The sequence below is a fragment of the Stutzerimonas sp. NM35 genome (genome assembly GCF_054604355.1).
The window spans coordinates 2570188-3481034 of sequence record NZ_CM137728.1 but is presented as its reverse complement, the minus strand read 5'-3'; the positions used below and the strand labels follow the sequence as shown (position 1 = coordinate 3481034).

Annotated in this window: 798 protein-coding genes, 9 tRNA genes, 1 other RNA gene, 8 pseudogenes, 3 CRISPR repeat arrays and 4 riboswitches (2 of these 823 only partly in view); of the genes and pseudogenes, 391 read left to right on the top strand and 425 right to left on the bottom strand. The window is 62.7% G+C overall.

The features are described from left to right. Positions 1–571, top strand: the 3' portion of a protein-coding gene (locus ACYCFC_RS16030; protein WP_423835658.1) for a GGDEF domain-containing protein. Its footprint begins 419 nt before the window's first position; only the last 571 of its 990 coding nucleotides appear in the window; its start codon lies off the left edge, out of view; its stop codon occupies positions 569–571. 247 nt (positions 572–818) lie between these two features. On the opposite strand, the gene aguA is transcribed toward ACYCFC_RS16030, so the two are convergent. The 3 genes from aguA to ACYCFC_RS16015 form a co-directional block, all read right to left on the bottom strand. Continuing rightward, entirely contained in the window at positions 819–1916 is a 1098-nt protein-coding gene (gene aguA / locus ACYCFC_RS16025; protein WP_459652212.1) for an agmatine deiminase, read from the bottom strand. A gap of 2 nt (positions 1917–1918) precedes the next feature. Continuing rightward, on the bottom strand, positions 1919–2800 hold the full coding sequence (gene aguB / locus ACYCFC_RS16020) for an N-carbamoylputrescine amidase (RefSeq protein WP_181084656.1): 882 nt from the start codon (positions 2798–2800) through the stop codon (positions 1919–1921). Between the two features lie 177 nt (positions 2801–2977). After that, on the bottom strand, positions 2978–4354 hold the full coding sequence (locus ACYCFC_RS16015) for a glutamine synthetase family protein (protein ID WP_181084654.1): 1377 nt from the start codon (positions 4352–4354) through the stop codon (positions 2978–2980). A gap of 244 nt (positions 4355–4598) precedes the next feature. Here ACYCFC_RS16015 and ACYCFC_RS16010 point away from each other — a divergent pair, with 244 nt between their 5' ends. From ACYCFC_RS16010 to ACYCFC_RS15970, 9 genes are all read left to right on the top strand, one after another. After that, a complete protein-coding gene (locus ACYCFC_RS16010) occupies positions 4599–5345 on the top strand; it encodes a gamma-glutamyl-gamma-aminobutyrate hydrolase family protein (RefSeq protein ID WP_459652211.1) in 747 nt (248 codons plus the stop codon). A gap of 37 nt (positions 5346–5382) precedes the next feature. Then, entirely contained in the window at positions 5383–6741 is a 1359-nt protein-coding gene (locus tag ACYCFC_RS16005) for a glutamine synthetase family protein (RefSeq protein ID WP_181084650.1), read from the top strand. Between the two features lie 71 nt (positions 6742–6812). Further along, a complete protein-coding gene (locus ACYCFC_RS16000; RefSeq protein ID WP_459652210.1) occupies positions 6813–8171 on the top strand; it encodes an aspartate aminotransferase family protein in 1359 nt (452 codons plus the stop codon). 219 nt (positions 8172–8390) lie between these two features. Further along, complete coding sequence (locus tag ACYCFC_RS15995) at positions 8391–9488, top strand: polyamine ABC transporter substrate-binding protein (RefSeq protein WP_181084644.1); 1098 nt, start codon at positions 8391–8393, stop codon at positions 9486–9488. A gap of 200 nt (positions 9489–9688) precedes the next feature. Then, positions 9689–10777, top strand: coding sequence for a polyamine ABC transporter substrate-binding protein (locus tag ACYCFC_RS15990; protein ID WP_459652209.1), 1089 nt, complete (start codon positions 9689–9691; stop codon positions 10775–10777). An 85-nt stretch (positions 10778–10862) separates the two neighbouring features. Next, positions 10863–12014, top strand: coding sequence for a polyamine ABC transporter ATP-binding protein (gene potA, locus ACYCFC_RS15985; protein WP_181084640.1), 1152 nt, complete (start codon positions 10863–10865; stop codon positions 12012–12014). A gap of 11 nt (positions 12015–12025) precedes the next feature. Then, positions 12026–12907, top strand: a complete 882-nt coding sequence (locus ACYCFC_RS15980) for an ABC transporter permease subunit (RefSeq protein ID WP_459654014.1) — start codon at positions 12026–12028, stop codon at positions 12905–12907. A gap of 76 nt (positions 12908–12983) precedes the next feature. Further along, on the top strand, positions 12984–13868 hold the full coding sequence (locus ACYCFC_RS15975; protein WP_459652208.1) for an ABC transporter permease subunit: 885 nt from the start codon (positions 12984–12986) through the stop codon (positions 13866–13868). Between the two features lie 380 nt (positions 13869–14248). Beyond that, positions 14249–15223, top strand: a complete 975-nt coding sequence (locus ACYCFC_RS15970; protein WP_459652207.1) for an IS110 family RNA-guided transposase — start codon at positions 14249–14251, stop codon at positions 15221–15223. Between the two features lie 346 nt (positions 15224–15569). On the opposite strand, the gene ACYCFC_RS15965 is transcribed toward ACYCFC_RS15970, so the two are convergent. From ACYCFC_RS15965 to ACYCFC_RS15940, 6 genes are all read right to left on the bottom strand, one after another. Continuing rightward, positions 15570–16823, bottom strand: a complete 1254-nt coding sequence (locus ACYCFC_RS15965) for an NnrS family protein (RefSeq protein WP_459652206.1) — start codon at positions 16821–16823, stop codon at positions 15570–15572. Then, complete coding sequence (locus tag ACYCFC_RS15960; protein WP_459652205.1) at positions 16817–17638, bottom strand: ABC transporter ATP-binding protein; 822 nt, start codon at positions 17636–17638, stop codon at positions 16817–16819. Before ACYCFC_RS15960 ends, ACYCFC_RS15965 begins: the two co-directional genes overlap by 7 nt. After that, positions 17635–18426 (bottom strand): ABC transporter permease, encoded by a 792-nt coding sequence (locus ACYCFC_RS15955; RefSeq protein ID WP_181084633.1) that lies wholly within the window; start codon positions 18424–18426, stop codon positions 17635–17637. The genes ACYCFC_RS15960 and ACYCFC_RS15955 overlap by 4 nt, the downstream gene beginning before the upstream one ends. Further along, on the bottom strand, positions 18423–19418 hold the full coding sequence (locus tag ACYCFC_RS15950; RefSeq protein WP_181084631.1) for an ABC transporter substrate-binding protein: 996 nt from the start codon (positions 19416–19418) through the stop codon (positions 18423–18425). Before ACYCFC_RS15950 ends, ACYCFC_RS15955 begins: the two co-directional genes overlap by 4 nt. 3 nt (positions 19419–19421) lie before the next feature. After that, entirely contained in the window at positions 19422–21458 is a 2037-nt protein-coding gene (locus tag ACYCFC_RS15945) for a TonB-dependent receptor plug domain-containing protein (protein ID WP_181084629.1), read from the bottom strand. Positions 21459–21612: 154 nt separating this feature from the next. Next, positions 21613–22176 carry a DUF6436 domain-containing protein gene (locus ACYCFC_RS15940; protein ID WP_459652204.1) on the bottom strand — a complete coding sequence of 188 codons (564 nt, stop codon included), beginning with the start codon at positions 22174–22176 and terminating at the stop codon, positions 21613–21615. A gap of 88 nt (positions 22177–22264) precedes the next feature. Between ACYCFC_RS15940 and bipL the strand changes: the two genes are divergently transcribed. Next, positions 22265–23203 (top strand): phospholipase BipL, encoded by a 939-nt coding sequence (gene bipL / locus ACYCFC_RS15935; RefSeq protein WP_459652203.1) that lies wholly within the window; start codon positions 22265–22267, stop codon positions 23201–23203. 110 nt (positions 23204–23313) lie between these two features. On the opposite strand, the gene ACYCFC_RS15930 is transcribed toward bipL, so the two are convergent. Beyond that, on the bottom strand, positions 23314–24075 hold the full coding sequence (locus ACYCFC_RS15930; protein WP_459652202.1) for a hypothetical protein: 762 nt from the start codon (positions 24073–24075) through the stop codon (positions 23314–23316). A 97-nt stretch (positions 24076–24172) separates the two neighbouring features. On the opposite strand from ACYCFC_RS15930, the gene ACYCFC_RS15925 reads away from it, so the two are divergent. Next, the gene (locus tag ACYCFC_RS15925; protein WP_181084622.1) at positions 24173–24781 is read left to right on the top strand and encodes a 2OG-Fe(II) oxygenase; all 609 of its coding nucleotides are present in this window, start codon (positions 24173–24175) and stop codon (positions 24779–24781) included. A gap of 61 nt (positions 24782–24842) precedes the next feature. On the opposite strand, the gene dctM is transcribed toward ACYCFC_RS15925, so the two are convergent. From dctM to rfbB, 9 genes are all read right to left on the bottom strand, one after another. After that, complete coding sequence (gene dctM / locus ACYCFC_RS15920) at positions 24843–26123, bottom strand: C4-dicarboxylate TRAP transporter large permease protein DctM (RefSeq protein ID WP_181084620.1); 1281 nt, start codon at positions 26121–26123, stop codon at positions 24843–24845. Then, a complete protein-coding gene (locus tag ACYCFC_RS15915) occupies positions 26123–26752 on the bottom strand; it encodes a TRAP transporter small permease (protein ID WP_181084618.1) in 630 nt (209 codons plus the stop codon). The genes dctM and ACYCFC_RS15915 overlap by 1 nt, the downstream gene beginning before the upstream one ends. Positions 26753–27004: 252 nt before the next feature. Beyond that, positions 27005–27997, bottom strand: a complete 993-nt coding sequence (locus ACYCFC_RS15910) for a TRAP transporter substrate-binding protein (RefSeq protein WP_181084616.1) — start codon at positions 27995–27997, stop codon at positions 27005–27007. A gap of 367 nt (positions 27998–28364) precedes the next feature. Then, positions 28365–29750 (bottom strand): sigma-54-dependent transcriptional regulator, encoded by a 1386-nt coding sequence (locus ACYCFC_RS15905; protein WP_181084614.1) that lies wholly within the window; start codon positions 29748–29750, stop codon positions 28365–28367. Between the two features lie 5 nt (positions 29751–29755). Continuing rightward, positions 29756–31555 (bottom strand): sensor histidine kinase, encoded by a 1800-nt coding sequence (locus tag ACYCFC_RS15900; RefSeq protein WP_181084612.1) that lies wholly within the window; start codon positions 31553–31555, stop codon positions 29756–29758. Positions 31556–31618: 63 nt separating this feature from the next. Continuing rightward, positions 31619–32539: a dTDP-4-dehydrorhamnose reductase gene (gene rfbD, locus ACYCFC_RS15895; protein ID WP_459652201.1), complete on the bottom strand. Its 921-nt coding sequence runs from the start codon at positions 32537–32539 to the stop codon at positions 31619–31621. After that, positions 32536–33081 carry a dTDP-4-dehydrorhamnose 3,5-epimerase gene (gene rfbC, locus ACYCFC_RS15890; protein WP_459652200.1) on the bottom strand — a complete coding sequence of 182 codons (546 nt, stop codon included), beginning with the start codon at positions 33079–33081 and terminating at the stop codon, positions 32536–32538. Before rfbC ends, rfbD begins: the two co-directional genes overlap by 4 nt. After that, positions 33078–33950, bottom strand: a complete 873-nt coding sequence (gene rfbA / locus ACYCFC_RS15885) for a glucose-1-phosphate thymidylyltransferase RfbA (RefSeq protein WP_312254359.1) — start codon at positions 33948–33950, stop codon at positions 33078–33080. The genes rfbC and rfbA overlap by 4 nt, the downstream gene beginning before the upstream one ends. After that, a complete protein-coding gene (gene rfbB, locus ACYCFC_RS15880) occupies positions 33947–35020 on the bottom strand; it encodes a dTDP-glucose 4,6-dehydratase (RefSeq protein WP_181084605.1) in 1074 nt (357 codons plus the stop codon). The genes rfbA and rfbB overlap by 4 nt, the downstream gene beginning before the upstream one ends. Before the next feature lie 239 nt (positions 35021–35259). Here rfbB and ACYCFC_RS15875 point away from each other — a divergent pair, with 239 nt between their 5' ends. Then, on the top strand, positions 35260–36222 hold the full coding sequence (locus tag ACYCFC_RS15875; RefSeq protein WP_219852664.1) for a diguanylate cyclase: 963 nt from the start codon (positions 35260–35262) through the stop codon (positions 36220–36222). Here the strand turns inward: ACYCFC_RS15875 and ACYCFC_RS15870 are convergent. From ACYCFC_RS15870 to rhtA, 8 genes are all read right to left on the bottom strand, one after another. Further along, complete coding sequence (locus tag ACYCFC_RS15870; protein WP_181084603.1) at positions 36219–37334, bottom strand: ABC transporter permease; 1116 nt, start codon at positions 37332–37334, stop codon at positions 36219–36221. The genes ACYCFC_RS15875 and ACYCFC_RS15870 overlap by 4 nt on opposite strands. A gap of 1 nt (position 37335) precedes the next feature. Further along, positions 37336–40077 (bottom strand): ribosome-associated ATPase/putative transporter RbbA, encoded by a 2742-nt coding sequence (rbbA, locus tag ACYCFC_RS15865; RefSeq protein WP_181084768.1) that lies wholly within the window; start codon positions 40075–40077, stop codon positions 37336–37338. Next, positions 40074–41141, bottom strand: coding sequence for an HlyD family secretion protein (locus ACYCFC_RS15860; RefSeq protein ID WP_181084601.1), 1068 nt, complete (start codon positions 41139–41141; stop codon positions 40074–40076). The genes rbbA and ACYCFC_RS15860 overlap by 4 nt, the downstream gene beginning before the upstream one ends. Before the next feature lie 143 nt (positions 41142–41284). After that, a complete protein-coding gene (locus tag ACYCFC_RS15855) occupies positions 41285–41917 on the bottom strand; it encodes an ABC-type transport auxiliary lipoprotein family protein (RefSeq protein ID WP_459652199.1) in 633 nt (210 codons plus the stop codon). Beyond that, positions 41914–42852, bottom strand: coding sequence for an MlaD family protein (locus tag ACYCFC_RS15850; protein ID WP_459652198.1), 939 nt, complete (start codon positions 42850–42852; stop codon positions 41914–41916). Before ACYCFC_RS15850 ends, ACYCFC_RS15855 begins: the two co-directional genes overlap by 4 nt. Position 42853: 1 nt before the next feature. Continuing rightward, on the bottom strand, positions 42854–43639 hold the full coding sequence (locus tag ACYCFC_RS15845) for an ATP-binding cassette domain-containing protein (RefSeq protein WP_181084595.1): 786 nt from the start codon (positions 43637–43639) through the stop codon (positions 42854–42856). After that, positions 43636–44787: an ABC transporter permease gene (locus ACYCFC_RS15840; protein ID WP_459652197.1), complete on the bottom strand. Its 1152-nt coding sequence runs from the start codon at positions 44785–44787 to the stop codon at positions 43636–43638. The genes ACYCFC_RS15845 and ACYCFC_RS15840 overlap by 4 nt, the downstream gene beginning before the upstream one ends. A gap of 125 nt (positions 44788–44912) precedes the next feature. Then, positions 44913–45764: a threonine/homoserine exporter RhtA gene (rhtA, locus tag ACYCFC_RS15835; protein WP_459652196.1), complete on the bottom strand. Its 852-nt coding sequence runs from the start codon at positions 45762–45764 to the stop codon at positions 44913–44915. Between the two features lie 390 nt (positions 45765–46154). Between rhtA and ACYCFC_RS15830 the strand changes: the two genes are divergently transcribed. Next, positions 46155–46562, top strand: a complete 408-nt coding sequence (locus ACYCFC_RS15830; protein WP_459654013.1) for a VanZ family protein — start codon at positions 46155–46157, stop codon at positions 46560–46562. Positions 46563–46660: 98 nt separating this feature from the next. Here the strand turns inward: ACYCFC_RS15830 and ACYCFC_RS15825 are convergent, their stop codons facing one another. The 3 genes from ACYCFC_RS15825 to ACYCFC_RS15815 are packed head-to-tail and all read right to left on the bottom strand — an operon-like array spanning position 46661 to position 50240. Further along, the gene (locus ACYCFC_RS15825; RefSeq protein ID WP_459652195.1) at positions 46661–47848 is read right to left on the bottom strand and encodes a polysaccharide pyruvyl transferase family protein; all 1188 of its coding nucleotides are present in this window, start codon (positions 47846–47848) and stop codon (positions 46661–46663) included. Between the two features lie 8 nt (positions 47849–47856). Then, entirely contained in the window at positions 47857–48915 is a 1059-nt protein-coding gene (locus ACYCFC_RS15820) for a nitroreductase family protein (RefSeq protein ID WP_459652194.1), read from the bottom strand. After that, complete coding sequence (locus ACYCFC_RS15815) at positions 48912–50240, bottom strand: flippase (RefSeq protein ID WP_459652193.1); 1329 nt, start codon at positions 50238–50240, stop codon at positions 48912–48914. The genes ACYCFC_RS15820 and ACYCFC_RS15815 overlap by 4 nt, the downstream gene beginning before the upstream one ends. Before the next feature lie 599 nt (positions 50241–50839). Between ACYCFC_RS15815 and ACYCFC_RS15810 the strand changes: the two genes are divergently transcribed. Further along, positions 50840–51907: a hypothetical protein gene (locus tag ACYCFC_RS15810; RefSeq protein ID WP_459652192.1), complete on the top strand. Its 1068-nt coding sequence runs from the start codon at positions 50840–50842 to the stop codon at positions 51905–51907. A gap of 10 nt (positions 51908–51917) precedes the next feature. Then, a protein-coding gene (locus tag ACYCFC_RS15805; protein ID WP_459652135.1) for an IS3 family transposase occupies positions 51918–53080 on the top strand; the annotation gives its coding sequence in 2 pieces (ribosomal slippage) (positions 51918–52173 and positions 52173–53080; 1164 coding nt in all). A 1586-nt stretch (positions 53081–54666) separates the two neighbouring features. Here the strand turns inward: ACYCFC_RS15805 and ACYCFC_RS15800 are convergent. The 5 genes from ACYCFC_RS15800 to ACYCFC_RS15780 form a co-directional block, all read right to left on the bottom strand. Further along, a complete protein-coding gene (locus ACYCFC_RS15800; protein ID WP_459652191.1) occupies positions 54667–55497 on the bottom strand; it encodes a hypothetical protein in 831 nt (276 codons plus the stop codon). Positions 55498–56094: 597 nt separating this feature from the next. Beyond that, on the bottom strand, positions 56095–56562 hold the full coding sequence (locus tag ACYCFC_RS15795) for a hypothetical protein (protein ID WP_459652190.1): 468 nt from the start codon (positions 56560–56562) through the stop codon (positions 56095–56097). A gap of 30 nt (positions 56563–56592) precedes the next feature. Continuing rightward, positions 56593–57105, bottom strand: coding sequence for a hypothetical protein (locus ACYCFC_RS15790; RefSeq protein ID WP_459652189.1), 513 nt, complete (start codon positions 57103–57105; stop codon positions 56593–56595). Between the two features lie 742 nt (positions 57106–57847). Further along, complete coding sequence (locus tag ACYCFC_RS15785) at positions 57848–58234, bottom strand: hypothetical protein (RefSeq protein WP_459652188.1); 387 nt, start codon at positions 58232–58234, stop codon at positions 57848–57850. A gap of 53 nt (positions 58235–58287) precedes the next feature. Then, positions 58288–58743, bottom strand: a complete 456-nt coding sequence (locus ACYCFC_RS15780; protein WP_459652187.1) for a hypothetical protein — start codon at positions 58741–58743, stop codon at positions 58288–58290. A 907-nt stretch (positions 58744–59650) separates the two neighbouring features. On the opposite strand from ACYCFC_RS15780, the gene ACYCFC_RS15775 reads away from it, so the two are divergent. Beyond that, positions 59651–60127, top strand: coding sequence for a hypothetical protein (locus tag ACYCFC_RS15775; RefSeq protein WP_459652186.1), 477 nt, complete (start codon positions 59651–59653; stop codon positions 60125–60127). Between the two features lie 221 nt (positions 60128–60348). Here ACYCFC_RS15775 and ACYCFC_RS15770 read toward each other — a convergent pair. The 7 genes and pseudogenes from ACYCFC_RS15770 to ACYCFC_RS15740 all read right to left on the bottom strand — a co-directional run bounded on the left by ACYCFC_RS15770 (position 60349) and on the right by ACYCFC_RS15740 (position 67099). Next, a pseudogene (locus ACYCFC_RS15770) lies at positions 60349–61022 on the bottom strand (M48 family metallopeptidase). 339 nt (positions 61023–61361) lie between these two features. Next, on the bottom strand, positions 61362–63155 hold the full coding sequence (locus ACYCFC_RS15765) for a DUF927 domain-containing protein (RefSeq protein WP_459652185.1): 1794 nt from the start codon (positions 63153–63155) through the stop codon (positions 61362–61364). A gap of 120 nt (positions 63156–63275) precedes the next feature. Next, positions 63276–63449: a helix-turn-helix transcriptional regulator gene (locus tag ACYCFC_RS15760; protein WP_459652184.1), complete on the bottom strand. Its 174-nt coding sequence runs from the start codon at positions 63447–63449 to the stop codon at positions 63276–63278. A 285-nt stretch (positions 63450–63734) separates the two neighbouring features. Then, positions 63735–63810, bottom strand: a tRNA-Thr gene (locus ACYCFC_RS15755). A gap of 52 nt (positions 63811–63862) precedes the next feature. Further along, positions 63863–65116 (bottom strand): methyltransferase, encoded by a 1254-nt coding sequence (locus tag ACYCFC_RS15750; RefSeq protein WP_459652183.1) that lies wholly within the window; start codon positions 65114–65116, stop codon positions 63863–63865. A 62-nt stretch (positions 65117–65178) separates the two neighbouring features. Next, positions 65179–66555, bottom strand: a complete 1377-nt coding sequence (locus ACYCFC_RS15745) for a TRAP transporter large permease (protein ID WP_459652182.1) — start codon at positions 66553–66555, stop codon at positions 65179–65181. Next, positions 66548–67099, bottom strand: a complete 552-nt coding sequence (locus ACYCFC_RS15740; RefSeq protein ID WP_459652181.1) for a TRAP transporter small permease subunit — start codon at positions 67097–67099, stop codon at positions 66548–66550. Before ACYCFC_RS15740 ends, ACYCFC_RS15745 begins: the two co-directional genes overlap by 8 nt. 200 nt (positions 67100–67299) lie before the next feature. Here ACYCFC_RS15740 and ACYCFC_RS15735 point away from each other — a divergent pair, with 200 nt between their 5' ends. Continuing rightward, positions 67300–68400 (top strand): TRAP transporter substrate-binding protein, encoded by a 1101-nt coding sequence (locus tag ACYCFC_RS15735; RefSeq protein ID WP_181082588.1) that lies wholly within the window; start codon positions 67300–67302, stop codon positions 68398–68400. Between the two features lie 83 nt (positions 68401–68483). On the opposite strand, the gene ACYCFC_RS15730 is transcribed toward ACYCFC_RS15735, so the two are convergent. From ACYCFC_RS15730 to ACYCFC_RS15715, 4 genes are all read right to left on the bottom strand, one after another. After that, a complete protein-coding gene (locus tag ACYCFC_RS15730; protein ID WP_181082587.1) occupies positions 68484–68906 on the bottom strand; it encodes an OsmC family protein in 423 nt (140 codons plus the stop codon). Positions 68907–68977: 71 nt separating this feature from the next. Beyond that, a complete protein-coding gene (locus ACYCFC_RS15725; protein ID WP_181082586.1) occupies positions 68978–69286 on the bottom strand; it encodes a DUF2388 domain-containing protein in 309 nt (102 codons plus the stop codon). 63 nt (positions 69287–69349) lie between these two features. Beyond that, positions 69350–72394 (bottom strand): PAS domain-containing protein, encoded by a 3045-nt coding sequence (locus ACYCFC_RS15720; RefSeq protein ID WP_459654012.1) that lies wholly within the window; start codon positions 72392–72394, stop codon positions 69350–69352. Positions 72395–72611: 217 nt separating this feature from the next. Then, a complete protein-coding gene (locus ACYCFC_RS15715) occupies positions 72612–74228 on the bottom strand; it encodes a L,D-transpeptidase family protein (protein WP_459652180.1) in 1617 nt (538 codons plus the stop codon). Between the two features lie 210 nt (positions 74229–74438). Here ACYCFC_RS15715 and ACYCFC_RS15710 point away from each other — a divergent pair, with 210 nt between their 5' ends. After that, positions 74439–75146 carry a murein L,D-transpeptidase catalytic domain family protein gene (locus ACYCFC_RS15710; protein ID WP_459652179.1) on the top strand — a complete coding sequence of 236 codons (708 nt, stop codon included), beginning with the start codon at positions 74439–74441 and terminating at the stop codon, positions 75144–75146. A 297-nt stretch (positions 75147–75443) separates the two neighbouring features. Here ACYCFC_RS15710 and ACYCFC_RS15705 read toward each other — a convergent pair whose 3' ends face one another. Together ACYCFC_RS15705 and ACYCFC_RS15700 are read right to left on the bottom strand one after the other, a co-directional pair. Then, the gene (locus tag ACYCFC_RS15705; protein WP_459652178.1) at positions 75444–77228 is read right to left on the bottom strand and encodes a GspE/PulE family protein; all 1785 of its coding nucleotides are present in this window, start codon (positions 77226–77228) and stop codon (positions 75444–75446) included. A 121-nt stretch (positions 77229–77349) separates the two neighbouring features. After that, positions 77350–78714, bottom strand: coding sequence for a CYTH domain-containing protein (locus ACYCFC_RS15700; protein WP_459652177.1), 1365 nt, complete (start codon positions 78712–78714; stop codon positions 77350–77352). A 110-nt stretch (positions 78715–78824) separates the two neighbouring features. Between ACYCFC_RS15700 and ACYCFC_RS15695 the strand changes: the two genes are divergently transcribed. The 4 genes from ACYCFC_RS15695 (at position 78825) to argA (ending at position 83476) form a co-directional block, all read left to right on the top strand. Beyond that, positions 78825–79502 (top strand): TIGR00153 family protein, encoded by a 678-nt coding sequence (locus tag ACYCFC_RS15695; RefSeq protein ID WP_181082580.1) that lies wholly within the window; start codon positions 78825–78827, stop codon positions 79500–79502. A 38-nt stretch (positions 79503–79540) separates the two neighbouring features. Next, positions 79541–80806, top strand: a complete 1266-nt coding sequence (locus ACYCFC_RS15690; RefSeq protein WP_459652176.1) for an inorganic phosphate transporter — start codon at positions 79541–79543, stop codon at positions 80804–80806. 124 nt (positions 80807–80930) lie between these two features. Then, positions 80931–82088 carry an acetylornithine deacetylase gene (argE, locus tag ACYCFC_RS15685; protein ID WP_459652175.1) on the top strand — a complete coding sequence of 386 codons (1158 nt, stop codon included), beginning with the start codon at positions 80931–80933 and terminating at the stop codon, positions 82086–82088. 89 nt (positions 82089–82177) lie between these two features. Continuing rightward, positions 82178–83476 carry an amino-acid N-acetyltransferase gene (gene argA, locus ACYCFC_RS15680; protein ID WP_459654011.1) on the top strand — a complete coding sequence of 433 codons (1299 nt, stop codon included), beginning with the start codon at positions 82178–82180 and terminating at the stop codon, positions 83474–83476. A 156-nt stretch (positions 83477–83632) separates the two neighbouring features. Here the strand turns inward: argA and gshA are convergent, their stop codons facing one another. The 11 genes from gshA to ACYCFC_RS15625 all read right to left on the bottom strand — a co-directional run bounded on the left by gshA (position 83633) and on the right by ACYCFC_RS15625 (position 100748). After that, positions 83633–85219, bottom strand: a complete 1587-nt coding sequence (gshA, locus tag ACYCFC_RS15675; protein WP_459652174.1) for a glutamate--cysteine ligase — start codon at positions 85217–85219, stop codon at positions 83633–83635. 123 nt (positions 85220–85342) lie between these two features. Further along, the gene (locus ACYCFC_RS15670) at positions 85343–85732 is read right to left on the bottom strand and encodes a PaaI family thioesterase (protein WP_181082576.1); all 390 of its coding nucleotides are present in this window, start codon (positions 85730–85732) and stop codon (positions 85343–85345) included. Between the two features lies 1 nt (position 85733). Then, positions 85734–88046 carry a Tex family protein gene (locus ACYCFC_RS15665; protein WP_459652173.1) on the bottom strand — a complete coding sequence of 771 codons (2313 nt, stop codon included), beginning with the start codon at positions 88044–88046 and terminating at the stop codon, positions 85734–85736. A 98-nt stretch (positions 88047–88144) separates the two neighbouring features. After that, positions 88145–91612 (bottom strand): cellulose synthase complex outer membrane protein BcsC, encoded by a 3468-nt coding sequence (gene bcsC / locus ACYCFC_RS15660; protein ID WP_459652172.1) that lies wholly within the window; start codon positions 91610–91612, stop codon positions 88145–88147. Positions 91613–91622: 10 nt separating this feature from the next. Then, entirely contained in the window at positions 91623–93791 is a 2169-nt protein-coding gene (bcsB, locus tag ACYCFC_RS15655) for a cellulose biosynthesis cyclic di-GMP-binding regulatory protein BcsB (protein ID WP_459654010.1), read from the bottom strand. Between the two features lie 59 nt (positions 93792–93850). Beyond that, the gene (bcsA, locus tag ACYCFC_RS15650; RefSeq protein ID WP_459652171.1) at positions 93851–96436 is read right to left on the bottom strand and encodes a UDP-forming cellulose synthase catalytic subunit; all 2586 of its coding nucleotides are present in this window, start codon (positions 96434–96436) and stop codon (positions 93851–93853) included. Continuing rightward, positions 96429–97169, bottom strand: coding sequence for a cellulose biosynthesis protein BcsQ (bcsQ, locus tag ACYCFC_RS15645; protein WP_459652170.1), 741 nt, complete (start codon positions 97167–97169; stop codon positions 96429–96431). Before bcsQ ends, bcsA begins: the two co-directional genes overlap by 8 nt. Then, positions 97166–97393 (bottom strand): cellulose biosynthesis protein BcsR, encoded by a 228-nt coding sequence (bcsR, locus tag ACYCFC_RS15640; RefSeq protein WP_459652169.1) that lies wholly within the window; start codon positions 97391–97393, stop codon positions 97166–97168. Before bcsR ends, bcsQ begins: the two co-directional genes overlap by 4 nt. Before the next feature lie 6 nt (positions 97394–97399). Continuing rightward, the gene (gene bcsG, locus ACYCFC_RS15635; RefSeq protein WP_459652168.1) at positions 97400–99028 is read right to left on the bottom strand and encodes a cellulose biosynthesis protein BcsG; all 1629 of its coding nucleotides are present in this window, start codon (positions 99026–99028) and stop codon (positions 97400–97402) included. Further along, positions 99028–99213 carry a cellulose biosynthesis protein BcsF gene (locus ACYCFC_RS15630; protein ID WP_181082569.1) on the bottom strand — a complete coding sequence of 62 codons (186 nt, stop codon included), beginning with the start codon at positions 99211–99213 and terminating at the stop codon, positions 99028–99030. Before ACYCFC_RS15630 ends, bcsG begins: the two co-directional genes overlap by 1 nt. Continuing rightward, a complete protein-coding gene (locus tag ACYCFC_RS15625) occupies positions 99210–100748 on the bottom strand; it encodes a BcsE family c-di-GMP-binding protein (protein ID WP_181082568.1) in 1539 nt (512 codons plus the stop codon). The genes ACYCFC_RS15630 and ACYCFC_RS15625 overlap by 4 nt, the downstream gene beginning before the upstream one ends. Positions 100749–100936: 188 nt before the next feature. Here ACYCFC_RS15625 and ACYCFC_RS15620 point away from each other — a divergent pair, with 188 nt between their 5' ends. From ACYCFC_RS15620 to ACYCFC_RS15610, 3 genes are all read left to right on the top strand, one after another. Then, positions 100937–101335, top strand: coding sequence for a diacylglycerol kinase (locus tag ACYCFC_RS15620; protein WP_181082567.1), 399 nt, complete (start codon positions 100937–100939; stop codon positions 101333–101335). 110 nt (positions 101336–101445) lie between these two features. Further along, a complete protein-coding gene (gene ompR, locus ACYCFC_RS15615; RefSeq protein ID WP_459652167.1) occupies positions 101446–102180 on the top strand; it encodes an osmolarity response regulator transcription factor OmpR in 735 nt (244 codons plus the stop codon). 90 nt (positions 102181–102270) lie between these two features. Then, positions 102271–103593, top strand: coding sequence for an ATP-binding protein (locus ACYCFC_RS15610; RefSeq protein ID WP_181082565.1), 1323 nt, complete (start codon positions 102271–102273; stop codon positions 103591–103593). A 241-nt stretch (positions 103594–103834) separates the two neighbouring features. On the opposite strand, the gene rimK is transcribed toward ACYCFC_RS15610, so the two are convergent. Both rimK and rimB read right to left on the bottom strand, forming a co-directional pair. Beyond that, positions 103835–104740, bottom strand: coding sequence for a 30S ribosomal protein S6--L-glutamate ligase (gene rimK, locus ACYCFC_RS15605; RefSeq protein ID WP_181082564.1), 906 nt, complete (start codon positions 104738–104740; stop codon positions 103835–103837). Beyond that, positions 104737–105204 carry a retropepsin-like aspartic endopeptidase RimB gene (gene rimB, locus ACYCFC_RS15600; RefSeq protein ID WP_181082563.1) on the bottom strand — a complete coding sequence of 156 codons (468 nt, stop codon included), beginning with the start codon at positions 105202–105204 and terminating at the stop codon, positions 104737–104739. Before rimB ends, rimK begins: the two co-directional genes overlap by 4 nt. A gap of 251 nt (positions 105205–105455) precedes the next feature. Here rimB and ACYCFC_RS15595 point away from each other — a divergent pair, with 251 nt between their 5' ends. From ACYCFC_RS15595 to ACYCFC_RS15575, 5 genes are all read left to right on the top strand, one after another. Further along, on the top strand, positions 105456–105851 hold the full coding sequence (locus ACYCFC_RS15595) for an RNA-binding S4 domain-containing protein (protein ID WP_181082562.1): 396 nt from the start codon (positions 105456–105458) through the stop codon (positions 105849–105851). A gap of 126 nt (positions 105852–105977) precedes the next feature. After that, a complete protein-coding gene (hslO, locus tag ACYCFC_RS15590) occupies positions 105978–106871 on the top strand; it encodes an Hsp33 family molecular chaperone HslO (RefSeq protein WP_459652166.1) in 894 nt (297 codons plus the stop codon). A gap of 188 nt (positions 106872–107059) precedes the next feature. Then, on the top strand, positions 107060–108601 hold the full coding sequence (locus ACYCFC_RS15585) for a phosphoenolpyruvate carboxykinase (protein WP_459652165.1): 1542 nt from the start codon (positions 107060–107062) through the stop codon (positions 108599–108601). 164 nt (positions 108602–108765) lie between these two features. Continuing rightward, positions 108766–109368: a nitroreductase family protein gene (locus ACYCFC_RS15580; RefSeq protein ID WP_181082559.1), complete on the top strand. Its 603-nt coding sequence runs from the start codon at positions 108766–108768 to the stop codon at positions 109366–109368. A gap of 106 nt (positions 109369–109474) precedes the next feature. Beyond that, the gene (locus tag ACYCFC_RS15575) at positions 109475–111421 is read left to right on the top strand and encodes a RecQ family ATP-dependent DNA helicase (protein WP_459652164.1); all 1947 of its coding nucleotides are present in this window, start codon (positions 109475–109477) and stop codon (positions 111419–111421) included. 4 nt (positions 111422–111425) lie between these two features. Here the strand turns inward: ACYCFC_RS15575 and ACYCFC_RS15570 are convergent, their stop codons facing one another. Beyond that, a complete protein-coding gene (locus ACYCFC_RS15570) occupies positions 111426–113447 on the bottom strand; it encodes an FIST N-terminal domain-containing protein (protein ID WP_459652163.1) in 2022 nt (673 codons plus the stop codon). Positions 113448–113789: 342 nt separating this feature from the next. Between ACYCFC_RS15570 and ACYCFC_RS15565 the strand changes: the two genes are divergently transcribed. After that, positions 113790–115424 (top strand): methyl-accepting chemotaxis protein, encoded by a 1635-nt coding sequence (locus ACYCFC_RS15565; RefSeq protein WP_459652162.1) that lies wholly within the window; start codon positions 113790–113792, stop codon positions 115422–115424. Between the two features lie 50 nt (positions 115425–115474). On the opposite strand, the gene ACYCFC_RS15560 is transcribed toward ACYCFC_RS15565, so the two are convergent. Continuing rightward, positions 115475–115675 carry a hypothetical protein gene (locus ACYCFC_RS15560; protein ID WP_181082555.1) on the bottom strand — a complete coding sequence of 67 codons (201 nt, stop codon included), beginning with the start codon at positions 115673–115675 and terminating at the stop codon, positions 115475–115477. Positions 115676–115904: 229 nt separating this feature from the next. Here ACYCFC_RS15560 and ACYCFC_RS15555 point away from each other — a divergent pair, with 229 nt between their 5' ends. The 3 genes from ACYCFC_RS15555 (at position 115905) to ACYCFC_RS15545 (ending at position 118671) form a co-directional block, all read left to right on the top strand. After that, positions 115905–116819 carry an aldo/keto reductase gene (locus ACYCFC_RS15555; protein ID WP_181082554.1) on the top strand — a complete coding sequence of 305 codons (915 nt, stop codon included), beginning with the start codon at positions 115905–115907 and terminating at the stop codon, positions 116817–116819. Between the two features lie 9 nt (positions 116820–116828). Next, the gene (locus tag ACYCFC_RS15550) at positions 116829–118130 is read left to right on the top strand and encodes an NTP/NDP exchange transporter (RefSeq protein ID WP_459652161.1); all 1302 of its coding nucleotides are present in this window, start codon (positions 116829–116831) and stop codon (positions 118128–118130) included. Between the two features lie 115 nt (positions 118131–118245). Beyond that, the gene (locus ACYCFC_RS15545; protein ID WP_181082552.1) at positions 118246–118671 is read left to right on the top strand and encodes an HPF/RaiA family ribosome-associated protein; all 426 of its coding nucleotides are present in this window, start codon (positions 118246–118248) and stop codon (positions 118669–118671) included. Positions 118672–118694: 23 nt separating this feature from the next. Here the strand turns inward: ACYCFC_RS15545 and ACYCFC_RS15540 are convergent, their stop codons facing one another. The 4 genes from ACYCFC_RS15540 to yrfG form a co-directional block, all read right to left on the bottom strand. Then, entirely contained in the window at positions 118695–119402 is a 708-nt protein-coding gene (locus ACYCFC_RS15540; protein ID WP_181082551.1) for a succinate dehydrogenase iron-sulfur subunit, read from the bottom strand. 539 nt (positions 119403–119941) lie between these two features. Beyond that, positions 119942–120412 (bottom strand): hypothetical protein, encoded by a 471-nt coding sequence (locus tag ACYCFC_RS15535; RefSeq protein ID WP_459652160.1) that lies wholly within the window; start codon positions 120410–120412, stop codon positions 119942–119944. Between the two features lie 167 nt (positions 120413–120579). Beyond that, a complete protein-coding gene (gene fdhD, locus ACYCFC_RS15530; protein WP_181082549.1) occupies positions 120580–121434 on the bottom strand; it encodes a formate dehydrogenase accessory sulfurtransferase FdhD in 855 nt (284 codons plus the stop codon). Positions 121435–121475: 41 nt separating this feature from the next. Further along, complete coding sequence (gene yrfG / locus ACYCFC_RS15525; RefSeq protein WP_459652159.1) at positions 121476–122156, bottom strand: GMP/IMP nucleotidase; 681 nt, start codon at positions 122154–122156, stop codon at positions 121476–121478. 385 nt (positions 122157–122541) lie between these two features. Between yrfG and nudE the strand changes: the two genes are divergently transcribed. The 3 genes from nudE to ACYCFC_RS15510 are packed head-to-tail and all read left to right on the top strand — an operon-like array spanning position 122542 to position 126452. Then, positions 122542–123108: an ADP compounds hydrolase NudE gene (gene nudE / locus ACYCFC_RS15520; RefSeq protein WP_459652158.1), complete on the top strand. Its 567-nt coding sequence runs from the start codon at positions 122542–122544 to the stop codon at positions 123106–123108. Further along, on the top strand, positions 123105–123920 hold the full coding sequence (cysQ, locus tag ACYCFC_RS15515; RefSeq protein ID WP_181082546.1) for a 3'(2'),5'-bisphosphate nucleotidase CysQ: 816 nt from the start codon (positions 123105–123107) through the stop codon (positions 123918–123920). The genes nudE and cysQ overlap by 4 nt, the downstream gene beginning before the upstream one ends. Positions 123921–123980: 60 nt before the next feature. Further along, positions 123981–126452: a sensor histidine kinase gene (locus ACYCFC_RS15510; protein ID WP_459652157.1), complete on the top strand. Its 2472-nt coding sequence runs from the start codon at positions 123981–123983 to the stop codon at positions 126450–126452. A 7-nt stretch (positions 126453–126459) separates the two neighbouring features. On the opposite strand, the gene ACYCFC_RS15505 is transcribed toward ACYCFC_RS15510, so the two are convergent. From ACYCFC_RS15505 to ACYCFC_RS15475, 7 genes are all read right to left on the bottom strand, one after another. Beyond that, positions 126460–127449 (bottom strand): asparaginase, encoded by a 990-nt coding sequence (locus ACYCFC_RS15505; protein WP_459652156.1) that lies wholly within the window; start codon positions 127447–127449, stop codon positions 126460–126462. Between the two features lie 175 nt (positions 127450–127624). Beyond that, positions 127625–128848, bottom strand: a complete 1224-nt coding sequence (gene arsJ / locus ACYCFC_RS15500) for an organoarsenical effux MFS transporter ArsJ (protein WP_459652155.1) — start codon at positions 128846–128848, stop codon at positions 127625–127627. Between the two features lie 75 nt (positions 128849–128923). Next, a complete protein-coding gene (locus tag ACYCFC_RS15495; protein ID WP_459652154.1) occupies positions 128924–129928 on the bottom strand; it encodes an ArsJ-associated glyceraldehyde-3-phosphate dehydrogenase in 1005 nt (334 codons plus the stop codon). A gap of 15 nt (positions 129929–129943) precedes the next feature. Continuing rightward, positions 129944–130270 carry a YnfA family protein gene (locus ACYCFC_RS15490; protein WP_256052228.1) on the bottom strand — a complete coding sequence of 109 codons (327 nt, stop codon included), beginning with the start codon at positions 130268–130270 and terminating at the stop codon, positions 129944–129946. Between the two features lie 9 nt (positions 130271–130279). Beyond that, positions 130280–130774 (bottom strand): phosphatase domain-containing putative toxin, encoded by a 495-nt coding sequence (locus tag ACYCFC_RS15485; RefSeq protein ID WP_459652153.1) that lies wholly within the window; start codon positions 130772–130774, stop codon positions 130280–130282. 22 nt (positions 130775–130796) lie between these two features. Further along, complete coding sequence (gene arsH / locus ACYCFC_RS15480) at positions 130797–131507, bottom strand: arsenical resistance protein ArsH (RefSeq protein WP_459652152.1); 711 nt, start codon at positions 131505–131507, stop codon at positions 130797–130799. A 24-nt stretch (positions 131508–131531) separates the two neighbouring features. Beyond that, the gene (locus tag ACYCFC_RS15475) at positions 131532–132305 is read right to left on the bottom strand and encodes a metalloregulator ArsR/SmtB family transcription factor (RefSeq protein ID WP_459652151.1); all 774 of its coding nucleotides are present in this window, start codon (positions 132303–132305) and stop codon (positions 131532–131534) included. Between the two features lie 114 nt (positions 132306–132419). Here ACYCFC_RS15475 and ACYCFC_RS15470 point away from each other — a divergent pair, with 114 nt between their 5' ends. Genes ACYCFC_RS15470 through ACYCFC_RS15455 form a run of 4 tightly spaced genes read left to right on the top strand, consistent with a single transcriptional unit; the run spans position 132420 to position 135893 of the window. Beyond that, positions 132420–133493, top strand: a complete 1074-nt coding sequence (locus tag ACYCFC_RS15470) for an ArsO family NAD(P)H-dependent flavin-containing monooxygenase (RefSeq protein WP_459652150.1) — start codon at positions 132420–132422, stop codon at positions 133491–133493. A gap of 50 nt (positions 133494–133543) precedes the next feature. Continuing rightward, the gene (gene arsB, locus ACYCFC_RS15465; protein ID WP_459652149.1) at positions 133544–134623 is read left to right on the top strand and encodes an ACR3 family arsenite efflux transporter; all 1080 of its coding nucleotides are present in this window, start codon (positions 133544–133546) and stop codon (positions 134621–134623) included. 10 nt (positions 134624–134633) lie between these two features. Then, positions 134634–135638, top strand: coding sequence for a permease (locus tag ACYCFC_RS15460; protein WP_459652148.1), 1005 nt, complete (start codon positions 134634–134636; stop codon positions 135636–135638). Positions 135639–135653: 15 nt separating this feature from the next. After that, positions 135654–135893: a thioredoxin family protein gene (locus tag ACYCFC_RS15455; protein ID WP_256052222.1), complete on the top strand. Its 240-nt coding sequence runs from the start codon at positions 135654–135656 to the stop codon at positions 135891–135893. Between the two features lie 5 nt (positions 135894–135898). Here ACYCFC_RS15455 and ACYCFC_RS15450 read toward each other — a convergent pair whose 3' ends face one another. Further along, the gene (locus ACYCFC_RS15450) at positions 135899–137287 is read right to left on the bottom strand and encodes a hypothetical protein (protein ID WP_459652147.1); all 1389 of its coding nucleotides are present in this window, start codon (positions 137285–137287) and stop codon (positions 135899–135901) included. 247 nt (positions 137288–137534) lie between these two features. On the opposite strand from ACYCFC_RS15450, the gene purE reads away from it, so the two are divergent. From purE to ACYCFC_RS15425, 5 genes are all read left to right on the top strand, one after another. After that, positions 137535–138026 (top strand): 5-(carboxyamino)imidazole ribonucleotide mutase, encoded by a 492-nt coding sequence (purE, locus tag ACYCFC_RS15445; protein WP_181082538.1) that lies wholly within the window; start codon positions 137535–137537, stop codon positions 138024–138026. After that, positions 138027–139112, top strand: a complete 1086-nt coding sequence (locus ACYCFC_RS15440) for a 5-(carboxyamino)imidazole ribonucleotide synthase (RefSeq protein WP_181082537.1) — start codon at positions 138027–138029, stop codon at positions 139110–139112. It abuts the gene before it with no gap. A 96-nt stretch (positions 139113–139208) separates the two neighbouring features. Further along, a complete protein-coding gene (locus tag ACYCFC_RS15435; protein WP_459652146.1) occupies positions 139209–139460 on the top strand; it encodes a GlsB/YeaQ/YmgE family stress response membrane protein in 252 nt (83 codons plus the stop codon). A 181-nt stretch (positions 139461–139641) separates the two neighbouring features. Further along, entirely contained in the window at positions 139642–140172 is a 531-nt protein-coding gene (locus tag ACYCFC_RS15430; protein ID WP_459652145.1) for a DUF3299 domain-containing protein, read from the top strand. A gap of 22 nt (positions 140173–140194) precedes the next feature. Continuing rightward, positions 140195–140866 (top strand): uracil-DNA glycosylase family protein, encoded by a 672-nt coding sequence (locus tag ACYCFC_RS15425; protein WP_459652144.1) that lies wholly within the window; start codon positions 140195–140197, stop codon positions 140864–140866. Between the two features lie 144 nt (positions 140867–141010). On the opposite strand, the gene ACYCFC_RS15420 is transcribed toward ACYCFC_RS15425, so the two are convergent. From ACYCFC_RS15420 to ACYCFC_RS15355, 14 genes and pseudogenes are all read right to left on the bottom strand, one after another. Continuing rightward, positions 141011–141904 (bottom strand): D-hexose-6-phosphate mutarotase, encoded by an 894-nt coding sequence (locus ACYCFC_RS15420; protein ID WP_459652143.1) that lies wholly within the window; start codon positions 141902–141904, stop codon positions 141011–141013. 164 nt (positions 141905–142068) lie between these two features. Next, the gene (locus ACYCFC_RS15415) at positions 142069–142758 is read right to left on the bottom strand and encodes an ABC transporter permease (protein WP_181082532.1); all 690 of its coding nucleotides are present in this window, start codon (positions 142756–142758) and stop codon (positions 142069–142071) included. Beyond that, on the bottom strand, positions 142755–143450 hold the full coding sequence (locus ACYCFC_RS15410; protein WP_181082531.1) for an ABC transporter permease: 696 nt from the start codon (positions 143448–143450) through the stop codon (positions 142755–142757). The genes ACYCFC_RS15415 and ACYCFC_RS15410 overlap by 4 nt, the downstream gene beginning before the upstream one ends. 65 nt (positions 143451–143515) lie before the next feature. Continuing rightward, positions 143516–144271 carry an ABC transporter substrate-binding protein gene (locus tag ACYCFC_RS15405; RefSeq protein ID WP_181082530.1) on the bottom strand — a complete coding sequence of 252 codons (756 nt, stop codon included), beginning with the start codon at positions 144269–144271 and terminating at the stop codon, positions 143516–143518. Between the two features lie 14 nt (positions 144272–144285). Then, positions 144286–145059: an ABC transporter ATP-binding protein gene (locus tag ACYCFC_RS15400; protein WP_181082529.1), complete on the bottom strand. Its 774-nt coding sequence runs from the start codon at positions 145057–145059 to the stop codon at positions 144286–144288. A gap of 237 nt (positions 145060–145296) precedes the next feature. Then, complete coding sequence (locus ACYCFC_RS15395; RefSeq protein WP_181082528.1) at positions 145297–147351, bottom strand: BCCT family transporter; 2055 nt, start codon at positions 147349–147351, stop codon at positions 145297–145299. A 155-nt stretch (positions 147352–147506) separates the two neighbouring features. Further along, entirely contained in the window at positions 147507–148304 is a 798-nt protein-coding gene (locus ACYCFC_RS15390; RefSeq protein ID WP_459652142.1) for a substrate-binding periplasmic protein, read from the bottom strand. Between the two features lie 666 nt (positions 148305–148970). Continuing rightward, complete coding sequence (locus tag ACYCFC_RS15385; RefSeq protein WP_459652141.1) at positions 148971–149300, bottom strand: hypothetical protein; 330 nt, start codon at positions 149298–149300, stop codon at positions 148971–148973. 3 nt (positions 149301–149303) lie between these two features. After that, positions 149304–150314 carry a hypothetical protein gene (locus ACYCFC_RS15380; RefSeq protein ID WP_459652140.1) on the bottom strand — a complete coding sequence of 337 codons (1011 nt, stop codon included), beginning with the start codon at positions 150312–150314 and terminating at the stop codon, positions 149304–149306. 1 nt (position 150315) lies between these two features. Then, entirely contained in the window at positions 150316–150489 is a 174-nt protein-coding gene (locus ACYCFC_RS15375) for a hypothetical protein (RefSeq protein WP_459652139.1), read from the bottom strand. A 39-nt stretch (positions 150490–150528) separates the two neighbouring features. Further along, a complete protein-coding gene (locus ACYCFC_RS15370) occupies positions 150529–151014 on the bottom strand; it encodes a Rha family transcriptional regulator (RefSeq protein WP_459652138.1) in 486 nt (161 codons plus the stop codon). After that, positions 151011–151238, bottom strand: coding sequence for a helix-turn-helix transcriptional regulator (locus tag ACYCFC_RS15365; RefSeq protein ID WP_459652137.1), 228 nt, complete (start codon positions 151236–151238; stop codon positions 151011–151013). Before ACYCFC_RS15365 ends, ACYCFC_RS15370 begins: the two co-directional genes overlap by 4 nt. Before the next feature lie 108 nt (positions 151239–151346). Beyond that, the gene (locus ACYCFC_RS15360) at positions 151347–152402 is read right to left on the bottom strand and encodes a hypothetical protein (protein ID WP_459652136.1); all 1056 of its coding nucleotides are present in this window, start codon (positions 152400–152402) and stop codon (positions 151347–151349) included. A 255-nt stretch (positions 152403–152657) separates the two neighbouring features. Beyond that, a pseudogene (locus ACYCFC_RS15355) lies at positions 152658–152807 on the bottom strand (integrase); the annotation flags it as partial. Positions 152808–153259: 452 nt separating this feature from the next. Here ACYCFC_RS15355 and ACYCFC_RS15350 point away from each other — a divergent pair. Together ACYCFC_RS15350 and ACYCFC_RS15345 are read left to right on the top strand one after the other, a co-directional pair. Beyond that, positions 153260–154422 (top strand): IS3 family transposase gene (locus tag ACYCFC_RS15350; RefSeq protein WP_459652135.1). Its coding sequence is split into 2 segments (ribosomal slippage): positions 153260–153515 and positions 153515–154422, totalling 1164 coding nucleotides; the frame shifts between segments, so codons are not numbered across the junction. Positions 154423–154868: 446 nt separating this feature from the next. Further along, positions 154869–155072: a hypothetical protein gene (locus ACYCFC_RS15345; protein WP_459652134.1), complete on the top strand. Its 204-nt coding sequence runs from the start codon at positions 154869–154871 to the stop codon at positions 155070–155072. A gap of 79 nt (positions 155073–155151) precedes the next feature. Here the strand turns inward: ACYCFC_RS15345 and ACYCFC_RS15340 are convergent, their stop codons facing one another. The 16 genes and pseudogenes from ACYCFC_RS15340 to panM form a co-directional block, all read right to left on the bottom strand. Further along, positions 155152–155748 (bottom strand): hypothetical protein, encoded by a 597-nt coding sequence (locus ACYCFC_RS15340; protein WP_459652133.1) that lies wholly within the window; start codon positions 155746–155748, stop codon positions 155152–155154. Beyond that, entirely contained in the window at positions 155745–156128 is a 384-nt protein-coding gene (locus ACYCFC_RS15335) for a hypothetical protein (protein WP_459652132.1), read from the bottom strand. The genes ACYCFC_RS15340 and ACYCFC_RS15335 overlap by 4 nt, the downstream gene beginning before the upstream one ends. Before the next feature lie 241 nt (positions 156129–156369). Continuing rightward, positions 156370–158121: a DUF927 domain-containing protein gene (locus ACYCFC_RS15330; protein WP_459652131.1), complete on the bottom strand. Its 1752-nt coding sequence runs from the start codon at positions 158119–158121 to the stop codon at positions 156370–156372. Beyond that, on the bottom strand, positions 158118–159035 hold the full coding sequence (locus tag ACYCFC_RS15325) for a toprim domain-containing protein (protein WP_459652130.1): 918 nt from the start codon (positions 159033–159035) through the stop codon (positions 158118–158120). The genes ACYCFC_RS15330 and ACYCFC_RS15325 overlap by 4 nt, the downstream gene beginning before the upstream one ends. Before the next feature lie 43 nt (positions 159036–159078). Further along, positions 159079–159324, bottom strand: coding sequence for a hypothetical protein (locus tag ACYCFC_RS15320; protein ID WP_459652129.1), 246 nt, complete (start codon positions 159322–159324; stop codon positions 159079–159081). After that, the gene (locus ACYCFC_RS15315; protein WP_459652128.1) at positions 159321–159593 is read right to left on the bottom strand and encodes a hypothetical protein; all 273 of its coding nucleotides are present in this window, start codon (positions 159591–159593) and stop codon (positions 159321–159323) included. The genes ACYCFC_RS15320 and ACYCFC_RS15315 overlap by 4 nt, the downstream gene beginning before the upstream one ends. Continuing rightward, the gene (locus tag ACYCFC_RS15310; protein WP_459652127.1) at positions 159590–159748 is read right to left on the bottom strand and encodes a hypothetical protein; all 159 of its coding nucleotides are present in this window, start codon (positions 159746–159748) and stop codon (positions 159590–159592) included. The genes ACYCFC_RS15315 and ACYCFC_RS15310 overlap by 4 nt, the downstream gene beginning before the upstream one ends. Before the next feature lie 287 nt (positions 159749–160035). Continuing rightward, positions 160036–160377, bottom strand: coding sequence for a hypothetical protein (locus tag ACYCFC_RS15305; protein WP_459652126.1), 342 nt, complete (start codon positions 160375–160377; stop codon positions 160036–160038). Between the two features lies 1 nt (position 160378). Further along, on the bottom strand, positions 160379–160597 hold the full coding sequence (locus tag ACYCFC_RS15300; protein ID WP_459652125.1) for a helix-turn-helix transcriptional regulator: 219 nt from the start codon (positions 160595–160597) through the stop codon (positions 160379–160381). 106 nt (positions 160598–160703) lie between these two features. After that, positions 160704–161738 (bottom strand): hypothetical protein, encoded by a 1035-nt coding sequence (locus ACYCFC_RS15295; RefSeq protein ID WP_459652124.1) that lies wholly within the window; start codon positions 161736–161738, stop codon positions 160704–160706. 99 nt (positions 161739–161837) lie between these two features. Further along, a pseudogene (locus tag ACYCFC_RS15290) lies at positions 161838–163047 on the bottom strand (tyrosine-type recombinase/integrase). 209 nt (positions 163048–163256) lie between these two features. Beyond that, positions 163257–163332, bottom strand: a tRNA-Phe gene (locus ACYCFC_RS15285). A gap of 234 nt (positions 163333–163566) precedes the next feature. Next, positions 163567–163839 carry an oxidative damage protection protein gene (locus ACYCFC_RS15280; protein ID WP_181082526.1) on the bottom strand — a complete coding sequence of 91 codons (273 nt, stop codon included), beginning with the start codon at positions 163837–163839 and terminating at the stop codon, positions 163567–163569. Continuing rightward, the gene (mutY, locus tag ACYCFC_RS15275) at positions 163836–164903 is read right to left on the bottom strand and encodes an A/G-specific adenine glycosylase (RefSeq protein WP_459652123.1); all 1068 of its coding nucleotides are present in this window, start codon (positions 164901–164903) and stop codon (positions 163836–163838) included. The genes ACYCFC_RS15280 and mutY overlap by 4 nt, the downstream gene beginning before the upstream one ends. Then, a complete protein-coding gene (locus ACYCFC_RS15270) occupies positions 164900–167119 on the bottom strand; it encodes an AsmA family protein (protein ID WP_459652122.1) in 2220 nt (739 codons plus the stop codon). The genes mutY and ACYCFC_RS15270 overlap by 4 nt, the downstream gene beginning before the upstream one ends. Positions 167120–167215: 96 nt before the next feature. Continuing rightward, the gene (gene panM / locus ACYCFC_RS15265) at positions 167216–167614 is read right to left on the bottom strand and encodes an aspartate 1-decarboxylase autocleavage activator PanM (RefSeq protein ID WP_459654009.1); all 399 of its coding nucleotides are present in this window, start codon (positions 167612–167614) and stop codon (positions 167216–167218) included. 160 nt (positions 167615–167774) lie between these two features. Between panM and hisB the strand changes: the two genes are divergently transcribed. The 4 genes from hisB to hisF all read left to right on the top strand — a co-directional run bounded on the left by hisB (position 167775) and on the right by hisF (position 170755). After that, complete coding sequence (hisB, locus tag ACYCFC_RS15260; RefSeq protein WP_181082523.1) at positions 167775–168368, top strand: imidazoleglycerol-phosphate dehydratase HisB; 594 nt, start codon at positions 167775–167777, stop codon at positions 168366–168368. Beyond that, on the top strand, positions 168368–169006 hold the full coding sequence (gene hisH, locus ACYCFC_RS15255; protein ID WP_459652121.1) for an imidazole glycerol phosphate synthase subunit HisH: 639 nt from the start codon (positions 168368–168370) through the stop codon (positions 169004–169006). Before hisB ends, hisH begins: the two co-directional genes overlap by 1 nt. Positions 169007–169130: 124 nt before the next feature. Beyond that, entirely contained in the window at positions 169131–169874 is a 744-nt protein-coding gene (gene hisA, locus ACYCFC_RS15250; protein WP_058073850.1) for a 1-(5-phosphoribosyl)-5-[(5-phosphoribosylamino)methylideneamino]imidazole-4-carboxamide isomerase, read from the top strand. A 110-nt stretch (positions 169875–169984) separates the two neighbouring features. Then, a complete protein-coding gene (gene hisF, locus ACYCFC_RS15245) occupies positions 169985–170755 on the top strand; it encodes an imidazole glycerol phosphate synthase subunit HisF (protein WP_459652120.1) in 771 nt (256 codons plus the stop codon). Between the two features lie 192 nt (positions 170756–170947). Here the strand turns inward: hisF and ACYCFC_RS15240 are convergent, their stop codons facing one another. The 4 genes from ACYCFC_RS15240 to gpmI form a co-directional block, all read right to left on the bottom strand. Then, positions 170948–171730: a divergent polysaccharide deacetylase family protein gene (locus ACYCFC_RS15240; protein WP_459652119.1), complete on the bottom strand. Its 783-nt coding sequence runs from the start codon at positions 171728–171730 to the stop codon at positions 170948–170950. Positions 171731–171732: 2 nt separating this feature from the next. Next, positions 171733–173070, bottom strand: coding sequence for a S41 family peptidase (locus tag ACYCFC_RS15235; protein ID WP_459652118.1), 1338 nt, complete (start codon positions 173068–173070; stop codon positions 171733–171735). Between the two features lie 297 nt (positions 173071–173367). Further along, the gene (locus ACYCFC_RS15230; protein ID WP_459652117.1) at positions 173368–174627 is read right to left on the bottom strand and encodes a murein hydrolase activator EnvC family protein; all 1260 of its coding nucleotides are present in this window, start codon (positions 174625–174627) and stop codon (positions 173368–173370) included. A 246-nt stretch (positions 174628–174873) separates the two neighbouring features. Beyond that, the gene (gene gpmI / locus ACYCFC_RS15225) at positions 174874–176409 is read right to left on the bottom strand and encodes a 2,3-bisphosphoglycerate-independent phosphoglycerate mutase (protein WP_181082518.1); all 1536 of its coding nucleotides are present in this window, start codon (positions 176407–176409) and stop codon (positions 174874–174876) included. A 120-nt stretch (positions 176410–176529) separates the two neighbouring features. On the opposite strand from gpmI, the gene ACYCFC_RS15220 reads away from it, so the two are divergent. The 3 genes from ACYCFC_RS15220 (at position 176530) to secB (ending at position 177790) form a co-directional block, all read left to right on the top strand. Then, the gene (locus ACYCFC_RS15220; protein ID WP_181082517.1) at positions 176530–176943 is read left to right on the top strand and encodes a rhodanese-like domain-containing protein; all 414 of its coding nucleotides are present in this window, start codon (positions 176530–176532) and stop codon (positions 176941–176943) included. Between the two features lie 2 nt (positions 176944–176945). Further along, on the top strand, positions 176946–177200 hold the full coding sequence (gene grxC, locus ACYCFC_RS15215) for a glutaredoxin 3 (RefSeq protein ID WP_181082516.1): 255 nt from the start codon (positions 176946–176948) through the stop codon (positions 177198–177200). Between the two features lie 101 nt (positions 177201–177301). After that, positions 177302–177790, top strand: coding sequence for a protein-export chaperone SecB (gene secB, locus ACYCFC_RS15210; RefSeq protein ID WP_181082515.1), 489 nt, complete (start codon positions 177302–177304; stop codon positions 177788–177790). A gap of 100 nt (positions 177791–177890) precedes the next feature. Here the strand turns inward: secB and ACYCFC_RS15205 are convergent, their stop codons facing one another. Then, a complete protein-coding gene (locus ACYCFC_RS15205) occupies positions 177891–178871 on the bottom strand; it encodes an NADPH:quinone oxidoreductase family protein (protein ID WP_459652116.1) in 981 nt (326 codons plus the stop codon). Between the two features lie 135 nt (positions 178872–179006). On the opposite strand from ACYCFC_RS15205, the gene ACYCFC_RS15200 reads away from it, so the two are divergent. After that, positions 179007–179444, top strand: coding sequence for a flagellar basal body-associated protein FliL (locus tag ACYCFC_RS15200; protein ID WP_459652115.1), 438 nt, complete (start codon positions 179007–179009; stop codon positions 179442–179444). Between the two features lie 15 nt (positions 179445–179459). Here the strand turns inward: ACYCFC_RS15200 and ACYCFC_RS15195 are convergent, their stop codons facing one another. Continuing rightward, a complete protein-coding gene (locus tag ACYCFC_RS15195) occupies positions 179460–179909 on the bottom strand; it encodes an EVE domain-containing protein (RefSeq protein ID WP_459652114.1) in 450 nt (149 codons plus the stop codon). Between the two features lie 122 nt (positions 179910–180031). Here ACYCFC_RS15195 and ACYCFC_RS15190 point away from each other — a divergent pair, with 122 nt between their 5' ends. Continuing rightward, positions 180032–180256 carry a hypothetical protein gene (locus tag ACYCFC_RS15190; RefSeq protein ID WP_181082602.1) on the top strand — a complete coding sequence of 75 codons (225 nt, stop codon included), beginning with the start codon at positions 180032–180034 and terminating at the stop codon, positions 180254–180256. A 28-nt stretch (positions 180257–180284) separates the two neighbouring features. On the opposite strand, the gene ACYCFC_RS15185 is transcribed toward ACYCFC_RS15190, so the two are convergent. The 4 genes from ACYCFC_RS15185 to ACYCFC_RS15170 form a co-directional block, all read right to left on the bottom strand. After that, positions 180285–180911 (bottom strand): 5-formyltetrahydrofolate cyclo-ligase, encoded by a 627-nt coding sequence (locus tag ACYCFC_RS15185; RefSeq protein ID WP_459652113.1) that lies wholly within the window; start codon positions 180909–180911, stop codon positions 180285–180287. A 6-nt stretch (positions 180912–180917) separates the two neighbouring features. Continuing rightward, positions 180918–181096, bottom strand: a non-coding RNA gene (gene ssrS / locus ACYCFC_RS15180) — 6S RNA. A gap of 33 nt (positions 181097–181129) precedes the next feature. Continuing rightward, positions 181130–181441, bottom strand: coding sequence for a cell division protein ZapA (locus ACYCFC_RS15175; RefSeq protein ID WP_181082510.1), 312 nt, complete (start codon positions 181439–181441; stop codon positions 181130–181132). Then, positions 181438–181647: a TIGR02449 family protein gene (locus ACYCFC_RS15170; RefSeq protein ID WP_181082509.1), complete on the bottom strand. Its 210-nt coding sequence runs from the start codon at positions 181645–181647 to the stop codon at positions 181438–181440. Before ACYCFC_RS15170 ends, ACYCFC_RS15175 begins: the two co-directional genes overlap by 4 nt. A 122-nt stretch (positions 181648–181769) precedes the next feature. Here ACYCFC_RS15170 and ACYCFC_RS15165 point away from each other — a divergent pair, with 122 nt between their 5' ends. From ACYCFC_RS15165 to ACYCFC_RS15120, 10 genes are all read left to right on the top strand, one after another. After that, positions 181770–182324: a YecA/YgfB family protein gene (locus ACYCFC_RS15165; RefSeq protein WP_181082508.1), complete on the top strand. Its 555-nt coding sequence runs from the start codon at positions 181770–181772 to the stop codon at positions 182322–182324. Between the two features lie 16 nt (positions 182325–182340). Continuing rightward, complete coding sequence (pepP, locus tag ACYCFC_RS15160; RefSeq protein ID WP_459652112.1) at positions 182341–183672, top strand: Xaa-Pro aminopeptidase; 1332 nt, start codon at positions 182341–182343, stop codon at positions 183670–183672. Positions 183673–183675: 3 nt separating this feature from the next. Then, entirely contained in the window at positions 183676–184854 is a 1179-nt protein-coding gene (gene ubiH / locus ACYCFC_RS15155) for a 2-octaprenyl-6-methoxyphenyl hydroxylase (RefSeq protein ID WP_459652111.1), read from the top strand. Between the two features lie 67 nt (positions 184855–184921). Next, on the top strand, positions 184922–186142 hold the full coding sequence (locus tag ACYCFC_RS15150; RefSeq protein ID WP_459652110.1) for a 2-octaprenyl-3-methyl-6-methoxy-1,4-benzoquinol hydroxylase: 1221 nt from the start codon (positions 184922–184924) through the stop codon (positions 186140–186142). Between the two features lie 108 nt (positions 186143–186250). Next, a complete protein-coding gene (locus ACYCFC_RS15145; RefSeq protein ID WP_459652109.1) occupies positions 186251–187252 on the top strand; it encodes an extracellular solute-binding protein in 1002 nt (333 codons plus the stop codon). Between the two features lie 160 nt (positions 187253–187412). Then, complete coding sequence (locus tag ACYCFC_RS15140) at positions 187413–189023, top strand: ABC transporter permease (protein WP_459652108.1); 1611 nt, start codon at positions 187413–187415, stop codon at positions 189021–189023. A 143-nt stretch (positions 189024–189166) separates the two neighbouring features. After that, positions 189167–190249, top strand: a complete 1083-nt coding sequence (gcvT, locus tag ACYCFC_RS15135; RefSeq protein ID WP_459652107.1) for a glycine cleavage system aminomethyltransferase GcvT — start codon at positions 189167–189169, stop codon at positions 190247–190249. Between the two features lie 66 nt (positions 190250–190315). Beyond that, the gene (gene gcvH, locus ACYCFC_RS15130; protein WP_181082501.1) at positions 190316–190705 is read left to right on the top strand and encodes a glycine cleavage system protein GcvH; all 390 of its coding nucleotides are present in this window, start codon (positions 190316–190318) and stop codon (positions 190703–190705) included. 367 nt (positions 190706–191072) lie between these two features. Beyond that, positions 191073–193949, top strand: a complete 2877-nt coding sequence (gcvP, locus tag ACYCFC_RS15125) for an aminomethyl-transferring glycine dehydrogenase (protein WP_459652106.1) — start codon at positions 191073–191075, stop codon at positions 193947–193949. A gap of 310 nt (positions 193950–194259) precedes the next feature. Further along, entirely contained in the window at positions 194260–195234 is a 975-nt protein-coding gene (locus ACYCFC_RS15120) for an IS110 family RNA-guided transposase (protein WP_459652006.1), read from the top strand. A gap of 122 nt (positions 195235–195356) precedes the next feature. Here the strand turns inward: ACYCFC_RS15120 and yihA are convergent, their stop codons facing one another. Beyond that, positions 195357–195992, bottom strand: a complete 636-nt coding sequence (yihA, locus tag ACYCFC_RS15115) for a ribosome biogenesis GTP-binding protein YihA/YsxC (protein ID WP_181082499.1) — start codon at positions 195990–195992, stop codon at positions 195357–195359. A 301-nt stretch (positions 195993–196293) separates the two neighbouring features. Here yihA and ACYCFC_RS15110 point away from each other — a divergent pair, with 301 nt between their 5' ends. From ACYCFC_RS15110 to ACYCFC_RS15090, 5 genes are all read left to right on the top strand, one after another. Beyond that, a complete protein-coding gene (locus ACYCFC_RS15110) occupies positions 196294–196926 on the top strand; it encodes a c-type cytochrome (RefSeq protein WP_181082498.1) in 633 nt (210 codons plus the stop codon). A 186-nt stretch (positions 196927–197112) separates the two neighbouring features. Beyond that, positions 197113–197742 (top strand): thiol:disulfide interchange protein DsbA/DsbL, encoded by a 630-nt coding sequence (locus ACYCFC_RS15105; protein ID WP_181082497.1) that lies wholly within the window; start codon positions 197113–197115, stop codon positions 197740–197742. Between the two features lie 6 nt (positions 197743–197748). Further along, complete coding sequence (locus tag ACYCFC_RS15100; protein WP_459652105.1) at positions 197749–198618, top strand: endonuclease/exonuclease/phosphatase family protein; 870 nt, start codon at positions 197749–197751, stop codon at positions 198616–198618. Next, a complete protein-coding gene (locus tag ACYCFC_RS15095) occupies positions 198615–200486 on the top strand; it encodes a GGDEF domain-containing protein (RefSeq protein WP_459652104.1) in 1872 nt (623 codons plus the stop codon). Before ACYCFC_RS15100 ends, ACYCFC_RS15095 begins: the two co-directional genes overlap by 4 nt. A gap of 5 nt (positions 200487–200491) precedes the next feature. After that, positions 200492–201268, top strand: a complete 777-nt coding sequence (locus ACYCFC_RS15090; protein WP_459652103.1) for a peptidoglycan recognition protein family protein — start codon at positions 200492–200494, stop codon at positions 201266–201268. A gap of 277 nt (positions 201269–201545) precedes the next feature. Here the strand turns inward: ACYCFC_RS15090 and ACYCFC_RS15085 are convergent, their stop codons facing one another. Both ACYCFC_RS15085 and algB read right to left on the bottom strand, forming a co-directional pair. Then, on the bottom strand, positions 201546–203333 hold the full coding sequence (locus ACYCFC_RS15085) for a KinB sensor domain-containing domain (RefSeq protein ID WP_459652102.1): 1788 nt from the start codon (positions 203331–203333) through the stop codon (positions 201546–201548). Then, a complete protein-coding gene (gene algB, locus ACYCFC_RS15080; protein ID WP_181082492.1) occupies positions 203330–204676 on the bottom strand; it encodes a sigma-54-dependent response regulator transcription factor AlgB in 1347 nt (448 codons plus the stop codon). The genes ACYCFC_RS15085 and algB overlap by 4 nt, the downstream gene beginning before the upstream one ends. Positions 204677–204954: 278 nt before the next feature. On the opposite strand from algB, the gene ACYCFC_RS15075 reads away from it, so the two are divergent. From ACYCFC_RS15075 to ACYCFC_RS15015, 13 genes and pseudogenes are all read left to right on the top strand, one after another. Then, positions 204955–205383 carry a ferritin-like domain-containing protein gene (locus ACYCFC_RS15075; RefSeq protein WP_181082491.1) on the top strand — a complete coding sequence of 143 codons (429 nt, stop codon included), beginning with the start codon at positions 204955–204957 and terminating at the stop codon, positions 205381–205383. A 196-nt stretch (positions 205384–205579) separates the two neighbouring features. Next, a complete protein-coding gene (locus ACYCFC_RS15070; protein WP_181082490.1) occupies positions 205580–205816 on the top strand; it encodes a hypothetical protein in 237 nt (78 codons plus the stop codon). 71 nt (positions 205817–205887) lie between these two features. Further along, on the top strand, positions 205888–206058 hold the full coding sequence (locus ACYCFC_RS15065; protein ID WP_003282841.1) for a DUF1328 domain-containing protein: 171 nt from the start codon (positions 205888–205890) through the stop codon (positions 206056–206058). A gap of 178 nt (positions 206059–206236) precedes the next feature. Further along, positions 206237–207466, top strand: a complete 1230-nt coding sequence (locus ACYCFC_RS15060; protein WP_459652101.1) for a nucleoside recognition domain-containing protein — start codon at positions 206237–206239, stop codon at positions 207464–207466. 350 nt (positions 207467–207816) lie between these two features. Next, positions 207817–208578, top strand: a complete 762-nt coding sequence (locus tag ACYCFC_RS15055) for an efflux RND transporter periplasmic adaptor subunit (protein ID WP_459652100.1) — start codon at positions 207817–207819, stop codon at positions 208576–208578. Further along, positions 208575–208806: pseudogene (locus ACYCFC_RS15050) on the top strand (HlyD family secretion protein); the annotation flags it as partial. The gene ACYCFC_RS15055 and the pseudogene ACYCFC_RS15050, both read left to right, overlap by 4 nt. Before the next feature lie 83 nt (positions 208807–208889). After that, a pseudogene (locus ACYCFC_RS15045) lies at positions 208890–209894 on the top strand (efflux RND transporter periplasmic adaptor subunit); the annotation flags it as partial. Continuing rightward, on the top strand, positions 209891–211990 hold the full coding sequence (locus ACYCFC_RS15040; protein ID WP_459652099.1) for an efflux RND transporter periplasmic adaptor subunit: 2100 nt from the start codon (positions 209891–209893) through the stop codon (positions 211988–211990). The pseudogene ACYCFC_RS15045 and the gene ACYCFC_RS15040, both read left to right, overlap by 4 nt. 126 nt (positions 211991–212116) lie before the next feature. Then, on the top strand, positions 212117–212623 hold the full coding sequence (locus ACYCFC_RS15035) for a GNAT family N-acetyltransferase (RefSeq protein ID WP_459652098.1): 507 nt from the start codon (positions 212117–212119) through the stop codon (positions 212621–212623). Then, positions 212620–212955 carry a DUF6916 family protein gene (locus tag ACYCFC_RS15030; protein WP_459652097.1) on the top strand — a complete coding sequence of 112 codons (336 nt, stop codon included), beginning with the start codon at positions 212620–212622 and terminating at the stop codon, positions 212953–212955. Before ACYCFC_RS15035 ends, ACYCFC_RS15030 begins: the two co-directional genes overlap by 4 nt. 52 nt (positions 212956–213007) lie before the next feature. Further along, complete coding sequence (locus ACYCFC_RS15025; protein WP_459652096.1) at positions 213008–213613, top strand: phage tail protein; 606 nt, start codon at positions 213008–213010, stop codon at positions 213611–213613. A gap of 90 nt (positions 213614–213703) precedes the next feature. Further along, positions 213704–221785: a DUF4347 domain-containing protein gene (locus ACYCFC_RS15020; RefSeq protein ID WP_459652095.1), complete on the top strand. Its 8082-nt coding sequence runs from the start codon at positions 213704–213706 to the stop codon at positions 221783–221785. Positions 221786–221835: 50 nt separating this feature from the next. Beyond that, complete coding sequence (locus ACYCFC_RS15015) at positions 221836–223311, top strand: TolC family protein (protein ID WP_459652094.1); 1476 nt, start codon at positions 221836–221838, stop codon at positions 223309–223311. Positions 223312–223420: 109 nt separating this feature from the next. On the opposite strand, the gene ACYCFC_RS15010 is transcribed toward ACYCFC_RS15015, so the two are convergent. After that, on the bottom strand, positions 223421–225010 hold the full coding sequence (locus ACYCFC_RS15010) for a methyl-accepting chemotaxis protein (RefSeq protein WP_459652093.1): 1590 nt from the start codon (positions 225008–225010) through the stop codon (positions 223421–223423). Positions 225011–225528: 518 nt separating this feature from the next. Here ACYCFC_RS15010 and ACYCFC_RS15005 point away from each other — a divergent pair. After that, positions 225529–226494, top strand: a complete 966-nt coding sequence (locus ACYCFC_RS15005; protein WP_181082480.1) for a TAXI family TRAP transporter solute-binding subunit — start codon at positions 225529–225531, stop codon at positions 226492–226494. Positions 226495–226605: 111 nt separating this feature from the next. Then, on the top strand, positions 226606–229200 hold the full coding sequence (locus ACYCFC_RS15000) for a TRAP transporter permease (protein WP_181082479.1): 2595 nt from the start codon (positions 226606–226608) through the stop codon (positions 229198–229200). Positions 229201–229254: 54 nt separating this feature from the next. Here the strand turns inward: ACYCFC_RS15000 and ACYCFC_RS14995 are convergent, their stop codons facing one another. Next, a complete protein-coding gene (locus ACYCFC_RS14995; protein ID WP_459654008.1) occupies positions 229255–230940 on the bottom strand; it encodes a Na/Pi cotransporter family protein in 1686 nt (561 codons plus the stop codon). A 186-nt stretch (positions 230941–231126) separates the two neighbouring features. Continuing rightward, positions 231127–232017, bottom strand: coding sequence for a cache domain-containing protein (locus tag ACYCFC_RS14990; RefSeq protein WP_459652092.1), 891 nt, complete (start codon positions 232015–232017; stop codon positions 231127–231129). 218 nt (positions 232018–232235) lie between these two features. Here ACYCFC_RS14990 and recC point away from each other — a divergent pair, with 218 nt between their 5' ends. The 6 genes from recC (at position 232236) to ACYCFC_RS14960 (ending at position 242765) form a co-directional block, all read left to right on the top strand. Then, on the top strand, positions 232236–235622 hold the full coding sequence (gene recC, locus ACYCFC_RS14985) for an exodeoxyribonuclease V subunit gamma (RefSeq protein ID WP_459652091.1): 3387 nt from the start codon (positions 232236–232238) through the stop codon (positions 235620–235622). Further along, entirely contained in the window at positions 235619–236281 is a 663-nt protein-coding gene (locus ACYCFC_RS14980) for an ATP-binding protein (protein WP_181082476.1), read from the top strand. The genes recC and ACYCFC_RS14980 overlap by 4 nt, the downstream gene beginning before the upstream one ends. A 46-nt stretch (positions 236282–236327) precedes the next feature. Continuing rightward, positions 236328–236462 (top strand): hypothetical protein, encoded by a 135-nt coding sequence (locus ACYCFC_RS14975; protein WP_258189233.1) that lies wholly within the window; start codon positions 236328–236330, stop codon positions 236460–236462. After that, positions 236452–240003: an exodeoxyribonuclease V subunit beta gene (recB, locus tag ACYCFC_RS14970; RefSeq protein ID WP_459652090.1), complete on the top strand. Its 3552-nt coding sequence runs from the start codon at positions 236452–236454 to the stop codon at positions 240001–240003. The genes ACYCFC_RS14975 and recB overlap by 11 nt, the downstream gene beginning before the upstream one ends. After that, on the top strand, positions 240003–241859 hold the full coding sequence (gene recD / locus ACYCFC_RS14965; RefSeq protein ID WP_459652089.1) for an exodeoxyribonuclease V subunit alpha: 1857 nt from the start codon (positions 240003–240005) through the stop codon (positions 241857–241859). Before recB ends, recD begins: the two co-directional genes overlap by 1 nt. A 453-nt stretch (positions 241860–242312) precedes the next feature. Next, positions 242313–242765, top strand: coding sequence for a hypothetical protein (locus ACYCFC_RS14960; RefSeq protein WP_459652088.1), 453 nt, complete (start codon positions 242313–242315; stop codon positions 242763–242765). A gap of 10 nt (positions 242766–242775) precedes the next feature. Here ACYCFC_RS14960 and ACYCFC_RS14955 read toward each other — a convergent pair whose 3' ends face one another. Together ACYCFC_RS14955 and ACYCFC_RS14950 are read right to left on the bottom strand one after the other, a co-directional pair. Then, the gene (locus tag ACYCFC_RS14955) at positions 242776–243684 is read right to left on the bottom strand and encodes an AEC family transporter (RefSeq protein WP_336509696.1); all 909 of its coding nucleotides are present in this window, start codon (positions 243682–243684) and stop codon (positions 242776–242778) included. A 77-nt stretch (positions 243685–243761) separates the two neighbouring features. Next, the gene (locus ACYCFC_RS14950) at positions 243762–244163 is read right to left on the bottom strand and encodes an acyl-CoA thioesterase (protein ID WP_125837469.1); all 402 of its coding nucleotides are present in this window, start codon (positions 244161–244163) and stop codon (positions 243762–243764) included. A 219-nt stretch (positions 244164–244382) separates the two neighbouring features. Between ACYCFC_RS14950 and ACYCFC_RS14945 the strand changes: the two genes are divergently transcribed. From ACYCFC_RS14945 to phoU, 5 genes are all read left to right on the top strand, one after another. Next, positions 244383–245348: a PstS family phosphate ABC transporter substrate-binding protein gene (locus tag ACYCFC_RS14945; RefSeq protein ID WP_181082471.1), complete on the top strand. Its 966-nt coding sequence runs from the start codon at positions 244383–244385 to the stop codon at positions 245346–245348. 376 nt (positions 245349–245724) lie between these two features. Then, positions 245725–248001, top strand: a complete 2277-nt coding sequence (locus ACYCFC_RS14940) for an ABC transporter permease subunit (RefSeq protein ID WP_459652087.1) — start codon at positions 245725–245727, stop codon at positions 247999–248001. A gap of 75 nt (positions 248002–248076) precedes the next feature. Further along, the gene (gene pstA / locus ACYCFC_RS14935) at positions 248077–249747 is read left to right on the top strand and encodes a phosphate ABC transporter permease PstA (RefSeq protein WP_058077973.1); all 1671 of its coding nucleotides are present in this window, start codon (positions 248077–248079) and stop codon (positions 249745–249747) included. A gap of 99 nt (positions 249748–249846) precedes the next feature. Further along, the gene (gene pstB, locus ACYCFC_RS14930) at positions 249847–250677 is read left to right on the top strand and encodes a phosphate ABC transporter ATP-binding protein PstB (RefSeq protein ID WP_058073838.1); all 831 of its coding nucleotides are present in this window, start codon (positions 249847–249849) and stop codon (positions 250675–250677) included. A gap of 107 nt (positions 250678–250784) precedes the next feature. Further along, the gene (gene phoU, locus ACYCFC_RS14925) at positions 250785–251507 is read left to right on the top strand and encodes a phosphate signaling complex protein PhoU (protein ID WP_459652086.1); all 723 of its coding nucleotides are present in this window, start codon (positions 250785–250787) and stop codon (positions 251505–251507) included. A gap of 385 nt (positions 251508–251892) precedes the next feature. Here phoU and ACYCFC_RS14920 read toward each other — a convergent pair whose 3' ends face one another. From ACYCFC_RS14920 to ACYCFC_RS14900, 5 genes are all read right to left on the bottom strand, one after another. Then, positions 251893–253026 (bottom strand): Fic family protein, encoded by a 1134-nt coding sequence (locus ACYCFC_RS14920; RefSeq protein ID WP_459652085.1) that lies wholly within the window; start codon positions 253024–253026, stop codon positions 251893–251895. Further along, positions 253026–253292 (bottom strand): type I restriction-modification system subunit M N-terminal domain-containing protein, encoded by a 267-nt coding sequence (locus tag ACYCFC_RS14915; protein ID WP_459652084.1) that lies wholly within the window; start codon positions 253290–253292, stop codon positions 253026–253028. The genes ACYCFC_RS14920 and ACYCFC_RS14915 overlap by 1 nt, the downstream gene beginning before the upstream one ends. Positions 253293–253396: 104 nt before the next feature. Further along, positions 253397–254371, bottom strand: coding sequence for an IS110 family RNA-guided transposase (locus ACYCFC_RS14910; RefSeq protein WP_459652083.1), 975 nt, complete (start codon positions 254369–254371; stop codon positions 253397–253399). A 271-nt stretch (positions 254372–254642) separates the two neighbouring features. Then, a complete protein-coding gene (locus ACYCFC_RS14905) occupies positions 254643–256022 on the bottom strand; it encodes a GTPase/DUF3482 domain-containing protein (protein ID WP_459652082.1) in 1380 nt (459 codons plus the stop codon). Positions 256023–256121: 99 nt separating this feature from the next. Further along, complete coding sequence (locus ACYCFC_RS14900) at positions 256122–257516, bottom strand: DUF2868 domain-containing protein (protein WP_459652081.1); 1395 nt, start codon at positions 257514–257516, stop codon at positions 256122–256124. Positions 257517–257620: 104 nt separating this feature from the next. Here ACYCFC_RS14900 and ACYCFC_RS14895 point away from each other — a divergent pair, with 104 nt between their 5' ends. Further along, positions 257621–258136: a dihydrofolate reductase gene (locus ACYCFC_RS14895; protein WP_459652080.1), complete on the top strand. Its 516-nt coding sequence runs from the start codon at positions 257621–257623 to the stop codon at positions 258134–258136. Positions 258137–258158: 22 nt separating this feature from the next. Here the strand turns inward: ACYCFC_RS14895 and ACYCFC_RS14890 are convergent, their stop codons facing one another. Together ACYCFC_RS14890 and ACYCFC_RS14885 are read right to left on the bottom strand one after the other, a co-directional pair. After that, complete coding sequence (locus ACYCFC_RS14890) at positions 258159–258614, bottom strand: metallophosphoesterase family protein (RefSeq protein WP_459652079.1); 456 nt, start codon at positions 258612–258614, stop codon at positions 258159–258161. 100 nt (positions 258615–258714) lie between these two features. After that, entirely contained in the window at positions 258715–260100 is a 1386-nt protein-coding gene (locus ACYCFC_RS14885) for a uracil-xanthine permease family protein (protein WP_459652078.1), read from the bottom strand. Between the two features lie 134 nt (positions 260101–260234). Between ACYCFC_RS14885 and ACYCFC_RS14880 the strand changes: the two genes are divergently transcribed. Beyond that, the gene (locus tag ACYCFC_RS14880) at positions 260235–260594 is read left to right on the top strand and encodes a DUF1090 domain-containing protein (RefSeq protein WP_459652077.1); all 360 of its coding nucleotides are present in this window, start codon (positions 260235–260237) and stop codon (positions 260592–260594) included. 96 nt (positions 260595–260690) lie between these two features. Here ACYCFC_RS14880 and ACYCFC_RS14875 read toward each other — a convergent pair whose 3' ends face one another. The 4 genes from ACYCFC_RS14875 to ACYCFC_RS14860 form a co-directional block, all read right to left on the bottom strand. After that, entirely contained in the window at positions 260691–262229 is a 1539-nt protein-coding gene (locus tag ACYCFC_RS14875; protein ID WP_181082462.1) for a nucleobase:cation symporter-2 family protein, read from the bottom strand. A 379-nt stretch (positions 262230–262608) separates the two neighbouring features. Beyond that, entirely contained in the window at positions 262609–264447 is a 1839-nt protein-coding gene (gene ilvD, locus ACYCFC_RS14870; protein WP_181082461.1) for a dihydroxy-acid dehydratase, read from the bottom strand. A gap of 426 nt (positions 264448–264873) precedes the next feature. Then, a complete protein-coding gene (locus ACYCFC_RS14865; protein ID WP_459652076.1) occupies positions 264874–266070 on the bottom strand; it encodes a class I SAM-dependent rRNA methyltransferase in 1197 nt (398 codons plus the stop codon). Positions 266071–266187: 117 nt separating this feature from the next. Further along, a complete protein-coding gene (locus ACYCFC_RS14860; RefSeq protein WP_181082459.1) occupies positions 266188–266727 on the bottom strand; it encodes a type 1 glutamine amidotransferase domain-containing protein in 540 nt (179 codons plus the stop codon). A 177-nt stretch (positions 266728–266904) separates the two neighbouring features. Here ACYCFC_RS14860 and mutM point away from each other — a divergent pair, with 177 nt between their 5' ends. The 3 genes from mutM (at position 266905) to ACYCFC_RS14845 (ending at position 270122) form a co-directional block, all read left to right on the top strand. Further along, on the top strand, positions 266905–267717 hold the full coding sequence (gene mutM, locus ACYCFC_RS14855) for a bifunctional DNA-formamidopyrimidine glycosylase/DNA-(apurinic or apyrimidinic site) lyase (RefSeq protein ID WP_181082594.1): 813 nt from the start codon (positions 266905–266907) through the stop codon (positions 267715–267717). Between the two features lie 119 nt (positions 267718–267836). Next, positions 267837–268178 carry a multidrug transporter gene (locus ACYCFC_RS14850; RefSeq protein WP_181082458.1) on the top strand — a complete coding sequence of 114 codons (342 nt, stop codon included), beginning with the start codon at positions 267837–267839 and terminating at the stop codon, positions 268176–268178. Positions 268179–268277: 99 nt separating this feature from the next. After that, complete coding sequence (locus tag ACYCFC_RS14845; RefSeq protein WP_181082457.1) at positions 268278–270122, top strand: Na/Pi symporter; 1845 nt, start codon at positions 268278–268280, stop codon at positions 270120–270122. Between the two features lie 52 nt (positions 270123–270174). Here the strand turns inward: ACYCFC_RS14845 and ACYCFC_RS14840 are convergent, their stop codons facing one another. From ACYCFC_RS14840 to ACYCFC_RS14815, 6 genes are all read right to left on the bottom strand, one after another. Then, positions 270175–270426 carry a YfhL family 4Fe-4S dicluster ferredoxin gene (locus ACYCFC_RS14840; RefSeq protein ID WP_181082456.1) on the bottom strand — a complete coding sequence of 84 codons (252 nt, stop codon included), beginning with the start codon at positions 270424–270426 and terminating at the stop codon, positions 270175–270177. Between the two features lie 104 nt (positions 270427–270530). After that, positions 270531–271013 (bottom strand): pantetheine-phosphate adenylyltransferase, encoded by a 483-nt coding sequence (gene coaD, locus ACYCFC_RS14835; RefSeq protein ID WP_459652075.1) that lies wholly within the window; start codon positions 271011–271013, stop codon positions 270531–270533. 176 nt (positions 271014–271189) lie between these two features. Continuing rightward, on the bottom strand, positions 271190–272620 hold the full coding sequence (locus ACYCFC_RS14830) for a coniferyl aldehyde dehydrogenase (protein ID WP_459652074.1): 1431 nt from the start codon (positions 272618–272620) through the stop codon (positions 271190–271192). 393 nt (positions 272621–273013) lie between these two features. Further along, positions 273014–273607 carry a 16S rRNA (guanine(966)-N(2))-methyltransferase RsmD gene (gene rsmD, locus ACYCFC_RS14825; RefSeq protein ID WP_181082453.1) on the bottom strand — a complete coding sequence of 198 codons (594 nt, stop codon included), beginning with the start codon at positions 273605–273607 and terminating at the stop codon, positions 273014–273016. Further along, positions 273607–275139, bottom strand: a complete 1533-nt coding sequence (locus ACYCFC_RS14820; protein ID WP_459652073.1) for a M16 family metallopeptidase — start codon at positions 275137–275139, stop codon at positions 273607–273609. The genes rsmD and ACYCFC_RS14820 overlap by 1 nt, the downstream gene beginning before the upstream one ends. Next, positions 275132–276487, bottom strand: a complete 1356-nt coding sequence (locus ACYCFC_RS14815; RefSeq protein ID WP_459652072.1) for a M16 family metallopeptidase — start codon at positions 276485–276487, stop codon at positions 275132–275134. Before ACYCFC_RS14815 ends, ACYCFC_RS14820 begins: the two co-directional genes overlap by 8 nt. 329 nt (positions 276488–276816) lie before the next feature. On the opposite strand from ACYCFC_RS14815, the gene ftsY reads away from it, so the two are divergent. From ftsY to rpoH, 4 genes are all read left to right on the top strand, one after another. After that, positions 276817–278127 carry a signal recognition particle-docking protein FtsY gene (gene ftsY / locus ACYCFC_RS14810; RefSeq protein WP_459652071.1) on the top strand — a complete coding sequence of 437 codons (1311 nt, stop codon included), beginning with the start codon at positions 276817–276819 and terminating at the stop codon, positions 278125–278127. After that, complete coding sequence (gene ftsE / locus ACYCFC_RS14805) at positions 278124–278795, top strand: cell division ATP-binding protein FtsE (protein WP_181082449.1); 672 nt, start codon at positions 278124–278126, stop codon at positions 278793–278795. The genes ftsY and ftsE overlap by 4 nt, the downstream gene beginning before the upstream one ends. Continuing rightward, positions 278792–279805 carry a permease-like cell division protein FtsX gene (ftsX, locus tag ACYCFC_RS14800; RefSeq protein WP_459652070.1) on the top strand — a complete coding sequence of 338 codons (1014 nt, stop codon included), beginning with the start codon at positions 278792–278794 and terminating at the stop codon, positions 279803–279805. The genes ftsE and ftsX overlap by 4 nt, the downstream gene beginning before the upstream one ends. 111 nt (positions 279806–279916) lie before the next feature. Next, a complete protein-coding gene (gene rpoH, locus ACYCFC_RS14795) occupies positions 279917–280771 on the top strand; it encodes an RNA polymerase sigma factor RpoH (protein ID WP_459652069.1) in 855 nt (284 codons plus the stop codon). Between the two features lie 236 nt (positions 280772–281007). Here rpoH and ACYCFC_RS14790 read toward each other — a convergent pair whose 3' ends face one another. From ACYCFC_RS14790 to mtgA, 3 genes are all read right to left on the bottom strand, one after another. Next, positions 281008–283563, bottom strand: coding sequence for a hybrid sensor histidine kinase/response regulator (locus ACYCFC_RS14790; RefSeq protein ID WP_459652068.1), 2556 nt, complete (start codon positions 283561–283563; stop codon positions 281008–281010). A gap of 74 nt (positions 283564–283637) precedes the next feature. Further along, on the bottom strand, positions 283638–285557 hold the full coding sequence (gene dibA / locus ACYCFC_RS14785; RefSeq protein WP_459652067.1) for a phosphodiesterase DibA: 1920 nt from the start codon (positions 285555–285557) through the stop codon (positions 283638–283640). A gap of 169 nt (positions 285558–285726) precedes the next feature. Further along, complete coding sequence (mtgA, locus tag ACYCFC_RS14780; protein ID WP_459654007.1) at positions 285727–286425, bottom strand: monofunctional biosynthetic peptidoglycan transglycosylase; 699 nt, start codon at positions 286423–286425, stop codon at positions 285727–285729. A gap of 68 nt (positions 286426–286493) precedes the next feature. On the opposite strand from mtgA, the gene ACYCFC_RS14775 reads away from it, so the two are divergent. The 5 genes from ACYCFC_RS14775 to ACYCFC_RS14755 all read left to right on the top strand — a co-directional run bounded on the left by ACYCFC_RS14775 (position 286494) and on the right by ACYCFC_RS14755 (position 290282). After that, the gene (locus tag ACYCFC_RS14775) at positions 286494–286868 is read left to right on the top strand and encodes a DUF423 domain-containing protein (protein WP_459652066.1); all 375 of its coding nucleotides are present in this window, start codon (positions 286494–286496) and stop codon (positions 286866–286868) included. A gap of 77 nt (positions 286869–286945) precedes the next feature. After that, positions 286946–287146, top strand: coding sequence for a sulfur carrier protein ThiS (gene thiS, locus ACYCFC_RS14770; protein ID WP_181086974.1), 201 nt, complete (start codon positions 286946–286948; stop codon positions 287144–287146). 84 nt (positions 287147–287230) lie between these two features. Next, positions 287231–288025 carry a thiazole synthase gene (locus ACYCFC_RS14765; protein WP_459652065.1) on the top strand — a complete coding sequence of 265 codons (795 nt, stop codon included), beginning with the start codon at positions 287231–287233 and terminating at the stop codon, positions 288023–288025. Between the two features lie 72 nt (positions 288026–288097). Beyond that, positions 288098–288808: a tRNA (guanosine(46)-N7)-methyltransferase TrmB gene (gene trmB / locus ACYCFC_RS14760; protein ID WP_459652064.1), complete on the top strand. Its 711-nt coding sequence runs from the start codon at positions 288098–288100 to the stop codon at positions 288806–288808. 139 nt (positions 288809–288947) lie between these two features. Then, positions 288948–290282, top strand: a complete 1335-nt coding sequence (locus tag ACYCFC_RS14755; RefSeq protein ID WP_459652063.1) for a DUF1329 domain-containing protein — start codon at positions 288948–288950, stop codon at positions 290280–290282. A 30-nt stretch (positions 290283–290312) separates the two neighbouring features. Here ACYCFC_RS14755 and ACYCFC_RS14750 read toward each other — a convergent pair whose 3' ends face one another. The 10 genes from ACYCFC_RS14750 to ACYCFC_RS14705 form a co-directional block, all read right to left on the bottom strand. Then, on the bottom strand, positions 290313–290636 hold the full coding sequence (locus ACYCFC_RS14750; protein WP_181086978.1) for a DUF3392 domain-containing protein: 324 nt from the start codon (positions 290634–290636) through the stop codon (positions 290313–290315). 15 nt (positions 290637–290651) lie between these two features. Further along, positions 290652–291788, bottom strand: a complete 1137-nt coding sequence (gene hemW / locus ACYCFC_RS14745) for a radical SAM family heme chaperone HemW (RefSeq protein WP_459654006.1) — start codon at positions 291786–291788, stop codon at positions 290652–290654. Positions 291789–291877: 89 nt separating this feature from the next. After that, the gene (gene rdgB / locus ACYCFC_RS14740; RefSeq protein ID WP_459652062.1) at positions 291878–292474 is read right to left on the bottom strand and encodes an RdgB/HAM1 family non-canonical purine NTP pyrophosphatase; all 597 of its coding nucleotides are present in this window, start codon (positions 292472–292474) and stop codon (positions 291878–291880) included. After that, entirely contained in the window at positions 292471–292890 is a 420-nt protein-coding gene (locus ACYCFC_RS14735; protein ID WP_459652061.1) for a DUF4426 domain-containing protein, read from the bottom strand. Before ACYCFC_RS14735 ends, rdgB begins: the two co-directional genes overlap by 4 nt. A gap of 25 nt (positions 292891–292915) precedes the next feature. Beyond that, complete coding sequence (metW, locus tag ACYCFC_RS14730; RefSeq protein WP_181086981.1) at positions 292916–293515, bottom strand: methionine biosynthesis protein MetW; 600 nt, start codon at positions 293513–293515, stop codon at positions 292916–292918. 10 nt (positions 293516–293525) lie between these two features. Further along, positions 293526–294665 carry a homoserine O-succinyltransferase MetX gene (metX, locus tag ACYCFC_RS14725; RefSeq protein ID WP_181086982.1) on the bottom strand — a complete coding sequence of 380 codons (1140 nt, stop codon included), beginning with the start codon at positions 294663–294665 and terminating at the stop codon, positions 293526–293528. Positions 294666–294745: 80 nt separating this feature from the next. Continuing rightward, positions 294746–296701 carry a dynamin family protein gene (locus tag ACYCFC_RS14720; RefSeq protein ID WP_459654005.1) on the bottom strand — a complete coding sequence of 652 codons (1956 nt, stop codon included), beginning with the start codon at positions 296699–296701 and terminating at the stop codon, positions 294746–294748. A gap of 106 nt (positions 296702–296807) precedes the next feature. After that, a complete protein-coding gene (locus ACYCFC_RS14715) occupies positions 296808–297398 on the bottom strand; it encodes a YggT family protein (RefSeq protein ID WP_181086983.1) in 591 nt (196 codons plus the stop codon). Positions 297399–297407: 9 nt separating this feature from the next. Further along, positions 297408–298232 (bottom strand): pyrroline-5-carboxylate reductase, encoded by an 825-nt coding sequence (gene proC / locus ACYCFC_RS14710; RefSeq protein ID WP_181086984.1) that lies wholly within the window; start codon positions 298230–298232, stop codon positions 297408–297410. 3 nt (positions 298233–298235) lie between these two features. Then, positions 298236–298958 carry a YggS family pyridoxal phosphate-dependent enzyme gene (locus ACYCFC_RS14705; protein WP_181086985.1) on the bottom strand — a complete coding sequence of 241 codons (723 nt, stop codon included), beginning with the start codon at positions 298956–298958 and terminating at the stop codon, positions 298236–298238. 66 nt (positions 298959–299024) lie between these two features. On the opposite strand from ACYCFC_RS14705, the gene ACYCFC_RS14700 reads away from it, so the two are divergent. Together ACYCFC_RS14700 and ACYCFC_RS14695 are read left to right on the top strand one after the other, a co-directional pair. Further along, positions 299025–300059 (top strand): type IV pilus twitching motility protein PilT, encoded by a 1035-nt coding sequence (locus ACYCFC_RS14700; RefSeq protein ID WP_181086986.1) that lies wholly within the window; start codon positions 299025–299027, stop codon positions 300057–300059. Between the two features lie 247 nt (positions 300060–300306). After that, complete coding sequence (locus ACYCFC_RS14695; protein WP_181086987.1) at positions 300307–301452, top strand: PilT/PilU family type 4a pilus ATPase; 1146 nt, start codon at positions 300307–300309, stop codon at positions 301450–301452. A 31-nt stretch (positions 301453–301483) separates the two neighbouring features. On the opposite strand, the gene ACYCFC_RS14690 is transcribed toward ACYCFC_RS14695, so the two are convergent. Next, on the bottom strand, positions 301484–302317 hold the full coding sequence (locus ACYCFC_RS14690; RefSeq protein ID WP_459652060.1) for a TIGR03915 family putative DNA repair protein: 834 nt from the start codon (positions 302315–302317) through the stop codon (positions 301484–301486). Continuing rightward, complete coding sequence (locus ACYCFC_RS14685) at positions 302317–303528, bottom strand: putative DNA modification/repair radical SAM protein (protein ID WP_459652059.1); 1212 nt, start codon at positions 303526–303528, stop codon at positions 302317–302319. The genes ACYCFC_RS14690 and ACYCFC_RS14685 overlap by 1 nt, the downstream gene beginning before the upstream one ends. A gap of 144 nt (positions 303529–303672) precedes the next feature. Here ACYCFC_RS14685 and ACYCFC_RS14680 point away from each other — a divergent pair, with 144 nt between their 5' ends. Continuing rightward, positions 303673–304071: an NINE protein gene (locus ACYCFC_RS14680; protein WP_181086990.1), complete on the top strand. Its 399-nt coding sequence runs from the start codon at positions 303673–303675 to the stop codon at positions 304069–304071. A gap of 115 nt (positions 304072–304186) precedes the next feature. Here the strand turns inward: ACYCFC_RS14680 and ACYCFC_RS14675 are convergent, their stop codons facing one another. The 7 genes from ACYCFC_RS14675 to gshB all read right to left on the bottom strand — a co-directional run bounded on the left by ACYCFC_RS14675 (position 304187) and on the right by gshB (position 310205). Further along, positions 304187–305464 carry a dihydroorotase gene (locus ACYCFC_RS14675; protein ID WP_459652058.1) on the bottom strand — a complete coding sequence of 426 codons (1278 nt, stop codon included), beginning with the start codon at positions 305462–305464 and terminating at the stop codon, positions 304187–304189. Beyond that, the gene (locus ACYCFC_RS14670) at positions 305464–306480 is read right to left on the bottom strand and encodes an aspartate carbamoyltransferase catalytic subunit (protein WP_459652057.1); all 1017 of its coding nucleotides are present in this window, start codon (positions 306478–306480) and stop codon (positions 305464–305466) included. The genes ACYCFC_RS14675 and ACYCFC_RS14670 overlap by 1 nt, the downstream gene beginning before the upstream one ends. 10 nt (positions 306481–306490) lie before the next feature. Beyond that, positions 306491–307003, bottom strand: coding sequence for a bifunctional pyr operon transcriptional regulator/uracil phosphoribosyltransferase PyrR (pyrR, locus tag ACYCFC_RS14665; protein ID WP_181086993.1), 513 nt, complete (start codon positions 307001–307003; stop codon positions 306491–306493). Between the two features lie 21 nt (positions 307004–307024). Continuing rightward, positions 307025–307453, bottom strand: coding sequence for a Holliday junction resolvase RuvX (gene ruvX, locus ACYCFC_RS14660; RefSeq protein ID WP_459652056.1), 429 nt, complete (start codon positions 307451–307453; stop codon positions 307025–307027). Next, complete coding sequence (locus ACYCFC_RS14655; protein WP_181086995.1) at positions 307450–308019, bottom strand: YqgE/AlgH family protein; 570 nt, start codon at positions 308017–308019, stop codon at positions 307450–307452. The genes ruvX and ACYCFC_RS14655 overlap by 4 nt, the downstream gene beginning before the upstream one ends. A gap of 205 nt (positions 308020–308224) precedes the next feature. Further along, positions 308225–309121, bottom strand: coding sequence for an energy transducer TonB (locus ACYCFC_RS14650; protein ID WP_181083618.1), 897 nt, complete (start codon positions 309119–309121; stop codon positions 308225–308227). Between the two features lie 133 nt (positions 309122–309254). Further along, positions 309255–310205 (bottom strand): glutathione synthase, encoded by a 951-nt coding sequence (gene gshB / locus ACYCFC_RS14645; protein ID WP_459652055.1) that lies wholly within the window; start codon positions 310203–310205, stop codon positions 309255–309257. Between the two features lie 237 nt (positions 310206–310442). On the opposite strand from gshB, the gene pilG reads away from it, so the two are divergent. The 8 genes from pilG (at position 310443) to ACYCFC_RS14605 (ending at position 323560) form a co-directional block, all read left to right on the top strand. Next, positions 310443–310850, top strand: coding sequence for a twitching motility response regulator PilG (gene pilG, locus ACYCFC_RS14640; protein ID WP_181083622.1), 408 nt, complete (start codon positions 310443–310445; stop codon positions 310848–310850). 44 nt (positions 310851–310894) lie between these two features. After that, a complete protein-coding gene (gene pilH / locus ACYCFC_RS14635; protein ID WP_158186391.1) occupies positions 310895–311260 on the top strand; it encodes a twitching motility response regulator PilH in 366 nt (121 codons plus the stop codon). A gap of 39 nt (positions 311261–311299) precedes the next feature. Next, positions 311300–311836, top strand: coding sequence for a chemotaxis protein CheW (locus ACYCFC_RS14630; RefSeq protein ID WP_181083624.1), 537 nt, complete (start codon positions 311300–311302; stop codon positions 311834–311836). Between the two features lie 75 nt (positions 311837–311911). Then, the gene (locus ACYCFC_RS14625; protein WP_181083626.1) at positions 311912–313960 is read left to right on the top strand and encodes a methyl-accepting chemotaxis protein; all 2049 of its coding nucleotides are present in this window, start codon (positions 311912–311914) and stop codon (positions 313958–313960) included. Positions 313961–314018: 58 nt separating this feature from the next. Continuing rightward, positions 314019–314885 carry a protein-glutamate O-methyltransferase gene (locus ACYCFC_RS14620; RefSeq protein ID WP_181083628.1) on the top strand — a complete coding sequence of 289 codons (867 nt, stop codon included), beginning with the start codon at positions 314019–314021 and terminating at the stop codon, positions 314883–314885. An 11-nt stretch (positions 314886–314896) separates the two neighbouring features. Continuing rightward, complete coding sequence (locus tag ACYCFC_RS14615; RefSeq protein ID WP_459654004.1) at positions 314897–322045, top strand: hybrid sensor histidine kinase/response regulator; 7149 nt, start codon at positions 314897–314899, stop codon at positions 322043–322045. Further along, positions 322038–323090: a chemotaxis protein CheB gene (locus ACYCFC_RS14610; RefSeq protein ID WP_459652054.1), complete on the top strand. Its 1053-nt coding sequence runs from the start codon at positions 322038–322040 to the stop codon at positions 323088–323090. The genes ACYCFC_RS14615 and ACYCFC_RS14610 overlap by 8 nt, the downstream gene beginning before the upstream one ends. Then, the gene (locus ACYCFC_RS14605; RefSeq protein WP_459652053.1) at positions 323087–323560 is read left to right on the top strand and encodes a chemotaxis protein CheW; all 474 of its coding nucleotides are present in this window, start codon (positions 323087–323089) and stop codon (positions 323558–323560) included. The genes ACYCFC_RS14610 and ACYCFC_RS14605 overlap by 4 nt, the downstream gene beginning before the upstream one ends. A 218-nt stretch (positions 323561–323778) precedes the next feature. On the opposite strand, the gene ACYCFC_RS14600 is transcribed toward ACYCFC_RS14605, so the two are convergent. Together ACYCFC_RS14600 and ACYCFC_RS14595 are read right to left on the bottom strand one after the other, a co-directional pair. Then, positions 323779–324495 (bottom strand): 16S rRNA (uracil(1498)-N(3))-methyltransferase, encoded by a 717-nt coding sequence (locus ACYCFC_RS14600; RefSeq protein WP_459652052.1) that lies wholly within the window; start codon positions 324493–324495, stop codon positions 323779–323781. Positions 324496–324596: 101 nt separating this feature from the next. Next, on the bottom strand, positions 324597–326003 hold the full coding sequence (locus ACYCFC_RS14595) for an adenosylmethionine--8-amino-7-oxononanoate transaminase (RefSeq protein WP_459652051.1): 1407 nt from the start codon (positions 326001–326003) through the stop codon (positions 324597–324599). A 173-nt stretch (positions 326004–326176) separates the two neighbouring features. Between ACYCFC_RS14595 and ACYCFC_RS14590 the strand changes: the two genes are divergently transcribed. The 5 genes from ACYCFC_RS14590 to ACYCFC_RS14570 all read left to right on the top strand — a co-directional run bounded on the left by ACYCFC_RS14590 (position 326177) and on the right by ACYCFC_RS14570 (position 333240). Continuing rightward, complete coding sequence (locus ACYCFC_RS14590; protein ID WP_459654003.1) at positions 326177–326737, top strand: cytochrome b; 561 nt, start codon at positions 326177–326179, stop codon at positions 326735–326737. Positions 326738–326754: 17 nt separating this feature from the next. After that, complete coding sequence (locus tag ACYCFC_RS14585) at positions 326755–327330, top strand: YceI family protein (RefSeq protein ID WP_256053987.1); 576 nt, start codon at positions 326755–326757, stop codon at positions 327328–327330. A 199-nt stretch (positions 327331–327529) separates the two neighbouring features. After that, the gene (locus ACYCFC_RS14580; protein WP_459652050.1) at positions 327530–328654 is read left to right on the top strand and encodes an efflux RND transporter periplasmic adaptor subunit; all 1125 of its coding nucleotides are present in this window, start codon (positions 327530–327532) and stop codon (positions 328652–328654) included. A gap of 24 nt (positions 328655–328678) precedes the next feature. After that, complete coding sequence (locus ACYCFC_RS14575; RefSeq protein ID WP_459652049.1) at positions 328679–331813, top strand: efflux RND transporter permease subunit; 3135 nt, start codon at positions 328679–328681, stop codon at positions 331811–331813. Further along, on the top strand, positions 331810–333240 hold the full coding sequence (locus ACYCFC_RS14570) for an AdeC/AdeK/OprM family multidrug efflux complex outer membrane factor (RefSeq protein WP_459652048.1): 1431 nt from the start codon (positions 331810–331812) through the stop codon (positions 333238–333240). Before ACYCFC_RS14575 ends, ACYCFC_RS14570 begins: the two co-directional genes overlap by 4 nt. 69 nt (positions 333241–333309) lie before the next feature. Here the strand turns inward: ACYCFC_RS14570 and ACYCFC_RS14565 are convergent, their stop codons facing one another. From ACYCFC_RS14565 to ahcY, 3 genes are all read right to left on the bottom strand, one after another. Continuing rightward, a complete protein-coding gene (locus ACYCFC_RS14565) occupies positions 333310–335121 on the bottom strand; it encodes a DEAD/DEAH box helicase (RefSeq protein ID WP_459652047.1) in 1812 nt (603 codons plus the stop codon). A 241-nt stretch (positions 335122–335362) separates the two neighbouring features. Beyond that, on the bottom strand, positions 335363–336217 hold the full coding sequence (gene metF, locus ACYCFC_RS14560) for a methylenetetrahydrofolate reductase [NAD(P)H] (RefSeq protein WP_181083650.1): 855 nt from the start codon (positions 336215–336217) through the stop codon (positions 335363–335365). Between the two features lie 136 nt (positions 336218–336353). Beyond that, positions 336354–337763, bottom strand: coding sequence for an adenosylhomocysteinase (ahcY, locus tag ACYCFC_RS14555; protein ID WP_459652046.1), 1410 nt, complete (start codon positions 337761–337763; stop codon positions 336354–336356). A 22-nt stretch (positions 337764–337785) separates the two neighbouring features. Continuing rightward, positions 337786–337937, bottom strand: a riboswitch (S-adenosyl-L-homocysteine riboswitch). Between the two features lie 174 nt (positions 337938–338111). On the opposite strand from ahcY, the gene ACYCFC_RS14550 reads away from it, so the two are divergent. Then, a complete protein-coding gene (locus ACYCFC_RS14550; RefSeq protein ID WP_459652045.1) occupies positions 338112–338543 on the top strand; it encodes a hypothetical protein in 432 nt (143 codons plus the stop codon). Between the two features lie 94 nt (positions 338544–338637). Further along, on the top strand, positions 338638–339084 hold the full coding sequence (locus tag ACYCFC_RS14545; protein WP_459652044.1) for a c-type cytochrome: 447 nt from the start codon (positions 338638–338640) through the stop codon (positions 339082–339084). Positions 339085–339094: 10 nt separating this feature from the next. Here ACYCFC_RS14545 and ACYCFC_RS14540 read toward each other — a convergent pair whose 3' ends face one another. The 3 genes from ACYCFC_RS14540 to ACYCFC_RS14530 all read right to left on the bottom strand — a co-directional run bounded on the left by ACYCFC_RS14540 (position 339095) and on the right by ACYCFC_RS14530 (position 342617). After that, positions 339095–339475: a DUF1090 domain-containing protein gene (locus tag ACYCFC_RS14540; RefSeq protein ID WP_459652043.1), complete on the bottom strand. Its 381-nt coding sequence runs from the start codon at positions 339473–339475 to the stop codon at positions 339095–339097. A 59-nt stretch (positions 339476–339534) separates the two neighbouring features. Beyond that, positions 339535–341202: an NAD-dependent DNA ligase LigB gene (gene ligB / locus ACYCFC_RS14535; RefSeq protein WP_459652042.1), complete on the bottom strand. Its 1668-nt coding sequence runs from the start codon at positions 341200–341202 to the stop codon at positions 339535–339537. Between the two features lie 89 nt (positions 341203–341291). Next, positions 341292–342617 (bottom strand): ferredoxin reductase family protein, encoded by a 1326-nt coding sequence (locus tag ACYCFC_RS14530; protein WP_459652041.1) that lies wholly within the window; start codon positions 342615–342617, stop codon positions 341292–341294. 171 nt (positions 342618–342788) lie between these two features. Between ACYCFC_RS14530 and ACYCFC_RS14525 the strand changes: the two genes are divergently transcribed. Together ACYCFC_RS14525 and ACYCFC_RS14520 are read left to right on the top strand one after the other, a co-directional pair. Continuing rightward, positions 342789–343718: an ABC transporter ATP-binding protein gene (locus tag ACYCFC_RS14525; RefSeq protein WP_459652040.1), complete on the top strand. Its 930-nt coding sequence runs from the start codon at positions 342789–342791 to the stop codon at positions 343716–343718. Then, on the top strand, positions 343715–344476 hold the full coding sequence (locus tag ACYCFC_RS14520) for an ABC transporter permease (protein WP_459652039.1): 762 nt from the start codon (positions 343715–343717) through the stop codon (positions 344474–344476). The genes ACYCFC_RS14525 and ACYCFC_RS14520 overlap by 4 nt, the downstream gene beginning before the upstream one ends. Before the next feature lie 153 nt (positions 344477–344629). Here ACYCFC_RS14520 and metK read toward each other — a convergent pair whose 3' ends face one another. From metK to ACYCFC_RS14505, 3 genes are all read right to left on the bottom strand, one after another. Next, positions 344630–345820, bottom strand: a complete 1191-nt coding sequence (metK, locus tag ACYCFC_RS14515) for a methionine adenosyltransferase (protein ID WP_459652038.1) — start codon at positions 345818–345820, stop codon at positions 344630–344632. Positions 345821–345834: 14 nt separating this feature from the next. After that, complete coding sequence (locus tag ACYCFC_RS14510) at positions 345835–346836, bottom strand: ArsR/SmtB family transcription factor (protein WP_459652037.1); 1002 nt, start codon at positions 346834–346836, stop codon at positions 345835–345837. 78 nt (positions 346837–346914) lie between these two features. Beyond that, positions 346915–347514, bottom strand: a complete 600-nt coding sequence (locus ACYCFC_RS14505; RefSeq protein ID WP_459652036.1) for a LysE family translocator — start codon at positions 347512–347514, stop codon at positions 346915–346917. A 262-nt stretch (positions 347515–347776) separates the two neighbouring features. Between ACYCFC_RS14505 and ACYCFC_RS14500 the strand changes: the two genes are divergently transcribed. From ACYCFC_RS14500 to fba, 7 genes are all read left to right on the top strand, one after another. After that, complete coding sequence (locus ACYCFC_RS14500; RefSeq protein ID WP_459652035.1) at positions 347777–348706, top strand: LysR substrate-binding domain-containing protein; 930 nt, start codon at positions 347777–347779, stop codon at positions 348704–348706. 98 nt (positions 348707–348804) lie between these two features. After that, on the top strand, positions 348805–350802 hold the full coding sequence (tkt, locus tag ACYCFC_RS14495; RefSeq protein WP_459652034.1) for a transketolase: 1998 nt from the start codon (positions 348805–348807) through the stop codon (positions 350800–350802). A gap of 111 nt (positions 350803–350913) precedes the next feature. Then, the gene (gene epd, locus ACYCFC_RS14490) at positions 350914–351966 is read left to right on the top strand and encodes an erythrose-4-phosphate dehydrogenase (RefSeq protein WP_459652033.1); all 1053 of its coding nucleotides are present in this window, start codon (positions 350914–350916) and stop codon (positions 351964–351966) included. Between the two features lie 30 nt (positions 351967–351996). Beyond that, positions 351997–353160 carry a phosphoglycerate kinase gene (locus ACYCFC_RS14485; protein ID WP_459652032.1) on the top strand — a complete coding sequence of 388 codons (1164 nt, stop codon included), beginning with the start codon at positions 351997–351999 and terminating at the stop codon, positions 353158–353160. An 82-nt stretch (positions 353161–353242) separates the two neighbouring features. Beyond that, a complete protein-coding gene (locus ACYCFC_RS14480; RefSeq protein ID WP_459652031.1) occupies positions 353243–353434 on the top strand; it encodes a hypothetical protein in 192 nt (63 codons plus the stop codon). Positions 353435–353463: 29 nt separating this feature from the next. Continuing rightward, a complete protein-coding gene (locus ACYCFC_RS14475; RefSeq protein ID WP_459654002.1) occupies positions 353464–353799 on the top strand; it encodes an MliC family protein in 336 nt (111 codons plus the stop codon). Positions 353800–354005: 206 nt separating this feature from the next. Continuing rightward, entirely contained in the window at positions 354006–355070 is a 1065-nt protein-coding gene (gene fba / locus ACYCFC_RS14470) for a class II fructose-bisphosphate aldolase (RefSeq protein WP_459652030.1), read from the top strand. A gap of 56 nt (positions 355071–355126) precedes the next feature. On the opposite strand, the gene ACYCFC_RS14465 is transcribed toward fba, so the two are convergent. After that, a complete protein-coding gene (locus tag ACYCFC_RS14465; RefSeq protein WP_459654001.1) occupies positions 355127–355507 on the bottom strand; it encodes a response regulator in 381 nt (126 codons plus the stop codon). A gap of 454 nt (positions 355508–355961) precedes the next feature. On the opposite strand from ACYCFC_RS14465, the gene ACYCFC_RS14460 reads away from it, so the two are divergent. The 4 genes from ACYCFC_RS14460 (at position 355962) to ACYCFC_RS14445 (ending at position 357671) form a co-directional block, all read left to right on the top strand. After that, positions 355962–356240, top strand: a complete 279-nt coding sequence (locus tag ACYCFC_RS14460) for a DUF3509 domain-containing protein (protein ID WP_181083685.1) — start codon at positions 355962–355964, stop codon at positions 356238–356240. Between the two features lie 69 nt (positions 356241–356309). Continuing rightward, positions 356310–356783 carry a hemerythrin domain-containing protein gene (locus ACYCFC_RS14455; RefSeq protein WP_181083687.1) on the top strand — a complete coding sequence of 158 codons (474 nt, stop codon included), beginning with the start codon at positions 356310–356312 and terminating at the stop codon, positions 356781–356783. Between the two features lie 187 nt (positions 356784–356970). After that, entirely contained in the window at positions 356971–357327 is a 357-nt protein-coding gene (locus ACYCFC_RS14450) for a hypothetical protein (RefSeq protein WP_181083689.1), read from the top strand. Positions 357328–357482: 155 nt separating this feature from the next. Then, positions 357483–357671, top strand: coding sequence for a hypothetical protein (locus ACYCFC_RS14445; RefSeq protein WP_181083691.1), 189 nt, complete (start codon positions 357483–357485; stop codon positions 357669–357671). A gap of 105 nt (positions 357672–357776) precedes the next feature. Here the strand turns inward: ACYCFC_RS14445 and ACYCFC_RS14440 are convergent, their stop codons facing one another. The 3 genes from ACYCFC_RS14440 to dbpA all read right to left on the bottom strand — a co-directional run bounded on the left by ACYCFC_RS14440 (position 357777) and on the right by dbpA (position 362707). Continuing rightward, positions 357777–358961, bottom strand: coding sequence for an aminoacetone oxidase family FAD-binding enzyme (locus tag ACYCFC_RS14440; RefSeq protein WP_181083693.1), 1185 nt, complete (start codon positions 358959–358961; stop codon positions 357777–357779). 31 nt (positions 358962–358992) lie between these two features. Continuing rightward, positions 358993–361191, bottom strand: a complete 2199-nt coding sequence (gene yccS, locus ACYCFC_RS14435) for a YccS family putative transporter (RefSeq protein WP_459652029.1) — start codon at positions 361189–361191, stop codon at positions 358993–358995. Between the two features lie 136 nt (positions 361192–361327). Next, positions 361328–362707: an ATP-dependent RNA helicase DbpA gene (gene dbpA / locus ACYCFC_RS14430; RefSeq protein WP_181083697.1), complete on the bottom strand. Its 1380-nt coding sequence runs from the start codon at positions 362705–362707 to the stop codon at positions 361328–361330. A gap of 731 nt (positions 362708–363438) precedes the next feature. Here dbpA and ACYCFC_RS14425 point away from each other — a divergent pair. The 3 genes from ACYCFC_RS14425 to ACYCFC_RS14415 all read left to right on the top strand — a co-directional run bounded on the left by ACYCFC_RS14425 (position 363439) and on the right by ACYCFC_RS14415 (position 366097). Further along, on the top strand, positions 363439–363702 hold the full coding sequence (locus tag ACYCFC_RS14425) for a DUF4212 domain-containing protein (RefSeq protein WP_181083699.1): 264 nt from the start codon (positions 363439–363441) through the stop codon (positions 363700–363702). Between the two features lie 3 nt (positions 363703–363705). Further along, positions 363706–365475 carry a sodium:solute symporter family protein gene (locus ACYCFC_RS14420; protein ID WP_459652028.1) on the top strand — a complete coding sequence of 590 codons (1770 nt, stop codon included), beginning with the start codon at positions 363706–363708 and terminating at the stop codon, positions 365473–365475. Between the two features lie 100 nt (positions 365476–365575). Beyond that, positions 365576–366097, top strand: coding sequence for a hypothetical protein (locus ACYCFC_RS14415; protein ID WP_459652027.1), 522 nt, complete (start codon positions 365576–365578; stop codon positions 366095–366097). Between the two features lie 148 nt (positions 366098–366245). Here ACYCFC_RS14415 and ACYCFC_RS14410 read toward each other — a convergent pair whose 3' ends face one another. The 7 genes from ACYCFC_RS14410 to rarD all read right to left on the bottom strand — a co-directional run bounded on the left by ACYCFC_RS14410 (position 366246) and on the right by rarD (position 376240). Beyond that, positions 366246–366953, bottom strand: coding sequence for a 3'-5' exonuclease (locus ACYCFC_RS14410; protein WP_459652026.1), 708 nt, complete (start codon positions 366951–366953; stop codon positions 366246–366248). Then, positions 366950–368884, bottom strand: a complete 1935-nt coding sequence (locus ACYCFC_RS14405; RefSeq protein ID WP_181083707.1) for a putative nucleotidyltransferase substrate binding domain-containing protein — start codon at positions 368882–368884, stop codon at positions 366950–366952. The genes ACYCFC_RS14410 and ACYCFC_RS14405 overlap by 4 nt, the downstream gene beginning before the upstream one ends. A 433-nt stretch (positions 368885–369317) precedes the next feature. After that, on the bottom strand, positions 369318–369722 hold the full coding sequence (locus ACYCFC_RS14400; RefSeq protein WP_181083709.1) for a type 2 periplasmic-binding domain-containing protein: 405 nt from the start codon (positions 369720–369722) through the stop codon (positions 369318–369320). 11 nt (positions 369723–369733) lie between these two features. Continuing rightward, positions 369734–370903, bottom strand: a complete 1170-nt coding sequence (locus tag ACYCFC_RS14395) for a hypothetical protein (RefSeq protein WP_459652025.1) — start codon at positions 370901–370903, stop codon at positions 369734–369736. A 21-nt stretch (positions 370904–370924) separates the two neighbouring features. Continuing rightward, positions 370925–372547, bottom strand: coding sequence for a methyl-accepting chemotaxis protein (locus tag ACYCFC_RS14390; protein WP_459652024.1), 1623 nt, complete (start codon positions 372545–372547; stop codon positions 370925–370927). A gap of 444 nt (positions 372548–372991) precedes the next feature. Beyond that, positions 372992–375172: a malate synthase G gene (locus tag ACYCFC_RS14385; protein WP_459652023.1), complete on the bottom strand. Its 2181-nt coding sequence runs from the start codon at positions 375170–375172 to the stop codon at positions 372992–372994. A 180-nt stretch (positions 375173–375352) separates the two neighbouring features. Beyond that, on the bottom strand, positions 375353–376240 hold the full coding sequence (gene rarD, locus ACYCFC_RS14380) for an EamA family transporter RarD (protein ID WP_181083718.1): 888 nt from the start codon (positions 376238–376240) through the stop codon (positions 375353–375355). Between the two features lie 169 nt (positions 376241–376409). On the opposite strand from rarD, the gene ACYCFC_RS14375 reads away from it, so the two are divergent. Both ACYCFC_RS14375 and treF read left to right on the top strand, forming a co-directional pair. Further along, on the top strand, positions 376410–377177 hold the full coding sequence (locus ACYCFC_RS14375) for an SDR family NAD(P)-dependent oxidoreductase (RefSeq protein ID WP_459652022.1): 768 nt from the start codon (positions 376410–376412) through the stop codon (positions 377175–377177). Beyond that, a complete protein-coding gene (gene treF, locus ACYCFC_RS14370) occupies positions 377174–378784 on the top strand; it encodes an alpha,alpha-trehalase TreF (protein WP_459652021.1) in 1611 nt (536 codons plus the stop codon). The genes ACYCFC_RS14375 and treF overlap by 4 nt, the downstream gene beginning before the upstream one ends. A 22-nt stretch (positions 378785–378806) precedes the next feature. Here the strand turns inward: treF and ACYCFC_RS14365 are convergent, their stop codons facing one another. Then, positions 378807–379307: an LEA/WHy family protein gene (locus ACYCFC_RS14365; RefSeq protein WP_459652020.1), complete on the bottom strand. Its 501-nt coding sequence runs from the start codon at positions 379305–379307 to the stop codon at positions 378807–378809. 628 nt (positions 379308–379935) lie between these two features. On the opposite strand from ACYCFC_RS14365, the gene ACYCFC_RS14360 reads away from it, so the two are divergent. The 5 genes from ACYCFC_RS14360 (at position 379936) to ACYCFC_RS14340 (ending at position 386426) form a co-directional block, all read left to right on the top strand. After that, entirely contained in the window at positions 379936–380094 is a 159-nt protein-coding gene (locus ACYCFC_RS14360) for a YqaE/Pmp3 family membrane protein (protein ID WP_037024013.1), read from the top strand. A gap of 228 nt (positions 380095–380322) precedes the next feature. Then, positions 380323–383808 (top strand): response regulator, encoded by a 3486-nt coding sequence (locus tag ACYCFC_RS14355; RefSeq protein ID WP_181083726.1) that lies wholly within the window; start codon positions 380323–380325, stop codon positions 383806–383808. Between the two features lies 1 nt (position 383809). After that, the gene (locus ACYCFC_RS14350; RefSeq protein ID WP_181083728.1) at positions 383810–384628 is read left to right on the top strand and encodes a CheR family methyltransferase; all 819 of its coding nucleotides are present in this window, start codon (positions 383810–383812) and stop codon (positions 384626–384628) included. After that, positions 384625–385221 carry a chemotaxis protein CheB gene (locus tag ACYCFC_RS14345; RefSeq protein ID WP_459652019.1) on the top strand — a complete coding sequence of 199 codons (597 nt, stop codon included), beginning with the start codon at positions 384625–384627 and terminating at the stop codon, positions 385219–385221. Before ACYCFC_RS14350 ends, ACYCFC_RS14345 begins: the two co-directional genes overlap by 4 nt. A gap of 2 nt (positions 385222–385223) precedes the next feature. Then, positions 385224–386426 (top strand): hybrid sensor histidine kinase/response regulator, encoded by a 1203-nt coding sequence (locus tag ACYCFC_RS14340; protein ID WP_459652018.1) that lies wholly within the window; start codon positions 385224–385226, stop codon positions 386424–386426. A 128-nt stretch (positions 386427–386554) separates the two neighbouring features. Here the strand turns inward: ACYCFC_RS14340 and selO are convergent, their stop codons facing one another. The 3 genes from selO to ACYCFC_RS14325 all read right to left on the bottom strand — a co-directional run bounded on the left by selO (position 386555) and on the right by ACYCFC_RS14325 (position 393234). Then, positions 386555–388015: a protein adenylyltransferase SelO gene (gene selO / locus ACYCFC_RS14335; RefSeq protein ID WP_181083734.1), complete on the bottom strand. Its 1461-nt coding sequence runs from the start codon at positions 388013–388015 to the stop codon at positions 386555–386557. A 106-nt stretch (positions 388016–388121) separates the two neighbouring features. Continuing rightward, positions 388122–391391, bottom strand: a complete 3270-nt coding sequence (gene mscK / locus ACYCFC_RS14330) for a mechanosensitive channel MscK (RefSeq protein WP_459652017.1) — start codon at positions 391389–391391, stop codon at positions 388122–388124. Between the two features lie 97 nt (positions 391392–391488). Continuing rightward, positions 391489–393234, bottom strand: coding sequence for a potassium/proton antiporter (locus ACYCFC_RS14325; RefSeq protein ID WP_181083738.1), 1746 nt, complete (start codon positions 393232–393234; stop codon positions 391489–391491). Between the two features lie 272 nt (positions 393235–393506). On the opposite strand from ACYCFC_RS14325, the gene fni reads away from it, so the two are divergent. Then, positions 393507–394559, top strand: a complete 1053-nt coding sequence (gene fni, locus ACYCFC_RS14320) for a type 2 isopentenyl-diphosphate Delta-isomerase (RefSeq protein WP_459652016.1) — start codon at positions 393507–393509, stop codon at positions 394557–394559. A gap of 259 nt (positions 394560–394818) precedes the next feature. On the opposite strand, the gene ACYCFC_RS14315 is transcribed toward fni, so the two are convergent. Both ACYCFC_RS14315 and ACYCFC_RS14310 read right to left on the bottom strand, forming a co-directional pair. Continuing rightward, positions 394819–396876 (bottom strand): methyl-accepting chemotaxis protein, encoded by a 2058-nt coding sequence (locus ACYCFC_RS14315; protein WP_459652015.1) that lies wholly within the window; start codon positions 396874–396876, stop codon positions 394819–394821. A gap of 510 nt (positions 396877–397386) precedes the next feature. Then, on the bottom strand, positions 397387–398430 hold the full coding sequence (locus tag ACYCFC_RS14310; RefSeq protein WP_181083744.1) for an NAD(P)H-dependent flavin oxidoreductase: 1044 nt from the start codon (positions 398428–398430) through the stop codon (positions 397387–397389). A gap of 401 nt (positions 398431–398831) precedes the next feature. On the opposite strand from ACYCFC_RS14310, the gene ACYCFC_RS14305 reads away from it, so the two are divergent. Next, positions 398832–399674 carry a 23S rRNA (adenine(2030)-N(6))-methyltransferase RlmJ gene (locus ACYCFC_RS14305; RefSeq protein WP_181083746.1) on the top strand — a complete coding sequence of 281 codons (843 nt, stop codon included), beginning with the start codon at positions 398832–398834 and terminating at the stop codon, positions 399672–399674. Positions 399675–399790: 116 nt separating this feature from the next. On the opposite strand, the gene ACYCFC_RS14300 is transcribed toward ACYCFC_RS14305, so the two are convergent. Then, positions 399791–400765, bottom strand: coding sequence for a serine/threonine protein kinase (locus ACYCFC_RS14300; protein WP_181083748.1), 975 nt, complete (start codon positions 400763–400765; stop codon positions 399791–399793). Between the two features lie 86 nt (positions 400766–400851). Further along, the gene (locus tag ACYCFC_RS14295) at positions 400852–401559 is read right to left on the bottom strand and encodes a ComF family protein (protein WP_181083750.1); all 708 of its coding nucleotides are present in this window, start codon (positions 401557–401559) and stop codon (positions 400852–400854) included. Between the two features lie 84 nt (positions 401560–401643). Between ACYCFC_RS14295 and bioB the strand changes: the two genes are divergently transcribed. The 9 genes from bioB to ACYCFC_RS14250 all read left to right on the top strand — a co-directional run bounded on the left by bioB (position 401644) and on the right by ACYCFC_RS14250 (position 412006). Continuing rightward, positions 401644–402699, top strand: coding sequence for a biotin synthase BioB (gene bioB, locus ACYCFC_RS14290; RefSeq protein WP_181083752.1), 1056 nt, complete (start codon positions 401644–401646; stop codon positions 402697–402699). A gap of 87 nt (positions 402700–402786) precedes the next feature. Further along, entirely contained in the window at positions 402787–403968 is a 1182-nt protein-coding gene (gene bioF / locus ACYCFC_RS14285) for an 8-amino-7-oxononanoate synthase (protein ID WP_459652014.1), read from the top strand. Next, positions 403961–404683, top strand: coding sequence for an alpha/beta fold hydrolase (locus ACYCFC_RS14280; RefSeq protein ID WP_181083756.1), 723 nt, complete (start codon positions 403961–403963; stop codon positions 404681–404683). The genes bioF and ACYCFC_RS14280 overlap by 8 nt, the downstream gene beginning before the upstream one ends. Continuing rightward, positions 404680–405483 (top strand): malonyl-ACP O-methyltransferase BioC, encoded by an 804-nt coding sequence (gene bioC, locus ACYCFC_RS14275; RefSeq protein WP_459652013.1) that lies wholly within the window; start codon positions 404680–404682, stop codon positions 405481–405483. Before ACYCFC_RS14280 ends, bioC begins: the two co-directional genes overlap by 4 nt. 1 nt (position 405484) lies before the next feature. Then, entirely contained in the window at positions 405485–406165 is a 681-nt protein-coding gene (gene bioD, locus ACYCFC_RS14270; RefSeq protein WP_459652012.1) for a dethiobiotin synthase, read from the top strand. A gap of 105 nt (positions 406166–406270) precedes the next feature. Beyond that, positions 406271–406525 carry a hypothetical protein gene (locus ACYCFC_RS14265; RefSeq protein ID WP_181083762.1) on the top strand — a complete coding sequence of 85 codons (255 nt, stop codon included), beginning with the start codon at positions 406271–406273 and terminating at the stop codon, positions 406523–406525. Between the two features lie 241 nt (positions 406526–406766). Next, positions 406767–408572, top strand: coding sequence for a phenylacyl-CoA dehydrogenase (locus tag ACYCFC_RS14260; protein WP_181083764.1), 1806 nt, complete (start codon positions 406767–406769; stop codon positions 408570–408572). Positions 408573–408786: 214 nt separating this feature from the next. Beyond that, positions 408787–410088, top strand: coding sequence for a GGDEF domain-containing protein (locus ACYCFC_RS14255; RefSeq protein ID WP_459652011.1), 1302 nt, complete (start codon positions 408787–408789; stop codon positions 410086–410088). 139 nt (positions 410089–410227) lie between these two features. Then, entirely contained in the window at positions 410228–412006 is a 1779-nt protein-coding gene (locus ACYCFC_RS14250) for an acyl-CoA dehydrogenase C-terminal domain-containing protein (RefSeq protein WP_459652010.1), read from the top strand. A gap of 432 nt (positions 412007–412438) precedes the next feature. On the opposite strand, the gene msrA is transcribed toward ACYCFC_RS14250, so the two are convergent. Both msrA and ACYCFC_RS14240 read right to left on the bottom strand, forming a co-directional pair. Beyond that, the gene (gene msrA / locus ACYCFC_RS14245; RefSeq protein ID WP_459652009.1) at positions 412439–413107 is read right to left on the bottom strand and encodes a peptide-methionine (S)-S-oxide reductase MsrA; all 669 of its coding nucleotides are present in this window, start codon (positions 413105–413107) and stop codon (positions 412439–412441) included. A 54-nt stretch (positions 413108–413161) separates the two neighbouring features. Beyond that, positions 413162–415828 (bottom strand): sensor domain-containing protein, encoded by a 2667-nt coding sequence (locus ACYCFC_RS14240; protein ID WP_459652008.1) that lies wholly within the window; start codon positions 415826–415828, stop codon positions 413162–413164. Between the two features lie 107 nt (positions 415829–415935). On the opposite strand from ACYCFC_RS14240, the gene ACYCFC_RS14235 reads away from it, so the two are divergent. After that, a complete protein-coding gene (locus tag ACYCFC_RS14235; protein ID WP_459652007.1) occupies positions 415936–416460 on the top strand; it encodes a hypothetical protein in 525 nt (174 codons plus the stop codon). Positions 416461–416537: 77 nt separating this feature from the next. Here ACYCFC_RS14235 and ACYCFC_RS14230 read toward each other — a convergent pair whose 3' ends face one another. The 3 genes from ACYCFC_RS14230 to aceE form a co-directional block, all read right to left on the bottom strand. Beyond that, the gene (locus ACYCFC_RS14230) at positions 416538–417512 is read right to left on the bottom strand and encodes an IS110 family RNA-guided transposase (protein ID WP_459652006.1); all 975 of its coding nucleotides are present in this window, start codon (positions 417510–417512) and stop codon (positions 416538–416540) included. Positions 417513–417974: 462 nt separating this feature from the next. Then, positions 417975–419639 carry a dihydrolipoyllysine-residue acetyltransferase gene (gene aceF, locus ACYCFC_RS14225; RefSeq protein WP_459652005.1) on the bottom strand — a complete coding sequence of 555 codons (1665 nt, stop codon included), beginning with the start codon at positions 419637–419639 and terminating at the stop codon, positions 417975–417977. A 27-nt stretch (positions 419640–419666) separates the two neighbouring features. Beyond that, entirely contained in the window at positions 419667–422312 is a 2646-nt protein-coding gene (gene aceE, locus ACYCFC_RS14220; protein ID WP_181083776.1) for a pyruvate dehydrogenase (acetyl-transferring), homodimeric type, read from the bottom strand. Between the two features lie 274 nt (positions 422313–422586). Here aceE and glnE point away from each other — a divergent pair, with 274 nt between their 5' ends. The 12 genes from glnE (at position 422587) to ACYCFC_RS14160 (ending at position 437601) form a co-directional block, all read left to right on the top strand. After that, the gene (gene glnE / locus ACYCFC_RS14215; RefSeq protein ID WP_459652004.1) at positions 422587–425532 is read left to right on the top strand and encodes a bifunctional [glutamate--ammonia ligase]-adenylyl-L-tyrosine phosphorylase/[glutamate--ammonia-ligase] adenylyltransferase; all 2946 of its coding nucleotides are present in this window, start codon (positions 422587–422589) and stop codon (positions 425530–425532) included. Positions 425533–425580: 48 nt separating this feature from the next. Continuing rightward, a complete protein-coding gene (locus tag ACYCFC_RS14210; protein ID WP_181083780.1) occupies positions 425581–426504 on the top strand; it encodes a branched-chain amino acid transaminase in 924 nt (307 codons plus the stop codon). 75 nt (positions 426505–426579) lie between these two features. Next, positions 426580–427629 (top strand): lipopolysaccharide heptosyltransferase II, encoded by a 1050-nt coding sequence (gene waaF / locus ACYCFC_RS14205; protein ID WP_181083782.1) that lies wholly within the window; start codon positions 426580–426582, stop codon positions 427627–427629. Continuing rightward, positions 427630–428631, top strand: a complete 1002-nt coding sequence (gene waaC, locus ACYCFC_RS14200) for a lipopolysaccharide heptosyltransferase I (protein WP_459652003.1) — start codon at positions 427630–427632, stop codon at positions 428629–428631. Then, a complete protein-coding gene (locus tag ACYCFC_RS14195; RefSeq protein WP_181083786.1) occupies positions 428631–429752 on the top strand; it encodes a glycosyltransferase family 4 protein in 1122 nt (373 codons plus the stop codon). Before waaC ends, ACYCFC_RS14195 begins: the two co-directional genes overlap by 1 nt. A 130-nt stretch (positions 429753–429882) precedes the next feature. Then, positions 429883–430698: a lipopolysaccharide core heptose(I) kinase RfaP gene (gene rfaP / locus ACYCFC_RS14190; RefSeq protein ID WP_181083788.1), complete on the top strand. Its 816-nt coding sequence runs from the start codon at positions 429883–429885 to the stop codon at positions 430696–430698. A 14-nt stretch (positions 430699–430712) separates the two neighbouring features. After that, positions 430713–431432: a lipopolysaccharide kinase InaA family protein gene (locus ACYCFC_RS14185; RefSeq protein WP_181083790.1), complete on the top strand. Its 720-nt coding sequence runs from the start codon at positions 430713–430715 to the stop codon at positions 431430–431432. Beyond that, the gene (locus ACYCFC_RS14180; RefSeq protein ID WP_459652002.1) at positions 431429–432184 is read left to right on the top strand and encodes a lipopolysaccharide kinase InaA family protein; all 756 of its coding nucleotides are present in this window, start codon (positions 431429–431431) and stop codon (positions 432182–432184) included. The genes ACYCFC_RS14185 and ACYCFC_RS14180 overlap by 4 nt, the downstream gene beginning before the upstream one ends. Next, positions 432181–433620 (top strand): lipopolysaccharide kinase InaA family protein, encoded by a 1440-nt coding sequence (locus ACYCFC_RS14175; protein WP_459652001.1) that lies wholly within the window; start codon positions 432181–432183, stop codon positions 433618–433620. Before ACYCFC_RS14180 ends, ACYCFC_RS14175 begins: the two co-directional genes overlap by 4 nt. A gap of 102 nt (positions 433621–433722) precedes the next feature. Further along, a complete protein-coding gene (locus ACYCFC_RS14170; protein ID WP_181083796.1) occupies positions 433723–435477 on the top strand; it encodes a carbamoyltransferase C-terminal domain-containing protein in 1755 nt (584 codons plus the stop codon). Beyond that, on the top strand, positions 435464–436588 hold the full coding sequence (locus ACYCFC_RS14165; RefSeq protein ID WP_459652000.1) for a glycosyltransferase: 1125 nt from the start codon (positions 435464–435466) through the stop codon (positions 436586–436588). The genes ACYCFC_RS14170 and ACYCFC_RS14165 overlap by 14 nt, the downstream gene beginning before the upstream one ends. Then, positions 436585–437601 carry a glycosyltransferase family 9 protein gene (locus ACYCFC_RS14160; protein ID WP_459651999.1) on the top strand — a complete coding sequence of 339 codons (1017 nt, stop codon included), beginning with the start codon at positions 436585–436587 and terminating at the stop codon, positions 437599–437601. Before ACYCFC_RS14165 ends, ACYCFC_RS14160 begins: the two co-directional genes overlap by 4 nt. Here ACYCFC_RS14160 and ACYCFC_RS14155 read toward each other — a convergent pair. Both ACYCFC_RS14155 and ACYCFC_RS14150 read right to left on the bottom strand, forming a co-directional pair. Next, positions 437598–438908, bottom strand: coding sequence for an O-antigen ligase family protein (locus ACYCFC_RS14155; protein ID WP_459651998.1), 1311 nt, complete (start codon positions 438906–438908; stop codon positions 437598–437600). The two genes, ACYCFC_RS14160 and ACYCFC_RS14155, sit on opposite strands and share 4 nt — an antisense overlap. 14 nt (positions 438909–438922) lie before the next feature. Beyond that, entirely contained in the window at positions 438923–439528 is a 606-nt protein-coding gene (locus tag ACYCFC_RS14150; RefSeq protein WP_459651997.1) for a lipopolysaccharide kinase InaA family protein, read from the bottom strand. A gap of 129 nt (positions 439529–439657) precedes the next feature. Here ACYCFC_RS14150 and msbA point away from each other — a divergent pair, with 129 nt between their 5' ends. Both msbA and hldE read left to right on the top strand, forming a co-directional pair. After that, a complete protein-coding gene (msbA, locus tag ACYCFC_RS14145; RefSeq protein WP_181083805.1) occupies positions 439658–441475 on the top strand; it encodes a lipid A export permease/ATP-binding protein MsbA in 1818 nt (605 codons plus the stop codon). 146 nt (positions 441476–441621) lie between these two features. Next, entirely contained in the window at positions 441622–443043 is a 1422-nt protein-coding gene (hldE, locus tag ACYCFC_RS14140) for a bifunctional D-glycero-beta-D-manno-heptose-7-phosphate kinase/D-glycero-beta-D-manno-heptose 1-phosphate adenylyltransferase HldE (protein ID WP_181083807.1), read from the top strand. 169 nt (positions 443044–443212) lie between these two features. Here the strand turns inward: hldE and ACYCFC_RS14135 are convergent, their stop codons facing one another. The 5 genes from ACYCFC_RS14135 to ACYCFC_RS14115 form a co-directional block, all read right to left on the bottom strand. After that, positions 443213–443506 carry a type II toxin-antitoxin system RelE/ParE family toxin gene (locus ACYCFC_RS14135; protein WP_459651996.1) on the bottom strand — a complete coding sequence of 98 codons (294 nt, stop codon included), beginning with the start codon at positions 443504–443506 and terminating at the stop codon, positions 443213–443215. After that, positions 443494–443766 carry a CopG family ribbon-helix-helix protein gene (locus ACYCFC_RS14130; protein WP_181086674.1) on the bottom strand — a complete coding sequence of 91 codons (273 nt, stop codon included), beginning with the start codon at positions 443764–443766 and terminating at the stop codon, positions 443494–443496. Before ACYCFC_RS14130 ends, ACYCFC_RS14135 begins: the two co-directional genes overlap by 13 nt. A gap of 361 nt (positions 443767–444127) precedes the next feature. After that, the gene (locus tag ACYCFC_RS14125) at positions 444128–445015 is read right to left on the bottom strand and encodes a metal ABC transporter ATPase (RefSeq protein WP_459651995.1); all 888 of its coding nucleotides are present in this window, start codon (positions 445013–445015) and stop codon (positions 444128–444130) included. 212 nt (positions 445016–445227) lie between these two features. Further along, positions 445228–446001: an aldo/keto reductase gene (locus ACYCFC_RS14120; RefSeq protein ID WP_459654000.1), complete on the bottom strand. Its 774-nt coding sequence runs from the start codon at positions 445999–446001 to the stop codon at positions 445228–445230. Between the two features lie 41 nt (positions 446002–446042). Next, complete coding sequence (locus ACYCFC_RS14115; protein WP_459651994.1) at positions 446043–447215, bottom strand: NAD(P)/FAD-dependent oxidoreductase; 1173 nt, start codon at positions 447213–447215, stop codon at positions 446043–446045. A 151-nt stretch (positions 447216–447366) separates the two neighbouring features. Here ACYCFC_RS14115 and waaA point away from each other — a divergent pair, with 151 nt between their 5' ends. Then, entirely contained in the window at positions 447367–448653 is a 1287-nt protein-coding gene (waaA, locus tag ACYCFC_RS14110; RefSeq protein ID WP_459651993.1) for a lipid IV(A) 3-deoxy-D-manno-octulosonic acid transferase, read from the top strand. Between the two features lie 524 nt (positions 448654–449177). Here waaA and ACYCFC_RS14105 read toward each other — a convergent pair. Next, entirely contained in the window at positions 449178–450608 is a 1431-nt protein-coding gene (locus ACYCFC_RS14105) for a TolC family outer membrane protein (protein ID WP_459651992.1), read from the bottom strand. A 247-nt stretch (positions 450609–450855) separates the two neighbouring features. Between ACYCFC_RS14105 and ACYCFC_RS14100 the strand changes: the two genes are divergently transcribed. The 3 genes from ACYCFC_RS14100 (at position 450856) to ACYCFC_RS14090 (ending at position 453009) form a co-directional block, all read left to right on the top strand. Beyond that, a tRNA-Thr gene (locus tag ACYCFC_RS14100) sits at positions 450856–450930 on the top strand. 98 nt (positions 450931–451028) lie between these two features. Continuing rightward, a complete protein-coding gene (locus ACYCFC_RS14095; protein ID WP_459651991.1) occupies positions 451029–452441 on the top strand; it encodes an MBL fold metallo-hydrolase RNA specificity domain-containing protein in 1413 nt (470 codons plus the stop codon). Positions 452442–452547: 106 nt separating this feature from the next. Continuing rightward, entirely contained in the window at positions 452548–453009 is a 462-nt protein-coding gene (locus ACYCFC_RS14090) for an REP-associated tyrosine transposase (protein WP_459651990.1), read from the top strand. A gap of 153 nt (positions 453010–453162) precedes the next feature. Here ACYCFC_RS14090 and ACYCFC_RS14085 read toward each other — a convergent pair whose 3' ends face one another. Next, the gene (locus ACYCFC_RS14085) at positions 453163–454272 is read right to left on the bottom strand and encodes a glycosyltransferase family 4 protein (RefSeq protein ID WP_459651989.1); all 1110 of its coding nucleotides are present in this window, start codon (positions 454270–454272) and stop codon (positions 453163–453165) included. A gap of 398 nt (positions 454273–454670) precedes the next feature. On the opposite strand from ACYCFC_RS14085, the gene ACYCFC_RS14080 reads away from it, so the two are divergent. The 4 genes from ACYCFC_RS14080 to gmd are packed head-to-tail and all read left to right on the top strand — an operon-like array spanning position 454671 to position 460187. Then, entirely contained in the window at positions 454671–456416 is a 1746-nt protein-coding gene (locus ACYCFC_RS14080; protein WP_181086682.1) for a type I secretion system permease/ATPase, read from the top strand. Positions 456417–456439: 23 nt separating this feature from the next. Continuing rightward, entirely contained in the window at positions 456440–457753 is a 1314-nt protein-coding gene (locus ACYCFC_RS14075) for an HlyD family type I secretion periplasmic adaptor subunit (RefSeq protein ID WP_459651988.1), read from the top strand. After that, entirely contained in the window at positions 457750–459144 is a 1395-nt protein-coding gene (locus ACYCFC_RS14070) for a TolC family outer membrane protein (RefSeq protein WP_459651987.1), read from the top strand. Before ACYCFC_RS14075 ends, ACYCFC_RS14070 begins: the two co-directional genes overlap by 4 nt. Beyond that, the gene (gene gmd / locus ACYCFC_RS14065; protein ID WP_459651986.1) at positions 459141–460187 is read left to right on the top strand and encodes a GDP-mannose 4,6-dehydratase; all 1047 of its coding nucleotides are present in this window, start codon (positions 459141–459143) and stop codon (positions 460185–460187) included. Before ACYCFC_RS14070 ends, gmd begins: the two co-directional genes overlap by 4 nt. Positions 460188–460193: 6 nt before the next feature. Here gmd and ACYCFC_RS14060 read toward each other — a convergent pair whose 3' ends face one another. The 6 genes from ACYCFC_RS14060 to ACYCFC_RS14035 all read right to left on the bottom strand — a co-directional run bounded on the left by ACYCFC_RS14060 (position 460194) and on the right by ACYCFC_RS14035 (position 471092). Next, complete coding sequence (locus tag ACYCFC_RS14060; RefSeq protein ID WP_459651985.1) at positions 460194–462101, bottom strand: CHASE2 domain-containing protein; 1908 nt, start codon at positions 462099–462101, stop codon at positions 460194–460196. 300 nt (positions 462102–462401) lie between these two features. Then, a complete protein-coding gene (locus ACYCFC_RS14055) occupies positions 462402–463163 on the bottom strand; it encodes a Crp/Fnr family transcriptional regulator (protein ID WP_181086686.1) in 762 nt (253 codons plus the stop codon). 54 nt (positions 463164–463217) lie between these two features. Continuing rightward, positions 463218–467933: an FkbM family methyltransferase gene (locus ACYCFC_RS14050; RefSeq protein ID WP_459651984.1), complete on the bottom strand. Its 4716-nt coding sequence runs from the start codon at positions 467931–467933 to the stop codon at positions 463218–463220. After that, positions 467831–469054 carry an ABC transporter ATP-binding protein gene (locus ACYCFC_RS14045; protein WP_459651983.1) on the bottom strand — a complete coding sequence of 408 codons (1224 nt, stop codon included), beginning with the start codon at positions 469052–469054 and terminating at the stop codon, positions 467831–467833. Before ACYCFC_RS14045 ends, ACYCFC_RS14050 begins: the two co-directional genes overlap by 103 nt. Then, entirely contained in the window at positions 469054–469845 is a 792-nt protein-coding gene (locus tag ACYCFC_RS14040; protein WP_181086689.1) for an ABC transporter permease, read from the bottom strand. The genes ACYCFC_RS14045 and ACYCFC_RS14040 overlap by 1 nt, the downstream gene beginning before the upstream one ends. Before the next feature lie 77 nt (positions 469846–469922). Then, positions 469923–471092 (bottom strand): tetratricopeptide repeat protein, encoded by a 1170-nt coding sequence (locus ACYCFC_RS14035; RefSeq protein ID WP_459651982.1) that lies wholly within the window; start codon positions 471090–471092, stop codon positions 469923–469925. Positions 471093–471362: 270 nt separating this feature from the next. Here ACYCFC_RS14035 and ACYCFC_RS14030 point away from each other — a divergent pair, with 270 nt between their 5' ends. The 6 genes from ACYCFC_RS14030 (at position 471363) to ACYCFC_RS14005 (ending at position 478165) form a co-directional block, all read left to right on the top strand. Beyond that, complete coding sequence (locus tag ACYCFC_RS14030) at positions 471363–472706, top strand: FecR family protein (RefSeq protein ID WP_459651981.1); 1344 nt, start codon at positions 471363–471365, stop codon at positions 472704–472706. A gap of 125 nt (positions 472707–472831) precedes the next feature. Then, positions 472832–475798, top strand: a complete 2967-nt coding sequence (locus tag ACYCFC_RS14025; RefSeq protein WP_459651980.1) for a DUF4214 domain-containing protein — start codon at positions 472832–472834, stop codon at positions 475796–475798. A 453-nt stretch (positions 475799–476251) separates the two neighbouring features. Next, positions 476252–476413 carry a transposase gene (locus ACYCFC_RS14020; protein WP_459651979.1) on the top strand — a complete coding sequence of 54 codons (162 nt, stop codon included), beginning with the start codon at positions 476252–476254 and terminating at the stop codon, positions 476411–476413. A 362-nt stretch (positions 476414–476775) separates the two neighbouring features. Next, the gene (locus ACYCFC_RS14015; RefSeq protein WP_181086696.1) at positions 476776–477048 is read left to right on the top strand and encodes a type II toxin-antitoxin system Phd/YefM family antitoxin; all 273 of its coding nucleotides are present in this window, start codon (positions 476776–476778) and stop codon (positions 477046–477048) included. Further along, complete coding sequence (locus ACYCFC_RS14010) at positions 477014–477328, top strand: type II toxin-antitoxin system RelE family toxin (protein WP_181086697.1); 315 nt, start codon at positions 477014–477016, stop codon at positions 477326–477328. The genes ACYCFC_RS14015 and ACYCFC_RS14010 overlap by 35 nt, the downstream gene beginning before the upstream one ends. Positions 477329–477475: 147 nt before the next feature. Further along, positions 477476–478165, top strand: coding sequence for a transposase (locus ACYCFC_RS14005; RefSeq protein ID WP_181086698.1), 690 nt, complete (start codon positions 477476–477478; stop codon positions 478163–478165). Here ACYCFC_RS14005 and ACYCFC_RS14000 read toward each other — a convergent pair. The 7 genes from ACYCFC_RS14000 to ACYCFC_RS13970 all read right to left on the bottom strand — a co-directional run bounded on the left by ACYCFC_RS14000 (position 478149) and on the right by ACYCFC_RS13970 (position 486465). Further along, entirely contained in the window at positions 478149–478454 is a 306-nt protein-coding gene (locus tag ACYCFC_RS14000) for a hypothetical protein (protein ID WP_459651978.1), read from the bottom strand. The two genes, ACYCFC_RS14005 and ACYCFC_RS14000, sit on opposite strands and share 17 nt — an antisense overlap. 173 nt (positions 478455–478627) lie before the next feature. After that, entirely contained in the window at positions 478628–479872 is a 1245-nt protein-coding gene (locus tag ACYCFC_RS13995) for a DUF4214 domain-containing protein (protein WP_459651977.1), read from the bottom strand. Between the two features lie 171 nt (positions 479873–480043). Continuing rightward, on the bottom strand, positions 480044–481183 hold the full coding sequence (locus ACYCFC_RS13990) for a hypothetical protein (RefSeq protein WP_459651976.1): 1140 nt from the start codon (positions 481181–481183) through the stop codon (positions 480044–480046). Positions 481184–481337: 154 nt separating this feature from the next. After that, positions 481338–482873, bottom strand: coding sequence for a class I SAM-dependent methyltransferase (locus ACYCFC_RS13985; RefSeq protein ID WP_459651975.1), 1536 nt, complete (start codon positions 482871–482873; stop codon positions 481338–481340). Positions 482874–483002: 129 nt separating this feature from the next. After that, positions 483003–483860, bottom strand: coding sequence for a SapC family protein (locus ACYCFC_RS13980; RefSeq protein WP_459651974.1), 858 nt, complete (start codon positions 483858–483860; stop codon positions 483003–483005). A gap of 103 nt (positions 483861–483963) precedes the next feature. Further along, a complete protein-coding gene (locus tag ACYCFC_RS13975) occupies positions 483964–485136 on the bottom strand; it encodes a glycosyltransferase family 4 protein (RefSeq protein WP_459651973.1) in 1173 nt (390 codons plus the stop codon). A gap of 369 nt (positions 485137–485505) precedes the next feature. Further along, positions 485506–486465: a GDP-mannose 4,6-dehydratase gene (locus ACYCFC_RS13970; protein ID WP_459651972.1), complete on the bottom strand. Its 960-nt coding sequence runs from the start codon at positions 486463–486465 to the stop codon at positions 485506–485508. Positions 486466–486807: 342 nt separating this feature from the next. Between ACYCFC_RS13970 and ACYCFC_RS13965 the strand changes: the two genes are divergently transcribed. From ACYCFC_RS13965 to thiC, 7 genes are all read left to right on the top strand, one after another. Further along, on the top strand, positions 486808–488220 hold the full coding sequence (locus ACYCFC_RS13965) for a mannose-1-phosphate guanylyltransferase/mannose-6-phosphate isomerase (protein ID WP_459651971.1): 1413 nt from the start codon (positions 486808–486810) through the stop codon (positions 488218–488220). 140 nt (positions 488221–488360) lie between these two features. Further along, on the top strand, positions 488361–488681 hold the full coding sequence (locus ACYCFC_RS13960; RefSeq protein ID WP_459651970.1) for a hypothetical protein: 321 nt from the start codon (positions 488361–488363) through the stop codon (positions 488679–488681). A gap of 521 nt (positions 488682–489202) precedes the next feature. Next, positions 489203–490366 (top strand): ATP-binding protein, encoded by a 1164-nt coding sequence (locus tag ACYCFC_RS13955; RefSeq protein WP_459651969.1) that lies wholly within the window; start codon positions 489203–489205, stop codon positions 490364–490366. A 661-nt stretch (positions 490367–491027) separates the two neighbouring features. Beyond that, positions 491028–491975: an NAD-dependent epimerase/dehydratase family protein gene (locus ACYCFC_RS13950; protein WP_459651968.1), complete on the top strand. Its 948-nt coding sequence runs from the start codon at positions 491028–491030 to the stop codon at positions 491973–491975. Then, a complete protein-coding gene (locus ACYCFC_RS13945; RefSeq protein ID WP_459653999.1) occupies positions 491975–492997 on the top strand; it encodes an MraY family glycosyltransferase in 1023 nt (340 codons plus the stop codon). The genes ACYCFC_RS13950 and ACYCFC_RS13945 overlap by 1 nt, the downstream gene beginning before the upstream one ends. A gap of 137 nt (positions 492998–493134) precedes the next feature. Next, positions 493135–495114 carry a polysaccharide biosynthesis protein gene (locus ACYCFC_RS13940; protein WP_181087124.1) on the top strand — a complete coding sequence of 660 codons (1980 nt, stop codon included), beginning with the start codon at positions 493135–493137 and terminating at the stop codon, positions 495112–495114. 178 nt (positions 495115–495292) lie between these two features. Next, positions 495293–495399, top strand: a riboswitch (TPP riboswitch). Positions 495400–495502: 103 nt separating this feature from the next. Continuing rightward, a complete protein-coding gene (gene thiC / locus ACYCFC_RS13935; RefSeq protein WP_459651967.1) occupies positions 495503–497383 on the top strand; it encodes a phosphomethylpyrimidine synthase ThiC in 1881 nt (626 codons plus the stop codon). 79 nt (positions 497384–497462) lie between these two features. Here thiC and ACYCFC_RS13930 read toward each other — a convergent pair whose 3' ends face one another. Then, complete coding sequence (locus ACYCFC_RS13930) at positions 497463–498194, bottom strand: DUF3298 and DUF4163 domain-containing protein (protein WP_459651966.1); 732 nt, start codon at positions 498192–498194, stop codon at positions 497463–497465. 253 nt (positions 498195–498447) lie between these two features. Here ACYCFC_RS13930 and ACYCFC_RS13925 point away from each other — a divergent pair, with 253 nt between their 5' ends. The 9 genes from ACYCFC_RS13925 (at position 498448) to ACYCFC_RS13885 (ending at position 508123) form a co-directional block, all read left to right on the top strand. Then, the gene (locus ACYCFC_RS13925) at positions 498448–499065 is read left to right on the top strand and encodes an NUDIX domain-containing protein (protein ID WP_181087126.1); all 618 of its coding nucleotides are present in this window, start codon (positions 498448–498450) and stop codon (positions 499063–499065) included. Continuing rightward, on the top strand, positions 499062–499508 hold the full coding sequence (locus ACYCFC_RS13920) for a DUF1249 domain-containing protein (RefSeq protein WP_459651965.1): 447 nt from the start codon (positions 499062–499064) through the stop codon (positions 499506–499508). Before ACYCFC_RS13925 ends, ACYCFC_RS13920 begins: the two co-directional genes overlap by 4 nt. A gap of 209 nt (positions 499509–499717) precedes the next feature. Continuing rightward, a complete protein-coding gene (gene cpdA / locus ACYCFC_RS13915) occupies positions 499718–500533 on the top strand; it encodes a 3',5'-cyclic-AMP phosphodiesterase (RefSeq protein WP_459651964.1) in 816 nt (271 codons plus the stop codon). 285 nt (positions 500534–500818) lie between these two features. After that, a complete protein-coding gene (locus ACYCFC_RS13910; RefSeq protein ID WP_459651963.1) occupies positions 500819–501436 on the top strand; it encodes a YqiA/YcfP family alpha/beta fold hydrolase in 618 nt (205 codons plus the stop codon). Positions 501437–501454: 18 nt separating this feature from the next. Then, complete coding sequence (gene parE / locus ACYCFC_RS13905; RefSeq protein ID WP_459651962.1) at positions 501455–503341, top strand: DNA topoisomerase IV subunit B; 1887 nt, start codon at positions 501455–501457, stop codon at positions 503339–503341. Then, a complete protein-coding gene (locus ACYCFC_RS13900; RefSeq protein WP_459651961.1) occupies positions 503338–504324 on the top strand; it encodes an esterase-like activity of phytase family protein in 987 nt (328 codons plus the stop codon). The genes parE and ACYCFC_RS13900 overlap by 4 nt, the downstream gene beginning before the upstream one ends. After that, positions 504324–504851, top strand: a complete 528-nt coding sequence (locus ACYCFC_RS13895) for a TIGR02281 family clan AA aspartic protease (RefSeq protein ID WP_181087191.1) — start codon at positions 504324–504326, stop codon at positions 504849–504851. Before ACYCFC_RS13900 ends, ACYCFC_RS13895 begins: the two co-directional genes overlap by 1 nt. Further along, positions 504848–507103 carry a DNA topoisomerase IV subunit A gene (gene parC, locus ACYCFC_RS13890; protein ID WP_459651960.1) on the top strand — a complete coding sequence of 752 codons (2256 nt, stop codon included), beginning with the start codon at positions 504848–504850 and terminating at the stop codon, positions 507101–507103. Before ACYCFC_RS13895 ends, parC begins: the two co-directional genes overlap by 4 nt. A 390-nt stretch (positions 507104–507493) precedes the next feature. Continuing rightward, positions 507494–508123, top strand: a complete 630-nt coding sequence (locus ACYCFC_RS13885; protein WP_459653998.1) for a PqiC family protein — start codon at positions 507494–507496, stop codon at positions 508121–508123. 384 nt (positions 508124–508507) lie between these two features. On the opposite strand, the gene ACYCFC_RS13880 is transcribed toward ACYCFC_RS13885, so the two are convergent. After that, positions 508508–510034 (bottom strand): AhpA/YtjB family protein, encoded by a 1527-nt coding sequence (locus ACYCFC_RS13880; RefSeq protein ID WP_459651959.1) that lies wholly within the window; start codon positions 510032–510034, stop codon positions 508508–508510. A 205-nt stretch (positions 510035–510239) separates the two neighbouring features. Between ACYCFC_RS13880 and serB the strand changes: the two genes are divergently transcribed. After that, positions 510240–511454, top strand: a complete 1215-nt coding sequence (gene serB / locus ACYCFC_RS13875) for a phosphoserine phosphatase SerB (RefSeq protein ID WP_181086576.1) — start codon at positions 510240–510242, stop codon at positions 511452–511454. A gap of 76 nt (positions 511455–511530) precedes the next feature. Here the strand turns inward: serB and ACYCFC_RS13870 are convergent, their stop codons facing one another. The 6 genes from ACYCFC_RS13870 to ACYCFC_RS13845 form a co-directional block, all read right to left on the bottom strand. Further along, positions 511531–512604 carry an NAD(P)-dependent alcohol dehydrogenase gene (locus ACYCFC_RS13870; protein ID WP_459651958.1) on the bottom strand — a complete coding sequence of 358 codons (1074 nt, stop codon included), beginning with the start codon at positions 512602–512604 and terminating at the stop codon, positions 511531–511533. Between the two features lie 96 nt (positions 512605–512700). Next, entirely contained in the window at positions 512701–514767 is a 2067-nt protein-coding gene (locus tag ACYCFC_RS13865; RefSeq protein ID WP_459651957.1) for a GGDEF/EAL domain-containing response regulator, read from the bottom strand. A gap of 61 nt (positions 514768–514828) precedes the next feature. Then, complete coding sequence (locus ACYCFC_RS13860; RefSeq protein WP_459651956.1) at positions 514829–516634, bottom strand: molecular chaperone; 1806 nt, start codon at positions 516632–516634, stop codon at positions 514829–514831. A 462-nt stretch (positions 516635–517096) separates the two neighbouring features. After that, positions 517097–517996, bottom strand: a complete 900-nt coding sequence (gene asd, locus ACYCFC_RS13855; protein ID WP_459651955.1) for an archaetidylserine decarboxylase — start codon at positions 517994–517996, stop codon at positions 517097–517099. Positions 517997–518007: 11 nt separating this feature from the next. Further along, entirely contained in the window at positions 518008–518823 is an 816-nt protein-coding gene (locus tag ACYCFC_RS13850; RefSeq protein ID WP_459651954.1) for a rhodanese-like domain-containing protein, read from the bottom strand. Between the two features lie 45 nt (positions 518824–518868). Next, positions 518869–520374 (bottom strand): HDOD domain-containing protein, encoded by a 1506-nt coding sequence (locus ACYCFC_RS13845; RefSeq protein WP_459651953.1) that lies wholly within the window; start codon positions 520372–520374, stop codon positions 518869–518871. Positions 520375–520545: 171 nt separating this feature from the next. Between ACYCFC_RS13845 and motA the strand changes: the two genes are divergently transcribed. Together motA and motB are read left to right on the top strand one after the other, a co-directional pair. Next, complete coding sequence (motA, locus tag ACYCFC_RS13840) at positions 520546–521397, top strand: flagellar motor stator protein MotA (RefSeq protein WP_181086583.1); 852 nt, start codon at positions 520546–520548, stop codon at positions 521395–521397. Between the two features lie 6 nt (positions 521398–521403). After that, positions 521404–522378, top strand: coding sequence for a flagellar motor protein MotB (gene motB, locus ACYCFC_RS13835; RefSeq protein WP_459651952.1), 975 nt, complete (start codon positions 521404–521406; stop codon positions 522376–522378). A 216-nt stretch (positions 522379–522594) separates the two neighbouring features. Here motB and rsgA read toward each other — a convergent pair whose 3' ends face one another. Then, on the bottom strand, positions 522595–523617 hold the full coding sequence (gene rsgA / locus ACYCFC_RS13830) for a small ribosomal subunit biogenesis GTPase RsgA (RefSeq protein ID WP_459651951.1): 1023 nt from the start codon (positions 523615–523617) through the stop codon (positions 522595–522597). A 123-nt stretch (positions 523618–523740) separates the two neighbouring features. Here rsgA and ACYCFC_RS13825 point away from each other — a divergent pair, with 123 nt between their 5' ends. Together ACYCFC_RS13825 and orn are read left to right on the top strand one after the other, a co-directional pair. Then, positions 523741–524535 carry a class I SAM-dependent methyltransferase gene (locus ACYCFC_RS13825; protein ID WP_459651950.1) on the top strand — a complete coding sequence of 265 codons (795 nt, stop codon included), beginning with the start codon at positions 523741–523743 and terminating at the stop codon, positions 524533–524535. A 39-nt stretch (positions 524536–524574) separates the two neighbouring features. Next, complete coding sequence (orn, locus tag ACYCFC_RS13820; protein ID WP_181086587.1) at positions 524575–525117, top strand: oligoribonuclease; 543 nt, start codon at positions 524575–524577, stop codon at positions 525115–525117. Positions 525118–525311: 194 nt separating this feature from the next. On the opposite strand, the gene ACYCFC_RS13815 is transcribed toward orn, so the two are convergent. Beyond that, entirely contained in the window at positions 525312–525953 is a 642-nt protein-coding gene (locus tag ACYCFC_RS13815; protein ID WP_459651949.1) for an oxidoreductase, read from the bottom strand. 136 nt (positions 525954–526089) lie between these two features. Then, a pseudogene (locus ACYCFC_RS13810) lies at positions 526090–526215 on the bottom strand (MaoC family dehydratase); the annotation flags it as partial. 185 nt (positions 526216–526400) lie between these two features. Here ACYCFC_RS13810 and ACYCFC_RS13805 point away from each other — a divergent pair. The 3 genes from ACYCFC_RS13805 (at position 526401) to ACYCFC_RS13795 (ending at position 528222) form a co-directional block, all read left to right on the top strand. Continuing rightward, positions 526401–526763 (top strand): CidA/LrgA family protein, encoded by a 363-nt coding sequence (locus ACYCFC_RS13805; RefSeq protein ID WP_181086589.1) that lies wholly within the window; start codon positions 526401–526403, stop codon positions 526761–526763. A gap of 5 nt (positions 526764–526768) precedes the next feature. Then, on the top strand, positions 526769–527479 hold the full coding sequence (locus ACYCFC_RS13800; protein WP_459653997.1) for an LrgB family protein: 711 nt from the start codon (positions 526769–526771) through the stop codon (positions 527477–527479). A 152-nt stretch (positions 527480–527631) separates the two neighbouring features. Beyond that, complete coding sequence (locus ACYCFC_RS13795) at positions 527632–528222, top strand: LON peptidase substrate-binding domain-containing protein (protein ID WP_459651948.1); 591 nt, start codon at positions 527632–527634, stop codon at positions 528220–528222. A 4-nt stretch (positions 528223–528226) separates the two neighbouring features. Here the strand turns inward: ACYCFC_RS13795 and ACYCFC_RS13790 are convergent, their stop codons facing one another. Next, positions 528227–529543: a bifunctional DedA family/phosphatase PAP2 family protein gene (locus ACYCFC_RS13790; protein ID WP_459651947.1), complete on the bottom strand. Its 1317-nt coding sequence runs from the start codon at positions 529541–529543 to the stop codon at positions 528227–528229. Positions 529544–529735: 192 nt separating this feature from the next. Between ACYCFC_RS13790 and ACYCFC_RS13785 the strand changes: the two genes are divergently transcribed. From ACYCFC_RS13785 to lipB, 11 genes are all read left to right on the top strand, one after another. Further along, positions 529736–531001, top strand: a complete 1266-nt coding sequence (locus ACYCFC_RS13785) for a glutamate-5-semialdehyde dehydrogenase (RefSeq protein WP_181086593.1) — start codon at positions 529736–529738, stop codon at positions 530999–531001. Beyond that, on the top strand, positions 531001–531660 hold the full coding sequence (gene nadD, locus ACYCFC_RS13780; RefSeq protein ID WP_459651946.1) for a nicotinate-nucleotide adenylyltransferase: 660 nt from the start codon (positions 531001–531003) through the stop codon (positions 531658–531660). The genes ACYCFC_RS13785 and nadD overlap by 1 nt, the downstream gene beginning before the upstream one ends. Positions 531661–531674: 14 nt before the next feature. After that, a complete protein-coding gene (rsfS, locus tag ACYCFC_RS13775; RefSeq protein WP_459651945.1) occupies positions 531675–532034 on the top strand; it encodes a ribosome silencing factor in 360 nt (119 codons plus the stop codon). 7 nt (positions 532035–532041) lie between these two features. After that, positions 532042–532509: a 23S rRNA (pseudouridine(1915)-N(3))-methyltransferase RlmH gene (rlmH, locus tag ACYCFC_RS13770; RefSeq protein ID WP_181086596.1), complete on the top strand. Its 468-nt coding sequence runs from the start codon at positions 532042–532044 to the stop codon at positions 532507–532509. A gap of 18 nt (positions 532510–532527) precedes the next feature. Further along, positions 532528–534417 carry a penicillin-binding protein 2 gene (gene mrdA / locus ACYCFC_RS13765; protein WP_181086597.1) on the top strand — a complete coding sequence of 630 codons (1890 nt, stop codon included), beginning with the start codon at positions 532528–532530 and terminating at the stop codon, positions 534415–534417. Beyond that, entirely contained in the window at positions 534414–535559 is a 1146-nt protein-coding gene (rodA, locus tag ACYCFC_RS13760) for a rod shape-determining protein RodA (RefSeq protein WP_459651944.1), read from the top strand. The genes mrdA and rodA overlap by 4 nt, the downstream gene beginning before the upstream one ends. Before the next feature lie 43 nt (positions 535560–535602). Beyond that, positions 535603–536580, top strand: a complete 978-nt coding sequence (gene mltB, locus ACYCFC_RS13755) for a lytic murein transglycosylase B (RefSeq protein ID WP_459653996.1) — start codon at positions 535603–535605, stop codon at positions 536578–536580. Next, a complete protein-coding gene (locus ACYCFC_RS13750; RefSeq protein WP_459651943.1) occupies positions 536577–537569 on the top strand; it encodes a septal ring lytic transglycosylase RlpA family protein in 993 nt (330 codons plus the stop codon). Before mltB ends, ACYCFC_RS13750 begins: the two co-directional genes overlap by 4 nt. 62 nt (positions 537570–537631) lie before the next feature. Then, positions 537632–538789 carry a D-alanyl-D-alanine carboxypeptidase family protein gene (locus ACYCFC_RS13745; protein ID WP_181086599.1) on the top strand — a complete coding sequence of 386 codons (1158 nt, stop codon included), beginning with the start codon at positions 537632–537634 and terminating at the stop codon, positions 538787–538789. Between the two features lie 66 nt (positions 538790–538855). Beyond that, positions 538856–539140, top strand: coding sequence for a DUF493 domain-containing protein (locus ACYCFC_RS13740; RefSeq protein WP_181086600.1), 285 nt, complete (start codon positions 538856–538858; stop codon positions 539138–539140). Between the two features lie 58 nt (positions 539141–539198). After that, positions 539199–539855, top strand: a complete 657-nt coding sequence (gene lipB / locus ACYCFC_RS13735; protein ID WP_459651942.1) for a lipoyl(octanoyl) transferase LipB — start codon at positions 539199–539201, stop codon at positions 539853–539855. Positions 539856–539949: 94 nt separating this feature from the next. Here the strand turns inward: lipB and lipA are convergent, their stop codons facing one another. The 7 genes from lipA to leuS all read right to left on the bottom strand — a co-directional run bounded on the left by lipA (position 539950) and on the right by leuS (position 548576). After that, on the bottom strand, positions 539950–541002 hold the full coding sequence (lipA, locus tag ACYCFC_RS13730) for a lipoyl synthase (RefSeq protein ID WP_459651941.1): 1053 nt from the start codon (positions 541000–541002) through the stop codon (positions 539950–539952). 138 nt (positions 541003–541140) lie between these two features. Next, positions 541141–542457, bottom strand: a complete 1317-nt coding sequence (locus ACYCFC_RS13725; protein WP_181086603.1) for a methyl-accepting chemotaxis protein — start codon at positions 542455–542457, stop codon at positions 541141–541143. 124 nt (positions 542458–542581) lie between these two features. Beyond that, positions 542582–543880, bottom strand: coding sequence for a lytic murein transglycosylase (locus ACYCFC_RS13720; RefSeq protein WP_181086604.1), 1299 nt, complete (start codon positions 543878–543880; stop codon positions 542582–542584). 61 nt (positions 543881–543941) lie between these two features. Further along, positions 543942–544100, bottom strand: a complete 159-nt coding sequence (arfA, locus tag ACYCFC_RS13715) for an alternative ribosome rescue factor ArfA (protein ID WP_459651940.1) — start codon at positions 544098–544100, stop codon at positions 543942–543944. 150 nt (positions 544101–544250) lie between these two features. Further along, complete coding sequence (gene holA / locus ACYCFC_RS13710; protein ID WP_459651939.1) at positions 544251–545279, bottom strand: DNA polymerase III subunit delta; 1029 nt, start codon at positions 545277–545279, stop codon at positions 544251–544253. Between the two features lie 39 nt (positions 545280–545318). Next, a complete protein-coding gene (locus ACYCFC_RS13705; RefSeq protein ID WP_459651938.1) occupies positions 545319–545924 on the bottom strand; it encodes an LPS-assembly lipoprotein LptE in 606 nt (201 codons plus the stop codon). Positions 545925–545969: 45 nt separating this feature from the next. Then, complete coding sequence (gene leuS, locus ACYCFC_RS13700; protein ID WP_459651937.1) at positions 545970–548576, bottom strand: leucine--tRNA ligase; 2607 nt, start codon at positions 548574–548576, stop codon at positions 545970–545972. Between the two features lie 250 nt (positions 548577–548826). On the opposite strand from leuS, the gene ACYCFC_RS13695 reads away from it, so the two are divergent. Both ACYCFC_RS13695 and ACYCFC_RS13690 read left to right on the top strand, forming a co-directional pair. Continuing rightward, positions 548827–549276, top strand: coding sequence for a hypothetical protein (locus ACYCFC_RS13695; protein WP_181086609.1), 450 nt, complete (start codon positions 548827–548829; stop codon positions 549274–549276). A gap of 82 nt (positions 549277–549358) precedes the next feature. Continuing rightward, positions 549359–550129, top strand: coding sequence for a YdcF family protein (locus ACYCFC_RS13690; RefSeq protein WP_459651936.1), 771 nt, complete (start codon positions 549359–549361; stop codon positions 550127–550129). A gap of 166 nt (positions 550130–550295) precedes the next feature. Here ACYCFC_RS13690 and lnt read toward each other — a convergent pair whose 3' ends face one another. The 11 genes from lnt to ACYCFC_RS13635 form a co-directional block, all read right to left on the bottom strand. Next, positions 550296–551807 (bottom strand): apolipoprotein N-acyltransferase, encoded by a 1512-nt coding sequence (gene lnt / locus ACYCFC_RS13685; RefSeq protein WP_459651935.1) that lies wholly within the window; start codon positions 551805–551807, stop codon positions 550296–550298. 94 nt (positions 551808–551901) lie between these two features. Then, positions 551902–552747: an HlyC/CorC family transporter gene (locus ACYCFC_RS13680; protein ID WP_459651934.1), complete on the bottom strand. Its 846-nt coding sequence runs from the start codon at positions 552745–552747 to the stop codon at positions 551902–551904. A gap of 39 nt (positions 552748–552786) precedes the next feature. After that, a complete protein-coding gene (gene ybeY / locus ACYCFC_RS13675) occupies positions 552787–553254 on the bottom strand; it encodes an rRNA maturation RNase YbeY (RefSeq protein ID WP_459651933.1) in 468 nt (155 codons plus the stop codon). Then, positions 553247–554239, bottom strand: a complete 993-nt coding sequence (locus tag ACYCFC_RS13670) for a PhoH family protein (protein WP_459651932.1) — start codon at positions 554237–554239, stop codon at positions 553247–553249. The genes ybeY and ACYCFC_RS13670 overlap by 8 nt, the downstream gene beginning before the upstream one ends. 193 nt (positions 554240–554432) lie before the next feature. Continuing rightward, positions 554433–555761, bottom strand: a complete 1329-nt coding sequence (gene miaB / locus ACYCFC_RS13665; protein WP_459651931.1) for a tRNA (N6-isopentenyl adenosine(37)-C2)-methylthiotransferase MiaB — start codon at positions 555759–555761, stop codon at positions 554433–554435. Between the two features lie 223 nt (positions 555762–555984). Then, positions 555985–556959 (bottom strand): IS110 family RNA-guided transposase, encoded by a 975-nt coding sequence (locus ACYCFC_RS13660; protein ID WP_459651930.1) that lies wholly within the window; start codon positions 556957–556959, stop codon positions 555985–555987. Positions 556960–557273: 314 nt separating this feature from the next. Then, positions 557274–557798, bottom strand: a complete 525-nt coding sequence (locus ACYCFC_RS13655; protein WP_181082923.1) for a tetratricopeptide repeat protein — start codon at positions 557796–557798, stop codon at positions 557274–557276. A 119-nt stretch (positions 557799–557917) separates the two neighbouring features. After that, a complete protein-coding gene (locus ACYCFC_RS13650) occupies positions 557918–558556 on the bottom strand; it encodes a hypothetical protein (protein ID WP_459651929.1) in 639 nt (212 codons plus the stop codon). Beyond that, entirely contained in the window at positions 558553–559836 is a 1284-nt protein-coding gene (hemL, locus tag ACYCFC_RS13645; protein ID WP_459651928.1) for a glutamate-1-semialdehyde 2,1-aminomutase, read from the bottom strand. The genes ACYCFC_RS13650 and hemL overlap by 4 nt, the downstream gene beginning before the upstream one ends. A gap of 66 nt (positions 559837–559902) precedes the next feature. Next, positions 559903–560538 carry a thiamine phosphate synthase gene (gene thiE, locus ACYCFC_RS13640; RefSeq protein ID WP_459653995.1) on the bottom strand — a complete coding sequence of 212 codons (636 nt, stop codon included), beginning with the start codon at positions 560536–560538 and terminating at the stop codon, positions 559903–559905. A gap of 3 nt (positions 560539–560541) precedes the next feature. Continuing rightward, the gene (locus ACYCFC_RS13635; RefSeq protein ID WP_459651927.1) at positions 560542–561336 is read right to left on the bottom strand and encodes a hydroxymethylpyrimidine/phosphomethylpyrimidine kinase; all 795 of its coding nucleotides are present in this window, start codon (positions 561334–561336) and stop codon (positions 560542–560544) included. A 211-nt stretch (positions 561337–561547) separates the two neighbouring features. On the opposite strand from ACYCFC_RS13635, the gene ACYCFC_RS13630 reads away from it, so the two are divergent. The 11 genes from ACYCFC_RS13630 to amn all read left to right on the top strand — a co-directional run bounded on the left by ACYCFC_RS13630 (position 561548) and on the right by amn (position 576459). Then, a complete protein-coding gene (locus ACYCFC_RS13630; protein WP_459651926.1) occupies positions 561548–563191 on the top strand; it encodes an acyl-CoA dehydrogenase family protein in 1644 nt (547 codons plus the stop codon). Positions 563192–563415: 224 nt separating this feature from the next. After that, positions 563416–564510 (top strand): hypothetical protein, encoded by a 1095-nt coding sequence (locus tag ACYCFC_RS13625; RefSeq protein WP_459651925.1) that lies wholly within the window; start codon positions 563416–563418, stop codon positions 564508–564510. 172 nt (positions 564511–564682) lie between these two features. Continuing rightward, complete coding sequence (gene cas3, locus ACYCFC_RS13620; RefSeq protein WP_459651924.1) at positions 564683–567307, top strand: CRISPR-associated helicase Cas3'; 2625 nt, start codon at positions 564683–564685, stop codon at positions 567305–567307. 3 nt (positions 567308–567310) lie between these two features. Continuing rightward, entirely contained in the window at positions 567311–568816 is a 1506-nt protein-coding gene (gene casA / locus ACYCFC_RS13615) for a type I-E CRISPR-associated protein Cse1/CasA (RefSeq protein ID WP_459651923.1), read from the top strand. A 4-nt stretch (positions 568817–568820) separates the two neighbouring features. Continuing rightward, positions 568821–569363, top strand: a complete 543-nt coding sequence (gene casB / locus ACYCFC_RS13610) for a type I-E CRISPR-associated protein Cse2/CasB (RefSeq protein ID WP_459651922.1) — start codon at positions 568821–568823, stop codon at positions 569361–569363. Next, positions 569360–570004 (top strand): type I-E CRISPR-associated protein Cas6/Cse3/CasE, encoded by a 645-nt coding sequence (gene cas6e, locus ACYCFC_RS13605; RefSeq protein WP_459651921.1) that lies wholly within the window; start codon positions 569360–569362, stop codon positions 570002–570004. The genes casB and cas6e overlap by 4 nt, the downstream gene beginning before the upstream one ends. Before the next feature lie 14 nt (positions 570005–570018). Continuing rightward, a complete protein-coding gene (cas7e, locus tag ACYCFC_RS13600; RefSeq protein WP_459651920.1) occupies positions 570019–571047 on the top strand; it encodes a type I-E CRISPR-associated protein Cas7/Cse4/CasC in 1029 nt (342 codons plus the stop codon). Positions 571048–571055: 8 nt separating this feature from the next. Next, on the top strand, positions 571056–571766 hold the full coding sequence (gene cas5e, locus ACYCFC_RS13595) for a type I-E CRISPR-associated protein Cas5/CasD (RefSeq protein ID WP_459651919.1): 711 nt from the start codon (positions 571056–571058) through the stop codon (positions 571764–571766). A 5-nt stretch (positions 571767–571771) separates the two neighbouring features. After that, positions 571772–572647, top strand: a complete 876-nt coding sequence (gene cas1e, locus ACYCFC_RS13590) for a type I-E CRISPR-associated endonuclease Cas1e (RefSeq protein ID WP_459651918.1) — start codon at positions 571772–571774, stop codon at positions 572645–572647. Next, positions 572625–572915 carry a type I-E CRISPR-associated endoribonuclease Cas2e gene (gene cas2e, locus ACYCFC_RS13585; RefSeq protein ID WP_459651917.1) on the top strand — a complete coding sequence of 97 codons (291 nt, stop codon included), beginning with the start codon at positions 572625–572627 and terminating at the stop codon, positions 572913–572915. The genes cas1e and cas2e overlap by 23 nt, the downstream gene beginning before the upstream one ends. 44 nt (positions 572916–572959) lie before the next feature. Further along, positions 572960–573292: direct repeats of the CRISPR family, unit length 28 nt; unit sequence GTCTTCCCCACGCCCGTGGGGGTGTTTC. An 87-nt stretch (positions 573293–573379) separates the two neighbouring features. Continuing rightward, positions 573380–574202: direct repeats of the CRISPR family, unit length 28 nt; unit sequence GTCTTCCCCACGCCCGTGGGGGTGTTTC. Positions 574203–574276: 74 nt separating this feature from the next. Further along, a CRISPR array of direct repeats spans positions 574277–574671; the repeat unit is 28 nt; unit sequence GTCTTCCCCACGCCCGTGGGGGTGTTTC. A gap of 345 nt (positions 574672–575016) precedes the next feature. Further along, entirely contained in the window at positions 575017–576459 is a 1443-nt protein-coding gene (amn, locus tag ACYCFC_RS13580; protein WP_181083060.1) for an AMP nucleosidase, read from the top strand. A gap of 58 nt (positions 576460–576517) precedes the next feature. On the opposite strand, the gene ACYCFC_RS13575 is transcribed toward amn, so the two are convergent. Both ACYCFC_RS13575 and ACYCFC_RS13570 read right to left on the bottom strand, forming a co-directional pair. Further along, positions 576518–577015 carry a GNAT family N-acetyltransferase gene (locus tag ACYCFC_RS13575; protein WP_181082939.1) on the bottom strand — a complete coding sequence of 166 codons (498 nt, stop codon included), beginning with the start codon at positions 577013–577015 and terminating at the stop codon, positions 576518–576520. A 108-nt stretch (positions 577016–577123) separates the two neighbouring features. Continuing rightward, entirely contained in the window at positions 577124–577861 is a 738-nt protein-coding gene (locus ACYCFC_RS13570; protein WP_181082940.1) for a class I SAM-dependent methyltransferase, read from the bottom strand. Between the two features lie 166 nt (positions 577862–578027). Between ACYCFC_RS13570 and ACYCFC_RS13565 the strand changes: the two genes are divergently transcribed. The 3 genes from ACYCFC_RS13565 (at position 578028) to ACYCFC_RS13555 (ending at position 580699) form a co-directional block, all read left to right on the top strand. Continuing rightward, on the top strand, positions 578028–578894 hold the full coding sequence (locus tag ACYCFC_RS13565; RefSeq protein ID WP_459651916.1) for a DMT family transporter: 867 nt from the start codon (positions 578028–578030) through the stop codon (positions 578892–578894). Between the two features lie 103 nt (positions 578895–578997). After that, a complete protein-coding gene (locus tag ACYCFC_RS13560) occupies positions 578998–579861 on the top strand; it encodes an isocitrate lyase/PEP mutase family protein (protein WP_459651915.1) in 864 nt (287 codons plus the stop codon). A 214-nt stretch (positions 579862–580075) separates the two neighbouring features. Beyond that, on the top strand, positions 580076–580699 hold the full coding sequence (locus tag ACYCFC_RS13555; RefSeq protein ID WP_459651914.1) for a pseudouridine synthase: 624 nt from the start codon (positions 580076–580078) through the stop codon (positions 580697–580699). A 21-nt stretch (positions 580700–580720) separates the two neighbouring features. Here ACYCFC_RS13555 and ACYCFC_RS13550 read toward each other — a convergent pair whose 3' ends face one another. Together ACYCFC_RS13550 and ACYCFC_RS13545 are read right to left on the bottom strand one after the other, a co-directional pair. Next, complete coding sequence (locus tag ACYCFC_RS13550; RefSeq protein WP_181082943.1) at positions 580721–580939, bottom strand: DUF2788 domain-containing protein; 219 nt, start codon at positions 580937–580939, stop codon at positions 580721–580723. Between the two features lie 173 nt (positions 580940–581112). Continuing rightward, positions 581113–581592 carry an Lrp/AsnC family transcriptional regulator gene (locus ACYCFC_RS13545; RefSeq protein ID WP_181082944.1) on the bottom strand — a complete coding sequence of 160 codons (480 nt, stop codon included), beginning with the start codon at positions 581590–581592 and terminating at the stop codon, positions 581113–581115. Positions 581593–581999: 407 nt separating this feature from the next. Here ACYCFC_RS13545 and ACYCFC_RS13540 point away from each other — a divergent pair, with 407 nt between their 5' ends. The 3 genes from ACYCFC_RS13540 to ACYCFC_RS13530 are packed head-to-tail and all read left to right on the top strand — an operon-like array spanning position 582000 to position 585099. Continuing rightward, positions 582000–583178 carry an efflux RND transporter periplasmic adaptor subunit gene (locus ACYCFC_RS13540; RefSeq protein ID WP_459651913.1) on the top strand — a complete coding sequence of 393 codons (1179 nt, stop codon included), beginning with the start codon at positions 582000–582002 and terminating at the stop codon, positions 583176–583178. A gap of 3 nt (positions 583179–583181) precedes the next feature. Further along, positions 583182–584402 (top strand): ABC transporter permease, encoded by a 1221-nt coding sequence (locus ACYCFC_RS13535; RefSeq protein ID WP_459651912.1) that lies wholly within the window; start codon positions 583182–583184, stop codon positions 584400–584402. Next, positions 584395–585099, top strand: coding sequence for an ABC transporter ATP-binding protein (locus ACYCFC_RS13530; protein ID WP_459651911.1), 705 nt, complete (start codon positions 584395–584397; stop codon positions 585097–585099). Before ACYCFC_RS13535 ends, ACYCFC_RS13530 begins: the two co-directional genes overlap by 8 nt. Positions 585100–585107: 8 nt before the next feature. Here ACYCFC_RS13530 and ACYCFC_RS13525 read toward each other — a convergent pair whose 3' ends face one another. Then, positions 585108–585998 carry a cation diffusion facilitator family transporter gene (locus tag ACYCFC_RS13525; RefSeq protein WP_459651910.1) on the bottom strand — a complete coding sequence of 297 codons (891 nt, stop codon included), beginning with the start codon at positions 585996–585998 and terminating at the stop codon, positions 585108–585110. A gap of 9 nt (positions 585999–586007) precedes the next feature. Further along, on the bottom strand, positions 586008–586424 hold the full coding sequence (locus tag ACYCFC_RS13520; protein ID WP_459651909.1) for a polyribonucleotide nucleotidyltransferase: 417 nt from the start codon (positions 586422–586424) through the stop codon (positions 586008–586010). A 176-nt stretch (positions 586425–586600) separates the two neighbouring features. On the opposite strand from ACYCFC_RS13520, the gene hrpB reads away from it, so the two are divergent. Continuing rightward, on the top strand, positions 586601–589114 hold the full coding sequence (hrpB, locus tag ACYCFC_RS13515; protein ID WP_459651908.1) for an ATP-dependent helicase HrpB: 2514 nt from the start codon (positions 586601–586603) through the stop codon (positions 589112–589114). Between the two features lie 82 nt (positions 589115–589196). Then, the gene (locus tag ACYCFC_RS13510; protein WP_181082958.1) at positions 589197–590039 is read left to right on the top strand and encodes an SDR family oxidoreductase; all 843 of its coding nucleotides are present in this window, start codon (positions 589197–589199) and stop codon (positions 590037–590039) included. Here ACYCFC_RS13510 and ACYCFC_RS13505 read toward each other — a convergent pair. Together ACYCFC_RS13505 and ACYCFC_RS13500 are read right to left on the bottom strand one after the other, a co-directional pair. Then, a complete protein-coding gene (locus ACYCFC_RS13505; protein ID WP_181082959.1) occupies positions 590036–590473 on the bottom strand; it encodes a VOC family protein in 438 nt (145 codons plus the stop codon). The genes ACYCFC_RS13510 and ACYCFC_RS13505 overlap by 4 nt on opposite strands. Before the next feature lie 54 nt (positions 590474–590527). Then, positions 590528–591208 carry a YciC family protein gene (locus tag ACYCFC_RS13500; RefSeq protein WP_459651907.1) on the bottom strand — a complete coding sequence of 227 codons (681 nt, stop codon included), beginning with the start codon at positions 591206–591208 and terminating at the stop codon, positions 590528–590530. 106 nt (positions 591209–591314) lie between these two features. Here ACYCFC_RS13500 and ACYCFC_RS13495 point away from each other — a divergent pair, with 106 nt between their 5' ends. After that, positions 591315–591791, top strand: coding sequence for a LabA-like NYN domain-containing protein (locus ACYCFC_RS13495; protein WP_459651906.1), 477 nt, complete (start codon positions 591315–591317; stop codon positions 591789–591791). 305 nt (positions 591792–592096) lie between these two features. Next, positions 592097–593422: a DEAD/DEAH box helicase gene (locus ACYCFC_RS13490; protein ID WP_459651905.1), complete on the top strand. Its 1326-nt coding sequence runs from the start codon at positions 592097–592099 to the stop codon at positions 593420–593422. Positions 593423–593508: 86 nt separating this feature from the next. On the opposite strand, the gene ACYCFC_RS13485 is transcribed toward ACYCFC_RS13490, so the two are convergent. The 5 genes from ACYCFC_RS13485 to ACYCFC_RS13465 all read right to left on the bottom strand — a co-directional run bounded on the left by ACYCFC_RS13485 (position 593509) and on the right by ACYCFC_RS13465 (position 598692). Further along, positions 593509–594234, bottom strand: coding sequence for a hypothetical protein (locus tag ACYCFC_RS13485; protein ID WP_459651904.1), 726 nt, complete (start codon positions 594232–594234; stop codon positions 593509–593511). Between the two features lie 85 nt (positions 594235–594319). Then, the gene (locus tag ACYCFC_RS13480; protein ID WP_459651903.1) at positions 594320–595330 is read right to left on the bottom strand and encodes a helix-turn-helix transcriptional regulator; all 1011 of its coding nucleotides are present in this window, start codon (positions 595328–595330) and stop codon (positions 594320–594322) included. An 80-nt stretch (positions 595331–595410) separates the two neighbouring features. Continuing rightward, a complete protein-coding gene (locus tag ACYCFC_RS13475; protein WP_459651902.1) occupies positions 595411–597561 on the bottom strand; it encodes an AAA family ATPase in 2151 nt (716 codons plus the stop codon). Positions 597562–597648: 87 nt separating this feature from the next. Continuing rightward, positions 597649–598296 (bottom strand): hypothetical protein, encoded by a 648-nt coding sequence (locus tag ACYCFC_RS13470; protein WP_459651901.1) that lies wholly within the window; start codon positions 598294–598296, stop codon positions 597649–597651. 9 nt (positions 598297–598305) lie between these two features. Beyond that, positions 598306–598692 carry a hypothetical protein gene (locus ACYCFC_RS13465; protein ID WP_459651900.1) on the bottom strand — a complete coding sequence of 129 codons (387 nt, stop codon included), beginning with the start codon at positions 598690–598692 and terminating at the stop codon, positions 598306–598308. Positions 598693–598799: 107 nt separating this feature from the next. Between ACYCFC_RS13465 and ACYCFC_RS13460 the strand changes: the two genes are divergently transcribed. After that, positions 598800–598946 carry a hypothetical protein gene (locus ACYCFC_RS13460; RefSeq protein WP_459651899.1) on the top strand — a complete coding sequence of 49 codons (147 nt, stop codon included), beginning with the start codon at positions 598800–598802 and terminating at the stop codon, positions 598944–598946. 133 nt (positions 598947–599079) lie between these two features. On the opposite strand, the gene ACYCFC_RS13455 is transcribed toward ACYCFC_RS13460, so the two are convergent. Further along, positions 599080–599646 carry a TetR/AcrR family transcriptional regulator gene (locus ACYCFC_RS13455; protein ID WP_459651898.1) on the bottom strand — a complete coding sequence of 189 codons (567 nt, stop codon included), beginning with the start codon at positions 599644–599646 and terminating at the stop codon, positions 599080–599082. 79 nt (positions 599647–599725) lie between these two features. Here ACYCFC_RS13455 and ACYCFC_RS13450 point away from each other — a divergent pair, with 79 nt between their 5' ends. Continuing rightward, positions 599726–600376, top strand: coding sequence for a glutathione S-transferase family protein (locus tag ACYCFC_RS13450; protein WP_459651897.1), 651 nt, complete (start codon positions 599726–599728; stop codon positions 600374–600376). Between the two features lie 6 nt (positions 600377–600382). On the opposite strand, the gene gcvA is transcribed toward ACYCFC_RS13450, so the two are convergent. After that, positions 600383–601312 (bottom strand): transcriptional regulator GcvA, encoded by a 930-nt coding sequence (gcvA, locus tag ACYCFC_RS13445; protein WP_459651896.1) that lies wholly within the window; start codon positions 601310–601312, stop codon positions 600383–600385. Between the two features lie 304 nt (positions 601313–601616). Between gcvA and ACYCFC_RS13440 the strand changes: the two genes are divergently transcribed. The 5 genes from ACYCFC_RS13440 (at position 601617) to ACYCFC_RS13420 (ending at position 605128) form a co-directional block, all read left to right on the top strand. Further along, on the top strand, positions 601617–602846 hold the full coding sequence (locus ACYCFC_RS13440; RefSeq protein WP_459651895.1) for an MFS transporter: 1230 nt from the start codon (positions 601617–601619) through the stop codon (positions 602844–602846). Between the two features lie 87 nt (positions 602847–602933). Next, positions 602934–603554: a glutathione S-transferase family protein gene (locus tag ACYCFC_RS13435; RefSeq protein WP_459651894.1), complete on the top strand. Its 621-nt coding sequence runs from the start codon at positions 602934–602936 to the stop codon at positions 603552–603554. A gap of 74 nt (positions 603555–603628) precedes the next feature. Continuing rightward, positions 603629–603850 (top strand): hypothetical protein, encoded by a 222-nt coding sequence (locus tag ACYCFC_RS13430; protein ID WP_181082967.1) that lies wholly within the window; start codon positions 603629–603631, stop codon positions 603848–603850. 186 nt (positions 603851–604036) lie between these two features. Then, positions 604037–604657, top strand: coding sequence for a flavin reductase family protein (locus ACYCFC_RS13425; protein ID WP_459651893.1), 621 nt, complete (start codon positions 604037–604039; stop codon positions 604655–604657). Positions 604658–604738: 81 nt separating this feature from the next. Then, positions 604739–605128 (top strand): GFA family protein, encoded by a 390-nt coding sequence (locus ACYCFC_RS13420; RefSeq protein ID WP_181082969.1) that lies wholly within the window; start codon positions 604739–604741, stop codon positions 605126–605128. Between the two features lie 12 nt (positions 605129–605140). Here ACYCFC_RS13420 and ACYCFC_RS13415 read toward each other — a convergent pair whose 3' ends face one another. Both ACYCFC_RS13415 and ACYCFC_RS13410 read right to left on the bottom strand, forming a co-directional pair. Then, positions 605141–606400, bottom strand: coding sequence for a TIGR03862 family flavoprotein (locus ACYCFC_RS13415; RefSeq protein ID WP_459651892.1), 1260 nt, complete (start codon positions 606398–606400; stop codon positions 605141–605143). A 41-nt stretch (positions 606401–606441) separates the two neighbouring features. Continuing rightward, entirely contained in the window at positions 606442–607362 is a 921-nt protein-coding gene (locus ACYCFC_RS13410; protein WP_459651891.1) for a histone deacetylase family protein, read from the bottom strand. A gap of 193 nt (positions 607363–607555) precedes the next feature. On the opposite strand from ACYCFC_RS13410, the gene tesB reads away from it, so the two are divergent. Both tesB and ACYCFC_RS13400 read left to right on the top strand, forming a co-directional pair. Next, a complete protein-coding gene (tesB, locus tag ACYCFC_RS13405; RefSeq protein ID WP_459651890.1) occupies positions 607556–608425 on the top strand; it encodes an acyl-CoA thioesterase II in 870 nt (289 codons plus the stop codon). Further along, positions 608422–609015, top strand: a complete 594-nt coding sequence (locus tag ACYCFC_RS13400) for an HAD family hydrolase (protein ID WP_459651889.1) — start codon at positions 608422–608424, stop codon at positions 609013–609015. Before tesB ends, ACYCFC_RS13400 begins: the two co-directional genes overlap by 4 nt. 156 nt (positions 609016–609171) lie before the next feature. On the opposite strand, the gene trxA is transcribed toward ACYCFC_RS13400, so the two are convergent. Then, positions 609172–610041, bottom strand: a complete 870-nt coding sequence (gene trxA, locus ACYCFC_RS13395; protein ID WP_459651888.1) for a thioredoxin — start codon at positions 610039–610041, stop codon at positions 609172–609174. Between the two features lie 181 nt (positions 610042–610222). Between trxA and yedE the strand changes: the two genes are divergently transcribed. Beyond that, complete coding sequence (gene yedE, locus ACYCFC_RS13390) at positions 610223–611449, top strand: selenium metabolism membrane protein YedE/FdhT (protein ID WP_459651887.1); 1227 nt, start codon at positions 610223–610225, stop codon at positions 611447–611449. Further along, positions 611418–611657: a sulfurtransferase-like selenium metabolism protein YedF gene (yedF, locus tag ACYCFC_RS13385; protein WP_014854046.1), complete on the top strand. Its 240-nt coding sequence runs from the start codon at positions 611418–611420 to the stop codon at positions 611655–611657. Before yedE ends, yedF begins: the two co-directional genes overlap by 32 nt. Before the next feature lie 7 nt (positions 611658–611664). On the opposite strand, the gene thpR is transcribed toward yedF, so the two are convergent. The 3 genes from thpR to ACYCFC_RS13370 are packed head-to-tail and all read right to left on the bottom strand — an operon-like array spanning position 611665 to position 613293. Continuing rightward, positions 611665–612201: an RNA 2',3'-cyclic phosphodiesterase gene (gene thpR, locus ACYCFC_RS13380; protein WP_459651886.1), complete on the bottom strand. Its 537-nt coding sequence runs from the start codon at positions 612199–612201 to the stop codon at positions 611665–611667. Positions 612202–612205: 4 nt separating this feature from the next. Beyond that, positions 612206–612865 (bottom strand): class I SAM-dependent methyltransferase, encoded by a 660-nt coding sequence (locus tag ACYCFC_RS13375; RefSeq protein ID WP_459651885.1) that lies wholly within the window; start codon positions 612863–612865, stop codon positions 612206–612208. Then, positions 612862–613293: a YbaY family lipoprotein gene (locus ACYCFC_RS13370; RefSeq protein ID WP_459651884.1), complete on the bottom strand. Its 432-nt coding sequence runs from the start codon at positions 613291–613293 to the stop codon at positions 612862–612864. The genes ACYCFC_RS13375 and ACYCFC_RS13370 overlap by 4 nt, the downstream gene beginning before the upstream one ends. Before the next feature lie 114 nt (positions 613294–613407). On the opposite strand from ACYCFC_RS13370, the gene nrdR reads away from it, so the two are divergent. Together nrdR and ribD are read left to right on the top strand one after the other, a co-directional pair. Beyond that, complete coding sequence (gene nrdR / locus ACYCFC_RS13365) at positions 613408–613875, top strand: transcriptional regulator NrdR (RefSeq protein ID WP_014854041.1); 468 nt, start codon at positions 613408–613410, stop codon at positions 613873–613875. Further along, positions 613872–614978 carry a bifunctional diaminohydroxyphosphoribosylaminopyrimidine deaminase/5-amino-6-(5-phosphoribosylamino)uracil reductase RibD gene (gene ribD / locus ACYCFC_RS13360; RefSeq protein ID WP_459651883.1) on the top strand — a complete coding sequence of 369 codons (1107 nt, stop codon included), beginning with the start codon at positions 613872–613874 and terminating at the stop codon, positions 614976–614978. The genes nrdR and ribD overlap by 4 nt, the downstream gene beginning before the upstream one ends. A gap of 501 nt (positions 614979–615479) precedes the next feature. Here ribD and ACYCFC_RS13355 read toward each other — a convergent pair. Further along, the gene (locus ACYCFC_RS13355) at positions 615480–616247 is read right to left on the bottom strand and encodes a hypothetical protein (protein ID WP_181082980.1); all 768 of its coding nucleotides are present in this window, start codon (positions 616245–616247) and stop codon (positions 615480–615482) included. Positions 616248–616496: 249 nt separating this feature from the next. Continuing rightward, a riboswitch (FMN riboswitch) is annotated at positions 616497–616663 on the top strand. Positions 616664–616745: 82 nt separating this feature from the next. Between ACYCFC_RS13355 and ACYCFC_RS13350 the strand changes: the two genes are divergently transcribed. The 7 genes from ACYCFC_RS13350 (at position 616746) to ACYCFC_RS13320 (ending at position 621946) form a co-directional block, all read left to right on the top strand. Beyond that, on the top strand, positions 616746–617408 hold the full coding sequence (locus tag ACYCFC_RS13350; RefSeq protein WP_181082981.1) for a riboflavin synthase: 663 nt from the start codon (positions 616746–616748) through the stop codon (positions 617406–617408). A 12-nt stretch (positions 617409–617420) separates the two neighbouring features. Then, complete coding sequence (gene ribBA / locus ACYCFC_RS13345; protein ID WP_181082982.1) at positions 617421–618500, top strand: bifunctional 3,4-dihydroxy-2-butanone-4-phosphate synthase/GTP cyclohydrolase II; 1080 nt, start codon at positions 617421–617423, stop codon at positions 618498–618500. A 260-nt stretch (positions 618501–618760) separates the two neighbouring features. Next, complete coding sequence (gene ribH, locus ACYCFC_RS13340; RefSeq protein ID WP_181082983.1) at positions 618761–619237, top strand: 6,7-dimethyl-8-ribityllumazine synthase; 477 nt, start codon at positions 618761–618763, stop codon at positions 619235–619237. After that, on the top strand, positions 619234–619716 hold the full coding sequence (nusB, locus tag ACYCFC_RS13335; protein ID WP_181082984.1) for a transcription antitermination factor NusB: 483 nt from the start codon (positions 619234–619236) through the stop codon (positions 619714–619716). The genes ribH and nusB overlap by 4 nt, the downstream gene beginning before the upstream one ends. Positions 619717–619726: 10 nt before the next feature. Continuing rightward, positions 619727–620686, top strand: a complete 960-nt coding sequence (thiL, locus tag ACYCFC_RS13330; RefSeq protein ID WP_459651882.1) for a thiamine-phosphate kinase — start codon at positions 619727–619729, stop codon at positions 620684–620686. Between the two features lie 26 nt (positions 620687–620712). Continuing rightward, on the top strand, positions 620713–621213 hold the full coding sequence (locus ACYCFC_RS13325; RefSeq protein WP_459651881.1) for a phosphatidylglycerophosphatase A family protein: 501 nt from the start codon (positions 620713–620715) through the stop codon (positions 621211–621213). An 88-nt stretch (positions 621214–621301) separates the two neighbouring features. Further along, on the top strand, positions 621302–621946 hold the full coding sequence (locus ACYCFC_RS13320; protein ID WP_459651880.1) for a retropepsin-like aspartic protease family protein: 645 nt from the start codon (positions 621302–621304) through the stop codon (positions 621944–621946). Positions 621947–622029: 83 nt separating this feature from the next. Here ACYCFC_RS13320 and ACYCFC_RS13315 read toward each other — a convergent pair whose 3' ends face one another. The 7 genes from ACYCFC_RS13315 to ACYCFC_RS13285 form a co-directional block, all read right to left on the bottom strand. Beyond that, on the bottom strand, positions 622030–622347 hold the full coding sequence (locus ACYCFC_RS13315) for a nucleotidyltransferase family protein (protein ID WP_181082987.1): 318 nt from the start codon (positions 622345–622347) through the stop codon (positions 622030–622032). Further along, positions 622344–622763, bottom strand: coding sequence for a nucleotidyltransferase substrate binding protein (locus ACYCFC_RS13310; RefSeq protein ID WP_459651879.1), 420 nt, complete (start codon positions 622761–622763; stop codon positions 622344–622346). Before ACYCFC_RS13310 ends, ACYCFC_RS13315 begins: the two co-directional genes overlap by 4 nt. Before the next feature lie 155 nt (positions 622764–622918). Further along, on the bottom strand, positions 622919–623818 hold the full coding sequence (locus tag ACYCFC_RS13305; protein ID WP_459651878.1) for an ABC transporter ATP-binding protein: 900 nt from the start codon (positions 623816–623818) through the stop codon (positions 622919–622921). Then, positions 623815–624651, bottom strand: coding sequence for a hypothetical protein (locus ACYCFC_RS13300; protein WP_459651877.1), 837 nt, complete (start codon positions 624649–624651; stop codon positions 623815–623817). Before ACYCFC_RS13300 ends, ACYCFC_RS13305 begins: the two co-directional genes overlap by 4 nt. A gap of 1 nt (position 624652) precedes the next feature. Further along, positions 624653–625462 carry an ABC transporter permease gene (locus ACYCFC_RS13295; protein WP_459651876.1) on the bottom strand — a complete coding sequence of 270 codons (810 nt, stop codon included), beginning with the start codon at positions 625460–625462 and terminating at the stop codon, positions 624653–624655. Positions 625463–625774: 312 nt separating this feature from the next. Then, positions 625775–626227, bottom strand: a complete 453-nt coding sequence (locus ACYCFC_RS13290) for a hypothetical protein (protein ID WP_459651875.1) — start codon at positions 626225–626227, stop codon at positions 625775–625777. Positions 626228–626239: 12 nt separating this feature from the next. Further along, positions 626240–626428: a prepilin-type N-terminal cleavage/methylation domain-containing protein gene (locus ACYCFC_RS13285; RefSeq protein ID WP_459651874.1), complete on the bottom strand. Its 189-nt coding sequence runs from the start codon at positions 626426–626428 to the stop codon at positions 626240–626242. Positions 626429–626874: 446 nt separating this feature from the next. On the opposite strand from ACYCFC_RS13285, the gene pilB reads away from it, so the two are divergent. The 3 genes from pilB to ACYCFC_RS13270 are packed head-to-tail and all read left to right on the top strand — an operon-like array spanning position 626875 to position 630673. Further along, the gene (pilB, locus tag ACYCFC_RS13280; RefSeq protein WP_459651873.1) at positions 626875–628578 is read left to right on the top strand and encodes a type IV-A pilus assembly ATPase PilB; all 1704 of its coding nucleotides are present in this window, start codon (positions 626875–626877) and stop codon (positions 628576–628578) included. A gap of 3 nt (positions 628579–628581) precedes the next feature. After that, positions 628582–629802 carry a type II secretion system F family protein gene (locus ACYCFC_RS13275; RefSeq protein WP_459651872.1) on the top strand — a complete coding sequence of 407 codons (1221 nt, stop codon included), beginning with the start codon at positions 628582–628584 and terminating at the stop codon, positions 629800–629802. A gap of 4 nt (positions 629803–629806) precedes the next feature. Next, positions 629807–630673 (top strand): prepilin peptidase, encoded by an 867-nt coding sequence (locus ACYCFC_RS13270; protein WP_181082995.1) that lies wholly within the window; start codon positions 629807–629809, stop codon positions 630671–630673. Positions 630674–630821: 148 nt separating this feature from the next. On the opposite strand, the pseudogene ACYCFC_RS13265 reads toward ACYCFC_RS13270, so the two are convergent. The 15 genes and pseudogenes from ACYCFC_RS13265 to ACYCFC_RS13195 form a co-directional block, all read right to left on the bottom strand. Then, positions 630822–631024, bottom strand: a pseudogene (locus tag ACYCFC_RS13265) (type II toxin-antitoxin system YafQ family toxin). 68 nt (positions 631025–631092) lie between these two features. After that, positions 631093–631353, bottom strand: a complete 261-nt coding sequence (locus ACYCFC_RS13260; protein WP_181082996.1) for a type II toxin-antitoxin system RelB/DinJ family antitoxin — start codon at positions 631351–631353, stop codon at positions 631093–631095. A gap of 337 nt (positions 631354–631690) precedes the next feature. Continuing rightward, positions 631691–633187, bottom strand: a complete 1497-nt coding sequence (locus ACYCFC_RS13255; RefSeq protein ID WP_181082997.1) for a nitrite reductase — start codon at positions 633185–633187, stop codon at positions 631691–631693. Further along, positions 633184–634023 (bottom strand): uroporphyrinogen-III C-methyltransferase, encoded by an 840-nt coding sequence (gene cobA, locus ACYCFC_RS13250; RefSeq protein WP_459651871.1) that lies wholly within the window; start codon positions 634021–634023, stop codon positions 633184–633186. The genes ACYCFC_RS13255 and cobA overlap by 4 nt, the downstream gene beginning before the upstream one ends. Positions 634024–634105: 82 nt before the next feature. Beyond that, positions 634106–635296: a heme d1 biosynthesis radical SAM protein NirJ gene (gene nirJ / locus ACYCFC_RS13245; RefSeq protein ID WP_181082999.1), complete on the bottom strand. Its 1191-nt coding sequence runs from the start codon at positions 635294–635296 to the stop codon at positions 634106–634108. A gap of 358 nt (positions 635297–635654) precedes the next feature. Further along, positions 635655–636188, bottom strand: a complete 534-nt coding sequence (ahbB, locus tag ACYCFC_RS13240) for a siroheme decarboxylase subunit beta (protein WP_459651870.1) — start codon at positions 636186–636188, stop codon at positions 635655–635657. Further along, positions 636163–636606: an Lrp/AsnC family transcriptional regulator gene (locus ACYCFC_RS13235; RefSeq protein ID WP_181083001.1), complete on the bottom strand. Its 444-nt coding sequence runs from the start codon at positions 636604–636606 to the stop codon at positions 636163–636165. The genes ahbB (ACYCFC_RS13240) and ACYCFC_RS13235 overlap by 26 nt, the downstream gene beginning before the upstream one ends. Beyond that, complete coding sequence (gene ahbB / locus ACYCFC_RS13230) at positions 636599–637114, bottom strand: siroheme decarboxylase subunit beta (RefSeq protein ID WP_459651869.1); 516 nt, start codon at positions 637112–637114, stop codon at positions 636599–636601. The genes ACYCFC_RS13235 and ahbB (ACYCFC_RS13230) overlap by 8 nt, the downstream gene beginning before the upstream one ends. Next, positions 637111–637569 (bottom strand): Lrp/AsnC family transcriptional regulator, encoded by a 459-nt coding sequence (locus tag ACYCFC_RS13225; protein WP_459651868.1) that lies wholly within the window; start codon positions 637567–637569, stop codon positions 637111–637113. The genes ahbB (ACYCFC_RS13230) and ACYCFC_RS13225 overlap by 4 nt, the downstream gene beginning before the upstream one ends. A gap of 1 nt (position 637570) precedes the next feature. Further along, complete coding sequence (locus tag ACYCFC_RS13220; RefSeq protein WP_459651867.1) at positions 637571–638746, bottom strand: cytochrome D1 domain-containing protein; 1176 nt, start codon at positions 638744–638746, stop codon at positions 637571–637573. Next, positions 638743–639084, bottom strand: a complete 342-nt coding sequence (locus tag ACYCFC_RS13215) for a c-type cytochrome (RefSeq protein ID WP_459651866.1) — start codon at positions 639082–639084, stop codon at positions 638743–638745. Before ACYCFC_RS13215 ends, ACYCFC_RS13220 begins: the two co-directional genes overlap by 4 nt. 21 nt (positions 639085–639105) lie before the next feature. Beyond that, positions 639106–639420, bottom strand: a complete 315-nt coding sequence (locus tag ACYCFC_RS13210; RefSeq protein ID WP_181083006.1) for a c-type cytochrome — start codon at positions 639418–639420, stop codon at positions 639106–639108. A gap of 586 nt (positions 639421–640006) precedes the next feature. Continuing rightward, positions 640007–640882 carry an ethylbenzene dehydrogenase-related protein gene (locus ACYCFC_RS13205; protein WP_181083007.1) on the bottom strand — a complete coding sequence of 292 codons (876 nt, stop codon included), beginning with the start codon at positions 640880–640882 and terminating at the stop codon, positions 640007–640009. A 198-nt stretch (positions 640883–641080) separates the two neighbouring features. Further along, entirely contained in the window at positions 641081–641689 is a 609-nt protein-coding gene (locus ACYCFC_RS13200; RefSeq protein ID WP_459651865.1) for a NapC/NirT family cytochrome c, read from the bottom strand. A 119-nt stretch (positions 641690–641808) separates the two neighbouring features. Next, positions 641809–643488: a cytochrome D1 domain-containing protein gene (locus tag ACYCFC_RS13195; RefSeq protein WP_181083009.1), complete on the bottom strand. Its 1680-nt coding sequence runs from the start codon at positions 643486–643488 to the stop codon at positions 641809–641811. 390 nt (positions 643489–643878) lie between these two features. On the opposite strand from ACYCFC_RS13195, the gene ACYCFC_RS13190 reads away from it, so the two are divergent. The 8 genes from ACYCFC_RS13190 (at position 643879) to ACYCFC_RS13155 (ending at position 651346) form a co-directional block, all read left to right on the top strand. Beyond that, on the top strand, positions 643879–644685 hold the full coding sequence (locus ACYCFC_RS13190; protein ID WP_459651864.1) for an AAA family ATPase: 807 nt from the start codon (positions 643879–643881) through the stop codon (positions 644683–644685). Continuing rightward, positions 644669–645256: a cytochrome c oxidase subunit 3 gene (locus tag ACYCFC_RS13185; RefSeq protein WP_181083010.1), complete on the top strand. Its 588-nt coding sequence runs from the start codon at positions 644669–644671 to the stop codon at positions 645254–645256. The genes ACYCFC_RS13190 and ACYCFC_RS13185 overlap by 17 nt, the downstream gene beginning before the upstream one ends. 10 nt (positions 645257–645266) lie before the next feature. Further along, a complete protein-coding gene (locus tag ACYCFC_RS13180) occupies positions 645267–645518 on the top strand; it encodes a cytochrome C oxidase subunit IV family protein (RefSeq protein WP_181083011.1) in 252 nt (83 codons plus the stop codon). 680 nt (positions 645519–646198) lie between these two features. Further along, entirely contained in the window at positions 646199–646639 is a 441-nt protein-coding gene (locus ACYCFC_RS13175) for a c-type cytochrome (RefSeq protein WP_037023739.1), read from the top strand. A gap of 3 nt (positions 646640–646642) precedes the next feature. Then, on the top strand, positions 646643–648073 hold the full coding sequence (locus tag ACYCFC_RS13170; RefSeq protein ID WP_181083012.1) for a cbb3-type cytochrome c oxidase subunit I: 1431 nt from the start codon (positions 646643–646645) through the stop codon (positions 648071–648073). A gap of 103 nt (positions 648074–648176) precedes the next feature. Next, positions 648177–650021 carry a VWA domain-containing protein gene (locus tag ACYCFC_RS13165; protein WP_459651863.1) on the top strand — a complete coding sequence of 615 codons (1845 nt, stop codon included), beginning with the start codon at positions 648177–648179 and terminating at the stop codon, positions 650019–650021. Positions 650022–650327: 306 nt separating this feature from the next. Next, complete coding sequence (ribA, locus tag ACYCFC_RS13160; RefSeq protein ID WP_181083014.1) at positions 650328–650945, top strand: GTP cyclohydrolase II; 618 nt, start codon at positions 650328–650330, stop codon at positions 650943–650945. Beyond that, positions 650942–651346 carry a hypothetical protein gene (locus ACYCFC_RS13155; RefSeq protein ID WP_459651862.1) on the top strand — a complete coding sequence of 135 codons (405 nt, stop codon included), beginning with the start codon at positions 650942–650944 and terminating at the stop codon, positions 651344–651346. The genes ribA and ACYCFC_RS13155 overlap by 4 nt, the downstream gene beginning before the upstream one ends. Positions 651347–651544: 198 nt before the next feature. Here the strand turns inward: ACYCFC_RS13155 and ACYCFC_RS13150 are convergent, their stop codons facing one another. The 14 genes from ACYCFC_RS13150 to ACYCFC_RS13085 form a co-directional block, all read right to left on the bottom strand. Next, positions 651545–652273 (bottom strand): ABC transporter ATP-binding protein, encoded by a 729-nt coding sequence (locus tag ACYCFC_RS13150; RefSeq protein ID WP_459651861.1) that lies wholly within the window; start codon positions 652271–652273, stop codon positions 651545–651547. Then, positions 652264–653250 carry a FecCD family ABC transporter permease gene (locus ACYCFC_RS13145; protein WP_459651860.1) on the bottom strand — a complete coding sequence of 329 codons (987 nt, stop codon included), beginning with the start codon at positions 653248–653250 and terminating at the stop codon, positions 652264–652266. The genes ACYCFC_RS13150 and ACYCFC_RS13145 overlap by 10 nt, the downstream gene beginning before the upstream one ends. Then, positions 653238–654014, bottom strand: coding sequence for a substrate-binding domain-containing protein (locus ACYCFC_RS13140; RefSeq protein WP_459651859.1), 777 nt, complete (start codon positions 654012–654014; stop codon positions 653238–653240). The genes ACYCFC_RS13145 and ACYCFC_RS13140 overlap by 13 nt, the downstream gene beginning before the upstream one ends. A 213-nt stretch (positions 654015–654227) precedes the next feature. Further along, positions 654228–656150 carry a TonB-dependent receptor gene (locus ACYCFC_RS13135; RefSeq protein WP_459651858.1) on the bottom strand — a complete coding sequence of 641 codons (1923 nt, stop codon included), beginning with the start codon at positions 656148–656150 and terminating at the stop codon, positions 654228–654230. Between the two features lie 104 nt (positions 656151–656254). Beyond that, positions 656255–656468, bottom strand: a riboswitch (cobalamin riboswitch). A gap of 37 nt (positions 656469–656505) precedes the next feature. After that, positions 656506–657030 carry an alpha-ribazole phosphatase family protein gene (gene cobC / locus ACYCFC_RS13130; RefSeq protein ID WP_459651857.1) on the bottom strand — a complete coding sequence of 175 codons (525 nt, stop codon included), beginning with the start codon at positions 657028–657030 and terminating at the stop codon, positions 656506–656508. Continuing rightward, positions 657015–657791, bottom strand: coding sequence for an adenosylcobinamide-GDP ribazoletransferase (locus tag ACYCFC_RS13125; protein WP_459651856.1), 777 nt, complete (start codon positions 657789–657791; stop codon positions 657015–657017). Before ACYCFC_RS13125 ends, cobC begins: the two co-directional genes overlap by 16 nt. Further along, positions 657788–658843 (bottom strand): nicotinate-nucleotide--dimethylbenzimidazole phosphoribosyltransferase, encoded by a 1056-nt coding sequence (gene cobT, locus ACYCFC_RS13120; RefSeq protein WP_459651855.1) that lies wholly within the window; start codon positions 658841–658843, stop codon positions 657788–657790. The genes ACYCFC_RS13125 and cobT overlap by 4 nt, the downstream gene beginning before the upstream one ends. Before the next feature lie 363 nt (positions 658844–659206). Beyond that, on the bottom strand, positions 659207–661099 hold the full coding sequence (gene dxs, locus ACYCFC_RS13115; protein ID WP_459651854.1) for a 1-deoxy-D-xylulose-5-phosphate synthase: 1893 nt from the start codon (positions 661097–661099) through the stop codon (positions 659207–659209). 129 nt (positions 661100–661228) lie between these two features. Then, positions 661229–662113 carry a polyprenyl synthetase family protein gene (locus ACYCFC_RS13110; protein ID WP_459651853.1) on the bottom strand — a complete coding sequence of 295 codons (885 nt, stop codon included), beginning with the start codon at positions 662111–662113 and terminating at the stop codon, positions 661229–661231. Then, positions 662110–662352, bottom strand: a complete 243-nt coding sequence (locus ACYCFC_RS13105) for an exodeoxyribonuclease VII small subunit (protein WP_459651852.1) — start codon at positions 662350–662352, stop codon at positions 662110–662112. The genes ACYCFC_RS13110 and ACYCFC_RS13105 overlap by 4 nt, the downstream gene beginning before the upstream one ends. A gap of 282 nt (positions 662353–662634) precedes the next feature. Beyond that, the gene (locus tag ACYCFC_RS13100) at positions 662635–663405 is read right to left on the bottom strand and encodes a sulfite exporter TauE/SafE family protein (protein ID WP_459651851.1); all 771 of its coding nucleotides are present in this window, start codon (positions 663403–663405) and stop codon (positions 662635–662637) included. 135 nt (positions 663406–663540) lie between these two features. Beyond that, on the bottom strand, positions 663541–665916 hold the full coding sequence (locus ACYCFC_RS13095) for a putative bifunctional diguanylate cyclase/phosphodiesterase (protein WP_459651850.1): 2376 nt from the start codon (positions 665914–665916) through the stop codon (positions 663541–663543). Next, entirely contained in the window at positions 665910–666845 is a 936-nt protein-coding gene (locus ACYCFC_RS13090) for an ABC transporter substrate-binding protein (protein ID WP_459651849.1), read from the bottom strand. The genes ACYCFC_RS13095 and ACYCFC_RS13090 overlap by 7 nt, the downstream gene beginning before the upstream one ends. Before the next feature lie 159 nt (positions 666846–667004). After that, entirely contained in the window at positions 667005–668000 is a 996-nt protein-coding gene (locus tag ACYCFC_RS13085) for an SDR family oxidoreductase (RefSeq protein ID WP_459651848.1), read from the bottom strand. Between the two features lie 389 nt (positions 668001–668389). Here ACYCFC_RS13085 and nirK point away from each other — a divergent pair, with 389 nt between their 5' ends. Both nirK and ACYCFC_RS13075 read left to right on the top strand, forming a co-directional pair. Next, a complete protein-coding gene (gene nirK, locus ACYCFC_RS13080) occupies positions 668390–669469 on the top strand; it encodes a copper-containing nitrite reductase (protein WP_459651847.1) in 1080 nt (359 codons plus the stop codon). 4 nt (positions 669470–669473) lie between these two features. Then, a complete protein-coding gene (locus ACYCFC_RS13075; RefSeq protein ID WP_459651846.1) occupies positions 669474–670214 on the top strand; it encodes an SUMF1/EgtB/PvdO family nonheme iron enzyme in 741 nt (246 codons plus the stop codon). A gap of 72 nt (positions 670215–670286) precedes the next feature. On the opposite strand, the gene ACYCFC_RS13070 is transcribed toward ACYCFC_RS13075, so the two are convergent. The 7 genes from ACYCFC_RS13070 to ACYCFC_RS13040 form a co-directional block, all read right to left on the bottom strand. Next, positions 670287–672560: an ATP-dependent DNA helicase gene (locus ACYCFC_RS13070; protein WP_459651845.1), complete on the bottom strand. Its 2274-nt coding sequence runs from the start codon at positions 672558–672560 to the stop codon at positions 670287–670289. Beyond that, on the bottom strand, positions 672557–674197 hold the full coding sequence (locus ACYCFC_RS13065) for a VRR-NUC domain-containing protein (protein ID WP_459651844.1): 1641 nt from the start codon (positions 674195–674197) through the stop codon (positions 672557–672559). The genes ACYCFC_RS13070 and ACYCFC_RS13065 overlap by 4 nt, the downstream gene beginning before the upstream one ends. Positions 674198–674361: 164 nt before the next feature. Further along, positions 674362–675801, bottom strand: a complete 1440-nt coding sequence (gene phrB / locus ACYCFC_RS13060) for a deoxyribodipyrimidine photo-lyase (protein ID WP_181083031.1) — start codon at positions 675799–675801, stop codon at positions 674362–674364. Positions 675802–675846: 45 nt separating this feature from the next. Then, entirely contained in the window at positions 675847–676821 is a 975-nt protein-coding gene (locus ACYCFC_RS13055) for a YbgA family protein (RefSeq protein ID WP_459651843.1), read from the bottom strand. A gap of 93 nt (positions 676822–676914) precedes the next feature. Further along, positions 676915–677832, bottom strand: coding sequence for a TIGR01777 family oxidoreductase (locus ACYCFC_RS13050; protein ID WP_459651842.1), 918 nt, complete (start codon positions 677830–677832; stop codon positions 676915–676917). Between the two features lie 164 nt (positions 677833–677996). Continuing rightward, entirely contained in the window at positions 677997–678524 is a 528-nt protein-coding gene (gene ppa / locus ACYCFC_RS13045; protein ID WP_181083034.1) for an inorganic diphosphatase, read from the bottom strand. Between the two features lie 139 nt (positions 678525–678663). Beyond that, positions 678664–679476, bottom strand: coding sequence for a M90 family metallopeptidase (locus ACYCFC_RS13040; protein WP_459653994.1), 813 nt, complete (start codon positions 679474–679476; stop codon positions 678664–678666). A 194-nt stretch (positions 679477–679670) separates the two neighbouring features. Between ACYCFC_RS13040 and mpl the strand changes: the two genes are divergently transcribed. The 3 genes from mpl (at position 679671) to ACYCFC_RS13025 (ending at position 682058) form a co-directional block, all read left to right on the top strand. After that, positions 679671–681020 (top strand): UDP-N-acetylmuramate:L-alanyl-gamma-D-glutamyl-meso-diaminopimelate ligase, encoded by a 1350-nt coding sequence (mpl, locus tag ACYCFC_RS13035; RefSeq protein ID WP_181083035.1) that lies wholly within the window; start codon positions 679671–679673, stop codon positions 681018–681020. 116 nt (positions 681021–681136) lie between these two features. After that, positions 681137–681766 (top strand): flavin prenyltransferase UbiX, encoded by a 630-nt coding sequence (gene ubiX, locus ACYCFC_RS13030; RefSeq protein WP_181083036.1) that lies wholly within the window; start codon positions 681137–681139, stop codon positions 681764–681766. 1 nt (position 681767) lies between these two features. After that, on the top strand, positions 681768–682058 hold the full coding sequence (locus ACYCFC_RS13025; RefSeq protein ID WP_459651841.1) for a YceK/YidQ family lipoprotein: 291 nt from the start codon (positions 681768–681770) through the stop codon (positions 682056–682058). Positions 682059–682068: 10 nt separating this feature from the next. Here ACYCFC_RS13025 and queG read toward each other — a convergent pair whose 3' ends face one another. Then, entirely contained in the window at positions 682069–683145 is a 1077-nt protein-coding gene (queG, locus tag ACYCFC_RS13020; protein WP_459651840.1) for a tRNA epoxyqueuosine(34) reductase QueG, read from the bottom strand. 70 nt (positions 683146–683215) lie between these two features. On the opposite strand from queG, the gene ACYCFC_RS13015 reads away from it, so the two are divergent. From ACYCFC_RS13015 to ACYCFC_RS12965, 11 genes are all read left to right on the top strand, one after another. After that, entirely contained in the window at positions 683216–684706 is a 1491-nt protein-coding gene (locus ACYCFC_RS13015; RefSeq protein WP_459651839.1) for an NAD(P)H-hydrate dehydratase, read from the top strand. 8 nt (positions 684707–684714) lie between these two features. Further along, positions 684715–685185 carry a tRNA (adenosine(37)-N6)-threonylcarbamoyltransferase complex ATPase subunit type 1 TsaE gene (tsaE, locus tag ACYCFC_RS13010; protein WP_459653993.1) on the top strand — a complete coding sequence of 157 codons (471 nt, stop codon included), beginning with the start codon at positions 684715–684717 and terminating at the stop codon, positions 685183–685185. Positions 685186–685202: 17 nt separating this feature from the next. Continuing rightward, positions 685203–686618 (top strand): N-acetylmuramoyl-L-alanine amidase, encoded by a 1416-nt coding sequence (locus tag ACYCFC_RS13005; RefSeq protein ID WP_181083040.1) that lies wholly within the window; start codon positions 685203–685205, stop codon positions 686616–686618. Further along, complete coding sequence (gene mutL, locus ACYCFC_RS13000) at positions 686615–688492, top strand: DNA mismatch repair endonuclease MutL (RefSeq protein ID WP_459651838.1); 1878 nt, start codon at positions 686615–686617, stop codon at positions 688490–688492. Before ACYCFC_RS13005 ends, mutL begins: the two co-directional genes overlap by 4 nt. 295 nt (positions 688493–688787) lie before the next feature. Beyond that, positions 688788–689759 (top strand): tRNA (adenosine(37)-N6)-dimethylallyltransferase MiaA, encoded by a 972-nt coding sequence (gene miaA / locus ACYCFC_RS12995; RefSeq protein ID WP_459651837.1) that lies wholly within the window; start codon positions 688788–688790, stop codon positions 689757–689759. A gap of 93 nt (positions 689760–689852) precedes the next feature. Beyond that, positions 689853–690107 carry an RNA chaperone Hfq gene (hfq, locus tag ACYCFC_RS12990; RefSeq protein WP_037023690.1) on the top strand — a complete coding sequence of 85 codons (255 nt, stop codon included), beginning with the start codon at positions 689853–689855 and terminating at the stop codon, positions 690105–690107. A 12-nt stretch (positions 690108–690119) separates the two neighbouring features. Next, the gene (hflX, locus tag ACYCFC_RS12985; protein ID WP_181083043.1) at positions 690120–691421 is read left to right on the top strand and encodes a ribosome rescue GTPase HflX; all 1302 of its coding nucleotides are present in this window, start codon (positions 690120–690122) and stop codon (positions 691419–691421) included. 97 nt (positions 691422–691518) lie between these two features. Continuing rightward, complete coding sequence (gene hflK, locus ACYCFC_RS12980) at positions 691519–692706, top strand: FtsH protease activity modulator HflK (RefSeq protein WP_459651836.1); 1188 nt, start codon at positions 691519–691521, stop codon at positions 692704–692706. Then, positions 692706–693581 (top strand): protease modulator HflC, encoded by an 876-nt coding sequence (hflC, locus tag ACYCFC_RS12975; RefSeq protein ID WP_181083045.1) that lies wholly within the window; start codon positions 692706–692708, stop codon positions 693579–693581. The genes hflK and hflC overlap by 1 nt, the downstream gene beginning before the upstream one ends. A 281-nt stretch (positions 693582–693862) precedes the next feature. After that, entirely contained in the window at positions 693863–695050 is a 1188-nt protein-coding gene (locus tag ACYCFC_RS12970; protein ID WP_459651835.1) for an ATP phosphoribosyltransferase regulatory subunit, read from the top strand. An 88-nt stretch (positions 695051–695138) separates the two neighbouring features. Next, on the top strand, positions 695139–696434 hold the full coding sequence (locus tag ACYCFC_RS12965) for an adenylosuccinate synthase (RefSeq protein ID WP_181083047.1): 1296 nt from the start codon (positions 695139–695141) through the stop codon (positions 696432–696434). A gap of 149 nt (positions 696435–696583) precedes the next feature. Here the strand turns inward: ACYCFC_RS12965 and ACYCFC_RS12960 are convergent. Together ACYCFC_RS12960 and ACYCFC_RS12955 are read right to left on the bottom strand one after the other, a co-directional pair. Next, positions 696584–696670: transfer RNA gene (locus tag ACYCFC_RS12960), tRNA-Leu, on the bottom strand. A gap of 95 nt (positions 696671–696765) precedes the next feature. Next, positions 696766–696852, bottom strand: a tRNA-Leu gene (locus ACYCFC_RS12955). Between the two features lie 205 nt (positions 696853–697057). Between ACYCFC_RS12955 and rnr the strand changes: the two genes are divergently transcribed. The 10 genes from rnr (at position 697058) to ACYCFC_RS12905 (ending at position 709881) form a co-directional block, all read left to right on the top strand. Beyond that, positions 697058–699592 carry a ribonuclease R gene (gene rnr / locus ACYCFC_RS12950; protein ID WP_459651834.1) on the top strand — a complete coding sequence of 845 codons (2535 nt, stop codon included), beginning with the start codon at positions 697058–697060 and terminating at the stop codon, positions 699590–699592. Continuing rightward, positions 699589–700332: a 23S rRNA (guanosine(2251)-2'-O)-methyltransferase RlmB gene (gene rlmB, locus ACYCFC_RS12945; RefSeq protein WP_181083049.1), complete on the top strand. Its 744-nt coding sequence runs from the start codon at positions 699589–699591 to the stop codon at positions 700330–700332. The genes rnr and rlmB overlap by 4 nt, the downstream gene beginning before the upstream one ends. 266 nt (positions 700333–700598) lie before the next feature. Then, positions 700599–702218: an ATP-binding protein gene (locus tag ACYCFC_RS12940; RefSeq protein WP_459651833.1), complete on the top strand. Its 1620-nt coding sequence runs from the start codon at positions 700599–700601 to the stop codon at positions 702216–702218. Between the two features lie 180 nt (positions 702219–702398). Continuing rightward, on the top strand, positions 702399–702824 hold the full coding sequence (gene rpsF / locus ACYCFC_RS12935) for a 30S ribosomal protein S6 (protein ID WP_181083051.1): 426 nt from the start codon (positions 702399–702401) through the stop codon (positions 702822–702824). Between the two features lie 28 nt (positions 702825–702852). Next, positions 702853–703083 carry a 30S ribosomal protein S18 gene (gene rpsR / locus ACYCFC_RS12930; protein ID WP_181083052.1) on the top strand — a complete coding sequence of 77 codons (231 nt, stop codon included), beginning with the start codon at positions 702853–702855 and terminating at the stop codon, positions 703081–703083. Between the two features lie 37 nt (positions 703084–703120). Continuing rightward, positions 703121–704014, top strand: coding sequence for a hypothetical protein (locus ACYCFC_RS12925; protein ID WP_459651832.1), 894 nt, complete (start codon positions 703121–703123; stop codon positions 704012–704014). A gap of 21 nt (positions 704015–704035) precedes the next feature. Beyond that, complete coding sequence (rplI, locus tag ACYCFC_RS12920; protein ID WP_181083054.1) at positions 704036–704482, top strand: 50S ribosomal protein L9; 447 nt, start codon at positions 704036–704038, stop codon at positions 704480–704482. Positions 704483–704591: 109 nt separating this feature from the next. After that, on the top strand, positions 704592–705986 hold the full coding sequence (dnaB, locus tag ACYCFC_RS12915; RefSeq protein WP_181083055.1) for a replicative DNA helicase: 1395 nt from the start codon (positions 704592–704594) through the stop codon (positions 705984–705986). Positions 705987–706305: 319 nt separating this feature from the next. Next, positions 706306–707382 carry an alanine racemase gene (gene alr, locus ACYCFC_RS12910; RefSeq protein ID WP_181083056.1) on the top strand — a complete coding sequence of 359 codons (1077 nt, stop codon included), beginning with the start codon at positions 706306–706308 and terminating at the stop codon, positions 707380–707382. Positions 707383–707601: 219 nt separating this feature from the next. Further along, positions 707602–709881: a YgiQ family radical SAM protein gene (locus ACYCFC_RS12905; protein WP_459651831.1), complete on the top strand. Its 2280-nt coding sequence runs from the start codon at positions 707602–707604 to the stop codon at positions 709879–709881. 220 nt (positions 709882–710101) lie between these two features. Here ACYCFC_RS12905 and ACYCFC_RS12900 read toward each other — a convergent pair whose 3' ends face one another. After that, complete coding sequence (locus ACYCFC_RS12900; RefSeq protein WP_459651830.1) at positions 710102–712069, bottom strand: methyl-accepting chemotaxis protein; 1968 nt, start codon at positions 712067–712069, stop codon at positions 710102–710104. Between the two features lie 48 nt (positions 712070–712117). Next, positions 712118–713731, bottom strand: coding sequence for a diguanylate cyclase (locus ACYCFC_RS12895; RefSeq protein WP_459651829.1), 1614 nt, complete (start codon positions 713729–713731; stop codon positions 712118–712120). A 214-nt stretch (positions 713732–713945) separates the two neighbouring features. Between ACYCFC_RS12895 and ACYCFC_RS12890 the strand changes: the two genes are divergently transcribed. Then, on the top strand, positions 713946–714995 hold the full coding sequence (locus ACYCFC_RS12890; RefSeq protein ID WP_459653992.1) for a DUF2333 family protein: 1050 nt from the start codon (positions 713946–713948) through the stop codon (positions 714993–714995). Between the two features lie 314 nt (positions 714996–715309). Here the strand turns inward: ACYCFC_RS12890 and ACYCFC_RS12885 are convergent, their stop codons facing one another. From ACYCFC_RS12885 to ACYCFC_RS12870, 4 genes are all read right to left on the bottom strand, one after another. Beyond that, entirely contained in the window at positions 715310–716650 is a 1341-nt protein-coding gene (locus ACYCFC_RS12885) for a sigma-54-dependent transcriptional regulator (RefSeq protein ID WP_181086951.1), read from the bottom strand. Between the two features lie 111 nt (positions 716651–716761). Continuing rightward, positions 716762–718354, bottom strand: coding sequence for a sensor histidine kinase (locus tag ACYCFC_RS12880; protein WP_459651828.1), 1593 nt, complete (start codon positions 718352–718354; stop codon positions 716762–716764). Continuing rightward, positions 718344–718580 carry a PP0621 family protein gene (locus tag ACYCFC_RS12875; protein ID WP_181086953.1) on the bottom strand — a complete coding sequence of 79 codons (237 nt, stop codon included), beginning with the start codon at positions 718578–718580 and terminating at the stop codon, positions 718344–718346. Before ACYCFC_RS12875 ends, ACYCFC_RS12880 begins: the two co-directional genes overlap by 11 nt. Before the next feature lie 71 nt (positions 718581–718651). Then, a complete protein-coding gene (locus ACYCFC_RS12870; protein ID WP_459651827.1) occupies positions 718652–719647 on the bottom strand; it encodes an outer membrane protein assembly factor BamD in 996 nt (331 codons plus the stop codon). A 319-nt stretch (positions 719648–719966) separates the two neighbouring features. Here ACYCFC_RS12870 and rluD point away from each other — a divergent pair, with 319 nt between their 5' ends. The 6 genes from rluD (at position 719967) to ACYCFC_RS12840 (ending at position 725016) form a co-directional block, all read left to right on the top strand. Further along, a complete protein-coding gene (gene rluD / locus ACYCFC_RS12865; RefSeq protein ID WP_181086955.1) occupies positions 719967–720941 on the top strand; it encodes a 23S rRNA pseudouridine(1911/1915/1917) synthase RluD in 975 nt (324 codons plus the stop codon). Beyond that, a complete protein-coding gene (pgeF, locus tag ACYCFC_RS12860; RefSeq protein WP_459651826.1) occupies positions 720938–721675 on the top strand; it encodes a peptidoglycan editing factor PgeF in 738 nt (245 codons plus the stop codon). Before rluD ends, pgeF begins: the two co-directional genes overlap by 4 nt. Before the next feature lie 324 nt (positions 721676–721999). Then, a complete protein-coding gene (clpB, locus tag ACYCFC_RS12855; protein ID WP_181086957.1) occupies positions 722000–724564 on the top strand; it encodes an ATP-dependent chaperone ClpB in 2565 nt (854 codons plus the stop codon). 209 nt (positions 724565–724773) lie between these two features. Continuing rightward, positions 724774–724849, top strand: a tRNA-Asn gene (locus ACYCFC_RS12850). Between the two features lie 9 nt (positions 724850–724858). After that, positions 724859–724935: transfer RNA gene (locus ACYCFC_RS12845), tRNA-Pro, on the top strand. Between the two features lie 5 nt (positions 724936–724940). Then, positions 724941–725016: transfer RNA gene (locus ACYCFC_RS12840), tRNA-Lys, on the top strand. A 196-nt stretch (positions 725017–725212) separates the two neighbouring features. Here ACYCFC_RS12840 and ACYCFC_RS12835 read toward each other — a convergent pair. The 3 genes from ACYCFC_RS12835 to ACYCFC_RS12825 all read right to left on the bottom strand — a co-directional run bounded on the left by ACYCFC_RS12835 (position 725213) and on the right by ACYCFC_RS12825 (position 729106). Next, positions 725213–726508, bottom strand: coding sequence for an NAD(P)/FAD-dependent oxidoreductase (locus tag ACYCFC_RS12835; protein ID WP_459651825.1), 1296 nt, complete (start codon positions 726506–726508; stop codon positions 725213–725215). A 60-nt stretch (positions 726509–726568) separates the two neighbouring features. After that, the gene (locus ACYCFC_RS12830; RefSeq protein WP_181086959.1) at positions 726569–726742 is read right to left on the bottom strand and encodes a DUF3094 family protein; all 174 of its coding nucleotides are present in this window, start codon (positions 726740–726742) and stop codon (positions 726569–726571) included. Between the two features lie 90 nt (positions 726743–726832). Further along, a complete protein-coding gene (locus tag ACYCFC_RS12825) occupies positions 726833–729106 on the bottom strand; it encodes a DUF1631 domain-containing protein (protein WP_459651824.1) in 2274 nt (757 codons plus the stop codon). Between the two features lie 329 nt (positions 729107–729435). Here ACYCFC_RS12825 and nadC point away from each other — a divergent pair, with 329 nt between their 5' ends. Continuing rightward, complete coding sequence (gene nadC, locus ACYCFC_RS12820) at positions 729436–730284, top strand: carboxylating nicotinate-nucleotide diphosphorylase (protein WP_181086961.1); 849 nt, start codon at positions 729436–729438, stop codon at positions 730282–730284. A gap of 186 nt (positions 730285–730470) precedes the next feature. Here the strand turns inward: nadC and ACYCFC_RS12815 are convergent, their stop codons facing one another. Then, entirely contained in the window at positions 730471–730899 is a 429-nt protein-coding gene (locus ACYCFC_RS12815; RefSeq protein ID WP_181086962.1) for a ZapG family protein, read from the bottom strand. A 392-nt stretch (positions 730900–731291) separates the two neighbouring features. Between ACYCFC_RS12815 and ACYCFC_RS12810 the strand changes: the two genes are divergently transcribed. The 3 genes from ACYCFC_RS12810 (at position 731292) to zapE (ending at position 734580) form a co-directional block, all read left to right on the top strand. Beyond that, on the top strand, positions 731292–731921 hold the full coding sequence (locus ACYCFC_RS12810) for an alpha/beta hydrolase (protein ID WP_459651823.1): 630 nt from the start codon (positions 731292–731294) through the stop codon (positions 731919–731921). A gap of 59 nt (positions 731922–731980) precedes the next feature. After that, on the top strand, positions 731981–733339 hold the full coding sequence (locus ACYCFC_RS12805) for a tryptophan--tRNA ligase (protein WP_459651822.1): 1359 nt from the start codon (positions 731981–731983) through the stop codon (positions 733337–733339). Positions 733340–733485: 146 nt separating this feature from the next. After that, positions 733486–734580: a cell division protein ZapE gene (zapE, locus tag ACYCFC_RS12800; protein WP_181086965.1), complete on the top strand. Its 1095-nt coding sequence runs from the start codon at positions 733486–733488 to the stop codon at positions 734578–734580. Positions 734581–734676: 96 nt separating this feature from the next. On the opposite strand, the gene ACYCFC_RS12795 is transcribed toward zapE, so the two are convergent. Then, positions 734677–735669 (bottom strand): GlxA family transcriptional regulator, encoded by a 993-nt coding sequence (locus ACYCFC_RS12795; protein WP_181086966.1) that lies wholly within the window; start codon positions 735667–735669, stop codon positions 734677–734679. Positions 735670–735828: 159 nt separating this feature from the next. On the opposite strand from ACYCFC_RS12795, the gene nfi reads away from it, so the two are divergent. From nfi to ACYCFC_RS12775, 4 genes are all read left to right on the top strand, one after another. After that, entirely contained in the window at positions 735829–736554 is a 726-nt protein-coding gene (gene nfi, locus ACYCFC_RS12790) for a deoxyribonuclease V (RefSeq protein WP_181086967.1), read from the top strand. A 71-nt stretch (positions 736555–736625) separates the two neighbouring features. Beyond that, positions 736626–737177: a 1,6-anhydro-N-acetylmuramyl-L-alanine amidase AmpD gene (gene ampD, locus ACYCFC_RS12785; protein WP_459651821.1), complete on the top strand. Its 552-nt coding sequence runs from the start codon at positions 736626–736628 to the stop codon at positions 737175–737177. Positions 737178–737203: 26 nt separating this feature from the next. Continuing rightward, positions 737204–738040, top strand: coding sequence for a regulatory signaling modulator protein AmpE (gene ampE, locus ACYCFC_RS12780; protein ID WP_459651820.1), 837 nt, complete (start codon positions 737204–737206; stop codon positions 738038–738040). Between the two features lie 379 nt (positions 738041–738419). After that, a complete protein-coding gene (locus tag ACYCFC_RS12775; protein WP_459651819.1) occupies positions 738420–740450 on the top strand; it encodes a methyl-accepting chemotaxis protein in 2031 nt (676 codons plus the stop codon). 79 nt (positions 740451–740529) lie between these two features. Here the strand turns inward: ACYCFC_RS12775 and ACYCFC_RS12770 are convergent. The 3 genes and pseudogenes from ACYCFC_RS12770 to ada all read right to left on the bottom strand — a co-directional run bounded on the left by ACYCFC_RS12770 (position 740530) and on the right by ada (position 742679). After that, positions 740530–741307: pseudogene (locus ACYCFC_RS12770) on the bottom strand (TatD family hydrolase). Between the two features lie 39 nt (positions 741308–741346). Continuing rightward, positions 741347–741589, bottom strand: a complete 243-nt coding sequence (locus ACYCFC_RS12765; RefSeq protein ID WP_181085442.1) for a hypothetical protein — start codon at positions 741587–741589, stop codon at positions 741347–741349. Positions 741590–741641: 52 nt separating this feature from the next. Then, entirely contained in the window at positions 741642–742679 is a 1038-nt protein-coding gene (ada, locus tag ACYCFC_RS12760) for a bifunctional DNA-binding transcriptional regulator/O6-methylguanine-DNA methyltransferase Ada (RefSeq protein ID WP_459651818.1), read from the bottom strand. A gap of 159 nt (positions 742680–742838) precedes the next feature. On the opposite strand from ada, the gene ACYCFC_RS12755 reads away from it, so the two are divergent. Then, positions 742839–743729, top strand: a complete 891-nt coding sequence (locus ACYCFC_RS12755; RefSeq protein ID WP_459651817.1) for a PA4780 family RIO1-like protein kinase — start codon at positions 742839–742841, stop codon at positions 743727–743729. 69 nt (positions 743730–743798) lie between these two features. On the opposite strand, the gene ACYCFC_RS12750 is transcribed toward ACYCFC_RS12755, so the two are convergent. From ACYCFC_RS12750 to ACYCFC_RS12740, 3 genes are read right to left on the bottom strand one after another with little or no spacing between them, the layout of a single operon-like run. Next, a complete protein-coding gene (locus tag ACYCFC_RS12750) occupies positions 743799–745274 on the bottom strand; it encodes an efflux transporter outer membrane subunit (RefSeq protein WP_459651816.1) in 1476 nt (491 codons plus the stop codon). Then, positions 745274–748330, bottom strand: coding sequence for an efflux RND transporter permease subunit (locus ACYCFC_RS12745; protein ID WP_459651815.1), 3057 nt, complete (start codon positions 748328–748330; stop codon positions 745274–745276). The genes ACYCFC_RS12750 and ACYCFC_RS12745 overlap by 1 nt, the downstream gene beginning before the upstream one ends. Positions 748331–748334: 4 nt before the next feature. Next, the gene (locus tag ACYCFC_RS12740) at positions 748335–749411 is read right to left on the bottom strand and encodes an efflux RND transporter periplasmic adaptor subunit (RefSeq protein WP_459651814.1); all 1077 of its coding nucleotides are present in this window, start codon (positions 749409–749411) and stop codon (positions 748335–748337) included. Between the two features lie 198 nt (positions 749412–749609). On the opposite strand from ACYCFC_RS12740, the gene bfr reads away from it, so the two are divergent. Beyond that, positions 749610–750077, top strand: coding sequence for a bacterioferritin (gene bfr / locus ACYCFC_RS12735; protein WP_181085454.1), 468 nt, complete (start codon positions 749610–749612; stop codon positions 750075–750077). 57 nt (positions 750078–750134) lie between these two features. Here the strand turns inward: bfr and ACYCFC_RS12730 are convergent, their stop codons facing one another. Further along, positions 750135–752057 (bottom strand): methyl-accepting chemotaxis protein, encoded by a 1923-nt coding sequence (locus tag ACYCFC_RS12730; protein WP_459651813.1) that lies wholly within the window; start codon positions 752055–752057, stop codon positions 750135–750137. Positions 752058–752364: 307 nt separating this feature from the next. Here ACYCFC_RS12730 and ACYCFC_RS12725 point away from each other — a divergent pair, with 307 nt between their 5' ends. Further along, positions 752365–752556, top strand: a complete 192-nt coding sequence (locus ACYCFC_RS12725; protein ID WP_181085458.1) for a heavy-metal-associated domain-containing protein — start codon at positions 752365–752367, stop codon at positions 752554–752556. A 19-nt stretch (positions 752557–752575) separates the two neighbouring features. On the opposite strand, the gene ACYCFC_RS12720 is transcribed toward ACYCFC_RS12725, so the two are convergent. Beyond that, positions 752576–753211, bottom strand: a complete 636-nt coding sequence (locus ACYCFC_RS12720) for a TetR family transcriptional regulator (RefSeq protein ID WP_181085460.1) — start codon at positions 753209–753211, stop codon at positions 752576–752578. A gap of 176 nt (positions 753212–753387) precedes the next feature. Between ACYCFC_RS12720 and ACYCFC_RS12715 the strand changes: the two genes are divergently transcribed. Then, entirely contained in the window at positions 753388–754572 is a 1185-nt protein-coding gene (locus tag ACYCFC_RS12715) for a Bcr/CflA family multidrug efflux MFS transporter (RefSeq protein ID WP_459651812.1), read from the top strand. A 61-nt stretch (positions 754573–754633) separates the two neighbouring features. Here ACYCFC_RS12715 and ACYCFC_RS12710 read toward each other — a convergent pair whose 3' ends face one another. Together ACYCFC_RS12710 and ACYCFC_RS12705 are read right to left on the bottom strand one after the other, a co-directional pair. Continuing rightward, positions 754634–755584 carry an adenosine deaminase gene (locus tag ACYCFC_RS12710; RefSeq protein WP_459653991.1) on the bottom strand — a complete coding sequence of 317 codons (951 nt, stop codon included), beginning with the start codon at positions 755582–755584 and terminating at the stop codon, positions 754634–754636. 456 nt (positions 755585–756040) lie between these two features. Further along, positions 756041–756631, bottom strand: a complete 591-nt coding sequence (locus tag ACYCFC_RS12705; RefSeq protein WP_459651811.1) for an IMPACT family protein — start codon at positions 756629–756631, stop codon at positions 756041–756043. On the opposite strand from ACYCFC_RS12705, the gene ACYCFC_RS12700 reads away from it, so the two are divergent. Both ACYCFC_RS12700 and ACYCFC_RS12695 read left to right on the top strand, forming a co-directional pair. After that, entirely contained in the window at positions 756630–756914 is a 285-nt protein-coding gene (locus ACYCFC_RS12700; RefSeq protein WP_459651810.1) for a hypothetical protein, read from the top strand. The two genes, ACYCFC_RS12705 and ACYCFC_RS12700, sit on opposite strands and share 2 nt — an antisense overlap. Positions 756915–756976: 62 nt before the next feature. Continuing rightward, on the top strand, positions 756977–757306 hold the full coding sequence (locus ACYCFC_RS12695; protein WP_459651809.1) for a four-helix bundle copper-binding protein: 330 nt from the start codon (positions 756977–756979) through the stop codon (positions 757304–757306). A gap of 16 nt (positions 757307–757322) precedes the next feature. Here ACYCFC_RS12695 and ACYCFC_RS12690 read toward each other — a convergent pair whose 3' ends face one another. The 4 genes from ACYCFC_RS12690 to ACYCFC_RS12675 form a co-directional block, all read right to left on the bottom strand. Beyond that, positions 757323–757748: a hypothetical protein gene (locus ACYCFC_RS12690; protein WP_459651808.1), complete on the bottom strand. Its 426-nt coding sequence runs from the start codon at positions 757746–757748 to the stop codon at positions 757323–757325. Between the two features lie 69 nt (positions 757749–757817). Next, the gene (locus tag ACYCFC_RS12685; protein ID WP_459651807.1) at positions 757818–758276 is read right to left on the bottom strand and encodes a DUF2214 family protein; all 459 of its coding nucleotides are present in this window, start codon (positions 758274–758276) and stop codon (positions 757818–757820) included. A 1-nt stretch (position 758277) separates the two neighbouring features. Next, on the bottom strand, positions 758278–759648 hold the full coding sequence (locus ACYCFC_RS12680; protein WP_459651806.1) for an MATE family efflux transporter: 1371 nt from the start codon (positions 759646–759648) through the stop codon (positions 758278–758280). A gap of 231 nt (positions 759649–759879) precedes the next feature. Next, the gene (locus tag ACYCFC_RS12675; RefSeq protein ID WP_181085472.1) at positions 759880–760173 is read right to left on the bottom strand and encodes a hypothetical protein; all 294 of its coding nucleotides are present in this window, start codon (positions 760171–760173) and stop codon (positions 759880–759882) included. Between the two features lie 189 nt (positions 760174–760362). Here ACYCFC_RS12675 and ACYCFC_RS12670 point away from each other — a divergent pair, with 189 nt between their 5' ends. Next, the gene (locus ACYCFC_RS12670) at positions 760363–761298 is read left to right on the top strand and encodes an SdiA-regulated domain-containing protein (protein WP_459651805.1); all 936 of its coding nucleotides are present in this window, start codon (positions 760363–760365) and stop codon (positions 761296–761298) included. A 14-nt stretch (positions 761299–761312) separates the two neighbouring features. Here the strand turns inward: ACYCFC_RS12670 and ACYCFC_RS12665 are convergent, their stop codons facing one another. The 6 genes from ACYCFC_RS12665 to ACYCFC_RS12640 form a co-directional block, all read right to left on the bottom strand. Beyond that, positions 761313–761873: a DUF4136 domain-containing protein gene (locus tag ACYCFC_RS12665; RefSeq protein WP_459651804.1), complete on the bottom strand. Its 561-nt coding sequence runs from the start codon at positions 761871–761873 to the stop codon at positions 761313–761315. Between the two features lie 28 nt (positions 761874–761901). Continuing rightward, positions 761902–762510 (bottom strand): DUF4136 domain-containing protein, encoded by a 609-nt coding sequence (locus tag ACYCFC_RS12660; RefSeq protein ID WP_459651803.1) that lies wholly within the window; start codon positions 762508–762510, stop codon positions 761902–761904. 160 nt (positions 762511–762670) lie between these two features. Continuing rightward, the gene (locus tag ACYCFC_RS12655) at positions 762671–763420 is read right to left on the bottom strand and encodes a methyltransferase domain-containing protein (protein ID WP_459651802.1); all 750 of its coding nucleotides are present in this window, start codon (positions 763418–763420) and stop codon (positions 762671–762673) included. Beyond that, positions 763417–763722, bottom strand: coding sequence for a nucleotide pyrophosphohydrolase (locus ACYCFC_RS12650; protein WP_459651801.1), 306 nt, complete (start codon positions 763720–763722; stop codon positions 763417–763419). Before ACYCFC_RS12650 ends, ACYCFC_RS12655 begins: the two co-directional genes overlap by 4 nt. Positions 763723–763827: 105 nt before the next feature. Next, positions 763828–765411: a peptide chain release factor 3 gene (locus ACYCFC_RS12645; protein WP_181085485.1), complete on the bottom strand. Its 1584-nt coding sequence runs from the start codon at positions 765409–765411 to the stop codon at positions 763828–763830. A gap of 169 nt (positions 765412–765580) precedes the next feature. After that, positions 765581–767656: a TonB-dependent receptor family protein gene (locus ACYCFC_RS12640; protein ID WP_459651800.1), complete on the bottom strand. Its 2076-nt coding sequence runs from the start codon at positions 767654–767656 to the stop codon at positions 765581–765583. 492 nt (positions 767657–768148) lie between these two features. Here ACYCFC_RS12640 and ACYCFC_RS12635 point away from each other — a divergent pair, with 492 nt between their 5' ends. The 4 genes from ACYCFC_RS12635 (at position 768149) to ACYCFC_RS12620 (ending at position 774130) form a co-directional block, all read left to right on the top strand. Further along, positions 768149–769312, top strand: a complete 1164-nt coding sequence (locus ACYCFC_RS12635) for a type III PLP-dependent enzyme (protein WP_181085489.1) — start codon at positions 768149–768151, stop codon at positions 769310–769312. Between the two features lie 351 nt (positions 769313–769663). Next, positions 769664–770785 (top strand): efflux RND transporter periplasmic adaptor subunit, encoded by a 1122-nt coding sequence (locus tag ACYCFC_RS12630; RefSeq protein ID WP_459651799.1) that lies wholly within the window; start codon positions 769664–769666, stop codon positions 770783–770785. A gap of 10 nt (positions 770786–770795) precedes the next feature. After that, on the top strand, positions 770796–772736 hold the full coding sequence (locus ACYCFC_RS12625) for a MacB family efflux pump subunit (RefSeq protein WP_459651798.1): 1941 nt from the start codon (positions 770796–770798) through the stop codon (positions 772734–772736). Positions 772737–772753: 17 nt separating this feature from the next. Continuing rightward, positions 772754–774130 carry an efflux transporter outer membrane subunit gene (locus tag ACYCFC_RS12620; RefSeq protein ID WP_459651797.1) on the top strand — a complete coding sequence of 459 codons (1377 nt, stop codon included), beginning with the start codon at positions 772754–772756 and terminating at the stop codon, positions 774128–774130. A gap of 306 nt (positions 774131–774436) precedes the next feature. Here the strand turns inward: ACYCFC_RS12620 and ACYCFC_RS12615 are convergent, their stop codons facing one another. From ACYCFC_RS12615 to ACYCFC_RS12590, 6 genes are all read right to left on the bottom strand, one after another. Next, positions 774437–775972 carry a sulfite reductase subunit alpha gene (locus tag ACYCFC_RS12615; protein WP_459651796.1) on the bottom strand — a complete coding sequence of 512 codons (1536 nt, stop codon included), beginning with the start codon at positions 775970–775972 and terminating at the stop codon, positions 774437–774439. 86 nt (positions 775973–776058) lie between these two features. Further along, on the bottom strand, positions 776059–776970 hold the full coding sequence (locus ACYCFC_RS12610; RefSeq protein ID WP_181085499.1) for a DUF4198 domain-containing protein: 912 nt from the start codon (positions 776968–776970) through the stop codon (positions 776059–776061). A gap of 15 nt (positions 776971–776985) precedes the next feature. Beyond that, positions 776986–777489, bottom strand: coding sequence for a DUF2271 domain-containing protein (locus tag ACYCFC_RS12605; protein ID WP_459651795.1), 504 nt, complete (start codon positions 777487–777489; stop codon positions 776986–776988). Between the two features lie 9 nt (positions 777490–777498). Then, positions 777499–778092, bottom strand: coding sequence for a PepSY-associated TM helix domain-containing protein (locus tag ACYCFC_RS12600; RefSeq protein ID WP_181085503.1), 594 nt, complete (start codon positions 778090–778092; stop codon positions 777499–777501). Between the two features lie 162 nt (positions 778093–778254). After that, positions 778255–780480 carry a TonB-dependent receptor domain-containing protein gene (locus tag ACYCFC_RS12595; protein ID WP_459651794.1) on the bottom strand — a complete coding sequence of 742 codons (2226 nt, stop codon included), beginning with the start codon at positions 780478–780480 and terminating at the stop codon, positions 778255–778257. A 328-nt stretch (positions 780481–780808) separates the two neighbouring features. Next, the gene (locus ACYCFC_RS12590) at positions 780809–781501 is read right to left on the bottom strand and encodes an SIMPL domain-containing protein (RefSeq protein WP_181085508.1); all 693 of its coding nucleotides are present in this window, start codon (positions 781499–781501) and stop codon (positions 780809–780811) included. A 149-nt stretch (positions 781502–781650) separates the two neighbouring features. On the opposite strand from ACYCFC_RS12590, the gene ACYCFC_RS12585 reads away from it, so the two are divergent. The 3 genes from ACYCFC_RS12585 to ACYCFC_RS12575 all read left to right on the top strand — a co-directional run bounded on the left by ACYCFC_RS12585 (position 781651) and on the right by ACYCFC_RS12575 (position 784638). Then, positions 781651–782907: an ATP-binding protein gene (locus ACYCFC_RS12585; RefSeq protein WP_181085510.1), complete on the top strand. Its 1257-nt coding sequence runs from the start codon at positions 781651–781653 to the stop codon at positions 782905–782907. Positions 782908–782941: 34 nt separating this feature from the next. Continuing rightward, the gene (locus ACYCFC_RS12580; RefSeq protein ID WP_181085512.1) at positions 782942–783502 is read left to right on the top strand and encodes a response regulator transcription factor; all 561 of its coding nucleotides are present in this window, start codon (positions 782942–782944) and stop codon (positions 783500–783502) included. A gap of 194 nt (positions 783503–783696) precedes the next feature. Further along, positions 783697–784638 carry an AEC family transporter gene (locus ACYCFC_RS12575; protein ID WP_181085514.1) on the top strand — a complete coding sequence of 314 codons (942 nt, stop codon included), beginning with the start codon at positions 783697–783699 and terminating at the stop codon, positions 784636–784638. Between the two features lie 3 nt (positions 784639–784641). Here ACYCFC_RS12575 and ACYCFC_RS12570 read toward each other — a convergent pair whose 3' ends face one another. The 6 genes from ACYCFC_RS12570 to gatC form a co-directional block, all read right to left on the bottom strand. Beyond that, positions 784642–785724 (bottom strand): calcium/sodium antiporter, encoded by a 1083-nt coding sequence (locus ACYCFC_RS12570; protein ID WP_459651793.1) that lies wholly within the window; start codon positions 785722–785724, stop codon positions 784642–784644. Positions 785725–785761: 37 nt separating this feature from the next. Beyond that, complete coding sequence (locus ACYCFC_RS12565) at positions 785762–786847, bottom strand: calcium/sodium antiporter (RefSeq protein ID WP_181085533.1); 1086 nt, start codon at positions 786845–786847, stop codon at positions 785762–785764. A gap of 67 nt (positions 786848–786914) precedes the next feature. Further along, entirely contained in the window at positions 786915–787316 is a 402-nt protein-coding gene (locus tag ACYCFC_RS12560; protein ID WP_459651792.1) for a septal ring lytic transglycosylase RlpA family protein, read from the bottom strand. Between the two features lie 140 nt (positions 787317–787456). Further along, positions 787457–788905, bottom strand: coding sequence for an Asp-tRNA(Asn)/Glu-tRNA(Gln) amidotransferase subunit GatB (gene gatB / locus ACYCFC_RS12555; RefSeq protein ID WP_181085537.1), 1449 nt, complete (start codon positions 788903–788905; stop codon positions 787457–787459). A gap of 11 nt (positions 788906–788916) precedes the next feature. Next, positions 788917–790368 (bottom strand): Asp-tRNA(Asn)/Glu-tRNA(Gln) amidotransferase subunit GatA, encoded by a 1452-nt coding sequence (gene gatA, locus ACYCFC_RS12550; RefSeq protein WP_459651791.1) that lies wholly within the window; start codon positions 790366–790368, stop codon positions 788917–788919. Between the two features lie 14 nt (positions 790369–790382). After that, positions 790383–790670 carry an Asp-tRNA(Asn)/Glu-tRNA(Gln) amidotransferase subunit GatC gene (gene gatC, locus ACYCFC_RS12545; protein ID WP_181085541.1) on the bottom strand — a complete coding sequence of 96 codons (288 nt, stop codon included), beginning with the start codon at positions 790668–790670 and terminating at the stop codon, positions 790383–790385. Between the two features lie 310 nt (positions 790671–790980). Here gatC and mreB point away from each other — a divergent pair, with 310 nt between their 5' ends. The 8 genes from mreB (at position 790981) to tldD (ending at position 802571) form a co-directional block, all read left to right on the top strand. Next, complete coding sequence (gene mreB / locus ACYCFC_RS12540) at positions 790981–792018, top strand: rod shape-determining protein MreB (protein ID WP_014851637.1); 1038 nt, start codon at positions 790981–790983, stop codon at positions 792016–792018. A gap of 99 nt (positions 792019–792117) precedes the next feature. Beyond that, a complete protein-coding gene (mreC, locus tag ACYCFC_RS12535; RefSeq protein ID WP_336509721.1) occupies positions 792118–793086 on the top strand; it encodes a rod shape-determining protein MreC in 969 nt (322 codons plus the stop codon). Next, positions 793083–793571 carry a rod shape-determining protein MreD gene (mreD, locus tag ACYCFC_RS12530; protein ID WP_181085545.1) on the top strand — a complete coding sequence of 163 codons (489 nt, stop codon included), beginning with the start codon at positions 793083–793085 and terminating at the stop codon, positions 793569–793571. Before mreC ends, mreD begins: the two co-directional genes overlap by 4 nt. 152 nt (positions 793572–793723) lie before the next feature. Next, positions 793724–794869, top strand: coding sequence for a PEGA domain-containing protein (locus ACYCFC_RS12525; RefSeq protein ID WP_459651790.1), 1146 nt, complete (start codon positions 793724–793726; stop codon positions 794867–794869). Positions 794870–795009: 140 nt separating this feature from the next. After that, positions 795010–795603, top strand: a complete 594-nt coding sequence (locus ACYCFC_RS12520; protein WP_459651789.1) for a Maf family protein — start codon at positions 795010–795012, stop codon at positions 795601–795603. A 75-nt stretch (positions 795604–795678) separates the two neighbouring features. Continuing rightward, entirely contained in the window at positions 795679–797136 is a 1458-nt protein-coding gene (gene rng, locus ACYCFC_RS12515; protein ID WP_181085551.1) for a ribonuclease G, read from the top strand. A 37-nt stretch (positions 797137–797173) separates the two neighbouring features. Beyond that, entirely contained in the window at positions 797174–800974 is a 3801-nt protein-coding gene (locus ACYCFC_RS12510; RefSeq protein WP_459651788.1) for a YhdP family protein, read from the top strand. Between the two features lie 154 nt (positions 800975–801128). Beyond that, positions 801129–802571: a metalloprotease TldD gene (tldD, locus tag ACYCFC_RS12505; RefSeq protein ID WP_459651787.1), complete on the top strand. Its 1443-nt coding sequence runs from the start codon at positions 801129–801131 to the stop codon at positions 802569–802571. 88 nt (positions 802572–802659) lie between these two features. On the opposite strand, the gene yjgA is transcribed toward tldD, so the two are convergent. Then, positions 802660–803181, bottom strand: coding sequence for a ribosome biogenesis factor YjgA (gene yjgA, locus ACYCFC_RS12500; protein ID WP_181085557.1), 522 nt, complete (start codon positions 803179–803181; stop codon positions 802660–802662). A 105-nt stretch (positions 803182–803286) separates the two neighbouring features. Between yjgA and pmbA the strand changes: the two genes are divergently transcribed. Beyond that, a complete protein-coding gene (pmbA, locus tag ACYCFC_RS12495) occupies positions 803287–804633 on the top strand; it encodes a metalloprotease PmbA (RefSeq protein ID WP_459651786.1) in 1347 nt (448 codons plus the stop codon). Positions 804634–804894: 261 nt separating this feature from the next. Here pmbA and ACYCFC_RS12490 read toward each other — a convergent pair whose 3' ends face one another. From ACYCFC_RS12490 to ACYCFC_RS12445, 10 genes are all read right to left on the bottom strand, one after another. After that, a complete protein-coding gene (locus ACYCFC_RS12490; RefSeq protein WP_181085560.1) occupies positions 804895–805167 on the bottom strand; it encodes an HPr family phosphocarrier protein in 273 nt (90 codons plus the stop codon). 8 nt (positions 805168–805175) lie between these two features. Beyond that, positions 805176–806033, bottom strand: a complete 858-nt coding sequence (gene rapZ / locus ACYCFC_RS12485) for an RNase adapter RapZ (RefSeq protein ID WP_181085603.1) — start codon at positions 806031–806033, stop codon at positions 805176–805178. A 129-nt stretch (positions 806034–806162) separates the two neighbouring features. Next, a complete protein-coding gene (gene ptsN, locus ACYCFC_RS12480) occupies positions 806163–806627 on the bottom strand; it encodes a PTS IIA-like nitrogen regulatory protein PtsN (protein WP_181085562.1) in 465 nt (154 codons plus the stop codon). 3 nt (positions 806628–806630) lie between these two features. Further along, positions 806631–806939: a ribosome hibernation-promoting factor, HPF/YfiA family gene (gene hpf / locus ACYCFC_RS12475; RefSeq protein WP_181085564.1), complete on the bottom strand. Its 309-nt coding sequence runs from the start codon at positions 806937–806939 to the stop codon at positions 806631–806633. Between the two features lie 95 nt (positions 806940–807034). Then, positions 807035–808543, bottom strand: coding sequence for an RNA polymerase factor sigma-54 (locus ACYCFC_RS12470; RefSeq protein ID WP_459651785.1), 1509 nt, complete (start codon positions 808541–808543; stop codon positions 807035–807037). Between the two features lie 145 nt (positions 808544–808688). Next, entirely contained in the window at positions 808689–809414 is a 726-nt protein-coding gene (gene lptB / locus ACYCFC_RS12465) for an LPS export ABC transporter ATP-binding protein (RefSeq protein ID WP_181085567.1), read from the bottom strand. After that, complete coding sequence (lptA, locus tag ACYCFC_RS12460; protein ID WP_181085570.1) at positions 809414–809977, bottom strand: lipopolysaccharide transport periplasmic protein LptA; 564 nt, start codon at positions 809975–809977, stop codon at positions 809414–809416. The genes lptB and lptA overlap by 1 nt, the downstream gene beginning before the upstream one ends. Beyond that, positions 809964–810536, bottom strand: coding sequence for an LPS export ABC transporter periplasmic protein LptC (gene lptC, locus ACYCFC_RS12455; protein ID WP_181085572.1), 573 nt, complete (start codon positions 810534–810536; stop codon positions 809964–809966). The genes lptA and lptC overlap by 14 nt, the downstream gene beginning before the upstream one ends. Before the next feature lie 8 nt (positions 810537–810544). After that, a complete protein-coding gene (locus ACYCFC_RS12450) occupies positions 810545–811066 on the bottom strand; it encodes a KdsC family phosphatase (RefSeq protein WP_181085573.1) in 522 nt (173 codons plus the stop codon). After that, positions 811067–812047: a KpsF/GutQ family sugar-phosphate isomerase gene (locus tag ACYCFC_RS12445; RefSeq protein ID WP_181085575.1), complete on the bottom strand. Its 981-nt coding sequence runs from the start codon at positions 812045–812047 to the stop codon at positions 811067–811069. It lies immediately after the preceding gene. Positions 812048–812298: 251 nt separating this feature from the next. Between ACYCFC_RS12445 and ACYCFC_RS12440 the strand changes: the two genes are divergently transcribed. From ACYCFC_RS12440 to hisC, 11 genes are all read left to right on the top strand, one after another. Next, positions 812299–813114, top strand: coding sequence for an ATP-binding cassette domain-containing protein (locus ACYCFC_RS12440; protein WP_459651784.1), 816 nt, complete (start codon positions 812299–812301; stop codon positions 813112–813114). Beyond that, positions 813107–813904: a lipid asymmetry maintenance ABC transporter permease subunit MlaE gene (mlaE, locus tag ACYCFC_RS12435; protein WP_181085579.1), complete on the top strand. Its 798-nt coding sequence runs from the start codon at positions 813107–813109 to the stop codon at positions 813902–813904. Before ACYCFC_RS12440 ends, mlaE begins: the two co-directional genes overlap by 8 nt. Continuing rightward, the gene (gene mlaD, locus ACYCFC_RS12430; RefSeq protein ID WP_181085581.1) at positions 813904–814362 is read left to right on the top strand and encodes an outer membrane lipid asymmetry maintenance protein MlaD; all 459 of its coding nucleotides are present in this window, start codon (positions 813904–813906) and stop codon (positions 814360–814362) included. Before mlaE ends, mlaD begins: the two co-directional genes overlap by 1 nt. 27 nt (positions 814363–814389) lie before the next feature. Then, positions 814390–815040, top strand: coding sequence for an MlaC/ttg2D family ABC transporter substrate-binding protein (locus tag ACYCFC_RS12425; RefSeq protein ID WP_181085583.1), 651 nt, complete (start codon positions 814390–814392; stop codon positions 815038–815040). Further along, positions 815033–815374, top strand: coding sequence for an STAS domain-containing protein (locus tag ACYCFC_RS12420; RefSeq protein WP_459651783.1), 342 nt, complete (start codon positions 815033–815035; stop codon positions 815372–815374). Before ACYCFC_RS12425 ends, ACYCFC_RS12420 begins: the two co-directional genes overlap by 8 nt. After that, positions 815374–815856, top strand: coding sequence for a phosphate-starvation-inducible protein PsiE (locus ACYCFC_RS12415; RefSeq protein WP_181085587.1), 483 nt, complete (start codon positions 815374–815376; stop codon positions 815854–815856). The genes ACYCFC_RS12420 and ACYCFC_RS12415 overlap by 1 nt, the downstream gene beginning before the upstream one ends. 98 nt (positions 815857–815954) lie before the next feature. Further along, positions 815955–816194 (top strand): BolA family protein, encoded by a 240-nt coding sequence (locus tag ACYCFC_RS12410; RefSeq protein ID WP_181085588.1) that lies wholly within the window; start codon positions 815955–815957, stop codon positions 816192–816194. Positions 816195–816285: 91 nt separating this feature from the next. After that, the gene (murA, locus tag ACYCFC_RS12405; RefSeq protein ID WP_181085591.1) at positions 816286–817551 is read left to right on the top strand and encodes a UDP-N-acetylglucosamine 1-carboxyvinyltransferase; all 1266 of its coding nucleotides are present in this window, start codon (positions 816286–816288) and stop codon (positions 817549–817551) included. A 21-nt stretch (positions 817552–817572) separates the two neighbouring features. Further along, a complete protein-coding gene (gene hisG / locus ACYCFC_RS12400) occupies positions 817573–818202 on the top strand; it encodes an ATP phosphoribosyltransferase (protein ID WP_459651782.1) in 630 nt (209 codons plus the stop codon). Between the two features lie 114 nt (positions 818203–818316). Beyond that, positions 818317–819627, top strand: coding sequence for a histidinol dehydrogenase (gene hisD, locus ACYCFC_RS12395; RefSeq protein ID WP_459651781.1), 1311 nt, complete (start codon positions 818317–818319; stop codon positions 819625–819627). A 109-nt stretch (positions 819628–819736) separates the two neighbouring features. Further along, entirely contained in the window at positions 819737–820786 is a 1050-nt protein-coding gene (gene hisC, locus ACYCFC_RS12390; protein WP_459651780.1) for a histidinol-phosphate transaminase, read from the top strand. Between the two features lie 455 nt (positions 820787–821241). Here the strand turns inward: hisC and algW are convergent, their stop codons facing one another. After that, entirely contained in the window at positions 821242–822396 is a 1155-nt protein-coding gene (gene algW / locus ACYCFC_RS12385) for a Do family serine endopeptidase AlgW (RefSeq protein WP_459651779.1), read from the bottom strand. Between the two features lie 150 nt (positions 822397–822546). On the opposite strand from algW, the gene ACYCFC_RS12380 reads away from it, so the two are divergent. From ACYCFC_RS12380 to cysN, 4 genes are all read left to right on the top strand, one after another. Beyond that, entirely contained in the window at positions 822547–823305 is a 759-nt protein-coding gene (locus ACYCFC_RS12380) for a Nif3-like dinuclear metal center hexameric protein (protein ID WP_459651778.1), read from the top strand. A 244-nt stretch (positions 823306–823549) separates the two neighbouring features. Continuing rightward, positions 823550–824467 (top strand): sulfate adenylyltransferase subunit CysD, encoded by a 918-nt coding sequence (cysD, locus tag ACYCFC_RS12375; protein WP_459651777.1) that lies wholly within the window; start codon positions 823550–823552, stop codon positions 824465–824467. A 38-nt stretch (positions 824468–824505) separates the two neighbouring features. Beyond that, on the top strand, positions 824506–824850 hold the full coding sequence (locus ACYCFC_RS12370) for a four helix bundle protein (protein WP_058075594.1): 345 nt from the start codon (positions 824506–824508) through the stop codon (positions 824848–824850). Positions 824851–824921: 71 nt separating this feature from the next. Then, positions 824922–826820, top strand: coding sequence for a sulfate adenylyltransferase subunit CysN (gene cysN, locus ACYCFC_RS12365; protein ID WP_459651776.1), 1899 nt, complete (start codon positions 824922–824924; stop codon positions 826818–826820). Positions 826821–827019: 199 nt separating this feature from the next. Here cysN and ACYCFC_RS12360 read toward each other — a convergent pair whose 3' ends face one another. The 7 genes from ACYCFC_RS12360 to ACYCFC_RS12330 form a co-directional block, all read right to left on the bottom strand. Next, positions 827020–827460 carry a YtoQ family protein gene (locus ACYCFC_RS12360; protein WP_459651775.1) on the bottom strand — a complete coding sequence of 147 codons (441 nt, stop codon included), beginning with the start codon at positions 827458–827460 and terminating at the stop codon, positions 827020–827022. 100 nt (positions 827461–827560) lie between these two features. Continuing rightward, positions 827561–828355, bottom strand: coding sequence for an ABC transporter ATP-binding protein (locus ACYCFC_RS12355; RefSeq protein ID WP_181087165.1), 795 nt, complete (start codon positions 828353–828355; stop codon positions 827561–827563). Further along, a complete protein-coding gene (locus ACYCFC_RS12350; RefSeq protein ID WP_459651774.1) occupies positions 828355–829245 on the bottom strand; it encodes an ABC transporter permease in 891 nt (296 codons plus the stop codon). Before ACYCFC_RS12350 ends, ACYCFC_RS12355 begins: the two co-directional genes overlap by 1 nt. A gap of 59 nt (positions 829246–829304) precedes the next feature. After that, complete coding sequence (locus tag ACYCFC_RS12345) at positions 829305–830276, bottom strand: ABC transporter substrate-binding protein (protein ID WP_459651773.1); 972 nt, start codon at positions 830274–830276, stop codon at positions 829305–829307. Between the two features lie 320 nt (positions 830277–830596). After that, entirely contained in the window at positions 830597–830992 is a 396-nt protein-coding gene (locus tag ACYCFC_RS12340) for a protease inhibitor I42 family protein (protein WP_459651772.1), read from the bottom strand. 324 nt (positions 830993–831316) lie between these two features. Further along, positions 831317–833692 carry an endopeptidase La gene (lon, locus tag ACYCFC_RS12335; protein ID WP_459651771.1) on the bottom strand — a complete coding sequence of 792 codons (2376 nt, stop codon included), beginning with the start codon at positions 833690–833692 and terminating at the stop codon, positions 831317–831319. Positions 833693–833816: 124 nt separating this feature from the next. Continuing rightward, positions 833817–834041 (bottom strand): DUF3203 family protein, encoded by a 225-nt coding sequence (locus ACYCFC_RS12330; RefSeq protein ID WP_181084932.1) that lies wholly within the window; start codon positions 834039–834041, stop codon positions 833817–833819. 262 nt (positions 834042–834303) lie between these two features. Here ACYCFC_RS12330 and putP point away from each other — a divergent pair, with 262 nt between their 5' ends. After that, positions 834304–835788, top strand: coding sequence for a sodium/proline symporter PutP (gene putP, locus ACYCFC_RS12325; protein ID WP_459651770.1), 1485 nt, complete (start codon positions 834304–834306; stop codon positions 835786–835788). 245 nt (positions 835789–836033) lie between these two features. Continuing rightward, positions 836034–838076 carry a TonB-dependent receptor gene (locus tag ACYCFC_RS12320; RefSeq protein ID WP_459651769.1) on the top strand — a complete coding sequence of 681 codons (2043 nt, stop codon included), beginning with the start codon at positions 836034–836036 and terminating at the stop codon, positions 838074–838076. Positions 838077–838093: 17 nt separating this feature from the next. On the opposite strand, the gene ACYCFC_RS12315 is transcribed toward ACYCFC_RS12320, so the two are convergent. The 6 genes from ACYCFC_RS12315 to ACYCFC_RS12290 form a co-directional block, all read right to left on the bottom strand. Next, complete coding sequence (locus tag ACYCFC_RS12315) at positions 838094–838906, bottom strand: TOBE domain-containing protein (RefSeq protein ID WP_459651768.1); 813 nt, start codon at positions 838904–838906, stop codon at positions 838094–838096. A gap of 45 nt (positions 838907–838951) precedes the next feature. Beyond that, complete coding sequence (locus ACYCFC_RS12310; protein ID WP_459651767.1) at positions 838952–839641, bottom strand: ABC transporter ATP-binding protein; 690 nt, start codon at positions 839639–839641, stop codon at positions 838952–838954. An 11-nt stretch (positions 839642–839652) separates the two neighbouring features. Further along, positions 839653–840324 carry a molybdate ABC transporter permease subunit gene (gene modB, locus ACYCFC_RS12305; protein ID WP_181084942.1) on the bottom strand — a complete coding sequence of 224 codons (672 nt, stop codon included), beginning with the start codon at positions 840322–840324 and terminating at the stop codon, positions 839653–839655. 18 nt (positions 840325–840342) lie between these two features. Further along, positions 840343–841095 (bottom strand): molybdate ABC transporter substrate-binding protein, encoded by a 753-nt coding sequence (gene modA, locus ACYCFC_RS12300; protein WP_459651766.1) that lies wholly within the window; start codon positions 841093–841095, stop codon positions 840343–840345. 381 nt (positions 841096–841476) lie between these two features. Continuing rightward, positions 841477–842139 (bottom strand): hypothetical protein, encoded by a 663-nt coding sequence (locus tag ACYCFC_RS12295; protein WP_459651765.1) that lies wholly within the window; start codon positions 842137–842139, stop codon positions 841477–841479. A gap of 61 nt (positions 842140–842200) precedes the next feature. Further along, positions 842201–842500, bottom strand: coding sequence for a DNA-binding protein (locus ACYCFC_RS12290; protein WP_459651764.1), 300 nt, complete (start codon positions 842498–842500; stop codon positions 842201–842203). An 88-nt stretch (positions 842501–842588) separates the two neighbouring features. On the opposite strand from ACYCFC_RS12290, the gene ACYCFC_RS12285 reads away from it, so the two are divergent. The 6 genes from ACYCFC_RS12285 to ACYCFC_RS12260 all read left to right on the top strand — a co-directional run bounded on the left by ACYCFC_RS12285 (position 842589) and on the right by ACYCFC_RS12260 (position 845416). Further along, on the top strand, positions 842589–842804 hold the full coding sequence (locus ACYCFC_RS12285) for a DNA-binding protein (protein WP_459651763.1): 216 nt from the start codon (positions 842589–842591) through the stop codon (positions 842802–842804). Between the two features lie 417 nt (positions 842805–843221). Beyond that, positions 843222–843512: a lysogeny maintenance protein PflM gene (gene pflM, locus ACYCFC_RS12280; protein WP_459653990.1), complete on the top strand. Its 291-nt coding sequence runs from the start codon at positions 843222–843224 to the stop codon at positions 843510–843512. A 182-nt stretch (positions 843513–843694) separates the two neighbouring features. Continuing rightward, the gene (locus ACYCFC_RS12275) at positions 843695–843925 is read left to right on the top strand and encodes a hypothetical protein (protein ID WP_459651762.1); all 231 of its coding nucleotides are present in this window, start codon (positions 843695–843697) and stop codon (positions 843923–843925) included. 495 nt (positions 843926–844420) lie between these two features. Then, positions 844421–844762 carry a hypothetical protein gene (locus tag ACYCFC_RS12270; RefSeq protein ID WP_459651761.1) on the top strand — a complete coding sequence of 114 codons (342 nt, stop codon included), beginning with the start codon at positions 844421–844423 and terminating at the stop codon, positions 844760–844762. Positions 844763–844779: 17 nt separating this feature from the next. Further along, positions 844780–844959 carry a hypothetical protein gene (locus ACYCFC_RS12265; protein ID WP_459651760.1) on the top strand — a complete coding sequence of 60 codons (180 nt, stop codon included), beginning with the start codon at positions 844780–844782 and terminating at the stop codon, positions 844957–844959. A 235-nt stretch (positions 844960–845194) separates the two neighbouring features. Then, positions 845195–845416 (top strand): hypothetical protein, encoded by a 222-nt coding sequence (locus ACYCFC_RS12260; RefSeq protein ID WP_459651759.1) that lies wholly within the window; start codon positions 845195–845197, stop codon positions 845414–845416. Positions 845417–846168: 752 nt separating this feature from the next. Here ACYCFC_RS12260 and ACYCFC_RS12255 read toward each other — a convergent pair. Continuing rightward, positions 846169–846513 (bottom strand): hypothetical protein, encoded by a 345-nt coding sequence (locus ACYCFC_RS12255; RefSeq protein ID WP_459651758.1) that lies wholly within the window; start codon positions 846511–846513, stop codon positions 846169–846171. Positions 846514–846573: 60 nt separating this feature from the next. Between ACYCFC_RS12255 and ACYCFC_RS12250 the strand changes: the two genes are divergently transcribed. The 5 genes from ACYCFC_RS12250 (at position 846574) to ACYCFC_RS12230 (ending at position 850785) form a co-directional block, all read left to right on the top strand. Then, a complete protein-coding gene (locus ACYCFC_RS12250) occupies positions 846574–846879 on the top strand; it encodes a hypothetical protein (protein WP_459651757.1) in 306 nt (101 codons plus the stop codon). A gap of 10 nt (positions 846880–846889) precedes the next feature. Continuing rightward, a complete protein-coding gene (locus tag ACYCFC_RS12245) occupies positions 846890–847231 on the top strand; it encodes a DUF2523 family protein (protein ID WP_459651756.1) in 342 nt (113 codons plus the stop codon). A gap of 3 nt (positions 847232–847234) precedes the next feature. Then, positions 847235–848410 (top strand): zonular occludens toxin domain-containing protein, encoded by a 1176-nt coding sequence (locus ACYCFC_RS12240; protein ID WP_459651755.1) that lies wholly within the window; start codon positions 847235–847237, stop codon positions 848408–848410. A 69-nt stretch (positions 848411–848479) separates the two neighbouring features. After that, a complete protein-coding gene (locus tag ACYCFC_RS12235; protein ID WP_459651754.1) occupies positions 848480–849760 on the top strand; it encodes a hypothetical protein in 1281 nt (426 codons plus the stop codon). Continuing rightward, positions 849760–850785, top strand: coding sequence for a phage integrase (locus ACYCFC_RS12230; RefSeq protein ID WP_459651753.1), 1026 nt, complete (start codon positions 849760–849762; stop codon positions 850783–850785). Before ACYCFC_RS12235 ends, ACYCFC_RS12230 begins: the two co-directional genes overlap by 1 nt. Positions 850786–850810: 25 nt before the next feature. Here the strand turns inward: ACYCFC_RS12230 and ACYCFC_RS12225 are convergent. From ACYCFC_RS12225 to metG, 4 genes are all read right to left on the bottom strand, one after another. Then, positions 850811–850884: transfer RNA gene (locus ACYCFC_RS12225), tRNA-Gly, on the bottom strand. 65 nt (positions 850885–850949) lie between these two features. Next, the gene (locus ACYCFC_RS12220; protein WP_459651752.1) at positions 850950–851642 is read right to left on the bottom strand and encodes a pseudouridine synthase; all 693 of its coding nucleotides are present in this window, start codon (positions 851640–851642) and stop codon (positions 850950–850952) included. Continuing rightward, entirely contained in the window at positions 851642–851854 is a 213-nt protein-coding gene (locus tag ACYCFC_RS12215; RefSeq protein WP_459651751.1) for a cysteine-rich CWC family protein, read from the bottom strand. The genes ACYCFC_RS12220 and ACYCFC_RS12215 overlap by 1 nt, the downstream gene beginning before the upstream one ends. Beyond that, positions 851851–853893, bottom strand: coding sequence for a methionine--tRNA ligase (metG, locus tag ACYCFC_RS12210; protein ID WP_459651750.1), 2043 nt, complete (start codon positions 853891–853893; stop codon positions 851851–851853). The genes ACYCFC_RS12215 and metG overlap by 4 nt, the downstream gene beginning before the upstream one ends. Before the next feature lie 166 nt (positions 853894–854059). Here metG and apbC point away from each other — a divergent pair, with 166 nt between their 5' ends. After that, the gene (gene apbC, locus ACYCFC_RS12205; protein ID WP_014851870.1) at positions 854060–855154 is read left to right on the top strand and encodes an iron-sulfur cluster carrier protein ApbC; all 1095 of its coding nucleotides are present in this window, start codon (positions 854060–854062) and stop codon (positions 855152–855154) included. A 199-nt stretch (positions 855155–855353) separates the two neighbouring features. Here apbC and ACYCFC_RS12200 read toward each other — a convergent pair whose 3' ends face one another. Continuing rightward, complete coding sequence (locus ACYCFC_RS12200) at positions 855354–855563, bottom strand: cold-shock protein (protein WP_003282211.1); 210 nt, start codon at positions 855561–855563, stop codon at positions 855354–855356. 322 nt (positions 855564–855885) lie between these two features. Between ACYCFC_RS12200 and dcd the strand changes: the two genes are divergently transcribed. Continuing rightward, positions 855886–856452, top strand: a complete 567-nt coding sequence (gene dcd / locus ACYCFC_RS12195) for a dCTP deaminase (RefSeq protein WP_181084953.1) — start codon at positions 855886–855888, stop codon at positions 856450–856452. 79 nt (positions 856453–856531) lie between these two features. On the opposite strand, the gene ACYCFC_RS12190 is transcribed toward dcd, so the two are convergent. The 3 genes from ACYCFC_RS12190 to ACYCFC_RS12180 form a co-directional block, all read right to left on the bottom strand. Further along, positions 856532–857215, bottom strand: coding sequence for an SDR family oxidoreductase (locus tag ACYCFC_RS12190; RefSeq protein ID WP_459651749.1), 684 nt, complete (start codon positions 857213–857215; stop codon positions 856532–856534). 120 nt (positions 857216–857335) lie between these two features. Then, complete coding sequence (locus ACYCFC_RS12185; RefSeq protein ID WP_181084958.1) at positions 857336–857917, bottom strand: superoxide dismutase; 582 nt, start codon at positions 857915–857917, stop codon at positions 857336–857338. Between the two features lie 361 nt (positions 857918–858278). Continuing rightward, entirely contained in the window at positions 858279–858881 is a 603-nt protein-coding gene (locus tag ACYCFC_RS12180) for a LysE/ArgO family amino acid transporter (protein WP_181084960.1), read from the bottom strand. 97 nt (positions 858882–858978) lie between these two features. Here ACYCFC_RS12180 and ACYCFC_RS12175 point away from each other — a divergent pair, with 97 nt between their 5' ends. After that, complete coding sequence (locus ACYCFC_RS12175; protein WP_459651748.1) at positions 858979–859866, top strand: LysR family transcriptional regulator ArgP; 888 nt, start codon at positions 858979–858981, stop codon at positions 859864–859866. An 8-nt stretch (positions 859867–859874) separates the two neighbouring features. Here ACYCFC_RS12175 and ACYCFC_RS12170 read toward each other — a convergent pair whose 3' ends face one another. After that, complete coding sequence (locus ACYCFC_RS12170; protein WP_459653989.1) at positions 859875–860153, bottom strand: hypothetical protein; 279 nt, start codon at positions 860151–860153, stop codon at positions 859875–859877. 290 nt (positions 860154–860443) lie between these two features. Between ACYCFC_RS12170 and ACYCFC_RS12165 the strand changes: the two genes are divergently transcribed. After that, positions 860444–861343 (top strand): ATPase, encoded by a 900-nt coding sequence (locus tag ACYCFC_RS12165; protein WP_459651747.1) that lies wholly within the window; start codon positions 860444–860446, stop codon positions 861341–861343. 252 nt (positions 861344–861595) lie between these two features. Continuing rightward, positions 861596–862837 carry a GGDEF domain-containing protein gene (locus ACYCFC_RS12160; RefSeq protein ID WP_459653988.1) on the top strand — a complete coding sequence of 414 codons (1242 nt, stop codon included), beginning with the start codon at positions 861596–861598 and terminating at the stop codon, positions 862835–862837. A 199-nt stretch (positions 862838–863036) separates the two neighbouring features. Here the strand turns inward: ACYCFC_RS12160 and ACYCFC_RS12155 are convergent, their stop codons facing one another. Together ACYCFC_RS12155 and hmpA are read right to left on the bottom strand one after the other, a co-directional pair. Next, positions 863037–863219, bottom strand: a complete 183-nt coding sequence (locus tag ACYCFC_RS12155; protein WP_181084968.1) for a con-10 family general stress protein — start codon at positions 863217–863219, stop codon at positions 863037–863039. Positions 863220–863466: 247 nt separating this feature from the next. Beyond that, on the bottom strand, positions 863467–864645 hold the full coding sequence (hmpA, locus tag ACYCFC_RS12150) for an NO-inducible flavohemoprotein (protein ID WP_181084970.1): 1179 nt from the start codon (positions 864643–864645) through the stop codon (positions 863467–863469). Between the two features lie 279 nt (positions 864646–864924). Here hmpA and ACYCFC_RS12145 point away from each other — a divergent pair, with 279 nt between their 5' ends. Continuing rightward, entirely contained in the window at positions 864925–865149 is a 225-nt protein-coding gene (locus ACYCFC_RS12145) for a DUF2188 domain-containing protein (RefSeq protein WP_181084972.1), read from the top strand. On the opposite strand, the gene ACYCFC_RS12140 is transcribed toward ACYCFC_RS12145, so the two are convergent. From ACYCFC_RS12140 to gcl, 6 genes are all read right to left on the bottom strand, one after another. After that, entirely contained in the window at positions 865146–866024 is an 879-nt protein-coding gene (locus tag ACYCFC_RS12140; RefSeq protein ID WP_459651746.1) for an urea transporter, read from the bottom strand. The two genes, ACYCFC_RS12145 and ACYCFC_RS12140, sit on opposite strands and share 4 nt — an antisense overlap. A 139-nt stretch (positions 866025–866163) precedes the next feature. Further along, the gene (gene pyk, locus ACYCFC_RS12135; RefSeq protein ID WP_459651745.1) at positions 866164–867579 is read right to left on the bottom strand and encodes a pyruvate kinase; all 1416 of its coding nucleotides are present in this window, start codon (positions 867577–867579) and stop codon (positions 866164–866166) included. 51 nt (positions 867580–867630) lie between these two features. After that, positions 867631–868902: a glycerate kinase type-2 family protein gene (locus ACYCFC_RS12130; protein WP_181084978.1), complete on the bottom strand. Its 1272-nt coding sequence runs from the start codon at positions 868900–868902 to the stop codon at positions 867631–867633. A 584-nt stretch (positions 868903–869486) separates the two neighbouring features. After that, complete coding sequence (locus tag ACYCFC_RS12125; RefSeq protein ID WP_181084980.1) at positions 869487–870377, bottom strand: 2-hydroxy-3-oxopropionate reductase; 891 nt, start codon at positions 870375–870377, stop codon at positions 869487–869489. 24 nt (positions 870378–870401) lie between these two features. Continuing rightward, positions 870402–871184, bottom strand: a complete 783-nt coding sequence (gene hyi, locus ACYCFC_RS12120; RefSeq protein ID WP_459651744.1) for a hydroxypyruvate isomerase — start codon at positions 871182–871184, stop codon at positions 870402–870404. A 340-nt stretch (positions 871185–871524) separates the two neighbouring features. Further along, positions 871525–873306 (bottom strand): glyoxylate carboligase, encoded by a 1782-nt coding sequence (gene gcl, locus ACYCFC_RS12115; RefSeq protein WP_459651743.1) that lies wholly within the window; start codon positions 873304–873306, stop codon positions 871525–871527. 314 nt (positions 873307–873620) lie between these two features. Here gcl and ACYCFC_RS12110 point away from each other — a divergent pair, with 314 nt between their 5' ends. The 3 genes from ACYCFC_RS12110 (at position 873621) to ACYCFC_RS12100 (ending at position 876794) form a co-directional block, all read left to right on the top strand. After that, on the top strand, positions 873621–874529 hold the full coding sequence (locus tag ACYCFC_RS12110) for a LysR family transcriptional regulator (RefSeq protein WP_459651742.1): 909 nt from the start codon (positions 873621–873623) through the stop codon (positions 874527–874529). A gap of 103 nt (positions 874530–874632) precedes the next feature. Continuing rightward, complete coding sequence (locus ACYCFC_RS12105) at positions 874633–875466, top strand: exodeoxyribonuclease III (RefSeq protein ID WP_459651741.1); 834 nt, start codon at positions 874633–874635, stop codon at positions 875464–875466. A gap of 92 nt (positions 875467–875558) precedes the next feature. After that, positions 875559–876794 (top strand): sensor domain-containing phosphodiesterase, encoded by a 1236-nt coding sequence (locus ACYCFC_RS12100; protein ID WP_181084990.1) that lies wholly within the window; start codon positions 875559–875561, stop codon positions 876792–876794. Positions 876795–876856: 62 nt separating this feature from the next. Here ACYCFC_RS12100 and ACYCFC_RS12095 read toward each other — a convergent pair whose 3' ends face one another. Genes ACYCFC_RS12095 through ACYCFC_RS12085 form a run of 3 tightly spaced genes read right to left on the bottom strand, consistent with a single transcriptional unit; the run spans position 876857 to position 881003 of the window. Continuing rightward, a complete protein-coding gene (locus ACYCFC_RS12095) occupies positions 876857–878248 on the bottom strand; it encodes an efflux transporter outer membrane subunit (protein ID WP_459651740.1) in 1392 nt (463 codons plus the stop codon). After that, complete coding sequence (locus ACYCFC_RS12090; RefSeq protein WP_459651739.1) at positions 878245–879429, bottom strand: HlyD family secretion protein; 1185 nt, start codon at positions 879427–879429, stop codon at positions 878245–878247. Before ACYCFC_RS12090 ends, ACYCFC_RS12095 begins: the two co-directional genes overlap by 4 nt. Further along, on the bottom strand, positions 879426–881003 hold the full coding sequence (locus ACYCFC_RS12085; protein ID WP_459651738.1) for an MFS transporter: 1578 nt from the start codon (positions 881001–881003) through the stop codon (positions 879426–879428). Before ACYCFC_RS12085 ends, ACYCFC_RS12090 begins: the two co-directional genes overlap by 4 nt. Before the next feature lie 276 nt (positions 881004–881279). On the opposite strand from ACYCFC_RS12085, the gene ACYCFC_RS12080 reads away from it, so the two are divergent. Then, positions 881280–881732, top strand: coding sequence for a PA2169 family four-helix-bundle protein (locus ACYCFC_RS12080; protein ID WP_181084998.1), 453 nt, complete (start codon positions 881280–881282; stop codon positions 881730–881732). 124 nt (positions 881733–881856) lie between these two features. Here the strand turns inward: ACYCFC_RS12080 and ACYCFC_RS12075 are convergent, their stop codons facing one another. Then, positions 881857–882468, bottom strand: a complete 612-nt coding sequence (locus ACYCFC_RS12075) for a TetR/AcrR family transcriptional regulator (RefSeq protein WP_459651737.1) — start codon at positions 882466–882468, stop codon at positions 881857–881859. Positions 882469–882753: 285 nt separating this feature from the next. Between ACYCFC_RS12075 and ACYCFC_RS12070 the strand changes: the two genes are divergently transcribed. Then, entirely contained in the window at positions 882754–883572 is an 819-nt protein-coding gene (locus tag ACYCFC_RS12070; protein WP_459651736.1) for a substrate-binding periplasmic protein, read from the top strand. Between the two features lie 14 nt (positions 883573–883586). Here the strand turns inward: ACYCFC_RS12070 and ACYCFC_RS12065 are convergent, their stop codons facing one another. Then, the gene (locus ACYCFC_RS12065; protein ID WP_181085004.1) at positions 883587–884036 is read right to left on the bottom strand and encodes a DMT family transporter; all 450 of its coding nucleotides are present in this window, start codon (positions 884034–884036) and stop codon (positions 883587–883589) included. A gap of 369 nt (positions 884037–884405) precedes the next feature. On the opposite strand from ACYCFC_RS12065, the gene ACYCFC_RS12060 reads away from it, so the two are divergent. After that, positions 884406–886337 (top strand): methyl-accepting chemotaxis protein, encoded by a 1932-nt coding sequence (locus tag ACYCFC_RS12060; protein WP_181085006.1) that lies wholly within the window; start codon positions 884406–884408, stop codon positions 886335–886337. A 330-nt stretch (positions 886338–886667) separates the two neighbouring features. Here ACYCFC_RS12060 and ACYCFC_RS12055 read toward each other — a convergent pair whose 3' ends face one another. From ACYCFC_RS12055 to puuE, 5 genes are all read right to left on the bottom strand, one after another. Continuing rightward, a complete protein-coding gene (locus ACYCFC_RS12055; protein WP_181085008.1) occupies positions 886668–887459 on the bottom strand; it encodes an outer membrane protein OmpK in 792 nt (263 codons plus the stop codon). 484 nt (positions 887460–887943) lie between these two features. Beyond that, positions 887944–889179, bottom strand: a complete 1236-nt coding sequence (locus ACYCFC_RS12050; RefSeq protein WP_181085010.1) for a urate hydroxylase PuuD — start codon at positions 889177–889179, stop codon at positions 887944–887946. Between the two features lie 80 nt (positions 889180–889259). Next, entirely contained in the window at positions 889260–889769 is a 510-nt protein-coding gene (locus ACYCFC_RS12045; protein WP_181085012.1) for an ureidoglycolate lyase, read from the bottom strand. Positions 889770–889804: 35 nt separating this feature from the next. After that, positions 889805–890320 carry a 2-oxo-4-hydroxy-4-carboxy-5-ureidoimidazoline decarboxylase gene (gene uraD / locus ACYCFC_RS12040; protein WP_459651735.1) on the bottom strand — a complete coding sequence of 172 codons (516 nt, stop codon included), beginning with the start codon at positions 890318–890320 and terminating at the stop codon, positions 889805–889807. Beyond that, positions 890317–891246 carry an allantoinase PuuE gene (puuE, locus tag ACYCFC_RS12035; RefSeq protein ID WP_181085016.1) on the bottom strand — a complete coding sequence of 310 codons (930 nt, stop codon included), beginning with the start codon at positions 891244–891246 and terminating at the stop codon, positions 890317–890319. Before puuE ends, uraD begins: the two co-directional genes overlap by 4 nt. A 354-nt stretch (positions 891247–891600) precedes the next feature. Between puuE and uraH the strand changes: the two genes are divergently transcribed. Then, entirely contained in the window at positions 891601–891954 is a 354-nt protein-coding gene (uraH, locus tag ACYCFC_RS12030; protein ID WP_181085018.1) for a hydroxyisourate hydrolase, read from the top strand. 185 nt (positions 891955–892139) lie between these two features. Here the strand turns inward: uraH and cueR are convergent, their stop codons facing one another. Together cueR and ACYCFC_RS12020 are read right to left on the bottom strand one after the other, a co-directional pair. Further along, positions 892140–892610, bottom strand: coding sequence for a Cu(I)-responsive transcriptional regulator (gene cueR, locus ACYCFC_RS12025; RefSeq protein WP_459651734.1), 471 nt, complete (start codon positions 892608–892610; stop codon positions 892140–892142). Positions 892611–892625: 15 nt separating this feature from the next. After that, positions 892626–895118 (bottom strand): heavy metal translocating P-type ATPase, encoded by a 2493-nt coding sequence (locus tag ACYCFC_RS12020; protein ID WP_459651733.1) that lies wholly within the window; start codon positions 895116–895118, stop codon positions 892626–892628. 110 nt (positions 895119–895228) lie between these two features. On the opposite strand from ACYCFC_RS12020, the gene ACYCFC_RS12015 reads away from it, so the two are divergent. Beyond that, on the top strand, positions 895229–895582 hold the full coding sequence (locus ACYCFC_RS12015; protein WP_014853713.1) for an ArsR/SmtB family transcription factor: 354 nt from the start codon (positions 895229–895231) through the stop codon (positions 895580–895582). Positions 895583–895687: 105 nt separating this feature from the next. Next, positions 895688–896665 (top strand): cation diffusion facilitator family transporter, encoded by a 978-nt coding sequence (locus ACYCFC_RS12010; RefSeq protein WP_459651732.1) that lies wholly within the window; start codon positions 895688–895690, stop codon positions 896663–896665. Positions 896666–896740: 75 nt separating this feature from the next. Here ACYCFC_RS12010 and ACYCFC_RS12005 read toward each other — a convergent pair whose 3' ends face one another. Next, the gene (locus ACYCFC_RS12005) at positions 896741–898087 is read right to left on the bottom strand and encodes an NCS2 family permease (protein ID WP_181085096.1); all 1347 of its coding nucleotides are present in this window, start codon (positions 898085–898087) and stop codon (positions 896741–896743) included. Between the two features lie 367 nt (positions 898088–898454). Between ACYCFC_RS12005 and ACYCFC_RS12000 the strand changes: the two genes are divergently transcribed. Continuing rightward, on the top strand, positions 898455–899210 hold the full coding sequence (locus ACYCFC_RS12000; protein ID WP_459651731.1) for a GntR family transcriptional regulator: 756 nt from the start codon (positions 898455–898457) through the stop codon (positions 899208–899210). A gap of 75 nt (positions 899211–899285) precedes the next feature. Here the strand turns inward: ACYCFC_RS12000 and guaD are convergent, their stop codons facing one another. The 9 genes from guaD to ACYCFC_RS11955 all read right to left on the bottom strand — a co-directional run. Continuing rightward, positions 899286–900593 (bottom strand): guanine deaminase, encoded by a 1308-nt coding sequence (gene guaD / locus ACYCFC_RS11995; RefSeq protein WP_459651730.1) that lies wholly within the window; start codon positions 900591–900593, stop codon positions 899286–899288. A gap of 108 nt (positions 900594–900701) precedes the next feature. Beyond that, on the bottom strand, positions 900702–901550 hold the full coding sequence (gene xdhC, locus ACYCFC_RS11990) for a xanthine dehydrogenase accessory protein XdhC (protein ID WP_459651729.1): 849 nt from the start codon (positions 901548–901550) through the stop codon (positions 900702–900704). Positions 901551–901661: 111 nt separating this feature from the next. Continuing rightward, complete coding sequence (xdhB, locus tag ACYCFC_RS11985) at positions 901662–904058, bottom strand: xanthine dehydrogenase molybdopterin binding subunit (protein ID WP_459651728.1); 2397 nt, start codon at positions 904056–904058, stop codon at positions 901662–901664. Next, positions 904051–905493, bottom strand: coding sequence for a xanthine dehydrogenase small subunit (xdhA, locus tag ACYCFC_RS11980; RefSeq protein WP_459651727.1), 1443 nt, complete (start codon positions 905491–905493; stop codon positions 904051–904053). Before xdhA ends, xdhB begins: the two co-directional genes overlap by 8 nt. A 165-nt stretch (positions 905494–905658) precedes the next feature. Further along, complete coding sequence (locus tag ACYCFC_RS11975; protein WP_312929881.1) at positions 905659–906633, bottom strand: 2-oxoglutarate and iron-dependent oxygenase domain-containing protein; 975 nt, start codon at positions 906631–906633, stop codon at positions 905659–905661. Between the two features lie 108 nt (positions 906634–906741). Next, a complete protein-coding gene (locus ACYCFC_RS11970; protein WP_459651726.1) occupies positions 906742–907824 on the bottom strand; it encodes a BMP family ABC transporter substrate-binding protein in 1083 nt (360 codons plus the stop codon). A 185-nt stretch (positions 907825–908009) separates the two neighbouring features. After that, entirely contained in the window at positions 908010–908936 is a 927-nt protein-coding gene (locus ACYCFC_RS11965) for an ABC transporter permease (RefSeq protein ID WP_014853703.1), read from the bottom strand. Positions 908937–909009: 73 nt separating this feature from the next. Then, the gene (locus tag ACYCFC_RS11960; RefSeq protein ID WP_459651725.1) at positions 909010–910113 is read right to left on the bottom strand and encodes an ABC transporter permease; all 1104 of its coding nucleotides are present in this window, start codon (positions 910111–910113) and stop codon (positions 909010–909012) included. Between the two features lie 12 nt (positions 910114–910125). Continuing rightward, a protein-coding gene (locus ACYCFC_RS11955) for an ABC transporter ATP-binding protein (RefSeq protein WP_459651724.1) crosses the window boundary here: on the bottom strand, positions 910126–910847 show its end. 829 nt of this gene lie beyond the right edge of the window; the window shows 722 of its 1551 coding nt (coding positions 830–1551); the start codon falls outside the window, past its right edge; the stop codon is at positions 910126–910128.

The following is a 910847-nucleotide window of genomic DNA, read 5'->3' as shown; positions in this document are numbered from 1 at the left end:
CGCTCATGGGCCGATCATCGTAGGTATCGCCGAAGACATTACGGATAAAAAGCAGCTCGAAGGTGAGTTGCAGCGCCTGGCAACCACTGACGTGCTGACCCAGAGCAGCAACCGCCGGCATTTCTTCGAGTGCGCCCAGCGCGAATTCGAGCTGGCCAGGCAATACGCTACGCCGCTGGCGTTCCAGCTGCTGGATATCGATGACTTCAAGCGGATCAACGATACCTACGGCCATCAGATGGGCGATCAGGTGCTGCAGCGCGTTGCCCAGTGCGGTGCGTCGGTGTTGCGTCGTGGCGATCTGTTCGGGCGTATTGGCGGTGAAGAATTCGCGCTGCTGTTGCCGGGTTGCCAGCCTGGCCTCGCCGAACAGATTGCCGCACGTCTGCAGCGGGAAATCCAGCGACTGTTGTTCTCCGCCCGCGGCGGCAAGCGTTTCGGCGTAACCATCAGCCTTGGCGTGACCTACCTCAAGGCTGACGACCCGGACCTCAGCGCGCTGTTCGCCCGCGCCGATGCGGCGATGTATACCGCCAAGCGGCTGGGCAAGAACCAGGTGATCGTCGGCTAGCGACGCAGCGGCGAACGAGGGGAGTGGCTTTTGATAGGGCTATGCCCCGGTTGGCTGTTGCGAGTGCCTGAGGTGGGTGAATCCTTCCGTAGGAGCGGGCCATGCCCGCGAATCAATGCCCGAACCATCGGCGCGGCTCCGTTCGCGGCCAAGGCCCCTCCTACAAAAGCCATGTGCAGACCGTAGCCTGGATTAGCCGAAGGCGTAATCCGGGTTTGAAGGCACAATCCCTCGCCATCGCCAGGCCCTACGGCAGTGGCTGCTGCTGGGTGATGCAATGAATATTACCGCCGCCCAGCAGGATTTCCCGGCCCGGCACCATCACCACCTCATGCTTGGGAAACAGCCGGCGCAGGATGGCTTCGGCTTCGGCATCGAATGGATCGTCGAAGCTTGGTGCGATGATGCCGCCGTTGACGATGAGGAAGTTCACATAGCTGCCGGCCAGGCGGATCGACGGATCGCGCGGCTGGCTGCCTTCCAGCATGAGCACGCCGGCGCACTCTTCATCGCTCGCATGCAGCGGTCCGGGAATCGGCATGCGGTGTACGGTGAGCGCTCGCCCACGCGCGTCGCGCGCCTGCTCCAGCGCGCGCAGTGCCGCCTGGCAGCGCCCGAAGTTGGGATCGGTCGGGTCGTCGGTCCAGGCCAGCAGCACCTCGCCGGGGCGCACGAAGCAGCAGAAGTTGTCGACGTGGCCGTCGGTCTCGTCATTGTACAGGCCGTGGGGCAGCCAGATCACCTTGTCGATGGCCAGGTGCTCGGCGAGCACGTTCTCGATCTGCTCGCGGGACAACTGCGGGTTGCGGTTGCGATTGAGCAGGCATTCCTCGGTGGTGATCAGGGTGCCTTCGCCATCGACGTGGATCGCGCCGCCTTCGAGCACGAAGCCTTCGGTGCGGTAGCGCGCGCAGCGCTCGATCTGCAGGATTTTCTGCGCCACCTCGTCGTCGCATTGCCAGTCAGCGTAAAGCCCGCCATCCAGGCCGCCCCAGGCATTGAAGGTCCAGTCGACGCCGCGCAGACCGCCCCGGCCATCGATGACGAAGGTCGGCCCGGTGTCGCGGACCCAGGCGTCGTCAGTGCTCATTTCCACCACCCGGATACGCGGGTCGTCGAGTTGCTGACAGGCGTTGAGGTACTGCCCGGCGCTGGCGCAGACCGTGACCGGCTCGAAGCGGGCGATGGCCCTGGCTACCGCGGCAAACGCCGCTTGTGCCGGGGCGCCCTGTTCGCGCCAGTTGTCGGGGCGCTGCGGCCAGACCATCCAGGTCTGGCTGTGCGGCGCCCATTCGGCGGGCATGAAGTAACCGTCGGTGCGCGGGGTGCGGCTCAAGGTAGTCATGGCTATTCCGAAGGCTGCGAGCCGTCCAGGGTCCTGATCGGGCCGTAGAGATTGGGGCGGCGATCACGGAACACGCCCCAGGCGCTGCGGATGTGTTCCAGCTGATCGAGATCGAACTCATGCACCAGCACGCCTTCGCTGGTCCGGTCCATTTCCTCGACCTTCTCGCCGAACTGGTCGGCGATGAACGAGGAGCCGTAGAAGGTGATGTCGTAGCCGTCCTGCTCCTCGGTGCCTACGCGGTTGCTGGCGATCAGCGGCATCAGGTTGGCGCCGGCGTGGCCCTGCTGGACGCGCTGCCAATGGTCGCGCGAGGTGATGTTGGGGTCATGCGGCTCGCTGCCGATGGCGGTCGGGTAGAACAGCAGTTCGGCGCCCATCAGCGCCATGCTGCGCGCGGTCTCGGGGAACCACTGGTCCCAGCAGATGGCCACGCCGATCCTGGCGTAGCGGGTGTTCCAGACCTTGAAGCCGGTGTCGCCGGGATTGAAGTAGTACTTCTCGTGGTAGCCCGGGCCGTCCGGAATATGGCTCTTGCGGTAGACGCCCAGCAGCGTGCCGTCGGCATCGATGATGGCGATGGAGTTGAAGCGCGCGCGCCCGGCCAGTTCGAAGAAGCTGATCGGCAGCACCACCGCCAGCTCCTTGGCGATCTTCTGGAAATGCTGGATCGCGGGGTTGTCCTCCACGCCGGTGGCCAGCTGCAGATACTCGGGGTTGGGCTTCTGGCAGAAGTAAGGGGTTTCGAACAGCTCCTGGATCAGGATCACCTGGGCGCCCTTGGCGGCCGCTTCGCGAACCAGCTTCTCGGCCTTGGCGATGTTCGCTTGGCGGTCCCAGGAGCACGCCATCTGGGTGGCGGCGACAGTAACGGTACGGGTCATGACGGCCTCGTTGAATTGGGGCGTTTGGAAATGGAGTGGATTTTAGGCGGGAAGTTTGGAAAAGACGATAAAGGCGATTGAAGCCGATAAAAGCGCTGGAGGCTGGAGGGCTGGACGAAAAGCAGAGCCGTTGCGTGCCTTTCGTTCAGCCTTCAGCGTTTTTGTCGGCTTTCGGCTTTAAACCGTATGCAGATACCAGTTGTATTCGAGATCGGAGATCGAGTGCTCGAACTCGGCCAGTTCGCTTTCCTTGCAGGCAACGAAGATGTCGATGTAATCCGGGCTGATGTAGCGCGCCATGATCTCGTTGTCGTCCAGCTCGCGCAGGGCATCGCGCAGGTTGGACGGCAGGCTCGGTTCGACCTGCTCGTAGGAGTTGCCCTCGATGGGTGCGTCCGGATCGATTCTATTCGTCAGACCGTGGTGAATTCCGGCGAGGACACTGGCCAGCAGCAGATAGGGGTTGGCGTCGGCGCCGGCGACACGGTGCTCGATGCGCACCCCGTCCGGACTGTCGGTTGGCACGCGCAGCGCCACGGTGCGGTTGTCCAGCCCCCAGCACGGCGCATTGGGTACGTAGAACTGGGCACCGAAGCGGCGATAGGAGTTGACGTTGGGGCAGAGGAAGGCCATCGATGCGGCCATGGTCTGCTGGATACCGCCGATAGCGTGACGCAAGGTTTCACTTTCCAGCGGGTTGTCAGTGGCGAAGATATTGTTGCCCTGCTTGTCGAGCAGCGAGATGTGCACGTGCAGCCCGTTGCCGGCCTGGCCCGGATAGGGCTTGGCCATGAAGGTGGTGTCCATCTCATGGTCGTAGGCGATGTTCTTGATCAGCCGCTTGAGCAGTACGGCATAGTCGCAGGCCTTGATCGGGTCGGCTACGTGGTGAAGGTTGACCTCGAACTGCGCTGGCGCACTTTCCTTGACGATGGCATCGGCGGGTATGCCCTGCTCCTTGGCACCTTCGAGGATGTCCTGGAGGCAGTCGACATACTCGTCGAGGTCATCGATCAGGTAGACCTGGGTAGAGTGCGGTCGCTTGCCTGAAATCGGCGAGCGCGGCGGCTGTGGGCGGCCATTGATGTTCTCCTGGTCGATCAGATAGAACTCCAGCTCGAAGGCCGCGCAGATAGTCAGACCCAGCTCGTCGAAGCGGCTCACCACCTGGCGCAGCACTTCGCGCGGATCGGCGAAGAAAGGCACGCCGTCGCGTTCGTGCATGGTCATCAGCAGCTGCGCGGTGGGGCGTTTCTGCCAGGGTTCGTTGCTCAGGGTGTTGGGGATGGGGAAGCAGATGCGGTCCGAATCACCGATATCCATGCCCAGCCCGCTGCTTTCCACAGTGATGCCATTGATGTCGAGGGCGAACAGCGAGGCCGGCAGGTTGATGCCTTTCTCGTATACCTTGTGCAGACTGGCGCGTTCGATGCGCTTGCCGCGCACCACACCATTCATGTCTGCGATCAGCAGGTCGACGTACTGGACCTCCGGGTGTTCCTTGAGAAATGCGTTAGCTTCATTGAGCTGAACGGCACGCGGCGGCGGTTGCATGATGAGATACCTTAAATATTGTTAAAAATTTCAATCATCAAAACGGCTTGATTGGAGTCAATCGAAAAGCCTTGCGGCTGTCAATAGCAGCGCGAGAGTGCCTCATTCTGGGCTGCAGCGGGCATTTATGGGGCGCGGGAATCTTCGCTTGCAGGCCCTGACGAAGGTCGTCTTGCAATCTATTGTCTATAAAAATGAACAAGACTACTCTTCGATGAGCCCCAACTGACAAGACGAGTATTCCATGTCTCGCATGCCACTGATCGGCGTTTGCGCCTGTACCCGGCAGATCGGCCACCACGGCTTTCATATCGCCGGCGACAAATATCTGCGTGCTGCGGCGATTGCCGGCATGCCGCTGGTGATACCGGCGCTGGGCGACTTGATCGACCGGCAGACCCTGCTGAAAAGTCTCGACGGCCTGCTGTTCACCGGCTCGCCGTCCAACGTCGAGCCCCATCATTATCAGGGGCCGGCCAGCGAGCCGGATACGCCGCACGACCCTTCGCGTGATCAGATGACGCTGCCGTTGATTCGCGAGGCGGTGGATGCCGGCATTCCGGTGTTCGGTATCTGTCGCGGATTCCAGGAGATGAACGTGGCCTTTGGCGGCAGCCTGCACCAGAAAGTGCATGAAGCAGGGCCTTATCAGGATCACCGCGAGCGTCCCGAGGACCCCGTCGAGGTGCAATATGGCCTGAGTCACACACTGCATGTGCAGCCGGATGGCATGTTGGCGCGCCTTGGCCTGCCCGCCGAGATCCGAGTCAATTCGGTGCACGGGCAGGGTGTCGAACGGCTGGGCGAAGGGCTGCGTATCGAGGCGCTGGCGCCTGACGGGCTGATCGAGGCCTTCTCCGTCGAGGCGGCGCCGAGCTTCGCCCTCGGTGTGCAATGGCACCCGGAATGGAAAGTACATGAACACCCGGCTTACCTGGCGCTGTTCCAGGGCTTCGCCGAAGCCTGCCGGGCGCATGCTGCACAGCGTTGAGTGGACCCACCGCGCATAACCGCAATCAGAGGTCATCATGACTAGCAAGCTCGACCAGCTCACCGGCTGGCTGAAAGAACACAAGATCACCGAAGTGGAGTGCCTGATCAGCGACCTGACCGGTATTGCCAGGGGCAAGATCTCGCCGACCAGCAAGTTTCTCGGCGAAAAGGGCATGCGCCTGCCCGAAAGTGTGCTGTTGCAGACGGTCACCGGCGACTATGTCGAGGACGACATCTACTACGAGCTACTGGACCCGGCGGACATCGACATGTTCTGCCGGCCCGACCCCGATGCGATGTTCCTCGTGCCCTGGGCCATCGAGCCGACCGCTCAGGTGATTCACGACACCTACGACAAGATGGGCAACCCCATCGAGATATCGCCGCGCAATATCTTGAAGCGCGTACTGAAGATGTATGCCGACCGTGGCTGGCAGCCCATCGTCGCGCCGGAAATGGAGTTCTACCTGACCCAGCGCTGCGAGGATCCGGACCTGCCGTTCCAGCCGCCGATCGGGCGTTCGGGCCGGCAGGAGACGGGCCGGCAGTCGTTCTCGATCGATGCCGCGAACGAGTTCGATCCGCTGTTCGAGGACATGTACGACTGGTGCGAAGCCCAGGGCCTGGATCTGGATACACTGATCCACGAGGAGGGCACCGCACAGATGGAAATCAACTTCCGTCACGGCGAAGCGCTGCACCTGGCCGACCAGATCCTGGTGTTCAAGCGCACCATGCGCGAGGCCGCGCTCAAGCACAACGTCGCCGCCACCTTCATGGCCAAGCCGATGACCGGCGAGCCGGGCAGCGCCATGCACCTGCACCAGAGCGTGGTGGATATCGAGACCGGGCGGAATATCTTCTCCAACCCCGATGGTTCCATGAGCCAGCTGTTCCTGCACCACGTCGGCGGCCTGCAGAAGTACATTCCCGAGCTGCTGCCGATGTTCGCCCCCAACGTCAATTCGTTCCGCCGTTTCCTGCCCGATACCTCGGCGCCGGTGAATGTCGAGTGGGGCGAGGAAAACCGCACCGTGGGGCTGCGCGTGCCGGATTCCGACCCGCAGAACCGCCGACTGGAGAACCGCCTGCCGGGCGCCGACGCCAACCCGTATCTGGCCATCGCCGCGAGCCTGCTGTGCGGCTACATCGGCATGATCGAGGAGCTGAACCCCAGCCCGCCGGTCAAGGGCCGTGGCTACGAACGGCGCAACCTGCGCCTGCCGCTGACCCTGGAGGCCGCGCTGGAGCGCATGGAAAGCTGCCGCGAGCTGCGCAAGTACCTGAGCCCGAAATTCATCACCGGCTACGTCGCGGTCAAACGCACCGAACAGGAGAATTACCATCGGGTGATCAGCTCCTGGGAGCGGGAATTCCTGATGCTCTCGGTGTAAAGCAGTCGTAGGGTGGATGACGCTTTTTTCATCCACCGATAACACACGCAAATCCAACCAAGAGGTGACTGATGAGCGATTCGCAAACCCTGCACTGGCAAGCCTTGAGCCGCGACCATCATCTGCCGCCGTTCACCGATTTCAAGGCGCTCAATGCCAAGGGTACGCGGGTGATCACGCGCGCCGAGGGCGTCTATCTGCAGGACAGCGAGGGCCACAGGATTCTCGATGCCATGGCCGGGCTCTGGTGCGTCAACCTCGGTTACGGGCGCGAGGAGCTGGTCGAGGCCGCGACCCGGCAGATGCGTGAACTGCCCTACTACAACCTGTTCTTCCAGACCGCCCACCCGCCGGCCATCGCCCTGGCCAAGGCGATTGCCGATATCGCCCCCGAGGGGATGAACCATGTGTTCTTCACCGGCTCGGGGTCGGAGGCCAACGACACCGTGTTGCGCATGGTGCGCCATTATTGGGCGATCAAGGGTAAACCCGGGAAGAAGGTGGTCATCGGTCGCTGGAACGGCTATCACGGGTCGACCATCGCTGGCGCCAGCCTCGGCGGCATGAAGGCCATGCACGATCAGAGCGACGGGCCGATTCCCGGTATCGAGCATATCGACCAGCCCTACTGGTACGGCGAGGGCGGCGAGCTGGAGCCGGAGGAATTCGGCGTGCGCGTCGCCGAACAGCTGGAACGCAAGATTCTCGAGGTGGGCGAGGACAGGATTGCCGCTTTTATCGCCGAGCCGATCCAGGGCGCCGGTGGGGTGATCATCCCGCCGGACAGTTACTGGCCGAAGCTCAAGGAAATCCTCGCACGCTACGAGATTCTGCTGGTTGCCGACGAGGTCATCTGCGGCTTCGGCCGTACCGGCGAATGGTTCGGCAGCGATTACTACGGCCTCGCACCGGATCTGATGCCCATCGCCAAGGGTCTGACCTCGGGCTACATCCCCATGGGCGGCGTGGTGGTGCGCGACGAAGTAGTGCAGACCCTCAACGAAGGCGGCGAGTTCTACCACGGCTTCACCTACTCGGGGCATCCGGTGGCTGCTGCGGTGGCGCTGGAGAACATCCGTATTCTGCGCGAAGAGAAGATCGTCGAGCAGGTCAAGGCGAAAACGGCACCCTACTTGCAGTCCCGCTGGCGGGAGCTGGCCGAGCATCCGCTGGTGGGCGAGGCGCGGGGCGTCGGCATGCTCGGCGCGCTGGAGCTGGTGAAGAACAAGAAAACCCGCGAGCGTTTCGCTGCGCTGGGCGTGGGCATGCTCTGTCGCGAGCACTGTTTCCGCAATGGCCTGGTAATGCGTGCGGTAGGCGACACCATGATCATTTCGCCGCCGCTGGTGATAAACGAGGCGCAGATCGACGAGCTGATCGACAAGGCCCGGCTGTGTCTGGATGCAACCGCCAGGGAAGCGCTTGGCTGAGGAGCTACTATCGTTACGAATGCATGAGAACTGCGCTCGGGTTATTGAAAAACCGTCATCGACCTTGCCAGACTGCGCGCGTGCTTTTGCCAGGCTTCCCGAGGCTGTGTCGAATCGGCACAGCCTGTTCGCTGCTCGGTTAAGCCGAGGGAAGCGATGCGATTCGCCTTCTGCTGACTTGTAAGCCAAAAACAAACGATTACAACAGGAGCCACACGGATGAAACCCTTTGCCAAGACCCTCTTAGCGATGACGCTGGCCGGCGCGGTAGCCGGTGCTGCCCAGGCCCAGGAGAAGGTGCTGCACGTATTCAACTGGTCCGATTACATTGCCGAAGACACCCTGAGCAACTTCACCCAGGAAACCGGCATCAAGGTGGTCTACGACGTTTTCGACAGCAACGAAGTGCTGGAAGCCAAGCTGCTGGCCGGCAGCTCCGGCTATGACGTGGTGGTGCCGTCCAACCCCTTCCTGGCCAAGCAGATCAAGGCTGGCGTGTTCCAGAAACTGGACCGCAGCAAGCTGTCGAACTGGGACAACCTCGACAAGGATCTGCTCAAGGCGCTGCAGACCAGCGATCCGGACAACCAGTATTCGGTTCCCTACATGTGGGGCACCATCGGTATCGGCTACAACGCCGAGAAGGTCAAGGCCGCTCTGGGCGAAGACGCGCCGGTGGATTCCTGGGATCTGGTGTTCAAGCCGGAAAATATCGAGAAACTGAAATCCTGCGGCGTCGCCTTTCTCGACTCGCCCACCGAAATGCTGCCGGCGGCCCTGCATTACCTGGGGCTCGCACCGGACAGCAGCAAGGCCGACGAGCTGAAGAAGGCCGAGGAACTGTTCCTGCAGATCCGTCCGCATGTGGCCTACTTCCATTCCTCGAAATACATTTCCGACCTGGCCAACGGCAACATCTGCGTGGCCATCGGCTATTCGGGTGACATCTACCAGGCCAAGTCGCGTGCCGAGGACGCCCAGAACGGCGTCAACGTCAGTTACAACATTCCCAAGGAAGGCGCGGGCAGCTTCTTCGACATGCTGGCGATTCCGACCGATGCCAGGAACGTCGAGAACGCCCATGTGTTTCTCGACTACCTGATGAAGCCGGAAGTCATGGCGCCCATCGTCGACTACGTGCAGTTCCCCAGCGCCAATGCGGCCTCTACCCCGTTGGTGGCCGAGGCGATCCGTACCGATCCGGGTATCTATCCGAGTCAGGACGTACTGCAGAAGCTCTATACCTTCACTGACCTCGACGCCAAGACCCAGCGCACCATGACCCGCAGCTGGACGCGAATCAAATCCGGTCGTTGATACCCGACCAGGCTCGCCGGGTCTGCGACCTGTGCGAGCCGGCAGGCTGCTTCCTCACCGCTGGCAAAGGGGGCGGCAGCCTGTACGGGCACGAAGTATGGCTTTTTGTATCAGACCAGTTGATTTCCCGGGGTTTTTCCAATAAATAGCCCGCCTTTCGTCCGCTGTGCACGCGCGGCCTGTAACAAGAGGACAATTCCATGCGTTTCACGCTGAAGTCGCTTCTTATCGCCGTTGCCGCCATCAGCGGCACCGTTTCTGCCCAGGCCGCTAGTGTGCATATCTACAACTGGTCGGATTACATTGGCGAAACAACGCTTGAGGTGTTCGAAAAAGAGACCGGTATCAAGCCCGTCTACGATGTCTTCGATGCCAATGAAACCCTTGAGGCCAAGCTGCTCGCCGGTCGCAGCGGCTATGACGTGGTGGTGCCTTCCAATCACTTCCTCGGCAAGCAGATCCGCGCCGGCGCCTTCCAGAAGCTGGACCGCAGCAAGCTGTCGAACTGGGACAATCTCGATCCGGCGCTGCTCAAGCAACTGCAGAAAAACGATCCCGGCAACGCCTATGCGGTGCCTTACCTGTGGGGCACCAACGGCATTGGCTACAACGTCGAGATGGTGTCTACCGCGCTGGGTATCGAGAAGGTCGATTCCTGGGCTGTGATCTTCGAGCCGGAGAATGCCAAGAAGCTTGCCGGTTGTGGCATCGCCTTTCTCGATTCGGCCGATGAAATGATCCCGGCAGTGCTCAACTACCTGGGGCTGGACCCCAACAGCGAAGATCCGGACGACTACGCCAAGGCTGCAGCCAAATTGCAGGAAGTTCGGCCATACGTGCGTTATTTCCATTCGTCCAAATATGTTTCCGACCTGGCCAACGGCAATATCTGCATTGCCGCCGGGTTCTCCGGGGACGTCTTCCAGGCTGCGGCTCGCGCCGATGAAGCCGGCAAGGGCATCGATATCGCCTATGCCATTCCCAAGGAAGGCGGCAACCTCTGGTTCGACATGCTGGCCATCCCTGCCGATGCGCGGAATGCCGAGCAGGCTCATGCCTTTATCGATTTCCTGCTCAGGCCCGAGGTGATCGCCTCGGTCAGTGACTACGTCGGTTATGCCAATCCCAACTCGAAGGCCGGCGAGCTGATGGACCCCGAGGTTCGCCAGGACCAGTCCATCTATCCGCCGCAGAACGTGCTGGATCGCCTGTTCGTCAACAACGAGCTGCCGCCGAAAATCCAGCGGCTGATGACACGTACCTGGACCAAGCTCAAGTCTGGCCAGTGACGACGTGGCCGGGCGCTGCCCGGCCTTTTCAAGACGATAGATCCGGCGGTGTCCGGGCTCATTTCTTTCAATCGGGAGTTCGCGCATGGCCGTTGCCTCCAGCGCCTACAAAAAGGCCCTCACCGGTGAGAGCCAGAACAAGCAGGTGCTGCTGAAGATCGACCGCGTCACGAAGAAATTCGACGAAACGGTAGCGGTCGATGATGTCTCACTGAACATCCATCAGGGCGAGATCTTCGCCTTGCTCGGTGGCTCCGGTTCGGGCAAGTCGACACTTTTGCGCATGTTGGCCGGTTTCGAGCGACCGACCGAAGGCCGCATTTTCCTCGATGGCCAGGACATCACCGACATGCCGCCCTACGAGCGGCCCATCAACATGATGTTCCAGTCCTATGCGCTGTTCCCGCACATGAGCGTGGAGCAGAACATCGCCTTCGGTCTCAAGCAGGATCGTCTGTCGAAGGCGGAGATCGACGAGCGCGTCAAAGAGATGCTGGGTCTGGTACAGATGACCCAGTACGCCAAGCGCAAACCGCACCAGCTGTCCGGCGGCCAGCGTCAGCGCGTGGCCCTGGCTCGCTCGCTGGCGAAAAGGCCCAAGCTGTTGCTGCTTGATGAGCCCATGGGCGCGCTGGACAAGAAGCTGCGCTCGCGAATGCAACTGGAGCTGGTGCAGATCATCGAGCGCGTCGGCGTGACCTGCGTGATGGTCACCCATGACCAGGAAGAGGCCATGACCATGGCCGAACGCATCGCCATCATGCATATCGGCTGGATCGCCCAGGTCGGCAGCCCGATGGATATCTACGAAACCCCCGCCAGCCGGCTGGTCTGCGAGTTCATCGGTAACGTCAACCTGTTCGATGGTGAACTGATCGAGGATGCCGAAGACCACGCGGTGATCGCCTGTCCGCAGCTGGAGCGACCGATCTATGTCGGCCATGGCATCAGCACCCGCGCCCAGGACAAGCGCGTGACCTTCGCCCTGCGTCCCGAGAAACTGCTGATGAGCATCGAGAAGCCGGAGCTGGAGCTGCCCGACTACAACTGGGTGCAGGGTATCGTGCATGACATCGCCTATCTGGGCGGGCATTCGGTGTACTACATCAAGCTGGAATCCGGGCTGCTGCTGCAGGCCTTCGTTGCCAACGCCGAGCGCCACGTAAAATGGCCGACCTGGGATGAGCAGGTGTATCTGCACTGGCTCAGCGACAGCGGCGTGGTGCTGCAGGCATGAGTCGGGTGCGGCTGAACACCGGGCGCCGACTGGTCATCGGCGTCCCCTTCCTGTGGCTGATGCTGTTCTTCCTGCTGCCGTTCGCCATCGTGCTGAAGATCAGCTTCGCCGAAGCGGACGTGGCGATCCCGCCGTACACGGATATCTTCGCCTACGCCGATCAACAGCTGCAGGTGCTGATCAACCTCGGCAATTACATCTTCCTCAGCGAGGATGATCTCTACCTGGCCGCCTATGCCGGTTCGCTGAAGATCGCCTTCTTCAGCACCCTGCTGTGCCTGCTGGTCGGCTATCCCATGGCCTATGCCATCGCCCGCGCCCGCAAGGACCTGCAGACGGTGCTGCTGCTGCTGATCATGATGCCGACCTGGACCGCGATCCTGATCCGCGTCTACGCCTGGATGGGCATCCTCAGCAGCAACGGCCTGCTCAACAGCCTGCTGCTGGGCATGGGCCTGATCGATACGCCGTTGCAGATCCTCAACACCGATCTTGCGGTGTATATCGGCGTGGTCTACTCCTACCTGCCGTTCATGATCCTGCCGCTCTACGCCAATCTGGTGAAGCACGACCTGAGCCTGCTGGAAGCCGCGTCCGATCTGGGCGCCCGGCGGCTGACCAGCTTCTGGAAAATCACCGTGCCGCTGTCGAAGAACGGCATCGTCGCCGGCTGCATGCTGGTGTTCATTCCCGTGGTGGGCGAGTTCGTCATCCCCGAACTGCTCGGTGGCCCGGAGACGCTGATGATCGGTAAGGTTCTCTGGCAGGAGTTCTTCAACAACCGCGACTGGCCGGTGGCTTCGGCACTGGCGGTGGTGATGCTGGCGATCCTGATCGTGCCGATCATTCTGTTCAACAGGAACCAGGCGAAGGAACTGGAGGGCAAGCTATGACCTACCCGAGCGATGCCCCGTCCTGTTCAACAGTCTTTTCATCCAGAAGCATGGCCAAACAGCTGGAGGGCACGCTATGAAGCGCTGGAGCTTCTCCAATCTGATCCTGATGCTGGGGCTGCTGTTCATCTACCTGCCGATGGTGATTCTGGTCATCTACTCGTTCAACGCTTCGCGGCTGGTGACGGTGTGGGGCGGCTGGTCGTTGAAGTGGTACATCGGCCTGCTGGACAACACGCAGCTGATGGGCGCGGTGATGCGCTCGCTGGAAGTGGCCTTCTACACCGCCATCGCCGCGGTGGCGCTGGGCACCATGGCTGCCTTCGTGCTGACGCGCATCCCGGTATTCCGTGGCCGCACCCTGTTCGGCGGGCTGGTCACGGCGCCGCTGGTGATGCCCGAGGTGATCACCGGCCTGTCTCTGCTGCTGCTCTTCGTGGCCATGGCGCAGCTGGTGGGCTGGCCGGCGCAGCGCGGGCTGGTGACCATCTGGATCGCTCACACCACCTTTTGCTCGGCCTACGTGGCGGTGGTGGTGATGGCGCGCCTGCGCGAGCTGGACCTGTCCATCGAGGAAGCCGCGATGGATCTCGGTGCGCGCCCGTGGAAGGTGTTCTTCCTGATCACCATGCCGATGATCGCGCCTTCGCTGGCCGCTGGTGGCATGCTGTCCTTCGCCCTGTCGCTGGACGACCTGGTGCTGGCCAGCTTCGTCTCCGGACCGGGCTCGACCACGTTGCCGATGGAAATCTTCTCCGCCGTGCGCCTGGGCGTGAAGCCGGAGATCAACGCCGTCGCCAGCCTGATCCTGCTCACCGTGTCGCTGTTCACCTTTATCGCCTGGTATCTCACCCGGCGCGCGGAGAAGCGCCGCGTGCGAGCGATGCAGCAGGCGCTGGAGCTGGATGCCGACCAGGGTGCCGAACGCAAAGTGATGATGCCACCACCGGCGCATAGCTGAGCGGAAAGCATCTGAGGTGAAGGCTGTTGTAGGTCGGATTAGCCGAAGGGGTAATCCGACGATCCGACGGTGTGATGCGATCCTCCATGCCCGATCGCGCAGCATTCAACACGCCTGGCCGCTCGCCTGTCGGGTCGGTGAAGCGTGACCCGACCTTGTATCTCGACTGCAGCCTTTCAGGAGGCGATAGTCCCCGGCTGATCATCGGGGGAGAGAGTGCAAGTAGTACCCGCCCTTAAGCTTCGAGCTTGTGACGTAGATAACGCTGCACTCCTCCGCACTCATCCAGTAAGTCCGAACGGTATCTTGAGCCACGAGCTCGCATTAGCAAGGTAGGACGGATGCAGTGACGATCTATCCGTTCACTGAGGAGGAAAACCATGGCCATAGTCGTTGGCGTCGACATCGCCAAACACACATTCGACATCGCAACCTTGCAGAGCAACGGCAAGCACCGCACCAAAGGCAAGCTGACCAATGACTCAGCAGGCTTTGAGGTGTTCCAGCAATGGCTGCTCAAGTACGCCGAGCCGCAGGCATGGGTCGTCATGGAGGCGACGGGCATCTACTACGAAGCCCTGGCCGAATGGCTGCTCGCGCGAGGTTACCGGGTGTGCGTCCTCAACCCGGCCCAAGTTACCTATTACGCCCGCAGCCAATTGCAGCGGGTGAAGACCGACAAGGTCGACGCCAAGCTCATTGCCGATTATGGCAGCCTGCATCAGGCCAAGCTGCGTGCTTGGCAGCCTGATCCACCGTCCATTCGCCGCCTCAAGGCCCTGGTGCATCGCCTGAAGGATCTTCAGGAGCTGGAGCAGATGGAACAGAACCGCCTGGACGTGACCCGCGAGACCAAGGTCAAGGCGTCGATCGAGTCGGTTCTTGAACATTTACGCCAGCAAATCGCCGAGACGCTGGAAGCGATCAAGCAGCATTTCGACGACAACGATGACTTGCGCGGCCAGCGTGACCTGCTCTCGAGCATCGACGGCATTGCTGAGCGGACAGCAGCGCTTCTGCTGGCTGAACTGGGGGACATTCAACGCTTCGGCAGCAGCCGAGCGGTCACCGCTTTTGCAGGGCTCAATCCCAAGCTACAGGACTCGGGAATACTCAAAGGGCATGTGCGGATTTCCCGTATGGGGTCGGCCAGCTTGCGCGCGGGGCTCTACATGCCAGCCATTACGTCCATGAGCCGTAACCCTGCCATTCGGGCAATGGTCGAGCGGATGAAAGCCAGAGGTAAAGCCGGCAAACAGATCGTCTGCGCGGCGATGCGTAAATTGCTCTGTATCGCCTATGGCGTGTTGAAATCCGGCGAACCGTTCAACCCCGAACTCGCTATTGCGAAGTGAGGGGCAAGACGGTATCTACACCAGCGCAGAGCCGGCCTTTGTAGGTCGGATTAGCCGAAGGCGTAATCCGACGATGTGATGCGGCCATCCATGCCTGATCGCGCAGCATTCAACACGCCTGGCCGCTCGCCTGTCGGGTCGGTGAAGCGTGACCCGACCTACACCAGCGCAGAGCCGGCCTTTGTAGGTCGGATTAGCCGAAGGCGTAATTCGACGATGTGATGCGGCCATCCATGCCTGACCGCTCAGCCTTCAACGCGCCTGGCCGCTCGCCTGTCGGGTCGGTGAAGCGTGACCCGACCTACAACAGCCCTTCGCGGACATGGACTCGGCGTCCCCGCCCTTCCTACACCCTGCAGCCGCCTGTGCCTTCGCTTTCCAGCGGTTCCTCGCAGCCTTGCCCGCCATCCGGGCGTGGGTTTAGCCAGATCGGCCCGAGATAGCGGCAGGCGAGGGCGAAGGCGATCAGCCAGCCGAGGCCGGCCAGCAGGTTCAGCGCCGCGCTTGGCATGCCGGGCATACCGGCAGCGGCGCGCAGCAATGCCGCCAGCACCAGCACCAGGGTCGCCAACGGCACCCAGCGCCGCTGATCCAGCGCATAGCCGCTGTGGGTACGACCGGCGATGCACAGCACCGCGAGAATCGAGATGCCCATCGCGCCCAGCGTCAGCAGGTGGCGCCCGGCGCTGGCGCCGAAATCCCCGGACAGCTGCGCGATGCCGAGCAGCGCATAACCCAGCGCCATCAGCCCGTAGACGCTGTAGAGCATCAGCGACCAGCGCTCCAGCAGGGCGCGCCCGACATGCCAGTCATTGAGCAGGTTGAACACCGCTGCCGCGGCGGCCAAGGCCAGCCAGCCATTGAGCGCACCGGGCAGGGCCAGCCATTCGCCGAGGCTGAACAGGGTGATGCAGAAGATCGCCAGATTGCGCCGGGGTGGACGGGCACGGTAGTCGTCGTCCACTTCGTGGCCGGCATCGCGGCGGGCCTGGATGGCATCGTTGACGATGCGCATGGAGATACGGCTCATCGCGACCACGATCAGCACCATCATCACCCCGACCGCCGCATGCAGCCAGCGCATCGGGTAGAGGCCGCGCAGCACGTCGAGCTGGAAGCCGATCGCCACCAGCGCCAGCGCGCTCAGGCCGCCGAAGAAGCCCCACTGGCGGCGCAGCGGATCGCCCAGCAGGCGTGGTGTCAGCAATACCGGCAGGGCCAGGGCGAAGGCGACGTTGCACAGCGCCGCTGGCCAGGGGCCGAGCAGGCCGGACAGCCAGAAGCTCAGGCGTGCCAACAGCCACAGCAGCACGAAGGCCAGCCCGACGCGCCGGCCAAAGGCGGCGGTGGCGGTGAATTCCGGGACGGCGGTCAGTACGAAACCGGCCACCGCCGCCAGACCGAAGCCGAACAGCAGTTCGTGGGCGTGCCACACCAGCGGCCCGCCCGGCACCGCCGGCAGCGCCAGGCCGAAACCGAGAAAACCCAGCCACAAGGCGATGCTCAGCACCGCCAGCAGCGCGGTCACTAGAAACAGCGGGCGGAAGCTGCACAGCAGCAGCGGCCAGGCCGCGAGGCGATTGGCGGAAGGAGTCAGCATCGTGAGCGCACCCTGGCGGAGGTGGAGGCGGGGGCCATTTCGTGAATGGTCGCTGTTGTCGGCGCCTCCGGCGCTTGCGCTCGCGTAACCAGGCCGAAGCTCTGGCGCACGGCGGGCAGTTGCAGCAGTTCGGCGGTGTGCTGGTAGATCCAGGCATCGCTGCGCTGCAACGCGGGCAGTTGCAGCGCCAGATGACTGACGATGCGCCCCGGTTCGGCGGCCATCACCAGAATGCGGTCGGCCAGGCGCACGGCTTCCATCAGGTCGTGGGTGATCATCAGCACACCCATGCCCCTGGCGGCCTGCTCGGTGGTGAGCAGCGCGTAGAGTTCTTCCTTCAAGCCGATATCCAGCGCGGCGAAGGGCTCGTCGAGCAGCAGCAGGTCCGGTTGCAGCACCAGCGCGCGGGCCAGCGACACCCGGCTCTGCATGCCGCCGGACAACTGGTGCGGAAACTTGCCCAGATCGCCACGGGCGAGGCCCAGGCGCAAGGCCAGCGCTTCGGCCTGGCGCAGGCGTTCGCCACCCGGCATGCCATGAGCCTTGAGGCCCAGGGCGATATTGTCGACGGTGGTTTTCCACGGCAGCAGGCGCGGTTGCTGGAACATGCAGGCGGGGTTCTGGAAGCTGTTGTCGATGCGACCTTCCTGCACATCGAGCAGGCCGGCGCACAGGTGCAGCAGCGTGGTCTTGCCGCAGCCGGAAGGGCCGACCAGGGCGACGACTTCGCCCGCCGCCAGGTCGAGACCGATGCCCTGCAGAATTTCGTCGCGGCCAAAGGCATGGGCCAGACCGCTGATGGTCAGTTGCGTCATACCGACACCTCGCGCCAGCGTTCCACTTCACGCTTGATCGGCTCCAGCAGCAGGTATTCCACCGCCAGCAGCAGGCCCACCACGGCGATGATCCAGGCCATGGTGGCGCTGGTGTCCAGGTGCGAACGGGATACCGCTAGGGCGGCGCCGACGCCGTCCTGGGTGGCCAGCAGCTCGGCCATCACCACCACCTTCCAGGACATGCCCAGCGCGGTGATCCACGCCGGGAACAGGTAGGACACCACATGCGGCAGGTAGACATCGAAGAACAGCATGCGCCGTGGCAGGCGAAAGGCGCGGGCCATGTCCTTGAGCTGGTTGTCCAGGGTGCGGGTGCCCTGCAGCGCGCCGACGAAGATCAGCGGAAAGCTGGCGATGAACACGGTGAACACCGGCGTGCCGTCGCTGGCGCCGAACCAGAGCATCGCCAGCACCAGCCAGGCGATCGGCGGCATGCCCATCAGCACCGTGACCAGGGGGCGCGACATCATCGAGGCGGTCATCGACACGCCGGCAGCCAGGCCCAGCGCGCTGCCGACGATCACCGACAGCACGAAGCCGAGCAGGGCGCGGCGTCCGGTGGCCAGCAGTTCCGGCCAGGCACTGCCTTCGGCGATCAGCTGTTGCAGACGGGCGAAGGTTTCCAGCGGCGAGGGCAGCACCAGTGATCCGTAGTAGAGCGCCCCGGCGTCCCACAGGGCGAGCAGCAGGAACAGGCTGGACAGTGCGCCCCAGCCGCTCCAGAGATAGCCCGGCAGCCCTCGCAGCCAGCTGCGCAGCAGGTTCATGGCGTCGCCGCGGGGGTATAGAAGTCCTCTGGCGGCAGCTTGCCGCCGATCAGGGCCGGGTTCTTCTGCAGCAACTGCTCGAAGAAGAACTCGACCTCTGCCTGCGCCTGCACGGCAGGTACGGCCTGCATCTGCGCCACGCCCAGCGAGTCGGTGATGGCTTCGGCGCTGAGCATGGTCAGGTGTCTGGCCACCATTTCTCCGCAGGCCTGGGCCTGTTCGCCGCACCATTGCAGGGATTCGGCATAGGCGCTGGCGATGCGGGTGGCGATGGCCGGGTTGTCCTTGACGCTGGCCATCAGGGCGATGCCGGCCTGGGGAATGCGCGCCTCGCGTTGCAGCAGCCGGCCCCATTCCTGTTGCAGGTCGATGCTGCGGTGCAGCTGTGGCGCGACCAGGCTCAGCGGTCCCGAATCGGCCTTGCGCAGCGCCATGGAGATGGCCGGCTCGGCCAGCAGCGCATGGTCGGTGCGGCGCATCAGCAAGAGCTGCATGGCGTCGATGGGGGTGGCGACGTAGCGCAGGCGCAGGTCCTTGCGCACGTCCAGGCCTTCACGCTCGGCCAGCAGGCCGAAGAGGATGTCCGGCATGTCGCCGCGAAACGGCATGGTGATTTCCTTGCCGCGCAGATCGGCCATGCGCGTCAGGCCGAGATCGCGGGACACCAGCCAGAGCAGGCCCCAGGTCGAGACGTTGAGCAGGCGCAGTTTGGCGCCGCGGTTGTAGAGGTTGGCGGCGACGTTGACCGGCATGGCCAGCACGTCGGCCTGGCCATTGAGCGCCATCAGCCGCAACTGGTCCGGGTCGCGCCAGCTGACGAATTCGACCTTGTCGGCGAGATCGTCCAGCGCGCCGGATTCGACCATGTGGATCAGCGGGTTGGACACCGAGGACGAGGGGCCGGCCAGCACCAGGCGCGGCAGTTTCTCCGCCATGACCGGCCCGCTGACGAGCAGCAGGAAGGTCAGCAACAGGCGGATGGCGATATGCATGATTTAGAAACTCCCACTCAATGCCAGGGTGATGCCACGGCCCGGCGCTTCCAGTTCGTTGCCGCTGACGCCGTCGGCGAGGTGCTCATGGTACGCCTTGTCGAAGAGGTTGCTCAGCCTGGCGTCAAGATTGACCGTCTGCAATACGCCGACCTTGCCAAAACCCCAGCCGAGGCTGGCATCGGCGGTGACGAAGCCGGAGGTTTCATCCTCGGTGCCGTTGGAGAAGCGCGTGGCGACACGGTCCTGCTCGGCCACGGCGCGCAACTGGGCATGCCAGTAGAAACCACGCTCGGCGGGCTGGCCGATGCCCAGCGTCAGCTCGTGGGCGGGCATCTGGTACAGCGGTTCGTTGTCCTGCTTGTTCTTGCCGCGCAGCCAGGTGAAGCTGCCGTCCACCACGAAGGCGCCGACGGCCTTGCTGGCGCCGCCTTCGAGGCCGTAGATCACCACTTCGTCGAGGTTGCCGGTGCGCTTGACCGGCAGGCCGCTTTGCGGAGGCTCGTTGGTCACCCGACCCGCGATGTAGTCATCGATGCGGGTATGGAAGGCCGCCAGGCGATAGTCGAAGTCGCTGCCGTGGCCCTTGAGGCCGATCTCGAAACTGGTGGAGCGTTCGGGATCCAGCTTGGGATTGCCGATGTGGTAGTAGCCATCGCCGCGCGCGGCATCCTCGAAGCGTTCGCGCAGGTCGGGCGCGCGGTAGGCCTGGCCGACGTTGGCGTAGAGGTTGAGGGCATCGGACAGCGGATGGGTGGCGCCCAGCGACCAGGACAGGTTGTTGTCGCTGCTGCTGAGGCCACTGGTCTGTGTGGCGCCCTTCTGCTTGGCGTCGCCACTGACGCGATCAAGGCGGGCGCCGGCGACGATGGCAGTGCGGCCCAGCTCGAACTCGTCCTGCACGAACAGACCGTAGGAGCTGACTTCGCCATCCTTGAAGGGGTCGTTGCGCAGGTCGTTGTTGAACAGCGGCGGGTTGTTGTGCATGTGCCGCTCCGGATCGCCGGTCATCTTCCAGCCTTCGCCGCCGACGGTGAGCAGATGCGAACCGACCGGCACCAGATAGGAGGTGCGCAGCCCGTGGGTGATGAAGCTGACGTCGTTGCGCACCTGGTTGCGGTCGAGGTTCGACGAGTAGGCGCGGATTTCCCGGTAGACCTCCTGGCGGTAGACCTCGGTGTTCAGCGTGCCTTCGCCGAGGCGGTTCTCCAGCCCCAGCTGATACAGCTCGCGGCGCTGCTCCGGCGAGTGGATGGTGGTCTGGCCGATCAGCGCCGAGGGGGCGGGGCGCGTCGATCCGGGATACCAGACGTCGCGGTCGGTATGGCGCTGCACGTTGAGGCTGACATTGACGTCGTCGCTCAGGCGTTGCTTGTATTTGAGCAGCAGGCTGTCGGAGCTGTAGCCGGTGCGCTGCTCGGTGCCGCTGGGGCTGTCGTAATCGTTGGCCTTGCGTCCGGCGGCGCCCAGCACCAGTGCGTGATCGCTGCTGGAATCGCGCAGCAGCACGGCGCCGTTGAAGCCTTCATCGACACTGCTGGCGGACAGGCCGAAGCGCCCGCCCTGTTGCGCCTGCTCGGTAAAGCGCGCCTCGGGCGTGATCAGGTTGACCACGCCGCCCATGGCGCCGCTGCCGTAGAGCACCGAGCTTGGTCCCTTGACCACCTCGGCGCGCTCCAGCAGGCCGAGGTCGAGGAAGGAGGCCAGCGAACCCTGTGGCTGCGCCGAGTTGACGCGCACGCCATCGACCATCAGCACGGTGCTTTCCTTCTTCATGCCGCGCAGCACCGGATTCTGGCCCCAGGCGCCATCGCTGTGCACGGCCAGGCCCGGCTTGCCACGGAACAGGCTGCCCAGGGGCTCGGTGCCGTGGGTCGCGCTCGGTTCCAGCACTTCGATGGCTTGTGGGATGTCCTGGGTCGCGGCCTGGTAACCCTTGGCCGTGATCACAGTTTCCTGCAGCTCCAGCGGGGCGGCGAGGGCGGAGGTGGTGCCGAGGGCGAGACAGGCCAGGGCCAGAGGGTGAAGACGGAAAATCATTGAGCGACTCCCTGAATGGATGCCGGCGATGAGGTGCCGGTGGATGGGGTCGATTTTCCTTTAGATGAAAATAGTTATCATTTGATTGCGATCAAGTTTGACCGATGTCATGCCCCGTTGCGGTTATCAGGTCGTTTTCAACGGCCTGTTATCGCTACCAGTCGCAGAAACAGGCCACCGCCAGCGAATGGGTGGCGCGGACCTTGCGCCCGGCCAGCAGGGCTTCGAGGATGGGCTCGACGAAACTGTTGTCCGAGCTGCATACCGCCCCTTCGCTGTAAGGGCCGATATAGGCCAGTTCGCCATTGCGATCCCAGATGCCCACTGCCGGGCTGGCCGGCAGGTGCTCGGCGCCTGTCAGCCCGGAGAGGGGTTGCAGCGCTGCCAGTTGCTGGGGCAGGCGGCCCTTGCTGCCGGGTTTGCGGACCTCGAAGAATTCCACCGGCTGGCCGGCGAAGTGCTGCAGCAACTCCTGCAGATGCTGCTGGTTGCCGACGTTGCACGGGCAGCCGGGGTCCCAGAAATGCACGAAGCGCACCGGCCCCGGCCCTTGCAGTTCGGCGGGAAGCTGCAGCGCATCGCCATTGAAGAGTTCACTGCGCTCACCGTCGAAGGTACGCAGGTAGCGCGCCTCGAACCACAGGTAGGCGGACAGCATGGCGCCGGCTCCCAGCAACAGGGCCAGGCTGACGATAAGGTATTTGCTGCGTATGGGCATGTTGGCGCTCGGCGTGAAAAGCCCGCCTAGCTTGCCATGTTGCACCGCAGAGCTGAATATTCCATGCAATCCGAGCCAGAACCCCGTCATGCCTTCGCGAATTGATCCCGACTCACTGCGCGCCCAACTGAGCCCTTTTGGTGATGACGCTTTCCTCACTGCGGACGCGCTGTTCTACCAGTCCTACTACGGCCTGGACATACCCGGTCTGGGCGATGTGCAGCGCCGGCTGGGACGTTTTCGCGTGCATGACTACGAGGTAGTGGCCCAGCTCTGGCGCCCCGAACAGCCGGTGGCGAGCCTGCTGATCCTGCATGGCTATTACGACCATATGGGCCTGTACCGGCATGTGGTGGAGTGGGGTTTGCGGATGGGTTTTGCCGTGCTGGCCTGCGATCTGCCGGGGCATGGATTGTCCAGCGGGGCGCGTGCCAGCATCAACGAATTCGATGAATACCAGGCCGTGCTGCAAGGGTTGCTGCGCGAGGCGGCGAAGCTGGAGTTGCCGCGGCCCTGGCACCTGCTGGGGCAGAGTACCGGGGCGGCGATTGTCCTCGAACATCTGCTGAGCCAGCCGCAGGAGCCTAACCTGGGCCGCAGCATCCTGCTTGCGCCACTGGTGCGACCGCGTGCCTGGGGCTGGTCGCGGCTGAGTTACGAAGTGATGCGGCGGTTCGTCAAACAGATTCCCCGGACGTTTTCCGACAATTCCGGCGATCCGGCCTTTCTCGATTTCGTCCAGCGCAGCGACCCGTTGCAACCGGATATCCTGCCCACGGCCTGGGTCGGTGCGCTGTCGCGCTGGATACCGCGTATCGAAGGCGCCACGCCGAGCAGCCACAGCCCGATCATCGTTCAGGGCGAAGCCGATATGACCGTCGATTGGCAGCACAACCTGCCGGTGCTGGAAAACAAGTTCGCCGCCCCGGAAATCCTGCGCCTGCCCGAAGCGCGGCATCACCTGGTCAACGAAAGCGAAGCGCTGCGCCGACAGTATTTCGAGTTTCTCAGCGAACGGCTGAAATGAGCGTCTCGTAGGGCCGAACTCGTTCGGCCTTGTGGTGTGGCCGAATGAATTCGGCCCTACAGGTTCGGCTGCCCGGCTGCGCCTGGATATAACTCGTTCGGCCCTACGGGCTACCGGGCTTGCGCCTGGATATCCGTGCCGCTGAGGCCAACGGCCAGTCCGGCGCGCAGGGTTTCCAGCGCCGCCTGGTAATAATCCCTGCCGGCGGATGACTGGGTGAAGGTGACGAATTCGTCCAGTTCCACATCCGACAGGCCGCGATAGACATACAGCAGGGTGTTGTCCAGGTCGGCCTCGATCTGCTGCTGCAGGCGCGCGCGCTGGCTGTCCAGCAACCCCTGGGCCTGATTGCCGCCGAGCAGGCCGGGAATCATCTGGCTAAGGCTGTCCGCGGCGACACCGGCCAGTGCCAGGCTGACCTCGGCGCCGGCCTGTGCGGCGGGCAGCGTCTGGGCCAGATGGCGAATCAGCAGTTGCCGATTGCTGCCGGCTTCCATGCGTGGCAGGCCGTTTTCATAGCGGGCCAGCTGTTCCTTGCGGGCGGCCAGGGTTTCGGCAGCGACGATCTTGTGGCCCAGCGGCGACTGGAAGAACTCCAGGGCGGGTTGCGGGTCCTGTAGAGAATGGCGCAGCGCCTGCTTGGCGCGTCGGTCGATGGCATCGGCGGCGAAGCGTTTATTGCTGTTGGTTACCAGCGCCTGGTAGACCGCCGGTGGCAGGCTGTTCTTGTAGCGCTGCTGGGCGGCGATCAGGGCATCGCTGAAGTTGCCCCGCTGCTCGGTCCAGCCGGCAGTTTCGTAGAGCTCGTCATAGTTGTCGGCCAGGCTGTTCAGGCTGAAGGCGAGTAATACACAGGCAATAAGGGCGCGCATGGAAGCTCCTGTCTGGCGGGCGGTTTATTTTCGGCGCCTGAAGCATGCTTGTCGAGGCGCTGCTAGACTCTTTCAGTATCCCTTCGGAGTCACTTTCTTGCAGTTCTCAACCATCATCGATGACCTGGCTGAACGCGGCTGGTCGCTGCAGAGTTCCTTTCTTTCCAGTGCTGTGACCCACAAGCTGGCCGACGAGTGCCGCAGACGCGAGGCCGAAGGTGCGCTGGCACCGGCGGGGGTCGGGCGTGGTGAGGCGCAGGCGGTGCGCGAAGGCATCCGTGGCGACCAGATCCAGTGGCTGGAGCCGGGGCAGTCCGAAGTCTGCGATGCCTACCTCGAACTGATGGACGAGTTGCGCCAGACGCTCAACCGCGAACTCTTCCTTGGGCTGGAGGAGTTCGAATGCCATTTCGCCTTCTATCCGCCCGGCGCCTTTTACCAGACCCATCTGGACCGCTTCCGCGATGACGACAGTCGCTGCGTCACCGCCGTGCTCTATCTCAATCCTGACTGGCAGCCTGCCCATGCCGGTGAGCTGCGCATGCATTTCGCCGATGGCTCGCAGCGGGATATCGCGCCGTTGGCCGGCAACCTGGTGGTGTTCATGTCGGGTGATTTCCCTCATGAAGTACTGGTCACCGAAGCTGAGCGTCTGTCCCTTACCGGCTGGTTCCGTCGTCGCCCGGAGGATGTCCTGGGGCTTTGAAACGGGCGAAAAAAAGCCCGGCGCAAGGCCGGGCAAAAGGGAAGCGGGCAGGTGGATGTCGCTACATGCCCAACCAGTTCGGCAGTGCCAGGGAAATCCACGGCACGTAGGTGATGACCACCAGAAAGCTCAACATCAAGGCCAGCCACGGCAGGACTGCACGAACTACCGAGGTGACCGGCATGCCCGTTACCGCCGAGGCCACGAACAGGTTCAGCCCCACCGGCGGCGTGATCAGGCCGATCTCCATGTTCACCACCATGATGATGCCCAGATGGATGGGGTCGATGCCCAGCTGTACGGCGATGGGGAAGAGGATCGGCGCCAGGATCAGGATGATCGCCGAAGGCTCCATGAAGGCCCCGGCCACCAGCAGCACGATGTTCACCACCAGCAGGAACATCCAGGGTTGCAAGCCAGCCTCGATCACCCAGGCGGTGATCGCCTGCGGGATCTGCTCGGTGGTCAGCACGTGGGCGAAGAGCATGGCGTTGGCGATGATGAACATCAGCATGATGCTCAGCTTGCCCGACTCCAGGATCACCTTCGGGCACTCGCGGATGGACATGTCCTTGTACACGAACAGCGCGATAAAGGCCGAGTACACGGCAGCTACGGCGGCGGCTTCGGTGGGCGTGAACATGCCCGAATAGATGCCGCCGAGGATGATCACCATCAGCAGCAGGCCCCAGAGTGCCTTGCGCGCGGCGGAGAACCACTCGCGGACGGTGGCGCGCGGCAGCGCCGGCAGGTTCTTCTTCACCGCGATGATGTAGATGGCCACCATCAGTGCGCAGCCGAGCATCAGGCCCGGAATCACCCCGGCCATGAACAGCTTGCCCACCGATTGCTCGGTAGCGGCGGCATAGACCACCATCACCACCGACGGCGGAATCAGGATGCCCAGGGTACCGGCGTTACACACGATGCCGGCACCGAACGCCTGCGGGTAACCGGAACGCACCATGCCGGCGATGGCGATGGAGCCGACCGCAGCCACGGTAGCCGGTGAGGAGCCGGACAGTGCGGCAAACAGCATACACGCCAGTACCGCGCCGATGGCCAGGCCGCCACGGATATGGCCGACGCAGGCGTTGGCGAAGTCGATCAGGCGACGGGCCACGCCGCCAGTGGTCATGAAGGCGCCCGCCAGCAGGAAGAACGGAATCGCCAATAGCGTGTAGTGCTCGGAAGTTTCGAACAGCTTGATCGCCAGCGAGCGCACCGAGTCTTCACTGAAGATCATGATGGTCAGCGAGCCGGCGAGACCCAGGGAGACGGCAATCGGTACGCCGATGAACATCAGCAGGAAAAGAACGACGAACAGGAACAGGATGGTCATTACTTGTGCTCCTCGTGCTCGGTCAGCTTGACCGCTTCTGCGGCTTCGTCAGCCAGCCCCAGGCCGGTCTGCTGGCCACGCAGGATGCGCACGAATATTTCAACGAAACGGATGAACATCATGGCGAACCCGATGGGCACGATCATGCCGACATGCCACTGCTTGACGCCGATATGGCCCAGATCCTCGGCGCCGATATTGGCGACGAACAGGGCCTGGATCCATTCGAAGCTGGCTACGCTCAGCAGCCCGGAATAACCCAGGCACACCAGGCAGGCGATGATGCCGATGAGCCGCTGGATATGCCGCGGAGCAAGCTTGACCAGCGCGTCGACGCCGATATGGCCGGCGGTGCGCACGCCATAGGACAGGCCGGTGAAAATCAGCCAGGCGAACAGGGCCTTGGTCAGCGCGGTGCTCCAGGTCATGGACTGGGCCAGACCGATGATGAAGTCACCGATAGCGAACCAGAAGTCGGCGCTGCCCTCGAACCGGTCGCCCAGGTTGTAGAACAGTGTGTAGAGGTTGTTGAGGATGACGTAGATGAAGGTCACCAGGGTCATGGCGGCCAGCAAGAAGGCGATAAAACCTTCCTCGAAGTGGTCCCAGACGCGCCGCAGGGCGTTCATGGATGACATCTCCCGTATGGATTGACAGTATGTACCGATGTGAGCGGACTTGAGTGTTCGCCGTAAACCGGTCGTGGCGACCGGTATGACAGAGCAATAAAAAGCGCCAGCCATTACTTGCGAAGTCCGACACGGGGCGCCGCATCAGGCGCTACCTGGGTCGGGCCTGGCCTTCGTGAATGTTCCGCTTTTTACTGATCTGTCGATGCCAGGGGCAGGGAAGGCAGGTTCTGTCTGCCTTCCCTGTAAGGCTTACTCGGCCTTGTTGGCAGCTTCGGCAGCCTGGATCAGGTCGGCACCGATTTCGCCTTCGAACTTCTTCCAGACAGGCTTCATGGCATCGCGCCACATTTCACGCTGCTCCGGAGTCAGGTTGACGATTTCGGTGGTACCGGCATCGAGGATGCGCTGCTTGTCAGCCTTGTTCAGCTCGTCGGCCAGCTTGTTCACCTCGGCGGTGACCTCGACCACGATGTTTTCCAGTTCGCTGCGGACATCAGCCGGCAGGCCGTCCCAGAACTTGGTGTTGGTGATCAGCATGTAGTCCAGCAGGCCGTGGTTGGACTCGGTGATGTACTTCTGCACTTCGTGCATTTTCTGCGAGTAGATGTTCGAGTAGGGGTTCTCGGCACCGTTGACCACGCCGGTCTGCAGGCCCTGGTAAACCTCGGCGAAGCTCATCTTGCGCGGGTTGGCGCGTACGGCCTTGAACTGCTCGTCGAGTACGGCGGAAGCCTGTACGCGGAACTTCAGGCCGCGTGCGTCCTTGGGTTCGACCAGCTTCTTGTTGGCCGACAGCTGCTTCATGCCGTTGTGCCAGTAGCCCAGGCCGGTAATGTTCTTGTCTTCCATGGAGCGCAGCAGGCTCTGGCCGGCTTCGCCTTTCTGGAAGCGGTCTACCGCCTCGATGTCATTGAACAGGAAGGGCAGGTCGAACACCTGAACTCCCTTGGAGTAGTGCTCGAACTTGGCCAGCGAGGGGGCGATCAGCTGAACGTCGCCCAGCAGCAGTGCTTCCATTTCCTTGCCGTCACCGAACAGCGAGGAGTTCGGGTAGACCTGAACCTCGACCTTGCCCGGCAGGCGCTCTTCGGCCAGCTTCTTGAACAGCAGTGCGCCCTGGCCTTTCGGCGTGTTCTCGGCAACGACGTGGGAGAACTTGATGGAGATCGGGTTGGCGTTCGCCAGACCGGCAATACCCAGGGACAGAGCGCAGGCGAGCGCCGTGGCAGTCAACTTGAACATTGTTGTTTTCCTCTTGTTGTGAAAGTGAGCCGCCCCATGGAAGGAGACGGCTCGGCTGTAGTCGACAAGGCAGGTTCAGGCGCTTGGAAGAAGCCGTTGCGTCAACGACGACCGTGCCTTGCGACTCATGGGGTTGATAAGAGCAAGCACTGTGCCAGATATGAGCGATACGTGCAGGTAGTCTGTGCTGTGATAGCGAAATGCCGATAAATGCCTCGTGCAGGATTTTTCAGCTTACAGGCTCTAAAACTTTAGTCGAATGCCTGGGTGGCTGTCGTCGCCTGTTCCGAGGCGTTGTTTACCGTGAAGCCGGCACTCCTGCAGAAGAAAGATATCTGCGAGGAGCGTCGTGGCGGAAAACCGCCAGCTATTCGCCATCATCCGGCGAGCTTCCGCCAGCATCGGCGAAGCTTAGACCGTGTTTGCGCAACTTGTCGTGCAGGGTCTTGCGTGGCAGCCCCAGTGCTTCGGCGACACTGCGTAGCGAGCTATGCGGGCGCGCCAGTTCCGCCGCGATCAGGGCGCGCTCGAAGGCATCGACCTGCTCGCCGAGAGCAAGGCCGATAGGCGGCACGGCTTCGGCGAATTGGCCAGACTCATCCAGTCCCAGATCAAGCCCCAGCGCGAAACGTTCGGCGGTGTTCTGCAGCTCACGCACGTTGCCCGGCCAGGCATGACGCAGCAATTGCGCACGCTGCTGCGGGCGCAGCTCGCGAACCGGCAACCCGTGGCGCTCGGCGGCGGTTTCGCCGAAGTGCCGGAACAGCAGCAGCAGGTCCTCGCTGCGCTCGCGCAGGGGCGGAATACGCAGCGGTGCGACGTTCAGCCGGTAATAGAGGTCGGCGCGGAAGCGGCCCTGATCGGCAGCCAGGCGCAGATCCTCCTTGGTGGCGGCGATCACGCGGATATCCAGGCTGATGGTCTGGTTGCCGCCCAGCCGCTCGACCACACGTTCCTGCAACATGCGCAGCAGCTTGACCTGCACGTCGAGGCTCATGCTCTCGATCTCGTCGAGGAACAGGGTGCCGCCGTTGGCGAATTCGAACTTGCCGATGCGGCGTTTCTGCGCGCCGGTGAAGGCGCCGGCCTCGTGGCCGAACAGCTCGCTTTCCACCACCGACTCGGCCAGCGCACCGGCGTTGATGGCGACGAAGGGGCCGTTGCGCCGGCTCGACAGGTCATGCAGCGCGCGGGCGACGACCTCTTTGCCTGCGCCCGTTTCACCAAGGATCAGCACGTCGGCCTGAGTGCCGGCCAGCGCGCCGATCTGTTCACGCAGTCGCTGCATCGCCGCTGACTGACCGAGCAGGCGCGCCGACAATTGCTGGCGGTCGGCCAGGGCCAGACGCAGGCTGCGGTTGTCCAGCACCAGCTGGCGCAGGGCCAGGGCGCGGCGCACGCTGTCGAGCAGGGCTTCGCTGGGGAAGGGTTTTTCCAGAAAGTCATAGGCGCCGGCACGCATGGCCTGCACCGCCAGCTGGATATCGCCGTGGCCGGTGATCAGCAGCACCGGCAGCTCGGCGTCGTGGCTTTGCAGTTGTTGCAGCAGTTGCAGGCCATCGATGCCCGGCATGCGGATATCGCTGACCACCACGCCCGGCCAGTCCGCCGGCAGTCGCGCCGTCAGGTTGCGTGCGTCGTCCAGATCGAGCACGCGCAGGCCGGCCAGATCGAGGGTCTGGCTGAGTGCCTTGCGCAGATAGGGGTCGTCGTCGATCAGCAGCACCTGGGTCCGGGAATCGATCTGGCTCATGCGGTTCAGTCCTCGCTCGGAAAGGTCACGCCCGGATCGGCGCTGCGCAGGTAAAGACATAACTGGGCGCCGCCTTCGGGATGGTTGGCCAGGGTCAGCTCGCCATCCAGGGCGCGGGCAAGGGTATCGCAGATGGCCAGACCCAGGCCCAGGCCCTGGGTGCTGGTCTTGGTGGTGAAGAAGGGCTCGCGGGCGCGTTGCAGGGCCTCGGCGCTGAAGCCGGGACCGTTGTCGCGCAGGGTCAGCAGGATGCCTTCTTCGTGTCGCTCGGCACGCAGCCAGATACGTCGCCCCGGTGGTCGCTCGTTCAGTGCATCGAGGGCATTGGCCAGCAGATTGGACAGAATCTGCCGCAGCCGTGTCTCGCCGGCCTGGACCCAGAGGGTCGCCTCCGGCAGATCGCGGATCAGCTCGACCCCCATGCCTTGGCGGCGCTTGGCCAGCAGCGCCAGGGCATCGTCCAGCGCCGGCTGCAGCGCTACCCGCTCGGGCGCATGGCGGTCGCGGCGGGCGAAGGCGCGCAGGTGGGCAATGATCGAGGCCATGCGCGCGGTGAGTTCGCTGATCAGCCGGAGGTTGTCACGCGCCTCGTCGTTGCGCTGCTGGTCGAGCAGTACCCCGGCATTGTCGGCATAGCTGCGGATGGCGCCCAGCGGCTGGTTGAGCTCGTGGCTGATGCTGGCGCTCATGGTACCCAGCGCCGACAGCTTGCCGGCCTGCAGCAGTTCGTCCTGGGCGCGGACCAGTTCCTGCTGGGCCTGCTCACGTTCCAGGACTTCCTGCTTGAGACGGCTGTTGAGTGCCTCCAGGTCCTGGGTGCGCTCCTGCACGCGGCGTTCCAGCTGCTGTCGTGCTCTGGCATCCAGGGCGATGCGTTCAAGGTAATGTCGCCGCCGCTGCATCCACAGGCCGACCAGCAGCAACAGTGCGGCGAGGGTGGCGCCGCCGATGGCCACCACGGTGCGTACCGGGCGTTCGAGCAGGGTGATGGGGGCGAGGATGCGTACCGTCCAGCCGGTTTCCTTCAGTTCGCGGCTCTGGATCAGCCAACGTTCGATATCCAGCGTCAGGGGCTGTGGCGTGATTGTCGGGTAGGGCTGGTCGAAGGCGATCTGCTCGCGTTCCTCGGCATCCAGGGCGCGGCTGGCACGGAAGCGCCAGTCGGGGCGGGAGGTGAGAATCACCACGCCGAAACTGTCGGTAACCAGCAGTTGTTCGGGGGCATTGCCCCAGAGCGTTTCGGTGTGGTCCAGATCGACCTTGACCACCAGTACGCCGAGAGTGCCCTCATCGTCGCGTACCGCCGCACCGAAATAGTAGCCGCGCTTGCCGGAAGTGTTGCCCAGACCGTAGAAGCGCCCGAGCTGGCCCTCCATCGCCTGGCGGAAATAGGGGCGGAAGGCGAAGTTGCGGCCAATGAAGCTGTCTTCGGCATCCCAGTTGGAGGTGGCCAGGGTCAGCCCGTTGGTATCCATCAGATAGATGACGTCGGCACCCGTCTGCTGGCGCAGCCGGTTCAGCAGGCGATTGGCCTGATCGGTCAGGGCGGGGCTTTGGCTGTCACGCAACAGGCTGCGCAGGTCCGGCAGGTCGCCGAGAATGCGCGGCAGCACCTCGTATTGGCGCAGGGTGCCGAGCAGGTTGGCGACGTAGAGGTCCAGGGTCTGGCGGTTCTGTTCGATCCGTTCGTTGCGGTAATAGCGCTCGGCCAGCTGTTGCAACGGCCACAGCAGCGGCGCGAGCAGCAGCGTCAGCAACGCCAGGTTGCGCCAGCGTGGGCGACGGAGGGATTCGGGTGGAGTCATGCGGATGCGCCTGGGATTCGCGCACATTATGCACACTCAGGGCTGCTTGGGAGCCACGACTTGTCAGGCGTTCTGGATAGCCTGCACCTGCATGCCGTGTGCGGCGGCCTGAGGGCTGCGTGGGCTGGACAGGCAGTCCTGTAGCGCCGCTTCCCAGTCGGGGAGCTGGAGGTTCCAGTCGTGTTGCAGCTGAGCGCAGTCCAGGCGTGAATTGAGTGGGCGCTGGGCGGCGGTCGGGTAGTCCTTGGAGGCAATCGGTTCGAGCCTGGCGCGCAACCGGTCCTGTTGCTTGAGGTGTTCGGCAATGCTGCAGGCGAAGCCGTACCAGGAGGTTTCGCCGGTGGCGGACAGGTGATACAGGCCGCTGAGACTGCCCTTGCCGGTGCGCCACTGCTGCACGATCCCGGCAGTGGCCGTGGCAATGCTGCCGGCCCAAGTCGGCGCGCCGATCTCGTCGTCGACGATCGACAGCGCGTCACGCTCCTGCATCAAGCGTTGCATGGTCAGCAGGAAGTTGCGCCCGTACAGCGAATAGACCCAGCTGGTGCGCAGGATCAGATGCTCGCCAGCGACAGCCTGGATGGCCTGTTCGCCGGCCAGCTTGCTCTCGCCATAGACGCTCAGCGGCGCAGTCTGATCATGTTCCTGATAAGGCGCGGGCTTGCGTCCATCGAATACGTAGTCGGTGGAATAGTGAATCAGCGGGACATCGAGGCGTGCTGCTTCTTCCGCCAGCACGCCGGGTCCTGTGGCGTTGACCGCGAAAGCCTGTTGGCGGTCGCTCTGCGCGGAGTCGACGGCGGTATAGGCCGCCGCGTTGATGATCAGGTCGGGACGCAGCAGGCGAACCTGCTGGCGAATCTGCTCCGGTTCGGCCAGGTTCAGGGCCTGATGACCGAGTGCAAGCACCTTTCCTTCACCGGCGAGTGCCAGCTGCAGCTCTTGCGACAGTTGCCCCTTGCTGCCGGTGACCAGGATCTTCATGGAAAAAGTTCAACCTCACTCAGGCGTTTGCCTGCGATGTCCTTGGCGGACAACTGCGGCGATTCGTCGATGGGCCATTCGATACCCAGTTCGGGGTCGTTCCACAGCAGGCTGCGCTCATGCTCCGGCGCATAGTAGTCGGTGGTCTTGTAGAGGAACTCGGCACTCTCGCTGAGGACCACGAAGCCATGCGCGAAGCCTTCGGGAATCCACAGCTGGCGCTGGTTCTCGGCGCTCAGGCGGGTGCCGGTCCAGCGCCCGAAGCTCGGCGAGCTGCGGCGCAGGTCCACGGCCACGTCGAACACCTCGCCGGCCACCACCCGCACCAGTTTCCCCTGGGGTTGCTGGATCTGGTAGTGCAGGCCGCGCAGCACGCCGCGCTGGGACTTGGAATGGTTGTCCTGGACGAAACTGCGCGTGAGCCCGGTCGCCGCCTCGAAGGCTGCGGCGTTGAAGCTCTCGTAGAAGAAACCACGCGCGTCGCCGAAGACCTTCGGTTCGATGATCAGCACATCGGGGATGCTGGTTTCGATGACCTTCATGGGTTTTCCCCGGCGATCTTGAACAGGTACTGGCCATAGCCGGTCTTGCCCAGTGCATCGGCGCGGCGCAGCAGCTGTTCGCGGTCGATCCACTTGTGCTGGTAGGCGATTTCCTCCAGGCAGGCGACCTTCAGGCCCTGGCGATGCTCGATGGTCTGCACGTACTGCGAGGCTTCCAGCAGGCTGTCGTGGGTGCCGGTGTCGAGCCAGGCGAAGCCGCGACCGAAGCGCTCGACGTTGAGGTCGCCACGCCTGAGGTAGGCATTGTTGACGTCGGTAATCTCCAGCTCGCCGCGCGGCGAGGGCTTGATCGACTTGGCGATCTCGATCACGTCGTTGTCGTAGAAGTACAGACCGGTGACCGCATAGCTGGACTTGGGCTGCTGCGGCTTTTCCTCGATGGACAGCGCCTTGCCGTTCTCGTCGAAGTCGATCACGCCGAAGCGCTCGGGGTCCTTGACCCAGTAGCCGAACACCGTGGCGCCGCTTTTCTGCGCCGAGGCGCGCTGCAGCTTCTCGGTGAAATGCTGGCCGTGGAAGATGTTGTCGCCGAGGATCAGGCACACCGAATCGTCGCCGATGAATTGCTCGCCGATCAGGAAGGCCTGGGCCAGGCCGTCCGGCGAGGGCTGCTCGGCATAGCTGAAGCTGACCCCGAACTGGCTGCCGTCGCCCAGCAGGTTGCGGTACTGCGGCAGGTCCTGTGGTGTGGAGATGACCAGGATCTCGCGGATGCCGGCGAGCATCAGCACCGAGATCGGATAGTAGGCCATGGGTTTGTCGTAGATCGGCAGCAGCTGCTTGGATACCCCGAGGGTGATCGGGTGCAGCCGGGTGCCGGAGCCGCCGGCGAGGATGATTCCCTTCATGCGATGTTCTCCAGGGCGCCGAGGCGCTCACGTTGATAGCTGCCATCCTGTACGCGACGGCACCATTCGAGGTTGTCCAGATACCACTGCACGGTCTTGCGCAGGCCGGTCTGGAAGGTTTCCTGCGGGACCCAGCCCAGCTCGCGCTCGATCTTGCCGGCATCGATGGCGTAGCGCAGGTCGTGGCCGGGGCGATCCTTGACGAAGGTGATCAGGTCTTCATAGCGCGCCACGCCTTCGGGCTTGCTCGGCGCCAGCTCTTCCAGCAGCGCGCAGATGCCGCGCACCACGTCGATGTTCTTCTGCTCGTTGTGGCCGCCGATGTTGTAGGTCTCGCCGACCTTCCCTTCACTGACCACCTTGAACAGCGCACGGGCGTGATCCTCGACGTAGAGCCAGTCACGCACCTGGGCGCCGTCGCCGTAGACCGGCAGCGGCTTGCCATCCAGCGCGTTGAGGATCACCAGCGGGATCAGCTTCTCGGGGAAGTGATAGGGGCCGTAGTTGTTCGAGCAGTTGGTGATCAGCACCGGCAGGCCGTAGGTGCGCTGCCAGGCACGGACCAGATGGTCGGACGAAGCCTTGCTCGCAGAATAGGGCGAGCTGGGCGCGTAGGGCGTGGTCTCGGTGAACAGGTCGTCGACGCCGTGCAGGTCGCCGTACACCTCGTCGGTGGAAATGTGATGGAAGCGGAAGGCTTCACGACGGCCTTCCGGCAGGCTCTGCCAGTAGGCGCGGGCAGCTTCCAGCAACTGGTAGGTGCCGACGATGTTGGTCTGGATGAACTCGGCCGGACCGTCGATGGAGCGATCGACATGGGATTCGGCGGCCAGGTGCATGATGGCGTCCGGCTGGAACTCCAGCAGCGCTTCGCTGACCCGCTCGCGGTCGGCGATGTCGGCCTGCAGGAACTGATAGCGCGTATCGCCATCCACGTGCGCCAGGGATTCGAGATTGCCGGCGTAGGTGAGTTTGTCCAGGTTGAGCACGCTGTGCCCGGTGTCGCGAATGAGATGACGGATCAGGGCCGAACCGATGAAACCGGCTCCGCCGGTGACGAGAATACGCATGATGGGTGGACTTCCTTGGCGTGTTGCAGGGCGGCAGGTTCTAGCATGTCGGCTGATAGACCGGTTGAGCAGGCAAAAATTCCGAAACTGCAGATGGCGGCGCTCTGCGCGCGACGTATTTAGCATAACAGGCGCCAATCCTCCGCAATGATGGCGAACTTGCATCGGTGTGTCGGCGACGGCAAGCTGTCTGGTATTTGAGCGAAGCGGCTTTGATTGTCGGCAAGAAAAACAAAGGAGTGCATACCCTGCCACTCGATTCGGATTTTCAGGGCGTTGCGCCCCCGCCCGGCCTCGGGGTGGCCGAGGCCAGCCTGGCGACCATCCTCGACCGCCTCGATGCGTTGGTGTACGTGGCGGACATGGACAGCCACGAGCTGCTGTACGTCAACGCTTACGGTCGCCAGAAATGGGGTGATTTCCATGGGCGCAGGTGCTGGCAGGTGCTGCAGGACAACCAGGATGGCCCCTGCGGCTTCTGCAGCAATTCCCGGCTGCTGGATGTCGATGGCAAGCCTTCCGGCGTGCATGTCTGGGAATTTCAGAACACCCGCAATGGCCACTGGTATCAATGTCGTGACCAGGCCATCGAATGGACTGACGGGCGCATCGTGCGGCTGGAGATCGCCGCCGACATCACTGATCGCAAGCGCATGGAGCAGGCGCTGGAAAAGGCGGTTGCTCGTGCCGAGGCGCTGGCACGAACCGACGAGCTGACCGGGCTGAACAACCGTCGAGCCTTCTTCGACCTGGGCGAGCGCTTCTGCCGGCGTGCGCGTGCCGGTTATCCGGTCGCTGTGCTGATGTTCGATGTCGATCATTTCAAACATATCAATGACACCCACGGCCATGCTGCCGGCGATGCCTTGCTGCGCGCCATTGGTCAGCGGTTGCCGCCCCTGCTGCGCCCGGGGGATGTCTTGGGTCGCATGGGTGGCGAGGAGTTCGCGGTGCTGCTGCCGGATACGCGCATGCAGCAGGCCTGGGCGATTGCCGAGCGCCTGCGCGCCGATATCGAATCGCTGGTGGTCGAGTGCGAGGGGCGCTCGCTTGGCTGCACCGCAAGCTTTGGCGTGGCGGTGCACGAGCATGAGGCGGTCTGCCTCGATACGTTGCTGGGCGAGGCCGACCAGGCGCTGTTGCAGGCCAAGCGCTCCGGGCGCAATCGTATCCAGACGGCGGCTTGTGCGGAGCCTTCTTAGCGCAGCGACTTGCGCAGCCGCGACAGGGCGCCGACGAAGAAGGCGCTGCCAATCACTGCCAGCGCCAGCAGCTGCGGCCAGACGATGTTGATCCCGGCGCCGCGAAACAGGATCGCCTGGGCCAGTTCGACGAAGTGTGTGGTCGGTGCCGCCAGCATGATGTGCTGCACTGCCTCCGGCATGCTTTCGCGCGGGGTCATGCCGCCGGAAAGGATCTGCAGCGGAATCAGCACCAGGATGATCAGCAGGCCCAGCTGCGGCATCGAGCGCGCCAGGGTGCCGAAGAAGATGCCGATGGAGGTGGTGGCGAACAGGTGCAAAGCGGCGCCGCCCATGAACAGCAGGATCGAACCCTGGATCGGCACCTGCAGCCAGCCTTCGACGACGAGGCGCAGGGCGAAGGCTGAGGCCAGCAGCACCACCAGCCCCATCGACCAGACCTTGGCCGACATGATCTCGAAGGGCGTCACCGGCATCACCAGCAGGTGTTCGATGGTGCCGTGCTCGCGCTCGCGGATCAGCGCGGCGCCGGTGAGGATGATCGAGAGCATGGTGATCTGGTTGATCACTTCGTTCACCGCGCCGAACCAGGCGCGCAGCAGGTTCGGGTTGAAGGCCGTGTGCACCACCGCCCGCACGGGATAGGCATCGACCTGGCGGTAGCGGCTGAGAAATTCCGCGACTTCGGCCGTGATGATCTGCTGGATGTGCCCGGCGCCGGTGAAGGCCTGGCTGATCTGGGTGGCGTCGACATTGAGCTGGATACTCGGCTGGCGCCCGGCGAGCAGGTCCTGCTGGAAGTTCGGCGGGATATTCAGCGTGAAGGTGTAGCGCGCGGCGTCCATGCCGCTGTCCATCGCGGCCAGGTCAATGGCTTTGGGTGGCAGGAAATAGGGCAGCTGGAAGGCGTTGACGATACGCGTCGAAGCCTGCGACTGGTCTTCGTCGATGATGCCGATGGTGGCGCGGTGCGGTGCCTCGGGCACGCCGGTGGCGCTGGAGTAGATACCCAGCGTGAAGGCGTAGACGATCAGCAACAGCAGCGCCGGGTCGCGGTACAGGCTGCGCAGCTCCTTGATGCCCAGTTGCAGGATGTTGGAAAGCTTCCTCATTTCACTTCTCCTGCTTTTTCAGGCCGGCGACGCTGAACAGGGTCAGCAGCGGAATCGCCAGCAGCAGGGGAATGAAATAGGGATACAGCTCCGCCAGCCCAAGGGATTTGGAGAACACGCCGCGGCTGATGATCAGGAAGTGACTGGTGGGGTAGATATTGCCGATGAAGGCGCTAGCGCCCTCCATGGCAGAGATCGGATGCATCAGGCCGGAAAACTGTACCGCCGGCACCAGGGTGGCGATGGCGGTGCCGAAGATGGCTGCGATCTGGCTGTTGAGGATTGACGACATCAGCAGGCCCAGCGCAGTGGCGCAGATGACATAGAGCAGCGCACCGAGCGTCAGCGTCAGCAGGCTGCCCTTGACCGGCACGCCGAAGACCAGCACCGCCAGCGCCACCAGCATGAAGAAATTGATCATGCCCAGGGCGATATAGGGCAGTTGCTTGCCGAGCAGGAATTCCAGGCGCGTCACCGGTGTGACGTAGAGGTTGGTGATCGACCCCAGCTCCTTCTCACGCACCACGCCGAGGGCGGTGAGCATCGCCGGGATCAGCATCAGCAGCAGCGGAATCACCGCCGGCACCATCGCTGGCAGGCTCTGTACGTCCGGGTTGTAGCGGTAGCGCAGGGCGATATCCACCGGGCTGCCAGCCTCGTGGCCGGCCTCGCGCGCCAGTTGCTGCAGGTAGCTCAGGTGGATGCCCTGTACGTAGCCCTTGATGGTGTCGGCGCGCATGGGCATTGCGCCGTCGATCCAGAAGCCCACTTCAGGCGGGTTGCCGCGTTTCAGGTCGCGTCCGAAATTCGGTGGGATTTCCACCGCCAGGCTGATCTGGCCGCTACGCATGCGCTGCTCCAGTTCGCCATAGTCGTGCAGCGGCGCGCGTTCGCTGAAGTAACGTGAGCCGGCGATGTTCTGCACATAGGCCTGGCTGGTGGTGGTCTGGTCGCGGTCGAGCACCGCGAAGCTGAGGTTTTCCACGTCCATGTTGATGCCGTAGCCCATGATGAACATCAGCATCAGGGTGCCCAGCATGGCCAGGGTGGCGCGAATCGGGTCGCGGCGCAGCTCCATCGCTTCGCGTCCGCTGTAGCTGAGCAGGCGTTGCAGGCTGAAGCGTGATTGCCGTGCGGCGGCATCGCTGGCGATCGGTTCGGCCTGGAGCGTCTGCGGCGTGGCATTGGTGGCTGGCCCTTCGCCGGTGGCGTCTTCCAGATAGGCGATAAAGGTCTGTTCCAGCGTCGGCAGGCCGCGCTTGGCCATCAGCGCGCGGGGCGAGTCGCTGTCGAGTACGCGCCCGGCATGCATCATCGACATGCGGTCGCAGCGCAGCGCCTCGTTCATGAAGTGGGTGGAGATGAAGATGGTCACGCCATCATCGCGTGACAGCCGGATCAGCAGCGCCCAGAAACCGTCGCGTGCCACCGGATCGACGCCGGAAGTAGGCTCGTCGAGGATCAGGATTTCCGGTTTGTGGATCACCGCCACCGCCAATGACAGACGCTGACGGACACCCAGCGGCAGATCGTTGGGCAGGCTGTCGGCGACCGACTCCAGGCCGAAACGCGTCAGCATCTCGCGTATCCGCTCGGCATGCTGGTTTCTGGGGATGTGGAACAGCCGTGCGTGCAGTTCAAGGTTCTGCACGACGCTCAACTCGCCATACAGCGAGAAGGCCTGCGACATGTAGCCGACCCGGCGGCGGGTGTCGATATCGCGCGGGTCCACCGGCTGGCCGAACAGGAAGGCCTCGCCCTCGCTGGCGGGCAACAGACCGGTGAGCATCTTCATGGTGGTGGTCTTGCCGCAGCCGTTGGAGCCGAGAAAGCCGAAGATTTCCCCGCGCTCGATGCGAAAGCTCACCTTGTCCACCGCGACGAAATCGCCGAAACGCAGGGTCAGGTCGTGGGCCTCGATGGCGCTTTCCGGCTCGCCGCCGGCCTGCTGGCGCGGCGGAATCACCAGCGCGCGGTGGTCGCGGCGCTTTTCTTCCGGCAGCAGGGCGATGAAGGCGGCTTCCAGATCATCGCTGCCGGTACGGTTCAGCAGTTCGGCGGGAGTGCCGGTGGCCAGCATGCGACCTTCGTCCATGGCCACCAGCCAGTCGAAGCGTTGCGCCTCGTCCATGTAGGCGGTGGCTACCAGCACGCTCATCTGTGGGCGATTCTGGCGAATGCGGGCGATCAGTTCCCAGAACTGGTTGCGCGCCAGCGGGTCGACGCCAGTGGTGGGCTCATCGAGGATCAGCAGGTCGGGGTCGTGGATCAGCGCGCAGCACAGGCCGAGCTTCTGTTTCATGCCGCCGGAGAGCTTGCCCGCCGGGCGTTCGGTGAAGGCGGCCAGGCCGGTACTGTGGGTGAGGTCGGCGATGCGCCGCTGGCGCTCCTCGGCATCCTGGCCGAACAGCCGGCCGAAGAAGTCCAGGTTCTCGAATACGGTGAGGGTCGGGTAGAGATTCTTGCCCAGGCCCTGCGGCATGTAGGCGATGCGCGGACAGACCCGGCGGCGATGCGCGGCATCGGCCATGTCGCCGTCCAGCACCTGCACCCGGCCCTGCTGCAGCCGTCGCGCACCGGCGATCAGCGCCAGCAGGCTGGACTTGCCGACGCCATCCGGGCCGATCAGGCCGACCATGCAGCCTGCCGGCAACGCCAGGCTCAGGTCGTCGAGAGCAAGGGTTCTGCCGTAGCGCAGGGTCAGGTTTGCGACCTGCGCCACTGGCGTTGCGTCCGGCGTCATGGCGCTACGTTGACGCGCAGGTGTTCGGGCCATTCGGCATCGGCGTCGAGCTTGAGGTAGGCCATGCCGGGCAGGCCGGTCTTGACCTGGTCCATGTGCTTGCTCAGCAGTTCGGGATCGAGCCGTGCCTTGACCCGGAACATCAGCTTCTCGCGCTCGCTCTCGGTCTCGACGGTCTTGGGCGTGAACTGCGCGACGCTGGCCACGTAGCTGACCTTGGCCGGGATTACGTATTGCGGCGCCGCATCGATCACCAGATGCACGTCGGCGCCGATGGCGACGCGGCCCGCTTGTCGCTCTGGCAGAAAGAAGGTCATGTAGACATCGGCCAGATCGACCAGGTTGAGCAACTTGCCGCCGGCACCCAGCACCTCGCCGGGCTGGGTCACACGGTACTGCACGCGGGCGACGCGATCGCTCTTCAGCTCGCTGTCACGGATATCCGCCTGCAGCCGGGCGACGCTGGCCTGGGCCGCTTCGACCGCCGATTGCGCCTCGATCACCTGAGATTTCGCCGCGGCAATCCCTGCCTCTGCCGACAGCACCTGCGAGCGTGCCGCCGCCAGGGCGGCCTGGGCGCTCTGCATCGCCGCCAGATCATCATCGAGCTGCTGGCGTGCCATGGCGTTGCGCGCCACCAGGGTTTCGGTGCGCTGGTGGCGCTTCTGCGCGGCGGTCAGTTCGGCGCGGCGCTGATGCACCACAGCCTCGGCGGTGGCCTTCTCGCTTTCGCGCATGGCGACCATGGACTGCGCAGTGAGGATGGCATTCTCGGCCTGGCGCACCTGGGCGCGGGCCTGGTTGAGTTGCGCCAGCAGCACCTCGGTATCCATGCGTGCGAGCACCTGGCCCGGCTGGACGAAGTCGCCCTCATCGACATTGATTTCCAGCACGCGCCCGGCCAGCTTGGTCGCCACGTCGATCTCGGTGGCCTCGATGCGTCCGTTGCCGCTGGCGAAGCTATCGCCCAGGCCGCTGGGGCGCAGTTCGTTCCAGATCAGCACGGCGATGACGGCGATAACGCCGCCGATGGCCAGAAACCTGAGGATTCGTGCCTGGTTCATGATCACTCCGCTTGGCCTGATGGTCGGACCCATTGTGCAGCAGGGCCGACAGCGGCATGTTCATCTGGATCAATTTCGGTGCACTCCATGAACATTCTGCGAGCCCTGGTTGCGAGCCGGCTCGGTCCGGGGTGCGCCGGTCGTTATCGGGTCAGCTTGCGTGCCTGCTCGAAGGTCCAGTCGAGCAGTTCGCGGCTCAGGTCGTCACTGGCCCGGCCAAAGGCCTCGACCACGCTTTCGACGCTGGGATCGGCGCTGGGCTGGCGAATCTCGAAGCGACGGTTGCCCAGGGTCTGGTGGTTGTGCTGGCTGACAAGGCGCACATCGAGGCGGATCACCACCTGCGGCGCGCCATCGACGTAGACGCTCTGGAAGGCGCGCAGGTCGCTGTGCAGGGCCAGATCGGCGGGCAGGTTGTCGTCCTCGTTGCTCACCGAAGGCATGCGACCGTCATGCTGGAAGGCTTCGATCAGGCGGTCGCGCAGCAGCGCGGGCGCGGCATCGCTCCAGCGCGCGCCCTGGTAGGCGCTGATCTCGTTGCCTTGTGGGACCACGGCAATGCGTGGGCTGGACAGAATGCGGCTGGCTTGCGGCGTATTGATGCGCAGCGCGTATGGCTGCGCCTGCTGTTCGGCCTGTGCCGGCGCCAGGTCGCTGGTCGGCAGCAGGAAGATCCGCAGCGGTTCGGGCGAAGGCAGTATCGAGCAGGCCGAAAGCAACGCCAGCAATCCGCCCAGCAGGACGAGGCGAGAAGGTGAGTGAAGTCGAATGCTCATGGGGTGAACTCCTGCAGTCTTTCACGTCCGAGCAGGAAGCCGCTCGGGTTGTCTTCCAGGCGCTGGGTGACGCGGCGCAGGGCGCCGAGGGTGCTGCGCAGCTCGTTGATCGCCGGCCCCAGTTCGTTGAAACCCTGCAGGCCGTTGTTCAGCGCGCCCTCGTTCTCGGCCAGGAGCTGGTCGAGGCGGGCGGTGCTGCGATTCAGGGCATTCATCGATTGCGCGGCGCTGTCGAGGACACTGCGGCCCTGGTCGTCGAGCAGGCCGTTGGCGTTGTGCGCCAGGCTGGAAAGCTCGCTCATCAGGCCATTGGCCTGCTGGCTGAGCTGGCCGAACTGCTCCAGCGCGCGACCGATGTCGCCGCGCTGTTCGGACAGCACGCTGGTGGCCTGTTCCAGGTGTTCCAGGGTACGCGACAGGCGCGTGGTGTTTTCCTCGGAGAAGATCTGGTTGGCGCTGAGCAGCAGGTTATTGATGTTGCTCATCAGATCTTCACCGTTTTCCAGCAGCGCGCTGAGCGAGGAGGGGTCGGCGATGATCAGCGGCGGATCGTCACGCGAGCCTTCCAGGCGCGGGCTTTCCGGCGTACCGCCGTGCAGTTGGATGACCATGCTGCCGGTGATGTTGGCCAGCGCCAGACGCGCCTGGGTGTCGGTCTTGATCGGTGTGCCGCCATACACGCGAATACGGGCGCGGACCTTGCGCGGGTCCTCGGGGTCGAGCCACAGCTCGGTGACGTCACCGACCTTGATGCCGCTGTATTCAACCGAGTTGCCTGTGGACAGACCGCTGACCGCCTGCCTGAAGCCGACGTCGTAATAGCTGTATTCGCGGTCCATGCTCGACTTGCCCAGCCAGAGGGCGAAGAGCAGCGCGCAACCGACCGCGATCACGGTGAAGAGTCCGATCAGGACATGATGGGCACGGGTTTCCATTTCAACTCTCCAACTTTTGCGCGGCATCCTGCGCGGCGCGGCCACGTGGGCCGTGAAAATATTCGCGAATCCAGGCGTCGTCGGTGGCGGCGACGGCGGACAATGTATCGACCACCAGCACACGTTTCTGCGACAGCACCGCGACGCGGTCGCAGATGGTGTAGAGCGTATCCAGATCGTGGGTCACGAGGAACACGCTCAGGCCCAGGGCGTCGCGCAGGGTCAGGATCAGCTGGTCGAAGGCCGCCGCGCCGATGGGGTCGAGGCCGGCGGTGGGCTCGTCGAGAAACAGCACCTCCGGGTCCAGCGCCAGCGCACGGGCCAGGGCGGCGCGCTTGACCATGCCGCCGGACAGCTCGTCGGGGTATTTGCAGGCGGCGTCGGGCGGCAGACCGGCCAGGGCCAGTTTCTGCCGGGCCAGGTGTTCGGCATCGGCGCGCTTGAGCCCGGCGTGCTCGATCAACGGCAGGGCGACGTTTTCCTGCAGGTTCAGCGAGGTGAACAGGGCGCCGCGCTGGAACAGCACGCCGAAGCGCCGCTCGATCTGCGAACGGCGCCGGGTAGGCAGTTTCAGCAGGTTTTCACCGAAAACCGTGACGCTGCCGGCGTTGGGCTGGCGCAGGCCGACGATGCTGCGCAGCAACACCGACTTGCCGGTGCCGGAGCCGCCGACCACACCGAGGATTTCTCCGCGGCGGATGTCCAGGTCGAGGTTGACGTGCACCGCCTGACTGCCGAAACGGTTGACCAGGCCTCTGACCTGAATGACGGGTTCGTCCGCTTTCACCAGCCCATCTCCATGAAGAACAGTGCGGCGACGGCATCGATCAGGATCACCATGAAGATCGACTGCACCACGCTGGAGGTGGTGTGCTCGCCCACCGACTGTGCGCTGCCGCTGGCCTTGAAGCCTTCCAGGCAGCCGATCACGGCGATCAGGAAGGCGAATACCGGCGCCTTGCCCAGGCCGACCAGGAAATGGCTGATGGAAATGTCGCGCTGCAGGATGTTGAAGAACATCGCCGGCGAGATATCCAGCGCCAGCGAGCACACCACCAGCCCGCCGATGATGCCGCTGAGCATGCCGATGAAGGTCAGGATCGGCAGGGTGATCAGCATCGCCAGCACCCTGGGCAGCACCAGCAGCTCGATGGGGCTCAGGCCGATGGCGCGGATAGCGTCGATTTCCTCGTTGGCCTTCATCGCGCCGATCTGCGCGGCGAAGGCGCTGGCGGTGCGCCCGGCGAGCAGGATCGCCGCGAGCAGCACGCCGAACTCGCGCAGGAAGGAAAAGGCTACCAGGTTGACCGTGTAGATGGTCGCGCCGAAATCGGCCAGCACCGTGGCGCCGAGAAAGGCCACCACCGCGCCGACCAGGAAGGTCAGCAGCGCGACGATGGGGATGGCGTCCAGGCCGGTCTGCTCGATATGCGCGACCAGCGCCGTGATACGCCAGCGCCGGGGATTCCAGAAACTGCTGAAGAGGGTCTGCAGGGTCAGGCCGATAAAGCCGAGCAGGGCGCGTTGCTGGTTCCAGAGCCCGGCCAGGGTGCCGCCGATATGCGCCAGAACATCGGCCAGGCCGTTGGTTTTAGGCGCCAGGCTGGCCGGCGGCTGGTCCATGGCGCTGGCCAGGGTGCGCAGCAGCGCCTGGCGCTCGAGGGGCAACTGTGGCGCCCATTCATCCAGCTGTGCGATGCGCGCCGGGCCGAGCAGCTCCACCAGCAGCCCGGCGCCGGCGGTATCCAGCTCGCCCAGCCCGTCGAGATCGACTGCCTGTGCGTCATCGAGCGGCGGCGCGGCTCGCTCGATCTCGCGCTTGAGCGCGGCGTAGTGGGCGAGTGTCCAGTCGCCGAGAATCGACAGTCGCGTCGGTTGCCCTGGGTCTGCAGGTTGGTGCTGAAGCTGGCCAGGTAGCGAAGGCGGTTGCGGCATCGAAAAGGCGGTCTCTGAAGGCGTCGAGCTGATCCTAGCAGCTTGGCACACCGGGAGTCTTTGCGCTTTGTAGCCTGCCGGTGTCTGCGGTTTGCGTAGGATGTCGTGATCCGGCAGGGTAGCGATCAGCGTTTGGGCCTGATGGTGGCGGCGGCACCGGCGGAGGCAACGATGATGGCGGCCACTGCCAGCCATTGCCCCCAGAGCAGCCGCTCGCCGAGAAACGCCAGACCGCATAGCGCGGCGACGGCGGGCTCCAGGCTCATCAGGATGCTGAAGGTGCGTGCCGGCAGGCGGGTCAGGGCGATCATTTCCAGGCTATAGGGCAGTGCCGAAGAGAGCACCGCGACGCCCAGCGCGATGGGCAGCAGATCCACCGACAGCAGATTGCCACCGGCATGCCAGACGCCTATGGGCAGCACCAGCAGGGCGGCGATCCAGGTGCCGAGGGCGACGGTGTGGCGACCATGTTCGGCGCCCGCCTTCTGCCCGAAGATGATGTACAGCGCCCAGCACACGCCAGCGCCAAGTGCCAGGGCCGCGCCGCCGGGGTCGATGGCATGCTGCGTGGCGCCGGTTGGCAGCAACATCCACAAGCCGCTGATGGCCAGAATGACCCAGATGAAATCCAGCAGGCGGCGCGACGAAAACAGCGCCAGAGCCAGCGGGCCGGTGAACTCCAGGGCGACCGCGATGCCGAGGGGAATGCTCTGCAGCGACATGTAGAACATCAGGTTCATGCCGCCCAGCGCCAGGCCATAGGCCAGCAGGGGCCGGCATTTGCGCAGGTCCAGCCGTGCCCGCCAGGGTTGCATCACCAGCGACAGAATGATTGCACCGAGTACCAGGCGCAGGGCCGTGGCCCCTTCGGCGCCAACCAGCGGGAACAGGTTCTTGGCCAGGGATGCGCCGCTCTGGATCGAAACCATGGCCACCACCAGCAGAGCGATGGGGGCGAGAAGGGCGCTGAGTGGCATGAGGCTGTCCTGATCGGTTTAAAAAGGGACGGGTTTACCATGACCATGTCCCTGTTGGCTGTTACGAATGGACGTCCCCCTCCTGAGGACTTGCAGAACGCAGCTGCACTTCGGGCAACACTATCGGGGCATGGCCTTTCCTGTTGACCAAGCCCTTCTTCCTTCTCTTCTCGGCATTATCGCCCGAGCCTTGGGGTCAGGGCGCGCCGGGATGTTGCCGGCGCGTCGAGTGCATGTCGCGGGATGAAACTATCGCGGGCATTCGACCTCAATAGCGGGCAGCATCGACATGCAGACGGGCGAGGGGCTGATCGCCGGCGGCCTCGTCAGTATCCTTGTCCTGTTTTCCGGACTTTTAGCCATCAACCATAGCGAGCCTCCGCTTTGCCCCTGTATTTCTTCCGTATAGTGCCCTTCCTCGTCGTGCTGGCGGTCATTCTGTTCAGCGGGCTGAAGCCCGAGCCGGTGCCGCAGGTATTCGAGCAGCAGGACAAGCTGCATCACCTGCTCGGCTTCGCCGCGCTGATGTTTACCCTGCGCCTGGCGTTCCCGCAATGGCGGGTGCTCTGGGCAATAACGGCGAGCCTCTCCGCCGCCGTACTGATCGAGCTGGCGCAAAGCCTGTTGCCCAATCGCTGGGCTTCGCTGGGCGATATGCTGGCCAATACGCTTGGCGTGCTGTTGGGCTGGGGCTGTTCGCACCTGGCGTACCAGTGGTATCTGCAGCGTATCGGTGTCGTGACCGATGCGGATGCGCAGGAACGGGCAGAGCCTTTGCAAGGCGCGAGCCGGCACTGAAAAGTGAGCCCTCATACCTCGTAGGGCCGAACTCGTTCGGCCTTTGCCGATCCGTGGCTGAATGCATTCGACCCTACGAGTAGCCCGCGAACGGCTCATCAGGCCGCGCCGGCCCTCCGCTGTGTCTGCTGGCCTCGGCTGCGGGCGATGGGGTCGATCACCTCGAAGACGTCCTGCCACATCTGCCGCGACTGCTGCTTGAGCTGGCCGGCGCGGGACTGGATCAGCGTTCTGACCTGCTCATGCTGGTCCGTCACCAGATCGAGCTTGCGTCTGATCTGCGTGCTATCACTGGTGACCTCGATCAGCCCGTCCGGGAAACCGTAGTCCTCGAACAGCATCTGGTACTTGTGGCTCCAGCCGGTGGCCAGCGCCGGGACGCCCTGGGATAGCGCGCTGACCAGGCCGTGGAAGCGGCTGCCGAGGGTGCCGCTGCAGGCGCCGAGGATGCCCTTGATCTCCAGTGCGCCGCTTTCACGAATGATGTTGATGCCACCCACCGCCGCCGACAGTTGTTCCGCCAGGCGCAGGTCGTTCTGGCCTTCGTGAACCAGCACGAAAGGCCGGGCACCCTTTTCCTGCAGATAGCGGGTGCATTCGATCAGGAACGGCAGGTAGGCATCGCGTGTGGCCTGATCGGTCTTGTCCAGCATGCGGCAGTTGGGAACGATGCAGAAGCGGTTCTGCTCGGCATCGAAGTTTGCTGGCAATACGCCGCTGATCAGGTTGGTGAAGTCGGGGTACAGGCGGATGTTGTCCCGCTCGCCCACCAGCCGGGTCAGGTGTTCGTAGGAAATGCGTTCGCGCGGGAAGATCAGGTCGACATGTTCGACCACGTTCTGCATCGCCGTGCGGATCTTCTCCGTACTGAATGGCCCCAGCGCCTGCGGCAGCAGGATCACGCGGGTGCCGTGCTTCGCCCAGCGCCTGGCCGACTGCGCCAGCTCGATGCTCGGCTCGTCGCCCCACTGGTCGCTGTAGGCGAAGCCGGCAGCGTCGATCACCACGTCGACTTCCTTGTCCAGTACCACGCCGTACATCTCGCGCAACGGGCGTGGCGCAAGCGTTGCCAGGCTGCCCCACTGGATGCCGTAGCGCCACAGCGAGGCCTTGGGATAGAAACCCAGCTGCACCAGCTTGCGGAACGGGTGGTCGGATTTCTCGGTGGTCGGGGCCATGACGAAAGTGGCGTCGGGGTAACGGGCCTTGAGTTGCTGCTGAGCGGCATGCAGCATCAGCTCGGCGCCTTTATTGACGAAGCCTGCCTTTCTGATCTCGATAATCATCATTTACCTCAGTTGAAAACAATCAGGTCTTGCTCGGTCTTCTTGTCCGAATAGGGGATCCCTCCAGTGGGGTCGGCGTAGCCCACCGCCAGCAGCATCACGGTGCGCTCGTGGTAGGCCAGGCCGAGTTTGTCTGCCAGCAGTCGTTCCTTTTCCTCGATGTCCGGCCAGTTGATCGGGCAGGTGGACAGGCCGATGGTCTCGAACGCCAGCATCAGTTGCATTGCCGCCAGCGAGCCGTCGATATAGATGACATGGCGGTCGCGTGCTTCGGGATAGGCGCCCAGGTCACCCACCACGGCGATCACGCAGGGCAGATTGTGGTGAAAGCCGCCGGTGCCGCTGGCGCAGTGGGCGACTTCGGCGGCCTTGTGCGGATCGTTGCTGACATGAAAGCGAAACGGCTGGCGGTTGCAGGCCGAAGGCGCCAGGCTGGCGGCCCGCACCGCCCGCTCGATCAGTTCCTGGGGGACCAACCGGTCCTGATACCAGCGCACCGAGCGCCGCCGCTGGAACAGCACCAGCAACTGTTCGTAGCTGATCGGGCAGGGCGGCAGCTGGTTGTGCGGATAGGGTACGCACTGGCCGGGTTCGTCGGGGCTTGGGGCGCGGGCGAAGATGCCCTTTGCCGTATCGATGCGCGGCGTGCTTTCGACTGCGGCGAAGTAGGCGCCGAGCACGTCCCCGGCCCAGCGACGCTGGCCATCGAAGGTTCCGCTCCGGGTGGCCCCGGCGTAGCAGTGAACCGTTTCGCCGATGTAATCCTCGGCGAACGTGCCGCGTCGTGGACGCATGATCAGGCCTTTCTCCAGGCGATGCACATTGCGCCGAAGCAAGGCGTCGTTCTCACCCTGACGGCGCAGCAGCCGGGCGTACTGCAGGCGTCCGAGCAGCACCGCACGGTGCTCGCGATCGAACTCGCGGCTGAGAAAGCAGTAGTACAGCGAAGCCAGAAAGCCATTTCCCGAACACAGCCGGACCAGCCCCAGGCGGACATTGTCGCGGGTGGCTTTGAGTGCTGATTTGATCGGCTCGGGCAGGATTCGGGCGAGGGACTTGAGGCTCATCGGATGGCTCCTGCGGTACTGAATGCATAGCGCAAAGGGCTGAAGAATGATTTGGTCATCATGTAGAACACAGGGCGGGTCTTCGGATGCGCCAGCAGGGCGATCCAGGACGCGATGGCGTAAGACATGACGGTCGCCAGTGCCGCGCCTTCGCCGCCGTAGCGTGGAATCAGCAGCAGGTTGAGGCCGATATTGGCCAGCGCGCCCAGCCCCTGGGTGATCAGAGAAAACATCAGTGCGCCCTCGATCAGAATCCAGCGACTGAACAGCGCGCGCATGAAGATGAACACGCCGCCCCAGACATGAATGACCAGTATCGAGGCCGATTGTTGGTATTCGGCGCCGAACAGCAGCGAAATCAGCGGCTCGGCCACCAGCGTGACCAGGATGGCGACCGCCATGGCGAGGATGAACAGCATGTCGAACAGCTGCTGGAAACGCAGGTTGAAGCGCTTGGCATCGCTTGCGTGCAGCTTGATCAGCCGGGGAAAGAAGGATGTGACGATGGCCGTGGGCAGGAAATACCAGGCCTCCGACAGCTGCGCGGCGACGGCGTAAACCCCTACCGCCTCGGCTCCGGTCATCCACTTGAGCATGACCTGGTCGATCTTCATGTAGATCACCGCGAAGATCGAACCGAGATAAATGATCCAGCCCTGGCTGAGCAGCTCCTTGGCCTTGGCGAAACTGGCCGTCCAGCTCGTCAGCGAGAGCCGCGTGGCGCCCCTGTAGAGCAGCGCCAGCAGCAGCGCGGCGAACAGGAACTGCGCGGCATGGGCGAAGGCGAAGGCCATGACACCGGCACCGGAGAGGATCAGCAGCAGCTTGATACCGGCGGCCAGCAGCATCGCGCCGGACTTGGCGATGGCCGGATACTTGGCCTGCACCTGCGACTGGAACCAGTACTCCACCACGTCGAAGGTCTGGAAGAAGATCGCCGAGGCGACGATCAAGAGCATCCAGAACGCGGTCCCGCCGATATCCTCGAACAGCAGCGCATAGAGCAGGACCAGGCCGAAGCCGAGGGTCATGCCGGATAGTTTCAGGACAAAGGTAGTACCCAGGGTTTCCGGGATAATGTCCGGCTTGCGCACTACCTCGCGCACCACCAGCCCGGCCAGTCCCATGTGCCCGGCGGAGGCGAAGATGGCCGTCATGGCAATCGCGTAGGAAAGCATGCCGAACTGCTCCGGCCCCAGATAGCGCGCCAGCAATACGGCCATGACAAAACCCACGCCGATGTGCAGCAGCCGCTCCGCCATCATCCACGAAGCGTTGAACAGGTAGAGCCTGACCTTGTTGAAAAGGGTTCGTACTACAGACATCCGGTTGCCCGGCTCCTTACGGCTGGCTCCGCGCTGAAAGGCGGCGACGCACAGCTGACCCCCTTTAGCACGGCATGTTCCGGCGTGCATTCGAACCGGATGTGTCTCCGCCGTCCGCCTGAAACTAAGCTGTCCAACGGCCATCAGCGCCCGGGCCGCGCACGCAAAGGGCTGCCGCAATGGGCGTGTCTGGCCAAGCACGAGGAAAGTGTGATCTCAGGGTTCGACAGGCGGTGAGGTGCCAGCCCTGTAAGTGCGCTGGTATGGGTCAATATCTGTTGGTGTTTCACTGCAATTCGCATCGAAACCTCAACCGGGCCAGAGTCGCTGCTGGCCCACCCCATAAACGAAAAAGGCCCACCTTGCGGTGAGCCTTTTTCGTTGTTTTGTATGGTGCCGGCACCAAGAGTCGAACTCGGGACCTACTGATTACAAGTCTTAAAGGCTGAAATTTCAAGCTTTTTCATGAATTGCTAATGACTAGGTAAATCAATTACTTAGCTCAACCAGAGGCTACACAATCTTTCTTGAAATGTCATTGATTTTCACAAAAGTGTTGAGCAAAGTGTTGAGCAAATCCTGCGCCTGGAATGCTTGCTATGGGACAGAGACTGACTGACGCTCAGGTTAAGAGCTGGGCGGTAAATGGCACCATCAAGAAAAACGGAGTGATCACACCCACTCGTACCTTTTCAGAACAGCTGGGTGCGCGTGGTGCTGGCTCGATGCTGCTTGAGAGGCGGCCTAATGGCAGCATTGAGGTTTACCTGACGATGCGTCGGGGTGGTCGACAGGAGCGCCGTAAGCTCGGCCAGTTCGGTGAGCTTGCTTCTGATGGGCAGGTGTCTGGGTTGGCATTCTGGCGAAAAGAGGCTGAGCAAGTCTCGGCAGCAGCCCGTAGTTTCGATTCCTTCGAAGACTTTGAAACACATATTGCTATAGAAAAGGTAAATGCTGAGAGGGCGGCGAGTTTGGCTGCTCGCCAAGGCTCCTGCGAGCAATTGTTGCTGGCGTACGTAGACGATATGAAACGCCAGGGCAAAGTCAGTGCTAAAAATGTTCTAGGCGCTCTGCGGCTCGATGTGATCGATGCATTTCCTGCTCTGGCCCAATCGAAGGCCAAGGAAATTCAGCCGGAGGACATTACTCAAATATTGCGCCATTGCATAAACCGCGAGCCGGCAACTAAAGGGCGCGGCATGCGCAAGACCAAAGCGAGTACAGCCAACGGTAAGCTCACGACCGCGAATCGTCTTCGCTCGTATTTGCGGGCAGCTTTTTCGTTCGGCCTAAGGCATGACCTAAATTCTTTACGGGCAGGTGATGCGGTGCAATACGGGCTCAAACACAACCCGGTGGCTGACCTGCCGACCATCGAAGGGGCTGAGCGTGCCAACACAGACGCTTTGTCTAGAGACGAGCTGCGAGCAATCCTTCAGGCTGTAAATACTTTGCCTGGGCGTCGGCGGGATATAGCCACCGCAATGATCTACCTAGCCGGGCAGAGGGTAGAAATGCTCGTGCGCTCAACGTGGGCAGATTTGTCCGAGGACGACGAGCACGGGCTCATGCTCCGCTTGATTGACTACAAGGGCGGAAAAGGGACGCCGCCTTGTAGTGGTCTACTGATCCCGGACACCGATTTAGGCGAAAATCCTCGCCATTAAGAGGTGTTCGATGAGCAAGCAACGACGTACGTTTTCCGCCGAGTTCAAACGAGAGGCAGCTGCCTTGGTACTAGATCAGGGCTACAGCCATATCGAGGCCTGCCGTTCGCTGGGCGTCGTGGACTCGGCTTTGCGGCGATGGGTGAAACAACTCCAAGACGAGCGCCAGGGCGTTACCCCAAAAAGCAAAGCGCTGACACCCGAGCAGCAGAAGATCCAGGAGCTAGAGGCTAGGATCAACCGGCTGGAGCGGGAGAAAGCGATATTAAAAAAGGCTACCGCTCTCTTGATGTCGGACGAACTCGATCGTACGCGCTGATAGACCAGTTGAGTGAGCGGGAACCGGTAGAAGTGGTCTGTTCAGCCTTCGATGTGACGCGATCTTGCTACTACGCCCATCGCCTTCGACGTCGCCGTGTAGATGCTCGTCGCGTCGCGCTACGTAGCCGGGTCAACGAGTTGTTTAACCAAAGCCGGGGCTCGGCTGGCAGCCGAAGCATCCTGGGTATGCTGCGCGAGGACGGCGTGGAGATCGGCCATTTCCGTGTGCGTCGACTGATGCGTGAGTTGGGGCTGGTCAGCAAGCAGCCGGGCTCGCACGCCTACAAGCAGGCCACGGTTGAGCGCCCGGATATCCCGAATCGACTGAACCGTGAGTTCGCAGTCCAGCGCCCGAACCAAGTGTGGTGCGGCGACATCACCTACGTCTGGGCGCAAGGTCGTTGGCATTACCTGGCCGCGGTGCTGGATCTGCACACGCGTCGGGTGGTTGGCTGGGCGTTCTCCGCCAAACCGGATGCCGAGCTGGTAATCAAAGCCCTCGATATGGCCTATGAGCAGCGCGGCAAGCCACAGCAGGTGCTGTTCCATTCGGATCAGGGTAGCCAGTACGCCAGCCGCTTGTTCCGGCAGCGGCTGTGGCGCTACCGAATGCAGCAGAGCATGAGCCGCCGGGGTAATTGTTGGGACAATTCGCCGATGGAACGCCTATTCCGCAGCCTGAAGTCGGAGTGGATACCGCAGACCGGTTACCTGACGGCACAGGAAGCTCAGCGGGATATCAGCCACTACCTGATGCACCGCTACAACTGGGTCAGGCCGCATCAATTCAACGACGGGTTACCGCCTGCGGTGGCCGAAGAAAAACTTAACCCACTGTCCGGGATGGGTTGACCACTACACCTCGTGATCATCTCCTGCCCCTTTCAGGACGCGTGAAGGAAATTGTTTCACCGTTGCTAGAAGGTGGGCAGCGATCTCCTGGGCCGTTTTCGCTGGATGGGGTACGTCCAGTGTCAGCGCATACAGCGCAAAAAATCTTCTCCGAGTTGGGTGTAAATCTGTCGGAACAAGGCCTCACCCGCCGCTTCACCTGGCGCACCATGCGGGCAACTATTGAAACTCACTTGGCCGCCCTCGGTGTCGATGAGCAGCGAAGGGCGTGGCTGTTGTCCCATGGTCGAAGCGGTGTGCAAGCCAGGCATTACGACCGCTATACATACGTCAGGGAAAAGCGTGAGGACCTACAGAAATGGTCCTCCTATCTTGATCGGTTGTGAGGGCTGCGATGGCCTAACATAGTACTGGCCCGGTAACTAGGCACTTCAAAAGGTGGCTTTTTCAGCCTTTTCCTCAGCGGACCACGTTTCCGAAGAAACTGACTTTCCACCCCGGGTGGAAAGTCGTAAACCCAGCGGTGGCGCGGCTTGCAGTACTTTCCATCCTCGAATTCGCTTGGGTGGAAAGAGATTTCTGGCTTAGGTGGAAAGAGTTTCCACCATGGGTGGAACGTCGCAAACGCAGCTATGGTGCGGCTTACAGCCACTTTCCACTCTCGAAATTCGCTTGGGTGGAAAGAGATTTCAGGCTTAGGTGGAAATTACGGGTCACTACGCATTAGGTGGAAAGTCGGAAAGCCAGCAACGGCGAGGCCTGTAGCCACTTTCCACTCGTGGAAACCTCTTGCTTAGAACTTCTAACGGAAGCAAAAAAAAGCGAGGTGATTCCGTATAGATATATTACGAAGTGATTTTTGAAGGGTTTTTGCAGTAACCGTGTCGCGTAGCGGATGGTAGCGGATGGATGGCGATTCTTACCGCTTGGTTTCTACCTGAGGGGCTCTTGTAGCGACGGCGTATACCCGCTGGCTCGCGCTTGGGCGGCTATACGGCCCGTGGGGCATGAATCGGTTGTCGCCTGTGCCCCACCAAGCGGGTTGGCTCAAAAGACGTGCCATGCTCCTTGTGGAGCGCCCTTGTCACGGGGCCTGTCTGCGAGCGACGATGGCATCGTATTCGTCTTTTTTCGTCCAAATTCGTAGTCTGTGAACCAGCTATAGAATCGGTACCCTGCGAAGACTGCTAAACCTATCGCTGGGAAAATCAACCAAGTGTATAAGCCTAGAACGCCTGTCCATATAAGGATTTTAATTAAAATTGCTCCAGATAAAATGCTTGCTACCATTCCAAGTGCTAGGCCAAGAAATTTAAATAGTCTTTCTTTCCAGCTTGGCATCATGCCATGCCAATTCTCACTCAGGCAGAACGGGCAATAATTGCTAATGGCGCGTCCATATCTATATTGAGTGCGCGGAACTATTATTTTACTGCAGTTCTGGTAGGTAACTGTCGTATGGCGCATGCTTCTCTCGGAAGAAATAGGTTGTGATGAGTATATGATATAAGCCAAAGCATTTGGTTGCTAATTGTAATTGGTGCGTTTAGCTGCTGATTGGGTATAAGGCTAGGAGGTTGATTAAGTTACTTCCCGATAAAATAGTTCTCTTCACCAGAGCGATATACTACAGGTGGTGTTTTGCCTTTCCGCAAATGTTGCTGAGGAGCGTAAATTATAAACCAGTCTGGTAAGTCTGCCGAAAGGACCTTCATTGCAGTGCGAAAGTCCATAGAGTTTTTGCTGGCGTCGACGTAAAATATTGGTCTTCTAATAAAAATAGGACCATAGCTCATAGGCGCTTCAAGGAAGCTTGGACTGGTTTGGGCTGGCTGATCAAACTGCAGAAGATTCTTTTCTATCGCGAGCTCGCCACCAAAGGATGCTCTATGATTTTGCGGGTATTTAGTGATGAGCATCTTTTCATTAGATAAGTCCTTTTTAAACACTCGCTTCCTTGCCATGTTGTATTCGTTATCAACGACCTTAACGGCCTCCTCTGGTGAATTTGCCAGATCAGATGGCACCCAGGCCGCTATATGAATCATGTCCACCATTGGCGAAGCGCCGCCGCCTAGCAGCATCAGCCCTAAACCCACCCCTAGTGCTGCGCCACCACCCATGCTCGATGGGCCCGATACGGAGCCCAAACCTGCCATACCCACGTCTATGGCGCCTGTACTATATGCCCCTGCGGGGCGGTTCAGTTCAACCAGCATGTCCCTGGGAATATCTCTCATTCCCCAAACGCCCATAGCCTCCAGATAGGTGAGTGCATCGGACCACCGCTCCTTCGGCGTGTTTTTTGGGTCTTGCAACTGATCGAAAGCTATCCGGGGTTCAGAAGCACACCCTGTCAGGAGGATGAGGGTCGCCACCAATAGGCTCGCCTGAAGTTTTCTACTACGTTTCTGCATAGATACACTCTCCATTAATGGCGGAAGGCTATCATTCTTGGCAAGCCGCGATGACTATACGAAATGCGTACTCGGCGGGTGCCCTCTCACGCCTAGCTCGACTCATCAGCAGTTCGGGGCCCCGGGGCCTCCTGCCTATCTGTCACTGAAGACGGTCATCTCTTTCGTCTTGTGTAGGCACGTTATCCGAGCGATTCCGAGAATTTTTGTCATCTAGATACTTCTCCAGTGCGATTCCAATCACTCCGGTAGCTACTACTATCAGCACTATCACGCTGACGGTTATCAAAAAGCCTTTCTGCTGTCGGATCTATGCGATTTCCCTTCACTCTGTGGTTGGAGTGTTGAGTCGCGTAGCGGATGCATTTGCTTCAGTCGTGGTAATTGGCGTTCTGTGGTACAGCGAAATATCAAAATATCCCTGACAAACTCTTCCTGCGCTCAAGTTTTGACTCGTGAGCCGAAGATGGGATGCGAGCCCTTTGCCGCCTTGTATTGGCGGGAGGCGGGGGAGTATTCCTTCATCTGAGCTACTTACTATTGATTGGTGCCTGGCTATGTAAAACTTAGCCAGGCGCTCGCTTTCAGGACTCCGACTTAGAGTTTTGTTGTAGCCAGTATGCACAGTGGCTGGCTGTCAACCAAGCTTCGCAATTCCTCAATTGTTCTCGGAATCAACTTTGACTCGCCGGGTATGATAGGCCTCAAAATTGGCTTGAACTCCAGGATCTTCACATCTCCTAGTGATAGGGTAATGTCAAGTTCTTGCTCGCCGCCAAGTAAGTCTGGATGATTTGCATTCAGGTGATAAGTGCCAGGAGTGAGCTCTACTCGCTTAAGGCAAGATCCTGCTAGTGAAACCTCTTTGTCATTAATATCTAGAATCATCTCGACGCCACCATAGCTACTTTTGCGGTCGCGATATAAATATAATGCCGCACCATCCAGCGGCGCATTGAAGGTTAGAATCTCCTCAGCCTCGGGGCTCTGACGAGAAACAGTTTCGAATGTTGTGCAGCCAGTCAAGAGTGTTACAGCTGCGATAGTGGTAAGTATCTTCTTCATGTGTGTGCCAGTTTTATATTGAGGTTAGTTCTAAAGCTGACTTGCTTCGTTCTTTTTCTTTTGTCCGCTCTCTGCCTTCAACTGCTTTTCATACTCTCGCTTTAGGTCGTCACGAATATAGTTCATAGACATTTCAAAGCTCATATGTGGAGCGCTGAGAGTGATCTCGGTTTCCCCGTCGCGGAATGTTGCCGATTTGTTGCCGACAAATGGTATTTCTTGACTTACGTTCTTATATTTTTGACTGAGGATTTTATTGAGGTAATCGAATTTTGATTTAGGGAAGGTCGTCAATACTGCAACCAAGACTTCGTCACTATCAAATATAGTAGTGACTTTCTGAAGACTTTCAAATTCTATTTCTGAATTATTTAGCTCATACATGCTGCCGTCTGTATATTTGTTGATCCCTGTTTTTTGAGCGTTATACAATGTTCGAAATTCTTTTTCTGTCGTTTTTCCAAGCTCCATGTTGAAGATTTTAGGGTCTGCTAATGCACTTGTAGCCATTAGCAGGCTCGCAATTGTTATTGCTTTCTTCATAGGGCAGTGCTCCGTGGTAGGCGGCTGTATTTTCGTTGCTTATGCTCTTTTGGGTTGTGTTAGGGCTGTCTTAATTTGTTGTGTAGCAAAAAGACTTACTTGTTTTCCTATGAAATTAAGGGTTTACCCTTGTTTCAAATAGCTGGCGGCTGTGGGTTGTTCCCCAGGTTCCATTCGGGCCGATAAATATAAAACCAGCCTGGAAGATGAGTTGAGCCAATCTCTATAGCTTTTGGATCTTGCAACTGATCGAAAGCTATCCGGGGTTCAGAAGCACTATCTGCCAGGAGGTCGCCACCAATAGGCTCGCTTGAAGTTCTCTGCTGCGCTTCTGCATAGATACCCTCCCTCTTGATGGCGGAAGGCTATCATTTGGCAAGTGGCGTTGACTATACGAAATGCGTACTCGGCGGGTGCCTCTCACGCCTTGCTCGACTCATCAGCAGTTCGAGGCTCTGGGGGCTGGCTGATACGAAGGCCTCCTGCCTATCTGTCACTGAAGACGGTTATCTCTTTCGTCTTGGGCAGGCACGTTATCCGAGCGATTCCGAGCACTTTTATCGTCCAGAAAGCTTGCTACAACGAACCCAATTACTGCGGCAGCAGCTATTAGCAAAAGTACTGCGCTGATGGCTGTTACAATCCGTACAACTGATGTGTCCATAACACCTCCGTGCCTTCTCGGCTGGCCCGCTGATAACGGGCCGTTGCCGCAGTGGATGTTCAACGACAACGCAGAGCCTCAGCTCCGCTCGGTCACTATGTCAATACTGATGCAATACGTGCCGGGTACCGCCATGACGACGCAGACGATTGGCCCCACCCCCATGATCTGTCCCCACAGGCTTCTGAGCAGCGGGTATGCCACGAACATCGCTGCAGCTTCACCCAGCTGCATCATGGCCAACCGCCCCAGGAATGCCGCACCGGTTCTCGAAAGCAGAACCAGCATGAATCCTGTGAGCGCCATCATGGGCCGTAGCCTAGATTGCGGTCGGCGACGATTGGCAGAGTTTGTTAGGTTCAGTGGCAATGGAATCTTCCGAACCAGTCTGCTGCGCTCAAGGCGTACATCGAAGGCCCAAGCCAGCCAGGAAATTCCTACGGCAAGAGCCAGAATGAAGCTCACTCCTAGTCCTAATGACGACATGTCCAATTCCCCCTGAATGTTCTTCCCTGCGTTCAATCAAAACCGAAGGCAGAAAAACTGCCTCCGAAGTCGCTCATGCCATGATCAAACGACAGGCTGTCACTCATCGTGTCGATGCCATACGCGTTGCCCATGACATCGAAGCAGCTACCCATCATGGGCATTCCGTTGGCTGGGTTGAGCCAACTGGCACCCATGGGTTCGAAGCTGCTGGCCAAAAAATCCGATGAGAAAGTGTCAGCTTGAAACAGCTCGACCGGATCTGTTTGGCTCGTATGGTCATCGTGCGGAGTGGTGAAGGAGGTACTCGGGTCATTCTCCTCTAACAGCGAGTCGAACATCTGCCACCGTCGCTCATGGCGAATACCCAGGCCGTCATGCACCACGACCGCTTTTCCCTGGATGGGATAGATGATGGTCGTGTACGCCGGTTTGGCTGGCTGGACGATGGAGGTGAACAGGTTGACGAGTTCGCTGAATAGGCTCATGGCTGGCTCCTTGGTTATGAGTACCTACAGCGTCTCCTGTGTCTGAAATAACCCAAATTTTGAGCAGGCGAGAACGTGCTGATGTTCAGGTGAGTCTTCGCGCTTATCTCGCCACGGCCTTCCATAGCTGATCGACTCGCGTAGAAGCTCTGACTGCTCGGCTCGTAGCGTATGGGCTGAAATAGCTACCAACCAAAATTATTCCGAATTATTCGGTTTTAAATAATTTTCTAGGTGAATAGTAGTTGGCTGAAATCATTCACAGAGCTTGGTGCTTAAACAGCTCCTTGCTCGAACTGCACCTTTGAACGGGGAGCCGCTGAGTGGGGCATGGAATGTGTAGTCGTGACACTTGTAGCCGTTGTGCGCTGAGGCCCATCTCTGGCTGGGTATATGCGAAATCCGAACGATGAGCATGGAATCTGTAGTCATGAGGCCTGGTAATGCCGTTGGTTGTGTGGCCGCCTGGCTGAGCGCAACATCAATTTAACGGTGCCGCAGTGTCCGGTTTGATAGGGGCAAGTCCAAGGTGCTGGCCAGTCTGTCTCACGTGTAGGTGCGAAGCATCGTGCCTATGTCTATGTGTAGTGCCTTTAGCTGAAGCTTTGCCTAATGTGGAATTTGGATTTTGATGGTGGCATAATGATGCCATGCCAGTGTTGTGGTGAATGGCGTGGGCTGGTGATACAGGGTACGGTGTCAAAAGAAATAGCTTCACAAAGTGGAAGTGAATTACATGAAGTTTAAGTAAAATTATTTATCCGAAAATAAGCTGATCGTGTGAGAAGGATTTACTAGATAAGGGCTGGTTTCTTCAAGCTCTAGATAGGGCTATGGGGCAGTTCTATTTAATTGCCAATGCGCTAATTGATAAATATGTACGTTGAATAAAGAGTAAGGAGCTGTTATGAAAAAATACGCTGCATTACTAGCTGTGCTTACCTCCACTGTGACATTAGCTGCTGATCAAAGTTTTGTTGATTTTGCAGTCAAGCAGGCGCATAGCCAAGGGTTCACTGGGTGTGATGCTGCAATTAAACTTCAGCATAGAAATGCTGGAGGTTCTGACATCAGGACTAACGTTACAACATACAAGGATAATCCAAACTTGCTTACAATGCTTAGTACATGGGGTTCAAAAGATGATTCTGTTTTTTCAAAAGCTACGTATTTAAAGCAGGGGCAAGAATGCTTTTACGATGTCACTACTATTATTACAACTTCAAAGTCATGTCTAGCATATGCACAGAGTGTTCCCGCTTTCAAATATATTGCTGAAGCAGGTGACTATATTTGGATGAAAAACGAAGGAGGAGCAAATCTCCTTCTGACGCCTGCCGGAAATGGTTGCGTAGCGACATTCTCTGTTGATCAAAAAGCATAAATATTTCCAATAATCAGCTGGCGCAGCACCTCTGCATTGATTGGTTTAAGTGTGGAGGTGAGCTTTTGACGCTCTTTAGTATTTTGCTTTTGCTGATAATTTTTATCTTATGGATTGGTGTTTCCAACAAGAGATCGAGCTCTTTAGAAGCTTGACTTTACAAGGCATCGTTGCCCTAGCAGTAACTTATCAGTTGGGGTACTGGTTCGTTATCTCGCTCCCTACCAGGGGAAGGCTAGTCCACCCTCAACCTCAATGCAGTGTTCCGCCAACCAAGTCTTTCGCTGTGCAAAGTCTGGCATGACACGCTCCAGACGCAGCCGAGGGGGGCGGCTCGCATCTCATGCACCACCACATATTCCGCAATGGGTTTGGGTAGCAAGATGGTTTTCCAGTGCAAGTACAGCAGCGCGCCCTTGCCGCATGAGCCCCACCGATAACCGAGGTCCTGCACCCGCACGCGGCATAGGGAGAGGTCCATGCGAGCCTGATAGTTCTTGACGCGCACTGCCAGCCAATCCCATTGTACCAGTGGATGAATTGTTCGCGAGTGCGTGGCAACTCGCTGCGCAGCAGGCGGAAGCGCCCGGCAGAGAGCTTCAGCGGCACCGCCTGATCGTCTACCAGCTTCAGGCGATAACTTCGTCCCAGGTACAGAAAGCCCTCTCCATCCGCATATTCCTTGGAAGGGATAGCCCGCTGCAGGCGTTCTTTCTCGGCCAGCGGCGAGTAAATCCTCTTGTACTAACTCCCGCAGAGTTTGCTCTTCCACCTCCGGAGGAGCCGAGAGGATCAGTGCACCATCGCGCTCGACGGTAATCTGCATCGTCTTGCGCCGCTCACTGCGGCGCACTGCCAGCTGCAGATCGTCTACGGTCAGAGTTAGATTGCTCACACCAGCATCAACCTCTCGTGACTGGATCCTGCCTGATCAATCAGTCGGTCAGCCTGAAAACCCGTCGCATCAGGTGATCGAACAGCTGACCGGCCAATTCCTCTTGGGCAGCACGCTTGTCCCTTTGTTGTTTTGCATAGGGAGTGCAGGGAACGCAGGGACAGACAAGTTACGGCAGGGGTGGATCTGTGCCCTAAGCCTTTTTCTGGTAGGGAACAGCGGGAACATGCGGGGTGATTTTCCCTGTGTTCCCGATTTCGGTTTGGATGAGGGAGCAGGCGAAAGTCGCATGAATGCTAGCTGTTCCCTGTGTTCCCTTCTGAAAATGGAACAATGTACTTAACCAACATCCTCCAGGCATGCCGGGTCGATCCAGTACAGACCGGGATTGCTACCATCGGGGAGCCGCTTCCTGTGCTGCAGCTTGCCTGGCTCTTTTTTAGTGATGGCATTCACGCTGTCCAAAGCGCGCAGCACACGGGTCAGCTCAAAGCCGCTTGTGGCCTCGTGCAAGCCGCTGCGAGTGAACAGGTAGACGCGCCCCCTTTCGGTGCGTTCCCAATAGCCGGCGCGGTCGCGAACGACCTCTGCGCCCGCGCCCACGGACTGAAAACGACTACCCCCGTGGCGGTCTAGGAAGTCCGAGATCGCGCGTAAGATTTGCCGATCTTCACTAGGCCCTTTACCACGCCCGGCCTGCCACCCTTCGAAGAGCGCCATCATACTGGTGGTTCCTTCGCCCGCTGCTAAAGGGAACAAACCGTAGGTCGTTGCGAGTTCCAACGCGAGGGCGAGAATCGCAAAATGTCTGGCTACACGAGCAGACTGGCCGGAAGTCGGATGGAAGCGCTTTTGGATTTCATCCAGCAGCTCTGGGAGCTTTTCCGTATCGCCACGCTCGATCAGCTGTCGAACGAACTCTGGACCGGCGTGGCCATAGTTGGTACCGCTGGCTTTCTGGAGCGCATCGGACAGAATCTCTCCCTCGGGGTAGCCGTGCAGGTTGTCCCAGGCACCATAGGTGCGCCCCGCAGACACCGTTACCAGGCGGATCTCCTGTCCGGCCCGTACAAGTTTTCCCGCCTCGCGCATTTTGGTTTCGAGCGTTATCTCACCGCTTGACAGAAGAACCGCAAGCCAGCGACGTAGCTTACGTGCAGCACCGGTACGCTCGGCACGTTGTTTACCGATACCATCGACGACGGCATAAACCACTTCTCCCACGGTAGCTGGATTAGCTTGGCCCAGCTCATCCAACGCTACCAAGCAGTCGTTGCGTAAGGCGGAAATGCCTTCCAAACCGCTGGCTGTACCTGCCCATTTTCGCATGAACCGATTCCCGTGCCCCCAGACCGACGCTGCACACATGACAATCGTTGTTTTGCCGTTGGAGCTGTCCCACAGCAGGTGAAAACCACACCCGGAGTAAATTCGTAGGGGTGCCAGCAATGTACCCGCAAGCGCTGCGCCTAGACCGAGTTGCAATAGCGGGTTGTCTGGCAGGGTAGCGCCGATGGTCTGCCGCCAGCCGTCCAGCGTGCCGGCTTTGCCATATTCGCCATCGGCGGAACTTTCTGACTGAAAAATCGCATCGCCCTTGCCGATGCTGTCGAGGGGGGTGATAAAGAGTTCCGAGCTGAGCCAGCCCGTTGCCGCAGCAGAAATAACCCGACGCAGGGGGTACTGACTGGCGATATAGGTCACGATCTTGGTGCGTCGAGAGTAGTCAATTTTCAGCCCTCGGCTGTACAGCACAGATACGATTTGCTCCGGTCTGCCAGCAAGGAGGTCAGAGGGCATGGCCCACGTCAGTTCGGAGCCATCTAGGTTGGTAAAACGCAGCAGGCGTCCATAACCCTCGCTGCATGACTGGCTACGGGTGATCGCGTCCACGTGTAGCGGCCCGCAGATCCACTCGTGCGAGATGATTTCCGCGCCTTCGCGTGTGGTTCGCGTGTTATGCAGCCAGACACCAGGGTGGAATTTGTGGCCATTACGAGTGACCTCCATCTCATGCACGCTGTAGCCGCCGCTTGGGGTGATGGGTTTTTGAGCTGGCTTAATCGGGGTTAGGCGGGGCACGTTAGTGGCCGTGGTGGATTGTGCGTTGGCCTCTTTTTCTGGAGTTGGCATGGCGAATTCCTCGTTTTGGGGCGCAAGGGAGCCCACAAACCAAAAAAATTGGTTCGAAAGAAAAAAGATTTTTGGGGCGCCCTCTAGGCGGCAGCGACCGATTAGAGGGCGCGGCGCGGGTCAGTCGTCGAGCGCGAGGAACTGTTTGAGGTCCGTGCGCAGCCACAGCAGGCGGCGACCAAACTGGCGTGGCTGCGGAAAGCCGGGGGTTTGGCGCATGCGCCAGAGGGTCGTACTACTGCAGCGCAGAAGCTGACAGATTTCATCGCTGGTTAAGAATGTCTTGTTTGGCATGGCAAGGTGCTCCGGAAGTGTGTGGGATCACTGTGCCGGTCTGCGAAAGCGTTTTGGGCTGGTATTCGACCAGTTTTGTGTAGGTTTAGGATTTAGCGGGAAAAACTATTACGGCTCCGCACCGGCAATTTGCATCCCGACCGAGGCACTAGACAAGCTGGGGAAGGCAGAAATGGCCGCTTTCAGCTAACCGAATGCGGCGGAGCACCGACGAAGTGTTGAGCAAAGTGTTGAGCAAAAACGAAAAAGGCCCACCTTGCGGTGAGCCTAAGTCGTTGTTTTATATGGTGCCGGCACCAGGAGTCGAACCCGGGACCTACTGATTACAAGTCAGTTGCTCTACCAGCTGAGCTATACCGGCGAAAAGATGGGCGCCATTATAGCGATTGGTTGCGGCGAGTAAACCTGTTTCTTTAGGGCAGTCTGGACGGTGTCGTTGAGAGGGTAGCGGGTGGATTTTCACGTTCTGCGATCAGCATCAGATTGCGTGGGGTCAGTTGGGTGGGACAGAAGGTGCCGAGGCGTACCCTGTAGCCATTTTCACTGAGCAGAAGGGCGCGATCCAGCAGGAGCCAAAGCTCCAGCGGGCGGCGGAACAGGCCGCGTAGCAGTTCCAGGTTACGGACTTCGGCGAGGCGCTGCCAGCCGCGCTGTTCCAGTTCGGCCCAGTGCTCGGTCTGGGGGGCAGGGATGCCCTTGAGTGCGGCGAGGTCGCGGCAGTATTGCTCGAAGCTTTTCTTCAGCCAGGCGCTGGGCAGTGAGGGGGTTGGCAGGTAGTTGTCATCCCCGCGCAGTTTGCGCTGCAGCAGATCGAAGCCCAGACGCCAGGCCATGGATTGGTCGCGGTTGCGTTTTTCACGGGCGCCAGCCGTTACGGTTTCGCTCAGGGGCAGGCCGAGGTCGTCGCGCGATAGCCGTAGTGAAGATCTCTGAGCAGCACGCGACAGCGGCTGGTAGCGATCGTGTTGGATGCGGTTGTAGCAGCAGGGCGCCAGCGCAAGTTGTCGACAGCCTTGGGCTATGGCCAGTTGCAGCAGGCGGACATGGAGGTCGCCGCAAGCATGCAGGGCGACCGGGGTCGAGTCTGGGCCAAGCTGTGCGACGGCGTCATCGCTCATCACATCCTGTTGTCGGTGGCTTGCGTCGATGCCCAGGCGTTGGCTGAGTTGTGCGCCGGCACCGACCAGTATCGGGTCCCATTCCAGGCAGGTCAGGCTTGCGCCGTCGCCGGCCAGCTGGCGACCCAGATGGCCTTTGCCGGCACACCAGTCGAGCCAGTGACGGGGGCGCTCGCGGAAGTCGAGCGCTGCGCTGAACGACTGGATTTGCAGCCATTTGCGTCCGGGAACGTCCGTGGCCTGGCGGGGATTGTTTGTTGGGCTTGTTTGCATGGGTAGTTCGGCCACGCTGCTCAGAGCTGTTGCCTGCCTGGCCAGTGCCTGGAAGGGGGCTGGTGCCAAAAGCGCGTCAGGATGGTTGTGCGCGGATTCAGCTGCCTCCAGCGGGCGCGCGCGCAGCCATGCGGCCAGTTCTGGATGATCGGTTTCCCAAGGCAGTCGGCTATGGGTAAAGGGGCGTGGTTGCCACAGTGTCTGATGCTGCACGAGAAACGTGTCGAGCTGCTGAAAGCGTTCAGCGAGCTGCGCATGGCTGGTGGGGCTGGGCATCGATAAATCCGCGAGGATGGCTGAACAGCGAGACGCCTGTCGAAACAGGCGTCTGCGCGTAGCTATTTACCGTAAACCTGTTCGGGTAGCCAGGTGACCAGACCAGGGAACAGATAAGCGACCACCAGTAGCAGGAGCTGGATCAGGATGAAGGGTATCACTCCCTTGTAGATAGTGCTGGTAGGCACCGATTTTGGCGTCACGCCGCGCAGGTAGAAGAGGGCGAAACCGAAAGGTGGCGTGAGAAACGACGTCTGCAGATTCAGCGCGATCATGACGCCGAGCCATACCGGGTCCAGGCCCATTGCCAGCAACACCGGGCCAACGATCGGCACGACTACGAAGGTGATCTCGATGAAGTCCAGGATGAAGCCCAGCAGGAAGATCACCAGCATGACCAGGAAGAAGGCGCCGAGCACGCCGCCTGGCAGTTGGGCGAACACGTCCTCGATCAGCGCTTCGCCGCCGAAACCACGAAACACCAGCGAGAACAGAGAGGCGCCGATCAGGATCAGGAACACCATGGCGGTGATTTCGGTTGTGCCGTACGCCACGCTGCGCAGCTGGGTGAAGTTGAGTTTGCCCTTGTAAAAGGCCAGCAGCATCGCGCCCAGTGCACCCAGCGCGGCGGCCTCCGTAGGCGTGGCGTAACCGGCGAGGATCGAGCCGAGGACGGCGCTGATCAGCAACAGTGGTGGCACCAGAGCGTAAACCAGCTTGCCCCATTCGATGGGGCCGAGTTCCTCCTGGGGCAGCGCCGGCAGTTTCTTTGGCTGCAGCACCGCGATCACGATGATGTAGAGGATGTACAGGCCGACCAGCAGCAGGCCTGGAAGCAGCGCGCCGACGAAAAGATCGCCGACCGATACGGTCTTCGGTGAGAAGATGCCCATCTTCAGCTGCGCCTGCTGGTAGGCGCTGGACATCACGTCACCCAGCAGAACCAGCACGATGGAGGGCGGAATGATCTGGCCCAGCGTGCCGGTGGCCGCCAGGGTGCCAGTGGAAATTGCCGGGTCGTAACCTCGGCGCAGCATGGTCGGCAGGGCCAGCAGGCCCATGGTGACCACCGTGGCTCCCACGATGCCGGTGCTGGCCGCGAGCAGCGCGCCGACCACGCAGACGGAAATCGCCAGGCCGCCGCGCAGGGTGCCGAACAGGCGCGACATGGATTCGAGCAGGTCTTCGGCGACCCGGCTTTTTTCCAGCATCACGCCCATGAATACGAACAGCGGCACGGCCAGCATCGTCTGGTTGTTCATGATGCCGAACAGCCGGTTCGGCAGGGCGCTGAGGTAGCTGCCGTCGAAGGTGCCGGTGAGTACGCCGACACCGGCAAACAGCAGTGAGACGCCACCTAGGGTGAAGGCCACCGGGTAGCCGGCCATCAACGCCAGGCAGATGCAGGCGAACAGCAGAATTGCCATCAACTCAGCCATGCTTCACCTCCGGCTCCGAGATCGGCAGGCGACCAGCGACGAGGTAGGCGGCCTTGATGATTTCAGCGATGCCTTGCAACGCCAGACTGACCACCAGAACCAGGATGATGCTCTTTTGCAGGTAGACGAATTTCAGGCCCCCGGATTCGCTGGACGCTTCCAGCGTCGACCAGGAGTTGCTGACGTAATCCCAGCTGGCCCAGCTAAGAAACAGGCAAACGGGAAGCAGGAACAGCAGTGTGCCCAACACCTCGACCAGCGCCTGATAGCGCGGGCTGAAGCGCTGGTAGAAGATATCGACGCGCACATGGCCGTTGCGCTGCAGCGTCCAGGCGGCGGCGCCCATGAAGACCAGTGCGTGGGCATAGAGGACCGCTTCCTGAAGCGCGGTGGCGCCGATGCCGAAGCCGTAGCGCAGGAGCACGACCACGGCGGTGCCGAGCACCAGGAACAGGGTCAACCAGGCGCAGGCTTGGCCGAAACGAGCGTTTAGGGTATCGATCAGGCGTGCTAAAGCAAGCAGGGGAGGGGCATGTTTCGACATCGTAGGTCCTTTGTTGTTATTGCCCTGAGCAGCTCGCGATTCTAGGCGCCTGCCAGACGGCATCGCAACTGACAGCACTCGGAAAATAGTCTGAAGACCTGATTGTGGACTTGAGTGATGCATGGCCCTGTGTTAGCTAGAGTGAACTGGGTGCAGGGTTCCGGCATCCGGTTCATTACAACAACAATAGGGAGTCACCCATGAAACGACGTCAAATTCTGGCCGCAGCCGGTGTGGGGCTGGCCGCTACGGCCCTGGCCGGTTGCAACAAGGAGGCCGAGACCGCCGGCAAGTCTGAAGCCAGCGCCGCGGCAGAGAAATTCAACTGGAAGATGGTGACCTCCTGGCCGAAGAATTTCCCCGGCGTGGGCGTTGGTGCCGAGCGTTTTGCCAGGCTGGTCAACGAGATGAGTGCCGGTCGCCTGACGGTCAAGGTGTATGCCGCCGGCGAGCTGGTTCCGGCGCTGGAAGTCTTCGATGCCGTATCCCGTGGCACCGCCGAGATGGGCCACGGCGCACCCTACTACTGGAAAGGCAAGGTGCCTGCGGCGCAGTTCTTCTGTGCCTTGCCGTTCGGTCCCAATGCCCAGGAAATGAACGCCTGGCTGCATCGTGGTGGCGGTATGGAGCTGTGGGAGGAGGTCTACAAGCCGTTTGGCGTGTTGCCGATGGCCTGTGGCGCTTCCGGTGTGCAGACGGCGGGCTGGTTCAATAAGGAAATAAATTCGGTCGAGGATTTCCGCGGCCTGAAGATGCGCACACCCGGCCTGGGCGGCGAGGTGCTGACCAAGATGGGCGGCACTGTGGTGAACATGCCGGCGGGTGAGATCTTCACTGCGCTGCAGACAGGTGCCATCGATGCCACCGAATGGATCGGGCCTTACAACGACATGGCGCTGGGGCTGCACAAGGCGGCAAAGTATTACTACACGCCGGGCTGGCAGGAGCCGAACGTCACCTTCGAGCTGGATGTGAATCTCAAGGCCTGGGAAACGCTACCGGATGATCTCAAGGCCATCGTTCGTGCTGCCGCGCGGGACGTCAACGGCGACATGCTCGACGATTACAACGCCAAGAACATGGAGGCTCTGGAGCAGTTGCGTGAGCAGGGCGTTGAAGTACGCCGCCTGCCTGACGAAGTGCTGGCGCGCCTGAAGGAAGTCGCCGCCGAAGTGGTCGATGCCTCCGCTGCCGCCGATCCGGTTGCGAGCAAGGTGTGGGAGCAGCAGAGCGCTTATCTCCAGCGTCTCTATGAATATGCCGAGTTGAACGAGAAAGACATCTACAACATCCGCGGCTGATCGTTTGGCGGGATGCATTGAAGAAAACGCCGCCACGGTTTTCAACCGGTGGTGGCGTTTTTTATCGGGGCTTCAAAGCCAGCCTACGCCAGGTTGGCAGTCAGGCTGATCTGGGCGTTGAGGACCTTGGAGACCGGACAGCCTTCCTTCGCCTGGTTGGCGATCTGCTGGAACTGCGCTTCATCGATACCGGGAATCTGGGCGTCGAGAGTCAGGGCGATGGCGGTGATGCTGAAACCTTCGCCGTCCTTGTCCAGGGTGACTTCGGCACGAGTGGCGATGCGTTCGGCGGTGAAACCGGCCTGGCCGAGCATCAGCGACAGCGCCATCGAGAAGCAGCCGGCATGGGCGGCGCCGATCAATTCCTCGGGATTGGTGCCGGGCGCATCCTCGAAACGGGTGTTGAAGCCGTATGGATTGTCCTTCAGCGCGCCGCTCTCGGTGCTGATGGTGCCCTTGCCGCTTTTCAGGTCGCCCTGCCAGACGGCGGATGCGGTTTTTTTCATGGTTCCTCCGGTTTTTTGAATAGTCGATTGTTCAGGGCCAGCCCTGAGCGGACCTGGCTATTTTCAGACTGCTAGCGCTGTTCGGCGGCAAGAAGTGCGCGGGCCAGCTCCAGGTCGCTGGCCTGCAGTTGCGGCTGCTCGCTGCGCAATTGCACCAGCATGGCTTCGAGATAGGGGCCGCGAATGGCGCCGTCACTGGCGACGAAGCTGCCGGCATCTTCGCGGACGTTCGCTACCAATTTGTTGTCCTTGAAGGTCAGATAGGTCGAGCCGGTAGTCGCGCCGGAAGAGAGGATCTGGCGGACGAAGCTGCCGTCCGCCATTGCCATGCCAAAGGGTATGCAGCTCATCGCAAGAGCAGCCAGAAGTGTTGTGCGCATGATGGTGTCTCCGTCTGATCTCCTTCAGAGACTGCCAAGCGACTGGCGGAGTTCCTCCGCGCGTTATCCGTTGCGCCCGATCAGTTGACGAACCCTGGCGCCGAGGGTGTCGATGCTGAAGGGTTTGCTGAGCATGTCCATGCCCGGCGCAAGAAATTCGTCGCGAACTCCGGCGTCGGGTGCGTATCCGGTGATGAACAGTACCTTGAGTTGCGGGCGAAGCTGGCGGGCGATTTCCGCCAGCTGCCGGCCATTGATACCGGGCAGGCCGATGTCGCTGAGCAGCAGGTCGATACGCTGATCGCCTTGCAGATAAGGCAGGGCGGTCGTGCCATCCAGCGCTTCGAGCACCCGATAACCGAGTTCCTCCAGCACTTCGATCACCAGCATGCGCACCGCGACCTCGTCCTCCACCACCAGCACGGTTTCTCCGATGCACGCGCCCTGTGTCTCCAGGGCGGGCCTGTCCTGCACTTCCGGCGCTTCTACCTGCGCCTGGTTGCGCGGCAGGAACAGGGTGATCAGCGTACCCTGGCCAGGGGTGCTGTCGATGCGCACATGCCCGCCGGTCTGCTTGACGAAGCCGTAAACCATCGACAATCCGAGACCGGTGCCCTGGCCGATGGGCTTGGTGGTGAAGAACGGGTCGAAGGCCTTGGCGATCACCTCCGCCGGCATGCCGCAGCCATTGTCGGCCACGCTGAGGGTGATGTAATCACCCGGTTCGAGGTGGTCATGCTGGGTGTCGTCGATCTGCACGCAGCCGGTCTGGATGATCAGCCTGCCGCCTTCGCTCATGGCATCACGGGCGTTGATCACCAGGTTGAGCAGGGCGTTTTCCAGCTGGTGGGCATCGGTATAGGCCAGCCAGGGGTCCGCCTGTAGGCGCGTTTCGAAGGTGATGTGCTCGGCCATGGTACGGCGCAGCATGTCTTCCATCGACAGCACCAGCCGGTTGACGTCCACCGGCTTGGGGTCCAGCGACTGGCGGCGGGCGAAGGCCAGCAGGCGATGGGTCAGTGCCGCGGCGCGATTGGCCGAGGTGGTGGCTGCATCGACATAGCGGTCGAGGTCGTTCACCCGACCGCTGGCGACCCGCCGCTGGATCAGTTCCAGCGCCCCCAGCACGCCGCTCAGCATGTTGTTGAAGTCATGGGCCAGGCCGCCGGTGAGCTGGCCGATGGCTTCCATTTTCTGCGCATGGCGCAGGGTTTCCTCGGCGCGCTCGCGTTCGCCCATTTCCAGATGCAGCAGATGGTTGATCTCCGCCAGTTCGCGGGTGCGTTCGGCGACGCGGCGTTCGAGATTGTCGTTGAGCTCGCGCAACGCTTCCTCGGCGGTGACCTGGGCGGTGATGTCGGTGTTGGTGCCGAACCAGTGCGTGACCTGGCCGAAGTCATCGCGGATGGGCAGCGCGCGCGACAGGAACCAGCGGTACTGGCCATCCTTGCCGCGCAACGGAAAGGTTTCCTCCCAGATCGAGCCGATGGCCACGGCTCGCCTCATCGAGGCGCTGACCCGTTCGTGGTGGTCGGGGTGGTTCACCGCACGCCAGCTCAGGGCGCGCATGGCTTCGTAGGTCGTGCCGGTGTAGTCGTACCAGCGTTTGTTGTACCAGTAGATGTGCCCGGTCGGGTCGGCCATCCAGGCGAACTGGCTCATGTTGTCGGCCAGTGTGCGGAACTGTTCTTCACTGGCGCGCAGGGCGCGCTCGGCACGGATGCGCTCGTCGGCGGTCCAGGCGCGGTCCGCCACTTCGCGGATGAAGGAAATGTCCTCTTCGGCCCACTGGCGCGGGCGGTCCTGCAGCAGGATCAGGGCGGCGCTCAGGCGACCCTGCTCCTGCAGCGGCACACAGACCAGGCTCTGGATGTGTCGCAGCCGCAGGGCTGCAGCCTGCGCGGCGGTGCGGGTGTCGTGCTGCACGTCTTCGACCACGACCAGTTCATCGTTCTGCAGGTCGTAGATGAAGTCGCCGTAATCGGCGAAGCACATGCGTTCGCCATGATCGCCCAGGGCGCCGCCGCTCCAGTAGCGTTCGACGGTGGCGTAATGGCCGCCGGGGTTGATGCTCAGAAAAGCGGCGCGGGTAACGCTCAGGGTCGTCCCCAGCGTCTGTACGACGGCAGTGATGATGGTGACGCTGTCAGGCTGCCCACGCAGCAGATCGCCCAGCTCCATGAGAAGCGTCTGGCGCTGCTCGGTGAGCTTTCTTTCCCGGATCTGCTCTTCGAGCAGGGTATTCATGCGCAGCAGCTTCAATGCAGCGTTGCGTTCGGCGGTGATTTCCCGCGCGGTTCCGAGCAGGCGGATCTTGCCGTCAGGGCCTTGCAGGCGGCGGCCCCGGTTGGTCAGCCAGCGGAACTGGTCGCTGGCGGCGTCGTAAACCCGATAGTCGAGGTTGAGCTCGCCGTCACCCTGGCCCTCCAGAGCGCTGCGAAAGGCGCCGAGCAAGGCCTGGCGGTCATCGTCGTGAACCCTGGCAAGGAACTCCTTGACGCTCAGCTCCGGCTCGTCGGCGGCGATCCCGGCGAGCGCCTTGAGTTGGGTGTCCCAATGCAGGACATTCTGTTCGAGGTCATATTCCCAGACGCCGATGGAGGCGATTTCATTAGCCAGGCTGACCTGCTGTTCGGCTTCCAGCAGGGCCTGGCTCGCCCTGTCCACGACGTTGCGAATGTGCGCGCAGCCCTCTGTTCTGTTGACCCGAAATTGGCCTCGGCGCAGCTCCAGCAAGGCCATGACCTGCCGTGCCAGTGTCTGCAATTGCGCCAGCTGTTGCTCGGAAAGCGGTCGAGGTACGGCATCCAGCACGCACAATGCGCCGAGCGGCAGCCCCTGCGGGGTATGCAGCAGCGCAGCGGCATAAAAGCCGGACAGGCGCTCGCTCTGCGGATCGGTGGCAAGGTTTTCGATGACCAGTGCCGGCGCGTGCACCATCGCCCTGGCACAGAGTGCAGCGGCGCAGGCTCGGCTGTGATCGTCGAGATTGAGCGAGGCCTTGATCCACTGGCGCTCGTCGTCGAGAAAGATGATGGCGGCGCTGGTTGTGCCGCACAACTGCGCAGCCAGCGATACCAGATCATCGAATACCGCTTCGTCGGGCATCTCGAAAATGCCGTAGTCGGCTAACGCTGCCCGTCGCTCAGTTTCGTCCCGGCCTTTGACTTGATTTTCGTTGTTCAAGATTTCTGCTCGTCTGTCCATGTCGGCAAAATCATTGTTGTCTCCAGGCATGCCTGCGCCGGTGCGCAAGATACTCGGGCTGGACTTTGTAACAAGTAGACCTCGGTCTACGGGCAATCTGCCAGAGCCGCCGGTCTGTTCATTGGCTGGCTTGATCGGCGGCCCGCAGTGCGGCAAGCAGGCTGCGGTCATGCTGGTAGATATCGGGGCGATAGTGCGGCTGGCCGGTACTGTCGGCTTCGGCAGTCCAGTAAGCAAGCAGTATCGGCATGGGTTTGGTCAGTCGAAGTTCGTAGGTCTTGCCTGTTTCAAGGAGCCGCTCGAAGCGCTCGTACTCGCTGTCAGCCAGCAGCAGGTCGATCAGTTGCATCACCGATTCGACCCGGACGCAGCCAGAGCTGAAGGCCCGCTGCGAACGGTCAAACAGGCCCTGGCTCGGTGTGTCGTGCAGATAGATCGAGTAGGGGTTGGCAAAACGGATCGCCACCCGTCCGAGCGGATTGCTCGGCCCGGCTGCCTGGCGCAGAAGAATATTGCCGGGGTTGGTCCAGTCGATCAGTTGCGGGTCGAGTGGATTGCCCTGGTGATCTAGGGCCTGCAGGTTCTGCTGGATGAGGTAATCGGGGTTTTCCCGAATCTTCGGCAGCATGTCTTCGCGCAGAATGGTTGGCGGTATGGTCCAGGTCGGGTTCAGCGTAAGGCGGGTAACGCTGGATTTGATGGCCGGCGTTTGTCGGCTGCTGCGACCGACCTGGGCGCGGGTTTCCCACAACGGCTGGCCCTGATGAAAGTGGACGACCCGTCCGCCTGCAATGTCCACCAGCAGCGACTGGGGCTCTATATCACGTGAAAACCAGCGAAAGCGCTCAAGGTTCACCCGTAGCTGGTCCAGTCGCTCCTCCGGCGTGACATTCAGCGCGGCCAGGGTTTCGGCGCCCAGAACGCCGTCATCCTGCAAGCCGTGATGGTGCTGGAAAGCCTTGAGCGCCGCCTCGTCGGAGGCGTTGTAACGGTTGTCCGTATCGTCCGGGGAGGCAGCCGCCGGCAGATAGCCGTCGTCGCTCAGGCGCTGACGCAGCAGCGGCAGGCGCGGGTCCGACATGCCGGGGCGCAAGGCCTTGCCGGACGGGATAGGCGGGTGCTCGGGTTGTTCGGCGCTGCGTAGCTGCGCATAGGCCTTGCGCAGGTTGCGGTACTGCTCCAGCGACGGGCGCGCCTTGGCGAAGGCCAGCCGGGGCGTTGGCAGCGCCTGCGCCGCGATCTGCAGCAGGTGCTCGTCATGCTGTCTTCGTGCGGGGGAGTCGGGGCTGCGCCAGATCGGCTCGTGGCGCGCCTGTGGCAAGCGGCCCTGGGCCAGATGCTGCAGCGCCAGAAGATAGCCGTGGCTGGCGAGCAGGTCGCCGCACTCGCGCTGCAACGGCTCGGCGGTTGCGGTCTGCATCGCCTGGCGAATGGCCTCGGGGTGATAGGTCGCAGGTTCCAGGCCGTCGTCGGCCAGCGCCTCGAGTTGGGCCAGCAATTCGTCGAGTTGCGCATAGGTGGTCCATAAGCGCTCGAACTGCGTGCGGCCATACAGCGCAGACAGTCGCGCGCGCGACTGCTGATCGATATCGGCCAGCGGTTTGCCGCAGGCCTGGGGAAGCATCTGCAGCGCGTCGTGCATGGGGCCGGGCGACTCGCTGCCCGCTTCGGCGCACGCCAGCAGGGGCGTGAGCAAAAGCGGAGCGAATAGACGAAATGCATGTTTTTTGTACAAGGCTTCACTCCAGGCTAACCCGTCGACTGCTAGACTTCGCCGCTGAACCGGCTGCGGCACTGGGAAAACCAGGCCCACTCAGGTCACTACAACATGTTCTGTCAGAGGGGGGTTTTGCCCATGTCTGACTTGTTTCGCTATTAGATGGCGATTATAGGCGCCGGCCAGGCGGGAAACCGCAGCATTGGCGCCGGATGAGGTATCAAGCACATGATGGTCATGCTTCGGCGCCTGTGCCTTGCCGCCGGTTTGCTGGTGTCGGCACCGCTGGCCTGGGCCGCTCCTTCCTATCAGCCGCTGCTGGATGATCTGTCGCGAGTAGCGCCCGCTCTGGACACACGGGTCCTGACCCATGCCGTAGCGGCCATGCAGTGTGCCGTAAACAACGGCGCCAGCCCTGCGCAACGGCTGGCGGTGATTGATTTCTCACTGCCGTCCTCTGAGCGGCGGCTGTGGATCTTCGACCTCCAACGCAAGCGATTGTTGCTCGAAGATTTCGTCGCCCACGGGCAGAAATCCGGCGAAAACCACGCCACGCGCTTTTCCAATGTCCTCGGCAGTCACCAGTCGAGCATCGGTCTGTTCCGTACGGCTGAGAGCTACAGCGGCAAGCACGGCTATTCACTGCGCATGGACGGGCTCGAACCCGGCGTGAACGACCTGGCCCGCGAACGGGCTATCGTCATCCACCCGGCGGACTACGTAAACCCTGCCTGGATCGCCACTCAGGGCCGCATCGGTCGCAGCCAGGGTTGTCCGGCGGTGCGCCCGGAAGTGGCGCGCATGGTGGTCGATAGCCTCAAGGGCGGCCAGTTCATGTTCTCCTGGTATCCCGATCAGGACTGGCTGCAGTCCTCGGCCTACCTCAATTGCGAGCCAGCGCGCGTGGCGGGGATACTGGCGGCGCGGCAGGGATAAAAGCTGTAAAAGCCGATAAGAGCGCTTGAAGCTGGAAAGCTGGACGAAAAGGCTTGATCGGCATTGTCCCGGAGCGATTCTGTCCAGCCTCCAGCCTCCAGCCTCCAGCCTCCAGCCTCCAGCCTCCAGCCTCCAGCCTCCAGCCTCCAGCTGTAGGTCGGGTCACGCTTCTCCGACCCGACGAGCGGAGTCATGGTGGATGTAAAAAGCGACATCCACCCTACGCTCGCTTGCAGCTTGCAGCTTGCAGCTTGCAGCTTGCAGCTTGCAGCTTGCAGCTTGCAGCTTGCAGCTGCTCTATTTCTGCTCGCTCTGCGGCGTCACCCGCAGCACTTCCTCCAGCGTGGTCAGCCCCGCCGCGATCTTCTGCGCGCCGGACAGGCGCAGGCTGTGCGTGCCGTCCTTGAAGGCCTGGCGGCGCAGGGCGATGAGATCGGTATCGGCGCTGATCAGCGGCTTGATGCCGTCGTTGAGCAGCATGATCTCGTAGACCCCGGCGCGCCCGCGATAGCCGGTGTCGCGGCATTCGATGCAGCCCACCGCCTGCTGTGCGTGGGTCGGCAGCGGCGCATTCCAGGGCTTGGTCAGCGTCTGCCAGTCATCGGCATCCAGCTGCACCGGCGCCTTGCAGTGCGGGCAGAGCGTGCGCACCAGGCGCTGGGCCATCACGCCGAGCAGCGTCGCCTTGAGCAGGTAGTGCGGCACGCCCAGTTCGAGCAGGCGGGTGATGGCGCTGGGCGCGTCGTTGGTGTGCAGGGTGGAGAGCACCAGATGGCCGGTCAGCGCCGCCTGGATCGCCATCTCGGCGGTTTCCAGGTCGCGGATCTCGCCGACCATGATGATGTCCGGGTCCTGGCGCATCAGCGCGCGCACGCCGCTGGCGAAGCTCAGGTCGATGTTGTGCTGCACCTGCATCTGGTTGAAGGCGCCCTCGATCATCTCGATCGGGTCTTCGATGGTGCAGACGTTCACCTCTGGCGTGGCCAGTTGCTTGAGCGTGGTGTACAGCGTGGTGGTCTTGCCCGAGCCGGTCGGGCCGGTGACCAGGATGATGCCGTTGGGCTGGCGGGTCATGCTCTGCCAGCGGCGCAGGTCCTCGGCGGAAAAGCCCAGCTGGTCGAAGCCCTTGAGCAGCACTTCGGGGTCGAAGATGCGCATCACCATCTTCTCGCCGAAGGCGGTCGGCAGCGTCGACAGGCGCAGCTCCACCTCGCCGCCATCCGGCGTCTTGGTCTTGACCCGGCCATCCTGCGGTTTGCGCTTCTCGGCGACGTTCATCCGGCCCAGGCTCTTCAACCGGCTGACCACCGCCATGGTCACCTGCGGCGGGAACTGGTAGACGTTGTGCAGCACGCCATCGATGCGAAAGCGCACCGTGCCCTGTTCGCGGCGCGGCTCGATGTGGATGTCGCTGGCGCGCTGGTCGAAGGCGTACTGGAACAGCCAGTCGACGATGTTGACGATGTGCGAGTCGTTGGCGTCGGGCTCCTGGTCGCTGGCGCCCAGGTTGAGCAGTTGCTCGAAGTTGCCGGTGCCGCTGACCTTCTGGTCCGTGGCGGTGGCGCCGCTGACCGACTTGGCCAGCCGGTAGAACTCCACGGTGAAGCGCTGCAATTCCACCGGGTTGGCCACCACGCGCCTGATCGGGCGCTTGAGCACGTGGGTGAGGTTGGCTTCCCAGCTCTTCACGAAGGGCTGGGCGCTGGCGATGGTCACCGCCGAGCTGTCCACTGCCACGGCGAGGATCTTGTGGCGTTGGGCGAAGGCGTAGGACATCAGCGGGGTGATGGCCGCGACGTTGATCTTCAGCGGGTCGATGCGCAGGTAGGGCTGCCCGGCCTGCTCGGCGAGCCAGAGGGTGAGGGTTTCCAGGTCGAGCTTCTTGCCGGGTCGCGCCAGGTCATCGAGCTGCTGCGCGGCGAGGAATTCCAGCGGATGCTGCTGGCTGGCCGCCGTGCCGCGGCGCAGGGCCAGGCACTGCTCGGCGGCTTCCTGCAGGAGTCGGCCCTGGGCCACCAGATCGCGCAACAGGTCGTTGAGGTCGAGGAAACGGTCGGCAACGGACGGGGCGAACGCGGGCATGAAGGCTCCTGGGAAAGACCGATAAAAGCGCTTGAGACGGGCACTGTAGGGCCGAATTTATTCGGCTACGGATTGGTAAAAGGCCGAACAAGTCCGGCCCTACAATTCCAGCCTTGAAAGCTTACTTGGTCAGCATCTTCCAGGCCTTGAGCGTCCACACAGTACGGGCCTGTTCGATGCGGGCATCGAGCGTTTCGTCGCTCAACGGCTGCTGCGCCAGTTCGTAAAGCTTGACCAGCTCGCCATACAGGCGGTCGGTCTCCGGCACTTCCAGCACGTTGCGCGCCAGGCGCAGCCAGACCAGCAGGCGCTCCATGCGCGGGCGCTGCTCGGCGAGGTCTTCCGGTTGTTGCTGGTAGCGCAGCAGCTGCAATGCCAGCGCCTCTTCAGCCAATTGGCGTGGCAGCCACTTGCCCAGTTCGGCGGCACCCTGGCGCTCGCCGCGCGTGTTGCGCCCGATGGTCCAGCCGCGTTGCCATAGCCAGAGCGAGGCCTTCAGCGAGAACAGGCCCCAGCGTGGCTGATCCAGTTCGGTGGCGAATTCGCCGGGTGCGCTCTGGCGGACAACCTCATCGTCCCGACCGGCTTCGATGCGTGGACGCCAGTCGTCGATCAGTGCATCGAGCAGTTCGCGCAGTTCCCGGCTGCTGGCGCGCGGCGCGGCCTGGCCGAGGCTGCCGAGCAGGGCGCGCAGGTCAACCAGTTGCTGCAGCCACTGGTCGAGCAGTTTCCAGTGGCCCTTGAAGCGGTACTGCTCGGCCAGCCGTTGGCTGTTGCCCAACAGGTGCCAGGCCAGCGCGGCGAAGGCGTCGTCCAGCGGCATGGTGGCATCAAGTGTTGGTGTCGGCAGGCTCAGCGAATAGCTGTCGGCATCGTGCAGGCGATAGCCGCGCTCGGCCTTGCTGATGTCGCAGGGCATCAGCGCCAGTTCGGCGGCCAGTTCGGCGGCCAGTTCCAGCAGCGCTTCGGGCTCGCCCTGGCGCAGCTCCAGCTCCAGCTCGCAGATTTCCTCGCTCTGCTTGCCGACCACGACCTTGCCCAGGTCCAGCGCGGCTTCGATGACGACCTTGGCCTTGCCACGACCCCAGGCGATCTCGGCCTTTTCGCGAACGAAATCGGTGGTGAAGATCGGCTTGAGGGCTTTCTTGTCCAGTCCGGCGAGTGCCGCCGGCCAGCAATCGTCGGTGAGTTTCTTCGGGTCCAGCTTGGCCTTGTCCAGGTACCAGTCCCACTCGTTGCGCTCGGACAGGCCGGCCACGCTCTGGCCGCGACTTTTCAGCGTCTGGATGAATTGCTCGCCGTCACGGCGCAGGCGCAGCGCGACTTTCGCCTGAGCCAATTCGTGCTCGGGCGTGTCGTAATACTGATTGAACAGTTCGTGGCGCTGCCAGCCGCTCTTGTTGCGTTTCTTCAGCAGCGGGTGGTCGCGCAAGGCCGCGAGGGTTTCGCGACTGGCGCGCAGTTTGATTTCGGTTTCTTTCTGCATGATGCCGACCGGTGCCTATACCAAGTTTGTATTACCGCTTGATGGCATACGGTAGCAGGCGCGATGGCCTGTCCGTATACTTGCCGCCTTCTGAAGCCGGGGTATTCCCTATGCCAATCAATCCATTCGTCAGCCTGTTCGGACGTTCGCCAATCGGCCCCATGCAGCAGCATATGGCCAAATCCCATGAATGTGCCGCCAACCTGGTGCCGTTGTTTCAGGCGATCACGGCAGAAGATTGGGAGCGGGTCGAGCAGATCCAGAAAGAGATGGCCCAGCTGGAAAGCGAGGCTGACAAGCTCAAGAAGAATGTTCGCCAGCACCTGCCCAAGAGCCTGTTCCTGCCGGTGCCGCGCTCCGATCTGCTGGAGCTGCTGAGTGTACAGGACAAGATCGCCAACCGCGCCAAGGACATTGCCGGCCTGATGCTGGGCCGCTGCATGACTGTTCCTGTGCCGCTGCAGCCGCAGATGCTGGCCTTCGTCCAGCGCAGCGTCGACGCCAGCTGCCAGGCACTCAAGGCGCTCAAGGAACTGGATTCGCTGCTCGAAACCGGCTTCAGCGGTCGCGAGGCCACGCTGGTGGAGAGCATGGTCGAGGAGCTCGAAGAGATCGAGCGCGAAACCGACCGCATGCAGATCACGGTTCGCCGTGCGCTGTTCAAGCTGGAAAAGGAATTGCCACCGGTAGACGTCATGTTCCTCTACAAGATCATCGAATGGATCGGTGACGTGGCCGACCGCGCCGAGCGTGTCGGTAACCGTCTGGAACAACTGCTGGCGCGTTGAGCGCCAGCGTCTTTTCTGGGTTCAACAGGTAAATCTTTATGTCTCTTGTTACGGATTACGGCCTCGTACTCCTTATTCTCGCCTGCGCGTTCGGTTTTTTCATGGCCTGGGGCGTCGGTGCCAACGACGTGGCCAATGCCATGGGCACCTCGGTGGGTTCGCGTGCGCTGACCATCAAGCAGGCGATCCTGATCGCCATGGTCTTCGAGTTCTGCGGCGCCTATCTGGCCGGCGGACAGGTCACTGAGACCATCAAGAATGGCATCGTCGATGCCGAGCTGATCCCGCCGGATCTCTTCATTCTGGGCATGATGTCCTCGCTGCTGGCGGCCGGCACCTGGCTGTTCATCGCTTCGCTGCGGGGCTGGCCGGTCTCCACCACCCATTCCATCGTGGGCGCGGTAATCGGTTTCGCGGCGGTGGGCATCTCGGCCGATGCGGTGCATTGGGGGGCCATCGGGCCGATCGTCGCCAGCTGGGTGGTGACGCCTTTCATGTCCGGGGTGATCGCCTTCGGCCTGTTCATGAGCGTGCAGGCGCTGATCATCAATACCGACAATCCGTTCCAGAACGCCAAGCGTTTCGTGCCGGTATACATGTTCCTGACCGGCTTCATGGTTTCGCTCATGACCTTCACCAAGGGCCTCAAGCATGTCGGCATCGACCTGGCCACCTCGCAGAGCCTGCTGCTCTCGGTGGCGATGGGCGTGCTGGTGGCGCTGCTCGGCATGGCTTTGCTGAGCCGGATCAAGGTGGATGAGGAGGCCGATCGGGCATTCCATTTCGCCAGCGTGGAAAAGGTCTTCGCCGTGCTGATGATCTTCACTGCCTGCGCCATGGCCTTCGCCCACGGCGCCAACGACGTGGCCAATGCCGTCGGTCCGCTGGCAGCGGTGGTGGGCGCGATCCAGGCCGGTGGTGACATGACCATTGGCGCCAAGTCCGCCGTACCGGGCTGGGTACTGTTGCTGGGTGCGGTCGGTATCGTGATCGGCCTGGCCACTTATGGCTACAAGGTGATCGCCACCATCGGTCGTGAAATCACCGAGCTGACCCCGAGCCGCGGCTTCGCCGCCGAGCTGGCTACGGCCACCACGGTCGTGACCGCATCGGCCATGGGGCTGCCAATCTCCACCACCCATACCCTGGTCGGTGCGGTACTGGGCATCGGTATCGCGCGTGGCATCGGCGCACTGAACCTGGGGGTGATCGGCAAGATCTTCACCTCCTGGCTGGTCACGCTGCCGGTCGGCGCGGGCCTGTCGATCGTCTTCTTCCTGATTTTCCAGGCCATCTTCGTCTGATAGCCGGCCAGGCCCGTACCACAGCGCCCCGTCCAGTCGACGGGGCGTTTTGCTTGTGAGGCTCCATTGCGGGCCGATTCGTGTTTCACTGCCGGCATTGCCCGATGAATCACGGAGGTAGCTGGTGGCCCTTCCCCCGCTCAAGCAGCGTTTCGCCGAACTCATTGCCGCGCCCTCGGTCAGCTGTACCCAGGCGCATTGGGACCAGAGCAACCGTCCGGTGATCGAACGGCTCGCCGCCTGGCTGGGCGAGCTCGGGTTTGCCTGCGAAACCCAGGAAGTGGCGCCCGGCAAGTTCAACCTGCTGGCCAGTCGTGGCAGTGGCCCCGGTGGGTTGGTGCTGGCCGGGCACAGTGACACCGTGCCCTTCGATGCCGGGATGTGGACGTCCGACCCGCTGCGCTTGCGCGAAGACGACGACCGTTGGTATGGCCTCGGCAGTTGCGACATGAAGGGCTTCTTCGCGCTGGTCATCGAAGCGGTCTTGCCGCTGCTCGATCAGCCCTTCAAACAGCCGCTGCTGATTCTTGCCACCTGCGACGAGGAAAGCTCCATGTCCGGTGCCCGCGCGCTGGCCGAGGCAGGCAGGCCGCTGGGCCGTGCCGCGGTGATCGGCGAGCCCACCGGCTTGCGCCCCGTGCGGCTGCACAAGGGCATCATGATGGAAGGCATCAGTATTCAGGGGCAGAGCGGCCATTCCTCCAACCCGGCCTACGGCCATAGCGCGCTTGAGGCCATGCACGCGGTTATGGGCGAGCTGCTGACACTGCGCCGGCAATGGCAGCAGGAGTACGACAATCCGCTGTTCGACGTGCCGCAGCCGACGCTCAACCTCGGCTGCATCCATGGCGGCGACAACCCCAACCGCATCTGCGGCCAGTGCGCGCTGGAGTTCGACCTGCGCCCGCTGCCCGGCATGGACCCCGAGCAACTGCGCGCAGCCATGCGCCAGCGTCTGCAACCGCTGGCCGAGCAGCATCAGGTGACGATCGAACTGGCGCCGCTGTTTCCCAGCGTGCCGCCCTTCGAGCAGGCGGCGGGCGGTGAGCTGGTCACCCTTGCCGAACGCCTGACCGGCCATCAGGCCGAAGCAGTGGCGTTCGCCACCGAAGCGCCTTATCTTCAGCAACTCGGCTGCGAGACGCTGGTGCTCGGTCCCGGTGACATCGCCTGCGCCCACCAGCCGGACGAATACCTGGATCTCGACAGGATCGAACCTACCGTGAGGCTGCTGCGCGCCATGATCGATCACTACTGCCTGCAGCCGGCCAGCCGAGGATAGGAGCAGATTTCGCCAATCGAATCTGCTCCATGCCTGCTCTCCCGACCCGGCTACCGGACCTCAAGCTGTCACCTGAAGGCTTCTGCAACATGCACGACTATGTCACCTGGCTTCGCGACTCCTCGCCCTACATCAACTCGCACCGTGAGCGGACCTTCGTGGTCATGCTGCCGGGCGATGGCCTGGAGCACCCCAACTTCGCCAATATCGTTCACGACCTGGTGCTGCTGCACAGCCTCGGCGTGCGCCTGGTGCTGGCGTTCGGCTCGCGTCCGCAGATCGAGGCGCGACTGGCTGCTCGTGGCATCGAGCCGCGCGTCCATCAGGGCCTGCGCATCACTGATTCCGCCGCGCTGGAATGCGTAATCGATGCGGTCGGGCATATGCGTATCGCCCTTGAAGCACGGCTGTCGATGGACATGGCCGCTTCGCCCATGCAGGGCGCGCGGCTGCGCGTGGCCAGCGGCAATTTCGTCACCGCACGGCCTATCGGTGTGGTCGAGGGGGTCGATTACCAGCACACCGGCGAGGTGCGGCGTATCGACCGCAAGGGCATTGGCCGTCTGCTGGACGAGCGCACCATCGTGCTGCTCTCGCCACTGGGCTACTCGCCCACCGGGGAAATTTTCAACCTGGCCTGCGAAGACGTCGCTACCCGCGCGGCCATCGATCTGCAGGCCGACAAACTGGTGCTCTACGGCGCCGAGCGTGGTTTGCTGGACGAAGCCGGTCGTCTGGTACGCGAACTGCGTCCGCCGCAGATTCCCGCCCACGTGGCGCGGTTGGGCAGCGATTACCAGGCCGAACTGCTGGACGCTGCCGCGCAGGCCTGTCGTGGCGGCGTGCGGCGCAGCCACCTGGTCAGTTATGCCGATGACGGCGCGCTGCTCAACGAGCTGTTCACCCGTGATGGCGCGGGCACACTGGTGGCGCAGGAGCAGTTCGAGCAGCTGCGCGAGGCAACGATTGAGGATGTGGGTGGGCTGATCGACCTGATCACCCCACTGGAGGAACAGGGCATCCTGGTACGGCGTTCACGGGACGTGCTGGAGCGCGAGGTGGAGCAGTTCAGCATCGTCGAGCGCGACGGCCTGATCATCGCCTGCGCCGCGCTCTATCCCATTCCCGATTCGGACTGGGGCGAACTGGCCTGCCTGGCGGTCAACCCGGAATATCGCCATGGCGGTCGCGGCGACGAGCTGCTCGAACGTATCGAGGCGCGCGCGCGCAAGCTGGGCCTGAAAACCCTCTTCGTGCTCACCACCCGCACCGCCCACTGGTTCCGCGAACGCGGTTTCGAGCCCAGCGGCGTCGAACGCCTGCCGGCGGCACGGGCCTCGCTGTACAACTTCCAGCGCCAGTCGAAGGTGTTCGAGAAGAAGCTGTAAAAAGCAGCTGGAAGCCTGAAGCTGGAAGCTGGAAGTAAAAGCGAGAAGCGTGACAGCGGCGTAGCTGCGATCCCAAGCGGTGGAGGCCGTAGGGCCGAATTTATTCGGCCGATGTGGGCCATGGCCGAACAAGTTCGGCCCTACGCACTACCGCGCTCAGATGCCGATGGCCAACAGGCTTGCCTGATAGGCCGCGACGAACTGGTCGAAATCCGATTCCTGTTGGGCTTCCAGCGCGGCCTGTTCGTCGTGGGAACGTTGCGCGGCGGTTTCGAATGCGGCCTGCTCGGTAGCGCTCAGAGGCTGGCTACGGAAGTACTCGGCATGGGCCTGCGTCTGGCGCAGGGCGAACTGGCTGAAGCTTTCGCCGCTGCGTTTCAGCGCGTCGAGTACCTGCGCCGATGGGGTAAGGCTGCTGTCGGCGACCTTCGCCTGCTGTGCGGCAAGCGCCCGCGCATGCTGTTCGCCGCCCTGGCTCTGGTCCAGCAGTGCGGCGACCTGGCCGATTTCGCCCAGCAGCTCCTGCGCCCAGGCCTGCAGGCCGACCTGCTCGCCGCAGCGGCGCAGTTCGAGGCCCGGCTTGCGTCCTTCGTTGACCACCTTGAGGAAGTTGTCGCTGCTGGCGCCGCATTCGCCGGCGGCCAGGCAGGGGCTGTCTTCCAGCGCGCAGAACAGCAGGAAGGCATCGAGGAAGCGCGACTCGTCGAGGTCGATGCCCAGCGGCAGGAAGGGGTTGATGTCCAGGCAGCGTACTTCGATGTACTGGATGCCACGCGCGCGCAACGCCTGCAGTGGCCGCTCGCCGCTTTCGGTGACGCGCTTGGGGCGGATATTGGAGTAGTACTCGTTCTCGATCTGCAGCACGTTGGTGTTGAGCTGCAGCCAGTTGCCCTCGGCGTCCTTTGTGCCCATCGCGGCGTAGGCCGGGTAGGGCGTCGAAACCGCCTTGTGCAGGCTGTCGGTGTAGCTGGACAGGTTGTCGTAGCAGGGCGTCAGGCCGGCCTGGGCGTTGCTCTGGTAGCCCAGGTCGCTCATGCGCAGGCTGGTGGCCCAAGGCAGGTAGAGGGTGTCTTCATCCAGCTGTTCGAGCTGGTGCCCGCGCCCGCGCATGAAGCTCGCATCCAGCGCCGGGGAAGCGCCGAACAGGTACATCAGCAGCCAGCTGTAGCGGCGGAAGTTGCGGATCAGCGCGATATAGCGCGAGGACTGGTAGTCCTGGCGGTTGCGTTCGTCGCCATCTTCAGCCTGCAGCAGGGGCCACAGCGCCTCGGGCAGCGAGAAGTTGTAGTGGATGCCGGCGATGCACTGCATGGTCTTGCCGTAGCGCAGCGCCAGGCCCTGGCGGTAGACGTACTTGAGACGACCGATATTGGAACTGCCGTATTCGGCGATGGGAATCTGTGCCTCTTCGGGTAGCTGGCCCGGCATCGAGGGGCTCCAGAGATACTCAGCGCCCAGCTTGCTGTAGGTGTAGCGATGGATCGTATCCAGTTCGGCCAGCGTCTGTTGCGGGTCGGTTTCGGTGCCGGTGATGAACTCCAGCAGCGCTTCGGAATAATCGGTGGTGATCTTCGGGTGGGTCAGTGCCGAGCCCAGTGCCTGCGGGTGTGGCGTCAGGGCCAGCTTGCCGTGGCCGTCGATGCGCAGGCATTCGCGCTCGATCCCATGCAGGCATTGCGAGAGCAGCGAAAGGTTCGGGGGCTCGGCCAGCAATGCCAGGCGATGGGAGAGGAGGTCGCTCAACTTGTGGATTCCTTCACGCGAAAGTGAGGCCAATATGGGGTGGCGAGCGGCAAGCTTCAAGCCGCAGCGTCAAGAATAAGCACGCCGGCTTTCTCTTCTAGCCTGTGGCTTGTAGCTGCTCCTTCAGAGGCAGGCGAAGGTCGATTGTGCCTTGGCCACCAGCTTCTCGTCTTGATGAACCTCGGCTTCGAGGACCTGGGTACGCCGCCCGGCGTGCACCACCCAGGCCCGGCACTGCAGTTCGCCTTCGGTCACCGGGCGGATGTAGTTGACCTTGCATTCCAGGGTCACGCTGTTCGGCAGGCCGCCGTTGAGGCTGTGGCTGGCCTGGCCCATGGCGGTGTCGATCAGCGAGAACAGCGCGCCGCCGTGCAGCTTGCCGTGCAGGTTGCGCAGGCCGTCGTGCATGCTCAGGCCCAGTAGCGCCTCGCCGTTCCCGACCTTGTGGATCTTCAGGCCGAGCAGGCGCCCGAAGGCGCTGGAGTTGCCCACCGCCTCGGCTTGAATGCTCATGCTACTTCCTCAGGTTCTTGGCATTGGCGAACAGCGCCGCCATGGCATTGTTCGCCGGGGCCGGCTTTTCCTGCGGCGCGTGGCGCTCGCTGCGCGGTGCGTTGCCGCGCGGCTTGCCGCCACGGGGGCCTTCGGTCTTCTCGCCGGGGGTGTCGCTCATGCGCATGGACAGGCCGACGCGCTGGCGCGGGATGTCCACTTCCATGACCTTGACCTTGACGATGTCACCGGCCTTGACCACCTCGTAGGGGTCTTTGACGAACTTTTCCGACAGCGCGCTGATGTGCACCAGGCCATCCTGATGCACGCCGATGTCGACGAAGGCACCGAAGTTGGTCACGTTGGTCACCACGCCTTCGAGCACCATGCCGGGTGTGAGGTCGCTGAGTTTCTCGACGCCTTCCTGGAATTCGGCGGTCTTGAACTCGGGGCGCGGGTCGCGGCCCGGCTTTTCCAGCTCCTGGAGGATGTCGCCGATGGTCACCACGCCGAAGTTCTCGTCGGTGAACTGCTTGGGGTCGAGGCGCTTGAGAAAGGCCGAGTCGCCGATCAGCGAACGGATGTCGCGACCGGTGTCGGCGGCGATGCGCTTGACCAGCGGATAGGTTTCCGGGTGCACGGCGGAGGCATCCAGCGGGTTGTCGCCGTTCATCACGCGGAGGAAGCCGGCGGCCTGCTCGAAGGTCTTCTCACCCAGGCGCGGCACCTTCTTCAGCTCGCTACGGGACTTGAACGCGCCGTTGGCGTCGCGGTAGGTGACGATATTCTGTGCCAGGGTGCCGTTGAGGCCGGAGATACGCGCCAGCAGGGCGGCGGAGGCGGTATTGACGTCGACGCCGACGGCGTTCACGCAGTCCTCGACCACCGCATCCAGCGAGCGCGCCAGCTTCAACTGCGACACGTCATGCTGGTACTGGCCGACGCCGATGGCCTTGGGCTCGATCTTCACCAGTTCGGCCAGCGGGTCCTGCAGGCGCCGGGCGATGGACACCGCGCCACGGATCGAAACGTCCAGATCGGGGAATTCCTTTGCCGCCAGCTCCGAGGCCGAATACACCGAGGCGCCGGCCTCGCTGACCATGATCTTGGTGAGTTTCAGGCCCGGCACCTTCTTGATCAGCTCGCCGGCCAGCTTGTCGGTCTCGCGGCTGGCGGTGCCGTTGCCGATGGCGATCAGGTCCACGCCATGCTTGGCGCAGAGCTTGGCCAGTACCGCGAGAGTGCCGTCCCAGTCGTTGCGCGGCGCGTGCGGATAGACGGTGGCGGTATCCAGCAGCTTGCCGGTGGCATCGACCACCGCCACCTTGCAGCCGGTGCGCAGGCCGGGATCGAGGCCCAGGGTCGCGCGTGGGCCGGCGGGTGCGGCGAGCAGCAGGTCGTGCATGTTGCGGGCGAACACGCCGATGGCATCGTCTTCGGCCTTGTCGCGCAGCTCGCCGAGCAGGTCGGTTTCCAGATGGGTGTAGAGCTTGACCTTCCAGGTCCAGCGCACCACCTCGGCCAGCCACTTGTCGGCGGCGCGACCGCGATTGTCGATGCCGAAGCGCTCGCCGATCATCGCTTCGCCCGGATGCATGGCGCCCGGCGTTTCGTCGCCGACCTTGAGGCTGACGCTGAGCACGCCTTCGTTGCGCCCGCGGAATATCGCCAGGGCGCGGTGCGAGGGGGTGTTCTTCAGCACTTCGTCATGCTCGAAATAGTCGCTGAACTTGGCGCCTTCGGCTTCCTTGCCCGGCACCACGCGGGCGCTGAGGGTGGCGTTGTGCTTGAGGAAGTCGCGCAGCTTGGCCAGCAGGTCGGCATCCTCGGCGAAGCGCTCCATGAGGATGTATTTGGCGCCTTCGAGCACGGCCTTGGTGTCGGCGAAGCCTTTCTCGGTATCGATAAAGCGTTCGGCTTCGCTTTCGGGGCTCAGTTCCGGATTGCTGAACAGCGCATCGGCCAGCTCGCCGAGGCCCGCTTCCAGGGCGATCTGGCCCTTGGTGCGGCGCTTCTGCTTGTACGGCAGGTAAAGGTCTTCGAGACGGGTCTTGGTGTCGGCCAGGTTGATCTCGCGGGCCAGTTCGGGGGTCAGCTTGCCCTGTTCCTCGATGCTGGCGAGGATCGAGACGCGACGGTCATCCAGCTCGCGCAGGTAGCGCAGGCGCTCTTCCAGGTTGCGCAACTGGGTGTCGTCGAGGCTGCCGGTCACTTCCTTACGGTAACGGGCGATGAAGGGCACGGTGGAGCCTTCGTCGAGCAGCGCCACGGCGGCGGCTACCTGTTGCGGGCGCACGCCCAGTTCGTTGGCGATGCGGGAATTGATGCTGTCCATGTGATGTCCTGCGGGCGGAATGACGGCCGGCCGGCCAGAAAAGGGCGGCAGTATACCTGCGGTCGCCGCACGGCGGTTTCGAATCGGCTAGCAAAGGCTCAGCGGAATGCGGCGTAGGGCTGCAGAGGCTCGACGGGCCAGGACAGGTCGCCTCGCCATGGGGCGAAGTTGTAGCGAACGAAGAGCAATGCGTTGCTCGGCGCGTAATCGTCGCTGTACACCCAGTTCAGGGCACCGCCAAGCACGAAATGGTCGGTCAGGCGGCGCTCGAACATGCCCTGGAGCCGGTAGCTGACCCCACGGCTGCTCGATCCGGCTATTTCTTCAGCCGCGGCCTGAGGGCCGATCACCTCGGCGAATCTGCCGTTCAGGCTATCGAGCGGATAGCGCCGACTGTCATCGGTACTCGATACCGACCAACTGACGCCGCCTTCAAGCAGAACGGACCAGTCGGGATTGCGCCAGGCGTAGCTCACCGGCAGGCCAATCGAGTTGTACTGCTGCGGACTCCAGTAGCCGCCCTGTCCCAGCGTATGGCCGCTGAGCTCGCGCTCATAGGCGAAGTGGATGAAGGTCAGGCCGGACCTCAGTCGCTGATCGATACGGTCGAGCCATTTGTAGTAATAGCCGGTCATGGCGGTCAGCCGGCGATTGTCCGCAACCTTCTCGCCCCGCAGCCAGTGATGGCCCAGATTGACCCAGACACCATGCGCGCCGCCCTCGTCCCAGCTCAGGCCGAGGCTGGCGCCGTTGGCGGTGACCGCGCCCCAGCGGACCCCCGTGCCGGGATCGAGGCTGCCGCCGTAGGACAGGAGCGAATTGCTCATTGGGCGTCGGGATGCGGTGAGCGACCAGCCCAGCTGACCCAGACCGCCGCTGCCGGTCACGCCTGCAAAGACATTGTCGATCTCGAAGCCCTGACTGAAGCCGGCGTCGACTGCCATCCGCTCTGTCTGGACGCCGCCTGCCAGCATCATGGCGTCCGCCTGCTGGGTTTTGCCGCCACAGAGGGCCGTTTCCCGGCAGCTGCCGAAGTTGGGATCGGCATCGAGCGTACCGGCATCGAGGTCGATACGTTCGGCACGCAGGAATCGGCGCTGACCAGCGGCAGGCCATTCCAGATGCAGGAGGGTCGTGTTGGTTTGCAGTTCCGAGATGCCAGGGGTGCCATCATCGTTGCGCCAGCCGAAGTGGTGCTGCAGCGTCAGGGTGGTGTTCTGCGCCTGATAGAGATCGGCCAGGTCGCTGCGCAGACTACGCACAAGCCAGTCGTCTTCTGCATCAGCACGTGAGGCCTGCGTCATTGCCGGACTGTGGGCGTCCGCATCCAGCAGCTCGGCATCGACCATGGCCTGCCGGTAGAGCCCGATGGCCTGCCGTGGATTCATGGCGCGCAGAAGGCGGGCGGTGTCGCGACGCAGCAGAGGATCGGGAGCGCGCTGTTGCCGTTCGAGTTCCGTTAGCAGCGTGCGGGCCTTTTCGGTTTCGCCGACAGTTGCCCAGCTGTTTGCCAGTCGGCGCTGGCCGTTGAAGTCTTCCGGGACCAGATCGGGCGGCATCCGCTCAAGAGCCTTGCGGGCTTCCGGGATACGCCCTGCAGTCACGAGCGCTTCGATTCTGGACAGGCGCGCCCCGGCATGTGTCCCATCGATTGCCAATGCCTGCTGCAGGTAGTCGAGCGCCTTGCCGATCTCCCCCCGCGCCTCGGCCCAGTTGGCCAGCATGACGAAATCTTCCGGCGGGCCGCCACTGTCGCGTAGCGCCGTTTCGATAATCTCGATGGCAGCATGCTCGCGACCTGTTTCGCGCAGCTTTTCGGCACGCGCCAGCAACTGGCGCCGCTGTACGCGGGTGGCGAGCGCCTGCATGTCCTCGCTCCATTGCGACTCTGGAACGGCACGCAGCGTCGCCAGCGCGGCGACGTCCCTTTCTGCGGCGGCCAGATACAGACCGTGGGCATAGCGGGACGTCGGGTCATCGGCCTGGCGCCGAAGGAGGTCGGCGAAGACCGCGTCGGCCTGACCTGTCCGACCCTGTTCGTGCAGCACGTTGGCCAGTCGATAGGCGAGCCAGGGATCGTCCGGCGCCAGTGTTCTGGCCTGTTTCAGGGCTTCGCTGGCGATGGCTGCATCCTGAGCCTGCAGAGCGCGATCGGCGATGCTCTTGTAGCGCTCAAGCAGCAGGTCGTTGCGCAGGGAGGCGAATGCCCGGCGCTGCGCTGGCGCGAGTGACTCGATGAACGCCAGGGCCCGGTCCGTCGACTGGGCCTGGTAGATCCTGACCAGCCCGCGTATGGCGCTGCCGTTGTCGCGTTCGAGTGCCAGGATACTCAGGTAATCCTGCTCGGCCTGTTCGAGCCGGCCCTCGTCTTCGGCGACGCGGGCCAGGCCGGCGCGCGCGAACAGGCTGTCCGGGCGTCTACGCAAGGCAGCGGTATAGAGCGTCTTGGCCTTGGCGTGATCGTTCTGCCCAAGGGCCAGGTCGGCCTGCTCCAGTGTCAGCCAGTAGCGTGTCGCCTCGATCAGGTCGTTCCACTTGGTCAGATTGTCGATGTCGTCCTCGTTGGCCTTGGCTCGCTCGAAATACCGGATGGCTTGCGGTCGGTGGCCGGGTCGCATCAGGGCTCGGCCCAGGCCGCCGAGAAATTCCGGCTCCTGGGGATGGCGCCTGAGGGCCTGCCTCAGTTGAACCTCCGCCGCCTCGTCATCACCGCGCGAAACGAGTTCCAGGCCGCGCTGGCCGGCCCGCCAGAAAGGGTCGGCGATGAGTGTGCGGCCACGTTCGAGGTGTTGTCGGGCTTCGTCTGCGAAACGACCGCCGGCATAGCGATTAAGAAAGCTCTGCCAGCCTGCGAGCGTCCTGTCGCTGATCGGTTGCGCGGCGAGATACTCGAACTCACGCTGAGCGGCCGCGTCCGTTGCCGTAGGGTTGCGTCCGAGCACGGCCAATAGCGCCAGTGCGGCTTCATCCTGTCCGGCATCGAACAGCAGGTTGGCGAGCAGCTGGCGTACCGGGGGATTTCCGGGGTAATGCGCGTCCAGTTCGCGCAGCGCGGTGATGGCCTGCGCTTGCTGCCCCGGACGGGCACTGCGCAGACGCCAGTACTCCACGGCCAGCTCCAGCGTCGGGGGTGCGTCGCCAAAGATGGCTGTCATCCCGGCATAGGCTTCTTCGGGGCGACCCGCCATGGCGGCCAGTCGAGCCTGCTGCAGGCTCTGCTGGGTCTGTTCGTTCGCCAGCACCAGCAGCAGGCGGGCCTGCTTTTCGACGTCCAATGCGCTGTCATGCTTGGCCGACCGGAACCTGTCATGCAGGCTCCGGACACGAACGAAGTCCTGCTGGCGTAGCGCAAGACGCATCTCGGCCAGCAGTGTGCGAGGGTGTTCGGGGGCGACCAGGCGCAGACGGGTCAGGGCATCGTCGATCAGATCATCGCGGTTGAGTGCTTCGCCGGCTCGGGCCTGTGCGAGCAGCCAGGCCACTTGTTGCGTGCCATCGCGAGGGCCGTCGGTCTGTCCCCAGCAGACCGACGAGAGCAGCAGCAACAGCATGGGCAGTCTGTTCATCGTGAGGGCTTCACTGTCCGTCCGAGAGGCGTCGGGCGGCAGCCCAGCGCAGCGTGCGCCACAGGACGAGGGCCAGCAGCACGATGCTTAGCGTGGCGAGAAAGGCCAGCAGCACCGGATGCTCGGACAGGTGGAACCAGAGCAGGAGCCACCAGGGCAGGGCGCCGACATAGTAGGGCTCGCCGACGGCGTGACTGCTGACCCCGCTGTCACGGATGAGCGCCACGGAACCTGCGAAAGCCTGTTGCTTGCCGACGTCACCCAGTGCCTCACGCAGCAGGTGGTAATCGTCGTGAGTATTGGCCAACAGCGCGACAAGGCTGCGCTGTTCATGGAACGGAGACTGCAGACCGAGCACGGCGGCCAGCGGAGCGTTGGCGCGCATTGCAAGGGACGTCGTGCCGCTGCTGTCGCCGCGACGTGGCGCTTCTTGCGTGAGCCAGCTGCGTGGGGCTTCGAGCAGGATGGGCAGATCCTTGGCGGCGCGTAGCGAGTCGGGCAGCGGGCCGATCAGCAGCAGGTCGGCGTCTGCGGCGCGGGCATCGCTCCAGTCGTCGGTTACCCGCACGCCCAGTGCCGGGTAGCCAACCTGGGCACCGATCAGGCCGAGCGTATCGAGCAAGGTGCCGGCTTCGGATGCACTCGCTCGCTCCGGTACCAGTACAAGGGTCTCGGAAAGGTCGGCCATGCGGCTGAACGGGAAACCGCTGCGCACGAAGGCTTTCAGATCCGGCATGGCCATGTAGTGGTGGTAGCCGGACAGATCGATGGATGAGCTTTCGTCGATCGCCGCCTGGACGTTGGTCGGCAGATAGGTCTGGCAATGATCGCGTTGGGCATTGCCGAGCTTGCTGGCGAAGTTGAACTCGAAGCGGACCTTGTTGCGCATCCCCATCTTCAGCGCCGGCACCAGCAGTTCTTCGCTCTCGGTCGAGGTATCCGAGGAGAGCACCGACAGCCGCAGCTTCTCCACGTTGCTGCGGCTGTCGCTGGCCTTCAACGCGATGCTGCTGATGTACTGGTCGTTGACCGTCACGTTCAAGCGCGACTCATCGGGCGCTGCAGGGGGTGTATAGCGATAGCGCGTCGCCAGCGGAATGCCCTGGTTGCGCCAGACGAACAGGTCCGGCGGCAGGTTGATATCCAGGGAGATCGGATAGGGCTGCAGGCCGCTCGCCTGAAGCTGCTGTGGGTACTCGATCAGCTCGGAGAACAGCACCGGTCGATCGGTGCGAATCCAGTTCGGTGCGTCGTAGGGCTGGCGCGGCGCGGCCTCGACCTGCTCGATCGTCACCCGCCTGCCACGCAGCTGCCCCTGGTCGAGGGCCAGTGCCGATGCTGCCTGGACGAGATCGGCCTCGTTCCGGCCCATGACCAGCAGCAGCTTGGTATAGCGGTCGGCAGGATGGTCGATCAGCTCGACGACCGGGCCGTTCACTGCCGGGTGCTCGCGCAGCAGTGGAGGACGATGGTCATTGGTGGCGAACACGACGGCAGGCTGCGGGCGTTCGATGGCCTCGGGCAACTCGCCGTAGTGCACGGGGAAGCTGGCGCCCCGCCAGGCGGCGCGTGCGCCGAAGTACGAGGCCAGGATGCCTGCTGCACGCAGCGTGTCGGGTGGTGGAGCATCGGCGAAGAGGATCGGCAGGCGCAGCGGGCTGCTATCGCGCTGGTCGAAGAAGGGCAGTGGAAACCAGGCAAGGTCGCTGGCGATGTCCAGCGCCTGCTCCTGCAGCACGATACGGCTCTGGCGACCGAGATTGAGCCAGAGCCCGCTATGCGCCGGGTCCTCGCAGATATCGGTGTAGTGACCGACGAATTCGACCCTGACGCGGTTGAAATCGCCGAGCAGAAGAGGGTCCAGGCTGACAGTCTGACGTACCCGTTGGCCGAGCTGATCCTCGGTTATGGACAGGGTGCGCATCAGCTCATCGTTCAGATAGATACGCAGATGTGACAGTACCGGCAGCAATGCCGGCGAAGGGGTGTAATCGAGCAGGAGGCGCGCATCGGTGGCTATCCGGTCGCGGCGCAACTGGAATTCCACCTGCTCGGCGTTGCGGATACCGAGCAACAGCTGGTCCTGGGGGCGCCCCAGGTCGGAAAAGCTCCGGCTGGTTTCCCAGGACGGTGGCGGCACGGCGACTGTCAGGTCTGCTACCTCTTCTGGTGCGGACATGGTCTGGCCTGGCGCGAGGAGCATCGAGCACAGCATCAGCAAGGGTGCCAATCGAAGCTTCATGTTCTGTTCTCCAGGGGACGAGGGGCCGGGGTGCGCGGGCAGAAGCTGATCAGCCACGCAGCTAGCCGGAAAAGGGGGCGGAGTGGTTTGTCGAGGCCGGCGGGAAGGTATTCGAACAGCCGGTAATAACCGCGGCCACCCAGGCGCAGCACCTCGATGAAACTGTGCAGCGGACGGTCGGCCTCGAACTGGTCGTGACGATTCAGCCAGACATCCGCACGGGCGAAGGTGCATTGCACGAAGTCGACTTGCTGGGTCAGGTCCAGACCGTCGAGGCGAAGGCCGAGGTGCATGCCGGACAGTCGCGTTACCTGTGCGGGAAAGGCGAATTCGCGTTCTCCCCTGCGTAGCAGCAACTGCAACTGATCGTTCGGTGAAACACGCAGCGGCATCGACAGTTCGAGCCCTGCGCCACAGTCGGAAAAGTCGCTCAATATGCAGGGGTGAACGTGACCGCCGGGAAGGCGGATCGAGGCGGGGAGCTTCGCCAGTACCCGGTGCGAACGGCGTACCTGCCGTACTTCCGCCGCCACGGCTACCGCGGTACCGATGATCAGCAGGTTGTAGAGGACCCAGACCGTGCTGACGAGCACCGTGGCGATCTCTGCAGCAGGGCCGTAGATAATCCGCCAGGCGGCGAAGCCCAGCCCGAGGATATTGAGAATCGCCAGCAGCAGATAGGGCCGGGCGATGTGCCAGTCGAACTGGTTTTCGTCCATCAGGCCGCCCTTGGCGGTGACGTTGAATTTGCCTTTGCCGGGGTTGAACAGGGCCACCGTGGTCGGGCGGGCGATATACCACGCCAGAACCGTCTCGTAGACCTCGCCCCAGAACGAGTGCCGGTGCTTGCCCTGCAGCCGGGCGTTGGTCAGGCTGGCATGGATCATGTGCGGCAGCACGTACAGGACGATCAGCAGCGCCGGTGCATAGATGATGTATGCGTGCAGCAGAAGAAAGGCCAGCGGGGCGGTCAGGTAGATCAGCCGCGGCAGGCCGACGAGGAAGTGCAGCATCGCGTTGGCGTAGCACAGGCGCTGAAAGATCGTCAGTCCCCTGCCCAGCAGTGGGTTGTCGGTACGGAAGATCTGCGCCATGCCGCGCGCCCAGCGGATGCGCTGGCCGATGTGCGCGGACAGGCTTTCGGTTGCCAGGCCGGCGGCTTGCGGAGTGCCGAGATAGGCAGAGTCCCAGCCGGCGCGATGCAGACGCAGTGCGGTATGCGCATCCTCGGTGACCGTCTCTACCGCAAAGCCACCGATACTCTCGATGGCCGATCGGCGCAGAATCGCGCATGAGCCGCAGAAGAACGCCGCATTCCACATGTCGTTGCCGTTCTGCACCAGGCCGTAGAACAGCTCTCCTTCGTTGGGCTTGTGGCGGAACGAGCCAAGGTTTCGCTCGAACGGGTCTGGCGAAAAGAAATGATGAGGCGTCTGTACGAGGGCCATCTTCTCATCGCGCACGAACCAGCCCGCTGTGACCTGGAGAAACGACCGTACCGGGATGTGATCGCAATCGAAGATGGCAATCAGTTCACCCGAAGTCACCGAAAGGGCGTGATTGAGGTTGCCGGCCTTGGCATGGAGGTTGTCCGGACGGGTGATGTAGCCGACACCCACCTCATCGGCGAACTGCCTGAATTCTTCGCGGCGACCGTCATCGCACAGGTGAATGCGCAGCCGATCCGATGGCCAGTCCAGCCCCAGTGCGGCGAGTACGGTGGTGCGGACGACCGAAAGATCCTCGTTGTAGGTCGGGATGAGCAAATCGACGCTGGGCCATTGCTGTGGCGACTCGGGCAGGGGAGCCGGCTGGCGGTTCAGCGGCCAGCAGGTCTGTACGTAGCCGAGTATCAGAACGAGCCAGGAATAGGTTTCTGCGACCAGCAGGATGACCCCGCAGGTGAGATCGAAAGGCGAGTCCCATTTCAGTGTGGCGCTGTAGCGCCACCAGAGGTAACGGCAGGAAATGATCGTCGACAGCACGATCAGCATGAGGACGGCAAAACGTCCGGGCACGCGCCGCACGATCAGGGCCAGCCCCCAGAGCAGGAGCACGAACACCACCTGGGCACCGTAGCTGAACGGTTCGGTCACGCACAGCAGTGCGAGCAGCATGGCGATAGCCGCCACGGTGACCTGAAGTGCACGTCTGCATAGCGGTGAAAGCGTGTCGAGCATGCGATTCGTCAGCTCGCCTGGCTTCGACCAGAGGGCCGGTCTTGGCGTCAGGGGCCTTGCCAGCCGTCTGCCGTGGCGTAGCGCCTCTCGAAGCAGGCTGGGCCAGCGCAGCTTTCGGAACGTCAGGCGCCTGCTCACCGCTTCGCGCGGGCGGGCCGGGCGTACCAGCAGCAGCCAGAACGTCTGCAGCAGCAGACGCAACGGGTCGCCAGCGGAAGGCGCCTTCCCGGCAAGGTGCGGATACAAGCGCTGCCTTTCGCTGAGCACGGCCTGCCAGGCCGGGCTTTCCAGGCGCAGCAGCAGGGCCGCCAGCAGGTAACCCAGCGTCCATTGAATAGACGCAAGGCGACCCGCGCCGCGCGTGAAACGAAGATGGTGGTAGTAGGCGAACAGACTACGCATGTCCACGCCCTGCCTTGCGTGCAAGGCACCATAACGCCAGGTTGCGAAGGTCGCTGGCCGCCTGACTTTTCGGGGCGTAAAGCCCCACGGGCAGTTTGTGTGCCAGGGCTTCGGCGACGGCCTCGTCCTCGTGGATGATCTGCGGCGCCTGGTTTGGGCTGTATGCCGTGCGCCACAGGAGCACCAGATCACGCTGCAACTGACTGGCCGGATTGAAGCGGTTGATCAGCAGCAGGTTCGCCTGCCTATCGAAGTGCCTGTGCAACAGTGCGTGGCAGCCTGGTGCAGGCGTGATCAGGTCGATCAGCAGATCGGCACGACCGTCTTCGACCTCTGCAAGAGGCGGATTGGTACTTCGGGGCGGCAAATCGAACAGCACCCAGTCATGGAACGGCTGGAGCTGTTCAAAACGCGCATGCCAATAGGCCGGCTGCTGTTCCAGCAGCTGTGTGATCTGGCGCGTTTCCGCTGGTGCGAGACGACCGTAAGGCAACACGTGGAGACCTGGCTGCACTTGCAGTGCGTCGTTCCAGAACGTGCCGTCGAGCTGAGCACGGGCCCATCCTGATTCGTTGGCCAGATCGTCGCCGAAATGCAAACGAGCGAGGTCATCAGGGCTGCAGTCGATCAGCAGTACCCGTTCCCCCTGTTCGTGCAAGGCCAGGGCAAGACTGCACAGCACTGCAGTCGTGCCGACGCCTCCGCACAGCCCTCGCAATGCAATACGGTTCATGCCCGCTGAGCCTGGGCGACCGTATCCTCACGGTCGAGGGATGGCGTGCGCAACGCGGCATCCAGTGCGTGGGTGCTTTCCGTCTCTGCCAGCAGCGGCCAGCGTTGCAGCGCCTGGCCCAGTGCGTTCGTGGCCGAGACATCCAGATACCTCAGGTGCGGCATATGCAGATGCTGCCGAAGGGCTGAGACATCATCGAGTGGTGGCAGGGGATAGCGGGACATGAAGGCTCACTCGAAACGATTCGGATAGGGCAGCCACACGGCCTGCCCGTTGACGCGAACGTAGGGCTTGCCGTCGTACTCGATGACCTGTGCCCCTGCGGTCTCTGATACCTGTTCGGTTATCGGCAGTCCGGCGACCAGCGTTGCCACATCCGGCGCGCTTTGCGTGCCTTGCGCGGCATAGAGGCGTGACACCAGCTCCGACAGGGCCAGGAAACTCGACGGCTGCGAGACATGCAGCGGCATGTTGTCGTGCGTAGGGCCCATGCCGATCAGCTTCAGGCCCACCGGCACCTGAGTGATCGAGGCACGGGGAATCTCTCGCATTCCGGATATCTGCATCCTGTCGCCATGCAGGGCGGCACCGTGCTCCGGTACGATGAGCAGTGCAACACGACGACCGCTGCCCTCCAGTTCATCGATGAAGCTGTCCAGATCGTCCAGCAGGCGCTGTGCGCGGAGCTTGTAGTCCGCCGACTGTGCCTTGCCGTCAGGCCCAAGAATGCGATTGCCGTCGTGCAGGCTGATGCTGTTGTAGAACAGCCCTACATGAGATTCGGTGAGCGACTGTCGGTGTTTCCACCAACCTCGCAGCACGTCCAGATCGCGGGCGATGGGCGAGCCGTCGAAGCCGGCCATGGCGCGCGGGAAGCCTTGGCTCGGCAACGCGGGCTGCGGCAGGCCCTGGGCTGTCACGTCGTCCGTGAAGCCGTCGAAGCGTCCGTTGTGATTGAGCAGGGTCTCGGCGTGAAAGCCGAGATTGGCCAGATTCTGGAATAGCAGGCACTGCTCTGGAGCCGGCTGATAGAGCGCCTGGTGACGCGGCTGTCCACAGCTCGCCCGCAGCAGGCGAATCGCTGCCGGCCCGCTGTAGGAGGTGGCCGAATTGAACCGGTCGAAGATCACGTCCATCCGACCGAACAGCGCGTTGTCTTTGAGGCCTACGGCATCCAGATCCTCCCAGGCCAGGGAGCAGACGTTTACCACCAGCACATCGAATGCGGCCGCGTCTTCGTTTCGAGGGGGAAACAAGGTCTGGCGACCGGCTTCGCTCTCGAAGAAACGCTGTAGCCAGGTATCGAGTGTCGCGGTGTTCACCTCGGTGCTGGTTCGCTCGACCGGTACGCTGGCGGCGATGGCGACCTCTACGGGTTTGGCTGCCGTGCCGAGGGCCGGGGTGACGCTGGGCAGCCAAAGCCAGACCAGGCCGAGCAGGCTGAAGCTGGTCAACCGCAGCCACTGCGACAGGTAGCTGTAGCCGATCAGCAGCAGGACGAGGATGGCGATCGCCTGCCAGTCGACGAAGCGTCCGGCCAATTCCAGGAGGTATGCCGGGGTGAAATCGAGGATGCCCGGTTGCGCCAACAGGCGCTGGAACGGAGGCAGCCAGGTTTCGCGATACAGCAATGCGATGGCTGCCGGCACGGCGATCATCTGCCTGGAAACGCGTAGCCATTTTCCGAGTAGCGGTATGCAGAGCAGGGCCACCAGCACCAGGTTCGGCAAGGGCTGGATCTGCACGAGCCCGAGCGCCAGCAGCACGAACTTGGCGATGAAGTACAGATTCCAGTGGCCCAGGCCCGGCCAGTTGCTCATGCGGCCTGTATGCAGCGAGGGTGCCAGCGCGACATTCATTACCGGTCCTCCCGCTCCGGCTCTTGCGACCGGTAACGAACACCCGCGCGCCGGAGATGACGGGGTGGTAGCAGCCGATCAAGCATTCTGAGCACTGGTCGCCAGTAGGTTGCGAGCAGCAAGCCGAGCAGCGTGCCCAGGCCGATAAAGAGCAGTGCCAGTTGGAATAGCCAGGAACTGGTCATGAAAGTGGCTCCTCGGCCAGTTCGAGCCGCACGGACCGAGGTGCGAGCGTCCTGGTCAGAGGGTCGGGCCCGGGTGTCTCCGCCAGGGATAGGGCTGGCTGGCGCTCTTCGAGAAATAGCGGGCTGGCAAGTGCATCCAGGTCGTCGAGTCGCTCGAAACTGATGAACAGCTCCTGCCAGCTCACCGGAAAGATGTTGTCCAGAGCGGCTTCCACGGTTTCGCCGCGACAGGCGAACAGGAACAGGTACAGTCCGTCCGAAGTCAGGCAGAGGATGTCGCCCTGACGGCGGAAGCGGGATTCGCCAAGCAGGCTTTCGACACTGAGGCCGGGCAACACCCGAATGCGCAATAGCGTGTGGTCCAGCTCGCCGTGTTGTTTGGCGGCCCACATGTGCCGCACCGATTCGGCGAAGGCGCGGGGCGTCAGTTGTCCGCGCAGCGGAAGAGGTTTCGAGCGGTTGAGACTGTCAGCGATATCGGTCGGACTTTGACGTTGCCAGGTGTGGCCTTGGATGCTGTCGATGAGCGTGAGTGACCGGGCGAGGGGAGTGCCGAAAGGCATGATCAGCGAGGCACCAGCGGCTATCAGCAGTTGATCGTCGCGGTAGCGCAGGCAGGGAGCGACCTCTCGGACAACTAGCTTCAGCTTGTTGCCACAGCTACGGCGCAGCCGATCGAGGAGCACTGCAAGCTCATCGACTTCGTCGCTGCGGCTGACGCCCAGGATAATAGTGGCGTAACAGGCTGTGGCAGCGTGATGCAACAGCTCAGAACGGTCGGGATACACCTGCCAACCGAAAGGCTCATGCCTGATGCCGGCAAGAGCGGTTCGTTCGGCATGGACCTGGTGGCGATCCTGCGCTGCTTCGTGGTCCTGTATGGAGTTGGCCAGCAGCTGAAGGGTTCGAAAACCATCGGCTTGCTCGGTGAGCAGGACTTCCCTGGATCCCCCAGGCGCTGTCTGACTGTGCCAGTAGTGCACGAGAAGCCGGGGCGCCGCCCGGTCACGATAGAGTTGGGCGAAGCCCGAAAGGCCAGGCGTTCGCTCGTACAGCTGGGCGGAAAAACCAGTTGGTTCACCTTCGCAGAGGATCACTAGCGTGGCGCTGCGCCGGGTCAACCATTTTCCGACGGTTTCTACCCAGCGATTCAGGGGGATATCGCTGAAAGCCTCGCTGGGCAGGGCGAGGAGGATGATGCGATGCTCCACTCGGGTGGCACGATCCAGCTCCGAGGGCAGCACCCGCAGCATTGCCCTCATGCGGGAAGGTGTCACGGTCAGGAAGGCCAGTTCGCGAGGCCCCTGGTCGGCCGGTAGATCGTTCAGGAACTCTTGTTGGCAGGGGCTGGTACTGAGTAAAACCGCACGTGCCTGGCTCATGCTGGTCAGGGTCTGGCGCAAGAGGCGCATGGCGTCATAGGATTGCCCGATTTGCACCCAATGAATGGCGCCTGCGGCGAAGGTCATCGTGCCCAGCAACAGGTCTCCAGCGCCTAGCGATGCCGAGAGTGGTTCTAAAACACGGTCGGTCAAGAGGGTACCTGCGGTATGAAAGTGATGCTGGGCAGCTCTGTTATCGGTCAGGAACTGGCTGGCTTGACCGGGTGACACGGCAGTTTGTCGGATTTCCTTGCTGGGTATGTCAAAATAATATCATCGACACGCAAAGCTGCCAATATTTTGCTCTGCCCGTTCGTTGAGCCGTTGCGCCGAGGAAGCTGATGAATAGCGAACCCCTGAATGAAGTAGCTGATGCAACTGCTCTGAAAACCAAGTCGGGACTGCGGCGCTTAGGGAAGGCGCTAAGCTACTCCGCTGCCGGTTTCGCGGCGGCCTGGCGCCACGAGGCCGCTTTTCGCCAGCTGGCGCTGTTCGGGGCCGTTCTCACGGTTGTGGCATTTTTCATTACCGACGTGCCGCTGGAGCGGGCCATCCTTGTCCTCCCCATTCTCCTGTCGCTTGCGATAGAGCTGATCAATTCGGCAATCGAGGCAGTGGTTGACCGGATTTCGCTGGAGTTGCACCCCCTTTCAAAACGTGCAAAGGACATGGGCAGCGCCGCGCAATTCATGGCGTTGGTGAGCATCGCGGTGGTGTGGTTGCTGGTGCTGTGCGGGTGATTTGACGGTGCATGGTCGGCGCCAGCAGAGGAAAAATCTGCTAACAATGGCTGTCAGTTGCTTTGATATCCGCAGGCGCATAATGCGCTGTCGAACATTCGGGAGTTTCCATGAGCAACACTGCGCCCGCCAGCGAAGGCGAAAAGATCCTTATTGTCGATGACGATGCCCGTTTGCGGCGTCTGCTTGAGCGCTTTCTCGATGAACAGGGCTACCGTGTCCGCACCGTGGAAAGCGCCGAGCAGATGGATCGTCTGCTCAGTCGCGAGTTGTTCCATCTGGTGGTGCTGGACCTGATGATGCCCGGCGAGGATGGGCTGTCGGCCTGCCATCGCCTGCGTGAAAGCGGCAATCAGATTCCGATCATCATGCTCACCGCCAAGGGCGACGAGGCCAGCCGCATTCAGGGCCTGGAACAGGGCGCCGACGATTACCTGGCCAAGCCCTTCAACCCGCGTGAATTGCTGGCGCGGATTCGCGCCGTGCTGCGCCGTCAGGCGCCACAGGTGCCGGGTGCGCCGGGCAGCGAAGACCAGACGGTGACCTTCGGCGACTACGAACTGTTCCTCGGCACCCGCGAACTGAAGAAGGGCGACCAGGTGCACATGCTCACCACCGGCGAGTTCGCCGTGCTCAAGGCGCTGGTCCAGCATGCCCGCGAGCCGCTGACCCGCGACAAGCTGATGAACCTCGCCCGGGGCCGTGAATGGGATGCACTGGAGCGCTCCATCGATGTGCAGATCTCGCGTCTGCGCCGCCTGATCGAGCCCGATCCGTCCAAGCCGCGTTATATCCAGACGGTCTGGGGCGTGGGCTACGTGTTCGTGCCAGACGGCAACAAATGAAGCCGATAAAAGCGCTGGAAGCTGGACGCTGGACGAAAAAGCGTCATCGTTCAGCCTCAGGCCTTTAGCGCTCTTGTCGATTTTCGATTTATGAAGACTCCGCTCTGGTTCCCGCAAAGCTTCTTCGCCCGCACGCTGTGGATGGTGCTGATCGTCGTCTTGTTCTCCAAGGTACTGATGCTGGTGTACCTGATGATGAATGAAGATGTGATGGTCGATCGCCAGTACAGCCATGGTGCGGCGCTGACCCTGCGCGCCTACTGGGCCGCCGATGAGGAAAACCGCGAGCGTATCGCCATGGCTGCGGGCCTGCTGCGGGTACTGCCCGAGGAGGTGCCGCCGAGCGAATACCACTGGCCCTATACGGAGATTTTCCAGCGGCAGATGCAGGCCGAGCTCGGGGTCGAAACCGATGTGCGGGTGCGTATCCAGCCGCAGACGGCCATCTGGGTGCGCGCCCCGCAACTGGGGCCGGACTGGCTGCAGGTACCGCTGTATGCCTATCCCTTGCGCGGTCAGCGGATCTGGAGCGTGTTGGGCTGGTTCCTCGGTATCGGGCTGCTCTCCACCGCCGCGGCCTGGATTTTCGTCAGCCAGCTCAACCTGCCGCTCAAGCGTCTGGTCTACGCCGCTCGACAGATCGGCAAGGGGCGCAGCGTGCGCCTGCCGGTCAGCGACACGCCGAGCGAGATGACCGAGGTCTATCGCGCCTTCAACCAGATGGCCGAGGACGTCGAGCAGGCCGGGCGTGAACGTGAACTGATGCTCGCTGGGGTTTCCCATGACCTGCGTACGCCGCTGACGCGCCTGCGCCTGTCGCTGGAACTGATGTCCAGCGATGCCGAACTGACCGAAGACATGATCCGCGATATCGAGGACATGGATGCCATTCTCGACCAGTTTCTCGCTTTCGTGCGCGATGGCAGCGACGAGCCGGTGGAAAGCATCGACCTGGGCGAACTGGTGTGCGAGGTGGTGGCGCCCTACAACCAGTATGGGGAAACCGTGCGCCTGTGCGTGGAGCCCATGCCGCAACTGGCATTGCGCCGGGTGTCGATCAAGCGCCTGCTGGTCAACCTGATCGAGAATGCCCTGCGTTATGGCGGACATGGGGTCGAGGTGGCGGCTTTCGTTTCGGGCGAACGGCAGGCGCCCTATGTGGTGTTGAGCGTGCTCGACCGTGGTGTCGGGATCAACCCCGATGAGCTGAGCGAGATTTTCAATCCCTTCATCCGTGGCGACCGTGCCCGCGGCGGACAGGGTACGGGGCTGGGTCTGGCCATCGTCAAGCGCATCGCCGCCCAGCACGGCGGCACTATCGAACTGCGCAATCGCGCCGGCGGGGGGCTTGAGGCTCGGGTCAGCCTGCCGCTGGGGTTGCTGTTGCCGCGCGGTGCCGCAGAGGTGGCGTAGGTCGGGCCACGTCTTCTGATTGTCGGATTATGCCTTCGGAAACCCGGATTACGCCTTCGGCTAATCCAGGCTACGGTCTGTCCGGTTTTGTAGGATGGAATCGCCAAAGGCGCTTCCATCATCTGCCGCGAAACACGGCCGTATTGCTGGTACCCGCCGTAGATATAAAGCCGGGTTACGCTTCACCGACCCGACGGGCGGACCGGAAACAGCGGCAAGCCTCCAGCCTCTCCACGGCCTTTCAGCCCTTGCCCTTGGTTCTGGTCAGGTGCGGGCCGGCGTTCTTTTCCAGGTACTGGATGATCAGCCCGGCCACGTCCTTGCCGGTAGTTTCCTCGATGCCGGCCAGGCCCGGCGAGGAGTTGACCTCCATCACCAGCGGGCCGTGGTTGGAGCGCAGGATGTCCACGCCGGCTACGGAAAGCCCCATGACCTTGGCGGCGCGGATCGCGGTCATGCGTTCTTCCGGAGTGATCTTGATCAGGCTGGCGGTGCCGCCGCGATGCAGGTTGGAACGGAACTCGCCGGGCTTGGCCTGGCGTTTCATCGCCGCGATGACCTTGTCGCCGACGACGAAACAGCGGATGTCGGCGCCGCCGGCTTCCTTGATGTATTCCTGCACCATGATGTCCTGCTTGAGGCTCATGAAAGCCTCGATCACCGATTCGGCGGCCTTCTCGGTCTCGCACAGCACCACGCCGATGCCCTGGGTGCCTTCCAATACCTTGATCACCAGTGGCGCGCCGCCGACCATCTGAATCAGGTCGGCGATGTCGTCCGGGGAGTGAGCGAAACCGGTGACCGGCAGGCCGATGCCGCGCCGCGACAGCAGTTGCAGCGAGCGCAGCTTGTCCCGGGAGCGGGCGATGGCCACCGATTCGTTGAGCGGGAACACGCCCATCATCTCGAACTGGCGCAATACCGCGCAGCCATAGAAGGTGACCGAGGCGCCGATGCGCGGGATCACCGCGTCGAAGCCTTCCAGCGGGCGGCCACGATAGTGGATCTGCGGTTTGTGGCTGGCGATGTTCATGTACGCGCGCAGGGTGTCGATCACCACCATCTCATGGCCACGCTGCTGGCCGGCCTCCACCAGGCGGCGGGTCGAATACAGACGAGGATTGCGCGACAGCACGGCGATTTTCATGGGGCACCGGAAGAGGTAAGGGTCTGGGGTTTTTGCTGCACGTAGGTCAGTGCCGGATCGATCAGCCATTTGCCGTCCATCAGGGCTCTGGAGCCCAGCAGCAGGCGATAGCGCATGGTCTTGCGGCAGGTCAGGGTGAATTCCACCGGCCACAGGTGATCGCCCAGCGCCAGCAGTGTGCGTACCACATAGCGGGTCTGGGTATGGCCATTGGAGCTCTTGATCAGCTTGCGCGTCACCAACGGTGCTTCACACCGATGGCGGCGCTGCACCTGCGTGCCCAGGTGGGCGGTGAAGCGCACCCAGCGCTTGCCATCGCGCTCGAATTCGCTGATCTCGGTGGCATGCAGCGCCGAAGTGCTGGCACCGGTGTCGATCTTCGCACGCAGGCCGACCACGCCAAGTTCGGGCAGGGCGATCCATTCGCGCAAACCGATGACGGTGTGGGGGTCGGGATTGTTCAAGAAAGCATATCCACTGGATTTGTGCGCATTCTAGCAGGCCATTGAAAAGCGTTGGCGAGGCAGGCAAGACAAGGAAAAAAATGCCCTTCGGGCCGCGCTGAGGCACGTTAGCCGCAAGCGGCTTTCCGAGGTTGTTTTTGACGCAGTATGTCAACGCAGAGAGTTTTTCAACGGCCTGTTAGACGTGGCACATGACATCCGTACTTACCTGTACGACCCTATGACAACACGACGGTTGACCGAGTTGAACGATGAGCGAAAAAGACGACGGTAAAGTCCGCCTGGATAAATGGTTATGGGCCGCGCGCTTCTACAGGACGCGCGCCCTGGCCAAGGCCGCCATCGAGGGTGGCAAGGTGCACTGCCGGGGCGAGCGTTGCAAGGCCGGCAAGGAACCGAAGATCGGTGAGGAACTGGTGATCCGCGCCGGCTTCGACGAACGCACCGTGGTGATCCGGGCGCTGTCCTCGGTGCGCAAGGGCGCGCCCGAAGCGCAGCTGCTTTACGAGGAAACCGCCGACAGCCTGGCCCGCCGCGAGCAGGCGGCGGCCATGCGCAAGGCTGGGGCGCTGGGTGTGGAAACCGATGGCAGGCCCAGCAAGAAGCAACGGCGCGATCTGCAGCGCTTTCGGGCGGGCAGCGAGTAACCTTGCGGTTGGACGGTGGCCACTTTCGACCTAGAATGCGGTCCCTTCTTTCATCGGCTGGCAAGGTTTGGCGACTCACCGCCAAACCTTCACGGCTCCCGTTCTTCAATCTGTCTGGTCCTGCACATGCTCGATTCCGATTACACCCAGCGTTTCCTTTTCGATGACACCGACGTGCGTGGCGAATGGGTCGGGCTTGAGCGCAGTTATGCCGAAGTGCTGGCCAAGCACGACTACCCGGAGCCGGTTGCCCAGTTGCTGGGCGAGCTGCTGGCCGCTGCGGCATTGCTGGTCGGCACCTTGAAATTCGATGGGCTGATGGTGTTGCAGGCGCGCTCGAACGGGCCGGTGCCGCTGCTGATGGTGGAATGTTCCAGTGATCGCGAGGTACGTGGCATCGCGCGCTATCACGCCGACCAGTTGACGCCGGACGCCACCTTTGGCGAGTTGATGCCCGAGGGGATGCTGGCGATGACCGTCGATCCGACCAACGGTCAGCGCTATCAGGGCATCGTGGCGCTGGATGGCGTCAGCCTGGCGGACAGCCTGTCCAGTTACTTCGCTTCATCCGAGCAGTTGCCGACGCGCTTCTGGCTCAACGCCGATGGCCGCCGCGCCTGCGGCCTGCTGCTGCAGCAATTGCCCGCCGACCGCATCCGTGATGGCGAGGAGCGTGAAGCCAGCTGGCAGCACCTGCGCACCCTGGCCGACACGCTGTCGGCTGAGGAACTGCTGGGCCTGGATACCCAGACTGTGCTGCATCGGCTCTATCACGAGGAGCCGGTGCGCCTGTTCGAGCCGCGCCCGATCACCTTCCGCTGCAGCTGCTCGCGCGAGCGCTCGGCCAAGGCCGTGATCAGCCTGGGCCAGGCAGATGCCGAACAGTTACTGCACGAGCAGGGTGATGCGATCACCATCGACTGTCAGTTCTGTAACCACAGCTATCGCTTCGATGCAGCGGACATTGCTCAGTTGTTCGCGGGTGCGGGCGTCGAAGGGCCCTCCGGCACCCGGCATTAGGCTCTGCGACCGCGGTTTGCGGCGAAACGGCAACAGATTCAGTGGCTCTGAACCTTTTTGCCATCACACGCTCATACCCTGCACCGCGCCTTTTCTGTATATAATCGCGCCCACTTTTTTCGGTGTAGTCCACTGATAGTTGGGCTACAAAAGCAAGGAGGAATCGGCCCAGAGCCGACGGGAAACCCATGACGCAAGCCACTAACGCCGTGTACACCGACATCAGCGCAGCCCAACTCGTTGAACAAGCCATCCAGCGCGGCGAGGGCGAGCTGGCCGCCAATGGCGCGCTCGTCGTCAAGACTGGGCACCGTACCGGCCGTTCTCCTGTCGACCGCTTCATTGTCGAAGAGCCAAGCAGTCAGGCCAACATCGCCTGGGGGCCGATCAACCGTCCGTTCCCTGCAGACAAGTTCGATGCCCTCTGGGACCGCGTTGAGACCTTCAATCAGGCCCAGGATCATTTCGTTTCCCACGTCCATGTAGGCTCCTCCGAAGCCCACTACCTGCCGGTGAAGATGACCACCGCCACGGCCTGGCAGAATCTGTTTGGCCGTCAGCTGTTCATCAACCCCGAGCAGTACAACCCGGCTGGCAAGGACGAGTGGCAGGTGCTTAACGTCGCCAACTTCGAGTGCTCCCCTGAGCGCGATGGCACCAACTCCGATGGCTGCGTGATCATCAACTTCGCGCAGAAGAAGGTGCTGATCGCCGGCATGCGTTACGCCGGGGAAATGAAGAAGGCGATGTTCTCGGTGCAGAACTACCTGCTGCCCGAAGCCGACGTGCTGCCGATGCACTGTGCTGCCAACATCGGCGAAAAAGGCGACGTGACATTGTTCTTCGGCCTGTCCGGCACCGGCAAGACCACCCTGTCTGCCGATGAGTCGCGCTACCTGATCGGCGATGACGAGCACGGCTGGGGTACCGGCGTGGTGTTCAACATTGAAGGCGGCTGCTACGCCAAGTGCATCGACCTGTCGGAAAAGAACGAGCCGGTCATATGGAAGGCCATCAAGTTTGGCAGCGTGCTGGAAAACGTCGTTCTCGACGAGAACAAGGTACCGGACTACGCCGATGGCAGCCTGACCCAGAACAGCCGCGCCGCCTATCCGCTGGAGCACGTCGAGAAGCGTTCCGAGAAGAACCTCGGCGGCGAGCCTAACGCGGTGATCTTCCTGACCTGCGACCTGACTGGCGTATTGCCGCCGGTATCGATCCTCAACAACGAGCAGGCGGCCTACCACTTCCTGTCCGGCTACACCGCGCTTGTCGGTTCCACCGAGATGGGTTCGGGCAGCGGCATCAAGTCGACCTTCTCCACCTGCTTCGGTGCGCCGTTCTTCCCGCGTCCGGCCGGCGTGTACGCCGAGCTGCTGATCAAGCGTATCCAGGCGTTTGGCTCCAAGGTCTACCTGGTCAACACCGGCTGGACCGGCGGCGGCTATGGCGTCGGCAAGCGCTTCAGCATTCCGACCACCCGTGCGGTGATCGCGGCGATCCAGAGCGGTGCGCTGGTTGGCGCACAAACCGAGCACCTGCCGATCATCAACCTTGATGTGCCGACTGCGGTGCCCGGCGTAGAAACTCAGCTGCTCAACCCGCGCAATACCTGGGCCGACCCGAACGCCTATGACGAAGCGGCCAAAGAACTGGCGAGCAAGTTCATCGAGAACTTCAAGAAGTTCGACGTATCCGAAGCCATTCAGGCTGCGGGTCCGCAACTCTGAAGCTGTAGCGCCGCACAGCGAAAGCCGCCTTCGGGCGGCTTTTTTGTGGTTGTTGGCAAGCTGTTGATCGAAAACCTCGATAGTTTCCATCAGCAAAGCCCCATGGATTCGAACGATGCCGGGGCATAGCATGGCGGCCTCGTTCAACTCAGTGGAGTTCTCCCATGCATATCGAAGAAGCCATCCAGAGCCGTCGTGCCGTCAAACTCTATGACAGCAGCTTCCAGCTCAGCCGCGAAGAAAAGGATGAACTGCTGAAGACTGCGCTGCTGGCGCCTTCGGCGTTCAACCTGCAGCATGTACGGCTGGTGGAAGTGGCCGACCCGGCGCTGCGTGCGCAGATTCGTGAGGTGGGCTGGAACCAGGCGCAGATGACCGATGCCTCGATGCTGGTGGTGATCTGCGCCCAGGTAGACAGCTGGGAAAAGAACGTTCGCCGCGTATGGGAAGGCGTGGCTCCTGAGGTGCAGGATTACATGGCCGGTGCCATCGACAACTACTACCGTGACAAGCCGCAGGTGCAGCGCGACGAAACCATGCGCAGCTGTGGCCTGATGGCGCAGACGTTGATGCTGGCCGCACGCGGCAAGGGCCTGGACTCCTGCCCCATGGATGGCTTCGACTTCAAGGCAGTGGCCGAGCTGATCAACCTGCCGGAGAACCATGTCATCGCCATGATGGTGGCAGTTGGCAAGCGCGCCGCCGACCCAAAACCGCGTGTCGGCAAGCTGCCGTTCGATGAGGTGGTCATTCGCGACCGGTTCTGATCGGGCGCTCAGACCATGCTCCCTTGGTGGGTCGGTGGGCTGACCCGCCCTGCGCCGGCTCTCCTTTTGCTACCCTCGGGCTTCCCAGTCAAAGGAGTGACTCAGCATGATCGAACAGACTCTCGCCCGGGTATTTGGCTACGACGGTTTCCGCCCTGGCCAGCAACAGGCGATCCGCGCCGTGGTAGCCGGGCGCTCGGCGGCGGCGATCTTCCCCACCGGTTCCGGCAAGTCGCTGTGCTACCAGCTGCCGGCGTTGCATCTGCCGCACCTGACGCTGGTGGTCTCACCGCTGCTGGCGTTGATGCAGGATCAACTGGCCTTTCTGCATCGGCACGGCATTGCCGCCGCCAGCATCGATTCGGCGCAGGATCGCGAGCAGGTCAGCGCAACCATGGCCCGTGCCAGGTCCGGCGAGCTGAAGATCCTGATGATCTCGGTGGAGCGCCTGAAGAACGAGCGCTTTCGCCACTTCATCAGTCAGGTGCCGATCTCGCTGCTGGTGGTGGATGAGGCGCACTGCATTTCCGAGTGGGGGCATAACTTCCGCCCGGACTACCTCAAGCTTCCCGACTACCAGCGCCAGTTCAATATTCCACAGGTGTTGCTGCTGACCGCCACGGCGCCGCCGCCGGTGATCGCCGACATGCAGGGCAGGTTCGGCATTGCCGCCGAAGATGTGGTCACCACCGGCTTCTACCGATCCAACCTCAACCTGCTGGTCGAGCCGGTAAGTGGTTTCGACAAGCAGCGCCGGTTGGTGCAGTGGCTAGAAAACAAGGCCGGTCAGCCGACCATCGTCTACGTCACCCAGCAGAAGACCGCCGAGCAGGTTGCCGAACATCTGGCGCAGCACGGCTTTCCGGCCAGCGCCTATCACGCCGGGATGGCCCATGAGCTGCGTGAAGCCATTCAGCGGCGTTTCATGGCCGGCGAACTGAACTGCATCGTCGCCACCATCGCCTTCGGCATGGGCATCGACAAGGCCGATATCCGCAATGTGGTGCACTACGACCTGCCCAAATCCGTGGAGAACTACAGCCAGGAAATCGGTCGGGCCGGTCGTGACGGTCAGCCGTCCGATTGCCTGGTACTGGCCAACCGCGACAGCCTCAACGTGCTGCAGAACTTCGTCTACGGCGATACGCCCGAGCAAGAAGGCATTCGCGGCGTACTCGACGAGCTGTTGCAGGTTGGCCAGGGCGGTCAGTGGGAAGTGATGCTCAACCAGCTGTCCGACCAGAGCAATATTCGCCAGCTGCCGCTGAAAACCCTGCTGGTGCAGTTGGAACTGCGCGGCATCATCGCGCCGCGCTTCGCCTATTTCGCCGAATACCGTTTCAAGTACCTGCTCGAGCCCGATGTGCTGATCGCACGCTTCGAGGGTGAGCGGCGGCAGTTCGTCGAAGCCATCGTGCACACGTCGGTGCGGGCGCGAACCTGGTGCACGCTGGATTTCGATGCCCTTTACCAGCAGCACGGCGCCGAGCGGCCTCGGGTGATCAAGGCGCTGGACTACTTTCAGGAAAAGGGCTGGATCGAGCTGGAAAGCAAGCAGATGACCGAAGTCTATGCGCTGCTCGATCCGAGCTTCGATGCCGACGCGCTGAGTGCCGAGCTGTACGACTATTTCAAGCAGCACGAAACCAGCGAGATCACCCGTATCAACAGGATGCTGGCGTTGTTCGAGTCCAGTGAGTGCTTGAGCTACCGTCTGGCCGATTACTTCGGCGATCGCCAGGCGCCCCAGCGCTGCGGGCATTGCTCGGTCTGTCAGGGACATGTCGCGCAGTTGCCCGAGCCGCCGCTGCTGGCGCCGCTGGATGAGGTGGATGTCGCTGACCGCTGCGCCGATTTCAGCCAGCGCTATCGGCAGTCGAAGAACAGTCCGCCCAGCCCTGAATGCCTGACATGTTTTCTCTGCGGCATCAGCGTGCCGCTGTTCACACGGCTCAAGGCGCGCGGAGTTCCCGGGTTCGCATCGCTGGAAGCCTATCCCTACGCCGAGGTGCGTGAACGCGTGGTGCGTTCGCAGCGGCCCCTGCCTGAGTGAGGCATCAGTGTGCCGTCAGGCCGAGCAGCATATCGGCCACACCCTTGGTCTGACGGGAAGTACCAGCCGTGAGGTTGCTGGATTGCTCCAGTGCATCGAGCAGGCCCGTGAGCGAGCCGACGTCGGTCGATTGCGCCTCGATATGCTGCGCCACCGCGCGAATTTCGCTGGCCAGGCGTTCGATGTCGGTGCCGATTTCCTCTGCGTTCCTGCCGGTGATTTCCGCCAGCTTGCGCACCTCGTCGGCCACCACGGCGAAGCCCCGGCCCATTTCCCCGGCACGCGCCGCCTCGATGGCGGCGTTGAGCGCCAGCAGGTTGGTCTGCCCGGCGATCTGCTGAATGGTCTGCACCACCGACTGGATGCGCTGGCTCGATTGCGCCAGATCACGGGCGCTGCTGACCACTTCGTCGGCCTGGTGGACCATCTGCTTGACCGAGCCTGCAGCCTGCTCGATGACCTGGCCCTGGCGGCTGATGTTCAGGCTCAGGTCGTCCATCGAGCCATGCAGCTCGGTGGCGCACTGATTCAACTGCCCGGCGATGTTCTGGCGCTCGTGGTCGGCCTGCGACAGTACCTGGCCCAGGTCGGCAAGGCCCGAGAATACCGGGCGAATATGCTCGTCGAGGCCGTTGATATCCACCGCGCTGCCATAGTCCTGGCGCTTGAACTGTTCGATCTGCTTGACCACCACTTGGCTCAGGCCGGTGAGCTTCTTGATCTGGCGGCGCAGGAAGAAAGCCTTGAATTCGCCGTGGTAGGCGATGAAGTTGTCGGTGTACTCGTCGTGGAAGTCGTCCTTGTCGCTGGTGCGGAAGAAGAACACCGCCGTCAGCGTCTGGTTGAGGTTGAGCCCGAGAATCTCGCCGAAGGTGGAATAGCCCGCCACCGGCACGTCGCCGAACACCGGGTCCATGCTGCTCAGCGCCTGCTCGTTGTTCAGTCGGCGCAGGATGCAGTCGTTGAGAATGCCCACCAGCGGCTTGCCCGGTTTGTTGCGCAGGAAGCGTTCATAGTCGCGGCGGGTGGCTTCGGCCAGCGGGGTACGCTTGACCATGATCAGCTCCTCGCCGGGCGCCACGTCGCAGAACAGGTGTACGCGCTCGTTGGCGAAATCGATTCGCGAGATCGAGCGGACGAAGACTTCCTCGCCCACCCTGATGGCGAAGGAGTAGTCCGCCAGGCGCCGCTCCAGCTCCTGCGGCATGCACTTCAGAGCCTCGCAGAGCGCGGCGACCATGCTGCGTATATTGCCCCTGGCATCCACCACCTGGCTGATGTAACGGTCTTCCAGGGATGCGCTGAGCACGCTCAGGCTGAGCGGGGTGGGCTCGAAGTTCTGGCTCTTGAACACGCCGAAGCGCACGTTGCGTGCGCACTTGAGGAAGACGATCAGCGCATGGTTCTGGTAGGCGCGCTGGCCGTCATGCAGCTGGGTTTTCTGGAAGTCCAGCGTGCCGCCGGCCGAGCCGCCGACGAACAGGCAGGGGAAGCGCCCGGACTCGTACAGCGCCTCCATGAAGAAGGATTCCGAGGCCGACAGGCCGTCGAAGAAGATATTGGCCAGGGTGTCGCGGTAGTCGATCTTCATCGACACCTGCAGGCGCTTGATCGAGGCGGTCAGTCTGGCGATGCGCTGTGCCATGCTCACGCGCTGGCCCGCTGCGCGAATGTCCTCGCATTCCAGCGGCACCTGCACGATCTCCGCGGCGGCGATCACGCTGGCGTCGAACAGCTGCAGTACCACCCGGTCCCAGTGTGCCCCGGTCGCGCAATACAGGTGCTGGTTGTCGCTGGACAGCTCGCCCGAAGTGGTACACAGGCTGACCACTGCCTGCGGGAAGCGCTGGGCGATCCGCCGCGCCACCGCGTCGATATCCACATGCGGAGAGACGAAGCCGGCGATGTAGGTGGGGTTGAAGCGCAGCGTGGCGAGCTGCTGTGCCAACTGCTGCGAACTGCCGAGCAGGCTCAGTACGCCATCGGATTGCTTGTTGCCCGGCTTGAAGTGGGAAAACGGAAACATGGGCGGTACTCGCGCAGTTCGATAGGGCGAAGCGGGAGGCTGCGCCTCCCGTCAACAGATATCAGTCGGCATCGACCAACATCTCTGGAATACCGTTCGGCGCCTGCCTGGTGCGATTCAGGCTACCGAGCGGCTGGTCGAACTGGCTATGCAACCATGGTGCTCGTACTTAAGTAGGAGAGGAAATCCTGGTGTCCGTTTGATACCGCTCAAGGGGGGCGCTCTGTCGCTGTGCAAATCTTCGGATTGCGGTGCGGTTTCATCGAAGTTACAACAGCTGGAGTGGACTTTTGCCGTGAGCCCTCTTGCCGATAACCAGGAAAACCTTCAAGGAGTGATGCCATGTTTCGTTTGTTCGCCGATCTCGGGTTTCGCTGGAAAATCACCTTGCCGATCAGCTTTCTGGCGGTGCTGCTGGTGCTGATGGGCTGGCTGGGCATGCGTGGTATCGATCAGGTCGCGGGTTCCAGCAACACGCTGGCCACGCGTTATCTGCCGGCCATCAGCCTGCTGCTCAATGCCGACCGTGATCTGTATCAGGCGTTTATCGCCGAGCGCAGCCTGCTGGGCGCCGGTGCCGGAGCGCACGCCCAGGCGTTGCGTCTGAGTCATGCGGAAAACCTGCAACAGGCCCATGAGCGGGTGCAACGATACGTCCAGATGCAGCCGGGTGCCGAGGCGCTGGCGCTGGTCGACCAGTTCAATCGCGGTTTCGAGCAGTGGCAGAAGGTTTCGCAGCGGGTGATCGAGCTGGTCAATAGCGATCCGCAGGCAGCCAGTGCCCTGAGCTTCGGCGACAGCGAGGCGCGCTTCGAGGCCATGCGCGACGCCATCGACCAGCTTGGCGAGCTGGAGGATCAGGCCGCGAATCGCGAGGGCGAATCGGCGATTGCCGAGGGGCTGGCTGTCGCCGCGCAGCAGGGCACGATCCTGCTGATAGGCATGCTTGGCTGTCTCGTGCTGATCCTGGGGATGCCGCTGGTGGTGCTGAGACCGATGCGTCGGCTGCTCCAGCGTGTCGAGCAGATAGCCGAAGGCGACGGTGATCTGCGCACGCGGGTGGAAGTAAGTTCGGCCGATGAGCTGGGGCAGTTGGGCAGTGCCTTCAATCGTTTTATTGATAAATTGCAGCCGCTGATTGCCGAGGTGGGGCAGGTGACTGCTGAGGTCGAAGCGGCGGCGCGCGGGATGTCCGGCATGGCCAGCGCCAACGATCAACTGATCAGCGGCGAGCATGCCGCCGTCGATCAGGTCAGTACCGCCGCCACCGAGATGAGCGCCGCCGTGCATGAGGTGGCGCGCAACGCGCAGAACGCTTCGGATGCCGCTCGTCAGGCGGAGGATCAGGCCAGCGCGGGTGCGCAGGTGGTGAGTGGCACCATCGAATCGATCCGCCAACTCGCCCAGGAAGTGGAAGGAACTTCGCAGACCATCGAAGCGCTGGCCGAGGAAGCATCCAGCATCGGCGATGTGATGGAAGTCATTCGCGGCATTGCCGAGCAGACCAACCTGTTGGCGCTCAACGCGGCTATCGAAGCGGCACGGGCGGGCGAACAGGGGCGTGGCTTTGCCGTGGTAGCCGATGAAGTCAGGGCGCTGGCGGCGCGTACCCAGGAGTCGACCAAGGATATTCAGGTTCGCATCGAGCGCCTGCAGGGTGGCGTCAGCCGGGCGGTTCAGGCGATGCATGCCGGCAGCGGCAAGGCCCGTGACAGCGTCGAGCGGGCGGCGGGTGTGGATCAGACGTTGGCTGATACCACCGAGGCAGTGCGCCGTATCAACGACATGGCTGCGCAAATCGCCACGGCCTGCGAAGAGCAGAGCAGCGTGACCGAGGAAATTGCGCGTAACATCAGCGATATCCGCGACCTTTCCGACGAGGCTGCGTCAAATTCGGCACAGAGCATGCGCGCCAGTGAGGAGCTTTCCGGCTTGTCCCAGCGCCTGGCAGGGCTGGTTGGACGCTTTCGCGTTTGAGTTGCAGAAAGGGGAGTCCGGCTGTCGTCAACCGCGGTGTGCGGGCCTGCCTATAGCGAGCCCCACAGCAGCTTGCCCAGGCCGGTATCGGCAGGCAGCAGAAGCAGGCTGAGGAGGAAGATCAGCAACAAACCCAGCGCATAGCCGAGGCTGATCAGTCTGTTTCGCCGTTGCCGGTGCGCTTCTGACGGCGTGGTCGCTGATGGGTTTGCCGGGGTTTGACTGCTTGGTCTGTGGGTATGGCTGGGCATGCCTGTCTCGATACTGCGTAGCGTTGGTGCCAATGGCGCGTCGCAGTAGAACCGAACTGGAGGCATATTGCCAGCACTGCTTGCCCGGCCCGCCAGATGGCTGCTTGCTGGCGTGCGGCAGCAGCCTGAAACAAAAGGAAAACCCTCTGGTCTCCGATCAGCTGATGGCCTTCGCGATGTCGACCATACTCAATCGCCAGGTTCGTGCAGCCCTTTGGAGAACACGCCCATGCAGACGCGTCGTCAACTACTTCAGCGTTCCACACTTGTCGCCGCGCTCGCTGCCCTGGGGCCGCTTCTGCCAGCCCTGGCGTGGGCGGAGCCCTTGCGCCAGCGACGGATTCCCGCCACAGGCGAGATGCTGCCGGTGATCGGTCTCGGTACTTCGCGCACCCATGACGTCAGCCTCGATGATTCGCAGATGGATGCGCTGCTGGAGGTGCTGCGGATATTCGTCGAGGGCGGCGCGAAGCTGATCGATACCGCGCCAAGTTATGGCAATGCCGAAGCGGTCAGCGGCGAGCTGGTCGCACGGCGCGCTGTGCGTGAGCGAGTATTTCTCGCCAGCAAGGTTTCCTCCAGCGGTCGCGAGCGCGGGCTGGCGCAGATCGAGGCCAGCTTCGAGGCGTTGCAGAGCGACACCATCGACCTGATCCAGGTGCACAACCTGCAGGACACCGCCACCCAGCTCGGCCTTCTACGCGAACTGAAAGAGCAAGGGCGCATCCGCTATATCGGCGTGACTCACTATGTGGAGTCGGCCCATGAGCGGCTGCTCGATGTGCTCAAGAGCGAAAAGGTGGATTTCGTTCAGTTCAACTACTCGGTCGGCGAACGCAATGCCGAGAAGCGCCTGCTGCCGTACTGCGCCGACAACGGCATCGCTACGCTGATCAACCGACCGTTCGCCCGGGGCAACCTGCTGGGGCGGGTCAGGAACAAGCCGTTGCCCGATTGGGCGGTCGAACTCGACGCGAGCTCCTGGGCACAGCTGGCGCTCAAGTTCATTCTCGCCGAGCCGGCGGTGACCGCGGTGATTCCGGCGACTTCGACCCCGCGCTATATGGCCGACAATCTGCTGGCCGGGCAGGGCCGTCTGCCGGATGCACGGCAACGCCAGCTGATCGCCGATGCCTTCGGTTGAGCCTGGCAGATGCTTGTGACTTCGAACCGGTCGCGCCTGGCCAGGCTGATCAATGCCCGTCCCGGCGAATCGAGGGCCGCGCTGGCCGGTTTCGGCCTGTTCTTCTGCCTGTTCTCCGGCTATTTCATGCTACGGCCGATCCGCGAGTCGATGGGTATCCAGGGCGGGGTGGAAAACCTGCAGTGGCTGTTTACCGCGACCTTCCTCGCCATGCTGGTGGCGGTACCGCTGTTCGCCTGGCTCAATTCGCGCGTGGCGCGCATCCATTACATCGATTGGGTCTACGGCTTCTTCTGCGTCAACCTGCTGCTGTTCGCCGGGCTGTTCTTCGTCCTGCGCGACAGCGTCTGGCTGGCGCGGGTGTTCTATGTATGGATCTCGGTCTACAACCTGTTCGTGGTTTCGGTGGCCTGGAGCCTGATGGCCGATGTGTTCGATGCGCCCCAGGCGCGCCGTCTGTTCGCCTTCATCGCCGCGGGCGCCAGCGTCGGCGGTCTCGCCGGTCCGGCGACGAGCGCTCTGCTGGTGGGTGTGATGGGGGCGTTCGGTCTGATGCTGCTGGCGGCACTGCTGCTGGCCGTGGCCGTGGCGCTCAAGCATTACCTGATGGCCTGGCGGGAAGTGGCTGGTGCCGGGCGGCCCGATGCCGAACGAGCGGAAAATCCGCGCCGTCCGGTGGCAGGCAATCCCTTCAGCGGGCTGACGCGGGTGCTGGGTTCGCGCTACCTGTTGGGGATCGCGGCATTCGTACTGTTACTGACCGCTGCCAGCACCTTTCTGTATTTCGAGCAGGCGCGGCTGGTGGCCGAGCTGTTTCCCGACCGTGCCGAGCAGGTGCGGGTATTCGGTGCCATCGACTTCGTGGTACAGGCTGGTGCGTTGCTGTCGCAATTGTTCATCACCGGGCACATCGCCCAGCGGCTCGGTGTGCGGGTGCTGCTGGCGGTGGTGCCGGGACTGGTCTGCCTGGGCTTTCTCGGCCTGGCGCTGGCGCCTACGTTTGCCGTGCTGGCAGCGGTGATGATCGTGCGACGTATCGGCGAGTACGCCTTCGTTCGCCCGGGCCGTGAAATGCTCTTTGCGCCACTGGATGCCGAGAGCAAGTACAAGGCGAAGAATTTCATCGATACGGTGGTCTATCGCGGCGGCGACGCCCTCAGCGGTTGGGCCAAGACATTGCTGGACATGCTCGGCCAGGGTGCCATGTTGATTGGTCTGGTGGGCGCCGGCTGTGCAGCGGTCTGGGCCGTGCTGGGCTGGTATCTGGGCGGCAGGGCCGATCGGCAGGCGAGGACGTCCGGGCAGCGATAAGAGCGGCCTGCCAATAGGCTCGTTGGTATTGCTGAGGTGATCCGTCCGATCATTCTGAACCTCGGCGCAGGTCGCATCCTCGAACCTTGAGATGTATCACGAAAGAGGTGAGCGAATGCAGATCCAGGTGAGAAGCAACCATATCGAAGGCAGTGCCGAGCTCCATCAATGGGTTGGTGCCGCAGTGCAGGAGCGGCTGGAACGTTTCGACGATTTCCTGATGCGGGTGGAAGTTCATGTCGGCGACGAGAACGCGCAGAAGGCCGGCGCCGCTGACAAGCGTTGCCAGATCGAAGCGCGGCCCAAGGGTCATCAGCCGCTTTCGGTGACGCACAAGGCCGAGTCGCTGCAGCTGGCGGTCGACGGGGCCGCCGAAAAGATGCACAGCGCCATCGGTCATCTGATGGGCAAGCTCGATGCGAAAGTGATCGCCAGCGGCTATCTCGATGATCCCTTGCTCGAAGAGGAGCCACAGCAGGTCACCGATGCCCTGTTGCAGGAGGAGTTTCTCGCCCGGCAGGAGGAGCGAGGCAAGGATTAGATCCTGCGACGAGGCGATATCCTTCAGGTGCCCCGCTGCAAAAGCTCGCGCCGAATATGACCAATGGCGCCCATGGGGTTGAGCCCCTTGGGACAGACCCAGCTGCAATTGCCGATGCTGCGGCAGCGAAACACGCTGAAGGGATCGTCCAGATCCGCCAGGCGCTCGGTCGCTGCCGTATCCCGGCTGTCGACGATGAAGCGCCAGGCCTGCAGCAACCCGGCCGGGCCTATATATTTTTCCGGATTCCACCACCAGGATGGGCACTGCGACGAACAGCAGCCGCAAAGGATGCATTCGTACAGGCCATCGAGCCGGGCACGCTCTTCGGGCGATTGCAGACGTTCGATGCCAGGTGCCGGCTGGTCATTGATCAGCCAGGGTCTGATGCGTTCGTACTGTTTGAAGAACAGGCTCTGGTCCACCACCAGATCGCGCACCACCGGCATGCCGGGCAGCGGTCGGATGACCAGGCGGCCCGCGCCATCCAGGGCGTCGGCTACGGGTGTGATGCAGGCCAGGCGGTTCTTGCCGCCGATATTCATGCCGTCCGAGCCGCACACCCCTTCGCGGCAGGAGCGGCGGTAGGCCAGCGAAGGGTCCGTTTCGCGCAGGTATTCCAGAACATCCAGTACCATGCGCTGGCGAAATTCCTCGGGCGCCTGCATCGACTGCATGTAGGGCTTGGCGTCCCGTTCCTGGTTGTAGCGATACAGCTGTACGTCGAGCATCGTCTGTTTCCCTGGGTGGTGGAGAAACGGCAGGGTGTTCCTGTTCGCATCGGAGCGATTCAGCTACAGCGTAGATCAAAGAATGGAATGGCCCGCTTCGTGACAGGAGAATGCATCGATGCGAAACCGATGGCAGCGGTCGATGGACTTGCTGCGCGAACAATTGCGCTGATGATAGCGGATGGTTCCGGCACGCTTCGGGACGCGAACGTGAGCGTCCGGTGAGCAATGAGTTGGGAAGGCCATGGGCCGTGCGGGAAAATGGCGCTGTCGATATGGCGAAAGGCTTACACGCCGTCGCGCTTATCGCTGCTTCAGCCGCTGCGGGACGAGGCTTAATCTATGCCCATCTCTGCAGCGCAGGACGCGCTCAGGATCATGGATGATCGGCCACGCCAGGAAGGCAATTCAGACGGATTTGGAATGGTCAGAGAAAGCCCGCTTCGGCGGGCTTTCTGCTTTCTGCGGTTCGCGCTGATCCAGCGAGATAGCGCGGTGGACAAGGTGGGGCTGTGTGATCAGTGGCCGCCATGCCCGCTTCAGTGCCGGTGGCCGTGCTTGTGTCTATGTTTGTGCTTGTAATGACCTTTGGCCTTGCCGGGAGGCCCATAGTAGCGGCGGTCATCGCGGCGGCGGTCGGAGCGGTGGTCATCCTCGTCGCCGTAGGCATTGCCTATCGCGCCGCCCGCACCGCCGCCCACTGCTGCGCCGATCAGCCCGCCGGTGCTGCCGCCGACGCGCTGGCCCACCACGTTGCCACCGGCGGCGCCCAGTCCGCCGCCAATGGCCGCCTCCGTACGGCTGCGCTTGTCGGCGCCGACCATGCCGCCGGCTGCACCGCCCACGCCTGCACCGATGGCTGCACCCGTGGAGCCGCCCAGATGTTCGCCCACCACCGAACCTAGCGCGCCTCCCAGCGCGCCACCTACGGCGGCTTCGGTGTTGCTTCCGGCAAAGGCGCTGCTGCCGAGCAGGCTGGCGGACAACAGCAGGATCGAGGAGTACTTCATGGTGAAACCTCAGAAGGAATGACGGCGCGATCCTCGGCTGTCGACGGGTGCTTGTGCAAGCGTTGGCGGACGAAAGGTGTGATGCCCTTCGCTTTAATTAACTTTTTGATTTATATGAGGAACTTTTGAAAGGCGAAGCGGTCGTGGAAGGTGTCTGGCCCCGGCAGTCAGGGCCTTGATCGCAGGCCGACAGCGGACAGCGGGCTGTACACCCGTGGCGGACTGCGATGGGGAATATGGATCAGGTTGAGGTTGTGCCGCTGCGCCCAGCGCGTCGCCAGGCCCGTGGGTGCCGAGAGGCTGACCAGCGTCTGAATGCCGGCGCGCTGGACCTTGTGGATCAGTTCCAGACTGCAGCGGCTGGTGACCACCGCCACGCCGCCGACGATGTCCAGGCCGATGCGGTTGATGGCACCGATCAGCTTGTCCAATGCGTTGTGCCGGCCAATGTCTTCCCGGCTCAGGCGAATCTCGCCCTGGGCGTCCATGAACAGTGCGGCATGCACCGCGCCGCAGCTCTGCCCGAGTATCTGGAATTCGCTGATGCGCTGGCGCAGGTCATCCAGCCAGTGCGCCGGTGGCAGCGGCGCGCCGGGCAAAGCCTGCAACTGCGGCAGCGCCTGTTCCAGTGCCTCGACCCCGCACAGGCCGCAACTGGCGTTGCCGGGCAGCTGGCGGCGCTGCTGCTTGAGCGCCCAGAAGGCGCGGCTGGCAATCTCGACCTCGGCCTGGCGGCCCTCGCCCGCGCCGCTGATGCGGATGTCGTAGATATCGCCGGCCCGCTCGACGATGCCGCTGCCGAGGCTGAAGCCCACCACGAAATCCTCCAGGTCGGCGGGTGACACCATCATCACCGCCTGGCTGATGCCGTTGTAGGCGATGGCCAGCGCGCATTCCTCGGCCAGCTCGACGGTTTCCGGCAGCGTCTGGCCAATGGCCTGGAAACGATATTGCCCGCTGGCGCCCACGGGTGTCGTGGTATTGCGTTTCGGGGACAAGGCTGGAGGGCGTGGAATATTCATGGGCAGACTCGGCAATTGATTGGTAAAGCGGGTGCGACTGTTCAGTCAGGATAGCCCTGCAGGCTGCGAATCAGCTCCAGGTAATCGCCAACGGCTGCGAATTCCTCGGTATTTTTCTGCCCGTGCCGGCTGTCCGGCTGGCTGACCGCCCGCAGGTGCGTGACGCCGAAGTCGCGGGCGCTGCGCAGTATCGGCAGGCTGTCGTCGATGAACAGCGCGCGCGCCGGATCGAATTCCAGGTCGGTTTTCAGCGCATACCAGAACTGCGCCTGTTCCTTGGGGAAGCCGTAGTCATGGGAGCTGATCAGGCGGTCGAACCAGGGCGCCAGCTCGATGCGTTCGAGCTTCAGCGACAGCGAATCGCGATGGGCATTGGTGATCAGCACCACGCGCTTGCCGGCCTCGCGCAGCGCGGCGAGGAACTGGTCGGCTGCCGGGCGCAGGGCGATGAGGTCGGCCATCTCGCGCTTCATCTCGCGGATCGGCAGGTTCAGTTCGCGCGTCCAGAAGTCCAGGCAATACCAGCTCAACTGGCCCTGATGCGCGTTGAACAGCGGGGCCAGTTCCAGCTCGGCCATGGCGAGGCTGATGCCGTGCAGCTCGGCATAGCGGCGGGGCAGGAATTCGAGCCAGAAGTGATTATCGAAATGCAGGTCCAGCAGGGTGCCGTCCATGTCCAGCAGGACAGTATCGATTTCGGACCAGGGCAGGGAAGTGGTCATGGCAGGCTCTTGTGGTTCGGCAGGGGTGCAATGGTGCGGCAGCGGTCGGTTCGATGCAAAGCGTTCGCAGTGAGGGCCTGTTGATGTTTCAGCACAATCCGCGTTGCTGCGCCAAATGCCGCCAGGCAAGGCGCGGGACGCAGGTAATGGTGGTTCCCTTGCCAAGTCCCGCAACGCCGCATGGCGACATTTGCCGCGCAACCCGGAGGGCCGGGCCTGTTTTTGCGCGATGCAGCGTTTCTCGTCGCTTATTTGGAACGACCAAACTTCGCTCCTCGTGCCTTGCTTCGCGCTAAAACAGGCTCCGGCGCGGATGTGATGAAACGTCAACAGGCCCTATGACAAGCCGGGTTATGATTGCGGATCGCGTTTCAAGGAACCTGTCATGCGCCAGAAACCTACCGTGCTTGCCCGTGAGATCGTCGCAACCAGCCGCCTGTTCCGTGTCGAGGAGCTGCAGCTGCGTTTTTCCAATGGTGTCGAGCGCACCTACGAACGGCTGGTCGGCAAGGGCGCCGGCTATGGCGCGGTGATGATCGTCGCGCTCGATGCCGACGGCCAGGCGCTGCTGATCGAGGAGTATTGCGGCGGCACCGACACCTACGAGCTTTCCTTGCCCAAGGGCCTGATCGAGCCGGGCGAGAGCGTACTGGATGCTGCCAACCGCGAGCTCAAGGAAGAAGCCGGCTTCGGCGCGCACCAGCTGGAGCTGCTCGCCGAACTGTCGCTGTCGCCCGGTTACATGAGCCAGAGGATTCAGGTGGTGCTGGCCCGCGATCTCTATCCCGAGCGGCTGCCCGGCGACGAGCCGGAGCCGATGCGTGTCGACCGGGTCGATCTGCGCGAGCTGTCGAGCCTGATCCAGAACCCGCAGTTCAGCGAAGGCCGCGCACTGGCCGCGCTCTATCTGGCGCGTGATCTGCTGACCCAGCGCGGGGAGTTCGTTCAGTGAGCCATCCTTATCTGGCGCCGGTGATCGATCTGGTCCGAGCGGCGGGGCGCGTCATCCTGCCGTATTGGCGCAGCGGCGTGCAGGTGCATGAAAAGGCCGATGCCTCGCCGGTCACGGCGGCTGACCTGGCGGCGCATCACCTGCTGGCCGATGGCCTGCGAGCGCTGGATGCGAGCATTCCGGTGCTGTCCGAGGAAGACTGTGCGCTGAGCCTGGCCGAGCGCGCCGGCTGGACGCGCTGGTGGCTGGTGGATCCGCTGGACGGCACCAAGGAGTTCATCGCCGGCAGCGAAGAGTTCACCGTCAATGTCGCACTGATCGAGCGGGGCCGGGTGCTGTTCGGCGTGGTGGGCATTCCGGCCAATGGTCGCTGCTACTATGGCGGCACCGGGTTCGGCGCCTGGATGGCCGATACCGAGGGCGGCGTGCAGCCCTTGCAGGTGCGCCACAGTCCGGCGCAGGGTTTTACCGTAGTCGCCAGCCGTCGCCATTCCAGCCCAGCGCAGGAGCGCCTGCTCGACGGGCTGCGCCAGCGTTTCGGCGAGCTGGAGCTGGCCAATGTCGGCAGCTCGCTGAAGCTGTGCCTATTGGCCGAAGGCGCCGCTGATTGCTATCCGCGACTGGCACCGACCTCTCAGTGGGATACCGCCGCCGCCCAGGGCGTGCTTGAAGGTGCCGGTGGGGAAGTGCTGGCCGTCAGCGGTGCACCGCTGACCTACGAAGCGCGTGAGAGCTACCTCAACCCGTCCTTTCTGGCGCTGCCGCGCGGCGTTGACTGGCGCAGCGAGCTGATCGATCTGGCGAATCGCTGAGGCATGTTCGTTGGGGGGCTGCGTGCAGGCCATGGATGAGGTGATCGCGGGAGCGCTGTGGTGACTGCAAAAAAACCGGCTGGCATGCGCCAATGGATCTGGCGCGCCTTCGTACACAGTGCGCTGATCCCGCTGGTGCTGGTCGAGGTGGTGCTGATCGCCGTCTATCTGCTGACCAACAACGCCATCCGCGATGCGCAGATCGAGCATCTGCGCGAGACGGCGCTGGCCGATCTGCAGGCATCGGTGGATATGGAAGCGCGGATCATCGACCAGCAGTTGCAACAGGTCGCGACCACTACCGAGTTGTACCGCAACCTCACCCAGCAGGCGCTGCTGGCCGGTGGTGGTTTGCCTGCGCTGCTGAATCTGGACAGTCGTGGCGTGCGTTACAGCCCGCGCGACGAAGGCGGCGCGGCGAGTTTCTATTCGGCGGCCACCGCGTCTGTGCAGCAGGATCTGGAGAAGGTCGGGCAGCTGCAACGCCTCGATTCATTGATGAAGGAACTGCACGCCGGCAATCCGCTGATCGCCAGCCTCTATTTCAATACCTGGGACAGCTACAACCACATCTACCCCTGGTTCGATACTGCCGGTCAGTATCCGCCGGACATGGACATTCCCAGCTACAACTTCTATTACCTGGCCAACGCCTGGCACAACCCGATGCGCAAGGTCGTCTGGACCGATGTCTACCTGGATCCAGCCGGGCACGGCTGGATGATGTCGGCCATCGCGCCGGTCTACAACGGCGATTTCCTCGAAGGTGTCAATGGCATCGACATCACTGTCAGCGGCCTGTTGCAGCAGATAGCCAGCCTGCGCCTGCCGTGGAACGGCTATGCCATGCTGGTCAGCCACGACCTCAAGATCATGGTGTTGCCCGAAGCCGGTGAACGGGACTTCGGACTCGACGAACTGACCGACCACTCCTACGAGGAAGCGATTCGTCGCGAGGTATTCAAGCCCGAGGATTTTCGCCTTGGCAGCCGGCCCCAAACCCGCGAGCTGGCGCAGGCCGTTGCCGCCGATGATGAAGGTGTGCAGCGCTTGAGCCTCGGCGGCCAGCAGCAGCTCGTCGCCTGGACCCGAGTCGAGCACACCGGTTGGTATCTGCTGGCCGTGGTCGATGAAGCCCAGGTCTTCAGCCAGACCAACACCCTGGCCAGCCGCTACCAGCAGATCGGCTATCTGCTGATCGCCGGGCTGGTGCTGTTCTACCTGGCGTTTTTCGCCTATATGTGGCTGCGCGCGCGCCGCCTCAGCGAGTCGCTGCTGGCACCTATCGCCAGCATTTCGCAAATGATGGGGCAGATCGGCCTGGGCCACTGGCGCCCGCAACCGGCGGCCTCGGATATCCGCGAGCTGAACGATCTGGCACGCCACACCCAGGCCATCGGCAGCCAGCTGGAATTCAGCGAAGCACAGCGTTCGCAGGCGCAGCGACATCTGGAGCTGGTGCTGGAAAGCGCCACCGAAAGCCTCTGGGAAAGCGACCTGCGCAGTGCCACGCTGCAGTTTCGCGGACGCCTGCCGGCGCGCTTCGGGTTGCCTTCGTCGCGGCTCAGCGAGGCGCAGTTTCTGCAGCGCGTTCACCCCGCCGACCTGCCGCGCATGCGCGCCGAGCTGGAGCGCATGCATCGCGGGGGCGCGTTGCGTTACGAAAGTGAATTTCGCTTTGCCGACGCCCTGGGCGATTACCACTGGCTGTTGAGCCGTGGTCGTGTGCTTGAGCGGGACCCGCAGACCGGGCAGGCCGTGCTGGTGGCCGGCACCTATGTGGATATCGATGCGCTCAAGCGGGTCGAGGAAGACCTGCGTCAGGCGACTGTACAGGCCCAGACCGCCAACGAGGCCAAGACTCACCTGATCTCCGGCATCAGTCATGAACTGCGCACGCCGCTCAATGCGATTCTCGGCTTTGCCCAACTGATGCGCATGGACTGCTCGGAGGAAGCCGACCCGGAGGCTGCCGATTATCTCGACGAAATCCTGCTGGCCAGCCGGCATCTCAACCAACTGCTGGGCGATATTCTCGACTGGTCGAGCCTGCAGGCCGAGCCTCCGCGATTGCAGCTGGAGCGGGTCGAGGTCATCGCGCTGGTGCGTGAATGTGCCGAACTGGTCGCCCTCGATGTGCGGCGTCAGGGCTTGCATCTGGAGTTCGATCTGCCGGCTGCGCCGGTGCAGGTGCTGGCCGAGCCGCGACGGCTGCGTCAGGTACTGCTCAACCTGCTGTCCAATGCCATCAAGTACAACACCCCGGACGGACGGGTTCTGCTGGCTGTCGAGCGGCAGAATGACCAAGTGCATCTGGTCGTCGAAGACAGCGGTCTGGGCATCGACGAAGCCCAGCAGGCGCGGATGTTCGAGCCCTTCCAGCGTCTGGGCCGGGAAAACTCCAGCATTCTGGGGGCTGGCATCGGGCTGTCGCTGTGCCTGGAATATGCCCGGCTGATGCACGGCGATATCGGCGTCTGGAGCGAGCCGGGCGTTGGCAGCCGCTTCTGGATCGTGTTGCCGGTGCTGTGACTGATGGTCAGTCAGCGTTCTCGCCACACAGGTCCAGCGCAAACCAGCGTTCCACCTCGGCTTGTGAGAGACCCGCGCCAAGCAGGGCGAACAGTTTCCCGAGTGCGGCTTCGCGGGTCATGCCGCCGCCCGAGATCAGCCCGGTTCTCGCCAGCTTGCTGCCGGCGGCATAGAGGCCGAACTCCACATGCCCCTGCGGGCACTGACTGATGGCCACCAGCACCACGCCGCGTCGATGGGCGCTGTGCAGCGCCGTCAGTAACTGATCATTCTCGGCTGGCCCGGTGCCGCTGCCGTAGCATTCGAGCAGCAGCCCCTGCACGCCCGTGTCGAGTAGCGCCTGCAACTGAGCGGCCTGGATTCCAGGATAGAGCGGCAGTACGGCCAGGTTGACCGGCTGGCGCTGCTGGCGATAGTCCAGGGTGGCCGGGATTTGTGCAGCTCGCTCGCTCTGGCGCAGGCGTGGCGCAACGTCGAAGGCGTCGAGCGTTGCCGTACCCAGTTTGCTGGCTCGCGCGCCGTGCAGTGTCCTGCCGTGGAAATACAGTCGTACGCCGGGCGCCATGCCTGCTTGCAGGGCCTGCATGGCACCGAACAGGTTGGCCCAGGCGTCGCTGCCGGGTGCGTCCGCCGGCAGCATGGAGCCGGTCAACAAGACCGGCAGCGGCAGCCCCAGCAGCAGAAAACTCAGGGCGGCGGCGCTGTAGGCCAAGGTATCGGTGCCGTGCAGTACCAGCACGCCCTCGCAGCCATCGGCCTCGACGGCGTGGCGTATGGCCTCGGCCATGGCCAGCCAGTGCTGCTGATTCATGTTGGCGCTGTCGATGGGCGGCTGCAGCGCGTGGAACTGCCAGTGCGGCAACTCCAGCGACTGCTCTTGCTGCCGGGCGAGTATGCGGCTGTCGAAACCGGAGGCGGGCGCCAGTCCTGTGGCGCTCTGCTGCATGCCGATGGTGCCGCCGGTATAAAGCAGCAGGATTTTTTCGCAAGCGGGCATGGGTACTCCATCAGTCGATAAAGGCAGCTGAAGCGTTCAGCCAGAACGGCTCGATCATGACCTCGCGGCACGAGCCGAGGCATGGGTTTCTCATCTCAGAAGCAGGCGGTAAAGACCGCGATGCCAATTACCAGAGCAGGCCTTTGACAGACCAAATGTATCGCGCTTATCCGGCTCAGTTCAGCGTGACGGCATGCCGCGGCAGGCCGATGGCGATCAGCGCGGCCAGCAACAACAGGGCGCTGGATACCCACAGGCAGGCCTCCAGCCCGTGCACCTGGAACACCCACCCCGAGAGCAGGGTGCCGAGCAGCCGACCCAGCGCGTTGGACATGTAGTAGAAACCGACATCCAGTGATACGCCGTCTTCCCTGGCGTAGCTGACGATCAGGTAGCTGTGCAGCGACGAGTTGATGGCGAACAGCACGCCGAACAGCATGAGGCCGCCGATCAGCACGGGTTGCGCCGGCAGTTCGCTGCCCAGGCCCAGGGCGATGACTGCCGGCAGGCCGGCCAGCAGTGCGGCCCAGATGAAGGCGGCGCGACCATCCGGCACCCTGCCACTGCGCTTGCCGGTGAAATGCGGCGCGAAGGATTGCACGATGCCGTAGCCGATCACCCAGGCCGCGAGAAAGCCGCCGACCTGCCAGAAGTCCCAGCCGAAGCTGGCTGACAGGTAGACCGGCAGGGCCACCACGAACCAGACATCACGGGCGCCGAAGAGAAACAGCCGCGCCGCCGAGAGGATATTGATGGCGCGGCTTGTGGAGAGGATGTCGCGAAATTTCGGCTTGATCTTCGCCTTGCCCAGATCCTTTTTCAGCAGGCACAGGCTGGCCAGCCAGATCAGCGCCAGCATGGCAGCCATCACCAGCACCGCGCCGGTAAAGCCGATGACGGCGAGCAGCACGCCGCCGAGGAAAAACCCTGCACCCTTGAGCGCATTCTTCGAGCCGGTCAGCAGCGCCACCCATCGGTAGAGCGTGCCTTGTTGCCCATCGGCGACCAGCATCTTGATCGAACTCTTGGCGCTCATCTTGTTCAGGTCCTTGGCGATGCCGGATAGCGCTTGCGCGGCCATCACCCAGGGGATCGTGAGCATGGCTGCCGGCACCGTCAGCATCAGCAGCGCCGCTACCTGCAGGCCCAGGCCGATGTTCATGGTGCGGTTCAGACCGATACGCGCGCCCAGCCAGCCACCCAGCAGGTTGGTGACTACACCGAATATTTCATAGAACAGGAACAGCGCGGCGATCTGCAGCGGCGTGTAGCCCAGGCCATGAAAATGCAGCACCACCAGCATGCGCAGCGCGCCGTCGGTGAGCGTGAAGGCCCAGTAGTTGCCGGTGACCAGCAGGTACTGGCGGATTTCAGGGGAAAGTCGGCTGAGGCTGGGCATGGGAGAGGGTCGATCCGGCGTAGGGTGGAAATCGCGCAGCATTTCCACCGGAGCAGTGGAACAGGACGTGGTGATTTATTGAGTCGAGCCGACCAGTCGCGCCAGTTCCACGGCGCGATTGGCGTAGCCCCACTCGTTGTCGTACCAGGCGTAGATCTTCACCTGGGTGCCGTTGACCACCATGGTCGAGAGCGCGTCGATGATCGACGAGCGCGGGTCAGTGCGGTAGTCGATGGAAACCAGCGGGCGCTCCTCATAACCGAGAATGCCCTTGAACGGACCGTCTGCAGCGGCTTTCAGCAGCGCATTGAGCTCTTCTACCGTAGTCGCTCGCTCCAGCTCGAACACGCAATCGGTCAGTGAGGCGTTGGCCAGCGGCACGCGTACCGCATGGCCGTTCAGCTTGCCGCGCAGCTCCGGGAATATCTCGGCAATCGCCGTGGCCGAGCCGGTGCTGGTCGGGATCAGGCTCATGCCGGAGGCGCGGGCACGGCGCAGGTCCTTGTGGGGAGTGTCGAGAATGCTCTGGGTGTTGGTCAGGTCGTGGATGGTGGTGATCGAGCCGTGGCGGATGCCGAGCGCCTCATGGATCACCTTGACCACCGGCGCCAGGCAGTTGGTGGTGCAGGACGCCGCGGTGACGATGCGGTGCCGGGCAGGATCGAACAGCTGATCGTTGACGCCCATGACGATATTCAGCGCGCCCGACTCTTTCACTGGCGCGCAGACCACCACGCGCTTAACGCCTTGATCCAGATAGCCTTGCAGCACGGCAACCGTCTTCATCTTGCCGCTGGCCTCGATCACCAGATCGCAGCCGCTCCAGTCGGTGTCGGCAATGGCCTTGTTGGCGGTGACCTTGATGCGCCTGCCCTCGATGACGATGCAGTCGTCAGCGCTGCCCGCCTCATGCTGCCAGCGGCCATGCACCGAGTCGAAATTCAGCAGGTGGGCGTGGGTTGCGGCATCGCCGGCGGGGTCGTTGATCTGTACGAACTCAAGTTCCGGCCAGCCCCATGCCGCGCGCAGGGCCAGTCGCCCGATACGGCCAAAGCCGTTGATGCCTACTTTGATGGTCATGCTGATTCCCCTGTGTCAGGCGCTTCGAGGCGCGAACATGATGATGGCCATGCCGGTGAGGGCCACGGCAGAGCCGAGCAGATCCCAGCCGGTGGGGCGGATTTCGTCGACGAGCCACAGCCAGAGGATCGCCGCACCGATGTAGACGCCGCCGTAGGCTGCGTAGACGCGTCCGGCAGCGGTCGGGTGCAGCGACAGCAGCCAGGCGAACAAAGCCAGTGCCGCGGCGGCCGGTACCAGTAGCCAGGCGCTCTTGCCCTGACGAAGCCAGAGATAGGGCAGATAGCAACCGACAATCTCGGCCAGGGCCGTGACGGCAAACAGGGCAAAGGTCTTGAGCATGACGGCTGCCTATTGGCCGAAGCGTTCGAGCCAGCTCACATGAGCGGGGTGCTGAATGGCCTTGGGACGCAGGGTCTGAACCATCGCAACGGCCTCGGCGTGCGGCAGGCCGCAGTCGATCAGGATGCGTGCGGCAACCAGACCGGTGCGTCCAGAGCCCCCTTTGCAGTGAATGGCGATGGCCCTGTCAGCCGCCAGCAGCTCTTGAATCTGCACAATGGTCGCCGCCCAGGCCGCATCAAAATCTGCCTGCGGCACCTGTTCATCAGCCACGGGTAAATGCAGCCAGAGCAGGTCCTTCGCGGCGCACAGCACAGGCAAATCGCTGGCCGCGTTTTGCGCCAGTTCGGCGGATGGCATCAGGGTCAGCACTGCCTCGGCGCCGGCCTGTTTGAGTGTGTCGAGGGCCTGATCGATGCTGCCGTCCCTGGTGCCTGGGCAGGGCGTAAAGATCAGCCGACCGGGGCGGGCAGGAATGTCGAGAGTGTCGAAAGGGTGGGGCATGATGATGTGATCCTGCAACTGATTAGATGGATGCCTGATTGACCCGTTTGGACAGCTGCTCGGCGGACTCTTTGCGTTCGGAGTAGCGATCCACGAGGTAGTCGGTGCGGTCACGCAGCAGCAGGGTGAACTTGACCAGTTCTTCCATCACATCCACCACCCGGTCGTAATAGGCCGAGGGCTTCATCCGTCCGGCTTCGTCGAATTCGAGCCAGGCCTTGGCTACGGAGGACTGGTTGGGGATGGTGAACATGCGCATCCAGCGGCCGAGTACGCGCATCTGGTTCAGCGCGTTGAACGACTGGGAGCCGCCGGTTACCTGCATCAGTGCCAGAGTCTTGCCCTGGGTCGGACGGATCGCGCCCATGCTCAGCGGAATCCAGTCGATCTGTGCCTTGAACACTCCGGCCATCGCGCCGTGGCGCTCGGGCGAGCACCAGACCATGCCTTCACTCCACAGCACCAGTTCACGCAGCTCCTGCACCTTGGGGTGGTCCTCCGGGGCGTCATCCGGCAGGGGCAGGCCGCTGGGGTTGAATATTCGCGTCTCGGCGCCGAACTGCTGCAGGAGGCGCGCGGCCTCCTCGGTCAGCAGGCGGCTGTAGGAGCGCGCCCGGTTGGAGCCGTAAAGCAGCAGTATGCGCGGCCTGTGTGTAGCAGTCGGTTGTACCGGCGCTGCCTGACTGGGCAGATCCAGCAGTTCGGGGTCGATATTGGGCAATTCAACGGTCATGGACGTTCTCCGGGTGCCGGTAGATCAGCCGCACAGTGATGTGCGATCGGGACGGTCGCGCATGCTGTGCAGACGCAGGCGATCTTCGGCCAGTTGCGGGTCATCGGCCTTGAGCACCTGGGTCAGGGTTTCGCCGACCCAGGCCGGCAGTTGCGGGTGCAGACGGTAGTAGACCCACTGTCCGGCGCGGCGATCCTGCAGCAGGCCGCAGCTGCGCAGCTGGGCCAGGTGGCGGGAAATTTTCGGCTGGCTTTCCTGCAGTGCGGCGGTCAGTTCACAGACGCACAATTCACCCTCCACCACGATCAGCTGGGTCATACGGGCGCGGGTGTCATCGGCCAGACACTTGAACAGGCTGACCGGTGCGAGCATCTGCACGGGTGAAGGGGCCTTGCTCTTGACCAGCACAAACATCCTGATGCGTTCGTGGATCTGCTGGAGGGTGGTCTTGTAGGCGTCGCGCTGGCGGCTGCTGGCCGGGTCTTCGAAGTCCCAGGCGATGTACTCACTGGCCCCCGGCAGGGTGCTGCACTCGAAGGCAGTCTTGTCGCACAGCGTGATCACGTAATCGAACTGCTGACCGTCGAAGTCTTCCAGAGGCTTGCTGTGCAGGCCCTCGCAGCTCACCCCCAGTTGCTCAAGCGCCAGGCGCGCACGGGGATCGACTTCTCCCGGCACTGTGCCGGCGCTGAAGGCTTCATAATTTTCGGGGTCGGTGTGGCGCAGCAGGGCTTCGGCCATCTGCGAGCGAGCGGCATTGGCCACACAGAGAAACAACACTCGGGTTTTCGACGTCATTGCCACGGTGCGCCATTAAAATTCGGTTTGGCGAATATATTTAAATCCGTATATATTGTAAACCATATGTATTGACGGGCCGCTTGCTGTGGCAGGCAACCTAGGAGCGACTGCATGACGACGCAAGCACCGCTGGATGTGCTGGTGATTGGCGGTGGTCAGGCTGCGCTGGCCACCGGCTACTTTCTGCGTCGCACTCAGCTGTCGTATCTGCTGCTGGATGACCAGGCGCAACCCGGCGGCGCCTGGCAGCATGGCTGGAATTCGCTGCGGCTGTTTTCCCCGGCAACCTGGAGCTCCATCGCCGGCTGGCAGATGCCCAGCCAGAAGCCTGGCTACCCGTACCGCGATGCGGTGATCGATTACCTTGCCCGGTACGAGGCCCGCTATCAGTTGCCCATTCTGCGACCGATGCATGTCGATGCCGTGACACGCCAGGGGGAACTGTTTGTGGTGCAGGCCGGCCTTCGGCAGTGGCGTTGTCGCGCCCTGGTCAGCGCCACCGGCACCTGGAGCAAACCCTTTATCCCGGCCTACCCAGGCCGCGCGCAGTTTGCCGGCCAGCAGCTGCACTCGGCGCATTATCGCGATCCGCAGGCTTTTGCCGGCAAGCGAGTGCTGGTGGTGGGCGGTGGCAACTCCGGGGCGCAGATTCTCGCCGAGGTCTCCAAAGTCGCCGACACCCTGTGGATCACCCCGGAGCCGCCGGCTTTTCTGCCTGATGAGGTCGATGGCCGGGTGTTGTTCGAGCGCGCCACCGAACGCTGGAAGGCCCAGCAGGAAGGCCGCGTGATCGATCAGCCGGTGGGCGGCCTGGGCGATATCGTGATGGTTGAACCCGTCCGTGAGGCCCGCGAGCGCGGCGTGCTGGTGGCCGAGCGGCCATTCCAGCGTTTCACGGAAGAGGGCGTGGAGTGGGCCGATGGTCGCCGTGAGGCCGTGGATGCAGTGATCTGGTGCACGGGTTTTCGCCCGGCGCTTGATCATCTGCAAGGTCTGAATGTGCTGGAGGCCGACGGCAGGATCGCTGTCGATGGAACCCGCGCGCTCAAACAGCCCGGGCTGTGGCTGGTCGGTTATGGCGAATGGACCGGGGCAGCATCGGCCACCCTGATCGGCGTCACCCGCACTGCCCGCAGCACGGTCAGTGAGATAGCAGAAGCCCTGCAGGGCGATACAGCTCAATAGAAAGCCTCCGAGTGCCGTACAGGCCGTCACTCAGTTACCAGGAAATTGCAATGTCCAGCCAGTGTGAAGTCGTCGCCAAACAAGCTGCAGGCGCCCCTCTGGGGTTTTTCGAGCGTTACCTGACGCTCTGGGTCTTTCTGTGCATCATCGGTGGCACGCTGCTCGGTCTGTTCGCCCCAGAGACAGCCCAGGCCGTAGGTGCACTGGAGGTCGCCCAGGTGAATATTCCGGTGGGCCTGCTGATCTGGGTGATGATCATTCCGATGCTGATGAAGATCGATTTCAGCGCCATCGGCGAAGTCTATGAGCAGCGCGCCGGTCTTGGCGTGACGCTGAGCATCAACTGGCTGATCAAGCCTTTCACCATGGCCTTTATGGCCTGGCTGTTTCTGCGCCATGTCTTCGCCGGCTGGCTGCCGGCCGAGGAGATCGACAGCTACGTGGCCGGGCTGATTCTGCTGGGTGCGGCGCCCTGCACGGCCATGGTCTTCGTCTGGAGCCACCTGTGTAACGGCAACGCCAATTTCACCCTGACGCAGGTGGCGATCAACGACCTGGTGATGGTATTCGCCTTCGCGCCCATCGTCGCCCTGCTGCTGGGTGTGTCGTCGATCCCGGTGCCCTGGGACACCCTGCTGCTTTCAGTGGTGATGTACATCGTCATTCCCCTGGCGATTGCCCAGTTCATTCGCAAGCGCCTGCTGCGTCATGGTGAAGCAGCCTTGCAAGCTTTGCTCGCACGCATCGGCCCGTTCTCCATCCTTGCCCTGCTGGCCACGCTGGTGCTGCTGTTTTCCTTTCAGGGCCAGACCATTGTCGCGCAGCCGCTGATCATCGCCATGCTGGCCGTGCCGATTCTGTTGCAGACCCTTTGCATCGCCGCGCTGGGCTACTGGATGTGCCGCAAACTCAAGGTTCGCCACGATATTGCCGGGCCTGCGGCGATGATTGGTGCCTCGAACTTTTTCGAGCTGGCGGTGGCGGTGGCCATGGTGCTCTACGGCTTCAACTCGGGCGCGGCGCTGGCCACGGTGGTCGGAGTGCTGATCGAGGTGCCGGTGATGCTCTGGCTGGTGAAGATGATCAACAACAGCAGCACCTGGTATGAGCGTGGGCTGGCGCATCACTGAGGAAAGCAGCGTGGATATTTTCAAATGGCTGAATGATCAACTGCTGCGCATGGACTGGTTGCACTGGCTGGTGCAACTGCTGGTTGAAGATGTGTTCGGCCTGGACATGGCCAGCCGCCTCGGTGGCAGCCTGCATTTCTTCATCTATGACGTGATCAAGATATTCATCCTGTTATCGGTGCTGATCTTCGCCATTTCCTGGGTGCAGAGCTATTTTCCACCCGAGCGCACTCGCCGCATTCTGGGTGGCCTGCGCGGCTTCCGGGCCAACCTCACCGGGGCATTGCTGGGCACGGTCACGCCGTTCTGCTCCTGCTCGTCGATCCCGCTGTTCATCGGTTTCACCAGCTCGGGTCTGCCGCTGGCAGTCACCTTCTCGTTCCTGATCTCCTCGCCGCTGGTCGATCTGGCGTCGATGATCCTGCTGGCCAGCATCTTCAACTGGTCAATTGCCCTGGCCTACGTCGTGGTGGGGATTGTGCTGGCGGTGGTCGGTGGCACCCTGATCGGCAAGGCGCGCATGGAACAGTACGTCGAAGCCTTCGTCACCCAGCAGAAGGCGCTGGAACTGCCGCAGGACCAGCTGACCCTGGGCGACCGTCTGAGCTACGCCCGTGAGCAGGTCGGGGAAATCATTCGCAAGGTCTGGCTGTACATTCTGATCGGTGTGGGTATCGGGGCGGCCATCCACAACTGGATTCCACAGGACCTGATCATTGCGCTGCTCGGCAGCGACAACTGGTGGTCGGTGCCGCTGGCGACCCTGGCAGGCGCACCGATGTATGCCGATATCTTCGGTACCCTGCCGATTGCTGAGTCGCTGGTGGCCAAGGGGGTTGGCCTGGGTACCGTGCTCGCCTTCATGATGGCGGTAACCGCGCTGTCGCTGCCATCGCTGATCATGCTCAAGAAGGTGGTCAAGGCGCCGTTGCTGATCCTGTTTCTGGCCATCGTCGTGTCAGGCATCATGCTGATCGGCTACCTGTTCAACACCTTCACCCACCTGTTCCTCTAACCCGAGAGAAGCATCATGATCATCAAAGTCCTTGGTTCAGGCTGCAAGAAGTGCGTGACACTCACCGAAAACACTCACGCGGCGCTGACCCGTCTCGGGCGGCAGGCCGATGTGGTCAAAGTCACCGACTTTGCCGAGATCGCTGCCCACGGCGTGATGTCGACTCCAGCGCTGGCCATCGACGACGAGGTGGTGTCGGTGGGCAAGGTGCTCACCTGCGACGAGATCGAGACTCTGCTCAAGGCCCGCCAGTAACAGCATCATCGGCCCCGCCGCCACAGGCTCCGCCGTGGCGATGATTCGGGCCAGGCCACCGACTTGTTCTCGCAGCGCACGATGCCGGCGGCGCCCAGCCGCAGTGTCCAGCGTTGCGCCAGGGGTTCCTCCTGCCCCGGCTGTCGGCACACCACCAGCAGGTTGTAGTCGTGCTGCTTTTCGATGGTGTGAGCCTGAACGACCGGTGGCTGACCCTCTTCTCGCTTCCACTCGAACAGCTGCTGGTGACTGGCCTGGATCAGCGCGGACAACGGCTCGAAATCCAGAATCAGGCGCTCCTGGATTTCGTCCTGGGTCAGGGCTGCCTTGTCCAGTATCAGCCGTGAGCGGTAGCAGACGATCTGCCGCTCCTCGTTGGTCGCCCATTTTCCCGAATGTTCGCGCACCGCTTTGCTCAGTTCGGAGAGCCTGCGGTAATCGAGCCAGACCAACTGCTGGGCCATCAATTTCTGGGTGTAGGGCATCAGCAGGCGCAGCTTCCAGCGCGGCTTGCCCTTGCGCAGCCAGCGAGTGACGGTGTCGATCAGGTCATCGCGCAGCAGATCGCGCACCGCATAGATGAGCGCGATACCCACCAGCAGCGCCAGGGACAGTTTCTGGCTGGCGTCGCGCACGTTGAACAGGAAATAGGTGAACAGCGACATGATCAGCATGGTGGACGCCGCCTTCACCAGCTTGCGGGTGCCGGCGCCCAGTTCGATGATCTTCTGGCGCAGCACCACCGGGTACTCCAGCAGCCGCAGATAGAGGCTCATGCGGTTCCACACGCGAGTCGGCGCGCCCTTGAAGTCACCGAGGTAGTCGCGTTCGGCGCGGTAGCGCCGCTCCTGCTGCAGGAATTCCTGCACTGCCAGCTTCAGATCGTCATCAAGCGCGTCGTAGCCTTCCAGAGTCATGCTTTCCAGCAGGAACTGCTCGGCCAGCCAGGAAAAGTAGATGTTCAACTGGCGGAAATAGCGTGATTGCTTGCTCCCCTTTGGCTCTGCCTTGCGCAGGCGCTGGGCGAAGTTCTGGCTGAGGCGCAGGGCGCGCGCCAGCGGCTCGGCGCTCGCCTTGCCCTGAAACTGCTGACGCAGACGGTCCAGGGACGCCTGGTACTGGAAGAACCAGGCGCCGTGCAAGATTTCGTAGTGCGGCGAAAGCAGGGAAAAGGAGGTGTCCAGCTTGCTGGCCCGGTCCTGGGTCGGCAGGCCCAGCAGGCGGAAGCGATGGACCAGGGCGCTGTGAAAGAACTGCTCCTCGGTCAGGGTGCGGGTGGAGAAGGTGGTCTCATGGGGCGTGAACAGATATAGCTCGACCCGATGCCGACCTGGCTTGGTCAGCGTGCGAGTCAATTGCAGGCGGAAATCGCCCTGGCGCTTCAATGAGAACACGGCACCTCCGATTACAGTACGCGGTGAGCATACCAAGCCTGGATGTGGTTCGGCGCTGGCGCCATTGCGGCGGAGCTGTCTGCCATGCACCTGCCAGGCTGTAGGCGCGACTTTCGTGGCTTTCCGGTATAATGCCGCGCCTTCAAACCAGCGCGTTCGTTGGTTTGCCCTGAATGCGAGCCACGCTGCCGATGCGTGGCTCGTCGGTTTTGTAGCGCCGCGCGGCGCACAACGAAGAGGCACGACGATGACCGCACTGGTAGGCGTGATCATGGGCTCCAAGTCCGACTGGTCCACCCTCAGCCACACCGCCGAAATGCTGGAAAAGCTCGGTATTCCCCATGAAGTCACCGTGGTGTCCGCGCACCGCACGCCCGATCTGCTGTTCCAGTACGCCGAGCAGGCGCAAGAACGCGGGCTGCGCGTGATCATCGCCGGCGCTGGTGGCGCGGCACATCTGCCGGGCATGTGCGCGGCCAAGACCCATCTGCCGGTGCTGGGCGTGCCGGTGCAATCGTCGATGCTTTCGGGCGTCGATTCGCTGCTGTCCATCGTGCAGATGCCGGCAGGCGTGCCGGTCGCCACGCTGGCCATCGGCAAGGCCGGTGCGGTCAACGCCGCATTGCTGTCGGCCAGCATCATCGGCCACGAATTCCCCGAATATCACGCCGCGCTGAAGCAATTCCGCGATGAGCAGACGCAAACCGTGCTCGACAACCCGGACCCGAGGAACGCGTAAATGAAGATCGGCGTAATCGGTGGCGGCCAGCTGGGTCGCATGCTGGCTCTGGCGGGTACGCCGCTGGGGATGAACTTCGCTTTCCTCGATCCCGCGCCGGATGCCTGTGCCGCCGCGCTGGGCGAGCATCTGCGGGCCGATTACGGCGATCCGGATCACCTGCGCCAGCTGGCCGACGAAGTGGATCTGGTGACCTTCGAGTTCGAGAGCGTACCGGCTGAAACGGTAGCTTTCCTGTCGCAGTTCGTGCCGGTGTTCCCCAGCGCCGAGGCACTGCGCATCGCCCGTGATCGCTGGTTCGAGAAATCCATGCTCAAAGAGCTGGGCATTCCGACTCCCGAGTTCGCCGATGTCCTGTCGCAGGGTGATCTGGATGCCGCCGCCGCCCGTATCGGTCTGCCGGCGGTGCTCAAGACCCGCACCCTGGGTTACGACGGCAAGGGACAGAAGGTGCTGCGCAAGCTGGATGACGTCACCGACGCCTTCGCCGAGCTGGGCAGCGTGCCCTGCATTCTCGAGGGCTTCGTGCCCTTCACCGGCGAGGTTTCGCTGATTGCCGTGCGCGCTCGTGATGGCCAGACCTGCTTCTACCCGCTGGTGCACAACACCCATGAGGATGGCATTCTGCGGCTCTCGGTAGCCAGTAGCAGCCATCCGCTGCAGGCGCTGGCCGAGGATTACGCCAGCCGCGTGCTGGCCAAGCTGGATTATGTCGGCGTGCTGGCCTTCGAATTCTTCGAGATCGACGGCGGGCTCAAGGCCAACGAAATCGCGCCGCGCGTGCACAACTCCGGGCACTGGACCATCGAAGGTGCCGAGTGCAGCCAGTTCGAGAACCATCTGCGGGCCATTACCGGCCTGCCGCTGGGCTCGACCGCCAAGCTGGGCGAAAGCGCCATGCTGAATTTCATCGGCGAAGTGCCGCCAGTGGCCAAGGTCATCGCCGTCGAGGATTGCCACCTGCATCATTACGGCAAGGCGTTCAAGGCCGGACGCAAGGTCGGCCACGCCACCCTGCGCTGTCCGGACCGCGCGACCCTGGACCGGCAGATCACCGCCGTGGAAACACTGATCGAGCGAGGCTGACAGGCCTGTTCCCGGGCCGCCGGCGCGAACTGGCCGGCTCGCTCCCGGTCCGAAGAAGGGTAACAGCCATTTTTTCGGACTTGAGGGGGACTGCCCATGGGCATCATCGGAACCATCATCATCGGCCTCATCGTGGGGCTTATCGCGCGTTTCCTGAAACCCGGCAACGATAGCATGGGCTGGATCATGACCATCCTGCTGGGTATCGGCGGCTCGCTGCTGGCCAGCTACGGCGGGCAGGCGCTGGGGCTGTACGAGGCGGGCGAAGGCGCGGGCTTTATCGGCGCCGTGATCGGCGCGATCATCCTGCTGGTGATCTATGGCATGGTGACTGGGCGCAAGCACTAGTGAACCCCAGTCGACTCGACCGCTCTGGCGGATTACGCTTTCATCCAATCGATCCTGCGACCTGCATGGCCTCTGCCGATGCAGGTTGTAGAGGGCGAATTCATTCGGTCTGCTGAGCCGTGGCCGAATGAATTCGGCCCTACGGACTATCCTTAGCCCCCTATTTCGAGTGTGCTGCTCCATGCGTCGTTTCTGTCTGTCTCTACTGATTGCCCTGCCGCTGACCATTCAGGCCGCGCCCGCCGAACTGGACTGGCTTGAACTGATGCCGGAAGAGGATCGACAGGCGCTGGAGGCCATGCCGGAAATCGAGCACGACTCGCCCGAGGCCGATGGTTTCAGCGACCAGGGCGGCCTGAAGCAGAGCGAGGGCCTCCCGGCGGTGATGTATTCGGCCAAGACCGTGCCCGCCCTCGATGGCAGGAGCATTCGCTTGGGCGGCTATCCGGTGCCGCTGGAAAGCGACAGTCGCGGGCGCAGCATCGAATTCTTCCTGGTGCCCTATCCCGGCGCCTGCATTCACGTGCCGCCACCGCCGCCGAACCAGATCGTGCTGGTGCGCTACCCGCAGGGGATAGCGCTGGAGGATATCTACGCACCATTGTGGGTCGACGGCACCCTGGACATCGAACCGGTCAGCAACGATATGGCCGATGCCGCTTATGCGCTGTCAGCCGAGCGGGTGGAGCTGGTCGCGGAAGACGACCTGTAACCGACTTGCCGGAGCAGCTGCCATGCCGATCGACGAAGAGCAACGCCAAGCCTTTCGCACGCTTGCCGCGCAGACCGAAGGTATCGATCTCGAAGCGTATCGGCGCTTCGGCAAGGACCCGCTGGAGCCGATCATCGGGCTGGGCGATGCCGGTGCGCCGATTGCCTTCTTCGGTCGCGATCCGGGGCGGGAAGAAGTTCGCCATGGCGAGCCTTTCATCGGCAGCGGCGGGCAGATCGTACGCAAGGCGCTTTATCGCCACCTGCACGGCGAGCCGATGCCCGACTTCGAGGCCGGGCGTGAGCTGGGCACGCGCTTCTTCTGGATCAATACCGTGCCGTACAAGCCCACCGGCAACAAGGCTTGGTCGATGAAGGTCAAGCGTCGCTTTCATCCGCTGATGCGCCAGTTGCTGGTCGAAAGCTGGCACGGCGAGGCGATCGTCACCCTGGGGCGCGAAGCCTTTCTCTGGTTCGGCATCGACCAGCCCGCGGCAGTGCGCCAGCGACTCGAGCAATTCTGGCAGCGCGAGGACCGCTTCAGCGCCTCCATCGAGGTCGAGTTGCAGGCCGAGGACGGTGCGGCGCGCAGCTTCCGGCTCTATCCGTTGCCGCACCCGTCGCCGCTGAACCAGACCTGGTTCAAGCGGTTTCCGGCGTTGCTCGAAGAGCGGCTGAAACTGCTGGGCGCTTAGAACGGGCGCCGTTTACGGAGCCCGTCTTTTCGTACTGGAAGAGGGTTTTGAAAAGTCCCGTAGGGCCGAACTTGTTCGGCCTTGCGTACATCTGCGCGCGCCGGTGGCCGAATAAATTCGGCCCTACAGAGACTGAAACACTCCCTAGATAGACTCGCTGCCGATGGAAACCGCGAGGGTATGGCTGGCACCGGCTTCGAGACGGATTCGGTCATCCATGACGTTGGCGGTTTCGATGCAGAGCATGCGCTGCCAGGCGTCGTCGGCGAATTGCGAGAGGCGCTGCGCCTTGGCGATCCAGGGATTCCACAGGATCGCCGAGTGCGAGCCGCCGGTTTCCAGTGTGATGCGGCGGTTGCTGGCGGGGTCCCGCAGGGCGAGCCTGGACGGCAGGTCGAGGTAAATGCGGTCGGTCTCGCCTTCGATCCTGGGATTGCCTTGCTGCTGGCGCTGCTGCCAGTTTTCCAGGGTTTCGATATAGCGCTTGCCATCCAGGCCTTGCACCGATACCTGATGGATATCGCCGATGGCGAAATAGCTGTGCAGCGCCTGGCTGATGGCCACGGGCTGATCGTCCAGGTTGCGGCTGGTCAGGCTGATGTGCAGGCGCTCGTCCAGGCGAATCTGAAGTTTCAGTTCCACCCGATGTGGCCAGCCCGGCAGCGCACCCAGTGCCTGCGGACAGCTGAATTCCAATATGCCGGTGTCGCCCTCGCAGCGTTGCTGCTCCAATTGCCAGTCCAGGCTCCGTACCAGGCCGTGGAAGGGTGCTTCGGTCTCGCCCCGGTACGCCGCCTGCACGTCTTCGGGATTGCGTTTCAGATCACCGAACCAGGGCCAGCACACTGGCACGCCGCCGCGTACCGACTGGCCTTGCTGGAAGGCCGCCTGCTCGCTGAGCCAGATGACCGGCGTATCGCCCTGGCGGTAGCTGAGCACCTGTGCGCCCTGTTCGGCGACCAGCAGCTCGTCGTCGCCACGGCGAATGCGCCAGCAGGCGAGTTGGTCCATCTGGATGCGTTGGATATCAACGGACATGGGTGATCTCGTGTTGGCTCCGATGTGTCTCTGACAACAGTCGCAGGGCGGCATTTCATCGTAGGGTGGATGTCGCTTTTTACATCCACCGTGGCTCCGTTCGATGGGACGCCCCGGTGGGGCGCCACCCGGTGAAGCGTGATCCATCCTACAGGTCGTGCGGCTTAGCGCCCCTGGCAGGCATCCACCCGCAGCCAGCGCTCCAGCAGCTTGAAGCCCTGCATCAGGACGAAGGCGATGACCAGATAGATCAGGCCGGCGGTGAGGAACATTTCCTCATGCAGGTAGGTGCGCGCGGCGATCTTGCGCGCCATGCCGGTCAGCTCCAGCAGGGTGATGGTGCTGGCCAGGGCGCTGGCCTTGAGCATCAGGATCACTTCGTTGCTGTAGGCCGGCAGGCCGATACGCGTGGCGCGTGGCAGGATGATGTGCCACAGCGTCTGGCTGCGCGACATGCCCAGCGCACGGGCCGCTTCGACTTCACCGGCGGGCACGTTCTGGATCGCGCCGCGAATGATCTCGGCGATATAGGCGGCGGTGTGCATGGTCATGGTGATGATGGCGCACCAGTAGGGATCGCGCAGGTAGGGCCAGAGCGCGCTCTGGCGTACCACATCGAACTGCGCCAGCCCGTAGTAGACCAGGAACAGCTGTACCAGCAGCGGCGTACCACGGAAGAAGAAGATATAGGCGTAGGGCAGTGCGCGCACCGGGAGATGGCGCGAGGAGCGGGCAATGCCCAGCGGCAGGGCGAGGATCAACCCGGCGATGACCGAAACACCGACCAGTTGCAGCGTCAGCCAGGCGCCGTCGAGGAAGCTCGGCAGCCACTTGATGAAGATTTCCCAGGTCATGCGGCGCTCCTGCTGAAGCCGCGGCCAGCGCGTTTTTCAAGGAAGTGCATGGCGATCATGGCGATCACCGTCAGCCCGAGGTAGATGAAGGCGGCGACCAGGAAGAAGGTGAAGGGCTCCTTGCTGGCGGTTACGGCGATCTGCGAGCGGCGCATGATTTCTTCCAGGCCGATCACCGAGACCAGTGCGGTGTCCTTCATCAGGATCATGAACAGGTTGCCCAGCCCCGGCAGGGCCAGGCGCCACATCTGCGGCAGGATCAGGCGCAGGAAGATTCGCGGCTTGCCCAGGCCCAGCGCCAGCCCGGCTTCGCGATGGCCCTTGGGGATCGCCAGCAGCGCGCCGCGGAAGACTTCCGTGGCATAGGCGCCGAAGCACAGGCCCAGGGCGATGGTGCCGGCGGCGAAGGGACTCAGGGCGAGATCGTCGATGCCCACCAGAGTGCCGATCCAGCGCACCAGGTTGATGGTGCCGAAGTAGATCAGCAGCACCCAGATCAGCTCCGGGACGCCGCGCACGATGGTCGAGTAGGTGCCGCCGATCCAGCGCACGGCTACGTAAGGTGAGGTCTTGGCCAGTGCGCCGAGCAGGCCGAGCACCAGCCCCAGCGCCAGCGACGCCAGGGCCAGTTGAATGGTCATCCAGGTGCCGGCGAGCAGCGCCGGACCGAATCCGTGAAGGTCGGGAATCATAGAAGCTCAAACACCGAAGCCCGGTCCGCCAGAAAAGGTGGCGACCGGGCTTCGGTTCGGTTGGATCAGTAGATGCTGAACGGGAAATACTTGTCGTTGATCTGCTTGTAGGTGCCGTCAGCGATGATTTCGGCCAGTGCCTTGTTCAGGCGCTCGCGCAGTTGGTCGTTACCCTTGCGCACGGCGATGGCGATCTTGTCATCGTCGAATACCGGCTCGCCCTTGAACTCGAAGTCCTTGCCGGCGTCGCTCTTGAGCCATTCCCACTGCACGAAGGTGTCGGCGAGGATGCCATCGACGCGACCGGTGGCCAGGTCCAGATAGGCGTTTTCCTGGGTGTCGTAGAGGTTGATCTCGACCACGCCATCCATGTTGTCTTCCAGCCAGGTGCCGGCGATGGTCGCGCGCTGGGCACCGATAACCTTGCCCTTGAGGTAGCCTTTGTCGGCCTTGAAGTCTACTGACTTGGGCGCTACGAACTGCAGTTTGTTGGTGTAGTAGTGGTCGGTGAAATCGACGGCGTTCTTGCGCTCTTCGGTGATCGACATGGAGGCCGCGAGGAAGTCGAACTTGCGCGCGTTCAGGGCCGGAATGATGCCGTCCCAGTCGGAGGTCACCACTTCGCATTCCACTTCCATCTTGGCGCAGAGGGCGTGGGAGATATCCAGGTCGAAGCCGACGACCTGGCCGCTGGCGTCGATCAGGTTGAAGGGCGGGTAGGCGCCTTCGGTGCCGATGCGCAGTTTTTCCGCAGCGAATGCCTGGGTGCCGATGATCAGGGATGCAGCGGCGGTCAGCAGTATCTTCTTATAGCTTTTCATGCGGTGTTGCTCCATTAACGATGGCTGGACATGAACTGTTTACAGCGCGCCGATTGCGGGTTGTCAAATACCTGCTCGGGCGTTCCTTGCTCCTCGACCAGACCCTGGTGGAGGAAAACCACTTCGCTGGAGACCTGCTTGGCGAAATTCATCTCATGGGTGACCAGCAGCATGGTGCGCCCCTCTTCGGCGAGCGAGCGAATCACTGCAAGCACTTCCTGTACCATTTCCGGGTCCAGCGCCGAGGTGGGCTCGTCGAACAGGATCACCTTCGGCTGCATCGCCAGGGTGCGGGCGATGGCCGCACGCTGTTGCTGGCCGCCGGAAAGCTGGTTGGGATAGACGTGGCGCTTGTCGGCGATGCCGACCTTGGCCAGCAGCGCTTCGGCGACTTCCGTCGCCTCGGCCTTGCTCTGGCCGAGTACCCGGCGCGGCGCCTCGATGATGTTGTCGAGCACGCTCATATGCGGCCAGAGGTTGAAATTCTGGAACACGAAACCGAGTTTGCTGCGCATCCGGTTGATCTGCTTTGCGTCCGCCGCGACCAGATCGCCGTCTTTGGCGCGCTTGAGCCTGAGTTGCTCGCCGGCGACCAGGATCTCGCCCTCGTGAGGGTTTTCCAGCAGGTTGATGCAGCGCAGGAAGGTGGACTTTCCCGAACCGGACGAGCCGAGAATGGAGATGACGTCACCGTCGCGCGCCGTCAGCGAAATACCCTTGAGAACCTCCAGCTCGCCGTAGCGCTTGTGCAGGTTGCGGATTTCCAGTGCAGGTATGGCCTCGGCCATTGAACTTCCTCTTCTCAGACCCTGCGCTTTGCCGGGCCTGATTCTGTATTGATTGCGCTCCGGCTGACTGCTCGCCTTCCTGGCGGGGCGCAAACCTAGCATGGGCGGCGGCATGCGCCAAGCACGACGCCCCCGACATGAGCGTGACCGGTTGGTCACTGCGTGATCGAGGGCTCGGACAGCGGTGCGGCGGATCGTCTCCTATCTATATAGATGAATTTGCAGGGTTTGGCCGTATCAGGTTTCGGGCTTCGGTACTTCCGGTTCGTTGTTGAGCATCTCATCGTGCTCCTCCATCTTCCACGGCAGGCTGCCGGGCGAGATATGCAGGAAGTTCAGGTACTTCTCGAACTGGTCGAGAATGTCACTGATGATGTCCTGCTGGTCATAACCGTAGACGTCATAGGACTGACCGCCACGGCGCAGGAAGACCTCGGCGCGGTAATACTGTTCGTTGGTGTCCGGGTCCTCGGTGAGCACGAAGGAGGGCATGGCATAGCCGACCAGACGGATCTCGTAGATGAAATCGACCTGGTTTTCCTTGATGACTTCCAGATAAACCCGCGAGTTGTGCTCGTCGGTATGCACTTCAGCTGGCCAGCCCTGTTCGGTCAAGGCGCGCTGTACTCGGCGCATGCCCTTGATGACGCTGGTGGCGATGAAGTTTTCTGCCTCTTCGCGGCTGGGGAAGTTGACCAGTCCGGCCAGACGCTTTTTCCACAGGCCCGGCCCGGCATTGCTGGCCAGCCGGCTGCCGTGCATGTGGTTCTGCAGGCTGACTTCGTGATGGCCCTCGATTACCAGTGCCCGCCACATGCCCAGCGCCGCGATGATCATGATGACGGCGAACGGCAGCGCGCTGGTGATCGCCATGGTCTGCAAGGCACTCAGGCCGCCGGCCACCAACAGGGCGATAGCGACGAAGCCCGCCGTGGTCGCCCAGAACACCCGTTGCCAGACGGGCGTCTGTGCCACGCCGCCAGCGGCCAGCGAGTCGATCACCAGCGCACCGGAGTCGGCGGAGGTGACGAAGAAAGTGGCGATCAGCACCACTGCGACGAACGAGGTGATGGAGGACAGCGGCAGGTGCTCGAAGAGCTTGAACAGTGCGATGGCATGGTCGCTCTGCACCTCGCCGATCAGCTCCGTATAGCCCTCGACCATGATCAGGTGCAGCGCCGTGTCGCCGAAGATGGAGAACCAGAGAAAGGTGAAGATCGTCGGCACGAACATCACGCCGAAGACGAACTGGCGGATGGTCCGGCCACGGCTGATCTTGGCGATGAACAGACCCACGAACGGCGACCAGGCGATGGTCCAGCCGAAGATGAACAGCGTCCAGTTGCCGATCCAGTCGCTGCGCGTGTAGGCCTGCAGGTTGAAGGTGCGCTCGATGATGTTGTTCAGGTAGCTGCCGGTGTTCTGCAGGAAGGTTTCCAGAATGAAGATGGTCGGCCCCACGATGAACACGAACAGCATCAGCAGGATCGCCAGCGTCATGTTCAGCAGCGACAGGTTCTTGATGCCCTTGTCCATGCCGGCCACCACCGAGCAGGTCGCCAGGGCGGTGATCACCACGATGGAAATGATCTGCACTGTGGTGCTGACGGGAATCTGCGGCCACAGGTAGTTCAGGCCGGCGTTGATCTGGGTGACCGACAGGCCCAGAGTGGTGGCGATGCCGAACAGCGTGCCGAGGATGGCGAATACGTCCACTACGTGTCCGATGGGGCCGTGGATGCGCTCGCCGATGATCGGATACAGCGCCGAGCGCATCGACAGTGGCAGGCCGTGGCGGAAGGAGAAGTACGCCAGCGCCAGGCCGGTCAGGCCGTAGATTGCCCAGATATGGAAACCCCAGTGGAAAAAGGCGATCTGCATCGCCTGCTTGGCGGCATCCACGGTTTCCGGCGCGCCGACCGGAGGCGTCGAATAGTGCAGCACCGGCTCGGCTACGCCGAAGAACAGCAACGCGATGCCGTAGCCGGCGGAAAACAGCATGGCGAACCAGGCCGGAAAGCTGTACTGCGGCTCGGCATGGTCCGGCCCGAGCTTGATGTTGCCCCACTTGGTCAGCGCGATGCCGACGATGAAGACCAGGAAAAAGGCCACCGCCAGCATGTAGAACCAGCCGAACGAACGGGTGATGAACGCCAGCGTCTCGCTGAACAGCTCGCCGGCCAGTTCAGGGTTGCTGATGGTGCCGATCACCAGCAGCAGCGTGACCACTACGGCAGGGATGAAAACGGGAAAGAGAATGATGGCCTTGGGCAGCTTGTTCTGGGATTCCATCGGGCGTCTGGTCTCTGGCTGGTGAATGGGGCGGCGTCATGAGGCATGAAGTGAGGCCGCCGCTCAGAGAGTAGACGGTTGTTTGTCGCCAAATACTCACCAGGAGTGCGGCAGCGCAGTTTGGCGAGCGTTGATCCGGCAGAGTCGAGTCGAACCTAGGGAGAAGCGGCTTCAAGCTGATAGCGGCGCAGTATTCTCGGCACGGTGCCATCGGCAATGGCCGCATCCAGAGCCTGTTCGAACGCCTGGAACTGCTCCTCGCTGATTCGCTTCCGCGACAGGCCGATGCCGTAGTGAACCACCGCAAGCTCGCCTGCCTCGCGCAGACCGTCGAGTTGTTCATCCTCGATCAGATGCCAGGCCACATCCTGATTGACCACCGCCAGCCCTTCCTTGCCGAAGCGCCCCGACTGCAGCATGTTCAACAGGCGCCGGTTGTTCAGGGTCAGGTGGATGCGCACGTCGGCGATGGACTTGAGGTGTTCGGACAGCACCCAGGATGTGCCGGACGGTCCGTAGACCCCTACCGTCCGACCCATCAGATCATCCGGGTCAGAGAAAATGAAATTGCTGTCGTCACGGGCGAAGACGCTGTAGCGCGACATCACCAGCATGCGGCTGATATGAAATGCGCGCTCGCGGTCGGGGGAGCGAATCACGGTGAAAATGCCATCCGCCTCGCCCTGTTCGGCCATCCGCAGCGCCCGTTGCCAGGGGTGCAGCATGATCGGGCATTCCCGGTCGAGGCGCGCACAGGCACTTTGCACGATTTCCACCAGCGGCCCACCCGCCAGCACACCGACCTCCAGGCTGCCGACATCTTCGGCAGGATGGGTAAAGGGCGGGAAGTCCTCGGTCACGAATGTCCACTGCTCAGCCATCACCGGCACGGCGGCCAGCATCAGCCAGATCGATAAGCTCGAGAAAAATCTGCGCACTGCTTTGCGCTCCATAGCTGACATTTATTGTTATTGGAATAAGGTGCCCACTGGCTATTTCAAATTATCCGATGCAAGCCTAGCCTAGAATTGCTCGCGCGATCAGGCACGGCGGTGCTTTGGCGAGACAAGGGGCGGACCGAGTTGGCCGCAGCGCCTTGGCGAGCAGAAAAGAATGAGTGGTGCCCAAGGACGGAATCGAACCGGTCGCTGTAGAGCTAAATATTTCTGTGTCGCTCAGTTTGTATGCCAGTCGATGCCCCAAAAAAATGTCCCCAAAACAAAAGTGCTTCCTGCCTAATGCTGGTCAGATAAGCTGACTGGCATTTCCACTTGGTTATGTACCCGTAAACCTGTTGTGCGTGGTAGGCGCTTCTGTAGGAGGGAGCTTGCCCGCGAGCTTTTGGCGGGGGCTGCGTGCTAAGGCAGAAAAGCAAAGCTCGCGGACAAGTCCGCTCCCACAGGGCATCGGCGTGGTTGTTCAGCCTGTGCGCGACCCATCCGACTGAAGCCTTATCTGACCGGCATTAGCCTCCTTGCCTGTCCTTTTTGCCATCACCCCTCCGCTGCAGGGTGGCCTTGCGAGCTTAAACGTGACCCAGGCTTGCAATAGAACGCGCACGGGCAACATCGGAAAGGATCTGTGAACTGAAGGAGCCTCTGGCTTTCGGCTGTACGGGCCTAGGTTGCGTGTTGGGTTGCCTTGCAGCAGAAACAAAAAAACCGGCAAGCGAACGCTTCCGGGGTTGTGAGTGTGATCATGACAGTGCGGCTGTTCAAGCCTATGGTTGCGGTGATGCTCTCGGCGTCGCAGCCTGCCCAGCAGTGCAAGAGCACCTTGCCATCCTCAACTTCGCGGGTGCTCAGGCCTGAATCGCGGTCATTATGGGCCGGGCAGCAGGCTTTCCACTTGCCAGGACTATTCGCTTTCACTTTGTCGAGCCGGCTTAGCACTTTTTCCAGGCAAGCCAAGCCCGCCCCCGCCATTTGGCGGGGAGGGAAGTTCGTCATGGATTACTCCTTGGCTATAGCCAGTCGGCGAGGCTCAGAGGCATGATCCTCGCGAGTCGCCGCAGCCAGGTCGCCAATGGCGGCGAGTTTTTCGAGAGTTTTGGCGTATTTGGCGTCCAGCTCCGCATCGCTGGCCAGAGCAGCAGCACGTCCACGTTTGCGAGTAAAGGAGACGGCATCAGGAAACCGCGCATCCAGGCGGTCCACCACATCACTCATCACCTCAGCGTCCGGAAAAGGACCAAACTCACCGAGCGTTGTCATTACCGTGTAGTAGCCACGACGCCAGCGCGACAAAAGCGCCACGACCTTCTGGCGGGCAATCTCCTGCTCCTTCGGCAGCTTCATCGGCAGACAGATGGCACTGGCGATTTGCGAGCGGTGGATATCGAACGACTCTTCCGGAAACAGCTTCGCGATAGCCAAGAGTGCGGCCTCTGCCTCCTCCTCATGTTCGAATGGGCCAAGGACGCCGACAGGAGTGGCTTTTTCGGACTTGGTAGGGTCAATGCCATGAGTGACATAGGTCGGAAATTCGCCATCACTATCAGCGTAACCAACTAACTCATGTGCCAAACCAACTGATCTCAGCTTGACGTAATAGGCGTACGTCCAGCCGTCGATAATACGGAAAAGACCGTGGCGCTCGGCATAGGCCGCGTTCAATCGTCCACGTACACGGAGCATTGCCGACTGCCGCTGCTGGCTGAGGTCGAACTGCCCTTTGAACTTAACTTCTCGAAGAGCGATTCGATACTGCTCATCAGGAAAGTACTCCCTGATGTTGGCAATTACCTTTGTGGCTTGATCTTCATTCGGAAGTGGTCCAACCGGTTCCAGCTCTTCGCCGTTCGAGGCCGTCCCCAGCACAAAATATCCTTGGACTTTGTCACTTAGAATCTTGAAGCCATAGATTTCACGTACCTCTGCCGGTTTGGCCGCCTTTACACGCTGGCGAAGGCGGGGCAGGAGAACGGTACGATCTTGGTGAGCCAGCCTGTCTGCAGTATTCATTTCAACCTCCAACATTCATGGGTTTGAGGGCACGAGCGCGCCGCATATGAGCGTTGTAGCGAGAAAGGCGAGTTGCAAGGCTGGAGTTGGCGCGCAGGGCAGCAAAGGCCATGGCCTTGTGCGCGGCAGCACGGATGGAGAGTGCGGACGGATTGATGGCGTGCGAATGCTTCATGGGCGGTGCTCCTACTGTTGTGGAGCCGCGGTCACCCGCTCACTGCTGGTCATAGGCCAAGCCATCCAGGTCGATCGGCAGCTTCAGCTGCTCTCGCAGATTGGCGACGTGCTGATGCACACCAAGTTTATCGTAGCGCCAGTGAGCTAGCCGGCGTCCAGATTTGCTGGCTTCCTCCTTGCGGGCCGCCAGCACTTGGCACGCGTTGCCATACCGGGCCTCGCGGAAAGCCATCACCAGCCTGACTTTCAGCTCGACAACGTGGGTGGTGTTCTTGGTCAGTGACAGAAGGAAGTAGGCCTGATCCTCATTCAGCAGGGCGAAGCGGTGATGCTTTGCTCCGCGGGCACCGGCCACCTTCACTGCCTCCGTTTGAAACGGAAGAAGTCCAAACCGCTCGAAGTGCTTCGCGTGCTTTTCTATCAAGGTAATGGTGTTCTTGTGTTGCACGCCCAGTTGCTCAGCAATTACACGGCTGTCTACCCGCTGTTCGCCCTGGTGGTGGACCAGCTTGACCGCATTCATACGGAAACCTCGCGCTCAGCAATTTGCGCTTCGCACCAGGCATCGACTTCGGATGCAAGCCATACAGCAGACTTCGGACCGAGCATTACCTGTCTCGGGAACCGGTCGGCGGCTATGCGGCGGTAAATCTCGGAGCAGGATAGGGTTGTCTGCGCTTTGGCATCACGCAGCTTGATGAATCGGCGAGGGTTTTCTGCTGGTACTGCTTGGGCTTGTGCGGCCATGTTTTCGCCTCCTTGGGTGGCGTTGGAAACATGGGCACAGCTTCGGGAGGTGGGGTGGGTGACAGCTAGGGGCGACATAGTGTCAGCCGCTACTGTCACCCCGTGCTATCAGCGATCCAGGAGGGTGTCTGGCTTGATGGCTGACGCCAGGACTATGGCCTTTCGCGCCGCATCGCCGTTGGCTTGCTGCGGGAGGTCCAGCAGCTCGCCCAAGGTTAGGGCAATGGACTTTTGTGTCGGTTGGCGTTTTTCGGGGGTGTAACCTTCCCAGTACTTCACCATGGCGGCGCGCATGGCTTCCAGCTCCTTGGTGGCATAGGGGAACGTAAGGCCGGTACCTTGTGCCGGTATGGCTTGCGTGACGCTGAACAGGCTCGCAACGCGCTTCAGCGAGCCTTCCAGGTGACTGAAGGTTGCTACTGCGGCCTCGGTCTTCTGCTTCGCTTCTATCGCTGCCTGTTCGGCCTCGATGCGCTGCTCAGCCTGCTTGCCGCGCTCTCGCTCTGATTCGCTCAGCTCGCGGCGCAAGCTCTCGCTGCTTTCCTGCTCTTGGCTTACCTGTGCCTTGAGGGTTGCATTCTCAGCACGCAAAAGAGCCGCCTCCCGTTCTGCTTTAGCCAGCTTGGCGAGTAAGGCATCTAGCTGTTCAGCAGCGCTGGCTTCACCCTCGCGCCGCAGTCGCGCCTCTCGTGCCTTCAGGCACTCAGGCGCGCTACCGGAGGGGGCTTCCGGCTGGTAGTACCCCAAGGCTGCGGCGCCACCTGTTTGGGGTACGCTGGGCAGGGCTTGCACGTAACCGGCTGCGACTTCAGCCCGCGCCACAGCCTCGGCTGTTAGGCTTTCAACCCATGATCTTTCCAGCAGCAAGGCGGTAGGTGCGCATTCACCGTGATGCGTGATGATTCGATTATGGGTACCGCCACTGCCGAAATTGTCGAAGTAATCAGCCAGCGAGTGCCAAGGAAGTTCATCAGGCCCGCCTTCATCGCTCGCAACGCCGACAATCGTCGCCTTGTCGCGTGGGATGGTCGCGCCGGATTGGCTCATCGAGCGAAGCGCGTCGGCCATTTCGAAGGCAAGGGTGCGCGGATTGAGCGTTTGGGTGGCTGCCCATTCGTCTATCACCCGCGTTACCGCTACTCGGCCCGTGCGTTTAGCCATCATGCTCAAGCTCATACTGGTTAAAGGTACAGTGAAAAGTATAAAGGGCCAGTATACGGGCCGTTTTGGCTGCTCTCCAACCGCGTCGTGATTGCTTGGGAATAAACGGCGTAGATACCTGGAATACCGGGAGACTCCCGGAATTAACCCGGACTGCACTCGAGCGGTACGTGGAGTGATGGCTTTACCTGCAATGCAGGAAAAGACTACAGCTGGCCGCCCGGTAAGAACGAAACTCTCACCCGTGCAATGGGAGGGTCAGGCCTTGCGCTTGATGCTCACCAAGTTGGCGCCAGCGCATAGTGCGTCTATAGAATCGTCCCAGGCCTGCATCATTTTCCGACGCTGATTGAGGTAGGTGGCATGGCTGTAGGTGTCGTGGTTTTCGTCGTTGTCGCCGTGGGCTATGCCGGCCCAGAACAAGGCGCTTCTCCTTGTCGGCGTGACGGTACTTAAAGCGCCACAGCCGGGAACTGTTGGGCATAACCTCCAGGTACAGGCCTTGGCCATCAGTGAGATTGGCCCCAAAGATGTCCCTAAATGTTTGGCTTGCAAGGGAAGGGAGGGGAATTGCAGGCAACAAAAAACCGGCTCAAAGGCCGGTTTCTTGGGGCTTTCGGGTGGTTTCGACACCGCTCGAAAAGAATGAGTGGTGCCAGGGACGGAATCGAACTGTGCGCTGAAAGTGGCGTGATATAAGGCTTTATCTAGTGTGCGGTAAATAATCTACGCACAAATCTACCCGCTTTTTCTTTTGCTGCCCCTGTTTCGGGGTTTCTGGTCGCTGTTGTGCCTTTGTAGTGGTCTACTGATCCCGGACACCGATTTAGGCGAAAATCCTCGCCATTAAGAGGTGTTCGATGAGCAAGCAACGACGTACGTTTTCCGCCGAGTTCAAACGAGAGGCAGCTGCCTTGGTACTAGATCAGGGCTACAGCCATATCGAGGCCTGCCGTTCGCTGGGCGTCGTGGACTCGGCTTTGCGGCGATGGGTGAAACAACTCCAAGACGAGCGCCAGGGCGTTACCCCAAAAAGCAAAGCGCTGACACCCGAGCAGCAGAAGATCCAGGAGCTAGAGGCTAGGATCAACCGGCTGGAGCGGGAGAAAGCGATATTAAAAAAGGCTACCGCTCTCTTGATGTCGGACGAACTCGATCGTACGCGCTGATAGACCAGTTGAGTGAGCGGGAACCGGTAGAAGTGGTCTGTTCAGCCTTCGATGTGACGCGATCTTGCTACTACGCCCATCGCCTTCGACGTCGCCGTGTAGATGCTCGTCGCGTCGCGCTACGTAGCCGGGTCAACGAGTTGTTTAACCAAAGCCGGGGCTCGGCTGGCAGCCGAAGCATCCTGGGTATGCTGCGCGAGGACGGCGTGGAGATCGGCCATTTCCGTGTGCGTCGACTGATGCGTGAGTTGGGGCTGGTCAGCAAGCAGCCGGGCTCGCACGCCTACAAGCAGGCCACGGTTGAGCGCCCGGATATCCCGAATCGACTGAACCGTGAGTTCGCAGTCCAGCGCCCGAACCAAGTGTGGTGCGGCGACATCACCTACGTCTGGGCGCAAGGTCGTTGGCATTACCTGGCCGCGGTGCTGGATCTGCACACGCGTCGGGTGGTTGGCTGGGCGTTCTCCGCCAAACCGGATGCCGAGCTGGTAATCAAAGCCCTCGATATGGCCTATGAGCAGCGCGGCAAGCCACAGCAGGTGCTGTTCCATTCGGATCAGGGTAGCCAGTACGCCAGCCGCTTGTTCCGGCAGCGGCTGTGGCGCTACCGAATGCAGCAGAGCATGAGCCGCCGGGGTAATTGTTGGGACAATTCGCCGATGGAACGCCTATTCCGCAGCCTGAAGTCGGAGTGGATACCGCAGACCGGTTACCTGACGGCACAGGAAGCTCAGCGGGATATCAGCCACTACCTGATGCACCGCTACAACTGGGTCAGGCCGCATCAATTCAACGACGGGTTACCGCCTGCGGTGGCCGAAGAAAAACTTAACCCACTGTCCGGGATGGGTTGACCACTACACTTGGTGTTTTCTTAGCGTGCTCCGGCCTGCTGTCAGGTGGCAGTACCTCGCCCTAATGTCGCCCCAGCGCCTTGCCCTAACCTTGCCGTCCGCCTCACCCTGATATCACCCCTTTGCCTCGCGTGCGTGCGCGTACTGGTCACTTAATTGGCATTCATGGGGTGGATTACCCGAAACGGGGTGGTGCGTGGAAAGTGCGCGTGAAAAATGCGTGCTTTCCGTGCGTTCCAGCTTGCGCACCAGGACTGCGAACCAATAGCGCGAACATTGCGAACCGCTGTCGTGATCGGCTTATCGGGCCATGCGCGGAATGCGGATTTTGTGGAAGCAAGAATGTAGCCCCCCCTTCGTTCGGGAAAGCGATAGCGCCGAACTTTTAACCCACCCCCCCCAATGGGTCCTCCCGGTGGGGTGCCCCGTTGCGGGTGATTCGTGCCGTGACCGTTCGCTATATACGGCGCTGGTTGGCGGGTTGGTTGTTGTTTCGTTGGCTCGCTCCAGGCTTCGCAGATCGGGTGATGGTGCTGGGCAATCTGGTGCCGGTCGTTTCCGCGTTGCTGGTAGCCGTTGCTGGCGTGCTGGCGTGGCTTTCAGCGGAAGGCGGAACCGGAAGCGCAGACGGTCAGAAAAAGTTCGTATGAAGCTAAAGGTCGGGGTGCGAATTACCCGCGACGGGTGGGGTGCCCCGAAGGACCCAAGGCCACCCCCTTTAGCAACTGGTCACACCACGCGCAGCGCGGGCGGCAGCTTCGGCCCGAAGATCCCACCAGGCGCGAACGGATCGGGTAGCAGTTGCGTGGGTGTGGTGCGGATGAATTCAATAGTGGCGAGAAAGGCGGCCTGATATAGCGGGCTGCCGGCGCCCCATTCATCACCCCGGTGATCGGCGCTGTTCTCCAAGCCATTGATGGCCACCAGGTCGGACAGGGTGCGCCAGCCTTCCCGGCGTGCCTGTTCTCGGTCTACTCGGTTGATGTTCAGCAGATCGGCCAGCGCCTCGAAGCCCAGGGCATCAGCTATACCTTCACGGTCCAGCAGGATCAGCCGGCCATACCCCAGCAGTACACGGCGCACGCTCTCCCATTCGGCGGCGCGGTGGTTGCGCGATTGTTCCACCATCATATCGGCGGACAGCTTGGTGAACGGCTCGAACTGGCGCAGCTTGCGAGCCTTGCGGCGCAGTTCCCGGCGCTGGTGGCGGATTTCGTCGCGTGTCTCGCATGCGTCGCGAACAACTCGCCGGGCAATTGTCAGTGTGTCGCGTGTGGTGGTGTTCGGCTTGAGGCCGATTTCAGCCAGGGCACGGATGCAAGTCATAGGGTCGGCTCCATAGGGGTGCTGTCGTAGATGGCGCGCAGTTCGTCGCCGGTCTGGCAATAGCGGCTGGTCGGTGCGTAGCAGGCACGGCAGGCCATCAGGTGGGTCATGTATCGGTCACGGCTCTGGCGCCATTCAGGCGAAGCGGTGGCGGCTGTGAGAATGAAGCCCAGCGGCTCGCCAGCGGCCTCGGGTGCGCGTTGTGCTGCTGGCGCTGGGGTTGGCCGGGGTGCCGGTGTCGCTGGCGCTTGTAGTGGCTCGCTGGCCGGCTGGGGATCATTGGCGGCGGGTGCGCTGGTGACTTCGATCAGTGCCGGCGCGGTAGTCGTGACCACTGGCGCCGGGGTCATGTTGGCGATCAGATCAAGCAGATTTCCCATGCTGCGGTTGTCCTTTATTGTTTTGGCGGGGGTACAAGGGGTACAAGGGGTACAGCCAGTAACGGCGCGGCCTGTAGCTGTACCCCGTGCCATCCTTGCCGGGGGTACACGGGGTACAAGCTGGGGAGTGTGTACCTCCTGTACCCCGTACCCTTTCGGCGCGGGGTACGCCTGAAAGCCGCATGGCTCTAGGCTGTACCCCCTGTACCTCGTGTACCTCTCCAAAAACAGATATATGCAATCAGTCGTCGGGCTCCAGCCGTGCCGGGTCAATGAAATACAGCCTCGCCTTGCCGCCATCTGGTAGGCGTTTCTGCGCTTGGTGCTTGCCACTGTCACGCTTGGCAATTGCCCCCACGCTGTCCAGGGCGCGCACCACACGGGCACGGTCAAAGCCCTTGGTGGCTTCCTCCAGCCCGCCACTGGTGAACAGGTACAGCCGCCCGGTGGGGGTGCTCTCCCAGTACCCGGCACGGTCGCGCACTTCATCCGCGCCAGCCTCGACGGATTGGAAGCGGCTCCCGCCATGCCGGTCGATAAAGTCAGCCAGCGCCTTGAGAATCTGCCGATCTTCGCTCGGTCCTTCGCCGCGCCCGGCCTGCCATCCCTCGAACAGCCCGACCATGCTGGCCGTACCCTCGCCGGTCGTCATCGGCAACAGCCCCACGCCCACAGCCAGCTCCAAAGCCAGCGCGACAATAGCGAAACGCTCCGCCACGCGGGCCGATTGGCCGGGGGTTGCTGGGAAGTGCGCCCGGATGGCTTCCAGCATCGCCGGCAGCTTGTCCAGGTCGCCGCTGTCGATCAGTGCCCGCACGAATGCCGGGCCGGCGTGGCCGTAGTGGGTCACGCTGGCTTTCTTGAGCGCGTCGGACAAGGCGGCGCCGCTGGCGTAGTCGTGCAAGTTGTCCCAGGCGCCAAAGGTGCGGCCAGCCGATACCGTCACCAGGCGCACTTCCTGCCCGGCGCGGGTGCGCTTACCGGCTTCGGCCATCTTGGTTTCCAGGGTGACTTCACCACTCGACAACAGCATGACGCGCCAGCGGCGTACCCGGCGCGCAGCACTTGAGCGCCCCGCCCGTTGTTTGCCGATGCCGTCCGCCACGCTGTACACCACGTCGCCCACATAACGCGGGTCGGCCTGCCCCAGCTCATCCAGCGCCAACAGGCAGTCATTACGCAAGGCGGCGATGCCTTCAAGGCCGTTGGCGGTGGCGTTCCATTTCAGGGTGAAATGCGCGCCATGCCCCCAAGCGGATGCGGCACATTGCACAACGGTGGTTTTGCCGTTGGAGCTGTCCCACAGCAGGTGAAAGCCCCCGCCCGTGTGCTGATTCAGCGGCGCCAGCAGCGGGCCAGCCAGGGCGGAGCCAATGCCCAGTTGCAGCAGCGGATTGCCCGGCAATACGGCGGCGATGGCCTCTTTCCAGCCTTCCAGCTTGCCGGCCTTGGCGTAGTCGCCGTCTGCGGTGCTTTCGGCCTGATAGATGGCGTCGCCTTGTCCGATGTTCTCCAGCGGCGTGATGAACAACGCCGAACCGTGCCAGCCGGTCGCCGTGGCGGCGGTGATACGCTGTTTCGGGTGCTTGCCGGAAATGTAGCGCGGCACTTGGGCGCGGCGCTGGTAGTCGATTTCCAGCCCCATGCCGAACAGCACGGACAGGATGCTTTCCGGCCTACCGGCCAGCAGCTCGCCGGGCATTGCCCAGGTCAGCCACCGGCCATCCAGGTTACGAAAGCGCAACAGGCGGCCATAGTCGGCGCCTTCGGATTCACTGCGGGTAATGGCCTCCACATGCAACGGGCCACACAGCCATTCATTGGCGGGCTTCTCTCCCCCTTCTGTGTCGGTCTTGGTGCCGTGGAACCACACGCCGGGGCGCAGCTTCACGCCGTCAAGTGTGATGGTGTGTTCATATACCCGGTAACAAGGGCGCTCGATGGCTGGCGCGGCGGCTTCCGGCACAATCGGGGTAACGGTGGCTGCGCTCATTGTGCGGCCCTCCAGTTGGCTAGGTCGTTGAAGTCGGAAAGATCCAGCGGGGAGTCATCAGGGAACGGCGGTAGCACCAGGCCACAGCCCAGCATGGCGGCGGCTTTAGTGGCTGCGGTGCGTCCGGGGTTGCCTTCGGTTTGGCGGTCATCGTCTCCGGCGATAATCAACGGGCTGTCGGGGTAGTGCCGTTGAAGCTGGCGCCCGACTGCCAGCAGGTTGCCCGCATTCATCGCGCAGGCCACGGCAGCGCCGGTTTCGGCATGGATGGTTGCCCCGGTTGCCCAGCCTTCGCAGACGTACAGCGTTTGCCCCGGCTCCAGTGTGCCAATGGGCGAATAGCAACCCTTCACCCGGCCACCCGATAGGAAGCGCTTGCCGCCGTCCGAGGCGATGCGTTGCAGGTTGCACAGGTAGCCATCGGCGTACAGCGGCACCAGCAGAACGTCACCCGTCTGGCGCAGGCGATGCGCGGCAATGCGCTTGCGGGTCAGGTAGGGATGATCGGCATCGGCGGGTTGTGCCTCGCTCCAGACGCGCCCCGCATAGCTGGCCGTGGCGATATGGCGCCGGGTCTGGTCAGCTTCTCGCTGCTCCCGTGCCCGCTCGATGCGTTGGGCGACCAGTTGCGCTTCGAGCGGATCGGCTGGCTTGCGGCTGCTCCAGGTGTGGCAGGCGCCAGCCCTCCAGCTACCGAACGCACCCGATGCGATGCCGTCCAGGTGTAGGACATACCAGCCATTGAGCGTTCCGGCCTTGTCGCCGGGGACGTGGAAGCGGCGAATGGTGCCGTCTGCTACTGGCAGCCAATCCAGCGGCCCGAACGTGGCTTGCATGGCGTCGCGGAAGGCCAGTTCGGCTTTCTCCAGACAAGCCAATCCCCTCAGCGCATGGGCGCCGTTTTGAATAGTCATGGTTAAGCCCTCGGGTTAGGGGTGCGGCTAATGACAGGGGTGCTCATGTCCATTGCTCCCGGTCAGGCGCGGCATAGCCCCACGCCTCATTTGCACGCTCGAAGACAAGCGCACCGATTGCGGTCACCGCGTGCGCCAGGCCGTAGCGGTCTTCTTCCGATAGTTCATGCTCGGAGTCATCAGCCCCCAGCAGCCGGCCAATCGTTTCCAAGCCCTTGCCGGCGCTCGCCAGCACTTCGGCGCGCTGCTGGATCATTTCGAACGCTTGGCGGTCGGTGATGCGGCTCATTGCTCACCTCCAGCGGCATCAGCCTGCTTTTGCAGTTCATCGGCCCGGCTGCGCATGTAGTTAGCCAGATCGTCTGCCAGGTACTGCCCCAAGCTGGCCAAATCCTGCACACGGCTTGCGCGGCACTCCAGCAAGGCGGGGCTTGGCTCAAGCTCCCGGTGAATCGCAGTCATCAGGGCAGCAAGCCATCGGGCGTGCTCCTTCCCGTAACGGATCTGCTCGATAGCGTCGTCTGCGATGTTGGCCATAGCGGCGATGCGACTGCTCATTGCACACCCCCTACGGCTTCCAGAGAGCGGGCGCGGGCCATCGCTTCGTTGTAGCGGGCAAGGCGAACGGACAGGGACGAATCAGCGCGCAGCGCGGCGAAGGCGCGGGCCTTCCAGGCGGCGGCGTGGGTGGATGGATTGCGGGTGGTTTGCATGGGTGTAGCTCCGTGTGTAGTGGAGCTGCCACGGTTCGCCGTCAAACGAATATGGGTGGCAGCTGTACGCGGGTTGACGGACCGGGACACACGGAACCCGGCGCGCCCAAAGGCGCCCCACGCACAGCCGCCATAACACGGAACGGCAGGCACAAAAAAAGCGCCTGCAATCGGTATGGGGGCGCCTGTGCGCCGTGTGGTCTTCGGGCCGTCAAACCCGGTCGCTGAATTTGCAGCGACGGGCGAACCATAGCGCCGCTGGTGCTGGCTGGCAAGGGTAAAGGCGATCATGCGGCCACCCCCTTCGGCTTGCAGGTCAGTGCTACCAGTACGGCACGGGCGCGTTTGTGCTGGCTTGGCGGCAGGCTGTAGCGGGTCACGGTGCAAGGGGCGCCCCAGCGGTTCGGTACGCGCTCTTGCTTGCGCTCGATGGTCAGCCCGTAGTGGTTCGCCAGAACAGCAATGGTGCTGGGCAAACAGTGGTCGCCAATGCGTTCTGCTTCGAAGCGGTTGATGCTGGCGCCGGTCAGCAGGTGCGCCAGAATGCGGGCGATCTTGCTCGGGGTTTCGGTGGTAGCATTTGCCTTGCGCTGGCTGCTTTGTTCTTCGGGACGGGTGGCCTTTTTCATTTCAGGCCACCTTCCGCTGTGCGGCCAGATCATCGCACCAGGCTAGGACTTCCGATTCGTCCCAGGCTACGGATTTCGGTCCAAGTCTGATTTGCTTCGGGAAGGTTCCGGCAGCAATGCGCCGGTAAATTTCGGACGTGGAAAGACTGGTGTAGTCCTTAACTTGCGCCAGCTTGATAAAGCGGCGGGGAAGCTGGATGGGGTTGGTATGTGCGGCCATATCGTGTGCCTCTTGGGCTTTGTTGAACACGATTGGCATTGAATACGTCGGATCAGCGCTTGCGTCCTAATGGGATCAGGCAAAACCCCATTAGGGCCGGCTAGGGTCAAACTTTGCAGGTCCTGGCTGCGGCATCTTTGAAAAATTTCACCACGGTTTCAGGACTGTTCGGCAGCTCTAAGCCGTGGATTGCCGCGCCAGCCCTCAAAGCTTCATCGGCAGCATACGGGGCGGACAAATCAAGCTTGGCCATTGCCGCCAAGGCGGCGATGATCTGCCCGGCGCTTCGGCGTTCGCTGGGATGGAGCGGCTTCTCTTGCTGAATTTCGTCCTCCAGCAATTTTTCCTCTAACTCTCGTAGCGCAGCTGTACGCACCACAAAGACGCTATCTCTGGGAACGCCACCAGCGGGGTGATACCGTTCCGCGTGAGGCCGATTTGCCTGCTTGTCTAAGAAATCAGCACGATCTTCTTTATGCTTGGCGAGAAGCTCCTTGGCTTTTTCGGGCGGTATGTCATTTTCATAGATGGCATCTTTCAATCGCTCGAGTGCGGCAAGCGAGCCTGTCTGGTAGGGGTTCTGGTCCCAATTCTCTTGGAGTTGGCAAACTGTATCGCCTCGACTTACAAAGGAGCCGTCTAACCCCTCTAAAGTTACTTCCGGCCCACCGATCAACTGCTGATATGCATATTCGACGTCGATTCTCTCGCAACCCACTAGCGGCAAATCCCATACGCCCGTCAGTGTAGTTACGTCCTTCTCTAGGTTGATAAAACGACCGTCGTCCGTAGCCTCACTCTTCAGCATTGGTACGCAGTCGTTTCTCTGCTCCGGCGGGGTGTCATGCCAGAGTTTCTGTAGATGCCGGGGGTAACGCGAAACCATTTCCTCCGTCAGAGGGGCGCCTGAAGGGATTGGCAGCAACGGAGGCGCAAAGAACCATTCCGTTTCGCTTAACGGGACGAACTTGCCAACGCGCGCTTGGGCGTGGTTCACCAGATATACGGACAACGTCAAATGTTTATCCAGCGCCAGCCGCAAAATGTCAGCCTCTGTTACGTCTTCGCCAGCAGTAATAGAAAGGCGTTTGGCTGCATCAGCTACGGTTAGCCATTCTTTAAGCTTTAATAGTTTGCTCACAAGTTGCCCTCCCAGGCGCCCCACGTCTCGAATAAATCGGCTGGTCAGGCGGGTGGGAAGTCCGCTTTTCGCTCCGTCGAGCTAGGCCAGCCAAAACCGTTAAGCCTTGCGCTTGATGCTCACCACGTTGGCGCCAGCGCATAACGCGTCTATCGAATCTGCCCAGGCTTGCATCATTTCCCGGCGCTGCTCCAGGTAGGTGGCGTGGTTGTAGGTGTCGCGGATTTCGTCGTTGTCGCCGTGTGCTAGCTGGCGTTCAATCCAGTCGCGGTTATAGCCGCGCCCGTTTAGTTCGGTGCTCAGCAAGTGACGGAAGCCGTGGCCGGTCTGGCGCCCTTCGTAGCCCATCAGTCGCAGCGCTTTGTTGATGGTGTTCTCCGACATTGGCCGGTCGGGGTTTTGCTGGCCTGCAAACACTAGCGGGTAATCGCCCGTGATTTCCTTGAGCTGGCGCAGGATGGCAACGGCTTGGCGGGGCAGGGGAACCACATGCGGGCGACGGGCTTTCATGCGGGCTTTCGGTATCGTCCAGGTGGCGCCGTCTAAATCGAACTCCGACCACGGCGCTTGGCGCAGCTCACCAGGGCGAACGGCGGTCAGCACCAGCAAGCGGATGGCGCAGCGGGTCAGGGTATTGATATTGGTCGTGTCGATCTTGCCCAGTAGTTCGGGCAGTTCGGCAAAGGCAACGTGCGGATGGTGGCGGGTGGCTTTCGGCGGCGCGGCTACCACGTCCAGATCGGTGGCCGGGTTGGCTTCCACCACGCCACTGGCCAGACCAAAGCGGAATATCTGGTGTAACCATTGGCGAATCTTGCCAGCGGCGTTCAGCGTGCCCCGCGCTTCGACCTTGCGCACCAGCTCCACCAGTTCGGGGCGGGTGATGGCTTTGACCGGGCGCGCACCGATGCCGGGTATCAGGTCGTTTTCCATATACAGACGCGCCTTGTAGGCCGTGCTTTCGGCCCAGCGTGGCGCGTTGTAGGCGTACCACTCCCGCGCCAGTGTCTCGAATGTCACCCCATCGGCCCGCTGCGCTTGTCTGACGGCTTTTCTCTGCTCGCCGGGGGTCGGTGCCCTCGGTTAGCAGCTGGCGCGCCTCGTCGCGCTTCTGGCGGGCTTTCTGAAGTGTGACGGCGGGATAGGTGCCAAGCGCCAGCATCTTTGCCTTGCCGTCGAAGCGGTAGCGATAGCGCCACAGCTTGGAGCCGGTCGGCGCCACTTCCAGGCATAACCCGTTGGCGTCCGTCAGCCGGTATAGCTTTTCCTTCGGCTTGGCGGTGCGGATGGTGGTATCGGATAAGGCCATTGCAATTCCCTCGCAAGCCGCGCCATTCGGGCGCCCCATTGTGTCGCTGTGAGTAGATTTTTAGACCGAACCGGCTCTACTCACGAATCTACGCACAATTGTTTGGGCTTACAAGGGAAGGGTAGGGAAGTGCAGACAACAAAAAACCCGCACTAAGCGGGCTTCTTGTGGGCTTTCGGGTGGTTTTGACACCACCTGAAAACGAAAGGTGGTGCCCAGGGACGGAATCGAACCGCCGACACGGGGATTTTCAATCCCCTGCTCTACCGACTGAGCTACCTGGGCAACGGGGCGCTATTAGACGGATTTGGCTTTTGGCTGTCAAGCGCGGAATGGAAAATTTTTAGTGGGGGCAGGCATTTAGGAGAAAACCTGCTTCGCAAACCCGGATTACGCCTTCGGCTAATCCAGGCTACGGGTTGCGGGCTGGGTTTGGGCGGCGTGTGGCTTTGGGCGTTGGGGTTGTCGGCGTATTTTGTTCGCCAGAAAAAAACGCCCCGGTCGGGGCGTTTGTCAGAATCACTCGCTGGGTGGCACGTAGCCTTCAGCCTTGGCGTAGTCCTCGCCGGAGAAGAACTTGTCCATCTCGGCCTGCAGGAACTTGCGGTCCTCGGCGTTCATCATGTTCAGGCGGCGTTCGTTGATCAGCATGGTCTGGTGTTTCTGCCAGTCGTCCCAGGCTTTCTTGGAGACGTTGTTGTAGATGTCTTCGCCTTTCGCGCCCGGATAGGGTGGGCGGTCAAGGGCGGGGAGTTCTTCTTTGTACTTGCGGCAGTTCACGGTGCGGGTCATGAGATTTCTCCTGCGTTCAGTTCGGCGGCGGCGCGCTTGAGCAGCGTCTTCACCGGGGCGGCAAGCCCCAGTCGCGGCGGGGTGGCGAGGTTATACCAGAGCCAGTCGGCCTCGGCCACGGCACCGATGGCCGATTCTACCCTGACCAGCCAGGGTTCGATGGCCAGCTGGAAATGGCTGAAGGTGTGGGTCAGGCCGGGCAGTTCGCGGCGCTCCTGCAATGTCAGTGCATGGCGTTCGGCGAGGGGGGCGAGGGCGGCCAGGTCATCCAGTTCCGGCAGGCTCCAGAGGCCGCCCCAGAGGCCGCTGGAGGGGCGACGGTAGAGCAGGATGGCGCCCTCATGGTTGGCCAGCAGCGGCATCAGGGTGCGCTTGCGCGGCAGTGTCTTGCGCGGCTTGGGTAGCGGGAAGTCGGTTTCGCGACCGAGCAGGTGGGCGCGGCAGCCGTCCTTCAACGGGCAGAGCAGGCAGCTGGGCTTGCTGCGGGTGCAGAGCGTGGCGCCCAGATCCATCATCGCCTGGGTGTAGTGATTGACGCGCTGCTGGGGAGTGAGGCGCTCGGCGACGTCCCACAGTTGTCTGGCGACCTTCGGTTCGCCCGGATAGCCATCCTGGGCGACGTAGCGCGCCAGCACGCGCTTGACGTTGCCATCGAGGATCGGTGCGCGCAGGCCCATGGAGAGGCTGGCGATGGCGCCGGCGGTGGAGCGACCTATGCCGGGCAGTTCGGTGAGTTTTTCCACGTCCTGCGGGAATGCGCCGCCATGTTCGGCGACGATCAGTTTGGCGGTCTTGTGCAGGTTGCGCGCGCGACTGTAGTAGCCGAGCCCGGTCCACAGGTGCAGCACTTCATCTTCGTCGGCAGCGGCCAGTGCTTCGACGCTGGGCAGCGCGGTCATGAAGCGGTCGAAATAGCCGAGCACAGTACCGACCTGGGTCTGCTGCAGCATGATTTCCGAGACCCACACGCGGTAGGGCGTGATGCCCTGCTGCCAGGGCAGGTCCTTGCGTCCGTGGCGGTCGTACCAGGCGAGGACCGCTGCGCCGAATTGTTCCGGGCTCATCGCTTGAACAGACCCTTGATCGCATCCTTGAGGTCCGGGCTGACCTTGTCGCCGAGCTTCTCTTCGAGCTTTTCGCTGAGCTTTTCGCCAGCCAGCCGGGCCGCGACCTTGCCCAGGGCGTCATTGTCGAAGCGGCAGGCCTTGGCGCCCAGTTCCAGTGGGCCACGGCAGCGTAGCGGCCACTCGATGCCTTCGTAGCGTTCGTTGACCTGGCAGGCTTCGTCCGGCATGGCGCCCTTGTCGCCTTCGATAAGGATGCCGATGCGGTAGTCCATGCCCAGTACGCGCAGATCGACGTCGCCGCTGCCGTTCACCGTCAGGCCGGGAATGCTCGCCTTGAGGTCGGGATTGCTGGCCACGCCGTTACGCAGGGTCAGGTTGCCCTTGAGTTCGCGGAAAGGTGTGTCCTTGCTGCGTGGTTCGCTGGTCAGCGGCTTGCGGTTGAGCGTGGCGATGGCGCGGCACAGCTGCTGTTCGAGATTGGCATCGACGAGGATGCCGTTGTCGAGGACGAAACCGACCTTGCCGTTGAGGCCATCGATCCAGGCCTTCTGGCTGTTGCCCTGGGTGCGGATGTTGCTGTCCAGGTTGAGCAGGCCCTTGACTACGACCTGTTCGCCCTGGCTTTGCAGCAGGCGCTCGACCGGCACGTGAGCGATGTGTGTCTGCGCATTCAGCAGAGGGATGTCTGGTCTCGCATCAAGACTGGCTGTGGCGTCCAGTCGCCCGTTGTAGAGGCCGCTTTTGAGACTTTCCAGCGTCAGCAGGCCGCCACTGGTGCGGGTCTTGAGGCTGAAATTGTCCAGCGGCAGCTTCATTGCGGTAAGGCTGCCGATGGCGAGGCTGATTCGCGTATCCAGTGTGCGCAGGGTCGCGATGGGCAGCACCGAGGCTTCACTCCAGGCCTGCTGGGTCGGCTTTTCCGGCAGAGGTGTGGTGCCGCTGCCGATGGCGGCTGTTTCGCTGGCTTTTACTTCGCTCTGGCGTGCTTGGGTTGTCTCGTCCTTGACGGGTGGTGGCAGATAGCGGTCGAGGTCGAGGCGGTCGCCCTTGAGATCGACACGCAGCGCCTGTCTGGCGAAGTCGCTGATGCCGAGCTGGCCGGTAAAGGTGCTGTCGTCCAGCTTCAGGGTGAGTTCTTCGAGGCTCAGGCTGTTGGTCGTGGCGTTCAGCCGGGTAATCAGCTCGGCCTTGCCCAGGCTGCTGTTGTCGGCCATGGCCGGAAGTTCTTGGCCGAGACCGTCGAGAAATTCGCGCAGGTTGAAGGGGGCAATGGATAGGGTGCCGTTGATGGTTGGCTGCTCCTGCAGGTTGCCGGCCTTGAGTTCGCCAAGACCGCGCAGCTGGTTGGCCGTGAACTTGAGGCTACTCCACTCGGCCACGTCGGCGGCCAGATCCGCCAGCAGTTGCCCCTGTGCGCTGAAGCTCAGGGTCTTGCCTTGCAGCGGTTCGCCGGAGGCTTCACCGGTCAGGCGCAGGTCTTCGAACTGATAGCGCTGCAGTTTGTTGTCGAAACGCAGGTTGCCCTGCAGCTCGGTGCGCGCGCGCATGACCGGCTTGTTGCTGCCGAAGAAGGCGTTGAGCTTGAGGGGGATAGGCTCGCCTTCGCGGATGGCGCCGGTGGTCAGCTCAATGCCTTCGGCGCTCAGGTGCTGGCCGCTCTGGGCGTCCTGATAGGTGACCCGCGCATCCTTGATGGTCAGGCTGTCGATATCGAGTTGCAAGGGGCGGCTGGTCTTGCCGGACCTGGGTTGTGCGGTCGTTTCGCTGGCCGGCTCTGCCGGTTCTGTTTCAGCCTGTGCCTGCTGTTGGGCTGGTTGGCCAATGCCCTCCCAGTTGCCCTTGCCGTTTTCATCGCGCATCAGGGTCAGGTTGAGGCCGTTGAGGGTGATGTCGCTCATCTGTACTTCGCGACTGAACAGCGGCAGCACGCGAACGGAAAGGCCGAGCATGCGCAGATCGGCGAGCGGCTGTTGCGGTGTGCTGGCGCTTGCCAGGGTGGTGTCGTGCAGCTCCAGGCCCAGCCAGGGGAAGAGGCTCCAGCCGATATCGCCACGGATATCCAGTTCGAGCCCGGCCTTGCTGCGGGCCAGCTCGCGAATCTCATCCTTGTAGTCGTTGGGGTCGAACAGATGAGTCAGGGCGAAGCCCAGTGCGACGATGAGCAGAAGCAACCCGAGGATTACCAGGCCCAGGATTTTGCCGATCGCTTTCATGGACAAGTCCTTGCTTTTGGCGTGTTTGATGAGTGGCGTGCTTGAAAAATGGCGAGTATAGCGCCGCGGGCAGTAGCGACGCGGCTTCGGAGCCCCTCAGAGCGGGACCAGCGTCAGGTGCATGCGCGCCGCCAGGGCCTGGGTTTCGAGCTGCTCGGGTGGCGCAGCCAGATGCAGCTCCCCTCCTGCTTCGGCTGCCAGGCGCCGGGCCTCGTCGATGATGCGTTTGCCTACTCCGCGGCGGCGGGTGATCTTGCGCACGCACAGGTGTGACAGTCGCCAGTGTCGTGTGTCGCGTCGCAACAGGGCTGCGCCGAGCAGGCGGTCATTGAAGCGCCCGGCGATCAGACTGCCATCGGCCAGCGCCGCCTGGATCAGCGCCTCGGCATTGGCGTGGGGCGCCAGCAGCCAGGCGGGGGCGTCGGCGAAGATCTTCGCCAGATCGACAAGGTCCTGCTGGCTGGGTTCGGTAATGGTTTCGACGAATACGGGCATGCTGGCCTGGCGATGTTCTTGGAAGATGGCGGCAAGCATAACCCTGGCGGCTTTCAATCGCACGGCGCTGGCTGCTTTCGATGGCGCAGGGTACATAGCCCCATTGCGGGATTTGGGCCTATAATGCCGATCTTTTTTTGCACGATCAGCGGAGCAGGTGATGGCCGAACGTACGGCATTCGTCGAGCGCAACACCCTGGAAACCCAGGTCAAGGCCTCGATCAATCTGGATGGCACCGGCAAGGCGCGATTTGCCATAGGCGTGCCTTTTCTCGAACACATGCTCGATCAGATCGCCCGCCATGGCCTGATCGACCTGGACATCGAATGCAAGGGCGACCTGCACATCGATGACCACCACACCGTCGAGGACGTTGGTATCACCCTCGGTCAGGCCTTCGCCAAGGCCATCGGCGACAAGAAGGGCATGACCCGCTACGGCCATTCCTACGTACCGCTGGACGAAGCGCTGTCGCGCGTGGTGATCGACTTTTCCGGTCGTCCGGGCCTGACCATGATCGTGCCCTACACCCGCGCCACCGTTGGCGGTTTCGACGTCGACCTGTTCCAGGAGTTCTTCCAGGGCTTCGTCAATCACGCGCTGGTAACGCTGCACATCGACAACCTGCGCGGCACCAATACCCATCACCAGATCGAAACCGTGTTCAAGGCCTTCGGTCGCGCGCTGCGCATGGCGCTGACGCTGGACGAGCGCATGGCCGGGCAGATGCCTTCGACCAAGGGCTGCCTGTAATGCAGACCGTCGCCGTCATCGATTACGGCATGGGTAATCTGCACTCGGTGGCCAAGGCGCTGGAGCACGTCGGCGCCGGTCGGGTGCTGGTGACCAGCGATGCGCAGGTCATCCGTGAAGCCGACCGCGTGGTGTTTCCCGGCGTCGGCGCGATCCGCGACTGCATGGCCGAGATCCGCCGCCTGGGTTTCGACGAGCTGGTGCGCGAGGTCAGCGTCGACCGCCCCTTCCTCGGCATCTGCGTCGGCATGCAGGCGCTGCTCGAGCGCAGCGAGGAGAACGACGGGGTCGATTGCATCGGCCTGTTCCCCGGCCAGGTGCGCTTCTTCGGCAAGGACCTGGAGGAGGACGGCGAGCGCCTCAAGGTGCCGCACATGGGCTGGAACCAGGTCAAGCAGGCGGTGGACCATCCGCTCTGGCACAGCATTCCGGACAATGGTCGCTTCTACTTCGTGCACAGCTATTACGTCGAGGCCGGCAATCCGCGCCACGTGGTCGGGCGCGGTCACTACGGCAAGGATTTCGCCGCGGCGCTGGCCGATGGCTCGCGTTTCGCCGTGCAGTTCCACCCCGAGAAGAGCCACACCCACGGCCTGCAGTTGCTGCAGAACTTCGCCGCCTGGGATGGCCGTTGGTGAGGGCGGCGCTGCGCGCAAGGCTGGACGCTGGAGGCTGGACGAAATACGTGCCGCTTTCCGTCCAGCTTCCAGCCTTTAGCCTTCAGCGAATGCTGCCAAGTCGAATTTTCTGAGGAAATCCCTAATGCTGATTATTCCCGCGATCGATCTCAAGGACGGCGCCTGCGTGCGTCTGCGTCAGGGCCTGATGGACGACGCCACGGTGTTTTCCGATGACCCGGTGGCCATGGCCGCCAAGTGGGTCGAGGCCGGCTGCCGCCGCCTGCACCTGGTCGATCTGAACGGCGCCTTCGAGGGCCAGCCGGTCAATGGCGAGGTGGTCACCGCGATCGCCAGGCGCTACCCGGATCTGCCGATCCAGATCGGCGGCGGCATCCGTTCGCTGGAGACCATCGAGCATTACGTGCGCGCCGGCGTCAGCTACGTGATCATCGGCACCAAGGCGGTCAAGCAGCCGGAATTCGTCGGCGAGGCCTGCCGCGCGTTTCCGGGCAAGGTCATCGTCGGCCTGGATGCCAAGGACGGTTTCGTCGCCACCGACGGCTGGGCCGAGGTCAGCAGCGTGCAGGCCGTGGATCTGGCGCGCCGTTTCGAGGCTGATGGCGTCTCGGCGATCGTCTACACCGACATCGCCAAGGACGGCATGATGCAGGGTTGCAACGTCGAAGCCACCGTGGCCCTGGCCAACGCCAGCCGCATTCCGGTGATCGCCTCCGGCGGCATCCACAACATCGGCGACATCCAGAAGCTGCTCGACACCAACACCCCCGGCATCATCGGCGCCATCACCGGTCGCGCGATCTACGAGGGCACGCTGGACGTGGCCGAGGCGCAGGCGCTCTGCGATCTCAAGTTCAAAGATGAATAAAAAGCGCTTGAGGCTGGAGGCTGGACGATGATCGAGCTGCCTTTTCGTCCAGCCTTCAGCCTCTGGCCTCCAGCGATCATGTATTCAGCGGCATAGGTGGAAACTCCGAGATGGCTTTGGCAAAACGCATCATTCCCTGCCTCGACGTGGACAACGGTCGCGTGGTCAAGGGCGTCAAGTTCGAGAACATCCGCGATGCCGGCGACCCGGTGGAGATCGCCCGGCGCTACGACGAGCAGGGCGCCGACGAGATTACCTTCCTCGACATCACCGCCAGCGTCGATAACCGCGACACCACGCTGCACACCGTCGAGCGCATGGCCAGCCAGGTGTTCATTCCGCTGACCGTCGGCGGTGGCGTGCGCACCGTGCAGGACATCCGCAACCTGCTCAACGCCGGTGCCGACAAGGTCTCGATCAATACCGCCGCGGTGTTCAACCCCGAGTTCGTCGGCGAGGCGGCTGCGCGTTTCGGTTCGCAGTGCATCGTCGTCGCCATCGATGCCAAGAAGGTCTCGGCACCGGGCGAACCGGGGCGCTGGGAAATCTTCACCCATGGCGGACGCAAGCCCACCGGGCTGGATGCGGTGGCCTGGGCGAAGAAAATGGAAGACCTCGGCGCCGGCGAGATCCTGCTGACCAGCATGGACCAGGACGGCGTGAAAAACGGCTACGACCTGGGCGTGACCCGCGCCATCAGCGAGACGCTGTGCATTCCGGTGATCGCCTCCGGTGGCGTCGGCAACCTGCAACACCTGGCCGACGGCATCCTCGAAGGCAAGGCCGACGCGGTGCTCGCGGCGAGCATCTTCCACTTCGGCGAATACAGCATTCCCGAAGCCAAGGCCTACATGGCCAGCTGCGGCATCGTGATGCGCTGAGGGGAAGGGCGGAGAAGCCGATAAAAGCACTTGAAGCTGGAAGGCTGGACGAAAAAGCTTGATCGGCATTGTCCCGGAGCGATCCTGCCCAGCTTCCAGCCGTAGGTCGGGTCACGCTTCACCGACCCGACGAGCGGAGGTGAAACCAGAGGAAAAGCTTGACGGGAATCTGGCACAACCCCGTAGCTTCCCCTAGCGATAGATGCCTCCACGACCATGAGCAATCATGGCGCGGTTGCCGCGTGTGGCGATCATCTGGGCGACGTCCACCCATTCGATGCCTGCGGCCTGCAAACGTGGCAGTTCGCGTTCCAGCAGTTCCAGGGTACTGGTATGCGGATGGCCGATGATGACCACCGAGCCCTGTTTGCGGGCCAGTCCGATTGCAGTGGCGAATTGCCGGGCGACTGCCTCCGGACGGGGATCGTCATCGAGAAAGATGTCCCGTGACAGGCTCGCCAGTCCGAAACGTTGGGCGGTGGCGGCGGCCACGGTGTGTGGGTTGGTACGGCTGTCGAGAAAGAACAGGTGGCGCTGCTGCAACGTCGCCATCAGCATAGCCATGGGCTGCGGCTGGTCGGTCATCTGGCTGCCCATGTGGTTGTTTACCCCGCTGGCGTGCGGTACTGCCGCGAGGGCGCTGTCGAGCCTGGCCTGGAGTTCGCTCTGGGGCAGTTCCGGTCGCCAGGCGTAAGGGCCGCCAGCGGGCGCCATCGGCAGGTGCAGCATGACCGTCTTGCCGGCGGCATGGGCGCGCTCGGAAAGCGCAGCGGCATGGCGGCTGTCCGGCAGGATGGCGAGCGCGACCGGGCCGGGTAATGCCAGCACGCGCCCATCCCTCGCCGGGTTCTGGCCCAGGTCGTCGATAATCAGCGCCAGCCGGGGTTTCTCGGAGGGTGTCTCATCGATTGGCGGCGCGGCGTGGCACAGCAGTGGTAGCAGGCCGATCAGCAGCCACAAGGATGCGCGAAGCACCCTTATTTGCCACGGGTGAGGTTCAATCCCTTGAGCAGGTTGAGCGCCTGGCCGAGCTGGTAATCCTCGTCCTGCGGGCGCGGTGAATCGCCGGCTGTCTTGCTGCCGCTGGGACGATCAGCACCGCCGTTGCCGTTACCCAGGTGGCCGGCCAGATCCGCTTCGCGCAGGCTGTCGGAGGCCTGCTCACGGGTCAGCTTGGCGCGGGTCACTTCGATGTCCGGCTCGATGCCCTGGGCCTGGATGGATCGACCATTGGGCGTGTAGTAGAGCGCGGTGGTGAGTTTGAGCGCGCGGTCGTTGTTCAGCGGCAGGACGGTCTGTACCGAGCCCTTGCCGAAGCTGTCGGTGCCCATTACCACGGCGCGTTTCTGGTCCTGCAGGGCGCCGGCGACGATCTCCGAGGCCGAGGCGCTGCCGCCGTTGATCAGCACCACCAGCGATACACCTTCGCTGGCGTCCGCCGGGTCGGCATTGAAGCGCAGTTCTGAATTGGCGATGCGGCCCTTGGTATAGACGATCAGACCGTCGGTGAGGAAGTGATCGGACACTTCCACGGCAGCCTGCAACACGCCGCCCGGATTGTTGCGCAGATCCAGTACCAGTCCGTCGAGTTTCTTGCCGTTTTCCTTGCGTAGCTGCGCCAGGGCCTTGCCCACTTCGGTTCCGGTATTGATCTGGAACTGGGTGACGCGCAGATAGCCATAGCCGGGCTCGAGCAGCTGGCTCTTGACGCTGGTGACCCGGATGATGGCGCGGGTCAGTTTGACGTCGAAGGGCTTGCCGCCCTCGCGAACCAGCGACAGGTTGATAGTGCTGCCGGGCTTGCCGCGCATCATGCCCACCGCCTCGATCATCGTCATGCCCTTGGTCGGCTTGCCGTCGATCTTGACGATCAGGTCGCCTGCCTCGATACCGGCCTTGGAGGCCGGGGTGTCATCGATGGGTGAGACTACCTTGATAAAGCCGTCTTCAACGCCCACTTCGATGCCCAAGCCGCCAAATTCGCCGCTGGTGCTTTCCTGCAGCTCGGCGAAGGCCTCGGGTTCGAGATAGGCCGAATGGGGGTCCAGGTTGCTCAGCATGCCCTTGATGGCATTTTCCAGCAGGGTCTTGTCATCCACCGGCTCGACATAGGCGGCCTTGATCCTGTCCAGCACCTCGGCGAAGGTGCGCAGCTCTTCGAGTGGCAGCGGCGCCTTGGCGGCTGACGCGCCTCGTACCTCCGGCACTGGCGCCATGTCGGCTGGCGGCTGCTGGGCCCAGGCGCTGCCGTGAATGCCCAGCAGCATGGCCAGGATCAGCATTGAAGGGCGGGCAAAACGGCGCGGGTGAAGCATTGTCGAACTCCGGTTGTAAGAGAGCGCATTCGGTGGCTTGGCTAGCAGGCCGTTGAAAAACTACCTGCGTTGGCAATACTGCGTTAAAAACAGGCTCGGAAAGCCGCTTGCGGCTAACGCGCTTCAGCGCGGCCCGAAGGGCGAACGAAGTGAGTAATGCTTATTAGAGCACTAAACTCCGCTTGATTCGCTGCGCTTACCCTGCGGGCCAGCCTGCGGCTGTTACTTCGCTGCGCTGCGTATCTCGCCTGTTTTTGCCTTGTCTTGCCTGCCTCGCCTACATTTTTCAACGGCCTGCTAGCCTTGTGCGCGACACCATTGCGCCGGATCGCTCGGGCGACCCTGCTGACGAATGGCGAAATACAGTGCAGCGGCTTCCTGCCCGCCACTGTTCCCTACGGTGGCAATGGGGTCGCCGGCCTTGACGATTTCTCCGGCATCGCGCAGCAGGCTCTGGTTGTGGCCATACAGACTCAGATAGCCGTTGCCGTGGTCGAGAATCACCAGCAGCCCGGCACCGCGCAGCCAGTCGGCGAACACCACGCGGCCACCGTGCACGGCGCGCACCTGGGTGCCGATGGCGGCGCCGATCAGCACCCCGTCCCATTTGGTTCGAGCGTCGCCGCCGCGCGGAGTGCCGTAGCCGGCGACCAGGCGTCCGTCGACGGGCCAGGGCAGCTTGCCCCTGGCATTGGCGAAAGGACCGCCGAAGCTGGCGCCAGCGCTGGAGACGAGCGGGCCTGAAGGCGTTGCTGCGGTGTTGCCGGATGCTTGCTGGCGCGCCTGTTCTTCGCGTGCCAGGGCCAGGGCGCGCTGGCGCTGTTCCTCGGCCTCGCGGGCCTGGCGCGCCAGGGTTTCCTCGATGGTCTTGAGTACTCGCTCGAACTGCGCCTGTTCCTGCTGGCGCGCCTTGAGCTTGCGGTCGCGGCTGGACAGGTCCTTGTCCAGTCTGGCCAGGGTCTGCTGGCGCTGTTTGCGAACTTCGGCCAGCTGGACCTGACGCTGCTTCAGGCCATCCTGCTGCTTGCCCAGGGTTGCCTGTTGCCGCTCGATGCCGGTTTCGACGGTCGCCAGTTGCCGCAGGGTTTCGTTGAAGCGTTCGAGCTGCTCGAAGCGCGCTTTGCTCAGGTAGTCGTAATAAGTCAGAGAGCGGCTGAATTTTTCCGGGTTCTGCTGGTTGAGCAGCAGCTTGAGGTATTCCTGGCGACCGCTCTGATAGGCCGCGCGGGCCTGGATGCCGATCAGTCGCTGCTGTTCGATGCGGGCGCCTTCGAGGGTGGTCTTTTCTTCGTTGAGACGTTCCAGCTCGGCTTCGCTGCGATCGATTTCCTGCTGCAGCGAATCCACCTGCTTTTCCAGTTCGCCCATTTCGCTTTCGGTGGTCTGCAGCTGCTTGTGTACGGCAGACTTTTCCTGCTCGATCTGCTTGAGCAGTTTCTGCAGCTCGGCGACGTCCTTGCGAGCGGCTTCTATCTGCTGGCGCGCTGCTGCGCGTTCATCCGCCACGACCGGGCCGAGCAGGCAGAAAAACGCGAAGGCGAGAATTAAACGGGGCATGGCGGGTGTAACCGAGCGGTCGACGACCGCCGTAGTATGCCTAAAAAGTGAGTCGGAAGCTGTAAGGCGGGTGAAACCCGCCTTACAGGCTTCGGGTTGTCGGATTACGTCTTCAGATCGTCGGATTACGCCTGCGGCTAATCCGACCTACAAAGTAGATCGCCGGGTGCGGGCTGCAGGTCGGGTCACGCTCCATCGACCCGACCTGCAGCGGTGAAGTCAGAAGCGGCATCCCCCTGGCAACCGTCAGCCGAGTTCAACAATCGAGCGCCCGGTCATCTCCGCCGGAACCGGCAGCCCCAGCAGGCTCAGCATGGTCGGCGCTACGTCGGCGAGTACGCCGCCTTCACGGATCTTCAAAGCGCGCTTGCCAACATAGATAAAGGGCACCGGCTCGCAGGTGTGCGCGGTGTGTGCCTGGCCGGTCATGACGTCTTCCATCTGCTCGACATTGCCATGGTCAGCGGTGATCAGCGCCTCGCCACCGACCCTGTCCAGCGCTTCGACGATACGACCGACGCATTTGTCCAGGCATTCCACCGCCTTGACTGCCGCCTCGAATACGCCGGTGTGGCCGACCATGTCGCCATTGGCATAGTTGACGATGATGACATCGAAGCGCTGGTTGTCGATGGCATCGACGATGCGGTCGGTGACTTCGGGTGCGCTCATCTCCGGTTGCAGATCATAGGTGGCGACCTGCGGCGAAGGGATCAGGATGCGTTCTTCGCCGGCGAAGGGCTCTTCGCGGCCACCGGAAAAAAAGAAGGTGACGTGGGCGTACTTCTCGGTCTCGGCGATGCGTAGCTGGGTCTTGCCATTGTTGGCCAGGTATTCGCCGAGGACATTGGTCAGCGCTTCGGGCGCGTAGGCGGCAGGGGCGGGAATGCTCGCGGCATACTGGGTGAGCATGACGAAGCCGGCCAGTTGCGGCGTGCGAGCGGGCTGGAATTCCTTGAAGCCGGGCTCGACGAAGGCGCGGGTCAGCTCGCGTGCGCGGTCGGCGCGGAAGTTCATGAACACCACGGCATCGCCGTCCTCGACGTGTACCGCCTCGCCAATGCGGGTGGCCTTGACGAATTCATCGCTTTCGCCGCGTTCGTAGGCGGCGATCAGGCCGTCCACCGCGTAGTCGGACTGGTACTCGGCCTTGCTCTCGACAATCAACTCATAAGCCTGCTGCACGCGGTCCCAGCGATTGTCGCGGTCCATGGCGTAGTAGCGTCCGATCAGGCTGGCGATGCGGCCCTTGCCCAGGCGGGTGAAGGTGGCCTGCAGCAGTTCGATGGAGCTTTGCGCGCTCTTGGGCGGTGTGTCGCGGCCATCGAGGAAGGCGTGCAGGTAGATCTTTTCGGCGCCGCGCTTGACCGCCAGTTCGGCCATGGCCGCCAGATGGTCCTGATGGCTGTGTACGCCGCCATCCGATAGCAGGCCGAGGATGTGTACGGCCTTGCCGCTGGAGACGGCCTTGTCCACGGCGGTGCAGATGGCTGGATTGGCGAAGAAATCACCGTCGCGGATGGACTTGGTCACGCGTGTGAAGTCCTGGTACACCACGCGGCCCGCACCAAGGTTCATGTGACCGACTTCCGAGTTGCCCATCTGGCCGTCCGGCAGGCCGACATCCATGCCACTGCCGGAGATCAGCCCGTGCGGCTGGGTAGCGCGCAAACGGTCATAAACCGGAGTGCTGGCCGCATGGATGGCGTTGTATTCGGGGCTGTCGCTGTGTCCGAAGCCATCGAGGATGATCAGTACCAGGGGTTTGGGCGCGGCGGGCATTTATCTGGCTCCTTGTACGAGGGCGCGAATAAGGGCAGCGATTCTACACGATTGGCAGGGTTCAGCCGGCAAAGGGGGCTGTGTATACTGCCGGGATTTTACCCTCCGGGAACCTTGTAGATGGTCGCTAACCTGATTGAATTCGTCTCTAACAACTATGTACTTGTCAGCATCTTCCTGGCATTGCTCGTTCTGCTCGCCATCACCGAAGCGCAGAAGGGTGGCAAGAGCCTGGGCAGCCGGGAGCTGACGGGGCTGGTCAACCGTGACGAAGGCGTGGTGTTGGACGTGCGTGCCAAGAAGGAGTTCGATGCGGGTCATATCGTCGATGCATTGAACATTCCCCACGAAAAACTGGTCAGCCGACTGAGCGAGCTGGAAAAGCACAAGGCCAGGACGATCATCGTCGTCGATGCCATGGGCCAGCACGCCGGAACGGCCTGTCGCGAGCTGAAGAAGGCGGGCTTCACTGCCGTCAAGCTGTCTGGGGGGATGTCCAGCTGGCGCGGCGACAATCTGCCAGTGGTCAAATAAACATGCCTGAAGTCGTCATCTATACCACCGCCTGGTGTCCGTTTTGTGTGCGGGCCAAGAGCCTGCTGCAGCGCAAGGGCGTTGCCTTCAATGAAATTCCAGTGGACGGCAAGCCGGCCTTGCGTGCCGAAATGGCCAGCAAGGCCGGGCGCACTTCGGTACCGCAGATATGGATCGGAGGCCGGCACGTCGGTGGCTGTGATGAACTGCACGCGCTGGAGCGTGCAGGGCGTCTGGATGCGATGCTTCAGGGCTGATTTGCCGCAACAGGTGGTTTTTTCAACGACCTGACAGGGTGCCCGGATGCCAGGTCCGGGCAGGGAATCCAATACAACATGCACAGCGAGAAGGCTTTCACATGACTGAACAAGCAAACAACGGCGCAGCCGCCGCTCAGGAAGAGCAGGGCGCACAGTTTTCCCTGCAGCGCATCTATGTCCGCGACCTTTCCTTCGAGGCGCCGAAAAGCCCCGAGATCTTCCGTCAGGAATGGAATCCCAGCGTTGCGCTGGATCTGAACACCCGCCAGAAGACGCTGGAAGGCGATTTCCATGAAGTGGTGCTGACCCTCTCGGTCACGGTGAAGACCGGCGAAGAAGTCGCCTTTATCGCCGAAGTGCAGCAGGCCGGAATTTTCCTGATCAAGGGCCTGGAGCCCCAGGCCATGAGCCACACGCTGGGCGCCTTCTGCCCGAACATCCTGTTCCCCTACGCCCGCGAAGCGCTGGACAACCTGGTCACCCGTGGCTCCTTCCCGGCCCTGATGCTGGCGCCGGTGAACTTCGATGCGCTCTACGCCCAGGAGATGGAGCGTATCCAGCAGGCTGGCGAGGCTACCGCGCACTGATCGTAGATCGAGTCACGCTTCACCGACCCGGCGAGCGGGCTGTCAGGCGCGGTAAAGGCCGGCGCCTTGTTCGTCGGATTACGCCTTCGGCTAATCCAACCTACCTTACCTGCACCACCAGCTTGCCCACCGCCTTGCGTTGGCCGAGCGTATCGATCGCCTTGCCAGCCTGTTCCAGTGGAAATGTCTGCGAGACCAGCGGCTTGAGTCTGCCTTCGGCGTACCAGGCAAACAATTGCCTGAAGTTGGCGGCATTGTCATGCGGCTGGCGCTGGGCGAAAGCGCCCCAGAATACGCCGATCAGCGAGGCGCCCTTGAGCAGGGGCAGGTTGGCCGGCAGCGCCGGAATTTCGCCGCCGGCGGCGAATCCCACCACCAGCATGCGACCGTTCCAGGCGATGCTGCGAAAGGCTTCCACGAACAGCGTGCCGCCGACAGGGTCGTAGATTACATCCACGCCCTGCCCGTTGGTGAGCGCCTTCAACTGCTCCTTCAGATTCGTTTCGCTGTAATTGATGAGTTCGTCGGCGCCGGCGTTTCTGGCGACTTCCAGCTTCTCGGTGGTCGAGGCTGCCGCAATCACGCGAGCCCCCATGGCTTTGCCGATCTCCACCGCCGCCAGGCCGACGCCCCCGGAGGCTCCGAGCACCAGCAGGGTTTCGCCGGGCTGCAGGTTGGCGCGCTGCTTGAGCGCATGCATCGAGGTGCCATAGGTCATGCCGAAGGCCGCTGCGGTGGTGAAATCCATTTCAGCGGGAATCGGCAGCACGTTCTGGCCAGACACTGCGACCTGCTCGGCGAAGCCGCCCCAGCCGGTCAGCGCCATCACCCGGTCGCCGGCCTTCAGATGGGTGATGCTTTCACCCACTGCGGCCACCACGCCCGTCGCTTCGCCACCCGGTGAAAAGGGAAAGGCAGGCTTGAACTGGTATTTGCCCTCGATGATCAGGGTGTCCGGAAAGTTGACCCCGGCTGCATGCACGTCGAGCAGTACCTCGCCTTTCCTGATCGAGGGGCTGTCGACGTCTTCGATAACGAGGTTTTCGGTCGGGCCGAAGGCTTTGCACAGAACGGCTTTCATCGGGCTTCCTTTTTCATGGTTTCGAGAACGTTTGGGCTCGTTCAGTCTAGAAGGCTGCCTTGCGGGCGCAATGAGCATGGTCCGTCATGATGGCAATACATAAGGCCGGGCTTGGGTCCGCGCCTGGCACTGGTTATGCTGGCGGTCGTTCTCCCCTGGAGTCTTCCCGTGACGCGCATCCTTGCTTTCTGTCTGGCGCTTGGCCTGGCGACGCCGGCCCTGGCCGAAAAATCCGCAGCCGATACGGCAGCGACAAAAACCATCTACTACACCCTGGTGCCCGCGCTGGTTGGCAACTACGGTGCGGATGGGAAGTTGAAGTATTACAAGGCGGACGTTGCCCTGCGTATTGGCTCCAGCGAGGCCGAGGCCAGGGTCAAGCACCATGAACCGCTGATTCGCAATCAGCTGGTGATGCTGTTTTCGCAGCAGACCGATGCCAGCCTGGGGAGCGTCGAGGCCAAGGAAATCCTGCGCAAGGAAGCCCTGCAGCAGGTGCAGGCGGTACTTGCCCAGGAAGAGGGCAGCCCTCTGGTGGATGATCTCTTGTTCAACAACCTGATTATCCAGTAGAGAGCCGTTTGCCGCTCAGCGCATGGCCAGAATGGCCTGCCACTCCGTCTCGCTGACAGGCATCACTGAAAGCCGGCTGCCTTTTTGCACCAGGGGCATCTGCGCAAGCGCCGGTTCGGCCTTGAGTCGGGATAGTGTCATGACCGACTGGAAAACCTCGACGAAACCGACCTCCACCGCGCACCAGGGATTTTTCGTCTCGCTGGCTTTGGCGTCGAAGTAAGGGCTCTCGGGATCGAGAGCGGTGGGGTCCGGATAGGCCGTCCGGAGGATGCTGCCGATTCCGGCAATGCCGGGCGTTGCGCAGCTGGAGTGATAAAAGAAAAAACGGTCGCCCTGAGCCATTGCGCGCAGAAAGTTGCGGGCCTGATAATTGCGCACGCCATCCCAGCGTGCGTGGCCGAGTTGTTCGAGATTGCGAATGGAGAATTCATCGGGTTCGGACTTCATCAGCCAGTAGGGCATGCTATTTGCTCGCTGTGGTTCGCTTGAAAGGGTTCTCGAACGCACATTCCCCGACAATCGGTCCCGATGCGTGTTTGCACTGCATGGAGGCATAGCGGAGAATGCCGCGCTTGAGGTGGGTGTTGTCGAGCCTGAAAACTAAAAATGATATGGCTTGGCAGGGACTATTCGCCTGGCAGGGGGAGGCGAACATCATTATGAAACGCAAGCCGGATATTCTTTGGATCCTGGTACTGGTTTTCGGTTTGGGTGTAGTCACCACGGGCTATACCCAAGGGTTGTGGGAGCGCTCTGAAGCCTCGGCACCAATGATCCCTATCAGTCATTCGCAGCAACTCCAGCGCTGAATCGGCTGCGCCGCACGGATGCGGCTCGCTACATTCCTTCGGACGTTCTGTCCCGTTTCACGTACCAGCTTCTGTCTGTTACCGCCGCCTGCAAATCAACATCCCAGCTTGCTAGCGGCAGGCGATCAACTTTCTGACATTCATGGGCAAGCCCTAAAAGCGTCGGTTTGTGACTTTTTTTGCGCCTTGAGCGATACGCCAGGCTGCGATCATAGAAGCCGCCACCCATGCCCAGGCGGCCGCCGTGTTCATCGAACCCCACCAGTGGCATCAGTAGCAGGTCCAGCGTCCAGACCGGTTGTTGGCGCGCCGGGCAGAATATCGGTTCGGCGATGCCGAAGCGGTTGGGTTTCAGGCGTTCGCCCGGCAGGATGCGCTGGAACACCATACGGGTTCGCGGCCAGGCGTTGAGGACCGGCAGATAGGTGGCTTTGCCCATTTTCTGTGCGGCGCGCAGCAGCGGGCGCGGATCGATCTCGCCATCGTTGGGCAGGTAGAGGGCAATATGCCGTGCGCGGCGGAACAGGGGATGTTGTGCCAACTGGCGATGGAGTCGCTGTGCGGCGAGGCGTTGCTGGGTGGGTGAAAGGTTGCGGCGTTCATGCCGTAGCAAGCGGCGCAACGCCAGGCGCGAAAGGCCTTCGGCGGCGATCATGAAAAAAGACTCCCCAGCATGCCGCTGCCCGCGTAGGCCCTTGAACCCGAGAGTTCAAGGTGGCGACTACAGGATACCTTAAGGCTTTCCGTCAAGCGGACATGCACACCGGCACCACATGTAGCCTCCAGGATGTTGCTTATCGGGAGAGGGTCATCGCCGACTGGCGAACATGCCAGGGAGGTGCGGGGATTATAACGCAATCCGTGAACCGTTCATCAGTTGCCGGAAGAGTTTGGGTCGGTCAGCGCACTGTCGACGCGTTCGAGCAGGGTGCGTACGTGTTCGCGCGCACTGTTGGCCTCGGCATCCAGGCGGTCATGCTTGTGCAGCAATTCGTGGGTAATGTTCAGGGCTGCCATGACCGCAATGCGGTCGGCACCTATCACTTTTCCGCCGCTGCGAATCTCGCGCATCTTGCGGTCCAGGTAGCTCGCGGCACCTTCCAGGTTGCTGCGCTCCTCGGTGGGACAGGCGATGCAGTATTCCTTGTCCAGAATATGCACGGTAACGGTGTTCGGCTGGGTCATGAGTCCTGCTCCAGGGCTTTCAGGCGCGAAATCATGGATTCGACCTTCACGCGTGCCATTTCGTTCTTTTCAATCAGCTGGGCGCGTTCCTCGCGCCACGCCTGTTCGCTGTGCAGCAGCAGGCGATTCTGTACTTTCAACTGCTCGATGCGCTGAATCAGTTGCTCCAGCCGGGCGCTCAGCAATTGCAGGTCGGCGTCTACCATGGAATTCCCGATGATTGAGGCGAGTACCGGCAGGTCTCGCTTCGATGGTCTTGGCTCGTTCGCCGGTGCTAGGATACGAGGCCTTCATTCTAGACATAGCGCCCTCGTGCGCCTAGCTGCCAATGCCCATTCAGAATTCACCGTATGCTGCCTTCGCCACATTGCTGGCCGACACCCCGCTGACCGTTACTCCTGCAGAGCTGCATGGCCTGTTGCTGGGCCGCAGTTGCGCCGGCGCCGGCTTCGACATCGAACCCTGGCTGCTCGATGCCGGCGAACTGCTGGGTGGCGAGCCCGAAGAGTCGGTGCGTCAGGCCCTGATCGGCCTGCAGGAAATGGTCAAGGGGGAACTGGCTGGTGACGATATCGCCATCGTGCTGCTGTTGCCGTCCGACGAAGCTCCGCTGGCCGAGCGTGCGCTGGCGCTGGGGCAATGGTGCCAGAGCTTTCTTGCAGGTTTCGGGCTGATCGCTGGTGATCGCGCGCTGAGCGGCGAAGCCATGGAAGTGCTGCAGGACATGGTGGCTATCGCCCAGGTGCAGGGCGCGCTGGAAGAATCCGAGGATGGCGAAAGCGATTACATGGAGGTGATGGAGTATCTGCGTGTCGCGCCGCTGCTGCTGTTCACCGAATGCGCCAAGCCGCTGGCGCCGACAGCCAAGCCCTCCCTGCATTGAGGAACTCCTTTCACCCATGACTCGCATCCCGAAATCGGAATATGCCCGCCGTCGCAAGACGCTGATGGCGCAGATGGAACCCAACAGCATCGCCATCCTGCCGGCGGCGCCGATGTATATCCGCAATCGCGACGTCGAGCACATCTACCGCCAGGACAGCGATTTCCAGTATCTCTCCGGTTTTCCCGAGCCGGAGGCGGTGATTGCGCTGATACCGGGGCGCGAGCACGGCGAATACGTGCTGTTCTGCCGCGAGCGCGACCCCGAGCGTGAATTGTGGGACGGGCTGCGTGCCGGGCAGGACGGCGCCATCGACGAATTCGGCGCGGACGATGCCTTTCCCATCAACGATATCGACGACATCCTTCCCGGCCTGATCGAGGGGCGTTCGCGCGTCTACTACGCCATCGGCACCAATGAGGCCTTCGACCACCGCCTGATGGAGTGGATCAAGAGCATCCGTGCCAAGGCGCGCCAGGGCGCGCAGCCGCCTAACGAATTCGTCGCCCTCGACCACCTGCTGCATGACCTGCGCCTGTACAAGTCGGCCAGCGAGGTGAAGGTGATGAGGCATGCGGCGGAGATTTCCGCGCGCGCGCACATCCGTGCCATGCAGGCCAGCCGCGCCGGACTGTACGAGTACCATCTGGAAGCCGAACTGGACTACGAATTCCGCAAGGGCGGGGCGAAGATGCCGGCCTACGGCTCCATCGTCGCGGCGGGCCGCAACGCCTGCATCCTGCACTACCGCGAGAACGACGCGCCGCTCAGGGACGGTGATCTGGTACTGATCGACGCCGGCTGCGAGATTGACTGCTATGCCAGCGACATCACCCGCACCTTCCCGGTCAGCGGCAGATTCTCGCCCGAGCAGAAGGCCATCTACGAGCTGGTGCTGGCGGCCAACGAGGAAGCCTTCAACCATATCGCCCCCGGCAAACACTGGAACGAAGCCCACGAGGCCACGGTGCGGGTCATCACCGCCGGGCTGGTGGAGCTGGGTCTGCTGCAGGGCAGCGTCGACGAGCTGATCGCCAGCGAAGCCTACAAGCCCTTCTACATGCACCGCGCCGGCCACTGGCTGGGCCTGGATGTGCACGACGTCGGCGATTACAAGGTCGGCGGCGAGTGGCGCGTGCTCGAACCGGGGATGGCGATGACCGTCGAGCCGGGTATCTATATCGCGGCGGACAACCTGCTGGTGGCGAAGAAATGGCGCGGTATCGGCGTGCGTATCGAGGATGACGTGGTGGTGACGAAGGCCGGCTGCGAGATTCTCACCGGCGGCGTGCCGAAAAGCGTCGCCGAGATCGAGGCGTTGATGGCCGCTGCGCACGAGGTCGCCTGAACCATGAGCGTACTGGCGATCATCGGCGGCGGGCTGGTTGGCGCCAGCCTCGCGCTGGCTTTGCAGCAGGGCGCGAAGCAGCGCGGCTGGACGATTCTGCTGATCGAGCCCTTCGAACCGGGCAGCGAATACCAGCCCAGCTACGATGCGCGCTCCACGGCGCTGTCCTACGGCACGCGGCTGATCTACCAGCGGCTGGGCGTCTGGGAGCGGATTGCCGAGTGCGCCGAGCCGATTACCCATATCCAGGTTTCCGACCGTGGCCGCGCCGGCGCCACCCGGCTCGATGCGCAGAGCGAACAGGTGCCGGCGCTGGGCTATGTGGTGGAGAACGCCTGGATCGGTCATTGCCTGTGGCGGGCGCTGGATGATGAGGTGGTGCGGCGCCATTGCCCCGCCGAGGTCGAACGCATGCAGCCGACCCCTGATGGCTGGCAGCTGACCCTGACCGATGGCCGGCAGCTCGATTGCGCGCTGGCGGTGCTGGCCGATGGTGGTCGCTCCGCGCTGCGCGAGCAGCTCGGCATCGAGGTCAGGCGCACACCCTACGGGCAGACCGCGCTGATTGCCAACGTGACACCGGGCAAGCCCCACGGCGGGCAGGCCTTCGAACGCTTCACCGATGACGGCCCGATGGCCCTGCTGCCGGTGCGCGACAACCGCTGTGCGTTGGTCTGGAGCCGCTCGGAAGCGGATGCGGCACGGCTGGTGGCGCTGAACGAAGCGCAGTTCCTCGACGAGTTGCAACAGGCCTTCGGCTATCGCCTGGGAGGCTTCCAGCAGGTCGGTGCGCGACACCTGTATCCGCTGTCGCTGGTCGAGGCGACGGAACAGGTGCGTTCCGGTCTGGTGGTGCTGGGCAATGCTGCACACAGCCTGCACCCCATTGCCGGGCAGGGCTACAATCTGTCGCTGCGTGACGCCGAGGTGCTGGCCGAGACCCTGCTGAACAGCCGTGCTGCGCCGGGCGATCTGGCCGTATTGCGGGACTACCAGCGCCGCCAGCGCCTGGACCAGCATCTGACCGTGGGCTTTTCCGATCGGCTGACGCGCCTGTTCGGCGACTCCGGCTCCCTGATCGCGGCGGGGCGCAATCTCGGCCTGCTCGCGCTGGACCTGCTGCCACCGGCCAAGGGCTGGTTCGCGCGCCAGGCCATGGGGTTGGGTGTGCGCGAAAGCTGAATGCGCTGTCCAGAGTGCAAGACCTCATACAAGCCGCAGACCGTTGTACATGCGCAGGAGAGAATTGATGCAAGCGGACCTCATCATCGTGGGCGCCGGGATGGTCGGCAGCACGCTGGCACTGGCGCTGCAGGATTGCGGGCTGAATATCCGGCTGATCGATGCCGGACCGCTTGAGCCGCAGGCCTTCGCCGCGTCCGATCCGTTCGAGCCGCGCGTCAGTGCGCTGTCGGCGGCGAGCCAGCGGATTCTCGAACGCCTTGGCGCCTGGCCGGGCATCGTCCTGCGCCGCGCCAGCCCCTACGGCGACATGCGCGTGTGGGATGGCTCCGGCACCGGACAGATCCATTTTTCCGCGGCCTCGGTACATGCCGAGGTGCTCGGCCATATCGTCGAGAACCGCGTGGTGCAGGATGCGCTGCTGGAGGCGCTCAAGACGCGTGGCTCGGTAGAGCTGATCGCCGGGGCGCGCCTCGAACGGCTGCGTCAGGATGAAGCCGGCTGGCACCTGACCCTGGACGACGGCCAGCAACTGAACGCCGGTCTGCTGGTCGCCGCCGATGGCGCCAATTCCGCGGTACGGCGTCTGGCCGGCTGCGAGACGCGGGAATGGGACTACCTGCACCATGCCATCGTCACCAGTGTGCGCTGCGCCGAACCGCACCAGCGCACGGCCTGGCAGCGCTTCACCGATGATGGCCCGCTGGCGTTCCTGCCCTTGCAGCGTGAAGGCGACGAACACTGGTGCTCCATCGTCTGGTCGGCCACCGAGAGCGAGGTGCGGCGGCTGATGGCGCTGGACGACGAATGCTTCCGTCAGGCCCTCGGGCGTGCCTTCGAGCATCGCCTGGGCGAGGTGCTGGAAGTCGATCCGCGCCTGTGCATCCCGCTGCGCCAGCGTCATGCCAAGCGTTATGTGCAGCCCGGCCTGGCGCTGATCGGCGATGCCGCCCACACCATCCACCCGCTGGCCGGGCAGGGCGTCAACCTCGGCTTGCTGGATGCGGCGGTACTGGCCGAGGTGCTGCTCGCGGCGCTCCGGCGCGGCATGCAGCCCGGTGATCTGCGCGTGCTGGCGCGTTTCGAGCGTCGGCGGATGCCGCACAACCTGGCGATGATGGCCGCGATGGAAAGCTTCGAGCGGCTGTTCCAGGCCGATAACCTGCCGCTGCGCTGGCTGCGCAACGCCGGGTTGAAAGGCATCGAGGCGCTGCCGGAGGCGAAAGCCTTGTTCGTGCGCCAGGCGCTGGGGCTGAGCGGTGATCTGCCTGATCTGGCAAGGCCGTAGGTGATGAAACTTTGCGTTGACTTGATTTGACGCAAATTTCCGTGTTGAGAAACTAAATGACATTCACTACTATTTGGCCTCTTTTATCGAGTCAACGGAGGCTGATCCATGCAGGCAAGCAAAGGCTTACTCGCCGCTCTGGCGCTCACCGCGCTGTCCGGCGCCGTACAGGCTGCCGATGAGGTGGTGGTTTACTCCTCACGCATCGATGAGTTGATCAAGCCCGTATTCGATGCCTATACCGAAAAAACCGGCGTGAAGGTGAAGTTCATCACCGACAAGGAAGCGCCGCTGATGGCACGCATCAAGGCCGAAGGCGCCAACACCCCGGCCGACCTGCTGTTGACCGTCGATGGCGGCAACCTCTGGCAGGCCGAGCAGATGGGTATTCTCCAGCCGATGAATTCCCAGCAGGTAAAAGACAACATTCCCGCGCAGTATCGTTCTTCCACCGATGCCTGGACCGGCCTGTCGCTGCGTGCGCGGACCATCGTCTACTCTCCCGAGCGCGTCGAAGAAGGCGAGTTGAGCACTTATGAAGCACTGGCGGACGAGCGCTGGGATGGCCGTCTGTGCCTGCGTACCAGCAAGAAGGTCTACAACCAGTCGCTGACCGCCACCATGATCGAAACCCATGGTGCGCAGAAGACCGAGGAAATCATCAAGAGTTGGGTAGGCAACCTGGCCACTGACGTCTTCGCCGACGACACCGCCCTGATCCAGGCCGTCGATGCCGGTCAGTGCGATATCGGTATCGTCAACACCTACTACTTCGGGCGTCTGCACAAGCAGAAGCCGGACCTGAAAGCCAAGCTGTTCTGGCCCAACCAGGATGACCGTGGCGTTCACGTCAACCTGTCCGGCATCGGCCTGACCCAGCATGCGCCGAACCCCGACGCCGCGCGCAAGCTGGTCGAGTGGATGACTACGCCCGAGGCGCAGAGCATCTTTGCCGATGCAAACATGGAGTTTCCAGCTAATCCGGATGTGAAACCGTCTGCGGAAGTGGCCTCGTGGGGCGAGTTCAAGGCCGATACCATCCCGGTCGAAGTCGCCGGCAAGCGCCAGGCGGAAGCCATCAGACTGATGGATCGGGCGGGCTGGCGGTAAAGGTAGACCGGGTCACGCTCCACCGACCCGATGCGCGGACTTCAGGCTTGTTGTCGGGTTACGCCTTCGGCTAACCCGACCTACAGCTGCCTGCGGCTGCGGTTATACTCGACGCCCCCGCCTGGCCGGGGGCGTTTTCATTTCTGCTTCCGAGGCTTGCGTGTCCCACCCCGTCGAGCGCCGCTGGTATCCCCTCACATTTACAGTGGCTGCGCTGGTATTGCTGCCGTTGAGCGTCCTGTTGATCAGCTGGGGCGACATCGATGGCGAGATATGGTCGCACCTCTGGGAAACCCAGATTCCGCGCCTGCTGGGCAATACCCTGACGCTGCTGCTGGGTGTGGGGATCGGTGTGGTAGCGCTGGGCGTCAGCCTCGCCTGGTTGACGGCGCTCTGCGAATTCCCCGGTCGACGCTGGCTGGACTGGGCGCTGATGCTGCCCTTCGCGATTCCCGCCTACGTGCTGGCATTCGTTTTCATCGGCCTGCTGGACTTCGCCGGACCGGTGCAGACCCTGGCGCGCGAGTGGTTCGGCAGCGGGGTGCGCTTCCCCAGGGTGCGCTCCACCGGCGGGGTGATCATCGTCCTGGTGCTGGTGTTCTATCCCTATGTCTACCTGTTGGCGCGTTCGGCGTTCATCGCTCAAGGCAGGGGGCTGATGGAAGCTGCGCGGGTGCTCGGGCAGTCGCCCTGGAAGGCCTTCTGGAGCGTAGCGCTGCCCATGGCGCGACCTGCGATTGGCGCCGGACTGGCGCTGGCGCTGATGGAAACCCTGGCCGATTTCGGTGCGGTTTCAGTGTTCAATTTCGATACTTTCACCACCGCCATCTACAAGACCTGGTACGGCTTTTTCAGTCTCACCAGCGCCACGCAACTGGCCAGCCTGCTGCTGCTGGCGGTGATGCTGGTGCTCTACGGCGAGCGTCGTGCCCGTGGCGTGGCCAGGCCGGCCAATGACCGGGCGCGTTCGACCGCGCTTTACCACCTGCGCGGCTTCAAGGCGCTTGCGGCCAGTGGCTGGTGCGGGCTGGTGTTTCTCTGCGCCTTCGTCATTCCGATGCTGCAGTTGCTGGCCTGGTTCTGGCAACGCGGGCGCTTCGATCTCGATGAGCGCTACGCCGGGCTGATCCTGCATACGCTTTATCTGGGCGGGCTTGCGGCGCTGATCACCGTCGCGGTGGCCTTGCTGCTGGCCTTCGCCCGGCGGCAGGCGCCAGTGCGCTCGATCAGGGCGGCCGTCGGGCTGGCGAATCTCGGCTATGCGCTGCCGGGTTCGGTACTGGCGGTGTCGATCATGCTTGCCTTCAGCTACCTCGACCGCGAGCTGGTCATTCCGCTTTCCGCCTGGCTCGGTGGCTCTGGCAAGCCCATCCTGCTCGGCAGCCTCGGCGCCTTGCTGCTGGCCTATCTGATTCGTTTCATGGCCGTGGCGTTCGGCCCGCTGGAAAATGCCCTGGCGCGTATCCGCCCATCGCTGCCGCAGGCCTCGCGCAGCCTCGGCGTGGGCGGTCCGGCACTGTTCTTCCGGGTCTACCTGCCGCTGCTGCTGCCCGGCACCCTGAGCGCCGCGCTGCTGGTATTCGTCGACGTGCTCAAGGAAATGCCGGCCACGCTGTTGATGCGGCCCTTCGGTTGGGACACCCTGGCGGTGCGCATCTTCGAGATGACCAGCGAGGGCGAGTGGGCGCGTGCCGCACTGCCGGCGCTGACGCTTGTGCTGGTGGGGCTGTTGCCGGTGATCCTGCTGATCCGGCGTTCGGCCAAAGGGTGAAAGACGGCTGTCGCATGTGCCGTGACCTGTCACAACCTTGGGGCTACAATGCGCGCCATTCAAAAGTCGCATGTCTTTGGCGGGGCGGCTTTATATAGGCTTTACCTCTGCCGCTTCGGCGACCTGCCCGGAAGGAGAAACCCATGGGTCAGCGCACTCCCCTTTATGATCAGCATCTGGCGCTCGGCGCGAAAATGGTGGATTTCGGCGGCTGGGACATGCCGCTGCATTACGGCTCGCAGGTAGAAGAGCACCACCAGGTCCGCCGTGATTGCGGCGTATTCGATGTTTCCCACATGACCATCGTCGATGTCGCCGGTGCTCAGGCCAAGGGCTATCTGCAGCGCCTGCTGGCCAACGACGTGGCGCGCCTGAGAGAAGTCGGCAAGGCGCTCTACAGCGCGATGCTCAACAAGGCCGGCGGGGTGATCGACGACCTGATCGTCTACCTGACCGAGCAGGGCTACCGCCTGGTGCTCAATGCCGGCACGCGCGACAAGGATATGGTCTGGCTGCAGTCCCATGCCGAGGATTTCGAGGTCACGCTGCACGAGCGCGCCGACCTGGCGATGCTTGCCATCCAGGGGCCGCAGGCGCGCGCGCGGATGATGGACATCGTCGCCCAGAGCCGCGCCACCCTGATTCAGGAACTCAAACCCTTCTACGGCCTGACGGCGGGCGACTGGTTTATCGGACGTACCGGTTATACCGGCGAGGATGGCCTGGAAATCATCCTGCCGGCCGAGGAGGCGCCGGACTTCTTCAGCGAGCTGGTCGGGGCCGGTATCGCGCCCATCGGCCTCGGCGCCCGTGACACCCTGCGCCTGGAGGCCGGGCTGAATCTCTACGGTCAGGACATGAATGAAGACGTCTCGCCGCTGGCTGCGAACATGGGTTGGTCCATCGCCTGGGAACCGGCGGAACGCGACTTCATTGGCCGCGCGGCCCTGCAGGCGCAGCGCGAGCACAACGAGCAGCCGCGTCTGGTCGGCCTGGTGCTCGAAGAGCGCGGTGTGCTCCGGGCACATCAGGTGGTGCGGGTCAACGGCATTGGCGAAGGTGAAATCACCAGTGGCAGCTTTTCGCCCACGCTGGGCAAATCCATCGCCCTGGCTCGCGTGCCCGCCAATACCGCCGAGCGTGCCGAAGTGGAGATTCGCAACAAATGGTATCCCGTGCGCGTTGTGCAGCCGACCTTCGTGCGCAACGGCAGGGTACTGGTATAAATTCGACCCGACCGCTTCGCGCCACAGCCGTGCGCGACCCGCACCGACAGCCATGAGGACAGATGAATGAGCGACCTACCCAGCGATCTGCGTTACGCCGCCAGCCATGAATGGGCCCGTCAGGAGGCCGATGGCAGTGTCAGTGTGGGCATTTCCGATCATGCCCAGCAGGCGCTGGGAGACGTGGTCTATGTCGAGCTGCCGGAAGTCGGCCAGCAACTGAAGGCAGGCCAGCAGGCCGGCGTGGTGGAGTCGGTCAAGGCGGCATCGGACATCTATGCGCCGATCTCCGGTGTCGTCATCGCCGTCAACGAACTGCTCGCCGACGCGCCCGAGCAGGTCAACAACGAACCCTACGGCAGCTGGTTCTTCCGTCTGCAGCCGGATGCTCCGGCAGAGCTGGAGGCGCTGCTCACGGCAGATGCCTACAAGGCCTCCTGCGACGCCGACGCCTGATCGCTCAATCGCCAAGCCCCGCTCTGTCGGGGCTTTTCTTTTTTGGTTGTGTCCCCGTTACGTGTTGCTGGAGCATGCCTGGTAGGTCGGGTAACGCTTTATCGACCCGACAGGCGAGCGTCCAGAGGCGTTAAATGCCGAGGGGCAGACAGGGATTATCGGATTAGGCCTTCGGGGCGTCGGATTACGCCTTCGGCTAATCCAGGCTACGGGCTACAGCTGGAAGGGTGGGGGACTGTTTGTGGGAGCGGCTTCAGCCGCGAAATTCGCGGAGTGCTCTGGTTCCAAAAAAGCGCTCCCACAAATGCAGGATTGCTCCGCCAATACGTAATTGGAACATAGTCTTCTTTTTCGAGAGTAGCTACCCATGCCGTTCATGCCATCTCTTTCCCAGCTTCAGCAACCCGATGCCTTTCTGCGCCGTCATATCGGCCCTGACGCGCCCGAGCAGGAGGCCATGCTGGAGGCGCTCGGGCTGGGCAGTCGCGAGCAACTGATCGATGAAACCGTGCCTCCGGCGATCCGCCTGCGGGGCGAGTTGGCATTGCCGGCGGCGCTGGATGAGCAGGACGCCCTGGCGCGGCTGCGCGGTCATGCCGAACGCAACCAGCTGTGGACCAGCCTGATCGGCATGGGCTACCACGGCACGATCACCCCGCCGGTGATCGTGCGTAACCTGCTGGAAAACCCCGGCTGGTATACCGCCTACACGCCCTATCAGCCGGAGATTTCCCAAGGCCGCCTCGAAGCGCTGCTGAATTTCCAGCAACTGACCATGGACCTGACCGGCCTCGATCTGGCCAACGCCTCGCTGCTGGACGAGGCTACGGCAGCCGCCGAAGCCATGGCGCTGGCCCGAAGGGTGTCGAAGAGCGCCAGCAATCGTTTCTTCGTCGATGAGAACTGCCATCCGCAGACGCTCTCGGTGATGCGGACCCGCGCCGAGGGCTTCGGCTTCGAACTGGTGGTTGGCGCCATCGAGGCCATCGAGGGGCAGGCGCTGTTCGGCGCATTGCTGCAATATCCCGATAGCCATGGCGAGATTCGTGATCTACGACCCGTCATCGAGCAGTTGCATGCCGGGCAGGCGCTGGCCTGCGTGGCTGCCGACCCGCTCAGCCTGCTGTTGCTGACGCCTCCCGGTGAGCTGGGTGCCGACGTGGTGCTCGGCTCGACCCAGCGCTTCGGCGTGCCCATGGGTTATGGCGGCCCGCATGCGGCCTATTTCGCCACCCGTGACGAATTCAAGCGCGCCATGCCGGGCCGGCTGATCGGCGTCTCCCGTGATGCCCGTGGCAACACCGCGTTGCGCATGGCGCTGCAGACCCGCGAGCAGCATATCCGCCGCGAGAAGGCCAACTCCAATATCTGCACGGCGCAGGTGCTGCTGGCCAATATCGCCAGCAGTTACGCGGTCTACCACGGCCCCGAAGGGCTCAGACGCATCGCCCAGCGCGTGCACCGGCTGACGGCGCTGCTCGCTGCCGGGCTGGAGCGCAAGGGCATGGTCCGCTTCAACCGGCACTTCTTCGACACCCTGACCCTGGAAGTGGGCGGTGCACAGACGGCCATCATCGAAAGCGCGGCGGCAGCGCGGATCAACCTGCGCATCCTCGGGCGCGGCAGGCTTGGCGTCAGCCTCGACGAAACCTGCAGCGAGGCGACCGTCGAGCAACTGCTGGCGATCTTCCTCGGCGCTGATCACGGGTTGGAGATCGCTGCGCTGGATGCCGGCGATATCGCCAGTGGCATCCCGCCCGGATTGCGGCGCAGCAGTGCGTACCTGACCCATCCGGTGTTCAACACGCACCACAGCGAAACCGAGATGCTGCGCTACCTCAAGCAGCTGGAAAACAAGGACCTGGCGCTGAATCAGGCGATGATTCCGCTCGGCTCCTGCACCATGAAGCTCAACGCTACCAGCGAGATGATCCCCATCACCTGGCCGGAATTCGCCAACCTGCACCCCTTCGCTCCGCGCGAGCAGGCCCAGGGTTACCGGCTGATGATCGACGAGCTGGAAACCTGGCTCTGTGCGATCACCGGCTTCGATTCGATTTCGATGCAGCCCAACTCGGGCGCACAGGGTGAATACGCCGGCCTGGTCGCCATCCGCAAATATCACGAGAGCCGTGGCGAAGGTCAGCGCGATATCTGCCTGATTCCCTCGTCAGCCCATGGCACCAACCCGGCCACGGCGCAGATGGTCGGCATGCAGGTGGTCATCGTCGATTGCGACCGGGGCGGCAACGTCGATCTGCAGGATCTGGAACGCAAGGCCGCCGAAGCCGGTGGCAGGCTCGCCTGCCTGATGATCACCTATCCCTCGACCCACGGCGTGTACGAGGAAAACGTTCGCGAGATCTGCGCGGCGATCCACGCCCGGGGCGGGCAGGTCTACATGGATGGCGCCAACCTCAACGCCCAGGTCGGCCTGGCGCGGCCAGCGGACATCGGCGCCGACGTCTCGCACATGAACCTGCACAAGACCTTCTGCATTCCCCATGGTGGCGGTGGCCCGGGCATGGGACCGATTGGCGTCAAGGCGCATCTGGCGCCCTTCGTCGCCAATCATCCGGTGGTGGAGCTGCAGGGACCTGATGCGCGCAATAGCGCGATCAGCGCCGCGCCCTGGGGCAGCGCCAGCATCCTGCCGATCAGCTGGATGTACATTGCCATGATGGGCCCGCAGCTGCGCGAAGCCACGGAAGTGGCGATCCTCAGCGCCAACTATCTGGCCATGCGTCTTGGCGAGGCTTACCCGGTGCTCTACAGCGGGCGCAATGGGTGCGTGGCGCACGAGTGCATCATCGACCTGCGTCCGCTCAAGGCGCAGACCGGCATCAGCGAGGAAGACGTCGCCAAGCGCCTGATGGATTATGGCTTCCATGCGCCGACCATGTCCTTCCCGGTGCCGGGCACGCTGATGGTAGAACCCACCGAGAGCGAATCGAAGGCCGAGCTGGATCGCTTCGTCGAAGCGATGCTGAGCATCCGCGCCGAGATCGCCCGCGTTGAGAAGGGCGACTGGCCGGCGGACAACAATCCGCTGGTGAATGCGCCGCACACCCTGGCCGACGTGATCGACGCCTGGGAGCGGCCCTACAGCATCGCCGAAGCCGTCACCCCGAGCGCCCACGCGCTGGCACATAAGTACTGGCCGGCGGTGAACCGGGTCGACAACGTGTTCGGCGATCGCAACCTGTTCTGCGCCTGCGCGCCGGTCGAGGATTATCGGGATTGAAGCACTTGATGCCCCAGGGAGCGTAGCGTCGGGTGTTACAGCCACCGTGGCTGCGCACGTCGGGTCGGTGAAGCGTGACCCGACCTTGTATCTCGACTGCAGCCTTTCAGGAGGCGATAGTCCCCGGCTGATCATCGGGGGAGAGAGTGCAAGTAGTACCCGCCCTTAAGCTTCGAGCTTGTGACGTAGATAACGCTGCACTCCTCCGCACTCATCCAGTAAGTCCGAACGGTATCTTGAGCCACGAGCTCGCATTAGCAAGGTAGGACGGATGCAGTGACGATCTACCCGTTCACTGAGGAGGAAAACCATGGCCATAGTCGTTGGCGTCGACATCGCCAAACACACATTCGACATCGCAACCTTGCAGAGCAACGGCAAGCACCGCACCAAAGGCAAGCTGACCAATGACTCAGCAGGCTTTGAGGTGTTCCAGCAATGGCTGCTCAAGTACGCCGAGCCGCAGGCATGGGTCGTCATGGAGGCGACGGGCATCTACTACGAAGCCCTGGCCGAATGGCTGCTCGCGCGAGGTTACCGGGTGTGCGTCCTCAACCCGGCCCAGGTTGCCTATTACGCCCGCAGCCAATTGCAGCGGGTGAAGACCGACAAGGTCGACGCCAAGCTCATTGCCGATTATGGCAGCCTGCATCAGGCCAAGCTGCGTGCCTGGCAGCCTGATCCACCGTCCATTCGCCGCCTCAAGGCCCTGGTGCATCGCCTGAAGGATCTTCAGGAGCTGGAGCAGATGGAACAGAACCGCCTGGACGTGACCCGCGAGACCAAGGTCAAGGCGTCGATCGAGTCGGTTCTTGAACATTTACGCCAGCAAATCGCCGAGACGCTGGAAGCGATCAAGCAGCATTTCGACGACAACGATGACTTGCGCGGCCAGCGTGACCTGCTCACGAGCATCGACGGCATTGCTGAGCGGACAGCAGCGCTTCTGCTGGCTGAACTGGGGGACATTCAACGCTTCGGCAGCAGCCGAGCGGTCACCGCTTTTGCAGGGCTCAATCCCAAGCTACAGGACTCGGGAATACTCAAAGGATATGTGCGGATTTCCCGCATGGGGTCGGCCAGCTTGCGCGCAGGGCTCTACATGCCAGCCATTACGTCCATGAGCCGTAACCCTGCCATTCGGGCAATGGTCGAGCGGATGAAAGCCAGAGGCAAAGCCGGCAAACAGATCGTCTGCGCGGCGATGCGTAAATTGCTCTGTATCGCCTATGGCGTGTTGAAATCCGGCGAACCGTTCAACCTCGAACTCGCTATTGCGAAGTGAGGGGCAAGACGGTATCTACAGCAGCGCAAGTTATGCCTTCGTAGGTCGAATTAGCCGAAGGCGTAATCCGACGATACGCAGGTGAAATCCGACGGGGCTGTCGCCGGTGGCGCGTTAACGCATCAGGCTTCAGGCTCTTCGTCGAACATCCCCAGCAGCTCGGCAAGCTTGAGTTGCGCTTCCTCGACGCCCTGGCGCTTGGGTGCGGAGAACAGCTGTACGCTGACGCCGTTGCCCCATTCCCTGTGAATGTCGCGCTGGATCGCCAGCAGAGCGCTTTTCGCCGCACCGAAGGCCAGCTTGTCGGACTTGGTCAGCAGGATATGCAGCGGCATTTCGCTGGCGCCGGACCAGTCGAGCATCATCCGGTCGAACTCGGTCAGCGGGTGGCGGATGTCCATCATCAGGAATACCCCGGCCAGGCTTTCGCGGCTGCTGAGGTAGGCTTCGAGGTGGCGCTGCCAGTGCTGCTTGAGCGGAATCGGCACCTTTGCATAGCCATAGCCGGGCAGATCGACCAGGCGGCGCTCGTCATCCAGGCGGAAGAAGTTCAACAGCTGGGTGCGACCAGGCGTTTTCGAGGTGCGCGCCAGGCTGGCATGGGTCAGGGTGTTCAGCGCGCTGGACTTGCCCGCATTGGAGCGACCGGCAAAGGCGACTTCCAGTCCCTCGTCAGCCGGGCACTGATCGACCTTGGCGGCGCTGGTCATGAATGTGGCTTGCTGGCAGAGGCCGAGAATCGGGTTTTTCGGGAGCATGATGGTTCCGGTGGGGCAGCTGGGCTGCAGCATCTTGTCAGAGCGACGAAACGTCACACGGACCTCGATGGGGCAATGGTTCATTTCCGTTTCACGGTTGCCAGTATATAATGCCGCAGATTTTGTGCGCGCTTTGCTCTGAAATGAACACCCTGATTCCGGTTTTCCGCTTCTGCAGGAGCGGACGGCAGGTTGCGATTTCGAGTGGTGGCGCCAGCAAGCATAACGAGCGTGCCGCAGCCCGTGCTGCCGGTGGCCGACAAGTTTCCCTTTAAACCCTTAGCCGTAGTTGGATGAGCTGATGAACAAAGTACTCGTGAGTCTGCTGTTGACCCTTGGCATCACCGGTATGGCCCATGCGGCTGGCGACGCAGAAGCCGGTCAGAGCAAAGTTGCCGTGTGCGGCGCTTGCCACGGGGCCGATGGCAATAGCCCGGCACCGAACTTCCCGAAACTCGCCGGTCAGGGCGAGGTCTATCTGCTCAAGCAGCTGAAGGATATCAAGGCCGGCAGTACACCCGGCGCCCCTGAGGGTGTTGGTCGCAAGGTTCTGGAAATGACCGCCATGCTTGACCCTTACAGCGATCAGGACCTTGAAGATATCGCCGCCTACTTCGCCAGCCAGAAAGGCACAGTCGGCATGGCCGATCCGGCGCTGGTCGAACTGGGTGAACAGCTCTTCCGTGGTGGCAAACTTGATCTGGGCATGCCGGCCTGCACCGGTTGCCATGCACCCAACGGCGCGGGTAACGAGCTGGCGGCCTTCCCGCATCTGGGTGGCCAGCATGCTGCCTATACTGCCAAGCAACTGGTGGATTTCCGCGAAGGCAATCGCACCAACGATGGCGATACCATGATCATGCGCGCCATTGCCGCCAAGCTCAGCAACAAGGATATCGAAGCCCTGTCCAGCTACATCCAGGGTCTGCACTGACAGCGCTTGCGTTCCTGTCGGTGAAAGAAGGGCGTTCAGGCTTTGGCCGAACGCCCTTTTTCACATTGGCGGTGTCTACAATGAGCGTCAAGAGATTGAAAAGACGCTACAAGGCGCTGGCTCGCAGGGCTTCTTTGAGGCAGCCTGTCGTGCTATCGCTCAGTCGTTCATAGCCAAGGAGTCACCATGCGCACATTCATGCTCAGCGCCATCATCGCCGCCGCCAGTCTGTTCGGCCTGTCTGCCCATGCCGAAACGTTTCGTGCAGGCAAGGAATATGTCGAGCTGACAGCGCCGGTACCGGTGGCCGAGCCCGGCAAGATCGAAGTGGTGGAGCTGTTCTGGTACGGCTGCCCGCATTGCTACCAGTTCGAGCCGGTCATCAATCCCTGGGTCGAGCAGTTGCCCGAGGATGTGGATTTCAAGCGGGTTCCCGCCATGTTCGGCGGCATCTGGAACCTGCATGGCCAGTTGTTTCTGGCTCTTGAGTCGATGAATGTCGAGCAGAGTGTGCATGATGCCGTGTTCAGCGCTTACCACAATGAAGGCAACAAGCTCGATACACCGGAAAAAATGGCGGATCTGCTTGCTGACAAGGGCGTTGACCGCGATGCCTTCCTCAAAGCTTTCAATTCCTTCGGTGTGAAAGGCCGCGCAGAGCAGGCCAAGAAACTCGGCATGGCCTATCAGATAACAGGCGTGCCGGTGCTGGTGGTCAATGGCAAGTACCGCTTTGACCTCGGTTCGGCCGGTGGTCCGCAGCGTACGCTCGACGTTGCCGATTTCCTGATCGAAAAAGAACGCGCAGCCCGGTAGCGCAGGATGTTGCGTCGCTGGAGTTCACCGCGTCTGGCCGGTCCCGGCCAGACGCGAGTCAATTCCCAATGCCTGGATGCCAGCGGGCTGCCCTGCGATGGCCGGCTGCGTCTGCTCAGTTTCAACATCCAGGTGGGGATCAGTACCGAGCGTTACCATCACTACCTGACCCGCAGCTGGCAGCACCTGTTGCCTCATGCGGGGCGCGCCGGCAATCTGCAGCGTATCGGTGATCTGCTGGGCAACTACGATCTGGTGGCCCTGCAGGAGGCGGATGGCGGCAGCCTGCGTTCAGGCTATATCAATCAGGTCGAACACCTGGCCCAGCTCGGCGCCTTTCCCTACTGGTATCAGCAACTCAATCGCAACCTTGGCCGCTTCGCCCAGCACAGCAATGGCGTGCTCAGTCGTCTGGAGCCGCAAGGGCTTGAAGATCATCCACTGCCGGGGCCGTCCGGGCGTGGCGCGATTCTGCTCAAGTTCGGTGAGGGCGAGGATGCCCTGGTGGTGGTGGTCATGCATCTGGCGCTGGGCGGCGGGACCAGAACCCGGCAACTGGCCTATATCCGCGAGCTGATCGGCGGTTACCGCCATCAGGTGCTGATGGGCGACATGAATACCCATGCCAGCGATCTGCTGGAGAATTCACCACTGCGCGACCTCGGTCTGCAGGCGCCGCAGATCGAGGCGACCTTCCCTAGCTGGCGCCCGCAGCGCTGCCTGGATCATATCCTGCTGAGCCCCAGCCTGACCCTCGAACGTGTCGATGTGCTGGCGCAGGCGACATCCGATCATCTGCCGGTAGCGGTGGAAATTCGCCTGCCCGACTCCCTGCATGGCGATGCGTTTCCCATTCCCAAGGATAGGGCGAAATGAACGAAGAAGCTTCTCGCTGGAAGGAAAAATACCTGGCTTCGCTGGAGCAGCAGGAGCAGCTCGAAGCCCGCTGGAATATCCGTCTCGATCTGTTGCGGCGCAGCCTGGTGCGCAGCAGCCTTGCGGTTGAGGGGGCCGATCCTGTGGTCGAAAAGTGCATGCGCGACTTGCGCGAAGTGCTGCGCGACGATGATCTGGATCATGGCCTGGCGGCACTGGTGCCACGTCTCGAACGTGCCGTGCTGGCTACCGAACGTAACAAGCAGGAGCGTATCGAGCGTCTGGCTCAGGGCTTTCAGCGTCTGACTGCGCAGCTGCTGGCGCTGCCGTTGCCCAGCGAAGTGCGCAAGCCCTTGAAGGTCTATGCGCGAAAAGTACGGACACGTGCGGCGCAGTCGCGCGAGCTGCCCGTGTTGCTGGGGGAGCTGGGCGAGCTGCAGGATCGGGCGCTGACCGTGCAGATGGCGGGCGCCCCGCGTCCCGTGGGCCTGTTCGGCAGGCTGTTCGGTCAGCGCGAAGCCGATGCAGCCACTGCTGTGGAGGTGACTGGCGCAGCCGTTGCGCCAGAGCCCTTGGCCGCCGACTCGCAGATTGAGCCGGAAACAGCGGCCGCCACCGCCGTGCGTGCCTCACGCCAGACGGCGCCGGTTGTTCCTGCACCCTTGCCGACGCTGCCCGATCATGACGAGTCCCTTGGCTTGCAGGCCGTAGCCGATCCCGACGAGCCGCCTGCACTGTTGGAAGAAGAAAGCCAGACGTCGGCCCTGCTCGCCAGTGCCGGCGAGACGCTGGGGTATGTGCTGCCTGCAACGCCGGAGCAGGCTTACAGCGCCATTGCCGAGCGCGTGGAGTCGATGCTGTTCGGTCTGCTCGACGATATGCAGCAATGCGAGCCGCAGCAGGCCCAGGTGCAGGCGCTGCGTGAGCGGATTCAGCGAGGCCTGAACTGGTACGAACTGGTCCCGGTGCTGGACGATCTGGCGCAACTGATGATCGCCGTGGCCAATCAGGGCCAGCGAGAGTTCGAAAGCTATCTGCAACTGCTCAACGAACGTCTGGCCAGCATGCAGGAAAGCCTCGGCGCGACGCATGACGGGCATGCGCGCAGCAGGGAGACCGCACAGGCGCTGGATGAAGAGTTGCGCCAGCAGGTTGGCGGGCTGCAGAGCAGCATGCTCGAAGCCAGTGACCTGTCCAGCCTCAAGCAGGCCGTACAGGCGAGACTGGATGGCCTGCTGGAAACCGTCGATATCTATGAGCGTCAGCGCAGCGAACATGAAAAACAGGTGGGCGAGCGCCTGAGTACGCTGGTCGCGCGAGTCGCGAGCCTTGAACAGGCCGCCACCGGCATGCGCCAGCATCTGGCCGAGCAGCGCAAGAAGGCGCTGCGCGATCCGCTTACCGAGCTGCCCAATCGGGCGGCCTGGGACGAACGCCTGGAAATGGAGGTTGCGCGCCAGCAACGCTACGGCGGTCAACTGCTGCTGGCCGTGCTGGACGTCGACCACTTCAAGCGCATCAATGACAGCTTCGGCCATCTGGCCGGCGATCGGGTCCTGAAGATCATCGCCAACGAGCTGCGCAAACGCTTGCGCAAGACTGATTTCATCGCCCGTTTCGGCGGTGAGGAATTTGCCCTGCTGCTTCCCGAGACACCGCTCGATGCCGGGCAGCAACTGATCGAAAGCCTGCGTGAAGGCATTCAGAACTGCCCGTTTCACTTCAAGGGTGAGCGCATCGAAGTCACCCTTTCGGGTGGGCTTGCCGCCTTTGTCGGACCGGAGCGCGCGGAGCAGGTGTTCGAGCGTGCCGACCGTGCGCTCTACCGGGCCAAGGATGCCGGGCGCAACCGAATCGAAATGGCCTGATACCGATGAAACTACTGCTAGCCGTCACGTTGTCCATCCTGCTGGCGGGGTGCGCCAGCGGCCCGCGCATCGACACGCGTCATGCCTCAGTGGGACATGACAGCCGCGTGCAGTTCATCGTGGTGCATTACACCTCAAGCGACCTGGCACGCTCGCTGGATATCCTCAAGGGTGATGGCGTCAGCAGCCACTATCTGATCGGTGAGTCGCCCGCGACCATCTACCGGCTGGTGGACGAGAACCGCCGCGCCTGGCATGCCGGCGACAGCCAATGGCAAGGGCGGACCTGGCTCAACTCCAGCTCCATCGGCATCGAACTGGTCAACCGGGGCTATATCGAAGGTGAGCAGGGGCGGCTCTGGTATCCGTATTCCGATGTGCAGATCGATGCCCTGATCCTGTTGCTCAGGGACATCATGCAGCGTCACGGGCTCAAGCCAGGCGCGATAGTCGGTCACAGCGATATCGCACCACAGCGCAAGGTCGATCCCGGTCCGCTGTTTCCCTGGAAGCGCCTGGCCGATGCCGGGCTGGTGCCCTGGCCGGATGCCGCCGTGGTGGCCCGACAGCGCAGCCTGTATGCGCTGCAATTGCCTGATATAGCCTGGTTCCAGGCGCAGCTCGCAGGGCAGGGTTACCACGTGCCGGGGCATGGCCATCTGGACCCGGAGACGCGCAACGTCATCGCGGCGTTCCAGATGAAATACCGCCCGACACGTTTCGATGGCGAACCTGACGCCGAAACGGCAGCAATCCTGGCGGCGCTGAGCGCAGAGCCCTGATTCGCCATGCTCCAATGAGTTCGCGGGCTTTTGCTGCTGGCGCGGCAAAGTCGGTCATAGCCTGGATTAGCCGAAGGCGTAATCCAGGTTTATGTAGGAGCGGGCCATGCCCGCGAACAAAGGTGCATGCTTCGATGCGGAATCACTTCACGGGCATGGCCCGTTCCCACGAAGGGCAACCTAGCAGGCCATGCCCGCGAAGCTTTTGCGCGCCGAATATTCGTGGCCAAGGCCCCTCCTACGGTGGTGTCTCACCACGGCTCTGCAACGACAGACTCTAAACCGGCAGTGCCATATAGAAAATGGTCCCGTGGCCGATCCGCGAGTGCACGCCGATACGGCCACCGTGCAACTGGACGATTTCCTTGCACAGGGCGAGGCCCAGACCGGCACCGCCCCGGCGCCGACCGATCTGCACGAAAGGTTCGAAGATTCGCGCCTGCTGGCTGTAGGGAATACCCTCGCCATTGTCCTCGACACTCAGGATCACCCGTTCGCCGTGGTGTCGGGCCAGCAGGCGTATCTCGCCACCGTCCGGGGTGTGGCGCAGTGCATTGCTGAGCAGGTTGTCGAAGACCCGTTCCATCTGCTGGCGGTCGAGCAGCAGTGTGGGCAGCGGCGACTGCAGTTCCAGGATGATCTCTATGGCGTTCGGCGCAGCCGTGGCGAGGAAGCGTTGCCGGGCCTCGCTGAGCAGCCGTCCGGCATCGCAGGGGATGGGGTCGAGTTTCTGCTGGCCGCTCTGATAGCGCGAGAAGTTCAGCAGATCGTTGATCAGGGTGACAAGGCGCTGCATTTCTTCATGCACGGTCTCGAACAGCTCGGCCTCGCGGCTGTTCGGCGGATGCTGCGTGCGTTCGCGCAGCAGGCTGAAGGCCATCTGCATGCCGGTCACTGGCGTGCGCAGCTCGTGCGAGGCGCGCAGCACGAACTCGTTGCGCACACGCTCGAAGGTGCGCTGGTCGGTGACGTCATGCAGCACCATCACGGCTCCACTGATCCGGCCATTGTGATGATTCACCGGGCTTATGCGCCAGGCCAGCAGTCGACGTTCGCCATCGGCCTCGATGACCAGATCCTGCGGCGGGTCGGACAGCGGCCTGTCAGCCAGAACCTGCTGTGCCGCCACGTCCAGTTCGGGATAGCCAAGGGCTTGGCCGAGGGTCGAGCCGATATGCTCGTCTTCCCACGCCAGCTGTCGTTGCGCGACCGGGTTGGCATGTTCCAGCCGACCCTGGCGATCGACGATCAACAGGCCGTCATCGATGCTGTCGAGCAGGGCCTGCAGGCGCTGCTGGCCATTGATCAGAGCTTCCACATTGGTCTGCTTGAACTGATGCAGGGCCTGCGACATCAGGCCGAAGCGCCGGATCAGAGTGGACAGTTCGGCGATGGGGGTGGCGGGCAGGCTGATATTGAAGTCGCCACGACCGATCTGGTCGGCGACTCGCGACAACTGCTCGATGGGGTCGCCGAGGCGGCGTGCGAAGCCGTGCGCCGTGACGAAGCCGATCAGCAGCACCGCCACGCCGGTCAGACCCAGCAGCCCGGCCAGCAGCTGCGATCGCTCGCGGCTGCGCATTTCGGTATCGCGAATCTGGTCGTAGGCATTCTGCTGCATGGCGACCATCAGTTCGCGCACCTGATTGAAGGACTGGCTCAGAGTATTGTCTTCGAGCAGCGTCAGCTTCGTGGTGGAGGCGGACTGCAGTTCATTGAGGAAACTGGCGTAGGCGTCGCCGATGGCTTGGTAGCTCTGATAGTCGCTTTCCTGCGACGCCTCGGCCAGCCCCTTGGCCAGTGCATTCCGGAAGATCTGGCTGGACTCGTCGAGCGCTTCGCTGTTGTACTGTTCGCGCACCAGGATGAGCAGGTGGTTGCCGAGCGCCTGGCGCAGCTGCTGGTTGACTTCGATGACGCTGAAGTTGTCGCGGATCAGCTTTTCCTGGCTCTGCGCCATCTGCACCACGCTGACCAGTGCCAGCACCAGCCCCAGCAGCGCAACGGTCATCAGTGCCGAGAAACCCAGAAACAGTCGGGTTCTCAGCTTCATCTGAAGTTTCATAGGCCGTATTGCTTGCGCTTGCGGTACAGCGTGGAGGCGTCTATCCCGAGTGTCCGGGCGGCCTGATCGAGGGTGTCGCTGCTGCTCAGCACCCCGGCAATGTGCGCCCTTTCCAGCGCTTCGAGGCTCAGTGGCTCACCGATGCGCGGCGCGCTGCCGACGGCCTGCTCCGCCAGTCCCAGGTGACTGACCTCGATCATTTCCTGCGGACAGATGATGCTGGCGCGCTCGACCACGTTGCGCAGCTCACGCACGTTGCCGGGCCAGCGATAGGTTTTCAACGCGGCTATGGCGGTGTCGCTGAAGCCCCGCGCCGGTCGCCCATAGTTCTTGACGAAGAAGGCCAGGAAACGCTCGGCCAGCGCCAGCACGTCTTCGGGGCGCTCGCGCATGGGTGGCAGGTTCAGGGTGATGACGTTGAGGCGATAGAGCAGGTCTTCACGGAAACGTCCTTCGCGAACCATTTCTTCGAGGTTCAGGTTGGTGGCGGCAAGAATGCGCACATCGGCCCGGCGCGTGACCGGGTCGCCGACCCGTTCATACTCCTTGTCCTGGATGAACCTGAGCAGTTTAGGCTGCAATGCCAAGGGAAAATCGCCGATCTCGTCGAGGAACAATGTGCCGCCATCAGCCTGGTTGACTCGCCCCAGGGTGCTTTCGGTGGCGCCGGTAAAGGCGCCGCGGTTGTGCCCGAAGAGTTCGCTTTCCATCAGCTCGGCGGAAAGCGAGGGGCAGTTGATGGTGATGAAGGCCTTCTTCGAGCGCCGGCTCCAGGTATGGATCGCCCGTGCCACCTCGCCCTTGCCGGTGCCTGACTCGCCGAGGATGAGGATGTTGGCATCGGTGTCGGCCACCTGTCGGGCGGTCTCCAGCACGCCCATCATGGCTGGACTGTGCGAACCCAGCGCATCGTTGCGCTTGCGCATCTCGCCTTCCAGCGCCTCCAGGCGCGCTGCCATCTGCCGCACCTCGAGCTGCTTGGCGGCGGAAAGACGCAGCTGCTCGGGGCTGCAGGGCTTGACCAGATAATCCGCCGCGCCCGCCTGCATGGCGTCCACCGCCGTATCCACCGCCGAGTGAGCGGTGACGATCACCACGCGCATCCAGGGCGCGAGAATGCGCATCTGCTGCAGCACATCGAGACCATTGTCTTCGCCCAGGCGCAGATCCAGAAAGCACAGATCGAATACCTGGCGCTGCAGGACGGCTTCGGCTTGCGCGGCGCTGGCTGCCGTAACCACCGTATAGCCGCGATCCTCCAGACAATAGCGGAAGGTGCGCAGGATTGCGGCCTCGTCATCGACCAGAAGAATGCGGCCACCGGTATCGGTCGTTTGATCCATGAATGCTCCAGACAGGCAGTGAAAGTCGCTGCCTGGCTAATCGGTTGGAAATGCTCGGTGCGGTTGGCTGCGCCGCGTATGTTCGGGCGCCTGCTTTAGTCTACGAAAAGCCTTGCAAGTTGCACGGTGCAAATGAGTCTTTCCCGCACCATGCAATCCTTTTTCAAGCGAAACGGCAAGGCAAGTTGCTGATTTTCATGACAAAGATTTTATTTTCCAGCTGGCATGCGGCTTGCGGCTCCTGCAGCGATGCGTTTGCACTCGTATTCGGAGGATCCATGGACCAGAACATGACACAACTCAATGAGCTCATCGAGATCACGCGCGACGGCCAGCACTTCTACCAGCATGCGATGGAGGAGGTGAAGGACGTCGAACTGCAGCATCTTTTTCGAGATATGGCCCAGGCCAAGACGCATATCATCCAGGCGCTGTCGGTAAAGGTTGCGGCGCATCAGCAGCAGCCGGCGCAGGGCGGCACCTTGGCTGGAAAACTGCGCGAAATGTACGCCGACACCAAGGCGCGTCTCGGGCATGCCGATGCGGTCTATGTGGATCAGCTCGACCAGACCGAGGAGCGCATTCTCGCCGCCTTCGAGGATGCGCTGAAAACCGCCGAGCCGGATGTGCGGGCGCTGTTGGCCATTGAACTACCGAAAATCCGGGCCTGCCACGAGCGTATGCACCGGCTCAATCAGGGTTCGTGAATGGGCGGTCTTCAGCGGTCATGCAAAGCGCACGAGAGCGATTGTCCTATCGTGCAATTTAAGTTGGAGGTCTCGTTTTTGTTTTGAATAACTCCTTGATAAATAAGAGAAAATTAAGTTAATTGAGCTGGCATGACGGCTGCAATAGAACCACTGAACACAGACAGTTTGTACGTATGCCTGGAGGGAGTTGAGAATGAATCGTCAAGCGCGTTTCTCACTGGTTAGTAAAGGTTTTCTCACCGCTGCGGTGGTTACGCTGCTCATTGGTGCTGAACAGCCGATGTCACAACCGCTCAGCCAGACACCTCATGAATCGGTGGAACGAATCCGCATGTACGACGCTCAACCAATAGGGATCGTGCAAACCGGACAGGCAGCGAGCAGGGTCGAGACCATGCCGCTGCGGTCGGAGCAGCGCTGGGTTTTCTGAGTAGTAGAGCCAGTCGGTCGTCAGTTGGCGATCCCGCTGAAGTTGTTTCTGAACCGAAGAGGAGTCACACCATGCTGAGTTGGGCCATTACATTCCTGATCATCGCCATCATTGCTGCCGTACTCGGGTTCGGTGGTATCGCAGGTACTGCGACAGGTATCGCCAAGATTCTGTTCGTGGTTTTTCTGGTGCTGTTCGTAGCATCGCTGATCTTCGGTCGAGGTCGTGGGCCGCGTGTCTGATGCAACAAGCCGCCCGCAAGGGCGGCTGCAATACCTGTAACAACCCGGCAGGTCGTTTTCCAGAACCTGTTGGCTCATCCCTCCTTACATTCCCTCATGAATTGCCAGCAGCCGTGCGCATGGCCGTCGCCTTTGCGCGCCGTTATCATCGCGCGCAATCATCTGCGGGGAAAACCATATGCTCAATGGCCTCTGGCTAGGCTTCTTTCTGATCGCCCTGGTGGCGGCGCTGGTGCGCTGGCTGGTGGGTGGCGATCCGGCGGTATTCGCCGCGCTGGTGGAAAGCCTGTTCGCCATGGCCCGGCTGGCCGTGGAAGTGATGATCCTGTTGTTCGGCACCCTGACCCTGTGGCTGGGCTTTCTGCGCATAGCCGAGAAGGCCGGGCTGGTCGAATTGTTGGGTCGCGCCCTGGGTCCACTGTTCGCCCGGCTGATGCCCGAGGTGCCGCGCGGCCATCCGGCGCTGGGGTTGATCACCCTCAACTTCGCCGCCAACGGCCTGGGGCTGGACAACGCTGCCACGCCCATCGGCCTCAAGGCCATGCGCTCCCTGCAGGAACTCAATCCGTCGAGTACCACGGCGAGCAATGCGCAGATTCTGTTTCTGGTACTCAATGCTTCGTCGCTGACGCTGCTGCCGGTGTCGATCTTCATGTACCGCGTGCAGCAGGGCGCCGAAGACCCGACCCTGGTGTTCCTGCCGATCCTGCTCGCCACCAGCGCCTCGACTCTGGCCGGCTTGCTGTCGGTGGCGCTGATGCAGCGCCTGCGATTGTGGGACCCGGTGGTACTGGCCTACCTGATTCCCGGCGCGCTGTTGCTCGGCGCCTTCATGGCGCTGCTGGCCAGCCTGTCGTCGGTGGCACTGGCGCAGCTGTCGTCACTGCTTGGCAACCTGACCCTGTTCGGCCTGATCATCACCTTTCTGGTGGTCGGCGCGCTGCGCAAGGTGCCGGTATACGAAAGCTTCGTCGAGGGTGCCCAGGAAGGCTTCGATGTGGCCAAGAGCCTGCTGCCCTATCTGGTCGCCATGCTGGTGGCGGTCGGCGCCTTGCGCGCCTCGGGGGCGCTGGAGTTCGGCCTCGACGGCATCCGCTGGCTGGTCGAGGCGCTGGGCTGGGATACCCGCTTCGTCGAGGCACTGCCCACTGCGCTGGTCAAGCCATTCTCCGGCAGCGCGGCGCGGGCGATGCTGATCGAAACCATGCAGAATCACGGCGTCGACAGCTTCCCGGCACTGGTTGCGGCGACCGTGCAAGGCAGTACCGAAACCACCTTCTATGTACTGGCCGTGTATTTCGGCGCCGTTGGCATCCAGCGCGCCCGGCATGCGGTGGGTTGTGCGTTGCTGGCTGATTTCGCCGGGGTGATGGCGGCGATACTGGTTTGCTACTGGTTTTTCGGCTGATGCGTGCGATAAGGCCGCGAGCCAAAAACGATTTGACCCACGGCTCTTCCCGCGTTCGCTCCCAGGCTGAAGGTTGGCTCCGTCGAGAGCCAATTCGCGACTAATAGATGGCACATGGCCTACTTGTCGGGCATTCTTCGCGTTTCACTGAAGGCTCTGTCTGTTCGTTGACTCCGATGGAATGGACTGCGCATCAAATTGTGCCTCGCTTATCTTCTTGATCATCTGAAGTCGATGACTTGTGGGCGCAGTAATGCGGGCCAGCGAACAAAGAGTTCGACCAGCGGTAATCAGGGTTTGAAGAAGGTAGCCGATCCCTTGGCTGCGTGTACGAATTGTCAGGTGGCGGGATGAAACGGATTGCATGGATGGTGATGCTGGCACTGGCAAATGGCGCAGCCCAGGCCATGAACGAAATTGATCCATTGCTTGACGGAGCCAGCTCGCTTACCAGCGAAGTTCGTGGTGTGTTGCGTGCTCGCTCCCAGGCGGTATTGGCCAGTGAACTGCCTGGTCGGGTGGTGGAGGTGCCCTATGCCGAGGGCCAGGCTTTTAAAAAGGGCGAGGTGCTGGTGCGCTTCGATTGCAGCGCCTATCAGGCCCAGGCCAATGCTTCTGCCGCCGCTGTGCGTGCCGCTCGTGAAGAGCTGAACAATAAGCAGCAACTGGCGGCGTTGAACTCTGTAGGCCGCTTTGAAGTGGCGCTGGCCGAGGCGCGCCATGCGCAGGCCCAGGCGGAGTCCCAGGTTTACCAGGTGCAGGTCCAGCGCTGCCAGGTCAAGGCGCCGTTCGACGGCCAAGTGGTAAGCAAGCGGGTCCAGGCCCACGAGAGCGTTGCCAGCGGCGCCCCCTTGCTGGAGATCGTCGACAACCGTTCCCTGGATATCCATTTGCTGGTGCCGTCGCGCTGGGTGGGCCGGCTCAAGCCCGGCTCGACATTCAGTTTCATTCCCGATGAAACCGGCGTGCCTATTGATGCGGTCGTCAAGCGTCTCGGTGCGCGTATCGACGAAGGCAGCCAGACGCTGCTGCTGATCGGCAGCGTGCCGGCCAATACGCTTGGTCTGCTGGCCGGCATGAGCGGTACTGCGCGCTTCGCGGAGAGTCAATGAACGCTCCTGTCCCCGGCATCCTCGAACAGCTTCTGGCGCATTACCTGAAGCTGGAGCGTCAGGCGCGTGCGGCCGCATCGACGGAAGTACTGTCCTACAGCATGGTCAACGACGGCCAGCCGCTGTTCGGCTATCGCCATGCGGCGTTGCTGATCACCGGCAAGGTTCGTGCCCTGACCGGGGTCAGTGTGGTCGAACCGAACGCGCCGTTCGTGGTGTTTATCGAGCGTTTGGGCGCGCGCCTGGCCGCTGGCGAGCGCTTCGCCTTGGCCGGCGTGGTGCCGCCGGAAAGTGTCGATCAGGCCAGCCGCGACGATTGGCAGGCGCTATCTGCCCCCCATGCTTTCTGGTTGCCGCTCACGGACCGCCAGGGCCAGGTGTTCGGCGGCCTCTGGCTGGCCCGTGATTATCCCTGGAACGACGCCGAGCAAGTGCTGCTGGCACAGTTGGGCGATTGTTATAGCCATGCCTGGCGCGCCTTGCAGCCGGGCAAGCCGTGGCGCCTGCGCTGGCCGGCCCGTACTCGCTGGGCGCTGGCTGCAGCTTTTTTGCTGGTGCTGCTGGTGCCGGTGCGCCAGTCGGTGCTGGCACCCGCCGAGGTGGTGCCGCGCAATGGGCAGGTGGTTGCCGCACCGCTGGATGGCGTGATTGCCGAGTTCCTGGTCAAACCGAACCAGCCCGTGCAGACCGGGCAGGTGCTGGTGCGTTTTGACGCCACCAGCCTGAAAGCCCAGGCCGATGTTGCCGAGCGTACCCTCGGTGTCGCCGAGGCCGAGCTCAAGGCCAATAGCCAGCGGGCATTCTCCGATGCCGACTCCAGTGCCCGGCTTGATCTGTTGGCGGCTCGTGTCGAACAGAAACGGGCCGAGCGAGACTATGCCCGCGATCTGCTGGCACGCAGCGAAGTGCGTGCCGAACGCAATGGTATTGCGGTGTTCGCCGACGCCCAGCGCTGGACCGGCAAGCCGGTGCGCACCGGTGAGCGTCTGCTGGAAATTGCCGATCCGGCCCAGGCCGAACTGCGTATCGAATTGCCGGTGGCCGATGCCATCGGTCTGGAGCCGGGCGCCGCAGTCGCGCTGTTTCTCGACAGCGATCCGCTGAATCGGCACAACGCCACGCTGGAGCGCTCCGCCTACCAGGCCCAGAGCACATCAGCGGGACAGCTTGCCTACCGTCTTGATGCTGCATTCGCCAACACGCCGCCGCGCATCGGCCTGCGTGGTACGGCCAAGGTGTTCGGTGAGCGTGCGCCGCTGGCGCTGTACCTGCTGCGCCGACCACTGGCGGCCTTGCGTCAGGCAGTGGGGCTGTGATGCTGCCGGCACTGCGTCCGGACCTGCAGCTCTCGGTGGCCACGCCGGGGCTGGACGGCTCGCCGCAATGGACTCTGGCCGATCCGCTGCGCGGAAAGTATTTCAAGCTCGGCGCACCGGCCATGCGCCTGTTGCGCCACTGGCCGCTGGGCGATGCACTGCAGGTGCTCAAGACAGCCAATGCCGAACCTGGCCCGCCAGTCACGCCGCAGTCGCTGGAAGAATTGCTGAAATTTCTTCGCGGGCACGACCTGATCAGCGCCAGCGATGCCGAGCAGAGCGCCAGCTATGTGGTCAAGGCCGCCAGCCAGCGCCAGGGCATCTGGACCCAGATCCTGCACAAATACCTGTTCTTTCGTATTCCGCTATGGCGGCCTGATGCCTTTCTCAACCGTACCTGGCCCTGGCTGGAGCGCTTCGGTCCGAGCCTGCTGCGCATAGGCCTGCCACTGGTGCTGCTGTTCGGCGCCTTTCTGGTGATGCGTGATTGGGAGCGCTTCCTCGCCACCTTCCCGCATCTGCTCAGCCTCGGCGGCATGGCGGCTTTCGCCATCGCCCTGGGTTTCGCCAAGCTCTGCCATGAGTTCGGTCACGCCTACATGGCCAAGCGTGCCGGCTGCCGGGTGCCGAGCATGGGCGTGGCGTTCATGGTGTTGTTGCCGATGCTCTATACCGATGTCAGCGATGCCTGGCGTGTGCAGGATCGGCGCACGCGCCTGCTCATCGGTGCCGGCGGCATGCTGGCGGAACTGCTGCTGGCTTGTATCGCCTTGCTCGCCTGGTCGCTGCTGCCGGACGGGGCAGGGCGTACTGCGGCGTTCATGCTGGCCAGCGCCACCTGGATCACTACTCTGGTGATCAACATCAACCCACTGATGCGCTTCGACGGCTACTTCCTGCTCAGCGACCTGTGGGGCGTCGATAACCTGCAGGGGCGCGGTTATGCCTTATGCCGCTGGCATCTGCGTGAAACCCTGTTCGGCTATGGCGAGGCACCGCCCGAACGCTGGTCGCCCGCTTTACGGCGGCGACTGCTGTGCTGGGGCTACGCGTCGTGGGTCTGGCGCGCGGTGCTGTTCCTGGGTATCGCCCTGGCGGTCTACCACCTGTTCTTCAAGGTGCTCGGCATCTTTCTGATGGTGGTCGAGCTGGCCTGGTTCATCGGCCTGCCGATCTGGCGCGAGTGGCAGTACTGGTGGCAGCACCGAGACAAGGCTCATCCTCGCAAAGTGCTGGTGCTGGGTGTCGTCTTGGGGAGCCTATTGGCTGTTCTGCTGGCGCCCTGGCGCAGCGGCGTGGAAGTGCCGGCGATGCTGGAGGCTTCGCGGGTCAGTGCGTTGCATGCCCCAGTCCCGGCACGAATTCGCGAAGTGCTGGTAAAGGACGGGCAGCAGGTAGCCGAGAATCAGGTAATGGTAGAGCTGGAATCCCCGGATCTGGAATCACGCCTGACTATCACGCGTCGCGAGATTGAAATCGTCCAATTGCAGTTGCGTCGGCAGTCCGGTCGCAGTGAAACCGCTGCCGACAGCGGCATCCTCGAACAGCGTCTGGCCGAGGCCGTGGCCGAGTATCGCGGCCTGGTAGCGCAGCGTGAACGCCTGAGCCTGCGCGCGCCACATGCCGGCCAAGTGCGTGATCTACTGGAAAACCTCACACCCGCTCGCTGGGTTGCAGCCGATGTGCCGCTGGCCCAGGTCGCCGAAGGCGGGTTGCGCCTGCGCGGCTACGTTGCGGAAGCCGATCTGTGGCGAGTGGCGCCGGGCTCCACCGGGCACTTCGTGGCGGACGATGTGTTGCGCGATTCGCTGGCAGTCGGGCTTCAGGATGTGGATGCCAATGGCGTCTCCTTTATCGATCAGGAAGCCTTGGTTTCCGATCATCAAGGGACCATCGCGGTAAGACGCGATGAGGAAAAAAGGGCTCAGCCGTTGCAAGCCCAATATGGTGCGCGTTTCACGCTCGGAGAGGGCGCGCCGGAGCAGGTTTCACACCCACTGCGCGGTGTGGTGGTGTTGGACGGAAAGGCAGAGTCATTGCTGGCGGCGGCATGGCGAAGGGTGGCAGCAATTGGTGTTCGAGAGAGCGGATTTTAATAGTGGTTTTTTCAACGTTGAGATAATCTGCTATCACTTTGATTGCACTTAAAGACAGCTTCAGGCTGCCTTGAAGTTGACGCCAAAAACAACAACAAACAACCGCTCAGGCAGGTGATTGCATAGATGTCGAAGCCCGTCGTGACGCTCCGTGCACTTGTGACCTCAGATGCAAGCGATATGGCCTTTATCGAGCGCCTGTATGCCGGTTCGCGTGCATTCGAAATGTCCCATAGCGGCTGGCCCGCCGAACAGATCGCAACTTTTCTCAGCCAGCAGTTCCACGCCCAGCACAGCTATTACCAAGCCCATTACCACGATGCCGATTTCTGGATCATCAAGCATGAAGGGCGGCCCATCGGGCGCATCTACATGTTCTGGGGGCCGACCACGATGAACCTGGTCGACATCATCCTGCTGCCCGAGTACCAGGGCCGTGGCATCGGCTCTGCGTTGATCGCGGAGCAACTGCAGCGTGCCGATGAGTTGGGGTTGATCGTGAACCTGTATGTCGAGACCTATAACCCCGCGCAGCGTCTTTACGGGCGCATGGGCTTCGTCGTTTGCGGAAACAACGGCGTGTACCTGCAAATGCGCCGCCAACCGCAGGCACTCTCCAGGAAGATTTCATGAGCGACCCGACCGTTCCCCCCATCCCCACTCGCGAGGAGCTGCAAGGCGCCGATCCCGAGGGCTTCGTGCTGCAGATCACGCCCGAGCAGGGCTTGAAGGTCAGCCTGCTGCAAGTCCGCGAGGGGCTGCCGATGACGCCGGACTACGACTGTTACTCGCTGCTGATCGCGCTGCCCGCCGGGGTCCAGCTGCCACAGGCGGTGTTCAACCTTTTCGGTCCGGGGCGCGAGCTGCCCTGGATGCTGTTGATGTCGCCCGTCAAGCCCGAGCCCGATGGCCGGCATGTGCTTGAAGCGGTGATTCACAGCAACCGTGTATGCACCAGCAACTGACGGTTCCGTTCCCAGGGTTTCACCAACGCATGTCAACGTAAGGAAGTGTCTGATGTCTGATCAATATCTCGGTGAAATCAGGATAGTGGGCTTCAACTTCGCCCCCTACGGCTGGGCGCAGTGCATGGGGCAGGTCATGTCCATTACCCAGAACTCTGCCCTCTACTCGCTGCTCGGCACCATTTATGGCGGTAACGGCCTGTCGACCTTCGCGCTGCCGGACCTCCAGGGCCGTGTTCCGGTCGGTTACGGCAACAGCGCAACCGGCGCGCCGCCCTACGTCCAGGGGCAGGTCGGTGGGGTCTCGCAGATCACCCAACTGACTTCAAACATGCCGATACACACCCACGCCATTACCTCCAACCTGACGGTGCAGGTAGACCCGACCACGGTGCTGAATGTCGAAGCCAACCTCACCGAACCGGTCGCGGGTAGCTTCCTGGCTTTGCCGGTGGACAGCAGCGGCAACGCCGTCAGCCTGTTCCACGCTCCGGACGCCAGCAAGGCGCAGATCAAGCTGGCGTCGAACAACCCGACCCTGAGCGGCAACATCACCGCTGCTGTCAATGGCCAGAGCCTACCGATGTCGGTGATCAACCCGTACTTGGCCGTCAACTACATCATCGCCATGCAGGGGCAGTACCCGACCCGCGGCTGATCGCTACAACCGGCGCTACCCCAGGGCACCGCCACTTTTTCCAGTGCATCGCCGCAGCAGGCGGTGCCAGGGCACACCAGGAGGTGCAGTATGAAATTCATCGAGCGATTCTCGCGCAAGTCCAGCCAGCAACCGCAGCCGGTCAATGCCGTCCAGGCACCGCTGTTGATGGCCCTGGAGCCGCGGATCATGTTCGATGCGTCAGTGGGTGTGGTTGCCCAGGATGCAGAGACGAATGCCGATCCAGCCAAGGACATGACTTCCGCTGACAAGAGCGTGCCCCCGGCGGCAGCGACGGCCAGCGGTGGCCAACAGGGCAGCCAGCGCCAGGAAGTAGTGTTTGTCGACGGACAAGTGACCAATGTTGGTGAACTGCTGCAGGGCCTTTCGGGCAATGCTGAGGTGGTCATTCTCGATCCGGACAAAGACGGTCTGCAGCAAATGGCCGACTATCTCCGGGGGCGCGAGAGCCTCGACGCCATCCACCTGCTGTCCCACGGCGCCGACGGCACCGTGCAGATGGGCAATGTGTGGCTGGCCAGCAGCAACCTCGCCGAGCATCGCGAGGCGTTGGAAAGCATCGGCGCCGCGCTGAAGGCCGACGGCGATTTGATGCTCTACGGCTGCAATGTCGGCGAAACCGCCAAGGGCCAGTCCTTCCTCGACGAGCTGGCGGTGATCACGGGGGCCGATGTGGCGGCGTCCTCGGATGACACCGGCGGCACGGCGCTGGGCGGCAACTGGACGCTGGAACGCACCAGCGGTGCCATCGAAACCACCGCAGTGGGAGCGCAACTCGCAGGTTACGACGGGCTGCTGGCCGGCAGCTTCAGCGGCGGCCTGAACAACACTGCCCCGGTCCTGGCGACCGGGAACCTGCCGAAGATGGTCATCGGCGACTTCAATAATGACGGTCGCGACGACATTCTCTATCAGGTCGGCGTTGCCGGTTCGGCGTGGCGCTTTGCTGCGGGCAACGCCAACGGCACGTTCACCGATGTGACCCAGGCAGCATCGCCATTCTCCGGCGTCACGCTTATTGATGCCCCCACCAGCGGCACTAACTACTACGCTGCTGACTTCGATGGTGACGGCGATACCGACCTGCTGGGCGTCACCAGTACCCTTGGGCCGGCCTATCTCTATCGCAACACCAACGGCGTCTTCACCCGCGAAAACACCAGCGGCTTCAATGGCACCCAATATGGCGTGCGCCTGGTGGTGGGCGACTTCAACGGCGACGGCGCCGCCGACATTCTCTACCAGCCGGGCAGCGTGGACGCTGACAACAGCTGGCGCTATGCGTTGAACAATGGTAATGGCACCTTCACCGACATGGCCCAGTCGACGTCGCCGTTTGCCGGGCTAACACTGGCGGCGTACAGCCAGTTCAACTACCGGGTTATCGACTTCGACGGAGACGGCGACCTCGACATTCTCTACACCCTCAACAACACGACAGGCGCGCTGTACATTAACACCAATGGTGTTTTCACCCAGGGTTCCACTGCTGGCTTCCCGGCACCTGCTTATGGTCCTCGGTCCCTCTGGGGCGACTTCGACGGTGACGGCGACGTCGATGTGTTCTGGCAGGTTGGCACCAACGGCAGCGACTGGAACTATGGCACTAATAATGGGGACGGCTCCTTCACCATTGTGGCTCGAGCCGCGTCGCCCTTCGCCGGGCTGACCATGGTCGATTTCGGGTTCACCAACTTCCGCATCGGTGATTTTGACGGGGATGGAGATACCGACGTAGTAGGCAGTGCGGCGGGCGTCGCAGCCAGCGTTTTCTACCAGAGCGGCAGCCTCCCCAAGCTGGTCAGCGCGACGCCTGCCGACAACTCGCAGAGTGTTTCTCCGGCGGCCAACATCACCCTGACCTTCGACCAGTCAGTGAGCAAGGGCGCGGGCAACATCTATATCGTGCGCACCAGCGACAACGCGATCATCCAGACCATCGCCGTAGGCAGCGGCGCGGTCACCGGCTCCGGCACCACCTGGACCATCGACCCGCCGGCCGACATGGTGGCGGGCGAGGCTTATGCCGTGCGTATCGACAACAAGGCGTTCGCCAACGCCAACGGGCAGGTCTACAAGGGCATCCAGGACAACACCACGCTGAATTTCACCACGTCCACGGTGGCGGCACCGGTAATTGGCAACCTCAACGGCGATGCCGCCACCTATGTCGAAGACAGCGCCTATGTACTGCTCGACGTCAACAGCAACGCAACGGTCAGCGACGCCGACTCGTCCAGTTTCAACGGCGGCAAGCTGACGGTGCAGGTCACCGGCGGCGGCACCGCTGCCGAAGACGTGCTATTCATCCGCAACCAGGGCAACGGCGCCAACGAGATCCAGGTCGACGGCACCTCGATCAAATACAACGGCCTGGAGATCGGGACCTTCACCGGCGGCAACAGCGGCACCGCGCTGGTCATCACCCTGACCAGCGAGGCCACCGCGACCACCACCGCGGCTCTGTTGCACAACCTGGCCTACCGCAACTCCAACACCGTCGACCCGAGCACTACCTCGCGCAGCGTGTCGATCAGCATGGACGACGGCGCTGGCGGCAACAGCGCGGTGTCCGTGGTCACGGTTGCCGTCCAGCCGGTCAACGATGCACCGGTGGTAAACGCCACCGGTACCAACCCGACCTACACCGAGAACGGCTCAGCGGTGCAGTTGTTCAGCGGTGCGACCATCAACACCGTCGAGTCCGGACAGAAGGTGATCCAGATGACCTTCACCGTCACCAATGTGGCCAACGGCGCGGTCGAGAGGCTGGTGATCGACGGCACCGATGTGACCCTGGTCAACGGCACCAACGTTACGACCACGAACAACGGTGCGGTGGTCACGGTCTCGGTGAGCAGCGGCACCGCCACTATCACCGTGAACAGCAATAACGGTATGGACACGGCGACGGCACAGACCATTCTCAACGCCATGGCCTACCGCAACGACAGCGAAAGCCCGAACACGGCCAGCCGCGTGGTGACCCTGAGCACCGTGCGCGACAGTGGCGGTACCGATAACGGTGGTATCAACACCACCGCCGTGGGCATTTCCAGCAGCGTGACCGTGGTCGGCATCAACGATGCGCCGGTCCTTGCCGGCGGTCCGTACAACTTCGCGACCATCAACGAAGACACCACCGCCACCGGCGTGCTGGTTTCGACCATGCTGTCCAACTACACCATGAACGATCCCGATGTCGGCGCCCTGCGCGGTATCGCGGTGATCGGCAAGACCGGCAACGGGACTTGGCAGTACTCTACCGACAACAGCACCTGGACCGACTTTGGCGCAGTTTCGGGTACCAGCGGGCTGTTGCTGAACTCCACCGCCTATGTTCGTTACGTCCCGGACGGCGCCAACGGCGAAACGGCCACCCTCACCATCCGTGGCTGGGACCAGACCACCGGAACTGCTTCCGCCAACGGCATCCGCAGCTTAGCCGATACCACCAGCAATGGTGGCACCACGGCATTCTCCAGCGCTACCGGGACGGCCAACCAGGTGGTCAGTTCGGTCAACGATGCGCCGGTGATGATCGGTGTAGTGCCGGCCCTGACCGGGCTCACCGACAGCTCGACCGGCAACGCCGGCGCGCTGGTCAGCACCTTGCTCGGCGGTGTCAGCGACGTCGACACCGGCGCGGCCAAGGGCATGGCGATCACTGGCCTGACCGCCACCTATGGCAAATGGCAGTTCAGCACCGACGCCGGCAGCAGCTGGAACGATGTGGGTGTCGTCTCCACCAGTTCGGCGCTGATCCTCACCGCGCAGAACCTGGTGCGCTTCGTCCCGGACGGCATCCACGGCGAAACCGCGACCATTACCTACAAGGCCTGGGACCAGACCAACGGCACCGCCGGTTTCCAGGGCGACAAGGTCAACACCACCACGTCCGGCGGTGCCTCGGCCTATTCCACCGCCACCGACACGGCCAGCGTGGTGGTCACTGCGGTCAACGACGCCCCGGTGGTGACCGTGACCGGCAGCGTGGCGGTCTGGACCGAAGCCAACAACACCCCTTCCAGTCGGATCGTCGTGGATTCGGCCCTGACTGTGTCCGACCCGGACGGCCCGAACCCGAATCGTGCCACCGCGCGCCTGCTCACCTACGACAGCTCCCAGGACACCCTGGCCTTCGTCAACGATGGCGTGTCCATGGGCAATATCGTCGGCAGCTGGAATGCCGGCACCGGCATCCTGACCCTGACGTCCGCCGGCAATCTGGCGACCACCGCGCAGTTCCAGGCCGCGCTGCGGGCAGTGACCTACGGCAACTCCACGGACAGCCCGAACACCACGACCCGTACCGTGCAGTTCATCGTGACCGATGGCAGCGATATCTCGTCCAGCGCCGTGACCCGTGACATCACCATCGTCGCGGTCAACGATTCGCCAACCATCAGCGCCCCGACCTCGCAATCGATCACCGAGGACATCCCGACGGCGCTGAGCTCGATCACCTTCAGCGATGTGGACTCGACCCTGGGCATCGTGACCTTCTCGGTCGGCACCGGCACCCTCAGCGCCAGCGGTGCGGGTGGCGTGACCGTGGGCGGCAGTGCGACGGCGCTGACCCTGAGCGGCACCCTGGCCAACATCAACACGTTCATCGCCAACAACCGCTTGGTCTACATCCCGGCGGCCAACGCCAGTGGCGACGTGACCCTGACCATCAACGTCAACACCACGAGTGTCTCCGACGCCACCACCACCATGACCCTGCAGGTCACGGCGGTGAACGATGCGCCGGTGGTCGCGGTGCCGCCGTCCATCACCGTGACCGAAGACGTGTCCAGCGTGATCACCGGCATCAGCTTCAACGACATCGATGCCGGCATCAACGCCGTCACTGCGACCTTCTCGGTACCGAGCGGCACCCTGAGCGCCACCACCGGCCTGGGCGTCACCGTCGGTGGCTCCGGTACCGGCCTGCTGACCCTGACCGGCAGCCTGGCTGATATCAACTTCTTCATCGCCGCCAACGGCCTGACCTTCAAGACCGCCCAGGACGCCACCGCCAGCGTGATCCTCACGGTCAACATCAACGACGGCGGCTTCAGCGGCAGCGGCGGCGAGCAGACCGACACCAAGACCGTGGCCCTCAACGTCACCGCGGTCAACGATGCGCCGGTCAATAATGTGCCGGGCGCGCAGACCGCCTCGCAGAACGTCGCCCTCGGCTTCAACACCGCCAACGGCAACAGCATCTCGATCAGCGACGTGGACTCCGGCAACGGCCTGATGAGTGTGACCCTGACCGCCGTCAACGGCACGCTCAGCCTGGGCAGCCTCACCGGCATCAACATGGCCAACGGCACTGGCCAGAACAGCATCACCATGACCATCGAGGGCAACCGCACCAACATCAATGCCGCGTTGCAGACCCTGACCTTCAAGGGGGCGAACAACTACCTTGGCGCGGCCAGCGTGACCATCGAGACCAACGACAACGGCAACTCCGGTACCGGCGGTGCCAAGACCGATGTCGATACCATCTCGATCAACGTCATCCCGGTGAACCCGAAGGTCACCAACGTCTCGGCCCAGGGCCTGGACCGCACCGTGAAGGTCGGCGACGAAGTGCTGATCAGCATGACCTGGGACCAGGTGGTCAACGTCGACCTCAGCAGTGGCAGCCCGACCTTGCTGCTGGAGACCGGCCTGATCGATCGCAACGCGGTGTATGTCAGCGGCACCGGCAGCAATACCCTGGTGTTCAAGTACACCGTGCAGGCCGGCGATACCAGCACCGACCTGGACTTCCAGAGCACCGCGGCGCTGCAGATGAACGGCGCAGTGATCACCAACAACACCAGCGATCTGGCGGTGCTGACCCTGCCGACCGTGGGCGGTGCCGACTCCCTCGGCGGGCGCAGCAATATCGTGGTCGATGGCGTGGTACCGGTGGTGGGCAGCGTCAGCGCACCGAGCAATGGCACCTATATCACCGGACAGAACCTCGATTTCACCGTCAACCTCAGTGAAGCGGTGACGGTCGATACCAGCACTGGCGTGCCGCGTATCGCCGTCACCCTGGACACTGGCGGCACCGTGTATGCGGAGTACGTGTCGGGCTCCGGCGGTAGCGCCCTGGTGTTCCGCATGACTGTCCTCAGCGGTCAGCTCGACAGCACCGGCGTCAGTCTGGGCAATGTCATCGACCTGCATGGCGGGGCAATTACCGACCTGGCCGGCAACACCACCGAGGTTGCCCTGAACAACGTGGCCGCCCTTGGCTCGCTCAATGTCGATGGCGTCGACCCGACCGTGGTCAGTGTGGTGCCGCCGGTAGACGGCAGCTACAAGGCCGGTTCGGTGCTGACCTTCACCGTCAATGCCAGCGAAGTTGTCACTGTTGCCGGTACGCCGCGCCTGGCGCTCGACATCGGTGGCGTGACCCTCTATGCCAACTATGTTTCCGGCAGCGGCACCTCGGCGCTGGTGTTCCAATACACCATCCAGGCCGGCAACAACGCCAGCGCCGGCATCGGCCTGCCGGGCAGTATCGACCTGAACGGCTCAACCCTGCGCGACGCCGCCGGCAACGATATGAATCTGCAACTGAACGCGCCCGGTACTGCCGGCGGTGTGGTCGTCGATACCTCCGCGCCGATCCCCGGCAATATCGTGCGGGTGGATGCCTCCCCGACCAACAGCGGCTCGGCCAGCTTCACCGTGACCTTCAGCGAGGACGTGAGCGGGGTCGATATCAGCGATTTCACCCTGTCCCTCGGCGGTTCGGCTGGCGGCAGCATCGCCAGCGTTACCCGCGTCGATGGCCGCACCTACACCGTGCTGGTCGACAACCTGGCTGGCACCGGCACCGTGCAGCTCAACCTCAACGCCAGCGGTACCGGCATTGCCGATGCCGCCGGCAACGCCCTCAATGGTGGCCTGGCGGGCGCGAGCTACAGCATCGACCGCGTCGCGCCGAGTGTGACCAGCGTGACGGTGCCGGCCAGCGGGATTTACACCGCCGGGCAGACCCTGGACTTCACCGTCAACACCGACGAGGCGGTGCGGGTGGACAGCAGCGGCGGCACCCCACGCCTGGCCATTACCCTGGACAACGGCCAGATGGTCTACGCCGATTACCTGTCCGGCTCCGACAGCACGGCGCTGACCTTCCGCCTTACCGTCACCAGCGGCATGGCCGGCAACAGCACCTTCGCGGTTGTTCCGAGCATCGACGCCAACGGCGGCACCCTGCGTGATGCCATGGGCAACGACGCCAATATCGTTCTGAATAACGTCGGCAATACCAGCGGCATCCTCGTCGATGCCCGTGCTCCGAGTCCGAGCAGCATCGTGGTTGACGGGCCGCTATTGCCGACCGACCGTAGCCTGAGTTTCATACTGACCTTCGACGAGGCAGTCAGTGGTGTGGATGCCGGCGACTTCAGTGTGCTCGGTACTTCCACTGCCAGTGGCGTGGTGCAGTCGGTGCAGCAGATCAACGGGCAGACTTACCGTATCGTCGTCGGCGATCTGCGCGGGCAGGGTGCGCTGTCCCTGAGCCTGAATGCACCGGGCAGCGGTATCCAGGACGGCGTCGGCAACTTGCTGGTGCAGTCCCTGACCAGCCTGGGCCAAAGCGTGCAGACCCAGGATGTCGGGGATCTGGAATACCGGGTCAGCCCGCCCGACATTCCCGGCGTGTCCCAGGCGCCGGTTGCGCAACCGCAGGTGCCGGGCATCGTCATCAACGAAAGCATTTCGCCTCTGGCTCCCGGCTCGCTCTTCGAGGTGCGCAGCGTGGGTGGCGGCCTGCAACCGCTGGGCACCATCTTCCTCGGAGCCGCCGGTAGCGCGCCGAGCTTCATCGCCCAGGTTTTCGGCAGCAGCGACAGCGGTATCGGTGGCAGCCAGGGCGGCTTCCTCGGCTTTGGCGGTGGCGAGGGTGGCGTGTTCGGCAGCAGTACCTTCGCCAACATCTTCGGTCGCGATGTGCCAGGTGTCAGCGAAATGAACGTGTTCAACGGTAGCCAATGGCGCCAGAGCGATCTCAACCAGGGACTGCGTGGAGTGTTCGGTGCACCGACCCTCGGGCAGCAACTGCATCACATCAACGAAGCCGACCAGCGCCAGGTGCGCGAGTTGGCCATGGCCCTGTCTCAACCGGCACAGATCGGGCGGCAGGCATGAAATACAGCACACCACTTAAAGATCGAGCCGTACCAGGGGGCGGCCCAAGGATGAAAAGAAACCAGAAACTGTTCGGTGCCAGCTTGCTGGCGCTGGCTATAAGCGGTTGCGCCGTCACCAGCCAGCCAATCGACCTCGGCATCAGCGAAGAGCGTGCACGTACGGACCTGGCCATTATTTTCAAGGACCAGGAGCCGATCAACGGCCCGCTGACCTTGCACGAGGCCATGGCTCGCGCGGTGAAGTACAACCTCGAAGCACGTTTGAAGGTCATGGAGGAAGCCTTGGCCAAGCGTCAGGTTGACCTGGCGCGCTTCGACATGCTGCCGCGCATGGCGATGGAGGCCGGCTACGTTGGGCGAAGCAACACCAGCGCCTCCAGCAGCGAGAGCGTGCGGACCGGTACACAGTCACTGGAGCCGTCCACCTCTCAGGACCGTGACCGTGAAGTTGCCGATCTGACCATGGTTTGGAACGTGCTGGATTTCGGCGTCAGCTACGTCAGCGCCAAGCAGCAGGCTGATCAGCGCCTGATCCTTCAGGAGCGCAAGCGCAAGGTCATCCACACCATCACCCAGGACGTGCGTTCGGCTTACTGGCGAGCTGTGGCGGCACAGCGTTTGCTGACCCAGATCGATGCACTCATGGGGCGTATCCATCAGGCCCGCGACAACAGTCAGCAGATGGCCGCACAGCGTGTCGGTGACGCTGTGCAAACGCTGAGTTATCAGCGCGCGCTGATCGAGGCGACGCGCCAGCTGGAAGAACAGCGCCGTGCACTGTCTTTGGCCAAGACCGAGTTGGCCGCGTTGATCAACCTACCGCTGAGTACCGATTTCACCCTGGCCGCAGAAGTTGGTTATGCGATCCCGCAGTTCAAGAGCGACTTCGCCCAACTGGAGCAGCAGGCACTGGCCAGCCGCCCTGAGCTGCGTGAGCAGGATTACCAGGCCCGCATCAGTGCGGCGGAAACACGCAAAGCCATGCTGCGCATGCTGCCAGGCCTGGAGTTCTCCGCTGGAGGTCATTACGACAGTAATTCCTTCCTGACCAACCAGAGCTGGGCCGACTATGGCGTGAAGATCACCTGGAACCTGTTCAACGTGCTTTCCGCACCAGCGGCGATCAAGGTTGCCGAGGCTGGTGAAGAAGTCGCCGCGGCACGTCGCCAAGCCATGTCCATGGCGGTGCTGGCGCAGTTGTACGTGGCCAATGCCAACTACAACGAAGCCGTGCGGCAGTTCCATACCAGCGAAGAGCTGTCCAGGCTCGATGGACAGATTGCCGAGCAACTGCGCAACCGCTTCCAGACGCAGAACATCGGTGAGCTGGAGTTGATCCAAGGTGAACTGAACAACCTGCAGACCCAGCTCAAGCGTGACCTGTCCTACGCCGAACTGCGCAACGCTTATGCGCAGCTGTACGTCAGTGCGGGTACCGACCTGCTGCCTGACAGCCTGCCGGACGGCAATCTGCAAACCATCGCCAGCGCCCTGCAAGCGAGTGAGATGAACTGGGGGCGTTGAACTGGGTGGTGGATGGAGCAAGGCCGTAAAGGAGCTGGTCCTGCCTTTACGGTCTGTCGAAGCAGGTTATGAGGGGGCTGCGCCGTTCGATACCTGAGTGGAGCCCCGCTCAGGCGCGCCGACGCCCCCAGAACTGCAGGGCGAGCCCTTGCATGCGCTCGGCCAGTCTGGCCACGTCGGCGGCGCATTCCTGGCTCTGCAAACCCGTCATGACCTGAGTGTCCGTGCCCTGGCGAATGCTGGCAACGCGCTGATTGATCGCTTCGCTGGCCGTGCTTTGCTGCTGTACGGCAGCGACGATGCGTGCGCCCATGGCGCTGATCTCACCCACCCTGGCATTGATGCCCTGCAGCGCCTGATCCGCTTCGCCGGCATGGGCGACGCTGTGTTCGGCCTGCTCGCGGCTGTGCTGCATGACGTCCACCGCATGTCGCGAGCCCGCCTGCAGGGTGGCGATCATGGTCTGGATCTCGGCGGTTGCCGACGTGGTGCGTGAGGCCAGTCCACGTACTTCGTCGGCGACCACAGCGAAGCCCCTGCCCTGTTCGCCGGCGCGTGCCGCCTCGATGGCCGCGTTGAGTGCAAGCAGGTTGGTTTGTTCGGCGATGCCGCGAATCACGTCAAGCATGCGGCTGATATCCAGACTGCGGGTTTCCACTTCCTGAATGGCCTCGGCAGCATGCTGGATATCATTGGCCAGACGGGTGATGCTGCTGCCGGTGCGGCTTACCACCTGGCGACCGGCATCCGACTCGTCGTGTGCCCGCGCCGTGACTTCGGCGGTGAGCTGCGTGCTGTTGGCGACTTCCTGCATACTGGCGACCATTTGCGCGATGGCGGTAGCCACCTGATCGGTATCCTGTTGCTGGCGTGTGGCGCTCTGGCTGCTGCTCTGCATGGCGGTCAGCAAGGTGCGGGCATTGTCACTCAGTTGATGGCTGGCATCGGTGATGCGCCCGACCATGGCGCCGGATTCGGTTTCCATCAGTTTCATGGCGAAGGCGATTTCGCCAATCTCGTCCTTGCGCCCGGTGTACACCCATTGGCTGTACGGGTTGCTGGCGATCTGTCGGGCCTGAGCCGCCAGCCGCCGCAGCGGCGTCAGGGCATACGCCACCAGGGCGGCGGCCAGCAGCGCACCGGCGGCGGCGCTGAGGATAGCGGGCAGAGCCGCGAGATCACCAAGCAGCGCGCCAATACCAATGCCGCCCGCCGCACCCAGGCTTGCAAGCAGGCTGGCCTTGGCACAGAAATCAGGCATCCAGCGGCGGCGCAAGGCGCGTGGTCGACGCTTGTTTTGCAGATCGCCGTAGAGCGCTTCGGCGGCGCGGATCTGCTCGGGTTGCGGCTTGACCCGCACGGACTGGTATTCGACCACCTGGCCGTCGCGGCTGATGGGTGTGACGAAAGCGCTGACCCAATAATGATCGCCGTTCTTGCAGCGATTCTTGACCACGCCCATCCAGGAATGCCCCGCGCGGACGCTCTGCCACAGATCCTTGAAGGCCTCTGCCGGCATGTCCGGATGCCGTACCAGATTGTGCGGCTGGCCGAGCAGCTCCGCCTCATTGAAGCCGCATATATCGATGAAGTCCGGGTTGGCGTAGGTGATGTGACCGTTGAGGTTGGTGGTCGAAAGAATATTGGCATTATCACCGACGGTGATTTCGCGTCCGCTGAGCGGCAGGTTTACTCGCATATTGGCGCTACCTTCCATGGTTGGAGGAGGACGAATGCAAGGCGATTCTTACGCGACGCGCAGGCCCGCCATGGGCTGCGTGTTCTTTTATCTTTTTATCTTTCGATGTTGCGTTGAAGCGTGTGCGCTCTGGTTTCGGGTATCGGGGACTTCGATGGTCTTCATCCGCATGCACATCATCGTCTTTTGCAGCTTCAGGTTAAAGGGGGCTCGTGACAATTTTATGGATATCAGCGTGGGTGCAGGGTCGATGCGCCAGTATTCTGGCGACGCTGAGCTGTCCGCGAGCTGTGATGGTTCACGGGGCCGCGTTTATGAGGGGAACGGCAGTACGGCTGGCGGGTCATACCGCTCAGGCGGGATGAGACTGATGTGCGGCTGGAGCCCCTCGATCGGTACGATCAGGACTTGATTGTGCTGGTCGTAAAATGTCGATGGCCTGCTAGACTCCGAACTTCTCGCGAAGGCTCACGAGGCCGGGTGGGACAAATCCAAAACAACCAATAAGGAGTGAATCCATGAAAGGCAAATCCTTGGCATGGATATTTTCCGCCGCGTTGGCGGGGACTGGTCTGAGCGGCATGGCTCAGGCGCAAGAGCGATTCGTCACCATCGGCACTGGCGGCCAGACCGGCGTTTATTACGTGGCCGGCCAGTCGATCTGCCGCTTCGTCAATCGCAATGCCGAAAACCTCAAGTGCAACGCGCCGGCCAGCGGTGGCGGTGTTGCCAACGTCAACGGCCTGCGTAGCGGCGAGTTCAACTTCGGCATCATGCAGTCGGACCATCAATACAAGGCGATGGAAGGCATTGCACCGTTCGAGAAAGAAGGTGCGATGGGTGATCTGCGTGCAGTCTTCTCCCTGCAGAGCGAAGTGTTTACCGTTCTCGCTCGCCGCGATGCCAACATCAAGGGGCTGGACGACCTGAAGGGCAAGCGCGTCAACATCGGTAATCCGGGTTCGGGCCAGCGCGATACGCTCGAAGAGATCATGCAGGTCAAGGGTTGGGACAAGTCGGTCTACAGCCTTGCCTCCGAACTCAAGCCGGCCGAGCAGGCCAGCGCCCTGAGCGACAACAACATCGACGCCATGACCTACTTCGTCGGGCATCCCAACGGCGCCATCCAGGAAGCGACCACTACCGTCGATGCCGTGCTGGTGCCGATTACCGGCGAGGCGATCGACAAACTGCTGGCCGAGAAAACCTACTACACCAAGGCCGAGATCCCCGGCGGGCTGTACAAGGGCAATGACTCGGCTACCCAATCCATCGGCGGCAAGGCAGTGCTGTCGACCAGCGCCAAGGTCGATGCCGACGTGGTCTATCAGCTGGTCAAGTCGGTGTTCGAGAACATCGACCGCTTCCAGCGCCTGCACCCGGCGTTCAAGGATCTCAAGCCCGAGGACATGATCAAGGTCGGCCTGACCGCGCCGCTGCATGAAGGTGCCGAGCGTTACTACAAGGAGCGTGGCTGGCTGTAACAGCCAGAGCCTGACGGCGCATGCCGCCAGGCCTGCAGCTCAGTGCATCGTGAAACCCGTGGCCAGACGGCCACGGGTTTTGCCGTTTCCGTTCCCCAACAGGCCTGCCCCATGCAAGACAAAGAACTCTCCACCGAAGAGCTGATCGCTCAGGATGTCGGCGCAAGATTGCCCGACGGGCTGATGGCCCATGTCATCGCCGGGCTGGCGCTGCTCTGGTCGCTATTCCAGTTGTGGATTGCCTCGCCGCTGCCGTACATCTTTCGCATTGGCGTACTCAACGATACCGAAACGCGGGCCATCCATCTGGCATTCGCGTTGTTGCTGGCATTTCTCGCCTATCCCGCCTTCAAGCGCTCGCCGCGTAATCGTGTGCCATTGGTGGATATCGCCCTGGGCCTGGTCGCAGCTGCGAGTGCCGCCTATCTGTTCATCTTCTACCAGCAGCTGGCGTTGCGGCCAGGCAGTCTGACTACCGCTGACCTGGTGACTGCCTGCATTGGTATCCCGCTGCTGCTGGAGGCGACGCGTCGTGCGCTCGGCCCGCCATTGGCAATCATTGCCCTGGTATTCCTGATCTACAGCCTGGCCGGACCTTATATGCCCGGCTTCCTGGCCCATCGCGGAGTGAGTTTCACCGCGCTGGCCAACCACCAGTGGATCACCACCGAAGGCGTATTCGGCATCGCCCTGGGGGTATCCACCAGCTTCGTCTTCCTTTTCGTGCTGTTCGGCGCATTGCTCGAGCGTGCCGGCGCCGGCCACTACTTCATTCAACTGGCCTTCAGCCTGCTTGGGCACATGCGGGGTGGGCCGGCGAAGGCGGCGGTAGTCGCCTCGGGCATGACCGGACTGATCTCCGGCTCGTCCATCGCCAACGTGGTGACCACCGGTACCTTCACCATTCCGATGATGAAGAAGGTCGGCTTCAGCAAGGAGAGAGCCGGTGCGGTGGAGGTGGCTTCTTCGGTCAATGGCCAGATCATGCCGCCGGTGATGGGAGCGGCGGCATTCCTGATGGTCGAGTACGTGGGCATGCCCTATGTCGAGATCATCAAGCATGCCTTCCTGCCCGCGGCGATTTCCTATATTGCGCTGCTCTACATCGTGCATCTCGAAGCGCTCAAGCAGAACATGCAGCGTATCGGCAATCACCAGCCCAAGCCTTGGCTGCGTCGTCTGACCGGCTTCGCTTTCGGTGCCGCGTTGATCTCCGGCCTTTCGCTGGCGGTGTACTACGGCCTCGGTTGGCTCAAGCCGGCGCTTGGCGACTACGCGCTACCGGGCATCTCGGTGCTGCTGGCGATTGTCTATCTGGCGCTGCTCAAGGTTGCTGCAAGTAATCCGCCCCTGCCGTCTGAAGACCCGGACAAGCCATTGACGGAGTTGCCGCAGACGCGCGCCGTACTGCTGTCGGGCCTGCATTTCCTGCTGCCGGTAGTCGTGCTGGTCTGGTGTCTGATGATCGAGCGTCTGTCGCCTGGCCTTTCGGCGTTCTGGGGTTCGGTGATGCTGGTGATCATCCTGCTGACCCAGCGTCCACTGCTGTCCTGGTTGCGCGGTGACGGCGGCGTGACTCACGGCACTGCGCTGGACGGATTGATCGATCTGCGTGAAGGGATGATCGCCGGTGCGCGCAACATGATCGGCATTGGCATCGCCACGGCGGCGGCGGGTGTCATCGTCGGTGCGGTGTCACAGACCGGTGTCGGCCTGGTGCTGGCGGATCTGGTCGAGTTGCTGTCGATGGGTAATCTGCTGCTGATGCTGGTGCTGGTCGCCATTTTCAGCCTGATCCTCGGTATGGGCTTGCCGACTACCGCCAACTACATCGTGGTATCCAGCCTGCTGGCGCCAGTGGTAGTCGCGCTCGGCCAGCAGAACGGGCTGATCGTGCCGCTGATTGCGGTGCACCTGTTCGTCTTCTATTTCGGCATCATGGCCGACGTGACGCCGCCGGTGGGGCTGGCCTCGTTCGCAGCCGCCGCGGTATCCAAGGGCGACCCGATCAGGACCGGGATCCAGGCGTTCTACTACAGCCTGCGTACGGCGGCGCTACCCTTCCTGTTCATCTTCAATACCGACCTGCTGCTGATCGATGTGAGTTTCTGGCATGGGGTGTTGATCTTCTTCGTCGCCACCGGGGCGATGCTGGTTTTCGCTGCCGGCACCCAGGGCTTTTTCCTGGTGCGCAGCCGCTGGTACGAAAGCGTGCTGCTGTTGCTGGTGGCCTTCACTCTGTTCCGTCCCGGTTTCTGGATGGACATCGTGCACGATCCCTACCAGGATATTCCGCCGGCGGAGCTGGTGCAGGCACTCGATGCAGTGGATCCGGATAGCCAGCTGCGTATGCGTATTCGCGGCGAGGATGCGGTGGGCGATCCCCGCGAGTTCAGCCTGCTACTGGCCATTCCTGATGGCGAGACGGGTGAGGAAAAGCTCGAAAAGATCGGCCTGACGACCTATGAAGAAGACGGCAAGGTACTGATCGACAGCGTGGCTTTTGGCAGTGTCGCGGCCGATCTGGGACTGGAGTTCGATCAGGAAATCCTGGTAGTGCGCGCGCCGACCGACCGCTGGGCCAAGGAGTGGATGTGGCTTCCAGGTCTTATGCTGTTCGGCCTGGTTGTGTGGATGCAGCGGCGGCGTGCTGCCACCCGGACGCCGAACGCCGGCGGCACGGGCCAGCCTCCCCAGCCGAGCTGAGTGGACGGGCGACCTGCGAAGGTTCGCGCAGGTCGCCCGCTGCCGATGCGAGGCCTACAAGGCTGCACCATCCGCTGATGCACCTGGCGCCATCGGGTTTTCGGCTCTTTCGTCACGTTTGCCGGCCTGCGGTACCGAGCCTGCTTCGATGGCGGCATAGGCCGGGCTGCAGAACAGCGAGTTGAGCCGTTTCATGTCGGCAATCAGCTCCAGGTGAGTGGCGCTGGTATCGATGCTTTCCATGACGCGGTGGTGCAGACGATGGACGTGAGCGTGGGCCAGCTCCCGTTCACGTTTGCGAAACTGGCGTTTCTGCTCCAGCAGTTGCCTTGCACTCTGAGGGTCGCTGGAGAGGAACACGGACAGGCCCAGGCGCAAATTCGCACTCAGCAGGGCGTGTAACCGATTCAACTCTTCCAGCCCGTCATGGGAAAAGGAGCGTCGTTTGGCGGTCTTGATGCGCTGAATCTTGCCCAGCATGTGCTCGATGATGTCACCAGCCTGTTCGAGGTTGATCGTCAACTCGATGATTTCTGCCCAGCGCCGTCCTTCCTGTTCAGCCAGGTCTTCGCGCGGCATGCGGGCCAGATAGAGCTTCACGCCGCTGTATAGCGCATCGACGTCGTCATCCATGCGGCGGATTTCTTCGCCGGATTCGGGCCGGTCATCGCGCAGAACATCCTGCAGGCGCGCCAGCATGTGCTCGACCAGGTCACCGATGCGCAACGTTTCACGCGCGGCATTCGCCAGCGCCAGGCTTGGGGTGTCGAGAGCGGCGGAGTCCAGATACCGCGGCTGCGCGATGCCGGTAACCGTTTCACGTTCCGGTAGCAGGTACTCGCAGAGCCGGGCCATAAGCCCCACGGTGGGCAGCAACGCCAGGCAGCGCAGGGTGTTGTAAGCCAGATGGAAGCCGATGACCTGGGTCTGCGCGCTGTAGCCGAGAGTGCCCATCCATTCCACCAGCGGCCCGAGAAAGGGCAGCACCGCCAATCCCGCGAGCTTGTAGAGCAGGTTACCCAGCGCCACGCGACGGGCCGGCGCAGGTTGCAGGCTGGCGTTCAGCCAGGCGAGAACGCCGCTGCCGATATTCGCGCCGATGACCACGCCCAGCGCGACCGGCAGACCGATCAGGCCGGCACTGGCCAGGGTCGCGGTCAGCAGCACGGCGGCCAGGCTGGAATAGGAAAGCAGTGCGAACGCGGCGCCGACCACTACTGCCAGCAGGGTGTCGCCAGCCAGGGAAGAAAACAGCACTCGCATGCCGCGCGCCTCGGTGATCGGCGTGGCCGTGGAGACGATCAGCTGCAGCGCGAGAATGATCAGCCCCAGGCCGATGAGTACACGACCGAGCTGGCCCGCGCGGGACTGCTTGCGCGAGAGGAACAGGCAGACGCCAATCAGGGTGAACAGTGGCGACAGCCAGGAAAGATCGAGTGTCAGCACCCGGGCCATGAGCGCCGTGCCCACGTCCGCGCCGAGCATCACGGCCAGCGCGGAGGGCAGCGACATCAGGCCCTGTGCAACGAACGAGATGGCCAGCAGCGCGGTGGCATTGCTGCTTTGCACCAGGGCGGTGACGCCGATGCCGGCGCCAAAGGCCAGCGGCGAGTAGCCGGTGCTCTGGCCGAGCAGGCGCCGCAGGTGCGAGCCATACACCCGCATGATCCCGGTACGCACGATGTGCGTTCCCCAGACCAGCAGAGCAATGGAAGAAAGCAGGTGCAGCAGCGTCAGCATCGACTCGGCTCCGGCTGTTCGATGATCAATGGCCTCAGCCCGCCAGACCACGGCGGCAGCGAACTGAGGGATATAGAGATTGACCATCGCCCGGAGGCGGCTGTTCACATGATTGTCATCTGCGTTTATCAGAAATGCGCAAATGGATCGACAACAGCCGGATAGCTGCAGGCGCGTTCAGGAGGATCAGTTGGCCGAGTAGTAGCCGACGCCGAGCAGCACGTCGTCGAACCGCTGGATCAGCGAATGCTTGCGTTCCACGGCATTGGTGGCCGGATTGCGCCAGACGTAATCGACGGTGCCGGTGCCCTTGTCCCTGGCCAGCGCGATCATCTGCTTGAACAGCGGTGTACCGGCGGCGTCATTGATTTCCCGCACGTCGACGCCGACCAGATTCGGCGAGGCGCCGCTGGCGCGGTATTTGCCATCCTCCAGGCCGATGACGAAGACATATTCATCATTGATGACGAAACCGCCCTGGGGATCGTTGAAGGTCCTGAACGCGGCTTCGCTGCCCGACTGCTTCATCAGCGCAACAGCCTTGTCGAGCATCCTGCGCGCCTGTTCGGCCGAGGCGCGCGGGATGTAATAGCCGACGGCGAGAATATGCTCGCCGACCTTGCGGAACTGGCTCACCTTGTCTTCCACTCTGTTGTCGACCGGGTTGAGCCAGTGATAGGCCACCGTGCCGCTATCGGCTGTCCTGGCCTTGTCCAGGATCTCGCGCATGAAGGGCTTGCCGGCGGCATCCGTAAGATCCAGCACGTTCAGGCCCACCAGCGCGCGGGAGGCGCCGTTGCTGGAAAGCATGGTGCCGTCGAGGCCGAGGGTGAACAGGTAGTACTCGCCATCGACGAAGCCGCCCTTGCGGTCATTGAATGCTGCCAGCGACTGCTCGGGGCCATTGCTTTGCAAATGAGTGACAGCACGCTCGAGCAGGTTGCTGGCCTGTCGGGCCTCGTTACGCTCGACCGAACCCTTGGCCGGGGCGGTATCGGCGGTGGCCTGGGCGAGCGGCGCTGCACTCAGTAGCGCGCCGAGCGAGAAGACCAACAGGTTTCTGTTATTCAGTTTCATCGATTGCTCCTGGCCAGCGGGCCGGTGACAGCGTGCTTGGGATTACCTGGAGTCATCCTATTGCTCCATAGGAGAATTGGTATTGATCACAAGAACAGGAAAGGCTGTGCGAAAGGAGTAGGGCGCTTTCTTCACAGCCATGGAGAGCTGATCGGCAGGCCCGCTGACACAGCGCTTCTTGCTACCCTTGCGCACTGATTTCAGCGAAGCCGCCGCCCATGCTCAGCCTCTATCACGCTCCCGATCTGGAAACCCTTGGCGAACTGGCCACCACGCTGCTGGCCAAGCCATTGGCCGATCCCTTCGCGCCGGCGCTGGTGGTGGTGCCGAGCCAGGGCATGGGGCGCTGGCTGACGCTGGAATTGGCGCGCAAGCAGGGCATCGCCATGCAACTGGACACGCAGCTGCCGGCCCGTTTCGTCTGGGACCTGAGCCGAACGGTGCTTGGCCAGCTCCCCGAGCAGTCGGCCTTCGCCCTGCAAACCCTGACCTGGCGCCTCTACGACTGGCTGTGCGAACCGGCCAACCTCGATCTGGCGCCACGTCTGGCGCAGTATCTGAAAGGTGGCGACGAGCGGCGGCGGCTGTCGCTGGCGGCGAAGATCGCCGATACCTTCGACCAGTACCTGCTCTACCGCGACGACTGGCTGGCCGCCTGGGAGCGCGGCGAAACCCTCGACCTCGGCCCCGACGAGGGCTGGCAGGCGCTGCTCTGGCATGCGCTGACCAAGGATGGCCACCCGCACCGCGCGCGTCTGCTCGGCGATCTGCTGCAGCGGCTGTATCGCGACGAGCCGTTGCCCGGCCTGCCCGAGCGCCTGCTGGTGTTCGGCATCAGCAGCCTGCCGCCGCATCACCTGCGGGTGCTCGACGGCCTGGCGCGGCATATCGACGTGGTGGTCTGCGCGCTCAACCCGAGCCGCGAGGCCTGGGGCGATATCCGCGATATTCGCGAGCTGGCGAAGCAGTCGCACGGTTCCGGGCGGTTGGGGAGCGTAGCGAGCGCAGAGCAGGCGAGGCAAAGCTCGGCGAGGGAGCGGAGTGTACAGGCCGTACATGAGCATCCCGAGCCGGGCTTTAACGAAGCTTCCTCAAGCGCAGTAGCTCCCCAGCCGTCCGGCGCGGAGGATTGGTATCTCGATGTCGGCCATCCATTGCTTGCGAGTCTGGGCAAGCAGGGCCGTGATTTCTTCGATGCGCTGTTCAGCCTCGACGGCGAGGAATTCGGGCTGTATTCCGCCGACGAAGACCTGCGCGACGACAGCCTGCTGCACGCCCTGCAGCATGACATCCTGCGTCTGCACACACGCCATCCTGAAGAACGCCTGACGCTGGCCGACGATGACCGCTCGCTGGAAATGCATATCGCCCATTCGCCCCTGCGCGAAGTGGAAATCCTCCATGACCAGTTGCTCGCGCGCTTTGCCGCCGACCCCACGCTGAGTCCCGACCAGGTGGTGGTGCTGACGCCGGACATCGAACGTTACGCACCCTTTATCGAAGCCGTCTTCGCCGCCCGCGAAGGCGTGCCGCGCATTCCCTACAGCCTGGCCGACCGCAGCCTGCGGGCCGAGGTGCCGCTGATCGAGGCCTTCCTCGAACTGCTGATGCTGGCGCAAAGCCGCTTCGCCGCCGAGGAAATCCTCGCCTGGCTGGAGCAGCCGGCCATCGCCCGCCGCGCCGGCATCGAAAGCGAAGACCTGCCGCTGCTGCGCGACTGGCTGCGCGAGGCCGGCGTGCGCTGGGGCCGCGATGGCGGGCAGCGGGCACGCCTGGGCCTGCCGGACGAAGCGGCCTTCACTTGGCGCCAAGGCCTGGATCGCCTGCTGCTGGGCTTCGCCGCACCGCCGCAACTGGCCGGCAATGGCGCGCCGCTGCTGGGCGAGCATTGGCCGCTGGATGCTCTGGAAGGCGCGCGCGGGCAACTGCTGGGGCGGCTGGTGGCGTTCGTCGAGCGGCTCGGTCAGCTCGCCGACCAGCTGGCGCGGCCACGGCCTCTGGCCGAGTGGGCGGATGACCTGCAACGGCTGATCGACAGCCTGTTCGATGAACGCGAGGCCGGCGATACCCTGCTGGTACTGTCCCAGGCCTGCACCGCGCTGCGCGAACAGGCGCTCGCCGCCGAACTGACCCGGTCCATCGAGCTGGAACTGGTGCATCAGCAACTCAGTGCCGCGCTGCAACAGGGCGGCGGCGCCTCGGGCTTTCTCACCGGCGCGGTGACCTTCGGCACCATGGTGCCGATGCGCAGCCTGCCGTTCCGCCTGGTCTGCCTGCTGGGGCTGGACGATGGCGTCTTTCCACGGCGCACGCCGCCGTCGGGGTTCGACCTGATCGGTCGTCATCCGCGCCGTGGCGACCGCGCGCGGCGCCTGGATGATCGCTACCTGCTGCTGGAAACCCTGCTCTCGGCGCGCGATGCCCTGTACCTGTCCTATGTCGGGCGCGACCCGCGTGACAACGCTCAGTTGCCGCCCTCGGTGCTGCTCAGCGAAGTGCTGGAAGCCGTCGACCTGACCGCGATCCTGGCCGATGGCGGCAAGGCCAGTGCGCGCATCGGCATCGCCCATCCGCTGCAGCCTTTCGCACCGGGCAATTTCGCCAGCGGCGGTTTTTCGGGGGCCTGGTTTCGTGCCGCCCAGCGACTGGCCGAGCCGCCGCAGCTGCCGCCGCCATTCGCCAGTCGCCTGGCCGAGCCGGATGCAGCCTGGCTGACCATCGAGCCCTCGCAGCTGCTGCAATGCTTCCGCCATCCGTCGCGCTTTCTGCTGGAGCAGCGTCTCGGTCTGCGTCTGGCCGATAACCGTGAGGCGCTGGCCAGCGATGAGCCATTCGAGCTGGAAATGCCCGCCTGGAACGGCCTGCGACGCATGTCGCTGCAAGCGCTGGAGTACGGCTGGAGCGATGACGAGGAGCGCCGCATGGCCTGCGCCGCCGGCTGGCTGCCGCCCGGTGAAGTCGGCCAGGCGCTGTGGGGCAAGCTGCGTGGCCCGGTGCGCGCCTTCGCGCCACGGCTGTTCGAGCTGCGCCCGAGCGAGGTGCCGCAGCCGCTGCCGGTGGATATCACTCTGGCCGGCGTGCGCATCCACGGCTGGCTCGATGGTGTCACGCCGGGTGGTTTGTTCGGCTGGAAACTCGGTCGCCTCGGTGAATGGGACCTGGCGCCGTTCTGGCTGCGTCATTTGCTGCTCAACCTTGCCGCCACGCCGGGTATCGAGCGCAACAGCCTGCTGCTGTCGCCATCAGGCGACTGGCAGCTGGGGCCGCTGGCGAACGCCGCCGAATTGCTGGAACCCTGGCTCATGGCCTATCGCGAGGTCATCTGCGAACCGCTGCCGTTGCTGCCGCGCAGCAGCCATGCCTTCGCCAAGGGTTATCGCAACCCCAGCCGCGGCAGCGAACCGCTCGACACGGCGCGCAAACGCGCCCGCGAAGCCTGGCTCGGCGCCGAGTTCAGCCCCATCGAAGGCGAGAGCCTGGACCCCTGGAATGCCCTGGCCTTCCGCGACCGTGAGCCACTGGATGAGCGCTTCGAGATGCTGGCCGAACAGCTGATGGGGCCGATTCTGGATGCGCTGGCACAATGCGGAGCCGATGAGGAATGATCCGCGCTTTCGTTGAACGTCCCGTTTTCCCGGTCGCGCTCGCCCTGCAGCCCGATCTGCGGCCAACTGCGCCTGCCCAGGACGATACGCCGCTGCATCAGGCACTGCGCGAGGCACTGGTCAACACCCTGGTGCATGCCGACTACTCGGATCGCGCCTCGGTGCGCATCATCAAGCGCCCGTCCGGCTTCGAGTTTCGCAACCCCGGATTGTTGCGGGTGCCGGCCAAGGCGGCGCTGCAGGGGGGAGAGAGCGACTGCCGCAACCGCACGCTGCAGCAGATGTTTCTGATGATCAATCTGGGTGAGCGCGCCGGCTCCGGTTTGCCGAAAATCCGTGAGGCCTGGCAGGCCGCAGGTGGCCAGCTGGAGCTGAACGACAGTTTCGAGCCCTATGACCAGACGTCGCTGCGGATGGAATGGCAAGACACTGCGGAGCCGGAAATACCGGAGAAAACTTCGGAGAAAACGACCGAAGACACGGCGGCTCGCATCCTTGCTCTGCTACGTGGCGAACCTACTCTGAGTGCGCGCAAACTCGCGCAGCAGCTGCAGTTGAGTGCGCGGGCTGTTGAATTGCAATTGGCCAAGCTCAAGTCCAGCGGCAAACTGCACCGCATCGGCCCGGCGAAGGGCGGGCACTGGCAGGTGATCGAATGAGCTGTGGACTGACAAGCGGCTGTGTGCATGGATCAAGGATCGAGCAATGACCGAAGACCCGCTTGAAAAAGAAGCACTGCAATGGTTCGGCGCGCTGGGCTATAGCAAGAAACGGCGCGACGGGTGCTGGAGCAGGCTGCCAAACGTTGTGAAACCTGGTTGTGACGCCCATGCATCTTGAACTCGATCTGCTCGATTCGCCCTTCGACGGTCGCCGGCTGATCGAAGCCAGCGCCGGCACCGGCAAGACCTGGACGCTCACCGCGCTCTACGCCCGGCTGTTGCTGGAACGGCAGCTGTCGGTGGGGCAGATTCTGGTCGTCACCTACACCACCGCCGCCACTGCCGAGTTGCGCGAGCGCATCCGTGCGCGGCTGGCCGAACTGCTGGCGGTCTACGAGGGCACGCCAAGCGAGGACGCCTTTCTCAACCGCCTGCATGCCCGCCATCCCGACGAGGCTTCGCGGCGGCGCTTGCTGCTGGCGGTGCATGGCTTCGACGAGGCGGCAATCTTCACCATCCACGGTTTCTGTCAGCGCGCCCTGCAGGACGCCGCCTTCGAGGCCGGTGGTGATTTCGACAGCGAGCTGACCGCCGATGACCGCGAGATCATCGATGCACTGCTGGCCGATGCCTGGCGCAGCGAGCTGGCAGAGGCCGATCCGGCCTGGGCACGCTTTCTGGTCAAGCAGAAGATCACTCCGGCATGGTTGCGCCAGCGCCTGCGCAGCCACCTGGGCAAACCCTATCTGCGGGTCGAGCCGCATGAGCCGCCGGTGCTGGCTGACCTGTCCGCCATCGAGCCGGCCTGGCAGCGCGCCGCCGCGCTCTGGCAGGCGACGGGCAGGGCCTGGATCGACGAGCTGCACGCCCACGGTGGTCTCAGCCAGAGCACACACAAGAGCATCAAATTCGAACCCTGGGCGAGTGAGCTGGATGCCTGGTTCGCCGACCCGGCGGCGATCTACGATGCGCCAGACGGCCTGCTCAAGTTCGGCGCCCGCGCCTTGAGCAAGGCCTGCAAGAAGGGCCACACAGCGCCCCTGTGCGAGCTGGCCGAGGCGCTGGACGCGCTGAGCGACGCGCTGGCTGAAGCGCTGCCGGCGGGTAAGCAACGGCTGATCGCGTTGCAGGTGGCGTTGCTGGAACGGCTCAATTGCGAGCTGCCCGAGCGCAAGGCGGCGCAGCGTCTGCTGGCTTTCGACGACCTGCTCAATCGCCTCGATCAGGCGCTGCAGGGGCCGGTGGGCGATGAGCTGGCGACCTCCCTGCGCGGCACCTACCCGCTGGCGCTGATCGATGAATTCCAGGACACCGACCCGATCCAGTACGCCATCTTCGACCGTATCTACGCCAGGGGCAGCGAAGCCTCGCTGTGTTTCGTCGGCGACCCCAAGCAGGCCATCTATGCCTTCCGTGGCGCGGACCTGGCGACCTATATCAAGGCCCGCGAACAGGCCGAAGCGCCCTACAACCTGCCGACCAACTACCGTTCGACGCCGCAACTGATCGACGCGCTGAACCGGCTGTTCGATCATCCGCAGCCGTTTGCCCAAGCGGATCTGCAATACCCGCCGGTGGGCGCCGCCGATAAGCTGCGCGCGACCCTGCGTCTGGACGAAGAGAGCGCCGCCGCGCCGCTGTCGCTGGTCTGGCTCGACGACGACGCCCTGAACAAGGCCGAGGCAGCCGGGCTGGCGGCCAGCGATTGCGCGCGGCGCATCGCCCTGCAACTGGCGGCTGCCGCCGAAGGTCGTGCCGGTTTCGATCGGGATGGCCAGTTCACCCCGCTCAAGGGAGGCGATATCGCCGTGCTGGTGGCCAACCATCGCCAGGCCGGGATGATCGCCGACGAGCTGGCCGCGCGCGGTGTGCCCAGCGTGCGCCGGGGGCGCGACAGCGTCTGGGGCAGCGAGGAAGCTGGCGAGCTGGCCGCCGTGCTGGCCGCCTATGCCGAGCCGGGTCGCGAAGGCCTGCTGCGCTACGCCCTGGCCACGCGATTGCTGGGCCGCAGCGCCGCCGATCTGGCCCGCTGCCAGGACGATCAGCAGCAATGTGATGCCGAGCGCGAAGCCGCCGAGCGTTACCACCAGCTCTGGCAGCAGCAGGGTTTCATGCGTGTGTTCCGCGCCTGGCTGGACGAACAGGCGGTGGCTGAACGCCTGCTGGCGCGGGTCGATGGCGAACGGCGGCTGACCAACCTGCTGCATCTCGGCGAACTGCTGCAGGCCGAAAGCCTGCTGCGTCCGGGGCTCGAACCCCTGCTGAGCTGGTTCAACGCCCAGCGCGGCAGCGAGGGAGCTGGCGAGGATGCCCTGCTGCGGCTGGAAAGCGATGCCGAGCGGGTGCAGATCGTCACCATCCACACCAGCAAGGGGCTGGAGTACCCGCTGGTGTTCTGCCCCTTCCTCTGGGACGGCAGGCTGCTGGGCAAGCACCGCGACAGCGCCCGTTGCCATGACGAACAGGGCCATCCGCTGCTGGACCTGGGCAGTACCGAGCTGGAGGAAAACCTGCAGCGCGCGCGTCGGGAAATCTTCGCCGAGCAGCTGCGCCTGGCCTATGTGGCGCTGACCCGCGCGCGCGACCGGCTCTGGTTGCACTGGGGGCCGGTGGCGCTGCCGCAGGCGAAGAAGGACGGCAGCCTGCCGGAAGAGGGGCTGCATAGCAGCGCCCTGGCCTGGCTGCTGCACGGTCGCGCTCTGTCTGGCGAGCAACCGTTGCATGAACTGGGCACGCACCTGGCCGGGCTGAACGGCGCCAGCCTGCGTGCCGCCATCGAGCGTCTGGTGGATGAAAGCGGAGGCACGCTGGCCTGCCTGCCACTGGAAACCCGCGAAAGCAGCGCCCAGGGGCCGGGCCGCGCGACAGCGCCCCGGCAGCTGTCGCAGCTCAACCGCAGCCTCTACAGCGCCTGGCGCATCGGCAGCTTCTCCGGTCTGGCCGCCGGCATGCACATGGAAGCCCCGGATCGCGATGCCCTGGCCATGCCCGATGCCGCCGAGCCGGGCAGCGGCTTCTTCGCCTTCCCCCGTGGCGCCCGCGCCGGCACTTGCCTGCACGCCATCCTTGAAGACTGGGTGCGCGGCAAGGGCACACTGGCGGAACGGGTCGAAGCGGGCCTGCAGGCCTACGGGTTACCCGCCGACTGGCAGGACATTGCCTGCCAGCAGTTGCAGCAGGTGCTGGATACCGATCTGAATGGTGCGGGAATGTCCCTTGCGAGCCTGCAGCCGACGCGGCGATTGCCGGAACTGAGCTTCACCTTCCCGGTGCGCCAGCTCGATGTCAGCCGCCTGCGTGCGCTGCTGAGCGATCCGGCCAGCGGCCTGCCCGCGCCCCTGCGCGAGGCGGCGGCACGCTTGGAGTTCGATACCCTGCGCGGCTTTCTCAAGGGCTTTATCGACCTGACCTTTGAGCACGACGGGCGCTGGTACATCGCCGATTACAAGTCCAACTGGCTCGGCCCGGACGCCAGCTACTACGGCGGCGAACGGCTGTTGCAGGCGCTGGCGGGCGAGCACTATTACCTGCAATACCTGATCTATCTGGTCGCCCTGCGGCGTTTCCTGCGCCAGCGACTGGCCGACTTCCGTGACGAGCAACTGGGCGGCGCCTTCTACCTGTTCCTGCGTGGCATGCCCACAGCCGGCGTCTACTTCGCCCGCCCCGACGATGTGCTGCTCGACGCGCTGGACCGCCTGTTCGAGGAGGGCAACTGATGCAAACGAGTCTGCCGGCTCTCAATTTTTCGGAGCAGCCCCTTGGCCCGCTGGAGCGTGCCTTCGTCGCCAGCCTGCAACGCCTCGATCCCGATGTGCCGGAAGCGGTGCTGCTCGCCGCCGCGCTGTGCTGCGAGGCGCTGGGCCGGGGCGATGTCTGCCTGCCGCTGGCACGCTTCGCCGGCAGGCAACCCTGGCCAGACAGCGAGACGAGCCTGCCGCCGCTGGCTATCTGGCGCGAACAACTGCAGGGCTCGCCGCTGGTCGGCAGGCCGGGCGATTACGCGCCGCTGATCCTCGACGCCGGACGCCTGTATCTCGCTCGTTACCAGGCCTACGAACAGCAGCTCGCCGAACAGCTGCTGGCGCGTGCCGCCGATGTGCCGGAGGTGGCTGAGGCGCAACTGAGCGACAGCCTGGCGCGGCTGTTCGCCTTCAACCAGCAGAGCCCCGACTGGCAGCGACTGGCGGCGGCGCAGGCGGTACGCCGGCGGCTGGCGGTGATCTCCGGTGGCCCCGGCACCGGCAAGACCACCACCGTGGTGCGTCTGCTGGCGGCGCTGCTGGAGCAACCGGGCAGCGAGCGGTTCGCCATCGGCCTGGCCGCACCCACCGGCAAGGCGGCGGCGCGCATGGCCGAGGCGATCCGCAATGCCAAGGCCAACCTGCCGGTCAGCGATGCGATCAAGGCGGCGTTGCCCGACGAGGCACGCACCCTGCACCGGCTGCTCGGCAGTCGCGGCGACAGCCCCAGGGTGCGCCACGACGCGGCCAATCCGTTGCCACTGGACGTGCTGGTGGTGGATGAAGCGTCCATGGTCGATCTGGCGCTGATGGCCAAGCTGGTCGCGGCCCTGCCACCGAAGGCGCGGCTGATCCTGCTCGGCGACAAGGACCAGCTCGCCGCCGTGGAAGCCGGCGCGGTGTTCGCCGAACTCTGCGAAGGGCGTGGCTTCGATGCCCGGGCCGCCCGCGAACTGCAACGCATCACCGGCCAGCCCGTACCGCAGGAATCCCCGCGTTCACGGCTGGGCGATGCCGTGGTGCTGCTGACCCATAGCCACCGCTTCGCCGGTGACAGCGGCATCGGCGAGCTGGCGCGGCGGATCAATGACGGCGATGCCAGCGGCGTTCAGGCGCTGCTGCGGGAAAGTCGCCCGGACCTGGCCTGGAATCCGGCGCCCAGCGCCACGGCCCTCGTCGAGCGTCTCGAACAGGGCTATGCCCCTTATCTGCAGGCCGCGCGGCAGGCCGATCCGGCGGCGGCCTTCGCCGCATTCAACGGCTTTCGTGCCCTGACCGCCCAGCGCGAAGGTGCTTTCGGCGTCAGCGGCCTCAACGAGGCGCTGGAAACGCGGCTCAAGCGCCGCCTCGGCGTAGCCACCCGCGAACGCTGGTATCCGGGCCGTGCGGTGATGGTGCGGCAGAACGACTACGCGCTCGGCCTGTTCAATGGCGATATCGGCCTGTGCCTGATGAGCGGGCAGGGCCTGCGCGTCTACTTCGAGGGCGACGAAGGCTATCGCGCCTTCGCTCCGGCGCGCCTGCCGAGCCACGACAGCGCCTTCGCCATGACCGTGCACAAGAGCCAGGGCTCGGAATTCGCTGAAGTGCTGCTGGCGCTGCCGGAACACTCCGGCCCGCTGCTGACCCGCTCGCTGTTCTACACCGGCATTACTCGCGCCAGAGACAAGGTTGAAATCTGGGCATTGCCGGCGCGCCTGAAGGAGGCCGTAAGCACCCGCGCCGAACGCGCCGCCGGGCTGGCGCAGAGGTTGGCGCTGAATGAGCCGCAAGCGCAGGAGAACGAGGTGAAGAAGAGTGCCGAGCAGGGGCAGCAGTTGGGTTTGTTTTAGGAATGCTCTGATGCCCGCGTGGGCTTCAGCTGATTTCGCGTCTTGCGGGCTGAGAAAAGGCTCGGGATTCGTAGGGCCGAACGTGTTCGGCCTGTGTGAATCCATGGCCGAATGAATTGGCTATGTCCCCGTTACGTGTTGCTGGAGCAACCCCGCTTTTGTGGGAGCGGACTTGTCCGCGAATCGATGCCCGAACCATCCGCACGGTTCCGTTCGCGGCCAAGGCCCCTCCCACGATGGCCGCGTGCACACCAATCCTGTGGCTGCGACCGGGCGGCGTTCCGCTTCAGCCGCGAATTTCGTGGAGTGCTCTGGTCTAAAAACCGCTCCGTATTCGTCAACTTGGCGCGCCCATCGAGCGAGAAGCACGGATTCGTGAAGCGGTTGAAGGTATCGCCCGGCTATTTCTGTTCCGATGCGCCTTTGCCGTGAATCGACGGTCTGGGGCAGGGAATGAAAACCTTCTTTTTTGTGGTCTGGGCGCTGCTCAGTCTGTTGGTGGTTGGGCTTGCGCTCGTTGTGGCGTGGGCGAGGCCGGGGTTGGTCAGCGGGTTTCAGGTGTTGCTGGCCAGCTATTACGCGCTCTGTTTCTTCCAGTTGATCCGTGCCTGCTACCAGCCGTGGGGGCTGTTGGGGCCGCGTCGGCGCGGCGGCTACTGGCTCTGCCTGATCCTCCTGCCATTGTCGTTGCTGCCATTGCAGGCCGCGTATGAGATTTGGGAGCAGGGCGCCTATGTGGTCGCGGATGACGGGCATGTGCGCTTCAGCATCACATTGGTGCGCCAAGGCCTGATCGGGTTGCAGGAGCTGGTCGGTCATGCGGGGCCGATGCTGGTCATGCTGGCCTTCGGTGTGGCGATGATGGTGGGGCTGGTGCGGTTGCTCAAGAGCCAGGTGGTGCGCTGAGCGTGCGGGATCAGCCGCCCAGCAGTAACAGCACCAGCGGCAGGCTTGCCGCCGCCAGCAGGGTTTGCAGGGTGATGATGCCGGCCATCAGATGGCTGTCGCCACCCAGTTGGCGGGTCAGGACGTAGGCGGTAGGGGCGGTGGGCAGGGCGAAGAACAGTACCAGGATGGTCGTTTCCATCGATGGCAATCCGAGCGCCAGCGCTACGCCATAAGCCAGCAGCGGCACGGCCAGCAGGCGCAGGGCGCTGTTCCAGCCCAGCACGGGTACTTCACCGCCGAGTTCCTGCGGTTTCAGCGCGGCGCCGACGCAGAGCAGGCCCAGAGGCAGGCTGGCGGCGGCCAGCAGGCCGAGCAGGCGGTCGGTGCCGCCCGGCAGGCCGAGACCGGAAAGGTTGACCAGCGCGCCAGCCAGGCAGGCGAGAATCAGCGGGTTCCTGATGATCGGCAGCAGCAGCGAACGGACGCTGACGCCGCGTTCGGCGGTCAGCGCCCAGACCGACATGACGTTCACCGTCGGCACCATCAGCGCCAGCATCAGCGCGGCCAGTGCCAGGCCCTCGCTGCCGAACAGGCTGCCGACCGCGGCCAGCCCCAGATAGGTATTGAAGCGCAGGGTGCCCTGGGCGATGGCACCGAAGCGCGCCGCCGGCCAACCGCGCAGGCGGCGGGTGACCAGCAGGGCGATCCAGGCCAGACCCAGGGCGAGTAGCACGGCCGCCGCCAGGCGTGGCAAGGCCGGATTGCCCAGCGGTGCGCTGGCCAGGCTGCTGAACAGCAGGGCGGGGAACAGGATGAAGTAGTTGATCCGTTCGGCGCCGGGCCAAAAGTCATCGTTGGGAAAACCGTGCCGGCGCATGAAGTAGCCGGCGACGATCAGGGCGAACAGGGGCCAGAGAGCGAGCAGGAGCGGGGTCACGGATACATCCATCAATGCAGGTTGCCGAATCCTGGCGGCTCGGCAGGCGACACGCAAGTGTTCTGCGCCGCTGATGCTCAGCGGCGCGGCGTTACCGAGCGGGTGCGACCGGTGCTGTCGATGGCGACGAAGACGAATACCGCTTCGGTGACCTTGCGCCATTCGCTGGAAACCGGATCGTCGCTCCAGACTTCCACCAGCATGCGGATCGAGCTGCGGCCAACATCCAGGGTCTGGGTATAGAAGGACAGCTGCGCGCCCACCGCCACCGGCACCATGAAGGCCATGCGGTCGATGGAAACGGTCGCCACCCGGCCCGAGGCCACGCGGCTGGCCATGGCGGTTCCGGCCAGGTCCATCTGCGATACCAGCCAGCCACCATAGATGTCGCCAAAACCATTGGTTTCACGCGGCAGGGCCGTCAGTTGCAGGGCCAGGTCGCCCTGGGGAATTGGATCTTCCTGTTCGTATTCTTTCATCGGATAAGCTCGCGGCGCGCTTGTCGTTCTGGCGCGAAAAGGCCCGCGATAGCGCGGGCGGGGCCGAGTATAGCGGCTGTATATGACGGCAGCGACCGATATGGATCAAGGGTTGAGCGTCACCAGATTGTCATATTCGATTCATAGAGTGGTCACAAGGCCTGCAGACAATGGCCTCCGTTCCAACACACTCGAACACAACCCTGCTAGGAGCATGGAATGAAACTGAATCGTTTGATGGCGGCCCTGACCTTTGTAGCCGCTGGTGTAGGCGCAGCCAGCGCGGTTGCGGCTGTTGACCCGGCCCTGCCGAGCTACGAGAAGACTTCCGGCGTCTCCGGCAATCTCTCCAGTGTCGGTTCCGATTCGCTGGCCAACCTGATGACCCTGTGGGCTGAAGAGTTCAAGCGCAGCTACCCGAACGTGAACATTCAGATCCAGGCTGCCGGTTCTTCCACCGCACCGCCGGCGCTGACCGAAGGCACCGCCAACATGGGCCCGATGAGCCGTCCCATGAAGGACAACGAAATCCAGGCCTTCGAAGAGAAGTACGGCTACAAGCCGACCGCCGTACCGGTCGCCATCGACGCCCTGGCCGTTTTCGTGCACAAGGACAACCCGATCAAGAGCCTGGACATCGAGCAGATCGACGGCATCTTCTCCAGCACCCGCCTGTGCGGTGGCGCGCAGGACATCAAGACCTGGGGTGACCTGGGCCTGACCGGTGAGTGGGCGAGCAAGCCGATCCAGCTGTTCGGTCGCAACTCGGTATCCGGCACCTATGGCTACTTCAAGGAAGAGGCCCTCTGTAAAGGCGACTTCAAGGCGAACGTCAACGAGCAGCCGGGTTCGGCTTCGGTTGTGCAGTCGATCTCCAGCACCCTGAACGCCATTGGCTACTCCGGTATCGGCTACAAGACCTCCAGCGTTCGCGCCGTACCGCTGTCCAAGGGTGGCGAAGCCTTCGAGGCCAACGAGGAAAACGCTCTGGCTGGCAAGTTCCCGCTGGCACGCTTCTTCTACGTCTACGTCAACAAGGCGCCGAACAAGCCGCTGAGCCCGCTGGATGCAGAGTTCATCAAGCTGGTGATGTCCAAGGAAGGCCAGGATGTCGTGGTCAAGGATGGCTACATCCCGCTGCCGAAGAACGTGGCTGACAAGGCTCTGAAGGAACTGGGCCTGTAACACGCCGCCGACCTGACGGCGTGTGCCGTCAGGCCTGTGCCACGAAGCCCGTCACGCCCCAAGCGCTGGCGGGCTTCGTTGTGTTCAGGGGCTGTAATTTTTCTGTCACATGACTTGATTAGATTAGGCGCCTCCACAGGCTGTTGGAAAACGTAGCCGAGGCAGGCAAGACGAGGCGCAACGACCAACGGGAGTAACAGCCGAAGGCTGGCCCGAAGGGCGAGTGCAGCGAGTCAAGACAGGCGAGGAACGGACCGGGCTCGCGTACGAGTTTAGTCGTCCAAATGAGCAGTTCGAGCCTGTTTTTAACGAAGTATTGCCAACGCAGGTAGTTTTCAACGGCCTGTCAGAGCCTGGCGGCTCAGGAACCCTCTCGATGAACGATATAGAGCCCATGACTGCGAACACCGATGCGCAACGGCTGGACTTCAATACACCGGCGTTGCAGCGCAAGCGGCGCATTCGCGCGCTCAAGGACCATCTGGCGCGCTGGTATGTTTCCATCGGCGGTCTGGCGGTGCTTGGCGCCATCTGCCTGATCTTTTTCTACCTCGCCCAGGTCGTGCTGCCGATGTTTCAGGGCGCCGAGGTCAAGCCCAGGGATGCGCAGCAGCCGACCTGGCTGGCCGAGGCCGGTGAACCGCTGCTGCTGGCCGTCGAGGAGCAGAACGAAGTGGCGATGCGCCTGGGCGCCGATGGCCTGGTGCGCTTCTTCTCGCTCAAGGATGGCGCCGCGCTGTCCAGCGTCAGCCTGCCGCTGCCGAGCGAGGCGCGCATCACCGCCATCGGTCAGGACACGCCCGGTAGCCGGCTGCTGGTGCTGGGGCTGGACAATGGCCAGGCGCTGGTGCTGGAGCACAACTACAAGGTCAGCTACCCGAATAACCAGAGGACCATCTCTCCGCAGATCGACTACCCCTTCGGCGAAACGCCGCTGGAGCTCGATACTCAGGGCGGCGCCATCGATCATGTCGCCATCAGCCGCAATGGCAGGACCCTGCTGGTCGCCGCCGCCACCGATAGCGCGCTGCATGCGCTGCGTATCGCCACCACGGAAAACCTGCTGACGGGTGAAGCCAGCATCGAGCAGGAGCGCCTCAATCTTCCGCAGGTGAACGAGCCGATCCGCAAGCTGCTGCTCGATCCGCGCCAGCAGTGGCTCTATGCCTTCAGTGGCAAGGCCAACGCGGATGTCTTCGACCTGCGCCGCAAGCAACTGAACGGCCGCTACAAGTTGCTGAACGGCACGGGCGAGGTCACCCAGGTCAGCGCCTTGCTGGGCGGCATCTCGCTGCTGGTGGGCGACTCCAACGGGGGCATCGGCCAGTGGTTCATGGTGCGCGGCGCCGATGGCCAGGCCGAACTGAAGAACGTACGCAATTTCCAGCTTGGCACCAGCGCCGTCACGCAGATTCTTCCCGAAGAGCGCCGCAAGGGCTTTCTCGCCCTGGACACCAAAGGCAGCCTGGGCGTTTTCCACAGCACCGCGCACCGCACCCTGCTCAAGGAACCGGTGGCCGAAGGCGCGGCCATGGCGACCCTGTCGCCGCGCGCGACCCGCTTGCTGGTGGAGTCCGACGGCCAGCTGCAGAGTTTCGTGATCGACAACCCGCACCCGGAAATCTCCTGGAGCGCCCTGTGGAGCAAGGTCTGGTACGAGAGCTACCCGGAGCCCGACCACGTCTGGCAGTCGACCTCGGCCAACACCGACTTCGAACCCAAGCTGAGCCTGGCGCCGCTGGCATTCGGCACGCTCAAGGCGGCGTTCTACGCCATGCTGCTGGCAGCGCCGCTGGCCATCTGCGCGGCCTTCTATACCGCCTACTTCATGGCGCCGGCGCTGCGCCGCAAGGTCAAGCCGGTGATCGAGCTGATGGAAGCGCTGCCGACAGTAATCCTGGGCTTCTTCGCCGGCCTGTTCCTCGCGCCCTACCTGGAAAACCATCTGCCGGGAATCTTCGCGCTGCTGCTGTTGATGCCGGTGGGTATCGTGCTGGCCGCCTACCTCTGGAGCCGCCTGCCGGAAACCATCCGCCTGCGCGTGCCGGACGGCTGGGAAGCGGTCCTGCTGATTCCGGTGATCCTGCTGGTGGGCTTCGGCTCGCTGGAAATCAGCGGGCACATGGAGAACTGGTGGTTCGGCGGCGACATGCGCCTGTGGCTGACCAACGAGATGGGCATTCCCTTCGACCAGCGCAACGCCCTGGTGATCGGTCTGGCCATGGGCTTCGCGGTGATCCCGACCATCTATTCGATTGCCGAAGACGCCGTGTTCAGCGTGCCCAAGAGCCTCACCCTGGGCTCCCTGGCTCTCGGCGCCACGCCCTGGCAGACGCTGGTGCGCGTGGTGCTGCTGACCGCCAGCCCCGGCATCTTCTCGGCGCTGATGATCGGCATGGGCCGCGCGGTGGGTGAAACCATGATCGTGCTGATGGCCACCGGCAACACGCCGATCATGGAGGCCAACATCTTCGAAGGCATGCGCACCCTGGCGGCCAACGTCGCGGTGGAGATGCCCGAGTCGGAAGTGGGCAGCACTCACTACCGCGTACTGTTCCTGGCCGCGATGGTGCTGCTGATCTTCACCTTCGTGATGAACACCCTGGCCGAGCTGATTCGCCAGCGCCTGCGCGGCAAGTACGCCAGCCTGTAAACAGGCCAGGCCTGCGGGCCTGGCGAGGACGCGGCCTGAACGGCTGCGAGAAGATTTCGCTAAAGGTATCGATCCGTGAAAAAGGATTCCCTGACAAACTGGATCAAGAGCGGCAGCCCCTGGATCTGGATGAACGCCGGCGCGGTGTCCATCGCGGTGATCATGACCCTGGGCCTGCTGGCCGTGATCGCGGTTCGCGGCATGGCGCATTTCTGGCCGGCGGATGTCATCGTCGCCGACTATCAGGTGCCCGGCAGCGAGCCCCGCCTGCTGGCCGGCGAGCGTGTGCAGGCCGAGCAGGTGCCGCGCGCGCGCCTGGCCGCCAGTGGCTTGCCGGTGGCGGCTGAGGGCGGCGAGTTCATGACCCGCGAGCTGCTCAAGGTGGGCAACCGTGAAGTCTACGGCGCGGATTTCACCTGGGTGGTGGGCGAGTGGCTGAGCAACGAACGCACCCCCCGCAACATCGTCGTGCTCGAACGTCGCGAGTGGGGCAACTTCTATGGCGAGCTGCTCAACGTCAAGGAAGGCGGCAACCTGGTCGCCGAAGGCGAAGCCGCCTGGGGCGAGCTGCAGCAGCGTATCGCGCGTATCGACCAGTTGCATGGGCAGATCAGCCACCTGGAAAAGGTCGATATCGGGCGGATCAACCATGGCCTGGAAAGGCTGCGCCTGAAAACCCGCAAGCTGGAGCTCGAGCAGCGTCTGGATGCCGCCGCGCAGGCCGAGCTGGATGCCGAGCGGGCCGAATGGGACGCCGAATACAAGACGCTGGAGGGCCGCCTGGCGTCGCTCTACCAAGATTTCAACCGCGACAGCATCGGCGTGCGCACCCTGGATGGCCGCGAACTGGAGATCAGCCTGGGCAAGGTGGTGCGTGCCTATCAGCCGAACGCCATGTCGGTGCCGCAGAAGCTCGGCTTCTATGCCGCCAAGATCTGGGAGTTCGTCAGCGACGAGCCGCGTGAGGCCAACACCGAGGGCGGCATCTTCCCGGCCATCTTCGGCACCGTGCTGATGACCATCATCATGGCGGTGATCGTCACCCCGTTCGGTGTGATCGCCGCCGTCTACCTGCGCGAGTACGCCAAGCAGGGCGTGCTCACCCGCATCATCCGCATCGCGGTGAACAACCTCGCCGGCGTGCCGTCGATCGTCTACGGCGTGTTCGGCCTGGGCTTCTTCGTCTATGTGCTGGGCGGCTCGCTGGATCGGATCTTCTACCCCGAAGCTGCGCCGGCGCCGGTGTTCGGTACGCCGGGGCTGATGTGGGCGTCGCTGACCCTGGCGATCCTCACCCTGCCGGTGGTGATCGTCGCCACCGAGGAAGGCCTGGCGCGTATCCCGCGAATGATTCGCGAAGGCTCGCTGGCGCTCGGTGCGACCAAGTCGGAAACGCTGTGGAAGGTGGTGCTACCCATGGCCAGCCCGGCGATGATGACCGGCCTGATCCTCGCCGTGGCCCGTGCCGCGGGCGAAGTGGCGCCGCTGATGCTGGTGGGCGTGGTCAAGCTGGCTCCGAGCTTGCCGCTCAACGGCAACTATCCTTACCTGCACCTGGACCAGAAGATCATGCACCTGGGCTTCCACATCTACGACGTGGGCTTCCAGAGCCCCAACGTCGAGGCCGCGCGGCCGCTGGTCTACGCCACGGCGCTGCTGCTGGTGCTGGTGATCGCGACGCTCAACCTCAGTGCGGTCGTCATCCGCAACCACCTGCGCGAGAAGTACAAGGCGCTTGACCACTAACTGCCGATAAAAGCGCTGGAGGCCCGAGGCTGGACGAACAAGCGGCACCGACCGCGTCCAGCCTTGAACCTCCGGCCTCCAGCGATCACGGAGACATCCATGTCAGCGACGCAAACCCATTCCATCGACATTTCCGCTCTCGGCCGCGACAAGCGCAGCCTCAACCTGGCCGATGAACCGGTGGCCATCGAAGTCCCCGATCTGAGCCTTTACTACGGCCAGAAGCAGGCGCTGTACAACGTCAGCATGAACATCCCCAGGCAACGCGTGACCGCCTTCATCGGCCCGTCGGGCTGCGGCAAGTCCACGCTGCTGCGCTGCTTCAACCGTATGAACGACCTGGTCGACGGCTGCCGCATCGAGGGTGCGATCAACCTCGACGGCACCAACATCTACCGCAAGGGCGAGGATGTGGCCGACCTGCGCCGCCGCGTCGGCATGGTGTTCCAGAAGCCCAACCCGTTCCCCAAGAGCATCTACGAGAACGTGGTCTACGGCCTGCGTATCCAGGGCATCAAGCAGAAGCGCGTGCTCGACGAAACCGTCGAATGGGCACTCAAGGGCGCGGCGCTGTGGGACGAAGTGAAGGACCGCCTGCACGAGTCGGCCCTCGGCCTTTCCGGCGGCCAGCAGCAGCGTCTGGTGATCGCCCGGACCATCGCCGTGCAGCCCGAAGTGCTGCTGCTCGACGAACCGAGCTCGGCGCTCGACCCGATCTCATCGCTGAAGGTCGAGGAGCTGATCTACGAGCTCAAGGCCAAGTACACCATCGTCATCGTCACCCACAACATGCAGCAGGCGGCGCGCGTCTCCGACTACACCGCCTTCATGTACATGGGCAAGCTGATCGAATACGGCGATACGGATACGCTGTTCACCAACCCGGCCAAGAAGCAGACCGAGGATTACATTACGGGGCGTTACGGCTAACGGCGAACAGACGACAACAGCGCTTAAGGCTGGAGGCTGGACGAACAAGCGGCTCCGTCTCGTCCAGCCTTCAGCGTCCAGCCTCCAGCGGCTTTTCAGGAGCCTTTATGAAAGACAACCACACCCAACACATCTCCCAGCAGTTCAACACCGAGCTAGAAGAAATCCGCAGTCACCTGCTGGCCATGGGCGGGCTGGTGGAGAAGCAGGTCAACGATGCGGTCACCGCGCTGATCGAGGCCGATTCGGGCCTGGCGCAGCAGGTGCGCGAGGTCGATGAACAGATCAACCAGATGGAGCGCAACATCGACGAGGAGTGCGTGCGCATCCTCGCTCGTCGCCAGCCGGCGGCCTCCGACCTGCGCCTGATCATCAGCATCTCCAAGTCGGTGATCGACCTCGAACGCATCGGCGACGAAGCGACCAAGATCGCCCGTCGCGCCATCCAGTTGTGCGAGGAGGGCGAATCGCCGCGCGGCTATGTCGAGGTACGGCATATCGGCGATCAGGTGCGCAAGATGGTGCGCGAGGCGCTGGACGCCTTCGCCCGCTTCGACGCCGACCTGGCGCTGTCGGTGGCCCAGTACGACAAGACCGTCGACCGCGAATACAAGACCGCCCTGCGCGAACTGGTCACGTTCATGATGGAAGACCCGCGCTCGATCTCCCGCGTGCTCAGCGTGATCTGGGCGCTGCGCTCGCTGGAACGCATCGGCGACCACGCGCGCAACATCGCCGAGCTGGTGATCTACCTGGTACACGGCACCGACGTGCGCCACATCGGCCTCAAGCGCATGGCCGAAGAGGTGGAGAGCGGCAGGGAGCGTTGAGGACGAGTCGTCGGGTTACGCCTCGGATTGTCGGATTACGCCTTCGGCTAATTCGACCTACAGAACGTGACGCTGCGCTGTGTGGGTCGGTTCACGCTTCACCGACCCGACGTGCGGCCTTCCAGGCAGCTCAATCCTGTAGCGTTTTCGGCAGCACCTCGAGCTGACCTTGCTACAGGGAGTGCTCGATGACGCGTCTTTGGACTGCGCTTCGCTGTGCGTCTTGGCTAAGGGCCATTGTTCTGTGAGCTTTAACGGCGTTTTCTTACATAGTGTATTTCATATGTAAGAATGATCTTTCTATCCTTACACATGGACTCCCATATATAAGCTTTATAGGTCTGGGCTTATATATGGTTTTCCGTATGTCGCTCAGCCAAGGCTTTCAGGTCATGAACAGCTCGAAATACCGACGGAACAGGTACAGCCGGTTACGGCCATAACCGGTGGTTTCCACCAGAATGTTCAGGCTTTCAAGCTGTTTCACCAGGGCGGTAGCGCTCTGATGCGTCACCTCCAGCAGCCCCGCCACGTCGCCGATGCTGACCATGGGGCGCTGGTAGAGGTGCAGCAGCAGTTTCTTGGCGTTCTCGGCGCGTTTGCCCAGCGTGAGAATCTGATGCTCCACTTCATGGCGCAGGGTCATGATGGCCATGAAGGTGTTCTTGCTGCTGGTGGCCGTCTCCACCACGGCGGTGAGGAAGAAGCGCAGCCAGTGCAGCAGGTCGTTGGAGCTGCGCACCACGGTCAGGGCGTCGTAGTAGGCGCCGCGATTGCGCTCGAAGAAATCCGACAGGTACAGCGCCGGCTTGTGCAGCAGACCTTTGTCCACCAGGTACAGGGTGATCAGCAGGCGACCGATGCGGCCGTTGCCGTCGAGAAAGGGGTGGATGGTCTCGAACTGGTAGTGGCTCAGGGCAATGCGGATCAGGTCCGGCACCTGCACCTGCTCGTTGTGCCAGAACTTCTCCAGATCGCCCATCAGCTCGGGCACCTCGCTCGGGTGCGGTGGCACGAACACGGCGTTGTTCAGGTTGCTGCCGCCGATCCAGTTCTGCGAGGTGCGAAAATCCCCCGGCATCTTGTGATCGCCGCGCACGCCCTGCATCAGCACCGCATGGGTCTGTTTAAGTACGCGGATGGACAGCGGCAAGCGCTTGAGATCCTCGACGACGGTATTGATCGCCTCGATATAGTTCTGCACCTCCTGCCAGTCATCGCGCTTCTCCGGTGCCACCTGCTCCTTGCGCATCAGCGCCTCGTCCATCTGCGTCTGGGTGCCCTCGATGCGGCTGGAGGTGTTGGCCTCCTTGGCGATATGCATGCGGATGAACAGGTCTACGTCCGGCACCATCAGCGACAGTGCGTTCAGCTCCGCCAGCGCCCGCGAGGCACGTTCCAGCAGGGTATTGAGCTGCGGGTCGAGCCACTGCCATTCGCAGTTGATCGGCGTCGGCGAAAAGCTCTTGTACTGGTATTGCTGCAGCCACTGGCCGGAGCTGAACTGTTCGACTTGCATCAGGCGACTTCCTTGTCCGGAACGGGTTCTTTGGTGGGTTTCGGCGCCTGCACGTCGCGTATATCGAACTTGTCGGCAGGCTTCAGCGGCTTGTACCCGGCCAGCCCCTTGTCCTTGCTGACATCCAGTACGCAGCCCAGGCGGCGCAGCGCGGTCAGCGGAGTCATCACCCGGCGGTATTGCGGCGGCCAGCAAGGATTGCGCAGCAGGTTGGCGATGACCCAGATGAAGTCGCTGTGTTTCTGGAGGAGTTCCTGGTGTTTCACTGCTGATCCTTGATGGGTTGAGCTGTTGGCAAGCATGGGCAGGGATTCTACTGCGCTTGGTTGGGGGATGGGTTGTGGTGCATTTGTAGATACCGTCTTGCCCCTCACTTCGCAATAGCGAGTTCGAGGTTGAACGGTTCGCCGGATTTCAACACGCCATAGGCGATACAGAGCAATTTACGCATCGCCGCGCAGACGATCTGTTTGCCGGCTTTGCCTCTGGCTTTCATCCGCTCGACCATTGCCCGAATGGCAGGGTTACGGCTCATGGACGTAATGGCTGGCATGTAGAGCCCTGCGCGCAAGCTGGCCGACCCCATGCGGGAAATCCGCACATGCCCTTTGAGTATTCCCGAGTCCTGTAGCTTGGGATTGAGCCCTGCAAAAGCGGTGACCGCTCGGCTGCTGCCGAAGCGTTGAATGTCCCCCAGTTCAGCCAGCACAAGTGCTGCCGTCCGCTCAGCAATGCCGTCGATGCTCGTGAGCAGGTCACGCTGGCCGCGCAAGTCATCGTTGTCGTCGAAATGCTGCTTGATCGCTTCCAGCGTCTCGGCGATTTGCTGGCGTAAATGTTCAAGAACCGACTCGATCGACGCCTTGACCTTGGTCTCGCGGGTCACGTCCAGGCGGTTCTGTTCCATCTGCTCCAGCTCCTGAAGATCCTTCAGGCGATGCACCAGGGCCTTGAGGCGGCGAATGGACGGTGGATCAGGCTGCCAGGCACGCAGCTTGGCCTGATGCAGGCTGCCATAATCGGCAATGAGCTTGGCGTCGACCTTGTCGGTCTTCACCCGCTGCAATTGGCTGCGGGCGTAATAGGCAACTTGGGCCGGGTTGAGGACGCACACCCGGTAACCTCGCGCGAGCAGCCATTCGGCCAGGGCTTCGTAGTAGATGCCCGTCGCCTCCATGACGACCCATGCCTGCGGCTCGGCGTACTTGAGCAGCCATTGCTGGAACACCTCAAAGCCTGCTGAGTCATTGGTCAGCTTGCCTTTGGTGCGGTGCTTGCCGTTGCTCTGCAAGGTTGCGATGTCGAATGTGTGTTTGGCGATGTCGACGCCAACGACTATGGCCATGGTTTTCCTCCTCAGTGAACGGATAGATCGTCACTGCATCCGTCCTACCTTGCTAATGCGAGCTCGTGGCTCAAGATACCGTTCGGACTTGCTGGATGAGTGCGGAGGAGTGCAGCGTTATCTACGTCACAAGCTCGAAGCTTAAGGGCGGGTACTACTTGCACTCTCTCCCCCGATGATCAGCCGGGGACTATTGCCTCCTGAAAGGCTGCAGTCGAGATACAAGGTCGGGTCACGCTTTATCGACCCGACATGCGGACGTTCAGACGAATCAATGCCCTGGCTGCTGCAGCGTTGCCAGCAACTCGCCGATCAGCTCCTGACGTTCGCGCTGCTCCAGCCGTGCCCCCGGATTGAGCGAGGACCATTCGGGATGGGCGCGGGCGCGTTGCAGGGCTTCGGGCAGCGTGCCGTCGCGCCAGCCCTGGGTCTGTGGCGTTTCCAGTTCGATGGCCTGCTGCGCGGCGTGGCCGCGGGCGGCGAGGGTCGTCAGCAGTTGCCGCTGGCGCAGGGCGAGCAGGCGCAGCACGGCATCATCGACGGTCAGCTCGCGCTGGCCCTTGAGCTTGCCCAGCAGGCGATTGCCGTAATGCCGCGCCGTCTGCGCGCCACCGCCGGCAAGGGCGCCGAGCAGCGCTGCGGCGCCCAGGGTGATGCCGCCCACCATCAGGTCGACCCCGGCGCCCGCCGCTGCGCCTGCGGCCATGCCGCCACCGACTTTCACGCCCAGCTGTTTCAGTGTCTCCGGGTTGAACAGGTCATCGCCCCAGCGGCCGTCGAGCAGCGGCAGGTCGGCGGCTGCGGCGTCTTCCTTGCGAAAGGCATACAGGCGCAGCAGGGCTTCGACGCAGGCCTGTTCGCGGACACGCACGGCATCGTGCAGTTCACGTATCGCGCCGCGTTCCAGTTCCGCTTGCGCTGCGACGCTGCGGCGGCACGCGGCCACATCCAGTAGCAGTTCAGCGATCAGCCGGTTGCCTGCGGCCAGGCGCGCGGCGGCCTGGGCTTCGTGATCCTCGATCAGTCGCTGCAATTGCGGCCTTGACGACTCCAGCAGCAGCGCCAGGCTTTCGTACAGCCGCCGCTCGCCATCGACCGGTGGCGCCACGCTGTCGAAACGTACCAGCGCATGCAGGCCGAGCCGGGCCAGGGCCTCGCGCCATTCGCTTTCGCGATGGCCGGGCCGGGCGACGAAGTTGAGTACCGGCAGCAGCGGCTTGCCGCAGCCGGCGAGCACCGCCAGTTCGTCCTTGTACTTGGCCAGCACCGGCTCGCGGGCGTCGATCACGTAGAGCCCGGCATCGCTGGCCAGCAACTGGCGCAGTACCTTGGCTTCCTGCTCGAAACGCTGGCGCGCCTCGGCGCCGTCGAGAAAACGTGCCGTGCGCGCCGGGCCGTCCAGACGCTCGTCGGGGCGCTCGATTCGCTCCAGATGGTCGAGCAGGGCGATGGCGTCTTCCAGGCCGGGCGTGTCGTAGAGTTCCAGCAATGGCTCGCCGTCCACCGACAACCGTGCGCCTTCGACATGGCGGGTGGTGCTGGGCCGGTGCGATACCTCGCCAAAGCCGATATCGCGGGTCAGGGTGCGCAGCAGCGAGGTCTTGCCGACATTGGTATGGCCGACCAGGGCGAGTTTCAGGGGGGCGCTCATCGGGCAGGCCTCGAGTTCTGTAGGGTGGATGACGCTTCACCCATCCACCTCTGCCAACGGTGGATGTAAAAAGCGACATCCACCCTACATTGAACACGCTCAATCATGGCCCGTCTCCAGCCAGGTCAGCGGCGTGCTGCTGGAATGAGTCAGGCCAAGGCTATCCAGCGCCTGCTGCCAGTCCCGCAGGCGGTCGTCGTCCAGTGCCTCGCCCGCTGGTGCCGGCAACAGCCAGACCCGAGTTTCGCCGGCGCAGCGGGACAGCTCGCCGATCAGCGCCAGGGTGCCGCGATCCGGCGAGCGGCGTGGATCGCAGGCGATCAGCAGGCGTCTGGCCGGGCCATGGGTGAGCTGTTCCAGCAGGCGCTTGCGCTGCTCGCGATCATCCAGCACGCCGGCATTGGCGATGCCAGCGGGCAGCGGCGGCGGCCAGTCGCGGTCCGGCTCCAGTTCGATGGCGACCAGCACCGCGCCTTCGCCACCCTCCAGCTGAATACCGTTGCCGGGATTGTGCAGATGCGCAGGTGCCGCATCCTGAATGCCGAGGCGTTCGCTGGCCGGTTGCAGGCGTTCGCGCAGCAGGCGGTAGGCGGGCAGTTGCAGATCCAGACGCAGCGCCGCGCGCCCGCTGCGCCAGCGCCACAGACAGAACAGCGTCAGCAGCAGGCGCGGCAGCAGCCCGTAGATCAGCACCACGCCCACCAGCCAGCCGGCCCAGCTCTGGCGGGCGCTGTCGAAGTCGTGGGTGAGGGTTCCGCTGGCGCGAATCTGTTCGATGTCCGGCATGCTGAAGCCGAGCCAGGCGGGCAGCGCGCCGAGGGCCTGGGTCAGTCCGATAAAGGCGCCTTCGCCGAGAATGGTGGTTTCCCAGACGAAGCCGTAGCGCCGGGTGGCCAGCAAGGCCAGCAGCGTCAGCAGGGCGCTGAGCATCGCCAGCGACCACAGGCCGTGCACGCCCAGCCCGAGCAGCCAGCGACCGAGCCGGCGCTGCTGCAGCACCGCCAGCAGCGCCGGCGCCAGTTGCACGGCGCGCGCATCGCGGGCGAGTTTTTCGCTGAGCCACAGCCAGAGCCGCCCCAGCGCGCCGCCGCTGTCGCCGGCGAAGAAAAAGCCCAGCAGCCAGCCCAGCAGCATCAGCAGGTTCAGCCCGAGCAGGCTGCCCAGCGCCCAGAACACATTCACCGGGCGCATACCGTCGCCCAGCGCCGCCCAGGCCAGCCCTGCGCCGCTGAACAGGGCCAACAGCAGCAGCGCCAGCGCCGCCAGCCGCGCGCCCTGACGCCAGTGTTGCAGCGCTTCGATCAAGCCATCGCGGCGCGCCAGCCAGAGTGCGCGGCGTTCGATCAGCTGGTGCAGCTCGCCGCCCTCGGCGCGCGCCCGGCGATTGGCCTCGTCGTCGTCCAGCGGTCCGGCATGCTCTTCGCGCAGGCGCACGGCTTCGCTCAGCCAGAGGCGGTCGAGGAATGTAAGCGTTGCTGAGGATTGGGCGGTCACACGTTATCCCGGTCGTGAAAGCAGTGCTGAGAATACCTGCTGCCGCGCCAATGCGGAAAAGACGCCGCTGACTGCCCGTCCGGCCCTCTGTTATCCTCGCGGCCATGAATCAGACCTCCCTTCCCCTCGCGATGATCGCCGCCCTGGCGGAAAACCACGTCATCGGGCTCGACAACAAAATGCCCTGGCACCTGCCGGCGGATCTCAGGCACTTCAAGGCGATGACGCTCGGCAAGCCGATCATCATGGGCCGCAAGACCTGGGATTCGCTCGGACGACCGCTGCCGGGCCGCTTGAATCTGGTGGTCAGCCGCCAGCCCGATCTGCGGCTCGAAGGCGCGGAAACCTTCTCCAGCCTGGATGATGCCTTGCTGCGCGCCGAACGCTGGGCGCGCGAGCAGGGCGTGGACGAGATCATGCTGATCGGTGGTGCGCAGCTCTATGGCCAGGCGCTGGAGCGCGCCCGGCGCCTGTATCTGACGCGCATCGCCGCCAGCCCGCAGGGCGACGCCTTCTTCCCCGCGTTCGACGAGACGCAGTGGCGCTGCCGCGAAAGCCTGGCGCATCAGGCCGAAGGCGAAGTGCCGGCCTATCGTTTCGAGACCTGGGAACGGGGCTGAATGCCGTCGCGCCAGCAGCCGGTCAACCCAGGTTGACCAGCTCGGCCTGCGCGGTGCCGTTTTCCAGTCGCAGCAATGCCAGGCTGATCGGCAGCTTGAAGCGTCGCGGGCCGGCGCTGCCGGGATTGACGTAGAGCACGCCGCCGCAGCGTTCGATCTTCGGCTGGTGCGAATGGCCGCTCACCATCACATCGATGCCGGCTGCGACCGGATCGAAATCCAGCTGCTTGAGGTCGTGCAATACATGCAGGCTGAGGCCGCCGATATGCAGGTCCAGCCGCTCGGGCAGTGCCAGCGCCCAGTCGGTCGTGTCGATATTGCCACGGATGACATCCAGCGGTGCGAGCGCGCGCAGGCCGTCGAGTACCGCCGCCTTGCCGATGTCGCCGGCATGGATGATCCGTGAGCAGCCACGCAGGGCGGCCAGCGCCTCGGGACGGAGCAGACCGTGGGTGTCGGAGATCAAACCGATGCGCATGCGGGTTCACGCCTCTGGGTCGAGTGGGCTGGACAGGCCATTCGACCCCAGGCCGGGCGCCGTGTTTGCGGCGTCTCGGCAGCGCTGATCGGGCTTTCGGTCACGGTTCCGGGTGGGCGGCGGGCGACTCCGGCAGGAACCAGTTCATCACCAGCGCGCAGATGCCGCCGGTGGCTACGCCCGATTCCAGCACGCTGCGCAGGCCGGCTGGCATGTGCGCGAGAAATTCCGGTACCTGCGAAAAGCCCAGGCCGAGCGCCAGCGATACCGAGATGATCAGCAGCGCGCGGCGATCCAGCTGGATGCCGGCGAGGATGTTGATGCCCGCTGCGGCCACCGCGCCGAACATCACCAGTGCCGCGCCGCCGAGCACCGGCTCGGGCACCGCCTGCAGCACGCCGGCCACCGCCGGAAACAGGCCGAGAATGACCAGCAGGGCGGCGATCCACAGACCCACGTAGCGGCTGGCGATGCCGGTGAGCTGGATGATGCCGTTGTTCTGCGCGAACACCGAGCTGGGGAAGGTGTTGAAGAAGCCGGCCAGCAGCGAGTTGGCGCCGTTGACCAGCACGCCGCCCTTGATCCGCTGCATCCACAGCGGGCCTTCCACCGGCTCGCGGGAAATCTTGCTGGTGGCGGTGACGTCGCCGATGGCCTCCAGCGAGGTCACCAGATAGATCACCACCATGGGGATGAACAGGCTCCAGGAGAAGCCCAGGCCGAAGTGCAGCGGCATCGGCACTTCGAACAGGTTGGCCTCGCGCATGCCGGTGAAATCCAGGCGGCCCAGATAGGCGGCCAGCGCATAGCCGATGGTCAGGGCGATGATGATGGCGCAGCTGCGCATCCACACCACCGGCAGGCGGTTGAGGATGACGATGGCGCCCAGCACCACGCCGGACAGCAACAGGTTCTCGCCGTTGGCGAAGGTGCCGTCGCCCATGGCCGCGTAACCGCCGCCCATGCTGATCAGGCCGACCTTGATCAGCGTCAGGCCGATCATCAGCACCACGATGCCGGTCACCAGCGGGGTGATCAGGCGTTTGACGAACGGCAGGACGCGCGACACGCCCATCTCGATGAAAGAGCCGGCGATCACCACGCCGAAGATCGCCGCCATCACCGCCTCGACCGGCGTGCCCTGCTGGACCATCAGCACGCCACCGGCGATCAGCGGTCCGACGAAATTGAAGCTGGTGCCCTGGACGATCAGCAGTCCCGCGCCGAACGGACCGAAGCGCTTGCACTGGACGAAGGTGGCGATGCCGGAAATCACCAGCGACATGGACACGATGATATTGGTGTCGCGTGGCGACACGCCGATGGCCTGGCAGATCAACAGACCCGGCGTGACGATCGGCACGATGATCGCCAGCAGGTGCTGCAGTGCGGCGAGAAAGGCGACCCAGGGCCGGGGGCGGTCGTTGAGCCCGTAGACCAGTTCATCGGGTGTTTCGTGGGCGGTGTGATTGTCGGGAGAACTCATGGCCGGCCTTCAGGCGAAAAGAGCGCGATTCTACTGGCCGGGATGCGCGACGGACAGTGTCAGTGCCTTCCAGCCACCCGTTGCGCAACCCGCGGCATCTACAATCAGCGAAACCCAATCGAGGAGTGCCCCGAATGAAAACCGTCGTCGCAATGACCTTGCTGTCGCTCGTCACCGGCCTGGCCCACGCCCAGGAAAGCTGTGCCAGCAAGGAAGCGGATATCCTCCGCCAACTGGAGCATGCCCGCGAGCAGGGCAACACCGGACGTATCGAGGGTTTGGAAACCGCGTTGGGCAAGGTCCGGGCACACTGTACCGACGCAGGGCTGCAGGCCGAACGGCAGGAAGAGATCGACGAGGCGCGAGAGGAAATCCGCGAGCGTGAAGCCGAGCTGCAGGAGGCGTTGCGTGAGGGCGATCCGAAGCAGATCGAAAAGCGCGAGCGCAAACTGGCCGAAGCCAGGGAGGAGTTGCGCGAGGTATTGGAAGACTAGCGCTTGGCGCAACAGCGTCAACACCGTGTTCTGCATAAGACGATGCCCGCCTGGGTGGGCGGGCATCGTCTTCAAACGGGCTTTCGTGTAGCGCCCTTATCCGCTGCTCGGGACGGCCGTCGCCACCTTGGCGTGCGGTTCCTGTGAGGGCGCGCTGTGGTCCTCGGGGCTGATTACTGGAACCTCGTTGCCATCGGCGTCATACAGCTTGCCGTTGCGGAAGTGGTCGCCATCATGCAGTGCGGCGACGTCCTGGTAGCGCAGGGTACGCTCGCTGGCGGCAACGAATACCGACTGCTGGTCGGAGTTGCCGGCGGTCAGGTGGTTGAACAGCAGGTTCAGCAGGATGGCCATGATCGCCGCCGAGCTGATGCCCGAGTGGAAGATGGTCTCGAACCAGGCCGGGAAGTGGTGGTAGAAGCTCGGCGCGGCGATCGGGATCATGCCGAAGCCGATCGAGGTGGCGACGATGATCAGATTCATGTTGTTGCGGTATTCGACCTGCGCCAGGGTACGGATACCCGCGGCGGCCACGGTACCGAACAGCACGATGCCCGCGCCACCCAGCACTGCGGTGGGCACCGCGGCAACCAGGCGACCCATCACCGGCAGCAGGCCGAGTGTCACCAGAATCAGGCCGGCGCTGGCCACCACGTAACGGCTCTTGATGCCGGTAACGGCCACCAGCCCCACGTTCTGGGCGAAGGCGCTCTGGGTGAAGGAGCCGAAGATCGGCGCCAGGCTGCTGGAAATCATGTCCGCCCGCAGGCCATCGCCCAGTCGCTTGGAGTCGACCTTGGTATCGATGATTTCACCGACGGCGAGGATATCGGCGGAGGTTTCCACCAGCGTGACGATGACCACGATCAGCATCGACAGGATCGCCGCGAACTGGAATACCGGCGCGCCAAAATGCAGCGGCGAGGGCATGGCCACCACCGGGCCGTCCAGTACACCGGAGAAGTCGGCCATGCCGAAGAACACTGCGGCCACGGTGCCGATCACCATCGCCAGGAGGATCGACAGCCGGGAAATGGTGGCGCTGCCGAGTTTGCTCAGCAGCAGCACGCACGCCAGGGTGAAGCCCGCCAGGCCGATATTGGCCATGCTGCCGAAGTCCGCGGCCTGGCTGTTGCCGCCCATGGCCCAGCGTGCCGCGACAGGCATCAGGGTCAGGCCGATGGTGGTGATGACGATGCCGGTCACCAGTGGCGGAAAGAACTTGGTGATACGTGAGAACACCGGTGTGATCAGCAGGCCGATCAGCGAGGCGGCGATCACCGCGCCGAATACCACCGGAAGCCCTCCGGAGCCGTCGTTGCCGATGATGGCGATCATCGTCGCCACGCCGGCGAAGGATACGCCCTGTACCAGCGGCAGCTGGCAGCCGAAGAACGGCAGGCCGATCGTTTGCAGCAGGGTGGCCGCGCCGCCGGCGAACAGCGAGGCGGCAATCAGCAGGCCAATTTCGGCTGCCGAGAGACCGGCGGCCTGACCGACGATCAGCGGCACCGCGACGATGCCTCCGTACATGGTCAGGACGTGTTGCAGGCCATAGGCCAGGTTGGCGCCGACGCCGAGGTTCTCGTCCTCTGGACGCTTCTCCGAAGGGGTGCTTACGGATGAGACTGTCATGGTGAGTTCTCGCTGTTGTTCTTGTGTCGGTCAATGTAGACAAAAAGTCACTGCATTTGCCAGTCATTTGTATACATTTTTATTTGTCGAGAAATAGCTGCCATTAGCGTCAAAGATCGAAACATAGAGCGTAATTACGTCTATCTACGAGGTGTTCGCTGGCTGCCGTTTTTCATGTTCGACGAATGGTGAGGAAGAAAAAGCTGATTTGAACAGCTGTTCCGGGAGGAAGACGGGCAGGGAAAATTTTGTCGAAAGCAGATTTTGTGGACAGGCAAGGAGGCGATAGAGCCGATTCGGTTCGCTGGCCTCTGGGAGCGAAACCGAGCTGGAAACAAAAAGCCCGGCAGATGCCGGGCTCTGTTTTAGCGCGGGTAACTCAACCGTCCAGCAGCGCCTTGTTGCGCACCGCGCCCTTGTCGGCGCTGGTGGCCAGCAGGGCGTAGGCCTTGAGCGCGGTCGAGACCTTGCGTGTGCGTGGCTGTGCCGGCTTCCAGCCGAGCTTGTCCTGCTCGATCCGGCGGTGGGACAGGTCTTCATCGCTGACCTGCAGCTGGATGCTGCGGTTGGGGATGTCGATCAGCACCTTGTCGCCGTCGCGCACCAGGCCGATGGCGCCGCCGGCGGCGGCTTCCGGCGAGGCGTGGCCGATGGACAGGCCCGAGGTGCCGCCGGAGAAGCGACCGTCGGTGAGCAGCGCGCATTCGGCCCCCAGTCCCTTGGACTTCAGGTAGCTGGTCGGATAGAGCATTTCCTGCATGCCCGGACCGCCTTTCGGGCCTTCGTAGCGGATGATGACGATGTCGCCGGGCTTCACCTCGTCGGCGAGGATGCCCTTCACGGCGCTGTCCTGGCTTTCGTAGATCTTCGCGGTGCCCTCGAAGACGTGGATGGATTCATCGACGCCGGCGGTCTTCACCACGCAGCCGTCCAGGGCGATGTTGCCATAGAGCACGGCCAGGCCGCCTTCCTGGGAATAGGCGTGTTCGACCGAGCGGATGCAGCCGTTTTCGCGGTCGGCGTCGAGGCTGTCCCAGCGGGTCGCCTGACTGAATGCGGTCTGTGTCGGAATGCCTGCCGGGCCGGCCTTGAAGAAGGTGTGTACGGCCTCGTCCTCGGTCTGGGTGATGTCCCACTGGGCGATGCCTTCAGCCATGGTCCGGCTGTGGACGGTGGAGACGTCGGTGTGCAGCAGTCCGCCACGGGCCAGTTCGCCGAGGATCGAGAAGATGCCGCCGGCGCGGTGCACATCTTCCATGTGGTACTTCTGGATGTTCGGCGCCACCTTGCACAGCTGCGGCACCTTGCGCGACAGCGCATCGATGGCGCGCAGGTCGAAGTCCACCTCGCCTTCCTGGGCCGCGGCCAGCAGGTGCAGGATGGTGTTGGTCGAACCGCCCATGGCGATGTCCAGGGTCATGGCATTCTCGAACGCCTTGATGCTGGCGATGTTGCGCGGCAATACCGACTCATCGCCTTCAGCGTAGTAGCGCTTGCACAGCTCGACGGCGACACGACCGGCACGCAGGAACAGCTGCTCGCGGTCGGCGTGGGTAGCCAGCATGGTGCCGTTGCCCGGCAGGGACAGGCCCAGGGCTTCGGTCAGGCAGTTCATCGAGTTGGCAGTGAACATGCCCGAGCAGCTGCCGCAGGTGGGGCAGGCGCTGCGCTCGTACTCGGCGACCTTCTCGTCCGAGCAGGAGTCGTCGGCGGCGACCACCATGGCATCCACCAGGTCCAGGCCGTGGGAGGCCAGCTTGGTCTTGCCGGCTTCCATCGGGCCGCCGGAGACGAACACCACCGGGATGTTCAGGCGCAGGGCGGCCATCAGCATGCCGGGGGTGATCTTGTCGCAGTTGCTGATACAGACGATGGCGTCGGCGCAGTGGGCGTTGACCATGTATTCCACCGAGTCGGCGATGATCTCGCGACTCGGCAGCGAATAGAGCATGCCGTCGTGGCCCATGGCGATACCGTCGTCGACGGCGATGGTGTTGAACTCCTTGGCTACGCCGCCATGCTTTTCGATCTCGCGAGCGACCAGCTGGCCCATGTCCTTGAGGTGCACGTGGCCAGGCACGAACTGGGTGAAGGAGTTGGCGATGGCGATGATCGGCTTCTTGAAGTCTTCGTCCTTCATCCCGGTGGCACGCCACAGGGCGCGAGCGCCGGCCATGTTGCGACCGTGGGTGGAGGTTTTCGAGCGGTAATCGGGCATGACGGAATCCTGCGACTGAACGGCTGATCGAATGGTGCTTATGGTGAGCGTCATCTGTGCCGTGTGCAACGGCAGGTGGCTGTGCAGGCGCAGGGGGCTTGAACGAGGCGGGTATCGCTCGTGCGGCCCGGCTCACGGGCCCGCCGGGGTGCTGGCGAGGAATGCTCCGATTCTACGCGGGCTGGCGAGGTCGGGGAAGGCTGATGGTCGGCATGAGCAGGTCATTGTCGAGCACGCGCGTGATCTTCGTGGAAGCGGGCCATGCCCGCGAAACCCGGCTCAGGTGTCGGCGCGGTTGCCTTCGCGAGCATGGCTCGCTCCTGCGAAGTGTGATGCTGCACCGGGGCTTCAGCCAAGAAGCCCTTGGCTATGAAGTCGCTCCCACGGGGTGCCGTCGTTCGCATTCATTGCTGGCGGCTTGTGCCGTCAGCTGTTGGGCAAGATCCGGCAGGTGATGCTCTTGATGTAGCGCGTCTCCGGGATCGCCGGGTGCACCGGATGATCAGGACCCTGGCCGCCGCGTTCGAGCAGCTGGATGTTGCGGCCCAGGTGACGGGCGCTGCCGAGCAGGATGTTCTGCAGATCGTCCTCGGGCAGGTGCATGGAGCAGGAGGCGCTGACCAGAATGCCGTCCTTGCCGAGCAGGCGCATGGCCTGTTCGTTGAGGCGGCGATAGGCGGCCTCGCCGTTCTTGAGGTCCTTCTTGCGCTTGATGAAGGCCGGCGGGTCGGTGATGACCACGTCGAAGCGCTCCTCGGCGTTCTTCAGCTCCTTCATGGCCTCGAAGGCATCGCCCTCGACGCAGGTCATCTTCTCGGCCACGCCATTGAGCGCGGCATTGCGCTCGACGCCATCGAGGGCGAAGGCCGAGGCATCGACGCAGAAGACTTCGCTGGCGCCGAACACGGCTGCCTGCACGCCCCAGCCGCCGATGTAGCTGAACAGATCCAGCACCCGCTTGCCCTTGACGTAGGGCGCCAGGCGCGCGCGATTCATGCGGTGGTCGTAGAACCAGCCAGTCTTCTGGCCTTGCAGTACCGGCGCTTCGAATTTCACCCCGTTCTCCTCCAGCGCGACCCACTCGGGCACCACGCCGAAGGCGGTGTCGACATAGCGCTCCAGGCCCTCGGCATCGCGCGCGCTGGAGTCGTTCTTCCACAGCACGCCACGCGGCTTGAGCACCTGCACCAGGGCTTCGAGCACGGCATCCCGGTTGCGCTCCATGGTCGCCGAAGCCAACTGCACCACCAGATGATCGTGGAAGCGGTCCACCACCAGGCCCGGCAGCAGGTCGGAATCGCCGTAGATCAGGCGGTAGCAGGGCTGCTCGAACAGGCGCTCGCGCAGCGACAGCGCGACCTGGATGCGATGCACCAGCAAGGATTTGTCCAGGCTGTGCTTGAGGTCGCGCGACAGCAGGCGCGCGCAGATCAGGTTGTTTGGCGACACCCCGACGATGCCCAGCGGCTTGCCGCCGGCGGCTTCGAGGATGGCCTGATCGCCGGCGGCAAAGCCGCTCAGCGGCGTGGCGGCGGTGTCCACTTCGTTGCTGTAGACCCACAGATGGCCGGCCCGCAGGCGGCGGTCGGCGTTGGCTTTTAGGCGCAGGCTGGGCAGGGTCATGAGGGGCGCTCCGGATGAGGGGCGGGCATTGTATAGGAGCTGCAAGCCGCAAGCCTCAACGTGCAAGGAAAAGCATGCATCCCGAGCTTGCAGCTTGCAGCTTGCAGCTTGCAGCCGTCAGGCCGACAGCGCCTTGATCAACGCCTCGCTGAACGCGGGAATGTCATCGGGCTTGCGGCTGCTGATCAGGTGGCCGTCGATCACCACCTGTTCGTCGACCCATTCGGCACCGGCGTTTTTCAGGTCGTCGGCCAGCGAGGGCCAACTGGTCATGCGCTTGCCCTTGACCAGCTCGGCCGAGACCAGCAGCCAGCCTCCGTGGCAGATCACGGCGATGGTCTTGTTCGCGCGCGCGGCGTCGCGCACCAGTTCCTGAGCCATCTCGTCGGTGCGGATGGTGTCGGAGTTGACCACGCCGCCGGGCAGCAGCAGGGCGTCATAGTCCTCCATGCGGATGCTGTCGAAGGTAGCGTCGATGGGGAATTCATCAGCCGGCGTGGTGTGATTCCAGCCGCGCACCTTGCCTGGTTTGGCCGAGACGAGTTCGATCCTGGCACCGACCTTTTCCAGGGCCTCGCGCGGGCCGGTCATCTCCACCTGCTCGAAGCCATCGGTCAGCAGGATCGCCACACGCTTGCCAGTGAGAGCTTGAGTCATAGCATGCCTCCGTTGGTTGGGACCCACTGAATGCGGGCCATGTGAAAATGGGACCCGCGCTGCAGGGAAAGTTCGCACATCCATGCAGGCAGCAGAGCGTCGGGTAGAACAGGACACGGCAGCTCGATGCTTGCGCCCATGCTAGGATTCTCCAATTTCGCCCTGTCCCGTTTTGCCATGCCCGAACTTCCCGAAGTCGAAACCACTCGTCGCGGTATCGAACCGCATCTTGTCGGCCAGCGCGTCAGTCGTGTGATCGTGCGCGAGCGGCGCCTGCGCTGGCCGATCCCGGAGGATCTCGACGTGCGCCTGTCCGGCCAGCGTATCGAGGCGGTGGAGCGGCGTGCCAAGTACCTGCTGATCAGGGCCGAGGCGGGTACGCTGATCGCCCATCTGGGCATGTCCGGCAGTCTGCGTCTGGTGGATGCCGAACTGCCGCCGCTCAAGCACGAGCATGTCGATATCGTGCTGGAGTCGGGCATGGCGCTGCGCTATACCGATCCGCGGCGTTTCGGCGCGCTGCTGTGGAGCGCCGATCCACTCAGCCATGCGCTGCTCGCCAGCCTCGGGCCGGAGCCGCTCGGTGACGAGTTCGACGGCGATCGACTGTTCCGCATGTCGCGCGGGCGCAGCATGGCGATCAAGCCGTTCATCATGGACAACGCCGTGGTGGTCGGGGTCGGCAATATCTACGCCAGCGAGGCGCTGTTCGCCGCCGGTATCGACCCGCGTCGCGCCGCCGGTACGGTGTCGCGGGCGCGCTATCTGAAACTGGCGCAGGAAATCCGACGTATCCTCGCGTGTGCCATCGAGCGAGGCGGCACCACGCTGCGCGATTTCGTCGGCGGCGACGGCAAACCGGGCTACTTCCAGCAGGAGCTGTTCGTCTACGGGCGCGGCGGTGAGTTCTGCAAGACCTGTGGTTCGACCCTGCGCGAAATCCGCCTGGGTCAGCGTGCCAGCGTCCACTGCCTTCGCTGTCAGCGCTGAGTGCGACCTGGATCAACAACCACAGGCATTGACGGCGTTCACGATCAGTGTACGACAGGCACTGCTATAGTGACCGGCGAGCAACACCGCCCTGTTTCGCCCAGCTGAAGGATCACACCATGAAACTGTTTCGCTCCACTGCCGTTGTCCTGGCCCTGACCACTGGCCTGCTGGCGATGCCGGCTCATGCTCAGTCGACGCAACAGAATGCCAGCGGCGACCCCATGTATACCGTCGAGGCGCCCAAGGCTTTTTCCATCGTCGCTGACCTGCTGATCGCGCGGCCCTTGCTGATTGCTGCAACCGCCATCGGTGCCGGGGTGTTCGTCGTCAGTCTGCCGTTTTCCGCCATGGGCGGCGGCATCAAGGAAACCGGCCAGGCTCTGGTGGTCGAGCCTGGCGCCGCTGCCTTCGCCCGCTGCCTGGGCTGCACCCGCGTCGGCTACAACCGCCAGGACTGATCCGAGCGCCCCACAAAGGTCGGAGGCGCAGGGGCTTCCGGCTCTTGTGCGCTTGGCGTAGGCTTCGTCGCCTTATTCTGCGAGCGAAGCCGGAAAGCCGTGTCCAGTCGATTTCTCAAACTCTCATTACCCATTCTTGGGCTGCTGGTCCTTTCCTGGTCATTCTGGTCCAGCGAGGGCTGGTTGCAGCTCTGTGCCGGTCTGGCGCTGTTCCTGTTCGGCATGCAGTGCCTGGAAGAGGGCTTGCGCGAGCTCGCCGGCGGCAAGCTGGAGGAACTGCTGGGGCGTAGCACCTCGACAGCGGGCAAGGCGCTGCTGTTCGGTATCGGCGGCACCATGTTGCTGCAGTCCACCACGCTGGTTTCGCTGCTGACCATTGCCTTTATCAGTACCGGGCTGATCCAGCTGGCGGGCGGCATTGCCATTCTGTTCGGCGCCAATCTGGGGGCCAGCTTCGGTATCTGGCTGCTGGCCCTGGCCGGACAGAACATCAGCCTCAGTCCATTGGCCCTGCCGCTGCTGGTGTTCGGCGTGCTGGCTGGCTTCAACGGACCCAAGAGCAAGGCCGCCGGGCGCATCGTGCTGGGCATCGCCTTTATCTTCCTGGGTATCGACGGGATCAAGGAGGGCTTTGACGCCTTCGGCGCGGGCATGGATCTGACCGAATACCGGGCCGATGGGCTGAGCGGACAATTGCTGTTCCTGGCCGTGGGCACTGTGCTGACCATGGTGCTGCAGTCCAGCCACGCCACCCTGATGCTGACGCTGGCGGCCCTGGCCAGTGGTCAGGTGGATCTGGCGCAGAGCCTGGCCATCGCTATCGGCGCCAACATCGGCAGCGCCGTGACTACCGGCCTGGTGGGTGCGCTGGGCGGCAATCGCAGTGGTCAGCGCCTGGCGCTGGTGCATGTGCTGTTCAACCTGGGTACCGCCCTGGTGACCTTCATTCTGCTACAGCCGCTGAGCTGGCTGGTGCTGTGGGTGAGCGGCCTGGTGGGGCTGGGCGACAACAGTCTGCTGCAACTGGCTCTGTTCCATACTCTGTTCAACGTGCTTGGCGTGTTGCTGTTCTGGTTCTGGCAGGATCGCCTGGCCGATCTCCTGGTGCGTTGGCTGCCCGAAGCGGAGGAGCCGCAGGTCCTGATCGCCGAACTGGTTGTCCCCCAGGAGCGGCAGGAGCTGTCGACGACGCGTGCCCGTTACCTCGAAGAAGAGGCGCTGGACTCGGTGGATGCCGCCGCCAGTGCGGTGACGCGTGAGTTGCGGCACATGGGGCGCCTGAGCATGGAGGTGATCTGTCATGCACTCTATCTGCCGGTGGAACAGCTGGGGCAGGTGCCTGTTGACGAGCACTTGCTGCAGGCTCCGCCGGATGCCCATGCGCTGGATGCCGACGTGCTCTACCAGCATCACATCAAGGGTGTGTACAGCGACCTGTTGAGCTTCATGGGGCGCATGCACCTGCCGCAGGACGAGGCGCACCAGACGTTCTGGATGAATTGCCAGGTCGTTTCGCTGCAGCTGGTGGATGCGGTCAAGGACGCCAAGCACCTGCAGAAGAACCTCGGTCACTACCTGCGCCAGGACGAATCGGTGGTGCGCAAGAGCTACGTCGAGTTGCGTCGCCACCTGCTGGAAACCTTGCGTGAGTTGCGCGCCCTGCATCGCGCTGAACTGCCCGAAACCCTATGGCGCGAACGCCTGCAATGGCTGGATGACTGCGCCGCCGATTTCGATGGTGAATTCCGCAAGCGCCTCTTCATGGCGGTGCGCAACAAGCAGCTCGACGGCCTGCAGACCAGCTCACTGATGAACGACCTGGGCTATGCCAGCCGCATCATCCAGAGCCTGCGCAATGCGTTGCTGCTGGGCGAAGGAGCGGAACTGGCACGTTTGCTGAGAAATGAAGACGAACAGGAGGAGTCGCTGATTCTGGGGATCTGACGCGACCTGGAATGCCCTGTCAGGCGCTCCAGGCCGAAACGGCGGGAGCGACTCAGGCCTTTCCGGTGATGATCAGGTACTTCTGCATCAGCTCATCCTTGCTCTCGACATTGGTCACATCGAGCGGAATGCAATCCACCGGGCAAACCTGCTGGCACTGGGGCTCGTCATAGTGACCGACGCATTCGGTACAGAGGTTGGGGTCGATGACGTAGATTTCCTCGCCCTGGGAAATGGCGCTGTTCGGGCACTCGGGCTCGCACACGTCGCAGTTGATGCAGTCATCGGTGATTATCAGGGACATCGGTTAACTCCAGCGGCGGCGCGGACCGCAGCACTCTAAGAACGACGCGCCAATTTTGCCGCATCGGCCCGCTCGGCGCACGCTGCGGTTGATGTCGGCACGGTTCACTTGCCGGCGTAACGCTCCGCCAGCGCCTTCACGACCGAAGGGTGAACGAACTTGGAGACATCACCATCGAGCCGGGCGATTTCGCGCACCAGGGTCGAGGAAATGTAGGAGAACTTCTCCGACGGGGTGAGGAAAAGGCTTTCCACGTCCGGCGCCAGCTGACGGTTCATGTTGGCCAGCTGAAATTCGTACTCGAAGTCCGACACCGCGCGCAACCCGCGCAGCAGGACATTGGCCTTCTGCTCGGCGACGAAATGCGCCAGCAGTGTGGAAAAGCCCAGCACCTTGACGTTGGGCAAATGCGCCGTCACTTCCTCCGCCAGTGCGACACGCTGTTCAAGCGGAAGCAGGGGGTTTTTGTGCGGGCTGGCAGCAATCGCGATGATCACTTCGTCGAACAGGCGCGAAGCGCGTTCGATCAGGTCGGTGTGACCCATGGTGATCGGATCGAAGGTTCCCGGATACAGCACTCGGTTCATCGCGGCGTCCTGACGCATGCGTGGGGGGTGGATGGTAGCGGCTCGGTGTTGGCAGCGTAAAGTATCAAAGCATGGCCTGCTCGGTTCATCCGCCCGGCCAGTTGACTGGCAAGCCGGACGGTGTGCCACGCCGCATTGCCGAACGGGCCGAGCCTGAGCAGGGCCAGGGCTTGCCCTCAGCGTACGAAAAGCCTGTAGACCAGCTTCTGCAGCGTCTTGCCATAGGGCGGGTAGACCAGTCGTGAGGCATTGAAACGCTGCTTGACGAACACGCCCTTGGCCTTGCTGAAGGTCAGGAAACCCTCGTGGCCGTGGTAATGCCCCATGCCGGAGGGGCCGACGCCGCCGAAGGGCAGGTCGTCCTGGGCGACGTGCAGCAGGGTGTCGTTGAGGCAGACGCCACCGGAGTGGGTGCGCTCCAGCACGGCCTGCTGCTCGGCCTTGTCGTAGCCGAAATAGTAGAGCGCCAGCGGTCGCGGACGGGCGTTGACGTAGGCCAGCGCCTGTTCCAGGTCGTCATAGGGCACGACGGGCAGCAGCGGGCCGAAGATCTCGTCCTGCATCACCCGCATCTCGTCGCTCACATCCAGCAGCAGGTGGTGCGGCATGCGCCGGCCCTGGCCCTGCTCGAACAGCGGCAGCAGGCGCGCGCCTCTGGCCTGGGCATCGTCCAGATAGTCCTGCAGGCGGGCCTGCTGGCGCGGGTTGATGATCGAAGTGTAGTCCGGGTTGTCGGCCAGTCGCGGATAAAAACGCTGGATGACCTGGCGATAGGCCTCGACGAAGCCTTCCAGACGATCCTTCGGCACCAGCACGTAGTCGGGCGCCACGCAGGTCTGCCCGGCGTTGAGCGTCTTGCCGAAGGCGATGCGTTCGGCGGCATCGTCGAGCGGCACGCTGGCCGAGACGATGGCCGGCGACTTGCCGCCCAGCTCCAGCGTCACCGGCGTCAGGTTGTCCGCCGCGGCGCGCATCACCTGGCGGCCGATGCTGGTGCTACCGGTGAACAGCAGGTGATCGAAGGGTAGCCGCGAGAAGGCGATGCCCACGTCTGCTTCGCCGAGCACCACGGCCACCTGGTCCTCGGCGAATACCTGCGCCAGCAGATCCTTCAGCAACTGTCCGGTGGCAGGCGTCGATTCGCTCATTTTCAGCATCACCCGGTTGCCCGCCGCCAGCGCGCCGATCAGCGGGCCGATGGCGAGATAGAGCGGGTAGTTCCAGGGCACGATGATCCCGACCACGCCCAGCGGCTGGTACAGCACGCGCGCGCTGGCCGGCTGGAAGGCCAGCCCGACGCTGCGCCGCGAGGGCTTCATCCATTTGCGCAGGCGGCGCCTGGCGTAGTGGATGCCGTGCAGGCTGGGCATGAGTTCCGCCAACCGGGTTTCGTCCGCCGAGCGATTGCCGAAATCCGCGCTGATCGCCTCGACGATCGCCTGTTGATTACTGGCGAGCAGCTGATGCAGGGCGTCGAGCCATTGCAGGCGAGCCGCCGCGTCCGGATAGGGAGCGATCTGGAAGGCGCGGCGCTGCCGAGCGAGCAGCGACTGCAGGCGTTCGATCTCGGGGTTGGTCTGGTCCAGCTGTGCGACAGGGGCGGGCATGGCGACATTCCGGTGAAGGCGTGATCGGCATTGTTCGCGCTCACTGGTGCCTCTGCCAAGGTCATCGCCGTGCCGGGCGTATTGTCTGACCGAATAGCCTTGTGATTAGCCGATGTTCCCGGTACGTGTTGTTGGGTCAATCCTGCTTTTGTGGGAGCGGACTTGTCCGCGAAGCGCTTCCCGTACATCGGCGTGGTTCCATTCGCGGCCAAGGCCGCTTCCACAGGCGGTTCGTCGCATCGGGTAGATCGGGTCACGCTTCACCGACCCGTCAAGCGAGCGGTCAGGCGCGTTAAATGTTGAGCGCTCAGGCATGGATGGTCGCACTGCATCGTCGGATTACGCCTTCGGCTAATCCGACCTACAACTAGCTTGCAAGAGCGCGCGCAGCGCTCAGGCGCTGCGCTCCCACAGCGCATAGTGGACGTTGCCAGCCTTCTTTTCCCGGTGCAGCCGCCAGTTGCCGGGCAGGCCGAGGCTCGATGGCACGGCTTCGCTTTCGGTATAGATCCAGGCGTTGTCGGCCAGCCAGCCCTTGCTTTCCAGCAGCTCGCAGGCCGGTTGCAGCAGGTTCTTGTTGAACGGCGGGTCGAGAAACACCAGGTCGAAGGGCGTCGGTGTCTGGGTATCCAGGTAGCGCAGGGCGTCGCTTTGCAGCAACTGGCCCTGGCCGCACTTGAGCGTGTCCAGATGCTTGCGCAGGCTGGCGATGGCATTGGCGTTCAGGTCCAGCGCCAGCGCCATGCTGGCGCCGCGCGACAGCGCTTCCAGATAGAGCGCGCCGCTGCCGGTGAAGGCGTCCAGCACGCGCGCCCCGGACATATAGGGTGCGAGCCAGTTGAACAGCGTTTCGCGCACGCGATCCGGCGTCGGGCGCAGGCCTTCGGCGTCGGGAAAGGCGAAGCGCCGGCTGCGCCACTCGCCACCGATGATGCGCAATTGACCCTGGCCGCCGTGGGCGGAGGGGCGAATGGGTGGGTTGGCCATCAATGCTCCGGGACACTGCTGGGTTGTTCGAGGGGTTTGTCGCTCGGTGGCGGCAATGGTTTCTGCTCGACTTGCGGGCCGGCAGTGACGATGACGAAATCGTCCGCCTTCAGGTGCCTGCTCATCGCCGCTCTGACGTCTTCGACCGACAGCGCCTGGACCTGTTGCATGAAGTCTTCCAGATAGCTCAGTGGCAAATTGTAGAAACCGATGCTGCCAAGCTGACCGACAATGTCGGCATTGCTTGCAGTGGACAGCGGGAAGCTGCCGGCGGTCTGGCGCTTGCTGCGCTCCAGCTCGGCCTGGGTCGGACCTTCTTCGAGGAAGTTCCCCACCAGTTGCTGCACCAGTTGCAGGGTGGCGTCGCTCATGTCGGCTCGGGTCTGCAGGTTGATCATGAAGGGGCCGTTGGTCTGCATGGGGCTGAAACCGGAATAGACGCCGTAGGTCAGCCCGCGCTTTTCCCGTACCTCTTCCATCAGCCGGGTGCCGAAACCGCCGCCGCCGAGGATCTGGTTGCCCAGGTAGAGTGCGGCGTAGTCCGGATGGCCTCGGGGGATGCCGAGCTGCGCCAGCAGCAGGTGGGTCTGGTTGGACGGATAGTCGAGGTGTTCGTGAGTGGCTGGCGGCTTGGTCGGGGCTGCCGGTGCAGGCATCGCAGAACCCTGCGGCAGGGCGGCGGACACCTGATCGGCAATCGCCTCGGCCTCGGCACGGCTGAGATCACCGACCAGGGCGATCACCACGTTGCCGGCGGTATAGGCCCTGGAATGGAAGTCGCGCAGTTGCTCGATATCGATGGCCGGGATGGATGTGGGCGTGCCCTCGCTGGGGCGCGCATAGGGGTGGTCCTGGTACAGCTGCTCGAACAGCTTCAGGCTGGCCAGCTTGCCGGGGTTCTGTTTCTGGAACTCGAAACCGGTGAGCACCTGGTTCTTGATGCGTTGCAGCGAGTCCTCGGGAAAGCTCGGCTGGCCGACTACCTGGCTGAACAGCTGCAGCGCCGGCTCGCGCTTGTCCGCTGCGCTCAGGCTGCGCAGGCTGGCGATGGCCATGTCGCGGTAGGAGCCATTGCCGAAGTCGGCGCCCAGGCCCTCGAAGCCTTCGGCGATGGCGGTGACGTCCCGGCCTTCGATGCCTTCGTTGAGCATGGCGTTGGTCAGCATCGCCAGGCCGGGCCTGTCGCCGTCCTGGCTGCTGCCGGCGGCGAAGGTCAGGCGCAGGTCGAACATCGGCAATTCGTGGGCTTCGACGAACAGCACCCTGGCGCCGCCTTCGGTCTGCCAGCTGTGGATATCCAGCTTGCGGCGTGGCAGGGGCTGGTCGTCCAGCTCGGCCAGCGATTGCAGGCGCGGCTGATCCTGCTTGACACGGGCTATGGCCTGGCCGGATTCGCCCGGTGTCGCAACGTTCTGCGCCGGCGGGATGATGGCAGCCGTATCGCCGGCTTTGTTGTCGCAGGCGGTCAGGGCGAGGGGTGCGAGCAGGAGCAGGCTGAACAGGCCGCTGCGCATAAAGGTGCGATCACTCATCACCGGACTCCTCGGGCAGAACATGGGCAACGCTCAGGCGCGAGCGGGTGAAATAGGTGCGGGCGGCCTGCTGGATGTCTTCCGGCGTCACGGCTTCCAGCGCGGCGAGTTCCTCGTCCATCAGGCGCCAGGACAGGCCCACGGTTTCCAGCATGCCGATGGTGGTGGCCTGCTGGGTGATGGAGTCGCGCTCGTAGACCAGGCCGGCGATGACCTGGGCACGGACGCGCTCGAGTTCCTCGGGCGAAGGCGGCGTCTGCTTGAGCTGTTCCAGTTGCCTCCAGAGGCCCGCCTCGACTTCTTCGAGGGTGCGGCCCTCCTGCGTATTGGGCGCGGCGCTGAGGACGAACAGGCTGTCGCCGCGCGCGTGGGCGTTGTACCAGGCCGAGGCACTGCTCACCAGTTCCTCGCCGCGCTCCAGTTGCTGCGGCAGGCGCGCGCTGTAGCCGCCGTCGAGCAGTGCGGTGATCAGACGCAGCGCATGGATCTGTCGCGGATTGTCGATCTCGGTCGCCAGACTGGCCGTGTTGAAGGCCATCATCAGGCTCGGCACCTGGGTGTTGAGGTGCAGGGTCAGACGGCGTTCGCCGGGTTCGTCCAGCTCCAGCGGGCGTTTGGCGCTGGGAATCGGGCGCTTCTCGATCGGGCCGAAATAGCGCTCGGCCAGCGTGCGCACCTCATCAAGTTTCACGTCGCCGACCACCACCAGGGTGGCGTTGTTGGGTGCGTACCAGGCTTCGTACCAGGCGCGCAGCTCCTCGATGGTCATGCGGTCGAGATCGTCCATCCAGCCAATGGTCGGGGTGTGATAGCCGCTGGCGGGGTAGGCCATTGCCTTGAAGCGTTCGTAGGCCAGCGAGCTGGGCCTGTCATCGGTACGCAGGCGGCGCTCTTCCTTGATCACCTCGATTTCACGGGCGAATTCGTCGGCGGGCAGCTTGAGGCTGGCCAGACGGTCGGCTTCCAGCTCGAAGGCCACTGCCAGGCGATCACGCGCCAGCACCTGGTAATAGGCGGTGTAGTCGTCGCTGGTGAAGGCATTTTCCTCGGCGCCGAGTTCGCGCAGGATGCGCGAGGCCTCACCGGCGCCGAGCGTGCGGCTGCCCTTGAACATCATGTGTTCGAGCGCATGGGAAAGGCCGGTCTGGCCGGGCGTTTCGTAGCTGGAGCCGACCTTGTACCAGAGCTGGGAGACGACCACTGGAGCGCGATGATCTTCGCGGACGATCACCTTGAGGCCGTTGTCCAGAAAGAACTCATGGGTTGGCTGGGCGTCGGCGGCGGTTACCAGCGGCAGATAGAGTGTGGCGAAGAGCAGAGCGGCGGCGTGACGTAGCATCGGGGGCATAGTGAAAGGCTCGTTCTGAAATGAATCCCACCGAGAGGCGTTGGCTGGCGGGAACACGCGAGGCATGGTACTGGGGCGTCGTGATCGGGGCAAAGTGGCGCGTGAATCGATCTGCATCGGTATGTGACGGGAGCGCAACCCCCAGGTGTTCGCGCATCGTCGTGGCCATGACGACCGTAGGGCCGAATTTCTTCGGCCTTTACGTCCGTGGCCGAACAGGTTCGGTCCTACAGCCGCACTTAGCGCAGTCGGTTGCGCGGTGCTAGGATAGCCCCGTCTGGCTGGCGGCGTGGCTGCTGGCGTTTCGCCCTCTTGAGAAAATCTTCTCCATGTTTGGTTCCAACGACGATAAGAAGACGCCAGCCGAGGCTGGCGAGAAGAAAGGCCTGTTCGGCTGGCTGCGCAAGAAGCCGCAGGCACCCGCAGCTGAGCCGCCGCCATCCGAGCCGCTGGAAGACAGCCAGCCATTTGCAGATGAGCCCGATGAGCAGGGCAGGGAGCAACTGGCCGAGGCCGAGCTTGAGCAGCCCGAGCCCACCGCTGAGCCGGAAATTGAACCGGAAGTAGTGCCTCAGCCGGACCCTGAGCCGGTAGCACCAATCGACGAGCCTGAGGATGTGCCGCAAGCCCCGGTACTCGCGGAAGTCGTCGAACCGACGCCCCCTCCCGCCGCAGCAGAAGCACCGACCAAGCTGGGTTTTTTCGCTCGCCTCAAGCAGGGCCTGTCGAAAACCAGCGCCAGCATCGGCGAGGGCATGGCCAGCCTGTTCATGGGCAAGAAAGCCATCGACGATGACCTGCTGGACGAGCTGGAGACGCGCCTGCTGACCGCCGACGTTGGCGTCGAGGCCACCACGGCGATCATGCAGAGCCTGACTCGCCGTGTGTCCCGCAAGGAACTGGCTGACAGCGGTGCGCTGTACAAGGCGCTGCAGGAAGAACTGGCCAGCCTGCTCAAACCGGTCGAGCAGCCGCTGCGGATCGACTCCGGCAAGCAGCCGTTCGTGATCCTGGTGGTCGGCGTCAATGGCGTCGGCAAGACCACCACCATCGGCAAGCTGGCCAAGAAGCTGCAACTCGAAGGCAAGAAGGTCATGCTCGCCGCTGGCGACACCTTCCGTGCCGCTGCCGTGGAGCAGCTGCAGGTCTGGGGCGAGCGCAACAACATCGCGGTGATCGCCCAGCACACCGGCGCCGATTCCGCCTCGGTGATCTTCGATGCCGTGCAGGCCGCCAAGGCGCGTGGCATCGACGTGCTGATCGCCGATACCGCCGGTCGCCTGCACACCAAGGACAACCTGATGGAGGAGCTGAAGAAGGTCCGCCGGGTTATGGGCAAGCTGGACGAGACGGCCCCGCACGAAGTGCTGCTGGTGCTCGACGCCGGCACCGGCCAGAACGCCATCAACCAGACCAGGCAGTTCAACCAGGCGGTGGAACTCTCCGGGCTGGTGCTGACCAAGCTCGACGGCACCGCCAAGGGTGGGGTGATCTTCGCCCTGGCCAAGCAGTTCGGCACGCCGATCCGCTATATCGGCGTGGGCGAGGGCATCGATGACCTGCGCGCCTTCGAGGCCGACGCCTTCGTCAGCGCGCTGTTCGCCGAGAAAGGAGCGAGTGCAGGTAATCCCCCGTCATGATTCGTTTCGACCAGGTCGGCAAGCGCTACTCCAACGGTCATGTCGGACTGCATGAACTGTCCTTCCAGGTGCAGCGTGGCGAGTTCCTGTTCGTCACCGGCCATTCCGGCGCTGGCAAGAGCACACTTTTGCGTCTGCTGCTGGCGATGGAGCGACCCACCAGCGGCAAGCTGCTGTTGGCCGGGCAGGACCTGTCGCGCATCAGCAATGCGCAGATTCCCTTCCTGCGTCGGCAGATCGGCGTGGTGTTCCAGAACCACCAGCTGCTGTTCGACCGTACGGTGTTCGACAATGCCGCCTTGCCACTGCAGATCCTCGGCCTGAACAAGCGCGAGATCGGCCAGCGGGTGATGACCGCGCTGGAGCGCGTCAGCCTCAAGGACAAAGCGCTGCAATATCCCTCGGACCTGTCCACCGGGCAGCAACAGCGTGTCGGCATCGCCCGCGCCGTGGTGCATCGTCCGGCGCTGTTGCTGGCCGACGAACCCACCGGCAACCTCGACCCGCGCCTGGCGGCGGAGATCATGGGCGTGTTCGAGGACATCAACCGCCTCGGCACCACGGTGCTGATCGCCAGTCACGACCTGGCGCTGATCGCCCGCATGCGCCATCGCATGCTCACCCTGCAGCGTGGCCGCCTGATCGGCGACGGGGAGGCCGCCCGATGAGCGCCGAACGCAAATCCAACCCGAGTACCGCCGAGCGCGTGGGCGGCACGGTAAAGAAAGCGCCGCAGCACAATCCCGACGAGCCGGACTTCAAGACCCTGTTCCATGCCTGGCTGGAAAGCCATCGCGCGAGTCTGGTAGACAGCGTCGGGCGGCTGGTCAAGCAGCCGATCGGCAGCTTCTTCACCTGCCTGGTGATGGCCGTCGCGCTGAGTCTGCCCATGGGTCTGGCGCTGCTGTTGGATAACGTCGAGCGCCTGGGCGGTTCCTGGCAGCGCGCGGCGCAGATTTCCCTGTACATGCAGCTGGAGACCGATGCCGCCGCCGGCCAGGCGCTGCGCGAGCAGATTCTGCAAATGCCGGATGTCGCCGATGCCGAATGGATCAGTCGCGAGCAGGCGCTGGAGGAATTCCAGCAGCTGTCGGGCCTGGGCGAGGCGTTGCGCGAGCTGCCGGACAACCCGCTGCCCGGTGTCGTCGTGGTCACGCCCAATGAAGTCGACAAGGCCAAGCTGGAAGCGCTGCGCCAGCGCCTGGCCGAACTGCCCGGCGTCGAGCAGGCCCAGCTCGATCTGCTCTGGGTCGAACGGCTGGCGGCGATTCTCCAGCTGGGCGACCGCTTCGTCTTCGGCCTGACGCTGCTGCTGATCGCCACCCTGCTGCTGGTGATCGGCAACACCATCCGCCTGCACATCGAGAATCGGCGCACCGAGATCGAGGTGGTCAAGCTGGTCGGCGGCACCGATGGCTACGTGCGTCGTCCGTTTCTCTACATGGGGGCACTCTATGGCCTGGGCGCGGGATTGATCGCCTGGCTGCTGCTGGCCTATGGGCTGGGCTGGCTGAACGAGGCGGTGATGGATCTGGCGGGGCTCTACGGCAGTGATTTCGGGCTGGCCGGCGTGCCCACCGAGGATGCTCTGTCACTGGTGCTTGGTGCGCTGCTGCTGGGCTATATCGGTGCCTGGCTGGCGGTGGCACGGCATCTGAATGAACTGGCTCCGCGCTGATAAGTGACTGTTATATAAAGACTTTGCTGCCCTGTAAGTGAACTTTTACACGGGCTTGCAGTCTTATCGGGCAATGTTAAACTGCTGCAGCTTCACTATCGGAGGATCTGCATGACATCTACTCTGCAACCTGTTCAGGCGCTGGTTCCGGGAGGCAATCTCGAAGCCTATGTGCAGACGGTCAACAGCATTCCGCTGCTGACGGTCGAGCAGGAACGCGATCTGGCCGGACGCCTGTTCTATCAACAGGATCTCGAAGCCGCTCGCCAGATGGTTCTTGCCCACCTGCGATTCGTCGTCCATATCGCTCGCAGCTATTCGGGCTACGGTCTGGCCCAGGCCGACCTGATCCAGGAAGGCAACGTCGGCCTGATGAAGGCGGTCAAGCGCTTCAACCCGGAAATGGGTGTGCGCCTGGTGTCCTTCGCGGTGCACTGGATCAAGGCCGAGATTCACGAGTTCATCCTGCGCAACTGGCGCATCGTCAAGGTCGCCACCACCAAGGCGCAGCGCAAGCTGTTCTTCAATCTGCGCAGCCAGAAGAAGCGCCTGGCCTGGCTGAACAACGAGGAAGTCGAGCGCGTAGCCGACAGCCTCGGTGTCGAGGCGCGCGAAGTGCGCGAGATGGAAAGCCGGCTGACCGGTCATGACATGGCGTTCGATCCGGCGGCCGATGCCGACGACGACAGCGCCTACCAGTCGCCAGCGCATTATCTCGAGGATCACCGCTACGATCCGGCTCGCCAACTGGAGGATGCCGACTGGAGCGACAGTTCCAATTCCAGTCTGCACGAGGCGCTGGAAACGCTGGACGAGCGCAGCCGCGATATCCTGCAACAGCGCTGGCTGAGCGAAGAGAAGGCCACCCTGCATGACCTGGCGGCCAAGTACAGCGTCTCTGCCGAGCGCATTCGCCAGCTGGAAAAGAATGCGATGAACAAGCTCAAGGGTTCGATCCAGGCTTGATATCGTCGAAATGAGAAAGGCGCTGCAGGTTTGCCCGGCAGCGCCTTTTTTTGTGCCTGCAGAAACCTGGCCGTAGGGCGGTCACGCTTTATCGGCCCGGCGAGGCAGGCCGATGCTTTACTCGTCGGATTACGTCTGCGGCTAATCCGGCCTACAGGCTGTAGCCTGGATTAGCCGAAGGCGTAATCCGGGTTTCGAGGATGCCACGCCCTTGTGCAATGCACTATCGGGCTTGTTTATTGCCCGCGAAAGGCCAGGGCGTCGGTGAGTGCGATCAGCAGCTGCGCCGCGCTGATGGGTTTGTGCAGCCAGGTAATGCCGGCATCCTGCTCACGTCGCTCGAAATGGCTGGCAGCGGATACCACGATGATCGGCAGCTCCCGCGTCTCGGGATTGCCTCGAACCTCGTCGATCAGCTCGCGCCCGCTGCCGTCAGGCAGATGCATGTCGAGGGTCATGGCTTCGTAGCGAGTGCTGGCGAGTTTTTCACGGGCCGCATGCAGGCTCTGCACACGATCGACCGCATAGCCGGCGTCACGCAGCATCAACAACAGCAGGCGTCCGGTGTCGGGTTCATCCTCGACCACCAACAGGCGCAGCACATTGGGCTCGGATACAGGAGCGCTCTGGGATTCGAGTAGCGGAAGTTCGCACCAGAAGGTTGTTCCCCGATCTTCGCTGCTGTCGAAACCGACCCGGCCCCCCATGCGTTCGATGAACTCCTTGGAGATTGCCAACCCCAGACCGCTGCCGCCTTTCTGCCGGCTGTCGGAGGCATCCGCCTGGGCGAACTTCTCGAAGACGCGGCTTTGGAAATCTTGTGGAATACCGGGGCCCTGGTCGCTGACGTTGATGCGTACATGGTCCTCGACAAGGTTGCAGTGCAGCGTCACCTCACCGCCTTCAGGCGTGTATTTGATGGCGTTCGAGATGAAATTGCTGAGTACCTGTTGCAGGCGCATGGCATCAACCCAGACCTGCACCTCGGGCGGTGTGCGCAACACGCAGTTCACGCCCAGGTGAGTGGCAAAGGCCTGGTTGCTGGTCAGGGCTTCTTCCAGAAGGCGCTTGAGCGAGTGTTCGCGCATGTCGAAGGTCATCTTGCCGGCGGCGATCTTCTCCATGTCCAGCAGGTCGTTGATCAGGTGGCCCAGGCGCAGGCTGTTGCGGTGGGCGATTTCCAGCATCTGCTGCATGGCCGCCGGGATGGCGCCCAGCGCGCCGCCGGTGACCAGGCCCAGCGCGCCGCTGATGGAGGTCAGGGGCGTGCGTAGTTCGTGGCTCACGGTGGAGACGAACTCGTTCTTCATCTGCTCGATGCGCTTGTGTTCGGTCAGGTCCATGCTGGTGCCGCTGATGCGCAGCGCCTGGCCATTGTGGTCACGCTGGATATAACCACGCACCAGCATGGGGACGATCTTGCCGTTCTTGTGCTGGAAGCGCAGCTCGGTGGTGAAGTGATCGACCTTCGACAGCATGGTCTGCGCCAGCCGGGCCTTGGCATCGGGCAGATCGTCAGCTGCCAGGACGCGTTCCCAGAGTTTCAGGTCCGACGATAGCTCTCCGGGGCGATAGCCGAGTATGTGCCAGGCGCGAGGGGAGGCATAGAGAGTACCAGCCTCGAGATTGAGGTCCCAGAAGCCGTCGTTGCTGCCTTTGAGCGCCAGGCTCAAGCGCTCTTCGCTCAGCTGCAAGGCGCGTTTGTTCTCACGGATACGCTCGGTCATCTGTTGCGCCAGGGCTTCGGCGCGGCTGCGACGCAGCGACAGCGAGGACGTCAGGAAGAACAGCAGCAGGCTCAGGCCGAGGCCAAGGCCGATCACCAGAGCATCGTTGTTGTGAAAGAAGGCATCGAACTCGGGCAGGCTTTCCAGGTGCAGGGTCCAGGTTTGTCCATACAACTCCAGACGCAGTGTCTTGCTGTAGCGCGGGGTTTGTGTGCTGGGCTGTTCGCGGCTGGCAAAGATGAGCTGACCGCCGTCTTCATGGGGGCCGGCATAGATGCGCAGGCTGAGCGTGGGGTCGGCGGCGCCGAGAATCCCGCGCATCAGATCGCCTACCCGGTAGGGGCTGTAGACGAAACCCTGCAGTGCCTGCATCCGCTGCTGTGCCGAGTCGAGAGGCTCACCCAGGCGGTACACCGGCACATACATCAGCACCCCGGCTTGCACCTCGCCGTGAGTTTCCTGGCGCAGCCTGGTCTTGCCGGTCAGGCGCGGCTGCCCGGTTTCGGCTGCCGCTAACATGGCCTGATGGCGTACCGGTTCGGAAAACATGTCATAACCGAATGCGGCGAGGTTGCGGTCAGCGAAGGGTTCGAGATAGACGATGGGAATGTAGAGCGGACGATCCCCGGCAGGGTGGATGTCGTAGTCGGCGAAGCCCTCTTCACGCACCGCCTGGATGTGGGCCATGCGCTGCTGCGGTGGCACCGCCTGGGCGAAACCGACGCCCTGAATACCGGGATAGCGCTCTGCCAGTTGCAGGCGTTCGTTGTACCGGCGCCACTGCTCGCGTGAAACACCGCCGCTGGCGTCGAACAGCCCGGCGGCGCCATAGAGGATCTGCTCGTGATCGATCAAGCGCTTGCCGATGGCTTCGGTGGTCTTCTCCACCAGGAACTCGAATTGCGTAATGGCCGCGCGCGTTTCATGGTCGCGCAGTTGTTGCAGGATCACCAGTTGGACCAGCAGCGTGAATACCAGAACCAGCCAGGCAACGCTGTTTCGCCAGTTGAAAAATTGCCGGATCCTGCCGGGGGAAACGCTGTATCCGGTTGCGGTTTCGCTCATGCTATCGCTGCTGCGTTCTGTGACGAGAGTGGATAAGGGCTACAGGGCGCTTCAAGCCTGTGTGCGTGTCGCCATTATGCACCGTTGGATTGGGGGGCGCGGCTCAGGGATGCCTGCCAGTCGATCTTCGCGGCTTCCTGTGGGCGTGCAAAGCCGTAGCCTTGCCCATAGTCGCAGCCATGGGCAAGGAGAAAGTCTGCCTGCTCCGGAGTTTCGATGCCTTCTGCGACGACTCGCAGGTCGAGATTGTGCGCCAGGGCAATGACCGAACGGGTGATGGCCGCATCTTCACGGCTGCCGGGCAGACCCTTGACGAAGCCCTGGTCGATCTTCAGTTTGTGAACATTCATGCGCTTGAGCCGCAGCAGTGATGAGTGGCCTGTACCGAAATCGTCGATGGCCAGGCGCACGCCCAGGGCGCGCAGGCGCGCGAGTTGTTCCAGGGCAGCGTCGGGGTCCTGCATGATGGCGCTTTCGGTGACTTCCAATTCCAGGTGGCCTGCGTCCAGACCGCTCTCGGCAAGGGCGTCGGTGACGAGAATGTCCAGTTCGCCATGACTGAACAGGCGGCTGGAAATGTTCACCGCGATGAAATCCAGCGTAAGGCCGCTGTCGAGCCAGCTGCGCATCTGCTTGCAGGCGCGCGCGAGCACCCAGCGGTCAATGGCGGTGATCAGGCCGTTTTCCTCGGCGATGGGAATGAACATGGCTGGCGTAATCAGCCCCTGTTCCGGGTGACGCCAGCGCACCAGCGCCTCGAAGCCAATGATGCGTTCGTCGCGCAGATCATGGATCGATTGGTAATGCAGGTGCAGCTGGTTCTGTTCGAGCGCCTGACGCAGTGCGCTGGACAGTTCGACGCGCTGCTGGGCCTGGCTGGTCAGCTCCTGAGTATAGAAGGCATAGGTCGAGCGACCGCTGCCCTTGGCCTTGAACAGCGCAGAGTCGGCGTTGCGCATCAGTTGCTCGACATCCTCGATGTCGCTGGGATAGAGCACGATGCCGATGCTGGCGGTGATGAAGAGTTCGTTGCTGCCCAGCTGAAAGGGCAGGGCGAGGCTGTCGAGCAGGCGTAGCGCCAGCGCAGCCGCCTGGCCGGCGTTGCATTGCTCGCAGAGCAGGGCGAATTCGTCACCACCCAGGCGGGCCAGTGTCATGCCTTTCTCAAGGTGCATGCCAAGACGCTTGGCCACGCCCAGCAACAGGGCGTCACCCTGGCTGTGTCCCAGGCTTTCGTTGATGTCCTTGAAATGATCGAGATCGATCATCAGCAGGGCGCCGCAACGCCTGTCCAGTCTGGCCCGCTCCAGATCGAGCTTGGCCCGCTCACTGAACAGCAGGCGGTTGGGCAGGGCGACCAGGGGATCGTAGTGGGCGAGATAGTCCAACTCTTCGCGCGAGCGCTTGAGCGCGGACAAATCCGAAAACACCGCCACATAGTGCGTGACGTTGCCGTTCTCGTCGCAAATGCTGCGCAGGTTCTGCCACTGCGCATACACCTCGCCGCTTTTACGGCGGTTCCAGATCTCGCCGCTCCACATGCCCTTGCCTTGCAGGTCCTGCCACATCTGGCTGTAGAAACCGGCGTCATGCTTGCCCGAGGCGAACATCCTGGGCGTCTGGCCCAGGACTTCCTCCAGAGCGTAGCCGGTAATGCGGCTGAAGGCGGGGTTCACATGCACGATGCGCTGCTGGGCGTCGCTGATCAGGACACCTTCCTGGGTGCTGTCGAAAACGGCCTCGGCCTGGCGCAGGCTGTTCCGAGCGATTCGCTGCTCTTGCTGCTGCCTGTCCAGGTGCGCGAGGTAGTAACGACCGAGGATGAACATCAGCAGGGCGCTGAAAATGACGAAGGCCAACCCCTTGCCCATCTGCAGCAGGGAAACCGGTTGGGGGTTGTCAGTAAGCCACTGCAGCAGAGCCTCGCCAAGCAGGACCCAGAAAATCGCCAGAACCAGATAGGTCAGGCAGAGCCTGCGCAGTTGCGTATTCATCTATTGGATTCACCAAGTACTACAAGGGGGGGCTCGCAGCGCGAAAAGGACATTGCGCCGGTGTTCCGTGTCGATCATCGGATAGTGGCTATACGATGGCAGGTTGGGCGACTATCTATCCGGTAATGCCATTTGGCAAGCGCCCTGGAGGGTCTTTCTGTCTGCCCGGCTATTCTCGCATGCCGCTCAGGTAACCGTTACCACCGAGTTGTCGTATTTGCTGGCGTATCCAGGCGGCGCGATCGTTCACGTATGCGCTGGGCTGGCCGGCGTTCCAGGCGCGCGGGTTGGGCAGCACCGCTGCCAGCTGGCTGGCCTGGCGTGCCGACAGATAGGGTGCGCCAGCGCCGAAATGGTGCTGCGCCGCCGCCTCGGCGCCGAAGACGCCGCTACCCCATTCGACACTGTTCAGGTAGACCTCGAGAATGCGCTGCTTGGGCCACAGCAGTTCGATCCAGCCGGTGAACCAGGCTTCCAGCCCCTTGCGCGCCCAGCTGCGCCCGGACCAGAGGAACAGGTTCTTGGCGACCTGCTGGCTCAGGGTGCTGGCGCCACGCAGCGATCCGCCGCGCTCGTTGTGGCTCAGCGCGGCGCGAATGGCCGCGATGTCGAAGCCCCAGTGCTCGGCGAATTTTTGGTCCTCGGCGGCGATGACGGCCATTTTCAGATCGTCCGGCAGCTCGGCCCAGGGGCGCCAGCTGCGTTGCAGGTCGATGGGTTCCCCACTGCTCCAGGACTCCAGCTTGCGCTCGATCATCAGGGCGGTGAAGGGCGGTGGCACCCAGCGCAGCGCCAGCACCAGCAGCACGGAAAGCACAGCCAGCCAGAGCAGCAGTTTGGTGAGACGCAGCAGCAGGGTTCGGAGCATGGGCATGGTGGCGGTCGAATCGAGCGGGCATTATAGCCACGCTTGAACTACCTGACCGGATGCCCCTGATGATTCGTCCCTTTCTTGTGCTGGCGGCCTTTTTCGGGCTGACCGGCGTTGCCCTCGGCGCCTTCGCCGCCCATGGCCTGAAGTACCACCTGAGTACCGATTATCTGGCGGTGTTTCAAACCGCCGTGCATTACCAGCTGATTCATGCGCTGGCGCTGTTTGGCGTCGCCCTGCTGGCGTTGCGTGCGCCGAGTCGGCTGCTGGTGGCGGCAGGTGCCTTGTTCGTGCTGGGCGTGCTGCTGTTTTCCGGCAGCCTGTATCTGCTCACGCTGACGGCTATCGGCAAGCTGGGGATCATCACGCCCGTGGGCGGCACGGCTTTTCTGGCGGGCTGGCTCTGTCTGCTGCTGGCAGGCTGGAAGCTTCGCGTCTGACCTGTTGATGAATGGTTTGGGTGGCCCGGGGCGATCAGGCTAGAATGCGGACCCCCTTGGCAATGGTGGCGAGCACTATGCATATTCAGTTGAACGGCGAAGGCTACGCGCTCCCTGACGGTCAGTCGGTGGCCGATCTGCTGCAGCGCCTGGAACTGACGGGGCGCCGGCTGGCCGTCGAGCTCAATCGCGATATCGTACCGCGCAGCCAGCATGCGACGACCCTGCTGGCCGATGGCGACCAGGTGGAAATCGTCCATGCCATCGGTGGCGGCTGAGAATACTCGTCGCATCGCCCATTACCGAGCGCCGCCCGTGCGGCGACCCCACTTTCCGCTCAATCACGTGAACAGGATGGCCCCATGAGCCCAGTTCCGCACGACAAGCCCTTCACGCTCGCCGGTCGCACCTATCAGTCGCGCCTGCTGGTGGGCACCGGCAAATACAAGGACGTCGACGAAACCCGCGACGCCATCGAGGCCTCGGGTGCCGAGATCGTTACCGTCGCGGTGCGCCGTACCAATATCGGCCAGAACCCTGGCGAGCCCAATTTGCTGGATGTGATTTCACCGGATCGCTACACCATCCTGCCCAACACCGCCGGCTGCTATGACGCCGAGGACGCGGTGCGCACCTGCCGCCTGGCCCGAGAACTGCTCGATGGCCGTTCGCTGGTCAAGCTGGAAGTGCTGGCAGACCAGAAGACCCTGTTCCCCAATGTGATCGAAACTCTCAAGGCTGCCGAAGTGCTGGTCAAAGAGGGCTTCGACGTCATGGTCTACACCAGCGACGACCCCATCATCGCGCGCCAGCTGGCCGAGATGGGCTGCATCGCTGTGATGCCGCTGGCCGGGCTGATCGGCACCGGCCTGGGCATCTGCAATCCGTACAACCTGCGCATCATCCTTGAGGAGGCCACGGTGCCGGTGCTGGTGGATGCCGGCGTAGGCACGGCGTCCGATGCGACCATCGCCATGGAGCTGGGCTGCGAGGCGGTGCTGATGAACAGCGCCATCGCCCATGCGCAGAAGCCGGTGCTGATGGCCGAGGCCATGAAATACGCCATCGAGGCCGGGCGTCTGGCCTATCTGGCCGGGCGCATGCCGAAGAAGCTCTACGCCAGTGCTTCGTCGCCGCTTGAAGGGCTGATCCGCTAAGGCTGATCGTCGGTTCATGCCGCACCGCCACCGTGCCGTGCGGCTTTTTTCTTTTTATCTGCAGGTTCGTTCATGAGTGACATCGCCACCCCGGCCGACGGCCAGCGCCGTATGCGCACCATCAAAAGCTTCGTGATGCGCGCCGGGCGCATGACCGAAGGCCAGCAGCGTGGACTGGAGCAGGGCTGGCCGCGCTTCGGCCTGGAGCTGGCCGATGGCCCGCGCGATTTCGACGAGGTGTTCGGTCGCCAGGCGCCGCGTACCTTCGAGATCGGTTTCGGCATGGGGCATTCCACGCTGGAAATGGCGGCGGCAGCGCCCGAGCAGGATTTCATCGGCGTGGAAGTGCATACGCCTGGTGTAGGGGCGCTGCTTTCCGGGCTTGTATCACAAAACCTGACGAATGTGCGGGTCTACAGTTGCGATGCGCTGGAAGTGCTGCGTGAATGTGTCGCCGATTCGAGCCTGGACCGGGTTCTGCTGTTTTTTCCCGATCCCTGGCACAAGAGCCGGCACCACAAGCGGCGTATCGTCCAGCCGGCATTTGCCGAACTGGTAAGGCGCAAGCTGAAGGTGGGAGGCGTGCTGCATATGGCGACCGACTGGGAAGCCTATGCCGAGCACATGCTCGACGTCATGAACGCTGCGCCGGGTTATCGCAACCAGGCTGTCAGCGGACAGTACGTCGATCGTCCGCAGGAGCGGCCAACCACCAAGTTCGAGCGCCGTGGTGAGCGCTTGGGTCATGGCGTCTGGGACCTCAAGTTCGAGCGCATCGACTGACGGCAACGTTCTGCTGTCGATGCCTGAATCGATCCACCAGTACACCGCTCCATGATCCGCAGCATCTCGAAGAACGCCCTGCCAGCCGGCAGGGCGTTGTCACATGTGGCGTGCCTGTCGCGCTGCAAAGGAGCGAAAGATGTTCAGAAAGTTTGGAGTTCTGTTGCTGGCGGCCTGTGCCTGCCAGGCCCAGGCAAAGGTCGATGAGGCCCAGGCGGCGCGCCTGGGGCAGGACCTGACCCCGCTGGGCGCCGAGCGCGCCGGCAGTGCCAACGGCAGCATTCCGGCCTGGACCGGCGGCGTGCAGCCACCGGCCGGTTACAGGGTCGGGATGCATCACCCGGACCCGTATGCCGCCGATCCGCTGCTCTATCGCGTGGACGGCAGCAACGCCGCGCAATATGCCGCCCTGCTGCCCGAGGGGCTGCGGGCGCTGCTGGAGCGCAACCCGGATTTCAGCCTGCGGGTTTTTCCTTCACGGCGCAGCGCTGCGGCGCCACAGCGTATCTATGACGAAACCCGCGCCAACGCCGTTTCCGCCGAGCTGATCGCCAACGGCAATGGCATCCGGGGGGCGGCTGCCGGGATACCCTTCCCGCTGCCGCAGGACGGCATGGAGGTGATCTGGAATCACATCCTGCACTACAGGGGCGAGCAGACCCAGATGATCAACAACCAGGCGGTGGTGATCAACGGCAGGAGCAGCCTGATCCGCCGCGACCGGCATGTCTACTACGTCTACAACCGCGAAGGCATGGATGAGCAGGGGCTGGACAATACCCTGCTGTACTACAAGTACCGGGTGACTGCGCCGGCGAAGCTCTCCGGTACGGCGCTGGTGGTGCAGGACCCCGTGGACCAGGTGCTGTCGGTTCGCAAGGCCTGGCGTTACAGCCCGAGCGACCGGCGCGTGCGGCGTCTGCCGTCGCTGGCCTACGACTCGCCGCAGCCGGACACCAGCGGGCTGGCCACCGCCGACGTGGTCGACTCCTTCAATGGCGCGCCGGATCGCTACGAGTGGAAGCTGGTGGGCAAGCGCGAGATGCTGGTGCCCTATAACAGCTATGCCGTGCACCAGCAGGGCATTCCCTACGACCGGATCGTCGGTGCGCGCACGCTCAATCCCGAGCTGCTGCGCTATGAGCAGCACCGCGTCTGGATCGTCGAGGCGACGCTGCGCAAGGGCTTCAACCATCCCTATGGCATGCGGCGCTTCTACATCGATGAGGACAGCTGGCAGATTCTCGCGGTGGACCTGTTCGACCGGGATGCCGAGCTGATCGGCCTGCAGGAAAGTCATCCGATCAGCTACTACGAAGTGCCGATGTTCGGCAGCACGCTGGAAACCCTGTATCACCTCAGGGACGGCAACTACTTCGTCGATGGTCTGGACAACAACGAGCCGATGTACGATTTCGGCGTCGAGCTCAGCCCGAGGGATTTCTCGCCGGCGGCGTTGCGGCGTGGTAACTAGAGGGCTGGCAGGCCGTTTCTCAACGGCCTGCTAGTTGCGGTCGGCAACGACCCCGATGATAAACAGCACCAGCAGCAATACTGGCGCCAGGGTGTAGTTGTTGAACTGCGCCAGGCCCTTGGCCAGCCAGGGGCTCAGGTAGATGATGCCGAGGCCGTAGACCACTGCGCAGAAGATCACGAACACCAGGGTGCGCAGGATGAAGTTCAGCCCGCCGATGTTCTTCTGCACCCAGGCGTTGAGCACCGGCCCGAACAGCACGAACAGCGTGGCCATGATCGCCAGGGAGATATCGAAAAGATGGCTGCGGCTCCAGCGCGACAGGGTGGCGATCAGGTCGAGTACGAGGTCCATGCGGGTCCTTAGCCTTCAGGGCAGGAAAAGTTGTAGCAAATCGTTGAGAAACAGCTGGCCCTTGGGTGTTGCGACCAGGCGTTGCGGGTCGGCAAGCAGCAGGCCGCGGGCTTCGGCTTCGCGGCGCGCTTCGGCCAACTGCTGCAACGGCAAGCCGGTGCGTTGAGTGAACAACGGTGCGGGCACGCCGTCGGTGAGGCGCAGCACATTCAGCAGGAATTCGAAGGGCAATTCCTCGGCCTGCAATAACTTCTCGCCGGCACGAAAGCGCTTGGCCGGGTCGAGATAGTCCTTTGGCAGGCGGGTTTTCCAGCTACGCAGGATGCGCCCGTCAGGCTGGCTGATCTTGCCGTGAGCGCCCGCGCCGAGGCCGAGGAAGTCGCCGAAGGTCCAGTAGTTGAGGTTGTGCCGTGCCTGGCGTCCGGGCTGTGCGTAGGCCGAGGTCTCGTACTGGGCGTAGCCCTGTTCGGCGAGCAACGCCTGGCCGGCTTCCTGGATATCCCAGAGGGTGTCGTCTTCGGGCAGTTGCGGTGGCCTGTTCCAGAATTCGGTGTTCGGCTCGACGGTGAGCTGATACCAGGACAGGTGCGTCGGTTGTTGCGCAATGGCGATGCGCAGGTCGCTCAGCGCATCCTCCAGGCTCTGTCCGGGCAGGCCGTGCATCAGGTCCAGGTTGAAGTTGTCGAAACCGGCTGCGCGCGCCATGTCGGCGGCGCGAATGGCCTCGTCACCATCGTGGATGCGGCCCAGCGCCTTCAGTTTGGCCGGCTGGAAGCTCTGCACGCCGATGGACAGGCGATTGATGCCGAGGCGGCGGTAGTCACGGAATTTCGCCTGCTCGAAGGTGCCCGGATTGGCTTCCAGGGTGATCTCGATGTCCTCGGCAAAGCCGACCCGCCGCTCCAGCCCTTCGACAATGCGCCCCAGCGCCTGGGCGGAAAACAGGCTGGGCGTGCCGCCGCCGAAGAAGATCGAGCCGAGCCGGCGGCCCTGGACCTGATCGAAATCCTCATCGAGATCGGCCAGCAGCGCCGCGACGTATTCATCTTCCGGCAACTGCGGCCCGGCCGCATGGGAATTGAAGTCACAGTACGGGCACTTGCGCACGCACCAGGGGATATGGATGTACGCCGCCAGGGGCGGCAGCTCGATAGCTTGTGCCTGGTCATCGCTGAAGGCTGGAGGCTGGACGAGGGTGTCGCTTTTTCGTTCAGCGTCCAGCCTTGAGCCTTTAGCGGTTTTCAAGCGATCCCCAGCCGAGCCTTGAGCAGCGCCATGGCGCGGGCGCGGTGGCTGAGCTGGTTCTTGTCGGTGGGGGGCAGCTCGGCGCTGGAGCAGTCGCGCTCGGGCACCCAGAACAGCGGGTCGTAGCCGAAGCCCTGCTCACCGCGCGGCCCGTGCAGGATGCGCCCGTGCCAGAGGCCTTCGCAGATGATCGGCAGCGGATCATCGGCATGCCTGACCAGCGCCAGGGCGCAGACGAATTGCGCGCCGCGCTCGGCGTCGGGGACACCGCTGAGGACATCCAGCAGCTTGGCGTTGTTCGCCGCATCGCCCTGGCCATCGGCATAGCGCGCCGAGTAGATGCCCGGTGCGCCGCCGAGGTAATCGACCGCCAGCCCCGAGTCGTCGGCCAGCGCTGGCAGGCCGGATACCCGTGCGGCGTTGCGGGCCTTGAGGATGGCGTTCTCGATGAACGACAGGCCAGTCTCTTCCGGCTCCACGTCGCTGAATTCGCCCACCGAGCGCACGCGCACGGCGTCGCCCAGCATGGCCTGGAGTTCCTTGAGCTTGCCGGCGTTGTGGCTGGCCAGCACCAGTTCTCTGAAAGGCATCATTTATCCGGAAAGAACTCCTGAGTGAACGTGAAACTGACCGGGTCGGCGCCCATGGGCTGCACGGTCAGGGCGAAACGCAGCGTTTCGGCATCGAAGGGGAACTGCGCCAGGTAATAGATGGCATCCTCGCCTTCCTTGAGCTGCCTGAAGGTCAGGGGACGGTCCTGGCCCAGCAGGTTCTTGACCGTGCCGCTGACCAGGGCTGCGGACGGCTTGCCGGCCTTGAGTACCGAAACATTCACCACGCCCTGGGTCTTGCTGCGCACCAGGCCGGCTGCGGCGGCGATTTCCGGTTGCAGGAAGCCGGAGTTGAAGGCGATGTAGTGGATATCGTACTCGCCGAAGCTGTGCTTGCGCTCGGCCCAGGCGGGCATTGCCAGCAGCAGTGTGAGCAGGGTGATCAGACTGAATTTCATGGTCTTCCTCCATCAGTGACGCGGGTCATCTGCCCGGCCCGGTGACACGGTATATGCCGATTTCGCCGAGCAGGTTCGGCCACAGGCGACTGGCCCAGTCGTGTTTGTGGTCGCGGTCCACGGCCAGGCGTTCGAGCACGCGGGCACCACGCTCCCGACACAGTCGCTCGAAATCCTCGAAGGTGCAGAAGTGGATGTTCGGCGTGTTATACCAAGTGTAGGGCAGGAATTCCGAGACCGGCATGCGACCCTTGCTGGCCAGGTACCAGCGGCAGCGCCAGTGACCGAAATTGGGGAAGGTGATAATGCAGATCTTGCCGACCCGCAGCATCTCCGCCAGCACCTTGTCCGGGTAGTGCAGCGCCTGCAGCGACTGGGTCATGACCACCACGTCGAAGCTGTCGCTGGCGAAGTTGCCCAGGCCCAGGTCCAGGTTCTGCTCGATGACGTTGACGCCTTTCTCGACGCAGGCGGCGATCTTGTCCGGGTCGATTTCCAGGCCATAGCCGCTGACCTGCTTGTGGTCGCGCAGCCAGGCCAGCAGTTCGCCATTGCCGCAGCCCAGGTCGAGCACCCGGCTGCCGGCGGGGATCCACTCCTGGATGATGTCCAGATCGGCGCGCATGGTGGGCTCCTTATAGAACGATGCGGTTCATATAGCTGCTGAAGGCCTGCAGATAGCGCGGGATGGGGATGAGGAAGGCATCGTGGCCCTGGGGCGCATCGACTTCCAGGTAGCAGACGTTCTTGCGTGCGGCCATCAGCGCGTTGACGATTTCCTGCGAGCGTTCCGGCGAGAAGCGCCAGTCGGTGGTGAAGGAGATCACGCAGAAGTTGGCCTGAGCCACCTCGAAGGTTTTCGCCAGGTCGTCGCCGTGGGCGGCTGCCGGGTCGAAGTAGTCCAGCGCCTTGGTCATCAGCAGGTAGGTATTGGCGTCGAAGCGGCTGGAGAATTCCTCGCCCTGATAGCGCAGGTAGCTTTCGACCTGGAATTCCACGCTGTTGAAGTCGTAGTTGAGCTTCTCGCTCTTCAGGCCGCGGCCGAACTTGGTGCCCATGGCGTCATCGGACAGGTAGGTGATATGTCCGACCATGCGCGCCAGCATCAGCCCGCGCCGGGGAATCACGCCCTGCTCCTGGAAGTGCCCGCCGTGGAACTCGGGATCGGAGAGGATCGCCTGGCGCGCCACTTCATTGAAGGCGATGTTCTGCGCTGAAAGCTTGGGCGCCGAAGCGATGGCGATGCAGTGGCGGACGCGCTCGGGATAGCTCATCGTCCATTGCAGCGCCTGCATGCCGCCCAGACTGCCGCCCACCACTGCCGCCCATTGGGTGATTTCCAGCATATCGGCAAGACGTGCCTGGCTGTGGACCCAGTCTTCGACGGTGACCACCGGGAAATCCGCGCCGTAGGGCTTGCCTGTCTGCGGGTTGAGGCTGCCCGGTCCGGTCGAACCGTTGCAGCCACCGAGGTTGTTCAGGCTGACCACGAAGAAACGGTTGGTGTCGATGGCCTTGCCGGGTCCGATGCAGGCGTCCCACCAGCCCGGCTTGCGGTCTTCCATGCTGTGGTAGCCAGCGGCATGGTGATGACCGGACAGGGCATGGCAGATCAGCACGGCATTGCTGCGGCTGGCGTTGAGCTCGCCGTAGGTTTCGTAGATCAACTGGTAGTCATGCAGCGTGCGACCGCAGGCGAGTGCCAGCGGCTCGGCGAAATGCACGACCTTCGGACTCACCAGGCCAACGGAATCGGCTGGAATAGCAGTGGGCATCGACCCTGGCTCTTGCGAAAAGAAGCCGCAAAGTCTAAAGGTTAGCGCTGCTCAATTCACCCCCAATCGCAACGCCGGGGTCAGCCTGCGACGATACTGACCACCTTGCCCTGGCGTCGAGTCGGTGCCGGGCGTCGCAGCAGGCGCAGCATTTCGCCGGCCTGGGTCAGCTGTTGCCGCAGTTCGAGTTCATAGTGCGCCAGCTGACGGCTGCGCTGGCTGTTTTGCTGGTTATCCTGAGCCAGGCTCTTGAGGCGCAGGATATGCGTCTCAAGCTGCTGCTTGTGCTCCAGAGAATGCTGCATGAGCGGCATCAGGGCTTCGGCGGCCCAGTGTTCCGCTTCCTGGCGCAGGCGCTGGTGCATGGCGATCACCTCCTGCACCAGGGTAGCGAAGAAGCGTCGGGTCAGGGTGCGCTGTTCGGTGAGCAGGGTCTTTAGCTGCAGGCGGAACTGATCGGCCTTGTTCTGCAGGTCCTTGAGTTCCTGCTGGTAGGGGGCCAGGCGGAATAGCGGGGCATCGATCCCTTGCAGCGGGTTCTCTTCGTTGTGGCGGTTGTAGAGGGCGATCACCATTTTATTGGCCAGTGCCGCTTCCTGTTCCAGTACACCCAGATCCTGCTCCACCGAGCGGAAGAAGTGCAGGATGCTGAGGTTGATGCCCAGCGTGGTCAGGCTGCCGCTGAGGCTGCGGTGCAGGCGCGCCAGGTGTTCTTCCAGGCGCTCGGCGCGCACGGTGGCGCGCAGCAGTTCGCCCTGGCGCTGCAGCAGGCGCTGATTGGTTTTCAGCTGCAGCAGACGCTTGTGGTGCTGGTTGTGGTCGTGGCGAGTGCGGGCGGTCAGTTCCAGCAGCATCTGGCCGCTGTCCTGGCGGTGACTGTCGAGCAGTTCGCTCTGTTCGCGCACTTTGGTCAGGCGCAGGTCAAGAATGTTCTGGCTGTTATGCAGCAACGCCAGCACCTCGCGTACCACCTGCTGTTCCAGCAGTTGCTCCTTCCTGGCCAGGATGCGTTCGCAGAGCAATTGCTCCAGCGTCGCCAGCCGGCTGCGCTCCAGCAGCGCGGCGTCGCCATGGATCCTGGCGCGCAGGGCCTGCTTGGCCGACAGCGGCAGTACATCCACGGTGGCGATGCCCAGTTGCTGTGCTGTGCCGGCACGAATCTGCCCGATGGCCTCCTCTACGAAGGCCTCACCGCTTACGTCGTCCCAGAGTACGTCGATCTTGTTGAGGACGGCGAACAGGCGCTGCTGTCCATCGCCGAGCTGGCGAATGTGTTGCTGCCAGATGTCCATGTCGCTGGCGGTGACGCCGGTATCGGTCGACAACAGGAAGATGACTCCCTGGGCGCTGGGCAGCATCGACAGCGTAAGTTCCGGCTCGCTGCCAAGTGCGTTGAGACCGGGTGTGTCTAGAATACGCAGGCCTTGACGCAGCAGCGGGTGGTCGAAGTTAACCATGGCATGTCGCCAGGCCGGGATCAGCACCTCGTCGGCGGTGTCGGAGCTTTCCAGCGTATCTGGATGAAAGCCGAGTTGTATGGCCAGCTCCACCGGCACCGATTTGATGGCGGCCACCTGGCTGAAGGCTTCGATCATGCTGTCGGGGTCGTCCAGGTTCAGCGGCAGGCTCAGCCAGAAGCGCGGCGTGCGCTTGAGCTGGGCGATGCTGGTGTCTTCCAGGCGTGACTCGATTGGCAGCAGGCGAATGAAGGAGCGTTCCGTGCGTGGATCGAAAAACAGTTCGGTCGGACACATGGTGGTGCGGCCGGCACGCGAAGGCAGGATGCGCTGGCCGTATTCGGAGAAGAACAGGCTGTTGATCAGTTCGGTCTTGCCGCGGGAAAACTCGCCGACGAAGGCCAGGGTGATGTGATCGGTACGCAGCCGTTTGAGGGCGCGCTCCAGACGCGCATCCACGGCGCTGGAGTTGAGGCGGTTGTGGACGAGCCAGCTGCGATAGCGGGTGATCTCGCGAATCAGGTCGCGTTTCCAGGTGACGTAGGCATCCACCTGCCGGTCGAGTCGTTCCATGATCAGCGTTTCCTGAAAAGCGAAGGGGTGATTATCCCCCTCGCCCCGTGCAGGTCAATCGAGTCGCTGTGAACTGCCCCCAAAGCCAAAGAGGCGATCGAGAGCCTGTCGTTCAGACCAGCGCGCGCAGGATATTGGGCATGTTCGTCATCATGATCAGGTTGTTGATCACCAGCATTTCCAGCAGTTTGATTGCCAGAAAAGCGAAGATCGGCGAAAGATCCAGGCCGCCCAGGTTGGGCAGCAGGCGGCGGAAGGGCGCCAGTGCCGGCTCGGTGATCTGGTTGATCAGTTGCGCGCCGGGGTTGTGGCTGCCCGGTGCGACCCAGGACAGGATCACGCTGATGATCAGGGCATAGAAGAAGATATTCAGGAACAGCCCGGTGATGCCGATGATGGCCCAGACCAGAAGCTGCAGCGGATTGCCGATGCTGCCATAGGCCAGCATCAGGACGGCTGCCATCAGCAGTACCTGCACGATAATCGCCAGCACCAGCGAGGACAGATCGAGGCTGCCGATGCTGGGAATCACCCGGCGCAGGGGGCGTAACAGCGGGTGCGTCACCTTGACGATGAACTGGCTCAGCGGATTGTAGAAGTCGGCGCGCACCAGTTGCAGGATGAAACGCAGCAGCACGATCAGCAGATACAGGCTGCCGAGCGTCTGGATGATCATGATCAGGGCTTGCGAGAGTTGGGACATGAAGGCTCCTTAGTTGCCCAGTTGTGCGGCGAGTTCGGCTGAGCGTTGCGCAGCCGCATCCAGTGCCCGCTGTACGAGCGCCTCGAAGCCGCCCGCCTGGAAGGCTTTGATTGCCGCTTCGGTGGTTCCGTTCGGCGAGGTGACGCGGCGGCGCAATTCGGCGGCCTCGACATCGCTTTCGCAGGCCATGCGCGCGGCGCCGAGGGCGGTCTGCAGGGTCAGTCTGCTTGCCGTTTCGCGGGGCAGGCCGAGCTGTTCGCCGGCGGCGGTCATGGCTTCGATCAGCAGGAAGAAATACGCCGGGCCGCTGCCGGATACCGCCGTGACGGCATCGATCAGCGGCTCGTCATCGAGCCACAAGGCCAGGCCGACCGCGGACAGCAATTGCTCGGCCTGCTGCTTTTGCGCGTCGCTGACCTGAGCGTTGGCGTAAAGCCCGCTGACGCCCTGGCGCAGCAGCGAAGGGGTGTTGGGCATGCAGCGCACGATGGCCCGTGGCTGCGGGCCGAGCCAGTTCTGCAGGCTGTCGCAGCTGATGCCGGCGGCAATCGAGACGATCAACTGGTGCGCTTGCAGATAGCCGGCCAGGTCGCGACAGACGCTTTGCATCACCTGTGGCTTGACCGCCAGCACCACCACGTCGGCATGGTTCACGGCCTGGCCATTGTCGGCAAAGGTCTTGATGCCATGCTCGGCGAGGAGCGCGGCGCGTCTGTCCGCGCCGGGATCGCTGGCGCAGAGGGCGGCGGCAGAGGTGCCCTGGGCGCGTAGCCCGCCGATCAGGCTGGCGGCCATGTTGCCGCCGCCGATGAAGGCGATCCGGGGAGTGCTCATCTGTTATTTCCTTTGGTCATGAGTGGGCGCTGCCGTAGCGGTTTGCGATGGGTAGGCGCGGGCGCCGAACAGGGCGGTGCCGATGCGTACCCAGGTGGCGCCTTCGGCGATGGCGGCTTCAAGGTCCTGGCTCATGCCCATGGATAGGGTGTCCAGTTTTGCGTCGAGTTCGTGCTGTAACTGGCGCACGAGGGTGAAGGCGGCGTGTTGCTCGGTGATGTCATCGGTGGGTTCGGGAATGGCCATCAGGCCGCGCAGGCGCAGATTGGGCAGTGCCATGATGGCACGGGCCAGTTGCGCGACCTCCTGCGGGGCGCAGCCGGACTTGCTGGCCTCGCCACTGACGTTGACCTGCAGGCAGATATTCAACGGCGGCAGTTCGGCGGGGCGCTGATCCGACAGGCGCTGGGCGATCTTCAGGCGATCGACCGAATGCACCCAGTCGAAATGCTCGGCGATGGCGCGGGTCTTGTTCGACTGGATGGGACCGATGAAATGCCAGGTGAGGGTGAGGTCGGCAAGCTCGGCCTGTTTTCCCAGGGCTTCCTGCAGATAGTTTTCGCCGAAATCGCTCAGGCCGGCGTTGTGGGCTTCGCGAATGGCTTCTGCCGGTTGCGTCTTGCTGACGGCCAGCAGCCCGACCGTTTCGGGATCGCGTCCCGCAGCTTGCGCCGCCTCACGGATACGCGTTGCGACCTTTGCAATATTCTTCGCTATCGTGGACATTTACCTGCGCCGCCGCCTTGGGGTCTGCGCGGCATTCTACCTGCTTGCTTGTAATTGGGGAGTCCCATGGATATCACAGAGCTGCTGGCCTTCAGTGCCAAGCAGGGTGCATCGGATTTGCACCTTTCTTCCGGTTTGCCACCGATGATTCGCGTCGATGGCGATGTCCGGCGGATCAACCTGCCGGCCATGGACCACAAGCAGGTGCATGCGTTGATCTACGACATCATGAACGACAAGCAGCGCAAGGATTTCGAGGAGTTCCTCGAGACCGACTTCTCGTTCGAGGTGCCCGGCGTCGCGCGTTTCCGGGTCAATGCCTTCAACCAGAACCGTGGCTCGGGAGCGGTATTCCGGACCATTCCGTCCAAGGTATTGACCATGGAAGACCTCGGCATGGGCGAAGTCTTCCGCAAGATCACCGATGTGCCGCGCGGGCTGGTGCTGGTCACCGGGCCTACCGGCTCGGGCAAGTCCACGACCCTCGCAGCCATGCTCGATTACCTGAACAACACCAAGTACCAGCACATTCTTACCATCGAAGACCCCATCGAATTCGTCCATGAATCGAAGAAGTGCCTGGTCAACCAGCGCGAAGTGCACCGCGATACCCTGGGCTTTTCCGAGGCGCTGCGTTCGGCCCTGCGCGAGGACCCGGACATCATTCTGGTCGGCGAGATGCGCGACCTGGAAACCATCCGCCTGGCGCTGACCGCGGCGGAGACCGGGCACCTGGTATTCGGCACCCTGCATACCACCTCGGCGGCCAAGACCATCGACCGGGTGGTGGACGTGTTCCCCGCCGAGGAAAAGGCCATGGTCCGCTCGATGCTCTCCGAATCCTTGCAGGCGGTGATTTCCCAGACCCTGATGAAAAAGGTCGGTGGCGGGCGCGTGGCGGCTCACGAAATCATGATCGGCACCCCGGCAATCCGTAACCTGATCCGCGAGGACAAGGTGGCGCAGATGTATTCCTCGATCCAGACCGGCGGTTCGCTGGGCATGCAGACGCTCGATTCCTGTCTCAAGAGCCTGCTGGCCAAGGGCATCATTTCGCGTGACAGCGCCAAGGAGAAGGCCAAGCAGCCGGAAAACTTCTGAGAACCTGTCCAAGGCCTGCTGCGCGTCGGTCCTGCTGCGTTAAAAACAGGCTCAGCAAGCCGCTTGCGGCTAACGCGCTTCAGCGCGGCCCGAAGGGCGAACGAAAGTGAGTAATGCTCATTTAGGCCACTAAACTGCGCTTCTTCGCCTGTTTTTGCCTTGCATGCCTCTAGCTCGCGAGGCCTTGAACAGGCTCTAACTACTGGCCACCGTCCGAGACGGTTTCGCCACGACTGCGAGTACGACGATGGAATTCGAGAAACTGTTGCGCCTGATGGTGGAGAAAGGCGGCTCCGACCTGTTCATTACCGCCGGTGTGCCGCCGTCGATCAAGGTCAACGGCAAGATCATGCCCGTGAGCAAGACGCCGATGTCGCCGGAAATGACCCGCGAAACCGTGCATGGCGTGATGAACGAGCAGCAGCGTCGCGAATTCACCGAGAACCACGAATGCAACTTCGCCCTCAGTGCGCGCGGTATCGGTCGCTTCCGCGTCAGTGCCTTCTACCAGCGCAACCTGGCCGGCATGGTGCTGCGGCGCATCGAAACCAATATCCCCACCATCGATGACCTCAAGCTGCCGGATATCCTCAAGAACCTGGCCATGACCAAGCGTGGGCTGGTGCTCTTCGTCGGCGCCACCGGCACCGGCAAGTCCACCTCGCTGGCGGCGATGGTCGGCCACCGCAACAGGAATTCCAGCGGCCACATCATCTCCATCGAGGACCCCATCGAGTTCATCCACCAGCATCAGAGCTGCATCGTCACCCAACGCGAGGTCGGCATCGACACCGACTCCTTCGAAGTGGCGCTGAAGAACACCCTGCGCCAGGCGCCGGACGTGATCCTGATTGGCGAGATCCGCGCTCGCGAAACCATGGATTATGCCGTGGCCTTCGCCGAGACCGGCCACCTCTGCCTGGCCACGCTGCACGCCAACAACGCCAACCAGGCGCTGGACCGGATCATCAACTTCTTTCCCGCCGACCGTCAGAATCAGGTGTGGATGGACCTCTCGCTGAACCTCAAGGCCATCGTCGCCCAGCAACTGATTCCGACACCCGATGGCAAGGGCCGTCGGGCGGTGATCGAGGTGCTGATCAACACGCCGCTGGCCGCCGACCTGATCCGCAAGGGCGAAGTGCACGAGCTCAAGGGCCTGATGAAGCGCTCCACCGACCTCGGCATGCAGACCTTCGACCAAGCGCTGTACAACCTCTACGTGCAGGGCGAAATCACCTACGAAGACGCCCTGCTGCACGCCGACTCTTCCAACGACCTGCGCCTGATGATCAAGCTGGGCTCGGAAACCGACAGCGAGCACCTGAGCAGCGTTTCCCAGGGCCTGACCCTGGAGGTCAGCGACGACGATCCGGGCCGCAGCTTCCGCTGACAGCCTGTCAGCCTGTCAGCCTGTCAGCCTGTCAGTCTGGCTGACGGGCCGGGCCGATGCGCTTGCCCGGCTGATTGGCGACGCGTTCGGCCTGACCATCACGCTGGGCTCCGGCGCGGGCGCGGCTCATCAGTTGGGGAATCAGCGAGCCCTCCGGCAGGTTCTTCCAGAAACGCACCGGCAGATGGCTCTGCATCACTTCGCGGTTGAGCCGGGCCGGATTGAAGGTGCTTTCGTAGTAGGCCTTCCACAGCTCGGCGCCGGGGTCCTGTGCGCCTTGCGCCAGCTGCCGCCAGGCGAGAGGGCAGGGGTTGGCGTAGTGCAGGGTCATTCCGTCCCAGAGCACCGCATCCTCCGGCGTTGCGATCAGCCAGGAATGCAGGCCCATGCGTTCGGCGAAGTGTGGGGCCGCGCTGAGCAGGATGTCGTGAGCGGGCTCGAACCAGGCCACGTAGTCCGGAGCGCTGTCCGCCCCCGATGGGCTGAAACGCAAGAAGGCATGCAGATGATGGGCTTCACGGCGCACTGCCTTGAGCCGTGCGTGCAACTCGCTGCCGTCGACATCGCCGACCAGCCGGGCGCTGCGGTCACCCTTGGCGACCCGCCAGAGAATGCGATAGAGCAGGCTCCAGCGATCACTGTTGCGAAAGCGTGCGGCGCCCTCCAGTTCGGCCAGTAACTGTCGTGGAATGCGTATGGCTGCCGACGGCGTGCCCGGCTCGGGCACGGCGCACTGCTCGAACAGGCCCCCTCGGGCGTTGCCCGCCAGCCATTCCAGCTGATGGGGCGCAACCTCTTCAACAAGCAGGGCGCGGGCAGCGTCGCGCCAGCCCTCGAAGCTGCCGTCGAAGCGCACCTGACGCATCACCACAGCGCCATCTGCTGCGGGCCTTCACTGAGTTGCCGGCGCAGAGTCACGGAGTCGCGATGCGCCAGGCTCGGTCGGTAATCCTGGGTGATGATGAACGGCTTGGCTTTCTCCAGTGAGCAGCGCAGCCGTGTCAGGTCTTCGAAGCGGATGCGCTTCTGCCGACGCAGGGCGACCAGGCGTTTGGCGCTGAGTATCCCGATGCCGGGAATGCGTGCGATCAGTGTGGGCTCGGCACGGTTCAGGTCGACGGGAAAATGCTCACGGTTGGCCAGTGCCCAGGCGAGCTTGGGGTCGATGTCCAGCGGCAGGTTGCCCGGCCCGGCAAGCAGTTCGCCGGCACTGAAGCCATAGCCGCGCATGAGAAAGTCGGCCTGGTACAGGCGATGCTCGCGCAGCAGCGGCGGCGCTTCGAAGGGCACGCTGGCGGGGCTGTTGGGGATGGGGCTGAAGGCCGAGTAGTAGACGCGGCGCAGGCGAAAGTCGCCATACAGCGACTGGGCGGTGTGGAGGATGGTGCTGTCGTCCGTGGCGTCGGCGCCGACGATCATCTGGGTGCTCTGGCCGGCGGGGGCGAAGCGTGGCGCACGCTTTTCCACGCGGGCCTCGGTTTCGCCCTGATGGATCGAGTGCATCGCCTGTTTGATGGAGACGACCTGTTTTTCCGGGGCCAGGCGGATCAGGCTGCTTTCGGTGGGCAGCTCGATATTGACGCTGAGGCGATCGGCATAGCGTCCGGCTTCGGCGATCAGCAGCGGGTCGGCGTCGGGAATGGTCTTCAGGTGGATGTAGCCGCGAAACTCGTGTTCCTCGCGCAACAGTCTGGCCACGCGGTTGAGCTGCTCCATGGTGTAGTCCGCCGAACGGATGATGCCGGAGCTGAGGAACAGCCCGCTGATGCAGTTGCGGCGGTAGAAATCCAGCGTCAGCGTCACCACTTCTTCAGGGCTGAAGCGCGCGCGAGGCACATCGCTGGAGCGGCGGTTCACGCAGTATTGGCAGTCGTACAGGCAGAAGTTGGTCAGCAGGATCTTCAGCAGGGCCACGCAGCGGCCATCGGGCGTGAAGCTGTGGCAGATACCCGTGCCGTCGGTGGCGCCAAGCCCGCTGCGGCCTTTGGAACTGCGCTTCGGCGCGCCGCTGCTGGCGCATGACACGTCGTATTTCGCGGCGTCGGCCAGGACGCTGAGTTTGTCGATCAATTGCATATGGGATTGCCGAAATACTGTTTGCATGTACAGTATCACGGCAGTGCCGTTTCGCGTTGCCCGTTTGGCGGCGGCACGTGCACACGCCATCGGATAAGATCAGAGCAGCGCCCGGACGGGCTTTCCAGACAGCGAGGTTTTCCCATGCAACAGGACACGCATAGCAAGGTGATCGGCTATCTGCTGTGGATATTCGGATTTCTCGGCTCGCACCGTTTCTATTACGGCAAGCCTGTGACCGGCACGATCTGGTTTTTCACTCTGGGCCTGTTCTTCATCGGTTGGATCATCGACCTGTTCCTGATCCCGTCGATGGACCGCGAGGCCGACCTGCGCTTCAACTCCGGGCCGATTGACTACAACATCGCCTGGATACTGCTGACCTTCCTCGGCGTGTTCGGGGTGCACCGCATGTACCAAGGCAAATGGATCACCGGGATCATCTACCTGTGCAGCGGCGGGCTGTTCTTCATCGGCGTGCTCTACGATTTCTGGACGCTGAACGACCAGATATCGCTGCGTAATGCCGAGAAGAGCCGATAAAAGCCGACAAAGGCGCTGGAGGCTGGATGGCTGGACGAAAAGCTTGACGGGGATTTAGCGTAAGCCTCCAGCCCTGTAGGTCGGGTTAGCCGAAGGCGTAACCCGACGCTCGACTTCAGCCCTCAGCCCGATAACTGACCCGGCCATCGACGATGGTGTAGCGCACCGCGCCGGGCAGGCAGTGGCCGATAAAGGGGCAGTTGCGGCCTTTGGAATACCAGGTTTCCCCGGCCAGGGTTGAACCCTGCGGATCGAACAGCAGGATATCCGCAGGCGCACCCACGCTCAGTTGCCCGACCGGAAGGCGCAGCGCGGCAGCCGGACCGCTGCTCAGGCGAGCCAGCAGCGTCGGCAGGTCCAGCAGGCCGTCTTCCACCAGTGTCAGGGCCAGCGGAAGCAAAATTTCGGCGCTGCTGATGCCCGGCTCCGTCTCGCCGAAGGGTGCCTGCTTGGCGTCGATTTCGTGGGGCTGGTGATGGGTGGAGATGGACGAGATCACACCGCTTTTCACCGCCTGGCGCAGGCCTTCGCGATCCGCTGCGCTGCGCAGCGGCGGCTGCACGTGGTACAGGCTGGAGAAGCCGTGCAGCGCTTCGTCGGTGAGGATCAACTGGTACATCGCTACGTCAGCGGTGATCGGCAGGCCGCGAGCTTGCGCCTCGGCGATCATCTGTGCGGCGCGCGCGGTGGTCAGCTGGGTGAAATGCGCGCGTACGCCGGCCTGTTCCACCAGCAGCAGGTTGCGCGCCAGGGCAATGGTTTCCGCGGTTTCCGGGATGCCGGCCAGGCCGAGGAAGGTCGCGCTGGGGCCTTCGTGGGCCAGCCCGCCTTCGGCCAGGTCGCTGTCCTGGCAATGAATGATGATGGTGAGATCGAAGGTCGCAGCGTATTCCAGGGCGCGGCTGAGGTTGCGGTTGCTGGCGATGTTCGCCAGGCCGTTGCCGAAGGCTACGCAGCCGGCATCGCGCAGCGCGACCAGCTCTGACAGCTGTTCGCCGGCCAGGTCACGGGTCAGTGCGCCGATGGGGAAGACCTTGGCATGACCGGATTCGCGTGCCCGGTCGAGGATCAGCTCGGCGACGGCGGCGGTATCCAGCACCGGTCGGGTCAGTGGCGGGCAACACAGGCTGGTGATGCCGCCGGCGGTGGCGGCCAGGGTTTCGCTGGCGATGGTGCCTTTGCGGCTGTAACCCGGCTCGCGCAGGGCGACCGACAGATCGACCAGGCCGGGCGCGGCGACCAGACCCTGGGCGTCGATGCTTTGCACCGCGCCGAAGTCGGCGGGTGCCTGGCCGATGGCGACGATGCGGCCATCGCGGCAGTAGAGGCTGGTGATTTCATCGCGACCGCTGGCCGGGTCGATCAGGCGCGCACCAAGGATTTCGATTGGCATCAGTTCTGCTCCTCGGCAGCGTATTCGTTTTCGAGTTGGCGCTGGGCGTTCTGGCCGCTCATCGACATGGACAGCACCGCCATGCGGATGGCGATGCCGTAGGTGACCTGGTTGAGAATGACCGACTGGGCCGAGTCGGCCACCGCCGATTCGATTTCCACCCCCCGGTTGATCGGCCCCGGATGCATGACGATGGCGTCCGGCCTGGCCAGTGCCATGCGCTGCGTGGTCAGGCCGTAGAGCCGGTAGAACTCGCCTTCGCTGGGCAACCGTCCGCCCTGCATGCGCTCGCGTTGCAGGCGCAGCATGATCACCACGTCGACATCGCGCAGGCCTTCGTTCATGTCGTTGTAGACACTCACGCCGTACTGCTCAAGGCCTACCGGCAGCAGGGTCTTCGGGCCGATCACGCGGATGTCGGGGCAGCCCAGGGTCTTCAGCGCCAGCATGTTCGAGCGCGCCACGCGCGAATGCAGGATGTCGCCGACGATGGCCACCGAGAGCTTTTCGAAGTCGCCCTTGTGGCGGCGGATGGTGAGCATGTCGAGCATGCCCTGGGTGGGGTGGGCGTGACGTCCGTCACCGCCGTTGATCACTGCGACGTCGGGGCAGACGTGCTCGGCGATGAAGTGCGCCGCACCGGAGTCGGCATGGCGCACGACGAACATGTCCGCCGCCATGGCTTCGAGGTTGCGCAGGGTGTCGGTGAGGGTTTCGCCCTTGCTGGTCGAGGAGGTCGAGACGTTCAGGGTGATGACGTCCGCCGAGAGGCGCTTGGCGGCCAGTTCGAAGGTGGTACGGGTGCGCGTGGAGTTCTCGAAGAACACGTTGCAGACGGTCTTGCCGCGCAGCAATGGGACTTTTTTCACCGCTCTGGCGCCGACTTCGAGAAAGGAGTCGGCGATGTCGAGAATTTCCGTCAGCAGTTCGCGTGGCAGGCCATCCAGGGACAGGAAGTGGCGTAACTGGCCGTTGTCGTTCAGCTGCAGGGGGCGCTTGGCGTCGATAGGCGTCATCGAAAGTGTCTCAGTTGGCGGAAGCGAGGGTCTGGTATTCGAGTGCGAGCGGCCTCGGGCCGAGCAGTTTGACGCGTTGCTCGGGCGGCAGGGACAGGGTTGCGCCGACCACGTCCGGCCTGATCGGCAGTTCGCGGGCGTTGAGGTCGAGCAGGCAGACCAGGCTGACGCTGGCGGGCCGGCCATAGTCGAACAGCTCGTTGAGCGCGGCGCGGATGGTGCGGCCACTCATCAGCACGTCATCGATGATCACCAGATGCTGCCCTTCGATCTCGAAGGGCAGCTCGGAAGGACGCACTTGCGGGTGCAGGCCGTTCTGGGTGAAGTCGTCGCGATAGAAGGAGACGTCGAGAATGCCCATTGCCTCGTCCTTGCCGCGCAATGCGAGCAGGGCCTGGGCCACCCAGACGCCGCCGGTGCGGATGCCGATGAAGCGTGGTTGCTCGATGCGGTGGCTGTTCAGGTGCAGATCGAGCGCGGCGGCCATTTCGGGGAGCAGCTGTTCGGGGTTGGGCAGGGTCATGATGTCTCCTTGAAAGCCGTTTCAGGCCTTGGGCTGCGCAGTCAGCCAGCCTTCCAGTAAAAGTGCCGCGGCGAGGGCGTCCACCGGGCGTTGACGAAAACCGTCGTTCTGGCCTGCGCGCAGACGCTCACCCTTGGCTTCGTAGGTGGTCAGACGCTCGTCATGGGTGTGCACGGGCAGGTTGTAGCGACCATTGAGGCGCCGGGCGAACTTCTCCGCGCGCGCGCTCATGTCGCTGGGGCTACCGTCCATATTGAGCGGCAGGCCTACCACCAGCGCATCGGGCTGCCACTCGCGCAGCAGCGCCTCGATCTGGTTCCAGTCGGGCACACCATCGCGCGCCTTGAGCACGCAAAGCTCCCGCGCCTGGCCGGTAATCATCTGGCCGACGGCGACGCCGATCTGCTTGGTGCCGTAGTCGAAGCCAAGCAACAGGCGCGGCGTACTCATGCGTGACCGACCTGGCTGCTGAGCCGGCTGAGGTCGACGCCCAGCGATGCTGCGGCGGCGCTCAGGCGCTCGTCATGGGCAAGGTCGAAAAGAATGTGCGGCTGCGCCGGGCAACTCAACCAGGCGTTGTCCACCAGCTCCGCTTCAAGCTGGCCCGGCTCCCAGCCGGCATAGCCGAGAGCGATGAGGTGTCGCTGCGGACCTTGGCCGTCGGCGATGGCGAACAGCACGTCCTGGGAGGTGGTCATGCCCAACGGGCCAAGTGCGAGCGTCGCCTGGAACTGGGCATCGGCCGGGTGCAGCACGAAGCCACGATCGACCTGCACCGGGCCGCCGGAAAAGATCGGCAGCAACTGGCTGAGCGGGGTCGGCGGCTCGTCGGGGCGCAGCTGTTCGAGGATGTCGGCCAGATTCAGCCCGTTTGGGCGGTTGACGATGAGGCCCATGGCGCCGTCCTGATTGTGCTCGACCAGATAGATCAGCGTCTGGGCAAAACGAGGATCGGCCATGTGCGGCATGGCGATCAGGAAGTGGTGCTTGAGATAAGTCGACGTGGCGTTTTTCATGCCGCTAGTTTCGGGCTTCGGCGTGGCGGCTTCAAGCTTCAAAAGCAGCGGGTAGGTCGGGGCGTGCTCTGCCGACCCGGCGAACGGCCAGACGTTGCGAAGGTCTGCGCCTTGCTCGTCGGGTCATGCCTTCTGATCGTCGGATTACGCCTTCGGCTAATCCGACCTACGGTCTGTCTGCGCGCATCAACGCGCCGGCGTCCTTTTATTGGCTGGACAGCCGGTCGCCGCGCTCGAAACGCCAGGTCCTGATGATTTCCACCTGGTCAAAATGCTTTGCAAGCTCGCCCGCGAACGGGGCGAAGGGGGCCGCGAGCCGGACGATCCGCATGGCGGCTTCATCGAGTACGGTATGCCCGGAGGATTCCAGCACCCGTAGTTCCTGCACGCTGCCGTTGCGGTCCACCACCACCAGCATCCGCAGGCTGCCGTGGATGCGCTGGCGGCGAGCCTCTTCCGGGTAGTTGAGGTTGCCGACGCGCTCGACCTTCTTGCGCCACTCGTCGCGATACCAGGCGCTGATGTCGCGCATGGTGGCGGCGGTGTTCTGGCGGCTGACGCGGGGGCGCTTGGCGTATTGCTGGATATCCTGGGACAGCTGCGCTTCGAGACTGGCGATCTCGGCGCTCAACTGCGAACTGTCGAAGGTCGGCGCTGGTGGAGTCTGGGGCTGCGGCTTGTTTTTCTGCGGTGTGTCCGGGGTCTTTTCCGGTTGCGGAGCACGCGTCGCGACGGCGGTTTTCGGTGCTTCGCTGCGATTGCTGGGCGGCGGTGCGGCTGCGGGCGAAACCTTGCGTACCTCGGTGTCCTGGAAGGGCGCCTGCTCGCTGGTTTTCGGCGCGGCCTTGTGCTCCAGGGTGCCGCTGCCCTGCTGATTGTCCTGGGCGAGAAAGTCGGCTTCCTTGGGCTTGTCTTCGCTCTTGAAGGTCGAAAGGGTGATTTCCAGTGTCTTGCTGATCTGGTTGGGCTCGGTCAGGGTAAAGCCGAGACCCAGGATCAGCGCCACATGCAGCGCAGCGGCGAGAAACAGGGTAAAGCCGAGGCGATCCGCAGGGCGGACACCGGGGCTGACGGGAACAGGTTGGCGTGTAGCGGCGTTCATCGCATTTCAGTCGACTCGAAGTGCGCGCAGTCTGCCGACTTTGCGCGGCAAGCCGCAAGTTTCACGCGCAAAGCTGTAGGTCGGGTCACGCTTCACCGACCCGACGGGCGGAGATGAGTCCAGCTTCCAGCCGCTATCGCTTCAACTTGCCGGCAATCGCATCCATCAGACGCTCTCCGATGCGGGTGTCGAAGGCGTTGTCGATCTCGCGGATACAGGTCGGGCTGGTGATATTGATTTCGGTGAGGTAATCGCCGATCACGTCCAGACCCACGAACAGCAGGCCGCGCTTGCGCAACTCCGGGCCGACGATGGCGGCGATCTCGCGGTCGCGATCCGACAGCGGCTGAGCCACGCCGCGCCCGCCGGCGGCGAGATTGCCGCGGGTTTCGCCGGCGGCAGGTATACGTGCCAGGCAATAGGGAATCGGCTCGCCGTCGATCATCAGGATGCGCTTGTCGCCGTCCTTGATGGCCGGGATATAGCGCTGCGCCATGATCTGGCGGGCGCCGTGCTCGGTCAGGGTCTCGAGAATCACCGAGAGGTTGGGGTCGCCTTCCCGGTGGCGGAAGATCGAGGCGCCGCCCATCTCGTCCAGTGGTTTGAGAATGACGTCACGCTGCTCGCGGGCGAACTCGCGGAGAATGTCCGCGCGCCGGCTGACCAGGGTCGGTGGCGTGCATTGCGGAAATTGCGTGGCGAAGAACTTTTCGTTGCAGTCGCGCAGGCTCTGCGGGCGGTTGACCACCAGCACGCCGGCGCGCTCGGCCATTTCCAGCAGGTAGGTGGTGTAGACGTACTCGCCATTGAAGGGCGGGTCCTTGCGCATCAGGATCACGTCGAGCCCGCCCAGAGGCGCGTCGATTTCCTCGCCGGTTTCATACCAGTGCTGCGGATCGTCGAATACCTGCAATGCGCGCATGCGCGCACGGGCTTCGCCGCCAAGTTGATAGAGATCGCACTGCTCCATGTAATAGAGCGTCCAGCTGCGTGCCTGGGCGGCCAACAGCATGGCGAGGGAGCTATCCTTCTTGAAAGCGATCCGCGCAATCGGATCCATGATGATCCCGACGCGAACAGTCATGTGGTGATCTCCGGCGATAAGGCAGTACGAGGCTGCGGGACATTGAAAATGTCGACGCAGATTGGCGGCGGTTGTGCGCTGGGTCAAGGAAAATCCAGCTCCTTTTCCGGTCGATAGCATGGGCATCAGGAGTGTGCTAAAAAGGTCCGGCGATTGGGTGCAGCCCATCGATGACAGGGCCTGTAGCGCACTGACATAACGATAAACTACGACTCACCGAGGCGATGGTAGGGCGAAATGGAACAGCACTCCGAGGGCTTGAAGGTCATGGTGATCGACGATTCGAAGACGATTCGTCGCACCGCCGAAACGCTGCTGAAGAAAGTAGGTTGTGACGTGATCACGGCGGTGGATGGCTTCGATGCGCTCGCCAAGATCGCGGACACCCATCCGCGCATCATCTTCGTCGATATCATGATGCCCAGGCTCGATGGCTATCAGACCTGCGCGCTGATCAAGAACAACAGTGCCTTCAAATCCACTCCGGTGATCATGCTGTCTTCCAAGGATGGCTTGTTCGACAAGGCCAAGGGACGCATCGTCGGGTCGGATCAATACCTCACCAAACCTTTCAGCAAAGAAGAGTTGCTTGGCGCGATCAAGGCCCATGTGCCTGACTTTGCGCCGATAGAGCAAGTATCCTGAAGTTCGGCCCTGTGTGCCGCTGAAGCCTTTCCCACGGAGAAACCATGGCTCGCGTTCTGATTGTTGATGACTCGCCGACCGAAATGTACAAGCTGACAGCCATGCTGGAGAAACATGGCCACGTCGTGCTCAAAGCCGAAAATGGTGCGGATGGTGTGGCGCTTGCCCGCCAGGAAAAGCCCGATGTCGTCCTTATGGATATCGTGATGCCGGGCCTCAACGGTTTTCAGGCTACCCGCCAACTGACCAAAGATGCTGAAACCAGTCACATTCCTGTAATCATTGTGACCACCAAGGACCAGGAAACCGATAAGGTCTGGGGCAAGCGTCAGGGGGCCAAGGATTACCTGACCAAGCCCGTCGACGAAGCGACACTGCTGAAGACCCTTAACGCCGTGCTTGCGGGCTGATCTGGCAAATCTGCAAACCGGACGAAGGGAAGTGGCAGCATGTCGGACAGGCCAACACCGTTTCAGCGACTTCTGGATATCGATGCACGTTGCCGGGCGCTGGCAGCCGGACTGCCTTCCCAGCAGGAAGCTGTCCAGACCTGGGCCGGTATCGGATTTCGGATGGGTGAGCGGTTGTTCGTCGCACCTATGGGGGAGGTCGGCGAGATACTGCATGAGCCACGTTACACGCTTCTTCCCGGCGTGAAGAGCTGGGTCAAGGGTGTGGCCAACGTGCGCGGCAGATTGCTGCCGATCATGGACCTGTGTGGCTACTTCGGGCTGGAATTGTCGCCGTTGCGCAAGCAGCGACGGGTATTGGTGGTCGATCACCAGGACGTGTTCGCCGGGCTGACGATCGACGAAGTGTTCGGCATGCAGCACTTTCCGGTCGATGCCTTTTCCGAACAGCTGCCACCAGTGGAAGCATCGATCCAGCCCTTTATCCATGGTGTCTTCCAGCGCGAGCAGCCCTGGCTGGTCTTCAGCCCGCATGCGCTGGCTTCGCATCAGGCATTTCTGGACGTGGCGTATTGATTTAGGCGGGTCGGCAGGCGCCGGCCTTTGGTTCTTGGAAGGAAACGTAAGGGTGGTCCAGGCGGGGGCCGGATAATGAAAAAAATGAACGCAAATGCGCTGCTGGCCGGTGTGCGCAGCAATACGCTGATCGCCGGGCTGTTTATTCTCCTGATCGTGTCGATGGTGCTGTTGTTCGCCAACTTCGCCTACGTCAGCACCCAGGCCGACAACGACAGTGAATACATCGGGCACGCGGGCGAGCTGCGAGTTCTCTCCCAGCACATCGCGAAGAACGCGGTGGAAGCGGCTGCCGGTAAACCAGAGGCGTTCGACTCGTTGAAGGATGCGCGCAACGATTTCAGCCGTCGCTGGGGTTATCTGTCCCAGGGTGACGACAGCATCGGCCTGCCCGCCGTGCCTCAGTCGCTGCAGGGCGAGATTGCCGCCGTGCAGCAGGACTGGGATACCCTGCGGCAGAACACCGATGCCATTCTGGCCAGCGAGCAGACCGTACTTTCCCTGCACCAGGTCGCCGCGACCCTTGCCGAAACCATTCCGCAGCTGCAAGTGGAATACGAAGAGGTCGTCGACATCCTGATCGAAGGTGGCGCCCCCGCGGCCCAGGTTGCCGTTGCCCAGCGTCAGTCTCTGCTGGCCGAGCGTATTCTCGGCTCGGTGAACAAGGTGCTTTCCGGTGACCAGGACTCTGTTCAGGCTGCCGACATGTTCGGACGCGATGCCAGCCTGTTCGGTCGAGTGCTCAACGCGATGCTCGATGGCAACGAAGCCATGGGCATTGTCAGCGTAAGTGATGCCGAGGCGCTGGACCGCCTTGGCGCGATTGCCGAGCTGTTCCAGTTCGTTTCCGGCTCCGTGGACGAGATTCTGGAAACCTCGCCGGAGCTGTTCCAGGTGCGTGAATCGTCCAACAGCATCTTCGAGGTTTCGCAGACGCTGCTCGACAAGACCTCGGCGCTGACCGAAGGCCTGCAGGGCCGTGCTGATGCCCGCTACATCAACACCCTGGCCGGTTATGTGCTCGGCGCTCTGGCGTTGGCATCGATCCTGTTGATCGGTCTGGTCATGGTTCAGGAAGCACGCCGTCGGCTGACCGAGACTGCGGAAAAGAACGAGCGTAACCAGACGGCGATTCTGCGTCTGCTCGATGAAATCGGTGACCTCGCTGACGGTGACCTCACCGTAGCCGCAACGGTTACCGAAGACTTCACCGGCGCTATCGCCGACTCGATCAACTATTCCATCGACCAGTTGCGCGATCTGGTCGAGACGATCAACCAGACTGCCGTTCAGGTATCCGGTGCCGCCCAGGAAACCCAGGCCACCGCGATGCATCTGGCCGAGGCTTCCGAGCATCAGGCGCAGGAAATTGCCGGGGCTTCGGCGGCGATCAACGAAATGGCCGTGTCGATCGACCAGGTATCGGCCAACGCCGCCGAATCCTCGGCGGTAGCGGAGCGCTCGGTAGCCATCGCCAACAAGGGCAACGAAGTGGTGCACAACACCATCACCGGCATGGACAACATCCGCGAGCAGATCCAGGACACCTCCAAGCGAATCAAGCGCCTCGGTGAGTCGTCCCAGGAGATCGGTGACATCGTCAGCCTGATCAACGACATTGCTGACCAGACCAACATCCTCGCACTGAACGCGGCGATCCAGGCCTCCATGGCCGGTGACGCCGGTCGTGGCTTCGCGGTGGTCGCCGACGAAGTACAGCGCCTTGCAGAACGTTCCTCGGCGGCAACCAAGCAGATCGAGGCACTGGTCAAGACGATTCAGACCGATACCAACGAGGCGGTCATCTCGATGGAGCAGACCACCTCCGAAGTGGTACGCGGTGCACGCCTGGCGCAGGATGCCGGGGTCGCTCTGGAAGAGATCGAGAAGGTATCCAAGAGCCTTGCGGCGCTGATCCAGAACATCTCCAACGCCGCCCGGCAGCAGGCTTCGTCCGCCGGCCATATTTCCAACACCATGAACGTGATCCAGGAAATTACCTCGCAGACTTCCTCGGGCACCACCGCGACCGCCAAGAGCATTGGTAATCTCGCGAAGATGGCCAACGAGATGCGGCATTCGGTTTCCGGCTTCACCTTGCCGGAAAACCAGGATCAGGCCTGACTGGGACGCGGGGGCCTGTTAATGGTCTCCGTGGACGTTCATGAGTGAGGGGCAGGGCATGCAGCCGAGCGTTGACTGGTCACTGAGACCCTTGGCCGATATGTCATCAGCGGAGTTTCGCGAGTGGCAGGCCTTGCTTGAAGAGCGCTCCGGCATGGTGATTTCCGAGCAGCGTCGGTCATTCCTGCAGGCCAATCTGAGCAGCCGCATGCGCGAAGTCGGCGCTGCCGATTACGCCAGCTACTACCGCCAGGTCACTGCCGGTGCCCGTGGCGCGGTCGAGTGGTCGATGCTGATGGACCGGCTGACCGTACAGGAAACCCGCTTCTTCCGACATCCCCCCTCGTTCGCCCTGCTTTGCGAATATATCAGGCAGCGCCAGGCATCCCGTGACGCGGCCTTGCCATGGTCGTTGTGGAGTGTCGGCTGTTCCAGTGGTGAGGAAACCTACTCGCTGGCCATCTGTGCTGCCGAGGTGCTGGCTGCTGCTGACGGAGAAACCTGTTACGGCGTGACCGGCACGGATATCAGCCTCAGCGCCCTGAGCCGGTCCCGTGACGGTATCTATGGCCCTCGGCGGCTTGAGCAGGTGGAGCCGCAACTGCGTGAACGCTACTTTCAGTCCCTGCCGAATGATCGCTTTCAAGTGATACCCAGCCTGGCGGCACGCGTGTGCTTCGCCAGGCTCAATGTGCTGGAGCTGGCCGGTGCGCCAATGTCCGATATGGACGTCATTTTTTGTCAGAACCTGTTGATCTACTTCCGCCGCTGGCGTCGCCGCGAAATCCTCAACCGCCTGGCCGAGCGCCTGGCGCCTGGGGGATTGCTGGTTATCGGTGTGGGCGAAGTGGCTGGTTGGCAGCACCCGGAACTGCTGCCGGTGGCCGACAGTCGGGTTCTGGCCTTTACCCGGAAAAGTTTATGAGCGGAGTCGCTATGGGTGATCGGCACGATTATGTCGCCCTGGAGTGGGTGAAGGGCGAAATTGCCGAAACGCTGAAGCAGGCGCGGCAGGCGCTGGAAGCGTTCGTCGAAAACCCGCAGGACTCGACGCGGATGCGCTTCTGCCTGACCTATGTGCATCAGGTCCAGGGTACCCTGCAGATGGTCGAGTTCTATGGTGCGGCCCTGCTCGCCGAGGAAATGGAGCAGCTCGCCCGCGCCTTGCTGGATGAGCGTGTCGCCAGCCGGACCGAGGCGCTGGAAGTGCTGATGCAGGCGATCCTGCAGATGCCGGCCTACCTTGATCGAATCCAGAGTGCGCGCCGCGATCTGCCCATGGTCGTGCTGCCGTTGCTCAATGACCTGCGCGCCGCGCGTGGCGAGAAACTGCTGTCGGAGACCAGCCTGTTTTCGCCGGACATGTCCGCGCGCCGTCCGGCTCTTTCAGGGGAATTCCTGGCGCAGCGGCAAACCGCCGACTTGCCTGGCTTGCTGCGCAAGATGCGGCAGATGCTGCAGGTTGCCCTGGTCGGGGTCATCCGCAATCAGGATCTGCCCACCAATCTGGGCTACATGGCGCGTGTGTTCGCGCGCCTGGAAATGCTCTGCAAGGACGCGCCGCTTGGCGCCCTGTGGCAGATCGCATCGGGCGTGGTCGAAGGGCTGGCCAGTGGCGGGGTCGCCAATGGCACCACGATTCGCACCCTGTTGCGCCAGGTCGACCGGGAGCTCAAGCGTCTCGTTGAGCAGGGCGCAGACGGCATCAATCAGGCCGCCCCCGATGAATTGACCAAGAACCTGCTGTTCTACGTCGCCAAGGCGCCCGCTCAGTCTGCACGCATCCAGGCCCTCAAGGCCGAGTACAGCCTCGACGAGGCATTGCCCGACAGCACTGTCGTGGATGAGGAGCGCGCCCAGTTGGCCGGCCCGGATCGCGGCGCCATGCGCTCGGTGGTGGCAGCGCTGTGCGAAGAGCTCGTTCGGGTGAAGGACAGCCTGGATCTGTTCGTGCGCAGTGATCGCATGGACCTGGCCGATCTCGGCGCGTTACAGGTGCCTCTCAAGCAGATTGCCGACACCCTTGCGGTGCTGGGTTTCGGTCAGCCGCGGCGGATCATTCTCGATCAGATTGAAGTGGTCGAAGCCCTGGCGCGTGGCCAGCGCAAAGCCGACGATGCCGCCTTGATGGATGTTGCCGGTGCGCTGCTGTACGTCGAGGCGACGCTGGCCGGCATGGTGGGTGGCACCGCGGAGGAACGAGACGAGGCCAGTCACCTGCCGACCACCGATGTCGCACAGATCCATCAGTTGGTCGTTCGCGAGGCGCGTACCGGGCTCGAACAGGCCAAGGATGCCATCATCGAGTTCATTGCCTCGCAGTGGAATCACCAGCATCTGGCGCGGGTACCCGATTTGCTGACCCAGTCCCGTGGCGGATTGGCGATGATTCCGCTGGCGCGTGCGGCAGCCTTGCTGGATGCCTGCAACCGCTATATCCAGGAGCAGTTGCTGGCGCGCCAGGCAATCCCGGACTGGCAGAGTCTGGACATGCTTGCCGATGCGATCACCAGCGTCGAGTACTACCTTGAACGCCTCAGCGAAGACTGCGGTTCTCAGGGCGATCTGATTCTCGATGTGGCGCAGGAGAGCCTGGAAGCGCTGGGTTATCCGCTGAGCGAGCCTGCCTCGATCCTTGAGCCGGAGCCCGCTGACGCCGCGCCGGAATTCGAGCTGGCCAATCCGCTGGATGAGATAGAAGTGCTGCTGCCGGAGCTGCTTGCCGATGCCTCTGTCAGTGAGGACGTAGAGCTGGTTGCAGGGCCTGACGCTCTGACGAGCGAGGCGTGCACCATCGAATCGCCGGTGATTGGGCAGCCGCCTGCTGACGATCCTGATTCGCAGGCATGGGCTCTTGCACCAGAAGTCGCCGAATACGAGCAGGATGAATGGCTGCTGACAGCCGACGCCGAAGTGGGCGCATCCTTCGCTGAAACGTCGCCTGCCGAGCCTGTAGCCGCTGAATCGGACGAGCAGGCGAACACCGAGTCTCTCGACTATTCGATGGTGTGGAGCGAGGCCGAGATGGCCGGGATGGGCATGCCCGCAGTCGTCCTGCCGGAGCCGGTGGTAGCACTGCCGGGCAGCGAGCCTGCGATCAGCCTCGATGACGTCATGGCCGCTCCCGTCGTTGCCATCAACCCGCCTGCACAGGATGTGCCGCCGAGCCTGTTGCCGCCCCCGGAAGACGAGGAGCCGGTCGACGACGAACTGCTTGAAGTCTTCATCGAGGAAGCTGCCGAGGTCCTTGAGACGGTCGGCGAGTATCTGCCTCGCTGGCACGCCGATCACGACGACAAGGAAGCCCTGACCGAGGTGCGCCGCGCCTTCCATACGCTCAAGGGCAGTGGCCGCATGGTCCGCGCGCTGGTCATTGGCGAGCTGGCGTGGTCCGTCGAGAACCTGTTCAACCGAATCCTGGACCGCAGTATCGAGGTGAGTGAGTCGGTCAGCAAAGTCGTCGACGATGTCGTCCGGCTGATGCCGGCACTGATCGAGGAGTTCGCGGCCAAAGCCCAGCGCCAGCGTGATGATGTCGACCGGTTGGCGGCTGATGCCCATGCGCTTGCCAAGGGGCAGCCGATTGCTGCCGAAGCGGTCGTGTCGCCTGTGCCGGAGCAGAGCGCGCGGGAAGAGGCGCTGGACCCGCAGTTGCTGGAGATTTTCCGTAACGAGGCGGAAGCCCACCTTACAGCCCTGGTGGATTTTCTCGCCGATTGCGCCCAGCGCCTGCCACAGCCGGTTACCGATGATTTGCAGCGTGCCCTGCATACGCTCAAGGGCAGCGCCCATATGGCGGGCATCCTGCCCATGGCGGAAATTGCCACCCCGCTGGAGAAAATGGCCAAGGAGTTCAAGGCCAACCTGATCGCCATGGAGCTGGCCGATGCGCAGCTTCTGCACAGCGCAGAGCAATTGCTGCGCCGTGGTCTGGAGAATCTGGATCATGATCCGCTGGCGCCCATCGAGGGTGCCGAGGCGTTCGTTGAGCAGGTGCATGCCTTGCATCAGGCGCGCCTGGCCGCTGCCGGAGCGCGTGGCGAAACGGATCAGGGCGAGGCGCGCGATCCGGGAATGATTGCGCTGTTTCTCTCGGAAGGCATGAACATCCTTCTGGATGCCGAGGATCTTCTGCACAGCTGGCGCGAACATCCGGAGGAACGCCAGGAGTTGACCGCACTGCTGGAGGAACTGACGACCCTCGGGCTTGGCGCGCAGATGGCGGATCTGCCGCAGATCGATGCGCTCTGCCAGGTGCTGCTCGACCTCTATGCGGTTGTCCAGGATGGCCGTCTTGCGGTCAGCGAGCGGTTTTTCGACGATGTTGAGCAAGGCCACGAAGCGCTGGTTGGCATGATGGATCAGGTCGCGGCAGGCTTGCAGGTCAGCGCGCAGCCTGAGTTGGTCGCTCGTCTTGAGGCCTTGCTGGCTGAAGCGGGCGAGTCGGATGTCCTATCGGTCGATGACCCACTGCAGGCAGTTGCAACTCCTGAGGCCTGCGCCGTAGATACTGCTGAAGCCGAATTCCAACCTGTCGAGTTTCTCGCGCCGGACGACGAGCAGGACCGGGAAATGGTCGAGATTTTTCTCGATGAAGCCGTCGACCTGCTGGAAAGTGCCGGGGGGGCACTGGAGCGCTGGCTGGCCGATCCTGCCAACCAGTTGGCCCTGTCTGCGCTGTTGCGGGACCTGCATACCCTCAAGGGTGGTGCACGGATGGCTGCGATTAGGCCCATAGGTGATCTGGCCCACGAGTTGGAGGCGCTCTACGAGGGGCTCACCGACGGGCGTTATGCACATTCGCAGGAACTTGCCGCACTGCTTCTGAGCAGCCACGATCTGCTTGCGATGCAGTTGGAGCAGTTGCAGGCATACCAGCCGATGGACACGGCACTGGTACTGATCGAGCGTATCCAGGCGTACCGTCGGGGTGCTGCGCCGGGTTTCGAGAGCGACATGGCGGACAGCGATGAGCCGTCTGTGGCAGTAGCCGATGCCGAGCCGCTCGCGAATGAACCCGTTGATTCGGATTTGCCAGGCCTGATCGATGAAGCCTGGCTGGTCAGCGATGATGAGATGCAAGCCGAGCGCGCTGCAGCGCCGATAGATAACGATGCCGGCCCGACTGAGGTTGAGTGGACACCGGACCCCAGCTTCGATATCGAGTCATGGATGTCGGACGGCGAAATCGGAGAGCCCGCAGGGGATGTGTCGGAACCTCCCGCGGGCCAGTCCGCTACGGAGCCCACCGAGGCGGGCAGCGGAGGCTGGGAAGAGCGCGATCCCGAACTGGTGCAGATATTCCTTGAAGAAGGCTTCGATATCCTCGATCGCGCCGGCTTGTCGCTGCAGCGCTGGATGAATGATGTCGACAACAGCTTCGAGGTCGAGGCACTGCAGCGAGACCTGCATACCCTCAAGGGTGGCGCGCTGATGGCCGATATCCGCGAGATCGGCGATCTCGCCCATGAACTCGAATACCTCTACGAAGGCCTGTGTGCCGGCCATTATCGGGCGAGTGAAGCCCTGTTCGCTCTGCTCCAGTCCTGCCATGACCGGCTTGCAGCGATGCTCGATGCGGTGCGCAGCTATCGCGAGTTACCCAGCGGACTGGACCTGATAGAAACCATTCGGCGCTTTCGGGCCAACCCCGATGAGCAGTTGAGCATACCCAGCAGCGTCGCTTTGAAGGCGGCTGAGGAGGTTGCTCGCAATGCGGCCGATGCCGAAATTCTGGACATCTTTATCGAAGAGGCCGATGACCTCCTGGAAGAGATGGAGGCGCTGCTGGCCCGTTGGGATGCAGCACGTGACAGCGCGGCTCCGCTGGTTGACATGATGCGTATCCTGCATACGCTCAAGGGTGGTGCGCGGCTGGCCAGCCAGAGCGGGCTGGGCGATATGGCGCATGACCTGGAGCAACGTCTCGGAGAAGCCCAGGCGCAGGGTGGAGCCTGGTCGGAGAGTCTTTTCCTCGATGTGCAGCGTGGCTACGACGCCCTGCTTGGTGAAGTGGAATCGATGCGCGCACTGTTGGCGAGCGAGCCGGAGACGATCAACGATGATCACAAGCCGGCGACGTCTGAACTGACTCGTACCGATGCCGCTGTGATCACGCTGGATACGCCGATCGTTGCCGCCAGCGTCCCGGCGCCGGTTGTCAGTACGCCGGCCAAGGTTCTGCCGTTCATTCGTCGTGCCGAGCAGGCCGCGCTGGATGCCGCATCGCGGCGTGCGCCGCAGGAACTGGTCAAGGTGCCGGCCGATCTGCTCGAGGGGCTGGTCAACCTGGCGGGTGAAACCTCGATCTTCCGCGGGCGGGTCGAACAGCAGGTCAGTGACGTCGGCTTCACTCTGGGTGAAATGGAAGCCACCATCGAGCGGGTCCGCGATCAGTTACGACGGCTGGATACCGAGACCCAGGCGCAGATTCTGAGCAGCTATCAGGCCGAAGCCGAGCGCGCCGGTTATGACGATTTCGACCCTCTGGAAATGGACCGGCACTCGCAGCTCCAGCAACTTTCCCGTGCGTTGTTCGAGTCGGCGTCCGACCTGCTCGACCTCAAGGAAACCCTGGCGGCGCGTAATCGCGATGCGGAAACGCTGCTGTTGCAGCAGGCACGGGTCAACACCGAACTCCAGGAAGGCCTCATGCGGACCCGCATGGTGCCCTTCGATCGACTGGTGCCGCGCTTGCGCCGCATCGTTCGGCAGATTGCCGGCGAACTGGACAAGCAGGTCGAGTTCCACGTCGGCAACGCGACGGGGGAAATGGATCGCAGCGTCCTCGAACGTATCGTCGCGCCGCTGGAGCACATGCTGCGCAATGCCGTGGACCACGGCATCGAGGCCGGTCCCAGGCGTCTCGCCGCAGGCAAGCCCGAGCAGGGCAATATCCGCCTGGAACTGACGCGTGAGGGCGGTGATATCGTCCTGGCGCTCAGCGACGACGGGGCGGGAATCAATATCGAGGCCGTGCGGCGCAAGGCGCTCGAGCGCGGCCTGATGCTTGCCGGTGCCGAGCTGAGCGACCACGAAATCCTGCAGTTCATTCTCGAGGCGGGTTTCTCCACGGCCGAGCGGGTCACGCAGATCTCGGGTCGTGGTGTCGGCATGGATGTGGTGCACTCGGAGGTCAAGCAGCTTGGTGGCTCCATGGGCATCGAGTCGAAGCAGGGCGTCGGTACGCGCTTCCTGATCCGCCTGCCTTTCACCGTATCGGTCAACCGCGCCCTGATGGTGTATTCCGGTGAGGATCTTTATGCAATCCCGCTGAATACCATCGAAGGTATCGTGCGCGTTTCGCCTTATGAGCTCGAAGCCTATTACCAGCCGGGCGCCCCGCGTTTCGAGTATGCCGGGCAGACCTACGAACTGCGCTACCTGGGCGAGCTGTTGAACAACGGCCAGCGTCCCAAGCTGGTCGGTCAGAGCCTGCCGTTGCCGGTGATCCTGGTGCGCTCGAAGGAACACAGCGTCGCGGTGCAGGTCGACAGCCTGGCCGGCTCGCGGGAAATCGTGGTGAAAAGCCTGGGTCCGCAGTTCGCCACGGTGCCGGGCATTTCCGGTGCGACCATTCTCGGTGACGGTCGCGTGGTGGTGATTCTCGACCTGCTGGCGACCATTCGCGTGCTTCATGCCCATCTGCTGACACAACAGCAGCCGCTGCGACTGATTGGCGAAGACCCGCCAGCCGAAGTGGAAATCGACAGGCCGACCCTGGTCATGGTGGTGGACGATTCCGTCACCGTGCGCAAGGTCACCAGCCGCCTGCTGGAACGTAACGGCATGAACGTACTGACCGCCAAGGACGGTGTCGATGCGATCACCCAGCTGCAGGAACGCAAGCCGGACATCATGCTGCTGGATATCGAAATGCCTCGCATGGACGGTTTCGAGGTGGCGACACTGGTGCGCCACGATGAGCGGCTCAAGCAGCTGCCGATCATCATGATCACCTCGCGAACCGGCGAAAAGCACAGGGACAGGGCAATGGCCATCGGCGTGAACGAGTATCTCGGCAAGCCGTACCAGGAATCGCTGCTGCTCGAAACGATCCAGCGACTGGTTATGCATCATGAGTGAGCTGGAGGCGGCACGCATCGGGGTGATTGCCGACACCTCGCTGCAGCGCCATGTGTTGCAGCAGGCATTGAGCGCCAATGGCTACCGGGTGGTGCTCAACAATGATCCCGCTCGGCTGGAGGAGGCGGACCTGGCAGCGGTCGAGGCCGACCTGTGGCTCGTCGATCTGGCTCAGACCGAGGACTCGCCGCTGGTCAATGCGCTGCTGGAGAGCGACCGCTGTCCGGTGCTCTTTGGTGAAGGGCATGCGCCGGAGCGGCAGTCGGAACACTACCCGCGCTGGGAGCGCCGCCTGTTCGGCAAGCTCAAGCGGTTGGTCGGCGATCCGTCGCGTGTGGTCGGTCCGCGTCTGGAGATCATGCGTGACGACATGCAGCGTCCCGCCTGCCTGACATTGCCGAGCGCTCTGGCTGCTACCGGTTCGGCAGTCGGTGAACCAGCAAATGAGGTCTGGTTGCTGGCTGCGTCGCTGGGTGGGCCAGAGGCGGTCAAGGCATTCCTTGATGCACTGCCAGCCGGGCTGCCGGTTGGCTTCGTCTACGCACAGCACATCGGAGCGAGTTTCGAGTCGGCACTGTCGCAAGCCGTCGGTCGCCATAGCCTGTGGCAGGTCAACCAGAGCCGCGCCAGCGACAGGATTCGCTGCGGCGAGGTGGTGATCGCGCCCATCGCCCAGGAAATGAGCTTCGGTCAGGAAGGCGCCATGCTGCTGAACGGACGCAGCTGGCCCGAGCCCTACAGCCCTTCCATCGACCAGATGATGCTGAATCTGGCGCAACAGTTCGGCAGTCGCTGTGGCGTTATCGCCTTCAGCGGCATGGGCAGCGACGGCAGCGCCGCGGCGGCCTATCTGCTGCGCCAGGGCGGGCGGGTCTGGACCCAGCGTGCCGACTCCTGCGTGTGCTCAAGCATGCCCGACAGCCTTCGCGAAGGGGGCTACAGCTCCTTCAGCGGAGACCCGCGAGAACTGGCCCAGGCCATGCTCGACCATCTTGCGCGGCAGGCCGGCAGGCCTGCCGTCGCCCTGCAACCGGATACTCCATGAGCCAGTCGCTAACCACTCAGGACGCTGCCAGCAGCCTCACCGGCCTGCTGGTGCCACTCGCCGATCGCACGCTGCTGCTGCCTAACGTGGCGGTTGCCGAACTGATTCCCTACCGCGCGCCGCAAACTGTTCAGGGCAATGTGCCCGCCTGGTTTCTCGGCCAGGTCCCCTGGCGCGATCTGATGCTGCCGCTGCTGTCGTTCGAGGCGGCCTCGGGGGGGCAGACAGAAACCGGTTCACGGGCTCGGGTCGTGATCCTCAACGCCCTGGGCGGTCGCGATCACGTGAAGTTCATTGCCTTGCTGGTCCAGGGCATCCCGCGCTCGATCAAGGTCGATGCCAGCCTGGCACGTACGGATGCGCCGTTGGCGCCGCTGGAACTGGATGCGGTGAACCTTGGCGATATCCAGGCGCGTATTCCCGACCTTATCGCTCTCGAACAGAAGCTGGCCGATGCCGGATTGATATAAACGCCTCGACAGGCTTCGGGTGGGCTGTCGCTTTCAAGTCGTCGGATCAGGCATTCCGAACGTCGGATTACGCCTTCGGAAACCCGGATTACGCCTTCGGCTAATCCAGGCTACGGTCTGGCGTAGGTCGGGTCACGCTTCACCGACCCGACGAGCGAGGCCAAGGTGATATAAAAAACGACATTCCCCTGCATTTGCGTTCACTTGACGCTTGCGGCTCAGAAATCTCCCCATAACTGCTGCGCCACGCTCAGAGCGACCACCGGCGCGGTCTCCGTGCGCAGTACACGCGGGCCGAGGCGGGCGGGGTGGAAGCCTTGGTTTTTCGCCTGTTCCACCTCGGTCTGCGTCAGACCACCTTCCGGGCCGATCAGAAAGGCCAGTGAGTCCGGGCGCTGATGGCCTGACAGCGGTTCGGCGACAGGATGCAGGACCAGTTTCAGCGCGGCCTCAACCCTGAGCCATTGCGCGAGAGGCGTCGGTGGGTGGATCACGGGGATGACCGAGCGTCCACATTGCTCGCAGGCGCTGATGGCGATCTGGCGCCAGTGGGCCAGGCGCTTGTCGGCCCGCTCGTCCTTCAGCCGCACTTCGCAGCGTTCGCTGACGATCGGCGTGATGTCCGCAACACCCAGTTCGACGGCTTTCTGGATCGCCCAGTCCATCCGCTCGCCTCGGGACAGGCCCTGGCCGAGATGAATCCGCAGGCGCGACTCGGGCAGGCCGGCCAGTTGCTGGCGCAGCTCGACACGCACCTGCTTCTTGCCCACCTCGACCAGTTCGCCCTGGTATTCCTGGCCACTGCCGTCGAACAGCTGCACGGCAGCGCCAGGCGCAAGACGCAGGACACGACCGATGTAGTGGGCCTGGGCTTCGGGCAGTTCGTGCTGGCCGAGGGAGAGCGGGGCGTCGATAAAGAAGCGGGATAGGCGCATAGGGGGAACCGAAAAAGCCGCTGGAGGCTGAAGGCTGGACGAGGACGGCATGGTGCAACCCTGGCTTCCTTTCGTCCAGCCTTCAGCGCTGTTCCCGGCTGTTATCCCGGATCGTGGAAGTTCGCTGGCGCGCCCGGCGTCATGGCCACGCTGACCGCTGCCCGGGTGGCGATATCGATGCCTTCGCTGGCGACTTCGGCGAGGAAGTCGATCTGCTCCTCGGTAATGGTATAGGGCGGCAGGAAGTAGACCACGCTGCCCAGCGGGCGCAGCAGGGCGCCGCGTTGCAGGGCGTGCTGGTAGACCTTGAGGCCGCGGCGTTCCTGCCACGGATAGGGCGTCTTGCTCGCTTTGTCGGCGACCATCTCGATGGCGACAGCCATGCCGGTCTGCCTGACTTCGGCCACCTGCGGGTGATCGGCCAGGTGCGCGGTGGCGGTTGCCATGCGCGCGGCCAGCGCCTTGTTCGCCTCGATCACCTTGTCCTGCTTGAAGATATCCAGTGTCGCCAGTGCCGCCGCGCAAGCCAGCGGGTTGCCGGTGTAGGTGTGCGAATGGAGGAAGGCGCGCAGGGTCGAGTAGTCGTCGTAGAACGCCTGGTAGAGCCTGTCCGTCGTTAATACCGCCGCCATCGGCAGATAGCCGCCGGTGAGGGCCTTGGACAGGCAGAGGAAGTCCGGGGTGATGCCGGCCTGTTCGCAGGCGAACATCGTCCCGGTACGCCCGAAGCCGACGGCGATTTCGTCATGAATCAGGTGCACCTCGTAGCGATCGCAGGCCTCGCGCAGCAGTTTGAGGTAGACCGGGTGATACATGCGCATGCCGCCCGCGCCCTGGATCAGCGGTTCGACGATCACGGCGGCGATTTCCCCGTGATGCTCGGCCAGGGTCTGTTCCATGTGCGCGAACATCGTGCGCGAGTGTTCTTCCCAGCTCACGCCTTCGGGGCGCAGGTAGCAGTCCGGGCTCGGCACCTTGAAGGTGTCCAGCAACAGCGGCTTGTAGGTATCGGTGAACAGTGCGACATCGCCCACCGACATCGCCGCGACGGTTTCGCCGTGGTAACTGTTGGTCAGGGTGACGAAACGCTGTTTGGCCGACCTGCCGCAGTTGCGCCAGTAGTGAAAGCTCATCTTCAGCGCGACCTCAATGCCGGTCGAGCCGTTGTCGGTATAAAACACCCGTTCCAGCCCCGCAGGCGTGAGCGCGACCAGCCGCTCGGACAATTCGATTACCGGCTGATGGCTGAAGCCGGCGAGCATCACGTGTTCGAGCTGATCGAGCTGGTCCTTGATGCGCTGGTTGATGCGCGGGTTGGCATGGCCGAATACATTGACCCACCAGGAGCTGACGGCATCGATATAGCGCTTGCCGTCGAAATCTTCCAGCCAGACACCCTCGCCACGCCGAATGGGAATCAGCGGCAGCTGTTCGTGGTCCTTCATCTGGGTGCAGGGATGCCAGAGAACGGAGAGGTCACGCTGCATCCAGCTGTCGTTCAGGCTCATCATCGCTCCTTGTGCGAACGGGCAGGGATGCGCAGCCTAGCAGAAAGTGGCTCACCGGCCCTGGCGTCGGGTGATCAATCAACTTCTTCGATACCTTGAAGCGAAAAAATACGCCTTACTCCGATCCGTTAATCGTTAGGCTTGTCGAATATCAATTGCGCGGGTCTTTATCGATGCAGTGGCGAAATTCTTCAAACAACTATGGCCTTGTCAGCATTGCTATGCACTGGCTGGTTTCGATTGCCGTGGTTGGCCTGTTCGCGCTGGGTTACTGGATGGTCGGGCTGAACTATTACAGCGGCTGGTATCGCACCGCCCCGGATATTCACAAAAGCGTCGGGATCCTGCTGTTTGGCCTGATGCTGGTGCGGGTCATCTGGCGGTTCGTCAGCCCCGCCCCGTCCCCTCTGCGCAGCCATGGCCGCAGGACGCGCATGGCGACCAAGGCTGGACACGGCCTGCTCTATGGGGGGCTGTTTGTTCTAATGATTTCCGGCTACCTGATTTCCACCGCCGATGGCCGTGCCATCGGTGTGTTTGGCTGGTTCGAGGTGCCGGCGTTGATTACCTCGATTCCAAATCAAGCGGATGCTGCAGGCCTGGTGCACGAGTACCTGGCCTGGGGGGTGCTGATCTTATCCGGTCTGCATGCTCTGGCGGCACTCAAGCACCACTTCATTGACCGCGATCCGACCCTGAAAAGGATGTTCGGTCGCGCTGATGATCACGTCTAAACAAAGGAGAGTTCACCATGCTCAAGAAAACTTTCGCTGCCCTGGCCCTGGGTTCAATGATCTTCGCCGGGCAGGCTGTCGCCGCCGACTATGTGATCGACAAGGAAGGTCAGCATGCCTTCGTCAATTTCAAGATCAGCCACCTGGGCTACAGCTGGCTGTACGGCACCTTCAAGGATTTCGACGGCAGCTTCAGCTTCGATGCGGCGCAGCCGGAAGCCAGCGAGGTCGAGGTGACGCTGAAAACCGCCAGCCTGGACTCCAACCATGCTGAGCGGGACAAACACCTGCGCAGCGATGATTTCCTCAATGTTGCCAAGCACCCGACGGCCACCTTCAAGTCGACTGCAGTCAAGTCCACCGGCGAGGGTACTGCCGATATTACCGGTGATCTGACGCTCAATGGGGTGACCAAGCCTGTAGTGATCGCGGCGAAATTCATTGGTGAAGGTCAGGACCCCTGGGGTGGTTACCGCGCCGGCTTTGAAGGCACGACCACGCTGACACTGAAGGACTTCGACATAAAGATGGATCTTGGTCCGGCTTCGCAAACCGTAGACCTGATCATCTCCGTTGAAGGCGTTCGTCAGTAAGCGGAGGTTGTCACAGGCGCCGGCGCAAGCCGGCGTTCTGCGTTTGGGTACGCACAAAAAGACGTCTAACTGACCCTGCGGATATAGCGATAATTTGTTTACAGACAGTGATGAATGTAAGTATATTTCCGCCATTCTGCCATTCGAGTCTGCCGCCGCTGCCTTGCGCCGGCACTGTCCGCCAACGAGGTTCATCTTCATGTCACTCAAGCCAGCCAGTGCTGCCCTGATCACGCTTTTCGCCGCATCCCTGCTTGTCGGTTGTCAGGAGGACGAGGCCGCAGCGCCAGCAGCCCAGGAAGCGCCGCAGGTTGGCTTCGTGACACTGAAAGCCGAGCCTTTCGCGCTCACCACCGAGCTGCCAGGGCGTGCCCAACCCTTCCGCATTGCCGAGGTGCGTCCGCAGGTTGATGGCATTATTCAGAAGCGCCTGTTTACTGAGGGCAGCGACGTCAAGGCGGGACAGCAGCTGTATCAGATCGATGATGCGGTCTACCAGGCGGTCTACAAGAGCGCCCAGGCCAGCCTGGCCTCGACCAAGTCCCTCGCTGACCGTTATGCCTTGCTCGTAGAGGAACAGGCGGTAAGCAAGCAGGCCTACGATGAAGCGCGTGCGACCAATCTGCAGGCAGAAGCAGATCTGGAGCGTGCGCGGATCAATGTGCGCTACACCAAGGTACTGGCACCCATTTCAGGCCGAATTGGCCGCTCGGCCGTCACCGAAGGTGCGCTGGTCAGTAGTGGCCAGGCACAAGAGCTGGCAATCATCCAGCAGCTGGATCCGATCTACGTCGATGTCACCCAGCCGGCGCGCGACCTGCTCGTACTGCGCCGTGATCTGGCCGAGGGGCGACTGCAGAAAGCGGGCGAGAACGCGGCGAAAGCGACCTTGACCCTCGAAGACGGCAGCGCCTACCAGCATGAGGGCAAGCTCGAGTTCTCCGAAGTATCGGTGGATGCCGGAACCGGCTCGGTGGTGCTGCGTGCGGTCTTCCCCAATCCGGACAAGGTGCTGATGCCCGGCATGTTCGTGCATGCACGGCTGGTCGCCGGGGTAAAGAGTGAAGCCATTCTGGCGCCCCAACAGGGCATCACACGGACCCCGACCGGGCAGGCGACCGCGCTGGTGGTCAATGCCGAAAACAAGGTCGAGGCGCGTCAGGTCACGACAGCGCGTACCGTTGGCAACCGCTGGCTGGTGACCGAAGGGCTCAATGCCGGTGATCGCCTGATCACCGAGGGGCTGCAGTTCATTGCTCCGGGCGTCGAGGTCAACCCCGTTCCGGCCAGCAATGTTGCCGCCGCCCAGCCACAAGCCCAGTAAGGCTGAGCCAAGGATAATCACCCCATGTCCAGATTCTTTATTGACCGCCCCATTTTCGCTTGGGTAATCGCCCTGGTGATCATGCTGGCCGGCGGCCTGTCCATTCTCGGCCTGCCGGTCAATCAGTACCCCAGTATTGCGCCGCCTGCAGTCGGCATTCAGGTCAGCTACCCCGGTGCATCCGCACAGACGGTGCAGGACACCGTGGTGCAGGTCATCGAGCAGCAACTGAACGGCATCGACGGCTTTCGCTATATGTCCTCGGAGAGCAACTCCGACGGCAGCATGTCGATCACCGTGACCTTCGTGCAGGGCACTGATCCGGATATCGCCCAGGTCCAGGTGCAGAACAAGCTGCAGCTGGCCACACCGTTGCTGCCCCAGGAAGTCCAGCAGCAGGGCATTCGGGTCACCAAGTCGGTCCGTAACTTCCTCATGGTGCTCGGCGTGATTTCGACCGATGGCAGCATGACCCGCGGCGATCTGTCGGACTACATTGTTTCCAATATCCAGGACCCCATTTCGCGGACGGCCGGCGTGGGCGACTTCCAGGTGTTCGGTTCGCAATACGCCATGCGCATCTGGCTTGATCCGGCCAAACTGAACAATTATGCGCTGACGCCCGTGGATGTTGCCGAGGCGATCCGCGCGCAGAACGTGCAGATTTCGGCGGGACAGTTTGGCGGCTTGCCGGCGGTGCCGGGCCAGCAGCTCAGTGCGACCATCATTGGCAAAACGCGGCTGCAAACGCCCGAGCAGTTCCGCGACATTTTGCTCAAGGTGAACAGCGATGGCTCACAGGTGCGCCTGGGTGATGTCGCCAGGGTTGCACTGGCAGAACAGAACTCGGCCATCAGTGCGCTGTACAACGGCATGCCGGCCTCGGCGATTGGCATCAAGCTGGCAACGGGTGCCAATGCATTGAATACGGCCAAGGCCGTCCGCGCCACCATTGCCGAGCTGGAACCCTTCTTCCCGCCAGGCATGGAGGTGGTCTATCCCTACGACACCTCGCCCGTGGTATCGGCCTCGATTACCGGTGTGGTCCACACCCTGTTCGAGGCCATCGTCCTGGTTTTCCTGGTGATGTATCTGTTCCTGCAGAACTTCCGCGCCACGCTGATTCCGACGCTGGCGGTGCCAGTGGTGCTGCTGGGTACTTTCGGTGTGCTCGCGGCATTCGGCTTCAGCATCAATACCCTGACGATGTTCGCGATGGTGCTGGCCATCGGACTGCTGGTGGATGATGCCATCGTGGTGGTGGAGAACGTCGAGCGGGTCATGGCCGAGGAAGGGCTGTCGCCGCTGGAAGCGACACGCAAATCCATGGGGCAGATTCAGGGCGCACTGGTCGGTATCGGCCTGGTGCTGTCGGCGGTGTTCGTGCCCATGGCGTTCTTTGGTGGCTCCACGGGGGTCATCTATCGGCAGTTCGCGATCACCATCGCCTCGGCGATGACGCTGTCGGTGCTGGTGGCGCTGATCTTCACTCCGGCGCTGTGCGCAACGATGCTCAAGCCGATTCCCAAGGGACAGCACCACCAGAAAGGCGGCTTTTTCGGCTGGTTCAACCGCACTTTCGAGCGAGGTGTCGGGCGCTATGAAAATGGCGTGCGCAGCGTGCTCAAGCGCAAGATTCCCTATCTTCTGCTGTATGTGATCATCGTTGCCGCCATGGGGCTGCTGTTCACCAAACTGCCCACTTCGTTCTTGCCCGAAGAGGACCAGGGCGTACTGTTTGCCCAGGTTCAGACGCCAGCCGGCTCGACGGCGGAGCGCACCCAGCAGACCATCGACGCCGTGCGCGAGTATCTGCTGAAGGACGAGAGCGACGTGGTCAACTCGGTGTTCACCATTACCGGCTTCAACTTCGCCGGGCGTGGACAGAATTCCGCGATGGCCTTTATCGGGCTCAAGCCCTGGGATGAGCGCACCGCCGAAGGGCAGGACGTGGCCTCGCTGGCGCAGCGTGCACAACAGCGCTTCGGCACCTTCCGTGATGCCATGGTGTTCGCCTTCGCCCCGCCTGCGGTCATGGAACTGGGTAATGCCACCGGCTTCAACTTCTTCCTGCAGGACCGGGCCGGCGTTGGTCATGATGCGCTGATGGCGGCGCGCAATCAGTTTCTCGGCCTTGCCGGGCAGCATCCGATGCTCGCCGACGTACGCCCCAACGGCCTGAATGACGAACCGCAGTACAAATTGCTGATCGATGACGAGAAGGCAAGAGTGCTCGGGCTTTCCCACAGTGCAATCAATAATGCGCTGTCGATTGGCTGGGGTTCGAGCTACGTCAACGACTTCATCGATCGTGGTCGCGTCAAGCGCGTGTATATGCAGGGCGAGGCCAGCGCGCGGATGAATCCGGAAGACCTCAACAAGTGGTTCGTGCGCAACGATCAGGGCGAAATGGTGCCGTTCAGCGCCTTCGCCAGCGGCGAGTGGATCTATGGTCCGCCCAAACTGTCGCGTTACAACGGCGTATCGGCGATGGAAATCATGGGGCAGGCAGCACCGGGCTACAGCTCAGGAGATGCCATGACGGTAGTGGAAGAGCTTGCCCAGCAGTTGCCGCCAGGCGTGGGGATTTCCTGGACGGGCCTGTCCTACGAGGAGCGGCTCTCCGGTGATCAGGCGCCGGCGCTCTATGCCTTGTCATTGCTGGTGGTATTTCTTTGTCTGGCGGCGCTTTATGAAAGCTGGTCGATCCCCTTCGCAGTGATGCTGGTCGTGCCGCTCGGTGTCATCGGTGCATTGTTGGCGACCATGGGCCGTGGCCTGTCCAATGACGTGTTCTTCCAGGTCGGCTTGCTGACCACAATCGGCCTGACGGCGAAGAACGCCATTCTTATCGTGGAATTCGCCAAGGATCTGCACGAGCAGGGCATGAGCCGCTTCGATGCTGCCGTACAGGCCTGCCGGATGCGCTTGCGCCCAATCGTCATGACCTCGCTGGCTTTCACCCTGGGCGTTGTGCCCTTGGCATTGGCCAGTGGCGCCGGTGCAGGCAGCTCCCATGCCATCGGGACCGGCGTTATCGGCGGGATGATCACCGCAACCGTGCTGGTGATCTTCTGGGTACCGCTGTTCTATGTTCTGGTGTCTTCGCTGGAACGCAAAAAGGCCGCTCCTGACGAGCAGAAAGGAGATGCGCAATGAACAAGTCCGTACTGACATTGGCGCTGGCGGCAGCACTCGGCGGCTGCTCGCTGATTCCTGACTATCAGCGTCCGGATACGCCTGCTGCGGCCAACTGGCCCGAAGGCGAAGCCTATGCACAAGGCAGCGCGAGTCAGGGCCAGGCACAGGATCTGGACTGGCAGCGATTCTTCCGCGATCCGCAGCTGCGCCAGCTGATTGGTGTCGCACTGGAAAACAACCGCGATCTGCGCGTTGCTGCGCTCAACGTCGAGGCCTATCGCGCGCTGTACCGTATTCAGCGTGCCGATCTGTTGCCGGCGATCAGTGCCGACGGCTCCGGCAGCCGTACCCGTACGCCCGGCGATCTCAACCAGACCGGCCAAAGCAATATCGGTAGTCAGTACAGTGCGACGCTCGGTGTGGCCTGGGAACTGGACCTGTTCGGCCGTCTGGGCAGCCTTCGCGAGCAGGCGCTGGAAGAGTATTTCGCCACCGAGGCGGCGCAACGCAGCGCGCGCATCAGCCTGATTGCCAGCGTCGCCAACGCCTGGTTGACCCTGCAGGCCGACCAGGCGCTGCTCCAGGTCAGCCGCGATACACTCAAGACTTTCGAGGAAAGCCTGGCGCTGACCCAGCGCAGTTTCGATGTGGGCGTCGCCTCGGCGCTTGAGCTGAGTCAGGCTCGCAGCTCGGTGGATAGCGCCCGCGTGCGCATCGAGCAGTACACGCGCCTGGTGGCTCAGGACCGTAACGCACTGAGCCGACTGCTGGGGCAGAATGTCGAACCCGAGCTGTCACCTGACGGCGCGCTGGAGCGCGATCAGCTGGCGGATCTGCCGGTCGGTTTGCCTTCCGATCTGCTCTATCGACGCCCCGACATCATTCGTGCCGAGCACCAGCTGCGTGCGGCCAATGCCAATATCGGTGCGGCCAGGGCGGCGTTCTTCCCGCGCATCAGCCTGACGGGCGCCGTGGGCAGTGCCAGCAGCGAGCTGTCCGGCCTGTTCGACAGTGGCTCCGATTACTGGACCTTCTCGCCAAGGATCAGCGTGCCGATCTTCAATGCCGGACAGCTGCGGGCGAATCTGGACTACGCCGAGATCAGCCGCAACATCCAGGTGGCGCAATACGAGTCGGCCATCCAGACCGCTTTCCGCGAAGTCTCCGATGGCCTGGCTGCGCAGGCGACCTATGCAAGGCAGGTGCAGGCGCAACGCGATCTGCTGGAAACCAGCGAAGACTACTTCCGCCTGGCGGAATGGCGTTATCGGACCGGCGTGGACAGCTATCTGACCTTGCTCGATGCCCAGCGCCAGCTGTTCAGCGTGCGGCAGCAGTTCATCGGCGATCGTTTGGCGCAAATGGTCAGTGAGGTGGATCTGTTCAAGGCGCTGGGTGGTGGCTGGGATCCCGAAGCCGAGTCGGTTGCCGGTAGCGAAGGCTGAGACTTAGCTGGTTGCTGTTCTGGAAATGAAAACGCCACCCGAGGGTGGCGTTTTCATTGGCGTTCCGACTCAGCGATTGCGCGTCAGCAATGCCGGCTTCTCACCGCGTGGGCGCGTAGGTAGCTGATCGAGCTGATCGAGGCTGGGCAAACGATCGATCTTCGACTCCTTGTGAATGATCAGTGGCTGTTTGTCCTTCGGCTTCGCCATGGCTTCCTGGCGGGAGCCACCATCACCATCGATCCGGCGGCCTTCATTCTTGCGCCTTGGCTGGCCTCCACGAGCGGCCTGGCCCTGGCCCTGGCGCTTGCCTTTGCCCTGATTGGCGCCGCCTGACGAGGCGCCTGCACCGCGAGGGCCTGCCGCTGCGCGTGGCTGCGCGTTGCCGGGCTGAGCCGGAGCGCCGGGGCGACGACCACGGCCCTGCTTGCCCTGATAGGGGCTGACGTAATCGACGCTGTTGCCGAAGTTGTCCAGTTCGTCGTCGAGAAAGACTTCCGGATCACGATCACTGGGCAGGCGCGGCGGACGGCTGATCGGTGTGGCGGCACCCTGTGCGGACGAACCCTGAGCCGAGGCTTTCGGCTTGTTGCGACTGCGGCGCTTGCGCTCGCGTTCTTTCGGTTCGCTACTCGATTCCGGGGCCTTGGCGGCGCGCGGCTTGCGCTCGCTGTTGCGCGCCGGGCGCGGTTGGCGGGGTTCGCGGACTTCGGGTTTCTCCGCTTCGACAGTGCTGGCGTCGAAGCCCATCAGGTCGCCATCCGGAATTCTCTGCCGGGTCATGCGCTCGATGCCCTTGAGCAGTTTCTCCTCGTCGGGGGCGACCAGCGAGATCGCCTCGCCGCTGCGTCCGGCACGGCCGGTACGACCGATACGGTGCACGTAATCCTCTTCGACGTTGGGCAGCTCGAAGTTGACCACGTGGGGCAACTGGTCGATGTCCAGGCCGCGTGCGGCGATATCGGTGGCGACCAGAATGCGTACCTGGTTGGCCTTGAAGTCGGCCAGTGCCTTGGTGCGGGCGTTCTGGCTCTTGTTGCCATGAATGGCGGCAGCCGGCAGGCCGTGCTTGTCGAGGTACTCGGCCAGGCGGTTGGCGCCATGCTTGGTGCGGGTGAAGACCAGCACCTGCTCCCAGGCGCCCTGGGTGATCAGGTGCGCCAGCAGGGCGCGCTTGTGCGAAGCCTGCAGGCGGAACACGCGCTGCTCGATGCGCTCGACCGTGGTGTTCGGCGGCGTCACTTCGATGCGCTCCGGCTCATGCAGCAGCTTGCTGGCCAGATCGGTGATGTCTTTCGAGAAGGTGGCCGAGAACAGCAGGTTCTGGCGCTTGGCCGGCAGCTTGGCCAGGACCTTCTTGACGTCGTGGATGAAGCCCATGTCGAGCATGCGGTCGGCTTCATCGAGAACGAGGATTTCCACGTGGGAAAGATCGATGGCCTTCTGGTTGGCCAGGTCGAGCAGTCGACCGGGGCAGGCGACCAGCACGTCGACGCCCTTGGCCAGCGCCTGCACCTGCGGGTTCATGCCGACGCCGCCGAAGATCACCGCGCTCTTGAACGGCAGGTCGCGAGCGTAGAGTTTGAAGCTGTCATGCACCTGGGCGGCGAGTTCGCGCGTCGGTGTCAGTACCAGTACCCGCGGCTGGCGCGGGCCGTGGCGCTGTTCGCGGTCGGGGTGGCCGCCGGGGAACAGAATTTCCAGTACGGGGAGGGCGAAACCACCGGTTTTACCGGTTCCCGTCTGTGCGGCGACCATCAGGTCGCGGCCCTGCAACACGGCGGGAATGGCCCGCTGTTGCACGGGGGTAGGCTGGGTGTAACCGGCGGCCTCGACGGCACCGGCCAAAGCCTCGGAGAGACCGAGGGAAGCAAAGGACATGAGTAATCCTGTCTTGTATAGGGCGAGGCCCTGGGATGGTCATGCCTGGCTTGAATCGCGACTGGCGTGCGATCCCGTCCGGTCCTGCCGCATCGGGAGATGCTGGCATCCGGGCGTAAGCCTGGCGGAAGTGCGGAGTATAACAGAGCTTGTCGACGCCGCATTGGTGGGACAGTGTGTCAGTTCGCAGGTTCATTGACCAGCCCCTGTTTTGCAAGGAGCTGGAGCAGGACACTGTGAATCAACGGGTCAGCTTGAGGTTTTCCCGGATCGCCAGACTCGGCTCGGCCTGGTTCAGGGTGTAGAAGTGCAGACCCGGCGCGCCGCCGGCAAGCAGCTTCTCGCACATCTCGCTGATGACCTGAGTGCCGAAGGCCTGGATGCTGGCCATGTCGTCACCATAGGCTTCCAGTTGCTTGCGCACCCAGCGCGGAATTTCCGCGCCGCAGGAATCGGAAAAGCGTGCCAGCTTGCTGTAATTGGTGATCGGCATGATGCCCGGCACGATCGGTGTTTCCACACCCAGCTTGCGCACCCGCTCGACGAAGTAGAAGTAGCAATCGGCGTTGAAGAAGTACTGGGTGATGGCACTGTCGGCACCGGCTTGAGCCTTGCGCACGAAGTTGCGCAGATCATCCTCGAAGTTGCGCGCCTGCGGATGCATCTCCGGGTAGGCAGCGATTTCGATATGGAAGTGATCGCCCGTCTCGGCGCGGATGAACTCGACCAGCTCGTTGGCGTAGCGCAGCTCGCCGCTGGCCATGCCCATGCCGGACGGCAGATCGCCGCGCAGCGCGACGATGCGGCGGATGCCGGCGTCCTTGTAGGTGTTCAGCAACTCGCGCAGTTCGGTTTTGCTGTCGCCGACGCAGGACAGGTGCGGTGCTGTGGGCACCTTGATCTCGCCGTCGAGCTGCAGCACGGTATTGAGGGTGCGGTCACGGGTCGAACCGCCCGCGCCGTAGGTGCAGGAGAAGAAGTCCGGCTTGTATTCGGCCAGCCGCCGCGCGGTGGCCAGCAGTTTTTCATGCCCGGCTTCGGTCTTGGTGGGGAAGAACTCGAAGCTGATTGAAGGGCGGGATTGGGGTGTGCTCATGACGAATCCAGGGTTGTCGGGCAGGTGCTGCCCGAGACGTCCTTTTATCGATGAAGGCTGAGGCTGGAAGCTGGACGAAAAAGAAGCGCGGTGTCGCCTCTCGTCCAGCTTTCCAGCCTCCAGCCTCCAGCGGCTCTTAGTAGCGGTAGCTATCCGGCTTGAATGGTCCTTCGACCGCCACGCCAATGTAGTCGGCCTGGGTCGGGGTCAGTTGGGTGATGACGCCACCGAAGCCCTTGACCATCTCCAGCGCCACTTCCTCATCGAGTTTCTTCGGCAACACTTCCACGGTCAGGCGTGCGGCCTTCTGCTCTGCGCTCATGCCGGCGAACTTCTGCTCGAAGAGGAAGATCTGCGCCAGCACCTGGTTGGCGAAGGAGCCGTCCATGATGCGGCTCGGGTGGCCGGTGGCGTTGCCCAGGTTCACCAGGCGTCCTTCGGCCAGCAGGATCAGGTAGTCGTCGTTGGCCGGGTCGAAGGTGCCTGCGCCGGTACGGTGGATCTTGTGCACCTGCGGCTTGACCTCTTCCCATGCCCAGTTCTTGCGCATGAAGGCCGTATCGATTTCATTATCGAAGTGACCGATGTTGCAGACCACGGCGCGCTTCTTCAGCGCCTTGAGCATGCCCGCGTCGCAGACGTTGGCGTTGCCGGTGGTGGTGACGATCAGGTCGATCCGGCCCAGCAGCACGGCGTCGATGCAGGCGTCGGTGCCGTCATTGATGCCGTTGTTGTAGGGGGAGACCAGTTCGAAGCCGTCCATGCAGGCCTGCATGGCGCAGATCGGGTCGATTTCCGAGACCTTGACGATCATGCCTTCCTGACGCAGCGACTGCGCCGAGCCCTTGCCCACGTCGCCGTAGCCGATCACCAGCGCCTGCTTGCCCGACAGCAGGTGGTCGGTGCCGCGCTTGATGGCGTCGTTGAGGCTGTGGCGGCAGCCGTACTTGTTGTCGTTCTTGCTCTTGGTCACCGCGTCGTTGACGTTGATCGCCGGGACTTTCAGGCTGCCGGCCTTGAGCATGTCGAGCAGGCGGTGCACGCCGGTGGTGGTTTCCTCGGTGATGCCGTGAACCCGGTCCAGCACCTGCGGGAATTTCTCATGCAGGATCTGCGTGAGGTCGCCGCCGTCGTCCAGCACCATGTTGGCGTCCCACGGCTGGCCGTCCTTGAGGATGGTCTGCTCGATGCACCACTCGTATTCTTCCTCGGTCTCACCCTTCCAGGCGAATACCGGGATGCCGGCGGCGGCGATGGCGGCAGCGGCCTGATCCTGGGTGGAGAAGATGTTGCACGAGGACCAGCGTACCTCTGCCCCCAGCGCGACGAGGGTCTCGATCAGCACGGCGGTCTGGATGGTCATGTGGATGCAGCCGAGGATCTTCGCGCCCTTGAGCGGTTGTGCGGCGGCGTACTTGCGGCGCAGGCCCATCAGCGCGGGCATTTCCGATTCGGCGATGATGATCTCGCGGCGGCCCCAGGCGGCCAGGGAAATGTCGGCGACCTTGTAATCGTTGAAACCGGCAGGCGTCATGACAGCACTCATTGAAGAGTCTCCATTCGTTTTGTGCGAATGGGCGCCGTTGATGCGTATGGTTAACGCCCCATCCGAGCCTGACAGGTGAAGCCTGATCTGGATCTGCCGCGGCGCGACAGGTCAGCCGCGAGGTTTGCAAGATCCAAAACAGGCTTTCGCCCTGCTGCAGCGCCCCTCGGACGGGTGGCGGGCACGACCGAACAGCGTCGGCGGTGTGAAGCGCGGCGATTATAACTGCGCCACCGGCTGCGGCCAATCCCGCACGGGTGGTTCCGTGGTCGAACTTGACTATCGTAAAGACGGTCAACCGCACAGGTTCGGTGAACCCCACCGGGCGCCTTCCCAGGAGTTTCCAGAATGACTCTGCTGCGATCCATCCTGCTTGCCATTGCCGCCGTATTGAGCCTGCCGGCGGCTGCCAATTCCTGTTATGTGAGCGCCGAAACCTCCGGCGCGATACCGCCGCCCGTGGTCACCGAAATGTGTTTTGAATATCAGGGCATGGATGCTGACGCCATCGACTGGGTATGCCAGGACAACGAGGCGATCGAGAGCTCTCGCCGCGAGATACGTGACAGCTGCCCGTCTGGTCACTTCGGTATCTGCACGGCGGCCATCACCCCGGAAACCCTCGCCAACGAACGCGCCACCGGCAGCCAGGCCACGGATACGCCGATGCCGACGACCGTGCCGGAGGATGCGCGCATCCTGACCTATCACTACGAAGCGAGCGACCGCGCCCAGGCCCGGATCGATTGCGAAAGCGCTGGGGGCGAGTGGTCGCAGTAGGCCCTCCAGAATACGCCCGCAAACGCTTCAAGGTTGGTGAATCGAGCGCCAGCAGGGATAATCGCCGGCTTTCGTATTGCCGGGTGGTCGAACCATGAAACTGATGTCGTTGATTCTGCCGCTGGTCGCATTGCTGGCGCTGGCCGGTTGTGACCGCATCGATCCCGATTCTCCCTTGGGTAAGCGCAAGGCGATCTATCAGGCGATGCTCGATACCAAGGAAGACCTGGGCGGCATGCTGCGGGGGCGTCTGGCGTTCGATTCGCAGGCCTTCGTTGCCGGTGCGGCCCGTCTCGACGAGTTGTCGCGTCAGCCCTGGCAGCACTATCCCGAGGCCAGGGAAGCGCAGAGCGATGCGCGTGACGAGGTCTGGCAGCGCCAGGAGCGCTTCAACGAAATGGCCCGCGAGCTGGAAAGCCATACCGCCGCGCTGGTTGCCGTGACCACTGCCGCAGAGCCGACGCCCGAGGGCGTGGCGCCGACGCTGCAACGGGTCGAGGATGCCTGCGAAGCCTGCCACAAGGAATTCCGCGCCTACTGATCGGCGGCCATCAGGGCCGCAGGGTTTGGAGCTTTTCGCGCGTCCTGGCCAGCTGGTTGCGGCGCAGTTCGATCAGCTGGGCATCGCCGGTCCCCAGTGCCTCGCGCAGCAGCGTCTCGCGGCGTTCGACCTGGCGCATGGTCTGCTGGCGCTCTACCTGGGGCGTGCGCAAGGAGGTCAATCCGCTGCACGCTTCGGCCAGGCCCTGCAGTTCGGCGCCGAGCCGGTTCTGCAGTGGCCTGTCGCCTTGCAGCCGCGCCTGCTGCAATTGTTCGCGCAATGACTGGCGCTGCTCGTGACAGGTTGTGTCGGGTTCGATGGCCATTGCCGGCAACGGGCCGATGGCAGCACAAGCGAGTATCAGGGCAGTCGGCCAATGTCTGAATGACATGCCTCGCCTCCATAATTGTTCTCTGATTTCTATCGACCGCACCTTTGGCTGAAAGTCCCTCAGAAGCCGGATATCCCTGCCTGACGCAGACGTTCGCGTAGCGGCTGCAGCTGTTCGGCGTTGAAGAAGGCCTGCAACTGGCGCGCCCGTGTCGCTCCGATGCCGGGCTCGGCTTGCCACTGGGCGGCGTTGCGGGCGGCCAGGGCGTGCCAGTCGCCAGTGGCGTCGAGTGCGAGGCTGGCCGGCAGGCCGAGGGCTTGCAGCCATTGCGCCAGCGGCCTGTTGCGCGCCTGAGTGAAGCTGTTGGCCATGGCATCGGCTCGCGTCTCGCCGATGCCGGCGACTTTTTGCAAAGCGTCTGCATCCAGCTCCAGCCAGGCGAGCAGGTCGGGCAGCAGTCCGGCGTCCAGCAGTGCCTGCCAGCTTCCGGCGCCGATACCGGGCAGATCGAGGCCTTTCTTGCCGCTCAGCCAGTTCAGCCGCGCGAGAAACTGCTGCTCGCAGCTGGGCGTGGGTTGCCAGCAGCTGTGCGGGTGATATTGCACCGGATCGGGCACGATCACGTCGGGGCGTTCGCTGGCGCGCCAGATCACCCTGTCCAGTTGCGGGATGGTCTGGCCGGAGAGCGTGATGGAAACCTGATCGCCGGGGCGAATGTCCAGCGCCTGCCAGCGTTTCAGCGAGCCCAGGTTGAGCGTGCGAATGCGGCGGTCGTCCAGCCGTACCGGTTCGAGTTGCAGCAGCGGCGTGATCCGACCGCTGCGACCGATGCGAAACTCTACCGCGCGCACCTGCGCCAGGGCGCTGCGCGGCGGATACTTCCAGGCGCTGGCCCAGTGCGGTTCGGCCTGCCAGCGTTCGGCGGGCGGTCGCTGGCTCTGGCGCAGCACCACGCCGTCGGTGGCGAAGGGCAGCGGCTGGCGATACCAGTGGTTGCGCCAGTGCCGGGCCTGATCGAGGTCCACCAGTGGCTGGGTGAAGCGCTGGCTATCGGCAAAGCCAAGTGCCGCGAGACGTTCGAGCCGGGCCGGCATGGCCTGCGGGCCGTTGGGCCAGTCCCAGACGAACAGGCCGATAGCCGCCGCAGTGCGGGTGTCGAGGCGGTTTCTCGCCATGGCGCCGGCGACTTGGCTGCGCGCACCGCTGCCACCGGCCTCGGCCTGCACATGGTGTTCCAGTCGCCAGTAGAGTTCACCCTGCAGGATCACCTCGCCGGAAGCTGGCAGTCGTTGCGGGATCGCGAGCAGTTGCCGGGCATTGGCGGTCCAGTCCTGGCCGCTGACGCCGTCGCCACGACTGATGGCCTGTTGCAGCAGGCCATCGCGATAGATCAGAGTGACGGCCACGCCATCGACCTTGGGTTGAATCCACAGGTCCGTGCGCCGCTCGATCCAGTCGCGCACGGCAGCTTCGTCAGCGAGCTTGGCCAGCCCGGTCTGCCGGACAGGGTGGCTCAGTGGGCCGGCGGCACCGGCCAGCGGATCGGCCTGCGGATACTCGCCAGTGGGAAAGCAGCGCTGCCAGTCGTGCAGGCGGGCGCGGCTCTGGTCATAGATCTCGTCATCGACCAGCGACAGGCCGCGCTGGTGATAGGCCTCGTCCCAGAGGGCCAGTCGTTGCTGCAGGTCGAGGATTTCCCGCTGCGCGTGCCCGGCGCTCCAGTCGGGGCAGGCGGCCAGACAGAAGGGCGAAACGAGACATAGCGCTAGTGCGATCGGTTTTTTCATACTGAGCGTCCTTGCTCCGCTAGAGGATGCATCGGCGCCGAGGCCGAGCCGCAACCATTGTCACTCCGTTCGTGGCGGTTGACTGTGCGTCAGCGCATATCGAACAGTTCCTGATGGAAATCCTCCGCTGCCAGGCCGCGCTGTTGCAGGTCCTTGCGCAGGTCGCGGGCGAAGCCCGTCGGGCCACAGAACCAGATATCGCAATCCTGCCAGTGCGGCGCCAGCTGCCGCAGACGGTCGGGCGTCAGGCGTCCGTCCTGGCTGGCCACCAGCACATGCAGGCGTACCCTGGCCTGTTCGGCCAGTCGCCGGACGCGCTCGATGAAGCCGCTGTCCGGGGCGCTGGTACTGTAGAAAAGATCGACATTGGCCTCGTTGCCGCTGTCGGCCAGCGCCTGTAGCTGGCCGATAAAGGGCGCGATGCCGATGCCGCCAGCCACCCAGATCTGCCCTGGCTTGTCGCCGCAGAAGTCGAAGCAGCCGTAGGGGCCTTCAACCTTGACCGGATCACCTTCGCGCAGGGTTTGCGGCAGGGTGCTGGTGTAATCGCCGAGGCCCTTGATGGAAAACGCCAGCCTGCCGTCATTGCGCCATGCCGAGGACAGGCTGAAGGGATGTGGGCCTTCCTTGCTGTCGAAGGTGACGAAGGCGAACTGCCCGGCCTTGTGCCCGGGCCAGGCGCCATCGAGCATGATCTCGACCCGCAGGACGTGGTTGTCGCGGTGATGGGGCAGGCTTTCGATACGACCGACCACCTGATGCTTGCGACCGATGCGACGTGTCAGGGAAATAAAGGCGGCTACGCTGCCCGCGACCATCATGACGATCAGCGCCACGCCCAGCGGCGAACTCCAGTAGGCCGGCGGCGTCAGCACCACCGAATGCAGCACGAATGCCAGATAGAGCAGTGCCAGCCAGCGGTGGGTCCTGAAGAACCAGCGGTAGGGGAAGCGCTTGATCAGCGCCAGCGCGAGCAGGATCGCCGCAGCATAGAAGGCCCACTCGCCGATATCCTCGGCGGTGCCGCGAAAGCTGCGCAGCAGGCCGAAAAATCCCTCGAGCTGCTGGGCGCCGCCCCTGTCGGGCTTTTGCAGCCAGCCGAAACCCACCAGCCATTTCGGGATCTGCCCCCAGGCCCAGTGAAAGGTGCCGATCACCAGAGCGCTGATGCCCAGCCATTTGTGCAGCCGGTAAGTCTTGTCGAGGCCGTCGAAAAAGCGCTCGAAGCGGCCCGGTCGCGCGGCCAGCACCATCGCCACGCTCATCACGCCGATGGCCAGTACGCCGCTGTATTCGACCAGCATCTTGCGGATCGGCCAGAAGTGGTAACGCGGCAGCAGGAAATCATCGACCAGCAGCCACAGCAGCGTCAGACCGACGAGCAGTGCCACGAAGGTGAGCTTTATCTGCTTCATTACAGGCAGGCCTCCCTTGTGCGCCGGCACGAACGCCGGGTTTCGCTCAGCATGCCTGCAGTGCCGGGAGCAGGCCATGATCGTGGTCAGCAGTGTCTAAATGGCCTGTATGAAAGCCGCGCACGCTTTGCCTATACAATCCTGCCTCGATTCCTCTGGAGAGACGATTCCGTGCAACCCGTGATCAGCATCGAACAGCTGAGCAAGACCTATGCAACCGGGCATCCGGCGCTGAAAAACATCGACCTGCAGATCCGCAAGGGCGAGATTTTCGCCCTGCTCGGCCCCAACGGCGCCGGCAAGACCACGCTGATCAGCATCATCTGCGGCATCGTCAATCCCGGCGGTGGGCGGGTGCTGGTCGATGGCCATGACATCGTCCGCGACTACCGCGCGGCGCGCTCGAAGATCGGCCTGGTGCCGCAGGAGCTGTACAACGAAGGCTTCGAGAGCGTCTGGGCGACGGTGCGCTTTTCCCGCGGGCTGTTCGGCAAGAAACCCGATGATGCGCATCTGGAAAAAGTCCTTCGCGACCTTTCGCTGTGGGACAAACGCGATGCGCGCATCCTCGACCTGTCCGGCGGCATGAAACGCCGGGTGATGATCGCCAAGGCGCTGTCCCATGAGCCGTCGATTCTGTTTCTCGATGAGCCGACCGCCGGCGTCGATGTCGAACTGCGCCGCGATATGTGGGAGATGGTGCGCGGTCTGCGAGAGAGCGGGGTGACCATTATCCTCACCACCCACTACATCGAAGAAGCCGAGGAAATGGCCGACCGCATCGGTGTGATCCGCAAGGGCGAGATCATTCTGGTGGAAGACAAGGACGTGCTCATGCACAAGCTCGGCAAGAAGCAGCTCACGCTGATCCTCCAGCGCCCGCTGGACGCACTGCCGGCTGAGCTTGAGACTTTCCAGCTGGAGCTGTCGACCGATGGCACGCAGCTGGTCTACACCTTCGACGCCCAGCATGAGCACACCGGTATCGCCGAGCTGCTCAAGTGCCTGGGTGAGCGGGGTATCGACTTCAAGGATCTGCAGTCGAGCCAGAGCTCGCTGGAAGAGATTTTCGTCAGTCTGGTAAAGGGCAGCCGCACATGAATTTCCACGCGATCCGCGCCATCTATCTGTTCGAGCTGGCCCGCACCTGGCGCACCCTGTTGCAGAGTATCGCCACGCCGGTGATTTCCACGTCGCTGTATTTCGTCGTGTTCGGCTCGGCCATCGGCGCACGCATGGAAGCCATGCACGGCATTCCCTACGCCGCCTTCATCATTCCCGGCCTGATCATGATGGCGCTGCTCACCGAGAGCATTTCCAACGCCTCGTTCGGCATCTATATGCCGCGCTATTCGGGGACCATCTACGAGGTGCTGTCGGCGCCGGTGTCCTATGTGGAAATCGTCATCGGCTACGTTGGTGCGGCGGCGACCAAGTCGATCATCCTCGGCGTGATCATCCTGCTCACCGCACGGCTGTTCGTCGATTACGAAATCCAGCACCCGCTGCTGATGGCGCTGTTCCTGGTGCTGACGGCGGTGACCTTCTGCCTGTTCGGCTTCATCATCGGCATCTGGGCCGATGGTTGGGAAAAGCTGCAGATCGTGCCGTCGCTGATCGTCATGCCGCTGGCCTTCCTCGGCGGCAGCTTCTATTCCATCGAGATGCTGCCGCCGCTGTGGCAGAAGATCACCCTGTTCAATCCGGTGGTGTACCTGATCAGCGGCTTCCGCTGGAGCTTCTACGGCGTCTCGGACATCGGCGTCGGCATCAGCCTGGCGATGATCCTCGGCTTTCTCGCGCTGTGCCTGGGGTTGATCTGGTGGATCTTCCGCACCGGTTACCGGCTGAAGAACTGACGCCCAACAAAAAGCCCCGCGCGGTCTTCACCAGCGGGGCTTTTTCTGCTGCTGTAGGGTGGATCATGCTTCACCGATCCACCGGGTGGCGATCCACCGAGCGGAGCCGAGGTGAATGTAAAAAGCGACATCCACCCTACGCTTGTCGCTGCCTTACAGACCTGCGGCAGCGCGCAGAGCCTCGGCCTTGTCGGTCTTTTCCCAGGTGAAGGCGGTGAAGGTGTCGCTGCCCACCGTCATTTCTATCGGGGTGCGACCGAAGTGGCCGTAGGCGGCGGTGGCCTGGTACATCGGGTGCAGCAGGTCGAGCATGGTGGTGATGGCGTAGGGGCGCAGGTCGAAGACGTCGCGCACCAGCTGGATGATCTTCTCTTCGGCGATCTTGTGGGTGCCGAAGGTGTTGATCGAGATCGAGGTCGGCAACGCCACGCCGATGGCATAGGAGACCTGGATTTCGCAGCGCTCGGCCAGGCCGGCGGCGACGATGTTCTTGGCCACGTAACGCCCGGCGTAGGCCGCCGAGCGGTCGACCTTGGACGGGTCCTTGCCGGAGAAGGCGCCGCCGCCGTGACGGGCCATGCCGCCGTAGGTGTCGACGATGATCTTGCGCCCGGTCAGGCCGCAGTCGCCCACCGGGCCGCCGATCACGAACTGGCCGGTGGGGTTGATGTGGTACTGGGTGTCCTTGTGCAGCAGTTCGGCGGGCAGGCAGTGCTTGACGATCAGCTCCATCACCGCTTCGCGCAGGTCGTTCTGCTTCACTTCCGGGTTGTGCTGGGTGGACAGCACCACGGCGTCGATGCCCACCACCTTGCCGCCCTCGTAGCGGCAGGTGACCTGGCTCTTGGCATCCGGACGCAGCCAGGGCAGCAGGCCGTTCTTGCGCGCTTCGGCCTGGCGCTCGACCAGACGGTGGGAGAAGCAGATCGGCGCGGGCATCAGCACGTCGGTCTCGTTGCTGGCGTAACCGAACATCAGGCCCTGGTCGCCGGCGCCCTGGTCTTCCGGTTTGGAGCGGTCGACGCCCTGGGCGATGTCCACCGACTGCTTGCCGATGATGTTGAGTACACCGCAGGTGGCGCCGTCGAAGCCGACTTCCGAGCTGGTATAGCCGATATCGATGATGACGTCGCGAACGATCTGTTCCAGATCGACCCAGGCGTTGGTGGTGACTTCGCCGGCGACGATCGCCACACCGGTCTTGACCAGGGTTTCGCAGGCCACGCGGGCGTGCTTGTCCTCGGCGATGATGGCATCCAGCACCGCATCGGAGATCTGGTCGGCGATCTTGTCCGGGTGCCCTTCGGACACGGACTCGGAGGTGAAAATCGAGTATTCGCTCATCTATCGGTTTCCTGTTACCGGTGGGTGAGTCGGTTGTCAGCGGCAGGCCGGGAGAAGTGCCGCGCCTGGATCTGAAAACCGTTCTTCAAGCCAATGTAGAGACTCTCGCCGGGCGTGAGCCCCGCAGCATCGGCCCAGTGGGCCAGATCGTCCTGTTCGAAGCCCAGCCAGAGATCGCCGCAGGCCTCCCTGGCCCAGCTCTGGTTATGGCTGCACAGCTCGGTGATCAGCAGGCTGCCGCCCGCCTTCACCAGTCGTGCCAGTTGTTTCATCGCCTCGCCCGGTGCCGCCAGATGGTGCAGGACCATGTTCAGCACCACGCAATCGGCTGCCGGGCAATCGTCTTGCAGGGCATCGGCGAGCTTCAGTTCGACGTTGCCCAGGCCTTCCTGTTCACAATGGTTGCACGCCAGCTCCAGCATCGCCGGGCTGTTGTCCAGCGCCACCACACGGGCGAAGCGCCGGGCCAGCTCGGGCAGGAAGCTGCCGTCGCCGGGGCCGACTTCCAGGGCCGTGGCGCTGGTGTCCAGATTCAGTGCATCGAGCAGCGCCAGCACGCTGTCGCGGTACTGCGGCAGCCCGGCGATCAGGTCCTGGCGCGCCTGGAAGCTGTCGGCCATGCGCGCGAAGAAATCCTCGCTGACGGCGCTGCGCTGGGCGTGTACCGCCGCGATCCGGGCCTGCACATCGACCGGCAGAACCAGCTGGTCGACCTCTTCCAGCAATGCCGCGTGCAGCGTGCCACCGAGGCTGTCGCTCTGGGGCAGGGCGCGGCGATAGAAGATCGCATTGCCTTCGCGCCGCGTTGCCAGCAGGCCGGCCTGGGTCAGCACCTTGAGGTGATGGCTGATGCCGGACTGGCCGGTGGCGAAAATCTGCGCCAGCTCCAGTACGCCAAAGGAATCGCTGGCCAGCGCCCGCAATACCCTCAGGCGCAATGCATCACCGCCGGCCTTGCACAGGGCGGCGAGCTGGTCGCTGTCATCGACTGAAATTCGGGAAATGCGCAGGCTCATGGAGGCGCAGTCTAGTCGCAGGTTTTTCGTCCAGCAACGGCAATATCAAAATATTTTGATATTGGACAAGCTGGGTCGTCAGCCTGCCAGATTGCCGATCCCCATTGCGCAGGAAGTCAGACCAAGCCCCAGCAGGCAGAGGTTGGGCAGGATATGCAGCAGTCGCTGCATGTCCTGGCTGCCGCCGAGGCGTCGCGACAGCAGGCTGTAGGCCAGCAGGACGCTCAGGTCGATGCTCACCCAGATGGCGATCAGCATCGTCGCCTGGCTGGCGAAGGGTTGCGTGGGCAGGATGAAGGTGGGCAGGAAGGCGAGAAAGAACAGGATGTCCTTGGGGTTCGACAAGCCTACGATCAAGGCCCGCCAGAAATGATGTGCATCGCTGCGCGGTCCTGAAGCGGCTTCGCCATCGCCGCACAGGCCGCTCGCGCCAAGCCAGAGCAGATAGAGCCCGCCGAGCACCTGGCCCCATTCGAGGATGAACGGCTCCAGGCCCAGCGCCAGATGGATCAGCAACAGTGCGGCGCTCAACAGAATCAGTGCGGAGATCGCGCCGCCGAGAATGGTCCACAGTGGCCAGCGCTGCCGGGCATCGGTAACCACCAGCGCCACCACCGGGCCGGGCGAGGCGATCAGTACGGCGACTGCGGCGGCGAAGCCGAGGTAGGTGCCGGTCATGGCTTGCAAGGCTCGTTGTGCATGGCATTCTCCAATGAGTTTAATTGATGAGCCTTTGCCGAGCTTGTTCAGCAAAGGCTCAAGGCCATCGTGCCAAGGGCAGTTCCGAGCGAGGCCGAATAAATTCGGCTCTACAGGCCAGGTTTTCATAACCGTAGGGCCGAACTTGTTCGGCCTTGTAGGTAAGGGCCGCGTGAAGTATTGAAAAAGAGGCCCACGCCTGAAAAACGGAAAAAACAACCGGAAAGGATGAGTTTTAGTCATGACGATACCGACACCGCGGCTGCCTCCGCTGTATGCCCTGCGCGCCTTCGAGGTGGCGGCGCGCCTGGGTTCGTTCACGCAGGCGGCCCACAGCCTGTGCATCACCCAGAGCGCCGTGAGCCGGCACGTGAAGACCCTGGAGGAGCACCTCGGTTGCCTGCTGTTCGAGCGCTGCGGCTCGCGGCTGGCGCTGACCGATACCGGGCGACGACTGGCGCAGGAGCTCAAGACGGGCTTCCGCACCCTTGAAAATGCCTGCGCCGCGGTCAGTCGCCGCCAGGGCGGCCTCAGGCTCAAGGCACCGTCGACGCTGACCATGCGCTGGTTGCTGGAGTCGCTGGAGAATTTCCATCTGGCCCAGCCGCACAGCCGCGTGCAGCTCACCAGTGTCTGGATGGACCTGGATACGGTGGACTTCCACAGCGAGCCCTTCGACTGCGCGATTCTGCTCGGCAACGGTGATTTTCCCGCCGACTGGCAGCGGCTCAAGCTCTTCGATGAATGGCTGGTGCCGGTCTGCGCGCCTGCGTTGTGTGGCGATGGGCCCTGGACGCCGCAGCAATTGGCCGGCGCCGAACTGATCCATCCGTCGCGCGACTGCCGCGACTGGCGGCGCTGGTTGCAGCGGGTCGGGCTTGCCGATGCCGTCTCCTGGCAGCGGGGCGTCCTGTTCGACAGCCTGGAGCTGGGTATCTGCGCAGCGATCCAGGGTCGCGGGGTATCGGTGGCCGATCTGGCGCTGGTGAGTGCAGAGTTGCGCAGGGGTACGCTGGTGCTGCCGTTCGAGCAGGCGGTGCGTACCGGCGACAGCTACTATCTGGTCTGGCCCGCCGGTGGTGACGAGCCGGTCGCACTGGCGCACCTGCGTGAGCATCTGCTTCAGCATCTGCCGAAGATGGCCGACCAGCAGATCACCCTGCTGGACTGAGGTCTGAAAGGCGCGCAAGCCATTCAGTCATTGCTCCGCCGTCGCCACTGGGGGAAAATGCCGGCCTTTCCGTGATAGCCCCCGCAGGAGATTCAGCGATGCCCAGCCGTCGTGAGCGAGCCAATGCCATCCGCGCCCTCAGCATGGATGCCGTGCAGAAAGCCAACAGCGGCCACCCCGGTGCCCCGATGGGCATGGCGGACATCGCCGAAGTGCTCTGGCGCGACCACCTCAAGCACAGCCCGACCAACCCGCAATGGGCCGACCGCGACCGCTTCGTGCTGTCCAACGGCCACGGCTCGATGCTGATCTACTCGCTGCTGCACCTGACCGGCTACGACCTGTCCATCGAAGACTTGCAGAATTTCCGCCAGCTGCACAGCAAGACCCCCGGCCACCCCGAACTCGGCTATACCCCAGGCGTGGAAACCACCACCGGCCCGCTGGGGCAGGGCATCGCCAACGCCGTGGGCTTCGCCCTGGCCGAGAAGATCATGGCCGCGCAGTTCAACAAGCCCGGCCATGAAATCGTCGATCACAATACCTACGTGTTTCTCGGCGATGGCTGCATGATGGAAGGTATTTCCCATGAGGTCTGCTCGCTGGCCGGCACCCTCGGGCTGAACAAGCTCACCGCCTTCTACGACGACAACGGCATCTCCATCGACGGCGAGGTGCACGGCTGGTTCACCGACGACACCCCGCGCCGCTTCGAAGCCTACGGCTGGCAGGTGATCCGCAATGTCGACGGCCATGACGCCGACGAAATCCAGATGGCCATCGAGACCGCGCGCAAGAGCGACCGTCCGACGCTGATCTGCTGCAAGACCATCATCGGCTTCGGTTCGCCCAACAAGCAGGGCAAGGAAGACTCCCACGGCGCCGCCCTGGGCGAGGCCGAAATCGCCCTGACCCGCGAAGCGCTGGGCTGGAAGCACGGTCCGTTCGAGATTCCTGCCGAGATCTATGCCGAGTGGGATGCCAAGCAGAAGGGCGCCGATGCCGAAAACGAGTGGAACAAGCGTTTCGCTGCCTATGAAACCGAGTTTCCAGGGCTGGCATCCGAATTCAAGCGCCGCATGGCCGGCGAACTGCCCGCCGACTTCGCCGAGAAGGCCAGCGAATTCATTCGTGAAGTTGCGACCAAGGGCGAAACCATCGCCAGCCGCAAGGCCAGCCAGAACTGCCTGAATGCCTTCGGCCCGCTGCTGCCGGAACTGCTCGGCGGCTCGGCGGACCTGGCCGGCTCCAACCTGACCCTGTGGAAGGGCTGCAAGCCGGTGGTGCAGGAAGACGCCTCGGGCAACTACATGTACTACGGCGTGCGCGAGTTCGGCATGAGCGCCATCATGAACGGTGTCGCCCTGCACGGCGGCCTGATTCCCTACGGCGCGACTTTCCTGATGTTCATGGAGTACGCGCGCAACGCCGTGCGCATGTCGGCGCTGATGAAGCAGCGCGTGCTCTATGTCTTCACCCACGACTCCATCGGCCTTGGCGAAGACGGTCCGACCCACCAGCCCATCGAACAGCTGACCAGCCTGCGCACCACGCCGAACCTGGACACCTGGCGTCCGGCGGATACTGTCGAATCGGCGGTGGCCTGGAAGCATGCCGTCGAGCGCAAGGACGGTCCGAGCGCACTGATCTTCTCGCGTCAGAACCTGCCGTACCACATCCGCGACAACGAAACCGAAGCGGCCATTTCCCGTGGCGGCTACATCCTCAAGAACTGCGCAGGCGAGCCGGAACTGATCTTTATCGCCACCGGCTCGGAAGTGAGCCTGGCGGTCGAAGCCGCCGACCGGCTGACCGCGCAGGGGCGCAAGGTGCGCGTGGTGTCCATGCCCTGCACCAGCGTGTTCGATGCTCAGGACGCTGCCTGGAAGCAGGCCGTGCTGCCGGTGGAAGTCGGTGCGCGCATCGCCATCGAAGCGGCGCACGCGGACTACTGGTACAAGTATGTCGGCCTCGACGGTCGCATCATCGGCATGACCACCTACGGCGAGTCGGCTCCGGCTGGCCAGCTGTTCGAGGCGTTCGGCTTTACCGTCGATAACGTGCTGGCGGTGGCTGAAGAGCTGCTGGAAGACTAAAAGACGCTGGAGGCTGGAGGCTGGAGGCTGAACGAGAAACGGCAGCGAGCTGCTTTTTCGTCCAGCCTTCAGCCTTAAGCCTTCAAGCGGCTTGAAACAGGCCGAATATCCATGCCGCAACAGCGTCCTCGTCCTTATCGCATCGCCCTCAACGGCTACGGCCGCATTGGCCGCTGCGTGCTGCGCGCCTTCTACGAGCGCGGCGCGGCGTTCGATTTCCAGTTCGTCGCGCTGAACGATCTGGCCGATATGCCCAGCCTGGAATACCTCACCCGTTTCGACTCCACCCATGGCCGCTTTCCCGGCGAGGTGGGCGTGGACGGCGATTGCCTGCATATCAATGGCGATTGCGTGAAGGTGCTGCGCGAATCGACGCCGGAAACCATCGACTGGCGCGCACTGGGCGTGGACCTGGTGCTGGAGTGCTCCGGCGCCTACAACACCCGTGCCGGTGGCCAGCGTTTTCTCGATGCCGGCGTGCCGCGGGTACTGTTCTCCCAGCCCATGAGCGGGGCCGGCGACGTCGATGCCACTGTGGTGATGGGCGTCAATCATCAGCAACTGAGCGGTACCGAGCGGCTGGTGTCCAACGCCTCCTGCACCACCAACTGCGGCGTGCCGCTGCTCAAGTTGCTCAACGATGCGGTGGGCATCGAGTATGCCTCGATCACCACCATTCATTCGGCGATGAACGATCAGCCGGTGATCGACGCCTACCATCACGATGACCTGCGCCGCACCCGCTCGGCCTTCCAGTCGGTGATCCCGGTGTCCACCGGTCTGGCGCGCGGCATCGAACGGCTGTTGCCGGAACTCTCCGGGCGGATTCAGGCCAAAGCCGTGCGGGTGCCGACGGTGAACGTGTCCTGCCTGGATATCACCTTGCAGACATCACGCGATACCGATGCGCACACCATCAATCGGGTGCTGCGTGAAGCCGCCGAATCCGGGCCGCTGAAGGGCCTTCTGGCGTACACCGAACTGCCCCATGCCAGTTGCGATTTCAACCATGATCCGCATTCGGCCATCGTCGATGGCAGCCTGACGCGGGTTTCCGGTCCGAGATTGGTGAACCTGCTGGCCTGGTTCGACAACGAATGGGGCTTCGCCAATCGCATGCTGGATGTCACTGATCATTACTTGCGCGTGGCCCACCGCGCCTGAATCGCCGTTCTTGAATTTAAGGAAGACCCCATGACCGTTTTGAAGATGACCGACCTCGACCTGCAGGGTAAGCGCGTGCTGATCCGCGAAGACCTCAACGTGCCTGTGAAGGATGGCGCGGTGAAGAGCGATGCGCGCATCCTGGCCTCGCTGCCGACCATCAGGCTGGCGCTGGAGAAGGGCGCGGCGGTGCTGGTCTGCTCGCACCTGGGCCGCCCGGAGGAGGGCGTGTTCAGCGAGGAAGACAGCCTCAAGCCGGTGGCCGACTACCTGAGCAAGGCGCTGAATCGCGAAGTGCCGCTGGTCCGCGATTACCTCGACGGCGTCGAAGTGAAACCCGGGGAGCTGATATTGCTGGAAAACGTGCGCTTCAACCAGGGCGAGAAGAAGAACACCGACGAGCTGGCGCAGAAATACGCCGCGCTGTGCGACGTCTTCGTCATGGATGCCTTCGGCACCGCCCACCGCGCCCAGGGCTCGACTCACGGCGTGGCCAAGTTCGCCGATATCGCCTGCGCCGGCCCGCTGCTGGCCGCCGAGCTGGATGCTCTGGGCAAGGCGCTGAAGAGCCCGGCCAAGCCGATGGCCGCCATCGTCGCTGGCTCCAAGGTCTCGACCAAACTGGACGTGCTGAACAGCCTGAGCCAGGTTTGCGACCAGCTGATCGTCGGGGGCGGCATCGCCAATACCTTCCTCGCCGCTGCCGGTTTCCCGGTGGGCAAGTCGCTGTATGAAGCCGATCTGGTCGATACCGCCAAGGCCATCGCGGCCAAGGTCAGTGTGCCGCTGCCGGTGGATGTGGTGGTGGCCAAGGCCTTCGCCGAGGATGCCGAAGCGACGATCAAGGCGGTGGGCGAGGTGGCCGAGGACGACATGATCCTCGACATCGGCCCGCAGACAGCGGCCAATTTCGCCGAGCTGCTCAAGTCCTCGAAGACCATTCTTTGGAACGGCCCGGTCGGTGTGTTCGAGTTCGATCAGTTCGGCAACGGTACCAAGGTGCTGGCTGAAGCCATCGCCGAAAGCCCGGCGTTCTCCATCGCCGGTGGTGGCGACACCCTGGCGGCCATCGACAAATACGGCGTGGGCGAGCGGATTTCCTACATCTCCACCGGTGGTGGCGCCTTCCTCGAATTTGTCGAAGGCAAGGTGCTGCCCGCCGTGGAAGTGCTGGAGCAGCGCGCCGCACAGTAAGCGCATGGGTTGCGTCTGCTGACGCAACCCATGCCATTCAGCGCTGTCTCTGTTCTGTCCGATCACGGAATGGAGACTCACCATGCGTTATGTCGCAATTGCTGTTTGTTGCCTGGGGCTGGCCGGTTGTGCCGGTGGCGCGCCGGACTCGGCCTGCGAAGTGTTCGCGCCGCCGCCGGTGGAAAGACCGACCGCACAGGGAGATCAGCGAATGCAGATGCAAAGTACCGGCGACCCTACCGCCGGCACCGCCGCCGATGCGCAGGATTGCTGATGGGCCGGAGTGCGCCCACCCAAGGAGCTGTGATGAAAGGTCTGTTTGTGCTGATGGCGGCCATGCTGCTCGGTGGCTGCCATCATTGGCAGTCCGGCCCCGATGCGCCCTTCGTGCGCTGGAAATGCCAGAGCCAGCAGAACATTGCCTGGCGTTATGCGGATGCCGAACGCCAGAGCGTGGACCTGAAGATCGGCAACAGCGAGAAGGTTCATCATCTGCGCAAGGAACCCGCTACCCGTGGTGCTTTCTATAGCGATGGCGTGGTGGCTTTCCATGACAAGGGCAACCAGGCGCTGGTTTACCGACTGGGCGATGACAAGCTGCTGGCTCATGGTTGCAGTGCTTCGCTGATTACTTTTTGATGCCGTGATTGTCGCGGGAGCTTGGCTGCGATTTACCGCTCCTGATGGCTTTTGCCTCATCCACCACTACAATGCCGCGCCATACCGCGCGGTGCTTGAACAGCGCCGGCCTCTGCGGCAGGCTTTACCGGGCCGTTGAAAAACATAGATAGTTTTTCAACGGCCTGTTACACGATCAAACGACCCAAACCGGGAGAAAGGAAAACATGGCACTTATCAGCATGCGCCAGATGCTCGACCACGCCGCCGAATTCGGCTACGGCGTGCCGGCCTTCAACGTCAACAACCTCGAGCAAATGCGCGCCATCATGGAAGCGGCCGACAAAACGGACTCCCCGGTGATCGTTCAGGCTTCCGCCGGTGCGCGTAAATACGCTGGCGCGCCCTTTCTGCGTCACCTGATCCTGGCGGCCATTGAAGAATTCCCGCATATCCCGGTGTGCATGCACCAGGACCACGGCACCAGCCCGGATGTCTGCCAGCGCTCGATCCAGCTCGGCTTCAGCTCGGTGATGATGGACGGCTCGCTGCGTGAAGACGGCAAGACGCCCGCCGACTACGACTACAACGTCCGCGTGACCCAGCAGACCGTAGCCTTCGCCCATGCCTGCGGCGTGTCCGTGGAGGGTGAGCTGGGTTGCCTCGGCAGCCTGGAGACCGGCATGGCTGGCGAGGAAGACGGCGTCGGCGCCGAAGGCGTGCTCGACCACAGCCAGCTGCTGACCGACCCGGAAGAGGCTGCCGACTTCGTCGCCAGAACCAGGGTCGATGCCCTGGCCATCGCCATCGGTACCAGCCACGGCGCCTACAAGTTCACCAAACCGCCGACTGGCGACGTGCTGTCGATCCAGCGCATCAAGGAAATCCACGCGCGCATCCCCGACACCCACCTGGTGATGCACGGCTCTTCCTCGGTGCCCCAGGAGTGGCTGGCGATCATCAACCAGTACGGTGGCGACATCAAGGAAACCTATGGCGTGCCGGTCGAGGAAATCGTCGAGGGCATCAAGTATGGCGTGCGCAAGGTCAACATCGACACCGATCTGCGCCTGGCCTCCACCGGCGCCATTCGCCGCATGATGGCCGAGCAGCCGAGCGAGTTCGACCCGCGCAAGTTCTTCGCCAAGACCATCGAGGCCATGCGCGACATCTGCATCGCCCGTTACGAAGCCTTCGGCACCGCCGGCAATGCCAGCAAGATCAAGCCGATCTCCCTGGAAGGCATGTTCCAGCGCTACGCCAGCGGTGAGCTGGACCCGAAGATCAACTGATTCTTCGGTAAATGAAAAGCCCGCTCAATGCGGGCTTTTTATTGCTGCGCAGACGTTCAATCCGCCAGCAGCAGCCGAACCTGGTTGTACAGCGAGTCCAGCAAAAAGGGTTTGGCCAGTACTGGCGTAGTACGTGCGATGGCGCTGCCGGACTCATAGATCTCGATAGGGTAGCCGCTGATGAAGAGCACCTTGAGATCGGGACGCAGCTTGAGCGCAGGTTCGGCGATCATCACGCCCGAAACATTGCCCGGCAGGCGAAAGTCGGAAATCAGCAAATCGAGATGCGGCCTGGTCGCAATGATTTCAAAGGCCCTGGTCGAATTTTCGGCAGCCAGTACCCGATAGCCTTCGTCGGACAGATAGTCGCTCAGCAGATGGAGAATCTGTGGTTCGTCTTCGACAATCAGGACGACTTTTGCTGACGCTTGATTCATTGAGGCTTTCTCGATGTCTTCGAACGTACGGTGTCGATAATGGCAAGTCCTGATCTTCGACCGCCGGTGTTTCTCGGGTTCAGCAGGATCAGCCGGGCGGTCATCCCGCTGGGCAGGGCATAGGTCGGTCGAGGTTTCACAGACTGTTGCCAGGCAGTCATCGTTGCCCCAGCGTCGCGGTCGCAGGGTAGCAGCGCAATACGACAAACGGACACCATGGCGCCCGCTGACATGGCGCATGTTTCCTCCTTTTCTATGTGTGGTCCGAAAGTCTCGGCTGTAGTCAATTCACTTCAGAATGCATGCCATGTCATTAGCCTTCTTGCGTTTTGCATGGCTTCAAAGTGCCACTGTTCGCTGTATGTGTTTGATTTAAAAGGTTTTTTAATGTGAGTGCGTTGGCATGAAGGCTGCTCTGATTATGGGGGCTGGACCATAATCGGAGTACATAACAATGATCGTCGCTGAAAAAGTTCTCACTGCCGCTTTCCCCGAGTTTGAAGTACTGACCACCCAGCGTCCGGATGGCGGGTTGCTGCTGAGCCTGCGTAACGATGGCCGCGAGGTCATCAAGCGAGCGGTTTCCAAAGGACAGACGCAAACCGCAGTGCAGTTGGAGTGGGTCATCAGCTCGATTCGCCGAGACTTGGCCCTCGAGGCCGGAATGTCACCGGCCATTGCCCGTTTGCAGAGTCAGAGCCGCACACGGCTGCCCACTTACGATTACGCCTGAGCAACTAACGATCCGACCCGGCCGCAGAGTCCGGAGCGTCGTAAACCTGATAAGGATGAGGAATTTCGCATGAATGCCATTGACCTGCTGATCGAAGACCATGAACGAGTGAAAGAGATACTGACGCGCCTGACGGACAGCACGGAGCGGGCCGTCAAGACGCGCACCGAGCTGCTGGGCAAACTGGAAATGGAAGTCACCATTCACACCCAGCTGGAAGAGCAGATCCTCTATCCCGCCTACAAGGAAGCCGGTGGCAAGGAAGAAGCGAAGATGTACCACGAGGCCAAGGAAGAGCACCGGGCCGTGGATGCCCTGGTACTGCCCGATCTCAAGGCGACGGACCCAGGCAGCCTGGAGTTTTCCGGGCGTGCCAAGGTGTGCAAGGAGCTGCTCGAGCATCACATAGAGGAGGAGGAATCGGAGATGTTCCCCACGGCTCGTGAGCTGTTCGACAAGGCCCGGTTGGAAGAGATGGGTGAGCAGATGGTCGAGCTGAGGAATCGTCTGAAGAAGGAATTCAGCGCCAGACAGGCCGCCTGAAGCATCTGGAGCTGATCTCGCTTCGGGCTTGTGACGATGCGGGATCAGGCTCTGGCTGGGCAATGACCTCGGGCCGGCATGGCGCATGCGGGGCACTCTGTCCCCCGCGCGGGGTCAATTGCCGAGAGGATCGTAGATCCGACTGTCGTCGGCGACCTGGCCGGCTCAATCTTTGGAGGTTTTTCCCATGCGTCTTGCTTATTTATCTGCACCGATTCTCGGTCTGTTGCTGGTTGGTTGTGGTCCGGATGAAGACCGTGAACGCGAGGTGCCGCCGCCGCAGCCAACCACCGAGCAGCCTGCCGCGCCCGTGCCTGGCACGCCGCCTGCCGATACCGGAACCACTGGTAGTGGCACGGGAACCGGCACTACCGGCACCACGGGCGGCGCTACCACTGGCACGGGCACGGCAGGTGGCGTGGAAACGAACAGCGGTACCGGTGTTGCCAATCCTGGCGCCATGGACAATTCCGATACGGATGGCAGCCTGGAAACCGAGCCGGGTACGGGGACTGGGCCTAACCCCACTGGCAGCGGGCAATAACAAGCCGTTGAAAAACTACCTGCGTTGGCAATACTGCGCCAAACAGCCTCAGCAAGCCGCTTGCGGCTAACGCGCCTGGTCTTGCCTGCCTCGCCTAGGTTTTCAAAGGCTTGGTAAACGCCTGTACGAAGCGTCATTGCGGGAGAACGAACGACATGAAATCGCACTTGTTGGTTGCCGCGGCGGCGCTTCCTGTTTCGTTGCTGCTGATGGCCTGCTCGCCGGAGGAAGAGCCTTCGGCGCTGGATAACAACAGCAGGAATCAACAGGAATACCAGAACACCGCAACGGACCCGGCGGGACCTCGAGAAATCTCGCCGCCGTCGAACAGGACCAATGAATAGCCGTAGGCTTTGTGCCTGTTCGAAGGTCTGGTGGGCCGAATGTACACGCCTCTTGCAAAGGCGAACGAAGGTGGTCGAAAAATGCGGCCCTACGGATACCCGGTCCTACGCATATTGCGCAGCCGCGTAGCCCGAGGCCCAGGCCCACTGGAAGTTGAAACCGCCCAGGTGACCGCTGACATCCAGTACTTCGCCAACAAAATACAGGCCGGGTGACTTCATCGATTCCATGGTCTTGGAAGAAACCTCGCGTGTATCGACCCCGCCCAAGGTAACTTCGGCGGTGCGATAGCCTTCGGTGCCGGCGGGCACCAGTTGCCAGGCGGCGAGCCTTGTGGCGATCCGTTCGAGCTCGCTTGGGGTGTATTGCTTGAGCGGCCTGGAGGTGAACCAGTGTTCGCTCAGCAAGCCGGCCATCTTGCGTGTGAACAACTCTCCCAGAATCGTCTTCAGCTCGCTGTTGGGGCGCTCGCGCTGCTGCTCGGCAAGCCATTCGGCAAGGTCGAGGTGCGGCAGCAGGTTGATCTCGATGACATCGCCAGCCTGCCAGAAGGACGACACCTGCAGAATCGCCGGCCCGGAAAGGCCGCGATGGGTGAACAGGATGTTTTCGCGAAAACTCTGCCCGTTGCAGCTCACCAGACAATCTTCCACCGAAGTGCCGGACAGCTCGCCACAGATGGCCTTGAGTTGCGGATCGGTGATGGTGAAGGGCACCAGCCCGGCGCGGGTCGGCAGCACGTTGTGGCCGAACTGGCGCGCCACCTGATAGCCGAAACCGCTGGCGCCCAGCGTCGGGATCGACAGACCGCCGGTGGCGATCACCAGTGACTGGCAGTCGATGGCGCCAGCGCTGGTTTGTAGCTGGTAGCCCTCGGCAACTTTTTCAATTGTTTGTACCGCGGTATCCAGGCGCAGCTCGACGCCGGCCTGTGCGCATTCATCCAGCAGCATCTGCAGGATGTCGCTGGATTTGTGATCGCAGAACAGCTGGCCGAGTTTTTTCTCGTGATAGGCAATGCCGTGGCGGGCAACCATCTCGATGAAGTCCCACTGGCTGTAGCGGGCCAGTGCTGACTTGCAGAAGTGCGGATTGGCGGACAGGAAGTTCGCCGGCTCGGTATACAGGTTGGTGAAATTGCAGCGCCCGCCGCCGGACATGAGGATCTTCTTGCCGGCCTTGTTGGCGTGATCGAGCAGCAATACCCGCCGCCCGCGCGCGGCGGCGCTGAATGCGCACATCAAGCCGGCGGCGCCGGCGCCGATGATGGTGACGTCTGTGGTTGGCACTGCATGGCCCTCGTTAGAACAGCCGCATATGTTAGCGCGCGGTTGTCTCGGCAGGCTCGCCCGTTTGCTTGAGCAGGTGCACCGCCATGCTGCGCAGCGGGGCCAGCTGGCGGCAGATCAGCCCCAGTTGCGTCTGCAGCAGGCGGTGGGCATCGTCCATGTCGTCGGAGGTCTGTTCGAGCTGCTGCGCCAGCGCTTCTTCCGCTTCGCTGTGTACCGCCAGGGGCTGTTTGTTCTGCAGCGCCGCCGCCATCTCGTCGAGGCTGCTGGCCAGCTGTTGCGCAGCGCTTTCGAGCAGTTCGTCGCGGGCATCGTCGGGCAGGCTTTCACGGTGCGCGCCGAGGCCTGACAGGTAGTTGAGCAGGGTGTGCGAGAGGATCAGGAAGCGAAAGCCGGTCTCGGCATCCCGGCGGAAGTGGCCGGGCTCCAGCAGCATGTTCGACAACGTGGTCGAGAGCGCCGCATCGGCATTGTGCGCGTTGCGCCGGGCCAGTCGATAGGCCAGGTCGTCACGCTTGCCGCTCTCGTACTGGTGCATGATCTGGCGCAGGTAGTCGGCGCTGCGGCTCAGGGTATTGGCGACCACCTGGTTGAGGCGACGGCCCTGCCAGTCCGGCAGGATCAGGAAGACCGCGGCGGCGGCGATCAGGCTGCCCAGCAGGGTATCGATCAGGCGTGGCCAGATCAGTCCGTAGCCATCGCCGACCTGATTGAAACAGAACAGCACCAGCAGCGTGATGGCCGCCGTCGCCAGGGTGTAGCGGCTGCTGCGCATGGCGAAGAACACGACGCCGGCGATCACTGCGAACAGGGCCTGGACCTGCTGGCCGGGAAACAGGTCGAACAGCGCCCAGCCAGCGACCAGGCCGAGGACGGTGCCGGTCACCCGCTGTACCAGCTTGATCCGCGTTGCGCCATAGTTGGGCTGGCAGACGAACACGGTGGTCAGCAGCACCCAGTAGCCCTGTTCCGGGTGGATCGCGTGCAGCACCGCATAGCCGCAGACCAGCGCCAGGCTCATGCGCAGGGCGTGGCGAAACAGCAGCGAGGTGGGCGTCAGTTGCAGGCGGATACGGTTGCCGGCATCGCGCAGCGACTGCGGCTGGCGATCCAGCAGGCTGCTGTCCTGCTCGCCTTCCAGGGCGTCGGGATTGCTCGCGCTGGACAGCTGGCGCTGCATCGTCGAGAGGTTGTGCGACAGGGCGCGCAACGAACGCAGCAAACCGCGCCAGGCCGGGTTGTTCTGCTGGCGCAGGTAATCGAGCGAGGCTTCGAGGTCGGTCAGCGCCTGGGCATTGGCCTCGCTGTAGCGAAACGGCTGTCGCAGCCGGATCGCACTGGCCAGCTCGCGGCAGGCGACACTCTGCAGGCGCAGCAGGCGCCCGCAGCGAAACAGCACGTCGCTGTGGAAGAATGCTTCGGTCAGTGCCTGATAGGGATGGTGCGAGGAGCTGACGCGCTCGTGCAGATCCTGGGCAAGAAAATACAGCTTGAGGTAATGGTTGATCTTCACCCCCGCCCGACCATTGCCGAGACGATGCAGCAGGGTTTCCTTGGTGGCGTTCAGGGCGCTGACCACGCGCCCGTTCTGCTGCGCCAGCTGCAGGCGCTGCTGCTCCACGTCGAGCTGGTGGATCGGCTCGAACAGCGCGGCCTTGAGCTTGAAATACTGCCCCAGCTCGCGATACAGCCTGGCCAGGCTCTGCTGCACCGGTTGATGTGCGAACAAAGCGTTCCAGAACACCGACAGCAGGCCGTACCACGCTGCGCCGGCGAGCAGCAGCAAGGGGTCGCGCCAGGGGTGCAGCATCGCACCGTCGCGCTGGTCGGCAGCGATCATGCTGTAAATGGAGAGGATCAGCGTGGCCTGGGCAATGGTCGCGTAACGCTCGCCCAGTGCGCCGAGCATGATCAGGCTGAAGGCCGCCGCCGCCATGCCCAGCGTGAACAACCAGGGGTAGGGAAACAGCAACTGTACCGACACGGCGGCAATGCTGAAGCACAGCAGCGTCACCAGCAGGGCCGTGAGTCGTCCGAACCAGCTGTCATCGGTTTCCGCCAGGGCGCTGGCGATGACACCGAGGAACAGCGGGATCACCACCCCTGGCTCATCCAGATACCAGCTCAGCCCCATGCTGGCCGACAGTGCGATCAGCACCCGCAGGCTGTAACCGAACTTGTCCAGCGCCCAGAGGCGACGCAGGGAGTGGCCAACAGAGGGTGAACGCATCGGATCGAATCCTAATGGTAGGTCGGATTGGCCGAAGGCGTAATCCGACGATCAGAAGACGTCATTTGACGCATCGGGTGCCGGCCTTTACAACGTCTGATGATCCGCTCGTCGGGTCGGTGAAGCGTGACCTGACCTACAGCACCCTGACCTTCAACGAGCGGCCCTTGATTTTCCCGGCATTGAGGCGATGGAGCGCCTGTTTGGCGACACTGCGCTCGACGGCCACGAACGCCTGAAAGTCGAAGATGGCGATCTTGCCCACCTGAGTGCCGGGGATGCCGGCATCGCCGGTCAGGGCGCCGAGGATATCGCCGGGACGGAGCTTGTCCTTGCGCCCCGCGCCGATGCACAGGGTAGCCATCGGCGGTTGCAGTGGCTCGCCCGGTTGTGCCTTGAGGTTGCCCAGCGGTTGCCAGTTCAGCGGCGCCTTCTGACGTTCCTCGATGGCGCGTGCGCGATGGGCTTCGGCGGGCGCGACCAGGCTGATGGCGATGCCCTTCCTGCCGGCGCGCCCGGTGCGGCCAACGCGATGGATATGAATTTCCGAATCACGCGCCAGCTCGACATTGATCACCATGTCCAGGGCGTCGATATCCAGCCCGCGCGCGGCGACATCGGTGGCCACCAGTACCGACAGGCTGCGGTTGGCGAACATCGCCAGCACCTGGTCACGATCACGCTGTTCCAGATCGCCGTTGAGCGCCATGGCGGAAATGCCCTTGGCGCTGAGCTGCTCGACCAGTTCCTGGCATTGCTGTTTGGTGAAACAGAAAGCCACACAGCTTTCCGGGCGGAAACTGGCGAGCACACGGACCACGGCATCCATGCGGTTTTCCGGGTCGATCTCGTAGAAACGCTGTTCGATCTGTGCATCGTCGTGCAGCGCCTCGGCTTTCACCTGCTGAGGATCGCGCATAAAGGTGGCGGACAGCTGCTTGATGCCGCTCGGGTAGGTTGCCGAGAACAGCAGGGTCTGCCGTCGGCTCGGCGTCTGTTCGATGATCTCGGCGATGGCGTCGTAGAAGCCCATGTCGAGCATGCGATCGGCTTCGTCGAGTATCAGGGTGTTGAGACCATCGAGCTTCAGCGTGCCCTTCTTCAGGTGCTCCTGAATACGCCCTGGCGTGCCGACGATGACATGCGCGCCATGCTCCAGCGAAGCGATCTGCGGGCCGATGGAAACACCACCGCACAGGGTCAGGATCTTGATGTTGTCGGCGGCGCGGGCCAGCCGGCGCAGCTCCTTGGCGACCTGATCGGCCAGCTCGCGGGTCGGGCACAACACCAGCGCCTGACAGCCGAAGTAGCGTGGGTTGAGCGGTTCCAGCAGGGCGATGCCAAAGGCAGCGGTCTTGCCGCTGCCGGTCTTGGCCTGGGCGATCAGATCCATGCCCTTGAGCATGACCGGCAGGCTCTGGGCCTGGATCGGCGTCATCTCCGCATAGCCGAGGGCGTCGAGGTTGGCCAGTGTGGCCGGGCTGAGGGGCAGGGTGGAGAAGGCTGAACTGGGCACAGGGGCATCATCTATAAGGAAACGGCAAGCAGTCTAACAGACCGGCCCGGGCTGCCTCACGAAAGCGCAGCGTCAACGCACCCGTGGCAACGCCTGCATCGAGAGTTTTGGCATTGCGCAGCAAGTGGACCCCAGAGAGAGCGGATTTTACTTTCCAGGCGGCTGAAGTGATTCCGGGAAGATTGAAGTGTGGCTGTAATATGGATGTGAAAGAATGGCCGATGAGTTGTTTGTCTCTGCCGATTAAACCTGAGTTGTTCCTGTTTTCTTTGATAGCTGATTAATCTCTGGCTCCTTGATTTTATTTGATGACGTTTATTTGTAATTTCCTGGAAGTTGTTGTTGTACCGTTCTGGAGGAATATGTTTTTCCGTCAATTCAATTAATGGTGCACTTGCGCGCTCTTTGTCGCTTCCGTTTTTTGGCTGCCTGTGAGCTTGTCGCAAACCGCAAGGTCATGGCTTTGCGTGGCTGACGTCTGGCGTCCGGCTGGCTGCTTTTGCTTCTCATCGACATCGTGCATCCGCCTCGGCCCGGACCGACATCGAGCATCTGCCAGCGATGCTTTAGCTGCTCCCGAGAGAATTCGCGCAGACGCTCTGGCTCAATGGACAGCGCGCGTTGATCAGGGTGTTCAGACTAAAGTCGGGGCTTACTTTCGAGAACCCACCTTTGCTAAATTCAGCGTGTGGGTTTCCCTCACTTGCATAACAATAAGGCGGAAAACGGCGATGACCGAAGAAGATAAGAAAAACGCTGCGGCGTACTGGAAGGCGAACGTTCGCCTCATAACATGGAGCCTGGTGGTCTGGGCTCTGGTCTCATATGGCTTTGGCATTCTCTTGCGTCCATTGGTGTCCGGTATCCCGGTCGGGGGAACGGATCTGGGCTTCTGGTTCGCTCAACAGGGTTCGATCATTACGTTCATTTTGATCATCTTCCACTACGCGTGGCGGCTGAACAAACTGGACAAAGAATTCGGCGTTGAGGAATAACCCATGAGCCAATATTGGATTAACATGTTGTTCGTGGGCGCATCCTTCGCGCTCTATATCGGGATTGCGGTCTGGGCTCGTGCCGGATCGACCAAGGAGTTCTACGTTGCCGGTGGTGGCGTCCATCCCGTGACCAACGGGATGGCGACTGCGGCTGACTGGATGTCTGCGGCTTCCTTCATTTCCATGGCCGGTATCATCGCCGCCGGTGGTTACGGTACGTCTGTCTACCTGATGGGCTGGACCGGTGGTTACGTGCTGCTGGCGATGCTGCTGGCACCCTACCTGCGCAAGTTCGGCAAGTTCACGGTACCGGATTTCATCGGTGACCGTTTCTACAGCCGTGGCGCGCGTCTGGTAGCGGTCATCTGTCTCATCCTGATCTCCGTTACCTATGTGATCGGTCAGATGTCCGGTGCCGGTGTGGCCTTCTCCCGCTTCCTCGAAGTGAGCAACGACACAGGCATCTGGCTTGCCGCCGCGATCGTGTTCGCCTACGCGGTATTCGGTGGCATGAAAGGCATCACCTACACCCAGGTGGCGCAGTACGTGGTACTGATCATCGCCTACACCATTCCGGCCGTGTTCATTGCCTTCCAGCTGACCGGCAACCCGATCCCGATGTTCGGTATGTTCGGTACCCACGTCGAGACCGGCATGCCACTGCTGGATCGACTGGATATCGTCGTTCAGGACCTGGGCTTCGCTGCCTACACCGCAGATGTCGACAACAAGCTGAACATGTTCCTGTTCACCCTGTCGCTGATGATCGGTACCGCTGGTCTGCCGCACGTCATCATCCGCTTCTTCACCGTACCGAAAGTGGCTGATGCCCGCTGGTCCGCTGGCTGGACGCTGATCTTCATCGCCCTGCTGTACCTCACTGCTCCGGCGGTGGCGTCCATGGCGCGTCTGAACCTGGTCGATACCATCTATCCGGAAGGCACTGAATCCGCTGCGATCCTCTATGAAGAGCGTCCGAGCTGGATCCAGACCTGGGAACAGACTGGTCTGATCAAGTGGGAAGACAAGAACAATGACGGTCGTGTGCAGATGTACAACGACGCCAACGCTGCCTTCGCTCCCACTGCGCAGGAGCGCGGCTGGAACGGCAACGAGCTGACCGTCAACAACGACATCATCGTTCTGGCCAATCCGGAAATCGCCAACCTGCCAAGCTGGGTAATCGGTCTGATCGCTGCGGGTGCCATTGCTGCTGCACTGTCCACTGCTGCGGGTCTGTTGCTGGCCATCTCCTCGGCCATCAGTCATGACCTGATCAAGACGATCATCAATCCGAAGATCAGCGAGAAGAGCGAGATGCTGGCGGCTCGTCTGTCCATGACGGCAGCCATCGTTCTGGCAACCTGGCTGGGGCTGAACCCTCCAGGCTTCGCGGCTCAGGTGGTGGCACTGGCGTTCGGTCTTGCTGCATCGAGCCTGTTCCCGGCGCTGATGATGGGGATCTTCTCCAAGCGCGTGAACAGCAAGGGCGCCGTTGCCGGCATGCTGGTTGGTGTGGGGAGCACGGCCGTGTACATCTTCCTGTACCTGGGCTGGTTCTTCATTCCTGGCACCAACACCTTCGCCAACACGCCTGCCGAGTGGATGTTCGGTATTTCCCCGCAAGCCTTCGGTGCTGTCGGTGCGATGCTGAACTTCGCAGTGGCCTATGCCGTATCCATGGCTACCGAGGCTCCGCCGCAGGAGATCCAGGATCTGGTAGAAAGCGTTCGTACCCCGAAAGGTGCTGGCGCTGCGCTTGATCACTAAGTGATAATTCGGCCAGAAGTCGGGTTGATAAATCCGATCCACGGTTGAGATACAAGTCGGGCTTCCATTTGGAAGCCCGATTTTTTTGAGGAAAATTTCTATGATCTGGCATCTCATTGCTGCAATCTGCGCCGGCCTGGCGGGTGCGGGGATTGCGCTGGTGTTGCGTAATCTGACTCGCAATCGACTGCCGAAATGGATCATCCCGGCATTCGCCGGTCTGGGTATGCTCGGTTACACCATTCATTATGAATACACCTGGTTCGAGACCAAGCAGGCACGTCTGCCGGAGGGCTCGGTGGTTGTTTCGAGCGAAGATGGGCATATGTTGTGGCGGCCCTGGACGACCCTGTTTCCCATGCCGTTGGCCTATACGGTACTTGATGGCGCCAATGTGCTGGTCGAGGATACGGCCAATGGGCGAATTGCCCGTTTCGTACTGTATCGCTTTGAAAAGCATCACCTGATGTCCACTGTAAAAAGTGATTCTTATCAACTTCTCTGTGATGAGAAGGTAATGTTCAGGCTGAATGAAAAAGGCGAAGCGAAGTTCGAAAGCATGATCAAACTGGATGCCGATGCGCCGCTTTACCGGGCCACTTGCGCGTCTGATCGCTATTGAAATAACGCTGAAAAGGTCGCTGCTTTGCGTAATCGCTAACCTGTCGCGTGCATGGTTAGCTGGAGCGCATTCTTCGAGGGTTGGTTTTTTCAGGCGATACAACGGCTTGCCAAGGATGATGATCCTCGGCAGTCGATGTCTGTAGCGGTCAGATGGAGTGGGAGGCAGCCTTGCGCGAGCGCTGCCAGGAACTGAGTGCCTGGGCCAGTTCGTCGATCTGGCCAATGTCCTTGCGCTGGGCACGATTGAGCAGGATCAGGGCGATCTCGGCAGTGGCCATTGCGTCTGCGGAGGCGTGATGCCGTTGCGGCATCTGAATCTTGAAATAGCTGAGCCAGTTGTCCAGACCGTTGCGCCGGACCGGTGCTTCCGGAAACAGCATGGGGGCCAGGTCGGCCACATCGAGAAAACTGTGTTTCAGGCTGTAGCCCAGCTCCTGCTTCAGGGCGCGGGCAAGCATGCGCTGGTCGAAAGGTGCATGGAAGGCCAGTATTATGCTGTCGCCTACGAACTCCATGAAACTGAGCAGTGCTTCTTCAGGGGCCTGACCCTTGGCCAGTTCACTGGGCGCAATGCCGTGGATCAGTACACTCTCCGTGACCTCGACGTGGCGACGCAGGGTGCATTCGAACTGTTGTGAATAGTCGATGGCGCCATTTTCGATGGTGACCGCGCCGATTGAAATGACCTTGTCACGCTTGAGATGCAGCCCGGTGGTCTCAAGGTCGAGAACCACCAGCCGCTGCTTGCGCAGCGACACGGCTCCCGGCGGGGCGGGCAGTGGCAGTTCATCCAGCCGCTGCTGTTGTTCGTGCGTGAGTTTGGGGCCGCGTGGGTTGAGCCAGAACATGTTCATAGTTGATAGCGCAATGCGAGACTGCCTTGAAGGCGCTGGGCTTGTCGGAAGGACTCGCGCAGGATGCGCCGGTCCAGATGGTTGAGGTCTTGCGGGTCCAGCCGGTTGGAGAAGGGCAGGCCATTGCGTGACTGTTGCTGATGGTGCTGCATGCGCGTCTGCTGGATGAAGTGATAGGCCTCTTCGTAAGCCTCGCCATCCTTGGGTTCCATGGCGCCTTTTTCCACCAGCTGGCGCAAGCGCTCCAGCGTGTTGCACTCACCGATGCCATTGGCCAGGGCCAGCAGCCGTGCGCCGTCTACAAAGGGCGTCAGGCCCTGAATCTTGAGGTCGAGCGTGTCCTTGCCATCGCCCTTGCGCTCCAGCACGAAATCGCGGAAGCGGCCTACCGGCGGGCGGTGGCGCAGTGCGTTGCCGGCCATCAGGCGCTGGAATATCGGGCTTTCGGCAACTTCGTCGAGCATGTGCTGACGCAGTTTCTCGCAGCCCTCTTCCGGGCCCCAGATCGAGCGAAGGTCGAAAAAGATGGTGCTGGACAGCAGATTTTCCGGTGTTGCTTCGCGGACGAACGAGCTGAAGCGTCGTTTCCACTCCTGGCGTGACAGGCACAGCTCGGGGTTGCTGGCCATGATGTTGCCCTTGCACAGGGTGAAACCGCAGACATCCAGATCACGGGTGATGCGTTCGGCCAGCGGCAGCAGCTTGCCGCGAATGAGTGCGGCCTCGGAGGCATCGCTGGCCTCGAAGAGAATGCCGTTGTCCTGATCGGTGTGCAGCGTCTGTTCCCGGCGCCCTTCGCTGCCGAAGCACAGCCAGGTGAAGGGAATGCCGGGATCGCCCAGGTCGGCAATGGCCATCTCGATGACGCGGCGTACGGTGTGGTCGTTGAGCAAGGTGATGATATGAGTGATCTGGGCGGACGACGCGCCATGGGCCAGCATGTTGTCCACCAGCTGATTGATGCTTGCGCGGATGGCCACCAGCGTTTCCACACGGTCGGCGTGGAGGATGGTCTGCGCCAGATGGACCAGATCGACCCGTTGCAGCGAGAACAGATCGCGCTCGGAAATCACACCGCAAAGCAGGCCGTCCTTTACCACGCAGATATGCCCGATATGCCGCTCGGTCATGGCGATGGCTGCGTCGAAGGCCGTGGCCGCCGGCGGCAGATGGAAGGGCTCGTGAGTCATGAACACCGATATGGGGCTGCTCAGATCGCCCTGCTGGGTCCCGACGACCCGGCGCAGGTCGCGCAGGGTGAAGATGCCGAGCGGGTGCTGTTCTTCATCGACGATGACGATGCTGCCGACGTTCGACTCCTGCATCAGGCCGACCGCCTCGCGCAACGGCATCGAGGGCTGACAGGCGATCGGGTGATGCACGGCCAGCTCGCCGACGGTGGTTTCCAGCGAATAGCGTTCGCCCAGGCTTTCCACCGCGCGGGTTTGTGCCTGCTGGTTGACCAGGTCGAGCAGGCTGCTCACGCCACGCATGGCGAAGTCGCGAAACGCGGCGGACTTGGACACCAGTTTGATGAATGCCGGCTTGTTCAGCAGCAGGCAAAAGGTGTCTTCGGCAGCGAAATGCCCGGTTCGGGTGGCGCGCTCACCCATCAGCGCAGCCATGGGAAAACACTCGCCTACGATGACCTCGAAAGTGGTATCCGTGCCGCGCTTGGCCGTATGCGGACGCTGGCCATGAACCCGGCCCTGTTTGACGATATAGAAATGCTGGACTGTGCCGTCTTCGGGAGAAATGATGCAGTCGCCTTCGGCATAGAAACGCAGCTCGCAGTTTTCCACCAAGAAGGCGAGATGCGTCGGCTCCATCTGGATGAAGGGCGGAAACTTGCGCAGGAACTCCATGGTTCCGTGGATGTTCTGCAGTACGGCAGTCTTGCCTGCCTCGGCGAAAGCGTCAGCTTTGCTCATGGTTCACTTCCAGTTTTGTTCCATGTTGGGCCGCGGGCCGCTCTGGCCCAATTGGACGTAAGTCTAGTCGTGGCTGGAATGGGGCAGGCTGATCCGTGTCAGCTTGGCGGCTGGGGCGCCTGCGTAACATCAGCAGGCTTGGCTCATCGTGGGAGCGGGCCATGCCCGCGAACGGGACCACATTTTTCCAAGGCCCAATGGCCTGTTGCACAAGGCTGCTTTTGCAGGCTCGAATTCATTCGCGAGCTTTTCGCGGAATATTCGGTGCCGGGGCATAAAAGCTCGTGGACAAGTCCGCTCCCACAGGGTATGCGGTGCGCACGGGCCATTGTGTGGGAGGGGCCTTGGCCGCGAACGGAGCCACTCGGATGGTTCGGGTATTGCCAATAAAAAACCGCCTGGGCAGGCGGTTTTTTCTGATGTGGCAGCGTGGCTACGGCAGGGTGAACAGTACCTTGACCGAATCGTTGACCGCAGCGCTGTCGACATAGCCGATGGCATCGGCTTCGGCAGCGACCCTGGCGACCATGGCCGCATCGTCCTCGACACTGGCCAGGGGCTGGCCCTTGCCGGTGAAGATCAGGCCGGACCAGTAGGATTTCAGCTGCGACTCGTTCTTTTTGGTGACCGTGGCGTAAAAGCTTTCCTTGGCCGGGGTCCAGTCCTTGAGGTCGACGCCCTTCATGGACTTGTCCTTGCCCAGAAAGATGTTGGCAACTTCCGCTTGCGAAGGCGCTTTGGCCGCGCCTGGATTGACGATCACGGCGACCTCGGCCTGAGCCAGGGAGACCGTGGCAAGCAGCGCGACGGCGCAGAGGGTGCGAAGGGATGTTTTCATCTGGACGCTCCTCAGAATACGAAATCGACGCCAACGGAGACGATGTCGCCGTCGTAGTTGCGGGCCGGGGTACCAGCGGTACCGGAAGTCATGCCATGAACCGTGTTGTCGAAAACCTCCTGGGCGTTACGGGTGAAGACGCCGTCATAGCCATTGGACGTATCGACGCGCTTGTATTCGCCCTTGACCACCACGGTCGGGGTCGCCTGGTAGTTCAGGCCCAGGGTCCAGGAACTCTGGCGACCACCGTTGTCGTCCAGTTGCGCGTAGGTCAGGTGCGGCAGGAAATCGCCGAAGCGACGACCGCCCATCAGGTAGAAGGAGTCGATTGCTTTCATACCGTCGTTTTCGATCTGTCGCGAAGTCCATTCGTTGCTGCTGATCCAGGTGCCGTTGTCGTACTGGTAGCCGATCGAGATGAACTTGCCTTTCTCTTTATCCAGGCTCAGCAGCGAGAGTGATTCGTTTGCGCCTTGGCCAATAGCGCTGGCGTCTACCACGCCGCTGATATCGGTCTTGATATCGGCTTCGACGTAGCCGATGCGCAGCGTGCCGAAATCATTCGTGGCCAGGCTCAGGCTGGCGCCGAAGAGGTTGCCGTAGTCGATATCGAACAGCTCGTCGTAGGCGTAGTAATCACGGTTCTTCGCCTGACCGCCGGCAATCTGGACAGTCACCGAACCGTAGGACAGCGGAAGCGTGTAGACCGCATCGACGCCTTCGTAATTGGTCACCTGGACCTGGCTGTAGACCTCGTCGGGCAGGCGCAGCCAGGGGTAGCTGTAGCCGACGTCGAGGCTTTCGGAATACATGTAGACCGGGCTGCGCAGACGCCCGGCACGGAGCATCAGTTGATCGCTGGTCTGCCAGGACAGGTAGGCCCACTCCAGGTTGGCCTTCCACTCGTCCTGCTCGGCCTTGGCGGTAGCCTGGACGGTCACGCCGACGGCATCGGTCAGGACGTAGCTCAGCTGGGCGCCGAACTTGGACAGCTGGTCGCCGCGCCAGGAGTCGTTGGTCTGGCCCTGAATGCCATAGCTGCGGCCATCATCTTCGCCACCCAGATGGGTGAAGCCAACGGTGCCGAAGCCGTTGAAGCGGTATTCGCCCTGATCCAGCGCAAGCGCCGGTGTTGCGGCCAGGCAGGCGGCTGCCAGGCTCATGACACGTAATGCGGTCATCGGTGATGCCCCTAAGCAAAGTTAAACACGGAACTGGGCGGTGGCCGCCCGCAGGTGGTCGCCGGTGCTGACCAGTTGCTCGCCAAGACGAGCGGTGGCTTCGGCGCCGTTTGCGGTTGCTTGTGCGTCCTGCTGCAACACTTGGGTTTCTTGTTGGATGGAACTCGACAGGCCGATCTGCTCCTGGGTGAACTGGGCGATGCCGGCGTTGAGTTCGTCGATCTGGTTGACGGTCTGGGCGATGGCCTCCAGCAGCTGGTTCGCTTCCAGCGAGCGTTCGATGCTCGCGCGGGATTTCTCGCCATTGCGGGTCATCACGTCGAGCACCGTGTTGGCGCTGGTTTGCAGGCGCTGAATGATCTGCTGGATCTCGGCGGTCGAGGTGGCGGTCTTCTGCGCCAGGTTGCGCACCTCGTCGGCGACGACGGCGAAGCCCCGGCCCTGCTCACCGGCGCGGGCCGCCTCGATGGCCGCGTTGAGTGCCAGCAGGTTGGTCTGCTCGGTGATAGCGCGAATCACGGTCAGTACGGAGCCGACTTCCTGGGTTTCTTCCTCCAGTTGCTCCATGGCCCGCACGGCGCTCTGCACGCTGTCGCCCAGATCATTGATGCCGCTCGAAAGGCTGCCGACATGTTCGCGCGCCGCTGCCGTCTGGCGGGCTGCGGCGTTGGCTTCGTCCGAGGCTTGGCGCGAGCGCTGCGCAACTTCCTGGATGCTGCCGGTCATGGTGAGGATGTCGCGGGTGATGGAGTCGGTATGCCGCTGTTGTGACTTGGCGCTTTCTTCCGAGCCCTGGGTCAGCTTGTACAGCTCTTTCGAGACCTGGCCCAGCGGGGAGGCCGCCTCGATGATCTGGCGAATGGTGCCCTGCAGCTTGTCGAGAAAACCGTTGAACAGTTCGATCATGGCGCCGATTTCATCGTTCGACTCGACGTTGACGCGCTGGGTCAGATCACCGTCGCCACGGGCGATGGACTGCAGCGAGGCGATCACGCCGCGCACGTTGGCCATCACGCTGCGGATCACCAGCCAGGCGCCAAGGCTTACCAGAGTCACCAGGGCGAGGCTGAGGATGATGCCCAGGCGTGTGGTCGCCGCGTTGGCTTCGCGGGTCTGCGCGAGCGTCTGCTGGAAGTCCTCGTAGGCACCGGAGCGGAAGTCGGCGGCCAGTTTCTGTGCCTGCGCCAGATCGCTTGCCATGCGGTCGAGGCTCGGGCGCAGGTCGTCGAACGAGGCGCTGCCGTCGATCAGTTTCGCCGAGGCGTTGAAGGCGTTGTCGGCGTAGCCCTTCACGGCGTTGCGCCAGTTATCCAGCACCGAGTGTCGTTGCGGTTGATCGCTCAGCAACGCGGCCAGTGCCTGATGCTGGACATCGATATCCTGCAGCACGTCTCGCGCATCGCCGAGCACTTCGGCTTCGCCAGCCGCCACCGCATTGTTGAGCAGCCCCGGTATGCGCGAGAACTGGAAGATCGCCGCATCGGTTTTTTCCAGGGTGGGGTAGCTTCGGGTTTCCAGAACCACCAGGCGCGAATCGGTGGCCGACAGCTGCAGGGAGGTGTAGCCCACATAGAGAATCAGCCCGAACAGGGCGACGGCAGGCACCAGCAGCAGCTTGGCGGTCAGGGAGAAGTTCTTGAACATTGGTGGACGAAGGGCAGCGGATACTACGCAAGCGAAACTGATACCGAAAGGCCATCAGTCGGAAATATTGTGACTGAAGTTGTAATTTGAGTCATATATCGGTTGTCGCAGGTAGAAGTTGAATACCGTTGGGCGGATTCAGGTTTTTCGTGGGGGCGGCGGCTGGTGGCGTTGCGCTTCAGCCGCGAAATTGCTAACAAGTCCGCTACAGAGGATGGTCGGGCATCTATTCGCGGGCATGGCCCGCTCCCACAGGGTATGCGGTGTACGCGGCCATCGTGGGAGGGGCCTTGGCCGCGAAGGGAACCGCTCGGGCATCGCTTCGCAGGCATGGGCTCAGTGTCCCGTCCTTCCCGGAAACAGGGTTGCTCCAACAACCCGCAACGGAGACATAGCCATAAAAAAACCGCCCCGAAGGGCGGTTTCTCTGACTTGCTGTGCGGTTTACAGGCCGTTCTTGGCCTTGAACTCGCGGCGGCGGCGGTGCAGGACCGGCTCGGTGTAGCCGTTGGGCTGCCTGGTGCCTTCGAGGACCAGTTCCAGCGCGGCCTGGAAGGCCACGCTGTCATCGAAGTTCGGTGCCATCGGGCGGTACAGCGGATCACCTTCGTTCTGGCGATCAACCACCGGCGCCATGCGCTTGAGGCTTTCGACGACCTGCTCCTGGGTGACCACACCATGGCGCATCCAGTTGGCCACGTGCTGGCTGGAGATACGCAGGGTGGCGCGGTCTTCCATCAGCGCGACATCGTTGATGTCCGGAACCTTGGAGCAACCGACGCCCTGCTCGACCCAGCGCACCATGTAGCCGAGGATGCCCTGAGCGTTGTTGTCCAGCTCGTTGCGCTTTTCTTCTTCGCTCCAGTTGGTGTCCTTGGCCAGCGGGATGGTCAGGATGTCGTCGACCGAGGCCTTGGTGCGCTGGGCCAGTTCGGCCTGGCGGGCGAACACGTCGACCTTGTGGTAGTGCATGGCGTGCAGGGTGGCGGCGGTCGGCGACGGTACCCACGCGGTGTTGGCGCCGGCCAGCGGGTGGCCGACCTTCTGTTCCAGCATGGCGGCCATCAGATCGGGCATGGCCCACATGCCCTTGCCGATCTGCGCCTTGCCCTGCAGGCCGCAGGCCAGGCCGACGTCGACGTTGTTGTCCTCGTAGGAACTGATCCACTTCTCGGCCTTCATCGCGGCCTTGCGTACCACCGGGCCGGCCTCCATGGAGGTGTGGATCTCGTCGCCGGTGCGGTCGAGGAAGCCGGTGTTGATGAACACCACGCGCTCGCGCGCTTCCTTGATGCAGGCCTTGAGGTTGATCGAGGTGCGGCGCTCTTCGTCCATGATGCCGACTTTCAGAGTGTTGCGCGGCAGCCCGAGAACATCCTCGACGCGACCGAACAGTTCGGTGGCGAAGGCCACTTCTTCCGGGCCGTGCATCTTCGGCTTGACGATGTAGACCGAGCCGGTACGGGTGTTCTTGCGCGTGGTATTGCCGTTGAGGTTGTGCATGGCGGCGAGGCTGGTGAACAGACCGTCCATGATGCCTTCCGGCACTTCGTTGCCTTCCTTGTCGAGGATGGCGTCGTTGGTCATCAGGTGCCCGACGTTGCGGATGAACAGCAGGGAGCGGCCATGCAGGGTCAGCTCGCCGTTGCCGTCGGCCTGGGTGTAGACGCGGTCGGGGTTCATGGCGCGGGTGATGCGCTTGCCGCCCTTTTCCAGTTCCTCGACCAGATCGCCCTTCATCAGGCCGAGCCAGTTGCGGTAGACGATGGTCTTGTCGTCGGCGTCGACGGCCGCGATGGAGTCTTCGCAGTCCATGATGGTGGTCAGCGCCGCTTCCATCAGGATGTCCTTCACGCCGGCGGCGTCGGTCTGGCCGATGGGGCTGGACGGGTCGATCTGGATCTCGAAGTGGATGCCGTTGTGCTTGAGCAGCACGGCGATCGGCGCGCTGGCTTCGCCCTGGAAGCCGAGCAGCAGTTGCGGGTCTTTCAGGCCGGTGGTGCTGCCGTCTTTCAGGGAGACGACCAGTTTGCCGCCGTCGATGCGGTAGCCGGTGGAGTCGACGTGCGAGCCGTTTTCCAGCGGCGCGGCCTCGTCGAGGAAGGCGCGGGCGTAGGCGATGACCTTGTTGCCGCGAACTTCGTTGTAGCCGGGACCTTTGCTGGCGCCATCGTCTTCGGAGATGGCGTCGGTGCCGTACAGCGCGTCATACAGCGAACCCCAGCGGGCGTTGGCGGCGTTCAGCGCGAAGCGGGCGTTCATGATCGGCACCACCAGCTGTGGGCCGGCCATGCGGGTGATTTCTTCGTCGACGTTCTGGGTGGTGGCCTGGAAGTCTTCGGCTTCGGGCAGCAGATAGCCGATTTCCTGCAGGAAGGCCTTGTACGCTACGGCGTCATGAGCCTGGCCGGCACGGGCCTGATGCCAGGCGTCGATCTGTGCCTGCAGGTCGTCACGCTTGGCCAGCAGCGCGCGGTTCTTCGGCGCCAGATCGTGGATGACGCTGTCGGCACCGGCCCAGAAAGCCGCGGCATCGACGCCAGTGCCAGGGATCGCTTCGTTGTTGACGAAGTCATACAGGACTTTGGCGACCTGCAGGCCACCGACTTGAACGCGCTCAGTCATTACTCGCCTCACTTGGTTTTCTTAAAATCTGTCGGGCCGCAAAATTTCTTGTAGTCCGGGCCGGTCGATACTACATGAAGCGCAGGGGAAAATCAGTCCACTGAAAGGGGTGACTTCTCAGGGGTATCAATGCCTTGCAGCTCTTTCGCGCATCTCGAAAGGCAGCTTGAAACCTGTCGCTCACACCGCCTTGCGCATGATTCGCCAGGCATCGTAGCTGTATACCGCCAGCCCCGCCCAGATGCAGATAAAGGCCAGCTGGCGGTCAGCCGGGAAGGGTTCGTGAAACACCCACACGGCAAGAATCAGCAGCAGGGTCGGCGTGATGTATTGCAGGAAGCCCAGGGTCGAGTAGGGCAGGTGCCGTGCCGCCGCGTTGAAGCACAGCAGCGGAACCAGCGTCACCGGCCCCGCCGCCACCAGCCAAAGTGCGTCGAGCGTGGTCCAGAATGCTGGTTCGGTGCTCGGGCCGCTGCCGAAGAACAACAGCCAGACCAGCGCCAGCGGCAACAGCAGCCAGGTTTCCACCACCAGGCCGGGCAAGGCCGCCACGGGCGCCTGCTTGCGCAGCAGGCCGTAGCTGCCGAAGCTCAACGCCAGCGCAATCGACACCCAGGGAAATTCACCCAGCGTGATCAGTTGCAGTGCGACCCCGAGGGCCGCCATGGCCACCGCCAGCCACTGCAAGGGTCGCAGTCGCTCGCGCAGGATCAGCAGGCCCAGCACCACATTGACCAGCGGATTGATGTAGTAGCCCAGGCTTGCCTCGACCATATGGCCGTTGTTCACCGCCCAGACATAGATCAGCCAGTTGCTGGCGATCAGCACGCTGGAAATCATCAGCACGGCGATTCTTTTCGGGTGCGCGAGTAGCTCCTGCCACCAGCCGGGATGCCTCCAGAACAGGAGCACCAGCGAGCCGAACAGCGCCGACCAGATGGCACGCTGGGTGACGATTTCCAGCGCGGCATATTGCTCGACGGCTTTGAAATACAGCGGGAACAGACCCCAGATGCAGAAGGTCGTCAGCCCCAGCAGATAGCCCTTGCGTAAGTCGGCGGTGGCCATGGATGTCCTGAATGAGCAACGGAGAGCTCGCCATTCTGCGCCTGATGGAGCTGTCTGTCTGCCGTTGCGAGCCCCTTGCACAGGGCCGTGAAGCATCTGCAAACATGCGCCGTTGAACCGCAGCGCAGGGCTGGTCGTCACAGGTAATGAGGTCCAGATGAGGTGCATGATGAAATTGCTGAACAGGATTGCCCTGGTCACTGGCAGTTCCCAGGGGATTGGTCGCGGCATCGCCGTGCGCCTGGCCGAGGAGGGTGCCGACCTGATCGTCAATGGCCGGGAGGACAGCGGCGAGGCACGCGAGACCGTCGAACGGATTCGCGCCCTGGGGCGCCGGGTCTGCTTCATCGGCGCCGATATTGGCGTAGTCGCCGAGTGCCGCCGGCTGGTGGACGAGGCGGTCGCGCAGATGGGCCAGCTCGATATCCTGGTCAACAACGCCGGGGTGCAGCGGCACAGCCCGTTTCTCGAAGTCGACGAAGCGGATTACGACCGGGTGCTCAGCGTCAACCTGCGCGGTCCGTTTTTCCTCACCCAAGCCTTTGCGCGGCATTTGCGCGATAGTGACCGTGGCGGGCGGATCATCAACAACAGCTCGGTTCACGAAGAGCTGCCATTTCCCAACTTCACCAGCTATTGCGCCAGCAAGGGCGGACTGAAGATGTTCATGCGCAACCTGGCCATCGAGCTGGCGCCGCTGGGCATCACCGTCAACAACGTCGCACCGGGGGCAATCGAGACACCGCTCAACCGCGACCTGATGAACCAACCGGACAAGCTCGCCAGGCTGCTCGGCAACATCCCCGCCGGGCGCCTCGGCCAGCCGCGAGACGTGGCCGGCGCGGTGGCCTTTCTCGCCTCTGACGAAGCCAGCTACATCACCGGCACTACCCTGGTGATCGATGGGGGACTGCTATGGAACTACAGCGAACAATGACCGATAGCGACCGGATCTCCTGCAATGAGCCACCCTTCAATCATGATATTCATGCGGTTTCCGCTGCCGACACCCTGACGCCGGCGGATCGTTATCAGGAACTCTTCATCGCGGTGCAGATGCAGCGCGTCTTTTCTGACAGCAAGACCTTCGTCGATTGCGCGCCGCGCCAGCATCCCGAGGAGATTCTGGAGACTTATCGGGCGCGCTGTGATGATCCGGATTTCGACTTGCCGGCCTTTGTCGCGGAGCATTTCAGCACGTTCGAAATGCCGTCCAAGGAATTCGTCGCCAACCCCGACGACAGCCTCGGCGATCACATCGACCGGCTCTGGCCGGTGCTGATCCGGCATCCACAGGATCATCCGGCGCACTCCTCGCTGTTGCCACTGCCGCATGACTACGTGGTGCCGGGTGGGCGTTTCACCGAGCTGTACTATTGGGATTCGTACTTCACCATGCTGGGGCTGGACGAGAGTGGGCATTGCGATCTGCTGCGGTCCATGGCTGACAACTTCGCCTACCTGATCGATACCTACGGCCATGTACCCAACGGCAATCGCACCTATTACCTGGGCCGCTCGCAACCGCCGGTGTTCGCGTTGATGACCGACCTGTTCGAGGAGCACGGCGTGCATCGCGCCAGTGATTACCTGCCGCAACTGCTCAAGGAACATGCCTTCTGGATGGCGGGTGGCGACGCGTTGCGACTGGGTGAGGTGAGTCAGCGCTGCGTCTGTCTGGCCGATGGCAGTGTACTCAACCGTTACTGGGACGAGCGTGATACGCCGCGCGAAGAGGCCTATCGGGAAGATATCGAAACCGCGCGGGCCTCGGGCCGCCCGGCGCACGAGGTCTACCGCGACCTGCGCGCAGGCGCTGAATCCGGCTGGGATTTCAGCTCCCGCTGGCTGGACGACTCCGAGCAGCTGTCGAGCATCCGCACCACCTGCATCATCCCGGTGGATCTGAACAGCTTTCTCTACAAGCTCGAATGCCAGATCGCCCGACTCAGCGAGGTGAAGGGGCAGGATGACCACGCCAGGGCATTCCGCCTGCGTGCCGAGGCGCGCCTGGCGGCCATCGACCGTTACCTGTGGAGCGAGCGCGAGGGCGCCTATTTCGACTATGACTGGACGCTGCAAAGGCAGCGCGACAATCTTACGGCGGCGACGCTGACACCCTTGTTCGTGCAGGCGGCCAGTTCCGCTCAGGCCGAGCGCGTGGCCGATATCGTGCGGCGGCGCCTGCTTGCCCCCGGAGGCCTGGCAACCACCGAGAGCAGTGCCAGCGGCGAGCAATGGGACCGCCCCAACGGTTGGGCGCCCCTGCAATGGATGGGCATCCGTGGGCTGCAGCATTACGGCCAGGACGCGCTGGCGCTGCAGATCGAGGAGCGCTGGCTGGGTATCGTCGCCTACCTCTTCGAGCGGGAAAGCAAGCTGGTGGAGAAGTATGTCCTGCGAGCCTGCACCGAGCATGCCGGCGGCGGCGAATACCCGCTGCAGGACGGTTTCGGCTGGACCAACGGCGTCACCCGCAAACTCATGCAGGAAGACCCGACCCACGAGGCGAACCGTTGCCGGGCGGGTCGCTGTTGCGAGTAGCTCGTGAGTGTCGTGTGCCCTTTCAGGGCACGCGCCGATAGGGGTTGGTGCTGACGTCGGGCAGCTTCAGCGTGCCTTTCTCGACGAAGCGCTGGGTGCCGAACAGACCGCCGGCCAGCTTGCCGCGCAGCACATAGGGCACCTGCTCCTGACCGAGGCGCTCGGCCAGCCCGAACGCCTGGCGCGCCGCCGAGAAGGCGGAGACGGTTACCGGCACCTGCAACAGGCTTTCACCGAAGCGTGGCACGCTGCCCTGGTGGTCGCTGACGCCGCTGGCCAGACGTCGACCATTGACCTCCAGTTCGAGCGCCACGCCGTTGTAATCGAGGGCTATATCGTTGGGGTTCTGGACCCGCAGCTTTACCAGCATGCGCAGTTCCAGACCTTCACCGGGCAGCGGCTCGATACCGGCGACCTGCACATTCAACGGATCGCGCGGGGTGAACAGCGCACAGGCGCTCAGGCTCAGCAACAGGCTGACGAGCAGCAGGCGGGCAAGGACAGTGGTGGGGCGCATCGGCATCGGGAGTCTCCTGGGCAGGAACGTGTCTATCGCAGTATGGCTGAACGCGGCGACGTGGCTCACCGTGAAACGTCAACAGAGCCTCGAAAGCTCGGCTGCTTCTTGTCGGAGCGAGCCATGCTCGCGAAAGCAGCCGCGCCGGTGCCTGACTTCGCGGGCATGGCCCGCTCCTACAGCGCAGGCGTGCAAGTGGCCATGATGGGAGGGCCTTGCAGCCTTTTCCCAAGGCCATAGCCTAATGACCTGTTGCACGAGCCAGCTGCCTTCGTGAGCTTTTCGTGGAAGATTCGCGTCACGGTCCATGTTCGACTTTCAGCGAATGGCAGCGGTTCGTTATTTCTGAGATGGTTAGCTTGCTAAGCGTAAGTTTGGTGGTGCGTATGGCTCACAAGGCGGCTCGCATCGACGCAGCAGGACTGGCCCAACCCTGGCCAGTCGCGTCTCTTTCCCTTTGCGCTTGGTTGCGCCTCGGCGACTCAAACGGTTGCCGCTGATTCCGACAACCGCTGCCCCGGTGGCGGTTGCCGCTTTCCTTTCTGCGATGACCTTTCTCGTTCCCTCACTACGGAACCCGTCGACAGCGTTCGGGTCGATTCAGCGTGGGTTTTCTGCTGAGAGGACATTGAAGATGGATCTGCTACGCATACTGATCGCGATTCTTTTGCCACCGTTGGGTGTTTTCCTGCAGGTCGGTTTTGCCGGGGCGTTCTGGCTGAACATTCTGCTGACGCTGCTGGGCTACATTCCGGGAATCGTGCACGCGGTCTGGATCATCGCCCGGCGCTGACAGTTTCCCGGCACTTGCCAAGCAGTGGTTGATACGCCAAAGAGCCCGGCTATTCGTCAGGCTTTTTGTGCTGGTAAACAGGCCGGTGGTAGAGTCGCCAGCTGGCTTGTTTCCTGACAAAAACCTCGAACGCGTCGAGAACAAAGCGTTTACCGTACGACGCATCGATCAGCTTGCCGAAGGCAACTGTCACCAACCGCCATCGTGCAGCGACTGGAAAGGAATCACATGGGCGACTCTTTCATCGAACAAAACCAGTTCAGGCGCATTCTCAACCGTAATGTGGCCGTGCCGCTTGGTTTCGGATTTCTCAGCGCGTTCTTCTTCAGCGCCATCGTCTACTACCTGCTGAACGTCAGTCACTGGGTCGATCAGTCGGTCCGGGGCGTGTCACACGCTCACGAGACGCTGAAAATAATCGGCGACCTGGAGGCTTCGATGCGCGGTTATCTGATCGCTGGCGAGGACATCTTTCTCGAACCCTACCGACGCGAATTGCCCCTGCTGACCGACGAACTGAAGCAACTGAAGGCGTACGCCAGCAATAATCTGGTACAGCTCAATCGCATCGAGCGTATTGCCGCACTGCAACGCGAATGGGCCGAGTTTGCCGAAACAGCCATTGCCCGTCGTGCCCTGAACGAGCCGATAACCGACTACATCCGCAGCCAGCGAGGCCTGGAATTGAAGCAGGAACAGCGCCGGCTGCTTGCTGAATTCGTTGCCAGCGAGCGCCAGGCCAGGGAAGAACGCACCGATACCTCGGAAACGATCACCACCTTGCTGATCGGCGCTTTTCTGCTGTTCAGCCTGATCTTCAGCGGCTTGCTGGTGTATTTCGGTCGGCGCGACCTGCTCAGCCTGTCCGACAGCTATGCCAGCTCGTTGAGTCAGCAACAGGCGCATGCGGCTGCGCTGGAAAAGCAGGCCTGGTATCGCACCGGGCAGACGCAGCTGAGCGAGTCGATCATCGGCGAGCAGACGTTGCCGATGTTGGGCCAGAACATCCTCAACTTCCTTTCCGGCTACCTGGGCGTCGCCGTCGGCGCGCTGTATGTGACCCAGGATGGCAAGCTGCAGCGTGTCGCCGAGTTCGCCTGGAGCAAGGGCAGCGCGGACCGGGCACGGACGCTGGAGCTCGGCGAGAGCCTGGTCGGTCAGGCTGCGCTCGAGCGCCGGGCGATGGCGCTGGAGAACATTCCGCCAGGTTATCTGAAGGTCAGTTCGGCGCTGGGCAGCACTGATGTGCAGTCGTTGCTGATCATGCCAGTGGAAGACAGCGGCCTGCTCAATGCGGTGCTGGAAGTGGGCTTTCTGCGGCCCTTGCGTGAAGAGGACAGCGAGTTGCTGCGGCGCATCAGCGAGAGCGTCGGTTCGGCCATCGAAGCGGCGCGCTATCGCCAGCGTCTGCAGCATGTGCTGGCCGAAACCCAGCAGCTCAACGAGGAATTGCAGGTTCAGCAGGAAGAGCTGCGCGCGGCCAACGAAGAACTCGAAGAGCAATCCAGTGCACTGCGCGAGTCGCAGGCGCATATGGAAGAACAGCAGGCCGAACTGGAACAGACCAATGAGCAGCTTGCCGAGCAGGCTCAGGAACTGGCGCGCCAGCGTGACGAAATGGACCTGAAGAACCGCCATCTGCATGATGCCCAGCTGATGCTTGAAGAGCGCGCAGAGGACCTGCAGCGCGCCAGTCGCTACAAGTCCGAATTCCTCGCCAACATGTCCCACGAGCTGCGCACACCGCTCAACAGCTCGCTGATCCTGGCCAAGCTGCTGGCAGACAACCCCGAGGGCAACCTCAGCGGTGATCAGGTGCAGTTCGCGCGCTCCATCTACTCGGCGGGCAATGACCTGCTCACCCTGATCAACGACATCCTCGACATTTCCAAGGTCGAGGCCGGCAAGCTCGACGTGCATCCTGAACTGCTGGTGCTTGCGCGCATGCTCGACGGCTTGAAAAGTCTGTTCCTGGCTCAGGCGCTGGAAAAGTCGCTGCGCTTCGAGGTCACCCTCGATGGCGACTTGCCGACGAGCTTGTACACCGACCGCCAGCGGCTTGAACAGATTCTCAAGAATCTTCTGTCGAATGCCTTCAAGTTCACTGACAAGGGCTCGGTCGAACTGCGGATCAGCCGCCATGACGAAGGTCACATCGCCTTTGCCGTGCGCGATACGGGCATCGGCATCGCTGAAGAGCAGCAGGCGGTGATCTTCGAAGCCTTCCGTCAGGCCGATGGCACCACCAACCGGCGTTACGGCGGTACCGGTCTGGGCCTGTCGATTTCCCGCGAACTGGCCCAGTTGCTCGGTGGCACCATCGAAGTGGACAGCGCGCCGGGAGGCGGCAGCCTGTTCACCCTGATCGTGCCGGAAAACTACAGCGAGCCTGCGGCGGAGCAACTGCCGGCGCCCGTCGCAGCCGTCGCGGCGCCGCTGCTCCAGGCAACGATGCCGCCAGCGCCGCCCGTCACGACTGAGCCGGCACCGATGGCGCTGGAGGATGATCGCAGGAACTTCCCCTTCAGCGAACGTTCGGTGCTGGTGATCGAAGACGAACCGCAGTTCGCCTGTATCCTGCGCGATCTGGCCCACGAGCTGAAATACAGCTGTCTGCTCGCGCAGAATGCCGATCAGGGCTTCGACCTGGCCGTGCAGTACCGACCCGATGCCGTCCTGCTGGACATGCGCCTGCCCGACCATTCCGGCCTGACCGTTCTCGAACGGCTCAAGGAAAACCCGACCACCCGGCATATCCCGGTGCACATCATCTCTGTCGAGGACCGCAAGGAGACTGCGCTGCAGATGGGGGCTATCGGCTATGCCATCAAGCCGGCTACGCGAGATGAGCTGAAAGAGGTGTTCAAGCGGCTGGAGGCCAAGCTCGCGCAAAAGGTCAAACGCATCCTGCTGGTCGAGGACGACGCACTGCAACGTGAAAGCATGGCGCGTCTGATCGAGGACGAGGACGTGGAAATCACCGCCGTCGAGTTCGGCGCGCAAGCCCTCGAACACCTGCGCTCGACCGTATTCGACTGTATGGTCATCGACCTCAAGCTGCCCGACATGGACGGTCACGAACTGCTCGAACGCATGGCGCGCGAGGACATCTGCTCCTTCCCGCCCGTGATCGTCTATACCGGGCGCAACCTGACCCGCGATGAAGAAGCGGCACTGATGAAGTATTCGCGTTCGATCATCATCAAGGGTGCACGCTCGCCCGAGCGGCTGCTCGACGAGGTCACGCTGTTCCTGCACAAGGTCGAATCGGACATGCCGCCCGAGCGACAGAAGATGCTCAAGAGCGTGCGCAGCCGTGAAAAGGCTTTCGAGGGCCGCAAGATCCTGGTGGTCGATGACGATGTGCGTAACGTCTTTGCCCTGACCAGTGCGCTGGAGCAAAAGGGTGCGCTGATCGAAATCGCCCGCAATGGCCATGAAGCCATCACGCAATTGCAGAACGTGGATGACATCGATCTGGTGCTGATGGACATCATGATGCCGGAAATGGACGGCTTTACCGCGATGCAAGAGATCCGCAAGGACCCGCAATTCGCCAAGTTGCCGATCATTGCAGTCACTGCCAAGGCGATGAAGGACGACCAGGAGCGCTGTCTGCGCGCCGGCGCCAACGATTATCTGGCCAAGCCCATCGACCTCGACCGCCTGTTCTCGCTGATTCGCGTCTGGCTGCCGAAAGTGGAGCTGCTGTGATATGCCGGAGCGCAACCAGGCCATCGAACTGAAGCTGCTGATCGAAGCAATTTACCTGCGCTACAGCTACGATTTTCGCGATTATTCCCAGGCTTCGCTCAAGCGCCGGGTACTGCTGGCGCTGCGGCAGATGAAGTGCGACAGCATCTCGCAGCTACAGGGGCGGATTCTCTATGATGCCCAGGCATTCATGGAGCTGTTGCAGTTTCTCACCATCCCGGTCAGCGAGATGTTTCGTGACCCCGGTTATTACCGGGCATTGCGTGAACAGGTCGTGCCGGTGCTGCGCACCTATCCCTCGCTGAAGATCTGGATTGCCGGTTGCAGCACCGGCGAGGAAGTCTATTCGATGGCGATCCTGCTCAAGGAAGAGGGCCTGCTGGAGCGGACCATTCTGTATGCTACCGATATCAATCCGCGTTCGCTGGAGCGTGCTCGCCAGGGTATTTTCAATATCGCCGACATGAGCCAGTACACGGCCAACTACCAGCGGGCCGGTGGCAGGCACAGCCTCAGCGACTATTACACGGCAGCCTATGACTCGGCGATCATGGACAAGTCCCTGAAGGAGCAGATGACCTTCGCCGACCACAGCCTGGCGACTGACAGCGTGTTCGCTGAAACCCAGCTGATTTCCTGCCGCAATGTACTGATCTATTTCAACAAGCCGCTGCAGAATAGGGCCTTCGAGCTCTTTCACGACTCCTTGTGCCATCGCGGCTTTCTCGGCCTGGGCAGCAAGGAAACCGTCGAGTTTTCCGCGTGTGGCGACCGCTTCGATGCCTTCGACAAGGAACAGAGGATCTTTCGCAAGCTATGAAAGGCTTGGCCCCTAACGCACATGCCCAGCGACCTGCAGTGGATGCCGTGGTGATCGGTACCTCGGCGGGGGGACTGGCTGCGTTGAGCGCTCTGGTCAGCGGCCTGCCGGCGACATACCGGCTGCCGCTGCTGGTGGTGCAGCACGTACCCGACAGCGGGCCGACGCAACTGGTGGAGATCTTCCGGCGCAAGACCGGGCTGCGGGTCAAGGAGGCCGACGACAAGGAGGCGCTAGGCGGCGGAACGCTGTATTTTGCAGCGCCGGGCTATCACCTGCTGGTCGAGGCAGACCTGACCCTGTCGCTCAGCCAGGATGATGCGGTGCATTTTTCCCGCCCCTCGATCGATGTGCTGTTCGAATCCGCCGCCGATGCCTGGAACGAGCGGGTCGCCGGGATCCTGCTGACCGGCGCCAACGAGGACGGGGCGGCTGGTCTGGAGATGATTGCGCGGGCTGGCGGTCTCACCGTCGTTCAGGATCCCGCCGAGGCCGAGGTGTCCAGCATGCCGCTTGCAGCACTCCAGCGCTTTGCGCCGGACCATATTTTGCCCTTGCGTGATATTCAGCGATTGTTGCGCGAACTGGAGTGACCATGCCCAACCACACCGATGAAGCGAATCTGCTGATCGTCGATGACCTGCCGGAGAACCTGCTGGCGCTGGATGCCGTACTGCGGGCGCCGGGCATCCATGTGCATCAGGCCGAGTCGGCGGAGCAGGCGCTGGAGCTGTTGTTGCGTCATGAGTTCGCCCTGGCCATTCTCGACGTACAGATGCCCGGCATGGATGGCTTCCAACTGGCCGAGCTGATGCGCGGCACCGAGCGCACCAAGCAGATTCCCATCGTCTTCGTCAGCGCCGCCGGGCGCGAACTCAACTACGCATTCAAGGGCTACGAGAGCGGCGCGGTGGACTTCATGCACAAGCCGCTGGACACCCATGCGGTGCGCAGCAAGGTCAGCGTGTTCGTCGACCTGTACCGTAACCGCAAGCGCATGGCCCGCCAGCTCGAAGCGCTCGAACGCAGCCGCCGCGAGCAGGAAGTGCTGCTCACCGAGCTGCGCAGCACCAAGGCCGAGCTGGAGGAAGCCGTGCGCATGCGCGACGACTTCATGTCCATTGTCTCCCATGAACTGAAAACGCCGCTCAACACGCTGATTCTCGAAGTGCAGTTGCGCCAGATGCAGCTGGCGCGCAACAACTTCGCGGCATTCGACGAGGGGCGGTTGCGACAGATGGCGGACAAGGACGAGCGGCAGATCCAGAGCCTGATCCGCCTGATCGACGACATGCTCGATGTATCGCGCATTCGCACCGGCAAGCTGTCGATCAGGCCGACGACGGTCGATCTCGGCAAGCTGGTGGCCAGCGTGGTGGAGAACTTCGCGCCGCAGATGGAGGCCTGTGGCTGCGCTCTGTTGTTTCAACGACCGGAGCCGCTGCTTGGCATCTGGGACGAGTTTCGTATCGAGCAGGTGCTGGCCAACCTGCTCACCAACGCCATGCGCTACGGCGCCGGCAAGCCGGTGCAGGTCAGCGTCTGCGCCATCGCCGAAGGCGCCTGCATCGAGGTGCGTGATCGTGGCATCGGCATCAGCCAGAAAAGCCTGGAACGCATCTTCCATCAGTTCGAACGGGCCGAAGGCAGTGAAAGCAGCGCGGGCCTGGGCCTTGGTCTGTTCATCGCCGAACAGATCGTCAAGGCCCATGGGGGCCGCATCCAGGTGGAAAGCGAGGAAGGCCAGGGTGCGTTGTTTCGCGTCACGCTGCCCTTGAATCCATACAACGCTGGGTAACGTATCCGAGCTCCTCCCGGATTACGCCTTCGGCTAATCCAGGCTACGGTGGCGATGCTTCGTAGGATGGAATCGCCAACGGCGCTTCCCTCGCACCGGTCGTATCGCTTGTACAACCACCGGGCCTGTCACGACGAACAGCTGATCTCCAGATGCTTGCCCCACTCCGGTGGGCGTTCGGCGTAGCGCTGCATGCCGGGTTGTTCGTCGAAGGGGCGTGAGAGTACCGCGTGCAGCTCGCGCACCGGGCCGTAGTCGCCCTGTTCGGCGGCTTCGATGGCCTGCTGGGCCAGGTAGTTGCGCAGGATGTACCTGGGATTGACCGCGCGCATCCGCACCTGGCGTTCGGCCTGGGCAGTGCCTTCACGCTCGCAGCGCTGTCGATATTGCTCGGCCCAGGCGTCGAAGCCCTTGATATCGATGAAATCTTCCCGCAGCCGGCGCAAGGCCTGCTCGGGCGCGCTGTCGCCGAGTTCACGGAAAAAGCGCGTGTAGTCGATGGCGCTGTCCTGCATCAGCTGCAGCAGGCGTTGTACCAGCGCCTTGTCGGCCTCTTCGACCGTGCGCAGGCCCAGGCGCTGGCGCATCAGGTCGAGCCAGGCGGCTTCGTAGCGGGGCAGGAACAGGCTCATGGTTTCGCGTAGCTGCTCCACTGCGACGAAGGGTGTCAGCGCCTGGGCCAGGGCGGCGAGGTTCCAGTGGGCGATGGGCACCTGGTTCTCGAAGGAATAGCGGCCCTGGTCGTCGGAATGGTTGCAGATGAAGCGGGCGTCGAAGTCGTCGAGGAAGGCGTAGGGGCCGAAGTCGAAGGTGATGCCAAGGATCGACATGTTGTCGGTGTTCATTACCCCGTGGCAGAAACCATAGGCCTGCCAGTAGGCAATCATGTCGGCGGTGCGTTCGAGCACCTGTTGGAAGAACGCCTGACCAGGCTCGGGCTGTCCCAGGCATTCGGGGAAATGGCACGCGATTACATGATCGAACAGTTGCCTGAGCGCTTCGTGCTGCCTGGTGTAGTAGAAAAATTCGAAATGGCCGAAGCGTACATGGCTGGGTGCCAGGCGCAGCAGCATGGCACCTCGCTCCTGGCGTTCGCGATACACCGGCTCGCTCGAACCGGTCACGCAGAGCGCGCGCGAACTGGGGATGCCGAGTGCATGCAGGTGTTCGCTGGCGAGGAACTCGCGAATCGAAGAGCGCAGCACCGCGCGACCGTCGCCCATGCGTGAGTAGGGCGTCTGCCCGGCTCCCTTGAGGTGCAGGTCCCAGTATTCGCCGGCCTGGTTGCGCACCTCGCCGAGCAACAGGCCACGGCCATCGCCGAGCTGCGGGTTGTAGCTGCCGAACTGGTGGCCGGAATAGACCATCGCGCGCGGCTCGGCGGTGGACCACAGCTTGTGCCCGGCGAACAGTTCGGTGAACAGCGGCAGCTCGGCCTGTGCCGGGTCCAGGTCCAGCAGGGCCATGGCCGCCTCGCTCGCCACCACCAGCGTCGGGTCGCTCAGGGGCTGCGGTTGCACAGGTGTGGAAAAGGTGTCGCCCAGGCGGGCGAAGCGGTTGTCGAAGGTCAGCTGGGTCAGGGTTTTCACGGCAGCTCCAGGTGCGCGGCGGGTAACGGGAGACGAAAGGGCGCCCGTATTATGACCCCGCTCCAGTGGCGGGGTTGTCAGCTGGCATGGCCGAACAAGTTCGGCCCTACGCTTCGTTTGGCCGCTCCGGCAAGGCCAGCTCCTGGCCCGCACGGTTTTTCAGGTGCACATCCAGCTGGCGGAAGGCGATGGTGATGCCGCGCTCGCGGAATTCGCGATCGACCCGGCGGTTGATCTCGTCGATCACCGGGTTGCGGTCGGCCAGATCACGGACGTGCAGGCGCAGCTCATGTTCCAGGCGGCTGTCGCCGAAACTGAGAAAGAACACCTGGGGTTCGGGCTCCTTCAGCACGCGGGGGTTTTCCCGTGCGGCCTGGAACAGCAGCTCGCGAACCTGTTCGAGGTCGGAGCCGAATTCCACGCCGATGCGGATGGTCACCCGCGTGACCGTGTCGCTCAGCGACCAGTTGACCAGCTGGTCGGTGACGAAGGTCTTGTTGGGAACGATGATTTCCTTGTGATCGAAATCGGTGATGGTGGTCGCGCGGATGCGGATGCGGCTGACGGTGCCGGACAGGTTGCCGATGGTCACCACGTCGCCGATGCGCACCGGCTTCTCGAACAGGATGATCAGGCCGGAGACGAAGTTGGCGAAGATTTCCTGCAGGCCGAAGCCCAATCCCACGGAAAGCGCGGCCACCAGCCACTGCAGCTTGTCCCAGCTCACCCCCAGGGTCGAGAGCACCGAGACGATGCCGGTGCCCACCAGGGTGTAGGACAGCAGCGTGCCGGTGGCGTAGGCGCTGCCCGGCGCCAGGCGCAGGCGCGAGAGCACCAGCACCTCCAGCAGCCCCGGCAGGTTGCGCGCCAGGATCAGGGTGATGCCGCCGATGGCCAGGGCGCCGAGCAGGTCGTTGAGGCTGATGGCCGAGGTCGTCAGGGCATCGCCCGAACCGCTGGTGAATTCGTACAGCGCGACATTATCCAGATAGGACACCACCGAAATCAGGTCTGACCAGACCCAGTAAAGCGCCACGAGGAACAGGCCGAAGGTGGCCAGGCGGGTCAGGCGCAGCGATTGCTGGTTGACCTGCTCGATATCCAGGTTGGGTTCTTCGATGTTTTCCAGGTGCTCGCCTGTGCCTTCCTCTTCCGCCGCCTGGCGTCTGTCCATGACCCGCTGGTAGGCCAGGCGCCGCGCAGCGATGGTCAGCGAGCGGACCAGCATGGATTCCAGGGCGATCCAGATCATCAGCAGGTAGAGGGTGTCGATCAGGCGCTCGGTGAGTTTCAGCGCGCTGTAATAGTAGCCCGTGCCGACCACCACGATCAGCGCCAGCGGCAGCAGGCTGAAGATCACCCCCAGAAACAGCCGGGCCGGTGGTGCGTTCTCGCTGGCCGGCCCCTTGAGCAGGATGCGCATCAGGCGCCAGCTCATCAGCGCGTAACAGGTGAGGATGACTACCAGTCCGAGGGCGTCCTCGGCCAGGCTCGCCGGCTGTTGCTCGGCGATGCTGACGACCACCACCAGCACCAGTACCACCAGGCCGAGGCGGCGGATTTCATTGCGCAGAAAGGCGACCTGCGGCAGGGACCAGCGGAAATGCAGTTCGGCCAACCGCCCTGGCGACAACAGTCGGTAGGCCGTGTAGAACACCAGCCAGGCCTGGGCCATCTGATACATCGCCGCGCTCAGCCCCAGGTTCTGCCCGCGCGCATCCATCTGCAGCAGATAGCCGCACAGGGTCAGAAACAGGGCGCCGGGCAATGCCAGCAACACGTTGAGCAGCAACGCCAGTGGCGTATGCCGCTGGCTGTCATTGCGAAAATGCCCCACGTCCCGGCTCAGCTCGTCGAGCTTGTCGTTGATCATCCGGCGACGCCAGAGCAGCCAGGCAATCGACAGCAGCAGGGGCAGGAAGAGCAGGGGCCGCTCCTTCAGTCCGGCAGCCATCTGTGACAGGGCCGAGTGCCAGCCGATGGTGCCCAGTTGCCGCTCCAGGCGTTGCGGGAAACTGGTCAGCCAGCTGAAGTCCAGCGGCTTGTTGCTGGGAATCCAGAACATCTGCTCGTCCAGCGTGGCGCTCAGCGCGCGGGCGGTGTCGTGCAGTTGTTTCTGGTTCAGCTGCAGGGTGATGGATTCGTTGAGCAGCGCATTGAGCTCGCGGTTCAGGCGGTCCAGCAGTTCGCTGCGGGTCTTGAGCAGGTCGAGCAGGGCGCTGCGCAGTTGCGGCGTGATCTGCTCCTCGGGCTGCCCCGCCAGCAGCTGATCGACATAGCTTTGCGGGTTGCCGGCACGGTCGCGCGCCTGGTTCAGCTCGAACTGGTAGAGGCGCAGGTCGGCGATTTCGTCGGCGAGGTTCTTGTTCAGCTGCACCTTGGGCAAGTTGAGCTTCTGCTGGTAGAGGATTCTGGACAGCAGCAGGCTGCCTTCGAGTACGGCGATCTGCTCTTCCAGCGCCTGGTCGGCCTGGTTCAGGGTGTCGAGCTGCTGGCGTGCCTGCAGGTTCATCTGGTTCAGCAGGTTGAGCCGCTCGGTGGCGCGCAGCAGATAGTCGGAGAGCTTCAGGTTCTCGGCGCTTTCAGCCGCCAGCAGCGTGTCGGAGCCGGCCAGCTGCGCCCTGGCCGAGAGCTCGGCCACGGTCTGCTCGGACTCGGCGCGGCGCTTGGCATTGATCAGGCCCTGCAGGGCCTGGGTTTCCTGCTCGGCGCGGGTTATGCGCTCGGCGAGCAGGTTGCGCCGGGCCTTGCCCAGATCCTGCAACAGGTTGTTGCCTGACAGCTCCTGGCGACGCAGTTCGATCTGGGCCTGCAGCGCGGCAATCTCCGCTTCGAACAGGCTGCGCTGCTCATCGCTGATCGCCTTGCCATTGTCGAGCCCGCTCTTGAGGCGATTCTGCAACGCCTGAATGCGCGACTGGCTGGTGCTGATCTGCGCCTGGGAGCGCTCGGGACGCGTCTGGGCGGTGATGATCAGGCTGTTGGCATCGGTCAGCTGTTTGTTCCACTCGCTCAGCTCGGCAAGGCGGGTGGCCAGGCGCTGCTCGAGCGCCGCGACGCCCAGGGTGGCGAAGCGTTCGCTCGGCTCGGGTGCCGGGCCTGCCTTGAGCCGGGCCAGATCGCGCTGGGCGGTGCTGATTTCCTGGGGCGCCTGGGCCAGCTGTTTCTGCAGGGTTGCGAGCTGCTGGCTGCGGGCGGTGGTCTGCTCTGCGTACTGTTTCACCTGGTCGGCCAGGCTGGGTTGCGCCGGCCTGGCTTCGCTTTCGGCCGCCTGCTGGCCGCCGGTCAGGCTGTCGAAGGGCTGCGCCTGAAGAGTGCCGGGAATGTGCAGAAAGCTGACCAGAAGGGTCAGCAGAAAGACGCGTGAAAAGGACATGTCTGCCGTCGAAGAACTGAACGAGCGCTGAGTCTACGGGCTGCGAATCAGGAGTGCGAGCCCGGGGACCTCAGTGTTCCGTGCATGCGACTGAAGGTCAGAACATCAGCTGCGGACCGGGCTTTTCCGCTTCGGGGAAGCGCAGGCCGACCTTGAGTACATCGTCGCCATCCATCTCGGCAATGGTCCAGATCAGCCCGTTCCATTCCACCTGGTCACCGACGACGGTGTGTTTGCTGATCTTGTCAGAGATGAACTGGCCAATGGGTTGATTGCCATCCACATCGCCAAGCTTGAGGCCGTAAAGCATTGCAACGGCGCCCAGTTCGGCGTCGCCTTCGAGAATGAAATCACCGAAGAAACGCATGTCCCGGCCACGTTGCGGCGCCTGACTGAACAGCTTGCCGAGCGCCGGTAGGTCGTCTTCGTGGCCGATGACGCAGAGGATGTCGTTTTCCTGCAGCCGGGTACTGCCGGACGGGTGGAGCAGGGCGTGACCACGAAACAGGGCGGCGATGCGCGTGCCCGGAGGCATCTTCAGTTCGCGAAGTGCCGCGCCGATGCACCATTTCTTTGTGGTCAGACGATAGATGAAAAGCTCCCACTGGCTGGTGGTATGCACCTGTATGCCGGTGCGAGAGATCGGCGCGGGTGACGGCGGTACTTCGACCTTGGCCTTTTTTGCCGCCCAGCCGAGGGTTGTGCCCTGCAACAGCAGTGAGACCAGCACGATGAAGAAGGCGACATTGAAAAACAGCTGGGCATTGTCGAGGCCGGCCACCAGCGGGAATACCGCCAGAATCACCGGGACCGCGCCACGCAGGCCGATCCAGGAAATGAACAGCCGCTCGCGCAGTTTGAAGCTCTTGAAGGGCAACAGGCCGACGAACACCGACAGCGGGCGCGCGATGAGGATCATCCACAGCGACAGGAGCAGGGCGGGAATGGCGATCGGCAGTAGTTCGCTGGGCGTCAGCAGCAGGCCAAGCACCAGAAACATCCCGATCTGGCTGAGCCAGGCCAGGCCATCGAACATGTGCAGAATGCCGTGACGGTTGCGAATTGGCCGGTTGCCCAGCATCAGGCCGCAGACATACACGGCGATGATGCCGCTGCCGCCCACCGCGCCGGACAAGGCGAAGATCATGATGCCGCCGCTGACCGCCAGCAGGGGATAGAGGCCATCGGCTACGGAGAGGCGATTGATCAGCAGCAGCAGCAGCCAGCCACCCGCCAGGCCGAGCACGATGCCGATACCGAATTGCTGGATCAGGCTGACCAGCACGGTCCAGCTGAATGAGGTCTGCCCCGAGGCAATCATGCTGATCAGGGTGACGGTGAGGAACATCGCCATCGGGTCGTTGCTGCCCGATTCGATCTCAAGGGTCGGGCCGACACGTTCGTTCAGGCCCTTGCCGTTGAGCAGGTTGAACACGACCGCAGCGTCCGTGGAACCAACGATGGCACCGATCAGCAGACCTTCAATCAGGCGCAGGTCGAACAGCCAGGTGGCGGCGACGCCGGTCAGGCCCGCGGTGATCGCCACGCCGAAGGTAGCCAGTGACATTGATGGCCAGAGCGCGACGCGGAAGGTGGCCTTGCGTGTTCGCATGCCGCCGTCGAGCAGAATAATCGCCAGCGCCAGGTTGCTGATGATAAAGGCGAGGCGGTAATCCTCGAAGACGATGCCGCCGATGCCGTCGACTCCGGCCAGCATGCCGACGCCGAGAAAGATGACCAGAATCGGTACGCCCAGACGCGCAGACAGGGAGCTCATCAGGATACTGGCAGCAACCAACAGGGCACCGACTAAAAAAAGGTGGTTGAGGTTGCCGACGTCCAAATGCTGCCTCCGGAAAAAATAAGGTTTCCCGGCAACTTATGCACGGGACATGCCAGCGATTCTAACCCGATGATTTGACGGGCTGTCAAAAAAAATGCCTCTTGGGCAAGAGGCATTCATGCGCGTCAGTAAATCAGAACCAGGCAGCCGTTCAGCGTTGGATGCCTGCCTCGCCTACGTTCTTCAAAGGCCTGTTAACAGGCCTTTGGCCCTTTGTCAGGGAACTTCTGGCATCCTGCGTGCGCTCCAAACTGACAAGGGGGAAGCAGCGCATGAACGAAACCGAACTGACGACGCGCAAGAACCAGCATCTGGATATCGTCCTGGCGTCGCAGCGCACCAAAGCGGTTGTCGGCAGTGGTTTCGAACGCCTGCACTTCGAGCATTGCGCGCTGCCGGAGCTGGACCTGGCGGCGGTGGACCTTTCCACCTCCCTGTTGGGCAAGCCGCTGGCCGCGCCGCTGCTGATCAGCTCGATGACCGGTGGGGCGAAGCGGGCCGAAGCGATCAATCATCACCTTGCCGAGGCCGCCGAAGAGTTGGGCATTGCCCTGGCGGTGGGCTCGCAGCGGGTTGCACTGGAGCGGGGCGGCGACGGCACCGGTTTGACGCGCGAACTGCGACGTCTGGCGCCGAGCGTGCCGCTGCTCGGCAATATCGGAGCGGCGCAGCTGGTGCGGGGCTATGGCGTGGATCAGGCGCGCCGGGCACTGGAAATGATCGGGGGCGATGCGTTGATCATCCACCTGAACCCGCTGCAGGAGGCCGTACAGGATCGTGGCGACCGCGACTGGCGCGGCGTGCTGAGTGCCATCGAGCGCCTGGCTGCCGTTCTGGAGGCGCCACTGGTGGTCAAGGAGGTCGGTTCGGGATTGTCGGCGCGGGTTGCCCGGCAACTGCTGGATGCCGGCGTTGCGGTGCTGGATGTGGCCGGTGCCGGGGGCACCAACTGGGCGGCGGTCGAGAGCGAGCGTGCCGCCAATGCTCAGCAGCGTGCCGTGTCCGAAGCCTTCGCAAACTGGGGGATTCCCACCGCGCAAGCCATCGCCGAAGTACGTCGGGCCTGCCCGGATGCAGTGGTGATCGGCTCTGGCGGCATCCGCGACGGCATCGATGCGGCCAAGGCGATCCGTCTCGGCGCCAACCTGGTCGGCCAGGCCGCCGCCGTGCTGGAAAGCGCGCTGATCTCCAGCGAGGCGGTGGTGGAGCACTTTCGCATATTGATCGAGCAGTTGCGCATCGTCTGCTTCTGCACCGGCTCGGCGAACCTGGCCGAGCTGGCGCGGGCGCCCTTGCTGTGCGCTACGAATTGTAGGTCGGATTAGCCAAAGGCGTAATCCGACGATGCGGGGCGTAATCCTGCGGATGAGCTCGAGCCCGCTCGTCGGGTCGGTGAAGCGTGCCCCGACCTACACCAGACCGTAGCCTGGATTAGCCGAAGGCGTAATCCGGGTTTCCGAAGGCGTAATCCGACGATGGGGAGCGTAATTCCTGCGGATGACCTCGAGCCTGCACGTCGTGTCGATAGCGCGTGCCCCGACCTACGAGAAACAGCGCCGTACATCACCTGTGCGGCTCGTGACCCTAGGCCGCCTGCACGCGGAACTGCCCCACCAGTTGCTTCAAGCGCAACATGCTCTGCCTGATTTCCTCCACGGCGCTGACCGTCTCGCTGGCCGCCCTGGTGCTTTCCTCGGCGATAAGCTCGATCTCGGAGATGCTGCGGTCCATGTCGATGGCAACGCTGCTCTGCTCTTCGGCGGCGGTGGCGATCTGTGCCGTCATCTGGTTGATGGTTTCGGCGGATGAAACGATGCGCAGCAGGGCGCTGCCGGACTCCCTGGTCAGGGCGACACTGGCATCGGCCTCCTGCTGGCTGCGCTCCATCGTCTCGACCGCCTGGTGCGCCTGGTCCTGTAGCAGGCTGATCATGGCGTTGATTTCCTCGGTGGACTGGCCAACCCGCGTGGCCAGGCTGCGCACCTCATCGGCGACCACCGCGAAACCGCGCCCATGTTCGCCGGCGCGAGCGGCTTCGATGGCGGCATTGAGTGCCAGCAGGTTGGTTTGCTCGGCGACGCTGTTGATTACTTTGAGGATCACGCTGATCTGGCTGCTGTCCGTCTGCAGGTTGCGTATGGTCTGGGCCGCCTGGCCGATTTCGTGCGCCAGCTGATCGATACTGTTGGCGGTGTTCTGCACCACGTCACGACCGCTGCGGGCCTGGATGTCGGTTTCCTGGGTGGCTTGCGCCGCCAGGCTGGTATTGCCCGCCACCTCCTGCACCACGGCGGCGATTTCAGTCATGGCAGTGGCCACCTGGGCGATGGCGTCGCGTTGGCGGCTGACGCCCATTTCGGTCTGCGTGGCGGCGGTCGCAACCTGTTCGGTGCCGCTGCTGACCGTAGCGGCGGCTTCATTCACCGCCTCGATAATGTTGCCGAAGCGTTCCAGCATGGTGTTGTAGGCGCGCCCGAGCTGAGCCAGCTCGTCACGCCCGGCCTCGTCCAGGCGCAGGCTGAGATCGTTGTCGCGTTCGACCTGCTGAATGGAGGCTACCGACAGTTGCAGGCGAGTGCAGATCGTCCTGACCAGCACAAACAATGCGGCAGTGATCAGCAGCACCCCCGCACTCATGACGATGGACACCCAGAAGCCGCGCAGGGCTTCATCGTTGGCCTGGGCCGCATCGGTCGCCGCGCTGCCGCTGATGACCTGGCCGAAGGCGAGCAGGCTGTCGATGGCCGTCGTGGCAGCCTCCAGCCACTGTCGGTCGGTAAGTGGATAGTTGCCCGTGGTGCCAGCGGCGTAGACCTGGCTGCGCACGCTCTCGAAGTCGGCGATAAAGCTCTCGTGCAGCCTTTTCCAGGCATCGGCAATCGCCGGGTTCGCCTCGCTGCCCAGGGACGGCAGTCCGACTTCCTTGAGGTACGTCAGCTGCGCATCGACCACGTTGCGGTTGCTCAGCAGGCTTTCACGCGCTGCTGCATCCAGTGGCTGGCGGCTGGCAATGATCACGGCCAGTTGTGCGCGCTCGCGCCCGGCGTATTCGGATGCCAGCCAGATCGACTGTTTGAGCTCGGTGTTCTTGAAGGCGGCGCTGGCGAGTGCGCTGTCGGGGAGAAAAGCATCGTTGCGCAATCGCGCGCCTGCCGAGATCAGTGCGGACATGGCGCCGACCCAGTGGGCGGCCTCCATGGCATTGCCGGTATCGAGCCGCTGGCGAAGGGTGTGGATGTTCTCCTGATTGCGCCGGACGTTGGCGATGCTCTGTGTGAGTTGTTGCACGGCCCACCCGCTGTCGACCAACTCGTCGGCCAGTTCGAGCGCTCGCGACATCGCCGCATCGCCTTTTTGGCGAGCCTCACGGATCTGCGCCAATGAGGCCTGGCTGCGCCCGACAGCTGCGACGCTGCCCAGCAAGCCTGTCGTGAATCCGCGCTCTTTCGCCTGTTCGGCGGCGGCTTCCAGCAGGTTGTCCGACATCAGGTTGGCGGTCTGATAGGCCTGCGCCTGTTGCGCCTGCGGCCAGTAGACGAACGCCAGCTGCCAGAGGATGACGACCAATAGCAGCGTCGAAATGAACAGGATCGGGATGATCAGCGAAACGCGCAGCGGAAGTTGCCGGATGATGTTTGCCATGCTCAATGTTCCACTGTCCTTGTTTTGTTTATGGGGCTTCTTCACGGCCATGTCCCTGTTGCGTGTTGCTGGAGCACTCCCACAGAAGGTTCGTCGCATCTGGTAGGCCGGGTCATGTTTCACCGACCCGACAGACGACCGGCCAGATGCGTTACATGCTGCTGTCAGGCATGGACTGTCGTACGCCTTTGGATTGTCGGATTACGCCTTCGGCTAATTCGACCTACAACAGCCTGCACCTCGGATATCGCGTCTGAAGCCGTTGCCACAAGGGGCACTCCTCACGGACCGCAACACGTCACTGGACATGGTTTATCTAGAGGCGCTGCACACCTCATCATGAGGTACCCGAATAGTTTGGGCCTTTGATGAGGCGAGCAGCCCTTCGGCTCGCTGTTGGCGAGCCGAGGACAACATTGATCAGGCGATGGCTATATGCCTTGATGATGATCAAGTCTGGCTGCTCTGGCCTGGCAGGCCTGCTCGTTGGCTGAACAGGACGCGCCGCTGTCAGCCCGTCCAGCCAGCGGCCAGCTCACGGGTCAGCTGCGCCGCCGGGATTTCGCGACAGCCGCTGGCGTTCTGCCCGGCCCACAGCGGTGTGCAGTGATCCAGGTCGAGGCTTTCCGTCTTTTGTCGCAGCGCGCCGATGGCGTTGCCAGCCAATGGGAAGTCCGGCACGCCGTCGGGCAGTGGGCCGAGTTCGTGCATGATCCGGTTGAAAATGCCGCGTGCCGGGCGCCCGGTGAACAGTGTGGTCAGTGCCGTGTGCCGGGCGCGCGGGCTTTTCAGCGCGGCGCGATGCAGGGCACTGGTGCGGCTTTCCGGGCACAGCAGGTAGGCGGTGCCGGGCTGTACGCCGGCGGCGCCCAGCGCCTGGGCCGCGGCGACACCCTTGGCATCGGCGATGCCGCCGGCGGCGACTACCGGCACATCGAGGGCTTCGACCAGTTGCGGCAGCAGGGCGAAGGTGCCGAGCTGGGTGGTCAGATCCTCGTTGAGGAAGATGCCGCGATGGCCGCCGGCTTCCAGTCCCTGGGCGATCACCAGATCGACGCCGTGCTGCTGCAGCCAGAGGCCTTCCTCCAGAGTGGTGGCGCTGGAGGCGATCTTCGCCCCGGTGGCGCGGGCACGTTGCAGCAACTCGGTTGACGGCAGGCCGAAATGGAAGCTGATCAGGGCCGGGCGATGACGCTCCAGTACTTCGGCCATTGACGCATCGAATGGCTGGCGGGTCGGGCCACCGGGAATGCTGGCCGGGTCGATGCCGAACTCTGCGAACCAGGACGCCAGCAGTTCGTGCCAGGTCTCGATACGCGCCGGGTCGCTGGCTGGCGTCTGGTGGCAGAAGAAGTTGACGTTGTAGGGGCGGTCGGTCAGCGCCTCGATGGCACTCAGTTCGCTTTCCAGTGCCTGGGCATCGAGCATGCCCGCCGGAATCGAGCCCAGGCCGCCGGCTTCGCATACCGCGGCGGCCAGCAGATGGTTCTGCGCCCCCGCCATGGGCGCCTGGATGATGGGAAGTTCGGTGCCGAGTAGATCGCACAGGCTCATGGGGTAGCTCCGTTCATGGTTTAGGGAACGCTCACTGTAGTTCGCAGCACCCATGAGGGACACGTTATTGGTCATGTTCGTCCTGCACAGTGCCGGGCGGCACGGTAAACTGCGCGGTTCCTAGGGTCTGTTGCCGTTTCGTTCGCGACCGCGCCGGAGCCTGTTTTGGCGCGAGGCAAGGCACGAGGAGTGTGGTTTGGTTGTTCCAAATAAACGACGAGAAACGCCGCATCGCGTCAAAACAGGCCCGGCCCTTCGGGTTGCGCGGCAAATGTCGCCAGGCGGCGTTGCGGGACTTGGCAAGGGAACAACCATTGCCTGCGTCCCGCGCCTTGCCTGGCGACATTTGGCGCAGCAACGCGGTTTGCGATGAAACGGCAACAGACCCTAAGGAGCGCCCGATGAACTACCGCCACGCCTTCCACGCCGGCAACCATGCCGATGTGTTCAAACACCTGGTCCTGAGCCGGATATTCGCCCTGCTGTCGCGCAAGGAGACGCCGTTCGCCTACCTCGACAGTCATGCCGGCATCGGCCTCTACGACCTGGCGGGCGATCAGGCCAGCCGTACCGGCGAGTGGTTGCAGGGTATCGAGCGCATCTGGCGGGCCGATGCGCGTCCTGCGCTGCTCGACGACTACCTCGGCGTGATCCGCTCGCTCAATCCCGACGGTACGCTGCGCTATTACCCCGGCTCGCCCGAGCTGGCGCGGCAGCTGACGCGCCAGCAGGATCGTCTGCAGCTCAACGAAAAGCATCCCGAGGATGGTCGTCTGCTCAAGGACAATATGGCTGACGAGCGCGTCGCGGTACACCTGGGCGAAGGCTGGCACGTGCCGCGGGCGCTGATGCCGACGCGGGAAAAGCGCGTGGTGCTGCTGATCGATCCGCCGTTCGAGCAGGCCGACGAGCTCAGCCGCTGCGTGACGGCGCTCAAGGAGGCGCTGGGTCGCATGCGCCAGACCATTGGTGTGATCTGGTATCCGATCAAGGACGAGCGCCAGCTCAAACGCTTCTACCAGGAGCTGTCGCGTAGCGGCGCGCCGAAGCTGCTGCGCGCCGAACTGTTCGTCCATCCCACCGACGAATCCCTGCGCCTCAACGGCTCGGGCCTGGCCATCGCCAACCCGCCGTGGGGGCTGGAAGACGAGTTGCGCGAACTGCTGCCCTGGCTGGCCGAGCAACTGGCGCAGAGCGAAGGCGGCTGGCGGCTGGATTGGCTGATCGAAGAAAAACAGTCGTAGACCCGTAGGGCGGTCAGGTTTTTCGTAGGTCGAATTAGCCGAAGGCGTAATCCGACGAGCAGATGCCGCAAAAATCCTATGTCTCGTTCGTCCGCCGCAAGTCGTTAGCCTCGCCTTCAGAACAGCTTCAACGGCTCCTCCTGCAACGCCGATATCTGTTCGCGCAATATCAGCACCTGGTCGCCCCAGTAGCGTTCGCTGCCGAACCAGGGAAAGCTCATCGGAAAAGCCGGATCGTCCCAGCGGCGGGCCAGCCAGGCGCTGTAGTGCAGCAGGCGCAGGGCGCGCAGGGCTTCGATCAGCGGCAGTTCGCGCGGGGCGAAGTCGTGGAATTCGTTGTAACCCTCGACCAGCTCCGAGAGCTGCCCGAGGCGCTCGTGACGCTCGCCGGCGAGCATCATCCAGATGTCCTGCACCGAAGGCCCCATGCGGCAGTCATCCAGATCGACCAGATAAAAGGCGTCGTCGCGGGCGAGGATATTGCCGGGGTGGCAGTCGCCATGCAGGCGGATCGGCTGGAAGTCGGTTTGTGCAAACACATCGTCGACCCGCTTGAGCAGATCACGCGCCACGGACTCGTAAGCCGGCAGCAGGCTCTTCGGGATGAAGCCGCCGTCCAGCAGGGTCGCCAGCGAGTCGTGGCCGAAGCTCTGCGCGTCGAGGGTCTGCCGGTGCTCGAAGGTGCGGCTGGCGCTGACCGCATGCATGCGCCCGAGCAGCTGTCCCAGGCGATAGAGCTGGTCGAGGTTGCCCGGCTCGGGCGCGCGACCGCCACGCCGGGGGAACAGCGCGAAGCGAAAGCCGGCATGCTCGAACAGGGTTTTGCCGTCACGCGCCAGCGGCGCCACCACCGGGATTTCCCGCTCGGCCAGTTCAAGGCTGAACCGATGCTCTTCGGCAATGGCTTCGTCGCTCCAGCGTCCAGGGCGGTAGAACTTGGCGATCAGCGGGGTTTCGTCCTCGATGCCCACCTGGTAAACGCGATTTTCGTAACTGTTCAGCGCCAGCACGCGCGCATCGCTGATATAGCCGGCACTTTCCACGGCATCGAGCACAAGGTCCGGCGTGAGTGTGTCGAAGGGATGGCTCATGGTCGGCTCCGCGAATGGGCCGATCAGTGTATTGCACCGGGGCTTTTAAACAACCGGCGCTCAGCCGCCTTGAGTTTGCAGTTCAGTCAGTCACCCGGTTTGGGCGTGCGCGCAAGGCAGTAGATATCCACCCGTGCTGCGCCGGCTCGTTTCAGCAGCCGCGCCAGCGCTTCGGCGGTGGCGCCGGTGGTGAGCACGTCATCGATGATGGCGAAATGCTGATCGCGCAGCGGTTGTTCGTCAGGCAGGGCAAAGGCGCGGCGCAGGTTGCTGTGTCGGGCCGCGGCGTCCAGTTGCTGTTGGGGCGGCGTGTCCTGGATGCGCAGCAGAAGGTCGTTGCGCACCGTAATCTTCAGCGCGGGGCTTAGCCAGTCGGCCAGCATCGCTGCCTGGTTGAAGCCGCGCTGGCGCAGCCGTTTGCGCGCCAGAGGCACCGGCAGCAGTGCGCTCGGGCGCGGCAGGCCTTCGTCGAAGAGATGTAAGAGGTGCTGCGCCAGTTGCTCGGCCAGCAGCCGCCCGAACGGCCAACGCGACTGGTGCTTGAAGCGGGTAATCAGGCTGTCTATGGGGAAGTCGAAGCGCCAGGGGGCGACCACATGATCGAATGCGGGCGGGCGCTTCAGGCACTGGCCGCAGGTCATGCCGGCGGCGGGTAGCGGCAGTGCGCAGATTGAGCATTGCCCGCCGAGCCACGGCAGATCGGCTTCGCAGGCGTCACACAGCGAATGGGCGTCTTCGCAGCGGTCATCGCAGAGTGGGCAGTAGTGTTCGATTCTTAACCAGTTGTAAACCATGATTCCTTTCCTGGTTGACAGTGTCTTCGGCTTGGCTAACCATTTCGCATCCGTGCCAAGAACCCTATTTACAAGGAATGCCCCATGAGCGCCACTGCCGCTTGCGCCACCCGCCACGACTGGAGCCTCGCCGAGGTCAGGGCGCTCTTCGAGCAACCCTTCAACGATCTGCTGTTTCAGGCGCAAGGCGTGCATCGCCGGCACTTCGACGCCAACCGTGTGCAGGTGTCCACCCTGCTGTCGATCAAGACCGGCGCCTGCCCGGAAGACTGCAAGTACTGCCCGCAGTCCGGCCACTACAACACCGGCCTGGACAAGGAAAAGCTGATGGAGGTGCAGAAGGTGCTGGAGGCGGCGGCTGAAGCCAAGGCCATCGGCTCGACGCGCTTCTGCATGGGCGCGGCCTGGAAGCATCCGTCCGCCAAGGACATGCCCTACGTGCTGAAGATGGTCGAAGGCGTGAAGGCCCTGGGCCTGGAAACCTGCATGACCCTGGGCAAGCTCGATCAGGAGCAGACGCGCGCGCTGGCCGCCGCCGGGCTCGACTACTACAACCACAACCTCGATACCTCGCCGGAGTTCTACGGCAACATCATCACCACGCGCACCTATGGCGATCGCCTGGAGACGCTGAGCTACGTGCGCGATGCGGGGATGAAGATCTGCTCCGGCGGCATCCTCGGCATGGGCGAGTCACTGGACGACCGCGCCGGCCTGCTGATCCAACTGGCCAACCTGCCGGAGCATCCCGAGTCGGTGCCGATCAACATGCTGGTCAAGGTGAAGGGCACGCCGCTGGCCGAAGAGCAGGACGTCGACCCCTTCGACTTCATTCGCATGCTCGCCGTGGCGCGGATCATGATGCCCAAGTCCCACGTGCGCCTGTCCGCCGGTCGCGAGCAGATGAACGAGCAGATGCAGGCCCTGGCCTTCCTCGCCGGCGCCAATTCGATCTTCTACGGCGAGAAACTACTGACCACCGGCAACCCGCAGGCCGACAAGGACATGCTGCTGTTCAAGCGCCTGGGCATCCAGCCCGAAGCGCGTGAAGAGCACGACGATGAAGTGCATCAGGCCGCTATCGAGCAGGCGCTGATGGAGCAGCGCGATTCGAAGCTGTTCTATAACGCTGCACTATAAAAAGCCGCTGAAGGCTTGAGGCTGAAGGCTGGACGAGAGGGTTCTTTCGTCCAGCCTCTAGCGTCCAGCCGCTTTTATCGAGCCTTTATGCCTTTCGATCTCGCTTCCCGCCTCGCCGCCCGCCGTGCCGAGCACCTCTATCGCCAGCGCCCGTTGCTGCAAAGCCCGCAGATGCCCGAGGTGGTGGTCGATGGCGAGCGGCTGCTGGCCTTCTGTTCCAACGACTACCTGGGCCTGGCCAATCACCCCGAAGTGATCCATGCGATGCGCCAGGGGGCCGAACGCTGGGGTGTCGGTGGCGGTGCCTCGCATCTGGTGATCGGCCATGGCACGCCACATCATGAATTGGAGGAGGCGCTGGCCGAGTTTACCGGCAGGCCGCGCGCGTTGCTGTTTTCCACCGGCTATATGGCCAACCTCGCCGCCGTCACGGCGCTGGTCGGGCAGGGCGATACGGTGCTGGAAGACCGCATCAACCATGCCTCGCTGCTGGATGCCGGGCTGCTCAGCGGCGCGCGCTTCTCGCGCTATCTGCACAACGATGCGACGAGCCTGGCCAAGCGCCTGGAGAAGGCCTGTGGCAATACGCTGGTGGTCACCGATGGCGTATTCAGCATGGACGGCGACCTGGCCGATCTGCCGGCGATCTGCGCCGAAGCGAAGCAGCGCAACGCCTGGGTGATGGTCGATGACGCCCATGGCTTCGGCCCGTTGGGCGCGACCGGTGGCGGTATCGTCGAGCATTTTGGCTTGGGCCTCGACGAGGTGCCGGTACTGGTCGGCACCCTGGGCAAGGCCTTCGGCACGGCAGGTGCCTTCGTCGCCGGCAGCGAGGAGCTGATCGAGACGCTGATCCAGTTCGCCCGCCCCTATATCTATACCACCAGCCAGCCGCCGGCTGTCGCTTGCGCAACGCTGAAAAGCCTGGAGTTGCTGCGCAGCGAACACTGGCGTCGTGAACACCTGAACCGGCTGATCGCGCGCTTCCGCCAGGGCGCCGCCGATATCGGTCTGACCCTGATGGACAGCTCGACGCCGATCCAGCCAATCCTGATCGGCAGCAGCGAGCGCGCCCTGGCATTGTCCGCTGCGCTCAGGGCGCGTGGCATCCTGGTCGGCGCGATTCGTCCGCCAACGGTACCGGCCGGCAGTGCGCGACTGCGTGTCACCTTCAGTGCGTCGCATGGCGAGGCGCAGGTGGAACATCTGCTGGAAGTCCTGGCCGAATGCTGGAATCGATTGGCCGAGGAGCCTGAAGCACATGCGTGATCAGCTGATTCTGTTGCCCGGCTGGGCGTTCGGCGCGGCGGCGTTGCAGCCGTTGTGCGAGGCGCTGAGCCAGCAGGCGCCGAACCTTGAGGTAAGCATCGAAGCATTGCCGGAACTGGCCGAGGCCGACGCCTGGCTGGATGAGCTGGATCGCCGCCTGCCGCGCGATGCCTGGCTCGCCGGCTGGTCGCTGGGCGGCATGTTGGCGACCGGGTTGGCGTCGCGGCGCGTCGATGTCTGCCCAGGTCTCATTACCATCGCCAGCAATCCCTGTTTCCGTGCCCGCCCACAATGGCCTGAGGCGATGGCGGCGGATATCTTCGATGCCTTCCAGGAAGCCTTCCGGCTCGATCCCGAGCAAACCCTGAAGCGCTTTCGCTCGCTGTGCAGCCGTGGCGCCTTCGATGCGCGCACCCTGGCCCGGCAGCTGCAGGTCAGTCAGTTGCAACTGCCGGTGGTGATGCTGGATGCGGGCCTGCAACTGCTGGCGCAACTGGATGGCCGCGAGGCGCTGCATGGTTACTTCGGGCCGCAATTGCACATATTCGCCGGAGACGATGCGCTGGTGCCGGTGGCCGCTGCCGGGGCGCTACGCAACTGGCTACCCGGCGCCCGCATAGACGTGCTGGAAAAGGCCAGCCATGCCCTGCCGCTGGAGCAGGCTGATGAACTGGCAGTGCTGGTGGCAGGCTTTATCCAGGAGCACCGTGGATGAACGCTGCCGCCGACTCCGCTGCGCTGCCGGACAAGCGCCGCGTCGCCGCGTCGTTTTCCCGCGCCGCCGCCAGCTATGACGCCGTGGCCGAGTTGCAGCGTGCGGTCGGCCAAAGCCTGATCGATCGCCTGCCGGATGGTCTGCAGCCGGCGCGCTGGCTCGACCTGGGCTGTGGTACCGGTTATTTCTCTCGTCGTCTGGCTCAGGGCTTTCCCCAAGGCGAAGGCATGGCGCTGGATATTGCCGAAGGCATGTTGCGTCACGCCAGGCCGCAGGGGGGCGCCAGTGCTTTCGTCGCCGGCGATGCCGAATGCCTGCCGCTGCGCGATGGGTGCGTCGACCTGATCTTCTCCAGCCTGGCCCTGCAGTGGTGTGAGAATTTTGCGGCAGTGCTGGACGAGGCCGCGCGTGTGCTGCGCTCCGGCGGCATCTTCGCCTTCAGCAGCCTGTGCAGCGGCACCCTGCAGGAGCTGCGCGACAGCTGGCAGGCGGTGGACGGCTTCGCCCACGTCAATCGCTTCCGCACGCGCGACACCTACCGGCGGCTGTGTGCCGACAGCGGCCTGCAACTGTCCGGCATCGAGGTGCAGCCGCAGGTGCTGCATTTCGCCGAACTGCGCCAGCTGACCCACGAACTCAAGGCGCTGGGCGCACACAACCTCAACCCTGGCCGTCCTGGCGGGCTCACCGGCCCGGCGCGGATTCGCGCGCTGATCGCGGCCTACGAACAATTCCGCACGCCATCCGGGCTGCCGGCCACCTATCAGGTGGTGTATGGCGTGCTGCGCAAGGAATCCTGACATGGCTGCGGCCTTCTTCGTCACCGGCACCGATACCGAGGTCGGCAAGACCACCATCGCCGCCGGCCTGCTGCATGCGGCGCGGCAGGCAGGGTTCAGCACGGCTGCGGCGAAGCCGGTGGCCTCCGGCTGTGAGCGCACGGACGGAGGGCTGCGCAACAGCGACGCGCTGGCGTTGTTGGCCGAATGCACGCTGCCGATGCGCTACGAGGCGGTCAATCCCTTCGCCTTCGAACCGGCCATCGCACCGCACCTGGCTGCCCGTGAGGCCGGTATCGAGCTGAGCGCCGCCCGTCTGGCCGAACCGGTTCGGCGGATGCTGGCGCTGCAGGCGGACTTCTCTCTGGTTGAAGGCGCGGGTGGCTGGCGCGTACCCCTGGCGGGCCGCGAGAATCTGTCCGACCTGGCGCTGCTGCTGGGGCTGCCGGTGATCCTGGTGGTGGGCGTGCGCCTGGGCTGCATCAACCATGCGCAGCTCAGCATGGAGGCCATCGAACGCGACGGCCTGCGCCTGGCCGGCTGGGTCGCCAATATCGTCGATCCGGCGACGCCGCGGCTGGAAGAGAACCTCGCGACCCTGGCCGAACGGCTCCAGGCGCCGTGCCTGGGGCGGGTGCCGCGTTTGCCGGTAGCCAATGCGGCTGAGGTCGCGCGCTCGCTCGATCTGCGGCTGCTGCGCTGATCGGCCTGGTGCGGCATAACCACCCGCGTGTTATAACCAGGTGTCACTAGCGGCAGAGCGCTGTCTCTGCTTCAATGATGGCCAGCTGATTGCGGGAGCAGCCTCATGGAAATCAACAGCCTTATCTCGTCCGGTCTCGGTGCTTTTCAGGCCGGGCAGCAGCGTATCGACCAGGCCGGTGCGACGATTGCCGGTGCCAGCCTGCCTGTCGCCGACACGTCCCAAGCCTTGAATGAAGTGGCCGAGCTGACCGAGCAACTCGTTCAGATGAAAGTCGGCGAGCACGCGGCCAACGCCGGTGTGCGGATGATCCAGAGTGCCGACGAGGTACTCGGAACCCTGATCAATACCACCGCCTGAATCGCCGGCCTTCCAGGCCGGCTGGCAAGCGCCCGTCCGCGGCACCCTTGCTCTTTCTTTGCAAAACCAAAAGGATGCCGATTACGGTGTTCCGATCACGGCTTGACATCGTTCAGGCCGAAACGTATGTTTCAAACGCCTGTTTGATCTGGTGTGTGCTGTCGCCGGTCACTATTCAAACCAACGATTGAGCATTCAATCGTCACTTGTTCAAAAAGAACCCACCGCTGAGGTTTACGCTATGCCCGACTACAAGGCCCCCTTGCGCGATATCCGCTTCGTACGTGACGAGCTGCTCGGTTACGAGGCGCATTACCAGAGCCTGCCGGGTTGTGAAGACGCCACCCCGGACATGGTCAACGCCATCCTCGATGAAGGCGCCAAGTTCTGTGAGCAGGTGCTGGCGCCGCTCAATCGTGTCGGCGACATGGAAGGCTGCACTTGGAGCGAGTCCGGTGTGAAGACGCCGACCGGCTTCAAGGAAGCCTACCAGCAGTTCGTCGAAGGCGGCTGGCCAAGCCTGGCCCACGATGTCGAGCACGGCGGCCAGGGCCTGCCGGAATCCCTCGGCATGGCCATCAGCGAGATGATCGGTGAAGCGAACTGGTCCTGGGGCATGTACCCCGGCCTGTCCCACGGGGCCATGAATACCCTGCACGCCCACGGCACGCCCGAGCAGCAGCAGACCTACCTGACCAAGCTGGTAACCGGCGAGTGGACCGGCACCATGTGCCTGACCGAGCCGCATTGCGGCACCGACCTGGGCATGCTGCGTACCAAGGCCGAACCTCAGGCGGACGGCAGCTACAAGGTCAGCGGCACCAAGATATTCATTTCCGCGGGCGAGCACGACATGGCCGAGAACATCGTCCATATCGTCCTGGCCCGCCTGCCCGATGCGCCGGAAGGCACCAAGGGCATTTCGCTGTTCATCGTGCCGAAGTTCATGCCGGGCGCGGACGGCGGCGTTGGCGAGCGCAACGGTGTGTCCTGCGGTTCGCTGGAACACAAGATGGGCATTCACGGCAACTCCACCTGCGTGATGAACTTCGACAGCGCCACGGGTTTTCTGATCGGCCCGCCGAACAAAGGCCTGAACTGCATGTTCACCTTCATGAACACCGCGCGTCTGGGAACCGCCCTGCAGGGCCTGGCCCATGCCGAGATCGGTTTCCAGGGTGGCATCAGGTACGCTCGCGAGCGTCTGCAGATGCGCTCGCTGACCGGCCCGAAAGCGCCTGAGAAAGCTGCTGACCCGATCATCGTGCACCCGGATGTGCGCCGCATGCTGCTGACCATGAAGGCCTTCGCCGAAGGCAACCGCGCGATGCTCTACTTCGCCGCCAAGCAGGTCGACATCACTCAGCGCAGCCAGGACGAGGAGCAGCGCAAGGCCGCCGACGCCATGCTGGCCTTCCTCACCCCGATCGCCAAGGCGTTCATGACCGAAGTGGGCTTCGAGGCCGCCAACCACGGCGTGCAGGTCTACGGTGGCCACGGCTTCATCGCCGAGTGGGGCATGGAGCAGAACGTGCGCGACAGCCGTATCTCCTGCCTGTACGAAGGTACGACCGGCATCCAGGCGCTCGACCTGTTGGGCCGCAAGGTGCTGATGACCCAGGGTGAAGCGCTCAAGGGCTTCACCAAGGTGGTGCACAAGTTCTGCCAGGCCAACGAAGGCAACGAGTCGATCAAGCAGTTCATCGAGCCGCTGGCCAGGCTGAACAAGGAATGGGGCGACCTGACCATGAAGGTCGGCATGGCTGCCATGAAGAACCGCGAGGAAGTCGGTGCCGCTTCGGTGGACTACCTGATGTACTGCGGTTATGCCTGCCTGGCCTATTTCTGGGCGGACATGGCGCGTCTGGCCTCCGAGAAGATCGCAGCCGGCGAAGACACCGACGGCTTCTACACTGCCAAGGTGCAGACGGCGCGCTTCTACTTCCAGCGCATCCTGCCACGCACCCGCGCGCATGTTGAAACCATGCTCTCCGGTGCCGACAACCTGATGGACATGGACGAAGCTCATTTCGAGCTGGGCTATTAAGCTGCCGTGACCAAGGCCGCTGCTTCGGCAGCGGGCCGGGGTTGATGACAGAACCTCGCTCCCCGGAGCGGGGTTTTGTCTTTTCTGGAGACAGGGTTGTGAGTGATTTCGGCGGAAATAGCCTCTGGAATCGCAGTTTTTCTTGCGGTGGGATGAATGAGTGGTCGCGTGCTGGCAAAATGCCTGACCCTTATGCTCAACCTTCGGGATCTTCGTGCCTCGTCTGTCCGCTGTGCGCTTCAGTCATTTCTACTCGCCGCTGGCTTTGCTGGTGGGTGGGCTGGTGGCTGCACGGCAACCGAGCCTCAACGAATTCTTCACTTCGCTGTTCAACGTATTGCCGACCGTGCTCCTGCTGCTGGGCGCGGCGTTCTGCATCGCCTATGGGCGGATGCGTGAGGCCTTTCTGCTGCTGGTCGTGTATCTGGTCTATTTTCTGCTCGATACCCAGGCAGATCACTACCGGGCAACAGGCGCCGTGCTGCCGGAGGCTGCGCTGACTTTTCATCTGTGCTGCGTACTGTTACCGGTGTTCTATGGTCTGTATGGCGCATGGCAGGAACGGAGCCAGCTGCTGCAGGAGGGGAGCGCGCGGCTGGCCGTACTGCTCGTGGTGTGTGTGGTCGCGCTGGCGCTGGCGCGGCGGTTTCCCGAAGGGCTGCTGGCCTGGTTGACCGAGGTACGCTGGCCGTTTCTGCATGCCGACTGGCTCAACTTGATCCAGCTGGCCTATCCGCTGTTTCTGCTGGCCTTCGTGGTGCTGGTGGTGCAGTACGTCCGGCAGCCGAGACCGGTGCATGCGGCACAGTTCATTGCGTTGGTCGGCTTGCTGCTGATGCTGCCGCAGGTCTTCAGTCAGCCCGGTGCGCTGAACGTGCTGAGCAGCCAGGTGATGCTGATCCTGGTGGTATCGATTGCCCAGGAAGCCTACCAGATGGCGTTCCGCGACGAGCTCACCGGCCTGCCGGGCCGGCGGGCCTTGAACGAACGGCTGCAGCGACTCGGGCGGCAATACGTCATCGCCATGGCCGATGTGGATCACTTCAAGGCTTTCAACGATACCCATGGCCACGATGTCGGCGATCAGGTGTTGCGGCTGGTGGCGAGCCGGCTGCGCAAGATCGGTGGTGGTGGTCGTGCTTACCGGTATGGCGGCGAGGAGTTCACCCTGGTGTTCCCTGGCCGCGATCTGCAGGACTGTCTGCCGCACCTCGAAGCTGTGCGTCAGGCGGTGGAAGGATACGTCATTCAGCTGCGCGACAAGGCCAGCCGACCCAAGGATGCGCAGCAGGGCAAGCGTCGGCGTGGCAGCGGCAGCCGTGATCAGGTTTCGGTAACCATCAGCATCGGTGTGGCCGAGCGCCTGCCGATACAACGCAGCCCGGAGGATGTGATCAAGGCTGCGGACCAGGCGCTCTACAGCGCCAAGAGTGCCGGGCGCAACTGCGTGCGAGCCTACGGCCAGAACCGCCGCGGTGCGGTACGCACGCGGCTGCAACCAGCAGCCGATGCCTAGCGTCTCCCGGTCTGTATTCGCCGATATGGCAGAACTGAATGGTCATAAAAAGACGCTTCGGGCGCCTGTTGGCGTCCGTTAGACTCGCAACAACCTGCGGCCAACCGGCCGGGTGACATGTTTTCTGCGAGGTCTCTCCATGGCTGACTACAAAGCACCGCTGCGCGACATGCGTTTCGTCCTGAATGAAGTATTCGATGCGCCGGCACTCTGGCAAAGCCTGCCGGCGCTGGCCGAAGTGGTCGATGCACAAACCGCCGACGCCATTCTCGAAGAAGCCGGCAAGATCACCGGCAACACCATCGCACCGCTCAACCGCAGCGGCGATGAAGAAGGCTGCCACTGGGACGAGGGTGCGGTCAGTACGCCTGCCGGTTATCGTGAAGCCTATCGCCTGTACGCCGAAGGCGGCTGGGTGGGCGTCGGTGGCGATCCGGCTTACGGCGGCATGGGCATGCCCAAGGCGATCTCTGCTCAGGTCGAAGAGATGATGAATTCGGCCAGCCTGGCCTTCGGTCTCTATCCGATGCTGACCTCCGGTGCCTGCCTGTCCATCTACGCCCATGCCAGCGAAGCGCTCAAGCAGAAGTACCTGCCGAACATGTACAGCGGCGCCTGGGCCGGATCGATGTGCCTGACCGAACCCCATGCCGGCACCGACCTGGGCATCATCCGCACCAAGGCCGAACCCCAGGGCGATGGCGCCTACAAGATCAGCGGCACCAAGATCTTCATCACCGGCGGCGAACACGATCTGACCGAGAACATCATTCATCTGGTGCTGGCCAAACTGCCCGATGCGCCGGCCGGCTCGCGCGGCATCTCGCTGTTCCTGGTGCCCAAGGTGATGGTCAATGACGACGGCTCGCTGGGCGAGCGCAACTCGCTTTCCTGCGGCTCCATCGAGCACAAGATGGGCATCCAGGCCTCGGCCACCTGCGTGATGAACTTCGACGGCGCCACCGGCTGGATGGTCGGTGAGCCCAACAAGGGTTTGGCGGCGATGTTCACCATGATGAACTACGAGCGCCTGGGCGTCGGCATCCAAGGCCTGGCGACCGGCGAGCGCTCCTACCAGAGCGCCATCGAATACGCCCGCGAGCGCATCCAGAGCCGTGCCCCGACCGGCGCAGTGGCGCCGGACAAGGCTGCCGATCCGATCATCGTGCATCCCGACGTGCGTCGCATGCTGCTGACCATGAAGGCGCTCAACGAAGGCGGTCGCGCGTTCTCCAGCTACGTCGCGTTGCAGCTGGATATCGCCAAGTTCAGCGAGGATGCCCAGGCGCGTCAGAGGGCTGAGTCCCTGGTGGCGCTGCTGACGCCGGTGGCCAAGGCCTTCCTTACCGATATGGGGCTGGAAACCACGATTCATGGCCAGCAGGTCTTCGGTGGTCACGGTTTCATTCGCGAGTGGGGTCAGGAGCAACTGGTACGTGACTGCCGCATCACCCAGATCTACGAAGGCACCAATGGCATCCAGGCGCTGGACCTGCTGGGGCGCAAGGTGGTTGGCAGTGGCGGCGAGCTGTATCGGGTCTTCGCTGACGAGATTCGCAGCTACTGTGCCTCGGCTGATGCGCAGCTGGCCGAGTTCGTCACGCCATTGAAAGCTGCCCTGGATACGCTCGACGAACTGACCGGCTTTGTCCTGGAGCGCGCGAAGAACGATCCCAACGAGATTGGCGCGGCTTCGGTCGAATACCTGCATGCCTTCGGCTACACGGCGTACGCCTACATGTGGGCGCGCATGGCCGCCACTGCTCTGAGCAAGGAAGAGCAGGACGATTTCTACGCGAGCAAGCTGGGCACGGCACGTTTCTACTTTGCCCGGTTGCTGCCGCGCATCGGGTCTCTCGGTGCCTCGGTCAGGGCCGGTAGCGATTCGTTGTACCTGCTCGATGTGACGCAGTTCTAGAAAGCGTCAAGGCACAATGAAATTAATGGGCCATCTTCGGGAACAACGCATCGCTGTATCAAGTCATAAAAAGGTGCCGTTTGTAGTCAATTGCTTACAGGATTGCCGGAAGGTCTCTCTGTAAGCAATAGCTTACAAGTTGCGGTGCGGATGACTACTACAGCTTTATGCAGGCCATCGGTAGTCTTCTGCCACTAGGACGCCGCGCACGGAAGCGCAGACAACAATAAGGATGCTCGGGGAGCGCGCCAGGAAGGCGCAATTCACGGATGTCAGATTCAGTCTGCAAAGACCCTGCTTCGGCGGGGTTTTCTTTTTCTGCCTCCGCCATAGGCCTGATCCAGCGATGGCGGCGGTGTTGCTGTCATCTGCGGTGTCTGCGACGCAAGCGCCTGCTGCGATTCCATCCCGCTCGTTCAGGCGCAGCCTCGTTTATGGCTCGGCTGCTTCAGACGAGACCGGCATGCAGACTCCCGTACCACCAAGCCCGCAATAGCCGCCGGGGTTCTTTGCCAGATATTGCTGGTGATACGCCTCGGCGTAATAGAAGGCTGGCGCCTCGGCAATCTCGGTGGTGATCGGGCCGAAGCCGTGCTCGTTCAACTGGCTCTGGAAGCGCTCCTGGCTGCTTTGCGCCTGGGCCAGTTGTGCGCTATCGAAACAGTAGATGGCGGAGCGGTACTGGGTGCCGATATCGTTGCCCTGGCGCATGCCCTGGGTGGGGTTGTGGGCTTCCCAGAACAGCTTGAGCAGTTCGTCGTAAGTGATCGTCTGCGGGTCGAACACCACCAGCACGGCTTCCGTATGACCGGTCAGGCCGGAGCAGACTTCTTCGTAGCTGGGGTTGGGCGTGATGCCGCCGGCGTAGCCTACGGCAGTAGTCCAGACGCCCGGTTGTTGCCAGAAGCGTCGTTCCGCACCCCAGAAACAGCCCATGGCGAACAATGCCTGCTGCAAATGTGCGGGAAAGGGCGGCTGCAGTGAGTTGCCATTGACGAAATGGGCCGCCGGCACCTGTACCGCAGTGGCGCGGCCTGGCAGGGCCTGTTCCGTCTCCGGCAGAGACTGCTTGTGAACGAGAATATGTGAGCGCAGGGTCATGGCGTACTCCGGGCAGGGGCTTTGTGCACAGCCTAGCAGGCTGCCGTGCCGATATCAGGCCCAGCGCGGATAGCGTCTCAGGGCTTCGACGAGCTGGGTGCCGGGGATCGGTTTGTCGAACAGGTAGCCCTGGCCGATATCGCAGCGATGATGGCGCAGGAAGGCCAGTTGTGCGGTCGTCTCGATACCCTCGGCGACGACGCTCAGACGCAGGTTGCGCGCCATGGCGATGACGGCGGACGTGATTTCCATGTCGTCCTGATTGCCTGGAATATCCTTGATGAAGCTCCGGTCGATCTTGATCACATCGATGGGGAATTTCTTCAGGTAACTCAGGGACGAATAGCCGGTGCCGAAATCATCCATCGCCAGCGTTACGCCGAGCGCCTTGAGGCCGAGCAGTTGCTGGCGGGTCTCCTCGGTGGCATCGAGCAGCAGGCTTTCGGTCAGCTCCAGCTCCAGCAGATCGGGTGGCAGCTGTTCTTCGCGAAGAATGGTGGCGATGGAGTCGACCAGGTCGGGGTCGGAAAACTGTTTGGGTGACAGGTTGATGGCGATCTGTGGTGCGCCTAGGCCCAGGGTGGCCAGTTGCACACCGGTGCGACAGGCTTCCCGTGCGACCCACTTGCCGATGGGGATGATCAGCCCGGTTTCCTCCGCCACGCCAATGAACTGATCGGGCCGGATCATGCCCTTTTCAGGATGCTGCCAGCGCAACAGGGCCTCCAGGCCTTGCAGCCGCCCCGTGCGCAGGCACAGCTTGGGCTGGTAGAAGACTTCGAGCTCATCCTGGCTCAGGGCACGGCGCAGGTTGTTCTCCAGAAACAGCTTGTAGTTGGCCTCGGCGTGCAGGGCTTCGGTGAACACCTGCACTTGATTCTTGCCGTTCGCCTTGGCCTTGTGCAGGGCTTGCCCGGCATGTTTCATCAGCGTTTCCGGGTCGCGCCCGTGCAGCGGGGTGCAGGCCAGGCCCAGCGAGCCGCTGACGCTGATGAGCTGCTTGTCGACGAACAGGGGTTTGTCGAGGGTGCTCAGGACCTGATTGGCCAGGCGCTGGCCTTCTTCCAGTCCCATATCGTCGAACAGCAGGGCGAATTCATTGCTGGCGAAGCGCGCCAGCACGCCGTCACGGCTGAGGCCGTTGCGCAGGCGTCGCGCCAGGCTGCTGAGCAGCTTGTCGCCGGTCTGGTGGCCCAGGCTGTCGTTGATACGCTTGAAATTGTCGATATCGACCAGCATCAGGCACAGCCGGGGCTCCTTGCCGCTGGCGAAGCGTTCTTCGAGGCTGCGGATGAAAAAGGGGCGGTTGGCCAGGCTGGTCAGGTTGTCGGTGTAAGCCAGCCGCTCGATATGTTGCTGCGCCAGCTTGCTGTGGGTGATGTCTTCGTAGATGCCGATGTAGTGCGTCAGTTCGCCGCTTTCGGCGAACACCTTGGAGATCGACAGCTGCCCCCAGTAGGGCTCCAGATTCTTGCGGCGGCTGTGGAACTCGCCTTGCCAGCTGTTGTGTTGCGCCAGGCTGGACGAAGTGTCGAACAGCATCTCGCTGAGGTTCTCCAGTGCCGTCAGTTCGGCGAGGGGGCGCCCCCGGACCTCGTCCGCGGAATACTGGGTGATGGAGGTGAAGCTCGGATTGACGTAATCGACGATGCCTTCGCGGTCGACCAGAATGAAGGCGCTGGCACTCTGCTCGACCGCACGCTGGAACAGGTGCAGCGTATGGGTGGCGCTGAGTCGCTGCTGGTTGGCCAGTACCTGCGCATACTGGTCGGCGAGTTCGCCGGCAAAGGCGATTTCATCGGGATGCCAGGTGCGTTGATTGCCAGCATTCTCCAGGCAAAGTACGCCGCTCACTTCGCCGCCGAGCCGGATGGTCGCGTCCAGGATGGATGTGATTGCACGGGGTTTGAAAAAGCCCTCGACCAGCTCCTGGGTGCGTGGATCATCGCGGACGTTGCTCACGTCGAGCGCGCGTTCGCTGTGCAGTGCTTGCAGGTAACGCGGGTAGCGCGTCATATCCAGCGCCGTCGGGTATTCGTGGCTGTCGTTGTCGCGTCGGTAGGCGACGATGGCTTCCAGCCGATTGCCGTTCAGATGCCAGATGGCGGCGCGGGAGATTCCGTAGGCCTCGCAGGCGGCCTGGGTGATCAGTTGCGCTGCTTCGAGTTGCGGGTTGGACGAAGTGTAGCGATGCCGGGCAAGGCGAACGATCAGGCTCTGTTGCGCGCGGGAGCGGATCAGGTGTTCCAGATGATTGTCCTGGGCCTGCTGATGGAAATCGAGCATGGCTGAGGACAGAGCTTGCTGCGGTGCCATGTCCGTGGCGGTCTGTTGCTCGATGATCAGGTAGCCGCGGATCAGTTCACGTCCATACTGCTGGCAGACCTCACCGATCTCCAGCATGTTCAGCGGACCGCTGGCGGCGTGCAGGCGATAGCGGATGGAGTAATGACCCTGGCTGGCCAGCTGCGTTTGTATGATGTCATGCAGGCGAAGGCGCGCAGGGGGTTCCATCAGGCAGGCATAGGGCGAGTCGATCAGTGAGCAGAGCTCCTCCGCGGGCTGATCCAGGTAGCGCTCGCAGGCGGGGTCCAGATACAGCAAGGCCCAGCTGGATTCGTTCAAACGTTCGAAGCGCAGCATCCCGAGCCTTGAGGGCACTGGCAACTGCGTCACAACCTCGGTCGCCAAACGGCTGGCGGCATCGGTATGTATTTTCATCGAGCGGTTTGCTTCCAGTATGCTGCGGGAGTCTTTCACCAGCTGCGGCGTGTGTGCCCTGAGGCGCTTGCGTGGCTGAATTCATTCAACGACGGCAAGGGTGCATCATGCGGCAAGGCCTGACAAGTCGGCTTTCGAAGTTACTGGTTCTCTCGGTTTTCCTGGTCGTCGGCATACCCGTGCAGGCGGCTGAGACCAATACCCTGGGCTCCGATGAGCCGGGGAAATACCTCGCCGAAATCAAGGCCCTCTATCTGACCGCAGATGAGCGTATGGCGCTGCTTGCCCATGGCAATGCCCTGCTTGAAACCTACGGGCTGCGGGCGGCCTATCAGGTCGGCCAGGCCAATCCGCAGGACCTGCGCTATCGCCTGGATACGGGTGCGCCAGGCGAACTGCGCATTCGCGAAGAGCGGCGTGACGCAACCGGCGGCCTCGCAGTGCGCACCCGCAGTTTCTCGGTTTACGGTATGGATCCCTATGTGCAGTATCAATGTCCGCCGCAGGGGGTTGTCTGCACATTCGCCAGTCCCGGTGGCGAGCCCTGGTTGACCATCCTGCGTGATCCCAAGGGTGCCGAGGCGCTGGCCAAGGCATTGTCCTTCCTGTTCCGCAATCTGCAGAAAGGTTGAGCGGAGAGTCGCAAAAGCTTCGCGGCTGAAGCCGCTCCCACGGTGGGTGCAATGCCTCGTAGATACCGTCTTGCCCCTCACTTCGCAATAGCGAGTTCGAGGTTGAACGGTTCGCCGGATTTCAACACGCCATAGGCGATACAGAGCAATTTACGCATCGCCGCGCAGACGATCTGTTTGCCGGCTTTGCCTCTGGCTTTCATCCGCTCGACCATTGCCCGAATGGCAGGGTTACGGCTCATGGACGTAATGGCTGGCATGTAGAGCCCTGCGCGCAAGCTGGCCGACCCCATGCGGGAAATCCGCACATATCCTTTGAGTATTCCCGAGTCCTGTAGCTTGGGATTGAGCCCTGCAAAAGCGGTGACCGCTCGGCTGCTGCCGAAGCGTTGAATGTCCCCCAGTTCAGCCAGCAGAAGCGCTGCTGTCCGCTCAGCAATGCCGTCGATGCTCGTGAGCAGGTCACGCTGGCCGCGCAAGTCATCGTTGTCGTCGAAATGCTGCTTGATCGCTTCCAGCGTCTCGGCGATTTGCTGGCGTAAATGTTCAAGAACCGACTCGATCGACGCCTTGACCTTGGTCTCGCGGGTCACGTCCAGGCGGTTCTGTTCCATCTGCTCCAGCTCCTGAAGATCCTTCAGGCGATGCACCAGGGCCTTGAGGCGGCGAATGGACGGTGGATCAGGCTGCCAGGCACGCAGCTTGGCCTGATGCAGGCTGCCATAATCGGCAATGAGCTTGGCGTCGACCTTGTCGGTCTTCACCCGCTGCAATTGGCTGCGGGCGTAATAGGCAACCTGGGCCGGGTTGAGGACGCACACCCGGTAACCTCGCGCGAGCAGCCATTCGGCCAGGGCTTCGTAGTAGATGCCCGTCGCCTCCATGACGACCCATGCCTGCGGCTCGGCGTACTTGAGCAGCCATTGCTGGAACACCTCAAAGCCTGCTGAGTCATTGGTCAGCTTGCCTTTGGTGCGGTGCTTGCCGTTGCTCTGCAAGGTTGCGATGTCGAATGTGTGTTTGGCGATGTCGACGCCAACGACTATGGCCATGGTTTTCCTCCTCAGTGAACGGGTAGATCGTCACTGCATCCGTCCTACCTTGCTAATGCGAGCTCGTGGCTCAAGATACCGTTCGGACTTACTGGATGAGTGCGGAGGAGTGCAGCGTTATCTACGTCACAAGCTCGAAGCTTAAGGGCGGGTACTACTTGCACTCTCTCCCCCGATGATCAGCCGGGGACTATCGCCTCCTGAAAGGCTGCAGTCGAGATACAAGGTCGGGTCACGCTTCACCGATCCGACGAGCAAGGCTATCAGGCGCTGCAGAGAGTCGAGGTCTTGTTCGTCGGATTACGCCTTCGGAAACCCGGATTACGCCTTCGGCTAATCCAGGCTACGAAACCTGAAGACGTAGGATGGAATCGCCAACGGCGCTTCCGTCGATGAGCTAAAGGCGAATAAAAACGCCGCATCCGGTTGAAGGCATGCGGCGTTTTTGGTTGGCTCAGACGATCACAGCAGTATCGTGCGAATGTCCGCCAGCAGCTCGGAGAGACGCTTGGTGAAGCGCGCCGCCGCGGCCCCGTTGATCACGCGGTGATCGTAGGACAGCGACAGCGGCAGCATCAGGCGTGGCTCGAAGGCCTGACCATCCCATACCGGCTGCATGGTCGCCTTGCTGACACCCAGGATCGCCACTTCCGGCGCGTTGACGATCGGCGTGAAGCCGGTGCCGCCGATGTGACCCAGGCTGGAGATGGTGAAGCAGGCGCCCTGCATTTCATCCGCCGAGAGCTTCTTGCTACGCGCTTTCTCGGCCAGTTGCGCCGCCTCGCCCGCCAGCTGCAGCAGGCTCTTCTGATCGACGTCGCGGATGACCGGCACCATCAGGCCGTCCGGCGTATCCACGGCGAAGCCGACGTGCACGTACTTCTTGCGGATCAGCGCCTTGCCGCTGGGTGCCAGCGAACTGTTGAAGTCCGGCAGCTCCTTGAGCAGGTGTGCGCAAGCCTTGAGCAGCAACGGCAGCACGGTGAGTTTCACCCCGGCTTTTTCCGCCACGGCCTTCTGCGCGGTGCGGAAGGCTTCCAGCTCGGTGATGTCGGCTGACTCGAACTGGGTCACGTGCGGCACGTTGAGCCAGCTGCGGTGCAGGTTGGCGGCGCCGACCTGCATCAGGCGGGTCATCGGCACTTCTTCGGTTTCGCCGAAGCGGCTGAAATCGACCGTCGGAATCGGCGGAATGCCGGCGCCACCGGTGGCCTGGTCGCTGTCCTTGCGCTGCTGCAGCGTGGACTTGACGTAGGCCTGGACGTCTTCCTTGAGGATACGGCCTTTCGGCCCCGTACCCTTGACCTCGGCCAGATCGACGCCGAATTCACGCGCGGTCTGGCGTACCGCCGGACCGGCATGCACCTTGCTACCGGCCTTGCTCGGCCCGCTGACCACCGGCGGCGCCTTGCTGGCTGCTTCGGCTTCCGGCACGCCCTGCTTGTTCGGTGCGATGGACTGCTGCGGAACGGCTTCCTCAGGTGCATCGGCTTTTTTGGTTTCCGCGGCCTGCGGTTTGGCCTTTGCCGGCGCCGTGCCGGCGACCCTCAGTCGCAGGATCAGGTCGCCGGTCTTGGCTTGGTCGCCAATCTTGATTTCCAGGCTTTCCACCACGCCGCCCTTGGGTGCCGGGATTTCCATGCTGGCCTTGTCGGACTCCAGGGTGATCAGCGACTGTTCCGCTTCCACCGTGTCGCCGACGCTGACCATCACCTCGATGACCTCGGCGGTGCCGCTGGAACCGATGTCCGGAACCCGTACCTCTTCGACACTCTCGCCCGCAGGCGCTTCGGCGGATGCCGAAGCATCGTCATCGCCAGGCGGTGTCGATGCTTCGGTTTCATCCGCCGCGCCGCCGCTGGCCGCACCAGCCGGCTCGGCAGCCGCTTCGGCACCTTCGCTTTCCAGCTCCAGCAGCTCGTCGCCTTCCTTCAGCTTGTCGCCCATCTTGACCTTCAGGCTTTTCACCACGCCGGCTTTCGGCGCGGGGATTTCCATGCTGGCCTTGTCCGACTCCAGCGTCAGGATGCTCTGGTCGGCTTCGATACGGTCGCCGACCTTGACGAACAATTCGATTACTTCACCCTCACCGCTGCCGATGTCGGGTACGCGTATGGTTTCACTCACGATAGGTTCTCCTGTGCGCACGCAGCATCAGCAATCCAGGGGATTGCGCTTCTCGGGGTCGATACCGAACTCGACGATGGCCTCGGCCACCACCTTGCGCTCGATGGCGCCGCGATCGGCCAGCGCCTGCAGCGCGGCGACCGTGACCCAGCGGCGATCGACTTCGAAGAAGTCCCGCAGCTTGCGCCGCGAGTCGCTGCGACCGTAGCCATCGGTGCCCAGCACCTGGTATTCACGCGACGGAACCCACTGGCGAATCTGGTCGGCGAACAGCTTCATGTAGTCGGTCGACGCGATGACCGGGCCTTCGCGCCCCGCCAGGCACTGCTCGACGTAGCTCTTGCGCGGTTCTTCCGTTGGATGCAGACGGTTCCAGTGATCCACTGCCAGACCGTCGCGACGCAGTTCGTTGAAGCTGGTGACGCTCCAGACATCGGCGCCCACGCCCATCTTGGCGAGGATGTCCACCGCGGCCCGCACTTCCAGCAGGATGGTGCCCGAGCCCATCAGCTGCACGCGGTGCTTGAAGTCGCCCTTGGCTTCTTCGAGCAGGTACATGCCCTTGACGATGCCATCCTCGACACCCTCCGGCATGGCCGGCTGCTGGTAGTTCTCGTTCATCACGGTGATGTAGTAGTAGACGCTCTTCTGCTGCTCCATCATCTCGTGCATGCCGTGATGCATGATCACCGCCAGCTCGTAGCCGTAAGTGGGGTCATAGCTGCGGCAGTTGGGGATGGTGCTGGCGAGGATATGGCTGTGGCCGTCCTCGTGCTGCAGGCCTTCGCCGTTGAGCGTGGTGCGCCCGGAGGTGCCGCCCAGCAGGAAGCCGCGCGTCTGCGCGTCGCCCGCCGCCCAGGCCAGGTCGCCGATACGCTGGAAGCCGAACATCGAATAGAAGATGTAGACCGGCAGCATCGGCTGGTTGTAGTTGCTGTAGGCGGTACCGGCGGCGATGAACGAGGAGAAGGCGCCGGCTTCGTTGAGGCCTTCCTGCAGAATCTGCCCATTCTTCTCTTCGCGGTAGTACATCACCTGGTCGCGGTCGACCGGCTCGTACAGCTGCCCCACCGGGGAGTAGATGCCCAGCTGGCGGAACATGCCTTCCATGCCGAAGGTGCGCGCCTCGTCGGCGAGGATCGGCACGATGCGCTTGCCCAGATCCTTGTCCTTGATCAGCTGCGAGAGGATCCGGCCAAAGGCCATGGTGGTGGAAATTTCGCGCTCGCCGGAGCCGTCGAGTACGGCCTTGAGAGTTTCCAGCGGCGGCGTCGGGATGCTGAAGCTCTTGGGCCGGCGCTGCGGCAGCGAACCGCCGAGCTTCTCGCGGCACTTGCGCAGGTAGCGCATTTCCACGCTGTCTTCGGCGGGGCGGTAGAAGGGCAGATCTTCCAGCTGCGAGTCATCGACCGGGATGTTGAAGCGATCGCGGAATTTCTTCAGGCTCTCGGTATCGACCTTCTTGGTGTTGTGGGCGATGTTCTTCGCCTCGCCGGCACCGGTGCCGTAGCCCTTGATGGTCTTGGCCAGGATGACGGTGGGCTGGCCCTTGTGGTTGACCGCCTGGTGGTAGGCCGCATAGACCTTGTACGGGTCATGGCCACCACGGTTGAGGTTCCAGACCTCCTGGTCGGAGAGCTTCTCGACGCGCTTGAGCAGTTCCGGATCGGCACCGAAGAAATGCTTGCGCACATAGGCGCCATCGTTGGCCTTGTAGTTCTGGTACTCGCCGTCGATGGCTTCGTCCATGCGGCGCTGCATGCGGCCATCTTCGTCGGCGGCGAACAGCGGGTCCCACAGGCGTCCCCAGATGACCTTGACCACGTTCCAGTCGGCGCCGCGGAAGTTGCCTTCCAGTTCCTGAATGATCTTGCCGTTGCCGCGCACCGGGCCGTCGAGGCGCTGCAGGTTGCAGTTGATGACGAAGATCAGGTTGTCGAGGTTTTCGCGCCCGGCCAGTGAAATCGCGCCCAGGGTTTCCGGCTCGTCGCACTCGCCGTCACCGATGAAGCACCATACGCGCTGCTTGCCGGCGGGGATGAAGCCGCGGTTTTCCAGGTACTTCATGAAGCGTGCCTGGTAGATTGCCTGGATCGGACCCAGCCCCATGGACACTGTGGGGAACTGCCAGAAGTCGGGCATCAGGTGCGGGTGCGGATAGGACGAAAGACCGTTGCCATCGACTTCCTGGCGGAAGTTGTTCATCTGATCTTCGGTCAGGCGGCCTTCGAGGAAGGCACGGGCGTAGATGCCGGGCGAGGCGTGGCCCTGATAGTAGATCAGGTCGCCACCGTGTTCCTCGTTCGGGGCCTGGAAGAAATAGTTGAAGCCGATGTCGTAGAGCGTCGCGCTGGAGGCGAAGGTGGAGATATGGCCGCCCAGGTCAGGGTCCTTCAGGTTCGCGCGCATCACCATCGCCAGCGCGTTCCAGCGGACCAGGGAGCGGATGCGTCGCTCCATGAACAGGTCGCCGGGCATCAGCGCTTCGTGGCTGGCGGGAATGGTGTTGCGGTAGGGCGTGGTGATGGCGTAGGGCAGCTGGGTGCCGGTGCGGGTGGCCAGTTCACCCATGCGGGTCAACAGGTAGTGCGCTCGCTCTTCACCCTCGTTATCGAGTACGGATTCGAGGGCGTCCAGCCATTCCTGGGTTTCGACGGGATCGAGATCTTGCATGGCTTGCTCCAGGGCGGAAAGGCTTCCAGAATCGGTTGCCTGCTTCGCTGCCGGCTTTGTGGGCCGGCGCGTATATGTTCTTGGATTTTGTGCCGGGGGTAGAACCGGTCCTGTAGTTTTACTACAAAACTACGGTTGATTCAGCCCCCTGCAACATTCTTTCGTAGTAAAACTACAATTGCGGCGACTCAGCCTGTCCGGCTGATTTCAGCGCCAAGGCTCTAGCCTAGGTGTTTGCGCTGCCCGCAGCCGTTATCGGCACTGAGGATGCTATATGAGTCTGCCATCACAGGTTGCACTGCCGACATCGCTATTGCCATTGGTCACCCGTGCCAGGGAGTCGTTCCTCGATGCGGCGCGTGATGTCTCGGCGCAGGCCGTGGAAGAGTTCCTCGCCTGGCCTGTCGAGCGAGGTGAGGCTTTCGAGCGGGTCTGCGCGGCCAGCGATTTTGTCACTGAACAGGTTAGCCGAGATCCCGAAATGTTGCTGCAGCTGGCCGAGGCCGGGTTGCTTGAACGCCGCCTGCGCACGGGCGAGATGCACACGGCGCTGAATGCGCTGCTGGCCGATTGCGCGGACGAAGCCGCTCTGGCGACCCTGCTCAGGCGTTTTCGCAATCGCCAGCAGGTGCGGATCATCTGGCGTGATCTGACGCGCCAGGCGGACCTGGCCGAGACCTGCGGCGATTTGTCCGACATGGCCGATACCTGCATCGATCTGGCCTATCGCTGGCTGTATGCGCGCCATTGCGAACAGTTTGGCGTGCCGACCGGGCGCAGAAGCGGTCGCCCGCAACATCTGGTGGTGCTCGGCATGGGCAAGCTGGGCGCTCATGAACTCAATCTGTCATCGGATATCGACCTGATCTTCGGCTATCCGGAAGGCGGCGAAACTACGGGCGCGCGGCGCTCGCTGGACAATCAGGAGTTTTTCGTCCGCCTCGGACAACGACTGATCAAGGCGCTGGATGCGCCCACCGTCGATGGTTTCGTGTTCCGCGTGGACATGCGTCTGCGCCCCTATGGCTCATCCGGTGCGCTGGTGATGAGCTTCAACGCGCTGGAGCAGTATTACCAGGACCAGGGGCGCGACTGGGAACGCTACGCAATGATCAAGGCGCGAGTGGTCGGCGGCGATCAGGAGGCCGGCCGGGAGCTGCTCGATATCCTGCGGCCCTTCGTCTACCGGCGTTACCTGGATTTTTCCGCCATCGATGCGCTACGCGGCATGAAGCAGCTGATCCAGCAGGAGGTGCGGCGCAAGGGCGTGGCGGCGAATATCAAATTGGGCGCGGGCGGCATCCGCGAGGTGGAATTCATCGCCCAGGCGTTCCAGCTGATTCACGGCGGACGCGACCTGAGCCTGCAGCAACGACCGCTGCTCAAGGTGCTGGCGACCCTGGCGGGGCAGGGCTATATGCCCGCTGCTGCGGTCGAGGAGTTACGCGAAGGCTATGAATTCCTGCGTTACACCGAGCATGCGTTGCAGGCCATCGACGACCGTCAGACCCAGATGCTGCCCGATAACCGCATCGACTGCGACCGCGTGGCCTTCATGCTCGGTTTCGACGGCTGGAGCGCATTCCATGAACGGCTGCTGCATTGGCGCAGCCGGGTCGACTGGCACTTCCGCCAGGTGATCGCCGACCCCGACGAGGATGAGCTGGGCGAGGGTGAAGCGCTGGTCGGGGGGGAGTGGTTGCCGCTGTGGGAGCAGGATTGGGACGAGGAATTCGCCTGTCGCCAGTTGAGCGACGCGGGATTTCGCGACGGCCAGGTCGCCTGCCAGCGGCTCGCCGCGCTGCGCAGTGGCAAGCAGGTGCGGACCATGCAGAGGCTGGGGCGCGAACGTCTGGATGCCTTCATTCCACGGCTCCTGGCGCAGGCGGTCGAGCAGGATGATCCGGATCTGGTGCTTGAGCGGGTGCTGCCGCTGATCGAGGCAGTGGCGCGGCGTTCGGCCTATCTGGTGCTGCTGACGGAAAACCCCGGTGCCTTGCAGCGGCTGCTGGAGCTTTGCGCGGGCAGCCCCTGGATCGCCGAACAGATCGCGCGCTTTCCGCTGCTGCTCGACGAACTGCTCAATGTCGGGCGGCTGTTCCGGCCACCGCAGGCGCCGGAGCTGGCCGCCGAGCTGCGCGAGCGGTTGGCGCGCATTCCCGAGGATGACCTGGAGCAGCAGATGGAGGCGCTGCGTCATTTCAAGCTGGCGCACCGGCTGCGCGTGGCGGCCTCGGAGCTCGCAGGCACGCTGCCGCTGATGAAAGTCAGTGATTACCTGACCTGGCTCGCCGAGGCGATTCTCAACGAAGTGCTGGCCCTGGCCTGGCATCACACGGTGACGCGGCATGGCCGGCCCCGGCGCACCGACGGCGAGCTGTGCGACCCGGCCTTTATCGTGGTGGGCTACGGCAAGGTCGGCGGCATCGAACTGGGCCATGGGTCCGACCTGGACCTGGTGTTCATTCACGACGGCGATTCCAATGCGGAAACCGACGGCGCCAAACCCATTGATGGCGCGCAGTTCTTTACCCGCCTGGGCCAGCGCATCATTCATCTGCTGACGACCCAGACCACCTCCGGCCAGCTCTACGAAGTCGATATGCGCCTGCGGCCTTCCGGGGCTTCCGGGCTGCTGGTCGGCTCGCTGAACTCCTTCGAACGCTACCAGAGCGAGGAAGCCTGGACTTGGGAACACCAGGCGCTGGTGCGTGCGCGGGTGCTGGTCGGCTGCCCGCAACTGGCGCAGGATTTCGAGCGGGTGCGCGCCGCCGTACTGGGGCGACCGCGTGACCTGGGGCAGTTGCGCAGCGAGGTCAGCGAGATGCGTGCGAAGATGCGCGACAACCTTGGCACCCGCGTGACGCACGCCGGCATGGCGGACAAGGCGTTCGAGGCGCAGGGCGAGTTCAATCTCAAGCAGGACGCCGGTGGTATCGTGGATATCGAATTTATGGTGCAATACGCGGCTCTGGCGTGGTCGCACCAGCATCCGCAACTGCTGCGCTATACCGATAACATCCGCATTCTCGACGGGTTGGAGCAGGCCGGGTTGATGACCGGCGATGAGGTTCGGCTGCTGCAGGACGCCTACAAGGCCTACCGTGGCGCAGCTCACCGGCAATCACTGCAAAAACTGCCCGAAGTGGTGAGTGGGGACCAATTTCATGATGAGCGTCGCGCAGTCATGCGCATCTGGCGTGAGCTTGGGCTCAGCTGATTCTCGTCTGACAAACAGAGCATTTATCGAATTCCGAGGTGGCAACCAATGTCGATGGCCGATCGTGATGGCGTGATCTGGTATGACGGCGAACTGGTCGAATGGCGTAACGCGACCACACATGTGCTGACCCACAGCCTGCACTACGGCATGGGGGTCTTCGAGGGTGTGCGCGCCTACAACACGCCGCAGGGTACGGCGATCTTCCGCCTGCAGGCGCATACCGACCGCCTGTTCGATTCCGCCCACATCATGGGCATGAAGATTCCTTTCACCAAGGAACAGATCAACGAAGCGACCCGTGCCGCAGTGCGCGAGAACAACCTGGAAAGCGCCTACGTCCGTCCGCTGGTGTTCTACGGATCGGAAGGCATGGGCATCCGTGCCGACAACCTGAAGGTGCATGTGGTCATCGCGGCCTGGCATTGGGGCGCCTACATGGGCGACGAGGCGCTGGAAAACGGCATCAAGATCCGCACCAGTTCCTTCACCCGGCACCACGTCAACATCACCATGACCCGCGCCAAATCCAGCGGCAGCTACGTCAACTCGATGCTGGCGCTGCAGGAAGCGGTGTCCGCCGGTGCCGACGAGGCGCTGCTGCTCGATCCCGAAGGCTACGTGGCCGAAGGGTCCGGCGAGAACATCTTCATCATCAAGGATGGCGTGATCTACACCCCGGAAGTCACCGCCTGCCTGAACGGCATCACCCGCGGCACCGTGCTGGCGCTGGCGCGCGAATTCGGCATCGAGATCGTCGAGAAGCGCATCACCCGCGACGAGGTCTATATCGCCGACGAGGCCTTCTTCACCGGCACCGCCGCCGAGGTCACCCCGATCCGTGAACTCGACGGTCGCCAGATCGGCATCGGTCGCCGCGGCCCGGTTACCGAGAAGCTGCAGAAAGCCTACTTCGACCTGGTCACCGGCAAGACCGACGCGCACGCCGAATGGCGGACGCTCGTAGGCTAAAGGCTCTAGGCTGAAGGCTGGACGAGGTGCCTCTTCGTTCAGCCTCAAGCCTTTAGCCTATTAGCGGCTTTTGCTATGAATATTCTGATCGTAGGTCCCAGTTGGGTGGGCGACATGGTGATGGCGCAGACGCTGTTCGTCTGCCTGAAACAGCGCCATCCCGACTGCCAGATCGACGTGCTGGCGCCCGAGTGGAGCCGGCCGATTCTCGAACGCATGCCCGAGGTGCGCCAGGCGCTGAGTTTCCCGCTCGGCCACGGCGTGCTGGACCTGGCGACCCGGCGCACCGTCGCGCAGGGCCTGCGTGGTCAATACGAGCAGGCGATCCTGCTGCCCAATTCGCTGAAGTCCGCCCTGGTGCCGTTCTTCGCCGGCATTCCCAAGCGCACCGGCTGGCGCGGCGAGATGCGCTTCGGCCTGCTCAACGACATGCGCAAGCTCGACAAGCAGCGCTACCCGCTGATGATCGAGCGCTTCATGGCGCTGGCGTTCGAGGCGGATGCCGAGCTGCCCCGGCCTTACCCGCAGCCGCGCCTGCGGATCGACGAAGCCAGTCGCGCGGCGGCGCTCGCCAGGTTCGGTCTGGAGCTGGATCGCCCGGTGCTGGTGCTGTGTCCAGGTGCCGAATTCGGCGAAGCCAAGCGCTGGCCTTCCGAGCACTACGCTGCCGTGGCCGAGGCGAAGATTCGCGCCGGCTGGCAGGTGTGGCTGTTCGGCTCGAAGAAGGACCACCCGGTTGGCGAGGCGATTCGCGACGAATTGATTCCCGGCCTGCAGGAAGAAGCGATCAACCTGTGCGGTGAAACCAGCCTGGCCGAGGCCATCGATCTGATGTCCTGTGCCACGGCGGTGGTTTCCAACGATTCGGGCCTGATGCATGTGGCCGCTGCGCTCAACCGGCCCCTGGTGGCGGTATATGGCTCGACGTCGCCGCAGTTCACGCCGCCGTTGGCCGATCAGGTGGAGATCGTCCGTCTCGGCCTGGAATGCAGCCCCTGCTTCGACCGTACCTGCCGCTTCGGTCACTACAATTGCCTGCGCGATCTGCATCCGCAGCCGGTGCTGGATGCGCTGCAACGCCTGGCCGGCGACCCGCTGGCCGACCCGCTGCCGCTGGAGCACTGAGTGCGCGTTCTGCTGATCAAGACCTCGTCGCTGGGCGACGTCGTGCATACCCTGCCGGCGCTGACCGATGCGCAACGGGCGATTCCCGGCATCCAGTTCGACTGGGTGGTCGAGGAAGGCTTCGCCGAGATTCCCGCCTGGCATCCGGCGGTAGCCCAGGTGATTCCCGTCGCCATCCGTCGCTGGCGCAAGCACCCGCTGCAGACCCTGCGTTCCGGTGAGTGGCGGCGCTTCAAGGCGCGCCTGCGCGAAACCCGTTACGACTTGGTTATCGATGCCCAGGGCCTGCTGAAAAGCGCCTGGCTGACCCGCTACGTCAAGGCGCCGGTGGCCGGCCTGGATCGCGACTCGGCACGCGAGCCGCTGGCGTCGCGCTTCTATGATCGCCGCTATGCCGTGCCGTGCGAGCAGCATGCGCTGGAACGGGTGCGCCAGCTGTTCGCCCATGCGTTGGGCTACCAGCTGCCGCAGGATATCGGCGACTACGGCCTGGATCGCGCTCAGTTGGCCGCGCCTGGCGAGCAGCCTTATCTGCTGTTCCTGCACGGTACCACCTGGCCGAGCAAGCACTGGCCGGAAACCTACTGGCGCGAGCTGGCCGAGCGCATGAGCGCCTTCGGCTGGGCGATTCGCCTGCCCTGGGGCAACGCCGAGGAGAAGGCCCGCGCCGAGCGTATCGCCGAAGGCATCGACGGCGCGTCCGTGCTGCCCCGGCTGAATCTTGGCGGCGTGGCCAAGGTGGTCGCCGGTGCCCGCGCCTGCGTGGCGGTGGATACCGGGCTCGGGCATCTGGCCGCCGCGCTGGATGTGCCGAGCATCTCGCTTTACGGCCCGACCCTGCCTGGGCGCGTGGGCGCCTATGGTCGCTCGCAAGTGCATTTGTGCGCGACAGGCCCGAACGCCGGCAAAGGCGACCGCCACATACCCTGCTTCGACGACCTGCTGCCCGAGCGCGTCGCCAGTGAACTCAAGGCCCTGTTGCGGTCATCGGAGACGAACTGATGCAATTGGCCTTTATCCTCTACAAGTACTTTCCCTTTGGCGGGCTGCAGCGCGATTTCATGCGTATCGCGCTGGAATGCCAGCGTCGCGGCCACGGCATCCGTGTCTACGCGATGATCTGGGAAGGCGAGGTGCCGGACGGCTTCGAGGTGCTGATCGCACCGGTCAAGGCGCTGTTCAATCACACCCGCAACGAACGCTTCACCGCCTGGGTCGAGCGTGATCTCGCAGCGCGTCCGGTGGATCGCGTGGTGGGTTTCAACAAGATGCCGGGTCTGGATGTCTACTACGCCGCCGACCCCTGCTTCGAGGACAAGGCGCAAACCCTGCGTAATCCGATCTATCGCCGCTGGGGCCGCTACAAGCACTTCGCCGAGTACGAGCGAGCGGTGTTCGCGCCCGACTCGAAAACCGAGATCCTGATGATTTCCGAGGTGCAGCAGCCGTTGTTCGTCAAACACTACGGCACGCCGGCGGAGCGTTTTCATCTGCTGCCGCCGGGCATCGCCCAGGACCGCCGCGCGCCGGCCAATGCAGCGGAAATACGTGCCGAGTTTCGCGAGGAGTTCGAGCTGGGCGCCGACGAGCTGGTGCTGGTGCAGATCGGCTCCGGCTTCAAGACCAAGGGCGTCGACCGCAGCCTCAAGGCGCTTGCAGCGCTGCCGCGTGAGCTGAAGAGGCGCACACGGCTGCTGGTGATCGGGCAGGACGATCCCAAGCCCTTCAAGCTGCAGGCCAAGACACTGGGTATTTCGAGCATGGTGGAGTTTCTCAAGGGACGCAGTGATATTCCGCGCTTTCTGCTGGGCGCCGACCTGCTGATCCATCCCGCCTACAACGAAAATACCGGCACCGTCCTGCTGGAGGCGCTGGTTGCCGGCCTGCCGGTGCTGGTCAGTGATGTCTGCGGCTATGCCCACTATATTGGCGATGCCGATTGTGGCCGTGTCGTGCCCAGCCCGTTCGAGCAAGCCACGCTGGACCGCATGCTGGCGCAGATGCTCGCCGATGATCAGCAGCGTGTCGTCTGGGGCCGCAATGCGCTGCGCTATGCCGACAGCGCCGATCTTTACAGCATGCCGCAGCGCGCTGCCGATGTGATTCTCGGGGAGCGGCCATGAGCGAGCAGGCTGTTGCGGCCCGGTTCACGGGCATGGCCCGTTCCTACAAGGTCAGGACGCAGGCTGCGTGCCGCCTCGTAGGAACGGACCATGCCCACGAAGCCGCTCATGGCGCGAGCGGGTGTCAACAATGAAGCTGATCCTCGCCGAACCCTTCAAAACCCTCTGGCAAGGCCGGGACCCCTTCGTCGAGGTCGAGCGCCTGCAAGGCCAGATCTACCGCGAGCTGGAGGGGCGTCGCACGCTGCGCACCGAGATTGACGGTCGCGGCTACTTCGTCAAGATCCATCGCGGCATCGGCTGGGGCGAGATCGTCAAGAACCTGCTCACCGCCAAGGCCCCAGTGCTCGGCGCAGGCCAGGAATGGCGAGCCATCGAGCGCCTGCAAGAGGCCGGCGTGCCGACCATGACAGCCGTCGCCTACGGCGAGCGCGGGGCCAATCCGGCGACCCAGCACTCGTTCATCATCACCGAAGAGCTGGCGCCAACCGTCAGCCTCGAGGATTTTTCGGTCAATTGGCGTGAACAGCCGCCGTTACCGGCGCTCAAGCGCGCACTGATCGCCGAAGTCGCACGCATGGCCGGCACCATGCACCGCGCCGGGGTCAATCATCGGGATTTCTATATCTGCCATTTTCTGTTGCACACCGACAAAGCCGTAACCGCTGAAGATTTCCGCCTGTCGCTGATCGACCTGCACCGCGCCCAGGTTCGCCCCGGGACGCCACGCCGCTGGCGCGACAAGGATCTGGCCGGGCTGTACTTCTCGGCACTGGACATCGGCCTGACCCGTCGCGACCGCCTGCGTTTCCTGAAGGGCTATTTCAAAAAGCCGCTGCGCGAGATCCTGCGTGACGAAGCGGTCTTGTTGCGCTGGCTGGAAGGCAAGGCGGAGAAGCTGCAGGCGCGCTTCGAGCGTAAATACGCACCGGGAGCACAAGGGTGAGCGGCTGGAAGATCATGACTGATCTGGATGCCGCAGCCGCACGGGCGTTTGCCGATCTGGATGCCGTGTTCGCGCTCGAAGGCGAGCCGATTGCACGCGATCCGCTGTCGGAGGTCATCCGGGTCGAGATCGAAGGCCTGCGCTATTACGTCAAGCGCTACTGGGCTGCCGGCAAGGGGCTGCGGCGCTATCTGGGCCGACCGCGAGTCAAGGCCGAGTGGCAGAACCTCAAGCATTTCGAATGCTGGGGCATTCCCGTTGCGCCGCTCGTGGCCTGGGGGCTGCAGCGTCGCGCAGGGGCATTCGTGCGTGGAGCGCTGATTACCCTGGAAGTCCCCAATACTGTCGACATGGCGGCCATGGCGCAGAAGGCCGATCCACGGCTGGCCGACTGGCGCTGGGTCAGGCGGCTCAGCGAGAAGCTGGCCCATGCCACCCGGACGCTGCATGACCACCGATTCGCTCACAATGACCTGAAATGGCGCAACCTGCTGGTCAACGATGCTGACGAACTCTTTCTCATCGACTGCCCGTCGGGGGATTTCTGGCGGGGACCGCTGTTGCGCCGACGCATCGTCAAGGACCTGGCCTGCCTGGACAAGGTGGCCAAATATCAGCTGTCACGCAGCCAGCGCCTGCGTTTCTACCTGCAATACCAGCGCCGCAAGCATCTGACCGCTGCGGACAGGGCGATGATCGGCCAGGTATTGGCCTATTTCGAGGGCCGCGAATGAGCGACTTTATCGCCGCTGAGGATGTGTCGACCCTGAGCAGACACGGGCTCGACAGTTTCGAGGCGCTGTGGGAGCTTCAACTGGTGGCGGTCGATGCACCCAACGAGGGGCGTGGCGGCTGGAGCAGCGTTTTCCGCCTGCAGCTGGATGAGACGGCCTACTACCTGAAGCGGCAGAGCAACTACTTTATCCGCTCGCTGACGCGGCCTCTTGGCGAGCCGACGCTTACCCGTGAGTTTCGCAATATCCGCCACTACCAGAGCAAGGGGATTCCCGCCTTGCAGGCGGCTTTTCATGGCGAGCGCGTGGTGGCCGGCGAGCGCCGCGCGATTCTGCTGACCCACGCTCTGGATGGCTGGACCGACCTGGAGGCGCTGCTCGCGCGTTGGCAGCAACTGGCGGTCGCTGAGCGCCGCGATATCCTGAACGCCTGCGGGCACCTTGCTGCGCAAATGCATGGCGCGGGCCTGAAGCATGGTTGCTTCTACCCCAAACACATCTTTCTGCGCACCGCCGAGGACGGCTACGAAGCCTGTCTGATCGATCTGGAGAAGACCCGGCCAATGCTGTTCGACAGGGCGGGGCGCTTGCGCGATATGGAGGCACTGATGCGCCGCGCCGCGCCGTGGAGCGATGAGGAAAGGCGCATGCTGCTGGCTCGCTACCTCGGGCTGAAGGGCGATGATTCGCAGCTCGATGCCTGGCTGGATCGTCTGCGGGCGCGTCGGCAAAAGAAGGAGGCGCGGATATGAAACTGTCCGAACTGGCGCACGCAGGGCGCGCTCCACAGCTGCCGCTCAGCGTGGATATGGCCGCCGGTCAGCTGCAACTGCTCGAATGGCTTCGCGTGCTTCCGGGGCAGCGCTACGTTGCCCGGGCCGAATGGCAGGGGCGTACTGTGTTCGCCAAGCTGATGGTCGGTTCCAGAGCGGAGCGGCATTTCCAGCGTGAGCGTGAGGGGGCCGTGCTGCTCCGTGCGCAGCAGATGGCGACACCGGAACTGTTGGCCGAGGGCTACGAGCCGGAGCAGGGCGGTTGGTTGCTGTTCGACTTCCTCGAAGGCGCCGAAAGCCTTGGCGCGGCCTGGCAGATGGTCGAGCGCGAGCCGCCGCTTTCCGATGCCCAGCAGGAAGTGCTCGGCGAGGCGCTGGGCGCGATTGCCCGGCTGCACGCCAGAGGCCTCTGGCAGAGCGATCTGCATCTGGACAATCTTCTGCGCCATGATGGCCAGTTGTACCTGATCGATGGCGGCGGGGTGCGGGTCCAGGCGCCCGGCCAGCCGCTGGCGCGCGAGCAGGTGCTGGAGAATCTCGGCCTTTTCTTCGGTCAGTTGCCGGCCACGCTGGAGCCCTTCATCGAAGAACTGCTGGTGCATTATCTGCTGGTCAACGGCGAACACGCCTTGCCCATGGAGACCCTGAGCCGGGAAGTGACCAAGGTGCGACGCTGGCGCCTGCGTGATTACCTCGACAAGACGGGCCGCGATTGCACCCTGTTCAGCGTTCGGCGCGGTGCCAGCGGTTTGCTGGCGATGCGCCGTGAAGAAGAAGCCAGGCTGCAATCGCTGCTCGCCGATCTCGATCATGGTATGGCTGGCGGGCGCTTTCTCAAAAAAGGCGGCAGTGCGACCGTCGCTCTGGTCGAAGTGGATGGCCGGCCCCTGGTCATCAAGCGCTACAACATCAAGGGGCTGGGGCACTGGCTGCAGCGTTGCTGGCGCCCGACGCGGGCCTGGCACAGCTGGGTGGAAGGCAATCGGCTGGATTTTCTCGGTATCGCCACGCCCAGACCTTTGGCCGTGCTCGAGCATCGCTGGCTGGGCTTGCGCGGACGCAGCTATCTGATTACCGAATATGCGGGGGGGCAGGATATAATCGCGCGTTTTCAGCCGTATCTTGCCGAGTCGCCGCCCGAGTCCGAACTGACGGCGCTGCGGCAGCTGTTCGAGTCGTTGCTGCGAGAACGTATCAGCCACGGCGATATGAAAGGCACCAACCTGCTCTGGCAGGACGGGCGCTGGCTGCTCATCGATCTTGATGGCCTGCGCCATCACCACAGCGACGGGGCGTTCCTGCAGGCGTTTGCCAAAGATCGTGCGCGTTTCCTGCGCAACTGGCCGGCTGACTCGGCGCTTTATCGGCTGTTGGACGAACGATTACCGAAGGACAGCTTGAAGCCCGAAGCTTGAAGCTGGAAGAGAGAAGCCCGGCAGGGCTATGAACCAGACATCGCTGTTGTTGCTTCAGGCTTCTAGCTTCGAGCTTCCAGCTGCTTTCAAGAGGCTTTTTCCGTGTCATTGACGATTCTCGGCCTTTCCGGCGCCCTCAGTCATGATCCTTCCGCCGCGCTGTACATCGACGGCAAACTGATCGCCGCCGTCGAAGAAGAGCGCTTCGTGCGCGACAAGCATGCCAAGAACCGCATGCCCTACGAGTCGGCCAAGTTCTGCCTGGAACAGGCCGGGATCAAGCCGTCGGACGTCGATGTGGTGGCGATTCCCTTCGCGCCCATCAGCATCTTCGAGAAGGCCCGCTGGCACTACGCCAAACGCTACTGGTACGCGCCGGACCGTGCGCTCGACGCCATCCTCATGGGCAACCGCCGCTACCACCGCTACAAGAAGCGCATCCAGTGGTGCCTGCAGCAGCTCGGCTTCGATCTGAAGAAGGTCAAGCTGCAGCCGGTCGAGCATCACCTGGCCCACGCCTCCAGCGCCTATCACTGCTCCGGCTTCACCGAAAAGACCGCCATCCTCGGTATCGACGGCAAGGGCGAGTACGCCACCACCTTCTTCGGCTGGGGCGAGAACGGCAAGATCCACAAGATCAAGGAATTCTACGATCCGGATTCGCTGGGCGGTCTCTATGGCGCGATCACCGAATACCTCGGCTTCGAGATGCTCGACGGCGAGTTCAAGGTCATGGGCATGGCGCCTTACGGCGATGCCGCCAAATACGACTTCTCGCGCCTGGCCACGTTCGAGAACGGCGAACTGATCATCAACACCGATTACGCCAATGTCATCGGTTTCCGCCGCTACAAGGAAAAGGGCAAGGGCTACTACTTCTCGCCCAAGCTGATCGACTGGCTCGGTCCCAAGCGCGAAGGCGACATCGCCGACGATCCTTACATCCACTATGCCGCCAGCATGCAGGCGCTGTTCGAGAAGCTGGCGCTGGAGATGATGGACTACTACCTGGGCGACATCATCAAACAGACCGGCAAGATCGCCTTCGCCGGCGGCTGTGCGCTGAACGTCAAGCTCAACCAGAAGATCATCGCCCGTCCCGAGGTCAAGGAGCTGTTCGTCCAGCCCGCCTCCGGTGATGCCGGTACTGCGGTCGGCGCCGCCGCCTACGTCTCGCACCAGCGCGGCGTCCCGGTGGAGAAGATGGAGCACGTCTACCTCGGCCCGTCCTATAGCAACGAGGACGTCATCGCCGCCTGCGCGCGCCATCCGAGCGCGCCTGCGTGGCAGAAAATCGATGATGTCGAACAGCGCATCGCCAGAATCATGGTCGATGGCAACCCGGTCGCCTGGTTCCAGGGCCGAATGGAGTTTGGCCCACGCGCCCTCGGCGGTCGCTCCATCATCGGCTGCCCGAGCATTCCGGGCGTGGCCGACCGCATCAACGAACAGATCAAGTTCCGCGAGCGCTGGCGCCCGTTCTGCCCGTCGATGCTCGATAGCGTGGCCGAGCAGATGCTCAAGGTCGATCATCCCAGCCCCTTCATGACCTTCACCTTCGAGGTCAACGACGAGTGGAAGGAGCGCGTCAGTGAAGTCGTCCACGAAGACGGCACCTCCCGCGCCCAAGTGCTCAAGCGCGAATACAACCCGCGCTGGTACGACCTGATGCTGGAACTGGAAAAGCTCACCGGCAACGGCGTCTCGCTCAATACCTCACTCAACCGTCGCGGCGAACCGATGATCTGCTCGCCGACCGATGCGTTGAACATGTTCTACGGGTCGGATCTGCAGTATCTGATCATGGAAGACATACTGGTGGTCAAGGAAGGCAAGGGCTGGTATGACGACGTCTGAGCAATGGGTGCTTCAGCTCTGTCATGGTTATGACGGCCCGTTTCTCGATTGTGCGCGGCAGTACGCCGCGCTTTTTGTCGGAGCCCCCTATAAGGTCTGCACGGTATTCCTGACGGGAGCGCCGGATGAGCGAGTGGCGGCTGCTTGCGCCTCAGACGAAGTGCTGTTTCTCGGCTACAGCTCGAAGGAAGTGGGTGGCCTCAAGCTGGGTGCTATACGCCGCCTGCGCAAGATCATTCGCGGACGGGATTTCCGCCTGTGCATCGCTCACCGCTTCAAGCCAACCTACATCGCCTGCCTGGCGACCCGGCTGCCAGTTATCGGCATAAGTCATGCTTTCGGTGTGTATCAGCGCTTTTCGAGACGGGTGCTCGCCCACCTGTTCAGCAAGCGCTTGCTGTTGCTCGGGGTCTCGAATGCCGTGCGTGACGATATCCGCGCTTGTCTACCGGGTTGGCCGGCGGAGCGGATCGAAACCTTATACAACAGAATCGATATCGAGGCCGTGAAGGCCGAACAGCTTCCGCGTGAGGAAGCCCGAATAGCCCTTGGCCTTTCATTGGACGCCTGGGTTGTCGGTAATGTCGGGCGTTTGCATCCAGACAAGGATCAGGCGACCCTGATTCGCGCTTTTGCCCAGGCTCTGCCGCAACTGCCAAAGGGCAGTCTGCTGGTGATCATGGGGGCTGGGCGGCTGGAAGCGACCTTGAAATCGTTAGCGGCCAGTCTGGACGTCGCTGGGCATGTGCTTTTTCTCGGCCAGGTGGCAAATGGACGTCGTTACTTCAAGGCATTCGATGTGTTTGCCCTGACGTCCGATCATGAGCCTTTTGGAATGGTGCTGCTGGAAGCGATGGCGGCAGGGGTGCCGGTTATCAGCAGTGACTGTGGCGGGGCGCCGGAGGTGGTCGGAGCTTGTGGAATGCTGTTCACGCTGGGTGATGACGGTCAACTGGCTGGATGCCTGCAGCAGATGGCAGGACTGGCGGGGGATGAGTTGGAAGCACAGCGGTTGAAGGTGCAGTCCAGACTGGTGCAGATGTTCTCCGATGCTGTTGTTCGTGACCAGTTCTGGGATAGGCAATGGTTGGCTAACAGGGTGAAGCCATGAGTACAAATATAGCCAGTAGCCAACCTTGCGATGCAGCGCCCAATCCTGATGATGTTTTTGCCGGTCTCAAGGTGGCGGTTGTTCCATTTCCGGCCCTGGGTGATATCACCATCTATCTTCGCCTGTGCTGGCTGTTTTGCCGCTCTGGTGCCCATGTAACGTTCTACAGTAATGCGTTCTATTCTGCCCGGGAGTATTTTCCCTGGTTGACGATCGTCCCTGAACATGACGATGAACTGGATGAATTGGCAGGCCGTTTTGAACTGGTGATCGCCTGTTTTGAAAAATATTATTTCAGGAAGAAATGGTCGCCACTTTATGCCGCGCTGAATAATGTCGCCTTTGTCACCGCCAAGAAAATATCCCGTGATTCGGGGCTGGATGGTCGCGGTGTGGTTATCAGGGGCAAGGATTTCTTTGGTGCAAGCAGAGCGTTCTGTCTCGACTCGGATGCGGGTAAAAGCATGGTTGAATGGGTTGATGGCTATGCTAAAGAAGTATTTGCCATCGAAACCCATCCAATGCCCGGTTTGCCTGGACTGCAGCTTGATAATGACGCGGGGTTGGTGCTGATTTTTCCGACCACACCTCAGCCGAAAAAGAATTATTGGATGGCTGGCTTTCGATGGCTGGCTAATGCGTTGCAGAAGAAAGGCTGGCGTGTTGAGTTTGTCTGCATGCCTGATGAGCGTGAAGAAGTGCTTAAGGCCGTGCCTGGTTTTCAGGTTAGAAGCTTTCCCGATATCAAGGGGCTGATCGATCATGTTGCTTTGGCATCAATCGTTGTCAGCAATGATTCGGGTGGTGGTCATTTGGCATCTTTGATGGGATTGGCCACTTTTACCATCACACGTCGCCATCGCTATTTTGCCTGGCGCCCCGGCTTCAATCAGCTCAATACGGTTGTGTACCCCTGGTTTCGCTTTAAGTGGTTAGGCGATTATATTTGGCGTCCCTTCGTGCCGGTCCGGCTTATTGCCAGGAAAATAGGTAGTCCTGATAGAGGTGTTTAGCCGAATGGCTTCTTCTGTTCGATGCAAAATGAATAGAAGAAGCCTGTGATAATGGCGATCAGGTAGGTTCCGCTGGAATAAATGACGTAAGACTCAAAAATATTCACCACCAGCCAGAATATGAAGAAGACCCAGGAAAAAAGAAATACATCCAATGGCATGGAGTGGTGTTGGTAACTTTTAATGCAGGCGCGCCCGATCAGTATCATTAACCCGGCGATGAATGCGGCTCCAATCAGACCTATTTCAAGCAATACCTGTAAGTATGAGTTGTGCAGGTGGTTGTAGTTTTTCTTGAATGCATCGCTGAAAAGGTCGGATTGGCGTATCAGGGGTCTAGAAGCACGTCCGCCCCAGCCCATGAAAGGTTTTTCCATGATCCAGTCCGCCGCTGCTGACCAGGATGCCACTCGAACTCCGGTACTCGTTAGCTCCTGATCCTCATGGGACGCGGCTAAACGCAAGCTTTCCCATGTGACTTTCTCTGCCGACAGTCGCTCGCTAACCAGGCCAGGGATATTGAGCCCTGCGGCCAGCAGACCGAGGAGAAAGATGCCGGCGATACCGCTCGATAAGAACTTTCGTGGCGACAGTCGCAGCTTCCCACGGAGGCTGTAAGCAAAAAGCAGAATGCCAGGGAAGAGCAGCAGGGTAATGCTCAGGCCCAGCCAGACGGCCCGTGTTTGTGACACGAATACTCCCCATAGGGAAAACGACAACATGGCCAGCCAGAGCAACGCGCCACCCGAGGCGAGAAGAGGCGGTGAGCCTTTGATCCAGGCGAAAAAGCGAGGTGTAAAAAGACTTAAGGCCAAGGCGCAAGTGGCAAATACAATGCCAGTATGCTGTGCATTGTGAATGCCGAAGTCGGCCCGTTGGCCATCCCATGCGAGAACCCATTCGGTTTTATCGAAACTGATGGCCAGGTAAATCAGCAGGCCGCCGAAGGCCACGGCGAGGAGATTCCAGGCGGTCAGCAGGCGGCTGCGGGAGATCGCATAGGCGATGGCGATAAAGTAGAGCACCCTAAGAAAGCGGCGGTCGCTGGTTGTATGAGGGAAATGGTCGGGAAGGGTCAGTCTGTGCCAGATAATGGAGATGAATAAATAAAGAAAAAACAGCATGCCCAATCGGATCGTCGGGTCTTTTCTCAAATCGCCATTGGCTGGTAACAGAATGGCAGGGACGAATAATAAAATCAGCGCAATGCAGGCAATATCAAAAAGCCGTGGCACAGGCAGCCAGAAAAACGCAAAGACGAGGCTGCTGACCGACAAGGCTTCATAAAAGGTTTTGGTTTTATTCATTGGTTATAAACGTTTCACAAGACAGCCTGGGTATCAGCGGAAAACAGTGAGCGTAGCTCAGGGGTTGTGAGTGCCCAGTCGCTTTCGTAGCGCAGTAGGTGCTGGTAGTTTCTGTTGCGCATCCTGCGTGACAATGGGCGACCGAGGCAGCGCATGTCCGATATGTCGATCAGGCCCAGCCTGTTATCGGGTGTCAGTACGATGTTACCCATATGCAGCGAGCGAAAATAAACGCCCAGATTGTGCAGTTTGGTAATGAATTCAGCCAGGCGGATGAGCAGTTCGCGCTGATCCAGCGTGCTGTCTTTCTGCAGCAAGTTGCGCAACGTTTCTCCTGCCAGGGGCTGGTAATGCACTACCGAGCGAAATGGCGAACTCATCCGGTATAGTTGGATGACTTTTGGGCAAGGGATGCCAAGGAGCTGTAAGGCAGCAGCGTTTTTGGCAAAACGCTTGGCCGGTGGATAAAGCGCGGTCTTGGAAAACCAGCTTTTGCGTCGAAAAAGTTTGAGAAAGGTACCATCGGCCAGGCGCAGGACTTTTTCACCATGTCCGTCCCTTTCCAGTACCTGTGCATCGTTACACCAAGCGGCGTAGTCTTCCCTGCTGAGTGTTTGCATCGGCACATTCCTGAAGCAAAGGCGTAGTTTAGCGTAACTGCGCAGGCACTTCATGTGCTGTCATCATGCCTGTCTGCATACAGGTGTGCTGTGTTAGAGTTTCGACCTGATTCCATTTCGTGAAAACTTATGTCGGATTCTCGGGAAGAGAGCTTTGCTCGCTCAAGTGTACGTATCTATCTGCGCCTGCTCGGCTATGTAAAGCCCTATTGGGGGCTGTTCGCAATCAGCCTTTTCGGATTTCTGCTTTTTGCTTCTACCCAGCCGATGCTGGGTTACATCCTCAAGTTCTTCGTCGATGGGTTGAACAACCCGGACGCCAGCTTTTTTGCTCAGGTTCCCCATCTGCAGGATCTGCCGTGGCTTGCCGAGCTGAAGCTGCTGCAGGCCGTGCCGCTGCTGATCGTGCTCATCGCACTGCTGCAGGGGATCGGGTCCTTTCTCGGCAACTATTTCCTGGCTCGTGTCTCCCTTGGGCTGGTGCACGACCTGCGTGTGGCTCTGTTCAACAACATGCTGACGCTGCCCAATCGCTACTTCGACAGCCACAACTCCGGTCACCTGATTTCGCGCATCACCTACAACGTGACCATGGTCACCGGTGCGGCGACGGATGCGATCAAGGTGGTGGTACGTGAAGGCATGACGGTGATTTTCCTGTTCGCCACATTGCTGTGGATGAACTGGAAACTGACGCTGGTGATGGTGGCGATCCTGCCGGTCATTGGCGTGATGGTGTCCAGTGCCAGCAAGAAATTCCGCAAGCAGAGCAAGAAGATCCAGGTCGCGATGGGCGACGTCACCCATGTGGCATCCGAGACCATCCAGGGTTATCGCGTGGTACGCAGCTTTGGTGGCGAATCCTACGAGCAGCATCGCTTCTTCGGCGCCAGCACCGATAACACCGCCAAGCAGCTGCGCATGGTCAAGACCAATGCGGTCTATACGCCATCCCTGCAACTGGTGATTTACAGCGCCATGGCACTGCTGATGTTTCTGGTCCTGCTGTTGCGAGGGGATGCGTCGGCAGGTGATCTGGTGGCGTATATCACGCTGGCGGGACTGTTGCCCAAGCCCATCCGCCAGCTTTCGGAAGTCAGCTCGACTATTCAGAAAGGTGTGGCAGGCGCTGAAAGCATCTTCGAGCAGCTGGACGAAAGCCCTGAGCTGGATGCCGGTACGGTTGAGCGCGACAAGGTCAGTGGGCGACTGGATGTGCGTGATCTTGGTTTCGTCTACCCCGGCACTGACAAGCAGGTGTTGCAAAACATCAGCTTCAGCGTCGAGCCGGGACAGATGGTGGCGCTGGTCGGGCGCTCCGGCAGCGGCAAATCGACCCTGGCGAACCTTATCCCACGCTTCTATCACCATGCTCAGGGGCAGATTCTGCTGGATGGCGTCGAGGTCGCGGATTACAAGCTGCGCAATCTGCGCCGACATATCGCCCTGGTGACCCAGCAGGTTACGCTGTTCAACGACACGGTCGCCAACAATATTGCCTATGGCGATCTGGCCGGCGCGCCACTGGAAGATATCCAGCGTGCGGCCCGCGATGCTTACGCCGACGAATTCATCGAGCAGATGCCCGAGGGTTATCAGACCCAGGTTGGCGAGAATGGCGTGCTGCTGTCAGGCGGCCAGCGTCAGCGCCTGGCCATCGCCCGCGCACTGCTGAAGAACGCGCCGGTGCTGATTCTGGATGAAGCGACTTCGGCACTGGATACCGAGTCCGAGCGGCATATTCAGGGCGCGCTGGATCATGTGATGACAGGCCGCACGACACTGGTGATCGCCCATCGCCTGAGCACCATCGAGAAGGCCGATCTGATTCTGGTGATGGAGCAGGGGCGCATCGTTGAGCGTGGTACGCACGCTGAACTGCTCGCGGTCAATGGTGCCTACGCGCGGTTGCACGCGACGCAGTTCAAGGATGAGGGCGAGGCGTAATCTGAGCCGCATGAGGTGGGCTTGCAGCGAATCGGTGGTGCGGCGCGCTGAGGTGCTCGTATTCATCACCGGATAGACTGCTGGAAGAATCGCCGCCTCCATGCTGGTATGCTTTGCAGCGTTTTTTCTTCCGTCCCGGAGCCCCCATGAAGCTGTCCATGCCCCGTTTTGACCAAGCCCCCGTTCTGGTAGTGGGCGATGTCATGCTCGACCGTTACTGGCATGGTGGCACGTCGCGGATTTCGCCCGAGGCGCCGGTGCCGGTGGTCAAGGTCGAGCAGATCGAGGATCGCCCCGGTGGCGCGGCCAACGTGGCGCTGAATATCGCGGCGCTGGGCGCTCCGGCGGCACTGGTGGGAGTCACCGGTGAAGATGAGGCTTGCCAGAGCCTGACCGACAGTCTGGCCGCAGCCGGTGTGCAGGCGCACTTTCAGCGCATCGAACATCAGCCGACCATCGTCAAGCTGCGGGTCATGAGCCGCCACCAGCAACTGTTGCGCATGGATTTCGAGGAAGCCTTCGAGACCGATGCCCAGGCGTTGCTCAAGGATGTCGAAAGCCTGCTGGCCGGCGTCAAGGCGCTGGTGCTGTCGGATTACGGCAAGGGGGCGTTGAAGAATCACCAGGCGCTGATCCAGGCTGCCCGCCGTCGCGGTATTCCGGTACTGGCCGACCCCAAGGGCAAGGATTTTGAAATCTATCGCGGTGCCTCGCTGATCACGCCGAACCTGGGCGAGTTCGAGGCCATCGTCGGGCACTGTGCTGACGAGGCCGAGCTGGTGGCCAAGGGCGCCGAGCTGATGCGCAGCCTTGAGCTGGATGCATTGCTGGTGACCCGTGGTGAGCACGGCATGACCCTGCTGCGCCCTGACCAGGCGGCACTGCACCTGCCGGCGCGGGCGCGCGAAGTTTTCGACGTGACCGGCGCCGGTGACACCGTCATCTCCACCCTGGCCGCCGCGCTGGCTGCCGGCGCCGAGCTGCCGCAGGCGGTGGCGCTGGCCAATCTGGCCGCCAGCATCGTGGTCGCCAAGCTGGGTACTGCCTGTGTCAGCGCCCCCGAATTGCGCCGCGCCATACAGCGTGAGGAAGGCTCGGGACGCGGCACCATGACGGTCGAGCAGTTGCTGACCGTGGTCGAGGATGCTCGCACCCAGGGCGAGAAGATCGTCTTCACCAACGGTTGTTTCGACATCCTGCATGCCGGCCATGTCACCTATCTGGAACAGGCCCGCGCCCAGGGCGACCGGTTGATCGTCGCGGTCAATGACGACGCCTCGGTCAGCCGCCTGAAAGGCCCGGGGCGCCCGATCAATACCGTGGATCGACGCATGGCCGTACTGGCCGGGCTGGAAGCGGTGGACTGGGTGGTGTGCTTTGCCGAGGATACACCGGAGAACCTGCTGGTCCAGGTGCGCCCCGATGTGCTGGTCAAGGGCGGCGATTATGGCGTCGATCAGGTGGTCGGTGCCGAGCTGGTCAAGGCCTGGGGCGGCGAAGTGCGGGTGCTGGGGCTGGTGGAGAACAGCTCGACCACGGCCATCGTCGAGAAGATTCGCAAGGCGTAATCACATACAACCCCTGTGGTATTTAAACGGTGCCAGCGACGGAAGCGCCTGCGGCGATTCCATCCTACAAAAGCATGGATCCCGTAGCCTGGATTAGCCGCAGGCGTAATCCGGGTTTCGAAGGCGTAATCCGACGAGCCGCTATTGAGTCTTCGCGACGCTTGCCTGCTCAGTATCCAGCTTCCTTCTGGTGCCTGAAGGCCAGCACATACACGGTCGTCTCAGCGGGTACATAACGATAAAGCGCAACGTATCCCGTGTCTCCGAACTCGATGACCAGCTCGCGCAACTCTGGCAGATCGGGAAGCGGACGACCGATCTCTGGATGTTGTTCCAGCTGGGCCAGGTGTCGTCCAATTGCCTCGCCAGCACGTCGGGCTACCTGCGGACTTTTCCCTGCCAGAAACTGCCTGCAGCGCTCGAGCCCACGTCCGGCGCCTTCGGTAATGATCAGTCGTGACACTCGGGCAGCTCCGTTTCCACGTCAGTGCCCCAGGTATTGAGCCAGGCGCGAGCTTCCTGGCTGGTCAGGTGCCGGCCCGTTTCCTGGTACGAGGCCCAGGATGCCAATGCTTCCTGCTTGAAGCTCTCGCGGGCCTCCTCGCGCGCTACGTACTCCTCGATGGCTTCACGCATGATCCAGTGGGCTGATCGATGCCTTAACCCTGCCAGCCTCTGGATACGGCTTTTCAATTCATCGTCGATTTTGATTGAAGTTGCCATGCCAGAACCCCTCAGTATCACTAGGTACTACCTTTCGATGAAAGGTAACGGCAAGCTGCGTTGATGTCCATTCCGTCTATCGATGCATCGGGAATGAAAGCGTACTCGTGAAGACTTCGTGACTGAAGCCACAGGTATTGCAGCAACCTATTGTGGGAAACAACTACAAGACCACGACGGGTACGGTTCCTATTTTTTGTATGGTGTTTGATCGCTTGCTCGTCGGGTCGGAAGCATGACCCGACCTACGACAGCGCATTGTCAGGTTTTTCGTAGGTCGAATTAGCCGAAGGCGTAATCCGACAATTCGAAGACGTAATCCTTGAGTCTTCGCACGCTGCCTGCTCCTGATTACAGCACTTCAGCGCACCACGTTGAGCGGCCTGGCCGCCCACCAATCTCTCCAGCGAATGCGCTCTTCACGCACTAGCCATCCATCCTGCGGCGCGAAGCTTTCCGAGAGCCATAGTCCGCGTGTACTCACAGTGCTGAACTGACCGTTACGCAATTGCAGCAGCTGTTCCTGTGGCTGGCCCTGGCACAGTGGAATCAGATACAGATCCGCCCGACCGCGATCCAGGCGCGCTACCAGTTGCCCATCCTCAAGGCGCTCGTCCACGTGGAACAGGCTGGGCTGGCGGGCGCCCTTCGGCAGTTCCATGCGCATGTCGTAGACCAGTTGCAGGGATGCCGTGGGCAAATGGACATAGGCGCGCGGGCGCTCCATAAGCACCTGACTACCGCACTGCACCGGGCGTGCTGCACCCGATAGCGAGGCGAGCTTGAAATGGAGCGTTTCGTGATAGGGCAGGCTGCTCTGGTAGGGCGTGGGTAGCCAGGTGTCGCCGAAGCGCCCGGCGAGCCAGCCCTCGGGGGTTTCCAGCAGGCACTCTTCGGCGATTTCCTGAATTGCGGTGAGCAGCGGCAGGTTCAGCTCATGCGCCGGGACATAGCCGGAGATCAGCTTGAGCACCACGTCGCCGCGATCCAGGCGGCGTTGACGGACCAGGACCCAATATTCGCGACCCTGCCAGCAGAGGGTCAGGCGCACCGAGACGCCGAGGTTGGCCAGCTCGATGGCGAAGGTGTCGGTATCGGGAGCGCTCACCGGGCGTCGACGTTCGATCACTTCACTGAAATTCAGCGGCCTGCCAAGGCTCTGGTAGCGAAGGCTGTCCGGGCTGGCTTCGACATACAGCGGCAGGGTCTTGAATGCAGCGGGGCTCTTGCGCAGCAGGACTTTTGGCATGGGTTTGTTTCTCCGTAGCGGCCCTGGCCGCGAATGGACGGGGCCGATAACCGACCATCGCTTCGCAGGCATGGCCCGCTCCTACAGCGATGCGGCACTAGCGACGGTGCCTTGTAGGAGCGGCCCCTGGCCGCGAATGGACTGGGCCGATAACTGACCATCGTTCGCGGGCGTGGCCCGCTCCTACGGGAGCTGTCAGTTCGTAGGTCGAATTAGCCGCAGGCGTAATCCGACGTTTCACCCGTCAGTACCAAGGCTGCCGTGCGCACGTTGTCCTCAAGGTGCCGGGGGGTGATCGTTCCGACGATGGCGCTGCCCACGCCCGGTTGCCGGAACAGCAATTCGAAACTGCGGCGTACCGGGTCTTCCCCCGGCGCAAGATGGCCGCTGGCCAGTGCCTTCTTCACCAGAATGCCCTTGCCGTGGGCGGCGGCGTATTCGATCACCGGACGCTCGGCCTGTTCGTTGAGGTTGTAGGTGACCATCGCGCAATCACCCTGTTCCAGTGCCAGCAACCCGCCTTCGACGGTCTTGCCGGAAAGGCCGAAGGCGAGAATCTTGCCTTCGCGCTTGAGCTCGGCGAGGGTCTGGTAGACGCCGCTGTTACGCAGGATATCCAGATCATTACCGTCCGAATGCACCAGCACCAGCTCGATCCGGTCGGTGCGCAGGCGCTTGAGGCTGCGTTCGACCGAGAACCGAGTGTGTTCAGCGGAAAAGTCGAAGCGCGACTGGCCGTTCTCGAACTCCTCGCCAACCTTGCTGACGACTACCCAATCGTCGCGCTGATCGGCCAGCAGCGGCCCCAGGCGTTCCTCGCTGACACCATAGGCCGGCGCGGTATCGATCAGGTTGATGCCCAGCTCGCGGGCCAGCGCCAGCAACTGCCGCGCCTGGTCATCGTCGGGAATGCTGAAGCCATTGGGGTATTTCACACCCTGATCGCGGCCCAGCTTGACCGTGCCCAGGCCCAGCGGTGCAACCATCAGCCCGGTGCTGCCCAGTGGGCGGTAATGATCGTGCAGCGTCACAGCAGGCCCTCCCAGAATGGTCCTGTCACAGCCGGGCGTGGCAGCTGCGGCAAAGGAGGCTGGTTGCCGGGGAGGATGCCGTCACGCTCCAGCGCAGCCAGCACGCGGTCGGCGAAGTCCGGCGACAGCGCCAGCTTGGTCGGCCAGCCGACCAGCAGGCGACCCTGTTCGGCGAGGAAGGCATTGTCTGGCCGGGCCAGGCTGGACTGCGCGGGCTCGGCGCGATCGACGCGCAAGGTTGCCCAGTGCGCGGCGGAGAGGTCGATCCAGGGCACCAGTTCGGCCAGTTCCTTCTTCGCCGAGGCTATCTGGCCGGCTTCGTCGCGCGCCACGCCATCGGCTTCGGCCAGATCGCCGCCCAGGTACCAGACCCATTCGCCATCCGCCGCCGGATGGCTGGTCACGGTGATCCGGGGCTTGGTGCCGCCGCCCAGGCAGTGGGCGTAGAGCGGCTTGAGCGTCGCCGCCTTGACCATGACCATGTGCAGCGGGCGGCGCTGCATGGCCGGTTGCTGCAGGCCCAGCGTCGCCAGCAGCTCGGCCGTACCGCCGCCTGCGCTGAAGACGATGCGCTGGGCGCGGATTTCCCGTCCATCCACGCGCAGGCCGACCAGCTCATCACCTTCGTGCAATGGCTCTATCTGCTGAGCGGCCAGCAGGCTATCGCCGGCGAGTTCTGCAAGCCGGGCGATCAGGCTCGGCACATCGAGCACCAGCTCGCTGAGGCGGTAGACCTTGCCCTTGAACTTCGGGTGTTGCAGTGCCGGCGGCAGGTCGCTGCCCTTGACCTGGCCGACCCGCGAACGTACCGCCTTGCTGGCGAAGAAACTGGTGAGGTTGCCGGCCAGGGTGCCCGGCGACCAGAGATAGTGGGCGTCGGAGAGCAACCGCACGCCGGAAAGATCCAGTTCACCACTGCCCGCCAGCGCCTCGCGCCAGCGTCTGGGCATGTCGGCGATGGCCTCGGAGGCGCCTGTCAGCGCGCCCGTCAGCGCGTACTTGGTGCCGCCATGGATGATCCCCTGGGACTTCACGCTCTGCCCGCCGCCCAATGCGGCTTTTTCCACCAGCACAGTGGCAAAGCCTTGCCTGCGCAGACGCGCATTGAGCCAGAGACCGGCGACGCCGCCGCCGATGATCAGGACATCGGTGCTTAAGGGTTCGGGCATGGGCAGACCTCGCTGGGAAAACAGGCCGGCAGTATAAACCGGATGACCTCTAGGAGCGGGCCGTGCCCGCGAACCAATACGGCTCCGTTCACGGCCATGGCCCGTTCCAGCAGAGAGCCGCCCGCTTTTCTTTCGCGTAAACTCCGCTCCCATGAACCGTACCCTATATACCTTCCTGTTCCACCTCGGTCTGCCACTGGTGTTCCTGCGGTTGCTCTGGCGCGCCAGGCGGGCGCCGGCCTATTCGCGGCGTATCGGCGAGCGCTTCGCCTTTGGCCTGCCCGCGCTCAGGCCGGGTGGTATCTGGGTGCATGCGGTGTCTGTGGGCGAGAGCATCGCGGCGGCGCCGATGATCCGCGAACTGATGGCCCGTTATCCCGAGTTGCCGATCACCATCACCTGCATGACGCCGACCGGCTCCGAGCGGATCAGGGCGCTGTTCGGCGGCAGCGAATACGCCGGGCGGGTGCAGCACTGCTACCTGCCTTACGATCTGCCCTGGGCGGCGGCGCGCTTCCTTGATCGTGTCCAGCCCGAACTGGCCGTGGTGATGGAAACCGAGCTGTGGCCCAACCACATTCATCAGTGCGCGCGGCGCGGCATTCCGGTGGCGCTGGCCAATGCGCGGCTGTCCGAGCGCTCGGCCCGAGGCTATGCACGCTTCGCCCGGCTGACCGCGCCGATGCTGGCCGAGCTGAGCCTGATCGCCGTGCAGACGGAAGCCGAGGCCGAGCGCTTTCGTCGTCTGGGTGCGCGGCCCGAATGCGTCGAGGTGACCGGCTCGATCAAGTTCGACCTCAACATCGACCCGACGCTGCCGGCAAGGGCGGCGACGCTGCGCGGGCAATGGCAGGCTGAAGAACGTCCGATCTGGATCGCGGCGAGCACGCATACCGGTGAGGATGAGATCCTGCTGGCTACGCATCGGCAACTGCTGGTGGCTCGTCCCGATGCCTTGCTGATCCTGGTGCCGCGTCATCCCGAGCGTTTCGGTGCGGTGTACGAGCTGTGCCGCAAGCAGGGCTTTGTCACGGTCAGGCGTTCACTGGACGAGTCGCCTGAAGCGGCTACGCAGGTGTTGCTCGGCGACACCATGGGCGAACTGCTGTTTCTCTACGCGCTGGCGGATGTCGCCTTCGTCGGCGGCAGCCTGGTGCCCACCGGCGGGCACAACCTGCTGGAACCCGCCGCACTCGGCAAACCCGTGCTCACCGGGCCGCACCTGTTCAACTTCCTCGACATCGCCGCGCAACTGCGAGACGCCGGCGCACTCGCCGAAATCACCAGTGCTCCCGAGTTGACGAGGGAGATCGAGACCTTGTGGAGCGATCCCGCGCGAGCCGATCGAATGCGAAACGCGGGATACACCGTGTTGAAGAACAACCAGGGCGCGTTGGGAAGGCTGTTGGCAGGGCTGGAGCGGCTGATCACCCCGTAGCGGGCCACGTCCGCGAACCGGTGGCCGGTCATCGGTGTGGTTCCGTTCGCGGCCAGGGGCCGCTCCTACAGGTACGACGCAATCCCACCCGTCGTAGGAGCGGGCCACGCCCGCGAACCGGTGGCTAGTCATCGGTGTGGTTCCGTTCGCGGCCAGGGGCCGCTCCTACAGGTACAACGCAATCCCACCCGTCGTAGGAGCGGGCCACGCCCGCGAACCGGTGGCTAGTCATCGGTGTGGTTCCGTTCGCGGCCAGGGGCCGCTCCTACAGGTACGACGCAATCCCACCTGTCGTAGGAGCGGGCCACGCCCGCGAACCGGTGGCTAGTCATCGGTGTGGTTCCGTTCGCGGCCAGGGGCCGCTCCTACAGGTGCGTCGCAATCCCACCCGTCGTAGGAGCGGGCCACGCCCGCGAACCGGTGGCCGGTCATCGGTGTGGTTCCGTTCGCGGCCAGGGGCCGCTCCTACAGGTGCGTCGCAATCCCATCCGTCGTAAGAGCGGGCCGCGCCCGCGAACCGGTGCTCAAGGCTTCGGAAAATCCGGTGGCAGAAAGTCGCTGTCCGGGTCGTAGTCGGCCTTCAGGTAGGTGGCAAGGTCCTGCAGGTCGCCGGGGTTGAGGGTGCCGGCGGCCTGCTTCAGCCGCAGGTTGTCGAGAATGTAGTCGTAGCGCGCGTTGTTGTAGTTACGCACCGCCGCATACAGTCGGCGCTGGGTGTCGAGCACATCGACGATGTTGCGTGTGCCCACCTGATAGCCAATCTCGGTAGCCTCCAGCGCACTCTGGTTGGAGAGAATCGACTGCCGGCGTGCCTGCACCTGCTCGATATCGGTGTTCACCGCACGGTGCAGGTTACGGGTGTTTTCCACGACCTGCCGGCGCAGGCTCTCGCGCCGTTGTTCAGCCTCGGTCAGTTGGTGAAACGCCTGGCGGCTCTGCGAGCTCGTCATGCCGCCGCTGTAGAGCGGGATATTCAACTGCAGGCCGATGCTGCCCTGTTCGACGTTGCCGTTGTAGCGCGGATAGCCCGGCAGCACATCGCTCATGCCGCTGTTGGCAAAGCCCAGGCTGTCATTGTCGCCCTTGCGGTAGGCGGCCACCGCATCCAGCGTCGGCGCATGGCCGGAACGGCGCTGGCGCAGGGTTTCGCCGGCGGCATTGACGGCCTGATCCACCGCCAGCAGGGTCAGGTTCTGCTGCATCGCGGTATCGACCCAGCGGCTGGCATCGTTGGGCGTCGGTGGCAACACCGGCAGGCTGTGCTCGATGCCCTCCAGCGCCACATGGTTGCGATTGGTCAGCGTGTACAGCGCCTGGAAGGCATCCTCAACCTGCCGCTCGGCGACCATCCGGTTGGCTCGCGCGGTATCGAAACCGGCTTGGGCCTCCAGTGTATCGGTGCGGTCGGAAAGGCCCACCTCGAAACGTTCGTTGGCCTGATCGAGCTGACGCTTGAAGGCGGCTTCCTCGGCCTTGACCGCCGCCAGGTTGTCCTGCGCGCGCAACACGGCGAAATAGGCCAGGGCGCTTTGCAGAATCAGGTTCTGCTCGGCAGCTGAAAACTCCAGTGCCGCCTGTTCGCTGATCGCCTCGGCGGCCTGCAGTTGAAACCAGCGGTCGGCGCGAAAGATCGGCTGGCTCAGGGTCGCCTGATAAACCGTGCCGTTGCGTGACAGCGTGCGCGAGCCGGCACTGGTATCGACCCCGGTGCGGGTATCGCTCAGCTCGGCACCGGCGCGCAGATTAGGCAGCAAGCCGGCCCGAGCCTGAGGCACGGCTTCGCGAATCGCCTCGAACTGGGCGCGTGCCGCCGCAAGGTCCGCGTTGTTTTCCACGGCCTGCCGATAAATGCTGACCAGATCGGTGCGCGGGGCAAGCGCAGCGGACGGTTCGGCCCAGGCCGATCCCGATATGGCGGCGGTGGCTGCGAGTGCCAGCGTAAGTGTGCGCAGCATTGCATCTGTCCCTGAGGCGAAGTGATGGGCAAGGCTAAGCGGCGCCATGGGCAGGGTCAAGGTGCGCGAAATGGGCGCGATTCACGGGCGGGTATGGCCTGAATTGCTCAACTCTCCGAGGAGCGGGCCCTGCCCGCGAACCCAGGCCCCGCCGCCGTGCAATCCGTTGTTCGCGGACAGGGCCCGCTCCTACCGGTGGGGGCTTGTAGCGCACTGCCGCAATCTCTATGATGCGCGCCCTCTCAAGGCCCATGTAGCTCAGCGGTAGAGCACTCCCTTGGTAAGGGAGAGGTCGGCGGTTCAAGTCCGCCCATGGGCTCCATCCTTTGCGTAACCTTCCTGACTGTGAACCGGGCAACCGCCCACGGCGAACTGTCACGCTATCCTTTGCCGCTCCAAGACAGCGTTAAGGGATTAACCATGGAAATCATTCACCACGGTGCGCGGGACGGGGTGACCGGCTCCTGTCACCAGCTGCGCATGGATGATCGGCACAGCCTGCTGATCGACTGCGGCCTGTTCCAGGGGGCGGAGGTTTCGGCAGGTGCTGCCGGAGCGGATCGGTTGCAGATCGACTTCGACATCACCGGCATTCGCGCCCTTATCGCCACCCACGTGCATATCGACCATGTGGGGCGGATTCCCTATCTGCTGGCGGCTGGCTTCAAAGGGCCGATCCTCTGCAGCGAACCTTCTGCCAGATTGCTACCCATCGTGCTGGAGGATGCCTTCAAGCTGGGCGTCAGCCGCGACCAGCACAAGGTCGAGCGCTACCTCGCACTGATCCGGCAGCGCATCATCGCACTGCCCTACAGCAGCTGGTTCAGCCTCCACGAAAGCCCGGACCTGTCAGCGAGGATTCGCCTGCAGCGTGCCGGGCACATCATCGGCTCCGCCTATGTGGAAGTGGATCTGTACTACCCAGCGCGGGGCGAGCGCAGGCGCGTGCTGTTCTCCGGAGACCTCGGCGCGCCCTACGCACCGCTGCTGCGCGCTCCGAAGCCGCCTTACGGCGCCGATGTGGTGGTGCTGGAAAGCACCTATGGCGACCGCAACCACGATGACCGTCGCCTGCGCCGGCAGCGTCTGCAGACGGTGATCGAAAAGGCCCTCGCCGATCAGGGCAGCGTCCTGATTCCGGCGTTCAGCATCGGGCGCACCCAGGAACTGCTCTACGAACTGGAAGACATCATCTTTCGCGCCCGGCGGGGCAGGCCGGGCGCCGATGCAGGCTGGCAGGCGCTGCCGATCATCCTCGATTCACCATTGGCCAGCCGCTTCACCGAAGCCTATCGCGAGCTTCAGCCGTTCTGGGATGCCGAAGCTCAGCAAAGGCTGCGCAAGGGACGCAACCCGCTGGCCTTCGAACAACTGCTGACCATCGATTCCCACGATGACCACACGCGAATGGTCCGGCACCTGACACAAAGCGGGCGTCCGGCTGTCGTCATCGCTGGTGGCGGCATGTGCAGTGGTGGGCGGATCGTCAACTATCTCAAGGCCATGCTCGGCGACCCCAGGCACAACGTCCTGTTCGTCGGCTACCAAGCCAAAGGCACGCCGGGCGAGAGCATCCAGCGCTTCGGTCCGCGCGGTGGCTACGTCGAGCTGGATGGCGAGCGCATCGACATTCGCGCCGGCATCGAGAGCATCGGTGGCTACTCGGCCCATGCCGACCAGCGCGGGTTGGTCAACTTCATCACACGCATGCGCCATTGGCCCGGCGAGATTCGCCTGATACACGGCGAGGCCTCGGCCAAGGAACAGCTGCGCCAGGCGTTGCAAAGCGAATACGCGCGTAAAGGGACCAAGGCCAGCATCCATATCCCCTGAAGCATCGGTTCGCGGGCGTGGCCCGCTCCTACAGGTTTGGCAGATTGCGTCGCCCCTGTAGGAGCGGCCCCTGGCCGCGAACGAAACCTGGCAAGGAGGCCGGAATATGCAGGAACGTATAGCCCACGGACATACGCTTAGAAAAGGCCGGCTATCCGAGGTGGGGCGGATTTACCTGGTGACGACCGTAGTGCGTAACCGGCGCCCGATGTTTCTAGACTGGCAGTTGGGTCGGCTACTGGTGAATGTCATGAGACAGGCCGAGCAGCAGGGCAGGGTTGAATCCTGTGCCTGGGTGATCATGCCGGACCATCTGCACTGGTTGTTCCGCCTCACCGACGGAACGCTAGACGGGCTGATGCGGGATATGAAATCGCACAGCGGCAGGCAGATCAATCGAGCCGGCGGCTTGGTGCCGCCATTCTGGCAGCCGGGCTACCATGATCACGCTGTCAGGCAGGATGAGAGCCTGAAGGCCATGGCGCGTTATGTCGTGGCCAATCCACTCAGAGCCGGTTTGGTCACGCGGGTGGGTGAATACCCGCTATGGGATGCGGCCTGGCTCTGACCGGACCGTCGGTTCGCGGGCAAGGCCCGCTCCTACGGGGTTGGTCATTCATGGTGTGGTCATTTGGGCGAACCCCGCCTGTAGGAGCGGCCCCTGGCCGCGAACGGGACCGCGCAGGAGATCAGGCCGTCGGTTCGCGGGCGTGGCCCGCTCCTACGGGGTGATCTCACGGTATACCCGCGCGGTTTCTGCGCACATGCGCTCGGCGGTGAATGACTGCTCGAAGCGTATCGCCGCATTGGCGCCGAACTGTTGCGCTTGCTGAGGATCGCCCCAGAGGCGGCCCATGGCCTCGCGCAAGGCCGGAGGATTGGCCGGCGGCACGGCGAGGCCGGTTTCGCCATGGATATTGACGAACGTCGTACCCGTGCCGATTTCGCAGGAGATCATCGGCTTGCCGTACATGGCCGCTTCCAGCAGCGAAATGCCGAACGCCTCCGAGCGCAGATGCGAAGGAAACACAAAGGCATGACACAGTTCGAGCAGGCAGGCCTTGTCCGCATCATCGATACGCCCAAGAAAGGTCACATTCTGAAGGCCAAGCTGGCGTGCCTGCTCTTTCAGGTTTTCCTCCTCCGGCCCCGAGCCTGCGATCACCACCGGCCAGGGCGTTCCCTCCAGCGCCTCCAGCAGGAAGCTCAGCCCCTTGTAATAGCGCAGCACGCCAACGAACAGGAAGAACGGTCCGCTCAGCCGCGCCCGCCAATGGGCCAGCCGCTCGGCAGGTGGTGCCGGATAGGCCGCGCGGTCCAGGCCATAGGGGATCACCTCGGTCTTGTCGGTGAAGTGCGAAAGCACCTCGCTGCTGCGCATGTAATTGGGCGAGGCCACCAGAATCCGGTCAACGCTGGCCAGAAAGCGCATCATCAGCGGGCGATACAAGGTCAGCAAGCCGCGCTGGCGCACGATATCGGAGTGGTAGCTGACCACGCAGGGTTTGCCGTGGCGCGTGGCGAAATGCACCACATCCATCACCGGCCAGGGGAAGTGAAAATGCACCACGTCGGCTTCGCGTGCCATTTCCTTGAACGCCGCAAAGGCTTCGCGGGAAAAGCCCGTCGAGGCGATGAAGAAGTCCTGCCGCGCCCGCCGCACCTCATGGTTCGCTACGCGCAGGCGAGCGGGTTGCGCATCGGCGCTCAGCGTCAGCACCTCGCTCTCGATACCCAGGCTGCTACCACCTTCGGATAGCTGGTAAATCACCTGCTCGATTCCGCCGGTCGTGTCTGGCAGGTAGGTTTTGAAAAAATGAAGGACGCGCATGAGGCTTCCGAAGTCGTGTTCGTTTGGCGAAAGGAGGGTGGCTGCACGGGCGGCGGGCTTCACCAGCCATTCGGAAGCGGCGCAAGACTCTACCGGGCGCGACGCAACCGGGCAACCGTGTTGCTTCGCGGGCGCAATGCCATCCATGTGGATCGGCCCCTGGCCGCGAACGAAGCCATGCCGATGCCCGAGCACTGGTTCGCGGGCAGGGCCCGCTCCTACGCGCGGGGGTGAGAGACACGCTGGAAGCACGCAACACCTGTAGGAGCGGCCCCTGGCCGCGAAGGGAGCCGCGCAGCACGTCGGACATCGGTTCGCGGGCATGGTCCGCTCCTACAATCGAGAAAGCATCGGTGTTAAACTCCCGCGCTTTTCAACGTCCTGGCAGTTCCCAATCTATGCGCAGCACACATGAAAACAGCCTCAAGGCCGCGCTGAAGGCCTGCAGGGGAAGCTTTATCTCGGTTGGTTTCTTCAGCCTGTTCGTCAACGCTCTGATGCTGGTGCCATCCTTCTACATGCTCCAGGTGTACGGGCGTGTCGTTACCAGTGGCAGCATCACCACGCTGGTAATGCTGACAATCATCATGACGGTGCTGATGGTCACCATGGGTGGGCTGGAATGGGTCCGTTCACGCATCATGGTTCGCCTGAGCACCAAGCTCGACGTCCTGCTCAGCCGTGATGTCTATCGGGCGAGCTTCAAGCGCGCTCTGGACAGCGGTGGCATGGACGCCTCTGCGCAGCCTCTCAATGACCTCACCGGGTTGCGTCAGTTCCTCACGGGCAACGGTCTTTTCGCGTTTTTCGATGCGCCCTGGCTGCCAGTCTATATTGGCGTCATGTTTCTCTTTCATCCATGGTTCGGCTGGGTGGCGATTGCCAGCGCCATCGTTCTGCTGTGTCTTGCGGCCGTTAACGAAAGGCTCACGGGCAAGTCGATCGCCGAAGCCAACAAGCAGAACATTGCCGCCAGCCTCTATACCACCAAGAACCTGCGCAATGCCGAAGTCATCGAGTCCATGGGCATGCTGCACACTCTGATGGGGCGTTGGGGGCAGCGGCAGAAGAAAGTGCTGCAACTGCAGTCGCAGGCAAGCGACAACGGTGGTTTGATCAGCAATACGTCCAAAACCTTCCGCATGCTGGTCCAATCGCTGATCCTGGGCTTGGGTGCCTACCTGGCGGTCAAGCAGGAAATCACCCCCGGCCTGATGATCGCCGGCTCCATCCTGCTGGGCCGTGCACTGGCGCCAATCGATTTGATGATCGGCAGCTGGAAAGGCTTTATCAGCGCGCGATCACAGTACAGCCGCCTCAACGAAATCCTGGATATTCAGCAGGCCGAGCCGCAGCGCATGTCATTGCCACCACCCGAAGGACATGTACTGGTCGAAAACCTGATCGTCAGCGCGCCTGGTTCAAAAACACCGATTCTGAAGAACATTGGTTTTGCGGTACCCGCAGGTTCGGTGGTGGGCATCATCGGCCCCAGCGCCTCGGGTAAATCGACGCTGGCGCGTGCCCTGCTGGGCGTATGGGCACCGCAGCACGGCGTGGTACGGCTTGACGGTGCGGACATCAATAACTGGGACAAGCAGGAGTTGGGGCCCTTCGTAGGCTATTTGCCTCAGGACATCGAGCTGTTCGAGGGCAGCATCAGCGAAAACATCGCCCGTTTTGGCGAGATCGACTCTGAAAAAGTCATTGCCGCCGCCAAGACCGCAGGTGTGCATGAAATGATCCTGCAACTACCCGAAGGCTACGACACCGTCATCGGCAGCGACGGAGTCAACCTTTCCGGCGGGCAGCGTCAGCGTGTCGGTCTGGCGCGAGCCATCTATGGCACACCCCGGCTGATCATTCTCGATGAGCCCAACTCCAACCTCGACGAGGTGGGTGAGCGTGCTTTGGCGCAAGCGATCCAGCAAGTCAAGGCCACTGGTGCGACCATTTTCATCATCACCCATCGCACCAGCATTCTGGCCCAACTGGATCAGTTACTGGTTATGAGCGCCGGGACAATCGCCATGTACGGTCCGCGTGAGCGGGTCATGGCTGAACTGAATAAACAGCAACAGGCCGCCCAGCAGCCTGTTGTCCAGGCTGTTCCAAGCGTCAGCGCCGCCACAGTGCGTACCTGAGCAGGACTATCTAGATGACCAGTATGAACAAAGCAATTGAAGATAGCCTGGCCGGCCTGCCAACCTCCGATTACCGGACTCGACTGATCGGCTTCCTGATCGTATTCGTCACCTTCGGTATTTTCGGTACCTGGGCCACCTTCGCGCCGCTCGAAAGCGCAGCCCTGGCGCCCGGTGTCGTGACGGTACAGTCCTATCGCAAAACCGTGCAGCACCTCGAAGGCGGTATCGTCAAGGAGCTGCATGCCCGTGACGGCGAAGTCGTCTCCGCCGGCGATCCGCTGATCGTCCTCGACGATACCCAGGTGCGAGCCGAATACGGCATCACCCGTAGCCAACTGGTTGCCGCCCAGGCCATGGAGGCGCGTCTGCGGGCCGAGCGTGATGGTCTTGAGACGATTGACTACAGCCGTATGCTCGAAAGCGACAGCCACCGTGCCCAGGAAGCACGTGAAGGCGAGACCCAGGTATTCAATGCCCGCAGAGGCTCACGGCTCGGCGAAGTGGCGGTGCTGGAAAAGCGCATCGGCCAGTTGAAGGAGCAGATCAGCGGCCTGCGTTCGATAATCATCACCAAGGGCAGCCTGGAAAAATCCTACAAGGACGAAATAGGTGAGCTGGCGGATCTGCTGGCCGAAGGTTTCGTCGACAAGCAGCGCCTGCTGGACCAGGAGCGCAAACTGAACATGCTGCGCTCCGAGATCGCCGATCATCAGTCGGAAATCACCAAGACCCGCCTGCAGATCAGCGAAACCGAATTGCAGATCCTGCAGCTCAACAAGGACTTCAGCGCCGAAGTGGTCGCACAGCTTGCCGAGGTGCAGACCAAAGTGTTCGACCTGCAGGAGCGCATGTCCGCCCTTGAAGACCGCCTGACCCGTATCGTCATCCGTGCCCCCGAAAACGGCATGATCATCGGCATGACCGTGCACACCGTGGGCGGCGTGATCAGTCCCGGCACGCCGCTGCTGGACATCGTTCCGGCTCAATCCGACCTGATCGTCGAGGCCCAGGTATCGCCAGCCGATATCGACCGTGTACGGGTCGGCAAGCAGGCCGACATTCGCTTCAGCGCTTTCAACAGTTCTACCACGCCGGTGATGAAGGGCGAGGTCGTACATGTCTCGGCCGATCGTCTGATCAACAAGGACACCGGCATGCCCTATTACCTGGCGCGTGTGGTGCTGACCGAAGAAGGCACCCGTGCGCTCGGCTCACTGCAATTGCAGCCCGGCATGCCTGCTGAAGTCCTGATCAATACCGGTGAACGCACCATGCTCCAGTACCTGGTATCGCCGGCGACCGACGCCTTTGCCAAATCGATGATCGAGGATTGATCGTGCGAATAGCCGTCAGCCTGCTCCTGGCCGTCTTCGTTGCTCACGCCCATGCCCAGGAGCCTGACAACCTGCCGCCAGCGCCTGCCAGTATCAGCGCCAATGAGTATGCCGCCGACCTGATGCAGCTCTACCGCGAGTCACGCCTGGAAGACCCCCGCGTGCTGGCCGCCTACGCGCGTGCCCAGGCCGGTGTGGATCGCCAGCGTGAAGCCTTTGGTGGGCTGCTCCCACAGGTCACCGCCAGTGGTTCCTTTAATCGCACCAACCGCGATGTGGAAAGCTACTCCGAGAGCTTCAACAACGAACGCTACGCCCTGAGTCTCGGTCAGCACATCTATAACAAGGCGGCTTGGGAGAACTACCAGAAGTTCAAGCAGCTTGCCCGTCAGGGTGAGTTCGAGTCGGTAGATGCACAAGCCGAGGCTACCGTCGATCTCGCGCAGCGCTATTTCGTCGCGCTGGCTTCCGATGACGAGCTGGAACTGATCCTGGCCGAGCGCCGCGCCACCCAGAAGAATCTTGATCGCGTCAATGCCCTGTACGACAGGAAAATGGCCATGGTCACCGACGTGCTCGATCTGCAGGCACGTGTCGATGCACTGGCCGCGCAGGAAGTCGAGGCGCGCAATCAGGTGCGACTCAGCCGTGAAGAACTCTCAGAGATCGTCGGCAGACCTGTCGGGGAAAAGCTCAGCCGCATTCGCGAAGATGTCGAACTGCAGGTTCCCGGCGAGGCCATCGATCAGTGGATCGATCGCGCCCTGGCGGCCAACCCCGCTCTCAAGGCTCGGGAACAAGCCCTGGGCGCAGCCGATGCGGCAGTGCGCGAGAGCCGTGGCGCACATTATCCCAGCCTCAGCATGAACCTCAGCGCCCAGCGCAGCGATGTGGGCTACGACAACACCCTGGCGCCGCGCTCCGACAGCTATGTCGCCAGTTTCGGTCTGCAGATCCCCATCTACAGCGGCGGCTCGGCCTCGGCGCGAGTGCGCTCGCTGCACAATGACCGTCTGGCGACCGAACAGCAGCTGGAAGCGATTCGCCGCCAGGTCGTCAAGGAAACCACCAGCGCCTACCTGACGGCCCAGTCCAGCATCGAAAGGATACGCGCCTCACGCAATGCGCTGGAATCGGCGGAAAAATCCAGCGTTGCCGCTGAGCGCGGCTTTCAGTACGGCGTGGTCAACGCCGTCGACGTGCTGACCAGCGTGCAGAATGAATACAAGGCGCGGCGTGACCTGCTCAAGGCCCAGTACGATTTCATCACCAATCTTCTGGTATTGAATCGTTGGGCCGGACGGCTGTCCGAGCAGAGCATCGAAAACGTAAATGTGTGGCTGGCTCGCAGCGAACAAGCGCGAGCCCTGGAAAGGAAAACAACGGAATGAGCATGAACAGCAAGACTGCAATCGTCACCGGCATCACCGGCCAGGACGGGGCATACCTCACCGAACTCCTGCTGGAAAAGGGCTACAAGGTGTTCGGCACTTACCGCCGTACCAGCTCGGTGAACTTCTGGCGCCTGGAGGAAGTCGGCGCCATCGGCCACCCGGATCTGGAACTGGTCGAACACGACCTCACCGACCTGGGCGCAAGCATCCGCCTGATGGAGAAGGCCCAGCCTGACGAGGTCTACAACCTCGCAGCACAGAGCTTTGTCGGCGTCTCCTTCGACCAGCCCATCACCACGGCTGAAATCACCGGGATTGGCGCGGTCAACCTGCTCGAAGCGATCCGCATCGTCAATCCGAAGATCCGCTTCTACCAGGCCTCTACCTCGGAAATGTTCGGCGAGGTCCAGCAGATCCCGCAGACCGAAGCCACGCCGTTCTACCCGCGCAGCCCCTATGGCGCCGCCAAGCTCTACGCCCACTGGATGACCGTCAACTACCGCGAGTCCTACGGCATCTTCGGTACCAGCGGCATCCTCTTCAACCACGAGTCCCCGCTGCGCGGCAAGGAATTCGTCACCCGCAAGATCACCGATGCGGCGGCGCGTATTTCCCTGGGCAAGCAGGACAGCCTGGAACTGGGCAACCTCGCCGCCAAGCGTGACTGGGGCTACGCCAAGGAATACGTCGAAGGTATGTGGCGCATGTTGCAGGTCGATACGCCGGATACCTTCGTCCTTGCCACCAACCGTACCGAGACCGTGCGCGACTTCGTCTCATTGGCCTTCAAGGCCGTAGACATCCAGCTTGACTGGCAGGGCAGCGAAGAAAACGAGCGCGGCATCGACAGCAAGACCGGCAAAACGTTGGTACAAGTCAACCCGCGCTTCTATCGCCCCGCAGAAGTCGATCTGCTGATCGGCAACCCTGAAAAAGCCAAGGCAGTATTGGGGTGGGCACCGAATACCACGCTAGAAGAGCTCTGCAAATTGATGGTCGATGCTGACCTTAAGCGTGTTCAAAGCGGCAAATCGTTCTAATCCGGCTCACGGATCCGGCGCTGTGCCAAGCATTCCAGGCGTCGCATCAGCGATCTGCCTGGAAGGTTGGCCAGGCTGGGTCCGAACAGGCGAAAATATTTCAATCCACGTTTCAGTGCCCCGCAGTTGCAGCCTTCCTACTGCATAGGTCTGGTGCCGCTGCAGCTTCTGATTGGCCGAAGCACCAATGACCAGCGAGACGGGCAATTCCCGAGCTGCGGTCTCCAGTCGCGAGGCGAAGTTGATGCAATCGCCCACGGCGGTATAAGTGCTGCGGAACGGTGTACCCAGATCGCCTACCAACGCCTGACCATTCTCGATGCCAATCCTTACCCGTACAGCTTCCAAGCCATCGGCTAACCGGCGCTTATTGAAGATTTCAATCTCTTCAAGGATCTGTAGGGCAGCGCTTACCGCCTCGTCCGCCTGATCCGGACAAGCAAGTGGCGCCCCCCAAAATGCCACTACGCCATCTCCGGTGTAACGATCCAAAGTGCCTCCATGCTCCAATACCGGACGGGTCAGGCAATCGAGAAAACCCTTGGTCAACTGGGCTGCCGCTTCCAACTCCAGCGCAGAGGTATTTCTGGTATAGCCCTCCATATCGGCGATCAGCACGGTGATCTCTTTGTGTACCGGCACAAGACTGTAAACAAGCCCTTGGCGGGTCAACTCATCCAGCACAGGCTTCGCAACATAATGCGACAGCGTTTCCAGAACCTTGCGACTTTGTCTTTGCGCTAATCGCCACTCATAAGGCACAAGCAGCAGGAACAGCAGCACATAACCTGCCAAGGGCGTGAAGAAAGGCCAGGTAGCGCCCTGTCGTGTTCCGACAATGGCTATTGCCATCCATGACAGACAGAGGGCGCTGAGCAGCAGCAAGCTGCCACTGGCCGCCAGACGACTGAAAGCATGAGCTGCCAGGACCATGCTCAGCAACAGCCACAATGACAGCAACCAAGTCACCTTGGGGGAGGGGGCGTCAGCATGCGCAGCATCCAGCAGTGCGGATACGCTCTGAGCATGTACCAGTGCTCCCGTTGTGAGAGGGTCGAGGGGCGTACTGACTCGATCCCCCAGGCTCATGGCAGACGCACCCACAATCACATGACGGCCTTTCACCATTTCAACAGGAGCCGTATGAGCGAGAATTTCATGGGCTGGAATCACCACATAAGCACTAGCTGAATACCTGAAAGGCACACGCCACAACCCCGCAGTGGAAGGCTGGGGCAGGCTGATACCGGTAGGCAGTGGATTAGCAGCGCATTCCAGCAGAGCCAGCGCGAACAGCGGGTATCTTTTGCCATCAAAAAGAGAATGAACGGGCAAGTGCCGCAACACACCGTCTGCATCCGGCAGATAGCCGATATTACCCACACAGCGTGCAGCTTCGCTGAGAACTGCATGGTTGCCGATAAAACCATAAGCAGGCTTGGCAACCGTCAGCTCTTGCTGGAGCGCTGCTTCCGGTTGATAAGGAGGCGTCAGATGCCCCCTGAGCAATGGCGGCTGTCTTGGTGTGAAATCCATGATCTGCGCCAGCGCAAGGGGGGCATGTTGCGCCAGCATCGCCAGGCGAGCATCTCCGAGTGCGTCGCCAGGCTCGGTAAAAACGATATCCAGGCCAATGGCCCGAGCACCGTAGTCTGCCAAAAGCACCTCGATCAGATCAGCGATTAGCGCCCGACTCCAGGGCCAGTTTCCCAGGCGCCGTATACTTTCCTCGTCAACATCCACCAACAGTACCCGCCCCTCAAGCTCAGGCACGGCGGCGTGTTGCAAAACTGCATCGCGAACTCCCTCATCCAGACGCTCGATCAAGGGTGGCCGCAGCCCCTCCAGCAGAATGCACAGGCAGAAAACAGCCAAGGCCAGCCCCAGACGAGTGAACGCCGCGAGCTTGGGCATTAGGCAAGCGCTCCAAGCATAACCATGCTGCCCAAGGCGGCGCCTACTGCAATTCCAGCCAGGTTGCAGGCCATATCAAGCAGGCAGAAGCCTGTCCCGTAAAGATGGTCCCAGCATTCCTTGGCCAAGCCAATGAGGAACACGAGCGTAAGTGCTCCTATGGGAGGCCATAACACATAAGCACCGACTGTCAGCCAAAAACTCCACTTCATGTGTAAGCGTTTGTCCTCTTCTGCAATGCACCTGCGGATTAATGCCGCTATATGAGTCAGGCAACTCCGTACGCAAGCAGCAGAATAGTTAAGCGCCATTCTTATCCTGTTCAAAAATCATGGCCTTCAACTGTTCAGGATGACGCACGATCAGGCGGCGCAGGTCTTTCTCCACCACACCCTGCTGTATAAGAACCTGCAAAGCGCGGGATACCGTTTCACGGCTGGTATTGGCCATGATTGCGATTTCCTGTTGAGGTGGAACATTCTCGATCACTGCCAGGCCGCCAGGTGCGACTTTCACCAATTGAGCCAGCAGGGCATAAACACGCCGATGGGCATTCTGGATGCCGAGAATGGAGCGGTGATTAGAGTCGGAGCGGATCTTCTCTGTTAGCCGTTGCATGACCCGCTTGGCAACCAAGGCATGGGAATAAATCAGGTTGGAGGCATGGGGTGCCGGTAAAAGGGCAATCAGGGAATGCTCCGTGGCCACCACCGAAGCCGAGCGAGGTTGTCCATCGATAATGGAAAGCTCTCCGAAATAATCTCCAGGAGAAAGAATCGATAGCCCGATTTCTCTTCCGTCCTCCGTCAGGTCCACCACTCGCAGCCGCCCGGCAAGCAGGAACAGAAGATAGTCGCCCGCGCCACCCTTGTGCAGAATGTAATTGCCCTTTTCAACCTTGCGAAAAGACATCGATATCCCGATTTGCGTCAAGATATTCGAGTCGAGTCCGGACAGCAGAGGGATTTTCTGCAGATGGACCGTGACCGTTTGCTGTCCCTGGGCTTCGACAGGTGCCTGAGGTTCCGTGCTCTCGCACAGGCTTGCATCAGCGTCGGTCATCGGAGGCTCCAGGCAGCACTGTGCTGCCCCTGAGAAGAGGGAAGCGTGGCTCGATCAATCCACATCCTCCAAGAGAATGTCCTTCAAGATAGTCGTAGACTCCTTCCAGGTCAGCCAGCCCATGCCGCTAGAGGCGGGTGCCGTTCCACGCGCCCTTGACTCCAGCCAGCGATACAAGGCTTTTGCTAAATCTTCGGGGCGCTTGCCGGAAAAATAAAATGCATGTGATCCGGCGATTTCGCGAAAGACCGGAATGTCGCGGGCAATGATTGGCAAATCGTGCTGGGCTGCCTCGATCAGTGGCAGGCCGAAGCCTTCGGTCTGCGAACCTGCGATCAGGCAATCGGCTTTGGCATAGATTTCCTCCAGAAACTCATCACTGATGCCCTCAAGCCAGAGCAGGCGGTGGCCCAGCTCGGAATGCTGCCGCAGCCGGGCAGCAAACGGCTCCATCATCCAGCCTTCCTTGCCTACTAGCACCAGACGAGCATTGTTACCGTCTCGCCATAGCATCTCGAAGGCATCCAGTGTCTGCTCCTGACCCTTGCGCGGCTCGATGGTGCCGACGCTGAGAAATACCGGGCCGCCGGCCAGAGTGTCGAGAATTACCTTGGCATCGTCTGGTTGGCCACGGGACGGTAGGGAGTGCTCAATATCCGCCCCGAGGTGAAAATGTCGCACATCTGGATGCGGCAGCGGGGCGCCATTCTCGGCGAGCCACTGCCGCACATCCTCGGCAACGGCTGCCGAGATGCAGAGCAGGCCATCAGCCTGGCGGGCCAAGGACTGCAGCCACTCGGCAAAGGCAGTGTGGATGGCCTCGATCGTGAACTGCGGGTAACGCAGCGGAATGATGTCATACACGACAAAGAATACCCGCGCTCCGGCCAAGCGGAAATTGTGCAACTGGGTTTCGGCCTCGGGAAACAGGTGCGCTCCGAGATCCAGGCCGAGGAAGATGTCGCCGGCCCGGACCGCGATTTCCTCTCCCTCGGTAATGCTCTGGGCTGGAGCACCGCTTGGCGCAAAATGAGCGGTGTGGCGCCAAGGTTGCCCCTTGTTGGCAAATACAGGACAGATTTCGTAACCGGCTGGCGGTGCCGTGAACAGCTCATTGAGCACACTGCGCACCACGCGCTGGATGCCGGTTCGCGCGTCGCGGCAATGCAGCTCCGAAATATCGACGAACAGCCTGCGTGGCGTCGTTGTCATTGCCGTTGAGGCTGCTGCAGTGTGCGTAGCCGCCTCGATCTGGCGCTGTCGGCGAAGCCCGTCGAGCATGGCGGCCAAGCGGCCCGAAACGTGCTGCCAGTCACGTTCGGTCAGCCAGCGCGCCTGATGTTCGAGCAAGTTCGCGGCGCGGGCCGGCTCGGCTTCCAACTGACAGATTGAGGTAACGATGTCATCGACCCCATAGCCCGTCATGGTGCACGTGCACTCGGCGACGTCACTGAAGATATCGAGCGGCGAAACCAGAACGGGTCGCATAGTCGCCAAACCGATGGTCACTGCTGCGCTGGCGCTCTCACGAGTGTTCCTGTAAGGGAAGACGATGTAATCGGCCAGCCCGAGAATATCCAGGCACTCGTCGATTGGGCGGAAATCACTGATCCAGGTCGTATCTTTATCCATACCTTGTTTGCGGGCAGCTTTCTGCCAATCACCCAGGGTCTGTTCACTGCGAGCGTCCAGGATCGAGTTCAGGCCCAGCAGATGCACCTTGCGTCCGCTGGCGCTTGCCAGCGGCTTGAGAGCGGCAACCAGGGTATCGCCACCCTTGTGCGGTAGTGCGAAGCCAAAGGAGCCTATCACCAGCGCATCATCGGGAATATTGAAGTCGCTGCGTCGCCGGCTGCGCTTCTTCTCCTCCAACGGCTGCACCACTCCAAGCGTCAGCAGCATCACGTTATTGCACAAGCCCAGAGCCAACAGATAATTGAGGTCATCTTCCTTATGCACAATGATCCGATCTATCTGGCGTAGCGCCGCCAGTGACTGCGCCGACAGCCGATGTTCGCTGAGCAGCGGCTGCGTCGAATGCAGCTCCAGGACCACGACGCAGCCCTGCCTGGCCAGGGCAGCCAGCCGACTGCAAACGGCAGGCGTCAGAACAAACAGACTCGGCTGGTGCTGCACCAGCAAGGTATCGGGCAGGTCCTGAGCAATCAGGTCGAGCGTCGCACAAACCGAGGGGTTGTCTCCCGGCGTCCAGGACGGGACATGAACCACCTTATCCGCCTGCCCCACATCCTCTGCCGTGCGCGTATCGCAATACACACGCAATCGCCAGGACTCGTTTCCGAGAAAGGCCGAGAGCAGGTTGTGACTGTATTCGGCGATGCCGCATCGCGTCTGCCACGGGCTGAGCAGCGACAAACTGCGTATTTCAGCGAGTGCCGGAGCCTGCTGCAGCCAATGGGATACTTTCTCGACGGCCGCAGCGCACGCCTGCCACGAATAAGTGCTGCGCACATCCTCCACACCGCGTGCGCGTCGGGCTGCGAGGTTGGGAGAGTCACCCTCGATCTCGGCTCGCAACCGGCGCATCTGCATCGCCAGATCAGCCGGATTTGCACTCACCCAGCACGCGTTACCAGCGCTGACATGGCTTTGCGAACGGGAAAAACGGAAGGGCGTCAGCAGCGCATTGGCCTGCGTAGCAAAATCGAGATGCGCCCCGTGCCCTGTGACGATCAGCGGTAAACCAAGAGCCAGTGCCTCTGCTGCCGGCAGATTGAAGCCTTCACCTCGTGTAGGCAAAACCATCGCCTGTGCGCTGCGGTACAGCGCAAGCATCCCGTTATCGTCGAGTGGTGCCTCATCGATCACCACCCTGGCAGGGTTAGCCAGCCCGCTGGAGAGTTCGTGCAGCAGCTCGGCGACCCGGTTGTGCGGATTGGGGAACGTCTTGATATACAGCTCCACCGCCTCATCACCCGTGAACGCATCCAGATAGGCTCGCAGCAGAGTATCAGGCCCCTTGCGCTCGAATGCTGACGAGACATGCAGGAAGCGCAGGCGATTACCTGCCGCCGGTTTCAGATCACCAAGCGCGGCCACGTTACCGTCAATCAGATGATCGATGCCCAGCGGCACGATGAAGACCGGAGTGCGACAGCCGGAGTTGATCAACGCCCGGCGCACGAAATCCGCAGCCACCAGCACACCATCGAACTCGGCATTCAGACGCGCGATAGTGGCGGTGGGAATCGCCGTTTCCTCCCAGAAAAAAAAGATCAGCCGCTGCCGTGCCGGGTTGGCATCGTTGATGATCGGATAATGGTGCACGATAGACACCGCATCACGTCCGGCAAATGCCTCGCTGCGCGCTATCTGGGTAAGCAGCGCGTCCGCCTGATGGGCGGGCAAATCGGTTGGGTTGGAATAGGAAATCTCGTGCCAAGGCTGAAAGGCAACACAGCCAGCGCGGATCTTCTCAAGGCCCAGAGCCAGGCCGCGGTTCACGATAGCCAGACTGTAATGTCCCTCGATATGCCCTGTAATGCGGAAAACGGCAGGTACCGTCGGCGGCTCGGCATGTAACCGAGAAGCTTCCGGCACGCGTGGCATCATCGGCATGGAAGCGACATCCACATGCGGCCACAGGCTCCCCACGTGGTCGTCAGGAAAGGCTCCAGCCATCCTCGATCTTGCCCCCTGAGCCTTGTGATACAAGCGCAACAACAGGGCATGGGTGCCGGTCTTGCGCGCAAGCGCCCCAACCATACGTCTGAGTCGGGGCATGCGTGCTGCCTGACTGACGAAGAAATCCACTCCATCCCTGGCCACCCACTGCCTGGTCTGCCGGATATGCTCACTGGCCTGGCGCAAGGGGGCCGTAATACGCCACGAGGTGCTGCCGTAGATTGCCTCGATATGCTGCTCTGCCTCGTCCAGGCGGTGGGCGAGCACCTCCATCTTCTTCAGCTCCGCGTGCGCCTGCCCTAACTGCGCAGCCAGTGTGCGGCTGTTCTCCTGCTCGTTGATCAGATCCGACAGAACGAACGCATCGAACACATTAGGGGGCGAGCTGAAATGCCCTGCCAGTTCGTCCGCTCGCTCTAACGGTACGTAGTAACGGTTAAGGCCGTCGAAATAGACCTGGCGGTAGCCAGCAGCGAGAATTTCCGGCTCCCAGCTGGCATCGATTTCCCGCGTATTAGGAATCGTCGCCTCGACCAGCAACACCCAGGGGCGAAAGCGCTGCAGATCCATCCCCGCCAGCACCTGCGCCTCGAACCCCTCAACATCAATTTTCAGAAAATGGATGTTCTCCGGCGCATGCTCGGCACAGATATCCTGCAGGCGACGCAAGGGTACGATACTGGATACCGTCTGTAGGCCGGCGTCAGTGTGCCTCCCAGCGATAATTGCCGAAGCCGTGGCCAGCCCGCGCACCGGCGTGTCGAACAGCTCGATTTCGCCGTTTTCCGCACCCACCGCTACCTGCAAGTTGATATCGCGAGGGCGTTGCTGCTCCAGCTGCCTTGCATGCTTGGCCAGCGGCTCGATATTGATGCCCGACCACCCGCGCTCGTAGAAAGCCTGGGTGACCGAATCCTCGGTCGGGTGGTTGGCCCCAACGTCGATATAGAAGCCGCGCTCGACGTGGCCAAGCGCACGCCACAACATCACATCTTCGAAATTCTGCGCATAGGAGATGAACATTATTGTTTCTCTATCGAAATCACAGGCTCGTTCCACAGGCAACCTGTGAAGCTGTTGCGGTCTGCATTGACAACATTGAACACGACAGCCAGATCGCGCCACTCATAGTTCTTCGACAAATGAGTATCCCGGTCCACCAGCGCGAGTTGCACCGAATAGCTGCCGACCCCGAAATTGGCCGGGAACCGGAGTGAAAACCGGTAGCGTCCACCGGTCTCCGGCTGCTCGACAACCTGCCCGGTATGCCAGGTATTGGTGCCGTACATCACCTGTCCGAGACGATCCTTGATGCCATACCCCAGTACCAGGCTGCTGATCGGCGCATGCACTGCCACCAGAACACGCAACTCCAGTGGCTCGCCGACACGCACCACCTCAACCTTTTCACCGGTCGCGTTGTACAACCCCACCGACTCTACGCTCGCCTCGCCAGTCCCCGAGATCGTCTGCACGCGACCGTCAGCTGTCTGCTTCTGCGACACTTGGGCATTCTCGCTGTCGGCGAGCAGGGCATTGTAATAATCCATGACTGCCTCAGGCTCACCCTCCAGCGCAACCCGGCCTGCGTTGAGCAGGATGGCCCTGTCGCAGATCGACTGAATGGCTGCCTTGTCGTGCGAAACGATCAGCAGCGTCGTCCCCTGGTCGCGGAACTGGCGAATCCGGTCGAAGCTCTTGTGCTGAAAATACGCATCGCCGACCGACAGCGCCTCATCCACGATCAGTACATCCGGACGCTTGCACGTCGCAATGCTGAAGGCCAGACGCATCTGCATCCCGCTCGAATACACCCGCACCGGCATGTCGAGGTAATCGCCGATCTCCGCAAAGGCTTCGATCTGCGGCATCAGCTCACGGATTTCGCTGGCCTTCAGGCCAATCAGCTGGCCCGCCATGAACGCATTCTGGCGCCCGGTGAAATCAGGGTGAAAGCCCATGCCCAACTCCAGCAGGGCTGCCACCCGACCTTGCACCGACACGCTCCCGACAGTCGGCTGTGTCGTCCCCGTGATCAACTTCAACAAGGTGCTCTTGCCCGCTCCGTTGATGCCGATGATCCCCACCGCCTGGCCGGGGTCCAGGGAAAAGGACACCTCCTGCAGCACCCATTTCAGACTATGGCGCGGTCTGGAAAACGGAATGATCCACTCCGCCAGCCGTTGCCAGCGAGACCCGTACTGCCGATAAGCCTTGCCCAGGCCGCACACCCTGATCGTACCCATTACAGTTCATCAACCATATCGCCCGCATGCTTCCTGAACAGCAGTACGGCATAAATGCACAGCAACAGAGCAAGCAGTGCAACCGGTGCCAGCTCACCCCAGTTCGGCCAAAGGCCGCGCACCATGATGCCCTGATAACCCTCCATCAGAGGCAACAGCGGGTTAAGACGCATCAAAGCGGCCGCCCAGTCCGGCAGGATGGAAAACGGATAAACGATAGGCGTGAACCAGAACCAGAACTGGATCAGCACGCCGAACATCTGCCCGGCGTCCCTGAAGAACACATTGAACACCCCCAGGATGCCCCCCAGCCCGATAGCCAGCATCACCTGCACCAGCAGCAAGGGCAGCACCCCCAGCAAGGGCCAGCCTGGGAAGTTGCCCGAAACCAGCAGAAACCCCAGAAACAGAGCAAAGATGATGCAGAAATTGAAACCGGCGCTCAGCAGCACAATCAATGGCAGGCACAGGCGGGGAAAGCTCAGCTTTTTGATCAGGTTGGCGTTATCCACAAACACCCCCACCATCCGCTGCGTGGTCTCTGCAAACAACCCCCACGTCACAATGCCTGCGCACAGATAAATGGAATAGGCAAAGCCGCCCGACACCCCAGGCAGGCGCGAACCCATAAGCTGGGAAAAGATCACCGTATACACCACGATCATCGAAAGTGGCTGAATGATCATCCAGGCAAAGCCGAACAGAGAATTGCGATATTTAGCCTGAATCTCGCGCTTGACACTGCTCAACACAAAACCGCGAAATGCCCATAAATCACCCAGCAAACCCATGCTGCTCCCTCAAAAAGTCTCGGATCAGGGGTCTCCCCCAGGCCCGCCTGCGCCACTGTTGCTCACCTGCAGGCAGTTCAAAAATCCAGTTGCCAGCTCAGGGAGAGCTGGCGCGAACGGTAACTGAAGATACTGATGTTCTCATCGCTATCGATCTGGCGAAGCTCAGCCACCAGCGAATGCCTGCCCCCCAAGGGTTGAATCACGGCAAGTCGCCACTGCTCCACATCCTGTTTGCGTATCTCATCGATCAGCCCCGGTGCAAAATCCTGGCTACCCTGCCAATGCTGCCGCGACCACATGAACTCGCCTGCCGTCTGCCCCCATAGCACTCTGCCCCAGATGTTCACCGACCAGCCATCGCGGTTACCGCCGGGGCGATCCTGCTGGCCATAATCGCGCAGCCCTCCGGCTGCCAGGCTCAACCTGCCCCGTCCTTGCTCGTAGCTCAGCACACCCCGCAACTCCGCCTGGCGCGCATCGAAAACCGGCTGGTCCACATACTTGAGGTAAGACTGCGCCGCCACCAGCGAAAACTGCCAGGGATGGGGTAATGGAAGGGGCGGCGTCACCTGCCCCTGAATCAGCGCGCTTTGCTGATACAGCTTGCCGTCCAGTTCCAGCATGCCTCCCGCCAGTGACGCTCGCATCTGCCAATCATCCCGCTCCCAGAGCTGCTCCACACCCAGCGCCAGGGAGCTGATGTCGAACGCACGCACGTCATCATGACGGCGCACGGCAAGCTGCCCGAAGGCCACAAGCTCTTCATCGGCCAGCGGCAGCGCGCCGTCGATCTGCATGCTGGTAAAGCCGTCCCCTCTGGGGGCGTGCTCAGGCGCCAGCACCAGGGTCACGCCGCCTGGGCCGCCGCCGATGGGTAGATTCGGATTACTCGCTCCCTGGTTTGCATTGTCGTCATACCCGCGGCCCAGGCGCACACGTACAACCCCCGGCGCTCGCGCTCGCTGGCAGCCGCCGGCTAGCTGGCGGGCCATCAGTTCGCGCAGTGCTGGCCCCGGCGCAAAACGCAATTCGATGGTCTCGAACAGAGCCTCGGCCTCCGTCCGGTTGCCCAGGGCACAATGCAGAATCGCCAGATCCAGCCAGGCTCCCGCATGTTCCGGCTGCGTGGCTGCCAGGTGCGACAGTAGAACCCGGGCTTCTTCATAGCGGCCCTCGGCAATTGCGCCCAGGGCCTGCGCATAGGCATCCTCCCCCTCTGCTGCCAAAACAGGGGGGCACAGCATGGCCAGCAGCAGAGCGCTTGCCCACTTCAGCCCAGACCAGGCGCGACAGCTGTGCAACAGAAGAGAAAACAGACCGGACAAAAGACCGCCCGCACCAGGTAAATAGCCGCGCACTATAAGGGCAGCCCAAGCTGTACGCCAGTCCCGCCGCGCCCTTCACCTTCGGCTGTTACTGTGCTAAAAGGCAAAGCCTGGAGCAAATCCCGGCTCACAAGGCGGCACGCCCCATTGCGCCGCAACGCACAACCCAACCCTGATGGAGGCAGCGCGATGCTGATCCCGTATCCCTTTCGCGCGCTTGGCAGCATCCTGTGCCTGTTTTTCGTGGCCCTGCTTGCGATCAGTCTTGTCCCGGCAAGCGCCAGCGCACAGGGCGACGAGCCGCTCGCCGCAGGGCAGGTGGTACTCGCTATCGGCCAGGTCAGCCAGGGCACGCAAACCCTCAAGGCCGGTGATTCCGTCTTCCCCGGTGACCGGCTCGCCACAGGCGATGACGGCTACCTTTATATACGCACCCGCGACAACGGCTTCATCATCCTGCGCCCGCAAACCGCAGCCACCCTCACCACCTACCATATCGATGCCGAAACACCCGGCCAGAGCCGCTTTCGCATTGACCTCCACCAGGGGGTGGCCCGCAGCATCACCGGCGACGCGGTAAAAGAGGCCCGGCACAATTTCCGCTTCAACACTCCCGTTGCCGCCATCGGCGTCAAGGGCACCGACTTCACCGCCTACACCGATGCTCACACCACCCGCATAGTCGTGCTTGCCGGCGCCGTCGTTGCCAGCCCCTTCGGGGCGCAGTGCCAGCCTGGCGGCAGCCACCGCTGCCAAGGCCCCGGCGCCCTGGAGCTCAGTGCCGCACAGGTCGGGCGCATTCTGCAGATTGACAAGGTTCAGGGTGCCCAACTGCTTGAAAACCCCGAGGCCAGTCCCGACCAGGCCGCTCCGCCGCGCAAGGACGAGCCCAAGCCTCAGCATGACCGGCGTGCGCCTGTCATCGATCCGGATCTGGGGCCTGTCAAAACAGAAAGTACCCTCACGCCCGAGCGGCCTCTGCTGCCGGCGCCCCACGCCGGCCCCACGCTCCAGTGGGGCCGCTGGGGCGAGCTTGCGCAAGCTGGCGATGCCCTGGACCTTGAGCAGGCCTTCGTCACTCACAAGATCGTCAGCCTCAATCCGCACTTCATTCTGCTGCGCCCGCGTGACAGTCAATGGGAGCGTCCGGCCAGCCGCACGCTGGATTTCCAGCTGCAAAATGCCCAGGCTCTCATCCAGCGCCAGTCCGATGGCAGCACCTACGCAGCACAGGTGGAAAACGGTCGCCTGAACATGGATTTCGTCAACAGCCGCTTCACCACCCGCTTCGACCTTCTCGCCGATGGCCAGCGCATCTCGCGCCATGCGCAAGGGCAGGTATTTCCCGACGGCACCTTCCAGAACGTCAGCCAGTACCTGGGCAACAACAACATGCGGGTAGACGGCTTGCTGCACCAGGAGGGCGGCAGCCGTGCTGTTTACCTGTTCCAGTCGCAGCTTGACGATCAGCGAACCGCTTACGGCGTGACCGATTGGAGTTCTCGGGAGGTGCTGCTAAATCGGCTAAAGTGACGAATGTCACATCGCCATTGCGGGCGCTTTGAGACTATTGCCGCCGCATTAATGCACAAGGGTCCTCGCGGCTTTCCTTCGAAGAAGCGAATCCCTTATCTGAACACCCCTAGGAGCAAGAAGAAATGGCTTTGACCATCGCGCAAATTCAGAATGCATATGTTGCATTTTTCAACCGCCCGGCTGATGTCGCGGGTCTGCAGTACTGGAGCAGCTACGCTGGCAACTCCGCTGACCTGCTGAACACCTTCGCCGAGTCTGCCGAGTACAAAGACCTGTACGCCGGCATGAACTCCACTCAGCTGGTAAACGCTGTTTACCAGAACCTGTTTGGCCGCCCGGCTGAAGTGGCCGGTCTGACCTACTGGGTAGGCCAGCTCGACAACGGTGCGCTGAAGATCGGCAACATTGCTGAAGCCATCAACAAAGGCTCTCAGGGCACCGACGCTGACATCATCAGCAACAAGGTGACTGCTGCCACCGCCTTCACCAACGCACTCGACACCAATGCCGAGATCGTTGCCTACGCCAGCGCCAACGATACCGCTCTGAACGCTGTCAAGACCTGGCTGAACACCGTCACCAGCGACGCAGCTTCCGTCACTGCCGCCACTGGCGCTCCGCTGGAAAACGTCCTGAACACCGTTCAGAACAACAGCAACGCCAACGCTGGCCAGACTTACACGCTCACTGCAGGTGAGGACAGCGGTGCTGCTTTCACGGGTACTGCAGGCAACGACACCTTCGAGGCAGCGATTGTCAACGTCAACGGCGCGCTGACTCAGACCCTGCAAGCTGCTGATGCTCTGAATGGCGGCGCTGGGTCTGACACCCTGATCGCTACCGTTCAGGGTGGTGGTGGCGCAATCGTCACTCCCTCGCTGACCAGCATCGAAAACATCGTCGTTCGCTCCATCGCTGATGACTCTGGTGTGAATCTGTCTGCTTCGACTGGCGTTGAAAAGATCACCGTTTCCAACAGTACTGGTACTGCCAACATCACTGGCGTTGGCGCAGTTCAGAACTTCGTGGTTGCTGACCAGCAGAAGAACGTTGCCTTTAACGATGGCACGGCTACCACCGTGAATCTGTCCGTGAAGAACGTTGGCAAGGTTTCCGCCACTGCCCCGACCGAAGTCGATATCGACTTTGACGATAACGCCTTCACGACGGCCAGTCTGACCGTTGAGAACTCCAACATCGAACTGCTGAGCACCACTGCCGGCAACAACGATCTGAAGACCGTGACTGTCGCCGCTACCGGTGCCAACACGCTCAAGCTGACCGCTGCTGCCATTTCCGCAGAAACCATCACCGTGACCGGCGCTGGCTCTGTCGACCTGAACGGTGCAACTCTGGTTGCTGCCAAGAAGGTCACTGTTGCCGATGGCGGCGTGAAGGCCATCATCAACAACCAGACCGCAGGTGCTGTTGAAGTCACCACCGGCGCTGGTGATGACACCGTGCAGGTGAGCGGTGCTGGCCTGAAGTCCTTGGTATCTGGTGCAGGTAAAGACTCTGTCACTGTGGGTAACGCGGCTCAAGCCATTCTTGCTGGTTCTGGGGCTGCAACCGGGCTCGGTGGTACTGGGGTTACTGGTGCTGCCAATGAGGCAGCAGCTATCACTGCCATTCAAGCTTTGACTACTGCTGCTGTTGCTGCTGGGACTATCACTGCAACCCAAAAGACAACGATTGATACTGCTGCAGATACGGTAACCGACACTGCTGCTGCCAGCTCCGTGGCTGCAGTGAACGCGATGAATACCATTCTCGCCGCCTCTGGCGTGGTTGCTGCAACCGCTACCGTTGATCTTGGTGCAGGGGATGACACTCTGACGCTGGGCAGCGCATTTGCTGATGGTGCAACGTTGTCTGGTGGTGATGGTACCGACACCTTGGCAATGGCCAAGACTGCCTACGGCACTGTGGCTGCTTACGGTGACGCTTCCCGTGCAAAGGTCACTGGTTTCGAGACGCTGAGCATCACCGATGTGCTCGCGAACACCGACTCCTTGGATATTTCCAAGTTTGCCGGCATCGTGAACTTCAAGGCTGCCGCTGGTGTGACGACTAGCAACTCCGCTGCTGTGACCAATCTGGGCGCAAATAGCACCGTTGAACTGGCTGGTGCTGCTGCCAACAACGGTACGCTGAACGTTGGTCTGAAGACCGATACCGCGACTGACAGCCTGACGCTGAAGCTCAACAAGAACTTCACCGACAACAACGACACGACCTCTTCCGAGACTGCTGCTACCAGCAACGTGGTGGTTGCCGACGTTGAAACGCTGACGGTTAACAGCACTGGTGTGAATACCAGCCTGCCTTTCACTGCAGTGACGGGTTACAAGGCCGACACCATCACCAACACGCTCGTTCTCACCGGTAGCAACAAGCTGACTTCGATCACTGTGACTGGTGACCAGAAGCTGGTTGTTGCCTCCACCGCTGCGATGACCAAGCTGGCTACGGTTGACGGTTCTGCCAACACTGGTGGCTTGGTCTTTGACGGTTCGCAGGCCGACATGACCACCCCGACCACCTCTGTGGCAATGACCATCAAGGGTTCGGCTACTGCAGCTAACACCCTTATCGGTACTGGTCATGGCGACACCATCACCGGTGGCGCGGGTAAGGACATGATCACTGGCGGTGCTGGTGCTGACGTGCTGACCGGTGGTGCAGGTAACGACACCTTCGTGTATACCGCCGCAAGCCAATCTACCCTGGTTGCAATGGACAAGATTACCGACTTCCAGGCCAATACCTTTGGTAGCGGCACTAACGGCGCTGCTGGTATTGCAGCAGGTGCCGACGCCACCAAGTGGACTGGTGACGTGATCCGTCTGGATGTTGGCGCAGCTCAAGTAACGGCAGGTACGCTGGTGAGCGTGCAGACCAACGCCGCTGATGCGCAGACCTTCCTGCAAAACACGGCTGCTAACGGTACCGCCAACCAAGTTGGTATTGCACTCGATAGCAGCAGCGGTAAGCTGTACATCGACTGGGACTCCAACGGTACCGCTGACAGCGTGATCGAACTGACTGGCGTGACCACCATCACTGCAGCAGCTTTCGAGCTGGTCTAATCTCCCCCGGAGACAAGCACCCGCCCTCGGGTAGGTGCTTGAGGTGATTGAAACCCTGTCCTTCTCACGAGGGGCAGGGTTTTTTCCATAAGGGCCTTGCGGACACGTGCAGGGTCTTTACGGAAGAAATCACAAGGGAGCCATTGCCATCGCCAAGCCAGATCCCGCCTTGGTCGCCGTGCTCATCAACCGCGAGCACAGCCGCCTGTCTAGCCAGGTCAAGACGCTGGAGAAGGTGCTGCACGCGCCGTTCTCGGACAAAGAGCACCAGCGCCTGATCCAGCTGGCAGCCAACCGGAAAAGGGGTCAGGTACATTTACTAGTAAAACCGGGGCCTCCAGTTCGTCCTCGTCCTCGCTGTCGTCCCACCCCGCTCCCTGTAGATTTGATAATAGGGGACAGACCACGGTTATCTGGTAAGCTTCGGCACCCTCAAGCATCCTGGATGCCGCCATGCCGCGTCGCCCCCGTGTGGTATTACCCCATATTCCGCTGCACCTGATTCAGCGCGGCAACAATCGACAAGTCTGTTTCGTGGCGGATGAGGATTATCGGTTCTATCTGGATTGGCTGAAGGAGTTTGCTGGCAAGACAGGTTGCCGGGTTCATGCCTAAGCGGAAAAGGGGTCAGGTACATTTACTAGTCATTTACTAGTAAAACCGGGGCCTCCAGTTCGTCCTCGTCCTCGCTGTCGTCCCACCCCGCTCCCTGTAGATTTCAGCCTTTATGGGGACACCTGATCGCGACTCGTTCTAGATGTAGCACATCAAAAAACATCTTATGGAGTGCTTTTAGGAGTGCTACGCTATGCGCGCTTACCCCGTTCGCACAATGACTTTGCGAAGACCTTAATCAAGACAGCTCGGCCCACAGTAGAGAACCACACATTCGCTCAACGAAGCGTGACGGTTCGGCCCATAGATATGAGCTCAGGCACCCTAGTAGCGCGGATAGTAGACAACAGGTGGATATGGCGATGACTTACACGGTACTGGCTGACGTTGCGGCGTCGGTGACAGAACTTAAAAAGGACCCAATGGGCACCATCCGCGAAGGTGGCGGCGAAACGGTCGTGATCCTCAATCGAAACGAACCAGCGTTCTATGCCGTGCCACCCGCACGCTATGAAGCCATGCTGGAGCTGATTGACGATCTGCGGTTGGCTGAGATCGTACGCGCTCGCGCTGGTGAACCTACTGTACGAGTAGATATCGATGGCCTCATCGCGCAAGCCGGCGGAGCCGACTAAGTACGCCCTGGAGTTCAACGCCCAAGCACTCAGGGAGTGGGGCAGGCTGGGCAACACTATCCAGCTGCAGTTCGCCAAGAAGCTGAAAGAACGCCTCGATAATCCCCGCGTCGAGGCCGATAAACTTAGGGACATGTCTAACTGCTACAAGATCAAGCTCCGCTCCATCGGCTACCGCTTGGTCTATGAAGTGATCGACAGCCGTCTGGTTGTCACGGTGATCGCGGTAGGCAAGCGGGAACGGAGTAGAGTCTACGGCAGTGCTACGAAGCGCTTGTAGGGGCCTGGGGGAAAAGGGGAAAAGGGGTCAGGTAAATTTATTCGCATTTATTCACGTCCCGCCAGTTCACAGTTTTCCCCTCCGGCGATGGTGATTCAGGGGGCAATTGTTCAAAGTGAGCTGAAGTAATCAACCCAAGGAGGGGTTATGCCGCGTCAGCCGCGGCTGGAGGTCGTTGGGCTGCCGCACCATATCGTGCAGCGCGGCGTCGACCGACAGGCCGTATTCTTCGATCATCAATGCTATCTGGAATATCTGCACCTGCTGAGCGCCTATGCGGGCCATCTGGAGGTGAGTGTTCATGGCTGGTGCCTGATGACCAACCACGTGCATCTTCTGCTGACGCCAAGCGTGCCTGGCACGCTCAGTCGATTGATGCAGAACCTCAATCGCCTGTATGTTCAGCGGATCAACGCCCGGTTCGAGCGCACCGGGCATCTTTGGGCCGGACGATTCAAGGCGAGCGTGGTGGGTAGTGAGCGCTACCTGCTCAGTTGCATGCGCTATATCGAGCTCAACCCGGTACGAGCCGGAATGGTTGCGCATCCGCAGGGCTATCCGTGGAGTTCTTGGCACGCTAATGTTGGTAAGCGGCAGTCCAGGCTGGTGACTCCGCATCCCGAATACGTTGCCCTTGGTGCGACGGATATGGAGCGCCAGGAAAATTATCGAGCTTGGGTCCTGCAGGACGAACAGAAGGACATGACAACTCAGCTGCGCAACGCTACCCAGCAGAACGCTGCCTTTGGTTCACCGCGATTCGCCCATCAAATTGAGCAGATGCTCGGGCGCGATGTAACGATCAGGCCACGAGGTCGGCCTAAAAAAGAACCATAGGAAAAATGGGAAAATGTACCTGACCCCCTTTCCAGAGCGTGTCTTCGGAATCGGCGTCCGATGCAGCATGGGCCACGGACCAGACCATGGCCTTTTGCAGATCGGCCGCTGCTTGAGGTGCGTGCAGCCAGCGCTCGTTGTCGGGAACGACAGTGGCAGTACGCACCAGCCAGACGCCGGGTTCGTACTCTTCCACCAGCACCTGGCGGCCCGCGTATTGCTTGCCCAGCGAAATCTGGCCGTTGGTGCCGACGACCTTGACGGTGGGAGAGTGTGCCGTGATGGCCATGATGAGTCTCCTTGGTAGCTATGCACGATATTATAAATTTCGTGCGGCACCAGTTCACGGTAAGTGGTGGTGGCTCTAGGATTGCCAGATTCGCAAATTTCCCAGGTGCTGCACTGGCCTGGACGTTGAGGCGCGGGGCGGGAAAAGGGTCATTTCAGTTTGACCCTTTTCCCCTAAATAGGCAGATATTCCACTCCATTCTGGATGATGCCGCTCAGTGCGACCTTGTTTTCATTGGACTCGGAAAAGCTGGCCAGTACCTGTGCTTCGTTCATCGTTCCGGTTTTCAGTTGTTTGACCCAGAAATCGAAGCCGCTTTGTTCTGGTGCGCGGTCGAGAATGTTCTGATACAGCGCAATGACGAAGTCGTCGTTGGAGGGGGCGTTCCCATACAAGCTTGTAAACTCCGTACTTGCGATAAATAGCGCGGATACGGATTCCAGTGACACTCCCCGGTCAAATTCGCTGATCCAGTAACCCAGCCCTTCGAGATCCGGCGCGCGGTTGAAGGCGGCCTCGTACAGGCGGTATGCCTGGGCAGCCTGGTCATCGATGGCCACGCTTTTATCCGTGAAGTGAACGCGCTCCACGCCATCGAGGTAGATGCCGAGGAAACTGCTGTCGGGCTTGCTGTAGACGATATGGCTGAGCTCCCCACCTTCAAGCCTGGCGGAGATCGAGCTGGTATTGAGATGCAACTGGTCGACCCCAGCCCCACCCGATATCCGCACCGAAGTGTTCAGGGTCTCGACGTTCAAGTTGAACTGGTCATCGAAATAACTGCCCGCCGTGTATACGCTGGAGACGGTGATGACATTGGCAGAGGCCTGTCCGCCCGCGCTCCCGTACAGGTATTGAAGCGCCATAACATCGAAATCACCCAGGTGGTTCGAGTTGCCACCGTTATAGGACATGATTGTGTTATTTGCTGTCGCCAGCTTGGCAGGCAGATAGGGGCCGGTGTCCCATTGGCCGTACTCGCCTGGATGCTTGAGCCCCAGGGCGTGGGCCGTTTCGTGGAGGGCCAGTTGCCGTCCGTAGCCCGCGTCGAGGTTCTGGATTTGCGGTACGGTCCAGTTCAGCCAGACATTGGCGCTGTTAGCGGTGAGGCTCATTTGGCCCTTGCTGGCGGAGCCGTCGGCAAGGGCCTGCCCACCCGAGAACAGCCCGTAGCGCAGAATGCCGCCTTCCTCGACATGCTTGAAGGTGATGCCGACCAGGGTCGATATCTCGCTGAGCATCGAATCGATGGCCGTTCGTTGCGCCTGGTTCAGCGCCTTGAAATCTCGGACTGCCGTAGCGGGCGCTTCCATGAAGCCGTATGAAATCACTACCGGCATGCCTTGGGAGTGATTCGTTGCGAGGCTGGCTTGAGGAAGTGCCAGTAGCGCGTCGATTCGAATATCGCCTGTTGCCATTTATTGCTCCTTGCTTTTTCGTTTGTGGGCCAGCGGGCAAATGTACCTGAACTGAGCCCTTTCCCTACGCGCGCCCCAGAGACGACAACGGCGCTGCCCAAATCGCGTTTCCCGAGAGCAGCGTCTCGATGCCGTCGTACAGTAATACGCCCATCTTGACCTGACCTCTTTTCATTTCAACGCCGCCTTCAACGCACTGAGGTAGGCATTTCGCGCAGTTTGCATCGCCGCCACCTGCGCCTGCAGGCGGGCCAGTTCCTGGTCGACGAACTGGATGCTCTGCAGTTGCGCTCTGGCGTCGTCGGAAAGATGTTCAAGGTCGTAGTCGATGTTGTCAATCTTGATTGTGGGCACTTTTCTGTCCTGAAGAGGTTGTTTGCACGCGTGCACGAGTTGCAGGTTGACCCGCTGCACATCGTATGTGACTTGGGCTGGCCAGCTGTGATGCAGATGCCAGCGCTTGGCACGCTGCTCGCGACACTGCTGCAGGGCCTGCTGGCGCCCTTGTTTCGGGGTGGTGGCTAGCGTCAATCCGGTTTTTTCCAACGCGTTGCGCACGCGCTCGAATACCGCTTGCGGCATGGGCGCTTCGCGTAGCGCTGCCTCGCTGGGTTTGAATGCCTGGCTGCGCGTCATGGCCAGCATGTATTGGGTGGCGTCGCGCAACTGGATGCGCCCACTCTGGCTCACGTGGATCAGCGGGCAGTGCGGCGCAAGGGTGGGCAGCACGTGATTGGGGTAGACTTCATCGCCCCAGTAGCGACAGGCCATCTGCCGGAAGTGTTCAAAGTCGCGGATGGGAACGAACTGTGCTTGGTCAAACGGCAGGATTTCCACTTTGGGTTTGGTGGGGGTCACCGTGTCGTTGGCCACGTCGATGTACAGCGTGCCGACCTGAAAGGCATTCTGGAAATACTGCCCGCGCAGGTCGCCCCAGACCTGGCGGAAATCGCCTCCAGCACTTTGAAAGGCGCGCAAGGCGCGCAGCCCTTTCACGGCATCCGAAGCGATTGCGTTCTCCTCGACTGTCCGCAGGCGCTTGTGGACAGCCTCGGCGATTTCCAGGCACTGCCCTACCGGGTAGGGCTTGCCCAGTTTCACCGGCTGCAGCCGCTCAAGCTCTGGGTCGAGTTGCCGGCGCACGGCCAGCAGGCAGGCTTCCAGTTCGGGCAATACGGGCAGCAGGTACTGCGCCGTCAGCGCAGTCTGGGTGGCCTGGTCAAAAATGCGGGGCTCATTGGGCAAGAGCGGGGTGAGCCAGCTACCCACTCGCGGCAGCGCCCGTTGGCCGCTACCTGAACCTTGAGTCATGGCACCATTCATAAGGATCATTCGATTCAGGTTGGTCGTTTTTCGTGAGCGCACTCTACCGGAATGTGCTCATGAAAACCTGTCCCTCATGAGAAGAACAAGCTGCAATAGGGAGAGGGGTTGAGGCAGCGCCTCAACTCTTCTCCAGTGATGCTTACGCTATCTGCAGCGCTCTGAGGATCGGCAATTGCTTCTCGGCGAACTCATTGGCCTGGGCGGTAAGCTCGGCAAGGTTGGCTTCTGCGGTATCCAGTACTTCCCCCTGTTTGACCAGGCGCTGCCCCTGCATGGCCAGCAGGTTCCAGGTTGCGCTGGCCCAGTCTGCAGGGTGCTTGTGTCCTTGCTGGCGGGCCAGCAGGAAAAGCTGTTGGAAACGCGGCACTGTGATGCCGCCGCCCGTAACCGGGCTGGTGAGATAATTCAGCTCACTGTTGCTGCGCGCCTTGTTCATCAGGTGGAGGTTGAGGCGGTCAGTACGCTTCCTGGCTTTCGTTGTGGCCGCATCGTCCTGGGCAGCGAGCACTGTGCCAGCGCCACTGAGTACCATGATGGCCTCGCTGATTTGCGCAAAGGTGATGCCGCCGGGTTGCAGGGCCTGTTCCAGCTGGGCCAGCGATTTGGGCTTGTTGTCGGCGAGCTGGTCGAGAATGGGGCTGTATACCGAATCCTGCATTGTGGCTTCGCCCAGGCTGCCCGTGACCTTGAGGCTGACCTCTGCTCTGTTCTGGATAAGGATGACTCGCTGTGCACGAAGTTGTTCGGCCTGCTCCAGGGCGCTCAGCTTGCGGGCTCCCTTGACCCAGTAATCCTTGCGGAACTGCTGGTTAACGCAGAAGTCACGAGTGGTCTGGCGGAACATGGGGTCGGGAATGGTGGCCAGCAATGCCTGTTGCTCGGCGGTGAGGTTTACCGCGTCAATGGCATCCAGGTAATTGGCTGAGCAGGCCCACTGCAGCTTGGCTGGGGCCAACCATTGCGCCATGTGAGCGAAAGCCATGGGTTGCCAGTCGCGGTTGAAGTATTCATGGGCGACGTAGTGGCGGTCCTGCTCCTTGATCTTCTTGATGCGTTCGGCGATCTGTGGGTTGGCGCGGGCATAGAGCGGGTTGGCGGCCAGCAACTGGTCGGCGAACGCGAGGGCGCTGTCGATACGGCTGACGATGCCGGAGCCGTCGGCGCCCAGCACTTCGGCATGTTCGGTCAGCAGGTCGCGCATGGGGACCATGGCGGCCCAGCCGGGCTGTGTGTTGTAGCTGATGTAAAGCACGCCGCCTACCTTGAGCTTGCGACGGATGAACTCGACGATGACGGCGCGATTTTCGTTGGAAATCCAGCTCCAGATCCCATGCAGGCCGATGTAGTCGAACTCAGGCAGATCGGCGCGGTTGCAGAAGGCGTCGAAGGCTTCGTCCAGAAGCTGAGCCCCCGAATCGGCGATGCTGGCCAGCTCCTGAGCGAAACCGGCTTGTGCCGGATTGAAGTCAGTACCAGACCACCGCACTACAGAGGCTGCAGCATGCAGGTTGGCGCTCATGCCTTGGCCGAATCCCAGTTCGCAGGCGGTGCCGACTTCCGGCGGAACGAGGCCGGCATTGAGGAAGGCCAGGCGCACGCGCAAGGGGTTCAGCTCGGTGTAGTAACCGTAGGTGTAGCCGATGTCGGCAACGTAGCCGGCAGTCCAGTCAGACATGGGTATTCCTTTTTTGTGATTGTTTCAATAAATGCCAACGTTGGATGAAGACAGCGCGCTCAGGAGGCAATTTTCCAGCGTAGCTAGCGGCCTACGCCAGAACCTCGACAGAGAGAGGCCGGTGCTCTGTCAGAAGTTGAAGCTGAAAACGCCGTCTTGCCCACCGAGGAATTGCCCATTCTCCGCCTCGCGGGCTTGCTCTTGTGCCCGGGTCGCAGCCAGTTGCCCGAGGACCTGGATATGCTGCATGGAGATCAACTGGCAATAAGCTATGGATAGGGCGCCTGCCTGGTGGATACGGGCAATTGCTTGTGCGTCCAGCTGATTGAGCCGGGGTTCGTCGATACGGTAGAGCCCCGTTATGTTCTTCTCGCCCTCTTCAGTAGAGATTTTGAGTGGCCAGGGAACAATCAGGTCTTCGGCTGCCAGCGCCGCGCAGAGGCGCTGGGTCAGGATGCGATTGCTGTGTACCTGCTGCAGGAAATTGAGCACTTCCCCGACGGCTTGTGCCGGCTCGCCATTGGCATCGAAGAAAGCCTCTTCATGCTGCTCTCCCACTAGATGGCTATCCAGATCCACGCAGAGTACCAATTGGCCGTCTTCGGCTTCCGCCAGGGCAAATGGATAGCCACGGTAGGCCGCTGGGGTATAGGCCACTGCCCACCGTCCTTCGGATGTCACCAGCAGGTTCTGCCCCATTTGCAGCCCCTGGACTGCCGCGGTGATGAAGGCATCGCCCTGCTGAATAAAGGCAATAGGCAGGCTCATGCAGGCCTTGGAAAGCTCCTGTGCCAGCACGGGGACAGTTGCATCCTGGGCGGCAAACGTGTAGCTGTCGTAGCGCTTCCAGCGCAAATTGGCAAAGTCGGCCTTGGTGATGGCTTGGTAGCGGGGCATTTGATCTCTCCGGTTATTGCCTGGGGAATGTTTTTCCGGTTTTTTCCGTTGTGCAGCTTCATTGGAACGGTTGGGGATGTTTTCTCGCAATCCGTGTCGCTGCGCAAGATATCGCTGGGCCTGCTGGGGCGCTCGTAGGCGTAGGGAGGCCGGCTGGAGTCAATACAATGTAGACGGGAACGCTAATGGTCTCCTAGGCGCTGATATGGCGGTAAATAGCCAGGGTCTGATTGGCGCAGCGTGCCCAGGAAAAGGCCTTCGCTCGTTCAAGCCCAGCGGTGGCAAGGGCGGCGCGGGCTTCACTGTGTTCCAGCAACCATTGCATGTTCGTCGCGAGCTGTTCCACTGAGCCGCGTTCGACAAGCAAGGCGCTGTCGCCGGTTATTTCGCACATGGAAGTATCCTGGGTGCAGATCACCGGTACGCCGCTGCTCATGGCTTCCAGTACGGGCAGGCCAAAGCCTTCGTAATGTGATGGGTAGACGAACGCCTGGGCGCCGGCATACAGCGCCGGCAGGGCGCTGGCCGGTACGAAGTTCAGGTGGCGCAGGCCGCGTGTCTGCTTGAGTTGGGCGATACGGGCGAGGGTGTCGGCATTTCCCCATCCCGGCGCGCCGGCGAGAACCAGAGGATAGTTGTCAGTCAGTGGCGCTGGCAGGCTGCTCCATGCCTTGAGCAGGGTTTCCACACCTTTGCGCGGTTCGAGAGTGCCGACAAACAGCAAGTATTGCCCGTGTCGTAGCTGGTAGCTGCTCAGGATATCGGCGGTCTGCTCAGCGGTTTGTGGCTTATAACGACTGGCTGCACCAAGATGGATGGTTTGTACGCGCCGTTCATCCACGCCATACAGCTCGATCAGTTCCTTGCGGATGTGTTCGGAATCGGTGATCAGGGCATCTGCCCGAGCCAGCGTTTTCGGCAGTTCGCGGCTTAGCCATGCTACACGTTTGGCTGGATGATATTGGGGGTAGTGGATAAACGACAGGTCATGAATGGTGGCGACACATGGCCCCTTGTGGGCGCGCAGAATGAAGTTCGGTTCGTGATAGACGAAGTCTCGTAACCGGGCTGATTGCAGCCTTAGCAGATTGTTGCGCAACGCCTCGCGCGCACGATAGGCCAGGCTCGAATTGCGCAGCAGGCGATGCAGGCGGCCCTGTGATGGGCGTGACGACGCGCCGCCCGATAGCGCGCGGGCATGACACTCATGCAGGGCCTGTGTGGCCGAGGCAAAGTGACGCCCGGAAAAGCACTCGATGCCTTCAAACGCCTGCATCGCTACGAATTGTTCAAGCAGGTTCTGTGTGTAGGTGCCAATGCCTGTCACGGGTGGCAGTAGCGATTCGGTGTTGAGCAATAGCTTCATTGAGTGCTTTACCTGGGGGCCGTATCGTATGGCGAGCATGTGAGCATGTGAGCATGTGAGCATGTGAGCTTGGGGATGAGGGTTCTGTATCAGCCTGGTTCGCGGGCATGGCCCGCTCCTGCGTGGGGCGCGACAACCTGCCGGGGACGCAAGCGCGTAGGAGCGGCCCCTGGCCGCGAATGAAACCACGCAGGTGCTGGGCCTGGTTCGCGGGCATGGCCCGCTCCTGCGTGGGGCGCGACAACCTACCGGGGACGCAAGCGTAGGAGCGGCCCCTGGCCGCGAATGAAGCCACGCAGGTGCTGGGTATGGTTCGCGGGCGTGGCCTGCTCCTACGTTGCATGAGAGGCACCACAACATTTGTAGGCGTCATCGGCCTGCGACTACCTCGGCTCGCCAGTAGTCGAGCAGCTCCTTCAGGGTTTCCGGTAATCCTATAGAGGGCTTCCAGCCGAGGGCCTGGCGCAGGCGCTGGCTATCCCCAGCCGCGTATGGGATGTCCGAGGGGCGCATCCGCGCCGGGTCCTGTTCGATCCTGATCGTGGCGCTGCTCATTTGCAGCATCATCTCCAGCACCTGGGCGATCTGGTGAGTTTGGCCCGAAGAGATATTGAAGCAGCGCTGATGCTCGCCGGCGCTGTCGGCACGTGCCAGCAGCAGTTCGTATGCCCGGCAGACGTCGGCCACATCGAGAAAGTCGCGGCTGGCTTGCAGGTCGCCGACTTTCAGCACCGGCTCCTGCTTGCCTGCCTCGATCAGGGCGATCTGGCGAGCGAACGAGGCCGTCACGAAGTCAGGCGACTGATGCGCGCCGATATGGTTGAACGGTCGTGCCACCACGCCACGTGTTCCACGGCGGAAATACTCGTTGAACGCCGTCTCGGCGGCGAGCTTGCTTGCGGCATAGGGGTTCTGCGGCAGGCAGGGAACATCCTCGTCGAGCGGGATGTTCTGCTTGAAAGCTGCGCCGTAAACGTCTGCTGAGCTGACGAACAGAATGAAGCACTCCGGCGCGAATTTGCGCATGGCTTCCAGTACGTTGATGCTGCCCATCACGTTGGTTTGCCAGGTGAGTTGTGGAGCCTCGAAACTCTTCGGAATATGCGTGATCGCCGCCAGATGCACGATTCGAGTCGGAGAGGTGTCACGGATGATCTGCGCAACGCTTTCGGCTTCGCGAATGTCACAACTGACCGTTTCGCTGGCAAAGGGCACGGGCTGGTCCGCATGTGACGACACAGCAATGACATGCTGCCCGGAGTGCTGGAGCGTTCTGCAGAGCTGCCGTCCAACGAAACCGTTGGCGCCTGTAATTAACGTGCGGTGCATGATCTTCTCTCTGGCCCTCGAACGCGGGCGGCTAGTTTACAGAGCGTGCAGGGGGCATGCGAGCCGGAGGTGACCTCGTAGGAGCGGGCCATGCCCGCGAACCCATACCCGTTCATTGGCGCGGTTCCGTTCGCGGCCAGGGGCCGCCGCTGCAGGTGTTGGTCCCGCGAATGTTGCCCCCCGCGCGTAGGAGCGGGCCATGCCCGCGAACAAAGCCCACACCCCTGGTGCGTGTCATTCATGGGCATGGCCCGTTCCTACAAAGCAACAGGCAACGTTGCATCATCGCGGGGTCGATTCGATAATGACGAGCTTTGCCATTGATGGCTTCTCGGAGTTTTTATGTTTACGCCCGTAATCCTCGCCGGCGGTAGCGGCTCGCGCCTCTGGCCGTTGTCGCGCCAGCGTTTCCCCAAGCAGTTTCTGGAGCTCGACGGCCAGGCGAAAGGGACCATGTTCCAGCGTACGCTGGCCAGGCTGGACGGGTTGGAGCACGCATCGCCGCTGGTGGTGAGCAATGAAGAGCATCGTTTCGTCGTGGCCGAGCAGTTGCGTCTGGCCAGGCGCACGAGCCGGCGCATCATCCTCGAACCCATGGCGCGCAATACGGCCCCGGCCATTGCGCTGGCGGCGCTGGATGCCAGCCGAGAGGGCGACGATCCGGTGCTGCTGGTGCTGGCGGCTGACCATTACATCCGTGATGAGGACGCTTTCCGCGAGTCGATACGGATCGCCGAGGCTCAGGCTCGCGACGGGCGTCTGGTGACCTTCGGCATCACGCCGACCCAGGCGGAAACCGGGTTCGGTTATATCCAGTGCGGCGATACGCTGGGAGCAGGTGGCTTTGCGATTGCCGGCTTCAAGGAAAAGCCTTCGGTCGAGCGCGCCCAGGAGTATCTGGCTGCGGGCAATTATCTCTGGAACAGCGGCATGTTCATGTTCCGCGCTTCGCGCTTTCTGGCGGAGCTGGAGCGCTTTCGCCCCGACATCCTCGCTGCCTGCCGCGACGCGCTCGCCGGGGCGGAGGAAGACAGTCACTTCCTGCATATTCCGTCCGAGCAGTTCGCCCGTTGCGATGACGAGTCGGTGGACTATGCGGTGATGGAGCATACCGCCGCCGGTGTGGTGGTACCGCTGGATGCCGGCTGGAACGATCTGGGCAGCTGGGCGGCGATCTGGGATGTCAGCGAGCGCGATGCCGATGGCAATGGCCTGCAGGGCGATGTGCTGTCGTTCGATACGCGCAACACGCTGGTGCAGTCGCATCATCGGCTGGTGGCGACCGTGGGCGTCGAGGATCTGGTGGTCGTCGAAACCAAGGATGCCGTGTTGGTGGCCCATCGCGATCAGTGTCAGCAGGTCAAGCAGGTGGTTCAGCAGTTGCAGGCCGAGCAGCGTGAGGAGTTCGTCAGCCATCCGTTGGTAAGCCGCCCCTGGGGCCATTACGACACGGTGGATCGCGGCGAGCGCTATCAGGTCAAGCGCATCACCGTGTTGCCGGGTGAATGCCTGTCACTGCAGATGCACTACCACCGGGCCGAGCACTGGATCGTGGTGTCGGGCACGGCCAAGGTGATCTGTGGCGACAAGGAGATGGTCCTTACGGAAAACCAGTCCACCTATATTCCGCTGGGGGTCAAGCACTCGCTGTCCAACCCCGGCAAGATGCCGCTGGAACTGATCGAGGTGCAGTCGGGTGCCTATCTGGGCGAGGACGATATCGTGCGTTTCGAGGATCGTTACGGGCGTAGTTGAAGATAGCCGCCCGTAGGAGCGGGCCCTGCCCGCGAACCTGTGCCCGACCATCGGCGCGGCTTCATTCGCGGCCATGGGCCGCTCCTACAGATTTACCTGTGCAGGCTTAAACAGGCGGCGGTTTCTGGATCTGTTACGTCTTGTTGTTGGCATATTGCCATCACTTTTGCTGTACAACGATTCTGATTCCCGCCAAAATCACCTTCTTTTTGGGGGGGGTTGCCATGTCGGCTTCAGAGGATCGGCGCCAGTATCATGCGCTGCGCGAGCATATCGATAGCCTGCTGGCAGCCGGTGGTTCGCTGGTGGGGCGCGATCCCGTCAGGCTTGCCGTCGAAGGTCGAATTCTGACGGTACGGCACGGAATGCTGGTCAATGAGCAGGCTCATCTGGATCTGATCGAGGCGCTGGCGGCGCTCGAATGGAATTTCAATCAGCTGAAAGAAGCCCGCATGGCCTGAGGCCCCGTTCATTACGGATGCCGCTAATCCGTAGAAGCGGGCCACGCCCGCGAGCTTGTGTCCAGGCCATCGGCGCGGTTCCGTTCGCGGCCAGGGGCCGCTCCTGCAGATGTTGCATGCACTCCGCGCGTAGGAACGGGCCATGCCCGCGAGCCTGTGCCCGACCATCGGTGCGGTTCCGTTCGCGGCCAGGGGCCGCTCCTACAGATGTTGCATGCCCCCCGCGCGTAGGAGCGGGCCACGCCCGCGAACCTGTGCCCGACCATCGGTGCGGCTCCGTTCGCAGCCAGGGGCCGCTCCTACAGATGTTGCATGCACCCCGCGCGTAGGAGCGGGCCATGCCCGCGAGCTTGTGTCCAGGCCATCGGCGCGGTTCTGTTCGCGGCCAGGTCCTACAGATGTTGCATGCATCCTACGGTCTCGCTTTGTCGCTCATACACGTGAATAACGGAATATAGTGAAATATAGCGAAAACCACTATATGCGCATATATTGCGCTATAGATCAGTGGAGGCTTGAATATGGACCCTTATCGCAATCCCTTTGCACCTGGTGCCGGAAGTCGACCGCCTGAGCTTGCGGGGCGCGATGCAATTCTTGAGGCTGCGAGAATTTCATGTGGCCGCGCCATTAAAGGACGAAGCGCCCGATCAATCATGCTTCTGGGATTGAGGGGTACCGGCAAGACGGTTCTGCTGAATGAAATAGGGAAAATCGCACAGGAAGAGGGTCTCCTGGTTTCCAAGGTGGAATCTCCGGAACGTGAAAGCCTTGCACGTCTTCTTTATCCCGAAATGCGCAAGGTCATGCGCTCGCTCTCGGGTGTGGAGGCTGCCAAGCAAATCGCCAGTCGTGGACTGAAAGGGCTTCGCGGTTTTGCCTCGATCTTCAAGATCGACATTGCTGGTGTCGAGGTAGGGGTTGAGCCTGAGCCCGGTCTCGCTGATAGCGGAGACCTGCAATACGATCTACCGGACCTTTTTGAAGTAATTGGTCGGGCAGCACAAGCCGCAGGTAAAGGGTGGATTCTTCTTATAGATGAAGTGCAGTACCTTTCCGAGGCGGATCTCTCGGCATTGATTGTTGCCATTCATCACATGTCGCAAGAAGGTCTTCCGGTACTTCTCGTTGGGGCTGGTCTTCCGCAAGTTGCCCGGCTCGCGGGCGAAGCAAAGTCTTATGCCGAGCGGCTTTTCCTGTATCCGGCGGTTGGTGCGCTCGATCAGCCATCGGCTAGCCAAGCTGTCAAAAAGCCGATAATGGATGAAGAGGCTTCAATCGATCCGGCGGCGCTCGATATCATCGTTGACCGTACACGTGGTTATCCCTTCTTCCTTCAGGAGTGGGGGTCTACGGCCTGGAACAATGCTGAAGGGCCAGAAATCACCATCGATGACGTGAGCCAATCCTATACCGAGACGCTGGCTTTGCTTGATTCGGGTTTTTTCAGGGTTCGTATTGATCGGCTGACCAAATCAGAAGTTCATTTCGTGAGGACGATGTCGGAGCTGGGTGATGGACCCTATGCCATGGCTGATATCGCCAAGGCGATGGGACGAACCCAGTCGTCGCTTGGGCCAACTCGGGCCAATATTATTTCCAAGGGGATGATCTACAGTACAGATCACGGCTATCTGAATTTTACCGTCCCCCTCTTTGCGGAATATATGCGCCGCCAAGGGTAAGTCTCGATTCTATGTAGGCGCGGAGCACTATGCCCAGGCCATCGGCGCGGTTCCGTTCGCGGCCAGGGGCCGCTCCTACAGATGTTGCATGCACTCCGCGCGTAGGAGCGGGCCACGCCCGCGAACCGGTGCCCGAACATCGGCGTGGCTCCGTTCGCGGCCAGGGGCCGCTCCTACAGATGTTGCATGCACCCCGCGTGTAGGAGCGGGCCACGCCCGCGAACCAATGTCCAATCATCGGCGCGGTTCCGTTCGCGGCCAGGGGCCGCTCCTACAGATGTTGCATGCACTCCGCGCGTAGGAACGGGCCACGCCCGCGAACCAATGTCCAATCATCGGCGCGGCTCCGTTCGCGGCCAGGGGCCGCTCCTGCAGATGTTGCATGCACCCCGTGCGTAGGCGCGGGCCACGCTCGCGAACCAATGTCCAATCATCGGTGCGGTTCCGTTCGCGGCCAGGGGCCGCTCCTGCGGATGGCGCATGTATCCGTGGGCGGCGTATTGCGCATTCGCGGATGCCGTAAATCGGCAACCCCGTCGATATTTCCATCTGAAACACAGCACGCGCGGCTGGCTGTGCGTAAAATCCGCATCCTTGTCGGGGCTGTCATGCATCCCTGGGGATTTCGGAGAGCTGGGTGAGTTCGAGCAGGAAAGTTCTGGTGACTGGTGGTACGGGCTTCGTCGGGCGTGCGGTGCTTGCGCGTCTGGTTGCCCGTGCCGAGTTGCGGGTGTTGGCCTGGACGCGGCGTGCCGATGCCGTGCTGCCTGCAGGGGTCGTGCGGGTGCCGCTTTCACACAACCGTATGTTTGCGGCGGGTGCCGAGGTGGAAGGGTTGCATACGGTCGTGCATTGCGCGGCGCGCGTTCATGTGATGAATGACGAAGTGCCTGACCCGCTGGCTGAATTTCGCCGGGTCAATGTGGAGATGACGCTCGATCTGGCGCGTAGCGCTGTCGAGCTCGGTGCGCGGCGGTTCATTTTCATCAGTTCGATCAAGGTCAACGGTGAAACGACACAGCCGGGCTACCCCTTCACTGCGTTCGATACGCCGCAGCCATGCGGCGCTTATGCGCTGTCCAAGCATGAAGCCGAAGCCGGTTTGCGCGAGATTGCCGAACAGACGGGCCTTGAAGTGGTGATCATCCGCACGCCGCTGGTATACGGGCCGGGCGTGGGGGCGAATTTTCGCAGCATGATGCGCTGGCTTGCGGCGGGTATGCCTCTGCCGCTGGGTGCGCTGGATAATCGGCGCAGTCTGGTGGCGCTGGATAATCTGGTCGATCTGATCGATACCTGCCTCGATCACCCGGCTGCGGCCAACCAGACGCTGCTGGTGAGCGATGGCGAGGATATGTCCACCAGTGAGCTGCTGCGCCGTCTGGGCATGGCGCTCGGTCGGCCTGCACGGTTGCTGCCGGTGCCTGGTCACTGGATCGGCCTGGCCGCGCGGCTGTTGCGGCGTGAGGCGATTCATGCGCGGCTGTGCGATTCGCTGCAGGTGGATATCGAGCGAACCCGTGAGCTGCTGGGTTGGTCGCCGCCGGTGAGGGTGGATGATGCGTTGCGCCGGACGGCGCTCGATTACCTGCAACGGCGGCAAGCATGATGCTCTGGCTGATCGTGGCGGCCTTCGTTGCCGCCTTCGGGCTCACCGCTGTGCTGCGCCGGTATGCGCTGCGTCGACAGCTGCTGGATGTGCCCAATGGGCGAAGCTCGCACGTCGTTCCTACGCCCAGAGGCGGGGGCGTGGCCATTGTCGCGGTGGTGGTGGGACTGTTGCCGGTGCTGTGGCTGTACGAGGCGGTGAATGCTTCTCTGGTCTGGGCCTTGTTCGGCGCGGGTCTGGCTGTCGCGCTGCTGGGGTTTGCCGATGACCATGGTCATATCGCCGCACGCTGGCGTCTGCTGGGGCATTTCGTTGCGGCGATGTGGGCCATGTTCTGGCTGGGCGGGCTGCCGGCGCTGACGTTGTTCGGCATGACGCTGGAACCGGGCTGGCTGGGCAACCTGCTGGGGCTGCTGTTTCTGGTGTGGATGCTCAATCTGTACAATTTCATGGATGGCATCGACGGCCTCGCCAGCGTCGAGGCGATCAGCGTATGCCTGGGCGTGCTGGTCTGTTATGCGCTTGCCGCGTCGTCGGACGGAGCGCGCCAGGGTGATTTCGAGTTGTTGCTGGCTGCGGCTGTGGCGGGTTTCTGCTGCTGGAATTTCCCCCGGGCGCGCATATTCATGGGCGATGCGGGAAGCGGTTTCCTCGGTATCGTCCTGGGCATATTGGCCCTTGGCGCCGCCTGGGTCGTGCCACAATTGCTCTGGAGTTGGCTGATTCTGCTGGGCGTCTTTATCGTCGATGCAACTTTCACTTTATTGCGTCGTCTTTTGCGGGGCGAGGCCGTGTATCAGGCTCATCGCAGCCACGCTTATCAGGCTGCTGCGCGGCGCTTTGGCCGCCATGTGCCGGTGACGGTTGCGGTGGGGTTGATCAACGTGGGTTGGCTTTTGCCCTGGGCGGCGTGGGTAGCCTCAGGCGGAGTCGAGGGTGCAACAGCCTTGGTGATCGCCTATTTGCCGTTGTTGTGCCTCTGCATCCGGTTTCACGCAGGTGCGGCTGAAGCGAGTACATGATTGTGCGGTGTGGTGGCGGTTCGCGGGCATGGCCCGCTCCTACGGAGCCGTGATGTGTGCCACACCTGTAGGAGCGGGCCATGCCCGCGAACAAGCCGGTTTGGAATGAATGGCTTTGTCGGATGGGAATGAAATGAATGTTGCGTGATCGCCTGTTAGGCCTGCCCCGGCGGTACAAGCGCCTGCTGCAGGTCTTGGCCGATGTCGTTCTGGTGTGGGTGTCTCTGTGGCTGGCGTTCGTGGCGCGTCTGGGCTCCTATGAAGTCGTGGACCCCTTTGGCGAGCACGCCTGGCTGTTCCTGCTCGCGCCGTTGCTGGCCATCCCGCTGTTCATTCGCATCGGCATGTACCGGGCTGTGATGCGCTACCTGGGCAACGATGCGCTGATTGCCATTGCCAAGGCGGTTACGCTGTCGTCACTGCTGCTGGCCTTGGCAATCTACTGGCATCGTGATGCGCCGGGGTTGGTGCCGCGTTCTCTGGTGTTCAATTACTGGTGGATCAGCCTGATGCTGCTCGGCGGGCTGCGCCTGATGTTGCGTCAGTATGTGCTGGGCGATTGGTATCGCGGGATGCTGAGCGCTCCGTTCGGCCAGGATAACGGCCTGCCACGTGTCGCCATTTATGGCGCGGGCGCTGCCGGCAACCAGTTGGCAGCCGCGCTGAGAATGGGGCGTGCGATGCGTCCGGTGGCCTTTATCGATGATGACAGCGATATCGCCAACCGGGTCATTGCCGGGCTCAAGGTGTACAAGCCCAAGCATATCGGCCAGATGGTCGCCGAGAGTGGCGCCAGCGAGATTCTGCTGGCCATTCCGTCCGCCAGTCGGGCGCGGCGGCGCGAGATCCTGGCGAATCTGGAGCGCCATCCCCTGCATGTACGCTCGGTACCGGGGTTCATGGACCTGGCCAGTGGACGGGTCCGGGTCGAAGACCTTCAGGAAGTGGATATTGCCGATCTTCTGGGGCGCGACAGCGTTGAGCCGGATGAGGCTCTGCTGGCCAGGTGCATTCGCGGCAATGTGGTGCTGGTCACGGGTGCCGGCGGCTCGATTGGCACCGAGCTTAGCCGGCAGATTCTGCTGCTGGCTCCGAAAGCCCTGATTCTGTTCGATCATGCCGAATACAACCTGTACCGCATTCATCGTGAGCTGGAGCAGCAGGTCAGGGAGCAGGCGCTGGAAGTGGAGCTGATTCCGATCCTCGGCTCTATCGGCAACCCGCAGCGTCTGCTGAGCATAATGCGCGCCTGGGGCGTGACGACCGTGTATCACGCGGCGGCCTACAAGCATGTGCCCATGGTCGAGCACAATATTGCCGAAGGGGTGATGAACAACGTCATGGGTACGCTCAATTGCGCCCAGGCCGCGATCCAGGCTGGCGTGGCGCATTTCGTGCTGATCTCGACGGACAAGGCGGTGCGCCCGACCAATGTCATGGGCAGCACCAAGCGGCTCGCGGAAATGGCGTTGCAGGCGCTCAGCCGTGAAGCCGCTCCGGTGCTGTTCGGCGAGCCGGCGAGTATCAATCAGGTCAATCGTACCCGTTTCACCATGGTCAGGTTCGGTAACGTGCTGGGTTCGTCCGGTTCGGTGATTCCGCTGTTTCGCGAGCAGATTCGCCGGGGTGGGCCGGTGACGGTCACCCATCCGAAGATCACCCGTTACTTCATGACGATTCCCGAGGCTGCACAGCTGGTGTTGCAGGCGGGCTCCATGGGTCTGGGGGGCGATGTTTTCGTGCTGGATATGGGTGCGCCGGTGCGAATCGCCGAGTTGGCCGAGAAGATGATTCATCTGTCTGGGCTGTCGGTTCGCGACGAAGACAATCCCAATGGCGATATCGCCATTCAGTTCACGGGCCTGCGGCCCGGCGAAAAGCTCTACGAGGAACTGCTGATCGGCGATGACGTGACGCCGACAGAGCACCCGATGATCATGTCCGCCGATGAGGCCTACCTGTCCTGGGGCGAATTGCGTGATGTGCTGGAGCGCTTGCTACAGGCGTTGGGCAACGATGATTTCGAGCAGGTCAGGGTGATTCTGCGTGCCACAGTCGATGGTTATTCGCCTCGTGAGGAAATCGTCGACTGGCTGTACCACCCGCCGCTTAATTGATCGGCAGGTAGTGTCGGTTCGCGGGCAGATTCTGTAGGAGCGGCCCCTGGCCGCGAACGGGACCGTGCCGATGGTTGGGTATTGGTTCGCGGGCGTGGCCCGCTCCTGTGTGGAGACAGTGTCCGTGGGATACGACTCAGTAGCTGGCTTTCCCCGGCACTCTTGATTAGACTCGATCGCGTTCTTGTCGGGGTGCCTTGAATCGAAGGCTGAGATCGGAAAGTTCCGGATCCCGTTGAACCTGATCAGGTTAAGGCCTGCGTAGGGAACAAGATGTGCTCGCCAGTTTCTCCTGCGAGTCTCTCGGCGCCAATCCCGGCGCACCCCGATGCCCTTATCCCGCCGTGTTTTTCAGGTTCGCTCCGACAACTATCGAGGAGCCAGTCTGATGCGTGCAGAACAACAACATCTCAGTGAATCGGCCCAGGTCGACCAGCAGTCGATCCAGCCTTTCCCGCGTTCGCAGAAAATCTACGTGCAGGGCACACGAGCGGACATCCGCGTGCCGATGCGCGAGATCAGTCTCGACGTCACGCCCACCGCCTTCGGTGGCGAAATCAATGCGCCGGTGCTGGTCTACGATACGTCCGGCCCCTACACCGACCCCAATGTGCAGATCGACGTGCGCAAGGGCCTGGCCGATGTGCGCAGCGCCTGGATCGAGGATCGCGGCGATACCGAGAAATTGCCGGGGCTGAGTTCCGAATTCGGCCAGCGCCGCCTGGACGATGCCGAGCTGACCGCCATGCGCTTCGCCCACGTGCGCAACCCGCGCCGCGCCAAGGCTGGCAGGAATGTCAGCCAGATGCACTACGCGCGTCAGGGCATCATCACGCCCGAGATGGAATACATCGCCATCCGCGAGAACATGAAGCTGCAGGAGCATCGCGCCGCCGGCCTGCTGGATCAGCAGCACGCGGGTCAGAGCTTCGGCGCCAGCATCCCCAAGGAAATCACCCCCGAATTCGTCCGTGACGAAGTCGCCCGCGGTCGCGCCATCATCCCCGCCAACATCAACCACACCGAGCTGGAGCCGATGATCATCGGCCGCAACTTCCTGGTGAAGATCAACGGCAATATCGGCAACTCGGCGCTGGGTTCCTCCATCGAGGAAGAAGTCGCCAAGCTGACCTGGGGCATCCGCTGGGGCTCGGACACGGTGATGGACCTGTCCACCGGCAAGCACATCCACGAAACCCGCGAGTGGATCATCCGCAACTCGCCGGTGCCGATCGGCACGGTGCCGATCTACCAGGCGCTGGAGAAGGTCAACGGTATCGCCGAAGACCTGACCTGGGAGCTGTTCCGCGACACCCTGATCGAGCAGGCCGAGCAGGGCGTCGACTACTTCACCATCCATGCCGGCGTGCTGCTGCGCTACGTGCCGCTGACGGCCAAGCGCGTCACCGGTATCGTCAGTCGTGGCGGCTCGATCATGGCCAAGTGGTGCCTGGCGCATCACAAGGAAAACTTCCTCTACACCCATTTCGAAGACATCTGCGAAATCATGAAGGCCTACGACGTCAGCTTCTCGCTGGGCGACGGCCTGCGTCCGGGCTCCATCGCCGACGCCAACGATGCCGCGCAGTTCGGCGAGCTGGAAACCCTCGGCGAGCTGACCAAGATCGCCTGGAAGCACGACGTGCAGTGCATGATCGAAGGCCCCGGCCACGTGCCGATGCACATGATCAAGGAGAACATGGACAAGCAGCTCGAATGCTGCGACGAGGCGCCGTTCTACACCCTCGGCCCGCTGACCACCGACATCGCGCCGGGCTACGACCACATCACCTCGGGCATCGGCGCGGCGATGATCGGCTGGTTCGGCTGCGCCATGCTCTGTTACGTCACGCCCAAGGAGCACCTGGGCCTGCCGAACAAGGATGACGTCAAGACCGGCATCATCACCTACAAGATCGCTGCCCACGCCGCCGACCTGGCAAAAGGTCATCCCGGTGCGCAGATCCGTGACAATGCCCTGTCCAAGGCGCGCTTCGAATTCCGCTGGGAAGACCAGTTCAACCTGGGCCTGGACCCGGATACCGCGCGCGCCTTCCACGACGAGACCCTGCCCAAGGACTCGGCCAAGGTCGCGCACTTCTGCTCCATGTGCGGACCGAAGTTCTGCTCGATGAAGATCACCCAGGAAGTCCGCGAGTACGCCGCCGAGAACGGCCTGACCGACGAGCAGAAGGCCATCGAGGCTGGCTTCGCCGAACAGGCAGGGCGCTTCAAGGATGAAGGGTCGGTGATCTACCGGCAGGTGTAGCTGCTGCGGCCTTGTAGGGCCGAATTCATTCGGCCGGTTTCACCAAGGCTGAACAAGTTCGGCCCTACGAAGTGCTCCGCTACAAATACTCCGGCCTGACGATGCCTTCGAGCTGATCATGCGGAATGCTCAGCTCGGGGTGGCCGCTGGAGTAGGGCGCGATGCTGTAGACGTCATACTTGAGCAGCACGCTGTCCTTGAGCAGGGCGATGTGGGCGGTCTGCTGAAAGGGCCAGAATTCGATGAATTCGGCATCCTGGTCGTGTTCGTTCTCCACCAGCCAGCGCTGGTGCGCCTGGCGGGCGGCACGCCAGAAATTGCCGGCCTGGCCGGGTAGCAGGATGTCTTCGAGGCGCAATTCGCGATTCGGCTCGCGGTCGTAGTTGATGAAACCGCGACCGGGCATGCCATGTGCCCCGCCAGTGAACAGGTAGCTGGACAGCTCGATCACCAGGATATTGCCGTGCCGTTCGCGCAGCTTGGCTTGCAGATAGCTGCTCCAGTGGGGTTCGGCGTCACGCAGGAATGCCTCCTGGTAACCTTCAAGCGTCGCCGGCATTTCGCTCTCGGGGCCGAACATCGTCATGCGCCGCAGCCGTTCGTCGATCAGCGCATTGAGCGCCGGCTCGTCGACGAAATGTTCGGTGTCGATATTGACCAGCGGGCAGCTCTCGTCCTGCTCGGGACAGCCGGCGGGGCGTTGCTCACTGAGGATCTGCCGGATTTCGATCGTCGGCTCCCCCCCGAAGTGCTGGCAGGCGCTCAGCAGCAGGGCGGTGATGGTCAGGGTGAGAATATTTCGAAAAGGCATAACCTTTTTCAACGGCCTGTTAACGGGATTCATCCGGTTTCCTATGGTCCTGCGCTGCGGTTTCGAGTGTGGGCAGTCTGTGAAGTTCTGCAAGCGGCTGCCAGTATTTTCACTGTGATGCTGACGTTCGTAATGGGCTGCGTTCGAGCATGTGGCGCGTTAGGATAACCTTCAAAGACCGCTCACGCAGTGACGGTTGATGTCTTTCCGGCGGCGCCGCGCGTCGCGGAATAACCGATTATGTGAGTGTGCAATGACCGAGATTTTCAAAGCCGGACCCGCTGACGTGGAAATCATCCAGCGCGATCGCTGTTTCAGCGGCTTTTACAGCCTGGATCGCTTTCGGCTGCGTCATCGATTGTTCCGTGGCGGCATGGGCGCAGAGATCGAGCGCGAGCTTTTCGTGCGTCACGACGCCGTGTGCGTGCTGCCCTACGACCCCCAGCGCGACGAGGTGGTGCTGATCGAACAGTTCCGGATGGGTGCGATGGCGCGTGGCGACAACCCCTGGCTGGTGGAAACCGTGGCCGGTCTGATCGACAAGGAGGAGCAGCCCGAGGAAGTGGCCCGCCGCGAGGCGGTCGAAGAGGCGGGGCTGGAGATCGGCGAGCTGTGGCCGGTGTCGGCCTATTATCCATCGCCGGGCGGCAGTACCGAGCGCATTCATCTGTATGTCGGGCGCTGCAGCAGCCTCGGTGCCGGCGGTGTGTTCGGACTGGAGGAAGAGGGCGAGGATATTCGTGCTGCGGTCTGGCCGCTGCAGACAGCGCTGGCCGCCTTGCGCGACGGTCGCATCGACAACGCGGCAACCATCATCGCCCTGCAATGGCTGGCCTTGAACCGCGATGAAATCAGGGAGGCCTGGACATGAGAGCCAAACGCGAGCGCTATCATGTCGATCTGCTGGAATTGCAGTCTGCCTGCGAGGCGAATTACCTGCGGCTGATGCAACTGCTGCCCGACATGCGGCATCAGTCCGATATTCGCCGTATCGCCATGAGCCAGGGGGATCGGCTGCTGGGCGTGCTGGTGTTGCAGGTAGTGGAAAACTGCCCCTACACCAGCACGCTGCGTATCACGCAGGAGCATTGCCTGCCCTGGCTGCCGGTGCCCCGGATGGAGGTGCGGGTCTATCACGACGCGCGCATGGCCGAGGTCGTCAGTGCGGAGAATGCGCGGCGCTTTCGCGGCATCTATCACTACCCCAATGCGCAGATGCATCAGCCCGACGAGAAGAGCCAGCTCAACCTCTTTCTCGGCGAATGGCTCGGACACTGCCTGGCCTGTGGGCATGAGCTGGAACCGGTGCTTTGAGCGTTTTTGGCGGGCAAGGTCCTCTCCTGTGTGTTCCGTTTTTGTAGGAGCGGGCCATGCCCGTGAAGGGGCTGCACCGCGGCGTGGTTTTTACGGAGTGCCGTTTGGACAAAAGGGTGTATCTGTGACCCACGCCCGTAACGCACGGTTTACCCTCGTGCTCGCCTGCCACCATAATTCCTCCGTCATCCGGGCAAAGGAGACGGGTCTTGCCTGTCGCACCTCTTAACGCTGATAAAGACTCGGTACTGCTCGTACAACTGACCGACAGCCACCTGTTCGCCGAGGCGAGCGGCAGGCTGCTGGGCATGGACACGACCGAGAGTTTGCGGCGAGTCGTCGAGCGGGTTCTCGACGAACAGCCATGCGTGGACCTGATGCTGGCGACCGGCGATCTGTCCCAGGATGGTTCGATCGCCTCTTACGAGCGTTTTCGCACATCCTGCGAGCCTATCCAGGCGCCTGCGCGCTGGTGCCCCGGCAACCATGACGAGCTGGCCGCGATGCAGCAGGTGACGCAGGGCAGCGAGCTGATGGCGCCGATCCTCGACATCGGTGCCTGGCGCGTGGTGATGCTCGATACGCTGGTGCCCGGATCGGTTTTCGGGATGCTTCGCAGCGAACAGCTTGCGCTGCTTGAGCGCGCCTTGCAGGAAACGCCGGACAGGCATCTTCTGATCTGCCTGCATCATCATCCGGTGACCATTGGCAGTCGCTGGATGGATGCCATCGGGCTGCACAATCGCGAGGCGCTGTTCGAAGTCATCGATCGCTTTCCCAGTGTCAGGGCGTTGCTCTGGGGGCACATTCACCAGGAGTTCGACGACTGGCGTAACGGTGTGCGGCTGCTGGCGTCACCCTCTACCGGCGTGCAGTTCGCGGTCGGCAGCGAAAACTTCCAGGTGGACAGGCTCGCGCCCGGCTACCGCTGGCTGCGCCTGCATGCCGATGGCCAGCTCGAAACCGGCGTGTCGCGGATCGAAGAGGGGGACTTCGACGTGGACTACAGCGTCGAGGGGTATTGAAGCTTCGTTCGCGGGCGTGGCCGCTGCGGATGGGATTGCACGACCACCTGTAGGAGCGGCCCCTGGCCGCGAACGGGCTCGCGCGGGTGCTGAGCATTGATTCGCGGGCGTGGCCCGCTCCTACGACGGATGGATTGCACGACCACCTGTAGGAGCGGCCCTTGGCCGCGAACGGACCCGCGCCGGGGTGCTGAGCATTGTTAGCGGGTATGTGGCTGTCCGTTTTCGGGTTGCAGAAAAGGTCGGGTGGCTTGTAGCCTTGCCTCTTTTCGATGAACTGTATCCATGTCCAGTTACCCGCCTTCGATTCTTTATCTGCACGGCCTCAACAGCTCTCCACTCTCGCGCAAGGCGAGCCAGCTGACGGCTGCGCTGGCGTGTATCGGGATGGGCGCACGGTTGCGGGTGCCGGCGCTGCATCATCATCCGCGCCTGGCCATCGCCCAGCTCGAGGCGGCTATCACCGAGCTGGGGCGGCCCGTGCTGGTCGGCAGTTCGCTCGGCGGCTACTATGCGACGCACCTTGCCGAGCGTCACGGGCTCAAGGCGTTGCTGATCAACCCTGCCGTGATGCCGCATCTCCGTTTCGACGGCTACCTCGGCCCGCAGACCAACCTTTATACCGGTGAAGTCTGGGAGCTTACCCAGGATCATGTCGCTGCGCTGGCCGAGCTGGAGGTTGCGCCGCCACAGGATGCCGAGCGCTATCAGGTCTGGTTGCAGACCGGTGACGAGACGCTGGACTACCGCGATGCGCTGGATTTCTACCGGGGCTGCGCGCTGCGCATCCAGGCGGGCGGCGACCATGGTTTTCAGGGCTTTGCCGAGCGGCTCCCGGCGTTGCTGGCGTTTGCCGGTTTTGCGCCGGCAGATTTTATCGAAGCCGATTTCTCCGATCTCTAAGGACATCACGAAACGCCCATGTCTTATACCGCAGAAGCCATTGAAGTCCTCTCCGGCCTTGACCCGGTGCGCAAGCGTCCGGGTATGTACACCGACACCTCGCGGCCCAATCATCTGGCCCAGGAAGTCATCGACAACAGCGTCGACGAGGCGCTGGCCGGGCATGCCCGCTCGGTCCAGGTGATTCTGCATCAGGACAACTCGCTGCAGGTCATCGACGATGGCCGGGGCATGCCGGTGGATATCCACCCGGAAGAGGGCGTTTCGGGCGTCGAGCTGATCCTCACCAAGCTGCATGCCGGCGGCAAGTTTTCCAACAAGAACTACCAGTTTTCCGGTGGCCTGCATGGCGTCGGGATTTCCGTGGTCAATGCGCTCTCGACGCGGGTCGAGGTGACCGTCAAACGTGATGGCAACGAGTACCGCATGCAGTTTGCCGATGGCTTCAAGGCCAGCGAGTTGGACATCGTCGGTTCCGTGGGGCGGCGCAACACCGGCACCAGCGTGCATTTCTGGGCCGACCCGAAGTACTTCGACTCGCCGAAATTCTCCATCAGTCGCCTCAAGCATGTGCTCAAGGCCAAGGCAGTGCTCTGTCCGGGGCTGAATGTCAGTTTCGAGGATAGGAACACCGGCGAGAAGGTCGAGTGGCATTACGAGGACGGCCTGCGTTCCTATCTGGTCGATTCGGTCAGCGAATTCGTCCGCCTGCCCGACGAGCCCTTCACCGGCAGCCTGGCCGGTAACACTGAAGCGGTGGACTGGGCGCTGCTGTGGCTGCCCGAAGGCGGCGACAGCGTGCAGGAAAGCTACGTCAACCTGATTCCCACTGCCCAGGGCGGCACCCATGTCAATGGCCTGCGCCAGGGGCTGCTGGACGCCATGCGCGAGTTCTGCGAGTTCCGCAGCCTGTTGCCGCGCGGGGTGAAGCTGGCGCCGGAAGATATCTGGGAGCGCATCGCCTTCGTGCTGTCGATGAAGATGCAGGAGCCGCAGTTTTCCGGCCAGACCAAGGAACGCCTGTCGTCGCGTGAGGCGGCGGCCTTCGTTTCCGGGGTGGTCAAGGATGCCTTCAGCCTCTGGCTCAATGCTCATCCCGAGCTGGGGCTGCAACTGGCCGAACTGGCCATCAGCAATGCCGGGCGGCGGCTCAAGGCGAGCAAGAAGATCGAGCGCAAGAAGGTCACCCAGGGCCCGGCGCTACCGGGCAAGCTGGCCGATTGCGCCGGCCAGGACCCGGCCCGCGCCGAGCTGTTCCTGGTCGAGGGCGACTCCGCCGGCGGCAGCGCCAAGCAGGCTCGGGACAAGGAATTCCAGGCGATCCTGCCGCTGCGTGGCAAGATCCTCAATACCTGGGAAGTGGACGGCGGCGAGGTGCTGGCCAGTCAGGAGGTCCACCATATCGCGGTGGCCATCGGCTTGGACCCGGGCTCGGCGGACCTCTCGCAGCTGCGTTACGGCAAGATCTGCATCCTTGCCGACGCCGACTCCGACGGCCTGCATATCGCCACGCTGCTCTGCGCGTTGTTCGTCCAGCATTTCCGCCCGCTGGTGGAAGCCGGGCACGTCTATGTCGCCATGCCGCCGCTGTACCGCATCGATCTGGGCAAGGACATCTTCTATGCGCTGGACGAGCCGGAGCGCGACGGCATTCTCGAACGGCTGGTGGCCGAAAAGCGCCGGGGCAAGCCGCAGGTCACGCGCTTCAAGGGCCTGGGCGAGATGAACCCGCCGCAGCTGCGTGAAACCACCATGGACCCGAACACACGCCGGCTGGTGCAGCTGACCCTGGATGATTTCGACAGCACCCGCGAGATCATGGACATGCTGCTGGCCAAAAAGCGCGCCGGCGACCGCAAGAGCTGGCTGGAGTCCAAGGGCAATCTGGCCGAGGTGCTGCTTTGAACGGTCGCTGGATTGCGTTGCTGCTCGCGCTGGCGGCACCGGTCTGGGCCGCCGAGGCGACTCCCGAGCTTGAGTTGGTCAGCGAACACCCTGTCGAGGGCATGGGGGCGGGCAACCTGTCTGGCCTGGCCTGGTGCGGCGACGGCCTGTGGGCGGTTTCCGACCGTGAGGACAACCTTCTCTATCGCCTCGATGCCAGCGCCGAGAATGGCGTCTGGGCAGCCCAGCCGGAACACTTCGAACTGCCGTCCGTGGCGGACAGCGGCCTGCCCTGGGGCATGCGCATGCGTACCCTGGCCAGCGGCGTGGTGCGCGGCGGGCAGATGGATTTCGAGGGGCTCGCCTGCGACCGGCTGGGCAATCGCTATCTGGCCAGCGAGGCGCATGCGTCGGTGCTCAGGGTGACCCCGGCGGGTACCGCGCAGTGGCTCAACCTGCCGTCCGGTCTGATCCGACAGGCACGCGCCAGCGGCATGTTGTTGAAATTCAACGCCATGTTCGAGGGCATCGCCGTCGACCCGGATGCCGGGCGGATGTGGCTCGCCGCCGAGCGCGAGCGGCGTGGGCTGATGGTCATGCACCGCAACCAGAGCAGTTGGCAATGCACTGGCGGCTGCGTGCTGCTGGCCGAGGGCGGCCACGAGCTGCCGCCGCCGACCCTGGGCGAGCAGCCGTTGCCGAAAAGCTTTTCCGGGCTGGCCTATCTCAATGACCGGCTGTTCACGCTCGAACCCAATGCCCACCAGGTCTGCCGTCGCAATCTCGCCAGCGGCGAGGTCGAGCGCTGCTGGTCCTACGCCGCCACCGCGCTGGCCGACACGCGTCGCTACGACACGCCATTCGGCAATGCCGAGGCGTTGTCGCTGGACGAGCAGGGCGCCTGGATCGGGGTGGACAACAATACCCAGGCTCGCCGCGACGGTGAAAAACGTCCGATCGTCTGGCGCTTCGCCGCGCCGCGTGGCGGCTGGGGTGCCCGCTAGTGAGCCAGCCTGCGGGGCGTCGTGCTGGCCGGGTCATGCTGGTGCTGGCCTGGGGGATCGGCATCCTGCTGGCGACGAAGTTTTTCGCCGACTGGGAGCAGAGCCGCTTCAACCCCAACCGACAACCTGTTTCGGTGGTGCAGGGTGAGCGCATCGAAGTGCTGCTGGAAAGCAATGTCCAGGGCCACTTCGTCGCCAGCGGGCGGATCAATGGCGAGGCGGTGGTCTTTCTGCTGGATACCGGCGCCACCGATGTCGCCATTCCGGCTGAAGTGGCCGGCAGGCTGGGGCTCGCGCGTGGCGCGCCGATCCTGCTGCAGACCGCCAACGGCCAGACCACCGGCTACCGCACGGTGCTCGACAGCCTCAGCCTGGGCGACATCGTCCTGCGCGACGTGCGCGCCATCGTTGCGCCCGGCTTCGACGGCGAACAGATATTGCTAGGCATGAGTGCCCTGAAACAACTCGAATTCACCCAGCGCGCCGGCACCCTGGTGCTGCGCCAACACGCCACGGATCGACCATGAGCGAAATTCTCGACCTGAGCCTGGACGGCGTGGAGCGGCGCTCCCTCGCCGATTTCACCGAGCAGGCCTACCTCAACTATTCCATGTACGTGATCATGGACCGCGCGCTGCCGCATATCGGCGATGGCTTGAAACCCGTGCAGCGACGCATCGTCTATGCCATGAGCGAACTGGGCCTGAACGCCGACTCCAAGCACAAGAAGTCCGCGCGCACCGTCGGCGACGTGCTCGGCAAGTTCCACCCCCATGGGGACTCGGCCTGTTACGAGGCCATGGTGTTGATGGCCCAGCCGTTCAGCTACCGCTACACCCTGGTCGACGGCCAGGGCAACTGGGGCGCGCCGGACGATCCGAAGTCCTTCGCCGCCATGCGCTATACCGAGGCGCGGCTGTCGCGCTATTCCGAAACCCTGCTGTCGGAATTGGGCCAGGGCACCGTGGACTGGGTACCGAACTTCGATGGCACCCTTGATGAGCCGGCCACATTGCCGGCGCGCCTGCCCAATCTGCTGCTCAATGGCACCACCGGCATCGCCGTGGGTATGGCCACCGACGTGCCGCCGCACAATCTGCGTGAAGTCGCTACCGCTTGCGTGCGCCTGCTGGACGAGCCGAACGCCATGGTCGAACAGCTCTGCGAGCACGTGCAGGGGCCGGATTACCCGACCGAGGCGGAGATCGTCACGCCGCGCGCGGACCTGCTGAAGATCTACGAAAGCGGTCGCGGTTCGGTGCGCATGCGCGCCGTGTACCGGGTCGAGGATGGCGATATCGTCGTCACCGCGTTGCCCCATCAGGTCTCCGGGGCCAAGGTGCTGGAGCAGATCGCCGCGCAGATGCAGGCCAAGAAGCTGCCGATGGTGGCCGACCTGCGCGATGAATCCGATCACGAGAACCCCTGCCGCATCGTCATCATCCCGCGCTCCAACCGGGTCAATGCCGACGAACTGATGCAGCACCTGTTCGCCACCACCGACCTGGAATCCAGCTACCGGGTCAACACCAACGTCATCGGCCTCGATGGCAAGCCGCAGGTGAAGAACCTGCGGGTGCTGCTGTCCGAGTGGCTGACCTACCGCATCGGCACCGTGCGCCGTCGCCTGCAGTTCCGCCTGGACAAGGTGGAGAAGCGCCTGCACCTGTTGGAAGGCCTGCTGGTGGCCTTCCTCAACCTCGATGAAGTGATTCAGATCATTCGTAGCGAGGACCAGCCCAAGCCGGTGCTGATGGCGCGTTTCGGACTGTCCGAGCTGCAGGCCGACTACATCCTCGATACCCGCCTGCGCCAGCTGGCGCGGCTGGAGGAAATGAAGATCCGTGGTGAGCAGGACGAGCTGGCCAAGGAGCGCGAAAAGCTGCTGGCCTTGCTGGGCAGCGAAGCCAAGCTGAAGAAACTGGTGCGCAAGGAGCTGCTCGAAGACGCCGAAACCTATGGCGACGAGCGCCGTTCGCCGATCGTCGCGCGGGCCGAAGCCCGTGCGCTGACGGAGAACGAGCTGCTGCCGTCCGAGCCGGTCACCGTGGTGATTTCCGAGAAGGGTTGGGCGCGCTGTGCCAAGGGTCACGATATCGATGCCACCGGGCTTTCCTACAAGGCCGGCGACGGCTTCAAGGCGGCTGCGCCGGGGCGCTCGAACCAGTACGCGGTATTCATCGATTCGAGCGGGCGCAGTTATTCACTGGCGGCACATTCGCTGCCTTCGGCGCGTGGCCAGGGCGAGCCGCTGACCGGGCGCCTGACGCCGCCGCCGGGTATCAGCTTCGAATGCGTGCTGCTGCCCGAGGATGACGCGCTCTATGTGATCGCCTCGGACGCCGGCTACGGCTTCGTGGTCAAGGGCGAGGACCTGCAGGCCAAGAACAAGGCCGGCAAGGCGCTGCTGTCGCTGCCGGCTGGCGCCAGGGTCATTGCGCCGCGCGCGCTCGACAGCCGCGAGAATGACTGGCTGGCGGCGGTGACCACCGAGGGCCGCCTGCTGGTGTTCCCGGTGCGTGATCTGCCGCAGCTGGGCAAAGGCAAGGGCAACAAGATCATCGGCATCCCCGGCGAGCGGGTGGCCAGCCGCGAGGAATATCTGATCGATCTGGCCGTGCTGCCGGCGGGAGCGACGCTGGTGCTGCAGGCCGGCAAGCGCACCCTGTCACTACGGGCCGACGATCTGGAACACTACAAGGGCGAGCGTGGGCGGCGTGGCAACAAGCTGCCGCGCGGCTTCCAGCGTGTGGATGTTTTGCTGGTCGAGGCGACATGACAAGGCGATCGCGCCATGGCGTTATTTTGCGATGGTCGTTCGATAAAAGCGCTGGAGGCTGGACGAAAAAACGCCATTTGCGCCCGAGCCTGGTTCGCTTGTCGTTCAGCCTCCAGCTTTCCAGCGTTGTCTTCGGCTCTTTGAGCGCATGGCGCGATCGCCCTGGCGACATGATTGGCAGGCTGGCGTCCTCGGCCTGATTCACGGAAGATAGCGGGCTTTCCCGTATTGCGATCCGAAGAGGGTCGGCAGGCGACCGATGACGATGGTTTTCGTTGGCGTGGACAGCGGTCCGGCTGACAAATCCTCTGGTCGCGAGTAGAGGTAGAAACGAACGTGCTGCGCTTCTCGACTGTAGTATTGCTGGCCTGTGCCAGCCTGGCCGGCTGTATGACACAGCCGGTGCCGATGTACCGCCTCGACACCGGAACAACCGAGATACCGGTCGAGGAAGGTGCCGCCGTACTGCTGGGGCCGGTGACGCTGGCCGATTACCTGCAGCGTGATGCGCTGCTGCAACGCCTGCCCGATGGCAGCCTGGCCCCGGACGGGCAACAGGCGCGCTGGGCCGGCAGCCTGCAGGGCGATATCGATCAGCTGTTGCTGCGCCAGTTGGCCTGGCGGTTGAAAACCCAGCGTCTGGAACTCAGCCCTGGCAAGGGCTTTACCCCTGACGTACAGGTCGAACTCGATATCACCCGCCTGGACTCCGGTCCTGAACATCCGGCCGTGCTGGAAGCGCAGTGGCGCCTGCTGGACCGCAATGGCAAGCGCCAAGCCAGCCGCCTGGTGCGCCTGCAGGAAGAGCATCAGGGCAGCACCGCCGATCAGGTGCGGGCGCAGAGCCTGCTGCTGCAGCGTCTGAGCGAGATGATGGCCACGGCAATCGAGCCGCTGGCCACGGCCAAGGCGCCGGTCAGACGCAATACCGCCAAGGCGCCGGCCAAGCCGAAACCGCAGACCCCCGTCATCCAGGCCATAGAGCCGATCAGGACCGATCTGGAAGTGTTCCGCTTCTGATTCTGCTTTGTTCGCGGCTGCTGTCGTAGGTCGGGTCACGCTTCACCGACCCGACGAGCGGACGTTCAGGCGCGTTAAAGGCCGGTGCCTGTTGCCGGGTTGTGTCTTTGGATCGTCGGATTACGCGGACCGTCGGATTACGCCTTCGGCTAATCCGACCTACGAATGGCTGGGGTCTTGTAGGTCAGGTCACGCTTCACCGACCCGACGAGCGAATGTTCAGGCGCGTTAAAGGCCGGTGCCTGTTGCCGGATCGTGTCTTTGGATCGTCAGATACGTCTCGGATCGTCGGATTACGCCTTCGGCTAATTCGACCTACGACCGTGCAATCCGCTATTCGCTTCGCGTTCGCGGACGTGGCCCGCTCCTACAAGGGCGTCAGCCTTAATCCAGCCGGCGGGTGCGCAGCTCGTGCATGCGCGCCAGTTGCCGTTCGAGCAGTGACGGATAGGGTTCGAGGAGGCGCTCGACGCAGCAGGCGCCCTCCGGGCTGGCGATGGGGCGGACGCGGGCGCGTTGGCGGATCAGCGCGTCGTCGCCGATTTCCCGTTCGATCAGCAGCAGGTTGCGGCTGTGCAGGGACATGGCCAGCGCGGCCTGCGCGGGCTCGCTGAGCAGCAGATCGCCCTGACCGAGATCGTACAGATCCTCGCCCTGGGTCAAGCCCAGTTGCAGGTGCAGGGTGATGCCGCTGTCGGCTACCTCGATCTGCAGGGCATGGCCGAGGGCGCGCATCAGTTCGCCGCAGCAGATGGCGTGGGTCAGGTAGTTCTGTTCGTCGTCCTGGCTGTGAAACAGCATCAGGCTGCTGCCATCGTTGAGTGTATGCAGTTCGGCCTGATAGAGCGTTGCAGCCTGCTGCAGGCAGTCGCGGTAGCGCTGCAGAAGCTCGGTCAGGCGGGTGCGCGACAGGCGACGCAGCTGCTCCTGGGCGCCGAGCTGTATCGCCAGTACGGCGCTTTTCCCGGCCATGACAGGTTGTGGCGCGGGCGCGGGCGCGGGGCGTGGCGGCGGCTCATCGAAAGGCGGATCGTCATCGAACGGGTCGAAGTCGTCCGCGTCGTTGGCCAGCAGAGGAGCGCGATCCTCCATGGGCTCCAGTGCGTCATCGTCGTCCAGCCCGATATGCGTGCTGTCGCGGCTCGGGGCCGGCATCTTGAAATCCGCCGTGTAGACATCATGCAGGCTGTCGTCGAGTTCGATTTCCGGCTCGGGTGCTTCCGGCACCAGGCGTGCCTGCAGTTGCCGCGCCAGATCGCCGATTTCATCCTGCCGCCAGGCGCCAGGTGCCGGATCATCCGGGTCACGCAGCCACAGGCGCAGCTGCATCAGCGGCGTTGACAACTGCCGGCCCAGGCGCATGCTCAGCACCAGTGTGAGCACCAGCAGGATCAGGCTGAGCAGCCCCATGCTTTGCAGGCTGATGGTCATCGGCTGGCGGAATTGCCGGAGGTCCAGGCTGATGCGCAGATGGCCGGCAATCACTTCCTGGAAGCTGATGGGTGTGGAGTAGAGGCCTTCTTCGTCGCCGAGCAGGTTGCGCTGGGGGCGCGAGCCGGATTCGGCCAGCACCCGGTTGTCCACGCTGTAGATGGCGGCATGGGCTACCAGTGGATTCCTCACCAGGTTGCTCAGCAGCACATTGAGACTGAGGATGTCATTGGCCACCAGCAGGTCGGTGGCCGAGGTGGCGGTCTGCACAACCAGGCTCTGGCCGAGGGCGTCGGCCTGCTGTTCCATGGCGTGCTTGAACTGCATGCCCATGACCCAGGCGTGGATCAGCAATGCCAGCATGACCAGCAGCAGGGTATGGCTGACCACCCGCAGCACCAGCGGGATTCGACGCTGGCGCAGTGCGTGGTAGATCAGCAGGAAGAAGTTGTCAGGCTTGACGGATGCGGGCCGGTTCACAGAGCGCGGCTCTACTCATGAGGAAAGTGCCGCGCAGTATACGGAAAGCACACCGGGGGCTGAAGATCTCTGCTGCAAAGCTGACGAATTGCAACGCTTTCAGGGCCATATCGGCGTGCAAGCCTCGTGGCCAGCCCCTGTGCAGCCGCCAGCGGCGCGTCGGCTGTTGTAGAATGCCTGCCTTCTTTGCCATGGGAGCTGCGCCTTGCGCGAAATCGTCCTGATCAACATCACCGGGGAAGATCGTCCCGGCCTGACGGCTGCCATTACCGGAGTGCTCGCCCAGGGTGGTGTCAGCATTCTCGATATCGGCCAGGCGGTGATCCACGACACCCTGTCGTTCGGCATTCTGGTGGAAATCCCGGATAACGAGCGAGCGTCTTCCGTCCTCAAGGACGTGCTGTTCATGGGTTACAAGCATGACCAGCAGGTGCGTTTCACGCCGGTCGCCGAAGCCGATTATCAGCAGTGGGTGGCCGGCCAGGGCAAACCGCGCCACATCGTCACGCTGCTGACACGCAAGGTCACTGCCGAGCAGTTGCAGCGGGTCAGTTCGATCACCGCCAAATACGGCCTGAATATCGACCATATCGACCGGCTTTCCGGGCGCATGCCGCTGGACATGCCGGAAGAGCTGGGCAAGGGCTGCATCGAGTTTTCGGTACGTGGCGAGCCTGCCGATACGGCGGCGCTACGCGAGGAGTTTCTCAGCGTCGCGCAGGAGCTGAACGTCGATATCGCCTTCCAGCGCGACTCGGTATTCCGTCGCAATCGCCGCCTGGCGGTGTTCGACATGGATTCGACGCTGATCGAGGCTGAAGTCATCGACGAACTGGCCAAGGCGGCAGGCGTGGGTGAACAGGTTTCGGAAATCACCGAGCGGGCGATGCGTGGCGAGCTGGATTTTCGGGCCAGCTTCAAGGAGCGCCTGGCGCTGCTCGAAGGCCTGGAGGAAGGCGTGCTGGCCGAGGTCGGCGCCAGCCTGCGGCTGACCGAAGGCGCCGAGCTGTTGTTCGCCGAGCTCAAACGGCTGGGTTACAAGACGGCGATCCTGTCGGGCGGCTTCAGTTATTTCGCGCGGCAACTGCAGCAGAAGCTTGGCATCGATTACGTCTATGCCAATGAGCTGGAGATCGTCGATGGCAAGCTGACCGGCGTGGCGCTGGAGCCCATCGTCGACGCCCAGCGCAAGGCCGACCTGTTGCGTGAGCTGGCACAGAAGGAAGGCTTGCGTCTGGAGCAGACCATCGCCGTCGGCGACGGCGCCAACGACCTGCCCATGCTCGGGCTGGCCGGGCTGGGCGTCGCCTTCCGCGCCAAGCCGCTGGTCAAACAGTCGGCCAAACAGGCCATCTCCACCCTGGGCCTGGACGGGATTCTCTACCTGCTGGGGTTCAGAGACAGGGAGGGGGTGGAATAAAAACCGATAAAGGCGCTGTAGGCTCTACGCTATACGTGTCGTTCAGCCTTCAGCGCTTTTATCGGCTCCTCGTCATTTAGGGCTTTATCGCGATCTTCAGCACGCCGTCGCGCTGGTTGGCGAACAGGTCGTAGGCATCGGTGATGGCGTCCAGTTTGTATTGATGGGTAACCAGCGGGGCGAGGTCGACGCGACCGGAGGCGACCACGTTGAGCAGACGACGCATGCGCTCCTTGCCGCCGGGGCAGAGCGAGGTGATGATCTTGTGGTCGCCCAGGCCCGCATGAAGGGCGCCGAGCGGCAGGCTCAGGTCCTGTGAATAGACGCCCAGGCTGGACAGGGTGCCGCCGGGCTTGAGTACCCGCAGGGATTGCTCGAAGGTGAGCTGGGTGCCGAGGGCCTCGATGGCGGCGTCCACGCCGCGTCCGCCGGTGATCCTGAGGATTTCCTCGACCACGTCGACGTTCCTGAAGTTCAGCGTGATGTCGGCGCCCATCCGTTTGGCGATTTCCAGGCGCGAGTCGACGCCATCCACGACAATGATGCAGCTGGCGCCGCGCAGTTTGGCGCCGGCGGTGGCGCACAGACCGATGGGGCCCTGGGCGAAAATGGCCACGATGTCGCCGATCCTGATATCAGCCTTTTCCGCGCCGCCGAAGCCGGTGGACATGATGTCCGGACACATCAGCACCTGCTCGTCGGTGAGCGCATCCGGCACCGGGGCCAGGTTGGCCTGGGCATCGGGTACCAGCACGTACTCGGCCTGGGTGCCGTCGATGGTGTTGCCGAAGCGCCAGCCACCCATGGGTTTGTAGCCGTGGCAGCTGCAGCCGCCCGCTTGAGAGGAGACGCCGTCCTGACTGGCGTAGGAGGAGAAATCCGGGCAGATGGCGCCGGCAATCACGCGCTGGCCTTCCTCATAGCCCTGCACGTTGCTGCCCAGCTTCTCGATGATGCCCACCGGTTCATGGCCGATGGTCAGGCCCTTGGCGACCGGATACTCGCCCTTGAGGATATGCACATCGGTGCCACAGATGGTCGTGGTGGTGATGCGTACCAGGGCATCGTTGGGACCCGGCTCGGGAATGGGTTTGTCGGCAAGCTCGATGCGGCCCGCCTCGACGAATATGGCGGCTTTCATCATGGTCATGTCGGTTCTCCTGGCTGGTGAGGTTCACCCACTCTAGTGCAACAGGGTGAAACCCGGATGACCGGGGTCAAGGCTTGGGGTTGCGCTGCTGGCCGGTCATTCCTCGTCCGAGGAAAAATCGTAATCCATCGACTGGCTGGGACCCTGCAGGTATTGACCCTGGATATAACCGACGCCAGCCTGCCAGAGCGTGGCCAGTACGGTCGCGCTGTCGACGAAGGGCACGATGGTTTGTCGGGCCTGCTCATGCAGGCTGGCCAGCAGTTGCTTGAGCGTTTCCTGGTTTTCCTGACGGCTCAGGTCCTGGGTGTAGGAACCATCGATCTTGATGAAGTCGGCATTCAGATGCTTGAGCGTATTGAGAGGGTTGAGTGTGCAGCCGAACTGATTGAGTGCGCTGTGGCAGCCCAGCCCGATCAGTCCCTGGGTCAATACCTTGGCCTGTTTCAGGTAGGCAACGGCGTCGCTTTCGGCGATCTGGAAGACCAGTGAATCCGGAGGAAGGCGCGATGCCTTGAGTGCCGCACCCAGCCACGGCAGCAATGAAGGGTCCTGCAGGCTGTCACTCGACAGGTTGAGGAATAGCCGCGTGCTGTGGCCCTTGTTGCGATGTTCGGCGAGCAGCTTGATGGAGTTGAGCAACACCCAGCGATCGATTCTGACGGCCAGTCCGGTTTCCTTCGCCGCGTCGAGGAAAATGCTGGGCGGTACTTCCTCGCCTTGCGGGTCGAGCAGGCGCAGCAGCACTTCATAATGTTCGTGGCTGTCCCCACGCAGGCTGATGATCGGCTGGAACAGCAGGCGGAAGCTGTTCTTCTCCAAGGCCTGTTGCAGCATGGCGAGGACATCGCCGCGGTTGGCGGCGGCTGCCAGTTCGACTGCCGGATCGTAGAGGCGCAGCGCATTGCCATTGCTCAGTTCTTCGGCACAGCGGTGAGCGCGGTCGATCACGCTGCGCGCCTTGGCGGTCTGTTCGTCGAGGGGGGCGACACCGATGCTCAGGGTGGTTTGCACGGTGCGACCGGCGATCTCGAACAGGGCCCCTTCGACCTTGTGCAGCAGTTCGGTGAGCTGGGGCTCGCACTGCTGCGGTGTCACGCCATTGAGCAACGCGGCGAATACGTCGTCGCCGAAGCGGGCGAGCTGGACCGTTTCGGCAAAGTGGCCGCGCAGCAGCCGGGCGAGTTCGGCCAGCAGGCGGTCAGCGTCGCCGAGGCCGATGTCGGTCTGCAGGCCGGCGAAGCGATCGACGCGAATGTAGGCCAGGCTGGCGCCCTGTCCGCTATTGACCGCCTCCTGGACGGCGCTGTCGAGCAGCTCCAGGAAGTGGTTGCGGTTGTGCAGGCCGGTCAGGGGGTCCTGTGTGCTGATTTCGCGCAGTTTCGCCAGTTCGGCGTTGTCGCTTTCCGCGCGGATGACCACCTGGATGCAGGGCTCGCCGTCATAACTGGCAGGGGAAAAGCTCATGCGTGCCTTGAAATCGCTGCCGTCGGCCCGCACGCCCTTGCATACCAGTTCGGAATTGTCCGGGATACTCTGGTAGTTCTTCAGAAAACTCTTGAATTCGACCTGATCGCAGCCGGCGATCAGGTCGATCATCGGCATGCCTTCCAGCTCCTCGACATCTTCGTAGGCGAACAGCTCCAGATAGGCGCGGTTGGCGTAGATATGCATGCCGTCATGGACATAGGCGATGGCGTCCACCGAGCTTTCCAGCAACAGCTGGCAACGCTTTTCGGCTTCACGCAACGCCAGCTCGGCCGAGCGGCGGGCCCGGCGATCTTCGAGATTGGCCAGCTCCCGACTGGCTACCAGGATCAGCCATTCATCCTCGTGTTGCGGTAGCGCGGCCTGGGCGCCGAGCATGAGTGCTTCGGTAATCGCCTCGATGTCGTTGCCATCGATCAGCTGGATGACGGGGATGTCCTTGCCCTGCTTGCGAAGCGTGCCGGTGGCTTCGCTGGGTTCGAGGTTGGCGCTGGAGGGGGCGTTGATCAGCAGGTCCCAGGTCTGCTGGAGCGCTTCTGCCAGATCCTCGCCAGAGGTAAGCCGGTGTACCCGTGTTGCCTGGCCGGCATTGCGAAACAGACTGACCAGTCGCTCGGCTTCATTTTGCGAGTCTTCGAGGATCAGCAGGCGGACGGTTTTCTTTTGCGGGGACATGGCAGCTGCTTTGGAACGCACCATGGCGGGGCGTTGGGGCTAAAAAACAGTGAGCCGCAATCTACAGCGACTTCCAGAGTGAGTCAAAATCTTCACCCCCCGATATCCCCTGGGCTCCCCGCATTGTGACAGGGGTCTCCTGGGGTATGGCTGCAAGACCGACCAGTTGATACTCGTACTGATTGTAGCTGCTGGAACCGCTCTGGCGACGACGCAGCAGGGCGCGGTGTTCTTCGCCGTTCTGGTTGATCAGGACTTTCTGTCCTTCCTGGAATGGCAGACGCGGCACGATGAGTGTCGCTGCGCGGGAAATCACGCTGATTTCCGGCAGCAGCAGGGCGCGAAGGTATTCGCTCCCCTGATCGGTCTTGCGCAGCAAACGCAGGCCGCAGGGCTGCGCATGGGGGGCGATCAGCTCAACGCCCATCTGCGTGCCGCTGCCGCGTACCTGGCGCACCCAGCGCACGACGGCGACGCTCCAGCTCTCGTCGGCGCCATTGCGCAGGCCGAGCAATTCGCCGGCCTGCAGCTGCGCCGGTGTTTCCCCCGACCATGACAGGCAGTAACCGCCGGGGCTGTGGTTGACCATCTGCACCTCATGGGTCGGGAAGGCGCTTTCGACCCTCGACTGCGAGGTATCTTCCGGCGTGGCGGTGGCGGGGCGGACGAATTCGATGCTGTCACTGGGCAGCAGGCCCGCCTCATTCACCGGCTGTGCATCGAAGGCCACCGCCCAGACGTCGGGGGCTGCGTTGTTCAGTTTGAAGGTCGCCGAGCGGGCGGCGTCGGGCCTTTGCAGCAGCTCGGTAAAGGGCCGCTGGCCGGCGAGATGGTAATGCAGGGCGCTCATGCCGATGCACAGCTGCAGGCTGCCCCGCGCGGGGGAGCGCTGAAAGCTGCGTTCGGACGCATTGCCCCAGGCCGAGCCAAGGTGCTGCAGCAGATCGGGGCTCAGCCCTGCGGGAATTTCCAGTTCGACCCCGGCGGTGCCTGGTATGCCTTGCAGGTGAGCCTGTATCGCGTCCACCAGCGCCTGCGGATCGATGCCCAGTTGGTGTGGCAACTCCTCGGCTTTGAGCATCGAGCGATAACGCGGCGGGCCGTCGAGACGGGGTGATAGCACCAGCAGACTGGACGAATGCTGCGCGGGTTGCAGGCGAACCAGGGCGCTCCAGGGTTCGAGCGCCTGCGCCAGTTGGGCGATGCTCTGCTGGCGCAGCTGGTTGCAGCGGGCGCTGCCAAGCATCAGGGCGACGATATAGCTGCGCTCGGCGCTCAGCCCCGCGGAGCGATAGGCGAGGTCGTCGCGCACCAGGGTGCTTTGTACGCCGTGCTCGACGGCGATGATGTAGAGCTGGTGCAGTTCCAGCCAGAGGCCTTCGGGAGGCGGGCTGTAGAGTTGAGTGGAACGCGCCAGTATGGCACAGAGGCTGTGGATCGCCCGCTGCAGCACGATGGTGAGCAGTTGCAGGCGTTCGCGCCCGGCCTGGGGCGCCAGCCTCACGGTAATCATCTTGTAGCCGACTGCCAGGTGATTCTGCAGTGCCTGGCACAGGCTGGCGACCTTGCGCGGTTGTTCGCCAAGGACGATTGGCTGGTTGAGCAGGTAGCGCTCCAGCTGGCGACAAACGAAATGGATTTCCGGTCGCATCAGCTCCAGCAGTTGCAGGCGGTTCTGGGTCGAGGTGCGCAACTGGTTGAGTTCGCGCATGGCCTGGTACAGCAGCCGTGCGGTTTCACCGAGGTTGGCCTTGGGCAGGCCGGCCAGCCATGCCTTGAGATCGCGCACGCTGGGTTCGCAGAAGGACAACCCCTGGCAATCCGGCGTGGGTACGCGCAATAGCAGTGGCTGACTGGGATTTTCCAAGCGACGAACTCCGCAGATTGTCTTCAGCGCTCAGTCAGAAGTGCTGACTGAGCTTCACGCATTAGCCTTCTCTTTGGTATTAGATTGACATCATGGTTTGGCCATCATAGCGGACATGATGGCCTTTAACAGCCCGAGGCGATCACCGGTCAGGGCGATCGCGCCATGCGCTCAAAGAGCCGAAAAAAGCGCTGGAAAGCTGGAGGCTGAACGACAAGCGATCCAGCTTCGAGCGCACATGGCGTTTTTCGTCCAGCCTCCAGCGCTTTTATCGAACGAAACGCCATAGTGCGATCGCCCTGGATCAGCGGTGTAGCCGCTCAGAACCTGTTTAAAGTCTCGCGAGCTAGAGCAATGCAAGGCAAAAACAGGCGAGGACGCGGAGTTTACAGCTGTAAATGAGCAGTCCGAGCCTGTTTTTAACGCAGCAGTGCCGACGCGCAGCAGACTTTGAACAGGTTCTCAGGGCGCCTGATCGATTTCCACCGCAACAGCCGGCGCCACCGGTTTGCTCTGGCCCAGGCTTTCGCCCATGCAGACCGGGGTCAGGGCGGTCAGTTCTTCGGCCCAGCGCACCTGCTCCGGCCCGAACAGCAGGATGACGGTCGAGCCGAGTTTGAAGCGGCCCATCTCGGCGCCTTTTTCCAGGTGAATGGGCGCGCGTGCCGCCTCATCGTAGCGGGTGGTCCTGAGGCTGCGCTTGGGCGGTGTGACCAGCCCGGCCCAGACGGTCTCGATGCTGGCGACGATCATTGCGCCAACCAGCACCATGGCCATCGGCCCGCGTTCGGTATCGAACAGGCAGACCACGCGCTCGTTGCGGGCGAACAGCTCCGGTACGCCCTCGGCGGTCACGGTGTTCACCGAGAAGATGCGCCCAGGCACATAGACCATTTCACGCAGGGTGCCGGCCAGCGGCATGTGTACGCGGTGATAATCCTTGGGCGACAGATACACGGTGGCGAAATCACCACCCATGAAGGGCGCGGCACGTTCGTGGTCGCCGCCGAGCAGCTCCATCACGCTGTAGCTGTGGCCCTTGGCCTGGAAGATGCGGCCCTGGTCGATTCTGCCGAGCTGGCTGATGGCGCCGTCGCAGGGGTTGAGGATCGCGCCGGGGGTCGGGTCCAGCGGGCGGGCGCCGTCTTTCAGGGCGCGGGTGAAGAAGGCGTTGAAGTGCTCGTAGGCAGTCGGTTCCTCGATCTGCGCCTCGTGCATGTCTACCTTGAAATGACGGATGAACCACTTGATGAAGGTGTTCTTCACCCAGGGCAGGCGGCATTCGGCGAGGCAGCCGGCCAGGCGCGAGATCAGGTGGTGCGGCAGCAGGTACTGACTGAGAACGAACAAGCGATCTTTCATGGATGACCTTTTCATTGCTGGATCGGCGTATCGGGCAGGTTGCCCCATTCGCCCCAGGAGCCGGCATAACCCTTGACGCGCGGATAGCCCAGGGCCTTGGCCAGCAGGTAGGTGAAGCCGGAGCGATGATGCGTCTGGCAGTGGGTGATGATTTCCTTGTCAGGGCTGATGCCGAGTGCCTGCAGCTGTTCGGCAATGTCCTCGCGGATGCGCAGGGCGCGGGCCGGGTCCATGGCGGCGGTCCATTCGAAATTGACTGCGCCGGGAATATGGCCGGCGCGCGCCGCCAGGGCCTTTTCGCCACGGTACTCCTGCGGCGAGCGGGCATCCCAGATGACCAGGTCATCGGCACCGAGACGGCTTTCGATATAGTCGCGGGTTGCGCTGGGGGCGTCATCGAGCGCAAGGCTTGCGCGCGCGTCGATGGCCGCGGGCACGTCCTGGGACAGGTCACGCTGCTCGGCCAGCCAGGCGTGCAGGCCACCGTTGAGGTAGTGGTAGCGATGATGACCGATGACATCCAGCAGCCAGATGAAGCGTCCGGCCCAGCCACCGCCCTCGTCGTCGTACACCACATAAACGGCGTCCGGGTGGTGGCCCAGTGCGCCGAACAGGGCTTCCAGGCGGGCTTTTTCCGGCAACAGCCCCGGCGCTGGCGGCTGGCCGAGCTGGGTCGACTTGGGATCGACGAAGCGGGCGCCGGGCAGATGGCCCGCGGCGTAGCGCGACGGGCTGGTCAGATCGACGAGGATCAGCTCGGGAGCCCCCAGGCGCTCGGCCAGTTCGGCAGGTTCGATAACCAGGGGCAGTGGAGTGAAGACGGACACGGCAAGTCTCGATCGGGCTGGAAGGGCGAAGTCTAGCGAAAAAGCTCAGCGCCCGCGCTTGCTGAACGTCGCCAGGGCGCGCTCGATGCATTGCACGGTTTTACCGAATGCCTGCAGGCTCGTTTCACTGAATTCGCTGTTGCCCTGGTCGGCCACCACCAGCATGACGACGCGGTCGTCATGACCAATCGAGCGCAGCAGCAGGTGCGAGCTGTGGAACAGCGTCTTCAGCGCCCCCGGCAGCATGGCCGAAAACTGCGCCACGTTATCGGGCTTCAGGCGCAGCAGCGCCGGCTTCTCCAGCAGTCTGCGCAATACCTGGCTTTGTTCGGGCTCCAGAACCAGGCGAGTCGCCGATGGCGCAAGACCGCTGGCCTGCTGGGCGATCAGGCGCTGTTGCTTGCGGTCGACGAGCATCAGCAGTACGCGCTGCATCCCGGTACAGGTCAGGGCCTTGCAGGCGGTTGCGGTCAGTTGCAGGACATTGTCGTAAGGGCAACGCTCGCTCAGCAGTTCGCGGCAATGCTCGCGCCATGCCGCCAGGCTTTCGCCGCTGGGCAAGCCAGGCGTTCTGGCCAGCTGGAAGCGGCTCCCGGCGGGCCATAGCAGCGCCTGGGCGGGATGCCAGAGGTCGGTGGGGCCTGTTTCTCTGGCGCTGTTGACGGCTTGCTGATGAACCATCTGTTGCAATTCATTCAGCGGCACCTGCAAGTAAAGTCCGGTAAGACGCTGCCAGCGCAGAGAGTGCGTGTCGCTCCAGCTATGATGCGCCGACAGGGCCAGGCCATTGGCGAGCAGAATGGTATTGCTCGGCAGTGTGAGCCAGCGGCGCAGTTGCGGATCGGCATCGAGCATTTGCTGCTGGTGCAGGGGGTGTTCATTGTCGCGGGCAATGTGCAGCGCCCTGATCAGCATGCGGCGGTTGCCATTGAGTATCCGGTAGCCCTGGGCGATCCACTCGGGCAGCCCCCAATGGCTGGCCAGGCTTGCACAGAGTTCCGGCAGCGACACGCCCAGTATGTCCTGTTCGACCCGTGCTACCGGCTCACGCCTGACCAGCACGCGCTGCTCCCAGATATCCAGAAGCTGCGGATAGGCCGCGACCAGTGTCCATGCAGGGGAGAGAAACAGCAGGCTGCTCCAGTGGATTTCTTGCCAGAGGCGCGCCAGGCGTGCGGCGAACAGGCCGTTGGCCTGTTGGCTGGCGTGGCGACTGATCAGGATGACTTGCCGCAGGGCAGGGCAGATATCCTGGGCATGAACCGGTGGAATGAGCGCGAACAGGGCTTCGGCACGTTTCAGGCCGATACGGCTGAGCGCCACCTCCAGGCTTTCCGCAGGGCTGGCGGCGTGACGATTGGCGTCACGAATGACCGTGAGCGCCATCACCGGGCTTTGCTGGATCAGCTCGGCAATCTGGCCCATGGACAGGCTGCTGTCGCGCAAGGCCTGCTGAACGCTGGCATGGACGTCGGCAAAAGCAGGCAGCACGATGGCATCCAGGGCCTTGATCCAGGCCGCAAGCGTGCGCGGAAATAAATTTGTGGTCATTTTGCTACCGAACTGGCTTTTCGTCGGGACGACCTTTAGTCTGGCGCAAAAGTTCCGATAACCCGAATAATTCTTTTCATGCTCCCGCCTGTGGTCCCAAGTTCGAGTGCGCGAAAGTGGCGCGGTCCGTATTCGGGTGCCTCTGTGTCAAGGCTCTAGACGTATCTCTTTATGGTAAAAATTCTCGGCATCATCGTAGTCTTCGCCAGCGTATTCGGTGGTTTCGTGCTGTCTGGCGGCAAGATCGGCGCGCTCATTCATCCCTTTGAAGTGCTGATCATCGGCGGCGCGGCGCTTGGCGGTTTTCTCCAGGCCAATCCTGGCAGTACCAGCAAAATCGTTTTCAAGAAATCGCTGCAGATGTTCGGCTCCAGGTTCAGCCAGAAGTATTACCTGGAAGTGTTGAGCCTGCTTTACGAAATCCTCAACAAGAGCCGTCGCGAGGGCATGATGGCCATCGAGGCGGATCTCGAGGAGCCTGCGGCCAGCCCGATTTTCAGCAAGTATCCGGCCATTCTCAAGGACGCGAGAATGACCGAGTTCGTCTGCGATTACCTGCGCATCATGTCGTCCGGCAATATGGCTCCGCATGAGCTGGAAGGCCTGTTCGACATGGAGCTGGCCAGCCTCAAGGAAGAGCTGGAGCACCCATCCCACGCCGTGGCCCGAGTCGCTGACGGCCTGCCGGCGATGGGTATTGTCGCCGCCGTGCTGGGCATCGTGATCACCATGTCGATTCTCGCCGAGGCCGACAACGCCATGATCGGCTACAAGGTGGGTTCCGCTCTGGTCGGTACCTTCCTCGGGATTCTCGCCTCCTATGGCTTTTTCGGCCCGCTGGCGGCGGCGCTCGAGCACGATGCCAAGGAAGAATTGAATCTGTACGAGGGCATCAAGGCCACGCTGGTTGCTTCCGCTTCCGGTATGCCGCCCACCCTGGCGGTGGAGTTCGGGCGCAAGGTGCTGCTGCCTGCTCATCGACCGAGCTTCATGGAGCTCGAACAAGCCATGCGCGGTAACTGACGCGCGATGGACAATAACCAGCCAATTATCGTCAAGCGGGTCAAGAAGACCGCCGCTGGCCACCATGGCGGCGCCTGGAAGATTGCCTTTGCCGACTTTGCGACCGCAATGATGGCGTTCTTTCTGGTGATGTGGCTGATGTCATCGGCCACGCCGGAGCAGAAACGCGCCATTTCCGGTTACTTCCAGGACCCCATCGGCTTCACCGAGAGCGCAAGTCCTTTCGTCATCGATCTGGGCGGTACGCCCACACCGGCACCGGACCGGACCCTCAACGACCAGCCGGACCCAGCCATCGAGCAGAAGCCCTCGTCGCTCGATGACGATCAACTGGAGGGGCTCTCCGAACAGATGGAGCGCGAACGCCTGAATATCGTGCTGCAGGAGTTGCAGAACAAGATCGAGGAAAATCCCGACCTGACCCGCTTCAAGGATCAGATCCTGTTCGAGATCACCCAGGACGGCTTGCGTATCCAGATCGTGGATGCGGCGAATCGACCGATGTTCGCCCTGGGCAGCGCCCAGCTGCAGCCGTACTTCGAAGACATTCTGCTGGCCATGGCCGATACCATCCGCGCGATTCCGAACAAGATCAGCATCAGCGGGCATACCGACGCCAAACCCTACGTCGGCAACCGTGACTTCGGTAACTGGGAACTGTCGGCCAGCCGCGCCAACGCCGCCCGGCGCACGCTGGTCGCTGGCAGCTATCCGGAGGAACAGATCGCCCGAGTGGTGGGTTATGCATCCTCGGCGCTGTACGACCGCGAAGACCCGTTCAACCCGATCAATAGACGCATCGACATGCTGGTTCTGACCAAGAAGGCGCAGCGCAGCATCGAAGGAGAACAGTCCGAGCAGGGCACGCCTGCGACGGAAGGTTCGAGCGAAGCCGCATCGCCCTCCGAACCGCTGCAGCCGACCCAGCTGCGTGAACGGTTGAATATCTTCGAGGAAGGGGTGCTGAACTTCGAGGAGTAGATCGGGGCACGCTTCACAGGCCCGGTGAGCAGGCTGGCAGGCGCTGGTCTTGCTCGTTGGCTCGTGCTTTTTTCCGTCGGATTATGCTTCGGGTCGTCGGATTACGCCTTTGGCTAATCCGACCTACGAAAAACGTGACACCGTGCTGTCGCAGGTCGGGTCACGCTTCACCGACCCGACGAGCGGATTGAAAAGCAGCTCAAGCCTCAAGCATGTTCATTCCGCCAGCCCGCTGAGAATGTACCGATAGCTGGCCATGCGCTGTGGCCGGATGCGGCCTTCGTCGAGGGCCTTGAGCAGGGCGCAGCCGGGTTCGCGGTCGTGCTTGCAGTCGCGGAAACGGCAATGTCCCAGCAGGTCCTGGAACTCGATGAAGCCCGCTTCCACATCGGCTCGGCTGACGTGTCCGAGGCCGAACTCGCGGATGCCGGGAGAGTCGATCAGCTCGCCGCCACCAGGGAAGTGGAACAGCCGTGCGGTGGTGGTTGTATGGGTGCCCTTGCCGGTCAGCTCCGACAGCGGCCCGACGCGGGTGTCGACGCCAGGCAGCAGGCTGTTCACCAGAGACGACTTGCCGACCCCGGATTGCCCGACGAACACGCTGACGTGGCCGTCGAGGCGCGCCCTGAGCGCGTCCATGCCGGCGCCCTCATGGGCCGAGACTTCCAGTAGCGGATAGCCCAGGGTGCGATACACCGAAAGCAGCGCCTCGAGCGCCGCTTCATTCTGTGCATCGATCAGGTCCGCCTTGTTCAGCAGCAGCAGAGGCGTGATGCCGGCGTGCTCGGCAGCGATCAGATAGCGGTCGATGAGGTTGGCATGCGGCTCCGGCAGCGGAGCGAAGACGATCACGATAAGGTCGACATTGGCCGCCACCGGCTTGAGCTGGCCGCGGCTGTCGGGGCGGCACAGTTCGGAATGGCGCGGCAGCTGCGCGACGATGACGCCGATGCCCTGATTGCCGGGACGCCAGACGACCTGGTCGCCGGTTACCAGCGCCGGCAGATTGGCGCGCAGATGACAGCGAAAAACCTGCCCGCGCTGCTCACCATCCTGTGCCTCGACTTCGACCTGCACGCCGAAGTGAGCGATGACCAGGCCGGTCTGCTCCGGTCCCAGATCGCCGCCCTCCAGCTCTTCGACCACGCGCGATTCCCGGCGGGCTGCTCGCGCGGCGCGCTCTTCCTGGATTTTCTCGATGCGCCAGTTTTGCCGGCGGTTGAGTTGGCGTTTGGCCATTTGCGTGGTGTCCAGGCTGGAAGATCGGGCGATTCTAGCATGCAGGAATTGAGCGCCGCGGGACTGTATGTGGCGCTCCTGGCCCGCTAGACTCGGCGGCTTCCCGTGCTGGTACGAATGCCCATGCCCGCCTTTTCGTTCACGAGGTTTCCTGCGTTGCTGGCCCTGGTCAGCCAGCTTGCGGGGTTGCTGGTCACCTGGCTGCTGCTGTTGCTGCTTGCGCGACTGGCGGCATGGCCGGTCAGTCTGCTGGTGGCGGCCTGCGTACAGGGTGTGCTGGCCGCTTTGATCGGACAGCTGTGCGGCCTGTCGCGTTGGTGGCTGCCGATCAATCTCTGCTTCGTGCCGGCTCTGGTGCTGCTGCAGGATCATTCGCTGCCGCCCTGGCTGCTGTTGTCCGGTTTCGTCGTATTGCTGCTGCTGAACTGGAATGCGCTGTTCGAGCGCGTCCCGCTTTACCTCACCGGCTCCGCCGCCGAGCAGCAGTTGAGCCGGCGGCTGGCCCTGCTGCCTCAGGGGTTTCGCTTCATTGACCTGGGCAGTGGTCTTGGCGGTACGCTGCTGCGGCTGGCCAAGGCTTATCCGCATGGGCATTTCGTCGGGGTCGAAACCGCCCCGCTGGCTTTTGTCCTGTGCCGCCTGCGCTGCCTGCTGCAGCCCAATTGTCGCGTGTATTTGCGCAGCTTCTGGCGTGAGCCGCTGGATCGATACGATGTGGTCTATTGCTTTCTTTCCCCGGCGCCGATGCCGGCCCTGTGGGACAAGGCCTGCGCCGAGATGCGAGTCGATGCGCTGCTGATCAGCAACAGCTTCGAGGTGCCGGGCGTCGAGGCCGAGGAGATGCTGCCGCTGGATGACTGGCGCCACTCGCGACTGTTGATCTGGCGCCCGGGCCGTCGCGCTCATGCGAGCGGCTGATGGGCTGTTAGACTGCACGCCACCTTCAAGGAGCCCACCATGCACAACCCGCAGAACCTGATCTGGATCGACCTGGAAATGACCGGTCTGGACCCGGACCATGACGTCATTATCGAGATGGCCACCATCGTCACCGACAGCCAGCTCAATGTACTGGCCGAGGGGCCGGTCATCGCCATTCATCAGAGCGATGAGATACTCGCCGGCATGGACGAATGGAATACCCGCCAGCATGGCGGCTCGGGGCTGACCCAGCGCGTGCGCGAGAGCCGGATCAGTACCGAGCAGGCTGAAGCGCAGACGCTGGCGTTTCTCGAGCAATGGGTGCCCAAGGGCAAATCACCGATCTGCGGCAACAGCATCTGCCAGGATCGGCGCTTCCTCTATCGGCGGATGCCGACGCTGGAGGCCTATTTCCATTACCGCAACCTCGACGTCTCGACCCTCAAGGAGCTGGCCGCCCGCTGGGCTCCCGAAGTGCTCGCGAGCTTCAAGAAGGGCGGCACGCACCTGGCGCTGGATGATATTCGTGAGTCAATCGCGGAATTGCGCCATTACCGCGAGCATTTCATCAAGGGTTAAAAGCCGATAGAAGCGCTTGAGGCTGGAAGGCTGGACGAGAAGCAGCTTGAAGCTGGAAGTAAAAGCAGAACGAGCTTGACGATACTTCGCTGCCGCCCCGCACGCTGTCCAGCGTCCAGCGTCCAGCGTCCAGCGTCCAGCGTCCAGCGTCCAGCGTCCAGCGTCCAGCGTCCAGCGTCCAGCGTCCAGCCGCTTTACCGCCCCAGCCTTCTCAATTCGTCCGATTCGACCACCCGTGTGCCCTTGTCGTCTTCCAGTGCGAGACGCCAGAGGGCGCGGGCCAGGGTGCAGGCCGAGATACCCCGGTATTTTCCCGGTAGCAGATAGGAGAGCGGGGCGGTCAGGCGTTCCACCGGTCTCACCTCCATGCGCGGGCCGAGCAGTTGCGAGGGGCGGGCGATGGTCAGCTGGGGCCAGTTCTGGGCGCGCAGGGCGTTTTCCATCTCGCCCTTGACCCGGCAATAGAAGATCGAACTGTCCGCACTGGCGCCCAGGGAGCTGATGACCAGAAGATGCCGGACGCCCAGTTCGCGGGCGTGTCTGGCGAAATTCACCACCAGATCATGATCGACGGCACGGAAGGCGTCCTGGCTGCCGGCTTCCTTGAGCGTGCTGCCCAGGCAGCAGAAGGCGGTATCGAAGCTGCCGCTCAGCTGCGGCAGTAGCGCTTGCAGCGGCCCGACCGGGTTGTGCAGGCGTGGATGTTCGGCCAGCGGCTTGCGACTGGGCGCCAGGACGCTTTCGACGGTGGGTTCATTGAGCAGGCGATCGAGCAGGTGCTCGCCGGTAAGGCCGGTGGCGCCGGCAAGCAAAATGCGCTGGGGCGTCAGATACATGGTTTGGCTTCCTGTGGCGATCAGTCGGTGTGGGCCGCGTCGGTCGCTCCGTTGCTGGCCGGTTCCCGCTCCGATAGTGGTCCGGCCTGCTGCCATTGGGCAAGCCCCGAATGTATCGCTCGGCTCTCCTTCTGCCTCAGAGGATGCAGAGCGCCAGTGTCTCGGCAATATAGGCGAGTTTTTCCTCGCCTTGGATTTCCATCATGACACGGGCCTTGAGCAGCCACTGGCCGGGATTCCTCTCGTTGGCGTCGGGCAGCGTGCCTGCGGCATAGGTCCTCCGGGGTTGTCGTTCTGTTTGCCTGCCAGATCAGCACGCAGATGATGTCGAATCCAACCAGACATGCCTGCTGCGAATATCGGTGCATAGATCTGCGCGGCGTGATAGCTGAACGTCATCATGGCGGGCTGCTTATACTTGCGTTTTCCTGTTTCGGAGGTTCTCCCATGCTGCTACGCGGGCTGACCTGGCTGGTGCTGTTCCAATTGCTCGGCACCGCACTCAATGTGCTCTTCATGCCGATGCTGCCGGGGCCGATCATCGGTTTGCTGCTGCTGTTCGTGGCGTTGCTGATCCGCGGTAGCGCGAGTGAATCGCTGCAGCTCGCGGCCAGCAGCCTGTTGCGTTATCTGCCGCTGTTGCTGGTGCCGCCAGCGGTTGGCGTGATGGCCTATACCCAGGCGATTCTCGATGATTTCTGGGCCATTGTCGGCGTGCTGGTGCTGTCGCTGGTGGTGTCTCTGGTGTTTACCGGCTGGCTGATGCAGCTGTTGATCCGCCGCCAGCAGCGCAAGAGGGCGCGCACATGATTGCCTTGCAGTGGCAGGCGGCCTGGGAGGCGGTGATTCATCATCCGCTGTTCGGTGTGGCCATCACCCTGGCGGCCTTCCAGCTGGCCTTCGCCGCCTATGAAAAGACCCGCTGGGTCTTTCTGCAGCCGGTGCTGGTGTCGATGCTGCTGGTGGTGGGCACTCTGCTGGTCTGTGGCATCGGTTATGAGGAGTACCGGTTCAGCGCGCAGATGCTTACCGTCCTGCTGGGGCCGGCCACGGTAGCCCTGGCGGTGCCGCTGTACCTCAACCTGCGGCGGATTCGCGAATTGTTCGGTCCGATCATGCTGACGCTGCTGATAGCGGGCGGCGTGGCGACGGCGCTGGGCATGGCGCTGGCCTGGGCCTTCGGTGCCGAGCGGATGATCCTGATGACGCTGGCGCCCAAGTCCGTGACCTCGCCCATCGCCATGCTGGTGGCCGAGCAGATCGGCGGGGTGGTGGCGCTGGCTGCGGTGTTCGTGATGATCACCGGCATCATCGGAGCGATCTTCGGTCCGGAACTGTTGCGCCGCTTTGGTGTTCAGCATCCTGCGGCGCGTGGTATGGCGCTGGGTCTGACCGCGCATGCCGTGGGCACCGCCCAGGCGTTGCAGGAAGGTGACGAGTGCGGCGCGTTTGCGGCACTGGCGATGAGCCTTATGGGTGTGATGACGGCGGTGTTGCTGCCGTTGGCCGTGATTTTTTGGCTGTAACAGGCCGTTGAAAAACTACCTGCGTTGGCAATACTGCGTTAAAAACAGGCTCGGAATGCTCATTTAGACCACTAAACTCCGCTTCCTCGCCTGTTTTTGTCTTGTCTTGCCTGCCTCGCCTACGTTTTTCAATGGCCTGATAAGGAGATTTGATGAAGCTGCCGCTGTTCCCCCTCGATACCGTGCTGTTTCCCGGTTGCATGCTCGATCTGCAGATCTTCGAGGCGCGCTATCTGGATATGGTCAGTCGCTGCCTGAAGGCGGGGCACGGCTTTGGCGTGGTGCGTATCATCGAGGGCAGTGAGGTCGGCGCGGCGGCGAAGGCGTTTGCCCGGACCGGTTGCGAGGCGCTGATCCGCGACTGGCAGCAGCGCCCCAATGGCCTGCTGGGCATTCGCGTCGAGGGCGGTCGGCGTTTCGACGTGGGGGCGAGCGAGGTTCAGCCTGATCAGCTTGCCCTGGCCGAGGTCGATTGGCGTAGCGAACCTGATGAATTGCCGCTGGCCGAGCAGCATGCCGAACTGGCCAGCCTGCGCGAAGCGCTCGGCCAGCATCCGATGGTCGAGGCCCTGGGCATGGGTGGGACGGCTGGGGGGCAGCGATCCCTGGCGTATCAGCTGGGCTATCTGCTGCCGTTCCAGCCGGAACAGAAACTCGAACTGCTGCGTCTGGATGATCCGCTGCGCCAGCTGGAGTGCATTCAGCTATGGCTGGAACAGTTGCAGGGTGAGGGCGCGCAGTGAGCGATCAATAGCGGTACAGCTGCATGCCCTCCGGCAATGTCCACAGCGTGAGCGCCCCGATCAGGCCCAGCGTGGCCGGCAATATCAGCCACCAGATCCTGGGGGGCAGCGTGTCCAGCGGCGTGCGCCATTGCACGATGCTCAGGCTGGCCGCGCAGACCGTCGCCGCCAGCAGTGCGCCGGCAATCACGTCGGTTGGCCAGTGCACGCCGAGATAGACCCGTGACAGCGCGATGGCGGTGGCGGGCAGGGCCGCCAGCAGCACCCAGGTCAGGCGCAGTCGAGGTGGCTGGTCGCGTCCGGCCAGAACGCCGAGAGTGAGAAAGAAGGCGAAGGCCGCCGAACTGTGTCCGCTGGGAAAGCTGAAGGTGTCGAGGGGTTCGAGCAGTATTTCCGGGCGTATCCGTGCAAATGCGGCCTTCAGTGCGCCGTTGGCCAGCGCCGTGCCCAGAAGGGTGAGGATGGCGAAAGCCGCCGCGCGCCACTGTCTGCCGAGAATCAGCAGCAGGCACAGCAGGACGGCAGCCCAGAGTTGGGTGTGGTAGTCGCCGGTACGCGTCACCAGCACCATGAAACGGTCGAAGATCGGGCTGCGCTCGCCCTGGACCACCGTCATCAGGCCTTCATCGAACTCCACCAGGTGTGGCCAGCCGAAGAGCAGGCCCAGCAGGATCAGCGTGCCGAAAAGCGCCGCCAGCGGGCTGACCCAGCGCAACTGGCGCAGGCTGTAATGCGTCACGCCGCCGACCAGCAGCAACAGGGCTGCGAGGATGATGCCCGCTTCGCCCCAGAAGCCCTCCGGCAGTGGCAGGCGCACGGCGGCGCCGGCGGTCCAGCCTGGGAGCAGATAGGCCATCGACCAGCCCGCCGCTGCCGCCAGGCTGACCAGCAGGAAACGTCCGAAAGGCATGTCGAGCATGCCTGCGGTGAGCGGCAGCATGGGCCGCAGCGGACCGATGAAACGCCCCACGAGCAGGCTGGCGACGCCGTAGCGAGCGACATACAACTCGGCACGGACGAGCCACTCGGGATGGTTGCGCAGGCCGCGCAGGCTGCGGATGCTCTGGTGATAGCGGCGCCCCAGCGCGTAGGACAGCAGATCGCCGAGCAGTCCGCCGACGAAGCCCAGCAACAGCGTTTCGCCGAGCGTCAGGATGCCGCTGCCGGCGAGCGCGGCCAGGGCGAACAGCAGCACGGTGCCGGGTAACAGCAGGCCGACCACCGCCAGGCATTCCAGGCAGGCCGCCAGAAACAGGATCAGGCCCAGCCACTGCGGGTAATCGGCCAGCCAGCGGGCGAGAGGGGCGAGCCATTCGGGCATGGGGCTTTTCCTTGGGTCGGGAGGGTTTCGACCCGCTCGGAAGTGGACTGGTTTCAGGCGCGAGATGATAGCGCCAGCGCCTGTCGAGGCACGAGACCGCAACGTGCGGTACCGTTCGAGCGCTTCGCTGTGCGCAGGCGGCGCGGGAGGGCTATAATCTGCCGCTTTCCCTTCATTCAGGCCAGCCAGACAATGACCGAGTCCGTACTCGATTACATGACCCGCCTTGGTCGCGCCGCGCGCGAGGCGTCACGCGTGCTCGCGCGCGCCTCCACCGCGCAGAAGAACAGGGCGTTGCATGCCGCGGCGGCTGCACTGGATGCGGCACGCGACGAACTGATCAGCGCCAACCGGCAGGATCTCGACGCCGGGCGCGCCAATGGCCTCGACGAGGCCATGCTCGATCGCCTGGCGCTGACCCCGGCGCGTATCGATGACATGATCGAAGGCCTGCGCCAGGTCGCGACCCTGCCGGACCCCATCGGCGAGATCCGCGACATGCGTTACCTGCCCTCGGGCATCCAGGTCGGTCGGATGCGCGTGCCGCTGGGTGTGGTCGGGATCATCTACGAGTCTCGGCCCAACGTGACCATCGACGCGGCCAGCCTGTGCCTCAAGTCGGGCAACGCCACCATCCTGCGCGGCGGCTCCGAGGCTATTCACTCGAACCAGGCGATTGCCCGCTGCATCCAGCTGGGCCTGGCCGAGGCCCAGCTGCCGGCAGCCGCGGTACAGGTGGTGGAAACCACCGACCGTGCCGCTGTCGGTGCACTGATCAGCATGCCCGAGTTTGTCGATGTCATCGTCCCGCGCGGCGGCAAGGGCCTGATCGAGCGCATCAGTCGTGACGCCAAGGTACCGGTGATCAAGCATCTGGACGGCATCTGCCATGTCTTCATCGATGTGGCGGCGGACCTGGACAAGGCCATCCGCGTCGCCGACAACGCCAAGACCCAGCGCTATGCGCCGTGCAACGCCATGGAAACCCTGCTGGTACATGACGCAGTTGCAGCGCGCGTGCTGCCGCCGCTGGCTGCCATCTACCGCGACAAAGGCGTTGAATTGCGCGGTTGCCCGCGCACCCGCGAACTGCTTGGCGACGCCGTGCTGGTCGCCAGCGAAGAGGACTGGAGCACCGAGTACAACGCGCCGATCCTGTCGATCCGCGTGGTCGACTCATTGGATGAAGCCATCGAGCACATCAACCGCTACGGCTCGCAACATACCGATGCCATCGTCACCGAGAATTTCAGCGATGCGCGGCGCTTCATCACCGAGGTCGATTCGGCGTCAGTGATGATCAATGCCTCGACGCGCTTCGCCGATGGCTTCGAGTATGGCCTGGGCGCCGAGATCGGCATCTCCACCGATAAGCTGCATGCGCGCGGCCCGGTTGGTCTGGAAGGCCTGACCAGCGAGAAGTACCTGGTCTTCGGCGACGGTCACGTGCGTACTTGATGGATTCGACTCGCACACCACGGCGCATCGGCCTGCTCGGCGGTACCTTCGACCCCGTGCATATCGGCCATTTGCGCGGGGCGCTGGAGGTGGCCGAATACCTTGGGCTGGACGAGGTTCGACTGTTGCCCAACTTCCGTCCGCCGCACCGCGAAACGCCCAGTTGCTCGGCGCAGGATCGCCTGGCCATGGTGCGCCTGGCGGTGGACGGCCTGCCGTTGCTGGTGGTCGATGCGCGCGAGCTGGAACGCGACAAGCCGTCCTACACCATCGATACGCTGGAGTCCTTGCGTGCCGAACTGGCCGAAGACGACCAGCTGTTTCTGATCGTCGGCTGGGACGCCTTCTGCGGTTTGCCTGGCTGGCACCGCTGGAACGAGTTGCTCGAACACTGCCATATCCTCGTCATGCAGCGTCCGGACGCCGACAGCGAAGCGCCAGAAGCCCTGCGCGATCTGCAGGCGGCGCGCAGCGTCAATGATCCGCTGGCGCTGACCGGCAGCGGTGGGCAGATCGCCTTTGTCTGGCAGGCGCCTCTCGGGGTGTCGGCCACGCGAATCCGTCAATTTCTGGCCAGTGGCCGCTCGGTGCGTTTTCTGGTGCCCGACGCCGTCCTGGCTTATATCAATGCGCACGGACTCTACCGGGCGTCGAACTGAGGTTGTTTCAAGTTATGCAGAATGAATCTTTGGTCCAGCTGGTCGTGAGCGCCCTGGAAGACCTGAAAGGCAGCGACATCACCACCATCGATGTGCGCGACAAGACCAGCGTCACCGATTTCATGGTGATCGCCAGCGGTACCTCCAGCCGTCACGTGAAGTCGCTGGCGGACAACGTACTCGAGAAGGTCAAGGAGCAGGGCGTGCGCCCGCTCGGCAGCGAGGGGCTGGACGGCGGCGAGTGGGCGCTGCTCGATCTGGGCGACGTGGTGGTGCACGTGATGCAGGTGCCGACGCGCCAGTTCTATGACCTCGAACGTCTCTGGCAGGGCGCCGAGCAGAGCCGCGCACAGCACGCGGGCGAACAGGAATAGTCCAGCCGTGCGGATCAAGCTGATCGCGGTAGGCTCGAAGATGCCGCGCTGGGTCGAGGATGGCTGGCACGAATATGCCCGGCGTCTGCCGTCCGAACTGCCGCTGGAACTGCATGAAATATCCCTCAACACACGCGGCAAGAATGCCGACGTGGCACGGTTGATTCGCCAGGAAGGCGAGGCCATGCTGGCCAGGGTTCAGCCGGGCGAACGCATCGTCACCCTCGAAGTGACGGGGCGGCCCTGGAGTACCGAGCAGCTGGCGGCTGAGCTGGAGCGCTGGCGGCTCGATGCACGCAACGTCAACCTGATGGTGGGCGGCCCGGAAGGGCTGGCGCCTGAAGTCTGCGCGCGTAGCGAGCAGCGTTGGTCGCTGTCGCCGCTGACCCTGCCGCATCCGCTGGTGCGTATTCTCATCGGCGAGCAGATCTACCGTGCCTGGACATTGCTGTCAGGGCACCCTTATCACAAGTGAAGTCAGTAATAGCCCAGGATGTCCCAGCCGATTCCCCTGAAAGACCACGAAAAGGATGCCCAGCTGGTGCGTCGACGGGTAATCGTGGGCGGGCTGCTGGTGCTGGTGATGACCGCTGTGCTGATCATGCGGATGTACTACCTGCAGGTGGTGCAGTACGAGCATCACTCGACGCTGTCGGAGAACAATCGCGTTCATGTGCAGCCCATTCCGCCCAATCGTGGGCTGATCTTCGATAGAGATGGGCGGATCATCGCCGATAACCGTCCCAGCTTCAGCCTTACCGTGACCCGCGAGCGTGCCGGTGACTGGCGCAAGACGCTGGATACGGTGGTCGAGGTGCTGCAGTTGTCCGCCGAGGAGCGCGAGCTGTTCGAGAAACGCGTGCTGCAGGGGCGACGCCCCTTCGAGCCGGTGCCGATCATGTACGAACTGTCCGAGGAGCAGATTGCCCGTGTCGCGGTCGATCAGTTCCGGCTCCCTGGGGTCGAGGTCGCGGCGCAGCTGGTCCGTCACTATCCGCAGGGAGAGCATTTCGCTCACTCGGTCGGCTATGTCGGTCGCATCAACGAGACCGAGCTCAAACAGCTCGATTCGGTCAATTACAGTGGCACGCACCATATCGGCAAGACCGGTGTCGAGAAGTTCTACGAGGACTCGCTGCATGGCCGGGTCGGCTACGAAGAGGTCGAGACCAACGCCCGTGGCCGCGTGCTGCGGGTGCTCAAGCGCACCGATCCGATTCCCGGCAAGGACCTGACGCTGACCCTCGACCTGGAACTGCAGGAAGCGGCCGAGGCCGCGCTCGGCGGACGTCGTGGCGCGGTCGTAGCCCTGCAGCCGGCCACCGGCGAGGTGCTGGCGATGGTCAGCCAGCCGAGCTTCAACCCCAATCTGTTCGTTACCGGCATCAGCTTCAAGGCCTATGGCGAACTACGCGACTCGATCGACCGCCCGCTGTTCAACCGTGTACTGCGTGGCCTGTACCCGCCGGGCTCGACCATCAAGCCGATGATGGCGGTGGCCGGTCTCGATACCGGTGTGGTCACCGAGAAGAGCAAGGTGTTCGATCCGGGGTTCTTCCAGCTGCCGAACGTGAAGCACAAGTATCGCAACTGGAACCGTGGCGGCGATGGCTGGGTCGATCTGGAGCTGGCCATCGCCCGTTCCAACGACACCTACTTTTACGATATGGCCCACAAGATGGGCATCGACCGGATGCATGACTACATGACCCGCTTCGGCATCGGCCAGCGGGTATCGCTGGACATGTTCGAGGAAACCGCCGGCCTGATGCCCTCGCGCGACTGGAAGCGCGCACGCTATCGCCAGGCCTGGTATCCGGGTGAAACGGTGATTCTCGGCATCGGTCAGGGTTACATGCAGACCACGCCGCTGCAGCTGGCCCAGGCGACAGCGCTGATGGCTACCCAGGGCAAGTGGATTCGGCCTCATCTGGCGCGGCGTATTGAGGGCGAGTTGCCGATCGACCCGCAGCCGTTGCCGGATATCGAATTGCGCGATCCGCGCTACTGGGATGCAGCCATCAATGGCATGGAGCAGGTGATGCATGGCGCACGCGGCACAGCGAGAAAGGTCGGTGATATGTCGCTGTATCGCATTGCCGGCAAGAGCGGTACAGCGCAAGTGGTGGCGATCAAGCAGGGCGAGCGCTATGACAGTGGCAAGCTCAACGAACGCCATCGTGACCACGCCCTGTTCGTCGCCTTCGCGCCCGTACACGATCCGCAGATCGCCGTGGCGGTGATGGTGGAGAACGGCGAATCGGGCTCCGGCGTCGCGGCACCGGTGGCCAAACAGGTGATGGATGCCTGGCTGCTCGATGAATACGGGCAACTGAAGGCCGAGTACGCGCTCCCCTTGAGCGCCGAGGCAGGCAAGCCATGAGCGGGACTTTCGACCGAACGCTTTCGTCCACCGATGTGATGCGCCGCCGCGCGACACTGCTGCAGCGCATGCATATCGATGGTGTGTTGCTGTTGCTGTTGCTGTTGCTGGCGACAGGCAGCCTGTTCATCCTCTATTCGGCCGGCAGCAAGCACTGGGAGATGCTGATCAAACAGGCCACTTCGTTTGGTATAGGCCTGGCGGCCATGCTGGTCATCGCTCAGTTCGAGCCACGCTTCATGGCGCGCTGGGTGCCGCTGGGCTATCTGGCGGTGGTGGCGCTGCTGTTCGGGGTGGAGTTCTTCGGCTACACGGCGATGGGCGCGACCCGCTGGATCAATATCCCCGGCGTGATTCGCTTCCAGCCGTCGGAATTCATGAAAATCATCATGCCGATGACGATTGCCTGGTATCTGTCTACCCGTGCGTTGCCGCCCGGCGTCAAGCACACGGCCATCAGTCTGTGTCTGATCCTGGTGCCTTTCGCGCTGATCCTCAAACAGCCGGATCTGGGCACTGCATTGCTGGTGATGGTGTCCGGCGCCTTCGTGCTGTTTATCGCCGGCCTGCGCTGGCGCTGGGTTTTCGGTGCGCTGGCGGCGCTGGTGCCGGTTGCCGTGGGGATGTGGTATTTCGTCCTGCACAACTATCAGAAACAGCGTGTACTGACCTTTCTCGACCCGGAAAGCGATCCGCTGGGCACCGGCTGGAACATCATCCAGTCCAAGGCTGCAATCGGCTCGGGCGGCGTGTTCGGAAAGGGCTGGCTGCTGGGCACCCAGTCTCATCTGGATTTTTTGCCCGAAAGCCATACGGACTTTATCATTGCCGTCCTGGCCGAGGAGTTCGGCCTGGTTGGCGTCTGCCTGCTGCTGCTGGTCTATCTGTTGTTGATTGCGCGCGGCCTGATCATCACGGTCCAGGCGCAGACGCTGTTCGGCAAGCTGCTTGCCGGTGCGCTGACCATGACATTTTTCATTTATGTTTTCATCAACATCGGTATGGTCAGCGGGCTGCTGCCGGTAGTGGGTGTGCCGCTGCCCTTTATCAGTTTTGGTGGAACGTCATTGGTGACCCTGCTGGCGGGGTTCGGGGTTTTGATGTCGATCCACACCCATCGCAAGTGGATCGCGCAGGTTTAGAGTGAATGTCTTGAAATCACTACGTAATACCCGGTTGACGCGTGTGCTCTGCGGCGTGGGCCTCTTTGGTGTGCTCGCCGGCACTCAGCTGGTTGACGCAGCCGACTACGAAGGCGAGAAGGTCGCCGAGTTCGTCCGCGAAATGACCCAGGATTACGGTTTTGTCAGTGAGCAGCTGGTCGAGCTGCTGGCCCAGGCGGAGCGCAAACAAGGGATTCTCGACGCCATCTCGCGACCGGCCGAGCGGGTCAAGCCCTGGAAGGAATACCGGCCCATCTTCCTGACTGATTCGCGCGTGGCCCAGGGTGTCGATTTCTGGCGCGAGAACGAAGCCGCGCTGGCGCGTGCCGAAGCCGACTTTGGCGTACCCGCTGAAGTGATCGTATCGATCATCGGTGTGGAAACCTTTTATGGCCGCAATACCGGCAGCCACCGGGTCATCGATGCACTGGCCACGCTGGGCTTCGATTATCCTCCGCGCCAGCCGTTCTTTCGCCAGCAACTCAAGGAGTTCCTGTTGCTGACGCGTGAAGAACAGGTCGATCCGTTGACGCTTACCGGCTCGTATGCCGGTGCCATGGGGCTGCCGCAGTTCATGCCGAGCAGCTTCCGCGCCTATGCGGTGGACTTCGATGATGATGGTCGCATCGACATCTGGAAAAACCCCACGGATGCCATCGGCAGCGCCGCAAATTATTTCAAGCAGCACGGCTGGAAAGCCGGCGAGCCGGTCGTGGCGCGCGCCACGGTAAAGGGCGAGCGCCATGCCGAAGGCATCACCGCGGGTCTGGAGCCGGTCCTGAAGGCTGCCGAACTGCACGAGCTGGGCTGGCACAGCGACGACACGATCGCCGACGACACGGCGGTGACCGCCTTCCGCCTGGAGGGGGCCGAGGGTGACGAGTACTGGATCGGCCTGCCGAACTTCTATGTCATCACGCGCTACAACCGCAGCGTCATGTATGCCATGGCGGTGCATCAGCTCGCCGAACAGCTCGCCGAAGCCAAGGGGGCGCAATGACTAGTCTGCAGATGCGGCTGCTGGGATTGGTCACGGCCATTGCGCTGGTCGTCGGCTGCTCCTCCAAACCACCTTCGTCACCTCCTGCAGTGGTGAAGGGCGGCGCTATCAGCGGTCCGGAAAGCTATTCGCGGCCACATCAGGATGGCGCACCCTGGTGGGACGTGGATGTATCGGCGATTCCCGATGCGGTGCCGACGCCCCATTTCGGCCCGTTCAAGGCCAATCCCTATACGGTGCTGGGCAAGACCTATTATCCGATAGGTGATGGGCGCAATTACCGGGAGACCGGTACGGCGTCCTGGTACGGCACCAAGTTTCACGGGCAGCCGACCGCCAATGGCGAGAAGTACGATCTGTACGGCATGAGCGCCGCGCACAAGACCTTGCCGCTGCCCAGTTATGTCCGGGTGACCAATATCGACAACGGCAAGACCGTGGTGCTGCGGGTCAATGATCGCGGTCCGTTCTACTCGGATCGCATCATCGACCTGTCCTTCGCTGCGGCGAAAAAGCTGAACTTCGCCGAGTCGGGAACGGCGCGGGTCAAGGTCGAGGGCATCGACCCCGTGCAGTGGTGGGCCGACCGCGGCCAGCAGCCTCCAATGGTCCTGGCCCAGCCGCAGAAGGTTGCCAGCAAGCCTGCCGCCAGCACGCTGGCCCAGCCGGTCGAACAGTACACGCCGCCACCGGCGCAGCATGCCGGTGCTACGCTGCCGGTGGAAGTCGGCAACGACGGTGGCGCTGTCGCATCCGGCCTGTTTCTGCAGGTCGGTGCATTCGCCAACCCGGATGCCGCCCAGTTGCTGCGCGACAAGCTCAGCGGCATGACCGGCGCGCCGGTATTCGTCAGCTCGGTGGTCCATCGCGAGCAGGTGTTGCATCGGGTTCGTCTTGGCCCGATCGACTCGGTGGACGAGGCCGAGCAGATTGAGCAGAGCGTGCGTCTCGCCAACCTCGGTCAGCCACGGCGGGTGCGAGGCGAATGATGTGCCGTAGCGGAACCCATGACACCGATTCTGTTTTGCCTATATCCATTTTCGAGAGAGCAATGACTATCACCACCTTCGTGCATCGCCTGTTTCTTCTTGTCCTGCTGACGGTGGCGCCGGTTGCGCTGGCCCAGCCGGTCATCCCTTCAGCGCCACAACTGGCGGCCAAATCCTACGTGCTGATGGATGCCGCCAGCGGCAAGGTACTGGTGGAGAGCGGCGGCGACGAGCGCCTGCCCCCCGCCAGCCTGACCAAGTTGATGACCGCCTACATCGCCACCCTGGAAATCCAGAAGGGCAAGATTGCCGAGAGCGACATGGTCACCGTCAGCGAAAAGGCCTGGCGCACCGGCGGCTCGCGGATGTTCATCCAGGTCAATACCCAGGTTTCGGTGGACGACCTGCTGCACGGCATCATCATCCAGTCCGGCAACGATGCCAGCGTGGCCATGGCCGAGTACATCGCCGGCAGCGAGGAAGCCTTCGCCGACCTGATGAACGCCGCCGCGCAGCGCCTGGGCATGAGCAACACCCACTTCGTCAACTCCACCGGCCTGCCGCACCCGGAGCACTACTCTTCGGCCTCCGACATGGCCAAGCTGGCTCGTGCGATCATCTACGAGGACCCGGCGCACTACGATATCTACGCGCAGAAGGAATTTCTCTGGAACAACATCAAGCAGCCTAACCGCAACCTGCTGCTGTGGCGCGACAAGACGGTCGATGGCCTGAAGACCGGGCATACCGAAGAGGCGGGTTACTGCCTGGTGGCTTCGGCGGTACGCGACGGCATGCGCCTGATCAGCGTGGTGTTCGGCACCAGCAGCGAGCAAGCGCGCGCCGCTGAGACACAGAAGCTGCTGACCTACGGTTTCCGCTTCTTCGAGACACGCACTTTCTACCAGCAGGGCGTCGAGCTGGCCAAATCCCGTGTCTGGAAAGGCCAGCAGGATCAGGTCAGCGCCGGACTGGCCGAGGATCTGACTCTGACCCTGCCGCGCGGCCAGCTGGACAAGCTGCAGGCTGGCATGGCCTTCAATCCCGAGCTGACCGCACCCATCCAGCAGGGTGATGTGATTGGCAAGGTCGAGGTCAGCCTCAACGATCAGGTGCTGCACAGCTCTGACCTGATCGCTCTGCAAACGGTTGAAGAAGGTGGGCTGTTCCGTCGGTTTTGGGATAGCATTCGACTGTTCTTCTTCAACCTATTCAACTGACAACCCTTGCGTGCGTCCTGGCCACCCCGCCAGGATGCGCTTGCGGATCACGAGTCCGTCACAGCCATGAACGAAAGTACAAGCGATACACAGGCGCCAAAAATCGAATTCCCCTGCGAGCGTTACCCGATCAAGGTAATCGGCGAGGCCGGAGAGGGTTTCCGCGAGGCAGTGGTCGAGGTGATACGTCGGCACGCACCGGATTTCGATGAAACCACACTGGTGATACGCGACAGCCGTAACGGGCGCTTCCTCTCCGTCCAGGTGCTGATCACCGCGACTGGAGTCGAACAGCTGCAGGCGATTCACGTCGACCTGCGTGCAACCGGGCGCGTGCAAATGGTGCTCTGATGAGCGCCGCCTTCCTGCACGCCAGGCTGTCTGTGCGAAGCGCCTTCGGAGCCCGTCGATGAGCGGCTCCGTGCTCGGCGTGCGCGAGCTTGGTCTGACCGAATATGAGCCTGCATGGCAGGCCATGCAGCGCTTCACCAATACGCGCGGCCCAGCCAGCGACGACGAGATCTGGCTGTTGCAGCATCTGCCGGTGTTCACTCAGGGGCAGGCCGGCAAGGCCGAGCATCTGTTACTGCCCGGCGACATTCCGGTGGTGCAGGCCGACCGTGGCGGTCAGGTGACCTATCATGGCCCAGGGCAGCTGGTGTGTTACCTGTTGCTGGATGTCAGGCGCCTGGGGATCGGCGTGCGTGAACTGGTCAGCCGCATCGAGCAAAGCCTGATCGATCTGCTTGCCAGCTACGATGTGCAGGCCGTAGCCAGGCCCGATGCGCCTGGCGTCTACGTCAACGGCGCGAAGATCGCATCCCTCGGCCTGCGAATCCGCAACGGTCGCTCATTTCATGGCCTGGCGCTGAACGTGGACATGGATCTGGGACCCTTCGGACGGATCAATCCCTGCGGCTACGCCGGCATGAGCATGACCCAGCTGGCCGATCTGGTCGCTGGACCGGTAGCGTTTTCCGAGGTCAGTGCCCGCCTGCGTGAACAGCTGGTCAAGCACCTCGGTTACACGCAGCAGCAGACGCTGACGGGCGCAATAGATTGCTAAGAAGCATGGCGGATATGAAACGCCTGCCTCCAGCAGGCGTTATTCGGCCCGATCGGCCCGTAGCCTGGACTAGCCGAAGGCGTAATCCGGGTTTTCAGTTCAGGTTGAGTGCCGGAATCAGGCTGCTGTCGAACGCCTGGCCCGGCACGGGCACCGGGGCGGCCAGGCCCAGGTTGTTCTTCTCGAACACCCGGTCGGCCCGGTAGCTGGAGCGCACCAGCGGGCCAGCGGCGACTTCCATAAAGCCCTTTTCCAGGCCGATATCGCGCAAGCGGTTGAATTCTTCCGGGCTGACCCAGCGTTTGACCGGCAGGTGGTTGCAGGTCGGCTGCAGGTACTGGCCGAGGGTGAGAATATCCACGCCGATGGCGCGCAGGTCATCCATGGTCTGCAGCACTTCCTCGTCGCTTTCACCCAGGCCCAGCATCAGGCTGGTCTTGGTCAGCATCTGCGGACGATGGCGCTTGGCGTGCTCCAGCACGCGCAGGGTCTTCTCGTAGCCGGCGCGGGGGTCGCGTACTTCATGGGTCAGGCGTTTGACCGTCTCGACGTTTTGCGCGAAGACTTCCAGGCCTGAGTCCGCTACACGTTCGATGGCTTGCAGGTCGCCGTCGAAGTCCGGGGTCAGGGCCTCGACTACCACCTGCGGGGTGCGCTCCTTGATGGCGCGTACACAGGCGGCGTAGTGTGCGGCACCGCCGTCGTCCAGATCGTCGCGGTCCACCGAGGTCAACACGATATAGCGCAGCGCCATCAGCTCTACCGACTTGGCGGTGTTCTGTGGCTCCTCCTGGTCCAGCCAGCCGTTGGGGTTGCCGGTATCCACCGCGCAGAAGCGGCACGCGCGGGTGCACACCGAGCCCATCAGCATGATGGTGGCGGTACCGTTGGACCAGCATTCGCCCATGTTCGGGCAGTGGGATTCCTGGCACACGGTGCTCAGCCGATGTTCGCCGACATTGCGCTTGACCGCTTCGAAGCGGCTACCGCTGGGAGCCTTGACCCGCAGCCACTTGGGCTTGGGTTCGAACACCTGGGGATCGCTCGAGGCGCGGCGCTTCTGCCCGTCCTTGATCGCGGTGATGCCCTGAGTGGTGCGGAATTTTTCGCCGCTGGCAACGGTTTTGGGCTGGGAGATATCGGACATCGGCAATCTGGGCTCCGCTAGAGACTCCGTGGACGAGGCGGCTCGTGGCCGCCACGCAGTTTATCACAGGCACTGACCGTTGATTGAGGGTGCCCGCGCAGAGCAGGGGAACGTTCATCAATCGAAGCAGCCGCTTGATCAGCTCTTCAGATGGCTGCTGAAGTGACCCACTGCGTCCACGACTCGCTTGGCGCCCTGCTGGATCTCGACGATCACCGCGCCGGCTTCGTCGGCCAGTTGCAGCCCCTGCTCGGCCTGCTCGCGACCGCTGGCCATGCTCTGCACCGCGGCCTGCGCCAGGCTCTGGTTCTTCTGCACCACATCGACGATTTCCTCGGTGGCCTGGCTGGTGCGGCCAGCCAGCTGGCGCACCTCGTCGGCGACCACCGCGAAGCCACGGCCCTGGTCACCGGCGCGGGCCGCCTCGATGGCCGCGTTGAGGGCCAGCAGGTTGGTCTGGTCGGCGATGCCGCGAATGGTCTGCATGATGGTGCTGATCAGCTGAGACTGCTTGTCCAGGGCCTCGATACCGGCGGCGGCCTCCTGGACCTTTTCGACGATCTGCTGCATCACATCCAGCGTCTGCTGCACCACGGCAGCACCCTTGTCGGCGCTCTGGTCGGTCTTGCGGGAAATGTCGTAGGCGATGCCGGCAGCTTCCGACACGGCTTGTTCCTGATTGACCTGGTCGGTGATCAGAGTTGCGAACTTGACCACCTTGTAAAGCTTGTCATGGGCATTGAGGACCGGGTTGTAGGAGGCTTCGAGCCATACGGTGCGGCCCATGCTGTCGAGACGCTTGAAGCGCCCAGCGACGAACTCACCTCGATTGAGCTGCGCCCAGAATTCGCGATACTCCGGCGAGTCGGCCTCCTCGGGTGAACAGAACAGCCGGTGATGCTTGCCCTGGACCTGGTCCAGGCGATAGTCCATGACGCGCAGGAAGTTTTCGTTGGCAGTGATGACCTGACCGGTCAGGTCGAACTCGATCACTGCCGTGGAGCGCAGCAGCGCCTTGATCAGGCTTTCGTGCTCCTTGGCGGTGGTGATGGTGGCGGTCAGGTCGTTGGCGCAGAGCGTGAAATACTGCAGCTCGCCGCGCCCGTTGTTCACCGGTTGCCAGATGGCCCGCAACCAGGCCTCTTTGCCATCGCCGCGCAGCAGGCGGAAGGCTCCGCTCCAGTGCTCCGGAGTGCGCAGGGCGCTCAGCAGCGCAGGATGATTGGGATGGCTGCGGAAGGAATCGGGGATCAGTTCGTCCAGTGCGCGACCGATCAATTCATCCCTGCGGTACTGCAAGGCCTCCAGAAGATTGTCGTTGGCGAAGCGCACCCTGCCCTTGGGGTCGAATTCGATCACCAGCATTTCGCTGTAGAGCGAGTCCTTGATCTGCCGGGTGCTGGAGAGTTCGTCCTGCATTTCGGCCAACTGCTGTTTGAGACGACCGTTGAACATGGGCAGCATCTCCATGAGAATCCCATAGGGTGTGTCTTTGTCTCGGCTAACCGGCGAAGCGCTTGCCGATGAAATCCTTGAGAGTGCAGCCGAACATTCGGCTTTGCGCAAGCACGCCGCAGGCTTAACGAGCGCTGCGCAAACGACCCAGCAGTTCCTGGGTTGGATGCCCATCGGCGGGCCACCCCAACTGTTGCTGAAAGCCGCGAATGGCGCTGCGCGTGTTGGCCCCGATGATGCCGTCCGCAGTGCCCGGATCGAAGCCTCTGGCAGCCAGGCGTTCCTGCAATTCCAGCCGTTCGGAGCGGCTCAGCGGCTGCTCGCCCAGCGGCCAGCTGGCGCGAACCTGGCCGGCACCATCGAAACGCTCGGAGAGCAGGCCGATGGCCAGTGCATAGGAGGACGAGTTGTTGTAACGCAGGATGGTGCGGAAGTTATCCAGCACCAGAAACGCCGGGCCGCGATGGCCGGCGGGCAGTAGCAGGCTGGCGCTCGCCTCCTGCTCGCCGCCCGGCAGGCCCTGGACGCCCATGCCGCGCCATTCGCTCAGAGGCTTGCGGATGCTGCTGTCGGCCAGCGCATAGTCGAACCCCTTCGGCAGTGCGACTTCGAAACCCCAGCGCTGCCCCTTTTTCCAGCCTGAGGACTGCAGATAGTGAGCCGCCGAGGCCAGCGCATCGGCGGAACTGTTCCAGATGTCGCGCCGGCCATCGCCGTCGAAGTCCACGGCATAGGTGTTGTAGGTGGTGGGAATGAACTGGGTCTGCCCCATGGCCCCAGCCCAGGAACCACGCAGGTTGTCGGGAGAAACGTCACCGTGCTGGAGAATGTCCAGGGCGGCCAGCAGCTGGGTCTTGGCAAAGCCGGGACGGCGTCCTTCATGGGCCAGGGTGGCCAGTGAGCGAATCACCGACTTGTCGCCCATGATCTTGCCGAAGTTGCTTTCCAGCCCCCAGATTGCCACCAGCGTATTGCGCCCTACGCCATAACGCGCCTCGATGGCCGCGAGGGTCGCCTCGTGCTGGCTCAGCAGGCGTTTGCCGCCATCCACGCGCTGTGCGGCGAGGGCGCCTTCGAGGTATTGCCAGACCGGTCGGGTGAATTCCGGCTGGCTGCGATCAGCGGTGATGATGCTTGGATCGGGAGTGACGCCGGCAAAGGCGCGGTCGAACAGCGCTGCCGGCACTCCGGCCTGCAGGGCTTCTACGCGAAAGGCGTCGCGCCACTGGGCGAAGCTTGGTTGCGGCAAGTCGGCTTCAGTAGCTGGGGCGGCATCTGCAGCCTGGGACAGTACGGCGTGCTGTGTGTCAGTGTTCGGTGTGGACTGGGCAAGAGGCTCGGCGGCGCAGGCAGCCATGATGCTCAGGGCTGAAGCGGCTATCAGGATTCTTGGCAGTACAACGGGGGCGAAGGTGTAAAGCATGCACCACTTCTCGACAGGACATCGGTGGGTGACATTAGCACGCTTTGAATGGCTTGGCTTTTCAAGCCGCCAGAAGGAGTGAAGCCCCCCAGTTGTCGGACTGGGAGGCTTCGCGGCGGTAGCTGCCTTTGCCTTTTTTCGGTTGTTCCTGGCGGCTGCGGAACAGCGGTTGCGCTACCAGTGATTTGGCCTTGTTCGGTCGCTTTTGGCTCTTTGCCATGGGCTCGTCCTCTGGGGTTGGAGTTGGGCGCATCATAGGCGTTGTGCAAAAAATGTCCAGCGGGGAAGTGGTCGAATAAATACGACCCTACGGGGCATGGCTTTGGAAGCGTGCAGGGCGCGTAGGGCAGAACTTGTTCGGCCAGGTGCGCTAAAGCCCGATCCGTCGTCCGCTCAGTTGCAGGCAAAGGTCGCTCAGGCCGACCCAGGGATCGCCTTCGGCCTGGCCCTTGATCTGTTCATCGATGAGTTGGGCGCTCATCAGTAGCCGCTGCCAGCCGCTGGCATCGTGGCGTTGCAGGGCCTTGCTGACCAAAGGGCGGCGTTTGTCCCAGACCGGCGGGCGGGCCTGACTGAAAGCCCGGTCGAGAGGAACGCCCTGGCTGTAGAGCAGGGCGATATTGGCCAGCTGACGCACTTCGCGGGCCAGCATGGTCATGATGAACAGCGGTTCGACTCCCTCACCACGCAGGCCGTCGAGCATCCGCAGGACATGCTCGGGCTGGCCTTGCAGTGCCGCATCGATCAGACCGAAGACATCGTAGCGGGCGCTGTCGGCGACAGCGGCCTGGACGGTTGCTGCGGTGATCTGGCCAGCTTCGGCGAGAAGTTTGAGTTTCTCGATTTCCTGTACGGCGGCCAGCAGGTTGCCTTCGACCCGTGCGGTGATCAGCTCCACGGCTTCCTGATCGGCGGCCAGCCCGGCCTGCGACAGGCGCTGGCGAATCCACTGGGGCAGTTGTGTGGCATCCACTGGCCAGATTTGCAGGAATTGCACCTGCTTGCCATCGATCAGCGCCTTGGCCCACTTGGTTTTCTGGGTGTTACCGTCGAGTTTCGGCAGGCTGATCAGCAGCACGGTGTCTTCGGCGGGCCGTGTCAGGTAATCGATCAGCGCCGCCGCGCCCTTGTCGCCAGGCTTGCCGTTGGGTATGCGCAGTTCCAGAAGACGTTTTTCGGCGAACAGCGAGAGGCTGGCGCCAGCTTCGACGAGCTGGCCCCAGTCGAAGCCGGTTTCGACATTGAGCACCTGGCGTTCGCTGAAGTCCTGTTGGCGGCAGGCGGTGCGAATGGCGTCGCAGGCTTCCTGGCACAGCAGGTGCTCATCGCCGCTGACCACGTAGACAGGCGCGAGCGGGCCTTGCAGGTGTTTGCCGAGCTGGGCGGGGGAGAGTTTCATGATCGATAGAAATTCGGGAGCCGCAAGGGCTCCCGATGGTCACTGGTTCGGCAGGTCGATGGGCGATTGCTGTGGTTGCGCACCCTGCTCACGCCGCTGTGCCTCGATGGCTTCGGCCTCCGCGCGCTGGCGGGCTTCGGCGGTCTGCTGCAGCTGGTCGAGCTGCGTCGGGGTAATGTTGCTGATGCGCATGCTCAGCTGCTGGAGCAGTTCGCGGCGCATTTCCACGCGCAACTGGTTGGCTTCCTGATCGGAGCCGATCAGGTTGCTGCTGTCGTGTACGTAGACTTTCTGCACCTCGATGCTGTCTTCCAGCAGTACGGTGTTCTGCGGGCCGCGGAATTGATAGTCAAGTACGCTGGTCAGCTCGTATTCGGCACTGCGCGACGAACTGGTGTAGCTGGCCGTGCGCTGACGGTTCTGCTCACGGACCAGATCCAGGGTGTAGCGCGCGCCGGGATGGACTCGCACGCCGCTGTTGCCAAGCAGTTCTTCCAGTTGCCGGACGGTGTCGCCATGGCTGTTGCGTGCCTGCAGGTTGATTTCCTCAAGGGCGAAGCCGCTTGCGCCGGTTCCGCGAAGCTGGAAGCCACAGGCGCTGAGCAGCAATGCCAGAGCGACCATCATTAGATTGCGTTTGACCATCCTGTTATCCCCTTGCCAGCCCCGGCGCTGTGCGCCACGGCAAAATCAGTTTGCGACGATATTGACCAGCTTGCCCGGCACCACGATGACCTTGCGAATGGTCAGGCCTTCGGTGAAGCGCACCACGTTCTCGTTGGCGCGCGCACTGGCCTCGACTTCTTCGCGGCTGGCGCTGGCCGACACTTCGATCTGGCCACGCAACTTGCCGTTGACCTGCACCACCAGCGTCAGGCTGTCCTGTACCAATGCGCTCTCATCCACGGCGGGCCAGGCCGCATCGATGATCGCACCCTGCTTGCCCAACTGCTGCCAGAGCTCGTGACTGATATGCGGTGTGATCGGTGCCAGCAGCAGTGCAACCGCTTCCAGGCCTTCCTGCAGCAGCGCGCGGTCCTGCCCGCTAACTGTCGCGGCCTTCTCCAGCACGTTCATCAGGGTCATCACCTGAGCGATGGCGGTGTTGAACTTGTGATGCTGGCCGATATCGATGCTGGCCTGCTTGATCGCCAGATGAATCGCGCGGCGCACGGCCTTCTGCTCGTCCGACAGCGTGGCGAGGTCCAGTGTGCCCGGCAGGCCGGCACTGACGTGGGCATGGGCCAGACGCCAGACGCGGCGCAGGAAGCGGCTCGCGCCTTCGACGCCGGAGTCGGACCACTCCAGGCTCATGTCCGGCGGCGAGGCGAACATCATGAACAGGCGGCAGGTATCGGCGCCGTAGGCATCGATCATCGCCTGCGGGTCGACGCCGTTGTTCTTCGACTTGGACATCTTCTCGGTGCCGCCGATGATCACCGGCAGGCCGTCGGCCTTGAGGGAGGCGCCAATGATCTTGGCTTTCGCGTCACGCTCAATGTCCACTTCGGCTGGATTGAACCACTGACGGCTGCCATTGGGCTGCAGGCGGTAGTAGGTATCGGCCACCACCATGCCCTGGGTCAGCAGGTTCTTGAACGGCTCGTTGGACGTCACCAGACCTTCGTCACGCATCAGTTTGTGGAAAAACCGCGCGTACAGCAGGTGCAGGATGGCATGCTCGATGCCGCCGATGTACTGGTCCACCGGCAGCCAGTGGTTGGCTGCAACCGGGTCGACCAAACCCTTGTCGTAGTGGGGCGAGGCGTAGCGGGCGTAGTACCAGGACGACTCCACAAAGGTGTCCATGGTGTCGGTTTCGCGCTTGGCCGCGGCGCCACACTGCGGGCAACTGCACTCATAGAATTCCGGCATCTTGGCCAGCGGGCTGCCAGCGCCGTCCGGCACCACGTCTTCGGGCAGCACCACCGGTAACTGGTCTTCCGGCACCGGCACGTCGCCACAGCTTGGGCAATGGATGATCGGGATCGGGCAGCCCCAGTAGCGCTGACGGCTGATGCCCCAGTCGCGCAGGCGGAACTGGGTGCGGGCCTGGCCGAGGCCTTTGTTCTGCAGGGCGACTTCCATTGCGTCGAAGGCGCCGTCGAAGTCCAGACCGTCGAACGTGCCGGAATTGATCAGCTCGCCATGTTCGCCGTAGGCGTCCTGCCAAGGGGCAGGCGTTTCGTCGCCCGCGCTGGTGCGCACCACCGGCTTGATCGGCAGGCCGTACTTGCTGGCGAACTCGAAGTCGCGTTCGTCATGCGCCGGCACGGCCATGACAGCGCCTTCGCCGTAGCCCATCAGCACGTAGTTGGCGACCCACACCGGCAGCAGTTCGCCGGTCAGCGGGTGCTGTACGCGCAGGGCGGTGGCCAGGCCCTTCTTTTCCTGGGTGGCGATGTCGGCTTCGGCCACGCCGCCACGCTTGCATTCGTCGATGAAGGCTTGCAGCTCGGGGTCGTTCTGCGCGGCCAGGGTCGCCAGCGGATGTTCGGCGGCCACGGCGACGTAGGTGGCACCCATCAGGGTGTCGGGGCGGGTGGTGAAGACCTTCATCACACCTTCGTTGCCGATGCTGGCGACGTCGTAGGGGAAGCCGATCTCCATGCCGCGCGACTTGCCGATCCAGTTGCGCTGCATGGTCTTGACCTGTTCCGGCCAGCCGTCCAGTTCGTCCAGGCTCTCCAGCAGCTCATCGGCGTAGGCGGTGATCTTGAAGTAGTACATGGGAATTTCGCGCTTTTCCACCAGCGCGTCGGAGCGCCAGCCGCGACCGTCGATGACCTGCTCGTTGGCCAGTACGGTCTGGTCGACAGGGTCCCAGTTCACGGTGCCGTTCTTGCGGTAGATCACGCCCTTCTTGTACAAGCGGGTGAACAGCCACTGCTCCCAGCGGTAGTAATCCGGCTTGCAGGTGGTGATCTCGCGAGACCAGTCGATGGCCAGGCCCAGGCGCTGGAACTGCGCCTTCATGTACGCCATGTTCGAGTAGGTCCACTTGGCGGGCGCGACCTGGTTCTGGATAGCGGCGTTTTCCGCCGGCATGCCAAAGGCGTCCCAGCCCATGGGCTGCAGCACGTTCTTGCCCTGCATGCGCTGATAACGGGCGATCACGTCGCCGATGGTGTAGTTGCGCACGTGCCCCATGTGCAGCTTGCCGCTGGGGTAGGGGAACATCGACAGGCAATAGAACGTGTCCTTGCCGGGCTGTTCGCTTACTTCAAAGGATTTCTGCGTGTCCCAGTGGGACTGCGCGGCGGCTTCGATTTCGCGGGGCTGATACTGTTCGTGCATGGCTACTGGCATAGGAAGAAGTGGCTGGCTGTCCGCGAAGCAGCGCGGGTTGCGTCATGCCGGCTCGCCGTCTGACTACGGCGGCGGCACTGCGGGCTGGATGCGGAAGCCTGAAAGCCCAGTAGCATACATGACCCCCCTTGATCGAGGGAAACCCGATTTGCCGTGCGCCCCGTTTGTCGCAGACGGCCTGGATGCCTGAGCCTGAGCTACGCTTGTAACGGGGGCGGGACGAGCAAAGAGGTGAATCATGACTGAAGAGCGCCAGGTGGATGAGGGCAACCTGTATGGACGTGTGCTGCAACGGCTGACGCTGGCCCTGGAGGAGGCTGAGCGAGCGGCGAGCGCAGGCGGGGATGTTGGTGGCGAACTGGAAGTCGGCGGGCTGACGCCGGCGGAGTTTGAATTGATACGGGCGTATCTGCAGCAGGATGCGCAATGGTTGTCGGGCTGGCATGCGGCTGCCGAGGAGCAGGCGCAGATGCTGCGTCAGGCTGCGCGACCTACGCTGCGCGCCTTGCGCCAGCATCCAGGCAAGGCGTGCAAGCAGGCCCCTCTTGCCCTTCGACAGGTGCTGACGTGTGCGATCTGTGGCGCGACGGTGAACTGGCCGGAAGCCGCCGGCCCGGCTGCCTGTACGTCCTGCGGCTCGCAACTGCTGCGTGCGCGGCAGCGTTTACATACCTATCCCAAGCATTGATGGCTATTTGATTGCAGTCAGCGGCTGCATGTTGAATGCCTTGAAGAGTAGAGTTGCGGCTACCGCCACGTAGGAGCCGGGCATGCCGATTCGCTATTTCTTCAAACAGTTGATATTGCCCCCTGGCGGCCTGTTGTTGCTACTGCTCGCGGCCTGGTGGCTGCGGCGACGGGCGCCACGGCTGGCAGCGCTCTGCTTCGTGCTGGGGTTTGGCGGTCTGTGGCTGATGAGCCTGCCGGTCACGGTGGAGTGGGCCGCGCGGGCGCTGGAAAGCGAGCCGGCGCTGGAGCGCGTGCAGTGGAGCAGCCTGAACAGGGAGGCACAGGCGATCGTGGTGCTCGGCGCCGGTCGCGAACAGGCCGATCCGGGCTGGGGTTCGGACCAGCCCAGCCATATCGCCCTCGAACGGCTGCGCTATGCCTCACGGCTGGCCAAGGACTCGGGCCTGCCGATCCTGGCCAGCGGTGGGCTGCATTATGGCAAGCCGCCGAGCGAGGCCCTGTTGGCGGCTGAAGCCCTGCAGCGGGATTTCGATACGCCTGTGCGCTGGCTGGAAGAGCACAGCCGCACTACCTGGGAAAATGCCCTGTACAGCGCCGAAATGCTCAAGGCCGCCGGCATCCAGCGCATCGTGCTGGTGACCTCTGCCGCGCACATGCCGCGCTCGCGCTGGTGCTTCGAGCAGCATGGCCTTGAGGTGATCGCCGCGCCGGTGGGCTTTCTCGGCGTCCCGCATGGCCGGCCTTTCGGCGGCTGGCTGCCGGAGACCAAGGCCGTCTGGCAGAGCGGCATGCTGCTCAACGAGGCGGCGGGGCTGCTGGTTTATCCGCTGTTATACGAAGGGGCCGAGTAGCGGATCGTCGGATTACACCTTCGGAAACCCGGATTACGCCTTCGGCTAATCCAGGCTACGGTCTGTCCGGTTTTGTAGGATGGAATCGCCGCAGGCGCTTCCGTCGTTTAATCAATCCACCACGCGATCGGGTCACGCTTTGGCGAGCCGAGGGCAGGGTGAGTCGTTATCCGTTTCTCCGCCTGAACACCGCCCAGCCCAGCAGCACCGCGCACAGCACGATCAGCGGCCAGGAGCGCCATTGCAGGTAGGGCGTCAGGCCCTGCATGGGCGTGACTTCACCGTAGAGCACGGCTTGCTCGAACGCTGGAATCCGTTCGGTGATACGACCGTAGGGGTCGATCAGGACGGTGACGCCATTGTTGGTGGCGCGAATCATCCAGCGACCGGCTTCCAGCGCGCGCATCTGGGCCATCTGCAGGTGTTGCAGCGGGCCGATGGAGCGCCCGAACCAGGCGTCGTTGCTGACGGTAAGGAGGATGTCGCTCTGCGCGGCGAGGCTGGCGGCGAACTCGGGGTAGACCACCTCGTAGCAGATGAAGGGGGCGATTTGGTAACCCTTGGCCTGTAGCAGCGGCTGCCCCGGCTCGCCACGGGCGAAGTCGGACATGGGCAGGTCGAAGAAGGCGATCAGCCCGCGCAGCATGTCCTGCAGCGGTACATATTCGCCGAAGGGCACCAGCTTCTGCTTGAGGTAGGTGCCCTGGGCGTCGCCGGTGCTGGTCAGGCCGTTGTAGTAGCGCAGTTCGCCGTCCGCGTTCGGCTGGCGCACGGGTACGCCGGTGATCAGCGCCGACTGCCGGTCCTCGGCGAAGCGGCTCATCATGCCCAGATAGCCTTCGGCGTGATCCTTGAGGATCGGCACCGCCGTTTCCGGCCAGACGATAAGGTCGGCAGGGCGGCTGCGGAAGGTCATGTCGCGGTAGAGCAGCAGCTGCATTTCGAGCTTTTGCGGGTCCCATTTGAGGCTCTGGGCGACGTTGCCCTGCATGGCCGCGACGCTGATGGACGCGCCCCTGGCGTTGGTCCAGGCATGCTGGCCGAGACCCAGTGCGCCGCCCCAGAGCACAACCAGCATCACCAGAGCAGTGCCCAGCGCGGCCTTGCGTGCCAGCAGGCGTGGCAGCTGGATGAGCAGGGCTGCGCTCAGTGCGATCACGAAGCTCAGCAGCCAGACGCCGCCCAGCGGCGCGAGTCCGGCCAGCGGGCCTTCGAGCTGGCTATAACCGACGTACAGCCAGGGAAAACCGGTCAGTACCCAGCCGCGCAGGGCGTCCAGGGCAAGCCAGAGGGCGGCGAAGGCCAGCGCGTCGGGCAGGGGGGCGTTCGTCTGGCGCAGCCAGCGTACCCAGACCCAGCCCAGCAGGGCGAAGAACAGCGCAAGCCCCGCGACGAAACCCAGCGTCAGGGCACCGGCAAGCAATGGTGGCGCGGAGCCGAAGTCGTGGATGCTGACATACACCCAGCTGACACCCGAGGCGAACAGGCCGAAGCCATAGCACCAGCCACGGCCCGCGGCCTGCTTCGCAGCCGGTTCGCGCAGGCCGAGATAAAGCAGGCCGACCGAGAGCAGCGCCAGCGGCCAGATATCGAAGGGCGCCAGCGAGAGGGTGGTCAGGGCGCCAGCGGCCAGCGCCAGCAGGTTGCCCGGCCAGCCGGAGCGGGTGATCCAGTGCATCGGCAAATCCTTTGAAAGACGATAGAAGCCGATAGAAGCGCTTGAGGCTGGAAGGCTGGACGAAGGGCCGATCCCGCTCCAGCCTCCCGCTGTGCTAGCGGTTTTCCGCCATGCGGGTGAGTCGCAGCATATGCACGCGGCGGCTGTCGGCGTTGAGAACACGGAAGCGGAAGTGGTCTATCTCCACCACCTCGTTGCGTTTGGGCAGGTGGCCGAAGCTGTTCATGACCAGGCCGGCGACCGTATCGAATTCTTCGTCGGGAAATTCGCTCTGAAAGAACTCGTTGAAGCTGTCGATGGGCGTCAGCGCCTTGACCAGGAAATCACCGCTGGGCAGCGGGCGAATGTAGCTGTCTTCCTCGATATCGTGTTCGTCCTCGATATCGCCGACGATCTGCTCAAGTACGTCCTCGATGGTCACCAGGCCGGCGACGCCGCCGTACTCGTCGATGACGATGGCCATGTGGCTGTGGTTGGCGCGGAACTCGCGCAACAGCACGTTGAGGCGCTTGGATTCGGGGACGAAGGTCGCCGGGCGCAGCAGGTCCTTGATGTCGAAGTTGGGCTGCTCGTCCTGCAGGATCAGCGGCAGCAGATCCTTGGCCAGCAGCACGCCGATCACTTCGTCGAGGCTGTCGCCAACCACGGGGTAGCGCGAGTGCGCGGCGGAGATGATCGCCGGCAGGAACTCCTTCGGCGACTGGTCGGCCCTGATACTCATCACCTGCGAGCGCGGCACCATGATGTCGCGTACCTGCAGGTCGGCGACCTGGATGGCGCCCTCGACGATAGCCAGGGCTTCGCTGTCGAGCAGTTTGTTCTGGTGGGCGCCGCGCAGGGTCTCCAGCAGTTCTTCGCGGCTTTTCGGCTCCTGGGCAAAAGCCTGGGTGATTTTTCCAAACCACGACTTCTGCCCGTTGCTCGATCGATCTTCGCTCATGTCTTTGACTCGATGCTCTCTTGTAGATGCCCGTTCGGGTTATTCATCGGCGTAGGGGTCGGGGTGACCCAGTTCGGCCAGCAGTTGTCGTTCGAGGCTTTCCATTTCTTCGGCTTCATCGTCGTCGATGTGGTCGTAGCCGAGCAGGTGCAGGCAGCCGTGGATGACCAGATGCGCCCAGTGCGCCTGCAGCGCCTTGCCCTGTTCGGCGGCTTCACGCTCGACCACCGGCACGCAGATGACCAGATCGCCGAGCAGGGGAATGTCCAGCAGCGGCACGCCGCCCGGACCTTCCGGCACATCGGCGGGAAACGACAGCACGTTGGTGGCGTAATCCTTCTGCCGCCAGGTGCGGTTCAGTTCGCGGCCTTCGGGCTCATCGACCAGGCGAATGGTCAGTTCGGAGTCCGCACTGCGCTGGCGCAGGGCCAGTTCGCACCAGCGGCGCAGGTCCGCCTCGGCGGGCGTTGCACCGCTGCTGGCACACTGCAGATCGAGTTCAATCACGGGCTGGCCTGCTCGCAGGCGGCTGTTTGTCTTCGAAGGCCTCGTAGGCTTCGACGATGCGTTGCACCAGCGGGTGGCGCACCACGTCCTTGGCCTGGAAGTGGGTGAAGCTGATGCCGTTGACGTCCTTGAGCACGTCGATCACATGGGTCAGGCCGGATTTGGTGCCGCGCGGCAGGTCGACCTGGGTGATGTCGCCGGTGATCACCGCGGTGGAGCCGAAGCCGATCCGGGTGAGGAACATCTTCATCTGTTCCAGCGTGGTGTTCTGGCTTTCGTCGAGGATGATGAAGCTGTTGTTCAGTGTGCGACCGCGCATATAGGCCAGCGGCGCGATCTCGATCACCTGCTTCTCGATCAGCCGCGCCACGTGCTCGAAGCCGAGCATTTCGTAGAGCGCGTCGTACAGCGGGCGCAGGTAGGGGTCGATCTTCTGCGCGAGGTCGCCAGGCAGGAAGCCGAGTTTCTCGCCGGCTTCCACCGCCGGGCGCACCAGCAGGATGCGGCGGATCTGCTCGCGCTCCAGCGCATCGACGGCGCAGGCGACGGCCAGATAGGTCTTGCCGGTGCCCGCCGGGCCGATGCCGAAGTTGATGTCGTTATCGAGGATCGACTGCACGTAGCGCTGCTGGTTGGCGCCGCGCGGGCGAATGTTGCCCTTGCGGGTGCGCAGTGAAATGTTCGGCGTGGTGGAGGGGTTGACCAGCTCCTCCATGCCCGATTCCTGTAGAAACAGGTGAACCAGGTCCGGCGACAGCTCGGTGCTCTTGGTCTCGCGGTACAGGCGACGCAGCAGGCTTTCGGCAGATCGGGCGACATCGCTCGGGCCAACCAGCTCGAACTGGTTGCCGCGGTTGCGAATCTCCAGGTCCAGGCGCCGTTCGATCAGTCGCAGGTGCTCGTCGAATTGGCCGCAGAGATTGGCGAAGCGATTGGCTTCGAAGGGTTCGAGGGTAAAACGTAGCGGTTCGGTGGGGGCGTTCAAGGGCTTTTGATTGACCGTGCTCGGCAGATAAGGAACTGAAGAATAGCGCTGTAGAAGGAAAAAAGCAGCGGCAAGCAATCACGCAGCTGAATGACATTCCCGTAGGGCCGAATGCATTCGGACAATGGGCGTGGCCGAACACGTTCGGCCCTACGGTACGGGGTAAGGCGCAACAGCCCAACCTGGTCTGGCTTCAGCCGAGCAGGGTGCCACGCAACGAGTGCGGCAGGGCGTCGTCGATGTGCACGTCGACGAACTGGCCGATCAGGCGCGGGTTGTCGCAGCGGAAGTTGACGATACGGTTGTGCTCGGTGCGACCCTGGAGCATGCCGGGGTCTTTCTTCGAGTAATCCGTGACCAGGATGCGCTGGGTGGTGCCCGCCATCCGCCGGCTGTGTTCGAAGCCCTGCTGGTTGATCCGTTGTTGCAGGATCGCCAGGCGTTGCTTCTTCACCTCTTCCGGGGTGTCGTCGGCCAGGTCCGCCGCCGGCGTGCCGGGGCGCGAGCTGTAGACGAAGGAGTAGGAGAAGTCGAAACCGATGTCTTCGATCAGCTTCATGGTCTGCTCGAAATCCTTGTCGGTCTCGCCGGGGAAACCGACGATGAAGTCCGAGCTGATCAGCATGTCCGGCACCGCCGCCTTGAGCTTGCGGATGCGCGACTTGTACTCCAGCGCCGTGTGGTTGCGCTTCATGCCGGCCAGTACGCGATCGGAGCCGGACTGCACGGGCAGGTGCAGGTACTTCACCAGCTCCGGCACCTCGGCGTGCGCCTGGATCAGGGCGTCGGAGAATTCCAGCGGATGGCTGGTGGTGTAGCGGATGCGGTCGATGCCGTCGATGGCGGCCACCACGCGGATCAGCTCGGCCAGGTCAGCGGTACGTCCGTCATGGGTCGCGCCGCGATAGCCGTTGACGTTCTGCCCGAGCAGGGTGACTTCGCGCACGCCGTGCTCGGCCAGGTGGATCACCTCGGCCAGCACGTCATCGAAGGGCCGGCTGACTTCCTCGCCACGGGTATAGGGCACCACGCAGAAGGTGCAGTACTTGCTGCAGCCTTCCATGACCGAGACGTAGGCCGTCGGGCCGTCGACGCGGGGCTCCGGCAGGCGGTCGAATTTCTCGATTTCGGGGAAGGAGATATCCACCTGCGGCTGCTGGGTGGTGCGCGCCGCGTCGATCATTTCCGGCAGGCGATGCAGGGTCTGCGGGCCGAATACCACGTCCACGTAGGGCGCGCGGTCGCGGATCGCCGCGCCTTCCTGACTGGCCACGCAACCGCCGACGCCGATGACCAGCTCGGGATTGTCCTGCTTCAGTTCGCGCCAGCGACCCAGCTGCGAAAAGACTTTCTCCTGCGCCTTCTCGCGTATCGAACAGGTGTTGAGCAGAATCACATCGGCCTCGGCCGGATTGCTGGTGATTTCGAGCGGCTGCTGTTCGCCCAGCAGGTCCACCATGCGCGAGCTGTCGTACTCGTTCATCTGGCAGCCGTGGGTTTCGATGTAGAGCTTGCGGGTCATGTTACGGGCCGGCGTTGTGCAAAAAATGACCGGCGATTATAGGCGCAGGAAGAGGGGGAGAAAAGCGTAAGAGCAGCGGCAAGCTTCAAGCCGCAAGCTTCAAGTAAAAGGGCTGCCGCATGGCGGGAGCTTGTAGGGCCGAACTTGTTCGGCTGCGCATCTTTGACCGAATGAATTCGGCCCTACAGGTGGCGGTCGTCAGCTGTAGATACCGTCTTGCCCCTCACTTCGCAATAGCGAGTTCGGGGTTGAACGGTTCGCCGGATTTCAACACGCCATAGGCGATACAGAGCAATTTACGCATCGCCGCGCAGATGATCTGTTTGCCGGCTTTGCCTCTGGCTTTCATCCGCTCGACCATTGCCCGAATGGCAGGGTTACGGCTCATGGACGTAATGGCTGGCATGTAGAGCCCTGCGCGCAAGCTGGCCGACCCCATGCGGGAAATCCGCACATATCCTTTGAGTATTCCCGAGTCCTGTAGCTTGGGATTGAGCCCTGCAAAAGCGGTGACCGCTCGGCTGCTGTCGAAGCGTTGAATGTCCCCCAGTTCAGCCAGCAGAAGCGCTGCTGTCCGCTCAGCAATGCCGTCGATGCTCGAGAGCAGGTCACGCTGGCCGCGCAAGTCATCGTTGTCGTCGAAATGCTGCTTGATCGCTTCCAGCGTCTCGGCGATTTGCTGGCGTAAATGTTCAAGAACCGACTCGATCGACGCCTTGACCTTGGTCTCGCGGGTCACGTCCAGGCGGTTCTGTTCCATCTGCTCCAGCTCCTGAAGATCCTTCAGGCGATGCACCAGGGCCTTGAGGCGGCGAATGGACGGTGGATCAGGCTGCCAAGCACGCAGCTTGGCCTGATGCAGGCTGCCATAATCGGCAATGAGCTTGGCGTCGACCTTGTCGGTCTTCACCCGCTGCAATTGGCTGCGGGCGTAATAGGCAACTTGGGCCGGGTTGAGGACGCACACCCGGTAACCTCGCGCGAGCAGCCATTCGGCCAGGGCTTCGTAGTAGATGCCCGTCGCCTCCATGACGACCCATGCCTGCGGCTCGGCGTACTTGAGCAGCCATTGCTGGAACACCTCAAAGCCTGCTGAGTCATTGGTCAGCTTGCCTTTGGTGCGGTGCTTGCCGTTGCTCTGCAAGGTTGCGATGTCGAATGTGTGTTTGGCGATGTCGACGCCAACGACTATGGCCATGGTTTTCCTCCTCAGTGAACGGATAGATCGTCACTGCATCCGTCCTACCTTGCTAATGCGAGCTCGTGGCTCAAGATACCGTTCGGACTTACTGGATGAGTGCGGAGGAGTGCAGCGTTATCTACGTCACAAGCTCGAAGCTTAAGGGCGGGTACTACTTGCACTCTCTCCCCCGATGATCAGCCGGGGACTATCGCCTCCTGAAAGGCTGCAGTCGAGATACAAGGTCGGGTCACGCTTCATCGACCCGACGAACGGAGCCTCGGTGGATGTAAAAAGCGACATCCACCTTACGCTGGCTTGCAGCTTGCAGCTTATTCCCCCGCCGTCTGCAGCTTCATCAGGTAGTCGCGGAAAATCTGCCCCAGAACCTGGGTGGCGATCTCCAGTTCATCGCGGCGCATCTGGGCGGAGACCCGGTCAGCAGTGTCCAGTGCCTCTTCTTCGCCATTGACCGCCGACATTTTCAGAACCACATAGGCCTGTACATTGTTCGCCGGCACGCCTTCGCCACGGAAGAACATCACCCCGAGGCGATGCTGCGCCAACGCATGGCCCTGCAGCGACGCCTGCTCGAACCAGTACAGCGCCTTGGGCAGATCGCGCGGCGCCTGCCGACCGTCATAGTGGTATTCGCCCAGTTCGTAGCTGGCCTGTACGTCGCCCTCGCTGGCGACCTGCTCGCAGGCGCGCAGGGCTTCACGTACGGTTTCGGGGGCGGTATTCAGGGCGCAGCGTGAGGTTGCCGGGATCAGCAGTGAATTACCGCCCGCGAAGACTGGCAGGGACGTGAGAAGCAGCAGGCAGCCAAGGGCAAGGCTGCGACCGGTGCGAGTCATGAATCAAAGCGCCTCGACGATCAGGGCGGTGATTGAAATATCGGCAGAAACGAGCCGACCGTCACATTATGGATAAGCCGTTGCCGGCTTACAAAGGCTTTCATGGTTGGCCAGGGTTTTTATACCTGTTCAAGGCTTTGCTCGCATTCGCCGAGGAGCAGATTGAGCAGCAGCCAGGCGGTGACCGGGCAGGCTAGCGCCAGGCATAACTGTTGATAGCTGGCCAGCGGATTGTCGCCAATCGACAGCCCTGTCCAGGGCAATGCCGCCAGTAGCAGCACACCGCCCACGCTCCCGGCAGCGGCTTGTTGGCGTGCAGGCCATTGCAGCAGGCCGGCATGAATCACCAGCAGGGCGCTGAGCAGGCCCAGCGTCAGGGCGTAAGGGTCGCCCCAGCCCAGTTGCCGCGCCAGCTCGAAGAACGCGCACAAGCCGAGCACTACACGGCCCCAGGCGGGGCGGCTCCAGTTCCACTGGCGGGCGAATGTCAGCGCAACCAGGCCGAGCAGCGGCAAGCCGAGCAACAGGGTCGCGCGTAGCAGCCAGCGTTCGGCCTCCAAGGTATCGAGGCCGAACGCCAGGCGTGCCACGGCGCTGGCGCCGATACCGGCGGCAAGCGCGAAGGCGAGCAACGCACAGAACAGCGCAGGTTGCCGTGGCTCGGCGTAACCACGCCGGGCCAGGCCGATGCGGATGGCGCTGGCCGCTGCGCAGAGGGTCAGCAGTGTGGCTTGCAGCAGTTCGGGAAGCAGGCTCATTTGAGTGTGGCGAAGGCCCGTTCGGCGGCATCCAGGGTCAGTTGCAGCTCCCTGTCGCCATGCGCGATGGAGGTAAAGCCCGCTTCGAATGCACTGGGTGCCAGGTAAACGCCGCCGTCGAGCATCGCGTGGAAGAATTGCTTGAAGCGCTCGGCATCGCTCTGCATCACGTCATCGAAGGTGACGATGTCGTCCGCTCCGCTGAAATAGAGGCCGAACATACCGCCGACCTGGGTGGTGACGAAGGGGATGCCGGCGGCATCGGCGCGATCCTGCAGGCCCTGCAGCATGCGGCTGGTGTAGTCGGTCAGTTCGGCGTGAAAGCCGGGGCGGCTGATCAGCTTGAGCGTGGTCAGGCCGGCGGCCATCGCCAGCGGATTGCCCGAAAGCGTACCGGCCTGGTAGACCGGGCCGAGCGGGGCGATGCACTCCATGATGGCGCGCTTGCCGCCGAAGCAGCCGACCGGCATACCGCCGCCGATGATCTTGCCGAAGGTGGTCAGGTCCGGGGTGACGCCGAAATGCGCCTGCGCCCCGCCAAGGGCGACGCGGAAACCGGTCATCACCTCGTCGAAAATCAGCACCACGCCATGCTTGTCGCACTGTTCGCGCAGGCCTTCGAGGAAGCCCGGTGCCGGCGGCACGCAATTCATGTTACCGGCCACCGGCTCGACGATGATGCATGCGACTTCTTTGCCCACATTGGCGAGCATTTCCTCGACCGCCGGCAGATCGTTGAATGGCAGGGTCAGGGTGTGTTGGGCGAATGCCGCCGGCACACCGGCGGAGCTGGGCACGCCTTGGGTCAGCGCGCCGGAACCGGCCTTGACCAGCAGGCTGTCGGAGTGACCGTGGTAGCAGCCTTCGAACTTGATGATGCTGTCGCGACCGGTGTAACCACGGGCCAGGCGGATCGCGCTCATGGTCGCTTCGGTGCCGGAGCTGACCATGCGCACCATGTCCATCGAAGGCACCATGCTGCAGACCAGTTCGGCCATTTCGGTTTCCATCGCCGTCGGCGCGCCGTAGGACAGGCCGTGTTGCAACTGGCGACGCACCGCGTCGAGCACCTCGGGATGGCTGTGGCCGAGAATCATCGGTCCCCAGGAGCCGACGTAATCGACATAGCGCTTGCCGTCTTCGTCCGTCACATAGGCGCCTTCGGCATGCTTGAGAAACAGCGGCGTGCCACCCACGCTGCGGAAGGCGCGCACCGGCGAATTGACGCCACCGGGGATGTGGGTCTGGGCGCTGGCGAAGAGGATCTCGGAACGGGACATGTTGGGCCTCGCGGTAATAAAGGAATCAATGATGTGCTGATGCAACCGACACTGCCATGACGTCGATCAGCCGTCGACGAACAGCGCGCTGAATGCCCGCGCACGGCGTTCGACTTCGCGGGCGGATTCGGCGGCGAACAATGCGTGGACCACCGCTATCAGGCTGGCGCCGCAGGCGATCAGCCGTGGGGCGTTGTCCAGGGTCACGCCACCAATGGCGACGATCGGCAGGTCGATGCGCTGGCGTGCCTGCTCGAGCATTTCCAGGGTGGCGGCGGGGGCGCCGGGTTTGGTGCTGGAGTTGAAGAAGCGCCCGAAGGCGACATAGCTGGCGCCCTCGCGGCGTGCCTGTTCGGCCAGCTCCGGACTGGCATGGCAGGTGGCGCCGATGATCGTGCGTCCACCGAGCAGGGCACGGGCAGCCGCCAGCGAGCCGTCTTCCTGGCCCAGATGCAGGCCGACGCCCAGACGTGCGGCGAGTTCGGCATCGTCGTTGATGATGAGTGTCGCGCCATGGCGCTCGCACAGCTCGCGCAAGGCGTCGGCTTCACGCAGGCGAATGGCGGCGTTGCCGGACTTGTCGCGGTACTGCAGCAGGCGGGCACCGCCCCTGAGGGCCGCTTCGGCATAGGACAGCAGGCGTCCGTCGGCCAGCAGCGTGCTGTCGGTGATGGCATAGAGGCCGCGGAGAGTGGCCGTCATCATTCAGATCAGCTCCAGTGGCAGTCGCCGGGGAATGTACTGGCCACGACCAGGCGCTTCGGCGTCACGCAGGGTACGCCAGGTGTAATCGAGGGCGGACTTCACCGCGCTGGCGAGCCCTTCGCCCAGTGCCAGGCGCCCGGCGAGCGCGCTGGCCAGGGTGCAGCCGGAGCCGTGATAGCTGCCTGGCAGGCGTTCGCAGCTGAATTCGTGACGGCTGCCGTCACGCGAGTAGAGGCGGTTGAGCACGTCGCGCTCGTCGCCGTGCCCGCCGGTGATCAGCAGGTGCCTGATGAAGGGCAGCAGCTTCTCGGCGCACTCATCGGCGCTGCCTTCGGGCAGTTCGGCGAGGATGCGTGCTTCGGGGAGATTTGGCGTGGCGATGGTGGCGACCGGCAGTAGCCGCTCGCGCATGGCGTAGCCGACTTCATTCCTGCCCAGCGCGCCACCGCCGCCGGCGCGCAGCACCGGGTCGCACACGAGTGGCACGCCGGGCAGTTTATGCATGATTTCCAGCACCGTTTCGACCATTTCCACGGAGCCGAGCATGCCCAGTTTGACGGCGGCAACCGGCAGGTCGGCGATCACCGCATGGGCCTGCGCCAGTACCCATTCGCGATCCAGTACGCGGAAGTCGGAGACATCCACGGTGTCCTGCACGGTCAGCGCGGTAATGGTCGGCGCGGCGTGGCAACCCTGGGCGATCAGGGCCTCAATATCTGCCTGCAGGCCCGCACCACCACTCGGGTCGTGGCCGGAGAGGCAAAGAACGACAGGGCGAGAGCAAGGGCCGGTCATCGAAAGGTTCCCCGAATACATAGTGTGTGAAAGTGGCCAGGGTGGCCGGATGTATGGCGTGCGAGCTTACCACCATTCATCCAGTGCGGCCCGCGCGCCTCTACTGTCGGAGCGATGGGGTACGCATGGTTTTGGCCGAAACCCCGCTTTTCAATACCAGCCTGCGTGCTTCACTTTCCTGACACCTTCCCGTCAGCCGAGGACGTTCGCCATGAGCCTGCATTCATACGCCGAAACCCACGAGGTGACCAATCAGGTGCCGCCGCTCGATGGCGCCAACCTTTATCGTCTCGACCTGCCATTGCAGGAGTGGGTGCGGCGCTACCAGGGCGGCTGGGCCGAAGCACGGCTGGAGGTCTACGGTGCGCTGGCCGGTGGCCCGCTGATGGCGGCTGGCTTTCTCGCCAATGAGAACAGGCCGGTATTCAAGAGCCATGACCGCTATGGCCACCGCATCGACGTGGTGGAATTTCATCCCGCCTACCACGAACTGATGCACACGGCGGTCGAGCATCGCATTCCCTCGCTGCCCTGGACCGATCCGCAGCCCGGCGCGCATGTCGCCCGCGCGGGGCTGATGTATCTGCACAACCAGGCCGAGGCGGGCAGCAGCTGTCCGCTGACCATGACCTTCGCCAGCGTTCCGGCCCTGCGGCTGCAGCCTGAGCTCGCCGAACGCTGGTTGCCGAAGATACTGTCCGTTGAATATGATCCACGCAATGTGTCCATGGAGCAGAAGGCCGGGTTGACCATCGGCATGGCCATGACCGAGAAGCAGGGCGGCACCGACGTGCGCGCCAACACCACCCGCGCTTGGCCGGTTGGTACGGGCGGGCCGGGGCAGCCTTACGAGCTGGTCGGGCACAAGTGGTTCTGCTCGGCGCCGATGTGCGATGCCTTTCTCACGCTGGCGCAGACCGACAAGGGCCTGTCGTGCTTTCTGCTGCCGCGCCACCGCCCGGATGGCTCGCGCAACGCCTTCTATATCCAGCGCCTGAAGAACAAGCTGGGCAACTGGGCCAACGCCTCCAGCGAAGTCGAATACCGTGGCGCGCTGGCCTGGATGATCGGCGAGGAAGGGCGCGGCGTGCCGACCATCATCGAAATGGTCGGCATGACCCGCTTCGACTGCATGATCGGCTCCAGTTCGCTGATGCGCCAGGCGCTGAGCCAGGCGCTGCACCACTGCACCTACCGCCACGTTGGCGGTCGCGCGCTGATCGAACAACCGCTGATGCGCAACGTGCTGGCCGATCTCGCCCTGGAAAGCGAAGCCGCGCTGGCGCTGACCCTGCGCATGGGGCACGCGCTGGACAATCTGCACGATGAACAACAAGCCAGATTCGCCCGGCTGGTCACCGCCGTCGGCAAATACTGGATCTGCAAGCGCGCACCGCAAATGATCGCCGAGGCCAGCGAATGCCTGGGTGGCGCCGGCTACGTCGAGGACAGCATCCTGCCGCGCCTGTACCGCGAGGCGCCGGTCAACTCCATCTGGGAAGGCTCCGGCAACGTGCAGTGCCTGGACGTGCTGCGTGCGTTGTCGAGGGAAACCGGCGTGCTCGATGCGCTGATGACCGAGCTGGGTGATGGGCATGGCGATGCGCGTCTCAAGGCACATATCGAGCGGCTCGGCACCGCCTTGCGCGACACCGACGATATCCAGCTCCGTGCCCGTCAACTCACCGAGGATATCGCCGTGGTGCTGCAAGCGAAGCTGCTGCTGGAGGCCGGCAATGCGGCAGTCAGCGATGCCTTTATCGGCAGTCGCCTGGAAGGCCGGGGGCGGGCTTACGGAACCTTGCCGAGGGGCTTCGATATCCAGGCGGTGCTGGGGCGCAGTGCGCTGCAGTAGCGGTTTTCCGTGAACTGCCGAATGAATTCGACGGGTTTAAAAACAGGCCGGCCTCAACAGCTTCACCCTGACGCCCAGGCAGTGGATCGAGCAGGCTGGCGCCATCGGCCTGGTGTCAAAGGCCGGGCGCTATGGCGGCACCTTCGCGCAGAAGGATATCTCTATTCAATTGCTCAACTTTTGTTCACTGATGCCGAAATGATGTCAGTGGCAGGAGGTGAGCGATGCAGATTATTTCGAGTCAACAGTTCGGGCTGAGCGCAGAGCGGCAGTTCATTGCCGGACGCGAGATCAGCGAGACGCTGGATATGCAGCGTGGTGGCGAACGCCTGCAGCTCAGCCGTCATGAGCGCAGCGAGGTACACGGTGCCAGCCGGGCCGAGGTGCAGCTTGACGAGGCGCGTCCGGTGATTTCCGAGCGGCAGCTGGAGCGTCTGGGTGATGGCCTGCCGCAGGCGGCGTCGGCAGTCAGCGGCGAGGAGGCGCAAGCCTTCGACTTCACGCCCGATGAAGAAAGCCTGCACAAGCTGCGCATGCTGCTGGCGGTGCTGGGGCGCAGCGTTGAAGAGATCGACACGACGCTGGGCAAGCTGGCCGATGGGCTGTCCATGCCGCTTGCATCGGCGCCGGCTGCCGCTGCAGAGATTGGCAATGACGACTTTCTCAACTACCAGTACCGCGTACAGGAATGGCGCGGTGAATCGCTGAACGTCGAGGCCAGCGGCACCGTCAACACCGCCGACGGGCGCACGATCCAGTACGGCCTGAGCCTGGAAATGCTCAGCATGCAATACAGCAGCGCCAGCGTCTCGGTCCGCGCCGGCGCCGCCCTCAAGGACCCGCTGGTGCTCAATCTCGACGGCGGCCCGGTACGCCTGGATGGCAGTCGGCGTGTCGATTTCGACCTGCATGCCGATGGCCGCCGCGACAGCATGGCCAGCCTCGCCAGCGGCAGCGCCTTCCTTGCCCTGGATCGTAACGGCAATGGCCGCATCGACGATGGCCGTGAACTGTTCGGCGCCCTTTCTGGCGACGGCTTCGCCGACCTGGGCGCCTATGACGAAGACGGCAACGGTTTCATCGACGAAGGCGACAGCATCTTCGGACAACTTCGCCTGTGGCGCCCGGACGCCCAGGGCAAAGGCGAACTGGTCGACCTGCTCACCGCCGGCGTAGGCGCCATCGGCCTGGCGCGCGCCTACGGCGACTTCGACCTGGTTGCCCAGCAGCAACTGGAAGGACGGGTGAGGAGCACCGGATTCTTCCTGTTCGAAGATGGCCAGGCGGGTAGTGTGCAGCAGATTGATTTGGCGATTTGAGGGCGCCGTTGCAGGTGTATGGACACTTGCAACGTTAAAACTTCGTTAGCTGCGTCTTTTTCTAGCCATCCGAAGGAGCGGCCTCCGCTTAAAATTGTCTGTTTTTTTCTCCGGTCTTTTGTTGCCGGGCCTTGATCGTTAGTATCCAGAGTGTAGCCAATAGCCATGATTGATGGCCTGGTTCCTCAACAATCAGGGACGAACGATGTGGCAGCGGCGACAGGCAAAGGAATCATCAGGTACTTCCAGTATTTCGTTCAGTGCATGCCCTGCGAAAACTTACCTGAACCCTGATAGTGGCGACACGATACTTGGGCGCACGGTCGTCGAGCATTGCCAGATTGTAGGTGAAGTGGCGCAGGCGCTGATCATGCGCTATCCACCGGTCCTGCAATCGTTGCTGTTCCCTGCAGATGCGGCTTTCGCAGCAGCCTGTCACGATATTGGCAAAGTCAGCCCCTGTTTCGTCGAGAAGATTCGCCGGGCCTGTACTCCAGGGCTTTGCGACCTTGCCCCGCTTAGCATCAATCCAGAGTTGGAGCGGCAATGGGGCGGCCATGCTGGTGTCAGCCAGGTGGCGGCCAAGGCGCTTGGTGCGCCGCCCTTCGTGGCGGAAATCCTCGGCCAACACCATGGCTTTTCCCCACCAGTGGCGGGCAGACGATCAAACGATGAGGTCTTTGGGGAGGCACCGTGGCAGGGGCAGCGGGCAGCGCTGTTGGATGAACTAAAGGCCAGGCTCGGCATGGATTGGCCGCAGGTGGGGTCCGTGGAGCAGGCACGGCTGGTTGCGGGGCTGACCTCCGTTGCCGACTGGATCGGCTCCGGTCAGCATTTCGAAAGCCCCGCCATGCCATGGCTGGACAATATTGAGCGGGCGCTGGATGAGGCCGGTTTTATCCCGCCCCGTTACCGTGCCGGTCTGTCCTTTGAGCAGGTGTTTGGCTTTACGCCGCGACTGGCGCAGAGCCAGTTGATCGAGGCGGTGAGCGGGCCGGGCGTCTATGTGCTGGAGGCCCCTATGGGGCTGGGCAAGACCGAGGCAGCGCTGTATGCGGCCTACCGTATGCTGGCCAGCGGCCAGGCCAGCGGTATCTATTTCGCCTTGCCGACCCAGCTCACCTCGAACAAGATCTATGAGCGCTTCAACGAGTTCCTGCAAAACGTTCTGGTAGAGGATTGTCAGCATCGCTCGCTGCTGTTGCATGGCAATGCCTGGTTGCTGGATACCGAAATGGGCGAGGAGGGTCGCCCGGGCGGAGCCTGGTTCAATCAGGCCAAGCGTGGGCTACTGGCACCCTTTGCAGTGGGCACCATCGACCAGGCGCTGATGGCGGCGATGAACGTCAAGCATGGCTTCGTGCGTGCCTTCGGCCTGGCTGGCAAGGTGGTGATCCTCGATGAAGTGCATACCTACGACGCCTACACCGGTACCCTGCTGGATGCCTTGGTCGAGCTGCTGCGCGGCTTGCACTGCACGGTCATCATTCTCAGCGCCACCCTCAATCAGGAGCGCCGCCAACATTTGCTAGATGCTGAGTTGTCCAGCCAGGACTATCCACTGATCACCGCCATTCCCAGGCAACAGGCTGTGGTCGAGTGGCCTGTGGCGGTAGATGCGGGGCAGGAGGTGGCACTGCGCCTGCTGGGGCAGGATGCCGAGGCGATTCAGGAAGCGCTAGACCGGGCCTGTCAGGGGCAGCAGGTACTCTGGATCGAGAACACCGTGGCCGAGGCCCAGCAGCGTTATCTCGATCTGGCCGCCAGGGCCTGTGAACTGGGGCTGGCTTGCGGTTTGCTGCATTCGCGTTTCAGCGTCGATGATCGCCAGCGCATCGAGGCGCACTGGGTCGACCTGTTCGGCAAACGCGGCTGGGGCAAACGTGGTGAGCAGGGGCGAATTCTGGTCGGTACCCAGGTGCTGGAGCAGTCTCTCGACATAGATGCGGATTTTCTGGTCAGTCGCTTTGCCCCCAGCGACATGCTGCTGCAACGCCTGGGGCGTTTGTGGCGTCATGCCGAAACGCCCAGGGCAGAGCCTGCAACCTGCGAAGCCTGGCTGCTGGTCCCGGAACTGGACGCTGCGATTACCGCGCCACAATCAGCCTTCGGCAGTAGCGCCTACGTCTACAGCCCCTATGTGCTGTGTCGCAGTCTGGAGGTTTGGCAGGGACGGGCGTCGCTTTGTCTGCCTTTGGATATTCGTCCGCTGATCGAACAGACGTATGCCGTGCGTGATGAAGACGGAGCCATGGCGCGTTGGCTGTATGAGCTGGACAACGGCACGCAGCGGCGCAAGGGGCGCAAGGCCTTGAACCAGTTGGCCCGGATAACCCTGGCCGAAGGCGGTAAGACCCTGCCGGAAAGTAAGGCGCAGACCCGCTACAGCGAAACGGACAGCTACGAACTATTGCTGTTGCGCGGCTTGGTTCATCTACCGGATGAGCAGGCCAGCCGCTTGGTGTTGCTCGATGGCAGCCAACTTACCCTCCCCAAGCAGCGTCATCGCCTGAGCAAACCGCAGTGGCGGCAACTGACCGCTACTCTGATGCGGCAGATCGTGCCGGTGCGGGTGGGTGATGCGCCCCTGCCGTTGCCCAGAGACACCTTGGAGAAGTTTTACTTGCAGCATTGCTTCTACCTGGGTGACCCGAACTGGACAGATGACGAGAGCTTGCTGCGAGTGGCGTTGGTGGATGAAACCGGGGCCTTGCAAGGCGTGCAGGGCGCACGGCTGCATGACAAGTACTCACTGGATTATCGCGATGACCTGGGCTACCGGGTCATCAAGGACTGAAGGATGCAGAGGATGGAAAACCGCTTCAACCTGATAGACGAACCCTGGATTCCAGTGGCCGATGTTGGCCGGGTCAGTCTGCGGCAGTTGTTCACCTGCCCGGACTACCGGGCGCTGGGTGGCAACCCGGTACAGAAAATTGCCCTGATGAAACTATTGCTGGCTATCGCCCAGGCGGCCTGTACCCCGGCGGATGAACAGGAGTGGCGCGCCCTGGGCGCGCAGGGGCTGGCGCAACGCTGCCTGGTTTATCTGGAGCATTGGCATGAGCGCTTCTATCTGTACGGGGAAAGACCCTTTTTGCAGATGCCGGCCATCGCTGCTGCCGCGCTGCAAAGCTATGGAGCCGTGCTGCCGGAAGTGTCCACCGGTAATACCACGGTACTGAGTCAGGTGCAGGTCGAGCGTGGCCTGGACGATGCGGACAAGGCCGTGCTGTTGGTCAGCCTGATGGCCTTCGCCCTGGCCGGCAAAAAAACCGACAACAGCATCACCCTGACGCCCGGCTATCAGGGCAAACGTAATGACAAGGGTAAGCCTTCCTCCAGTAAGCCCGGGCCGGCTGTGGCGCATATGGGCTTGCTACATAACTTCCTACTGGGTGGCAATCTGTGGCAAAGCCTGTGGCTCAACCTGCTGACGACCGGGCAGATCGAGCAAGCCAATATCTTTCCGCAAGGGCTGGGGACTGCGCCTTGGGAGCAAATGCCGGAAGGCGAGGATTGCACTGTCGCCCAGACGCTCAGGCAATCTTTGCTGGGGCGTCTGGTGCCGTTGTGTCGCTTTTGCCTGCTGGCCGAAAAGGGACTGCACTACTCGGAGGGGCTGGCTCATCCCGGTTATAAGGAGGGCGTCGCCGATCCTTCCGTGGCCATCGACTACTCGGGCAAGGAACCCAAAGCCTTGTGGACGAATCCCGAAAAACGCCCCTGGCGCGAATTGACGGCGCTGCTCGGGTTCTTTTCTCAACAACAGAGTCAGGGCTTTCAAAGCTGGCAGATTCGTGCCGGGCTGGAGCGCGCTCGTGATGTGGCCGAGGTCTTTGCCATCTGGTCGGGTGGCTTGCGGGTCAGCAGCAATGCTGGCGAACAGTACGCCTCTGGCAGTGATGACTTCGTTGAGTCCCAAGTCTGGCTGCATGGCGAGACGCTTGGGCAGAGCTGGTTTATCCAGCTCAAGGCTGAGATGGACGCTCTGGATGAACTCGCCAAAGCGCTTTATGGCCGTGTGATTGGCTACTTCAAGGAACAACTGGTTGATGGCTCCAAGTTGGCGGCGCAGGGCACTCATCTGTTCTGGCAACTTTGCGAGCGGGATTTTCAGACATTGCTGGATAACTGCGAGCAGGACGAGCAGAGCACCGCTCATCGTCGGCGACTACGCCAAACCTTCGCCGCTTATGCACAGCAAGCCTATGACCGTTATTGCCCCAAAGAAACGGCGCGCCAACTCGATGCCTGGGCCAAGTGCCGACCGAACCACAGCAAATATCTGAAGCAGGAGGCATAAGGGGATGGAATCAGTGCAATCCCAGGCGCAAACCCCGCCCGCTAGGGAGGAGCGGTTTATCAGCGGCGTTATCCAGCGTTGCCAGCAGGACAAGGGCCTGGCGGCCCGCCTGCGCCGCGCCGACAACCCGGCCACCGAATACCAGAGCTGGGAACTGCTGGCCGGTTATGGCATTGATCTGGAGGATGAATGGCAACGTTTGCCTTTTGCTACGGTCGCGGCTGCCATCGCCAAAGCTAAAAGCGAGCGTAATGGTGTTCTGAGTCTCGGTAGGGCCATCGCTGCCTGTTACGTCGATGGCCGTGAAAGCAGCCAGGCCAAGGCCCGTTTACGCCGCCTGCTGGCCTGCGACGACTTGGCTGAACTGTGCCGGATTCTGCGGCCACTGTTCTCGTTGATCGACAGCAAGGCAGGTCAGCCGCTCGATTACCTACGCTTGCTACGGCAACTGCGCCGCTTCGGCTTTGCGGGCCAGCAGGTCAAGGCGCAATGGGCGCAGGAATTTTATGGCCAGCCAGCGGCGACGGACGAAGGGGCGGATACATGAGCCTGATCGCCAGTGTGTTGCACCTCGACCGGCAGGCGGTCAAAGCCCTGCGTATCACCGATCCCTATTCCCTGCATCGGGTGGTCTACAGCCTCTATGAGGATGTACGCAGCGCCGAGGCCAAGGCTGCCAGCCAGGCCAGTGGCATTCTCTATGCCGACCAGGGCGGCGACTTTCACGGGCGGAAAATCCTGTTGCTGGCCAATCGTGCGCCGGCGGCCTGCATCGACGGCCAATACGGGCAGGTGCAGAGCAAGCCGATTGCCGAGGGTTTTCTCGATCACGCGCACTACCGCTTCAAGGTGATCATCAATCCCACGCGGCGCGACAGCGCCAGCCGCAAGCTGTTGCCGGTCAAGGGCCGTGATGCCGTGGCCGATTGGTTCTGCCAGCGCGCCGAACAGAGCTGGGGCTTCACGCTGGACCGGCAATACCTACAGGTGGATCGGCTGGAGGTGCTGCAGTTCAGCGCCCAGCAGCAACAGCCGGTCACCCTGGGTCAGGCCCATGTGCAAGGCCAGCTCCGCGTCACCGACCGTGAGCGTTTCCATGACAGCTTTACCCGGGGGATAGGACGGGGCCGTGCCTTCGGCTGTGGCCTGCTGCAAATCGTGCCGCTACTCGACAACCCATTCGCCTGAAAAGGACATTCGCCATGATCAATGCCTATAGCAACACCCGTATCGAATTCCACATCCTGCAATCCTTCCCGGTCACTTGCCTGAACCGTGACGACGTGGGCGCGCCGAAAACCGCCGTGGTCGGCGGTGTGACCCGGGCGAGGGTCAGCTCCCAGTGCTGGAAGCGACAGGTGCGGCTGGCCATGCCGACATTCGGCATCAAGCTGGCGACGCGCAGCAAGCAGGTGGAAGGCCTATTCGTGCGTGCCTGCCAGGCGGCGGGGGCCGATGAGGTCGCCGCCCTGGCCTGCGGTAAGAAAATGGCCGATCTGCTGATCGATGACACCCTGTTGTTTATCAGTGACAGCGAGGCCACTGCTTTTGCCGAGCATGCCCGTGGCCTGGAGTTCGACGAGAGCAAACTGAAGGACAAGGAGTTGGCGAAGGTGGCCAAGAAGGCCATCAACCCGGCACTGGATGCCCTGGATATCGCCTTGTTCGGTCGCATGGTGGCCAAGGCTGCGGATATGAATGTCGAAGCGGCTTCCTCATTTGCCCATGCCATCTCGACCCATAAGGTTAGTAACGAGGTGGAGTTCTTTACGGCCCTGGACGATCTGCAGGATGAACCGGGGTCCGCGCATATGGGTAGCCTGGAGTTCAATTCCGCCACCTATTACCGCTATGTCAGCCTGGACCTGGGGCAACTGGCCCAGAGCCTGGCTGAGGACAATCTGAAAAAAGCCATCGCCGCCTTTACCCAGGCGTTGTTCGTGGCCGTGCCCAATGCTCGCCAGACCACCCAGTCCGGTGCCAGTCCCTGGGAGTTCGCCAGGGTGCTGGTGCGTAAGGGCCAGCGTTTGCAGGTGCCGTTCGAGAGCCCGGTCAAGGCGCGGGGGGATGGCTTCCTGCAACCCAGCATCGACACGCTCAAGAGCTATCTGGACAAGAAGGAGAAACTCGCTGGTTCCCTGTTCGGCAAGGTCGCCGGTTACGACTGGGGCGAGGATGAAAGCTTCAGTATCGACGAGCTGATTGCCGCGCTGCAAAGCCATGTGCAGTGAGGTGGGTGATGAGCGATCCCTATCTGCTGCTATGGCTGGAAGCGCCGCTACAAGCCTGGGGGCATGACTCCAGATTCGGTCGCCGCGACAGCCTCGACTTTCCCACCAAGTCCGGCGTACTTGGCCTGCTGTGTAGCGCTCGTGGTGCTGGCGGTGAGGAGCGTGAGTGGCTGGCGGCCTGGGCTGAGCTGGATATGCAGGTGGTGGCCTATGTGCCGACGGATCGGCAGGGCCAACCCTTGCCGCGTCAGCCGTTGCTGCGTGATTTCCAGATGGTTGGTAGCGGCTATGACGATCAGGACCCTTGGCAGAGCCTGTTGATTCCCAAGACCAGCGAGGGCAAGAAGGCGGTGGGCGGCGGTACCAAAATGACCTATCGCTACTACCTGCAGGACATGGCCTATGCCGTGGCCCTGCAGGCTCCGGCGGCGCTGGTTGATGAGGCGGTAAATGCCTTGCGCAGCCCGGTCTGGGATCTCTATCTGGGACGCAAGAACTGCGTGCCGAGCGAGTTTATCTGCCAGGGCTGCTTCGCCGATGCCGAGCAGGCATTGCAGGCTGCTCAGGCACTGGCCAATGACAAGCGGCGGTCGTTTTCCTTGCGGGTTTTGCAGGGTGAGCACCCCGGCGAAGTGCTGACCCTCAACGATGTGCCATTGCAGTTTGGCGAGCACAAGAAGTACCGGGATCGCCGGGTTACCGTGCAGAAAATGGAGTAGCGCCGATGGCAGCCGGGCAGCGTTTATTCGTCAAGGTCACCCGCGATTCCCTGCCACAGGTCAAGGACAAGTATCCGTTTCTTTATCTGGAGCGGGGGCGTCTGGAAATCGACGACAGCAGTGTCAAGTGGATCGATTCGACCAACAATGTGGTGCCCTTGCCGGTGGCGACGCTCAATGCTCTGCTGCTGGGGCCGGGCACCACCGTTACCCATGATGCGATCAAAACGGCGGTAGCGGCCAACTGCGCGGTTTGCTGGGTGGGCGAGGATTCCCTGCTGTTCTACGCGGCCGGTTTCTTGCCCACGGCCGATACGCGCAATCTGAAACAACAGATCGAGTTGTCGGCTGATCCGCAGAAGTCTCTTGAGGTGGCGCGGCGTATGTACGCGCGGCGTTTTCCAGATGCCGAGCTGGCCGGCAAGGCGCTCAAGGAAATGATGGGCATGGAGGGGCACCGGGTGCGCAGCCTCTACCAGCAGAAGGCCGAGCAGTACCAGGTCGGCTGGAAGGGGCGCAGCTTCACGCCCGGCAAGTTCGAGACCAGCGATATCACCAATCAGGTGCTGACCGCCGCCAATGCTGCCCTTTACGGCATCCTTTGTTCGGCGGTGCACAGTCTAGGTTATTCGCCGCATATCGGCTTTATCCACTCTGGCAGCCCTTTGCCGTTCATCTATGACCTGGCGGATCTGTACAAGGAAGAATTGTGCATCGACCTGGCCTTTTCCCTGACCCGGGATATGGCCGGTCGCTATGACAAACACAAGGTTTCCGCTGCCTTTCGCCAGCGCGTGATCGACATGGATCTGCTGGCCAAACTGGCTGAGGACATACCAGGGATTCTGGGGAGCGGTCGTGCTAATCGTTATCGCAAATGACTTGCCGCCTGCGGTGCGTGGGCGAATGAAACTATGGTTTGTCGAACCCAGGCCCAATGTCTTCGTTTCCGGCGTCAAGGACTCCGTTGCCGCGACTGTTGTTGACTACCTGTACAAGCATTGCCCCGCCGAGTCCGGCCTGCTACTGATCCGCTCCATCCCCCGCCCGCCAGGCTTTGAAATGCAATGCATCGGCCCACCTCGTAAGTCAATGACTAGTATTTCCGGACTGCAATTGATAGTGGAAACCCTGAAATCCGGTGATTAAGCATATCTAGTGTGGACGAAAGGGCTCTTTAACAATATGTTGGGGTCTTCCCCACGCCCGTGGGGGTGTTTCTTGCTCTACTCCCCGATCCTCCCTTGTCGACTGGTCTTCCCCACGCCCGTGGGGGTGTTTCCGGCGCGCGCTGGGTGCTGGTTGGCCCTACCGGGTCTTCCCCACGCCCGTGGGGGTGTTTCTAATGGCCGTACCACAGATCGCCCCGTTCTCGCGTCTTCCCCACGCCCGTGGGGGTGTTTCCTCATCCTTTGCCGCTACCTCGCTCACCGGCAGGTCTTCCCCACGCCCGTGGGGGTGTTTCTCCATCTACGCGACGATGCAAGACTTCGAGCGGGTCTTCCCCACGCCCGTGGGGGTGTTTCTGCGCGCACACATTATCGAAAACGGCATCGTCAGTCTTCCCCACGGGGGTGTTTCCCTTCGTTTCGAGCCACGCCATCACGCAGCGCCGTCTTCCCCACGCCCGTGGGGGTGTTTCTGCCAAACTCCGGCCTGAAAGAGGACGGAATCGGTCTTCCCCACGCCCGTGGGGGTGTTTCCCCCTCTGACGACTTCTTCCCCGGTGCGCCTGGGTCTTCCCCACGCCCGTGGGGGTGTTTCCACCGGCAGCCATTGGCGGGATGCTCCATTACCGTCTTCCCCACGCCCGTGGGGGTGTTTCCAGCTGGAAAGGCGTGAAGGTCATCGACTTTCGGTCTTCCCCACGCCCGTGGGGGTGTTTCCGCCTTCGGCTGCTTTCTTGGCGCGCTGGCTGGGTCTTCCCCACGCCCGTGGGGGTGTTTCTACCCAAAGGCGTCAGCCGGGTCTTCCGTGCCGGTCTTCCCCACGCCCGTGGGGGTGTTTCCAGTGCAACCGTACAGGCGGACATGCTCGCATCGTCTTCCCCACGCCCGTGGGGGTGTTTCTCCCGGCCAGTACAACAATGCCATGATCGCAGCCGTCTTCCCCACGCCCGTGGGGGTGTTTCCAAGGCGATGTGCCGATGGAGATGCTGCGGCAAGTCTTCCCCACGCCCGTGGGGGTGTTTCTTCGCGTAAGTGCCGCATCTCCTCGCTCTTGTTGTCTTCCCCACGCCCGTGGGGGTGTTTCCACCACCATCGAGGCGCTTAATTTCCGCGTATTGTCTTCCCCACGCCCGTGGGGGTGTTTCCAGCGCGCTGGTGCAAGCGCGGTCGGGCCAGTCGTCTTCCCCACGCCCGTGGGGGTGTTTCCGATCTGCGCGTTGTCGGCGCGCACGCCGGTGAGTCTTCCCCACGCCCGTGGGGGTGTTTCCTCGTGCACCGCGTAAGGCTTGCGGATAGGTGGGGGTGTTTCTTCGGGAGGGGAGTTTGGACGCGCCGGCTGGTGGTCTTCCCCACGCCCGTGGGGGTGTTTCCGGATACCAGCAGCACGGCGTTAAAGGGGCGGCGTCTTCCCCACGCCCGTGGGGGTGTTTCCGAACCAGATGGCCGTCGAGTCGCCCACGCCGAGTCTTCCCCACGCCCGAGGGGGTGTTTCCTGAGAAGCTCGGCGTAGATGCAGACGATGCTGGTCTTCCCCACGCCCGTGGGGGTGTTTCCGTATCACCATCACGACGATAGATCGTGATGAAGTCTTCCCCACGCCCGTGGGGGTGTTTCCAAGACGGCCCCATCCCGCACCCGTTCCGGCTGGTCTTCCCCACACCCGTGGGGGTGTTTCTCTATATGGAATCTCGTCAGAGTCCAGTATTAGGTCGTCCCCACGCCCGTGGGGGTGTTTCCCTGGTGCGACCTGGTGCTGCCGGGCCTGGCGAGTCTTCCCCAGCCCGTGGGGGTGTTTCCGATTACCGCCAGAAGGCGTCCAGCTCAAGGGCGTCTTCCCCATGTCCGTGCCCGTGGGGCTCTTATTGATGACGCAATAAGAGAAAGTGGGATATGAGACCGCACCTTGCTCTGTTGAGTGCCGATTCCGATTACAGCCCTGCTACCAAGCTGCTGCTTAAAAACAACTCGACCGGATACCGAGTGCCGCCGCTACCGCTGTCATCTATGAACAGGCAAGATGGTTGCAAAATAATGCAATCAGGACTGTCCTTGTGAATACCGATTCCCCTTGCTTTATCACCATGCCAACCGCCGAGGCGGCGGTTGATCGGCTGGCCGAGTTGCATCAGCAGGCGTCTGCGGCGCTGCATCAGGCGCTCAAGCGCTATGTGGCCACGCGCAGTGAGCCGAGTGCGGCGGAGCGTGCGTTGTTTCGCTATCCCGAATTACGTCTGACCTATGCCTGCCAGGGCGAGGTGCCGGCCTCGACGCGCGCTTATGCCAAGGTGCAGGCGCCGGGTGTCTACAGCGTGACCGTGACGCATCCGGCGGCGTTTCGCGGTTATCTGCTCGATCAGCTCAAGCCGCTGATTCAGGACTTCAACGTCAAGCTCGAAGTCGGCATGAGCGACCGCAACATTCCTTATCCCTACGTGATCGAGCAGGGCGACGAGCTGTCCGGCAGTGGCGTGACGGCGGCCGAGCTGGCGCGGGTTTTTCCCAGTACCGACCTGTCCGCGGCCTGCGATGACATCGCCGACGGTCTCTATGACTGGGAGCATGCCGACCCTTATCCGCTGGCGCTGTTCCATGCCGCCCGCGTGGACTTTTCCCTGCGCCGACTGGTGCATTACACCGGCAGCGATTGGCGCCATGTACAGCCGTGGATTCTGCTGACCAACTATCACCGCTATGTCGATCAGTTCATCCGCCACGGTCTCGATATGCTGCGCGACGATACCCGCTTCGTGCGCATGGTATTGCCGGGCAACGTGATCATCGAGCGCGGCATGGAGGAGGGCGAGGCGCAGGCGATCATCGCGGGCGTGCTCTGGCACCGTTACCAGATGCCGGCCTATCACCTGCATGCCGCCGATGGTGATGGTGTCACGCTGGTGAATATTGGAGTCGGTCCGTCCAACGCGAAGAACATCACCGACCATCTGGCCGTGCTGCGTCCGCATTGCTGGCTGATGATCGGCCACTGCGGTGGGCTGCGGCAGTCGCAGTCGATTGGCGACTATGTGCTGGCCCATGCCTATATGCGTCGCGATGGCATTCTCGACCGGGTGTTGCCGCCGCATATTCCGCTGCCGGCGCTGGCCGAGGTGCAGCAGGCGCTGCAGGAGGCCGCAGCGCAGATCACCGGCGACAAGGGCGAGACGTTGAAGAAGCGTTTGCGCACCGGCACCGTGCTGACCTACGACGACCGCAACTGGGAGTTGCGCTGGGCGCAAGAGCGACCGCTGATCAATCTCTCGCGGGCCGTCGCGGTGGATATGGAAAGTGGCACCATCGCCGCTCAGGGCTACCGGCTGCGTGTGCCTTACGGCACCTTGCTGTGCGTTTCGGACAAGCCGCTACACAGTGAAATCAAGTTGCCCGGCTCGGCCAATGCCTTCTACGAGCGTGCCGTGACCCAGCACCTGAAGATCGGTATCGCCGCCCTGGATCTGCTGCGCAACCAGCTCAACTCGCTGCATTCGCGCAAGCTGCGTAGCTTCGACGAGCCGCCGTTCCGCTAGGGGCGTAGGGCCGAACGTGTTCGGCTTTTTGTATCTGTAGGGCCGAATGAATTCGGCCCTACAGGCTCTCGCCCGTATCGAGGCTGCGCACCATGTACACGGCGGGAATCCGGTAGCTGGCCAGGTTGCCGGCCTGTGGTGCTGCCAGTTGCTCATGGGCCTTGTAGCCCAGGCGCGCCCAGAAGTTTTGCGAGTCCTGTACCGATACCAGTGCCGAGTAGCGCAGTTTCGTCGTCCCGGCCTGTTGCAGGTTGTGCCGTACCAGTGCCGGACCGATGCCGCGGCCAGCGGCGCGACCAGCTACGGCCAAGTCGTGAAGGTAGAGACAATCGGCTTCGGCATGGGGCTGGAAGTCGCCATCCAGCGGAGTCACCTGGCCCAGTCGGGACGGGTAGGCGAACAGGTAGGCGCAGACCCCTTGGGCATCTTCTGCAACCCAGGCCTGCTGCGGGCAGGCGGCAAGGCGGGTGCGCACCACCGCTTCCTCTTCATGCACCTCGGGTGCGTAGGATTCTTCCTGAATCGACATCACGGCAGGAATATCGCGCGCCTGCATCGCTCTCAACCTGAACATCGGACAACTCTCGAACGGCTCTGGGTCGGCAAGGCGACCCGCGAAGGCCGGCGATCATACGCGATTGGCAGGCTGTCGGGGTGATCGGGCTCAGGCTGATGACGAGCGGAAACGACAGGTCAGGTAACGATTGCTGAAACCGTAGCGCAGCATCGAGGCAAGCCGGCGCAACAGGTACAGCGGATGCCTGCGGTAGTACGCCAGCACCGCGTTGCCAACGCCTTCGGAGCGATGCTGCCTGGCTGCGCGGCGCTGGAACAGCCCCTTGAATTGCCACCACTGGATCTGTTCGAAGCGCTCCTGCGGCAGCAGCCCGTGGGGGCGGAACAGGGCGAAGAAACTGCGCGTGCTGAAATCGTGCAGGTGGTGCGGGTTGCCGTCCAGTGTCGGCGTGATGGGCACCGAGGCGATGATCTGGCCACCGTCGGCAAGCAGCGCGGCGCAGTTCTCGATCAGCTGGCGCGGGCGCGGCAGGTGCTCGATGGTTTCCAGGCTGACGATGCTGTGAAACCTTTCTGCACTGCTGAAGGTTTCGGCATCGGCACAGACATAGCTGAGGTTCGGTCGCTGGTAATGCGCCTTGGCAAAGGCGATGGCGACCGGGTCGATGTCCACACCGATCACCGTCTTGTCCGGATTCAGTTCCGCCAGGCGATCGCTGCCGTAGCCACAGCCGCAGGCCATGTCCAGCACCCGCGTGCCGGTCAGTCGGGCGGCGGCGAAATCGTAGCGCTCCATGTGGATGCGCAGCGTCTCGCGGTCATCTTCATTATCGGCATCCAGCTGGGGCGGGTAGATGCGTTCGATGGTCAACGCAGGCGTGTGCATGGCGGAGGGTTCCTGAGCCGGGGCGGCGACTATAGCAGGCCGTTGAAAATGAGCTGCTGAATCAGCGTTTAAGCGTTGCCCGAGCAGTAGCTCGTCTGGCGACCCTGACGTAGCTGTCATTTACAGGCATAATGCTTAGCATGCTATCTAAGTTCGTGACTTTGCCTTGAACAACTCTCACAAGCCTCTGCTTGGCGTGCTGCTCATTCTGGGGGCGTGCCTGCTGCTGGCGACCCATGACGGATTGTCCAAGTACCTGACGCAGTTCTATCCGGTGCTGCTGATCGTCTGGGCGCGCTACCTGGCGCAAACCGTTCTCATGGCGGGCCTGTTCGCGCCACGCATGGGCCGCCGGGTGTTCCATACGCTGCGCCCCTGGCTGCAACTGGCGCGCGGGCTGAGCCTGGTGGGCATCAGCATCCTGTTTATCAGCGGGCTGAGTTACATCCCGCTGGCCGAAGCGACGGCGGTGATCTTTCTGACGCCGCTGCTGGTAACCATCGCCTCGGCCATGCTGGGCGAGCCTGTCAGCCGCAGCCAGTGGCTGGCGGTCGGCTGCGGATTGCTGGGCGTGCTGATCATCGTGCGCCCCGGTGGCGCGCTGTTCACCCCGGCGATCCTGCTGCCCTTTGGCGCTGCCGTGTGTTTCACCCTGTACCAGTTGCTGACGCGGCGGCTCAGCGGCACGGATCATCCGGTGACCAGCAACTTTCTCAGCAGCCTGGTGGGGACCCTGGTGATGAGCGCACTGGTGATGCTGGACTGGCGCACCCCGACCCTCCAGGATGCGGCGATGATGGCTGCGCTGGGCGCCATGGCCATGAGCGGCCACCTGCTGCTGACCCATGCATTCCGCTTTGCCAGCGCGGCGATGCTGGCGCCCTTCACCTATGCGCAGATCATTTTTGCCGGGGTGGTGGGCGTGATCCTGTTCGGCCATGCGCCTGACCTCGGCGCGACGCTGGGTATGGCCGTCATCATCGCCAGCGGTCTTGGCATGGCCTGGGTTCAGGGCCGGCAGTCGCGTCCATGAACTGAAACGGAGCGGATGTATCGTCAGGCCACCGCGCAGCTTCCAATCCTTTATCGAACAAGGGCGATTCGACCCTTGCGTGCGCTTATTCAGGTAGAAAAACATGCAACGAATTTCTCATCACACCTTGCGCAGCGATTTCCGTAGGCTTCTGGCTTCGGACAGCTGTTATCACACCGCCTCGGTATTCGATCCGATGTCGGCGCGTATCGCCGCCGATCTTGAATTCGAAGTGGGTATTCTCGGTGGTTCGATCGCCTCGCTGCAGGTGCTGGCCGCGCCTGACTTCGCGCTGATCACCCTCAGCGAGTTCGTCGAGCAGGCCACCCGTATCGGGCGCGTCACGCGCCTGCCGATCATCGCCGATGCCGACCATGGCTACGGCAATGCGCTCAACGTGATGCGCACGGTGATCGAGCTGGAGCGCGCCGGCATTGCCGCGCTGACCATCGAAGATACCCTTTTGCCGGCCAAGTTCGGGCGCAAGTCCACCGATCTGATCGGCATGTTCGAGGCCGTCGGCAAGATCCGCGCGGCGCTGGAGGCGCGGGTCGATCCCGAGATGTGCATCATCGCTCGCACCAACGCTGGTGTGATCGGGCTCGAAGAGGTGATCGCGCGGGCTCAGGCCTACGAACAGGCCGGCGCCGATGCGATCTGCCTGGTCGGCATCGAGGATTTCGAGCAGCTCGAACAGGTCGCGGCCAAGCTCAGCGTGCCGCTGATGCTGGTCACCTACGGCAACCCGAACCTGCGCGACAACGCCCGCCTGGCCGCGTTGGGCGTACGTATCGTGGTCAACGGTCATGCGGCCTACTTCGCCGCGATCAAGGCCACCTACGACTGCCTGCGCGAGCAGCGCCAGATCGACGCCTCGGACCTCAACGCCTCGCAACTGTCGGTCAAATACTCGACCGCCGAGGAATACATGGTCTGGGCCGAGGACTATATGCAGGTCAAGGAATAAGCGACCCGTCGGGTTACGCCTTCGAAACCCGGATTACGCCTTCGGCTAATCCAGGCTACAGTCCTCGGCAGCTGTGTAGGTCGGATTAGCCGAAGGCGTAATCCGACGATCCGAAGCGTAACCCAACGATCCGAAGCGTAATCCGACGCCCGGCAGGCTTGCGACCCCCGGCGGCAGCTTCTAGCATGGCCGGCCTTCACTGGAACCACTCGTCATGGCCCGTCCACCCCGTTTTCGCCCATCCCGTCCAGGCGCGCGGCCACAGCGCCGGCAGGCCAGCGCTGCGCCTGCCGAACCGCGTCTGTTGCTGCTGAACAAGCCCTTCGACGTGCTGACCCAGTTCAACGACGCCGATGGCCGCACGACCCTGAAAGCCTTTGTGCCGGTGCCGGGCGTCTATCCGGCGGGACGGCTGGACCGCGACAGCGAAGGCCTGTTGCTGCTGACCAACGACGGCCAGCTGCAGGCGCGCATTGCCGATCCGAAGCACAAACTGGCCAAGACCTACTGGGTGCAGGTGGAAGGCGAGGCGCGCGAGGAACAGTTGCAGCGTCTGCGCGAGGGCGTCGAACTCAACGACGGAATCACTCTGCCCGCCGAAGCCAGATTGCTGGCCGAGCCCGAGCTGTGGCCGCGCAACCCGCCGGTGCGCTTTCGCAAGAGTGTGCCCACCAGTTGGCTGGAACTGGTGATTCGCGAGGGGCGCAATCGCCAGGTCAGGCGCATGACCGCCGCGGTCGGGCTGCCGACGCTACGGCTGGTGCGGGTGCGTATCGGCGACTGGACGCTGGAGGGGCTGCAGCCGGGGGAGTGGCGGGAAGTGCCGGCGAATCCATGAGGCGTCGGCCCCATGCTGGAGTCAGTGCGGAATGCCCTGCGTCACTTCGATGACATAGCCAATGATCGGCTTGGCCAGGAAGGCGAACAGGCACAGACCCAGCCCCAGGAAGAGGATGGCCGTACCGAGACGACCGGCTTTCGACTTTTTCGCCAGGTCCCAGATGATGAAGGCCATGAAGGCCATCAGTCCGCCGACCAGGATGATCATCATCCATTTTTCAAAAACAGCTGGATCCATTGAATTCTCCGCATGGCTAAATCAGAAATTCAGACGACAACAGCTATGGCAGCGGCGGGAAACATAGTGAGGCGAGCGAGTCGCTCTTGTTGAAGGGCGCGCGCGGGGCATAGCAAGGCGGCAGCGAGTATACGCCAGTATCGCCGCCACGATTCGCGCAGCGGCAATGGGTCTCAGCTGCGCAGATGCCCCAGCGGCAGTTCGGTGCTGGAGGAGACCTGGCGCAGCACGAAGCTGGAGCGCACGCTGGAAACGCCCTCGATACGCGTGAGGGTGCCGAGCAGGAAGGCCTGGTAGTGATCCATGTCCGGCACCACCACCTTGAGCTGGTAATCGGCGTCCATTCCGGTGACCAGGCTGCATTCGAGCACCTCGGGGCACTTGCCGATCACCTCTTCGAAATGCTCGAAACGCTCGGGTGTATGCCGGTCCATGCCGATCAGCACATAGGCGGTCAGGGTCAGGCCGAGTTGCTTGCGGTCAAGCAGGGCTACTTGGCGCGCGATATAGCCGTCGTCCTCGAGCTGCTTGACCCGCCGCGAGCAGGGTGAAGGCGACAAGCCGATGCGCTCGGCCAGTTCCTGGTTGGAAATGCGTGCGTCGTGCTGCAGTTCGGCCAGAATGCGCAGGTCATAGCGGTCAAGTTTGCTCATGTTTGAGGTCTGTTGCTCGTGAGTTGCTGATAATTTTGTGTTTCATTGTTTTTGTTGCGCAACTCTGCGGTATTTGGGCAATGTTAGCAAACATTTTTCAGCTGGCATGCGTAAGCTTTACCTCAACTTCCGCTCCCGGCAGCAAGAGATGAGACCAACCCGTCTCTACCTCATCGCTGACCTTACCCAGCTCAGCGATCCGGGGCCGCAGCGCTCACAAGGTGTCTGTTCGAAGAAGCCGCTACCCGCAGCCAGCCAGACGAGAAAAGGCCATGTTCACGCATGGCCTTTTTCGTTTTTACGGGGCCTGAAAGGCGCGGTGCGCGCAGCCGTGCAATCCCGCTGGCCGCTGTGTAGGCTAGCCGCTGATCGGTGCCTGTCGTGCCGGATTCAGGAGTGGTTGTCTCGTGCCGATTGCCTTCAGAACGCTGCTGCGGCTGTTGCTTGCCCTGTTTCTGCTGGCGTTGCTGCTCTGGCTCTGGCGACCCTGGCAGGGGCCGTTGCTGACTGGCTACCAGCTCGAAGAGCGCCCGCTGGTGCAACGCGTAGTGGCCAGTGGCGAGGTCTCCAGCAAATCCCTGGCACGCATCGGCAGTGAACTCACCGGGGTGGTCAAGACGCGCCATGTGCGCGAGGGCGAGCGCGTCGCCGCAACCGATCTGCTGATCGAGCTGTACGATGACGAACAGCAGGCCCGGCTGCGCGAAGCCGAGGCCGCGCTGCGTCAGTTGCTCGACTCCAGCCGGCCACAGGCCGAGGCGCAACTGCGCGATGCGCAGAGCCGGCTGCAACAGGCCAGCCGCGAGCGCGAACGACGCGAATCCCTCCAGGCGCGCGGGCTGCTCTCCGCCGAGGCGCTGGAGCAGGCGCGCCAGACGGAAACCAGCGCCCGCGTCAGCCGTGACCGTGCGCGCCTGCAACGTGATGCGCTGGCCGAGAGCGGTAGCGAGGAGCAGCAATTGCGTCAGCGCCTGATCCAGGCGCAGGTCGCTCTGGCGCGTACACGCATTCATGCCGCGCATGCCGGCACCGTGCAGACCCGTAACGTCGAGCCCGGCGATCTGGTACGCCCCGGCGATGTGCTGTTGGAAATCGCCCGCGATGACAGCCGCGAGATCCTCCTGCCGCTGGATGAAAAGAACCTTGGCGCGGTCGGCCTCGGCCAGCCGGCCTGGGTGATTCCAGACGCCTGGCCCGAGCGCGTGCTCAAGGCGCGGGTCAGCTACCTGGCGCCGGCGGTCAACCCGGCCCAGGGGACCCTGGATGTGCATCTGGAGCTGCTCGACGAGGCGGATTTCCTCCGTCAGGGCATGAGCGTCTCGGTAAACATCGAGACCGCGCGACTGGAGCGCGCGCTGGTTATCGGCAACGATGCCCTGCTGGCCCGTGATGGCGGCCAGGCCCAGGTGCTGCGCCTGGTCGCCGACGATACGGTGGAACGGGTCCCGGTGCGCCTGGGTCTGCGCAGCGATGGCCTGAGCCAAGTGCGCGAGGGCCTGGCGGCGGGCGAGCGGGTGCTGAATGTCGCCGCCGAACCCGGCCAGAGGGTGCGCTTCAAGGTGCTGCCATTGCCGGGCGCGGAATAGCTCATGCGCTGGCTGGATGCGCTCTGGCTCGAATGGAAGATCGCCCTGGCGTTCCTCCTCGACAACCGCCTGCAGACCCTGCTGATCATGGTCGGCATCGCCGTCGGCTCGGCGGTGATCGTCTTTATCACCGCGCTGATCACCGGCCTGCAGGCCAACGTCATCGAGCGCACTCTGGGCACCCAGGCGCACCTGAAGATCGAGATGCCCGATGAGGTGAACCGCGTGCTGCCGGCGCCGGACAACGCCGTCGCCCTGGTGCTGCACAGCCCGCGTGCCCAGCGCCTGCGCTCGCTGAGCAACTGGCAGGCGCTGCGTGACCTGTTCGATGGCCAGCCGCAGGTGCAGGCGGTGTCACCGCTGGCCAGCGGCCCGGCCATCGCCCGTAGCGGTCTGGCGCGGGCCTCGGTGGCGCTGATGGGCATCGAGCCGGAGCGCTACCTGCGCATCGTGCCGGTGGCCCGTGATCTCGTGTCCGGGCGCTTCGTGGTCGAGGGCGACCAGGTGGCCATCGGCAACGAGCTGGCCAGGGACCTGGGGCTGGGTATCGGCGACAAGCTGCGCCTGGACGGCGGTCAGGGACGCGAGCGGGTCATGCGGGTGGCCGGCATCTTCGAGCTGGGGGTGCGCGAGCTGGACGCACGCTATGTCTATCTCGACCTGCGCCAAGCACAGATCCTCCTCGATCTGCCCGGCGGGGTCACCCAGATCGACCTCACCGTCGATGACATCTTCGCCGCCGATGGCATCGCCGAGCGTCTGGCGCGCCTCACCGGCATGCAGGCGGAAAGCTGGATGGCCACCAACGGCCAGCTGCTCAACGCGCTGCGCTCGCAAAGCATGACCACCGAGATGATCCGGGTATTCGTCGGGCTTTCCGTGGCCTTTGGTATTGCCAGCGTGCTGGCTGTCAGCGTGGTGCAGCGCACCCGCGAGATCGGCATCCTGCGCGCCATGGGCAGCCCGCGTCGGCAGGTGATGCGCGTGTTTCTGCTGCAGGGTGGGCTGCTGGGTCTGGCCGGCTCGGCTCTCGGCGGGCTGGTGGGGTGGGGACTGGTAATGGTGTTCAACCTGATGGGGCCGGGACTGTTCTTCGTCCAGGTGCCCACCGGGCTGGTGCTCTCGGCGATGGGCGTGGCGACCCTCACCGGTGTCTTGGCGGCGGTGGCGCCGGCGCGGCGCGCGGCCCGCTACGATCCGGCGGTGGCTATCCGTTATGTCTGATTCGCATGATGTGCTGCGCCTGGAAGGGCTGCGCAAGGTCTACAACCCCGGCACACCGCAGGAACAGGAGGTGTTGCGCGGCATCGACATGTGCCTGTCGCGCGGAGAGCTGGCCGCGCTGATCGGCCCCAGCGGCTCGGGCAAGAGCACCCTCTTGAACGTCATCGGTCTGCTGGACTCGCCCAGCGCCGGCGAGCTGTACCTGCAAGGCCAGCCGACCCGTAGCCTAGGCGACGAAGCCCGCACCCGCCTGCGCAACGAGGCCATCGGCTTCGTGTTCCAGTTTCATCACTTGATCTCCGCCTTCAGCGTGCTCGACAACGTATTGATGCCCCTGATGATCCGCCACGGCAAGCCGGGCGCCGAGGACGTGCGCCTGGCCGAGCGACTGCTGGCCCAGGTGGGGTTGGAAGGTTTCGCCGGCAAACGCGCCGGCCAACTGTCCGGTGGCCAGCAACAGCGCGTGGCCATCGCTCGCGCCCTGGTGACCCGCCCGGCGCTGCTGCTGGCCGACGAGCCCACCGGCAACCTGGATACCCGCACGGCGGAACAGGTCTTCGAGCTGTTCCGCGAGATCAACCGCGAATTCGGCTGCGCGGTGCTGGTGGTGACTCACGATCCACGCCTGTCGGCCAACTGCCGGCGCAGTATCGAGCTGGTGGATGGGAGGATCGTGCGTGACACCGGTATTGCCTGAGCCGGCATTCAGCCTCGCTGTGGCGCGACCTCCAACGGGTCGGCATGCACCAGCACCTCGGCATTGGGGTATCGGTCATGAATGGCATGTTCGACCGCCACGCACAGGTCGTGCGCCTGCGACAGCGGCAGTTCGCCCGGCAGCTCCAGATGCAGCTGGACGAACCAGCGCGTGCCGGAAATGCGCGTACGGAAATCGTGGCAGCCATGCACACCGGGTACTTCGCGTACCAGTTGCTGCATGTGCTCGGTGATCTCCGGGGACAGCTCGGTATCCATCAGCACCGCGCCGGCTTCGCGGACGATGCTCATTGCACTCCAGAGGATGTAGAAAGCGATGGCAATGCCGAACAGCGCGTCGAGACGTTCCCAGCCGAAGCCGGCGAGCACCAGCGCCAGCAGGATGCTGGTGTTGAGCAGCAGATCGGAGCGGTAATGCAGCGAATCGGCGCGGATGGCCGTGGAGTTGGTCACTTTCACCACGTACCGCTGGTAGCGCAGCAGCAGCGCCGTCATCACCAGCGAGAACAGCATCACCGCGATGCCCAGTGCCTGCGCGCCCAGCGGCTCGGGATGCAGCAGGCGATCGACGCCCTGTACGCCGACCAGAATTGCACTGACACAGATGAACGCCGCCTGGCCAAGCCCCGCCAGTGCCTCGGCCTTGCCGTGACCGTAGCGGTGATCCTCGTCGGCGGGGCGCAGCGAGTAGTGCACCGCCAGCAGGTTGAGCAGCGAGGCGGCGCCATCGAGCAGTGAGTCGGTCAGGCCCGCCAGCAGGCTCACCGAACCGCTCAGCCACCAGGCCACCGCCTTGCTCAGCGCCAGCAGTATCGCGGTGGCCAGCGCCGCACGGGTGGCGCGGCGCAGCAGGCGGGCGTGCTCGGAATTGATGCCCATGGGGGGCGGTCAGGCTGCCGGGCGCAGGCCGAAGGCGGCAAGCTGTTCCAGGCTGCCGCTGTGCTGGATCAGGCGCGGGTCGTCCAGCGGCAGACTGCGACCGGTTTCCGCTTCGATGATGGCCTTCAGGCGCAGCGGGTCGATCTGGCCGTCGGCGCCAATGGCGTCCTGGAGTTTTTCCGGCGCTATCGAGAACTGGTCATCGGGGAAATAGATCGCGCCGGTGGCGAAGTCGATGCCAAAGGCGATCAGGCCGGGGATCACGTAGAACAGCAGGCCGACGGCGTTGAGCACGGCAATCGCAGGGTCGATCTTGCCATCTATCTGCCCACGCCGATCCGGGTAGAACAGCGTGCCGCAGGCGCTCAGTTGGGTGAACAGGGAGACGGCCAGCACGCCGCCGATGACACGGGAACGAGTACGCATAAGGACCTCCGGGAAAATTGCCGCAACTATACAAGGGACGGATGAAAAGCAGCAGGCTGCAAGAGACAAGTCGAAGCGATAGTTTCGCCTGGCAAGCGTCTGATCACGCCGGTGGCTAATCAGCCCTACGAAAGCGCCGCTGCCTTACAATCCGCCGCCTGAATGCGGAGTACGCCATGATCCCCCTTCCCATCGACGAAGCCCTGCCGGCGCTGCGCCAGGCCCTGCAAGCCCGTGACGAGGCCGTGCTGGAGGCGCCGCCCGGCGCCGGCAAGACCACCCGTGTGCCGCTGGCCTTGCTCGATGAGCCCTGGCTGGGCGGACAGTCGATCATCATGCTCGAACCGCGCCGGCTGGCCGCCCGCGCCGCTGCCGAACGGCTGGCCAGCGAGCTGGGTGAAAACGTTGGCGAAACGGTCGGCTACCGCATCCGCCTGGACAGCAAGGTCGGGCCGAAGACGCGCATCGAAGTGGTCACCGAAGGCATTCTCGCGCGCCGGCTGCAGGATGATCCGGCGCTGGAGGGCGTCGGCCTGGTGATTTTCGATGAGTACCACGAGCGCAGCCTGGATGCCGACCTGACCCTGGCGTTGACCCTCAATGCCCGCATCCTGCTACGCGATGAACCGCTCAAGGTGCTGCTGATGTCGGCGACCCTGGAGGGTGATCGGCTGTCGGTGCTGCTCGGCGATGCACCTGTGGTGCGCAGCGAGGGGCGCATGTATCCGGTGGCGCTGCGCTGGGGCAGGCCGTGGCAGGCCGGGGAGCGCATCGAGCCGCGTGTGGTGCAGACGGTGCTGCAGGCGCTGGACGAAGAGAGCGGCAGCCTGCTGGTGTTTCTGCCGGGGCAGGCGGAAATCCGCCGGGTCAATGAAGCGCTGGCCGAACAGCTGGGCGGTCGCGCGGATATCCTGCTCTGCCCTTTGCATGGTGAGCTGGAACTGGCTGCCCAGCGTTCCGCCATCGACCCGGCGGCGCCCGGCAAACGCAAGGTGGTTCTGGCCACCAATATTGCCGAAACCAGCCTGACCATCGAAGGTGTGCGGGTGGTGGTGGATGCCGGCCTGGCGCGGATGCCGCGCTTCGACCCCGGCAGCGGCATGACGCGCCTGGACACCCGGCGCATTTCCCGCGCTTCGGCCACCCAGCGCGCCGGTCGGGCCGGGCGGCTGGAGCCGGGCGTCTGTTATCGGTTGTGGTCGGAAGAGCAGCACGGCCAGCTGAGCGCCTACGGCGTGGCGGAAATCCTCCAGGCCGATCTGGCCGGCGTCGCCCTGCAGCTGGCGCGCTGGGGCGTCGAGCCGGACGAACTGGCCTGGCTCGACAGCCCTCCGGCTGCCGCCTATGCCCAGGCGCAGAGGCTGCTGGAACGGCTCGGTGCGCTGCGGCGCAACGCGCAGGGTGGCTGGCAGCTGACCGCTCAGGGCCAGGCGATGGCTGAGTTGCCGACCCATCCGCGTCTGGCGCATATGCTGCTGCGCGGTCAGGCGCTGGGCGTCGCAGCGTTGGCGGCGGACGTCGCCGCACTGCTGGCCGAGCGCGACATTCTGCGCGACGCCGGGGCCGATCTGAGCCTGCGCCTGCAGCAACTGGCGAGCGGTCGTGGCAGTGGCGTGCAGCGGGTGCGACAACTGGCGCGGCAGTTTCGCAGCCTGCTGCGCGAGCGGTCGAACATGGCCAAGACGGCACTGGACGAATCACACGCCCTCGCCGCGCTGCTGGCCTTCGCCTATCCCGACCGGGTGGCGCGTCAGCGCCGCGAAGGGGGCAGCGAATACCGCCTGGCCAACGGACGGGCGGCGCAGTTCGGCGGGGTGGATGCGCTGATGAAGGAGCCCTGGCTGGTGATCGCCGAACTCGGCAGCCAGCAGGGGCGGCGTGAAGAACGTATCTACCGCGCGGTGGCGCTGGCCCCGGCGCTGTTCGAGGGCGTGCTGGCCGGGCAGGTCAGCCAGCATGACGAGCTTGAATGGGACGAGCGCGAAGGCGTGCTGCGCGCCGAGCGCCAGCGCCGGGTCGGCGAGCTGGTCCTGAGCCGCGAACCGCTGCCGGGGCTCGACGAGGCCGCACGCGGCCAGGCGCTGCTCGGCCTGGTGCGGAGCAAGGGATTGGAGTTGCTGCCCTGGACGCCCGAGCTGCGCCAGTGGCAGGCGCGCATCGCCCTGTTGCGGCAGCTCGATAGTGATCACGGCGACGTCAGCGAGTGGCCGGATGTCAGCGACGCGGCGTTGCTGGAACGGCTGGAGGACTGGCTGTTGCCCTATATCGGCAAGGTTTCGCGGCTGGCGCACTTCGCCCAACTGGATCTACGTGCGATGCTCGCCACGCTGCTGCCCTGGCCGCTGCCGCAGCGCCTGGAAGAGCTGGCGCCGACCGCCATCGTGGTGCCGTCCGGCTCGCGTATTCGTCTGGATTACAGCGAGCAGCCGCCCGTGCTGGCAGTGCGTCTGCAAGAGCTGTTCGGCCTGGCCGATACGCCGCGCATCGCTGGCAAACGGCAGATCGTCAAGCTGCACCTGCTGTCGCCGGCGCGCAGGCCGGTGCAGGTAACGCAGGATCTGGCGAGCTTCTGGGCCAACACCTATACCGAGGTGAAGAAGGACCTGAAGGGGCGCTATCCCAAGCACTACTGGCCGGATGACCCGCTGATCGCCGAACCCACTGCGAGAGCCAAGCCGCGCGGGCAGTGAGGCGTCGCGGCGCGCGGCTGTCTATGCTTGAAGAAAAAGAGCGCCCGCTGTTTGGTTGGGTGCCATGGCGCGGGGGTGGTGCATGCGACGCAAGGTATTTGCCAGCAAGGTGTTCGACCGCAAGGTCGTGCTGATCACGGGTGGCTGCGCGGGCATCGGTCGTGCCCTGGCCGAGCGCATGGCCCAGGCCGGGGCACGGCTGGTGATCTTCGATCTGGAGCAGAACGCCCTTGACGGCCTGGTGCAGCATCTGGCCGATCGGCACAACGCCGAGGCGCTGGGCCTGTGCTGTGACGTGTCGGATGCAGCGGCGGTGCAGCAGGCCATTGCCCTGGTGGTGGAGCGTTTCGGCGGCATCGACGTGCTGGTCAACAACGCCGGCATCACCCACCGCAGCCGCGTCGTTGACACCAGCCTGAAGGTGTTCGAGCGGATCATGGCGGTGAATTTCTATGGCGCGTTGCACTGCACCCAGGCTGCTCTACCAAGCCTGACGGCGCGTGGCGGGCAGGTCATCGTGCTCAGCTCGCTCTCGCAGTACGCGCCGGTGCCCGACCGCGCCGCCTACAACGCCAGCAAGCACGCACTGCACGGCCTGTTCGAAACCCTGCGTGGCGAGCTGGACGGCACGGGTGTCAACGTGATGCTGGTATGCCCCGGCTACACGGCCACCGACCTGCGCAAGAACGTGCTGATCGGCGATGGCTCCACCGCGCCGCAGCCGGCGCTGGCCGTGGGCCGCGTGGCGTCGCCGCAGGATGTGGCCGAGTCGATCTTCCAGGGTGCGCTGAAGCGCCGGCAACTGCTGGTGTTGTCCAACCTGGACTGGCGTGCGCGGCTGGTGGCGCGTTGCTTTCCGCGCCTGTTCGAGCATCTGCTGCTACCGCGACTGGCCGGCAGTCGGATGTCGCAGGACGCCAGTTAGCTGCCGGCTTCGGCGCTGCCGTAGAGCTCCTGTATCAACGCCAGGTCCCAATAGGCGGCTTCGATCTTGTGGCCGTCCAGGTCGCGGACGAAACAGCCGTAGTAAGGCGCACCGTATTCCTCGCGGGGGCCGGGTGCGCCTTCGTTCGCTGCGCCGGCATTCAATGCGGCGTGGTGAAAGGCATCGACCGATGCCTTGTCCGCAGCGAAGAAGCCCACGTGCGTACCGTTGCCGACGCTGGCCGGTTGGCCATCGATGGGCGTCTGCAGCCAGAACTCCGGGTATTCACGGCCCCAGGCTTGCGCGCCGGGGTGGGACAGGATGCGCGTGCAACCAAGCGTGGCGAGCACCGCGTCGTAGAAGGCCGCGGCCTCGTCGAAACGGTTGCTGCCGAGGGAGACGTGGGAAAGGATGCTGGGGTTCTGGTCGGCCATGGCAATGTCCTCGCGGAAATAAAATAGCCTAGCCGACCGATCGCAACTTGCTGGTTAACCCTGTCCATCCTGGCTGATAGCCGGCTCGCCGCAGAGCATATAGCAGCGAAATACCACCACCGTAGCCAGCAATTGCACCAGCCCGACGCAGCCATCGACAAGAATCGCCAGCCCGGCGGGCGGTGTGCTGTCGCCCCAGAACTGCATGGCCAGCCAGACTTCCAGCAGCCACACCGGCAGCAGCACGGCAAGCATGCAGCCGAGGATCAGCAGGAAATACCCGCGCGTCAGCAGGAAACTTTGTTTGAGCGCTTCCAGCGGCGTCAGCCCGCGCAGCACCAGCAGGTATTCGGCAAAGGCGATCTTCACCATCACCCAAAGCGCCGGCAGCACGAACAGCGAGGCGCCGAGCACGATCAGCAGCGTGCCCAGTGCGGCGAGTACCGCCAGCGCCGGCCACAGCGGCAGCGCCCGCGCCCATACCTCGCGCACGCCGGGATCATGGCCGAGGCTGCGGGCGTCGAGAAACAGAATCAGCGCGCCGACGTACAGCGGGTAGAACAGGATGCCTGTCAACAATTCCTGCGCGGGCAGCGCATTCTTGCCCAACCAGTGCTCGATCATCAGACGGGCAACGCTTTCCAGCACGATCAGCGGCAGACAGAGGCGCACGATGCTGGGCAGGTTACGGGAGTAGAAGAACCAGGCGTCGCGCAGGATGGTAAAAACGTTCACGTCGATAGCTGTCTTGAAAATCAGCCGCATACTCTAACAAGAGCGATGCAGGACAGGCGCATTTTTGCCATCCATACTGGCGGCTTTCCTCAACTCAGGTTGCCGCGTGAAAAAGATCGCCCTGTTTGCCGATGTGCAGAACCTCTACTACACGGTGCGTCAGGCACACGGTTGCCACTTCAACTATGCGGCCTTGTGGGCCGAGGTCAGCGCGCGCGGAGAAATAGTCGAGGCTTATGCCTATGCCATCGAGCGTGGTGATCCCAAACAGCAGCAGTTCCAGCAAATCCTGCGCAACCTCGGTTTCACCGTGAAGCTCAAGCCCTATATCCAGCGCAGCGACGGCTCGGCCAAGGGCGACTGGGACGTAGGTATTACCATCGACGTGCTGGATGCTTCCGCGCGCGTTGATGAAGTCGTGCTGGCCTCCGGCGACGGGGATTTCGATCTGCTGCTCGACCGTGTACGTGCCGGCAGCGCCGAAGCCACCGCCTACGGCGTACCGGGGCTGACGGCGCAATCGCTGATCCGCGCCGCCAGCCGTTATGTGCCCATCGAGGGCAAGCTGCTGCTGAAATCATAGAAGCCGGGACAGCACTGCAGACCGGCACTTTGCTCGTCGGATTACGCCTTCGGAAACCCGGATTACGCCTTCGGCTAATCCAGGCTACGGTCTGCGGTCTCGTAGGATGGAATCGTCGAAGGCGCTTCCGTCGTTTACCTGATCTACTAGCTTGTAGGCCGGGTTACGCTTCACCAACCCGACGAACGGAGGTGAAGCCCGAAGAAAAAGCATGACAGGTATCCGCTACAAACCCGCAGGTCGCCCTGCTTCCAAGCTGTTTTGCGCGTAAACTTGCGCCCTCGTTTCCCCTGCCGGTTTTCGCCATGACCTTCGCCTCCCTGGGCCTGATCGATCCCTTGCTGCGCACGCTCGAAGCGCTCGACTACACCACGCCGACGCCGGTCCAGGCCAAGGCGATTCCCGCCGTGCTCAAGGGCCGCGACCTGATGGCTGCCGCGCAGACCGGCACCGGCAAGACCGCCGGTTTCGCCCTGCCGCTGCTGCAGCGGCTGACCCAGGAAGGCGCCAAGGTCGCCAGCAACTCGGTGCGCGCCCTGGTGCTGGTGCCGACCCGCGAGCTGGCCGAGCAGGTCCATGAAAGCTTCCGCACCTACGGGCAGAACCTGCCGCTGCGCACCTACGCGGTATACGGCGGCGTCAGCATCAACCCGCAGATGATGGCGTTGCGCAAAGGCATCGACGTGCTGGTGGCGACACCCGGTCGGCTGCTCGACCTGTACCGGCAGAACGCGGTGAAGTTCGAGCAGGTGCAGGCGCTGGTGCTGGACGAGGCCGACCGCATGCTTGACCTCGGGTTCTCCCAGGAACTGGACGATCTGTTCTGTGCACTGCCGCGCAGGCGCCAGACATTGCTGTTCTCCGCGACCTTCTCCGATGCCATCCGGCAGATGGCGCGTGAGCTGCTGCGCGACCCGCTGACCATCGAGGTCAGCCCGCGCAACGCCGCCGCCAAAACCGTCAAGCAGTGGCTGGTGCCGGTGGACAAGAAGCGCAAGAGCGAGCTGTTCCTGCACCTGCTGGCGGAAAAGCGCTGGGGCCAGGTGCTGGTGTTCGTCAAGACCCGCAAGGGTGTCGATCAACTGGCCGAAGAACTCCAGGCCCAGGGCATTGCCAGCGAGGCGATTCATGGCGACCGGCCACAAGCGAGCCGTTTGCGCGCACTGGAACGCTTCAAGGCTGGCGAAGTACAGGTGCTGGTCGCCACCGACGTGGCGGCGCGCGGTCTGGATATCCATGACCTGCCGCAGGTGGTCAACTTCGACCTGCCCATCGTCGCCGAAGATTACGTACACCGCATCGGTCGCACCGGTCGCGCCGGCGCCAGCGGGGAGGCGATCTCGCTGGTCAGCGCCGACGAGGTCGATCAGCTCGCCGCCATCGAAACCCTGATCCAGCAGGTGCTGCCGCGCCACGACGAGCTGGGCTTCGTGCCCGACCATCGGGTGCCGACCACCACCCTCGGCGGGCAGATCATCAAGAAGCCGAAAAAACCCAAGAAGCCCAAGGAAGGTGCCGCCAAGGGCAAGGTTCACCTGGGCAACTGGTTCGACGAAAGCGAAAAGCCCAACGCCAAACCGATCCGCAAGGTGCCGAGCCTGGGTGGGGCGAAGCCGGCGAAGAAACGTTAAGGGGAACACGACGACCATGGATTCTTCGGTCGTCGTGTAGCGCTTCGATTGAGCGTCTTTACCCGACACTGTCAGCGTTCAGACCCTCAGGAATACTCTTCTTCCGTGGCCGTGCGCCAATCTTCACAGTGCTCAAAAATCTCGTCTGTGGATTGTTTTGCCCTGTTTCCCGATCCTGTTGGCTGTACAACAAACTCCAATGAGTCTCTCAGTTGAATAGGATATTCCTCATTGATATCAGTACCTATTTCGTAGCTCTCGGAGAAAGGGCTGATAGCGTAAGAGAGGGATTCTATAATTTTCTCTCGTTTAGAAAAGTCATCTAGGTCGAGCATGCTGGATATGACCGAGCAGTCGATCATGGTTCCTTGGAGCCAATTACATGAGGAAGAGTATCCTGCGGCCCAGCGAATTCCAGTGCCTTCCATGAATACTTCGGTGAGAGTGGCGTTTCCACCGGTAAAGCAGGTTCCCAGCATTACTCCGGTAATCCCATTCTTTGCTGCTGCGTCCCCTATTTCGAATAGTACATTTGCGATGGGTACGCCCCCGACGCTCTTGGGGTCACCATGTGCTGCTACATATACAATGGCGTTGGAGAATTTGACTGTGCAAAGACTTTCGAGTGCTTGTTTGAAACTTTTTTTGTCATAGAAGTTTGCGTGGTAAACATCTGTTTCTTCAGCCAGCTTGGCGATACCTTCTACGAAGGGCAGTACGCTTGCTCGGTAACAGTCAGACTTGTCCAAAGCCCAGGGAGACTCTAGGACAAGAATGGCGCGCCTAGTACTTTGATGTTTTCTTCTGCTCATCTAAAATATCTCTCTTTGTGGTTAAGTGTTATTGCTGTTTTGTTTTTAGTTGTTGATGTTGCGCGTATTGTCCTGTGGATGTTTTTTAAAGTTCAGTTTGCAGATTCAGGCCTTGCTGTAGCCGCTCGGTAATTTCCTCCCTCAAGTACTCCGGCTGCTCAACCCGAATCGACCCCGCATGGGAAAGAATCCACCACTTCAATTCCCAACTGTCATTAACAGTCGCTGCCAATCTTGATCCCCCTTCCGCAGGGATCAGCAGCATATCGTTCGATATCGGCGTTTCTTGTAGAAGGCGTGCTAACCCTTCGCTTACCCAAGCTTCAAACTGAATCTTTTTATGGGTACCGAACTGCATGGCGCCGCTGGAGATATAAGCTTGCAAATCGAAGCCCTCAGGCTTTTCGCAAGGAGTGTTCAATATTTCTGCTTCTTCGAATCGATGCACGACGAACTGGCGTATGTCATCGAAAGGTTCGACGGTCGCGATCAGGTAGCTGGTATGCGCGCGTTGCACCAGGCCCAGTGGGTTAAGGGTGAAATTGTGGAACTGTTTCTTGTGCGCCGAGTAGTAGCGGCAACTGAGCTGAAGATCGTTCAGCAGTGCCTGCTGGATCGTTTCCAGAAGGTCGGTTTTGACTTCCGGCGGGATCTGCGTCAATTCGGGCTGCACACTGGCCACTTTTTCCAGCCAACGGGCAGAAGGGTTTTCTTCGCTCATGGCCTCCAGCTTTTGCCGGGCCAAGTTAAAGCGCGGCTCAAGCGCCTTGAGCATGAAGGCGGGAATCAATGGGCGGATGCTGTCTTCCACCAGACGTAATGTGAGCGCCTCACCCAAGGTGATGCCGGGGAGTTCGGCGCTTTTACCGGGCATCCAGTGCCAGCCGTAGGGCATTCCCTTGTTGTTGCACTGCAACGGGAAAAGCCTGGAAAGCTCCACCAGGTCGCGCTCAATGGTGCGCTTAGTGGTTACATGCCCTGCGTCACTGAGCAGGGTTTGCAGTTCTATGGTCGTGATTCCCGGACCCTTGGGCGGCAGCAGTTTGAGCAGTTCCCATTGGCGGGCCAGGGTGCTGCGACTGGTGGCTGAGGGCACAGCGGGCGTCCTTGTCGAGTGATGTTGGATTGGCATCATGCTTGGGCGGTGTTTATCAGGCAAGTGCACCATCACGCGCGCTACCACTCGGCAAAGCCAATGGCTCTCATGTTGTGGGCGCTTTTCAAGCGGCTTTCGGCCATCAGGGCATCCACGACCTGGTTGGCATGGGTGAAGGAGTTGAAGCGCGCTCGGCGGGCGACCAGGGCAAAATCACCCGGAGTGAGGCAGGGTTGTCTGAGCAATCGGGCGAGCTTGAGGCTGTCTGGTTTTTTCAGGCGCATTTGGCGCAGGTACTGGCGCAGCAGGTTGGTGATCTGCTCGGCGTTGAGATAGCCGAAACTGATCTTCAGGTCGAAGCGCCTCAACGAGGCTTCATCGAGGTTTTCCATCAGATTGGTGGAGGCAATGAACAGGCCGCGATAGCTTTCCATCTGCGTCAGCATTTCATTCACGGCTGTTACCTCCCAGCCGTGGCGCGCCTTGCGGCGGTCCTGCAGGTAACTGTCCACTTCATCGAGCAGCAGCACCGCATCATCATCGCTGGCCTGTTCGAAGGCACGGGCGAAGTTCTGTTCGGTCATGCCGACGTAAGGCGAGATCAGATCGGACGCTCTGCGAGTGAGAAGCGGCTTGCCCAGCTGGTTCGCCAGCCAGTGGCCAAAAGCGGTCTTGCCTGTTCCAGGCGGGCCATAGAGGCACAAACGCGCATCGTCATGATCCCGCAGCCCGGTCAGAAGCTGGTCGAGGGGGATGTCGGTATTGGCCAGGCTCGGGTTGTAGAACTCAGGCAGTGTCTGCATGCGACTCTGCCCCAGGCGGGCGAAGCCTTGAGCCTGCAGGGTGGCGTTGACCAGGAGCTCGACGGTCGTTTCCAGATCGGTCGATGTTCCTTTTGGCTGGCTGTTCGCTACGCTCATCGCCCGCGTGATGATGGCTGGCATCATCTGATCATGGTCGGCGAGCTTGTCGATCAGCGGCTGGCACAGCCGATTGTCACTGGCGTTGCGGATAATCGCTTCACGCTGAGGTCGGGGTGGGTTTTCCAGCTTGAGTACAAGGTCGAAGCGCCGGATATAGGCATTGTCCAAGGCGTTGATGTTGTTGGTCAGCCAGAAGCATGGAATGGAATTTTCCTCCAGCATGCGGTTGATCCAGCCTTTCTGCCGCTCCTGGCCGCCCAGCATCTGGACAAATGGGTGTTCGTCACTGAACAGGTCTTCGATCTCGTCCAGCACCAGCAGCGATTGTTGCTGGCCGAGCACGCACATCGCTGACCTCAAGGCACATAGGCGTCCGTGCCGAGTGATCGGGTTCCCCTCACTATCGGCGCAGGCAATCTCGTAGAGCTGTGCGTGCAGTTCATCCGCAAGCAAGCGGGTCAGTTGGCTCTTGCCGGTGCCTGGCGGGCCGTAGAGCAGAATGTTCACGCCGGGCTTCTTCTCTTTAAGCGCCTGTTGCAGGTAGGGGCGAGCGATACCCAGCGAGGTGTCGAGATGGGCAAAGTCCCTGGCGTTCAACAGCCCTTCGGGAGCCGGGCGAAAGGCATTCTGGAACAGTCCGATGCCACTGCCTTTGTGGTAGCGCAAGGAGAACAGCAGGTCCTTGTTGTTGAAGCACAGCAGGTCCGACATATCATTGCGAGCACCGTTGCGCAGATTGGTGACAAGCAGCCCGGACTGCACCAGACGACCCTCGGCTGAAAGCCGCAAACGCAGATCATTGTGCGGAATATCCAACAGTTCGCTGAGCACGCGAATCAGGCGATTGAAGCCGATATGTCCCAGCGTGTTGCAACAGTCATCCAGCAGAGGGTCGGTATTCATCAGCGAACAGAAGCCGATCAGTTGCCGCTCAAACTCATCCAGCCCCATCAACTGTGCGAGGTTCTCCAGATTTTCCGAAAGGTTGTCTGGCAGCTCTGGAGAAGGAAAGGCCTTGTTGAACAGTTTGCGCTCCTGCTGAAGCGTCAGCAGGGCCTGCTTCCGGAAGCTCGGCTTCCGGCCAGGCCGGTGAGGAATGAGGTCTTCATCCTCCCCGTCGTCGTTCAGGTTGTCCTCTTCCAGCCAATAGATACCGAGCTCGCGGGCGATGTCATCATCGTTGAAGCATCCATGGCTGATGAGCTCGCGGTGGCCGCCACAATCGATGATCAGCTTGAACATCCAATGCAGGGTAAGCGGGCACGTGTCCTGGCTATGAGGGCCTGATTTGCGACTGACCTTTGGCATGCTGTGTCCTCCAGTGAAGAGGGGGATAGCATGACGCCAGCTTGCGACGTAATACGTCGCAAGCTGGTCGCAATTAGCACAGGTGGCTCAGGGTTCGAGTTCTGACAAGAACATCAGGGTAGGAGTGGGATTGCCCAGGCAGTTGGCAGTCAACAGCAGGTTGTTCAACGTTGGGTTGAGTTCTTCCAGTGTCCGCCCGAGCTCAGCGTACATCTGCATCGACATATCGGAGCCGGCAAACAACGCAGCGAAAATATTTCTGGATTTCAGATGTCGGAGTCTTTCCCTTGGAATCTCGAAGGCGGGTTCATAGAGAATGATTTCCAGAGTCAGCCTTTTGCTGCTACAGGACTCCAGAAATGTAGTCAGGTTGACCAAGTCGATACAGACCAGGCCAACGTGCATCAGCACATCACGAATCATTCCGATGCCTTGCTCGGCCCACTGCATGAATTGATGTGTATCAAGCGGGTGAAGGCATTTCACCTGATAGCCATTGTCTGGCAGCCTGCGGCTACAGTCGGCATTGTCAAAATACAGCGTGGCAAGCGCGCCAGTCGTCTGAGGGCGGTAATCCTGCGGTGCACTGATGACGAAGTTCAGATCACTCGCCCCCAGGCAGGGCTGTGGAAAGTCGGGCGAAAAACCTGTTTGCATGGATTCCGTGAACAATAAAAAGTCCATGACACTCAGACGTGGCCAGAACTGCGGGTTTATCTTTTCGGATGACGGCATGTCGTGGCCTCACTCTGCGTTCTTCAGGCGAATGACCTTTCGGGCTGAGGCCAGCCTGACAAGCCAACTGATAAGTTGGGCGTAATTAATATCCTCCAGCGCAGTGATTTGTTTACGAGCCTCCTCCAGGCTGGCAAGCATTGCCCGCATTGCGTGAGCATCCGCCGTATGTGTTTGCCCTAGCCTGGACATCAGCGTGGCAGGTTCGAGCAAGGCATCGAAGGCATCCTGCTGAATCAGCAGGCGCGATAGATTGTTCAGCTGTTCCTGCAGATGTTCAGGTGCTTCAGCGGGGCTCAGAAAGCCGGCCAGGGAAACAATTCGACGCCCCAGACGCTTGGTGTTCGAGGCCTCCTGCAGAAGAGATTCGAGGTTTTCCTTGATGAGACGATCCATGCGGCTTTCCCCTAGATACGATAAGCAGCAATCGTGAACGATGCCTGCGACGAAATGCGACGCGCACCACGATGAGTTTGCGGGGGGATGTTCTGTGCGGCGTTTTCGTGACGTTTCCGAGATGGCTGCGCCGGCTGCTTGTGCTTGATGACCTGCTGCAGCGCTACGCCGGCGACCTGGCGCAGAGCTGGGGCGACGCCGGGACTCGCCGGACGATTGTCTGGCCGATCAATATGCGGCTCGGGCGTGTATAAGCTCGACTTGTAGGTCGCATTAGCCGAAGGCGTAATCCGATGATGCGCAGGCGCAATACTTCGGATGATCCGCGCCTGGCGGTCCGCTCGTCGGGTCGGTGAGGCGTGACCCGATCTACAGTTGCCTGACCAGTTATCCGGCAACTAATAGGCCATGGCAGTCTGATCGGCATGCGGCGAGTATTTCCTCCGCGAACTGCGGATCATCTATAGACCGGGCCAATGCGACACCGCCGATTAGCGCGATAGCGATCTGTAACGCGCGCTGACGATTCTCGGCTGACGAGGCCTCAAGGGATGCCTCTAATCGCCTCACAAAGCTCTGCAACGCTGTACTGTAAACGTGCCGAACTGCGGGTTCTCGCCGCGTCACGTCCGTTGCCATGAAGGCAAGCGGGCACTGCATTGATTCGCCTTCCGTGTGGGCAAGCTGAAGATAACCATCGACCAGCGTACCCAGTCCATTCGCGCCTAATTCCTCCAGTCGTGCGCTGCCAGTCTTGAAAGCATATCGAATTGCTTCGGCATAGATTTCCGCTTTCGTTTGGAAGTGGTGATAAAAAGCGCCTCGCGTTAATCCTGCATCGGCCATCAGGTCATCGATGCTGACTTGCTCGAAACCGTAGAGAGCAAAAAGCCGTGCAGCGCTTTCAAGGATTTTCATTCGAGTCTTGTCGCGTTGGTCGGAAGGCCAGGACATAAGAGTTCCTTGGTTTATGTTCTTGAACATAGGGTGATGGGCGGGAGAATCCCCCTCTCACTCCACCAGAGACATTTATATGAGTCTGCATATTTTCGGCCCCGGCTTTAGCACCCTCGTACGCAGCGTACGCCTTTACTGTGAAGAAAAAGGCCTCGATTACACCTATGGCATGGTAGTGCAGGGGCAACCGGTCGAATGGCATAGCGAAGTGCATCGTGCTTACCATCCGTTTGGCAAAGTGCCGGTTCTGTTTCATGCGGGCGGGCACATATTCGAGACTCGCGCCATCTGCCGCTACCTGGATGCGGCGTTTCCGGAGCGCACACACTTACCGCCTGATCTGGCCGCGCGAACGGAAATAGATCAATGGTCAAGCGCCCTGGCCACCTCCGTCGATGAGCGACTCGTACGCAACTATCTGCTGCTTGTCGGTGGACCCAATCCGCCAAAGACGGTTGACCCAAGTCTACTGGCCCGCGCGGAATCACGAGTTGAAGCCACGTTAGCCATACTCGACGAACAGTTGGGTGAGCGTTCTTTTATCTGTGGCGACCGCTACAGTGTCGCTGATGCACTGTTAACGCCGATGCTCGACTACCTGGTCGCCACCGCCAGACCCGCTAGTTGGCTCGATCCGTGGCCACGCCTTTGCAATTATCTTGAGTGCATGCGAGCGCGCCCGTCGGGCCGTGCTGTATTAGCGGCTGTGGATATCAATGCCGGGTAAAATTCACTAACGACTCGCTGCCAACCCCGCTGATCGGGATTGGCCGGCAGCCTCGCTCATCAGCCATTCCTTGAACATGACTAGCCTGGGCAGGCTGACACACTCGGGGCGGTAGACGATGTAGTAGGCCAGTTCGGAGACGAAGCGGATTTCGGGAAAGAGTCGTACCAGCCGTCCAGCGGCCAGGTCATCACCTGCCATGGCGCTGCGTGCGAGCGCGACCCCGTGCCCTTCGATCGCAGCCTGGAGGACGGCTGCGGAGTTATTGATCCTCATGCCGCGAGAAGCCGGTACGTCCTTCATCCCGGCCTGCTCCAGCCATTTGTCCCAGGTAGGAAAACCGGCATGCCCGTCCATCGAAAGATCGTGTATCAGGGTGACATGCCGGAGGTCATGACCCTGTGCTCGGTATGGCAGAAGCTCTGGAGCGCATACCGGATAGATTTCTTCATCCATCAGCTTTTCTGCCGTTACCCCTTGCCAGCTTCCGGTGCCGTAGCGCACGCCGACATCCACCCGCCGTGCAAGAAAGTCGATCGGCTTCAGGCTGGTTTCCAGGCGCACATCGGTATCGGGGTATCGCTCATGGAATCGCTCGAAGCGCGGTAATAGCCATTTGGCGGCGAAAGCGGGGCTGACGGTGACGGTCAGCACGTTGCCGGTCGAATCTTCCTTGAGCCGCTCCAGCCCCAGCTGCAGCTTGTCGAAGCCGGACCGGATCTCAGGGAGTGCGCGTAGCGCCGCTTCGGTAGGAACCAGCCTTTTACGACCGCTCGTGTTCCGAATGAACAGGGGCGTCCCGAGCTGGTCTTCAAGGCTTCTTACGAGCTGGCCGACAGCTGCGGGGGTGACGTTGAGCTCCGCCGCCGCTGACGAAAAGCTCTGATGACGGGCGCTGGCCTCGAAGGCCCGCAATGCGTTCAAGGGGATGGGCATCTTCATTCCGGGAAAGTTTTTCTTTCAGCCGGCCCAATTTAATCTCGCTTGTCGGTTCGCCAGCCAGCAATGAACAATTCTGGCCCAGAACGCCGGGTGCGTTAAAGAAAACCTTTTTATCGGGCGCGTTACAGGCCCGACATGCCCACGGACGAAACGGCGAACGGCCCTTGGTTGCCTGATCGCATTACCGCACACACTTTCAAAAACGGACGTGCCAGTGGACGATCGCACCCTCGTGGTCGCCTCGCTGGAGGCGGCACCTGGGCATGCCTTAAACCTTGCCCATTCACCTGAAGAGAGCATGCAGATGCAACATGACAAGACCCAGCCGGTGGCTGGTCCAGCCGGGATTTCCGAGCGTGATCAGCGCGCGAATCTCTGGCGGCTGGTAATCGCCCAGGCGCTGTCTGGTGCGAATGCGGTGGTCATCTATGCCACCGGGGCGATCATCGGCAGCATGCTCGCTCCGACACCGGTGCTGGCCACCTTGCCGATCTCCATTTTCGTGGTCGGCATGGCCGCCTGCATTCTGCCCGCTGGCGTCGTGGCGCGGCATTACGGTCGTCGTGCGGCGTTCCTGGTCGGGACCCTGGCCGGTGTGCTCGCCGGTCTGCTGGCCATGCTTGCGGTCATCATGGGCTGGTTCTGGCTCTTCTGCCTGGCGACCTTCTGCGGCGGCTATGCAGCCATTGTCCTGTCGTTTCGCTTCGCGGCAACCGATGGTGTCGCGCCTGAACGACGTGCGCGGGCCTTGTCGCTGGTCATGGCCGGCGGGGTGGCGGCTGGCGTCATCGGCCCGCAGCTGGTGACCTGGAGCATGCACCTGTGGCAGTCCTATCCCTTCGCTGCCACCTTCCTGGTGCAGGCGTTGGTCGCCGCCGCCTCGGCGGTCGTCCTGCTGGGCGTCCGTTTGCCCATGCCCACGGCTGCGGAGGTTGCCGGTGGCCGTGCGCTTCCGATAATCCTGCGGCAACCGCGCTTCATCGCGGCGGCGACTTGTGGCGCCGTCACCTACATGCTGATGAATTTCCTGATGACCGCCGCGCCGCTGGCGATGCACATGCACGGCCACTCCCAGGAGTCGTCCAACCTGGGGTTGCAGTGGCACGTGATCGCGATGTATGCCCCCAGCTTCTTCACGGGCAGCCTGATCACGCGCTTCGGAGCGGGACGCATAGCCATCCTCGGCCTGCTGCTGACAGGGTTGTCCGCCGCCGTGGGGCTTGCGGGTGTCGATGTCGCCCACTTCTGGCTGGCGCTGATCCTGCTCGGCGTGGGGTGGAATTTCGGTTTCCTGGGCGCCTCCGCCCTGGTGCTGGAATGTCATCGGCCCGAGGAAAAAACACGGGTCCAGTCGCTCAACGACTTCATCGTATTCGGTCTGATGGCCGTCGGCTCCTTCCTGTCGGGCGGCCTGCTGAGCGCCTATGGCTGGGATACGGTCCTCTGGGTTTCCTTCGTCCCGCTGGCCGTTGCTGTCGTGGCACTGGCGATGGCGAGAAGTCGCAACCAGTCGGTTTCCGGCGCGTAGGGCGGTTTGACTGTCAATTCGGTGTGGCACGGGTGGCCTCTCTGCGGCTAGGGTTCATGTTCGACGCGAGCAGACAGGAGACATCGCATGTTGAAGCTGTGGGGCCGGGCCAACTCGACCAATGTGAAGAAGGCGCTCTGGTGCCTGGAGGAACTTGACGTTTCCTACACCCGCGTGGATGCGGGCGGTGTCTTCGGCATCGTCGGCGAGCCGGCCTACGTCGCGAAGAACCCGAACCGCCTGGTGCCCTGCCTGGAAGATGGCGAGCTGGTGCTCTGGGAGTCCAACGCCATCGTTCGCTACCTGGCGGCACAATACGGCGAGCCGTTACTGTGGAATCCCGACCCGCGCCAGCGTGCGGAGGCGGACAAATGGATGGACTGGACGACCTCGTCCCTGGCAGCCCCCTTTCGGGTGGTGTTCTGGAACATGGTGCGTACTGCGACCGAAAAGCGCGACATGGCCGCGGTAGAGGTGGCGCTGGCCGAATGCGGCCAGCTGCTGGCCATTGCCGATCGTGTCCTGACCGAGCAACCGTATCTGTCTGGTGCGAGCCTCGGCATGGGCGATATCCCGCTCGGTTGCTTCGCCTATGCCTGGTTCGAAATGCCCATCGAGCGTGCCGAGTTGCCGCATCTTCACGTCTGGTACCAGCGCTTGCGACAGCGCCCGGCCTACCAGCGCGCCGTGATGACGGTGCTGACCTAGTGGTTGGGCCGCACCATTCTCCATGAATCGCCTCAAAGAGGATGAGCCATTCTCGGCTCGACCGGAGGTGAATCATGAGTATCGATCCGCTTGACCGACTCCACGACCAGCAACCCGTTCCAGGACAGGAGCAGAACCCTGTGCATGCTCCTGACCCGGACTTCATCACGGATAATCCGGACATCCAGGACCCCGACGGAGGTGGCGGGCCTGGCATCGGGCCGGATGTTGAGGATCCTGGCAGGCCGGACCTCGACGATCCGAACGAGCCGGGTCTGGGTAATCCGATTCCCTGAAGGTGGTTGAGCCTGCTTGAGAGTCTGTCCTTACCTGCGCCGGTCATCAGTGGCGGCGCAGGTGAGCGGCTCCACGAGCGTTGCCAATGCATGCACCGTGCGTAGATGATTCCACTTTCGCAAAGGCGTCGCGATATGCGTGGCGAATCTCCTTGCGGTCACGTTGAGATGCTTCGGGAGCACTGCATGCACGGCGATACGTACTACTACGAACCCCGCCAGGGCCATGGGCTGCCCCACGATCCGTTCAATGCGATCGTCGGCCCGCGGCCCATCGGCTGGATCTCCTCGCAGGATGCCGAAGGCCGGTTGAACCTGGCGCCCTACAGCTTCTTCAACGCCTTCAACTACACGCCGCCGATCATTGGCTTTTCCAGCGTGGGGCGCAAGGACAGCCTGAACAACATCGAGGCGACCGGCGAGTTCTGCTGGAACCTGGCAACCCGGCCGCTGGCCGAGGCGATGAACCAGAGCTGCGCCGCTGTCGCGCCCGAGGTGGACGAGTTTGCCCTGAGCGGGCTGACGCCGGTGCCCTCCAGCTTGGTCGCCGTGCCGCGGGTGCTGGAAAGCCCGGTGTCGTTCGAGTGCAAGGTGACCCAGATCATCCAGCTGCAGGGCGCGGACAAGACGCCGGTGCCGAGCTGGCTGGTGCTTGGCGAAGTGGTGGCGGTGCATATTGCCCAGTTGCTGCTGGTCGATGGCGTCTACGACACCGCGGCGGCGGAACCGATCCTGCGCGGCGGTGGGCCGGCGGACTATTTCCAGCTGGGGCGCGAGGCACGCTTCAAGATGTACCGGCCCAAGTGAGTTCATGCCATCTGGCAGGCCGAGTGCATCAGGCGCCTGGTGCTATCGTCATAAGCATCGCCTGATCAGAGGAGACGCAGCATGGACCGATTCACCGGCGGTTGCTTGTGTGGCGACGTGCGGATTCTGGCTTCGGGGCGCCCCTACCGGGTCGGCCTGTGTCACTGTCTCGACTGCCGCAAGCATCATGGTGCCCTTTTCTACGCAGCCGCGGTGTTCCCGCAGGAGGCGGTGAGCATCGAGGGCGAAACCCGTGACTATGCTGGGCGCCATTTCTGCCCGCGTTGCGGGTCGTCGGTGTTCGCCCGTAGCGCGGATGAAATCGAAGTGCATCTGGGCACGCTGGATGCGCCGGATCAACTGATGCCGACTTATGAAAGCTGGACCATCCGGCGTGAGTCCTGGTTACCGCCGTTTCCGCTCGCGAAGCGGTACGAGCGGGATCGTGATGCCTCCGGGCGTGCCGAGTAATAGCTGCGCTCGTTATCGCGGCCCCAGCCAGCGCAGCATCCCTTCGGCGGCAGCACGACCAGTGGCGAAGCAGGCGGTCAGCAGGTAGCCGCCGGTGGGCGCTTCCCAGTCGAGCATCTCGCCTGCGCAGAACACGCCGGGCAGCTGGCGCAGCATCAGGTTTTCGTCCAGTGCCTCGAAGGGCACGCCGCCGGCGCTGCTGATGGCTTCATCCAGCGGGCGCGGGCGAACCAGTGTGATCGGCAAGGCCTTGATGGCGGCGGCAAGCGCTTGCAGGGCCTGGAAGGTCTCGGCAGCGGTCAGTTCGCGTAGCAGTGCGGCCTTGACGCCGTCGAGCTTCAGTTGCCGATGCAGGTGTTTGGCCATCGATTGCGAGCCGCGCGGTTTGGTCAGGGCGGCGGCGATCTGCTGCTGCGAGCGATCCGGCAGCAGGTCGAGCAATACCGTTGCCGCGCCGCTGGCACTGATGCGTTCGCGGATTTCAGCGGACAGCGCATAGACCAGGCTGCCTTCGATGCCAGTCGCGGTAAGGACGAATTCGCCCCTGCGCGGGGTTTCGCCGGGCAAGGCCAGGCTGACGGTCTTCAGCGGCGCGCCGGCGAAGCGCTCTTTCAGATGCTCGCTCCAGCCTTCCACCTCGAAGCCGCAGTTGGCCGGTTGCAGCGGCGCGATGCCGACGCCACGAGCCTGCAGCAGCGGCACCCAGGCGCCATCGGAACCCAGCCGCGCCCAGCTGCCGCCGCCCAGGGCGAGCAGGGTGGCAGTCGGGCTGAGCCGTGATTCGCCTTCCGCTCCCGCGATGAGTAATTGACCGTCTTCGCTCCAGCCCAGCCAGCGCTGGCGGGTATGAATCTGCACGCCGGCCTCGCGCAGGCGCTTGAGCCAGGCGCGCAGCAAGGGCGCGGCCTTCATGTCGGTGGGAAAGACGCGACCGGAGCTGCCGATGAAGGTATCGATGCCCAGGCCGTGAATCCATTCGCGCAGCGCATCCGGGCCGAAGGCGTCCAGCAACGGACGCAAATGATCGGCGCGCTGGCGATAGCGACCGACGAAGGCGGGAAAGTCCTCGGCGTGGGTGATGTTCATGCCGCCGACGCCGGCCAGCAGGAACTTGCGCCCGACCGAGGGCATGGCATCGTAGAGATCGACCGCGCTGCCGGCCTGGCTCAGCACTTCGGCGGCCATGAGCCCGGCGGGGCCGCCGCCGATGATGGCGATGCGAGTAGCAGCTTGGGTCATGACGGCAGCCGGACAGTTGCGAAGGGCGGGCATTGTAGCGACTGCGCCGGAGCGGGTCATTGTGGGCGCTGTGGTCAGCGCAATCCGTGCCGGCTCCAGGCTCTGGCTGCGCTGAAGTGCAGCTGCGCATGGCGGCGGGCGAGCAGGGCGCGATCCTTGTCGTAGCCGCCGCCGATCACGCCGACCACCGGGATGTCACGGCCCAGGCAATGGTCGATCACGGCGCTGTCGCGCAGCGCCAGGCCGTCGTCGCTGAGATCGAGCAGGCCCAGCGTGTCGTCGCGGTGAACATCGACGCCTGCGTCGTAGAGCACCAGGTCCGGCTGGTACAGGGGCAACAGGTAGTTCAGCGTGTCGTTCACCACCTTGAGGTATTCCTGATCGCCCATGCCCGCCGCCAGCTCTATATCCCAGTCACTGCGGGCCTTGCGCAAGGGGAAATTCTTCTCGCAATGCAGCGACACGGTTACCGCGTCCGGAACCTGTTCGAGGATGCGTGCGGTGCCGTCGCCCTGATGGACGTCGCAGTCGAAGATCAGCACGCGACCAACGCGGCCGCTTTCCAGCAGCGAAAGAGCGATGATCGCCAGGTCATTGAAGATGCAGAAGCCCGAGGCGTGGTCGTAGTGGGCGTGGTGGGTGCCACCGGCCAGGTGGCAGGCCAGGCCATGTTCGAGGGCAAGGTCGGCGGCCAGCAGTGAGCCACCCACGGCGCGCACGGTGCGCTGCGCCAGCTGCGGGCTCCAGGGCAGGCCCAGGCGGCGCAGTTCTTCACGGCCCATGTCGCCGCTGCAGTAGCGCTCGATATAGGCGTGGTCATGAGCCAGCGCAAGCACGTCGGCTGCGCACAGTTCGGGGCGCAGAATCTGCGCATCGGTGGTCAAACCGCTATCGACCAGGTGGTCGCGCAGCAGGCGGAATTTCTCCATCGGGAAGCGGTGACCCGGTGGCAGCGGCGGGCTGTAGTCGTCGTGGAATACCAATGGCAAGGGCATCGATTGGCGCCTGAAGTCATTCGTTGCACTGCGACTGCCTCGGCAGCCCGCAAACGGCGGCAGTATGCCGGCTTGATCGCGACACGCTCAAGGCGCGGCAGGCACCGTCTGGTTGGTCAGCTGGAGCCTGTTCGGTTTAAACCGTAAAATCTTCGCCTTTGCCTGAAATGGCCCTGCCTGAAAGGAAATTTGCATGACCGAGACACTCGATACCCTGGTGAGCCTGCTGTCGCTGGAGCGCATCGAGGAAAACCTGTTCCGTGGCAACAGCCAGGACCTGGGCTTTCCGCAGCTGTTCGGCGGCCAGGTGATCGGCCAGGCGTTGTCGGCGGCGAGCCAGACGGTGGTGCCGGAGCGGCATGTGCATTCGATTCATGGCTACTTCCTGCGCCCCGGCGATTCCCACCTGCCGGTGGTGTATGACGTCGATCGGGTGCGCGACGGCGGCAGCTTCACCACGCGCCGCGTCAGCGCGATCCAGAAGGGGCAGACCATCTTCACCTGCAGCGCTTCGTTCCAGGCGGACGAAACCGGCTACGAGCACCAGTTGCCGATGCCCGACGTGCCCGGCCCGGACAATCTGCCCAGCGAGGGGGAATTGCTGCACAAGCTGGAGAACGTGCTGCCCCAGGGGGTGATTGAAAAGCTGCGTCGGCCCAAGCCCATCGAGATTCGCCCGGTGACCCTGTTGGACCCGTGCAACCCGCAGCCGATGGAGCCGGTCCGTCATGTGTGGTTCCGGGCTGCCGGCACGCTGCCGGACAATCCAGCGGTACACAAATACCTGATGGCCTACGCTTCGGATTTCAACTTCGTCAGCACCGCGCTGCAGCCCCACGGCGTTTCCTTCTGGAACAAGTTCATCCAGCTGGCGAGCCTCGATCACGCCATCTGGTTCCACCACGAAGTACGCACCGACGACTGGTTGCTGTACGCCATGGACAGCCCCTGGGCCGGCAATGCGCGTGGTTTCGCCCGTGGCAGCATCTTCAACCGTGCCGGTCAGCTGGTTGCCTCGGTGGCCCAGGAAGGCCTGATCCGCGTACGCGAGGACTGGAAATGACCCTGGCCGCTGCGCGCCACTGGGTGTTCGACATGGACGGCACCCTGACCATCGCCGTGCATGACTTTCTGGCGATCAAGCGCGCACTGGATATTCCACCGGAAGACGACATCCTCCATCACTTCGCCGCATTGCCGGCTGATGAGGCTGCGGCCAAGCGCGCCTGGCTGATGGAGCACGAGCGCGAACTGGCCCATGCCGCGCGGCCCGCACCGGGTGCACTGGAGTTGCTGCACGAACTGCGTGATCGCGGTTGCCGCCTCGGCGTGCTGACGCGCAACGCCCATGAGCTGGCGCTGGTGACCTTGCAGGCCGTGGGCATGGGCGACTGCTTCGCCAGCGAGGACATTCTCGGTCGCGACGAAGCGCCGCCCAAGCCGGACCCCGGTGGTCTGCTGCATCTGGCGGACAGGTGGCAGGTCGCGCCGCAGACGCTGGTGATGGTCGGCGACTACCACTTCGATCTGGCCTGTGCCAAGGCGGCTGGCGCCAGGGGGGTGCTGGTCAACCTGCCGGACAATCTCTGGCCTGAGTTGACGGATCTGCATGCCCGCGATTGCCTGGAGCTGCGACGGATGCTGGCTGGGTAGAGCAGGTCGGACCTGGCGTCGGATTAGGCCTTCGGAGAAACCCGGATTACGCCTTCGGCTAATCCAGGCTACGGTCTGATTTGGCCTTGTGTGATGGCGAATTACCACCGTTGTAGGTCGGATTAGCCGAAGGCGTAATCCGACGAGCAGCCTGCCTCAGTAAATCGCCTGATACAGCTTGCGGCGGTAGGTGGTGACCAGCGGGTGGTCGTTGCCCAGCAGCTCGAATACCTGCAGCAGCGTCTTGTGCGGCAAGCCGTCGGCGTAGCTGCGGTTGCGCACGAAGAGCCTGAGCAGGGCATCCAGCGCGGTTTCGTACTGCTGGCGCGCCAGTTGCTGGATGGCGAGCTGGTAGGTCGCCTCGTCATCCTCGCCGTTCTGCGCCAGGCGACTCTTGAGGTCGGCGACTTCCGGCAGGCCGCTGGCCTGGCGCAGGAAGGTCAACTGCGCGCGTGCGGCGGCCAGCGCCTGCTTGTGCTCGTCGCCCTTGACCGCGCCCAGTACCGTCTCGGCCTCGCCCAGTTCGCCACGTTCGGCCAGGCAGCGGGCATAGAGAATCAGCGCCGCGGCGTTTTCGTTGTCGTCGGTGAGCAGCTGCTTGAGCAGGTTTTCCGCCTCGCCGATGCGGCCCTCGGCGAACAGTGCCTGGGCGCTGGCCAGCAGGTCCGCCTCAGGCGTGGCCGGTAGCTGGACGTGGGGTTCGAGCAGGGCGCGGATGGCAGACTCGGGCTGTGCGCCAGCGAAACCGTCCACCGGCTGGCCGTCCTTGAACAGCACCACGGTGGGCAGGCTGCGCACGCCGAAGCGGGCGACCACTTCCTGTTCGATATCGCAGTTGACCTTGGCCAGCAGCAGCTCGCCCTGGTACTCCTCGGTGATCTTCGCCAGCAGCGGCATCAGCGCCTTGCACGGCGCGCACCACTCGGCCCAGAAATCCACCAGTACCGGCTTGTGAAAGGAGTTCTCCAGCACCAGTTGCTCGAAGTTGCTGGCGGTGACGTCGTAGATGAAGGGAGTCTGGCTCATCAGGGTTCTCGAATGGGCGCGTGTGAAGGTATGCATGTTAAGTGGGGGCGGGTGCCACGGGAAGCAAGGACCGAGCTTCTGCGCGTCGGTGGATTATCCGCGCAAAGTGCGCCGTAGACGGCTAGAATCCGCGCCACCTTTTCTCGGTGCGGCGATTGCAGTCGCGCAAAAGGAGTCAATGATGTCCGCTCTGTCCGATTTCCGGGCGCGCTATCTCGTGCGCTTCTGGTCGCCTTTGCCCGCGCTCGTCGCGCTGGGTGTCGCTTCCGCCTACTACTTCGCAATCACCGGGACCTTCTGGGCCGTGACCGGCGAGTTCACCCGCTGGGGTGGGCACGTGCTGGCCTGGTTCGGGTTCCAGCCGCAGGAGTGGAGCTATTTCAAACTGATCGGCCTGCAGGGCACGCCGCTGGATCGCATCGATGGCGTGATGATCATCGGCATGTTGCTCGGCGCGCTGTGCACGGCGCTCTGGGCGAACAACGTCAGCCTGCGCTGGCCCACCAGCAAGCGCCGCCTGGCGCAGGGGCTGATCGGCGGGATCATCGCCGGTTTCGGCGCCCGTCTGGCCATGGGTTGCAACCTGGCGGCGTTCTTCACCGGCATTCCGATGTTTTCCCTGCACGCCTGGGCGTTCATGCTGGCGACGGTCGGCGGCGCCTGGGTCGGGGTGAAGATATGTCTGCTGCCGTTCCTGCGCGTACCGCTGAAGGTAGGGAGCCAGGCCAGTTCGCTGTTCGCCGATGCGCAGGCGCGGGAAAAGCGCAACCGCCTGCAGGTGCGCCTGGGCGTGGCGGTGGCGGTCATCGCCGTGGCATTCGCCGCCTGGCGTTTCGGCGTGTCGATCGCGCTGGGCATGGCGGTGCTGTTCGGCGTGGTGTTCGGTGGCCTGATCGAGCGTGCACAGATCTGCTTCACCAGCGCCGCGCGTGATCTCTGGACCACGGGGCGTACCCAGATCGCCTACGGCATCCTGCTGGGCATGGCCGTGGCCTGCGTCGGCACCTTCGGCGCCATCATGCTGGGGGCCGATGCGAAGATCTTCTGGATGGGGCCGAATGCGGTGCTTGGCGGCCTGTTGTTCGGGATCGGCATCGTCCTGGCCGGTGGCTGCGAAACCGGCTGGATGTACCGGGCGATGGAAGGCCAGGTGCATTTCTGGGTAGTCGGCATCGGCAACGTGATCGGCGGTACGCTGGTGGCGGTGTACTGGGACGAGCTGGGCACCTCGCTGGCGCTGCCCTATCCGAAGATCGATCTGCTGGAAAGCATGGGGCCGGGCACCGGCCTGCTGTTCAGCTTCGCCGGCCTGGCACTGGCCATGTGGCTGGTCCATCTCAATGCCCGTCGTTTCCAACCCAAGAGGAGTGCTGCCCGTGAGCCAGCCCAAACCGAATCTCTCGCTTGATCTGCGGGGCGAACACTGCCCCTACAACGCCATCGCCACGCTGGAGACTCTGGAAACCATGTTGCCGGGGCAGTTGCTGGAAGTGGTGACCGACTGCTCGCAATCGGTACAGGGCATTCCCGAGGACGCCAAGCTCAAGGGTTACAACTGCCTGGCCGTGGAGCAGCACGGTCCGCTGTTCCGCTTTCTGATCGAAGTGCCGGCCTGAGCCGACCTTAGTCCGGGGCGGCTGCGGAGCGCAGTGGCCAACTGCCCAGCTCGCTATAGCGCACGCCGTTGGTGGTGTTCTGCGACCGATAGAGCACGAAGCGTTCGGCCTCCCAACTGAAGGTCGCGGCGGCGCCTTGCGCTTGCGTGGGGGCCTGGCGCGCCAGCGTCATATGCGGCAGGTAAGGACGGCTGTCGAGCACGATGCCCAGCGCGCCCAGGCGCTCGGCAAGACTGCCAGCCAGTTGCAGCAGGGCGGGCGGTGCTTCGCTCGGCGCCAGGCAGACGAAGCCTTTGCCGAGGGTGATCAGGCGGTTCAAGGTCAGCTCGAAGCTGTCACTTGTGACTCCGGCGGCCAGATGTCGCAGCGCATCCAGGCGTGTCGCCGGCTGCGCGCCGAGGAAGGCCAGGGTCAGGTGCAGGTTTTCCAGCGCCACCGGGCGCCCGCCCAGCGCCTGTCGGTCGCGCCAGTTGCAGATGGCCGCCGCCTGCTCCGGCGGGCAGGGCAGGGCGAAGAACAGGCGCAGGGTGTCATCGGCACTCATGCTTTCACTTCTGCCGTATCGCGTGATACAGGCTGACATGGCGGAATTCGGCGGGCTCGGCCAGATCCGGCCAGGTGCAGGCGTCGAGGATGTCGAGGCGCCGGTACAGCGGATGCTGGAAGTCGCGCACCCGCGAATCGGCCACCAGCACTTCGTGGCCACGGCTGAGAAACTGATCCAGCAGCGGCAGGTTGGCACGGTCGTAGAGCACATCGGCGACGATGATCAGGTCGAAGCGATCGGCCTCGGCGAAGAAATCTTCCGAATAGCCCAGCGTCACCCCGTTGAGCGCCGCGTTGGCGCGGCAGGCCTGCAACGCCAGCGGGTCGAGGTCGCAGGCCACCACTTCGACCGCGCCGGCCCTGGCCGCCGCGATGGCCGCCACGCCGGAGCCGGCACCGAAGTCCAGCACGCGCTTGCCGCGAACCCATTCGGGGCGCTCGGCCAGCCAGCGCGCGAGTACCAGGCCGCTGGCCCAGCAGAAGCTCCAGTAGGGCGGCTCTTCGAGAATCCTGCGGGTTTCCTCGGGGCTGAACGCGCGATCCATGTTGGCCGGATCGATCAGCCAGAGGCGGATATCGGTACCGGGCAGGGTGGCGCTGGTGAGGCGGGCGTCGCCCAGCAGATCGCCAAGGGCAGACTGCAGGCTGGTGGGTGGGCTCACGGCACCGGCACCAGTTGCAAGGGGCCGAGTGCCTGGTCCGAGGCGCTATGAATCTGTCGTGGCGGCAGACGCATGATCAGTTGTCCCGAGTGGGTCACGCGACCGCGCAGTTCGACGCGCTGGTTCTTGGGAAAGGCCTCGGGATTGAACTGCAGGATAAAGGGCAGCGCGTTACCGCGCCCGGTCAGCTTGACGTTGCTGAGGAGTTTGTCGGGCTGGTTGCGGCGGTCCACTTCCAGCAGCGCCAGTTCCACTTCGCTGCCTTCGGGGGCGCCGACCAGCGTTCCGCTCAGTTCATGCAGAAATTCTGCAGGTGACGCTGTGCTTGGCTCGATGGGCTGCGTGGCTTTCGGCGCGTCGGCTGGCTGGCTCGAACAGCCTGCGAGCAGCGCCATGAGTGCGAACGAAACAAGGGGGCGTGACGGCACGGACGGCTCCTCGGGACAGTTGAATGGGCGCCTGTATAGCAGCAAATCCGCCAGCTTGTCTTGCCGGTCGGATGCGCTACCATGACCCTCTTTCACGTCTGACCAGCTCAACTCATGCATTGTCCCTTCTGCGTTGCACATGACACCAAAGTCATCGACTCGCGCCTGGTTGCCGAGGGCGATCAGGTCCGTCGCCGCCGTGAATGCCTGGCCTGTGGCGAGCGCTTCACCACCTTCGAAACCGCCGAGCTGGTGATGCCCAGGCTGATCAAGCAGGACGGCAGTCGCCAGCCCTTCGACGAGGACAAGCTGCGCGCCGGCATGCAGCGTGCGCTGGAAAAACGCCCGGTCAGCGTCGAGCGGCTGGAAGCGGCCATTGCGCATATCAAGCATCAGCTGCGCGCCACCGGCGAGCGCGAAATCAAGTCGCTGGTGGTCGGCGAGCTGGTGATGGCCGAGCTGCAGAAACTCGATGAGATCGCCTACATCCGCTTCGCCTCGGTCTATCGCCGTTTCCAGGACCTGAACGAGTTCCGCGAGGAAATCGAGCGCCTGTCCCGCGAACCCGCGAAGCACGAATGAGCATGTCCGACCAGGCCTGGATGGCCCATGCGCTGCGGCTGGCGCGCCAGGGGCTGTATTCCACCCATCCCAATCCGCGTGTCGGTTGCGTCATCGTCAAGAATGATGAGCTGATCGGCGAAGGCTGGCACGTGCGCGCCGGCGAGCCCCATGCCGAAGTCCATGCCCTGCGCCAGGCCGGCGAGCGTGCATGCGGCGCCACCGCCTACGTCACGCTGGAGCCTTGTAGTCATCATGGGCGCACGCCGCCGTGCGCCGAGGCGTTGGTCACGGCAGGCGTGGCGCGGGTGGTCGCTGCCATGCGCGACCCCAATCCACTGGTGGCCGGGCGCGGTCTGGAGCGCCTGCGCAGCGCCGGTATCGAGGTGGCCAGCGGGATACTGGAGGACGAGGCGCGAGAGCTGAACATCGGTTTCGTCAAACGCATGGAAAGCGGCTTGCCGTTCCTGCGCGCCAAGCTGGCGATGAGCCTCGATGGTCGCACGGCCATGGCCAGCGGTGAGAGCCAGTGGATTACCGGGCCGGCGGCGCGCGCCGAGGTGCAGCGCCTGCGTGCGCATTCCAGCGTGGTGCTGACCGGCGCCGATACGGTGCTGATGGATGATGCGCGGCTTACCGTGCGCGCTGCCGAGCTGGGACTGGATGCCGGGCAGACGGCTCTGGCGTTGCAGCGCCCGCCGCTGCGGGTGCTGGTCGATGGGCGCCAGCGGGTGCCGCTGGATGCGCCCTTCTTTCAGGCTGGGCCGGCGCTGGTGGCGTCCGCGTCGGGCGAGCGCGCCGAGGCCTATCGCGCGGCGGGGCATGAATTGCTGACGCTGACGAGCGGTCAGGGGCGTGTAGACCTGCCCGTGCTGCTGGCCACACTGGCTGAACGCGGCGCCAACGAAGTGCTGCTCGAAGCCGGCCCGCGTCTGGCCGGCGCCTTCGCCGCACTGGGGCTGATCGACGAATACCAGATCTTCGTCGCGGCGAAATTCCTCGGCTCGTCGGCGCGGCCCCTGCTCGATCTGCCGCTGGAACGCATGAGCGAGGCGCGCGCGCTGAGGATCGAGGATATCCGTGCCTTCGGTGATGACTGGCGGATCGTGGCGCGCCCGTTGTAGGTCGGATCACGCTTCACCGACCCGACGGGTGGACGGCCAGACGCGATAGATGCCGAGGCGTTAGGGACGGATTGTCGGGAGCCTTTTGATCGTCGGATTACGCCTTCGGCTAATCCGACCTACGACAATTTGCGGATCGTGGCGCGCCCGTGTCGTAGGTCGGGTCATGCTTCACCGACCCGACGGGTGGACGGCCAGACGCGATAGATGCCGAGGTGTAGGGGCGGATTGTCGGGAGCCTTTTGATCGTCGGATTACGCCTTTGGCTAATCTGACCTACGGCAACGGGGCATGGCGCGCCTGCTGTCGTAGGTCGGGTCACGCTTCACCGACCCGACGGGTGGACGGCCAGACGCGATAGATGCCGAGGTGTAGGGACGGATTGTCGGGTGCCTTCTGATCGTCGGATTACGCCTTCGGCTAATCCGACCTACGGCAACGGGGACATGGCGCGCCTGCTGTCGTTGGTCGGGTCATGCTTCACCGACCCGACGGGTGGACTCAGCTGGCGGGCCGCAGGCCGTTGTGATCCAGCTTGGCCCGACGCTTGTTGGTGCCTAGCAGCAGGCGCGCGAGCCAGCTGTCGTGGTGAGGGTTGCCGAAGTGGAGCAGGGCGGTGGCGCGCAGCAGCGCCGGGTCGCACTGGTCGTTGGCATGCAGGCTGCGGTAGCCCCAGAACAGATAGAGGTTGCCGGGCACCAGCTTGAGCCGGATCGGTCGCAGCCATCCGCGCCTGACCGCCAGCGCGACCAGTTTCTGGCTGGCGCCGTTGTGCATCACGGCTTTCTCGATGACGTTGCGCAGGGCGTTGAAGCGAACCGGGCGCAGATTGGGAAAGAGGATCAGATCGCCGCAGTGATCGCCTTCGGTGGGAATGAACAGCGGCAGCAGGGCAGTCACCGCCGTGGCGTCGAAATGGTAGAAGTGCGATTGTCTGAGGCCGCTCTTGCCCTGCAGGCAACGAATGACCGGAAACACCTGTTCTTCTGCCGAGGGGTCGCGGCCAGTCTGTACTTTATAAAGCTCGCTCAGCATCTCCCGCAGTGGGGCACTGAGCGCCAGATTTGCCGGCAGGTTGCCGCTCAGCGCCTCGATGCCGTGAATCGCGAAGTACTCGCCCTGATGCTGTTCCGCCTGCTGGCTGACGAAGGCACGGCCCTGTTCGAGCGCGTCCGCGGGGAGGTAGTTTTCCAGAACCGCAAAGCCATTGCCTTCAATCTCGGCGGCGAGACGTACCACCGTTTCGTCCACGGACGTGACTCCCGACATACAAGTTCCCTCTTGAAGCAGGTCATTGAAACGACGTGTGCGCCCGATCGCTGCAGATGCGCTGGGCTATGGACAGGCAAGCGAAACGGTAGTTTCGCCCCGAATGTGAAGTATTTGGGCGGGGAGCTCTCGTCCGTTCGCCGCCTCCGATAGCGGCTGACTTTGATCGCCATAGTCGCTGCAAACCGGCGTACTCGCTGCAAATCGTGCGCGTTTGTGGTAAAACCTGCGCCGGGCCGCGACATGGTCCAACGTTCTCAGGGCGGGGTGAAACTCCCCACCGGCGGTAATGGCGAAAGCCTAGCCCGCGAGCGCTTGTCGGTTGTAACAGACAAGGTCAGCAGACCCGGTGCGATTCCGGGGCCGACGGTAATCAGGCTTCCTTGGCTTGTAAGTCCGGATGAGAGAGAGCGGGATACCTTGGCGTGCGCCGTTCGTGCGCGCGCTGCATCCCTTTCGATCTGCAACGCCCTGTTTTTCTCAAAACAGGAGTTCGTCATGTTCACAGGAATAATCGAAGCCATCGGCACCATCCGCGCGCTCACGCCCAAGGGTGGCGACGTGCGGGTACTGGTCGAGACCGGCAAGCTGGATCTGGGCGACGTCAAGCTCGGCGACAGCATCGCCGTCAACGGTGTCTGTCTGACGGCGGTGGAGCTGCCGGGCAACGGCTTCTGGGCCGACGTCAGCCGCGAAACCCTGGCGCGCACCGCCTTCATCGATCTCAAGGCGGGCAGCAAGGTCAATCTGGAAAAGGCCCTGACGCCTACCAGCCGCCTCGGCGGGCACCTGGTCAGCGGCCACGTGGATGGCGTCGGCGAGATCGTCGCGCGCGAGGAAAACGCCCGCGCCGTGCAGTTCCGCATCCGCGCGCCGCGCGAGTTGGCCAAGTACATCGCCTTCAAGGGCTCGATCACCGTCGATGGCACCAGCCTGACGGTGAATGCGGTCAATGGCGCCGAGTTCGAGCTGACCATAGTGCCGCACACGCTGAGTGAGACCATCATGGCTGACTACCGGCCAGGGCGGCAGGTGAATCTCGAAGTGGATCTGCTGGCGCGTTACCTGGAGCGCCTGCTGCAGGGCGACAAGGCAGCCGAGCCGACATCCGGCGGCATCAGCGAAGGTTTTCTGGCCGAACACGGCTACCTGAAGAATTAAGGAATGGCGACGATGGCACTCAATACCGTAGACGAACTGCTCGAAGACATCCGCGCCGGCAAGATGGTCATCCTCATGGATGACGAGGATCGCGAGAACGAAGGCGACCTGATCATGGCCGCCGAATGCTGCCAGGCCGAGCACATCAACTTCATGGCGCGCTTCGCCCGTGGCCTGATCTGCATGCCCATGAGCCGCGAGCGCTGCGAAACCCTGCAACTGCCGCTGATGGCGGCGCGCAACGGTTCCGGCTTCGGCACCAAGTTCACCGTTTCCATCGAGGCGGCCGAAGGCGTGACCACCGGTATCTCGGCTGCCGACCGCGCGCGTACCGTACAGGCCGCCGCGGCGAAAGGCGCCAAGGCCGAAGACATCGTCAGCCCCGGCCACATCTTTCCGCTGATGGCTCAGCCCGGCGGCGTGCTGGCCCGTGCCGGCCACACCGAGGCCGCGTGCGACCTGGCGCGCATGGCCGGCTTCGATGCCAGCGGCGTGATCTGCGAGATCATGAACGACGACGGCACCATGGCCCGTCGCCCCGAGCTGGAGGCCTTCGCCGAGCAATATGGCATCAAGATCGGCACCATCGCTGACCTGATCCATTACCGCATGATCCACGAGCGCACCATCGAGCGCGTCTCCGAACAGCCGCTGGACACCGAGCTGGGCCAGTTCAATCTGGTGACCTACCGCGACAGCGTCGAGGACACCGTGCACATGGCGCTGACCATGGGCGAGATCGGCCCCGAGCAGCCCACCCTGGTGCGCGTGCACAACATGGAGCCGCTGCGCGACCTGCTGCTGGTCAACGTGCCGGGGCGCTGGAGTCTGCGTGCGGCCATGGGCGAAGTGGCCAAGGCCGGCAGCGGCGTGGTGCTGCTGCTGGGCAATCCGCTCACCGGGCCGCAACTGCTGGCCCAGCTCAATCGTCAGGTGCCGCCAACGCCGGCGATCTACAGCACGGTGGGTGCCGGTTCGCAGATCCTGCGCGACCTCGGCGTGCGCAAGATGCGCCTGATGAGTTCGCCGATGAAGTTCAACGCGATATCCGGCTTTGACCTGGAAGTTGTAGAATACCTGCCCGCTGTATAAGACGACCGCGCTACTGCGCTTGGACATGCTGCGTTGAAAACAGGCTCGGCTTGCTCATTTACAACAGTAAACTCCGCCGCCTCGCCTGTTTGATTCGCTGCGCTCACCCTTCGGGCCAGCCTTTGGCTGTTACTCCCGATGGTCGTTGCGCCTTGTCTGTCCTGCGCTCGTGACGCGCTACCTTGCTCGGGTTGCAGATTTTTTTGACTAGCCTGTTTCTGGCTCGCCCAAGCTCTTTAACGTTATACGAGACCTGTTCCATGACCCTGAAGACCATCGAAGGTACCTTCATCGCCCCGCAAGGGAAATTCGCCCTGGTAGTGGGCCGCTTCAACAGCTTCGTCGTCGAGAGCCTGGTTAGCGGCGCCGTCGATGCGCTGGTACGCCACGGTGTTAACGAAGACGACATCATCATCATCCGTGCGCCGGGTGCCTTCGAGATTCCGCTGGTGGCACAGAAGGTCGCCCAGCAGGCCGAGTACGACGCCATCATCGCCCTGGGCGCGGTCATTCGTGGCGGCACGCCGCACTTCGAATACGTCGCAGGCGAATGCACCAAGGGCCTGGCCCAGGTCTCCATGGAATTCGGCGTACCGGTGGCCTTCGGCGTACTGACCGTCGACTCCATCGAGCAGGCCATCGAGCGTTCCGGCACCAAGGCCGGCAACAAGGGTGCCGAGGCTGCACTGTCCGCACTGGAAATGGTAAGCCTGCTGGCGCAGCTGGAGGCCAAGTGAGCCTCAATCGTGACGACAGCCAGGAACCCCAGCCGAAGGCCAAGGGCAAGATCGCCACGCGCCGTGTAGCGCGCAGCCTGGCGATGCAGGCCCTGTACCAGTGGCACATGGCAGGCCAGAGCCTCAACGAAATCGAGGCGCAGTTTCGCGTCGACAACGATTTCTCCGGCGTCGATGGCACCTATTTCCACGAACTGCTGACCGGCGTCGCCCGCGCCAAGGGCGAAGTCGATGGCGCCATCGTGCCCCATCTCGACCGCCCGCTGGACGAGCTCGACCCGGTGGAACTGGCCATTCTGCGCCTGTCCACCTACGAGCTGATGCAGCGCATCGACGTGCCCTATCGTGTGGTGATCAACGAGGGCATCGAGCTGGCCAAGGTGTTCGGCGCCACCGACGGACACAAGTTCGTCAACGGCGTGCTGGACAAGCTGGCGCCCAGCCTGCGCAGCGCTGAAGTCCGCGCCCGCAAGCCCTGATCCAGCCCCGATGGGTGAGTTCGAGCTGATCCGTCACTACTTCGCCGCCGCCGCTTGCGCCAGGGCTGGCGGCGATGTCGTGTTGGGCATCGGCGATGACTGTGCCTTGCTCGCCGTTCCCGCTGGCGAGCAACTGGCGGTTTCCACCGACACGCTCGTCGCCGGTGTGCATTTTCCCGATCCCTGCGATCCCTGCCTGCTCGGCCAGCGTGCGCTGGCGGTTGCCACCAGCGACCTGGCGGCCATGGGGGCGACGCCCATCGGTTTTACCCTCGCATTGTCCCTGCCCGCAGCCGAACCCGGCTGGCTGGAGGCGTTCGCCCATGGGTTGGATAGCATGGCCGCCGCGTGCGACATGCGCCTGATCGGCGGCGATACCACGCGCGGTCCGCTGAGCATGACAGTGACCGTATTCGGTCGCGTGCCGGCGGGTCAGGCATTGCTGCGCAGCGGCGCCCGCGTGGGCGATCTGCTCTGCGTCGGTGGCGCGCTCGGCGATGCGGCGGGTGCACTGCCGCTGGTGCTGGGCGAGCGTGAGGGCGGGGCTGCCGAGGCGTTGCAACTGCTCGAGCGCTACTGGGCGCCACAGCCGCAACTGGCGCTGGGCCAGGCCCTGCGTGGCAATGCCACGGCGGCGCTGGATATTTCCGATGGCCTGCTGGCTGACTGCGGCCATATCGCTGCCGCCTCTGGTGTGCAACTTCGCATCGAGCAGCAGCGGGTACCGCTGTCGGATGCGCTGGTGAGTTGGGCTGGGAAGGATCGGGCGTTGCAGTGCGGCCTGACCGGTGGCGACGACTATGTGCTTGCCTTCACTTTGCCGCCGGAGAAACTGCCGGGTCTGCTGGCCGATGGCTGGCCGGTGCAGGTGATTGGCCGTGTCGAGCGTGGTGAGGGTGTGTGCCTGCTGGATGCCGACGGCAATGCCATCGCCGCTGATCGCCAGGGTTACAACCATTTCAAGGCCTGAGTGGCCATTCGGAGAGGACAGCCGGATTGACTGATTCCCTACAACCCACCGCCGAGGCGATGCCGCTTTCGGTATGGAGCAACCCCTGGCACAACCTGGCCTTCGGTTTCGGTTCCGGCACCCTGCCGAAAGCACCGGGCACCTGGGGTTCGCTTCTGGCGCTGGCCTTCGTGCCGCTGTGGCAGACCCTGCCGGGCTGGGCCTACGGTGTGGTGATTGTCGCCAGCATGCTGTTCGGCATCTGGCTGTGCGGCAAGGTCGCGCAGGATCTGGGCGTGCATGACCACGAAGGCATCGTCTGGGACGAATTCGCCGGCATCTGGATCACCTTCTGGCTGGTGCCTGCCGGCTGGCACTGGCTGCTGCTCGGCTTCGTCGTGTTTCGCGTGCTGGATATCGTCAAGCCCTGGCCGCTGAGCTGGATCGACCGCAATGTGACCGGCGGCCTCGGTATCATGCTCGACGACATCCTCGCCGGCTTCGCCGCCTGTGGCCTGGTGCATCTGACCGTGCTGATGTTTGGTTGAGTGTCGGACTGTGCGACGGGTCGCCGTAACCCGCCCATGGCTCATGGAAGAATGCCGTTCTGCCCGGTTTTTCAGGAAATCCTCACCAATGCGTTTCATTGCCCTGCTGATGGCCACGCTGTCGCTGATTGCCTTTGCTGTTAGCGCCGCGCCGCGCGTACAAGTGGTAGGCCTGTTTCCTGGCGCCGCCGTTGTGAATGTCGATGGTCAACGCAAGCTGGTGCGGGTAGGGCAGACCGGGCCGGGTGGTGTTCAGGTGATCAGTGCCGATGGCAAGGGCGCGGTGCTGCGCGTCGAAGGTACAGAGCGTCACTATCCCTTGAGTCGCGAGCTGAGCGCGGGTTATGCCGAGCCTGAACGCAAGCAACTGAGCATCGCCAAGGGGCAGGGCGGCCATTACTGGATCGCCGGCTCGATCAACGGCCAGCCGGTGCAATTCCTCGTCGATACCGGCGCGACTTCGGTAGCCATCAACGAAAACCAGGCGCGCCGCCTGGGCATCGACTATCGCGTCGATGGCAGGCAGATCGTGGTCGGCACCGCCAGCGGCACGGCAAAGGCCTGGAAGGTGCACCTCAACAGCGTCAAGGTCGGCGCCATCGACGTGATGGGCGTGGAGGCGGTGGTGGTGGAAGGCTCATCGCCCACCGAAGCGCTGCTGGGCATGAGCTTTCTCGGACGGGTCAGCTGGCGCGAGGACCAGGGCGTGCTGAGGCTTGAGTCGAAGATTTGAACATCTGTATCTGTAGGTTCTCGGTAACCGACAGAAGCGCCTGCGGCGATTCCATCCTACGAATCTGCCATGCCGTGATAGTGCTAATCACGTTCATAGAATGGGACGCCGACACGCTCGATATGTTCGAGCAAGGCCGGATTGTCGATACCTGCTCGTAAGGACAGGTCGACCATCCAGGGCAGCAGCAATTCATCTATCTGGTTTTCCAGTGCCAGCAATTGGGCAAAGGTCAGTTTATGTCCTTCCATCGTCAAGTCGATATCCGACCCTGGGCGATAGGTTCCCTTGGCGCGTGACCCATACAGGACAACACGTTTGACCTGTGGGCAGGAGCGAAATACGCCCGATAGCTTATCGATCGCATACTGCGGTAGTCCAAAACGCTCCTCGCTGTTCATGCTTGCGCCGCCAGCCCCTTCATTTGCTGATGAAATTGTACGAATAGTTGCTGGTAGCACCCCAGAATGCCCTCGGCGATTTCATTAGCGACGGACTCGTTATAGGTATGCGAGCTTCGATTGCGGCTTTTGATCATCTCCATCCAGCCTTCGCCATCGGAGATCAGCCCCTGTTTGAACGCGGTGCGAATGGCATCCCGGGAGCCCGTGATGGTCGGATTGCCCTGATAAAGGAAGTAGTCCTTCATCAGATTCCAAGCCAGCTCGAAGACAAATTCGAAAGTCTGAATCAGACCTTGGCGCTCCAGCTCGCTAAGCGGTCGCTCCTGCGCCAGCTCGACGGCGCGGGTCAGTTGCCCAAGGGCGCGTTCATAGTTGGCCAGCCTTTGCAGCCAGCGAACGTCCGAGTCAGTCATTACAAGGCACTCGCTTATGAGAGGGCCTCATCATAGCAGCGCCGCAGATACCTTTTGCACCTTCCTGGGTGTCTGGCCGCATCACCGCGCGGATTGCACGATGGGGCAGGACGGAGGACAGGGTGCGGCTTGCCGAACATGGTGTACAGAGCTTCTTATTTCGGGGCTTCGGCGAGGATGCGAAAAAAGACGGTCTCCAGCGATACGGCGGGTTTGATGGTCAGCAGGTGGCCGCCGGTGTTGCCGAGTTGGGCGATGGCGGCGGGGAGGTCGGCTTGGGGCAGTTCGCATTCGTACTCGCCGGGGCGCAGGGCGGTGCAGCTTTGTCCCAGGGGCTGTTCCGCCTGGTAGCGCAGGATAAAGCAGTCGGCGCGTTCGGCGGCCAGTTCGCGGGGGGAGCGGACCGTTACCAGTTGTCCCTTGTTGATAAAACCGAAGCGGTCGGCGATACGCTCCACGTCATGCAAGACGTGTGAGGTGAAGAAGATCGCGCCACCCTGCTTCTTGTAGTCGTTGAGGATCTCCACTACGTCCTTGCGCCCGACCGGGTCCAGGCCGGACAGCGGCTCGTCGAGGATCAGCAGTTTGGGCTCGACTGCCATGGCATGTGCCAGGGCGACTCGTTGTGCGTTGCCCTTGGACAGTTCACGCATGCGGCGCTTGCCGTTGCCGTCCACGGAGAAGCGATCCAGCCATTGCATGCACCAGGCATCGGCGTCGCTGCGCCGGATGCCGTACATCGACAGGCCCATGCGCAAAATTTCCAGCGGCGTGAACTGGTCGTACAGCGCCGGTGCCTCAGGCACATAGGCCATGCCGCGGCGTGCTTCAGCCTGGCGGGCATCGGTGCCGTAGAGTGTCACCTGGCCCTGATAGTCGTTGATGATGTCCAGCATGATCTTGATGGTGGTGGACTTGCCCGCGCCATTGGGGCCGACGAAGCCGAACACTTCACCTTCGCCCAGGCTGAAGCTCACATCACGTACCGCCTGGACCGCCTTGCCCTTGCTCCGGTAGGTATGGCTGACGCCCTTGAATTCCACGGCTGCGCTCAAGGCTGTTCCTCCAGTCCGGCGATTCTCAGTTTCTTCAGTTCGATGTTTCCGTCACGCAGCTCGTAACCGAGGCGCAGCGGGTCGTCAGGCAGGCTGTCGATGATGCCTGCCGCGAGCAACTGTTCCAGGTTTGCCAACGGACCATGTTCGGCTTCGTAGTGGCGCTGTGCCTCACGCAGGGTAATCAGGCCCTGCAGGCGGATAACGCGCTTGTCGAGCATGTCCTTCAGCTTGGGGTCGGTGCTGCTGTCGCGCTGCTGGGTCAGGTAGTTGAGCGCCAGGCGCTCGTCGGCGAACTGCTCGGCGCGCAGCATTATCGCCAACCGTTGCATGGCGGCGGCGTTGCCCGTTGAGCGTTGCGCGCCGATCTCCAGCACCCGCGCGGCTGCCTCGTTGTCGCGCTGGAAGAACGACAGATTGATGCCGTAGAAAAACGGCGGGAACTCGTCCCAGAAGCGGCATTCGACGGCGGCACGGAGCACCTCGTTGCCTTGCTCCACCGCGCCGCCCCAGGTGAGGAGGCCGTTGGCGAAATAATAATTGTCTTCATGGCAGGGGTTGAGGCGGGCCACTTCGCGCTGGGCGCGGACCAGGTAGCCGGTATCCACGCCACGATCATCCAGGCCGGTGGCGGCCAGGCGCATGGTTTCCAGGTCGGCGGCGAGGAAGCGGTCACCACCATGCAGGGCGACCAGCAGCGGCGCGGGGATGACCACGCGGTCGGCAAAGAATTGCGGTGTCAACTGCACCGGCTGCTGGGCACGCCAGCCGGCAATGGCGGCGAACAGGGCAAATGCCGCAAGGCCAAGGAATAACGAGGAACGCGCACGCATATCAGGCGAAACGCTTGCGGTTGAGTGCCCATACCGCCAGAGCCAGCAGGCCGACCGTATAGGTCAGGCTGGACAACACCAGCCACGGCCAGTCGGCGGGCAGCAGCTCCAGCTTGCCGTAGAGCGCGACCATGCGCACATCCAGCGCGCCCAGGTCGGGCAGCAGATAGCCCAGCAGGCCGATACCGGCGCGGTAGCCTTCGGCATCGCTGACTACACCGCTGTTGTAGGTGAGCAGCTCGACGATGGCACCGAAGGAGCGCGCCACCAACATAAAGCCGAAGGTGCCGATCAGGACGAAGCTGGGTGTGGAAGCCACTACCGCCAGCAGGGTGGCGACGGCAGTGAGCAGCAACAGATCGAGGCCGATAAAGGCGATGGTGATTAGATAATGGGTGCCCAGTGCCACCGGCGTGGCTTGCGCATAACCCTGGCCGATCAGCCAGGCCAGCAACGCCAGCGCCCCGGCGAGCAGCAAGAGCAGCCCAAGCGTCAGGCTGGCCACGGCGGCGAAGCGGCCCAGCAACAAGCCATGCCGTGGGTGTGGGTAGGAGAGGGTATTAAGGAAATAACGCCGGTCGAATTCGCGGGACAGCAGCTCCTGGGTCATCAAGACCAGCACCAGGGGCAACAACAGGCGAATCACCGAGAGGCCGATATCCAGCGCCACGGTAGCGGGTTGGCGGCCGCTGAATTGGGCGGATAGAAAGGCTGCAAGGGCCAACACCAGCAAGCAGCCCATAGCCAGCCAGGCAAAACGGGCGCGGAAGGCGAGGCGCAAGCCGGTTGACATATTGGGTGAAGACAGCATGGGAATTTATCTAGCCATAGCGGTTAAGCGTGTGGGTTGGAATTATAATACGTAGTGAAGATGTGTGTGCCACAAGATGTGCCACGTGCGACAGGGTTATGAGCGGCAATAAGTTGTTATTCACAATGCGCCGTAGTCACAACCAAAGGCCGCCGGACGTAGGGCGGGGGCAATCCGCCGATCACGGTTTTCCTCTACATCGTTGTTGGCTCGATATAACCCGTAAATAACAAAACCCCGTAATAATTACGGGGTTTTGTGTAGCCGGTTGGGCGATATGTAACCGCGCTGGTTTCAGCCGCCTACTGGGCTTTATTCAGCGTTGTGGTCAGCAGTCAGCTTGCTGCCTGCGGTAGTGATCGCAGCTTCGCTGGTGCAGCTGCCGCTTGGGTAGAGAGATTCAACTGTGCCTGCAATAGTGGAGGCTGCGGACATGGCAGGGCCGGTTGCAACCCGAGTGCCGCTTGTGCCTAGTGTGGTCGAAGAGCAACCTTCGGAACCGCCTTCACATGTGACAGTACGAGAAGTGGCGCGACCCGAAGTGTGGCAAGTCGCCAGAGCTACGCCCTGAGTGTTAGCAGCACCCGTATCTACGCAAGCCACACCACCCTGGACGTTATTTGACAAGTTGATTTTTACATCTTCGTTCAGTAGCGAGCAGCTCAGTATGCTAATTACACCATTGGTTTCCGTCAGGTTCACGTCTGCAGCGTGTGCGCCGAACGACATAAAGAGTGAAGTTGCAATGATCGCGATTTTTTTCATGTCAGGCATCCTTTACTTCAGCGAGGAGATGATGGCGGTGATGCCATTTTTTGCGTCGGCGAGGGCAGTGGAGTCGTTGGCCTTGGCACGATAGTCATTGAACTGCGGAATCGCAATGGCCGCTAGGATGCCGATAATCGCAATTACAATCATCAGCTCGATCAGGGTAAAACCTTTTTGCTTCTTCTTGAGAAGTTTCATTGAAAAGCTCCTTTGTTGGTGAGGTCGTTGGACCTGGCGAGACAGGAGCAGCATCCGTGCCAAGCGAGGAGGGGTGGCTGGGTGGGAATGTCTGGTTGTGAGCTGGGTCACTCTTTGAGGGTTGGCGGCTGAGTTGGGGCGCTGGGGGTTTGCGGGGTGGTTTTGGCTGGGGGCTTTTCGCGGGCGTGTTCCGCTCCCACGGGTTTTGTGTGCTAGGCCCCCGTAGGAGTGGGCCATCCACGAATACGAATTGCACATGGGTGGGGTTTCCTTCACGGGCATGGCCCGTTCCCACGAAAGCATTCGAACCCTTCGCGAGCATGGCCCGCTCCTACTGCTTTAGTCAGCAAGTGACAAAAATTGCCACACGCTTTTTGCGGATTTGGCGCGGCTGGGGAACTGCGTTATAAGGCTGCGATCTTCCAGCCTTATATAAAGAGAGTTCGATGAACGAGAACGCTCCTCTCGGTGGCCTGGCCCGGCAACTGGTGCAGGCCGGCCAGCTTGATGAAAAAACGGCACAGCAGGCGCAACAACAGGCGCAGCGTAACCAGTTGCCGCTGGTGACCTGGCTGGTGCAGAACAAGCTGGCCAAGAGCCGCGCTGTGGTGGAGCTGGCGGGCGAGCAGTTTGGGGTGCCCTATTTCGATCTCGCGAGCATAGACAAGGATACCCAGCCGCAGGATCTGATCAGCGAGAAACTGGTGCGCCAGCATCGGGTGCTGCCGTTGCAGCGGCGCGGCAACAAGCTCTACGTTGCGGTGTCCGATCCGACCAATCATCTGGCGGTCAGCGATATCCAGTTCAATACCGGGCTCAATGTCGAGGCGGTGCTGGTCGAGGATGACAAGCTGGGCCAGGCCATCGACAAGTTTTTCGAGTCCGCCGCTACGGCGCTGGACGGGCTGAGCGATTCGGATCTGGACGATCTGAATGTGGAGATCAGTGGCGGCTCCACTGAAGATGAGAGCGAGCACAACGAGGCTGACGATGCGCCGGTGGTGCGCTTCGTCAACAAGATGCTGCTCGATGCGATCAAGCGTGGCTCGTCGGACCTGCACTTCGAGCCCTACGAGAAATCCTACCGGGTGCGGTTCCGTACCGACGGTGTGCTGCACGAGGTGGCGCGACCGCCGGTGCAACTGGTCAGCCGTATCTCCGCACGCCTGAAGGTGATGGCGGCGCTGGATATCGCCGAGCGGCGCAAGCCGCAGGATGGCCGCATCAAGATGAAGGTGTCGAAGAACAAGTCCATCGATTTTCGCGTCAACAGCCTGCCGACGCTGTGGGGCGAGAAGATCGTGATGCGGATTCTCGACTCATCCAGCGCGAAGATGGGCATCGATGCGCTGGGCTATGAGGAAGAGCAGAAGCAGCTGTACCTGGAGGCGCTGAAGCAGCCGCAGGGGATGATCTTGGTGACCGGGCCGACGGGTTCGGGCAAGACGGTTTCGCTGTACACGGGCCTGAATATCCTCAATACCATCGATGTGAACATTTCCACCGCCGAAGACCCGGTGGAGATCAACCTGGAGGGCATCAACCAGGTCAACGTCAACCCGCGCCAGGGCATGGATTTCGCCCAGGCGTTGCGCGCCTTCCTGCGCCAGGACCCGGACATCATCATGGTGGGGGAGATCCGCGACCTGGAAACCGCCGAGATCGCCATCAAGGCGGCGCAGACTGGCCACATGGTGATGAGTACGCTGCACACCAACAGCGCCGCGGAAACCCTGACGCGTCTGCGCAACATGGGTGTGCCTGCGTTCAATATCGCCACCTCGGTGAACCTGATCATCGCCCAGCGCCTGGCGCGCAAGCTCTGCCCAGGCTGCAAGAAGGAAGTCGAGGTGCCGCGCGATGCCTTGCTCAAGGAAGGCTTCCCGGAAGACAAGATCGGTACCTTTCAGCTTTATGGCCCGGTGGGTTGTGATAATTGCAACGGTGGTTACAAAGGCCGTGTCGGTATTTATGAAGTGGTTAAAATCACGCCGGCTCTGCAGCGGCTTATCATGGAGGAAGGAAACTCCATCGATATCGCCCAGCAGGCGCGCAAAGATGGCTTCAATGATTTGCGCCTTTCGGGTCTGGTCAAAGCCATGCATGGCATCACCAGCCTGGAAGAAGTCAACCGCGTGACCAAGGATTAACCGATGGCGGAAAAAGCGTTGAAAACCAGTGTGTTCACCTGGGAAGGGACTGATCGCAAAGGCAGCAAGATCAAGGGTGAGCTGTCCGGTCAGAGCCCGGCGCTGATCAAGGCGCAACTGCGCAAGCAGGGTATCAATCCGCTGAAGGTGCGCAAGAAGGCCGTCTCGCTGTTCAGTTCCGGCAAGAAGATCAAGCCGATGGATATCGCGCTGTTCACCCGGCAGATGGCGACCATGATGAAGGCTGGCGTGCCGTTGCTGCAGTCGTTCGACATCATCGGCGAGGGCTTCGACAATCCGAACATGCGCAAGCTGGTGGATGAGGTGAAGCAGGAGGTGGCCGCCGGTAACAGCTTCGCCGGTTCGCTGCGCAAGAAGCCGCAATATTTCGATGACCTGTATTGCAACCTGGTGGAGTCCGGCGAGCAGTCCGGTGCGCTGGAAACGTTGCTGGATCGGATTGCCACGTATAAGGAAAAAACCGAGCAGCTCAAGGCCAAGATCAAGAAGGCGATGACCTACCCGATTGCGGTCATCGTGGTGGCGATCATTGTTTCGGCGATCCTGCTGATCAAGGTGGTGCCGCAGTTCGAGAGTGTGTTCCAAGGCTTTGGGGCCGAACTGCCAGCGTTTACGCAAATGGTGGTCGGGCTTTCGCGCTGGCTGCAGGAGTGGTGGTATCTGGTGCTTCTGGGGCTGTTCGTGGCGGCATTCCTGTTCAAGCACAGTTACAAACGCTCGGAGAAGTTTCGTGATGCGCTCGACAGGATGCTGCTGAAGGCGCCTATTGTTGGCGACATTCTCTACAAGGCGGTGGTGGCGCGTTATGCACGTACCTTGTCCACGACCTTTGCGGCGGGTGTGCCGCTGGTGGATGCGCTGGACTCGGTAGCGGGGGCGACCGGCAACGTGGTGTTCCGCAATGCGGTGGCGAAGATTCGCAACGATGTATCCTCTGGTGTGCAGCTGAACTTCTCGATGCGCACCACCAATGTATTTCCTTCGATGGCGATCCAGATGACGGCCATTGGCGAGGAGTCCGGTTCGCTGGACGAGATGCTGGACAAGGTCGCCGGCTTCTACGAGGACGAAGTGGACAATATGGTGGATAACCTGACGACGCTGATGGAGCCGCTGATCATGGCGGTGCTGGGTGTGCTGGTGGGTGGCCTGATCATTGCGATGTACCTGCCCATCTTCCAGCTCGGCAGCGTGGTCGGATAACTCGATGATCTTTCAAGTTCTGGCCAGCAACACGCTGGCCTTTGTTTTGTGCGCGCTGGTGCTGGGGCTGCTGGTGGGCAGTTTTCTCAATGTGGTCATTTATCGATTGCCGATCATGATGCAGCGGGAGTGGCAATCCCAGGCGCGGGAGTTTCTGGAGTTGCCTGCCGAGCCTGACGCGGCGATGTTCAATCTGTTTCTGCCGCATTCACGCTGCCCGCATTGCGATCACCGGATTCGTGCCTGGGAGAATATTCCACTGGTGAGCTGGCTGGCGTTGCGTGGCAAGTGCTCGGCGTGCAAGGCGCCGATCAGCAGGCGCTACCCGCTGGTGGAGCTGGCGTGTGGGCTGCTCTCGGGTTACGTCGCCTGGCATTTCGGTTTCACCTGGCAGGCCGGCGCGATGCTGTTGCTGACCTGGGGGCTGCTGGCGATGAGCATGATCGACGTCGATCATCAATTGCTGCCGGATTCGCTGGTGCTGCCGTTGCTGTGGCTGGGGTTGATCGTCAACAGCTTCGGCCTGTTCGTGTCCCTCGCGGATGCGTTGTGGGGCGCGGTGGCGGGCTATCTGAGTCTGTGGTCGGTGTACTGGCTGTTCAAGCTGGTGACCGGCAAGGAAGGCATGGGTTATGGCGACTTCAAGCTGCTGGCCATGCTCGGCGCCTGGGGCGGCTGGCAGGTGCTGCCGCTGACCATTCTGCTGTCCTCACTGGTCGGCGCGGTGCTGGGCACCATCATGCTGCGTATGCGCAAGGCCGAGAGCGGCACACCGATTCCCTTCGGGCCTTATCTGGCCATTGCCGGCTGGGTTGCCTTGCTCTGGGGTGAGCAGATCACCGTCAGTTATCTGCAGTTCGCCAGATTCTGACACCGTGGTATCGCCTGCGCCGCTGATACCACAAAGCCCGTCGTTCGTAGGTCGAATTAGCCGCAGGCGTAAACCGGCGGGGCGGAGCACCGGCGAATGACCCTGACTCCGCCCGTCGGGTCGATGAAGCGTGCCCCGACCTACGAAACTATTTATTGAAAATATCGGCGTGTGTTCCTGTTCTGGCTAGCTGTAGCTCATCACCCTCTACTCGATAAATCAGCAACCAGTCGGGTTCGATGTGTGCATCGCGGAAGCCTTTCCAGTTGTTTTCAGCGGATGATCAAGGTAGCTGCTTGGCAATGGTTCACGATTGACCAGCAAGTTGAGCAGCGTTTTCAGCTTGCCCATGTCCTTGCCGCGCTTCTGTGCCAGTTTGAAGTCTTTTTTGAAGGCGCTGGACAATACAGGTACAAGCATCAACTCCCCAGTTCATCAAACAGTGCGTCAATGGATGCGACCTTTTTGCCCTTGCCATTCATCAGCTCGGCCATGGCGGTGGTGGTGGCTTTGTTCGGAGTGCGGTCGTAGGGTAGATCCTGACCGGCTGCGATCTGAGTCATCATCAGACGGATGGCCTCTGAGATGCTCAGGCCGGACTCTGACAAGCGCCGGGCAGCGGCTTCTTTGGTAGCGCTATCGATCCGTGCGCGGACAACGGTATCGGCGGTAGTGGCCATGATGGGGCTCCTTTTCGTGATGTGGCTACAATTGTAGCTACAGCTTGTCGGAAGCGCACGTCTTATTGGATTGTGCCAGTCAGCGAAGCGTAGTCCGGTGAAATGACCCTGACTCCGCCCGTCGGGTCGATGAAGCGTGACCCGACCTACGAAACCTGTCGTTCGTAGGTCGAATTAGCTGAAGGCGTAATCCGACGAGGCGGAGCGTAGTCCGGCGAATGACTTTGACTCCGCCCGTCGGGTCGGTGAAGCGTGACCCGACCTGCGAAACCTGATTCGTAGGTCGAATTAGCCGAAGGCGTAATCCGACGATACGGGGCGTAATCCAACCTATCGGCTAGTGCGATGTGCCCTCCGCGAATTCGATCTTGTTGCCGACGTTGTACTTGCCTGAAGGCTTGTTCATCGGGATGCGTTTGATTTCCTTCAGGGTGTCGGCCTCGATCACCAGCAGCGCGCCATCGGTGTCCCAGACGCTGAGCAGCAGGTGTTTGCCGTCGCGGGTGAACTCTACGTGGGCGGCGTTCTTGCCGGGCATCGGGCGCAGGGTGTGGGCGACTTCCAGGGTTTGTTTGTCGATCAGGTGGATGGCGTCGTTGTTGGGGCCGAAGAACACGTCGGTCCAGGCGTACTTCGAATTTTCGTGGCTGCGCATGAAGAAGCCCGGCCCTTCGGTGGGGATTTCCTTGATCAGCGACCAGTCCTGCATGTCCAGCACCGAGATCAGTCCCTGGCTGACGTTGGGCGTGGCGAAGACCCACTTGCCATCGCGTTTCCAGTAGATGCCCGAGCCCAGGTGCGGCATGCCCGGCAGCGGGATGTCGGTGACGGCCTTGCCGGTGTCCAGGTCGATCACCTGGCCGCCGTGGGCCTTGCGCGAGGTGGCGAGCAGATGGCGGTAGTCGGGGGTGAAGGAGAAGTCGTCGAGGAAGTCCGCCGCCTGGATGCGGCGTGGCTCGAAGGTCGGCTCGCCGGCGTAGGACAGTTCCCAGGCTTCCTGCACGTCCTTCAGGGCGACTACGAAGCTGTCGCGTGGCGGCGCGGTGTAGACGGCGCTGACCCTTGAAGGGGTGCCGTCCAGCCCGGTGGCCGGGATGCGCTTGACCAGCGACAGGTCGCGGGCATCGAGTACCACCAGTTCGCCCGGCAGGTAGTTGCCTACCAGCGCCCAGCGGCCATCGTTGCTGATCGCCATGTTGCGGGTGTTCAGGCCGGCGCGGACTTCGGCGATCATCTTCAGGTTGTGCAGGTCGTAGACGCTGACCCAGCCGTCGCGGGAGGCGAAGTAGACGAAGCGCCCGTCGGGGGAGAATTTCGGCCCGCCGTGTAGGGCGAAATGCGACTGGAATTTGGCCAGCTCCTCGAAGTGTTCGCCGTCGAGGATGCGCACATGATGATTGCCGGCCTCCACCACGACGAACAGGTTGAGCGGGTCGGCACCATGCTGCGGGCTTGTCGGTAGCGTGGCCACATCGGTGAGGATGCGGTGGCTGGCGCGAAGGTCGGCATCGCTCCAGGTCGGTGGCGTTGCGGAGGGCTGGTAGAGGTAGCTGACCAGTCCGTCGATCTGTGCGTCGTCGAGCAGGTGCGTGTAGGCCATCATCTGGCTGGCCGGGCGGCCATCGCGGATGACCTGGCGTGCTTCGTCGGGCTTGATCCGACTGAGGCTTTCCGGCAGCAGCGCGGGGCCGGCGCCGCCCAGGCGATTGACGCCGTGGCAGCTCTGGCAGTGCTGTTCGTAGAGGCTTGCGGCCTGTTCCAGTGTGACTGCCTGCGGCGCGGCCTGCAGGCTGCCGCACAGGATCAACAGGGTCAGTGGGAGTGTTCGCTTCATGACACTTGCTCCTCGGCAGCCGCTGGACTGGCCTCGGCGCGCAGGCGTGCCGGGTATTCCAGCTGCTCATCGGCAAAGAGGCCGACGACCTTGCCGATCACCGTCAGGGTCGGAGCTTTCAACTGCTGTTCGCGGGCCATGTTCGGCAGTTCCTTGAGCGTGCAGCGCACCACCTGCTGCTCGGCGCGGGTGCCGTTGCCGATGAGTGCGGCGGGCGTTTGCGGCGCGAGCCCTGCGGCGATCAGGTTGCGGGAAATTTCGTTGAGGCTGCCAAGGCCCATGTAGAACACCAGGGTCTGTTTGCCCTCGACCAGGCTGTTCCAGGGCAGCAACAGGGCGCCGTCTTCCTGCAGGTGGCCGGTGATGAACTGGCAGGAATGGGCCAGGTCGCGGTGGGTCAGGGGAATACCGGCATAGGCACTGCAACCGGCTGCCGCGGTCACGCCTGGCACTACCTGGCAGTCGATGCCGTTCTGCAGCAGGTATTCGATTTCCTCGGCGCCGCGACCAAAGATGAACGGATCGCCGCCCTTGAGGCGCACCACGCGCAGGTTCTGCTTCGCCAGATCGACCAGCAGTTGATTGATCTGTGGTTGCGGCAGGCTGTGGTAGCCGCTGGTCTTGCCCACGTAATGCCGGGCGCAGATGGCTGGCAGCAGGTTCATGAGGTCGTCGCTGACCAGGCGGTCGTAGACCACGGCGTCGGCCTGTTGCAGCAGGCTCCAGGCGCGCAGGGTCAGCAGGCCCGGATCGCCGGGGCCGGCACCGACCAGAGCGACTTCGCCAGCGGCGAACGAGGCACTCAATGACGCGGGGAGTGTGATTGGCTGGTCCATGCGGTGCTCCTGAATTCTCATCGAGGCTGACGGTTTTGCGCTTGGCTCTATACGGTTCTGTCGACCGCTGGGTGCTGCTGTTCTAGAGGGCGCTGATTTCAACGCTTGGGATACGTGCGGGTGTTGGCAGACCGATTTCCTCGTCGCTGAGGTAACAGCCGGGGTCTTCCCCCCAGAGGTTGCCTTCGGCCCAGGCGCGGGTGCGTGTATTGCCGTTGCAGATGGCCAGCCAGCGGCACTCGGCGCAGCGCCCACCCACTGCGCGCGGGTGCTGACGCAGCTCGTCCAGCAGCGGCTCGGGCTTGTCCAGCCACAGTTCGCGAAAACTCTGACGGCGCACGTTGCCCACGGTGTGCTGCCACCAGTAGGTGTCGGGATGTACATCGCCGATGTTGTCGATATTGGCGATGCCGTTGCCCGAGGCATTGCCACCCCAGGCACGCAACATCTGTTCCAGGCGCTCGCGGTATTGCGGCAGGCGTTCTTCGACCCACTGCAGCAGCAGGATGGCGTCGGCATCGTTGTTGCCGCTGACGAAATCGGTTTCGCGACCGTTCTGCACATCGTCCCAGGCCTGCTCGAACAGCTGGCGCATGGCGTCGCGGGTCATCTGGTGATGGGCGTCGGCCTTGCGGCTGCGCTTGCCCCGACCGCTGTAGTTGAGGTGCGAAAGATAGAACTTCTGCACGTCGTGTTCGCGCATCAGGGCCAGCAGCGCTGGCAGCTGCGGGTAGTTGTTCTGCGTCAACGTGGTGCGCAGGCCGACGCGGATGTCGTGCTGACGGCACAGATCGATGGCATGCATGGAGGCACTGAAGCTGCCCTTGAGCTGACGCCAGTCATCGTGCACCGCTTCCAGCCCGTCGATGCTGATGCCGACGTAGTCGAACTGCGCGGCGGCGATGCGCTCGATGTTGCTTTCGTCGATCAGGGTGCCGTTGGTGGACAGGGCGACGAAGAAGCCCTTGTCGCGGGCGTAATCGGACAGCTGGAAGATATCGTCGCGCAGCAGCGGCTCACCGCCCGACAGAATCAGTACGCGCACACCGGCGTCATGCAGGTCGTCGATAACCTTGAGCGCTTCGCCGGTATCCAGTTCGTCGCGGAACTCGCTGTCGGCGGAGGTGGCGTAGCAGTGCTTGCAGGTCAGGTTGCAGCGCCGCAGCAGATTCCAGATCACCACGGGCGGGCGTGTGCCGCCGGCACTGCGAGCGCCCAGTACGCGAGTGCTTGGCTGGGCCAGGGCGCGCAGGTAATGGCTGATTCTCAACATGGGCGGCTCTCCTCGACGGCACATCAGGTTCGCGTCTTCGATGGGCGCAGCATCTCCGAGCGAATCGGGCCGATCCTTGATTGGAAACAAAAAAGGAGCGACAGCGGCTCCCTGAATGGGCTGGAAGCCCGATCTAGCGTGGGGGTGGGGCAACCGGTCGCGGTGCCGGCGATGGGAAAAGGCCTTGGGGCTTGCAGGGTCAAACGTGTTCGACCTTTTGCGCGAATTTATGGCCGAATGAATTCGGTCCTACAGGGCCATGCCTGGCCCGGAGGCTTCTGTTCGTCAGCAGGCGCGTGAGCGCCGGATTACGTTTTCGGAAACCCGGATTACGCCTTCGGCTAATCCAGGCTACGGTCTACGGAGCGGGTTGCGCTGCCGAGGCGGCGATGCGCAAGCCGGTCTTTTTCAGGATGCGACTGCTGACCAGCATCTCATCCGCTCGGCAAGCGTCACCGAGCAGGGCGCGGATTTCGGCGCGGTAGGCGTCGATTTCCTCGGCGTTGCGGCCGTGGACCATGGCGAACAGGTTGTAGTACCAGCCTTCACGGCGGGGCCGGCGATAGCAGTGGCTGACGAAGGGCTGGCTGCCGATCAGCGGTCCGAGGCGTGCGATCTCGGCGTCATCGATTTCCCAGACGGTCATGCCGTTGTGCCGGTAGCCCAAGCGGTAGTGATTGGGTACGGCAGCGATACGGCGGATGGCGCCGTCGCCCTGCAGCGCCTGGAGCAGTTCGAGGGTGGCCTCGACGCTGATGCCCAGGCGTTCGGCGATCCAGCCCCAGGGGTCGTCCACCAGCGGCAGGCCGGCCTGGGTGAGTTCCACCAGTTGCCTGGACAGATCGGACCGGGCGTCAAACCGGCCATCAAACCGGGAAGTGCAGGCCGACATGATAGGTCTCCTCCTTGGGCAGGTTGAGCACCGGCAGGCCGGTCTGCGCTTCGATGCGCTGGATGGCTTCGGCGATGCCTTCAGGTGTGGCGCAGCCAAGGACGAACCACATGTTCCAGGCATGTTCGCGGCGATAGTTGTGGGCGACTTCCGGCATCGCATCGAGCTGCGCAGCGACCGCGTCGAAGCGCTCTTCGGGCACCGACAGCGCGGCCAGGGTGAAGGCGCCGCCGAGGCGTTCGATATCGAACATCGGCCCGAAGCGGGTCAGGGTGCCGTCGTCCAGCAGCGCCTGGACACGGTCGCGCAGGGTTTGCGAATCGCTTTCCAGCTCCGCCGCCAGCATTTGCCAGGGCTGGCGCACCAGCGGCAGGCCATGCTGCAGGCGGTTGATCAGGCGGCGGTCGAGGTCATCCATGGGCCAGCTCCCGAGCGGCGGATGGGGCGTAGCGGCCACCGCACTGCTTGAAAGCGCGGGTGCTGAACAGCAACTGGTGCGGCACATGGCTCAGCTGGTGTTCGGCCAGCAGGGCTTCGATCAGCTCGCAGACCTGTTCGCGTTCACGGCCATGCACCATGCAGAACAGGTTGTAGGGCCAGTCCGGCAGGCGCCGTGGGCGCTGGTAGCAGAGGTTGATGCCGGCAGCCTGGCCGAGGCGCCGACCAACTTCATCGACCTGTTCGTCAGGAATGTCCATGACCAGCATGGCATTGGCGCGAAAGCCCATGGCGCGGTGCTTGAGTACCACACCGACGCGGCGGAACAGGCCATCCTCGCTCCAGTGGCGGACCTGTTCGAGCACCGCCTGTTCGCTGGCGCCGATGCGTTCGGCCAGTGCCTGGTAAGGGCGGGCGGCCAGTGGCAGGCCGGCTTCGAGCAGACGCCGCAAGTGCATGGCTTGCAGGTCGTCGAGAAGGGCGGTCATGGCGCGTCTCCGATGGGGAAACCCAGGTCGATGCGGTAGGCGCGGCGCATGGGCAGATCCAGAGGCGCAAGGCCGGTTTCCGCTTCGATCTGTGTCAGCAGGGTGTCGATATGTGCACGATCCGGCCCGGTGAGGACGAACCAGAGGTTGTAGTGGTGTTCGCGCAGGTAGTTGTGGTTGACCTCGGGGAAGCTGTTGATGCGGGCCGCCACGGCTTCTATCCGTGCGGGCGGCACGGCGAGGGCCACCAGGGTGCTGGCGCCGGCGCGGCTGTGCTCGAACACCGGCCCGATGCGTGAAAGCCCTCCGCCTTGCTCCAGTTGCCGGAGGCTGGCGAGAATCTCGTCTTCACTGCATTCCAGCGCTTCGGCCATGGCGCGGTAGGGTTCGGCGCACAGCGGCATGCCATGCTGGAAACGGTCGATCAGGCGGCGGCTGAGGTTGTCGAGCTGCATGTCATAACCCCGTCTCGTGGGCGCGGCTGCTGAAGAAGATGCCACTCGGCGTCTGGGCCGGCAGGCGCTTGATCAGCTTCAGGGTGTAGGGGTCCCAGGCCTGGATTTCGCCGCCGTCGCGCACCGACAGCCAGAGCTGGTCGCCACGCGCGGTGAATTCCATGTGCAATACCGCAGGTCCCGGCTCCAGAGTGGCGATGATTGCGTGGGTTTCACTGTCGATGACCTGCACCTTGCCGTTGTCCGGGTGGGCGAAGTTGACCCAGATCTGCCGCGCATCGGGACGCGCCATGACGAAGATCGGCTGGCCGGCGACGTCGATGGCGGCGGTCTGCTGCCAGTTCTCGCTGTCCATCACCAGTACCCGGTGCTGGCCGACGGCGGGGACGAAGGTCTGGTTGCCGGCCACGGTCCAGCCTTCCAGATGCGGCATCTTGTAGACCGGCAGTTTCTGCTGGCCGCGACCATAGCCGTCGAGAATGCGCTCGATGCCACGCTCGGGATGCCAGAGGTCGAGCTTGGCCATGCCGTCTTCGCCGAACAGGCCGGCGATGTAGTAGCGACCCTCGGGGGTGAGCAGCGCATCGTAGGGCTGGTTGCCGATGTTCTCGAAACGGGTGATCTGCGGCGTGTGGCCCTGGCTGAAGTCCAGCAGCCAGGTTTCGCCGGTATCGAACAGGCTGTAGATGAAGCGCTGGCCCGGCACGTCGGTGACGCCGACCACGCGGGAGTTGCGGCTGCCATCGGCCAGCGGGGTGGCGGGAATGTCGGCGACCAGTTCCAGCGTCCCGGCGTCGAATACCTTGACGCCGCCCGGTTCGTAGTTGCCCACGGCGATCAGTGTGCCGTCCTGGCTGATGGCGCCGCCGATGCTGTTGCCGCCCTGGATCACCCGCTTGTCGATGCGCTGGTGCAACAGGTCGACCTTGGTCAGGCCGCCGTCACGACCGAAGACGTAGGCGAAGCGCTGGTCGCGGGAGAACACCACCGAGGCATGGGACAGGTCGCCCAGGCCCTCGATGCGTCCGAGGCTGGTCATGCCGCTGCTCTCGATCAGTTGCAGGCTGCCGGTCGCGCGCTCCACCACCACACCCAGGTCGCCGGTGCCGCGCAGGGGTTGCTGCGCGCAGCCGAACAGCAGGCTGGCCGCGGCCAGCAGCAGGAAAGGACGGATCATGGCTTTGGATATCCTTCGAGAAGAAGATCGACCAGCCAGACGATATCCTGCTCGTCGAGCAGGGCATTCCAGCCGGGCATCGCGGTGCCGGGGCGCCCGTGGGTAACGGTGGCGATCAGGCTGTCGCGGGGTTTGCCGGCCAGTGCGTCGTGGGTGATCGCGGGGCCGAGGCCGCCGGTCATGCGCAGGCCGTGGCAGGAACCGCAGTCCTGCACGAGAAGGTGTTCGAGTTGCGTCTGGCGTTCAGCGGTCGGGTTGCCGGCCAGTGCGGCGGGAATCAGGAGGAAGGACGCCAGGGCGAGCCCCAAACGTGATACTGCGTGTCGGGACACTGTCATGACGTCCTCCTGGACACTGCGTTACTTGAGGCTCAGAACCCACTCGGCGAGGGTCTTGGCTTCTTCTTCGGTTACGGCGTTTGGCGGCATCGGGATCGGACCCCAGACGCCCTGGCTGCCGTTCTTGATGTGGCCGGCGAGCAGATCGACAGCACCATCCTGGCCTGCGTATTTGGCGGCGACTTCCTTCAGCGCCGGGCCGACCATCTTCATGTCGACGTTGTGGCAGGCTGCGCAAGGCTTGCTCTTGAACAGTGCTTCGCCGTCCTGAGCCATGGCTGGTTGCAGGACCAAAGCGCCGCCCATGGCAAGCAATGGAATGAGAATCTTCTTCATGGTACTTCCTCAAGGCTAAGTGGGGGGTTCTTGAAGCCCGCCCCTGGGTGCCCGACATGACTTTGCCGGAACATGCACGTTAAATTTACCGGTTGGGCGAAGCAACCTTTTGTCCCTGATCATGGTTACGGTCGAGGGCGGTAAATTGCCCAGCATCCGGGAACTGTTGGCCACGGCTTGAGAATGCGGCAGCGGGGTAGGGCGCGTCCTTGACTGCAATCAACCTGGGCCTCGTCTCGTTGCAGGCGCAACGGCGGACGCGACAATCTGGCGCACGGGCGTGGGGATAAAGACAAGGCTACGTGTAGGCCGGGTCACGCTTGGCCGATCCGACAGGCGAGCGGCCAGGTAGGTTAAAGGCTGAGCTGACAGGCATGGATTGTTGGATTACGCCTTTGATTCGTCGGATTACGCCTGCGGAGACCCGGATTACGCCTTCGGCTAATCCAGGCTACAAAATATGGGGCGTCGTGCAATCTCGCAGGATGGAATCGCCGAAGGCGCTTCCGTCTAATTCTGCAGGCGAGGTGGGGCGGGACCGGCATTGCGCCGGTCCCGCACGATGTCGCTACCAGGGGTCGCCTGGTTACAGCTTGGAGGCGGTGATATCGCCTTCGGCGTCGATGCCCAGTTTGTAGCCGAGCGAGACATGGTGGAAACGACCGGTCGCGCTGTCGTCGTGGATGGCGAAGCCGAAGTTGTAGGTGTTGCCCGGCGTCAGGCTGACATCGCCTTCGCCACCGGCCAGCTTGCGGGTGAAGACCACGGACCAGGTGTCACCGTCGAGCTTGCCTTCGGCGCCCACCAGCGCCTGGCCACCTTCCATTTCGCGGTGGTCGGCGACATAGCCGTCGAAGGCCTTGTTCTCGCCGCTACGCCACTGGTTCAGGTCGTAGTAGATGCCATTGGCCAGCGAACCGTCCTTGACGTACTTGGTCTTGTTGTCGTCCGCGCCGGGCATGGTGCGGGCGTCGCCATGGCAGCTGGCCCAGCAGCCGGACTGCGCGGCCAGTTCAACCTTGTCGCCGGCTTCGAGCATGTAGGCGATCTTGACCGGGTTCTGCTCGTCCATCGCCGGGCTGCCGGAGGCCGCCGGCTGCTTCCAGGTAAAGCGCAGGTAGAGGTTTTCGCCGTCATGGGCGGCCTGGACGGTGGTGGCGATGAACGCAGCTTTGCCGGCAATCGGTGCGGGCTCGATCTTCTTGCCGCTGACGATCTTCTGGCCAATCTCGGCAAGCTCTTCGGAGTGGCAGGCCGCGCAGGTCTCACCCCTGCGCAGAACCCGCGCACCGCCGTGTTCGGTGCCTTTGGTGATCCATTCGACTGGCGACACGCCAGGGTAGAACACGCCGGTTTCGACGGCGGGCACGGCGCTCCAGTCGGCGGGCGCGGCCGCCAGGGCGTTGTGTGCGGCCAGGGCCAGTACGGCACTGACAGCACTGGCCATCATGGTCTTGTTCATATTCGGTTCCTCATCTCATCATCGATGCTTGGCTGGCCCGCCTGGAGGGCACCTCTAAAAACTACCTGCGTTGCCATCGCTGCGTTGAAAACAGGCTCAAAATGCTCATTTACAACTCGTAAACTGCGCTTTTTCGCCTGTTTTCGCCTTGCGCTGGCTGCCTCGCCTACGTTTTTAGAAGTGCCCTGGAACGGCTGGTCACTCTTCGTCTTCTTCGGTCATGCCTTCAGGCAAGTGGTGAGCAATCCCCTTGTGGCAGTTGATGCAGGTCATGTTGTCTTCGGCAGCCATCTTGTGCTGCATGCGTGCGCGCTGCTTCTGCTTTTCGGAACTCATGCTTTCCAGGCTGTGGCAGTTGCGGCATTCGCGTGAATCGTTTTTCTCCATCCGTGACCATTCGCGGCGCGCCAGGGTCAGGCGTTTGGCCTCGAATTTCTCCGGTGTGTTGATGGTGCCGGTGATCTTGCCCCAGACTTCCTTGGAGGCCTCGATCTTGCGCACCATCTTGTGCGTCCACTCCCTGGGCACGTGGCAATCCGGGCAGGTTGCGCGAACGCCGGTACGGTTTTCGTAGTGGATGGTTTCCTTGTATTCGGGATAGACGTTGTCGCCCATCTCGTGGCAGGAGATGCAGAAGGTTTCCGTATTGGTGGCTTCCATGGCGGTGTTGAAGCCGCCCCAGAGAATCACTCCTGCTGCAATACCCGCGATGAGTAGTGTGCCAAGTGAGTAGTGCGTACTTGGCCGGCATAAGAAGGCAAGGCGACTGGTTTTTTTGGGTGTTTCGTTGCTGTCATGGTCTTTCATGGGGTTCGTTCCTTGCCTGACCCCTGCGCCGTAGCGCAGGGGGCTTAGCAGGTAACCTGGGAACTGTCGGGCTTGACGCTGTGCCGCTGTGGTCAGGCCCGACAGGCTCTCAGGGCCGGTTAGTACACGTCATGCATGGTGTTGAAGACGTTGAACTTGCCGGTTGGGGTGATCACTTCCGGGCTGGTAATGACCGACTTGACCTTCAGTGTCTTGTCGTCATAAACCACAACCGCGGACTGGTCAGCCTTGCCGCCCCACAGGGAAATCCACACTTCGTTACCCGCTTGGTTGAACTCAGGCTGTACCGCACGGCGAATTGCAGCGCCCTGTGGCAGACCGGAGTCCTTGCCAACGTTCAGTACACGAGGTTCTTTGCTCAGGTCGTTCATGTCGAACACATAAACGGACTCGGCAATTTCACGCTCGGGGTTCATCGGCGCATCGGCCCAGAAGTTGGTGGATTTCGGGTGGGTCTTGACGAACAGGTTGCCCGCACCCGGCATCTTCAGCTCTTGCACCACCTTCCAGTTGTGCTCCGCATGCTTCTTGAACTTCTTCTCATCGGAAGGAGTAGAGATCAGGGAAACCACATCGTCACCCAGGTGACCTGTTGCCCAGACTGGACCAAACTGAGGGTGGACAAAGTTGGCACCACGACCCGGGTGAGGAATCTTGGCGGTGTCTACGATGGCAGCCAGCTTGCCGGTCTTGGTGTCAACCGCAGCGACCTGGTTGGAGGCGTTGGCCGCGACCAGGAAGTAACGCTTTGAAGCATCCCAACCGCCGTCATGCAGGAACTTGGACGATGCAATCGTAGTGGTTTTCAGGTTGTCGAGGTCGGTGTAGTCAACCAGCAGAATCTGTCCGGTTTCCTTGACACTCACGACCCACTCGGGCTTGACCGGGTTGGCAACAATAGAGGCAACACGTGGCTCAGGGTGATATTCGCCGTCCACGGTCTGGCCGCGGGTGGAAACAACCTTGATTGGCTCCAGGGTCAGACCATCCACAATGCCGTACTGTGGCGGCCAATAGGTACCACCAATCAGGTACTTGTCTTCGTAGCCCTTGTACTTGGACACGTCAACGGAGCGCATGTCAGAACCAAAGCGAACCGTTGCAACGGTCATCGGCTCTTCAGGCCACAGGTCAATGATGGTGGTCAGGCCGTCACGTCCGGTGGTGTACACATAACGACCGGATGCGGACATACGGGAGATGTGTACGGCATAACCACTTTCCAGAATCTTCCAGATCTTGTGGGTATCACCGTCGATCAGGGCCAGCTTGCCCGCGTCACGCAGGGTGACTGCGAACACGTTGTTCAGGTTGACCTTGTTCATCTGCTTGGTTACACGCTCTTCAAGCGGAACGATCAGGTTCCAGCTGTCTTTCATGTCCTGCAGGGAGAACTCTGGCGGAACGGGTGGCTCGTGCTGTAAATAACGGGCCATCATGTTGATTTCTTCCTTGGTCAGGATGTCGTCATAGTTGACCATCCCGCCCTCGGTACCGTACGCAATGATGTTTTCAAGGCGCGTGGTACCCAGCTTGAGCGTGCCGCCTTCGGTTTTCTGACCACCTTCGGTTTTTTCCCAGTGTGGCTCCAGGTTCTTGCCGGTGGCGCCCTTGCGCAGCACGCCATGGCAACCGGCGCAGCGTTCGAAGTAAATCTTCTTGGCGGCTTCTTTCTCTTCCGCCGTCATGTCGGGAGCGGCAGCCTGGGCGACCGCCAGGCCAAGCAGTGAGATGCCGGCGATCAGGCCAGCGAGTAAGGGTTTACCAACGTTGCTCATGGGTGTCTCTCCTTTTTGGAGCGCTTAGGGCGGCTCCTGCTAGTTACGACGGTATGGCAGTTCCTAGATGTTTCTTGTTGTGTGCGATTTCCATCCTAGAGAGGGCTCCGGCGAATGCGCTTGATGGCAATCAAGAGAGGTTTCGTGACCCCCCAAGCGTGACGCAGTGTCGCGGATGGAATGAAACGTGTAGCTAAAATCAGTCAAAAGACGTGAATGCGTATGCTTTTTTCGGGTGTGTGTCGTGGGGTGAGAATTCGGGGTGGCTTGCATTTCGATCAGGGCTTGACCGTGATCAAGCTTCGCCAGCGGATGGCTTGAGGGGAGGATGCGGTGACGGGTACTTTGGCGGCAGTCGAATTAACCAACCGTTGCAGTGAGGTATTGCCAATGAATGCGCCCGAGAACCTTGTCGGCATGTCTGACGCGCCGTTCTATCAAGCGCTGGGCAATGAGGAGGTACTGTTCGAGCAGGCCTGGCGGCATGGCATGCCGGTACTGATCAAGGGGCCGACAGGTTGCGGCAAGACCCGTTTCGTCCAGCACATGGCACATCGGCTGAATCTGCCGCTGTATACCGTGGCCTGTCACGATGACCTGTCCGCCGCCGACCTGGTGGGTCGCCATCTGATCGGCTCACAGGGCACCTGGTGGCAGGATGGTCCGTTGACCCGTGCAGTGCGTGAGGGCGGCATCTGCTATCTAGACGAGGTGGTGGAGGCGCGGCAGGACACCGCCGTGGTGTTGCACCCGCTGGCCGATGACCGTCGCGAGCTGTTCATCGAGCGCACCGGCGAGGCGCTCAAGGCGCCGCCGGGCTTCATGCTGGTGGTCAGCTACAATCCCGGCTACCAGAACCTGCTCAAGGGTATGAAACCCAGTACCCGGCAGCGTTTCGTGGCCATGCGGTTCGATTATCCGCCTGCTGCCGAGGAGCTGCGCATCGTCGCCAACGAGGCGCAGGTGGATGTCGAGCTGGCCGCGCAGATCGTCAAGCTGGGGCAGGCGCTACGCCGTCTCGAACAGCACGATCTGGAAGAGGTCGCCTCGACCCGCCTGCTGATCTTTGCCGCGCGCATGATCCGCTCCGGCATGAGCCCGCGTGAAGCCTGCATGGCCTGCCTCGCCGAGCCGCTGTCTGATGATGCGCAAACTGTCGCCGCGCTGATGGATGTCGTCGATGTCCACTTCAGCTGACGCCGCCAACGGGGTGAGCCGACGTCTGCCGGGCGACCTGGCGATGTGGTTCTTCATTCTCGTCGAGCTGTCGGCCTTCGCGATCCTGATTCTCGCCTTCGCCGTCACCCAGTTGCTGCATCCCGAGTTGTTCGCGCAAAGCCGCGCCGCGCTGGATAGCTCGACAGGGCTGGCGCTGACGCTCAGCCTGTTGACCTCGGGGCTGTTCGCCGCGCTGGCGGTGGAGCAGGTGCGCATGGATCAGTCGCGCCGCGCCGCCTGGCTGCTGCTGGCGGCGTTGCTGACGTCCTGCGTCTATGTGGTGCTCAAGCTCGACGAATACAGCCACCTGTCCAGCCTTGGGCTGGGCATGGAACACAACACCTTCTTTACCCTGTATTGGCTGCTGACCGGCTTTCACTTTCTGCATGTGCTGCTGGGCATGGTGATTCTCGGCTGGATGGCCGAACTCTGCCGGCGTCGCGCGTACAGCGCGCAGAATCACGCCGGAATGGAGTCCGGGGTGCTCTACTGGCACATGGTCGATATGGTCTGGGTGCTGCTGTTCCCACTGGTTTATGTACTCAACTGACGAGGTTGCGATGTCCGCTTCGAAAGTGTTGATTGGCTGCTGGCTCGCTCTGGCGGTGCTCTCCATCGCCACTGTTGTCCTGGGCAGCTCCGGATCGACCCTGTTGCTGGCCGTCAGCGTGCTGGCGGTTGCGCTGGTCAAGGCCTGGCTGATCTCCGACGGCTTCATGGAGCTGCGCCACGCGCCTCTCATGTGGCGGTTGCTGCTGTCTGCCTGGCCGATGGTAATGGCGGTCGGCATCCTGCTGGCGATGCTGCTTTGAGGTAGGTCGGATCGCGCTTTGCCGATCCGACGGCAGACGGTCTGGCACGCTATAGGCCGACGCCTCGCCCGTCGGGTTACGCCTTCGCAAACCCGGATTACGCCTGCGGCTAATCCAGGCTACGGCCTGCCAACCTTTACGTAGGTCGGATCGCGCTTTGCCGATCCGACGGCAGAGGGTCTGGTGCGTACAGGTCGACGCCTTGCCCGTCGGGTTACGCCTTCGCAAACCCGGATTACGCCTGCGGCTAATCCAGACTACGGCCTGCCAACCTCGACGTAGGTCGGATTACGCTTCACCGATCCGACGAGCAGACGGTCTGGCACGCTATAGGCCTACGCCTCGCCCGTCGGGTTACGCCTTCGCAAACCCGGATTACGCCTGCGGCTAATCCAGGCTACGGTCTGCCAACCTCGACGTAGGTCGGATCGCGCTTCACCGATCCGACGAACGAAGGTGAAGTCGAAAAGCCTTTCCGAGTGATCAGGTTTTAACGCTCCGCCGCGCGGGCCGTATGGACATGACAAGCGACCTTCACCCGCCATTTCTCGCCGCTCCCAGCCTCCGTTGCAGCCCCCTTTAATACCTGACCTGTTTGATCAGATGTTCTTGATTACCATCAAGCAGTTTTAGATAGCTGCCTTCTTAAACTGGCGACGCCAAGCCATGAGGAGGCGACCATGTCCGAGACCTTCACCAAGGGAATGGCCAGGAATATTTACTTTGGGGGAAGCATCTTCTTCTTCCTGGTATTCCTGGGCCTGACCTATCACACAGAGCAGACTTTTCCAGAGCGCACCAACGCTTCGGAGTTGACCGAGGCGGTAGTGCGCGGCAAGGAAGTCTGGGAAAACAACAACTGCATCGGCTGTCACAGCCTGCTTGGTGAAGGCGCCTACTTCGCGCCGGAGCTGGGTAATGTCTTCGTTCGTCGTGGTGAGGATGCGGCCTTCAAGCCCTTCCTGGCGGCGTGGATGAAGGCTCAGCCTCTGGGCGTACCAGGGCGCAGGGCAATGCCGCAGTTCAACCTGAGCGAGCAGGAAGTGGATGATCTGGCGGAGTTCCTCAAATGGACTTCGAAGATCGATACCAACAACTGGCCGCCAAACAAGGAGGGCTAAGAGATGAGCATCATGAATCCGCATCTCAAGTTCCAATCGCAGGCGGTCGCCAAACCCTACTTCGTGTTTGCTTTGATTCTGTTCGTCGGGCAGGTCCTGTTCGGCCTGATCATGGGCTTGCAATACATCGTAGGTGACTTCCTGTTCCCGCTGATCCCGTTCAACGTAGCGCGGATGGTTCACACCAACCTGCTGATCGTCTGGTTGCTGTTCGGCTTCATGGGCGCGGCCTATTACCTCATTCCCGAGGAAGCGGACCGTGAACTTCACAGCCCGAAACTGGCCATCATCCTCTTCTGGGTGTTTGCCGCAGCCGGTGTGCTGACCATTCTCGGCTACCTGCTGGTGCCTTACGCCGCTCTGGCGCAGATGACTGGCAACCACTTGTTGCCGACCATGGGACGAGAGTTCCTCGAACAGCCGACAATCACCAAGATCGGTATCGTGGTGGTGGCCCTGGGCTTCCTCTACAACATCGGCATGACGCTGCTCAAAGGTCGCAAGACCGTGATCAGCACGGTGATGATGACCGGTCTGATCGGCCTGGCGGTGTTCTTCCTGTTCGCCTTCTACAACCCGGAAAACCTGTCGCGCGACAAGTATTACTGGTGGTTCGTGGTGCACCTGTGGGTCGAGGGCGTGTGGGAACTGATCATGGGCTCGATGCTGGCCTTCGTGCTGATCAAGATCACCGGCGTTGACCGCGAAGTGATCGAGAAGTGGCTCTATGTGATCATCGCCATGGCGCTGATCACCGGCATCATCGGTACCGGCCACCACTTCTTCTGGATCGGTGCGCCTGTGGTCTGGCTGTGGCTGGGCTCGATCTTCTCCGCGCTGGAACCGCTGCCGTTCTTCGCCATGGTGCTGTTCTCGCTGAACATGGTGAACCGCCGTCGTCGTCAGCATCCGAACAAGGCCGCTTCGCTGTGGGCCATCGGTACTACCGTGACGGCATTCTTCGGCGCTGGCGTGTGGGGCTTCATGCACACCCTGGCCCCGGTGAACTACTACACCCACGGTTCGCAGCTGACCGCAGCGCATGGCCACCTGGCGTTCTACGGTGCCTACGCGATGATCGTGATGACCATGATCAGCTACGCGATGCCGCGTCTGCGTGGCCTGGGTGAAGCGCCGGATGCGCGTGCGCAACGTATCGAGGTCTGGGGCTTCTGGCTGATGACTGTGTCGATGGTTGCCATCACACTGTTCCTGACGGCCGCTGGCGTCGTCCAGATCTGGCTGCAGCGCATCCCTGCCGATGGTGCCGCCCTGTCGTTCATGAATACCACTGATCAGCTGATGATCTTCTTCTGGCTGCGCCTGATTGCCGGGGTGTTCTTCCTGATCGGCCTGGTCTGCTACCTGTACAGCTTCAGGCAGCGTGGACGGGTAACCGCTGACGATACGGTTCCAGCCTCCGCTGCAATCTGAGTCGGGTTGCGATGTGAAGTGACGGCCCGGCTGACCCAGCGGGCCGTTTCTGTTTTGCACTGTTTTGAAACGCACCGTTTTGAGGTGCACAGGGGTAAATGCCATGGCCTTTGCGATCGAAGTCGAAGAGTGGGTCGGTAGCGTCTGGCACCGCTTCATCACCCGCCGTGCGAACCCGGATTTTCCCGAAGCACGCGTCGAGCTGGAGAGCATGCGGCGCCCGCTGTCGGTGCTGTTTCGGGCCATGGGCGGCGCCAGTGGTATTGGTGTCGAAGCGGCCAATGCACGTGATCTGATGCTGCGGCGCAACCTGCTGCAACAGGTTGCCGGGACCTGCAAGCAATTGCCGGTGGCCTGGTGCGATGCGAGCAATCTGCGTTTGCCACAAAGCCTTGCGGTCTATCCCGAGGCCGAACTCAATCAGGATCTGTATCGCTGGCTGGCGCTGCTTGCGGCGCAGGCGGGCGAGATGCGTCACTGGGCGCGCGACAATCAGCGCTGGACCCAGTCGCTACTCCAGCAATATCCGGCCATGTGGCCACGCTATGAACGTCTGGTGGAGGCGCATCTGCTGCTGCGTCCCGATCCCGATACATTGTCCAAAGCCGAAGGCGCGCTGGAGCGTGCGCTGCGTCAGGCGTTGCGGGAACCCGGCAGTGTCGAGCAATTCCCGCGCAGCGAAATCGCCCCCTGGCCGTTGCCGATGTGGCTGTATCCAGCGGAAAACCTTGGCGTACCACAGGCCACCGAGCTGGCCGATGAAGATCCGGACAACAACCTGCAGGCGCCGGCCACCGAGCAGAAGGGCATGCGCAAGCGTGCCAAGCGCGTCGAGGAAAACTCCGGCAAGGGCGGCCTGATGCTGTTTCGTCTGGAGAACCTGTTCAGTTGGACCGAACACGTCGAGCTGGATCGCCAGAGCGACGACAGTGAAAACGAGGACGCCTCGCGCGTGGCCGAGGACCTCGATGAAATGGCCATGTCGCGCCAGCGCATGCGCAAGGGCGGCGGGCTGAAGCTGCACCTGGATCTGCCGCCGGCTGATGTCGACGATGTTCCGCTGGGCGAAGGCATCAAGCTGCCGGAGTGGGACTATCGCAAACAGTGCCTGCAGGAAAATTTCGTCAACCTGCAGATGATGTTGCCGCGCGGCTCCGAACCTTTGGGCTTGCCGCTGCGTCTGAGCCCGCTGGCGCGCAAGCTGCGCCGTCAGTTCGAGCACCTGCGCAGCGATCGCCAGTGGCTGCGCGGCCAGCCGCAGGGTTCGGAACTGGACATGCAGGCCTGGCTGGATTTCCATGTCGAGCGCCAGCATGGCCAGTGCGCCGAGCGTGGGTTGTTCATGGAGCAGCGTCAGAACCGCCGCGATCTGGCCTGCCTGCTGCTCGCCGACCTGTCGATGTCCACCGATGCGCACCTGGATGACGAGCACAAGGTCATCGACGTGATCAGCGATAGCCTGCTGCTGTTTGGCGAGGCGCTGTCGGCGGTCGGTGATGAGTTCGCCTTGTACGGCTTCTCCTCGTTGCGCCGCCATCAGGTGCGGATGCAGGAGCTCAAACGCTTCCGCCAGCCCTATGGCGACGAAACCCGTGGGCGCATCCAGGCACTCAAGCCGGGCTACTACACCCGCATGGGCGCGGCCATCCGCCAGGCCACCGAACTGCTCGGCAAGTGCAAGCAGCGACGCAAGCTGCTGTTGCTGGTGACCGACGGCAAGCCCAATGACCTGGATGTCTACGAGGGTCGTTACGGCGTCGAAGACACCCGCGAGGCGGTCCTCGAGGCCCGCCGTCAGGGGCTGCTGCCGTTCTGCATCACCATTGATAGCGAGGCGGGTGATTACCTGCCCTATATGTTCGGCGCGAATGGCTACACCCTGATCAAGGAGCCCCAGCAGCTGCCATTCCGCCTGCCACAGCTGTACAAGCAGTTGACGCAAAGGTGAAACCGCCAGAACGGCAGCCACAAGCCACAAGCCACAAGCTTCAAGCTTCAAGTTGTAGGGCCGAACTTGTTCGGCTGTTGTTCGGCTGCGCATCTTTGGCCGAATAAATTCGGCCCTACAGGTGGCGGTCGTCAGCTGTAGGCCGGGTCACGCTTCATCGACCCGACGAGCGGAACCTCGGTGGATGTAAAAAGCGACATCCACCCTACACTGGCTTGCAGCTTGCAGCTTGCAGCTTGCAGCTTGCAGCTTGCAGCTTGCTTCTGCTGTTACACTATCCGCTTTTCCGCTTCTGGAGTTTCTCCGGTGTCTGTCGTGTTCGTCGCCGCTTCCCAATTGCCGACGCCGTTCGGTGTATTCACCATGCATGGTTTTCTCGATCAGGACACAGGCAAGGAGCATGTCGTACTGACCATGGGTGACGTTGCAGACGGCAAGCCTGTGCTGGGTCGCCTGCATTCCGAATGTCTCACCGGCGATGCCCTGTTCAGCCTGCGCTGTGATTGCGGCTTCCAGCTGGAAGCGGCATTGAGCGCCATTGCCGACGAAGGGCGTGGCGCGTTGCTGTATCTGCGCCAGGAAGGCCGTGGCATCGGCCTGCTGAACAAGATCCGTGCCTACGAGCTGCAGGACCAGGGCGCCGATACCGTCGAAGCCAACGAGCGCCTGGGCTTCGCCCCGGACATGCGCGACTACGCGATCTGCCTGCCGATGCTAGACCATCTGGGCATATCTGAAATCAAGCTGATGACCAACAATCCGCGCAAGGTCAAGGCGTTGCAGGGGTTTGGCATCCGTGTCGCCGAGCGCATGCCGCTGCAGATCGCGCATAACCCGCACAACCGCAAGTACCTCGCCACCAAGGCCGGCAAGCTCGGCCACCTGCTCGGCGAAATTCATCAGGGTGAAGCCGAACAATCATGAAGCGTACCGAAGAAAGGACTCGACTGAACCGGCTCTGGTGGTTCTGGCTGGCGCTGTGTCTGCTGCCCTGGCTGTTGCTGGGGCCACTCGACGTCAACCTCGGGCTGCCGCCCATGGCGATATTCATCACTGGGCTGTTCGCCCTGTTCCCGAGCCTCAAGGCCTTTTCGGCCTTCAAGCGTGCACTCTTCGCACTGCAGGAGCGTGACCAGGCCGGCGAGCGTGAGCGCTGGGCCGCCTTGCAGAAGGCGCAGGTGCTGGGCCTGTACTGGGCTGCCCTGCCTGCCTGGTTGGCGGCGCTGGGTTCGCTGTCGGGGCTGGGCGGCGTGGCCTGCCTGCTGCTGGTCCTCGGCAGCCTGATGACCATCATTCTCTACCGCATCCCGAAGCAGGTGCTCTGAGCCCGTAGCCTGGATTAGCCGAAGGCGTGATTCGGGATTCCAACGTTCGTGGCATATCTCGGCCATCCGAGGCGCGATCCGGCTCGGTTCGTCGGGTCGATGAAGCGCGACCCGACCTACGAAATTGCCTCATGCTTTGTAGGTCGGATTAGCCGAAGGCGTAATCCGACGATCCGAAGGCGTAAACCGACAATTCACTCATCGCGGCTGGATGATCGGCGGCTGCACGGTGAAATCCACATGCACATCGACCTGGAACACCTCGGCCAGGTGTTCCGGCGTCAGCACCTGTTGCGGCGTACCGGTGCGATAAAGGCGGCCCTGATGCATCAGACACAGGCGGTCGCAGTAGCGCGCGGCCAATGCCAGATCGTGGATGGACACCAGCACGCCACGCCCTTCGCCAGCGTATTGCCTGAGCAGTTCGAGAATGTGCCGCTGGTAGTACAGGTCGAGGCTGGCCACCGGCTCGTCGGCGATCAGCACGCGCGGCTCGCCGGCCAGCACGCGGGCCAGCCAGACGCGGGTCTGCTCGCCACCGGAGAGCTGGTCGATGCGCCGGTCGCGCCACTGCCATACACCGGCCTGATGCATGGCATGGTGAATCCTGTCCGTATCCTCGTCGCCCCAGGGCAGGCGGCCCAGGGTCACGATGTTCGCCACGTTCAGGGCCCAGGCGCTCTGGCTGGCCTGTGGCAGCAGCGCCACCTGGCGCGCCCTTTCATGGATGCTCAAGCGCTGGCTGGGCTGGCCGCCGATGGCTATCCGGCCTCGATGCCTTTGCACGCCGGCCAGGCAGTTGAGCAGGGTCGACTTGCCCGAGCCGTTGGGGCCGATGATGCCCAGCACTTCACCGGCATTGAGTGCCAGATCGACGTCATGCAGGCGCTCGTCCACGCTCAGACCGTGGGCACGGATCAGCTCCATTTCTGCCGCTCCCGCCAGACCAGCCAGATGAACAGGGGCGCCCCGATCAGCGAAGTGAGCACTCCCAGCTTGAGTTCGCGCCCTGGCGGCAACAGCCGAACCACCAGGTCGGCGCAAAGCACCAGCGTGGCGCCGGCCAGCATCGAAGGGATCAACAGGCGATCGGGACGATGATTGACCAGTGGCCGAACCAGGTGCGGCACGATCAGCCCGACGAAGCCGATCGCACCGGCCACGGCCACCGCCGAGCCGACCAGCACCGCGGCACCGAGGACGATCAGCCGGCTGCCGCGTTTGACGTTCAGCCCGAGGCTCTGCGCGACCTGTTCGCCCAGGCTCAGGCCGTAGAGCAGGGGCCGCTGGCGCAGGATCAGCAGGCTGCCGATCAACAGCGCCGGCAGCAGGATGCGCAGGTGATCAAGCCCGCGTTCGGACACCGAGCCCAGCAGCCAGAACACCAGTTCCTGCATGGCGAAGGGATTGGGCGCGAAGTTGAGCACCATCGCCAGCGCGGCGCCGCTGACGGTGGAAATCGCCAGGCCGGCCATGATCACCATCGATGGACGCGAGGAGCCGGCCAGGGCCAGCATCAGGACCAGGGCGATACCGGCACCGAGCAGCCCGGCCAGCGCTGGCGCCATCTCGCCGGCGAAGGACAGCAGACCGAAATAGAACACCGCCGCCGCGCCGAGCGCCGCACCCTGGCTGGCACCGATCAGCCCGGGGTCGGCCAGCGGATTGCGCAGCAGCCCCTGCAATGCGGCGCCGGAGAGACCCAGCGCCGCGCCGACGCAGATGGCCAGCAGGGTGCGTGGCAGGCGGATATCACCGACCACGATGGCCTCCAGCGAATCTGCTCCACGCAGCCAGTCGAGCAGCCCGCCGGCCATGTTGACCGACGTCGAGCCCAGGCTCAGCGAGAGCAGGGCAGCGATCAGCAGCAAGCCGCCGAGCAATGGCGTGATCAGTCGAGCCATTGGTGCAATTGTCCTATCAGTTCCCAGGTCCATGGCCCCGGACATTGCCAGCGCCAGAATTCGCTGGTCAGCCAGCGCTCAGCCGGCACGCTCCTGGCCAGCGCCGGGTGTTCGGCGAACTGGTTGGCGCGTGCGCGATGCTTGGGCGCGGCCCACAGAATCGCATCCGGGGGATCGCTGGCGATCCGCTCCAGGTCCAGGCGCTGGTAACCGGGTTCGGTCAGGTAGTTGGTCCAGCCGGCGTGCTGGAGAATCTCGTGCTCCAGCGTGCCCTGTCCGGTGCCGATGGCGTTGGCGCCGAGCAGCAGCAGGCGCTGCGGCCTGGCCGGTCGGGGCATTGGGGCGGGCACGGTGCTGGCGAGCGTTTCCGGTAGTTGCAGGGCGCGCAGGAACTGTTTTTCGTACTCCACCACCTGCTGCAGGGTGCGCGGCAGCGGCAGCACCTGTGTCTCCACACCCAGACTTTCCAGGCGCTGGCGCAGTTGCGTCGCCGAAAACTGACCGGCCAGCACCAGGTCGGGTCGCAGCGCGAAGATCTGCTCCAGGCTGCCATCGTGCACTGGCCACTCGGGACCGATCCAGTCGATGGGGTAACGGTGTTGCAGCTGCGACAGGGCCACCACGTTGTTCCGGTCCGCATGATGGGCGATCAGCCAGTCCGCGCACAGGCCGAGGGAGAGGATGCGTTGCGGCGCGGCTGAATAGCCTGCGCCAGGAAGTATGCAGAACATGGCCAGGGCGATTTGAGCAATGCGATGGATCATTTGGCCAAAGGGTTGCTGGGGAATGAGAAGTCAGCACGTTACCTGAAAAGGCAAGGTGCTGACGGTGTAGGGCGGATCAATGCTTCATCGATTCGCCGGACGCAGGCTACGGCGCGTGGAATGCCGGGGACCTGCGTGTCGAGTCAGGCATCAGCCCCGGATTACGCCTACGGCTAATCCAGGCTACGGTCTGTGGCGCCTCGGCAAAGGCATTCAGAAACGGTAACCAACGCTTAGCTGTACCTCCTCCTCGGGTGCGGGATAGCGGCTGGCTGCGGTGGCGAAGGCATCGTAGCGTTTGCCGGTCAGGTTGTTGATCCGTAGTTTGGTGTTGAACTGCCTGTATTCATAGGCCAGAGCGGCATTGACCAAGGTGTAGCTGCCGGCCTTCTGCTGAACATTGGCATCGTCGCCAGAGTAATAGCGCTTGCCGGTATATACCGCCTCCACGTAGCTGCGCAGTCCAGGCAGGATTTCATAGCTCATGTGAGCACTGGCGCTGTGGCGCGACACCCAGGGCACGTCATTGCCTTTGAAGCTGCCGTCGCGGTACTCGGAATCGGTGAAGCTGTACTGACCACCGATACTCAGATCAGCGCTGAGTTGGCGTTCGGCTTCGAGCAGAACGCCCTTGCGCAGGGTCTTGTCCAGGTTGATGTTGGCGCCATCGAAGCCCCAGGCGCTGTTGGGGCCGGGTGCGGTCGGGTCATACATCAACTCGTCTTCCAGTTCCAGGCGATACACCGTGAGGCGGTATTGCTGAATGCCGTCGTTCCACTCGACGCCGCTTTCCCAGGATTCGCCGGTTTGCGGTTTGAGAAAGGTGACATCCGGCGAAGTAAAACCGTTTTCGTCGACATTGGCCCAGCGCAGAACGTCCTCGCGCCTGATGAATACGCGGGTCTGCTCGTTGGCTTGCCAGCTCAGGCCGATACTGCTGCTGCCTTCGCGATCACGATGCGCTCGGCTGGAAGCGGTGCTTTCGTCATCCGCTTCGCTGACGCGGTAACCGATCACCAGATTCAATCCATTCCCGAGATCCTGGCTGAACTGTGTGTACCAGTCGCGCAGAGTTTGTTGTGCGAGGGTGTCGCCCCAAGAAGCCAGGTACTCGTAATCGCTGGTGATATGGTCATGGCCCAGCAGCCATTCGGCTTGCCCGAGAGGAGAATCGAATCGGGCGGTAAGACGCGGGCTGATGGTTTCGATACGGGTGCCCTGGGTGAATTCAGAGCCGGGGCCGAAACTGCCGACTCCATCTTGATCGCTGTGGCTGTAGTCGAGGTGCGCACTCCAGACTTCACTCAGGCGCTGTTCCAGCGCCAGGCGATGAACCTGGCTTTTGCTGTCGTTCCAGGCCAGCGAGTTGCTCTGCTTGCGGTCTTGGCGGCGCTGAGCCAGAGAAAGTGCATTGGGAAAAAGCAGTTCGTCATCCACCGTCTGGTATTCATAAAACACGTGGCCGTTGTCGTGTTCATAACGCAGGCGGGCGAAGGCATTGCTGTAGTCGGCGTTGTTATGGTCGCGGTAATTGTCGTTGCTGCGGGTTTCGCCGCTCGCATACAGCGAGAAACCACCCCCGAGCTGCTGATGCAGGTGCCCGCGAAAGGCTTCATGGTCGTGACTGCCTCGGCTGGCTTCGACATAGGCCTCGTTGCTGGATGGGGTGCGCGTGATGATGTTGATGACACCGCCCACTGCCTGATCGCCATAGAGAACGGTCCCGGCGCCACGAATGATCTCGATCCGCTCGATATTCGCCAGCGGGACGCTGTTCAGGTCAGCGCTGGCCAGGGTCGGCTGATTCAGGCGGCGACCATCGACCAGGACCAGGGTGTTGTTGGCGGCATTTTCGCCGAAACCGCGCAGGCTGATGGCGGCGCGGTTACCGTCACCCATGGTGTCGCGAATCTGCAGGCCGGCCTGGCTGCGCAGTACATCGAGCAGGTCGCTGCTGGCACTGGCCTCGATCTGCTCGCGGTCGATCACCGCTACGCTGGCTGGGGTCGGCGCTTTCAAATTGGTCGCGCGGGTAATCACCATGGGCGGCAATTGCGCGCTGGAAGAGCTCTCATCGGCAGCGAGCGCCAGGCCGGGTGTCAGGGCGATGGCCAGGGCCAAACGGGACAGTTTCATCGGTCAAGAATCCTCAAAAGATCGAAGCACTTTTGAGGAGGGCAGGAACAAGCGTGGGTCCGGAATGCAGGTGGCCGCGCTTGACGGTGCTGCCCTCCGCAACACCAGTCGAATCCGCTCAGGCCGGTCTCCGGGCTCTCGACTCGCATCGCGCTCGCCTTCCCATGCCGGGGCACAGTGGCGTTTGAGCGAACGGCGATCCCTGGGATCGCGGTCGATTACCGTTGCGGGGGCAGCGCCGGGATTGTTCGATTGAACGCACCGGCTTCCCGTTTAATGCGCGTCTTGCGGCGGCACACCTGAATGGAAAACGCGCGCACCATAGCCGGCGGCAGGCTTGGGCGCAATGACAACGTCAGGATTGAGGCAGCAAAATGAGATCGCCATGGCCCACCGGCAGCCTGAACGCGGCGTCCAGCGGTTGCCCTGCGACCAGGTGATGCAGGGCGCGAATCGGCCCGGCGTGGGTCAGCAGGATGGCCTCCGTGTCGCCCAGCTCAGCCAGAAAGGCGCGCAGGCGCTCCAGCAGTTCGGGCAGGCTTTCGCCATCGGGCGGAGCGGCAGTCTGCCAGTTGTCGCCCCAGTGTCGTGCGGCGGGTGAGTCCAGTTCCGCCCAGGTACGGCCTTCCCAGTCACCGAAATTCAGTTCCTGCAGACGGGCGTCGATGCGGAAGGGAACGCCCAGCGTCTCGGCCAGGCTGCGGCAGCGCAGGCTCGGGCTGCTCCAGACGGGGGGCAAGCCCTTTGGAAACTGCCGTGCCAGCGTGTCGTGGACGGCACGCGCCTCTTCGGCAAAGCTCGCGGCCAGCGGTACGTCCAGCCGGCCATAGCACAGGCCGGTGGCCGCCACGCGGGTGTGGCGAATCAGACAAAGCGGCACAGCGCCAGGACTCCCAGCAGGAAGGTCAGCTCGCTCAGCTGTTGCAGCGCGCCCAGGCAGTCGCCGGTGAAACCACCGATCCACTTGCGTAGCCAGCGGGCGAACCAGAAACGCAGCGCGATCAATGGCAGCAGCGCCAGCCAGAGCGGCGCCGGTATCTCGATCCAGATAAAAGGCAGCAGCGCCAGGGTGGCTGCGACCAGCAACCCGGTCGCCGACATGCGCACCGCCAGCGGCTTGGCCTTGCCTTCGGGGCGGGCGTAGGCCTCGGTGAGCATCATGCTGGCGGCGTTGAGGCGGCTGAGCGTATGCGCGAGGATCATGATCGGGATGATGATCGTCGCTGGCAGCGCACTAAGCAGCAGGAACTTGCCCACCAGGGTGCCGATGAGTGCGCTGGCGCCGTAGGTGCCCAGGCGCGAGTCCTGCATGATGGCGAGGATGCGCTCGCGATCCCAGCCACCGCCCATGCCGTCCATGCAGTCGGCCAGGCCGTCCTCGTGGAAGCAACCGGTCAGCAGCAGGCCGAAGGCCATGCTCAAGAGGATCGCGACCGACTCGGGCCAGAGCAAGGTCGCGCCCCAGTAGACCAGCGCACAGAGCGCGCCGATCAGGGTGCCGATCAGCGGGAAATAGATCGCCGCCTGGTTGAGCTCGTCCTCGGAGTAGGGCACCCGGGCGGGAATCGGGATACGGGTGAAGAACTGCAGCGAGAGCAGGAGGCGATCGCATTCGCGACGCAGCAAGGGGCGTTCGTTCACGGCGCCGCCTCGTCGCTCACGCCGGCTTCCTCGAAGGAGGCCATCTCGTTGAGAAAGCCGCAGGCGGCCTGCAGCAGCGGCCAGGCCAGCACCGCGCCGCTGCCTTCGCCGAGGCGCAGGTCCAGTTGCAGCAGCGGCGTGGCGCGCAAATGCTCCAGCAGCAGCGGGTGGCCGCCCTCGTTTGAGCGATGGCCGAACACGGCGTAGCCACGCACCGCGGGCGCGATCTGCATCGCTGCCAGCAGCGCGGCGCTGGCAATGAATCCATCAATGACGATCAGCGCGCCTTTTTCCGCGGCACCGAGCATGGCGCCGGTCATCATCACCACTTCGAAGCCGCCCACCTCCGCGAGTACGTCGAGCACGTCGTGCGGACCTGGCCCGACGCGCGCCGCGACCGTCTCCAGGATGGCCACCTTGCGCGCCAGCCCGGTGTCGTCCAGGCCGGTGCCGCGCCCGGTACCGACAGCGATTGGCAGACCGGCGAGAAAATGCGCCAGCAGCGTGGCGCTGGAAGTATTGCCGATGCCCATCTCGCCGAAGGCCAGCACGTTGCTGCCTTTTTCCACCTCTTCATGGGCGATGCGCCGTCCGGTTTCCAGACCCTGCAGGGCCTGGGCGCGAGTCATGGCCGGGGCTGCCAGCGCATTGGCGGTGCCGAAGCCGAGCTTCTCGTGGCGCAGCGGCAGGTCGCTGGGGAAATCGGCATTGACCCCGGCATCCACCACTTGCAGGGCGAAGCCATGCTGGCGGGCGAAGCTATTGGTGGCCGCGCCGCCAGCGAGGAAGTTGTAGACCATCTGCGGTGTGACTTCCGGTGGGTAGGCGCTGACGCCCGCCTGGGCCAGCCCATGGTCGGCAGCGAAGATGGTCAGGCTTGGGCGCTGCAGCTTTGGGCTGAGTGTCTGCTGGACCAGACCGATCTGCAGGGCCAGAGTTTCCAGCTGTCCCAGCGCGCCCAGCGGTTTGGTCTTGCGGTCGATCTTGTGGCGCAGCGCAGGGATTAGCGCGGGATCGGGGGAGTGGATGGTGAAGATGGGTGGGGATGACATGAGGGCTCGTACCGGTTGTGCGGCCAGCAGGCCGGGTCGCAAGAGAGCTACAGTTTGGCGGGTTGTGCGGAAAAGCCCTTTGGCGTTTTCCACCCGTAGGTCGGGTCGCGCTTCACCGACCCGACGAGCGAACGCTCAGACGCTTCCAGGGGTGGTGTCTTGTTCGTTGGTTTACGCCTTCGGATCGTCGGATTACGCCTGCGGCTAATCCGACCTACAACTGCTACAGATTGCGCATGTAGGGCCGAGCGTGTTCGGCCTTTGTGACGCGGCGGTCGGATGAATTCGACCCTACAGGTTGGCAGGCCGTGAGCCATGTCGGGCGGGTGCAACCTGCCAGGTTCGTGTCTTGCGCTGCGGGTTTCACCCGCTCTGCGTCATTCGTGCGCGCACGGCGGTTTCAATTCCCGCCGCATCCAGGCCGCATTCTGCGAGCATCTGCGAGGGTTTGGCATGCTCGACGTAAATATCCGGCAGGCCCAGCTGCAACAGCGGCCTGACGATGGCCTTGGCGGCGAGGAACTCGCTCACCGCGCTGCCGGCGCCGCCCATGATGCTGTTTTCCTCGATGGTCACCAGCAACTCATGGGCGTCGGCCAGCTGCCGTACCAGGGCTTCGTCCAGCGGTTTGACGAAGCGCATGTCGACGACCGTGGCATCCAGGGTTTCGCCAACTTCCAGCGCTTCGGCCAACTGCACGCCGAAGACCAGCAGCGCCACTTTCGAGCCTTGGCGACGAATGACTCCCTTGCCGATTTCCAGTGGCTCCAGGCCGGGTTCGATAACCGCATTGGGGCCGGTGCCGCGTGGGTAGCGCACCGCTGCCGGGCCTTCGAACAGGTAGCCGGTGGTGAGCATGCGGCGCATCTCGTTCTCGTCGCTGGGGGTCATCACCAGCATGCCGGGAATGCAGCGCAGGTACGACAGATCGAAACTGCCGGCATGGGTCGGGCCATCCTCGCCCACCAGCCCGGCGCGGTCGATGGCGAACAGCACGTCGAGATTCTGCACCGCCACATCGTGGATCAACTGGTCGTAGGCGCGCTGCAGGAACGTGGAATAGATCGCCACCACCGGCTTGGCGCCTTCGCAGGCCATGCCGGCGGCCAGTGTCACCGCGTGCTGCTCGGCGATGGCGACGTCGAAGTAGCGCTCGGGAAAGCGCTCGCTGAAGGCTACCAGGTCCGAGCCTTCCTTCATCGCGGGCGTGATGCCGGCCAGGCGGGTATCAGCCGCGGCCATGTCGCACAGCCACTGGCCGAACACGTTGGAGTAGCGCGGGCCGGACGGCGGCTTGGGTTTCCTGGGGGCGTCCAGCGGTTCCAGCTTGTTGATCGCATGCCAGGTGATGGGGTCGACTTCCGCCGGGGCGAAGCCCTTGCCCTTCTTGGTCACCACATGCAGGAACTGCGGGCCGGACAGGTCACGCATATTGCGCAGCGTGGCGATCAGCGTCGGCAGGTCGTGGCCGTCGATGGGGCCGATGTAGTTCCAGCCCAGCTCCTCGAACAGGGTGCCGGGCACCAGCATGCCCTTGGCGTATTCCTCGGTGCGACGGGCGATCTCCCAGGCGCCGGGCAGGCGCGAGAGGACCTTCTTGCTGCCTTCGCGCATGCTGCTGTAGGTGCGGCTGGAGAGGATCTTCGCCAGGTAGTTGGACATGCCGCCGACGTTGCGCGAGATCGACATGTCGTTGTCGTTGAGCACCACCAGCATGTCGGCGCCGACTTCCGGCGCATGGTTGAGCGCCTCGAAGGCCATGCCGGCGGTCAGCGCGCCGTCACCGATCACGGCGATGGACTTGCGCTTCTGGCCCTGCAGACGGGCGGCGATGGCCATGCCCAGCGCGGCGCTGATGGAGGTGCTGGAATGGCCGACGCCGAAGGTGTCGTACTCGCTTTCGCTGCGACGAGGGAAGGCGGCCAGGCCGTCCTTCTGGCGCAGGCTGGCCATCTGCTCGCGGCGTCCGGTGAGGATCTTGTGCGGGTAGGCCTGGTGGCCCACATCCCAGACCAGGCGGTCGTCCGGGGTGTCGAAAACGTAATGCAGCGCGATGGTCAGCTCGATCACGCCAAGACCGGCACCGAAGTGCCCGCCGGTCTGGCCGACGCTGAACAGCAGATCCTGGCGCAGCTCGTTGGCGAGTTCTACGAGTTCCGCCTCGCCCAGGCGACGCAGCTGCGCGGGCGTGGCGGCGCGGTCAAGAATGGGCGTTTGGGGGCGAAGCCGAGGAATCTCATGGAACGTCTTGAGCATCGGGCGAATCGTTTTTGGCTGAAAAAAGAGCCGCAGTTTACCCGATGGGCTCGACGATAAGAATGACCGTGGCGCTAACAGGGCCACGGTGGGGTGGCCCGGGTCGGAATGCTGCCGCGGAAAGCGCTATCAGCTGCGGCGTTCGACGATAAAGCGCGCCAGCTCGCGCAGCGGCCCGGCGCTCGCACCGAAAGGTTGCAGCGCGTGCAGGGCCAGATCGCGCAGCTCCAGCGCGTAGGCCTTTGCCGCGTCCATGCCCAGCAGGGACGGGTAGGTGGGCTTGTCGCGGGCGATATCGGCGCCCTGGTGCTTGCCCAGGGTGGCGGTGTCGCTTTCCACATCGAGGATGTCATCCTGTACCTGAAAGGCCAGGCCGACCGCTTCGGCGTATTGCTGCAGCGCGGCCAGGCTGACGGCATCGGCACGGCCACTGGCGAGTGCGCCCAGGCGCACGGAGGCTTCGATCAGGGCGCCGGTCTTGTGCCGGTGCATCAGCTCCAGCGCCTCGCGGTCGAGTTTGCAAGCCACCGAGCCGAGATCGATGGCCTGGCCACCGACCATTCCGCCGGGGCCGGCGGCGCGGGCCAGACTGCTGAACATTTCCAGGCGCAGCGCGGGATCGGCCGGGTTGTGCGTCGCTGCGGCCAGCGCTTCGAAGGCGAGGCTCTGCAAGCCGTCGCCGGCGAGGATCGCGCAAGCTTCGTCGAAGGCCTTATGGGTGGTGGGCTGGCCACGACGCAGGTCGTCGTCGTCCATGGCCGGCAGGTCGTCATGCACCAGTGAATAGGCGTGGATCAGCTCGACCGCGCAGGCGGCGCCATCGGCCTGGGCCGCATCGCCTTCGAGTGCCTCGCAGGCGGCGTAGACCAGCAGCGGGCGCACGCGCTTGCCGCCGTTCATCACGCTGTAGCGCATGGCCTGGTAGAGACGTTCAAGTTGTGGGCGGGGCGCGACGAAGAGGGCGTTCAGGCAGTTGTCGACGCGCGCCTGGCAGCGCTGCTGGTAGGCGATCATGCTTGCGGGTCCACCTCGAAGGGCGTTTCCTGCAGCGTGCCGTCGCGTTCGAGCAGAATCTGCACCTTCTGTTCGGCCTGGCTGAGGGCGGCCTGGCAGTCGCGGGTCAGGCCGATGCCCTGCTCGAAGCAGGTCAGTGAGTCTTCCAGCGACAGCTCGCCGCTTTCCAGTCGTTCGACCAGCTGCTGCAGCTCGGCGAGGGATTGTTCGAAATCGAGGGCGACTTTCTTGCGGGCCATGGCGGAACCTGTTCTGTGCGACTGCTCTGAAACGGTCGCGACACTAGCAGAGCCGGGCGGAAAAAGCACTGCGGGTGGACAGGAACGCCAGTCGCTTTTTGCTTCAGGCTTCACCTACGCTCGACTGGTGAAGCGTGGCCCGATCTCTCGGCTCAGATAAACGACGGAAGCGCCTTCGGCGATTCCATCCTACGATTGCACGGCATCCGATATTCGTAGCCTGGATTAGCCGAAGGCGTAATCCGGGTTTCCGCAGGCGTAATCCGGTATTCGGAAGGCGGGTTATCGCCAATACGTCGTCCAGAAGTAATAGACGGTCATGCTTGCGCCTACCAGGATCACGAATGCCCGTAACCAGCGGGCCGGCAGTTTCTGGCTCAGCGCGCCACCGGCATAACCGCCCAGTGTGGTGCCGATCAGCAGGATCGCCAGTTCAGACCAGCTCACCCGCCCGGCGATGATGAAGGTGGCGGTGGCGACGCTGTAGATCACTGCGGAAATCAGGTTCTTCAGCGCGTTGGCGCGCACCAGCGGGTGGCCTTCGATGGAGAAGGCCGCCAATTGCAGGATGCCCATGCCCGCGCCGAAGTAGCCGCCGTAGATGGATACCAGTCCGTGCGCGGCCAGAGATAGCGGCGCGTGCGGTGGTACTTCGCCGGCCTCCTTGCGCCGGGACGTCAGCCAGCGGCTCAGCAGGGGGCTGGCGGCGAACAGTGCGGTGGCCAGCAACAGAAGCCAGGGGATCAGCAGGCTGAACACATCATCGCCGCTGACCAGCAGCAGGATGCCGCCGAGCAGGCCGCCGCCCAGGCCGGCCAGCAACAAGGGCAGCAGATAGCGCCCCAGTGGGCGCAGGCTGGTACGCGCCGCCCAGGCACCGGCGAGGCTCGCCGGCCAGAGCGCGACGGCATTGGTGGCGTTGGCCGTCACCGGTGGCAGGCCGATGGCGAGCAGTGCGGGAAAGGAAAAGAAGGTGCCGCCACCGGCCAGTGCGTTCATTCCGCCTGCGGCGAAACCGGCAGCGATGAGCAGCAGCATATCGAACAGGGACATCGGATGCGCTCGGTGACAAAAAGACGCAGGTTAGCCTTGCCGTTGCGCTGCGCCAAGGGCGTTGCCGTTGCGTGCGGGTTTCGCTGCGCTCTCAACAGGCCCGTTTTTCCGGTTGGAGGCATGAACCGTAGGGCTCTATGCCCTGGCCGACGGCAGGACGTCATGGCGGTTGAGACAGCACTGTTCCGCCGGTTGCGGGCGTGAATAGAAGTAGCCTTGCAGGCTGGGGCAGCCATTGAGTAGCAGGAAGGCTGCCTGACGCTCGTTTTCCACGCCCTCGGCCACCACGTGCAGGCCCAGGTGGCTGGCCATGATCAGAATGCCGCGCACCAGGGCTACCGAGTGCGCGCTGTCCGGCAGGTCGGCGACGAATTCGCGGTCGATCTTGATGCCATCGAAGGCGAATTTCTGCAGATAGGTCAGGGACGCGTAGCCGGTGCCGAAGTCATCCAGCAGCAACGGCATGCCCAGCGCGCGCAAGCGTGTCAGGGTCGTCTGGACATGCTCGTCGGCAGCCAGCAGGGCGCTTTCGGTGATTTCCAGTTCGAGCAGCTCGGGGCTGACGTCTTCCTCATGAAGAATGTCGCGCAGGCAACCGGCCAGATCGGCCTGGCGGAAGTCCAGTGGTGACAGATTGACCGCGATGCGTATCCTGTGCTTTCCCTGTTGCCACAGGCGAGCCTGGCGGCAGGCCTGGCGAAAAACCCAGCGCGTGACGTCGATGATCATCCCGCTTTCTTCCAGCACTGGAATGAAGTCGCTGGGCGGGACCAGACCGCGACTTGGCGACTGCCAGCGCAGCAGCGCTTCCATCGCCCTTGGCCGTCCCTGGCTGTCCACTTGCGGCTGGAAGTGCAGGACGAACTGTTCGCACTCCAGTGCCTGGCGAAGCTCCAGCTCCAGTTGATGGCGTCGCTCCGCCACTGCACCCAGCGTGTCGGAATAAGCCACGATGCAGTTGCGCCCGGCATCCTTGGCCGCATACAGGGCCAGATCCACCTGCTTGAGCAGATCATTGGCGGTGCCGCTCCCGGAGCTGCTGGCGATGCCGATGCTGGGGCTGATGCGGCATTCGTACTGACCGATCCGTATCGCCGGTGCAAGATCGTCGATGATGCGCTGACCGAGGGCCAGGGCGTCCGAGGGTTCGACCGCTTCGAGCAGCAGCATGAACTCGTCGCCACCGGATCGCGCCAGCACACTGGGGGCAGGCGTCAGGCGCGTCAGCCGGGTCGCTATCTTGACCAGCAGAAAATCGCCGACCTCATGGCCGAGGGCATCGTTGATGCGCTTGAAGTAGTCGATATCGATGAACAGCAGGCTCAGGTGGGTGCCTTGGCTCAGCAGATGCTCCAGGCGTTGCACCAGATAATGCCGGTTCGCCAGATGCGTCAATGGGTCGTAATGGGCCAGGAAGCGCAAGTTCTGCTCAGTCTCCAGTCGCTCGCTGATATCGCGCAGCAACAGCAGGTAGTGCTGCGTCTTGCGGTGGCGGAATGGGGTGCAGCTGACTTCCAGTGGCACCTGCTGGCCGTTGCGCAACCCGGTCAGTTCGAGCGCCGTGCTCTTGTTTAGCATGCGCTGCGCCGCGTCCTGGTCGAGCAGCAGGTCCTCGACGGCTGTTGCGATCAGTTCCAGTGGAGTGCGGGCGAACAGCCGGGCGGCGGCCAGGTTGGCCTGTTCGATGCGCAGTTCGTGGTCCACGACGAGCATGCCGACCGGGGCGGTATTGATCAGGTCGCGCATCATGCGCCCGCTTTCCGAGAGCGCCGCCTGGCGGTCGTAGAGCTGGTGCATCATCTGGCTCAGGGTGCGCGCCAGGGTGGCGATTTCGTCCCGACCCCCGACCGCCGGCGCCTGCGGCAGATGATGAGCGGCGAAGTGGCGCGCCGCCTGCTCGACGCGGGCCAGGCGGCGGGTAATCAACCGGCCATAGAAGAAATTCAACGCCAGACCCAGGAAGAACAGCAGAGCAAGGATCTGCGCCAGATAGCCCCAGGCATCTCGCTTGATCTGCTGCAGCTGGGTGGTGAAATCCAGTTCGACGAGCAAGGCGTCATGCTGACGGGCCGGTATCTGTCCGGTACGGTCCAGCGGGTAGATCGCCAACTGGCGCTGACCGGCGAGCGGCAGCCAGATGGGATGGCCCCTGCGCACGTGTGCCTTCAGGGCGGCTGGACTGATGGCATCCAACTGGTCGGCCTGCAGGTCGAGGCGAGTTGCGGCAACAATGCGCAGCTCCCTGTCGATCACCATCGCCCAGACGATGCCATCGAGGCTGGCGAGATCGGCCAGCTCGATTTCGAGTTCGGTGGTGCGCCCCTGGCGTACATGGTCGCTCAGGCTGCTTTGCAGCAGGGCGAAATGCTGCTTGGTGCGGTTCTGCCAGTCCTGCACGGCCTCTTCGATGCTGCCGGGAACCTGGAAGGTGGTCAGCAACAACGTGAACAGTGCCGCGAACAGGCCGAGCAGCAGCGGCAGGGACAGGCGCAGGGGCATTCGCGTCAGCATTCGACACCCCGGCAGTCACTCAGCAGCGCCAGTGGCCGTGCGGGATGCGCCAGCAAGCCATGCTCGAGCATGTAGTCGTTGAGTTGGCGCATCTGGCGCAGCAACTGTCCGTTGTGAAGCTGGATGCTGTTGATTCGTTCGTCGCCCGGCACGATACCGTCGAGCGTGCGCTGCAGGCTCGCTGTGCTCAGGCCGAGCCGCTGTTGCAAGTGCGTCGAGAACGTGGTGCGGTCGTCCTGCCAGATACGTAGCGCGTCGTACCAGAGGCGCTTCAGCCGCCCGCGCTGGGCGGGGTTCAGATGACGGCGGTTGACCACCATGACGTGGGTGATTTCGTTCGGCAGCGCACTGCTGTCGAAAATGCGTCGTGCGCCCAGGGCTTCCAGTTCGGGACCCATCGCGGCGCTGCTGATGAGTGCGTCGACTCGCTTGCTGCGCAAGGCGTGTGCGTGCTCCCGCAGGGGCAGGATGACCAGCTCCAGCTGTTCACGTCCGAACCCGGTCTGATCGAGGACACGCGACAGCAGGAAAGCGGCCTGCGCCGAATCCTCGATGCCCAGGCGCTGGCCTTGCAGATCGGCCAGGTGTTTCATCGGTGGCACCACATAGAGCACGTCGGCGCCATTGGAGATACCGGCGATCAGCAGGATTTCCAGGTCGAGCCGCTCGTCACTGCTCTGCAGCAGCAGTGTTTCGCTGAGGCTGAGCATGGCCGCATCCAGCGTGCCGTTGCGCAAGCCGCGCACGACGCCAATCGGGCTGGGGTATTCAACCAGGCGCAGCGTACCGGGTTGCGACAGCTTGAGTTCACCAGCGATGAAAAGAGGGGCATGACCGGGCCAGCGATCACTGCCGATGCGGATGGTTTCGGCCTCCGGTTGGCAGGCCAGCAGGCTCAGAAAGAGCAATAGCAACAAGATTCGCGGCATCCCAGCCATTCCACTGATGGTCTAGTGCCACCATAGCCTGAGCGGAAGTTGCCGCATATCCCTTCATTGGTAGGGGTTAATGAGCGGAAACCAGTCTAGATCGGGACATTGGCGTGCTGTGCGCGCTTAGGTCGCAGCCTTTTCAGGCGCTCGGCCACGCTAGCTGGCGGCAAAGGCTAACGCTGTCACGATGATCAGGCCCAGCAGCCCCAGACCCACCGCCAGCTTGCCGACTGTTTCCGAGGCCAGGCTGGGGGCTTTGTCGAGGGTGTCATCACCGAAGCGGCCTTCGAGACGATGCAGCCCGGTGACGGGCTGGAACAGATTGTCCGGTTGCCCGACATGGGCCGGCTCCTCGGACATCTGGCCGTCCCAGGCTTGCCTGGCCATCATCCGGTCGAGCAGGCCGGGCATGAGCAGGGTGCCGATAATGGCCTGCAGCGAGGCGCGCCCAACCCAGAGTTCGCGAGGCGCTTCGCGTGCCGCCCGGAGGATGGCCTGCGCCGCCACCTCGGGCGTGTGGATGGGCGGTACGGGCTGCGGGCGCCTGGTCATCTTGTTGCGTGACCAGTCGAACTGCGGCGTATTGTGGGCCGGCAACTGGACCATCGTCAGCCGCACCTGGCTCTTGTCGTGGATCAGTTCGCAGCGCAGCGAATCGGTGAAGCCGCGGATCGCAAATTTCGCCGCGCAATAGGCCGATTGCAGGGGGATCGCCCGGTAGGCCAGGGCGGAGCCGACCTGCACGATGGTGCCCCGGTTGCGTGGCTGCATGTGGCGCAACGCCGCCAGCGTACCGTGAACGACGCCCAGGTAGGTTACGTCCGTGACTCGTTTGAACTCCACCGCGCTGGTCATATGGACGGGGCCGAAGACCGTCGCCATTGCCGAATTCACCCAGAGATCGACTGGCCCCAGCTCCGCCTCGATCCGTTCGGCGGCGCGGTCCACCGCTTCGGCATCGGCCACATCCAGCGCAATCGCCAGTGTCCTGGCGCCACCGCTTTCCAGCTCGGCCCGCGTATCCTCCAGCCCTTGCGCCCCACGCGCGATCAGCGCCACACGGTAGCCGGCGCGCGCCAACGCCCACGCCGTCGCCCGCCCGACACCCGCGCTGGCGCCACATACCACAGCGACCCGTCCGCAATCTGTCATGTCTGTCCCCTTCGTCGATTCAGAGGCCGGATGCCGCTGACCTCGCCTGTTGCAGTTGACCGGCGAGGGATGGACTGAGTTGCGAGGTGGGAATAGGCGCAGCAGACAAACATTTCCCGAGACTGGATGAGCCGTTGCGCATCGCCTGCTTTGTGCCGGCTCGGCGAGCCTTGCCGGAGTGGCGCAGGCATCGTTGTTGCAGCTGCCGCCACTCGATGTGTGGAAACGGTTAATTGCCCATTCGGCGAATTGCCAGAGAGGTATTCCTTAGGGGTGTGGCAAATCGACGCCTTCTACCTAATGAGTCTTAATTCTTGTCGACACGCAAGGTTTGCCTGCCGGGTTTGTCGCGTAATGCGCGAAATTTTGAACCAGCAGGAGTACGCGCTGTGAATACAATCAAGCATCTGGCCTTATCCATTGCATTGGCTTTCAGCGGCCAGGTTCTAGCGGACGCTGCTGACGGTCTGTCACGTGTCAAGGTTGGTCTGGTGGCACCGCCCCAGGTGCATGCACACGAACAGGTGGCGCCGAAGGAGCCGCGCGTGGTGCAGTTCCGCCTGGTGATCGAGGAAAAGAAAATGGTCATCGACGACCAGGGCACCACGCTCCAGGCGATGACGTTCAATGGCTCGATGCCCGGCCCGACCATGGTGGTGCACGAGGGTGACTTCGTAGAGCTGACCCTGGTCAATCCGGCCAGCAACAGCATGCCGCACAACATCGACCTGCACGCGGCCACCGGTGCGCTGGGCGGCGCCGCCCTGACGCTGGTATCTCCCGGACAGGAAGCCGTGCTGCGCTTCAAGGCCGACCGTGCCGGTACCTTCGTCTATCACTGCGCACCCGAAGGCATGGTCGCCTGGCACGTGCTGGCCGGCATGAGCGGCACGCTGATGGTGCTGCCGCGCGAGGGCTTGAAAGACCCGGCTGGCAATGCCGTTCGTTATGACCGCGCCTACACCATCGGCGAATTCGACCTGTATATCCCCAAGGACAAGGACGGCAAGTACAAGGATTACAGCACCCTGCTCGACAGCTATGCCGACACTCGCGAAACCATGCGCGGTCTGATCCCGAGCCACGTGGTGTTCAACGGTCGGGTCGGCGCACTGACCGGCAAGAACGCCCTCAAAGCCAACGTCGGCGAATCGGTCCTGCTGATCCACTCCCAGGCCAACCGCGATTCCCGTCCGCACCTGATCGGCGGCCACGGTGACTGGGTATGGGAAACCGGCAAGTTCGACAATCCGCCGCTGAAGAACCTGGAAACCTGGTTCGTGCGCGGTGGCTCGGCTGCCGTAGCGCTCTATACATTCCGCCAGCCCGGCGTCTATGCCTACCTCAACCACAACCTGATCGAGGCGGAAATGGGCGCAGCCGGCCATATCGTGGTGGAAGGCGGCGAGTGGAACGAGGAGCTGATGAAGCAGGTCAAGGCCCCCGGCCCGATCACTTCGCAGGAGTAGAGCCATGCAGCGCTTCGTGTACCGCGCAGTCCCGCTGCTGCTGGGCCTGCTGACGGCCTGCGGCGAACCGCAGGTGGTGTCGCAGGTGGAGCCGGAGCTGGTGGCGGTGCCGACCGGCCTGGCGCGTTATCACCTGCCGGGCGGCAGCGAGGTGCACGAAGAGCGTCTGGAGGGCTTCTCGATCATGCGTCGGCAGGTCAGCCAGACCGAATACGCCGCGTGCGTAGCTGATGGCGAATGCCCGGCGCTGGATGTGGCGCCGGACGAAACGGCGGCGCAACTGCCGGCGGTGGGGCTGAGCTGGCAGGATGCCAATGCCTATGCGGCCTGGCTGTCGCGTCGCAGCGGATATCACTATCGGCTGCCGCGGCACGGCGAGTGGATACTGGCGGCGGCCTCGGCCTACATCGAGGAGGCGCCGATAGTGGACGATCCGCGCAACCCGTCGCGCCGCTGGCTCGCCGAATATGCGCAGCGTGCCAACCGCGAGCGCCTGCCGGAAACGCTCAAGCCTTTCGGCGGCTATGGCAGCAACGAACACGGCCTGCTGGATGCCGGTGGAAACGTCTGGGAATGGACCGATACCTGCTTTTCGCGCAACGCTGGCGACTTCTGCGGCATTCGCATCGCCGCCGGGCGCCACCCTTCGGTATTGTCCGAATTCGAGCGCAACCCCACCAGCGGTGCCTGTTCGGTAGGTCTGCCGCCGACCCATCTGGGCCTGCGGCTGGTGCGCGAAGGCTGACCCGGTCACTGGCCGGGGGCTCGGGCCGCACCCTGTCGGCGACCCTTCGTTGAATCGAGCTGACCCGCAGCCTCATAACCGGTAAAGGTCCACCTTCCACCAGGCGGGTAGCAGGTCTTTGACCCTGTTCTGGCCGAAGCGATCATCGAGCAGGTACACCACGCCCTGATCGGCGGTGGTGCGTATGACGCGACCTGCCGCCTGCACCACTTTCTGCATGCCGGGAAAGAGATAGGCATAGTCATGGCCATTCTCTTCGCCAAACATCTGCTGCATGCGGGCTTTGACTTCTTCGTTGATCAGGTTGATCTGCGGCAGGCCGAGGGTGGCGATGAAGGCGCCGATCAGGCGTTTGCCAGGCAGGTCGATGCCCTCGCCAAACGCGCCACCGAGTACGGCAAAGCCGATGCCCTCGGAGTGAATCGTGAAACTGTCGAGAAAGGCCTGGCGCTCGCCTTCATTCATGCTGCGGGTCTGCACGCTGCTGGGGACCTCGGGGTACAGCGCCATGAACAGTTCGCGCACCTGCTGCAGGTAGGCATAGCTGCTGAAGAACGCCAGGTAGTTCCCCGGAGCACGCCGGTACTGTTCGGCCATCAACCGGCAGATCGGCGCGAGGCTGGTTTCGCGATGCTGGTAGCGGGTCGACAGGTTGCGCACCACGCGCACGGACAACTGCTCAGCCGAGAAGGGGGATTCGACATCGATCCACTGGGTTTCCTCAGGCAGCCCCAACAGATCCTGGTAATAGCTGGCTGGCCGCAGGGTCGCCGAGAACAGGGTGGTGGTATGGGCGTCGCTGAAGCGGCTGGCGAGAAAGGGCGCCGGCACGATGTTGCGCAGGCACAGCGTGGTGTGATCGCCGATGGCCTGGGTGTCTTGGCGGGTGACATCGAACAGTGAGTGCGGGCCGTAGGCCTCGCTCAGGCGACAGAACAGCATGGCATCCAGATAGAACTGCAGCAGCAGCCGGTCCTGTCCGGTGGGATGGTCGGTCAGGTGATCGGTGATGGCGCTGACCGCCCGCTGCAGCGCTGCGACGAGCAAGTCAGGGACGGCGGGGTGGATCTGATAATCCGCTTGCTGCACCTGATTGAGCTGCTCCCAGTGCCGGCTGACGCGCTGCAACACGTTGCGCAGGCCCGAGGGCACGCTACGGCACAGCTCATGAAACGCCACCTGGTCGAGTTCGGCGGTGTACATGCCGCGGGCCCGATCCACCAGATTGTGTGCCTCGTCCACCAGTACGGCGACACGCCATTCGTTGCTCTGGGCAAGGCCGTAAAGCAGGGCGCCCATATCGAAGTAATAGTTGTAATCGCAGACCACCACATCGGCCCAGCGACACAGCTCCTGGCTCAGGTAGTACGGACAGACCTGATGGGCGAGGGCAACGGCGCGTACCTGCTCGCGCGTCAGCCAGCCCTGCTGCAGCGCAGCCTGGCGAGCTTGCGGCAAGCGATTGTAGAACCCCTTGGCCAGCGGGCAGGACTCGCCATGGCAGCTCTTTTCGGGATGCTCGCAGGCCTTGTCGCGGGCTACATGCTCCAGCACGCGCAGCGGCATGCCCGCGTTTCCCTCACGCAGGCTGTGCAGCGCGTCCAGCGCCAGGCGGCGGCCCGGTGTCTTGGCCGTGAGAAAGAACAGCCGATCCAGTTGCTGGCCCGGCATGGCCTTGAGTTGCGGAAAGAGGGTGCCCAGCGTCTTGCCGATGCCGGTCGTGGCCTGGGCCATGAGGGTGCGGCCATCGCGAGCGCTGCGATACACCGCCTCGGCAAGCTGGCGTTGTCCCCGGCGAAAATCCGGGTAGGGAAAAACGAGCGTATCCAGGCAGGTATCGCGCCGTTCGCGGTGAGCTTCTTCCTGTTCCGCCCAGAGCAGAAAGCGTTGGCACTGCAACTCGAAAAAGCGTTGCAGATCGGCGGCGCTCAGCACCTCGACGAAGGCGTTCTCGGTATGGGTGAGTACGTTGAAGTAGACGACGGCCAGCTCCAGCTCCTGCAGACCCCACTGCTGGCAGAGCAGCCAGCCATAGACTTTCACTTGCGCCCAGTGCAGCGTGCGGTGGTTGGCCGGAATCCGGCTGATGTCGCCACGGTGGGTCTTGATTTCCTCCAGGCGATTGCGTTCGGGGTCATAACCGTCGGCGCGGCCACTGACGAACAGCCCAGGGTAGCTGCCGCTGAGTGGCAGTTCGGCGAGATAGTCAGCGCCACGGCGACTGACCACGGTCTGGTGACCGGCGATGCCCTCCTGAGCCGTGGGCGAGGGCGTGAAACGCAGGTCGAGATCGCCCTCCTTGGCGGTGAACTCGCAAAGGGCGCGCACCGCCACCGAGTAGGTCATGCGGCGTCCCAGCTGACGTAACAGACCTCGACCGGAATGCCCTGCTCGGCGGCAAAGGCCAGCCAGCGCTTCTGGTTGTCTTGCAGGCGGTCGCCCGGGCCTTTTACCTCGATCATCCGGTAGCGCTGCTCATGGGGGTAGAACTGGATCAGGTCGGGCATGCCGGCACGGTTGGCTTTCACATCCAGGAGCAGGCGGGCGAAGCAGGCCTGCAGGTGCTGCGCGGGAATGCAGTGCAGTGCCCGTTCCAGAAGCGGCTCATCGAGCAGAGACCAGAACACGAACGGCGATTGAATACCGACTTTCTCCCGGTAGCGCTCAAGGATCAGTTGCGGGTAGGCAGCGTCCTGCAGGCGAGCCAGACACCGCTTGAACAGATCCTGCCGGCGTACGTGAAAGTCCGGACTGAAGAGATCTGCCGGGCCTCGGTGGAAGGGATGGAAAAAAGCCCCCGGCAGTGGTGCGAAGATGGCTTCCCAGCAGAGCAGACCGAACAGGCTGCACAGCAGGCCGTTCTCCACGTAATGCACGGGCGCCTGCTCTGTACTGAAGTGATCGCGCACGGCCATTTCCACGCTGCCGTGCCCGGGCGTGGGCAAGGTCAGCTCGATGCGCAATGCTTCAGCCGCCTTGGGTCGCCTGGAGATGGGCAATCCCAGCGTGCGGCGCAATCGTCTCAGGGCACGCTCGAGACGTTGACGTTCTTCATCGCTTTTGGGCACGGCACTGAATGCCAGTGCCTGCTCATGGGCTTCGGCATCACGGCCCAGTTGCTCCAGGACACGAATCTGTCGCCAGCGAGCCTGGGCGTCTTCGCTGCGCTGATAGACCACCAGCGCTTGCTCCAGCAGGCCGCACTTCTCCAAATGATGGGCGATCTGAAACAGCTGCCTGGCGTGACGGCTGCGTAGATAAGGACTATCAGACGAAAAGGCCAGCAGCGGCGGCAGCACCGCTTCGACGGTCTCGCCCGCTTCGAAACGGACCCGTAGCGCACGCAGCTGCAGGTAGTCCTCCAGATCCTGCCGGCTGCGAAAGCCGCGAGACTGCGGGCTGATCTCCACCGATTCGTAGCGATAGACACCCAGATCCGCCAGCACGAATTCGGACCAGTCCTGAGCCAGATTCCCGAAGAACATCAGGCGCAGGCGGTCACAGAGCTCGCTCACCTGCAGGCTCAGCAGGCGATCATCAAGGCCGGGACACCAGCTGATAAAGGTCCGCGCCGGCAGGTCCTGCGCCTGCAGTTGCTCAATCAGCTCGCCTTTCCTCTGTGCGGCGCGGCGATCCTGCAGGGGCAGATGCTTGAGCACTTCATCCTTGCGCAGCAGTTCAGCTACTTCGGCGGCGCCTAACAGCGCCTGCTCACTGATCCAGCCGAGTTCAAGCAGGGGGCGAGCGGCAGCCAGGCAATCACCGAGCTCGGGATAGTCGAGCTTGCTCAGGCGAAAGTGACAACCGCGTCGCATGATCATGCGCACCAGCAGTCCCTGGGTCGGCCACACAAGGGAGTGAAAGGTTTCAATAAATGCCTGCTCCTCAACGGTCAGCAAATCGGCATAGCGCTCATTCACCCAGGCGAGCGCTGTGCGGAAATTGCTGAGGTAGTAAAGGTCGGTGGGAAGGGGAGTAGGCATGGCGGTAATCACTGTATTCTTGTACAGCATTGTCCGCGTTGGCGCACGGGTGATCAACCGCGTTGTGGGTCACGCATTCCAGGATTTCAGCGTAGCGCCGAACCCGTTGCTGTTATTGAGCCGTGCAGGTTGCTGGCGTCGTGTGCGGCAAGTCATCGAGGAGCTCAGGCCGGCTGTGGGCCATGGGAAGACAGGTCCCTGAATGCGTTCAACGCCCGTTGACGGCTGGCGGTGAGGTCTACCATCGGTTGCGGATAATTGGCCACGGTGAAGAGCCCGCCCGCGGCGCCTGGGTCGTGGATGCGGCGGTTGTCCAGATCGGCCAGTTCCGGCAACCAGTGGCGAATGAAGCGGCCCTGGGGGTCGAAGCGCTGTGACTGGCTGATGGGGTTGAACAGGCGGAACCAGGGCACCGCGTCGGTGCCGGTGGAGGCGCTCCATTGCCAGCCGCCGTTGTTCGCCGCCAGGTCGCCATCGATCAGGTGACGCATGAAGAAGCGTTCGCCCTCGCGCCAGTCGATCAGCAGGTTCTTGGTGAGGAACATCGCCACCACCATGCGCAACCGGTTGTGCATCCAGCCGGTGGCCAGCAGCTGGCGCATGGCCGCATCGATCAGCGGAAAACCCGTGCGGCCCTCCTGCCAGGCGGCCAGCTCCCGCGGGGCGTGGCGCCAGGGCAGGGCTTCGGTGTGCGCGCGGAAGGCGCGGTGCCGCGATACCTGCGGGTAGCCGACCAGGATGTGCGTGTAGAACTCGCGCCACAGCAGCTCATTGATCCAGGCGACGGCGCCGCTACTGCCGGTTTCGAACTCGCCCCGGTTGCTGCACAGCGCCGCGTGCAGGCATTGCCGGGGGGAGAGCACGCCGGCAGCGAGGTACGGCGAGAGCTGGCTGGTGCCGGGCTGGGCGGGCAGGTCGCGCTGGCGGTCGTAGTCATCCAGGTGCTGGTCGGCGAAGTCTTGCAGGCGCGCCAGTGCAGCCACCTCGCCTGCGGGCCACAAGGCCTGCAAAGCGGCGTCCGGGGTAGGAAAGTCGGTCAGCTGGGCGGCGATCGGGTCACTGAGGATGGCGAGCGGAGCTTGTGCCTGCGGCACACCCAGGCACATTGGCAACGCGGTATGCAGGCGCTGATAGCAGACTTTGCGGAACTGGCTGAAGACCTGGAAATAGCCACCCGAGCGGGTGAGGATGCTGCCGGGCCGGAACAGCAGGCGGTCCATGTGGCTGTGAAAGCCTACCCCCAGCGTCTGCAGTTGCTGCGCCATGGCCTCGTCGCGATGGGCTTCATTCAGCCCATATTCCTGATTCACGTGGACGCTGCCGATCTGCTGTTCATGGCAGAGCCGGGTCAGCACGGCAGGCGCATCGCGCCAGTGTTCGGCCTGGCGGATCAGCAGGGGCACGTTCAGCTGCCGCAGCTGTGTCTGTAGCGTCAGCAGGTTGCGCAGCCAGAAGTCCACCTTGCAGGGCGCATCGTCGTGGGCGCGCCACTGGCCGGGACTGAGCAGGAACACCGCCAGGGTAGGGCCGGCCTGCATGGCTGCGGTCAGCGCGGTGTTGTCCTGCACCCGCAGGTCGGTGCGAAACCAGATCAATTGGCGCATGCAAGGCTCCTCAGTGCCATACAGGCGGTGCGTTAGCGGGTGTGTTCATAGGGCGTTACGCAGGCCGAGGTTTTCCGGATGCGGTTGCAGGTAGGCCTGGCGCTCGATGTAGGCATCCGGATGACGACGGAAGTGGTGCTTGATCAGAGTCATCGGCACCACCAGCGGCACTATGCCCAGGCGGTACTGTTCGATCAGTTGCTGCAGTTCCTGTTTTTCCGCTGAGCTCAGTGCACGCTTCAGATAACCGGACATATGCTGCAGCACATTGCTGTGGCCGCCACGACTGGCCGGATGCTTGAGAGCCGCCATCAACTGGCTGAAATAGCGGGACGCAAAAAGCTGTAGAGGCGTGTCGGCACTTTGTGCCACCGCACGCCCGAGCTGTTGATACTGCACACGGCTGGTCGCCATCAGTTGGTACTTGTAGCGTTCGTGAAAAGTGATCAACGCTTTGCGTGTCAGTCCGGCACGCTGCAGGCGCTGCCATTCGGCATAGGCGAAGACACGGGTGATGAAGTTCTCGCGCAGTACCGGATCATTCAGGCGCCCGTCTTCCTCAACCGGCAGGTCCGGTCGGGCGCGCATCAGGGCGGCAGCGAACAGACCGCGCCCGCCACCTTCGGCGGGATGACCGTTGTCCTGATAGACCTTGACCCGCTCCATGCCGCAGGACGGTGATTTCTGCATCAGGATGTAGCCGCAGATATCGTGCAGTTGTTCGGCGGCGCGCTGGCCATAGGCGCTCAGGGCTTCGCTGACGTCCAGTTCGCGATTGACCGTGCCGAGCGCGCGCGGGCTGTCAGGGTCGCCGACAAGCCGAATCGGCTGGCGCGGGGTGCCCAGGCCAATGGCTTGTTCGGGGCACAGGGCGATGAACTCGAAGTGCCGCGATAGTATTTCCTGGCACAGCTGCGAGGCCTTGTGACCACCGTTGTAGCGCACGGGGTGGCCCAGCAGGCAGGCGCTGATGCCGATCTTGATGGTGTCAGTGGCGACCATGGAAACCTCGACGGGCATGGCTGTACGACCTGTGTCTGCTGTACCGGTCAACGACTCGCGCAAGTGTGTGCCTTATCTGCGGCGGCAGCAATGGCCGCCCTTGGGCTCGGCTCAGCGGGCATCCGCAGCCTGCCGTTCCAGCAGATCGGCCAGTGCCTGCGACAGTTTGCTGAAGCGGAACTCGAATCCTTCGGCCAGCAGCCGTTCGGGCAGCGCATGCTGGCCGCCCAACAGCAGCCCGGACAACTCGCCAAAAGCGGCGCGCAGCAGGGATGCCGGCAGCGGCAGCAGGGCTGGCCGGTGCAGTACCTGGGCCAGGCTGCGAGTGAATTCGGCGTTGCGCACGGGTTGCGGCGCGCAGGCGTTGTAAGGGCCGCTGGCGGCGGGGTGATGCATCAGGAAATCGATCAAGGCGACCTGGTCATGCAGGTGAATCCAGGGCATCCACTGCCGTCCCGAACCGATGCGCCCGCCCAGGCCAAGGCGGAACGGCGGCAGCAGCCGGCCAAGAAAGCCGCCCTCGCGCGCCAGCACCAGCCCGGTGCGCACCAGCACCACCCGCATGTCCAGTTCCTGCGCCCGTTGCGCGCTTTCTTCCCAGGCGATGCACAGCTGGCTGGCGAAATCGCTGCTGACCGGCGTGTCGCCTTCACGCAGAAAACGTTCGCCGCCATCGCCGTACCAGCCAACGGCGGAGCCGGAAATCAGCAGGGGTGGACGGCAAGTAAGTCCGGCCAGCCACTCGACCAGCCGCTCCGTAAGGTGGATGCGACTGTCCCATAGCAGAGCCTTGCGCCGGCATGTCCAGTGACGCTCAGCGATGGGCGCGCCAGCCAGGTTGATCACCGCGTCCAGCTCGATGTCGCCCAGCTCCTCCAGGCTGGCCACACCACGCACGGCGGCCCCACACAGCCGGGGCACCTGCTCGGGCCGCCGGCTCCAGACCAGCAACTCATGGCCTTGCTGCAGCCAGTACTGACAGAGTGCCTGGCCAATAAGCCCGGTCCCGCCGCTCAAAAGAATCCGCATGGCCCCCTCCCGATCCTCGTCCGCCCGGTAGTGCCGTCTCAGTTATCAGTGAAGCCTGTTTCGACGTAAGCGCTCGATAATGCGATCTGAGCCCGGCGACACATGCTTGGACATCAGGCATAAAAAAGCCGGCTTGTGGCCGGCTTTCCTTTGGCGGTATTGGCTTATTTTTGGTAAGCCGCAACAGCTTTGGTAATGGCGGCGCGGGCTTCGTCGGCGTTGCCCCAGCCTTCGACCTTGACCCACTTGCCTTTCTCCAGATCCTTGTAGTTCTCGAAGAAGTGCTTGATCTGCTCGATCAGCAGCGGCGGCAGGTCGGTGTATTCCTTAACGTCCACGTACAGCTGGGTCAGCTTGTCGTGGGGGACGGCGATCAGCTTGGCATCGCCGCCGGCCTCGTCGGTCATGTTCAGCACGCCGACCGGGCGGCAGCGGATGACCGAACCCGGCGCGACCGGGTAGGGCGTTACCACCAGCACGTCCAGCGGGTCGCCGTCGTCAGCCAGGGTGTGCGGGATGAAGCCGTAGTTGGCCGGGTAGAACATCGGGGTGGCCATGAAGCGGTCGACGAACAGGCAGTCGGTGTCGTGATCGATCTCGTACTTGATCGGCGCGTGGTTGGCCGGGATTTCGATGGCGACGTAGATGTCGTTGGGCAGGTCTTTGCCAGCCGGGACTTTGCTGTAGCTCATGGACATTGCTCCGTGGTCGGCCAACGCGGCCTGGGGCGAAAAAAGTGGGCGCGATTATAGGCGCACTGTCGGGCGTTTTGCCACGTCGCTCGGACGTAACGTGTGCGATCTGGCGCGGCGCGCATTCGACGAGCGACTTTCAGTGCGGTTCCCTGTAGTGCGGATGGCTTTGCTGCAGCGCGGCCAGTCGCGCCAGCGGGTCCTGGCGATAGAACGCGGCCAGTTGCGCATAGACCTCCGGGCAGGCCTCATGCAGCAGGTCCGGCGCGCTGAAGAAGTATTCGCTGGTGACGGCGAAGAACTCCGCCGGGTTTTCCGCTGCGTAAGGGTCGATCGGTGTCTGCGCTTCGGGATCGGCGTCCAGCGTTTCGTTCAGTGCGTCGTAGGCGCTCTGCATGGCGCTGGACCAGGCGTCGAGGCGCATGCTGCGGTGCAGCGGCGGCAGGCCGTTGGCATCGCCATTGAGCATGTCGAGCTTGTGCGCCAGTTCGTGAATGACCAGGTTGTAGCCGTCCCAGCCACCGCTTTGCTGCACGCCCGGCCAGGCGAGGATCACCGGCCCCTGCAGCCAGGCTTCGCCGCTGTGTTCGCCATCCCATTCATGCACGACGCCCGCCGAGTCGCGGTGCTTCTGCGGGCTGTGGAAATCGTCCGGGTAGATGACGACCTCATGGAAGCCCTGATACCAGTCCAGATCGGCCAGATGCAGCAATGGCAGCTGCGCCTGGGCCGCCAGCCGCAGCCGGTCGGCCAGTTCCAGTTCGACGCCCGGCAGCGCGGTCAGGCGCTTGGCATGCAGGAACAGGATGCTGCGTTCGCGCAGCCGGGAGAGTTCGTCGGGGTTCAGTCCGTCGAGCATCGGCAGGCTGTCGGTGACGGCCTGCCAGAGCGCCGGTTCCACCGCAAAGCGGGCAAGAATGCGTTTGCGCCGCCACGCGCGTAATGACCACATATTCAGGGCTGTTCCAGTTCGGGGCGCCCAGTATAAGCGCCGCTGGTCGGGAAACAGGAAGGGGTTCGGCCCGTTGCGGACAAAGCCTTCGCGTGCCAGGCCGCAGCCGGGCGCCTGTGCTAATCTGCCGCGCAGTTTTTGCGCCCGCGAAGCCGTCATTCCAGAGCCGGGCGTGGCCAATTCAGGGGTCATTCATGCATATCCATATTCTCGGCATCTGCGGCACCTTCATGGGTTCGCTGGCCGTTCTCGCCAAGGAGCTGGGACATCGTGTCACCGGCTCCGATGCCAATGTCTATCCGCCCATGAGTACCCAACTGCAAGCCCAGGGCATCGAACTGACCCAGGGCTATGAGCCGGGCCAGCTCGATCCGGCGCCGGATCTGGTGGTGATCGGCAACGCGCTGTCGCGTGGCAATCCGGCGGTGGAATACGTGCTGAACAAGGGCCTGCCCTATGTCAGCGGCCCGCAGTGGCTGGCCGACCACGTGCTGCAGGGCCGCTGGGTGCTGGCCGCCGCCGGCACCCACGGCAAGACCACCACCAGCAGCATGCTCGCCTGGGTGCTGGAGCATGCCGGCATGAGCCCCGGTTTCCTGATCGGCGGTGTGCCGCAGAACTTCGGCATCTCCGCGCGACTGGGCGGCACGCCGTTCTTCGTGGTCGAGGCGGACGAGTACGACAGCGCCTTCTTCGACAAGCGCAGCAAGTTCGTCCATTACCGCCCGCGCACGGCGATCCTGAACAATCTGGAATACGATCACGCGGACATCTTTCCCGATCTGGAAGCGATCGAGCGGCAATTCCACCATCTGCTGCGCACCATTCCCGGCGAGGGGCTGGTCATCCATCCGACCACCGAACAGGCCATTGAGCGCGTGCTGGGCATGGGCTGCTGGTCGTCGGTGCAGACCACTGGCCAAGGCGGTGACTGGCAGGCCAGGCTGCTCAGCGAGGATGGTTCGCGCTTCGAGGTGATTTTCCAGGGCGAGGTGCAGGGTGTCGTCGACTGGGAGCTGACCGGCCAGCACAACGTCGCCAATGCCCTGGCGACCCTGGCGGCGGCGCGCCATGTCGGCGTATTGCCGAAGCAGGGCGCCGAGGCGTTGAGCGAATTTCGCAGCGTCAAGCGGCGCATGGAGAAAGTTGCCGAGGTCGACGGCGTGACGATTTACGATGACTTCGCCCACCATCCGACCGCCATCGCCACCACACTGGACGGGCTGCGCAAGCGCGTGGGCGATGCGCCGATCATCGCCGTGATCGAGCCGCGCTCCAATTCGATGAAGCTCGGCGCGCATCGCGACGGCCTGCCCGAGTCGGTGCGCCAGGCCGATCAGGTGGTCTGGTATGCACCGCCGAACCTGGGCTGGGACCTGGCCGCGACGGCAGCCAACTGCCCGGTGCCGGCGGTGGTCTGCGATACGCTGGAAGCGATCATCGAACGGGTGAAGGCCCAGGCTGCGCCTGGCACCCAGGTGGTGATCATGAGCAACGGCGGCTTCGGCGGTTTGCACGGCAAGCTGGCAGAGGCGCTGCGCTGACCGCCCATGGTGGAAAACGCTTCGCGGTTTTCCACCCTACGATGACCGTGGGTGGGTAGGGTGGAAATCGCCGAAGGCATTTCCACACGTGGGATTGGAAAGAAACTGGAGGCTGTATGAGCGGACCCGAACGCATCACCCTGGCCATGACCGGCGCCTCGGGCGCGCAGTACGGCCTGCGCCTGCTCGACTGCCTGGTGCAGGAAGACCGCGAGGTGCACTTTCTGATTTCCAAGGCCGCGCAGCTGGTGATGGCCACCGAGACCGACGTGGTGCTGCCGGCCAAGCCGCAGGCGATGCAGGCCTTTCTCAGCGAATACACCGGCGCGGCGGCGGGACAGATCCGCGTGTTCGCCAAGGAGGACTGGATGGCGCCGCCGGCTTCCGGCTCCGGCGCACCGACGGCCATGGTGGTGGTGCCCTGTTCCACCGGCACCCTGTCGGCGATTGCCGGCGGTGCCTGCAACAACCTGATCGAGCGCGCCGCCGACGTGACGCTGAAGGAGCGCCGCCAGCTGATCCTGGTGCCGCGCGAGGCGCCTTATTCGAGTATCCATCTGGAGAACATGCTCAAGCTGTCGAACCTGGGCGCGGTGATCCTGCCGGCCTCGCCGGGTTTCTATCACCAGCCGCAGACCCTCGACGACCTGGTGGATTTCATCGTCGCGCGTATCCTCAACCTGCTGAACATTCCTCAGGACATGCTGCCGCGCTGGGGCGAACACCATCTCGTCAGCGACGATTGAGATGATCGGTCGAACCCTGCCTCTACTGCTCGCCCTGAGCCTGCTGCCCGGCTGTGCCACGGTCCGCACCCTCGATGTGGCCAAGCCCGGCGCGCCGATCATCTATTCCGGCACTCGTCTCGACTGGTACAGCCTCAACAACGGCTGCTGCCCGCAGGAGCGCTTTGGTACGGCAGCGCCGAAACATGCCGCCCTGGACCTGCCGGCCAGTCTGCTGCTCGATACGCTGTTGCTGCCCTTTGCCGTGGCTGCGGAACTCGGCGTTGGGTTGGGGGTGAGCGGCGGGTTATAAAGAGAAATCATCAGTCGGCAGCGTCACGGTTGCCATGCTGTTCCAAAGCCCATTGCACATGCTCACGCACCAGCTCCGAGGGATCGTCACGGCGCGCCTGCAAAGCCTCCAGTACCGGAATGCTCGATGGCGCATTGCCCAGCCCGACCGCCAGATTGCGTAGCCAGCGCTCATAGCCCGCACGGCGCAGCGGCGAGCCTTCGGTGCGGCTGAGAAATTCGTCCTCGGTCCAGCGGAACAGCTCCGCCAGCTCGGCATTGTCGAGGCTGTGACGAGGGTGGAAATCGGCCTGTTCGGTCGGTTTGGCGAAGCGGTTCCAGGGGCAGACGATCTGGCAGTCGTCGCAGCCGAATACGCGGTTGCCGATCGGTGCGCGCAACTCGACGGGGATCGCCCCCTTGAGCTCGATGGTCAGGTAGGAAATGCAGCGTCGCGCATCCAGTATCCGTTCGCCGACGAAGGCTTCGGTGGGGCAGACGTCCAGGCAGGCGTGGCAGCTGCCGCAATGATCGCGGGTGACGGGTTCGTCGACGGGCAGGGCGATATCGACGAACAGTTCGCCGAGGAAGAACCAACTGCCGGCCTTGCGGTTGAGCAGCAGGGTGTTCTTGCCGATCCAGCCGAGCCCGGCCTGCTGCCCGGCGGCTTTTTCCAGCACCGGCGCGCTGTCGACGAAGGCGCGGAAGCCGAAGGGGCCGACCATTTGCTGAATGCGCTCGGCCAGCTGCTGGATGCGCTTGCGGATCAGCTTGTGGTAATCGCGGCCCAGTGCGTAACGCGAGACGTAGGCCTTCTCCGGCTCAGCCAGGCGCTGGCTCATGCGCGTGTCGCCGGGCAGATAGTCCATGCGCAGGGAGATCACCCGCAGCGTGCCGGGTACCAGCTCGTCTGGCCGCGAACGCTTGCTGCCGTGGGCGGCCATGTAGTCCATTTCCCCCTGATAGCCTTCGTCCAGCCAGCTCTGCAGGTGCGCTTCATGCTCGGCCAGATCGACGCCGGTGATGCCGACCTGCTGAAAACCCAGCTCGCGGCCCCACTCCTTGATGGACTGGGCGAGAGCGACGGGATCGAGAGAGAGGCTGGACATCGAGGAAGGCGGTCTGGCGAGCGGGTGCGTATAATTCTGCCAGATATTCCAGCCGATGATCTGCGTGCCGATGACCGATACCTTGCCTGCCGCTTTATTTACCGCCGCCCAGGTGCGCGAGATCGATGCTCGCCTGATCGCCGCCGGCACGCCCGGTTTCGAGCTGATGCAGCGTGCCGCCCATGCGGCCTGGCGCGCGCTGCGTCGGCGCTGGCCGGAGGCTGGCGCGCTTACTGTGCTGGCCGGGTGTGGCAACAATGCCGGCGATGGCTATCTGGTCGCGGCGCTGGCGCAACGCGCGGGCTGGTCGGTGAAGGTGCTTGCGGTAGGTGATCGGCAGCGGCTGCAAGGCGATGCCGCCCGTGCTTTCGCCGAGGCGCGCGATGCCGGTGTGGCGATTCGATCCTGGACGCCGACGGTGGTGTTGCAGGGTGTGCTGGTCGATGCGCTGCTGGGCACGGGGCTCAGCGGCGCGGTTCGCGAACCTTATGCCGGTGCCATTGCGGCGATGAATGCCAGCGGCCTGTCGATCATGGCGGTGGATGTGCCATCGGGGCTGTGCGCCGATACCGGTCGCGCGCTTGGACAGGCGGTATGTGCCGAACTCACGGTGAGCTTCATCGGCCTCAAGCTCGGGCTGTTCACCGGCGAGGGGCCGGACCGGGTCGGTGCGCTGGTGTTCGATGATTTGCAGGCCGATGCGACCGTCGTCGACCCGGTTGCGCCGTGCGCCCTGCGTCTGTGTAAAGCGAATCTGCCGCTGCTTGCGCCGCGTTTGCCGACCGCGCACAAGGGCAGTTTTGGCCAGGTGCTGGTGATTGGTGGCGATCTGGGCACCGGCGGCGCGGCCTTGCTCAGTGCCGAGGCGGCGCTACGCAGCGGTGCCGGCATGGTGACGCTGGCGACCCGTCCCGAGCATGTGACCGCGTCGCTGGTGCGGCGCCCGGAAATCATGTGCAGCGGCATCGAGTCCACCTATGGCCTGAGCGCGCTGGCGCAGCGCGCCGATGTGCTGGTGGTCGGCCCGGGCCTGGGCCAGGCGCCCTGGGGACGCAGTCTGCTGTCGCTGGCGGCGCAATGTCGGGTGCCCCAGGTATGGGACGCCGATGCGCTGAACCTGTTGGCCGAAAAAGGCGTCGAAGCACCGCCTGGCGGTCTGCTGACGCCTCACCCCGGCGAGGCTGCACGGCTGTTGCAGTGCACCGTAGCCGAAGTGCAGGCTGACCGACCCAGAGCCGCGCGCGAGCTGGCCAGCCGCTACAACTGTACGGTGGTGCTCAAGGGTGCCGGCAGCCTGATCGCGGCTGCCGATGGCCGGCTGGCGCTCTGTAGCCGGGGGCATCCGGCCATGGCCAGCGCCGGTCTGGGTGATGTCCTGGCCGGTGTCGCGGGCGCGTTGCTGGCGCAGGGACTGGCATCGTTCGAGGCGGCCTGTCTGGCGGTCTGGCTGCATGCCGTGGCTGGCGAGCGCCAGGGCGAACGCGGTCGGGGGCTTGCCGCCGCCGACCTGATTCCGGCCATACGGGAACAATTGGAGACACATTCGCCATGTCACAGCTGACTCTTGCCATGTCGCCGCTGGCGCTGTTCGCAGTCGATGAAGACGAGATGCTGGCGCTTGGTGCGCGCATCGGCCAGGCAACCGCTGGTCGGGGCGTGATCTATCTGCATGGCGATCTGGGTGCCGGCAAGACCACCCTGTCACGCGGGCTGATCCGCGGGCTCGGCCATCAGGGCAAGGTCAAGAGCCCGACCTTCACCCTGGTCGAGCCCTACGAAACACCGCAAGCACGGGTTTTTCATTTCGACCTGTACCGGTTGGTCGATCCGGAAGAGCTGGAGTTTCTCGGTGTTCGTGACTACTTCGATGGGGATGCGCTGTGCCTGGTGGAGTGGCCGGAGCGTGGCGCGGGCATTTTGCCAAAGGCCGACCTGGATATTACCATTACGCCCCACGGAACTGGCCGTATGCTGTGCCTGGCGCCACAGGGCGAGCGCGGAGTGAACTGGTGTTCCATCCTGACCATCGGTAATCAATGAACAATATGGGGTTGGGTATGCGCATACGCGCGCTGGCAACGGGTTTGGCATTAATGCTGGCGGCAGTCCAGGTGCTGGCTGCCTCGGACGTGCAGAGCGTGCGGTTGTGGCGAGCACCGGACAATACCCGCCTGGTTTTCGATCTGTCCGGCCCGGTACAGCACAAGGTGTTCACCCTGACGGCGCCGGATCGCATCGTCATCGATGTGGACAAGGCCAACCTGGCCAGGCCGTTCGGGTCGCTGTCCCTGGAAAATACCCCGGTGGCGGGCTTGCGTGCAGCGAAATACGATGCCGACACGCTCAGAATCGTCATCGACCTGTCCACTCAGGTTGCGCCCAAGAGCTTCAGTCTGCCGCCCAACCAGCAATACGGGCATCGCCTGGTGGTCGATCTGTTCGACAGCGAGGCAGATGCCTCGGCGGTCAGCGCCAGGGTTCCGGCCACTGTCACGCCCAGCGTACCGGCCAAACCGGTCTCGCCGAGTCTGCCGGCGAAATTGCCGCCGCTGCCCAGCAGCCAGCGTGACATCGTCATCGCCATCGATGCCGGCCATGGCGGTGAGGATCCGGGCGCCATCGGGCCGGGCAAGATCTACGAAAAGCATGTGGTGCTGCAGATATCCAAGGAGTTGCAGCACCAGATCAATGCCGAAAAGGGCTTCCGTGCCGAGCTGGTGCGTACCGGAGACTATTTCATTCCGTTGCGCAAACGCACCGAGATCGCCCGCAAGAAGGGCGCCGACCTGTTCGTTTCCATTCATGCCGATGCCGCACCGCGTTCTGCCGCCTATGGCGCTTCGGTCTTCGCCCTGTCGGATCGCGGCGCGACGTCGGAAACCGCCCGCTGGCTGGCCGACAGCGAGAACCGCTCGGATCTGATCGGCGGCGCGGGCAATGTCAGCCTCGGCGACAAGGACCAGATGCTGGCGGGTGTGCTGCTGGACCTGTCCATGACGGCTTCGCTGGCCTCCAGTCTGAACGTGGGCCAGAAGGTGCTGAGCAACATGGGCCGGATCACGCCGCTGCACAAGCGTCGAGTCGAGCAGGCCGGCTTCATGGTGCTGAAGTCGCCGGATATCCCTTCGATTCTGGTTGAAACCGGCTTCATCTCCAACCCATCCGAAGCGCGCAAACTGCAAACCAAGGCCCATCAGCAAGCGCTGGCCCGCTCGATTCATGGTGGCGTACGGCAGTTCTTCCATGAGAATCCACCGCCGGGCACCTACATCGCCTGGATGCGCGATTCCGGCAAGATCGCCAGCGTTCCCCGCGAACATGTCGTGCGCTCCGGTGAAAGCCTGGCATTGCTGGCCAACCGTTATCAGGTCAGCCTGCCCGCGCTGCGCAGCGCCAACAGTCTGAAAGGTGACGTGATCAAGGTCGGGCAGACGCTGACCATTCCCGTCACCACCCTGGCTGCACAGCCATGAGCGAAGTGGCACGCATCCAGCTGCTGGCGCCGCGGCTGGCGAACCAGATCGCCGCGGGCGAAGTGGTCGAGCGCCCGGCCTCGGTGATCAAGGAGTTGCTGGAGAACAGCCTGGATTCCGGCGCCACCCGCATCGAGGTGGATGTCGAGCAGGGCGGGGTGAAGCTGCTGCGCGTGCGCGACGATGGCAGCGGGATTTCCGCCGATGACCTGCCGCTGGCCCTGGCGCGTCACGCCACCAGCAAGATTCGTGATCTGGAAGACCTCGAACGGGTGATGAGCCTTGGTTTTCGCGGCGAGGCGCTGGCTTCGATCAGCTCCGTCTCGCGCCTGACCCTGACCTCGCGCACCGCAGACGCCAGCGAGGCCTGGCAGGTGGAAACCGAAGGCCGTGACATGCAGGCGCGGGTGCAGCCGGCGGCGCATCCGGTGGGTACTTCGGTGGAAGTGCGCGACCTGTTCTTCAATACCCCGGCGCGACGCAAGTTCCTGCGCACCGAGAAGACCGAATTCGATCATCTGCAGGAAGTCGTCAAGCGCCTGGCACTGGCGCGCTTCGATGTCGCCTTTCATCTGCGGCATAACGGCAAGGGCGTGCTGGCGTTGCACCAGGCTGACGATCCCGCCGCGCGCGCGCGGCGCGTGGCGGCGGTGTGCGGCGCCGCGTTTCTGGAGCAGGCGCTGCCCATCGAGATCGAGCGCAATGGCCTGCATCTCTGGGGTTGGGTCGGCCTGCCTACGTTCAGTCGCAGCCAGGCGGATCTGCAGTATTTCTACGTCAACGGGCGCATGGTGCGCGACAAGCTGGTGGCCCATGCGGTGCGCCAGGCCTACCGCGACGTGCTGTTCAATGGCCGTCACCCGACTTTCGTGCTGTTTCTCGATGTCGACCCGGCGGTGGTCGACGTCAACGTGCATCCGACCAAGCATGAAGTGCGTTTTCGCGACAGCCGCATGGTCCATGATTTTCTGTATGGCACCTTGCATCGTGCCCTGGGCGAGGTGCGCCCCGAAGATCAGCTGGCGGCGCCCGCCAGTGTGGCGCCGATTGCCCAGGTCAGCGGCCAGGCGGCGGGCGAGTTCGCCGGTCAGAACGAAATGAGCCTCGCCGCCAGCGTGAGCGAGCGCTCGCAAACCGAAGTGCCGGCCTGGCGCGGGGCCGGTGCCGGCTACCAGGCGCCGCGTCCTGTGCCGTCGGGCAATACGGCGGAAATGCAGGGCGCCTATCGCGAGTTCTTTTCGCCCTTGGCCGAGGCCGGCGTGGCGGCTCTGCCGGAAAGCGGCGCTGACACGCCGCCGCTGGGCTATGCCCTGGCGCAGCTCAAAGGCATCTACATTCTGGCCGAGAACGCCCAGGGGCTGGTGCTGGTGGACATGCACGCCGCCCATGAGCGCATTACCTATGAACGCCTGAAAACCGCCATGGCCAGCGAAGGCCTGCGCGGCCAACCGTTGCTCGTGCCCGAGTCGCTCGCCGTGAGTCAGCGCGAAGCGGATTGTGCCGAGGAGCATGCGCAGTGGTTCTCGAAGCTCGGCTTCGAGCTGCAGCGGCTGGGGCCGGAGAGTCTGGCCATCCGCCAGACGCCGGCGCTGCTCAAGCAGGCAGAGGCCACCCGGCTGGTGTGCGATGTGCTCGCGGACCTGCTGGAATACGGCAGCAGCGACCGCATCCAGGCACACCTCAACGAGTTGCTGGCGACCATGGCCTGTCACGGAGCGGTCCGTGCCAACCGCCGTTTGACCCTGCCGGAAATGAACGGCCTGCTGCGCGATATGGAGCAGACCGAGCGCAGCGGTCAGTGCAACCATGGCCGCCCAACCTGGACCCAGCTGGGTATGGCGGAGTTGGACAAGCTGTTTTTGCGAGGTCGGTAGGGGCAGCGGCAAGCTTCAAGCCACATGCTTCAAAAGGGCTGCTGCGCGGGAGCTTGTAGGGCCGAACTTGTTCGGCTGCGCATCTTTGACCGAATGAATTCGGCCCTACAGGTGGCGGTCGTCAGTTGTAGGTCGGGTCACGCTTCATCGACCCGACGAGCGGAACCCCGGTGGATGTAAAAAGCGACATTCCACCCTACGCTGGCTTGCAGCTTGCAGCTTGCAGCTTGCAGCTTGCAGCTTGCAGCTTGCAGCTCGAAACTATGCGTCCTTTGATGTTGTGAATATCCCCTCCATGCCCCAGCTTCCCCCCGCCATCTTCCTCATGGGCCCTACCGCGGCCGGCAAGACCGACCTGGCGCTGGAGCTTGCCCGTGTGTTGCCCTGTGATCTGGTCAGTGTCGATTCGACCCTGGTCTACCGGGGCATGGATATCGGCACGGCGAAACCATCAGCCGAGGTGCTGCGCGAATTCCCGCATCGGCTGATTGACATCCGCGATCCGGCGCAGAGCTATTCGGCGGCCGAATTCGTCAGCGATGCGCTGGCGGCCATGGCTGAAATCACGGCGGCGGGGCGAATCCCGTTGCTGGTCGGTGGCACCATGCTCTACTTCAAGGCGCTGAGCGAAGGCTTGGCCGACATGCCGGCAGCCGATCCCGAGGTGCGTGCCGAGCTGGAGAGGCAGGCGCAGACGCAAGGCCTGGCAGCGCTGCATCAGGCACTGGCGGCGGTCGATCCCGAATCGGCTGCGCGCATTCATCCCAACGACCCTCAGCGTCTCGTCAGGGCGCTGGAAGTTTACCGGGTCAGCGGCATCAGCATGAGCGAGCATCGTGCCCGGCAAAGGTTGCAAAAAGCCGGAGCCGGCACGCCAGAGCTCGGTGTCTTGCCTTATACTGTGGCGCAACTGTCCATCGCACCTGCCCAGCGGCAGGTCCTGCATCGGCGTATCGAGCAGCGTTTCGTGCAAATGGTTGAACACGGCTTCGTCGAAGAGGTCGAAGCCCTTCGCGGGCGTGGCGATCTGCATGCCGAGCTGCCTTCCATGCGTGCAGTAGGCTACCGGCAGGTCTGGAATTATCTGGACGGCGACTGCTCAAGGAATGAGATGGTGCAGCGTGGCGTCATCGCCACCCGGCAGTTGGCCAAGCGCCAGTTGACCTGGCTACGAGGGTGGGAGGGGATTCACTGGCTGGAAAGTTCGGCCTGCGACAATCTGCCGCGAGCATTGAAATACTTGAATAGGCTCACCATATTGAGCTGACACTGCGATTTGACCGGCTATCCTCAGAACAACGGGTCGGCTGTGTTTGATTCTAAAAACTAAATGAAAAAGATCCTCTAAGGAGTGCGGCACATGTCAAAAGGGCATTCGCTACAAGACCCTTACCTGAACACTTTGCGTAAGGAGCGTGTTCCGGTTTCCATCTATCTGGTCAACGGCATCAAGCTGCAGGGCCAGATCGAATCGTTCGACCAGTTCGTCATTCTTCTTAAGAACACCGTCAGCCAGATGGTGTACAAGCATGCGATTTCCACTGTCGTGCCGGGCCGTCCCGTGCGTCTGCCGGCTGCCGGCGATGCCGATGAATCCGAGTCGGGTAACGACTAAAGGGAGCCTTCTTTGTTCTTCGAACGTCCCGGTGGTGGTGAGCGGGCTATCCTGGTGCATCTGGATGGCCAGGATCCAGCGGCGCGTGAAGACCCTCAGGAGTTTCAGGAGCTGGTGCGCTCGGCAGGCGCCGAAACCGTTGGCTTCGTCAATGTGGCTCGGCACCAGCCGTCGGCCAAGTTTCTGATCGGCAGCGGCAAGGTCGAGGAGTTGCATGATCTCGTCCGTGAGGGCGAGGTCGAGTTGGTCATCTTCAATCACACGCTGACACCCAGCCAGGAGCGCAACCTCGAGCGTGCGCTCGAGTGCCGTGTGCTCGATCGAACCGGCCTGATCCTGGATATCTTCGCCCAGCGGGCGCGCACCCACGAGGGCAAGCTGCAGGTCGAACTGGCTCAGCTTGAGCACATGAGTACGCGGCTGGTGCGTGGCTGGACTCACCTTGAACGGCAGAAGGGCGGTATCGGTCTGCGCGGCCCGGGTGAAACCCAGCTGGAAACCGATCGACGCCTGCTGCGGGTGCGCATTCGCCAGATCAAGCAGCGCCTGGAAAAGGTACGCGGGCAGCGCGAACAGGCGCGTCGCGGGCGTCGGCGCGCCGATATTCAGCTGGTATCACTGGTCGGCTACACCAACGCCGGCAAATCCACGTTGTTCAATGCCCTGACCGAATCAACGGTGTATGCCGCCGACCAGCTGTTCGCCACCCTCGACCCCACCCTGCGCCGTCTCGAACTCGAGGACCTGGGGCCGGTGGTGCTGGCCGACACGGTAGGTTTCATTCGGCATCTGCCGCACAAGCTGGTCGAATCCTTCCGGGCTACGCTGGAAGAGTCGAGCAATGCCGACCTGCTGCTGCATGTGATCGATGCGCACGAGCCGGAACGTGACGAGCAGATCGAGCAGGTGCTGGCGGTATTGACGGAGATTGGCGCGAACGAATTGCCGATTCTCGAGGTGTACAACAAGGTGGATCTGCTTGAGGGTATCGAGCCGCAGATCCAGCGCAACGCCGATGGGGTGCCGCAGCGGGTCTGGATTTCGGCTCAGATGGGGCTGGGGCTGGATCTGTTGAAGCAGGCTGTCGCCGAGTTGCTTGGCGATGACCTGTTCGTCGGAACGATGCGGCTTCCGCAGAGCCTCGGGCGGCTGCGGGCACAGTTGTTCGGGCTGGGTGCGGTGCAATCCGAGTCTCATGACGAGGAGGGTGGTAGCCTGTTGGATGTTCGCGTGCAGCGCGTCGAGCTGCGGCGCCTGATCAGTCGGGAAGGTTTCGATACGGAGCAGTTCCTGGAGCAACACACTTTGCAATAAAGCTCGGGCGGCTTTTGAGCCGTTTGGATCGGGCTTTCGGTAGCATTGGCGGTCGCGCTTCTGGCGCGTCTTTAGCTTTTTTGGAATGGAGAGCGCTATGGCTTGGAATGAGCCGGGTGGCAACTCGAATAACCAGGATCCCTGGGGCAGTGGTGGCGGTGGTCGTCGCGGCGGTGGTGGCGGTGGCGATCAGAAAGGTCCACCGGATCTGGATGAGGCTTTCCGTAAACTGCAGGACAGCCTCAACGGCATGTTCGGCGGCAGGAAACGTGGCGGTGGTTCGTCGTCGGGCGGCGGTGGCCGCCGTGGTGGTTTCGTTCTGGTCTGGGTCGGTCTGGTGCTGCTGCTGGCGGTCTGGCTGTCCAGTGCGATCTATATCGTCGATGAGCAGGAGCAGGCTGTCGTGCTGCGCCTGGGCAAGTATCACGAAACGGTCGGGCCGGGTCTGAATATCTATTTCCCGCCCTTCGATCGCAAGTTCCAGGCCAACGTCACCCGTGAGCGTTCGTACAGCAAGCAGGGGCAGATGCTGACCGAAGACGAGAACATCATCGAGGTGCCGCTGACCGTTCAGTACAAGATCAGCAATCTGCAGTCCTTCGTGCTCAACGTGGACAATCCTGAGGCTTCCTTGCAGCACGCAACCGATAGCGCCGTGCGCCACGTGGTGGGCTCCACGGCGATGGACCAGGTGCTGACCGAGGGTCGTGAGGCCATGGCGGCGGAAGTCAAGGAGCGCCTGCAACGCTTCCTCGACAACTATGCCACCGGCATCCTCGTTACTCAGGTCAACCTGCAAAGTGCGGCTGCGCCGCGTGAAGTGCAGGAGGCCTTCGATGACGTGATCCGGGCGCGCGAGGATGAGCAGCGCGAGAAGAACCAGGCCGAGTCCTATGCCAATGGTGTGATTCCCGAGGCGCGCGGTCAGGCCCAGCGGATGCTCGAGGAGGCCAGCGGTTATCGCGATGCGGTGATTTCTCGTGCCCAGGGTGAGGCTGATCGTTTCACCAAGCTGGTCGCCGAGTATCGCAAGGCGCCGGAGGTGACGCGCGAGCGCCTGTACCTGGAAACCATCCAGGAAGTCATGAGCAATACCAGCAAGGTTCTCGTTACCGGCGAGAGCGGGCAGAACAACCTGCTCTATCTGCCGCTGGACAAGATGATCAACAGCCGCAGTGGCGCCGAGCGTTCCTCCACGGCAAGCGTGTCGTCGGCTTCGACCCAGGCCACGCGCCTGCCGCCGGAACTCGACCCGCGTGAGATGCGTACAAGGGAGGCCCGTTAATGAGTAACAAGTCTCTGACCGCCCTTATCGTGGGTGTGGTGCTGGCGATCGTGCTGTGGAACAGCTTCTATATCGTCTCGCAGACCGAGCGTGCGGTGATGCTGCGCTTCGGTCGGATCGTCGAGCCTGACGTCAAGCCGGGCCTGCACATGAAGATTCCCTACGTGAACAGCGTGCGCAAGTTCGACGCGCGTTTGATGACGCTGGACAGCACCACTTCGCGCTTCCTGACACTGGAAAAGAAAGCGCTGATGGTCGACTCCTACGCCAAATGGCGAGTGGATGATGCCGAGCGCTTCTATACCGCGACATCCGGCATGAAGCAGATTGCCGATGAGCGGCTGGCTCGTCGTCTGGAAGCGGCACTGCGTGACCAGTTCGGTAAGCGCACGTTGCATGAGTCGGTATCGGGTCAGCGTGATGAGCTGATGGGGATGGTCACCAACAGTCTCAATCGTGCGGCGCAGCAGGAGCTGGGTATTGAAGTCGTCGACGTGCGCGTCAAGGGTATCGATCTTCCTCGCGAAGTGAACCGCAGCGTGTTCGAGCGTATGAGTTCGGAGCGTGAGCGCGAGGCGCGTGAGCATCGGGCGAAAGGCAAGGAGCTGGCCGAAGGTATTCGTGCCGACGCCGATCGTCAGCGCCGTGTATTGCTCGCCGAGGCCTTCCGTGAGGCTGAGGAGCTGCGCGGTGATGGTGATGCGCAGGCGGCGGCGATCTATGCCGCAGCCTATGGGCAGGATTCCGAGTTCTACTCCTTCCATCGCAGCCTGCAGGCTTATCGTGACAGCTTCGCCAGCAAGGAAGACGTGCTGGTGCTCGATCCCAAGAGCGATTTCTTCCGCTACCTGGAGTCGGCAACCGCGAATCAGTGACGGGCTCCGATGGCCTCCATCCGGCAGGACGATACCGTCCTCCGGGTGACCCGTTGGCAAAACGTTGCTATGATTCGCCAGCCGGGGAAACCCGGCTTTTTTGCGTCTGCGCCCCTGTGGAAAACAGGCTGATCCGCATCGGGCAGCATGTCGACCCTTTCGGGGCGTGGCACTGGCGCCATGCTTCAAACACAATCGCACGCGACCGTTGGCCAGCTCAGGCTGTAGCCCGGTGTTCGTCTGCTTGACTAGGCTTGCCGTATCGAGGGGTGATTGGCGAAATGGCAACGGTAGATCGCTGGCTTCTGCCAGATGGCATCGAAGAGGTGCTGCCGCCCGAGGCGGGACGTATCGAAACCGCACGCCGCCGCGTGCTGGATCTGTTCCAGTGTTGGGGCTACGAGTTGGTCATCACTCCGCATGTGGAGTTTCTCGAGTCGCTGCTCACTGGTGCGGGGCAGGACCTCGATCTGAAAACATTCAAGGTCATCGACCCTCTGTCCGGTCGGCAGATGGGCCTGCGCGCCGATATCACGCCGCAGGTGGCGCGGGTGGATGCGCATACGTTGCGCCGCGAAGAGCCGAGCCGCCTTTGTTATGCCGGCAGCGTGCTGCATGCCAAACCGCAGGCGCTGGCCACGTCGCGCAGCCCGATCCAGCTGGGCGCCGAACTCTATGGTGACAGCAGCGCGTCCAGCGATATCGAGGTGATCAGCCTGATGCTGGAAACCCTCCGCCTGGCCGATGTGCCCGACGTGCACATGGACCTTGGTCATGTGGGCATCTATCGTGGCCTGGCGCGTGCGGCAGGTCTGTCCGGGGATGCCGAGCAGCGCCTGTTCGATGCGCTGCAGCGCAAGGCTATGGATGAAATCATCCGGCTCACGGTCGAAGTCGAGCCGGTATTGGCAGGTATGTTGCGCGCATTGGCGCGCTTGTGTGGTGGGCGCGAGACGCTCGATGCGGCGCGTGAAACCCTGGCAGGCGCTCCGGCTGCGGTGCTCGAAGCGCTGGAAGGTCTGACGCATATAGCTGACTGCCTGGCAGAGCGCTATCCGGGCCTGCCGCTGTATTTCGATCTGGGCGAGCTGCGCGGTTATCACTATCACACCGGCGTGGTGTTCGCCGTGTTCGTGCCGGGCATGGGGCAGTCGATTGCCCAGGGCGGTCGTTATGACGATATCGGCGCGGATTTTGGTCGTGCGCGTCCGGCGACCGGCTTCTCGACGGACCTGAAGACGCTGGTCGGTCTTGGTAACGCCGAACTTGCCGCGCCCGTGACGGGCATCTGGGCGCCGCACAGTGCCGATCCGGCGTTGTGGCAGGCCATCTGCCGGCTGCGCGGGCAGGGCGAGCGAGTGGTTCAGGCGCTGGATGGGCAGGCCTGCGAGACTGCGCCGTCGGTTGGCTGTGATCGCCAACTGGTATTGAAGGAAGACACCTGGACGGTGGCGCCACTGGCGTCCTGATAGCGGCCGCGCGCGATCGCGCTGGGCTGGTTCCGATATTTCACCGGTTGTTGTGGCCGGTCTGCTTCGCCGAAGAGGGCATAGGTTTATGGGTAAGAATGTCGTGGTCCTGGGCACCCAGTGGGGTGATGAGGGCAAGGGCAAGATCGTCGATCTGCTGACCGACCAGGCGGCTGCCGTGGTTCGTTTTCAGGGTGGCCACAACGCCGGGCATACGCTGGTCATCGACGGTGAAAAGACCGTGTTGCACCTGATTCCGTCCGGAATCCTGCGCGAAAATGTCGAATGTCTGATCGGCAATGGCGTGGTGGTTGCGCCCGATGCGCTGATGCGCGAGATCACCAAGCTCGAAGAGAAGGGCGTGCCGGTGCGCGAGCGTCTGCGCATCAGCCCGGCCTGTACCCTGATCCTGCCGTATCATGTGGCGCTGGATCAGGCGCGCGAGGCGGCGCGTTCGGAAGGCAAGATCGGCACCACCGGACGCGGCATCGGCCCGGCCTACGAGGACAAGGTGGCGCGTCGCGGCCTGCGCATCGGCGATCTGTTCAATCCGGAGCGCTTCACCGTCAAGCTGCGCGAGCTGCTCGAATACCACAACTTCATTCTGCAGAATTTCTACAAGGTCGAGCCGGTCGAGTTCCAGAAGACGCTGGATGAGGCGCTGGCTTACGCCGAGGTGCTCAAGCCGCTGATGACCGATGTGTCGGCACGCTTGCATGAGCTGCGCAAGCAGGGTGCGCGCATCATGTTCGAGGGCGCCCAGGGCTCCCTGCTGGATATCGACCACGGCACCTATCCCTATGTCACCAGCTCCAGCACCACCGCTGGCGGCACAGCCACCGGCTCGGGTTTCGGTCCGCTGTACCTGGATTACATTCTCGGTATTACCAAGGCCTATACCACGCGCGTCGGCTCAGGGCCTTTCCCCACCGAGCTGTTCGATGATGTCGGTGCGCGCCTGGCCGAGCGCGGTCACGAGTTCGGTTCGACCACCGGTCGTGCGCGTCGCTGCGGCTGGTTCGATGCGGTCATTCTGCGCCGCGCCATCGAAATCAACAGCATTTCGGGTATCTGCCTGACCAAGCTCGATGTTCTTGACGGCCTTGAAACCATCCGTATCTGCGTGGCCTACAAGGATCGCAATGGCGAGGTGCTGGTCGATGCGCCGACCGATGCCGACAGTTACGACGGTCTGCAGCCGGTATACGAGGAAATGCCGGGCTGGAGCGAGTCGACCGTTGGCGCCAAGAGCCTGGACGAGCTGCCGGCCAATGCCCGTGCCTATATCCGCCGCATCGAGACGCTGATCGAGGCGCCGGTGGATATCGTCTCCACCGGGCCGGACCGCAACGAGACCATCGTGCTGCGCCATCCTTACGCCTGAGCTGATAGCGCTGCTTGAGCAGAGGCCGCCTTCGGGCGGTCTTTTGCGTTCAGTGGCTTGAGGAGGTCTTCGGGTCAGTTGATGGCGAAGGGGAAGAGGAAGGGTTGAAACGAAAAAACCGAGCCAGTGGCTCGGTTTTTTCTGAAGAGTGGTGCCCAGGAGAAGACTCGAACTTCCACGGTGTTGCCACCGCTAGGACCTGAACCTAGTGCGTCTACCAATTCCGCCACCTGGGCACATTGCGATGATTGCTCATCGACTTTCTTGTCGATTGTGGTCGAAGTCGACAGGCTTCGTTTTTCAATCACGCGGAAACAGTGTTATCGAAGAGTGGTGCCCAGGAGAAGACTCGAACTTCCACGGTGTTGCCACCGCTAGGACCTGAACCTAGTGCGTCTACCAATTCCGCCACCTGGGCACTGCAAAACGATGTTGCTTCTTCGTTTCCGTGTTACAACGTCTACCGGACATTGTGGGCGCGAACTATACGGGCGAGGTTGTACCTTGTAAAGCCCCGTCGGGTAAAAAAAAATTGTTCGAAAGCTGCCGCCGCGGCCCGTTTCGCGCTTCAATAGATACAGGGCGTTCTGCCTCTATAAATGAATGAAAGGTGACATCTCTTAATGGCCGATTGGCAATCCCTCGATCCCGAGGCCGCGCGTGAAGCGGAAAAGTACGAAAACCCCATTCCCAGCCGCGAGCTGATTCTCCAGCATCTGAGCGAGCGTGGCGCGCCAGCCGCGCGCGAGCAACTGGTAGAAGAGTTCGGGCTGAGCTCCGAAGAAGACATCGAGGCGCTGCGGCGCCGCCTGCGTGCGATGGAGCGCGACGGTCAGGTGATCTACACCCGGCGTGGCACCTATGCCCCGGTAGACAAGCTGGACCTGGTGTGTGGCCGTATCAGCGGTCATCGGGACGGCTTCGGTTTCCTGATTCCCGATGATGGCAGCGACGACCTGTTCCTCAGCCCCGCGCAGATGCGCCTGGTATTCGATGGCGACCGCGCTCTGGCCCGGGTGGCCGGCCTGGATCGCCGTGGACGCCGTGAAGGCGCCATCGTCGAGGTGATCAGTCGTGCTCACGAAACCATCGTCGGGCGCTACCAGGAAGAAAGCGACATCGGCTTCGTCATGGCCGACAACCCCAAGATCCAGCAGGAAGTGCTGGTCACGCCAGGGCGGTCGATGAATGCCAAGCCGGGCCAGTTCGTCGAGGTGAAAATCACCCACTGGCCGACCCAGCGCTTCCAGCCCCAGGGCGATATCGTCGAAGTCATCGGCAACTACATGGCGCCGGGCATGGAAATCGATGTGGCCCTGCGCAGCTTCGACATTCCGCATGTCTGGCCCGAGGCGGTGCTGAAAGAAGCGTCCCGGCTCAAGCCCGAAGTGGAGGAGAAGGACAAGCACAAGCGCGTCGATCTGCGCCACCTGCCTTTCGTTACCATCGACGGCGAAGATGCGCGCGATTTCGACGATGCGGTCTACTGCGAGAAGCCCGGTGGCTGGAAGCTGCTGACCGGCGGTTTCCGCCTGTATGTCGCCATTGCCGACGTTTCGCATTACGTGAAGGTGGGTTCGGCACTCGACAAGGAGGCCGAGGTGCGCGGCAACTCGGTGTATTTCCCCGAGCGCGTGGTGCCGATGCTGCCCGAGGCGCTGTCCAACGGCCTCTGCTCGCTCAATCCCGGAGTGGACCGGCTGGCGATGGTCTGCGAAATCACCCTGAGCAAGTCGGGCAAGATGACCGACTATCAGTTCTACGAAGCGGTGATCCATTCCCATGCGCGGCTGACCTACAACAAGGTCAGCTGCATGCTCGAACAGCCCAAGAGCACCGAGGGCAAGCAGCTGAGCGCGGAATACGCCGACGTGCTGCCGCATCTCAAGCACCTGCATGCGTTGTACAAGGTGCTGCTCAAGGCGCGCCATACCCGTGGCGCCATCGATTTCGAAACGCAGGAAACGCGAATCGTCTTCGGCGCCGGGCGCAAGATCGCGGCGATCAAGCCCACCGAGCGCAACGACGCGCACAAGCTGATCGAAGAGTGCATGCTCTGCGCCAACGTGGCGACTGCGCGCTTCCTGCAGGATCATGACATTCCCGGCCTGTATCGCGTGCATGACGGTCCGCCACTGGAGCGTCAGGAGAAACTGCGCGCTTTCCTCGGCGAGCTGGGTCTGAGCCTGCACAAGGGCAAGGAAGGGCCGACGCCCAAGGATTACCAGGCGCTGCTGGAGCATATTCAGGGTCGCCCCGATTTCCATGTGATCCAGACGGTGATGCTGCGCTCGCTCAGCCAGGCGGTCTACAGCCCGGACAACAATGGCCACTTCGGCCTCAATTACGAGGCTTACGCGCACTTCACCTCGCCCATTCGGCGCTATCCCGACCTGCTGATCCATCGTGCCATCCGCAGTGTGATCCGCTCGCGTCGCGAGACCTCGCATGTGCGCCGTGAAGGCGCGACCAGCATGCCCAAGGCGCGTATCTATCCCTATGACGAGGCGGCGCTGGAGCAGCTCGGCGAGCAGTGCTCAATGGCCGAGCGGCGTGCCGACGAGGCCACTCGTGACGTGGTGAACTGGCTCAAGTGCGAGTTCATGAAGGACCGGGTGGGTGAGAACTTTCCTGGCGTGATCACGGCTGTAACCGGCTTCGGGCTGTTCGTCGAACTGACGGATATCTACGTCGAGGGCCTGGTGCACGTGACGGCCATGCCGGGCGATTACTACCACTTCGATCCTTTGCATCACCGCCTTTCGGGTGAGCGCAGCGGGCGCAGTTTCCGTTTGGGCGACAGCGTCGAAGTGCGGGTGATGCGCGTCGATCTCGACGAACGCAAGATCGATTTCGAACTGATCGGCGGCGGTAGCAAGACTGGCATCGGCCAGCGTGGGGCGGCTGATGCCGGCAGCGAGCGCAAGGATGGACGCGGCAGGAAAGGTGCTGCGGGGGCTTCTGCCAGGGAGAAGGAGTCCGTCAGCGCTGATGTTCGTAAAAGCCACGAAATGAAAAAGGCGCTGCTTGGGGACGCGAAAGGCGGTAAGTCCGACGGCGGCAAGTCCAGGCGTGGCAGCCAGAAACCCAAGGCTGGCGGCAAGTCGTCAGCCAGGCCGGATGGAGGCGCGGCGGGCAAGCGCAAGGCCAAGCCATGAGCGATCTTGAGAAAATCTACGGCTTGCACGCCGTAGAGGCGCTGCTGCGTCATCACCCCAAGCGGGTCAAGCAGGTCTGGCTGGCGGAGGGGCGTGACGATCCGCGGGTCCAGACGCTGATCCAGCTGGCCGAACAGTCGAGGATTCGTGTCGGGCAATGTGAGCGTCGCGAGCTGGATGCCTGGGTGGAGGGTGTTCATCAGGGCGTTGTGGCCGATGTCAGCCCCAGCCAGGTCTGGGGCGATGCGATGCTCGAAGAGCTGCTGGACCGCACCGAGGGCACGCCCTTGCTGCTGGTGCTCGACGGTGTGACTGATCCGCACAACCTTGGCGCCTGCCTGCGTACGGCCGATGCCGCCGGTGCGCTGGCGGTGATCATCCCCAAGGACAAGTCGGCCACCCTCAACGCCACGGTGCGCAAGGTGGCCTGTGGCGCGGCGGAAGTGATTCCGCTGGTTGCGGTCACCAACCTTGCGCGAACCCTGGAGAAGCTGCAGCAGCGCGGGCTGTGGATCGTCGGCACGGCGGGTGAAGCCGAGCAGGAGATCTATGACCAGGACCTTCGGGGGCCGATCGTGCTGGTGATGGGCGCCGAGGGCAGGGGGATGCGGCGTCTGACGCGTGAGCATTGCGATTTCCTGGTGCGCCTGCCGATGGCCGGGAGTGTCAGCAGCCTCAACGTCTCGGTCGCCACCGGCGTCTGCCTGTTCGAGGCGCTACGTCAACGCCGCTCGGGCTAGGGCGCTAGCAGGCCGTTGAAAAAGAAGCTTTTTTTCAGCGGTCTGCAATGGCGAGTGCCAGGCTCGGCAGGTTTTCAAAGCGTTTGACAAGCGTTCCTGCGTCGCCTGGATTGATTTTCCTCCCGTTCGCAACGGAAGCCTTCTGCCGCTGTCCATTATCCGAATTAAGGCGCGGTTGTCGCGTCATCGCTCCCCTTTGGCTCTGGCCAAGGCCGTCGCTCGCTATCTGTCACTGAGCCGTCTCAGGCACGCATCATGGAGGCTGTATGCCGCAATACCCGTCTTTCGAGACGCTGTTCAGGATTTCCCCAAACGCCTATCTGTTGCTGGATCGTGATCGGGTCATTATCGATGCCAACACGGCCTACCTGCAGCTGGTCGCGCGTGATGCCCAGGGCATCCTTGGGCGGCGCGTTCAGGATGTGCTTGCCATCGATCTGCAGCTTTCCCAGGCCATGGTCGATGATTGTCTGGCCTCCGTCGCGCGGGTTTTTGCCTCGGGAGCGCCGGATACCCTGTCGGTCACCGGTCAGGGCGTTGCAGTCGGCGCCGTTCGTAAGGACTCTTGCTGGCGTATGACGCATACCCCGATACCGGACCTGCAAGGCAATACCGGCAGCATCCTGCAGTGCATCGAGGATATGGCCGAGCTGCAGAGGCATGCGCGCGACTCGCTGCATGGCGAGCTGGAGCAGTCGACATCCCAGGCTGCGTCGGTGCAGTCGCAAAGGCTTGAGGCGATCGGCAAGCTCACGGGAGGTATCGCCCATGATTTCAACAACATGCTGCAGATCATCGGTGGCAACCTGCAGCTGCTGCGGCGCAGTCTGGGTGCTGACGAAGCGGCGCAAAGGCGTCTGGGGTCGGCTGCAAATGGTGTAGACATGGGCGCGCGCCTTGCTTCGCAGCTGTTGGCTTTTGCCAGTCGGCAGCCTCTGCAGCCGCAGAGGGTGGATCTTGCCGAGATGATTGGGCGCGCGGAGGAGTGGTCGGGCGCTACGCCAGGGAGCGCTCTAACTGTAAGGCTCGATGTCCAGCCGGGGCTATGGCCGGTTTTTGTCGATGCGAGCAATCTGCAGGGCGCAATTCTGCGCCTCGTCGCCAATGCGCGGGAGGCCATGGCTCATGGCGGTGTGTTGAGCCTGCGCGCGCGCAATTGCTTGCTCGATGCCGATCGGCTTGCCGGCCAGCCGGGAGTCAAGGCCGGAGAGTACGTGGAACTCTGCGTGATCGATCAGGGCGAGGGAATGAGTCAGGAGGTGCTGGAGCATGCGTTCGAGCCCTTCTTCACTACCCGTCGCGGCGCCAGCGCTTCCGGGCTGGGGCTGAGCGTTGTCTATGGTTTCGTCAGGCAGAGTGGTGGCTTCGTCGTGCTGGAAAGCGAGAAGGGCAGGGGCACCTGCGTGCGTGTCTATCTGCCGGCGCATGTCGTTCAGGCTGGAAGCCCGCCTGAGCCTGGAGAGTACGATCAGCGGCACACGCCTGCTGCCGTCCAGGCAGTGGCAGAGGCGAGCGAAGGTCTGAAGATTCTTTTCGTCGAAGACGATCCCACCTTGCGCATGCTTACCGGCGAGGTGATGGATGAGCTCGGTCATGCGGTATGCCTGTGCGAGTCGGCCGAGGCTGCGTTGGAGCGGCTCGGACAGCAGCATTTCGATGTGCTGCTGACGGATGTCGGGCTGGCCGGCATGAGCGGTATCGAGCTGGTGCGCATGGCTCGTGAACGCGATGCCACGCTGAGCGTGGTGATTGCCTCGGGTTATGAGGTCGATGTGCGAAAGGAAGGCCTGGAAGGCTTGCGAACCATGCTCAAGCCCTATGACATCCATCAGGTCAGAACCCTGCTGGAAAATATCCGTGTCGAACGGGTAGCTGCCGGGTACTGAAAGCCTGGCTGGTTAAATAATCACCAGATCGCCTTGCGCGGCAGGCCGGGCTTCTCTAGAATTGCGCCCCTTGCCCGGATGGCAGGCGTTTGCGCGCCTCTCTGGCTGGCAAGGCAACACACTTTTCACTCCTTGCCTGATCCGCGTAGTGCGGCAGGCTGCAACCCGTAAGGAGCAACAATGCGTCATTACGAAATCATCTTTCTGGTCCATCCCGATCAGAGCGAGCAGGTTGGCGGCATGGTGGAGCGTTACACCAAGCTGATCGAAGAAGACGGCGGCAAGATTCATCGCCTGGAAGACTGGGGTCGTCGTCAGCTGGCTTACGCCATCAACAACGTCCACAAGGCTCACTACGTGATGCTGAACGTCGAGTGCAGCGGCAAGGCACTGGCTGAGCTGGAAGACAACTTCCGTTACAACGATGCCGTCATCCGTAACCTGGTCATCCGTCGCGACGAAGCCGTGACCGAACAGTCCGAGATGCTCAAGGCTGAGGAAAACCGTAGCGAGCGCCGCGAGCGTCGTGATCGCCCTGAATCTGACAATGTCAACGATAGCGATGACAGTGACAGCGACAGCCGCGACAACAACGCTGACGAGTAATCCACGGGTCTATTGAGGAGCCTATTTCATGGCACGTTTTTTCCGTCGTCGTAAGTTCTGCCGTTTCACCGCTGAAGACGTGAAAGAGATCGATTACAAGGATCTCAACACGCTGAAGGCCTACATTTCCGAAACCGGCAAGATTGTTCCAAGCCGTATCACCGGAACCAAAGCACGCTATCAGCGCCAGCTGGCCACCGCTATCAAGCGCGCCCGCTTCCTGGCCCTGTTGCCCTACACTGACAGCCACGGTCGTTGATCGAGCTGTTCGACAGTAAAAGGTAAGGATAGATCGCATGCGCGCCCTGGCTGAATTCATCATGCGCGGCCGTATGCAAGCCATCGTTGTGGTGGCTGGCTCTGCGGCATTGCCGATGTTGTTCTGGCTGTGTGCGGCTGCAGGTAGCCTGGTGCTGTTGCGCCGCGGGCTGAACGACGCGCTGGGTGTACTGGTCTGGGCTGTATTGCCCGCACTGGCCTGGTGGTATTTCGGTGATCCGCGAACGCTGCTGGTGCTGCTGGGAACCTTCGGGTTGGCGCTATTGCTGCGCAGTCAGAATGCCTGGCCCCGTGTGATGCTGTGCAGTGTGGGCCTCGGGCTGTTGTATGCCGTAGCGCTTGGTGCGGTATTCGGTGAGCCGATTGCGACGCTGGCGAGCGAGTTGCAGAAAGTGCTGCCCGACATGTTGTCGCAAGCCTATCAGCAGCTCTCGGTTGAAGAGCAGGCGCGGCTGGAGGCGTTGCTGATACCGGTCCTGACCGGTCTGTTGGCGGCGCTACTGCAGATCGTTACTCTGCTCAGCCTGATACTTGGGCGTTACTGGCAGGCGCTGCTGTACAACCCCGGTGGTTTCGGGCTCGAGTTCCGCGCACTGCGCTTTCCGCCAGTGCTGGCAATGCTGCTCCTGGCGGGCATGTTGTTCGGGCCGAGCCTGGGCGTACAGATGGCGATGCTGGCGCCGCTCTGCAGTGTTCCGCTGGTGTTTGCCGGTGTCGCGCTGCTTCACGGGCTGGTGTCGCAGGGCCGGATGCAGCGGTTCTGGCTGGTGGGGCTGTATGTCACGCTGGTGCTGTTCATGCAGGTGATTTATCCGTTACTGGCCGTGATGGCCATTGTCGACAGTTTGTTTGATTTTCGCGGTCGGGCATCTCGTGATGACGATGCGGGGCCTGCGAACGGTGAAGGTTAAAAGTTAAGAGGTAAGACTCAAATGGAAGTCATCCTGCTGGAAAAAGTCGCGAACCTGGGCAACCTGGGCGACAAGGTAAACGTCAAGTCTGGCTACGGTCGCAACTACCTGTTGCCGCAGCGCAAGGCTACTGCTGCAACGGCAGCCAACATCGCCGAGTTCGAAGCGCGTCGTGCCGACCTGGAAAAAGCTGCTGCCGAGCGCAAGGCTTCTGCCGAAACGCGCGCTGCTCAGCTGGCCGAGCTGGAAGTCACCATCACCGCTACCGCGGGCGATGAGGGCAAACTGTTCGGTTCCATCGGTACTCACGATATCGCCGACGCCCTGACTGCCTCTGGCGTGGAAGTGGCCAAGAGCGAAATCCGCCTGCCGAACGGCACCATCCGTCAGGTTGGTGAGTACGACGTAGCCGTGCACCTGCACAGCGACGTTGAAGCGACCGTGAAGCTGATCGTGATCGCTGGCTGATACTGGCCGTCGTCTGGCACCTCGGGTGCCCGGCGAGTAACATCGGGCACGTTTCCACGCGAGTGGGACGTGCCTTTTGTTTTTTTGTAATGCAAAGAATTCGAGTGCCATGAACGACATCAGCATCCCTCAGCAATACGATCTGGAAACCGCCGCACTCAAGGTGCCGCCGCATTCCATCGAGGCCGAACAGGCTGTGCTGGGTGGGTTGATGCTGGACAACAATGCCTGGGAGCGCGTGCTCGACCAGGTCTCCGACGGCGATTTCTATCGCCACGATCATCGCCTGATCTTCCGCGCCATCTTTACCCTGGCCGAGCGCAATTCGCCCTTCGACGTGGTGACCCTGTCCGAGCAGCTGGACAAGGAAGGTCATCTGCCGCAGGTAGGCGGTCTTGCCTACCTGGGTGAGCTGGCGAAGAACACGCCTTCGGTGGCCAATATCAAGGCCTATGCGCAGATCATTCGCGAGCGGGCCACGTTGCGCCAGCTGATCGGCATCAGCAATGAAATCGCTGACAGCGCCTATGCCCCGCAGGGACGAACCGGCGAAGAAATCCTCGACGAAGCCGAGCGCCTGATCTTCCAGATTGCCGAGGCGCGGCCCAAGACCGGCGGGCCCATCGGCATCAACGATATCCTGGTCAAGGCCATCGACCGCATCGACTCGCTGTTCAATGCCGGCGAAGCGATTACCGGTCTGTCGACCGGCTTCACCGATCTGGACGAGGCCACCAGCGGCCTGCAGCCGGCGGACCTGGTCATCGTCGCGGGGCGCCCGTCCATGGGCAAAACCACCTTTGCGATGAACCTGGTGGAAAACGCCGTACTGCGCTCCGACAAGGCGATTCTGGTCTACTCGCTGGAAATGCCTGCCGACTCCATCGTGATTCGTATGCTGGCCTCCCTGGGGCGGATCGACCAGACCAAGGTGCGGACCGGCAAGCTCAGCGACGACGACTGGCCGCGTCTGACCTCGGCGGTCAATCTGCTCAACGACCGCAAGCTGTTCATCGATGACACCGCCGGCATCTCCCCTTCGGAAATGCGCGCCCGCACCCGGCGCCTGGCGCGCGAGCACGGCGATATCGGCATGATCATGGTCGACTACCTGCAGCTGATGCAGATTCCCGGTTCCAGCGGCGACAACCGCACCAACGAGATTTCCGAGATTTCCCGCTCGCTCAAGGGCCTGGCCAAGGAATTCAACTGCCCGGTGGTGGCGCTGTCGCAGCTCAACCGCTCGCTGGAACAGCGCCCCAACAAGCGTCCGGTCAACTCCGACTTGCGTGAATCGGGGGCCATCGAGCAGGACGCCGATATCATCATGTTCGTCTACCGGGACGAGGTGTATCACCCGGAAACCGAATACAAGGGCGTGGCCGAGATCATCATCGGCAAACAGCGGAACGGCCCCATCGGCACCACGCGCCTGGCCTTCCTCGGCAAGTACTCGCGCTTCGAGAACCTCGCGCCGGGCAGCTACCAGTTCGATGATGAATAAGGCGGAAAGCCGATAAAAGCGCTGGAGGCTGAAAGGCGGGACGGAAAGGCAGGGGTGTTGGGGCTTCTTTATCGTGCGGGCGGTCAGGTGCTGCAAATATCGGCACTTTGCTCGTCGGATCATGCCTTCGGCTAATTCGGCCCGCGAAAAGCTTGACGCAGCGCTGTTGTAGGTCGGGTCATGCCTCACCGGCCCGACGAGCGGAGGCAAGGCCAGCAGAAAAGCTTGGCCTGGATTTGGCAAAAGCCCGCCCCCTGTCCAGCCTCTTGCTCAATAAGAGTAAGATTCCGCTTCACCTTCGCTGTGCAGGAACTCTCCCATGCGTCCCCTCGTTGCCACGGTCGATCTGGCCGCCATTCGTCACAACTATGCCCTGGCGAAACGCTGCGCGCCGGGTCGGCAGGCTTTTGCGGTGGTCAAGGCCGATGCTTACGGTCATGGGGCTGCGGCGGTGGTTGCGGCATTGCGCGAGGAGGCTGACGGTTTCGCCGTGTGCAGCGTCGAGGAGGCGCGCGTGGTGCGCGAACAGGCGCCAGAAGCCCGTCTGCTGCTGCTCGAAGGCTGTTTCGATACCGAGGACTATGCGGCGGCCATGGCGCTGGGGCTGGATATCTCGGTGCAGGGTGCCACGCAGGCGCAGCGGCTGCTGGACTGCCCGCCGGTACGGGCGCTGAATGTCTGGCTCAAGCTGGATTCGGGGATGCACCGGCTGGGTTTCGAGCCTGCCGAGCTGCAGCGCTGGGCAGAGCGTCTGCGCGGCGCGCCGCAGGTGGCGGAGGTCAACCTGATGAGCCACTTCGCCTGTGCCGATGAGCATCTGCACGCACTCACCGATCATCAGCTGGAGCGCTGCCACGGCATGCAGGGGTTCGCCTTCGATCAGCGCAGCTTCGCCAACTCCGCCGCCGTGCTGACCCTGGCGCCGGCGCATATGGACTGGCTGCGCCCCGGCATCATGCTCTACGGGGCTTCGCCCTTCGCCGAACGCAGTGCCGCCGAACTGGGGTTGCGCCCGGCCATGACGCTGACCGCCGAGGTGATCGCCATGCACGACGTGCCCGCCGGCGACAGCGTCGGCTATGGTGCGACCTGGGTGGCGCAGCGCCCGTCGCGCATCGGCACCGTCAGCTGCGGTTATGCCGACGGCTATCCGCGTCATGCGCCATCGGGTACGCCCGTCGTGGTTCGCGGCCAGCGCGTGCCGCTGGCGGGCAGGGTGTCGATGGACATGCTGGCGATCGACCTGACCGACCTTCCCGAAGCTGCCATCGGCGATGCGGTGGAGCTCTGGGGCGCGCAGCTGCCTGTCGACGAAGTGGCCCGGGCGAGCGGCACCATCGGTTACGAATTGCTCACCAAGGTGACGCAGCGAGTGCCGCGCAGATACGTCTTTTAACGCCCGTAGAAGCGCTTGAGGCTGGAGGCTGGACGAAAAAGCCTGACGAGGGATTGGCATTAGCCGTGTAGGGTGGATGACGCGAAGCTCATCCACCGGGCGGAACGGTGGATGTAAAAAACGACATCCACCCTACGATTTCCGACCTCTGTGCTGGGACATGCTGGTCATTTTTTGTGCTATATTCCGCGCCCGTTTTCGTTGCCCCGGTTTTTCGCCATGCACGTCGCCAAGCCTTTGTTTGACTATCCCAAATACTGGGCCGAATGTTTCGGTCCGGCGCCGTTCCTGCCGATGAGCAGGAAGGAGATGGATCAGCTCGGCTGGGATTCGTGCGACGTCATCATCGTCACCGGCGATGCCTACGTCGACCATCCCTCGTTCGGCATGGCGATCATCGGTCGGCTGCTGGAAGCCCAGGGTTTTCGCGTCGGCATCATCAGCCAGCCGGACTGGCAGAGCAAAGACGACTTCATGAAGCTCGGCGAGCCGAATCTGTTCTTCGGTATCGCCGCCGGCAACATGGACTCGATGATCAACCGCTACACTGCCGACCGCAAGGTACGTTCCGACGATGCCTACACCGCGGGTGGCCTGGCCGGCAAGCGGCCCGACCGCGCCAGCCTGGTCTACAGCCAGCGCTGCAAGGAAGCCTACAAGCACGTCCCGGTGGTGCTGGGCGGGATCGAGGCGTCGCTGCGGCGCATCGGCCATTACGATTACTGGTCGGACAAGGTGCGCCGTTCGATCCTGATGGACGCCACCGCCGACATCCTGCTCTACGGCAACGCCGAGCGCGCCATCGTCGAGGTGGCGCAGCGGCTGGCGCGCGGCGATGCCATCGGCGAGATCACCGACGTGCGCGGCACCGCCTTTATCCGCAAGGAAACTCCCGAGGGCTGGTTCGAGATCGACTCGACGCGCATCGATCGTCCGGGCAAGGTCGACCAGATCATCAACCCCTACGTCAGCACCCAGGACCTGCAGGCCTGCGCCATCGAAAAGGACAAGGGCCCTGCCGAGGATCCGAACGAGGCGAAAGTCGTCCAGTTGTTGCCCAATCCGAAGATCGAGCGCGACCGTACGGTGATCCGCCTGCCGTCGTTCGAGAAGGTGCGCAACGATGCGGCGCTGTACGCCCATGCCAACCGCGTGCTGCACCTGGAAACCAACCCCGGCAACGCCCGCGCGCTGGTGCAGCGTCATGGTGACCAGGACATCTGGCTCAACCCGCCGCCGATCCCGCTGACCACCGAGGAAATGGACTACGTGTTCGCCTCGCCCTTCGCCCGCGTGCCGCATCCGGACTACGGCGGAGCGAAGATCCCGGCTTACGAGATGATCCGCTTCTCGGTGAACATCATGCGCGGCTGCTTCGGCGGCTGCACCTTCTGCTCGATCACCGAGCACGAGGGACGGATCATCCAGAACCGCTCGCACGAATCGATCCTCAACGAGATCGAGGCCATGCGCGGCATGCCCGGCTTCACCGGTGTGGTCTCCGACCTCGGCGGGCCGACCGCCAACATGTACCGCCTGGCGTGCAAGAGCCATGACATCGAGAAGCACTGCCGCAAGCCGTCGTGCGTGTTCCCGGGTATCTGCGAGAACCTCGATACCGACCACAGCTCGCTGATCGAACTGTACCGCAAGGCTCGCGTGCTGCCCGGCGTGAAGAAGATTCTGATCGCTTCCGGCCTGCGCTACGACCTGGCGGTGGAGTCGCCGGAGTACGTCAAGGAACTGGTCACGCACCACGTCGGTGGCTACCTGAAGATCGCTCCGGAGCACACCGAGAAAGGCCCGCTGGACAAGATGATGAAGCCGGGCATCGGCAACTACGACCGCTTCAAGCGGATGTTCGAGAAGTACTCGAAGGAGGCGGGCAAGGAGCAATACCTGATCCCTTACTTCATCGCCGCGCATCCGGGCACCACCGACGAGGACATGATGAACCTCGCGCTGTGGCTCAAGGCCAACGGTTTCCGCGCCGACCAGGTGCAGGCCTTCTATCCTTCGCCGATGGCCAGCGCCACGGCCATGTACCACACCGGCAAGAACCCGCTGCGCAAGGTCACCTACAAGAGCGAGGAGGTGACCATCGTCAAGAGCGAGGAGCAGCGCCGGTTGCACAAGGCCTTCCTGCGCTACCACGACCCCAAGGGCTGGCCGATGCTGCGCGAGGCGTTGCTGCGCCTGGGCCGTGGCGATCTGATCGGTAGTGGCAAGCACCAGCTGATCCCGGCTCATCAGCCGGCGGTGGATGGCTATCACAGCGCCCGTCGCAAGAACTCCACACCGGTCGGCAGCAAGAAAGCCGGGCAGGGCGGGCAGATTCTCACACAGCACAACGGCCTGCCGCCGCGCAGCCACGACGGCAACGCCTGGGACAAGCGCGAGCAGGCCAAGGCCGCCGCCGAGGCCCGGCGCAAGGCTGCGGCAGGTGCGGGCAAGGCGAAGCCGGCGGGCAAGGGGCGCGGCAAGCCTGTTCCTCGATAACGGAGGCGTCGGGTTACTCCATCGGATCGTCGGATTACGCCTTCGGAAACCCGGATTACGCCTTCGGCTAATCCAGGCTACGAACTGCGCATCTTTGGCCGAATAAATTCGGCTCTACAGGTGGAGGTCATCAGATGTAGGTCGGGTCACGCTTCATCGACCCGACGAGCGGAGCCTCGGTGGATGTAAAAAGCGACATCCACCCTACGCTAGCTTGCAGCTACACCCGAAACGTCTGTGTCGTCTGGTTCAGGTCATTGGCCAGGCGCAGCATCTGTTCGCTCTGCTCACGGCCACGGCTGATGTGGCCGAGGTTGCTGTCGCCCAGTTGATGGATGTGTTCGCTGTGACTGCGGATTTCACTGACGGCGCCGCTCTGTTGCGAGGTGGCCTGGGCGATCTGCTCGGCCATGTGTTCGATGGTGCCGATGGTGGCGACGATCTGGTCCAGCGCCAGGTCGGCGGTTTCGGCCAGTTCGGCAGTGGCCGTGGCGTGCTCGACCTGCACGCGCATGGCCTCCACTGACTGATTCGCGGTTTTCTGCAGGTTGCCGATCAGTTGCTGTATTTCCTCGGTGGCGCCGCTGGTGCGTTGCGCCAGGGTGCGCACTTCGTCGGCCACCACGGCAAAGCCACGGCCCTGCTCGCCGGCTCTGGCCGCTTCGATGGCAGCGTTCAGGGCGAGCAGGTTGGTCTGCTCGGCGATGGAGCGGATGACGGTCAGCACCTTGCCGATGGTGTTGGTTTCGTCGGCCAGACGCTCGATGGCCAGCGCATTGCCCTGCACTTCGCTGACCAGATGCTGCAGGCCCGTGAGGCTCTGGCTGATGTCCTGTTGCCCTTGGGCAACGGCCTGACTGGCTGAACGGCTGGCTTCGGCAGTCTGCCCGGCGCCGTCGGCGACGTTCTGGATGGTCGCCTCCAGTTCGCCCAGCGAGTCGCGAATCTGTGCGGTATCGCTGGTCTGGCGGGTAGCGGCCTGGTACAGGTCATTGCTCATCTGAGCCAGGCTGCCGCTGTTGCCCGCAACCTCCTGGGCATGCTGGCGCAAGGTGCCGACCAGCGTTACCAGGTAACTCCTCAACTGGTTCAGTGAGGTTTCGATTTCGATCATTTCCGGCGTCTTCGAGCCGAGCTGGACGGTTTTCCCGAAATCGCCCTGGGCCCAGGCGTGCAGGGCGGGTGCCAGTTGTCCCAATGCGCGTGTCAAGTGACGCTGGAGGCGATCGATGGCGAAGGCGACAAGCAATATCAGGACGATGATGGTGCCCTGAATCAGGCGTACTTCCGCCTGGATGCGCCCGTGTTCGGCGCGAACGACGGGCTCCAGTTCCGCGAGTGCCTGCTGCAGCATGGCAATCCGCTGCTCGCTGCTGGCCAACAGTTGGCTGCGCTGGCCGATCAGTTCCTGGGTGCGGCGCAGTTCGCCAGGGTAGCGCTTGAGCAGGCTGGCGATATCGCGTTTGAGCGCGATGCCCTTGTCTTCGCTGACTTGTTCGGCCTGTTCGCTGCCCTGCAGGTCGAGCAGAGCGGCGAAGGTGCTGCTGCCGGATTGCTGTTCTGTGGCGATGCCAAGCAGCGGCAGGGTTTGGAGGGTGGCGATTTCCCTGTTCAGCCTTTGCAGAGCCTGCTCGGCCTCGGCGGCCAGTGCGTCCTGGCCGCTGGCAACCAGTCTGCCGCGTGCATGGCTCAGACGTAGCAGCTGGCGGCTGGCTTCGAATACCGTGCTCTGGTAGGCCGCTGCGCTCGGCTGATCGCTCTGTTCGGCATACTGCTGCAGTTGCGCCAGTGCCGCGATCATTTCACGTTCGGCCTGCAATAGCAGACCCTGCGGATCACCGGCCAGCTTGCCAGCTGCCAGCAGTTCGCTGGCGGTGAACTGGCTGAGCTGTTCGAGGCTGGGTATCAGGCGTTCGGCGAACTGGGTGGGCAGGGCGGAGATGTCGCTTGCCAGGGTGTCCAGCGCCTGCAGTGCCGCGCTGTGCTGCAGCGCATCACCGCTGGCCAGATAACCCTGGATATTGCCGGCGACAGGCTGCTCAAACTGCTGGGAAATACCAAGATAGCGCTCCATCAACTGATAGGGGCGCTCCAGCGCACGCTCCGACCACCAGAGCGTGGCGCCCAGAGCGAGGCAGATGGCAACGAGCAGCAGCGTGTTGACTGTTGTGAGCGACTTCAGGCGCATGCCGGCCTCCGGATGAGTAGGAGGCCCGCAATATATGGCTATCTGATGTCAGTTACGTGACAGCGGAAAGACCTCGACACGGTTGCGCCCGGCGTTCTTGGCGCGGTACAGGGCTTCGTCGGCCTGCTGGGTCAGCATTTTCACATCGGCGCTGGGTGTGAGTTGCGTAATGCCGCAACTGAAGGTGCAGGACAGATCGGCAGGTTGCGCCGGAAAGCGGATTTCCGAGAAGCGCTGGCGAATCTCGTCGAGTACCCGGCAGGCGTTTTCCTGCGTGGTGTCGGGCAGCACGACGGCGAATTCCTCGCCACCGTAACGTCCGATGCAGTCGGTCTTGCGCAGGCGCTGCTTGAGAAACAGCGCCAGGCTCTTGATCACCCGGTCGCCCATGGGATGCCCGTAGGTGTCGTTGACTTGCTTGAAGTGATCGATATCGACCATGGCGAAACACAGGGGGCTGTTGTCGCGCTGTGCCCGCGTGCTGGCATCCTCGAGCAACTGCAGGCTGTGGGTGTGGTTGTAGAGACCGGTCAGGCTGTCACGAACGATTCGGGCCTTGAGGTTGCGCGCTCGCTCGGCACGGGTGCGCACGGTGGCGATCAGATGGCTGGGCTTGATCGGTTTGGTCAGGAAATCGTCGCCACCTTCGTTCATCGCACTGAGTTGCTTGTCCAGATCGTCTTCGGCGGACAGGTAGATGATCGGTACGCTGACGTAGCGCTCGTGCTGGCGAATTACCTTGGCCAGTTCGGTGCCCATGCATTCGGGCATGTACATGTCGAGAATGATCAGGTCCGGTTGGAACTCGGCCAGATAGCTGATCGCCAGAATCGGCTCGTTGAGCGTTCGGGTGATGATTCCGGCGTTGTTCAGGACGCGCTCGGTATGCGTCGCCTGCGCGCGCGAGTCATCGATGATGAGTACCCGGAAAGGCTCGTAGTAGGCGGTTCGAGTATGGATCTCGATCTTTTCCAGCAGGCTCGATGCATCCAGAGATTCGATGAAAAGCTCCTGCCCGCCAGCGCGTACAGCCGCCAGGCGTGTGGGCGTGTCCGTGTCCTGCTGGCTGAAGAAGATCAGCGGCAGTTTTTCTTCCAGCCCCTGCTGCACGCGTTCGGCCAGTCTGAGTCCCTCGCCGGCGCCGTTGAAGTCGACATCCATGACGATGGCTGCCGGATGGCGAAGGTGCATCGCTGCGCGGAACTCGTGGTCGCTGGCAAAGGCCTGTGCGCTCATGCTGAAGAATTCCAGCTGGCGTACGATATGGCTGGCGCGCTCGTGGTCGTCCAGGGCGATATAGACCGGCTTGTTCAGGGAGGGGGTGTGGGCGGCCGGGCCGCGCGAATCGCCGTTGCGCAGGCCGGTGCGGGCGAGCCGGTAGATCAACTGACTGAGGGTGGCGATGATATCGCTGGACAGGCGACCGCGATTGTCATCGATATCGCCGAGACAGTCCTCTATCTCCAGCGCAAGTTGATGATGCTCGGCCTGGTCGAAGCGCCCGGCAAAACGCTGCAGCCGCTGATTGGCTTCGGCGAGGGCGGCGCGATAGGAAGCATTCCACTCGTTGCGTTGCACCTGTTGCCAGACTTCGAGCACTTCCCGGGCCTGGTGAATGACCCGCTGCGCGAAGTGTTGTTTGAGTTCTTCCTGGTCCGACATGTCTGCTTCCTGAGCGCTGCGACAATCACGTGCAGCGTTATGCTGGCGGCATGCTATCACTTGCCCGTCCGGTTCAAGATGGCGGCAAAGGTGGTCTGGTTCTCATTATGGCGATTGGCGTCGGCAGCTGCGTTATAGTGAAGCGCCCGCCGCAACGCTCCAGATGACTGGCGGTCGAACCTCTGAACTCTGAAAGAGAGAAGGACAGATGTCTATGTTGGATTGGAAGAACCGCTTCGGTCGTCTCGGCTCGTCGGAGAATAGCGCGACTGCGCACGGAACGAGCCGCAATCCATTATGGCTGGCGCTGGTCGCCGTGGTCGGTCTGTATCTGCTGGTGACCCTGATCCTGGGCTGGTACTGGAGCAGCGAGCCCGATCGGTTTGCGGTGCAGCAGCACGTCCGCCAGGCGGCAGAGACCTCGCAGCGGCAGATCGTCAATGGCTACACCACCGTTGAGACCCTCAGGCAGGTCGCCACGACCCTGCTGGACAAGCCGGGCGGCTATCTGACCAATGACGTGGCGCCTCCCGGCCTGTGGCTGGACAACATGCCCAGTTGGGAATACGGCGTGCTGGTGCAGGTGCGCGACCTCAGCCGTGCGTTGCGCAAGGACTTCGCCCGCTCGCAGTCGCAGTCGACCGAAGACCCCGATCTGTCCAAGGCCGAGCCGCTGTTCAACTTCGACAACCGCAGCTGGGCATTGCCGGCAACCGAGTCGGAGTACCGCAACGGCCTCCGCCATCTGGACAACTACCTGGCGCGTTTGAGCGACCCTGCGCCCAAGGCGCAGTTCTATTCGCGCGCGGACAACCTCAACAACTGGCTCGGCGACGTGGGGACTCGTCTGGGATCGCTGTCCCAGCGCCTGTCCGCCAGCGTCGGGCGGGCGCGCCTGGATACCGCGAGTGCCGCGGAACTGGAGTCCGAAGGCATGGTGGTCGAGGAGGATCGCGTCGAGACCTCCTGGCTGCAGATCGACAACGTCTTCTACGAAGCCCGTGGCCAAGCCTGGGCCTTGTCGCATCTGCTGCGCGCCATCGAAGTGGATTTTGCCGACGTGCTGGCCAAGAAGAACGCCACGATCAGCGTCAGGCAGATCATCCGCGAACTGGAGGCCGCGCAGGAGCCGCTGTGGAGCCCGATGGTGCTCAATGGCAGCGGCTATGGCGTCCTCGCCAACCACTCGCTGGTGATGGCCAACTATATTTCCCGCGCGAACGCAGCAATCATCGACCTGCGTAATCTGCTGTCGCAGGGGTAAGAAGCCGATAAGAGCGCTTGAGGCTGGAAGGCTGGACGAAAAAGCTGGACAGAGGTTTGGCGTTAGGCCGCACACTGTCCAGCCTCCAGCCTCCAGCCTCCAGCCTCCAGCCTCCAGCCTCCAGCCTCCAGCCTCCAGCCTCCAGCCTCCAGCCTCCAGCCTCCAGCCTCCAGCCTCCAGCCTCCAGCCTCCAGCCTCCAGCCTCCAGCCTCCAGCCTCCAGCCTCCAGCCTCCAGCCTCCAGCTGTAGGTCGGGTCACGCTCCACCGACCCGACGAGCGGAGGTGAGGGCCGGAAAAAGCCTGCCCCCCTTACTTAATCCAACCCCAGTTTCTTCAGCCGATAGCGCATGGAGCGGAAGGTCAGACCCAGGCGCTGGGCGGCGGCGGTGCGGTTCCAGCGGGTTTCTTCGAGCGCCTGCATGATCAGCTTGCGCTCGACGTCTTCCAGGTGGTCTTCCAGATTGTCGATCTGCGCCAGGCTCGCTTCTCCGCTTTCGCCAACGCCGGGAGCTTCGCTCAGGCGCAGGTCGCCGGCCTTGATTTCCTCGTCTTCACACAATGTGTAGGCGCGCTCCAGCATGTTCTCCAGCTCGCGCACGTTACCTGGAAAACGATAGTTCTGCAGTTTCGCCAGGGCGTCGGCATGCAGGCGCGCCGTGCTGTCACCGCATTCATCGGCGAGCCGGCGCAGCATGGCGTCGGCGAGCAGGGCGATATCCTCGCGGCGCTCGCGCAGGGGCGGGACGCGCAACTCGATGACGTTCAGACGGTAGTAGAGATCCTGGCGGAAACGGCCTGCCGCGACTTCGGCGGCGAGATCCTTGTGGGTGGCGCAAAGTACGCGCACGTCCACCACCGCCTCCTTGGCGCCGCCAACCGGGCGGACGGCTTTTTCCTGAATGGCGCGCAGCAGCTTGACCTGCATGCTCAGCGGCAGATCGGCGACTTCATCGAGAAACAGGGTGCCGCCGTTGGCTTCCTGAAACAGGCCGGGCTTGTCTTCGATGGCGCCGGTAAAGCTGCCCTTCTTGTGGCCAAAAAACTCGCTTTCCATCAGCTCCGAGGGAATCGCCCCGCAGTTGACCGGAATGAAGGGGCGTTCGTGGCGTGGGCCCTGCTCGTGGATCAGGCGCGCCACCAGTTCCTTGCCGCTGCCGGATTCGCCACTGATATACACCGGCGCCTGGCTGCGGGCGAGTTTGCCGATCTGCTTGCGCAGCAGATTCATCGGCGGCGAGGTGCCGAGCAGACGGTTGTCGGCGGTCAGGTCATTGGGATTGGGCGTGCGCAGGCGTAGTGCGGTATTGACCAGTTCGCGCAGACGCCCGAGATCCACCGGTTTGGTCAGGAAGTCGAAGGCGCCAGCCTTGAGTGCACCGATGGCGGTGTCGAGGCTGCCGTAGGCGGTGATCATCGCCACCGGCAGGTGCGGGTACTGCTGCTGGATGAACTGCACCAGTTCCAGCCCGCAGCCGTCGGGCAGGCGCATGTCGGTGAGGCACAGATCGTAATGTTCGCGCGCCAGACATTCGCGGGCTTCCTTGAGGTTGCGGGCGCTACGGGTGTCGAGTTTCATCCGCCCCAGGGTGATCTCCAGGAGTTCCCGGATGTCGGGTTCGTCATCGATGATCAAGGCTTTCTGGCGGGCGGTCATGGTCTCGGTCTTTCAGTGGCGGCAGGGCGTCCGGATGGCGCAGGCGACAATGTTAACGTTACAGCACGTGTTTTGTACTCGGGCTGTGAGCGATGTGTGACCTGCTAGCCCTCAGGCGAGCTTGCCCGGATGGGCGAAGACGATGCGGAAACAGCTGCCGCCCCCGTCTCTTTCCCGGTAATCCAGGCGTGCCTGGTTGCTTTCGCACAGCTCCCTGCATATATACAGGCCCAGCCCCGTTCCCTTGCTCTCGGTGGTGAAGAAGGGCTCGAAGATATTCTGCAATTGTTCGGTGGGGATGCCGGGGCCGTCATCGAGCACCTCGAGAACCGGCAGGTCGCTGGTCTCGTCGCGAAACAGGTGCAGCCACACCTGTGCTTCGGCATGTTCCTGACCGCTGTAGCGCAGGCCGTTCTGCACCAGGTTGGTCAGCACCTGAAGCAACTGATTCGGGTCCATGCGCGTCTGCAGCGAGCTGCCCAGGGTTTTTACATGGAGGATCTGGCGCGGTGGCAGACCGCCACGAAACTCGCTGGCGAAGCGATGCGCCCAGTATTTGAGGTCCAGCAATTGCGGCTCGGCCTGCCGCCTGCGCGACAGCTGCAGGACGTTCTCGATCACCAGGTTCATGCGCCGCGAGTGATCCTGGATGATCTGCGTCAGGCGCATGTCGGCGGCATCCAGCTCCTCTGATTCCTGCAGCAGTTGCGCCGCATGGCTGATCGCGCCGAGCGGGTTGCGGATTTCGTGGGCGATGCTTGCCGTCAGCCGGCCCAGCGATGCCAGCTTGAGCTGCTGGGCCTGCTGCGCAATCTGCGAAATGTCTTCGAGAAATATCAGAGTGTTCTGACGCACGCCATGCTGCAGCGCGGCGAAACTTGGCTGCAGCATGGTGCCGTTTGGTGTGGCCCTGAAGTGCTGCGGGCGCAGTGTCGGGTTGTCGTGCCATTGCTGCAGTCCCCTGAGCAGCTCTGGACAGCGCGGCGCCAGACGCTCCCCGACCAGTGCGTGCTGGTCGAGCAGGTCGAGCGCGCCCTGATTGGCGAGCAGGATGCGCTGTTGCGGATCGAGCACCAGAATCCCGGTGCGCATGCGCTGCAGGATCTGCGCGTTCAGGGCTTCGAGGCTGGCGACTTCCTCGGCCCGCTGGCGGGCCAGGGTTTCACTGACCTGCAGGCGGCGTGTCAGGCCCTGTACCAGCAGGGCGGCGGCGAAGCACAGGGTTCCGAGCGCGGCGGCCTGGACGTACTGGCTGCTTGTTTCGCTGTCGCTGAGGCTGAGGTAGAAGGTCAGGTAGATGAGGCCGGTGGTGGCGACGGCGGCGATGAGAAAGCCCATGCGCCCGCGCAGCAGGATGTTGGCGATGGCGACGGCAATGATCAGCAGGTTGCCGATGCCGCTGGGGGTGCCGCCGGCAAAGTAGAACAGCGCCGAGAGCAGGGAAACATCCATCAGGGCGAGGATCAGGACCGACAGCTCGCGCTTGGGATTCTGCAGAAGAACGGCGATGAGGATATTGATGATCAGGTAGCCCCAGGCGCCATAGTGGAAGGCGGCGGGGTTGCTCATGTGCATCAGGTCGTTATGCAGGTCGCTGCTGATCAGCAGCACCAGCACCAGACCGATGGCGACACGATAAAGGTGATAGAGGCGAAGGATTCGCCGGCCCTGCTGGCCTAGGAATACCTGGCTTTCAGTTCCCACCCGGCTTGCTGCCCTGTTCCAGGTGGGCCTGGCTGCAGTACCACTGATCGCGTTCCTGCAAAGCCTGGTCGCGGGGCAGATGGATGCCGCACTGGGCGCAGCGCACCATGGGTAGTGTGGGCTGTTCAGGCTTGCGGGTGGTCGTGCGTTTGCTCGTCAGACGTCGCCAGAGCCAGAATGCCGTCGCAATCAGGATGATCCAGAACAGCAGCCGAAATAGACCCATATTTTCCTTCCTGGCTTGAGAGAACTGCGTGCGGAGCCTGATCGCTCAGGCTCCGGCAGGATGTCGCTGCGTCAGTCGAACAGGCCGAAGGTCAGGTAGCTCCACCAGGAGCGTCCGCCGTCCTGTTGTTCGTCCTCGGCTTCTCTCAGTACCGGACGCAATTCGTCAGGCAGATCACGGGCGGCATTTTCGTACTGGCGGAGCACGTCGCGGTTTGAGCGTGAGCTGTCCAGTGTCGTGCCTTTCGATTCGATCAGGCCCAGGGTGGCGCGAGACAGCCAGCCACGGTTGTCGGCCTCCTTCTCGCGCGGAACGAATTGGCCGCCTTCCAGGCTCGGATGTTCGGGGTAGTTGAGCTTGAGGGTCTCCAGACTGGTGCTGGCGAGATCGTCGAGGTTCAGCCGCAGATAGGCTTCGGTCATGACCGCCAGGCCATCGCCGACCGCCGGCGTACCCTGGAAGTTCTCCACGACATAGCGCCCACGATTGGCTGCGGCGACATAGGCCTGGCGGCGCAGATAGTAGTCGGCCACGTGGATTTCATTGGCGGCCAGCAGGTTGCGCAGGTAGACCATGCGTGCCTTGGCATCCGGTGCGTAGCGGCTGTTGGGGAAGCGGGTGGTCAGTTGTGCGAACTCGTTGAAGGAGTCACGCGCGGCGCCTGGATCACGCTTGGTCATGTCCAGCGGCAGGAAGCGGGCAAGGATGCCGCGATCCTGATCGAAGGAGGCGAGGCCCTTGAGGTAGTAGGCGTAATCGACGCTCGGATGCTGGGGATGCAGGCGGATGAAGCGCTCGGCGGAGGAGCGCGCGGCTTCGGGCTCCATGTTCCGGTAGTAGGCGAAAATCAGCTCCAGCTGCGCCTGCTCGGCGAAGCGACCGAAGGGATAGCGCGACTCCAGTGCCTTGAGCTTGGTGATGGCGCTGGTATAGCTCTTGTTGTCCAGGTCGGCCTGTGCCTGCCGGTACAGCTCCGTTTCACCGAGGTTCTCGCTGATGGTTTCGTTGGACGAGCAGGCGGCGGTAAGAGCGAAAATGGCGATCAGCAGCAGGTGTTTCACTTGCATGGCGGCTTGCGTCCTGTCACGGCTGGCTGTCTCGCGCTGAGCCGTCCTGTTATGATGAGCGCCCCGGCACGCCGGGACAAAGACGCCGTATTTAAACACAAGCCTGTTGCTGAAACCAAAGGCTCACCTGTACCTACGAACGGTCAAGCCCGACAGGCTCTAAGGGCATGGATTCTGTCAGCCTCGCCATCGATGCCGAGCTGACGTCTGCACGCGGCGAAATCTGCGACCGCATGGCCTGAGGGCAGGCCGCTCCCGGTTCCTGTTGGTCCTGTCGAGCAGAACTCGGCTCCTCCTTACTCATAAAGCGTCCTTAATTATGTCCACCATCCCCACGCAAGCCATCCAACTTCGCGCCGAAGTGCCATTCGACCTGGGCGGGCAGCGTCTCGATCAGGTCGCGGCCCAGCTGTTTCCCGAGCATTCCCGCTCGCGCCTCGCCGCGTGGATCAAGGACGGATCGCTGACCGTGGACGGAGCGACGCTGCGTCCGCGGGACATCGTGCATGCCGGCTCGGTTCTGGTGCTTGGCGCCGAGCAGCAGGCGCAGGGTGAGTGGGTGGCGGAGGATATTCCGCTGGATATCGTCTTCGAGGACGAGCACATCCTGGTGCTGAACAAGCCGGCTGGCCTGGTGGTGCATCCGGCTGCCGGGCATGCCAGTGGAACCCTGCTCAATGCCCTGCTGCATCATGTGCCGGAGCTGATCAACGTGCCGCGTGCCGGCATCGTGCATCGGCTGGACAAGGACACCACCGGCCTGATGGTGGTCGCCAAGACACTGCAGGCCCAGACGCGCCTGGTCGAGCAGCTGCAGGCACGCAGCGTCAGCCGTATCTATGAAGCCATCGTCATCGGCGTGATCATCACCGGCGGCACTGTCGATGCGCCGATTGGCCGTCATGGCCAGCAGCGCCAACGCATGGCCGTGGTCGAAGGCGGCAAGCCGGCCATCAGCCATTACCGGGTGCTGGAGCGCTTCCGCTCGCACACCCATGTGCGGGTCAAGCTCGAAACCGGGCGCACCCACCAGATTCGTGTGCATATGACCCATCTCGGTTATCCGCTGGTGGGTGATCCGCTCTACAGCGGTCGTTTCCGCATACCGCCGGCGGCCAGTCAGACGCTCGTGCAATCGCTGCGCGAGTTTCCGCGCCAGGCGCTGCATGCCCGTTTTCTCGAACTGGACCATCCGCTCAGCGGCGAGCGGATGAAATGGGAATCGCCCCTGCCGGATGATTTCGTCTGGCTGCTGACGCTGTTGCAGCAGGATCGCGAGGCCTTTATCGGGTGAACGGCTGGCCCGGCGACTGGATCATTCCCGACTGGCCCGCGCCCCGGCATGTGCGGGCCTGCGTGACCACGCGCGAGGGTGGCGAAAGCCGGGCGCCTTTCGACGGTTTCAATCTGGGCGATCACGTCGGTGACGAGCCGGCGACGGTCATGGCCAACAGGCAGCGCTTGCAGGCCGTTCTCGGCTGCGAACCTGCCTGGCTGAGCCAGGTGCATTCGGTTGTCACGGTCAAGGCCGACCCGGCACTGGTGCCGTGCGCAGATGCCAGCTGGACAGACGCCACCGGCATTGCCTGTACGGTACTCACCGCCGATTGCCTGCCGGTACTCTTCTGCGATCGGGCCGGTACCCGCGTAGCCGCCGCGCATGCCGGCTGGCGCGGACTGGCCAATGGCATGCTGGAATCGACCGTGGCCGCGATGCAGGTGCCGGGCGAACAGTTGCTGGCCTGGCTGGGGCCGGCAATCGGCCCGGAGGCCTTCGAGGTCGGCCCTGAAGTCCGGGAAGCCTTTATCACGCAGCACCCGGTTGCGGTCGAAGCCTTTCGCCCAAGTCGCAATGCCGGGCGTTATATGGCTGATCTCTACCATCTGGCCCGCATCCGCCTCGCCGCCTGTGGTGTCAGCGCAGTCTTCGGCGGCGGGTTCTGCACCTTCACTGACCCGCGCTTCTACTCCTACCGTCGCGCTGCCCGCACTGGACGCTTCGCCAGCCTGATCTGGATCGACGGGTAAAAAGACGAGAAAAGCGCTGGAGGCTGGACGAACAGCCTGAACGGCACTGTCCCGGCCCGGCCCATGATCTGCATCAATGTCACAGGCCTTGAATCTCCAAGAATCCAGCCCTATCTAAGTTTCATCTCGCAGGCTTCGGCAGACCATTAAAAACTACCTGCGTTGGCAATACTGCGTTAAAAACAGGCTCGGAATGCTCATTTAGATTACTAAACTCCGCTTCCTCGCCTGTTTTTGCCTTGTCTTGCCTGCCTCGCCTACGTTTTTAACGGCCAGCCGGGCGCGATCCAGTGTGCCGGCCTGCCTTATTAGAAAGGTGACTACATGCGTATCGATCGTCTGACCAGCAAGCTGCAGCTTGCGCTTTCCGATGCCCAGTCCATCGCCGTTGGCCTGGATCATCCCTCCATCGAACCCCTGCATCTGCTGCAAGCGCTGCTGGAGCAGCAGGGCGGCTCGATCAAGCCCCTGCTGATGCAAGTGGGCTTCGATATCAACGGCTTGCGGCAAGCGCTGACCAAGGAACTGGATCAGCTGCCGAAACTGCAGAATCCCACTGGCGACATGAACATGTCCCAGGACCTGGCGCGTCTGCTCAATCAGGCTGATCGCCTGGCGCAGCAGAAGGGTGATCAGTACATTTCCAGCGAGCTGGTGCTGCTCGCGGCGCTGGACAACAACACCCGCCTGGGCAAGCTGCTGCTGGCGCAAGGCGTGAGCAGGCAGGCACTGGAGAATGCCATCAGCAACCTGCGTGGCGGCGAGGCGGTCAACGACCCCAATGCCGAGGAATCACGCCAGGCGCTGGACAAGTACACCGTGGACATGACCAAGCGCGCCGAGGACGGCAAGCTCGACCCGGTGATCGGTCGCGACGACGAGATCCGCCGGACCATCCAGGTGCTGCAGCGGCGCACCAAGAACAATCCGGTGCTGATCGGTGAGCCGGGCGTGGGCAAGACCGCCATCGTCGAAGGGCTGGCCCAGCGCATCGTCAACGGCGAGGTGCCCGACGGGCTCAAGGACAAGCGCCTGCTGGCGCTGGACATGGGGTCGCTGATCGCCGGCGCCAAATTCCGTGGCGAGTTCGAGGAGCGTCTGAAAGCCGTGCTCAATGAGCTGGGCAAGCAGGAAGGGCGTGTCATCCTCTTCATCGACGAGCTGCATACCATGGTCGGGGCCGGCAAGGCCGAGGGCGCTATGGATGCCGGCAACATGCTCAAGCCTGCGCTGGCGCGTGGTGAGCTGCATTGCGTCGGGGCGACCACGCTGGATGAGTATCGCCAGTACATCGAGAAGGATGCGGCGCTGGAGCGGCGTTTCCAGCGCGTGCAGGTCGATGAGCCGAGCGAAGAGGACACCATCGCCATCCTGCGTGGCCTGAAGGAGCGCTACGAGGTGCACCATGGCGTCTCCATCACCGATGGCGCCATTATCGCGGCGGCGAAGCTGTCCCATCGCTACATCACCGACCGCCAGCTGCCGGACAAGGCCATCGACCTGATCGACGAGGCGGGCAGCCGCATTCGCATGGAGATCGACTCCAAGCCAGAAGAGCTGGATCGTCTCGATCGACGCCTGATCCAGCTGAAGATCGAGCGCGAGGCACTGAAGAACGAGGACGACGAGGCCACCAGGAAGCGCCTGGCCAAGCTCGACGAGGAAATCGTCAAGCTGGAGCGCGAATACGCCGATCTGGAGGAAATCTGGAAGTCGGAGAAAGCCGAGGTGCAGGGTTCGGCACAGATGCATCAGAAGATCGAGCAGGCCAAGGCCGAACTCGAAGCCGCACGGCGCAAGGGTGATCTGGCGCGCATGGCCGAGTTGCAGTACGGCATCATCCCGGACCTGGAACGCAGCCTGCAGATGGTCGATCAGCATGGCAAGGCGGAAAACCAGCTGCTGCGCAACAAGGTGACCGATGAGGAAATCGCCGAGGTCGTGTCGAAGTGGACCGGCATCCCGGTCTCGAAGATGCTCGAAGGCGAGCGCGAGAAGCTGCTGAAGATGGAAGACCTGCTGCACCAGCGCGTCATCGGTCAGCATGAGGCGGTGGTTTCGGTGGCCAATGCGGTGCGCCGTTCCCGCGCGGGGCTGGCGGACCCGAATCGCCCCAGCGGTTCGTTCCTCTTCCTCGGCCCGACCGGCGTGGGCAAGACCGAGCTGTGCAAGGCGCTGGCCGAGTTCCTCTTCGATACCGAGGAGGCGATGATCCGCATCGACATGTCCGAGTTCATGGAGAAGCACTCGGTGGCGCGGCTGATCGGTGCGCCACCGGGCTATATCGGCTATGAGGAAGGCGGATACCTGACCGAGGCGGTGCGTCGCAAGCCTTATTCGGTGGTGCTGCTCGACGAGGTGGAGAAGGCGCACCCGGATGTCTTCAACATTCTGTTGCAGGTGCTGGAGGATGGGCGTCTGACCGACAGCCACGGGCGGACAGTGGATTTCCGCAATACCGTGATCGTGATGACCTCGAACCTGGGTTCGATGCAGATTCAGGAGCTGGTGGGCGACCCGGATGCCCAGCGTGCGGCGGTGATGGATGCGGTGGGGCAGCATTTCCGTCCGGAATTCATCAACCGTATCGATGAGGTGGTGGTGTTCGATCCGCTGGCGCGCGAGCAGATTGCCGGAATCGCCCATATCCAGCTGGCTCGTCTGCGCCAGCGCCTGGCGGAGCGTGACTTGAGCCTGGAGCTGAGCGATGAAGCGATGGACAGGCTGGTCGCCGTAGGTTACGACCCGGTCTATGGCGCGCGGCCTCTGAAGCGTGCCATCCAGCGCTGGATCGAGAACCCGCTGGCCCAGCAGATCCTCTCCGGCGCATTCGAGCCGGGTGCCAGCATCACAGGCAGGGTGGAGGGCGACGAGATCGTATTTGCCTGACCCGGACGGGGCCGCTCCGCTGGAGTGGCCCCTGTCTGAAAGGGACGTTGCCGTGGCCAATCTTCCCCGGCCTGAAGTTTCTCGCAAGGTATTGTAGTAAATCGTATTTTTTCTGTTGACAGGCGCGTCGAGAACCGTAAAATGGCGCGCCTCTAAGGGGGGTTTGCAAGGCTACACAGCAAGCCAGCCAAGGGGATGGAAATAGAAGTTCCGCGATAGCTCAGTCGGTAGAGCAAATGACTGTTAATCATTGGGTCCCAGGTTCGAGTCCTGGTCGCGGAGCCAAATTCCAATCGGGGTATAGCGCAGTCCGGTAGCGCGCCTGCTTTGGGAGCAGGATGTCGGGAGTTCGAATCCCCCTACCCCGACCATTTTTGGGTCGTTAGCTCAGTTGGTAGAGCAGTTGGCTTTTAACCAATTGGTCGTAGGTTCGAGTCCCACACGACCCACCAAAATGGCTTCGCAAGAAGCCTGAAAAAACCGGAAGTTCCGAGAGGAACTTCCGGTTTTTTTATGCCTGCATTTTTCTTCGCAATCACGACACATCATTGGCTGCTCTTGAGCTGCTCTTGAGCTGCTCTTGAGCTGCTCTTGAGCTGCTCTTGAGCCGCGCTTCCCGCTCGTTATGGGAAGCGCGAGCGGGCGCAATCAGTGCAGCTTGAGGCGCGGTGCCGTACTGGTGCTGAGCTTGTCGCCGATCATCATCAGGGCGGTGCGAGCGACGCCATACAGGGCGATCTGATGCATCCGGTAGAGTGAAATGTAGAACATCCGCGCCAGCCAGCCTTCGAGCATGATGCTGCCGGTGAGGTTGCCCATCAGGTTGCCGACGGCTGAGAAGCTGGAGAGGGAAATCAGCGAGCCGTAATCGCGGTAGCGGTAGCTGGGCAGGTCCTTGCCTTCGAGTCGCAAGGCCAGCGACTTGGCCAGTAGCGAGGCCTGCTGATGTGCGGCCTGCGCCCGTGGCGGTACGTTGCGGTCGCTGTCCGGTTGCGGGCAGGCCGCGCAGTCGCCGAAGGCGAAGATGTCATCATCACGAGTGGTCTGCAGGCTGGGCCGAACCACCAGTTGATTGATCCGGTTGGTTTCCAGGCCGTCGATCTCGTGGAGGAATTTCGGGGCGCGGATGCCGGCTGCCCAGACTCTCAGGCTGGCGGGCACGAAATCGCCGTTCTCGGTACGCAACCCATCCTTGGTCACTTCGCTGACGGCAGCGCCCGTGAGGACGCTCACCCCCAGCTCCCTGAGCGTCTGATGCACGGGCTGGCTGATGCGTTCAGGCAGCGCCGGAAGTACGCGCGGGCCTGCTTCTATCAGGGTGATGTTCATATTTTCCGGCTTGATGCTGTCCAGCCCGTAGGCGGCGAGCTCGTGGGCGGCATGGTGAAGTTCTGCCGCCAGTTCGACGCCGGTCGCCCCGGCGCCGACGATGGCCAGGTTGAGGGTTTCGTGTTGGCCCTCGCTGGCGTGGGCGCGCATGTAATGGCTGAGCAGCCGACGGCGGAAGCGCTCCGCCTGTTCCCGGGTATCGAGGAAGATGCAGTGCTCGGCTGCGCCCAGAGTGCCGAAATCGTTGGTGGTGCTGCCGACAGCGATAACCAGGGTGTCGTAACCGAGCGTGCGTGCGGGCACCAGTTCGAGACCCTGCTCGTCCAGAGTGGCGGCAAGGTGTATGTATTTGCCTTCACGCTCCAGGCCGCACATGCGGCCCAACTGGAACTCGAAGTGATTCCATTTGGCTTGTGCCACATAGTTGAGCTCGTCGGCCGAGGAGTTCAGCGAGCCGGCAGCGACTTCATGCAGAAGCGGTTTCCAGATATGCGTCAGGTTGGTGTCGATCAGGGTGACGCGGGCTTTGCCGCGCTTGCCCAGTGTTTTACCCAGGCGGGTAGCAAGCTCCAGGCCGCCGGCGCCGCCGCCGACGATTACAATGCGATGGGTCATCAGAAGAACTCATAAAGGTTTTGCGGGATTCGGTCGAGCGCCTGGGGAGCGCAGAGTCGCTCATGACACCAGGCGGCTGAGGAGGCGGCTGAGAATGCCCAGACCAATCACGACGACCAGAACCAGAAGGAGCAGAAGCCAGGGCCGAAAAGGCTGGCGCTCGACCTGGTGCTGAGGAGCGCTGAGATACTGGTCAACGCGTTTCTGGTCTTCAGGATTAAGACGGCTGGGCATGAGCACCTCGAATGGTATGCAGTCATTCTAGCCTTGGGGCGGGAAAAGCCAATCCTGCTTGTGTACAAAGCCTTGCGCCGTGCGAAAGTACTAGCGGTTGCTGCCCCTCAGTTGGCGCAAGTTGCCGATGACCGATTCCAGTGCGCGATCGAACAGCAGGGTGTCGTTGAGCAGGCGGATGGCGCCGCGGCGAAATTCGATGGCAAGCCCCAGGCGGGTCTTTTCCAGTACTTTCATGCCGGTGCGGTTGACGAAGATGTACTTGCCGGTGGGTTTGATGATCGCGGCCAGTTTGCAGCGCAGCTTGTGCTCTTCGTCCTCCTGAAACTCGACCCAGCTGCCGACCCGCAGGTTGTCGACCTGGGCCAGTGCTTCGTCGCTGTCGGCCAGGTCGATCTCGGGCTCCAGTTCACGACTTTCGCCGGGAGCGAGCAGCACGATTTCGTCGACCACTTCGACCATCGCCGGTACTGCAGTGGCTTCGGAGGGGGTGTCTTGCGGCAGTTCGGGGCTTTGTTCGGTGATGCTGTCGTTGCTGGCAGGTGCCGGTTGTGCGGGCTGCGACGATTGGCTGGTCTGGTGCAACGTCTGCACATGCAGGGCTTCGAGTCGGGTAAAGAAGTCGCTGGTCGAGAACGGATCGAACGCGGCGCTGGTCAGGCCGTCGCGCAGGCTTTTGAGCAGGCTCGGAACCAGTGCCAGCAGGCGCTCACGCGATTGCGGATCGTCGTGTGGCTCGACGCTCCAGATCAGGTCATCCATGGTCGCCAGGGTTGCCTGCCATTGCTCGGAGTGGGTGCCGTACTTCAGGCAGGTGAGCAGCAGGACTTTGCTCCAGGCTTCCTGCAGGAGGCGTACCACGACCTCGGGCAAGGTTTTGCCGAGCAGGCGCTGGTTGAGTGCGTGCTCGACTTCCTGGCGAGCCACTTCCGCCTTGGCGCGTCCTTCTTCGGCATCACGGGTGCGTTGTTCGAGCAGTTCGCTGCGGCGGCGCTCGTCGCCGGTGAATGCGAGGAAGTCGGCAAGCAGCTCGGAGAAGATGACAGGATCATCAACGAAGTCGTTCAGCAGGCGCGACACGATCTGTTCGATCTTCTGGTAAAGGCTGTCCCGCTGGGTTTCGTCCTGTTCGACCCAGCCCATCGCGGCGGACGCTATTTCGTTGAGCAGGCGGCGGGCCGGATGGCTGCCGCGGCTGAAAAAGGTCTTGTCCAGCACCGCGACCTTCAGCAGCGGGATCTGCAGGCGGCCAATCAGGGCCTTGAGCGAGTCGGGCAGGGTGCGGTCATCGAGAATGAACTCGAACAGCATCGAAACCAGGTTGATGACGTCCTCGTCCACCTCGCCGACAATCCGCGATTTGCCGCTCTTGGCGCTGACCCGGTGCAATAGGTGCTCGAGCTGGTCCTGCAGGCTGTATTCATCGATCTGCTGTGGCGCGCGCGCCTGCAGGTGCGAGAGCAGGCGCATCAGGTCATTGCTGGAGATCGGCACGGCATCACTGGAAATGTTGCGTGCCGGCAGGGCGCTGCCGCGCAATTCCGCAAGCAGGGTTTGCAGCGCGCCGAAGGCTTCGTGGAAGCCCTCTTCGGGATACTCGGGCGTACCGCTGAAAGTATGTGCCGGCGAATTGCTTCCCGGTGTCGCCGGGCGATTGCCGGTCTTGCGGGGTGGGGTGGAGTGCAGCTCCGGCAGTATGCCGGCAGCCACCAGGGTCTGGTTGGCTTCGGCATAGAGCTGGGTGAGGTCCGTCAGTACGTAGCGCTCGAACAGCTTGAGAATGATCAGCTTGACCTTGATCTCAACGCCAAGGCTGCGGCAGGCCTCAAGAAAGTTTTCGCATAGCTGCTGGGGGCCGAGCGGGTTGCTCTTGTCGTCGATTTTCCTGCTCACCAGGACGTTCATGCGGGTGGTCAGGTGGCTGAGCGGTTGGGTGGCGCGACTCATGACCTTGGCGACCATGGTGTCGATCGCTACCGATTCTTCCAGCTCGTCGTTCTGCACCAGCGCCAGGCTTTCAAAGGAGGCTTCCGGCTGTGCGGGCCTGCCGATTTCATACTGATTGAGTCGGGTGAAAGACTCGAAGAGCTGCTGCAGAAAGCCGCGCTCGATGCTGCGGCGCTTCATGCGCAGGTCACGCATGGCCTCGAAGAAGGCATTCTGCTCGACGTTGCTGGTGGCCCGGTCGGCTATCTCGAAAAGCGAATCGTCGGCGTTGTCGAGCAAGGTTTGCAGTGCCAGTCGCAGTTGCTGCGCCGCCTGATCGCGCACGCTGATGAGCGCGACAGGCAGTCGACCTGCCGAGGGTGTCGCCTGGTGCTCTGCAGTGGCCTTCAGGTGCACCACTTTCGCATCGGTTCGCATCGAGACTCTCCCGAACGCCCTGGTAAGGCGATCACAATGCCTGGCATGCCGCTGTGGATAGTAAAGATAGCGGCCTGTGAGTAGCTCTCGCCACTTTTATGGCGTCAATTTATAGAAGCATTATATGTCTTCAGATGCTGCTTAGTAGTCCGGGCATTGCTTAGACATGATGCAGCTCACAGATGCTCCCGCGAATTCCGGCGGACGGTCACGAAATACTACCGGCGGTGCCTGTTTCGGGGAACCTGTGGCTTTTTGCCAGTCTGGCTGGTCCTGCGCGACCATCGGATGAGGCTTTATACTCATGCCGAATTCTATGGGAGTCTGTCGTGACCAATCTCACTCTTGCTGACCTCGGTGCTGAAATCGAAATCAACGTGCGCAAGGCCCTGGCCGAGGATATTGGCGCCGGGGACATTACCGCTCAGCTGATTCCGGCTGAGCGGCTGGCCCATGCGAAGGTGATTACCCGGGAAGCAGCCGTGATTTGCGGGACAGCCTGGGTCGATGCCGTATTTCGCCAGCTGGACCCTCGGGTCGCGGTGCATTGGCAGGTTGTCGATGGCGAGCGGGTGGCGGCGGATCGTGTGCTGTTTCAGCTTGAAGGGCCGTCGCGTGCGCTACTCAGCGGTGAGCGAGCCGCGTTGAATTTCCTGCAGACGCTATCCGGCGTTGCAACCCGGAGCCGGCACTATGCCGATCTTGTCGAAGGCACGGGTGTGCAACTGCTCGATACCCGCAAAACCATTCCCGGCCTGCGTCTGGCGCAAAAATACGCCGTCACCTGTGGGGGGTGCCACAACCATCGGATCGGGCTTTACGATGCTTTCCTGATCAAGGAAAACCATATCGCCGCCTGTGGTGGAATCGCCGAGGCCGTCGCGGCGGCGCGTCGTATTGCGCCCGGCAAGCCGGTGGAGGTCGAAGTAGAGAGTCTGGACGAGCTGGAGCAGGCGCTGCGTGCCGGCGCCGATATCGTCATGCTCGACGAGCTGAGCCTGGATGATATGCGCATCGCCGTGGGGGTTGCGGCGGGGCGGGCGAAGCTGGAGGCTTCGGGAGGGATCGATGATGAAAGTCTGCGCAGAGTGGCCGAAACCGGCGTGGACTATATTTCGATCGGCGCCCTGACCAAGCATGTCAGGGCGATCGATCTGTCGATGCGCTTGCAGCAGTGAAAAAACTACCTGCGTTGGCAATACGGCGTTAAAAACAGGCTCGGACTGCTCATTTAGACCACTAAACTCCGCGTCCTCGCCTGTTTTTGCCTTGTCTTGCCTGCCTCGCCTACGTTTTTCGATGGGCCTGATGATGTGCTTAAAAGCCGGCGGCCCACCTGAGGTGTGCCGCCAATTGCGTTGCGATCAGTGCTTTTTCAGGCCAAAGTTCTCATGCAGCGTGCCCGGCGTATCTCCGTCCTTCGGGGCGTAATCCTTCGGTGGCTCGGTGAATGCCGGTGAGTCCAGGCGTTCACGGGGCGTATGGGTTTCCTGGCTGTGCAGTGCGGTGAGCAGGCGCTGACGGGTCTGTTCGTCGAGTGCGAGCTTGTCCGCACCCTCGGACAGGTGGTTCTGGATGTCCTGATGGCTTGCCGTCAGTTTGCGCAGCAGGCTGGCGGTGGTATTGAAGTGAGTCACCACTTCGCTTTGATAGGTGTCCAGGCGCTCCTGCAGCTCATCCACCTGGTGCTGTGTGCTGTTGGGCGCGCTGTTGCGCGATATCAGATAACCAATAGCGATACCGACGATCAGGCCGGCAATCGGGAGCAACCAGGTCGCGAGGTTCTGTTCCACGAGTTTTCCTCTATATAAACGGCTGTGCTGTTCAGTCCGGGTAAAACACCGCGAAGACGTCGACGGTGACAATCGGACACTGCTGCGCCCGGTGTCGCTGACTGTATCGCCTGAGGCGGGTGGTTTTTCCACGGCTTGATACGTTAACGTCTCGTACCTGCCCTGTATACCGCGACGCAGCGAGGCGGTCATCATCAGGTGGCTCGTAAGCAGGCTGTTGAAAAAACGTAGGCGAGGCAGCCAGTGCAAGGCAAAAACAGGCGAGGAAGAGGAGTTTAGTAGTCTAAATGAGCATTCCGAGCCTGTTTTTAACGCAGCAATGGCAACGCAGGTAGTTTTTTCTCAGCCTGCCAGCAAGACGAGTCAACTTGCCACAAGGTCACGGAGCCATTTTGTTGAAACGCGAAATCCCCATTTCCATCGAAGGGCCGACCGGCGTGCTGGAAGGCCTGTATTACGACCAGCCCGATGCGCGAGGGCTGGCGCTGGTCTGTCACCCCAACCCGGTCAAGGGCGGGACCATGTTGAACAAGGTGGTCTCAACCCTGCAGCGCACCGCGCGCGATGCCGGCTATGTCACGCTGCGTTTCAATTATCGCGGCGTCGGCGGCAGTGGCGGCAGCCATGACATGAATACCGGTGAGGTCGATGACGCCGAAGCCGCGCTGCGCTGGCTGCAGGCACAGCATCCGGGGCTGCCGTTGACGTTGCTGGGCTTTTCCTTTGGCGGGTTCGTCGCAGCGGCGCTGGCGAGTCGGGTAGAAGCACGGGACGAACGTCTGGAGCGGCTGTTCATGGTGGCGCCAGCGGTTTCACGACTGGAGAGCGGAGCAATGGCCGAGCACTGCACCCTGACCATCGTTCAGCCCGACGATGACGAGGTGATCGATCCGGCCTCGGTGCATACGTTCTCCGCCACGCTTGAACGCCCCCACGAATTGCTGAAAGTGGCAGAATGCGGCCACTTTTTCCATGGCAGGCTGGTGGAGCTCAAGGAGCTGGTTGCGCCCCGCTTGAACTAGCAGGTCGTTGCACAACAGCGAACGCCTGAGCCGCCTGCAGACTGAATCGAGATAACCCTATGAAAACCCGCATCCTTACCGGCATCACCACCACGGGCACGCCGCACCTGGGCAATTATGCCGGGGCCATCCGCCCGGCCATTGTCGCCAGTCGCGCAGCCGATGCCGATTCCTTCTATTTCCTCGCCGACTACCATGCGCTGATCAAGTGCGACGAGCCGTTGCGCATTCAGCAGTCTCGCCTGGAAATCGCCGCGACCTGGCTTGCCTGTGGCCTGGATGCCGAGCGGGTGACCTTCTACCGTCAGTCCGATATCCCGGAAATTCCCGAGTTGACCTGGTTGCTGACCTGTGTCGCCGGCAAGGGCCTGCTCAACCGCGCGCATGCCTACAAGGCCTCGGTGGACAGGAACCTCGAACAGGGCGAAGACCCTGACGCGGGCATCAGCATGGGGCTGTTCAGCTACCCGGTGCTGATGGCTGCCGACATTCTCATGTTCAACGCGCATCAGGTGCCGGTGGGTCGTGACCAGATCCAGCATGTGGAAATGGCGCGCGATATCGGCCAGCGCTTCAACCACCTGTTCGGCAATGGCCGGGAGCTGTTCACCCTGCCGGAGGCGCTGATCGAGGAAAGCGTAGCGACCTTGCCGGGGCTCGACGGGCGCAAGATGTCCAAGAGCTACGACAACACCATCCCGCTGTTCGCCAGCGTCAAGGAGCTGAAAGGCACCATCGCGCGTATCGTCACCGACTCGAAGCTGCCCGGTGAGCCGAAAGACCCGGACAGCTCGCATCTGTTCACCCTCTACCAGGCTTTCGCCACACCGGCGCAACTGGCCGGGTTTCGCGCCGAGCTGCTGACTGGACTGGCCTGGGGCGAGGCCAAGCAGCGCCTGTTCCAGCTGCTCGATGACGAACTGGGTGAGGCGCGGGAACGTTATCATGCGCTTATCGCCAAGCCCGGCGAGCTGGAGGATATCCTCCAGGCCGGCGCGGCCAAGGCGCGCAAGGTGGCGACGCCGTTCCTCGGTGAGTTGCGTGAGGCAGTGGGGCTGCGCAATTTCCGCAGTGAAGTGAAAAGTGCCGGCCCGGCCAGGAAAAAAGGCGGCAAGGCGGCTCGTTTCGCCAGCTTCCGCGAAACCGATGGCAGCTTCCGCTTCCGCTTCTTCGCCGCCGATGGGGAAGAGTTGCTGCTGTCGCGTCCGTTCAGCGATCCCAAGGCCATAGGCGTGCTCAGCCAGCGCCTGATCGGGCAGGGTGTCGATGCGCTGGAACTGCGTGCCGATGAAGACGATCAATTCACCCTGTGGCTCGATGGCGAATGCATCGCCGATAGCCCGCGCTACGCCGACGAGACCGCGCTGGAAGCCGCCATGCTGCGCCTGCGTCAGGCCATGGCGACGCTTGCTGTTTAGTTTGGCGGGTTTGGCTGCCGGTCATTATCTGACCGGCGATTTTCCGTCATCACCGGAGGTCAGCTGTTTTGAACGATCTGCGCAAATTGCCATCCGCCGAGGGCGCGGCTAAAGTAACGCCCCCGTTTCACTACCCAGACCCGGCCATGACACCTCTCGAGCGCTATCAGGCAGACCTGCAACGTCCAGATTTCTTTCACGATGCGGCCCAGGAAACAGCCGTTCGTCACCTGCAGCGTCTGTACGATGACCTGGTCGCGGCGGAGCGCACATCCTCCGGCCTGCTGGGCAAGCTCTTCGGCAAGAAACAGCAGGGGCCGGTCAAGGGCCTGTACTTCTGGGGCGGTGTCGGTCGCGGCAAGACCTATCTGGTCGATACCTTCTTCGACGCGCTGCCGTTCGAGCAGAAAACCCGTACCCACTTCCACCGCTTCATGAAGCGTGTGCACGAGGAAATGCGCACCCTCAAAGGCGAGAAGAATCCGCTGACGATCATCGGCAAGCGCTTTGCCGAAGAGTCCAGGGTGATCTGCTTCGACGAATTCTTCGTTTCCGATATCACTGACGCGATGATTCTGGCGACGCTGCTCGAAGAGCTGTTCAAGAACGGTGTGAGCCTGGTCGCGACTTCCAATATCGTTCCCGACGGCCTCTACAAGGATGGCCTGCAGCGTGCCCGCTTCCTGCCGGCCATCGAGCTGCTGAAGCAGCATACCGAGATCATCAACGTCGACAGCGGCATCGACTACCGTCTGCGGGCTCTTGAGCAGGCCGAGCTTTATCATTTTCCGCTGGATGCCGAGGCGGAGCAGAGCCTGGAGAAGAGCTTCCGCAGCCTGCTGCCGGAACAGTGCCGAGTGCAGGAAAACGATGCACTGAACATCGAGAACCGCGAGATCGTTGCGCGCAAGACTGCCAGCGGCGTCGCCTGGTTCGAGTTTCGCGAGCTCTGTGATGGACCGCGCAGCCAGAACGATTACATCGAACTGGGCAAGATCTTCGATACGGTGCTGGTCTCGAACGTTGAGCGAATGGACGCCTACAAGGACGACATGGCGCGACGTTTCATCAATATGGTGGACGAGTTCTACGACCGCAGCGTCAAGCTGATCCTCTCCGCCGAGGTCGAGCTCAAGGACCTCTATGCCGGCGGGCGCCTGGAGTTCGAATTCCAGCGCACCCTGAGCCGCCTGCTGGAAATGCAGTCCCACGAATACCTGGCGCGACCGCATAAGCCTTAAAAGCCGATAAAAGCGCTGGAGGCTGGACGAAAAAGCTGGGCAAGTATTGTCACGGGCCTGTCCAGCCTCCAGCCTCCAGCCTCCAGCCTCCAGCCTTCAGCCGTTCTTGTGCCGGTACTGCTGCCGATACTGGTTCGGTGACAGTTCGGTGTGGTGGCGGAACAGGCGGGCGAAGAAGCTGGCGTCGTCGTAGCCGACTTCATAGCTGATGGTCTTGATGCTCTTGCGCGTGGTCGAAAGCAGGCTCTTGGCCGTTTCGATGCGCAGCCGCTGCAGGTAATGCAGCGGTTTGTCGCCGGTGGCGCTCTGGAAACGGCGCATGAAATTGCGGATGCTCATACCGTGCTCGCGGGCCACGTCTTCGAAGCGGAATTTCTCCGCGAAGTGTTCTTCCAGCCATTCCTGTATCTGCAGCACGCGCGTATCGAGGTGCAGTTTCTGGCCGCCGAAGCCTATGCGTCCCGGACTGTAGTTGCGCTGCACCTCGAAGAGAATGTCGCGCGCCATGCCCCGGGCGACACTGGGGCCGCAGAAACCCTCGACGAGATGCATGTAAAGATCGCACGATGAGGTGGTGCCGCCGGCGCAGAAGAGGTTGTCACTGTCGGTCAGGTGCTTTTCCAGGGTGAGCAGTGCGCGAGGGAAACGCTCGGCAAACTCACCGGCGAAACGCCAGTGAGTGGTGGCTTCGCGCTCATCGAGCAGGCCTGCGGCGGCCATCCAGAAGACCCCGCTGGCTTCTCCGCAGATGGCACTGCCGGCGGCGTGACGCTCCTGGAGCCAGGGGGCGACCTGTGGATACTGCTGGCAGAGTGTGTCGAAATCTCCCCAGAACGCCGGCAGAATCACCGCATCGGTCGCCTCAAGCGCGCCGTCTACTTCAATGCGGGAACCGTTGAATGTCGTGACCGGATTACCGTCAGGGCTGACCAGCCAGGTTTCCAGGGCGGGCGTCAGGCCCAGGCCGAGCTGTTTGCCATAGCGCAGGCTGGCCATATGGAAAAAATCCTTGGCTTGCATCAGGGTGGAGGCGAAAACGCCTTCGGTGGCCAGAATGCTGACGCGTTTCAAAGCGTGTGCGTTGAGCATGGTTTCTATTCTGCAGGTCGTTATTTTTATTGAATGGCAAGGTATATCTGCCTTCATTAGGCAGGAGCGTCTTATTTTTTCGGCTGAGTGTCCAGTCACATCGACTCGGAGCGGCGAAATACGGTCCTGTCGTTGTCCATCCGTAACGGAGGATTTTCTATGACTTCAACAGTGCCACGTCCTTATGCCGACGCCTTTTCAGGCTGGGATGGCAGCACCGCGGCGGCGCGTGAGATGCAGAAAGAGCTGGCCGGCAAGGTCGTGCTTGCAGACGACTTCGGACCGTTGCAGCTGATTGCCGGTGTCGATGTCGGCTTCGAGGAAGGCGGCGCGGTGACCCGTGCGGCAGCCGTGCTGCTCGATGCGCAAACCCTGGTTCCGGTGGCGCAGGCGCTGGCGAGGATTCCCACCAACATGCCCTATATTCCCGGTCTGTTGTCCTTTCGCGAATTGCCGGCGGTGTTGCAGGCGCTCGACGCGCTCGGGCAGGTGCCGGATCTGATTTTCTCCGACGGCCACGGCATCGCCCATCCTCGCGGACTGGGTATCGCGGCCCACCTCGGTGTAATCACCGGATTGCCGACCATCGGTGTCGCCAAGAAAATACTCACCGGCCAGCACTCGCCACTCGGCGAGCGGCGCGGCGATCAGGTCGATCTGCTGGACAGGAACGGCAACATTATTGGCACCGTGCTGCGCAGCAGGGACAAGGTGCGTCCCCTGATCATTTCGCCAGGCAACCGGGTCAGCCTGGAGACTGCGCCGCAACTGGTGATGCGTTATGTCACCCGCTACCGCCTGCCGGAGCCGACCCGCCTGGCCGACCGCCTGGCCTCGCGCCGCGATGAAAAACGTGCAGCTACCCAGCCACTTCTGGATTTGTAATGACAGCCTGCTTGCGGCCTGCCGCCAGCAGGCGCTAGCCTGCAGGGCCGCAATAGCCAGGATTCGCCGCGATGCAGCTGGATCACGCGACAGGCTGGTGCCGAGGTATCCGCCATTGTCCCTCGCCTAACTTCAATCAGCGCCCGGATGGTGAAATCTCGCTGCTGGTCATCCACAACATCAGCCTGCCGCCGGGGTGCTTCGGTACGGGTAAGGTGCAGCAGTTCTTCCAGAATTGCCTGCCAGCGGGCGAACATCCCTTCTTCGAGGACATTGCCGCCTTGCAGGTGTCGGCGCATTTCCTCATCGAGCGCGATGGCGCGGTCACCCAGTTCGTCTCCTGCCTGGATCGCGCCTGGCATGCAGGTGTTTCGCGTTTTGGCGAGCGCGAAGGCTGCAATGACTTTTCCCTCGGTATCGAGCTGGAAGGGACCGACGATGAGCCTTTTTGCGAGGCCCAATACGACAGTCTGATCCGCCTCTGCACCCTGTTGCGACAGGCCTATCCGGCCATAACGCCAGAGCGGATCTGCGGTCATAGCGACATCGCGCCGGGCCGCAAGACCGATCCAGGACCGAAATTCGACTGGTCGCGCCTGCGTGCGGCTGCGATCATCGCCTGAATCCGTCCCGTCCAAGGACCTGATACATGATTTTTCTGGTGGTTTTGCTGGTACTGCTGATCGAGAAGCTCACCGATTGGCGACAGGATGTGCAACAGGACGAGCCCTGGTTGCGCCTGCTGCGGCGCGTCGAGGTCAGTTCCAGGCTGGCGGCGATGCCCTGGCTGGGGCTGTTGCTGGTGGTATTGCTGCCCGTGCTGTTGCTCGGGCTGCTGTTGATGGCGCTGGAGCCGCTGGCCTATGGCTGGCTCAGTCTGCCGCTGCATCTGCTGATGCTGCTCTATAGCCTTGGTCGCGGGCATGCCAAGCGTGAGCTGGGACCGTTCCGCGATGCCTGGCGACGTGGCGATGAGGAAGCTGCGGCACTGGTCGCCGAGCGTGATCTGGGCCTGACTGCGGCGGATGCGCCAGGTCTGCTACGCGCCGTGGAGGCGCGGTTGCTCTGGGGCAGCTATCAGGGCTTCTTTGCGGTGATTTTCTGGTATCTGCTGCTGGGACCGATGGCGGCGCTGGCCTATCGACTGCTGGTCCTGACCTGGGAACATGCACACACGGACGCCATGCGTGAGCGGGCCGGTCAATTGCTGCACGCCTTCGACTGGCCAGCGGTGCGTGTGCTGCTGCTCAGCTTCGGCCTGGTCGGCAATTTCGTCGCGGTCAATCGTTTCCTGTTGCATGAGTTGCTGAACTGGGACATTCAGGCTCGGCAATTGTTGACCAATATCGGTCCGGCTGCCGCCGAACTGGGCGAGGCGGCGGAGGGTGAAGCGGGGCTCGTCCGGCTCGATAACCTCACGGCCTTGCTGATGCGCACGCGTATGCTCTGGTATGCGCTTATCGCGCTCTGGGTCATCTTCGGCTAGGTTCGCGGCGGAAGTTGCGAAGCCTCTCGGGTTACGCCTTCAAGCCGTCGGATTACGCCTGCGGCTAATCCGACCTACGGGAACGGGCCATGCCCGTGAAGTGATTCCGCAGCGGAGCATGGGCCTTTGTTCGCAAGCATGGCCCGCACCTGCGGGGATGCAGCTCTTCGAGCATCGATTAGGCTTTCGGATCGTCGGATTACGCTTTCGGCTAATCCGGCCTACAACTTCGGGACGGAATCATAGGCACTCTGCCATTACGTTAATTTACAAATCCGACGGCGTATATCCCGTATAAGTTGTTGTGCTACCTCTCTGACGAGCCCTGCTGCAGCCATCGAAGCTGCAAGCACAACAACAAAAAGTTGGGAGACGTCTTTTGAACAGCCTGTTGAGTCCCGCCATTGCATTGATGAATCGCCTGAGTTTCGCCCTGAAATTCAGCCTGATCAGTGTGCTTTTCTTCGTACCCATGCTGCTGACCAATTTCTACCTGGTGCGCGATTCGTACCGGGAGTTCGTCGGTACTCGCCATGAGCTGAAAAGCCTGGAGCTGTTGGGCAGTGCGTTGCAGCTGCGACGGCAGATGGAAGACTGGAAGGACCTGGTCGAGATCGAAGGCATCATCGGCCAGACGGGCGGCGAGCAGGGGCTGGTGACACGGTTGGCAGACGCCGAACGTGAGCTGTCGACGCGCATGCAGAGCCTGGCGCCGGTCAGCGATGATGCTGAGCAGATCGAAGAATTCAACAGGCGTCGCGACACCCTCGCGGCGGCCTTGCGTGATGCCCAGGCGCAGCAGTCGCTGCAGGCCAAGGCGGCCATGGCGCGGGCATTGCTGGGTGAGACGCAGGTGATGATCAAGTTGATTGCCAGCCAGTCCGGGCTCAGCCAGGACAGCCAGCGGGATGTGCGCATGCTGGCGGAGCTGCTGACCTCCGTGACCCCGTCCATCACCGGCATCCTTGGTGAGGGGCGGGCCGTTGGAGCCTATACTTTTGGCCAGGGTTATCTGAATTCGGATGCCAGCAACAAACTGGATGCACTGGTGCTTGAGCTGGAAAAACAGCAGAACCAGTACGCGGCCCAGTTGCAGGACGTGCTCGCCGGCAGTGCCGCCGCGTTACGGCACCTGGACAGCTTTACCCGAGCGAGCCGTGAATCGCTGCAGATCAGCAGCGATATCTTCCAGGATCAGGTGATCATGGCCGAGACGCTGGATCAGTCATGGGACGCCTTCTATGACCTGATCAGCCGCGAGATGGCGAAAACCTATGCGCTCAACGATGAGATCCTGACTTTCCTCGACGCCGAGCTGGCCGTGCGCCTGGAGCAGAAGCGCCTGCTGATGGCTGGCCTGCTGGCGGCGCTGGCACTGGTGTTCGTGCTGGTGGTCTACCTCTACAGCGCCTTCTACATGTCCACTCGTGCGTCGCTGCGCAGTCTTGGCGCCACCATGGATCGTGTTTCCGCCGGCGACATGACGGCGCGCTGCGAGGTGCGCAGCCGTGATGAACTGGGCGAACTGGGGCAGGTGTTCAACGAGACGGTGGCCAGAATTCGCGAGTTGATCGAGCGGGTCAGCCAGACGGTCGCCGAGGTCGAGCGCCAGGCCGCGCAGGTTGAAAGGGTTTCAGGCGAAAGCAACCAGACGGTATCCGGCCAGCGCGGACAGATCGAACAGATCGCCACCGCGATGAATCAGATGTCGGCGACAGCCCAGGAAGTGGCCAGCAGCGCCGAGTCTGCAGTGGGCAGCGCGCATGACGTCAACCAGCAGACGCTCAGCGGTCGCGGTCTGGTCGAAGCCCAGGTGCATGGCATCGAGCGGCTGGCGGCGGAAATCGAACAGTCGGTGGAGGTGATCAATCGGCTGGCCGGCGACAGCAAGTCCATCAGCCAGGTGCTGGATGTGATCAAGGGGGTCGCCGAGCAGACCAATCTGCTGGCACTCAATGCCGCCATCGAGGCCGCGCGCGCCGGTGAGCAGGGACGCGGGTTTGCCGTGGTGGCCGATGAGGTGCGTAACCTGGCACGGCGCACCCAGCAGTCCACCGAGGAAATCGAGCAGATGATCGCCCGCCTGCAGGGCGGTGTTGGCGCGGCGGTGAAGACCATGGGCGCCAGCCATGCGATGGCTGACGAAACGGTCCAGCAGTCGGCGCAGGTCCGGCAGGCGCTGGAGCACATCCTCGGTGCGGTGGGCGTCATCGTCGATCAGAATCAGCAGATCGCCGCTGCCGCCGAGCAGCAGACAGCGGTGGCCCATGATATCGACCGCAACATCGTGGCCATCAACGAGGCCGGGCAGCGCACCGCCGAAGGCGCCGGGCAGACCGAGCAGGCCAGTCGCGAACTGAGCGAGTTGGTGGGGCGTTTGCAGCGTTTGATTGCTGCGTTCAAGGTCTAGCAGGCCATTGAAAGCTGACGATTGGTCGTAGGGTCGAATTCATTCGACCGTGATTTGCCAAGGCCGAACACGTTTGGCCCTACCAGCCAAACAGCTCGCAGCTGTTGCGATAGCTGGCTTCTGCCAGTTCTTCAGGGCTGATGCCGCGTAGTTCGGCCAGCTCGCGGCAGATGTCCGGGAGGAATTCCGGGCTGTTGCGCTGGCCGGCGTGGCTGTGTGGCGTGATGTCGGGAGCGTCGGTTTCCAAGACGATACTGTCCAGCGGTAGTTGCTGCAGGACGCGGTGCATGCGGTGCGCCTGTGGCCAGGTGCCGGCGCCGCCGAGACCGAGCTTGTAGCCGAGCTTGATGTACTCGCGGGCTTCTTCCCAACTGCCACTGAAGGCATGGGCAATGCCGGCGCGTTTGAGCCTGTGCCGCTTCAGGGTTGCGATCATTGGTGCATGGGCGCGCCGTACGTGCAGCAGTACCGGCAGTCCGAATTCGTCGGCCAGGTCCAGCTGGGCTTCGAGTATGTGCTGCTGGCGCTCCTTGTCCGGATCCTCGATGTAATAATCCAGGCCGACCTCGCCGATGGCGCAGAGCTTTTCCTCTCCCCGCAGGCGTTGCAGCCAGTCGCGCAGCTCATCCATGTGCTCCGGTCGATGATCCTGCAGAAAGACCGGATGCAGACCCAGCGCGGCGTACACGGCGGGCTCGTCCAGCGCCATCTGCCAGACTCTCTCCCAGTTCGCCTGATGCACGCCGAGCACCAGAAACGCGCTCGACGCCCACGCGGGCGCAGCGGGCCAGCACCTCGCGGCGGTCGGTATCGAAGGGGGCGAAGTCGAGGTGCGTGTGGGTGTCGATCAGGGGCACGGCGGGCGTCTCCTTTCATTGTGTCGGGGCATGGGCCGCTCAGCGCTTCTGTTCTTCGATCCGGATATCGCTGACGCCAAGCTCGGCCATGCGGATGTGCTCGCTGGCACGCTCCGGTATCTCCCAGGGGGCGTCGGTGGCTGCGCGCGGCTCCCTGACATGGTGTAGAAGAATTTCCAGCTCGACCTGCTTGAAGGCGGGCTTCTCGAAAGCGTCCAGCGTCAGCGACGCCGGGTTGCCATTGATCAGGTAATGGATGCGGTAGCGTTTCAGTTCGGTCATGGCGGCGGCTCTTTTTTCGGTGGTGTGCAATATCTGACCGCTCGGATCGTCGTCAGGCTCCCGATTTTCCTCGCTCCGCTTCGAGCAGGGCGGTCTTGCGCTCGATGCCCCAGCGGTAACCGGTCAACGCCTGGTTGGCACCCACGACGCGGTGACAGGGCACCAGCAGCCCTATGGGATTGCTGGCGCAGGCACGGGCGACGGCGCGTGCATGGGTGCCCAGGCTCGCGGCCAGTTCGCCGTAGCGACGGGTTTCGCCGGCCGGAATGTTCTGCAGTGCCTGCCAGACACGCTGCTGAAACGCCGTGCCGCGTAGATCCAGCGGCAACAGGGCGGCACGGGTTGGCTCTTCCAGCTGGTTCAGGATCGAGCGCAGCCACTCGCCGAGCCCGACCTGATCGCGAATGAGTTCCGCCGCTGCGAAACGTGCCTGAAGTTCGTCGAGCAGCGCTTGCTCCTCATCGGCGAACAACAGGGCGCAGATGCCCTTGTCACTGGCGGCGATCAGCAGCAAGCCCAGGGGGCAGGGGCTGATCGCATAACGCAGGGCTTCGCCGGCGCCCTTGCGTCGACGCTGTGCAGGGCTGATCGCTGCGATGTCCTGATAGGCGCCGCGCGTGCTGCCGTAGCCAGCCTTCAGTGCCGCGTCGAGTACCGATTCGGCGCCTGGGAGCTGCGCCTCCAGCCGCTCGCGGCGCCGTGCGGCAGCCCATGCATGGGGCGTGAGGCCGGTCCGGGCCTTGAACGCGCGAGACAGATGCGACGCGGACAGGCCGATGCGGGCCGCCAGCCTGTCCAGCGTCATCGGCTCGGGGCTTTCATCGAGCAGACGGCAGGCGGCGATTACCAGCGCATCCAGCTGTTCGACCGGACTTTGACCATGCGGCGCGCAGCGCTTGCATGCGCGATAGCCGGCGGCTTCGGCGTCGGCGGCATTGCTGAAGAAGCTGACGCCGTCCCGCCCGGGGCGACGCGCCGGGCAGCTGGGACGGCAGAAGATACCGGTCGAGCGCACGGCAAACACGAAGCGACCATCGAAGTCTGCGTCGCGTTCGCAGAGGGCTTGCCAGCAGCGGTCGTAATCGATCATTGCGCGGCTCCTTGGGGTAGTCGTGTTCGATTGTCTGCGCTGTTTGCCGTCGGTGCCAATCCGCAATGCGCTTTCAAACTTGCGGGCGAGCATGGAAGCGTGCTGACGATTACCGTAACCTGCAGGCCTGTGTAGCCGAGAAGGGTCTGTAAATCGCTGATGAAAACGCCAAAACGACTCGAACCGCTGGTCGAGGATGGGCTGATCGATGAGGTGCTGCGCCCGCTGATGAGTGGCAAGGAGGCAGCGGTCTATGTGGTTCGCTGCGGTGAGGAGTTGCGTTGCGCCAAGGTCTACAAGGAGGCCAACAATCGCAGCTTTCGGCAGGCGGTGAAGTATCAGGAGGGGCGCAAGGTCCGCAGCAGCCGCGATGCCCGCGCCATGGCCAAGGGTTCCAAACACGGGCGCAAGGAAAAGGAAGAAAACTGGCAGAACGCCGAAGTGTCGGCCCTGTTTCGCCTGGCCGAAGCGGGTGTGCGCGTGCCCAAGCCTTATGACTTCCTCGATGGCGTGCTGCTGATGGAGATGATCTCGGGTGAAGACGGCGATGCCGCCCCGCGCCTCAACGATGTGGAACTGCACCCCGATGACGCTCGAGAATTCCATGCCTTCATGATTGGCGAGGTGGTGAAGATGCTCTGCGCCGGCCTGGTGCATGGCGACCTCTCCGAGTTCAACGTGCTGCTCGATGAGCATGGCCCGGTGATCATCGATCTGCCGCAGGCGGTGGATGCGGCTGGCAACAATCATGCGCTGGAGATGCTTGAACGGGATGTCGGCAACATGTCCGCCTACTTCGGGCAGTTTGCGCCCGAGCTTCGGTTCACTCGCTATGCCAAGGAAATGTGGGCCTTGTATGAGGTGGGCAAACTGACGCCGGAAACCGAACTGACCGGGGAATTCGCCGAGCCGGAAGATGCCGCCGACCTGGATGCGGTCATGCGTGAAATCAAGGCGACCCTGGCCGAGCAGGCGCGCAAGGAAGCCTTGCGCAACGCCGTTGACGAACCCACCGACGAGCCGCCTGTGCCGCCGTGGATGCGGCACTGAATCGATGACGAAAGGCTCATGCCTCACGAGCCCTGCATCGCTGCGGTTTATCTGCGTATCGCTATCTGTTCACCGCTCCGTCGCAGCTTCTGCATCTTGCTGCAGGTGTGGCTGCGTCTCCCAGCCTCCACCCAGTGCCACGAACAGCGCAACCTGCGCGGTCGCCAGGGCAGCGCGGCCCTGCAGGGCCTGTTGCCTCGCCTGCAATGAACCGCGCTGTGCATCCAGCACGTCGTTGAGGTTCGCCTCGCCCAGGCGGTAACTCTTCTGTGCCAGTTGGTAGGCGTATTCGCGGTGCTGCAGTGTGTTACGGAGCGAATTCAGCCGCTTTTGTTGGCCTTCGATGCGCGCCAGCGACTGCTCGACCTCTTCCAGCGCCTCTGCCAGTGCCTGCTGAAAGCCAAGGTAGGCGCTTTCGCCTTCCAGGTCAGCCAGGTCGATGGCTGCGCCGCGGCGCCGATAATCGAGAAATGGCAGGCCGAAGGTGGCGCCGATCCGGGCGAAATTCGATGCCGACGAAAAGGCATCGCCCAGCGCCAGCCCGGAGCGCCCGACTGCCGCCTGCACCGCCAGTGTCGGGAACAGGTCGCGGCGAGCGGCCAGCGATTGCAATTGTGCGGCCTGCAGCTGCGCTGCCTCGGCGATCAGGTCCGGGCGTCGGCGCAGCAGGTCCAATGGTTGCCCCGGTGGAATGGGGTGCTCGGCCAGCGGCACCCTTGTCGAGGCCGTGAGTTGGTGCGCGGTGCTGCCTGGCGGTTCGGCGAGCAGCGTATCCAATGCCAGTCGCGCTTCGGCCAGACCGATGTCCAGTTCATCGAGGTCCGCTTCCAGGGAAGCCCGCTCGGCGGCGCTGGCCTCGACATCCAGACGGGTGACCTCGCCGGCCTCGAACAGCGCGCAGGCGATGCGCTCAAGCGCCGAAGCCAGCTCAATGCCTTCGACCAGCAGCGCCCGCTGGCCTTCCAGTGCACGCAGTTGCACATAGCCTTGGGCGGCATTCGAGGCGACCGCCAGTCGTGCGGCGATGGCTTGTGCCTGAGCTGAGCGGATCTGCTGCCGCGCGCTGTCGGTCCGTGCGCGGGTGGCGCCGAACAGATCCAGCTCCCAGCTGGCCTGCAGTGCCAGCTCCCAGCTGTCGAAGGTGATCACGTCATCCGCGGGTATGAGTTCGCCAATCGAGCTGTTCGGGTCCGGGTCGTTGTCGTTTTCGATCCACTGGCGACTGACCGAACCTGGCAGGTCGAAGCTCGGGAACAGCCCTGCGCGGGTCTGGCGCAGCTGTGCCCGCGCGGTGTCGACGCGCAGCATCGCCAGGCGCACGTCACGGTTGTTTTCCAGTGCCTGGCGCACCAGGTGGGTGAGCGCCGGATCCTCGAACTGCCGCCACCAGTCGGCGAGCGCCTCGGTATCGGCAGGTTGCTGGCGTACGGCATGAAACCAGGCTTGCGGGACCTCGGGCCGGGGTCGTTCGGGTACGCTGGAGCAGGCGCCCAGTGTCAGCGCCAGCGCCCAGACCAGCATTCTGCAGGGCAGACGGCAGGGCATCAGGTTTCCTCCCGTTTGACGCGCATGAACAGCAGGTAGAGGCAGGGCACCGCCAGCAGCGTGAGCAGGGTGGCGAAGCTCAGCCCGCCCATGATGGTCACCGCCATGTTGGCGAAGAAGGGATCGAACAGCAGCGGTACCATGCCCAGCACTGTGGTGCCGGCTGCCATCATGACCGGGCGCAGGCGCGAAACGGAGGCTTCGACGATCGCGGTCAGGCGCGGGACCTGATCGGCGATCTGCCGGTCGATCTCGTCCACCAGCACCACGGCGTTCTTGATCAGCATGCCGGTCAGGCTGAGCAGGCCGAGCAGCGCCATGAAACCGAATGCCTGACCGGTCAGCAGCAGGCCGAGGGTGACGCCACACAGTGCCATGGGTACCACCAGCCAGATCATCAGCGGTTGGCGGACCTTGGCGAACAGCAGCACCGTTACCAGGACCATCGCCAGGTACGGCACGGCCAGGGTGCTGGCCAGCGCCTGTTGCGCGTCGGAAGACTGTTCGTGGTCGCCGCCCCATTCCAGCGCGTAGCCGAGCGGCAGCTCGATGCCCTCGATAAGCGGACGTATCCGCTCGAAAGCGAGATCGGTGTTTTCACCGTCGCGCGGTTCGGCGCGGATGGCGATGGTGCGCTCGCGGCCATAGCGACGAATCATCGAGTCCTCGGTGGTTGCCTCAACGCCATCGGCCACCTGCGCCAAGGGTACGTAGCGACCGCTGGCCGGACTCCAGATCAGCCGCTGCAGGAGATCGTCAGCGGCCAGGCGGTCCTCGGGCGTGGCGCGGAGCAGAATCGGAATCAGCTCGTCGCGGTCACGGAAAACGCTCGCCTGCCAGCCTTCACTGGCTACCGACAGTGCTTGCGCCACCTGCTGGCGGGTCAGCCCGGCATCGGCCAGGCGGTCCAGATCCAGGCGCGGACGCAGCACCGGCACCGGAGCGCGCCAGTCGTCGCGAATGTTGAAGACCTGACCCTGTTCCTGAAGCAGTCGCTGGCCCTCGGCGGACAGCCGGCGCAGCTCCCCCAGCTCGGGGCCGCTGATGCGGGCTTCGAGCTTGGCTTCGGCGTTGGGGCCGAACATGAATTGCGCGGCGGCAACATCGGCGGCTGGATAGCGACCCGGCAGTGTCTGGTTCACCTCATGCACCAGGCCAGCGATCACTTCGGCATCCTCGGTGTGCACCAGAAAGTGCATCAGCGAGGAGTTGGGCTGCTCCGGCGCATAGGTGAGCATGAAGCGCGAAGCGCCTGCGCCAATGAAGGTGGACACATCGCTGACGCCGTCGAGCTCCTGCAGATAGGCTTCGACCTCCCCGGCGGTGTGTGCGGTTTCGTGAATATGCGTGCCCTGCGGCAGGAACAGGTTGAGGTAGAAGATCGGCGTGCTCGATGGCGGAAAGAAGCTCTGCGGCACGCGGCTGAAGCCCAGCACACTGAGCACGGTGAGCACCACCAGTATCCCCAGCGTCAGCCAGGGGCGCGCCAGCACGCCGCCGACCAGGCGCCTGTGCCGTGTGTAGATCGGCCCGTCGTAGGTCGTGTCGGTGGCGTCCCGGTCATCGGCCTGCCGCTCTTGCTTGCGCTCCAGCAGGTAATGCCCGAACAGCGGCACCACCAGCAGTGCCAGCAGCCAGCTCAGCAGCAGCGAGACGGCGATGACGAAGAACAGCGAGAACAGGAACTCGCCGGTGGTGTCCTGGGAAAGGCCGATCCCGGCGAAGGCCAGGATACCGATGATGGTCGCGCCCAACAGTGGCCATTGCGTCTGCCGTAGCGTCTTGCGTGAGGCGTTGAGGATGCTCATGCCGCGCTGCTTCTGGATCAGCATGCCGTCGCAGATCACCACGGCGTTGTCGACCAGCATGCCCATGGCGATGATCAGCGCCCCGAGGGAGATACGTTCCAGCTCGATCCCGGACAGCCACATCAGCAGCAGCGTGCCGAGTACCGTGAGAAACAGCACGGAGCCTATGATCATGCCAGCGCGCAGGCCCATGGCCAGGCAGAGCACGCCCACCACGATGGCCACCGAAAGGAATACGTTGAGCGCGAAGGCGTTGACCGACTCGTTGACGATGCTGTGCTGCTGGTACAGCGGATGCAGCTCGGCGCCCAGTGGCATGCGGTGCTGCATGGCTTGCAGGGCGGCCTCGACACTGTGGCCGACCTCGACGATGTTGCTCCCCGAAACGCCGCTTATCCCCAGAGTCAGTGCCGGTTCGCCGTTGTGCCGGATGATCTGTACCGGGCGCTCGGCATAGTCCCGGCTCAGCGTGGCGATGCTGCCCAGCGCGACACTCCGCTGCCCCTGGCCGACGGGCAGCGCACGTAGCGCATCCAGCGAGTCGAACGCACCGCTCGGGCGCATCCGCACGAAGAACTCTCCGGCCCGCACGCCACCGGCCTCCATCGCCGCGTCGGCATCGCCGAGGGCTGCGACAAGCTCTTCCGGGGCCAGGCGCAGCGCGGCCAGGCGCGCCTGATCGACCTCGACCAGAATACGTTCCTCGCGGACCCCGGCGATCTCCACCTGGCCGACCCCATCTGCCGTGATCAGGCCGCGCCGCAAATCCTTGGCCACTTCGTGCAGCTCTTTGAGCGTCAGACCATCGCCTGTGAGCGCGAAGAAGATGCCATAGACGTCGCCGAAGTCATCATTGACCAGCGGTGGGTCGATACCCGGTGGCAGCGCCTGGCGGGCATCGTCGAGCTTGTTGCGCAGCTTGTCCCAGATCTGGTCGAGTTGCTCGCCGGCATAGCGATCCTGGATCTCGACGCGGATTTCGGCCTGGCCGATCATCGAGCGCGAGCGGATTTCCTTGATCTCGGCGAGTTCCTGGATGACGCTTTCCAGCGGCTCGGTGATTTCCTGCTCGACTTCAAGCGCGGTGGCGCCGGGGTATTGCACCGTGACGATGGCTTCCTTGATGGTGAATTCGGGATCTTCCAGGCGGCCCATCTCGAAGAACGCGAGCGCCCCGCCTATCAGGCAGATCAGTACCAGTACCCAGATGTTGACGGGCTTGCAGATGGCGTAACGGGCTACATCCATCCGCTTACTTCCGCCGCTCGGCTTTGATCGTCTGGCCTTCGGCGAGTTTGCCGCCTCCGGCTACCACCACCAGCATGCCACTCTCCAGCTCGCCGCCGATCACTGCCTGATCGCCTTCGATGCGTTCGAGCCGCAGATCGCGGCGCCGGGCCTGACCTTCCACTGCCAGCCAGAGGTAGTGGGCGCCGTCGGGTGCGGTCTGCAACGCATTGAGCGGCAGGCGGAAGCGCGCTTGTCCGTCCTGTTGCGCCGCCGCGGGGCGCTGCAGGTGGACCCGCATGGCCATGCCCGGCAGCAGGTTGTAGTCGCGCGGCGGTTCGCCCTGCAGGGTCAGGCGATAGGTGCGCGAGCCTTCGCGCGGTTGGGTGCTGTGTTCCTTGTAGCGCAGCGGCAGTTTCAGCTCGGCGATCACCAGTTCGCCCTCGGCCTGCAGGTCGGGGCTTAGCGGGATGCTCAGGGCAGCGGTTTCGGGCAGGTCGACGCTGACTTCGATGTGCTGGTTGTCCTGCAGCTCCAGCACCGGCGAGCCGATGGCCACCACCATGTCCGGCTCGGCCAGACGCCGTGCGATCACGCCGTCGAACGGCGCCAGCAGTCTACTGTGGCCGATGTCGCGCAGCGCGCTGTCGTGCGCCACCCGTGCTGCCACTACATTGGCCTGCAACGGCTCGATGGCGGCGGGGGCGAGAATGCCCTCGGCCAGCAGCGCGCGCTTGCGTTTCAGGTCCGCCTCCAGCTGGCGCAGCCGCGCCTCGGCCTCGCGCCTCTGGAGTTGGTAATCGGTGTGGTCGAGTTCGACCAGTGGCTGACCCTTGCTGACCCGTGCGCCTTCGTCGACCAGGATGCGCTCGATGCGCCCCGGCACCTGAAAGGCCAGCTGCGTGGTCGTCACGCTCTCCACCACACCAGCGAAGCGCAGTGTTTCCGGCGCCGGGTCGAGTGGCTGCAAGGGCTCGACGAAGGCGATACGTGGTGGTGGTGCCGCCGGCTCCTCGTCCTCTGCACAAGCGACCAGGACGAGGGTGGCGCATAACGACGCGATGAAACGGAATTGACGAAAGACTGTTCGGGGCAGTGGCATCCAGACTCCGGCGCGAACGGGGCAGAACGGAAATCGGCGGCGGTGCGAACCGTTGCGATAGATTCAGTAGAGCCCGCCGCCTGCTCGGTAGTTCGCAAGAGACCGGCCAGTCGTCTTTCCCTGCGGCATGGCGATGCTTCGTTCGGCGTGGATTGGGCGTATCATTACCCCGCGTTTCACTGTCAGGAGAAAGTTGCAATGCAAGGTCAGCCACAGGTCATCGAGTATCTGAAGGAACTGCTGCGTGGAGAGCTGGCCGCGCGCGATCAGTATTTCCTGCACTCGCGGATGTACGCCGATTGGGGCTTCAGCAAGCTCTACGAGCGCATCAACCACGAAATGGAAGAGGAAACCCAGCACGCCGATGCGCTGCTGCAACGCATCCTCTTTCTCGAAGGCACACCCGACATGACGCCCGATGCGCTCAACATCGGCCACAGCGTGCCGGACATGCTGCGCAATGATCTGGCGCTGGAATACAAGGTGCGTGAGGCACTGGCCAAGGGCATCGCTCTGGCCGAGCAGCATGATGACTATGTGACGCGTGACATCCTCGCGCTGCAATTGCACGACACCGAGGAAGACCATGCCTACTGGCTGGAGCAGCAACTGGGGCTGATCGACCGCATCGGCTTGCAGAATTACCTGCAATCACAGGCCAGCTGATTCATTCCTCGACGCGAGGCCAGGCGCAATGCCTGGCCTCGTTGCCTCCGGCGCCGGTCAGATCCGGAAACGACTGACCATCGTCTGCAGCTGGGTGCCCAGGCGCGCCAGTTCCACGCTCGACGCTGCCGTCTGCTCGCTCGCGGCGGCGGTCTGCTCCGACACATCCCTCACATTCACCACGCTACGGCTGATTTCCTCGGCCACTGCGCTCTGCTCTTCGGCTGCCGTGGCGATCTGCTGGTTCATGGCCTGGATATTGGAGACAGTGCGGGTGATGCTGGTCAGCGAGGTGCCCGCGCGGCGTGCCAGCTCGACACTGCTCTCGGTAAGGCTGCGGCTACTTTGCATGATGGCCGCGACTTGCTGCGTGCCGCCGTGCAGGGCGCTTACCAACTGTTCGATTTCCTCGGTGGACTTCTGCGTGCGCTGCGCCAGCCCGCGCACTTCATCGGCCACCACGGCAAAGCCGCGACCGGCCTCGCCCGCACGTGCCGCCTCGATGGCAGCATTGAGTGCCAGCAGGTTGGTCTGCTCGGCCACGGCACGAATCACACCCATCACGCTGCCGATCTTGTCGCTGTCGCTTTGCAGTTCCGTCATTGCCTCCGAGGAGCGAACGACTTCCTTGGCCATGCGCTCGATCTGCGTGACTACTTTAGTGACGACGCGGTCGCCGTCGCGGGCTTCGATATCCGCTTCGGTGGCGGCCTGCGCCGCCTGTTCAGCGTTGCGTGCGACCTCGTGGACTGTCGCCGACATCTCGTGCATGGCCGTGGCGACCTGATCGGTTTCCTCTTTCTGGCTGTTGACGCCGGAGCTGGTCTGCAGGGTGACTGCAGACAGTTCTTCTGCAGCGCTACTGATCTGGCTGACACCGTCGCGAATGCCACCGATCAGTTCGCGCAACGTCGCGCCCATCTGCTGGATGCCTCGCTGCAGTGTGCCCAGTTCGTCGCGCCGAGTGATCTCGGCGGTGGCGCTCAGGTCGCCGGAGGCGATGCGTTCGACGTCCGCCAGGGTGGCGCGCAGCGGCAGGGTGATCTGTCGGGTGATCAGCCACGCGGCGAGAACGCCGAACAATAGCGCCAGTGCTGCACTGAGGATCAGGCGGGTATGCGCCTCGCTGCTTTCGATGTCCAGGCGGTCCAGCTGGAACTGATAGAGCACGTCGCTGATACGTACGATTTCCGCCTGCCGGTCGGTCATTTCCTGGCGAGACTGGGCGATGGCATCGGTAGCCGCCTGGAGTGAGTCGATGGCCGCACGGTACTGGCCCAGTACAGACTGGATCTGCTGGAGCGCATCGTGACTGGCACTGCCAAGCGCGTCGTGATGCCGTTCCAGCGTGGCCTGGGCGGTTTCGAGCTGTACGTCGATGCCCTGGTCGCTCTGCGGGCTGGGGGCCGCCACGTAGACCTGCAGCAGGTATTGCGCCTGCTTCAGCTCTTCCTTGATGCGGGCGATGGCCTGCAATCGCTCGAAGCGCTGTTCGTCGTAATCGGGCAGTCGCAACACCTGTTCCATGACGCTTGCGGTCAGCTCGTCCAGGCGTTCAGACGCCTCATCGATCATCAGCTGCGATGTCTTGGCTTGCGCATAACCCTTGCGCATATCGTTCAGCGCGCGCTGGTATTGCTCGTTGTAGCCGGCCTGCTCCTTGAGCAGCACGAGGTTCGCCGGGTTCTTGAAGGTGTTGAGCAGTTTGCTCTGCTGGGCGAGGTAGACGCCCAGGTTCTTGTCCAGACGCTCGGCGGACGTCTGATCGGCGTTGGCCAGCATGAACTGCAGGCGGGCGATGCGCAGGTCCGTCAGGGTTTTGTTGAGCAGGGAAATCTCGCTCATCCAGCCGCTGCGCTGGGTCACGCTGGCCAGGCTGCTCCAACCGCTCCATGCCAGGATGAAAGTAAGAATCAGGACGGCGCCGAAGCCCACGGAAAGCTTTCGGCTGACGCCAATGTTGGCAAACCAGTTGTTCATGCAGGTACTCAATTCAGTGCGATCGGAGGGCTGCCAATGAGTCGCCGGCGGCCAGACCCGCTGTCGGCGGGCTCTCGGGAGACTTTAATTTGACGGCTGTATGGCGCCAGTAATCCGACGAAATGCCGTTGAGGGGCTGAGACTGCGCTTGGGAGCTGCCGGGTCACAAAATCGCTGCAATGAAGGGGCCGTGGTTTCCGGCTGATCTTTACCTTATGGAAGATAACTCCGCCGGGGGCTTGACCTTGTCACTATGGCAAGCCCGAGAATGTGCAGGTTTCAACAACTGCGATACCAGGAGAACATCATGCAGACATTCAACGTGAGCGGCATGACCTGTGGGCATTGCGAGCGCGCCGTGATCAATGCGATCAAGGCACAGGATGCGCAGGCCGAGGTTCGGGTCGATCTGCAGGCCGGGACGGTGCAGGTCGAGGGCAGCCTGAGCGAAGCGACGATACGGCAGGTGATTGAGGAGGAGGGCTATTCGATTAGCTGACTTGCACAGCGTCCGCCCGTCAGGTTGTTTGCCGCGCTTTTTCGTCCCAGTCGCGTATCAGGCCGCGAAACAGCGGGTCGATCAGCGCGGCGCTATCGGTTTCGGGATCGTACAGCGTGGGGTCGCGAGTCCAGTCGCTGAACAGTCCGATCAGCATTGCATGCAGTGCGAGAGCCGCGAGTCTGGGCGTTACACCCGGATATAGATTATTGGTTGCGCGGTCCAGCAGCTGCTCACACAGGTCGATGAATTGATTGATGAACGCCTGGTGGCGTTCTTCGGCTTCACGCAATTCCTCGGTGAACTCGCAGCGATGCAGCAGGATGGTCATGATCCGGCGTTTCTGCTCATCACAGGCCAGCGCCCGGACACCTTCGATGCAAAGATTGCGCAGCGCCAGCAATGGCTGTTGCTGGCCGCAACTGCACAACCGTTCGGCCATCTGCTCGGGCGGCAGACGTACCTGATTGAGCATTTCGTGAAACAGGTGCGCCTTGTTCTGAAAATGCCAGTACACCGCACCGCGAGTGACGCCGGCGTCACGGGCGATCTGATCCAGGCTGGTATGGGCCACGCCTCGCTCCAGAAACAGCTTTTCGGCGGAAGCCAACAGGGCGATACGGGTTTTCTCAGCGTCTTCTTTGGTTCTTCGCATGTCATTACTGCAGCATCTGGGCTGCGACCTTCGTTGCGTGGATTTCGTGTCGGCGAACGCCGTGTGAAACTTTACACGTTTACAGTCGTCGTTGTATGTAACAGCATCTGGCCTTTACTGTAAAACGCCCGACGGCTGTGGTTCGCCGGGCTCTTCCCGCTTTGCGAGTGTCTTCAATGCCTTTTCGACTTCTTCTGATACTGGGTGCGCTCAGCGCCTTCGGCCCGTTGGCCATCGATTTCTACTTGCCGGCGTTCCCGGCCATGGCGAGCGATTTCGCCACCGACGTCGAGCATGTCCAGCTGTCGCTGGCGGCTTATTTCATCGGTCTGGCGCTTGGCCAGTTGGTCTATGGCCCCCTGGCGGATCGCTACGGACGCCGTTGGCCGCTGCTGGTTGGCGTGACGCTTTTTACCCTGGCGTCCCTGGCCTGTGCGCTCGCGCCGACACTGGACTGGCTGATCGCTGCGCGCTTCGTACAGGCGCTGGGTGGTTGTGCCGGAGTTGTGGTGACCCGTGCGGTGGTGCGTGACAGCTGCGAGCCGGTGCAGGCGGCGAGGGTGTTTTCCCAGTTGATGCTGGTGATGGGACTGGCGCCGATCCTCGCGCCGCTCGCCGGGGGCCTGCTGATGAATGCCTTTGGCTGGCAATCGATATTCGTTTCGCTGACGGTGTTCAGTGCCGCCTGTGGCGTCGCCGTTGCACTCTGGTTGCCGGAAACGCTGCCGGTCGATGCACCCCGATTGCACCTGAGTGGCACTCTGGGCCGATACGCCGAGCTGCTGCGTGATCGCGAGTTCATGGCCTTCGCGCTCTGTGGCGGCGTCGCCATGGCGGGCATGTTTGCCTATATCGCCGGCTCGCCGTTCGTGTTCATCGAACTCTATGGCGTTCCCGCCGAGCATTATGGCTGGCTGTTCGGCTGCAATGCGGCAGGTTTCATCGTGGTATCGCAGATCAATGCGCGGCTGCTGCGCCTGCGTGGGCCTGGAACATGGTTGCGGCGCTTTGTCTGGCTGTATTTTTCCAGTGCGATGGTGTTGCTGGTGATCGCCCTGAGCCAGCCCGAAGCGCTCTGGCCGCTGCTGATTCCACTGTTTCTGGGAATCGCCAGTCTTGGCAGCATCCTGCCCAACGCCACCGCCTGCGCGATGGCCGGGCAGGGGCGCCAGGCCGGACTGGCTTCGGCGCTGATGGGTAGCATGCAGTTCAGCATCGCCGCAGGTGCTTCAGCCCTGGTTGCGGGACTGCACGACGGTACGGCGGCGCCGATGGCGCTGGTCATTACCGCCTGTGCCTTGCTGGCCGCGGGCCTGGCCTGGTACACCGGCCAGCTGGTGCTACCGGAACGGTCGAGCTAGCGTCTTGCCCACACGCGGGTGTGGGCGCGATCCTTCAGGTCATGGAGCGCATTGGCCAAGCTCAGTTGGCCAGCCGCGCATCCAGGCTGTTCTGCGCCAGGCGCCGCGCCTGTTCTTCGGTCATGCCCAGGCTCTCGTGCAGGGCCATGAAGTTCTCCGTCACGTAGCCACCGAAATAGGCCGGATCGTCGGAATTCACCGTGACCTTCACACCCTGCTCCAGCAGTTGCAGGATGTTGTGCTGGCTCATGTCGTCGAATACACGCAGCTTGGTATTGGACAGCGGGCAGACGGTCAGCGGGATCTGCTCTTCGATCAGGCGGGCGATCAGCCTGGGGTCTTCGGCGGCGCGGACGCCGTGGTCGATGCGGCTGACCTTGAGCAGGTCGAGCGCCTCCCAGATGTACTCCGGCGGGCCTTCCTCGCCGGCATGGGCGACGGCCAGGAAGCCTTCGGCACGCGCCTTGGCGAATACGCGCTCGAACTTGCTCGGAGGGTGGCCCATTTCGGAACTGTCCAGGCCCACGGCGAAGAACGCATCGCGAAACGGCATGGCCTGTTCGAGGGTCTTGAATGCGGCTTCCTCGGGCAGATGGCGCAGGAAGCTGAGAATCAGGCCGCTGCTGATGCCCAGCAGTTCGCGCCCGTCGGCCAGCGCATCGCTGATGCCGCGCATCGCCACCTCGAAGGGTATACCGCGATCGGTGTGAGTCTGGGGATCGAAGAAGGGCTCGGTGTGCACCACATTCTGTTCTTCGCACTTCTGCAGGTAAGCCCAGGTCAGGTCGTAGAAATCCTGCTCGGTGCGCAGCACATCGGCGCCACGGTAGTACAGGTCGAGAAATTCCTGGAGATTGCCGAAGGCATAGGCGCTGCGCAGGGCATCGACGTTATCCCAGGGCAGGCTAATCCTGTTGCGCTCGGCCAGGCTGAAAAGCATTTCCGGCTCCAGCGAGCCCTCCAGGTGAAGGTGCAGTTCGGCTTTGGGCAGGGTGTTGAGCCAGTTGTACATAGGAAGGTTCTCATCGACGTTTGCACGCATTCTAGTGGCCTGGTGCAGCGAAAGGGCAACCGAATCCATTCTTGGCCCGGCTCATGTGCAGATTGCCGGTGTATGGCAGCGAGATGAAGAAGGCATGACGCTGGTGAAAAAATGATCAGCCTTGACAAGCGCAGCAACCATCGGTGTTCGGAGGGTTATTCCCAGTGTTATCCACAGAGTTCTCCACCTGTTCAGGGTATAACTCCGTGCTTGACAGTGGACGATAGTGGCAGTCTGGCTTTTCCCTGAAAAAGGCTCAAAGCTTAGATTTATCAATGCCTTGGACCCTTGATCTGGCATTTTGAGCGAGCTTTGCTCAGTAAATGCTCAACTTTCCAAAAGCCGCGCCGTTGCGCTCTTGCAGGCAGTCATCAAAAGGTTATCCACAGCGCACTCCACAGCAAATGTGGGCAACATGAGGCGTGATCAGTCATCGGCAGCCGACAGGCGGCTGCGGCCTCGACTGATATCGGCCAGCAGTCGTTGCAGCGCAGCGCGTCGGGCTTCGGGGAGGGCCAGTTGCAGCTCGGCGCCTTCGGCATCGAAGGTTTCGCTTTCGATCAGCGCCTCGTATTCCTCAAGGCGCGCCTTGAGCAGGGCCAGCTCGGCAAAGCGGCAGTGGCAACTGTAAAGGGATCTGGGCACCAGCTCGATACGCTCGCCGCCCTGCAGGCATTTCGCCGCCGAGCCGCCATAGGCCCGCGCCAGGCCTCCAGTGCCGAGCTGGATGCCGCCGAACCAGCGAGTCACCACCACCACGACCCGGTCGCAGTCCTGGCCCTCGATGGCGCTGAGCATCGGTCGGCCTGCAGTACCACCGGGTTCGCCGTCGTCGCTGAAGCGGTAGCGATTGCCGATTTTCCAGGCCCAGCAATTGTGCGTCGCGCTGCTGTCGCTGACGGCCTGGATGAACGCCTGGGCTTCTTCCGGGCTGGAGACCGGCGCGGCCCTGGTCAGGAAGCGGCTCTTGCGGATGGTTTCCTGGAATTCGCAGGGCGCGGCGAGGGTAAAGGTCATGAGTGCGTTGCGTGCTGGTTCGGTGCGCCATTGTAACGGCCATGGCGGCGAGCCGCGCATCCTGGGGGCATTGGTCAGGGCGATCGCGCTATGGCGTTATTCCTCGATGGTGGTTCCTAAAGCGCTGGAGGCTGGACGAAAAAACGCCATGTGCGCTCGAACCTGGAGCGCTTGTCGTTCAGCCTCCAGCTTTGCAGCGCTGTTTTCGGCTCTTCGAGCGCGCTCTGGGTCATTGGTCGATCAGCTTGAACTTTGCGGCGCGGCGAGCCCATCAAACGGATGACGGTTGCCCGACGCTAAGTCACTGGCCGGGCCTTTGATAATCAGCATGACGGAGATTATTCCATGCTCAATCCAAACTATCAGGCCTGCATCCAGGCCTGCTCCAGCTGTGCGCTGGTCTGCGAAACCTGCGCCGCCTCCTGCCTGCGTGAGGAAGATGTGAAGATGATGGCGCGCTGCATCGAGCTGGATCGCGACTGCGCCGACCTCTGCGCACTGGCAGCCGTGCTGATGACCCGCGACAGCGAGCATGCCCAGGCCATCTGCAAGCTGTGCGCGCAGGCGTGCCGTGCTTGTGCAGAAGAATGTGGCAAACACCAGGCTGATCATTGTCAGGCCTGTGCGCAGGCCTGCCGGCGTTGTGCCGAGGAATGCGAGCGCATGGCTGCCTGAGCAGCGGGTCGCCGCCCTATTGCGTGGGCGCCTGGTCTGCGTCAGGCTCGATCGGTGAGTCTGACGCAGAGTTGTCCACGGCCCGATTGCTGGCACGACAGGTCAGTTCGGCGAAGGGCTCATCCGGTGAGTAATCACCCGGCACCCGTTCGACCTGCTGGCTGTTCGGGCTCAGGTTGAACACCGGCGGTGCGGAAGTGCTCGCCCTGGCTTCACTGGGTACGTGAAATTCGCAGGTCACCATTTCGTCGGTTCTGTTCACTACCCGAACCGCCCGGATGCCTACCAGTTCGCCGCCGGCTTCGGTCGTGGCGGTCGGTACGCCCATGGCGCTGATTTCGATATCCAGGCCGTTGAGGTGGGTAATGACTTCCGGTTTGGGCGTCTGGGCCAGTGCGACCGACGCGCACGTGCAGAGGGCGAAGAGCAGATGCTTGGTCATGGAAACCTCCTTGGTTGAATGCTGCTTGGAGGCTCTCGATGGCCGAGGGTTCGCTTCGAGTGCAGGCAATCAGTGCAGCATCACGCCGTAGCCTCGCACCATCAGGGCCGCCAGTAATGGGATCAGCAGCAGGGCGAGCAGTTCGATACGGATGATCAGTGTCACCCGGCGCGCATGGCTCGGGGAGAGCGTCGGGATCTGGCCGGCCTTCAGCGCCGAGCGCCATTTGAAGAAGGTCAGGGTGGGGTAGATGGACAGCAGGGCAATGACGAAGAACAGGCCGACCTTGGTGTGGAAGAGGCTGTTGTTCAGGTAGTAGTCCAGCCCTTTGCCGTAGCGCATGGCGCGTGCGGCGCCGGTGATCAGCACCAGGCCGGCAACGATGCCGAAGGCGATATCCACGCGGTACAGGCTGCGTGCCCGCTCGAAATCCAGTGGCTGGCGCAGCAGCTGATGTTCGAGCACGAGCAGCGCGAAGAGCAAAAGAATCGCCACGAGGTGCAGGTAGGCGACGACGGCATAGACCATGTCAGGGTCCTTTCGGTGTGGGTGCGGCATGCGGCGAGGCGAACCATTGCCGCTGGCGTTGCAGGCGTCGGGCGATGGCGCCCAGGCAGATCCCGCGCAACAGCATGAAGGCGAGAAAGGCCAGCCACAATCCGTGATTGCCCATGTCTCGCAACAGCCAGCCCAAGGGTAGCGAAATCGCCACGGCCAGCAGCATGGCATTGCGCATTTCACGGGCGCGGGTGGCGCCGATGAACAGTCCGTCGAGTAGATAGCTCCATACGGCCACCAGCGGCAGTGCGGCCAGGTAGGGCAGGTAGGCGATGGCCATTTCGCGCACGTCGGGAATATCGGTCTGCAACTGGATGAACAACGGGCCGCCAAGCAGGAAGAACAGACCAAAAGCGAGGCTGGCCAGCAGCGACCAGCCACCGGAAACGGTGAGGATGCGCCGCAGTTCGAGGCGGTTGCGTGCGCCAATGGCATGCCCGCTGAGTGCTTCGATGGCGTGGGCCAGGCCGTCCAGGGCATGGGCGGTGAGCAGCAGGCCATTGAGCAGCAGGGCGTTGGCCGCGACGGTGGTGTCGCCCAGGCGCGTGCCCTGCACGGTGACGAGAAAGAACACCAGCTGCAGCGCCAGCGAGCGCAGGAAAATGTCGCGGTTGACCGACATCAGCGGCTTCCAGTTGGTCCAGAGGCGCAGCGCCTGGCTGTCCAGCCGGCCCGGATGGCGCCGCAGGGCGCCGCGGGTCAGGGTCAGCCCCACCAGAAGACCGCTCCATTCGGCGATCACCGAGGCGCGTGCGGCACCGGCTACGCCCCATTCCAGGCCGAGGACGAACCAGAGGTCCAGTGCGATGTTGATCAGGTTGGTGGTAAACAGGATCGCCAGGGGCGCGCGGGCATTCTGGGTGCCGAGAAACCAGCCGATCAGTGCCATGCTGCCCAGCGCAGCCGGGAGACCGAACAGGCGCGTATGGAAGTACATCTGGGTCAGGCTGTCGAGCTCAGCCGAGGGCTGCATCAGTTGCAGGGCGAGCCCCTTGAGCGGCAGAGCAACGACACTCAGCAGCAGGGCAAAACCAAGTGCCAGCAGCAGGCCCTGCAGCAGCACCTGGCGCAGGGTGCCGCCATCGTTGCGTCCGGTCGCCTGCGCCGCGAAGCCGGTGGTGCCCATGCGCAGGAAGCCCATCACCCAGACCAGCAGCGTATAGAGACTGCTGCCCACGGCGACCGAGGCCAGCTGATGGGCATGGGGCAGATGGCCGATCACCGCGCTGTCCACCAACGCGACCAGCGGTACGGAAAGATTGGACAGAATCATCGGCGCAGCCAGCGCCCAGACACGTCGATGAGTGGGTGCGTGCCGCCAGGCAGCGAGCAGCCGGAACATTGCGGGCCTCCAGAACAGCCGGCCACTATACCGAAGCTCGCGGCTTGGCGCCGGGCGATCATGCTATGGAAATGCTTCGATAAAAGCGCTGGAGGCTGGACGAAATGCTTGGAGGTATGCAGGCTCCGGTTGCTTCTCGTTCAGCCTTCAGCTTTCAGCTTTCAGCTTTCCAGCGCTCTTTTTTCGGCTCCTTGACGCGTCGTGCGATCATTCTGGAGCGTGTAGCTGCCGTCAGTGAATGAGCCAGCTCAGCAGCCACAGCCCGAGAAACAGCCAGATCAGCGCGGCGATGATCGAGCCCCTCAGCAGGGCGCGTAGCGCCGCCACCAGCAGCATCAGGCCGATGAACAGGGCGACCAGGCTGATCAGCGACTGGTCGATGCCCAGGGTGCGCGACAGGCCTTCCAGAAAGTTGCTTCCGGCGCCAGCCAGAAAGCCGAAAATGCCACTCAGGACGTCGACGATATAACGAATCACGGTGCCGAGCGCCTCGCCCAGCCATTCGAAAAAGCCTTCCACCCGCATATTGCTCTCCTGTTGCGCACTCGCATGGCTGCTGGGGATTGGGCTGTCAATCCGGCTGGCAGTTCCCGTCGTCGTGTTGAACCTGAATGCTATCGACCGGTCAACGCAGGACTATATGATGATGAGAATGCAATGCAGTTGTAATGTTTTCCGGTTAACCTGTTCGCCTTCATGCTCATGAGATAAACCATGCCGATCCATACTGGGGTACGTTCTTCAGGGCTTGCCGGGGGACGCCCGAAACTGTGGGCGCTGGGCCTGCTGACCGCTGGCCTGTTCTATGCCGCCTCCGTGATGCACCTGGATGAGCGCGCCTTTTATAGCCTCAAGTCCGCCTGGCATGAAAACAGCTGGGAAGCACGCAGTTTGTGGCTGCCCGAGTATGAAGTGCGGGTCGATGCACTCCCGGTTGCATCGGTCGCCAACAACCTCTCCGGGCTGACGTTCGATGAGCGTCGCAACCATCTCTGGGCGGTGGTGAACAATCCCGAGGAACTGATCGCCCTGGACAGGGATGGAACATTCCTTGCGCGTTATCCCTTGCACGGCTTCGAGGATGTCGAAGGTATCACCTATCTGGGTGACGATCTGCTGGTGCTGGCCGAAGAGCGCAGCCAGTCACTGGTGATCGTTCCGGTGCCGGAAGCTCCCGGCGCGCTCCAGCGCGGGGACTACGCATCGGTCACGCTGGCGCTGGGTGATGGGGAAAACAGTGGTTTCGAGGGTGTTGGCTATGATCGGCGCGCGGATCGGCTGTTCGTGGTCAAGGAGCATTCACCGCGCAAGCTCTACGAGATCCAGGGCATCAAGGCCAGCCTGAACGGCCAGATGAACCTGAAGGTCATCGACCGTGAAGCCTGGATCGAGGACAAGGACATGGCCAGCGATCTGGCGTCCGTGCATTTCGACGAGCGCACCGGGCATCTGGTGTTGCTCAGCGAGGAAGCGAAGATGCTGATGGAGCTGGACGCCAACGGCAAGCTGGTCAGCTTTCGCTCGTTGTGGCGCGGGTTTGCCGGGCTCGAGAACAGCGTGCCTCAGGCCGAAGGGGTGACCTTCGATGCGCGTGGCGATCTGTATCTGGTCAGCGAGCCCAATCTTTTCTACGCCTTCGAGCGCAAATAACAGCTGACCGCGCTTTATCGCGGCGGATACTGCGCGAGCACGCGGGCGACGGCTTCACGCAGCATGTCGGCGCGCTCCTGCGGGCCGCCCGGATTGCTGCGCAGCGTCTGTTCGGTGCTGCCGCGCCATATCAGCTTGCCGTCGTTGGCGTCGTAGAAGTCGATCTGCAGGGTGCCGACCTGATAGTGGATGGTACGGGTATCGGTATACATCGGCCCGCCCCAGACACCATGCCATGGGCTGCCCCAGGCGCCCATCGACGTCGAGCTGTATTGCTGGGTGCGCTGCTCGACAATGAACCAGGCCTGCACCCGCACATCCGCGTTGCTGCCGCCCTGTGCCTGGCGCAAACCACGCTGGTCGAGTTGTTCGCTGACAGCGCTGCGGATGCGTTGCTCGGTGAGGTCGCTCTGGATGCGTGGATCATCCGGACGGTACTGCAGGCCCGGCTCCTGCCAGTCCCAACTGCGATAGACGGAGTAATCGCGCTGCGGATCGAAGTCGCGTTGCACCTGGGGGCTCTGGCAGGCAGCCAGCAGTACCAGCAGGGGAAGCATCATCACTGTGCGGAGCATATCGATATCTCCTCGGTGGTCGCCGTGATCAGTTCGGCGGATAGTCTGCCAGCGCACGATTGATCGCGTCGCGGGCGGCATTCTTGCGTTCGGCCTGTTTGCCAGCGCTCCGGGATTCGGCACGGTTGCTCCAGACGGACTGGCCGGAGGCGGTATCGAACATCTCGATGCGTACCGACATCACCTCTTCCTCGTAATTGCGCACGACGGGTACGCTGGTTCCAACGCCGTAGCCGGTGCCGTATCCATAGCCACCACCATAGCGCCCCACGCCGACGCGGGGACCGTAATCATCATAAACCTGTCGCACCCGTGTCTGCAGGGTGGCGCTGGCGCTGATCTGCACATCGTCTCGGGCGCCGCCCGGCACCGGGCGCAGGCCGCGCTGATCGAGCGCGCCGGCAACCATCTCCTGCAGTTCTTCACCGCTAAGCGAGGCCGCGCCAGCGGGCGGCGTGCGCCAGCTCCAGCTCTGGTAAGCGGAAAAATCCCGTGGCGTGGCCGGGTAGATGGGCGACTGGATCTGCTCGACGGGTGGCGCCGGCGGTATCGGTGCGGATTCGCCGGTATAGGGGTTGCCGCTCTGGCAGGCCGCGAGACCCAGGCAGAGCAGGGATAACGCTGTACGCTTGAGCATCGATGCCTCCTCAGCCGTTGTTTAGCAGGCCGCTGAAAACTACCTGCGTTGGCAATACGTCGTTAAAAACAGCCTCGTCTTGCCTGCCTCGGCTCGGGCTTCCTGCTTCGCCCTACCTCCTGCATCCCATGCAGTCGTCGCCTACGTTTTCAACGGCCTGCTAGCGTGGTCGACACAGCCAGTGCAGGTAGCGCCCCAGGCCGGCAAAGGCCGGGTGGCGGCGATAGGCTAGTTCCATTTCCAGCAATGCTTCCGGCGCGGCGCGTGTCTGGAATTCGTGTGGCATGTAGTCATGGAAAACCCGCACGCCACTGCCGATTTCGACCCGCCACTCAGACTCAAGTTGCGCCGCCAGTTCACGCGGGTCAAGCGGGCGTTGTGGGGTCAGGCTCTGGCGTTCGCCGGCGAAGTCCTGGCGGCGCAGCTTCTTGAAATGGCCCTTGAGCAGGTTGCGATAGATCAGTGCGTCGCGGTTGTAGAAGGCCAGCGACAGCCAGCCATCGCTGGTGACCAGGCGATGCAGCACCGGCAGGATCGCCTCGGGCTCGGCCAGCCATTCCAGCACGGCGTGGCAGATCAGCAGATCGAAGCGGCCCTCGACATGCTGTTCCACGTCCTGCCAGGGCGTCTGGATAAAGGTGGCCGATTGGCCGGCGCTGGCGAAGCGCTCGCGGGCGCCTGTGAGCATCGGCCCGGCCGGTTCGGCAAGTGTGACCTCATGGCCCTGCTGCGCCAGCCAGAGGCTCATATGTCCAAGCCCGGCGCCGATATCCAGCACCCGTAATGGGCGTTGCGGCAGCGCTTCGGCAAGGTCGGCCTGCAGCACGGCCAGCCGGACCGCGCCCTTGGTGCCGCCATAGATCTTTTCGGCGAAGCGCGTGGCCAGTTCGTCGAAATGACGGTCGCTCATCGCACGAAGCGCCGCTCGTTGTCGGCCAGTTTGGCCAGCAGCGCCTGTTCCATGTCGATGCCCAACTCGCCACACATCAGCAAGAGGTACATCAGTATGTCGCCGACTTCCTGCCCGGCGTGTTCCAGCTTGTCGGCAGGCAGCCGACGTGATTCGTCCTCCGTGAGCCACTGGAAGATTTCCACCAGCTCCGACATCTCCACGCTGGCAGCCATGGCCAGGTTCTTCGGACTGTGAAAACGTTGCCAGTCGTTGTGGTCACGGATGGCATGCAGGCGCTGGATGATGGCTTCGATATTCATGTGCATGCCTGTGGCAAAGATAAGGTTGTCGTAGGTCGGATTAGCCGAAGGCGTAATCCGACGATCCGAAGGCGTAATCCGACGGTGCGTCCGTGCCAGGGCGAATCAATGATGCTCGCGTGTCGCCCTGAATTTCACATCCGGCCAGCGCTCTTCCATCAGGCTCAGGTTGACGCGGGTTGGCGCCAGGTAGGTCAGGTGGCCGCCGCCGTCGATGGCGAGGTTCTCATAGGCCTTGTCGGTGAATTCCTTGAGCTTCTTCTCGTCGCTGCATTCGATCCAGCGCGCGGACCAGACGTTGATCGCCTCGTAGGCGCATTCCACCTTGTATTCCTCTTTCAGGCGGCTGGCGACCACGTCGAACTGCAGCACGCCGACCGCGCCGAGGATGATGTCGTTGTTGCGCTCGGGGAAGAACACCTGGGTGGCGCCTTCCTCGGCCAGTTCCTGCAGGCCCTGGCGCAGCTGCTTGGATTTGAGCGGGTCCTTCAGGCGCACGCGGCGGAACAGTTCCGGGGCGAAGTGCGGGATGCCGGTGAAGCTCAGGTTCTCGCCTTCGGTGAAGGTGTCGCCGATCTGGATGGTGCCGTGGTTGTGCAGGCCGATGATGTCGCCGGCCCAGGCCTGTTCGAGCATCTCGCGCTCGCTGGAGAAGAAGGTCAGGGCGTCGGCGATGCGCACGTCCTTGCCCAGGCGCGCATGACGCAGCTTCATGCCCTTCTCGTAATGACCGGAGCAGATGCGCATGAAGGCGATCCGATCCCGGTGTTTCGGGTCCATGTTCGCCTGGATCTTGAACACGAAGCCGCTGAATTTCTCCTCCACCGGCTCGACCACGCGTTCGTTGGCGGTGCGCGGCAGCGGCATCGGTGCCCAGTCGACGATGGCGTCGAGCACGTGATCGACGCCGAAGTTGCCCAGCGCGGTACCGAAGAACACCGGGGTCAGCTGGCCGGCGAGGAACTCTTGCTGGTCGAATTCGTGGCAGGCGCCCTGGACCAGTTCCAGCTGTTCGGTGAAGCGTTCGTACTCGTCGCCCAGGTGTGCGCGGGCCTCAGAGGAATCGAGCTTCTCGATGATCTTCACCGCCGTGCGCTCATGACCATGGCCAGGGGTGTAGACGATGATGTAGTCGCCCTTGAGGTGGTACACGCCCTTGAAGTCGCGGTAGCAGCCGATCGGCCAGGTGATGGGCGCGGCCTTGATCTTCAGCACCGCTTCGATCTCGTCGAGCAGCTCGATGGGGTCGCGAATGTCGCGGTCCAGCTTGTTGATGAAACTGACGATCGGTGTATCCCGCAGCCGGCACACATCCATCAGGGCGATGGTGCGCGGCTCGACGCCCTTGCCGCCGTCGAGCACCATCAGCGCGCTGTCCACGGCGGTCAGGGTGCGGTAGGTGTCTTCCGAGAAGTCCTCGTGGCCAGGGGTGTCGAGCAGGTTGATCATCTGCGCGCGGTAGGGGAACTGCATCACCGAGGTGGTGATGGAGATGCCGCGCTGCTTCTCCATTTCCATCCAGTCGGAGGTGGCGTGGCGGTCGGACTTGCGCGACTTCACCGTGCCGGCGACCTCGATCGCCTTGCCCATCAGCAGCAGCTTTTCGGTGATGGTGGTCTTGCCCGCGTCGGGGTGGGAAATGATGGCGAAGGTACGGCGCTTCGCGACTTCGGCGGACTGGGTGGTCATGGAAGGCAAACCCTGCTTTTGGCAAAACGGAAAAGCCGCCGATTATACGCGAGTCGTATTTGCCGGTCTTGCAGGGTCGAACGTGTTCGCGTTTTTCGAACGGTGATCGAATGAATTCGACCCTGCGGTGGCGAGTGGCCTGCCGGCTGGCAAGCCACTCGCTGAGCCGTCAGAAGTTGAACGTCACGCCCGCCAGCACCGAGCGCGGTGCGCCGGGGCGGATGCCCTCCTGGATATCGGCGATGTAGAGCTTGTCGGTCAGGTTGCGGCCCTGGACCCAGAGTGTGGTGTCCAGGCGGGTGGGCAGCTTGTAGCTGGCGCGGGCCGAGAGCAGGGTGTGGCTGGGTACGCGGCCGGTATCCTCCTCGTCGCCGCTGGCGGTGATCGGCCGGGTGTTCTCGATATCGGTATAGAAGGCGCCGAAGTGGCTGACGGTGGCGCTCAGGTGCCAGCCGGCGGTGTGCTCCAGGCCCAGGGTCAGGCTGCCGGAATAGCGGGGTATCTCGGGTACGTCATTGCCTTTGAGCGGACCATCGCTGAATTTCGCGTTGGTGTAGTTCATCGCGGCTTCGGCAAAGACGTTCAGCGGCGAGTCGTACCAGGCCCAGGAGTCCACGCGCGCGCCCAGATCCAGGCCGTAGACCCGCGAGTCGGCGGCGTTGATGAAACGGGCATCGCCGAAGCTGTCGACCTCTGCGCGGATCAGCGTGTCCTCGATGCGGTTGTAGAACAACGCCATGTCGAGGCTGACACCCTTGATTGCATTGGTGCGCAGGCCGATCTGGCTGTTGATGCCGGTTTCCGGGGTCAGCGGGAATTCGTCGCTGCGGGCGGAGGCCGGCGCATAGCCGCGATGGATACCGGCGTAGATCTCGCTGTTGTCGAAGCCGCTGTAGAGCAGGCTGATGCCCGGCAGCAGCAGGGTATTGCTGTCCTTCCTGGTGGTGCCTTCATCGGCGCTGCCGGGGCGGAAGTTGGTCTTGTTGTACTGGTTGAAGGTCTCGAAACGCAGGCCGGGGGTGATGGCCCAGTCGCCCCAACTCAGGGTGTTCTGGGCGAAGGCGGAAATGGCCTCGGCATCGTAGGTCATCAGACGGCCATCGCGGGTGTAGCCGTCTTCGCCGGCATGGGCATAGACCTCGCCACGGTTGCCTTCCTTGAGTGCCTCGCCAGGGCGGCCCACCGGACGGCGGTCGGCAAAGCGGTGCTTCTCGTAACGAATGCCGGTCTGGATGCGGTGGTCGAAGCCGAGCGCGGAAATGCCGCCGATGTCCAGGCGGCTGTCCAGGCCCAGGGTGTGGTAGCGGCGGTCACGGCCTTCCATCACGCCGCCTTCCTCGGGTGAGGTGCCGCGGGTCTGGAAGCGCGGGCGGTCCAGTTCGGTGGCGAAGACTTTCGAGGACAGGCGCACGTCGTCGCTGATCTGGAAGTTGTGGGTCAGATCGAGCTTGTAGTAGTCCACCGAAATGTTGTTGAACTCGCGACCTTCGTCCAGGCGTTTCTTGCCGCGCGGGTCTTCACGGTACTGCTGCAGCGAGAGGTTGCTTTCATCGTAGCCCTGGGAGCGCTCGCGGAAATAGGTGGCCGAGGCGGCGAGTTGATGGCTGTCGTTGAGCTGCCATTCGAGGCCGCCGTAGAAATCGTCGAACTCGTGCTCTTCCACGTCGAAGGTGCCATCCCCTTCACGGCCGGTGTAGGCGAACACCATGCCCAGGCTGCCTTCGGTGCGCCGGTGCATGACGTGCTGCAGCTGGCTGTTCTGGTTGCCGCCGGCCAGCTCCACGCGGGTTTCGGGTGTGTCGCTGGGGCGCAGGTTGCGGAAGTTGATGATGCCGTGGTTGTTCAGCGGGCCGTGGATGATCTGGCCGGCCCCCTTGAGCACCTCGACCTGCTCCAGGCGCTGCATCGGCGGCGTGTAGTGCGCACCGGAGTCGAGATAGGCGCTGTTGTTGATGGGGGTGCCGTCTTCGAGCAGCAGCACCTTGCGCGAGCGCCGTGGTGGGGCGCCGCGCACGCCGATGCCCGAGCGCAGGCCGAGCACGTCATCGTCGATGGTGCGCACGCCGGGCACGAAATCCAGCGCGTCGTGCAGGCTGTAGGGCTTGTAGGTGTCGATGGTTTCCCTGGACAGCAGGCTGGCTGCGCCGGGCATTCCCTGAACATTTTCAGGAACCAGGCTGCGTACGTCGAGGCTGGGCAGTTCCAGAGGCGCGGCGTCCTGCTGGGCGAGTGCAAGGGCAGGCATGCACATCAGCAGAGACAGCTGAACAAGCGTCGGATAGGGGCGGGAGCTCATAGTTATTATGTCCTTGGTGGGCAGCTTTTTCGCGACCCATGGTCGATCAGCCGACGGGTGCCGGGAACTGACCGATGGCTCCATTGGTTTAATACTTTTGTTGGGCTTCGTTGGTGAACGCTTGCGGGAATTTTTCCCGAAAATGACCGGGAATAATTCCCGCAAGGGGCGGGAAGTCCTCCTGAAACATCGTTGCCTTCCAGCTGTGATAAACAGGTGGAAATCGACTCTTGACCCCTGTGACGCTTGGTCTTATGGTTCGCGCCCGAACGTCCATGCTGGCAACGATCCATCCGGCTCAAGTACTGACGACGAGAGATCGCCTGGCGGCGATTCTCGGCGACACAGCCTTGGGAAGTAGGCGAACCAAAGTGGGGAAACTGATCAGGCGTTCTTTCCATCCCTAATCCGACTTTACGTTTTCCCGATTTGGAGCCATGCATGTCGATCAAGATCGAAGACTATTATTCCCGCCCCACCTTCCAGAAGATGAAGGCCTTCGCCGACCAGCACGAAACGCCGTTCGTGGTCATCGACACCGCCACCATCGACAAGGCCTATGACGATCTGCGCGCCGGTTTCGAGTTCGCCAAGGTCTACTACGCGGTCAAGGCCAACCCGGCGGTCGAAATCATCGATCTGCTCAGGGACAAGGGGTCGAGCTTCGACATCGCCTCGATCTATGAGCTGGACAAGGTGATGTCGCGTGGCGTCGGCCCCGAGCGCATCAGCTACGGCAACACCATCAAGAAAGCCAAGGACATCCGCTACTTCTACGAGAAGGGCGTGCGCATGTTCGCCACCGACTCGGAAGCCGACCTGCGCAACATCGCCAAGGCCGCGCCGGGCTCGAAGGTCTACGTGCGCATCCTCACCGAAGGTTCGACCACCGCCGACTGGCCTTTGTCGCGCAAGTTCGGCTGCCAGACCGACATGGCCATGGACCTGCTGATCCTGGCCCGCCAGCTCAAGCTGGAGCCCTACGGCATTTCCTTCCACGTCGGTTCGCAGCAGCGCGACATCTCCGTGTGGGATGCGGCCATCGCCAAGGTCAAGGTGATCTTCGAGCGTCTCAAGGAAGAAGACGGCATCGAACTGAAAATGATCAACATGGGCGGCGGCTTCCCGGCCAACTACATCACCCGTACCAACAGCCTGGAAACCTATGCGGACGAGATCATCCGCTTCCTCAAGGAAGACTTCGGCGACGATCTGCCGGAAATCATCCTGGAGCCGGGCCGTTCGCTGATCGCCAACGCCGGCATCCTGGTCAGCGAAGTGGTGCTGGTGGCGCGCAAGTCACGTACCGCCGTCGAGCGCTGGGTCTACACCGACGTCGGCATGTTCTCCGGCCTGATCGAAACCATGGGTGAGGCGATCAAGTTCCCCATCTGGACCGAGAAGAAGGGCGAGATGGAGGAGGTGGTGATCGCCGGCCCGACCTGTGACAGCGCGGACATCATGTACGAGAACTACAAGTACGGCCTGCCGCTGAACCTGGCCATCGGTGACCGCATGTACTGGCTGTCCACGGGTGCCTACACCACCAGCTACAGCGCGGTGGAGTTCAACGGCTTCCCGCCGCTGAAGGCTTACTACATCTAAGCCTCGCTTGAGATGCAAGCGCCGCGATCTTCGCGGCGTTTTTGTGTGTGGCCATATACCTGGCTTTGCACCCGGCTCTTGTGGGAGTGACTTCAGTCACGAAGCTTTTGCTCCCATGCCTGGCACCGGAGTGGCTGGCCTGTTTGCGGCTTAGCTGCTCCGACAAATGCGAGGGTTGCTCCTCCGGCATGCCCTAACCTTTACCTTGGGTTTACCTTGGCCTGCCTGTTCCCTCTACAGACTTACTCCTAGTATGCGCGCCAGTTGAAAGAATTCTGGATCAGGTCTGCCATGCCCATCGCGCGCGTTTCCCCGTTTCGTCGTTTTCTTCCATTCGGAGTGGCGCTTACCTTGGCGCTCGCTGCTGGCGGCTACTGGCTGTCGCGCGATGCCAGCGGAGCCACAGGCACCACGCAGACGTTCACGGTCGGTCGCGGCGCCATCGAGGACACCATCACCGCACTTGGCACCCTGCAGCCAGTGGAGTATGTCGATGTCGGCGCCCAGGTTTCCGGCCAGTTGCTCAAACTGCACGTTGCGCTGGGCGATCAGGTCGAAGAGGGCCAACTGCTGGCCGAGATCGATCCACGGGTCTCCGAGGCCAAGGTGTTGGCCAGTGAAGCGCAACTGAACAGCCAGCGTGCCCAGTTCCGGCAGGCCGAAGCCGAACTGCGCCTGGCCCGTTTGCAGATGCAGCGGCAGCAGACGCTGTTCGCCGAAAACGCCACCAGCCGCGAGGCGCTGGAGTCTGCTGAGGCTCAGCTGGCGGTGCGTACCGCCGCCATCGACGCGCTCAAGGCGCAGATCGCCCAGACCGAGGCCGGGCTGGAGCAGGACCGCACCAACCTCGGCTACACCAAGATCTACGCGCCGCTGGCCGGCACCGTGGTATCGCAGTCGGCCAAGCAGGGTCAGACCCTCAACGCCAACCAGCAGGCGCCGCTCATCGTGCAGGTCGCCGACCTGTCGCGCATGACGGTACAGACTCAGGTCTCGGAAGCCGATATCGGCAGGCTGCGCGTCGGCATGCCGGTGTACTTCACCACCCTTGGCCAGGAGCGGCGCTGGCAAGCCAGCCTGCGGCAGATCCTGCCGACGCCGACAGTGACCAACAACGTGGTGCTGTATAACGCGGAATTCGAGGTGGAGAACCCCGATGGCCGGCTGATGACCCAGATGAGCGCCCAGGTGTTCTTCGTCAACGCCCAGGCCGACGATGTGCTGACCGTGCCGGTCGGTGTGCTGCAGGGGCGGGGCCGGCCAGATGCACAAGGCACACGCTATCGCCTGGCGGTGCTGGAGGGCGGTAAAACGGTCGAGCGCGAAGTGCTGATCGGCTTGCGCGATCGGGTGCATGCCCAAGTGCTCGATGGTCTGCGTGAGGGCGAGCAGTTGCTGGTTGCCACTGCCGGTCCGGCGGGGCGTCCGGCGGGTGCCGGTCAGGGGCAGCGCCGTATGGGCCCACGTTTCTGAGGCTGCCGACATGAATGCATTGATCGAATTGCGCGACATCCGCCGCAGCTTCGGCAGCGGCGAGCTGAGGGTGCATGTGTTGCACGGCATCAGCCTGGACATCCGCCGTGGCGAGTTCGTCGCCATCATGGGTGCTTCCGGCTCCGGCAAGAGCACCCTGATGAACATCCTCGGCTGCCTGGACCGCCCCAGCGGCGGCGAATACCGCTTCGCCGGGCAGGCGGTGGCGGCTCTGGACAGTGACCAACTGGCCGAGTTGCGCCGCCAGGGGTTCGGCTTCGTGTTCCAGAGCTACAACCTGATCCCCAGTGCCAACGCCCTGGAAAACGTCGAGATCCCGGCGATCTATGCCGGTCGTCCGGCAGCCGAGCGGCATGCGCGCGCCGAAGCCTTGCTGACCCGCCTTGGTCTGGGCGAACGCCTGGGCAATCGCCCGAGCCAGTTGTCCGGCGGCCAGCAGCAGCGGGTATCCATTGCCCGTGCGCTGATGAACGATGCCGAGGTGATCCTCGCCGATGAGCCCACCGGCGCGCTGGACAGCCGCAGTGGCGAGGAGGTGCTGGCGCTGCTCAAGGAGCTCAGCGCGGCGGGCAAGACGGTGATCATCATCACCCATGACCGCGAGGTGGCCAGTCACGCCGAGCGGCTGATCGAGATTCGCGACGGCCATATCGTCGCCGACAGCGGTACGCGCCAGCAGACCGCCAGCCAGCCGCTGCAGTTGGAGACCACGCAGCGGGCACCGGCTGCCTTGCTGGCCGATATCGGCGAGGCGGTGCGCATGGCCGTCCGCGCACTGCGCGCCAACCTGTTCCGCACCGTGCTGACACTGCTCGGTATCGTCATCGGCGTGGCTTCGGTGGTGGCCATGCTGGCGGTGGGCAATGGCGCGCGTGAATCAGTGGTCGAACGCATCAGCGCGATGGGCACCAACCTGCTATCGATCCGCCCCGGCGCGCCAAACATGCCGCGTTCGGCCGATGGCGTGACCGCGACCCTGACCCCCGACGACGCCCGTGCCGTAGCGCAACTGGGTAACGTGCGTGATGCCCTTGGCGAGTTGCAGGGCAGCGCCACGCTGCGCGCCGGCAACATCGACTACAAGACCAGCATCACCGCCACCAACGCCGGCATGCCGCTGGTGCGCGAGTGGTCGCTGGCCAGCGGCAGTTTCTTCTCCGCCGAGGATGAGCGCAGCCATGCTGCAGTCACGGTGATCGGCCAGACCGTGGCCAACAACCTGTTTCCCGGCGATGACCCGGTGGGCCGCTACCTGCTGATCCAGAACGTGCCGTTCCAGGTGGTCGGAGTCATGGCGGCCAAGGGCGCCACGCCCTGGGGTCAGGATCAGGATGACGTGGCCCTGGTGCCGTTTTCAACCGGCAGCCTGCGCCTGTTCGGTCAGCGCCATGTGCAGAGCATTACCGCCTACATCGAAGATGTTTCGCGGATTGAGGAAACCGAAGAACGTATCCGCCAGGTGCTATTGCAGCGGCATAACGGCGTCGAGGACTTCCAGATTCGCAACACCGCCTCGCTGCTCGAAGCGGTGACCGCCACCCAGGACACCCTGACCGTGCTGCTGGGCTCCATCGCGGCGATTTCCCTGTTGGTCGGCGGCATCGGCGTGATGAATATCATGCTGGTCAACGTCACCGAACGGACCCGCGAGATCGGCATCCGCATGGCCACCGGCGCACGCACCAGCAACATCCTCCAGCAGTTCATCACCGAAGCGCTGGTGGTCTCGGCCATCGGCGGGGTGATCGGCGTGCTGCTTGGCCTGGGCTCGGCCTGGCTGATCCAGCATTTCGGCACCGCCGTGCAGTTCACCTTGGCGCCGGTGTTGCTGGCATTCGGCTGCTCCTTCGCCATCGGCCTGATCTTCGGTCTGATGCCGGCGCGCAAGGCAGCACACCTCGACCCGGTACAGGCGCTGGCCGCCGACTGAATTTCAGGATGATCACCATGCACAAACCGCTGCTTTCCCTGCTGGCTTCGGCCATTCTGCTGGCCGGCTGCAGCCTGGCGCCGGTATACGAAGAACCCGCGCTCGGCCTGCCGGCCCAGTGGGATGCCGAGCTGGAGCAGGGCCTGCCGCTGACACCAGACTGGTGGACACTGTTCGGCAGTGGCGAGCTGGATCGCCTTGTCCGCCAGGCCCAGGATGGCAACCTCGACCTGGCCACGGCCATGAGCCGGGTGCGCCAGGCGGACATCCAGGCGCGCATCGCCGGGGCATCCCTGCTACCGATACTGAACGGCAATCTGGGCGGCAATCGTTCGGATATCGAGAGTGGCACGAGCGCGACCCGCTACAGCGCCGGGCTATCGGCCAGTTACGAGCTGGATGTCTGGGGGCACAATCGTGACGCCCTGGCCAGCAGCGAACTGAATGCCCAGGCCAGCGCCTACGAGCGCGACAGCGTGGCACTGACGGTGGATGCCTCGGTGGCCACCAGCTACTTCAAGGTGCTGGAGTTGCGTGAACGGCTGCGCCTGGCCGAGGAGAACCTGCGCGTTGCCGAGCAGGTGATGAGCATGGTGGATGCCAAGGTGCGTCTGGGCGCCGGCAGCGAGCTGGATCGCGTGCAGCAGCAGACCCTGGTCGAGCAGCGCCGGGCAGCACTGCCGGGCTTGCGTCAGCAGGTGGCCACAGCTGAAACGGCGCTGGCGCTGCTGCTGGGCGAAGCCCCGCAGGGGATCGCCGCACGTATCCGGGCCGGCTCTCTGGATGAACTGTTGCTGCCGGACCCGGTTGCTACCGGGCTGCCATCCGAGCTGCTGTTGCGCCGGCCAGACCTGCGCCGTGCCGAAACCCAGCTGCGCGCGGCCAACGTCAATATCGGTGTGACGCGTGCTGCCTTGTTCCCCAGCATCTCCCTGAGCGCTTCGGCCAGTCTGCAGGATGCGGCCCTTTCCGGGCTGAGTTCGGCAGATCTGGCAACCAGCATCGGCGCTTCGCTGCTGCAGCCGATCTTCCGTGGCGGCGCCCTGCGCGGACAGGTGGATTTGAGCGAAGAGCGCTACGTGGAGTTGGTCGCCGGTTACCGACAGAGCATTCTGACGGCGCTCAAGGAAGTCGAGGATGCGCTGGTCACCGTGCGCGAAGGGCAGCTGCAGTACGCCAGCCAGCGCCAGGTGCTGGTCAATGCGGAGCGCACTTTCGAGCTGGCGCAAATCCAGTATCGCGCCGGGGCTAGTGACTTGCTGACTGTGCTCAGTGCGCAGCAGACGCTGTTCTCTGCGCGCGATACTTTTCTGCAGAACACCTCATCGCAACTGCTCAACCAGGTGAGCCTGTACAAGACCCTCGGCGGCGGCTTCGTCGCTCCGCAGGGCTGAGGAATTGGCTTTGTATGCGTTAACGCTACCAAACCGTAGCCTGGATTAGCCGAAGGCGTCATCCGGGTCGCCGCAGGCGATGGGCGAGGCCGAGTGAGCGCAGAAGGCAAGGGCAGGACCCTGCGCTGGTGTGCGTTGGTATAGGACCGCCAGTTGCCCCGGTTCGTGGTAAACGGTGGAAACGCCTTCGGCGGTTCCACCCTACGAGTCCGTGCCGCGATGTGAGGTCGTCATAGACATAGAATCTCCTACGCAAGCCAAATCGATCTATCAACAACCAATGAGGACATAGCCGAGATCAGTGCCTCAGTAGACATCCCGGCGATAGCGACTGGCTTCACGCAGCCGCTCCACCTCGTCTTCGCCGAGCAGGCCGTGGAGCAGGGCGTCCACCTCGCGGCCCATGCCCTGCAGGCTGCCGCAGACCAGCAGGGTGGCGCCGCGAGCAAGCCAGCTGCGCAGGTCTTCGGCGGCATCACGCAGCAGGTGCTGGACGTAGACGGGGGCGGCCTGATCGCGGGAAAAGGCCAAGTCCAGCCGCGCCAGGTGGCCGCTGTGCTGCCAGCGTTCCAGCTCATCGCGCAGCAGGAAATCATGGGCTGCATTGCGTTCGCCAAACAGTAGCCAATGGCCGTGCTGGCCGAGTCGTTCGCGCTCACGCAGGTGCGCGCGCAGGCCGGCCAGACCACTGCCGTTGCCGATCAGGATCAGTGGGCCGGCATGCTGCGGCAAGCGGAAGCCAGGGTTGGCGCGGATGCGCAGGTCGATGCAGGCAGTGGGTGCTGCATGCGCGCAGAGCCATCCGGAGCCGAGCCCCAGGCTACCGTCGGCGTGCTGTTGCAGGCGTACCAGCAGCTCCAGATGGCCGTCCTCGGGCAGCGAGGCGATGGAGTAGTCGCGGTGCGCCAGACGCGGCAACTGCTCCAGCAGTTGTTGTGGGGTGAGTCCGCGTAGGCCGCTCGGCTCTTCCGGCAGTTGGCGACGGCTCAGTTCGTCCGCCAGGGTGCGGCCATCGGCAAGCTCTGTAGCGCTTCGCAGTTGCAGTGCATCAAGCAGGGCGGCGACCTGCTCGGGGGTTTGCCGTGGGCCGATTTCGGCGATATCGCCGGCCTGCCACTGGACGTCGCCAGCCGGCGGCAGCAATTGCAAGTGATACAGCGGCGCGCCCTGGCTACCGGGGTTCAGCTGCTTGCGTGCGGCCAGCGTCCACGGCTGGTAGTCAGCAGGCAGCCAGTCGCTGAACTCGGCATGTCCGGCGAGCTGGCCAAGTTGCTGTTGCCAGCGGCGCAGCACAGCCGGGTCCAGGGCATCGGCTTCCAGACGGTCGAACAGTGCGCTTGCTCCGCGTGCGCGCAGCGCGTGGTCCAGGCGTTGGGCGAAGGCGCAAAAGTGGGCGTACTGGCGATCACCGAGGCCGAGCAGGGCGTATTCCACGGCATGCAGGTCCAGCCCCGGCTGCTCCAGGCGGCGGGCAAAGCGTGCGACATGCTCGGGGGCTTCGCCGTCACCGTAGGTGCTGGCGATCAGCAGCAGGCGCGGCGGTAGTTCGCCCAGATCAAGCTTCTCCAGCGGCAACGCATGAGCCGGCAGGCCGGCCTGGGTGAGCTGCGCGGCGCTGCGCTCGGCAATGTCGCGGGCCTGGCCGCCCTGGCTGGCATAGGCGACCGGCAGGCTGTTCGCGCTGGCGGCAGGCACGCGACCGCTTCGCCAGTTGAGCCAGCTGTAAAAGCACAGGACCAGCCAGGCAAGCAGAACAAGGAAGGCGGAAACCAGGCGGGGCGGTTCTAGCCAGAACAGAAGAATGGCCAGAACCAGGCCGGCGAGCAGAGGGAGCGACTTCAAGGGGCGAGTCCCGCGCTGGTGTCAGAAGTGGCGAGGGGCCGGCAAGCCGGCCCCCGCTGGGTGCGATTGCTGTGAGACGCTTGGCCTCAGGGCGCCTGCACTTCCAGGGTGGCGCTGTACACGGCGCGGCGCTCGGTGACCGGCTTGGCAACGCCTTCGGTAGTGCTCAGCTCGGCTTCCAGCCAGTACATGCCCGGTGTCGGCCAGGTGATGGCGACCTTGCCCTCAGCGTCGGTCTTGACGGTGAAATCGCCGGTCTCGTCGCGGTAGCGGTTGCCGCCGGGTACCACGCTGATTTCCACGTCCTTGGCCGGCTTGCCGTCGAGCAGGAAGGTGAACTCTGCTGCCTCGCCGGCGAACAGGTCATTGGGATGGGTGACCGGCACCAGTTCCAGGCCCTGGTTGGTGGGGGCCAAAACCTTGTCGGTGGGGTTGCCGGCGGTGACGAAGGTTTCCATGCGGCTGTTGCGCTGGATGACCTGCAGCTCACTGGCATTGGCCGGGATGGCCTGCTTCAGTTCCTCGGCCTTGCCCATCCAGCGGCGGCGCTCTTCGCCTTCCTTCCAGGTGGCCATCAGGCCGCTGCTGGCCACCGCCAGCTTGTAGGTGCCCTTCTGGGTCAGATGCACATCGAAGGTGCTGCGATAGCGACCGACAGCGCCGTTCTGTGCGTCCACTTCGCTGCCGTCCGGCGCGAGGATGACCAGCTTGTTGGCCGGGCGGCGCATCGGTGCCGGCGCGGGGGTGGCCGGCTTGTCGCCTTGGGCAGCCTGGGGCGTGCGGGCAGGCATTTGCAGGGGCTTGCCGATACCTTCCAGTTGCAGCGGGAAGTGTTCGAAGTAGAACAGGTCGTTGGATACGGCGGCATCCACGGTGATCCAGGGCTCTTCACCGGACAGCACAGTGGAGGAGGGCAGCATCCAGGCACGGTGGGCCTGGGCGGACAATGGCAGGGTTACGGCCAAAGCCAGGGCGGTCCATTTCAGCATGCGGTTCATATGTGGCTTCCTTGATCAGGGTTTGATGGTAAGGGTGATGGTGCCCAGCTCGGTGGCACCCTGGGCGCTGGCTGTCGAAGCCTGCGGCCAGGTGAAGGGCACGCGCAGCAGCTCGCGGCCACCCACTTCACGCACGGCCTCCACCACCAGGTTGTAATCGCCGTCTGCCAATGCCTTGAGCGGTGCGTCGCTGCCCTTGTAGTTCAACTGGTGGGTGCCCACTGCACGGGTTGCCGCCGAGACGCCGTCAACCGGCATTTCCAGGCTGCGGCCACTGCGACGCCACCACTGGCGCAGGTCCTTGAGCCATTTCTCGCCTTCCTTGTCTTTCAGCTTCAGGTCGTACCAGACCGTCAGGTCGGCGACATGGCTTTGGTCCGGCTTTTCCAGCCAGATGGCCACGTACGGGCGGTGGTATTCGGCAACCTGCAGACGCGGGATTTCCACATCGACCTGCATATCGGCCGCCATCAGCGGCGCGCTGAGCAGCGCAAGGGGTAACAACAAGCGTTTACGCATGACACATCCTTAATGAATGAACAGCAGCGCCAGTAACAGCGGAATCACCAGCCCGGCCCCGACCAGTGGCCAGGTCGTCGGTCGACCACCCGCGTGCCGTTGCAGCAGCAACAACCCGGTGAGGCTGAAGACCACGCAGGCTGCGGCGAAAATATCGATGAACCAGCTCCAGGCCGTGCCGGTATTGCGGCCCTTGTGCAGGTCGTTGAGGTAGGAAATCCAGCCACGGTCGGTGGACTCGTATTCGAGTTCGCCGGTTTCCAGTACCAGGCTCAACCAGGCGTCGCCACCCGGACGGGGCAGGGCGACATACAGCTCGCCATCGCTCCATTCCGCATCACGGCCAGCAAGGTCGATGCCCAGCTCCTGTTCGAGCCAGCCGCGCAAATCGTTTGGCAGCCCCACACCTGGTTGATCGCTCAACAACTGTTGTTGCAGGGATTCGGGCAATGAAGCCGTATGCTCGATGATCTTCGGTTTGGCTTCGATCTGCGCGGCGTGGTTGAGCGTGATTCCGGTCACTGCAAACAACAACATGCCCACCAGGCACAGCGCAGAGCTGATCCAGTGCCATTGGCGCAGGGTGCCGAGCCAGAGTTGCATGATTGTCCTTGAGTACGGTTGGTGGCTGGATTCTAAGAGGCTTTCGGACTGAATGTTAAGGATTTACAAACAGCATACATTCGCGTCTTTGTCGCATGGCGGCCTGATGCAGATATGGCCAGGCCGGAGAGAACTCCGGCCTGGCCATATTGCATCGCTGAATCAGAAGGTGATGTTGGCGGAGAGCCAGAAGCGACGGCCTTCTTCCAGGGTGCCGGTGGTCGACTGGGCTGTTTGTGTGTAGTACGAAGCCCAGCCGGTAGTGGAGCCGGAGGTGTAGCTTTCTCCGTCGAGGAAGTCCTTGTCGAACAGGTTGTAGATGGTGGCGTTGAGCGTTACGTTCTCTGAGGCGCGGAATGAGCCGCCCAGGTGGAACACTTCATAGGCTTTGAGATCTCCGACCTGATCCATGAGATCTTGATTTACCGTGGTCAGAGTCGTGTAGCGTTGATTGAAGCGTGCTCGCTCACCTCGGTATTCCCCTTTGAACCACAGGTTCAGGCGATCGGTCGCTTCCCAGTTGAGGCTGGCATGTGCCATGTGTTTCGGAGTGTTGGTCAGAGGAGCTCCCTTGTCATCCCCACTTTTCTGTTCGCTGTCGGTGTAGGTGTAGTTGCCCGAGAGCGACCAGGCAGGTGCGAATTGCCAGCGGCCTGCCAGTTCTATGCCCTGGGTTTCCGCTTCGCCGATATTCACGTTCTGGGCGAAGTTTTCCTGCAGGAAACTGCTACCAAGATCCACGCAGCCAGGCTGGTTGGGGTTCGTTGGATAATTACAGTTGGGCAGAGGGGTGCCGCTGTCGATCTTGTCCTTGAACTTGGTGTGGAACAGCGTGGCGTTGGCGCTGAAGCCTGCCAGATTGTCGTAGTAGGCCCCGAACTCGGTGTTGGTGGTGATTTCCGGGTCCAGGTCCGGACTGCCGATGGTTATGGTGCGGCCCTGGCCGCTTACACCGTTGATGCCGCCATGCAATTGATTGAGGGTCGGTGTTTTGTAGCCTCGGCTTACTCCGCCCTTGAGCGTCCAGCTTTCGTTGGTATTCCAGACCAGATAGGCGCGTGGGCTGATATGACCGCCGAAGGCTTCGTGATCTTCGTAACGGGCGCCCAGGGTCAAGGCCAGGTCATCGCGTAGACGCCACTCGTCTTCGATGAACAGAGCCCATGAGGTCTGCTGGAATTTTTCGGCTGCAATGCCATCCTCGACCTCCGCATCCCAATATTGGGCGCCGATGGTGGCGATATGTGATTCGCCGACAGGCGCGACCAGCTTGGTGTCGAATATCAGGTCGGTGGATTTCAGCTTGCGGTCATTGCCTCCCACGATGCTTGGGTAACCGCTATAGGGGGTGCCGAGAGTACCGGGAATAGTACGTCCCAGAGTTTCGGTGGTGTTGTGGGTAAGAGTGCTGTCCAGTGTGCCGAAACCGAGACGTCCGGTATGCGTCAAGGCGAACTGATCGCGTTCGAAACGCAGCTCATCCTTGTAGCCATTGATAGTCGCCGGTGCATCTACGGTGCAACCGCCGATGGCATTGCCACCAGACTTCCCATCCAGGGTTCCGAGCTGGCAGTCATCATTGTTATAGACCTGCCGACCGCGCTCGAAATCAAGGGAAAAATCGTGATCTTCATGGGGGGTCAGCGTCAATCGAGTGCCGAAGTTGGTGTTGCGCCCTTCAACGGGTGCTGCGCCGCGTTTGCTGACAGTGGTGTCGTTATCGAAGCTCAGGTCTGTCTCGCTACGGTCGTAAATGCTACCGCGTACTGCCAACCCCAGCAGGCCATCGATCAGCGGACCGCTGGCGTAAAGGCTGGCCTTGCTGGCATCGCCATAGTCGCGGTTGTCCTGATAGGTATGGTCAAGACTCAGCGAGCCGCCCCATTCCTCGGCGACCTTCTTGGTAATGATATTGACCACGCCACCCATGGCATCGGAACCGTAGAGCGTGGACATCGGGCCACGGATCACTTCGATACGCTCGATGGCCGACATCGGCGGCATGAAACTGGTAGAGGTTTCATTGAAACCGTTTGGCGTGACATTACCGGCAGTGTTTTGCCGGCGTCCGTCGATGAGTATCAGGGTGTACTCGCTGGGCAAGCCACGAATGCTGATGTTCAATCCGCCGGTCTTGCCTGCACCCTGGCGTACGTCGATGCCTTCCACATCTTCCAGCGCTTGCGCCAGGTTACCAAAACGCTTCTGCTGCAGATCTTCCTGAGTGATCACACTGATGCTCGCCGGAGCGTCGGTGATCTTCTGCTCGAAACCGGAAGCACTGACAACCATCGTGTCCAGGTTTACCGGATTGGTTTCAGCGAGAACGGGCAGGCTGCAGCCGACGAGAGCGATGGCCAGTGCCGAACGGGTGAAAGGGACGTACATGCGCGGATCCTTTTTGTTGAGAATCATTCCGGCGCGCATGATAGTTATTCGCGAATAGGAATTCCTTACAAAAGATTTACCAAGGTGGCATTTTGCTCATGCGGTCGGGCTGAAAAGCCCGGCGCGCAAGAGTTTCAGTAATTGTATCTAGGTGTGACAAGCTGTTGTAAGTGCAATGACAACAGCCTGAGCCGAGCAAGCAGCTCTTGCAGCTGACCCGCGCGAACGTCGGATTACGCCTTCGGCTAATCCAGCCTACAAAGCCTTGGCCGTGTGATTCGCTTGTTCGTCCAGCTGTTCAGCCTCCAGCGCTTTTATCGGCTTTTACTTACGGCATCAGCACTTCGATGACGCCGTCGGCATTGACGCTGACCTGGCGAGTGCCAGCCTCGATTTCCGGTGTCGCCATGGCATCCATGCTCTTCATCGCCATGGCGCGCATCACTGGCTGATAACCGCCGCCACTGCCGAGGTTGAGATTGACGATCCGGTAGTCGCTGCCGCCCAGTGCTTCGGTGGCCAGTTGTGCTCTGGCGCGAAATGCAGCGATGGCATCCTTGAGTAGGGCATCTTCGTTCTGTTTGCGGATCGCGTCGGAGACGCTGAAGTGCATGCTGCCCATCTTCAGGTCCTGCATCAACTCGCCGGTGAGCTTGGAAAGGGCGGCGAAGTCACCGCTCTCAAGACGCAGTTCGGCTCGTTCGCGCCAGGCGGTGATCTGCTGGCCTTTTTCCTCGTAGACCGGATAGCTGCTACGGCTGCCCTGGTTGACGAGGACACCCTTGGACTGGCGGGCACGTTGCAGCGCCCGGTTCATCACTTGGGTGGTCTGGGCGGCGAGTTGCGCCGGGTCCTGATGCTGGGCTTCGCTGTAGAGCGTGACGTGCATACGGTCGTGGGCCACTTCGCTGGTGGCTTCGGCGCGCAGGGATATCTGGTTGTAGCGCTGGTCGTCGGCGACGACCGGGAGGCAGGCCAGGCAGGCCAGTAAAGCGACTGGACGGGCAAAAGAGGCAGACATGACGGCTCCTGAATAGGTGTGCACCGGGATGCGGGCTTGTGACTTTATCCCGTTGTGAATGGTTGCGCAGATTTTCCATGCGTCTCATTGCCGCAGACAGGGTGCCTTTCGAGACGCTTGGTTATACTCGCGAATCGATTGGAGACTCCATGTACGCATCCGTTCAACTGCTGTCGGCAAGCCGGCAGAATCTTCGTCTGCTCACCCTGATTCGCATCCTTGTGCTTGCCGCCCAAGCCGGGGCGGTGGGCCTTGCCTATGCCACACAACTGGTTGCGCTGCCATGGCTGCATCTGGGGGTGACGCTGGCCATTTCGGGCCTGATCTGTCTGGTGACCGCGCTGCGGCTACGAGGCCCCTGGCCTGTGACCGAGCAGGAGTACGCTTTTCATCTGGCGGCCGACCTGCTGATTCACAGTGCCCTGCTGTATTATTCGGGCGGCTCGACCAATCCGTTCGTGTCCTATTACCTGGTGCCGCTGACCATCGCTGCGGCGACCTTGCCGTGGCTGTATTCGATCGTCCTCTCTGGCCTGGCGCTGGCCGGGTATACGCTGATGCTGGCCTGGTACGACCCTGTCATCGTGCCGCCGGTCGATCGCACCACGTTGCTGGTCTACGGCATGTGGCTGAGCTTCGCGCTGGCCGCTGCGCTGATCACCTTTTTCGTTGCGCGCATGGCCGAACAGTTGCGGCGCCAGGAACAGCTCCAGGCCCAGCGCCGCGAGGAAAGCATGCGTGACCAGCAGTTGCTGGCCGTGGCGACCCAGGCCGCCGGGGCCGCTCATGAGCTGGGTACGCCGCTGGCGACCATGAGCGTGCTGCTCAAGGAGCTGCGCCAGGAATACCAGCAGCCGCAACCATTGAATGAAGATCTGGCGCTGCTGCAATCCCAGGTTCAGCTGTGCAAGGAAAGCCTGCGTCAGCTGGTGCGCGCCGCCGAGGCGGATCGTCGCCAGGCCATCGTCGAGCAGAATGCCCGTGAATGGGTGGAGTCGGTGATGCAGCGCTGGCACCTGATGCGACCGGAGGCGACCTATCGCTTCCAGTGCCTGGGCAAGGGCAGCCCGCCACGGCTGATGCCACCTGCAGACCTGGGGCAGTCACTGCTCAATCTGCTGAACAATGCCACCGATGCCAGCCCGGACGACCTGGATATCCGCCTGGATTGGGACGCGCAATGGATCACGCTGACCATTCGTGACCACGGTGCGGGCGTGCCGCTGGCGATCGCCGAGCAGATCGGCAGGCCATTCATCACCACCAAGGGCAAGGGGTTCGGTCTGGGACTATTTCTCAGTCAGGCGAGCGTGACACGTGCCGGCGGGACTGTGAAACTCTACAATCACGAGGATGGCGGCGCGCTGACCGAATTGAGGCTGCCGCACGGCTCGGTACGGGCCTGATCACTGACGTGACCCAATCGCGAGGAATGCATAGATGACCGAAGAGCTGCAGCACGACGGCGAAGATCAGCCCCATCTGCTGCTGGTGGATGATGACCCGACCTTTACCCGTGTCATGGCGCGTGCCATGAGTCGTCGGGGGTTGCACGTCAGCATCGCCGGTTCGGCAGAGGAAGGACTGGAGATGGCCCGGCAGGAAACGCCCGATTACGCGGTGCTGGACCTCAAGATGGAAGGTGACTCGGGGCTGGTGCTGCTGCCCAAGCTGCTGGAACTGGACCCGGAAATGAAGGTGCTGATCCTGACCGGCTATTCGAGTATCGCCACGGCGGTCGAAGCCATCAAACGTGGTGCCTGCAACTACCTGTGCAAGCCCGCCGATGCCGATGATGTTCTGGCTGCATTGCTCTCTCGGCATGCCGATCTGGACACGCTGGTCCCGGAGAACCCGATGTCGGTGGATCGCCTGCAGTGGGAACACATCCAGCGCGTGCTGGGCGAGCATGACGGCAATATTTCCGCCACCGCCCGCGCGCTGGGCATGCATCGGCGTACCCTGCAGCGTAAGCTGCAGAAAAGGCCTGTAAGACGCTAGCCTGATCGTCGGGTTATGCCTTTGCAGGTCGGATTACGCTTCACCAACCCGACGAGCGATCTCCGGTCTTCTGATCGTCGGATTACGCCTTTGGCTAATCCGACCTACGAAAGCGGGCTCTGCGCTGTGTAGGTCGGGTTAGGCTTTACCAACCCGACGAGCGACTTTCAGCCTCCCACTCTCCGAGCCCATCCATGCCTTCCCTTGTCGTTCAGACGCTGAGCGTTACCGCTCCGGTATTCGCAATGCTCTTCCTCGGCGTCGTGCTCAGGCGTATCGGCTGGATCGACAGCGCCTTTATCGGCAGCGCCTCGACGCTGGTGTTCAAGGGGTGCATGCCGACGCTGCTGTTTCTGTCGATTCTTCAGGCCGACCTCAGTGCTGCATTGCAGCCGGCGCTGATCGGCTATTTCGTGCTGGCCAATATCGCCAGCTTCGCACTCGCCTGGGTCTGGGCGTTGTGGCGTTGCCCGCAGGCCGATCGTGGCGTGTATGTGCAGGGGGCATTTCGCGGCAACAACGGCATCGTTGGGCTGGCACTGGCGAGCAGCCTGTATGGCGATTACGGACTGTCGCTGGGCAGCGTGCTCGCCGGCGTGGTGATCATCATCTACAACACGCTCTCGGTGGTCGTGCTGGCCATCTACAGCCCCGGCGGCAACAGCAGCCTGCGCTCGGTGTGCCTGAGCATTCTGCGCAATCCCTTGATTATCGGTGTGGCGACGGCGATTCCCTTTGCTTATTGGCAGGTGACGCTACCGGACTGGCTGCTGACCTCGGCGGGCTATTTTGCCCAGTTGAGCCTGCCGCTGGCGCTGATCTGCATCGGTGGGACCCTGTCGCTGAGCGCGCTGCGGGAAAGCAGTGGCACGGCGATCAGTGCCAGCCTGATGAAAATGATCTGGTTGCCGCTACTGGCCACGCTCGGTGCCTGGCTGTGGGGGTTTCGCGGAGCCGAGCTGGGCATCCTCTTCCTTTACTTCGCCAGCCCCACGGCGGCGGCGAGTTTCGTCATGGCGCGCGCGGTCAACTCCAACTACCGCCTGGCGGCGACCATCATCGTGATCACCACGCTGTTTTCGGCGCTCACCATCAATGCGGGTTTGCTGTTGCTGAGCGGGTTGGGCTGGCTTTGAAAACTATTGCCTTTTCCAGGCCCGCCCGGCGATGACGATCAGGGTGATGGCGGTCAGCGGCAGGGCATAGCCGAGTATCGCGTCGCCGAAGGTTTCGGCAAATGGTCGTCCGGTGCTGCTCATCACCAGATACAGCGTGTAGGCGATGTAATAGGCGAGAAACAGCAGGCCTTCCCAGCGATTGATGGTATAGCCGGCAAAGAAGATCGGCAGACAGGCCACGGCCACTGCGATCATCACCGGGAAGTCGAAGGCCAGTGCATTGGACGACACGGCAATTGCCTGCGGCGAGACGAGCGAGGCGAGGCCCAGCACGCAGAGCAGGTTGAAGATGTTGCTGCCGACGATGTTGCCCACTGCGATGTCACGCTCGCCGCGCAAGGCCGCCATGATCGAAGTGGCCAGCTCCGGCAGTGAAGTGCCGATGGCGATTACGGTGAGGCCGATGACCAGTTCCGACAAGCCGAGCGCACGCGCCAGCGCGACGGCACCCTCGACCAGAAAGTTGGAACCCACGACCAGCAGCACCAGGCCGGCGATCACCAGGCCGGCATTGATAAGCCCGGCATGGGGTTTGGCCGGCTCGTCGAGACCGAACTCCTTGGCGAACTCGTCATCGGCATCGGCTGCGTTCTCGCGGCGGCTGCTGATGACCAGGAACAGCGTGTAGATCACCACTGCGCTGAACAGGATGGTGCCATCGATACGGCTGAGCTCGCCATCCCAGGCCAGGCCGAAGGTGACCAGACTGGCGCCGATCATGATCGGCACGTCGAGGCGGATCAGCTGGCGCGACACCACCAGCGGCGCGACCAGCGCGGTCAGACCGAGAATCAGCAGCACGTTGGCGATGTTGCTGCCGACCACGTTGCCGATGGCGATATCGCCACTGCCGTTCAGGGCGGCCTGCACGCTGACGGCGGTTTCCGGTGCGCTGGTGCCGAAGGCGACCACGGTCAGGCCGATGACCAGCGGTGAAATGCCGAACTGGGCCGCGAGTTTGGCGGCACCGCGCACCAGTACCTCCGCACCGGCAACGAGCAGCACCAGGCCGGCTAGAAGGTAGACGAAAGTCATCAGGGTCACGATGTGGCGCTCCGCAAGGATAGAGAAAGAGAGAGGGTTAGCGCTGGCGTCGCCAGGCGCGCAGGAAGATCACCAAAAGCGTGACGGTCGTCAAGGGGAAAGCGAACCAGAGCATCGCATCGCGCAGCAGATCGATAGCGCCGAGGCCTGTTGCGAACATCACCAGGTAGAACGTATAGGCGATGTAATAGGCGAAGAACAGCAGGCCCTCCCAGCGGCGAATGCAGTAGCCGGAGAAAAAAATCGGCAGGCAGGCGACGAACACAGCCAGCATCACCGGGAAATCGAACGACAGGGCATTGGGCGAAATGGACAGCCCTTCTGCGGATACTGCAGCGCCGGCGCCCAGGACGAGTAATAGATTGAAGATGCAGCTACCGACCACGTTGCCCACGGCAATGTCGCGCTCCCCTTTGATCACGGCCAGCACCGAAGTCGCCAGCTCCGGCATCGAGGTGCCGACTGCCACCACCGTAAGGCCGATGACCAGCTCCGAGAGGCCCAGTGCCCGGGCCAGGCCGACGGCGCCTTCGATCAGCAGGTTCGAGCCGCCCACCAGCATGCCGAGGCCCAGCAGGATCAACAACAGCTGGAACACCCAGGCAAACGGCTTTTCGCCATCGGCAGGGCCGAACTCTGCGGCGAACTCGTCGTTCTCGGGGGCCTGCCTTTCTCTTTTGCCGGCGGCCACCAGAAACAGGGTATAGCCGATCAGGCAGGCGAGCAGCAGGATACCGTCCAGCCGACTGATGCTGCCATTGAAGGCCAGCCCATAGCAGAGCAGGCCGGCGCCGATCATCACCGGAACATCCAGGCGTATCAGCTGCCGGGACACCACCAGCGGTGCGATCAGAGCGGACAGGCCGAGGATCAGCAGAATATTGGCAATGTTGCTGCCGATCACGTTGCCTACTGCGATATCACCGCTGCCGCCGAGTGAAGCCTGCACGCTGACGGCTGTTTCCGGTGCGCTGGTGCCAAAGGCGACCACCGTCAGTCCGATGATCAACGGTGGAATGCCGAAACGGCCGGCCAGTCTGGCGGCGCCACGCACCAGCGCTTCGGCGCCGATCACCAATAGCACCAGGCCGCCGATCAGGTAGGCAAAGGTCACCAAGGACATGCGTACGCTCCCGTCATTGCTGAGGCCGCGCTGCATGTTGCCGTGGTGAGGGCAAGCGTAGGATCGGTCATGGGAGCGTTTCGATACGTACGCGGACCACGCCGTGGTCCAGCATGTCCAGTTGTATTGCCGCCGCGCGCGAGACGTCGATGATGCGGCCGCGGCGGAATGGTCCGCGGTCGTTGATTCGCACCACTACCTGTTTGCCGTTCTGCTCGTTGATTACGCGCACTCGCGTCCCGAATGGCAGGCTGCGATGAGCCGCAACCAGTGCATTCTGATCATGGATCTCGCCGCTCGCCGTACGTTTGCCGTGGTGCAAACGAGCATAGTAGGACGCCTTGCCGCTCTGGCTGAAGCGATCCTGCACGGCAGGTGGCGCTTTGGATGGCTGGGTCGGCTGGCGTTCGGCGCAACCGCTGGCCAATAGCGCCAGAAGCAGTGGGACGGTAAAGCGTGTCAGTTGCATGAAAATCCTTCCGTTGGTCGATCGCTGAGTCGGCGACGGCCCACGGCAGGTGTGGTGAAGCTCCGGCGGCGCCGAAAGCCGTGCTGCGGTCCTCTGCGCGGTTGCAGCGGGTGCAGCCGCGCAGAAGGCCATCGTTCAGCTTAGCCTTCGAGTTTCTGCTTCAGCAGTTGGTTCACCTGGCCGGGGTTGGCCTTGCCCTTGGAGGCCTTCATGGCCTGGCCGACGAAGAAACCGAACATCTTGCCGCGCTTGGCTTCGTCACTGGCGCGGTACTGTTCGACCTGTTCGGCGTTGGCGGCCAGCACCTCGTCGAGCATCTTCTCGATAGCGCCGGCGTCGGTGACCTGCTTGAGGCCCTTCTTCTCGATGATCTCGTCGGCGCTGGCGCCTTCGCCGGCGGCCAGGGCCTCGAAGACCATCTTGGCGAGCTTGCCGCTGATGGTGTTGTCCCTGATGCGCAGGATCATGCCGCCCAGTTGCCCGGCTGACACCGGCGACTGCTCGATTTCCAGGCCTTCCCTGTTGAGCAGGCTGGACAGCTCGCCCATCACCCAGTTGGCCGCCAGCTTGGCGTCGCCGCAGCTGGCGTTGACCTGTTCGAAATAGTCGGCCAGTTCGCGGCTGGCCGAGAGCACGCTGGCGTCGTAGGCGGACAGGCCGAACTCGCGCTCGAAACGCTCGCGCTTCTGCACCGGCAGCTCCGGCAAGCTGGCGCGCACTTCGTCGAGGAAGCTCTGCTCGATCACCACCGGCAGCAGGTCGGGGCAGGGGAAGTAGCGGTAGTCGTTGGCCTCTTCCTTACTGCGCATGGAGCGCGTCTCGTCCTTGTTCGGATCGTACAGGCGGGTTTCCTGCACCACTTTGCCGCCGTCCTCGATCAGCTCGATCTGGCGCTGGACTTCGTGGTTGATGGCCTTTTCGATGAAGCGGAAGGAGTTGACGTTCTTGATCTCGGCGCGGGTGCCGAACGCGGCCTGGCCCTTGGGCCGTACCGAGACGTTGCAGTCGCAGCGCAGCGAGCCTTCGGCCATGTTGCCGTCGCAGATGCCCAGGTAGCGCACCAGCGAGTGCATGGCCTTGACGTAGGCCACGGCCTCCTTGGCGCTGCGGATGTCCGGCTCGGAAACGATCTCCAGCAGCGGCGTGCCGGCACGGTTGAGGTCGATGCCGCTCATGCCGTGGAAGTCTTCGTGCAGACTCTTGCCGGCATCCTCTTCCAGGTGCGCGCGGGTGATGCCGATGCGCTTGGTGGTGCCGTCTTCCAGTGTGATGTCGAGGAAGCCCTTGCCGACGATGGGGTGGTCCATCTGGCTGGTCTGGTAGCCCTTGGGCAGGTCCGGGTAGAAGTAGTTCTTGCGCGCGAAGACGTTCTGGCCGGCGATTTCGGCGTCGATGGCCAGGCCGAACTTGCAGGCCATGCGTACGGCTTCGGCATTGAGCACCGGCAGGGTGCCGGGCATGCCCAGATCGACCAGGCTGGCCTGGGTGTTGGGTTCGGCGCCGAAAGTAGTGGCGCTGCCGGAGAAGATCTTCGACTGGGTGGCGAGCTGTGCGTGGATCTCAAGCCCGATGACGGTTTCCCATTGCATCTTCAATCTCCTCAGAATCCGACCGGGGCGCGCTGGTGCCAGTCGGTGACTTGCTGATACTGGTGCGCGATATTGAGCAGACGCGCCTCCTGGAAGTACGGTGCCAGCAACTGTACGCCCACCGGCAGGCCGTCGATGAAGCCGGCCGGCATGGACAGGCCGGGAATGCCGGCCAGGTTGGCGGTGATGGTGTAGATATCTTCCAGGTAGGCGGAAACCGGGTCCGCATTTTTCTCGCCGAGTTTCCAGGCCAGGTTCGGCGTGGTCGGACCGAGAATCACGTCCACCTCGTCGAAGGCGCTGACGAAGTCGTTCTTGATCAGCCGGCGAATCTGCTGGGCCTTGATGTAGTAGGCATCGTAATAGCCGGCGGACAGCGCATAGGTGCCGACCATGATGCGGCGCTTGACCTCGTCACCGAAACCTTCGGCGCGCGAGCGTTTGTAGAGGTCGTTGAGGTCCGTCGGTTTTTCGCAGCGGTAGCCGAAGCGCACGCCGTCGAAGCGCGACAGGTTGGAGCTGGCCTCGGCGGGCGCGATCACATAATAGGACGGGATCGCGTGCTGCATGTTCGGCAGGCTGATGTCCTTTACCGTGGCGCCGAGCTTTTTCAGTTCGTCGACCACCGCCATCACCGCTTCGGCGATTTTCGGGTCCAGACCTGCACCGAAGTATTCCTTCGGCAGGCCGATGCGCAGGCCGGCGAGCGGCTGGCTCAGCGCGGCGAGGTAGTCATCCAGCGGCTGTTCGACACTGGTGGAGTCTTTCGGGTCGAAGCCGGCCATGGCCGACAGCAGCAGGGCGCAGTCCTCGGCGGTGCGGGCCATGGGGCCGGCCTGGTCGAGGCTGGAGGCGTAGGCGACCATGCCCCAGCGCGAGACGCGACCATAGGTGGGCTTGAGGCCGGTGAGGTTGGTCAGCGCTGCCGGCTGGCGGATCGAGCCGCCGGTGTCGGTGCCGGTGGCCGCCGGCAGCAGGCGTGCAGCAAGGGCCGCGGCGGAACCGCCGGAAGAGCCGCCCGGTACGCGGGAGAGGTCCCAGGGGTTCTTCACCGGGCCGTAATGACTGGATTCGTTGGCCGAGCCCATGGCGAACTCATCCATGTTCAGCTTGCCGAGGGTGACGGTGCCGGCAGCGGCGAGTTTTTCCACCACGGTGGCATCGTAGGGGGCGGCGAAGTTGTCGAGCATCTTCGAGCCGCAACTGGTGCGGATGCCCTGGGTGCAGAACAGGTCCTTGTGACCGATGGGCGCGCCGAGCAGCGGGCCGGCTTCACCTGCTGCGCGGCGGATATCGGCGGCTTTCGCTTGTTCAAGCGCCAATTCTTCGGTGACGGTGATGAAGCTGTTGAGCTGCGGATCGAGCCGGGCGATGCGCGCCAGCAGGCTGCGTGTCAGCTCTTCGGAAGAGAAGTGCTTGCTGGCGAGGCTGCGAGCGATATCGGCGAGGGTCAGTTGATGCATGTCGGTGTCCTTCATCACTCGATCACCCGTGGGACCAGGTACAGGCCGTCTTCCACAGCCGGAGCGATGGCCTGGTAGGCGTCGCGCTGGTTGGTTTCGGTGACGTCATCGGCGCGCAGGCGCTGGTGGGTTTCCAGCGGATGAGCCAGCGGCGCGACGCCACGGGTATCGACAGCCTGCATGCGGTCAATCAGACCGAGGATATTGTTGAGGGTCTCGGTGGTGCGGGGCAGATCGGCCTCAGCCAGACCCAGGCGGGCCAGGTGAGCGATCTTTTCCACCTCGGAGCGTTCAATCGCCATCGGGTTTCTCCAGCGCAAAGCGAATCGGATGCGACCTGCGTCAACCATCAGCGGTGCATGGGCAGCAGGGATGGGCCGCAGCAGCGGGCATAAAGCCCGGAAAAGCCGACAATGTTACATGCCTGCAGGATTTCCCGGTAGCATGGCTGCGGCTTGATGGTGTGCCGCTTGCACACTGTGCCAGTCGCCTTTCACCGAATCGCCCATGTCTGGCCGGTCAGGCGTGGACGCGCGCCTTGCCCTACGTTCGCACCATTGTTAGAGTTTGCGGCACTTTTTTCCCCACGCGTTTGCCCCAGGGCCATTTCCCATGTTCAAAAAACTGCGTGGCATGTTTTCCAGTGATCTGTCGATCGACCTGGGCACTGCCAATACTCTTATTTATGTGCGTGACCGGGGCATCGTCCTGGATGAGCCGTCCGTGGTTGCCATCCGCTCCCACGGCAATCAGAAAAGCGTTGTGGCGGTGGGTACCGACGCCAAGCGCATGCTGGGTCGTACTCCTGGCAATATCAACGCCATTCGCCCCATGAAGGACGGCGTTATCGCCGATTTCAGCGTTTGTGAAAAGATGCTGCAGTACTTTATCAACAAGGTTCACGAGAACAGCTTTCTGCAGCCCAGCCCGCGCGTGCTGATCTGCGTACCGTGCAAATCCACCCAGGTGGAGCGCCGCGCCATCCGCGAATCGGCCCTGGGGGCCGGTGCGCGCGAAGTCTTTCTCATCGAAGAGCCCATGGCGGCCGCGATTGGCGCAGGCCTGCCGGTGGATGAAGCACGTGGCTCGATGGTCGTCGATATTGGCGGCGGCACCACGGAAATCGCATTGATCTCCCTTAACGGCGTGGTTTACGCCGAGTCCGTGCGGGTCGGTGGTGATCGCTTCGACGAGTCCATCGTCACCTACGTGCGCCGCAACTACGGCAGCCTGATCGGTGAATCCACCGCCGAGCGCATCAAGCAGGAAATCGGCACGGCCTTTCCGAGCAATGATGTGCGTGAAGTGGACGTGCGAGGCCGCAACCTGGCTGAGGGCGTGCCGCGTAGCTTCACCCTCAATTCCAATGAAGTACTCGAAGCGCTGCAGGAGTCGCTGGCGACCATCGTCCAGGCGGTCAAGAGCGCGCTGGAACAATCGCCGCCGGAGCTGGCCTCGGACATTGCCGAGCGTGGCCTGGTGTTGACCGGTGGCGGCGCACTGCTGCGTGACCTGGACAAGTTGCTGTCGCAGGAAACCGGGCTGCCGGTTATCGTTGCCGAAGAGCCGCTGACCTGTGTTGCGCGTGGCGGCGGTCGGGCACTGGAAATGATGGATCGCCACGCCATGGATCTGTTGTCCACGGAGTAAGCGACAGGCACCAGGTTCCAAGTGCAAGCCGAAAGCGGGGTCGGACCTGCTCTCGGCTTGTTGCGTTAAGTTGAAGCCTGCCACTGCGAGGATTCGCCGATCAAACCGCTATTTGCCAAGGGACCCATGCTCGGAGTGCGCCTGCTGGTGCTTTCCGTGGTCTGTGTCGTGCTGATGGTGGTGGATGCTCGCTTCGATACGCTCAAGCCGGTGCGTAGTCAGATGGGGTTGGTGCTGACGCCCTTCTACTGGCTGGCCGATCTGCCGGTGCGCACCTGGCAGCGGGCCACCGAACAGCTCAGCAGCAGCACCAGCCTGGCGGCTGAAAACGAAAAGCTCAAGGCCGAAGCGCTGCTGATGCAGCGACGCCTGCAGAAGCTGGCCATGTTGACCGAGCAGAACGTGCGTTTGCGCGAGCTGCTCAACTCCGCCGCTCTGGTCGATGACAAGGTGATCGTCGGCGAGCTGATCGGCCTCGATCCCAACCCCTTTACGCATCGCATCCTGATCGACAAGGGCGCACAGGATGGTGTGTTCGTCGGCCAGCCGGTGCTCGATGCCAGCGGGTTGATGGGCCAGGTCGTCGAAGTGATGCCATACGCCGCCAGGGTCCTGCTGCTTACGGATGTCACCCACAGCATCCCGGTGCAGGTCAATCGCAATGGCCTGCGTGCGATTGCCGTGGGCACCGGCAGCCCCGATTATCTCGAGCTGCGCCATGTCGCCGAGACGGCCGATATCAAGGAAGGGGACCTTCTGGTCAGTTCCGGCCTGGGACAGCGTTTCCCCAGTGGCTATCCGGTCGCCCAGGTCACTGAAGTGGTGCGTGGCTCAGGGCAGCCGTTTTCCATCGTTCGCGCAACGCCCACGGCGATGCTCAACCGCAGTCGCTACCTGCTGCTGGTCTTCAGCGATTCGCGCACGCCCGAGGAGCGCGCCACGGATGCCGCCGAAGCGCAGGTCACGGCGGATCGCGAAGCAGCGCATGCACAGCCCGATCCGGCTGCACCCGTAGCTGAGCCGGAAACGCCGGCAACCCCTCCGGCGAACACGGAGTCGCGACCATGAACAGCGGGCGCACGAACAACAGCTGGGTCATCTGGCTGACACTGATGGTCGCGCTGCTGCTTTCCATTGCCCCCATGCCGTACAGCACCGGGCTGGGGCGCCCGCTCTGGCTGGCCATGGTCATTGCGTACTGGGCGATTGCCTTGCCGCATCGGGGAGCGATGGCGGCGGCGTTCGTCTGCAGCCTGGTGCTCGATGTGCTTTCCGGCACGTTGCTGGGACAGAACGGACTGCCGCTGATTCTGATCACCTTCCTTGTGCTCAGCCTACAGCAGCGTCTGCGCATGTTTCCCCTGATGCAGCAGAGCCTGGTGCTGATGGTGATCTTCGGCATCGGGCAGTTGGTGCAGTTGTGGCTCAATACGCTGACAGGCAATCGCCCGCCGACCCTGTTGTTCCTGGTGCCTGTGCCTGTTAGCGCCTTGCTCTGGCCCTGGATGTTCATCGCCTTGCAGTGGATGCGACGCCGCTTCAACGTTTATTGAGCGCTGCGTGCGTCATCGGGCCGCGTCGCTTGTGTCCTTGTGCCGTCAGGCCTTTTCTGAAATTATCCACACTTTTAATAGCTAAAGGCCACATAGGCCTGAAACTTATAATTAGAACTATCAACGCTAAGCACAATACGGACGAATGGGTTATGGATACGGGCGTTTCGAGTTATTCCAAGCCGAGAAGAGTGTTCATTGGGGCGAAGGCGATGCTGGCGGGGGCCGGCTTCTTCGGTGCACTGGTCATGGCGCTTGTGGTGGGCAGTGATTATTCCCAGGCTGACAGCGCTGGCGTATCGGGCAAGGGCGCCGAACCCCAGATTGCGCCACTGAGCAGGGTGGCCCAGGCCGGCGGCGAGCAGTTCGAGCACTCCGATCAGTTGACGGCCAAGATTGCCGAACTCGACGCCATCCTGGCCGAGAAGCAGCGTCTTGAAGATGCCTTGCGCGTCGAGAAGAGCGCACAAAGCGCAGCCGCTCTGCAGTCGAGCAATGCCAAGAAGCTGATCCGCATGGAGCTGGAAGACTTCTTCGCGCAGAGCAGCAATCGCGAGCGCCTCGATACGTTGCTTGCAGATTACAAACGCAGTGCTGATGAAGAGCAGGCGGCGCTGCAGCGCGTGCAGTCGGTGGAGAAGGATCTGAGTGCCAAGCAGCTGAGCTTCTCCCAGGCGGCCAGGGACGTGGAGCGCCTCAAGGCGCAGCTGGCTTCCGAAGTACGCAAGCGCAACAGCAAGAAGATCCAGTCGATTGCCCGGCGTCTGGACAAGACCCTCTATTTCAACGAGTCGGTTTCGTTCCGCTGTTCGACCACCAAGAGCCTGGCCGCCTGCCTGGCTGGTTACGAGCACGATGGACGGATGTCGCAGTGGGTGCTCGACCACTATGAGCGGGTCCTTGGCGAAGACATCCGTGATCAGGTCGAGGAACTGAAACTCAGCCCCAGCTGGTATGGCTATCGCACCAAGACCGAGTTCTCCGAGGCAAGCATGAGCATGGATGGCACCGTCACTGCCCAGATGAGCATCCAGGCCAACGTGACCGCCAAGAAGATGATGGCCTGCGCGATTCTCGATGTGCCCTATGAAATGTGCGACAGCAAGACTCATTCGCTTATCGTGCGCAGCAACAGGTACAACGATCAGGTGCTGATCAATGAGCAACCACAGGGTTCGACGCCTATTTCGCTGATGCTCGACAGTGGTGTTTACGAGGTCCAGGTCACCTCAGGTGGTGTGACACAAAAGCGCACCCTGTCGCTCAAGGGCGATCAGGTCGTCAACTTCAAGTTCTGAACTGACCGGGCTGGCGTGCCCCGCACGTCGGCTTTCGGGCACTGCCCGAATATGCGAACCTGCCTCGTACCCTAGGGTCTGTTGACGTTTAGTCGCAATCCGCGAACGAAATGGCAACAGACCTTAAACAAGGATCAGGCATGCCCGCATTGTTTCTCGCCTCCGCGTCGCCCAGACGCCGTGAATTGCTGACCCAGATCGGCGCTCGCTTTACCCTTCTTCCCGTTTCCATCGACGAGACGCCGCATGCGGCTGAAGCGCCCGACACCTACGTTCAGCGTCTGGCGCGGGAAAAGGCGCTGGCCGGGCTGTCGCACATTGAAGAGCCCGCGGCCTGCGTGCTGGGCGCCGATACCTCGGTGGTGCTGGACGGGCACATTCTCGGCAAGCCGGTCGACAAGGCCGATGCCCTGGCGATGCTGCAGGCGCTGTCCGGGCGTGAACATCAGGTGCTGACCGCCGTGGCGCTGGCCAGCGAGGCCGGCTGCGTCGTGCGCCTGGTCGGCAGCCGGGTGCAGTTCCGCGCGATCACGGCTGATGAAGCCGAACGCTACTGGGCCAGCGGCGAGCCGCAAGACAAGGCGGGCGGCTACGCCATTCAGGGTCTGGGCGCGGTATTCGTCAGCGGCCTGCAGGGCAGCTATTCCGGGGTGGTCGGCCTGCCTCTGGGCGAAACGGCACAGCTACTTGCTGCTTTTGGAATTCCCTTCTGGGCAACAGACACCTGTGCTTGAGCGTTCAAGTCGTTAGAATCGGGCTCATCTGTCAGCTTCGGCTGTTTCGTATCACGCCACAGGCCGAGAACAATAATGAGCGAAGAGATTCTGATGAACATCACCCCCATGGAGTCTCGGGTGGCGGTGGTGGAGAACGGTGTCCTGCAGGAGGTGCATGTCGAACGCACCCAGCGTCGTGGCATCGTCGGCAATATCTACAAGGGCAAGGTGGTGCGGGTACTGCCGGGCATGCAGGCGGCGTTCGTCGATATCGGGCTGGAGCGCGCCGCCTTTATCCATGCTTCGGAAATTTCTGCGCGTGAAGGCAATGCCGTCGAGCCCATCAGCGCGCTGGTCCATGAAGGCCAGGCGCTGGTGGTGCAGGTGACCAAGGACCCCATCGGCACCAAGGGCGCGCGGCTGACCACGCAGCTGTCGATTCCCTCGCGCTACCTGGTCTACATGCCCAGAACCAGCCACGTCGGGATTTCCCTGCGTATCGAGGACGAGGCCGAGCGCGAGCGCCTCAAGCAGGTGGTGGCCGAGTGCATTGCCGCCGAGGGCATCAGGGAAGTCGGCGGATTCATCCTGCGCACGGCGGCTGAGGGCGCTGGCAGCGATGAAATTCTCATGGATATCCGCTATCTGCGCCGGCTCTGGGAGCAGATCGCCGAGCAGATGAAGAGCGCCGGTGCGCCGACCATGATCTATGAAGACCTGTCGTTGGCGATGCGCACCCTGCGCGACCTGATCAATCCGCGTATCGAGAAGATCCGCATCGATTCGCGAGAGAATTTCCAGAAGGTCAGCCAGTTCGTCGACGAATTGATGCCTGAGCTGAGCGAGCATCTGGAGCATTATCCAGGCGAGCGACCGATTTTCGATCTGTACAGCGTCGAGGATGAGATCCAGAAAGCGCTCGGTCGCAAGGTGATGCTCAAGTCCGGTGGCTACCTGATCATCGATCCTGCTGAGGCGATGACCACAATCGACGTCAACACCGGGGCTTTCGTCGGTCATCGCACGCTTGAGGAAACCATCTTCAAGACCAATCTCGAATCCGCCACGGCCATCGCCCGGCAGTTGCGCCTGCGCAATATCGGCGGAATCATCATCATCGACTTCATCGACATGGCGGACGAGGAGCATCGGCGTCAGGTGCTGCGTACCCTGGAAAAGCAGCTGGAGCGCGATCACGCCAAGACCAACATCATCGGCATCACCGAGCTGGGGCTGGTGCAGATGACGCGCAAGCGTACCCGCGAGAGCCTCGAACAGGTGCTGTGCGAGCCGTGCATGTGCTGCCAGGGGCGCGGCAAGCTGAAAACGCCGGAAACGGTCTGTTACGAGATCTTCCGCGAGATCCTGCGCGAAGCCCGTGCCTACCAGCCTGAAGGCTATCGCGTGCTGGCCAACCAGAAAGTCATCGACCGCCTGCTCGACGAGGAGTCGGGCAATGTGGCCGACCTTGAGAGCTTTATCGGGCGCTCGATCAAGTTCCAGGTCGAGACCATGTACTCGCAGGAACAGTATGACGTGGTGCTGCTCTGAACCGACGCCTGCCTGGCGATGACCGGAGCGCGTGTCCGTGAGCCGGCTTTCATCGCTTTTCCTCGACGTCCTGCGTCGCAGTTTCTGGCTGGCTGCGGTCGGCCTGATGCTGGCGGCCCTGTACGTCAGTCTCGGGCGTCAGCTGGTGCCGCTGGTGGCCGAGTATCGCCTTGAAGTGCAGGACAAGGCGCGTGAGTGGCTGGCCATGCCGCTCAGCCTCGGACGTCTGGAGGGCCGCTGGAGTGGCTTCGCGCCGCGGCTGCTGGCCCACGATGTGGTGCTGGGCGAAGGGGGAGCGGCGATGCGTCTGGACCGTCTGGCGCTGGAGCCTGATATAGCCGCCAGCCTCTGGGCCCGCCAGTTGCACTTCAGGTCGGTGGAACTTTCCGGGATTCACCTGAGCCTGGTACAGGATGCCGATGGACAATGGCGTGTCGAGGGCTTTCCCCAGCAGGACAAACAAGCGACCGATCCACTGGAAAACATCGCCGAACTGCAGCGGATCGGTCGGCTATCGCTGCTCGATAGCCAGGTTACCTTCGAAGCGCATGGCGAAGCGCCGCTGACCCTGACCTACGCCAACCTGGAGCTGCGCAGCCTCGATCAGCGCTTGCAGCTGAGCGGCAGCCTGGTACTGCCCGACGGTCAGCCGCTGAGCCTGAATGCCCAGGCGCGGATCGATGCCGATGACTGGCGCGACAGCGCGGCGCGGCTGTACCTCAGGTTGCCGCAAAGCGACTGGGCGGCCTGGTTGCCCGAGAAGCTGACGGGCGACTGGAACCTGGAACGCCTGCATGCCGGTGGTGATATCTGGCTCGACTGGCGCGAGCGGGGCCTGACGCGTGGCGTCGCCCGTCTGGTTGCGCCGCTGCTTGAAGTCGGGCAAGCGCAGTCCGAGCCTGTGCGGATCGAGGATCTGGCGATAAATGCCTATCTCGACCGCGCCGCCGAAGGCTATCGGCTGCAGCTCGACGACCTGGCCTTCAGGCTCGATGAAACCCGCTGGAGCGATACCGCGCTGGTGCTGCAGCAGGATGCCGCCCATGATCACTGGCGGTTGCAGGTCGATCATCTGCCTGTCGCGCCGCTGGCTGCGCTGATCCAGGCCCTGGCGCCCATGCCCGAGGTCGCCGGCGAATACCTGCTGGGGCTGGCGCCGCGTGGAACGCTGCGCAATGTCCAGCTCGACTATCGTGCGGCGGCGCCGTTGGCCGAGCGTCTGGCGTTCGTCGCCAATCTCGACAGGGCGAGTATCGACGCCTATCACTGGATTCCGGCTGCGCGCAATGTCAGTGGCCTGGTGCGAGGCAATCTTGGCGGCGGCGAGCTGCGCTTCGACAGCCGGGATTTCAGCCTGTATCTGGCCGAGCTGTTTCCGCGTGCGTGGGAGTATCGGCGCAGCCGTGGCAGCCTCGTCTGGGCGCTGGATGAGCAGGCCTTCACGCTGGTTGCGCCTTATCTTCAGGTCGAAGGCGAGGAAGGCCGGATCGCCGGTGATTTCCTGATCCGCCTGATGCGCGATCCCGAGGCCGAAGACTATATGGACCTGCGAGTCGGGATCAGCGATGGCGATGCGCGCCATACGGAAAAATACCTGCCGACCCGCTCGCCGGCGATGAGCCCGGCGCTGAGCGAGTGGCTGACGGCGGCGATTCGCGATGGCTTCGTCGAGCAGGGCTATTTCCAGTATCAGGGTTCGCTGAGCAAGGCGGCCAGCAATACGGCACGCAGCCTGAGCCTGTACTTCAAGGTCAGGGACGCCGAGTTCGCCTTCCAGCCGGGCTGGCCGGCTCTGCGCGAAGGACGCGGCGAGGTGCTGATCGAGGATGACCGGGTGCGGGTGCGTCTCGCCGAGGGGCGCATGCTCGACAGTCGGGTTCATGATGTCCTGGCGCAGATCCCGCTCGGCCAGGGGGAGCAGCCGCTGCGGCTGGCCATCGACGGGCAGGTCGAGGCGGGCCTGAAGGATGCGCTGACCCTGATGCAGGTCGCGCCTATCGGTACCGCCGAGCTGTTTGCCGGATGGCGGGGCGAGGGGCCATTGAACGGCTCGCTCAAGCTGGATATTCCGCTGGCAGGCACTGAACAGCCGAAGGTCGTGGTGGATTTTTCCAGCGCCGATGCGTCGCTGTTCATCGCCCAGGCCGATCTGCAACTCGACGCCCTGAGTGGTGACTTTCGCTATGACAGCGAGCGCGGCCTCAGCGCTTCCGCCATCCGTGCCCGTGCGCTGGGCAGTCAGGTCACGGGCAAGGCCAGTGCCATCGGCGCTTCGGGCAAGCCGGTCAGCCGTATCGAGGCGGGCGGCGTGGTGCCGCTGGCGCAGCTCAAGACCTGGCAGAAGATCGAGCAGCCCTTGCCGGCCTCGGGCGAGGTGCCGTTCCAGTTGAGCCTGACGCTGGATGGCGCTGACAACCGCCTGCAGATCGACTCGTCTTTGCTGGGAACGGCGCTGTTGCTGCCGGCGCCTTTCGCCAAGGCCGCAGGAGAGCGACGTGACACCACCCTGCGCATGACCCTGGGCGGCGAGCGCCAGCAGTACACGCTCAAGCACGGCGCGTTGGCGGCGCTGACCTTCAATACGCCGGCCAATCGCTGGGCCGAAGGGGGCGGTGAGCTGGTCCTGGGCGGTGCTGCAGCGAACCTGCGCAGCGATCAGGGCCTGCGCGTGCGCGGACGCCTGCCGCGCGTCGATCTGAGAGAGTGGCAGGCGCTGCTGGCCGAATACACCTCGCCCGCGCAGGGCCAGCAGGCAACCTCGTTGCTGCGCCGCGTGCAGCTTGATATCGGTGTCTTCGAAGGCCTGGGAACCCAGGTCGACAACCTTGCGCTGGATTTGCGCCGGCTGTCGAGCGCCTGGGCGCTGGGGCTGGACAGCCGGATCGTCGCCGGCAACGTCCACTTGCCCGATGCGCAGGGTGAGCCCATCGGACTGAAACTGTCGCATCTGCGCTTTCCGGCAGCCGAGCCGGCGCAGCCAGACGCACCACGCCAGGACCCGCTGGCAGGCATCGATCCGCGCAGCCTGCCGGCAATGGATATCACCGTGAACCAGGTGCTGCAGGGTGAGCAGCCGCTGGGCGCCTGGTCGCTGAAGATGCGTCCGCGCGGCGACGGGGTTGAGTTCTCGGAGCTGGATCTGGGACTGAAGGGGCTTCAGCTCGCCGGCACGGGTGGCTGGAACGCATCGCGCAGCTGGTACAAGGGTCGGCTGGAAGGCGACAATCTGGCCGACGTGCTGCTTGCCTGGGGCTTTGCGCCCTCGACCACGAGTGAGCGTTTCCATCTGGATGCGGATGCCAACTGGTCCGGGTCGCCGGCGTTCTTCAGTCTGCAGCGCTTGTCCGGTCGTCTCGACGCCCGGTTGCGCAACGGCCAGTTTCGAGAGGTCGAAGGCAGCGCACAGGCATTGCGGGTGTTTGGCCTGCTCAATTTCGATTCCATCGGGCGGCGGCTGCGGCTGGACTTTTCCGATCTGTTCGGCAAGGGGTTGAGCTACGATCAGGTCAAGGGCGAGCTGATCGCTACCGAGGGTATCTTCGTGACGAAAGGCCCCGTCACGATGACCGGGCCGTCGAGCAATCTGGAACTCGACGGCACGCTGGATATGGTCAATGACCGGATCGACGCCAAGCTGCTGGTGACCCTGCCGGTGAGCAATAACCTGCCGTTGGCCGCGCTGATCGTGGGTGCCCCGGCCATCGGTGGCGCGCTGTTCGTGGTCGACAAGCTGCTGGGTGACAAGGTCGCCCGCTTCGCCAGCGTTCAGTACAAGGTCGAAGGACCTTGGCAATCGCCGAAGATCACCTTCGACAAGCCCTTTGAAAAACCTAACTGAGCCGTTTGGAGCTTGATGGTGGACGTAAGGGAGCTGTCCCTTATCATGTAGCGTTTGCAATGAACCTGATCCAGGGTCTTCGTCGCCCGCGCATACCGGTGCAGCGCACCGTCGTTTTCCGTACCGTGCTGGGCACGGCCCGTCTGGAGTGAATATGAGTGAACTGCTGTTACCTGTCACTGAGCGCCTGCTGACACCGGGCGGGCTGACCCTCGATGATCTGCCGGGGCTGCTCGGCGAGCTGGCTGGTCCCGGTGTCGATGCGGCGGATCTGTATTTTCAGGATCAGGTGAGCGAAACCTGGGTGCTGGAGGATGGCATCGTCAAGGAAGGCGGTTTTCATATCGAGCAGGGTGTCGGCGTGCGGGCACTGTCCGGCGAGAAAACCGGATTCGCCTACAGCAACGCAATCACCGCCGAGGCTTTGCGACAGGCCGCGCAGGCGGCTCGCTCGATTGCCCGCAGCGGGCAGCAGGGGCGGGTCGAGGTGTTGTCGAAGGCGGCGTTCGCGCCGCTTTATGGCCGGGACAATCCGCTGGATGGCCTGGGCCGTGCGGAGAAGGTCGAGCTGCTCAAGCGTATCGATGTCACCACGCGCGCGCTGGACCCTCGCATCAAGCAGGTCACGGTGAGCCTGGCCGGTGTCTGGGAGCATATTCTGGTGGCCGGGCTGGATGGCGGCATGGCGGCGGATATACGTCCGCTGGTGCGTTTCAACGTCAGCGTCATCGTCGAGCAGAACGGTCGCCGCGAGCGCGGCGGGCAGGGCGGCGGTGGGCGCAGCGGATACGATTATTTCCTCAGTGAAGACCGCGCCATGGGTTATGCCCGCGAAGCGCTGCGCCAGGCCCTGGTGAATCTGGATGCCGTGGCGGCACCGGCCGGCACCCTGCCGGTGGTATTGGGGCCGGGCTGGTCCGGGGTGCTGCTGCATGAGGCGGTCGGGCATGGCCTGGAGGGCGATTTCAACCGCAAGGGCAGTTCGGCCTATAGCGGGCGTATCGGCCAGCAGGTCGCCTCGCCGCTGTGCACCATCGTCGATGACGGTACTCTGGCCGGTCGCCGGGGTTCGCTCAGTGTCGATGACGAGGGCACGCCAACCCAGTGCACCACGCTGATCGAGAACGGAATACTCAAGGGCTACATCCAGGACAAACTCAATGCCCGGCTGATGGGCGTGGCGCCGACCGGCAATGGCCGGCGCGAGTCCTACGCCCATCTGCCCATGCCGCGCATGACCAATACCTACATGCTGGCCGGTGCGAGCGATCCGGAGGAAATCATCCGTTCGGTGAAGAAGGGCATCTATTGCGCCAGCCTCGGCGGTGGCCAGGTGGATATCACCAGCGGCAAGTTCGTCTTCTCCACCAGCGAGGCCTACCTGATCGAAGACGGCAGGATTACCGCGCCGGTGAAGGGCGCGACCCTGATCGGCAACGGCCCGGAGGTGATGAACAAGGTATCGATGGTCGGCACCGACCTGGAACTGGACAGCGGTGTCGGCACCTGCGGCAAGGATGGCCAGTCGGTGCCGGTCGGGGTCGGTCAGCCGACGCTGAAGATCGACGGGATTACGGTGGGGGGAACCGGAGCCTGAAGACCGACAAGAGCGCTGGAGGCTGTACGAAGGCGAGTGGCTTTACGTCCAGCCTCAAGCTTCTAGCGTTTTTGTCGGCTTTTCGCTTTTAACGCAGGCCACGCTGGGTTTCGTCCAGCTCCCGGATGTATTTGAAGATTTTGCGACTGGCGGCCGGTGGTTTGTTGCGGGCCGCTTCGTGCTGGGCATGGCGGATCAGGCTGCGCAGATGCTGACGGTCGGTTTCGGGGTAGTCGAGGACGAAGGTTTCCAGGGTTTCATCGTTGCCGGCAATCAGGCGGTCACGCCAGCGTTCCAGTGCATGGAAGCGTTCGTTGTACTGGCGGGTGGAGGCGTCGAGCTGATCGACCAGAGCCAATATGGCTTCGACATCCTGGGCGCGCATGAGCTTGCCGATGTATTGCAGATGGCGCTTTTGCGCGATGTGCGCCGTGTGTTTCGGAGCATCGGCCAGCGCCTTGCGCAGGGCATCGGTCAGCGGTAGGCGGTCGAGGACGTCGGGCTTGAGCGTGGTGAGGCGCGCGCCGAGGTCCTGCAGCGCATGCAGTTCACGCTTGACCTGGGTTTTGCTTTTTTCCTCGAAGCCATCGAGATCGGAAATATCAGACATGGGGCAGGTCCAGTAGGAGATGTCGCCATGATAACAGTAGCCTTGATACGGGCGCAGTCGGCTCGGCGGGCGCGTCTTGAACGAATCAGTGGTGTGGAGTGCGTTATGAGTGAAGTTGAGGGGATCGGCCCGCAGGCATTGCCGGCATTGCGCGAACAGGTTGCGCGCATCATCGAGGAAGCGGGCCGGCAGGGCGCCAGCGCCTGCGAAGTATCCGTCTCGATGGAACAGGGGCTGTCGACGAGTGTTCGCCGGCGCGAAGTCGAAACCGTCGAATTCAATCGCGATCAGGGTTTCGGCATCACACTCTATGTCGGCCAGCGCAAGGGTTCGGCGAGCACCACCGGCAGCGGCGGGGATGCGATTCGGGAAACCGTGGCGGCAGCCCTGGCGATCGCCAGGCACGCTTCGGAAGATGAATTCGCCGGACTTGCCGATCCGGCCCTGATGGCCACGGAGGTGGCTGACCTGGACCTGTATCACCCTTGGGACATTTCTCCGGACGAGGCCGTGGAGTTGGCGCTCGGCTGCGAAGCCGCCGCCTTCGCTGCGGACAAGCGCATTCTCAATGCCGACGGGACCACGTTGAGCACCCACCGGGGCTGTCGTGGCTATGGCAACAGCAACGGCTTTATCGGCGCTCATTGCAGCAGCCGACACAGCCTGAGCTGTGTGATGATCGCCGAGTCCGAAGGGCAGATGCAGCGCGACTATCACTATGACGTCAGCCGTATCGCCAGCGAACTGGCGGCCCCGGAGGCGATTGGCCGGCGTGCTGCCGAGCGTGCCGTACGGCGCCTGGGCGCCCGTCCCGTGCCGACCTGCGATGTACCGGTGCTGTTTTCGTCGGAGCTGGCGACCGGTCTGTTCGGCCACTTTCTCTCCGCCATTTCCGGCGCGAATCTCTATCGCAAGTCGTCCTATCTGGAAGGCGCGCTGGGGCAAACGCTGTTTCCTGAGTGGCTGAGCCTGGATGAGCGTCCGCATCTGCCGCGGGGGCTGGCCAGCGCGGCCTATGACGGCGATGGTCTGGCAACCTACGCCAAGCCTTTCGTCGAGAACGGCAAGCTCGTGTCCTACGTGTTGGGTACCTATTCAGGGCGCAAGCTGGGCATGCCCAGCACGGCCAATGCCGGCGGCGTGCACAACCTGTTCGTCAGTCACGGTGATGAAGACCAGGCAGCCCTGGTCCGCCGGATGGGGCGTGGCTTGCTGGTCACGGAGCTGATGGGGCAGGGGCTGAATCTGGTGACTGGCGACTACTCGCGTGGCGCGGGTGGCTTCTGGGTGGAAAACGGCGAAATCCAGTTCCCGGTCCAGGAAGTGACCATCGCCGGCAACCTGCGCGACATGTTCAGGCAGATCGTCGCGGTGGGTTGCGATACCGAGACGCGCAGCAGCATTCGCACCGGGTCGGTGCTGATCGAGCGGATGAAGGTGGCGGGGCGGTAAGGCGGAAAGCCGATAAAAGCGCTTGAGGCTGGAAAGCTGGACGCAAGCTACTGAAGCTGGCAGCGGCTTTTCTTCGTCCAGCCTCCAGCGCCGTTACCGGCTTTTGACTTCCAGCTGTAGGTCGGGTCACGCTTCACCGACCCGACGAGCGGACGATCAGGCGCGATAGATGCTGAGCTGTTATGTCGGATAACCGGATTGGGCCTGTGAATCGTCGGATTACGCCTTCGGCTAATTCGACCTACATTCTTGCAACCGCCTTTACTCCCCTTCTTCGAAGTAGTCCTCGATCAGGGCAATCAGGGCCTTGAGGGCTTCTTCTTCCTGCTGGCCTTCGGTCTGCAGGTGCAGATTGGTGCCCTTGCTGGCGGCGAGCATCATCACGGCCATGATGCTTTTGCCGTTGATCAGGCTGGCCGGCCCGTGCCCGACGCGGATATCGCAGGGAAACTGGTTGGCGACGCCGACGAACTTGGCTGCCGCGCGGGCATGCAGGCCCAGCTTGTTGATGATGGTGATTTCGCAGGAGGGCATGTCGGTTCCTAGGCCAGGTCGCGGTGGCGGACCTGGACGTTTTTCAAGGGCTCGCGCAATGCCCGGCAAAGCCGTTCGGCCAGGTAGACCGAGCGATGATGGCCGCCCGTACAGCCAATGGCTACTGTGACATAGGCGCGGTTGCTGGCGGCGAATCGGGGGAGCCATTTGTTCAGATAGCCGAAGATGTCCTGAAACATTTCTTCGACATCGCCCTGGGTGTCCAGATAGTCGATGACGGATTGATCCAGTCCCGAAAAGTCCCGCAGCTCAGCTCTCCAGTAAGGGTTTGGCAGGCAGCGGACATCGAAGACCAGATCGGCGTCCACCGGCATGCCACGCTTGAATCCGAAGGACTCGAAGAGGAAGGCGGTGCCGGGCTCCGGCTTGTTCAGCAGGCGCAGCTTCAGCGAATCGCGCAGCTGGTAAAGATTGAGGTTGGTGGTGTCGATTTTCAGATCGGCCTGATCGATGATCGGCGCCAGCAATAATTCTTCATCACGTATGGCTTCGGCCAGGGAGCGTTTCTCATTGGTCAGGGGGTGTCGTCGGCGTGTTTCCGAGAAGCGCTTGAGCAGCGTCTCGTCGGCTGCGTCCAGGTAGAGCACGTCACACTGGATATGCCGGGCGCGGGCCTCCTCTAGTAGCTCAGGAAAGCGCTTGAGTTGACTCGGCAGATTGCGTGCGTCGATGGAGACCGCCACCTGCGGTTGCAGCAGTTCGGTATGCAACAGGGCTTTTTCCGCCAGCTCCGGCAGCAGCCCGGCAGGGAGGTTGTCGATGCAATAGAAGCCATTGTCTTCGAGAACGTCGAGAGCCGTGCTTTTACCTGAACCGGAGCGCCCGCTGACAATGATCAGGCGCATGGCAGCGAAGTATCCAACAGTGTTGGGCATCGGCGTTGCGAACCTTGCTGCTGGCAGCAGTGGCGCGAAATTCGTGAGGGACTGATTGCGGACACGTCTCGCTCCCTGGTTGCGGGTCATCCGGCCTGTTTAGTGGCCGTGCTGGATATCGACCACTGCCTGATACAGCTCCTGGCCGGTTGCGACGTTGCGCAGCCGCTCACGGACTTCTTCCTGGTCCAGCATGCTGGCAATCTGGCGAAGCAGTTCGAGGTGCTCGTCGGTCGCGGCTTCCGGTACCAGAAGCACGAACAGCAGATCGACCGGGGCGCCATCGATGGCATCGAAATCCACCGGCGCGTCGAGTCGCAGCACCGCACTGAGCGGCGTCGTGCAGCCGGGCATCCGGCAGTGCGGTATGGCGATGCCATTGCCGAAACCGGTGGAGCCGAGCTTTTCGCGTGCAACGAAGCTTTCGAAAATATTCTGTGTGTCGAGATCGGGAAGGTCCTGGCCGATCACCTTGGCGATCTGTTCCAGGACGCGTTTCTTGCTGCCGCCCGGTACGTTCACGAGTGAACGTCCGGGGGCGAGGATGTTTTCGAGTCGGATCATGGGTCAGCGAGCCACGGCACCCTGGTTATGGTCGAGTTGTTTCTCTTTGTGCTTGATCAACTGTCGGTCGAGCTTGTCGGCGAGCAGGTCTATCGCAGCGTACATGTCTTCGTGTTCGGCATTGGCGACTACTTCGCGACCAGCGATATGCATGGTGGCTTCGGCTTTCTGCTTCAGTTTTTCAACCTGCAGAACGACCTGGATATCGATGATGCGATCGAAATGCCTTTCCAGCCGCTGCAGTTTCTCATCGATATAGTCACGCAGTGCTTCGGTTACTTCCAGATGAAGGCCGGTGATCTTGACTTGCATACTGCTTCTCCTTGTTGCTTCGGGCGAATTGACGGGCCTGGAGCCCGTCACCGGAAGAAATCGGCCAGGTCGCCTGGTTTCTAGCAAACCTGTCTTTACAACAATCGCTTGCGCTCGCTGGATGGCGCAATGCCCAAGGATTCCCGGTATTTGGCGACGGTTCGGCGTGCCACCTGAATACCCTGCTCTTCAAGTAGACCAGCGATCTTGCTGTCACTCAATGGCTTTTTGGGGTTTTCCGCCGCCACCAGCTTCTTGATGATCGCGCGAATGGCGGTGGATGAGCACTCGCCTCCTTCGGCGGTGCTGACGTGACTCGAGAAAAAGTATTTCAGCTCGTAGATGCCACGCGGCGTATGCATGTATTTCTGGGTGGTGACGCGGGAGATGGTCGATTCATGCATGCCCACCACTTCGGCAATGTCGTGCAAAACCAGCGGCTTCATTGCCTCGTCACCGTGCTCGAGAAAGCCGCGCTGGTGTTCGACGATCTGGGTGGCGACCTTCATCAGTGTCTCGTTGCGGCTGAGCAGGCTCTTGATGAACCAGCGTGCTTCCTGCAGCTGATTGCGCATGAAGGTGTTGTCGGCGCTGGAGTCGGCGCGCTTGACGAAGCCTGCATACTGGGCGTTCACCCGCAGGCGCGGCATCGCGTCCTGGTTCAGTTCGACCAGCCAGCGGTTGTTGTCTTTGCGCACGATCACGTCGGGAACGATGTATTCCGGTTCGCTCGTTTCGATCTGCGAGCCGGGGCGCGGGTTGAGTGACTGGATCAGGTCGATGACCTGGCGCAGTTCGTCTTCCTTGAGCTTCATGCGCCGCAGCAGCAGGCTGTAGTCGCGGCTGCCGAGCAGGTCCAGATGCTCGCCAACCAGGCGCGTGGCTTCGCTCAGCCAGGCGGTGTGCTCGGGTAACTGGCGCAATTGCAGCAGCAGGCACTCGCGCAGGTCGCGTGCGCCTATGCCGGCGGGCTCGAATTGCTGGATGCGGTGCAGCACCACCTCGATTTCGTCGAGCTCGATCTCCAGTTCGGGATCGAAGGACTCCAGCACTTCTTCGAGGCTCTCATCCAGGTAGCCCTGGGGGTTGATGCAGTCGATCAGGGTGGTGGCGATGAGTCGGTCGGTGTCGCTCATCGGTGCCAGGTTGAGTTGCCAGAGCAGATGGGTCTGCAGGCTCTCGCCCGATGAGGTGCGGGTGGTGAAGTCCCATTCGTCGTCATCATTGCTGGGCAGGCTGCTGGCGCTGGTCTGGTAGATGTCTTCCCAGGCGGTGTCTACCGGCAGCTCGTTGGGAATGCGCTCGCCCCAATCGCCTTCCTCGAAATTTTCCACCGTATTGATGGGTTCTTCGTACTGGCTGTCCGGGCTGCCGTGCTCGGCTGGGGTGTTCTCGGTTTTCTTGTCGAGTGACTCGGCCATCGGATCGGGATTGTCGAAGTCGTCCCCGTCTTCTTCGCGTTCGAGCATGGGATTGGAGTCCAGCGCTTCCTGGATCTCCTGCTGGAGGTCGAGGGTCGAGAGCTGGAGCAGTCGTATGGCTTGTTGCAGCTGCGGTGTCATCGTCAGCTGCTGGCCCATCTTCAGGACTAGCGATGCTTTCATTGCAGAGGACTTCGAACCTTGTGTGCCGGCGCAACCGCGCCTGTTCCGACTTCGCTGGCGCTGCCGCGCCGGTGTAAGCAAATTATATGCCTGAAGAGGAAGCGGTTGGCTAGCCCTGAATGGTCCTGTCGAGCGAAAGGCCGAACTACAGGCGGAATTCATGCCCCAGATAGACTTCCTTGACCAGCTGGTTGTCAAGGATGGTCTGTGCATCGCCTTCGGCGATCAGCTGGCCGTCGTTGACGATGTAGGCCGTTTCGCAGATATCCAGCGTCTCGCGGACGTTGTGATCGGTGATCAGCACGCCGATGCCCTTGGCCTTGAGGTGGTGAATGATCTGCTTGATGTCGCCGACCGAGATCGGATCGACGCCGGCGAAAGGCTCGTCGAGCAGGATGAACTTGGGCGCGGTGGCCAGCGCGCGGGCGATTTCGACGCGACGTCGTTCGCCGCCGGAGAGGCTCATGCCGAGGCTGTCACGGATATGGCTGATGTGGAATTCCTGCAGCAGCCCTTCGAGGGCCTGCTGACGACCGCTGCGATCCAGATCCTTGCGGGTTTCGAGGATGGCCATGATGTTGTCGGCAACCGACAGCTTGCGGAAGATCGAGGCCTCCTGCGGCAGGTAACCGATACCGGCACGTGCGCGACCATGCATGGGCAGGTGGGTGACATCCTGCTCGTCGATCAGCACGCGGCCCTGATCGGCTTTCACCAGTCCGACGATCATGTAGAAGCAGGTGGTCTTGCCGGCACCGTTGGGGCCGAGCAGGCCGACGATCTGCCCGCTTTCGATGGACAGGCTGACGTCGCGCACCACCTGGCGGCTCTTGTAGCTTTTGGCCAGATGCTGGGCCTTGAGGGTTGCCATTACTCGCTCTGCTCCGCAGCCGGTGCTTCTGTGGTGGAGGCTTCCTTCTTGCGCGGCTGGATGACCATGTCCACGCGCGGGCGCGGGCTGGTCACGTCGATGTTGGTGGCGCGACCGGCGTTGACGATCTGGCGCTGGGTGTCATAGACGATCTTCTCGCCCTCGAAGGTGTTGCCTTCCTGGATGACCTTGGCCTGATCGATGAGGATGATGCGTTCGTTGGCGGCGAAATATTGGATGGTCAGGCCGTAAGCCTGGACGATTTCCTTGTCCAGCGCCGGCTTCTGCTCGTAGTAGGCCGGTTTGCCGATGGAGGTGAAGACCTCGACATCGCCGTTGGCGTCCTGGGTGATGGTCACCGTATCGCCGGTGATCTTCATCGTGCCTTGGGTGATGACCACGTCGCCGCGATACACCGCGACGCCTTGGCGGTCGTCCAGTTCGGCGGTATCTGCCTGGATGCGGATCGGCTGGTTGCGATCTTCAGGAAGGGCGTGGGCGTTGCTGCCGAGCAGGAAAATGCTCAAGCCGAGCAGAAATGGGAAAGTCTTAACGCAGCTCATGCTGGCCTCTTACGTTGGATAGCAGGAGCATCCTGCCTTCATTCAGATACGCTTTCATGCCCGTGGCGGTGGTCACGCCGTTTGCGGCGACGATTCTAACGGGTTGGCGGGTCTCGGCATAATCCTTGTCGGGGAGTACCGTCATCCGGCTGGTGGTGAGGATGGTCGGGCGGCCCTTGGCGTCGGTGCGCTCGATCCGGACGTTGTCGATCAGCTCGACGTCCTCGCCTTGCGGGCCGACTTCGCCGCGCTCGCTGGTGATATGCCACGGCAGCTCGGTGCCGCGGTAGGATTGCAGATCGGGGCGGGTCAGCAGGCTGATGTCGCTGGCCTTGATGTGTTCCAGTTTTTCCGCGGTCAACTCGTAGTTGCGCTTACCGTCGGGTTGGTACTGCACCGTTCGGGAGTTGATCACATAGAAATCGATTGGCGACTCCTCGGTGGAAGTCATGCCCGGTTGCTGCATGAAGCTTTCCGGGCGGATGTTCCAGTAGCCGACCGCAGCCAGCAGCAGGGCGATCAGCAGCAGGATGGCGGGAAGGCGGACTTTGCTCAGCATCGAAACCTCTAGAGATAGGCGGACTGGGCGGCTTCGAGGCTGCCCTGGGCGCGCATGATCAGCTCGCAGAACTCACGCGCCGCACCCTCGCCGCCCCGGGCGCTGGTAACGCCGTGTGCATGCTGGCGGACGAAGGCGTCGGCGCTGGCCACGGCCATGCCCAGGCCGACCCGGCGAATCACCGGCAGATCCGGCAGGTCGTCGCCGAGGTAAGCCACTTCAGCGTAGTCGAGCCCCAGCTCGGCGAGCAGTTCATCGAGTACCACCAGCTTGTCTTCGCGGCCCTGATAAAGGTGCTGGATGCCCAGGTTCTGCGCCCGACGCTCGACCACCGGAGTCTTGCGCCCGCTGATGATCGCGGTGCGTACGCCGGAATTGATCAGCATCTTGATGCCATGGCCGTCCAGCGTATTGAAGGTCTTGAATTCGCTGCCGTCGACCAGAAAGTACAGCTTGCCGTCGGTCAGCACGCCGTCCACATCGAATATGGCCAGGCGGATATCACGGGCACGTCGCAGGAGATCATTCATTCATATCACTCCTGCACGCAGCAGGTCGTGCATGTTCAGGGCGCCCACCGGGCGGTCATTGCCGTCCACCACGACCAGCGAGTTGATCTTGTTGTCTTCCATGATCTTCAGGGCCTCGGCAGCGAGCATCTCGGCATTGGCGGTCTTGCCGCGTACGGTCATGACCTGGTCGATGCTGGCCTGGCGCACGTCGATGCCCTTGTCCAGAGTGCGACGCAGGTCGCCGTCGGTGAAAATTCCGGCCAGGCTGCCATCGTCCGCGATGACTACTGTCATGCCCAGGCCTTTCTGGGTCATTTCCAGCAGCGCATCGCGCAGTGAGGTGCCGCATTTCACCCGTGGCAGGCGGTCGCCGGAATGCATCACGTTCTCGACCTTGAGCAGCAGGCGCCGACCCAGCGCTCCGCCCGGATGGGAGAAAGCGAAATCCTCGGCAGTGAATCCGCGTGCTTCGAGCAGGGAGATGGCCAGCGCATCACCGAGGACCAGGCTGGCCGTGGTGGATGAGGTTGGGGCGAGATTCAGTGGGCAGGCCTCGGTGGCGACGCCGGCATCGAGGTTGACGGCTGCCGAGCGCGCAAGCAGCGACTGAGGGTTGCCGGTCATGCTGATCAGGGTGATGCCCAGGCGCTTGATCAGCGGCAGCAGCGTGACGATTTCGTGGGTGGTGCCGGAATTGGACAGGGCGAGCACGACATCGTCCTGGGTGATCATGCCCATGTCGCCATGGCTGGCTTCGGCCGGGTGCACGAAGAACGCTGGCGTGCCGGTGCTGGCCAGGGTGGCGGCGATCTTGCGACCGATATGACCGGACTTGCCCATGCCGACCACGACCACGCGGCCCTTGCACTGGAGAATGAGCTCGCAAGCCCTGACGAACCGCTCATCGATGCGCACCTTGAGTTGCTCGACCGCTTCGATTTCCATGCCGATGGTGCGCAGGGCGGTTTCGATCAGCTGGCTGCTCTGGCTCATGTTCACATCTTCGCCTGAATGAAAGCGCGAGATTATAACGGCAATCCCGCGGCTGCTCATGGAAAAGCTGCGGTCTTTTGTCTGCGGTTTAACTGAACACTGGCTGAACGAACGATGTGATTCATGCGTCGACACAGTCATGCGCTTTGGAGGCCTTTGGCGCGATGCTATAGTTCGCGCCCGAAAACGGTCGCGTGTGAAGTATCCCCGGAGTGCCGGTGGACGTCTGATCCGCAGGCTGTATCCAAGGAGAACCGATGAGCGTTGCCAGCGGCTACGCTGTCGAGCTGAAGAATCTGACCTTCAAGCGCGGCGAGCGAAGCATTTTCAATAACGTCGATATTGCCATTCCGCGCGGCAAGGTGACGGCCATCATGGGCCCGTCCGGCTGTGGCAAGACGACTCTGTTGCGCCTGATTGCCGCCCAGCTCAAACCGGCCAGCGGTGAAGTCTGGGTGGCGGGTACCAATTTGCCGACCCTGTCGCGGCGAGAGCTGTTCGACATGCGCAAGCAGATGGGCGTGCTGTTCCAGAGCGGCGCGTTGTTCACCGACCTCGATGTTTTCGAGAACGTCGCCTTTCCGTTGCGTGTTCACACCAAGCTGCCTGAAGAAATGATCCGCGACATCGTTCTGATGAAGCTGCAGGCCGTAGGGCTGCGCGGTGCCATCGAACTGATGCCCGACGAGCTGTCCGGCGGCATGAAGCGGCGCGTGGCGCTGGCGCGGGCGATTGCGCTGGACCCGCAGATTCTCATGTACGACGAGCCCTTTGCCGGTCAGGACCCCATCGCCATGGGCGTGCTGGTGAAACTGATCCGTCTGCTCAACGATGCGCTGAGCATCACCAGCATCGTGGTTTCCCATGACCTGGCCGAAACCTCCAGCATTGCTGATTACATTTATGTGGTCGGTGACGGGCAGGTGCTGGGCCAGGGTACGCCGAGCGAGCTGCGCGATTCCGCCAATCCGCGTATCCAGCAGTTCATGCGGGGCGCGGCGGACGGACCGGTGCCTTTCCATTTTCCTGCGCCGGCCTATGCCGAGGATCTGTTGCGAGGTCCCGATGCGTAAAGTGTCCCTTGTCGAACGGGTCCGCAGGGTTGGCGAGGCCGGAATGAACGTGGTCGCCGCGCAGGGGCGCGCGACGCTGTTCCTGTTCCATGCCCTGTTTGGCCGCAGCGGGCTGGATAATCGCTTTGCCCTGCTGGTCAGGCAGCTGTACTCCGTTGGCGTGCTGTCCCTGGCGATCGTGGTGGTTTCGGGGATTTTCATCGGCATGGTGCTGGCGCTGCAGGGCTACAGCATTCTCAGCAGCTACGGTTCCGAGCAGGCGGTGGGGCAGATGGTTGCGCTGACGCTGTTGCGTGAGCTGGGGCCGGTGGTGACGGCGCTGCTGTTCGCCGGGCGCGCCGGTTCGGCTCTGGCCGCCGAGATCGGCAACATGAAGTCCACCGAGCAGCTCTCCAGCCTGGAGATGATCGGCGTCGATCCGCTCAAATACATCATCGCGCCGCGTCTCTGGGCGGGTTTCATTTCGCTGCCGCTGCTAACCGTGATCTTCAACGTCGTGGGCATCTGGGGCGGCGCCATGGTGGCGGTGGACTGGCTGGGCGTCTATGAGGGCTCGTTCTGGGCCAACATGCAGAACAGCGTCAGCTTTACCTCGGATGTGCTCAATGGCGTGATCAAAAGCCTGGTGTTTGCCGTCGTCGTCACCTGGATCGCGGTGTTCCAGGGCTACGACTGCGAGCCGACCTCCGAAGGAATCAGCCGCGCCACCACCCGGACCGTGGTCTACGCCTCGCTGGCGGTGCTCGGCCTCGACTTTATTCTGACCGCCTTGATGTTTGGAGATTTCTGATGCGTATCCGCACCCTGGAAATTGGTGTTGGCCTGTTCCTTCTGGCGGGCGTGCTGGCCTTGCTGCTGCTGTCGTTGCGCGTCAGCGGGCTGAGTGTGGGTAATGCCGATACCTACAGGCTTTACGCCTATTTCGACAATATTGCCGGTCTTACGGTCAGATCCAAGGTGACCATGGCGGGTGTGACCATCGGCAAGGTGACGGCCATCGACCTCGACCGGGAGAGCTACACCGGTCGTGTCACGCTGGAGATCCAGCAGGATGTCGATATCCTGCCGTTCGACTCCACGGCCTCGATCCTCACCGCCGGTCTGCTGGGTGAGAAATACATCGGCATCAGTGTGGGCGGGGATGAGGAAACCCTGGGCGATGGCGATACGATTCGCGATACGCAGTCTTCCCTGGTGCTGGAAGACCTGATCGGCAAATTTTTGCTCAATTCGGTAAACAGAGAGTGAGGGCCTGAACAGATGAGAAGCCTGAATATGATGACTGCCCTGCGTCGCGGCCTGCTGGTGTTGCTGGCGGCCCTGCCCATGCTGGCCCTGGCCGCACCGAGCGCCCATGAGGTGATCCAGAAGACCACTGACGAGTTGCTGGCCGACCTCAAGGCCAACAAGGACCAGTACCGCCAGGATCCGAATGCCTTCTACGCATCGCTCAACGACATCCTCGGCCCGGTGGTGGATGCCGAAGGCATTTCCCGCAGCATCATGACGGTGAAATATTCGCGCAACGCCAGCGCCGAGCAGATGAACCGCTTTCAGGAGAGCTTCAAGCGCAGCCTCATGCAGTTCTACGGCAACGCCTTGCTGGAATACAACAACCAGCAGATCCGCGTGCTGCCGGCCAGCGGCAGGCAGGATGCCGAGCGCACCAGCGTCGGCATGGAAGTGACCGGTCGCCAGGGCGAGATCTATCCGGTGTCCTACACCATGGTCAACCAGGACGGTGAATGGCTGGTGCGCAACGTGATCATCAATGGCATCAACATCGGCAAGCTGTTCCGCGACCAGTTCGCCGATTCCATGCAAAGAAACAATGGTGACCTGGACAGGACCATCGCTGGCTGGGGCGAGGTCGTCGCTCGGGCCAAGGACACCGAAGCCGGCCAGCAGGCGGCAGGCGATGACTGAGGGGCGCGTTGAGCGCGGCGCCGATGGCGTTCTGCGGCTTTCCGGCGTGCTCGACTACCTGTCTGGCCCGGCCTTGCGCCGGGAAGGGCAGGCGCTGATTCGTGCTGAGAAAAGCGGGCTGCTGCGGATCGAATGTTCGGCGGTGGAGAAATCCAGCAGTGTCGGGCTTTCCCTGCTGCTGGCCTTCAGCCGTGATGCAATGGCGCTGGGGCGTGACGTGGCCATTACCGGCTTGCCCGAGGACATGCGGGAAATTGCCGCGGTCTCCGGCCTGCTGGAAGTGCTTTCGCTGGTGGATACTTTCGTCGATAGAGAAATGCAGGGAGCGGTCTGATGCTGTTGCGCCGGGCGGAAGCGATGCGTGTCAAGGTTCATTCGGTGGCCGAGTCGCTGGGTAACCTGTTTGTCGAAACCTTTCATTACCTGTCGCTGTTCGCCATCGGGGCGATCACGGCGTGGGCGGGGCTGGTGGCGTTTCTCGGCATGATCGAGAAGGGCAATATCACCGTCGACGATATCCTGCTGCTGTTCATCTACCTCGAACTGGGCGCGATGGTCGGGATTTATTTCAAGACCAACCACATGCCGGTTCGCTTCCTGATCTATGTGGCGATCACGGCCCTGACCCGCCTGTTGATTTCCGACGTGTCGCATCACCATCGCCCGGACATGGGCGTGGTCTATATTTCGGGTGCCATTCTGTTGCTGGCCGTGGCGATTCTGGTGGTGCGTTTTGCTTCCTCGCGGTTCCCGGCGGTGTCTGCCGGCAGTCGCCACCGGTTGCCGCGCGATAACGAAGCCGAAACGCTCGAATGATTCCCTTGTGTCCATCCCTGCGGGCTCGGGCTTCGCAGGCTTCGGGCTTTTTTGTATGATGTCCGGCTGTGCGCATCCGGCGCTGATCGAGGTTGAACATGCAGGCTGTAGAAGTTAAGCGTTTCCTGGAAGAGAAACTTCCGAATGCCCAGGTGGAAGTCGAAGGCGAAGGCTGCAACTTCCAGCTGAACGTGATCAGTGACGAGCTGGCCGGCCTGAGTCCGGTCAAGCGTCAACAACAGATCTATGCCCATCTCAATCCATGGATCGCCGACGGTAGCATTCATGCCGTGACCATGAAATTCTTCAACCGCAACGACTGGCTCGCACGCGGCTGAAAACGCCATTCCAGGCAGCGCCGCAGCCTCCATCGCTGTGCGCCGCCCACTCTTAGGCAGGGCTTTCGGCCTGCGGGTTACAGGAACATCCATGGACAAACTGATCATTACCGGCGGTACGCGTCTCGACGGCGAAATCCGCATTTCCGGGGCGAAGAACTCTGCGCTGCCGATCCTGGCTGCAACCCTGCTGGCCGACACCCCGGTTACCGTCTGCAACCTGCCGCACCTGCACGACATCACCACCATGATCGAGCTGTTCGGTCGCATGGGCGTACAGCCGATCATCGACGAGAAGCTCAGCGTCGAAGTCGACGCCAGCAGTATCCAGACGCTGGTCGCGCCCTATGAGCTGGTCAAGACCATGCGTGCCTCGATCCTGGTGCTCGGCCCCATGGTCGCCCGCTTCGGTGAGGCTGAAGTGGCGCTGCCGGGTGGCTGCGCCATCGGCTCGCGTCCGGTCGATCTGCATATCCGCGGCCTGGAAGCCATGGGCGCGCAGATCGAGGTGGAAGGCGGCTATATCAAGGCCAAGGCGCCTGCCGGCGGCCTGCGTGGCGCGCATTTCTTCTTCGATATCGTCAGCGTCACCGGCACCGAGAACATCATGATGGCCGCCGCCCTGGCCAATGGTCGCAGCGTGCTGGAAAACGCCGCGCGTGAGCCGGAAGTGGTCGATCTGGCCAACTTCCTCAATGCCATGGGCGCGAAGGTCTCCGGCGCCGGCACCGACACCATCACCATCGATGGCGTCAAGCGTTTGGGTGGTGGTCGTTACAGCGTGATGCCCGACCGTATCGAGACCGGCACCTACCTGGTGGCCGCTGCTGCGACTGGCGGTCGGGTGAAACTCAAGGATACCGATGCCACCCTGCTTGAGGCCGTACTGCACAAGCTGGAAGAGGCCGGCGCTCACATCGATACCGGCAAGGACTGGATCTCGCTGGACATGAAGGGTAACCGTCCGCGCGCCGTCAACCTGCGCACCGCGCCGTATCCGGCGTTTCCCACCGATATGCAGGCCCAGTTCATCGCCATGAACGCCATTGCCGAGGGCACCGGCACGGTGATCGAGACGGTGTTCGAGAACCGCTTCATGCACGTGTACGAAATGAACCGCATGGGCGCGCAGATTCTGGTCGAGGGCAATACCGCCATCGTCACCGGCGTACCCCAACTCAAGGGCGCACCCGTGATGGCAACCGACCTGCGCGCCTCGGCGAGCCTGGTCATTGCCGGCCTGGTGGCCGAAGGCGATACGCTGATCGACCGCATTTACCACATCGACCGTGGTTACGAGTGCATCGAGGAAAAACTGCAACTGCTGGGCGCGAAAATTCGCCGCGTGGCGGGCTGAGGCCATTCAAGGAACAATGCAATGCTGACCATCGCCCTGTCCAAAGGCCGCATTCTCGATGACACCCTGCCGTTGCTGGCGGCGGCGGGAATCGTCCCGACCGAGAACCCCGAGAAAAGCCGCAAGCTGATCATCCCTACCACCCAGGATGATGTGCGCCTGCTGATCGTGCGCGCCACCGATGTGCCGACCTACGTCGAGCATGGCGCTGCGGACCTGGGCGTGGCCGGCAAGGATGTACTGATGGAGTACGGTGGACAGGGGCTCTACGAGCCGCTGGACCTGAAAATTGCCAACTGCAAGCTGATGACCGCCGGCAAGGTGGGCGCGCCGGAGCCGAAAGGGCGTCTGCGCGTGGCGACCAAGTTCGTCAACGTCGCCAAGCGCTACTACGCCGAGCAGGGCCGCCAGGTGGATATCATCAAGCTGTACGGCTCGATGGAGCTGGCGCCGCTGGTGGGCCTGGCCGACAAGATCATCGACGTGGTGGATACCGGCAACACGCTGCGCGCCAATGGCCTGGAGCCGCAGGAGCTGATCTGCCACATCAGTTCGCGGCTGGTGGTCAACAAGGCTTCGATGAAGATGCAGCATGGGCGTATCCAGGCACTGATCGATGCCCTGCAGAGCGCCATCGACCATCACGCCTGATCTGTGCGGGTCCGCTATCCGCGCCATAGCTTGAATTTCAGGGTGCCCATGCGTTTGGCTTGTTAATCTAGGGCACCTGCAACAGCTTCGACGTATCCCTTCATGAGGCCCGTTATGACCGCTGCCACCGCCATTCGCCGACTCAACGCCACCGATGCCGATTTCGCCCGGCATCTGGATCATCTGCTGAGCTGGGAAAGCGTGTCCGATGAGGGGGTCAATCAGCGTGTGCTGGAGATCATCCAGGCCGTACGTGAGCGTGGCGATGCGGCGCTGGTCGAGTTGACCCAGCGTTTCGATGGCCTCGAAGTCGCCTCCATGGCCGATCTGATCCTGCCCCGCGAGCGCCTGGAGCTGGCGCTGGAGCGCATCAGCCCCGAGCAGCGCAGGGCGTTGGAGGTGGCTGCCGAGCGCGTGCGTGCCTATCACGAACGGCAGAAACAGGATTCCTGGACCTACACCGAGGCCGACGGCACCGTCCTCGGCCAGAAGGTCACCCCGCTGGATCGTGCCGGCCTTTATGTGCCGGGCGGCAAGGCCTCCTATCCGTCCTCGGTGCTGATGAACGCGATTCCGGCGAAGGTCGCCGGCGTGCCCGAAGTGGTCATGGTGGTGCCGACCCCGCGTGGCGAGATCAATGAGCTGGTGCTGGCCGCTGCCTGCATCGCCGGTGTCGACCGGGTCTTCACCATCGGCGGCGCCCAGGCCGTGGCCGCACTGGCCTACGGTACCGAGAGCGTACCGCCGGTGGACAAGATCGTCGGCCCCGGCAACATCTACGTCGCCACCGCCAAGCGTCACGTGTTCGGCAAGGTTGGTATCGACATGATCGCCGGCCCATCGGAGATCCTCGTGGTCTGCGATGGCCAGACCGATCCGGACTGGATCGCCATGGACCTGTTTTCCCAGGCCGAGCATGACGAAGACGCCCAGTCGATTCTGGTCAGCCCCGACGCGGCCTTCCTCGACAGGGTCGCCGAGAGCATTCAGCGCCTGCTGCCGACCCTGGAGCGCGAGGAAATTGCCCGTACTTCCCTTGAAGGGCGCGGCGCATTGATCCAGGTCGCCGACATGGCTCAGGCCATCGAGGTGGCCAACCGTATCGCGCCGGAACATCTGGAGCTGTCGGTGGAAAATCCCGAGCAGTACCTGGAGCAGATCCGCCATGCCGGTGCGATCTTCATGGGCCGTTACACCGCCGAGGCGCTGGGCGACTACTGCGCCGGCCCCAATCACGTGCTGCCGACCTCCGGCACCGCGCGTTTTTCCTCGCCGCTGGGGGTGTACGACTTTCAGAAGCGTTCGTCGATCATCCACTGCTCGGCGCAAGGTGCTTCGGAGTTGGGCAAGGTGGCTTCGGTGCTGGCCCGCGGGGAGTCGTTGACCGCTCATGCGCGCAGTGCGGAATACCGGATCAAGGGCTGAAAAGCCGATAAAAGCGCTGGAGGCTGGAGGCTGGACGAGGCGCAAACGTGCCCTTCGTTCAGCCTCCAGCCCCCAGCCTTCAGCGATTTTTTGAAGGAGAGAAGGGCGGATGAGCAAATTCTGGAGCCCCTTCGTCAAGACCCTGGTGCCCTATGTGCCGGGTGAACAGCCGAAGCTGAACAAGCTGGTCAAACTCAATACCAACGAAAATCCCTACGGCCCGTCGCCCAAGGCCATTGCCGCGATGCAGGCGGAGATAGGTGACACGCTGCGCCTGTATCCGGACCCGAATGGCGAGCGGCTGAAGCAGGCGGTGGCCGATTACTACGGCGTGCAGCCCGCCCAGGTCTTCGTCGGCAACGGTTCCGACGAGGTACTGGCGCATGCCTTCCACGGCTTGTTCCAGCACGGCAAGCCGCTGCTGTTCCCCGATGTGACCTACAGTTTCTACCCGGTCTATTGCGGGCTCTATGGCATCGAGTACGAAACCATCGCGCTGGATGAAAGCTTCCAGATCGAGGTGGCCGATTACAATCGCCCCAACGGCGGCATCATCTTCCCCAACCCCAATGCGCCCACCGGGCGTGTGCTGGCGCTGGAGGCCATCGAGCGGCTGCTGCAGGCCAATACCGACTCCGTGGTGCTGGTGGATGAGGCCTACATCGATTTCGGCGGCGAGTCGGCGATTGCTCTGGTCGACCACTATCCGAACCTGCTGGTGACCCAGACGTTGTCCAAATCACGCTCCCTGGCCGGATTGCGTGTGGGGCTGGCGGTGGGGCATCCGGAGCTGATCGAGGCGCTGGAGCGCATCAAGGACAGCTTCAACTCCTTTCCGCTGGACCGCATCGCCATCGCCGGCGCCGCCGCCGCGTTCGAGGATCGTGACTATTTCCAGCAAACCTGCCAGAAGGTGATCGCCAGTCGCGAGGAAGTCGTCGCCGCCATGACGGCGCAGGGCTTCGAGGTGCTGCCCTCGGCGGCCAACTTCATCTTCGCCCGGCATCCCGCCCGCGACGCTGCTGAACTCGCTGCCGCACTGCGTGAAGAAGGTGTCATCGTCCGCCATTTCAAGCTGCCGCGTATCGACCAGTACCTGCGCATCACCATCGGCACGCCGGAGCAGAACCGGGCGCTGCTGGATGCCCTGAAGCAATAAGCAGGTCGGGTCACGCTTCACCGACCCGGCGAGGGGCCACGGAAGGCAGGAGCCATGCCTTTCGGGGCTCTGGGTGGCTGTGAGTTCGCGTGTCGGATTACGCCTGCGGCTAATCCGACCTACGGCCTTGCTTCCACCGGTGGTCGCATACCCACTTCGGCGGCCTGTAGGTCGGGTCACGCTTCACCGACCCGACGAGGGGCCACGAAAGGCTGAGGCCGTACCTGTCGTGGCTCTGGGGTGATCTGTGAGTTCGCTCGTCGGATTACGCCTGTGGCTAATCCGACCTACGGCCTTGCTTCCACCGGTGGTTGTATTCCCACTTCGGCGTCCTGTAGGTCGGGTCACGCTTCACCGACCCGACGAGGGGCCACGGAAGGCAGGAGCCATGCCTTTCGGGGCTCTGGGGTGGTCTGTGAGTTCGCTCGTCGGATTACGCCTGCGGCTAATCCGACCTACGGCCTTGCTTCCACCGGTGGTCGCATTCCCACTTCGGCGGTGAGGGTCAGTGGTTTGCCGTTGCGCAGGATGTTGATCTTGATCTTGTCGCCGGGACGGGTTCGGGCGACCTGATTCATCGAACTGCGACCATCGCTGGACTGTTCGCCGTCGATGCTGAGGATCAGGTCGCCGGGCCGCAAGCCGGCGCGCTCCGCCGGTCCGTCGCGGTAGACCCCGGCGACCACGATGCCCGGTCGGCCCGCCTGTCCGAAGGATTCGGCCAGCTCTTGGGTCAGCGACTGGACCTCGACACCCAGCCAGCCGCGAATCACCTGACCGTGCTCGACAATCGCCTTCATCACTTCCATCGCCAGCTTGACCGGGATCGCGAAGCCGATGCCTTGCGAGCCGCCGGACTCGGAAATGATCGCCGTGTTGATGCCGATCAGGTGCCCGGTGGCATCCACCAGTGCGCCACCCGAGTTGCCGCGGTTGATCGCCGCGTCGGTCTGGATGAAGTCCTCGTAGGTATTGAGCCCCAGCTGGTTGCGCCCGGTGGCGCTGATGATGCCCATGGTCACTGTCTGGCCCACCCCGAACGGGTTGCCGATCGCCAGGGTGACATCGCCGACGCGAATGCTGTCCGAGCGTCCGAGCGTGATGGCGGGAAGGTTCGCAAGATCGATCTTCAGTACCGCAAGGTCCGTTTCCGGGTCGCTGCCGATCACTCGCGCCAGGGTTTCCCGGCCATCCCTGAGCGCCACTACGATCTGTTCGGCGTTGGCCGTCACGTGGTTGTTGGTCAGCAGGTAGCCTTCCGGGCTCATGATCACCGCCGAACCGAGGCTCGACTCCATGCGCCGTTGACGCGGCAGATTGTCGCCGAAGAAGCGCTGGAACAGCGGATCGTCCTTGGCCAGTGGCGATTGCTGGGGTTTGTCGATGACCTTGGTGGTGTACAGATTGGCCACCGCTGGCGCCGCGCTGCTGACCGCATTGGCGTAGGAGTACGGTCCCTGTTGCGGTCCTGTCGCCAGTGGCGCCTGTTGCAAGGTGTACGCCGGCTCGGTTTTCAGCCCCACCCAATGTGGGTAGCGCTGGATGATCAGTAAAGCGAGAAGCAGGCCAACGGCGAGTGGCCAACCCAGGTAGCGCAGGGCATTGATCATCTAGATATGCAATCCGGACAGGTTGCGGGGGTCGAGTGCCCCCTTTAAGGTGGCGGCATTATACGAAGCTGGCGACGAAATGCAGCGTGCTGTTTGCAAGCGGCTGCCGTTGCCTGTCGCGCATGCCCACCGATTTCAGGAGTTCCTTCCATGGCAATTGCACTGGCCACACTGGTCGCCGAAACCGACCGTTACCTGGGTGTGACGAAGATCGCCGACTACTGCCCCAACGGCCTGCAGGTCGAGGGCCGGCCTCAGGTGCGCCGCATTGTCAGCGGCGTAACCGCCAGCCAGGCCCTGCTCGATGCGGCGGTGGCAGCCGAAGCGGATGTCGTGCTGGTGCATCACGGTTATTTCTGGAAGAACGAGGACGCGCGCGTGGTCGGTATGAAGCAGCGCCGCCTGAAAACCCTGCTCAGCCACGACATCAGCCTGCTCGCCTACCACCTGCCGCTCGACGTGCATGAAGAGGTGGGCAACAACGTGCAGCTGGCGCGTTTGCTGGGCCTGAGCATCGAAGGCCCGCTGGAGCCGGACAACCCGAAATCGGTGGGCCTGATCGGCTCGCTGGCGACGCCACTGACGCCTGCCGAGTTCGCCCGACTGGTGCAGGAGAAGCTGCAGCGCGAGCCGCTGATGATCGAAGGCAATGGCCTGATCAGCCGTGTCGGCTGGTGCACGGGCGGCGCCCAAGGATATATCGACCACGCGGTGGCGGCGGGCGTGGATGCTTACCTGACCGGCGAAATATCCGAGCCAACCGTGCATAGCGCACGTGAGAATGGCCTGAGCTTCTTCGCTGCCGGCCATCACGCCACCGAGCGCTACGGAGTCCAGGCGCTCGGTGACTACCTGGCCCGCCGTTTCGCCATTGAGCATATCTTCATCGATTGCCCGAATCCGGCTTAGCCGAACGTCCGCTGAACTTCTGTAGGGGCAGGCCAAGCCTGCGAACGAGGCCATGCTCCGTCACGGTGATATTCGCGGCATGGCCCGCTGCGTCATGCAAGCGATCGACGGTTGTCGCTGCTCTGTCGGTATAAAACTAGTCTATTTCGTTCTAAGCAGCGGCCTGATTAGAATCGGCCGCCGTGTTAAAGTTGCGCCCTTCTTATGGCCTGCCGGCCGTCCATCTGCATATTCGTGAGTAGCCATGGTCGACAAACTGACGCATCTGAAAGAGCTGGAGGCGGAAAGCATCCACATCATCCGCGAGGTGGCCGCCGAGTTCGACAACCCGGTGATGCTCTATTCCATCGGCAAGGATTCGGCCGTGATGCTGCACCTGGCGCGCAAGGCGTTCTACCCTGGCAAGCTGCCGTTCCCGGTGATGCACGTGGATACGCGCTGGAAATTCCAGGAAATGTACAGCTTCCGCGACAGGATGGTCGCCGAGATGGACCTGGACCTGATCACCCACGTGAACCCTGATGGCGTCGCGCAGGACATCAACCCCTTCACCCACGGCAGCGCCAAGCACACCGACATCATGAAGACCGAAGGTCTCAAGCAGGCGCTGGACAAGCACGGCTTCGACGCCGCCTTCGGTGGTGCGCGCCGCGACGAAGAGAAGTCTCGGGCCAAGGAGCGCGTGTATTCCTTCCGCGACGCCAAGCATCGCTGGGACCCGAAGAATCAGCGACCCGAGCTGTGGAACGTCTACAACGGCAAGGTCACCAAGGGCGAGTCGATCCGCGTGTTTCCGCTGTCCAACTGGACCGAGCTGGACATCTGGCAGTACATCTATCTGGAGCAGATCCCGATCGTACCGCTGTACTTCGCCGCCGAGCGCGAGGTGATCGAGAAGAACGGCACGCTGATCATGATCGACGACGAGCGCATCCTCGAGCACCTCACCGACGAGGAAAAGGTGCGTATCGAGAAGCGCATGGTCCGCTTCCGCACCCTCGGCTGCTACCCGCTGACCGGTGCCGTGGAGTCCACCGCCGCGACGCTGCCGGAAATCATCCAGGAAATGCTCCTGACCCGCACCTCCGAACGCCAGGGCCGCGTCATCGACCATGATGGCGCCGGGTCGATGGAAGAGAAGAAGCGGCAGGGCTACTTTTAAAGCCGATAAAAAGCGCTGGATGCTGGAGGCTGAACGAAATGGATTTCGAGCGACTTGATGTATGGAAGCTTTCCGCAAGACTTTCGGTTGATGTGTATCGAGAGCTGGCTGGTTGCCGGGATTTCGGCTTCAAGGATCAGATAACCCGCTCGGCCTTGTCCGTTCCCAGCAACATTGCCGAAGGCATGACCCGCGATGGTGACAAGGAAAAGCGTTATTTTCTGAGCATGGCCAAAGGGTCGTGCTCGGAGTTGAGAACTCAGATTTATATAGGTGTTGAGGTCGGCTTTATCTCGACCGAGATTGGTCGGGACTGGATTGAACGCTGCAAGCGTATCGCGGCGATGCTCTCCGGTCTGCTCAGGTTACTTCAGCGTCCATGAATTATCGGCTTGCTCGGTGTGCTTTTTCGTTCAGCCTCCAGCCTCAAGCCTTCAGCGATTAGAGAAAAACCATGTCTCATCAGTCTGATTTGATCAGCGAGGACATCCTCGCGTACCTGGCCCAGCACGAGCGCAAGGAATTGCTGCGCTTCCTCACCTGCGGCAACGTCGACGACGGCAAGAGCACCCTGATCGGTCGCCTGCTGCACGACTCCAAGATGATCTACGAGGATCATCTGGAAGCCATCACCCGCGACTCGAAGAAGGTCGGCACCACCGGCGATGACGTGGACCTGGCGCTGCTGGTCGATGGCCTGCAGGCCGAGCGCGAGCAGGGCATCACCATTGACGTGGCCTACCGCTACTTCAGCACCGCCAAGCGCAAGTTCATCATCGCCGACACCCCCGGCCATGAGCAGTACACCCGCAACATGGCGACCGGCGCCTCGACCTGCGACCTGGCGATCATCCTCGTTGACGCCCGCTACGGCGTGCAGACCCAGACCCGCCGCCACAGCTTCATCGCCTCCTTGCTGGGCATCAAGCACATCGTCGTGGCCATCAACAAGATGGACCTGATGGACTTCGACCAGGGCGTGTTCGAGCGCATCAAGGCCGACTATCTGTCCTTTGCCGAGCGTATCGGCCTCAAGCCGACTTCGTTGCATTTCGTGCCCATGTCCGCGCTCAAGGGCGACAACGTGGTCAACCGCAGCGAGCGTGCGCCCTGGTACGAAGGCCAGTCGCTGATGGAGATTCTCGAAAGCGTCGAGATCGCCGGCGACCGCAACTTCGACGACCTGCGCTTCCCGGTGCAGTACGTCAACCGCCCGAACCTGAATTTCCGTGGCTTCGCCGGTACCCTGGCCAGTGGCATCGTGCGCAAGGGCGATGAAGTGACGGTATTGCCGTCGGGCAAGACCAGCCGGGTCAAATCCATCGTCACCTATGACGGCGAGCTGGAGCAGGCCACGCCGGGCGAGGCGATCACCCTGACCCTGGAAGACGAGATCGACGTATCCCGTGGCGACATGCTGGTGCATGCCGACAACCTGCCGCGCATCGCCGACAGCTTCGACGCTATGCTGGTGTGGATGGGCGAAGAGCCGATGCTGCCGGGCAAGAAATACGACATCAAGCGCGCCACCAGCTACGTGCCGGGGTCCATCGCCAGCATCGTTCACACGGTGGATGTGAATACCCTGGAGCAAGGCCCGGCGAGCAGCCTGCAGCTCAACGAGATCGGCAAGGTCCGGGTCAGCCTGGATGCGTCCATCGCGCTGGATGGCTATGCGCAGAACCGCACCACCGGTGCCTTCATCGTCATCGACCGCCTCACCAACGGCACCGTCGGCGCGGGCATGATCATCGCCGACCCGGTCGCCCAGGGTTCCGGTGGCCACCATGGCGCGCTGGCCCATGTTTCCACCGAAGAGCGTGCGACGCGCTTCGGCCAGCAGCCGGCCACGGTGCTGTTCACCGGCTTGTCGGGCGCCGGCAAGAGCACCCTGGCCTACGCTGTGGAGCGCAAGCTGTTCGACATGGGCCGTGCGGTCTACGTGCTCGACGGCCAGAACCTGCGCCACGACCTGAACAAGGGCCTGCCGCAGGACCGCGCGGGTCGCACCGAGAACTGGCGCCGTGCCGCGCACGTGGCACGGCAGTTCAACGAGGCGGGTCTACTGACCCTGGCGGCCTTCGTCGCGCCGGATGCCGAAGGCCGCGAACAGGCCAAGGCGCTAGTGGGCGATGATCGCCTGATCACCGTCTATGTCCAGGCTTCGCCGCAGACTTGCCAGCAACGCGATCCGCAAGGGCTGTACGCCGCCGGTGGCGACAATATTCCCGGCGAATCCTTCCCCTACGACGTGCCGGGCAATGCCGATCTGCTGATCGATACCGAGGCTGTGACAGTGGCCGAGGGCGTCAGGCAGGTGATCGATCTGCTGCGTCAGCGTGGGGCGATCTGACGCTGAGGTGAAAACGAAACGCCCTGCATCTGCAGGGCGTTTTGCTTTCTGGTGTCGCTCCGCTCGCAAGCCGCGTGCGTGAGTTCAAGCTTCGCGCCGGGGTCGGCGCTCCCACGAGGTCAATCGCCGCGTCGTTTTCGTGGGAGCCGCGCCCTCGCGGCGAATAGACTGTAAGTCCGCCGGCTCAGCTGACCATTCTTCAGTCGCGCAGCACATACTTCAGAATCTCCACCACCTGCTCGGTAGTGGTCGCCCAGGCCATGGCGGCTGCATCGACTTCCTTCAGGGGGTGCACGATGTCTTCGCCGTGCAGAGTGATGTAGGGCTTGTCCAGTGCGGCGCAATAGCCGGCGTCGAACGCGGCGTTCCATTGCTTGTACTTGTCGCCGAAGCGCACCACCACCAGATCGGCCTGCTGGATCAGCGTCTTGGTGCGAATCGCGTTGACCTTGGAGGACCTGTGGTCGCGCCAGAATGCATTCGGCTCTGTACCCAGGCAGTCGCCGGCGGCATCGCTGGCCTCGTGGTCGGTTACGGCGGAGGTGAAGACCACGTCCAGCTCCGCAGCTGAGGCGCCACGCTTGATCTCGTCGCGCCAGTCGGTGTGGATTTCGCCAGACAGGTAAACGGTAAAGCTCATGAATCCTCCTGAAAATCGGTGTCGCCGGCGATTCGTCTCGTCGGCACAGAAGGCCCGATGCTAGCCCGGAAACATGCGCGAGGGCCAGAAGGGCCGGGTTTTACCCCAGTAGCAGCGCATCATCCGCGAGTTTCTCGCCGCGTACCTTCTCGAACATATGCAGCAGGTCCGGCACGTCCAGGCCCTTGCGCTCGTCCCCGGCCACATCCAGCACTACCTGGCCCTGGTGCAGCATCACGGTACGGTCGCCGATGTCCAGCGCCTGACGCATGCTGTGGGTGACCATCATGGTGGTGAGCTGCTTTTCCGCGACGATGCGTGCGGTCAGTTGCAGGACGAAGTCTGCCGTGCGCGGGTCGAGGGCGGCGGTGTGTTCGTCCAGCAACAGGATGCGGGAGGGTTGCAGCGCCGCCATGAGCAGGCTGACGGCCTGGCGCTGGCCGCCGGAGAGCAGACCGATGCGGTCGGTGAGGCGGTTCTCCAGACCCAGGCCGAGGGTGCTCAGGTGGCGGCGGAACTCCTCGCGCATGGACGCCTGCACGGCCTTGGTCAGGCCACGGCGCTGGCCGCGCTGCTGGGCCAGGGCCATGTTTTCCTCGATGGTCAGGTCTTCGCAGGTGCCGGCCATGGGGTCCTGGAATACGCGGGCCACGCGGCTGGCGCGGCTCCAGACCGGCAGGCGGGTAACGTCTTCATCGTCGATCAGCAGCTTGCCGCTGTCCACCGAGAGGTCGCCGGAGACGGCGTTGAGGAAGGTCGATTTGCCGGCGCCGTTGGTGCCGATCACGGTGACGAACTGGCCGGTGGGAATTTCCAGCGACAGCCCCTGCAAGGCCCGGGTCTCGATGGGCGTGCCGGGGTTGAAGGTGATCTTGAGATTCTGCGCACTGAGCATCAGGCGTGCCTCCTGCGGGTCAGGCGTTGTTTGATCAGCGGGATGACCAGGGCGATGACCACCAGCGCGGCGGTGATCAGGTTCAGGTCCTGGGCCTGCAAACCGATGAAGTCGCTGTTCAGGGCCAGGGCGATGAAGAAGCGGTAGACGATGGCGCCGAGGATCACGGCCAGGGTCAGGTAGAAGATGCGCCGTGCCGGCAGGATGCTTTCGCCGACGATCACCGCCGCCAGGCCGATGACGATGGTGCCGATGCCCATGGAAATGTCGGCGCCGCCCTGGGTTTGGGCGAACATGGCGCCGGCCAGTGCCACCAGGGCGTTGGAGATGGCCATGCCGAGGATGGCCATGGCGCCGGTATTCACGCCCTGGGCGCGGGCCATGCGCGGGTTGGAGCCGGTGGCGCGGATGGCCAGGCCCTGACGGGTGGAGAAATACATGTCGAGAATGATCTTGGCGGCAATGACCACCAGCAGCAGGATCAGCGGTCGGGCGACATAGTCGGCCAGCCATTGGGGCTGCAGGATGCTGAACATGGTCGGTTCCATGATCAGCGGAATGTTGGGCCGGCCCATGATGCGCAGGTTGATCGAGTACAGCGCGATCATCATCAGGATGCTGGCCAGCAGGTCCATGATCTTCAGGTGGACGTTGAGCGCTGCCGTGACCATGCCGGCCAGGGCACCGGCGGCAGTGGCGATCAGGGTCGCCAGGAAGGGGTCGGTGCCATTGGCGATCAGCACGGCGCAGACGGCGCCGCCCAGCGGGAAACTGCCATCGACGGTCAGATCGGGGAAACGCAGCAGGCGGAAGGAGATGAATACGCCAAGCGCGACCAGACCGAAGATCAGGCCTACTTCAAGGGCGCCAAACAGGGAAAACAGTGACATGGATGATGTGCCTTTGGTGAACGGCTGCGCCGGGGCGAGGTGCGCCGGCGCAGGTCAGGTCATTCGATGACTTCGGCGGCCGAGTCGATCAGCTCCTGGGACAGGGTGACACCCTGGGCGACGGCGGCGGAGCGGTTGATGTAGAGGCTCAGGTCAGCGGTTTTCTGCGGTGCGATATCGCCAGGCTTCTCGCCCTTGAGCAGTCGCACGACCAGTTCGCCGGCCTGTACGCCATGCTGGTAGTAGTCGATGCCCAGGGCCGCGATGGCGCCGCGCTTGACGCTGTCGGTATCCGAGGCGATCAGCGGGGTCTTGGTGTCCATGCCGACCTTGACCAGCGACTCGTAGGCCGAGACCACGTTGTTGTCGGTGTTGGTGTAGATCACGTCGACCTTGCCCACCAGGCTGCGGGCCGCCGAGCCCACGTCCACCGAGCGCGGAGCGGCGGCTTCGACCAGGGTCATACCCATTTCCGGCAGCAGCTCGCGCAGGCGCTCGACCACCACCACGGAATTGGCTTCGCCGGGGTTGTAGACGATGCCCACGCGGGTGGCAGTGGGTATCACGCGCTTGACCAGCTCCATCTGGCGATCCAGCTCCAGCTCGTCGGAGACGCCGGTGACGTTGCTGCCGGAAGGCTCCCAGTTGCGGACCAGCTGAGCGGCGACCGGATCGGTAACGGCGGCGAAGACCACCGGCACCGAACGGCTGCTGGCGACCACGGCCTGGGCCGAGGGGGTGGCGATGGCGACGATGGCGTCGGGGCGGTCGCCGACGAACTTGCGGGCGATCTGCGCGGCGGTGGCGGTGTTGCCCTGGGCGGTCTGGTACTGCCACTTGAGGTTGTCGCCGCTATAGCCCGCGGCTTCCAGTGCGGCCCGGACGCCATCGCGCACGGAATCCAGCGCCGGGTGCTCGACGATGGCGGTTGCCGCCACGGATTTCTGCTCAGCGGCGCTGGCAGTGAACGGAGTAGCCAGGGTCAGGGCGAGGGCGCCCAGGGACAGCCATTGGGTGAGGGATGACTTCATGGGTGGATATCCTATCGGGCTCAGCGGCCCTGTCTGGTTGTTGTGTCCGTGTACGGTGAAAGAGCAGGGGCTGCGAACGCGTCGCCGATGCGTTCGTCAACGAGGTGACGAGAATATGGGGACAGGCCTGTTTTTGCCAGCAAAGCCGCTTCGTTTGGAGAGACTTTGGAGAAAAGACGTAAGGCTTTGAGCCGCAATCCAGTGCGGACTTTGCGTTCTTCATATTGTGACCGCTCGGTCATGTGGATCAGGCCATTTAATCGCCTTGTGCCGACCATCCTGTGTCGGCGTATGCGACGATCACAGGCGTCGTGTCGTGGCTATTGAACCTCGATTCGGCAATCGAACAGGCCGGTAGGCTCGGCATCCGTTTCCCAAGGGCGCTGATAAGTCAGCAGCAGCCGTCCGTGCCCGGTATTCCGGGCTTCGAAGCGCCAGGTGGAAATGCCATCGCCGCCGACCAGATCACTGTCGGGGGTACTGAAGACTTCCGGCCCCAGGCTTTTCAGCAGTTCGGTCGAGGCTTCCCGCAGATGCCAGCGATAACCCGTAGCCGGATTGCTTGGCAGGCTGACGATCAACGTCTGGCCTGTATGCAGCGACAGTGGGCAAAGCCGGTCTTCGCTGACCGAAAGGCTGCTGGGCGGCGTGCTCGCGCAAGCACCCAGCAACAGCAAGGACAACGGCAGCAGGCAACGGGAGATGGCGAAAGGCATGGTCATCGGCACCGGTTGAATACGAGAGGGTAAGGATAGCGGGCCTTGCCCGGAAGGCACAGGTATCGGGGCGACCCGTGGGGCGGATTCGATCCGCCAGGGATATGCGGTGCGGCCATCGTGGGAGCGGCCTTGGCCGCGAATGGGGCCGCGCGGATGGTTTGGGCATCGATTCGCGGACAAGTCCGCTCCCACAGGTTTTGCGGTGCGCACGGGCTGTTGGAGGGGCCTTGGCCGCGAACGGGGTCGCGCGGGTGGTCTGGGCATTGATTCGCGGACAAGTTGCGTAGGTCGGATTAGCCGAAGGCGTAATCCGACGATCTGTCAGAACAGTACCTTGATCACGTCGCTGAAACGCTTGGCGAAATGTACCGTCAGGCCCTCTTTCAAATAATCGGGCAGCTCCTGGAAGTCGCCGCGATTCGAATCCGGAATGATCAGCTCGTACAGCTTCAGGCGTCGCGCGGCGATCACCTTCTCGCGCAGGCCGCCGATGGCCAGCACCTGGCCGGTGAGGGTCAGCTCGCCGGTCATCGCCACGCCCTTCTTCGGCGCCTGGTTGCGCGCCAGCGAGAGCAGGGCGCTGGCCATGCTGATACCGGCGCTGGGGCCGTCCTTGGGCGTCGCGCCTTCGGGCACGTGCATGTGGACGAAGGCCTGGTCGAAGAAAGCCGGGTCACCCTTGAACTCCTTCAGGTGCGCATTCACGTAGCTGTAGGCGATTTCGGCAGATTCCTTCATCACATCGCCGACCTTGCCGGTCAGCTTGAAGCCCCGGTTGAGAGTATGGATGCGGGTCGCCTCGATCGGCAGTGTCGCGCCGCCCATGCTGTTCCAGGCCAGGCCGGTAACCACGCCGATCCCGCTGAGCAGCTGTTCGGGATGCCAGAACGGCAGGCCCAGGTAGCTTTCGATGCTCTTGGGACCGATCTTGATGATGCTGTCCGGCTCGTCGAGCAGCTTGACCACAGCCTTGCGCACCAGTTTGCCGAGCTGTTTGTCCAGCTGGCGTACGCCGGCTTCACGGGCATAACCCTCGATCAGCGCGCGCAGGGCCGCGTCGTTGATGGTCAGGCGATTCTTCGGCACGCCGGCCCGCTGCAGCTGGCGGGGCCAGAGATGGCGTTTGGCGATCTCCAGTTTTTCCTCGGTGATGTAACCGGACAGGCGCACGATTTCCATGCGGTCCAGCAGCGGGTCGGGCACCGAATAGAGCGTGTTGGCGGTGCAGATGAACAGCACCTTGGACAGATCCAGGCGCAGATCGAGGTAATGGTCGAGGAAGCCGAAGTTCTGTTCCGGATCCAGGGTTTCCAGCAGCGCGGAGGCCGGGTCGCCCTGGTGGCTGTTGCCGAGCTTGTCCACTTCGTCGAGCATGATCACCGGGTTCATCACCTCGACTTCCTTCAGCGCCTGTACCAGCTTGCCGGGCAGGGCGCCGATGTAGGTGCGCCGGTGGCCCTTGATCTCCGCCTCGTCGCGCATGCCGCCGACGCTGAAACGATAGAACGGTCGCCCCAGGGATTCGGCGATGGATTTGCCGATGCTGGTCTTGCCGACCCCGGGTGGCCCCACCAGCAGCACGATGGAGCCGGAGATTTCACCCCGGAAGGCGCCGACGGCGAGGAATTCGATGATGCGGCTCTTGATGTCGTCGAGCCCCGCGTGGTGCCTGTTGAGCACCTTGCGCGCATGCACCAGGTCGAGCTTGTCCTCACCATAGAGGCCCCAGGGCATCGAGGTGGCCCAGTCCAGGTAATTGCGTGTGACGGCATATTCGGGCGAGCCGGTTTCCAGCACCGAGAGCTTGGTCAGCTCGTCGTCGATGCGCTTCTGCGCTGCGGGCGGCACCACCTTGCCTTCCAGTCGCGAGCGGAATTCGTCGGCATCGGCGCTGCGGTCATCCTTGGTGATACCCAGTTCCTGCTGGATGATCTTCAGCTGCTCCTTGAGGAAGAATTCGCGCTGGCGCTCGCCGATCTTGCGATTGACCTCGCCGGTCAGCTCCTTCTGCAGCCTGGCGACCTCGACTTCCTTGCGCAGCAGCGGCAGCACCTTCTCCATGCGCTTGAGCACCGGCACGCTGTCGAGCACCTCCTGCAATTCATTGCCAGGCGCGGTGGTCAGCGCTGCGGCGAAATCGGTCAGTGGTGAGGGCTCGTTGGGGCTGAAGCGGTTGAGATAGTTCTTCAGCTCCTCGCTGTACAGGGGGTTGAGCGGCAGCAGCTCCTTGATCGCGTTGATCAGCGCCATGCCATAGGCCTTGACCTCGTCGCGCGGGTCTTCGTCGCTTTGCGGGTAGTCCACTTCCGCGAGGTACGGCGGCTTGCGCCGCAGCCAGCCGCGGATACGCACGCGCGCCATGCCCTGGGCCACGAACTGCAGCTTGCCGCCTTCACGCGAGGCGTGGTGTACGCGCACCATGGTGCCGTGCTCGGGCAGGCTGTCGGGATCGAAGCTGGCCGCATCCTGCGCGGGGTTGTCCATGAAGAACAGCGCCAGACGCTGGTGCGGCGTCTTGCCGACGAGCTCCAGCGTCTGCGCCCAAGGCTCTTCATTGACGATGACCGGCAGCACCTGGGCGGGGAAGAAGGGGCGATTGTGGATCGGGATGATATAGAGCTTGTCCGGCAGGTTCTGGTCCGGCAGCACCAGGCCGGTGGCGTTCTGCTCGAAGTCCTGATTGGTCTCGTCGTTCATGCGGCACCCAATGTCGATACATGACCTGTTAGATAGGTCTTGTGCGAATGATTTCAATCTCGCTCGATCGGTTGCCGCTCTATTGGTGATTTCCTACCCGGACTAAGCAGGAGTTCACTGTCTGTCAGTCGTCAGTGATGAGGTTTTCTCGTTCATCCCTGGCGCCGGCTGCAATCAGGTGCTCGGCCTGGTCTTCGGGCAGGTGCACGCTGACGCTGTCGATATGCGCGACTGACATGCGTGCCTGCGGGTCGGTACTGATCCGGACATCCATGATCGCGCTGCGATGAGTGATGCCGTCGCGTGTGGTGGAGCAGGTGCCGGTGGCGGTGTCGATGCTGACTGTCATGGATGGCCTCCTGATGGCGCACGAAGCCGCGTGCGAATACACGCGACCGATACCCATCCGACCTTTTTCAGCTCGATCCGTTGCCAGGATGATGGCTCACGAGTTGTCGGCGGGAAAACGGTCGAGGCGCTATGCTTTGCAGCAGGCCGCTGAAAACGCAGGTGGTTTTCAGCGGCCTGCCAACCCGATCATTCGTTGCCAGGGTCTTGCCCGCATTTGGCCAGTGGATGCGTGATGCAGGGCAACATGAGGAAAACCCAACATGAACATGAGCAACCCAACCCTGATCACCTTCGTGATCTATATTGCGGCGATGATCCTCATCGGCTTCATTGCCTACCGCGCCACCAAGAATTTCGACGACTACATCCTCGGTGGTCGCAGCCTCGGCAGTTTCGTCACGGCATTGTCGGCGGGCGCCTCGGACATGAGCGGCTGGCTGCTGATGGGCCTGCCCGGCGCCATTTTCGTTGCGGGTCTCTCGGAAAGCTGGATCGCCATCGGGTTGATCGTCGGCGCCTGGCTCAACTGGCTGTTCGTCGCTGGCCGTCTGCGTGTACATACCGAGCACAACCATAACGCGCTGACCCTGCCGGATTACTTCACCCATCGTTTCGAGGACAACAGCCGCCTGCTGCGCATCTTCTCGGCGCTGGTGATCCTGGTGTTCTTCACCATCTACTGCGCCTCGGGCGTGGTGGCCGGTGCGCGACTGTTCGAGTCGACCTTCGGCATGGACTACGGTACGGCGCTTTGGGTTGGTGCCGCCGCAACCATCCTCTACGTGTTCATCGGTGGCTTCCTGGCGGTCAGCTGGACCGACACCGTACAGGCGACGCTGATGATCTTCGCGTTGCTGGTTACGCCATTGTTCGTGATTCTCGCGCTGGGTGACATGGGCACCACCATGGCCACCATCGAGGCGCAGAACCCGGCCAACTTCGACATGTTCCGCGGCCTGTCCTTCGTCGCGATCATCTCGCTGTTGGCCTGGGGCCTGGGCTACTTCGGCCAGCCGCATATCCTGGTGCGCTTCATGGCGGCCGACTCGGTCAAGACCATTCCCAACGCACGCCGTATCGGCATGACCTGGATGATCCTCACCTTGGCTGGCGCGGTTGCGGTTGGCTTTTTCGGCATCGCCTATTTCGCCGATCATCCCGAACTGGCCGGGCCGGTCAGGGACAACGGCGAGCGGGTCTTCATGGAACTGGTGAAAATCCTCTTCAATCCCTGGGTCGCCGGCATCATCCTGTCGGGCGTTCTCGCCGCCGTGATGAGCACGCTCAGCGCCCAGCTGCTGGTGAGCTCCAGCGCTCTGACGCAGGACTTCTACAAAGCCTTTCTGCGCAAGAGTGCCTCGCAGGGTGAGCTGGTCTGGGTGGGCCGTGGCATGGTGTTGTTGATTGCGCTGATTGCCATCAGTATCGCCTCCAACCCCGAAAGCAAGGTGTTGGGGCTGGTTTCCTACGCCTGGGCCGGCTTCGGCGCTGCCTTCGGGCCGGTGGTGCTGATCTCGCTGCTGTGGAAGCGCATGACCCGCAACGGTGCGCTGGTCGGCATGCTGGTCGGGGCCGTTACCGTGGTGGTCTGGAAGGAGTTCATCGGCCTGGGCCTGTACGAAATCATCCCCGGCTTCCTGCTCGCCAGCATCGCCATCTACGTCGTCAGCCTGGTGGACAAGGAGCCTGCCGCCTCCATCCAGCAACGCTTCGAGACGGCGGACGCGGAGTATCGAGCGGGTTGATCACCGACACCTGCCGCTGCGAACGGGTCTTTTAGCGTTCCGGCTGGGGTTCAGGCAAGGCTCTGACGGGTCTTGCTTGCTCCTTACTCAAGCTTTCCGCGACCTTGTTCTGATGACTCCCATGCTCCAGCGTGAGGAGCATGAATCTTGCTTAAAGCCCTTAATTGTTATGATATAACATGGTAAATTCTTCGCCGCCTGTCTGACTGCCAAGCAGGGCGGTCGTTATTTCCTTGGAGAATCCCATGAAACTGAAGCGTCATCCTCTGGCCTGGGCTGTCAGCCTGGCTCTGGTTCCGGCTGCCTGGGCCGCCGATCCGGTCGAACTTGATTCCGTGGTCGTCAGTGCCAGTGCTCTTGGCCGGCAAAGTCACGAAATGACGATGCCTGCGGCGGTCATGGAAGGAAGCGAGCTGGTGATGCGCCGGGAAGCAACGCTGGGGGAAACGCTGCAGGGGCTGCCGGGAGTACATTCCAGCAGTTTTGGTGCCGGTGCTGCGCGGCCGGTCATTCGTGGCCTCGATGGCGCACGAGTGAAGGTGCTGAGCGATGGCGTGGAGTTGCTCGACGCATCGACCATCAGCCCGGATCATGCGGTAGTCAGCGAACCGTTGCTGGCCGAGCGTATCGAGGTGTTGAAGGGGCCGGCGAGCCTGCTGTATGGCGGCGGCGCCATTGGCGGTGTGGTCAATGTGATCGATCGCAAGGTGCCGACCCGAGTGCCTGAGAAGGGCTATGAGGGTGAGCTGGAATTGCGTGCCAACAGCGTCGCCAATGAGGGGGCCGGTGTCTTCGGCATCACCGCCGGTAGCGGCAACTTCGCGGTGCGTGCCGAGGGCGCCAAGCGTCAGGCCGACGAGTACGAGATTCCCGGCTCGCCGGGCACGCAGCCAGGTTCCTACAACGACACCGATAGTTTCACCCTTGGCGCCAGTTTCATCGGTGCGCGCGGTTATCTCGGCGCGGCCTACACCGAGCAGAACAATCGCTACGGGCTGCTGGCCCATGAGCACGCCGACTGCCATACCCATGGCAGCGACTGGCACTGTGGCGGTCATGGGCACGGCCATGACCATGGCCATGGCCATGATGACCACGAGCATGAGCATGACCACGAACATGGCAGTGTGCCTTATGTCGATATGCAGCAGAAGCGCTGGGATCTGCGTGGCGAGCTGAGTGATCCGCTACCCGGTTTCGAGCTGGCGCGCCTGCGTGTGGGGCACAGCAACTATCAGCATAAGGAAATCGAAGGCGGTGAGGTTGGCACCCGTTTCGATAATGACGCCACCGATGCGCGTCTGGAACTGACTCATCAACCATTGTTCGGCTGGCGCGGGGTGCTGGGTGCGCAAACCCTGCGCCGCGATTTCGAGGCCTCCGGTGAGGAAGCCTACGTTCCGCCGACATTGACCCGCAACCATGGCCTGTTCCTGCTGGAGGAATACACTGCCGGGGCATGGCGCTACGAAATCGGCCTGCGCCATGAATGGCAGGATATCGATGCCGATGGCCAGCGCGACACCGATCACAGCGGCACCTCGGTTTCTGCCGGTGCAGTCTGGACCTTCGCACCGCAATACTCGCTGGGCTTCTCGCTGTCACGCTCCCAGCGCCTGCCCACCGCTGAAGAACTCTATGCCTACGGTCCCCATGCGGCGACCCGCACCGTCGAGCTGGGCAATGTCGAACTGGACGAGGAAACCTCGCACAATGCTGAACTGACCTTGCGCAAGTTCGCCGGGCGCACCACCTTCAGCTTCAGCCTGTTCCGCAATCAGGTGGATGACTTCATCTTCGCCGCCGATACCGGACACGATATCGGCGGTGGCTACCGTGAAATCGAGTATCGCCAGCAGGATGCCGTACTCACCGGAGCGGAAGGTGAAATACGCTTCCAGGCGACCGACGCCACTGCGTTTACCCTGTTCGGTGACCATGTGCGCGGCAAGCTGCGCGATGGTGGTGGCGATCTGCCACGTATTCCGGCAGACCGGCTGGGCGTGCGCCTCGACCAGAGCTTTACGCCCGCGCTCAATGGGCAGCTGGAGTTCTACCGTGTGCAGCGCCAGGACCAGCTGGCCGATTATGAAACCGAAACCGGCGGCTACAACATGCTCGGTGCGGGTTTGAGCTATGCCGGTTCGCTGAAGCAGAGCGACTACCTGGTCTATCTCAAGGGCAACAACCTGCTGGACGAAAAGGCTCGCCAGCACACGTCCTTTATCAAGGATGAGGTGTTGCTGCCTGGTCGCAATCTGACCCTGGGGGTGCGCCTGGCGTTCTAAGCGTTTTCAGCGGCCAGTTACGCCGGCACGCCGACAATCACGCTGGACGCCTTGAAGATGGCCGTAACGGTCTTGCCTTCCGCCAGGTCCAGCGCGCGGCTGCTTTCGTTGGTGATGATCGCGGCCAGCGTGGCGCCGCCCGGCAGATCCAGTATCACCTCGGTGTTCACCGCACCGGGGTGGACTCGCGCAACGCTGCCGGTCAGGCGGTTGCGCGCCGAGAAGCGTGCGCCGCCCACATCGCTCATGAGAATGACCGATGACGACTTGATCAGCGCCAGGGCCTCGGCGCCGGGCTGCAAGCCGAGTTCCGTGGTGCTTTCATGGGTGACGATGGCCACGAGCTTCTGGCCGCCGGGAATCTCCAGCTCGATTTCATCATTGACCGCCCCGGTTTTCACCTGGACCACCTTGCCGCGAAACTGATTGCGTGCGCTGGTTTTCATACTCATCCTGCGGATCAGGAGATAGTCATCGGCAATGCCCGTGGCTTGCCGACTCAGTTGCTCGACGAAGCGCCGGTGTTCGCGCTCGATCAGGCGAAAGTTCTCCACCAGTTGCTCGCCGCGCCGGGTCAGGCGCGTGCCGCCACCACCCTTGCCGCCGGCGACGCGCTCCATCAAGGGTTCACCGGCCAGGTTGTTCATGGCATCGATGGCATCCCAGGCGGCCTTGTAGCTCATTTTGATTGCCTTGGCGGCCTGGGTGATGGAACCGCATTCGGCGATCTTGGCGAGCAGGGCGATACGCTGTTCGCCTCCGAGCTTTTCCCCGGCGACGGTCAGCCAGACTGAACCTTGCAGCTCAATCGCGCGATCTTTTGTATCCATGAGCATTCCACGGTCGTTGTGTGGTGTGCCGGAAGCATAAGGGATTCACGCCGGGAGGGGTGAAGCTTCGGGTATGTCGAGGGTTCCATCGCGCAGATGCAGTACCTGATCGCCGAACACCTCGGCGTCCTCCTGATCGTGGGTGATCAGCAGCATGGGTACCTGCAGGCGCCGCTGCAACTCATCGAGTTCCCGGCGCATATGGCTGCGCAGCGCGGAGTCCAGGGCCGAGAAGGGTTCGTCCAGCAGCAATGCTTTCGGTTTCGCCACCAATGCCCTGGCCAGTGCGGTGCGCTGGCGCTGGCCTCCGGACAGTTCTTCGGGCAACTGGTCGGCGACCGGCTGCAGATGGAAGGTTTCCAGCCAATGCTCGACCGTCTCGTGATACCGGTCCGAGCGTGGATTGAGCAGGCCGTGAGTGAGGCCGAAAGCGATGTTCTGTCGCACGCTCAGGTGTGGGAACAGCGCGTAGTCCTGAAACAGGTAGGCCATTTTGCGCTGCTGTGGCGCAAGATCGATCTTCGCCGCCGCATCGAACAGGGGCGTGCCGTCCAGGCGGATATGTCCGTGATCTGGACGCATCAATCCGGCGATGGCTTTGAGCAGCAGGCTCTTGCCCGAGCCGGACGGCCCGAGCACGACCAGCCGCTGGCTGCTTGTCTGGAAGCCCAGTTGTAGCTGGAAGACGCGCTTGCCGGAGCGAAGGGTCTTGCTGATGTCGATGTCGAACAGCACGGGTAGCTCCGTCAGCGATTGGCGATACGTCCGGGCGCCAGGCGTCCGGCGATCAGTAGCACGGTCACGCAGACCAGCGAGGTAATCAGCACCAGGGTGTTGGCCACGTCATCCTGACCGGCCTGGACCGCCTCGTATACGGCGATCGACAGGGTCTGCGTCTTGCCGGGAATGCTGCCCGCCACCATCAGGGTGGCGCCGAATTCGCCCAGCGCACGGGCGAAGGCCAGCAGCACGCCCGCCAGGATGCCGCGCCAGGCCAGCGGCAACGTCACCCGAAAGAAGATTGCCAGCTCCGAGATGCCAAGCACCCGCGCGGCGTTTTCCAGCTGCCCGTCCACACCCTCGAATGCCGCCCGCGCGGGTTTGAATACCAGTGGAAAGGCGACGATGGCGGCGGCGATCACGGCGCCCTGCCAGGTGAAGATCAGGTTGATGCCGAAACTGTCCTGCAACCAGGCACCAAAGGTACTGCGCCGTCCCAGCAGCACCAGCAGGTAATAACCCAGCACGGTGGGTGGCAGCACCATCGGCAGGGTCAGCAGGGTGTCGAGCAGGTCGCGACCGGGAAAGCGCAGACGCGCCAGCAGAAATCCCGTGGCGGTCCCCAGCACCAGAGTGATCGCCGTGGCAAAGCCGGCGACCTTGAGCGAGAGGGCAAGTGCTGTCCAGGCCGATTCCATGTTCTTCTCAGGCCGAGTTCAGGGTTTCAGAAAACCATGCCGGGCAAGAATTTCCTGTCCGGCGGGTGACTGCACATGGGCGATGAAGCGTTTGCCTTCCTCGGCATTGGCGCTTTCGCTGAGCTGGGCAATCGGGTAGCTGATCGCTACATCCAGTGGTACGGCGAAGGCAACCTTCACCTTGTCTTTCATGATGTGGGCGTCGGTGGCATAGACGAATGCCGCCCCGACCTCGCCTCGGGCTACGTAATCCAGCGATTGGCGTACGTTCTGGGTATTGATCGCCTTGGCCTGCATGGCTTCCCAGAGATTGGCCGCTTCCAGGGCGAGTTGGCTGTATCGGCCCACGGGGACGCTGGCCGGATTGCCAATGGCGACCCGTTCGACGGCGGGTTGCTGCAGATCGGCCAACTGCTCAAGCTGGATCCGGCTGTCGTTGGGCACGATCAGCACCAGCGCATTTTGCGCAAAATCCTCATGGGTTCCGGCTGCAAGCAGGTTCTGCTCGGCTGCCATGTCCATCGTCTCCTGATCGGCGGAAGCGAACACGTCTACCGGCGCGCCCTTGGCCATCTGTTGCAGCAGTGCTCCGGAAGCAGCGAAATTCAGCAATACCTTGGCGTCTGGATATTCGGCTTCGTAATTGCGGGCGATTTCCTGAAAGGCATTGGTCAGGCTGGAGGCGGCTGAAACCGTCACTTCGCCTGCCTGGGCCAGGCCACAGGAAAACGCCAGGGCAATACCGACTCGTTTGACCCATGAAATACGCATGACTTTCTCCGGTGCATGATGATTTGAGCGCCATATAAGCACTTGTATAGCGCCTAAGGAAATAGCCTACGAAGAAAATGACTGGAATCGGGGGCATCGCATGGATGTGGTGACTTGAGCCGGTTAAGTGCTCGCAGGACAAGTCCAGCTGCCGGATATCAAGCGCGACGCTGTGGCGTTGGCATGCCGCGGAAACGAAAAAGCCCTGTAAAAACAGGGCGTTATCTTTGCGATTCTGGAGCGGGCGATGGGAATCGAACCCAATTTCTACGCCTGCTTTATTCACCAATGCTGCGCATTGCTTGGCGTTCGGCTTTTCGAGTTCCGCTTAGCTCGGCTATTTTCCGCTCTGTTTTCGACACTTTATCGACAGTCGTCGGGCTAGGGCATGTAGTTGTTTTCAGCCGCGCATGCCGCTCGGTTCCTGCTGCAGATTCGTTTGAATGCCACTTTTGCGCCTTTTCGGCAGTCGCGGTACTCGAACGATCCTGAGCGGTAGTCGCTACATACGGTGCTCCAGTCAATGGCGCCGTTTACCTCGGTCCACCGGAGCGGTCCGCCTGTACGTTTTTTGTCGTGGCCGTTCTCCCAAGTCCATGAGTCTACGCGATTGGTGTGTGTGGTTTGCCTTTTGGCTGGCCGGTCCGGTTGCTCATAGGCGATTCGCTGGGCCGGTGGTGGTGTGTAGGTGTTCACCGCTTCGCGTGGCTGGTAGTTATTGTCGTTAAATGATGTCTGCCTTGGGATTGGCTGTGCTTGGGCTTGGGGCTGGTGGCGATCTTCTCTTACCAGTTCTTGCAATGCCTGGGGCTTGGTGACTGTTTGTGCGTTTGTGTTCTGCGGGTTGGGGTGGAATACCGGTTGATCGGCGAACCTGATTCCGCGCTTGATTTGCTCTAGGTCGATGATGATCGGCTTACCGAACATCATGGCCAGCGTCCAGGAAAGCGCAGAGCCAATGCCAAGGATTGCCACGAATCGCCAAGGGCCAGCCTTCTTCCTGGTGCGGATGTGGTTTGGGATATCGTCCCGATCAATTCGCATGCTGCCTCCTTGCGTCATCTGTTCCGGGCGTGCCAGCGCCTAGCTACTTCTGTCGTTATCGCTATCCCGCGCTTTGATTGGGCAAGTTTCGGTGTGCTTCGTCGTATTCGGGACTTGTCTGGCCGCATTCGGGTGCGATATGGCCGCTCGCTAGCCATAGGGCGTAATGGGGGTGCAATTTGACGAGCACGTCCATTTCATCGGTGCTGATTCTGATTGCGCCTTTGCTGATATTTCGCCAGCGCTCGTAATCCCCGCCTTCTTCTGAAAGCCGTTTGGGTCCTAGTTTTTTTATCAATAGGGATGCCCTATTGGCCATCGTTTTCATATAGAAAACTTTTTCCGAGTAATAGTTGCTCATTCTAGCCTGATGGGTAACAATCACTCCATGAGTAATTGTTACCCATTTATATGGCCGGTTAAAGCCGAGTATAGCGGAGTAAAGCGGAATGGAAACGGACGGACTCGATACCCAGAAACTCTACGGCGCGCCGCCTCTGATGCCTTGGCAGTCCTTTGCTGACTGGATTGGCATGTCGGATGAACCGGGCGTTGTCCGCTCCTGGATTGATCGTGGTTACGTGCCCAGCGTGAAGGTCGGCAAGCGCGTGATGGTCAACGTGGCTTTGCTGACTCGCGAGCTGCTGGAAAAGGAGAGTCAGTAATGAATCCGAAAATCTTCCGTGAATTTCTTTCTCTTCTCGTTGCTGTCCGGCTGACGTGTCATGCGCAGTGTGCGTCAACGTATGGCCTTCGTGTAGGTCGTGCTTATGGCTTTGTCGCTGCTCTGCGTGCATCTGGTGCCATTACGTTTCAAGAATCTGTTTGTCTGGATCGTTTAGTCGGTAACGCGATTGATTACATGGGCCAGCCATTTCCTACTGCCGCTAATGCTGGTCCGGTCATGCCGACTTGGGTCGAATTCGAGCGCAATCGTTCGGTAAATCTACAAGCACAGGTGCCATCCAGTGAGCCTGTCACGGTATCTGCGCCTGCTCATGACTTGGATGATGCTGAGTCTGGTGATTACTACATGCTTTGCGGGGATAGCCTCCCAAAGCAATGTGCGCGGGTATTTGCAAGTGAGCCTGAGCAAGTACCTGCGCCTGCCTCACGCCCCGGCCTGCGACTGCTCTGTCTGCTGGTCACGTCGCGAACTGGCGAAACCCGTTCGCTCCCAGTCCACACCCTGCGACCAATGTCGCCCCGCGTCCTGCGCCCTGGTCGATGGTCGCTGGCAAGTGACGCCGGCTTCGTACTGCGCGAAACACACGCCGTCCGACCGCCCCCCGAAGTACTGGCACGTTATTCACGACAGCGGCAAACCAACGCCGTATGTGCCTATCCGCGAACCATTCGAGCTGAAGGGGTGAGCTATGTACGTTGACCATCCTGATTGGATCGTAGTCGGTGACTGCGTGTGCTGCGGTGACACGTTGATCGTCGATTGCCGCGAATTTAACAACGTCGATATTCCCGATGTTTGCATCTGCGACTACTGCCGCTCGCTGCCTTGCAATGCGCCGATTGTGGCCCGTGTTGATGGGGTGAGTGCATGACCGTCTCTTTCCGCCTCGGTCGCTACCTCGTCGCCTTGCTTTGGCATTGGTCGGGTCCAGCGATCATCGGTTTCGTTTTCGGCTCGGTGCTGGCCACTTTGCAGATTGTTAAGGTAGTTGAAGCGTCTGAAGACCACTTTTATCAGGCGTTGGCTAGGGTGATTCATCATTGCGGCGTTATCGACCTGTCAACCGACACTGAAGCTGATCAAGGGGGCGCTGAATGATTCGCGCCTTCGTCGGCTTCCCTGGTCACGGCATGACGCTTTGCGCTCTTTCCGCAAGCCCCGCACGTGGTCCCGTCCAGTCAAGGGCGGCAAGTCAGTTTTTCGCAACGCTCCACCGCGGAAAAGTTACTGGCCGGGCGCAGCCTTCACCCTTGACCTTGCACGAACAGAAAAAGCCTCTGCTCTGGAGTGTGGGGAAAGCTTTTCTCCCCGCGCTCCTGAGCCGTCGGCGGCAAGACTGGGATGACAAGGGCAAAGCCCTTGGTGTTGCGATAAGGATCGTTACCCGAAGGGCCAAGACAAACAGCTTCACCGTTTGGCTTGGTTGCGAAGCAATAGAGCCTGGCCCGAAGGGATCGCCCAACTAGTTAAACGAATACTGCACTTCAAGTAAGAGAAACCCCAGCAGGAACAGCGAAAGCAACCTGACAGGAAAGCTCAACTTGAATAATGCAAAACAGCGCAACTAAGCGCAAATAACTGGAGAAACAAAACATGGCACGTTCAACAATGGAAGTCGCATTTCTTGGCACTCAACGTTTCGACGGTGAGGGTGGCGTTAAATATATCAAGCTGTTCTACGGCGACGAACCGGACGGTAAAACCGAACATGGCCTGTCCATTATCGGCATGTCTGCTGCCGATGAAGTTGCCGACGAAGTATTCGCTGCTGGCCAGAATTTTGCGCCCCTGGAAACGGTACGTGTCCATTTCGAAATCGCCCGTGGTGGCCAGAACAAAGGCAAAAACCTCGTTCTGCACGTCGAGTCGGTAAAGCCACGCACTGCACCCGAAGCGCCCCGCGCCTCGGCTGCACAGCCCCAAGCTAAGGCCTAACGGGGTAGGAGGCGGCAATGCTCATACATGACCGGGTTATCTGCGACTGCTGCGGTTGCGATATGGGGAAACTCATGCAATTACCAGCGCCGCAAAGCGACTTGATCCCTGATCTGAACTTGCCGCCTCATTTCGCAGTTTGTCCTGATTGCGAGCCTTTAGAAGATACCGCCGAACTCGCTGAGGTCGGCAAATGAATTTTCTAACTTGTGATGGTGATCTGTTAGTTAACAACGGGTCACCGGTTTGTTCCGGTGCTTGGGTCTTGATTCAAGCGCCAGAACAGTTCGATCCATCCCAGCTTGATCCGGCAATAGTAGGGCAAGCGTTTGGAGCTGGTTTCGGACTGGTTGCAATGGTCCTGGTTGGGACCGCTGGCGTTCGGGCAATCCTGAACTTTATTAAAAGTGCATAAGCACTGAGGAGTTTCAAATGAAGATGTTCAAGCGCGTTTCGCGTGACCTGGCACTTGCCGTGCCGTTCGTGGCTGTTGGTTCCGTGGCTATGGCTGACGGCTGGGATTACTCCGCTGTGACCACTGGCATCGACTTCTCCAGCATCGCCACCGGCGTTCTGGCTGTTGCTGCTCTGCTGGCTGCGGTGTACGCGGGCATCAAGGGCGCTCGTATCGTTCTCGGCTTCCTTCGGGGCTGAGGCGAGCAAGATCAAGAAGGGCCGTTCTGCGGCCCTTTTTATTGACCGGAATAAAGCAGGGGCGGACGGGATATGGAACAGCTTTATTACTTTGCGTTTTTTGCGATTGGGGCCGGGTGTGGGTTTGCTGCGTTTGCGGGGTTGTGAGTATGCATGCGTTAGTCGTTATTCTCCTGCTATTTTTTGTCCCTCACTCTTTTTCGTATGCTGCTAACTATGCTTGGTGTTCAAGTTTTTTTCAGAAGTGCGCGTCTAGTCCAGCTACGTTTTGTGGTCCTACTCCTGCCGGTATTGGTGGTGGGGGGGGCTATACTCTTTCCGCAAGCCTAACTTCTGGTTACTGTACTGGCTCTGGTGGTAGCATTCTAACCAATACTTACTTTTACCGAACCGGTGATAGTTGTCCGTCTGGCACTGAATACAATTCAGAAACCGGTCAGTGTGTCAAGCCACCTGATGCCTGCCAAGCTACCTCTGGTCAGACTATAGAAAGCACTTTCCTTCGGGGTTATGACTATTTGGGCAATGGTGGGGCAACAAATACTAACCCTCAACCGACTTCTATTTGTAGTGGCGGTTGCTCTTACTCTACGGGTGCTGCTACTGACTGCTTTGCCCATTTCAATGATGATGGTACTTCCGGGCCTGCTGTTTATTGTCGATTTCCTGCTACCGGTACAGGTTCTAGCTGTGGCGGGGATGGTGGCGACTATACGCCTGCTCAACCGAACCACACTTGCCCTGCTGGAACCTCACGCGGCGTGATGAATGGGCGTGTTGTTTGTGTTGGTGGCGGTGATGGCGGGGATGGTGGCGACACTGGTACGCCCGGCGATGGCGGCGGTGATGACGGCGGTGGGGGCGATGCAGGGGGCGGTGATACTGGCGGCGGTGGTGACGATGGTGGTGACACTGGGGGCGGCTCCAATGGTGGTGGCGGCTCCAATGGCGGCGGTAGCGGTGATGGTAGTTCCGGCGACGGCGACGGCGATGGCGATGGCGATGGCGATGGCGATGGCAATGGTGGTTCTGGTTCTGGCGGCTCTGGTGAGGGTGGGGCGGGTGATGGCGGTGGCGATGGCGATGGGGGCGGGCACGGCTCGGGCGTCGGCAATTGCGCTGACGAGCGTTGTTCGTTTTCGGAAACCGAGCTTTCCATGGCTGAATACCATTTTTCGGAAAGCGGCAAGATGTTCGTCCACCCTGAGGGGGTTCTATATACCCCGACCATCCTCCCAAGCCTGGAAGCCATCTTCATGGACTCCCCGCTTGGGCGGGCGATTTCAGATATTCAATTCCCGTCTGGCATAGGAGTCTGTCCGGTTGGCTCGGTTGAGGTGCTAGGGGTCGATCTGCGCTTCGATTATCACTGTCAATTATTCGACAGCATCAGAGGCATCCTTGAGGCGATTTTCCTTGCTATCTGGGCGCTTTGTGCTGTGCGAATCCTTCTGAGTGCGTAGGTGATTTTTCATGATTGATGCAATTAAAGAGTTCTTTAAGTCTCTTTTTGATCCTGTCTGGGATGCTTTTCAGCGTTTATTTGATTTCTTCAATGAACTATGGCTGGCATTGCGGTACTTCCTTCAGTCGCTGAGTACCGATTTCGTTTTCACCGCTTTTCTTTGGGTTCAGGGGCTTCTTGAAAGCCTGCCTGTGCCTGACTTTGTGACAACTGCTGGCAGTGTCGTCCAATCCATCCCGCCTGAGGTTGTTTATTTCGTTAGTGCCTGTCAGGTAGGTCCGGGTCTTAACATGATCCTCGGTGCCTATGTTCTGCGATTCATTATTCGCCGTATTCCTATCTTCGGGTGATATATGGCAATTGATGCCTATACGGGCCTTCCTGGTCATGGGAAAAGTTACGGTGTAGTTGAGCATGTCATCATTCCGAGTCTTAAACAGGGCCGGCATGTTGTGACTAACATTCCGCTCGATATTGACGCGCTACTGGTCGATTTCGGCGGAACGGTTGAACAGCTACCTGAAGACTGGTTCGAGCGTGCCGATCTGGGCGAACTGGCCCCGCCTGGGACGGTCCTGGTGCTCGATGAACTCTGGCGGCGCTGGCCTAACGGGATGAAGGCCAACGCGGCGCGGCTTGAAGACAAAGCCCTGCTTGCTGAGCATCGGCACCGGGTCGATGCAAAAGGGCGGTCCATGCGCGTTGTTCTGGTTACCCAAGATCTGGCGCAGATTGCATCCTGGGCGCGTGCGCTAGTTGAGACCACTTATCGAATGGTCAAGAAGAGCAAGAAGCTCTATCGGGTCGATATCTATCGGGGTGCGGTAACGGGTCCGCGTCCTCCCAAGTCAGCACTGCTGCGCCAGACGGCGGGCAAGTTCAAGCCGGATGTTTATCGCTATTACCAGTCCGCCACGCAAAGCCAAAGCGGCGCGGTGGGTGATGAATCCGTGGCGGACTCTCGCGGCTCGTTTCTGCGCTCCTGGGGGCTGTGGGGGTTGGTGCTGATTGTCGTCATCGGGGCGATTGTCGGCATTCGTGGTGTTGCTTCCTATTTTACGCCCCAGTCTGACAAGTCTCCTCCATCTACTGCGCCTGCATTACCTCCTTCGCAGCCTGTCGCTCCTGCGCCTTCTGTGAATCGTGCTGCGGCGCAGGTGTATAGCTCGAAGCCCTCGGGGCCGGTCATGTCGGCAGTTTGGAGGGTTGGTGGGCATGTGCGGGGCGGGTCTGATTCTGCCGGTGCGTTGGCTGAGCTGACGGGCCAATCGCCTCCGGTTCGGGGGCCTCGTATTGCTCGGGTGATCCTGGTTCATGAATCGGGTGCGCGGCGTTTCGTCGATCTGTCCGCGTGTGAATTCTTTCCCGGTGGGCTCGATGTCTTCTGCGACATCGATGGCGAGCGCGTTACTCCCTGGACCGGTAGGGGCGCTGTGACTCGCGTTATTGATCCCGTCCCGACCGTAGGCGGCGCAGGCGTCCAGCGTAGCGCAGACGCTGCGCCGGTCACGGCCGGGGCGGGCCGGTGACGTCCCTGTAGCACGTCATATAAACAGAACTGGAAGTTCTCATTAGTCAGCATTATTTAGGGTTTTGAAATGGCAAAGGTTCATGATTTGAAGCGTTTGAATATCGACGGCCAGCACGATCCTTTCGGGAGAATTTTTGTCGATCCTTCGACCGCTGATCTCTTCGATTTGTCGAAGGTTCGCCTTCTCCGTTGTGGTGTTGATACCGTTCGGCAGTTGTATCGCGGTCTGATCCGTCCTGAAATCATGGCGCTCTTCGAAAAACCCGGCTCGATGGTTAATTTTGCCGGTGAGGTCTGGCACTCCGGGCGTGTTGGCCGTGACTCCGGTTATCAGTACAAGCTGCAGAATGCTGATCTCGGTTTCGTCCTCTTGGTCAAAAACTTCAACGCAAAGCTTGAAAGCATCGGCGCGCATTTGAAAATTGAAGTCTCGCCGCATGCCATTGAGGCTATGTCGCCTGAGCGTCTTCAGGAGCGCATGGATCACTACTCTGCCGCCGTCTTGACCCATTGCGAGCGTAATCAGTGCGCGGTTCACCTTGCGCTTGATCTACAAGGCTGGACACCTTCGGCTGATCTCGTTGCCCGTATGCATTGCCGATCACGCAACGTCCGGGATATTTCCGGCATCAATGAAATCAAGTGGAATCTTGAATCTGCAACATACGGCAAAGCCCAGTCGTTCCTTTTCGGGTCTGCTGGCGGTGTTCAGATCGGTATCTACAATAAAACGCTTCAGGCTCGCTCCCATGATCGTCTCGACTACTGGCAAGGCGTCTGGCGTGCCCGTGATTCGTTCGATCCTGCTGATCCGCAAAACTATGATCCTGCTGCTGACGTGTGGCGTGTCGAGCTGCGTTATCACCATTCCGTTATCCAGCAATTCGCTAGCGGCTCCGTCGATACTCAAAGCGGCGCGGTCATTGAAACGGATTCGTTCTCTGAGTTTTCGGCGCACCTCGACGGCCTCTGGCGCTACGGTCTCCGTCAATTCAAGCTGCTGCGTCGCCCTGGGCAATACGAGCCTATTTGGACCCTGATCCGCGATGACGTGCGGGTAGATCTGCCGGTCAACTCACTCGTAGACCAGACCGAATACAAACGGTCCTACAAGACCGCTGCGGGCTTCTCCGGCAAAAACGTGGAACTGTTCTTGGGAAACTTCATTAGCCTGCTCGCACGGGAGCGCGTAGGCGCAAAAGTCGCTTTTGATCGTCTGAAGGAATGGGAATGCTGGCCGGTGATTCGCGATCACTATGCCGCGAAGGAAATGAGTGAGCGGGATCTGTACAAGCACATAAAGAACCTTTTGCAGGAACGGCATGTGCGGTGGGGGCGGGCGATCTAATGGCTATTGAGCAACTGGCGGATGGTCGCTGGAAGGTCGATGTCGAGCCGGTCAAGGGCAAGCGGTTTCGCAAGACCGTAAAGACTAAAGCTGAAGCCCTTCGATTTGAGGCTACCTGTCGGGCGAAGATTATCGATTCTCCTGAGTGGGCACCAAAACCGAAGGATCGTCGCAAGCTGTCGGATTTGTTTTCTCGTTACTACGATCTGCACGGCCATACCCTGGCCGACTCCAAGCGGTTGAAGCAGGTGCTTGCAAATATTGCCCTCGATCTCGGTGATCCAGTGGCCGTCAAGTTTTCTGCGGACATGTTCTGCACGCTTCGTGGTCGGCAGTTGGCCGATGGGATCAAGGGCAAGACGTTGAATAACCGCCTCGGCTATGTGAAGTCGGTTTTTAACGAACTGTATCGTCTGGGGGATATCGACTATCCGAACCCTTTGTCGAAGGTGCGTCCGTTGCGACTACAGGAAAGGGCGTTGTCCTTTCTATCCCGCGAACAGGTGTCCGAGCTGCTGCATGTATTCGACCATTACCCTGATTGCAGGCACTTGGCGTTGATTGCTCGCGTTTGCTTGGCTACTGGCGCTCGCTGGGGTGAGGCTCAAGGCTTGGTCCCTGCCAGGGTCAAGAATGGCGCTGTAACCTTCGCCAATACAAAGTCTAGGCGGACTCGGACCATCCCGATTGCTCCCGCTCTGGAAAGCCTGCTGCTGGATTACTTCAAGGAATGCGGCCACTTTCCGAACTGTATCCGGCATTTCAGTCGGGTCTTGGCGTCAACCTCGATTACGCTTCCTGCTGGTCAGGCTACTCATGTACTGCGTCATACGTTCGCAAGTCACTTTGTCATGGGTGGCGGCAACATCCTCACGCTGCAAAAGGTGTTGGGTCATGCGTCCGTCACGATGACCATGCGCTATGCCCATTTATCGCCCGATCACCTTCAGGATGCCTTACGGCTGAACCCGATTTTCGACACTTTATCGACACCTTCAAACGTCGAAAACGAAAAAGCCCCGTAAAAACAGGGCCTTAGCATTTCGATTTTGGAGCGGGCGATGGGAATCGAACCCACGGCTCTAGCTTGGGAAGCTAGGGTATTACCATTATACGACGCCCGCGCAGGGAGCTTTGTACCAGAAGGCTGGCTGAAATTGAAGCGGTTTCAGATTTCGCCGCGAAAGGCTCAGATTAGAGCGATTTCTTCCGCTGTCAGGTGCCGATATTGGCCGGGTTGGAGTTGCGGGTCCAATGTCAGCGGGCCCATGCGCTCGCGGTGCAGGCGGGTGACCTTGTTGTTGAAGTGGCCGAACATGCGCTTGACCTGGTGGTAGCGGCCTTCATGCAAGGTCAGTCGGGCCAGGTGTGGGCCTAGGATTTCGAGCTGAGCGGGGCGGGTGGTGAGGTTCTCGAAGCGGAAGTAAAGGCCTTGGGCGAAGCGTTCGATGCAGATGGGATCGATCGGGTCTTCGGTTTCCACCCGGTAGGTTTTGCCCAGCAGGCTCTCGGGCTGGGTCAGGCGGCGGGACCAGAGGCCGTCGTTGGTGATGATCAGCAGCCCGGTGGTGTTGAAGTCCAGGCGACCGGCGATATGCAGTTCGGCCTTGTCCGGCTCGTCGAGCAGGTCGAGAACCGTCGGGTGCTGCGGGTCGGAGGTGGCGCTGACGCAACCGGTCGGTTTGTGCAACATGATGAAGCGCGCGGCCTTGCCTGCCTGTAGCGTCTGGCCGTCAAGCGCTACGTGATCGAACACGCGGATATCGTAGGTGCCGTCGCGCACCGCCTGGCCATTCACTTGCACCCGCCCCGACGCCAGAAGCAGGCGGGCTTGTCGATGGCTGCAGTGGGGCTGGTTGGCGAGGAAGCGGTCGAGGCGCATCAGCTAGCGGAAGATGACTCGCCGCGGGCGCAGCGCGCGCATATACAGGTCTTGTTCCGTGCCTCGCTGGGAATCCGTTGGCGAGCATCCGGCGCGATGATGGCGCTGAAGCACCAGCAGGGCTGCTCGGCGCCCTGCGGTTCGCACTGGCCGCACTGGTTGGGCTGCCCGCACAGCGGGCAGCAAGTGGGGTCGAAGGCCTGGACTGTCACTTCACCCGCTGACCGGGCTTGGCGCCGTTGTCGGGGCTGAGCAGGTAAATGTCCTCACCGCCGGGGCCGGCGGCCAGCACCATGCCTTCGGATACACCGAATTTCATCTTGCGCGCCGCGAGGTTGGCCACGTACAGGGTCAGGCGGCCTTCGAGCTTGCTCGGGTCCGGGTAGGCGCTCTTGATGCCGGAGAAGACGTTGCGCTTGGCATCGCCGATATCCAGGGTCAGGCGCAGCAGCTTGTCGGCGCCTTCGACGAACTCGCACTTCTCGATCAGGGCGATACGCAGGTCGACAGCGGCGAACTGGTCGAAGGCGATTTCGGCAGCCAGCGGCTCCTTGGTCAGCTCGCCGTTGCCACCGGCCGGCGCAGCGCTTTCGCTGGCGGCCAGGTCTTCCTTGGAAGCTTCCACCATGGCGTCGATCTTCGCCGGTTCGATACGGGTCAGCAGCGGGGTAAAGGCGTTCAGCTGATGATTGGCGAGTAGCGTCTGGTGATCGTCCCAGGTCAGCGGCGCGACGTTGAGGAAGCGTTCGGCATCGGTGGCCAGGTTCGGCAGTACCGGCTTGAGGAAAACCACCAACTGGCGGAACAGGTTAATGCCGGTGGCGCAGATCGCCTGGACCTCGGCCTGCTTGCCTTCCTGCTTGTTCAGTGCCCAGGGCGCCTTGTCGGCGATCCAGGCATTGGCGCGGTCGGCCAGGGCCATGATCTCGCGCATGGCGCGGGCGAAGTCGCGCGCCTCGTAGGCCTCGGCGATCGACGGCGCAGCGGTGCGGAAGGCGTCGGTCAGCTCCGGTGCGGCGTTGTCGGCGACCAGCATTCCGGCGTTGCCCTTGTGGATGAAACCGGCGCAGCGACTGGCGATATTGACCACCTTGCCGACCAGGTCGGAGTTGACCTTCTGCACGAAGTCTTCGAGGTTCAGGTCCAGGTCATCGACGCCACGCCCGAGTTTGGCTGCGTAGTAGTAGCGCAGGTACTCGGGGTTCAGGTGGTCGAGGTAGGTGCGGGCCTTGATGAAGGTACCGCGCGACTTGGACATCTTCTGCCCGTTCACCGTCAGGTAGCCGTGCACGTTGACGGCGGTCGGCTTGCGGAAGCCCGCGCCTTCAAGCATTGCCGGCCAGAACAGGGTGTGGAAATTGATGATGTCCTTGCCGATGAAATGGTACAGCTCGGCGCTGGAATTCTTGTTCCAGAAGGCGTCGAAGTCCAGTTCCGGGCGGCGCGCGCAGAGGTTCTTGAAGCTGGCCATGTAGCCGATCGGCGCATCGAGCCAGACATAGAAATACTTGCCCGGCTCGTCGGGAATCTCGAAGCCGAAATAGGGCGCATCGCGGGAGATGTCCCATTCGTGCAAGCCGCTGTCGAGCCATTCGGCGATCTTGTTCGCCACCGAATCCTGCAGAGTGCCGCTGCGGGTCCACTCCTTGAGCATGGCCTCGAACTCGGGCAGCTTGAAGAAGAAGTGCTTGGAGTCGCGCAGCACCGGTGTCGCGCCGGAGATGGCCGAGCGCGGGTCTTTCAGGTCGGTGGGCTCGTAGGTCGCGCCGCATTTCTCGCAGTTGTCGCCGTACTGGTCCTCGGCGGCGCATTTCGGGCAGGTGCCCTTGATGAAGCGGTCGGCGAGGAACATGCCCTTCTCGGGGTCGAAATACTGGGTCACCGAGCGGGTGGCGATATGCCCAGCATCGCGCAGCTTGCCGTAGACCAGCTCCGACAGCTCGCGGTTTTCCTCGGAATGGGTGGAGTGGAAGTTGTCGAAATTCACCAGGAAATCGGCGAAGTCGGCACTGTGTTCGGCCTGGACGTTGGCGATCAGCTGTTCCGGGGTGATGCCTTCTTTCTCCGCGCGCAGCATGATCGCCGAGCCGTGGGCATCGTCCGCGCAGACGTAGATGCACTGATTGCCGCGCAGCTTCTGGAAGCGTACCCACATGTCCGTCTGGATGTACTCCAGCATGTGGCCAAGGTGGATCGAACCGTTGGCGTAGGGCAGGGCGCTGGTAACGAGGATCTGACGAGCTTCGGACATGGAAATGGCTGCACCGGTAGAACGAGAAGTCCGCAACTATAAAGGAAGCGACCGCATACAGGCCACCGCCGGGCAGTGAGGACGGGATGTCGCAAGGGCGCGCGCCAGCGTTGTCGCTGCTGTTAATATGGCCTCCTGTTTTACTCGGTCTTTCCTTGGAGTAGTCATGTCCGTCACCCGTGAAGCTGTGGAAGCGGTACTGCGTCAGTACACCGACCCCCATTTGAACCAGGATCCGGTCAGCGCCGGATGCGTGCGTTCGATCGAGATACAGGGTGAGCGCGTCAGCGTGCAGCTCGAACTCGGCTACGCGGCCGGACTGTTTCGCAGTGGCTGGGCACAGACGCTGGCCATGGCCATCGAGCAGCTCGACGGCGTGAGCCGCGCGGACGTGCAGGTGGATTGCGTGATCAAGCCGCACAAGGCACAGGACCAGGTGCCGGCGCTGGCCAACGTGAAGAACATCATCGCGGTGGCGTCCGGCAAGGGCGGGGTGGGCAAGTCCACCACGGCGGCCAACCTGGCGCTGGCACTGGCCCGCGAGGGCGCGCGGGTCGGCGTGCTGGATGCCGATATCTACGGGCCGAGCCAGGGCATCATGTTCGGTATTCCCGAGGGGACCAAGCCGGAGATTCGCGACCAGAAATGGTTCCTGCCGCTGGAGGCCCATGGCGTGCAACTGATGTCCATGGCGTTTCTCTCCGACGACAAGACGCCGATGGTCTGGCGCGGCCCGATGGTGTCCGGCGCGCTGCTGCAACTGATCACCCAGACCGCCTGGAAGGATCTCGACTACCTGGTGGTGGACATGCCGCCCGGAACCGGCGATATCCAGCTGACCCTGGCGCAGAAGGTGCCGGTGACCGGCTCGGTGATCGTCACCACGCCGCAGGACCTGGCGCTGCTGGACGCCAAGAAGGGCGTCGAGATGTTCCGCAAGGTGAACATTCCGGTGCTGGGTGTGGTGGAGAACATGGCAGTACACATCTGCTCCAACTGCGGCCATGCCGAGCATCTGTTCGGCGAAGGGGGCGGCGAGCGGCTGGCGGATGAGTACAACGTCGATCTGCTGGCGTCGCTGCCGCTGTCCATGGCCATCCGCAGCCAGGCCGATGCCGGCAAGCCGACGACCATCGCCGACCCGGAAAGCCAGATCGCCATGATCTACCAGGAAGTGGCTCGTACCGTCGGGGCGCGCATCTCGCAGAGTGGGCAAATCATCGCCCAGTCGATGCCGAACATCGTGGTGTCCGACGACTGATCGGCTTCAGGGCGGCGTAGGTCGGGTTGGCCGAAGGCGTAATCCGACAACCCCCAGGCACAGCCCCGCGCTCGTGGCGTAACCTTGGCGCCGCTTGTCGGGTCGATAAAGCGTGACCCGACCTACAAAGGCGTAATCCAATATTTTGCAGCCACAAAAAAGCCCCGCCGAAGCGGGGCTTTTTCAGAGAAGACTCAGGTTAGATAACCTGAACTTCCTCAGCTTGCATGCCTTTCTGGCCGCGGGTAGCGACGAAGGAGACTTGCTGGCCTTCTTTCAGGCTCTTGAAGCCGTCACCCTGGATGGCACGGAAGTGAACGAAGAGGTCGTCACCGGATTGCGGAGTGATGAAGCCGAAGCCTTTTTCATCGTTGAACCACTTAACGGTACCGGTTTGGCGATTGGACATTTGAAATGTCTCCTTGAACAAGGTGTAGAGATTGTTTGAACGGGCAAATACCCCGAACGGTGACTGTGTGCAAGGAGTTAAAGGAGTCGTAGCAATGATCGGATCGAAATCTAAACATGTAGCGATTCACGGTGACACATGCATCAGCAGCCAACGCAAGATACCGTATTTGCGGAGCAATGCGAGCATTATTTTCAGTTTCTGCCAGGCGCCCGGTGGAAGCGGTATACGGTCCCAGGCTGCGGGCTTGGAGAAGGCTGCACAGGGCCGGTAATATGCACCTCTTTTTTCTTGACCAACCAGCACAATCAGGACGCCTGCCATGAGCATCAAATCGGACAAGTGGATTCGCCGGATGGCCCTGGAGCAGGGCATGATCGAGCCCTTCGTCGAGCGCCAGGTGCGCAACGAGGGCAATGAACGCCTGATTTCCTACGGTGTATCCAGCTATGGCTACGATGTGCGTTGCGCCGATGAATTCAAGGTGTTCACTAACATCAATTCGGCGACGGTCGATCCGAAGAATTTCGACGAGAAAAGCTTCGTCGACATCAAGAGCGACGTTTGCATCATCCCTCCGAACTCCTTCGCTCTGGCCCGCACGGTCGAGTACTTCCGCATTCCGCGCAACGTGCTGACCATCTGCCTGGGCAAGAGCACCTATGCCCGCTGCGGCATCATCGTCAATGTCACGCCGCTGGAGCCGGAGTGGGAAGGCCACGTGACGCTGGAGTTCTCCAACACCACCACGCTGCCGGCGAAGATCTACGCCAACGAGGGCGTGGCGCAGATGCTGTTCCTCGAATCCGACGAGGAATGTGAAGTGTCTTATCGCGATCGGGGCGGCAAGTACCAGGGCCAGCGTGGCGTGACATTGCCCAAGGCCTGATTTTCTCTGCGATCTGATCGCTGTCGATGCGGGTGGCTGCCGAAGGGCGCCACCCGCATCGTCGTTTCAGGGTGCTGCTTTACCAGGGCAGCGCTTGGCCCTGATAGTCGATAAAGCGATGCCCGCCTTGGCCTGCGGAACGGGTGACCTGCTCGACCATCCCCCGGCAGCTGGTTTCCACATCCAGTGGCGCCTGGTCGCCGCCCATCTCGGTTCTTACCCAGCCCGGATGCATGGAGAGCACTGTCAGGCCGCTGTCTTCACCGAGGCTGGCGATAAAGCTGCGCGTCAGATGATTGAGCGCCGCCTTGCTGGCGCCGTACAGCGGCATGCCCATTGCGGGGCCAAGCTCGATGCTGCCCATGATCGAACTCATGAAGGCGATCACGCCATTGCGTGGTTCCATCAGCGGCAGCAGGCGCTCGGCCAGGCGAATCGGCGCCACGGCATTGGTCATGAAGAGTGCGCCGAGGTCTTCCAAGCTTACGTCACTGGCCGAAGCGTTCCGTGGGCCGGAGATGCCGGCGTTGACGTAGAGCAGATCCAGCGGGGTGCCGGCCAGACGCTGAGCCAGCGCATCGACGCTTGCGGCATCGTCGATGTCCAGTGTTTCGATACGAACATCGGCCAGGGCGCCGAGTGCGTCGGTGCGTTGCGGGTCACGGACCGTGGCGATCACCTGCCAGCCTTCGGCGTGCAGTTGTTTGACCAGCCCGAGGCCAAGGCCGCGAGAGGCGCCAATGACGAGTGCGGTTTTGGGCATGACAGCAGACTCCGTACGGGTTCCAGAAACGAAGAATGCCCGGCTCATGAGGAGGCGGGCATTCTGGTGCATGCATCACGAGGGATGGCCAGGCCATCTTTCCGTGGCAGGCATGGCGACTCAGCCGGCGAAGTTCTTCGCGACGAAGTCCCAGTTGACGACGTTCCAGAACGCCTCGACGAACTTCGGACGGGCGTTGCGGTAGTCGATGTAGTAGGCGTGTTCCCAGACGTCGCAGGTCAGCAGAGGCTTGTCACCGGCGGTCATCGGGTTGCCGGCGCCGATGGTGCTGGCCAGGCCGACGCTGCCGTCGGACTTCTTCACCAGCCAGGCCCAGCCGGAGCCGAAGGTGCCGATGGCGGTCTTGGTGAATTCTTCCTTGAACTTGTCAAAGTCACCGAAGGCGGCGTTGATGGCATCAGCCAGGGCGCCGGTCGGCTGGCCACCGGCGTTCGGTGCCATGCAGTTCCAGAAGAAGGTGTGGTTCCAGACCTGAGCGGCGTTGTTGAAGATGCCGCCGGATGAGGTCTTGATGATGGTTTCCAGGTCCTTGCCTTCGAACTCGGTGCCTGGGACCAGGTTGTTCAGGTTGGTCACGTAAGCCTGGTGGTGCTTGCCGTGGTGGTACTCGAACGTCTCGGCGGAAATGTGCGGTTCGAGGGCATTCTTTTCAAACGGAAGCGGCGGCAATTCGAAAGCCATGATGTATCTCCTGATCAGTGTCGAGAATGCATGCGCTCAGATTGGAGGACGACAGTCCGCGCTGATGGCCAGCGCGCGGCAAAACGGCAAAAAACTGTAAGGCTCGCCGTCCGTCGGAGTTGTCTTTCCCTTCGCTGGCTCCATGCGTGGGTAATCTTTTTGGCCGTTCACGGGCGACCGGGTAGCGGGCTGAAGTATTCCACTGCATGCCCGCGAATCAAGGATCATAGCACCCACCCTGCGGCAAAACCACGCGGCAACCGTGTGGGAAAGCTTGCGCCAGAGCCTTTTTAATCCATGAGATGCGTAAGGGCATGCGAGTGTGCCCTCTGCGTGGACCACGGGAAAAGCCTGCCGTTCCTCAGGCGCTGAGGACCAGTTGCGTGGCGATGGCGAACATCATGCCGGCGACGCCCAGGTCGATCAGGCGCCAGGTCAGTGGGCGCGCCAGCCAGGGGGCCAGCCAGGCGCCGCCGAGTGCCAGAAGCAGGAACCACAGCGTCGATGCGCTGGCCGCGCCCAAGGTGTAGGCGCCGGGTTCGGGCTGCTGGGCGCCGACCGAACCGATCAGCAGGACGGTGTCGAGATAGACATGCGGGTTGAGCAGCGTGACGGCCAGCGCCGCGAGCAGCACGCTGCGCCGTGAGCGTGGGCTGCGTTGCGCCTCCTCGCGCAGTGCCTGCGGACGCGCGGCACGGCGCAGGGCGACGATGCCATAGAAGGTCAGAAAGATTACGCCCCCCCAGCGGGTGACTGCCAGCAGCAGGGGATTGGCCGCCAGTACCGCAGCCAGGCCGAACACGCCGACCGCCACCAATAGAATGTCGCAAAGAATGCACAGCGCCGCGACCGGCAGATGGTGTTCGCGGCGCAAGCTCTGGGCGAGGACGAAGGCATTCTGTGCGCCGATGGCGATGATCAGGCCCGCCGCCACCAGCAATCCGTTGAAGTAACTCTGCCACATGGCCTCTCACCTGTTCGCGCCGAAGGATGGCTCGCAGTTTCGGAGGTTCAAGCGTATAAGAAAAACGAAAGTTGGTAATACCGCATAAGGAAAATCGATGTTCGATTACAAGTTGCTGGCGGCCCTGGCGGCTGTGGTCGAGCAGGCCGGCTTCGACCGGGCGGCCCAGACGCTGGGCTTGTCGCAATCGGCTGTATCCCAGCGGATCAAGCTGCTGGAGGCACGGCTGGGGCAGCCGGTCCTGCTGCGTGCGAGCCCGCCGCAACCGACCGAAGTGGGCCGGCGACTGCTCAACCATGTGCAGCAGGTGCGATTACTGGAGCGTGACCTGCAGGCGCAGGTGCCGGGAATGGACGCCAACCGACTGCCCGAGCGGCTGCGTATCGCGCTCAATGCGGATAGCCTTGCCACTTGGTGGGCGCCGGCGGTGGCGCCGTTCTGTGCCACGCATGGAGTGGTGCTCGATCATGTGCTGGAAGATCAGGCGGTGGGCCTCAAGCGCATGCGGGCCGGTGAGGTGGCCGCTTGTGTGTGTGCCGTGGAGCGGCCTCTGGCAGGGGCTCGCAGCGAGTTTCTCGGGGCGATGCGTTATCGCGCTCTCGCCAGCCCGACCTTTATGGCGCGGCATCTGGATGGCGATGTGTCGGTCGAGGCACTGCTGCGCGCGCCGGCAATCGTCTTCGGCCCGGATGATCTGCTGCAGCACTGCTACCTGGCTTCGCTCGGCCTGAACGGGGCCTTCAGCCACCACCTGTGTCCCTCATCCGAAGGCTTCGTGCGTCTGCTGCAAAGCGATCTCGGCTGGGGGCTGGTGCCCGAGTTGCAGGTGCGCACCGAACTGGCAAGTGGAATGCTGGTCGATGTGTCTCACGGCCCGCCCATCGATGTACCGCTTTACTGGCATCACTGGCGCAATGGCGGCGAGTTGCTTGCCGAGCTGACCCGGCAGCTCACCCGTTCGGCGCATCGGTGGCTGGTTGCTTGAGGGGTGGTTCAGTTGATGATCCGCTGGCCGCGATAGATGCGTATCGAGGCCTGCCGAACTTCGTCAGCCGGTGAGGCCGAGATGGGGAGGACAGGTAAAGGCTGGTCCCTGTAGGTAGCCAATTGCTTGCCGAGGTCGCGTGTCAGTTCGTCGCTGGAGCAGAGGCAGGCTGCCAGCATGGCCGAGATGGCATCAGGCTGACTGAGGCGGATATCGAGATGCTGTTCTTCGCGCAGCCGGCGGCGCAGCATTCGCATGCAATCGAGTACAGCCTTGTTGAACTCCATGTCGATCCGCTCCTCTGAGGCGTTGTTCATGGTCCGACATCCCTGTCGGAGGAGCCATCCAGGCGGCCATGAGCTTCAAAGCAACAGCCGTACCAATCATGCGTACTGGCCTGCCAGGCCCCGCCATGGCTGGTGTGGGAAGAGTGCCGCACTTCAGGCGCAGGGTTGCATGCTGCACCTCCGAGGATCAGATGTCGCGAACATGCCTGGTCCTGGTGCGCCCTGAAGCGGTATCGCTGAAATCGTTATACTGCGCGCTGTTTTTCGCTACGCGCCATCGAAGGTATCCCATGCGCAACGATGCTCACGACGAACTGGACCATATTCCCAGCCTGACCGCCGATCGGAAAAGGCCTTATCCGGAGCCGGAGTTCGAGCCCCTGCACAGGCCAGGCGACAGCGGCCTGGATCATGACCGTGCGCGCAAGAAGCGGCGCAGCACCAATGCCGCGCCGTTATGGATCCTGATTCTGATGCTCTGCGGCGCGTTGCTGGCACTGGGCTGGTGGGGCAAGGGACAGATCGAGCGCCTGGAGGCGCAACTGGTGGCCACTCAGGAGAGCTTTGCGCGTATCAGTGAAGATGCGGCGGGGCGGCTACAGGATATTTCCGGAAAGATGGTGGCGACCGAATCCAGCGTCACCACCGAAGGCGAGGCCTTGAAGCTGCGTATCAAGCAGCTTGAGAAGCAGGCCATCGAGCTGCTGGAGCAACAGCGCGCCATCACCACGCAGCAGCAGAGCCTGGTGGGCAGGCAGGGCAATCAGGATCAGCGGCTGGAAGAGCAGGCCGGGCGTGTCGAGGCTGTGGCGACCGAGATACGCAAGCAGCAGGCTGCAACGGCCACCTTCACGCAGACTCTGGAAGGACTGAATAGCGAGCACGCCAGGTTGAATGCCGAAGTGAGCGGCCTGAAAGGTTCGCTCGACGGTCTGGGCAAGGTTTCCGCTCGAATCGATGGCATCGACAAGGAGATCGCCGGCCTGAAGCGTCAAAGTGACCCCGCTCAGGCCATCAGCCGTCTGGAGCAGGAAGTGCTGATCCTGCGCAGCGAAGTGGATAACCGTCCCGCCGCCACTCCCGGCGTGAAAACCGCCGAGTTCGACTCATATCGGGCGCAGATGACGCGCAGCTTCAATACCCTGCAAAGCCAGATTGCCAATCTGCAGGAACAGATCGACCGCCGTTAGGGTGAAATTATTGGTTACAAATTGTCAGGGTCTGATGCTTTTGAAACGGACGCAGCAGCCGTTAGCCCTGGCTCAAGCGCTATTTGATACAAGGTATCTGGAGCCGTTTTTCGGCGAATGCTGGGCGAACAGAGATGGGACGGATGGTTGCGCTCAGTCAAAAATGAACTGGTATCAAGGTGCTACCATCCGGCGCGACTGACACAAGCACGTGGAAAGTCCGCTTACCAGCCAGTTCGGGTGACAATAAAAATGCCGTCGCTGATTGATCTTCTTTTAAGCCGCCTGGCTACATTGCTGCCCAGTGAGCTCAAGCCCAACGAGCTGAAGCAACTGCTGATCCCGCATCGCCATTCGATGCTGCTGACACAGCGCCGCGCGACGCTGATCGTCAATCGCGTCCGTCTGTTCGCCTTTCTCTTCGCGGTGCTGACACCGGTATGGGGCATCATCGATCTGATGGTGTTCAGCTATCCGCTGTGGCTGGGGCTGGCGGCGTTTCGCCTGCTTGCCTGCGGGGCTTTTGCCTGCCTGCTGCTGTTCTATCGGCCCAGCGGCAACCTGTTCGATGCCTACCGGGCGATCGCCATTCTGTTCGCTATACCCACGGTGTTCTATATCGCTTCGCATACCCTTTTGGGCGGCTATCAGTTGACTCAGATTTCCGCGATGGTGGCCACGGGTTATGCGTTTCTGCCCTTCGTACTGATGGCCGGCCTGGCGATATTTCCGCTCACCCTGGTGGAAAACCTGGTACTGGCCTGCATTCTACTGCTGGCCCAGGCCCTGGCGGGATATCTGAGCTGGTCGACCTTGAACTGGCCTTCGTTCGCTGGCGCCTTCTGGCTGTTGATCCTCATTGCCGGGGTTACCGCCCTGGCGAGTCTGAGCCAGCTGGCATTCATGATCGCGCTGGTGCGTCAGGCCATCCGTGATCCGCTGACAGGTGTTTTCTCGCGCGGCAGCGGCCAGGAAATCATGCGGCTGCAGTGGGATACCGCGCGGCGTCACGGGAGCGGCTTGGCTGTAGCTTTCGTCGATCTGGATCATTTCAAGTCGATCAACGATACCTTCGGCCACGATGCAGGCGATCAGGCATTGCGTGATTGCACCCGGCATATCCTGACCAACCTGCGCAGCACTGACAGCCTGGTGCGCTGGGGCGGGGAAGAGTTCGTGGTGATTATGCCTGATACCGATATGGAACAGGCACGCCTGGCGCTCGGTCGGATGGTTCAGAAAGGCTTTGGGGCGCGTCCTGATGGTCTGCTGCTTACAGCCAGCATCGGTCTTGCCGAGCGCTGTGCCGACCAGGCAGAAAGCGGACAGCAATTGCTGGAATTGGCCGACAAACGCATGTATCTGGCCAAAGCGGGCGGTCGCAATCGGCTCTGTAGCGAAGCGGATGATGAACTCGACCCAGGTGCAACAAAAGAAAAGATATCGGGATATGCGACTCTGGTTGGCCGCGATCGATCCAAACTATCTGTCTGAAAGTTACTTGAACAGTAACGGGCCTGTAATTACTTGGAAATCTTCGTTTTTCTGATAGCCTTTTGACAAAGTGCAAGAATTACAGGAAGAGTTAAGGCCTGATGGAAATTAATGCCTATATGCATCATTGGTAAAGTTTGCGTTGAGGTAAATGAAAAGAGGGCAAGGATGTAAATCCTTGCCCTCTTCACAAGTCGCATCAGCTATTGCTGTTGCGACCACCGCCGTGGCTGTTCTGGCCGCCTTTGCGACCGGCTTCGGAGGCTTTTTCGCGATCATTGGCGAAGTTGCCGCCGCTGTTCTGGCCGCCTTTCTTGCCTGCTTCGGAAGCCTTCTCGCGGTCGTTTGCAAAGTTGCCGGGATTTTTGTTTGTCATCTTCATTTCTCCTGAAAGGGGATAGAGACTCTTGCGGGCTGCACGACTTCATCAGCCTTCAGGGTTTAAGAACCGGGCGGCTGGCAGGAGTTTCCCATTAGAACAAACGGCAGACGAATGGTTGTCAGTAGCAACAGTAAGTATATGGCGAAATGACGGCTCAGCGAAACGGTAGTTGATATGAGAAAGAGTTATTGCGGTAATAACTTTTTTATATGAAGAAACGCGAGCCTGCGCCCAGGCTCGCGCCGGTTCATTGCAGCGCCGAAGCGGGGCCGAAGAACTCGTGGCGTAATTGTTGCTCTGGTACGCCGAGGGTTTGCAGTTGCCGACGGATTGCTGCCATAAAGGGTTTGGGGCCAAGGAAATAAGCGTCCAGGTCCCGGTTGTCCGGCAGCCAGGTGTCCAGACGTTCGGCTGTCATCAGACCAACGGCATCCGGCTGGGTGTCTTCACCTTCGTGCTCGTCGTAGCAATAGAAACGTTTGAGCTGGGCATGACGCTCGGCCAGCCCATCTACCCATTCGCGAAACGCATGCGCGCCAGCATTGCGCGCGCAGTGGATGAAGTGCACCGGACGTGAGGTTTGCAGTGCTTCTTCGAGCATTGCCAGGGTCGGCGTGATACCTACGCCACCGCTGATCAGTACCAATGGCTTGTCGCTCGGCTCCAGGATGAAATCCCCCGCAGGCGCGAAGAGATCCAGGCCGGCACCTTCGGCCATGGCATGCAGCGTATTGGAGGCCAGGCCGCCGTCCTCGCGCTTGACGCTGATGCGGTACTCGCGGCCATTGCTGGCGGCGGACAGCGAGTAGTTACGCCGTACCTCTTCGCCCTCGATGATCAGGCGCAGGCCGATGTACTGACCGGGTTTGTGGACCAGCACCGGGCCGCCGTCTTCGGGTTGCAGGTAGAAGGAGGTGATCTCGTCGCTTTCGACCACTTTGCGAGCAATCCGGAAACGACGCGCGCCGCGCCAGCCGCCGGGGGCGTCGGCAGTGGTGCTGTAGATCCGCTCTTCGGTTCCGATGAGGATATCGGCCAATTGCTGGTAGGCCGCAGCCCAGGCGGTGATTACCTCATCGGTGGCGATATCGCTGCCGAGTACTTCGCGGATGGCGCGCAGCAGGCAGGAGCCGACGATGGGATAATGCTCCGGCAGTACCTGCAGGGCCACATGCTTGTTGACGATCTGCGATACCAGCCCGCCGAGCTGCTCCAGCCGGTCGATATGTTTGGCGTACATCAGCACGCCATTGGCCAGCGCGCGTGGTTGATCGCCGCTGGCCTGGTGGGCCTGGTTGAAGAGTGGGCGCACCTCGGGGTGCTCGGCCAGCATCAAGCGATAGAAATGAGTGGTCAGGGCTTCGCCACCGCTTTCAAGCAGGGGGACGGTGGCTTTGATCAGGGCACGTTGTTCAGCGCAAAGCATGGATTACTCCGTTCGTTATAGGGCCGTCTCTATACGGCTCGCACCATGGCGAGCCTTCGGACAGGCTGCTGTATGTCTTTCAATAATCGTTCCAGCCTGTAATTGATCGGAGTCAAGGGCGTACAGAAAGGTCTGGGTAGATATAACCCTGTCTTTTGGGGTTTTAATGACTGTCTGGGGTGATAATTACCAAGGCATTCGCTCCATCGGCAACAAGCAGCGAACCACGATGGCGTTGGCCACTCCAAGACGTATCGTTGATTCAGCTTGGAGAGCAGCATGGAGAACTATCACATCACTCACGAAGATGATCGCTGGGTATTGCGCGAGGAAGGCGACAAGCGCGCCCTGATCGAGACCCTGACCAGGGAAGACATCCTCAACGAGACTCGTGATTACATGAAACTGCGTACCGCTTCGGTGAAAGTCCACAACGAGAGCGGTGAAGTGGAGGAAGAGCGCTGCTACCCGCGTGATCAGGATCCGCGGGAGACCAAGGGCTAAACGCGCTTACTTCGATACCAGCGACTCCCCAGTGCTGCCAGCCAGCAAGCCAGGATGAACGGCATGGTCAGCGGCGGCAGGCCCAGCCGGTCGAATCCTGCCCTGAGCAGCACCGCCGCGATGATCGCCAGCAGGGGCGCCACCCACGCACGATGGACCTGGCTGGCCGCCAGTGCAGCGAGTGCCGGGTTGTAGCCGGTCAGCCCGGCCAGCACCTGTTGTTCCGGAGCGCCTATCGCCAATCCCATGAGCATTCCGGCGAATGAGCCGCAGAGCATCCAGGCCGCGGCCCTGCGATCGGCCAGCCATACGGCCACCAGCAACAGCAACCCGGCCAGCGGTTGGCCGAGGAAGATGACCTGGCCGATGCCGGATGCGACGGCGAAGAGCAGTCCTTGACCGTTCAGTATCAGCGGCGCATCGAGCCGCGCCTGGGTGACCAGATCGAGCGCCCCGGCCAGTGTCAGCGCAAGCCAGCCGAAAAGCACGAGGGGCAGGGTGAAGCCGGGCAGCCAGTTGCGTTCGCGCATGGCGGCCATCAGGCGCACCTGCAGCAGATTGGTCACCACCGAGCCGAGCGCGATCAGCCCCAGCGTGAGCGTCGACAACCCCAGCAGCAGAACGAACAGCAAGCCCAGCAGCGCCGCGTTGTAGCCGTAGAGGCCGATAGCGATATCGGACTTGCGGTAACCCAGTGCGACGGCGCTGAAGGTTCCCACCAACGCGCCGACCATCGCCCCGATCATCAGGCCGGGGCCATGCAGGGTGATCGCCAGCAGGATCAGCAACCCGCAGCCGGGATGTGTCTGCAGGAATATCTGGCTGAAGCCGTTCAGAACGGCAAGGGTGCAACGCGATGGGCTGAGAGTGGGCATTTGCGGCTGTGGCAGGAGGTTAGGTGCTGCGTTGCAGGAAGAGGATCGCTCGGGTAAACGAGGAACGGCGAGCCGAAGCTCGCCGTCTGGATGGTCGCAGCCGCCGTGGTCGTGCCGGCTAGCGTTCCTGTTGTGGTCCTCAGTCAAGCGTCTCGATGCGCAGCGAATTGGTGCTCCCCGGCTGACCCAGCGGCACGCCGGCAGTCACTATCACGGTGTCGCCGGTGCCGGCCATTCCCTGTGCGCGTGCCAGTTCCAGCGCATTGGTGCAGACCTGCTCCATGTCGCGCATGGGCGCATCGAGTACCGAATAGACGCCCCAGGCCACCGTCAGCTTGCGCGCCGTGGTGATGCTCGGTGTCAGGCTGAGAATCGGCGTGCTGGGCCGCTCACGCGCTGCGCGCAGGCTGGAACGTCCGGATTCGGTGTAGTTGACCAGTACGGCGACCGGCAGAATCCCGCTGATCCGGCGGATCGCGCAACTGATCGCATCGGACAGCGTCGCTTCGGCGCTCGGGCGATTCACGTCGAGTTGAGCCTGGAAGTCCGGGCCGCTTTCCACCTGGCGGATGATCTTGCTCATCATGCTCACGGCCTCCAGCGGATAGTCGCCCGAGGCGGTTTCCGCCGAAAGCATCACTGCATCCGCGCCTTCGGCGACGGCGTTGGCCACATCGGTGACCTCGGCACGGGTCGGCGCAGGGGAGAAGCGCATGGATTCGAGCATCTGCGTCGCCACCACGACCGGACGCCCCAGCTGACGGCAGGTGCGGACGATGTTCTTCTGGATGCGCGGCACGCTTTCAGCCGGTACCTCGACGCCCAGATCGCCGCGCGCGACCATGATCGCATCGCACAGGCGGGCGATTTCGCGCAGATGCTGCACGGCGGACGGCTTCTCGATCTTGGCCATCAGGAAGGCGCGGTCGCCAATCAGTTCGCGTGCTTCGTGGATATCCTGCGGGCGCTGCACGAAGGACAGTGCCACCCAGTCGACGCCCAGTTCCAGGCCGAAGCTCAGGTCGCGGCGGTCCTTCTCGGTCAGCGGGCTCAGTTCCAGCACGGCTTCCGGCACGTTGACGCCCTTGCGGTCGGACAGCTCGCCGCCAGCCACCACGCGCGTTTCGATGGCGTCGGCCTGCTTGCCGATCACTGTCAGCTGCAGACGTCCGTCATCCACCAGCAGGCTCATGCCAGGCTGCAGTGCGTCGATGATTTCCGGGTGCGGCAGGTTGACCCGCGTGCTGTCGCCCGGTGTCGGGTCCAGATCCAGGCGCAGGGTCTGCCCGCGCACCAGCTGCACCTTGCCTCCGGCGAAGCGTCCGACGCGCAGCTTCGGGCCCTGCAGGTCCATGAGGATACCGATCGGCTGGTTCAGTTCGCGCTCGACTTCTCGAATCCAGCCGAAACGCTCAGCGTGATCGGCATGCTCGCCGTGGCTGAAGTTGAGGCGGAACAGGTTGACCCCGGCTTCCACCAGCGCACGCACGTCATCGATGCTGCGGGTGGCCGGTCCGAGGGTGGCGAGGATCTTGACTTTCTTGTCGGGTGTCATGGCAGGTTCCGTTGGCAGTTATCGTTATGGGATATGCGCGCTGGGGCCGTTTCAGGCGGACGGTGGCAGCACCAGAATCGCGCGGAAGTCGTTGACGTTGGTGCGTGTCGGGCCGGTCATCAGCAGCGCGTCGAGCGCCTGGAAATAGCCATAGCCGTTGTTGTTGGCCAGTTCGCCGGCGGCGTTGAGACCGAGGGCTTCGGCGCGGGCGAAACTGTCCGGCGTCATCAGGGCGCCGGCATTGTCTTCCGAGCCGTCGATGCCATCGGTGTCTCCGGCCAGGGCATAGACGCCGGGCAGGCCCTTGAGATTTTCAGTCAGGCTCAGCAGGAATTCGGCGTTGCGCCCGCCGCGGCCTTCGCCACGAACCGTCACCGTGGTTTCGCCGCCGGAGAGGATCACGCAGGGCGCCGGGAGCGGCTGGCCATGCAGCAGCACCTGACGGGCGATGCCGGCATGGACCTTGGCCACTTCCCGCGACTCGCCTTCCAGGTCGCCAAGGATCAGCGCCGGGACGCCAGCGGCGCGGGCCTTGACCGCCGCCGCTTCCAGCGACTGCTGGGGCCTGGCGATCAGCTGGAAATGGCTGCGCGACAGGCAGGGGTCGTCCGCCTTCACGGTTTCCGAGCGCGGGTCTTCCAGCCACTGGCGTACGTTGGCCGGGATCTCGATGTCGTAGCGAGTGAGGATTTCCAGGGCTTCGGCGCTGGTGGTGGGGTCCGCCACGGTCGGGCCGGAGGCGATCACCGTGGCCTCGTCGCCGGGTACGTCGGAAATCGCGTAGGTATAGACGCTGGCCGGCCAGCAGGCCTTGGCCAGGCGGCCACCCTTGATCGCCGAAAGGTGCTTGCGCACGCAGTTCATCTCGCCGATATGGGCGCCGGAGCGCAGCAGCGCCTTGTTGATCGCCTGTTTATCCGCGAGGCTGATGCCCTCGGCGGGTAGGGCCAGCAAGGATGAGCCACCTCCAGACAGCAGGAAGATCACCCGGTCGCTCTCTTCGAGGTTGCTGACCATTTCCAGCACGCGGCGGGCGACGCGCTCACCGGCGTCATCCGGCACCGGGTGCGCGGCCTCCACCACTTCGATCTTGCGGCAGTCGGCGCCGTGACCGTAGCGGGTGACTACCAGACCGGAAATCTCGCCTTCCCAGGCTGCTTCGATGGCCTCGGCCATGGCCGCTGCGGCCTTGCCGGCGCCGATGACGATGGCCCGTCCAGTGCGGTCGGCGGGTAGATGATCGGCCAGTACCTGGCGGGGGTGGGCGGCATCGATGGCGGCGCTGAACAGCTCGCGCAGCAGGGCTTGGGGATCGCGGTTCATGTGTGGCTCCTTGTATGAGGAATGGCGCCGATTTCAGACCTTAGCTCTCGTGGATGCAAGCGCTAAGGTATGAAATCGACCCGCCCGGCAATCGGGCCGTGACTCCTTCTGCCGGACGAATCGAAAGGGTGCCGCCCGAGGGCGACGGTTGAAACACTGGATATGCAGAGCCCAGGTCGTGGGGGACGTGATGATTCCGGCCCTGCGTATCCGTGGTTCAACTCTCGTGGCGCCGCTGTGCGAAAGTTCGCGTTAACCCACCACCCGGGTTCTGTCTGTCCTGAAGGTGGGTTGGCGAGTTCTGCTCAACGGGCCGGAGCTTTGAACAGGCGCTGAAAACTAGCTGCGTTGGCAATACTTCGTTAAAAACAGGCTCGGAAAGCCGCTTGCGGCTAACGCGCTTTAGCGCGGCCCGAAGGGCGAACGGAGTGAGTAATGCTCATTTAGAACACCTAAACTCCGCTTCCTCGCCTGTTTTGACTCGTTGCACTCGCCCTTCGGGCCAGCCTTCGGCTGTTACTCCCGCTGGTCGTTGCGCCTCGTCTTGCCTGCCTCGCTGACGTTTTCAGCTGCCTGTTAAATTGTTACTTCTTGCGGATCGAGAAGTTGGACATGTGTTCCAGCCCCTTGATCAGCGCCGAGTGGTCCCAGCCGCTGCCGCCGATGGACGCACAGGTGCTGAACACCTGTTGCGCGTTGGCGGTGTTGGGCAGGTTCAGGCCCAGTTCGCGCGCACCGGCCAGCGCCAGGTTGAGATCCTTCTGGTGCAGGTTGATGCGGAAGCCCGGATCGAAGGTGCCCTTGATCATGCGCTCACCGTGCACTTCGAGGATCTTCGAGCCAGCGAAGCCGCCCATCAGCGCCTCGCGTACCTTGGCCGGGTCGGCGCCGTTCCTGGCAGCGAACAGCAGGGCTTCGGCCACCGCCTGGATGTTCAGCGCGACGATGATCTGGTTGGCCACCTTGGCGGTCTGGCCGTCGCCATTGCCGCCGACGCGGGTGATGTTCTTGCCCATGGCCTCGAACAGCGGCAGGGCGCGGGCGAAGCTTTCCTCGCTGCCGCCGACCATGATCGACAGGCTGCCGGCCTTGGCGCCGACTTCACCGCCGGAGACCGGAGCGTCGAGGTACTGTGCGCCGGTGGCGTTGATCTTCTCGGCGAACTGCTTGGTGGCGGTGGGGGAGATCGAGCTCATGTCGATCACGATCTTGTTCGCCCCGACGCCTTCGGCGATGCCGTTCTCGCGGAACAGCACGTCTTCGACTTGTGGCGTATCCGGCACCATGACGATGATGAATTCGGCTTCCTGAGCCACTTCCTTGGGGTTGGCCAGGGCGACGGCGCCGCCTTCCAGCAGTGCGGCTGGAGCCTTGTCGTGGTGCTCGGACAGGAAGATGTCGTGACCGGCTTTCTGCAGGTTCTGAGCCATGGGCAGGCCCATGATGCCGGTGCCGATAAATCCGATTTTAGCCATGATTTTTTCTCCTTCTGATTCGGTTCAGATCGCGTTGTGTGCTTTCATCCAGCCGAGGCCGGCTTCGGTGGTGGTGGCCGGCTTGTACTCGCAGCCGATCCAGCCCTGATAGCCGATGCGGTCCAGGTGCTCGAACAGGAAACGGTAGTTGATCTCGCCGGTGCCCGGCTCGTTGCGGCCAGGGTTGTCGGCCAGCTGCACGTGGTTGATCACCGCCAGGTTGTTTTCCATGGTGCGGGCCAGGTCACCTTCCATGATCTGCATGTGATAGATGTCGTATTGCAGGAACAGGTTGGTACTGCCGACCTTGTCGCGAATCTCCAGCGCCTGCGAGGTGTTGTTGAGGAAGAAGCGCGGGATGTCGCGGGTGTTGATCATTTCCATGACCAGGCGGATGCCAGCTTCTTCGAGCTTCTTCGCCGCGTAGCGCAGGTTCTCGATGAGGGTCATCTCCAGCTTGCCGATATCCGCACCCTTGGGGGCGATGCCGGCCAGGCAGTTGACCTGGGTATTGCCCAGTACCTTGGCATAGGCGATGGCCTTGTCGACGCCGGCGCGGAATTCCTCGACCCGCTCCGGATCGCAGGCGATGCCACGATCACCGCCCGCCCAATCACCGGCTGGCAGGTTGAACAGCACCTGGGTCAGGCCGTTGGCGTCCAGCTGGGCCTTGATCTCCTCGGCAGGGTAGTCGTAGGGGAACAGGTACTCGACACCGCTGAAGCCGGCCTTGGCGGCAGCGGCGAAACGGTCCATGAAGTCCTGCTCGGTGAAAAGCATGGACAGGTTGGCGGCAAAACGTGGCATGGGTATCTCCTTGTGATCTGTAGGGATCATTTCGGACGGGTTTGAAGCTACTGCGCTTGGCTATGCTGCGTTGGAACCGAACTCGGGTGCGAGCCCAGTCAAAATGCTCATTTACATAAGTAAACTCCGCTTTTTCGTTCGCTTCCGCCTTGCCTAGCCTGCGCTCGTAACGCTTCCAATCCCGCCCGGCGGTGTTGTGGTGGATGTGCTGCGCGATATCCACCCTACGGGGTGCTGCGGTGTTGCGTTGCGGTGGATATGCTTCGCGATGTCCACCCTACTTTCACTTCGTAGGGTGGACGACCGCGAAGCGTCGTCCACGCGTTTGGTTACGGTTGCCTCAATCCAGCAGCGCGATCGCGGTCGGTGCATCTTCGCGGCCTTCGGCCAGCGCCTCGAACTCATTGATGGCGTCGATCTCGGTGCCCATGGCGATGTTGGTCACACGCTCCAGGATCACTTCGATCACCACCGGCACCTGATGCTCGGCCATCCAGGCCTGGGCCTGTTCGATGGCCGGTTGCAGTTCTTCCTGCTTGAATACGCGGATCGCCTTGCAGCCCAGCCCCTCGACCACCGCGACGTGGTCGACGCCGTAGCCTTCCATGCCGCTCTGGTCGGCATTGATGTTCTCGAAGCCCAGTTGCACGCAGTAATCCATCTCGAAGCCGCGCTGCGCCTGGCGAATCAGGCCCAGGTAGGCGTTGTTCACCAGGATATGGATGTAGGGCAGCTTGAACTGCGCGCCCACGGCCAGCTCCTCGATCATGAACTGGAAGTCATAGTCGCCTGATAATGCCACGACCTTGCGCGACGGGTCCGCCGCGACCACACCCAGCGCCGCCGGAATGGTCCAGCCGAGCGGGCCGGCCTGGCCGCAGTTGATCCAGTGGCGCGGCTTGTAGACGTGCAGGAACTGCGCGGCGGCGATCTGCGACAGGCCGATGGTGCTGACGTAGCAGGCATCGCGGCCGAACGCATTGTTCATGCACTGGTACACGCGCTGCGGCTTCATCGGCACGCTGTCGAAGTGCGTCTTGCGCAGCATCGTGCGCTTGCGCTCCTGGCAGTCGGCGGCCCAGGCATTGCGATCCGGCAGCTTGCCGGCGGCCTTGCGCTCCTTGGCGACTTCGACGAACAGCTTCAGCGCGGCGCCGGCGTCGGAGGTAATGCCGTAGTCCGGTGAGAACACCCGGCCGATCTGAGTCGGTTCGATATCCACGTGTACGAACTTGCGGTCCTTGGTGTACACCTCGACTGAGCCGGTGTGACGGTTGGCCCAGCGGTTGCCGATACCGAGCACGAAATCCGAGGCCAGCATGTTGGCGTTGCCGTAGCGATGACTGGTCTGCAGACCGCACATGCCGGCCATCAGCGGATGGTCGTCGGGAATCGAGCCCCAGCCCATCAGGGTGGGGATCACCGGCACGCCGACGGTCTCGGCGAACTCGACCAGCAACTCTTCGGCGCCGGCGTTGTAGATGCCGCCACCGGCGACGATCAGCGGGCGCTCGGCGGCGCAGAGCATGTCGATGGCTTTCTCGATCTGCTTGCGGCTGGCTGCCGGCTTGTAGACCGAGAGCGGCTCATAGGTGTCGACGTCGAATTCGATTTCGGCCATCTGCACGTCGAACGGCAGGTCGATCAGCACAGGGCCGGGACGACCCGAGCGCATCACGTGGAAGGCCTGCTGGAACACGCGCGGCACCAGTGCCGGCTCGCGTACGGTGACGGCCCACTTGGTGACCGGCTTGGCGATGGATTCGATATCCACGGCCTGGAAATCTTCCTTGTACAGACGGGCACGCGGTGCCTGGCCGGTGATGCAGAGAATCGGAATGGAGTCGGCCCAGGCGGAATAGAGGCCGGTGATCATGTCGGTGCCGGCGGGGCCGGAGGTGCCGATGCACACGCCGATGTTGCCGGCCTTGGTGCGGGTGTAACCCTCGGCCATGTGCGAGGCGCCTTCGACGTGACGCGCCAGGATGTGGCGGATGCTGCCGTCAGCGCGCAGGGCGGAATACAGCGGGTTGATCGCGGCACCGGGGATGCCGAAGGCGGTATCGATGCCTTCCTTGCGCAGTACCGCGACGGCGGCATCGATTGCTCTCATTCGGGCCATGGGTCGTTCCTCCTGACTCTTAGAATTTGTTCACGATCTGCTGCGCGTCGGCTCTGCTGCGTTAAAACCAGGTTCGGAAAGCCGCTTGCGGATAACGCGCTTCAGCGCGGCCCGAAGGGCGAACGAAGTGATTAATGCTCATTTGCACCAGCAAACTCCGCTTCCTCGCCTGCTTCTGCCTTGCAGGTCTCTAGCTCACAAGATCGTGGCTGTTTTCTTGTTCGATAGTTTTTATACGTGGCCCAAGGATGCAGGGCTGGAATGAAAGGGGGAATTGGTCGAAACTTCAGTTCTGTCGATATCAGGAGTATCGAATGGATCGTTATACAGCCGTACATAGCTTCGTTTTAGTCGCTGAGGCCGGCAGTTTTGCCGCCGCCGCATTGAAGGAAGGCGTGACACCCGTGGTGATGGGCCGCCGTCTCGATGCGCTGGAGCGCCACCTGGGCGTCAAGCTGATGCACCGCTCCACCCGTGGCCTGGCGCTAACCGACCTGGGCGAACAGTACCTGGAGCGTGCGCGCGCTTTGCTCAAGGATTTCGACGAGGCTGATGCCAGCATCGCCAAGGACCGCACCTCGGTGCGCGGCCACCTGGTGATCTCGGCGCCGGCGGCATTCGGTCGCCGGCATATCGGCCCACATGCGCCGGCCTTCCAGGCGCGCTTCCCCGATCTGCAGCTGTCGTTCAACTTCACCGACAGCGTGGTCGACCTGGTGCGCCACGGCTACGACATGGGCATCCGCATCGGCGAGGTCACCGACCCCAACTACGTGGCGGTCAAGCTGTTCCCCAATCGCCGGGTGGTCTGCGGCGCGCCGGACTACTTCGAGCGCCAGGGCGTACCGCGCGTGCTGGAAGACCTGACGCGGCACAACTGCCTGGCCTTCAACCTGCAGGGCGGGCAACAGCGCGGCTGGACCTTCCTGCGCGACGGCAAGCAGGTGGCGGTGCGGGTGGACGGCAACCTCGACTGCAACGACGGCGAGCTGCTGTTCGACTGGGTCAAGCAGGGCCTGGGCATCGGCTGGCGCTCGACCTGGGAAATCCAGGCCGAACTCAAGCGCGGCGAACTGGTGACCGTGCTCGACGAGTACGCACTGCCGGCCTACGACATCCAGGCGGTCTACCCGCAGCAACGCTACCTGCCGGCCAAGGTGCGCTTCTTCATCGACTACCTGAAGGCGATCTACAACGCGCCCGGTTACTGGGAAACCCGCTGAGCCGAACCACGTCGCGTGGTTGCTGGTCGTAGGGTGGATGTCGCGTAGCACATCCACGCGCGGTGGCTACCGAAAAAACGCAGCCTTCGCCATGAGGTGCATCGTGGATCGTCTGAAAATCGCCACCTTCAACATCAACGGCATCCGCGCGCGGCGGACCAACCTGCTCGAATGGCTGCAGCGTGAGCAACCTGACGTGGTCTGCCTGCAGGAGTTGAAGGCGCAGGACGCGGACTTTCCCATCGACGACATCCGTGCCGCCGGCTACGGCGCGCTCTGGCATGGGCAGAAATCCTGGAATGGCGTGGCGATCCTGTCGCGGGGCGACGATCCGCTGGAAATCCGTCGCGGCCTGCCGGGCGATCCCGACGACAGCCACAGCCGTTACCTGGAAGCCGCGGCCCATGGCGTCATCGTCGCCAGCCTCTACCTGCCCAACGGCAACCCGCAGCCGGGGCCGAAATTCGACTACAAGCTGGCCTGGTTCGAGCGACTGATCGAACATGCCGAAGGGCTGCTCGCCAGCGGCCATCCGGTGGTGCTGGCCGGCGACTACAATGTGGTGCCCACCGACGAGGACATCTACAACCCGCGTTCCTGGACCAGGGATGCGCTGTTGCAGCCGGAAAGCCGCGCGTGCTACCGGCGTCTGCTTGCCCAGGGCTGGACCGATGCCCTGCGTGCCAGGTATCCAGACGAGCGCATTTACACCTTCTGGGACTATTTCCGCCAGCACTGGCAAAAGAATTCCGGCCTGCGCATCGATCACCTGCTGCTCAGCAAGGACCTGGCGCCCCGCCTGGAAGAGGCGGGCGTGGATCGCTGGGTTCGTGATCAGGAACATGCCAGCGACCATGCGCCGACCTGGATCGAACTGGCTGCCGACGAGCCCCGAAAACAACCGGTCAAGCGCCGGTCGTCGTCAAAAGCAAGCTAAGGCAAAAGGGGCGCTAGGCTCAGGATAGGGCTGTGCTTCCCAAGCTGCAGAACGCCTTGATTTCCGATGGAAGATGGCGAGGGGTGCTCATCATGAACCGCTATTCCGATGTGCTTGCCGACAGCGAGCTGCCGTTGATGGTCGACGAGTTTGAGCGTGCCAATCTATCCATCGGCGAAATGCTTGCCGAGGCGCTGGACTCGGTTCGCCGCCATCTGCGAATGGAGGTGGCCTTCATCGGCGAATTTCGGGACGGCAGGCGCGTGTTTCGCCATATCGAAGGGCAATATCATTCGATGGCGCTGGCCCTCGGCGAGGGCAGTCTGCTGGAGGAAAGCTACTGCCAGCGAATCGTCGATGGTCGCTTGCCGGAGCTGATCCGCAATACCGCCGAATTTAAGGAGGCGCTGGCATTGCCGGCGACCCGGGCGTTGCCGGTCGGCGCCTACATGAGCGTACCGATTCGCTTCAGCGACGGTTCGCTCTACGGGACCTTCTGCTGTTTCAGTACGCACCCCGACGACACTCTGAGCGAGGCCGACCTGGAAACCTTGCGCCTGTTTGCCCGTTTCGCCGGGAGAGTGCTCGAGCGCCACGCGCTCAGCGAACAGCAGCGCAATGAAAGGATTGATCGCATCAAGGCTGTAATAGCCAAGCGTGATTGCTGGATGGTCTACCAACCGATATTCCACCTGGTACACAACACCATCATCGGTTACGAAGCGCTGGCCCGGTTTCGTCCCGAGCCCTATCGCTCACCGGACCTCTGGATCGAGGAAGCAGGCGAGGTCGGGCTACGCCCGCAACTGGAAATCATGCTGCTGGAAACGGCCCTCGAAGCGCTGCCGTTGATTCCAGATGATATGTACCTGTCCCTCAACGTCTGTCCGGACGCACTTTTGGATGGCACGGTGGTAAAGCTGCTCTCCAGGCAGCCACTGCAGCGTCTGATGCTGGAAGTCACGGAGCACACCTCCATTGTCGACTACGCGTTGATCGCCGCGATTCTCGAACCGCTACGTCAAGAGGGGTTGCGGCTGGCGGTCGACGATGCGGGTGCCGGCTATGCCAGCTTTCGCCACATCCTCAAGCTAAAGCCTGATGTCATCAAGCTCGACCGGAGCCTGATCAGCAACGTCGATAGCGACAACGATACCTGCGCACTGGCTGCGGCGCTGATCCGCTTCGCCGAGCAGACCGGTAGCAAGATCATTGCCGAAGGTGTCGAAACGGATGCGGAACTGGCGACCCTGCGCAGCCTGCAGGTGACCAAGGCGCAGGGCTTTCTGCTTGGAATGCCGCAACCGCTGGAAGAGGCGGCTGACTGAACCGCTGAAATGTCTGATCACTTTGCCGGTGAGCCTATCGTCGCGTCAGCCGGGCTGAGCCGTCAGCGCTCGGCACCGGCCTGCCAGCCACCGCCGAGCACCTGATAGAGGTTGATCAGTGCATTGAGCTGGCTTTCGCGTAGCTGTACGGCGGCCAGCTCGGTATTGAACAGGTTGCGCTGGGCGTCGAGGGTTTCCAGGTACGACGAATAGCCCGCACGATAACGATCCTCAGCGAAGGTCCGTGACCGTTCGAGCACAGCGCGGCGAGCCTCGGCGCGTTCGATCTGCTGCCGCAGATTGCTTATCGCAGACAGGCTGTTCTCCACCTCGGCGAACGCTTCCAGTGCAGTCGAGCGATAGGCGAAGGCCGCCTGATTGCGTTGCGCGACGGCGATGTTAAGGCCCGCTTCCAGGCGTCCGGCGTCGAAGATCGGTGCCAGCACGCTGGCACCGATATCCCAGACACGAACCGGGTCGTAATCCAGGGAATTGACGAACAGCTGGCCAAGGCTGGCCGAGACCTGCACCTGAGGCAGAAACCGGTCGCGCTGGGCTTGCAGGTTGAGGTCGCTGGCCGCCAGTAGCAGTTCGGCCTGATGAATATCCGGCCTTCGCCGCAGCAGCTGCGAAGGCAGAGCGCCGGGCACCGCAGGCGGTTCGATGGCGAGCAGTCCGGCGCCGCGCCGTACCGCGCCCGGCAGCGCCCCGGTGAGCAGGCGCAAGGCATGTTCCTGTTCGCGAATCGCCTGCCGCAGTTGGGGCAGCAATTGCGCCGCGGCTTCGTACTCGGACTGCGCCTGGGTCAGCTCCAGTTGCGAGGTGTAGCCAAGGCTGGCGCGGTCCTCGGCGACCCGCAGCGCCTGCTGTCGCGACTCGACGGTTTCCTGAGTCACGTACAGCTGCTGGTCCAGCGACAGCAGCGAGACATAGGCTCGTGCCGTGGTGCCGGTCACGGCCAGGCGCACCGCGTCGCGTTCGGCCTCGCTGGCCCGGTACTGCAATTGCGCGGCTTCGCGCAGACGTCTTAGCCGGCCCCAGATATCCAGCTCGTAAGATACTTGCAGCGAGGGCTGCACCGCCGTGGTGTGGGCGATGCCGAGCACGCTGAGTTCGCGCGCGCGTTGCACCCCCAGCACCGCGTCGAGATTCGGCAGCAGCGAGGCGTGGGACAGGCGGATCTGTTCGCGTGCCTGTTCGACACGCGAAGCAGCGATCAGCACGTCGGTGTTATGCGCCAGCGCGGCTTCGATCAATGTCGTCAGCTGCGGGTCGCCAAACGCCTGCCACCAGGTGACGGAGATTTCGCTCGTCCGCGCCGCCTCGTCGCGCCATTGCATGGGCGGGGTGAACGCGGCATCTGGCGGGATCGGCTGTCGTGCTGGCATGCAGCCCGCCAACGTGAGCAGCAGCAGGCTCGAAAGCAATTCCGGAACGCGAACCTGACGATTCATTGCCCTTTGCCCGCCGCGGTTTCAGCGGCCTCGGCGTCGCTGCTGGTATCCACATGGGTGACCACCGATAGCCCAGGTCGCAGACGCTGGCTCAGTGGCTGGTCCGGATCGATGGAAATGCGCACCGGTATCCGTTGCACCACCTTGGTGAAGTTGCCGGTGGCGTTGTCCGGGCGCAGCACGCTGAATTCCGAGCCGGTGGCTGGCGCCAGGCGCTGGACACGTCCGGTCAGGCGGGCACCGTCCAGCGCGTCGATTTCGATGGTCACCGGCTGGCCGGGACGCATGGCGAAGGTCTGTGTTTCCTTGTAATTGGCGATGACCCAAAGCTGCTCAGGTACCAGATAGAGCAACTGCGAGCCTGCCGAAACGTATTGACCCTGGCGTACCGTGACCTCGCTGACCTGGCCGTCGCGCGGTGCCTCGATGACCGTGTTGTCCAGATCGATCCAGGCCCGTTTCAATGTTGCCTCGGCGATTTCCACCTGCGCCTGCAAGCCGCCACGCGACACATCGCTGGCCTTGAGGGTCTGCTCGGCAATCGCGATGGCGGCGCGGGCCTGTTTCACGTTCGCCGTCGCTGCGCGGGCACTGGCGCGGATCTGGTCACGTTCGCGAATCGAGACCGAGCCGCGTTCGGCCAGCTCGTTGACGCGCTTTTCGTCGGCCAGCGCGCGCTGCCGCTCGGCTTCGGCGGCGGACAACTCGGCGCGGCGCGACTCCAGCGTGGCGCGGTTGGAGGCCAGGGTCTGTTCGAGATTTTCCAGCCCGAAACGCTGCGCGGCCAGCTCGGCACGGCGCTGCTCGACCAGCTGGCGATACTGTCGGTCGTCGATGCGCACCAGCGGTTGGCCGCGCGCGACTTGCTCGAAATCCTGCACCAGCACCTCGGTGACGTAGCCGTTGACCTGCGGCGCCAGCACGGTGATCTGTCCGCGCACGTAGGCGTTTTCGGTGACTGCCACCCGGTCGCTGAACGGCCAAAGCTGCCAGGCGTAAAGGATCGCTAGGACGCCGGCCAGCGCGACCAGCATCATCAGAATGACCGAGCGGAGGCTCGGCTTGATCGTCTTCGGCGGATCGTCCGGTGCCGGGCCTGCGTCCGTCGCAGCGGCAGAGGGCTGTGGCGGCTGAGCCGTTTGCAAGGTTTCGTCGTCTGCGGGTTGCCTGGTTTCGCTCATGGAGACGGTGCGTTCCTCTTTTGCCGCGCAAGGCGCAGGGTGTGATAGAGCGTCCAGCCGAACACGCCGATGGAAAGCATGCTGATCAGCCGGAATACATCGTCGAAGGCCAGCACGTTGGCTTCGCGGGTGGCGGTCTGGCTCAGCTGCGCCGCGCTCTGCGCCTGGCGCAACTGCGGGTCGCTCTGACGCGGGATGAGCGCCTGACTCTGCAGTTGCAGCCGCTGCGCAATACGCGGATCGCCCGGCACCACCTGCTCGGTCAGGTGACTGGAATGGTATTTCTCACGCACCACCTGATAGGTACCGAACAAGGCCGGCGCCGCCAGCCCGCCGAGGCTTTGGGTCATGGTGAACAGCACGATGAAGCTGACCAGGTAATTCGGCCCGTTGCGCAGCGCCTTGCCGATGCCGGTGATCAGCAGCGGGCCGAGAAACATGCCGCTGGCGAAGGCCAGCAGGCCCTGGCTGAGAAACATGTCGTGCGGGCGGGTCAGGTTGGTGGCGTCGATGTCGAGAAAGCTGGCGACTGCGATCAGCATGATCGACAGCAGGATTTGTGGCAGGGCCGTGCTCGGGCTGAACGTCATGGCGCTGCTGGCAATACCCATGCTCAGCCCGAGCAGGATCACTGCGTACAACGGCTGCAACTGCTCGGTACCCATGCCCAGCGCCTGCAGCAGCCCGACCGCGCCGTAGGTCTGCTCGGACAGCAGCAGGCGCAGGGCAAGTGCGCCGAAAGCGAAGCGCAGCATTTCCGCCGTGCCCAGCCAGCGCGTGTGCAGCAACGGGTTGCGTCGATGATGTTCGATCATGAACGCCATGCAGAACAGCAGCAGAGCGGCTATCAGCGCGTAGCCGAGCCAGGGTTGTTCGGTCCACCAGAGTATGCGTCCCTGGGCCAGCACCGCGGCAATTAGCGCCAGAGCCGGGGCGAGCAGGGCGAAGGTGAGGAAGTCCAGAGGCTCGAAGACCTTGATGCGTTCGCCCAGGGGCAGTTTGAGTACTACCACTGCGGCCAGCGAACACAGCGCCAGGCCGCTCTCGAACACATAGAGGCGGTGCCATTCGCCCATATCCAATAATGCCGGCGACATCAGCCAGGCCAGCGGCGTGCCCAGCTGGGAAATTCCGAAACCGAGAATCACCCCCTTGGGCAGGTCCGCTTTGCGGAACGCCTGCAGCATGTAAAACAGGCCCAGGGAGGAGGTTGTAGCCGCTGCCAGACCGCTGGCGGCACGCACGAAGATCGCCATCTCCAACCCTTCGACGAAGACATGAGCGATGCTCAGCGTTGCATAGAGCGTCAGGCCGATCTCGGCGAAGCGACGCAGGCCGTACTGCTGGCGGAACTTGATCATCAGCAGGTTGGCGGAGACGTTGACCATGAAGTAGGCCGCCGGCAGCCAGGCGGCTTGCGATGGCGTCAGGCCAAGGTCGCCCTGGATGCTTGGCAGGTTGGCGATGAACAGCGCGTTGCCCAGACCGCCGGTCAGCCCGACGAGCACCGCGACACAGGCATAGGCGATACGCATCGGCATCGGATGCAGCAATATCGCCGGCGAACCGGGCATGGAGGGGCGTTCGTGAGGTTCCCAGCGGGGAACGGGGGCAAGGTATTCCGGCATGTTTCGCAGGCTCGACGGCGATGACCCGGCGCTATGGGCGCTGCTGCCGAGTCGGCAGACATTGTTGGGACAGTCGCGAGCGCGAAACGGTTGGTCGAAGTTGCGTCGGCGGGCAAATCATCGGTCGGACCGGCTGAACCTTTGCCGAAGCGGGGCAGTCGATTTAACAGGTTGGCCGTGCTGCTTCCGGCCGTTCTTGGCAAGCTCTAAGAGGACTGTTCAATGGATACCCAAGACACCATTTCCGTACTCAACGATCTCATCGAAACCAGCAAGGACGGCGAAAAAGGCTTTCGCGAATGCGCCGAAGATCTCAAGCGCGCCGATCTCAAGACCACCATGATGCAGCGTGCCCAGGATTGCGCCACGGCGGCGGCCGAGCTGCAGCAACTGGTTCGCTCCCTGGGTGGCGATCCGGAAACCAGCGGGAGCGTGGCCGGCGACCTGCACCGGCGCTGGGTCGATTTGAAATCCATGGTGACCGGCAAGGATGACGAGGCCATTCTCAACGAATGCGAACGCGGCGAAGACGTGGCGATGAAGAGCTACCGCAAGGCGCTCGACAAGGATCTGCCAGCCGAGATTCGCGTTGTCGTCCAGCGTCAGTTCCAGGGCGTTCAGCGCAACCATGATCAGGTCAAGGCGCTGCGTGACGCGGAGCGTGCCCGCAGCTGACCGGCGCCTGGCTTAAAGAAAAACGCCAGCGTGATGCTGGCGTTTTTTTGGAGCCTCGAAGGGTGTCGCTTTTTACATCCACCGGACTGTAGTCGAATTCATTCGACCGGGTTTGCACCAGGCCCTACGGCTCCTGCACTTCACAGCCCTTGATCACCATGCGGATGATGGTCTCGGCGGCGGCCTCGTAGTCGGCATCCTCCAGCTTGGCTTTGCCCGTCACGACCGATATCTGCCAGTCGAAGTCGGCGTAGGTCTGGGTCGCCGCCCAGATGCTGAACAGCAGGTGGTTGGGGTCTACCTTGGCCATCAAGCCCTGATCGATCCAGTTCTGGATACAGGCGATGTTATGCGCGGCCTGGGCGTTGAGCTGCTCGGTGCGCTCGGCGGACAGGTGCGGCGCGCCGTGCATGATCTCGCTGGCGAAGACTTTCGAGGCGCCGGCATGCTCGCGCGAGATGCGGATCTTGGTGCGGATGTAGGCGCGCAGTACTTCAGCGGGATGGCCGGGCTGATTGAACGGTGCAGAGGCTTCGAGCAAGGGCTCGACGATGCTTTCCAGCACTTCGCGATAGAGGTTTTCCTTGCTCTTGAAATAGTAATAGACGTTGGGCTTGGGCAAGCCTGCGCGGTCGGCGATATCGCTGGTCTTGCAGGCGGCGAAGCCCTTTTCGGCGAACTCTTCGCTGGCGGCGCGCAGGATCAGCTCTTTGTTGCGCTCACGGATGCTGGACATTGGGCCTATTCGATTCGCTACGAGGGAGGCCGGCTGGCCTGGCGCAGAATGCTAGCACCGGCCTCCGACTTCTCTCAAGCCAAGCTATGAAAGCTGCCCGATCGATAGATTGTGCGCTTGTTTGTATACACTTCATGTGGCGTTCTGATACTGTTTTTTGCGGCCCTGTCTGTCGGCGCGCCCGGTCAGTGGCGACTGCAGCCGATCAGGCCATGGCGGAGGCAATCGTGCTTTGTCTCGTCGTGCGGCCTCACAACAAGAACAATGAGTCAACAAGGAGTCACCATGAAGCACATGCTCGCCGCTGCAGCGCTCATGTTCGCTGCCCATGCGGACGCCGAATCGACCTATGTCGTCGGCGTCGAAGACGCTCGATTCATGCCGCACTACAGCCTGGACGCCCAGGGCCAGTATCAGGGCTTCGCGCGTGAACTGCTCGATGCCTTCGCCGAAGAAGGCGGCGTGCGGCTGATCTATCGGCCATTGCCGGTCGACGAACTACTGCCGGCGCTGCTCGACGGGAGTGTCGACTTCAAGTACCCGGACAACCCCTCCTGGTCCATCTCCGACAAGAGCGGCCATGGCGTGCATTACAGCCAGGCGGCGGTGGCCTATGTCGACGGCGTCATGGTCGCGCCGCGGCGCGTGGGTTTGGGTGTCGAACAGCTGAAACGGCTGGCGGTGGTCGATGGCTGGACGCCCAAGGGCTACGAGGCACGGATCGATACCGATCAGGTGCTGCTCGTCGGCAGCAGCGACCTGCCGCGGATGATCCGTCAGGCGATGCTCCAGGACACCGATGGGGCCTACTACAACGTCGTGGTAGCGATGCACTATCTGAACAACGTCCGCACCAAACCCGGTGCGCTGGTCTTCGACCCGAAGCTGCCGCACACCCGGAGTGCCTACCATCTCTCCAGCGTGCGGCATCCGGAGCTGATCCGGCGCTTCGACCGCTTTCTCGACGAGCGTCGCGAAGACGTCGTCGCGCTCAAGGCCAGGCACCAGGTGGAGGTCAACCTCGACTCGGAATACATCGGCATGGAGCAATGGAAGGTCGACTTCCTGGAGCGGCAGAAGGCCAGGAATGCGGCGGGTGGCTGATCGCCGAGCCTCGCTCAGCCGCGCCGAATCAGCCAGACGCCAGCGAAGATCAGCAATATGCCGCCGACCTTGCCGAGGCTGATCGACGCCTGGCGATAGCCGGCCCAGCCGTAATGATCGAGCAGCAGTGCCATCAGCAACTGCCCGGCCAGCAACAGCGCCATGAACAGTGAGGCGCCCACCCGCGGTGCGGCGAAGGCTGCCGTGGCGATGAGGAAGACGCCGAGCAAACCGCTGCTCCAGTGCCACCAGGTAATCCCGCGCAGGCCTTGCAGGGTCGGCAGATCACGCTGGGCCAGCACGATGACGAGCAGCGCCAGCGTGCCGACCGCAAAGGACACCAGCGCGGCATTCATCACGCTGGACAGCTGGCGCGCAACTTCGCCGTTCATCCCGGCTTGCAGCGGCAGCATCGCCCCGGCAATCAAGGGCAAGGCGAGCAACCACCAGGCAACCGTGGGCATGGAATTCCTCCGAGAAAGCGCTTTGGAAGTGAAAGAGGGGGTGGCAGTGGTGCAGCCTGAGGTGGAAACGTCGGAACTGCGACCGCTGAATCGATAAAGTTGTACACAAGATACTGACGATAATTGCCCGGAGCAATGACTATCTCAATGCCGGCGGCTACCTTCCTGCAAAGCTACCGCTTCAGCGAGATAGGCTTTCAGAGCGGATGAACCGGCGATCCGGGACCGCGTATGGAGTCGTTGCATTATTCGTTTCGTTCGGATGACTGACATTAAGGATCTGGCTGTCAGTGCCGATAACAATCAAGCGACGTTAATGTTGTATACAATTTAATGGATACTAATAAAAACCAGAACGAGGACTACGCCATGCGCTTCATGCAACGCAGTATCCAGTGGCAACTGATCGTCAGCATGGGCGCGGCCCTGTTGACCAGCATGCTGATCGTCATTGTGGTGTATTCCTCGGCGGTCAATCGCCTGGCTGAGCGCTATCTCATCGGTGAAGCGCTACCAGCCAATATCACCGCGATCCGCAACGATATCGAGCGCACCCTGACGGAGCCGGTCACGGCTACCTCCGGTATCGCCACCAATACGCTGGTTCACGACTGGTTGCAGCATGGCGAGAGCGCCGCACAGGCGGCGGCGATGACCCGTTACCTGGAGGGTGTAAAGACGCAACAGGGCGCGCTGACGACCTCCATCGCTGTGCTCGGGAGCGGTCACTACTACTCGGAAGCCGGGCTGACCCGGACCCTGGATCGTAGCAATCCGGCCGAACGCTGGTTCTATAGTCTGATCGAGGGCAGCGCAGATCGTCGTGTCGATATCGACATCGACAAGGCCACGCGGCAGCTGACGCTGTTCATCAATCAGCGCATCAAGGTCGACGGCAAGGTGCTGGGGGTCGTTGGATTGGGCTACAGCCTCGATCGCATGTCCAAGCTGATCAGCGGCTTTCGTTTCGGTGAGCGCGGCGAGGTCTACCTCGTCGGTGGCGATGGTCGGGTCAAGGTCCATTCCAGAAGCGATTACAATGACAGCGCCGATCTCGCTCAGCTCATGGGGCGTGATGCCGCGGATCGGCTGTTGGGCGGTGAACGGCAAACGGTCGAGTTCGAGCGCGACGGTGAGCATTTCCTGGCCATGGCGCAGCCGCTGGAAAGTCTTGGCTGGACGCTCGTCAGCGAGGTGCCGGAAGTGCAGATTTTCGGTGATGCACGGCGGACCATGTGGATTACCAGCCTGATCGGCACCTGCATCACGCTGTTCTTTCTCGCGCTGGTGGTGCTGCTGGCACGCGGGCTGGTCAAGCCGATTCGTCAGGTCACCAGTGCGCTGGTGGAGATCGGTGGCGGTGGCGGCGATCTGACGCGGCGTCTGGACGAGAGCCGGGCCGATGAACTGGGCGACCTTGCACGTGGCTTCAACCGCTTTATCGGCAGCCTGCGTGAGCTGATCGGCGATGTGCTGCGTACCAGCGAGCAATTGCGTAGCGCAGTGGGGCAGGTGTCGCACGTGGTCGACAATACGGCAGGGCGTGCCGGGCGCCAGCACGAGATGACCGACATGGTCGCCACGGCGGTGCATGAGATGGGTTTGACCGTGCAGGAAATCGCCCGCAACGCCAGCAACGCGGCGCAGGCCTCGCAAGGCGCCCGCAGCGAAGCCATGCAGGCGCGTACGGTCGTGGGTGAATCCATTGCACATATCGAGAGTATGTCCAGCGAGATCGGCCAGGCAGCGGATGCAGTGACCGACCTTGCCCGGCAGGTCGCGACCATCGACAAGGTGCTGGCGGTGATTCGAGGTATTTCCGAGCAGACCAACCTGCTGGCGCTCAATGCCGCCATCGAAGCGGCCCGGGCTGGTGAAATGGGCCGTGGATTCGCTGTGGTCGCCGACGAGGTGCGCACCCTGGCCAGCCGGACCCAGGCCTCGACCGATGAGATCCAGCAGATGATTCAGGGCCTCAATAAAGGCGCCGATAACGCCGTCAGTTCGATGCATGCCAGCCAGGCGGCGACGGGCACTGGCGTGCAGGCCAGCCAGCGTACCGGGCAATCGCTGGCCACCATCACCGAGCAGGTCGAGGCGATCAGTGACATGAACACCCAGGTGGCGGCGGCGACCGAGGAGCAGAGCAGCGTAACCGAGGAAATCACTCAGAACGTTCAGGGTATCGCGGATCTGGCTCAGGCGACGGCAAGCGAGGTGCAAAGCTGTCTGGAGGATTGCCGCGCGCTCAGCCGTCTGGCCGATGATCTGACCCGGCAGATGGGTAGCTTCAAGCTCTAGCGAGCCTGTGGGTCCTTGCTGGTGATCGGTGACGCTATTGTGGCCGGATCGCCAGCGAGCTGGCTCTTGCAGCGGCGCTGGTACGTGGCCGTAGGGGCGGGATTGTCCGAGACCTGGCGGGCTTCGGTGCATGTGATGCGTGGAGCGCAGCCTGCGTCGAGGCAGTGCCCGATACCGGAAGCAGTCTTTGCTTCACAGCTACAACCTGTCGGCTTGGTTGCAGGGAGGCTTCGCAAACGAAGCTCTGGCACGGGTGGCCGCAAATAAAAAAGGTGGCGCAAGCGCCACCTTCCAACAACCTGCACCGTCTGCCCGGCGCTGTCGATTCGCTTAAAAGTGCGCCTTGACGATCGCACTGAAGGTGTTCTGATCGGTCTTGAACGGCAGGGAGCCGTCTTCCAGGCCGTATTTGTCGGACCAGTAATCGTATTCGATACCCACGTAGAGCTTGCCCGGGGTCATGTCCAGCGCCTTGCCCAGGTCGTACTTGACCTGTGGGTTGATGTGCAGGTTCTTCGACACGAAATCACCCCGGCTCTTGGAGCCCGCATCGTTGACCACCCAGTCGATGTAACCGTCGAAGAGAATGTCGGATTTGCCCACCGGAATGGTAATCGCCCAGGTCGGCGTGACCTGCCACTGGCCGGAAGGCTTGCCGGTGCTGCCGTCCGGTTTGCGGTAATAGAAGTTAAAGGCCAGGCGATCGAAGCCGGGCGCATCCAGATCGAAGCCTGGGCCAAGAAGGTAGATCTGATTGCCACCCTCGCCGCGCTCATAGGTGGCTGCAACCAGCACATCCTTGACCGGACCGAACGACATGTCCGCCCCCGAAATCTTGCCGAGCGACAGGCGCGGGGCGAACTCGCCGTAATAGGTATGGCCTTCGCCGCCGGACAGGCCGTTGTACCACTTGTTATCGACGAACAGGAACATGTCGCCCCAGCTCCAGCCGCTGGCGTGCTCGAAAGTGATGGTCTGTTGGATGGCCCCGGCATCGACCTTGAAATCCTTGCCGTAAAGGTAGGTCAGGCTGTTGTTCTGCCAGTGCATTTCGGCGAAGGCCGGTGCGGCGAGCAGACTGCCGGCCAGGGCGAGGGAGAGCGGAGCGAGTTTGAAGTTCATCTGGATACCCTTGGTTTTTTATTGTGGTTTGACGGTAATTTCAGCGCGCAGTCACATGCCGCGTTGAAAGGGGGCGGGATCAGGCTGATCGGACAATGGGCTCGTTCGAGGCGCAGACATCGGCTCGGTGGAAGCCCGGTCTTGTTGTCGCTGATGACGTGGGAGCCATGAGACTCCTGAATTCGCTTGCGCACATGGTTCAGCCTGCCTGGTATTTATTGTTCGGTCATGGGCTTCAGGACTGCAGTCTGATCCGTCCGGATGTTGTCCGGGCGGTCAGCTATTTTGACTATAGCAATTGTAGACACATTGCAAAACAAATAATTTTATTATTGTGCACAATTTTTGGAGCTGGTGATCAGCCAGGAGCTGCCAGCCGATAACAGACAGCCCGCACGTGGCGGGCTGCAGTTCGTAGCATGGAAACCGCGAAGCGCTTTCGGTGCTGCTGGCGGATCGCGGGGCTGCCAGCGCAGGTCAGGCCTCAGTTGATCTGCGCCCCCTGTGCGATCCAGTTGGCCAGCAGGTCACGCTCTTCCTGGGTCATCTGGGTGATGTTGCCCAGCGGCATGATCTGACTGGCAATGGTCTGTGCATGGATCTTGGCGGCCATCTGCTGGATCTGTTCGGGGGTATCGAACATCACCCCAGCCGGCGCTGCGCTGAACAGTGGGCTGGTGGGGGTTGCCGAATGGCAGACGGTGCAACGCTCTTCAATGACGCTGCTGACCTTGTTGAACTCGTTGTGGTCTGTCGCGCCGCTCTTTTGCTCGCTGATGCTCGCCTGCTCCGGAGTGGTCGGTGCCAGGTTCTGCGGAACGGGCTGGCGGTTCGGCGAGAGCACGAAGGCCAGGCACACCATGCCGACCGCTGCCGCTGGCAGTGCCCAGGCGAAGCGGTTGCTGTCGTGGCGAGTGTTGAAGTAGTGACGGACCAGTACCGACAGCGCACCGAGTGCCGCCAGGATCAGCCAGTTGTACTCACTGCCGTAGGTGCTCGGGAAGTGGTTGCTGATCATGATGAACAGCACCGGCAGGGTGAAGTAGTTGTTGTGGCGCGAGCGCAGCAGGCCCTTGGCCGGCAGCAGCGGGTCTGGCGTGCGGTTCTGCTCGATGGCCGCCACCAGCGCGCGCTGGGCCGGCATGATGATGCGGAACACGTTGCCGACCATGATGGTGCCGATCAGTGCGCCGGTATGGATGTAGGCGGCGCGACCGCTGAAGATCTGCGAATAGCCCCAGCAGGCGGCGATCACCAGCACGAACAGGACCAGGCCGAGCAGCGCCGGCGTCTTGCCCAGTGGCGAGTCACAGAGCAGGTCGTAGATGAACCAGCCGACGATCAGCGAGCCGAAACCGATGGCCACTGCTGCGGCGGGAGAGAGGCCGCTGCCTGGCAGGACCAGGTAGAGACTGGGGTTGAGGTAGTAGACCACCATCAGCAGGGCGACGCCCGACAGCCAGGTGGTATAGGCCTCCCATTTGAACCAGTGCAGGTTCTCCGGCATCTGCGGCGGGGCCAGCTTGTACTTTTCCAGGTGGTAGATACCGCCGCCGTGAATCGCCCAGAGGTCGCCCGACAGGCCTTCTCGGGGGTTGGCGCGGTTGAGGTTGTTTTCCAGCCAGACGAAGTAGAACGAGGCACCGATCCAGGCGATGCCGACGATCATGTGAATCCAGCGAATACCCAGGTTCAGCCATTCGGTGAGATGTGCGTCCACGATTATTTACCTCTTGCGCGGCCGGCGAACCGACCGTTGTTTCTTGTTATTCGACTCGTCGCGAGCGGCCAGTGCGGCGCTCACTCCGAGTCCCGGTGGGGGTCGAGGAACAGCTCATCCTCGCTGAAGAAATGCTCGTCGCAGTTGTTGCCAGAACCGCTGCGATCGACCACCAGGAATTCATCCCGCTTTTCGATCGTCAGCACCGGGTGGTGCCAGACGCCGCGGTGGTAGTTGACGCCCTGCCTGCCGTTGCTGCGGAAGGCACGGACATTACCCGGTACAGGTGCATCGCCAGCGGGCGCGACCACGACCAGAAAGGGGTTGCCGAGCAGCGGGATGAAAGCCTGGCTGCCCAGCGGATGACGTTCCAGCATCTGGATCACGCGCGGCATTTCCAGCATCTCGGCTGCGAAAATGCTGATGATCGCCTGGTCTTCAGGCTGCGCGGTCTCGACCGTCGCCAGCTTGTGGTAGCGGCGGGTGGAACCGTTGTTGATCATGAAGAACTCGCTGCCTTCGGTCTCGATCACATCACCGAACGGGGCGAAGGCTTCCTTGGTCAACGGCTCTATCTTGAGTGTGCGCATGGCTGGGGTCTCACTATCGTTATTCGAAGGCAGGCTTACATCGCCTGCAGGCGGAACAGGGCGATCTTGTTGATCTCGCTCACGGCACGGTCGAATTCCTGCTCGGGGGTGTTGTGCAGGCGCTCCTCGAACGCGGCGAGGATCTGGTGCCGATTGCTGCCCTTGACCGCCATGATGAAGATGAAGCCGAACCTGTCCTTGTAGGCTTCGTTGAGTTCGGTGAAGCGGGCGAACTCCTCGGCGGTGCATTCATGGATGCCGGCGCCGGCCTGTTCCGAGGTGCTGGAGGCGGTCAGCTCGCCGCGTACGGCGGCCTTGCCGGCGAGGTCCGGGTGGGCGTTGATCAGTGCCAGCTGGGTTTCGCGTGGGGCGTTCAGCAGAATCTCGGACATACGCCGATGGAGCGTCTCGATGTCGTCGAGGCTTTCGTCGATGCCCTGGTCATAGGCCTGTTCGGCGACCCACGGCGAGTGCTCGTAGATGTCGGCGAAGGTGGCGACGAAGGCGTCGCGGTCGAGGCTGGACGGCGTGATCGTCTGGAAGCGGCTCATTTCGCGCTCTCCTGGGTGAACGGGTGGGTGGCGTGCCAGTGGCGGGCGATATCGACGCGGCGGGCGAACCAGACCTGCTCATGGCTTTGTACGTATTCGATGAAGCGCTGCAGCGCGGCCATACGGGCGGGGCGGCCCAGCAGCCGGCAATGCATGCCGATGGTGAGCATCTTCGGCGCTTCGGCGCCCTCGGCGTAGAGCACGTCGAAGGCGTCCTTGAGGTAGGTGTAGAAGTCGTCGCCGCTGTTGAAGCCCTGGACCTGGGTGAAGCGCATGTCGTTGGTGTCCAGGGTGTAGGGGATCACCAGGTGCGGCTGCTCCGGCGTGCTGGCCGGATCCCAGTAGGGCAGGTCGTCGTCGTAGGTGTCGCAGTCGTAGAGGAAGCCACCTTCCTCGCGCACCAGCCGGCGCGTGTTCGGCCCGGTGCGGCCGGTGTACCAGCCCAGCGGGCGCTCGCCGGTGAGTTCGGTGAGGATGCGGATGGCCTCGAGCATGTGCTCGCGCTCCTGCTCCTCGTCCATGTACTGGTAGTCGATCCAGCGATAGCCGTGGCTGCAGATCTCGTGGCCATCGGCGACCATCGCCTCGATCACCTGCGGATGGCGTTGTGCGGCCATCGCAACGGCGAAGATCGTCAGCGGGATGTCGTGCTTCTTGAACAGCTTGAGCAGGCGCCAGACGCCGGCGCGGCTGCCATATTCGTAAAGCGATTCCATGCTCATGTGACGCACGCTCTGTAGCGGCTGTGCGGCCACCATCTCAGACAGAAAGGCTTCGGATTCCTTATCGCCGTGCAGTACGCAGCGCTCACCGCCTTCTTCGTAGTTCAGCACGAAAGACAGCGCGATGCGGGCGTTGCCAGGCCAGTGTGGATGGGGAGGGTTGCCGGCATAGCCGATGAGGTCACGAGGGTAGTCGGCGCTCATTTATTGTTTTTCCTTGGTGAGATGCGAGGTCGTCGGTGACGGGATGGCATGCGACCGTATGGGATTATTGTATACAAAAGCTTTTGAGGTTTGTAAATCAAAACCCTGAGAAAAAATGATGGATGGCGTTTCCAGGGGAAAAAGCGGTCCCGGAAACGCCCCTGTAAATACGTAAAAGCCCGCGTACAGCGGATATTCTGGGCAGGCAAAAAAGACAGATCAAAAACTGTGTACAATTATAATCGAAACTGTCTTTTATATGGTTGCGTGCATGCTATGCTCCTGCCAGACCCACAACATCGACAAGAGGAGGCAGGCGCCTGCAGAGGGACTTCGCTGCAACGCCGGAAATCTATGGGACGTTTGACTACTCATGTGCTGGACGCCGCGCACGGCTGTCCGGGCAGCGACATCAAGATCGAACTTTATCGCGTCGAGGACGCCGGCCTGGAGCTGGTTGCCAGCCGGCAGACCAATGCCGACGGGCGCTGCGATGCGCCATTGCTGGAAGGCGACGAGTACCGCTCCGGCGTCTATCAGCTGCAATTCAGTGCTGGCGATTACTACCGCGCGCGCGGCGTGCAGCTGGCCGAGCCGGCCTTCCTCGACGTGGTGGTGCTGCGCTTCGGCATCAGCGCCGAGCAGGACCATTACCACGTGCCTTTGCTGATCTCTCCGTACAGCTACTCGACTTATCGCGGCAGCTGACAACGACCCGAACCATGCTCTGATGGCTCCATTCGTGAGCCTGCCACCCGCCCTCAAGGCGGGTGTTTTTTTATCAGGAGTCGCCTGGAGCATTTTTGCTTGCTGGCTCAGCGCCGGGGGCGCTGTCCGGGTGCGCAGGATGTCCTCACGAACTGCCGAACCACCTGGGTAGCCCGTGAGCTGAACTATTCTGCGCCGGCTGCCTTATCGCCATGTGTACGGCGAGCCACGGCGCCGGTGCGTTTCGCGCTGGCTCCAGGGGCGTCGTCCGGCTGCTGCAGCCCGTCCAGGATCGGGCAGTCCGGTCGCTCATCCCCCGCGCAGCAACTGACCAGGGTTTTCAGCGTCTCCGCCATCTGTCGCATGTTATCCATGCGGCGCTCCAGTTCGGCGATATGCTCCTGGGCCAGGCGCTTGACGTCCGCGCTCTGACGCGACTTGTCATTCCACAGACCCAGCAGGTTGCCGATCTCGGCCACCGAGAAGCCGAGATCGCGGGCACGACGGATGAAGTGCAGACGGTGGATGTCGGCCTGGGTGTAGGCGCGATAGCCCGAGTCGGTCCGGTCCGCCGGTGGCGTCAGGCCGATCTGCTCGTAGTAGCGGATCATCTTGGGTGAGACCCTGGATGCCTTGGATGCTTCACCGATGTTCATGGCGATTCTCCTCGCTCAATGGGCGGTATCCGCTGCCAGCGGTGGCTGGAAACGCCGCAGCCGTAGCGCATTGCCCAGGACGAACACACTGGACAGCGCCATCGCACCTGCCGCGAAGATGGGCGACAGCAGCAGTCCGTAGGCCGGGTATAGCACACCCGCGGCCAGTGGAATCAGCGCCGTGTTGTAGCCAAAGGCCCAGAACAGGTTCTGGCGGATGTTGCCGAGGGTGGCCTTGGACAGCGCGATGGCGTTGGGCACACCCTGCAGGTTGCCGGACATCAGCACCACGTCGGCGGATTCCACCGCCACGTCGGTGCCGGTGCCGATCGCCAGCCCCACGTCGGCTGCCGCCAGCGCCGGCGCGTCGTTGATGCCGTCGCCGACGAAGGCGATCTGACCGTGAGCCGCCTTCAACCGGCGCACCGCTTCCACCTTGCCTTCGGGCAGCACTTCGGCCACGACCTCATCGATGCCCAGTTGCCTGGCGATGGCCTGTGCCGTGTGCGCGTTGTCGCCGGTGATCATCGCCACCTTCAGGCCCAGCTGGTGCAGCGCGGCGATGGCGGCGGGGGTGCTGGGCTTGATCGGGTCGGCGACAGCGACGATGGCGGCCAGCCGGCCCTCGATGGCGGCATACAGCGGCGACTTGCCTTCGCCGCCCAGGCGTTTGGCCGTCCCGGCGAAGCCGCCCACATCCAGGCCCAGTTCACGCATGAAGCGGTCAGCGCCGACTTCGACGCGCACGCCATCCACGTTGGCACGCACGCCCATGCCGGTGACCGACTCGAAACCGGTCATCAGCGGCAGCTCGATAGCCGTTTGCTCGGCAGCCTCGACGATGGCACGGGCGATCGGATGTTCCGAACGCGCTTCCACGGCGGCGACCTTGGCCAGCACCTGGTCGCGGTCGAAGCCTTCGGCGATCTCCAGGTCGGTCAGCACCGGGCGGCCTTCGGTCAGCGTGCCGGTCTTGTCCACGGCCACCACCCGGGCGTCCTTGAGCAGTTGCAGCGCCTCGCCCTTGCGGAACAGCACCCCCATTTCGGCGCCCCGGCCGGTGCCGACCATGATCGAGGTCGGTGTCGCCAGCCCCATGGCGCAGGGGCAGGCGATGATGAGTACGGCTACCGCGTTGACCAGGGCAAAGGTCAGCGCTGGCGACGGTCCGAAGACCAGCCAGACCAGGAAGGTCAGCGCCGCCGCCAGCATGACCGCGGGCACGAACCACAGCGTCACCTTGTCCACCACGGCCTGGATCGGCAGCTTGGAGCCCTGGGCCTGTTCGACCAGCCGGATGATCTGCGCCAGCATGGTCTGCCCGCCCACGGCGGTGGCGCGCAGCGTCAGGGCGCCGTTCTGGTTGACGGTGCCGCCGACCAGCGTGCTGCCGGCGCGCTTCTCCACGGGAATCGGCTCGCCGGTGATCATCGACTCGTCGACGAAGCTGCCGCCCTCGGTCACTTCGCCATCGACCGGCACCCGTTCGCCGGGGCGTACTTCAACGAGGTCGCCCAGGACTACCTCGGTGATCGGGATGTCCACCGTGCGGCCCTCGCGCACGACATGCGCCACTTTGGCCTGCAGCCCGACCAGGCGCTTGATGGCTTCGGAGGTGCGCCCCTTGGCGCGGGCCTCGAGGAAGCGCCCCAGCAGGATCAGCGCGACGATGACAGCCGCCGCCTCGTAGTAGACGTTCACCGTACCGGCTGGCAGCAGGCCGGGAGCGAAAGTGGCGACCAGCGAATAGCCGAACGCGGCAGCGGTACCGACGGCGACCAGCGAGTTCATGTCCGGCGCCAGGCGTACCAGGGCGGGGAAACCCTTCTGATAGAAACGCCGGCCAGGGATGGCCAGTACCAACAGCGTCAGCGCGAACTGCAGATACCAGCTCTGCTGAAGGCCGATGGTCGCCATGACCCACTCGTGCATGCCGGGAATCATGTGCGAGCCCATTTCGAGCACGAACACCGGCAGTGCCAGCAGCGTGGCCAGGATCAGGTCGCGCTTGAGTTCGACCCGTTCGGCGTCCTTCTTTTCCGCAGCCTGGTCGTCGGCCTGCGCGGCGCTATCGACAGCGCGGGCCTCGTAGCCAACCTTGCCGACAGCGGCGAGCAGATCCTCCACGGCCACCACGCCACGCACCCTGGCCCGTTCGGTCGCCAGGTTCACCGTGGCTTCCGCAACGCCGGGCACCGCCTTGAGTGCCCGCTCGACACGGCCCACGCAGGAGGCGCAGGTCATGCCCTCGACTGCCAGCTCGACGGTATTGGCGGGCACGTCGTAGCCGACCTTTTCGACCGCCCGGACCAGCGCCATGCGATCGACGGAGCCCGCCAGGCGAATGTCCGCTCGTTCGGTAGCCAGGTTGACGGATACACTGTCCACGCCTTCGATCCTGGCCAGGGCCGCTTCGACACGACCGACACAGCTGGCGCAGGTCATGCCTTCGATGGGCAGACTGATGGATGTGGTGGCACGAACATCACGGGTGTTCGACGTGCTCATGGTTCGTTCCCATTGGTTGTATTCGAGATGGCGACAAGCTAGGCCTTGCCATCGTGGGAAGGTCAAGTACTGTGCGTTCTTTACCGGCGAAAGGGCAGGGCTTTCCAGATATGTCTTCGAATAAACGGGGTGACGCCACCCATGGTGAAAGTGCCGACCTGGCCTCCCTGTCACAGAATGATGTGACCATCCTTGCCGAGACCTTTCGCCTCCTGGGCGATCCCTCGCGCCTGAGGATCATGCTGCGCTGCATGCAGGGCTCCTCTCCGGTTGGCGACATCGCCGAGAGCCTGGATCTCTCGCAATCGCTGGTCAGTCACCATCTGCGACTGCTTCGCGGCGCCCGCCTGGTCAAGGGCGTGCGCCATGCCAAGCATATCTTCTACGAGGTCGACGACAGCCATGTGAGCCAGGTGCTGCTGGACATGGCCAGCCACATCGCCGAGGACCGTGGCGAAGAATAGCCTGCAGCCAGTTCAAGAGGCGCAGGGTTGTTTTTTAAAAAAACATATGAATATATGTTCATGTGTTATGGTTGCTGCATATGCAACCGACTGTCCGAGGCTCAGATGTCCCGCTCTCACTCGCATCATCATGGTCACCACGACCACACGCCGACCGTGACCAGCGCCAACGAGCGTAAGGTCCTCCTGTCCTTCTTCCTGATCTTCACCTTCATGGTGGTGGAGGCGGTCGGCGGCGTGCTGTCCGGTTCGCTGGCACTGCTGGCCGACGCGGGCCACATGCTGACCGATGCGGCAGCGCTGGCCCTGGCCTATGCCGCCTTCCGCTTCGGTCGGCGCGCCGCTGACAGCAAGCGCACTTTCGGCTATCTGCGCTTCGAGGTCATTGCCGGTTTCCTGAATGCCGTGACGCTGTTCGGCATCGTCGCTTGGATCGTCTATGAAGCGTGGCAGCGCCTGTCGGCACCCCCGGTGATCCTGGCCGGGCCGATGATGATCGTTGCCGTGCTCGGCTTGCTGGTGAACCTGCTGGTGCTGTGGATCATGACTCGCGGCGAGACCGACCACGTCAATGTGAAAGGCGCCATCCTGCACGTGATGGGTGATCTTCTGGGCTCGGTCGGTGCCATCGTCGCCGCGGCCGTCATCTACTTCACGGGCTGGGCGCCGATCGATCCCATCCTGTCGGTGGTCGTGGCGGTACTGATCCTGCGCAGCGCCTGGAAACTGCTGGCCAAGTCGCTGCACATCCTGCTGGAAGGCGCACCCGAGGAGGCGTCGCCGGAAAAGGTGGCGCGTGGCCTGCTGGATTCCGTTGCAGGCCTGGCGGCTGTCAGCCATGTACATGTATGGCAACTCACTTCCGGGCGGACGATGGCCACACTGCACGTACGCCCGCACCTGGACGAGGAAGCGAAGGCGGTGGTCAGGCTCGTCGAGCAGGCGCTACGGGATCATTTCGGCATCGAGCATGCCACCGTCGCGATCGACTGGAACTCGGAGGAGGGCGGGCCACATTGCAGCCTGCAACGGACTGCCGGGTGTCCCGGTCATGATCATTCGGCTGAAGGCCACAGGCATTGAGCCTGTTTCCCTGTCCAAAAACGAAGCCCCCGACGCAAAGGCGTCGGGGCTTCGTTTGCCGGCTGCGCTTCCTGATCAGAGGAAGGCGAACTTGGCGATGAACACGATGCACAGTACGTAGAGGCTTACCGAAACCTTGCTGGCCTGGCCGGTCAGCAGCTTCAGCGTCGCGTAGGTCAGGAAGCCCAGGGCGATGCCGTTGGCGATGGAGAAGGTCAGCGGCATCATCACCACGGTAACGATCGCCGGGATGGTGTCGGTGTGGTCCTTCCAGTCGATGTGCGCCATGCCGCTCATCATCAGCATCGCGACGTAGATCAATGCACCGGCGGTGGCGTAGGCGGGAATCATCCCAGCCAGCGGGGCGAAGAACATGGCGGCCAGGAACAGCAGACCAACGGTGATGGCGGTAAGCCCGGTGCGGCCACCGGCGGCGACGCCCGAGGCGCTTTCCACGTAGCTGGTGACCGGCGGGCAGCCGACGAAGGCGCCGACGACACTGGAAGTACTGTCGGCCTTCAACGCGCGGGACAGGTTCTGGATCTTGCCATCCTCATCCACCAGGTTCGCCCGGTGCGCGACGCCCATCAGTGTGCCGGCGGTGTCGAACATGTTGACGAACAGGAACGCCAGGATGACGCTGATCATCGCGATGTTGAAAGCCCCGGCAACGTCCATGGCCAGGAAGGTCGGCGCCAGGCTCGGCGGCATCGATACCAGTCCGTTGTACTCGACCAGGCCCATGGCCAGGCCGACACCGGTGACGGCGAGCATGCTGAACAGGATCGCACCGAACACATTGCGATGACTGAGCACGGCGATCATCAGGAAACAGATTGCTGCCAGCAGGGCGTTGGGCTCGCTGAATGAGCCCATGGACAATAGTGTGGCAGGGTTGTCGACGACGATACCGGCGGTCTTCAGACCGATCAGCCCGAGGAACAGCCCGACCCCGGCGCCCATGGCGAAGCGCAGGCTCATGGGGATGCTGTTGAGCAGCCACTCGCGCAGCCGTGACAGGCTCATGATCATGAACAGCACGCCCGAGAGGAACACCGCGCCCAGCGCGATTTCCCAGCTGTAGCCCATCTCGCCGACCACCGTGTAGGTGAAGAAGGCGTTCAGGCCCATGCCCGGCGCGAGGCCCACCGGCCAGTTCGCGTACAGACCCATGAGCATGCAGCCCAGCGCGGCCCCGACGCAGGTCGCGACGAAGGCTGCACCGTGATCGATGCCGGCCTCGGCCATGATGTTGGGGTTGACGAAGATGATATAGGCCATGGTGACGAAGGTCGTCAGGCCGGCGAGCAGTTCCGTTTTGATGCTGGTGCGGTGTTCGCTGAGTTTGAAGAATCGATCGAGCAGCCCGGGTTTTTCCGGCTGCACGGCAAGGGTATGTGGTTCTTGCTTGGTGCTTTCCAAGGGGTATTCCTCATCGTTCTTGTTGTCGTTCACCCAGAGTCGGGAAAACTCTCGAGGCAGGTGATGCTGAGGGGCTCATTCTGTCTCGTTTTTGACTTCGAGGTCAGGAAGGCCTTGGGCGATTATGCTTTTGTATACAAGAAAAGCAACCATGTTTTGTTCATACACTTTCTTTAACTGCGTCAATGCGACGCATGACGTGCGCGGATCGAGCAATACCGGGAGCAAACGTGGCATTGAAGGGGGGTTGATGTCTGGTTTGTGCACAATCCTGACGAATAAATTAGGTTCTATAACCAATGGCTACTCCAGTCAGTGGCTGAAACAAAGTAAAGTTCGCTCTGCCGAAACCTCGATGCGAGCGATCATGAACGAACAGCTGCAGCCTCTGAAAAAGCCGTCCCGAAACGGCAAGGTGCGTACCGGGACGCAGGACGACATCGTCTACGCCCATATCTTCGACGCGATTCTCGAGCAGCGCCTGGCGCCGGGCACCAAGCTCAGCGAAGAAGCGCTGGGGGAAATCTTCGGGGTGAGCCGCACCATCATCCGGCGTGCGCTGTCGCGGTTGGCTCATGAGGGGGTCGTGTTGTTACGGCCCAACCGGGGCGCGGTGGTCGCCAGCCCGAGCGTCGAGGAGGCCCGGCAGATATTCTTTGCGCGGCGCCTGGTGGAGCGGGCGATCACCGAGCTGGCGGTGCAGCACGCCAGCGACGAACAGCTTGCCGAGTTGCGACAGATGGTCATCGACGAGCAGGAGTGTTTCGCCCGTGGCGACCGAGGCGCCGGCATTCGTCTGTCCGGCGAGTTCCACCTGAAACTGGCCGAGATGGCCAAGAACGCCCCCTTGGTGAGTTTCCAGCGCAGCCTGGTCTCCCAGACCTCGCTGATCATCGCCCAGTACGAAAGCGGCAACCGCTCGCATTGCTCCTACGACGAACACAACCAGCTGATCGACGCCATCGCCGCGCGTGACAGCGACAAGGCCGTGAGCCTGATGATGCATCACATGGATCACGTCGACAGCAAGCTCAACCTCGACGAAGACAGCGCCTCGGATGATTTGCACGCGGTGTTTTCGCACATTTTGGGGAAGAACGGAAAGGCCAGTAAAAAGCGCTAAAGGCTGAAGGCTGGACGAAAAAGCAGGCCCTGCGGCTCCGCGCTTCTCCTCCAGCCTTCCAGCGCTCTTATCGGTTTACGCTTTTTTCCTGTGCACCGAAACGCCGGCGGCATAGGTTTCCTTCACCGTGCGGTCATCACCAAGCATCATCAGGGCGAAGAGGCGCTCTTCCAGGCTGCGCGCCTGGCTCAGGCGGTACTCGATCAGCGGCGTGGCCTTGTAGTCCAGCACCACGAAATCCGCGTCCTTGCCCGGCTGCAGGCTGCCGATCCGGTCGTCCAGATAGAGCGCGCGGGCACCGCCCAGGGTGGCCAGGTACAGCGACTTGAACGGGTCCAGCTTCTTGCCCTGCAGCTGCATCACCTTGTAGGCCTCGTTCAACGATTGCAGCTGGGAGAAGCTGGTGCCGGCGCCGACGTCGGTGCCCAGACCGACGCGCACGCCAAAGCCTTCCACCTTCTCCAGATCGAACAGGCCGCTGCCCAGGAACAGGTTGGAGGTGGGGCAGAAGGCCACCGCCGAGCCGGTTTCGCCGAGGCGCTGGCATTCGTCGTCGCACAGGTGCACGCCGTGGGCGAACACCGAGCGCGCGCCGATCAGGCCGTGGTGGTCGTAGACGTCCAGGTAGCCCTTGCGCTCGGGGAACAGCTCGCGCACCCATTCGATCTCCTTGCGGTTCTCGGAGAGGTGGGTGTGCATGTAGAGGTCCGGGTATTCCTGGAACAGCTTGCCGGCCAGCGCCAGTTGCTCCGGCGTGCTGGTCGGGGCGAAGCGCGGGGTGACGGCGTAGTGCAGGCGGCCCTTGCCGTGCCAGCGTTCGATCAGCGCCTTGCTGTCGGCGTAGCCGGATTCGGCGGTGTCGGTGAGGTAGTCCGGCGCATTGCGGTCCATCAGCACCTTGCCGGCGATCATCCGCAGGTCGAGCTTGTGCGCCTGCTCGAAGAAGGCATCCACCGATTCCTTGTGCACGCTACCGAACACCAGCGCGGTGGTGGTGCCGTTGCGCAGCAGTTCGCGCAGGAACACCTGGGCGACCTCGCCGGCATGGACCTTGTCGGCGAAGGCGCGCTCGGTGGGGAAGGTGTAGGTGTCGAGCCAGTCGAGCAGCTGTTCGCCATAGGAGGCGATCATGCCGGTCTGCGGGTAGTGGATATGGGTGTCGATGAAGCCGGGGGTGATCAGCGCATCCTTGTACTCGATCACCTCGGTGCCGGTCGGCAGGGTGGACAGCAGGTCGGCGGCGTGGCCGTTGCGGACCACCTTGCCGTCTTCGACCACCAGCAGGCCGTCTTCGAAATACTCATGGGACGCCTCGATACCCACTTCGCGGGGGTCGGCTAGGCAGTGGAGCAGGGCGGCACGATAGGCTTTGATCTGGGTCATCGTGGTTCTCGGAATCGTCTTGGTGTGTTGTCAGGAAGACAGGTGATTCGGTTGCGGGGGGCGCTCCCACAGGAAAGCAGGTGCGTTCGGTCAGCGACCCCCTAGGTGTCAGCCAGCCTGCGAGCGGCGCGCGGCGGGCACCAGCATCGGAACAGGCTTTTCTCCGTCCGCACTTTTCTCACCGAAGTTGGCGTTGTAGGTGGCGATCACCTCGCCGGCGATGGACACGGCGATCTCCACCGGCAGCTTGCCTTTCACCTCGCTGATGCCCATCGGGCAGCGCATGCGCTGTACGGTTTCCGCCTGGAAGCCGCGGTCGCGCAGGCGGTGTTCGAACTTGGCGCGCTTGCTCTTCGAGCCGATCAGGCCGTAGTAGGTGAAATCGCCGCGCGAGAGGATCGCCGCAGTCAGCTCGAGATCCAGCTGGTGATTATGCGTCATGACGATGAAGTAGCTGCCGGCGGGCATGTTCTCCACTTCGTCGACCACCTCGTCGTTGACCACCTTTTCCACGCCAGCGGGGATCTGCGCGGGGAACTCGCTCTCGCGCGAGTCGATCCAGCGCACCTTGCACGGCAGGCTGGCCAGCAGCGGCACCAGCGCACGACCGACGTGGCCGGCGCCGAACACGGCGATGTGCGCCTGCGGTTGGCCCATGGGTTCGAACAGCAGCACCGTGGCGCCACCGCAGCACTGGCCGAGGCTGGCTCCGAGGGAAAAGCGTTCCAGGCGGGTTTCGCGCACGCGATTTTCCAGCATCTCGCGGGCGATCTTCTGCGCCTTGTATTCCAGGTGGCCGCCGCCGATGGTGTCGTACAGCCGCTCACGGCTGACCACCATCTTCGAGCCGGCATTGCGCGGCGTCGAGCCGCGCTCCTCGATGATGGTCACCAGCACGCAGGGTTCGCCTTGCTGCTGCAGCTCGGCGAGGGCGTTGATCCAGACCGTGTTGCTCATATTCAGTCCCTCGTAGTACGGATGGCCGCCCCGTGGCAAACCGCGAGCGTCTTCCACCGATACGTTCGTATTGCGCCAAGGGTGGACAAGCAGAGCGTTGTCCACCCTACGTCAGGCTGGCGTCGTTTCCGTGGCGGCTGGTGTGCTGGCGCCCTGCTTCAGCTTGCGCATCTGCTCGACGCCCCAGAGCACCCGCTCCGGCGTTGCCGGCGCGTCGATCTTCGGCTGCACCTTGTAGTCCGCGAGGCTCGCCACGGCGTCCTTGATCGCGCACCAGACCGAGATGCCGAGCATGAACGGCGGCTCGCCGACGGCCTTGGAATGGAACACCGTGTCCTCGGGATTCTTGCGGTTTTCCACCAGCTTGACCCGCAGGTCCAGCGGCATGTCGGCCACCGCCGGCACCTTGTAGCTGGCCGGGCCGCTGGTCATCAGCTTGCCCTTGTCATTCCACACCAGCTCTTCCATGGTCAGCCAGCCCATGCCCTGGACGAAGCCGCCTTCCACCTGGCCGATGTCGATGGCCGGGTTCAGCGAGGCGCCGACGTCGTGCAGGATGTCGCTGCGCAGCATGCGGTATTCGCCAGTCAGGGTGTCGACCAGCACTTCCGAGCAGGCCGCGCCGTAGGCGTAGTAGTAGAAGGGCCGGCCACGCGCCTGATCGCGGTCGTAGTAGATCTTCGGCGTGCGGTAGAAGCCGGTCGAGGACAGCGATACCTGGCCGAAGTAGGCCTGCTGGATCAGCTCCTCGAAGGTGACGAAGCGATCGCGGATGCGCACCTGGCCGTTCTTGAACTGCACGTCTTCCTCGGTGACGCTGTAGTGTCGCGCGGCGAATTCGACCAGCCGTTGCTTGATGGTCAGCGCGGCGTTCTGCGCGGCCTTGCCGTTGAGGTCGGTGCCGCTGCTCGCTGCGGTCGGCGAGGTGTTGGGCACCTTGTCGGTGTTGGTGGCGGTGATCTGGATGCGCTCGATATCCACCTGGAACACCTCGGCCACCACCTGCGCGACCTTGATGTTCAGGCCCTGGCCCATTTCGGTGCCGCCGTGGTTCAGGTGAATGCTGCCGTCGGTGTAGACGTGCACCAGGGCGCCGGCCTGGTTGAGGAAGCTGGCGGTGAAGCTGATACCGAACTTCACCGGCGTCAGCGACAGGCCCTTCTTCAGGATCGGGCTGCTGGCGTTGAACGCACGGATTTCCTCGCGGCGCTTGGCGTATTCGCTGCTGGCCTCCAGTTCGGCGGTCATCTCGTCGAGCATGTTGTGCTCGACGGTCTGGTAGTAGGGCGTGACGTTGCGCTCGGTCTTGCCGTAGTAGTTGCGCTTGCGCACCTCTAGCGGATCCTTGCCCAGCTCGCGTGAGACCGCATCCATGATCTCCTCGATGGCGACCATGCCCTGCGGGCCGCCGAAGCCGCGGTAGGCGGTGTTGGAGGCGGTGTTGGTCTTGCAGCGGTGACCGTGGATGGTGGCGTCGCCCAGGTAATAGGCGTTGTCGGAGTGGAACATGGCGCGGTCGACGATGGAGCCCGACAGGTCCGGCGAGTAGCCGCAGTTGCCGGCCAGGTCGATCTGGATGCCGTGCAGCAGGCCGTCGTCGTCGAAGCCCACGTCGTATTCGACGTAGAAGGGGTGACGCTTGCCGGTCATGGTCATGTCTTCCATGCGCGGCAGGCGCATCTTGGTCGGGCGACCGGTCAGGTGGGCGATCACCGCGCACATGCAGGCGGGCATCGAGGCCTGGGTTTCCTTGCCGCCGAAGCCGCCGCCCATGCGGCGCATGTCGATGACGATCTTGTTCATCGGTACGCCGAGGACTTCGGCCACCAGTTTCTGCACCTCGGTGGGGTTCTGCGTCGAGGTGTAGACGATCATGCCGCCGTCTTCGGTGGGCATCACCGAGGAAATCTGCGTCTCCAGGTAGAAGTGCTCCTGGCCGCCGATGTGCAGCGTGCCCTGCAGGCGGCGCGGCGCGGCGGCCAGTGCCGCTTCGGAGTCGCCACGCTTGTGGGTGTGGCTGTCGAGCACGAAATGCTGCTTGCGCAGTGCATCGACCACGTCGAGCACCGGTTCCAGGTCCTCGTATTCGATGATCGCGGCCATGGCGGCCTTGCGCGCGGTTTCCAGGCTATCGGCGGCGACGGCGATTACCGGCTGGCCGATGTATTCCACCTTGCCGTCCGCCAGCAGCGGGTCGCCGGCGACCACCGGGCCGATGTCCAACTGGCCGGGCACGTCCTCGGCGGTGATGGCGATGGCCACGCCCGGAATCTGGTAGCAAGGCGAGGTGTCGATGCTGACGATGCGGGCGTGGGCGCGGTCGCTCATGCGCGCATAGACGTGCAGCTGGTTGGGGAATTCGAGGCGATCGTCGACGTATACCGCTTCACCGGAAACGTGCTTGTCCGCGCTGTCGTGCTTGACGCTCCGGCCGACGCCGGTGACCAGGTCCTGCTTGAACAGGGCGGCGATTTCTTCCTGGGTCTTGGCAAGGCTGTGGTTAGACATAAGCGGTCACCCTCGTTTCGGTTTTCGGTGCGTGCTGTTCCAGGAAGCACTTGCGCAGCAGGTTCTGTGCGACCAGCAGGCGGTATTCGCGGCTGGCGCGGAAGTCGGTCAGAGGCGTGAAGTCCTGGGCCAGGGCCTCGCAGGCGCGTTCGGCCGTCTCCAGAGTGAAGGATGCGCCAATCAGCGCGACCTCACAGGCCACTGCCCGCTTCGGAATCGCTGCCATGCCGCCGAAGGCGACGCGGGCATCGGCGATCACGCCGTTCTCGACACGCAGGTCGAAGGCCGCGCATACCGCGGAAATGTCGTCGTCCAGACGTTTGGACACCTTGTAGGCGCGGAATATCTGCTCCGGCCGGGCGCGCGGAACGAGAACCTTCTCGATGAACTCGCCGGGTTCGCGGGCGGTGACCTTGTAGTCGATGAAGTAATCCTGCAGCGGCAGGGTGCGGCTGCGCTCGCCCTTGCGCAGCACCACCTGGGCGCCAAGGGCGATCAGCAATGGCGGCGAGTCACCGATGGGCGAGGCGTTGCCGATGTTGCCGCCCAGGGTGCCCTGGTTGCGGATCTGCAAGGATGCGAAGCGGTGCAGCAGCTCGCCGAAATCGGGATACTCGCGGGCCAGCGCTTCGTAGCAGTCGGTCAGGGCGGTGGCCGCGCCAAGCTCGATGTGGCTGTCGCTGACTTCGACCTTCTTCATTTCGGCGATATGGCCGACATAGATCATCACCGGCAGTTCACGGTGGAACTGGGTGACTTCCAGTGCGAGATCGGTGCCGCCGGCCAGCAGGCGGGCGTCCGGGTTGGCGCTGTAGATCTCGGCCAGGTCCGCCACCGTCAGCGGCGACAGGCAGCGCTTGTCGCCATTGTTCAGCTCTGCGGTTTCGTGTGGTTCGATGGCTTTCAGCTGGGCGATGGTTTCGGCTTCGCGCGCGTCGAACTGGTCCGGCTGCTTGCCGTCGCAGGCCTGTTCGGCAGCTTCGAGGATCGGTCGGTAGCCGGTGCAGCGGCAGAGGTTGCCGGCCAGGGCTTCGTGGGTCTGGGCCGGATCGTATTCGTTAACCGCATTTTTCTGCAGCGCGAACAGGCTCATGACGAAGCCCGGCGTGCAGAAACCACACTGCGAACCATGGCAGTCGACCATCGCCTGCTGAACACTGTGCAGCTGGCCCTGATCCTTCAGGTCTTCGACGACGATCAGCTGCTTGCCGTGCAAGGCTGAGACGAAGGTCAGGCAGGAGTTGAGCGTGCGATAGCGCAGCCGGTCGCCAACCAGCTCGCCTACCACCACGGTGCAGGCACCGCAGTCGCCGGAGGCGCAGCCTTCCTTGGTGCCGGTCTTGCCACGGTGCTCGCGCAGGTACTGCAGTACCGTGGTATTGGGGTCGAGAGTCTGCTCGCTGCGCAGCTCTCGATTGAGTAGGAACTGGATCACGGGGCCTCCTGGGTTTCTTGTTCTGGGCTCTGGGTGATGAAGCTAGCTGTATCTGACTTTCAGGTCAAGAAATGGCTGACTGAAAAGTCAAGGTGGTTGAAAGGCGCATTCGCTGACGACCCCTGCCAACCGTCGCGGAAGACGTTGTATTGAAGTAAAGCCTGTTCAGGTCGCTTGGGCGTCGGCTTTGCGGCGGTAGGCGTAGGTGTCGGCGAAGCGCGACAGCATATAGGCCTCGCAGGTCGTCGCCGGGTACTTCGGCGGGTTGTCCGCATCGTGACAACCGGGCAGGCAGCTGATTTCGGTATCCGGATGCGGCTCGGCGAAGAACGGCATCGAATAACGATCCACGCCCAGCGGGCTGATCACCCGATGCGGGGTGGACTTGTATCGATCGTTACTCCAGCGCGCCATCATGTCGCCAATATTGACCACGTAAGTGCCCTCGATGGGCGGCGCGTCGATCCATTCGCCCTTGACGTTCTGCACCTGCAGACCGCCGGCTTGGTCCTGATGGAGCAGAGTGATGCAGCCGTAGTCGGTATGCGCGCCGGCGCCTTGTTGCTCGGCGCTGCTGGCGGTGGCGCGGGGCGGATAGTGGATCATGCGGAACACGCTGATGGGCTCGACGAAGCGCTTGTCGAAGAAGTCGCGCTCGATGCCCAGCGCCAGGGCGATGGCACGCAGCAGGGTGCAAGCCAGCTCGTGCATGTCGAGGTAGTGGCCTTCCATCAGCGTGGCCCAGTCGGGAATCTGTGTCGGATGGCGATTGGGTCCGCGCAGCGGCTTGCCGGCGAGCACGTGCGGATGCTCGGCGCTCATGTGAAACCCCATGTCGAAGGTTTCCTTGAGATCGCACGGCTGGCTGGGATCGAGCTGCTCGGTGGCGACGGCACCGTAGCCGCGATGATGCCGGCTGCGGGTGATGTCGATCTCTAGCTTCTGTTCAGCGGGAAGGGCGAAGAAGCGGCGGGCATGGTCGCTCAGCTCGGCGATGCGCTTCGCGCCAATAGGATGACCTTCGATATAGAAGAACCCCCACTCGCGGCACGCGCGGTCGATCTGTCGAGCGACCTCGAGATGCGCAGTTTCGTCGGCGGTGTAGAGCGGGGAGATGTCAATGATGGGAAGGATGGTCATTCTGCGGACTCGTGCGTGTGCTTTTCGTTACCGGCGCCGGAAGCTGAAGGCTGGACGAAAGAGCGCCTCGTTCAGCCTCGAGCTTTCAGCCTCCAGCGGCTTCTCGTTTTACTTCGGCAATTCGGCCTTCACGCCTTCGACGTAGAAGTTCATCGATGCCAGGTCCTTGGTGGTTGCGGTCTGCCCTTCGGTGATGCGCACCTGACCGGACTGGTCCTTGATCGGGCCGGTGAATGGATGGAAGGCGCCACTGCGGATGCTGGCGATGATCTGCTCGGCTTCGGACTTCACTTCAGCGGGTACCAGGTCGCTGATCGGCAGGCTGATGCTGTCCTGCGCCAGGCCACCCCAGAAGTCCTCGGACTTCCAGCTACCATCGATCACGCCCTCCGCGGACTTCGCGTAATGCGGGCCCCAGTCGTTGACGATGGAGGTCAGCACGGCCTTGGGACCGAAGTGCTGCATGTCCGAGGCGTAGCCCACGGAATAGACACCGCGGCGTTCGGCAGCCTGGATCGGTGCCGGGCTGTCGGTGTGCTGGAAGACTACGTCCACGCCCTGGTCGATCAGCGCGTTGGCGGCATCGGCTTCCTTGCCCGGATCGAACCAGGTGTTGACCCAGACGACCTTGATCTCGGTGCCAGGGTTGTACTTGTCCAGCGCCAGCTGGATGGCGTTGATGTCGCGGATGACCTCCGGAATCGGGAAGGAGGCGATGTAGCCGACCTTCTTGGTCTTGGTCATCTTCGCCGCGAGGAAGCCGCCGACATAGCGGCCTTCATAGGAGCGGGTCAGGTAGGTGCCGACGTTCTCCGCCTGCTTGTAGCCGGTGGCGTGCTCGAAGGTGACGTCGGGGAACTGCTTGGCGACCTTGACCGTCGGGTTCATGTAACCGAAGGAGGTGGTGAAGATCAGGTCATAGCCGCCCTTGGCCATGTTGCGGATCACCCGTTCGGAGTCGGCGCCTTCGGCGACGTTCTCGACAAAGCTGGTCTGGACCTTGTCGCCGAGCTTTTCTTCCAGGTACTTGCGGCCCTGCTCGTGCTGGTAGGTCCAGCCATGGTCGCCGATCGGGCCGATGTAGACGAAACCGACCTTCAGCGGATCGGCCGCCGAGACGCAGAAGGCGGTGCTCAGGCCGATGGCTGCGGCGAGGGTACGCAGCAGAGGTTTTCTTATCTTGGCTTGCATGGGTGACGCTCCTGTTGTCGTGATGCGATAGGCCCTTATGGCTACCGTTGCCAAGTGCAAAAAGCTGACCAGATGGACAGTTCCCCTTGGAATCCGCGTCAAACCCGCGAATACCGTCGGTTTCTCCACCGCAGCGGGTGCGCAACTGGTGCGCGTCTCGCTGTGAATGCCCTGCGGCAGTGCGTTCAATGCCCGGCTTTCCACGGCTGACCCAGCGACACCGGCGCGAACAGCCGGGTGCGGATGGCATCGCGCGACAGCAACACCAGCACCAGGATCGTCGCGACGTAGGGCAGCATCGCCAGCAGGTTGCCCGGGATTGCCAGACCAATGCCCTGGACCACCAGATGCAGGATGCTGGCGAGACCGAACAGGTAGGCGCCGAGCAGCACCCGGCCAACCCGCCAGCTGGCGAACACCACCAGCGCCAGGGCGATCCAGCCGCGTCCGGCGGTCATGTTCTCGGCCCACATGGGCGTGTAGGCCAGCGACAGGTAGCCGCCGGCGAGGCCGGCCATGGCGCCGCCGAACATCACCGCCAGGGTGCGCACGCGCAACACCGGCAGGCCCATGGCGCTGGCCGCGTCAGGGTTCTCGCCGACGGCCTGGATGATCAGGCCGATGCGGCTTTTCAGCAGCACCCAGGCGATCCCCGCGAACAGGGCGAACGACAAGTAGACCAGCAGATCCTGGGCGAACAGCATGCGGCCGATCAGCGGGATCTCGGCCAACAGCGGGATGGCGACCGGCTCGAATCCGGCCAGCGGCTTGCCGACCCAGCTGGCGCCGACGAAGGACGACAGGCCAACGCCGAAGATCGTCAGCGCAAGGCCGGTGGCCACCTGATTGGCCGCCAGGCCGAGGGCGACAAAGGCGAACAGCAATGACAGCAGCACCCCGGCCAGACAGGCCAGCAGCACGCCCAGCCAGAGATTGCCGGTGGCGTAGGCGACGATGAAGCCGATCACCGCGCCGAACAGCATCATCCCCTCCTGGCCGAGATTGAGTACGCCGGTCTTCTCGCAGACCAGCTCACCGAGCGCGACCAGCAGCAGCGGTGTGCCGGTGCGGATCATGGCGTAGAGGATGTTGGTTAACAGATCGAGGTCCATGGGAAGTCCTTAGCTGGAAGCCAGAAGCTGGAAGCCAGAAGCTGGAAGCTGGAAGAAAAAGCGGAAGTGGAGGTCATGGCTGCGTCACCGACTTCAAGCTTCCAGCTTTCCGCTTCAGGCTCCGCGCGAAGCGCGGCCGATAAAGAATCAGCACATCGCAGGCCAGCAGGAAGAACAGCACCATGCCCTGGAACAGCTGAGTGATGGACTGCGGCAGGTTGGCGGCCATCTGGGCGTTCTCGCCGCCCAGGTAGAGCAGCGCCATCAGCAGGCTGGCGAAGACGATGCCGAGCGGGTGGAGGCGGCCGAGAAAGGCCACGGTGATCGCCGCGTAGCCGTAGCCCGGCGAGACTTGCGGCACCAGTTGGCCGATGGGGCCGGTGACTTCCGCCACGCCGGCGAGCCCGGCCAGGCCGCCACTGATCAGCAGCGCGAGCCAGGTCAGCCGACGCTCGCGGAACCCGACGAGGCCGGCGGCCCTGCGATCGAGTCCGAGCACCTTGATTTGGAAGCCGAGAAAGCTCCGCTGTAGCAGCACCCAGACGGCCACCAGTGCCAGCAGTGCGAACCAGAAACCGGCGTGCACGCGCAGCCCGTCGATCAGCTCCGGCAGGCGGGAGGCGTCGCCGAACATCGCCGACTCGGGAAAGTTAAAGCCGTCCGGGTCCTTTAGCGGACCATGCACCGCGAACAGCAGCAGATTCAGCGCGATGTAGTTGAGCATGATGCTGGTAAGAATTTCGTTGGCGTTGAAGGCCGTCTTCAGCCAGGCGCAGAGGCCGGCCCAGGCGGCGCCGCCGAGAACGCCCGCGCCCAACGTCAACAGCAGCGCCAGGCGGGAATCCCAGTCGATGATGTTGACCGCCAGCGCACTGCCGGCCAGCGCGCCGATCAGCAGCTGGCCCTCGGCGCCGATGTTCCAGATGCGGGCGCGATAGACCACCGCCAGCCCCAGGGCGCAGAGCAGAATCGGCAAGGCTTTGACCAGCAGCTCGGACAGCCCGTAGAGATCGCTGACCGGATCGATCAGCAGCACCTTCAGCGTCTGCAGCGGCGGATGGTCAAGCAGGGCGAACAGCAGGGCGCCGCTGAACAGGGTCAGCAGCGCGGCGAACACTGGCGAGAGCCAGAGCATGGCGCGGGATTCGGCCCCGCGTGGTTGCAATGTGAACAACATGGCGAGGGCTCGTCAGGCAGCGGTGGACAGGGAGGGTTGGTCGAACTGGCCGGCCATCCAGCGGCCGACGTCGCTAGGGGCGCAGGCTTCGGTCCGGTGTTGCGGCGAGAGACGGCCGTCGCAGAGCGCGGCGAGGCGGTCGCTGATCTGGAACAGCTCGTCCAGGTCTTCGGAAATCACCAGAATCGCCGCGCCCGCGTCGCGCAGCTCGATCAGCGCGCGGTGGATGGCTGCCGCGGCGCCGACATCCACGCCCCAGGTCGGGTGCGCCGCCACCAGCAGCCGGGGCTGCTGAAGAATCTCGCGGCCGAGGATGAATTTCTGCAAATTGCCGCCGGAGAGGCTCGCCGCCGCGGCCGCGCTGTCCGGCGTCTTCACCGCGAAGCGCTGGATCACCTTTGCCGCGAATCCCTGCACGCGCGTGCGCTGGATCAGCCCGTGCCGGAGCATGCCCCGCTGCTGGAAGGCGGTGAGCAGACCGTTATCGGCCAGGCTCATGCCGGGCACTGCGCCGTGGCCAAGACGCTCGGCGGGCACGAACGCCAGCCCCTGGCGGCGGCGTGCATCCGGGCGCAGGTGCGCCACCGGCTCGCCAAGAAAGCGGATGCGTTCGGCATCGCGCCCCTGCAGGGTGCGCTCGCCGGACAGCAGCGCGAGTAACTCGTCCTGGCCGTTGCCGGCGACCCCGGCGATGCCGACGATCTCGCCGGCACGTACGTCCAGGCTCAGGTCCT

Excerpts from the sequence above, each read along its gene's own strand:
- ACYCFC_RS14260 (WP_181083764.1), top strand. The coding sequence starts at position 406,767 with ATGCCCGACTACAAGGCCCCCTTGCGCGATATCCGCTTCGTACGTGAC.
- ACYCFC_RS15415 (WP_181082532.1), bottom strand. The coding sequence starts at position 142,758 with ATGACCTGGGAAATCTTCATCAAGTGGCTGCCGAGCTTCCTCGACGGC.
- ACYCFC_RS13450 (WP_459651897.1), top strand. The coding sequence starts at position 599,726 with ATGAGTCTGCATATTTTCGGCCCCGGCTTTAGCACCCTCGTACGCAGC.
- ACYCFC_RS12010 (WP_459651732.1), top strand. The coding sequence starts at position 895,688 with ATGTCCCGCTCTCACTCGCATCATCATGGTCACCACGACCACACGCCG.
- ACYCFC_RS12165 (WP_459651747.1), top strand. The coding sequence starts at position 860,444 with ATGCGCAACGATGCTCACGACGAACTGGACCATATTCCCAGCCTGACC.
- holA (WP_459651939.1), bottom strand. The coding sequence starts at position 545,279 with ATGAAACTCTCCCCCGCCCAGCTCGGCAAACACCTGCAAGGCCCGCTC.
- ACYCFC_RS15620 (WP_181082567.1), top strand. The coding sequence starts at position 100,937 with ATGAATAGCGAACCCCTGAATGAAGTAGCTGATGCAACTGCTCTGAAA.
- ACYCFC_RS13005 (WP_181083040.1), top strand. The coding sequence starts at position 685,203 with ATGCGCATACGCGCGCTGGCAACGGGTTTGGCATTAATGCTGGCGGCA.
- ACYCFC_RS15395 (WP_181082528.1), bottom strand. The coding sequence starts at position 147,351 with ATGGAATCCCAGAACAAGCTGCCCAAGGCCATCATTCTCTTTCCCGTT.
- ruvX (WP_459652056.1), bottom strand. The coding sequence starts at position 307,453 with ATGAGTACGCCGCGCCTGTTGCTTGGCTTCGACTACGGCACCAAGCAG.
- murA (WP_181085591.1), top strand. The coding sequence starts at position 816,286 with ATGGACAAACTGATCATTACCGGCGGTACGCGTCTCGACGGCGAAATC.
- tkt (WP_459652034.1), top strand. The coding sequence starts at position 348,805 with ATGCCCAGCCGTCGTGAGCGAGCCAATGCCATCCGCGCCCTCAGCATG.
- mtgA (WP_459654007.1), bottom strand. The coding sequence starts at position 286,425 with ATGCTCCGAACCCTGCTGCTGCGTCTCACCAAACTGCTGCTCTGGCTG.
- ACYCFC_RS12610 (WP_181085499.1), bottom strand. The coding sequence starts at position 776,970 with ATGAACCGCATGCTGAAATGGACCGCCCTGGCTTTGGCCGTAACCCTG.
- ACYCFC_RS14620 (WP_181083628.1), top strand. The coding sequence starts at position 314,019 with ATGCAGCCGAGCGTTGACTGGTCACTGAGACCCTTGGCCGATATGTCA.
- ACYCFC_RS13165 (WP_459651863.1), top strand. The coding sequence starts at position 648,177 with ATGGCCTTTGCGATCGAAGTCGAAGAGTGGGTCGGTAGCGTCTGGCAC.
- ACYCFC_RS14630 (WP_181083624.1), top strand. The coding sequence starts at position 311,300 with ATGTCGGACAGGCCAACACCGTTTCAGCGACTTCTGGATATCGATGCA.
- ACYCFC_RS12125 (WP_181084980.1), bottom strand. The coding sequence starts at position 870,377 with ATGGCTAAAATCGGATTTATCGGCACCGGCATCATGGGCCTGCCCATG.
- ACYCFC_RS12595 (WP_459651794.1), bottom strand. The coding sequence starts at position 780,480 with ATGTACGTCCCTTTCACCCGTTCGGCACTGGCCATCGCTCTCGTCGGC.
- lptA (WP_181085570.1), bottom strand. The coding sequence starts at position 809,977 with ATGAGCTGCGTTAAGACTTTCCCATTTCTGCTCGGCTTGAGCATTTTC.
- dnaB (WP_181083055.1), top strand. The coding sequence starts at position 704,592 with ATGAACGACATCAGCATCCCTCAGCAATACGATCTGGAAACCGCCGCA.
- ACYCFC_RS12710 (WP_459653991.1), bottom strand. The coding sequence starts at position 755,584 with ATGTACAACTGGCTCAACACCCTGCCCAAAGCCGAACTGCACCTTCAC.
- ACYCFC_RS14355 (WP_181083726.1), top strand. The coding sequence starts at position 380,323 with ATGGGCGACTCTTTCATCGAACAAAACCAGTTCAGGCGCATTCTCAAC.
- ACYCFC_RS12685 (WP_459651807.1), bottom strand. The coding sequence starts at position 758,276 with ATGGTCTATGCCGTCGTCGCCTACCTGCACCTCGTGGCGATTCTTTTG.
- ACYCFC_RS14350 (WP_181083728.1), top strand. The coding sequence starts at position 383,810 with ATGCCGGAGCGCAACCAGGCCATCGAACTGAAGCTGCTGATCGAAGCA.
- ACYCFC_RS13465 (WP_459651900.1), bottom strand. The coding sequence starts at position 598,692 with ATGGATCGTCTCATCAAGGAAAACCTCGAATCTCTTCTGCAGGAGGCC.
- trxA (WP_459651888.1), bottom strand. The coding sequence starts at position 610,041 with ATGAGCCAGACTCCCTTCATCTACGACGTCACCGCCAGCAACTTCGAG.
- bfr (WP_181085454.1), top strand. The coding sequence starts at position 749,610 with ATGCAAGGTCAGCCACAGGTCATCGAGTATCTGAAGGAACTGCTGCGT.
- ACYCFC_RS12645 (WP_181085485.1), bottom strand. The coding sequence starts at position 765,411 with ATGACCACCCAGTCCGCCGAAGTCGCGAAGCGCCGTACCTTCGCCATC.
- ACYCFC_RS15950 (WP_181084631.1), bottom strand. The coding sequence starts at position 19,418 with ATGCATATCGCCATCCGCCTGTTGCTGACCTTCCTGCTGCTCGTCAGC.
- ACYCFC_RS14230 (WP_459652006.1), bottom strand. The coding sequence starts at position 417,512 with ATGGCCATAGTCGTTGGCGTCGACATCGCCAAACACACATTCGACATC.
- motA (WP_181086583.1), top strand. The coding sequence starts at position 520,546 with ATGGTAAAAATTCTCGGCATCATCGTAGTCTTCGCCAGCGTATTCGGT.
- recD (WP_459652089.1), top strand. The coding sequence starts at position 240,003 with ATGCAAACGAGTCTGCCGGCTCTCAATTTTTCGGAGCAGCCCCTTGGC.
- ACYCFC_RS13425 (WP_459651893.1), top strand. The coding sequence starts at position 604,037 with ATGCACGGCGATACGTACTACTACGAACCCCGCCAGGGCCATGGGCTG.
- ACYCFC_RS13210 (WP_181083006.1), bottom strand. The coding sequence starts at position 639,420 with ATGAAGAAGATTCTCATTCCATTGCTTGCCATGGGCGGCGCTTTGGTC.
- ACYCFC_RS13490 (WP_459651905.1), top strand. The coding sequence starts at position 592,097 with ATGACCTTCGCCTCCCTGGGCCTGATCGATCCCTTGCTGCGCACGCTC.
- ACYCFC_RS14460 (WP_181083685.1), top strand. The coding sequence starts at position 355,962 with ATGATCGTCGCTGAAAAAGTTCTCACTGCCGCTTTCCCCGAGTTTGAA.
- ACYCFC_RS13625 (WP_459651925.1), top strand. The coding sequence starts at position 563,416 with ATGCAGATTATTTCGAGTCAACAGTTCGGGCTGAGCGCAGAGCGGCAG.
- ACYCFC_RS15975 (WP_459652208.1), top strand. The coding sequence starts at position 12,984 with ATGAAGCGCTGGAGCTTCTCCAATCTGATCCTGATGCTGGGGCTGCTG.
- ACYCFC_RS15765 (WP_459652185.1), bottom strand. The coding sequence starts at position 63,155 with ATGCCAACTCCAGAAAAAGAGGCCAACGCACAATCCACCACGGCCACT.
- ACYCFC_RS14410 (WP_459652026.1), bottom strand. The coding sequence starts at position 366,953 with ATGAACATGTTCTGGCTCAACCCACGCGGCCCCAAACTCACGCACGAA.
- ACYCFC_RS13285 (WP_459651874.1), bottom strand. The coding sequence starts at position 626,428 with ATGAAACTTCTCAAGAAGAAGCAAAAAGGTTTTACCCTGATCGAGCTG.
- rng (WP_181085551.1), top strand. The coding sequence starts at position 795,679 with ATGAGCGAAGAGATTCTGATGAACATCACCCCCATGGAGTCTCGGGTG.
- ACYCFC_RS12220 (WP_459651752.1), bottom strand. The coding sequence starts at position 851,642 with ATGCGCCTCGACCGCTTCCTCGCCAACCAGCCCCACTGCAGCCATCGA.
- ACYCFC_RS13155 (WP_459651862.1), top strand. The coding sequence starts at position 650,942 with ATGAAGCGTACCGAAGAAAGGACTCGACTGAACCGGCTCTGGTGGTTC.
- ACYCFC_RS11965 (WP_014853703.1), bottom strand. The coding sequence starts at position 908,936 with ATGGACCTCGATCTGTTAACCAACATCCTCTACGCCATGATCCGCACC.
- ACYCFC_RS13225 (WP_459651868.1), bottom strand. The coding sequence starts at position 637,569 with ATGCAGCTCGACAACCTCAGCCGCCGCCTGATCGACCGTTTCCAGCAT.
- ACYCFC_RS13570 (WP_181082940.1), bottom strand. The coding sequence starts at position 577,861 with ATGCACACGCCTGCGTTGACCATCGAACGCATCTACCCGCCCCAGCTG.
- ACYCFC_RS15205 (WP_459652116.1), bottom strand. The coding sequence starts at position 178,871 with ATGAAAGCCGTTCTGTGCAAAGCCTTCGGCCCGACCGAAAACCTCGTT.
- ACYCFC_RS13785 (WP_181086593.1), top strand. The coding sequence starts at position 529,736 with ATGACCGAGTCCGTACTCGATTACATGACCCGCCTTGGTCGCGCCGCG.
- ACYCFC_RS15320 (WP_459652129.1), bottom strand. The coding sequence starts at position 159,324 with ATGAGCCGCATCACCGACCGCCAAGCGTTCGAAATGATCCAGCAGCGC.
- ACYCFC_RS14210 (WP_181083780.1), top strand. The coding sequence starts at position 425,581 with ATGTCGATGGCCGATCGTGATGGCGTGATCTGGTATGACGGCGAACTG.
- ACYCFC_RS13455 (WP_459651898.1), bottom strand. The coding sequence starts at position 599,646 with ATGTCCTGGCCTTCCGACCAACGCGACAAGACTCGAATGAAAATCCTT.
- uraH (WP_181085018.1), top strand. The coding sequence starts at position 891,601 with ATGGGACGTTTGACTACTCATGTGCTGGACGCCGCGCACGGCTGTCCG.
- ACYCFC_RS15695 (WP_181082580.1), top strand. The coding sequence starts at position 78,825 with ATGCCAATCAATCCATTCGTCAGCCTGTTCGGACGTTCGCCAATCGGC.
- ACYCFC_RS12970 (WP_459651835.1), top strand. The coding sequence starts at position 693,863 with ATGGCAACGGTAGATCGCTGGCTTCTGCCAGATGGCATCGAAGAGGTG.
- gatA (WP_459651791.1), bottom strand. The coding sequence starts at position 790,368 with ATGCATCAACTGACCCTCGCCGATATCGCTCGCAGCCTCGCCAGCAAG.
- rplI (WP_181083054.1), top strand. The coding sequence starts at position 704,036 with ATGGAAGTCATCCTGCTGGAAAAAGTCGCGAACCTGGGCAACCTGGGC.
- ACYCFC_RS15010 (WP_459652093.1), bottom strand. The coding sequence starts at position 225,010 with ATGCGAGTAAACCTGCCGCTCAGCGGACGCGAAATCACCGTCGGTGAT.
- ACYCFC_RS12640 (WP_459651800.1), bottom strand. The coding sequence starts at position 767,656 with ATGCCTGCCCTTGCACTCGCCCAGCAGGACGCCGCGCCTCTGGAACTG.
- ACYCFC_RS13435 (WP_459651894.1), top strand. The coding sequence starts at position 602,934 with ATGTTGAAGCTGTGGGGCCGGGCCAACTCGACCAATGTGAAGAAGGCG.
- ACYCFC_RS13275 (WP_459651872.1), top strand. The coding sequence starts at position 628,582 with ATGGCGGAAAAAGCGTTGAAAACCAGTGTGTTCACCTGGGAAGGGACT.
- ACYCFC_RS14875 (WP_181082462.1), bottom strand. The coding sequence starts at position 262,229 with ATGACAGTCTCATCCGTAAGCACCCCTTCGGAGAAGCGTCCAGAGGAC.
- aguB (WP_181084656.1), bottom strand. The coding sequence starts at position 2,800 with ATGACCCGTACCGTTACTGTCGCCGCCACCCAGATGGCGTGCTCCTGG.
- glnE (WP_459652004.1), top strand. The coding sequence starts at position 422,587 with ATGAGTCTGCCATCACAGGTTGCACTGCCGACATCGCTATTGCCATTG.
- waaA (WP_459651993.1), top strand. The coding sequence starts at position 447,367 with ATGAACCGTACCCTATATACCTTCCTGTTCCACCTCGGTCTGCCACTG.
- ACYCFC_RS14010 (WP_181086697.1), top strand. The coding sequence starts at position 477,014 with ATGGCCTCATCGCGCAAGCCGGCGGAGCCGACTAAGTACGCCCTGGAG.
- bioC (WP_459652013.1), top strand. The coding sequence starts at position 404,680 with ATGAACGCTGCCGCCGACTCCGCTGCGCTGCCGGACAAGCGCCGCGTC.
- ACYCFC_RS13680 (WP_459651934.1), bottom strand. The coding sequence starts at position 552,747 with ATGAGCGAAGATCGATCGAGCAACGGGCAGAAGTCGTGGTTTGGAAAA.
- ACYCFC_RS13805 (WP_181086589.1), top strand. The coding sequence starts at position 526,401 with ATGCTGCTACGCGGGCTGACCTGGCTGGTGCTGTTCCAATTGCTCGGC.
- ACYCFC_RS13475 (WP_459651902.1), bottom strand. The coding sequence starts at position 597,561 with ATGCCAAAGGTCAGTCGCAAATCAGGCCCTCATAGCCAGGACACGTGC.
- ACYCFC_RS13300 (WP_459651877.1), bottom strand. The coding sequence starts at position 624,651 with ATGCGTGCGCGTTCCTCGTTATTCCTTGGCCTTGCGGCATTTGCCCTG.
- ACYCFC_RS12900 (WP_459651830.1), bottom strand. The coding sequence starts at position 712,069 with ATGCGCCTGAAGTCGCTCACAACAGTCAACACGCTGCTGCTCGTTGCC.
- ACYCFC_RS14905 (WP_459652082.1), bottom strand. The coding sequence starts at position 256,022 with ATGAGCGCCCCCCTGAAACTCGCCCTGGTCGGCCATACCAATGTCGGC.
- mutY (WP_459652123.1), bottom strand. The coding sequence starts at position 164,903 with ATGAGCCCGGAACAATTCGGCGCAGCGGTCCTCGCCTGGTACGACCGC.
- pepP (WP_459652112.1), top strand. The coding sequence starts at position 182,341 with ATGACTCGCATCCCGAAATCGGAATATGCCCGCCGTCGCAAGACGCTG.
- ACYCFC_RS13945 (WP_459653999.1), top strand. The coding sequence starts at position 491,975 with ATGCTCTGGCTGATCGTGGCGGCCTTCGTTGCCGCCTTCGGGCTCACC.
- ACYCFC_RS12520 (WP_459651789.1), top strand. The coding sequence starts at position 795,010 with ATGCCCGCATTGTTTCTCGCCTCCGCGTCGCCCAGACGCCGTGAATTG.
- ACYCFC_RS15565 (WP_459652162.1), top strand. The coding sequence starts at position 113,790 with ATGTTTCGTTTGTTCGCCGATCTCGGGTTTCGCTGGAAAATCACCTTG.
- cobA (WP_459651871.1), bottom strand. The coding sequence starts at position 634,023 with ATGGACCAGCCAATCACACTCCCCGCGTCATTGAGTGCCTCGTTCGCC.
- ACYCFC_RS14305 (WP_181083746.1), top strand. The coding sequence starts at position 398,832 with ATGAACTACCGCCACGCCTTCCACGCCGGCAACCATGCCGATGTGTTC.
- ACYCFC_RS15580 (WP_181082559.1), top strand. The coding sequence starts at position 108,766 with ATGCATATCGAAGAAGCCATCCAGAGCCGTCGTGCCGTCAAACTCTAT.
- ACYCFC_RS12755 (WP_459651817.1), top strand. The coding sequence starts at position 742,839 with ATGAAAACGCCAAAACGACTCGAACCGCTGGTCGAGGATGGGCTGATC.
- bioD (WP_459652012.1), top strand. The coding sequence starts at position 405,485 with ATGGCTGCGGCCTTCTTCGTCACCGGCACCGATACCGAGGTCGGCAAG.
- hflC (WP_181083045.1), top strand. The coding sequence starts at position 692,706 with ATGAGTAACAAGTCTCTGACCGCCCTTATCGTGGGTGTGGTGCTGGCG.
- lon (WP_459651771.1), bottom strand. The coding sequence starts at position 833,692 with ATGAACGACGAGACCAATCAGGACTTCGAGCAGAACGCCACCGGCCTG.
- ACYCFC_RS15800 (WP_459652191.1), bottom strand. The coding sequence starts at position 55,497 with ATGCAGAAACGTAGTAGAAAACTTCAGGCGAGCCTATTGGTGGCGACC.
- rapZ (WP_181085603.1), bottom strand. The coding sequence starts at position 806,033 with ATGCGCCTGATCATTGTCAGCGGGCGCTCCGGTTCAGGTAAAAGCACG.
- ACYCFC_RS13920 (WP_459651965.1), top strand. The coding sequence starts at position 499,062 with ATGAGAGCCAAACGCGAGCGCTATCATGTCGATCTGCTGGAATTGCAG.
- yedE (WP_459651887.1), top strand. The coding sequence starts at position 610,223 with ATGTCCGCTCTGTCCGATTTCCGGGCGCGCTATCTCGTGCGCTTCTGG.
- ACYCFC_RS15315 (WP_459652128.1), bottom strand. The coding sequence starts at position 159,593 with ATGAGCAGTCGCATCGCCGCTATGGCCAACATCGCAGACGACGCTATC.
- potA (WP_181084640.1), top strand. The coding sequence starts at position 10,863 with ATGGCCGTTGCCTCCAGCGCCTACAAAAAGGCCCTCACCGGTGAGAGC.
- ACYCFC_RS12825 (WP_459651824.1), bottom strand. The coding sequence starts at position 729,106 with ATGCGAACCGATGCGAAAGTGGTGCACCTGAAGGCCACTGCAGAGCAC.
- hemL (WP_459651928.1), bottom strand. The coding sequence starts at position 559,836 with ATGTCCCGTTCCGAGATCCTCTTCGCCAGCGCCCAGACCCACATCCCC.
- ACYCFC_RS14550 (WP_459652045.1), top strand. The coding sequence starts at position 338,112 with ATGACTCTGCTGCGATCCATCCTGCTTGCCATTGCCGCCGTATTGAGC.
- ACYCFC_RS13235 (WP_181083001.1), bottom strand. The coding sequence starts at position 636,606 with ATGGATGACCTCGACCGCCGCCTGATCAACCGCCTGCAGCATGGCCTG.
- ACYCFC_RS14175 (WP_459652001.1), top strand. The coding sequence starts at position 432,181 with ATGAAACTGTCCGAACTGGCGCACGCAGGGCGCGCTCCACAGCTGCCG.
- ACYCFC_RS13185 (WP_181083010.1), top strand. The coding sequence starts at position 644,669 with ATGTCCACTTCAGCTGACGCCGCCAACGGGGTGAGCCGACGTCTGCCG.
- ACYCFC_RS14160 (WP_459651999.1), top strand. The coding sequence starts at position 436,585 with ATGAGTACAAATATAGCCAGTAGCCAACCTTGCGATGCAGCGCCCAAT.
- gshB (WP_459652055.1), bottom strand. The coding sequence starts at position 310,205 with ATGACTGTTCGCGTCGGGATCATCATGGATCCGATTGCGCGGATCGCT.
- ACYCFC_RS14600 (WP_459652052.1), bottom strand. The coding sequence starts at position 324,495 with ATGCGCCTATCCCGCTTCTTTATCGACGCCCCGCTCTCCCTCGGCCAG.
- hisG (WP_459651782.1), top strand. The coding sequence starts at position 817,573 with ATGCTGACCATCGCCCTGTCCAAAGGCCGCATTCTCGATGACACCCTG.
- ACYCFC_RS15720 (WP_459654012.1), bottom strand. The coding sequence starts at position 72,394 with ATGCCCGACGAAGCGGTATTCGATGATCTGGTATCGCTGGCTGCGCAG.
- ACYCFC_RS12730 (WP_459651813.1), bottom strand. The coding sequence starts at position 752,057 with ATGAACAACTGGTTTGCCAACATTGGCGTCAGCCGAAAGCTTTCCGTG.
- ACYCFC_RS12180 (WP_181084960.1), bottom strand. The coding sequence starts at position 858,881 with ATGTGGCAGAGTTACTTCAACGGATTGCTGGTGGCGGCGGGCCTGATC.
- ACYCFC_RS12345 (WP_459651773.1), bottom strand. The coding sequence starts at position 830,276 with ATGAAGTCATCCCTCACCCAATGGCTGTCCCTGGGCGCCCTCGCCCTG.
- ACYCFC_RS12830 (WP_181086959.1), bottom strand. The coding sequence starts at position 726,742 with ATGCCCAGCCGTCTTAATCCTGAAGACCAGAAACGCGTTGACCAGTAT.
- ACYCFC_RS15915 (WP_181084618.1), bottom strand. The coding sequence starts at position 26,752 with ATGAACGCCCTGCGGCGCGTCTGGGACCACTTCGAGGAAGGTTTTATC.
- ACYCFC_RS12315 (WP_459651768.1), bottom strand. The coding sequence starts at position 838,906 with ATGGATACAAAAGATCGCGCGATTGAGCTGCAAGGTTCAGTCTGGCTG.
- ACYCFC_RS15930 (WP_459652202.1), bottom strand. The coding sequence starts at position 24,075 with ATGCGCGCCCTTATTGCCTGTGTATTACTCGCCTTCAGCCTGAACAGC.
- bioB (WP_181083752.1), top strand. The coding sequence starts at position 401,644 with ATGAGCGCCACTGCCGCTTGCGCCACCCGCCACGACTGGAGCCTCGCC.
- ribH (WP_181082983.1), top strand. The coding sequence starts at position 618,761 with ATGACCCTGAAGACCATCGAAGGTACCTTCATCGCCCCGCAAGGGAAA.
- hpf (WP_181085564.1), bottom strand. The coding sequence starts at position 806,939 with ATGCAAGTCAAGATCACCGGCCTTCATCTGGAAGTAACCGAAGCACTG.
- nirJ (WP_181082999.1), bottom strand. The coding sequence starts at position 635,296 with ATGTTGAGAATCAGCCATTACCTGCGCGCCCTGGCCCAGCCAAGCACT.
- ACYCFC_RS12085 (WP_459651738.1), bottom strand. The coding sequence starts at position 881,003 with ATGCCCGGTTCGCCGGCGATATTGCTGCATCCGATGCCGATGCGTATC.
- rsgA (WP_459651951.1), bottom strand. The coding sequence starts at position 523,617 with ATGGCCAAACGCCAACTCAACCGCCGGCAAAACTGGCGCATCGAGAAA.
- ACYCFC_RS12415 (WP_181085587.1), top strand. The coding sequence starts at position 815,374 with ATGCTGTTGCGCCGGGCGGAAGCGATGCGTGTCAAGGTTCATTCGGTG.
- ACYCFC_RS14910 (WP_459652083.1), bottom strand. The coding sequence starts at position 254,371 with ATGGCCATAGTCGTTGGCGTCGACATCGCCAAACACACATTCGACATC.
- ACYCFC_RS12360 (WP_459651775.1), bottom strand. The coding sequence starts at position 827,460 with ATGAGCTTTACCGTTTACCTGTCTGGCGAAATCCACACCGACTGGCGC.
- ACYCFC_RS13105 (WP_459651852.1), bottom strand. The coding sequence starts at position 662,352 with ATGGCCCGCAAGAAAGTCGCCCTCGATTTCGAACAATCCCTCGCCGAG.
- ACYCFC_RS12000 (WP_459651731.1), top strand. The coding sequence starts at position 898,455 with ATGAACGAACAGCTGCAGCCTCTGAAAAAGCCGTCCCGAAACGGCAAG.
- ACYCFC_RS13190 (WP_459651864.1), top strand. The coding sequence starts at position 643,879 with ATGAATGCGCCCGAGAACCTTGTCGGCATGTCTGACGCGCCGTTCTAT.
- fba (WP_459652030.1), top strand. The coding sequence starts at position 354,006 with ATGGCACTTATCAGCATGCGCCAGATGCTCGACCACGCCGCCGAATTC.
- phrB (WP_181083031.1), bottom strand. The coding sequence starts at position 675,801 with ATGCGCCAATTGATCTGGTTTCGCACCGACCTGCGGGTGCAGGACAAC.
- ACYCFC_RS15485 (WP_459652153.1), bottom strand. The coding sequence starts at position 130,774 with ATGCCCCACCCTTTCGACACTCTCGACATTCCTGCCCGCCCCGGTCGG.
- ACYCFC_RS12705 (WP_459651811.1), bottom strand. The coding sequence starts at position 756,631 with ATGACCTTTACCCTCGCCGCGCCCTGCGAATTCCAGGAAACCATCCGC.
- nudE (WP_459652158.1), top strand. The coding sequence starts at position 122,542 with ATGCGCCAGAAACCTACCGTGCTTGCCCGTGAGATCGTCGCAACCAGC.
- thiS (WP_181086974.1), top strand. The coding sequence starts at position 286,946 with ATGCATATTCAGTTGAACGGCGAAGGCTACGCGCTCCCTGACGGTCAG.
- rlmB (WP_181083049.1), top strand. The coding sequence starts at position 699,589 with ATGAGCGATCTTGAGAAAATCTACGGCTTGCACGCCGTAGAGGCGCTG.
- ACYCFC_RS12055 (WP_181085008.1), bottom strand. The coding sequence starts at position 887,459 with ATGAACTTCAAACTCGCTCCGCTCTCCCTCGCCCTGGCCGGCAGTCTG.
- ACYCFC_RS12170 (WP_459653989.1), bottom strand. The coding sequence starts at position 860,153 with ATGGAGTTCAACAAGGCTGTACTCGATTGCATGCGAATGCTGCGCCGC.
- ACYCFC_RS13095 (WP_459651850.1), bottom strand. The coding sequence starts at position 665,916 with ATGCTGACGCGAATGCCCCTGCGCCTGTCCCTGCCGCTGCTGCTCGGC.
- ACYCFC_RS14035 (WP_459651982.1), bottom strand. The coding sequence starts at position 471,092 with ATGCTGTGCCCCCCTGTTTTGGCAGCAGAGGGGGAGGATGCCTATGCG.
- ACYCFC_RS15020 (WP_459652095.1), top strand. The coding sequence starts at position 213,704 with ATGAAATTCATCGAGCGATTCTCGCGCAAGTCCAGCCAGCAACCGCAG.
- ACYCFC_RS15490 (WP_256052228.1), bottom strand. The coding sequence starts at position 130,270 with ATGCTCAAGACCTTTGCCCTGTTTGCCGTCACGGCCCTGGCCGAGATT.
- ACYCFC_RS13040 (WP_459653994.1), bottom strand. The coding sequence starts at position 679,476 with ATGTGGTCATTACGCGCGTGGCGGCGCAAACGCATTCTTGCCCGCTTT.
- ACYCFC_RS15945 (WP_181084629.1), bottom strand. The coding sequence starts at position 21,458 with ATGATTTTCCGTCTTCACCCTCTGGCCCTGGCCTGTCTCGCCCTCGGC.
- ACYCFC_RS12420 (WP_459651783.1), top strand. The coding sequence starts at position 815,033 with ATGACTGAGGGGCGCGTTGAGCGCGGCGCCGATGGCGTTCTGCGGCTT.
- ACYCFC_RS15700 (WP_459652177.1), bottom strand. The coding sequence starts at position 78,714 with ATGCAGAAAGAAACCGAAATCAAACTGCGCGCCAGTCGCGAAACCCTC.
- ACYCFC_RS14995 (WP_459654008.1), bottom strand. The coding sequence starts at position 230,940 with ATGCTGACGCTGCTGCACCTGCTTTCTTCCATTGCTCTGCTGGTCTGG.
- dctM (WP_181084620.1), bottom strand. The coding sequence starts at position 26,123 with ATGACCATCCTGTTCCTGTTCGTCGTTCTTTTCCTGCTGATGTTCATC.
- hfq (WP_037023690.1), top strand. The coding sequence starts at position 689,853 with ATGTCAAAAGGGCATTCGCTACAAGACCCTTACCTGAACACTTTGCGT.
- ACYCFC_RS13940 (WP_181087124.1), top strand. The coding sequence starts at position 493,135 with ATGTTGCGTGATCGCCTGTTAGGCCTGCCCCGGCGGTACAAGCGCCTG.
- ACYCFC_RS13310 (WP_459651879.1), bottom strand. The coding sequence starts at position 622,763 with ATGACTGACTCGGACGTTCGCTGGCTGCAAAGGCTGGCCAACTATGAA.
- bipL (WP_459652203.1), top strand. The coding sequence starts at position 22,265 with ATGCCTTCGCGAATTGATCCCGACTCACTGCGCGCCCAACTGAGCCCT.
- rhtA (WP_459652196.1), bottom strand. The coding sequence starts at position 45,764 with ATGCCACTCAGCGCCCTTCTCGCCCCCATCGCTCTGCTGGTGGTGGCC.
- ACYCFC_RS15840 (WP_459652197.1), bottom strand. The coding sequence starts at position 44,787 with ATGCCGCAACCGCCTTCGCTACCTGGCCAGCTTCAGCACCAACCTGCA.
- ACYCFC_RS15025 (WP_459652096.1), top strand. The coding sequence starts at position 213,008 with ATGTCTGATCAATATCTCGGTGAAATCAGGATAGTGGGCTTCAACTTC.
- ACYCFC_RS15795 (WP_459652190.1), bottom strand. The coding sequence starts at position 56,562 with ATGAAGAAGATACTTACCACTATCGCAGCTGTAACACTCTTGACTGGC.
- ampE (WP_459651820.1), top strand. The coding sequence starts at position 737,204 with ATGATTTTTCTGGTGGTTTTGCTGGTACTGCTGATCGAGAAGCTCACC.
- ACYCFC_RS14685 (WP_459652059.1), bottom strand. The coding sequence starts at position 303,528 with ATGCAATTGATCGACAAACTCAGCGTCCTGGCCGACGCCGCGAAATAC.
- ACYCFC_RS12235 (WP_459651754.1), top strand. The coding sequence starts at position 848,480 with ATGGCAAAGGTTCATGATTTGAAGCGTTTGAATATCGACGGCCAGCAC.
- ACYCFC_RS13295 (WP_459651876.1), bottom strand. The coding sequence starts at position 625,462 with ATGCTGTCTTCACCCAATATGTCAACCGGCTTGCGCCTCGCCTTCCGC.
- ACYCFC_RS12720 (WP_181085460.1), bottom strand. The coding sequence starts at position 753,211 with ATGCGAAGAACCAAAGAAGACGCTGAGAAAACCCGTATCGCCCTGTTG.
- rfbC (WP_459652200.1), bottom strand. The coding sequence starts at position 33,081 with ATGAAGGTCATCGAAACCAGCATCCCCGATGTGCTGATCATCGAACCG.
- xdhB (WP_459651728.1), bottom strand. The coding sequence starts at position 904,058 with ATGTCTAACCACAGCCTTGCCAAGACCCAGGAAGAAATCGCCGCCCTG.
- rdgB (WP_459652062.1), bottom strand. The coding sequence starts at position 292,474 with ATGATGCCTTTCAGAGAACTGGTGCTGGCCAGCCACAACGCCGGCAAG.
- puuE (WP_181085016.1), bottom strand. The coding sequence starts at position 891,246 with ATGAGCGCCGACTACCCTCGTGACCTCATCGGCTATGCCGGCAACCCT.
- hflK (WP_459651836.1), top strand. The coding sequence starts at position 691,519 with ATGGCTTGGAATGAGCCGGGTGGCAACTCGAATAACCAGGATCCCTGG.
- ACYCFC_RS15070 (WP_181082490.1), top strand. The coding sequence starts at position 205,580 with ATGAATCGTCAAGCGCGTTTCTCACTGGTTAGTAAAGGTTTTCTCACC.
- ACYCFC_RS12230 (WP_459651753.1), top strand. The coding sequence starts at position 849,760 with ATGGCTATTGAGCAACTGGCGGATGGTCGCTGGAAGGTCGATGTCGAG.
- ACYCFC_RS14180 (WP_459652002.1), top strand. The coding sequence starts at position 431,429 with ATGAGCGACTTTATCGCCGCTGAGGATGTGTCGACCCTGAGCAGACAC.
- ACYCFC_RS15335 (WP_459652132.1), bottom strand. The coding sequence starts at position 156,128 with ATGGGAAATCTGCTTGATCTGATCGCCAACATGACCCCGGCGCCAGTG.
- yrfG (WP_459652159.1), bottom strand. The coding sequence starts at position 122,156 with ATGACCACTTCCCTGCCCTGGTCCGAAATCGATACTGTCCTGCTGGAC.
- ACYCFC_RS14715 (WP_181086983.1), bottom strand. The coding sequence starts at position 297,398 with ATGTCCCAACTCTCGCAAGCCCTGATCATGATCATCCAGACGCTCGGC.
- ACYCFC_RS14580 (WP_459652050.1), top strand. The coding sequence starts at position 327,530 with ATGTCACTCAAGCCAGCCAGTGCTGCCCTGATCACGCTTTTCGCCGCA.
- ACYCFC_RS13535 (WP_459651912.1), top strand. The coding sequence starts at position 583,182 with ATGCGCTGGCTGGATGCGCTCTGGCTCGAATGGAAGATCGCCCTGGCG.
- ACYCFC_RS15665 (WP_459652173.1), bottom strand. The coding sequence starts at position 88,046 with ATGGACAGCATCAATTCCCGCATCGCCAACGAACTGGGCGTGCGCCCG.
- ACYCFC_RS14085 (WP_459651989.1), bottom strand. The coding sequence starts at position 454,272 with ATGCGCGTCCTTCATTTTTTCAAAACCTACCTGCCAGACACGACCGGC.
- ACYCFC_RS14700 (WP_181086986.1), top strand. The coding sequence starts at position 299,025 with ATGGATATCACAGAGCTGCTGGCCTTCAGTGCCAAGCAGGGTGCATCG.
- ACYCFC_RS12625 (WP_459651798.1), top strand. The coding sequence starts at position 770,796 with ATGAATGCATTGATCGAATTGCGCGACATCCGCCGCAGCTTCGGCAGC.
- ampD (WP_459651821.1), top strand. The coding sequence starts at position 736,626 with ATGCAGCTGGATCACGCGACAGGCTGGTGCCGAGGTATCCGCCATTGT.
- hisH (WP_459652121.1), top strand. The coding sequence starts at position 168,368 with ATGCAGACCGTCGCCGTCATCGATTACGGCATGGGTAATCTGCACTCG.
- ACYCFC_RS15015 (WP_459652094.1), top strand. The coding sequence starts at position 221,836 with ATGAAAAGAAACCAGAAACTGTTCGGTGCCAGCTTGCTGGCGCTGGCT.
- ACYCFC_RS15970 (WP_459652207.1), top strand. The coding sequence starts at position 14,249 with ATGGCCATAGTCGTTGGCGTCGACATCGCCAAACACACATTCGACATC.
- lipA (WP_459651941.1), bottom strand. The coding sequence starts at position 541,002 with ATGTCCGATATCTCCCAGCCCAAAACCGTTGCCAGCGGCGAAAAATTC.
- lptC (WP_181085572.1), bottom strand. The coding sequence starts at position 810,536 with ATGCTGAGCAAAGTCCGCCTTCCCGCCATCCTGCTGCTGATCGCCCTG.
- ada (WP_459651818.1), bottom strand. The coding sequence starts at position 742,679 with ATGATCGATTACGACCGCTGCTGGCAAGCCCTCTGCGAACGCGACGCA.
- ACYCFC_RS12620 (WP_459651797.1), top strand. The coding sequence starts at position 772,754 with ATGCACAAACCGCTGCTTTCCCTGCTGGCTTCGGCCATTCTGCTGGCC.
- nfi (WP_181086967.1), top strand. The coding sequence starts at position 735,829 with ATGACTTCAACAGTGCCACGTCCTTATGCCGACGCCTTTTCAGGCTGG.
- ACYCFC_RS14880 (WP_459652077.1), top strand. The coding sequence starts at position 260,235 with ATGAAAACCGTCGTCGCAATGACCTTGCTGTCGCTCGTCACCGGCCTG.
- ACYCFC_RS14975 (WP_258189233.1), top strand. The coding sequence starts at position 236,328 with ATGACCGAAGACCCGCTTGAAAAAGAAGCACTGCAATGGTTCGGCGCG.
- ACYCFC_RS12275 (WP_459651762.1), top strand. The coding sequence starts at position 843,695 with ATGACCGTCTCTTTCCGCCTCGGTCGCTACCTCGTCGCCTTGCTTTGG.
- hisC (WP_459651780.1), top strand. The coding sequence starts at position 819,737 with ATGAGCAAATTCTGGAGCCCCTTCGTCAAGACCCTGGTGCCCTATGTG.
- ubiH (WP_459652111.1), top strand. The coding sequence starts at position 183,676 with ATGAGCGTACTGGCGATCATCGGCGGCGGGCTGGTTGGCGCCAGCCTC.
- ACYCFC_RS15610 (WP_181082565.1), top strand. The coding sequence starts at position 102,271 with ATGAAGACTCCGCTCTGGTTCCCGCAAAGCTTCTTCGCCCGCACGCTG.
- ACYCFC_RS13650 (WP_459651929.1), bottom strand. The coding sequence starts at position 558,556 with ATGAGCCTGCTTCCCGAACTGCTGCAAGCCACACTGCTGACCCTCTGC.
- ACYCFC_RS13955 (WP_459651969.1), top strand. The coding sequence starts at position 489,203 with ATGGACCCTTATCGCAATCCCTTTGCACCTGGTGCCGGAAGTCGACCG.
- ACYCFC_RS15300 (WP_459652125.1), bottom strand. The coding sequence starts at position 160,597 with ATGGCCGCACATACCAACCCCATCCAGCTTCCCCGCCGCTTTATCAAG.
- ACYCFC_RS12675 (WP_181085472.1), bottom strand. The coding sequence starts at position 760,173 with ATGCGGGTGGAAGGCTTTTTCGAATGGCTGGGCGAGGCGCTCGGCACC.
- rarD (WP_181083718.1), bottom strand. The coding sequence starts at position 376,240 with ATGGCCACCGCCGACTTACGCAAGGGCTATCTGCTGGGGCTGACGACC.
- ACYCFC_RS14735 (WP_459652061.1), bottom strand. The coding sequence starts at position 292,890 with ATGAAATTCAGTCTGATCACCCTGCTCACACTGCTGCTGGCAATGCCC.
- gcvP (WP_459652106.1), top strand. The coding sequence starts at position 191,073 with ATGCCGTTCATGCCATCTCTTTCCCAGCTTCAGCAACCCGATGCCTTT.
- ACYCFC_RS12075 (WP_459651737.1), bottom strand. The coding sequence starts at position 882,468 with ATGTCCAGCATCCGTGAGCGCAACAAAGAGCTGATCCTGCGCGCCGCC.
- aceE (WP_181083776.1), bottom strand. The coding sequence starts at position 422,312 with ATGCAAGATCTCGATCCCGTCGAAACCCAGGAATGGCTGGACGCCCTC.
- ACYCFC_RS14850 (WP_181082458.1), top strand. The coding sequence starts at position 267,837 with ATGAAACTGTTTCGCTCCACTGCCGTTGTCCTGGCCCTGACCACTGGC.
- ACYCFC_RS15575 (WP_459652164.1), top strand. The coding sequence starts at position 109,475 with ATGATCGAACAGACTCTCGCCCGGGTATTTGGCTACGACGGTTTCCGC.
- ACYCFC_RS13970 (WP_459651972.1), bottom strand. The coding sequence starts at position 486,465 with ATGCACCGCACGTTAATTACAGGCGCCAACGGTTTCGTTGGACGGCAG.
- yihA (WP_181082499.1), bottom strand. The coding sequence starts at position 195,992 with ATGCTCCCGAAAAACCCGATTCTCGGCCTCTGCCAGCAAGCCACATTC.
- ACYCFC_RS14945 (WP_181082471.1), top strand. The coding sequence starts at position 244,383 with ATGAAACTGAATCGTTTGATGGCGGCCCTGACCTTTGTAGCCGCTGGT.
- tldD (WP_459651787.1), top strand. The coding sequence starts at position 801,129 with ATGAGTGAACTGCTGTTACCTGTCACTGAGCGCCTGCTGACACCGGGC.
- purE (WP_181082538.1), top strand. The coding sequence starts at position 137,535 with ATGACCGCACTGGTAGGCGTGATCATGGGCTCCAAGTCCGACTGGTCC.
- mlaE (WP_181085579.1), top strand. The coding sequence starts at position 813,107 with ATGCGTAAAGTGTCCCTTGTCGAACGGGTCCGCAGGGTTGGCGAGGCC.
- cysN (WP_459651776.1), top strand. The coding sequence starts at position 824,922 with ATGTCTCATCAGTCTGATTTGATCAGCGAGGACATCCTCGCGTACCTG.
- ACYCFC_RS14155 (WP_459651998.1), bottom strand. The coding sequence starts at position 438,908 with ATGAATAAAACCAAAACCTTTTATGAAGCCTTGTCGGTCAGCAGCCTC.
- ACYCFC_RS12295 (WP_459651765.1), bottom strand. The coding sequence starts at position 842,139 with ATGCGAATTGATCGGGACGATATCCCAAACCACATCCGCACCAGGAAG.
- ppa (WP_181083034.1), bottom strand. The coding sequence starts at position 678,524 with ATGAGCTACAGCAAAGTCCCGGCTGGCAAAGACCTGCCCAACGACATC.
- metG (WP_459651750.1), bottom strand. The coding sequence starts at position 853,893 with ATGTCCGAAGCTCGTCAGATCCTCGTTACCAGCGCCCTGCCCTACGCC.
- ACYCFC_RS15110 (WP_181082498.1), top strand. The coding sequence starts at position 196,294 with ATGAACAAAGTACTCGTGAGTCTGCTGTTGACCCTTGGCATCACCGGT.
- ACYCFC_RS14075 (WP_459651988.1), top strand. The coding sequence starts at position 456,440 with ATGAACAAAGCAATTGAAGATAGCCTGGCCGGCCTGCCAACCTCCGAT.
- ACYCFC_RS15220 (WP_181082517.1), top strand. The coding sequence starts at position 176,530 with ATGGTCGCTAACCTGATTGAATTCGTCTCTAACAACTATGTACTTGTC.
- ACYCFC_RS13985 (WP_459651975.1), bottom strand. The coding sequence starts at position 482,873 with ATGTCTGACTGGACTGCCGGCTACGTTGCCGACATCGGCTACACCTAC.
- gcvH (WP_181082501.1), top strand. The coding sequence starts at position 190,316 with ATGAGCGACCTACCCAGCGATCTGCGTTACGCCGCCAGCCATGAATGG.
- ACYCFC_RS15195 (WP_459652114.1), bottom strand. The coding sequence starts at position 179,909 with ATGCCCTACTGGCTGATGAAGTCCGAACCCGATGAATTCTCCATTCGC.
- ACYCFC_RS15060 (WP_459652101.1), top strand. The coding sequence starts at position 206,237 with ATGCTCAATGGCCTCTGGCTAGGCTTCTTTCTGATCGCCCTGGTGGCG.
- ACYCFC_RS13575 (WP_181082939.1), bottom strand. The coding sequence starts at position 577,015 with ATGCAGGCGCGCGATATTCCTGCCGTGATGTCGATTCAGGAAGAATCC.
- hldE (WP_181083807.1), top strand. The coding sequence starts at position 441,622 with ATGAAGCTGTCCATGCCCCGTTTTGACCAAGCCCCCGTTCTGGTAGTG.
- rodA (WP_459651944.1), top strand. The coding sequence starts at position 534,414 with ATGAGCGGGACTTTCGACCGAACGCTTTCGTCCACCGATGTGATGCGC.
- ACYCFC_RS14765 (WP_459652065.1), top strand. The coding sequence starts at position 287,231 with ATGAGCCCAGTTCCGCACGACAAGCCCTTCACGCTCGCCGGTCGCACC.
- thiL (WP_459651882.1), top strand. The coding sequence starts at position 619,727 with ATGGGTGAGTTCGAGCTGATCCGTCACTACTTCGCCGCCGCCGCTTGC.
- ACYCFC_RS12870 (WP_459651827.1), bottom strand. The coding sequence starts at position 719,647 with ATGCAAGTGAAACACCTGCTGCTGATCGCCATTTTCGCTCTTACCGCC.
- ACYCFC_RS13910 (WP_459651963.1), top strand. The coding sequence starts at position 500,819 with ATGTCCAGTTACCCGCCTTCGATTCTTTATCTGCACGGCCTCAACAGC.
- ACYCFC_RS12835 (WP_459651825.1), bottom strand. The coding sequence starts at position 726,508 with ATGACCCATCGCATTGTAATCGTCGGCGGCGGCGCCGGCGGCCTGGAG.
- gmd (WP_459651986.1), top strand. The coding sequence starts at position 459,141 with ATGAGCATGAACAGCAAGACTGCAATCGTCACCGGCATCACCGGCCAG.
- ACYCFC_RS15390 (WP_459652142.1), bottom strand. The coding sequence starts at position 148,304 with ATGGAGCGCAAAGCAGTGCGCAGATTTTTCTCGAGCTTATCGATCTGG.
- ACYCFC_RS14545 (WP_459652044.1), top strand. The coding sequence starts at position 338,638 with ATGAAACTGATGTCGTTGATTCTGCCGCTGGTCGCATTGCTGGCGCTG.
- rsfS (WP_459651945.1), top strand. The coding sequence starts at position 531,675 with ATGCAGAATGAATCTTTGGTCCAGCTGGTCGTGAGCGCCCTGGAAGAC.
- ACYCFC_RS12665 (WP_459651804.1), bottom strand. The coding sequence starts at position 761,873 with ATGCTCCGCACAGTGATGATGCTTCCCCTGCTGGTACTGCTGGCTGCC.
- ACYCFC_RS13525 (WP_459651910.1), bottom strand. The coding sequence starts at position 585,998 with ATGGGCATCAATTCCGAGCACGCCCGCCTGCTGCGCCGCGCCACCCGT.
- yjgA (WP_181085557.1), bottom strand. The coding sequence starts at position 803,181 with ATGTCTGATATTTCCGATCTCGATGGCTTCGAGGAAAAAAGCAAAACC.
- ACYCFC_RS14695 (WP_181086987.1), top strand. The coding sequence starts at position 300,307 with ATGGAATTCGAGAAACTGTTGCGCCTGATGGTGGAGAAAGGCGGCTCC.
- ACYCFC_RS12895 (WP_459651829.1), bottom strand. The coding sequence starts at position 713,731 with ATGTCGGACCAGGAAGAACTCAAACAACACTTCGCGCAGCGGGTCATT.
- ACYCFC_RS14300 (WP_181083748.1), bottom strand. The coding sequence starts at position 400,765 with ATGAGCCATCCCTTCGACACACTCACGCCGGACCTTGTGCTCGATGCC.
- ACYCFC_RS15570 (WP_459652163.1), bottom strand. The coding sequence starts at position 113,447 with ATGTTTCCGTTTTCCCACTTCAAGCCGGGCAACAAGCAATCCGATGGC.
- metX (WP_181086982.1), bottom strand. The coding sequence starts at position 294,665 with ATGCCCACTGCTATTCCAGCCGATTCCGTTGGCCTGGTGAGTCCGAAG.
- ACYCFC_RS14690 (WP_459652060.1), bottom strand. The coding sequence starts at position 302,317 with ATGCGTCAGGTGCGCTTCGACGGCAGCTTCGAGGGCTGGCGCGACGCT.
- ACYCFC_RS12100 (WP_181084990.1), top strand. The coding sequence starts at position 875,559 with ATGAACCGCTATTCCGATGTGCTTGCCGACAGCGAGCTGCCGTTGATG.
- pilG (WP_181083622.1), top strand. The coding sequence starts at position 310,443 with ATGGAACAGCACTCCGAGGGCTTGAAGGTCATGGTGATCGACGATTCG.
- ACYCFC_RS13415 (WP_459651892.1), bottom strand. The coding sequence starts at position 606,400 with ATGCCCGCCCTTCGCAACTGTCCGGCTGCCGTCATGACCCAAGCTGCT.
- ACYCFC_RS14250 (WP_459652010.1), top strand. The coding sequence starts at position 410,228 with ATGGCTGACTACAAAGCACCGCTGCGCGACATGCGTTTCGTCCTGAAT.
- ACYCFC_RS14860 (WP_181082459.1), bottom strand. The coding sequence starts at position 266,727 with ATGACTCAAGCTCTCACTGGCAAGCGTGTGGCGATCCTGCTGACCGAT.
- gpmI (WP_181082518.1), bottom strand. The coding sequence starts at position 176,409 with ATGCCCGCCGCGCCCAAACCCCTGGTACTGATCATCCTCGATGGCTTC.
- ACYCFC_RS12450 (WP_181085573.1), bottom strand. The coding sequence starts at position 811,066 with ATGAATGATCTCCTGCGACGTGCCCGTGATATCCGCCTGGCCATATTC.
- ACYCFC_RS14115 (WP_459651994.1), bottom strand. The coding sequence starts at position 447,215 with ATGCCCGAACCCTTAAGCACCGATGTCCTGATCATCGGCGGCGGCGTC.
- ACYCFC_RS12320 (WP_459651769.1), top strand. The coding sequence starts at position 836,034 with ATGAAACTGAAGCGTCATCCTCTGGCCTGGGCTGTCAGCCTGGCTCTG.
- parE (WP_459651962.1), top strand. The coding sequence starts at position 501,455 with ATGTCTTATACCGCAGAAGCCATTGAAGTCCTCTCCGGCCTTGACCCG.
- casA (WP_459651923.1), top strand. The coding sequence starts at position 567,311 with ATGCAGAGGATGGAAAACCGCTTCAACCTGATAGACGAACCCTGGATT.
- rfaP (WP_181083788.1), top strand. The coding sequence starts at position 429,883 with ATGAAGCTGATCCTCGCCGAACCCTTCAAAACCCTCTGGCAAGGCCGG.
- ACYCFC_RS13505 (WP_181082959.1), bottom strand. The coding sequence starts at position 590,473 with ATGGCCGACCAGAACCCCAGCATCCTTTCCCACGTCTCCCTCGGCAGC.
- ACYCFC_RS12425 (WP_181085583.1), top strand. The coding sequence starts at position 814,390 with ATGATGACTGCCCTGCGTCGCGGCCTGCTGGTGTTGCTGGCGGCCCTG.
- dxs (WP_459651854.1), bottom strand. The coding sequence starts at position 661,099 with ATGCTCAAGACGTTCCATGAGATTCCTCGGCTTCGCCCCCAAACGCCC.
- uraD (WP_459651735.1), bottom strand. The coding sequence starts at position 890,320 with ATGAGCCGCTTCCAGACGATCACGCCGTCCAGCCTCGACCGCGACGCC.
- ACYCFC_RS12090 (WP_459651739.1), bottom strand. The coding sequence starts at position 879,429 with ATGAGCGAAACCAGGCAACCCGCAGACGACGAAACCTTGCAAACGGCT.
- ACYCFC_RS13170 (WP_181083012.1), top strand. The coding sequence starts at position 646,643 with ATGAGCATCATGAATCCGCATCTCAAGTTCCAATCGCAGGCGGTCGCC.
- ACYCFC_RS13355 (WP_181082980.1), bottom strand. The coding sequence starts at position 616,247 with ATGTCGGGAGTCACGTCCGTGGACGAAACGGTGGTACGTCTCGCCGCC.
- panM (WP_459654009.1), bottom strand. The coding sequence starts at position 167,614 with ATGCCCGTATTCGTCGAAACCATTACCGAACCCAGCCAGCAGGACCTT.
- ACYCFC_RS14235 (WP_459652007.1), top strand. The coding sequence starts at position 415,936 with ATGCGGCAAGGCCTGACAAGTCGGCTTTCGAAGTTACTGGTTCTCTCG.
- ACYCFC_RS12240 (WP_459651755.1), top strand. The coding sequence starts at position 847,235 with ATGGCAATTGATGCCTATACGGGCCTTCCTGGTCATGGGAAAAGTTAC.
- thpR (WP_459651886.1), bottom strand. The coding sequence starts at position 612,201 with ATGAGTGCCGATGACACCCTGCGCCTGTTCTTCGCCCTGCCCTGCCCG.
- ACYCFC_RS13260 (WP_181082996.1), bottom strand. The coding sequence starts at position 631,353 with ATGGCCACTACCGCCGATACCGTTGTCCGCGCACGGATCGATAGCGCT.
- ACYCFC_RS13145 (WP_459651860.1), bottom strand. The coding sequence starts at position 653,250 with ATGGCTCGACTGATCACGCCATTGCTCGGCGGCTTGCTGCTGATCGCT.
- ACYCFC_RS12440 (WP_459651784.1), top strand. The coding sequence starts at position 812,299 with ATGAGCGTTGCCAGCGGCTACGCTGTCGAGCTGAAGAATCTGACCTTC.
- ACYCFC_RS12020 (WP_459651733.1), bottom strand. The coding sequence starts at position 895,118 with ATGAGCACGTCGAACACCCGTGATGTTCGTGCCACCACATCCATCAGT.
- ACYCFC_RS14425 (WP_181083699.1), top strand. The coding sequence starts at position 363,439 with ATGACCGAAGAAGATAAGAAAAACGCTGCGGCGTACTGGAAGGCGAAC.
- ACYCFC_RS15940 (WP_459652204.1), bottom strand. The coding sequence starts at position 22,176 with ATGCCCATACGCAGCAAATACCTTATCGTCAGCCTGGCCCTGTTGCTG.
- ACYCFC_RS14310 (WP_181083744.1), bottom strand. The coding sequence starts at position 398,430 with ATGAGCCTGTGCGATCTACTCGGCACCGAACTTCCCATCATCCAGGCG.
- ACYCFC_RS12410 (WP_181085588.1), top strand. The coding sequence starts at position 815,955 with ATGCAGGCTGTAGAAGTTAAGCGTTTCCTGGAAGAGAAACTTCCGAAT.
- ACYCFC_RS15960 (WP_459652205.1), bottom strand. The coding sequence starts at position 17,638 with ATGACGCAACTGACCATCAGCGGTCTGGCCCATGCCTTTGGCCGCGAC.
- ACYCFC_RS15780 (WP_459652187.1), bottom strand. The coding sequence starts at position 58,743 with ATGAGCCTATTCAGCGAACTCGTCAACCTGTTCACCTCCATCGTCCAG.
- ACYCFC_RS12680 (WP_459651806.1), bottom strand. The coding sequence starts at position 759,648 with ATGTTCCGGCTGCTCGCTGCCTGGCGGCACGCACCCACTCATCGACGT.
- hyi (WP_459651744.1), bottom strand. The coding sequence starts at position 871,184 with ATGCCACGTTTTGCCGCCAACCTGTCCATGCTTTTCACCGAGCAGGAC.
- zapE (WP_181086965.1), top strand. The coding sequence starts at position 733,486 with ATGACACCTCTCGAGCGCTATCAGGCAGACCTGCAACGTCCAGATTTC.
- modA (WP_459651766.1), bottom strand. The coding sequence starts at position 841,095 with ATGCGTATTTCATGGGTCAAACGAGTCGGTATTGCCCTGGCGTTTTCC.
- ACYCFC_RS13965 (WP_459651971.1), top strand. The coding sequence starts at position 486,808 with ATGTTTACGCCCGTAATCCTCGCCGGCGGTAGCGGCTCGCGCCTCTGG.
- rfbA (WP_312254359.1), bottom strand. The coding sequence starts at position 33,950 with ATGAAGGGAATCATCCTCGCCGGCGGCTCCGGCACCCGGCTGCACCCG.
- ACYCFC_RS14655 (WP_181086995.1), bottom strand. The coding sequence starts at position 308,019 with ATGAAAAACGCCACGTCGACTTATCTCAAGCACCACTTCCTGATCGCC.
- ACYCFC_RS12060 (WP_181085006.1), top strand. The coding sequence starts at position 884,406 with ATGCGCTTCATGCAACGCAGTATCCAGTGGCAACTGATCGTCAGCATG.
- ACYCFC_RS15200 (WP_459652115.1), top strand. The coding sequence starts at position 179,007 with ATGCTGGCGGTCGTTCTCCCCTGGAGTCTTCCCGTGACGCGCATCCTT.
- ACYCFC_RS14675 (WP_459652058.1), bottom strand. The coding sequence starts at position 305,464 with ATGCCAATCGAAATCCTTGGTGCGCGCCTGATCGACCCGGCCAGCGGT.
- ACYCFC_RS12905 (WP_459651831.1), top strand. The coding sequence starts at position 707,602 with ATGCACGTCGCCAAGCCTTTGTTTGACTATCCCAAATACTGGGCCGAA.
- ACYCFC_RS12285 (WP_459651763.1), top strand. The coding sequence starts at position 842,589 with ATGGAAACGGACGGACTCGATACCCAGAAACTCTACGGCGCGCCGCCT.
- ACYCFC_RS13510 (WP_181082958.1), top strand. The coding sequence starts at position 589,197 with ATGCGACGCAAGGTATTTGCCAGCAAGGTGTTCGACCGCAAGGTCGTG.
- hisA (WP_058073850.1), top strand. The coding sequence starts at position 169,131 with ATGCTGATTATTCCCGCGATCGATCTCAAGGACGGCGCCTGCGTGCGT.
- rpsR (WP_181083052.1), top strand. The coding sequence starts at position 702,853 with ATGGCACGTTTTTTCCGTCGTCGTAAGTTCTGCCGTTTCACCGCTGAA.
- ACYCFC_RS15030 (WP_459652097.1), top strand. The coding sequence starts at position 212,620 with ATGAGCGACCCGACCGTTCCCCCCATCCCCACTCGCGAGGAGCTGCAA.
- ACYCFC_RS15855 (WP_459652199.1), bottom strand. The coding sequence starts at position 41,917 with ATGAGCATTCGACTTCACTCACCTTCTCGCCTCGTCCTGCTGGGCGGA.
- ACYCFC_RS14445 (WP_181083691.1), top strand. The coding sequence starts at position 357,483 with ATGAAATCGCACTTGTTGGTTGCCGCGGCGGCGCTTCCTGTTTCGTTG.
- ACYCFC_RS14365 (WP_459652020.1), bottom strand. The coding sequence starts at position 379,307 with ATGCCGATGCGCCCCACCACTGTCCTTGCCCGCCTGCTGCTCGTCAGC.
- ACYCFC_RS14405 (WP_181083707.1), bottom strand. The coding sequence starts at position 368,884 with ATGAGCAAAGCTGACGCTTTCGCCGAGGCAGGCAAGACTGCCGTACTG.
- ACYCFC_RS13745 (WP_181086599.1), top strand. The coding sequence starts at position 537,632 with ATGACTATCACCACCTTCGTGCATCGCCTGTTTCTTCTTGTCCTGCTG.
- argA (WP_459654011.1), top strand. The coding sequence starts at position 82,178 with ATGCACGACTATGTCACCTGGCTTCGCGACTCCTCGCCCTACATCAAC.
- ACYCFC_RS12095 (WP_459651740.1), bottom strand. The coding sequence starts at position 878,248 with ATGAATCGTCAGGTTCGCGTTCCGGAATTGCTTTCGAGCCTGCTGCTG.
- ACYCFC_RS14990 (WP_459652092.1), bottom strand. The coding sequence starts at position 232,017 with ATGAAACTGAATAACAGAAACCTGTTGGTCTTCTCGCTCGGCGCGCTA.
- arsB (WP_459652149.1), top strand. The coding sequence starts at position 133,544 with ATGTCCAGCCAGTGTGAAGTCGTCGCCAAACAAGCTGCAGGCGCCCCT.
- ACYCFC_RS12695 (WP_459651809.1), top strand. The coding sequence starts at position 756,977 with ATGCTCAATCCAAACTATCAGGCCTGCATCCAGGCCTGCTCCAGCTGT.
- ACYCFC_RS15955 (WP_181084633.1), bottom strand. The coding sequence starts at position 18,426 with ATGAACCTGCTGCGCAGCTGGCTGCGAGGGCTGCCGGGCTATCTCTGG.
- ACYCFC_RS14960 (WP_459652088.1), top strand. The coding sequence starts at position 242,313 with ATGAAAACCTTCTTTTTTGTGGTCTGGGCGCTGCTCAGTCTGTTGGTG.
- ACYCFC_RS12925 (WP_459651832.1), top strand. The coding sequence starts at position 703,121 with ATGCGCGCCCTGGCTGAATTCATCATGCGCGGCCGTATGCAAGCCATC.
- ACYCFC_RS15375 (WP_459652139.1), bottom strand. The coding sequence starts at position 150,489 with ATGAAGCATTCGCACGCCATCAATCCGTCCGCACTCTCCATCCGTGCT.
- ACYCFC_RS13630 (WP_459651926.1), top strand. The coding sequence starts at position 561,548 with ATGAGCCTGCATTCATACGCCGAAACCCACGAGGTGACCAATCAGGTG.
- hisF (WP_459652120.1), top strand. The coding sequence starts at position 169,985 with ATGGCTTTGGCAAAACGCATCATTCCCTGCCTCGACGTGGACAACGGT.
- ACYCFC_RS13085 (WP_459651848.1), bottom strand. The coding sequence starts at position 668,000 with ATGACAGATTGCGGACGGGTCGCTGTGGTATGTGGCGCCAGCGCGGGT.
- cas1e (WP_459651918.1), top strand. The coding sequence starts at position 571,772 with ATGGCAGCCGGGCAGCGTTTATTCGTCAAGGTCACCCGCGATTCCCTG.
- ACYCFC_RS14575 (WP_459652049.1), top strand. The coding sequence starts at position 328,679 with ATGTCCAGATTCTTTATTGACCGCCCCATTTTCGCTTGGGTAATCGCC.
- ACYCFC_RS13215 (WP_459651866.1), bottom strand. The coding sequence starts at position 639,084 with ATGACAGTGTCCCGACACGCAGTATCACGTTTGGGGCTCGCCCTGGCG.
- nadD (WP_459651946.1), top strand. The coding sequence starts at position 531,001 with ATGGATTCGACTCGCACACCACGGCGCATCGGCCTGCTCGGCGGTACC.
- ACYCFC_RS14025 (WP_459651980.1), top strand. The coding sequence starts at position 472,832 with ATGGCTTTGACCATCGCGCAAATTCAGAATGCATATGTTGCATTTTTC.
- ACYCFC_RS15540 (WP_181082551.1), bottom strand. The coding sequence starts at position 119,402 with ATGCTCGACGTACAGCTGTATCGCTACAACCAGGAACGGGACGCCAAG.
- pstB (WP_058073838.1), top strand. The coding sequence starts at position 249,847 with ATGTCAGCGACGCAAACCCATTCCATCGACATTTCCGCTCTCGGCCGC.
- ACYCFC_RS15330 (WP_459652131.1), bottom strand. The coding sequence starts at position 158,121 with ATGAGCGCAGCCACCGTTACCCCGATTGTGCCGGAAGCCGCCGCGCCA.
- ACYCFC_RS15705 (WP_459652178.1), bottom strand. The coding sequence starts at position 77,228 with ATGCCCGCGTTCGCCCCGTCCGTTGCCGACCGTTTCCTCGACCTCAAC.
- ACYCFC_RS13350 (WP_181082981.1), top strand. The coding sequence starts at position 616,746 with ATGTTCACAGGAATAATCGAAGCCATCGGCACCATCCGCGCGCTCACG.
- ompR (WP_459652167.1), top strand. The coding sequence starts at position 101,446 with ATGAGCAACACTGCGCCCGCCAGCGAAGGCGAAAAGATCCTTATTGTC.
- modB (WP_181084942.1), bottom strand. The coding sequence starts at position 840,324 with ATGGAATCGGCCTGGACAGCACTTGCCCTCTCGCTCAAGGTCGCCGGC.
- orn (WP_181086587.1), top strand. The coding sequence starts at position 524,575 with ATGCACAACCCGCAGAACCTGATCTGGATCGACCTGGAAATGACCGGT.
- ACYCFC_RS15150 (WP_459652110.1), top strand. The coding sequence starts at position 184,922 with ATGCAAGCGGACCTCATCATCGTGGGCGCCGGGATGGTCGGCAGCACG.
- ACYCFC_RS15065 (WP_003282841.1), top strand. The coding sequence starts at position 205,888 with ATGCTGAGTTGGGCCATTACATTCCTGATCATCGCCATCATTGCTGCC.
- ACYCFC_RS15090 (WP_459652103.1), top strand. The coding sequence starts at position 200,492 with ATGAAACTACTGCTAGCCGTCACGTTGTCCATCCTGCTGGCGGGGTGC.
- ACYCFC_RS14615 (WP_459654004.1), top strand. The coding sequence starts at position 314,897 with ATGGGTGATCGGCACGATTATGTCGCCCTGGAGTGGGTGAAGGGCGAA.
- ACYCFC_RS11970 (WP_459651726.1), bottom strand. The coding sequence starts at position 907,824 with ATGCAAGCCAAGATAAGAAAACCTCTGCTGCGTACCCTCGCCGCAGCC.
- ACYCFC_RS12015 (WP_014853713.1), top strand. The coding sequence starts at position 895,229 with ATGTCTTCGAATAAACGGGGTGACGCCACCCATGGTGAAAGTGCCGAC.
- ACYCFC_RS15455 (WP_256052222.1), top strand. The coding sequence starts at position 135,654 with ATGATCATCAAAGTCCTTGGTTCAGGCTGCAAGAAGTGCGTGACACTC.
- ACYCFC_RS12885 (WP_181086951.1), bottom strand. The coding sequence starts at position 716,650 with ATGACCGCCCGCCAGAAAGCCTTGATCATCGATGACGAACCCGACATC.
- ACYCFC_RS12175 (WP_459651748.1), top strand. The coding sequence starts at position 858,979 with ATGTTCGATTACAAGTTGCTGGCGGCCCTGGCGGCTGTGGTCGAGCAG.
- ACYCFC_RS14540 (WP_459652043.1), bottom strand. The coding sequence starts at position 339,475 with ATGTCATTCAGACATTGGCCGACTGCCCTGATACTCGCTTGTGCTGCC.
- ACYCFC_RS15165 (WP_181082508.1), top strand. The coding sequence starts at position 181,770 with ATGCCCATTCAGAATTCACCGTATGCTGCCTTCGCCACATTGCTGGCC.
- bcsC (WP_459652172.1), bottom strand. The coding sequence starts at position 91,612 with ATGAACAGACTGCCCATGCTGTTGCTGCTGCTCTCGTCGGTCTGCTGG.
- ACYCFC_RS13655 (WP_181082923.1), bottom strand. The coding sequence starts at position 557,798 with ATGACTCGCACCGGTCGCAGCCTTGCCCTTGGCTGCCTGCTGCTTCTC.
- ACYCFC_RS14005 (WP_181086698.1), top strand. The coding sequence starts at position 477,476 with ATGCCGCGTCAGCCGCGGCTGGAGGTCGTTGGGCTGCCGCACCATATC.
- ACYCFC_RS13635 (WP_459651927.1), bottom strand. The coding sequence starts at position 561,336 with ATGACCGGCCCTTGCTCTCGCCCTGTCGTTCTTTGCCTCTCCGGCCAC.
- ACYCFC_RS12245 (WP_459651756.1), top strand. The coding sequence starts at position 846,890 with ATGATTGATGCAATTAAAGAGTTCTTTAAGTCTCTTTTTGATCCTGTC.
- fni (WP_459652016.1), top strand. The coding sequence starts at position 393,507 with ATGAACGAAACCGAACTGACGACGCGCAAGAACCAGCATCTGGATATC.
- ACYCFC_RS12145 (WP_181084972.1), top strand. The coding sequence starts at position 864,925 with ATGGAGAACTATCACATCACTCACGAAGATGATCGCTGGGTATTGCGC.
- secB (WP_181082515.1), top strand. The coding sequence starts at position 177,302 with ATGACTGAACAAGCAAACAACGGCGCAGCCGCCGCTCAGGAAGAGCAG.
- ACYCFC_RS15100 (WP_459652105.1), top strand. The coding sequence starts at position 197,749 with ATGTTGCGTCGCTGGAGTTCACCGCGTCTGGCCGGTCCCGGCCAGACG.
- ftsX (WP_459652070.1), top strand. The coding sequence starts at position 278,792 with ATGAGCGCCGAACGCAAATCCAACCCGAGTACCGCCGAGCGCGTGGGC.
- ribBA (WP_181082982.1), top strand. The coding sequence starts at position 617,421 with ATGGCACTCAATACCGTAGACGAACTGCTCGAAGACATCCGCGCCGGC.
- ACYCFC_RS13175 (WP_037023739.1), top strand. The coding sequence starts at position 646,199 with ATGTCCGAGACCTTCACCAAGGGAATGGCCAGGAATATTTACTTTGGG.
- ACYCFC_RS14280 (WP_181083756.1), top strand. The coding sequence starts at position 403,961 with ATGCGTGATCAGCTGATTCTGTTGCCCGGCTGGGCGTTCGGCGCGGCG.
- bcsQ (WP_459652170.1), bottom strand. The coding sequence starts at position 97,169 with ATGAACCGTATTGCATTGCGAGGGCTGTGCGGAGGCGTCGGCACGACT.
- ACYCFC_RS14520 (WP_459652039.1), top strand. The coding sequence starts at position 343,715 with ATGAATTTCCACGCGATCCGCGCCATCTATCTGTTCGAGCTGGCCCGC.
- ACYCFC_RS13825 (WP_459651950.1), top strand. The coding sequence starts at position 523,741 with ATGCCCGCCTTTTCGTTCACGAGGTTTCCTGCGTTGCTGGCCCTGGTC.
- ACYCFC_RS13195 (WP_181083009.1), bottom strand. The coding sequence starts at position 643,488 with ATGAGCAACGTTGGTAAACCCTTACTCGCTGGCCTGATCGCCGGCATC.
- ACYCFC_RS15435 (WP_459652146.1), top strand. The coding sequence starts at position 139,209 with ATGGGCATCATCGGAACCATCATCATCGGCCTCATCGTGGGGCTTATC.
- ACYCFC_RS15005 (WP_181082480.1), top strand. The coding sequence starts at position 225,529 with ATGAAAGGCAAATCCTTGGCATGGATATTTTCCGCCGCGTTGGCGGGG.
- algW (WP_459651779.1), bottom strand. The coding sequence starts at position 822,396 with ATGATCAATGCCCTGCGCTACCTGGGTTGGCCACTCGCCGTTGGCCTG.
- ACYCFC_RS13440 (WP_459651895.1), top strand. The coding sequence starts at position 601,617 with ATGCAGATGCAACATGACAAGACCCAGCCGGTGGCTGGTCCAGCCGGG.
- ACYCFC_RS15990 (WP_459652209.1), top strand. The coding sequence starts at position 9,689 with ATGCGTTTCACGCTGAAGTCGCTTCTTATCGCCGTTGCCGCCATCAGC.
- ACYCFC_RS14895 (WP_459652080.1), top strand. The coding sequence starts at position 257,621 with ATGAATCAGACCTCCCTTCCCCTCGCGATGATCGCCGCCCTGGCGGAA.
- ACYCFC_RS12525 (WP_459651790.1), top strand. The coding sequence starts at position 793,724 with ATGGATACGGGCGTTTCGAGTTATTCCAAGCCGAGAAGAGTGTTCATT.
- ACYCFC_RS14340 (WP_459652018.1), top strand. The coding sequence starts at position 385,224 with ATGCCCAACCACACCGATGAAGCGAATCTGCTGATCGTCGATGACCTG.
- ACYCFC_RS15305 (WP_459652126.1), bottom strand. The coding sequence starts at position 160,377 with ATGAAAAAGGCCACCCGTCCCGAAGAACAAAGCAGCCAGCGCAAGGCA.
- bcsB (WP_459654010.1), bottom strand. The coding sequence starts at position 93,791 with ATGTCCGCACCAGAAGAGGTAGCAGACCTGACAGTCGCCGTGCCGCCA.
- ACYCFC_RS15120 (WP_459652006.1), top strand. The coding sequence starts at position 194,260 with ATGGCCATAGTCGTTGGCGTCGACATCGCCAAACACACATTCGACATC.
- gatC (WP_181085541.1), bottom strand. The coding sequence starts at position 790,670 with ATGGCGATTGAACGCTCCGAGGTGGAAAAGATCGCTCACCTGGCCCGC.
- ACYCFC_RS13065 (WP_459651844.1), bottom strand. The coding sequence starts at position 674,197 with ATGCCTACTCCCCTTCCCACCGACCTTTACTACCTCAGCAATTTCCGC.
- cysD (WP_459651777.1), top strand. The coding sequence starts at position 823,550 with ATGGTCGACAAACTGACGCATCTGAAAGAGCTGGAGGCGGAAAGCATC.
- ACYCFC_RS15425 (WP_459652144.1), top strand. The coding sequence starts at position 140,195 with ATGCCGATCGACGAAGAGCAACGCCAAGCCTTTCGCACGCTTGCCGCG.
- ACYCFC_RS12715 (WP_459651812.1), top strand. The coding sequence starts at position 753,388 with ATGCCTTTTCGACTTCTTCTGATACTGGGTGCGCTCAGCGCCTTCGGC.
- ACYCFC_RS14125 (WP_459651995.1), bottom strand. The coding sequence starts at position 445,015 with ATGCCAAAAGTCCTGCTGCGCAAGAGCCCCGCTGCATTCAAGACCCTG.
- ACYCFC_RS13925 (WP_181087126.1), top strand. The coding sequence starts at position 498,448 with ATGACCGAGATTTTCAAAGCCGGACCCGCTGACGTGGAAATCATCCAG.
- ACYCFC_RS13995 (WP_459651977.1), bottom strand. The coding sequence starts at position 479,872 with ATGGCAACAGGCGATATTCGAATCGACGCGCTACTGGCACTTCCTCAA.
- ACYCFC_RS14240 (WP_459652008.1), bottom strand. The coding sequence starts at position 415,828 with ATGAAAATACATACCGATGCCGCCAGCCGTTTGGCGACCGAGGTTGTG.
- ACYCFC_RS13530 (WP_459651911.1), top strand. The coding sequence starts at position 584,395 with ATGTCTGATTCGCATGATGTGCTGCGCCTGGAAGGGCTGCGCAAGGTC.
- ACYCFC_RS13550 (WP_181082943.1), bottom strand. The coding sequence starts at position 580,939 with ATGGATCCAGCTGTTTTTGAAAAATGGATGATGATCATCCTGGTCGGC.
- ACYCFC_RS15055 (WP_459652100.1), top strand. The coding sequence starts at position 207,817 with ATGAAACGGATTGCATGGATGGTGATGCTGGCACTGGCAAATGGCGCA.
- grxC (WP_181082516.1), top strand. The coding sequence starts at position 176,946 with ATGCCTGAAGTCGTCATCTATACCACCGCCTGGTGTCCGTTTTGTGTG.
- ACYCFC_RS14465 (WP_459654001.1), bottom strand. The coding sequence starts at position 355,507 with ATGAATCAAGCGTCAGCAAAAGTCGTCCTGATTGTCGAAGACGAACCA.
- arfA (WP_459651940.1), bottom strand. The coding sequence starts at position 544,100 with ATGGCAAAGAGCCAAAAGCGACCGAACAAGGCCAAATCACTGGTAGCG.
- cas3 (WP_459651924.1), top strand. The coding sequence starts at position 564,683 with ATGGCCTGGTTCCTCAACAATCAGGGACGAACGATGTGGCAGCGGCGA.
- mutL (WP_459651838.1), top strand. The coding sequence starts at position 686,615 with ATGAGCGAAGTGGCACGCATCCAGCTGCTGGCGCCGCGGCTGGCGAAC.
- ACYCFC_RS13100 (WP_459651851.1), bottom strand. The coding sequence starts at position 663,405 with ATGTCCCTGTTCGATATGCTGCTGCTCATCGCTGCCGGTTTCGCCGCA.
- mrdA (WP_181086597.1), top strand. The coding sequence starts at position 532,528 with ATGTCCCAGCCGATTCCCCTGAAAGACCACGAAAAGGATGCCCAGCTG.
- casB (WP_459651922.1), top strand. The coding sequence starts at position 568,821 with ATGGAATCAGTGCAATCCCAGGCGCAAACCCCGCCCGCTAGGGAGGAG.
- ACYCFC_RS14090 (WP_459651990.1), top strand. The coding sequence starts at position 452,548 with ATGCAGGAACGTATAGCCCACGGACATACGCTTAGAAAAGGCCGGCTA.
- apbC (WP_014851870.1), top strand. The coding sequence starts at position 854,060 with ATGTCCGTCACCCGTGAAGCTGTGGAAGCGGTACTGCGTCAGTACACC.
- ACYCFC_RS15710 (WP_459652179.1), top strand. The coding sequence starts at position 74,439 with ATGATGGTCATGCTTCGGCGCCTGTGCCTTGCCGCCGGTTTGCTGGTG.
- recC (WP_459652091.1), top strand. The coding sequence starts at position 232,236 with ATGCTCAGCCTCTATCACGCTCCCGATCTGGAAACCCTTGGCGAACTG.
- ACYCFC_RS13075 (WP_459651846.1), top strand. The coding sequence starts at position 669,474 with ATGCAGCGCTTCGTGTACCGCGCAGTCCCGCTGCTGCTGGGCCTGCTG.
- cas6e (WP_459651921.1), top strand. The coding sequence starts at position 569,360 with ATGAGCCTGATCGCCAGTGTGTTGCACCTCGACCGGCAGGCGGTCAAA.
- ACYCFC_RS12940 (WP_459651833.1), top strand. The coding sequence starts at position 700,599 with ATGCCGCAATACCCGTCTTTCGAGACGCTGTTCAGGATTTCCCCAAAC.
- ACYCFC_RS13790 (WP_459651947.1), bottom strand. The coding sequence starts at position 529,543 with ATGCCCGAATGGCTCGCCCCTCTCGCCCGCTGGCTGGCCGATTACCCG.
- treF (WP_459652021.1), top strand. The coding sequence starts at position 377,174 with ATGACCGATAGCGACCGGATCTCCTGCAATGAGCCACCCTTCAATCAT.
- gcvA (WP_459651896.1), bottom strand. The coding sequence starts at position 601,312 with ATGCCCATCCCCTTGAACGCATTGCGGGCCTTCGAGGCCAGCGCCCGT.
- ACYCFC_RS13885 (WP_459653998.1), top strand. The coding sequence starts at position 507,494 with ATGACACAGCCGGTGCCGATGTACCGCCTCGACACCGGAACAACCGAG.
- ACYCFC_RS14345 (WP_459652019.1), top strand. The coding sequence starts at position 384,625 with ATGAAAGGCTTGGCCCCTAACGCACATGCCCAGCGACCTGCAGTGGAT.
- ACYCFC_RS12130 (WP_181084978.1), bottom strand. The coding sequence starts at position 868,902 with ATGAACCGCGATCCCCAAGCCCTGCTGCGCGAGCTGTTCAGCGCCGCC.
- msrA (WP_459652009.1), bottom strand. The coding sequence starts at position 413,107 with ATGACCCTGCGCTCACATATTCTCGTTCACAAGCAGTCTCTGCCGGAG.
- ACYCFC_RS15230 (WP_459652117.1), bottom strand. The coding sequence starts at position 174,627 with ATGCCCCGTTTAATTCTCGCCTTCGCGTTTTTCTGCCTGCTCGGCCCG.
- ACYCFC_RS14480 (WP_459652031.1), top strand. The coding sequence starts at position 353,243 with ATGCGTTATGTCGCAATTGCTGTTTGTTGCCTGGGGCTGGCCGGTTGT.
- ACYCFC_RS13420 (WP_181082969.1), top strand. The coding sequence starts at position 604,739 with ATGGACCGATTCACCGGCGGTTGCTTGTGTGGCGACGTGCGGATTCTG.
- ACYCFC_RS13865 (WP_459651957.1), bottom strand. The coding sequence starts at position 514,767 with ATGTCCCCGCAAAAGAAAACCGTCCGCCTGCTGATCCTCGAAGACTCG.
- ACYCFC_RS15965 (WP_459652206.1), bottom strand. The coding sequence starts at position 16,823 with ATGCTGACTCCTTCCGCCAATCGCCTCGCGGCCTGGCCGCTGCTGCTG.
- ACYCFC_RS15310 (WP_459652127.1), bottom strand. The coding sequence starts at position 159,748 with ATGCAAACCACCCGCAATCCATCCACCCACGCCGCCGCCTGGAAGGCC.
- ACYCFC_RS15905 (WP_181084614.1), bottom strand. The coding sequence starts at position 29,750 with ATGAGCCAGATCGATTCCCGGACCCAGGTGCTGCTGATCGACGACGAC.
- ACYCFC_RS14840 (WP_181082456.1), bottom strand. The coding sequence starts at position 270,426 with ATGTCCCTGATAATCACCGATGACTGCATCAACTGCGACGTGTGCGAG.
- ACYCFC_RS14455 (WP_181083687.1), top strand. The coding sequence starts at position 356,310 with ATGAATGCCATTGACCTGCTGATCGAAGACCATGAACGAGTGAAAGAG.
- ACYCFC_RS12380 (WP_459651778.1), top strand. The coding sequence starts at position 822,547 with ATGGCAATTGCACTGGCCACACTGGTCGCCGAAACCGACCGTTACCTG.
- ACYCFC_RS14670 (WP_459652057.1), bottom strand. The coding sequence starts at position 306,480 with ATGACGCCTATCGACGCCAAGCGCCCCCTGCAGCTGAACGACAACGGC.
- ACYCFC_RS14485 (WP_459652032.1), top strand. The coding sequence starts at position 351,997 with ATGACCGTTTTGAAGATGACCGACCTCGACCTGCAGGGTAAGCGCGTG.
- ACYCFC_RS13255 (WP_181082997.1), bottom strand. The coding sequence starts at position 633,187 with ATGAAGCGAACACTCCCACTGACCCTGTTGATCCTGTGCGGCAGCCTG.
- ftsE (WP_181082449.1), top strand. The coding sequence starts at position 278,124 with ATGATTCGTTTCGACCAGGTCGGCAAGCGCTACTCCAACGGTCATGTC.
- ACYCFC_RS12290 (WP_459651764.1), bottom strand. The coding sequence starts at position 842,500 with ATGAGCAACTATTACTCGGAAAAAGTTTTCTATATGAAAACGATGGCC.
- ACYCFC_RS14030 (WP_459651981.1), top strand. The coding sequence starts at position 471,363 with ATGCTGATCCCGTATCCCTTTCGCGCGCTTGGCAGCATCCTGTGCCTG.
- ACYCFC_RS14000 (WP_459651978.1), bottom strand. The coding sequence starts at position 478,454 with ATGGCCATCACGGCACACTCTCCCACCGTCAAGGTCGTCGGCACCAAC.
- ACYCFC_RS12670 (WP_459651805.1), top strand. The coding sequence starts at position 760,363 with ATGCCGATCCATACTGGGGTACGTTCTTCAGGGCTTGCCGGGGGACGC.
- ACYCFC_RS14315 (WP_459652015.1), bottom strand. The coding sequence starts at position 396,876 with ATGGCAAACATCATCCGGCAACTTCCGCTGCGCGTTTCGCTGATCATC.
- ACYCFC_RS13720 (WP_181086604.1), bottom strand. The coding sequence starts at position 543,880 with ATGCTTTACACCTTCGCCCCCGTTGTACTGCCAAGAATCCTGATAGCC.
- ACYCFC_RS14680 (WP_181086990.1), top strand. The coding sequence starts at position 303,673 with ATGCAACAGGACACGCATAGCAAGGTGATCGGCTATCTGCTGTGGATA.
- clpB (WP_181086957.1), top strand. The coding sequence starts at position 722,000 with ATGCGTATCGATCGTCTGACCAGCAAGCTGCAGCTTGCGCTTTCCGAT.
- ACYCFC_RS15900 (WP_181084612.1), bottom strand. The coding sequence starts at position 31,555 with ATGACTCCACCCGAATCCCTCCGTCGCCCACGCTGGCGCAACCTGGCG.
- ACYCFC_RS15585 (WP_459652165.1), top strand. The coding sequence starts at position 107,060 with ATGACGCAAGCCACTAACGCCGTGTACACCGACATCAGCGCAGCCCAA.
- ACYCFC_RS12250 (WP_459651757.1), top strand. The coding sequence starts at position 846,574 with ATGGCTGAATACCATTTTTCGGAAAGCGGCAAGATGTTCGTCCACCCT.
- ACYCFC_RS14610 (WP_459652054.1), top strand. The coding sequence starts at position 322,038 with ATGAGTGAGCTGGAGGCGGCACGCATCGGGGTGATTGCCGACACCTCG.
- ACYCFC_RS15740 (WP_459652181.1), bottom strand. The coding sequence starts at position 67,099 with ATGTCGAAACATGCCCCTCCCCTGCTTGCTTTAGCACGCCTGATCGAT.
- ACYCFC_RS15075 (WP_181082491.1), top strand. The coding sequence starts at position 204,955 with ATGGACCAGAACATGACACAACTCAATGAGCTCATCGAGATCACGCGC.
- ACYCFC_RS13430 (WP_181082967.1), top strand. The coding sequence starts at position 603,629 with ATGAGTATCGATCCGCTTGACCGACTCCACGACCAGCAACCCGTTCCA.
- ACYCFC_RS13050 (WP_459651842.1), bottom strand. The coding sequence starts at position 677,832 with ATGCGGATTCTTTTGAGCGGCGGGACCGGGCTTATTGGCCAGGCACTC.
- ACYCFC_RS12765 (WP_181085442.1), bottom strand. The coding sequence starts at position 741,589 with ATGACCGAACTGAAACGCTACCGCATCCATTACCTGATCAATGGCAAC.
- ACYCFC_RS13975 (WP_459651973.1), bottom strand. The coding sequence starts at position 485,136 with ATGAAGCTATTGCTCAACACCGAATCGCTACTGCCACCCGTGACAGGC.
- ACYCFC_RS12330 (WP_181084932.1), bottom strand. The coding sequence starts at position 834,041 with ATGACAGTCAGCATCGACACCGCCACCGGCACCTGCTCCACCACACGC.
- waaF (WP_181083782.1), top strand. The coding sequence starts at position 426,580 with ATGAATATTCTGATCGTAGGTCCCAGTTGGGTGGGCGACATGGTGATG.
- ACYCFC_RS15535 (WP_459652160.1), bottom strand. The coding sequence starts at position 120,412 with ATGAAGTACTCCTCGATCCTGCTGTTGTCCGCCAGCCTGCTCGGCAGC.
- ACYCFC_RS14650 (WP_181083618.1), bottom strand. The coding sequence starts at position 309,121 with ATGAACGCCGCTACACGCCAACCTGTTCCCGTCAGCCCCGGTGTCCGC.
- ACYCFC_RS15325 (WP_459652130.1), bottom strand. The coding sequence starts at position 159,035 with ATGACTATTCAAAACGGCGCCCATGCGCTGAGGGGATTGGCTTGTCTG.
- recB (WP_459652090.1), top strand. The coding sequence starts at position 236,452 with ATGCATCTTGAACTCGATCTGCTCGATTCGCCCTTCGACGGTCGCCGG.
- ACYCFC_RS14885 (WP_459652078.1), bottom strand. The coding sequence starts at position 260,100 with ATGAGTTCTCCCGACAATCACACCGCCCACGAAACACCCGATGAACTG.
- ACYCFC_RS12080 (WP_181084998.1), top strand. The coding sequence starts at position 881,280 with ATGGATACCCAAGACACCATTTCCGTACTCAACGATCTCATCGAAACC.
- ACYCFC_RS13990 (WP_459651976.1), bottom strand. The coding sequence starts at position 481,183 with ATGACTCAAGGTTCAGGTAGCGGCCAACGGGCGCTGCCGCGAGTGGGT.
- hslO (WP_459652166.1), top strand. The coding sequence starts at position 105,978 with ATGCTCGATTCCGATTACACCCAGCGTTTCCTTTTCGATGACACCGAC.
- ACYCFC_RS15400 (WP_181082529.1), bottom strand. The coding sequence starts at position 145,059 with ATGGCCGAGGCCATACCTGCACTGGAAATCCGCAACCTGCACAAGCGC.
- mpl (WP_181083035.1), top strand. The coding sequence starts at position 679,671 with ATGCATATCCATATTCTCGGCATCTGCGGCACCTTCATGGGTTCGCTG.
- miaB (WP_459651931.1), bottom strand. The coding sequence starts at position 555,761 with ATGACCCGCAAGCTCTACATCGAAACCCACGGCTGCCAGATGAACGAG.
- rfbD (WP_459652201.1), bottom strand. The coding sequence starts at position 32,539 with ATGAAGATCCTGGTCACCGGCAGCAAGGGGCAACTGTCGCAAGAGCTG.
- ACYCFC_RS15560 (WP_181082555.1), bottom strand. The coding sequence starts at position 115,675 with ATGCCCAGCCATACCCACAGACCAAGCAGTCAAACCCCGGCAAACCCA.
- ACYCFC_RS12725 (WP_181085458.1), top strand. The coding sequence starts at position 752,365 with ATGCAGACATTCAACGTGAGCGGCATGACCTGTGGGCATTGCGAGCGC.
- ACYCFC_RS13410 (WP_459651891.1), bottom strand. The coding sequence starts at position 607,362 with ATGCCCTTGCCATTGGTATTCCACGACGACTACAGCCCGCCGCTGCCA.
- gatB (WP_181085537.1), bottom strand. The coding sequence starts at position 788,905 with ATGCAATGGGAAACCGTCATCGGGCTTGAGATCCACGCACAGCTCGCC.
- ahbB (WP_459651870.1), bottom strand. The coding sequence starts at position 636,188 with ATGTCGGCCTGCACTTCCCGGTTTGATGGCCGGTTTGACGCCCGGTCC.
- mlaD (WP_181085581.1), top strand. The coding sequence starts at position 813,904 with ATGCGTATCCGCACCCTGGAAATTGGTGTTGGCCTGTTCCTTCTGGCG.
- ACYCFC_RS15725 (WP_181082586.1), bottom strand. The coding sequence starts at position 69,286 with ATGCGCACAACACTTCTGGCTGCTCTTGCGATGAGCTGCATACCCTTT.
- ACYCFC_RS12585 (WP_181085510.1), top strand. The coding sequence starts at position 781,651 with ATGTACGCATCCGTTCAACTGCTGTCGGCAAGCCGGCAGAATCTTCGT.
- ACYCFC_RS14590 (WP_459654003.1), top strand. The coding sequence starts at position 326,177 with ATGCAGTGGCGAAATTCTTCAAACAACTATGGCCTTGTCAGCATTGCT.
- ACYCFC_RS12490 (WP_181085560.1), bottom strand. The coding sequence starts at position 805,167 with ATGCCCTCCTGCGAAATCACCATCATCAACAAGCTGGGCCTGCATGCC.
- thiC (WP_459651967.1), top strand. The coding sequence starts at position 495,503 with ATGCGTGCAGAACAACAACATCTCAGTGAATCGGCCCAGGTCGACCAG.
- ACYCFC_RS14195 (WP_181083786.1), top strand. The coding sequence starts at position 428,631 with ATGCAATTGGCCTTTATCCTCTACAAGTACTTTCCCTTTGGCGGGCTG.
- cas5e (WP_459651919.1), top strand. The coding sequence starts at position 571,056 with ATGAGCGATCCCTATCTGCTGCTATGGCTGGAAGCGCCGCTACAAGCC.
- ACYCFC_RS13220 (WP_459651867.1), bottom strand. The coding sequence starts at position 638,746 with ATGATCCGTCCTTTCCTGCTGCTGGCCGCGGCCAGCCTGCTGTTCGGC.
- ACYCFC_RS14185 (WP_181083790.1), top strand. The coding sequence starts at position 430,713 with ATGACTGATCTGGATGCCGCAGCCGCACGGGCGTTTGCCGATCTGGAT.
- ACYCFC_RS14940 (WP_459652087.1), top strand. The coding sequence starts at position 245,725 with ATGAACGATATAGAGCCCATGACTGCGAACACCGATGCGCAACGGCTG.
- ACYCFC_RS13725 (WP_181086603.1), bottom strand. The coding sequence starts at position 542,457 with ATGTTCAACGGTCGTCTCAAACAGCAGTTGGCCGAAATGCAGGACGAA.
- ACYCFC_RS13150 (WP_459651861.1), bottom strand. The coding sequence starts at position 652,273 with ATGGAGCTGATCCGTGCCCACGGTCTGAGCGTGGACGAGCGCCTGCAT.
- bcsG (WP_459652168.1), bottom strand. The coding sequence starts at position 99,028 with ATGAATGTCGCGCTGGCACCCTCGCTGCATACAGGCCGCATGAGCAAC.
- ACYCFC_RS14095 (WP_459651991.1), top strand. The coding sequence starts at position 451,029 with ATGGAAATCATTCACCACGGTGCGCGGGACGGGGTGACCGGCTCCTGT.
- ACYCFC_RS12605 (WP_459651795.1), bottom strand. The coding sequence starts at position 777,489 with ATGCGTAAACGCTTGTTGTTACCCCTTGCGCTGCTCAGCGCGCCGCTG.
- ACYCFC_RS12265 (WP_459651760.1), top strand. The coding sequence starts at position 844,780 with ATGCTCATACATGACCGGGTTATCTGCGACTGCTGCGGTTGCGATATG.
- ACYCFC_RS15850 (WP_459652198.1), bottom strand. The coding sequence starts at position 42,852 with ATGGAAACCCGTGCCCATCATGTCCTGATCGGACTCTTCACCGTGATC.
- ACYCFC_RS14015 (WP_181086696.1), top strand. The coding sequence starts at position 476,776 with ATGACTTACACGGTACTGGCTGACGTTGCGGCGTCGGTGACAGAACTT.
- rsmD (WP_181082453.1), bottom strand. The coding sequence starts at position 273,607 with ATGGCCAACCCACCCATTCGCCCCTCCGCCCACGGCGGCCAGGGTCAA.
- metK (WP_459652038.1), bottom strand. The coding sequence starts at position 345,820 with ATGAGCGAATACTCGATTTTCACCTCCGAGTCCGTGTCCGAAGGGCAC.
- arsH (WP_459652152.1), bottom strand. The coding sequence starts at position 131,507 with ATGACCGTTGAATTGCCCAATATCGACCCCGAACTGCTGGATCTGCCC.
- ACYCFC_RS13290 (WP_459651875.1), bottom strand. The coding sequence starts at position 626,227 with ATGAAAAAAATCGCGATCATTGCAACTTCACTCTTTATGTCGTTCGGC.
- ACYCFC_RS13695 (WP_181086609.1), top strand. The coding sequence starts at position 548,827 with ATGACTGAAGAGCGCCAGGTGGATGAGGGCAACCTGTATGGACGTGTG.
- cobT (WP_459651855.1), bottom strand. The coding sequence starts at position 658,843 with ATGTCATCCCCACCCATCTTCACCATCCACTCCCCCGATCCCGCGCTA.
- ACYCFC_RS13015 (WP_459651839.1), top strand. The coding sequence starts at position 683,216 with ATGACCGATACCTTGCCTGCCGCTTTATTTACCGCCGCCCAGGTGCGC.
- ACYCFC_RS15555 (WP_181082554.1), top strand. The coding sequence starts at position 115,905 with ATGCAGACGCGTCGTCAACTACTTCAGCGTTCCACACTTGTCGCCGCG.
- ACYCFC_RS13845 (WP_459651953.1), bottom strand. The coding sequence starts at position 520,374 with ATGACCACAAATTTATTTCCGCGCACGCTTGCGGCCTGGATCAAGGCC.
- ACYCFC_RS11975 (WP_312929881.1), bottom strand. The coding sequence starts at position 906,633 with ATGACCATCCTTCCCATCATTGACATCTCCCCGCTCTACACCGCCGAC.
- rpoH (WP_459652069.1), top strand. The coding sequence starts at position 279,917 with ATGACATCTACTCTGCAACCTGTTCAGGCGCTGGTTCCGGGAGGCAAT.
- alr (WP_181083056.1), top strand. The coding sequence starts at position 706,306 with ATGCGTCCCCTCGTTGCCACGGTCGATCTGGCCGCCATTCGTCACAAC.
- ACYCFC_RS14265 (WP_181083762.1), top strand. The coding sequence starts at position 406,271 with ATGGAAATCAACAGCCTTATCTCGTCCGGTCTCGGTGCTTTTCAGGCC.
- ACYCFC_RS16015 (WP_181084654.1), bottom strand. The coding sequence starts at position 4,354 with ATGCAACCGCCGCCGCGTGCCGTTCAGCTCAATGAAGCTAACGCATTT.
- leuS (WP_459651937.1), bottom strand. The coding sequence starts at position 548,576 with ATGCACGAACAGTATCAGCCCCGCGAAATCGAAGCCGCCGCGCAGTCC.
- nrdR (WP_014854041.1), top strand. The coding sequence starts at position 613,408 with ATGCATTGTCCCTTCTGCGTTGCACATGACACCAAAGTCATCGACTCG.
- ACYCFC_RS14375 (WP_459652022.1), top strand. The coding sequence starts at position 376,410 with ATGAAATTGCTGAACAGGATTGCCCTGGTCACTGGCAGTTCCCAGGGG.
- ACYCFC_RS14500 (WP_459652035.1), top strand. The coding sequence starts at position 347,777 with ATGACGATACCGACACCGCGGCTGCCTCCGCTGTATGCCCTGCGCGCC.
- ACYCFC_RS12155 (WP_181084968.1), bottom strand. The coding sequence starts at position 863,219 with ATGAAGATGACAAACAAAAATCCCGGCAACTTTGCAAACGACCGCGAG.
- ACYCFC_RS15470 (WP_459652150.1), top strand. The coding sequence starts at position 132,420 with ATGACGACGCAAGCACCGCTGGATGTGCTGGTGATTGGCGGTGGTCAG.
- ACYCFC_RS15745 (WP_459652182.1), bottom strand. The coding sequence starts at position 66,555 with ATGGCTGAGTTGATGGCAATTCTGCTGTTCGCCTGCATCTGCCTGGCG.
- mutM (WP_181082594.1), top strand. The coding sequence starts at position 266,905 with ATGCCCGAACTTCCCGAAGTCGAAACCACTCGTCGCGGTATCGAACCG.
- ACYCFC_RS13660 (WP_459651930.1), bottom strand. The coding sequence starts at position 556,959 with ATGGCCATAGTCGTTGGCGTCGACATCGCCAAACACACATTCGACATC.
- ACYCFC_RS12635 (WP_181085489.1), top strand. The coding sequence starts at position 768,149 with ATGTCGATCAAGATCGAAGACTATTATTCCCGCCCCACCTTCCAGAAG.
- ACYCFC_RS15095 (WP_459652104.1), top strand. The coding sequence starts at position 198,615 with ATGAACGAAGAAGCTTCTCGCTGGAAGGAAAAATACCTGGCTTCGCTG.
- ACYCFC_RS14510 (WP_459652037.1), bottom strand. The coding sequence starts at position 346,836 with ATGAGCCTGCGCATTTCCCGAATTTCAGTCGATGACAGCGACCAGCTC.
- ACYCFC_RS16010 (WP_459652211.1), top strand. The coding sequence starts at position 4,599 with ATGTCTCGCATGCCACTGATCGGCGTTTGCGCCTGTACCCGGCAGATC.
- ACYCFC_RS12750 (WP_459651816.1), bottom strand. The coding sequence starts at position 745,274 with ATGCCCTGCCGTCTGCCCTGCAGAATGCTGGTCTGGGCGCTGGCGCTG.
- ACYCFC_RS12650 (WP_459651801.1), bottom strand. The coding sequence starts at position 763,722 with ATGAATATCGAAGCCATCATCCAGCGCCTGCATGCCATCCGTGACCAC.
- pyk (WP_459651745.1), bottom strand. The coding sequence starts at position 867,579 with ATGACACCCGACAAGAAAGTCAAGATCCTCGCCACCCTCGGACCGGCC.
- ACYCFC_RS13180 (WP_181083011.1), top strand. The coding sequence starts at position 645,267 with ATGTCCGCTTCGAAAGTGTTGATTGGCTGCTGGCTCGCTCTGGCGGTG.
- ACYCFC_RS13750 (WP_459651943.1), top strand. The coding sequence starts at position 536,577 with ATGACTAGTCTGCAGATGCGGCTGCTGGGATTGGTCACGGCCATTGCG.
- ACYCFC_RS14815 (WP_459652072.1), bottom strand. The coding sequence starts at position 276,487 with ATGCCCCCGATGCTACGTCACGCCGCCGCTCTGCTCTTCGCCACACTC.
- ACYCFC_RS14565 (WP_459652047.1), bottom strand. The coding sequence starts at position 335,121 with ATGTCCTTTGCTTCCCTCGGTCTCTCCGAGGCTTTGGCCGGTGCCGTC.
- ACYCFC_RS13025 (WP_459651841.1), top strand. The coding sequence starts at position 681,768 with ATGATCGGTCGAACCCTGCCTCTACTGCTCGCCCTGAGCCTGCTGCCC.
- algB (WP_181082492.1), bottom strand. The coding sequence starts at position 204,676 with ATGGATCAAACGACCGATACCGGTGGCCGCATTCTTCTGGTCGATGAC.
- rbbA (WP_181084768.1), bottom strand. The coding sequence starts at position 40,077 with ATGACGCCGGACGCAACGCCAGTGGCGCAGGTCGCAAACCTGACCCTG.
- ACYCFC_RS15175 (WP_181082510.1), bottom strand. The coding sequence starts at position 181,441 with ATGACCCAGCCGAACACCGTTACCGTGCATATTCTGGACAAGGAATAC.
- rpsF (WP_181083051.1), top strand. The coding sequence starts at position 702,399 with ATGCGTCATTACGAAATCATCTTTCTGGTCCATCCCGATCAGAGCGAG.
- hrpB (WP_459651908.1), top strand. The coding sequence starts at position 586,601 with ATGATCCCCCTTCCCATCGACGAAGCCCTGCCGGCGCTGCGCCAGGCC.
- ACYCFC_RS11960 (WP_459651725.1), bottom strand. The coding sequence starts at position 910,113 with ATGTTGTTCACATTGCAACCACGCGGGGCCGAATCCCGCGCCATGCTC.
- mscK (WP_459652017.1), bottom strand. The coding sequence starts at position 391,391 with ATGTCCTTTTCACGCGTCTTTCTGCTGACCCTTCTGGTCAGCTTTCTG.
- aguA (WP_459652212.1), bottom strand. The coding sequence starts at position 1,916 with ATGACTACCTTGAGCCGCACCCCGCGCACCGACGGTTACTTCATGCCC.
- pilH (WP_158186391.1), top strand. The coding sequence starts at position 310,895 with ATGGCTCGCGTTCTGATTGTTGATGACTCGCCGACCGAAATGTACAAG.
- ACYCFC_RS12160 (WP_459653988.1), top strand. The coding sequence starts at position 861,596 with ATGCCGTCGCTGATTGATCTTCTTTTAAGCCGCCTGGCTACATTGCTG.
- ACYCFC_RS12580 (WP_181085512.1), top strand. The coding sequence starts at position 782,942 with ATGACCGAAGAGCTGCAGCACGACGGCGAAGATCAGCCCCATCTGCTG.
- ACYCFC_RS14775 (WP_459652066.1), top strand. The coding sequence starts at position 286,494 with ATGATTCGTCCCTTTCTTGTGCTGGCGGCCTTTTTCGGGCTGACCGGC.
- ilvD (WP_181082461.1), bottom strand. The coding sequence starts at position 264,447 with ATGCCCGATTACCGCTCGAAAACCTCCACCCACGGTCGCAACATGGCC.
- ACYCFC_RS13705 (WP_459651938.1), bottom strand. The coding sequence starts at position 545,924 with ATGGTCAAACGCAATCTAATGATGGTCGCTCTGGCATTGCTGCTCAGC.
- ACYCFC_RS14130 (WP_181086674.1), bottom strand. The coding sequence starts at position 443,766 with ATGGCAACTTCAATCAAAATCGACGATGAATTGAAAAGCCGTATCCAG.
- ACYCFC_RS12350 (WP_459651774.1), bottom strand. The coding sequence starts at position 829,245 with ATGTCACTGTTTTCCCTGTTTGGCGCCCTTGAAGTAGGCCTGATCTTC.
- ACYCFC_RS14980 (WP_181082476.1), top strand. The coding sequence starts at position 235,619 with ATGATCCGCGCTTTCGTTGAACGTCCCGTTTTCCCGGTCGCGCTCGCC.
- asd (WP_459651955.1), bottom strand. The coding sequence starts at position 517,996 with ATGAAAGATCGCTTGTTCGTTCTCAGTCAGTACCTGCTGCCGCACCAC.
- cueR (WP_459651734.1), bottom strand. The coding sequence starts at position 892,610 with ATGAACATCGGTGAAGCATCCAAGGCATCCAGGGTCTCACCCAAGATG.
- ACYCFC_RS15410 (WP_181082531.1), bottom strand. The coding sequence starts at position 143,450 with ATGATTCCCGACCTTCACGGATTCGGTCCGGCGCTGCTCGCCGGCACC.
- ACYCFC_RS15670 (WP_181082576.1), bottom strand. The coding sequence starts at position 85,732 with ATGAGCATTCAAGCCGAGGCGGTGGGCAACTCCAGCGCCTTCGGGCGC.
- ACYCFC_RS15545 (WP_181082552.1), top strand. The coding sequence starts at position 118,246 with ATGCAGATCCAGGTGAGAAGCAACCATATCGAAGGCAGTGCCGAGCTC.
- ACYCFC_RS16000 (WP_459652210.1), top strand. The coding sequence starts at position 6,813 with ATGAGCGATTCGCAAACCCTGCACTGGCAAGCCTTGAGCCGCGACCAT.
- parC (WP_459651960.1), top strand. The coding sequence starts at position 504,848 with ATGAGCGAAATTCTCGACCTGAGCCTGGACGGCGTGGAGCGGCGCTCC.
- ACYCFC_RS15360 (WP_459652136.1), bottom strand. The coding sequence starts at position 152,402 with ATGATGGCTAAACGCACGGGCCGAGTAGCGGTAACGCGGGTGATAGAC.
- ACYCFC_RS14950 (WP_125837469.1), bottom strand. The coding sequence starts at position 244,163 with ATGAAAGAATACGAACAGGAAGATCCAATTCCCCAGGGCGACCTGGCC.
- rfbB (WP_181084605.1), bottom strand. The coding sequence starts at position 35,020 with ATGCGTATTCTCGTCACCGGCGGAGCCGGTTTCATCGGTTCGGCCCTG.
- ACYCFC_RS12660 (WP_459651803.1), bottom strand. The coding sequence starts at position 762,510 with ATGCTCAAGCGTACAGCGTTATCCCTGCTCTGCCTGGGTCTCGCGGCC.
- ACYCFC_RS13315 (WP_181082987.1), bottom strand. The coding sequence starts at position 622,347 with ATGAACAGCGAGGAGCGTTTTGGACTACCGCAGTATGCGATCGATAAG.
- rluD (WP_181086955.1), top strand. The coding sequence starts at position 719,967 with ATGTCCACCATCCCCACGCAAGCCATCCAACTTCGCGCCGAAGTGCCA.
- ACYCFC_RS14595 (WP_459652051.1), bottom strand. The coding sequence starts at position 326,003 with ATGAGCCTGAACGACAGCTGGATGCAGCGTGACCTCTCCGTTCTCTGG.
- ACYCFC_RS15440 (WP_181082537.1), top strand. The coding sequence starts at position 138,027 with ATGAAGATCGGCGTAATCGGTGGCGGCCAGCTGGGTCGCATGCTGGCT.
- ACYCFC_RS13520 (WP_459651909.1), bottom strand. The coding sequence starts at position 586,424 with ATGCGTACTCGTTCCCGTGTCATCGGCGGCGTGCTGGCCGTCTCCCTG.
- ACYCFC_RS12140 (WP_459651746.1), bottom strand. The coding sequence starts at position 866,024 with ATGCCCACTCTCAGCCCATCGCGTTGCACCCTTGCCGTTCTGAACGGC.
- gcl (WP_459651743.1), bottom strand. The coding sequence starts at position 873,306 with ATGGCCCGAATGAGAGCAATCGATGCCGCCGTCGCGGTACTGCGCAAG.
- ACYCFC_RS15505 (WP_459652156.1), bottom strand. The coding sequence starts at position 127,449 with ATGCCCGCTTGCGAAAAAATCCTGCTGCTTTATACCGGCGGCACCATC.
- lipB (WP_459651942.1), top strand. The coding sequence starts at position 539,199 with ATGAGCGGCTCCGTGCTCGGCGTGCGCGAGCTTGGTCTGACCGAATAT.
- putP (WP_459651770.1), top strand. The coding sequence starts at position 834,304 with ATGAACATGAGCAACCCAACCCTGATCACCTTCGTGATCTATATTGCG.
- ACYCFC_RS13400 (WP_459651889.1), top strand. The coding sequence starts at position 608,422 with ATGACCCTGGCCGCTGCGCGCCACTGGGTGTTCGACATGGACGGCACC.
- ACYCFC_RS15170 (WP_181082509.1), bottom strand. The coding sequence starts at position 181,647 with ATGGTAGACGCCGACCTGCAATTGCTGAGCGCCCGGCTGGAGCAACTG.
- ACYCFC_RS13200 (WP_459651865.1), bottom strand. The coding sequence starts at position 641,689 with ATGAAAGACCATGACAGCAACGAAACACCCAAAAAAACCAGTCGCCTT.
- ACYCFC_RS14865 (WP_459652076.1), bottom strand. The coding sequence starts at position 266,070 with ATGACCCTGCCCAGCCTGCGCCTAAAAGCCAACGCCGACCGCCGCCTG.
- ACYCFC_RS12270 (WP_459651761.1), top strand. The coding sequence starts at position 844,421 with ATGGCACGTTCAACAATGGAAGTCGCATTTCTTGGCACTCAACGTTTC.
- ACYCFC_RS15810 (WP_459652192.1), top strand. The coding sequence starts at position 50,840 with ATGGGACAGAGACTGACTGACGCTCAGGTTAAGAGCTGGGCGGTAAAT.
- ACYCFC_RS14395 (WP_459652025.1), bottom strand. The coding sequence starts at position 370,903 with ATGACCGCATTACGTGTCATGAGCCTGGCAGCCGCCTGCCTGGCCGCA.
- metW (WP_181086981.1), bottom strand. The coding sequence starts at position 293,515 with ATGCGCGCCGATCTGGACATCATCCAGGAGTGGATCCCCGCCGGCAGC.
- ACYCFC_RS14705 (WP_181086985.1), bottom strand. The coding sequence starts at position 298,958 with ATGTCCACGATAGCGAAGAATATTGCAAAGGTCGCAACGCGTATCCGT.
- ACYCFC_RS14385 (WP_459652023.1), bottom strand. The coding sequence starts at position 375,172 with ATGACTGAGCGCGTTCAAGTCGGTGGCCTGCAGGTCGCCAAAGTCCTG.
- ACYCFC_RS15380 (WP_459652140.1), bottom strand. The coding sequence starts at position 150,314 with ATGAATACTGCAGACAGGCTGGCTCACCAAGATCGTACCGTTCTCCTG.
- ACYCFC_RS14820 (WP_459652073.1), bottom strand. The coding sequence starts at position 275,139 with ATGAGTGATCGCACCTTTATGCGCAGCGGCCTGTTCAGCCTGCTCCTG.
- phoU (WP_459652086.1), top strand. The coding sequence starts at position 250,785 with ATGAAAGACAACCACACCCAACACATCTCCCAGCAGTTCAACACCGAG.
- ACYCFC_RS14505 (WP_459652036.1), bottom strand. The coding sequence starts at position 347,514 with ATGACCGGCACCTACCTCGGCTTCGCCGCCGCAGTCGCCGTACTGATC.
- mreB (WP_014851637.1), top strand. The coding sequence starts at position 790,981 with ATGTTCAAAAAACTGCGTGGCATGTTTTCCAGTGATCTGTCGATCGAC.
- miaA (WP_459651837.1), top strand. The coding sequence starts at position 688,788 with ATGCCCCAGCTTCCCCCCGCCATCTTCCTCATGGGCCCTACCGCGGCC.
- ACYCFC_RS15405 (WP_181082530.1), bottom strand. The coding sequence starts at position 144,271 with ATGAAAAGCTATAAGAAGATACTGCTGACCGCCGCTGCATCCCTGATC.
- ACYCFC_RS15995 (WP_181084644.1), top strand. The coding sequence starts at position 8,391 with ATGAAACCCTTTGCCAAGACCCTCTTAGCGATGACGCTGGCCGGCGCG.
- ACYCFC_RS12655 (WP_459651802.1), bottom strand. The coding sequence starts at position 763,420 with ATGAGCGACCGTCATTTCGACGAACTGGCCACGCGCTTCGCCGAAAAG.
- ACYCFC_RS15735 (WP_181082588.1), top strand. The coding sequence starts at position 67,300 with ATGAAACGACGTCAAATTCTGGCCGCAGCCGGTGTGGGGCTGGCCGCT.
- ACYCFC_RS14605 (WP_459652053.1), top strand. The coding sequence starts at position 323,087 with ATGAGCCAGTCGCTAACCACTCAGGACGCTGCCAGCAGCCTCACCGGC.
- hisD (WP_459651781.1), top strand. The coding sequence starts at position 818,317 with ATGACCGCTGCCACCGCCATTCGCCGACTCAACGCCACCGATGCCGAT.
- bioF (WP_459652014.1), top strand. The coding sequence starts at position 402,787 with ATGCCTTTCGATCTCGCTTCCCGCCTCGCCGCCCGCCGTGCCGAGCAC.
- ACYCFC_RS13270 (WP_181082995.1), top strand. The coding sequence starts at position 629,807 with ATGATCTTTCAAGTTCTGGCCAGCAACACGCTGGCCTTTGTTTTGTGC.
- ribD (WP_459651883.1), top strand. The coding sequence starts at position 613,872 with ATGAGCATGTCCGACCAGGCCTGGATGGCCCATGCGCTGCGGCTGGCG.
- ACYCFC_RS12070 (WP_459651736.1), top strand. The coding sequence starts at position 882,754 with ATGAAGCACATGCTCGCCGCTGCAGCGCTCATGTTCGCTGCCCATGCG.
- ahbB (WP_459651869.1), bottom strand. The coding sequence starts at position 637,114 with ATGACCGCCCTTCTCGACGACCTGCAAGCCATGCACTTGCGGCGTCTG.
- ACYCFC_RS13815 (WP_459651949.1), bottom strand. The coding sequence starts at position 525,953 with ATGTATCTGACGCCCCAGCGCATTTTGCTTGCCGGCGCCACCGGCCTT.
- ligB (WP_459652042.1), bottom strand. The coding sequence starts at position 341,202 with ATGAAAAAACCGATCGCACTAGCGCTATGTCTCGTTTCGCCCTTCTGT.
- ACYCFC_RS12045 (WP_181085012.1), bottom strand. The coding sequence starts at position 889,769 with ATGCGCACACTCAAGATAGAGCCGTTGACCAAGGAAGCCTTCGCCCCG.
- msbA (WP_181083805.1), top strand. The coding sequence starts at position 439,658 with ATGTCGGATTCTCGGGAAGAGAGCTTTGCTCGCTCAAGTGTACGTATC.
- tesB (WP_459651890.1), top strand. The coding sequence starts at position 607,556 with ATGACCGAGACACTCGATACCCTGGTGAGCCTGCTGTCGCTGGAGCGC.
- ACYCFC_RS13110 (WP_459651853.1), bottom strand. The coding sequence starts at position 662,113 with ATGATCGCCTACCAGCAGCGCTGCCAGGCGCGCGTCGACAACTGCCTG.
- ACYCFC_RS15760 (WP_459652184.1), bottom strand. The coding sequence starts at position 63,449 with ATGCCAAACAAGACATTCTTAACCAGCGATGAAATCTGTCAGCTTCTG.
- ACYCFC_RS13140 (WP_459651859.1), bottom strand. The coding sequence starts at position 654,014 with ATGATCCATCGCATTGCTCAAATCGCCCTGGCCATGTTCTGCATACTT.
- ACYCFC_RS12690 (WP_459651808.1), bottom strand. The coding sequence starts at position 757,748 with ATGACCAAGCATCTGCTCTTCGCCCTCTGCACGTGCGCGTCGGTCGCA.
- ACYCFC_RS15105 (WP_181082497.1), top strand. The coding sequence starts at position 197,113 with ATGCGCACATTCATGCTCAGCGCCATCATCGCCGCCGCCAGTCTGTTC.
- ACYCFC_RS15815 (WP_459652193.1), bottom strand. The coding sequence starts at position 50,240 with ATGTCTGTAGTACGAACCCTTTTCAACAAGGTCAGGCTCTACCTGTTC.
- ACYCFC_RS15870 (WP_181084603.1), bottom strand. The coding sequence starts at position 37,334 with ATGAGGAAGCTTTCCAACATCCTGCAACTGGGCATCAAGGAGCTGCGC.
- pmbA (WP_459651786.1), top strand. The coding sequence starts at position 803,287 with ATGAGTGAAGTTGAGGGGATCGGCCCGCAGGCATTGCCGGCATTGCGC.
- lnt (WP_459651935.1), bottom strand. The coding sequence starts at position 551,807 with ATGCACTGGATCACCCGCTCCGGCTGGCCGGGCAACCTGCTGGCGCTG.
- ACYCFC_RS14360 (WP_037024013.1), top strand. The coding sequence starts at position 379,936 with ATGGATCTGCTACGCATACTGATCGCGATTCTTTTGCCACCGTTGGGT.
- pilB (WP_459651873.1), top strand. The coding sequence starts at position 626,875 with ATGAACGAGAACGCTCCTCTCGGTGGCCTGGCCCGGCAACTGGTGCAG.
- ACYCFC_RS13870 (WP_459651958.1), bottom strand. The coding sequence starts at position 512,604 with ATGACCATGATGAAAGCCGCCATATTCGTCGAGGCGGGCCGCATCGAG.
- yccS (WP_459652029.1), bottom strand. The coding sequence starts at position 361,191 with ATGCGTTCACCCTCTGTTGGCCACTCCCTGCGTCGCCTCTGGGCGCTG.
- ACYCFC_RS12565 (WP_181085533.1), bottom strand. The coding sequence starts at position 786,847 with ATGTCCTTGGTGACCTTTGCCTACCTGATCGGCGGCCTGGTGCTATTG.
- ACYCFC_RS15775 (WP_459652186.1), top strand. The coding sequence starts at position 59,651 with ATGAAAAAATACGCTGCATTACTAGCTGTGCTTACCTCCACTGTGACA.
- ACYCFC_RS14790 (WP_459652068.1), bottom strand. The coding sequence starts at position 283,563 with ATGAGCGAAACCGCAACCGGATACAGCGTTTCCCCCGGCAGGATCCGG.
- motB (WP_459651952.1), top strand. The coding sequence starts at position 521,404 with ATGGACAATAACCAGCCAATTATCGTCAAGCGGGTCAAGAAGACCGCC.
- ACYCFC_RS14120 (WP_459654000.1), bottom strand. The coding sequence starts at position 446,001 with ATGGTTGCACCGCTGGGCCTGGGCACGGTCAAGCTGGGCCGCGATCAG.
- ACYCFC_RS15475 (WP_459652151.1), bottom strand. The coding sequence starts at position 132,305 with ATGACGTCGAAAACCCGAGTGTTGTTTCTCTGTGTGGCCAATGCCGCT.
- ACYCFC_RS15145 (WP_459652109.1), top strand. The coding sequence starts at position 186,251 with ATGCAGGCAAGCAAAGGCTTACTCGCCGCTCTGGCGCTCACCGCGCTG.
- ACYCFC_RS15185 (WP_459652113.1), bottom strand. The coding sequence starts at position 180,911 with ATGATCGCCGCCGAAGGCCTTTCGCGCCTGGCGTTGCGCCGCTTGCTA.
- ACYCFC_RS14530 (WP_459652041.1), bottom strand. The coding sequence starts at position 342,617 with ATGAAGCAGATAAAGCTCACCTTCGTGGCACTGCTCGTCGGTCTGACG.
- pyrR (WP_181086993.1), bottom strand. The coding sequence starts at position 307,003 with ATGACCCTGCCCAACCCCGAACAGCTGCTCCCCGAAATGGCCGCCGCG.
- ACYCFC_RS12875 (WP_181086953.1), bottom strand. The coding sequence starts at position 718,580 with ATGGGTCTATTTCGGCTGCTGTTCTGGATCATCCTGATTGCGACGGCA.
- ACYCFC_RS12740 (WP_459651814.1), bottom strand. The coding sequence starts at position 749,411 with ATGCCACTGCCCCGAACAGTCTTTCGTCAATTCCGTTTCATCGCGTCG.
- ACYCFC_RS15000 (WP_181082479.1), top strand. The coding sequence starts at position 226,606 with ATGCAAGACAAAGAACTCTCCACCGAAGAGCTGATCGCTCAGGATGTC.
- ACYCFC_RS12065 (WP_181085004.1), bottom strand. The coding sequence starts at position 884,036 with ATGCCCACGGTTGCCTGGTGGTTGCTCGCCTTGCCCTTGATTGCCGGG.
- metF (WP_181083650.1), bottom strand. The coding sequence starts at position 336,217 with ATGAGCACACCCCAATCCCGCCCTTCAATCAGCTTCGAGTTCTTCCCC.
- ACYCFC_RS12745 (WP_459651815.1), bottom strand. The coding sequence starts at position 748,330 with ATGGATGTAGCCCGTTACGCCATCTGCAAGCCCGTCAACATCTGGGTA.
- ACYCFC_RS15430 (WP_459652145.1), top strand. The coding sequence starts at position 139,642 with ATGCGTCGTTTCTGTCTGTCTCTACTGATTGCCCTGCCGCTGACCATT.
- ACYCFC_RS14585 (WP_256053987.1), top strand. The coding sequence starts at position 326,755 with ATGCTCAAGAAAACTTTCGCTGCCCTGGCCCTGGGTTCAATGATCTTC.
- ACYCFC_RS15595 (WP_181082562.1), top strand. The coding sequence starts at position 105,456 with ATGAGCGAAAAAGACGACGGTAAAGTCCGCCTGGATAAATGGTTATGG.
- ACYCFC_RS15495 (WP_459652154.1), bottom strand. The coding sequence starts at position 129,928 with ATGACCATCAAAGTAGGCATCAACGGCTTTGGCCGTATCGGGCGACTG.
- ACYCFC_RS15790 (WP_459652189.1), bottom strand. The coding sequence starts at position 57,105 with ATGAAGAAAGCAATAACAATTGCGAGCCTGCTAATGGCTACAAGTGCA.
- ACYCFC_RS14165 (WP_459652000.1), top strand. The coding sequence starts at position 435,464 with ATGACGACGTCTGAGCAATGGGTGCTTCAGCTCTGTCATGGTTATGAC.
- ACYCFC_RS15820 (WP_459652194.1), bottom strand. The coding sequence starts at position 48,915 with ATGAGCCTCAAGTCCCTCGCCCGAATCCTGCCCGAGCCGATCAAATCA.
- ACYCFC_RS15550 (WP_459652161.1), top strand. The coding sequence starts at position 116,829 with ATGCTTGTGACTTCGAACCGGTCGCGCCTGGCCAGGCTGATCAATGCC.
- dcd (WP_181084953.1), top strand. The coding sequence starts at position 855,886 with ATGAGCATCAAATCGGACAAGTGGATTCGCCGGATGGCCCTGGAGCAG.
- ACYCFC_RS13795 (WP_459651948.1), top strand. The coding sequence starts at position 527,632 with ATGAAGCTGCCGCTGTTCCCCCTCGATACCGTGCTGTTTCCCGGTTGC.
- ACYCFC_RS14390 (WP_459652024.1), bottom strand. The coding sequence starts at position 372,547 with ATGTTCAAGAACTTCTCCCTGACCGCCAAGCTGCTGCTGGTGCCTGCC.
- ACYCFC_RS16005 (WP_181084650.1), top strand. The coding sequence starts at position 5,383 with ATGACTAGCAAGCTCGACCAGCTCACCGGCTGGCTGAAAGAACACAAG.
- ACYCFC_RS15270 (WP_459652122.1), bottom strand. The coding sequence starts at position 167,119 with ATGAAAGCGATCGGCAAAATCCTGGGCCTGGTAATCCTCGGGTTGCTT.
- ACYCFC_RS14060 (WP_459651985.1), bottom strand. The coding sequence starts at position 462,101 with ATGCCCAAGCTCGCGGCGTTCACTCGTCTGGGGCTGGCCTTGGCTGTT.
- ACYCFC_RS14400 (WP_181083709.1), bottom strand. The coding sequence starts at position 369,722 with ATGAAAACATCCCTTCGCACCCTCTGCGCCGTCGCGCTGCTTGCCACG.
- ACYCFC_RS15370 (WP_459652138.1), bottom strand. The coding sequence starts at position 151,014 with ATGAATGCGGTCAAGCTGGTCCACCACCAGGGCGAACAGCGGGTAGAC.
- ACYCFC_RS13485 (WP_459651904.1), bottom strand. The coding sequence starts at position 594,234 with ATGAGCAGAAGAAAACATCAAAGTACTAGGCGCGCCATTCTTGTCCTA.
- ACYCFC_RS13930 (WP_459651966.1), bottom strand. The coding sequence starts at position 498,194 with ATGCCTTTTCGAAATATTCTCACCCTGACCATCACCGCCCTGCTGCTG.
- ACYCFC_RS12200 (WP_003282211.1), bottom strand. The coding sequence starts at position 855,563 with ATGTCCAATCGCCAAACCGGTACCGTTAAGTGGTTCAACGATGAAAAA.
- trmB (WP_459652064.1), top strand. The coding sequence starts at position 288,098 with ATGAGTGACATCGCCACCCCGGCCGACGGCCAGCGCCGTATGCGCACC.
- ACYCFC_RS12260 (WP_459651759.1), top strand. The coding sequence starts at position 845,195 with ATGAAGATGTTCAAGCGCGTTTCGCGTGACCTGGCACTTGCCGTGCCG.
- ACYCFC_RS13320 (WP_459651880.1), top strand. The coding sequence starts at position 621,302 with ATGCGTTTCATTGCCCTGCTGATGGCCACGCTGTCGCTGATTGCCTTT.
- ACYCFC_RS15690 (WP_459652176.1), top strand. The coding sequence starts at position 79,541 with ATGTCTCTTGTTACGGATTACGGCCTCGTACTCCTTATTCTCGCCTGC.
- ACYCFC_RS12185 (WP_181084958.1), bottom strand. The coding sequence starts at position 857,917 with ATGGCTTTCGAATTGCCGCCGCTTCCGTTTGAAAAGAATGCCCTCGAA.
- queG (WP_459651840.1), bottom strand. The coding sequence starts at position 683,145 with ATGTCCAGCCTCTCTCTCGATCCCGTCGCTCTCGCCCAGTCCATCAAG.
- ACYCFC_RS14625 (WP_181083626.1), top strand. The coding sequence starts at position 311,912 with ATGAAAAAAATGAACGCAAATGCGCTGCTGGCCGGTGTGCGCAGCAAT.
- xdhC (WP_459651729.1), bottom strand. The coding sequence starts at position 901,550 with ATGAGCAACACGGTCTGGATCAACGCCCTCGCCGAGCTGCAGCAGCAA.
- ACYCFC_RS12575 (WP_181085514.1), top strand. The coding sequence starts at position 783,697 with ATGCCTTCCCTTGTCGTTCAGACGCTGAGCGTTACCGCTCCGGTATTC.
- ACYCFC_RS12700 (WP_459651810.1), top strand. The coding sequence starts at position 756,630 with ATGAGTGCGTTGCGTGCTGGTTCGGTGCGCCATTGTAACGGCCATGGC.
- ACYCFC_RS13740 (WP_181086600.1), top strand. The coding sequence starts at position 538,856 with ATGAACGAAAGTACAAGCGATACACAGGCGCCAAAAATCGAATTCCCC.
- ACYCFC_RS12795 (WP_181086966.1), bottom strand. The coding sequence starts at position 735,669 with ATGCTCAACGCACACGCTTTGAAACGCGTCAGCATTCTGGCCACCGAA.
- ACYCFC_RS15910 (WP_181084616.1), bottom strand. The coding sequence starts at position 27,997 with ATGTTCAAGTTGACTGCCACGGCGCTCGCCTGCGCTCTGTCCCTGGGT.
- ACYCFC_RS14750 (WP_181086978.1), bottom strand. The coding sequence starts at position 290,636 with ATGGACCTCGTACTCGACCTGATCGCCACCCTGTCGCGCTGGAGCCGC.
- bcsR (WP_459652169.1), bottom strand. The coding sequence starts at position 97,393 with ATGTCCCGCTATCCCCTGCCACCACTCGATGATGTCTCAGCCCTTCGG.
- ACYCFC_RS15630 (WP_181082569.1), bottom strand. The coding sequence starts at position 99,213 with ATGACCAGTTCCTGGCTATTCCAACTGGCACTGCTCTTTATCGGCCTG.
- ACYCFC_RS15365 (WP_459652137.1), bottom strand. The coding sequence starts at position 151,238 with ATGGCCGCACAAGCCCAAGCAGTACCAGCAGAAAACCCTCGCCGATTC.
- ACYCFC_RS13055 (WP_459651843.1), bottom strand. The coding sequence starts at position 676,821 with ATGCCCGTCGAGGTTTCCATGGTCGCCACTGACACCATCAAGATCGGC.
- ACYCFC_RS12590 (WP_181085508.1), bottom strand. The coding sequence starts at position 781,501 with ATGTCTGCCTCTTTTGCCCGTCCAGTCGCTTTACTGGCCTGCCTGGCC.
- ACYCFC_RS14105 (WP_459651992.1), bottom strand. The coding sequence starts at position 450,608 with ATGCTGCGCACACTTACGCTGGCACTCGCAGCCACCGCCGCCATATCG.
- ACYCFC_RS12600 (WP_181085503.1), bottom strand. The coding sequence starts at position 778,092 with ATGCAACTCTGGCTCGGCACCCTGCGCCAATGGCACTGGATCAGCTCT.
- amn (WP_181083060.1), top strand. The coding sequence starts at position 575,017 with ATGCCAACCGCCGAGGCGGCGGTTGATCGGCTGGCCGAGTTGCATCAG.
- ftsY (WP_459652071.1), top strand. The coding sequence starts at position 276,817 with ATGTTTGGTTCCAACGACGATAAGAAGACGCCAGCCGAGGCTGGCGAG.
- ACYCFC_RS14415 (WP_459652027.1), top strand. The coding sequence starts at position 365,576 with ATGATCTGGCATCTCATTGCTGCAATCTGCGCCGGCCTGGCGGGTGCG.
- ACYCFC_RS14830 (WP_459652074.1), bottom strand. The coding sequence starts at position 272,620 with ATGCCCGCCCCTGTCGCACAGCTGGACCAGACCAACCCCGAGATCGAA.
- ACYCFC_RS12340 (WP_459651772.1), bottom strand. The coding sequence starts at position 830,992 with ATGCCTTTCGCCATCTCCCGTTGCCTGCTGCCGTTGTCCTTGCTGTTG.
- ACYCFC_RS12370 (WP_058075594.1), top strand. The coding sequence starts at position 824,506 with ATGGATTTCGAGCGACTTGATGTATGGAAGCTTTCCGCAAGACTTTCG.
- ACYCFC_RS13090 (WP_459651849.1), bottom strand. The coding sequence starts at position 666,845 with ATGCCGCGAATCTTGTTGCTATTGCTCTTTCTGAGCCTGCTGGCCTGC.
- ACYCFC_RS14040 (WP_181086689.1), bottom strand. The coding sequence starts at position 469,845 with ATGGGTTTGCTGGGTGATTTATGGGCATTTCGCGGTTTTGTGTTGAGC.
- ACYCFC_RS13560 (WP_459651915.1), top strand. The coding sequence starts at position 578,998 with ATGCAACGAATTTCTCATCACACCTTGCGCAGCGATTTCCGTAGGCTT.
- ACYCFC_RS12965 (WP_181083047.1), top strand. The coding sequence starts at position 695,139 with ATGGGTAAGAATGTCGTGGTCCTGGGCACCCAGTGGGGTGATGAGGGC.
- ACYCFC_RS14920 (WP_459652085.1), bottom strand. The coding sequence starts at position 253,026 with ATGCAAGTCGAACAGTTCAGCTCCGGCCAGTGGCTGCAGCAATACCAG.
- ACYCFC_RS12805 (WP_459651822.1), top strand. The coding sequence starts at position 731,981 with ATGAAAACCCGCATCCTTACCGGCATCACCACCACGGGCACGCCGCAC.
- ACYCFC_RS14420 (WP_459652028.1), top strand. The coding sequence starts at position 363,706 with ATGAGCCAATATTGGATTAACATGTTGTTCGTGGGCGCATCCTTCGCG.
- bcsA (WP_459652171.1), bottom strand. The coding sequence starts at position 96,436 with ATGCGTAGTCTGTTCGCCTACTACCACCATCTTCGTTTCACGCGCGGC.
- hmpA (WP_181084970.1), bottom strand. The coding sequence starts at position 864,645 with ATGCTTTGCGCTGAACAACGTGCCCTGATCAAAGCCACCGTCCCCCTG.
- ACYCFC_RS15420 (WP_459652143.1), bottom strand. The coding sequence starts at position 141,904 with ATGTCCGTTGATATCCAACGCATCCAGATGGACCAACTCGCCTGCTGG.
- thiE (WP_459653995.1), bottom strand. The coding sequence starts at position 560,538 with ATGACGGCCACTCTCCGCGGCCTCTATGCCATCACCGACAGCACGCTG.
- epd (WP_459652033.1), top strand. The coding sequence starts at position 350,914 with ATGCCGCAACAGCGTCCTCGTCCTTATCGCATCGCCCTCAACGGCTAC.
- ahcY (WP_459652046.1), bottom strand. The coding sequence starts at position 337,763 with ATGAGTGCTGTCATGACGCCTGCCGGTTTCAACGATTACAAGGTCGCC.
- cas7e (WP_459651920.1), top strand. The coding sequence starts at position 570,019 with ATGATCAATGCCTATAGCAACACCCGTATCGAATTCCACATCCTGCAA.
- ACYCFC_RS15280 (WP_181082526.1), bottom strand. The coding sequence starts at position 163,839 with ATGACCCGCACCGTGAACTGCCGCAAGTACAAAGAAGAACTCCCCGCC.
- ACYCFC_RS15385 (WP_459652141.1), bottom strand. The coding sequence starts at position 149,300 with ATGACGAACTTCCCTCCCCGCCAAATGGCGGGGGCGGGCTTGGCTTGC.
- ACYCFC_RS15235 (WP_459652118.1), bottom strand. The coding sequence starts at position 173,070 with ATGCTTCACCCGCGCCGTTTTGCCCGCCCTTCAATGCTGATCCTGGCC.
- ACYCFC_RS14295 (WP_181083750.1), bottom strand. The coding sequence starts at position 401,559 with ATGGTTTACAACTGGTTAAGAATCGAACACTACTGCCCACTCTGCGAT.
- ACYCFC_RS14890 (WP_459652079.1), bottom strand. The coding sequence starts at position 258,614 with ATGCGCATCGGTTTGATCTCCGACACCCACGGTCTGCTCCGTCCCGAG.
- ptsN (WP_181085562.1), bottom strand. The coding sequence starts at position 806,627 with ATGATCCGACTCGAAAACATCCTCGCCCCCGGACGTTCACTCGTGAAC.
- guaD (WP_459651730.1), bottom strand. The coding sequence starts at position 900,593 with ATGACCCAGATCAAAGCCTATCGTGCCGCCCTGCTCCACTGCCTAGCC.
- ubiX (WP_181083036.1), top strand. The coding sequence starts at position 681,137 with ATGAGCGGACCCGAACGCATCACCCTGGCCATGACCGGCGCCTCGGGC.
- dibA (WP_459652067.1), bottom strand. The coding sequence starts at position 285,557 with ATGAATACGCAACTGCGCAGGCTCTGCCTGACCTATCTGGTTCTGGCG.
- ACYCFC_RS13135 (WP_459651858.1), bottom strand. The coding sequence starts at position 656,150 with ATGAAACTGTCCCGTTTGGCCCTGGCCATCGCCCTGACACCCGGCCTG.
- arsJ (WP_459652155.1), bottom strand. The coding sequence starts at position 128,848 with ATGCCCAGCCTCAGCCGACTTTCCCCTGAAATCCGCCAGTACCTGCTG.
- ACYCFC_RS12890 (WP_459653992.1), top strand. The coding sequence starts at position 713,946 with ATGTTGGATTGGAAGAACCGCTTCGGTCGTCTCGGCTCGTCGGAGAAT.
- gcvT (WP_459652107.1), top strand. The coding sequence starts at position 189,167 with ATGGGTCAGCGCACTCCCCTTTATGATCAGCATCTGGCGCTCGGCGCG.
- ACYCFC_RS15730 (WP_181082587.1), bottom strand. The coding sequence starts at position 68,906 with ATGAAAAAAACCGCATCCGCCGTCTGGCAGGGCGACCTGAAAAGCGGC.
- proC (WP_181086984.1), bottom strand. The coding sequence starts at position 298,232 with ATGAGCACTCCCCGGATCGCCTTCATCGGCGGCGGCAACATGGCCGCC.
- ACYCFC_RS15860 (WP_181084601.1), bottom strand. The coding sequence starts at position 41,141 with ATGAACCAGGCACGAATCCTCAGGTTTCTGGCCATCGGCGGCGTTATC.
- ACYCFC_RS14055 (WP_181086686.1), bottom strand. The coding sequence starts at position 463,163 with ATGACCGACGCTGATGCAAGCCTGTGCGAGAGCACGGAACCTCAGGCA.
- ACYCFC_RS12190 (WP_459651749.1), bottom strand. The coding sequence starts at position 857,215 with ATGCCCAAAACCGCACTCGTCATTGGCGCCTCTCGCGGCCTTGGCCTC.
- coaD (WP_459652075.1), bottom strand. The coding sequence starts at position 271,013 with ATGAACCGAGTGCTGTATCCGGGAACCTTCGATCCGATCACCATGGGT.
- ACYCFC_RS14150 (WP_459651997.1), bottom strand. The coding sequence starts at position 439,528 with ATGCAAACACTCAGCAGGGAAGACTACGCCGCTTGGTGTAACGATGCA.
- rnr (WP_459651834.1), top strand. The coding sequence starts at position 697,058 with ATGGCCGATTGGCAATCCCTCGATCCCGAGGCCGCGCGTGAAGCGGAA.
- ACYCFC_RS15340 (WP_459652133.1), bottom strand. The coding sequence starts at position 155,748 with ATGACTTGCATCCGTGCCCTGGCTGAAATCGGCCTCAAGCCGAACACC.
- ACYCFC_RS14755 (WP_459652063.1), top strand. The coding sequence starts at position 288,948 with ATGTTCAGAAAGTTTGGAGTTCTGTTGCTGGCGGCCTGTGCCTGCCAG.
- ACYCFC_RS15825 (WP_459652195.1), bottom strand. The coding sequence starts at position 47,848 with ATGATTATCGAGATCAGAAAGGCAGGCTTCGTCAATAAAGGCGCCGAG.
- ACYCFC_RS13470 (WP_459651901.1), bottom strand. The coding sequence starts at position 598,296 with ATGCCGTCATCCGAAAAGATAAACCCGCAGTTCTGGCCACGTCTGAGT.
- ACYCFC_RS13545 (WP_181082944.1), bottom strand. The coding sequence starts at position 581,592 with ATGAGCAAACTTGACCGCTATGACCTGCGCATTCTGGCCGAACTGCAG.
- mreD (WP_181085545.1), top strand. The coding sequence starts at position 793,083 with ATGAACAGCGGGCGCACGAACAACAGCTGGGTCATCTGGCTGACACTG.
- ACYCFC_RS13070 (WP_459651845.1), bottom strand. The coding sequence starts at position 672,560 with ATGACCTACTCGGTGGCGGTGCGCGCCCTTTGCGAGTTCACCGCCAAG.
- ACYCFC_RS14080 (WP_181086682.1), top strand. The coding sequence starts at position 454,671 with ATGCGCAGCACACATGAAAACAGCCTCAAGGCCGCGCTGAAGGCCTGC.
- ACYCFC_RS12470 (WP_459651785.1), bottom strand. The coding sequence starts at position 808,543 with ATGAAAGCATCGCTAGTCCTGAAGATGGGCCAGCAGCTGACGATGACA.
- ACYCFC_RS12110 (WP_459651742.1), top strand. The coding sequence starts at position 873,621 with ATGGATCGTTATACAGCCGTACATAGCTTCGTTTTAGTCGCTGAGGCC.
- ACYCFC_RS13690 (WP_459651936.1), top strand. The coding sequence starts at position 549,359 with ATGCCGATTCGCTATTTCTTCAAACAGTTGATATTGCCCCCTGGCGGC.
- fdhD (WP_181082549.1), bottom strand. The coding sequence starts at position 121,434 with ATGAATATTCCACGCCCTCCAGCCTTGTCCCCGAAACGCAATACCACG.
- ACYCFC_RS15750 (WP_459652183.1), bottom strand. The coding sequence starts at position 65,116 with ATGCCCAGCCCCACCAGCCATGCGCAGCTCGCTGAACGCTTTCAGCAG.
- ACYCFC_RS14450 (WP_181083689.1), top strand. The coding sequence starts at position 356,971 with ATGCGTCTTGCTTATTTATCTGCACCGATTCTCGGTCTGTTGCTGGTT.
- ACYCFC_RS12355 (WP_181087165.1), bottom strand. The coding sequence starts at position 828,355 with ATGCTCAGTGCGCAGAATCTCAAGATCACCTTCAACCCCGGCACGCCC.
- ACYCFC_RS13205 (WP_181083007.1), bottom strand. The coding sequence starts at position 640,882 with ATGAACAAGACCATGATGGCCAGTGCTGTCAGTGCCGTACTGGCCCTG.
- ACYCFC_RS15085 (WP_459652102.1), bottom strand. The coding sequence starts at position 203,333 with ATGAAACTTCAGATGAAGCTGAGAACCCGACTGTTTCTGGGTTTCTCG.
- hisB (WP_181082523.1), top strand. The coding sequence starts at position 167,775 with ATGGCCGAACGTACGGCATTCGTCGAGCGCAACACCCTGGAAACCCAG.
- ACYCFC_RS14045 (WP_459651983.1), bottom strand. The coding sequence starts at position 469,054 with ATGGGTACGATCAGGGTGTGCGGCCTGGGCAAGGCTTATCGGCAGTAC.
- ACYCFC_RS14570 (WP_459652048.1), top strand. The coding sequence starts at position 331,810 with ATGAACAAGTCCGTACTGACATTGGCGCTGGCGGCAGCACTCGGCGGC.
- ACYCFC_RS12560 (WP_459651792.1), bottom strand. The coding sequence starts at position 787,316 with ATGCAACTGACACGCTTTACCGTCCCACTGCTTCTGGCGCTATTGGCC.
- lptB (WP_181085567.1), bottom strand. The coding sequence starts at position 809,414 with ATGGCAACCCTCAAGGCCCAGCATCTGGCCAAAAGCTACAAGAGCCGC.
- rimK (WP_181082564.1), bottom strand. The coding sequence starts at position 104,740 with ATGAAAATCGCCGTGCTGTCGCGCAATCCTCGTCTGTATTCGACCCGC.
- tsaE (WP_459653993.1), top strand. The coding sequence starts at position 684,715 with ATGTCGCCGCTGGCGCTGTTCGCAGTCGATGAAGACGAGATGCTGGCG.
- ACYCFC_RS13555 (WP_459651914.1), top strand. The coding sequence starts at position 580,076 with ATGGCCCGTCCACCCCGTTTTCGCCCATCCCGTCCAGGCGCGCGGCCA.
- ACYCFC_RS14020 (WP_459651979.1), top strand. The coding sequence starts at position 476,252 with ATGCCGCGTCGCCCCCGTGTGGTATTACCCCATATTCCGCTGCACCTG.
- ACYCFC_RS15035 (WP_459652098.1), top strand. The coding sequence starts at position 212,117 with ATGTCGAAGCCCGTCGTGACGCTCCGTGCACTTGTGACCTCAGATGCA.